At 60.3% G+C, this 915,529-nt stretch carries 811 protein-coding genes, 2 tRNA genes, 10 pseudogenes and 4 riboswitches (2 of these 827 cut by a window edge); of the genes and pseudogenes, 409 read left to right on the forward strand and 414 right to left on the reverse strand.

Features of this window, described 5'->3' with window-relative positions; genetic code table 11:
* Together recB and recC are read right to left on the reverse strand one after the other, a co-directional pair.
* A protein-coding gene (recB, locus tag ACIGEK_RS02510; RefSeq protein WP_397491803.1) for an exodeoxyribonuclease V subunit beta crosses the window boundary here: on the reverse strand, positions 1–1,131 show its 5' end (the start). It extends 2,415 nt beyond the left edge of the window; the window shows 1,131 of its 3,546 coding nt (coding positions 1–1,131); it begins with the start codon at positions 1,129–1,131; its stop codon lies off the left edge, out of view.
* A complete protein-coding gene (recC, locus tag ACIGEK_RS02515) occupies positions 1,128–4,418 on the reverse strand; it encodes an exodeoxyribonuclease V subunit gamma (RefSeq protein ID WP_397491804.1) in 3,291 nt (1,096 codons plus the stop codon). Before recC ends, recB begins: the two co-directional genes overlap by 4 nt.
* Before the next feature lie 352 nt (positions 4,419–4,770).
* Between recC and ACIGEK_RS02520 the strand changes: the two genes are divergently transcribed.
* Positions 4,771–6,417: a Na/Pi cotransporter family protein gene (locus ACIGEK_RS02520; protein WP_397491805.1), complete on the forward strand. Its 1,647-nt coding sequence runs from the start codon at positions 4,771–4,773 to the stop codon at positions 6,415–6,417.
* 92 nt (positions 6,418–6,509) lie between these two features.
* Here the strand turns inward: ACIGEK_RS02520 and ACIGEK_RS02525 are convergent, their stop codons facing one another.
* A complete protein-coding gene (locus ACIGEK_RS02525; RefSeq protein ID WP_397491806.1) occupies positions 6,510–7,262 on the reverse strand; it encodes a M48 family metallopeptidase in 753 nt (250 codons plus the stop codon).
* Between the two features lie 341 nt (positions 7,263–7,603).
* Between ACIGEK_RS02525 and ACIGEK_RS02530 the strand changes: the two genes are divergently transcribed.
* Genes ACIGEK_RS02530 through ACIGEK_RS02540 form a run of 3 tightly spaced genes read left to right on the forward strand, consistent with a single transcriptional unit; the run spans position 7,604 to position 10,435 of the window.
* Positions 7,604–8,593: a hypothetical protein gene (locus tag ACIGEK_RS02530; RefSeq protein WP_397491807.1), complete on the forward strand. Its 990-nt coding sequence runs from the start codon at positions 7,604–7,606 to the stop codon at positions 8,591–8,593.
* A 1-nt stretch (position 8,594) separates the two neighbouring features.
* The gene (locus tag ACIGEK_RS02535; RefSeq protein ID WP_397491808.1) at positions 8,595–9,845 is read left to right on the forward strand and encodes a peptidylprolyl isomerase; all 1,251 of its coding nucleotides are present in this window, start codon (positions 8,595–8,597) and stop codon (positions 9,843–9,845) included.
* Entirely contained in the window at positions 9,842–10,435 is a 594-nt protein-coding gene (locus tag ACIGEK_RS02540; protein ID WP_397491809.1) for a hypothetical protein, read from the forward strand. The genes ACIGEK_RS02535 and ACIGEK_RS02540 overlap by 4 nt, the downstream gene beginning before the upstream one ends.
* An 89-nt stretch (positions 10,436–10,524) precedes the next feature.
* Here the strand turns inward: ACIGEK_RS02540 and ACIGEK_RS02545 are convergent, their stop codons facing one another.
* The 10 genes from ACIGEK_RS02545 to ACIGEK_RS02590 form a co-directional block, all read right to left on the reverse strand.
* A complete protein-coding gene (locus tag ACIGEK_RS02545) occupies positions 10,525–11,091 on the reverse strand; it encodes a hypothetical protein (protein WP_397491810.1) in 567 nt (188 codons plus the stop codon).
* On the reverse strand, positions 11,085–11,558 hold the full coding sequence (locus tag ACIGEK_RS02550) for a hypothetical protein (RefSeq protein ID WP_397491811.1): 474 nt from the start codon (positions 11,556–11,558) through the stop codon (positions 11,085–11,087). Before ACIGEK_RS02550 ends, ACIGEK_RS02545 begins: the two co-directional genes overlap by 7 nt.
* Positions 11,559–11,588: 30 nt before the next feature.
* On the reverse strand, positions 11,589–12,635 hold the full coding sequence (locus ACIGEK_RS02555) for a hypothetical protein (RefSeq protein ID WP_397491812.1): 1,047 nt from the start codon (positions 12,633–12,635) through the stop codon (positions 11,589–11,591).
* A gap of 14 nt (positions 12,636–12,649) precedes the next feature.
* Positions 12,650–13,015, reverse strand: coding sequence for a hypothetical protein (locus ACIGEK_RS02560; RefSeq protein ID WP_397491813.1), 366 nt, complete (start codon positions 13,013–13,015; stop codon positions 12,650–12,652).
* 164 nt (positions 13,016–13,179) lie between these two features.
* Entirely contained in the window at positions 13,180–13,776 is a 597-nt protein-coding gene (locus tag ACIGEK_RS02565) for a hypothetical protein (protein WP_397493068.1), read from the reverse strand.
* Positions 13,777–14,345: 569 nt separating this feature from the next.
* Positions 14,346–17,654, reverse strand: a complete 3,309-nt coding sequence (locus ACIGEK_RS02570; protein WP_397491814.1) for a hypothetical protein — start codon at positions 17,652–17,654, stop codon at positions 14,346–14,348.
* Entirely contained in the window at positions 17,651–19,753 is a 2,103-nt protein-coding gene (tssI, locus tag ACIGEK_RS02575) for a type VI secretion system tip protein TssI/VgrG (protein WP_397491815.1), read from the reverse strand. Before tssI (ACIGEK_RS02575) ends, ACIGEK_RS02570 begins: the two co-directional genes overlap by 4 nt.
* 190 nt (positions 19,754–19,943) lie before the next feature.
* On the reverse strand, positions 19,944–20,462 hold the full coding sequence (locus ACIGEK_RS02580) for an Hcp family type VI secretion system effector (RefSeq protein ID WP_298136559.1): 519 nt from the start codon (positions 20,460–20,462) through the stop codon (positions 19,944–19,946).
* Positions 20,463–20,765: 303 nt separating this feature from the next.
* The gene (locus ACIGEK_RS02585; RefSeq protein ID WP_397491816.1) at positions 20,766–23,324 is read right to left on the reverse strand and encodes a TRAP transporter permease; all 2,559 of its coding nucleotides are present in this window, start codon (positions 23,322–23,324) and stop codon (positions 20,766–20,768) included.
* A gap of 109 nt (positions 23,325–23,433) precedes the next feature.
* Positions 23,434–24,405 (reverse strand): TAXI family TRAP transporter solute-binding subunit, encoded by a 972-nt coding sequence (locus ACIGEK_RS02590; protein WP_397491817.1) that lies wholly within the window; start codon positions 24,403–24,405, stop codon positions 23,434–23,436.
* Between the two features lie 182 nt (positions 24,406–24,587).
* Here ACIGEK_RS02590 and ACIGEK_RS02595 point away from each other — a divergent pair, with 182 nt between their 5' ends.
* Positions 24,588–25,613, forward strand: coding sequence for an AraC family transcriptional regulator ligand-binding domain-containing protein (locus ACIGEK_RS02595; protein WP_397491818.1), 1,026 nt, complete (start codon positions 24,588–24,590; stop codon positions 25,611–25,613).
* Positions 25,614–25,643: 30 nt separating this feature from the next.
* A complete protein-coding gene (locus ACIGEK_RS02600; protein WP_397491819.1) occupies positions 25,644–26,126 on the forward strand; it encodes a hypothetical protein in 483 nt (160 codons plus the stop codon).
* 25 nt (positions 26,127–26,151) lie between these two features.
* Here ACIGEK_RS02600 and ACIGEK_RS02605 read toward each other — a convergent pair whose 3' ends face one another.
* Positions 26,152–27,114, reverse strand: a complete 963-nt coding sequence (locus ACIGEK_RS02605) for an SDR family oxidoreductase (protein ID WP_397491820.1) — start codon at positions 27,112–27,114, stop codon at positions 26,152–26,154.
* A gap of 206 nt (positions 27,115–27,320) precedes the next feature.
* On the opposite strand from ACIGEK_RS02605, the gene ACIGEK_RS02610 reads away from it, so the two are divergent.
* Positions 27,321–27,668 (forward strand): VOC family protein, encoded by a 348-nt coding sequence (locus ACIGEK_RS02610; RefSeq protein ID WP_397491821.1) that lies wholly within the window; start codon positions 27,321–27,323, stop codon positions 27,666–27,668.
* A gap of 11 nt (positions 27,669–27,679) precedes the next feature.
* The gene (locus tag ACIGEK_RS02615) at positions 27,680–28,693 is read left to right on the forward strand and encodes a DUF5924 family protein (protein WP_397491822.1); all 1,014 of its coding nucleotides are present in this window, start codon (positions 27,680–27,682) and stop codon (positions 28,691–28,693) included.
* 9 nt (positions 28,694–28,702) lie between these two features.
* Here ACIGEK_RS02615 and ACIGEK_RS02620 read toward each other — a convergent pair whose 3' ends face one another.
* The 7 genes from ACIGEK_RS02620 to ACIGEK_RS02650 all read right to left on the reverse strand — a co-directional run bounded on the left by ACIGEK_RS02620 (position 28,703) and on the right by ACIGEK_RS02650 (position 36,051).
* Positions 28,703–29,932 (reverse strand): nucleoside recognition domain-containing protein, encoded by a 1,230-nt coding sequence (locus tag ACIGEK_RS02620; protein WP_397491823.1) that lies wholly within the window; start codon positions 29,930–29,932, stop codon positions 28,703–28,705.
* A 300-nt stretch (positions 29,933–30,232) separates the two neighbouring features.
* Entirely contained in the window at positions 30,233–31,603 is a 1,371-nt protein-coding gene (gene xrtQ, locus ACIGEK_RS02625; RefSeq protein WP_397491824.1) for an exosortase Q, read from the reverse strand.
* Positions 31,604–31,617: 14 nt separating this feature from the next.
* Positions 31,618–33,645, reverse strand: a complete 2,028-nt coding sequence (locus ACIGEK_RS02630) for a VIT domain-containing protein (protein ID WP_397491825.1) — start codon at positions 33,643–33,645, stop codon at positions 31,618–31,620.
* Positions 33,646–33,976: 331 nt separating this feature from the next.
* Positions 33,977–34,435, reverse strand: a complete 459-nt coding sequence (locus ACIGEK_RS02635) for an inhibitor of vertebrate lysozyme family protein (protein WP_397491826.1) — start codon at positions 34,433–34,435, stop codon at positions 33,977–33,979.
* Positions 34,436–34,445: 10 nt separating this feature from the next.
* The gene (locus ACIGEK_RS02640; RefSeq protein ID WP_090379030.1) at positions 34,446–34,610 is read right to left on the reverse strand and encodes a DUF1328 domain-containing protein; all 165 of its coding nucleotides are present in this window, start codon (positions 34,608–34,610) and stop codon (positions 34,446–34,448) included.
* A 78-nt stretch (positions 34,611–34,688) separates the two neighbouring features.
* Positions 34,689–35,123: a PA2169 family four-helix-bundle protein gene (locus tag ACIGEK_RS02645; RefSeq protein ID WP_397491827.1), complete on the reverse strand. Its 435-nt coding sequence runs from the start codon at positions 35,121–35,123 to the stop codon at positions 34,689–34,691.
* Between the two features lie 91 nt (positions 35,124–35,214).
* Positions 35,215–36,051 (reverse strand): BON domain-containing protein, encoded by an 837-nt coding sequence (locus ACIGEK_RS02650; protein ID WP_397491828.1) that lies wholly within the window; start codon positions 36,049–36,051, stop codon positions 35,215–35,217.
* Positions 36,052–36,303: 252 nt separating this feature from the next.
* Here ACIGEK_RS02650 and algB point away from each other — a divergent pair, with 252 nt between their 5' ends.
* The 3 genes and pseudogenes from algB to ACIGEK_RS02665 all read left to right on the forward strand — a co-directional run bounded on the left by algB (position 36,304) and on the right by ACIGEK_RS02665 (position 39,926).
* Positions 36,304–37,656, forward strand: a complete 1,353-nt coding sequence (gene algB, locus ACIGEK_RS02655) for a sigma-54-dependent response regulator transcription factor AlgB (RefSeq protein WP_397491829.1) — start codon at positions 36,304–36,306, stop codon at positions 37,654–37,656.
* Positions 37,653–39,428, forward strand: a complete 1,776-nt coding sequence (locus ACIGEK_RS02660; protein ID WP_397491830.1) for a KinB sensor domain-containing domain — start codon at positions 37,653–37,655, stop codon at positions 39,426–39,428. Before algB ends, ACIGEK_RS02660 begins: the two co-directional genes overlap by 4 nt.
* 94 nt (positions 39,429–39,522) lie before the next feature.
* Positions 39,523–39,926 (forward strand): annotated as a pseudogene (locus tag ACIGEK_RS02665) (DUF1330 domain-containing protein).
* Positions 39,927–39,933: 7 nt separating this feature from the next.
* Here ACIGEK_RS02665 and ACIGEK_RS02670 read toward each other — a convergent pair.
* Together ACIGEK_RS02670 and ACIGEK_RS02675 are read right to left on the reverse strand one after the other, a co-directional pair.
* On the reverse strand, positions 39,934–40,710 hold the full coding sequence (locus ACIGEK_RS02670) for an N-acetylmuramoyl-L-alanine amidase (protein ID WP_397491831.1): 777 nt from the start codon (positions 40,708–40,710) through the stop codon (positions 39,934–39,936).
* Positions 40,707–41,300, reverse strand: coding sequence for a MarC family protein (locus tag ACIGEK_RS02675; protein WP_397491832.1), 594 nt, complete (start codon positions 41,298–41,300; stop codon positions 40,707–40,709). Before ACIGEK_RS02675 ends, ACIGEK_RS02670 begins: the two co-directional genes overlap by 4 nt.
* A gap of 180 nt (positions 41,301–41,480) precedes the next feature.
* Between ACIGEK_RS02675 and ACIGEK_RS02680 the strand changes: the two genes are divergently transcribed.
* The gene (locus ACIGEK_RS02680; RefSeq protein WP_397491833.1) at positions 41,481–42,899 is read left to right on the forward strand and encodes a DASH family cryptochrome; all 1,419 of its coding nucleotides are present in this window, start codon (positions 41,481–41,483) and stop codon (positions 42,897–42,899) included.
* 6 nt (positions 42,900–42,905) lie between these two features.
* Here the strand turns inward: ACIGEK_RS02680 and ACIGEK_RS02685 are convergent, their stop codons facing one another.
* From ACIGEK_RS02685 to ACIGEK_RS02705, 5 genes are all read right to left on the reverse strand, one after another.
* On the reverse strand, positions 42,906–44,768 hold the full coding sequence (locus tag ACIGEK_RS02685; RefSeq protein WP_397491834.1) for a GGDEF domain-containing protein: 1,863 nt from the start codon (positions 44,766–44,768) through the stop codon (positions 42,906–42,908).
* A 15-nt stretch (positions 44,769–44,783) separates the two neighbouring features.
* A complete protein-coding gene (locus tag ACIGEK_RS02690) occupies positions 44,784–45,647 on the reverse strand; it encodes an endonuclease/exonuclease/phosphatase family protein (protein WP_397491835.1) in 864 nt (287 codons plus the stop codon).
* Between the two features lie 23 nt (positions 45,648–45,670).
* On the reverse strand, positions 45,671–46,300 hold the full coding sequence (locus ACIGEK_RS02695) for a thiol:disulfide interchange protein DsbA/DsbL (protein ID WP_397491836.1): 630 nt from the start codon (positions 46,298–46,300) through the stop codon (positions 45,671–45,673).
* A 153-nt stretch (positions 46,301–46,453) separates the two neighbouring features.
* Entirely contained in the window at positions 46,454–47,059 is a 606-nt protein-coding gene (locus ACIGEK_RS02700) for a c-type cytochrome (protein ID WP_397491837.1), read from the reverse strand.
* A 46-nt stretch (positions 47,060–47,105) separates the two neighbouring features.
* Positions 47,106–47,396 (reverse strand): c-type cytochrome, encoded by a 291-nt coding sequence (locus tag ACIGEK_RS02705; RefSeq protein WP_397491838.1) that lies wholly within the window; start codon positions 47,394–47,396, stop codon positions 47,106–47,108.
* Between the two features lie 247 nt (positions 47,397–47,643).
* Between ACIGEK_RS02705 and yihA the strand changes: the two genes are divergently transcribed.
* A complete protein-coding gene (gene yihA, locus ACIGEK_RS02710; protein WP_397491839.1) occupies positions 47,644–48,297 on the forward strand; it encodes a ribosome biogenesis GTP-binding protein YihA/YsxC in 654 nt (217 codons plus the stop codon).
* A 301-nt stretch (positions 48,298–48,598) separates the two neighbouring features.
* Here yihA and polA read toward each other — a convergent pair whose 3' ends face one another.
* A complete protein-coding gene (polA, locus tag ACIGEK_RS02715; RefSeq protein WP_397491840.1) occupies positions 48,599–51,445 on the reverse strand; it encodes a DNA polymerase I in 2,847 nt (948 codons plus the stop codon).
* A gap of 74 nt (positions 51,446–51,519) precedes the next feature.
* Here polA and ACIGEK_RS02720 point away from each other — a divergent pair, with 74 nt between their 5' ends.
* Complete coding sequence (locus ACIGEK_RS02720) at positions 51,520–51,804, forward strand: DUF2782 domain-containing protein (protein WP_090254419.1); 285 nt, start codon at positions 51,520–51,522, stop codon at positions 51,802–51,804.
* Positions 51,805–51,819: 15 nt separating this feature from the next.
* Entirely contained in the window at positions 51,820–52,770 is a 951-nt protein-coding gene (locus ACIGEK_RS02725; protein WP_397491841.1) for a homoserine kinase, read from the forward strand.
* 14 nt (positions 52,771–52,784) lie between these two features.
* On the opposite strand, the gene znuA is transcribed toward ACIGEK_RS02725, so the two are convergent.
* Complete coding sequence (gene znuA, locus ACIGEK_RS02730; protein ID WP_397493069.1) at positions 52,785–53,723, reverse strand: zinc ABC transporter substrate-binding protein ZnuA; 939 nt, start codon at positions 53,721–53,723, stop codon at positions 52,785–52,787.
* 93 nt (positions 53,724–53,816) lie between these two features.
* On the opposite strand from znuA, the gene ACIGEK_RS02735 reads away from it, so the two are divergent.
* The 7 genes from ACIGEK_RS02735 (at position 53,817) to ACIGEK_RS02765 (ending at position 59,541) form a co-directional block, all read left to right on the forward strand.
* On the forward strand, positions 53,817–54,302 hold the full coding sequence (locus ACIGEK_RS02735) for a Fur family transcriptional regulator (RefSeq protein WP_397491842.1): 486 nt from the start codon (positions 53,817–53,819) through the stop codon (positions 54,300–54,302).
* On the forward strand, positions 54,299–55,105 hold the full coding sequence (znuC, locus tag ACIGEK_RS02740; RefSeq protein WP_397491843.1) for a zinc ABC transporter ATP-binding protein ZnuC: 807 nt from the start codon (positions 54,299–54,301) through the stop codon (positions 55,103–55,105). The genes ACIGEK_RS02735 and znuC overlap by 4 nt, the downstream gene beginning before the upstream one ends.
* Complete coding sequence (znuB, locus tag ACIGEK_RS02745) at positions 55,098–55,886, forward strand: zinc ABC transporter permease subunit ZnuB (protein ID WP_397491844.1); 789 nt, start codon at positions 55,098–55,100, stop codon at positions 55,884–55,886. Before znuC ends, znuB begins: the two co-directional genes overlap by 8 nt.
* A 68-nt stretch (positions 55,887–55,954) precedes the next feature.
* On the forward strand, positions 55,955–56,806 hold the full coding sequence (locus tag ACIGEK_RS02750) for a PA5502 family lipoprotein (protein ID WP_397491845.1): 852 nt from the start codon (positions 55,955–55,957) through the stop codon (positions 56,804–56,806).
* A 200-nt stretch (positions 56,807–57,006) separates the two neighbouring features.
* Positions 57,007–58,014, forward strand: a complete 1,008-nt coding sequence (locus tag ACIGEK_RS02755; protein ID WP_397491846.1) for a methionine ABC transporter ATP-binding protein — start codon at positions 57,007–57,009, stop codon at positions 58,012–58,014.
* The gene (locus ACIGEK_RS02760; protein WP_397491847.1) at positions 58,014–58,691 is read left to right on the forward strand and encodes a methionine ABC transporter permease; all 678 of its coding nucleotides are present in this window, start codon (positions 58,014–58,016) and stop codon (positions 58,689–58,691) included. Before ACIGEK_RS02755 ends, ACIGEK_RS02760 begins: the two co-directional genes overlap by 1 nt.
* Positions 58,692–58,770: 79 nt before the next feature.
* Positions 58,771–59,541 carry a MetQ/NlpA family ABC transporter substrate-binding protein gene (locus tag ACIGEK_RS02765; protein WP_397491848.1) on the forward strand — a complete coding sequence of 257 codons (771 nt, stop codon included), beginning with the start codon at positions 58,771–58,773 and terminating at the stop codon, positions 59,539–59,541.
* Here ACIGEK_RS02765 and ACIGEK_RS02770 read toward each other — a convergent pair.
* Positions 59,538–60,433: pseudogene (locus ACIGEK_RS02770) on the reverse strand (LysR substrate-binding domain-containing protein). The gene ACIGEK_RS02765 and the pseudogene ACIGEK_RS02770 overlap by 4 nt on opposite strands.
* A 110-nt stretch (positions 60,434–60,543) precedes the next feature.
* Here ACIGEK_RS02770 and ACIGEK_RS02775 point away from each other — a divergent pair.
* Positions 60,544–60,969 carry a VOC family protein gene (locus ACIGEK_RS02775; RefSeq protein WP_397491849.1) on the forward strand — a complete coding sequence of 142 codons (426 nt, stop codon included), beginning with the start codon at positions 60,544–60,546 and terminating at the stop codon, positions 60,967–60,969.
* 4 nt (positions 60,970–60,973) lie between these two features.
* Here ACIGEK_RS02775 and ACIGEK_RS02780 read toward each other — a convergent pair whose 3' ends face one another.
* The 5 genes from ACIGEK_RS02780 to ACIGEK_RS02800 form a co-directional block, all read right to left on the reverse strand.
* Positions 60,974–61,606 (reverse strand): SCO family protein, encoded by a 633-nt coding sequence (locus tag ACIGEK_RS02780; protein WP_397491850.1) that lies wholly within the window; start codon positions 61,604–61,606, stop codon positions 60,974–60,976.
* Between the two features lie 11 nt (positions 61,607–61,617).
* Positions 61,618–62,517, reverse strand: coding sequence for a heme o synthase (gene cyoE / locus ACIGEK_RS02785; protein WP_397491851.1), 900 nt, complete (start codon positions 62,515–62,517; stop codon positions 61,618–61,620).
* A 24-nt stretch (positions 62,518–62,541) separates the two neighbouring features.
* A complete protein-coding gene (locus tag ACIGEK_RS02790) occupies positions 62,542–63,582 on the reverse strand; it encodes a heme A synthase (RefSeq protein WP_397491852.1) in 1,041 nt (346 codons plus the stop codon).
* Positions 63,583–63,736: 154 nt separating this feature from the next.
* Positions 63,737–64,321, reverse strand: a complete 585-nt coding sequence (locus tag ACIGEK_RS02795) for a hypothetical protein (protein WP_397491853.1) — start codon at positions 64,319–64,321, stop codon at positions 63,737–63,739.
* Positions 64,296–65,027: an SURF1 family protein gene (locus tag ACIGEK_RS02800; RefSeq protein WP_397491854.1), complete on the reverse strand. Its 732-nt coding sequence runs from the start codon at positions 65,025–65,027 to the stop codon at positions 64,296–64,298. Before ACIGEK_RS02800 ends, ACIGEK_RS02795 begins: the two co-directional genes overlap by 26 nt.
* 88 nt (positions 65,028–65,115) lie before the next feature.
* Between ACIGEK_RS02800 and ACIGEK_RS02805 the strand changes: the two genes are divergently transcribed.
* Positions 65,116–65,319 (forward strand): twin transmembrane helix small protein, encoded by a 204-nt coding sequence (locus tag ACIGEK_RS02805; RefSeq protein ID WP_397491855.1) that lies wholly within the window; start codon positions 65,116–65,118, stop codon positions 65,317–65,319.
* Between the two features lie 6 nt (positions 65,320–65,325).
* On the opposite strand, the gene ACIGEK_RS02810 is transcribed toward ACIGEK_RS02805, so the two are convergent.
* Genes ACIGEK_RS02810 through coxB form a run of 4 tightly spaced genes read right to left on the reverse strand, consistent with a single transcriptional unit; the run spans position 65,326 to position 69,543 of the window.
* On the reverse strand, positions 65,326–66,222 hold the full coding sequence (locus tag ACIGEK_RS02810) for a cytochrome c oxidase subunit 3 (protein ID WP_397491856.1): 897 nt from the start codon (positions 66,220–66,222) through the stop codon (positions 65,326–65,328).
* Between the two features lie 12 nt (positions 66,223–66,234).
* On the reverse strand, positions 66,235–66,798 hold the full coding sequence (locus ACIGEK_RS02815; RefSeq protein ID WP_397491857.1) for a cytochrome c oxidase assembly protein: 564 nt from the start codon (positions 66,796–66,798) through the stop codon (positions 66,235–66,237).
* 11 nt (positions 66,799–66,809) lie between these two features.
* Positions 66,810–68,414 (reverse strand): cytochrome c oxidase subunit I, encoded by a 1,605-nt coding sequence (ctaD, locus tag ACIGEK_RS02820; RefSeq protein ID WP_397491858.1) that lies wholly within the window; start codon positions 68,412–68,414, stop codon positions 66,810–66,812.
* A 4-nt stretch (positions 68,415–68,418) separates the two neighbouring features.
* The gene (coxB, locus tag ACIGEK_RS02825; protein WP_397491859.1) at positions 68,419–69,543 is read right to left on the reverse strand and encodes a cytochrome c oxidase subunit II; all 1,125 of its coding nucleotides are present in this window, start codon (positions 69,541–69,543) and stop codon (positions 68,419–68,421) included.
* Positions 69,544–69,904: 361 nt separating this feature from the next.
* Between coxB and ACIGEK_RS02830 the strand changes: the two genes are divergently transcribed.
* Positions 69,905–70,561: a hypothetical protein gene (locus ACIGEK_RS02830; RefSeq protein WP_397491860.1), complete on the forward strand. Its 657-nt coding sequence runs from the start codon at positions 69,905–69,907 to the stop codon at positions 70,559–70,561.
* Positions 70,562–70,615: 54 nt separating this feature from the next.
* On the opposite strand, the gene ACIGEK_RS02835 is transcribed toward ACIGEK_RS02830, so the two are convergent.
* The 3 genes from ACIGEK_RS02835 to ACIGEK_RS02845 form a co-directional block, all read right to left on the reverse strand.
* Positions 70,616–71,344 (reverse strand): carbonic anhydrase, encoded by a 729-nt coding sequence (locus ACIGEK_RS02835; protein WP_397491861.1) that lies wholly within the window; start codon positions 71,342–71,344, stop codon positions 70,616–70,618.
* 118 nt (positions 71,345–71,462) lie between these two features.
* Complete coding sequence (locus ACIGEK_RS02840; protein ID WP_397491862.1) at positions 71,463–72,521, reverse strand: PA0069 family radical SAM protein; 1,059 nt, start codon at positions 72,519–72,521, stop codon at positions 71,463–71,465.
* Between the two features lie 92 nt (positions 72,522–72,613).
* Positions 72,614–73,540: an AEC family transporter gene (locus tag ACIGEK_RS02845; RefSeq protein WP_397493070.1), complete on the reverse strand. Its 927-nt coding sequence runs from the start codon at positions 73,538–73,540 to the stop codon at positions 72,614–72,616.
* 93 nt (positions 73,541–73,633) lie between these two features.
* Here ACIGEK_RS02845 and ACIGEK_RS02850 point away from each other — a divergent pair, with 93 nt between their 5' ends.
* The gene (locus ACIGEK_RS02850; protein ID WP_397491863.1) at positions 73,634–74,038 is read left to right on the forward strand and encodes a GFA family protein; all 405 of its coding nucleotides are present in this window, start codon (positions 73,634–73,636) and stop codon (positions 74,036–74,038) included.
* On the opposite strand, the gene ACIGEK_RS02855 is transcribed toward ACIGEK_RS02850, so the two are convergent.
* From ACIGEK_RS02855 to ACIGEK_RS02895, 9 genes are all read right to left on the reverse strand, one after another.
* Positions 74,035–75,987, reverse strand: coding sequence for a DUF4105 domain-containing protein (locus ACIGEK_RS02855; RefSeq protein WP_397491864.1), 1,953 nt, complete (start codon positions 75,985–75,987; stop codon positions 74,035–74,037). The genes ACIGEK_RS02850 and ACIGEK_RS02855 overlap by 4 nt on opposite strands.
* Positions 75,984–76,304 carry a DUF2388 domain-containing protein gene (locus ACIGEK_RS02860; RefSeq protein ID WP_397491865.1) on the reverse strand — a complete coding sequence of 107 codons (321 nt, stop codon included), beginning with the start codon at positions 76,302–76,304 and terminating at the stop codon, positions 75,984–75,986. The genes ACIGEK_RS02855 and ACIGEK_RS02860 overlap by 4 nt, the downstream gene beginning before the upstream one ends.
* Before the next feature lie 101 nt (positions 76,305–76,405).
* A complete protein-coding gene (locus tag ACIGEK_RS02865) occupies positions 76,406–76,723 on the reverse strand; it encodes a DUF2388 domain-containing protein (RefSeq protein ID WP_397491866.1) in 318 nt (105 codons plus the stop codon).
* A gap of 78 nt (positions 76,724–76,801) precedes the next feature.
* Positions 76,802–77,008 (reverse strand): DUF1127 domain-containing protein, encoded by a 207-nt coding sequence (locus ACIGEK_RS02870; RefSeq protein ID WP_397491867.1) that lies wholly within the window; start codon positions 77,006–77,008, stop codon positions 76,802–76,804.
* Between the two features lie 265 nt (positions 77,009–77,273).
* The gene (locus tag ACIGEK_RS02875) at positions 77,274–77,489 is read right to left on the reverse strand and encodes a DUF1127 domain-containing protein (protein WP_275959948.1); all 216 of its coding nucleotides are present in this window, start codon (positions 77,487–77,489) and stop codon (positions 77,274–77,276) included.
* A gap of 381 nt (positions 77,490–77,870) precedes the next feature.
* Complete coding sequence (locus ACIGEK_RS02880) at positions 77,871–79,307, reverse strand: NAD(P)(+) transhydrogenase (Re/Si-specific) subunit beta (RefSeq protein ID WP_397491868.1); 1,437 nt, start codon at positions 79,305–79,307, stop codon at positions 77,871–77,873.
* Positions 79,307–79,624 carry an NAD(P) transhydrogenase subunit alpha gene (locus ACIGEK_RS02885; RefSeq protein WP_090241161.1) on the reverse strand — a complete coding sequence of 106 codons (318 nt, stop codon included), beginning with the start codon at positions 79,622–79,624 and terminating at the stop codon, positions 79,307–79,309. The genes ACIGEK_RS02880 and ACIGEK_RS02885 overlap by 1 nt, the downstream gene beginning before the upstream one ends.
* 14 nt (positions 79,625–79,638) lie before the next feature.
* Positions 79,639–80,760: a Re/Si-specific NAD(P)(+) transhydrogenase subunit alpha gene (locus ACIGEK_RS02890; RefSeq protein WP_397491869.1), complete on the reverse strand. Its 1,122-nt coding sequence runs from the start codon at positions 80,758–80,760 to the stop codon at positions 79,639–79,641.
* Positions 80,761–81,314: 554 nt separating this feature from the next.
* Positions 81,315–82,223, reverse strand: a complete 909-nt coding sequence (locus tag ACIGEK_RS02895; RefSeq protein ID WP_397491870.1) for a LysR substrate-binding domain-containing protein — start codon at positions 82,221–82,223, stop codon at positions 81,315–81,317.
* A gap of 196 nt (positions 82,224–82,419) precedes the next feature.
* Between ACIGEK_RS02895 and ACIGEK_RS02900 the strand changes: the two genes are divergently transcribed.
* A complete protein-coding gene (locus tag ACIGEK_RS02900; RefSeq protein WP_397491871.1) occupies positions 82,420–83,598 on the forward strand; it encodes an acyl-CoA dehydrogenase in 1,179 nt (392 codons plus the stop codon).
* 110 nt (positions 83,599–83,708) lie between these two features.
* Positions 83,709–84,932, forward strand: a complete 1,224-nt coding sequence (locus ACIGEK_RS02905) for a CaiB/BaiF CoA transferase family protein (protein WP_397491872.1) — start codon at positions 83,709–83,711, stop codon at positions 84,930–84,932.
* A gap of 6 nt (positions 84,933–84,938) precedes the next feature.
* Here the strand turns inward: ACIGEK_RS02905 and ACIGEK_RS02910 are convergent, their stop codons facing one another.
* From ACIGEK_RS02910 to hmpA, 3 genes are read right to left on the reverse strand one after another with little or no spacing between them, the layout of a single operon-like run.
* Positions 84,939–86,129 (reverse strand): NnrS family protein, encoded by a 1,191-nt coding sequence (locus ACIGEK_RS02910; RefSeq protein ID WP_397491873.1) that lies wholly within the window; start codon positions 86,127–86,129, stop codon positions 84,939–84,941.
* On the reverse strand, positions 86,116–86,370 hold the full coding sequence (locus tag ACIGEK_RS02915) for a transmembrane sensor/regulator PpyR (protein ID WP_397491874.1): 255 nt from the start codon (positions 86,368–86,370) through the stop codon (positions 86,116–86,118). Before ACIGEK_RS02915 ends, ACIGEK_RS02910 begins: the two co-directional genes overlap by 14 nt.
* A 30-nt stretch (positions 86,371–86,400) precedes the next feature.
* Positions 86,401–87,582, reverse strand: a complete 1,182-nt coding sequence (gene hmpA / locus ACIGEK_RS02920) for an NO-inducible flavohemoprotein (RefSeq protein ID WP_397491875.1) — start codon at positions 87,580–87,582, stop codon at positions 86,401–86,403.
* 175 nt (positions 87,583–87,757) lie between these two features.
* Here hmpA and norR point away from each other — a divergent pair, with 175 nt between their 5' ends.
* Complete coding sequence (gene norR / locus ACIGEK_RS02925) at positions 87,758–89,311, forward strand: nitric oxide reductase transcriptional regulator NorR (protein WP_397491876.1); 1,554 nt, start codon at positions 87,758–87,760, stop codon at positions 89,309–89,311.
* A gap of 190 nt (positions 89,312–89,501) precedes the next feature.
* Positions 89,502–90,737, forward strand: coding sequence for an HD-GYP domain-containing protein (locus tag ACIGEK_RS02930; protein WP_397491877.1), 1,236 nt, complete (start codon positions 89,502–89,504; stop codon positions 90,735–90,737).
* Between the two features lie 8 nt (positions 90,738–90,745).
* Here the strand turns inward: ACIGEK_RS02930 and ACIGEK_RS02935 are convergent, their stop codons facing one another.
* The 3 genes from ACIGEK_RS02935 to ACIGEK_RS02945 form a co-directional block, all read right to left on the reverse strand.
* On the reverse strand, positions 90,746–91,219 hold the full coding sequence (locus ACIGEK_RS02935) for a hypothetical protein (protein ID WP_397491878.1): 474 nt from the start codon (positions 91,217–91,219) through the stop codon (positions 90,746–90,748).
* Positions 91,220–91,257: 38 nt separating this feature from the next.
* The gene (locus tag ACIGEK_RS02940) at positions 91,258–94,065 is read right to left on the reverse strand and encodes a M66 family metalloprotease (RefSeq protein ID WP_397491879.1); all 2,808 of its coding nucleotides are present in this window, start codon (positions 94,063–94,065) and stop codon (positions 91,258–91,260) included.
* A gap of 571 nt (positions 94,066–94,636) precedes the next feature.
* Positions 94,637–94,713, reverse strand: a tRNA-Arg gene (locus tag ACIGEK_RS02945).
* 336 nt (positions 94,714–95,049) lie between these two features.
* On the opposite strand from ACIGEK_RS02945, the gene gabD reads away from it, so the two are divergent.
* The 3 genes from gabD to ACIGEK_RS02960 all read left to right on the forward strand — a co-directional run bounded on the left by gabD (position 95,050) and on the right by ACIGEK_RS02960 (position 99,501).
* Positions 95,050–96,498 carry an NADP-dependent succinate-semialdehyde dehydrogenase gene (gene gabD / locus ACIGEK_RS02950; protein WP_397491880.1) on the forward strand — a complete coding sequence of 483 codons (1,449 nt, stop codon included), beginning with the start codon at positions 95,050–95,052 and terminating at the stop codon, positions 96,496–96,498.
* 176 nt (positions 96,499–96,674) lie between these two features.
* A complete protein-coding gene (gene gabT, locus ACIGEK_RS02955) occupies positions 96,675–97,955 on the forward strand; it encodes a 4-aminobutyrate--2-oxoglutarate transaminase (RefSeq protein WP_397491881.1) in 1,281 nt (426 codons plus the stop codon).
* A 334-nt stretch (positions 97,956–98,289) separates the two neighbouring features.
* The gene (locus tag ACIGEK_RS02960; protein ID WP_397491882.1) at positions 98,290–99,501 is read left to right on the forward strand and encodes an HDOD domain-containing protein; all 1,212 of its coding nucleotides are present in this window, start codon (positions 98,290–98,292) and stop codon (positions 99,499–99,501) included.
* 23 nt (positions 99,502–99,524) lie between these two features.
* Here the strand turns inward: ACIGEK_RS02960 and ACIGEK_RS02965 are convergent, their stop codons facing one another.
* Entirely contained in the window at positions 99,525–100,397 is an 873-nt protein-coding gene (locus ACIGEK_RS02965; protein ID WP_397491883.1) for a LysR family transcriptional regulator, read from the reverse strand.
* Positions 100,398–100,510: 113 nt separating this feature from the next.
* Between ACIGEK_RS02965 and ACIGEK_RS02970 the strand changes: the two genes are divergently transcribed.
* The 5 genes from ACIGEK_RS02970 (at position 100,511) to ACIGEK_RS02990 (ending at position 103,468) form a co-directional block, all read left to right on the forward strand.
* A complete protein-coding gene (locus ACIGEK_RS02970) occupies positions 100,511–101,209 on the forward strand; it encodes a class I SAM-dependent methyltransferase (RefSeq protein WP_397491884.1) in 699 nt (232 codons plus the stop codon).
* A gap of 151 nt (positions 101,210–101,360) precedes the next feature.
* Positions 101,361–101,651 carry a hypothetical protein gene (locus tag ACIGEK_RS02975; RefSeq protein WP_397491885.1) on the forward strand — a complete coding sequence of 97 codons (291 nt, stop codon included), beginning with the start codon at positions 101,361–101,363 and terminating at the stop codon, positions 101,649–101,651.
* A gap of 195 nt (positions 101,652–101,846) precedes the next feature.
* The gene (locus ACIGEK_RS02980; RefSeq protein ID WP_397491886.1) at positions 101,847–102,224 is read left to right on the forward strand and encodes a hypothetical protein; all 378 of its coding nucleotides are present in this window, start codon (positions 101,847–101,849) and stop codon (positions 102,222–102,224) included.
* A gap of 103 nt (positions 102,225–102,327) precedes the next feature.
* Positions 102,328–102,819 (forward strand): DUF4189 domain-containing protein, encoded by a 492-nt coding sequence (locus tag ACIGEK_RS02985; RefSeq protein WP_397491887.1) that lies wholly within the window; start codon positions 102,328–102,330, stop codon positions 102,817–102,819.
* 151 nt (positions 102,820–102,970) lie between these two features.
* Positions 102,971–103,468, forward strand: a complete 498-nt coding sequence (locus ACIGEK_RS02990) for a DUF4189 domain-containing protein (RefSeq protein WP_397491888.1) — start codon at positions 102,971–102,973, stop codon at positions 103,466–103,468.
* A gap of 124 nt (positions 103,469–103,592) precedes the next feature.
* On the opposite strand, the gene ACIGEK_RS02995 is transcribed toward ACIGEK_RS02990, so the two are convergent.
* The 3 genes from ACIGEK_RS02995 to ACIGEK_RS03005 form a co-directional block, all read right to left on the reverse strand.
* Entirely contained in the window at positions 103,593–106,484 is a 2,892-nt protein-coding gene (locus ACIGEK_RS02995) for an EAL domain-containing protein (RefSeq protein WP_397491889.1), read from the reverse strand.
* Positions 106,485–106,568: 84 nt separating this feature from the next.
* Positions 106,569–107,003, reverse strand: coding sequence for a BLUF domain-containing protein (locus ACIGEK_RS03000; protein WP_397491890.1), 435 nt, complete (start codon positions 107,001–107,003; stop codon positions 106,569–106,571).
* An 11-nt stretch (positions 107,004–107,014) separates the two neighbouring features.
* The gene (locus tag ACIGEK_RS03005; RefSeq protein ID WP_397491891.1) at positions 107,015–107,431 is read right to left on the reverse strand and encodes a hypothetical protein; all 417 of its coding nucleotides are present in this window, start codon (positions 107,429–107,431) and stop codon (positions 107,015–107,017) included.
* Between the two features lie 201 nt (positions 107,432–107,632).
* Between ACIGEK_RS03005 and arsS the strand changes: the two genes are divergently transcribed.
* The 5 genes from arsS to ACIGEK_RS03030 are packed head-to-tail and all read left to right on the forward strand — an operon-like array spanning position 107,633 to position 113,816.
* Positions 107,633–108,598: an arsenosugar biosynthesis radical SAM (seleno)protein ArsS gene (gene arsS, locus ACIGEK_RS03010; RefSeq protein ID WP_397493071.1), complete on the forward strand. Its 966-nt coding sequence runs from the start codon at positions 107,633–107,635 to the stop codon at positions 108,596–108,598.
* A gap of 10 nt (positions 108,599–108,608) precedes the next feature.
* Positions 108,609–110,000 (forward strand): sodium:solute symporter, encoded by a 1,392-nt coding sequence (locus tag ACIGEK_RS03015; protein ID WP_397491892.1) that lies wholly within the window; start codon positions 108,609–108,611, stop codon positions 109,998–110,000.
* On the forward strand, positions 110,000–110,962 hold the full coding sequence (locus ACIGEK_RS03020; RefSeq protein ID WP_397491893.1) for a hypothetical protein: 963 nt from the start codon (positions 110,000–110,002) through the stop codon (positions 110,960–110,962). The genes ACIGEK_RS03015 and ACIGEK_RS03020 overlap by 1 nt, the downstream gene beginning before the upstream one ends.
* Positions 110,962–113,103, forward strand: a complete 2,142-nt coding sequence (locus ACIGEK_RS03025; protein WP_397491894.1) for an FAD-dependent oxidoreductase — start codon at positions 110,962–110,964, stop codon at positions 113,101–113,103. Before ACIGEK_RS03020 ends, ACIGEK_RS03025 begins: the two co-directional genes overlap by 1 nt.
* Positions 113,103–113,816, forward strand: coding sequence for a DUF3047 domain-containing protein (locus ACIGEK_RS03030; protein WP_397491895.1), 714 nt, complete (start codon positions 113,103–113,105; stop codon positions 113,814–113,816). Before ACIGEK_RS03025 ends, ACIGEK_RS03030 begins: the two co-directional genes overlap by 1 nt.
* Before the next feature lie 15 nt (positions 113,817–113,831).
* On the opposite strand, the gene ACIGEK_RS03035 is transcribed toward ACIGEK_RS03030, so the two are convergent.
* On the reverse strand, positions 113,832–114,902 hold the full coding sequence (locus tag ACIGEK_RS03035) for a fatty acid desaturase (protein WP_397491896.1): 1,071 nt from the start codon (positions 114,900–114,902) through the stop codon (positions 113,832–113,834).
* A gap of 99 nt (positions 114,903–115,001) precedes the next feature.
* On the opposite strand from ACIGEK_RS03035, the gene ACIGEK_RS03040 reads away from it, so the two are divergent.
* The 3 genes from ACIGEK_RS03040 to ACIGEK_RS03050 all read left to right on the forward strand — a co-directional run bounded on the left by ACIGEK_RS03040 (position 115,002) and on the right by ACIGEK_RS03050 (position 118,913).
* The gene (locus ACIGEK_RS03040) at positions 115,002–116,015 is read left to right on the forward strand and encodes an AraC family transcriptional regulator (protein WP_397491897.1); all 1,014 of its coding nucleotides are present in this window, start codon (positions 115,002–115,004) and stop codon (positions 116,013–116,015) included.
* Positions 116,012–117,082 (forward strand): FAD-dependent oxidoreductase, encoded by a 1,071-nt coding sequence (locus ACIGEK_RS03045; RefSeq protein ID WP_397491898.1) that lies wholly within the window; start codon positions 116,012–116,014, stop codon positions 117,080–117,082. The genes ACIGEK_RS03040 and ACIGEK_RS03045 overlap by 4 nt, the downstream gene beginning before the upstream one ends.
* A 325-nt stretch (positions 117,083–117,407) precedes the next feature.
* Entirely contained in the window at positions 117,408–118,913 is a 1,506-nt protein-coding gene (locus ACIGEK_RS03050) for a methyl-accepting chemotaxis protein (protein ID WP_397493072.1), read from the forward strand.
* On the opposite strand, the gene ACIGEK_RS03055 is transcribed toward ACIGEK_RS03050, so the two are convergent.
* Positions 118,910–119,851 carry a LysR family transcriptional regulator gene (locus tag ACIGEK_RS03055; protein ID WP_397491899.1) on the reverse strand — a complete coding sequence of 314 codons (942 nt, stop codon included), beginning with the start codon at positions 119,849–119,851 and terminating at the stop codon, positions 118,910–118,912. The two genes, ACIGEK_RS03050 and ACIGEK_RS03055, sit on opposite strands and share 4 nt — an antisense overlap.
* A 108-nt stretch (positions 119,852–119,959) precedes the next feature.
* Between ACIGEK_RS03055 and ACIGEK_RS03060 the strand changes: the two genes are divergently transcribed.
* Positions 119,960–120,643: a type 1 glutamine amidotransferase domain-containing protein gene (locus tag ACIGEK_RS03060; RefSeq protein WP_397491900.1), complete on the forward strand. Its 684-nt coding sequence runs from the start codon at positions 119,960–119,962 to the stop codon at positions 120,641–120,643.
* 85 nt (positions 120,644–120,728) lie between these two features.
* Positions 120,729–121,385, forward strand: a complete 657-nt coding sequence (locus ACIGEK_RS03065) for a cupin domain-containing protein (protein WP_397491901.1) — start codon at positions 120,729–120,731, stop codon at positions 121,383–121,385.
* Here ACIGEK_RS03065 and ACIGEK_RS03070 read toward each other — a convergent pair.
* Positions 121,382–122,614: an NADH:flavin oxidoreductase/NADH oxidase family protein gene (locus tag ACIGEK_RS03070; RefSeq protein WP_397491902.1), complete on the reverse strand. Its 1,233-nt coding sequence runs from the start codon at positions 122,612–122,614 to the stop codon at positions 121,382–121,384. The two genes, ACIGEK_RS03065 and ACIGEK_RS03070, sit on opposite strands and share 4 nt — an antisense overlap.
* Before the next feature lie 77 nt (positions 122,615–122,691).
* Between ACIGEK_RS03070 and ACIGEK_RS03075 the strand changes: the two genes are divergently transcribed.
* Positions 122,692–123,108, forward strand: coding sequence for a MerR family transcriptional regulator (locus tag ACIGEK_RS03075; protein ID WP_397491903.1), 417 nt, complete (start codon positions 122,692–122,694; stop codon positions 123,106–123,108).
* A 70-nt stretch (positions 123,109–123,178) separates the two neighbouring features.
* Here ACIGEK_RS03075 and ACIGEK_RS03080 read toward each other — a convergent pair whose 3' ends face one another.
* Positions 123,179–123,724, reverse strand: coding sequence for a methyl-accepting chemotaxis protein (locus ACIGEK_RS03080; RefSeq protein WP_397493073.1), 546 nt, complete (start codon positions 123,722–123,724; stop codon positions 123,179–123,181).
* Positions 123,725–124,495 (reverse strand): annotated as a pseudogene (locus tag ACIGEK_RS03085) (PAS domain-containing protein); the annotation flags it as partial.
* Positions 124,496–125,146: 651 nt separating this feature from the next.
* Between ACIGEK_RS03085 and ACIGEK_RS03090 the strand changes: the two are divergent.
* Positions 125,147–126,460, forward strand: a complete 1,314-nt coding sequence (locus ACIGEK_RS03090; protein ID WP_397491904.1) for an NAD(P)/FAD-dependent oxidoreductase — start codon at positions 125,147–125,149, stop codon at positions 126,458–126,460.
* A 37-nt stretch (positions 126,461–126,497) separates the two neighbouring features.
* Here the strand turns inward: ACIGEK_RS03090 and ACIGEK_RS03095 are convergent, their stop codons facing one another.
* Both ACIGEK_RS03095 and ACIGEK_RS03100 read right to left on the reverse strand, forming a co-directional pair.
* Positions 126,498–128,504, reverse strand: coding sequence for an alkaline phosphatase D family protein (locus tag ACIGEK_RS03095; RefSeq protein WP_397491905.1), 2,007 nt, complete (start codon positions 128,502–128,504; stop codon positions 126,498–126,500).
* Between the two features lie 80 nt (positions 128,505–128,584).
* Entirely contained in the window at positions 128,585–129,268 is a 684-nt protein-coding gene (locus ACIGEK_RS03100; protein ID WP_397491906.1) for a Crp/Fnr family transcriptional regulator, read from the reverse strand.
* 92 nt (positions 129,269–129,360) lie between these two features.
* Between ACIGEK_RS03100 and ACIGEK_RS03105 the strand changes: the two genes are divergently transcribed.
* Complete coding sequence (locus ACIGEK_RS03105) at positions 129,361–129,885, forward strand: DUF962 domain-containing protein (protein ID WP_397491907.1); 525 nt, start codon at positions 129,361–129,363, stop codon at positions 129,883–129,885.
* Positions 129,886–129,944: 59 nt separating this feature from the next.
* Here ACIGEK_RS03105 and ACIGEK_RS03110 read toward each other — a convergent pair whose 3' ends face one another.
* Together ACIGEK_RS03110 and ACIGEK_RS03115 are read right to left on the reverse strand one after the other, a co-directional pair.
* The gene (locus tag ACIGEK_RS03110; RefSeq protein ID WP_397491908.1) at positions 129,945–130,688 is read right to left on the reverse strand and encodes a hypothetical protein; all 744 of its coding nucleotides are present in this window, start codon (positions 130,686–130,688) and stop codon (positions 129,945–129,947) included.
* A 103-nt stretch (positions 130,689–130,791) separates the two neighbouring features.
* Positions 130,792–131,604: a helix-turn-helix domain-containing protein gene (locus ACIGEK_RS03115; RefSeq protein WP_397491909.1), complete on the reverse strand. Its 813-nt coding sequence runs from the start codon at positions 131,602–131,604 to the stop codon at positions 130,792–130,794.
* 125 nt (positions 131,605–131,729) lie between these two features.
* Here ACIGEK_RS03115 and ACIGEK_RS03120 point away from each other — a divergent pair, with 125 nt between their 5' ends.
* Positions 131,730–132,161, forward strand: a complete 432-nt coding sequence (locus ACIGEK_RS03120; protein ID WP_397491910.1) for a hypothetical protein — start codon at positions 131,730–131,732, stop codon at positions 132,159–132,161.
* On the opposite strand, the gene modC is transcribed toward ACIGEK_RS03120, so the two are convergent.
* The 5 genes from modC to nirB form a co-directional block, all read right to left on the reverse strand.
* The gene (modC, locus tag ACIGEK_RS03125) at positions 132,144–133,286 is read right to left on the reverse strand and encodes a molybdenum ABC transporter ATP-binding protein (protein ID WP_397491911.1); all 1,143 of its coding nucleotides are present in this window, start codon (positions 133,284–133,286) and stop codon (positions 132,144–132,146) included. The two genes, ACIGEK_RS03120 and modC, sit on opposite strands and share 18 nt — an antisense overlap.
* A complete protein-coding gene (gene modB, locus ACIGEK_RS03130) occupies positions 133,283–133,963 on the reverse strand; it encodes a molybdate ABC transporter permease subunit (RefSeq protein WP_397491912.1) in 681 nt (226 codons plus the stop codon). The genes modC and modB overlap by 4 nt, the downstream gene beginning before the upstream one ends.
* A 12-nt stretch (positions 133,964–133,975) precedes the next feature.
* Complete coding sequence (gene modA, locus ACIGEK_RS03135) at positions 133,976–134,722, reverse strand: molybdate ABC transporter substrate-binding protein (RefSeq protein ID WP_397491913.1); 747 nt, start codon at positions 134,720–134,722, stop codon at positions 133,976–133,978.
* Positions 134,723–135,009: 287 nt separating this feature from the next.
* Positions 135,010–135,387, reverse strand: a complete 378-nt coding sequence (gene nirD, locus ACIGEK_RS03140) for a nitrite reductase small subunit NirD (protein ID WP_397491914.1) — start codon at positions 135,385–135,387, stop codon at positions 135,010–135,012.
* Positions 135,387–137,942 (reverse strand): nitrite reductase large subunit NirB, encoded by a 2,556-nt coding sequence (gene nirB, locus ACIGEK_RS03145; RefSeq protein WP_397491915.1) that lies wholly within the window; start codon positions 137,940–137,942, stop codon positions 135,387–135,389. The genes nirD and nirB overlap by 1 nt, the downstream gene beginning before the upstream one ends.
* Before the next feature lie 544 nt (positions 137,943–138,486).
* Here nirB and ACIGEK_RS03150 point away from each other — a divergent pair.
* Complete coding sequence (locus tag ACIGEK_RS03150; protein ID WP_397491916.1) at positions 138,487–142,557, forward strand: molybdopterin-dependent oxidoreductase; 4,071 nt, start codon at positions 138,487–138,489, stop codon at positions 142,555–142,557.
* A gap of 4 nt (positions 142,558–142,561) precedes the next feature.
* Here the strand turns inward: ACIGEK_RS03150 and ACIGEK_RS03155 are convergent, their stop codons facing one another.
* The 3 genes from ACIGEK_RS03155 to hemF are packed head-to-tail and all read right to left on the reverse strand — an operon-like array spanning position 142,562 to position 144,991.
* Positions 142,562–143,188 carry a class I SAM-dependent methyltransferase gene (locus tag ACIGEK_RS03155; RefSeq protein ID WP_397491917.1) on the reverse strand — a complete coding sequence of 209 codons (627 nt, stop codon included), beginning with the start codon at positions 143,186–143,188 and terminating at the stop codon, positions 142,562–142,564.
* Positions 143,189–143,192: 4 nt separating this feature from the next.
* Positions 143,193–144,017, reverse strand: a complete 825-nt coding sequence (aroE, locus tag ACIGEK_RS03160) for a shikimate dehydrogenase (protein ID WP_397491918.1) — start codon at positions 144,015–144,017, stop codon at positions 143,193–143,195.
* A 56-nt stretch (positions 144,018–144,073) separates the two neighbouring features.
* The gene (gene hemF / locus ACIGEK_RS03165) at positions 144,074–144,991 is read right to left on the reverse strand and encodes an oxygen-dependent coproporphyrinogen oxidase (RefSeq protein WP_397491919.1); all 918 of its coding nucleotides are present in this window, start codon (positions 144,989–144,991) and stop codon (positions 144,074–144,076) included.
* 217 nt (positions 144,992–145,208) lie between these two features.
* On the opposite strand from hemF, the gene ACIGEK_RS03170 reads away from it, so the two are divergent.
* Positions 145,209–146,186 (forward strand): NADPH:quinone reductase, encoded by a 978-nt coding sequence (locus ACIGEK_RS03170; RefSeq protein ID WP_397491920.1) that lies wholly within the window; start codon positions 145,209–145,211, stop codon positions 146,184–146,186.
* A gap of 15 nt (positions 146,187–146,201) precedes the next feature.
* Here ACIGEK_RS03170 and ACIGEK_RS03175 read toward each other — a convergent pair whose 3' ends face one another.
* The 3 genes from ACIGEK_RS03175 to ACIGEK_RS03185 form a co-directional block, all read right to left on the reverse strand.
* The gene (locus tag ACIGEK_RS03175) at positions 146,202–146,759 is read right to left on the reverse strand and encodes an L-threonylcarbamoyladenylate synthase (protein WP_397491921.1); all 558 of its coding nucleotides are present in this window, start codon (positions 146,757–146,759) and stop codon (positions 146,202–146,204) included.
* A gap of 54 nt (positions 146,760–146,813) precedes the next feature.
* Positions 146,814–147,929 carry a DNA-processing protein DprA gene (gene dprA, locus ACIGEK_RS03180; RefSeq protein ID WP_397491922.1) on the reverse strand — a complete coding sequence of 372 codons (1,116 nt, stop codon included), beginning with the start codon at positions 147,927–147,929 and terminating at the stop codon, positions 146,814–146,816.
* A gap of 99 nt (positions 147,930–148,028) precedes the next feature.
* A complete protein-coding gene (locus tag ACIGEK_RS03185) occupies positions 148,029–149,054 on the reverse strand; it encodes a LysM peptidoglycan-binding domain-containing protein (RefSeq protein WP_397491923.1) in 1,026 nt (341 codons plus the stop codon).
* A gap of 152 nt (positions 149,055–149,206) precedes the next feature.
* Between ACIGEK_RS03185 and def the strand changes: the two genes are divergently transcribed.
* The 5 genes from def to ACIGEK_RS03210 are packed head-to-tail and all read left to right on the forward strand — an operon-like array spanning position 149,207 to position 153,739.
* On the forward strand, positions 149,207–149,713 hold the full coding sequence (gene def, locus ACIGEK_RS03190) for a peptide deformylase (protein WP_397491924.1): 507 nt from the start codon (positions 149,207–149,209) through the stop codon (positions 149,711–149,713).
* 58 nt (positions 149,714–149,771) lie between these two features.
* Entirely contained in the window at positions 149,772–150,716 is a 945-nt protein-coding gene (gene fmt / locus ACIGEK_RS03195; protein WP_397491925.1) for a methionyl-tRNA formyltransferase, read from the forward strand.
* The gene (gene rsmB / locus ACIGEK_RS03200) at positions 150,713–152,026 is read left to right on the forward strand and encodes a 16S rRNA (cytosine(967)-C(5))-methyltransferase RsmB (RefSeq protein ID WP_397491926.1); all 1,314 of its coding nucleotides are present in this window, start codon (positions 150,713–150,715) and stop codon (positions 152,024–152,026) included. The genes fmt and rsmB overlap by 4 nt, the downstream gene beginning before the upstream one ends.
* A 12-nt stretch (positions 152,027–152,038) precedes the next feature.
* On the forward strand, positions 152,039–153,412 hold the full coding sequence (trkA, locus tag ACIGEK_RS03205; RefSeq protein WP_397491927.1) for a Trk system potassium transporter TrkA: 1,374 nt from the start codon (positions 152,039–152,041) through the stop codon (positions 153,410–153,412).
* Positions 153,413–153,421: 9 nt separating this feature from the next.
* The gene (locus ACIGEK_RS03210) at positions 153,422–153,739 is read left to right on the forward strand and encodes a hypothetical protein (RefSeq protein ID WP_397491928.1); all 318 of its coding nucleotides are present in this window, start codon (positions 153,422–153,424) and stop codon (positions 153,737–153,739) included.
* Between the two features lie 20 nt (positions 153,740–153,759).
* Here ACIGEK_RS03210 and ACIGEK_RS03215 read toward each other — a convergent pair whose 3' ends face one another.
* The 3 genes from ACIGEK_RS03215 to ACIGEK_RS03225 form a co-directional block, all read right to left on the reverse strand.
* On the reverse strand, positions 153,760–154,032 hold the full coding sequence (locus ACIGEK_RS03215; protein ID WP_397491929.1) for a PilZ domain-containing protein: 273 nt from the start codon (positions 154,030–154,032) through the stop codon (positions 153,760–153,762).
* Between the two features lie 68 nt (positions 154,033–154,100).
* Positions 154,101–154,988, reverse strand: a complete 888-nt coding sequence (locus ACIGEK_RS03220; RefSeq protein ID WP_397491930.1) for a lysophospholipid acyltransferase — start codon at positions 154,986–154,988, stop codon at positions 154,101–154,103.
* Positions 154,989–155,033: 45 nt separating this feature from the next.
* The gene (locus tag ACIGEK_RS03225) at positions 155,034–155,591 is read right to left on the reverse strand and encodes a DNA-3-methyladenine glycosylase I (RefSeq protein ID WP_397491931.1); all 558 of its coding nucleotides are present in this window, start codon (positions 155,589–155,591) and stop codon (positions 155,034–155,036) included.
* A gap of 66 nt (positions 155,592–155,657) precedes the next feature.
* Here ACIGEK_RS03225 and glyQ point away from each other — a divergent pair, with 66 nt between their 5' ends.
* The 4 genes from glyQ (at position 155,658) to ACIGEK_RS03245 (ending at position 160,086) form a co-directional block, all read left to right on the forward strand.
* The gene (gene glyQ / locus ACIGEK_RS03230; RefSeq protein WP_275960017.1) at positions 155,658–156,605 is read left to right on the forward strand and encodes a glycine--tRNA ligase subunit alpha; all 948 of its coding nucleotides are present in this window, start codon (positions 155,658–155,660) and stop codon (positions 156,603–156,605) included.
* A complete protein-coding gene (glyS, locus tag ACIGEK_RS03235; protein WP_397491932.1) occupies positions 156,602–158,656 on the forward strand; it encodes a glycine--tRNA ligase subunit beta in 2,055 nt (684 codons plus the stop codon). The genes glyQ and glyS overlap by 4 nt, the downstream gene beginning before the upstream one ends.
* A 90-nt stretch (positions 158,657–158,746) precedes the next feature.
* On the forward strand, positions 158,747–159,280 hold the full coding sequence (gene gmhB, locus ACIGEK_RS03240) for a D-glycero-beta-D-manno-heptose 1,7-bisphosphate 7-phosphatase (RefSeq protein ID WP_397491933.1): 534 nt from the start codon (positions 158,747–158,749) through the stop codon (positions 159,278–159,280).
* 32 nt (positions 159,281–159,312) lie between these two features.
* Positions 159,313–160,086 carry a lysophospholipid acyltransferase family protein gene (locus ACIGEK_RS03245; RefSeq protein WP_397491934.1) on the forward strand — a complete coding sequence of 258 codons (774 nt, stop codon included), beginning with the start codon at positions 159,313–159,315 and terminating at the stop codon, positions 160,084–160,086.
* Between the two features lie 299 nt (positions 160,087–160,385).
* Here ACIGEK_RS03245 and gyrB read toward each other — a convergent pair whose 3' ends face one another.
* Genes gyrB through dnaA form a run of 4 tightly spaced genes read right to left on the reverse strand, consistent with a single transcriptional unit; the run spans position 160,386 to position 166,524 of the window.
* Positions 160,386–162,803: a DNA topoisomerase (ATP-hydrolyzing) subunit B gene (gene gyrB / locus ACIGEK_RS03250; protein WP_397491935.1), complete on the reverse strand. Its 2,418-nt coding sequence runs from the start codon at positions 162,801–162,803 to the stop codon at positions 160,386–160,388.
* 4 nt (positions 162,804–162,807) lie between these two features.
* Positions 162,808–163,911 (reverse strand): DNA replication/repair protein RecF, encoded by a 1,104-nt coding sequence (gene recF, locus ACIGEK_RS03255; protein WP_397491936.1) that lies wholly within the window; start codon positions 163,909–163,911, stop codon positions 162,808–162,810.
* A 7-nt stretch (positions 163,912–163,918) separates the two neighbouring features.
* Positions 163,919–165,022: a DNA polymerase III subunit beta gene (dnaN, locus tag ACIGEK_RS03260; protein WP_233683079.1), complete on the reverse strand. Its 1,104-nt coding sequence runs from the start codon at positions 165,020–165,022 to the stop codon at positions 163,919–163,921.
* Between the two features lie 32 nt (positions 165,023–165,054).
* Positions 165,055–166,524, reverse strand: coding sequence for a chromosomal replication initiator protein DnaA (gene dnaA, locus ACIGEK_RS03265; RefSeq protein ID WP_397491937.1), 1,470 nt, complete (start codon positions 166,522–166,524; stop codon positions 165,055–165,057).
* Positions 166,525–167,046: 522 nt separating this feature from the next.
* On the opposite strand from dnaA, the gene rpmH reads away from it, so the two are divergent.
* The 26 genes from rpmH (at position 167,047) to ACIGEK_RS03395 (ending at position 195,290) form a co-directional block, all read left to right on the forward strand.
* Positions 167,047–167,181 carry a 50S ribosomal protein L34 gene (gene rpmH, locus ACIGEK_RS03270; protein WP_002551315.1) on the forward strand — a complete coding sequence of 45 codons (135 nt, stop codon included), beginning with the start codon at positions 167,047–167,049 and terminating at the stop codon, positions 167,179–167,181.
* Positions 167,182–167,192: 11 nt separating this feature from the next.
* A complete protein-coding gene (rnpA, locus tag ACIGEK_RS03275) occupies positions 167,193–167,597 on the forward strand; it encodes a ribonuclease P protein component (protein ID WP_397491938.1) in 405 nt (134 codons plus the stop codon).
* Positions 167,590–167,835 carry a membrane protein insertion efficiency factor YidD gene (gene yidD / locus ACIGEK_RS03280; protein ID WP_275960026.1) on the forward strand — a complete coding sequence of 82 codons (246 nt, stop codon included), beginning with the start codon at positions 167,590–167,592 and terminating at the stop codon, positions 167,833–167,835. Before rnpA ends, yidD begins: the two co-directional genes overlap by 8 nt.
* 2 nt (positions 167,836–167,837) lie before the next feature.
* On the forward strand, positions 167,838–169,589 hold the full coding sequence (yidC, locus tag ACIGEK_RS03285) for a membrane protein insertase YidC (protein ID WP_397491939.1): 1,752 nt from the start codon (positions 167,838–167,840) through the stop codon (positions 169,587–169,589).
* A 75-nt stretch (positions 169,590–169,664) separates the two neighbouring features.
* The gene (gene mnmE, locus ACIGEK_RS03290) at positions 169,665–171,032 is read left to right on the forward strand and encodes a tRNA uridine-5-carboxymethylaminomethyl(34) synthesis GTPase MnmE (RefSeq protein WP_397491940.1); all 1,368 of its coding nucleotides are present in this window, start codon (positions 169,665–169,667) and stop codon (positions 171,030–171,032) included.
* A 661-nt stretch (positions 171,033–171,693) separates the two neighbouring features.
* Positions 171,694–173,586 carry a tRNA uridine-5-carboxymethylaminomethyl(34) synthesis enzyme MnmG gene (gene mnmG / locus ACIGEK_RS03295; RefSeq protein WP_397491941.1) on the forward strand — a complete coding sequence of 631 codons (1,893 nt, stop codon included), beginning with the start codon at positions 171,694–171,696 and terminating at the stop codon, positions 173,584–173,586.
* Positions 173,586–174,233 (forward strand): 16S rRNA (guanine(527)-N(7))-methyltransferase RsmG, encoded by a 648-nt coding sequence (gene rsmG / locus ACIGEK_RS03300; RefSeq protein WP_397491942.1) that lies wholly within the window; start codon positions 173,586–173,588, stop codon positions 174,231–174,233. The genes mnmG and rsmG overlap by 1 nt, the downstream gene beginning before the upstream one ends.
* A 12-nt stretch (positions 174,234–174,245) precedes the next feature.
* The gene (locus ACIGEK_RS03305; RefSeq protein WP_397491943.1) at positions 174,246–175,034 is read left to right on the forward strand and encodes a ParA family protein; all 789 of its coding nucleotides are present in this window, start codon (positions 174,246–174,248) and stop codon (positions 175,032–175,034) included.
* A gap of 10 nt (positions 175,035–175,044) precedes the next feature.
* Entirely contained in the window at positions 175,045–175,917 is an 873-nt protein-coding gene (locus ACIGEK_RS03310; RefSeq protein ID WP_397491944.1) for a ParB/RepB/Spo0J family partition protein, read from the forward strand.
* Positions 175,918–176,075: 158 nt separating this feature from the next.
* Positions 176,076–176,483: a F0F1 ATP synthase subunit I gene (locus ACIGEK_RS03315; RefSeq protein WP_397491945.1), complete on the forward strand. Its 408-nt coding sequence runs from the start codon at positions 176,076–176,078 to the stop codon at positions 176,481–176,483.
* A gap of 16 nt (positions 176,484–176,499) precedes the next feature.
* Positions 176,500–177,369 carry a F0F1 ATP synthase subunit A gene (gene atpB / locus ACIGEK_RS03320; protein ID WP_397491946.1) on the forward strand — a complete coding sequence of 290 codons (870 nt, stop codon included), beginning with the start codon at positions 176,500–176,502 and terminating at the stop codon, positions 177,367–177,369.
* A 114-nt stretch (positions 177,370–177,483) separates the two neighbouring features.
* Positions 177,484–177,738: a F0F1 ATP synthase subunit C gene (atpE, locus tag ACIGEK_RS03325; RefSeq protein ID WP_090378669.1), complete on the forward strand. Its 255-nt coding sequence runs from the start codon at positions 177,484–177,486 to the stop codon at positions 177,736–177,738.
* Between the two features lie 52 nt (positions 177,739–177,790).
* Positions 177,791–178,261, forward strand: a complete 471-nt coding sequence (locus tag ACIGEK_RS03330; protein WP_397491947.1) for a F0F1 ATP synthase subunit B — start codon at positions 177,791–177,793, stop codon at positions 178,259–178,261.
* A 15-nt stretch (positions 178,262–178,276) separates the two neighbouring features.
* Positions 178,277–178,813 (forward strand): F0F1 ATP synthase subunit delta, encoded by a 537-nt coding sequence (locus ACIGEK_RS03335; RefSeq protein ID WP_304864980.1) that lies wholly within the window; start codon positions 178,277–178,279, stop codon positions 178,811–178,813.
* 21 nt (positions 178,814–178,834) lie between these two features.
* Entirely contained in the window at positions 178,835–180,379 is a 1,545-nt protein-coding gene (atpA, locus tag ACIGEK_RS03340; RefSeq protein WP_274088526.1) for a F0F1 ATP synthase subunit alpha, read from the forward strand.
* A 50-nt stretch (positions 180,380–180,429) separates the two neighbouring features.
* Positions 180,430–181,290, forward strand: coding sequence for a F0F1 ATP synthase subunit gamma (atpG, locus tag ACIGEK_RS03345; RefSeq protein ID WP_339463272.1), 861 nt, complete (start codon positions 180,430–180,432; stop codon positions 181,288–181,290).
* A gap of 30 nt (positions 181,291–181,320) precedes the next feature.
* The gene (atpD, locus tag ACIGEK_RS03350) at positions 181,321–182,697 is read left to right on the forward strand and encodes a F0F1 ATP synthase subunit beta (RefSeq protein WP_274088528.1); all 1,377 of its coding nucleotides are present in this window, start codon (positions 181,321–181,323) and stop codon (positions 182,695–182,697) included.
* An 82-nt stretch (positions 182,698–182,779) separates the two neighbouring features.
* On the forward strand, positions 182,780–183,205 hold the full coding sequence (locus ACIGEK_RS03355; protein ID WP_090240980.1) for a F0F1 ATP synthase subunit epsilon: 426 nt from the start codon (positions 182,780–182,782) through the stop codon (positions 183,203–183,205).
* A 137-nt stretch (positions 183,206–183,342) separates the two neighbouring features.
* A complete protein-coding gene (gene glmU, locus ACIGEK_RS03360) occupies positions 183,343–184,701 on the forward strand; it encodes a bifunctional UDP-N-acetylglucosamine diphosphorylase/glucosamine-1-phosphate N-acetyltransferase GlmU (protein WP_397491948.1) in 1,359 nt (452 codons plus the stop codon).
* A 164-nt stretch (positions 184,702–184,865) separates the two neighbouring features.
* A complete protein-coding gene (locus ACIGEK_RS03365) occupies positions 184,866–185,633 on the forward strand; it encodes a DeoR/GlpR family DNA-binding transcription regulator (RefSeq protein ID WP_397491949.1) in 768 nt (255 codons plus the stop codon).
* A 10-nt stretch (positions 185,634–185,643) separates the two neighbouring features.
* Positions 185,644–187,494, forward strand: coding sequence for a glutamine--fructose-6-phosphate transaminase (isomerizing) (glmS, locus tag ACIGEK_RS03370; protein ID WP_397491950.1), 1,851 nt, complete (start codon positions 185,644–185,646; stop codon positions 187,492–187,494).
* Positions 187,495–187,636: 142 nt separating this feature from the next.
* Positions 187,637–188,464: a TnsA endonuclease C-terminal domain-containing protein gene (locus tag ACIGEK_RS03375; RefSeq protein ID WP_090255142.1), complete on the forward strand. Its 828-nt coding sequence runs from the start codon at positions 187,637–187,639 to the stop codon at positions 188,462–188,464.
* Positions 188,465–188,477: 13 nt separating this feature from the next.
* Positions 188,478–190,538 carry a Mu transposase C-terminal domain-containing protein gene (locus tag ACIGEK_RS03380; RefSeq protein ID WP_090255144.1) on the forward strand — a complete coding sequence of 687 codons (2,061 nt, stop codon included), beginning with the start codon at positions 188,478–188,480 and terminating at the stop codon, positions 190,536–190,538.
* Positions 190,531–192,141 (forward strand): ATP-binding protein, encoded by a 1,611-nt coding sequence (locus ACIGEK_RS03385; protein WP_090254163.1) that lies wholly within the window; start codon positions 190,531–190,533, stop codon positions 192,139–192,141. The genes ACIGEK_RS03380 and ACIGEK_RS03385 overlap by 8 nt, the downstream gene beginning before the upstream one ends.
* Before the next feature lies 1 nt (position 192,142).
* The gene (locus ACIGEK_RS03390) at positions 192,143–193,651 is read left to right on the forward strand and encodes a TnsD family Tn7-like transposition protein (protein ID WP_090254161.1); all 1,509 of its coding nucleotides are present in this window, start codon (positions 192,143–192,145) and stop codon (positions 193,649–193,651) included.
* Positions 193,644–195,290, forward strand: a complete 1,647-nt coding sequence (locus tag ACIGEK_RS03395) for a Tn7-like element transposition protein TnsE (RefSeq protein WP_397491951.1) — start codon at positions 193,644–193,646, stop codon at positions 195,288–195,290. The genes ACIGEK_RS03390 and ACIGEK_RS03395 overlap by 8 nt, the downstream gene beginning before the upstream one ends.
* Before the next feature lie 89 nt (positions 195,291–195,379).
* Here ACIGEK_RS03395 and ACIGEK_RS03400 read toward each other — a convergent pair whose 3' ends face one another.
* Positions 195,380–195,598 carry a helix-turn-helix domain-containing protein gene (locus ACIGEK_RS03400; RefSeq protein ID WP_090254157.1) on the reverse strand — a complete coding sequence of 73 codons (219 nt, stop codon included), beginning with the start codon at positions 195,596–195,598 and terminating at the stop codon, positions 195,380–195,382.
* Between the two features lie 370 nt (positions 195,599–195,968).
* On the opposite strand from ACIGEK_RS03400, the gene ACIGEK_RS03405 reads away from it, so the two are divergent.
* A complete protein-coding gene (locus ACIGEK_RS03405; protein ID WP_090254154.1) occupies positions 195,969–196,373 on the forward strand; it encodes a DUF6957 family protein in 405 nt (134 codons plus the stop codon).
* Between the two features lie 477 nt (positions 196,374–196,850).
* On the opposite strand, the gene ACIGEK_RS03410 is transcribed toward ACIGEK_RS03405, so the two are convergent.
* The 5 genes from ACIGEK_RS03410 to ACIGEK_RS03430 all read right to left on the reverse strand — a co-directional run bounded on the left by ACIGEK_RS03410 (position 196,851) and on the right by ACIGEK_RS03430 (position 202,917).
* Positions 196,851–198,140: an OprD family porin gene (locus ACIGEK_RS03410; protein WP_397493074.1), complete on the reverse strand. Its 1,290-nt coding sequence runs from the start codon at positions 198,138–198,140 to the stop codon at positions 196,851–196,853.
* A gap of 216 nt (positions 198,141–198,356) precedes the next feature.
* Positions 198,357–199,256: a LysR family transcriptional regulator gene (locus ACIGEK_RS03415; protein WP_397491952.1), complete on the reverse strand. Its 900-nt coding sequence runs from the start codon at positions 199,254–199,256 to the stop codon at positions 198,357–198,359.
* A gap of 214 nt (positions 199,257–199,470) precedes the next feature.
* A complete protein-coding gene (locus ACIGEK_RS03420) occupies positions 199,471–200,679 on the reverse strand; it encodes an OprD family porin (protein ID WP_397493075.1) in 1,209 nt (402 codons plus the stop codon).
* A 163-nt stretch (positions 200,680–200,842) separates the two neighbouring features.
* Positions 200,843–202,246: a heavy metal sensor histidine kinase gene (locus ACIGEK_RS03425; protein ID WP_397491953.1), complete on the reverse strand. Its 1,404-nt coding sequence runs from the start codon at positions 202,244–202,246 to the stop codon at positions 200,843–200,845.
* Complete coding sequence (locus ACIGEK_RS03430) at positions 202,243–202,917, reverse strand: heavy metal response regulator transcription factor (RefSeq protein ID WP_017675714.1); 675 nt, start codon at positions 202,915–202,917, stop codon at positions 202,243–202,245. The genes ACIGEK_RS03425 and ACIGEK_RS03430 overlap by 4 nt, the downstream gene beginning before the upstream one ends.
* Before the next feature lie 605 nt (positions 202,918–203,522).
* On the opposite strand from ACIGEK_RS03430, the gene ACIGEK_RS03435 reads away from it, so the two are divergent.
* The 4 genes from ACIGEK_RS03435 to ACIGEK_RS03450 all read left to right on the forward strand — a co-directional run bounded on the left by ACIGEK_RS03435 (position 203,523) and on the right by ACIGEK_RS03450 (position 209,988).
* A complete protein-coding gene (locus tag ACIGEK_RS03435; protein ID WP_397493076.1) occupies positions 203,523–204,755 on the forward strand; it encodes a TolC family protein in 1,233 nt (410 codons plus the stop codon).
* Positions 204,756–204,908: 153 nt separating this feature from the next.
* Positions 204,909–206,498 (forward strand): efflux RND transporter periplasmic adaptor subunit, encoded by a 1,590-nt coding sequence (locus tag ACIGEK_RS03440; protein WP_397491954.1) that lies wholly within the window; start codon positions 204,909–204,911, stop codon positions 206,496–206,498.
* 14 nt (positions 206,499–206,512) lie between these two features.
* Complete coding sequence (locus tag ACIGEK_RS03445) at positions 206,513–206,854, forward strand: P-II family nitrogen regulator (protein WP_397491955.1); 342 nt, start codon at positions 206,513–206,515, stop codon at positions 206,852–206,854.
* Positions 206,855–206,865: 11 nt separating this feature from the next.
* The gene (locus ACIGEK_RS03450; RefSeq protein ID WP_397491956.1) at positions 206,866–209,988 is read left to right on the forward strand and encodes an efflux RND transporter permease subunit; all 3,123 of its coding nucleotides are present in this window, start codon (positions 206,866–206,868) and stop codon (positions 209,986–209,988) included.
* A gap of 58 nt (positions 209,989–210,046) precedes the next feature.
* Here the strand turns inward: ACIGEK_RS03450 and ACIGEK_RS03455 are convergent, their stop codons facing one another.
* From ACIGEK_RS03455 to ACIGEK_RS03480, 6 genes are all read right to left on the reverse strand, one after another.
* Positions 210,047–211,063 carry an arsenic resistance protein gene (locus tag ACIGEK_RS03455; RefSeq protein WP_397491957.1) on the reverse strand — a complete coding sequence of 339 codons (1,017 nt, stop codon included), beginning with the start codon at positions 211,061–211,063 and terminating at the stop codon, positions 210,047–210,049.
* A gap of 461 nt (positions 211,064–211,524) precedes the next feature.
* Positions 211,525–211,803, reverse strand: a complete 279-nt coding sequence (locus ACIGEK_RS03460) for a hypothetical protein (RefSeq protein ID WP_397491958.1) — start codon at positions 211,801–211,803, stop codon at positions 211,525–211,527.
* Between the two features lie 146 nt (positions 211,804–211,949).
* Complete coding sequence (locus ACIGEK_RS03465; protein ID WP_397491959.1) at positions 211,950–213,275, reverse strand: OprD family porin; 1,326 nt, start codon at positions 213,273–213,275, stop codon at positions 211,950–211,952.
* Positions 213,276–213,879: 604 nt separating this feature from the next.
* Positions 213,880–214,356: a hypothetical protein gene (locus ACIGEK_RS03470; RefSeq protein WP_397491960.1), complete on the reverse strand. Its 477-nt coding sequence runs from the start codon at positions 214,354–214,356 to the stop codon at positions 213,880–213,882.
* A gap of 8 nt (positions 214,357–214,364) precedes the next feature.
* Positions 214,365–214,727 carry a DUF3703 domain-containing protein gene (locus ACIGEK_RS03475; protein WP_397493077.1) on the reverse strand — a complete coding sequence of 121 codons (363 nt, stop codon included), beginning with the start codon at positions 214,725–214,727 and terminating at the stop codon, positions 214,365–214,367.
* 15 nt (positions 214,728–214,742) lie between these two features.
* Positions 214,743–217,025: a heavy metal translocating P-type ATPase gene (locus ACIGEK_RS03480; RefSeq protein ID WP_397491961.1), complete on the reverse strand. Its 2,283-nt coding sequence runs from the start codon at positions 217,023–217,025 to the stop codon at positions 214,743–214,745.
* Positions 217,026–217,259: 234 nt separating this feature from the next.
* Between ACIGEK_RS03480 and cadR the strand changes: the two genes are divergently transcribed.
* The 4 genes from cadR to ACIGEK_RS03500 all read left to right on the forward strand — a co-directional run bounded on the left by cadR (position 217,260) and on the right by ACIGEK_RS03500 (position 219,574).
* Positions 217,260–217,712 carry a Cd(II)/Pb(II)-responsive transcriptional regulator gene (gene cadR, locus ACIGEK_RS03485; protein ID WP_090256275.1) on the forward strand — a complete coding sequence of 151 codons (453 nt, stop codon included), beginning with the start codon at positions 217,260–217,262 and terminating at the stop codon, positions 217,710–217,712.
* 274 nt (positions 217,713–217,986) lie between these two features.
* The gene (locus ACIGEK_RS03490; protein ID WP_090256264.1) at positions 217,987–218,424 is read left to right on the forward strand and encodes a disulfide bond formation protein B; all 438 of its coding nucleotides are present in this window, start codon (positions 217,987–217,989) and stop codon (positions 218,422–218,424) included.
* A complete protein-coding gene (locus ACIGEK_RS03495) occupies positions 218,421–219,065 on the forward strand; it encodes a thioredoxin domain-containing protein (RefSeq protein WP_090256263.1) in 645 nt (214 codons plus the stop codon). Before ACIGEK_RS03490 ends, ACIGEK_RS03495 begins: the two co-directional genes overlap by 4 nt.
* 47 nt (positions 219,066–219,112) lie before the next feature.
* Positions 219,113–219,574 (forward strand): methyltransferase family protein, encoded by a 462-nt coding sequence (locus ACIGEK_RS03500; RefSeq protein WP_397491962.1) that lies wholly within the window; start codon positions 219,113–219,115, stop codon positions 219,572–219,574.
* Between the two features lie 5 nt (positions 219,575–219,579).
* Here the strand turns inward: ACIGEK_RS03500 and ACIGEK_RS03505 are convergent.
* Positions 219,580–219,743, reverse strand: a pseudogene (locus ACIGEK_RS03505) (IS5/IS1182 family transposase); the annotation flags it as partial.
* 117 nt (positions 219,744–219,860) lie between these two features.
* Entirely contained in the window at positions 219,861–220,046 is a 186-nt protein-coding gene (locus tag ACIGEK_RS03510; RefSeq protein ID WP_090256262.1) for an antitoxin VbhA family protein, read from the reverse strand.
* Positions 220,047–220,207: 161 nt separating this feature from the next.
* Here ACIGEK_RS03510 and ACIGEK_RS03515 point away from each other — a divergent pair, with 161 nt between their 5' ends.
* The 3 genes from ACIGEK_RS03515 (at position 220,208) to ACIGEK_RS03525 (ending at position 221,874) form a co-directional block, all read left to right on the forward strand.
* On the forward strand, positions 220,208–220,489 hold the full coding sequence (locus tag ACIGEK_RS03515) for a type II toxin-antitoxin system Phd/YefM family antitoxin (protein WP_397491963.1): 282 nt from the start codon (positions 220,208–220,210) through the stop codon (positions 220,487–220,489).
* Between the two features lie 435 nt (positions 220,490–220,924).
* Positions 220,925–221,407 carry an antitoxin Xre/MbcA/ParS toxin-binding domain-containing protein gene (locus ACIGEK_RS03520; protein ID WP_244152928.1) on the forward strand — a complete coding sequence of 161 codons (483 nt, stop codon included), beginning with the start codon at positions 220,925–220,927 and terminating at the stop codon, positions 221,405–221,407.
* Entirely contained in the window at positions 221,407–221,874 is a 468-nt protein-coding gene (locus ACIGEK_RS03525; RefSeq protein ID WP_090256260.1) for an RES family NAD+ phosphorylase, read from the forward strand. The genes ACIGEK_RS03520 and ACIGEK_RS03525 overlap by 1 nt, the downstream gene beginning before the upstream one ends.
* 260 nt (positions 221,875–222,134) lie before the next feature.
* Here the strand turns inward: ACIGEK_RS03525 and ACIGEK_RS03530 are convergent, their stop codons facing one another.
* Both ACIGEK_RS03530 and ACIGEK_RS03535 read right to left on the reverse strand, forming a co-directional pair.
* The gene (locus ACIGEK_RS03530; protein ID WP_397491964.1) at positions 222,135–222,365 is read right to left on the reverse strand and encodes a hypothetical protein; all 231 of its coding nucleotides are present in this window, start codon (positions 222,363–222,365) and stop codon (positions 222,135–222,137) included.
* Positions 222,366–222,726: 361 nt separating this feature from the next.
* Complete coding sequence (locus tag ACIGEK_RS03535) at positions 222,727–223,041, reverse strand: hypothetical protein (RefSeq protein WP_397491965.1); 315 nt, start codon at positions 223,039–223,041, stop codon at positions 222,727–222,729.
* A 424-nt stretch (positions 223,042–223,465) separates the two neighbouring features.
* On the opposite strand from ACIGEK_RS03535, the gene ACIGEK_RS03540 reads away from it, so the two are divergent.
* The 9 genes from ACIGEK_RS03540 (at position 223,466) to ACIGEK_RS03580 (ending at position 233,925) form a co-directional block, all read left to right on the forward strand.
* Positions 223,466–225,364, forward strand: coding sequence for a P-loop NTPase fold protein (locus ACIGEK_RS03540; RefSeq protein WP_397491966.1), 1,899 nt, complete (start codon positions 223,466–223,468; stop codon positions 225,362–225,364).
* A 362-nt stretch (positions 225,365–225,726) separates the two neighbouring features.
* Positions 225,727–226,197: a hypothetical protein gene (locus tag ACIGEK_RS03545; RefSeq protein WP_397491967.1), complete on the forward strand. Its 471-nt coding sequence runs from the start codon at positions 225,727–225,729 to the stop codon at positions 226,195–226,197.
* Positions 226,194–227,459: a Qat anti-phage system QueC-like protein QatC gene (qatC, locus tag ACIGEK_RS03550; RefSeq protein WP_397491968.1), complete on the forward strand. Its 1,266-nt coding sequence runs from the start codon at positions 226,194–226,196 to the stop codon at positions 227,457–227,459. Before ACIGEK_RS03545 ends, qatC begins: the two co-directional genes overlap by 4 nt.
* Entirely contained in the window at positions 227,456–228,220 is a 765-nt protein-coding gene (gene qatD / locus ACIGEK_RS03555; protein ID WP_397491969.1) for a Qat anti-phage system TatD family nuclease QatD, read from the forward strand. Before qatC ends, qatD begins: the two co-directional genes overlap by 4 nt.
* Before the next feature lie 214 nt (positions 228,221–228,434).
* Positions 228,435–229,997: an ATP-dependent nuclease gene (locus tag ACIGEK_RS03560; protein ID WP_397491970.1), complete on the forward strand. Its 1,563-nt coding sequence runs from the start codon at positions 228,435–228,437 to the stop codon at positions 229,995–229,997.
* A complete protein-coding gene (locus tag ACIGEK_RS03565) occupies positions 229,982–231,016 on the forward strand; it encodes a DNA helicase UvrD (RefSeq protein ID WP_397491971.1) in 1,035 nt (344 codons plus the stop codon). Before ACIGEK_RS03560 ends, ACIGEK_RS03565 begins: the two co-directional genes overlap by 16 nt.
* Positions 231,017–231,961: 945 nt before the next feature.
* Positions 231,962–232,405, forward strand: coding sequence for a hypothetical protein (locus ACIGEK_RS03570; protein WP_397491972.1), 444 nt, complete (start codon positions 231,962–231,964; stop codon positions 232,403–232,405).
* 485 nt (positions 232,406–232,890) lie between these two features.
* Entirely contained in the window at positions 232,891–233,139 is a 249-nt protein-coding gene (locus tag ACIGEK_RS03575) for a hypothetical protein (RefSeq protein WP_397491973.1), read from the forward strand.
* 24 nt (positions 233,140–233,163) lie between these two features.
* On the forward strand, positions 233,164–233,925 hold the full coding sequence (locus ACIGEK_RS03580; protein WP_397491974.1) for a YoaK family protein: 762 nt from the start codon (positions 233,164–233,166) through the stop codon (positions 233,923–233,925).
* A 20-nt stretch (positions 233,926–233,945) separates the two neighbouring features.
* On the opposite strand, the gene cobM is transcribed toward ACIGEK_RS03580, so the two are convergent.
* Together cobM and ACIGEK_RS03590 are read right to left on the reverse strand one after the other, a co-directional pair.
* A complete protein-coding gene (cobM, locus tag ACIGEK_RS03585) occupies positions 233,946–234,701 on the reverse strand; it encodes a precorrin-4 C(11)-methyltransferase (RefSeq protein ID WP_397491975.1) in 756 nt (251 codons plus the stop codon).
* Positions 234,698–235,141, reverse strand: coding sequence for a cobalamin biosynthesis protein (locus ACIGEK_RS03590; RefSeq protein WP_397491976.1), 444 nt, complete (start codon positions 235,139–235,141; stop codon positions 234,698–234,700). Before ACIGEK_RS03590 ends, cobM begins: the two co-directional genes overlap by 4 nt.
* Positions 235,142–235,227: 86 nt before the next feature.
* Positions 235,228–235,464: riboswitch (cobalamin riboswitch) on the forward strand.
* 99 nt (positions 235,465–235,563) lie between these two features.
* On the opposite strand from ACIGEK_RS03590, the gene cobW reads away from it, so the two are divergent.
* From cobW to cobF, 5 genes are all read left to right on the forward strand, one after another.
* Positions 235,564–236,619: a cobalamin biosynthesis protein CobW gene (gene cobW, locus ACIGEK_RS03595; protein WP_397491977.1), complete on the forward strand. Its 1,056-nt coding sequence runs from the start codon at positions 235,564–235,566 to the stop codon at positions 236,617–236,619.
* 6 nt (positions 236,620–236,625) lie between these two features.
* On the forward strand, positions 236,626–240,360 hold the full coding sequence (gene cobN / locus ACIGEK_RS03600) for a cobaltochelatase subunit CobN (RefSeq protein WP_397491978.1): 3,735 nt from the start codon (positions 236,626–236,628) through the stop codon (positions 240,358–240,360).
* 91 nt (positions 240,361–240,451) lie between these two features.
* Positions 240,452–241,474 carry an ATP-binding protein gene (locus tag ACIGEK_RS03605; protein ID WP_397491979.1) on the forward strand — a complete coding sequence of 341 codons (1,023 nt, stop codon included), beginning with the start codon at positions 240,452–240,454 and terminating at the stop codon, positions 241,472–241,474.
* A gap of 2 nt (positions 241,475–241,476) precedes the next feature.
* On the forward strand, positions 241,477–242,163 hold the full coding sequence (locus ACIGEK_RS03610; RefSeq protein ID WP_397493078.1) for a VWA domain-containing protein: 687 nt from the start codon (positions 241,477–241,479) through the stop codon (positions 242,161–242,163).
* Positions 242,160–242,924, forward strand: a complete 765-nt coding sequence (gene cobF, locus ACIGEK_RS03615; RefSeq protein ID WP_397491980.1) for a precorrin-6A synthase (deacetylating) — start codon at positions 242,160–242,162, stop codon at positions 242,922–242,924. Before ACIGEK_RS03610 ends, cobF begins: the two co-directional genes overlap by 4 nt.
* A 160-nt stretch (positions 242,925–243,084) precedes the next feature.
* Here the strand turns inward: cobF and ACIGEK_RS03620 are convergent, their stop codons facing one another.
* The 7 genes from ACIGEK_RS03620 to cobG form a co-directional block, all read right to left on the reverse strand.
* Complete coding sequence (locus ACIGEK_RS03620; RefSeq protein ID WP_397491981.1) at positions 243,085–245,190, reverse strand: hypothetical protein; 2,106 nt, start codon at positions 245,188–245,190, stop codon at positions 243,085–243,087.
* 348 nt (positions 245,191–245,538) lie between these two features.
* Positions 245,539–246,021 (reverse strand): YegJ family protein, encoded by a 483-nt coding sequence (locus ACIGEK_RS03625; protein ID WP_397491982.1) that lies wholly within the window; start codon positions 246,019–246,021, stop codon positions 245,539–245,541.
* Positions 246,022–246,035: 14 nt separating this feature from the next.
* Positions 246,036–246,905: a tetratricopeptide repeat protein gene (locus tag ACIGEK_RS03630; protein ID WP_397491983.1), complete on the reverse strand. Its 870-nt coding sequence runs from the start codon at positions 246,903–246,905 to the stop codon at positions 246,036–246,038.
* Positions 246,906–247,065: 160 nt separating this feature from the next.
* On the reverse strand, positions 247,066–248,727 hold the full coding sequence (cobJ, locus tag ACIGEK_RS03635) for a precorrin-3B C(17)-methyltransferase (RefSeq protein WP_397491984.1): 1,662 nt from the start codon (positions 248,725–248,727) through the stop codon (positions 247,066–247,068).
* Between the two features lie 132 nt (positions 248,728–248,859).
* Positions 248,860–249,612, reverse strand: a complete 753-nt coding sequence (locus tag ACIGEK_RS03640; RefSeq protein WP_397491985.1) for a precorrin-2 C(20)-methyltransferase — start codon at positions 249,610–249,612, stop codon at positions 248,860–248,862.
* The gene (locus ACIGEK_RS03645) at positions 249,609–250,235 is read right to left on the reverse strand and encodes a precorrin-8X methylmutase (protein WP_397491986.1); all 627 of its coding nucleotides are present in this window, start codon (positions 250,233–250,235) and stop codon (positions 249,609–249,611) included. The genes ACIGEK_RS03640 and ACIGEK_RS03645 overlap by 4 nt, the downstream gene beginning before the upstream one ends.
* Positions 250,228–251,571, reverse strand: a complete 1,344-nt coding sequence (cobG, locus tag ACIGEK_RS03650; protein WP_397491987.1) for a precorrin-3B synthase — start codon at positions 251,569–251,571, stop codon at positions 250,228–250,230. Before cobG ends, ACIGEK_RS03645 begins: the two co-directional genes overlap by 8 nt.
* 95 nt (positions 251,572–251,666) lie before the next feature.
* Positions 251,667–251,855: riboswitch (cobalamin riboswitch) on the reverse strand.
* A 58-nt stretch (positions 251,856–251,913) separates the two neighbouring features.
* Here cobG and cbiE point away from each other — a divergent pair.
* The 8 genes from cbiE to ACIGEK_RS03690 all read left to right on the forward strand — a co-directional run bounded on the left by cbiE (position 251,914) and on the right by ACIGEK_RS03690 (position 260,143).
* On the forward strand, positions 251,914–253,116 hold the full coding sequence (gene cbiE / locus ACIGEK_RS03655; RefSeq protein ID WP_397491989.1) for a precorrin-6y C5,15-methyltransferase (decarboxylating) subunit CbiE: 1,203 nt from the start codon (positions 251,914–251,916) through the stop codon (positions 253,114–253,116).
* Complete coding sequence (locus ACIGEK_RS03660) at positions 253,113–253,841, forward strand: cobalt-precorrin-6A reductase (RefSeq protein WP_397491990.1); 729 nt, start codon at positions 253,113–253,115, stop codon at positions 253,839–253,841. The genes cbiE and ACIGEK_RS03660 overlap by 4 nt, the downstream gene beginning before the upstream one ends.
* A gap of 239 nt (positions 253,842–254,080) precedes the next feature.
* Positions 254,081–254,782 carry a (2Fe-2S) ferredoxin domain-containing protein gene (locus ACIGEK_RS03665; protein WP_397491991.1) on the forward strand — a complete coding sequence of 234 codons (702 nt, stop codon included), beginning with the start codon at positions 254,081–254,083 and terminating at the stop codon, positions 254,780–254,782.
* Between the two features lie 120 nt (positions 254,783–254,902).
* On the forward strand, positions 254,903–255,160 hold the full coding sequence (locus ACIGEK_RS03670; protein WP_397491992.1) for a hypothetical protein: 258 nt from the start codon (positions 254,903–254,905) through the stop codon (positions 255,158–255,160).
* Positions 255,161–255,216: 56 nt separating this feature from the next.
* Complete coding sequence (locus tag ACIGEK_RS03675; RefSeq protein WP_397491993.1) at positions 255,217–256,062, forward strand: DUF692 domain-containing protein; 846 nt, start codon at positions 255,217–255,219, stop codon at positions 256,060–256,062.
* On the forward strand, positions 256,053–256,841 hold the full coding sequence (locus ACIGEK_RS03680) for a DUF2063 domain-containing protein (protein ID WP_397491994.1): 789 nt from the start codon (positions 256,053–256,055) through the stop codon (positions 256,839–256,841). Before ACIGEK_RS03675 ends, ACIGEK_RS03680 begins: the two co-directional genes overlap by 10 nt.
* A gap of 57 nt (positions 256,842–256,898) precedes the next feature.
* On the forward strand, positions 256,899–258,653 hold the full coding sequence (locus ACIGEK_RS03685; protein WP_397491995.1) for an ATP-binding protein: 1,755 nt from the start codon (positions 256,899–256,901) through the stop codon (positions 258,651–258,653).
* Between the two features lie 137 nt (positions 258,654–258,790).
* Positions 258,791–260,143, forward strand: a complete 1,353-nt coding sequence (locus ACIGEK_RS03690; protein ID WP_397491996.1) for a sigma-54-dependent transcriptional regulator — start codon at positions 258,791–258,793, stop codon at positions 260,141–260,143.
* A 3-nt stretch (positions 260,144–260,146) separates the two neighbouring features.
* Here the strand turns inward: ACIGEK_RS03690 and ACIGEK_RS03695 are convergent, their stop codons facing one another.
* Entirely contained in the window at positions 260,147–261,838 is a 1,692-nt protein-coding gene (locus tag ACIGEK_RS03695) for an amidohydrolase (protein WP_397491997.1), read from the reverse strand.
* Between the two features lie 600 nt (positions 261,839–262,438).
* On the opposite strand from ACIGEK_RS03695, the gene ACIGEK_RS03700 reads away from it, so the two are divergent.
* From ACIGEK_RS03700 to ACIGEK_RS03730, 7 genes are all read left to right on the forward strand, one after another.
* Positions 262,439–263,392, forward strand: coding sequence for a TAXI family TRAP transporter solute-binding subunit (locus ACIGEK_RS03700; protein WP_397491998.1), 954 nt, complete (start codon positions 262,439–262,441; stop codon positions 263,390–263,392).
* A gap of 155 nt (positions 263,393–263,547) precedes the next feature.
* Entirely contained in the window at positions 263,548–265,575 is a 2,028-nt protein-coding gene (locus tag ACIGEK_RS03705; RefSeq protein WP_397491999.1) for a TRAP transporter permease, read from the forward strand.
* Positions 265,572–265,994: a DUF1850 domain-containing protein gene (locus tag ACIGEK_RS03710; RefSeq protein ID WP_397492000.1), complete on the forward strand. Its 423-nt coding sequence runs from the start codon at positions 265,572–265,574 to the stop codon at positions 265,992–265,994. The genes ACIGEK_RS03705 and ACIGEK_RS03710 overlap by 4 nt, the downstream gene beginning before the upstream one ends.
* 130 nt (positions 265,995–266,124) lie before the next feature.
* Positions 266,125–266,625: a GNAT family N-acetyltransferase gene (locus tag ACIGEK_RS03715; protein ID WP_397492001.1), complete on the forward strand. Its 501-nt coding sequence runs from the start codon at positions 266,125–266,127 to the stop codon at positions 266,623–266,625.
* A gap of 46 nt (positions 266,626–266,671) precedes the next feature.
* The gene (locus ACIGEK_RS03720) at positions 266,672–267,187 is read left to right on the forward strand and encodes a DUF3617 domain-containing protein (RefSeq protein ID WP_397492002.1); all 516 of its coding nucleotides are present in this window, start codon (positions 266,672–266,674) and stop codon (positions 267,185–267,187) included.
* A gap of 240 nt (positions 267,188–267,427) precedes the next feature.
* On the forward strand, positions 267,428–269,545 hold the full coding sequence (locus tag ACIGEK_RS03725; protein WP_397492003.1) for a TonB-dependent siderophore receptor: 2,118 nt from the start codon (positions 267,428–267,430) through the stop codon (positions 269,543–269,545).
* Between the two features lie 65 nt (positions 269,546–269,610).
* Complete coding sequence (locus ACIGEK_RS03730; protein ID WP_397492004.1) at positions 269,611–270,840, forward strand: PepSY-associated TM helix domain-containing protein; 1,230 nt, start codon at positions 269,611–269,613, stop codon at positions 270,838–270,840.
* Here ACIGEK_RS03730 and ACIGEK_RS03735 read toward each other — a convergent pair.
* Complete coding sequence (locus tag ACIGEK_RS03735; RefSeq protein ID WP_397492005.1) at positions 270,837–271,583, reverse strand: substrate-binding periplasmic protein; 747 nt, start codon at positions 271,581–271,583, stop codon at positions 270,837–270,839. The two genes, ACIGEK_RS03730 and ACIGEK_RS03735, sit on opposite strands and share 4 nt — an antisense overlap.
* A gap of 273 nt (positions 271,584–271,856) precedes the next feature.
* Here ACIGEK_RS03735 and ACIGEK_RS03740 point away from each other — a divergent pair, with 273 nt between their 5' ends.
* Positions 271,857–273,524: a BCCT family transporter gene (locus ACIGEK_RS03740; protein ID WP_397492006.1), complete on the forward strand. Its 1,668-nt coding sequence runs from the start codon at positions 271,857–271,859 to the stop codon at positions 273,522–273,524.
* 543 nt (positions 273,525–274,067) lie between these two features.
* Here ACIGEK_RS03740 and ACIGEK_RS03745 read toward each other — a convergent pair.
* From ACIGEK_RS03745 to ACIGEK_RS03775, 7 genes are all read right to left on the reverse strand, one after another.
* Positions 274,068–274,328 (reverse strand): hypothetical protein, encoded by a 261-nt coding sequence (locus tag ACIGEK_RS03745; protein ID WP_397492007.1) that lies wholly within the window; start codon positions 274,326–274,328, stop codon positions 274,068–274,070.
* A gap of 75 nt (positions 274,329–274,403) precedes the next feature.
* A complete protein-coding gene (locus tag ACIGEK_RS03750) occupies positions 274,404–274,961 on the reverse strand; it encodes a hypothetical protein (RefSeq protein ID WP_397492008.1) in 558 nt (185 codons plus the stop codon).
* Positions 274,962–275,048: 87 nt separating this feature from the next.
* On the reverse strand, positions 275,049–275,297 hold the full coding sequence (locus ACIGEK_RS03755; protein ID WP_397492009.1) for a pentapeptide repeat-containing protein: 249 nt from the start codon (positions 275,295–275,297) through the stop codon (positions 275,049–275,051).
* A gap of 119 nt (positions 275,298–275,416) precedes the next feature.
* Positions 275,417–275,950 (reverse strand): gamma subclass chorismate mutase AroQ, encoded by a 534-nt coding sequence (aroQ, locus tag ACIGEK_RS03760; RefSeq protein ID WP_397492010.1) that lies wholly within the window; start codon positions 275,948–275,950, stop codon positions 275,417–275,419.
* A 579-nt stretch (positions 275,951–276,529) separates the two neighbouring features.
* Positions 276,530–276,742, reverse strand: a complete 213-nt coding sequence (locus tag ACIGEK_RS03765; protein WP_397492011.1) for a DUF6434 domain-containing protein — start codon at positions 276,740–276,742, stop codon at positions 276,530–276,532.
* A 110-nt stretch (positions 276,743–276,852) separates the two neighbouring features.
* On the reverse strand, positions 276,853–277,563 hold the full coding sequence (locus ACIGEK_RS03770) for a 3'-5' exonuclease (protein ID WP_397492012.1): 711 nt from the start codon (positions 277,561–277,563) through the stop codon (positions 276,853–276,855).
* Complete coding sequence (locus tag ACIGEK_RS03775) at positions 277,560–279,434, reverse strand: DUF294 nucleotidyltransferase-like domain-containing protein (RefSeq protein ID WP_397492013.1); 1,875 nt, start codon at positions 279,432–279,434, stop codon at positions 277,560–277,562. The genes ACIGEK_RS03770 and ACIGEK_RS03775 overlap by 4 nt, the downstream gene beginning before the upstream one ends.
* 259 nt (positions 279,435–279,693) lie before the next feature.
* On the opposite strand from ACIGEK_RS03775, the gene ACIGEK_RS03780 reads away from it, so the two are divergent.
* Both ACIGEK_RS03780 and ACIGEK_RS03785 read left to right on the forward strand, forming a co-directional pair.
* Positions 279,694–280,260, forward strand: coding sequence for a LemA family protein (locus ACIGEK_RS03780; protein WP_397492014.1), 567 nt, complete (start codon positions 279,694–279,696; stop codon positions 280,258–280,260).
* A 1-nt stretch (position 280,261) separates the two neighbouring features.
* Positions 280,262–282,190, forward strand: a complete 1,929-nt coding sequence (locus tag ACIGEK_RS03785; RefSeq protein ID WP_397492015.1) for a DUF2207 domain-containing protein — start codon at positions 280,262–280,264, stop codon at positions 282,188–282,190.
* A 113-nt stretch (positions 282,191–282,303) separates the two neighbouring features.
* Here the strand turns inward: ACIGEK_RS03785 and ACIGEK_RS03790 are convergent, their stop codons facing one another.
* The 3 genes from ACIGEK_RS03790 to folE2 all read right to left on the reverse strand — a co-directional run bounded on the left by ACIGEK_RS03790 (position 282,304) and on the right by folE2 (position 283,984).
* Positions 282,304–282,540 (reverse strand): hypothetical protein, encoded by a 237-nt coding sequence (locus ACIGEK_RS03790; protein ID WP_322949253.1) that lies wholly within the window; start codon positions 282,538–282,540, stop codon positions 282,304–282,306.
* Positions 282,537–283,031 carry a GNAT family N-acetyltransferase gene (locus tag ACIGEK_RS03795; protein WP_397492016.1) on the reverse strand — a complete coding sequence of 165 codons (495 nt, stop codon included), beginning with the start codon at positions 283,029–283,031 and terminating at the stop codon, positions 282,537–282,539. The genes ACIGEK_RS03790 and ACIGEK_RS03795 overlap by 4 nt, the downstream gene beginning before the upstream one ends.
* A gap of 62 nt (positions 283,032–283,093) precedes the next feature.
* The gene (folE2, locus tag ACIGEK_RS03800) at positions 283,094–283,984 is read right to left on the reverse strand and encodes a GTP cyclohydrolase FolE2 (RefSeq protein ID WP_397492017.1); all 891 of its coding nucleotides are present in this window, start codon (positions 283,982–283,984) and stop codon (positions 283,094–283,096) included.
* Positions 283,985–284,060: 76 nt separating this feature from the next.
* Here folE2 and dksA point away from each other — a divergent pair, with 76 nt between their 5' ends.
* Genes dksA through ACIGEK_RS03815 form a run of 3 tightly spaced genes read left to right on the forward strand, consistent with a single transcriptional unit; the run spans position 284,061 to position 286,350 of the window.
* On the forward strand, positions 284,061–284,486 hold the full coding sequence (gene dksA, locus ACIGEK_RS03805) for an RNA polymerase-binding protein DksA (RefSeq protein WP_397492018.1): 426 nt from the start codon (positions 284,061–284,063) through the stop codon (positions 284,484–284,486).
* Positions 284,487–284,500: 14 nt separating this feature from the next.
* Complete coding sequence (gene zigA / locus ACIGEK_RS03810) at positions 284,501–285,706, forward strand: zinc metallochaperone GTPase ZigA (protein WP_397492019.1); 1,206 nt, start codon at positions 284,501–284,503, stop codon at positions 285,704–285,706.
* On the forward strand, positions 285,706–286,350 hold the full coding sequence (locus ACIGEK_RS03815) for a DUF1826 domain-containing protein (RefSeq protein ID WP_397492020.1): 645 nt from the start codon (positions 285,706–285,708) through the stop codon (positions 286,348–286,350). Before zigA ends, ACIGEK_RS03815 begins: the two co-directional genes overlap by 1 nt.
* 134 nt (positions 286,351–286,484) lie before the next feature.
* Here ACIGEK_RS03815 and ACIGEK_RS03820 read toward each other — a convergent pair whose 3' ends face one another.
* Complete coding sequence (locus ACIGEK_RS03820) at positions 286,485–286,838, reverse strand: NADH:ubiquinone oxidoreductase (RefSeq protein WP_397492021.1); 354 nt, start codon at positions 286,836–286,838, stop codon at positions 286,485–286,487.
* A 410-nt stretch (positions 286,839–287,248) separates the two neighbouring features.
* On the opposite strand from ACIGEK_RS03820, the gene ACIGEK_RS03825 reads away from it, so the two are divergent.
* A complete protein-coding gene (locus ACIGEK_RS03825) occupies positions 287,249–288,286 on the forward strand; it encodes a CobW family GTP-binding protein (protein WP_397492022.1) in 1,038 nt (345 codons plus the stop codon).
* Here ACIGEK_RS03825 and ACIGEK_RS03830 read toward each other — a convergent pair.
* Entirely contained in the window at positions 288,206–288,565 is a 360-nt protein-coding gene (locus tag ACIGEK_RS03830) for a hypothetical protein (protein ID WP_397492023.1), read from the reverse strand. The genes ACIGEK_RS03825 and ACIGEK_RS03830 overlap by 81 nt on opposite strands.
* 114 nt (positions 288,566–288,679) lie before the next feature.
* On the opposite strand from ACIGEK_RS03830, the gene ACIGEK_RS03835 reads away from it, so the two are divergent.
* Both ACIGEK_RS03835 and ACIGEK_RS03840 read left to right on the forward strand, forming a co-directional pair.
* Positions 288,680–289,558, forward strand: a complete 879-nt coding sequence (locus tag ACIGEK_RS03835; protein WP_397492024.1) for an alpha/beta fold hydrolase — start codon at positions 288,680–288,682, stop codon at positions 289,556–289,558.
* Positions 289,559–289,563: 5 nt separating this feature from the next.
* A complete protein-coding gene (locus ACIGEK_RS03840; RefSeq protein ID WP_397492025.1) occupies positions 289,564–289,923 on the forward strand; it encodes a hypothetical protein in 360 nt (119 codons plus the stop codon).
* Positions 289,924–289,931: 8 nt separating this feature from the next.
* On the opposite strand, the gene ACIGEK_RS03845 is transcribed toward ACIGEK_RS03840, so the two are convergent.
* Positions 289,932–290,333 carry a DUF3301 domain-containing protein gene (locus tag ACIGEK_RS03845; RefSeq protein WP_167144147.1) on the reverse strand — a complete coding sequence of 134 codons (402 nt, stop codon included), beginning with the start codon at positions 290,331–290,333 and terminating at the stop codon, positions 289,932–289,934.
* A 120-nt stretch (positions 290,334–290,453) separates the two neighbouring features.
* Between ACIGEK_RS03845 and ACIGEK_RS03850 the strand changes: the two genes are divergently transcribed.
* Complete coding sequence (locus ACIGEK_RS03850) at positions 290,454–290,987, forward strand: zf-TFIIB domain-containing protein (RefSeq protein ID WP_397492026.1); 534 nt, start codon at positions 290,454–290,456, stop codon at positions 290,985–290,987.
* 97 nt (positions 290,988–291,084) lie between these two features.
* Here ACIGEK_RS03850 and ACIGEK_RS03855 read toward each other — a convergent pair whose 3' ends face one another.
* The 4 genes from ACIGEK_RS03855 to ACIGEK_RS03870 all read right to left on the reverse strand — a co-directional run bounded on the left by ACIGEK_RS03855 (position 291,085) and on the right by ACIGEK_RS03870 (position 295,294).
* On the reverse strand, positions 291,085–291,570 hold the full coding sequence (locus ACIGEK_RS03855) for an acyl-CoA thioesterase (protein WP_397492027.1): 486 nt from the start codon (positions 291,568–291,570) through the stop codon (positions 291,085–291,087).
* 64 nt (positions 291,571–291,634) lie between these two features.
* A complete protein-coding gene (locus tag ACIGEK_RS03860) occupies positions 291,635–292,366 on the reverse strand; it encodes a substrate-binding periplasmic protein (protein WP_397492028.1) in 732 nt (243 codons plus the stop codon).
* Positions 292,367–292,421: 55 nt separating this feature from the next.
* Positions 292,422–293,789: a glutamine synthetase family protein gene (locus ACIGEK_RS03865; RefSeq protein WP_397492029.1), complete on the reverse strand. Its 1,368-nt coding sequence runs from the start codon at positions 293,787–293,789 to the stop codon at positions 292,422–292,424.
* A 113-nt stretch (positions 293,790–293,902) separates the two neighbouring features.
* A complete protein-coding gene (locus tag ACIGEK_RS03870) occupies positions 293,903–295,294 on the reverse strand; it encodes an aspartate aminotransferase family protein (protein WP_397492030.1) in 1,392 nt (463 codons plus the stop codon).
* A 122-nt stretch (positions 295,295–295,416) separates the two neighbouring features.
* Between ACIGEK_RS03870 and ACIGEK_RS03875 the strand changes: the two genes are divergently transcribed.
* From ACIGEK_RS03875 to ACIGEK_RS03890, 4 genes are all read left to right on the forward strand, one after another.
* Entirely contained in the window at positions 295,417–296,187 is a 771-nt protein-coding gene (locus ACIGEK_RS03875; protein ID WP_397492031.1) for an SDR family NAD(P)-dependent oxidoreductase, read from the forward strand.
* Positions 296,188–296,383: 196 nt separating this feature from the next.
* Positions 296,384–297,040, forward strand: a complete 657-nt coding sequence (locus ACIGEK_RS03880) for a GntR family transcriptional regulator (protein WP_397492032.1) — start codon at positions 296,384–296,386, stop codon at positions 297,038–297,040.
* 66 nt (positions 297,041–297,106) lie between these two features.
* The gene (locus tag ACIGEK_RS03885) at positions 297,107–298,711 is read left to right on the forward strand and encodes a response regulator (RefSeq protein ID WP_397492033.1); all 1,605 of its coding nucleotides are present in this window, start codon (positions 297,107–297,109) and stop codon (positions 298,709–298,711) included.
* Complete coding sequence (locus tag ACIGEK_RS03890) at positions 298,708–299,400, forward strand: sensor histidine kinase (RefSeq protein ID WP_397492034.1); 693 nt, start codon at positions 298,708–298,710, stop codon at positions 299,398–299,400. Before ACIGEK_RS03885 ends, ACIGEK_RS03890 begins: the two co-directional genes overlap by 4 nt.
* A 62-nt stretch (positions 299,401–299,462) precedes the next feature.
* Here the strand turns inward: ACIGEK_RS03890 and ACIGEK_RS03895 are convergent, their stop codons facing one another.
* A complete protein-coding gene (locus tag ACIGEK_RS03895) occupies positions 299,463–299,873 on the reverse strand; it encodes an SMI1/KNR4 family protein (protein ID WP_397492035.1) in 411 nt (136 codons plus the stop codon).
* Positions 299,874–300,006: 133 nt separating this feature from the next.
* On the opposite strand from ACIGEK_RS03895, the gene ACIGEK_RS03900 reads away from it, so the two are divergent.
* Positions 300,007–300,600: a hypothetical protein gene (locus ACIGEK_RS03900; protein WP_397492036.1), complete on the forward strand. Its 594-nt coding sequence runs from the start codon at positions 300,007–300,009 to the stop codon at positions 300,598–300,600.
* A 3-nt stretch (positions 300,601–300,603) separates the two neighbouring features.
* Here ACIGEK_RS03900 and ACIGEK_RS03905 read toward each other — a convergent pair whose 3' ends face one another.
* From ACIGEK_RS03905 to uvrD, 4 genes are all read right to left on the reverse strand, one after another.
* Entirely contained in the window at positions 300,604–300,972 is a 369-nt protein-coding gene (locus ACIGEK_RS03905; RefSeq protein WP_397492037.1) for a VOC family protein, read from the reverse strand.
* A gap of 132 nt (positions 300,973–301,104) precedes the next feature.
* Positions 301,105–301,950, reverse strand: a complete 846-nt coding sequence (locus ACIGEK_RS03910) for a Tim44 domain-containing protein (protein ID WP_397492038.1) — start codon at positions 301,948–301,950, stop codon at positions 301,105–301,107.
* Positions 301,951–302,129: 179 nt separating this feature from the next.
* Complete coding sequence (locus ACIGEK_RS03915) at positions 302,130–303,221, reverse strand: TRAP transporter substrate-binding protein (protein ID WP_397492039.1); 1,092 nt, start codon at positions 303,219–303,221, stop codon at positions 302,130–302,132.
* Between the two features lie 33 nt (positions 303,222–303,254).
* On the reverse strand, positions 303,255–305,459 hold the full coding sequence (gene uvrD, locus ACIGEK_RS03920; protein ID WP_397492040.1) for a DNA helicase II: 2,205 nt from the start codon (positions 305,457–305,459) through the stop codon (positions 303,255–303,257).
* A gap of 233 nt (positions 305,460–305,692) precedes the next feature.
* Here uvrD and ACIGEK_RS03925 point away from each other — a divergent pair, with 233 nt between their 5' ends.
* The 3 genes from ACIGEK_RS03925 to ACIGEK_RS03935 all read left to right on the forward strand — a co-directional run bounded on the left by ACIGEK_RS03925 (position 305,693) and on the right by ACIGEK_RS03935 (position 310,743).
* Positions 305,693–308,575: an EAL domain-containing protein gene (locus tag ACIGEK_RS03925; protein WP_397492041.1), complete on the forward strand. Its 2,883-nt coding sequence runs from the start codon at positions 305,693–305,695 to the stop codon at positions 308,573–308,575.
* Between the two features lie 74 nt (positions 308,576–308,649).
* Positions 308,650–309,918 carry an MFS transporter gene (locus ACIGEK_RS03930; RefSeq protein WP_397492042.1) on the forward strand — a complete coding sequence of 423 codons (1,269 nt, stop codon included), beginning with the start codon at positions 308,650–308,652 and terminating at the stop codon, positions 309,916–309,918.
* A gap of 150 nt (positions 309,919–310,068) precedes the next feature.
* Positions 310,069–310,743, forward strand: coding sequence for a hypothetical protein (locus ACIGEK_RS03935; RefSeq protein WP_397492043.1), 675 nt, complete (start codon positions 310,069–310,071; stop codon positions 310,741–310,743).
* Here ACIGEK_RS03935 and zwf read toward each other — a convergent pair.
* Positions 310,740–312,239, reverse strand: a complete 1,500-nt coding sequence (gene zwf, locus ACIGEK_RS03940) for a glucose-6-phosphate dehydrogenase (RefSeq protein ID WP_397492044.1) — start codon at positions 312,237–312,239, stop codon at positions 310,740–310,742. The two genes, ACIGEK_RS03935 and zwf, sit on opposite strands and share 4 nt — an antisense overlap.
* Before the next feature lie 111 nt (positions 312,240–312,350).
* Here zwf and hexR point away from each other — a divergent pair, with 111 nt between their 5' ends.
* Positions 312,351–313,217, forward strand: coding sequence for a transcriptional regulator HexR (hexR, locus tag ACIGEK_RS03945; protein WP_311089827.1), 867 nt, complete (start codon positions 312,351–312,353; stop codon positions 313,215–313,217).
* Positions 313,218–313,307: 90 nt separating this feature from the next.
* Positions 313,308–313,535, forward strand: a complete 228-nt coding sequence (locus ACIGEK_RS03950) for a PA3496 family putative envelope integrity protein (RefSeq protein WP_397492045.1) — start codon at positions 313,308–313,310, stop codon at positions 313,533–313,535.
* A gap of 59 nt (positions 313,536–313,594) precedes the next feature.
* Here the strand turns inward: ACIGEK_RS03950 and ACIGEK_RS03955 are convergent, their stop codons facing one another.
* A complete protein-coding gene (locus ACIGEK_RS03955) occupies positions 313,595–315,784 on the reverse strand; it encodes a M14 family zinc carboxypeptidase (RefSeq protein ID WP_397492046.1) in 2,190 nt (729 codons plus the stop codon).
* A gap of 329 nt (positions 315,785–316,113) precedes the next feature.
* Here ACIGEK_RS03955 and ACIGEK_RS03960 point away from each other — a divergent pair, with 329 nt between their 5' ends.
* Entirely contained in the window at positions 316,114–316,584 is a 471-nt protein-coding gene (locus ACIGEK_RS03960) for a hypothetical protein (RefSeq protein WP_397492047.1), read from the forward strand.
* On the opposite strand, the gene ACIGEK_RS03965 is transcribed toward ACIGEK_RS03960, so the two are convergent.
* The gene (locus ACIGEK_RS03965; protein WP_397492048.1) at positions 316,550–317,530 is read right to left on the reverse strand and encodes a LysR family transcriptional regulator; all 981 of its coding nucleotides are present in this window, start codon (positions 317,528–317,530) and stop codon (positions 316,550–316,552) included. The two genes, ACIGEK_RS03960 and ACIGEK_RS03965, sit on opposite strands and share 35 nt — an antisense overlap.
* A gap of 189 nt (positions 317,531–317,719) precedes the next feature.
* Between ACIGEK_RS03965 and ACIGEK_RS03970 the strand changes: the two genes are divergently transcribed.
* From ACIGEK_RS03970 to ACIGEK_RS03985, 4 genes are all read left to right on the forward strand, one after another.
* On the forward strand, positions 317,720–319,135 hold the full coding sequence (locus ACIGEK_RS03970; RefSeq protein ID WP_397492049.1) for an acetyl-CoA carboxylase biotin carboxylase subunit: 1,416 nt from the start codon (positions 317,720–317,722) through the stop codon (positions 319,133–319,135).
* Between the two features lie 15 nt (positions 319,136–319,150).
* Entirely contained in the window at positions 319,151–320,974 is a 1,824-nt protein-coding gene (oadA, locus tag ACIGEK_RS03975) for a sodium-extruding oxaloacetate decarboxylase subunit alpha (protein ID WP_397492050.1), read from the forward strand.
* A 321-nt stretch (positions 320,975–321,295) separates the two neighbouring features.
* On the forward strand, positions 321,296–322,237 hold the full coding sequence (locus ACIGEK_RS03980; protein WP_397492051.1) for a sodium-dependent bicarbonate transport family permease: 942 nt from the start codon (positions 321,296–321,298) through the stop codon (positions 322,235–322,237).
* 1 nt (position 322,238) lies between these two features.
* Positions 322,239–322,541, forward strand: coding sequence for a DUF3240 family protein (locus ACIGEK_RS03985; protein ID WP_339409191.1), 303 nt, complete (start codon positions 322,239–322,241; stop codon positions 322,539–322,541).
* Here ACIGEK_RS03985 and ACIGEK_RS03990 read toward each other — a convergent pair.
* Positions 322,538–322,933, reverse strand: a complete 396-nt coding sequence (locus tag ACIGEK_RS03990) for a hypothetical protein (protein WP_397492052.1) — start codon at positions 322,931–322,933, stop codon at positions 322,538–322,540. The genes ACIGEK_RS03985 and ACIGEK_RS03990 overlap by 4 nt on opposite strands.
* Before the next feature lie 218 nt (positions 322,934–323,151).
* On the opposite strand from ACIGEK_RS03990, the gene glsB reads away from it, so the two are divergent.
* Positions 323,152–324,060, forward strand: coding sequence for a glutaminase B (gene glsB / locus ACIGEK_RS03995; protein ID WP_397492053.1), 909 nt, complete (start codon positions 323,152–323,154; stop codon positions 324,058–324,060).
* Between the two features lie 28 nt (positions 324,061–324,088).
* Here the strand turns inward: glsB and ACIGEK_RS04000 are convergent, their stop codons facing one another.
* The gene (locus tag ACIGEK_RS04000) at positions 324,089–324,427 is read right to left on the reverse strand and encodes a hypothetical protein (protein ID WP_397492054.1); all 339 of its coding nucleotides are present in this window, start codon (positions 324,425–324,427) and stop codon (positions 324,089–324,091) included.
* Positions 324,428–324,468: 41 nt separating this feature from the next.
* Positions 324,469–324,990 carry a response regulator transcription factor gene (locus ACIGEK_RS04005; RefSeq protein ID WP_397492055.1) on the reverse strand — a complete coding sequence of 174 codons (522 nt, stop codon included), beginning with the start codon at positions 324,988–324,990 and terminating at the stop codon, positions 324,469–324,471.
* Positions 324,991–325,242: 252 nt separating this feature from the next.
* Here ACIGEK_RS04005 and ACIGEK_RS04010 point away from each other — a divergent pair, with 252 nt between their 5' ends.
* Both ACIGEK_RS04010 and ACIGEK_RS04015 read left to right on the forward strand, forming a co-directional pair.
* A complete protein-coding gene (locus tag ACIGEK_RS04010) occupies positions 325,243–326,304 on the forward strand; it encodes a hypothetical protein (protein ID WP_397492056.1) in 1,062 nt (353 codons plus the stop codon).
* A 74-nt stretch (positions 326,305–326,378) separates the two neighbouring features.
* A complete protein-coding gene (locus ACIGEK_RS04015; RefSeq protein ID WP_397492057.1) occupies positions 326,379–326,795 on the forward strand; it encodes a hypothetical protein in 417 nt (138 codons plus the stop codon).
* Between the two features lie 82 nt (positions 326,796–326,877).
* Here ACIGEK_RS04015 and ACIGEK_RS04020 read toward each other — a convergent pair whose 3' ends face one another.
* The 4 genes from ACIGEK_RS04020 to ACIGEK_RS04035 form a co-directional block, all read right to left on the reverse strand.
* Positions 326,878–328,233, reverse strand: a complete 1,356-nt coding sequence (locus tag ACIGEK_RS04020; protein ID WP_397492058.1) for an 8-oxoguanine deaminase — start codon at positions 328,231–328,233, stop codon at positions 326,878–326,880.
* 169 nt (positions 328,234–328,402) lie between these two features.
* Positions 328,403–328,858, reverse strand: coding sequence for a GNAT family N-acetyltransferase (locus ACIGEK_RS04025; protein WP_397492059.1), 456 nt, complete (start codon positions 328,856–328,858; stop codon positions 328,403–328,405).
* 58 nt (positions 328,859–328,916) lie between these two features.
* Positions 328,917–329,903: an asparaginase gene (locus ACIGEK_RS04030; protein ID WP_397492060.1), complete on the reverse strand. Its 987-nt coding sequence runs from the start codon at positions 329,901–329,903 to the stop codon at positions 328,917–328,919.
* 79 nt (positions 329,904–329,982) lie between these two features.
* Positions 329,983–331,431: an alanine/glycine:cation symporter family protein gene (locus tag ACIGEK_RS04035; protein WP_397492061.1), complete on the reverse strand. Its 1,449-nt coding sequence runs from the start codon at positions 331,429–331,431 to the stop codon at positions 329,983–329,985.
* A 152-nt stretch (positions 331,432–331,583) separates the two neighbouring features.
* On the opposite strand from ACIGEK_RS04035, the gene ACIGEK_RS04040 reads away from it, so the two are divergent.
* The 3 genes from ACIGEK_RS04040 (at position 331,584) to ACIGEK_RS04050 (ending at position 333,849) form a co-directional block, all read left to right on the forward strand.
* A complete protein-coding gene (locus ACIGEK_RS04040) occupies positions 331,584–332,402 on the forward strand; it encodes a helix-turn-helix domain-containing protein (RefSeq protein ID WP_397492062.1) in 819 nt (272 codons plus the stop codon).
* A 77-nt stretch (positions 332,403–332,479) separates the two neighbouring features.
* Positions 332,480–332,872 (forward strand): MAPEG family protein, encoded by a 393-nt coding sequence (locus ACIGEK_RS04045; protein WP_397492063.1) that lies wholly within the window; start codon positions 332,480–332,482, stop codon positions 332,870–332,872.
* A gap of 32 nt (positions 332,873–332,904) precedes the next feature.
* Positions 332,905–333,849 carry a LysR family transcriptional regulator gene (locus tag ACIGEK_RS04050; RefSeq protein WP_397492064.1) on the forward strand — a complete coding sequence of 315 codons (945 nt, stop codon included), beginning with the start codon at positions 332,905–332,907 and terminating at the stop codon, positions 333,847–333,849.
* Here ACIGEK_RS04050 and ACIGEK_RS04055 read toward each other — a convergent pair.
* From ACIGEK_RS04055 to ACIGEK_RS04070, 4 genes are all read right to left on the reverse strand, one after another.
* Entirely contained in the window at positions 333,846–334,643 is a 798-nt protein-coding gene (locus tag ACIGEK_RS04055; RefSeq protein ID WP_397492065.1) for a hypothetical protein, read from the reverse strand. The genes ACIGEK_RS04050 and ACIGEK_RS04055 overlap by 4 nt on opposite strands.
* 182 nt (positions 334,644–334,825) lie before the next feature.
* Positions 334,826–335,494 carry a GNAT family N-acetyltransferase gene (locus tag ACIGEK_RS04060; RefSeq protein ID WP_397492066.1) on the reverse strand — a complete coding sequence of 223 codons (669 nt, stop codon included), beginning with the start codon at positions 335,492–335,494 and terminating at the stop codon, positions 334,826–334,828.
* Positions 335,495–335,506: 12 nt separating this feature from the next.
* Positions 335,507–335,950, reverse strand: coding sequence for a GNAT family N-acetyltransferase (locus ACIGEK_RS04065; RefSeq protein ID WP_397492067.1), 444 nt, complete (start codon positions 335,948–335,950; stop codon positions 335,507–335,509).
* Positions 335,947–336,597 carry an FMN-binding negative transcriptional regulator gene (locus tag ACIGEK_RS04070; protein ID WP_397492068.1) on the reverse strand — a complete coding sequence of 217 codons (651 nt, stop codon included), beginning with the start codon at positions 336,595–336,597 and terminating at the stop codon, positions 335,947–335,949. Before ACIGEK_RS04070 ends, ACIGEK_RS04065 begins: the two co-directional genes overlap by 4 nt.
* 91 nt (positions 336,598–336,688) lie before the next feature.
* On the opposite strand from ACIGEK_RS04070, the gene ACIGEK_RS04075 reads away from it, so the two are divergent.
* Positions 336,689–338,188, forward strand: coding sequence for a PLP-dependent aminotransferase family protein (locus tag ACIGEK_RS04075; RefSeq protein ID WP_397492070.1), 1,500 nt, complete (start codon positions 336,689–336,691; stop codon positions 338,186–338,188).
* Here the strand turns inward: ACIGEK_RS04075 and ACIGEK_RS04080 are convergent.
* The 4 genes from ACIGEK_RS04080 to aspA all read right to left on the reverse strand — a co-directional run bounded on the left by ACIGEK_RS04080 (position 338,185) and on the right by aspA (position 343,764).
* Positions 338,185–338,940, reverse strand: a complete 756-nt coding sequence (locus ACIGEK_RS04080) for a substrate-binding periplasmic protein (RefSeq protein WP_397492071.1) — start codon at positions 338,938–338,940, stop codon at positions 338,185–338,187. The two genes, ACIGEK_RS04075 and ACIGEK_RS04080, sit on opposite strands and share 4 nt — an antisense overlap.
* 106 nt (positions 338,941–339,046) lie before the next feature.
* The gene (locus tag ACIGEK_RS04085; RefSeq protein ID WP_397492072.1) at positions 339,047–340,471 is read right to left on the reverse strand and encodes an alanine/glycine:cation symporter family protein; all 1,425 of its coding nucleotides are present in this window, start codon (positions 340,469–340,471) and stop codon (positions 339,047–339,049) included.
* Positions 340,472–340,921: 450 nt separating this feature from the next.
* Positions 340,922–342,175, reverse strand: coding sequence for a dicarboxylate/amino acid:cation symporter (locus ACIGEK_RS04090; protein WP_397492073.1), 1,254 nt, complete (start codon positions 342,173–342,175; stop codon positions 340,922–340,924).
* Positions 342,176–342,339: 164 nt separating this feature from the next.
* The gene (aspA, locus tag ACIGEK_RS04095) at positions 342,340–343,764 is read right to left on the reverse strand and encodes an aspartate ammonia-lyase (protein ID WP_397492074.1); all 1,425 of its coding nucleotides are present in this window, start codon (positions 343,762–343,764) and stop codon (positions 342,340–342,342) included.
* A 238-nt stretch (positions 343,765–344,002) separates the two neighbouring features.
* On the opposite strand from aspA, the gene ACIGEK_RS04100 reads away from it, so the two are divergent.
* Positions 344,003–344,908 carry a LysR substrate-binding domain-containing protein gene (locus tag ACIGEK_RS04100; RefSeq protein WP_397492075.1) on the forward strand — a complete coding sequence of 302 codons (906 nt, stop codon included), beginning with the start codon at positions 344,003–344,005 and terminating at the stop codon, positions 344,906–344,908.
* Between the two features lie 27 nt (positions 344,909–344,935).
* On the opposite strand, the gene ggt (ACIGEK_RS04105) is transcribed toward ACIGEK_RS04100, so the two are convergent.
* From ggt (ACIGEK_RS04105) to ACIGEK_RS04125, 5 genes are all read right to left on the reverse strand, one after another.
* A complete protein-coding gene (gene ggt / locus ACIGEK_RS04105) occupies positions 344,936–346,609 on the reverse strand; it encodes a gamma-glutamyltransferase (RefSeq protein WP_397492076.1) in 1,674 nt (557 codons plus the stop codon).
* 117 nt (positions 346,610–346,726) lie between these two features.
* A complete protein-coding gene (locus ACIGEK_RS04110) occupies positions 346,727–347,839 on the reverse strand; it encodes a polyamine ABC transporter substrate-binding protein (protein ID WP_397492077.1) in 1,113 nt (370 codons plus the stop codon).
* Between the two features lie 31 nt (positions 347,840–347,870).
* Positions 347,871–348,899 (reverse strand): histone deacetylase family protein, encoded by a 1,029-nt coding sequence (locus tag ACIGEK_RS04115; protein ID WP_397492078.1) that lies wholly within the window; start codon positions 348,897–348,899, stop codon positions 347,871–347,873.
* 197 nt (positions 348,900–349,096) lie between these two features.
* On the reverse strand, positions 349,097–350,089 hold the full coding sequence (locus ACIGEK_RS04120; protein ID WP_397492079.1) for an AraC family transcriptional regulator: 993 nt from the start codon (positions 350,087–350,089) through the stop codon (positions 349,097–349,099).
* A 101-nt stretch (positions 350,090–350,190) separates the two neighbouring features.
* On the reverse strand, positions 350,191–350,985 hold the full coding sequence (locus ACIGEK_RS04125; protein ID WP_397492080.1) for a hypothetical protein: 795 nt from the start codon (positions 350,983–350,985) through the stop codon (positions 350,191–350,193).
* A gap of 304 nt (positions 350,986–351,289) precedes the next feature.
* Between ACIGEK_RS04125 and purE the strand changes: the two genes are divergently transcribed.
* The 6 genes from purE (at position 351,290) to ACIGEK_RS04155 (ending at position 355,048) form a co-directional block, all read left to right on the forward strand.
* Positions 351,290–351,781 (forward strand): 5-(carboxyamino)imidazole ribonucleotide mutase, encoded by a 492-nt coding sequence (purE, locus tag ACIGEK_RS04130; RefSeq protein ID WP_397492081.1) that lies wholly within the window; start codon positions 351,290–351,292, stop codon positions 351,779–351,781.
* Positions 351,782–351,784: 3 nt separating this feature from the next.
* Positions 351,785–352,870 (forward strand): 5-(carboxyamino)imidazole ribonucleotide synthase, encoded by a 1,086-nt coding sequence (locus tag ACIGEK_RS04135; RefSeq protein ID WP_397492082.1) that lies wholly within the window; start codon positions 351,785–351,787, stop codon positions 352,868–352,870.
* 53 nt (positions 352,871–352,923) lie between these two features.
* Positions 352,924–353,682, forward strand: coding sequence for a substrate-binding periplasmic protein (locus ACIGEK_RS04140; protein ID WP_397492083.1), 759 nt, complete (start codon positions 352,924–352,926; stop codon positions 353,680–353,682).
* A 68-nt stretch (positions 353,683–353,750) separates the two neighbouring features.
* Positions 353,751–353,996 carry a GlsB/YeaQ/YmgE family stress response membrane protein gene (locus ACIGEK_RS04145; protein WP_394235670.1) on the forward strand — a complete coding sequence of 82 codons (246 nt, stop codon included), beginning with the start codon at positions 353,751–353,753 and terminating at the stop codon, positions 353,994–353,996.
* 34 nt (positions 353,997–354,030) lie between these two features.
* Positions 354,031–354,564 (forward strand): DUF3299 domain-containing protein, encoded by a 534-nt coding sequence (locus ACIGEK_RS04150; protein WP_397492084.1) that lies wholly within the window; start codon positions 354,031–354,033, stop codon positions 354,562–354,564.
* A gap of 16 nt (positions 354,565–354,580) precedes the next feature.
* Positions 354,581–355,048, forward strand: a complete 468-nt coding sequence (locus tag ACIGEK_RS04155; RefSeq protein ID WP_397492085.1) for an FAD/FMN-containing dehydrogenase — start codon at positions 354,581–354,583, stop codon at positions 355,046–355,048.
* Positions 355,049–355,229: 181 nt separating this feature from the next.
* Here ACIGEK_RS04155 and ACIGEK_RS04160 read toward each other — a convergent pair.
* The 31 genes and pseudogenes from ACIGEK_RS04160 to ACIGEK_RS04310 all read right to left on the reverse strand — a co-directional run.
* Positions 355,230–355,529: pseudogene (locus ACIGEK_RS04160) on the reverse strand (contractile injection system protein, VgrG/Pvc8 family); the annotation flags it as partial.
* A 528-nt stretch (positions 355,530–356,057) separates the two neighbouring features.
* Complete coding sequence (locus ACIGEK_RS04165) at positions 356,058–357,056, reverse strand: lysozyme inhibitor LprI family protein (RefSeq protein ID WP_397492086.1); 999 nt, start codon at positions 357,054–357,056, stop codon at positions 356,058–356,060.
* Between the two features lie 237 nt (positions 357,057–357,293).
* Entirely contained in the window at positions 357,294–357,851 is a 558-nt protein-coding gene (locus ACIGEK_RS04170) for a hypothetical protein (protein ID WP_397492087.1), read from the reverse strand.
* An 8-nt stretch (positions 357,852–357,859) separates the two neighbouring features.
* Positions 357,860–360,982 carry a glycoside hydrolase family 19 protein gene (locus ACIGEK_RS04175; RefSeq protein ID WP_397492088.1) on the reverse strand — a complete coding sequence of 1,041 codons (3,123 nt, stop codon included), beginning with the start codon at positions 360,980–360,982 and terminating at the stop codon, positions 357,860–357,862.
* Between the two features lie 56 nt (positions 360,983–361,038).
* Positions 361,039–363,087 (reverse strand): type VI secretion system tip protein TssI/VgrG, encoded by a 2,049-nt coding sequence (gene tssI, locus ACIGEK_RS04180; protein ID WP_397492089.1) that lies wholly within the window; start codon positions 363,085–363,087, stop codon positions 361,039–361,041.
* 58 nt (positions 363,088–363,145) lie between these two features.
* Positions 363,146–364,144, reverse strand: coding sequence for a serine/threonine-protein kinase (locus ACIGEK_RS04185; RefSeq protein WP_397492090.1), 999 nt, complete (start codon positions 364,142–364,144; stop codon positions 363,146–363,148).
* Positions 364,145–364,157: 13 nt separating this feature from the next.
* A complete protein-coding gene (locus ACIGEK_RS04190; protein WP_397492091.1) occupies positions 364,158–364,886 on the reverse strand; it encodes a PP2C family protein-serine/threonine phosphatase in 729 nt (242 codons plus the stop codon).
* On the reverse strand, positions 364,886–368,425 hold the full coding sequence (gene tssM, locus ACIGEK_RS04195; protein WP_397492092.1) for a type VI secretion system membrane subunit TssM: 3,540 nt from the start codon (positions 368,423–368,425) through the stop codon (positions 364,886–364,888). The genes ACIGEK_RS04190 and tssM overlap by 1 nt, the downstream gene beginning before the upstream one ends.
* On the reverse strand, positions 368,422–369,303 hold the full coding sequence (gene icmH / locus ACIGEK_RS04200) for a type IVB secretion system protein IcmH/DotU (RefSeq protein WP_397492093.1): 882 nt from the start codon (positions 369,301–369,303) through the stop codon (positions 368,422–368,424). The genes tssM and icmH overlap by 4 nt, the downstream gene beginning before the upstream one ends.
* 1 nt (position 369,304) lies before the next feature.
* Entirely contained in the window at positions 369,305–370,636 is a 1,332-nt protein-coding gene (gene tssK / locus ACIGEK_RS04205) for a type VI secretion system baseplate subunit TssK (protein WP_397492094.1), read from the reverse strand.
* Between the two features lie 3 nt (positions 370,637–370,639).
* Positions 370,640–371,122, reverse strand: a complete 483-nt coding sequence (gene tssJ / locus ACIGEK_RS04210; protein ID WP_397492095.1) for a type VI secretion system lipoprotein TssJ — start codon at positions 371,120–371,122, stop codon at positions 370,640–370,642.
* A gap of 5 nt (positions 371,123–371,127) precedes the next feature.
* Positions 371,128–372,324, reverse strand: coding sequence for a type VI secretion system-associated FHA domain protein TagH (gene tagH, locus ACIGEK_RS04215; protein WP_397492096.1), 1,197 nt, complete (start codon positions 372,322–372,324; stop codon positions 371,128–371,130).
* A 19-nt stretch (positions 372,325–372,343) separates the two neighbouring features.
* Positions 372,344–372,475 (reverse strand): type VI secretion protein, encoded by a 132-nt coding sequence (locus ACIGEK_RS04220; protein WP_339409150.1) that lies wholly within the window; start codon positions 372,473–372,475, stop codon positions 372,344–372,346.
* A gap of 431 nt (positions 372,476–372,906) precedes the next feature.
* Positions 372,907–373,938 (reverse strand): tetratricopeptide repeat protein, encoded by a 1,032-nt coding sequence (locus ACIGEK_RS04225; protein ID WP_397492097.1) that lies wholly within the window; start codon positions 373,936–373,938, stop codon positions 372,907–372,909.
* Positions 373,884–374,840 carry a tetratricopeptide repeat protein gene (locus ACIGEK_RS04230; protein WP_397492098.1) on the reverse strand — a complete coding sequence of 319 codons (957 nt, stop codon included), beginning with the start codon at positions 374,838–374,840 and terminating at the stop codon, positions 373,884–373,886. Before ACIGEK_RS04230 ends, ACIGEK_RS04225 begins: the two co-directional genes overlap by 55 nt.
* Positions 374,830–378,006 (reverse strand): hypothetical protein, encoded by a 3,177-nt coding sequence (locus ACIGEK_RS04235; RefSeq protein WP_397492100.1) that lies wholly within the window; start codon positions 378,004–378,006, stop codon positions 374,830–374,832. Before ACIGEK_RS04235 ends, ACIGEK_RS04230 begins: the two co-directional genes overlap by 11 nt.
* Complete coding sequence (locus ACIGEK_RS04240) at positions 378,003–378,845, reverse strand: DUF4123 domain-containing protein (protein WP_397492101.1); 843 nt, start codon at positions 378,843–378,845, stop codon at positions 378,003–378,005. Before ACIGEK_RS04240 ends, ACIGEK_RS04235 begins: the two co-directional genes overlap by 4 nt.
* Complete coding sequence (locus ACIGEK_RS04245) at positions 378,830–380,896, reverse strand: type VI secretion system tip protein VgrG (RefSeq protein WP_397493079.1); 2,067 nt, start codon at positions 380,894–380,896, stop codon at positions 378,830–378,832. Before ACIGEK_RS04245 ends, ACIGEK_RS04240 begins: the two co-directional genes overlap by 16 nt.
* A 168-nt stretch (positions 380,897–381,064) precedes the next feature.
* Positions 381,065–381,523, reverse strand: a pseudogene (locus tag ACIGEK_RS04250) (putative adhesin); the annotation flags it as partial.
* A 103-nt stretch (positions 381,524–381,626) separates the two neighbouring features.
* Positions 381,627–383,138, reverse strand: a complete 1,512-nt coding sequence (locus ACIGEK_RS04255; protein WP_397493080.1) for a sigma-54 interaction domain-containing protein — start codon at positions 383,136–383,138, stop codon at positions 381,627–381,629.
* Between the two features lie 10 nt (positions 383,139–383,148).
* Complete coding sequence (tssH, locus tag ACIGEK_RS04260) at positions 383,149–385,758, reverse strand: type VI secretion system ATPase TssH (protein ID WP_397492102.1); 2,610 nt, start codon at positions 385,756–385,758, stop codon at positions 383,149–383,151.
* Between the two features lie 6 nt (positions 385,759–385,764).
* The gene (gene tssG, locus ACIGEK_RS04265) at positions 385,765–386,772 is read right to left on the reverse strand and encodes a type VI secretion system baseplate subunit TssG (RefSeq protein ID WP_397492103.1); all 1,008 of its coding nucleotides are present in this window, start codon (positions 386,770–386,772) and stop codon (positions 385,765–385,767) included.
* Entirely contained in the window at positions 386,736–388,526 is a 1,791-nt protein-coding gene (gene tssF, locus ACIGEK_RS04270; protein ID WP_397492104.1) for a type VI secretion system baseplate subunit TssF, read from the reverse strand. The genes tssG and tssF overlap by 37 nt, the downstream gene beginning before the upstream one ends.
* Positions 388,527–388,557: 31 nt before the next feature.
* Entirely contained in the window at positions 388,558–388,833 is a 276-nt protein-coding gene (locus tag ACIGEK_RS04275; protein WP_397492105.1) for a PAAR domain-containing protein, read from the reverse strand.
* Positions 388,834–388,842: 9 nt separating this feature from the next.
* Entirely contained in the window at positions 388,843–389,250 is a 408-nt protein-coding gene (gene tssE, locus ACIGEK_RS04280; protein ID WP_256053612.1) for a type VI secretion system baseplate subunit TssE, read from the reverse strand.
* A gap of 8 nt (positions 389,251–389,258) precedes the next feature.
* On the reverse strand, positions 389,259–390,734 hold the full coding sequence (tssC, locus tag ACIGEK_RS04285) for a type VI secretion system contractile sheath large subunit (protein ID WP_397492106.1): 1,476 nt from the start codon (positions 390,732–390,734) through the stop codon (positions 389,259–389,261).
* Positions 390,735–390,758: 24 nt separating this feature from the next.
* The gene (gene tssB, locus ACIGEK_RS04290; RefSeq protein ID WP_397492107.1) at positions 390,759–391,265 is read right to left on the reverse strand and encodes a type VI secretion system contractile sheath small subunit; all 507 of its coding nucleotides are present in this window, start codon (positions 391,263–391,265) and stop codon (positions 390,759–390,761) included.
* A 33-nt stretch (positions 391,266–391,298) separates the two neighbouring features.
* Positions 391,299–392,861: a type VI secretion system protein TssA gene (gene tssA / locus ACIGEK_RS04295; protein ID WP_397492108.1), complete on the reverse strand. Its 1,563-nt coding sequence runs from the start codon at positions 392,859–392,861 to the stop codon at positions 391,299–391,301.
* 468 nt (positions 392,862–393,329) lie between these two features.
* On the reverse strand, positions 393,330–394,235 hold the full coding sequence (locus tag ACIGEK_RS04300; RefSeq protein ID WP_397492109.1) for a D-hexose-6-phosphate mutarotase: 906 nt from the start codon (positions 394,233–394,235) through the stop codon (positions 393,330–393,332).
* Between the two features lie 105 nt (positions 394,236–394,340).
* Positions 394,341–395,717 (reverse strand): TRAP transporter large permease subunit, encoded by a 1,377-nt coding sequence (locus ACIGEK_RS04305; protein ID WP_397492110.1) that lies wholly within the window; start codon positions 395,715–395,717, stop codon positions 394,341–394,343.
* Entirely contained in the window at positions 395,710–396,255 is a 546-nt protein-coding gene (locus ACIGEK_RS04310) for a TRAP transporter small permease subunit (RefSeq protein WP_397492111.1), read from the reverse strand. Before ACIGEK_RS04310 ends, ACIGEK_RS04305 begins: the two co-directional genes overlap by 8 nt.
* Before the next feature lie 196 nt (positions 396,256–396,451).
* On the opposite strand from ACIGEK_RS04310, the gene ACIGEK_RS04315 reads away from it, so the two are divergent.
* Positions 396,452–397,552, forward strand: a complete 1,101-nt coding sequence (locus ACIGEK_RS04315) for a TRAP transporter substrate-binding protein (RefSeq protein ID WP_397492112.1) — start codon at positions 396,452–396,454, stop codon at positions 397,550–397,552.
* An 81-nt stretch (positions 397,553–397,633) separates the two neighbouring features.
* Here ACIGEK_RS04315 and ACIGEK_RS04320 read toward each other — a convergent pair whose 3' ends face one another.
* Positions 397,634–398,035, reverse strand: a complete 402-nt coding sequence (locus ACIGEK_RS04320; protein WP_397492113.1) for an acyl-CoA thioesterase — start codon at positions 398,033–398,035, stop codon at positions 397,634–397,636.
* Positions 398,036–398,346: 311 nt separating this feature from the next.
* Here ACIGEK_RS04320 and ACIGEK_RS04325 point away from each other — a divergent pair, with 311 nt between their 5' ends.
* The 7 genes from ACIGEK_RS04325 to ACIGEK_RS04355 all read left to right on the forward strand — a co-directional run bounded on the left by ACIGEK_RS04325 (position 398,347) and on the right by ACIGEK_RS04355 (position 407,236).
* Positions 398,347–399,315 carry a PstS family phosphate ABC transporter substrate-binding protein gene (locus tag ACIGEK_RS04325; protein ID WP_397492114.1) on the forward strand — a complete coding sequence of 323 codons (969 nt, stop codon included), beginning with the start codon at positions 398,347–398,349 and terminating at the stop codon, positions 399,313–399,315.
* 182 nt (positions 399,316–399,497) lie between these two features.
* Entirely contained in the window at positions 399,498–401,783 is a 2,286-nt protein-coding gene (locus tag ACIGEK_RS04330) for a phosphate ABC transporter permease (RefSeq protein WP_397492115.1), read from the forward strand.
* Between the two features lie 15 nt (positions 401,784–401,798).
* Positions 401,799–403,475, forward strand: coding sequence for a phosphate ABC transporter permease PstA (gene pstA / locus ACIGEK_RS04335; RefSeq protein ID WP_341435557.1), 1,677 nt, complete (start codon positions 401,799–401,801; stop codon positions 403,473–403,475).
* A gap of 64 nt (positions 403,476–403,539) precedes the next feature.
* Entirely contained in the window at positions 403,540–404,373 is an 834-nt protein-coding gene (pstB, locus tag ACIGEK_RS04340; RefSeq protein WP_397492116.1) for a phosphate ABC transporter ATP-binding protein PstB, read from the forward strand.
* Between the two features lie 52 nt (positions 404,374–404,425).
* The gene (gene phoU, locus ACIGEK_RS04345) at positions 404,426–405,157 is read left to right on the forward strand and encodes a phosphate signaling complex protein PhoU (protein ID WP_397492117.1); all 732 of its coding nucleotides are present in this window, start codon (positions 404,426–404,428) and stop codon (positions 405,155–405,157) included.
* A 145-nt stretch (positions 405,158–405,302) separates the two neighbouring features.
* The gene (locus tag ACIGEK_RS04350; RefSeq protein ID WP_397492118.1) at positions 405,303–406,214 is read left to right on the forward strand and encodes a response regulator; all 912 of its coding nucleotides are present in this window, start codon (positions 405,303–405,305) and stop codon (positions 406,212–406,214) included.
* A 125-nt stretch (positions 406,215–406,339) separates the two neighbouring features.
* Positions 406,340–407,236, forward strand: coding sequence for a peptidoglycan DD-metalloendopeptidase family protein (locus ACIGEK_RS04355; RefSeq protein ID WP_397492119.1), 897 nt, complete (start codon positions 406,340–406,342; stop codon positions 407,234–407,236).
* A gap of 130 nt (positions 407,237–407,366) precedes the next feature.
* On the opposite strand, the gene ACIGEK_RS04360 is transcribed toward ACIGEK_RS04355, so the two are convergent.
* The 5 genes from ACIGEK_RS04360 to ACIGEK_RS04380 all read right to left on the reverse strand — a co-directional run bounded on the left by ACIGEK_RS04360 (position 407,367) and on the right by ACIGEK_RS04380 (position 412,457).
* Positions 407,367–408,707, reverse strand: a complete 1,341-nt coding sequence (locus ACIGEK_RS04360; RefSeq protein WP_397492120.1) for a hemolysin family protein — start codon at positions 408,705–408,707, stop codon at positions 407,367–407,369.
* Between the two features lie 69 nt (positions 408,708–408,776).
* Positions 408,777–410,084, reverse strand: a complete 1,308-nt coding sequence (gene phoR / locus ACIGEK_RS04365) for a phosphate regulon sensor histidine kinase PhoR (protein WP_397492121.1) — start codon at positions 410,082–410,084, stop codon at positions 408,777–408,779.
* A gap of 49 nt (positions 410,085–410,133) precedes the next feature.
* Entirely contained in the window at positions 410,134–410,823 is a 690-nt protein-coding gene (phoB, locus tag ACIGEK_RS04370) for a phosphate regulon transcriptional regulator PhoB (protein ID WP_397492122.1), read from the reverse strand.
* A 91-nt stretch (positions 410,824–410,914) separates the two neighbouring features.
* The gene (ubiA, locus tag ACIGEK_RS04375; RefSeq protein ID WP_397492123.1) at positions 410,915–411,811 is read right to left on the reverse strand and encodes a 4-hydroxybenzoate octaprenyltransferase; all 897 of its coding nucleotides are present in this window, start codon (positions 411,809–411,811) and stop codon (positions 410,915–410,917) included.
* Positions 411,812–411,905: 94 nt separating this feature from the next.
* The gene (locus ACIGEK_RS04380) at positions 411,906–412,457 is read right to left on the reverse strand and encodes a chorismate--pyruvate lyase family protein (RefSeq protein ID WP_397492124.1); all 552 of its coding nucleotides are present in this window, start codon (positions 412,455–412,457) and stop codon (positions 411,906–411,908) included.
* Positions 412,458–412,672: 215 nt separating this feature from the next.
* On the opposite strand from ACIGEK_RS04380, the gene ACIGEK_RS04385 reads away from it, so the two are divergent.
* The 6 genes from ACIGEK_RS04385 to ACIGEK_RS04410 all read left to right on the forward strand — a co-directional run bounded on the left by ACIGEK_RS04385 (position 412,673) and on the right by ACIGEK_RS04410 (position 416,126).
* Complete coding sequence (locus ACIGEK_RS04385) at positions 412,673–412,840, forward strand: rubredoxin (protein ID WP_090240746.1); 168 nt, start codon at positions 412,673–412,675, stop codon at positions 412,838–412,840.
* Positions 412,841–412,937: 97 nt separating this feature from the next.
* Positions 412,938–413,105: a rubredoxin gene (locus tag ACIGEK_RS04390; RefSeq protein WP_090379673.1), complete on the forward strand. Its 168-nt coding sequence runs from the start codon at positions 412,938–412,940 to the stop codon at positions 413,103–413,105.
* Positions 413,106–413,168: 63 nt separating this feature from the next.
* The gene (locus tag ACIGEK_RS04395) at positions 413,169–414,317 is read left to right on the forward strand and encodes an NAD(P)/FAD-dependent oxidoreductase (protein ID WP_397492126.1); all 1,149 of its coding nucleotides are present in this window, start codon (positions 413,169–413,171) and stop codon (positions 414,315–414,317) included.
* A gap of 186 nt (positions 414,318–414,503) precedes the next feature.
* Entirely contained in the window at positions 414,504–414,776 is a 273-nt protein-coding gene (locus tag ACIGEK_RS04400; protein WP_090250753.1) for an HU family DNA-binding protein, read from the forward strand.
* A gap of 140 nt (positions 414,777–414,916) precedes the next feature.
* Positions 414,917–415,309 (forward strand): helicase, encoded by a 393-nt coding sequence (locus ACIGEK_RS04405; protein ID WP_397492127.1) that lies wholly within the window; start codon positions 414,917–414,919, stop codon positions 415,307–415,309.
* A gap of 79 nt (positions 415,310–415,388) precedes the next feature.
* A complete protein-coding gene (locus ACIGEK_RS04410) occupies positions 415,389–416,126 on the forward strand; it encodes a hypothetical protein (protein WP_397492128.1) in 738 nt (245 codons plus the stop codon).
* A 199-nt stretch (positions 416,127–416,325) separates the two neighbouring features.
* On the opposite strand, the gene ACIGEK_RS04415 is transcribed toward ACIGEK_RS04410, so the two are convergent.
* The 3 genes from ACIGEK_RS04415 to ACIGEK_RS04425 all read right to left on the reverse strand — a co-directional run bounded on the left by ACIGEK_RS04415 (position 416,326) and on the right by ACIGEK_RS04425 (position 420,833).
* Positions 416,326–417,732: an HDOD domain-containing protein gene (locus tag ACIGEK_RS04415; RefSeq protein ID WP_397492129.1), complete on the reverse strand. Its 1,407-nt coding sequence runs from the start codon at positions 417,730–417,732 to the stop codon at positions 416,326–416,328.
* Between the two features lie 90 nt (positions 417,733–417,822).
* The gene (recG, locus tag ACIGEK_RS04420; RefSeq protein ID WP_397492130.1) at positions 417,823–419,898 is read right to left on the reverse strand and encodes an ATP-dependent DNA helicase RecG; all 2,076 of its coding nucleotides are present in this window, start codon (positions 419,896–419,898) and stop codon (positions 417,823–417,825) included.
* An 8-nt stretch (positions 419,899–419,906) separates the two neighbouring features.
* Complete coding sequence (locus tag ACIGEK_RS04425; RefSeq protein ID WP_090379691.1) at positions 419,907–420,833, reverse strand: hydrogen peroxide-inducible genes activator; 927 nt, start codon at positions 420,831–420,833, stop codon at positions 419,907–419,909.
* 268 nt (positions 420,834–421,101) lie between these two features.
* Here ACIGEK_RS04425 and ACIGEK_RS04430 point away from each other — a divergent pair, with 268 nt between their 5' ends.
* The 14 genes from ACIGEK_RS04430 (at position 421,102) to ACIGEK_RS04495 (ending at position 436,872) form a co-directional block, all read left to right on the forward strand.
* The gene (locus ACIGEK_RS04430; protein ID WP_090250607.1) at positions 421,102–421,515 is read left to right on the forward strand and encodes an NADH-quinone oxidoreductase subunit A; all 414 of its coding nucleotides are present in this window, start codon (positions 421,102–421,104) and stop codon (positions 421,513–421,515) included.
* 10 nt (positions 421,516–421,525) lie between these two features.
* The gene (locus ACIGEK_RS04435) at positions 421,526–422,203 is read left to right on the forward strand and encodes an NADH-quinone oxidoreductase subunit B family protein (protein WP_274087011.1); all 678 of its coding nucleotides are present in this window, start codon (positions 421,526–421,528) and stop codon (positions 422,201–422,203) included.
* Positions 422,204–422,259: 56 nt separating this feature from the next.
* A complete protein-coding gene (nuoC, locus tag ACIGEK_RS04440; protein WP_397492131.1) occupies positions 422,260–424,041 on the forward strand; it encodes an NADH-quinone oxidoreductase subunit C/D in 1,782 nt (593 codons plus the stop codon).
* Between the two features lies 1 nt (position 424,042).
* The gene (gene nuoE / locus ACIGEK_RS04445) at positions 424,043–424,555 is read left to right on the forward strand and encodes an NADH-quinone oxidoreductase subunit NuoE (protein WP_397492132.1); all 513 of its coding nucleotides are present in this window, start codon (positions 424,043–424,045) and stop codon (positions 424,553–424,555) included.
* Positions 424,552–425,901, forward strand: a complete 1,350-nt coding sequence (gene nuoF, locus ACIGEK_RS04450; RefSeq protein ID WP_397492133.1) for an NADH-quinone oxidoreductase subunit NuoF — start codon at positions 424,552–424,554, stop codon at positions 425,899–425,901. The genes nuoE and nuoF overlap by 4 nt, the downstream gene beginning before the upstream one ends.
* A 95-nt stretch (positions 425,902–425,996) precedes the next feature.
* Positions 425,997–428,732 carry an NADH-quinone oxidoreductase subunit NuoG gene (gene nuoG / locus ACIGEK_RS04455; protein ID WP_397492134.1) on the forward strand — a complete coding sequence of 912 codons (2,736 nt, stop codon included), beginning with the start codon at positions 425,997–425,999 and terminating at the stop codon, positions 428,730–428,732.
* Positions 428,729–429,721 carry an NADH-quinone oxidoreductase subunit NuoH gene (gene nuoH, locus ACIGEK_RS04460; protein ID WP_397492135.1) on the forward strand — a complete coding sequence of 331 codons (993 nt, stop codon included), beginning with the start codon at positions 428,729–428,731 and terminating at the stop codon, positions 429,719–429,721. Before nuoG ends, nuoH begins: the two co-directional genes overlap by 4 nt.
* Before the next feature lie 12 nt (positions 429,722–429,733).
* The gene (gene nuoI, locus ACIGEK_RS04465) at positions 429,734–430,282 is read left to right on the forward strand and encodes an NADH-quinone oxidoreductase subunit NuoI (RefSeq protein ID WP_397492136.1); all 549 of its coding nucleotides are present in this window, start codon (positions 429,734–429,736) and stop codon (positions 430,280–430,282) included.
* An 8-nt stretch (positions 430,283–430,290) separates the two neighbouring features.
* Entirely contained in the window at positions 430,291–430,800 is a 510-nt protein-coding gene (gene nuoJ / locus ACIGEK_RS04470) for an NADH-quinone oxidoreductase subunit J (protein ID WP_397492137.1), read from the forward strand.
* Positions 430,797–431,105, forward strand: coding sequence for an NADH-quinone oxidoreductase subunit NuoK (gene nuoK / locus ACIGEK_RS04475; protein ID WP_397492138.1), 309 nt, complete (start codon positions 430,797–430,799; stop codon positions 431,103–431,105). Before nuoJ ends, nuoK begins: the two co-directional genes overlap by 4 nt.
* A complete protein-coding gene (nuoL, locus tag ACIGEK_RS04480; RefSeq protein WP_397492139.1) occupies positions 431,102–432,952 on the forward strand; it encodes an NADH-quinone oxidoreductase subunit L in 1,851 nt (616 codons plus the stop codon). The genes nuoK and nuoL overlap by 4 nt, the downstream gene beginning before the upstream one ends.
* 15 nt (positions 432,953–432,967) lie before the next feature.
* Positions 432,968–434,497: an NADH-quinone oxidoreductase subunit M gene (nuoM, locus tag ACIGEK_RS04485; RefSeq protein ID WP_397492140.1), complete on the forward strand. Its 1,530-nt coding sequence runs from the start codon at positions 432,968–432,970 to the stop codon at positions 434,495–434,497.
* Positions 434,498–434,520: 23 nt separating this feature from the next.
* Positions 434,521–435,996 (forward strand): NADH-quinone oxidoreductase subunit NuoN, encoded by a 1,476-nt coding sequence (gene nuoN, locus ACIGEK_RS04490; RefSeq protein ID WP_397492141.1) that lies wholly within the window; start codon positions 434,521–434,523, stop codon positions 435,994–435,996.
* Between the two features lie 24 nt (positions 435,997–436,020).
* On the forward strand, positions 436,021–436,872 hold the full coding sequence (locus ACIGEK_RS04495) for an SDR family oxidoreductase (protein ID WP_397492142.1): 852 nt from the start codon (positions 436,021–436,023) through the stop codon (positions 436,870–436,872).
* 183 nt (positions 436,873–437,055) lie between these two features.
* Here the strand turns inward: ACIGEK_RS04495 and ACIGEK_RS04500 are convergent, their stop codons facing one another.
* The 6 genes from ACIGEK_RS04500 to ACIGEK_RS04525 all read right to left on the reverse strand — a co-directional run bounded on the left by ACIGEK_RS04500 (position 437,056) and on the right by ACIGEK_RS04525 (position 442,446).
* Positions 437,056–437,790, reverse strand: coding sequence for a hypothetical protein (locus tag ACIGEK_RS04500; RefSeq protein ID WP_397492143.1), 735 nt, complete (start codon positions 437,788–437,790; stop codon positions 437,056–437,058).
* A gap of 47 nt (positions 437,791–437,837) precedes the next feature.
* On the reverse strand, positions 437,838–438,218 hold the full coding sequence (locus tag ACIGEK_RS04505; protein ID WP_090250570.1) for a RidA family protein: 381 nt from the start codon (positions 438,216–438,218) through the stop codon (positions 437,838–437,840).
* A gap of 147 nt (positions 438,219–438,365) precedes the next feature.
* Positions 438,366–440,474, reverse strand: coding sequence for a bifunctional GTP diphosphokinase/guanosine-3',5'-bis pyrophosphate 3'-pyrophosphohydrolase (spoT, locus tag ACIGEK_RS04510; RefSeq protein WP_397492145.1), 2,109 nt, complete (start codon positions 440,472–440,474; stop codon positions 438,366–438,368).
* Between the two features lie 60 nt (positions 440,475–440,534).
* On the reverse strand, positions 440,535–440,798 hold the full coding sequence (rpoZ, locus tag ACIGEK_RS04515) for a DNA-directed RNA polymerase subunit omega (protein ID WP_090250565.1): 264 nt from the start codon (positions 440,796–440,798) through the stop codon (positions 440,535–440,537).
* Between the two features lie 114 nt (positions 440,799–440,912).
* Positions 440,913–441,533 (reverse strand): guanylate kinase, encoded by a 621-nt coding sequence (gene gmk, locus ACIGEK_RS04520; protein WP_397492146.1) that lies wholly within the window; start codon positions 441,531–441,533, stop codon positions 440,913–440,915.
* A 49-nt stretch (positions 441,534–441,582) separates the two neighbouring features.
* The gene (locus ACIGEK_RS04525) at positions 441,583–442,446 is read right to left on the reverse strand and encodes a YicC/YloC family endoribonuclease (RefSeq protein ID WP_397492147.1); all 864 of its coding nucleotides are present in this window, start codon (positions 442,444–442,446) and stop codon (positions 441,583–441,585) included.
* A gap of 142 nt (positions 442,447–442,588) precedes the next feature.
* Here ACIGEK_RS04525 and rph point away from each other — a divergent pair, with 142 nt between their 5' ends.
* The 3 genes from rph to ACIGEK_RS04540 are packed head-to-tail and all read left to right on the forward strand — an operon-like array spanning position 442,589 to position 444,473.
* The gene (gene rph, locus ACIGEK_RS04530) at positions 442,589–443,311 is read left to right on the forward strand and encodes a ribonuclease PH (protein WP_397492148.1); all 723 of its coding nucleotides are present in this window, start codon (positions 442,589–442,591) and stop codon (positions 443,309–443,311) included.
* Positions 443,312–443,351: 40 nt separating this feature from the next.
* Positions 443,352–443,723, forward strand: a complete 372-nt coding sequence (locus ACIGEK_RS04535; protein WP_397492149.1) for a DUF4870 domain-containing protein — start codon at positions 443,352–443,354, stop codon at positions 443,721–443,723.
* Between the two features lie 54 nt (positions 443,724–443,777).
* Entirely contained in the window at positions 443,778–444,473 is a 696-nt protein-coding gene (locus ACIGEK_RS04540) for a hypothetical protein (RefSeq protein ID WP_397492150.1), read from the forward strand.
* Between the two features lie 48 nt (positions 444,474–444,521).
* Here the strand turns inward: ACIGEK_RS04540 and ACIGEK_RS04545 are convergent, their stop codons facing one another.
* Positions 444,522–445,301: an exodeoxyribonuclease III gene (locus ACIGEK_RS04545; protein ID WP_397492151.1), complete on the reverse strand. Its 780-nt coding sequence runs from the start codon at positions 445,299–445,301 to the stop codon at positions 444,522–444,524.
* A 93-nt stretch (positions 445,302–445,394) separates the two neighbouring features.
* Between ACIGEK_RS04545 and pyrE the strand changes: the two genes are divergently transcribed.
* Together pyrE and ACIGEK_RS04555 are read left to right on the forward strand one after the other, a co-directional pair.
* Positions 445,395–446,036 carry an orotate phosphoribosyltransferase gene (pyrE, locus tag ACIGEK_RS04550; RefSeq protein WP_397492152.1) on the forward strand — a complete coding sequence of 214 codons (642 nt, stop codon included), beginning with the start codon at positions 445,395–445,397 and terminating at the stop codon, positions 446,034–446,036.
* Between the two features lie 23 nt (positions 446,037–446,059).
* The gene (locus ACIGEK_RS04555; RefSeq protein WP_397492153.1) at positions 446,060–446,653 is read left to right on the forward strand and encodes a DUF4124 domain-containing protein; all 594 of its coding nucleotides are present in this window, start codon (positions 446,060–446,062) and stop codon (positions 446,651–446,653) included.
* 1 nt (position 446,654) lies between these two features.
* On the opposite strand, the gene ACIGEK_RS04560 is transcribed toward ACIGEK_RS04555, so the two are convergent.
* The 5 genes from ACIGEK_RS04560 to coaBC form a co-directional block, all read right to left on the reverse strand.
* Positions 446,655–447,101, reverse strand: a complete 447-nt coding sequence (locus tag ACIGEK_RS04560) for an acyl-CoA thioesterase (protein WP_397492154.1) — start codon at positions 447,099–447,101, stop codon at positions 446,655–446,657.
* Between the two features lie 130 nt (positions 447,102–447,231).
* Positions 447,232–448,137, reverse strand: a complete 906-nt coding sequence (gene argB / locus ACIGEK_RS04565) for an acetylglutamate kinase (protein WP_304865924.1) — start codon at positions 448,135–448,137, stop codon at positions 447,232–447,234.
* 31 nt (positions 448,138–448,168) lie between these two features.
* Positions 448,169–450,769 (reverse strand): phosphomannomutase/phosphoglucomutase, encoded by a 2,601-nt coding sequence (locus tag ACIGEK_RS04570; RefSeq protein ID WP_397492155.1) that lies wholly within the window; start codon positions 450,767–450,769, stop codon positions 448,169–448,171.
* Positions 450,770–450,813: 44 nt separating this feature from the next.
* A complete protein-coding gene (gene dut / locus ACIGEK_RS04575) occupies positions 450,814–451,269 on the reverse strand; it encodes a dUTP diphosphatase (protein WP_397492156.1) in 456 nt (151 codons plus the stop codon).
* A 28-nt stretch (positions 451,270–451,297) separates the two neighbouring features.
* A complete protein-coding gene (coaBC, locus tag ACIGEK_RS04580; protein WP_397492157.1) occupies positions 451,298–452,506 on the reverse strand; it encodes a bifunctional phosphopantothenoylcysteine decarboxylase/phosphopantothenate--cysteine ligase CoaBC in 1,209 nt (402 codons plus the stop codon).
* 191 nt (positions 452,507–452,697) lie between these two features.
* Between coaBC and radC the strand changes: the two genes are divergently transcribed.
* A complete protein-coding gene (gene radC / locus ACIGEK_RS04585) occupies positions 452,698–453,372 on the forward strand; it encodes a DNA repair protein RadC (protein ID WP_397492158.1) in 675 nt (224 codons plus the stop codon).
* On the opposite strand, the gene ACIGEK_RS04590 is transcribed toward radC, so the two are convergent.
* Positions 453,369–454,958: an ABC transporter substrate-binding protein gene (locus tag ACIGEK_RS04590; RefSeq protein ID WP_397492159.1), complete on the reverse strand. Its 1,590-nt coding sequence runs from the start codon at positions 454,956–454,958 to the stop codon at positions 453,369–453,371. The genes radC and ACIGEK_RS04590 overlap by 4 nt on opposite strands.
* A gap of 345 nt (positions 454,959–455,303) precedes the next feature.
* Between ACIGEK_RS04590 and rpmB the strand changes: the two genes are divergently transcribed.
* A complete protein-coding gene (gene rpmB, locus ACIGEK_RS04595) occupies positions 455,304–455,540 on the forward strand; it encodes a 50S ribosomal protein L28 (protein ID WP_090240685.1) in 237 nt (78 codons plus the stop codon).
* Between the two features lie 10 nt (positions 455,541–455,550).
* Positions 455,551–455,706, forward strand: coding sequence for a 50S ribosomal protein L33 (gene rpmG / locus ACIGEK_RS04600; RefSeq protein ID WP_007894709.1), 156 nt, complete (start codon positions 455,551–455,553; stop codon positions 455,704–455,706).
* A 207-nt stretch (positions 455,707–455,913) separates the two neighbouring features.
* Here rpmG and ACIGEK_RS04605 read toward each other — a convergent pair whose 3' ends face one another.
* The gene (locus tag ACIGEK_RS04605; RefSeq protein ID WP_397492160.1) at positions 455,914–456,279 is read right to left on the reverse strand and encodes a cupin domain-containing protein; all 366 of its coding nucleotides are present in this window, start codon (positions 456,277–456,279) and stop codon (positions 455,914–455,916) included.
* 250 nt (positions 456,280–456,529) lie between these two features.
* On the opposite strand from ACIGEK_RS04605, the gene ACIGEK_RS04610 reads away from it, so the two are divergent.
* The gene (locus tag ACIGEK_RS04610) at positions 456,530–458,023 is read left to right on the forward strand and encodes an aldehyde dehydrogenase (RefSeq protein WP_160013734.1); all 1,494 of its coding nucleotides are present in this window, start codon (positions 456,530–456,532) and stop codon (positions 458,021–458,023) included.
* A 151-nt stretch (positions 458,024–458,174) separates the two neighbouring features.
* Positions 458,175–459,323, forward strand: coding sequence for an MFS transporter (locus tag ACIGEK_RS04615; protein WP_397492161.1), 1,149 nt, complete (start codon positions 458,175–458,177; stop codon positions 459,321–459,323).
* On the opposite strand, the gene ACIGEK_RS04620 is transcribed toward ACIGEK_RS04615, so the two are convergent.
* Positions 459,313–460,773, reverse strand: a complete 1,461-nt coding sequence (locus tag ACIGEK_RS04620; protein WP_397492162.1) for a PLP-dependent aminotransferase family protein — start codon at positions 460,771–460,773, stop codon at positions 459,313–459,315. The genes ACIGEK_RS04615 and ACIGEK_RS04620 overlap by 11 nt on opposite strands.
* Before the next feature lie 181 nt (positions 460,774–460,954).
* Between ACIGEK_RS04620 and ACIGEK_RS04625 the strand changes: the two genes are divergently transcribed.
* Entirely contained in the window at positions 460,955–461,200 is a 246-nt protein-coding gene (locus ACIGEK_RS04625; protein WP_397493081.1) for a DUF1127 domain-containing protein, read from the forward strand.
* Positions 461,201–461,243: 43 nt separating this feature from the next.
* Here ACIGEK_RS04625 and ACIGEK_RS04630 read toward each other — a convergent pair whose 3' ends face one another.
* Positions 461,244–462,557: an NAD(P)/FAD-dependent oxidoreductase gene (locus ACIGEK_RS04630; protein WP_397492163.1), complete on the reverse strand. Its 1,314-nt coding sequence runs from the start codon at positions 462,555–462,557 to the stop codon at positions 461,244–461,246.
* A gap of 174 nt (positions 462,558–462,731) precedes the next feature.
* Between ACIGEK_RS04630 and ACIGEK_RS04635 the strand changes: the two genes are divergently transcribed.
* Positions 462,732–463,085 (forward strand): YkgJ family cysteine cluster protein, encoded by a 354-nt coding sequence (locus ACIGEK_RS04635; RefSeq protein WP_397492164.1) that lies wholly within the window; start codon positions 462,732–462,734, stop codon positions 463,083–463,085.
* 1 nt (position 463,086) lies between these two features.
* Here the strand turns inward: ACIGEK_RS04635 and ACIGEK_RS04640 are convergent, their stop codons facing one another.
* The gene (locus ACIGEK_RS04640) at positions 463,087–463,575 is read right to left on the reverse strand and encodes an Lrp/AsnC ligand binding domain-containing protein (RefSeq protein ID WP_136663590.1); all 489 of its coding nucleotides are present in this window, start codon (positions 463,573–463,575) and stop codon (positions 463,087–463,089) included.
* A gap of 155 nt (positions 463,576–463,730) precedes the next feature.
* Here ACIGEK_RS04640 and dadA point away from each other — a divergent pair, with 155 nt between their 5' ends.
* From dadA to ACIGEK_RS04665, 5 genes are all read left to right on the forward strand, one after another.
* Positions 463,731–465,029 (forward strand): D-amino acid dehydrogenase, encoded by a 1,299-nt coding sequence (gene dadA, locus ACIGEK_RS04645; RefSeq protein ID WP_397492165.1) that lies wholly within the window; start codon positions 463,731–463,733, stop codon positions 465,027–465,029.
* Positions 465,004–465,354: a RidA family protein gene (locus tag ACIGEK_RS04650; RefSeq protein WP_090250506.1), complete on the forward strand. Its 351-nt coding sequence runs from the start codon at positions 465,004–465,006 to the stop codon at positions 465,352–465,354. The genes dadA and ACIGEK_RS04650 overlap by 26 nt, the downstream gene beginning before the upstream one ends.
* An 88-nt stretch (positions 465,355–465,442) precedes the next feature.
* Positions 465,443–466,516 carry an alanine racemase gene (gene alr / locus ACIGEK_RS04655; protein WP_397492166.1) on the forward strand — a complete coding sequence of 358 codons (1,074 nt, stop codon included), beginning with the start codon at positions 465,443–465,445 and terminating at the stop codon, positions 466,514–466,516.
* A 102-nt stretch (positions 466,517–466,618) separates the two neighbouring features.
* On the forward strand, positions 466,619–467,167 hold the full coding sequence (locus ACIGEK_RS04660) for a cupin domain-containing protein (RefSeq protein WP_397492167.1): 549 nt from the start codon (positions 466,619–466,621) through the stop codon (positions 467,165–467,167).
* Between the two features lie 110 nt (positions 467,168–467,277).
* A complete protein-coding gene (locus tag ACIGEK_RS04665; RefSeq protein WP_397492168.1) occupies positions 467,278–467,700 on the forward strand; it encodes a c-type cytochrome in 423 nt (140 codons plus the stop codon).
* Between the two features lie 95 nt (positions 467,701–467,795).
* Here the strand turns inward: ACIGEK_RS04665 and ACIGEK_RS04670 are convergent, their stop codons facing one another.
* Positions 467,796–468,368 carry a xanthine phosphoribosyltransferase gene (locus ACIGEK_RS04670; protein ID WP_397492169.1) on the reverse strand — a complete coding sequence of 191 codons (573 nt, stop codon included), beginning with the start codon at positions 468,366–468,368 and terminating at the stop codon, positions 467,796–467,798.
* Positions 468,369–468,487: 119 nt separating this feature from the next.
* The gene (gene rep / locus ACIGEK_RS04675; RefSeq protein WP_397492170.1) at positions 468,488–470,497 is read right to left on the reverse strand and encodes a DNA helicase Rep; all 2,010 of its coding nucleotides are present in this window, start codon (positions 470,495–470,497) and stop codon (positions 468,488–468,490) included.
* Between the two features lie 266 nt (positions 470,498–470,763).
* Between rep and ACIGEK_RS04680 the strand changes: the two genes are divergently transcribed.
* Positions 470,764–472,437: a putative bifunctional diguanylate cyclase/phosphodiesterase gene (locus tag ACIGEK_RS04680; protein ID WP_397492171.1), complete on the forward strand. Its 1,674-nt coding sequence runs from the start codon at positions 470,764–470,766 to the stop codon at positions 472,435–472,437.
* A gap of 55 nt (positions 472,438–472,492) precedes the next feature.
* On the opposite strand, the gene pbpG is transcribed toward ACIGEK_RS04680, so the two are convergent.
* The gene (gene pbpG, locus ACIGEK_RS04685) at positions 472,493–473,398 is read right to left on the reverse strand and encodes a D-alanyl-D-alanine endopeptidase (protein WP_397492172.1); all 906 of its coding nucleotides are present in this window, start codon (positions 473,396–473,398) and stop codon (positions 472,493–472,495) included.
* A gap of 142 nt (positions 473,399–473,540) precedes the next feature.
* Between pbpG and chrA the strand changes: the two genes are divergently transcribed.
* Positions 473,541–474,884 carry a chromate efflux transporter gene (chrA, locus tag ACIGEK_RS04690; RefSeq protein ID WP_397492173.1) on the forward strand — a complete coding sequence of 448 codons (1,344 nt, stop codon included), beginning with the start codon at positions 473,541–473,543 and terminating at the stop codon, positions 474,882–474,884.
* A 40-nt stretch (positions 474,885–474,924) separates the two neighbouring features.
* Here the strand turns inward: chrA and ACIGEK_RS04695 are convergent, their stop codons facing one another.
* From ACIGEK_RS04695 to dibA, 8 genes are all read right to left on the reverse strand, one after another.
* Positions 474,925–476,271, reverse strand: coding sequence for a glutamine synthetase family protein (locus ACIGEK_RS04695; protein WP_397493082.1), 1,347 nt, complete (start codon positions 476,269–476,271; stop codon positions 474,925–474,927).
* A 23-nt stretch (positions 476,272–476,294) separates the two neighbouring features.
* Complete coding sequence (locus tag ACIGEK_RS04700) at positions 476,295–476,852, reverse strand: helix-turn-helix domain-containing protein (protein WP_397492174.1); 558 nt, start codon at positions 476,850–476,852, stop codon at positions 476,295–476,297.
* A gap of 10 nt (positions 476,853–476,862) precedes the next feature.
* Positions 476,863–478,152, reverse strand: a complete 1,290-nt coding sequence (locus tag ACIGEK_RS04705) for an NAD(P)/FAD-dependent oxidoreductase (RefSeq protein WP_397492175.1) — start codon at positions 478,150–478,152, stop codon at positions 476,863–476,865.
* A 127-nt stretch (positions 478,153–478,279) separates the two neighbouring features.
* A complete protein-coding gene (locus tag ACIGEK_RS04710; RefSeq protein WP_397492176.1) occupies positions 478,280–479,932 on the reverse strand; it encodes a diguanylate cyclase in 1,653 nt (550 codons plus the stop codon).
* Entirely contained in the window at positions 479,925–480,311 is a 387-nt protein-coding gene (locus tag ACIGEK_RS04715) for a response regulator (RefSeq protein ID WP_397492177.1), read from the reverse strand. Before ACIGEK_RS04715 ends, ACIGEK_RS04710 begins: the two co-directional genes overlap by 8 nt.
* The gene (locus tag ACIGEK_RS04720) at positions 480,304–484,767 is read right to left on the reverse strand and encodes a PAS domain S-box protein (protein WP_397492178.1); all 4,464 of its coding nucleotides are present in this window, start codon (positions 484,765–484,767) and stop codon (positions 480,304–480,306) included. Before ACIGEK_RS04720 ends, ACIGEK_RS04715 begins: the two co-directional genes overlap by 8 nt.
* A 39-nt stretch (positions 484,768–484,806) precedes the next feature.
* Positions 484,807–485,940, reverse strand: coding sequence for an HDOD domain-containing protein (locus ACIGEK_RS04725; protein ID WP_397492179.1), 1,134 nt, complete (start codon positions 485,938–485,940; stop codon positions 484,807–484,809).
* Positions 485,941–485,950: 10 nt separating this feature from the next.
* Entirely contained in the window at positions 485,951–488,239 is a 2,289-nt protein-coding gene (dibA, locus tag ACIGEK_RS04730) for a phosphodiesterase DibA (RefSeq protein WP_397492180.1), read from the reverse strand.
* Positions 488,240–488,407: 168 nt separating this feature from the next.
* Between dibA and desA the strand changes: the two genes are divergently transcribed.
* From desA to ACIGEK_RS04785, 11 genes and pseudogenes are all read left to right on the forward strand, one after another.
* Positions 488,408–489,595, forward strand: coding sequence for a delta-9 fatty acid desaturase DesA (gene desA / locus ACIGEK_RS04735; protein ID WP_397492181.1), 1,188 nt, complete (start codon positions 488,408–488,410; stop codon positions 489,593–489,595).
* A gap of 248 nt (positions 489,596–489,843) precedes the next feature.
* Positions 489,844–490,815 (forward strand): GGDEF domain-containing protein, encoded by a 972-nt coding sequence (locus tag ACIGEK_RS04740; RefSeq protein WP_397492182.1) that lies wholly within the window; start codon positions 489,844–489,846, stop codon positions 490,813–490,815.
* Positions 490,816–491,274: 459 nt separating this feature from the next.
* A pseudogene (locus ACIGEK_RS04745) lies at positions 491,275–492,534 on the forward strand (OprD family porin).
* Between the two features lie 172 nt (positions 492,535–492,706).
* Entirely contained in the window at positions 492,707–493,033 is a 327-nt protein-coding gene (locus tag ACIGEK_RS04750; protein ID WP_397492183.1) for an ArsR/SmtB family transcription factor, read from the forward strand.
* Entirely contained in the window at positions 493,030–493,461 is a 432-nt protein-coding gene (locus ACIGEK_RS04755) for a YeeE/YedE family protein (protein ID WP_397492184.1), read from the forward strand. Before ACIGEK_RS04750 ends, ACIGEK_RS04755 begins: the two co-directional genes overlap by 4 nt.
* A 2-nt stretch (positions 493,462–493,463) precedes the next feature.
* A complete protein-coding gene (locus ACIGEK_RS04760) occupies positions 493,464–493,880 on the forward strand; it encodes a DUF6691 family protein (protein ID WP_397492185.1) in 417 nt (138 codons plus the stop codon).
* Between the two features lie 20 nt (positions 493,881–493,900).
* Complete coding sequence (locus ACIGEK_RS04765) at positions 493,901–494,092, forward strand: DUF2892 domain-containing protein (protein ID WP_397492186.1); 192 nt, start codon at positions 493,901–493,903, stop codon at positions 494,090–494,092.
* Positions 494,093–494,137: 45 nt separating this feature from the next.
* Positions 494,138–495,001 (forward strand): MBL fold metallo-hydrolase, encoded by an 864-nt coding sequence (locus ACIGEK_RS04770; protein WP_397492188.1) that lies wholly within the window; start codon positions 494,138–494,140, stop codon positions 494,999–495,001.
* A complete protein-coding gene (locus ACIGEK_RS04775) occupies positions 494,991–496,718 on the forward strand; it encodes a SulP family inorganic anion transporter (protein WP_397492189.1) in 1,728 nt (575 codons plus the stop codon). Before ACIGEK_RS04770 ends, ACIGEK_RS04775 begins: the two co-directional genes overlap by 11 nt.
* Before the next feature lie 197 nt (positions 496,719–496,915).
* Positions 496,916–497,596 (forward strand): annotated as a pseudogene (locus ACIGEK_RS04780) (PAS domain-containing protein); the annotation flags it as partial.
* A 99-nt stretch (positions 497,597–497,695) separates the two neighbouring features.
* Positions 497,696–498,136 (forward strand): annotated as a pseudogene (locus tag ACIGEK_RS04785) (methyl-accepting chemotaxis protein); the annotation flags it as partial.
* 66 nt (positions 498,137–498,202) lie between these two features.
* Here ACIGEK_RS04785 and mgtE read toward each other — a convergent pair.
* From mgtE to ACIGEK_RS04815, 6 genes are all read right to left on the reverse strand, one after another.
* Positions 498,203–499,846, reverse strand: coding sequence for a magnesium transporter (mgtE, locus tag ACIGEK_RS04790; RefSeq protein WP_397492190.1), 1,644 nt, complete (start codon positions 499,844–499,846; stop codon positions 498,203–498,205).
* Positions 499,847–499,927: 81 nt separating this feature from the next.
* Positions 499,928–501,034, reverse strand: coding sequence for an agmatine deiminase (gene aguA, locus ACIGEK_RS04795; protein ID WP_397492191.1), 1,107 nt, complete (start codon positions 501,032–501,034; stop codon positions 499,928–499,930).
* 108 nt (positions 501,035–501,142) lie between these two features.
* Positions 501,143–502,024: an N-carbamoylputrescine amidase gene (aguB, locus tag ACIGEK_RS04800; protein WP_397492192.1), complete on the reverse strand. Its 882-nt coding sequence runs from the start codon at positions 502,022–502,024 to the stop codon at positions 501,143–501,145.
* Positions 502,025–502,326: 302 nt separating this feature from the next.
* Positions 502,327–502,536, reverse strand: a complete 210-nt coding sequence (rmf, locus tag ACIGEK_RS04805) for a ribosome modulation factor (protein WP_304870380.1) — start codon at positions 502,534–502,536, stop codon at positions 502,327–502,329.
* 156 nt (positions 502,537–502,692) lie between these two features.
* Complete coding sequence (gene gshA / locus ACIGEK_RS04810) at positions 502,693–504,273, reverse strand: glutamate--cysteine ligase (RefSeq protein WP_397492193.1); 1,581 nt, start codon at positions 504,271–504,273, stop codon at positions 502,693–502,695.
* Between the two features lie 223 nt (positions 504,274–504,496).
* Entirely contained in the window at positions 504,497–506,839 is a 2,343-nt protein-coding gene (locus ACIGEK_RS04815; RefSeq protein ID WP_397492194.1) for a Tex family protein, read from the reverse strand.
* Positions 506,840–507,064: 225 nt separating this feature from the next.
* On the opposite strand from ACIGEK_RS04815, the gene ompR reads away from it, so the two are divergent.
* The 3 genes from ompR to ACIGEK_RS04830 all read left to right on the forward strand — a co-directional run bounded on the left by ompR (position 507,065) and on the right by ACIGEK_RS04830 (position 512,957).
* Complete coding sequence (ompR, locus tag ACIGEK_RS04820) at positions 507,065–507,799, forward strand: two-component system response regulator OmpR (RefSeq protein WP_397492195.1); 735 nt, start codon at positions 507,065–507,067, stop codon at positions 507,797–507,799.
* A 6-nt stretch (positions 507,800–507,805) separates the two neighbouring features.
* Entirely contained in the window at positions 507,806–509,119 is a 1,314-nt protein-coding gene (locus ACIGEK_RS04825; RefSeq protein ID WP_397492196.1) for an ATP-binding protein, read from the forward strand.
* Positions 509,120–509,186: 67 nt separating this feature from the next.
* Complete coding sequence (locus ACIGEK_RS04830; protein WP_397492197.1) at positions 509,187–512,957, forward strand: EAL domain-containing protein; 3,771 nt, start codon at positions 509,187–509,189, stop codon at positions 512,955–512,957.
* Positions 512,958–513,051: 94 nt separating this feature from the next.
* On the opposite strand, the gene rimK is transcribed toward ACIGEK_RS04830, so the two are convergent.
* Together rimK and ACIGEK_RS04840 are read right to left on the reverse strand one after the other, a co-directional pair.
* The gene (rimK, locus tag ACIGEK_RS04835) at positions 513,052–513,957 is read right to left on the reverse strand and encodes a 30S ribosomal protein S6--L-glutamate ligase (protein WP_090380038.1); all 906 of its coding nucleotides are present in this window, start codon (positions 513,955–513,957) and stop codon (positions 513,052–513,054) included.
* Positions 513,954–514,388, reverse strand: coding sequence for an ATP-dependent zinc protease (locus ACIGEK_RS04840; protein WP_397493083.1), 435 nt, complete (start codon positions 514,386–514,388; stop codon positions 513,954–513,956). The genes rimK and ACIGEK_RS04840 overlap by 4 nt, the downstream gene beginning before the upstream one ends.
* A 131-nt stretch (positions 514,389–514,519) precedes the next feature.
* Between ACIGEK_RS04840 and ACIGEK_RS04845 the strand changes: the two genes are divergently transcribed.
* A complete protein-coding gene (locus ACIGEK_RS04845; RefSeq protein WP_090387693.1) occupies positions 514,520–514,951 on the forward strand; it encodes an RNA-binding S4 domain-containing protein in 432 nt (143 codons plus the stop codon).
* 67 nt (positions 514,952–515,018) lie between these two features.
* Here the strand turns inward: ACIGEK_RS04845 and ACIGEK_RS04850 are convergent, their stop codons facing one another.
* Positions 515,019–515,813 carry a phosphatase PAP2 family protein gene (locus ACIGEK_RS04850; protein WP_397492198.1) on the reverse strand — a complete coding sequence of 265 codons (795 nt, stop codon included), beginning with the start codon at positions 515,811–515,813 and terminating at the stop codon, positions 515,019–515,021.
* 216 nt (positions 515,814–516,029) lie between these two features.
* On the opposite strand from ACIGEK_RS04850, the gene hslO reads away from it, so the two are divergent.
* From hslO to ACIGEK_RS04865, 3 genes are all read left to right on the forward strand, one after another.
* Positions 516,030–516,917 carry an Hsp33 family molecular chaperone HslO gene (gene hslO, locus ACIGEK_RS04855; protein ID WP_304870361.1) on the forward strand — a complete coding sequence of 296 codons (888 nt, stop codon included), beginning with the start codon at positions 516,030–516,032 and terminating at the stop codon, positions 516,915–516,917.
* 181 nt (positions 516,918–517,098) lie between these two features.
* A complete protein-coding gene (locus ACIGEK_RS04860; RefSeq protein ID WP_397492200.1) occupies positions 517,099–518,640 on the forward strand; it encodes a phosphoenolpyruvate carboxykinase in 1,542 nt (513 codons plus the stop codon).
* A gap of 749 nt (positions 518,641–519,389) precedes the next feature.
* Complete coding sequence (locus tag ACIGEK_RS04865) at positions 519,390–521,321, forward strand: ATP-dependent DNA helicase RecQ (RefSeq protein WP_397492201.1); 1,932 nt, start codon at positions 519,390–519,392, stop codon at positions 521,319–521,321.
* A 21-nt stretch (positions 521,322–521,342) separates the two neighbouring features.
* On the opposite strand, the gene ACIGEK_RS04870 is transcribed toward ACIGEK_RS04865, so the two are convergent.
* Complete coding sequence (locus tag ACIGEK_RS04870) at positions 521,343–522,086, reverse strand: ArsR/SmtB family transcription factor (protein ID WP_397492202.1); 744 nt, start codon at positions 522,084–522,086, stop codon at positions 521,343–521,345.
* Between the two features lie 74 nt (positions 522,087–522,160).
* Here ACIGEK_RS04870 and ACIGEK_RS04875 point away from each other — a divergent pair, with 74 nt between their 5' ends.
* Both ACIGEK_RS04875 and ACIGEK_RS04880 read left to right on the forward strand, forming a co-directional pair.
* Positions 522,161–522,508: an NIPSNAP family protein gene (locus ACIGEK_RS04875; protein ID WP_397492203.1), complete on the forward strand. Its 348-nt coding sequence runs from the start codon at positions 522,161–522,163 to the stop codon at positions 522,506–522,508.
* The gene (locus ACIGEK_RS04880) at positions 522,505–522,858 is read left to right on the forward strand and encodes an antibiotic biosynthesis monooxygenase family protein (protein WP_397492204.1); all 354 of its coding nucleotides are present in this window, start codon (positions 522,505–522,507) and stop codon (positions 522,856–522,858) included. Before ACIGEK_RS04875 ends, ACIGEK_RS04880 begins: the two co-directional genes overlap by 4 nt.
* A gap of 37 nt (positions 522,859–522,895) precedes the next feature.
* Here ACIGEK_RS04880 and ACIGEK_RS04885 read toward each other — a convergent pair whose 3' ends face one another.
* The 6 genes from ACIGEK_RS04885 to ACIGEK_RS04910 are packed head-to-tail and all read right to left on the reverse strand — an operon-like array spanning position 522,896 to position 527,804.
* Positions 522,896–523,333: a nucleoside deaminase gene (locus tag ACIGEK_RS04885; RefSeq protein ID WP_397492205.1), complete on the reverse strand. Its 438-nt coding sequence runs from the start codon at positions 523,331–523,333 to the stop codon at positions 522,896–522,898.
* Positions 523,334–523,361: 28 nt separating this feature from the next.
* Complete coding sequence (locus ACIGEK_RS04890) at positions 523,362–523,973, reverse strand: ABC-type transport auxiliary lipoprotein family protein (RefSeq protein ID WP_397492206.1); 612 nt, start codon at positions 523,971–523,973, stop codon at positions 523,362–523,364.
* A complete protein-coding gene (locus ACIGEK_RS04895) occupies positions 523,970–524,887 on the reverse strand; it encodes an MlaD family protein (protein WP_397492207.1) in 918 nt (305 codons plus the stop codon). The genes ACIGEK_RS04890 and ACIGEK_RS04895 overlap by 4 nt, the downstream gene beginning before the upstream one ends.
* Positions 524,888–525,676, reverse strand: a complete 789-nt coding sequence (locus ACIGEK_RS04900; RefSeq protein ID WP_397492208.1) for an ABC transporter ATP-binding protein — start codon at positions 525,674–525,676, stop codon at positions 524,888–524,890.
* Complete coding sequence (locus ACIGEK_RS04905) at positions 525,673–526,818, reverse strand: MlaE family ABC transporter permease (protein ID WP_397492209.1); 1,146 nt, start codon at positions 526,816–526,818, stop codon at positions 525,673–525,675. The genes ACIGEK_RS04900 and ACIGEK_RS04905 overlap by 4 nt, the downstream gene beginning before the upstream one ends.
* Positions 526,819–526,877: 59 nt before the next feature.
* The gene (locus ACIGEK_RS04910) at positions 526,878–527,804 is read right to left on the reverse strand and encodes an exopolyphosphatase (RefSeq protein ID WP_160013682.1); all 927 of its coding nucleotides are present in this window, start codon (positions 527,802–527,804) and stop codon (positions 526,878–526,880) included.
* Between the two features lie 191 nt (positions 527,805–527,995).
* On the opposite strand from ACIGEK_RS04910, the gene ACIGEK_RS04915 reads away from it, so the two are divergent.
* Entirely contained in the window at positions 527,996–528,337 is a 342-nt protein-coding gene (locus ACIGEK_RS04915) for a cupin domain-containing protein (protein WP_394235383.1), read from the forward strand.
* An 11-nt stretch (positions 528,338–528,348) separates the two neighbouring features.
* Here the strand turns inward: ACIGEK_RS04915 and ACIGEK_RS04920 are convergent, their stop codons facing one another.
* Both ACIGEK_RS04920 and ACIGEK_RS04925 read right to left on the reverse strand, forming a co-directional pair.
* A complete protein-coding gene (locus ACIGEK_RS04920; RefSeq protein WP_397492210.1) occupies positions 528,349–529,002 on the reverse strand; it encodes a DUF3313 domain-containing protein in 654 nt (217 codons plus the stop codon).
* A 77-nt stretch (positions 529,003–529,079) separates the two neighbouring features.
* Positions 529,080–530,039: a class I SAM-dependent methyltransferase gene (locus ACIGEK_RS04925; RefSeq protein ID WP_397492211.1), complete on the reverse strand. Its 960-nt coding sequence runs from the start codon at positions 530,037–530,039 to the stop codon at positions 529,080–529,082.
* A 148-nt stretch (positions 530,040–530,187) separates the two neighbouring features.
* Between ACIGEK_RS04925 and ACIGEK_RS04930 the strand changes: the two genes are divergently transcribed.
* The 4 genes from ACIGEK_RS04930 (at position 530,188) to ACIGEK_RS04945 (ending at position 533,530) form a co-directional block, all read left to right on the forward strand.
* A complete protein-coding gene (locus ACIGEK_RS04930) occupies positions 530,188–530,790 on the forward strand; it encodes a nitroreductase family protein (protein WP_397492212.1) in 603 nt (200 codons plus the stop codon).
* A gap of 177 nt (positions 530,791–530,967) precedes the next feature.
* Positions 530,968–532,458: a flavin-containing monooxygenase gene (locus ACIGEK_RS04935; RefSeq protein WP_397492213.1), complete on the forward strand. Its 1,491-nt coding sequence runs from the start codon at positions 530,968–530,970 to the stop codon at positions 532,456–532,458.
* A 180-nt stretch (positions 532,459–532,638) separates the two neighbouring features.
* On the forward strand, positions 532,639–532,809 hold the full coding sequence (locus ACIGEK_RS04940; RefSeq protein ID WP_397492214.1) for a hypothetical protein: 171 nt from the start codon (positions 532,639–532,641) through the stop codon (positions 532,807–532,809).
* A 217-nt stretch (positions 532,810–533,026) separates the two neighbouring features.
* Positions 533,027–533,530, forward strand: coding sequence for a hypothetical protein (locus ACIGEK_RS04945; RefSeq protein WP_397492215.1), 504 nt, complete (start codon positions 533,027–533,029; stop codon positions 533,528–533,530).
* A gap of 7 nt (positions 533,531–533,537) precedes the next feature.
* On the opposite strand, the gene ACIGEK_RS04950 is transcribed toward ACIGEK_RS04945, so the two are convergent.
* From ACIGEK_RS04950 to ACIGEK_RS04960, 3 genes are all read right to left on the reverse strand, one after another.
* On the reverse strand, positions 533,538–535,907 hold the full coding sequence (locus ACIGEK_RS04950; RefSeq protein ID WP_397492216.1) for a putative bifunctional diguanylate cyclase/phosphodiesterase: 2,370 nt from the start codon (positions 535,905–535,907) through the stop codon (positions 533,538–533,540).
* Positions 535,904–536,548 carry a methylamine utilization protein gene (locus tag ACIGEK_RS04955; protein WP_397492217.1) on the reverse strand — a complete coding sequence of 215 codons (645 nt, stop codon included), beginning with the start codon at positions 536,546–536,548 and terminating at the stop codon, positions 535,904–535,906. Before ACIGEK_RS04955 ends, ACIGEK_RS04950 begins: the two co-directional genes overlap by 4 nt.
* 66 nt (positions 536,549–536,614) lie before the next feature.
* Positions 536,615–537,514 carry a LysR family transcriptional regulator gene (locus ACIGEK_RS04960; RefSeq protein WP_397493084.1) on the reverse strand — a complete coding sequence of 300 codons (900 nt, stop codon included), beginning with the start codon at positions 537,512–537,514 and terminating at the stop codon, positions 536,615–536,617.
* 120 nt (positions 537,515–537,634) lie between these two features.
* Between ACIGEK_RS04960 and ACIGEK_RS04965 the strand changes: the two genes are divergently transcribed.
* The 4 genes from ACIGEK_RS04965 (at position 537,635) to ACIGEK_RS04980 (ending at position 542,484) form a co-directional block, all read left to right on the forward strand.
* A complete protein-coding gene (locus ACIGEK_RS04965) occupies positions 537,635–538,873 on the forward strand; it encodes a 3-hydroxyacyl-CoA dehydrogenase NAD-binding domain-containing protein (protein ID WP_397492218.1) in 1,239 nt (412 codons plus the stop codon).
* Positions 538,870–540,660, forward strand: coding sequence for an acyl-CoA dehydrogenase C-terminal domain-containing protein (locus ACIGEK_RS04970; protein ID WP_397492219.1), 1,791 nt, complete (start codon positions 538,870–538,872; stop codon positions 540,658–540,660). The genes ACIGEK_RS04965 and ACIGEK_RS04970 overlap by 4 nt, the downstream gene beginning before the upstream one ends.
* Before the next feature lie 70 nt (positions 540,661–540,730).
* Positions 540,731–541,894 (forward strand): iron-containing alcohol dehydrogenase, encoded by a 1,164-nt coding sequence (locus tag ACIGEK_RS04975; protein WP_397492220.1) that lies wholly within the window; start codon positions 540,731–540,733, stop codon positions 541,892–541,894.
* A 146-nt stretch (positions 541,895–542,040) separates the two neighbouring features.
* A complete protein-coding gene (locus ACIGEK_RS04980; RefSeq protein WP_397492221.1) occupies positions 542,041–542,484 on the forward strand; it encodes an acyl-CoA thioesterase in 444 nt (147 codons plus the stop codon).
* A gap of 93 nt (positions 542,485–542,577) precedes the next feature.
* Here ACIGEK_RS04980 and ACIGEK_RS04985 read toward each other — a convergent pair whose 3' ends face one another.
* The 4 genes from ACIGEK_RS04985 to ACIGEK_RS05000 form a co-directional block, all read right to left on the reverse strand.
* On the reverse strand, positions 542,578–543,003 hold the full coding sequence (locus ACIGEK_RS04985; protein ID WP_397492222.1) for a glycine zipper domain-containing protein: 426 nt from the start codon (positions 543,001–543,003) through the stop codon (positions 542,578–542,580).
* 144 nt (positions 543,004–543,147) lie between these two features.
* A complete protein-coding gene (locus tag ACIGEK_RS04990; protein WP_397492223.1) occupies positions 543,148–545,469 on the reverse strand; it encodes an FdhF/YdeP family oxidoreductase in 2,322 nt (773 codons plus the stop codon).
* Positions 545,466–546,317, reverse strand: coding sequence for a formate dehydrogenase accessory sulfurtransferase FdhD (gene fdhD / locus ACIGEK_RS04995; protein ID WP_397492224.1), 852 nt, complete (start codon positions 546,315–546,317; stop codon positions 545,466–545,468). Before fdhD ends, ACIGEK_RS04990 begins: the two co-directional genes overlap by 4 nt.
* Before the next feature lie 114 nt (positions 546,318–546,431).
* A complete protein-coding gene (locus ACIGEK_RS05000; RefSeq protein WP_397492225.1) occupies positions 546,432–547,325 on the reverse strand; it encodes a LysR family transcriptional regulator in 894 nt (297 codons plus the stop codon).
* Positions 547,326–547,518: 193 nt separating this feature from the next.
* Between ACIGEK_RS05000 and lysM the strand changes: the two genes are divergently transcribed.
* Positions 547,519–547,959 (forward strand): peptidoglycan-binding protein LysM, encoded by a 441-nt coding sequence (gene lysM / locus ACIGEK_RS05005; RefSeq protein WP_397492226.1) that lies wholly within the window; start codon positions 547,519–547,521, stop codon positions 547,957–547,959.
* Positions 547,960–548,001: 42 nt separating this feature from the next.
* Here lysM and yrfG read toward each other — a convergent pair whose 3' ends face one another.
* Positions 548,002–548,664, reverse strand: coding sequence for a GMP/IMP nucleotidase (gene yrfG, locus ACIGEK_RS05010; protein WP_397492227.1), 663 nt, complete (start codon positions 548,662–548,664; stop codon positions 548,002–548,004).
* Between the two features lie 133 nt (positions 548,665–548,797).
* On the opposite strand from yrfG, the gene nudE reads away from it, so the two are divergent.
* Positions 548,798–549,364 carry an ADP compounds hydrolase NudE gene (gene nudE, locus ACIGEK_RS05015; protein ID WP_397492228.1) on the forward strand — a complete coding sequence of 189 codons (567 nt, stop codon included), beginning with the start codon at positions 548,798–548,800 and terminating at the stop codon, positions 549,362–549,364.
* Positions 549,361–550,194, forward strand: a complete 834-nt coding sequence (gene cysQ, locus ACIGEK_RS05020) for a 3'(2'),5'-bisphosphate nucleotidase CysQ (RefSeq protein WP_397492229.1) — start codon at positions 549,361–549,363, stop codon at positions 550,192–550,194. Before nudE ends, cysQ begins: the two co-directional genes overlap by 4 nt.
* Positions 550,195–550,328: 134 nt before the next feature.
* On the opposite strand, the gene ACIGEK_RS05025 is transcribed toward cysQ, so the two are convergent.
* The gene (locus ACIGEK_RS05025) at positions 550,329–552,239 is read right to left on the reverse strand and encodes a beta-ketoacyl synthase (RefSeq protein ID WP_397492230.1); all 1,911 of its coding nucleotides are present in this window, start codon (positions 552,237–552,239) and stop codon (positions 550,329–550,331) included.
* Between the two features lie 243 nt (positions 552,240–552,482).
* Here ACIGEK_RS05025 and ACIGEK_RS05030 point away from each other — a divergent pair, with 243 nt between their 5' ends.
* From ACIGEK_RS05030 to gcvH, 5 genes are all read left to right on the forward strand, one after another.
* Entirely contained in the window at positions 552,483–554,132 is a 1,650-nt protein-coding gene (locus ACIGEK_RS05030; RefSeq protein WP_397492231.1) for an acyl-CoA synthetase, read from the forward strand.
* Between the two features lie 110 nt (positions 554,133–554,242).
* Positions 554,243–555,244, forward strand: coding sequence for an extracellular solute-binding protein (locus ACIGEK_RS05035; RefSeq protein ID WP_397492232.1), 1,002 nt, complete (start codon positions 554,243–554,245; stop codon positions 555,242–555,244).
* 172 nt (positions 555,245–555,416) lie between these two features.
* On the forward strand, positions 555,417–557,033 hold the full coding sequence (locus tag ACIGEK_RS05040) for an ABC transporter permease (RefSeq protein ID WP_397492233.1): 1,617 nt from the start codon (positions 555,417–555,419) through the stop codon (positions 557,031–557,033).
* 195 nt (positions 557,034–557,228) lie between these two features.
* Positions 557,229–558,311, forward strand: coding sequence for a glycine cleavage system aminomethyltransferase GcvT (gcvT, locus tag ACIGEK_RS05045; protein WP_397492234.1), 1,083 nt, complete (start codon positions 557,229–557,231; stop codon positions 558,309–558,311).
* Between the two features lie 142 nt (positions 558,312–558,453).
* Positions 558,454–558,843, forward strand: coding sequence for a glycine cleavage system protein GcvH (gene gcvH, locus ACIGEK_RS05050; protein ID WP_397492235.1), 390 nt, complete (start codon positions 558,454–558,456; stop codon positions 558,841–558,843).
* A gap of 61 nt (positions 558,844–558,904) precedes the next feature.
* On the opposite strand, the gene ACIGEK_RS05055 is transcribed toward gcvH, so the two are convergent.
* The 3 genes from ACIGEK_RS05055 to ACIGEK_RS05065 all read right to left on the reverse strand — a co-directional run bounded on the left by ACIGEK_RS05055 (position 558,905) and on the right by ACIGEK_RS05065 (position 561,995).
* A complete protein-coding gene (locus ACIGEK_RS05055) occupies positions 558,905–559,360 on the reverse strand; it encodes an NfeD family protein (protein WP_397492236.1) in 456 nt (151 codons plus the stop codon).
* Positions 559,361–559,363: 3 nt separating this feature from the next.
* The gene (locus tag ACIGEK_RS05060) at positions 559,364–560,284 is read right to left on the reverse strand and encodes an SPFH domain-containing protein (RefSeq protein ID WP_397492237.1); all 921 of its coding nucleotides are present in this window, start codon (positions 560,282–560,284) and stop codon (positions 559,364–559,366) included.
* 124 nt (positions 560,285–560,408) lie between these two features.
* Positions 560,409–561,995, reverse strand: coding sequence for a murein L,D-transpeptidase (locus tag ACIGEK_RS05065; RefSeq protein WP_397492238.1), 1,587 nt, complete (start codon positions 561,993–561,995; stop codon positions 560,409–560,411).
* A gap of 160 nt (positions 561,996–562,155) precedes the next feature.
* Here ACIGEK_RS05065 and ACIGEK_RS05070 point away from each other — a divergent pair, with 160 nt between their 5' ends.
* Entirely contained in the window at positions 562,156–562,824 is a 669-nt protein-coding gene (locus tag ACIGEK_RS05070) for a murein L,D-transpeptidase catalytic domain family protein (RefSeq protein WP_397492239.1), read from the forward strand.
* 16 nt (positions 562,825–562,840) lie between these two features.
* Here the strand turns inward: ACIGEK_RS05070 and ACIGEK_RS05075 are convergent, their stop codons facing one another.
* Both ACIGEK_RS05075 and rpiA read right to left on the reverse strand, forming a co-directional pair.
* The gene (locus ACIGEK_RS05075; protein WP_397492240.1) at positions 562,841–564,625 is read right to left on the reverse strand and encodes a GspE/PulE family protein; all 1,785 of its coding nucleotides are present in this window, start codon (positions 564,623–564,625) and stop codon (positions 562,841–562,843) included.
* Between the two features lie 117 nt (positions 564,626–564,742).
* Positions 564,743–565,417 (reverse strand): ribose-5-phosphate isomerase RpiA, encoded by a 675-nt coding sequence (gene rpiA / locus ACIGEK_RS05080; RefSeq protein ID WP_397492241.1) that lies wholly within the window; start codon positions 565,415–565,417, stop codon positions 564,743–564,745.
* A gap of 314 nt (positions 565,418–565,731) precedes the next feature.
* Here rpiA and ilvA point away from each other — a divergent pair, with 314 nt between their 5' ends.
* Together ilvA and ACIGEK_RS05090 are read left to right on the forward strand one after the other, a co-directional pair.
* Positions 565,732–567,246 carry a threonine ammonia-lyase, biosynthetic gene (gene ilvA / locus ACIGEK_RS05085; RefSeq protein WP_397492242.1) on the forward strand — a complete coding sequence of 505 codons (1,515 nt, stop codon included), beginning with the start codon at positions 565,732–565,734 and terminating at the stop codon, positions 567,244–567,246.
* Between the two features lie 18 nt (positions 567,247–567,264).
* Entirely contained in the window at positions 567,265–567,705 is a 441-nt protein-coding gene (locus tag ACIGEK_RS05090; RefSeq protein WP_397492243.1) for a DUF2269 family protein, read from the forward strand.
* 56 nt (positions 567,706–567,761) lie between these two features.
* On the opposite strand, the gene ACIGEK_RS05095 is transcribed toward ACIGEK_RS05090, so the two are convergent.
* The gene (locus ACIGEK_RS05095; RefSeq protein ID WP_397492244.1) at positions 567,762–568,415 is read right to left on the reverse strand and encodes an HAD family hydrolase; all 654 of its coding nucleotides are present in this window, start codon (positions 568,413–568,415) and stop codon (positions 567,762–567,764) included.
* 143 nt (positions 568,416–568,558) lie between these two features.
* On the opposite strand from ACIGEK_RS05095, the gene ACIGEK_RS05100 reads away from it, so the two are divergent.
* The gene (locus ACIGEK_RS05100; RefSeq protein ID WP_108487934.1) at positions 568,559–569,038 is read left to right on the forward strand and encodes an RNA pyrophosphohydrolase; all 480 of its coding nucleotides are present in this window, start codon (positions 568,559–568,561) and stop codon (positions 569,036–569,038) included.
* 18 nt (positions 569,039–569,056) lie between these two features.
* Positions 569,057–571,336 carry a phosphoenolpyruvate--protein phosphotransferase gene (ptsP, locus tag ACIGEK_RS05105; RefSeq protein WP_397492245.1) on the forward strand — a complete coding sequence of 760 codons (2,280 nt, stop codon included), beginning with the start codon at positions 569,057–569,059 and terminating at the stop codon, positions 571,334–571,336.
* A gap of 36 nt (positions 571,337–571,372) precedes the next feature.
* On the opposite strand, the gene ACIGEK_RS05110 is transcribed toward ptsP, so the two are convergent.
* Positions 571,373–572,119 carry an NRDE family protein gene (locus ACIGEK_RS05110; RefSeq protein WP_397492246.1) on the reverse strand — a complete coding sequence of 249 codons (747 nt, stop codon included), beginning with the start codon at positions 572,117–572,119 and terminating at the stop codon, positions 571,373–571,375.
* Positions 572,120–572,122: 3 nt separating this feature from the next.
* A complete protein-coding gene (locus ACIGEK_RS05115; protein WP_397492247.1) occupies positions 572,123–572,491 on the reverse strand; it encodes a hypothetical protein in 369 nt (122 codons plus the stop codon).
* Positions 572,492–572,612: 121 nt separating this feature from the next.
* On the opposite strand from ACIGEK_RS05115, the gene ACIGEK_RS05120 reads away from it, so the two are divergent.
* Genes ACIGEK_RS05120 through ACIGEK_RS05135 form a run of 4 tightly spaced genes read left to right on the forward strand, consistent with a single transcriptional unit; the run spans position 572,613 to position 576,126 of the window.
* A complete protein-coding gene (locus tag ACIGEK_RS05120; RefSeq protein ID WP_397492248.1) occupies positions 572,613–573,395 on the forward strand; it encodes a sulfite exporter TauE/SafE family protein in 783 nt (260 codons plus the stop codon).
* Between the two features lie 9 nt (positions 573,396–573,404).
* On the forward strand, positions 573,405–574,205 hold the full coding sequence (gene lgt, locus ACIGEK_RS05125) for a prolipoprotein diacylglyceryl transferase (RefSeq protein ID WP_397492249.1): 801 nt from the start codon (positions 573,405–573,407) through the stop codon (positions 574,203–574,205).
* Positions 574,205–574,999 carry a thymidylate synthase gene (locus ACIGEK_RS05130; RefSeq protein WP_397492250.1) on the forward strand — a complete coding sequence of 265 codons (795 nt, stop codon included), beginning with the start codon at positions 574,205–574,207 and terminating at the stop codon, positions 574,997–574,999. Before lgt ends, ACIGEK_RS05130 begins: the two co-directional genes overlap by 1 nt.
* 59 nt (positions 575,000–575,058) lie before the next feature.
* Positions 575,059–576,126: a transporter substrate-binding domain-containing protein gene (locus ACIGEK_RS05135; protein ID WP_397492251.1), complete on the forward strand. Its 1,068-nt coding sequence runs from the start codon at positions 575,059–575,061 to the stop codon at positions 576,124–576,126.
* Positions 576,127–576,135: 9 nt separating this feature from the next.
* Here the strand turns inward: ACIGEK_RS05135 and ACIGEK_RS05140 are convergent, their stop codons facing one another.
* Both ACIGEK_RS05140 and ACIGEK_RS05145 read right to left on the reverse strand, forming a co-directional pair.
* Positions 576,136–577,512: a DUF3482 domain-containing protein gene (locus tag ACIGEK_RS05140; RefSeq protein WP_397492252.1), complete on the reverse strand. Its 1,377-nt coding sequence runs from the start codon at positions 577,510–577,512 to the stop codon at positions 576,136–576,138.
* Positions 577,505–578,878 (reverse strand): DUF2868 domain-containing protein, encoded by a 1,374-nt coding sequence (locus ACIGEK_RS05145; protein ID WP_397492253.1) that lies wholly within the window; start codon positions 578,876–578,878, stop codon positions 577,505–577,507. The genes ACIGEK_RS05140 and ACIGEK_RS05145 overlap by 8 nt, the downstream gene beginning before the upstream one ends.
* 201 nt (positions 578,879–579,079) lie before the next feature.
* On the opposite strand from ACIGEK_RS05145, the gene ACIGEK_RS05150 reads away from it, so the two are divergent.
* The 3 genes from ACIGEK_RS05150 (at position 579,080) to ACIGEK_RS05160 (ending at position 581,642) form a co-directional block, all read left to right on the forward strand.
* Entirely contained in the window at positions 579,080–580,255 is a 1,176-nt protein-coding gene (locus tag ACIGEK_RS05150) for a diguanylate cyclase (protein ID WP_397492254.1), read from the forward strand.
* A gap of 58 nt (positions 580,256–580,313) precedes the next feature.
* Positions 580,314–580,826 (forward strand): dihydrofolate reductase, encoded by a 513-nt coding sequence (locus ACIGEK_RS05155; RefSeq protein ID WP_397492255.1) that lies wholly within the window; start codon positions 580,314–580,316, stop codon positions 580,824–580,826.
* 168 nt (positions 580,827–580,994) lie between these two features.
* Positions 580,995–581,642, forward strand: coding sequence for a YitT family protein (locus tag ACIGEK_RS05160; protein WP_397492256.1), 648 nt, complete (start codon positions 580,995–580,997; stop codon positions 581,640–581,642).
* Positions 581,643–581,690: 48 nt separating this feature from the next.
* On the opposite strand, the gene ilvD is transcribed toward ACIGEK_RS05160, so the two are convergent.
* The gene (gene ilvD / locus ACIGEK_RS05165; RefSeq protein WP_397492257.1) at positions 581,691–583,538 is read right to left on the reverse strand and encodes a dihydroxy-acid dehydratase; all 1,848 of its coding nucleotides are present in this window, start codon (positions 583,536–583,538) and stop codon (positions 581,691–581,693) included.
* Positions 583,539–583,976: 438 nt separating this feature from the next.
* On the opposite strand from ilvD, the gene ACIGEK_RS05170 reads away from it, so the two are divergent.
* Positions 583,977–586,007 (forward strand): hemopexin repeat-containing protein, encoded by a 2,031-nt coding sequence (locus ACIGEK_RS05170; RefSeq protein WP_397492258.1) that lies wholly within the window; start codon positions 583,977–583,979, stop codon positions 586,005–586,007.
* A gap of 36 nt (positions 586,008–586,043) precedes the next feature.
* On the opposite strand, the gene ACIGEK_RS05175 is transcribed toward ACIGEK_RS05170, so the two are convergent.
* The 5 genes from ACIGEK_RS05175 to ACIGEK_RS05195 all read right to left on the reverse strand — a co-directional run bounded on the left by ACIGEK_RS05175 (position 586,044) and on the right by ACIGEK_RS05195 (position 591,904).
* The gene (locus ACIGEK_RS05175) at positions 586,044–586,895 is read right to left on the reverse strand and encodes an ABC transporter permease (protein WP_397492259.1); all 852 of its coding nucleotides are present in this window, start codon (positions 586,893–586,895) and stop codon (positions 586,044–586,046) included.
* A gap of 10 nt (positions 586,896–586,905) precedes the next feature.
* The gene (locus tag ACIGEK_RS05180) at positions 586,906–588,138 is read right to left on the reverse strand and encodes an ABC transporter permease (protein WP_397492260.1); all 1,233 of its coding nucleotides are present in this window, start codon (positions 588,136–588,138) and stop codon (positions 586,906–586,908) included.
* 65 nt (positions 588,139–588,203) lie between these two features.
* Positions 588,204–589,277: an ABC transporter substrate-binding protein gene (locus tag ACIGEK_RS05185; RefSeq protein WP_397492261.1), complete on the reverse strand. Its 1,074-nt coding sequence runs from the start codon at positions 589,275–589,277 to the stop codon at positions 588,204–588,206.
* 33 nt (positions 589,278–589,310) lie between these two features.
* Complete coding sequence (locus tag ACIGEK_RS05190) at positions 589,311–590,429, reverse strand: ABC transporter ATP-binding protein (protein WP_397492262.1); 1,119 nt, start codon at positions 590,427–590,429, stop codon at positions 589,311–589,313.
* Between the two features lie 278 nt (positions 590,430–590,707).
* Positions 590,708–591,904 (reverse strand): class I SAM-dependent rRNA methyltransferase, encoded by a 1,197-nt coding sequence (locus tag ACIGEK_RS05195; RefSeq protein WP_397492263.1) that lies wholly within the window; start codon positions 591,902–591,904, stop codon positions 590,708–590,710.
* 185 nt (positions 591,905–592,089) lie between these two features.
* Here ACIGEK_RS05195 and ACIGEK_RS05200 point away from each other — a divergent pair, with 185 nt between their 5' ends.
* From ACIGEK_RS05200 to ACIGEK_RS05215, 4 genes are all read left to right on the forward strand, one after another.
* Positions 592,090–592,902 (forward strand): HDOD domain-containing protein, encoded by an 813-nt coding sequence (locus tag ACIGEK_RS05200; protein ID WP_397493085.1) that lies wholly within the window; start codon positions 592,090–592,092, stop codon positions 592,900–592,902.
* Between the two features lie 72 nt (positions 592,903–592,974).
* Positions 592,975–593,787, forward strand: coding sequence for a bifunctional DNA-formamidopyrimidine glycosylase/DNA-(apurinic or apyrimidinic site) lyase (mutM, locus tag ACIGEK_RS05205; RefSeq protein WP_397492264.1), 813 nt, complete (start codon positions 592,975–592,977; stop codon positions 593,785–593,787).
* Positions 593,788–593,870: 83 nt separating this feature from the next.
* Positions 593,871–594,449, forward strand: coding sequence for a lysophospholipid acyltransferase family protein (locus ACIGEK_RS05210; RefSeq protein WP_397492266.1), 579 nt, complete (start codon positions 593,871–593,873; stop codon positions 594,447–594,449).
* Positions 594,450–594,525: 76 nt separating this feature from the next.
* Positions 594,526–594,864 (forward strand): multidrug transporter, encoded by a 339-nt coding sequence (locus ACIGEK_RS05215; protein WP_397492267.1) that lies wholly within the window; start codon positions 594,526–594,528, stop codon positions 594,862–594,864.
* A gap of 82 nt (positions 594,865–594,946) precedes the next feature.
* On the opposite strand, the gene ggt (ACIGEK_RS05220) is transcribed toward ACIGEK_RS05215, so the two are convergent.
* The 6 genes from ggt (ACIGEK_RS05220) to ACIGEK_RS05245 form a co-directional block, all read right to left on the reverse strand.
* On the reverse strand, positions 594,947–596,659 hold the full coding sequence (gene ggt / locus ACIGEK_RS05220) for a gamma-glutamyltransferase (protein ID WP_397492268.1): 1,713 nt from the start codon (positions 596,657–596,659) through the stop codon (positions 594,947–594,949).
* Positions 596,656–596,907 (reverse strand): YfhL family 4Fe-4S dicluster ferredoxin, encoded by a 252-nt coding sequence (locus ACIGEK_RS05225; protein ID WP_090250215.1) that lies wholly within the window; start codon positions 596,905–596,907, stop codon positions 596,656–596,658. The genes ggt (ACIGEK_RS05220) and ACIGEK_RS05225 overlap by 4 nt, the downstream gene beginning before the upstream one ends.
* 114 nt (positions 596,908–597,021) lie before the next feature.
* A complete protein-coding gene (gene coaD / locus ACIGEK_RS05230) occupies positions 597,022–597,501 on the reverse strand; it encodes a pantetheine-phosphate adenylyltransferase (RefSeq protein ID WP_160013623.1) in 480 nt (159 codons plus the stop codon).
* Between the two features lie 122 nt (positions 597,502–597,623).
* A complete protein-coding gene (locus ACIGEK_RS05235) occupies positions 597,624–599,219 on the reverse strand; it encodes a GMC family oxidoreductase N-terminal domain-containing protein (RefSeq protein ID WP_397492269.1) in 1,596 nt (531 codons plus the stop codon).
* Between the two features lie 173 nt (positions 599,220–599,392).
* Positions 599,393–599,938, reverse strand: a complete 546-nt coding sequence (locus ACIGEK_RS05240; protein WP_397492270.1) for a twin-arginine translocation pathway signal protein — start codon at positions 599,936–599,938, stop codon at positions 599,393–599,395.
* Between the two features lie 53 nt (positions 599,939–599,991).
* Positions 599,992–601,434 carry a coniferyl aldehyde dehydrogenase gene (locus tag ACIGEK_RS05245; RefSeq protein WP_397492271.1) on the reverse strand — a complete coding sequence of 481 codons (1,443 nt, stop codon included), beginning with the start codon at positions 601,432–601,434 and terminating at the stop codon, positions 599,992–599,994.
* Between the two features lie 236 nt (positions 601,435–601,670).
* On the opposite strand from ACIGEK_RS05245, the gene ACIGEK_RS05250 reads away from it, so the two are divergent.
* Entirely contained in the window at positions 601,671–602,330 is a 660-nt protein-coding gene (locus tag ACIGEK_RS05250) for a TetR/AcrR family transcriptional regulator (RefSeq protein ID WP_397492272.1), read from the forward strand.
* Between the two features lie 81 nt (positions 602,331–602,411).
* A complete protein-coding gene (locus ACIGEK_RS05255; protein ID WP_397492273.1) occupies positions 602,412–603,287 on the forward strand; it encodes a substrate-binding periplasmic protein in 876 nt (291 codons plus the stop codon).
* Positions 603,288–603,305: 18 nt separating this feature from the next.
* On the opposite strand, the gene ACIGEK_RS05260 is transcribed toward ACIGEK_RS05255, so the two are convergent.
* The 5 genes from ACIGEK_RS05260 to ACIGEK_RS05280 all read right to left on the reverse strand — a co-directional run bounded on the left by ACIGEK_RS05260 (position 603,306) and on the right by ACIGEK_RS05280 (position 609,090).
* Positions 603,306–604,289, reverse strand: coding sequence for a hydrolase (locus ACIGEK_RS05260; protein WP_397492274.1), 984 nt, complete (start codon positions 604,287–604,289; stop codon positions 603,306–603,308).
* 187 nt (positions 604,290–604,476) lie between these two features.
* On the reverse strand, positions 604,477–605,082 hold the full coding sequence (gene rsmD / locus ACIGEK_RS05265; RefSeq protein ID WP_397492275.1) for a 16S rRNA (guanine(966)-N(2))-methyltransferase RsmD: 606 nt from the start codon (positions 605,080–605,082) through the stop codon (positions 604,477–604,479).
* Entirely contained in the window at positions 605,082–606,563 is a 1,482-nt protein-coding gene (locus ACIGEK_RS05270) for a M16 family metallopeptidase (protein WP_397492276.1), read from the reverse strand. The genes rsmD and ACIGEK_RS05270 overlap by 1 nt, the downstream gene beginning before the upstream one ends.
* On the reverse strand, positions 606,556–607,911 hold the full coding sequence (locus tag ACIGEK_RS05275; RefSeq protein ID WP_397492277.1) for a M16 family metallopeptidase: 1,356 nt from the start codon (positions 607,909–607,911) through the stop codon (positions 606,556–606,558). Before ACIGEK_RS05275 ends, ACIGEK_RS05270 begins: the two co-directional genes overlap by 8 nt.
* Before the next feature lie 243 nt (positions 607,912–608,154).
* Positions 608,155–609,090, reverse strand: a complete 936-nt coding sequence (locus tag ACIGEK_RS05280) for a LysR family transcriptional regulator (protein WP_397492278.1) — start codon at positions 609,088–609,090, stop codon at positions 608,155–608,157.
* Between the two features lie 108 nt (positions 609,091–609,198).
* Here ACIGEK_RS05280 and ACIGEK_RS05285 point away from each other — a divergent pair, with 108 nt between their 5' ends.
* The 7 genes from ACIGEK_RS05285 (at position 609,199) to ACIGEK_RS05315 (ending at position 616,791) form a co-directional block, all read left to right on the forward strand.
* Entirely contained in the window at positions 609,199–610,965 is a 1,767-nt protein-coding gene (locus ACIGEK_RS05285) for an amidohydrolase (protein ID WP_397492279.1), read from the forward strand.
* 123 nt (positions 610,966–611,088) lie between these two features.
* On the forward strand, positions 611,089–611,835 hold the full coding sequence (locus ACIGEK_RS05290; protein WP_397492280.1) for a TorF family putative porin: 747 nt from the start codon (positions 611,089–611,091) through the stop codon (positions 611,833–611,835).
* Positions 611,836–612,043: 208 nt separating this feature from the next.
* A complete protein-coding gene (gene ftsY, locus ACIGEK_RS05295; protein WP_397492281.1) occupies positions 612,044–613,465 on the forward strand; it encodes a signal recognition particle-docking protein FtsY in 1,422 nt (473 codons plus the stop codon).
* A gap of 1 nt (position 613,466) precedes the next feature.
* Entirely contained in the window at positions 613,467–614,135 is a 669-nt protein-coding gene (gene ftsE / locus ACIGEK_RS05300) for a cell division ATP-binding protein FtsE (protein ID WP_397492282.1), read from the forward strand.
* On the forward strand, positions 614,132–615,151 hold the full coding sequence (gene ftsX / locus ACIGEK_RS05305; protein ID WP_397492283.1) for a permease-like cell division protein FtsX: 1,020 nt from the start codon (positions 614,132–614,134) through the stop codon (positions 615,149–615,151). Before ftsE ends, ftsX begins: the two co-directional genes overlap by 4 nt.
* 112 nt (positions 615,152–615,263) lie before the next feature.
* The gene (gene rpoH / locus ACIGEK_RS05310; RefSeq protein ID WP_397492284.1) at positions 615,264–616,118 is read left to right on the forward strand and encodes an RNA polymerase sigma factor RpoH; all 855 of its coding nucleotides are present in this window, start codon (positions 615,264–615,266) and stop codon (positions 616,116–616,118) included.
* 61 nt (positions 616,119–616,179) lie between these two features.
* Positions 616,180–616,791, forward strand: a complete 612-nt coding sequence (locus tag ACIGEK_RS05315) for a hypothetical protein (RefSeq protein ID WP_397492285.1) — start codon at positions 616,180–616,182, stop codon at positions 616,789–616,791.
* A 1-nt stretch (position 616,792) separates the two neighbouring features.
* Here ACIGEK_RS05315 and mtgA read toward each other — a convergent pair whose 3' ends face one another.
* Positions 616,793–617,530 carry a monofunctional biosynthetic peptidoglycan transglycosylase gene (mtgA, locus tag ACIGEK_RS05320; protein WP_397492286.1) on the reverse strand — a complete coding sequence of 246 codons (738 nt, stop codon included), beginning with the start codon at positions 617,528–617,530 and terminating at the stop codon, positions 616,793–616,795.
* 67 nt (positions 617,531–617,597) lie between these two features.
* On the opposite strand from mtgA, the gene ACIGEK_RS05325 reads away from it, so the two are divergent.
* The 5 genes from ACIGEK_RS05325 to ACIGEK_RS05345 all read left to right on the forward strand — a co-directional run bounded on the left by ACIGEK_RS05325 (position 617,598) and on the right by ACIGEK_RS05345 (position 621,532).
* Entirely contained in the window at positions 617,598–617,984 is a 387-nt protein-coding gene (locus tag ACIGEK_RS05325; protein WP_397492287.1) for a DUF423 domain-containing protein, read from the forward strand.
* Positions 617,985–618,086: 102 nt separating this feature from the next.
* A complete protein-coding gene (gene thiS, locus ACIGEK_RS05330; RefSeq protein ID WP_397492288.1) occupies positions 618,087–618,287 on the forward strand; it encodes a sulfur carrier protein ThiS in 201 nt (66 codons plus the stop codon).
* 57 nt (positions 618,288–618,344) lie between these two features.
* The gene (locus ACIGEK_RS05335) at positions 618,345–619,139 is read left to right on the forward strand and encodes a thiazole synthase (RefSeq protein ID WP_397492289.1); all 795 of its coding nucleotides are present in this window, start codon (positions 618,345–618,347) and stop codon (positions 619,137–619,139) included.
* 146 nt (positions 619,140–619,285) lie between these two features.
* Positions 619,286–620,005 carry a tRNA (guanosine(46)-N7)-methyltransferase TrmB gene (gene trmB, locus ACIGEK_RS05340; protein ID WP_397492290.1) on the forward strand — a complete coding sequence of 240 codons (720 nt, stop codon included), beginning with the start codon at positions 619,286–619,288 and terminating at the stop codon, positions 620,003–620,005.
* 183 nt (positions 620,006–620,188) lie between these two features.
* A complete protein-coding gene (locus ACIGEK_RS05345) occupies positions 620,189–621,532 on the forward strand; it encodes a DUF1329 domain-containing protein (protein ID WP_397492291.1) in 1,344 nt (447 codons plus the stop codon).
* Positions 621,533–621,860: 328 nt separating this feature from the next.
* Here ACIGEK_RS05345 and ACIGEK_RS05350 read toward each other — a convergent pair whose 3' ends face one another.
* The 15 genes from ACIGEK_RS05350 to ACIGEK_RS05420 all read right to left on the reverse strand — a co-directional run bounded on the left by ACIGEK_RS05350 (position 621,861) and on the right by ACIGEK_RS05420 (position 637,108).
* Complete coding sequence (locus tag ACIGEK_RS05350) at positions 621,861–622,391, reverse strand: type II secretion system protein N (protein ID WP_397492292.1); 531 nt, start codon at positions 622,389–622,391, stop codon at positions 621,861–621,863.
* 65 nt (positions 622,392–622,456) lie between these two features.
* Positions 622,457–624,253, reverse strand: a complete 1,797-nt coding sequence (locus ACIGEK_RS05355) for a zinc-dependent metalloprotease family protein (protein WP_397492293.1) — start codon at positions 624,251–624,253, stop codon at positions 622,457–622,459.
* 35 nt (positions 624,254–624,288) lie between these two features.
* Positions 624,289–624,966, reverse strand: a complete 678-nt coding sequence (locus ACIGEK_RS05360) for a hypothetical protein (protein WP_397492294.1) — start codon at positions 624,964–624,966, stop codon at positions 624,289–624,291.
* Between the two features lie 223 nt (positions 624,967–625,189).
* A complete protein-coding gene (gene gspD, locus ACIGEK_RS05365) occupies positions 625,190–627,451 on the reverse strand; it encodes a type II secretion system secretin GspD (protein WP_397492295.1) in 2,262 nt (753 codons plus the stop codon).
* A 284-nt stretch (positions 627,452–627,735) separates the two neighbouring features.
* Positions 627,736–628,059: a DUF3392 domain-containing protein gene (locus ACIGEK_RS05370; protein ID WP_090380340.1), complete on the reverse strand. Its 324-nt coding sequence runs from the start codon at positions 628,057–628,059 to the stop codon at positions 627,736–627,738.
* Positions 628,060–628,089: 30 nt separating this feature from the next.
* Complete coding sequence (gene hemW / locus ACIGEK_RS05375; RefSeq protein WP_397492296.1) at positions 628,090–629,250, reverse strand: radical SAM family heme chaperone HemW; 1,161 nt, start codon at positions 629,248–629,250, stop codon at positions 628,090–628,092.
* On the reverse strand, positions 629,247–629,843 hold the full coding sequence (gene rdgB / locus ACIGEK_RS05380; protein WP_397492297.1) for an RdgB/HAM1 family non-canonical purine NTP pyrophosphatase: 597 nt from the start codon (positions 629,841–629,843) through the stop codon (positions 629,247–629,249). Before rdgB ends, hemW begins: the two co-directional genes overlap by 4 nt.
* The gene (locus ACIGEK_RS05385; protein WP_397492298.1) at positions 629,840–630,259 is read right to left on the reverse strand and encodes a DUF4426 domain-containing protein; all 420 of its coding nucleotides are present in this window, start codon (positions 630,257–630,259) and stop codon (positions 629,840–629,842) included. The genes rdgB and ACIGEK_RS05385 overlap by 4 nt, the downstream gene beginning before the upstream one ends.
* Before the next feature lie 38 nt (positions 630,260–630,297).
* Positions 630,298–630,918, reverse strand: a complete 621-nt coding sequence (metW, locus tag ACIGEK_RS05390; RefSeq protein ID WP_339408942.1) for a methionine biosynthesis protein MetW — start codon at positions 630,916–630,918, stop codon at positions 630,298–630,300.
* Between the two features lie 2 nt (positions 630,919–630,920).
* Positions 630,921–632,060 carry a homoserine O-acetyltransferase gene (locus ACIGEK_RS05395; RefSeq protein ID WP_397492299.1) on the reverse strand — a complete coding sequence of 380 codons (1,140 nt, stop codon included), beginning with the start codon at positions 632,058–632,060 and terminating at the stop codon, positions 630,921–630,923.
* A gap of 375 nt (positions 632,061–632,435) precedes the next feature.
* Positions 632,436–634,418 (reverse strand): dynamin family protein, encoded by a 1,983-nt coding sequence (locus ACIGEK_RS05400; RefSeq protein ID WP_397492300.1) that lies wholly within the window; start codon positions 634,416–634,418, stop codon positions 632,436–632,438.
* A 237-nt stretch (positions 634,419–634,655) separates the two neighbouring features.
* On the reverse strand, positions 634,656–634,952 hold the full coding sequence (locus tag ACIGEK_RS05405) for a DUF167 family protein (protein WP_397492301.1): 297 nt from the start codon (positions 634,950–634,952) through the stop codon (positions 634,656–634,658).
* A 13-nt stretch (positions 634,953–634,965) separates the two neighbouring features.
* The gene (locus ACIGEK_RS05410; RefSeq protein WP_397492302.1) at positions 634,966–635,556 is read right to left on the reverse strand and encodes a YggT family protein; all 591 of its coding nucleotides are present in this window, start codon (positions 635,554–635,556) and stop codon (positions 634,966–634,968) included.
* 9 nt (positions 635,557–635,565) lie between these two features.
* A complete protein-coding gene (gene proC, locus ACIGEK_RS05415) occupies positions 635,566–636,384 on the reverse strand; it encodes a pyrroline-5-carboxylate reductase (RefSeq protein ID WP_397492303.1) in 819 nt (272 codons plus the stop codon).
* A 37-nt stretch (positions 636,385–636,421) separates the two neighbouring features.
* Positions 636,422–637,108: a YggS family pyridoxal phosphate-dependent enzyme gene (locus ACIGEK_RS05420; protein ID WP_397492304.1), complete on the reverse strand. Its 687-nt coding sequence runs from the start codon at positions 637,106–637,108 to the stop codon at positions 636,422–636,424.
* A 63-nt stretch (positions 637,109–637,171) separates the two neighbouring features.
* Here ACIGEK_RS05420 and ACIGEK_RS05425 point away from each other — a divergent pair, with 63 nt between their 5' ends.
* Together ACIGEK_RS05425 and ACIGEK_RS05430 are read left to right on the forward strand one after the other, a co-directional pair.
* Positions 637,172–638,206 (forward strand): type IV pilus twitching motility protein PilT, encoded by a 1,035-nt coding sequence (locus ACIGEK_RS05425; protein ID WP_397492305.1) that lies wholly within the window; start codon positions 637,172–637,174, stop codon positions 638,204–638,206.
* A gap of 106 nt (positions 638,207–638,312) precedes the next feature.
* Positions 638,313–639,458, forward strand: a complete 1,146-nt coding sequence (locus ACIGEK_RS05430; protein ID WP_275960388.1) for a PilT/PilU family type 4a pilus ATPase — start codon at positions 638,313–638,315, stop codon at positions 639,456–639,458.
* Here the strand turns inward: ACIGEK_RS05430 and ACIGEK_RS05435 are convergent.
* Positions 639,424–640,302 (reverse strand): TIGR03915 family putative DNA repair protein, encoded by an 879-nt coding sequence (locus ACIGEK_RS05435; RefSeq protein ID WP_397492306.1) that lies wholly within the window; start codon positions 640,300–640,302, stop codon positions 639,424–639,426. The two genes, ACIGEK_RS05430 and ACIGEK_RS05435, sit on opposite strands and share 35 nt — an antisense overlap.
* Positions 640,302–641,513, reverse strand: a complete 1,212-nt coding sequence (locus ACIGEK_RS05440) for a putative DNA modification/repair radical SAM protein (protein ID WP_397492307.1) — start codon at positions 641,511–641,513, stop codon at positions 640,302–640,304. Before ACIGEK_RS05440 ends, ACIGEK_RS05435 begins: the two co-directional genes overlap by 1 nt.
* 156 nt (positions 641,514–641,669) lie before the next feature.
* Between ACIGEK_RS05440 and ACIGEK_RS05445 the strand changes: the two genes are divergently transcribed.
* Positions 641,670–642,068: an NINE protein gene (locus ACIGEK_RS05445; protein ID WP_397492308.1), complete on the forward strand. Its 399-nt coding sequence runs from the start codon at positions 641,670–641,672 to the stop codon at positions 642,066–642,068.
* A 54-nt stretch (positions 642,069–642,122) separates the two neighbouring features.
* On the opposite strand, the gene ACIGEK_RS05450 is transcribed toward ACIGEK_RS05445, so the two are convergent.
* The 7 genes from ACIGEK_RS05450 to gshB form a co-directional block, all read right to left on the reverse strand.
* Complete coding sequence (locus tag ACIGEK_RS05450; RefSeq protein WP_397492309.1) at positions 642,123–643,394, reverse strand: dihydroorotase; 1,272 nt, start codon at positions 643,392–643,394, stop codon at positions 642,123–642,125.
* Positions 643,394–644,404, reverse strand: coding sequence for an aspartate carbamoyltransferase catalytic subunit (locus ACIGEK_RS05455; protein WP_397492310.1), 1,011 nt, complete (start codon positions 644,402–644,404; stop codon positions 643,394–643,396). The genes ACIGEK_RS05450 and ACIGEK_RS05455 overlap by 1 nt, the downstream gene beginning before the upstream one ends.
* 10 nt (positions 644,405–644,414) lie before the next feature.
* Entirely contained in the window at positions 644,415–644,921 is a 507-nt protein-coding gene (gene pyrR, locus ACIGEK_RS05460; RefSeq protein ID WP_397492311.1) for a bifunctional pyr operon transcriptional regulator/uracil phosphoribosyltransferase PyrR, read from the reverse strand.
* A gap of 31 nt (positions 644,922–644,952) precedes the next feature.
* Complete coding sequence (gene ruvX, locus ACIGEK_RS05465; protein ID WP_397492312.1) at positions 644,953–645,396, reverse strand: Holliday junction resolvase RuvX; 444 nt, start codon at positions 645,394–645,396, stop codon at positions 644,953–644,955.
* Positions 645,396–645,965, reverse strand: coding sequence for a YqgE/AlgH family protein (locus ACIGEK_RS05470; RefSeq protein WP_397492313.1), 570 nt, complete (start codon positions 645,963–645,965; stop codon positions 645,396–645,398). The genes ruvX and ACIGEK_RS05470 overlap by 1 nt, the downstream gene beginning before the upstream one ends.
* Before the next feature lie 71 nt (positions 645,966–646,036).
* Complete coding sequence (locus ACIGEK_RS05475) at positions 646,037–646,933, reverse strand: TonB family protein (RefSeq protein ID WP_397492314.1); 897 nt, start codon at positions 646,931–646,933, stop codon at positions 646,037–646,039.
* 56 nt (positions 646,934–646,989) lie between these two features.
* On the reverse strand, positions 646,990–647,952 hold the full coding sequence (gshB, locus tag ACIGEK_RS05480) for a glutathione synthase (protein WP_397492315.1): 963 nt from the start codon (positions 647,950–647,952) through the stop codon (positions 646,990–646,992).
* 240 nt (positions 647,953–648,192) lie between these two features.
* On the opposite strand from gshB, the gene pilG reads away from it, so the two are divergent.
* The 8 genes from pilG to ACIGEK_RS05520 all read left to right on the forward strand — a co-directional run bounded on the left by pilG (position 648,193) and on the right by ACIGEK_RS05520 (position 661,682).
* Positions 648,193–648,600, forward strand: coding sequence for a twitching motility response regulator PilG (gene pilG, locus ACIGEK_RS05485; protein ID WP_275960399.1), 408 nt, complete (start codon positions 648,193–648,195; stop codon positions 648,598–648,600).
* 47 nt (positions 648,601–648,647) lie between these two features.
* A complete protein-coding gene (pilH, locus tag ACIGEK_RS05490) occupies positions 648,648–649,013 on the forward strand; it encodes a twitching motility response regulator PilH (protein WP_090250086.1) in 366 nt (121 codons plus the stop codon).
* Positions 649,014–649,058: 45 nt separating this feature from the next.
* Positions 649,059–649,595, forward strand: a complete 537-nt coding sequence (locus ACIGEK_RS05495) for a chemotaxis protein CheW (RefSeq protein ID WP_397492316.1) — start codon at positions 649,059–649,061, stop codon at positions 649,593–649,595.
* An 84-nt stretch (positions 649,596–649,679) separates the two neighbouring features.
* Entirely contained in the window at positions 649,680–651,725 is a 2,046-nt protein-coding gene (locus tag ACIGEK_RS05500; protein ID WP_397492317.1) for a methyl-accepting chemotaxis protein, read from the forward strand.
* A gap of 68 nt (positions 651,726–651,793) precedes the next feature.
* Complete coding sequence (locus ACIGEK_RS05505) at positions 651,794–652,651, forward strand: protein-glutamate O-methyltransferase (protein WP_397493086.1); 858 nt, start codon at positions 651,794–651,796, stop codon at positions 652,649–652,651.
* A 91-nt stretch (positions 652,652–652,742) separates the two neighbouring features.
* A complete protein-coding gene (locus ACIGEK_RS05510) occupies positions 652,743–660,164 on the forward strand; it encodes an Hpt domain-containing protein (RefSeq protein WP_397493087.1) in 7,422 nt (2,473 codons plus the stop codon).
* Positions 660,161–661,180, forward strand: a complete 1,020-nt coding sequence (locus tag ACIGEK_RS05515) for a chemotaxis protein CheB (RefSeq protein WP_397492318.1) — start codon at positions 660,161–660,163, stop codon at positions 661,178–661,180. Before ACIGEK_RS05510 ends, ACIGEK_RS05515 begins: the two co-directional genes overlap by 4 nt.
* Positions 661,181–661,211: 31 nt before the next feature.
* The gene (locus tag ACIGEK_RS05520; protein WP_397492319.1) at positions 661,212–661,682 is read left to right on the forward strand and encodes a chemotaxis protein CheW; all 471 of its coding nucleotides are present in this window, start codon (positions 661,212–661,214) and stop codon (positions 661,680–661,682) included.
* A gap of 63 nt (positions 661,683–661,745) precedes the next feature.
* On the opposite strand, the gene ACIGEK_RS05525 is transcribed toward ACIGEK_RS05520, so the two are convergent.
* Complete coding sequence (locus ACIGEK_RS05525) at positions 661,746–662,465, reverse strand: 16S rRNA (uracil(1498)-N(3))-methyltransferase (protein WP_397492320.1); 720 nt, start codon at positions 662,463–662,465, stop codon at positions 661,746–661,748.
* A gap of 83 nt (positions 662,466–662,548) precedes the next feature.
* Positions 662,549–663,955, reverse strand: coding sequence for an adenosylmethionine--8-amino-7-oxononanoate transaminase (locus ACIGEK_RS05530; RefSeq protein WP_397492321.1), 1,407 nt, complete (start codon positions 663,953–663,955; stop codon positions 662,549–662,551).
* A gap of 303 nt (positions 663,956–664,258) precedes the next feature.
* On the opposite strand from ACIGEK_RS05530, the gene ACIGEK_RS05535 reads away from it, so the two are divergent.
* On the forward strand, positions 664,259–664,804 hold the full coding sequence (locus tag ACIGEK_RS05535; RefSeq protein ID WP_397492322.1) for a cytochrome b: 546 nt from the start codon (positions 664,259–664,261) through the stop codon (positions 664,802–664,804).
* Between the two features lie 60 nt (positions 664,805–664,864).
* Entirely contained in the window at positions 664,865–665,443 is a 579-nt protein-coding gene (locus ACIGEK_RS05540) for a YceI family protein (RefSeq protein WP_397492323.1), read from the forward strand.
* Positions 665,444–665,801: 358 nt separating this feature from the next.
* On the opposite strand, the gene ACIGEK_RS05545 is transcribed toward ACIGEK_RS05540, so the two are convergent.
* The 4 genes from ACIGEK_RS05545 to ahcY all read right to left on the reverse strand — a co-directional run bounded on the left by ACIGEK_RS05545 (position 665,802) and on the right by ahcY (position 671,835).
* On the reverse strand, positions 665,802–667,676 hold the full coding sequence (locus ACIGEK_RS05545; RefSeq protein ID WP_397492324.1) for a DEAD/DEAH box helicase: 1,875 nt from the start codon (positions 667,674–667,676) through the stop codon (positions 665,802–665,804).
* A 229-nt stretch (positions 667,677–667,905) separates the two neighbouring features.
* Entirely contained in the window at positions 667,906–669,279 is a 1,374-nt protein-coding gene (gene ppnN / locus ACIGEK_RS05550) for a nucleotide 5'-monophosphate nucleosidase PpnN (protein WP_397492325.1), read from the reverse strand.
* Between the two features lie 225 nt (positions 669,280–669,504).
* A complete protein-coding gene (gene metF, locus ACIGEK_RS05555; RefSeq protein ID WP_397492326.1) occupies positions 669,505–670,350 on the reverse strand; it encodes a methylenetetrahydrofolate reductase [NAD(P)H] in 846 nt (281 codons plus the stop codon).
* Positions 670,351–670,440: 90 nt separating this feature from the next.
* Positions 670,441–671,835 carry an adenosylhomocysteinase gene (ahcY, locus tag ACIGEK_RS05560; RefSeq protein ID WP_397492327.1) on the reverse strand — a complete coding sequence of 465 codons (1,395 nt, stop codon included), beginning with the start codon at positions 671,833–671,835 and terminating at the stop codon, positions 670,441–670,443.
* 22 nt (positions 671,836–671,857) lie between these two features.
* Positions 671,858–671,951: riboswitch (S-adenosyl-L-homocysteine riboswitch) on the reverse strand.
* A gap of 141 nt (positions 671,952–672,092) precedes the next feature.
* Between ahcY and ACIGEK_RS05565 the strand changes: the two genes are divergently transcribed.
* Positions 672,093–672,713, forward strand: coding sequence for a TetR/AcrR family transcriptional regulator (locus ACIGEK_RS05565; RefSeq protein WP_397492328.1), 621 nt, complete (start codon positions 672,093–672,095; stop codon positions 672,711–672,713).
* A gap of 117 nt (positions 672,714–672,830) precedes the next feature.
* Here ACIGEK_RS05565 and preA read toward each other — a convergent pair whose 3' ends face one another.
* The 3 genes from preA to hydA all read right to left on the reverse strand — a co-directional run bounded on the left by preA (position 672,831) and on the right by hydA (position 677,026).
* Positions 672,831–674,105, reverse strand: coding sequence for an NAD-dependent dihydropyrimidine dehydrogenase subunit PreA (gene preA / locus ACIGEK_RS05570; RefSeq protein WP_397492329.1), 1,275 nt, complete (start codon positions 674,103–674,105; stop codon positions 672,831–672,833).
* Complete coding sequence (locus ACIGEK_RS05575) at positions 674,106–675,473, reverse strand: NAD(P)-dependent oxidoreductase (RefSeq protein ID WP_397492330.1); 1,368 nt, start codon at positions 675,471–675,473, stop codon at positions 674,106–674,108.
* A gap of 113 nt (positions 675,474–675,586) precedes the next feature.
* Complete coding sequence (gene hydA / locus ACIGEK_RS05580) at positions 675,587–677,026, reverse strand: dihydropyrimidinase (protein ID WP_397492331.1); 1,440 nt, start codon at positions 677,024–677,026, stop codon at positions 675,587–675,589.
* Between the two features lie 634 nt (positions 677,027–677,660).
* Between hydA and ACIGEK_RS05585 the strand changes: the two genes are divergently transcribed.
* From ACIGEK_RS05585 to ACIGEK_RS05600, 4 genes are all read left to right on the forward strand, one after another.
* On the forward strand, positions 677,661–679,148 hold the full coding sequence (locus ACIGEK_RS05585; protein ID WP_397492332.1) for an NCS1 family nucleobase:cation symporter-1: 1,488 nt from the start codon (positions 677,661–677,663) through the stop codon (positions 679,146–679,148).
* 85 nt (positions 679,149–679,233) lie between these two features.
* Positions 679,234–680,517 carry a Zn-dependent hydrolase gene (locus tag ACIGEK_RS05590; RefSeq protein WP_397492333.1) on the forward strand — a complete coding sequence of 428 codons (1,284 nt, stop codon included), beginning with the start codon at positions 679,234–679,236 and terminating at the stop codon, positions 680,515–680,517.
* A gap of 97 nt (positions 680,518–680,614) precedes the next feature.
* Positions 680,615–681,001 (forward strand): MAPEG family protein, encoded by a 387-nt coding sequence (locus ACIGEK_RS05595; RefSeq protein ID WP_397492335.1) that lies wholly within the window; start codon positions 680,615–680,617, stop codon positions 680,999–681,001.
* 123 nt (positions 681,002–681,124) lie between these two features.
* Positions 681,125–681,574, forward strand: a complete 450-nt coding sequence (locus ACIGEK_RS05600) for a c-type cytochrome (protein ID WP_397492336.1) — start codon at positions 681,125–681,127, stop codon at positions 681,572–681,574.
* A 7-nt stretch (positions 681,575–681,581) separates the two neighbouring features.
* On the opposite strand, the gene ligB is transcribed toward ACIGEK_RS05600, so the two are convergent.
* The 4 genes from ligB to ACIGEK_RS05620 all read right to left on the reverse strand — a co-directional run bounded on the left by ligB (position 681,582) and on the right by ACIGEK_RS05620 (position 686,682).
* Positions 681,582–683,264: an NAD-dependent DNA ligase LigB gene (ligB, locus tag ACIGEK_RS05605; RefSeq protein WP_397492339.1), complete on the reverse strand. Its 1,683-nt coding sequence runs from the start codon at positions 683,262–683,264 to the stop codon at positions 681,582–681,584.
* 241 nt (positions 683,265–683,505) lie between these two features.
* Positions 683,506–684,696 (reverse strand): methionine adenosyltransferase, encoded by a 1,191-nt coding sequence (metK, locus tag ACIGEK_RS05610; RefSeq protein WP_397492340.1) that lies wholly within the window; start codon positions 684,694–684,696, stop codon positions 683,506–683,508.
* The gene (locus ACIGEK_RS05615; RefSeq protein WP_397492341.1) at positions 684,693–685,724 is read right to left on the reverse strand and encodes an ArsR/SmtB family transcription factor; all 1,032 of its coding nucleotides are present in this window, start codon (positions 685,722–685,724) and stop codon (positions 684,693–684,695) included. The genes metK and ACIGEK_RS05615 overlap by 4 nt, the downstream gene beginning before the upstream one ends.
* A 46-nt stretch (positions 685,725–685,770) precedes the next feature.
* Positions 685,771–686,682 carry a LysR substrate-binding domain-containing protein gene (locus ACIGEK_RS05620; protein WP_397492342.1) on the reverse strand — a complete coding sequence of 304 codons (912 nt, stop codon included), beginning with the start codon at positions 686,680–686,682 and terminating at the stop codon, positions 685,771–685,773.
* A 109-nt stretch (positions 686,683–686,791) separates the two neighbouring features.
* On the opposite strand from ACIGEK_RS05620, the gene ACIGEK_RS05625 reads away from it, so the two are divergent.
* The 8 genes from ACIGEK_RS05625 to ACIGEK_RS05660 all read left to right on the forward strand — a co-directional run bounded on the left by ACIGEK_RS05625 (position 686,792) and on the right by ACIGEK_RS05660 (position 697,005).
* Entirely contained in the window at positions 686,792–687,916 is a 1,125-nt protein-coding gene (locus ACIGEK_RS05625) for a TDT family transporter (protein ID WP_397492343.1), read from the forward strand.
* Between the two features lie 135 nt (positions 687,917–688,051).
* Positions 688,052–690,052, forward strand: a complete 2,001-nt coding sequence (tkt, locus tag ACIGEK_RS05630; RefSeq protein WP_397492344.1) for a transketolase — start codon at positions 688,052–688,054, stop codon at positions 690,050–690,052.
* A 66-nt stretch (positions 690,053–690,118) separates the two neighbouring features.
* Complete coding sequence (epd, locus tag ACIGEK_RS05635) at positions 690,119–691,174, forward strand: erythrose-4-phosphate dehydrogenase (protein ID WP_397492345.1); 1,056 nt, start codon at positions 690,119–690,121, stop codon at positions 691,172–691,174.
* Between the two features lie 4 nt (positions 691,175–691,178).
* On the forward strand, positions 691,179–692,342 hold the full coding sequence (locus ACIGEK_RS05640; protein WP_397492346.1) for a phosphoglycerate kinase: 1,164 nt from the start codon (positions 691,179–691,181) through the stop codon (positions 692,340–692,342).
* Positions 692,335–692,655 carry an MliC family protein gene (locus tag ACIGEK_RS05645; RefSeq protein WP_397492347.1) on the forward strand — a complete coding sequence of 107 codons (321 nt, stop codon included), beginning with the start codon at positions 692,335–692,337 and terminating at the stop codon, positions 692,653–692,655. Before ACIGEK_RS05640 ends, ACIGEK_RS05645 begins: the two co-directional genes overlap by 8 nt.
* Positions 692,656–692,765: 110 nt before the next feature.
* A complete protein-coding gene (gene fba, locus ACIGEK_RS05650; RefSeq protein WP_397492348.1) occupies positions 692,766–693,830 on the forward strand; it encodes a class II fructose-bisphosphate aldolase in 1,065 nt (354 codons plus the stop codon).
* 61 nt (positions 693,831–693,891) lie between these two features.
* Positions 693,892–694,329 carry a hypothetical protein gene (locus tag ACIGEK_RS05655; protein ID WP_397492349.1) on the forward strand — a complete coding sequence of 146 codons (438 nt, stop codon included), beginning with the start codon at positions 693,892–693,894 and terminating at the stop codon, positions 694,327–694,329.
* A gap of 189 nt (positions 694,330–694,518) precedes the next feature.
* Positions 694,519–697,005, forward strand: coding sequence for a collagenase (locus ACIGEK_RS05660; protein ID WP_397492350.1), 2,487 nt, complete (start codon positions 694,519–694,521; stop codon positions 697,003–697,005).
* Between the two features lie 69 nt (positions 697,006–697,074).
* Here the strand turns inward: ACIGEK_RS05660 and ACIGEK_RS05665 are convergent, their stop codons facing one another.
* Complete coding sequence (locus ACIGEK_RS05665) at positions 697,075–698,085, reverse strand: alpha/beta hydrolase (RefSeq protein ID WP_397492351.1); 1,011 nt, start codon at positions 698,083–698,085, stop codon at positions 697,075–697,077.
* Between the two features lie 178 nt (positions 698,086–698,263).
* On the opposite strand from ACIGEK_RS05665, the gene ACIGEK_RS05670 reads away from it, so the two are divergent.
* From ACIGEK_RS05670 to ACIGEK_RS05685, 4 genes are all read left to right on the forward strand, one after another.
* On the forward strand, positions 698,264–698,719 hold the full coding sequence (locus tag ACIGEK_RS05670; protein WP_397492352.1) for a hypothetical protein: 456 nt from the start codon (positions 698,264–698,266) through the stop codon (positions 698,717–698,719).
* 31 nt (positions 698,720–698,750) lie between these two features.
* Positions 698,751–699,851 carry a PQQ-dependent sugar dehydrogenase gene (locus ACIGEK_RS05675; protein ID WP_397492353.1) on the forward strand — a complete coding sequence of 367 codons (1,101 nt, stop codon included), beginning with the start codon at positions 698,751–698,753 and terminating at the stop codon, positions 699,849–699,851.
* 62 nt (positions 699,852–699,913) lie between these two features.
* Positions 699,914–700,360, forward strand: a complete 447-nt coding sequence (locus ACIGEK_RS05680) for a hypothetical protein (RefSeq protein ID WP_397492354.1) — start codon at positions 699,914–699,916, stop codon at positions 700,358–700,360.
* Positions 700,361–700,422: 62 nt separating this feature from the next.
* On the forward strand, positions 700,423–700,950 hold the full coding sequence (locus tag ACIGEK_RS05685) for a M48 family metallopeptidase (protein WP_397492355.1): 528 nt from the start codon (positions 700,423–700,425) through the stop codon (positions 700,948–700,950).
* On the opposite strand, the gene ACIGEK_RS05690 is transcribed toward ACIGEK_RS05685, so the two are convergent.
* Positions 700,933–701,166, reverse strand: a complete 234-nt coding sequence (locus ACIGEK_RS05690; RefSeq protein ID WP_397492356.1) for a DUF2789 domain-containing protein — start codon at positions 701,164–701,166, stop codon at positions 700,933–700,935. The genes ACIGEK_RS05685 and ACIGEK_RS05690 overlap by 18 nt on opposite strands.
* Positions 701,167–701,277: 111 nt before the next feature.
* On the opposite strand from ACIGEK_RS05690, the gene ACIGEK_RS05695 reads away from it, so the two are divergent.
* Positions 701,278–702,030, forward strand: coding sequence for a substrate-binding periplasmic protein (locus tag ACIGEK_RS05695; protein WP_397492357.1), 753 nt, complete (start codon positions 701,278–701,280; stop codon positions 702,028–702,030).
* A gap of 4 nt (positions 702,031–702,034) precedes the next feature.
* Here ACIGEK_RS05695 and ACIGEK_RS05700 read toward each other — a convergent pair whose 3' ends face one another.
* Positions 702,035–702,517, reverse strand: coding sequence for a transcription elongation factor GreAB (locus ACIGEK_RS05700; protein ID WP_397492358.1), 483 nt, complete (start codon positions 702,515–702,517; stop codon positions 702,035–702,037).
* Between the two features lie 122 nt (positions 702,518–702,639).
* The gene (gene yccS, locus ACIGEK_RS05705; RefSeq protein ID WP_397492359.1) at positions 702,640–704,817 is read right to left on the reverse strand and encodes a YccS family putative transporter; all 2,178 of its coding nucleotides are present in this window, start codon (positions 704,815–704,817) and stop codon (positions 702,640–702,642) included.
* 171 nt (positions 704,818–704,988) lie between these two features.
* On the opposite strand from yccS, the gene ACIGEK_RS05710 reads away from it, so the two are divergent.
* Positions 704,989–705,765, forward strand: coding sequence for a substrate-binding periplasmic protein (locus tag ACIGEK_RS05710; RefSeq protein ID WP_397492360.1), 777 nt, complete (start codon positions 704,989–704,991; stop codon positions 705,763–705,765).
* Between the two features lie 4 nt (positions 705,766–705,769).
* Here the strand turns inward: ACIGEK_RS05710 and ACIGEK_RS05715 are convergent, their stop codons facing one another.
* Positions 705,770–707,008 carry an NAD(P)/FAD-dependent oxidoreductase gene (locus ACIGEK_RS05715; RefSeq protein ID WP_397492361.1) on the reverse strand — a complete coding sequence of 413 codons (1,239 nt, stop codon included), beginning with the start codon at positions 707,006–707,008 and terminating at the stop codon, positions 705,770–705,772.
* A gap of 1 nt (position 707,009) precedes the next feature.
* Positions 707,010–707,576, reverse strand: a complete 567-nt coding sequence (locus ACIGEK_RS05720) for a GNAT family N-acetyltransferase (RefSeq protein WP_397492362.1) — start codon at positions 707,574–707,576, stop codon at positions 707,010–707,012.
* A 138-nt stretch (positions 707,577–707,714) separates the two neighbouring features.
* Between ACIGEK_RS05720 and ACIGEK_RS05725 the strand changes: the two genes are divergently transcribed.
* Entirely contained in the window at positions 707,715–708,452 is a 738-nt protein-coding gene (locus tag ACIGEK_RS05725) for a substrate-binding periplasmic protein (protein ID WP_397492363.1), read from the forward strand.
* A gap of 35 nt (positions 708,453–708,487) precedes the next feature.
* Here ACIGEK_RS05725 and ACIGEK_RS05730 read toward each other — a convergent pair whose 3' ends face one another.
* Positions 708,488–709,483 (reverse strand): GlxA family transcriptional regulator, encoded by a 996-nt coding sequence (locus tag ACIGEK_RS05730; protein ID WP_397492364.1) that lies wholly within the window; start codon positions 709,481–709,483, stop codon positions 708,488–708,490.
* A 138-nt stretch (positions 709,484–709,621) separates the two neighbouring features.
* On the opposite strand from ACIGEK_RS05730, the gene ACIGEK_RS05735 reads away from it, so the two are divergent.
* Together ACIGEK_RS05735 and ACIGEK_RS05740 are read left to right on the forward strand one after the other, a co-directional pair.
* Positions 709,622–710,452 carry an alpha/beta hydrolase family protein gene (locus ACIGEK_RS05735; protein WP_397492365.1) on the forward strand — a complete coding sequence of 277 codons (831 nt, stop codon included), beginning with the start codon at positions 709,622–709,624 and terminating at the stop codon, positions 710,450–710,452.
* 51 nt (positions 710,453–710,503) lie between these two features.
* On the forward strand, positions 710,504–711,298 hold the full coding sequence (locus tag ACIGEK_RS05740) for an acyl-CoA thioesterase (protein WP_397492366.1): 795 nt from the start codon (positions 710,504–710,506) through the stop codon (positions 711,296–711,298).
* A gap of 21 nt (positions 711,299–711,319) precedes the next feature.
* Here the strand turns inward: ACIGEK_RS05740 and ACIGEK_RS05745 are convergent, their stop codons facing one another.
* The 3 genes from ACIGEK_RS05745 to ACIGEK_RS05755 all read right to left on the reverse strand — a co-directional run bounded on the left by ACIGEK_RS05745 (position 711,320) and on the right by ACIGEK_RS05755 (position 716,305).
* A complete protein-coding gene (locus ACIGEK_RS05745) occupies positions 711,320–712,555 on the reverse strand; it encodes a diguanylate cyclase domain-containing protein (RefSeq protein ID WP_397492367.1) in 1,236 nt (411 codons plus the stop codon).
* 64 nt (positions 712,556–712,619) lie between these two features.
* Positions 712,620–713,999, reverse strand: a complete 1,380-nt coding sequence (gene dbpA / locus ACIGEK_RS05750; RefSeq protein WP_397492368.1) for an ATP-dependent RNA helicase DbpA — start codon at positions 713,997–713,999, stop codon at positions 712,620–712,622.
* Positions 714,000–714,085: 86 nt separating this feature from the next.
* The gene (locus ACIGEK_RS05755; protein WP_397492369.1) at positions 714,086–716,305 is read right to left on the reverse strand and encodes a primosomal protein N'; all 2,220 of its coding nucleotides are present in this window, start codon (positions 716,303–716,305) and stop codon (positions 714,086–714,088) included.
* Between the two features lie 155 nt (positions 716,306–716,460).
* Between ACIGEK_RS05755 and rpmE the strand changes: the two genes are divergently transcribed.
* The 4 genes from rpmE to ACIGEK_RS05775 all read left to right on the forward strand — a co-directional run bounded on the left by rpmE (position 716,461) and on the right by ACIGEK_RS05775 (position 720,310).
* Positions 716,461–716,676 carry a 50S ribosomal protein L31 gene (rpmE, locus tag ACIGEK_RS05760; protein WP_274088969.1) on the forward strand — a complete coding sequence of 72 codons (216 nt, stop codon included), beginning with the start codon at positions 716,461–716,463 and terminating at the stop codon, positions 716,674–716,676.
* 26 nt (positions 716,677–716,702) lie between these two features.
* Positions 716,703–717,503, forward strand: a complete 801-nt coding sequence (locus ACIGEK_RS05765; protein WP_397492370.1) for a thermonuclease family protein — start codon at positions 716,703–716,705, stop codon at positions 717,501–717,503.
* Positions 717,500–718,939, forward strand: a complete 1,440-nt coding sequence (locus ACIGEK_RS05770; protein WP_397492371.1) for a M48 family metalloprotease — start codon at positions 717,500–717,502, stop codon at positions 718,937–718,939. Before ACIGEK_RS05765 ends, ACIGEK_RS05770 begins: the two co-directional genes overlap by 4 nt.
* Before the next feature lie 102 nt (positions 718,940–719,041).
* Positions 719,042–720,310: a malic enzyme-like NAD(P)-binding protein gene (locus ACIGEK_RS05775; protein ID WP_397492372.1), complete on the forward strand. Its 1,269-nt coding sequence runs from the start codon at positions 719,042–719,044 to the stop codon at positions 720,308–720,310.
* Between the two features lie 97 nt (positions 720,311–720,407).
* On the opposite strand, the gene ACIGEK_RS05780 is transcribed toward ACIGEK_RS05775, so the two are convergent.
* Positions 720,408–722,822, reverse strand: coding sequence for a penicillin-binding protein 1A (locus ACIGEK_RS05780; protein WP_397493088.1), 2,415 nt, complete (start codon positions 722,820–722,822; stop codon positions 720,408–720,410).
* Positions 722,823–723,006: 184 nt separating this feature from the next.
* Here ACIGEK_RS05780 and ACIGEK_RS05785 point away from each other — a divergent pair, with 184 nt between their 5' ends.
* The 10 genes from ACIGEK_RS05785 to ACIGEK_RS05830 all read left to right on the forward strand — a co-directional run bounded on the left by ACIGEK_RS05785 (position 723,007) and on the right by ACIGEK_RS05830 (position 737,346).
* Positions 723,007–724,071 carry a pilus assembly protein PilM gene (locus ACIGEK_RS05785; protein ID WP_160012933.1) on the forward strand — a complete coding sequence of 355 codons (1,065 nt, stop codon included), beginning with the start codon at positions 723,007–723,009 and terminating at the stop codon, positions 724,069–724,071.
* On the forward strand, positions 724,071–724,643 hold the full coding sequence (gene pilN / locus ACIGEK_RS05790; RefSeq protein ID WP_397492373.1) for a type 4a pilus biogenesis protein PilN: 573 nt from the start codon (positions 724,071–724,073) through the stop codon (positions 724,641–724,643). The genes ACIGEK_RS05785 and pilN overlap by 1 nt, the downstream gene beginning before the upstream one ends.
* Positions 724,640–725,263 (forward strand): type 4a pilus biogenesis protein PilO, encoded by a 624-nt coding sequence (pilO, locus tag ACIGEK_RS05795; protein ID WP_397492374.1) that lies wholly within the window; start codon positions 724,640–724,642, stop codon positions 725,261–725,263. Before pilN ends, pilO begins: the two co-directional genes overlap by 4 nt.
* Complete coding sequence (gene pilP / locus ACIGEK_RS05800) at positions 725,260–725,784, forward strand: type 4a pilus biogenesis lipoprotein PilP (protein ID WP_397492375.1); 525 nt, start codon at positions 725,260–725,262, stop codon at positions 725,782–725,784. Before pilO ends, pilP begins: the two co-directional genes overlap by 4 nt.
* A gap of 54 nt (positions 725,785–725,838) precedes the next feature.
* Entirely contained in the window at positions 725,839–727,953 is a 2,115-nt protein-coding gene (gene pilQ / locus ACIGEK_RS05805; RefSeq protein ID WP_397493089.1) for a type IV pilus secretin PilQ, read from the forward strand.
* Positions 727,954–727,957: 4 nt separating this feature from the next.
* Positions 727,958–728,476 carry a shikimate kinase AroK gene (aroK, locus tag ACIGEK_RS05810; protein ID WP_397492376.1) on the forward strand — a complete coding sequence of 173 codons (519 nt, stop codon included), beginning with the start codon at positions 727,958–727,960 and terminating at the stop codon, positions 728,474–728,476.
* Positions 728,477–728,527: 51 nt separating this feature from the next.
* Entirely contained in the window at positions 728,528–729,631 is a 1,104-nt protein-coding gene (gene aroB, locus ACIGEK_RS05815; protein ID WP_397492377.1) for a 3-dehydroquinate synthase, read from the forward strand.
* Between the two features lie 10 nt (positions 729,632–729,641).
* Entirely contained in the window at positions 729,642–731,204 is a 1,563-nt protein-coding gene (locus ACIGEK_RS05820) for an AAA family ATPase (RefSeq protein ID WP_397492378.1), read from the forward strand.
* 240 nt (positions 731,205–731,444) lie between these two features.
* Positions 731,445–735,893: a glutamate synthase large subunit gene (gene gltB, locus ACIGEK_RS05825; RefSeq protein WP_397492379.1), complete on the forward strand. Its 4,449-nt coding sequence runs from the start codon at positions 731,445–731,447 to the stop codon at positions 735,891–735,893.
* A gap of 34 nt (positions 735,894–735,927) precedes the next feature.
* Positions 735,928–737,346, forward strand: a complete 1,419-nt coding sequence (locus ACIGEK_RS05830) for an FAD-dependent oxidoreductase (RefSeq protein WP_397492380.1) — start codon at positions 735,928–735,930, stop codon at positions 737,344–737,346.
* A gap of 69 nt (positions 737,347–737,415) precedes the next feature.
* Here the strand turns inward: ACIGEK_RS05830 and ACIGEK_RS05835 are convergent, their stop codons facing one another.
* Positions 737,416–738,177 carry a hypothetical protein gene (locus ACIGEK_RS05835; RefSeq protein WP_397492381.1) on the reverse strand — a complete coding sequence of 254 codons (762 nt, stop codon included), beginning with the start codon at positions 738,175–738,177 and terminating at the stop codon, positions 737,416–737,418.
* A gap of 239 nt (positions 738,178–738,416) precedes the next feature.
* Between ACIGEK_RS05835 and hemE the strand changes: the two genes are divergently transcribed.
* The gene (gene hemE / locus ACIGEK_RS05840) at positions 738,417–739,484 is read left to right on the forward strand and encodes a uroporphyrinogen decarboxylase (protein WP_397492382.1); all 1,068 of its coding nucleotides are present in this window, start codon (positions 738,417–738,419) and stop codon (positions 739,482–739,484) included.
* A gap of 222 nt (positions 739,485–739,706) precedes the next feature.
* On the opposite strand, the gene ACIGEK_RS05845 is transcribed toward hemE, so the two are convergent.
* The 22 genes from ACIGEK_RS05845 to ACIGEK_RS05950 all read right to left on the reverse strand — a co-directional run bounded on the left by ACIGEK_RS05845 (position 739,707) and on the right by ACIGEK_RS05950 (position 758,553).
* Positions 739,707–740,036 carry a c-type cytochrome gene (locus tag ACIGEK_RS05845; protein WP_397492384.1) on the reverse strand — a complete coding sequence of 110 codons (330 nt, stop codon included), beginning with the start codon at positions 740,034–740,036 and terminating at the stop codon, positions 739,707–739,709.
* Complete coding sequence (locus ACIGEK_RS05850; protein ID WP_397492385.1) at positions 740,026–740,469, reverse strand: excinuclease; 444 nt, start codon at positions 740,467–740,469, stop codon at positions 740,026–740,028. The genes ACIGEK_RS05845 and ACIGEK_RS05850 overlap by 11 nt, the downstream gene beginning before the upstream one ends.
* Before the next feature lie 88 nt (positions 740,470–740,557).
* Positions 740,558–741,793 carry a beta-ketoacyl-ACP synthase gene (locus ACIGEK_RS05855; RefSeq protein ID WP_397492386.1) on the reverse strand — a complete coding sequence of 412 codons (1,236 nt, stop codon included), beginning with the start codon at positions 741,791–741,793 and terminating at the stop codon, positions 740,558–740,560.
* Positions 741,793–742,521 carry a 3-oxoacyl-ACP reductase FabG gene (fabG, locus tag ACIGEK_RS05860; protein WP_397492387.1) on the reverse strand — a complete coding sequence of 243 codons (729 nt, stop codon included), beginning with the start codon at positions 742,519–742,521 and terminating at the stop codon, positions 741,793–741,795. The genes ACIGEK_RS05855 and fabG overlap by 1 nt, the downstream gene beginning before the upstream one ends.
* A gap of 5 nt (positions 742,522–742,526) precedes the next feature.
* Positions 742,527–742,982, reverse strand: a complete 456-nt coding sequence (locus ACIGEK_RS05865) for a hotdog family protein (RefSeq protein WP_397492388.1) — start codon at positions 742,980–742,982, stop codon at positions 742,527–742,529.
* Positions 742,979–744,202, reverse strand: coding sequence for a beta-ketoacyl-[acyl-carrier-protein] synthase family protein (locus ACIGEK_RS05870; RefSeq protein WP_397492389.1), 1,224 nt, complete (start codon positions 744,200–744,202; stop codon positions 742,979–742,981). Before ACIGEK_RS05870 ends, ACIGEK_RS05865 begins: the two co-directional genes overlap by 4 nt.
* Positions 744,202–744,702 (reverse strand): DUF3261 domain-containing protein, encoded by a 501-nt coding sequence (locus ACIGEK_RS05875; RefSeq protein WP_397492390.1) that lies wholly within the window; start codon positions 744,700–744,702, stop codon positions 744,202–744,204. The genes ACIGEK_RS05870 and ACIGEK_RS05875 overlap by 1 nt, the downstream gene beginning before the upstream one ends.
* Complete coding sequence (locus tag ACIGEK_RS05880) at positions 744,702–745,427, reverse strand: class I SAM-dependent methyltransferase (RefSeq protein ID WP_397492391.1); 726 nt, start codon at positions 745,425–745,427, stop codon at positions 744,702–744,704. Before ACIGEK_RS05880 ends, ACIGEK_RS05875 begins: the two co-directional genes overlap by 1 nt.
* 8 nt (positions 745,428–745,435) lie before the next feature.
* Positions 745,436–746,683 (reverse strand): NAD(P)/FAD-dependent oxidoreductase, encoded by a 1,248-nt coding sequence (locus ACIGEK_RS05885; protein WP_397492392.1) that lies wholly within the window; start codon positions 746,681–746,683, stop codon positions 745,436–745,438.
* On the reverse strand, positions 746,670–747,821 hold the full coding sequence (locus tag ACIGEK_RS05890) for a sodium:proton antiporter (RefSeq protein WP_397492393.1): 1,152 nt from the start codon (positions 747,819–747,821) through the stop codon (positions 746,670–746,672). The genes ACIGEK_RS05885 and ACIGEK_RS05890 overlap by 14 nt, the downstream gene beginning before the upstream one ends.
* Positions 747,818–750,160 (reverse strand): MMPL family transporter, encoded by a 2,343-nt coding sequence (locus ACIGEK_RS05895; protein ID WP_397492394.1) that lies wholly within the window; start codon positions 750,158–750,160, stop codon positions 747,818–747,820. Before ACIGEK_RS05895 ends, ACIGEK_RS05890 begins: the two co-directional genes overlap by 4 nt.
* Complete coding sequence (locus tag ACIGEK_RS05900; protein ID WP_397492395.1) at positions 750,150–750,743, reverse strand: outer membrane lipoprotein carrier protein LolA; 594 nt, start codon at positions 750,741–750,743, stop codon at positions 750,150–750,152. Before ACIGEK_RS05900 ends, ACIGEK_RS05895 begins: the two co-directional genes overlap by 11 nt.
* Positions 750,740–751,165, reverse strand: coding sequence for an acyl-CoA thioesterase (locus ACIGEK_RS05905; protein WP_397492396.1), 426 nt, complete (start codon positions 751,163–751,165; stop codon positions 750,740–750,742). The genes ACIGEK_RS05900 and ACIGEK_RS05905 overlap by 4 nt, the downstream gene beginning before the upstream one ends.
* The gene (gene hutH / locus ACIGEK_RS05910; protein WP_397492397.1) at positions 751,158–752,690 is read right to left on the reverse strand and encodes a histidine ammonia-lyase; all 1,533 of its coding nucleotides are present in this window, start codon (positions 752,688–752,690) and stop codon (positions 751,158–751,160) included. The genes ACIGEK_RS05905 and hutH overlap by 8 nt, the downstream gene beginning before the upstream one ends.
* The gene (locus ACIGEK_RS05915; RefSeq protein WP_397492398.1) at positions 752,680–753,606 is read right to left on the reverse strand and encodes a glycosyl transferase; all 927 of its coding nucleotides are present in this window, start codon (positions 753,604–753,606) and stop codon (positions 752,680–752,682) included. Before ACIGEK_RS05915 ends, hutH begins: the two co-directional genes overlap by 11 nt.
* The gene (locus ACIGEK_RS05920; RefSeq protein ID WP_397492399.1) at positions 753,603–754,337 is read right to left on the reverse strand and encodes a glycosyltransferase family 2 protein; all 735 of its coding nucleotides are present in this window, start codon (positions 754,335–754,337) and stop codon (positions 753,603–753,605) included. The genes ACIGEK_RS05915 and ACIGEK_RS05920 overlap by 4 nt, the downstream gene beginning before the upstream one ends.
* Positions 754,330–756,000 (reverse strand): AMP-binding protein, encoded by a 1,671-nt coding sequence (locus ACIGEK_RS05925; protein ID WP_397492400.1) that lies wholly within the window; start codon positions 755,998–756,000, stop codon positions 754,330–754,332. The genes ACIGEK_RS05920 and ACIGEK_RS05925 overlap by 8 nt, the downstream gene beginning before the upstream one ends.
* Positions 755,997–756,542 carry a hypothetical protein gene (locus tag ACIGEK_RS05930; RefSeq protein ID WP_397492401.1) on the reverse strand — a complete coding sequence of 182 codons (546 nt, stop codon included), beginning with the start codon at positions 756,540–756,542 and terminating at the stop codon, positions 755,997–755,999. The genes ACIGEK_RS05925 and ACIGEK_RS05930 overlap by 4 nt, the downstream gene beginning before the upstream one ends.
* Positions 756,542–756,802 (reverse strand): acyl carrier protein, encoded by a 261-nt coding sequence (locus tag ACIGEK_RS05935; RefSeq protein ID WP_090380641.1) that lies wholly within the window; start codon positions 756,800–756,802, stop codon positions 756,542–756,544. Before ACIGEK_RS05935 ends, ACIGEK_RS05930 begins: the two co-directional genes overlap by 1 nt.
* Positions 756,803–756,813: 11 nt before the next feature.
* Positions 756,814–757,074 (reverse strand): phosphopantetheine-binding protein, encoded by a 261-nt coding sequence (locus ACIGEK_RS05940; RefSeq protein WP_090249897.1) that lies wholly within the window; start codon positions 757,072–757,074, stop codon positions 756,814–756,816.
* The gene (locus ACIGEK_RS05945; protein ID WP_397492402.1) at positions 757,049–757,864 is read right to left on the reverse strand and encodes a lysophospholipid acyltransferase family protein; all 816 of its coding nucleotides are present in this window, start codon (positions 757,862–757,864) and stop codon (positions 757,049–757,051) included. Before ACIGEK_RS05945 ends, ACIGEK_RS05940 begins: the two co-directional genes overlap by 26 nt.
* Positions 757,837–758,553: a beta-ketoacyl synthase chain length factor gene (locus tag ACIGEK_RS05950; RefSeq protein WP_397492403.1), complete on the reverse strand. Its 717-nt coding sequence runs from the start codon at positions 758,551–758,553 to the stop codon at positions 757,837–757,839. Before ACIGEK_RS05950 ends, ACIGEK_RS05945 begins: the two co-directional genes overlap by 28 nt.
* 216 nt (positions 758,554–758,769) lie before the next feature.
* On the opposite strand from ACIGEK_RS05950, the gene ACIGEK_RS05955 reads away from it, so the two are divergent.
* Positions 758,770–759,543: a ParA family protein gene (locus ACIGEK_RS05955; RefSeq protein WP_397492404.1), complete on the forward strand. Its 774-nt coding sequence runs from the start codon at positions 758,770–758,772 to the stop codon at positions 759,541–759,543.
* A gap of 57 nt (positions 759,544–759,600) precedes the next feature.
* Here ACIGEK_RS05955 and ACIGEK_RS05960 read toward each other — a convergent pair whose 3' ends face one another.
* The 5 genes from ACIGEK_RS05960 to ACIGEK_RS05980 all read right to left on the reverse strand — a co-directional run bounded on the left by ACIGEK_RS05960 (position 759,601) and on the right by ACIGEK_RS05980 (position 764,718).
* On the reverse strand, positions 759,601–760,401 hold the full coding sequence (locus tag ACIGEK_RS05960) for a universal stress protein (protein WP_397492405.1): 801 nt from the start codon (positions 760,399–760,401) through the stop codon (positions 759,601–759,603).
* An 88-nt stretch (positions 760,402–760,489) separates the two neighbouring features.
* A complete protein-coding gene (locus ACIGEK_RS05965) occupies positions 760,490–760,933 on the reverse strand; it encodes a PaaI family thioesterase (protein WP_397492406.1) in 444 nt (147 codons plus the stop codon).
* 94 nt (positions 760,934–761,027) lie between these two features.
* Positions 761,028–761,462 (reverse strand): thioredoxin TrxC, encoded by a 435-nt coding sequence (gene trxC / locus ACIGEK_RS05970; protein ID WP_397492407.1) that lies wholly within the window; start codon positions 761,460–761,462, stop codon positions 761,028–761,030.
* Positions 761,463–761,521: 59 nt separating this feature from the next.
* On the reverse strand, positions 761,522–762,799 hold the full coding sequence (locus tag ACIGEK_RS05975) for a bifunctional O-acetylhomoserine aminocarboxypropyltransferase/cysteine synthase (RefSeq protein WP_397492408.1): 1,278 nt from the start codon (positions 762,797–762,799) through the stop codon (positions 761,522–761,524).
* 122 nt (positions 762,800–762,921) lie between these two features.
* On the reverse strand, positions 762,922–764,718 hold the full coding sequence (locus ACIGEK_RS05980; RefSeq protein WP_397492409.1) for an SLC13 family permease: 1,797 nt from the start codon (positions 764,716–764,718) through the stop codon (positions 762,922–762,924).
* 238 nt (positions 764,719–764,956) lie between these two features.
* Between ACIGEK_RS05980 and ACIGEK_RS05985 the strand changes: the two genes are divergently transcribed.
* Positions 764,957–765,652 carry an aspartate/glutamate racemase family protein gene (locus tag ACIGEK_RS05985; RefSeq protein WP_397492410.1) on the forward strand — a complete coding sequence of 232 codons (696 nt, stop codon included), beginning with the start codon at positions 764,957–764,959 and terminating at the stop codon, positions 765,650–765,652.
* A 20-nt stretch (positions 765,653–765,672) separates the two neighbouring features.
* Here the strand turns inward: ACIGEK_RS05985 and selO are convergent, their stop codons facing one another.
* From selO to ACIGEK_RS06010, 5 genes are all read right to left on the reverse strand, one after another.
* Positions 765,673–767,133, reverse strand: coding sequence for a protein adenylyltransferase SelO (gene selO, locus ACIGEK_RS05990; protein WP_397492411.1), 1,461 nt, complete (start codon positions 767,131–767,133; stop codon positions 765,673–765,675).
* A gap of 76 nt (positions 767,134–767,209) precedes the next feature.
* A complete protein-coding gene (mscK, locus tag ACIGEK_RS05995) occupies positions 767,210–770,566 on the reverse strand; it encodes a mechanosensitive channel MscK (RefSeq protein ID WP_397492412.1) in 3,357 nt (1,118 codons plus the stop codon).
* Between the two features lie 218 nt (positions 770,567–770,784).
* Positions 770,785–772,530: a potassium/proton antiporter gene (locus ACIGEK_RS06000; RefSeq protein ID WP_397493090.1), complete on the reverse strand. Its 1,746-nt coding sequence runs from the start codon at positions 772,528–772,530 to the stop codon at positions 770,785–770,787.
* 145 nt (positions 772,531–772,675) lie between these two features.
* A complete protein-coding gene (locus ACIGEK_RS06005) occupies positions 772,676–774,478 on the reverse strand; it encodes an acyl-CoA dehydrogenase (RefSeq protein WP_397492413.1) in 1,803 nt (600 codons plus the stop codon).
* An 82-nt stretch (positions 774,479–774,560) separates the two neighbouring features.
* Positions 774,561–775,604, reverse strand: coding sequence for an NAD(P)H-dependent flavin oxidoreductase (locus ACIGEK_RS06010; RefSeq protein ID WP_397492414.1), 1,044 nt, complete (start codon positions 775,602–775,604; stop codon positions 774,561–774,563).
* A gap of 107 nt (positions 775,605–775,711) precedes the next feature.
* On the opposite strand from ACIGEK_RS06010, the gene ACIGEK_RS06015 reads away from it, so the two are divergent.
* Entirely contained in the window at positions 775,712–776,557 is an 846-nt protein-coding gene (locus ACIGEK_RS06015; RefSeq protein ID WP_397492415.1) for a 23S rRNA (adenine(2030)-N(6))-methyltransferase RlmJ, read from the forward strand.
* A 64-nt stretch (positions 776,558–776,621) separates the two neighbouring features.
* Positions 776,622–778,232, forward strand: coding sequence for an FMN-binding glutamate synthase family protein (locus ACIGEK_RS06020; protein ID WP_397492416.1), 1,611 nt, complete (start codon positions 776,622–776,624; stop codon positions 778,230–778,232).
* A gap of 96 nt (positions 778,233–778,328) precedes the next feature.
* On the opposite strand, the gene ACIGEK_RS06025 is transcribed toward ACIGEK_RS06020, so the two are convergent.
* Together ACIGEK_RS06025 and ACIGEK_RS06030 are read right to left on the reverse strand one after the other, a co-directional pair.
* Positions 778,329–779,582, reverse strand: coding sequence for an HD-GYP domain-containing protein (locus ACIGEK_RS06025; protein ID WP_397492417.1), 1,254 nt, complete (start codon positions 779,580–779,582; stop codon positions 778,329–778,331).
* A 103-nt stretch (positions 779,583–779,685) separates the two neighbouring features.
* Complete coding sequence (locus tag ACIGEK_RS06030) at positions 779,686–780,222, reverse strand: PadR family transcriptional regulator (RefSeq protein WP_397492418.1); 537 nt, start codon at positions 780,220–780,222, stop codon at positions 779,686–779,688.
* Between the two features lie 126 nt (positions 780,223–780,348).
* Between ACIGEK_RS06030 and ACIGEK_RS06035 the strand changes: the two genes are divergently transcribed.
* Entirely contained in the window at positions 780,349–782,001 is a 1,653-nt protein-coding gene (locus tag ACIGEK_RS06035) for a phytoene desaturase family protein (protein WP_397492419.1), read from the forward strand.
* On the opposite strand, the gene ACIGEK_RS06040 is transcribed toward ACIGEK_RS06035, so the two are convergent.
* The 3 genes from ACIGEK_RS06040 to ACIGEK_RS06050 all read right to left on the reverse strand — a co-directional run bounded on the left by ACIGEK_RS06040 (position 781,998) and on the right by ACIGEK_RS06050 (position 785,565).
* Complete coding sequence (locus tag ACIGEK_RS06040) at positions 781,998–782,195, reverse strand: putative motility protein (protein WP_397492420.1); 198 nt, start codon at positions 782,193–782,195, stop codon at positions 781,998–782,000. The two genes, ACIGEK_RS06035 and ACIGEK_RS06040, sit on opposite strands and share 4 nt — an antisense overlap.
* Positions 782,196–782,213: 18 nt before the next feature.
* Positions 782,214–782,861, reverse strand: a complete 648-nt coding sequence (gene msrA / locus ACIGEK_RS06045; protein ID WP_397492421.1) for a peptide-methionine (S)-S-oxide reductase MsrA — start codon at positions 782,859–782,861, stop codon at positions 782,214–782,216.
* 61 nt (positions 782,862–782,922) lie between these two features.
* Entirely contained in the window at positions 782,923–785,565 is a 2,643-nt protein-coding gene (locus ACIGEK_RS06050; RefSeq protein ID WP_397492422.1) for a putative bifunctional diguanylate cyclase/phosphodiesterase, read from the reverse strand.
* A gap of 132 nt (positions 785,566–785,697) precedes the next feature.
* Here ACIGEK_RS06050 and ACIGEK_RS06055 point away from each other — a divergent pair, with 132 nt between their 5' ends.
* Positions 785,698–786,174, forward strand: a complete 477-nt coding sequence (locus ACIGEK_RS06055; RefSeq protein WP_397492423.1) for a hypothetical protein — start codon at positions 785,698–785,700, stop codon at positions 786,172–786,174.
* A gap of 99 nt (positions 786,175–786,273) precedes the next feature.
* Here the strand turns inward: ACIGEK_RS06055 and aceF are convergent, their stop codons facing one another.
* Positions 786,274–787,929: a dihydrolipoyllysine-residue acetyltransferase gene (gene aceF / locus ACIGEK_RS06060; RefSeq protein WP_397492424.1), complete on the reverse strand. Its 1,656-nt coding sequence runs from the start codon at positions 787,927–787,929 to the stop codon at positions 786,274–786,276.
* Between the two features lie 11 nt (positions 787,930–787,940).
* On the reverse strand, positions 787,941–790,586 hold the full coding sequence (gene aceE, locus ACIGEK_RS06065; RefSeq protein ID WP_397492425.1) for a pyruvate dehydrogenase (acetyl-transferring), homodimeric type: 2,646 nt from the start codon (positions 790,584–790,586) through the stop codon (positions 787,941–787,943).
* 266 nt (positions 790,587–790,852) lie between these two features.
* Here aceE and glnE point away from each other — a divergent pair, with 266 nt between their 5' ends.
* The 15 genes from glnE (at position 790,853) to ACIGEK_RS06140 (ending at position 808,288) form a co-directional block, all read left to right on the forward strand.
* The gene (gene glnE, locus ACIGEK_RS06070; RefSeq protein ID WP_397492426.1) at positions 790,853–793,801 is read left to right on the forward strand and encodes a bifunctional [glutamate--ammonia ligase]-adenylyl-L-tyrosine phosphorylase/[glutamate--ammonia-ligase] adenylyltransferase; all 2,949 of its coding nucleotides are present in this window, start codon (positions 790,853–790,855) and stop codon (positions 793,799–793,801) included.
* Positions 793,802–793,870: 69 nt separating this feature from the next.
* On the forward strand, positions 793,871–794,794 hold the full coding sequence (gene ilvE / locus ACIGEK_RS06075; protein ID WP_397492427.1) for a branched-chain-amino-acid transaminase: 924 nt from the start codon (positions 793,871–793,873) through the stop codon (positions 794,792–794,794).
* Positions 794,795–794,906: 112 nt separating this feature from the next.
* The gene (waaF, locus tag ACIGEK_RS06080) at positions 794,907–795,941 is read left to right on the forward strand and encodes a lipopolysaccharide heptosyltransferase II (RefSeq protein ID WP_397492428.1); all 1,035 of its coding nucleotides are present in this window, start codon (positions 794,907–794,909) and stop codon (positions 795,939–795,941) included.
* A gap of 1 nt (position 795,942) precedes the next feature.
* A complete protein-coding gene (waaC, locus tag ACIGEK_RS06085; RefSeq protein WP_397492429.1) occupies positions 795,943–796,944 on the forward strand; it encodes a lipopolysaccharide heptosyltransferase I in 1,002 nt (333 codons plus the stop codon).
* The gene (locus ACIGEK_RS06090) at positions 796,944–798,065 is read left to right on the forward strand and encodes a glycosyltransferase family 4 protein (RefSeq protein WP_397492430.1); all 1,122 of its coding nucleotides are present in this window, start codon (positions 796,944–796,946) and stop codon (positions 798,063–798,065) included. Before waaC ends, ACIGEK_RS06090 begins: the two co-directional genes overlap by 1 nt.
* Entirely contained in the window at positions 798,062–798,868 is an 807-nt protein-coding gene (gene rfaP, locus ACIGEK_RS06095) for a lipopolysaccharide core heptose(I) kinase RfaP (protein WP_397492431.1), read from the forward strand. Before ACIGEK_RS06090 ends, rfaP begins: the two co-directional genes overlap by 4 nt.
* Complete coding sequence (locus tag ACIGEK_RS06100) at positions 798,868–799,602, forward strand: lipopolysaccharide kinase InaA family protein (protein WP_397492432.1); 735 nt, start codon at positions 798,868–798,870, stop codon at positions 799,600–799,602. Before rfaP ends, ACIGEK_RS06100 begins: the two co-directional genes overlap by 1 nt.
* Positions 799,599–800,345, forward strand: a complete 747-nt coding sequence (locus tag ACIGEK_RS06105; protein WP_397492433.1) for a lipopolysaccharide kinase InaA family protein — start codon at positions 799,599–799,601, stop codon at positions 800,343–800,345. Before ACIGEK_RS06100 ends, ACIGEK_RS06105 begins: the two co-directional genes overlap by 4 nt.
* The gene (locus ACIGEK_RS06110) at positions 800,342–801,802 is read left to right on the forward strand and encodes a lipopolysaccharide kinase InaA family protein (protein ID WP_397492434.1); all 1,461 of its coding nucleotides are present in this window, start codon (positions 800,342–800,344) and stop codon (positions 801,800–801,802) included. Before ACIGEK_RS06105 ends, ACIGEK_RS06110 begins: the two co-directional genes overlap by 4 nt.
* A gap of 14 nt (positions 801,803–801,816) precedes the next feature.
* On the forward strand, positions 801,817–803,571 hold the full coding sequence (locus ACIGEK_RS06115; RefSeq protein WP_397492436.1) for a carbamoyltransferase: 1,755 nt from the start codon (positions 801,817–801,819) through the stop codon (positions 803,569–803,571).
* Positions 803,558–804,688, forward strand: a complete 1,131-nt coding sequence (locus tag ACIGEK_RS06120; RefSeq protein WP_397492438.1) for a glycosyltransferase — start codon at positions 803,558–803,560, stop codon at positions 804,686–804,688. The genes ACIGEK_RS06115 and ACIGEK_RS06120 overlap by 14 nt, the downstream gene beginning before the upstream one ends.
* 53 nt (positions 804,689–804,741) lie before the next feature.
* On the forward strand, positions 804,742–805,623 hold the full coding sequence (locus ACIGEK_RS06125; RefSeq protein ID WP_397492439.1) for a DUF6625 family protein: 882 nt from the start codon (positions 804,742–804,744) through the stop codon (positions 805,621–805,623).
* A complete protein-coding gene (locus ACIGEK_RS06130) occupies positions 805,620–806,771 on the forward strand; it encodes a glycosyltransferase (protein WP_397492440.1) in 1,152 nt (383 codons plus the stop codon). Before ACIGEK_RS06125 ends, ACIGEK_RS06130 begins: the two co-directional genes overlap by 4 nt.
* Complete coding sequence (locus tag ACIGEK_RS06135; protein ID WP_397492441.1) at positions 806,768–807,652, forward strand: glycosyltransferase; 885 nt, start codon at positions 806,768–806,770, stop codon at positions 807,650–807,652. The genes ACIGEK_RS06130 and ACIGEK_RS06135 overlap by 4 nt, the downstream gene beginning before the upstream one ends.
* 6 nt (positions 807,653–807,658) lie before the next feature.
* Entirely contained in the window at positions 807,659–808,288 is a 630-nt protein-coding gene (locus tag ACIGEK_RS06140) for a CatB-related O-acetyltransferase (protein ID WP_397492442.1), read from the forward strand.
* Positions 808,289–808,300: 12 nt separating this feature from the next.
* On the opposite strand, the gene ACIGEK_RS06145 is transcribed toward ACIGEK_RS06140, so the two are convergent.
* Positions 808,301–808,942, reverse strand: coding sequence for a lipopolysaccharide kinase InaA family protein (locus ACIGEK_RS06145; RefSeq protein ID WP_397492443.1), 642 nt, complete (start codon positions 808,940–808,942; stop codon positions 808,301–808,303).
* On the reverse strand, positions 808,942–809,916 hold the full coding sequence (locus ACIGEK_RS06150; RefSeq protein ID WP_397492444.1) for an O-antigen ligase family protein: 975 nt from the start codon (positions 809,914–809,916) through the stop codon (positions 808,942–808,944). Before ACIGEK_RS06150 ends, ACIGEK_RS06145 begins: the two co-directional genes overlap by 1 nt.
* A gap of 491 nt (positions 809,917–810,407) precedes the next feature.
* Between ACIGEK_RS06150 and msbA the strand changes: the two genes are divergently transcribed.
* The 6 genes from msbA (at position 810,408) to ACIGEK_RS06180 (ending at position 818,629) form a co-directional block, all read left to right on the forward strand.
* A complete protein-coding gene (msbA, locus tag ACIGEK_RS06155) occupies positions 810,408–812,228 on the forward strand; it encodes a lipid A export permease/ATP-binding protein MsbA (RefSeq protein ID WP_397492445.1) in 1,821 nt (606 codons plus the stop codon).
* On the forward strand, positions 812,228–813,124 hold the full coding sequence (locus ACIGEK_RS06160) for a GNAT family N-acetyltransferase (RefSeq protein WP_397492446.1): 897 nt from the start codon (positions 812,228–812,230) through the stop codon (positions 813,122–813,124). Before msbA ends, ACIGEK_RS06160 begins: the two co-directional genes overlap by 1 nt.
* 2 nt (positions 813,125–813,126) lie before the next feature.
* Positions 813,127–814,527 (forward strand): PIG-L deacetylase family protein, encoded by a 1,401-nt coding sequence (locus tag ACIGEK_RS06165; protein WP_397492447.1) that lies wholly within the window; start codon positions 813,127–813,129, stop codon positions 814,525–814,527.
* A 65-nt stretch (positions 814,528–814,592) separates the two neighbouring features.
* Positions 814,593–816,014, forward strand: a complete 1,422-nt coding sequence (gene hldE, locus ACIGEK_RS06170; RefSeq protein WP_397492448.1) for a bifunctional D-glycero-beta-D-manno-heptose-7-phosphate kinase/D-glycero-beta-D-manno-heptose 1-phosphate adenylyltransferase HldE — start codon at positions 814,593–814,595, stop codon at positions 816,012–816,014.
* Between the two features lie 110 nt (positions 816,015–816,124).
* The gene (locus tag ACIGEK_RS06175) at positions 816,125–817,408 is read left to right on the forward strand and encodes an acyl-CoA dehydrogenase family protein (protein ID WP_397492449.1); all 1,284 of its coding nucleotides are present in this window, start codon (positions 816,125–816,127) and stop codon (positions 817,406–817,408) included.
* A 12-nt stretch (positions 817,409–817,420) separates the two neighbouring features.
* Positions 817,421–818,629, forward strand: a complete 1,209-nt coding sequence (locus tag ACIGEK_RS06180) for an acyl-CoA dehydrogenase family protein (RefSeq protein WP_397492450.1) — start codon at positions 817,421–817,423, stop codon at positions 818,627–818,629.
* Positions 818,630–818,687: 58 nt separating this feature from the next.
* Here ACIGEK_RS06180 and ACIGEK_RS06185 read toward each other — a convergent pair whose 3' ends face one another.
* The 4 genes from ACIGEK_RS06185 to ACIGEK_RS06200 form a co-directional block, all read right to left on the reverse strand.
* Complete coding sequence (locus ACIGEK_RS06185; RefSeq protein ID WP_397492451.1) at positions 818,688–819,572, reverse strand: metal ABC transporter ATPase; 885 nt, start codon at positions 819,570–819,572, stop codon at positions 818,688–818,690.
* A gap of 63 nt (positions 819,573–819,635) precedes the next feature.
* Positions 819,636–820,451: an aldo/keto reductase gene (locus ACIGEK_RS06190; RefSeq protein WP_397492452.1), complete on the reverse strand. Its 816-nt coding sequence runs from the start codon at positions 820,449–820,451 to the stop codon at positions 819,636–819,638.
* The gene (locus ACIGEK_RS06195) at positions 820,451–821,623 is read right to left on the reverse strand and encodes an NAD(P)/FAD-dependent oxidoreductase (protein ID WP_397492453.1); all 1,173 of its coding nucleotides are present in this window, start codon (positions 821,621–821,623) and stop codon (positions 820,451–820,453) included. Before ACIGEK_RS06195 ends, ACIGEK_RS06190 begins: the two co-directional genes overlap by 1 nt.
* A gap of 76 nt (positions 821,624–821,699) precedes the next feature.
* Complete coding sequence (locus tag ACIGEK_RS06200; protein ID WP_090249763.1) at positions 821,700–822,032, reverse strand: multidrug efflux SMR transporter; 333 nt, start codon at positions 822,030–822,032, stop codon at positions 821,700–821,702.
* Between the two features lie 87 nt (positions 822,033–822,119).
* Between ACIGEK_RS06200 and ACIGEK_RS06205 the strand changes: the two genes are divergently transcribed.
* Positions 822,120–823,004 (forward strand): LysR family transcriptional regulator, encoded by an 885-nt coding sequence (locus tag ACIGEK_RS06205; RefSeq protein ID WP_397492454.1) that lies wholly within the window; start codon positions 822,120–822,122, stop codon positions 823,002–823,004.
* A gap of 54 nt (positions 823,005–823,058) precedes the next feature.
* Complete coding sequence (gene waaA, locus ACIGEK_RS06210) at positions 823,059–824,354, forward strand: lipid IV(A) 3-deoxy-D-manno-octulosonic acid transferase (RefSeq protein WP_397492455.1); 1,296 nt, start codon at positions 823,059–823,061, stop codon at positions 824,352–824,354.
* A gap of 129 nt (positions 824,355–824,483) precedes the next feature.
* Here the strand turns inward: waaA and ACIGEK_RS06215 are convergent, their stop codons facing one another.
* Positions 824,484–825,929 carry a TolC family outer membrane protein gene (locus ACIGEK_RS06215; protein ID WP_397492456.1) on the reverse strand — a complete coding sequence of 482 codons (1,446 nt, stop codon included), beginning with the start codon at positions 825,927–825,929 and terminating at the stop codon, positions 824,484–824,486.
* Positions 825,930–826,146: 217 nt separating this feature from the next.
* Positions 826,147–826,253: riboswitch (TPP riboswitch) on the forward strand.
* 93 nt (positions 826,254–826,346) lie between these two features.
* Between ACIGEK_RS06215 and thiC the strand changes: the two genes are divergently transcribed.
* From thiC to ACIGEK_RS06270, 11 genes are all read left to right on the forward strand, one after another.
* On the forward strand, positions 826,347–828,242 hold the full coding sequence (gene thiC, locus ACIGEK_RS06220) for a phosphomethylpyrimidine synthase ThiC (protein ID WP_397492457.1): 1,896 nt from the start codon (positions 826,347–826,349) through the stop codon (positions 828,240–828,242).
* Positions 828,243–828,319: 77 nt separating this feature from the next.
* A complete protein-coding gene (cytX, locus tag ACIGEK_RS06225; RefSeq protein WP_397492458.1) occupies positions 828,320–829,609 on the forward strand; it encodes a putative hydroxymethylpyrimidine transporter CytX in 1,290 nt (429 codons plus the stop codon).
* A gap of 165 nt (positions 829,610–829,774) precedes the next feature.
* On the forward strand, positions 829,775–830,377 hold the full coding sequence (locus tag ACIGEK_RS06230) for an NUDIX domain-containing protein (protein WP_397492459.1): 603 nt from the start codon (positions 829,775–829,777) through the stop codon (positions 830,375–830,377).
* Complete coding sequence (locus ACIGEK_RS06235) at positions 830,368–830,832, forward strand: DUF1249 domain-containing protein (protein ID WP_397492460.1); 465 nt, start codon at positions 830,368–830,370, stop codon at positions 830,830–830,832. The genes ACIGEK_RS06230 and ACIGEK_RS06235 overlap by 10 nt, the downstream gene beginning before the upstream one ends.
* 173 nt (positions 830,833–831,005) lie before the next feature.
* The gene (gene cpdA, locus ACIGEK_RS06240; RefSeq protein ID WP_397492461.1) at positions 831,006–831,827 is read left to right on the forward strand and encodes a 3',5'-cyclic-AMP phosphodiesterase; all 822 of its coding nucleotides are present in this window, start codon (positions 831,006–831,008) and stop codon (positions 831,825–831,827) included.
* Between the two features lie 65 nt (positions 831,828–831,892).
* Positions 831,893–832,504: a YqiA/YcfP family alpha/beta fold hydrolase gene (locus ACIGEK_RS06245; RefSeq protein WP_397492462.1), complete on the forward strand. Its 612-nt coding sequence runs from the start codon at positions 831,893–831,895 to the stop codon at positions 832,502–832,504.
* A gap of 15 nt (positions 832,505–832,519) precedes the next feature.
* Positions 832,520–834,424 carry a DNA topoisomerase IV subunit B gene (gene parE / locus ACIGEK_RS06250; protein WP_397492463.1) on the forward strand — a complete coding sequence of 635 codons (1,905 nt, stop codon included), beginning with the start codon at positions 832,520–832,522 and terminating at the stop codon, positions 834,422–834,424.
* Positions 834,424–835,407 carry an esterase-like activity of phytase family protein gene (locus tag ACIGEK_RS06255; RefSeq protein ID WP_397492464.1) on the forward strand — a complete coding sequence of 328 codons (984 nt, stop codon included), beginning with the start codon at positions 834,424–834,426 and terminating at the stop codon, positions 835,405–835,407. Before parE ends, ACIGEK_RS06255 begins: the two co-directional genes overlap by 1 nt.
* Complete coding sequence (locus ACIGEK_RS06260) at positions 835,404–835,928, forward strand: TIGR02281 family clan AA aspartic protease (protein ID WP_397492465.1); 525 nt, start codon at positions 835,404–835,406, stop codon at positions 835,926–835,928. Before ACIGEK_RS06255 ends, ACIGEK_RS06260 begins: the two co-directional genes overlap by 4 nt.
* Positions 835,929–835,935: 7 nt before the next feature.
* Positions 835,936–838,194: a DNA topoisomerase IV subunit A gene (gene parC / locus ACIGEK_RS06265; protein ID WP_397492466.1), complete on the forward strand. Its 2,259-nt coding sequence runs from the start codon at positions 835,936–835,938 to the stop codon at positions 838,192–838,194.
* 157 nt (positions 838,195–838,351) lie between these two features.
* Positions 838,352–839,062, forward strand: a complete 711-nt coding sequence (locus ACIGEK_RS06270; RefSeq protein ID WP_397492467.1) for a membrane integrity-associated transporter subunit PqiC — start codon at positions 838,352–838,354, stop codon at positions 839,060–839,062.
* 53 nt (positions 839,063–839,115) lie between these two features.
* On the opposite strand, the gene ACIGEK_RS06275 is transcribed toward ACIGEK_RS06270, so the two are convergent.
* Positions 839,116–840,657, reverse strand: a complete 1,542-nt coding sequence (locus ACIGEK_RS06275) for a histidine kinase (RefSeq protein WP_397492468.1) — start codon at positions 840,655–840,657, stop codon at positions 839,116–839,118.
* 174 nt (positions 840,658–840,831) lie between these two features.
* Between ACIGEK_RS06275 and serB the strand changes: the two genes are divergently transcribed.
* Entirely contained in the window at positions 840,832–842,046 is a 1,215-nt protein-coding gene (gene serB, locus ACIGEK_RS06280; RefSeq protein ID WP_397492469.1) for a phosphoserine phosphatase SerB, read from the forward strand.
* A 53-nt stretch (positions 842,047–842,099) separates the two neighbouring features.
* On the opposite strand, the gene ACIGEK_RS06285 is transcribed toward serB, so the two are convergent.
* From ACIGEK_RS06285 to ACIGEK_RS06305, 5 genes are all read right to left on the reverse strand, one after another.
* On the reverse strand, positions 842,100–844,169 hold the full coding sequence (locus ACIGEK_RS06285) for an EAL domain-containing protein (protein WP_397492470.1): 2,070 nt from the start codon (positions 844,167–844,169) through the stop codon (positions 842,100–842,102).
* Between the two features lie 64 nt (positions 844,170–844,233).
* The gene (locus ACIGEK_RS06290) at positions 844,234–846,039 is read right to left on the reverse strand and encodes a molecular chaperone (RefSeq protein WP_397492471.1); all 1,806 of its coding nucleotides are present in this window, start codon (positions 846,037–846,039) and stop codon (positions 844,234–844,236) included.
* Positions 846,040–846,272: 233 nt separating this feature from the next.
* Entirely contained in the window at positions 846,273–847,133 is an 861-nt protein-coding gene (gene asd, locus ACIGEK_RS06295) for an archaetidylserine decarboxylase (protein WP_397492472.1), read from the reverse strand.
* Positions 847,134–847,170: 37 nt separating this feature from the next.
* Entirely contained in the window at positions 847,171–847,986 is an 816-nt protein-coding gene (locus ACIGEK_RS06300) for a rhodanese-like domain-containing protein (RefSeq protein ID WP_397492473.1), read from the reverse strand.
* Positions 847,987–848,030: 44 nt separating this feature from the next.
* Complete coding sequence (locus tag ACIGEK_RS06305) at positions 848,031–849,545, reverse strand: HDOD domain-containing protein (protein WP_397492474.1); 1,515 nt, start codon at positions 849,543–849,545, stop codon at positions 848,031–848,033.
* A 119-nt stretch (positions 849,546–849,664) separates the two neighbouring features.
* On the opposite strand from ACIGEK_RS06305, the gene motA reads away from it, so the two are divergent.
* Both motA and motB read left to right on the forward strand, forming a co-directional pair.
* Positions 849,665–850,516: a flagellar motor stator protein MotA gene (motA, locus tag ACIGEK_RS06310; RefSeq protein ID WP_397492475.1), complete on the forward strand. Its 852-nt coding sequence runs from the start codon at positions 849,665–849,667 to the stop codon at positions 850,514–850,516.
* 8 nt (positions 850,517–850,524) lie between these two features.
* Positions 850,525–851,538, forward strand: a complete 1,014-nt coding sequence (motB, locus tag ACIGEK_RS06315; protein WP_397492476.1) for a flagellar motor protein MotB — start codon at positions 850,525–850,527, stop codon at positions 851,536–851,538.
* 49 nt (positions 851,539–851,587) lie between these two features.
* Here motB and rsgA read toward each other — a convergent pair whose 3' ends face one another.
* Positions 851,588–852,619 carry a small ribosomal subunit biogenesis GTPase RsgA gene (rsgA, locus tag ACIGEK_RS06320; RefSeq protein WP_397492478.1) on the reverse strand — a complete coding sequence of 344 codons (1,032 nt, stop codon included), beginning with the start codon at positions 852,617–852,619 and terminating at the stop codon, positions 851,588–851,590.
* 119 nt (positions 852,620–852,738) lie between these two features.
* Here rsgA and ACIGEK_RS06325 point away from each other — a divergent pair, with 119 nt between their 5' ends.
* Both ACIGEK_RS06325 and orn read left to right on the forward strand, forming a co-directional pair.
* Positions 852,739–853,512: a class I SAM-dependent methyltransferase gene (locus ACIGEK_RS06325; protein WP_397492479.1), complete on the forward strand. Its 774-nt coding sequence runs from the start codon at positions 852,739–852,741 to the stop codon at positions 853,510–853,512.
* Positions 853,513–853,552: 40 nt separating this feature from the next.
* Positions 853,553–854,095 (forward strand): oligoribonuclease, encoded by a 543-nt coding sequence (orn, locus tag ACIGEK_RS06330; RefSeq protein ID WP_397492480.1) that lies wholly within the window; start codon positions 853,553–853,555, stop codon positions 854,093–854,095.
* Positions 854,096–854,149: 54 nt separating this feature from the next.
* On the opposite strand, the gene queG is transcribed toward orn, so the two are convergent.
* Positions 854,150–855,211, reverse strand: coding sequence for a tRNA epoxyqueuosine(34) reductase QueG (gene queG, locus ACIGEK_RS06335; RefSeq protein WP_397492481.1), 1,062 nt, complete (start codon positions 855,209–855,211; stop codon positions 854,150–854,152).
* 60 nt (positions 855,212–855,271) lie between these two features.
* Here queG and ACIGEK_RS06340 point away from each other — a divergent pair, with 60 nt between their 5' ends.
* From ACIGEK_RS06340 to ACIGEK_RS06405, 14 genes and pseudogenes are all read left to right on the forward strand, one after another.
* Entirely contained in the window at positions 855,272–856,771 is a 1,500-nt protein-coding gene (locus ACIGEK_RS06340; protein ID WP_397492482.1) for an NAD(P)H-hydrate dehydratase, read from the forward strand.
* Positions 856,759–857,220 (forward strand): tRNA (adenosine(37)-N6)-threonylcarbamoyltransferase complex ATPase subunit type 1 TsaE, encoded by a 462-nt coding sequence (gene tsaE, locus ACIGEK_RS06345; RefSeq protein WP_397492483.1) that lies wholly within the window; start codon positions 856,759–856,761, stop codon positions 857,218–857,220. Before ACIGEK_RS06340 ends, tsaE begins: the two co-directional genes overlap by 13 nt.
* 16 nt (positions 857,221–857,236) lie before the next feature.
* Complete coding sequence (locus tag ACIGEK_RS06350) at positions 857,237–858,667, forward strand: N-acetylmuramoyl-L-alanine amidase (protein ID WP_397492484.1); 1,431 nt, start codon at positions 857,237–857,239, stop codon at positions 858,665–858,667.
* The gene (gene mutL, locus ACIGEK_RS06355; protein WP_397492485.1) at positions 858,664–860,541 is read left to right on the forward strand and encodes a DNA mismatch repair endonuclease MutL; all 1,878 of its coding nucleotides are present in this window, start codon (positions 858,664–858,666) and stop codon (positions 860,539–860,541) included. Before ACIGEK_RS06350 ends, mutL begins: the two co-directional genes overlap by 4 nt.
* Before the next feature lie 28 nt (positions 860,542–860,569).
* The gene (gene miaA, locus ACIGEK_RS06360) at positions 860,570–861,547 is read left to right on the forward strand and encodes a tRNA (adenosine(37)-N6)-dimethylallyltransferase MiaA (RefSeq protein ID WP_397492486.1); all 978 of its coding nucleotides are present in this window, start codon (positions 860,570–860,572) and stop codon (positions 861,545–861,547) included.
* A 101-nt stretch (positions 861,548–861,648) separates the two neighbouring features.
* A complete protein-coding gene (gene hfq / locus ACIGEK_RS06365) occupies positions 861,649–861,909 on the forward strand; it encodes an RNA chaperone Hfq (RefSeq protein ID WP_397492487.1) in 261 nt (86 codons plus the stop codon).
* A 14-nt stretch (positions 861,910–861,923) separates the two neighbouring features.
* Positions 861,924–863,225 carry a ribosome rescue GTPase HflX gene (hflX, locus tag ACIGEK_RS06370; RefSeq protein ID WP_397492488.1) on the forward strand — a complete coding sequence of 434 codons (1,302 nt, stop codon included), beginning with the start codon at positions 861,924–861,926 and terminating at the stop codon, positions 863,223–863,225.
* Positions 863,226–863,321: 96 nt separating this feature from the next.
* On the forward strand, positions 863,322–864,479 hold the full coding sequence (hflK, locus tag ACIGEK_RS06375) for an FtsH protease activity modulator HflK (protein WP_397492489.1): 1,158 nt from the start codon (positions 863,322–863,324) through the stop codon (positions 864,477–864,479).
* Positions 864,479–865,348 carry a protease modulator HflC gene (gene hflC / locus ACIGEK_RS06380; RefSeq protein ID WP_090376781.1) on the forward strand — a complete coding sequence of 290 codons (870 nt, stop codon included), beginning with the start codon at positions 864,479–864,481 and terminating at the stop codon, positions 865,346–865,348. The genes hflK and hflC overlap by 1 nt, the downstream gene beginning before the upstream one ends.
* A 100-nt stretch (positions 865,349–865,448) precedes the next feature.
* Positions 865,449–865,634 (forward strand): DUF2065 domain-containing protein, encoded by a 186-nt coding sequence (locus tag ACIGEK_RS06385; protein ID WP_090249667.1) that lies wholly within the window; start codon positions 865,449–865,451, stop codon positions 865,632–865,634.
* Between the two features lie 37 nt (positions 865,635–865,671).
* Entirely contained in the window at positions 865,672–866,859 is a 1,188-nt protein-coding gene (locus ACIGEK_RS06390; RefSeq protein WP_397492490.1) for an ATP phosphoribosyltransferase regulatory subunit, read from the forward strand.
* 64 nt (positions 866,860–866,923) lie between these two features.
* Positions 866,924–868,219 (forward strand): adenylosuccinate synthase, encoded by a 1,296-nt coding sequence (locus ACIGEK_RS06395; protein WP_275960557.1) that lies wholly within the window; start codon positions 866,924–866,926, stop codon positions 868,217–868,219.
* A 1,089-nt stretch (positions 868,220–869,308) separates the two neighbouring features.
* Positions 869,309–869,506 (forward strand): annotated as a pseudogene (locus tag ACIGEK_RS06400) (HAMP domain-containing protein); the annotation flags it as partial.
* Complete coding sequence (locus ACIGEK_RS06405) at positions 869,480–870,364, forward strand: methyl-accepting chemotaxis protein (protein ID WP_397493091.1); 885 nt, start codon at positions 869,480–869,482, stop codon at positions 870,362–870,364. The pseudogene ACIGEK_RS06400 and the gene ACIGEK_RS06405, both read left to right, overlap by 27 nt.
* Positions 870,365–870,467: 103 nt before the next feature.
* Here ACIGEK_RS06405 and ACIGEK_RS06410 read toward each other — a convergent pair.
* A tRNA-Leu gene (locus ACIGEK_RS06410) sits at positions 870,468–870,554 on the reverse strand.
* A 215-nt stretch (positions 870,555–870,769) separates the two neighbouring features.
* Between ACIGEK_RS06410 and rnr the strand changes: the two genes are divergently transcribed.
* From rnr to dnaB, 7 genes are all read left to right on the forward strand, one after another.
* Complete coding sequence (rnr, locus tag ACIGEK_RS06415) at positions 870,770–873,316, forward strand: ribonuclease R (RefSeq protein WP_397492491.1); 2,547 nt, start codon at positions 870,770–870,772, stop codon at positions 873,314–873,316.
* A complete protein-coding gene (gene rlmB / locus ACIGEK_RS06420; protein ID WP_397492492.1) occupies positions 873,313–874,068 on the forward strand; it encodes a 23S rRNA (guanosine(2251)-2'-O)-methyltransferase RlmB in 756 nt (251 codons plus the stop codon). Before rnr ends, rlmB begins: the two co-directional genes overlap by 4 nt.
* A 253-nt stretch (positions 874,069–874,321) precedes the next feature.
* Positions 874,322–874,744 carry a 30S ribosomal protein S6 gene (gene rpsF / locus ACIGEK_RS06425; protein WP_397492493.1) on the forward strand — a complete coding sequence of 141 codons (423 nt, stop codon included), beginning with the start codon at positions 874,322–874,324 and terminating at the stop codon, positions 874,742–874,744.
* Positions 874,745–874,772: 28 nt separating this feature from the next.
* Positions 874,773–875,003 carry a 30S ribosomal protein S18 gene (gene rpsR, locus ACIGEK_RS06430; RefSeq protein WP_069519637.1) on the forward strand — a complete coding sequence of 77 codons (231 nt, stop codon included), beginning with the start codon at positions 874,773–874,775 and terminating at the stop codon, positions 875,001–875,003.
* A gap of 36 nt (positions 875,004–875,039) precedes the next feature.
* The gene (locus ACIGEK_RS06435; RefSeq protein WP_397492494.1) at positions 875,040–875,933 is read left to right on the forward strand and encodes a hypothetical protein; all 894 of its coding nucleotides are present in this window, start codon (positions 875,040–875,042) and stop codon (positions 875,931–875,933) included.
* Positions 875,934–875,954: 21 nt separating this feature from the next.
* Positions 875,955–876,401 carry a 50S ribosomal protein L9 gene (gene rplI / locus ACIGEK_RS06440; protein WP_298186889.1) on the forward strand — a complete coding sequence of 149 codons (447 nt, stop codon included), beginning with the start codon at positions 875,955–875,957 and terminating at the stop codon, positions 876,399–876,401.
* A 119-nt stretch (positions 876,402–876,520) separates the two neighbouring features.
* Positions 876,521–877,915 carry a replicative DNA helicase gene (gene dnaB / locus ACIGEK_RS06445; protein ID WP_090249643.1) on the forward strand — a complete coding sequence of 465 codons (1,395 nt, stop codon included), beginning with the start codon at positions 876,521–876,523 and terminating at the stop codon, positions 877,913–877,915.
* 33 nt (positions 877,916–877,948) lie between these two features.
* Here the strand turns inward: dnaB and ACIGEK_RS06450 are convergent, their stop codons facing one another.
* The gene (locus tag ACIGEK_RS06450; protein WP_397492495.1) at positions 877,949–878,650 is read right to left on the reverse strand and encodes a helix-turn-helix transcriptional regulator; all 702 of its coding nucleotides are present in this window, start codon (positions 878,648–878,650) and stop codon (positions 877,949–877,951) included.
* Positions 878,651–878,713: 63 nt separating this feature from the next.
* Entirely contained in the window at positions 878,714–879,079 is a 366-nt protein-coding gene (locus ACIGEK_RS06455) for a VOC family protein (protein WP_160013040.1), read from the reverse strand.
* A 250-nt stretch (positions 879,080–879,329) separates the two neighbouring features.
* Here ACIGEK_RS06455 and alr (ACIGEK_RS06460) point away from each other — a divergent pair, with 250 nt between their 5' ends.
* Positions 879,330–880,409, forward strand: a complete 1,080-nt coding sequence (gene alr / locus ACIGEK_RS06460; protein WP_397492496.1) for an alanine racemase — start codon at positions 879,330–879,332, stop codon at positions 880,407–880,409.
* 1 nt (position 880,410) lies between these two features.
* On the opposite strand, the gene ACIGEK_RS06465 is transcribed toward alr (ACIGEK_RS06460), so the two are convergent.
* Both ACIGEK_RS06465 and ACIGEK_RS06470 read right to left on the reverse strand, forming a co-directional pair.
* On the reverse strand, positions 880,411–882,315 hold the full coding sequence (locus ACIGEK_RS06465) for a diguanylate cyclase domain-containing protein (RefSeq protein WP_397492497.1): 1,905 nt from the start codon (positions 882,313–882,315) through the stop codon (positions 880,411–880,413).
* 132 nt (positions 882,316–882,447) lie between these two features.
* Positions 882,448–884,325: a diguanylate cyclase domain-containing protein gene (locus tag ACIGEK_RS06470; RefSeq protein WP_397492498.1), complete on the reverse strand. Its 1,878-nt coding sequence runs from the start codon at positions 884,323–884,325 to the stop codon at positions 882,448–882,450.
* Between the two features lie 233 nt (positions 884,326–884,558).
* Between ACIGEK_RS06470 and ACIGEK_RS06475 the strand changes: the two genes are divergently transcribed.
* Complete coding sequence (locus ACIGEK_RS06475; protein ID WP_397493092.1) at positions 884,559–886,877, forward strand: YgiQ family radical SAM protein; 2,319 nt, start codon at positions 884,559–884,561, stop codon at positions 886,875–886,877.
* Positions 886,878–886,950: 73 nt separating this feature from the next.
* Here the strand turns inward: ACIGEK_RS06475 and ACIGEK_RS06480 are convergent, their stop codons facing one another.
* From ACIGEK_RS06480 to ACIGEK_RS06495, 4 genes are all read right to left on the reverse strand, one after another.
* Positions 886,951–888,222: an Hsp70 family protein gene (locus ACIGEK_RS06480; RefSeq protein WP_397492499.1), complete on the reverse strand. Its 1,272-nt coding sequence runs from the start codon at positions 888,220–888,222 to the stop codon at positions 886,951–886,953.
* 158 nt (positions 888,223–888,380) lie between these two features.
* Positions 888,381–889,337 (reverse strand): YbhN family protein, encoded by a 957-nt coding sequence (locus ACIGEK_RS06485; protein WP_397492500.1) that lies wholly within the window; start codon positions 889,335–889,337, stop codon positions 888,381–888,383.
* 149 nt (positions 889,338–889,486) lie between these two features.
* Positions 889,487–889,924, reverse strand: a complete 438-nt coding sequence (locus ACIGEK_RS06490) for a YqaA family protein (RefSeq protein ID WP_397492501.1) — start codon at positions 889,922–889,924, stop codon at positions 889,487–889,489.
* 24 nt (positions 889,925–889,948) lie between these two features.
* Positions 889,949–890,677: a VC0807 family protein gene (locus tag ACIGEK_RS06495; protein ID WP_397493093.1), complete on the reverse strand. Its 729-nt coding sequence runs from the start codon at positions 890,675–890,677 to the stop codon at positions 889,949–889,951.
* A 316-nt stretch (positions 890,678–890,993) separates the two neighbouring features.
* On the opposite strand from ACIGEK_RS06495, the gene ACIGEK_RS06500 reads away from it, so the two are divergent.
* The 7 genes from ACIGEK_RS06500 (at position 890,994) to ACIGEK_RS06530 (ending at position 896,708) form a co-directional block, all read left to right on the forward strand.
* Positions 890,994–891,944 (forward strand): substrate-binding domain-containing protein, encoded by a 951-nt coding sequence (locus ACIGEK_RS06500; RefSeq protein WP_397492502.1) that lies wholly within the window; start codon positions 890,994–890,996, stop codon positions 891,942–891,944.
* Positions 891,945–892,046: 102 nt separating this feature from the next.
* The gene (locus tag ACIGEK_RS06505) at positions 892,047–892,808 is read left to right on the forward strand and encodes a substrate-binding periplasmic protein (protein ID WP_397492503.1); all 762 of its coding nucleotides are present in this window, start codon (positions 892,047–892,049) and stop codon (positions 892,806–892,808) included.
* Between the two features lie 122 nt (positions 892,809–892,930).
* Positions 892,931–893,617 (forward strand): substrate-binding periplasmic protein, encoded by a 687-nt coding sequence (locus ACIGEK_RS06510; RefSeq protein WP_397492504.1) that lies wholly within the window; start codon positions 892,931–892,933, stop codon positions 893,615–893,617.
* 69 nt (positions 893,618–893,686) lie between these two features.
* The gene (locus ACIGEK_RS06515) at positions 893,687–894,712 is read left to right on the forward strand and encodes a type II secretion system F family protein (RefSeq protein ID WP_397492505.1); all 1,026 of its coding nucleotides are present in this window, start codon (positions 893,687–893,689) and stop codon (positions 894,710–894,712) included.
* A gap of 255 nt (positions 894,713–894,967) precedes the next feature.
* The gene (locus ACIGEK_RS06520; RefSeq protein ID WP_397492506.1) at positions 894,968–895,831 is read left to right on the forward strand and encodes an oxaloacetate decarboxylase; all 864 of its coding nucleotides are present in this window, start codon (positions 894,968–894,970) and stop codon (positions 895,829–895,831) included.
* Between the two features lie 79 nt (positions 895,832–895,910).
* Positions 895,911–896,177 (forward strand): DksA/TraR family C4-type zinc finger protein, encoded by a 267-nt coding sequence (locus tag ACIGEK_RS06525; RefSeq protein WP_397492507.1) that lies wholly within the window; start codon positions 895,911–895,913, stop codon positions 896,175–896,177.
* A gap of 84 nt (positions 896,178–896,261) precedes the next feature.
* Positions 896,262–896,708, forward strand: a complete 447-nt coding sequence (locus tag ACIGEK_RS06530) for a hemerythrin domain-containing protein (protein ID WP_397492508.1) — start codon at positions 896,262–896,264, stop codon at positions 896,706–896,708.
* Between the two features lie 82 nt (positions 896,709–896,790).
* Here ACIGEK_RS06530 and ureC read toward each other — a convergent pair whose 3' ends face one another.
* The 18 genes from ureC to purH all read right to left on the reverse strand — a co-directional run.
* A complete protein-coding gene (ureC, locus tag ACIGEK_RS06535) occupies positions 896,791–898,491 on the reverse strand; it encodes an urease subunit alpha (protein ID WP_397492509.1) in 1,701 nt (566 codons plus the stop codon).
* 100 nt (positions 898,492–898,591) lie between these two features.
* The gene (locus ACIGEK_RS06540; protein WP_397492511.1) at positions 898,592–898,900 is read right to left on the reverse strand and encodes an urease subunit beta; all 309 of its coding nucleotides are present in this window, start codon (positions 898,898–898,900) and stop codon (positions 898,592–898,594) included.
* The gene (locus ACIGEK_RS06545) at positions 898,897–899,427 is read right to left on the reverse strand and encodes a GNAT family N-acetyltransferase (protein WP_397492512.1); all 531 of its coding nucleotides are present in this window, start codon (positions 899,425–899,427) and stop codon (positions 898,897–898,899) included. Before ACIGEK_RS06545 ends, ACIGEK_RS06540 begins: the two co-directional genes overlap by 4 nt.
* Positions 899,427–899,939, reverse strand: coding sequence for a GNAT family N-acetyltransferase (locus ACIGEK_RS06550; RefSeq protein ID WP_397492513.1), 513 nt, complete (start codon positions 899,937–899,939; stop codon positions 899,427–899,429). Before ACIGEK_RS06550 ends, ACIGEK_RS06545 begins: the two co-directional genes overlap by 1 nt.
* A 2-nt stretch (positions 899,940–899,941) precedes the next feature.
* Positions 899,942–900,244 (reverse strand): urease subunit gamma, encoded by a 303-nt coding sequence (ureA, locus tag ACIGEK_RS06555; RefSeq protein WP_397492514.1) that lies wholly within the window; start codon positions 900,242–900,244, stop codon positions 899,942–899,944.
* A gap of 3 nt (positions 900,245–900,247) precedes the next feature.
* Positions 900,248–901,081, reverse strand: a complete 834-nt coding sequence (locus ACIGEK_RS06560; RefSeq protein WP_397492515.1) for an urease accessory protein UreD — start codon at positions 901,079–901,081, stop codon at positions 900,248–900,250.
* Positions 901,078–901,494, reverse strand: a complete 417-nt coding sequence (locus ACIGEK_RS06565; protein WP_397492516.1) for a hypothetical protein — start codon at positions 901,492–901,494, stop codon at positions 901,078–901,080. Before ACIGEK_RS06565 ends, ACIGEK_RS06560 begins: the two co-directional genes overlap by 4 nt.
* Before the next feature lie 69 nt (positions 901,495–901,563).
* The gene (gene urtE / locus ACIGEK_RS06570; protein WP_397492517.1) at positions 901,564–902,262 is read right to left on the reverse strand and encodes an urea ABC transporter ATP-binding subunit UrtE; all 699 of its coding nucleotides are present in this window, start codon (positions 902,260–902,262) and stop codon (positions 901,564–901,566) included.
* A 110-nt stretch (positions 902,263–902,372) separates the two neighbouring features.
* Positions 902,373–903,224 carry an urea ABC transporter ATP-binding protein UrtD gene (urtD, locus tag ACIGEK_RS06575; protein WP_397492518.1) on the reverse strand — a complete coding sequence of 284 codons (852 nt, stop codon included), beginning with the start codon at positions 903,222–903,224 and terminating at the stop codon, positions 902,373–902,375.
* On the reverse strand, positions 903,224–904,315 hold the full coding sequence (gene urtC / locus ACIGEK_RS06580; RefSeq protein WP_397492519.1) for an urea ABC transporter permease subunit UrtC: 1,092 nt from the start codon (positions 904,313–904,315) through the stop codon (positions 903,224–903,226). Before urtC ends, urtD begins: the two co-directional genes overlap by 1 nt.
* Positions 904,315–905,886, reverse strand: coding sequence for an urea ABC transporter permease subunit UrtB (gene urtB / locus ACIGEK_RS06585; protein ID WP_397492520.1), 1,572 nt, complete (start codon positions 905,884–905,886; stop codon positions 904,315–904,317). The genes urtC and urtB overlap by 1 nt, the downstream gene beginning before the upstream one ends.
* Before the next feature lie 121 nt (positions 905,887–906,007).
* Positions 906,008–907,273, reverse strand: coding sequence for an urea ABC transporter substrate-binding protein (gene urtA, locus ACIGEK_RS06590; RefSeq protein ID WP_397492521.1), 1,266 nt, complete (start codon positions 907,271–907,273; stop codon positions 906,008–906,010).
* 95 nt (positions 907,274–907,368) lie between these two features.
* On the reverse strand, positions 907,369–908,100 hold the full coding sequence (locus tag ACIGEK_RS06595; protein ID WP_397492522.1) for a GntR family transcriptional regulator: 732 nt from the start codon (positions 908,098–908,100) through the stop codon (positions 907,369–907,371).
* Positions 908,101–908,104: 4 nt separating this feature from the next.
* Positions 908,105–909,907 (reverse strand): allophanate hydrolase, encoded by a 1,803-nt coding sequence (gene atzF / locus ACIGEK_RS06600; RefSeq protein ID WP_397492523.1) that lies wholly within the window; start codon positions 909,905–909,907, stop codon positions 908,105–908,107.
* Between the two features lie 202 nt (positions 909,908–910,109).
* Positions 910,110–910,706, reverse strand: coding sequence for a MarC family protein (locus ACIGEK_RS06605; RefSeq protein ID WP_397492524.1), 597 nt, complete (start codon positions 910,704–910,706; stop codon positions 910,110–910,112).
* Positions 910,707–910,773: 67 nt separating this feature from the next.
* Complete coding sequence (locus tag ACIGEK_RS06610) at positions 910,774–913,554, reverse strand: response regulator (protein WP_397492525.1); 2,781 nt, start codon at positions 913,552–913,554, stop codon at positions 910,774–910,776.
* Positions 913,555–913,667: 113 nt separating this feature from the next.
* Positions 913,668–914,957 carry a phosphoribosylamine--glycine ligase gene (gene purD / locus ACIGEK_RS06615; RefSeq protein ID WP_397492526.1) on the reverse strand — a complete coding sequence of 430 codons (1,290 nt, stop codon included), beginning with the start codon at positions 914,955–914,957 and terminating at the stop codon, positions 913,668–913,670.
* A 115-nt stretch (positions 914,958–915,072) separates the two neighbouring features.
* Positions 915,073–915,529 carry the 3' end of a bifunctional phosphoribosylaminoimidazolecarboxamide formyltransferase/IMP cyclohydrolase gene (purH, locus tag ACIGEK_RS06620; protein WP_397492527.1) on the reverse strand. It continues 1,151 nt past the right edge of the window, so only the last 457 of its 1,608 coding nucleotides appear in the window; the start codon falls outside the window, past its right edge; its stop codon occupies positions 915,073–915,075.

The raw sequence follows: 915,529 nt of genomic DNA on the forward strand, positions 1-915,529 counted from the left end.
ATCGATTAGCGCCACCGGGTATTGCGTGCGCAGAGTGGTCGCCAAGTGCTCGCCACCCTCGCCCTGTAGCGCTTGTTGCAGCTTGTTGAGCAGGTCGTCGAAGGCCAACAGACGCTGCGCCGCTTTGCGCGCTGGCAGTTGCTCATTGAGCTGGGCGATCAGGCGGACTTGCAGGTCGATCAGGCGTTGTTCGGCTTCTGGCTGCGCCGTATCCAGGGCATCACACAGCTCTTGCAATGCAGCAGCCAGCGGATTGGCCGGCGCGTCACAGCCCTTTTTGCTGGCCTTGTTCAGCCCTTCACGGGCCAGACGGCGGTGTGCTTCGGTCTTGCTGAACAGCGCGGCGGCATCGCTGAAATAGCCATCCAACTCGGCCTGCCAAACACCCAGCTTGGCCGGGTTGCACATATTGCTCTTGAAGCCGTCGAAGGCTTTCAGTTGCTCCAGCCAGGCCGCACTTTCGCCCTGCCATAGGCGCTGCGCCTGTTGCCAGGCCGCGCGCAGGGCGGCCATGTCGCTGTGCGTGCCCGGCTGCGGCTCGATGCGCAGGTAGGGTTTACCGAGGTGATTGCGCAAGCGCTGACGCAGGCCTTGCGGGGTGATTTTCAGCTGCACCAGAAACGCCGCCCATTCAGGCTCGGCCGCCGCCAGCTCATGCCGCCAGAGGTCGGCGAGCAGCGCGTCGATAATCTCGCGGTCGTCGTGGGTTAGCTCGTTATCGAAATCGCCACCGGCCTCGAACGCCGCGTCCTGCAAGGCGCGCTGGCAGAAGCCATGGATGGTGAAAATCGCCGCCTCGTCAAAACCGTGCACCGCCAGCAGCAGCCGACGATGGCTGACAGCGTCCGGGTATTGCGCATGCAGCGCGTTAAGCAGCGCGTCATCGCCAGGGCCGTTGTCATACACCGCCAGCAGTTCGGCCAAGCGCTTGCGAATACGCTCGCGCAGCTCGGCGGTGGCGGCGGTGGTAAAGGTCACCACCAGAATCTGACTCACGCTGAGCTGCTTTTCCAGCAGCAGGCGGGCGTACAGCGCAGTGAGGGTCCAGGTCTTGCCGGTGCCGGCGCTGGCCTCGATCAGCGAGCGGCCGCTGAAGCTGTCGCGCAATAGGTTTAACGCTGCGCCACTCATGCCTCGTCCTCGTCACTGCCTTGCAGGGCGTCCAGCGCCGGGCCGTAGAGCTGTTCGGCGAGCGCCTCAAAGCGCTCATCCAGCGGCTCGCGGTCGCGGAAGGCCAGGGCATTCCAGGGGTCTTGGCCTTCGCCGGTCATGTAATCGTTGCCTTGCCACATCACCCGCGCCTCGCTGCGGGCGGCGTCAATTGGCTCTTTGCGCCCGGGTTTACGCCATTTGCTGGCAAAGCCATAGCTGCACTTGGCTAACAGCGGTAGCGGTTCACACAGCGCGCTTTTGTAGGCTTCGAGCCAGGGCTCCAACAGTTGCAGGGGAGCCGCCAGCGGCCCAAGCCGCCATTCGCGTTTTGGCGATAGCAGACGGCTCTCGCGGCTGATGCCCGGCGTCGCGGCACAATTGAGCAACAGGTGGCGCAGCCAGAACGGGGCAAACTCCCACGCGCCGAGGTCGCGCAGGCGGTAATCGAATAAGCCCTCACTGGTCACGCCATCCAGCCAGCCGTGAATGCGCACGCCGGCCAGTTCGATATCCACCAGCAGCGGTTGCGCAGCATCCTCGGGGCGCTCGTCGAACAGGGTTGGCGCAAAGGCGCGGATCGGCCCACGAATCTGCCCCCAGTGCGCCTGGCCCAGCTCGCCCACCGGCAGCCAGCCGGATGCCGCCGCCACGGCACGCTCCTCACGCTCACTCCAGCCTCGCTCGACGGCCTGCAAGGCCAACTGGCGCAAGCCATGTTGGCTGGTCCACTCGACGCTGAATGGCTCATCACCGGCCAGGGTTTCTTCTGTCTGCGCCAGGCGCAGGCCGAGACGCTGTTCCAACAGGTAGCGCGCCGGATGTTTGAAGCAATGGATCAGTTGGCTCGGCTCGATGCTCAGCGGCGCACCGCCCAGCCCATCTTGATCGGGGGCCGCCAATACACTGGCAAACGGCGCGGCACTTTCCACCGCCTGGCTTAGGCGCTGCGCCGCGTGGAACCAAGGCGCGGCAAAACCGGCGTGGCGGTCGCCGGCAAAGTTACCCGGAGCGAAGGGTTGCAGCGGATGCTGATGGGTGATGCGGGCGCTGGCCGGACCGCTGGCAGCGACGGCGGTGAGGTCGACCACATCGAGCAATTCGCTGACTAGCACCGAGGGTGGCAGTTCGGCATTGCTGCGCGGGTCGCGACCGACATAGCTGAGGTACAGCCCCCCGCGCGCCGAAAGCAGGGTTTCCAGCAATAGATAACGGTCATCCAAACGCCGCGCACGGTCGCCACGGCGGGGCTTCTGCCCAATCAGGTCGAAGCCGGCGGCGGGTGTACGCCGTGGCAGCGCGCCGTCATCCAGGCCAAGCAGGCAGACCAGGCGGAACGGCAGGCTGCGCATCGGCACCATGGTGCAGAAGGTCACCGCGCCGGTAAGAAAGCCCGACGCCGCGCTGCCCTGCTCCAACGCCGCCGTCAGTTGCTGACGAATCAGCGCCAGCTCAATCGGCCGCTCGACGCCGGAGGCCGTGGCCTGCTCCTGCAAGGCAGCGCAGGCCTTGGACAGCAGCAGTAAAGTGTCGCCGGCTTCCCGCTCATCAAACAGTTGGTCGATCAAAACTTGCAGCGACTCAGCCCACTCGCCCAAGGCCCGTGGCCGTTGCAGGCTCTGCGCCAGCGCGGCCAAGCGCTCGACAAATCCAGCCAAGCGCCCGAGCAATTGCGCGCGCGCACCCTCCAGCGCATCCAGCGGCCAGCTGCTGCCGAGCAAGGGCGCCGCCAATCCGGCGAGCTGCGGCGGTACGGCAAAGCCCAGCAGCAGGCGATCCAATCCTTGTCGCCAGGTGAACGCAGCATCGGCCGGCAAGCCCAGCTGCTCGCGGTGCGCGTCATCGCGGCCCCAGCGAATACCGGCCTCACGCAACCAGTCGCGCAGCAGGCTGAGGTCTTCGGCTTCGATCCCGGCACGGCGGGCGACGGCGGGCTGCTCAAGCAGGGTGAGCACCTCTTCGGCGGTAAAGCGGCTGTCCGGCAGGGCCAGCAGGCTGAGGAAGGCCTCAATCAGCGGGATTTCCGCACGCAGGCTGCGGTCGGCCAGGCTGAACGGCACGCGCGGCACGCCTTCACGTGGGGCGAAAACCGCTTCGATATAGGGCGCATAACGCTCGATATCCGGGGTCAACACCACCACTTGATCGGGGGTCAGTTCAGGTTCGGCAGCAAAGCGGGCGAGCAGTTGGTCATGCAGAATTTCCACTTCGCGCAGCGGCGAGTGAGCAATGTGCAGCTCCAACGAACGGTCGTCATCGCGCAGTTGCAGACGCTCATCCGGCTGCCGGGTATGCAGACGCAGAATGTCGTTCTGCAGCGCTTGCAGCAGGCTGGTGTCGTGCAGGTCGGCGTCCTCGGAGTACAGGCCGACTTCCTGACTACCTTCACTGGAGGCCAGGCTAAACAGGCTGTCGAAGAAGTCGCGGCCCTGCTTTCCGAGGCTCGCCAGCAGCGGGTGGCCGACATCCAAATACCAGTCATCCGGGCTCAGCTCCTGGTTAGCCGCTGCGCTTTGCGGCTGCCGTGCCAGCTCGCGGATATCGCGTATCTCGCCCCAGGCCTCGCGGCAGGGATTGAGGGCGAAAATCACCACTTCGGTGTGCCGCGCCAAACCTTCCAGCACGCGCATATGGTGCGGCGGCAAACTGCTGATGCCGAACACCAGTAGGCGCTCGGGCAGGCCACCGATCGGTGCGGCGTCGTACAGGCGGGCCAGCAAGTCTTCGAGCAGACGTGCACGGTGCGGGTGACCGTCCTTGGTCAGCTCGCGCCAGAGCAGCGCTTGCCAGGCTTCATCCGGGCCGAGATCAAGCAGCTCGTTGCGCTCCCAGGCGGCCAGCCAGTCGTCGCGATACAGCAGGTATTGGTCGAATACGTCGGCGATCTTGACGGCAAGTGACAGCCTGCGGCGCTCATCACCGCCTTCTAGGTAGTGCGCCAAACGCGGCGCTTGCGCCAGCTGCTCGGGCTCGCACAGCCAGTCATACAGTCGCCAACTCAGGCTGCTGGGGCTGAAGGCCGATTGCTCCGGCAGCTGGCCCAGACACAGGCGCGACATATCCCAAACAAACTTGGCCGGCAGCTGTACTTCAAGCTGCATGGCGATGCCTTGTTTGCACGCCAACTCCAGCGTCAACCAGCGGCCCATGCCTTGGCTCGGCACCACCACCAGCGCGGGTGCAAATGGATCGCGCATCGGCGTGGCCAACAAGCGCGTGGCCAGTGCTCCAAGGGTTTCAAGGTCGGGGGCATGATAGAGCGTGAGCATGGGCAGGGTCGCATCCGTTCAATCGGCCTAGGTTAACAGTTCACCCCGCCTGAAGGCATGCCGCTACGGCCTGCGCCACCACCTGGGGCATCGCGCCAAATTTGCCGGCCTCCGCCTGCGGAAACTGGCCGAATAGCGCTGCATCTGACACCTGCCAGAGCACTTAACCGTGTTCGCGCGACTGGCGCCAATGTCATTTGACGGCTAAAGCTAAAGGTAGGCTTGGTAAAAAAATAGCTAACCAGGCCATTCACTTAGCCGCGACACCTAATCTTCGGATTCATCGTCGAGCCCTAGGCGTCGCCCCCTGTTGTTGCCCTCTTTGGGGCGACCCGCGTCAGGGAGATGCGCGATGCTGACCCTGCTCAATTTGCTATCCGCCATTGCCCTGCTGATCTGGGGCACCCACATCGTCCGCACCGGCATTCTGCGTGTGTACGGTTCACACCTGCGCAAGGTGCTCAGTAACAACATCAGTAAGCGCCCCATGGCGTTTGCCGCCGGCATTGGCGTCACCGCACTGGTGCAGAGCAGCAACGCCACCGCACTGTTGGTCACCTCCTTCGTTGCTCAAGGCCTGATGGCGCTGACGCCGGCACTGGCGATCATGCTTGGTGCGGATGTCGGCACCGCATTGATGGCGCGGGTGCTGACCTTTGATCTGAGTTGGCTGAGCCCGCTGCTGATCTTTCTCGGGGTGATTTTCTTTCTTTCGCGCAAACAGACCCGTGCCGGCCAGCTCGGTCGCGTCGGTATCGGCTTGGGCTTGATGCTGCTAGCGCTGGAGCTGATCGTCGCAGCCGCCACGCCGATCACCCAGGAACAAGGCATCCGCGTGCTGTTCGCCTCGCTAACTGGCGACCTGATGCTGGATGCCCTGGTGGGTGCACTGTTTGCCCTGATCTCCTATTCCAGCCTGGCAGCCGTGCTGCTCACAGCCATGCTCACCGGTGCCGGGCTGATCAGCCTGCCAGTGGCCATCGGCCTGGTGATCGGCGCAAACATCGGCAGCGGCATCCTGGCCTTCCTCACCAGCAGCCTGCAAACCCCAGCGGGGCGGCGCGTGGCCCTCGGCAGCCTGCTGTACAAGCTGATTGGCCTGTTACTGGTGATGCCCTTTCTCACCCCGCTGGCCAACTGGCTGGACAGCCTGAACTGGCGCCCCGAAGAACTGGTAATTGGCTTTCACGTGCTCTACAACAGCCTGCGCTGCCTACTGATGCTGCCTACCGTTGGGTTGATGGCGCGGTTCTGCAACTGGCTGCTGCCGGATCGCGTCGAGGAAAACGGCGTGGCCCGCCCGCGCCACCTCGACCCTACTGCGCTGTCCACGCCGAGCCTGGCGCTGGCCAATGCAGTGCGCGAAACCCTGCGCATCGGCGACCTGATCGAGACCATGCTCAGCCACCTGCTGGAAGTGCTGCAAGGTGGACAAATCGCCCTAAGCAAGGAGCTACGCCGCCTGGATGACGACGTCGATGCACTCTACAGCGCAGTGAAACTCTATCTCGCGCAGGTGCAGCGCGAAGCCTTGGGTGAACACGACAACCGCCGTTGGGCAGAGATCATCGAGCTGGCAGTCAACCTGGAGCAGGCCGGCGACATCATCGAGCGCATGCTCGGCAAGGTGCAGGATCAGAAGACCGCCCAGCGCCACTCCTTCTCCGACAGCGGCCTGGAAGAGCTCGCCAGTCTGCATCAGCAGCTAACGGCCAACCTGCGCCTGGGGCTTTCGGTATTTCTTTCCGGCGACAAGGAAAGCGCCCGTCAGCTACTGCGCGAGAAACGCCGCTTCCGCGCCCAGGAGCGGCGGTTGGCCCACGCACATGTCGGCCGCTTGCATCATCAAGTGGTGCAGAGCATCGAAACTAGCGGCCTGCACATGGAGTTGATCGCCGATATGAAGCGCCTCAACTCGCTGTTCTGCTCAAGTGCTTACGCAGTACTGGAAACTAGTGAGACAGGGGCGCTGCACAGTCAGGACGCGGCGGATGAGTAATCTGTGGCGGCTTTAGGCAGGGCTGCCAGAGGAGAACCAAAAGGAGCTGACGCTTAAAACAGATGGGGCCGCTACTGCGGCCCCATCGTCGATCACTTCTCGGCAGTGATGCGCTGGCGAATATGCGCGGCGCGTTCAGCCGAGCCTGGGTGGGAGTCGAACATGCTGCTTTCGCCGCCGCCCTGCTGGGCCAACTTGTCGAAGGCGCTGGCCAGACCTTGCAGCGGAATGTTGCGCTTCTTCAGCAAATCAAAAGAGAAGTCGTCGGCGGCGCTTTCCTGAGACTGGGAGAACTGCGCGTTGATCAGCGCCTCACCCAAATCACCCAGTTGCGAGCTGGACAGTGCCATGGCAGCGCTGTTGCCGGAGGAGGCAATCGCGCCACGGGCTACCGACGTAGCGTAAGCCGCCTGCATGGCCTTCTTGGTGTGGCCGAGGGCAACGTGGCCCATCTCGTGGCCCAACACGCCTTCCACTTCGTTGTCGGTCATCAGGTCCATCAGACCGCTGTATACGCGCACGCAACCGTTGGCCATGGCCCAGGCGTTCACTTCATCGGTCAGGTAAACCTTGTAGGTGACTGGCGTGCCATTGACCTGGCTGCCTAGGTTGCTGGCGATCGTCGCCAGGCGCTTGCTGTAGGTGCTATCGGCCGGCGCGATGGGCGACTGAGCGTCCATCTGCACGCAGGCTTCATCGGCCATGGTCTTCACTTCAGCATCGCTGAGCGTGGCGGCCTGCATGGCTTGCAGACCGGTATTGAGCATGGCGTCAGGGCTCATGTTCTGGCAGCCGGACAGCAAGGTAGTGAGCGCAAGGGCGCAAAGGGAGAACTGCAGTTTCATGGTCATCGTCCTTGAGGATTGAGGCAATGGGGTAGCCAGGAGGAGGCGGCGGCCTGGCCGGCGCGGCATTGTCGGTGATATGCGCCGCAGCAATACGAGACACCGCTCACACTCTGCAGCTTGGCTCAGGTCGCCAATGCCTCAGTATCCAGGCAGCTTTGCACCATAGAAACAGCGGCGCGGCACAAGGCGCGCAAGGGAATTGGTCTATACCACCAAACCTTAGTTGGGTTGAGGCAACCCAGTGCATAGGCTTTAAGTTGGCGTGCGGCATTGCAACAGTTTTGCCATCAATGCCCGCTAATACTGCTCAACTCCAACAACAAAAGAGCGCCTTCCCTATGAAAACCCTCACCTCCCTGGTCGTTGGTCTAGGCCTGGCTTTTAGTGCCAGCCATGCCAGCGCCTGGTCGCAACCTACGCACAAGAACATCGTCAAAGACGCCCTGGCCTTCCTCAACTCGGCGCACGCCACGCCCGAGATGAAACGTGCCTACCAGTTCTACGTCGGTGCCGCCGGCAGCGAAGCCCGCGCTGGCGAAATACTCGGCCAAGCAGCCTATGACGTCGATGATTTCCAGGACACCCGCCTGGGTGGCTGGTGGGTCGGTTACGAGCATGCGCCGGTGTATGGCGCCGCCGCATCGTTGGTCAATTACACCTCCTACTGGCACTTCATCAACATGGCCCGCCAGGGCGACGCCCACGGCAATGACCACGGCGGTTACGACTACCGCTATCGCAAGGTGGATGGCAGCTGGAGCGGTGACGTCGACTGGTACGCGATGGTCTACCTGTACAACCGCGAGCTGAAGAAGAGCGACTTCGACACCACTGAAGCGCACTACCGCCAGGGCACTAGTTCCAACTGGCAGACGCACTACGGTGACTTCCAGACGGCGGCTTTCCAGCCCATCGATAACCTGGCCAAGTACTGGTTCGATCAGTTCAAGAACGCCCCATCCCTGCAAACCATCGGTTACTCGCTGCACACCACCGGTGATGTCGCGCAGCCGCACCACGCCTGGGTCACCTCGGGCAACGGTCACTCCGGCTGGGAAGGCTGGGTGGACGACCACTACTTCAGCGAAGGCCTGAACAATATTGCCGCCGTGGCCAACCGGGTTGGCACCTATGACCCGCAGAAGCCGATCCGCGACCTGCTAACCCAGACCGCCCAGGTCGCCTACCAGCGCCCCGAGCCGCTCTACGACACCAGCTACGCCACCCGCCTGCAGGTTGCCAAGGAGCTGATTCCCGAGTCCATCGCCCTCACTGTCAGCGTACTGACCAAGGGCGCCAATACCTTCTACGGCCAGGGTGGCCTGTAAGGTGCGCGCGATAATCCAGCGCAGTTTGCTGGTACTGGGGCTGACCGGCATTTGCCTGTCAGTCCTAGGCAGCCAGGACTTGCGCATCGATGGTGAACGCCTGCCCGGTAAAAGCATCGGCCTGCTGGAACAGGCTATGAGCCGGGTCAAATTCAATACCGACCCACGCCAACTGCGCACCGGCCTGGTCGAGAACCACCTGTTGGCACGCGAGGTCGAGGGGGAGCTGAACAGCACATACCGCAGTGATCTCGATGTGCTGGTCGAGCGTGAATCCGCCAACCTGATCGAACAGGTCTACGGCAAGCAGTTCGACCACGATGTGCGGCCGTTTCTGCGTCAACCGCAGCCACTCAGCAGTGCGCGCTTACGCCAGGTACTCAGTGCGCCGCAACAGGGCGTGGTGCTCGACAGTTTGCAGCTGAGCACCCAGCAACAAGCCGATGCCGCTCAGGTGCAGCTCATCAGCTGGCAGTTCCCCGGCCAGCCCGAGCAACGCCTCAACCTGCTACAGCTGTACCAGGGCGATAACGTGCAAGGCCAGGTCGAGCTGCAACAAGGTAATTTGGTTTACCTGGCGGAACAGGTGCGCCAGCAAGCGCTGCGCGACTACCTCTGGTACCAACTGGGCCAGAAGGGCTTTAGCGCCGATGAACTGGCCGGCGTGCGTCAACTGGTGCGTGACAAGCTGATCCGCCACAAATACCTGCACCAGCAAGGTTTGCACAACGACTTCCACCACGAAACCGAGAGCCTGCGACAACGCGCGCGCCTGGTCAGCGACGCGGATACCGACGCCTATTACCAACGCAACTTGCAGCAGTACCTGAACGTCTCTGAGGTGCAGGCTGCGCATATACGCCTGGCCGATCAGGCCAGCGCTGATCGCGTCTATGCAGAGCTGGAAAAAGGTCTGGGCTTCGATGAAGCCGTAAAGCGTTACTCAATCGCTGAGGACAAAAATCGCACACCGGCCGGCGACCTGGGACTGATTCGCCCGCAGGATGCACAGTTGGATTTTCTGCGTAAAACCGCTCTGCTACAAAAGGCCGGCAGCATTTCCCAACCGATGCTGATCGACGGTGCGTTCGAGATCGTTCAAGTGCGCCAGCGTGAAGACAAGCAATTGCCGCTCAGCGACCCCAGCGTGCGTTACGAGGTCAACCAGGCCGTAGCCAAGGAGCAACTGGCCCGCGAATTCCAGGCCCGCCTGCAAACCTTGCTGAGCAATGCCGAGGTACGAGGGCTATGAAAGGCTGGCTCGGAATTGGCGTGCTCGGCGTGGTGACGGCGGTGACTATCGTGGTCGTTCGCACACCGCAAGCCGATACAGCGCCAGCGCTTACACAACAGGCTATAGCGTCGACTAAGCCATCAATCCGCTTGCCAGAATTACCAGCGGCCATCCCGGTAAAGCAGCCCGTAGCCACTCCAGCGCCAGCCGCAGAACCGGTAGAAACCGCGACCAACGAGCCGCAACTGAATGCTCAGGAAGCGCAAATGCTGATCCAACTCATGGCCGACCAAGGCGACCCGCGCAGTCCAGCCCTGGGCCAACTCAAACCCCGCAAACGGGCCTCCGCTGCGCAACTGGCCGACCCAGCTCAATACAGCGCCTTCGAAGACCAACAAACCCGCGACCAACTCATGGCCTACGCCGGCGGCGTGCAGCAGATCCCCGCCATCCGCGAGCGCATCGAGCAAGCCGCCCAGTCCGGCGAACGCAACCAAACCGAACTCGACGAAGCCCGCGCGGCGCTGGAGCAACTGGAAATGCTGCAGAGCAAGCTGCAGAGGGAGAGGTCGGAGTTGTTACAGGGTTCGCCCCTACAAAAACCTTAATTAGAAAAAAACGGTGACTATAACGATTCAAAGAACCGCATCGTTAGAACAGCTGTACATCAATTCATGAGCCTTAGATAAATAACTGATCACAGATACCGCACATGCTGACTCAGCAGATTAGGGCGGGAGAATGCGTCGAGTTTTTGGATGCGGATTAGCAACTCATCGATGACGTTCTTATAAGTTTCCTTATCCATATCGCGCCAATATCTGGGATTGCGACCCGTCAAACGGTCATGTTCGGCGGTTGTTGGATCAAGCGGGCGGAATTCCTCCCAGGTGGGTATTTCCGGCAACGGATGACTGATATCCATATAGTTTTGCCAAATATCCCAAAGCGCGAAACAAGCCTGCTCCGAACTCTGCAAACCGGTTACCGGCTTGAAATCGATGGCCACTGGCTGATAGCGATGCACCAAGTGCAGGGAGTACTGCGGCAGGCCTTGGCGACTTGGCAGGATATGTACGCAGGCGTCGAACTCATAAAATGGCCGAACGAAATCGCCGTCAATACCTAGATGTGAAAACTGTCCGGGCTTACGCGCAAAAACAGTGACCTGACCGGTTTGTCGATTAAGCTCCCAGAGCGGGCCTTCTGAGGGTTTTAAGATCCAATGACTGGGAAGATGGTAGATGGCTATGTGGCTTAACAACCAACAAAAAAGGGGGATTGGTAATAGCCAGAAGCTAAAAGCATAGACTCGAGAAAAAAATGTTCTAAGGAGTCTGATGTAAAACCCGCTAAAGGAACTTGGATAAATAATAAAATCCCGAGGCCAACGAAAAAAAAGCCTTTACCTAAACTCCACAAATACACCCACATTTGCGTCCAAAGCGATGCATGTGCTCGCCGGTAACAAAGATGATTGCAGGAGTTATGAAAAATCGCTTCATTGCGCTGCCGGATGCCGGGATTCTTTCGTTCATCTTCCTCCAAATCCCGTAGCCGTTCTGGTGAGTATTCATCAACAAAACTGAACGGTGCTATATCTTCCGTATTACCCCAAGGCAAAGTTGTTGTCAGTAATCCTGCATGCTTACGGATTTGCGGCGACTGATTAGGGATATGCCGGGAGTCATAGGCGCCCTCAGCATAGTTGCCGTTAGCAAGGCTATTCAACGATGGCTACCAGCGAATCTAAATATAGGGTCACAGATACCGCACATGCTGGCTCATCAGATTAGGGCGAGAGAATGCGTCGAGTTTTTGGATGCGAATTAGCAACTCATCGATGACGTTTTTATAAGTTTCCTTATCCATATCGCGCCAATACCTGGGATTGCGACCCGTCAAACGGTCATGTTCGGCGGTTGTTGGGTCAAGCGGGCGGAATTCCTCCCAGGTGGGTATTTCCGGCAACGGATGGCTGATATCCATATAGTTCTGCCACATATCCCAGAGCGCAAAACAGGCCTGTTCCGAACTCTGCAAACCGATGACTGGCTTGAAGTCGATGGCTACGGGCTGATAGCGATGCACCAAGTGCAGGGAGTACTGCGGCAGGCCTTGGCGGCTTGGCAGGATATGTACGCAAGCATCGAACTCATAAAACGGCCGAACGAAATCGCCCTCGATACCCAAATGTGCAAACTGTCCAGGCTTACGCGTAAAAACAGTGACCTGGCCGGTTTGTCGATTAAGCTCCCAGAGCGGGCCTTCTGAGGGTTTTAAGATCCAATGACTGGGAAGCCGATATATAGCTATGTGACCTATTAGCCAACAAGAGAGTGTGGGAATAAAAACCCAGCACGCTGAAGTTATTAGGTCATCCACAGCCTCACGCAGTCCTCCTGCTATTTTTATCTCCATATATGCCATTATCGGAACAAATATAAAAAAATACAGGGCAGCTCCGATTAAAGTAAGCGCCCGGCCCAGCCCCCACATGTATAACCATATTTGCGTCCAAAGCGATGCATGCGCCCGTCGGTAGCAACAATGGTTGCAGGCATTATGAAAAATCGCTTCATTGCGCTGACGAGTACCGGGCTTTTTCCGTTCATCTTCCTCCAACTCCCGCAGCCGTTCTGGCGAGTAGTCATCGATAGAACTGAACGGCGCTATATCTTCCGTACTCCCCCAGGGCAGGGTTCTTGTCAGTAACCCAGCTTGCTCGCGAAGCTGTGGCAGCTGCTTGGGGATATTGCGGGAGTCGTAGGCCCCTTCGGCATAGTGGGTTGTAACAGCCGTATTCATGGCGGTGCAGCCTCTTACTCTTGATGGCTTTGTTCATCGGCCCAGAAAGCCTGTTGAGTTGCCGTGTAATTAGGTTTGCCATGCTCACTGGCATTGAAACGCAGGGGGTCTATCGGTGGCGGGGCAGGAAAATGCCATTGCTGCTTGCCATCATCTGCAATCACCTGTGCCCGTACGGCCCAGCTGTAGCGGTGCATGGTAATGCTAATGCCACTGCGCTGGGAGGGAGGTGCTGGCGGTTGCCGGATATACAGATCGAGCCCCGCCGGAGTCTGCTCTTGATACAACAAATAAGCGGGTTTGGGCTTTGCCTTATCCGCAGGTAGGCTGGTATCCAGATAGAAGTTCTGCCCTGGCAGCAACTCTACAGTTTCCACCATGCGATCCCCCCTCGGGCTGGGAGAGCTGCGGTGTAAGCGCTGCCAAATGCCAACACGCATCTGACTGGCCCCCAGGGAGCTGATTAGTCCCGGTAAGTTGCTGGCAATCTCAACAAATAAGTCTGTCCCCTTTTGCGCAGACGGCAATCACCTGCATCCGTCGCCTAAAGCGAAGCATGAATGCCTTTAGCTTGTTGGCTACGGTAGTAGGCTTCGATACTCAAACCTGGGTCGATTTTGGCCTTAAGGATGCACGGCTGTTTTTGCCAGGGGTAGTCCGCTAACTTGGCCCTGAGTTGCTTAGCCTCTTTAGTTACCCAACTGTTGACGTTGAGATCGCGCCAACGGCGCGGCGGCCGTGCATGAGCGGCGTCATGGGCGGCGGTGAGAGGATCAAGGTGGCGGCTCTGCTCGAGAATAGGCAGGTCAGGCAGGGGCTGCTCAACGTCCATATAGCGCTGCAGGGTGTCCCAGAACGCCAGCAGGTTGGCGTGATCCAGGCCCAGACTGTGCACCTTGTTGGCCAGGCACACTTTTGTGTCGCTATAACGATGATGTAACCACAGCACATAGTCGTGCCCGCCATGGGGGGTGACTTGCAGTTGCATGACCGGATCGAATTCGTAGAACGGCGCGACAAAAGGCTTGCGCAGGCGCCGCGCGATTCTCAACATACCGTCGCGGCGATTGAATTCACTGCCATCGTGTTCATAGAAACGGCTATACAACCAAAGCAAGGCATCGGCTCCGATTAGCGCCATAAAAAATAAAAACATGCCGAGCCAGAAGTCAATTTGCTCAGACCAGTAGCCCCAAAGAGCACTCTTATTAAATACAATATTCGCAGCCGTAGCAAAAGCCACTCCCCCCATTAACCAGCAAGCATAAGATTGCCTTTTCGTTCCGAACAAACCGCCTGACACAAGTGCAAGTACAACGCTAAGAAACCCAAAGAACATTGACCCTGCCCCGCTCTTATCTTGAAAATTATCTAAAGAAAATGACCAAAATAATATCGGAAAGAAAAAACACAGCCACTTAAAAACAAATATAACATGGGGAAATTTACTAGTACTCTCAAAGCGCCAACGCTGCGCGTCGCAGAATATATTATTGCTACGCCCCTCCTGTTCCTGCCGCTCATATACTTTATGCAATTCACTGTTGAGCTGGTATTCCACCTCAACAGCCGAATCCAGCCCGGCATAGTGCCCCCAGGTCAATGGCGTATCGACTATCCCACCTTGCTCACGCAACGGCGGCGGCACTCTGGGGAGGCCCTGAGCCCCATAGGCACCTGGGCCGTAGGCCATTCCTTGTTCGTGCATGCTCATGCTTTAAATTCCGCAATTTCAATCTGCCAGTAGGGTACCTCACCCGACTGGGCTTGCTGCTGTGGCAACTGGCGATACGACGCGTTGTAGGGCAGCCAGCGCTTCGGGCTAGGCTGTGGCAGAACCACGTACTGCTTAAGGTTTGTGGGGGTTCCCAGGTGAAATTGGGCAAACACCTTGAGGCGCTGAGTAACCTGACTGCCACGGCGTTGCAGCGGCGTCAGTTGCAACACTGGGTACTGCTTGGGCAGTACATAGAGCACGCTGGCATCATCCAATGGCATGGCCGACACCTTGGCCTCACCGATTGGGCGAGGCTCGACTCGCTCCACATTGAACACACCCGTTAGCGGCAATACGGCCAGTTGTTCGACCGCATGCAGCTGAAAATCCTGCTCGCGCTGGAACATGGCCAGCAACGGCGAGTGCACGGTCACCACCCAGTCCTCCCCCTCCAAGGGTTGAAGGCTTGCACGAACGCACTGGGCACTTAATGAGGGGAGGCGTGTTTCGCGCTCGGCATTCAGGCGCTGCAGCCGCGCCCGCTGAGGTGCCGGCGCTTGGCGCAGCCATTCAGTGAAGCGGGACACCTGAATCCGCGGCTGGCCGAGAATGCCTAACAGCTGCGTGTAGGCAACCTGCGAATCGGCTAAATGAGCGAAGCGCTTGTCGTCCCCCAGCAAGCCATCGAGCAGCCCCACTTGGCCATGCTCACGCCCAAAGGGGCCATTCTTCAGGAGCGCTTCTGCATCACTGTCAACCAGCCAACCGGCGACAATACTGCCGCCGATAAAAAGTACAGCACCGATGCCCAGTACGAACGGGTTGATCGCCATACCCAGTGCATAAGCCGTCCAGGCCGCACCACCGCTGGCGGCAACGCCATAGGCCAAGGCTGCGTCCAGGTCACCCTGGTGCCAGGCACGTTTAGCATCCCACACACTCAAGGCCGTAGTGAAAAGCATGGCGCCACCTGATGCCAGGCGCAAAAACGGCAATCTAGGGCTACCTGTTTGCTCTGTCAGACGCGCAGCCCAGCTGGTGGAGACTCTTGAAACTTCAATGCGCGGCTTGTTCAGCAGCTCAACCAGACCACTCTCAGCGCCCAATACCGGTTTGGCTAGATTACCTAAGGCCACGGCAAGATCTAATTGCGCAGAGCGAACACCCTTTGTATACCGCTCAGAGCCATCTCCTATCTCCTGCAGCAAACCTCTCATCCCATACGCCTGCGCCTGCAAGTTGTATAGCGCGCAGGCCACAGCCACAACCGGCATGCTTGGTGTTCTAGCCAATGTATCGACTTTACGCGCGACATACTCCTTCCAGGCGCGGTACTTACGTACCTCGGGGTGGTCATCCGGGGCGACGATCAAGGTGACCTTGCCTTGATTCTGCAGCACCTTATCGAGCTGGCGAGGGCTGCTGGAGCCGATCACACGTTCTTCGTGGTCAAGAATATTGCCGTACAGATAATTCTGCCGGCTCAGGGTGGTGCGCTCGGCGGGCGTCAGGCCGGACTGCAAGCCGCCGCTGTTGCTGCCAAGAATCTTGAAGTGCTTAGCCTCGGCCTCGGCGGCCGTCATCAACTGTAAGCCCTTCCATTTCGATGACAGTTTGTCCAGCGCACCCAGCGACGGTGCGAACAGTCGGTTGAAGGTGACTTGCATGACCGCACCACTGCTGTTCAATCGCTGAAGGTGAGTGAGTACGCTGACAGAGAAGGTATCCATTAGATCGCTGATCAGGGCGTGCACGTTTTTAAAAACGAGGCCGCGATCGGTGTCCTCTGGTTCGATATCCACCACCCGCAATAAGCTGCTTAGGCCCATGCGCTCTGGCTTTGGTTGGCGCCCCGTGGCGGCTAGAGCCTGCAAACGCTTGACCGGTTCAGGCACGCTGTTTTCATCCGTCACCAGAATGGAGCGGGTAACGGCGTGCTTGCCCTGCAGCAAGCTTTGACTTAAGCGGCCAATACTCTGCTGTAACTCGCGGCCCATGGCGTCGACACACAGCGCGTCAGACTGGACCGGGCTCTTACCCAACGCGTCCAGTGCCTCTGCCAGTAGGGCATAGGGCTCCAATAACCGCTCATCGTGGCTGAAAAACCAGTCTTGAAGCACCACGGCCAAGTCGTTGTTGAATATCCCCACTAAGCGTTTGAGCATCAGTTCCAAGTGCTCGCGGGCTTCGTGTCGCTCTCGCACAAATACCGCTTTGTTCAACTCGTTGATATCCAGATATTCCTGGAATTTCGACAGCGGATTCTCGGCCTTCTGCATAACCGTGCTGTAAACCAACTGTGCATAGCGGCCATTCGGGCGGTGCGGTACCAGGGCGTTAAGCGCAAGCAGGTAAGACTCCGTCTGGCGCGCCTGTGCAGTTGCATGGCGCAACGCGAACAGTGGATCGTGAAGTATCAATCCCACCAGCTTGGGGTAGCCACGCATGGCTTTTTCAGCAAACACATCAGCAGCTGCGGTGATCGCCGGAAGTGGCGCGGGAGGTGCGCTTTTATCATGGCTTGCCAACTCAGTAAGCGTGCTCTGTAGCTTGGCGACCCATTCAGTGGGCGGAATGGCTGCCAGTGAGGGCGTGTACGTAGCCGGGTCAGCCAACGCGCTTTCAACATTGAAGTCGCGCGGGCGAAGCCCTTCGGCATGCTTGTCGATGACAACAATTGGCATGGCCTGCGTCGTGCGCCACTGCTCACCCCCGGCTACAGCCGCAGACCAAGCAGGGCCGAAGGACTGGAGTCGCTTTTGCACCCGGCTGCTATTGCCCTCAAGCCAAGTGATGTACTCCCAAGTCCAGGGCAACTCGCTGTAGGCCATCGTGTAGTCATTACCCACGAAATGCCCCTGGAGCAGCATAGGCACTAAGATCAGCGACAACGGCGTGCATGCGGCGGGACGGTCATCAGCAGACCTGCCCTGGTCCGCCTGTTTGCGCCAATAGCCGACATCGACGTCACTCAGATTGCCTTTACCGTCGCAGAGCAGCTCGCGCCAGAGCTTGCCAGCCTGGAAAACGTAAATACGGCCAGGGCGAGGCAAGCCTCCTTTGGGCGCCTTGTCGTATTGGTCGTGGCCAGGTAAACGGGCCAGGGGAACAATTGCCAGCAATGTATTCTGCTGGATGTCCCTTTCTTCCTCGTGACTGCGCATGTTGTACGCGATGGGTATACGTAATTTCCCGCCATCTGTACGCGTGAGATTGATTGTCAGCTGGGCACGCCGTGCGTTGTCGTAGTCAGTCCGCTTGCGTGTGCCCTGCTCGATACTCTCGTCCTTGAGCTCGCTCATACCTCACCCTCCGGGTCGTGTAGCTCTATCTGCCCGCCCATGGCCGGATCGCCCCATACGTCAACGATCAGCTGCTCAGGGCCCTTTTCGCGGCTATTCGCAGGTAGCACCGCAATGGGTACTGGCGAGTTAACCTGCGCTTGGCCGGTTCGCTCACCGGTTGGTGCGGTATCTGCGGGTTTGGGAATAACCGGCAACACCGGCGCCGCCCCCGACCCGCTCCCCGGCGCGCCGCCGGAGTTGATTTTGATGACCGGGCCGACCAGGGTGATGCCGCTGGCATCCAGCTTGATAAAGCTGCCGGCGGCTTTGAAGGTGAGCTCGCTGCCGGCTTCGAGCACGACTTTTTGGCCGCTGGAGAGGTGGATTTCCTGCCCGGCGTTGATAAATTGGCCGGTGCCGATTTTGATGTGCTGGTTGTTACCGACAGTGAGGTGGTCGTTGGCTTTGATTTCGCTCTTGCGGTCGGCATGGGTGGTGCGGTGTTCTTCGGCTTTGAATTCGCTGTAGCTGTTGGCTTCGACGGTGTCGTGGCGTTCGTTGCCGATGCGGATTTTCTGGTCGTGCTCGATGTTCTCGTCCCAGTCGCGCTCGGCGTGTATGTAGATCTGTTCGGCGCCCTTTTTGTCTTCGATACGCAGCTCGTTATAGCCGCCACCGCCGGGGCTGCTGAGGGTTTTGAACAGGCTGCGGGTTTTGTTCGCCGGCAGGTCGTAAGGCACCACGTGTTCGGCGTGGTACAGACAGCCGGTGACCAGCGGTTGATCGGGGTCGCCTTCGAGGAAGGTGATCAGCACTTCCATGCCAACCCGTGGAATGGCGATGCCGCCGTAGCGGTCGCCGGCCCAACTTGAGCTCACGCGCAGCCAGCAACTGGTTTTATCGTCGGCCTGGCCTTCGCGGTCCCAGAAGAATTGCACCTTGATCCGGCCGTATTCATCACAGTGGATTTCTTCGCCCGGAGGCCCGGTGACCACGGCGCTTTGGCTGCCGAGGATGCGCGGTTTTGGGTGGTTGAGCGCTGGGCGGTAGAGCACCGTCCAGGGGGTGGCGGTAAAACGATTGCGATAGCCCTGCTGGAAGCCATCGCGGACTTCGGTGTGGCTGGTGACGGACTCTTCCAGCACTTGCGGCTGTTTGCCCTCGTGGTGAATTTCGGTCAGCAGCCAAAGGTCGTTCCAGCTGGCGCGCGGGTGCTCGGTCAGGGCGAGGAAGTGGCCGCTGACCAACAGCGGTTGATCACCGTCGCCATGGGCTTGTTCGAAATCGTGACGATGGCGTTCCAGCGCGCGCTGGCTGAGGTGTTTGCCGCGCTCACGGTCGACGAATCGGCCGGGGTAGTCGTAATCCTCAAGGTCGGGTTTGAATTCGCTCTTAGCGTCCGCTTCCATCAGCAGCTTGGGCTTTTCAAAGTCGTAGTCGCGGCGGGTCACCCGGCTGGTGCGGGTTTCCACGCGCACGCCAAAACGTTTGATCACCGGGTCATCGGCGACCAGGCCGCTGTCCTGCTGATAGGCGGTTGGGGCGAGTTTGGGGAAGACGGTTTGGTCATCGCCAAAGGTCAGCACATGTCCCTGGGCGCTGTGCTGGAAGTGGTAGTGGATACCCTCTTCCTCGCACAGGCGCTGAACGAAGTGCAGGTCGGATTCGTCGTACTGCACGCAGTACTCGCGCTCGGGGTAAATCGAGCCGAGTTGAAATTGGTAGGCGTTGGCCTGAATGCCGTGCTCTTCAAGCACTTGGCTGATGATCTTTTCCACCGTGAGGTGCTGAAAGATGCGCTGGTTGGTGCGGTGTGTCAGATAAGCCAATTGCGGACGCAAGGTCACGTGATAACGGGTCAGGCGTTTACCTGAATCGCCTTGGGCGGCGCGGTAGATTTGCCCGTGAATGCCATGGCCGGCTTGGTCGAAGGTGAGAAAAGCGGCTTGGTGCAGCAGGCTTTCCAGGTCGAGGTCAGGACGTTCGCTGACCAACTCCAGTTCAAACTCGAAGGGCTGACTGATCGCCTCGCGACCGTTGAATTCGAGCACCTGTAGATCGTGGCTAACGCCTTCGATGCTCAGGCTGAAATGAGTCTGGTTGGCGGCGGCGAACATTCGTTGTTCCTCTTGTTTCGTTCCATGAATCAAACCACTGCGCATTTCTAACCCAGGCCTGGCCTGACAGCCGTGCGTGTTCGCGGTTTTGCGCGATGCCTATCAGTGTTTGGCGAAGCAGGTCTCACTGGAAACGCAGCGGCCAGGACAATGCCTGGCCGCTGCGGTGTCGTACGAACTCAGCCAGTGCTTAGGCGGAGATCGGGGTACGCCAGTCGTCAGAGCCGGAAGTACCGGAGACTTCGTGGGTCCAGACGATTTTGCGGTAGGTGAAATACACGTCTTCCAGGTGAGTGAAGTGCGACATGCCTGGATCTTGGCAGTTCGGCATACGCGACTGCACGTCAACGATCACGGCATCTTCCAGCTCAATGGTGAAGTAGTGCTCTTGAGTACCAGTGGAGGAGGTGCGGTACCACTCCAGACGGCACTTGTTCAGACGCTCACCGGAGGTCAGGGAGTTGAAGATCAGCGGCGAGGACTTATCGAAAACTTTGGTGATCATCAGCGGCTTGTGTACGCGCTGGCCAGTCGGCTGACCGGACTGCGGATCACGCGGGATGATGACCTGGTGGTTGAAGGCTTGAACCAGAATCTGGTCTTCGTGACCTTCCTGGAAGATGTTACCGACGGAATCTTCGGTGAAGGTGCCAGCGGTGATCAGGCCTTGCTTGGTGCCTTCGAGGGACAGATACGCGGGTGTTGGCATGAGTGCTTTCCTTGCCTTGGGTCATGGATCTGCAGCGATCCGGGAATCACCCATATAGCGACAAGCATGCCAGATAAATAAAAGCCTTATAAATCAGTTATTTACGATTAACGCGAGCACAGATATCAATGCGCTGTGCGCCAGTTCACTGAAAGCTGAGCAAGTTATTGCGCAAGGTTGCGCAAGTTATTGCGCAGCGCACTCAAAGCCAGTGTTTAAAGGGCTTGCAGACGGATACTCGCAGACTTATCAACAGCCTGCTGCGCAATAATTTGCGCAGCAGACTGACGCTTCAGGCTCGGTTCAAGCCGCGCCGTTAGCCCGCCGGCGACGCTGCAACCAGACCACCAAGGCGAATAGCAGGAAACCAGGAATCCACATCAATTCCTTGATCCAACGATCCGTTGGGGCGCGCACCTTGAGGATTTCCTGATCGAACTCCAGGCCAGCTTCGGCTGCCGGGCTGCCGAAGGTGACGCTGTCGACCAGCACCTTGCCGCCCTCTTCATAGGTCAGCAGGCCGAGCTTCTCCAAACGCTCTGCGCCGCTGGCGCCTTCCGGTACGGGCAGCAGCAGGCTGAATTCGCGGGCATCACCGACCGCATCCTCACCTTTGATGCGCAGACGCAGCTGGCTGCCATCGGCCACATCACCGAGAGCCTGGGCCAATTGTGCTGGCGGGATGTCGCGGTAAGGGTCATGCACGATGTCCATCCAGAAGCCCGGACGGAACAGGGTGAAGGCCACCAACAGCAGCAACACGTTCTCGTACCAGCGGCTGCGCACCAGGAAATAGCCCTGGCTGCCGGCCGCAAAGATCAGCATGGCGACAGTGGCGATGATAAAGATCAGCACGCCGTGCCAGAAATCCACATCGATCAGCAGCAGATCGGTGTTGAAAATAAACAGGAACGGCAAGATCGCCGTACGCAGGCTGTAGTAGAACGCTTGAATCCCGGTCTTGATCGGGTCGCCCTTGGACACTGCCGCAGCAGCGAACGAAGCCAGACCTACCGGCGGTGTCACGTCGGCCATGATGCCGAAGTAGAAGACGAACAGGTGCACGGCAATCAGCGGCACGATCAAGCCGTTCTGCTGGCCGAGGGTGACGATCACCGGCACCAGCAGGCTGGACACCACGATGTAGTTGGCAGTGGTCGGCAGGCCCATGCCCAGCACCAGGCTGAAAATTGCGGTAAGCACCAGCATCAGCAGCAGGTTGCCCATCGACAGCAGCTCGACCAAGTCAGCCAATACCAGGCCAACCCCGGTTTGCGACACCGCGCCGACGATCACCCCGGCAGCTGCCGTGGCAATGCCGATGCCAATCATATTGCGCGCACCGGCAATCAGGCCTTCACGCAAGTCGATCACGCCGTCCATAAACGAGCCGTGAGCATGCGTGCCATCGGTGCGCAGCCAGGTCAGCAACGGGCGCTGGGTTAGCAGGATGATCACCAGCATCACACTGCCCCAGAAGGCCGACAGGCCGGGAGACAGGCGCTCAATCATCAGACACCACACCAGCACCACCACCGGCAGCAGAAAATGCAGACCAGAGAGCAGTACAGCGCGGGTTTGCGGCAGTTTATCGAGCGGCGCGTCCGGGTCTTCGGCTGGTAGCACCGGCACGCTGGCGGCGATTTTCAACAGGCCCAGATAAACCAGCGCCAGCAGCGCGCCGACTCCCGGCAGGGCGTATTCACCCAACGCTGGCTTGAGCCAACCCAGGCCGTAATACACCGCCAGCGACAGGCCGCTGATCAGCGCCGCACCAAAGGCGAAGCCGGTCAGGCGGCGCAGCCAGGGTTTGGGCTGATGCCCGGGCACCGGTTGCAGGCCGAGCTTGAGCGATTCCAGGTGGACGATATACAGCAGCGCGATATAGGAAATCGCTGCCGGCAGGAAGGCGTGCTTGATGATCTCGACATAGGGCATGCCGATGTACTCAACCATCAAAAAGGCCGCGGCGCCCATCACTGGCGGCATGATCTGGCCATTCACCGACGAGGCTACTTCCACCGCGCCGGCCTTCTCGGCCGAGAAGCCAGTGCGTTTCATCATCGGGATGGTGAAGGTGCCAGTGGTGACCACGTTGGCAATCGACGAACCGGAAATCAGCCCGGTCAAGCCGGACGCAACCACTGCGGCCTTGGCTGGGCCACCACGGAAGTGGCCGAGCATGCTGAAGGCCAGCTGAATAAAGTAATGCCCCGCCCCCGCGCGCTCGAGCAAGGCGCCGAACAGCACAAAGAGAAACACGAAGCTGGTGGATACGCCGAGGGCGATGCCGAACACCCCTTCGGTAGTGATCCACTGGTGGTTGGCCATGGCATTGAAGCTGACCCCACGGTGCGCCAGCATCCCCGGCATATAGGGCCCGGCCAGGCTGTAGACCAAGAACAGTACGGCGATGATCGCCAGCGGCGGGCCGAGCACCCGACGGGTGGCTTCCAGCAGCAACGGGATGCCGATACACGCGGTGAGCATATCCGCGGTGGTCAGGCTGCCCGGACGTAAAGCCAGCTGCTGGTAGAAAATAAACAGATAGGCGGCGCTGGAAGCAGCGACCAAGCCTAGAGCGATATCCAGCAGCGGCACACGGTCGCGCGGCGACTTCTTAAACGCCGGGTAGGCGAGGAAGGCCAGCAACAAGGCAAATGCCAGATGGATAGAGCGGGTTTCGGTGTCGTTGAACACACCAATGCCAAAGACAAACGGCAGTGGCGAAGCGATCCACAGTTGAAACAGCGACCAGAGCAGGGCCAGGCCGGTGATTACCTGGGCCATCGCCCCCAGTGGGGTACGCGCACCGACATCCTGGGCGATCAGTTCTTCGGTGGACAGTTGCTTGTCATGCATGGGTCGAACCTGCATTCGAGAGTACGGAAACGGCAAAACCCGCAGCCTTACAGCTGCGGGTTTGCTTATCTAGAGACGCTAGCCTGTTTGGGCGGGCAGCGTAGGCTGCTTACAGCCAGCCGCGCTCTTTGTAGTAACGCACGGCACCTTCGTGCAGCGGTGCGCTGAGGCCGACTTTGATCATGTCTTCTTCTTTCAGGTCGGCAAATGCAGGGTGCAGACGCTTGAAGCGATCAATGTTGTCGAATACCGATTTAACCAGCTGGTAAACCACTTCCGGGCTGGCCTTGGCCGAGGTGGAAAGCACCGCTTTGCCGCCAATCGATGGAGTTGGCGCGTCGTTGCCCTTGTACACGCCGCCTGGGATATCAGCCTTGGTGTAGTAGCTCTTCTCAGCCAGCAGCTTATCGATTTCCGCACCGGTCACCGGCACCAGCACCGCGTCGGTGGTAGTGGTGGCTTCCTGGATGGCGCCATTTGGATGGCCAACGAAGTAGGTCATCGCATCGATATTGTTGTCGCCCAGAGCAGAAGCCTGCTCGGCCGGCTTCAATTCGGCCGCCAGGGAGAACGCAGAGCGGTCCCAACCTTTGACCTGCATGATCTCTTCCAGGGTGTCGCGCTGACCGGAACCTGGGTTGCCGATATTGACGCGTTTGCCTTTGAGGTCATCGAAGCTGGCGATGTTGGCGTCACGGCGAGCAAGGATGGTGAACACTTCGCTCTGCAGCGAGAACACTGCGCGAATGTCATCCATCGCGCCTTCTTTCTCGAACGGCGCTACGCCCTTCATGGCCTTGAACTGGTGGTCCGACTGCATGATGCCGAAATTGAATTCGCCGCTGCGGATGCCGTTGACGTTGGCCACGCCGCCGCCACTGGCTGGAGCGTTGCACTTGATGCCGTGCTCAGCCGCACCGCGATTGAGGAAACGGCAGATCGATTGGCCGGCAACGTAATAAACGCCAGTTTGGCCACCGGTGCCGATGGTGACGAATTGCTCTTCGGCCTGTACGGCGCTGCTCAGGGTAATACCTGCGAGTGCAGCCGACAGGGCCCATGCCAGGGATTTACCTTTCATGGGAGTTCTCCTTTTCTGTTTATTTTTGAACCGGCCGCACCTTTTGAGTGCGCCCGGAAGGACAAGAGTCTAACCGCTCAGCCACAGGTTGCACGGAGTAATGCCGACGCCCCTGGTAACCAAGTGTTTAGCTAGACGTCTTAACGCTACCGCCAAGCCACAGCTTTGGGCAGAATCAGACCATGCCCAAGCACACACTCGACTCACAACACACCTCGGTCAGCGCCAGCATCACCCTCGCGGTGCTGCATGCTGCCAGCCGCCTGGGCGTTGATCGCACCCAATTGATGAGCACCTGTGAGCTGCATGACAGCCAACTCAGCGACCCCGATGCGCGCGTACCCTTCGCCACTCAGGAACAACTCTGGCAACAGCTTAGTCGCATCGAACATGCCGAACCTGGCCTGGCCCTGGGCTGCAACCTCGCCCCCGGCCCGTTCAGCGTGCTCGGTTACCTGTTGCAGAGTAGCCCGACCCTCGGCGACGCGCTGGCCGCTGGGCTGCGCTATCAGCGTCTGGTGGGTGAAGGCGGCGAGGTGCAGTTACGCGAGCAGGGCGATGAATTGCAGCTGTTGTATCGCCCGCTGCACCCCGAGCTGCCAGCCACCCGCACCCGTGTGCTGGCGCTGATGGCTTGCTGGGTGCAGATGCTGCATCCGCTGCTGGATAACTGGCAGCTGCTGCGCGCGCAATTTGTGCACCCAGAGCCACCAACGCTGGACAGTTACACCGCGACCTTCGCCTGCCCGCTGCAGTTTGCCGCCAGTGATTACGGCATTGTCCTGCCGCGCAGCCTGGCCAGCGCCCCGCTGATCCAGGCCAACCCGCCGTTGCAAACCCTGTTGCGCCAACATGCCGAAGCCCTGCTCGCGCGCCTGCCCAGCGAAGGGCTAAGCGCACGGGTAGTGGCTTTACTCGGCGAACAACTGGCGCGTGGCGAGCCAGATCGCAGCGAACTGGCGCGCCACCTGCACCTGAGCGAACGCACCCTGCAACGGCGCCTGGCCGACGAAGGTCGCAACTACCAGCAACTGCTTAACGACACGCGCCAGCAACTGGCCGAACAACACCTGAGCACCGGCGACTTACCCGCCGCAGAAATCGCCCTGCTGCTCGGTTACTCGGAGCCCAGCGTGTTCTTCCGCGCGTTTCGTCAATGGACCGGATTAACGCCGGGTGAATATCGGGCGCAACAGAAAGTCCAATAACTATCTATTAAGTATCTTCAAGGGAGCAACATGGAGCTTAAAGTAGGAAACTTCACCTTCGGAAGGTGCGACAAAATTGCTGCAGAATGGATGCATCAACACGGCCAAGTTTTACTGAAGTATTCTTTATCGATCATATTTATTTGGCTTGGTGCACTGAAACCGCTTGGCTTGAGCCCAGTAAATGATCTGGTAACCAACACAATAACCTGGCTTCCTCCCGACATCTTTATCCCTATCCTGGGGTACTGGGAGATTGCCATCGGTATATGCCTGCTTTTTAGACCACTCCTGAGAGTTGCCCTGACCCTACTGTTCTTACAGTTGTTCGGGACTATCCTGCCGTTATTTGTATTGCCTGAAGTCTGCTTTATAAAATTCCCCTATGCCTTAACTCTTGAAGGGCAATACATAATTAAAAATTGCGTGATCTTGAGCGCGGCCCTTGTGGTTGGCGGCGGCTTAAGCAAGGACAGCTCGCTGCATACCAACCAATGTGTTCAAGAAACCTAACGTGCGTTCAAGTCGCTAGCGAGAATCAAGCCTGCCCTTCAATCCCCTGCGCCCTTAAGAACGCCACAAATGCCTCGCGCGAGCTATAGCGTGGGCTAAAGCCGAAGTCCTGTTTCAGCCTGCGGTTGCTCAACACCGGGCGATAGCGCAGAAAATCCACCTGCTCCGGGCCGTAGGGGCTGAGGCCCAGGGGTTTGAGTACGCGCAACGCGGTGCGGATCAGCCAGGCCGGCAGGGCGCGGTAGGGTTTGCCCAGCAGTTCGGCGATTTCCTTGAGCGATAGGGCGCCATCGCCAGCCAGGTTGAAGATGCCGGCGCTCTGCTGACGCAGGCCGCGGCAGATGATGTCCACCACATCCTGATCCCAGATGAACACGAAGCGGCTGTCGCTGCCGCGAATGCCCAGTACTGCGGACTTCTTGAACAGCTCGGTGAGCTGGTTGTTCACCTGTTTGCCGAGGATGGTGCCGGGGCGCAGTATCAGCTGCTTGAGTTGCGGGTGCTGCACCCGCGCTTCAGCCAGCAAAACCTCCACTTCACGTTTGTGCTTGGCGTAGGCGAACTGCGCATGGCCGCGCAGCGGCTGGTCTTCATCCAGCCACTCGGCATTCTGCGGGTCGTAGCCATAGGCGGCGCCGGAGTTGGTGACAATCAACTGCTCAACGCCATGGGTCGCAGCCGCCTGGATCAGCCCCTGGGTGCCGCCGACATCGATGGCATGCAGCTGTGAGTCGCTCATGCCGGGCGGCGGGGTGACTACCGAGGCCAGGTGGACGATTGCTTGCGGCTGCCAGGTGGCCACGCAGTCTTCCACTGCGGCCGGCTGGCTGATATCGAGCAACACCGGCTCGATATTCAGCTTCATGCCCGCGCGGTTCTGCGGGCGAATATCGGCGGCAATCAGCATCCACTGCGGATGCTGAATAGCCAGTTGGTTAAGCAGCTGCTGGCCGATATAGCCGGCTGCACCTGTGATCAAAACGCGCATTACCCTCTCCATACGCAGCGCGGCCCGAGGGCGCGAAGGCTGCGTTTCTACCGACTGTGATTCCCCATTGCAGCCTATCCAGCGGGTTGCGCGGAGGCAGTGGCAAGGCTGGCCAAACAGCGTGGCCAAAGGCGACAGATGCTTGCGCCCTGGTGCGTTGGGCGCGCTATGCTCTGCGCCCGATCATTCGCCCAGGCATAGCGACCATGAGCCAGACCGAACAGAACCTGCGTATCGACTACATCGAGTTCGCCGCCGTCGACCTGCCGCTGCTCAAGCAGTTCTATGAGCACGTCTTCGGCTGGCGCTTTACCGACTATGGCCCGCACTACAGCAGCTTTACCGACGGGCGCATGACAGGCGGCTTTAGCACCGATAGCGCTGTGGGTAGCGGCCCGCTGGTGGTAATTTACGCCACGGATCTGGAAGGCGTGTGTGCCCAGGTAGCCGCAGCGGGTGGGCAGATCACTCAGGCAATCTTCAGTTTCCCCGGTGGCCGGCGCTTTGAATTCAGCGACCCAAGCGGTAATCGCCTAGCCGTCTGGTCGGAGTAATCGGACTTCCCATGCAGGCAGTGAAACAACAGGCGCTCAAACTGATCGCCCTGATTCAACGTAATCCGGGACTGGTGGCAATCTTCGGCTTTGCCTCGGGGCTGGCGAGCTTTCTGCTGGTCGAGCGCCAGGCCGAGCTGGCGCAGGTATTGGCGCTGGTGATGCTGGTCAGCTGGTTGTGGCTGATTCTGGAAAACATCCTGCGCGAGCGCATCGCCCAAAGGTTCGGCTTCGAGTTGCCGCCGCCGTTGTTGCGCTATGCGACACAGATGATCCACCAGGAGAGTCTGTTTTTCGTTCTGCCGTTCTTCTTTATCACCACCACCTGGAACAGCGGTCAGCTGCTGTTCAGCGGCCTGCTGGCCAGCGCGGCGCTGGTCTCGATCATCGACCCGCTGTACTACCGCTGGCTGGCGCCCAAGCGCTGGCTATTTCTCGCCTATCACACCCTGACCCTGTTCGCCGTGCTGCTCACGGCGCTGCCGATTATCTTCAAACTGACCACCCCGCAGAGCTATCAGTTGGCGCTTGCCGCGGCGGTCGTGCTGTCGTTTCCCTCACTGTTCACGATCATCACCGTACAACGCTGGTGGCGTGGCCTGCTGCTGGTTGGGATGACCCTGGCGATAGGTGCTGGCGGCTGGCTGGTACGCGTCTGGGTGCCACCGGCAACCCTGTGGCTGACCCAGGTGGCTGTGACTAGCCAGTTCGATAACCAGAACCGCGCGCCGGGTGAGAGCATCAAGCAACTGAGCGTGGCGCAGCTACGCAGCCAGGGCCTGTTCGCCTACACCGCAATCAATGCGCCGCGCGGGCTGAACGAGCGGATTTATCACGTGTGGCGGCGCGATGGCGGCGAAGTCGAACGCATCGCCCTGGATATCCACGGCGGACGCAAAGAGGGCTACCGCGCCTGGACCCACAAACAGAACTTCCCTGCCGACGCCGTAGGCCGTTGGCAGGTCCAGGTGCTGACCGAGGCCGGGCAGATGATCGGAGTGTTGCGGTTTAAGGTTGTGGAGTAACCGCAGGGCTCAGCCAAAAAACCAGTAGCACACCAATATGGCCGCCACCACCCCAGCAAACTCGGCCAGCAGCGCGCAACCCACGGCATGCCGTACGCGCTGAATACCCACCGCACCGAAGTACACGGCCAGCACATAGAAGGTGGTTTCCGTGCTGCCCTGCACCGTGGCGGCGATCAGCGCGGCGAAGCTGTCGACACCCTGGGTCTGCATGGTTTCGATCAACATGGCGCGCGCTGCGCTGCCGGAAAACGGTTTGACCAGCGCGGTGGGCAGCGCTTCGACAAAGCGGGTGTCCCAGCCAACTGCCTCAACCAGCCAACGAATGCCGTCAAGGCCGAACTCCAGCGCACCGGACGCACGTAACACGCCAATCGCGCAGAGCATCGCCACCAGGTAGGGCAGCAGGCTCTTGGCCACGTCGAAGCCTTCCTTAGCGCCTTCGACAAACTCTTCGTACACCGCCACCTTCTTCAACGCACCGAGCAGCAGAAACAGCAAGACGATGCCGAACAGCGTGAGGTTGCCGGCCAGCGACGACAGGGCCGCCAGCGCCGTGGCCGACATGGTCGCCAGCACGGCCATAAAGCTGCCGAGCAACAGCGCGCCGGGGATCAGGTAGGCCAGCACCACCGGGTCCCACAGGCGCAGACGCTGCATCAGCGCCACCGACAGCAGGCCGACCAGGGTCGAAGCGCTGGTCGCCAGTAGAATCGGCAGGAATACCAGGGTTGGATCGGGCGCGCCTTGCTGGGCGCGGTACATAAAGATGGTTACGGGCAGCAGGGTTAGCGACGAGGCGTTGAGCACCAGAAACAGGATCTGCGCGTTACTCGCCGTGGTGTTGCTGGGGTTGAGGGTCTGCAGCGCGCGCATGGCCTTGAGGCCAATCGGCGTGGCGGCGTTGTCCAGGCCCAGGCCATTGGCGGCGAAGTTCATGGTGATCAGGCCGAGGGCCGGGTGACCACGCGGGACTTCCGGCATCAGCCGCGCAAACAGCGGGCCGAGCATCCGCGCCAGGGCATCGACCAGGCCAGCTTTCTCGGCGATGCGCAGCAGGCCGAGCCAGAGGGTCAGGGTGCCGAACAGCAGCACCATGACCTCGACCGACAGCTTGGCCATGGCAAACAGGCTCTCGACCATGGCGGCAAATACCGCCGGATCGTCACCGAGCAGCCAACGCGACAAGCCGGCAAGCGCCGCCACCACGAAAAAACCCAGCCAGAGCCAATTGAGCATGCCGTCTCTCCCCCAGATCAGTGGTCGCGATGATAGCGCGGCTTAGCAGGCTGTTGAAAAACTACCTGCGTTGCCATCGCGGCGTTAAAAACCGGCTCAAAATGCTCATTTACAACTCGTAAACTCCGCTTTTTCGCCTGTTTTTGCCTTGCGCTGGCTGCCTCGCCAACGTTTTCAACGGCCTGTTAAGAGAGGCTGGGGTGGGGTTAACCGCTATGGCGCGCTTGAGCCGCGAGACATACAACCACTAGCCATCGCCGGGCGGAGAGGGCGAACCCTTGTCCGCCGCAGCGGGCGCTTTCACAACCGCTCAGCCGTACTCACAGCTCGCCATGGCCCCACCGAGCCCCCACTGAGCGCCGACCAGTACCAAGCCGAGTTATCGCTAAAACTCTGCCCAGCGGCGTCCTCAATGTACTCGCATACACGCAGATCGACGCCATGACCACTGGCGACAAAACAGCGCTGCAAGCCGTCGCCATCACTGCGCTGCTCCAGATGGATGGCCTGAATGCGATACCCCAGACCGCGGTAGCAGTCTGCGGCCGGATGCAACTTACGCGTGGGACGAGTCACATGGCGCAGCGTGACCGCCCGCGCGCCCGCACTAAAACGGGCGATAGCGCCGGGAAACTGCGCAGTGAAACGCTGCTCCACCGCCGACAAGGCCAACGGTCGCAATGGCTCGCCAGCGTATTGCGCTGGCCACTCGACAAAGCTGCCGTACCTTGGCTCAACAGCCGCAGGCGCTGCCAACAGCGGCCACAGCGCCACAGCCACGAACGCCGTGAGCAACACCACTTGCAACGCCGGCTGCAGCGACGGCCGGTGGCCCGGCAGCTCAGGCGCCAGTGGCGCAAGCGTCACTTCGTGGGCCGTACCGTTCGCCATCATATAGCGCAGCACCAGCGCACAAACGCCGATGAACACCAGCAAGCCGGTGCCCTCGTGCATCCAGCCGGGCCAATCCAGACGCCCGGTTTCCTGCAGGATCAGCAGGCTATTGCGCAGAATATTGCCGGCCAGTATCAGCACCCCGAGCAGCGGCAAACGGCGCAGTAACTGGCGATCGCCCATGCGTAGCCAAGCGGCGGTGGCGAACGCAGTGAAGTAGGCGACCCAGGCCATCTGAATGCCCGAACAGGGTGCATCGACCATGATGAGTTGCCCGGACACTTCCAGCGTGCTGCCTTGGCGTAGCACCTCCAGCCCGCCGGCGCGCAGCAACCAGGCGCTGACCTCAGCGGTCAGCACCCGCAGCGGATAGCCGATAAAGAACTGCAGGGACGACATGATCGGCAGCGCCAACAAACCCAACCCCAGCCAGGCCAGCAGCGCCTGCCCCGGCGCGCGCAGCGCCAGCACCCCGGCGAACAGCGTCAGCACCGCCACTACCGCGCGCAATAACGGTGGCAAGCCTGGCACCAACCCGGCCACCGCGCAGAGCAGCACTGTCAGCAGTAACCAGGGCAGCCGCGGCGCGGCTGATAACTGGCGGCGCTCGCGCCAGAGCATCAGCACTAAGGCAAGCAGCGCGACTATGCCGAACGGATCGTCGGAGCCATCGCTCATGCGCCGCGCGCTCCACTGCCACACCGGCCACAGCGCCAATGCCGGCAGCAGCAACCACAGCCACCTCGGCGGGTTGGCCCCAGTGCGCGGCCAAGCCATTGGGAGCGCCGATATCACTCAAGCTGCTCCTGACGAGCATGCTGGCGCGCCAGCCAGCCCATACCCAGAACCGCGACCAGCAACATCAGCCAGAGACTCGGCTCCGGAGTACTCGACACCAGCGCACCTACTGCCTGGTTGCTCACGCCCTGAGGCAGCGGCAAAGGCTGTTTGACGCTGGCGGCAGCGGCCGGATCGGGGTTGCGTACCTGTTCGTCCACGGCGATAAACGAGGTGTAGGCCGTCAACAGGCTGTATTTCAGACCCAGGTCGAGAATCGCCTGGCTATGGGCGTAGTCGCCTTCGAGGGTTTCCTGATCGGTAAGGCTGGCGACCTTATGCCGTGCCCATAAATAGCCCAGCGCCTGATTGCTCGCGCTGGCCATCTCGGGCCTGATCGGCACTTCAACTCGATACGGCCCGGCCGCGCCGCGCCCCTCCACTTGCAGGCTGCCGCGCGCCTCGCCGCGCCATTTGCCGAACACTACCAGAGGCCGCTGAGCGAACAGATCCGGCAAGGCCACGGGCTCGACGTCATAGACCTGCAAGCCAGCGAAACGCACCTGCGGATTGGCCAGCACCGGCGCATCGATCATCTGCCGAAAGCGCTCGGCCTGCTCGTCCGCCGCCGCCTCGTTGAGGACTACGAAAGGCTCGCCTTGCCCGGCCCGCGCCAGGCCCTCGATCAGCTGACGATTGACCGAGCTGCCAATACCGAAGGCGAACATATTGGCCTTGTCCAGATTGTTGCGCACCAGCTCGAAGGCCTCGCGTTCAACCGACACAAAACCATCGGTGACCACTACAAAGCTACGCGCCCGCTCGGGATCGCTCGGCACAGCCAGTGCCTTGCGCAACGCCGGCAGCAGCTCGGTGCCGCCCGAGCCCATCGTGGTGTCGAGCATACCCAACGCAGTCTCGATATTCGCTGGGGTAGCCGCCTGCGACTCATCGGCGAGCATGCTGCTACTGCCAGAGAACAACAGCACATTGAAGCTGTCGACCGGGCGCAAACGCCCGAGCAGATTCTTCAGCAGGCGCTTGGCGGTATCCAGCGGGAAGCCATGCATGGAGCCGGAGATATCCACCACGAAGATATATTCGCGCGGCACCAGCATCTGGCTTTTCACCTTCGCCGGCGGCGCGATCAAGGCCAGGAAGAAGTTTTCCTCGGCGCCTTTGGACAGCAGCACGCCGCTCTCGAAAGTGGCGCCACTCAAACGATAGTCGAGGATGAAATCGCGGTTATTGCTCTGCCCCGCATCGCTGCCCAGGCTGACCCGCGCCTGACTCGGCGTGCTCTGTTGCAGTTCGATCTTGTGGCTTGGCGAGCGGATATCGGCCAACGGCACCGGCGACTGCAACTCCACCTCGAGCGAGAAAGCATCGCGCGTCGCTTCGCCCTCGGGCAAATATGGTGTGCTGACCCAGGGGCCAGCCTTCTGGCTCTCACTGCCGGTACTGCCGTTGTAGCGCGGCCCGACCACGGTAGGGAAAACGAAGCTGTAGACGCCATCGGTGGGCAGCAGCAACTCGGTATAACGCAGCTCCACGTCGACCACATCACCGGGCAGGATATTGGCGACATTCATCTGGAATACATTTTCGCGCTGTTGTTCGAGCAGGGCCGCCGTTTTACCGGCGCTCTTGGCCTGTTGATACTCCTGCTGGGCCTTCTGCTTCTCGCGGATCTGCGCCTGTAGTTCACGCTCGCCCAAGCGCACGGTCATGCCGTACACCGCCGCGCGGGTCGAGCAGGGAAACACATATCGCGCCTCCAGCGCCCGCGTACCCTCGTTGCGGTATTGCTGAACAACCCGCACATCGGCGATCACCCCCAATACCCGCACCTCGACTTTGGTGGCCTTGAGCGGTAAGCGATCCACTGCGGGATCGTCGCTCTGTACCGCGAAATAAGGACTTTCGCTGTGCTCGGCGGTGGATTGCTCGCTGGCCAGCGCGGGCTGTGACAGAACCAAGGCGATCAGCAGCACAAGCCGGCGACCGACGCTGATCTTAGGAATGGATAAACAATCAAACATGGCGAAGTTCCCCGTAAATGATGCAAACACGGGGGCCATGCTGAGGTCACTTTGTGGTGGGAGTGTGCAGTCGTTATGGCGATTGTGTGGATTCTTGCATCCACAGATCGCCATAACGAAGCTGCGCCGCTTAGCAGGCCGTTGAGAAACGTAGGCGAGACAGCCGAGACAAGGCAAAAACAGGCGAGGAAGCGCAGTTCACATGTTGTAAATGAGCATTACTCGCTCCACTCGCCCTTCGGGCCGCGCTAATAGCGCGTTAGCCGCAAGCGGCTTGCCGAGCCGGTGTTTAACGCCGTATCGGCAACGCAGGTGATTTTTCAACCGCCTGCTAGTACCAGTTGGGATCGCTCTTCAGCTGCTCTAGCAGCAACTGCTGAGTGGCTTCATCTGGATCGCCGAGCCAGCGTAGGGTCGCATGCTGACTGGGTGCCTTGTCCGTCGGCAGGCCGTCGGGCAGTTGCACGTAGAGGGCATAGGCATCGTCCTTGTCCCAGCTGAAGGCTACGTAGAGGCGCTGGTTGAAGCAGTTGTGCTCTTCGCACAGCTGACCGACCAGGTACTTGTCGCCGTCATCATCCAGGCCCTGCATCGGGCTGGCGATGCCGCTGAGGTTCATCACCCAATCCGGCAAACGGCTTTCATCCTCTACCAGCTCTTGCCAGCTTTCTTGGTAAGCAGGGTCACTGGCGAGCAGTTCATTGAGGCGGAATTGGCCGTCGGTGTCCGCGGCCAAAGCCGCCGCACTACCGCCCAGCAACAGGGCGGCAAGCAGCGTCTTGATGGTCATGGTTGCTCCTCTATCCACGTGGGCGACGGCCCATGATGAACGAGACGATAAACATCACCAGGAACACCACGAACAGAATCTTCGCGATACCCGTGGCGGTGCCGGCGATACCGCCGAAGCCCAGGACTGCAGCGATGATGGCGATAATCAGAAAGGTAATGGCCCAACTCAACATGGCGAAACTCCTTCTCTACTCAAGTGTGCGCCGTGGCGCTAGATGACCCGGTGTGGCACAGGCCACACCGGAGCGTGCTTACTGCATGGACTGCTTCAAGGTGCGCATACGGTCATGGTTGGCACGAACTTTCGGCATTTCTACCGCCAACAGGGCCTGCACACTCGGCTCTGAACCTTCTAGAGCATCCTCAAACGCATGCAGAATGCGGTCTTCGGCTTCTTCCAGTTGCGCCACGTAGGTGGCCTCGGTGTCACTGGCCAAGCTAGCTTTGGTATCGGCATAAATCTGACGCAGCTTGCCGACAAAGGTACCGCCGCTGGCCGGAACTTCCTGGTTGGCGGTAACTTTCACCGACAGCGCGCGGATCAGCTCGCTCTTGCTCTGCGACATGTCGCGGAACAGCACCTGCAGACGCACATCCTTCACTTCATCGTGAGCGTGCTGGTAGAAGCGCTGGCCATCACGGGTGATTTCGATCAGTTCGTTGAGTTGTTCGGTGGTGTCAGTCATGGTGGATCTCCTGTGAGTTGTAGCGGCTGCCCAAGCGGCAAGGCAGCCTCAGACAACAGGTAGCGGCCGGCATGGCCGCTGCCCGGATGGATCAGCTGGCGACGCGCAAAGCATCGGCATCAACACCGCGCACGCCACGGATGTTGCGGGCGGTTTCAACGGCCAATTGCTTCTCGGCGTTGCTCAGCACGCTGCCGCTGAGGCTGACCATGCCCTTCTGGGTGTCGACCGAAATATTCAAACCGTCGAGGTTGCGGCTATAGATAAAGCTGGATTTCACCTTGCTGGTGATCCACGCATCGCTGATCGCCGCAGCGGTTTCATCGGCCGCGTTCTGTGCCTTGGCCGCAGTGCTGTCAGTGGCGCTGACGCTAAGCAGGTTGTTCACCTCACGCACGCCTTCGGTGTTGGCCGCCAGACGACCGGCCAGGTCCTTGGCCTCGGCGCTCTGCGCACTACCGATCAGGCTGACCATGCCGTTTTCTGCGTTGACGTTGATGTCCAACCCTTCGGTATTACTGTTCCACAACAGCTTGGATTTCACCGTGGCCACCAGAGTCGCGTCGTCAAAACGTTGCGACAGGTTTGGCTCGGCGCTGGCCTTGGCTTCGAAGTTCGGGTCGAGGGTCAGCTGGTTGTCGACCTTCTTCACCCCTTCAATACCGAGGGCGATCTGTTCAGCCAAATCGCGCTCGACATCGGTTTCCACCTTACCGGTCAGCTTGGCGCTGCCGTTTTCCACATCCACGTCGATGGTGAAGGGGTTGAGGTGGCGGTTAAGGGCAAACGCAGTCCAGATCGAGCCTTCCTGGCGCGCCTCGCTCAGCGCACGGCTGGTATCACCCTCGGCAGCATAGGCAGCGAAAGGGGCCAGGCCGATCAGGCCGGCGGTCGCAGTGGCCAGGGCCAGAGTTTTCAATTTATGCATGGCAGTTCCTCCAATGGATAACGATCAAGCGAGCGGCCGTTTGTCGCCGCCGTTACTGGTAGATCGCAAGTGCCATGCCAGCTTTCCTTATCGATATAAATTCATAAATATCAATAACTTATGACATGAAAACGAAGGCGACAGGCTTGCAGCTTGCATGATCGGTGCAGAACGGCCGTGCAACTTGCACGACGCGCTGCGGACTAACCCTGTGCACGCAATGACTGTGTGCGGGATAAGAAGGAGATGGCTATGCATGCAAGCACAGAGGAACACAGCCTGGGGCGCATTCTGCTGGTGGATGACGAGACGGCCATCCTGCGCACCTTTCGCTATTGCCTGGAAGATCAGGGTTATCAGGTGAGTACCGCGAGTAGTGCGGCACAGGCCGATGCCTTGTTGCTGCGCCAGGTCTTCGATCTGTGCTTTCTCGACCTGCGCCTGGGCGCGGATGACGGCCTGGAGGTGCTGGCGCAGATGCGCCTGCAGGCACCCTGGATGCGTGTCGTGATCGTTACCGCGCACTCGGCAGTGGACACTGCAGTGGATGCGATCCAAGCCGGTGCGGCGGATTATCTGGTCAAACCCTGCAGCCCGGAGCAGCTGCGCCTGGCCGCAGCCAAACAGCTGGAAGCCCGCCAGCTGGTCGAACGTCTGGAGCGCCTGGAAGGCTATGTACGCAAGCCCGGCGACGGCCTCGACTCGCAGAGCCCGGCGCTGATGGCGGTGCTGCAGACGGCCAAGCAGGTGGCCGACACCGACGCCAATATCCTCATCCTCGGCGAATCCGGCACCGGCAAGGGCGAGTTGGCACAGGCCATTCACCGCTGGAGCAAGCGCGCGAAGAAATCCTGCATCACCATCAACTGCCCATCGCTGAGCGCCGAGCTGATGGAAAGCGAGCTGTTCGGGCATAACCGCGGCTCTTTTACCGGCGCCAGCGAAAGCACCCTGGGGCGCGTAAACCAGGCCGATGGTGGCAGCCTGTTCCTCGACGAGATCGGTGACTTCCCATTGGCGCTGCAGCCCAAACTGCTGCGTTTTATTCAGGACAAGCAATACGAGCGCATCGGTGACCCGGTAACCCGCCAGGCCGATGTGCGGATTCTCGCGGCGACCAACCTCAATCTGGATGAGATGGTTCAACAGGGACATTTCCGCGAAGACCTGCTGTATCGCCTCAACGTCATCACCCTGACCCTGCCACCGCTACGCGAACGGCGCGAGGACATCCTCGATCTGGCCGAGCGCTTTCTCGCGCGCTTTGTCGTCGAGTACGCACGCCCCGCGCGCAACTTCAGTGAAGAGGCGCGTGAGGCGCTGCTGAGCTATGCCTGGCCGGGCAATATCCGCGAGCTGCGCAACGTCATCGAGCGCGCCAGCATCATCTGCACCGAGGAGCTGGTGCAGGTCAGCCACCTCGGACTGAGCGCTGCGAGCAGCCAGTGCGCGCCGCAAATCGGTGACCAACTGAGCCTGGAAGCCCTGGAAAAAGCGCATATCAGCGCCGTGATGGCCAACAGCGAAAGCCTCGACCAGGCGGCAAAAACCCTCGGCATCGACGCCTCGACCCTGTACCGCAAACGCAAGCAACTCAGCCTGTGAACCTGCGCAGCCGGCTATTTATAAGCAGCAGCGCGCTGCTCACCGTGGCCCTGGTGGGGCTGTTGCTGGGCATGTTCAGCGTGTTGCAGCTGACCCAGGTGCAGAGCCAGGCGATGACCCGCAACCTGCAGATCATCGACGCCAGCCTGGGCTTGCGTCAGGAGCTGGGCAAGCAGGTGATTCTGCTGCTCGCCGAAGATCTCGACCGCGAGGCCCTGAAAACCTCTGACCTGCAGTTCAAACGCTGGCTGCAACGGGCCGCTGAGAGCGCCACCGACGAGAGCGATCATCAGGCCATTGCCGAACTCGAACGTGCCTACGCCAGCTTCGATGACCTGCTGGCCAAACCCCTGACCGTACGCCGCGAACTGCTGCGCAATGACAGCTTCGGCCGCGCCATTGAAGCTCTGCGTGACCGCATCAACGCGGTGCAAACGCGCTACATCAAGGCCGTGGATCAGGAAGAAACAAGCGCCCGCGAACGAGCCTGGCTGATCGCCGGCCTGCTCGGGCTGATCGGCCTGGCGGTACTGGTGATTGGCTTTGTCACCGCACATAGCATCGCCCAGCGCTTCGGCCGGCCAATTGAGGCCCTGGCGCGGGCCGCTGACCAGATCGGCCAGGGCGACTTTCAGGTCACCCTGCCGCTGACCCCGGTGGCGGAAATGTCCGCCCTGAGCCAGCGCTTCGGCCTGATGGCCGAAGCGCTGCGCGAGTTCAAGAACAGCGATGTCGAAGCGCTGCAAGCCGAGCAGCAACGTCTGCAGGCGGTACTCGACAGCATCGATGACGGCCTGCTGATCTTCGATTGCGCCGGCCGGGTCGAGCACATCAACCCGGTGGCCCTGCGCCAGTTGAACTGGGGCGACGAACAGCTCGGGCAGACCCTCGACGTGGCACTGAACCGCGCCGATCTGGCCGAGCAACTGCAGCGGGTGCTGCAGGGCGAAAGCCTGGACGAAACCCTGGACGACCTGCAGGTACAGATCGACGGTGAAAACCGTTTGCTGGCCTACAGCCTGTCCGGGGTCAGCCACAATGAAGGCCGCCTGATGTGCGCGGTGATGGTGCTGCGCGATGTCACCGAACAGCGCGCCTTTGAACGGGTGCGCAGCGAGTTCGTGCTGCGCGCCTCGCACGAGCTACGTACGCCGGTGACCGGCATGCTGATGGCATTTGCCCTGCTGCAGGAGCGCCTGCAGTTCGCCGCCGAATCCCGCGAAGCCGACCTGCTGAACACCGTGGATGAGGAAATGCAGCGTCTGTTGCGACTGATCAACGATCTGCTGAACTTCTCGCGCTACCAGAACGGCCTGCAAACCCTGGAGTTGTCTGCCTGCGCTCTGGAGCCGCTTCTGCTGCAAACCCAACAGCGCTTCGGCGCCCAGGCCGCCGAGCTGCAGGTCAGCCTGGCCTGTGAGGTGCACAGCGAGCTGCCGGACGTGCAGATCGACCCGCTGCAGATCGAACGGGTGCTCGACAACCTGATCGGTAACGCCCTGCGCCACAGCCACCCCGGTGGGCAGATCCGCCTGCAAGCGCGGCAGCAGGACGAACGGGTGGTACTCAGCGTGGAAGACAACGGCGAGGGCATTCCCTATCGTCAGCAGACACGGATCTTCGAACCCTTCGTCCAGGTCAGCCGCAAGAAAGGCGGCGCCGGCCTGGGCCTGGCGCTGTGCAAGGAGATCGTCCAGCTGCACGGCGGGCAGATCGGCGTGCACTCACGCGCAGGGCAAGGCGCGCAGTTCTATGTCGCGCTGCCGGTATAAGCCGTCGATTACGCGCAATCAGCCAGGCTGATGCAGATTGCCTATTGGCCAGTGCATGTCGACACTCAGCGCTCCAGTCCCGAGGAGCGCCGCCATGCCCAGCATCAACCCCAGCCCCGCCCAACTGGCCGCATTCACCGCCGATGTGGCGGACGATACGCCGCTGCTGATGCTCAACCTGCTGCGTTTCCAGGCCCAGGCCAGCTATGCCGCCGCCAGCACCATGCGCCGTGTAGCGGGCGCGAAGCCTATGCGCGCTACAGCCAAACGGCGCTGCGCAAGGTGCGTGGAGTCGGTGGAGAGGTGCAGATCATGGCCGCCGCGCAGGCTGCCCTGATTGCCCCGGCCGATGAGCACTGGGATGAACTGCTGCTGGTGCGCTACCCATCGAAGGCCGCTTTCCTGAGTATGCTTGCCGACCCGGAGTACCGCGCGGCAACCGAGCACCGCACGGCAGCTCTAGCTGATTCGCGGCTGATCGCCACCACGCCGCGATAACGACTGCTTACTGCTGGCGGTTAAGCACCAAAAGCAAAGCCGCCGTCTCAGCATCCGGCTCGCCGTCATAGCGTGCCGGGCGGTACTTCATCTGCAGGGCAGCGATCACGTTGCGCGTGGCCTGGTCTAACTCGCCATGGCTGGGCACGGCATAGCCCTGGCGCGCCAGCTGCTCCTGAAACCACTTAACGCTTGGCAGGCTGGCACTGAACAGTGCCTGCTCATGCGCCACCTCGGCGGCATCTGGCCAGGGCATCAGTCCGGCATCGGCCAGGCGCTTCCAGGGAAATAGCGGACCGGGGTCAACCTTGCGCTGCGGGGCGACATCGCTGTGCGCCAGGATGCTGCCGGGCGGCAACTGGTGGCGCTGCATGATGTCCTTGAGCAGCACGATCAGCGCATCGATCTGCGCCGGGGCAAAAGGCTGCCAGTAGCGGCCGGTGGGGGTGTCGTAGAAGCCCTGGTTGACCAGCTCGATACCAATCGAGGTGCCATTGAGCCAGGTGCGCCCTTGCCACTGGCTCTCGCCGGCATGCCAGGCGCGGCGGTTTTCATCGACCAGGCGGTAGATGGTCGCCGGTGCTTCGCCGATCAGGTAATGGCTGCTCACCTCGGTCTCGGTCAGCAGTTGCAGCGAACGCGCCAAATCGGTAGAGGTGTAGTGCAACACGATGTACTGCACGCGGCTGTTCTGCCCAGTGGCGGTATGGCTGTCATCAATGCGTAGGCCGCTGCTGCAACCGGCCAGCAACAAGACCAGAAAACTTAAACTCAGAACTCTCATGGGCTGATATGCAACACGCTTTGCAGGTTATCCAGCAGCATGTCGACGCTGAGCATGATCAATAGCATGCCCATCAGCCGCTCCACTGCGGTCAACCCGCGAGGTCCAAGAAAACGCTGCAGCAACGAGGCCTGCAACAGAATAAATGCGGTCGCCGCCCAGGCCAGCAGCACTGCGACGTAGAGCTCCCAGAGCGGCCCGTCGTGGGTGTTGCGCAGAGTCATCAACACCGCCAGGGCTGAGGGACCGGCCACCGCTGGGGTGGCCAGCGGCACCAGCATCGGTTCGCCATCCGGCACATCACCCAACACCCCTTGCGGGCCAGGGAAGATCAGGCGCATAGCGATCACAAACAGGATGATACCGCCGGCAATCGCGGTTGCCTCCCGCGACAGGCCCAAGGCGCTGAGCACTTTGTCACCAAAGGTAAGAAACAGCAGCAACAACGCCAGGGCAAACAACAGCTCACGCGCGGCGACCCGCAAGCGGCGCTTCTCCGGCACATTCTTCAGTGCGGCGATAAAGATGGCGATATTGCCGAAGGGGTCGGTGACCAGAAAGATCAACGCGGCGATGCCGAAAATTTCCATAACTACTCCTCAACAGATCGGCAGAGTTTAGTGCTTATGTCGGCAGAAAACGCCTTTGATCAGGCACAAACGCCACGCTGGTCTGTTGCCTGGGCAAGGTGCGTCTGACGCTGCTAGACTAGGAATCTGTACAAACATGTATTTTTTGTACAGCCCTTGTATCGATTAGGGGATCACACCATGCGCGCACTGCTGTGGTTCAAACAGGATCTACGCCTTGATGACCACCCTGCCCTGCAGGCGGGCCTGACCGCCGAATGCCTACTACCGGTGTATGTACTGGACCCGGTACTGCTGCAGCTCAACGAATTCGGCATGCGCCCTATGGGCGTTCACCGCGCGCGCTTTCTGCTGGAAAGCCTGGTGGCGCTGGAAGGCGAATTGCGCCAGCGCGGTTCACACCTGCTGGTAGTCATCGGCTCGGCAGAACAGGCAATCCCCCAGCTGGTCGCCCAGTTCAATCTGAACCAGGTGCTGACCCTGGAGGAAATTGCCCCCGACGAACGCGCTCAGGTGGCACGCGTTGCGTGTCGTCTCGGCGACGCGGTCCTGCAGCAAGCCCCCGCCAACAACCTGCTACGCGCTGAAGAGCTGCCTTTCAGTGTTGAGCAACTGCCCCATGTGTTCAGTAAATTCCGCAGCCTGGTAGAAGAGCGCTTGCAGGTGTTCCAGCCGCGCCATGCGCCAGAGCATTTACCGGGGCTACCGGATGGTGCGCTGGCACTGATGCAACCACTGCCAACACTGACCCAATTGGGCCTCGGCGAGCCGCTCAGCGTAGCGGCCAGCGCCTTCCCCTTCTCCGGCGGCGAACCGGCTGCGCTGGGCCGGCTGCGTGACTACCTGTGGAAAACCCAAGGTGTGCGGCAGTACAAGGACACCCGCAACGGCATGATCGGCAGCGAGTACTCGACGAAGTTCTCACCTTGGCTGGCCAACGGCAGCCTGTCCGCACGCCGCGTGGTGGCCGAGCTGCGTCGGCATGAGGCGCAGTTCAAACGCAATGATTCGACCCACTGGCTGTGGGTGGAGATGCTCTGGCGCGACTTCTTCCGCTGGACCCTGATTCGTCACGGTAGCGCGCTGTTCAAGGCCGGCGGCCTGAAAGCTACCGAGCGTGCACCACAGCAACTGGATCAACGCTTTCAAGACTGGTCACGCGGACGCACCGGCATGCCGCTGGTGGATGCCAATATGCGCGAACTGGCCGCCACCGGATTTATGTCAAATCGCGGCAGGCAGGTAGTCGCCAGCTACCTGATCAATGACCTGCAACAAGACTGGCGCCACGGTGCAGCCTGGTTCGAGGAACACCTGATTGATTACGACCCGGCCAGCAACTGGGGCAATTGGGCTTACCTGGCCGGCGTGGGCAACGATCCACGGCACAACCGGGTGTTCAATGCCCTACGCCAGGCCCGTGAATATGACCCCGACGCGCAGTACGTCAGCCTCTGGCTACCAGAGCTGCGCGATGTGCCGCAGGCACTGCGGCATACGCCCTTCCTGCTCGCCGGCGGGCACCTGCGCAGCCTCGGTTACCCTCAGCTGGACAGCATTCCGGAGAGCTGGAAGCCCTACCTGCACGCAGTGGCCTGAGCCGAATTAACTCAGCTCAACCCGGTTGCGTCCGCCGCTCTTGGCCCGATACAGCGCCTGATCAGCTCGCTCGAACACCTGGTCACTGCCTTCCTCACCGGCAAATGCGGTCAAACCCGCCGAGAGGGTGATGGTCACGCGCTCACCGCGAAAGTGGAACGGACACTGCTCGACGCCCTCGAGCAGGGTTTGTAGCAGCTGTTGACCACCTTCCATGGGTGTCGAAGGAATCAGCAGAACAAACTCTTCGCCGCCGAAACGGGCAATGAAATCGGTTTTGCGCAGGCGCTTGGCCAGCTCGCCGGCAATGATCTTCAACACCTTGTCGCCAGCCAGGTGTCCGTAACCATCATTGATCCGTTTGAAGTGATCAATATCCAGCACCGCCAGCAGCAACTCGCCGCCATAGCGTTTCCAACGCGCCATCTCCAGCTCCAGGCGCTCGCTCCAGCCGGCCCGATTAGGTAGGCCGGTAAGCGGATCGATCAGAGCTTTCTGCCGTTGTTCTTCGAGGTGATCGCGGAAGCTCTGCGCTTCCTGCTCCATATCCGCGACCTTCTGGGTCAGGCTTTGCAGGCGTTGCGCCACTTCGTCCTCATGACCGTCGCGATGCTTCTGGTGCTCACTGACGGTGCTGAGCAAGCCGTCCAGGCGCGCTTCCAGTGATTGCTTGAGGGTCGGCAGATCAACCGCATCCTGCACGCTGGCCTGCAAGCCGCTGACCTGCTCACGCAGTTCCTGATTAAAGCTGCGCGCGCTTTCTACCGACTCGCTGTAGCCCTCATGGGCCTCGCTGAGGGTGCTGAGAAACGATGCCAGACGCTCGTTGAGCTGCTTCAGGTAACTGGCAAACTCACGCTGACCACTGTCGGTCACGGCCAGCACCAGCACCGCCAGATCGTCCAGCACCGCCACCAGTTCGTACCAGTTCAAGCCGCCCTGCACGCGCTGGCGCAAGGCCTCGCCCTGCGGTTGATGGCGCTCCGGCAGCTCCAGTTCATCGAGCAGGCCCATCAGGCTGTCACCGATATGCGGGGCGACGGCGCTGTAACCCGGCTCGGGAATTTCCGGCAGGGCATAGGCCGGATCGCTAGAGCCCTGAGCGGGTGCAACTGTTGCTGGCGCTGCTGCGCTGGGCGGGATTGCCACCACAGACTGTGGTTCTAACACGGGATTTGGCGTGGCAGGTGCGGCGGGCGCAGGCGCCTCGTTGTTCGGGTTTACCGCCACTTCAGCAGCCTGTACTGCGGCTTGAGGTTGCGCGATAACAGCCGGGGCTGACGTTGCGGGTGGCAGCATATCGGCTGACGCCGGCGCGCTGTCATCAGGGCTAGCAGGCACTGCGTCCTTGCTGCCAAACAGACGCTGGAGAAACCCCGGACGCGCCTGGCTGGCCTCGCCATCAAGCGCGGCCAGGGCCTGCTGCTGCAGATTGCTTAATTCACTGAGCAGCGCGGGCAGTTCGCGCGGTTGACTGGCACGTTCCTCAATGCGTTTGGCAAATTGCTTGAGCGCTTTGCGCACCTCGCGCGGCGGCTCCAGGGCGAGCAGTTGATCGGTCAGACTCGTCACACCTGAAATGTTCTGCTCGACGCGATCCTGACGGTGTTTCTCAGAGTCCAGCACGGCCTTTTCCAGACGCGGAATCAGTGCCGAAAGCCCCTTATCGATATCATCGCGGCGCAGAATATCGCGCAGCTCCTGCATGCACTGGTCAACTGACTTGTCGCTGCCCTCGGCTGCCAGCGAGCTGCGCACCAGGCCGCGCCTTAGCAGGTCGAGCCGGGCATCCCAGCGACGTTCAAGCTTCTCTTGCTGTTCCAGGCTTTCTAGGTACTTGCTTTTCCAGCGCTGGGCATCATCGGTCATGGTGGCGATCCAAACTTAAGGCCCAATCAGCATAGGCGTTGCAGGCTCATAGAGTGAAGTGGGCAAGCGAATTTGCACCGCCACCGGCAGGTGGTCGGAAATTGGCTGCGACAACACCTCACAACGCTCCAGCGGCAAGCCAGGGCTGAGCAGAATGTGATCAAGGCAACGCTGCGGTCGCCAACTGGGAAAAGTTGCCTCGATCTGCGGAGCAACCAGATCAAGATCGCGCAGCGGTGAGTGCTGCAGCAGGTCATTGGCATGGGTGTTCATGTCACCCATCAGCACTATGTGCCGATAGTCACCCAGCAGTTCGCGGATATAAGCCAACTGGCGCGTGCGGGTACGCGCGCCAAGGGACAGGTGCATCATTACCACGGCGACTGCATCCGGCCCTTCGCCCAGGCGCAGCAACATCGCGCCACGGCCAGGCGGGCCGGGCAATGGATGATCTTCCAGCAGGCTGGGGCGCAAACGGCTGAGCACGCCATTGCTGTGCTGCGCCAGACGGCCGAGGTTGCGGTTGAGTTGCTGATACCAGTAAGGGAAAGCGCCGAGGTGCGCGAGGTGCTCGACCTGATTGACGTAGCCCGAACGCAGGCTGCCGCCATCGACCTCCTGCAACGCGACCAGGTCGAAATCACCGAGTAGATCGCCAATCCGTTGCAGATTGCCGCTGCGCCCGGCATGCGGCAGCAAATGCTGCCAGCTGCGTGTCAGGTAGTGGTGGTACCGCTGGGTGCTGATGCCCACCTGGATGTTGAAACTGAGCAGCCGCAGGCTGCCATTCTGCGGCCATTCATCCGCTGGCGCGCAACGTGGATTGACCTGTGGATCGCACAGGTCAATCGCCCGTCTGGCCGGCCAGCGCCTGAGCATTACGCGTTATCCGCGTACGCCAGTTACTGCGCAGCGCGTTCTTTGGCGATCAGGTGATCAGCCACTTGCAGCGCTTGTTGCGGACCACCCGAGCTGCTGATGTCAAAACGGTACTTGCCGTTGACGATCATCACCGGCACGCCAGTGATCTGATAAGCCATGGCCAGTTTCTTGGCCTTTTCCAGCTGGCTCTTCACACCGAAGGAGTTATAGGTCTTGAGGAAGGCGTCCTTGTCGATACCTTCAGCAGCCAGGAAATCAGCCATCTCTTCTGGAGTAGCAAGTTTCTTACCCTGCACATTGATGGCATCGAAGATCGCAGCATGCACCTTATGCTCAGCTTTCATCGCTTCAAGGGTGATGAACATCTGGCCGTGCACATTCCACATGCCACCGAACATGGCCGGGATGCGCACGAAATTGACATCCTCTGGCAGGGTGTCGATCCACGGATTGATGGTGTCTTCAAACTTGTAGCAATGGCCACAGCCGTACCAGAACAGCTCGACCACTTCGATTTTGCCTGGTTTGGCAACTGCTACTGGGTTGTTCAGCTCAACATATTGCTTGCCTGCTTCAATTGGCTCGGCATGAGCGCTCAGACCAAACAGGCTGGCAGTGACGAGAGTGGCACTGAGGATCAGGTTACGCATGCGTTACTCCTTGGCTATAGACGGTGCGTGGTGACGAACCGGAATTCGACACGCGAGGCAAACTGGGGTTCCGTGCATTGTAGCGATGCCCACAACGAAAAAGGGTGGCCTGAGCCACCCTATTTCATTACGACATGTAGCGGTGCTAACGGATCAATGCAGACCCTGGATAAAGCTGGATACCGCTTCGATATCCTTGTTGCTCAGCTTGGCTGCGATCGAACGCATGATCATGCTGTCGCCGTCATTGGTACGGTTGCCTTCGCGGAAGTCAGTCAGTTGCTTGGCGATGTAGGTTGCGTGCTGGCCACCCAACTGAGGGAAGCCGGCAGCATCCAGACCGGCGCCGTTCGGCGAATGACAGCCAGTGCAGGCAGGCATGCCTTCAGCCAATTTCCCACCGCGGAACAGCTCGCCGCCACGCTTAACCAGCTTCGGATCAGCAGCGCCAACACTCATCTGCTGGCTGGAGAAGTAAGCGGCGATATCGGCCAAGTCTTCTTCTGTCAGGTTATCCAGCAAACCGGTCATTTCCACGATAGGACGTGCACCGGATTTGATGTCATGCAGCTGCTTGAGCAGGTATCGCTCGCCTTGACCAGCCAGTTTCGGGAAGTTCGGTGCAACGCTATTACCATCGGCAGCATGGCACGCACCACACACAACAACCTTACCCTGACCGGCTTCAGCATTGCCTGCGGCATGTGCCAGGCCAGTGATGCCCAGGGTCAACAGCAGACTCACGAGTACTTTGTTCATCAGCTAATCCAATTTACGGCTAAGAGAAAGAGTTTATAAGCCGGGCTTACTCGGTCATCAACTTGATGACAGCTTGGTAATCCTCGGCCGTGCAGTCCATGCACAACCCGCGGGGCGGCATTGCATTCAGACCATTGGTGACACTCTGTACCAGAGCATCGGTACCCTTGGCCAGACGCGGTTCCCAGGCGGCCTTGTCACCACGCTGCGGGGCAGTCGGAATCTGCCCGCCATGGCACACGCCACACGCGCGAGCGTAGACGGCTTCTGGGTCCTGTGCAGCCTGAACGCTCAACGACAGCATCAAGGCGCTGGCTGCAATCAGCAATTTTTTCATCAGATCAACCTCATCAGGGAGGGGAACGTACTGCTTTCTATGGGCAGATGATCTAAATCGTTCCCGTGAACACTTATCCAACAGCGGGAGAAAGCGCACACAAAATCTGCGCCATTATATACTGGCGTCATTGAAACGGAAACGACGCAGCTTGCCGCGCTACGCGCCAACAGGCAGGCTGCGCGCAAATGTCGCAAGGGCATCGCGCCTGTAACGCCACTCTACGCTCGCCCTCACGGATACCCAGATGCAAGCCAAGAACCCCATTATCGGCCTGTGCCAACAGGCTACTTTCCTTATCAGCGCGGCCAAAGTTGACCAGTGCCCTGAAGATTTCGGCCATGAAGTGGCTTTTGCCGGGCGCTCCAACGCCGGTAAATCCAGCGCGCTGAACACCCTGACCCACGCCAGCCTGGCACGCACCTCGAAGACGCCAGGGCGCACCCAGCTGCTCAACTTCTTCAAACTCGACGAAGAGCGCCGCCTGGTCGACCTGCCGGGTTATGGCTACGCCAAGGTTCCAATCCCGCTCAAGCTGCACTGGCAGAAGCACCTGGAAGCCTACCTTGGCAGCCGTGAATGCCTGCGCGGATTGATGCTGATGATGGATATTCGCAAGCCGCTGACCGAGTTCGACATCCTTATGCTGGATTGGTCAGTTGCCAGCGAAATGCCCATGCACATTCTCCTGACCAAGGCCGACAAGCTGGCGTTTGGTGCAGCGAAGAACACCCTGCTCAAGGTCCGCCAAGATATTCAAAAGGGCTGGGGTGATCGCGTCAGCATCCAGCTGTTCTCCGCACCCAAACGTATTGGCATTGAAGACGCCCAAGCGGTGTTGGCCGAATGGATGCAATTGGGGGAGTTTGCCCTGCCGCATGACGAAGAAGCCGACGCCTGACCAAAGGTCGCGCCACGGCGCGCCCGATAGCGGCCACAAAAGGCAGGCAAAAAAAACCCCGAACTTCTTATGGGGGAGGGAAGTTCGGGGTTTAACGTCTGAACCGCTAGGGCGGGGGTCCAGAATCTGCCAACACTTAACACAACAAAGGAGCATTGATTGGCTGTCTAGGCCATTCATAAACTCTGAGTGGCCAACCCAAAACAAAGTTCAGGCATGCGTGAAAATTAATTAGTCATAAACAGGCCCGTATTAATTCCACGCCTTCACACGCATACCATTAGGCGGCAACCGCCACATATCAGTGGGCCTCGTCCCAGTTATCGCCTACACCCACTTCCACCAGCAGCGGCACATCCAGCGCAGCGGCATTGCCCATCAGCGGTTTGATCTGCTCACGCACCTGCTCGACCAGATCCTCACGCACCTCAAGCACCAGTTCGTCGTGTACCTGCAAAATGACCTTGGCATCCAGGCCGGATTCGCTCAGCCAGTTATCCACCGTCACCATCGCGCGCTTGATGATGTCCGCCGCTGTGCCTTGCATCGGCGCATTGATCGCGGTGCGCTCGGCGCCTTTGCGCAACGCCTGGTTCTTCGCATGAATATCCGGCAGGTATAGGCGGCGGCCGAACAGCGTCTCGACAAAGCCCTGCTCAGACGCCTGCTCGCGAGTGCGCTCCATATAGGCCAGCACGCCGGGATAACGGGCGAAATACACATCGATATACGCCTGCGCCTGTTTACGGTCGCAGCCGATCTGCTTGGCCAGGCCAAAAGCGCTCATGCCGTAGATCAAACCGAAGTTGATCGCCTTGGCGCTGCGGCGCTGATCGCTGGTTACGTCCTCCAACGCCACGCCGAACACCTCGGCAGCAGTGGCCTTGTGCACATCGCGGCCGTGGCGGAAGGCATCCAGCAGGCTTTCATCCTTGGCCAGGTGCGCCATGATGCGCAGCTCAATTTGCGAGTAATCCGCCGCCAGCAGCTTGTAGCCTTTGGGCGCAACAAACGCCTGGCGAATACGCCGACCTTCAGCCGTGCGGATCGGAATGTTCTGCAGGTTCGGATCGGTGGACGATAAACGTCCGGTCGCGGCCACTGCCTGGTGATAGCTGGTGTGGATGCGCCCGGTGCGCGGGTTGATCTGCTCCGGCAAACGGTCGGTGTAGGTACTTTTCAGCTTGCTCAGGGAGCGGTACTGCATCAACACCTTGGGCAGTTCGAAATTCTGCTCAGCCAGCTCGGCGAGCACTGCTTCGGCGGTGGACGCCTGACCCTTGGCAGTTTTGCTGATGACCGGCAGGCCGAGTTTCTCGTAAAGAATCACCCCGAGCTGTTTCGGCGAAGCCAGATTAAATTCCTCCCCGGCGATCTCGAAAGCCTGACGCTCCAGCGCCACCAGCTTCTCACCCAGCTCGTTGCTTTGCAGGCCGAGCAGATTGGCATCGACCAGCGCACCCTGGCGCTCAATGCGCGCCAACACCGGCACCAGCGGCATTTCAATGTCCTGCAGCACCTTGGCCAGGCTCGACTCAGCCGACAGCTTGGCCCACAGGTGCTGATGCAGACGCAGGGTCACATCAGCATCTTCAGCGGCATAGGGCGCGGCCTGGGCCAGATCAATCTGATCGAAGGTCAGCTGTTTGGCGCCCTTGCCGGCGATGTCCTCAAAACGAATGTTGCTGTGATCCAGGTACTTGAGCGCCAGGCTGTCCATATCATGACGGGTGGCGGTGGAATCCAGCACGTAGGATTCGAGCATGGTATCGAACGCTACGCCCTGCACCGTAATTGGCGTCGAGGCATTGGCGAGGATATTAATGTCGTACTTGGCGTGCTGACCGACCTTGGCCTTGTTCGGGTCTTCTAGAATCGGCTTCAGCGCCTTGAGCACCGCATCGCGGTCAAGCTGAATCGGCACGCCCATATAGGAGTGGGCAACCGGGATATACGCCGCCTCGCCAGCCTTGACCGCAAACGACAGGCCAACCAACTGAGCCTTCTGTGCATCCAGTCCGGTGGTTTCGGTGTCGAAGGCGATCAGCTCAGCGTTGCGCAGCTTCTCCAGCCAGACGTCGAACTGCGCCTGATCAAGAATGCACTGGTAATCGCCCAGGGCTGCCGCTGCGGGCAACTCGACAACTACCGCCTCGGCAGTCGGTGCTTCAGCAACCGGACTGGTCGGCGTAACGGCAGTGGCGCTAGGCGCCAGGGCAAACAGATCATCGGCAGCCGCCGCAACCGGTGCTTTGACCGCAGGAGCAGGATTGCTGCGCAGCAACTCATCGCGCCAGGTCTTGAATTCCAGCTCGGCGTACAGCTCCATCAGGGCCGGCACATCCATCTCGCTCGGGTGCAGCGACTCGATGGCGATATTCAGCGGCACATCCAGCTTGATGGTTGCCAGGGCATAGGACAGGTAGGCCATGTCCTTGTGCTCGGCGAGCTTGGCCGGCAGGGTTTTGGCGCCGCGGATCGGCAGCTCCGGCACTTTATCGAGGTTAGCGTAGAGCACATCTAGGCCACCGCCGACACCTACCAGCAGGCCCAGGGCGGTCTTTTCACCCACACCCGGTACGCCGGGAATGTTGTCGACCTTGTCGCCCATCAGCGCCAGGTAATCGATGATCAGCTCAGGACCGACACCGAATTTCGCTTTCACGCCATCGATGTCGTAGACGCTACCGGTCATGGTGTTGACCAGCGTAACGTGCGGGCAAACCAGCTGGGCCATGTCCTTGTCGCCGGTGGAGATCACCACGTCGCGACCCTCGCCTGCGCACTGGCGGGCCAAGGTGCCGATCACGTCATCGGCCTCGACACCCTCAACGCACAGCAGTGGGTAGCCCATGGCCCTGACACTGGCATGCAGCGGCTCGACCTGAACGCGCAGCTCATCGGGCATCGACGGGCGATTGGCCTTGTACTCGGCGAACATTTCATCGCGGAAGGTCCCGCCCTTGGCGTCAAACACCACGGCAAACGGGCTTTTCGGGTACTGCTTGCGCAGGCTCTTGAGCATGTTCAACACGCCCTTTACCGCACCGGAGGGCAAACCCTTGGAGGTGGTCAGCGGCGGCAGGGCATGAAAGGCACGGTAAAGGTAAGACGAACCGTCAACCAGAACGAGAGGGGCTTGGCTCATGAGCAGGATCAACCTTTTCGGCGGGGGCGGCGGTAGAATGGCCGCACCATTGGAATCAAAGGGACAAGGTTATCATGCGCGCACTCAATCGCCTGTTGCTGGCCAGCCTGCTGGCATTCACCACCCTGGTCGCTCACGCCGAAGATCCAGTGTCGGCCGACCCGGATGTAACCATTCGCCAGGACGGCGACCGCACCATCCATGAATACCGGGTCAACGGTTTTCTCTACGCGGTCAAGGTCATCCCCAAAGGCGGCAAACCGTACTTCCTGGTACGTGCCGATGGCAGCGATGGCAACTTCGTCCGTTCGGACAGCCCGGATATGTTGATTCCGGCCTGGGAAATTTTCAGCTGGTAAGAAGGCAGTTCTGCAATGTCGGTGTTTACCCCGCTTGAGCGCCACGAGCTCGAGGCGTTTCTCGCCCCCTATGGCCTGGGTCGCTTGCGCGACTTCCAGGGCATTGCTGCGGGCAGCGAGAACAGCAATTTCTTCGTTAGCCTGGAGCAGGGCGAATTCGTTCTGACCCTGATCGAGCGCGGCCCGAGCGGCGACTTGCCGTTCTTTATCGAATTACTCGACGTACTGCACGACGCCGGCCTGCCGGTGCCTTACGCCCTACGGACAACCGGCGGCGAGGCACTGCGCAGCCTGGCAGAAAAACCAGCACTGTTGCAGCCGCGCCTGGCAGGCAAGCATGTGCACGAGGCTAATCCGCATCACTGCCAGGAAGTTGGTGCGCTGCTGGCGCGCATCCACCTGGCCACGCGCAATCAGCCGCTGCCACGCAAAAGTGATCGAGGGCTGGACTGGATGCTCGCCGAAGGCCCAAGCCTGGCCCTGAAGCTGCCCGATGAGCAGGTGCCGCTGCTGCGCGATGCGCTGACGGAGATTCACACGCTCAAGCCGCGCATCTTCGCCTTGCCGCAGGCCAATCTGCATGCCGACCTATTCCGCGACAACGTGCTATTCGACGGCAACCACCTGGCCGGGGTGATCGACTTCTACAACGCCTGCTCGGGTCCGATGCTCTACGACCTGGCGATTGCCCTGAATGACTGGTGCTCGTTTGCCGACGGCAGCCTCGACAGCAAGCGCGCACAAGCGCTGTTGGGAGCCTATGCCGGCTTGCGACCATTTACTGCGGCGGAAGCGGAGCTGTGGCCGGCCATGCTGCGCATCGCTTGTGTGCGCTTCTGGCTGTCACGTCTGATTGCCGCCGAATCCTTCGCTGGGCAGGAAGTACTGATCCACGATCCGGACGAGTTCCAGCGCCGCCTTGCCCAGCGCCAGCAGGTTAATCTGGCGCTGCCGTTCGCGTTCTGAGAACTGGGCGCTGACTATAGCGCCTCGAGACAACTCGCCAGCTCACCCGCCATATTTTCCAGTAGGGCTTCATAGCCTTTGGCATCCACTGGCAAGGTACCGCCCATTGAGTCCAGCTCGGCCAGAGTGACCGGCAGACCAGCAGTCAGGGTTTGTGCCAGACGTGGACGAAATGGCGGTTCACTGAATACGCAACTCGGCCCGGCCTGCTGCAAGCGCTCACGCATGGCGGCGACATGCTGAGCGCCTGGCTGCACTTCACCGAGCACGCTAAAAACGCCGGCATGGTTGAGGCCATAGGCGGCTTCGAAGTAGTCGTAGGCTTCGTGGAAGACGAAGTAGGGCTTGCCTGACAGGCCATTCAAGCGGCTTTTCAGACGCTGGTCTAACGCATCCAGACGCTGGCCAAACGCCTTGGCATTGGCCTGATAACGCGCGGCATTAGCCGGGTCGGCCTGTGCCAGGTCGGCGGCAATCTTGCCAGCAATCACCCGGGCATTGGCAGGCAGCAGCCAGAGATGAGCATCCAAGCTGCCGGGACGGTGGGCGTGGTCATGCTGTTCGGCTGCGGGCGCGTGATCTGCGTGATCTGCGTGATCTGCGTGATCTGCGTGATCATCTTTATGCTCGGCGCTGTCGCCGAAATGCCGCAGTGCCATGCCTGGCAAATCCTGCACCGCCACACTCGGTTTATCACGACCCGCCAGCACGCGCGGCAGGAAGCTCTCCAGATCCGCACCGATCCAATACAGCAGGTCAGCATCACGCACGCGGCGCACATCGGAGGGGCGCAACGCATAGTGGTGCGGCGAAGCGCCCGGCGGCAGCAGTACGTCGGGCTGGCCGACGCCATCCTGTACTGCAGCGGCAATCAGCTGCAACGGCTTGATGCTGGTCAGCACCCGCACATCGGCGTGAACTGTGAAACTCAGGGAAAAACTGATCAACAACAGGCCTAAAGCCGGAAAAAGACGCAACACGGGGAGCACTCAAACGGGAAGGAACGGGTAATATAATAACGTCTCTCACCTTATTCGTCGTTGCCCATGACTCAAGCACCGCTGGCTTCACGCCCACACGACCACTCCCATTGCGTCAGCCATGCCCTGGCCGAGGCCGAAGCTATCTGCGCGCGCCAGGGTCTGCGCCTGACCGTTTTACGCAAGCGCGTGCTGCAACTGGTCTGGGCCAGCCACAAGCCGCTGGGCGCCTATGACATCCTCGGCGTGCTGAGCGATGAAGACGGCCGCCGCGCCGCGCCGCCAACGGTGTACCGCGCCCTGGATTTCCTCTTGGAAAACGGCCTGGTACACCGCATCGCATCGCTGAACGCCTTTGTCGGCTGCAGCCACCCGGAACACGCCCATCAGGGCCAGTTCCTCATCTGCCGTGGCTGCAATGCGGCCATCGAGTTGGAGCAGGCCACGATCAGCGACGCCATTATCAGCAGCGCGGCCGGCGTCGGTTTCGCCGTGGAAAGCCAGACCGTGGAAGTAGTCGGCCTCTGTGCAGGCTGCCGGGAGACCGCATGAGCGACGCCCTGATCCGCCTGGCCGGCGTGGGAGTGACCTTCGCCGGACAACGCGTACTCGATGATGTGCAGCTGAGCGTAAAGCCCGGCGAAATCGTCACCCTGATCGGCCCCAATGGCGCCGGCAAAACCACCCTGGTGCGTGCCGTGCTCGGCCTGCTCAAACCCGATACCGGCAGCGTCTGGCGCAAAGCCAAGCTGCGCATCGGCTATATGCCGCAGAAGCTGCATGTGGATGCCACCTTGCCGCTCTCGGTACTGCGCTTTCTGCGCCTGGTACCGGGCGTCACACGCACCGATGTGCAGGCAGCGCTGGCTGAAGTGGGTGCCGAACAGGTGATCGACAGTCCGCTGCAAAGCATCTCCGGCGGAGAACTGCAGCGCGTACTGCTGGCCCGCGCCCTGCTGCGTAAACCCGAGCTACTGGTGCTGGATGAGCCGGTGCAGGGCGTCGATGTCGCCGGCCAGGCCGAGCTGTACCGCCTGATCACCCAACTACGCGACCGCCATGGCTGCGGCGTGCTGATGGTGTCGCACGATCTGCACCTGGTGATGAGCACCACCGACCAGGTGGTCTGCCTCAATCGTCACGTCTGCTGTTCCGGCCACCCCGAGCAGGTCAGTTTCGATCCGGCCTTTGTCGAGCTGTTCGGCGAAGACGCCAAGAGCCTGGCCGTCTACACCCACCACCACGACCATCAGCACGACATACACGGCGCTGTCGTTACAGAAACACCGGCCGGCCTGAGTATCAAGGGTCCGGTAAAACCGCATATCCACGGAGATGGCTGCAAGCATGGCTGATTTCCTACTCAACGCCCTGCTCGCCGGCCTGGCCCTGGCGCTGGTTGCCGGCCCGCTGGGCTCCTTTGTGGTATGGCGGCGCATGGCCTATTTCGGCGATACCCTGTCGCATGCCGCGCTGCTCGGCGTGGCCCTCGGCCTGATGCTCGACGTCAGCCCGACCTTGGCGGTAACTGTCGGCTGCGTGCTGCTGGCGGTGCTGCTGGTCACCCTGCAAAGCCGCCAACCGTTGGCCTCCGACACACTGCTCGGCATCCTCGCCCACAGCACCTTGTCGCTGGGTCTGGTGGTGCTGAGCTTTATGCAGGATGTGCGTATTGACCTGATGGGCTACCTGTTCGGCGATCTGCTGGCCGTCGGCCCGACTGACCTGGCCTGGATCATCGGTGGCAGCTCCCTGGTGCTGGTACTGCTGGCCCTGCTGTGGCGGCCGCTGCTGGCGATTACCGTGCATGAGGAGCTGGCCAAGGTCGAAGGCCTGCCGGTGGCGGCGATACGCCTGAGCCTGATGCTGCTGATCGCCGTAGTAATCGCCGTGGCGATGAAGATTGTTGGCGTGCTGCTGATCACCTCCCTGCTGATCATTCCCGCCGCGGCAGCCCAGCGCCATGCGCGCACCCCGGAGCAGATGGCCTTCGGCGCCAGCTTGCTGGGGATTGTCGCGGTGTGTGGCGGGCTCAGCCTGTCGTGGTTTCAGGACACTCCGGCCGGCCCGTCCATCGTGGTCAGTGCAGCAACACTGTTTTTACTGAGCTTTGCCCTACCAAGACGCACAGCCTGAAAGATTGGTGACGCCAAGCAGCGCGGTGTAAACTTGCGCGTTTTTTGCACAATTCGAGACCCACAGTAATGAAATCGTCGGTTTTTCGTAATCTTTTGCCATTTCTGGTTCTGCTGTTGGCCGGCTGCCAAAGCGCGCCGCAACCGGCCAACCTGCCGGTGGACGATTTGGTCAGCGCCTTTCGCCAACTCGACCAGAGCCTGGCCAGCGGCGACCTGAGCAACGCCGAAAACCAACTCGGCAGCCTGCAGCAACGCGCCGCCGGCGATACGCGCCTTGAGCAATACCAGCGGCAACTCGCCGAAGCCCATCTGCAACAGGGGCAAAAAGCCCTGCAGGCCGGCGATCTGGATAACGCCACCAAAGCCCTAAGCCGCGCCCGCAGCCTGATGCCGCAAGCACCCGCGCTGACCACCGGCCTGGATGGCGCCATCGCCCAAGCGCGCGAAGCCGAACTGGCCGCAGCCGAACAACAGCGCCGTACTGCTGAGCAGGCTGATGCGCGTGCCGAAGCCACGCGCCTGGAGCAGGCGCGCCAGTTACGTCTGGCTGCCGAGCGGCAGGCCGCCGCAATTCAGGCTACTCAGATGCCAAATACCCCGCCAGCCGAAGCACCTGCACCGGCCAAGCCGCAGGCCCGGTTGATCGACCCGGCCGCCGCCAGCAGCGTGGTCAGCCTGCCGATGCTGGATAACCAGGACAACGAGCGCCTGCGTAGCCTGCTCGACGGTGTAGCGGCCGATATGGTCGCGTTCAATTGCGCAGTGCGTATCGAAGTACGCCAGGCCAAGGATTTCCCCTGGGTCGCCTCCCTGCTCAACGCACGGATCAAACGTCTGGACCCGAGTTTCAGCCCGCGCATGAGCCAGATAATCAAACCCGCTCAGGTGCCGCAACTGGTACTCACCCCCAAGCGCTGATGCGGCTTGGGCGGCATAACGACCGGGCTTGCCCGGTCGTTTGCATTGGCGCTGGCTACACTGGGCTGAACAGTCCAGTCATTAATGCGATTTAGCTATAACTATAGGTCTACAAAGATTTTTGCGACCTATACAGCGACGGGTAGACTAGCCGCCGTTTCTGCCTACCCGGCAACTTTGAAACCCAAAAGGTTTATGCAGTGATCAACTTTCATCAGGTCCACAAGGCGTATCGCGTCAGTGGTCAGGACATCCCCGCTTTGCAACCGAGTGATCTGCAGATTGCCCGAGGTGAAGTGTTCGGCATCATCGGCCACTCCGGTGCTGGCAAAAGCACCCTGCTGCGTCTGATCAACCGCCTGGAAGAGCCTTCTGGCGGACGCATCGAGATCGACGGCGAAGACGTCACCGCGCTCGACGCCATGGGCCTGCGGCGTTTCCGCCAGCAGGTCGGGATGATCTTCCAGCACTTCAACCTGCTCTCATCGAAAACCGTCGCCGACAACGTCGCCCTGCCGCTCAAGCTGGCGGGTGAACTGCCGCGTAGCGCGATCAACGCCCGTGTCGCCGAGTTACTGGCACGCGTCGGCCTGCAGGATCACGCCAACAAGTACCCCGCGCAGCTCTCCGGCGGGCAGAAACAGCGCGTCGGCATTGCCCGCGCCTTGGCCACTGAGCCGAAAATCCTGCTGTGCGACGAGGCTACCAGCGCCCTCGACCCGCAAACCACGGCCTCGGTGTTGCAGTTACTGGCCGAGATCAATCGCGAGCTGAACCTGACCATCGTGCTGATCACCCACGAGATGGATGTGATACGCCGCGTGTGCGACCGCGTGGCAGTGATGGATGCTGGTGTGATTGTCGAATCCGGCACCGTGGCCGAGGTGTTTCTGCACCCGCAGCACGCCACCACCAAGCGTTTCGTGCAGGAAGCCGAGCAGATTGACGAGAGCGAACAGCGTGATGATTTCGCCCATGTCGCCGGCAGTATCCTGCGCCTGACCTTCCAGGGCGAGGCGACCTACGCGCCGCTGCTGGGCACCGTAGCGCGCGAGACCGGGGTGGATTACAGCATCCTCGCCGGGCGCATCGATCGCATCAAGGACACCCCCTACGGCCAGCTGACTCTGGCCCTGACCGGCGGCGATCTGGACGCCGCGCTGGCGCGCTTTGAAGCCGCCGACGTGCATCTGGAGGTGCTGCGCTAATGGACGCCTTACTGACTCGCCTGCTGCCCAACGTCGATTGGACGGAAATCGGCTACGCCAGCCTGGACACCCTGAGCATGCTCGGCGGCTCCATGCTGTTTACCGTGCTGCTCGGCCTACCGCTGGGCGTGCTGCTGTTCCTTACCAGCCCACGGCAGATGTTCGAACAGAAAGCCTTCTACGGTTTCCTTTCGCTGCTGGTGAATATCCTGCGCTCGGTGCCATTCGTGATTCTGCTGATCGTGATGATCCCCTTCACCGTGATCGTCACCGGTACCTCGCTAGGCGTCGCCGGCGCCATTCCACCGCTGGTAGTCGGCGCCACGCCGTTCTTCGCACGCCTGGTGGAAACCGCCCTGCGTGAAGTGGATCGCGGCATCATCGAAGCGACCCAGGCCATGGGCGCGACTACTCGGCAGATCGTGGTCAACGCACTGTTGCCCGAGGCACTGCCCGGGATTATCGCGGCCATTACCGTCACGGCGATCACCCTGGTGTCCTACACGGCAATGAGCGGTCTGATCGGCGGCGGCGGCCTCGGTGACCTGGCTGTGCGCTATGGCTATCAACGTTATCAGCCCGACGTGATGGCGGTGACGGTGATCCTGCTGCTGGTACTGGTACAGATTCTACAAACCGTCGGCGACAAGCTGGTGGTGCATTTTTCCAGAAAATAAGGTGCCCCACGGGGCACACAAGACAGCGAACCACCGGTTACCTGCCGGACTTCGCGCACATCCCACAAGGAGCTTTACGATGAAAAAACTGATCGCTGCATTCGCTGCCCTGGCAGCCTTCTCTGCCCAGGCTGAAAGCCTGAGCGTCGCCGCCACTGCCGTACCGCACGCAGAAATTCTCGAATTCGTTAAACCGGCCCTGGCCAAAGACGGCGTTGAGCTGAACATCAAGGTCTTCACCGACTACGTGCAGCCCAACGTGCAGGTTGCCGAAAAGCGCCTGGACGCCAACTTCTTCCAGCACCAGCCGTACCTGGATGAATTCAACAAGAGCCGTGGTACCGAGCTGGTCAGCGTTGCCGGCGTGCACGTCGAGCCCTTCGGCGCTTACTCCAGCCAGCACAAAACCCTGGCCGACCTGCCACAAGGCGCCAACGTGGTGATCCCCAACGACGCCACCAACGGCGGCCGTGCCCTGCTGCTGCTGCAGAAAGCAGGGGTAATCACCCTGAAGCCGGAAGCGGGCATCCTCGCCACGCCGAAAGACATCGCCGAGAACCCGAAAGCCATCAAGGTACGTGAGCTGGAAGCGGCCACCCTGCCGCGCGTGCTGACCCAGGTCGACCTGGCGCTGATCAACACCAACTACGCCCTGGAAGCCAAGCTCAACCCAACCAAGGATGCCCTGGCCATCGAAGGCAGCGACTCGCCATACGTCAACATCCTGGTTGCGCGTGCCGACAACAAGGACAACGCCGCCCTGCAGAAACTGGCGAAGGCACTGAACAGCGCCGAAGTGAAGGCCTTTATCGCTGAGAAGTATCAGGGCGCTGTTGTTCCGGCGTTCTAAGACCCCGCGTTAGCTGCACCCTCTGCCAAACCCCGCCCCGTGCGGGGTTTGTCGTTTAAGGCGGCTTCGCGCAGGCAGTCCAGCAGGCAGTCCAGAGCTGGCTGACGCTGAGCGCGGCGCAATACCGCTACCAGTTCGCGGTGAAAGGTCAGCGCACCTAGTTCGATCACGCGCAACTGCGTCGGCCGTTGCAGCCACAACCCTGCGCGTGGAATCAGCGACACACCAAGGCCACATTCGACCATCCGCACGATGGCCTCCAACTCATCCAACTCCAGCGCTTCTTGCACTGTCAGGCGCTGCTCGCGAAGGAACTGGTTGACCCGCCGTCCGCCGAACGAGCGCCGGTCGTAACGTACAAAGGGCTGTTCGGCGAGGATTTGCAGCGGGTCATCCGCCGTCACGCTGAGCGGGGTGATCAGCACAAACGGCTCGCGCGCCAGGCTGATCTGCAGCAGCTCCTTAGGCAGTTCGAAGGGCGGCTTGATCAGCAGCGCCAAATCCAGCTCGCCTGCGTCGATCTGGCTCAACAGGTTCAGCGACACGCCCGGCACCAGCTTCAGCTCGACCCGCGGCGCGGCTTTGCGAAAACGCGGCAAGGCTTCGGGCAACAAGCCGGTCTGCAAGGTGGCAATCGCCCCGACCTTCAGCTCGCCTTGCCACTCAGCGGCGCTGGTTGGCAGGGCCATTTGGGCATACAGCCCGAGCATCTGCTCCGCCAATGGCAAGGCATGCTTGCCGGCAGCATTGAGCATTGCCGAACGCCCAGGCCCTGTTCCAGTACACGCATCTGTGCGCTGACCGCCGACTGGGTCAAACCAACCTGCTGGCCGGCCGCCGCGAAGGTGCCATGCCGCGCAACCGCCACAAAGGTTTTCAATTCGCGCAGCATCGTTGCCTCGATTGATCAATTTTGTTTTTGCTTGCGAGCAAGGATATTCGCTTTTAATCAGAATCGCTGTTGCTGAGAATCAGCAGACAGCACTCTCAAGGAACTTCAGCATGGCTCTCGCACCCTTTCACCTGGCAATTCCCGTCTACGATCTGGCTGCCGCACGGCATTTCTATGGAGAGGTATTCGGCTGTGCCGAAGGCCGCAGCAGCGACCACTGGGTGGATTTCGACTTCTTCGGCCATCAGCTGGTGATCCATCAGGCGCCGAAGATGGCCTACCAGGAAGCAGCGCACAGCAACCCTGTGGACGGTCACGACGTGCCGGTGCCGCATTTCGGTGTGGTGTTGGGCTGGGAGGATTGGCAAACGCTGGCGGCGCGACTACAGGCCAAAGGCACGCGATTCGTGATCGAACCCTATGTGCGCTTCGCCGGCCAGGTCGGCGAGCAGGCCACGCTGTTCCTACTCGACCCCTGCGGCAACGCCTTGGAGTTCAAGGCGTTCAAGGACATCAGCCAGCTATTTGCAAAATAGCTACTTAGGGCCGTTCAAGCAGACCGGGCAACTGCGCGGCCAGTTTGCTGTTGTTGATCGGGGCGCGGATAAAGCCGCGCTGCCTGCCGTCCGGGCCGATCAGCACCAGGTTGCCGCTGTGGTCGACGGTGTAGTTTTCCTTGCTGGTATCAGCCGGGATAAACGGAATGCTGACGCCGTTAGCCAGCTTCTGAATGGTCGCTTGCTCGCCGGTCAGGCCGATAAAGCCGGCATCAAAGTAATCCAGGTACTTCTTCAATTGCTCCGGCGTGTCGCGATTCGGATCGACCGTAACCAGCACAATGCGCAGCTTGGCCAGGGTTTCCGGCGGTAGCTGGCCTTGCAATTGACGCAACTGGGCGAGGGTGGCTGGGCAGATATCCGGGCAGAAGGTGTAACCGAAAAACAGCAGGCTCCACTGATCCTTGAGCTGATCGATCACCACTGCCTGACCGTCCTGATTGGTCAGGCTCAGCTCCGGCAGGCTGCGGCTCTGTGGCAACAGGACAATGCCGGCATCCAGCAACACGGTGGGATCACCCTGGCCCTTGCTGGTCAGCACCTTGTTGACGGTCAAGCCCAGCACCAGGGCGACGATGGCAACGAGAACAAAAACGGTGATCTGGGTTCGGGACATGGCACCAACGATTACAGGTTTAACAGCAGATAGTGGTCGACCAGCAGGGCGATAAACAGCGCGAAAAGATACCAGATGCTGTACTTGAAGGTGTTGATCGCAGCGTGCGGTTTGCTGTCACGGTACAGCACCACTGCCCAGTGCAGGAAGCGCCCGCCCAGCAGCACGGCGCAGCCGAGATAGAGCAGCCCGCTCATATGGATGGCGTACGGCAGCAGAGTCACCGCAAACATCACCAGGGTGTAAAGCAGGATATGCACCTTGGTGTAGTGCTCGCCGTGGGTCACCGGCAGCATGGGGATATCAGCCTTGGCGTATTCCTCCTTGCGGTGGATGGCGAGGGCCCAGAAGTGCGGCGGTGTCCAGGCGAAGATGATCAGCACCAGCAGCAGCGGTTCGGCGCTGACGTGCCCGGTAACCGCCACCCAGCCGAGCAGTGGCGGCGCGGCACCCGCCAGGCCGCCGATCACAATATTCTGCGGTGTGGCGCGCTTGAGAAAGCCGGTGTACAGCACGGCATAACCGAGCAGCGAAGCCAGGGTCAGCCAGGCCGCCAGCTCGTTGGTAAAGGTCAGCAGCAGGGCCATACCGGCCACCGCCAGTAGCAGAGCAAAACCCAAAGCCGCACTGGGCGAGATACGCCCCGAGGTAACCGGACGCTTGAGCGTGCGCGCCATGATCGAGTCGATGCGCCGGTCCACCACATGGTTGACTGCCGCCGCCGCGCCGGCGCACAAACCAATACCGAGGTTGCCGAAGATCAACACTTCCCAGGCCACACCCGCCCGCGTGGCGAGAAACATGCCGACCAGGGAGGTGATCAGCATCAGCACCACCACCCGCGGCTTGGTCAGCTCCAGGTAGTCGCGCCAGCTGGCGTGGGCTTGCTGTTCGCGCGCTAGAGTAGCCATAAGGTCTCTCCTCGATTGTTTTTGTTATTTGCTCGGCAACATCGCAAGGTCAGCCTGCGCTTCTGCTGCCGGAGATGCCAGCCGTACTGAGCTGCGCACCCGGTAATTGATTAGCACCAACGTCATTAGCAGAGCCGCGCCACCGAGGTTGTGCGCCACTGCCACCTGGAGCGGCAGGTGAAACACGACGTTACTGATACCCAGGCTGATCTGCACGGCCAGCGCCAACACCAACAAACCGGCCAACCGCCCCAGCCCATGACGCTTGAGCTGCCAGGCCAATAGCAGCAGCACCAGGGTGACCAGCAGTGCGCCGATGCGGTGGGTCATATGAATGGCAGTGCGCGCGTCGCTGTCGAGTTGCCCGCCAAGGTAGTTCGGGCCGATATGTTGGGTCAGGTGAAAACCATTGGCGAAGTCCATCGCCGGCCACCATTCGCCATGGCAGGTCGGCAGATCGACGCAGGCAACCGCTGCGTAGTTGCTACTGACCCAGCCACCAAGGGCAATTTGCCCAATCACCAGCAGCAAACCGAGCGCCGCCAGGCTGCGCAGTCGTGCGGGAAGGTTGGCCAAGGCCGCCGCCTTGCCGGAGAGACGCAGCGTCAAAAGAAACAGCAGGCTAAGGGTGGCAAAACCGCCAAGCAGATGGGCCGTAACCACTTGCGGCCAGAGTTTCAGAGTCACCGTCCACATGCCAAAGGCCGCCTGCAGGGTCACCAGACCCAGCAATAAAAGAGGCAATTTAAGTGGCTGGCCGGCCTCGCCACGGCGTCGCAGCGCCTGTACCGCCAGGCCGAGAATCACCAGGCCCAGGGAGCCGGCAAAATAGCGGTGGATCATCTCGTACCAGCCTTTGGCGACTTCCACCGGCGCTTCGGGAAAGCGCGCCTCAGCCAGAGTCTGCTTGTGCTCACTCATCGGCACGCCGATAAAGCCGTAGCAGCCGGGCCAGTCCGGACAACCGAGGCCGGCGTGGGTCAAGCGGGTATAGGCACCGAGCAGCACCACCACGACCGCCAACACCGTGGCGAACAGGGCAAAACGGTAACCGGGCTTGCTCATCCGTCCTCCTTAGATAGGCCGTTGAAAAACGTAGCGAGCGAAGGTTAGACAAGGCGAAAGCAGGCGAGGGCGCGGAGTGTACGAGCTGTACATGAGCAGCCCGAGTCTGATTTCAACGCGGTATAACCGAGCGCAGTAGTTTTTCAATGGTCGATCAACCAATTTGGGAGATTTTCAGTAGGTGCCGTAGATCATTAAGAATCGCCTTGCCTTTGCTGGTGGCGTCATAGCGCAGCACCAGATTGCCGCGCGGGTCGACGATCCACAGCTGCGCGCCTTCTACCTTACCGGCGGTCTTGTCGTAGGCATCCAGCTGCAGCTGATAGCGCGCAAGTTGCGGGTATTCGCGGCGCAGCTGAGCGTCATAGTCGCTGGCGATGGGTTGAGCAGAAGCCAGGCCATGGGCCGCGCGGCCGACATCACGGTTTAAACCGATATGCACCTGACGGGCGAGAAACACCAACTCCTTGCAGGCGGCATCGCAGAGATCCGGCACGGTCACCAGCAGTTGCCAGCGCTGCTCATCGGCGCCGACCACACCTAGGTCGGCACGGGTTTGTCCGGTGCCGATCAGTTCGCCGTGGTAGCTGCGGGTTTCCGGTACCCAGAAGCGCCATTGATACATGGCACTGGCAAGGATCATCGGACCGATCACCACGGCCAGAATCAGAATCAGCTGCAGCCGCCCACGGCGACGCTGGCTGGGCGACACTTCAGGCAGGGCGATGGCTGGGTTCATGGCGAGTCTCCCGCGCGTTAGATAGACCTAAATAGATAAACAGGCAGAGCAAAGCCGCCGCCAGGGCGAACCATTGCACGGCATAACCGAGGTGTTTGTCGGGGCTCATGGCGATAACTGGCCAATCGCTCTGGAATGACGCTGGGCCCGGCTCGAGGCGTACCTCATAGGCCAGACCGCCACGCCCTAGTTGCTGCCACAGGTCATCCGGTTTGACTTCACTAATCAGCCGCGGCCAGTCCGCAGACGGTTGCGCACCTTGCAACTGGAAAGCCTCACCCAGTGGTACATATACCGTGGCCTGCAAACGCAACGGCGAATCCGGGGTGGCAAACGTTGGGGGGATACGGCGATCGGGCCAGGCCAGCCAGCCGCGATTGAGCAGTAGCCAGAGGCCGCTGGCCTGATCATAAAAAGGTTGCAACACCTCCACTCCGACCTTGCCGTCGCGGGTGCGGTTGTCCAGCAGCAGGGTATGCCGCGCATCGAAAAAGCCCTGCAGCTGCACGCGCTGGTAAGCTGGATTTGGCTGTCGCTCCAGTTCATCGATGCTGATCGGTGCGGCCAGTTGCTGGGCCTGGTGTGCGGCTAACAATTCGCGCTTTTCTTCGGCGCGCGCTAGCTGCCAGAACCCTAGGGCGATAAGGCAGGGAAATAGCAGCAGCACCAGCACGCTGGGCAGCCAGCCAGGACGGAAGGCGCTCATAGCGACCTCCCCGGAGCCCTGCATAAGCTGGCTATACTGCAGCTGAAGCGCATTTCCCTTCCCCCGAAGTTCCGCATGGGAGTCACGCATGCTCAAAGCCGCGATCGTCCTGCTACTACTGGCTACTCTGATCAGCCTATTCAGTGGCCTGTTCTTTCTGGTCAAGGACGAAGGTAGAACCTCCCGTGTGGTCAACGCGCTGACTGTACGCGTGAGCCTCACTGCCTTGACCGTCGCCCTTATTGCCTGGGGTTTCTACACTGGCCAACTGGTCTCGCATGTCACCTGGTAAGTCTCGTTACAACACATACACGAAGACAAACAAGCCAATCCACACCACATCGACAAAGTGCCAATACCAGGCAGCCGCCTCGAAACCGAAGTGTTTGTCAGGGCTAAAGTGGCCGCGAATGATGCGAATCAGCATGATGCTCAGCATCAGTGCACCCAGGGTCACGTGGGCCCCGTGAAAACCGGTGAGCATAAAGAAGGTTGCGCCGTAGATGCCCGAACCCAGGGTCAGGCCCAGTTCGGTATAGGCATGGATGTATTCCTCGACCTGCAACACCAGAAAAGAGATACCGAGAATCACCGTCAGCGCCAGCCACAGGGTCAGCGGCTTGCGGTGGTTCTTGCGTAGCGCGTGGTGGGCGAAAGTCAGGGTGAAGCTGGAAGTGACCAGCAGAATGGTGTTGATCAGCGGTAGGCCCCAGGCGCTGATGGTGCCACTCGGTGCCGGATAGAGTTTCGGATCAGGCGTGTTAAGCAACGGCCAGCTGTACTCGAAGCCCGGCCAAAGCATGTTGCTCACCCCTTTGTCGCCTTCACCACCGAGCCAAGGGCCCGCCCAGGTGCGCACGTAGAACAGCACACCGAAGAACGCGGCAAAGAACATCACTTCGGAGAAGATAAACCAGCTCATACCCCAGCGGAACGAGCGGTCCATCTGCGGGCTGTACATGCCTGAGCGGCTTTCCTTGATCACATTACCGAACCAGCCGAACAGCATATAGGCGAGAAACAGGCCGCCGACAAAGAAGATCATAGGGCCATTGGAGTCGGCGCGATCCGCCTTCAGATCGTTGAACCAGGTGCCTACGCCGTATACCGAAAACAGCATGCCCAGGGTGGCGATGATCGGCCATTTACTCTGGGCCGGGACGTAATAGCTTTCGTGGCTTTCATGACTCGACATTTATTGTTCTCCTTATGGAGCCGCCCGGGTAAGGGTCGCCTGTGCCACTGGCGGCATGCGCGCAGTGACGTCAAACAAGGTGTAAGCCAGGGTTAGGTGGCGAACATCTGCCGGTAAGTCTCTATCGACGATAAAGCGCACCGGCATCTCGATACGCTCGCCGGGCTGCAGTACCTGCTGGGTAAAGCAAAAGCATTCAGTCTTGTGAAAATAAGCAGCCGCCTTGGACGGTGCCACGCTGGGGATCGCCTGGGCGGTCATTGGTTTGTCGGTGGGGTTATGGGCAATAAACAGCACTTGCGTGCTGTCCCCCGGATGCACTGCCACCTCATCCGCCATCGGGCGAAACTCCCAAACCATATCGACTGCGTTAGTGGCCAGGAACTGCACACGCACTTGGCGCTGCTCATCCACCGCCTGCGATCCCTCATAGACCCCGGCGGTTTTACCGTTGATGCCGAAGGCCTGGCACATCACGTCATAGATCGGCACCAGGGCGAAGCCGAAGCCGAACATACCGACTACCACCAGACACAGGCGGATAACCAGGCGGCGGGTCGACAGGGCTTCGCTCATTGATTGGCCCCCTATTTCACTTCAGGTGGAGTGGAGAAGGTGTGATAGGGCGCAGGCGACGGCACGCTCCATTCCAACCCGTCGGCACCGTCCCAAGGCTTGGCCGCGGCAGGTTTGCCACCACGGATGCACTTGATCACGATAAACAGGAACAGCAACTGGGTAGCGCCGAACATAAATGCGCCGATGCTCGACACCATATTGAAGTTGGCGAACATCATGTTGTAGTCCGGGATTCGCCGCGGCATGCCGGCAAGACCGACGAAGTGCATCGGGAAGAACGCCATGTTCATGCCGATAAAACTCATCCAGAAATGCAGCTTGCCGAGGGTTTCGTCATACATGTGCCCGGTCCACTTCGGCAGCCAGTAGTAGGCCGAGGCGAAGATACCGAAGATCGCCCCAGGCACCAGCACGTAGTGGAAATGCGCCACCACGAAGTAGGTGTCGTGGTACTGAAAGTCCGCCGGGGCGATGGCCAGCATCAGCCCGGAGAAACCGCCGATGGTGAACAGGATGACGAAGGCCACTGAGAACAGCATCGGTGTCTCGAAGGTCATCGAACCGCGCCACATGGTGCTGGCCCAGTTGAACACCTTCACCCCGGTCGGCACAGCGATCAGCATGGTGGCGTACATAAAGAACAGCTCACCGGTGAGCGGTATCCCCACAGTGAACATGTGGTGCGCCCAGACGATAAACGACAGAAAGGCGATCGACGCAGTGGCGTAAACCATCGAGGTGTAGCCGAACAGCGGCTTACGGGCGAAGGCCGGGATGATCGCACTGACCGCGCCGAATGCCGGCAAGATCATGATGTACACCTCGGGGTGCCCGAAGAACCAGAACACGTGTTGGAACAACACTGGATCACCACCACCGGCCGCACTAAAGAAGCTGGTGCCGAAATGGATGTCCATCAGCATCATGGTCACCACACCCGCCAGCACCGGCATCACTGCGATCAGCAAGAACGCGGTAATCAGCCAGGTCCAGACGAACAATGGCATCCTCATCAAGGTCATGCCGGGGGCACGCAAGTTGAGGATGGTGGCAATCACGTTGATCGCGCCCATGATCGAACTGAAGCCCATCAAGTGCACGGCAAAGATGAAGAAGGTCACCGACTCTGGTGCGTAGGTCGTCGATAACGGCGCATAGAAAGTCCAGCCAAAGTTGGGCCCGCCACCTTCCATAAACAGGGTGCTGACCAACATGCTGAAGGCCGCTGGCAGCAGCCAGAAGCTGAAATTATTCATGCGCGGCAGGGCCATGTCCGGCGCGCCGATCATCAACGGAATCATCCAGTTGGCCAGACCGACAAACGCCGGCATCACCGCACCGAAGACCATGATCAGACCATGCATGGTGGTCATCTGGTTGAAGAACTCAGGCTGCACAATCTGCAGGCCCGGCTGGAACAACTCGGCACGAATCACCATCGCCATACTGCCACCCAGCAAGAACATGGCAAAGCTGAACCACAGGTACATGGTGCCGATATCTTTGTGGTTGGTGGTCAACACCCAGCGCATCAGGCCTTTGGCAGGGCCGTGGTGATGGTCATGTCCGGCATGACCGTGGCCAGCGTGGCCCGGATCGATCACTGCACTCATGTCCTTACTCCTGAGCCTGTTTGAACGCGAGGATGTCTTTCGGCGTGACCATGTCGCCTACCGCATTGCCCCAGGCATTGCGTTCGTAGGTAATGATCGCCGCTATATCGACTTCCGAGAGCTGCTTGCCGAACGCCGCCATGGCCGTACCCTGCTTGCCGTTGACCACGATGCCGATATGACCGGCCGCAGGTCCGGTAGCAATCGCGGAGCCTTTGAGGGCCGGGAACATCGGCGGCAGGCCTTCGCCAGTTGGCTGGTGACAGGATGCGCAGTTGGTCTGATAAGCCTTCTCGCCACGCGCCATCAGCTCGTCCATGGTCCACTCTTTACTGGTCAACTCCTTCTCGGCGACAGCCAGTTGCTTACGCTCGGACAACCAGGCGCTGAAGTCCTCTTTCGACTTAACCTCGACAACAATCGGCATAAAGCCATGGTCCTTGCCGCACAGCTCGGTGCACTGACCACGGTAGATGCCGGGCTCGTCGATGCGTGTCCAAGATTCGTTGATAAAACCGGGGATGGCATCCTTTTTCACCGCCAGGGCCGGCACCCACCAGGAGTGAATCACGTCGGCGGCGGTGATCAGAAAGCGCACTTTGGTGCCGACCGGCACCACCAGCGGCTCGTCTACCTCGAGCAGATAGTGCTCACCCTTGGTGGCCTTGTTGTTTATCTGATCTTTGGGCGTGGCTAGGTTGCTGAAGAACTCGACGTCCTCACCCAGGTATTTGTAGTGCCATTTCCACTGGTAACCGGTGACCTGAATATCCAGCTCCGACTCACTGGAGTCGTAGATGTCGATCAAGGTCTTGGTCGCCGGTATCGCCATCAGCACCAGAATCACCAACGGCACAACTGTCCAGAGGATCTCGACCGTGGTGCTTTCATGGAAATGCGCCGGCTGCTGGCCGGTAGAGCGACGGTGAACGAGCATCGACCAGAACATCGCGCCAAACACGATCACGCCGATCACGACGCAGATCCAGAAGATGGTCATGTGCAAATCAAATACTGAGCGGCTGACCTCGGTGGCACCGGGCGTCATATTGATGCCCCAGCTGGCGTGTGCCGAGCTGAATACCAACCACAACAGGAGGCCCATCCAGACTCGTGGATGTCGCATCATTGCGGGTTCCCCTTAATTGTTCTTGTTATCCCGCCGAATCGGTCAGTGGTTAGCCATCACACATCTTCGCGATGAAGATGCCAGTGAGGGCTGTCCATGCCACAGCTGATTCGGAGTTATCAGGTACTGCCTTTCGAATTCGAGTATAGACACGGACTTGAACCTGGCAACGCGAAAGCCGAAATGAGCAACGCACTGCAGGCCACGTGCTAAAGACCGCGGCTGGCGCGGGATAGGCCGAGGTGACAGCTGCGGCATATAGCCGACTCGCATAACTGTTTAATAATTATGACAATCGGGTCTTAGCCGATGCGCTCAGCCAGCTAAGGTACTCGCCCATGTCCTCATTTCAGGAGCAGTCATGAAGATCGCCGCTTTGCACGCACTGATCCAGCGTGCGCACCAACACGAAGCCAGTACCGGTCACCTGGCCAGTCAGATGCAGGCACACCTGGGCCAATTGCACCCGTCCATCCGCCTACCCAACGAAGACACCCAAGGCGTGCTGCAGCGTTTTGTCAGCGCCTATATCGAGCAGGTACCGGAGTTGTTGCAGGCCGCCCACCAGGTGTCCCAGGAAGCGGGGATCGAGGTGCAGATCAAACCGGTACTCAAGGTTGCCGAGCAGTTCTTTCTCCAGCCGCCTGCGCTGATGGCCGGCCATGAAGGGCTGGAGGGGCTACTCGATGAGGCCTATCTGGCTCATCGCCTGGTCGAGGAAGTGAATGATCGCTACATCGCCCACCTGGGCGCGCCATTGATTCCGCTGGATACCACGGTGGCCAACCTGATCGCCCACCAACTGATCGGCGAAACCTTCGCTAACCAGCTGGATGAGGCTGTGCACCATGCCGTAGACGGCATGCTCGACGATGCCAGCTTTGCTCAGGAGTCGGTGCAGGCTTACCGCGAACGCCTGCACAACCCGCAGACCGACGCTGCCTGGCAGCGCTGGCCGTGCCTATCGCGGCAGCTCGGGGTTGAGCTGCAGCTGGATGAAACCCGCGCGGCGGGTTAGCCGACTTTAAACCTCGTGCGCGTTTGCCAAGGCAGGTAGTTCTTCAACAGCCTACTAGCTGTTTGGCAGATAGCGCGCGCGGGGGGTGGCCATCGGCAGCGGGCCTTCGCCGATCAATCGGAACTCACCTTTCTCCGCGTCGTACGCCTTGATCTCGCTGGTTTCGATGTCATACACCCAGCCGTGTATAAACAGCTGGCCGCTGGCCACCCGTGCCGCTACCGACGGGTGGGTGCACAGGTGATTGAGCTGGGCCACCACGTTCTCCTCGGTGAGAATGCCCAGCCTGTCATGGCCTTCACAGCCGCAGTTCGCCTCCACCACCCTGAGCGCCACTTCGCTGTGGCGCAGCCAGGCCTTCACCGTCGGCATGCTCTCTAAGGTCTCTGGGGCCAGCACTGCTTTCATCGCACCGCAGTCGGAGTGGCCGCAGACGATGATGTGTTGCACGCCCAACGCCAGCACCGCGTACTCGATGGCGGTGGACACCCCACCCATCATCTGCCCGTAGGCCGGCACCACGTTGCCGACGTTGCGGTTGACAAACAGATCACCCGGCGAGCTTTGCGTGATCAACTCCGGCACCACCCGCGAGTCGGCACAGGTGATAAACATCGCGCGTGGGTTCTGCGCGGTGGCGAGCTTTTTGAACAGCTCTTCCTGCTGCGGAAATATCTCGCTGCGAAAGCGCTTGAAACCATCGACGATGCTCTGCAGGGCTTCCTCGGCACTCTCAGTGCCTGTGCGCCCCTGCAGTGGGATCAACTGATGCTTGTATGGCATGTTTGCGACCTCTGAACCTGAAAAAACCTGCTAAAGCGACAGCCAAGCAGGCTGGCAAGTCACATGCCAAGTGTTACTGCCGCAGGCTCTGACGGCAACCACCCACCTGACTACCCGGTTAGAGCAGCGCCAGCTGGCCACCGGGTGGGCAAAAACGTGAGCAGTCGAGGTTGAACGCCTCGCGCCGATTCAGGCCAAGGCGCTTGCTGGCCAGGGCAAAACGTTGCGCGAGCAATTCGGCAAACGCCCCTTCACCGCGAAAGCGCTGACCGAAGCGGCTGTCATACAGCGCACCGCCACGGCTCTGACGGATCAGACTGAACACATGCTCCGCTCGCTGCGGGTAGTGCGCCTGCAACCATTCTTCGAATAACGGTGCAACTTCACGCGGCAGGCGCAGCAGCATGTAATTGGCGCTCTGTGCGCCGGCATCCTTGGCCGCGGTCAACAAGTGCTCCAGCTCCATGTCGTTGATCATCGGAATCATCGGCGAACACAGCACGCCGACCGGAATGCGGTTGTCGCGCAACACGCGAATCGCCCGCAAGCGCGCCGCCGGCGCAGCAGCGCGAGGTTCCATGATGCGTTTGAGCTCATCATCCAGAGTCGTCAGGCTGATCATCACCGCCACCAAGCGCTGTTGTGCCAACTCAGTGAGGAGGTCGAGGTCACGCAGAATCAGCGAACCCTTGGTGATGATGGTGACCGGGTGGCGATAGTCGAGCAGCACCTTGAGACTGTTGCGCGTCAGCAGGTGCTGGCGCTCGATCGGTTGATAGGGATCGGTGTTGGAACCCAGGTTGATCGGCGCGCAGACATAGCCGGGCTTACTCAGCTGCTGTTCGAGCAGGGCCACAGCATTGGTTTTGGCGATCAGCTTGGTTTCGAAATCCAGCCCCGGCGACAGATCCCAATAGGCATGGCTAGGCCTGGCATAGCAGTAAATGCAGCCATGTTCACAGCCGCGGTAGGGATTGAGCGAGCGGTCGAAGGGCAGATCCGGTGACTGGTTGCGGGTGATGATACTTTTTGCGGTTTCGCTGCGCACCTCGGTCGCCCGGCTGGGCGGCACTTCCTGAAACCAGCCGTCATCGCTGGCAATAATGCGCTGTGGGGCAAAGCGGTTATGCGGATTACTGGCGGTACCGCGACCGCGCGGCGGCAGGGAAACGGACATGGGCTGGCTCCATAAATTACTGTATATAAATACAGTAATTTATTTACAGCACCAAGCGCCGACCGTCAGCCTGACCTCACACGCCATCTTAATCAGCCGGCCACCAGCATCAACAGCAGCGGCAAACTGGCCGCCGCCAGCAGGGTTTGAAGGGTGATGATGCCGGCCATCAACTGACTATCGCCACCCAGCTGACGAGTCAATACATAGGCCGTTGGCGCAGTTGGCAGGGCAAAGAACAGCACCAGTACCGTGCTTTCCATCGTCGGCAACTGCAAACCATAGGCCACCGCCCAGGCCAGCATCGGCATGGCTAACAGGCGCAGCAGGCTATTGCTGGTCAGGGCAGGAATCTCACCACCCAGCTGTTCAGGTTTCAGCGCCGCACCGACACAGAGCAGGCCAAGCGGCAAGCTGGCCGCGGCCAACAAGCTAAGCAGACGATCTGTGCCGCCGGGCAAGCCAAGGCCGCTGAAGTTGACCAGTGCACCACCGAGGCAAGCGAGGATCAGCGGATTTTTCAGGATCGGCAGCAACAGGCTGCGCGCACTGACGCCACGCTCGGCGGTCAGCGACCAAACCGACAACACATTCACCGTCGGCACCATCAAGGCGAGCATGATGGCCGCCAGAGTCAGGCCTTCCTGGCCAAACAAGCTGCCCACCGCCGCCAGGCCAAGGTAGGTGTTGAAACGCAAAATGCCCTGGCTAAACGCCCCGAAGCGCCCCGCCGGCCAGCCACGCACACGGCGCACCACGAGCAACGCCAGCCAGGCGATGCCCAGCGCCAACATCACCGCCAACGCCATGCGCGGCAATGCCGGGTTATCCAATGGAGCCTTGGCCAGGCTGCTAAACAGCAGCGCCGGAAACAGCATGAAGTAGTTCAGCCGCTCGGCACCCGGCCAGAACGCCTCATTGGGAAACGCCCAGCGGCGCAGGTAATACCCGGCCACGATCAAGGTAAACAGCGGCCACAAGGCCAACAACAACTCCAGCACGGCAACCTCCAGCCACAGGCAAGCCTGTCATCTTGAGCAGCCGCATGGGGTGACGCAAGGTAGACGTCGGTATTAGGCTGCTTTACCTGACCGTCACGACGAGAATGCCCAATGCCCGATATCCATCAAGGTGGTTGCCAGTGCGGGGCCTTGCGCTATGAGTTCGAAGCACCGTTGCAGGACATCGCGCACTGTCACTGCAGCATCTGCCGGCGCAGCAGCGGTGGCATCGTCACCACCTGGATTACGGTGCCATTGGCGAGCTTTCGCTGGCTGGCCGGCACCACGCGCGAATATGCCTCGTCACCCAGTTGCACGCGCAGCTTCTGCCCAACCTGCGGCGCACACCTGACGCTGTTCACCACGCTTAGCCCGGATAGCCTGGATATCACCATCGCCACCCTCGACCAGCCTGAACTGGCGGCGGCGGATCGGCATATCTGGGTGCAAAGTCGTCTGCCCTGGCTGCACCTAGACCCGCAGTTGCCCGAGGAGGACCAGGAAATCATGGACTAGGGCAACTGCAGGCCGCCGCCGGCTTTGTGCAGGGCGCGCAGATGCGTGCCCAGTTGTGTCAGGTTGGTTTCAGTGGCTTGTAGCTCGGCCAAACGAGCCGGCTCCAGCAGGGTACGTACTTCCTGGTCGAGGTTGTCGCTGAGCTGGCGTAGTTGCTGCTGCCGCGCCAGGCTTTCAGTTTCCAGGCGCTGCCACTCGGCGCGCTGCGGCAGGCCATAACCACCCTCAAGCAACTCGGCCGGACGACTGAGAAAACCGCTGTTGGCGAGTATCTTCTGCAGCGCGCCGCCGGCCTTGTTCAATGTCGGGTCAACGCCGTCTCGGCCGCTCAGGTAACGGCGCTTGAGCTCATCCTGAGCCAACAGCAATTGCCGGCGTAACGCCGCCTGTTCGAGCAACAACAGGGCCGCGCTGGTGCGCAGATCGGCACGGACGAACCAGGGCTGACGCTGGTCAGCCGGCAGGGTCAGCCAGTCCTCGACCTGCGTCTGCTCAATCGGCAGCTGCGCCTGCAGCACGCTGAACATGGCTTGATAACGATCACGAAACGAGTCGAAGCGATAACCCAAGCGCAGCGCCTCGGCGGAGTCGACCAGCACATTGCGGTCAGCCAGGTCGCGGGCTACCAGGGTATCGAGCAGGCCGTTGGGCATGATGCTGTCCAGTGCATGCAGGCGCGGGTGCTGGCTACCACTGCGCAGCAGCTTGAGGGTTTCCACGGCGCAGTTGTTGGAGATAAACCAGTAGTCGCCGTCATAACTCCAGTGCTGCTCGGCGGCGCGGGTGACCAGTTGCTCCAGCTGCGGGCGATCCAGCTTGAGCGGCACCGAGGCCAGGCTGCGCAGCTCAACCTTGGTGTACTCCTCGATCACCTGAGCCAGCGGCAGAACGAACAGCCGCGATGGATAAACGCCGGTCAGGCCATCCCAGCTGGACAGCTGCACGTCGCCAACAAAGGCGCGGTAGGACAGCACCAGATGCTCCTGTAGATCCAGCCGGCAGTCCGGCCCCAGCGGCCGCCCAGGCGCACAGATGACTAGGCGCAGCATGCTGTGGCCCCAGCGACTGGCCAGCGCGTCGTTGGCCTCGGCCAGCAGGTAATCCACCTGATAGACCCGCTGCGGGTCAATGCTGCCCAGCGGCTGACGAGCGAAGTCGCGGCCGGCATTCAGATAGGCCAAGCCTTCGGCACAAGGCTGCTGGCTCGCCGGCGTCCAGGTGAAGTGCGCGCTCAGGTAGCGCGCCAACGAGGGCCGGCGGCAGGCGTAGCTGGGGTCGAGGAGGAAGTACTCCATATTGACCGCGAGAAATTCACGCGGGTTGCTCAACTCGTAGCTGTCCGGGCTGCGCGCGACTTGGTGATTTTCCTGCTCGCGCGCACCACGCCGACCGACCTGCTGCGGCCAGCCGGCTAGGTCGAGCAGCAGCGGATCATCGCTCAGGGTAAAGCGCCGTGCGGTCTGGCCACGGCAATGATCCGGTAGGCCAACCCCTCCCAGGCTCTGTTCACGCTGACGACACTGGCGCTGTAAGTGCCGGTCAGCCTGCGGCCAGAGCTGAGCGCGGTCATACAGATGGGTGAGTTCGTGCAGCACGGTCGCCAGCAATTCGCGGCGCACAGTGCCATGGGGACGATTGGTCAGGGTGGTGGCGCTACTGCCATCGCTCAAGCCTGGCAGCAACGCGGCATTCAGTTCGATACCACTGAAACGCCCGGCGCGGCCATACACCCGCGCCGACAGGCTGCGCCAGCGCACGCTGACGCTGCGGTCGAGTTGCTGTTTGAGCTGTGGCGGCAAGGCGGCCAGCGAGTCTTGCAACAGTTGCTGGCTGGCCTGGCGCTCAGCAGGGCTAAGTTCGGCGCCGTCGAGCTGCAGGCGCAACTCGGCCTGGCTGCAGGTGCTGGCCAGTAACGCCAGCCCAAATAGCCAAGTACGCGGCCAACTCACAGCGCCAGGATGGCTTCGGCCAATACCAGATCAGAAGCGCCCTGCGCCTCAGGCACCTGGCTGCGGATAGCGCCAATAGCGGCCTCCAGCTGCGCGCCACGGATCTGCCCTTGGCTGGCGACGAAGCTGGCCGCATCGTCACGCGCCGCCAGGACTATCTTCGAGTCACGAATCGAGGTGGTGGTGTCCGAGGTGAAATCGAAGGTGCGATCCAGCGCACGCACAATGATATTGCTGGTCGCCACCAGGGTTTGCGCCTGCGCAGTGGCACTCAACAAAACAACCGCAACGACAGCACTGAGCAAGACAGGGCGCATTTGCATCTCCAAAAGTCGGCAATCAGATGAGAAGAGTTGGACGGGCATTCTGTCGCACAGTTCCGCCAGCGCTTCTGGCCAAGAGCTGGCGGCGGGCGTTCTCAGAGACTAAGGATCGCCGTCGCCAACTGCATATCGTCGCCTTGCAGCGCCGGTACCTGCTGACGGATATGCTGCAGAGCGGCCTCCAGGCGCACCCCACGGATCTCGCCCTGGGTGGCGACAAACGCGGCGGCGTCATCGCGCGCGGCCAGCACGATTTTGTCATCGGTAAACGACGAGGACACATCAGAGCTCGCTTCAGAGGTCGCCCCGACGGCCCCGACCACAGCATCGGTGGTAACCACGAAGCTAGTGGCGCTTGCCGTGCCGGCCAGTGCCAGTAATCCCGCAAGGCTTAAGGTCTTTATCACATTCATATCCACACTCCCGAAAAGGCCCAACAGACAGGCTCAGTCAGTGTAGACCCAGACTTTAGGGGTTGGTTGCCACACTGCTTAGCGCCAGAACGGCTTAGCCAGCTCTGCCTGACGCTGCGCCTCAGTGATGCCTGCATCCGCCAGCTGGCGGCTGTCGAGGCGCGCCAGTTGGCGGCGGGTCTGTCGATTACGCTGCCAACCACAGAACGCGGCATAGGCGCGTAACCATAGCGGGGTGCTCGTCTGAGTGTCTTGCGGGGGCAGCTGTTTGAGTGTGCGTTCCATGGCGCAATTCCTTGTCAGAGACAGAAGAGGGCAACCAATGGTGCGCGGGAGAGAGCAGCAAGTGCAGAGACAGCGCTCGAGAATTGTTATGGCGCAGTTAGCTTTTGAAAAGAACTGTACTGCTTAACAACGCAGCAGACTGTTGCAACCAAACACTCACCTGAGCATTTTCCCCGCCACATAAAAAGAAAGCCCCAGCACGCAGGGCGCTGGAGCTTTCAAAAATCCCATTAAGGGAGGAGCAGAAATCGGTGCCTGGCAGCCGTTAACGCCAGAAGGGCTTGCTCAGTTCAGCTTGGCGCTGTGCTTCGCTGATACCGGCGTCTGCGAGCAGACGGGAGTCCAGACGAGCAAGCTGGCGGCGGCTAACAACGCGGCGCTGCCATTGCAGAACAGAGGCGAGCATACGCAGCGGCAGAGCGCTGGAGCCGGTGGATTGGCTGTGATCGAAAAACAGGTCGGAACTGAGGGTACGTTCCATGGTGGTCATCCTTCCGCTTGTGGCGGGTCAGTGGTGTGTTGCGATGGGAGAATTATTACCGCTGCCCCCGCTTCGCTGTAGCCACAGCTGAATGAAAAAGCAGCACAAATAGATAGTTTGCTTTGTAACTGTCTTGCCAGTTTTACATTCAACTGTACTGGCCATAAGTGCTTTAGCCTAAAAAATGTACGTAGGCAGCTAAAACACCTGAGCTAGTGCTTTAATCGCAGTGAATACATACAGATACAGTTGCAAATTGCACTTATGTGACAGCTGACCTGTTTTTCAGATTTTTCTCTGGGAAAACCACTTTTCTGATCGACCAGACAGAAAAAAGCCCGACTCAAGAGCCGGGCTTTTTCTACAACGCTACAGCGAGGATTACTCGACCGCTTTAACCATATCTTCGATAACTTTCTTGGCGTCGCCGAAGACCATCATGGTCTTGTCCAGGTAGAACAGTTCGTTGTCCAGGCCGGCGTAGCCGCTGGCCATCGAGCGCTTGTTGACGATCACAGTCTTGGCTTTATAAGCCTCAAGGATCGGCATGCCGGCGATCGGCGACGTCGGGTCGTTCTTCGCCGCGGGGTTGACCACGTCGTTGGCACCCAGCACCAGCACCACGTCGGCTTGGCCGAACTCGGAGTTGATGTCGTCCATCTCGAACACTTGCTCGTAAGGCACTTCAGCCTCGGCCAGCAGTACGTTCATGTGGCCCGGCATACGACCGGCAACCGGGTGGATGGCATACTTCACGGTCACGCCGCGATGGGTCAGCTTCTCCGCCAGTTCCATCAGCGCGTGCTGGGCACGGGCCACGGCGAGACCGTAGCCCGGCACGATGATCACAGTGTCGGCGTTGGTCAGCAGGAAGGCCGCGTCGTCGCTCGAACCGGATTTAACCGGACGCGCTTCTTTGGCACCCGCCGGGCCAGCTTCTGCCGGAGCACCGCCGAAACCACCGAGGATCACGTTGAAGAACGAACGGTTCATCGCCTTGCACATGATGTACGAGAGGATCGCACCTGATGAGCCCACCAGCGAACCGGCAATGATCAGCATCGAGTTGTTCAGCGAGAAGCCGATACCGGCCGCCGCCCAGCCCGAGTAGCTGTTGAGCATCGACACCACAACCGGCATGTCGGCACCGCCAATCGGGATGATGATCAACACGCCAATCACGAAGGCCAAGGCCAGCAGAATGGCGAAGGCGGTCAGGTTACCGGTGAAGGTGTACATCAGGCCGAGGCCGAGAATCGCCAGGCCGATGGCCAGGTTGACCCAATGTTGGCCCTTGAACTGTACTGGTGCGCCCTGGAACAGGCGGAACTTGTACTTGCCCGAGAGCTTGCCGAAGGCGATCACCGAACCGGAGAAGGTGATGGCACCGATGGCCGCGCCGAGGAACAGTTCCAGGCGATTACCGGCCGGGATCGCATCACCCAGAGCGGCAACGATGCCCAGCGACTGCGGCTCAACCACGGCGGCGATGGCAATAAACACCGCGGCCAGGCCGATCATGCTGTGCATGAAGGCAACCAGCTCCGGCATCTTGGTCATTTCGACGCGCTTGGCCATCACCGAACCGGCAGTACCGCCGACCAACAGGCCGACAATTACGTAACCAATGCCTTGGGTGGCCAATTCAGCGCCAAGCTTGTAGATCAGGCCAACGGTGGTCAGCACCGCCAAACCCATACCGAGCATGCCAAACAGGTTGCCGCGACGCGAGGTCGTCGGGTGCGACAAGCCTTTGAGTGCCTGGATAAAGCAGATCGAGGCAACGAGGTAGAGCACAGTGATCAGATTCATACTCATCAATGCTTCTCCCCTGCAGCGGCTTTCGGCGCTTTCTTCTTGAACATTTCCAGCATGCGTCGGGTGACCAGAAAGCCACCGAACACGTTGACCGCAGCCAGAGCCACGGCCAGGGTGCCCATGGTTTTACCCAGCGGGGTCACGGTCAGGGCAGCGGCCAGCATGGCGCCGACGATCACGATCGCGGAAATCGCGTTGGTCACCGCCATCAGTGGGGTGTGCAAGGCCGGAGTCACGTTCCACACCACGTGGTAGCCCACGTAGATGGCCAGTGCAAAGATGATCAGGTTGTAGATGCCGTCGGAAATCATATCCATGTGCGGTACTCCCCTTAGCCGTTGGTGCGCACGACGTTGCCGTCGCGGCACATCAGGCACGCGGCGACGATGTCGTCTTCAAGGTTGAGGTGGAACTTGCCTTCGCCGTCGATGACCAGCTTGAGGAAGTCCAGCAGGTTGCGTGCGTACAGTGCCGAAGCATCCGCCGGCACCAGGGCCGCCAGGTTGCTGTGGCCGACGATGGTCACGCCGTGCTCTACCACCACTTGCTCAGCCACGGTCAGCGGGCAGTTGCCGCCTTGCGCTGCAGCGAGGTCGATGATCACCGAGCCTGGCTTCATTTCCGCCACGGTGGCGGCATGCAGCAGGGTCGGCGCCTTGCGGCCCGGGATCAGCGCGGTGGTGATGACGATGTCAGCCTGCTTGGCCTTCTCGTGCACCGCCTTGGCCTGACGCTCCATCCACGAAGCCGGCATCGGCCGCGCATAGCCGCCAACACCCTGGGCGCATTCACGCTCTTCATCGGTCTCGAACGGTACGTCGACGAACTTGGCGCCGAGCGATTCGATCTGCTCCTTAACCGCCGGACGCACGTCGGACGCTTCAATCACCGCACCCAGGCGCTTGGCCGTGGCGATAGCCTGCAAACCAGCAACACCGGCACCAAGAATCAGGATGCGCGCGGCCTTAACGGTACCGGCAGCGGTCATCAGCATTGGCATAAAGCGCGGGTAGTGATGCGCCGCCAGCAACACAGCCTTGTAACCGGCGATGTTGGCTTGTGACGACAGCACGTCCAGGCTCTGCGCGCGGGAGGTACGCGGGGCGGCCTCCAGAGCGAAGGCGGTGACGCCGCGAGCATTGATGCGCGCGATGGTCTCGTTGCTGAACGGGTTGAGCATGCCCACCAGCACCGCGCCGGCTTTCATGTGCGCCAGCTCAGCGTCGGTCGGAGCGACCACTTTCAGCACCAGATCGGCAGCAAAGGCAGCGGCGTCGCTACCAATAGCCGCGCCAGCAGCTTCATAGGCGCTGTCCGGAATGCTCGCGCTCACGCCAGCACCGCTCTGTACAGTCACCTGATGGCCTTGGCCGATCAGCTTCTTGATGGTTTCGGGAGTTGCGGCAACGCGCGTCTCACCAGCATGGGTTTCGAGAGGAACACCGATGTGCACTTCAATTCTCCTGCGTGATCTTTTTGGTGAACCGGCGCACTGCGGATGGCACGCGGGCATTAGGGAGGATCAGCACAAACCCGCTCAGGCTAAAGTTGCACAATGGCGGGGCGCGGCATTTTGCAGGCGATAGCCATAGCCTTCAAGGCGTTATGAAGTAAAACCTTGCGATAACTACAAGTCACTGCATGACCTACTAGGCAGCTAATTCATGACAGCCCTTTTGGGGCAAGGCCTGTAGCGCATTCACCGAGGGAAAACGGTGTTTATTCATTCCCGAGACAAATACAGCGCCATCAGATCAACGGCGCCGCCAGCATTTCCGGGATAAACCGCTGTTTCATTGGGCTAGAGCAGCGTTTGTGTGCAAAAAAATTAACACCCAAGATCGGCCAAGCACGGGGTAAGTGTAGCCATTCAGATAGCTGACTACGGGGTCAACATAACTCCGGCGCGCACTCTAGGCGGCCTGTCTCGCGAGGTAAAGTAATTTCCGACAAATTGCCGCCGAAGGTTTGACAGCCTTTTCCGCCAACAACCTGACAAGCTGTTGTCTATTTCAAGCCATTCGCCAGGGCATAGGCATGCGCCTCGCGCACCAACCAGTCGCGCAACAGCAGCAACGCCGCCGACTCCAGCTTGCGCTCAGGAATCATCAGGAAATACGCCTTATCAGTCGGCAGGCTCAGCGGTGCGGCAATCACCAGACGCCCTTCATCCAGCTCACGACGGATCAGAAACGGTGGAATCAGCGCCACGCCCATCTCGTGCATGGCCGCCTGAGCCAGCATGGAGAACAGCTCATAACGTGGCCCGGCCATATCCCGCGCAGTATTCAGGCCCTGGGCGTTGAACCACTGACGCCAGGCATAGGGCCGTGTGGTCTGTTGCAGCAGCGGCAGGCTGGCAATTTGTTCAGCGCTTAACTGCGCCTGCTCAGCCAGCAACGCCGGGCTGCATACCGGCATCGGGTTCTCACCCATGAGTAAATGCGCCTGGGTACCGGACCAGTCGCCATCGCCGAAGTACACCGCCGCGTCGAACTCGGTGTCGGCAAACAGAAAGGGCCGCGTACGGTTGGTCAGGTTGACCGTGATCTCCGGATGCAGTCGCTTAAAGTCCTTCAAACGCGGCAACAACCACTGCGTACCAAATGTAGGCACCACCGCCAGTTCGATGCTCATCGCACCCTGCTGGCCCATCACCGCCAGGGTGTCGCGCTCCACCGCATCCAGCTGCCCGGCCACTCGCCGCGCGTAGGATTGCCCCGCCTCGGTGAGCACCACGCCACGGCGTGAACGGCGGAACAGTTCGATATTCAGGAAGGTCTCCAGCGCGGCGATCTGCCGGCACACCGCACCCTGGGTCAGGCTCAGCTCCTGGGCAGCCTTGGTAAAACTCTGATGGCGGGCAGCGGACTCGAAAGCGATCAGGGCGGCGGTACTGGGGATCTTGCGGCGCATATGTGCGTCACTCTCACTTAATTCGGTTAAATATCCTGATTAACCCTATCTCGAAGTGAGCAAAACGCACAACTAGGTGCGTATTAGTCGTTTGCAGGGCCGCCACAAGCCGCCTAGGATCAAATCCACTTACCGGCGGGCGCAGCTGACTACGCAGATTCCCGCCCTATCACTGTCTGATTTCGAGGTTTTCGCGATGGCCAAGGCAAGCTTCAACTGGATCGACCCGCTGCTACTCGACCAGCAACTGACCGAAGAAGAGCGCATGGTGCGTGACAGCGCCCAGCAGTTCGCCGCCGACAAGCTAGCCCCGCGCGTGCTCGAAGCCTTCCGCCATGAACAGACCGACCCGAAGATCTTCCGTGAGATGGGCGACACCGGCTTGCTCGGCGCGACCATTCCTGCCGAGTACGGCGGCAGCGGCCTGAACTACGTGTGCTACGGCCTGATTGCTCGCGAAGTGGAGCGCATCGATTCGGGCTACCGCTCGATGATGAGCGTGCAATCGTCCCTGGTGATGGTGCCGATCTTCGAGTTCGGCAACGAAGCAACCAAGCAGAAGTACCTGCCAAAACTGGCCAGCGGCGAATATATCGGCTGCTTCGGCCTGACCGAACCGAACCACGGCTCCGACCCAGGCTCGATGATTACCCGCGCGAAGAAGGTCGACGGCGGCTACCGCCTGACCGGCGCGAAGATGTGGATCACCAACAGCCCGATCGCCGACGTATTTGTGGTCTGGGCCAAAGATGATGCGGGCGAAATCCGCGGATTTGTGCTGGAAAAAGGCTGGCAGGGCCTGAACACCCCGACCATCCACGGCAAGGTCGGCCTGCGCGCCTCGATCACCGGCGAGATCGTCATGGACAACGTGTTCTGCCCCGAAGAAAACGCCTTCCCCGATGTACGCGGCCTGAAAGGCCCGTTCACCTGCCTCAACTCCGCCCGCTACGGCATCAGCTGGGGCGCGCTGGGTGCCGCCGAGTTCTGCTGGCATACCGCGCGCCAGTACACCCTCGATCGTCAGCAGTTCGGCCGTCCGCTGGCGCAAACCCAGCTGATCCAGAAGAAACTGGCTGATATGCAGACCGAAATCACCATAGCCCTGCAAGGCTGCTTGCGCCTCGGCCGGATGAAGGACGAGGGCACCGCTGCGGTGGAAATCACCTCAATGATGAAGCGCAACAGCTGCGGCAAATCTCTGGATATCGCCCGTATGGCCCGCGACATGCTCGGCGGCAACGGCATCAGCGACGAGTTCGGCGTAGCCCGCCACCTGGTCAACCTGGAAGTGGTCAACACCTATGAAGGCACCCACGACGTGCATGCACTGATCCTTGGTCGCGCGCAGACCGGGTTGCAGGCGTTCTTTTAAGCCCGGCTGCGTACGATGGGTTGAGCTCAGCGATACCCATCAGATCGCCCAATGGGTTACGCCGCCTTGCGGCTAACCCATCCTACGTTTCTCTCCTGTGAGGCCTCCCCATGCCCGGCGCCCTATCGCATATCCGCGTTCTCGATCTGTCCCGCGTATTGGCCGGGCCTTGGGCTGGGCAGATTCTCGGCGACCTCGGTGCCGAGGTGATCAAGGTCGAACGCCCCGGCTCAGGCGATGACACCCGCCACTGGGGCCCACCCTATGTGAAAGATGCCGAGGGCAACGACTCACGCGAGGCGGCGTATTTCCAAAGCGCCAACCGCAACAAGCAGTCGGTAACCCTGGACTTCACCCAGGCGGAAGGCCAACGCCTGGTCCGCGAACTGGTGCAGAACTGTGACGTGCTGCTGGAGAACTTCAAGGTCGGCGGCCTAGCGGCTTACGGCCTCGACTATGAAGCGCTGAAGGCCATCAACCCACGGCTGATCTACTGCTCCATCACCGGTTTCGGCCAAAACGGGCCCTACGCCAAGCGCGCCGGTTATGACTTTATGATCCAGGGCCTCGGCGGGCTGATGAGCCTAACCGGCAAGCCAGACGGCGAGGAGGGTGCTGGCCCCATGAAGGTCGGCGTCGCCCTCACCGATATTCTCACCGGCCTGTACGCCACAGTCGGTGTACTGGCGGCACTCAACCAGCGCGAGCAATCCGGCCTCGGCCAGCATATCGATGTGGCCCTGCTCGACGTGCAGGTGGCCTGCCTGGCCAACCAGGCGATGAATTATCTGAACACCGGCGTTTCGCCTAAGCGCCTGGGCAACGCCCACCCGAATATCGTGCCCTACCAGGATTTCCCCTCGGCCGACGGCAACTTCATTATCGCCGTGGGTAACGACGGGCAGTTCCGCAAACTTTGCGAGGTTGCAGGCTGTGCGGCTTTGGCCAATGACCCGCGTTTTTCTACCAACAAGGCCCGCGTCGCCCACCGCGCCGAGCTGATCCCGCTGCTGCGCCAGGCCACGGTATTCAAAACTACCGCCGAATGGGTGACGCTGCTGGAAGCCGCCGGCGTGCCGTGCGGGCCGATCAACGACCTCGCTCAGGTGTTTGCCGACCCACAGGTTAAAGCCCGTGGCCTGCGTATCGACCTGCCCAACAGCCTGGGCAGCACCACCCCGCAGGTCGCCAGCCCACTGCGCCTGTCCGAAACCCCGGTGGAATACCGCAACGCACCGCCACTGCTCGGCGAACACACCGAACAGGTGCTTACCCAGCAGCTGGGCCTAAACGCGGAGCAAATAGCCGCCTTGCGTGAAGCTGGGGTGCTGTAGAACGCACTAACCCGGCTGCCCATCCACTCGCGCCGTCCAGAACATCACCGCGTAATGACGCACAAACAGGGTAAAGGCCACGACCCACAACAGGCTGGAAAGTCCCAGCCCCGCTGCCGGGGCAAGCGGCACCAGCAGCACACGCGCCATAACCGCCAGCTGCAGACTGGCAAACGCCCAACCCATCACTGCCGGCGGCTGCAACGGCCGACCGGTATGACCGAGACTAACCCGCGCCAACATCGCCAGAATCGCGCCGCCCACCGTGCCCAACGCCAAAGCGTGGTAAGCCAGACTGACGTTGCTCAACCAGCCGATATGCCAGGCCGCCAGGGCCAGTAAGGCCAGCGGTAGCCAGGCATAGGCCAGGTGCAATGACAAGAGCAGCGGCACGCGCCAGATCCCGGCGTCATACCAGCGCCATAGGCGCAGGCCATGCAGCGCAACCAAAACCAGCAACAGCGGCAGTAGCCATAGCGACGGTTGCATGACCAGGCCACAGGCAAACAGCAACGCCAGGCTGAGCGACAAAACCAGTACCAGCAGATCCAGACGCGGCCTTGGAGCAACAGGTGCCAGTCGATTGAGACCACGCTGGGTGAAGAACGGAATCACCCGCCCGCCGATAATGCTCACCAACGCCGCGATCAGCCATAAACCAGCCAATGCACCGCGCCGCTGCAGAGCATCATCACCCAGCGCCAGGCCATACAACAGCAACCACTCGCAGCCCGCCATCAACAACACCACCAACACCAGCGGGTAGTTGCGCAACTGGTGCACCGCCCATAGCTGCCGCCCTAACAACAGCGCCAGCAGCGGTAGAAAGGGCAACTGCAAGGCCAGCAATAGTGGCAATGGCGCATCGAGAAGCCAGGCCAGACGCGCCAGTAACCAGAGCGCGAATAACCCCGCCAGCGGCCAGCCACTCAGCCCCGGCCGCCCCGTCCAGTTCTGCACCGCCGTCAGCAGAAAGCCGGCAATGATCGCCCCGGCAAACCCGAACGGCAGTTCATGCCGATGCCAAGCCAAGCTACCGCCCACCGGCTGCCAACCCGACAGATAACCCAGTAATGCCGCCGCCCACAGGCCAATTGCCAACACAGCAAACAGCGCGCCACCGAGAAAGAACGGGCGAAAGCCCAGCCGCCACAGTGGCGCAATGGCCAGCTCCTGCTGCCGATCACGCAATTGCACAGCAAGGCTCCTGTTGTTTACGTAGATGCTGCTGCGCGGCCAGGCGCAGCACATAACCGAGCTTGAGCAAGCCTGGGCCGATGATCGTCAGCGCATGCGCCGTAACCAGGCTGCCCATGCTCAGCTGCGCCTCCAGGCCATAAGCGCCCAGCAGGCCGCTGAGCAACAGCAGCACGCCGGCCAGCAGCAAGCGGTTCGCTACTCGCAGTGCCCGTACGGGACATGACAGATACGCCAACATAATCACCCCCTAAACCACTAAGCCCTGGTTTTAACTGTCCAACGCGCTGGCCGGGCCAAAGAACTCGTAATGGCTCTGCGCCGCCGGCACGCCGAGGTGCTGCAGGTGCCGTTTGACCTGCGCCATAAACGGCTTGGGGCCGAGAAAGTAGGCATCCAGATCACGCTGCTCGGGCAGCCACTCAGCCAACTGTTCAAGGCTGAGCAGGCCCTCGGCATCGCCCGCATCACCGTCGCGCGGCTCGCTGTAGCACACGTAATGACGCACCTGCGGACGCTCAGCACGCTGCGCCTCCACCCAGTCGCGGAAGGCATGCACGCCGGCATGACGGGCACAGTGGATAAAGTGAATATCGCGGCCACTGTCACGCGCCGCCTCCAGCATGCTCACTGCGGGGGTAATTCCGACACCGGCAGTGATCAGCACCAGCGGCTTGGTCGACTCACGCAGGACGAAATCGCCGGCCGGGGCAAACAGCTCCAGGCTGTCGCCGACTTGCAGCTGGTCATGTAGGTAATTGGAGACCTTGCCGCCGACCTCACGCTTGACGCTGATGCGGTACTCACGGCCATTGCTCAAGGCCGACAGCGAGTAATTGCGGCGCTGCTCGCCTGCATCCAGCAGTAGTCGCAAACCGATGTACTGGCCAGGCTGGAAATCCACCAACGCACCGCCATCCGCTGGAGCCAGGTACAGCGAAACGATCTCCTCGCTCTCCTGCACCTTGCGGCTCAGGCGGAAACTGCGCGCGCCACGCCAGCCGCCCTCGGCCGTGGCATTGGCGCTGTAAGCGGCCTCTTCGGCCCCCATGAGGATGTCCGCTAGTTGCCCATACGCCACGGCCCAGGCCTCGATCACTGCATCGGTGGCAATCTCGGCGCCGAGCACCTCACGAATCGCCCGCAACAGGCAGCTGCCGACAATCGGGTAATGCTCGGGCAGGATCTGCAGTGACACATGCTTGTTGACGATCTGTCCCACGAGAGGGCCGAGCGCGTCCAGCTTGTCGATATGCCGGGCGTACATCAGTACCGCATTGGCCAGCGCTCGCTGTTGGCCGCCGCTGGCCTGGTGCGCCTGATTGAACAGCGCGCGCACCTCGGGGTAGTCGTTGAGCATCTGCTGATAAAAGTGCCGAGTCAGGGCCTCACCGCCGCTTTCCAGCAACGGCACGGTGGCTTTGATCAGGTCGGTTTGTACGGGGGTCAACATGCGGGCTTCCTCGTGTGGGCGACACGCTGCACTTGCGCAGCGGTTCGGTTCATATCACCCTGACTACTACAGGAAACATGCCAATTATTTTATTTATATAAATCATGGACTTAAAAATACTAGTGTCTTTATGACAGCGAACATTTTGAGTCTTAATGACAGCTAACGTGTCCTTATGACAGCAAACCCACTGCTCACCGTACTGATCCCATTGGTTGCCGACCTGTCCCGCGAACTGCCGGAAGCCGAGCGCTATCGCCGTCTGCTACAAGCGCTACGGCAACTGCTGCCGTGCGATGCCGTGGCGCTGCTCAAGCTCGATGGTGAAGTGCTGATTCCGCTGGCCGTCGAAGGCCTCAGCGCCGACACCCTCGGCCGACGCTTCAAGCTCGATGAACACCCGCGACTGCAAGCGCTACTGGCGCAACGCGGCCCCACTCGCTTTGCCACCGACTGCGAGATGCCCGATCCCTACGACGGCCTGGTCGCGGGTCATCGCGGCCACCTGCCCGTACATGACTGCCTCGGCTGCCCACTGTATGTGCAGGACCAACCCTGGGGCCTGCTGACCCTCGACTCACTCGACCCCGCCAGCTTTGGCAAAGTGGACTTGGACAACCTGCAAGCCTTCGCCAGCCTGGCCGCCGCCACCGTGATGGCCAATGAACGGATCAACGCACTGCTGCAACGCGCCGAGGATCAGCAGCAGCTGGCCGAAGCCTACAAACAGGCAGCGGTGCAACATCGTCCGCGTGAGCTGATCGGCCAGAGCGCCGCGCACAAGCGCCTACAGGCGGAGATCGCGCTGGTCGGCAACAGCGAGCTGAGCGTGCTGATTAGCGGTGAGACCGGGGTCGGCAAGGAACTGGTCGCCGAAGCCCTGCACGGCGCCTCGCCCCGTGCCGCCAAGCCGCTGATCAGCCTCAACTGCGCGGCACTGCCCGACAACCTGGTGGAAAGCGAGCTGTTCGGCCACGTGCGCGGCGCCTTTACCGGTGCGCACAACGAGCGTTGCGGCAAGTTCGAACTGGCCGATGGCGGCAGCCTGTTTCTCGATGAAATCGGTGAGCTGCCGCTGGCCGCGCAAGCCAAGCTGCTGCGCGTGCTGCAGAGCGGCCAGCTACAACGGGTGGGTGCCGATCAGGAACAGCGAGTCAACGTGCGCGTGCTCGCTGCCAGCAACCGCGACCTGGCCGAGGAAGTCCGCACCGGGCGTTTTCGCGCCGACCTCTACCACCGCCTCAGCGTCTATCCATTGCAAGTCCCGGCACTGCGCGAGCGCGGCCGCGATGTACTGTTGCTGGCCGGCTACTTCCTCGAAGAAAACCGCGCCCGCCTGGGGCTGCGCAGCCTGCGCCTGACCGCCGAAGCCCAGACCAGCCTCCTGACCTACAACTGGCCAGGCAACGTTCGTGAACTCGAACACCTGATCGGCCGCGCCGCCCTCAAGGCCCTGGCCGGCGGCAGCGAACGGCCGCGTATCCTCAGTATCGACAGCGCTCACCTGGATTTGCCGATCAGCCAACCCTTCACAGCACCTGCAACTCAAGGCGCTGCAGAACCGCACAGCGAGCTGCCGCTGCGTGACGCCCTCGACGCCTACCAAAAACAGTTGATCAGCCAAGCGCTGGCCCGCCACCAACACAAATGGGCACCTGCCGCCCGCGAGCTAGGCATCGACCGCGCCAACCTGATTCGTCTGGCCAAGCGCCTGGGTCTACACAATTAATCACCCATTAACCAGCGTTGCGCCACACAACGGCGGTTACATGGCTAACGTTGAAGACAGGGTGGCGCTCGCTCGATGAGCTATGCTGAAAATCCACGCCACCAATAGGCAATAGGCAACAGCCATTTGCTGCGCCGTGCACCAGAGACAGCTAATAGCTCGCACCCAGCCGCTCCCAGTGGAGAGCTCCATGGACGGTGAAGTCAAACCAGACCGTGTCAAAGTCGACGCAGCGCAACTGACAGTCGGCATGTATGTGGTCGAGCTGGACCGGCCATGGACGGACACCTCGTTTCTCTTTCAAGGCTTTCGCATTCGCCAGCAGCAGGACATTCGCCTGCTGCAGGAAGTCTGCCGCTACGTCTGGGTTGATGCCCAGCAGGCCGTCACTGTGCATGATCAGGTTACGGCAAACATTGCCCAGCCAGAGGCGCTGCAGCCGGTTATCGCCAAAGTCGACTTCAACCTGGAAATGCTCCAGGCCGCCCCCACCTGGCACGCCGCACGCGAAGAGTCGCTGCGGATTCTGCAGGCGGTCAAACTGGGTCAGGAGCTCGATGTAGGTGCAGTCAAAGCGGTCATCATGGATTGCGTCGAGAGCATCCTGCGCAACCCGGCTGCGATGCTCTGGTTGGCGCGCATCAAGAACAGCGACGAATACACTGCCGAGCATTCGCTGCGCGTAGCCATCCTCTCGATTGCTCTGGCTAAAGAACTGGGCCTGCCGGCCTACCAGCTCGAACAGATTGGCGTATGCGGCATGCTTCATGACGTCGGCAAGATCAAGGTGCCCAACGAGATCCTCAACAAGCCCGGCGCGCTGACCGCCGAAGAGTTGTGCATCATGCAGAGCCACGCCGACGAAGGGCGCAAGCTGCTGATGAGCAACCAGCAGGTCACTGCCGCCACCGTCGACGTCGCCTACTCGCACCATGAACGCCTGGATGGCCGGGGTTACCCGCGCGGCCTGAATGCCAGCAAGATCCCCTACTTTGCCAAAATCATCGCCGTGGCCGACAGCTATGACGCCATCAACAGCGACCGCGTCTACAGCAAAGGCAAATCCAGCCTGGAGTCACTGCGCCTCCTGCTGGAGGCGGTTAACAGCCATTTCGACAGAGAAATTGTCGATTGTTTTATCCACATGATCGGCATCTATCCGCCAGGGGAAATCGTCGAGCTGACCAATGGCGAAGTCGCCATCATCATCGGCTGCCCACCCGGCAACAAGCTCAAACCCAGGGTCCTGCGCGTGCTGGATGCGCAAAAACAACCCTGCAAGGAAAGCATTATTGACCTGGGCAAAACGACCAATGACCCCAGCGGCAGACCCTACCGCATCCACGAAGTGCACAGCAGTGGGGTCTTTGGCATCCATATAGATCACTACCGCAGCAAGGGTTTGATTGTCCCGGCGCATTTATAGCGCAGCAGCTATAAACCAGAACTGCCCGCCGAGCACATACCTAGGGCCGTCAGTTCTTCCAACGGCACACCGCCGGATATGTACTCTTGGCAGGTTGCTGAAGGCGCACCAAGCGCCTCTGAACTCTCAGTAACAAACTCGCTGGCCACAGTTGATTGCAGCGTGCCGCCGAGGCGCAGGAATGCTCGCGACGGGCCGCGCTGCAACCAAACCCCTTCATTCTCGATGGCCGCCAGGCGTATGCCTCCCGGTAATACCGCGCCGAACTCAACCCGTTGCGCGGCCGCCTGACCGATGCTGAGCAGCGCCCAGCCGCCGCCACTGCTCTGGCGAAACAGACCATGCAGCTGCCAATGTCCAAGGCCCGTCAGGGGGTTTGACGCAGGCAGCATCCACGGCACATGGTCAGGCAGCAGATCACTCGGTAGCTGTACCGCGCCAGCCGGAAATGCCAGGCACAAACTCAGCACCGCTCGGCTCATCGCAACCCTGATGCGCCGGGTGATTGTGCTGCACTCGATCATAAGCTTGGCACGTTGTCCTGCCGTTGCGCATAGCCGATAAAGCTCACCAGGTTGCGGCTCTTCAGCAGCGGCAGCAACGCATAGTCATTCAACGACAAGCCAAACCACTTCTGGTTAGCCCCTCCGGTGCAGCCATACATGATCAGCTTGCCGCGGCCATTGGTGAGGAAGCCCTGCGACAGGTCTACGCAGCGCCCGGCATACTTCAACTGGGGCAAGGCAGCAAAATCCCAGGCTTGTGTATCGCGCTGCGCATCGCAGTCGCTGAGGCTGATGTCATTGGTTGCTGTCAGGCATTTGCTCGGCTGTGCAGCGCTGCGAATACGCCCGCTGGCATCAACCAGCCACTGCTCATCGACGCTGCCCGTACACTGCGCCTTGCCCGCTACGTAGGGGCTCCAGACTCCCGCCTTCAGCTCCGCGCGCACACAGTTGCCATTGTTCATGGTGAAGCTTTGCGGCGCTGGGAGCAGGGGGCGCTGATCAAACTGCAGGGTTAGCAGTAGCGCGTCGAGGGCAGTGCGTGCGGCATCGCTGCTCGCCAGTTGCGCGCCATGGGCATCAAGCCAGCGGTTCAAACGTAGTGCACGCTCCTCCTGACTTTTCAGCCGCTGCATCACCTGTTGAGCGGTCGCCGACAGCCCATCAGTTTGCTCGGCATAGCTGTCATAGAGCAGACGAGCCTCACCGGTTAAGGCCAGCACCGGCTGATTGGCAATCGCCTCCAACGCCGCTTGCAGCTTCGGCCGTTCTTCGTTGAACAACGCCTTGAAACGCTCCTCGCGGCCCACCACTACAGGAGCCGGCATGGCGGGCAAGCCCTGGGCAATGGCGAGGCTGGCCAGATCAACCGGGTTGTCACCCGGCGCTTCACGGCACTGCAGAGTAGCCGCCAGCGGCCGCTCGGCCTGCGCCAGGTTGATATGCAGCTTGTTGGCGTTGCTGCCCATGCGCAGTGGCGCGACGGCGATGCGCTGGCTGGCACCGCCGACAAAATCCACTTTCAGCCAGCACTGCTTGGTGGCCGCTGCGTCATTGGGGGCCGGCAGCTCATACACTTGGCCCCAGTTGCCGCGTAGCGCCGGGTAGAGCACGCCGCTGTTGGTCACCGGGTCATAGCCGCCGAGGAGAGTGAAAACCGGCACCCCGAACAGACGAGGCTTGCGGTAGTTGCCATCGGCGCTGTTGTACCAGACCTGATTCGAGCTCGGCACCTTGGGCTGGATGGTCTCCATCTTGCGTGTGTCAGCGTCCCACTTGCGGTAGCCGGTGGGTGAGTCGGCGGCCCAGACTGCACGGTTATTCAGGTTCGGCTGGATCCAGTTCTTGGTGCTGTAGCCGGTGTAGTGGGTATAGCTGGATAGCGCACTGGTGAAATCACCGCCAGACATAGCATCCGGCGCAAACGCGTAGGCATCGGCAAACAGCGGCGTTCCACTCATGGCTGCCGTCTTGTTGCGCGCCCAGAGCAGGTTGGCACGCATACGTTTGCGGTAAGCGATATAGCCCCAGCCACTGTCGTGATGATGCACGGCCAGGAAGTAGTTGCCGTTTTTCTCACCCGGGTAATGGCCTATACCGTAGTGGTGGCCGATTTCATGGCTGAATTCATTGCCCACAGCGTTATACAACGTGAGGATGCCGTTGCCGCCACTCAGCCCGTGAGTTTGCCGGCCGTTGCTGTAGGTTCCGGCGGCATGATGAATCACCGCCGTTTGCGTGAGTTGGGGTTGCTGCTGGCTGACCATCCCGGCGCTGGTGATACCCCAGTTGGCCAGGTTGATGCCGGTGCTGAAGGTGGACTTGGCGGTGTTCTCGCGCATGTCGCCGCTGTAAACCCCACCTTCTCCGGCACTTGCCGTGTCATAGATAACGCCACTGCCGACCATCACCCGATCCAGCCTGACGTCCTCATACTGGCTGACCAAAAGCCGTGCAACCGGAACGGTCTGGAAGTATTCGGTAGCCGCCTGCGCCGCCCGGTTGAGCATCCAGTGCGCATCACTGACAGGAGGTTCTGTGAGCATACCCAAGCGAATCGACTGCACCACCAACTCGGCCGGCGCAGCAAAATCGAAAGCCGCTGCGCTGCGCTCGCCACGCCGCCCGCGCTCATCGATAACCTGCAGGCTCATCCCCGGCCGGACCCAATCCCAAGGCAACACAGCGGACCAGGCGCGCCGCGAATAGACCACATCAGGGCGGCTATCCGCTCCAGTGCGATCCGCCCTCGGCAACCGGTCCGGCTCACTCAATACCAGCTCACCCTTGAGATCACCGTCCACCGTCACCTGCACACGCAACTGTTGCGGTAGCCGCTCTGTCGGCAGCGGAGTTACCAGCAAAAGCGCCTCACGCTCGCTGGTTAGACGCGGCATGTTCTTCGCCTCGTTGCCCTGCGGATCGACCGAATGGCTCTGTACGAACTGCAGCATGGCCGCCAGATCACCCGTCAGATCATTGCGCACCGGGCGCGGCTGGCCGTCTGCCCCAACATCGTAAAAGCCCTGCGCATTGATCTCGTCAACCACCGCAGCGGACGGCTCGGGAAAGGTCTCACCAGGCGGTGGCGCAACCACCGGCGGCTCTACTGGAGGTGTCACTGGCGGCGTGACGGGCGGCTCCACGACCGGGGGTTCGACGGGCGGCGCAACTGGTGGCGTAACCACGGGTGGCTCAGTCGTCGGCGGACGACTGCCAGCGTTATTACCGCCGCCACTACTGCTTCCACCACCGCCGCCACCCAGATCCAGGCAGCCTGTCAGGTTAAACAGCGCCAGCAGCAACAGGCTTACACGAAACATGATTTCTCAACCTTATTCTGGAAAGTCGTAATAACGGCCGCACAGTCACCCAGGCCGTGCAGAGGCAGTTCGACATATGGGTAATCGTCATGGGATAGGCAGGAGTAGCGGGCTAAAACACGCGGACGCGGCAACCCCTGAAAAACTCGAAACATGCGAGCGGCTCGATATGGTTTCGCGCGTCCATGCACTCGATAATTTTTCTATGCGCCGTCACCTTGAAATGGAAAGCGGCATAAGAGAGCGCGCGAGCATAATTAAAGCTGCTAAGTCGGTCAGTTTGCTGAATGATCGCTGTGATAGTTCTCACACATTCAACCCCGGCCAATGGTCCACAACGTAGGTGTGCGGGGGAACACCTGAAATCTCAAGAAGCAGAGCAACTACTGAGTCGGATACTGGAGAGCCGAAACGTCCTCTTCTCGGGGGCGACGTGGCGAGGATCGAAGGGGATAGGCCTTGTTGAAGTCAGCCCGCAAAAGGTGCGGCACCGACTAAGGCTTATGCAGGACGCAGGGTGGACACCAAACAAAAAAGCCCCAAGTTTTCGCCTGGGGCTTTCGTTTATATATGGCGCACCAGGCGGGATTCGAACCCACGACCCCTGCCTTCGGAGGGCAGTACTCTATCCAGCTGAGCTACTGGTGCAGCGCGGGCGCAATCATACGCATCTCGCTGGCGGGCGTCCATGCTGCCGCCTTGTTCGTGATTCTGCACGCAAAGCGACTGCTAGCTGTCTATTCGTATAAATCCCTTGAATAAGAGCAATAATCCGTTAATTTTTTCGAACAGGCTATTGCCCTTTACCCCTCTTGACCCTAGGATTCGTTTGAGATTTCAAACGCTCTTGCTGAAATCGTGCGTGCCGCGTCCTGCGCCCGCCAATCGGCAGCATGAGCCCAACAGATCAAGCCCAGCTGCACTGCAGTGTGGCCATTCGATGACACGTACCGATGCCAGGGTGTCGGAATTTAGGAGACTGCCATGCAACTGAAAGACACCCAGCTGTTCCGTCAGCAGGCTTATATCGACGGTACCTGGCTGGACGCCGACAGCGGCCAGACCATCAAGGTCAACAACCCGGCCACCGGCGAAATCATCGGTACCGTGCCGAAGATGGGCGCAGCGGAGACCCGTCGCGCAATCGAAGCTGCTGACCGCGCCTTGCCAGCCTGGCGTGCCCTGACCGCCAAAGAGCGCTCGAACAAACTGCGCCGCTGGTTTGAACTGCTGATCGAAAACAAGGACGACCTCGGCCGCCTGATGACTCTGGAGCAGGGCAAGCCACTGGCTGAAGCCAAGGGCGAGATCGTTTACGCAGCCTCCTTTATTGAGTGGTTCGCCGAAGAAGCCAAGCGCGTGTATGGCGACGTGATTCCGGGCCACCAGCCGGATAAGCGCCTGATCGTAATCAAGCAGCCCATCGGCGTAACCGCCGCCATCACGCCGTGGAACTTCCCGGCGGCGATGATCACCCGTAAAGCTGGCCCGGCACTGGCCGCTGGCTGCACCATGGTGATCAAGCCCGCATCGCAGACTCCATTCTCCGCCCTGGCTCTGGTCGCTCTGGCCGAGCGTGCCGGCATTCCGAAAGGCGTACTGAGTGTGGTCACCGGCAGTGCGGGCGATATCGGCAGCGAGCTGACCAGCAACCCGATCGTGCGCAAGCTGAGCTTCACCGGCTCCACCGAAATTGGTCGCCAGCTGATGGCCGAATGCGCCAAGGACATCAAGAAGGTCTCGCTGGAGCTGGGCGGCAACGCGCCGTTTATCGTGTTCGACGACGCCGACCTGGATAAAGCCGTTGAAGGCGCGCTGATCTCCAAATACCGCAACAACGGCCAGACCTGCGTCTGCGCCAACCGCCTGTACATTCAGGACGGTGTATATGACGCCTTCGCCGAGAAGCTGGCCGCCGCTGTGGCCAAGCTGCAGATCGGCAACGGTCTGGATGACGGCACCACCACCGGCCCGCTGATCGACGACAAAGCCGTGGCAAAAGTGCAGGAACACATCGCCGACGCACTGAGCAAAGGCGCGCGCCTGCTCACCGGCGGCAAGCCGCACGCACTGGGTGGCAGCTTCTTCGAGCCAACCATTCTGGTCGACGTGCCGAATAACGCTGCAGTGGCCAAGGAAGAAACCTTTGGCCCGCTGGCACCGCTGTTCCGCTTCAAGGACGAGGCAGACGTGATCGCCATGTCCAACGACACCGAGTTCGGCCTGGCCTCGTATTTCTACGCTCGTGACCTGGGTCGCGTGTTCCGCGTGGCGGAAGCCCTGGAATACGGTATGGTCGGCGTCAACACCGGGTTGATCTCCAATGAAGTCGCACCGTTCGGCGGCGTGAAAGCTTCCGGCCTGGGCCGTGAAGGCTCCAAATACGGCATTGAGGATTACCTGGAAATCAAATACCTCTGCCTGGGTATCTAACCTGGCGACGTAGCAGTAACCCCGCCGAAGACGCACGAGAGCGCTGCGCCTTCGGCTTTTATATGGACATACCTGTGGCCGAGCGTGCTGTGACAGTCGATCATCGAATACTGCCAAGCCGCCGCCGGTGACACATCCTTGAACCACGCCGAGATAAATCGGCGAATGAGGACATCATGAGCAAGACCAACGAATCTTTGATGCAACGTCGCACCGCTGCCGTACCGCGCGGCGTGGGCCAGATCCACCCGATCTTCGCTGAGTCGGCGAAGAACGCCACCGTTACCGACGTTGAAGGTCGCGAATTTATCGACTTCGCCGGCGGTATCGCGGTACTCAACACCGGCCACCTGCACCCGAAAGTGATTGCTGCCGTGCAGGAACAGCTGACCAAGCTGACCCACACCTGCTTCCAGGTGCTGGCGTACGAGCCTTATGTCGAGCTGTGCGAGAAGGTCAACGCCAAGGTCCCGGGCGACTTCGCCAAGAAGACCCTGCTGGTGACCACTGGCTCCGAAGCCGTGGAAAACGCGGTGAAGATCGCCCGTGCTGCCACTGGCCGCGCTGGCGTGATCGCCTTCACCGGCGGTTACCACGGCCGCACCATGATGACCCTGGGTCTGACCGGTAAAGTCGTACCCTACTCGGCCGGCATGGGCCTGATGCCCGGCGGCATTTTCCGCGCCCAGTACCCGTGCGAACTGCACGGCGTGAGCACAGATGATGCGATCGCCAGCATCGAGCGCATCTTCAAGAACGACGCCGAGCCGAAAGACATTGCCGCGATCATCATCGAGCCGGTGCAAGGCGAGGGCGGCTTCTACGTCGCGCCGAAAGACTTCATGCTGCGCCTGCGCGCACTGTGTGATCAGCACGGCATCCTGCTGATCGCCGACGAAGTGCAGACCGGCGCTGGCCGTACCGGCACCTTCTTCGCCATGGAACAGATGGGCGTCGCTGCCGACCTGACCACCTTCGCCAAATCCATCGCCGGCGGTTTCCCGGTGGCCGGTGTGTGCGGCAAGGCTGAATACATGGACGCCATCGCTCCAGGTGGCCTGGGCGGCACTTACGCCGGCAGCCCGATTGCCTGCGCCGCAGCCCTGGCCGTGATGCAAGTGTTCGAGGAAGAGAAGCTGCTGGATCGCTGCAAGGCTGTTGGCGAGCGTCTGGTCACGGGCCTCAAGGCCATCCAGACCAAGCACAAGGCCATCGGTGACGTGCGCGCCCTCGGTGCGATGATCGCCATCGAGCTGTTCGAAGGCGGCGACCTGCACAAGCCCAACGCCGCTCTGACCGCCGCCGTGGTGGCCAAGGCACGCGACAAGGGCCTGATCCTGCTGTCCTGCGGTACCTACGGCAACGTGTTGCGCGTACTGGTCCCGCTGACCGCCGAAGACGCTCTGCTCGACAAGGGCCTGGCGATTATCGCCGAGTGCTTCGCCGAACTGGCCTAAGCACGCGGCATTAGCCCGGCAGTAAAAAAGACCCGCTTCGGCGGGTCTTTTGCGTTCTGGGCTAACCACGGCAATCAAACGGATAGCCAGGTGCTATTAACCGGCGCACGAGGACGCCAGATATCGTCCCGCCTGCGTTCTAACAGCGCCTAAATGACGCTTTGTAGGACAACCAGACCGCTCTATTACAGTATTTTCAGACAGAATTGCGAAGTTGACGAAACACTCAGTATTTCGTCGGCCAAGGCTGGTTTTAAAGTTGCCAGCCCGTACACTGCGCGCCGTCACATCGCTGACGCCATTATTTTGCCATCACGCTTTCCCTGAGGTTTTCATGACTGCCCTGGCCAACGCTCCGGAGATTTTGATCGCCGAAGCAGACCCCTGGACTGCCGATCTGCTCGCGCAACTGGTACTCGATGTGCGCGCCGATGCGCGGATTATCCGAGTCACCGATGGCGAGGCGGCACTCGCCAAATGCAAACGCCGTTTGCCCGCTTTGGTGATTGCCGATGGCGACCTACCCGTCCTGGATGGCCTGGAATTGCTGCGGCAACTGCGCCGGCATCCGCGCACCCCAGCACTGCCGTTTATCCTGATTAGCAGCCGTCTGGACGCCAGCAGCGTGCGCGCCGCACGGCCACTGGCACCGGCGGCCTACCTGGCCAAGCCGTTCAATGCCGAACAACTGCGCCAGCGCCTGCTTGGCATCCTCGGCCGCGCCGCCGCCAACGAAACCGCAGCAGCCGCTCCTCTGCTGGTCGATAGCCTGGATGACTACCTCAATGCGGTGCGCGAAGAGGGCCAGGGCGCACCGTTGCTGGCCTCGGTACGCGATTCGGTGAGCCAGTGCCTGAACGGTGACGACAGCGACCTGCGCGAGCTGGAAGAGGTGTTCGCCCGTGACCCGCAGATCACCGCTCGGCTGATCGCCGCCGCCAACAGCGCCGCCCAACACCAGGGCGCACCCTGCCAGACCTTGAGCCAGGCCCTGCGGCGCCTGGGGCTGGCGCGCACGCTGAATCTGGTATTGGGCATGGCCGTGCAGCGCAATGCGCGGCTCAGTGACCCGCGCCTGGCCGAGCTGGCCAGCAGTGCCTGGGATAGTGCCCAGCGCAGTGCCGAACTGGCGCGCTGGCTGGCAGACGAGCTGCAACTGGATACGGAGCTGTGCTTTACCGCCGCGCTGCTGCACAACATCGGCGAACTGGCCCTACTGCGCAGCCTGCAGGATTGGCAGGACGCCGGCGGCGTATTGCGCGATGAGGATATTCACCAGAGCTTCCAGCAACGCGCCGCCAGCTTCGGCTCGGCGCTGCGCATCCGCTGGCGCCTGCCGTTTGGTTTGCGTGAGCTGATCGCAGCGTTCTACAACCTCGGCAGCGGGGTGTTTAGTCGCGAGGCGCTGGTGCTCAATCTGGTCTGCCAGCTGCTGCGCCTGCGCAGCAACCAGTCGCCGAAAGAGCTACGCGATGAACGCTGCGTGCGCATGCTGCGCCTAGACCTCAGCCTGCTGGAACGCATGCCGTTTGCAATCGCTAGCTGACAGCTGACTAAAGCGAACACTGATCAGGCCAGGACCTCGGCCAGCAGATCGAAAACGATACGGATACGCGGCGCAGTGCGCAGCTCGCGGTGGGTGACCAGCCAGATCGGCAGCGGGAAGCCGGCGACATCCTCCAGCACGCGAACCACGCCCGGAGTTTCCCGGGCGATCTCTTCCATGATTGCGCCGATACCCAGGCCCTGACGGATCATTTCCCAGTAGGTCACGGAGTTGTCGGCGTAGCTGCGAAAGTTCGCGCTGCTCAGCAACAGGCCTTGGCCGCGCAGGTGTTGCAGGTAGTGGCCCGTGCGGTCCAGGCCGATAAAGTCGTGCTGCAACGCCTCTTCAGCAGTACGCGGTAGGCCATGTTCGCGAACCCAGCTCTCGGACGCGTAGAAGCCGGCGGAACTCTGCCGGACCAAGCGGCCGATCAGTTCAGGTTGCTCAGGCCGCACATGGCGAATGGCAATGTCGGCCTCACGGCGCAATAGGTCGCTGAAACCGTCAGAAGCGACCACCTCAACCTGGATGCCGGGTGCAGCCTGGCGGATATGCAGAAGGATCTTCGGCATCAGGTACGCCGCCACAGCGTCACTGGTGGCCACAGACACAACGCCCTCGACCTCTTCCGAGCGCCCGGTCGCGGCCAGGCCCAACTCATGCGCGGCCGCGCCCATCACGCGGGCATGGCTGAGTAACTCCAGCCCAGTGCTGGTCAGCGCCATGGTTTTGCCAACCCGCTCAAACAGCGTCACGCCCAGCGCCAGCTCCAGGGCTGCGACCTGGCGACTGAGGGTCGGCTGCGACTGCCCCAGCTTACGCGCGGCCGCCGACAGCGAGCCGGTCTCTGCCGTCTCGAGAAAGGCGCGCAGTTGATTCCAATCGACCTTATCCATACATAAATGCATATGTTGTCTGCAATTTATCGCAATACCCCGTGGTGATTCGCAAGGATAGCATCCGCACTGTTGTTGGCTTTCGCCATATATCCATGCACAGGACGCGCCCCATGCACTCACCCCTCATCTCCGCCAGCGACCAACGCACTGCAGCTGCAAACTCTGCGGCCGTTGCCAACAAGGCACGCTTCTGGAATCGGATTGCGCACAAGTATGCGAGTGATCCGATTGCTGACCTGATTGGTTATGAACGGACGTTGCAGCGCGTACAAGCATTGCTGTCGACGGAGAATGAGGTGTTGGAGATCGGTTGTGGCACCGGCTCCACCGCCCTGCGTCTGGCTCCTGCGACGCGGCGGCTGGTGGCCAGCGATGTATCCGAGCAGATGATTGCCATCGCATGCCAGAAGCTCACCAGCCAACCCATGCCACAGCTGCACTTCAAGGTGGCCGACGCCGATGCACCTGCGGCCGAGCAGGGTGCCTACGATGCCGTGCTGGCTTTAAACCTGTTGCACCTAGTGGCGGATCTACCGCAAGCGCTGAGCTCGGTCATCAATGCCCTTAAACCAGGCGGTTTACTGATTTCGAAGACACCCTGCCTGAATGAGATGAATCCACTAGTTCCCAAGCTGGCCCTGCCGCTGATGCGCGCCATTGGTAAGGCGCCCCCCGTTTTGTGTTTCGACGCCAGCCAGTTACAGGCAGCCATGACCGAGCAAGGTCTGGAAATCCTTTCCGTCGAGCGCCATGGCAGCAAGGGCAAAGACTGGCGAGTGTTTATCGTCGCGCGCAAGCCAAGTTCATGAAAGTAAGTGCTCTAAATGTTTGGCTCTAAGAGCAAAGTAGGCTGATTCACGGGCTCAAATATATATAAGTAATATCAGAAGTTTTAATGCAGCCAAGTTGGCGGCCTGTACTTTTGACGTTGTTCTGTTGCTAATAATTAGGAATATTATTATGAAAACCTATGCTTTAGTTTTCCTTTTGGGTTCACATCTTGTATTGGGTGGCTGCGCAGCTACAAATAATCAGTTCGGTCATAACGTAGTTCCAACTCAATCTCCGCAGCCTTCTCAGGCCGTTGCAGACTATAGTAATTCACCGGAGAAATCCGATACTGGTCTAACAACACGGAACGCTGTTGAAACAGCTCAAGATATTACACAGACTGCTCGTGAAGCCAAATCTACTGTGTATGAAGTTAAGCGAACCATTAATGAACTTAAAGGCTTGATGGAGGGGTGGTAAGTTAATCGCCCGCTCCGCCTCATCATTTACTGTGCTCGCCATATATGTTCTTGCCTCCTTTAACGCCTAGGCGCGTCAATGCGCATAGGGCGTTTGCTTGGGAGAACACTATTAATGCGGTGAAAGAATTTAATTACAAACCTGGACCTGCCGGTCCGTCCCTATGTTGTACCCACTAAAACATTGGAGCTTGCCATGTATCTTCTCCCAATCACCGCCCTGACCACTGCTCTACTACTGCTGTCCGGCTGCGCCGCCACCATCAACCAAAGCGGCCTGGAACAACGCACGGCCCAGGCCATCGGCCAACCCACCGGGCAGTTCACCATCACCGAGCGCACCGAGGAAACCGGCGGGCGCATCAACTACAACGTCAGCACCAAGAACGGCGGCACTTACCGCTGCTACATGTACTCGGCCACCGGTTTCCAGAAGGCCATGAGCTTTGGCATGACGCCACATTCGGACGCTATCTGCACGCCTATGGCAGGTACGCCAGCCGCTAGCGGGCAACGCAGCAACAGTTCCGGCAGCACCTGCAATGCCCTGCTGCAAGCGGCAGGTCGCTGCTAAGTGCTCGGGCTTCCCACTCAGCGCTGCGCGGCCAAGCGCTGAGCGGGAAGTGCACTCGCTCTTAGTTATGATTTGCGCGGTCAACCATTTGGATGTTGATGCCATGAAAAAACTGTTCGCTCATCTGCCTCTGCTGTTAGTCCTGCTGATACAGACAAAGGCCCATGCTGAAGGGCGCTGCCCAGATGGCTATTTTCCAATTGGTGGCGGTAGCGCCGGCTGGGAAGGCTGTGCGCCGATGGGGCCTGGAGCCGATGGTGCACAAGAACCGGAACCCCAGATGGAAACACGCTGGGGCGCGGTTGCGACTGCTGATGGTGCACTGGGCGTTGCGGCCGGTCAGGAGTCCCAAAAAAGTGCCGAGCAGCAAGCGCTGGCCCATTGCCGAACCCACTCCGAGGGGAGGGTCTGTACTGTTCTTATCGCTTACTACAACCAGTGCGTCGCAGTCGCCTGGGGCGATGCAGGCAGCCTATGGGCGCGCTCACCTGACGTATACGAAGCGGAAGAGACGGCGCTGAGTAATTGCCAGCAGAAAACAACTAATTGCGATATCTACTACTCAGCCTGCAGCTATGCCGAACGCGTGCAGTGAGCAGCTCGGTATATCTCCCATTTTTAGTACTGACCAAAAGTAGAGGTCAGGCCCCGAGGGCAAACTTCTGTTTTGTAAACTAAAGGGGGCGAAGTGATGTATTTCAATCGTACTGATGATTTGAGCGGTCAATCGTTTGGATGTTGATGCCATGAAAAAATTGTCTCTTTACCTCCCCCTGCTGACTGTTCTGCTGGTACATGCAGATGCCCGCGCAGAAGGGCGCTGTCCAGATGGCTATTTTCCAATTGGTGGCGGTAGCACCGGCTGGGAAGGCTGTGCGCCTATGGGACCAGACGCTGGGACAGGGACATCGGAGGAGCCGGAGCCTCAGTGGGAAACACGTTGGGGCGCGGTCGCTACCACAGATGGAGCGATGGGCGTTGCAGCCGGTCAGAAGTCACAGGAAAACGCTGAACAACAGGCGATTGCCGAATGCCAAGCGCATTCCCCTGACAAGGCCTGTGAGGTCCGCATCGCCTATTACAATCAGTGCGTTGCGGTCGCCTGGGGTGATGCCGGGAGTCGCATGGCGCGCTCGCCGGATCTGAAAGATGCTGAAGAGACGGCGCTGAGAAATTGTGAAAAAACCACGACCAACTGCGACCTCTACTATTCCGCATGCAGTTATGCAGAACGCGCTCAGTGATACGGCTCGCTAACTATGTGGCGTCTTCAACAAGAGCGAATAAAGCTGCGTGCTAATCGCGATGGCATAGCCGCACGCGGTTGCAAAAAAGCACTGCCTGGCAAGCCGATAAGCGTGCGCAATATCATCGACTATCCAGAGCGAGCTGCATTTGCACCTCCGCATCGGCCGTGTCGCTTAACTGAGTCAAAGGCTGCGGATGGCCAATAAAATAACCTTGGGCATAGTCGAGTCCCAACCCGCGCACGCAGTCCAGGGTGGCCTGAGTCTCGACGAACTCAGCCACGGTGCTCAGGCCCAGTTGGCTGGCAATCTGCTGCATCGAGCCGACCATCGCCTGGTTGATCGGATCGGCCTCGATACCGCTGATAAAACTGCCATCGATCTTGACGATATCCAGCGGCAAATGACGCAGGTACGCGTAGGAAGCAAAGCCACTGCCGAAATCGTCCAACGCCACTTTCAGGCCCAGGCTGCGCAGCTGTTTGATCCATTGCGATGACACCCCCAGCTCGCCCAGGGCAACCATTTCGGTCACTTCAATGCACAGCTTGTGCGCCGGCAGGTTGTGGCGCAGCAGTTCGCTGTGGAGCATTTCGTGGAAGTGCGCGTTAAGCAGCGAGCTGGCGGTGAGGTTGAAATTCACCTGAGCCAATTGCTGCACATGCCGTGGGTTGTCGGCCAGCCATTGCAGCAGGCGCATCACCACCCAGCGGTCGATGGCGCCAAGAAAGCCGTAACGCTCAGCCGCGCCAAGGAACTGCCCGGGGCTGACCCACTCGCCGCTGTGCGGATCGCGGTAACGCAGCAGCACTTCATAGCGCAGGCCGTCGTTGGCGCCCTGTAATGCCACCACTGGCTGATAGAACAGCTCGAAGTGGCCCAGCTCTATGGCCTCACGCAGACGGGTGATCCATTGCAGCTGGCGCTGATGTTCCAGCAGCACACCATCGGCCGGGTTGAACTGTTGCACGCGGTTGCGCCCCTGGTGCTTGGCCAGCTGGCTGGCGCTGTCGGCCCAGTTCAGTGCGGTTTCCCAGTCGCTGACGCCGCCATCCAGCTCCAGCAAGCCGATGCTGGCCTGCACACGGAACGGTCGGCCCTGCCAGCTGAAGACGAATTGCTCGACGCAGTGGCGCAGACTTTCGGCATGCTCGAGGGCTGCTGCGTTGTTGATTTCGCGCAACAGCACAGCGAATTCGTCACCGCCGATGCGCGCCAGCTCGGCATGCCGCGGCAGCTGGTGCAACAGGTGGCTGGACAGCTGGCGCAGCAACTGATCGCCGGCCGAATGCCCGCAGAGGTCGTTGACCTGCTTGAACTGATCAAGATCCAGGCACAGCAGATGGCTGTAGCGCGGCTTGCTCTGGCCCTTCAGGCTTTCGCGCAGCAAACGTTCCAGCTCGCGGCGGTTGAGCAGGCCGGTCAGCGAGTCATGCGCAGCCAGGTATTGCAGGCGTTCTTCCAGGACGCGGCGCTCGCTGAGGTCAACCACGATGCCTTCGATGCAATCCTGAGTCGGGCGCAGATGCAGCGACAGGTAGACCCAATGGCTCTGCCCGTCGCGCCCGTGGATCTGACACTCCTGGCTGATTGCCGGCTGCTCGTTATGCAGCTGCGCCACCTGCTCGGCCCATTGTTCGGCGCCCAACAGCTGCTGCATGGACAGGTCATGGCTGTCCTGCGCTAGCCCCAACAACGCGGCAAAACTCGGGTTGGCCTCAATTAACGCACCACTGCGGGTGCAGCGGAAAATCCCCTCGCCACTGCTGCTGAACAGCGCCTGGTATTGCTGCAGATTGCCCAGTGCCTGGGCCTTGCTCTGCAGCAGGGCGCGACGAACCTGTTCCAGCTGTTTGTCGAGGATGCCGCCAAACAGCAGCATGCTCAGCACCGGCAGAAAAGCGTGCATGTAATTGAAGCCCGGCGGCAGCGGAATCACCCCGCTGCGCCCCAGCGGTACCAGCAACATCAGCAGTAGCGCTGAGCTCCAGCACAGCAGGTAAGCGATGGCGTAGGGCCGGCGCTGGCGCACGCCGAGGATCAGCAGCAACAGCTGGAACAGCCCGTTAAGCAGGATCAGCACATTCAGCGTTTGATAGGAGCGGAAGTGGCCGTAGCTGAAGATGGTCCAGCCGCATACCAGCAGCGTCACGGCAAACAGCGCATTGCGCAGATGGCGTACGCGGCCCAGCTCAAGCTTCAGCGAGCTGGCGAGGAACAGGCTGCTGAAGATCAGCATGCCGGGGTTAGCCAGGTTGGCCAGCTGGGCCGACAGCCAGATCCACTGCGGCCACAACAAGCTGGTGACGCCATGCAGGCTGGCGTTGTACAGCGCCACGCTGACCACGGTCAGGCAGAACCAAACCAGCGGCGTTTCGCGCAAGGCGCTGAACTTCACCAGAAAGAACAGCGCCAGGCTGAGCAACGCGCCCAGCAGCAGGCCGCTGCGCATCCAGTGCTCGGCCAGCAATAGCGGACTTTGCTCAGCCGCCACCAGCTGCATCGGTACACTCACCGCCGAGCCGCTTTGCACCCTTAGCAACAACGTGTGCGGGCCTTCGCCAAGACGCGGCAGCTTGAGCAGAAAGTGCGGCGATGGCGCGCCGCGCAGGAGGAAATCGCGGTGGTCGCCGCTGTAGAACGGCGCGATCAGCCGTTCGCGGTCATACAGCCAGAGTTCGATATCGTCGAGAAAGGGCCGGTCGATCATCAGGTCGAGGCGTTCTGCCACCGGTGCATCGAGGCGAAATGCCAGCCACCAGGCGCTAGCCGAATAGCCCAGGCGCGGCACGCCATCAACCCGCTTGCCCTCGCTGGCAATACGCTGCTGCACCTCGGCGGCGGTCAGGTTGCCGCTGGGGTCTTCCAGCACCAGGCTGGCGGGAACCTCCACCGGTTGCTTGAGTTGCTCGCTGCTCAGCACCAGCAGTGGCAGTTCGGCAAACGCCGAGGCGCTGCCCAGTGCAAAGCAGAGCAGCGCAGCCAGCAGTTGAAGGTTGAGCAGACGGAGCATCCTGGCGCCTCAATAAACTGCGAGGTGCGCCAAGGCTCAGAGTGAACACAGCCCGCCTGCTAGGCGAGTTGACGCTGAGGAATTCTAGCTGAGAACTGGCGATTTGATTGCGCTGACGGTCTCACTCAGCTCTTGCAGTAGGCCGGTAATTTGCTCGGCACTCATGCTGAATGGATCAAAACGGTCGCTGGCCGAATATTTCAGAAACAACTCACGGTTGGCTTGCTTGGCCCCGGCCCAACCCATGCTCCAGTTGCTGTAGCGACGCATGCTGATTTCGGCATAATCGAGGATGGTCAGATCCTTGTGCCGGCTGTCATCGGCCAAGCGGTTATACAAGGCATTTACCTCGGCACGCGGGCCTTCAAGCGCCTGCAGAAAGATATCGGCGTTGCAGCAGAGTATTCCGGTCAACCCTTTACCTGGGTTGTTGCGCTGTGAGCTGTCGAGAATCTCGCGAATCAGCTCGGAAGAAACGCCATGACTGGCACGGCTGGCATAGGTAAGGCGGACAAGCATGGTGATCTCCTTTAGCGCGGCAGCAGGGTCCGCGCCAGAATCAGGGTACCAACGCCCCAAGTGGCGTTGAGCAGAAAGCCGATCAGAAAGCGTCCAGGCAACTGCACCGGATCGAAACCCAAGCCCTTGAGTGGAAACACCACCAATAGGGCGACAGTGGTGAGGGCGATACCGCCGAACAGCAGGGCCTTAAGCCAGGGTTGTGGCTTGTGCGCGTCCCAGCGCAGCACCAGCAGCATCACCACTGCCCAAACCCCACCCCAGAAAGATGCCGAGAGCAATGCGGGCACGCCGAGCGGCGCGGTCGGACTCAGATTAAACGGCGCAAACGGCACCACCGCCATGGCATGCAGCAAACCCAGTACGGGCTGATGGAAGAACGGCACGGCCAGAAATCCCGCCACAAAGAACAGGCTCAAACGCAGCATCTATAAACCTCCAGCTCACTGGTGTTAACTGATACTGCCTTAGCTGTATAATATTTGTATAACTAATTCGGTAATATTCTTCTTATTGCTCCCGTAACAAAAACCTCCGGGCACTCTCTATAGTGGCTACTTGGAGGCTGGCATGATTCAGCCCGCCGCGCCCACGCGGCGCGTCAGCATAAGGAGTCAACCGTGCACGCCATGCTGCCTTTGCTCGACCAACTGGCTTTTCCGGCAATCCGCCGGGGCCCACTGGAAGCGCTGCAGATCAACCTGACCTACCGCTGCAACCAGCGCTGCCTGCATTGCCATGTGAATGCCGGGCCGACCCGCACCGAGGCCATGACCGACGAAAGCCTGGCCCTGCTGCATCAAGTGATCGACGCACATCCCGTGCAAACCCTCGACCTCACCGGCGGCGCACCGGAGATGCATCCGCGTTTTCGCGAGATCGTTATCCACGCCCGCCGTGAAGGCCTGCGAGTAATCGACCGCTGCAACCTGACCATCTTGAGCGAACCGGGTTATGAAGACCTGGCGCAGTTTCTCGCCGACCAGGGCGTGGAAGTCAGTGCCTCGCTGCCCTGCTATTCACGCGATAACGTCGACAAGCAGCGCGGCGATGGCGTGTTCGATGCCAGTATTCGCGGCCTGCAGCAACTCAATGCCCTCGGTTACGGCCAACCGGGCAGCGGGCTGATCCTCAACCTGGTGTACAACCCGCAAGGACCGAGCCTGCCACCACCTCAGCAGAGCCTTGAAGCTGATTACAAACAGCACCTGGCTGAAGACTTTGGCATCGCCTTCAACCACCTGCTGACCATCACCAACCAGCCGATTGCGCGCTTTGGCAGCACCCTGGTCAGCAAGGGCCAGTTCAACGGCTATATGCAGCTGCTGCGTGACAGCTATCGCCCGGAAAACCTCGAGCCGTTGATGTGTCGCTCGCTGGTCAGCGTCGACTGGCAGGGCTACCTGTACGACTGCGATTTCAACCAGATGCTCGATCTGCCGCTGCAGCTGCCCGAGGTGATCGGGCGTGATCGGCCGCACCTGCGTGACCTGCTCAACGCGTCGCTTGCCGGCAACCCCATCGTTACCCGCGATCACTGTTACGCCTGCACCGCCGGGCAGGGCTCAAGCTGCAGCGGCAGCCTCACTTCCTAAGGATCGAAGCATGCAAGCAACCAGTCTCACCGGGCTGTTTTTCTGGGGTTTTCTGCTGGTCTACGGCGCGCTGATGCTGGCCCTGGCGCCACGCGCCGTGACCCTCGGCGGCTTCTTCAATGGCGAGGACAACCAGGGCCGCAGCGCCAGCCCGTGGTTGATCACCTCCAGCATCTTTATCAGCTGGATTTTCGCCAAATCGGTGACCAACGCCGCCAATCTGGGGGCGACTTATGGTCTGGTCGGTGGTTTGGCCTATGCCATGTACTGGTTGTCGATCCCGCTCACAGGTTTTGTCATCTATCGCCTGCGCCGCCGTTTCGCAGCCACTGGGTTAGTGAGTTTTCTCAGCAGCCACTACGGGCGCGGCGCGGCGCTGGCGTTTTCCGCCGCCATTCTGATTCGCCTGTTCAACGAGGTGTGGAGCAACACCGCGGTGGTTGGTGGCTATTATGGCGACTCCGGCAGCTTCGAGTTTATTGCTTCGGCGTTGCTGTTTACCGCTGTGACCCTGGCCTACAGCCTGCGCGGCGGCTTACGTAGCTCGATCCTGACCGACGCGGCGCAGGCGGCGATCTTCGTCATCGCCCTGGCCTGGGTGCTCGGCCTGGTGCTGCCGCAGCATTCTCCCAGTGAGCTGGCCAGCACCAGCAACTGGGCGCTGAATGCCGGCGTTGACCTGCTCTTGGTCGCCGGCTTGCAGGCCTTTAGCTACGGTTTCCATGACCCGGTGCTGACCGACCGTGGCTTTATCAGCGAAGAGAAAACCATGCGTCGCTCATTCGTGATTGCCGGCGTGCTCGGCTTTATCGCCATCCTCGCGTTCAGCCTGATTGGCGTGCATGCGCAACTTACGGGCCTGGCCGCCTCCGACAACGTACCGGCCGCCTTGGCCAAGAGTCTGGGTATCGGCGCGCTGCTGGTGATGACCGTAGTGATGGTCTCCGCTGCTGGCTCAACCCTGGACTCGACCTTTTCCAGCCTGGCCAAGCTGGCCGGGCGCGAGTTGCCGAAACTGGCCGGCCGCGACCTGGGGCAGAAAGCCATCGGCGTGGGCATGGCGGTGATGGTGGTGTTTGCCCTGCTCGGTAACTTACCGATGATTGCCGGCACCGACATTCTCAAAGCCACCACCATCAGCGGCACCATGGTTATCGGCCTGGCACCGGTATTTATCCTGCACGGCCTGACCACGCCAACCCGCCTGGGCTTTCACCTGAGTTTCTGGACCGGCCTGGGCCTTGGTCTGGCCCTGACCCTCGGCTGGATTCCGCAGAGCTGGGCGGTCGGCGACGGCAAATATGCGCTGCTGCTCGGCACCAACCTGTATGGCCTGGGCCTGTGTGTGCTGGGCTACCTGATTCCCGGCTGGTTGCGCACCGGCCAACGAGGCGCGGCCTGATGCGCGCCGGCCGCGACTGCCCACTGGACTACCGCCTGGCGCGAAGTGCCTTTAGCGGTGAGCCACGGTTCGACTGCGATGTGCTCTATGTAGTTGGCGGCCTGTATGGCAATCGCCAGGCCATGGCTGCCCTGCAACGGCGACTGGTTAACGAACCCAATGCACGGGTGGTGTTCAACGGCGATGCCCATTGGTTTGACCGCGACAGCGAAATCTTCCAACACATCGAAGACGGTCTGAGCGCACACCTGGCCTTGCGCGGCAATGTCGAGACCGAGCTGGGCCGCGCCGACGACAGTGGTGCCGGCTGCGGCTGTGCTTACCCTTTGAGTGTGGACGACGGTGTGGTCGAACGCTCCAACGCCATTCAACAAACGCTCAACCAAACCGTGCAGGGCTTACCCGGTATGGCCGAACGCCTGGCCGCACGTCCGAGCACCGCGCTGGTCAGGGTGGCCGGACAACGCGTGGCAATCAGCCATGGCGACGAACAGTCCCTCGCCGGCTGGAGCTGCTCACGGGAATCGCTCAGCGAGCATGCCCGCCAACAGCAGCTGGATAGCTGGTTTGCCGCGAACAACGTGCAGGTTCTGGCCACCAGCCATACCTGCTCAGCGGTGGCGTTGAACCTTGAGCACGGCGCGCTGATCAATAATGGCGCGGCCGGACTGCCAAATTTTGCTGGCGGCCGTTATGGCCTACTCAGCCGCATCGCCACGACGCCACATCCAGCGGCGCTGTATCGCAGCCAGCGTGATGGCCTACTTATCGAAGCCTTACCGCTGAACTACGACCACGATGCCTTTCTCGCCGACTTCGACCGCCAGTGGCCTGCCCACAGCCCGGCGGCGTTGTCCTATCGTTCCCGGGTACTCGGCCAGCTGAGCGACCGCCCCGAGCATGCCCTACTGGCCGGTTTCAGCCTGTGCCAAAGCCTGTGCGCCCTGGAGGCGCTGAACTGATGAATAGTCGCAAAATTGCCTTAATGGGCCTGATCCTCGCGCTGCTCGGCAGCTTCTTCGTCTTCGACATCGGCCAGTACCTCAATCTCGAGGCGCTGAAAGCGCAGCAAACCGCACTCAACGCCCAGGTCGCCGAGCAGCCCTGGCTGGCGGCGGGGCTGTTCTTTCTCGCCTATGTCGCGGTCACAGCGCTTTCCTTGCCCGGTGCGGCGCTGATGACCTTGCTTGGCGGGGCACTGTTCGGCTTGATCGAAGGCTTCGTGCTGATTTCCTTTGCTTCCACCCTTGGCGCAAGCCTGGCCATGCTCAGCAGCCGTTTTCTGCTGCGGGACTGGGTGCAGAGCCGCTTCGGCCAGCGCCTGACGAGCATCGATGCCGGGGTCGAGCGTGAAGGCGCGTTCTACCTGTTCGCCCTGCGGCTAGTGCCGCTGTTTCCGTTCTTCCTGATCAACCTGGCCATGGGCCTGACCCGCCTGCCGCTGCGCACCTACTGGTGGGTCAGCCAGCTCGGCATGCTGCCCGGCACTCTGGTGTATGTGAATGCAGGGCGTGAGCTGGGCCAGTTGGACTCCCTGGCCGGCATCCTCTCGCCGGGGCTGCTTGGCGCTTTCGTCCTGCTCGGGGTGTTCCCGCTGATTGCACGCAAGCTGCTCGGGCTGATCCAGGCACGCCGTGTGTATGCCGGCTGGCACAAACCCAAGACCTTCGACCGCAACCTGGTGGTGATTGGTGCCGGCGCCGGTGGGCTGGTCAGCGCCTATATCGCTGCGGCGGTGAAGGCCAAGGTCAGCCTGATCGAAAAACACCAGATGGGCGGCGACTGCCTCAACACCGGCTGCGTACCTTCCAAGGCGCTGCTGCGTTCGGCCAAGCTGGCCAATGAACTGAAGAAGGGCACAGCCCTGGGCTTTACCGGCGTGCAGGGCACGGTGGATTTCCCGGCGGTGATGCAACGCATCCAGCGGGTAATCGCCGACATCGAACCGCATGATTCGGTCGAGCGTTACAGCGGCCTGGGCGTCGAAGTGATTCAGGGCGAGGCGAAAATCCTTTCGCCCTGGAGCGTGGAGGTAAATGGCCAGACCCTGACCAGTCGCAACCTGGTTATAGCCGCCGGTGCGCGGCCGCTGGTGCCGAAGATTCCAGGCCTGGAGCAGGTGCAGAGCTACACCTCGGATACGGTCTGGAGCCTGCGTGAGCAGCCGCGCTGGCTGCTGGTGCTGGGCGGCGGGCCGATTGGTTGTGAGTTGGCCCAGGCCTTCCAGCGCCTCGGCAGCCAGGTGATTCAGGTGGAATTGGCCGAGCGTCTGCTGCCGCGCGAGGACGCCGATGCCAGCGAGCTGGTGCTGCAGAGCCTGCGCAGCGATGGCGTGGATGTACGCCTGCAGCACCGCGCCGAACGCTTCGAAGTGGTGGATGGTGAGCAGCGCATGGTCGCCCGCCGCCTGGACACCGGCGAGGAAGTGACGATTGCCTTCGACGGCCTGCTACTGGCCCTCGGCCGGGTGGCGAATGTCACCGGCTATGGCGCCGAGGAACTGGGCCTGACCCTGCGCTCCAACGGCACCCTGGAGACGGACGAATACCTGGCCACACGCTTCCCCAATATCTACGCGGTGGGCGATGTCACCGGGCCGTATCAGTTCACCCATGTCGCGGCGCATCAGGCCTGGTATGCAGCGGTAAATGCCCTGTTCAGCGGTTTCAAGCGCTTCAAGGTGGATTACCGGGTGATCCCCGCCTGCACCTTTACCGATCCAGAGGTCGCCCGTGTCGGGCTGAGCGAAGGCGAAGCCAAGGCGCAGAACATCGCCTATGAGGTGACCCGCTACGGCATCGACGATCTCGACCGGGCGATTGCCGACGAAGCCGCCCACGGCTTTGTCAAAGTGCTCAGCGTACCGGGCAAGGACCAGATTCTTGGCGTAACCATCGTTGGCGAGCACGCAGGCGAGCTGCTGGCTGAATACGTGCTGGCAATGAAGCACGGCCTGGGCCTGAACAAGATTCTCGGCACCATCCACACGTACCCGACCATGGCCGAGGCCAACAAGTACGCGGCTGGCGAGTGGAAACGCGCCCATGCACCGCAAGGGCTGCTGCGGTTAGTCGAACGCTTCCATACCTGGCGCAGAAGCTGATGCGCGGCTTCCTGCTAAGCCTGCTGCTCATCACACCGCTGGCCCAGGCGGAGAACCTGTTAACGCCTTGGACAGCAGGCCCACCCAGCGGTGAATGGTCGGCGCCGTGGAAGCTGGCGGACATTCCCAAGCTCAAGCCGTCGCAGCGCACGCTGGTCGAAGTGGATGGCAAATCTGTATTGCGCATCAAGGCCGATGCGGCCGCTGGCGGACTGCTGCATCCGCTCGATCTACCCGGCGATCAACCCTGGCAACTGAGCTGGCAATGGCGCACCGAACAGCGCCTGGATAAAGCCCGCTTCGCCACCCGCGAAGGCGACGACTACGCCGCACGGGTGTATGTGCTGCTGGATTACCCGCTGGACTCGCTGAGCTTCGTTACCCGGCAGAAGTTGCGTCTGGCGCGCACCTTCTTCGACCCCGATCTACCGGCGGCAACCCTCAGCTACGTCTGGGATAACCGCGAAGCCCCCGGCACCCATGCCCGCAGCGCCTATACCGAAACGGTGGAGATGCGCGTACTGCGCGGCCCGGAAGCAGCGCTGGGCGAGTGGCTGACCGAGTCCCGCGATCTTCGCGCCGACGCCACTGCCGCCTTTGGCAGCGCGCCACGCAAGATTCTCGGCGTGGTGTTTGCCGCCGACAGCGACAACACCGGCGAGTCGGCAGAAAGCTATTTCGCCGCGCCACTGTTGCAGCGCGGCACGCCTTAATACCTATTCACGACCTTAGGCGGTTTGCGTCTGCTGCACCGCCTGCTTGTCGGCCTGGCGCGTCCAGCGATTGGCCCGGACAAAGGTGCCGAAATCGTTGAAACGTACGCCATGCTCGCGCATCACCTTGTGCGCGAACGGCACGCTGAGCTGGCGGATATAGAAGGGCTCCTTGACCACGAAATGGTGGATCGCGTGGCTGCTGCCGAAGTTGAAGCAGAACGCCTGCAGCGGCCACAGCCACCAGGGGTTGAGCACCTGGGTTTGCTGGATCACGTTGCCCGCCTCGACATCGCCGTAGTAGTGCATGTTCGAGCTGACGAAGTGCAGGCAGAACGTGCGCAGTACGTTGGGGCCAACCAACACCACTACGGCGATATTCACCACTGCCATCACCTGCAAGGTGGTCGCAGACCAGGCTACAGGCGCACCGAGCGCGGCGGCCGTGAAATCGATCAGGTGGAAGCCAAGAAACACATACCAGGTGCCCCAATTGAGCAGACCCAGCGGCGCGTAGACCTTGAGTGTGCGGGTCAAAATCAATCGGCGGTGCTTGGGGTTCGTCGCCCGTAGCCAGCGAATAAACGAGCTCATCATGTTGTCGCCGACCATCAGCAGGCGGGCAAAGCCCCAGGGCTCGCCATTGGTGATGGCACGCTCTTCCGTATCCTGCTCGCTGCCGGACACCTTGTGATGATTAAGGTGTAGATGGCGGCGCACCCAAGGGTTGATCGTGCTCGGCCGCGCTAGCCAGACCAGCGCCATCATCAGGTTGTGCGGCTCGCGGCGCTTGCGAAAGTACATCGAGTGGATCAGGTCGTGCTCCAGCTCATGGGTCAGCGAGGCGAAGAAGGCATTCAGCAGCAAGCACGCCCACCAGGCCAGATAGCCGCCGATATACAGCGCCGCCGAAGCGATCATCCCAACCAGGGCGAAAGTCAGGATGCCCGCACCGAGGGCGTCCTGATGCTTAAGCAGGGGGAAGCGCTGGCGCAGTTCGACACCGTGGGCCATGACCTGTTGGCGGATCAGCGCGGCACGTTGTGCGTCATTTAATGCAGCAGTGCTTGCAGGGGAGTGGGGCATGCCTACATCCTCTTGTTGATGAGGCCACAACTGTGCCGCGAAGCCCGGGCCTGCGCCTGACCCTGAACGCCAACCTGTTGACCGGACCCGCCAATCTGCATGAATGCCGAACCCACAACCCTGGCCAGCTGGACCCGCGCCCTGCGTAAGCAGCTCGATACGCTGGGCCTCGACAGTGCCGCGTTGTGCCAGGCTGCGGGGCTGCAGCCGAGCCTGCTGGATGACCCCAACGCGCGCTGCCCACTGTCCATCACCACGCGCCTGTGGCAACTGGCGGTCGAGGCCAGCGGCGACCCGGCGCTGGGCCTGAAGACCTCGCAGTTCGTCAGCCCGACCACCTTTCACGCACTCGGTTACGCCCTGGTCGCCAGCAGCAGCCTGCGCGAGATGTTCGAGCGTATTGTGCGCTATCACCGGGTAGTCAGCGATGCACTGGAACTGGAGTTGCGCGAATGCGCCGACTGCTACGAATTCCGCTTCCGCGTACCGCCCGGCAGCCTGCCACCAGCCGCCGAGGCGCTGGATGCCTTTGCGGCGATCTATGTGCGCAGCTGCCGCAATCGCCTCGGTCGCGACTTCGCCCCACTGGCGGTGCATCTACAGCGTGCCGAACCGAAGGATGCGCAGCCCTGGCATGCAATCTTCCGCGCGCCACTGTTTTTTGCCGCACCTGAAAACCTGCTGCGCTTTCCCCGCACCGCCTTCGAGCAGCGCCTGGACGACGGCAACCCGGAACTGGCCGAACACAACGAGACGGTACTCAAGCGCACCCTCGAACAGCTGCAGCACGCCACCTGGACGCACAAAGTGCGCGCATGCCTGGAGGCCCAGCTACCGGATGGTGAACCGTCCGCCGAACGTATCGCGCAGACCCTACATATGAGCCTGCGCAGCCTGCAGCGTCATCTGGCCGATGAAGGCCTCAATTATGAAAGCCTGCTCGCCGACACCCGCCAGCGCCTGGCCCTACAGCACATGCGCGACCCGCGCTGCTCAATCAGCGAAATCGCCTACCTGCTCGGTTTCGCCGACACCAGCAGCTTCAGCCGGGCGTTCAAACGCTGGACCGGACAAGCGCCCAGCCATTACCGCGAAGGACTGAAACAGCCATGAAGCATTACGACCTGCTGTTGATCGGTGCCGGTCACGCCCACCTCGGCGTGCTGCGGCGCTGGGCGTTGGTCGAACGACCGCCTGGGCGGATCGCCCTGCTCACTGCCGGACCGGTGGCCTGGTATTCCGGCATGCTACCGGGGCTGCTGGCTGGACGGCATCGCCCGGAAGATTGCCAGGTCGAGCTGCAGGCACTGTGCCGCGCGGCTAAGGTCGAGTTGCTTATCAGTCCGGTGGAAAGCCTCTCTGCCGCCCAGCAGCAGGTGCAACTGGCTGACGGACAAACCCTCAACGCCAGCTGGCTGTCGCTGAATGTCGGCGCCCAGATTGCCACTCCCGAGCAACACGGGGATGCGATGCATCTGCTGGCGGTAAAACCCTTCGATAAGTTCCTGACTGGTTGGCAGCAATGGCAAGCCATGCCAGAGCCCATGGCGATTCTCGGTGGCGGCGCCGCAGGGGTCGAGCTGGCGCTGGCCTTGGCCGGAAAGGTGCCGCAGCTGGCGCTGTTCTGCGCCGGTCATCTGCTCGATGGTTTATCTGCTGGCGTGCGCCTGCGCGCCCTCGGCCATCTGCGCCAACGCGGCGTCTGGGTGCGTGAGGATTGCCCCATCAGCCGCATCGAGGCCGACTGCCTGTTCAGCGGCGACGAGCCAGTCTGGCGCGGCCAGCGGCTGTTGCTGGCCAGTGGAGCCAAGGCGTTTGCCTGGCCGGCCCACAGTGGCCTGGGCTGCGACGAGAACGGCTTTGTGTTGATTGCCCCGACTCTACAGAGCTACACCCATCCAACTATTTTCGCCGTGGGTGATTGCGCCAGCCTGCCCGGTGCACGCAAGAGCGGGGTGTACTCGGTACGCCAGGGTCCGGTGCTGGCGAATAATCTGAATGCTGCACTGCGCGGCCTGTCGCTCAAGCGCTACCGCCCACAACGACAGAGCCTGGCCCTACTCGCCACAGGCGACGGCGGGGCGTTGCTGGACTGGCATGGGCACAGCGCCGGCGGGCGACTCTTTGGGCGCTGGAAGGACTTTCTCGACAAGGGTTTTATCCAGCGTCATCGTCTTTAAGCACTGAACCACCTGCGACCAAAGTGCCATGGCCCTGAACCGCCATGGGTGCTCGAATCAACCTCCCACCAAAGGTTGGCCGCAGGGAGCGTCACCCGCTATGGTCTATAGAATTGCCAACAACGGCCGATTGCCTACCCAGGCATATCCAGCAGCACGCACTCCGGTTCCAGCAGGCATGGCCCGCCCACCCAACAGCGGCGCGCCACAGGCAGTTTCTGGTAGTGGTTTGACCAGAATAAAAATAATGAGGTTTGTCATGCGCTCTGCGTTTATTACCTATCCCAAGGCCTGCCTGCTGCATGCCATCGGACTGGCCGGGTTGATGGTGGCTTACCAGCAGATCCAGCTGCCTTGGTTTATCAGCATTCCGTCCTTTCTGCTGCTGGCCCTGTGGCCGTGGCTCGGGCCCTGGCAGCGCCAGCATGAAGAGCAGCCGGAGCACGTCAATCCGCAGCACGAGCCGTTCAGCACCCTGACCCAAAGCCTGTCACGGCACACCTGCCATAACGCCCTTGCCGCGGCCGAAGTGGCGCATGCCGCGCAACAGTTGGCCGGCAAACTGCAATCGCAGTTGAGCGCCACCGAGCAGATCAACCAGGCCGCCGAGGCGATCACTCATACCGAACAGGACAACGCCCAGCGCGCGGAACAGACCCTGCTGGCCGCGCAGAGCGTGCGCCAGAACAGCAGCAGCGGGCAGCAGGAACTGCGTGAGGCAATTGATGCCATGCAGCACCTGAGCGCGCAGACCGCCACCAGCCGCGAGCTGATCGACGGCCTCAGTAGCCGCACCGAACAGATTGAGAAAGTCACCCAGGTGATCCAGTCCATCGCCAGCCAGACCAACCTGCTAGCCCTCAATGCAGCCATCGAAGCAGCCCGCGCCGGCGACCTCGGCCGTGGTTTTGCCGTGGTTGCCGATGAGGTGCGCAACCTGGCCGGACGCACCAGCAGCGCCACCGAGGAAGTTACGCAAATTGTCAGTGATATCCGCCAGCAGAGCGCCGCCGTGGTTAGCCATATGCAACAACAGGCCGAACAACTGACCCTTGCCGCACAACAGGTCAAGCACACCGGCGAGCAGCTGCAGGGGATTGCCGAACTGGCAGTGGATGTGGAAAACCAGGTCAGTCAGATCGACAGCGGCACCCGACAGAACCATGAACGTCTGGCCGAGCTGTCAGTGGCGGTGGGTCAATTGCGCGGTGATGTGGGCGACAGTGAAGGGCAGACCCGTCAGCTCAGCAGCGCCGCCGAACGCCTGGTCGGGCAGGCGGAAAGCGTTAGTGAACAGCTCGCCGAAGTCGGCCTGGATGCCTACCACCAACACATCTATGACCTCGCTCGCAGCGCAGCGGCGCAGATTGCCGCGCAGTTCGAAGCAGACTTGCAGAGCGGCCGGGTAAGCATCAGCGATCTGTTCGACCGTCACTACCAGCCGATTGCCGGTAGCTTCCCAGCCAAGTACACGACCCGTTTCGATAGCTACGCCGATCAGATTCTGCCGGCCATTCAGGAGCCCCTGCTAAGCCAGCATGAAGGCTTGGTATTCGCCATCGCCTGCACCCCGGAAGGCTATGTGCCGACCCACAACAACGACTTCAATCATCCGCCCTGCGGTGATCGCACAGTGGACACCCTGAAGAGCCGCAGCAAGCGTCTGTTCAATGACCGCACCGGCATCCGCTGTGGCAGCCATCAGAAGCCCTTGCTGCTGCAAACCTATATGCGCGACACCGGCGAGCTGATGCATGACCTGTCCGTGCCGATCATGGTTCAGGGCCGCCATTGGGGTGGTTTACGCCTGGGCTACAAGCCAGAGCCTTAAGTTTGACCGGGGCTGGCCAGCGCCTGCTGTAACTCTTCCGCCACCTGCTGAATCTGCTGGCGCAGCCAACGCCGTAATCGATCGGTATCCGTGCGCTCATGCCAGATCTGCATGACCTCGACCCGCGGCAATGTCAGAGGCAGCGGGTGAATACGCAGATCGCTGTCATAGGCCACGGCCTCCTCGGCCACCGAACGCAAGCAGGTCAGCAGCAGATCAGTGCCACGTAACAAACGCGGTGGCGCGATGAAACTGGATAACCCGGCAGCCACTTTGCGCGCCTGACCACGCTCGGCGAGGGCACGGTCAACCAGGCCATTGAGGTCACCGGTGAGGGTGGTCAGCAGGTGTTCACAAGCGAGAAAGCCCTGCATATCAAGGCCCGCTTGTAGCTGCGGATTACTCTGCGAAGCCAGCACTACGAAATCTTCACTGAGCAGGCGCTGTTGCCGGAAGGTATCCGGCAGGTCGGCAAAGAAACCGGCAATGGCCAAGTCACAGGTGCCTTTCTCCAGCTCCTCGCGCGGCAGTAAACCGCGGGTGTTATGGGTGATCAGTTGCAGGCTCGGCGCCTGCTCACGCAAGCGAGGCAACAGACGCGGCAGCAGGATTTGCTCAACATAGTCCGTACTGTAGAGGTGAATGCGCTCTGCGCGGGCGAGGAAATCGCGGCCTTCGCAGCGCTCGTAGAAGCCCTCCATCTCACTGACCAGCCTCTGCACCAGCGGTGCCAGCTCATGCGCACGCGGCGTCGGCGTTAGCCCGCGCGGCGCACGCACAAACAAAGGGTCGGCGAATTCATGGCGCAACTTGTTCAGCTTGTGGCTCAGGGCCGGCTGGCTAAGCGCCATGCGCGCCGCCGCCAGCGAAGCGCTGCGCTCCTGATACACCACATGAAACACCAGCAGCAGGTTAAGGTCCTTGTTGGCGATATTCATAAATTGGATACCAGAAATAAAAACTTTTGAATTATCGAATCATAGTGGCGCTCCTATGCTGTACGCCACCCACGCTACACACGGGCATTTATCCCCATGGAGCACGCTATGAAGATTCTGCTGGTACTGACCTCCCACGACCAACTCGGCGATACCGGGCACAAGACCGGTTTCTGGCTGGAAGAGTTCGCCTCACCCTATTACGTGTTCAAGGATGCCGGTGCGCAGTTGACCCTCGCCTCGCCCAAGGGCGGCCAGCCACCGCTTGACCCGAAAAGTGATGATCCAGACGCGCAAACCCCAGCCACCAAGCGCTTCAAGGCCGACCCCGAAGCGCAACAGGTACTGGCTAACACCCTGCCGTTGAGTCAGGTAAAGGCCGATGATTTCGATGCGGTGTTCTACCCAGGCGGCCATGGCCCACTGTGGGATTTGGCCGAAGACCCCACCTCGATTGCCCTGATCGAACGCTTCCAAGTGCTGAACAAGCCTGTAGCCGCGGTTTGCCATGCACCCGGGATATTCCGCCACACCAAAGCAGCCAACGGCCTGCCACTGGTCAGCGGTAAGAAAGTCACCGGGTTCAGCAACAGTGAAGAAGCCGCGGTGCAACTGACCGAGGTGGTTCCCTTCCTGGTGCAGGACATGCTCATCGCCAACGGTGGCCATTACAGCAGCACCAACGACTGGCATAGCCATGTGGCGGTCGATGGCCTGCTGATTACCGGGCAAAATCCGGCCTCTTCGGATGCCACCGCCGAAGCGCTGATGAAGCTGCTGAAAAGCCACTAAGACTCGAGTGAACTGGCGTCCGGGTTGCGCGTAGCGTACATAGGGCAGCACACCACCTGAACGCCAGCCGGAGAGAATCTCGACCATGCAGCTCAACGCCGACTTCAGCCAACGGGCGCTGATCCGCCCGGATGACAGCCCCTGGGTGGCATCGCCAATGCAGGGTGTAGAACGGCGCATGCTCGATAGGATTGGCGAGGAGGTGGCGCGCGCAACCTCCATCGTGCGCTATGCACCGGGCTCTCACTTCAGCGCGCACCAGCACCCCGGGGGTGAAGAGTTTCTAGTGCTGGAAGGGGTGTTCTCCGATGAACGCGGTGATTACCCGGCCGGCACCTATGTGCGTAACCCGATCGGTAGCCAACATGCGCCGTTCAGCCGCGATGGCTGTACGATCTTCGTCAAACTCATGCAGTTTGATGCGGCAGATGATCAGCACGTCGTCATCGACAGCAACCGTGCCGAGTGGCGACAAGGGTTGGTTGCGGGTCTGCAGGTGTTGCCGCTGCATCAGCATGGCACCGAGCATGTGGCGCTGGTCCGTTGGGCGCCGGGCACCTATTTCAATGCGCACCGGCATTGGGGTGGCGAAGAAATTCTGGTGCTCGAAGGCACCTTTCAGGATGAGTTCGGTGACTACCCCGCCGGTAGCTGGCTACGCAGCCCGCACCTGTCGCAGCACACCCCGTTCAGTGAACAGGGCTGCCTGATCTGGGTGAAAACCGGGCACCTACCCGATTAGCCAAGGCTGGCCATCAAGCGTTTGTAGACACGCGTGCGCCGCGCGGTTTTCAGTTGCTCCACTATCAAGGCGCGCAACGGCGAGACCTGCGCATTGGTGCGCTTGCCTTGGCTGAGCTGGCGCAGTTGGAACTTCACCGTGGCCATATAAGCCAGCGAGGCAAACGCCTTGTTCTTCCAGCGAATCGCCGGCAGTTCCGCGCGGGCCTCGTGCTGCCCCGCCTGCCACTGTTTGGGCAGCGCCGGTTCAATGGCCAACGCCGTACCGATGCCGGCCATGGCCACGCCACTGGCCAAGACCTGCTCCACCACCGGCAGGCGACGAATACCACCCGTGACCATAATCGGCATCTGCGCCACGGCGGCTATCTCGCCGGCAAACTCCAGAAAATACGCCTCACGTGCCAACGTCCGGCCATCGCGTGAATCACCCTGCATCGCCGGCGCTTCGTAGCTGCCGCCGGACAACTCGACCATATCCACTGCCAGCTCATTGAGCAGCTGCACCACCTGCTTGGCATCGGCCTCTGCGAAGCCGCCACGCTGGAAGTCTGCCGAGTTGAGCTTGACCGCAACGCTGAAGCCCGGCGTAACGCTCGCACGCACCGCCTTCACCACCTCCAGCAGCAGGCGCGCACGGTTTTCCAGCGTGCCACCCCAGCTGTCCGTACGCTTGTTGCTCAACGGCGAAAGAAACTGGCTGAGCAAGTACCCATGCGCCGCATGAATCTGCACACCATTGAAGCCGGCTTGCTCGGCCAGCTGGGCACTGCGGGCAAAGCGCTGGATCAGTTCATGAATTTGCGCCTCATCGAGCGCCTTGGGCAGTGGGAACATTTTCGACAATCCACCCAGTTCCAACGCCACCGCAGAGGGCGCGACAGTCTGTTGGCCGAGATTGGCCTGCATTTGCCGACCGGGGTGGTTGAGCTGAACCCAGATCTGTGCGCCTTTACTTCGGCCGATACGCGCCCACTCGCGGAATTTATCCAGCTGCCGCTCATCCTCTAGCACCACACCGCCGGGCCCCGTCATGGCATGGCGGTCGACCATCACATTGCCAGTCAGCAGCAAACCAGCACCGCCTTCGGCCCAGGCCTGATACAGACGTAGCAACTCAGCGGACGGCCCTTGGCTGGCGTCGGCCATGTTCTCTTCCATCGCCGCCTTGGCAATACGATTAGGGATAACGCTGCCGTTGGGCAGTTGCAGGGCTTCGAACGCGCTCATGGAGAACTCCGGGGTGGTCAATGCCGCAAGCCTAAGGTTAAAGTCAACTTTAAGGTCAATAGCCCGGAGTGCAGAGAATGAAGATTGGTGAACTGGCTACACGCAGTGGGCTTGCGGCTTCACGCATCCGCTTCTACGAAGCCAGCGGACTGATCAACGCCCAACGCCAGGCCAACGGTTATCGCAGCTATCCGGAGCAAGCAGTGCAAACGCTAGGCATCATCAGCTGCGCGCAACAAGCTGGGTTCAGCCTGGACGAGATACGCCGCTTACTGCCACAAGCCGATTCACAGGGCTTGGGGCACGATGAATTGCTTGCCAGCTTGCAGCGCAAGATCGGCGAAATTGAGCTCATGCAGCAGCGCCTGGCGCAGAACAAGGCGCAACTGCTGAACATCATCGCCACCATTGAAAGCAAGCCAGAAGGCATGGCCTGCAGTGAAAACGCCGGACGCGTGCTGGCGAATATGCGCGACGCTCAGCCCCAGCAGTAGTCGCCTGCTTGAGTTCCTGCCCGGGGCGAAAGCGTCAGAGGGGTACAGCGTGTTGCAATTGCTCTGTGCCTTAGCTTTTCAGCTGACTGGCGAATTGCCCCACTGCATCGACCACCCGCTGAGCACCATCCTGAATTTCGACCATGACCGAGCCGGCCTCATTGGCCAGGCTCAAGCCTTGCTCAGCCTGCACACGGCTGCTGGCCATACTCTCTACGGCCACCTGAGCCAGGGTCTGGTTCTTTTGCACCACATCGACAATTTCTTTCGCCGCCTGGCTGGTGCGGGCGGCCAGACTACGAACCTCGTCGGCTACCACAGCAAAGCCACGGCCTTGCTCACCGGCGCGAGCAGCTTCAATGGCCGCATTGAGGGCCAGCAGGTTGGTTTGGTCAGCAATACCGCTAATGGTTTTAATGATCGTACTGATCAACTGCGACTGTTTATCCAGCGCCTCGATACCTTCCGCCGCCTCCTGCACCTGATGCGTGATCTTGCGCATCACCTCGACGGTCTGGTTCACCACTGCCGTGCCTTTCTGCGCAGTCGCATCGGTTTGTTGTGACGTGCTGTAGGCAATCGTGGCGGCCTCGGCAACAGCAATTTCCTGATTCACTTGGTCGGTAATTGCCGTGGCGAATTTGACCACTTTGTACAAGTTGTCATTGGCATCGTGCACCGGGTTGTAAGAGGCCTCCAGCCAGATAACGCGACCAGAACTGTCGATGCGCTTGAAGCGATCGGCGATGAATTCGCCGCGATTGAGTTTGACCCAGAACTCGCGGTAAGCCTGCGAGTTGTACTCTTCCGGCTCACAGAAGGTGCGGTGATGCTTGCCTTTGATCTGTTCCAGGCGATAACCCATGGCATCGAGAAAGCGCTGATTGGCCGTCAACACCTCACCCTGAAGATTGAACTCGATAACGGCGGTTGAGCGGAGCAGGGCGTTGATCAACCCCTCATGCTCTTTAGAGGTTTCGATGGTACGGGTCAGATTGGAAGAGCTAACGGTAAACCCCAGAAGTTGCTTTCGGCTGTTATACAGCGGCTGCCAGATAGAGCGCAGCCAGGCTGCTTTACCATTAGCGCTAAGTAGGCGAAACGCCCCGGTTAGATGCTTGCCCTGCTCCAGGGCCTGCATCAGCAACGCGTAATTGGGCTCCTTTCTAAACGAATCTGGAAGCAGGCTTCTAACATCACGGCCAATCAGGTCTTCATGGCGGTAGCCCATTTCACTAAGAAAGTTCTGGTTCACGTCCGTAATCTGACCTTTGGGGTCGAGATCCAACACCAACATTTCTTCGCAGAGCGACTCTTTGATCTGCCTAGTACGTGCGTACACTTCACGCAGTGCTTCCAGTTCTTGTTTCAGGTGTTTGCCAAACATGTGACCACCATGAGCGCGCAGTTTCTGGTTCTTGCATCTTCGGCTTGCCGGCGATTTTCTAAATGACCCGCAAAAAAAAATAGCAAGGCGTTACGTCCTGTAGCGTACGGAACAATTGCTGCGGTTCAGGATGGGACGTCTACAACTGCGTCACTCCTCTGCGCGGCTGCCTTGAAGTAAAGCCGCAGAACGGTGCAAAAACGAATGCCAATAGATTGATTTATTGGCCATGAATGGCCTGCATCATCGAAGCACCGCTCGGTTTACGAGCGTCACAGCCCGCTCAGTTGCACCTGCGAACGTCTGCATGCGTGGTTCGGAGCCTGAGGCGTGAGACGTGACGGCACACAATGTTTAGTCGCTTCGAACATGAACGTGTCAGAAATATGATTTAACCGGAACTCTTCAGCGTGCGAGTCTCTCGGCTCATGAGCTATTCACTCCTTTATCCGGCCCTTTTGCTTCGCGCGGGCACGCGTTATTCACTGCGCGCCTTCTGGGCGCTCTGGCACTGCCGGCATGCGCGGCCGCCAGACACCGCGTCTGCCTGAGCCTAACCAGACAATGCCGCCTAACCGGCGTGCCACAAAGCCTCGGTGCTTACCAGGCTACCTTGGGCCAAGCGCCCAATATCGAACAAGGAACACCGCAATGAACGCCGCCACCCAAGCCGTGACGCCTGCCGCCGAGCGCTGCCCGTCGTATTACAGCGCCACCCTCAATGAAGAAACCGACTACCCGACCTTACAAGGCGAGGTCAGCGTCGATGTGGTGATCATCGGCGGCGGCTTTACCGGCGTAGCGTCCGCCGTGGAGTTGGCTGAGCGCGGCCTGAAAGTGGCAATTGTCGAGTCCAACAAGATCGGCTGGGGTGCCACTGGGCGCAATGGTGGCCAGGTCACCGGCAGCCTGTCGGGCGATGCGGCAATGACCAAGCAGATGCGCAACACACTCGGCGAGGAAGTCGAAGACTTTATCTGGCACCTGCGCTGGCGCGGCCACGACATCATCAAAAAGCGTGTGGAGAAGTACGGGATCAACTGCGACCTAAAGCACGGTCACCTGCATGCGGCAATGAAGCCGGTGCACATGCACGAACTGGAAGCTACCTACGCTGAAGCTGTGCGCCGCGGCATGGCCGACGATGTAACCCTGCTCGACCGCGCCGGCGTGCGCAGCCACTTGGCCAGCGACCTGTACAACGGCGCTTTGAAAAACACCCGCAACATGCACCTGCACCCGCTCAACCTGTGCATCGGTGAAGCCAAAGCTGCCGCCAGCCTGGGCGCGCTGATCTTCGAGCACTCCGAGGTGCTGGAAATCGTCCATGGCGACAAACCGGCGGTGGTCACCGCCAAAGGCCGAATCAATGCCAAGCAGGTGCTGTTGGCCGGCGACGTGTACCACAAGCTGGAGCCGAAAAAGCTCAAGGGCATGATCTTCCCGGCCATGGGCGGCATCGTCACCACCGCGCCGCTGGGTGAGTTGGCCAAGCAAATCAACCCGCAAGACCTGGCCGTGTACGACTGCCGCTTCGTCCTCGATTACTACCGCATGACGGCTGACGGCCGCCTGCTGTTCGGCGGTGGCTGCAACTACTCGGGTCGCGACTCGCGGGATATCGCCGCCGAACTGCGCCCCGGTATCGAGCAGACTTTCCCGCAACTCAAGGGCGTCGATATCGACTTCCAATGGAGCTGCGCCATGGGCATCGTGATCAACCGTATCCCACAGCTGGGCAAGCTCTCGGATAATGTCTGGTACTGCCAGGGCTACTCCGGTCACGGCATCGCCACCACCCACATCATGGGCGAGATCATGGCCAACGCCCTGACCGGCACCATGGGCCATTACGACACCTTCGCCGCCTGCAAGCACATCAAGGTGCCGTTGGGTGATGTGTTCGGCAACCCGATGCTGGCCGCCGGCATGTGGTACTACCAGATGCTGGAAAAGCTGCGTTAAGCCATTCGCTTGTACTAAATCGCGGCCAAGACCGCTCCTACGACAGGTATGTGTCTGTAGGAGCGGCCTTGGCCGCGAGCGTTGGATCAGCGCAAGGTTCCTGAACCTCACCCCGATCATCAACAAACGCCACCGCCGGCGAGCCATCGGCATTCAGCTGGTAGATCGCGCTCGGCTGGCCGTTGTCGTTGAACCACACCTGACCGAGCCCCGACCCATTCCACAGGCGCTCGCCGGCCTTGCTGCGCGAAGGAATGCGCGGCGTGACCTGCATGCTCCGACGTTTGGTCAGCCAGTTGAGCGGTGACCAGGGCGCGTAGAGCCAACGGTTGAGGCGGTCAAACCAGTCGAGCAGGCGCGGCGGAAATTCGTTTTTCAGGCCGCTGCTGGTGATCTGCCACAGCTGCGGGCCGCGTTTGCGCTGGCGGATCAGCACCTCGTAGACGAACGAGTAATGCACGTCGCCGGAGAGAATCACGTAATTACCTGGCGTACGCGAGTGGCGGAAGATGTTCAGCATCACCTGTGCCGCACCGCGGTGGGCCATCCAGTTTTCCGCATCGACCATCAGTGGATGGCCGGCCCAGCTGAAAATCTTCTGGATGGCCTCGATCAGCTTGACGCCGAACATCGGCGCCGGGGACACGATGATCGCCGATGGCTGATCCAGCAGCGCCTGCTGAAACTCGCACAGCGCTTCCCAATCCAGCAGACCGGACGGCCGCTTGAGGTTGCGCTCACTGCGCCAGCGCCGGGTGCGGGTATCCAAAACAACCAGCGCCGGGCTGCTCGGCAGGACGAATTGCCACTGGTGAAAGCTCAGCAAGGTGTCGATCAGCGCATCCTGCGGCTGACTGTCCATGTGGTTGGCAGCATCGCGGCCCTCGGTCATCGCGCGGATCATCTGCAGCGGCTCAGTAAACACATCCGGGTTATTGCCCCAGCCCTGGCACAGCAAGTAGGCGATCAACGCATTGCCAATGATGCGTTTGGAGAACGGGTGGCCGTAGGCGGTTTCTTCCCACTGTGCGGAGAGGTTCCAGTCATCGGTGATGTCGTGGTCATCGAAGATCATCAGCGTCGGCAGGTGAGCGAGGGCACGGGCGACCTGAGCCAGACCACCACGAAAGGTTTCGATGCGCTCACGCTCGGCCTGGTAGCGCGGCACTTCCTCGGCGCTGAGTGCCGGCATTTCCGCATCCAGCAAGGTCCATGGCGTCGGCGACCAGACCAGCAGGTACATGGCCAGCACTTCGGCGCAGGTCACCAGGTGATTGTCGGCGCTGCTGGTGGTGAACACCGGCTTTTCCACGCCGCCGAAGAAGCGCTCACGCAGGGTTTCATTGCTCTTCAGCGCCGGCAGCAACTCGGCGCGCTGGTAGTAGCTGGCCGGGTGCTGGTACAGCGCCGTGCTGTCATCGACCACCGCACCTTGCAGGTGCTCGCCGAACAGGCCAAGACGTTCTATCACCTGATGAATCGCCCGCAGCAGCGGCCCGCTGACATCATCGGCGTAGATCTGATCGCCACTCATCAGCAGCAACGCCGGGCGCTGCTCGGCGGGGTGCGCTTCAGCCAGCAGACGGTCGGCGCAGAGCAGTCCATCGGCCGCAGGATGATGCGGCTTGCGGCAGGAACCGTGAAGAAGATGATCCAGCTGCGCACGCAGGACGAAATTGGCCTGGGTCGCGCCGTCGTACAGCAAGTGCGGCGCCCAGTCGGCGATACCCAGCGCGGCCTGATTGGGCTGTTCGATCAGCAGGTCGTAGTCGATCTGCACATCGCAGGGCAGCGGCGCTTCCAACTTGAGGTCAATCAGGTGGATAAATGCCTGCTCACCGATCTGAACAACCTGACAGCTGTCACCTTGCAGTGGGTAGTGCTGCGAGTCTGCAGCTTCACCATACGTCAGCTGCAGGTTCAGCGTCAGTGGCTGACTACCGACCAGCCACAGCACCAGACGCTGCGGTTCCATGCGGCGCAGCAGCGGGCCGGCCAGCACCAGGGGCAGGTCGGCAGGGGCAACAGCGGGGATGGTCGGCATCAGGGCATCGGGCTCTATGGAAATACGGTTGGTAATAGAGCGTCATTCTGCGCCAGAGGTTCAGTCTCTGCAGGCTGTGCCTACTGCGCCGCCTGACGCAAGCGCGGCAGATCGAGGAGTTCGATCTCGCCATAGGTCAGGCGCAGGATGCCCTGGGCTTCCAGCTCCTTGAGAATCTGGTTGGTGGTCTGCCGGGAGATCGCCAGCATCAGCGCCAGCTGCTCCTGGGGCAGATGCAGGACCCGGCGCGGCTCGCCTTCACCGTAGTTCTCGGCGATCAGCAGCAGGCGCCGGGCCAGGCGTGGGGCGGCGGGCAGCAGGCTCATTTCTTCCAGGGCGATAAACGCCAAGCGCAGCTTGTGGCTCATCAGCAGGGCGAAATCACGCCAGTACTGCGGTTGCTGTGCAAGCAGCGCCAACAGCGGCGCCTGCGGCACCAGCAGCAGGGTGGAGGGGCCTTCGGCAAAAGCATCGTGGGTACGCGGCTGGCCGTCGAACAGGGAAATTTCGCCAAACCAGTAGGGCGGCTCCACCAGGGTCAGCAGCGCTTCCTTGCCGGTGGCACTGACCGCGCCAATGCGCATGCCGCCCTCGACCACCGCATACAGCCCGCAGGGTTTGTCACCCCGACGAAACAGCACCTGCCCGGCCGCCAGTTGCTGCACCTGAGCGGCGGCCAGCAACGCCTCCTGCAGGGCAACGGGCAGGGCACTGAACCAGTGGCCCTGACGCAAACGTGCCTGATAGCTGTGGCTGCTGCTCATCGACGGCTCCAAGCGGTTTGTCGGCTAGCTGACAGAGCGCTGCATGGGCGTGGGTTCATGCTGGCCACCTGTCTTGCATGAGGAAAATAATAATGAAAACCCTGGTTGATCATCTGGCTCAATACGCGGCGTATCACCGCGACCAACGCAATATTCTCAGCCACTTTATCGGTATTCCACTGATCGTTGTGGCGGTAGCCGTGCTGCTGTCACGTCCTGGCTTCGAACTGCTCGGCCTGTGGCTGTCCCCCGCGCTGCTGGTGGCCGTGGCGGCGGGCGTGTTTTACCTGCGCCTGGACCTGCGTTTCGGCCTGCTGATGGCGCTGCTGCTGGTGCTCAGCCTGTGGGCGGCGGCAAGCCTGGCCGTGCAATCAACGGCGCTGTGGCTAAGCAGCGGCATCGGCCTGTTCGTGATCGGCTGGATCATCCAGTTTGTCGGCCATTACTACGAGGGGCGCAAACCGGCGTTTGTCGACGACGTCATGGGCCTGGTGATCGGCCCCCTGTTCGTCGCCGCCGAAGCAGCTTTCCTGCTGGGCCTGCGCAAAGAGGTTGAACACGCCATCGTCGAACGCGCCGGCCCGACCTGTATTCGTGAGAAGAAAGCCACTGCTTGATCGCTGCGGGCCGCCATTGATTGGCGGCCTTGTACCGACTTCGTTCTTAGGAGCGAGTCCTAGTACATCGCCATCCATTGCGTAGTCAGTGACCGCGTATGGCGATACACGGTGATCGGTGCAAACGGTCGGCCCGAAGCACTCTGCAGCGCGCTGCTCTGGCTGTTGAGGTCAACCAGCGCGGCCTTGAGGTAATCCCAGCGGGTTTTCAACTTGCCCACCTGCGGATCGGCCTTGCCATCCAGCGCAGCCAGTTGCGCATCAACCGACGGCACGATCTTGCGTTCGTCCTGGCCGAGGTAGGTGTCGGGCTGCTCGCGAGCGGTTTCGAAGTTGCCGAAGTAGGCGCGGCTGAGGTACTGCACCGAGAGGTATTCGAGCTTGGCGGACAGTTCGCTGTCAGCCGGGCCGGCCAGCTTGCGGGTTTCCTCGAGCACGCCGAGCAGGGCTTTGCTGAGGTCCTCGGGGTAGCGCCAGGGCATGTCATCTTCGCTCGGGCCGAAGGCCACGCCACGACGAATCTGTACCACCAGTTCCTGATGAGCGCTGCGTAGAGCATCGCTGCTTTGCGGCAGGCTTTGCACCGAGGCGGCCAGGGCCTGCAGATCAGTTTCCAGGGCGTCCTGATGTTTCTTTTGGAAACCCTCACCGCGTAACAGCATCAGGCTGCTGGTAACCCGGCTGGCCTGCACCTGAACCTGTTCCTGGGGGGTAACGGCCTGGGCAAAAGTCAGCGGCGAGAGGCCGGCCAACAACCCGATAACCGCGAGCAATAGCGAGCGAGTCAGCGTTGTAGAACGCATACGTTGGGTGCTCCTTATTATTTTTGTGAGCAGTGCTGAACCAGATTCAGCTTATACAATCGCGCGCCAGAGGGTACTGCACTGAATACTGGAAAAAAGCAGCCTAAAGAGTGATTTCGTCGGAAAGATGCGTCGATCCGGCCAAGTCACGCAGGTACTGCGCGCTGAAGGCATCGGCCGGAAAGAAGGTTTCCAACGCCAGTTCCGCCAGAGTGATGTCGTTGGCAGTGCCAAACACCGTGGTGGTGCCGATCAGGCTGATCACGCCCTGCTCGCTGGCAAACTGCAACGGCATCAGCACCGTGTCGCTGTAGAGCTGCGCGGGCGCCGCCGGCCCTGGATAGGCATTCAATTCATCCCATAGCACCTGCAGCTGAGCATCACCGCTGGCTTGGATATCGCGCTGCAAACGCGCCAGCAGATAGGCGCGCCACGGTCCCAGGTTAACGATGCGTGGCGCCAGCCCCCCAGGATGCAGACTCAGGCGCATGACATTGATTGGCGGTACCAGCAGCTCGGGTGCAATGCCCTGCAAAAAGGGCGCGAGGGCATTGTTGGCGGCCAGCAGGTTCCAGTGGCGGTCGATAGTCAGTGCCGGGTAGGGCTCGTGGGCCTTGAGCAGCAGTTCGATGGCGCTGCGCGCGGCCGCCATGGCTGGCTCGGAAAGCTCGCGCTGAGTGAACAGCGGTGCATAGCCAGCAGCACTCAGCAGACGATTGCGTTCGCGCAGGGGAATATCCAGCTGCTCGGCGAGCAACAGCAGCATCTCGCGGCTGGGCTGGGCGCGCCCGGTTTCGACGAAACTCAGGTGGCGGGTGGAGATATCGGCCTCGCAGGCGAGGTCGAGCTGGCTAAGACGACGGTGCTGACGCCACTGGCGCAGCAGGGCCCCGACGGGCTGGATTTGGCTGTTCATGGGCATCGACGATAGACCAGCAAGGTCATTGCGGCCATTACCTGCGAGGTAATCGACGCGGCGCGCGGATCGGCGAAATCTAAGGGCAAGCCGCCATTTCGGCGGTCCTTTGTGGAGACTTCGCCATGACCACCTTGCAACCTTCGCTGTTACTGCGCCGCGCCCTGCTCGCCGATGGGCTGGTTGGCGTAATCACCACCGCGCAACTCCTGCTGCTGGCGGACTGGCTCAGCCGCCTGTTGGCCATGCCGGGTGCATTCCTCTTCGGCGTCGGCGTGGTGCTGATTCCGCTGGTGGCCTTTCTGCTCTGGCTGTCCCGCCGTGAAAGCATGGCGCGGGCAGCGGTCTACACGGTGATCGGCCTGAATGCGCTGTGGGTGGTGCTCAGCCTGCTGGTGCTGCTCAGCGGCTGGTTCACGCCAAACCTGCTCGGCTACGCCTTTGTGATCGGCCAGGCCGTTGTGGTGCTGGTGTTTATCGAGTTGGAGTGGCTGGGCCTGAAGCGCTCGCAGGTCATCCCCGGCGCGTTTGCCCAGGCATCAATGCGTGCTCAGTAACGACACCGACTTGACCTGCGCCCACAGCGATTGCCCGCGCTGGATCTGCAGGCGGTCGAAGGAGTAACGGGTGATGCGGGCGATCAGTTGCTCGCCACCCACCTGTACGCGCACCAGCACATGGGCCTGCTCGGCGACGTTGATCCAGTCGACCACTCGCGCTGGCAGCAGGTTGAGCACGCTGCTGTCCTCGGCTTGTTGCAGGCTCAGGCTGACATCGCGGGCCTTGACCTTGATCCGCACCGACTGGCCTAGCGGCAGCGGCCCGTGGGGCAAGCGCAGGTTGATTTGGCTGTCCGGCAATTGCAGGTAGAGCAGCCCGTAAGCCTGGTCATGCGCGGTGACCACGCCGTCGACCACGGCTTCGGCATCGTCCTCGAAGACAAACGGCAGGTCGGCGCGCAGCAGGGTTTCCTTGAGCGGGCCGCTGGCGCCGACCTTACCGTCCTCCAGCAACACCAGGTGATCGGCCAGACGCGCCACCTCATCCGGCGAGTGGCTGACGTAGACAATTGGAATTTCCAGCTCCTGATGCAGGCGCTCCAGGCAGGGCAGCACTTCCTGTTTGCGTTTGAGGTCGAGGGAGGCCAGCGGCTCGTCCAGCAGCAGCAGACGCGGGCTGGTCAGCAGGGCGCGCGCAATGCCGACGCGCTGCTGCTCGCCACCCGACAGCTTGTCCGGCAGGCGCTCCAGCAGATGCTCAATGCCCAGCAGCTCGACGGCCTGCTCCAGGGCAATCCGCCGCTGCGCAGCGGGGATGCGCGTCAAGCCGTACTGCAGGTTGCGCCGCACGGTGAGGTGGGCAAACAGGTTGGCATCCTGAAACACGTAGCCCACAGCACGTTGATGCGCCGGGACAAAGAGGCCCTGTGCGCTGTCCTGCCACAGCTCGCCGTTGACCTGCAGGTAGCCTTCGCTCGGCTGATCCAGCCCGGCAAAACAACGCAGACAGCTGGTCTTGCCCGAGCCGGAATGGCCAAACAGCGCACTGACGCCGCGACCGGGCAGGTTCAACTCAACATCCAGGGTAAAACCTGGGTGTTCAACCTTGAAGCGCGCGTCGATTTCATCCGGCGCGGAGACCGTATGAGTGGCCGCAGGGCGGCGCGAAAAAGGCCAGATCATTGCCACACCCGCTTGCTGCTTCTTCCAGAGTAGAGCGCCAGCAGCACGATAAAGGAGAACAGCACCATGCCGCCCGCCAGCCAATGGGCCTGGGCGTACTCCATGGTTTCCACATGGTTGTAGATCTGCACCGACGCCACCTGGGTCTTGCCGGGGATATTACCGCCGATCATCAGCACCACGCCGAACTCGCCCACGGTATGGGCGAAACCGAGAATAGAAGCCGTGATAAAGCCCGGCTTGGCCAGCGGCAGCACCACTGTAAAGAACGCATCCCAAGGCCCGGCGCGCAGGGTGGCCGCCGCCTCCAGCGGAGCCCGGCCAATCGCCTCGAAGGCGTTCTGCAGCGGTTGCACGACAAAGGGCAGGGAGTAGAACACCGAGCCGATCACCAGTCCGGTAAAGGTAAATGTCAGGGTGCCGAGACCGAGGCTCTGGGTCAGTTGGCCGATAAAACCGTGCGGGCCCATGCTCACCAGCAGGTAGAAGCCGATTACCGTCGGCGGCAGCACCAGCGGCAGGGCGACGATGGCACCAATCGGCTGCTTCCAGCGCGAATCAGTGCGCGCCAGCCACCAGGCAATCGGCGTACCGATCAGTAGCAGCAACAGGGTGGTCAGCGATGCCAGCTCCAGGGTCAGCAGGACCGCGGCGAAATCGGCTTTAGTCAGTGGCATCGCAAGCGCCTTTTAAAGTTGGTAGCCGTAGGACTTGATGATCTTGGCCGCCTTCTCACCTTTCAGGTACTCGGTCAGGGCTGCCGCGGCGGGATTATGTTCGCCTTTCTTGAGGATCAGCGCATCCTGCTCGATCGGCGTGTGCATCTGCGCCGGCACCATCCAGGCCGAGCCACTGCTGAGCTGGCCATCCTTGTACACCTGTGACAGCGCAACAAAGCCCAATTCGGCATTGCCGGTGGCAATGAATTGATGCGCCTGGGTGATGTTCTGCCCTTCGACCAGCTTGTCTTTAACCGCAGCACTCAGGCCGAGCTTTTCCAGCACTTCGGTGGCCGCTAAGCCGTAGGGTGCGGCTTTCGGGTTAGCGATCGCCAAGTGTTTGTACTGGTTGGCCTTGAGCACCGCGTCGCTACCATCCAGATAACCCGGTTTGGCCGACCACAGCACCAGGCTGCCGATTGCGTAGGTAAAGCGCGAACCGCTAACGCCCAGACCTTCGCTGTCGAGCCTGGCCGGGGTGCTTTCATCGGCACTTAAAAACACCTCGAACGGCGCGCCATTTTGAATCTGCGCATACAGCTGGCCAGTGGCGCCGAAGGAGGCGAGTACGCTGTGCCCCGTATCCTTTTCAAACTCGCTGGCAATCGCCTGCAGCGGCGCGGTGAAGTTGGCGGCCACCGCCACCCGAACCTGTTCGGCCAGGGCGTGACTGCTGATAGCAAAAACGGCGAATAACGCCGCAATACGCGCGTGCATGGATACCTCCTGGGTGTGCGGCCAAGGGCCAACGGCTGTTCTGTCGACGCTGATTCGCCTGACTACTCTACCTTCGCTATATTTCACGAGATATAGCGATTTGCGTACCAAGGCACTCGGTAGAGCAACAAAAACAGGGCTGCCGAGATCATCGACAACCCAGTTGCGCAAGCATCAGCGCTGCGGGCTGAGGTGCATAAAGCCAATTACTGACTCAATAGTCAAGTAACGCTCTATTCCGCTCGCATGCCGAGACTGACTGGCGTCAGCCCCGCTCGCCCATCGCCTTAGCTCAGGCCGATCTCCACCCGGTCACCCTGCAAGCGTACCGGCCAGGTGCGCAGTTGCTGCTCCGGGTATTCCAGGCAGCTGCCGTCTTCCAGGCGGTAGTGCTGTTTGTACAGCGGCGCCGCAATCACCAGGTCGCCAGCCAGGCTGCCGATGATGCCGCGGCCGATGACGTTGGCGCCGGACTTGGGGTCGCGGTTATCCACGGCATACAGCTGCTTGTCGCTGGCCTCATTGGGTAGATAGAACAGCGCCACCTGAGCGCCGTCGACCCAGGCGACCACACCGGAGTTGGCCACCAGATCGGCACGGCTGCACAGGGCGCGCCATTGCACGCTGGTGTGTTCGATTGTTGCTGCTGCGCTCGACTGGCCCATCAGACCACCTCCTCAGCTGGAATACGTTGCAGTTCGGCGGCGCTGATCGGGCGGCGCTGGCCGCGTTCCTCGACAAACTGGATATCCGGGTCGCCGCCCTTCTGGTTGATGAAGGTGCGGAAGCGCTTGAGCTTCTCCGGGTCCTTCAGGGCGTTGGCCCATTCGCACTCGTAGCGGTCGATCACCAGCTGCATCTGCGCTTCCAGTTCGGCGGCGAGATTGAGGCTGTCGTCGATGATCACTTGCTTGAGGTAATCCAGGCCGCCTTCCAGCGACTCGCGCCACACAGAGGTGCGTTGCAGACGGTCGGCGGTGCGTACGTAGAACATCAGGAAACGGTCGATGTAGCGGATCAGGGTTTCATCATCCAGATCGGTGGCGAACAGCTCGGCGTGGCGTGGACGCATGCCGCCGTTACCAGCGACATAGAGGTTCCAGCCATTCTCGGTGGCGATCACGCCAACGTCCTTGCTCTGCGCCTCGGCGCATTCGCGGGTGCAACCGCTGACCGCGAACTTGATCTTGTGCGGCGAGCGCAGGCCCTTGTAGCGGTCCTCCAGCAGCAGCGCCATGGCCACGCTGTCCTGCACGCCGTAGCGGCACCAGGTGCTGCCCACGCAGGATTTTACCGTGCGCAGCGACTTGCCGTAGGCGTGGCCGGTCTCGAAGCCGGCGGCGATCAGTTCGGCCCAGATATCCGGCAGTTCGTGCAGCTGGGCGCCGAACAGGTCGATGCGCTGGCCGCCGGTGATCTTGGTGTAGAGATCGTACTTCTTCGCCACCGCGCCGATGGCCAGCAGGCCGTCCGGGGTGATCTCGCCGCCAGGAATACGCGGCACCACCGAGTAGGTGCCGTTCTTCTGCATGTTGGCCATAAAGGTGTCGTTGGTGTCCTGCAACGGCACCAGCGCCGGGTCGGTGATCGAGCGGTTCCAGCAAGAGGCGAGGATCGAACCCACCGCCGGCTTGCAGATATCGCAGCCGACATGGCCGCGACCGTGCTTGGCCAGCAGCGCCCCGAAGCTCTCGATGCCTTCGACGCGGACGATGCTGTACAGCTCCTGGCGGGTATAGGCGAAGTGCTCGCAGAGGCTCTTGTCCACCACCACGCCGCGGGCGGTCAGCTCGTGCTCGAACACCTGCTTGAGCAGTGCCGAGCAGCCGCCACAGCCGGTGGCGGCGCGGGTAGCAGACTTGAGGCCCGCGAGGTCGCCGCAGCCGCCGTCGATGGCGGCGCAGATCGCGCCCTTGCTGACGTTGTGGCAGGAGCAGATGGTGGCGGTGTCCGGCAGCGCATCGGCGCCCAGCGCCGGGACGCCTTCGCCTTGCGGCAGGATCAGGCAGGACGGGTCGGCCGGAAGCGCAATGCCGTTCTGCACGTACTGCAGCAGGGTGTCGTAGTAGCTGTTGTCTCCCACCAGCACGGCGCCGAGGGCCTGCTTGCCGTCGGCCGATACGACCAAGCGGCGGTAGCTAGCGGTGGCTTCGTCGATAAAGCGGTAGCTGCGCGAGCCGGCAGTAGCGCCGTGGGCATCGCCGATGGAGCCGACGTCGACGCCGAGCAGCTTGAGCTTGGTCGACATGTCCGCACCCATGAACGGCTCGCTGTCTTCGCCGCACAGCTGGGTGGCAACGCTGCGGGCCATCTGGTAGCCCGGAGCGACCAGGCCGAAGATGCCGCCGTTCCACGCCGCGCACTCGCCGATGGCGTAGATCGCCGGGTCGCTGGTGCGGCACTGGCTGTCGATGGCCACGCCGCCGCGCGGGCCGAGTTCCAGGCCGCACTGCTTGGCAATGGCGTCCTGCGGGCGGATGCCGGCGGAGAACACGATCAGGTCAGTCTCAAGGAATTCGTCACCGGCAAAGTTCATCCGGTAGCGGTATTCGCTGCCCGGGGTGATCGACTGGGTGCCGCGCGACAGGTGCACGCTAACGCCCAGGGCCTCGATCTGGGCTTTGAGCGCCAGGCCGCCGTGGTCATCCAGCTGCACCGGCATCAGGCGCGGGGCGAATTCCACCACATGGGCTTCCAGGCCCAGGGACTTCAAGGCGTTGGCCGCTTCCAGACCGAGCAGGCCACCGCCAACCACCACGCCACGGCCCGCGCTCTTGGCGGCGGCCTGAATGGTGTCGAGGTCGGCCAGGGTACGGTAGACCAAGCGCGAATCGCCTTCGGCGCCTTCAATCGGCGGCACGAAAGGGTAGGAGCCGCTGGCCAGCACCAACTGGTCATAGGGGAAGCTGCCTTCGGCGGTGATCACTTCGCGGCGTTCGCGGTCGATCTCCAGTACCGGCACGCCCAGGTGTAGGGTCACGCCTGGCGTCTGGTACAGTTCGGCACCGCTGAGGGCCAGGGATTCGGCATCGAGGCCAGTGAAATACTCGGAGAGATGCACGCGGTCATAGGCGCGCAGCGGCTCTTCACTGAACACATGCACGCAGTACTGCGCCAGCGCGCCACGCTCGATCAGTTGCTCGACGCAATGATGGCCGACCATGCCGTTGCCGATGATGATCAGCCGCTGCTGGTCTGTGGAGGTATCTGTGCTGTTCATGGCATTTCCCGGCCGAAGCTCATCAGGTTTTTCTGCGGCAATAAAAAAGGCGCCTGAAACCTTACGGTTTCAGGCGCCTTTGCCTGTTCTGTGCGGTGCCTGCGAGTGGCACCTGATACCCATTGCCTGTGCAGGCTGGCGATCGCCATTGATCGAATGGGCGGCCCGAATGTGGCGGGCTCGCTGGGACTCATGCAGCGCCTGTGCCAGTTTCCCCGCAGCAGCCTGCGGCCCGCATTGCAGCGGGCTGCAGGCGCAATTGCAGGCTCACCTGCCCGGCGCGATAAAGACCCAAAAAGAGGCGAGCAGTGCACCCTGCGCCCCATTATGAGTCGCTTAAAGCCGGCCCATCAGCCCCGCACACACCTCGCCAGCCCTTGCCGTGCGGGCGTTCAAGCCGCCCTGGCGAACCCTGGCGCGTGCCTTGCTATAGACCCACCCAGGTAATCAACGCTGATTGCCCATCCACGACAAAGACGCCGTGCCACTCCCGTTTCGACGGAGGGTTGCATGGCGTTTTGCGTTTCAGGTGCAGGAGAGGGGTGTGGCGAACAAAACGGTTCGGAGTGTCTGTCCATATTGCGGCGTTGGCTGCGGCATCGTCATGCACGTGGAAAACGGCAAGATCGCCAAGGTCAGCGGCGACCAACAGCATCCGAGCAACTTCGGCCGCCTGTGCACCAAGGGCAGCACCTGCGCCCAGCCACTGAACGAATCCGGCCGCATGCAGCACGCCTACCTACGCAGCGAACGCAGCCGGGACCCTGGGCAAGTCACCATGGATGCCGCAATCAGCGCCGCCGCAGCCCGCCTGCGCGCGATCCTCGACGAGCACGGCCCGGACGCCATCGCCCTGTATGTCTCCGGGCAAATGTCGCTGGAGGCGCAGTACCTGGCCAACAAACTGGTCAAAGGTTACCTGGGCAGCAACCAGATCGAATCCAACTCGCGCCTGTGCATGGCCAGCGCCGGCAGTGGCTACAAATTGTCGCTGGGCGCCGACGGCCCACCCGGCTCGTACCAGGATTTCGACCGCGCCGATGTGTTCTTCGTCATCGGCGCAAATATGGCCGACTGTCATCCAATCCTGTTTCTGCGCCTGATGGCACGGGTAAAAGCCGGCGCCAAGCTGATCGTCGTCGACCCCCGGCGCAATGCTACGGCGGACAAGGCCGACCTGTTTCTGCAGATCAAACCCGGCAGCGACCTGCTGCTACTCAACGGCCTGCTGCACCTGCTGCACAAGAACGGCCACACCGATCCGGCCTTTATTAGCGAATTCACCGAAGGCTGGGAGGTCATGCCGGACTTCCTCGAACGCTACACCCCCGACTACGTCGCCGCCCACACCGGGCTCAGCGAAGCAGCGATCCGCCAAGCCGCACGCTGGATCGGCGAAGCCGGCGAGTGGATGAGCTGCTGGACCATGGGCCTCAACCAGAGCACCCACGGCACCTGGAACACCAACGCCCTATGCAACCTGCACCTGGCCACCGGCAAGATCTGCCGCGCTGGCAGCGGGCCGTTTTCCCTCACTGGCCAACCCAACGCCATGGGCGGCCGCGAGATGGGCTATATGGGCCCCGGCCTACCGGGCCAGCGCAGCGTGCTGGTGGACGACGACCGCGCCTTTGTCGAGCAGATCTGGGGCGTGCCGGCCGGCACCCTGCACACCCGCCTGGGCGGCGGCAGCGTGACGCTGTTCGAAGATCTGGCAGCCGGCAAGGTCAAAGCCTGCTGGATCATCTGTACCAATCCGGTGGCGAGCATGGCCAACCGTAGCAAGGTGATCGAAGGGCTGAAGGCCGCCGAACTGGTGATCGCCCAGGACGCTTTTCTCGACACCGAAACCAATCGCTATGCCGACATCCTCCTGCCCGGCGCACTGTGGGCCGAAGCCGAGGGGGTGATGATCAACTCCGAGCGCAACCTGACCCTGATGCCGCAAGCCGTCGAGCCGCCCGGCGAGGCCATGGCCGACTGGCAGATCATCGCCGAGGTGGCCTGCGCCATGGGCTTTGCCGACGGGTTCAGCTACAGCTCGGCCGAGCAGGTGTTCGAGGAAATCAAACGCTTCCACAACCGCAAAACCGGCTATGACCTGCGCGGCGCCAGCTACCCGCGCCTGCGCCAAACGCCGCTGCAATGGCCCTGCGCCAGTGAGGAGGGCGACGGGCGCATGCCGCTGCGCTACATCAACGACGGCATCAGCCAGCATCTGCACATTCGCGAAGACGGCAGCACGCCGCGCCTGGCCTTTGCCACGCCCAGCGGCAAGGCGCAGTTTTTCCCGCGCCCGCATCTGGACCCGGCGGAAATGCCCGATGACGACTTCCCATTCGTACTCAATACCGGGCGCCTGCAGCACCAGTGGCACACCCTGACCAAGACCGGCAAGGTCGCCACGCTGAACAAGCTCAACCCCGGCCCCTTTATCGAAGTGCACCCGCAGGACGCCGCCGCACTCGGCGTGCGCGACCGCGATCAGCTGGAAGTCCGCTCACGGCGTGGCCATGCCGTGCTGCCGGTGCAGATCAGCGACCGCGTGCTACCCGGCGGCTGCTTTGCGCCGCTCCATTGGAACGATGTGTACGGCGATAACCTGGCGATCAACGCGGTGACCAGCGACGCCATCGACCCCCTCTCGCAGCAGCCGGAATTCAAGTTCTGCGCCGTCAGCCTGCGGCGTATCGAGCTGATCGCCCATCAACGTCTCGATACGTCCGCCGTCAAGGCAGTCGCCAGCACTCGCCTATCTCACCAGCCCGAGGAACTCGCGATGTCGAGCATCGAAACCTTTGCGGCCCTGGTCGGCATCAATTGCAGCGCGCCGCCGCCGCTCAGTGACAGCGAGCGCATCTATATGGCCGGCTATATCAGCGGCTTGCGCAGCAACCCCAGCGGCGGTGTACCCAGCCTGCCAAGCCAGGCGCCCCTGGCCGAGCCGACCCGCCTGTGGCTCGACGGCATGCTCGCCGGAATATTCAGCCGCGTCGCACCCGCGGCGCTGGCAGCCAGCCCTGCGGTAACCCTGCTGTGGGCCTCGCAAACCGGCAATGCCGAGGCACTGGCCGAACGCCTTGCCGCGCATCTGAATGAAGCCGGGGTTGTCGTGGCACTCAGCTGCATGGCTGATTACCCACCGCAACAACTGGCCAGCGCCGGCTCGGTGTTGCTGCTCAGCAGTACCTTCGGCGACGGTGATGCGCCGGACAACGGCCAGGCCTTCTGGAATTCCCTGCAGACCAGCGACCTGCGCCTGGAAAATCTGCGTTATGCGGTACTGGCACTTGGCGACCCCAACTACGAGCAGTTCTGCCAGCACGGCAAAAACCTCGACCGCCGCCTGGCCGAACTCGGCGCCACGCCGCTAAGGCCCTGCCTGGATTGCGACAGCGATTTCGATGACGCGGCCGCAGCCTGGCTCAGCGAGCTGCTGCCCTTGTTGCACCCGACCGCAACAGCAGATCCTGCAAATAGCACAGCTGCAATGGAGCCCGTCAGTACGCAGCTGGTGAGCAAGACCCAGCCGCTACCCGCGCGCCTGGCGCTGAACCTGCGCCTGAACGCAGCAGGTGCAAGCAAGGACACCCGCCAGTTCGCCTTCGCTCTGGGCGACTCCGGCCTGGCCTACGAAGCGGGCGACGCCCTCGGCATCTGGCCGCGCAACTGCCCGGAGTTGGTCGAGGAAGTGCTCGAACTGGCACACCTGGACGGCGAACAACGGGTCAACGTGGCCAAGGTCGGCGACCTATCGCTGCGCGAGGCGCTGACCAGTCATTTCGAAATTGCCCGACCGAGCAATGAGGCCCTCGCCCTGGTTGCCGAACGCAGCGCCAGCAGCGAGCTGCGCAGCCTGCTTGGCGAGCGCAAGGCAGAGCTGAAAGACTGGCTGTGGGGCCGCCAACTGGCCGACGTGCTGCAGGCCTATCCGGCCGAACACACGGCTGGCGAACTACTGGGCAGCCTCAAACGGCTGCAGCCGCGCCTGTATTCGATCTCCTCAAGCCCCAAGGCGCATGCCGGCGAAGTGCACCTGACCGTGTCCGCCGTGCGCTACGGCAAACGCAAGGGCGTGGCCTCGACCTTTCTCGCCGACCGTGCGGATAACGCCGAGGTGCCGCTGTTTGTGCAGAGCAATAAATACTTCCGCGTGCCGCACGATGGCGACGTGCCCATGATCATGATCGGTCCCGGCACCGGCGTGGCGCCGTTCCGTGGCTTCCTCCATGAACGCCGCGCGCGCGGCGATACCGGCAAGAATTGGCTGTTCTTCGGCGAACAGCATGCGGCCAGCGACTTCTACTACCGCGACGAACTAACGGCGATGCAGCACGACGGCCTGTTGACCAACCTCAGCCTGGCCTTCTCTCGCGATCAGACGCAGAAGATCTACGTGCAGGATCGCATTCGCGAGCAGGGCGGCGAGCTGTGGCGATGGCTGGAGGAGGGTGCGCAGCTGTATGTCTGCGGCGACGCCAACCGCATGGCCAAGGATGTCGAGCAGGCGCTACAGGATGTGGCGCGCGAGCACGGTGGTTTGAGCGAGGAAAAAGCCGCCGAACATATTCGCCGTCTGGCCGAACAGAAGCGTTATCTGCGCGACGTTTACTGAAGGCTCAAAACTTGCGCCAGACACTGGCCAGCCAGGGCTGCTGCTCACGCGGCAAGCCCGCCGGGCGGTAGTAATGCTGCAGTTCGCTGAAGCCAGCGGCGGTGAGCAGCACGCGCCAGTTGGCCAGGTCGTGATAGGCGCCGTAGCGCTCGCCATTCCAGCCTTCCTGGTTGTCTCCACGGGGGTTGGAGCTGAACAGCACGCCACCCAGTTTGAGGGTGGCATGCAGCTGCTGCAGCACCCGTGGCAGTTCCTGGCGGGGAATATGAAACAGCGAGGCATTGGCGAACACGCCGTCGAAGCGCTCAGGCGGCAGATCAAGGGCAAGAAAGTCCTGCTGCCAGGCCTCGCAGCCACTGTCGGCGCGGGCCATTTCGACAAAGCGCGAGCAACCGTCCAAACCGACGGCGGTGTGACCCATGGCGCTAAAGGTGCGCAGATCGCGGCCCGGGCCGCAGCCGAAATCGAGAATCTGGTAAGGCGTAGTGGCCTGAATATGCGCGAGCAGGGCGGCGATATTCTGGCTGACATCGTGGTCGCGGGTGCCCTCGCGAAAGTCTTCGGCGCAGTCCTGATAATGGCGCAGGGTCAGCGCGCTGATCTGCGCCAGGTCATCCGCGCTCAACCCCACGGTTTCAGCCCTCGGCCAGCAGGCGGCGCAGTTCGGCCAACACCGGCGCGCTGGCCGGACGCACACCGCGCCACAGGGCAAAGGCTTCGGCGGCTTGCTCGACCAGCATGCCGAGGCCGTCCAAAGTGCGCGCCGCGCCGTGCTCGGAAGCCCAGCGGTTAAAGGCGGTCAGCTCCTTGCCGTACATCATGTCGTAGCACAGGGTATGCCCGGGCTGGATCAGGCTTGGGGCAATCGGCGGCAGCTCGCCGGCCAGGCTGGCCGAGGTGCCGTTGATGATCAGGTCCACCGGCGCATCAATCCAGTCATAACCGCTGGCCACCACAGGGCCCAAGTCGGCAAACTCACGGGCCAGTTGCTCGGCTTTCTCGACCGTGCGATTGGCAACCACCAGCGCCCCCGGTTGCTCGGCCAGTAGCGGTTCCAACACACCGCGCACCGCACCACCCGCGCCGAGCAGCAGAATGCGTTTGCCCTTGAGGGTTACCCCGGCATTCACCGTCAGATCACGCACCAGGCCGGCGCCGTCGGTGTTGTCACCGAGCAGGCTGCCGTCGGCGAGCTTCTTCAGGGTATTGACCGCGCCAGCACGTTGAGCACGGGCGCTGAGCTGATCGGCCAGAGCAAAAGCCTGCTCCTTAAACGGCACGGTGACATTCGCCCCCAACCCCTCGGCAAAGAATGCGCGAGCAAATCCGGGGAAGTCGTCCAACGGCGCAAGTAGGGCCTCATAGCTCAGCTGCTCGCCGGTCTGCTGGGCAAACAGGCGATGAATCAGCGGCGACTTGCTGTGGCCGATGGGGTTGCCGAATACGCCGTAGCGGTCCATGAAATATCCTTCCTGATTACAGAGTTCGTAGCCCGAATTTCATCCAGGCTACGCAATTACGCCTTAGCCGAGAGCCAATCGCGATCGGTTAGGAAGTATTCGGTCAGACGCGCCTCTTCGCTGCCCGGCTCTGGCTTCCAGTCGTAGCCCCAACGTACGTGCGGCGGCAGCGACATAAGGATCGATTCGGTGCGCCCACCCGACTGCAAGCCGAACAGGGTGCCACGGTCGAACACCAGGTTGAACTCGACATAGCGGCCCCGGCGGAAGGCCTGGAATTCACGCTCGCGCTCGCCATAAGGGGTCAGCTTGCGGCGCTGCACGATGGGCAGATAGGCCTCGATATAGGCATCACCGATGGCGCGCATAAAGGCGAAACTAGTGTCGAAGTCCCACTGATTCAGGTCATCGAAAAACAGCCCACCAATGCCGCGCGGCTCGCCGCGGTGCTTGAGGTGGAAGTAGCGATCACACCACTCCTTGAACTTCGGATAAACCTCGGCGCCGAACGGCGCGCAGGCCTCAAAGGCGACCTGGTGCCAGTGCCGGCAATCTTCTTCATTGCCGTAGTAGGGCGTCAGGTCGAAGCCGCCACCGAACCACCAGACCGGCTCTTCACCGGCTTTCTCGGCACTGAAGAAGCGCACGTTGGCGTGGGAGGTCGGCACATAAGGATTTTCCGGGTGGATAACCAGTGACACGCCAAGGGCCTCGAAACCACGCCCGGCCAGTTCCGGCCGATGCGCGCTGGCCGAGGGCGGCAGGCTGTCGCCAAATACATGGGAGAAGTTCACCCCACCCTTTTCGATCAGCGCGCCGTTCTCCATTACCCGTGTGCGCCCGCCGCCGCCGGCAGGACGCTGCCAGGCATCTTCGAAGAATTCGGCACCGCCATCTTCGGCTTGCAGAGCAGTGCAGATACGGTCTTGCAGATCCAGCAGGTAGGCTTTGACGGCCTCAGTACGGTCACTCACGGCGGCACCTTGAAAGCGGGTAAGGCCGTTCGGCAAGGGGATGACCGAGCGGCGAAATCGGCGGCAAGCATAACATTATGGCCTGCCATCCATGGCGGCCCACCCTCCGGGCCGTCGCTACGCGGAGTTGACGTCGGTCAATGCAGACGATTGGATAACGGCACTTTTACGCCCATGCGGGCATCATCCAGGCATTCAATTGCGGAAGACTCTGAAAATGGCCATGCGTATCCAGTTCAACCGTCACGGCGGCCCGGACGTTCTCGAATACAGCGACTACACCCCCGCAGCCCTTGGTCCGAATGAAGTGCGGGTGCAGAACCAGGCGATTGGCCTGAATTTTATCGACACCTATTTCCGCAGCGGCCTGTATGCACCGCCGGCGCTGCCATCCAGCCTGGGTACCGAGGGTGCGGGCATCGTCGAGGCGGTGGGTACTGCGGTGAGCGGTTTTCAGGTGGGCGACCGCGTGGCCTATGCCACCGGGCCGCTGGGCGCGTATAGCGAGCTGCACGTACTGCCAGCCGAGAAGTTGGTGAAATTGCCGGATGCGATCAGCTTCGAGCAAGCGGCCGCCGTCATGCTCAAGGGCCTGACGGTGCAGTACCTGCTGCGCCAAACGTTCCTGCTGCAAGGTGGCGAAACCATTCTGTTTCATGCCGCTGCCGGCGGGGTTGGCTCCTTCGCCTGCCAGTGGGCCAGGGCACTTGGGGTCAAGTTGATTGGCACAGTAAGCTCCGCCGAAAAAGCCGCACGGGCCAAAGAGCAGGGCGCCTGGGCGACCATCGACTACAGCCATGAGAACGTTGCCCAGCGCGTGCTGGAACTGACCGACGGCAAGAAGTGCCCGGTGGTCTACGACGGCGTCGGCAAGGACACCTGGGAAACCTCGCTGGATTGCGTGGCGCCGCGCGGCCTGCTGGTCAGTTTCGGTAATGCCTCAGGAGCCGTCAGCGGGGTAAACCTGGGCATCCTCGCACAGAAAGGCTCGCTGTTCGTCACTCGCCCAACCCTGGCCGGCTATGCCGATACGCCCTCCCGGCTGCAAAGCATGGCCGACGAGCTGTTCAGCATGATCGCCAGCGGCCAACTGCAGGTGGAGATCAGCAACCGCTATGCGCTCAAGGACGCCGCGCTGGCACAAACGGCCCTGAGCGCGCGGCAGACCACCGGTTCGAGCATCCTGCTGCCGTAGGAAGTTGGGCTGTGGTCAGGACGCCCTGACCACATCACCGCTGATCAGATCGCGGATCAGGCTGGGGTTCTTGCGGCCGCCCAAAGCCCCACCCAGCACCGCATCCAACTGACCAGGGAAATACTGCTCGACACGCAAACGACTGCGTGCTGACAGGCGGCCTGCCGGATTAGCCGAGGTCGACACCAGCGGCCCGGTCAGGCGGCAGAGCGCACGCACCTGTGGATGATCGCTGACGCGCAGGGCCACGCTGTCGTGCTGACCGCTGATCCACTCGGGCAAACGATTCTGGTGCGGCACCAGCCAGGTGTTCGGGCCTGGCCAGCTGCCGGCCAGGCGCGCCAGCCAGATTTCCGGTAGGTCTTCGAGTAGAAAGTCGAACTGCTCGATATCGGCGGCCACCAGAATCAGTCCCTTGTGCACCGGACGATCCTTCAGCGCGAGCAAACGCTCCACCGCCTCGTCATTCCAGGGATCACAACCCAGCCCCCATACTGCTTCGGTCGGATAAGCAATCACTCCACCATTGCGCACCACACGTGCGGCCTGCTGTATCTGCCAGTTGCTGACCATTCACTGCTCTCCGCTAAACACTTGAGGGGCAGTGTATCCAAGCCAAGACCCCGTTCAAGGTGTGCGCCCCACCCAACGGCCATTTTCGCAGGCCACCCGACCGTCAAGTTCCAGCTCGGTCAGGGCTGCCAAGACCTCGGCCAGTGGCAAACCACTGGCCGCCACCAACGCCTCGCTGCTGTGCGGTGCGGCATGCAACAAGGCCAGCAATGGATGACTGGGTAGCTCAGGCTTAGGCGCGGCATTAGAGGGTGGCTGCGCCTGCCAGCCGCGCAAGGCCTGCAGAATATCTTCGATACTTTCCACTAGCGTCGCCCCTTCACGGATCAGCTGATGACAGCCGCGCGCACCGGGATGGTGAATCGAACCGGGAATCGCATAGACCTCACGTCCCTGTTCGGCGGCCAGACGTGCAGTGATTAGAGAACCGCTGGAGGGGCTGGCTTCCACCACCAGCACGCCAACTGATAGACCGCTGATGATGCGATTACGCCGGGGAAAGTTGCTCGCCTGAGGCGGGCAATCCAGCGGCAACTCGGAAACCAGCGCACCGCCCTGGGCGACGATATCCGCAGCGAGTTTCTTGTGCCGCGCCGGATATAAACACTGCAAGCCCGTACCCAGCACGGCCACCGTCTTACCGCCGGCATCCAGTGCACCCTGATGGGCCGCACCATCGATACCCAAGGCCAGGCCACTGGTAATCACAAAGCCGCCACCGGCCAGGCTGCGAGCAAAACTCTGCGCCGTATCCAAGCCCGGCCGCGATGCACGTCGACTGCCAACCATGGCCAACTGCGGCTGCTCCAGTAGTGTCGGATCACCGTCAATAAATAGCAGTGGCGGTGCATCCACCAGCTCGGCCAGTAAACCCGGATAAATTACCTCGTCCCACATCAGCAAGTGGTGAGTATCAGCGTCCAACCAGGCCAGACTTTGCGCGGCGCGCTCACGCACTTCGGCACTACGCCGCGCGTCACTGCACGCCCGCGGCAAACCCAGCGAGCGCCATGCGCTGCCCGGTGCGCTGAGGGCGGCAGAAGCACTGTCGAAGGCACTGAGGAGTTTGCGAAAGCGTCGGGGGCCCAACTCCGGCAAGCAGTGCAAGCGCAGACGGGCTTCCAATTCCGCTGGAGAGACGGGAGGAGAAATAGCAGAAGGTTGCGACATCCGAATCATCCTTGACCGGTCGCGCCGCATGGGCGGCATGGGTGGCGGCCAGAAATGACGCGCCATAAAAAAGCCCCGCATTCGCGGGGCTTTTCGGTGTTACGGGTTACGCACTTTGTCCATGATGGCCAGCGAGCGAGAAGCCCCCAGCACCAGTCCATAGCTGAGCTTGTCATAGGTGCGAAACACCATCAGCAAGCCCGACCGCTCGTCCGGAATCTTCACCGATTCACCGGTGACACGATCACGTACGGTTTCACCGGTCTTGTAGATCGCCAGCACGTTGCCTTCAGTCAGGCCGTCACGTGCGCCCTTGTTGATAGTGACCACGTCGAACTGACCAATCTGGGTCACACCGCGCGGCACATCGAGGATCACGCCCTTGATCTCTCCAGTCGGCTCACTCGGCATAAAGGTCGAATTGATCGCACGCTCTTCAGTGGCGAACAGACGGTCACCAAGACGTACTTCCTGAGTCGAACGACTCAGCAACATGGTGCCGACATCGCCTTCTTCGGCAACGATCTCACCCGAGCCAATGTCGTCGGCGTTGATCCCAAGGAATTCCTTGGTCTCCGGATCCATGTAGGTTTTGCCCTGACGGAAGATGCCGTAAGCCGGCGCCGACTCATCGAAGCTACCACGGGCATAGACACGATCACCGGAGCCACTGATAACGCGCTCGGCATTGCCTGCAACGATGTATGGCGCACCTTGGAACTGCTCAGGGGTATCAACGATGCGGTTGCTCAGCAGGAAGCTGTTGATCGCCTCCAGCGGAATCGCCGGAATGGCTTCAGCCATCGGCGTGCTGCGTACCTGCGGCGAGAGCTTGATGGTGCCGCGCGACTCGCCACGGTTAAGCATCAGGCGTGGCTGGCCATCGATATACACCAGGCTGAGTTGGTCGCCCGGATAGATCAGATGGGGGTTTTCCACCTGTGGATTGGCATGCCAGATTTCTGGCCACTTCCACGGCTGGCTAAGAAATTTGCCGGAGATATCCCAGAGGGTATCGCCCTTGACCACGGTATAACGGTCTGGGTGACCGTCCTTGAGTTGCACGGCGGCCTGGGCCAAGCCACTTGCCGCAACTAGCAGCAGGGCGAGTAGTGATTTCCTCATGCGGTGAATCCCTTTATTATGTGTCTTCACGTGGAGCGCCCTAGCGCCGCGACAAAACCCAGTCGTGCTGCGGCGTGAAGCCGTTTTTCAATGCTGCTCATCATCTTAGCAGCGGATTTTGACTTTATTCCACAAGTGCATCACAAACGCATATGGCAATCCTGAATATCCTCGAATTTCCCGATCCGCGCCTGCGCACCATTGCTAAGCCGGTGGACGTGGTTGATGACGCCTTGCGTCAGCTGATCGATGACATGTTTGAAACCATGTACGACGCACCGGGCATCGGTCTGGCGGCGACGCAGGTCAACGTGCATAAGCGTCTGGTAGTGATGGATCTGTCCGAGGACAAGTCCGAGCCACGGGTGTTTATTAATCCCGAGTTCGAACCGCTGACTGAAGAAGTGGACCAATATCAGGAAGGTTGCCTGTCAGTACCGGGCTTCTACGAGAACGTCGATCGCCCGCAAAAGGTCAAGATCAAGGCGCTGGACCGCGATGGCCAGCCCTATGAGCTGATCGCCGAAGGCCTGCTGGCCGTGTGCATTCAGCACGAATGCGACCACCTTAACGGCAAGCTGTTTGTCGATTACCTGTCTAATCTCAAACGCGACCGCATCAAGAAGAAGCTGGAAAAGCAACATCGCCAGCAAGCTTGAGCCACACCTTCCAAAGGCTTGCTACGGCAAGCCTTTTTCTTTCTAGCAGTGAGAACCCATGTCTGAGTCTTTGCGTATTGTCTTTGCCGGCACCCCGGAATTCGCCGCCGAACACCTCAAGGCCTTGCTCGACACGCCGCACCAGATCATTGCCGTATACAGCCAGCCGGATCGCCCGGCCGGTCGTGGCCAGAAACTCACACCCAGCCCGGTCAAGCAGCTTGCCCTGCAGCACGATATCCCCGTGTACCAGCCGCAGACACTACGTGATCCCGCCGCCCAGGCCGAACTGGCAGCGCTCAAGCCCGACCTGATGGTGGTGGTGGCTTACGGCCTGATCCTGCCGCAGGTGGTGCTGGATATCCCGCGTCTGGGCTGCATCAATAGCCATGCCTCGTTACTCCCGCGCTGGCGCGGTGCCGCGCCGATTCAGCGCGCGGTCGAAGCCGGCGATGCCGAGTCCGGCGTCACCGTGATGCAAATGGAAGCCGGCCTGGATACCGGGCCGATGCTGCTCAAGGTCAGCACGCCGATTGCTGTCGGAGATACCGGTGGCAGCCTGCACGACCGCCTCGCCACACTCGGCCCACAGGCAGTCATTGCAGCCATTAGCGGCCTGGCCGCCAGCAATCTGGTTGGTGAGGTACAAGACGACAGCCTGGCCACCTACGCACACAAGCTGAACAAGGATGAGGCACGCCTCGACTGGGGTCGTCCGGCCATTGAGCTAGAGCGCCTGGTGCGGGCCTTCAACCCCTGGCCGATCTGCCACAGCACGCTAAATGGCGAAGCTATCAAGATGCACGCAACAGAGCTGGGCGAGGGCAGTGGTGCCCCAGGCACAATCCTGGCGGCCGACAAAACCGGCCTAACCGTGGCCTGCGGCGAAGGCGCATTGCGTCTGACCCGCCTGCAATTGCCCGGCGGCAAGGCGCTGAACTTCAGTGACCTGTACAACAGTCGCCGAGGGCAATTCGCCGTGGGCCTGGTGCTCGGCCAATGAACCCGCGTCTCGCTGCTGCTCGCGCCCTGGCCGTCGTCCTCAATGGTAAAGCCTCGCTGGGCAGTAGCCTGCCACCGCTGCTGGATAAGGTCGAACAGCGCGACCGTGGCCTGGCTCAGGACCTCGCCTTCGGTACAGCCCGCTGGCAACCGCGCCTGGCGCTGATTGCCGACAAGCTGCTGCAAAAACCCTTTAAGGCCGCCGACCGTGATGTTGAGGCGCTGCTGCTGATCGGTCTGTACCAGCTGTTTTACACCCGTATCCCGGCGCATGCCGCCATCGGTGAAACAGTGGCCTGCGTCGATAAGCTGAAGAAGCCGTCGCTCAAAGGCCTGCTAAATGCCGTGCTGCGCAATGCCCAGCGCGACGGAGAGAGCATTATCGCCAGCCTGGAGCGCGACCCGGTGCTGCATACCGCCCACCCACGCTGGCTGCAGAAAGCCCTGAAAGCCCAGTGGCCGGAACAGTGGGAAGCCATCTGCGCGGCCAATAACGCCCACCCGCCGCTGATTCTGCGGGTCAATCGCCGACTCAGCACACGGGACGACTATCTGGCCGAGCTACGCCGGGTCGGCTTTGAAGCCGAGCCCTGCGTCTTCAGCTGCGACGGCATCCGCCTGCTGCAGGCCTGTGATGTCACCACCCTGCCGGGTTTTGCCGAAGGCCGCGTCAGTGTGCAGGACGAAGCCGCGCAACTGGCCGCCGAACTGCTTGATCTCGCGCCCGGCCAACGCGTGCTGGACGCCTGCGCCGCGCCGGGCGGCAAGACCTGCCACCTGCTGGAAGCGCAACCCGATCTGGCCGGCGTAGTCGCGGTGGATCTGGAAGAAAAGCGCCTGGTACGCGTGCGTGAAAACCTCAAACGCCTGGGCCTGCACGCCGAATTAATCGCCGCCGATGGCCGTGATCTGGCCGCCTGGTGGGACGGCAAGCCGTTCCAGCGCATTCTGCTCGACGCCCCCTGCTCGGCCACCGGGGTGATTCGCCGTCACCCGGACATCAAACTGACCCGCACCGCCGATGACATCCCCGCACTGGCAAAGCTGCAGGGCGAACTGTTGGATAGCCTGTGGCAGACCCTGGAAGTCGGCGGCATCCTGCTCTACGCCACCTGCTCGGTGATGCCAGCGGAGAACAGCGAGAATATCGCCGCCTTCCTGGCGCGCACTCCGGGCGCCCGCGAACTGGATATTGCCGGTGCGTTCGGCCATAAAACCGCTCACGGTCGCCAGCTATTCCCGCAAGTCCACGGTCACGACGGCTTCTACTATGCCAAGCTGATGAAAATCGCTGCCGCCCCACGCGGCTGAGGAACAGACTGCATGAAGATCATCATTCTCGGTGCAGGCCAGGTTGGCGGCACCCTAGCCGAACACCTGGCTAGCGAAGCCAACGACATCACCGTGGTCGACACCGACGGCGAACGCCTGCGTGATCTGGGCGACCGCCTGGATATCCGCACCGTACAGGGCCGTGGCTCCTTCCCCACGGTACTGCGCCAGGCCGGTGCGGACGATGCCGACATGCTGGTGGCGGTGACCAACAGTGATGAAATCAACATGATCGCCTGCCAGGTCGCCTACAGCCTGTTCCACACCCCAACCAAGATTGCCCGGGTGCGTGAAGCGGCCTACCTGACCCGCAGCGGCCTGTTCAGCAACGAGTCAATCCCGGTCGACGTGCTGATCAGCCCCGAGCAGGTGGTGACCAACTACATCAAGCGCCTGATCGAATACCCCGGCGCCTTGCAGGTGATCGACTTCGCCGATGGCAAGGCCCAGCTGGTGGCGGTCAAGGCCTACTACGGCGGCCCGCTGGTTGGTCAGCAGCTGCGTCAGCTGCGCGAGCACATGCCGAATGTCGACACCCGGGTTGCGGCGATCTTCCGCCGCAACCGGGCGATCATGCCGCAAGGCGACACCGTGATCGAAGCCGATGACGAAGTGTTCTTTATCGCCGCCAAGGCGCATATCCGCGCAGTGATGAGCGAAATGCGCCGCATGGAAGACAGCTACAAGAAGGTGGTTATCGCCGGCGGCGGGCATATCGGTGAGCGTCTGGCTGAAGCCATCGAAAGCCGCTACCAGGTGAAAATCATCGAGATGAACCCGGCCCGTTGCCGCTATCTCTCGGAAACCCTCGACAGCACCATCGTGCTGCAAGGCAGCGCCTCGGACCGGGATCTGCTGGTGGAAGAAAACATCAGCGACGCCGATATCTTCCTCGCGCTGACCAACGACGACGAGGCCAATATCATGTCGTCATTGCTGGCCAAGCGCCTCGGCGCGCGCAAGGTAATGACCATCATCAATAACCCGGCCTACGTTGATTTGGTCCAGGGCGGCGAAATCGACATCGCCATCAGCCCGCAGATGGCCACCATCGGTACCCTGCTGACCCACGTACGGCGGGGCGATATTGAAAGCGTGCACAGCTTGCGCCGTGGCGCTGCCGAAGCCATCGAAGCGATTGCCCATGGCGACTCCAAGTCGAGCAAGGTGGTCGGCCGCGCTATTGCCGATATCGCCCTGCCGCCGGGCACCACCATCGGCGCGATCATCCGCAACGAAGAAGTGCTGATCGCCCATGACAACACGGTGATCGAGACGGGCGACCATGTAATCCTGTTTCTGGTCGACAAGAAATACATCCGCGATGCCGAGCGCTTGTTCCAAGTCGGCCTGACCTTCTTCTAGGAATCGCACATGAGCACTGAAGCCCTGGAAAAGATGCTGGCCAAGGGTATGGACAACGCCCTGCTGCGCTTCGGCCTGGGTAAGGGCTATCTGGATGCCGCCGAGTTCGCTCTGGCGGCGGAGCATTTGCAGCGTTGCGTTGAGTTCGATGCGCAGTATTCAGCAGCCTGGAAGCTGCTCGGCCAGGCGCTGAACAAACAGGGACTGCACGACGGGGCACGCGCAGCCTGGACGCAGGGCTTGCGGGTAACAGAAGAGAAGGGCGACAAGCAGGCTGGCAAGGAAATCAGCGTGTTTCTCAAGCGCCTGGAGAAGCAGGCTCAGTAGCTCAGGAAAAATCGCCTGGGTTATTCCTCGGTTTTTACAAAGCGCAGGCCGACACCCAGGGCTTCAACGCGTACCACTTCGAGCTTGAGAATCGGCGCCTCCATCGGCAAACCCTGCACCTGACCCTGCACCTGCTCACCCATGCTGAGCATATTCTGGGCCTGGTCCATCAGCACATAGACGCCGCATTCAGAGATATCCCGAGTGGTAACCAACAGCTCGCCGTGCACCGGATGATCGATACGTAGGCGTACCTTTAGGGGGGTGCGGACATTCTTTCGATTACTGCTCATGCGCCGTCCGTCAGATTGAGTTTCTCCAGCCTAGTCGAGAGCAGGCACCGCCTGCAACTCAGACCCATTCAATACCACTTGGCCTCGCCGGCAGGACGCTTCTTGAAGCGCTTCATGCTCCACATGTACTGGCTCGGGTAGGCGCGTACATAGCGCTCGATAACCGAACTCATCGCCGCAACGGCAGTTGCCGTATCGGTGCTGTACATCTCATCCGGCGCAGCCTCAAAGATGACCTTGAACCCAGAGCCGTCCGCCAGGCGCAAGGCATGCAGAAATACACCGCAGGCCTTTCCACCGCTCAACATACCGGCAACGAACTTGCTGGTCAGCGCTTCGGTGGCCAGAAAAGGCACAAAGACACCGGACGTCATGCTCGGCTCAGGATCGGCCGGAATACCCACCACACCGCCTTTGCGCACTTCCTTGATCACACTGAGGATGCCTTCCTTGGTCGACGGCGCAACACGGTTACCCAATTGCGCACGCTGCCTGCGCAGCAGATCATCCACCGCCTTGAGCTTGGGCGGACGGAAGAAGACGATCGGTTTGCACTGCGCGCAATAGAAGTGATTGAGCACTTCCCAGTTGCCCAGGTGGCTGGTGATGCCGACCACGCCCTTACCACTGGCCAATGCCTGCTGCAGGACTTCCAGACCTTCGACTTCACGCACCAGGCCAATGGATTTCTGCGCCGGCCAGATCCAGGCACAGGCGCTTTCGGTCAGGGTTTTACCGATATCCATCAATGAATCGCGCAATAGACGCTGATGCTCGGTTTCGTCCAGTTCAGGAAAGCACTTGCGCAGGTTGATGCTGGCAACTTCACGCGAGCTGTTCGGCAGCTTCCACATTAACCAGCCAATCGCAGCGCCCAAGGCCTGCACGGCGCGCCACGGCAACAAGGCAAACAAACGCAGAAAGCCCACCGCCAGGGCACCTTTGAGCTTTTCCACAGGCAACTCCAGCCGATCAAAAGGCGCTTATTGTAACCACCCGAGCTAGTGAGTGGTCAGTTGCGCGTAACGGTCACAGTCGCTGGTGTGGTCCATGACCATGCCGGCGGCCTGCATATAGGCATAACAGATGGTCGGGCCGACAAAGGTGAAGCCGGCTTTTTTCAGCGCCTTGCTCATCGCCTCGGCTTCAGCGGTTACTGCCGGCACCTGGCTCCGCTCGCTGAAGTGATTGATCTTTGGCGCGCCGCCAACAAACGACCAGAGCAGCGTCACTGGATCTTCTAGCTTTAGCCAGGCCTGAGCGTTCTTGCGCACAGCCTTGAGCTTGAGGCGGTTGCGGATGATGCCGGGGTCCTGCATCAGGGTGTCTTCGATGTATTCGTCTGTGAGCACCGCCAATCGCTGCACATCAAAGCCGAACAACACCTCGCGGTAACGCTCGCGCTTCTTCAGCACGGTGATCCACGACAAGCCGGCCTGAAAAGCCTCAAGCAGCAGCAACTCGAACAGCACCTTGGGGTCGCGTTGCGGCACGCCCCATTCCTTATCGTGGTAGGCCTGATAAAGCGGATCGTCAGTGCACCAGAAACAGCGTGGCATGCGGGTTTTCCTGAGCTTCGGTATACTCGCGGACTTTCTGAAGCCGCCAAAGTACGGGTGAAATTTGTGAGCCAGACTACGCCTGCCGTGCGCACCTTCCAAGACTTGATCCTCGCCCTGCAACAGTACTGGGCCGAGCAGGGCTGTGTGGTGTTGCAGCCCTACGATATGGAAGTTGGTGCGGGCACCTTCCACACTGCCACGTTTCTCCGGGCCATTGGTCCAGAGACCTGGAACGCCGCCTACGTACAGCCTTCCCGTCGTCCGGCTGACGGCCGTTATGGCGAGAACCCCAACCGCCTGCAGCACTACTACCAGTTCCAGGTGGTTCTCAAGCCGAACCCGGAAAACTTCCAGGAGCTGTACCTCGGCTCGCTGAAAGCCATCGGCATTGATCCACTGGTCCACGATATCCGCTTCGTCGAAGACAACTGGGAATCGCCGACCCTCGGCGCCTGGGGTCTGGGCTGGGAAATCTGGCTGAACGGCATGGAAGTCACTCAGTTCACCTACTTCCAGCAAGTCGGCGGCATTGAGTGCTACCCGGTGACCGGCGAGATCACCTACGGCCTGGAACGTCTGGCCATGTACATCCAGGGTGTCGATTCGGTGTACGACCTGGTGTGGACCGACGGCCAGTTCGGCAAGGTTACTTATGGCGACGTGTTCCATCAGAACGAGGTGGAGCAGTCGACTTACAACTTCGAGCACGCCAACGTCGAGAAGCTGTTCGAACTGTTCGATTTCTATGAGTCGGAAGCTAATCGCCTGATCGAGTTGGAGCTGCCGCTGCCAACCTACGAGATGGTGCTCAAGGCCTCGCACACCTTCAACCTGCTGGATGCACGCCGGGCCATCTCGGTGACTGCGCGTCAGCAATACATTCTGCGTGTGCGCGCCCTGGCCCGTTCGGTGGCGCAGAGCTACCTGCAAGCGCGACGTAAACTCGGCTTCCCGCTCGCCGCCCCCGACCTGCGTGATGAAGTATTGGCCAAGCTGGAGGCAGCAGAATGAGTGCGCGTGATTTCCTGGTAGAACTGGGCACCGAAGAGCTGCCACCTAAAGCCCTGAAAACGCTCGTTGAGGCCTTCCTCGCCGGCATCGAAAAAGGTCTGAAAGCCGCTGGCCTGTCTTACAGTGCCAGCCGCTATTACGCCGCACCGCGGCGCCTGGCCGTGTTGATCGAGCAGCTTGAAGAACAGCAAGCCGATCGCACCCAGAACCTTGACGGCCCGCCCGTGCAGGCGGCATTCGATAAGGACGGCAACCCGACTCAAGCGGCGCTGGGCTTCGCCAAGAAGTGTGGCGTTGAACTGAGCCAGATCGACCAGAGCGGCCCCAAGCTGAAATTTAGCCAGAGCATTCCGGGCCAAGCGGCTGCCGGTCTGCTGCCGGGCATCGTGGAAACCTCGCTGAACGAGCTGCCGATTCCCAAGCGCATGCGCTGGGGAGCACGTAAAACCGAATTCGTGCGCCCAACTCAGTGGCTAGTGATGTTGTTTGGCGATGACGTGATCGACTGCGAAATCCTCGCCCAGCAAGCTGGTCGAGTGTCCCGCGGCCATCGCTTCCACGCCAATCACGAGGTGCGCATCAGCGCGCCGGCCAATTATGCCGAAGACTTGCGCAGCGCCTATGTGATCGCCGACTTCAATGAGCGCCGCGCGCAAATCGCCGCGCGCGTCGACCAGCTGGCGGCCGAGCAACAGGGCACCGCCATTGTGCCGCCGGTGCTGCTCGATGAAGTCAGTGCGCTGGTCGAGTGGCCGGTGCCGCTGGTGTGCTCCTTCGAGGAACGCTTCCTCGACGTGCCGCAGGAAGCATTGATCATCACCATGCAGGACAATCAGAAATACTTCTGCCTGCTGGATGCCAATGGCAAGCTGTTGCCGCGCTTTATCACTGTAGCCAACGTCGAATCCAAGGACCCGGCACAGATCATTTCCGGCAACGAGAAAGTGGTACGTCCACGCCTGACCGACGCAGAGTTCTTCTTCAAGCAGGACAAAAAGCAGAAGCTGGAAAGCTTCAACCAGCGCCTGGCCAACGTAGTGTTCCAGGCTCAGCTCGGTTCGGTCTATGACAAAGCGCAGCGCGTGTCTGCTCTAGCTGGCTTTATTGCTCAGCGCATAGGCGGCGACGCTACCCGCGCGGAACGTGCCGGCCTGCTGTGCAAGTGCGACCTGGCCAGTGAGATGGTCGGCGAATTCCCGGAAATGCAGGGCATCGCCGGTTACTACTACGCCAAACACGATGGCGAAGCCGAAGACGTCGCCCTAGCGCTGAATGAGCAGTACATGCCGCGCGGTGCCGGCGCCGAGCTGCCAAGCACCCTCACCGGTGCCGCCGTGGCCCTGGCCGACAAGCTGGATACCCTGGTCGGCATCTTCGGCATCGGCATGCTCCCCACCGGCAGCAAGGACCCCTACGCCCTTCGCCGTGCCGCCCTCGGCGTGTTGCGCATTCTGATCGAGAAGCAGCTGGATCTGGACCTGGTTGAAGCCGTCAGCTTCGCCATTGGCCAGTTCGCCGACAAGATCAAGGCCGATGGTCTGGCTCCACAGGTGCAGGACTTTATCTTCGACCGCCTGCGCGCTCGTTACGAGGACGAAGGTGTCGAAGTGGCGGTGTACCAGGCCGTGCGTGCGGTCAGCCCGACTTCTCCGCTGGACTTCGATCAGCGCGTGCAGGCCGTGCAGGCGTTCCGTGCATTGCCACAGGCCGCCGCTCTGGCTGCTGCGAACAAGCGCGTGTCCAATCTGCTAAGCAAGGCCGAAGGTCAGGTCGCAGCGAGCGTCGAAGCGCATCACTTCGACAATCCCAGCGAGTTCGCCCTGAACGCCGCCATCCAGCAGGCCGAGCATGCAGTACGGCCGCTGGCTGAGGCGCGTCAGTACAACCTGGCGCTGAGCCAGTTGGCTAACCTGCGTGAGCCGGTGGATGCCTTCTTCGAAGCCGTACTGGTCAACGCTGAAGACCCTGCCGTGCGCGCCAACCGCTATGCGCTGCTGGCCAAGCTGCGTGGCCTGTTCCTCGGCGTAGCTGATATCTCGGTACTCGGCTAACGCCTGCCGCGAGTCCGATGGGCTACGCGCAGCCCATCTTCACCTTTACCGACTGACGGCCATCACCGTCAGCCGGTTACGGATTACCGCATGAAACTGCTGATTCTCGACCGCGACGGCGTGATCAATTACGACTCCGACGCCTATATCAAAAACCTCGCCGAATGGGTGCCGCTACCCGGTGCCATCGAAGCCATCGCGCGCCTGTCGCAGGCAGGCTGGACCGTCGCAGTGGCAACCAATCAGTCCGGGGTCGCCCGCGGCTATTACGACCTGGCCACGCTGGAAGCCATGCACGCGCGCCTGCGTGATTTGGTGGCGGCTCATGGCGGTGAGCTAGGCCTGATCGTGCACTGCATCCATGGCCCTGATGAAGGCTGCGCCTGCCGCAAACCGAAACCCGGCATGCTCGAGCAAATTGCTGCGTACTATGGCGTAGCACTCAAGGGTGTCTGGTTTGTCGGTGACAGCAGCAGTGACCTGACAGCGGCCGGCGCCGTCGACTGTCAGCCAGTTTTAGTAAAGACCGGCAAGGGTGAACGCACCCTGGCGAAAGGATTGCCAGCGGGCACCCTGGTATTCGATGATCTGGCGGCGGTTGCCGCTCAGCTTCTCCACTTATAAAGCAGGCGCTGCCTGCGACGGTAAGAGCTCCCATGTCGACAGTGCAGACCCTCAGAACCTTCCTCTTCTACCTGCTGCTGGCTTCCAGCTCGTTCTTCTGGTGCACCCTCAGCGTCTTCGTCGCGCCCTTTCTGCCATTCCGTGCACGCTATCGCTTTGTCGTACAGAATTGGTGCCGCTGCGCCACCTGGCTGGCCAAAGTGGTGGTAGGCATCAACTACGAGATCAAGGGCCTGGAGAACATCCCCAATAAGCCCTGCGTGATTCTCGCCAAACACCAGAGCACCTGGGAAACCTTCTTCCTCTGCGGCTACTTCGAACCTCTGAGCCAGGTGGTCAAACGCGAGCTGCTGTATGTGCCGTTCTTCGGCTGGGCGATGGCCATGCTCAAGCCCATCGCGATTGACCGCAGCAACCCCAAGGCGGCCCTCAAGCAACTGGCCAAACTCGGCCACAAACGCCTGAGGCAGGGCGCCTGGGTGCTGGTTTTTCCGGAAGGCACACGTATTCCACCAGGCCAGATCGGAAAATTCAGCCGTGGCGGGGCATCCCTCGCGGTGAATGCCAACCTGCCGGTACTGCCGATTGCCCACAACGCTGGTGAGTTCTGGCCCAAGCAGGGCTGGCGCAAAACACCTGGCACCGTCCAAGTGATTATCGGCCCACCGATGTATGCCGAAGGCACAGGCCCGCGCGCCATCGCCGAACTGAACGATCGCGCCTTTGCCTGGGTCAGCCAAGCACAACGCGATATCGGCTCACTGGATGCCCTGAGCCAACCGCTGGAATCCCAGGAGCCGGCCTAAAGCAATTGTGGATAACCTGTGCGCGAAATACCGGCAGAGTGCCATTAAGCCTTTCAAGATAATGATTCATAAGTAATTTTCATGAGGGTCTGGCTTACCGCATTTCGTGCATAAGTTTTTCCAGCGCAATCTCCAGCCGGCTTAATGCCGGCTTTTTTATCGATCAAATCTGCATGCCTGCAATAGGCATCCACACGCCTGCGATGTTCCACGTGGAACAAAAAAGCCCCTGCTGAAGGTTAATCAGTAGGGGCTTTTTATGTAGAGGCCAGAACGCGTTCTAACCTCCTCCTGGCGGTTTAGAAGTCCAGGTTGGACACAGCCAGGGCGTTGGTCTCAATGAAGTCCCTACGCGGTTCTACGGCGTCACCCATCAGGGTGTTGAAGATCTGATCGGCAGCAATCGCGTCTTCAATACGCACCTTGAGCATGCGGCGTACTTCTGGGTCCATGGTGGTTTCCCACAGTTGATCCGGGTTCATCTCGCCCAGACCTTTATAGCGCTGGATGCTATGGCGTTTGGTACTTTCTGCCATCAGCCAGGCCAAGGCGTCCTTGAAGGTTGTTACCGCCTTCTTGCGCTCACCACGCTGCACAAAGGCACCTTCTTCAAGCAGGCTGTTGAGCTGATCGCCCAAGGTGGTAACAGTCTTGTAGTCGTTACTGGCGAAGAAGTCGCGGTTGAAGATGATGTAGCTGGAAACCCCATGGGATACCAGTTCAACCTGCGGCAACCAGATGTGACGCTCCTGGTCTTCGTGCAGGCTGGTTTTGTACACCAGGCCGGACTTCTCCATCCCCTTGAGGCGCGCATCGAGCAGGCCCAACCATTGCTGCATGGCATCTTTATCGGCCAGTTGCTCGGCTTCAACGCGCGGGATGTAGACGAAGTGTTCGGTGAGCTCCAGCGGGTACAGACGCGACAAACGGTTGAGGGTCTTCATCACCAGGCGGTAATCGTTGACCAGACGCTCCAGCGACTCACCAGACAGTCCTGGCGCGCTTTCGTTAACGTGCAGGCTGGCATCTTCCAGGGCCGACTGGGTCATGTATTCATCCATGGCCTCGTCGTCCTTGATGTACTGCTCCTGCTTGCCCTTCTTGACCTTGTACAGCGGCGGTTGGGCGATATAGATATAGCCTCGCTCAACCAGCTCCGGCAACTGACGGAAGAAGAAGGTTAGCAGCAGGGTACGGATGTGCGAACCGTCGACGTCGGCGTCGGTCATGATGATGATGTTGTGGTAACGCAGCTTGTCGATGTTGTACTCATCGCGGCCGATACCACAGCCTAGGGCGGTGATCAGGGTGCCGACTTCCTGAGAGGAAATCATCTTGTCGAAGCGGGCTTTCTCAACGTTGAGAATCTTACCCTTAAGCGGCAGGATCGCTTGGGTCTTGCGGTTACGGCCCTGTTTAGCAGAACCGCCCGCGGAGTCCCCTTCCACAATATAGAGTTCGGAAAGGGCAGGGTCTTTCTCCTGACAGTCAGCCAGTTTGCCCGGCAGACCGGCGATATCCAGCGCGCCTTTACGACGAGTCATTTCACGGGCTTTACGCGCCGCTTCACGAGCACGCGCAGCATCGATCATTTTGCCAACCACGAGCTTGGCTTCGTTGGGGTTTTCCAACAGGAAGTCAGAGAAGTATTTGCCCATTTCTTGCTCGACTGCAGTTTTGACTTCACTGGAAACCAGCTTGTCTTTGGTCTGCGAGCTGAACTTAGGGTCCGGTACTTTTACTGAAATAATCGCCGTTAGGCCTTCACGGGCATCATCGCCGGTGGTGGCAATTTTGTGCTTCTTGGCCAGACCTTCCTGCTCGATATAGGCATTCAGGTTACGCGTCAGCGCCGAGCGGAAACCGGCAAGGTGGGTACCACCGTCGCGCTGAGGAATGTTGTTGGTAAAGCACAACAAGTTCTCATTGAAGCTGTCGTTCCACTGCAGAGCAACTTCAACGCCGATGCCATCTTCACGTTGAATGGTGAAGTGGAACACCTGATTGACTGCGGTCTTGTTGTGGTTGAGGTATTCAACGAAAGCACGCAGGCCGCCTTCGTACTTGAACAGCTCTTCCTTACCGCTGCGCTCATCCTTGAGCATGATGCCCACGCCAGAGTTGAGGAACGATAATTCGCGCAGACGCTTGGCCAAGATGTCCCAGCTGAAATGGATATTGGCGAAGGTATCTTCGGACGGTTTGAAGTGGATCTGCGTACCGGTGACATCACTGTCGCCAACTGCCGCGATCGGTGCCTGAGGCACGCCATGCACGTAGGTCTGTTCCCAGATCTTGCCGCTGCGGCGGATGGTCAGAATCAGTTCCTTGGAAAGGGCGTTAACCACGGACACACCCACGCCGTGCAGACCACCAGAAACCTTGTAGCTGTTGTCGTCGAACTTACCGCCTGCGTGCAGCACGGTCATGATCACTTCAGCAGCCGAAACGCCTTCTTCCTTGTGCATATCGACCGGGATACCACGGCCGTTATCGCGCACGCTGATCGACTCATCCGGGTGGATGGTGATGGTAATTTCGCTGCAATGCCCAGCCAACGCCTCGTCAATCGAGTTGTCGACCACCTCGAACACCATGTGGTGCAGACCGCTGCCATCGTCGGTATCGCCGATGTACATACCAGGCCGCTTGCGTACGGCATCCAGGCCCTTGAGGACCTTAATGTTATTGGAGTCGTACGTTTGGTTTTCGCTCATGCCTTCACTCCCGGTGGTCGTGGGTCTGGGTAATGCCACCATGTTCCACGTGGAACATGGCAACTGGCGTATCCGTGCGCCAGCCTTCCCTCAACAATTCATGGTCTACACAGGTGATAAACACCTGGCAGTGCAAGTCTTCCAACAATCGGCACAACGCACGGCGGTGCTGTTCATCCAGTTCTGACGGCAAGTCATCCACCAGATAGATGCATTGGCCATGCTTGGCCTGATTTACTAAATGGCCCTGCGCAATACGCAAAGCACACACAACTAATTTTTGCTGACCGCGCGAAAGTATCTCGGCGGCATTGTGCGCCCCCAACCGGAGCCTTAAATCGGCACGTTGTGGACCTGCCTGGGTATGGCCCAATTGCTGATCGCGTGAGAGGGTAGAGGCAAGCACCGCATTAAGCTCACGCTCTTTATCCCAACCACGGTAGTAACTGAGGGTCAAACCTTGTAGCTCAACCAGCTCATTCAGGGTGCGCTCGAAAACCGGTTTCAGGGCCTGGATATAGGCACGCCGATAACCGTCTATTTCGTCGCTGGCCAGGCACAACTCACGGTCCCAGGCCGCCTGTGAAGCGGCGTCAAGTGTACCATGCCGCAGCCATGAGTTCCGCTGACGCAGGGCCTTCTGCAGGCGCTGCCAAGCCGGCAGAAAGCGAGGTTCCACGTGGAACACTCCCCAATCGAGGAACTGCCTACGAATCTTCGGCGCGCCTTCGAGCAAGCGGAAGCTATCGGGGTTGATCAACTGCAGCGGTAAGGTCTCTGCCAGCTGTGCAGCACTGCGGGCATTCTGCCCGTCGATACGAATTTGAAACTCGCCCTGACGATCCCGCGAAATACCCAGATTGCTTTGCCGACCATCCGACATCTGCACCTGACCGAAAATCGTGCAGGCGAGCTGATCGTACTGAATGACCGGAAGCAGGCGAGTGCTGCGAAAGGAGCGAGCCAGCCCCAGCAGATGAATGGCTTCAAGCAGGCTGGTTTTGCCGCTGCCATTGTCGCCGGAAAGGATATTGATACGCGGGGAAGGGGAGAGGGTCACCGGGTGCAGGTTACGCACCGCGGTGACGGTAAAACGAGTAAGGGACATTCAGCGGTTACAGACGCATCGGCATAACGACATAAGAGGAGTCGTCGTTGTCAGCTTCCTGCACCAGGGCACTGCTGTTGGCATCGGAGAGAATCAGACGCACCTGGTCAGTGGTCATAACGCTCAGCACATCAAGCAGGTAGCTGACGTTGAAACCGATTTCCAACGCACTGCCGTTGTAGTCCACGGCAATCTCTTCTTCGGCTTCTTCCTGCTCTGGATTGTTGGCCTGAATTTTCAGCAGACCGGATTCCAGTTGCAGGCGAATACCGCGGTACTTCTCGTTGGATAGAATCGCGGTACGACTGAAGGCTTCACGCAGGCCCTGGCGATCAGCAACCACCAGCTTGTCGCCACCACGCGGCAGCACACGCTCATAGTCAGGAAATTTGCCGTCTACCAGTTTCGAGGTGAAGGTGAATTCACCAGTGGTCGCGCGAATATGGTGCTGACCGAGAACGATGCTGACGCTGCCATCCTGTTCGGTAAGCAGACGAGCCAGTTCGAGAATACCTTTGCGCGGCACGATGACCTGATGACGTTCAACCTGCTCGATCGCCGCTTCCATCGAACACATGGCCAGACGGTGACCGTCGGTGGCAACCGCACGAAGAATGCCGGTCTGTACTTCCAGCAACATACCGTTGAGGTAATAACGCACGTCCTGCTGGGCCATGGCAAAGCTGGTGCGCTCGATCAAACGGCGCAGTCTGCTTTGTACCAGGCTAAAGGTCAGCGAACCTGGGCCTTCTTCAACAGTCGGGAAATCATTGGCGGGCAGGGTGGACAGACTGAAGCGGCTGCGGCCAGCTTTGACCAGCAGCTTCTGCTCGTCGATACGGATATCGATCAGTGCATCAGACGGCAGGCTTTTGCAGATGTCCATCAGCTTGCGTGCCGGCACGGTAATCTCACCGGGCTGCGCAGGCTCTTCCAGGGTGACGCGACCGACCAGCTCGACTTCCAGGTCGGTACCGGTCAGCGACAGTTGCTGGCCTTCGACCACCAGCAGCACGTTAGAGAGAACCGGCAAGGTCTGACGGCGTTCCACGACGCCGGCGACCAGTTGCAGAGGTTTCAACAAGGCTTCGCGTTGAATGGTGAAATGCATGGTCTAGTCCCTTGCCTAGTGGAGTTGCGTATTTAGGTAGTCAGCGTACGCAGCAAATTCTTGTAGTCCTCGCGGATGTCCGCGTCGGATTCCTTAAGTTCAGCAATCTTACGGCATGCATGCAATACCGTTGTGTGATCGCGGCCGCCGAAGGCATCACCAATTTCCGGCAGGCTGTGGTTAGTCAGCTCTTTCGACAAAGCCATGGCCACCTGGCGAGGGCGCGCGACTGAGCGCGAGCGGCGCTTGGACAGCAGATCAGAAATCTTGATCTTGTAGTACTCGGCGACCGTGCGCTGAATATTGTCGATACTGACCAGTTTGTCCTGCAGGGCTAACAGGTCCTTGAGCGATTCGCGAATCAGCTCGATGGTAATGTCCCGGCCCATGAAGTGCGAGTGGGCAATAACGCGCTTCAGTGCGCCTTCAAGCTCACGCACGTTGGAGCGGATGCGCTGGGCAATAAAGAAGGCCGCATCGTGCGGAAGGTCGACTTTGGCCTGGTCGGCCTTCTTCATCAGAATCGCTACGCGGGTTTCCAATTCAGGCGGCTCAACGGCTACCGTCAGGCCCCAACCGAAACGCGACTTGAGACGCTCTTCCAACCCTTCGATTTCTTTCGGGTAACGGTCGCTGGTGAGAATCACCTGCTGGCCACCTTCGAGCAGTGCGTTGAAGGTGTGGAAGAACTCTTCCTGCGAACGCTCTTTTTTGGCGAAGAATTGAATGTCATCGATCAGCAGTGCATCCACCGAACGGTAGAAGCGTTTGAACTCATTGATCGCATTCAGCTGCAAGGCCTTGACCATATCCGCGACGAAACGCTCGGAATGCAGGTACACCACCTTGGCATTCGGGTTCTTCGCCAGCAGGTGGTTACCCACCGCATGCATCAAGTGAGTCTTACCCAGGCCCACGCCACCATAAAGGAACAGCGGGTTGTAACCGTGCTTGGGATTGTCAGCCACCTGCCAGGCCGCTGCGCGGGCCAGCTGGTTGGATTTACCTTCAACAAAGTTATCAAAGGTAAAAGTGCGATTCAGGTAACTGGTGTGCTTCAGCCCACCTTCGACCTGCACCGTCCGCTCAGTGCGCGCTGGCGCCTGCTGACTGGCAGCCCCGGCCATGGGATCGAAGCTCGCACGCGAGGGTTCTGCCTGTGCAGGACTGGCGCTTGCTGTCACAACTGGATTGGAGGCTGGCGTACTTAGCGTAGCTGACGGCGTACTGACCACCGCCGCACGAGGAGCCGAACTGCGTTTACTGCCTATTAATAAGGAGAGTGCAGGTACCAGACCGTTGGTCCGTTCGGTGAGTAGCTCAAGCAAACGGCTGAGGTACTTTTCATTGACCCAGTCGAGGACAAAACGATTCGGCGCATAGACGCGGAGTTCGTCGCCTTCGGCTTCGACCTGCAGTGGACGGATCCAGGTGTTGAATTGCTGAGCAGGCAGCTCATCGCGCAGAAGCTCGACGCACTGCTGCCAAAGTTCCACAGACACGGACATCCCCTAAATCGCAAGGCGCGAGGCAAAAAACAGCCGTCATTGTAGCCGCCGATGCTTGAGTTATCCACATGTAAGCTTGCTTATGCGCAAGTAAAATCAACGTGTTATTAACGTTAGGGCCTTATAACGCAAGACGGACAAAGGCTGTGGATAACCGCTCATAAGCTAATGGGATAACCCAGGGTAAAACCCGGTGGAAAACCCTGCTGTGGGTAAAATGGCATTCCATCCTCAGCTTGTGGACTGCTTCCACACAGTTGCAGCACGTCTTTTCGACAGACTTACCCTTGGCTGAAAAGCTCTAAGCTGTTGGCCTACAAGCACTTATGCACAGATCGATGACTAGCTAATAGCTACTAACATTACTAAACATCTTTAAATATTCTCTTCTTTATATTTCTTTATTCAGGAAAAGCCTGGTTGGAAATTGACCTGACCCTCGGGTTTCTCTAGAATTGCCGGTCTCTTAAAACGGGGGCCATTCCGGCCCGTAGTCGACCACCCAGGTACCGCACCATGAAACGTACTTTCCAACCCAGCACTATCAAACGCGCTCGCACCCACGGTTTCCGTGCTCGTATGGCCACCAAGAACGGCCGTGCTGTCCTGTCGCGTCGCCGCGCCAAGGGCCGTAAGCGTCTCGCCGTCTAAATTTCGGTCTTGTGGTGAGTCGAGACTTCAGTCGGGAAAAGCGTCTGCTAACCCCCCGACAATTCAAGGCAGTCTTCGACTCCCCTAGCGGCAAAGCTCCGGGCAAAAATGTCCTGCTGCTGGCGCGCAACAACGAACTTGATCACCCCCGTCTGGGATTGGTGATCGGCAAGAAGAGCGTCAAGCTCTCTGTTGAGCGCAATCGCCTGAAACGCCAGATCCGCGAATCGTTCCGTCTCAATCAGGACAACCTGGTGGGATGGGACATCGTGGTGGTGGCGCGCAAAGGCCTTGGTGATTTAGAAAACGTCGAACTGGCTCGCCAGTTTGGCAAACTCTGGAAGCGCCTCGAGCGCAGTAAGCCGAGCCCGGAAGCCATCGCAACACCTGGGGTGAACGACAGTCCCCATGCGTAAACTGGTTTTGTTACCCATCCAGTTCTACCGCTACGCCATCAGCCCCTTGATGGCCAGCCACTGTCGTTTCTACCCAAGCTGTTCTTGCTACGCGCTTGAAGCCATTGAACATCATGGCGTCATGCGCGGTGGCTGGCTGACCCTGCGTCGGCTTGGCCGCTGTCACCCGTGGAATCCCGGTGGCTACGACCCGGTTCCCTGCGCGAAAACCTCCCGTTCCTCTTCGATGGCCGAATAATCATGGATATTCAACGCTCGATCCTGATCGTCGCCCTGGCAATCGTGTCCTATATGATGGTTCTCCAGTGGAACCAGGACTACGGTCAAACTGCCCTGCCGACAGAAATTGCCGCGACCAGCAGCACTGTACCCGGCTTGCCGGATACCGCTGCCACCACTTCAACTCCAGCTGGCAACGACGATATTCCGAGCGCCGCCACTGCTGTTGAACCCAGCGCCATCAGTGCCGCACCTGCTGCTGCCAGCGATGAGCTGATTCGAGTGAAGACCGACGTTCTGGATCTGGCCATCGACCCACGTGGTGGTGATGTGGTGCAACTGCGCTTGCCGCAGTACCCGCGTCGACAGGATCGTCCGGATGTGCCTTTCCAGTTGTTTGACAACGGTGGCGAGCGTACCTACCTGGCTCAGAGCGGTTTGATCGGCAGCAACGCGCCAGACAAATCCAGCGGTCGTGCCCTGTGGAGCAGCGAGCAGAAGAGTTATGAGCTGACCGACGGTCAGGATCAACTACAGGTTGACCTCAAACTCAGCGAAAACGGCGTTAATTACATCAAGCGCTTCACCTTCAAGCGCGGCCTGAACGCTGAATGTTCGGCCAAAGAGCAGTTGCTGAAGAAACCCGGTTGCGTGGACCCATCCTCCTACCAGATCGACGTCAGCTACCTAATCGACAACCAGAGCGCTGAAGCCTGGAGCGGCAACATGTTTGCCCAGCTCAAGCGTGATGGCAGCTCCGACCCGTCCTCCACCACCGCCACTGGCACCGCGACCTACCTTGGCGGCGCGCTGTGGACGCCTGAAAAGTCATACCAAAAAGTGTCGATGAAAGACATCGACAAACAAGCCTTCAAAGAAACCGTTCAAGGAGGCTGGGTTGCCTGGCTACAGCATTACTTCGTCACTGCCTGGATTCCAAGCAAAGACAGCACTAACCAAGTACAGACCCGTAAAGACAGCCAAGGCAACTACATTGTCGGCTTTACCGGCCCGGCCATTCAGGTTGCTGCCGGCGCTCAGGGTGAAACCAGTGCAATTCTGTATGCCGGCCCGAAGCTACAAGGCCATCTGAAGACCCTGTCTCCTGGTCTTGAGCTGACTGTCGATTACGGCATTCTGTGGTTCCTGGCTCAGCCTATCTTCTGGTTGTTGGAACATATCCACAGCCTGCTGGGTAACTGGGGTTGGTCGATCATCGTTCTGACCATGATCATCAAACTGATCTTCTTCCCGCTGTCTGCCGCCAGCTACAAGTCCATGGCACGTATGCGTGCCGTCGCGCCGAAACTGGCTGCGCTGAAGGAGCAGTTTGGTGACGATCGGCAAAAAATGTCCCAGGGCATGATGGAGCTGTACAAGAAAGAGAAGATCAACCCACTCGGGGGTTGCTTGCCTATCTTGGTACAGATGCCAGTGTTCCTTGCTCTGTACTGGACCTTGTTGGAAAGCGTAGAAATGCGCCAGGCCCCTTGGTTGCTGTGGATAACTGACCTGTCGATTAAAGACCCGTTCTTTATCCTGCCGATCATCATGGGTGCCACCATGTTTATTCAGCAGCAGCTCAACCCGACTCCGCCGGACCCGATGCAAGCCAAGGTCATGAAAATGATGCCAATCATCTTCACCTTCTTCTTCCTTTGGTTCCCTGCGGGTCTGGTGCTGTATTGGGTGGTCAACAACGTCTTGTCCATCGCTCAGCAGTGGTACATTACCCGCAAGATCGAAGCGGCGACGAAGGCTGCCGAAGCCTAAAGGCAGGTTGCTTCTACGCTTGAATAAAACGCCCCTCTTCAGGGGCGTTTTGCTATGCCCAGTTTGGAGAAGCCCATGCAAGTAGCCCGCGAAACCATAGCCGCCGTTGCCACCGCTCAAGGCCGTGGTGGCGTCGGCATCGTCCGTGTCTCTGGCCCCCTGGCGGGGCAACTGGCCCAGACTATCTGCCAACGCGAGCTGCAACCGCGTTACGCCCATTACGGGCCGTTCTTTGCAGATGCCAAGCAGGTGCTCGACGAAGGCTTGGCCTTGTACTTTCCCGGGCCCAACTCGTTTACCGGCGAAGATGTACTGGAACTACAGGGCCACGGCGGGCCGGTGGTGCTCGATCTGCTGCTGCGCCGCTGTGTACAACTTGGCGCACGTCTGGCGCGTCCGGGTGAGTTCAGCGAGCGCGCCTTTCTCAATGACAAACTCGACCTGGCCCAGGCCGAGGCGATTGCCGACCTGATCGAGGCCAGCTCTGAGCAGGCCGCGCGCAATGCATTGCGCTCGTTGCAGGGCGAGTTTTCCCGGCGTGTGCACGGCCTGACCGAGCGGCTGATCAGCCTGCGTATCTATGTCGAAGCAGCCATCGACTTCCCGGAGGAGGAAATCGACTTTCTCGCCGATGGGCATGTGCTCAATCTGCTCGATGGCGTGCGTGCCGACCTCGCTGGTGTGCTGCGTGAGGCAGGCCAAGGGGCGCTGCTGCGCGATGGCATGACCGTGGTGATTGCCGGTCGCCCTAACGCCGGCAAGTCCAGCCTGCTCAATGCCCTGGCCGGTCGCGAGGCGGCCATCGTCACCGAAATCGCCGGTACCACCCGTGACGTGCTACGCGAACATATCCACATCGATGGTATGCCGCTGCACGTAGTCGACACCGCCGGCCTGCGTGACACCGAGGATCAGGTCGAGCGCATCGGCGTTGAGCGCGCGCTGAAAGCTATTGGTGAAGCCGACCGTATCCTGCTGGTAGTGGATGCCACTGCCCCCGAAGCCGATGACCCTTTTGCCCTGTGGCCGGAATTTCTCGACCAGCGCCCTGATCCGGCCAAGGTCACTCTGATTCGCAACAAAGCTGACCTGTCCGGCGAGTCGGTGGTGCTGGAGGTCTGCAATGACGGTCACGTCACTATCAGCCTGTCCGCCAAATCCACTGAAGGCCTGGACCTGCTGAGGGAACACCTCAAGGCCTGTATGGGTTATGAACAGACCTCAGAGAGCAGCTTTAGCGCACGTAGGCGGCACCTTGAAGCCTTGCGCCAGGCTTCCACTCACCTAGAACACGGTCATGCTCAGCTGACCCTAGCCGGTGCCGGCGAGTTGCTGGCAGAAGACCTGCGCATGGCGCAACAAGCACTCGGCGAAATCACCGGGGCATTCAGTTCCGATGACCTGCTAGGGCGGATCTTCTCCAGCTTCTGTATCGGCAAGTAATTCGTAGCCAGGGGTTAGCAACGCACTACCCCTGGCCTGCAAACAACACAAATCCCCCCGCGTGCGTAACCCATCATGAGCTGACGCTTTCTTGATGGGTTTCGGCCATCCAGCCTTCTGCTGCTTTCAAAATTGCCTGCCTACGCCTTACCCATCTACGTAGCGTTACTCTCTAAAAACCTTATTTATGCCATTCAGGCAGGTCTTGGCCAGGGCGCAATAAGTACGTTTAGTCACTTATTTATCCACTTAAGCCCTGTGGAAAACCACGCCTAAGCCCTGCCTATAACCCGGTGATAAAACTGAGGATAACCGCCCCTGTGGATAACCATCACTTTCATCCACAGCTTGCATACGGCAACTGAACAGGCAGATGGCAGGATCAGCACAGACTTTTTAAACGCTGTAGGCACTGAATCCATTGGTCTGTAGCAATCTATCCACAGAAAAGCCGTTGCTAAGTAATAAACATATAAACAAGGCTTTATAAAAATTTTCTCTTTTATTCTTTATTAACCGACACAGCCGAACAGCGTCCAAACGAGTTGGCTATTTTTTGTGCAAAAGGCTTCTTTCACACCGGCTAAATCCCTATACTTGCCGCCTTTCCCGCTTTTCAACCCAAAAAGCCCCCCATTTCTCAACAGGCACGAGGTGCGTGGTGGATTTCCCTTCCCGTTTTCAGGTGATCGTCATCGGCGGCGGTCATGCCGGTACCGAAGCTGCGTTGGCAGCTGCACGCATGGGGGTAAAAACCCTGCTGCTGACCCATAACGTGGAAACACTCGGGCAGATGAGCTGCAACCCGGCGATTGGCGGGATCGGCAAGAGCCATCTGGTCAAGGAAATCGACGCCCTAGGCGGCGCCATGGCTGAAGCCACTGACAAAGGTGGTATCCAGTTCCGTGTGCTGAACAGCCGCAAGGGCCCAGCGGTACGCGCTACTCGCGCCCAGGCTGATCGCGTGCTGTACAAAGCCGCGATTCGCGAAACATTGGAAAACCAGGCCAACCTGTGGATATTTCAGCAGGCAGCTGATGACCTGATCGTCGAAAACGACGAAGTCAAAGGCGTAGTCACCCAGATGGGCCTGCGCTTCCTAGCAGATTCCGTGGTATTAACCACTGGCACCTTCCTCGGCGGACTTATCCACATCGGTCTGCAGAACTACTCCGGTGGCCGCGCTGGCGATCCACCCTCAATAGCCCTGGCGCAACGTCTGCGTGAATTGCCGCTACGCGTTGGTCGTCTGAAAACCGGTACGCCGCCACGCATCGATGGCCGTTCGGTGGATTTCTCGGTGATGACCGAGCAGCCGGGCGATACGCCAACGCCGCTGATGTCCTTCCTCGGTCGTGCCGAACAGCAGCCGCGTCAGGTCAGCTGCTGGATCACCCACACCAACGCGCGTACCCACGAAATCATCGCGGCCAACCTCGATCGCTCGCCGATGTATTCAGGCGTGATCGAAGGCGTCGGCCCGCGCTATTGCCCGTCGATCGAAGACAAAATCCACCGCTTCGCCGACAAGGACAGCCACCAGGTATTTATCGAGCCAGAAGGTCTGAATACCCATGAGCTGTACCCCAATGGCATCTCCACCTCGTTGCCGTTCGATGTGCAATTGCAGATCGTGCGCAGCATTCGCGGCATGGAAAACGCGCACATCGTCCGTCCTGGCTATGCCATCGAGTACGACTACTTCGATCCGCGTGATCTGAAATACAGCCTGGAAACCAAGGTGATTGCCGGGCTGTTCTTCGCCGGGCAGATCAACGGCACAACCGGTTACGAAGAAGCCGGTGCGCAAGGTTTGCTCGCCGGCTGCAACGCCGCGCTGCGCGCTCAGGGCAAGGACAGCTGGTGTCCGCGTCGCGATGAGGCTTACATCGGCGTACTGGTCGACGACTTGATTACGCTGGGTACGCAGGAGCCGTACCGCATGTTCACTTCGCGGGCCGAATACCGGCTGATCCTGCGCGAAGACAACGCCGACCTGCGCCTGACCGAGAAAGGCCGCGAGCTGGGTCTGGTCGATGATGTGCGTTGGGCGGCTTTTGAGACCAAGCGCGAAGCCATCGAGCTGGAAGAACAGCGCCTGAAAAGCACCTGGGTACGCCCGGGCACGCCTCAGGGCGATGCGATTGCCGCCCACTTCGGCACGCCGCTGACCCACGAATACAACCTGCTCAACCTGCTCGCCCGCCCGGAAATCGATTACGCCGGGCTGGTGACCATCACCGGCGGTGGTGCACCAGATCCGCAAGTGGCCGAACAGGTCGAAATCAAGACCAAGTACGCCGGTTATATCGACCGCCAACAGGACGAAATCGCCCGCCTGCGCGCTAGTGAAGACACCAAGCTACCGATAGATATCGACTACGCAGGCATTTCCGGGCTTTCCAAGGAAATCCAGCACAAGCTCGGCAACAGCCGCCCGGAAACCCTGGGCCAAGCCTCGCGGATTCCCGGCGTCACCCCTGCGGCGATTTCCCTGCTGCTGATTCACCTGAAAAAGCGCACTGCCGGTCAGCAGTTGGAGCACAGCGCCTGATGTCGTTGGTTACTGCACGTCACGCCGAAGAACTGAGCCAAGGCGCGCTTGAGCTGCGTGTTGCACTCAACACGCAGCAGCACGAACAGCTGCTGGCTTACCTGGCTCTGCTGATCAAGTGGAACAAGGCCTACAACCTCACCGCGGTACGCGACCCGAATGAAATGGTCTCGCGTCACCTGCTCGACAGCCTGTCTGTGGTGCCTTTTGTCGCCGAGGCTGGGGATAACTGGCTGGATGTCGGCAGTGGCGGCGGTATGCCGGGGATTCCACTGGCCATCCTGTTTCCCGAGCGGCAGTTCACTTTGCTGGATTCAAACGGCAAGAAGACCCGCTTCCTGACTCAGGTGAAGCTGGAGTTAAAACTGGCCAACCTGCAAGTTATCCACAGCCGCGTTGAGGAATTCACCCCAGCTGTGCCATTCAGCGGGATTTGCTCACGGGCGTTCAGCTCGCTGGAAGATTTCAGCAACTGGACCCGCCACCTCGGCGATGACAATACCCAGTGGCTGGCGATGAAAGGTGTACACCCGGATGACGAGCTGCAGGCCCTGCCAGCGGACTTTCGTCTCACCGCCACCCATGTGCTCAAGGTTCCCGGTTGCCAAGGTCAGCGCCATCTGTTGATACTGCGTCGCTCGGTTTAGGGGGAACGCAGCATGGCTAAGGTATTCGCAATCGCTAACCAGAAAGGCGGCGTGGGCAAAACCACCACCTGCATCAATCTGGCTGCCTCGCTGGTGGCGACCAAGCGCCGCGTGCTGTTGATCGACCTCGATCCCCAGGGCAACGCGACTATGGGCAGCGGTGTGGATAAGCACGGTCTGGAGCACTCGATCTACGACGTACTGATCGGCGAATGCAACCTGGTCGATGCCATGCAGTTCTCCGAGCACGGCGGTTACCAATTGCTGCCGGCCAACCGCGACCTGACCGCCGCCGAAGTCTCGCTGCTGGAAATGAAAATGAAGGAAAGCCGCTTGCGTTATGCGTTGGCGCCGATCCGCGAAAATTACGATTACATCCTCATCGACTGCCCGCCCGCGCTATCGATGCTCACGGTCAACGCCTTGGTGGCAGCCGATGGGGTGATCATCCCCATGCAGTGCGAGTATTACGCGCTGGAGGGCTTGAGCGATCTGCTCAACAGCATTCAGCGCATCGCCGAAATTCTTAATCCCAAGCTGAAGATAGAGGGCCTGCTGCGCACCATGTATGACCCGCGTATCAGCCTGACCAACGATGTTTCAGCGCAACTCAAGCAGCATTTCCCCGACCAGCTCTACGACGTGGTTATCCCACGTAACGTACGCCTGGCAGAGGCGCCAAGCTTTGGCATGCCGGCGCTGGTGTATGACAAGCAATCCCGTGGTGCCATAGCCTACCTGGCGCTGGCCGGCGAGTTGGTACGCCGCCAACGCGCAAATGCCCACACCGCAAACGCATAAGGAAATTCGCATGGCTGTGAAAAAACGAGGACTAGGACGCGGTCTGGATGCCCTGTTGGGCGGCACCAGTGTCACTACCTTGCAGGAAGAGGCCGAGCAGGTCGACAGCCGTGAACTGCAATACGTACCGCTGGACCTGATTCAGCGCGGTAAATACCAGCCGCGCCGCGACATGGACGCCACCGCCCTGGAAGAATTGGCACTGTCGATCAAGGCCCACGGCGTGATGCAGCCGATTGTGGTGCGGCCGATTGGCGAAGGACGTTTCGAGATCGTTGCCGGTGAACGCCGCTGGCGTGCCAGCCAGCAAGCCGGTCTGGACAAGATCCCGGCCATGGTTCGCGAACTGCCGGATGAAGCTGCCATCGCCATGGCGCTGATCGAGAACATCCAGCGCGAAGACCTCAACCCCATCGAAGAAGCCATGGCCCTGCAGCGTCTGCAGCAGGAATTCCAGCTGACCCAGCAGCAGGTCGCCGACGCCGTGGGCAAGTCGCGGGTGACTATCAGCAACCTGCTGCGCTTGATTGCCCTGCCGGAAGAGATCAAAACCCTGCTGTCCCACGGTGATCTGGAAATGGGCCATGCTCGCGCCTTGCTCGGTTTACCGGCCGAACAGCAGACCGAAGGTGCGCGACATGTTGTCGCACGCGGTCTCACTGTGCGCCAAACCGAGGCACTGGTACGCCAGTGGTTGAACAGCAAAGAGAAGCCCGCGGCAGTGGTCAAAGCCGATCCGGACATTACCCGTCTGGAACAGCGCCTGGCTGAGCGCCTGGGCTCGCCGGTGCAGATCAAGCATGGGCAGAAAGGCAAAGGCCAGTTGGTGATCAGCTACAGCTCGCTGGATGAACTGCAGGGCGTACTCGCTCACATTCGTTGAAACAATTGATCGTGTAGCGACTAGTCGGAAATCACTACCCGACAGTTGAATGGGGGGGGAACCGCCCCTATACTCTGCGCGCATTTCGTCGGCACAAAGTATGCCAAGTTATTGATTTTCAGGTGCCGACGCCCGAGTTCAGCTTTCAGGAAAACAAGATGGACGTTCGCATGCCGAATCGCCTGCCCTTCCATCAACTTGCTGTTTTCCCAGTACTGCTGGTGCAACTGCTGGTACTGCTGCTTCTGGCCCTGGTGTTATGGCAGTGGCAAGGTGCAGTGGCAGGCTACTCCGGGTTGTGTGGTGGCCTGATTGCATGGCTGCCGAATGTGTACTTTGCCCACAAGGCGTTCCGATTCAGTGGAGCGCGGGCTGCTCAAGCCATCGTCCGGTCTTTTTATGCCGGTGAGGCGGGCAAACTGGTTTTAACGGCAGTGCTGTTTGCACTGACCTTTGCAGGTGTGAAGCCTCTGGAACCGCTGGCGGTATTTGGCGTGTTCTTCCTGACCCAGTTGGTCAATTGGTTTTCGCCCCTGCTGATTAGAAAAAGACTTTCGAGACCTTAAGGCGTTTGAGGCAACCATGGCAGAACAAACCGCTTCGGGCTATATCCAGCACCACCTGCAGAACCTGACTTACGGGCAACTGCCGAATGGTGATTGGGGCTTTGCCCACACCGCACAAGAAGCTAAAGAAATGGGCTTTTGGGCGTTCCATGTCGACACCCTCGGCTGGTCCGTTGCCCTTGGTCTACTTTTCGTCCTGCTGTTCCGTATGGCGGCAAAGAAGGCGACTTCTGGGCAACCTGGTGCACTGCAGAACTTCGTTGAAGTGCTGGTCGACTTCGTCGATGGCAGCGTCAAGGACAGCTTCCACGGTCGCAGCCCTGTCATTGCGCCACTGGCATTGACCATTTTCGTCTGGGTGTTCCTGATGAACGCCATCGACCTGATTCCGGTCGACTGGATTCCGATGATGGCCGTGTTGATCTCCGGTGATTCGCACATTCCGTTCCGTGCCGTATCGACCACCGATCCGAACGCGACACTGGGCATGGCCCTGTCGGTGTTTGCACTGATCATTTTCTACAGCATCAAGGTCAAGGGCATCGGCGGCTTTATCGGCGAACTGACCCTGCACCCGTTCGGTAGCAAGAATCTGTTTGTTCAGGCGCTGCTGATTCCGGTCAACTTCCTGCTTGAATTCGTCACCCTGATCGCCAAGCCGATTTCCCTGGCTCTGCGTCTGTTCGGCAACATGTATGCCGGCGAATTGGTGTTCATTCTGATCGCTGTGATGTTTGGCAGTGGTCTGCTCTGGCTGAGTGCCTTGGGCGTTGCCTTGCAGTGGGCGTGGGCTGTGTTCCACATCCTGATCATCACCCTGCAAGCGTTTATCTTCATGATGCTGACCATCGTCTACCTGTCGATGGCGCACGAAGACAACCACTAAGAGCGTTTTGGCGCTCATGGTGGACGCCCGCAAGGGCACGGAAGTACCGATTTGTTTTACCGCTTTACCCTTAGAAAACCTTAACCAATACGACATAAAAAGTCGGGAGGAAAGATGGAAACTGTAGTTGGTCTGACCGCTATCGCTGTAGCACTGCTGATTGGCCTGGGTGCCCTGGGTACCGCCATTGGTTTCGGCCTGTTGGGCGGCAAGTTCCTGGAAGGCGCCGCGCGTCAGCCAGAGATGGTTCCAATGCTGCAAGTGAAAATGTTCATCGTCGCCGGTCTGCTCGACGCCGTGACCATGATCGGTGTTGGTATCGCACTGTTCTTCACCTTCGCTAACCCGTTCCTGGCCCAAGTTCAGTAATTCTCAATTTTATTGAGGTTATGAACGGACAACGAACGAGCGAGGTGTTGGCGTGAACATTAATGCAACCCTGATTGGCCAGTCCGTTGCCTTCTTCATCTTCGTGCTGTTCTGCATGAAGTACGTATGGCCTCCGGTCATTACGGCTTTGCAAGAACGTCAGAAGAAGATCGCAGATGGCCTGGATGCAGCTAGCCGTGCGGCTCGTGACCTGGAGTTGGCCCAAGAGAAAGTGGGTCAGCAACTGCGCGAAGCCAAAGGCCAAGCAGCCGAGATCATTGAGCAAGCCAAGAAACGCGGTACCCAGATCGTCGACGAAGCCCGTGAACAGGCCCGTGTCGAAGCTGACCGTGTGAAGGCCCAGGCTCTGGCCGAGATCGAGCAGGAACTGAATGGTGTCAAAGACGCGCTGCGTGCCCAAGTGGGTAGCCTGGCCGTCAGCGGTGCCGAGAAGATCCTGGGCGCATCTATCGACCAAAACGCGCATGCGGAGCTGGTTTCCAAACTGGCAGCCGAAATTTAAGCGAGGGGCGCGATCATGGCAGAACTGACCACGCTGGCCCGACCTTACGCTAAGGCTGCCTTTGAGTATGCCCAGGCCCACCAGCAGCTGGCCAATTGGTCAGCCATGCTCGGCCTAGCTGCAGCGGTGTCGCAAGACGACACCATGCAGAGCATGCTTAAGGCTCCGCGTTTGACGAGTACAGACAAGGCCACCACGTTTAATGACGTGTGTGGTGACAAGTTCGACGCCCAGGTACGCAATTTCATTCATATCGCCGCTGAAAATGATCGTCTGGCCCTGTTGCCAGAGATCGTTGAACTGTTCGAGCTGTACAAAGCCGAGCAGGAAAAGTCGATCGACGTGGATGTCACCAGTGCCTTCGCATTGAGCGATGAACAGCAAGACAAACTCGCCAAGGTTCTCAGTGCACGGCTCGGCCGAGAAGTGCGTCTGCACGCCGCGGAGGATGCCGCCCTTATTGGTGGTGTCGTCATTCGCGCCGGCGACCTGGTTATCGATGGCTCAGTTCGCGGCAAAATCGCGAAGCTGGCCGAAGCATTGAAATCTTGAGTTTGAAGGGGCAGCAGAGCTATGCAGCAACTCAATCCTTCCGAAATAAGTGAAATCATCAAGGGGCGTATCGAGAATCTCGATGTCGCCTCTCAAGCCCGTAACGAAGGCACTGTCGTCAGCGTATCTGACGGTATCGTGCGTATTCACGGTCTCGCCGACGTAATGTACGGCGAAATGATCGAGTTCCCGGGCGGTGTCTACGGTATGGCACTGAACCTGGAGCAAGACTCCGTGGGTGCAGTGGTTCTGGGGGCTTATACCTCCCTTGCCGAAGGCATGAGCGCCAAGTGTACTGGCCGCATCCTGGAGGTTCCGGTTGGTCCGGAATTGCTGGGTCGTGTTGTCGACGCACTGGGCAACCCAATTGACGGCAAAGGCCCGCTGAACAACGTCGCTACCGACGCTGTTGAGAAGGTTGCGCCGGGCGTGATCTGGCGTAAGTCGGTCGACCAGCCGGTGCAAACCGGTTACAAGTCGGTTGATGCCATGATCCCGGTTGGTCGTGGCCAGCGTGAGCTGATCATCGGTGACCGTCAGATCGGTAAAACCGCTCTGGCCATCGACGCCATCATCAACCAGAAGAACAGCGGCATTAAGTGCGTCTACGTTGCTATTGGTCAGAAGCAATCGACCATCGCTAACGTGGTTCGCAAGCTGGAAGAAAACGGCGCGCTGGCTAACACCATCGTTGTCGCGGCTTCCGCTTCCGAATCCGCTGCGCTGCAGTTCATTGCACCGTACGCCGGTTGCACCATGGGCGAATACTTCCGCGACCGCGGTGAAGACGCGCTGATCGTTTATGACGATCTGTCCAAGCAAGCAGTGGCTTACCGCCAGATTTCCCTGCTGCTGCGCCGTCCACCAGGCCGTGAAGCTTACCCAGGCGACGTGTTCTATCTCCACAGCCGTCTGCTGGAGCGCGCTTCCCGCGTTTCCGAAGAGTACGTTGAGAAGTTCACCAATGGCGCTGTGACTGGCAAGACCGGTTCCTTGACCGCTCTGCCGATCATCGAAACCCAGGCTGGCGACGTTTCCGCGTTCGTTCCGACCAACGTGATCTCGATCACTGACGGTCAGATCTTCCTGGAATCGGCCATGTTCAACTCGGGTATCCGTCCTGCGGTCAACGCCGGTATTTCGGTATCCCGCGTGGGTGGTGCTGCACAGACCAAGATCATCAAGAAGCTCTCCGGTGGTATCCGTACCGCTCTGGCTCAGTACCGTGAACTGGCAGCATTCGCCCAGTTTGCTTCTGACCTGGACGAAGCCACCCGTAAGCAACTTGAGCATGGTCAGCGCGTTACCGAGCTGATGAAGCAGAAGCAATATGCGCCGATGTCGATTGCTGACATGTCCGTATCGCTGTATGCCGCTGAGCGTGGTTTCCTGGTCGACATCGAAGTTGCCAAAGTTGGCGCATTCGAACAGGCCCTGATTGCTTACTTCAACCGGGATCACGCCGCTCTGCTGGCGAAGATCAACGAGAAGGGTGACTTCAATGACGACATCGATGGCCAGCTGAAAGCCGGTATCGAGAAGTTCAAGGCCACCCAAACCTGGTAAGCCGCAGTGGGGACCGTGAGGTCCCCGCTTGCTAACCCGATAGGTGTCAAATGGCAGGCGCAAAAGAGATTCGCAGCAAGATTGCGAGCATCAAAAGCACGCAGAAGATCACCAGCGCCATGGAAAAGGTGGCGGTCAGCAAAATGCGCAGAGCACAAATGCGCATGGCTGCTAGCCGTCCCTACGCGGAGCGTATCCGCCAGGTGATTGGTCATCTGGCCAACGCCAACCCGGAATACCGTCACCCGTTCATGATCGAGCGCGATGTTAAGCGTGTGGGTTATGTCGTGGTGAGCTCGGACCGTGGTCTGTGTGGTGGTCTGAACACCAACCTGTTCAAGGCTCTGGTCAAAGACATGGCGAGCAATCGCGAGCAAGGCGTTGAGATTGATCTCTGCGTCGTTGGCAGCAAAGGGGCGGCGTTCTTCCGCAACTTTGGCGGCAACATCGTTGCTGCGATCAGCCACCTGGGCGAAGAACCATCGATCAACGATCTGATTGGTAGCGTCAAGGTAATGCTCGATGCCTACCTAGATGGTCGCATCGATCGTTTGTCCGTGGTCTCGAACAAGTTCATCAATACCATGACGCAAAAGCCGACAGTGGAGCAGTTGATTCCGCTGGTGGCCGATCCGGATAAAGAACTCAAGCACCACTGGGATTACCTGTACGAACCCGACGCCAAAGAGCTGCTGGACGGCTTGATGGTGCGTTACGTGGAGTCGCAGGTGTACCAGGCAGTGGTTGAGAACAACGCGGCTGAACAAGCGGCCCGGATGATCGCGATGAAAAACGCCACCGACAACGCTGGCGATATCATCAAAGACCTGCAGTTGGTTTACAACAAGGCACGTCAGGCAGCGATCACCCAGGAAATTTCGGAAATCGTCGGCGGCGCTGCCGCGGTTTAAGCACGGTTCAAATATTCAGAGGAACCAAAGATGAGTAGCGGACGTATCGTTCAAATCATCGGCGCCGTTATCGACGTGGAATTCCCGCGTGATCAAGTGCCGAATGTTTATGAAGCGCTGAAAGTAGTCGGCGCCGAAACCACTCTTGAAGTTCAGCAGCAGCTGGGCGACGGCGTGGTACGTACCATTGCAATGGGTTCGACCGAAGGCCTCAAGCGTGGCCTGAATGTCGGCAGCACTGGCGCAGGTATCCAGGTACCGGTTGGGGTGAAAACCCTGGGCCGTATCATGGACGTGCTGGGCAACCCAATCGACGAAGCTGGCCCGATTGGCGAAGAAGAGCGTTGGGGCATCCACCGTCCTGCGCCAACCTACGCCGAACAAGCTGGCTCGAACGAACTGCTGGAAACAGGCATCAAGGTTATCGACCTGGTTTGCCCGTTCGCCAAGGGCGGTAAAGTCGGTCTGTTCGGTGGTGCCGGTGTAGGCAAAACCGTAAACATGATGGAACTGATCCGTAACATCGCCATCGAGCACAGCGGTTATTCCGTGTTCGCTGGTGTGGGTGAGCGTACTCGTGAGGGTAACGACTTCTACCACGAGATGAAGGACTCCAACGTTCTCGACAAGGTAGCCCTGGTTTACGGTCAGATGAACGAGCCACCAGGCAACCGTCTGCGCGTAGCACTGACCGGCCTGACCATGGCCGAGAAGTTCCGTGACGAAGGCCGTGATGTTCTGTTCTTCGTGGACAACATCTACCGTTACACCTTGGCCGGTACTGAAGTATCCGCACTGCTGGGCCGTATGCCTTCCGCAGTGGGTTATCAGCCGACCCTGGCCGAAGAAATGGGCGTTCTGCAAGAGCGTATTACTTCGACCAAGACCGGTTCGATCACTTCGATCCAGGCCGTATACGTACCTGCGGACGACCTGACCGACCCAAGCCCGGCGACCACCTTCGCCCACTTGGACGCCACCGTTGTACTGTCCCGTGACATCGCTTCCCTGGGTATCTACCCAGCGGTCGATCCACTCGACTCGACGTCGCGTCAGTTGGACCCGATGGTTATCGGCCAGGAGCACTACGACACCGCTCGCGGCGTTCAGTACGTGCTGCAGCGCTACAAAGAGCTGAAGGACATCATCGCGATTCTGGGTATGGACGAACTGTCCGAAACAGACAAGCAGCTGGTATCCCGCGCTCGTAAGATTCAGCGCTTCCTGTCCCAGCCGTTCTTCGTGGCCGAAGTCTTCACCGGTTCGCCAGGTAAGTACGTTTCCCTGAAGGACACCATTGCCGGTTTCAGCGGCATTCTGAAAGGTGATTACGATCACTTGCCAGAGCAGGCGTTCTACATGGTTGGCAGCATCGAAGAAGCTGTTGAGAAAGCGAAGAAACTGTAATCACCCGTGCGCCCGGCAACGGGCGCTTACGGTCTGTTTGAATGCCTAAGTGTGTGCAAATAGATCGATAGTGAGGTTAGACATGGCTATGACAGTCCATTGCGACATCGTCAGCGCAGAAGGCGAGATCTTCTCCGGTCTGGTCGAGATGGTGATTGCGCACGGTAACCTGGGTGATATCGGTATCGCTCCAGGCCACGCGCCGCTGATCACCGACCTCAAGCCGGGCCCGATTCGTCTGGTCAAGCTGGGTGGCGAAGCCGAGGTGTTTTACATCTCCGGCGGTTTCCTCGAAGTTCAGCCGAGCATGATCAAAGTGCTGGCTGATACCGTGCAGCGTGCTGCCGATATCGATGAAGCTGCTGCTCAGTTGGCCCTCCAGGCTGCTGAGAAAGCGCTGCATGAGCAAGGTGCTGAGTTCGATTACGGCTCCGCAGCTGCTCATCTGGCAGAGGTTGCAGCTCAGCTGCGTACCGTTCAGCAGTTGCGCAAGAAGTTCGGCGGTTAATTCCGACGCTTCATCGCAAACGAGTAAAAGGGTAGCCTTGGCTACCCTTTTTCTTGCCTGTCATTTCATCTTTTCAGTTGGTTGCGTCGTGGGCTTATCCACAGGGAACAACCGGCGCTTGCCCAGGACTACCTTCTATGTCGCTCGATATCGTTATCCTCGCCGCCGGCCAAGGCACCCGTATGCGCTCGGCCTTGCCCAAGGTGCTGCACCCGGTTGCCGGCAAAGCCATGCTTGGTCATGTGATTGACACCGCCCGCCTGCTTAAACCACAAGGCATTCATGTGGTGATCGGGCATGGCGCGGAATTGGTGCGCGAGCGATTGGCGGCGGATGATCTGAATTTCGTGCTGCAGAGTGAGCAACTGGGCACCGGCCATGCTGTAGCCCAAGCGCTGCCGGCATTGAGCGCCGAGCGCGTGCTGATTCTCTATGGCGATGTCCCGCTGATTGAAGTTGAAACTCTGCAGCGCCTGCTGCAACAGGTCAGCGAGCAGCAGCTGGGGTTGCTGACGGTCAATCTGAACGACCCGACCGGCTACGGCCGTATCGTGCGCGATGAGGTGGGTGTGGTGAAGGCCATTGTCGAGCACAAGGACGCCAGCACCGAGCAACGGCAGATCAGCGAAGGCAACACCGGCATCCTTGCCGTACCAGGCAAGCGCCTGGGCGACTGGCTGGGACGGTTGTCCAACAGCAACGCTCAGGGCGAGTACTACCTGACTGATGTGATCGCCATGGCGGCGGCCGATGGTCTGGTAGTCGCCACCGAGCAGGCCGCTGACGAAATGGAAGTGCTGGGCGCCAACGACCGTATCCAGCTATCGCAGCTGGAACGTCACTACCAGTTCCGCGCTGCGCGCCGCTTGATGCTGCAAGGGGTGACGTTGATCGACCCGGCGCGTTTCGATTTGCGCGGTGAAGTCACGGTAGGCCGCGATGTGTCGATCGATATCAACGTAATCCTCGAAGGCCAGGTGGTAATCGAAGATGGCGTGCAGATCGGCCCGAACTGTGTGATCAAGAACAGCACATTGCGTAAAGGTGCCATCGTTAAAGCCAACAGCCATCTGGAAGGTGCCGACGTGGGCGAGGGCGCCGATTGCGGGCCGTTCGCCCGTTTGCGTCCGGGTTCCGTGTTGGGCTCCAAGGCCCATGTCGGTAACTTCGTCGAGCTCAAGAACGCCAAGTTGGGTGAAGGCGCCAAAGCTGGCCATCTGAGCTATCTGGGTGATGCCGAAATCGGCGCACGCACCAATATCGGTGCCGGCACGATTACCTGCAATTACGATGGCGCCAACAAATTTAAAACCGTACTGGGCGAAGACGTGTTTATCGGCTCCAACAGCGCCCTGGTTGCTCCGGTGACGCTCGGTGATCGTGCTACCACCGGTGCAGGTTCGGTTATAACCAGCGATGTACCGGATAACACCCTGGCCGTCGGTCGCGCCAAGCAGCGCAATATCGAAGGCTGGAAGCGCCCGACCAAGAAGTGAGGGTCAACGTAGGATGGGGTGGGCGCAGCGATACCCATGCGGCTCGGCCATCCTGCGAGCCAGTCATAAAGGCGGCCTTGGCCGCCTTTTATCGTTTTCAGGCTTGACGAAAAAGCTTCATTAGGTTTTGATTCGCGCCAGTATCTTTCGGATCGAAACTTAACATGTCGAAACGCAACACTCCGCAACGTCGCCACACCATTCTTGCCTTGCTCGCTGAGCAGGGTGAGGTGAGCGTGGATGTGTTGTCGAAAGCGTTTTCCACCTCGGAAGTGACCATACGCAAAGACCTCGCGGCCCTGGAAAAGAGCGGCCTGCTGCTGCGTCGCTACGGTGGTGCGGTGCCCATGCCGCAGGAGCTGATTAGCGACGTACAGCCGATCTCGCAGTACAAACAGGCCATCGCCCGCGCTGGCGTGGCGCGCATCCGTGAGCACGCGCGGATCATTATCGACAGCGGCACCACCACCGCGGCGATGATCCCGCAGCTTGGCCACAAGCCCGGCCTGGTGGTGATGACCAACTCGCTCAACGTGGCCCGCGCCATCAGCGAACTGGAGCATGAGCCGGTGTTGTTGATGACCGGTGGTACCTGGGACCCGCATTCCGAGTCGTTCCAGGGCCAGGTCGCCGAGCAGGTGCTGCGCTCTTACGATTTCGACCAGCTGTTTATTGGTGCCGATGGCATCGACCTGAACCGTGGCACCACTACCTTCAATGAATTGCTCGGGCTTAGCCGGGTGATGGCGGATGTAGCCCGCGAAGTGGTGGTGATGGTCGAGAGCGACAAGATCGGCCGCAAGATTCCCAACCTGGAGCTGCCCTGGAGCGGCATCCATACCCTGATAACCGACGAACGCCTTAGTGATGAGGCCCGTGAACAATTAACCGAGCGCGGCATCAAGCTGATCTGCGCGGCTGTTGAAGCTTAAGGAGAAGAACATGTGTGGCATCGTAGGCGCAGTCGCTGAACGCAATATCACCGCCGTGCTGGTTGAAGGTCTCAAGCGCCTGGAATACCGCGGCTACGACAGCGCCGGTGTGGCGTTGCTCAACGATCAGGGCGAATTGCACCGCAGTCGCCGTGTCGGCAAGGTCAGTGAGTTGGAAGCAGCATTAAGCCAGGAGCCGCTGGCTGGTCGTCTGGGCATCGCCCATACCCGTTGGGCCACTCACGGTGCGCCAAGCGAGCGGAATGCCCACCCGCATTTCTCCGGCAGTGAGCTGGCGGTGGTGCACAACGGCATTATCGAGAACCACGAAGAACTGCGTGCTCAGCTCAAGGGCCTCGGTTACACGTTTAGCTCCGACACCGACACTGAAGTGATCGTCCATCTGCTCGATCACACCCTCAAATCTCAGCCTGATTTGACCGCCGCGCTTAAATTGGCGGTTAAGCAACTGCATGGCGCATACGGCCTCGCGGTTATCAGCGCCAAGCAGCCTGACCGTCTTATCGCGGCCCGCAGCGGTAGCCCATTGGTGATCGGTTTGGGTTTGGGTGAGAACTTCCTGGCGTCAGATCAATTAGCGCTGCGTCAGGTCACCGACCGTTTTATGTACCTTGAAGAAGGCGACATCGCCGAAATTCAGCGCGACAGCGTACAGATTTGGGACGCCTCCGGTCAGCCAGTGACGCGCGAGAGCGTGCAATACCATGAGGGTGCGGAAGCCGCCGACAAGGGCGAATACCGTCACTTTATGCTCAAGGAAATCCACGAGCAGCCCAAGGTCGTGCAGCGCACCCTGGAAGGCCGTCTGGGCACTGATCATGTATTGGTGCAGGCGTTTGGTCCGCAAGCGGCCGAGTTGTTCGGCAAAGTAAAAAACGTGCAGATTGTGGCCTGCGGCACCAGTTACCACGCCGGTATGGTCGCGCGTTATTGGCTGGAAGGCCTGGCCGGCATTCCCTGCCAAATCGAAGTGGCCAGCGAATTCCGTTACCGCAAGGTGGTGGTGCAGCCGGATACCCTGTTTGTCAGCATCTCCCAGTCTGGCGAAACCGCCGACACCCTGGCCGCGCTGCGTAACGCTAAAGAACATGCGCCTGGCCAGGGCGGCTACCTGGCCAGCCTGGCAATCTGTAACGTTGGCATCAGCTCGCTGGTGCGCGAATCCGACCTGACCCTGCTGACCCAGGCCGGCCCGGAAATCGGCGTAGCCTCGACCAAGGCCTTCACCACTCAGCTGGTCGCATTGATGCTGCTGACCCTGTCCCTCGGCCAGGTGCGTGGCACTCTGGATAAAGGTCTGGAAGCCGAGCTGGTTGACGAACTGCGTCGCCTGCCAACCCGTCTCGGCGAAGCCTTGGCCATGGACAGCGTGGTGGAGAAGGTCTCCGAACTGTTCGCCGAGAAGCACCACAGCCTGTTCCTCGGCCGTGGCGCGCAGTACCCGGTGGCAATGGAAGGTGCGCTCAAGCTCAAGGAAATCTCCTATATTCACGCCGAAGCCTACCCGGCTGGCGAGCTCAAGCATGGCCCGTTGGCGTTGGTCGACAGTGACATGCCGGTGGTGACTGTGGCGCCGAACAACGAGCTGCTGGAAAAGCTCAAATCCAACCTGCAGGAAGTCCGCGCCCGTGGCGGTGAGCTGCTGGTGTTTGCCGATGAGCAGGCGGGCATGAGCAATGGCGAAGGCACCCATGTGGTGAACATGCCGCACATCCACGATGCTCTGGCACCGATTCTCTACACTATTCCGCTGCAACTGTTGTCCTACTACGTGGCTGTGCTCAAAGGCACTGACGTCGACCAGCCGCGTAACCTGGCCAAGAGCGTAACGGTTGAGTAAACAGAGGCGAGCTGATGCAGCGTGATGTGGGATGAAAATAAAGATTCATCCATAATAATAAAGTGTCATCCATTAAAATAAAGTTTCATCCAAAACCGGCATGCGCTATGTTGAAATCATCGATGCGGATGCTGGTTTGCTTATGGCTGGGACATTTAAGGGGCTGACTCAGGCCCAAATCGACAAAAGGTTCAAGGAAGGTCGTGGTCAAGGCCAGGGGGCAGACTACAAACCGTTCATCTACACCAGGGATGTGTCCTCGCTGGGGCGCTCCCATCGCCTGCTCGGCAGCAAATCTCGCCGTCTGCACCATTTCCTCTCTGATCTTGAGCTGGCAATTTTCCTGACTTTGGACTGGTCTCCCCGTGTCACCGATATCCGGGAGCAATTTCCGATGATGGTCGTGGACACTGTTCGAATCGCCGAGGAGATCGGTCTTGCCCATGGTCGCTACCAAGGCATTCCACAAGTGCTGACCAGTGACTTCCTTGTGGATTTCGATGACCAACAACGGCCGACAGTTGCGATTCAGGCCAAGTACAGCGCCGACCTGCAGAAGCCTGAAGTCATCGAGAGACTTGAGCTAGAACGACGCTACTGGCTCGAGAAAGGAATTCCTTGGGTCATCGTCACGGAACGAGAGGTGCCAAAGGAGGCAATTGCCAATATTCAATGGCTCTACCCTGCCCAATCAGAAGACGATATTTCTGCGGATGAACTTGAACACTACCGGCAACTGTTCCTGTATGAATTTCGGCGTGATCCTGATCGGAGGCTGACGGCCATTGCTCAAGGACTGGATGTGTCTGGCGAACTGGAGCCGGGCCAGGCGCTTTATTGGCTTCGCCAATTGCTGGCCAGGCACTGTTTCCTGTTCGACATTGGTAAACCTTACCGGGAACTCAGTACGAAAGACCTTGCAGTCAATCCTCACTACGAGTTGCAGGGGCTGAGCAGTGCTGCCCGTTAACCAGGTTTTTAGCATGGGGGAGTTGCGCAAGCGCCTGATTTGGTCGGATGCCGCGATGGCCGTCTGGATCGACATTGATGCGGACACTGCTTTGCCCGAACCGATAAAGGTTGTAGAGCTGGAACGTCTGCTGATGGACGGGGAACTAGTGTGTATCGTTGACCCATTCGAGGAGGCGGTTCTGCGGGAGGTGGAGGAAGGCTCTCTTGATCAGCAGAAGCGCGATGCTGCCTGGGAAATGCTTGCGGATGTCGCTCAAGACCCTGGGTTGTTCATTCGCAAATCAAGAGGGCAAATCCTCATAGGTATCATGGAACGCCATGGTGTTACTAAGCAGACGGCATACAGGTTGTTGAGGCGCTATTGGCAGCGGGGTATGTGCAGGAACGCTCTATTGCCGGACTACGTCAATTCGGGCGCGCTCGGAAAACGACGAAAACCAAGCCAAGCCAAGCTGGGCAGACCCAGGGTTGTGAGAGAGGGGAGGGGGAGCAACGTCACACCGGACGTGGAACGTATTTTCCGTCGAGTCATCGATGAGCGCTTACTAAAGCAAAAACATCCGTCCATCCCAGACGCTTACGCATCCGGGTTGAATCTGCTCCACGCAGTCTTACCGATGCGGTCTGTCGCCGAGCTGCCGACTTTGGAGCAGTTCCGCTACTTCTACAAACGTGAATACCACTTCACGGAAACGTTACCAAACAGGATGTCCGCCGTTGATTTCGCCAAGGACATCCGTCCGATCACAAGTACATCGACGGCCGAAGTTCTGGGCCCTGGGTACCGCTATCAGATCGACGCCACCGTAGCTGACATCTATCTGATTTCAGAGCAGGATCGCAGCCGCATCGTCGGTAGGCCCGTCGTGTATATGGTGATCGACGTGTTCAGCCGCATGGTTGTTGGCATGTACGTCGGTTTCGAGGGACCTTCCTGGGTTAGTGCAATGGTGGCTTTGGCCAACACGGTCACCGACAAGGTCGAGTACTGCCGCCAGTATGGCGTGGATATCGATGTTGGCGATTGGCCGGTTAAGGGCTTGCCGGATGCGCTTCTGGCCGACAAGGGCGAACTAAACGGCACCAAGGTCGAAGCATTTTCCAAAGCTTTCGGTGTTCGTATCGAGAATGCGCCGGCCAGGCGCGGGGATGCCAAGGGTATCGTCGAGCGCTATTTCCGGACGGTACAGGAGAATTTCAAGCCCTATGCCAGCGGCGTGGTCGGAGATACCACAAGTCGGAAAAGAGGTGGCCACGACTACAGGCTCGATGCCAGTCTGACGCTAGGCGAGTTCACTCGAATCATCATCGCAGGCGTACTCTGGCATAACAACTTTCATACGCTGGGCAAGTACGACAGAGCTGCTGGTATGCCGGGCGGTCTGCCGGCTATACCTGCCATGCTGTGGAGTTGGGGGCTGGCCAACCTAACTGGTCGGTTGCGCACTGCACCTGAAGATCTGGTCCGGATCAACCTTTTACCTCATGATCAGGCCACGATTTCGGAGCTGGGAATCAGGCTGTTCGGCTGCTTCTACACCTGCCAGGAAGCAATCAAGGAGGGTTGGTTTCACCGAGGCCAGGGGCGTAGGCCGACAGGGGTGACGGTCGCATACGATCCGCGTAGCGCCGACCACATCTATCTGCGGCCATCTAATAGCCTCAAGGATTACTGGATTTGCGATCTTGCTGACCGTAGTCGACGTTTCAGGGGGGTGACCTTCTGGGATGTCTGGCTGTTGTCCAGAGAGGAACGTCGTAGCGATGCAAACGCGGCGGCGGAGGCCTTAATGGAGAGAGGCAAGCTTCTGGAGCGGATCGAGTCCATTGTTGCCCAGGCAGAGGATGCTAGTCCGGTCAAAACGGGTATGACCAAGAAGGATCTGGGAACCCAGATCCGTGAGAACAAGCAGCAGGAAAAGCGTCAGGAACGCCAGAAAACAGCATTCAAACCGGCGAAAGTGCAGCAAGAAATACCTGCCGAAGTTATCCCGCTGCGAGGCGAAAAGCAGGAAGACTATGCCTTCCCAGATCTCAGTGACCTGATATTCAAGGAGGAAGGCGATGACTGAAGAAATCCGGCGCGGAGTTATCCCCCCGGCTAGTTACCATGAGCAGCAGCTTCCCGAATATCAGGAAAATCCACTCATCAGCGCATTGCCCCCGATACCTGATCTGCAGGAGGTGGTCGGCTTGTTGCAGAAGCTTCCCAGTTTCGAGCCGCAGGAGGTACTTCTGGATGGTCGGCTCAGGGCTCATGCCATCGCCCGCTTGTTGCACGGTTTCTTCCAGCCGCTCAGCCACCACTTGGAGCTGGAGAGCAAGATCAGCCTGATGATCCGTCAGGGCTACATCGGTCGGAATCCGGCCCGCGGCGCTTGGTATGCTCACTTGCAGAATGGCTATCGCCGGATCGAGGAGGAGAATCTGGATGCGGTGGTTTACCAGAGTGTCTCCTCCACGGCCAACAGCTTGTCGCTATTCGGCTGCTCAGGTTGCGGGAAAACGCGCACTCTTGAGCGGATTCTGGGCATGTACCCCCAGGCTCTTCATCACCCAGATTACAACATCACCCAGCTGGTCTACCTGAAGGTCGACTGTCCCATCGACGGTGACCTGGATGAGTTGTGCCTGAGTTTCTTCAACGAGGTAGACAAGATTCTTGGTACGACCTATAGCCGCAGCCATGGTCGCAAGAAACTGGGCACCAAGCGCTTGATGGCATCCATGTGCCAGGTGGCCAACCTGCACGCGCTTGGTGTGCTGATCATCGACGAGGTTCAGAACCTCAACGAGGCCCGCTCCGGTGGTGCCGAGAAAATGCACAATTTCTTCGTGTCGCTAGTGAATACCATCGGCGTTCCGATCATTCAGGTCGGTACCCACCGAGCCAGTAAGTTCTTTCAGCGCACATTTCGAGCCGCGCGTCGGGTCTCCGGGTTGGGCAGCATTCGCTGGGACAGGTTGCCTCGGGATGAGCACTGGAAGCGCCTTTTGAAGCGGCTCTGGAAGTACCAGTGGCTGCGAAATGCGACGCCGCTGGACGACGAGTTGGAATCGACTATGTACGACCTCACACAGGGGGTTATGGACATTGTCATCAAGCTGTTCGCGCTGGCGCAGATCCGGGCGATAGTGACTAGCGTCGAATGCATCAAGCCACTGTTACTACGCAAGGTTTTCGAGGACGAGTTCAAACCAGTTCATCCGATGCTGGCCGCCTTACGGAGCGGTAGACCCGAACTGATCGCTAAATATGACGACCTGCTGATGCCTGAGATCGAGGGACGGTTGCTGACATTGACGCGCTCTCTGGATAACGTCGCCCAACCGAAACCGCCGACACCATCGGCTGATGACAAAGCGAAGCGACTGGCCGCCCTGCTCGAAGAGATGGATATCCCTATGGATATCGCTATTCCCATGGCTGACGAATTATTGGCAATGAATCCGGGTATCCCGATGGCGGCCCTGATACACAAGGCCACGGCCTACCTCGTGCAGGAGATCCCCAAGAAGCCCAGTATTTCCAGGTTAAAGCGGACAGATTGGGGATACCTATCCGAGGAGGATTTGCGCAGGCGTTATGCTGACGGGCCTGAGAGTGAGGTCTACGACAGATTTAAACAGGCCGGCCTTATCCTCGATTTACGGCCTTTATTGAAGGCGAGCTAACATGTATTTCCCCAGGCTTTATCCGGACGAGCTGCTCTACAGCGGCATAGCTCGGTGCCGGGTACATCTGGGGATAGGTAGTCATAAAACGCTGCTGCACATGCTGTTCGGTGACAGTAAGGTAGCCGCTATAACCGACCTGCCCACGCACTTGGCCGTTCTGGCGAACAATACTGGGCTGGATACGGCAAACGTGATCATGCATCACACGCTATTTCCGCTCTATGCCCCCTTCATTCCACAGGCCCGTCGTACTGACCTTTTCCAGGCCATGCTCGCTGCCGATCGGTCGACCATCGGTCTGGCTGGGGCTTCGACGGCCATGGTCAAGTGGCCCGAGTGGCTGCGTTACTGCCCTGCCTGTTTCGAGGACATGGCCGCCTGTTTTGGTGAGCCCTACTGGCGGCGTAGCTGGCAAATGCAAGGAATAGACGTTTGTCCTGAGCATGGCTGTCAGCTCTTGGATTCACCCATTCCGTTCCGTCGAGCGCAGCGACACGAGTTTCACCCAGCCTCTCCACTGTTTTTGTCCCGTAATGTTCGCGCTAGCCTCGCAAGCGAAGAGGAAATTAGGCTCGCCAAGGCCGCTACGCAACTTCTGGCGCTCGAAGAGGCTCAATCACCCGGCTACGACCGCTGGACCAATCTGTACCGGTACATGGCAGCAGAGTGCGGTGCCAGGCGCGGCCGACAGGTCAGAGCCGAGGTCTTATGGGAGAAGATCCTTGCATCTCATCATAGGGATTGGCTTGTTGTGAACGGTTTGCTGGCAAGCGGGGAACCTCCACCCTGGCTGTTGGCGATGTTCAGGAAGCATCGCAAGGGATTTAGTGCACTGCAGCATCTGATCATTTGGACCAGTCTGCGCCCTGACCAGCATGCTCGCGATCTGATCGACGAGGCGAAGACTCGCCAGGTCGATCTTTCCACCGAACATTCAGTGCAGTTGCTCTCCGACGAGTTTGAGCAAAAGCAGCAGTACCGAGCTGTTTGGCTGCAGGCACTGGATAAGAACGGTGCAGCCAAGGCAGCCAGACAAAACGGAGGGAAGGCATGTTACGCCTGGCTTTATCGTCATGACCGACGTTGGTTGATAGCTTCGAACAAGGCTAGGCAGCTTCGACAGGGCAACAACAGCCACATAGACTGGCTAGCACGCGACAGGAAGTTGGTGCGCCTGCTGATCCAGATTGGCAGAAACAGCGAGGAAGACCTGAGTCTTCCGCGCAGGAGCCGCAACTGGTTCCTGCAGCAGCTACCACATCGGGCATCAGTCGAGCACCATCTCGACCAACTGCCTACGTGCCGCACCTTCCTAGATCGCTATGCCGAATCCGTCGGTGAGTATCAGATCCGTCGCCTGACTGTAGCTGTACAGGAGGATGTAATGGATGGTATGCCGATGCCGTCTAGGTGCTGGAAGCTAGAAAAGCGTTGTGGGTTGGAAAAAAGCAGGGAGGCACCGCTGACTACTGAGTTCATTCGATTGATAGGACGATGGATTGAATAGGACCTTTTTCCGTCAGATTCAGACCGGATCTAAGCTGCTGGCTATTGGAAACTTCTATAGAGCATTCTCCCCGGAAGCTCAGTGGCGCCTGGCTGCACTGTTTCAGTGCGATGGTCAGTCGCAGTTTAAGCGGCTTTCATTGGAAATGTCCTGTGTCCTCGCGACTGGTCGCGAGTTTCTTGAGGAAGACGGGGTTCCTTTCCGCCCCAGTGGTTTCAAGAAAGCGGTGGTGCTGCCTGCAATCGATACCTGGCGGGAAAGACAGTTGGGCGAGTGTCCACGTCTGGCCAGAAGGCTGGCAGCAAATCCTGAGATATCTGCACAGCGATGCTTTGTATTCGAGGTCGATGGCCTGACAGTCTGGCTACCGAAATTTGAGCTTGCGCGAAAACTATACTTTCACGCGGCTTTTATAGTCCGTGCAGCCTTCGCACCGAGTGGCCTAGACATGGTCTTCACGATCTACAGAGAGGGCGATGTTGTTCATATTCATACTCCCCCGAAGACGGGTGCGCCAAGTCAGCTTCTTAAAATCAAGGGGTACAGAGACCATTTAAGTTGGCTGCTGCTGAATCAGGATGTGAAGCGATCCTTCGAGTCAATCTGGCAAAGCCTCAACCGAGCGCAAGAGCAGGTGTCCCAAAAGTCGGACTATGCCAGATGGCAGTTCGACTTCCAGGCACCTCCTTCTCTCGCGGGTACCATGATGGATGTGCGAGGCCCCTTTGACCCAGAAAACAACGAGTTGCTGGTCTGGGAGATCGAAACGCTTCAGGGACTCCGGTTTAGCCATCATGGAGAAATTTTTTTCCATCACCCTGCTCTCAAGTTAACAGCCAGGGGAGAGGGCTCCGGCTGCGAAACTGTGCCATCGGGGGCTGAAGAAGTTGAGGTGGATGCTGAAGATGATCCCACTGCCGCGAAGGAGCCAAGTTTGATTCATTTGCCTGTTGAGGGAATCAAATTTGATGCTCAGATGAACACGATGATTGCCTTCAACGGGGAGCATGCCAGCGGTCATGGCAAGGAGGTCGACGATGAGCAGTCTCCGGGCAAAGAAAGCAAGCTCCTCGGTGTTGCTGATCCCGTGAGCGACGGCAGCACAGCTCCAGGGGAGTTCCAGAAGCTGGGAGAGAGAGAGGGCAAGGACGAAGACAAGGACAAGGACAAGGACAAGGAGCATGATCGGTTTGTCGGTCGCTTCTCGCTGCTCCGTGAAATCATTGAGCAGATCCCCCACGAGTCCGATATTGCGCTGGTATCACTGGATGTGAAGCCGCTGCCTCCTGTTCCGCGCTGCAGCTACCATATGTTTGATCACGAAAAGCCACGCTGCTATTTGATGGCAATGTTCAAGCTGAAAAACGGTAATCAACGCTACCTTCTAGAAATAGATACCTCAGACAATCGGAAGACCATGTCAACGCGAGTCATGGGCTTCAAAGCAGATGTTGAGGTAGAGAAATGCATAGGCCGGATCTTGAAAAAGACAGTGAAGGGCTCGTTGCGCTGGCCAAGCAATATGGCGGACTTCTGTGAGCCTTTGCACTCTGTACATCACCCGAAAGAAAGCCAATCTGGCACCAACCATGCCAGGGTGAACGACTGGAAGCAGCGTATACGTGATGTCCTGAAGTGATCGCAGAAATCTGCTAGAGGTATCGCAAGCTGATCAAACCTGGGAAAGGTACTGCTGAGAACCCACAAACGCTTTCCGTAGCCGAGTTGTCACTCTGACACTGGAGGCAGGAGGGACGCTGGATCACAAGCGAGCTCGCCTGCGATGCGGTATAGCTTCTCGACGGTAATATTGACCTCGCCACGCTCGATTCGCCCTACGTAGCTGCGGTCGATATTGCACGCCAGCGCCAGCCCATCCTGGGAAATCCGGCAGACCTTCCTCTGCATTCGGATGCGTTCCCCTAACGCTTTCGCCAACTTATCCATGACCGTCTCAATTCAACTTGAGGCGGCACTATCGTGCGTTTGCGGACGCACGGGCCACGGACTATAATCCGCATTAATTTAGTGCTAGCTATTCTAGGGCCTCAATGAAATCGGCCTTCCTTACATTCGACAGATCCCTGTATGAGCTGCTTCAGGAACGAGGACGTTTAACGGTTACGGACCGTGACTGCACGATGCCGATGCTGCTCCCCTGAATGGCGTGAATTGATGCTGGCCTCCTCTGCCAGAGTGCAGCAGCGTACGAATTGCGTGTGATAGTCCGAGAAATTGGTTGGCCAAATTATCGGATGCAGCATGTGGATCAAATCGCAGGTAACAGTAACCGTGGTTAGAGTTCGGAGGTCACTAAATGGCGGACGCAAATATTGAAAAAATAAGTGATTTTCTATCAAGTGAAGGCGAGGCAATACCAAGCGCCTGTGACGATGAAGTGGCTGGCATCGCGCTGGCTCAGAAGCTGTACCCAGGCAAACCGTACTGCTCAGTAAGGCAATGGGTTCTCGTCGATCTCGATATTTCAGATGACAAGAAGGCGTTGGTTGCAGAGCAAGGTTTTCGGCCAATTCTTCTCTATGCCCATGCCGTAGTAAACGACAGTGCTTGCCGATTTTCACCAGGCGATTGGGTCAGAAGCACCCTCCTGGTTGATCTAAAGAGTAATTGTCTTTTTGAAACCAGAAATAGCGTTTACATCCTTCTAGGCGCAGGAAGTCGGAAGACAGTAGAACCAGCTGTCGTGACCGGCATATTTTAATGGGCTGCGGAGAGTTGCAGGATGACAATGCCCCACGAGCGTTCGCGTTCAATTGTGCAAACTCAGGAGTTCTTGGACCTCATTACGAGCAACTTTCCGTCTCTCAGGGCTATCGCGCGATGCCTACACTCCCTACATCTGTCCACCGACCGGCGAGCATCAGGCAAGGAAGCCGGTCTGATGAGCAGTGTCTGCTTTTTGCCAAGGGTGCCATGGAACACTTGATCAACAAACTGGATTGTCTGGTCACTGTGGCGATTTAGAGCGCTGGTAGTGCCAACCAGCATCGGGCAGACGTGTTCTGCTTGGGCTTGGACATATCTTCAACCTTTCCACGGCGGCAAGGTCAAGCGTTTTTCTTTCAGTTAACTAACACTCTGCATATCAAGCTCTGCAGTGCCGCACAGTGTGGGCGAGGCTCGCGATGTTGGATCTTCCTTGATCCAGGCGTGTCCTGCGTCTCCTCAATTAAAGTGATTACAACAGCGGAAGTGTGTAGCTGACGATCAAGCGGTTCTCATCTACGTCGTTGCCGAAATTTCTGGAGCGCAGTGTGGCGTTGCGCCATTTCACTCCCAGGTTTTTCAGCGCACCGTCCTGGAAGACATAGGCGATGTCAGTGTTGCGCTCCCACTCCTTACCATCGGCTTTGCCTGCGCCTAGATCAATATTGTCACCAGTCAGGTAACGGGTCATGAACGTCAAGCCAGGGATACCAACGCTGGCAAAGTTGAAGTCATAGCGGGCCTGCCATGAGGTTTCGTCTTTGTTGGCGAAGTCGCCGATCTGCACATAGTTGACCAGGAACGGATCGGTGCCGTTGATGTAGGCGTAACCGGTGTCTCCGCTCATGCTCTGGTAACCAACACCGAGTGCGTGGCCGCCAAAGGCATAGGTGAACATCGCCCCGAATGCCTTGTTGTCGACGTTGCTGTTGCCCTCGTCGGTGGAGCGAGCGTAGCGCAGATCAGTTTTCAGCGATTGTTTGTCACCTAGCGGCAAGGTGTGCAGGACCGTGAAAATATGCTGCTTGTAGAACTCGTCCAGATTGCCGTAGTTGTAGCCGGTGGCCAGGTTGCTATTCCATTTGTATGTCGCCCCGGCAAAGCTGAACTCATCGCTCGTCTGGGTTCCGCCGCCACTGATAGCGCGGGCAGAGCCGCTGGTAATGCTGAGGTCTTCGCTATCGGAGGAGTCGCGCTGGCTTACTTGCTTGAGCTGGCCTGCATCGAAGGTAAGCCCGTCAATCTCCAGCGAATTCAGGTGCCCGCCTTGAAAGGTCTGTGGCAGCAGGCGCGAATCGTTTGCTTGGACGGTTGGCAGTCTAGGTTGCAGCGTGCCCAGTTTCAGCACGCTGTTTGAGGCGCGCAGCTTCGCGGTTAAGCCCATCTCACCATATTCATCCTGCGCGGCACGAGGTGCTTCTTTATCGCGCTTGAGCAGGCCCGTGCCTGAACGATCAGCACTGGAGTCCAGCTTGAGACCCAGCATGCCGATAGCGTCGATGCCAACACCGACGGTCCCTTCGGTGAACCCGGATTCGTAACGCAGCAGAAAGCCCTGGGCCCATTCTTCCTGCTTTGACTGGCTTGCTGAGTCTTGGCGGAAATCACGATTGAAATAGAAGTTGCGCGCTTCCAGACCAGCTTTGCTATCTGCCAAAAAATCAGCTGCCGCTGGTTGACTGAGACCGAGTCCTCCAGCGCTCAGCAGGAGCCCGCACGTGACTCGGTTAAGCCATTGAGAGTTGGGGGTAGCAATGAGCATGTAATTATCCTCGTCGAAAACATGTGTGGTAGACGAGGGGCAGGCTCGGGTAGGCGTATTACACTTGCACATACTTTCGATGACATTTTTATTTCAATGATCGGGAGAGCGAATGAAAGCCTTACAGAGCGAGGGTTTCAATGCAGGAGCGGAAACCTTTGTTTGTTTCAGCGAGATGACTATTTGGTGAATTAACTGCTTGTGGACTACTCAGGGCTACTGAGTGAACCAGTTGTGGCGATCTTCAAAGGCTTTGTAGATGAGCGATACCAGTGTCTGCACTTCTGATTGCTCTGCTGCCAGCGGGGACGTTGAAATCCAGACCACCCGTTCCAAGGCAGTCTCGAATAACTCGTCAAGGGGCAGCAGGTTACGGTCTACATGGGAGATGTAGCCAGGTAGCAGGCCAATGCAGGAGGAGTTACGCAGCAAGTCAACGACCCACTCTTGTGAATGCACTTGAATGACCGCACTTCGGCGCTGACGGATCAGCTGATTCCATGGTTCGAAACTGTCAACCGTTGCGTTTCCCGCGAGCTGTACCAGCATGAAATCTTTGAGGTCGGCTACAGAGCTCGGTAGGCGTTTACCTGCATAACGTTTGGCCATATGGGCACGATAGGGAATTCGTGCAAGCATCAATGGTTTAGTCATTGCAAAGCTTGGAGTCGGTCTTGCCGTGCCGGGATCGGTGATCCAAATCATGACCTCTGCCAGCCTCTCGGGCTCGCCCTCCTGTGGGATGATTTCTAGTCTCACGGCCGCGTCATTACGCAGCCAGGAGATCAAATCACGGGCCAGCAGGTCGGTGAGCAGTGCCGTCGGCACCGCAAGACGTACCAGAGCTCGCTGGACACTGACATCCTCTGGATGCAGGTCACCGAATTTCTGGGTCAGTAGTTGTTGTAATTCACGTCCTGTTGCGCTCAGGCTGAGCTCGCGTCCTTTATAAAGGAATAGCGGGGCACCTACAGTTGCCTCCAGCTTCTTGAGTTTTTTGCGCATCGGCACGATATGTAAGTTTAGGCTGCGTGCAGCCTGCCTAAAGCAGGCGCAGCGCGCGCTGGTCAAGAAGATCTGTGCTAGTTGGCGGTCGATGGTGAGAGGGTCGAACATGGGGGGCGATCAAAGCTCGTGCCAAGCAAAATGCATGTACTTTGAGCTTAACGAGACGAACCTAACGCCAGGATCGCAACAGGATTACTTATTTGTAATCTGATGGAGGGAGGAGCTTTATGTTTGGGATTGAACTTCCAGCAGTATCACTTTATTAGCGCGGGCGGTTCTCAACGCGGCACTCGACTACTAGTTCCGCGCTGAGGTTTGATGATTACAACAGCGGAAGTGTGTAGCTGACGATCAGGCGGTTCTCATCAACGTCGTTGCCGAAGTTGGTCGAACGTAGTGTGGCGTTGCGCCATTTCACGCCCAGGTTTTTCAGTACACCGTCCTGGAAGACATAAGCGATGTCAGTGTTGCGCTCCCACTCCTTACCATCGGCTTTGCCTGCGCCTAGATCAATATTGTCACCAGTCAGGTAACGGGTCATGAACGTCAAGCCAGGGATACCAACGCTGGCAAAGTTGAAGTCATAGCGGGCCTGCCATGAGGTTTCGTCTTTGTTGGCGAAGTCGCCGATCTGAACATAGTTGACCAGGAACGGATCGGTGCCGTTGATGTAGGCGTAGCCAGTGTCTCCACTCATACTTTGGTAGCCAACGCCGAGGGCGTGGCCACCAAAAGCGTAGGTAAACATCGCCCCAAATGCTTTGTTGTCGACGTTACTGTTGCCTTCGTCGGTAGAGCGGGCGTAGCGCAGATCAGTTTTCAGCGACTGTTTGTCACCCAACGGCAAGGTGTGCAGGACCGTGAAAATATGCTGCTTATAGAAGTCATCCAGATTGCCGTAGTTGTAGCCGGTAGCCAGGTTGCTGTTCCATTTGTAGGTCGCCCCGGCGAAGTTGAATTCATCGCTCGTCTGGGTTCCGCCGCCGCTGGCAATGCTGAGGTCTTCGCTATCGGATGAGTCGCGCTGACTTACTTGCTTGAGCTGGCCTGCATCGAAGGTCAGGCCGGCAATCTCCAGCGAGTTGAGATGTCCGCCTTGAAAGGTCTGTGGCAGCAGGCGCGAATCGTTTGCTTGGACGGTTGGCAGTCTGGGTTGCAGCGTGCCCAGTTTCAGCACGCTGTTTGAGGCGCGCAGCTTCGCGGTTAAGCCCATCTCACCATATTCATCCTGCGCGGCACGAGGTGCTGCTTTATCGCGCTTGAGCAGGCCAGAGCCTGAGCGGTCGGCGCTGGAGTCCAGCTTGAGGCCAAGCATGCCAATGGCGTCGATGCCCACGCCGACTGTCCCTTCGGTGAACCCGGATTCGTAGCGCAGCAGGAAGCCCTGGGCCCATTCTTCCTGCTTTGACTGGCTGGCTGAGTCTTGGCGGAAGTCGCGATTGAAATAGAAGTTACGCGCTTCCAGACCGGCTTTGCTGTCTGCAAAAAATTCAGCAGAGGCTGGCTGGCTGGCTAAGACTGAGTACCCCAGTACTCACCGCGACTGCCAAGAGGGTCTTCTTCATTGTTGTTTCTCCATGCTCAGGGGGTTGGCATATCGGGGAGCCGTCGCTGTATGCCGTGCTCTCCGAATAGGGGCGGGTTCCTCTGCAGCCAATCTTCGGCTGGTCGTTATACCTGTACGCCTGCAGGGTCTAGGTCGAGGAACCATTGCGGACTTTGGGGAAGATCAAACGGAATACGGTGAAGCTGCCTGGCAGGCTGCTGACCTCGACCGTGCCCTGATGCAGGCTCATGATCGAGCGAACAATTGCCAGGCCCAGCCCTGTTCCACCTTCGGCGCGAGAGCGACTGGTATCGACGCGATAGAAGCGTTCGAACAAATGGGGGATGTGCTGTGCGGGGATGCCAATCCCGGGGTTCCCGACTGAGAACGACACGGTTTCGCTGTGCTTCTCGATCAGCAGCGAGATGTTTGCGCCGATGGGGCTATGCCGAATCGCATTGGACAAGAGGTTTGAAATGGCGCGCTGTATCATCAGCCGATCACCGAAGGTTCGGCCGGCCCCGGAAATGCTCAGGCTGACCTGTTTCTCTTCAGCAGAGATGCTGAACAGATCCACAACGCGTCTTGCCTCGTCCTCCAATGCAATCTTCTCGAAGGGCACCAGGGACGCCGGGTGGCTGACTTGAGCGAGAAACAGCATGTCGGACACGATTCGGGTGACGCGCTCAAGCTCTTCTGTGCAGCATTCCAGTACGGCTTTGTACTCCTCTGGTGGACGCTCTCTGGAGAGCGTTACCTGCGCTTTACCCATCAGGTTGGTGATGGGTGAGCGCAACTCATGGGCCAGGTCATCAGAGAACTGCGATAGCTGCTGAACGCCACCATCAAGACGATGCAGCATGAAGTTGATGCCGTGGGCCAGCGCGCTGAGTTCTTGTGGAAGTTTGTCGACGGAAATCCGATGGGTCAGATCCTGCGTGGATATCAGCGATGCAACCTGGCGAAATTGCCGGAGCGGAGCAAGGCCCCGCTGTACAATCCACCATGCGCCCATGCCAATCAGCGCGAGCAGAAGAGGGAGTGCTATCAGTGTTGACTTGAGGTAAGCGCTGAGCAGCGCTTCGTCGGCAGATCGGTCAATTGAGAGCAGGACTCTGACGTGGTCGCCATCGTCGAGCAGCATCACCTTGGATGCGGTCAGGAAGTTGTTTCCCTCAGTATCCGACCAGCTTTGGTAACTAGGGGTATCGCCTGCCGGTATGTTGGCAAGAATGGGCTCCCTGGATTTCTCACCCAGATTCAGGAGTAATTTGGTGCCTGACTTTTTCCTGTAGATCGTCAGGTGCAGGTTGTCATGCCCCATGACCAGATCCAGCAGCTCGTGAGGTTGCTGGGCAATTGCATGTGCGTTCATGTCATCAGCGAGATTGTGCTGAATCTGCTCCAGTTTGCCGTCAAGACTCTGCTTGGCCAAAGAGTCCAGCTCATGGGTCAGCGCGAGGTAGGCAAGCGCCGCTAACAGAACAACCAGTGCCGCCCCCATCAAGCTGACCGACAGGCCAAGACGCATGGATAGACTGGCCGGCTTCATGCCCGCTCCTCAAGCACATAACCAACGCCCCTAAGGGTGTGAATCAGTTTGTTATCGAACGGGTCATCGATTTTTGCGCGCAGCCTGCGGATGGAGACTTCGACGACGTTGGTGTCGCAGTCGAAGTTCATGTCCCATACCAACGAAATGATCTGGGTGCGCGATAGCACTTCTCCAGAGCGGCGCATCAGTAGGTGTAACAACGCAAACTCTTTAGTGGTCAGATCAATACGTTGCTCGCCACGGAACGCGCGGTGCCTAGCCGGATCAAGCTCAAGGTCGGCTACCCGCAGCACTTCCGGTACTGGGATTTGCTCGCTTCGCCGTAGCAACGTACGAATTCGCGCAAGTAATTCAGGGAACTCGAACGGTTTGACTAAATAATCATCCGCCCCCAAATCAAGGCCTTTAATTTTATCCACTAAACGCCCACGCGCAGTTAGCATTATCACGCGGGTACTACTGTTGCTGCGTATATGCTCAAGCACACCCCAGCCATCAATTTCCGGCAGGTTTACATCAAGAACTACTAAGTCGTAGGCGTGCTGCCTAACAAGATGAAGGCCGTCCACACCAGTGGCAGCCTTATCAACTACATAGCCACTTTCGCTTAAACCTTGGTGTAAGTACTCGGCAGTCTTTGGCTCGTCCTCGACAATAAGGATTCGCATAAAAATTTCACCTTAAAATGTGCGGCCAGTATTTATTAGATATTCTTTAGTTATGGCGGCTGAGTGGTTTTAATTCTTTCATTGGCGGTCACCGATATGACCTGCAGTATTTCAGATTGCTCCAAGGCTAAAGCCTGTAGCGGCTTCAGGGTCAAGCCGCAATACCCAATTTGCATGGCTCCAAGGGAGCAAGCGACAAAATGCCGCAGTGCTCACCCTCATCCCAAACACCCAGCTTTGGACTGGCAGGGCTGCCCGGTGATGCTACGTCCGAGGCACCCCTTATTTATCTATGTTTGTTTCTAGTTGTTGCCGGGTACTAAATTGCCTGCTCTCTTGAGCGATGCCAATACTAATACAGGACCACGTGGGAAAGTGCTGGATAACGTATTTGTAATTTTCCAGTCACCTTGCTGATAGGCATGGAGCACTACATTCTGCCGAGAATTGGCTTCCTACTTATTTCCCAAAATAACAATCAAATAACTTCGGGGATCAATAAATAGTAAGGCCTTAATTTATGCCAGCAGAATTTGTGCTGCGGAGGGCTTTAAGTGTACGAAAAAGCAATCGCTGATCATGGAATAAGTATAGGAAAGTTTTGTGTGCTTTCAGGCTTACTGGCTGCACTGTTGATCGCTCCCGCGACAACAATTTCTGCCGAATTATCCGGGCAATCAATAACGATTGAAGAGGCGCTGGCTCAAGCGCTTACAGAGAACCCCGAGTTCGCGGCAGCCCAATGGAATACAGGCATTGCCGAAGGCGCTCGTACTCAAGCCGGACTGATTCCAAACCCTGAATTGTCCTGGAGCGTCGAGGACACACGCAGTGAGTCACGCATCACCAGCATTCAGGTATCTCAACCAATTGAACTGGGCGGTAAACGTGGCGCGCGCATCGATGTTTCTGAACGTGATCAGGACGCTGTGGCGATTGACCTAGAACGTAAGAAAAATACCTTGCGCGCAGAGGTTATACAGGCCTTTTACTCGGCACTGCGTGCCCAGGAAGGACTGCAGCTTTCCACTCAGTCGTTAGACCTTGCCCGTCGCGGACTTCAGGTGGTCGAAGGGCGCGTAAAGGCCGGCAAGGCTTCTCCAATCGAAATTTCGCGTGCTCAGGTGCAGCTTTCGGAAATTCAACTGGAGCTGAATCGCGCACGCCTCAATCGAAGCAATGCCTACAAGCAACTGGCGCTCATAACGGGTGCCAAGACGCCGAACTTCGCGCATGTCGAGGGTGATCTTGAGCGCCTGCCGTACCTGCCGTCGCAGGCTGAGATGCTTGCACGCATAACAGATACAGCGGACCTGCGGCTGGCCAGCATGCAAATCCAGCGTGCCGAGTCTTCCTTGGAACTCGAAAAGTCGCAGCGGATTCCAGACCTCACCGTCAGCGTTGGCAGCCAATACGACGAAGGGCTTGGCGAGCGCGTCAATTTGCTCGGCTTGTCGATGCCTATTCCGTTGTTCAACCGCAACCAAGGAAATGTGCTGGCCGCTGCTCAAGGAGCTGACCAAGCGCGGGATTTGCGCAATGCCACAGAACTCCGCCTGCGCGCGGAAGCCCAGCAGGCATTTGAGCAGTGGGAAAGCGCTAGAAGTGAAGTCGACTCGATCAGCGGCACACTGCTGCCGACTGCGCAGCAAGCGGTAGAGGGCTCCGTACGGGGGTTCGAGATGGGCAAGTTTGCCTATATCGATGTGCTCGATGCTCAGCGCACCCTCGTAAGTATGCGCTCCCAGTACCTGAACACCCTGGATGAGGCTATTTCGGCCTGGGTGAGCTTGGAGAAGATCTACGGTTCCCAGCTCAACGTCGAATTCAAAAAATAATTATCTCTGCGCACCTACATAACACCTTAGACGGTCGCTTCATGCGGCATGAAGCCTCGCCTGCTTTCCAGACGGCTGCATGTTTATTGAGCGCATTTAGTCGCCGCCGAGGCATGAGACAAGTTCAATAATTTTGATAATTTGGAGTTACCAATGGCATCAACAATTCCCAGAAAGCAGTGGCTGATGATTGTGGCCGTTGTCGCCATAGGTTTAGCCGTAGCGGGTCTGATTCTAAGTGGTAGCCCTGGTAAGTCCGGGGAGGAAGGCCACGGCCATGATGAGAGTCATGAGGATGTGTCGGCTCACACAGACCCCGAGCACCACGGGGAGGCGTCTGCAGAGGAACATGAAGAGGCCGACAATCATGCGGATGACGAGCACCATGAGGCCGTAGCGCCTACCACGGGCGAGCATGGCGGCAAGCTTTTCACCGAGGGTGACTATGCGCTTGAGGTGACGATTTTTGAGGAAGGTGTAGACCCTCAGTTCAGGCTTTATACCTACCTGAACGGCAAGCTTCTAAATCCTGCGGACAGCACGGTGCAAGTGACGTTGTCGCGCCTTGGTCAACCTGGGCAAATCATCAATTTCAGCAAAGAGAATGACTACCTGCGTGGCGATGACGCGGTTGTAGAGCCGCATTCATTCCAGGTTTCCATCAGTGCCAAGCACAGTGGTAAGAGCTACTCGTTCGGTTACGAGCAGGTCGAGGCCCGCGTAACTATGACGGATGCGCAGCTTGAACAGGGTGGCGTCACGCTCGCCACTGCTGGTCCCGTGAAAATCGCCTCCACGCTGCAAATTCTGGGCGAGGTTCGCTACAACGATGACCGCACGGTTCAGGTGACCCCGCAACTTGCAGGGCGGGTCGACTCGGTGGCAGTGAGCGCTGGCGATACGGTTCGCAAGGGCCAGGTTCTGGCCAAGATTTCCAGTCAGGCACTGGCGGAGCTGCGTGGCGAACTGCTGGCCGCCCAGCAGCGTTCGGCGCTTGCCCGCACGACCTATGCGCGTGAAAAGCAATTGTGGGAAGAGAAGATTTCCGCCGAACAGGACTTCCTGCAGGCGCAGGTTGCCATGCAGGAAGCCGCTATCGCGGTGCAGCGCGTCCAGCAACAAATCGCCTCGCTGGGCGGTGCTCCGGCCAAGAGTCAGAACCTCACCGAGTTCGAGATTCGCGCCCCGATCAATGGCGTGATAACCAGCAAAAGCATCTCGGTTGGTGAAGTACTCAAAGAGGACTCTGCGGTCTTTACCGTTTCGGACTTGTCGACGGTGTGGGTGGACTCGACCGTCGCGGCGAAGGATCTGGGCGTAATTGCCGAAGGACAAAAAGTTGTCGTGAGCTCCAGCGCATTCGCCGCCAAGGCTGAGGGCAGCATTTCGTATGTCAGCGCTCTGGTTGGGGCACAAACCCGCTCGGCGACTGCCCGTATCGTGCTCGCTAACCCGGATCGGCTATGGCGTCCCGGTTTACCGGTAACGGTCGAAGTGGTTGCTGAGGAGAACGACGTGCCTGTTGCCGTGGCGGTCGAAGCGCTCCAGACCGTTCGCGACTGGCAAGTAGTGTTCGGCCGCTTCGATAACGAGTTGGAAGCTCGGCCTCTTGAACTGGGTAAGTCCGACGGCCGCTTCGTCGAGGTTATCTCGGGTCTGCAGGTGGGTGATCGTTACGTACTGAAGAACAGCTTCCTGATCAAGGCTGAGCTTGGCAAAGCCGGCGCGAGCCATGACCACTAACCCGGAGTCGAGCCATGAAACAAGTTACAGCTATTTTTCGCCCGATCCGGCTTGAGGCCGTCGAGCAAGCGCTGCACGCACTGCCGCATCTACCAGGATTCACCATCCTGTCTGCCCATGGCCATCCGCGTGGTCACGGTAAGGATCATGGATATATCGCAGACGAATGGAATCCAGACGCCCATCAGCACCTCGTGCTGCTGGCGTTCTGTTCCGACGAGATTGCCGATGAGATCGTCCAGGCCATTGAGAAGGCTGCCCACACCGGTGTACCTGGTGACGGAATCGTCGCCGTAGCCCCGTTGACCGACACATTGCGCATCCGTACTGGAGAGCGCGGTGATGCTGCGCTTTAGGGAAAATTGATATGTACGAACGATTAATTCGCTTCGCCATCGATCAGCGCTGGCTGGTTTTGCTGGCTGTTCTCGGCATGGCCGCGTTGGGTGTTTACAGCTACCAGAAACTGCCGATTGATGCGGTTCCCGATATCACCAACGTGCAGGTGCAGATTAATACCGAGGCCAAGGGCTATTCGCCGTTGGAGACCGAACAACGTGTGACCTTCCCAATTGAAACGGTCATGGCTGGCCTCCCCAACTTGCAGGAAACGCGCTCCATCTCACGTTACGGGTTGTCGCAGGTCACCGTCATCTTTGAAGACGGTACGGACATCTACTTCGCACGTCAGCTGGTGAATGAACGGATACAGGAAGCGCGTGGCAACCTTCCCAGTGATCTGTCGCCGAGCATGGGGCCCATCGCCTCAGGCCTGGGCGAGATCTACATGTGGACCATCGAAGCAGAAGACGGCGCGAAGAAGCCGGATGGCAGCGCCTATACACCGATGGATCTGCGTGAGATTCAGGACTGGGTCGTAAAACCGCAACTGCGAACCGTCAAAGGTGTTACTGAGATCAACACCATTGGTGGCTATGCCAAGGAGTTCCAGGTTTCACCCATACCGGAGCGCCTGGTCGCACATGGCCTCAGCCTGCAGGACATTGTGGTTGCGTTGGAGAGCAATAATGCCAACGTTGGTGCGGGCTACATTGAACGCAGCGGCGAGCAGTTCCTGATCCGCGCCCCTGGGCAGGTTGGCAATATCGCTGACATCGCCAACATCATCATCAAGAACACCGATGGTGTTCCTGTCCGTATCGGTGATGTGGCTGAAGTTGGGCTGGGTAAAGAACTGCGTACCGGTGCTGCCACCGAAAACGGTCAGGAGGTGGTGCTCGGCACCGCCTTTATGTTGATTGGTGAGAACAGCCGCTATGTATCGCAGGCTGTCGACCAGCGCATAAAGGAGATCAATCGCAACCTGCCGAAAGGAGTCATAGCGAAGACGGTCTATGACCGCACCGTATTGGTCGATAAAGCCATCAATACGGTGAAGAAGAACCTGATCGAAGGCGCTCTGCTGGTTATCGCTATCCTGTTCCTGTTCCTGGGTAACATCCGTGCAGCGCTCATCACAGCAATGGTGATTCCGCTGTCGATGCTGTTCACCTTTACGGGCATGGTCAGCAACAAGGTCAGCGCGAACCTGATGAGCCTTGGCGCACTCGATTTCGGCATCATCATCGATGGTGCCGTGGTGATCGTAGAGAACTGCGTGCGTCGCTTGGCTCACGCCCAGGCCGCAGCAGGCCGAACGCTGACCCGTAACGAGCGCTTCCATGAGGTGTTCGCGGCTTCGAAGGAGGCGCGTCGTCCACTGCTGTTTGGCCAACTGATCATTATGGTGGTGTACCTGCCGATATTTGCGCTGACCGGCGTGGAAGGCAAGATGTTCCACCCGATGGCGTTCACGGTGGTGGCAGCCCTGTTCGGGGCCATGATCCTCTCGGTGACGTTCGTCCCGGCAGCTGTTGCACTCTTCCTCAATGGCAACGTCAGTGAAAAAGAAAACCGGCTGATGACCTGGGTCAAGCAAGGCTATGCGCCGTTGCTGGATTGGGTCATGGTCAGCAAACCGTTGGTGTTGACTATTGCGGCAGTCATGATGGTGTTGTCGGGCTTGGCTGCTTCGCGGATGGGTAGCGAGTTCGTACCAAGTCTGGATGAAGGCGATATCGCTCTGCATGCCATGCGCATCCCAGGTACCAGCCTCTCGCAGGCAATTGAAATGCAGGTGCAACTCGAACAACGGATCAAATCCTTTGCCGAGGTTGATACGGTATTCGCCAAGCTTGGAACCGCTGAAGTTGCAACCGATCCAATGCCGCCGAACGTGGCGGATAACTTTGTCATGCTCAAGCCCCGTGACCAATGGCCTGATCCTGATCGCAGCAAAGCCGATCTGGTTGCAGCGATGCAGGAGGCGGTCGAGCAGGTTTCCGGCAACAACTACGAGTTTACCCAGCCTATACAGATGCGCTTCAACGAGCTGATCTCCGGCGTACGCAGTGACGTCGCGGTAAAAGTGTTTGGCGACGACATGGATGTGATGAACGAGACCGCCGAGCAAATTGCTGAGGTGCTGGAGGGCATTCCGGGTTCAGCCGATGTGAAGGTCGAACAGACCACAGGACTGCCGATGCTCAGCGTGCAAATCGACCGTGAGAAAGCCGCACGATTTGGTTTGAATGTCTCGGAAATCCAAGACGCTATCTCCACAGCCATCGGCGGCCGTGAAGCTGGAGCGCTGTTTGAAGGTGATCGTCGTTTCGATATCCAGGTTCGTCTTGCTGACGAATGGCGCAATGATGTCGATAAAATTCAACAGCTGCCCATTCGCTTGAGCAGTGGCGATAGGCTGGATGGTCCAGGGTTTGTGCGCTTGGCTGATGTGGCGAGCGTGGTTTCCGCACCGGGGCCGAACCAGATCAGCCGTGAAAGTGGCAAGCGCCGCGTGGTGGTCACCGCTAACGTTCGTGGTCGCGATATCGGCTCTTTTGTCGCCGAGGCCGAGAGCAAAATCGCCCAAGCGGTAAGCATCCCGACAGGTTACTGGACGACCTGGGGCGGCACCTTCGAGCAGCTTCAGTCGGCGTCCAAACGCCTGCAGATTGTCGTACCGGTCTCGTTGCTGCTGGTGTTCACGCTACTTTTCATGATGTTCGGCAATGTTAAAGATGGCCTGCTGGTGTTCACCGGCGTGCCCTTCGCGCTGACCGGCGGGATCATGGCCTTGTGGCTGCGTGATATTCCGCTCTCGATCTCTGCCGGCGTGGGTTTCATTGCGTTGTCGGGTGTGGCGGTGCTCAACGGCCTGGTAATGATTTCTTTCATTCGCAGTTTGCGTGAGAACGGCATGGGGCTGGACGAGGCTATTCGTGAAGGCGCGTTGACTCGTTTGCGTCCGGTGCTGATGACAGCTTTGGTGGCGTCTCTGGGCTTTATTCCAATGGCCACTGCCATCGGTACGGGTGCTGAGGTTCAGCGGCCTCTGGCGACGGTGGTGATTGGCGGAATCTTGTCATCAACGGCGCTGACGCTGCTGGTTTTGCCATTGCTCTACCGCTTAGCTCATCGCAAGCGTTAAGTTCACAGCGCTATTCGTGTGCAACTGAAAAGCCCCGCTCTTGAGCGGGGCTTTTTGCTTACCGTAAATACCGCTCGATGTGGGCGATGACTGTGCCTGTAACGTCCTCAGCGGCTTTTTTACGCCAAATGAGAATCGGCACTGCCCGGATGTAGACAAGCTCACCCACCAACTCAACCAGCGTCTGGGTGATGACCGCTGCGGCTGCAAGCCCTCGTATTTCTTCAGGTAATGCCAGGGCCAGCGGAAGAACCACCAACGAGTTACGTGTGGCGGTACTGAAAGTAACCGCTCTCGCCGTCGAGGCGGGCAGTTTATAAGCTCTTGAAGCGAGTGCGCCCACTACGGGGGCCAAAAGCATGAAACCGATATACACCGGGATCACCGGTAAAAGCTGGTCGATATCACGTACCACCGGCGAGATTTGCGACCCAACCACCGCAATGAGAACTGCCGCCATCGCAGGGACTGGCATCCATGCCCATACGGTGTTCCAGCGACCTACGATCCGCGAGCGCTTAGCCAAGGCTGCTGTAGCCACCGCGAGCAATAAAGGCACGACAATCAGTGCGAGAAAGGCTTCAGCGAAAGGCGCTATCGAGATAACGACTTGGGATTGCTCCCCTAGCATAAAAGCCAAATACACAGGCAACAGCACAAGTTGCAACAGCAAGAGGATAGGGGTTGCCGCAAGGACCGCGCGCGAGTCGCCTTTGCCAATGTGAGTAAAGACCACCACGTAGTCGATACACGGAGTGAGCAAAACCAGAAGAGCGCCGATTAGTACTGCCGGGTGTTCTGCGAGCCCTCTGGTGAGTGCCCACACCAACAGTGGAATCAGTACAAAATTGGCGATCAGCAAGGCAGACATGAAGCGTTTGTTGCTAAGACTCTCGCGGAAATCAAGAAAGGGGATTTGCAGGAACATCGCGTACATCAGCACGGCGATAGTCGGGGTCACTAATGCGTTCAGGCTCTGCGCAGCTGCAGGAGCTATTAACCCACCGATTGCCGCTGCAATGACCGCAACGAAATAGATCGGTATCTGGTTTTGTTCAAGCGCATCCCTACTCATAGCATCCTCAAGGAGTAAAAGCTTCAGCCTACATTAGGTAGCAGAGAGCGTGGCGATACTCTTGGATGGCCTGAATCATGAAAAATTGAGATGGGCACGGCGTCTGGCTATTGAGTAGGTATCTGCTGACGGTGCAAGGGCGCGGTATTCAAATGACACCGTGTTCTAGCATCGGGGTGATAGCCAGTGCCTTTGCAGATATCAGGCAGATCAATCTAAAGGCCTGCACCGGTATCATTTTGCCCTTCTTGCTACACGCTGACAGCGATGGCTTGTTGCAGATATGAATGACTTGCGGAAGAGTAGAGTTAGTTTTCTAGCTTGGAGGTTTATATTCCAAGTGAGTCTTTTTTATTATTAAAAATCAAATAAAAAAAGCGCCCCGAAGGGCGCTTAGGGTACACCTCTTTCCAAAGGAGCTCGGGAGCTTCTAGAGGTGAACATCGTTCGGAAGTGGGCGGTTAGTCAGCGTTGGTTTCTTTTTTAATATCGGTATTGGCCCGATCTTGGTTGCTGGTCTTAACCTTTAGTTCGTCCGCCGGTTTGGCAGAAGGCTCAGTTCCGTGAATTCGTTTTTGATCTGCTCGAAATTTTTCCTGAGCTTTCATTGAGCGATCATAGCCATCTTCTGCATAAGTCTGTGTGGAGCCGACAAGAAGTACCGATCCAATAACTAGAGCTTTCAAAATCTTCATAAGGCAGGCCTCGTAAAATTCAATTAGTAGCTTGTCGAGGTTCATGGACAAGTTCTGCAAGTTCGAGTGAATTCTACGGGGGTGAAGCTAACAGCAGCGTGAGCTCAACATTACATTCTTGATATCTAATAACTGTCCACTTGTTATGCATGAGCGGGCAGGGCTTTTAGAGCCCGCCCGCCCATCCATTTTTAGAGCACGCTCAGTGGGTATTCGACGATCAGACGAACCTCGTCCAGATCCGACTCGTAATCTGTTGCGCGGGTAGTCATCTGGCGAACGCGGAAGGACATGTCTTTCAGCGAGCCAGTTTGTACGACGTACTTGGCTTCGATGTTGCGCTCCCAGCGCTTTTGATCGGTCAGCGGGTTGCCATCGGCATCACGACGCATATACACATTGTTGGCGTCGGAGTAGTCCGCATCTGTACCCAGCGCATAGCGCGTCATGAAGGTCAGTCCAGGAACGCCATAGCTGGCCATATCCAGGTCGTAGCGCAGCATCCAAGACTTCTCTTTCGGCGAATTGAAGTCGCTGTACTGAATCGAGTTGTCGAGGAAGATGGAATCAGACTGGCGCAGGTAGTCGAAATCGTCGTCGCCGTTGTTACGCTGGTGCGACAAGGCAATGCTGTGTGCACCGAACTGCACACCCACTTTGCCGCTGTAAATGTCGTTATTGAACTCACCCAGCAGCTGTTGGCCGTCATCGACAGCTTTGTAGTAGTTCAAACCACCGAACAAGGAAACACTGTCGGTCAGCGGGTAGGTGAAGGACGTACCGGCATAGTGCTGCTTCCAAGCATCCTTGAGTTGGCTGCTATAGAGACTAAAGCTCAGGTTGTCATTCAGCGAATAGTCACCGCCGAAATAGGCAACCCATGGCGACGCGACAGAGCCCGCATAGAAGGTTGCGAATTCATCACGCATGGTGCTGACCTGCGGCTGGCTCATGGCATGCAGGCGACCACCCTGAAGGGTCAAACCATCAAAGCTGGTGTTCTCAACCGTAACGCCGCGAAAGCTTTCCGGTAGCAGGCGGGAGTCACCGTAGTGAACTACTGGCGTCATGGGGAACACATCACCCACTTTGACAACAGTATCGAATAGCCGGGCTTTTACTGCACCACCCACTTTGGAGTAATTGTCTTCAGCTTCACCATCACTATTTACAGGCAGCAGATTAACAGTACCACCTGGGCCATATCGACCATCCCCGGTATCCAGTTTAAGGCCGAGCATGGCGAAGGCATCAATACCGAAACCTACGGTGCCTTGGGTAAAGCCCGACTCGAACTGGCCAATGATCCCGTGTGCCCAGGCTTCAGTATAACCATTGTCAGTGCTGCTCGACTGACCTTTACGAAAGTCACGGTTCATGTAGAAGTTACGGTTGAGAATATTGAAACTGCTACCTTCTACAAAACCTTCGGCTTGCTCTTCTGCGGCCGCCATGAGCGGAGCTGCACTGACAATCGCCGAAAATACTGCAAGGGATAGTTTGGTTTTATTAAGCATTTATTGCTCCTTTATAATTGGCAGTTATTAGTCTAGTTTTCGCCATGGCGTTCTTATAGGTATTGCACCCTCAAGCGCTCTGCGCCTTTGGGGAGCTGAGCCCTATCCTTGCAAGCTGAAGATAACTTGAAGATGATTGGAAAATTACAATTCTGTAATCTTCACAAGGCGGCAATAAAAGTTGTCTTAAAGCGACATTTAAATGCAGATTTTCAAAAGAGTCCGACGGGTAGGTCGAAAGAGCTCCAGCGTTGATCAGGCCGAATGATCACGACTGCCAGCTCATCGGACGGTTCACTCAAATAGATCGATAGCGCCGGGCTGATGTGACAAGCCGACTGGGGTGACGCCGGTTGATCTTGTTTGGATGCTCGTAAGCGTCCACCCGAATCACCTTGCGTGATTCGGGCATGCTGCTCACTCCCGCCGTGTAAGCCAGCATTTCGCTGACGAGCTGGAGCTGGCAGGCGCACTGCGTATATTCCAGCTCATGGCAGTAATGGTGCATGGAACTGTGACCGCATGGGTGTGAATAGCCATGGGCTCAGCGCTTACCAGACGAAGAGTTGGTTGATGCGGCCAAGAACCTAGCAAGGGGCGATTACTACAGCGGCTGAGAGTTTCCGTAGTTAAACCCATTTGCCGCCAGGGTTGCCCAGCGACGCTGACGGTGGGCGTAGAACAGTCGCGCAAAAAGCCAGACGGCCGGAGTGAGGATGCCCGCCTCGATGGTCACGCGATCTCGGTAAAGCGTTCCGCCGCTAACCTCTTGTGCCGTAATCAGGTGATCCCACTTGCTAATCAGTGGGCTGTAGCCGTTGTCTCTGAGCATAAATGTCTGAGCGTTTTCCGCCTGCGGGTAGCTGATCACAATCGCCTGACGCCCAAGTGGGAGTACGCCGAATAGCTTCAGCCTGACCCAGTAAGTGCCCTCGCTCCAGGTGCTTGGAAACTCAGCGGGAGTCAGCGGGCTGAAACTCAGTAACGGTGATGCAACCTGGCGCAGCAAGCGAGGCGTGCGCACCTGGGCTACCACCTCTGCCAGTGAGCACTGAAGCTGGGTCGAGAGATTAATTTGCATGGGCGCAATCACCGACTGGATGGGGTTTGCTCGTCGTTGGCAAGCAAGGACTGAAGCTCTTCGGGAACCGGCATGGGCTTGAAGGCACTAATCCTAGAACGGCCTGTATTGCCGATGGGCACCCAAATTTTGGAGAACAGCAGGGCTGCGAAAATACGCGGTATTTGCCCCGCAACCTCCCGGTAGTCGCCAGTCTGCCAGCCGAGCTTGAGCATCAGCCAGTGTGACCTAGCATGCAGCACCGGGTGGCGTTGGGTCAGGATGTGCGTGCGTTCCAGCCATTGAAAGGCATCTGTGCTGCGCTGTTCCTGTATGGCCTGCCGGGCCTGTTGAAAGGCTTGTTCAATTGCGAGTTGTAACGCTACTTTCATCTGCAATCCTCCCGTCTATTTTTTAAGAAGGCGCAGGCCGTTGAACACCACCAACAGGCTGACGCCCATGTCGGCAAAGACGGCCATCCACATTGTCGCCTGCCCCGTTAGGGTAATGGCGAGAAACAGGGCCTTGATCCCTAACGCCAGCACGATGTTCTGCTTGAGGATTGCGGCGGTCTGTTGGGACAGGCGAATGAAGGCCGGGATCTTGCGTAGGTCATCATCCATCAAGGCTACATCGGCAGTTTCGATGGCGGTGTCTGTGCCTGCGGCGGCCATGGCGAATCCAATTTCAGACTTCGCCAGCGCCGGCGCATCGTTGATGCCATCGCCGACCATCCCTACAACGTAGCCGCGCGCCTGCAATGCTTCAATAGCCTGCAATTTGTCGACTGGCAGAAGGTTGCCGCGTGCCTCGTCGATGCCTACCTGCTGTGCAATCGCATCTGCGGTGTGCGGGTTATCGCCGGTCAGCATTGTAGTCTTCACGCCAAGTGCGTGAAGTTCATCGATTGCCTGACGGCTTGAGTCTTTGACGGTATCGGCAACCGCGAACAGGGCAACGGGCCGCTGTGGATTGCACAGCACCACCACGGTTTTGCCTTGGCGTTCGAGACGTTCAAGTGTCGCTTCCAGCTCGGATGAGCAAAGACCAAGCTCTTCCACCATACGGTGGTTACCCAGGTGGAAATCCATACCGTCGATGGTGCCTCGCACACCTCGACCCAGCAGTGCTTCGAACCCCTCAACGGCAGCAAACGTCAGGCCATTCTCAGTGGCATGCTTGGCTATTGCCTGCGAAACCGGGTGGTCAGACCGACTGGCGAGGCTGGCGGCATGGGTGCGGTAGCGTTCTGAGTCCTGTTCAACCAGCGGCATGTAATCGGTCTGTACCGGCTTGCCATGAGTAATGGTTCCGGTCTTGTCGAGTGCCAGGAAGCCAAGCTTGCCGCCGATTTCCAGATAGACGCCGCCTTTGACTAGGATGCCTTTACGCGCCGCTGCTGCCAGGCCACTGACAATGGTGACGGGCGTCGAGATGACCAAGGCGCAAGGGCAGGCGACAACCAGCAGCACCAGGGCGCGGTAGATCCAGTCGTACCAGGGCTCGGCCATGAAGAGTGGCGGCACAATGGCGATAGCTAGGGCGAATAGGAATACGACAGGGGTGTATACCTTGGCGAATTGATCGACAAAGCGCTGGGTCGGCGCACGTGACCCCTGCGCCTCTTCGACCGCGTGAATGATACGTGCCAGCGTGGTGTTGGCAGCGGCGGCTAGGACGCGGTACTCCAGGGAGCCGGCTTCGTTGATGGTTCCTGCAAAAACCGGGTCGCCAATGATTTTCTCTACGGGCAGGCTTTCCCCCGTGATGGGCGCTTGGTTGATGGTGGAGTTGCCGGAAGTAACCTCGCCGTCGAGACCGATTCGTTCGCCCGGTCTTACCCTGACCAATGCGCCTACGGCGATGGTTTTAACGTCAACTTCAAGCCATGTACCATCGATCTGCTGCACCGTGGCGCGCTCAGGGGTCAGATCCATCAGGCCGCGGATGGCATTGCGCGCCCGATCCAGCGACTTCGCTTCGATCAACTCGGCGACAGAAAAGAGGAACATGACCATGGCCGCTTCTGGCCATTGCCCAATCAGCACCGCACCGGTCACCGCGATACTCATCAGCGCATTGATGTTCAGGTTGCGGTTCTTCAGCGCGATCCAGCCCTTCTTATAAGTCGTCAGGCCGCACAGCAGGATGGCGAGCAGCGCCACGCCAGCCACAACCCACTCCGGAGCAAGCTCGGCAAAGTGGATCACTTCAGCCGATACAGCAGCCACACCCGATAGCGCCAAAGGCCACCAGGCCTTCTTGCGCGGGGTTCCTTGCGTGCCTTCGTCTGATGTCGCTGCCCCTTCAACCACTGGCGTGAAACCAAGGTCGCGAATAGCGGCCAGTGCTGTTGGCAGTGCATCTGCTGTGTGGCGAATCGTCAGTACGCGCTGAATCAGGTTGAATTCCAACTCGCTGATGCCAGGGAGTGAGGACAGCTTGTCGCGGATCAGCTTTTCTTCCGTTGGGCAGTCCATCTGTTCGATTTTGATGCGGGCTTGCCCTTCAGTAGATAGCGGTTCTGCCTGCATTCCCAGGGACGAGATCGCCGCCTCGATGGGTGCGGTCGACGGCAAGTTGTGCCATACCCCAAGAGTCCGATTGATCAGGTTGAAGTCGAGCTTATCTATGCCAGCGAGCTTGCTCAGCTTGTCCTGAATCAGCGACTGTTCGGTAGGGCAGTCCATTTGCGCAATGCGAAAGCTGCTGAGCCTGGAGCCAGCTAGGGCATTTACCGTTGAGGCTGTAGCGGAGGAGCACTTAATCGCCTCATTGGGGTCACAGCAGACATCCTTTGAAACCGCTTCAGGTTTGTGTTCATCACTGCAGCAGCCAGCCATGGGGGTATCCTCATTGATCAGTTGTGCAGAGTGAACACCCTGAAGCCACTACAGGGTCAAGCGTTTGTCGAAGAGGTATTCATGAAAATTGGAGAGCTGGCCAAGTTTGCCGATTGCCAAGTTGAAACGGTTCGCTATTACGAGCGCGAGGGGCTGTTGCCGGCTCCGGCTCGCAGCGAGGGTAATTACCGCCTTTACAGCAGTGAGCACCTTGAGCGGCTTACGTTCATTCGCAACTGCCGAACGCTGGACATGACCCTGGACGAGATCAGAAGCCTGCTGGCGCTGATGGATCGGCCAGAGGAAAACTGTGAGGGTGTAAATAGCTTAGTGGATGAGCACATTGAGCATGTGCAAGCACGCGTGACCAGCCTGTTGGCGCTGCAACAACAGCTGATTGAGTTACGACACCGCTGTTCCTCTGAGCGTGGCGTAGATGAGTGTGGAATCCTCCAGCGCCTGAATACCACTGGCGGTGTCAGTGCGCTTCCGGACGATGGCCACACCCATGTCGGGAAAAGCCACCGTCATTGACCATCGCCTCAGAACAGCGTGGAACGTGTTTAGAAATCCCGATGCGATTCAAGTTGGAGTTGCCAGTCCGGCTTTAATGAGAGATCCGTCATCAAGATTAACCGCCAAGGTCGATAGTTGCTGTGCTCCCCTAGTCGCAACACCAACCGGATCGATCACTGCCTGTCAGCCAGTGCCTGCGCAGGACGCATGCTGTAACACAAAGCCAATCGACAGCTGCTGTAGGCTCGCTAACGTGCCATCCCCAACCAAGGAAAAGGACGAGTAGATAAGCATGAATGAGCAGGTGCATCCCTCCGCCAATCCCTGGAGTTTATTACTCGCCGCGTGGCTGCTGGCCGTGGCCGCAACCGTGGCCGCCTTATTTATCGGCGAAGTCATGGGCAAAACCCCGTGCGTGTTGTGCTGGTTCCAGCGGATTTTCATGTTCCCTCTGGCAGTGATGCTGACTATCGCCTGCTACCGCGCCGACTTCTCCGTTTGGCTGTACGCCTTGCCCCTGGCCGTTATCGGCTGGGTGATCGCCCTGTACCATTGTCTGCTGTTTATAGGGGTGATCCCGGAAGACCTAAAACCGTGTAGCGCCGGAACCTCCTGTTCCGGGGCCGACATGCTGATCTTCGGTAGCGTGCCGCTGCCGCTGCTTTCCCTGGTGGTTTTCACCGCCATCGTCATGCTTCTTGCCCTGATTCGCCGGAGAACCCTTGTATGAATAGACGCGCCCTCGTGCTGACCATCAGCGCTGTGACCATTGCCGGATTTATCGCCGCCGCAGTGCTCTACCAGCGGTTTTCCGCGCCCCAGGAGACTCAGGCAGTCACTCAGGCGAGCAGCTCCTTGGTGCGTTTCCACTCGCCAACCCTTGGGCCGATCAACGCACCGGTCACCATCGTCGAGTTCTTCGACCCTTCGTGTGAGAGCTGCCGGGCGTTCTTCCCCTACGTGAAGCAAATCATGGCGCAATACCCGCAGGACGTGCGCCTGGTCGTGCGCTATGTACTGTTCCATAAAGGCTCGGAAGAGGCCGTTCGCCTGCTGGAGACTGCGCGCATACAGGGGCTTTACGAGCCTGTGCTGGCAGCCGTGCTGGAGGCCCAGCCACTGTGGCATGACGACGCGCAAGCGCAGAAAGCCTGGGAGGCAGCAGCAGCAGTTGGCCTGGATGTCGAGAAGGCCCGCGCAACGATGAACTCGCCCGAAATCGACGCGATCCTGGCCAAAGACGCAGCGGACGTTAAGAAAGTCGGAATTCAAGGTACGCCCACCTTCTTCGTCAACGGCAAGCTGCTGACGAAGTTCGGGCCTGAGCCTCTGCTGGAGTTGGTACAGAGCGAACTGCAAAAGGTACGCTAAACACAAAGACTGGCACAAACACCGTGGCTGCTTTATCGGGAGTTTTTATGCGAGCACTGGAAAACAAGATACCCCCGCCAGTTGTGACCGCTCTGTTCGGGTTGTTGATGTGGCTGGCCGCCCGCTATGTGCCGGGCCTCGACCTGGCGCACTCAGTGCGGGTACTGGTGGCGCTGCTAGTGGTGGCCGTTGGCGTTTGCTTCAGCGTGGCCGGCGTCCTGTCGTTTAGGCAGGCGCAGACCACCGTCAATCCGCTGAAGCCTGAAACCGCATCGGCACTGGTGCGCTCGGGTATCTATCAATACTCACGCAACCCGATGTACGTCGGCTTTGCCCTGTTGCTGCTGGCCTGGGCCTGCTACTTGGCCTCGCCATTTGCCTTGTTTGGGGTACTGGGGTTTGTGCTGTATATGAATCGCTTCCAGATCAGGCCCGAGGAGCGTGCTCTGATATCTCTGTTCGGCAGCGAGTATTCGGTTTATCAAACCCAGGTTCGCCGCTGGCTCTAACATTGGCTTTCAGCCGGGACGACACCATCGAAGCCCAGCTGGCCAAGGTCGAGTTCATCGACGAAAAATCGACTACCCGTACCGGGTTGGTGTCCGCCACATAGTCATCCAGGCTCTCGGGAAGCAGCGCGCTTTGGCCCCGATACTCCCCTTGGATGAAACGCTTCATCGGCATCCCACGCTGATTTGAATCCATCAAATCACAGCAAGGTCGGTGCCAACGTTTTACACAGCCTGGGCCATAGAGAGGGCCGTGAAGGCCATGGTGTAGAAGGGATTGACTTACTCAGTCATGGATTCCGTAGCGAGCTTTTGCGGCGGCTACAAGTTCAGCCGAGGAAATGCGGCCCTTCACATAGTCAGCCATTTTCGAGGACATGTAAGAGCTCATGCGAGCGCCCGCAAGGTTGTTGGTGGCCTGGACATGGGCCACGTGGGAGCGACGTTGCGTTTCTTTGAGTGCTGGCATCATCGAGATCACCAAAAAGGTAAGCGGACTTTATACGGGTAGACGCTTCAGGAACAAGATCTATGGCTAGCCGAAGACCAGCAGCGTCACCAAGCCTAGCCGTCCCGGGTATTTTGTTGATGCCCGTAATCATCGCGCCCTGTAACCAGGGGCAAGGGATCTCAATGACCGTACTCCTAGCACGAGCTGATCAGGCGGTGTCTGCCACGGCGATGGCCAGAAATTTTGGCGCAAATCTAAAGAGTGTCACCAGCGGGGAGCAATCTCACCTGGTTGTCTTTAAGGACAACGAGCCAGCCGCAGTGCTGATGGGCATTGAAGCCTTTCAAGCCATGCAGGACGAGCTCGAAGACCTTCGCATTGAAATGTTGGCCTCAGAGCGCCTGAGCAGTCTTGACGACAGCAAATTGGTGAGTCTAGAAGAAATGGAGGCTCGCTTCAGGTAATCGAGAGATAAACTGGAGAGTCGAGCTACCCCCTGAAGTTGATAACGACCTCAAGCAACTTGGTACTACCGAGGCTCGACGAGCACTGAAAGCCATTCGAGAGAAGCTGGCGGATGTGTTACAGGCAGGCCGATGGGGTCGCACAAATAGAAAAGCCCACCCATAGTGGGTGGGCTTTCGGGTGTCTCCAAGGGGAGGCTGGGTGCCAACTAATTCTCGGAGCGAACAGTATGAGGATACTCGCTTTCCTGACGTACGGCTAAGGCCAAAAGCGGAAGCTCTCGACTGACAGCCGCCGGCCGATTCTGTTGAAAAAGTAGCTTCAACGGCAGCCTGCTGTCGAAGTGGCTGAGGGGATAAGCATTATCCATAGTTCTGGGGACAGAAAAGTGGTGCCGAGCGCGTGCTATCATCTGAAGGAACGAGAAACGTCATTTGGCTGAATATCAAATGGAAGCAGAAGCTAAAGCACTCAAAAAACGCTCCTTAGGTACCGGGGCTCTTGCCCACAGCTTTTGGAGAATGGCTCATAGCCTCAGTGCTCAAACCGAGCAAGAACGGCTTCGCCGGATCAACTCCGGTTTTGAGGCTGTCTGGCTGATAGAGGTCAAAAGAACATTCAACCTCACCAATCCAGCCTTGGCACTACTAGCTAATTCCTCGAACTCAACGGTTGAGCGCCGGATCAAGAGCAAGGCCCCTCTCGACTCAGTTGTCTCCGAGCGCATCGACCGTCTGGCTCAGGTTGCCGTTCTTGCAGAGGAAGTTTTTGAAGATAAAGTAGTCGCGGGCACCTGGATGTCATCTCCCAATGATGCCCTCGGGGGAAAAACGCCTCTCTCGCTTTGCGAGACCGAGCTGGGGGCACGCCAGGTGCGCCGGGTGTTGCATGCCATTGAGTGGGGCGGTGTGGCCTGATGCGGGCATGGCGAATCTCCAAGGCAAGTCGCGCTCATGACCTTTCTGGGAAAGGGGCGGCAATTGAGGGCGGACGCTGGAATGATGCCGAGGTGCCAGCTGTGTACCTCGGCTTGTCACCCTCCACCTGCTGTCTGGAAACCTTCGTGCATCAGACCCGGAGGCCGGAGATTCCCATGAAAATTACCGTCCTCGAACTACCGGATCGCCCTGACCTCTACCTTGAGCCCGCCTTGAACCTGTTGCCTGCGGGTTGGGCCTCTCTGCCAGCAGATCGCCCAAGCATGGGCTATGGCACGGCATGGCTTGCCCGCAATGAGCAGCTGGGCTTGATCGTCCCTTCGGCGGTAATGCCCCTCGACCGCAACATCATGCTCAATCCGCGCCACCCGGCGATAGCCGAGGTTCGGATTATCGACGTGCTCGACTTCGCCTACGACCAGCGCCTATTTTCGGTTCGACCTTAGAGTAAGTTTGGCGTTGCCGACGAGGGTTGTAGCCATTTACGACAGGCCACTTTCTGACTGTCTAGCGATACAGTCTATTGGTCAAGCCGTATGCAATCAGTGGTCAGCGCAAATGCAACTGACTGGTCAGATGGGCGCAATTGCGTAGATATTGCTGGGGTCTGGTTTCACGAGAATTGAAGGGCACCAACCAAGCGCTTTTTCTTGCTTGTCGCGAGATAGGATTACCGCATCCGGATGACCGGCTAGCCCAAGTGGGGTTACAGATGAATCTCCGTACGACGGATACCGAGTTTGCGTAGCTCGTTGATCAAGCTATCGAGGTCGGTAAAAGAGTCGATCTCATCCTGATCATCTATCAAAAAGAAACTGCGGCCTGCATCCTTCTTGAACATTACGATCCATTCGCGGGTATTTGCCGGGTTGGCCATGATTTGGGTATCAAAAACCACACCTTCGTCAATTCGGACTTTCACTTTTTCGCGCTTCATTACTTCTCCTGTACTGGCAAAACGGCCCGATCAACATGGTGCACTGCGGGCTTGCTGGCACGCACGCTACACCTAAAGGCTTTGTACTATTTTATCGTTCATGACAATGCTCACAGGCTCCAAGGCTCCAAGGCTCCAAGGCTTGCAGGCGGGTGCAGACCTGAACTTCAACGTTGAGTGCGCTTGACCCCCGAGTATTGGGCTGAAAGCGCTAAGCGTGCATCCATGCTCTCGGGAAGCAGCGCCCTTTTACCTCGTGCTCTCCCAGGAGAAAACGCTTCATACGCCGCCCTCGCTGACGTTGATCTCGCAGTTCTAGGTGACACGCAGGCTAGACTTGGGATGCTGCCTCAGCCGGGACTCAGGTTGCCAAGTTTCCGTCTTTATTGAAACCATCATTGCGCGCAACGCGCCCAAAATCACTGAGGTCTTGGTCCTCATCACTGAACATGAAGTTCACCATTCGCTCACGCCTGAGGCCTAAAAGCGTTCTGAAAAAGCAGGGCTCGCATAGATGGATCTCATAGCGCTCGCCATCATGAATCGAGCCATCGCCCCAGCTGGCGCGAAGAGTGCCAAATTGCAATCCATACCCTTCAACACGCGTGCTATCCCCACAAACGTCGCATAGGACATCACTGACCGACTCGGTCTGTTCCGTAGCGGTGATTTTCATTGAGAGCCTCCCACCAGGGCGCATGTACGCCTTCATTCATCTTGCACACGATACTCCTTCAGGAGCTTTCGGTGGGGTGCGTGTCCCCGAGATCAGCTGCAGAACTCAGCACTGGTTTCACCCAGCCTGGGTTCTCTGCCGAAGTAGTTCTTTACAATGATCAATGGGAGCAGGAGCGGGATCGCTTAGGTACCCCAAAGTAGATGGCCCAGAGCTAGAAAAATGGCTTATCTAGCGATGGTTTCGTTTATGCATCGCAAGCTGACGGTATCCCATGCAGTGTCACTATGAATAACACTTCGCGCAGCGAGCCCTGCTCGGTTGGTGTGACCAAAGGCTAACTGCAAACTCCTAGGGAAATGCCCCAAAATCTAAGATGGCAATTTGTAATTACTCCGGCTAGCGTAGCGGTTGCCGACATCCCTTGATCATTGAAAACGGATTTTCAGCCATGTGGCATGACAACGAAACAGCGATTGATTATCTGAATTTCGGTGTAGTGGCTGATGCATGCGCGAGCATGCTGACGCGGGCTAATGGCGAGCCAATTTCCATTGGTGTATCCGGCGGATGGGGGGCTGGTAAGTCGTCTTTGGTCAAGATGATTGCGGCTCGACTGAAGACTCCACCCAAAGCTGAATTTGATGAGGGCGACAAGTCAGCCAATACCTTCGTCGTTCTGACTTTCAATCCATGGCTGTACCAAGATTTTGAGTCTGCTCGCAGTGCTCTGCTTCAGATCGTAGGCGATGAGATTGTTCGACTTGCTAAGGACAACGAGACCATAGCGGATAAGGCAGTTGAGCTATGGCGTCGCATCAACCTCCTCAGAATTGCCCAGCTGAGTGGTGAAGCCGCTCTGACATTAACGACAGGGATTCCAGTCGGTGCCCTTGGAAAAACGTTCAATAACATCACTAGCCTTTTCTCCTCGAAGGAAAAACCAGGTGAGGTAGATGTAGATTCTGAAGGGATCGCGTCGGTGGCTGATGGTTTGCTGAAGCCGAGCGAACCGTTCTCCATGCCGGCGCAGATTCAAGCCTTCCGAGATACCCTGGAAAGCCTTCTCGCGGAGCTCGAAATCACCCTGGTGATATTCGTCGATGACTTGGATCGATGCCTTCCGCAAACCGCAATTTCAACGCTCGAGTCCATTCGTCTGCTGCTGTTCCTGCGCCGTAGTGCATTTGTCGTTGCGGCTGATAACGATTTCATCAAAGCAGCTGTAAAAGTTCATTTCGATGGAGCAGGAATCTCGAGCGACGTCGCTACAAACTACTTTGACAAGCTCATCCAGATCCCGCTCCACGTCCCGCGACTCGGCCTGAATGAGGCGAAAGCCTATCTGGTACTGCTCTTGCTCGAGCGAGAGGCCAATGCTGGTTCTTTCTCTCGCCACCAATTCGAAAGCGCGCTCAAGCTCATTCCCGAGAGGCTGCGAAACAGTTGGAAAGGCGAGACGATCAACCAAGAATTTCTCCACGATCTAGTCGGAACAGACGAAGCACTTCGAAGCTTAATGAACCTCGCCGAAGGGTTGGCTTCACTTCTTCACGGCTCGTCGGCAGTCAATGCCAACCCCCGGCTTATGAAGCGCTTCCTAAACACGGTTTATCTGCGTGAGGCCCTTTCTGCGCCGCAGGGGATCAAGCTAGATATCGCGGCATTGGCGAAATGGCACCTTCTTGAGCGCTGTGATGAATCGCTTGCAGAGGCGATTGCTAGTCAAGTCCATTCAGACAATGACGGTCGAGTGCCGATCCTTGCTGACGCGGAGGGTGCGGCCGTTAGCCAAACTGGATTGCCTGACCCCTTTAAGGACAACCCCTTCACTAGACAATGGCTCCAATTGCCTCCTTCACTCGGCACTGAAGATCTCCGTCCACTGCTACACCTGAGCCGTGACTCGGGTACTCGTGACTTCGGTAATGACAACATGACGCCTGACTCACGCAAACTTCGTGATGCGCTGAAGACAGCAAGAAGTGGCCATCAATCCCTCACGGACCTTATGAATAAAGTTGGGCCTGATCAGACTGAGCTGGCAATGATCAAGGCGTGGCAGGGCTGCGCCACTGTGCGCAACTGGAAGCGTAACGAAGACACTGTGATGCTCGTCGAGTGCTGCAAGGTATTCCCTCATCTTGGGAAAAGGGCAGCCAGCCTGTTGGAGCAAGCGCCTCTAAAGCTAGTCGGCCCCGGCTTTATTCCAACCCTAGGTACCCATAAATGGGCGCGCGAGGTCTTGGAGCGTTGGAAGGGTCTAAACGAGCTATCTGCTCCAACTAAAAGGGCGATTGAGCAGCTAGGGGCGAAGCGCTGATGGGTACTTCAACATCCAGCAGTGGCGGCCGTGCAGGCTCTCCTTTTGATCCAGAATGGCTTTCTCCAGTTGGAGCGGCCCCCAGTAGCGCCGGAGGCGGAGCCGAACCTGGCTCTGACCAGGGGGGAGCTGAAGGAGCTGCTGCTGGCGAAGCGCCCGCGGCCCCCGAGAATGTTATAGCCCCGGGCCGTCGCTTTGGTCCTGCGCGCTCGCAAATGGGCTCTTACCTCGGAAATGGCAGTCGCGATGATCTTCGGGGCGCGACTAGGAGCATGGTCTCGAAGGGGATGGGTGGAGCAAGCCGTGCTGCTTCAACCATGCGAAGCACCGCCAGAGGAGCTGGGGCCCTAGGTCAGTTTCTGATGGCTGCTCGCGATGGCACCGACCAGCGAGTGACGGACTGGGTAGCGCGTTGCCGATCGGCCAATCTTTCCGCTTCTGACTTGGCGCTTGAGGTCCTGAAGGAGGTTTTTTCCGGATCGGGCAGCATTGACGAAGACTCGTTGCGTGACGCCGGCGCAGAGGCGTTAGCCAAGCTCTACGAGAATCATCCGGATATAGATATTTTGGCTCCCACTGATGAGCAGATCGCCGAAGTGATGGGGCTGACAATCGCTATCCAAATCTGCCAGCGCATCGATATGCAGCTCGGGCAGACTTACGAAAAACTCGTGCATGATCCGGCACTGATCCAAGAGCGCCGAGCTGACATAAGGGAATGGGTCTGGGCGGAAGTACGGGTCGTCATGGGGGAGAAGAAAGCTTCGCATGCGGATCCGAAGATTTTGGCTCAGTCAATCCTCCAATCCGCGTTGCAGGTGTTTGCCGAATGAATAAGGTTTTGTGCTCCAAAGCGGAAAGGATCCCACAGCAGCTACAAGCAGGCGAGCGAGTGTTCTCGTACTTCAAGGGAGCGAATCGTAATGGTGTTGGCGCAATTGCCAACCGCTGGCATGGGTCATTGAAGAGAACAGGGTTCCGTCCATCACCAGCAGTTTGGGACTTCGTTCAGTTTTGTCTCGCAGTCTGTAGTGCTGACCTGGCCAGTCCAAGAAGCACCAGTGCAGATGGGTGGACCCGTACGATCCAGCTCACAGTGGGTCTTTGCGAACCGCTACGATGGGTTCCTCTCAAGCATCGCCTTGAGGAAATGCTCAAGGTTTTAACTGGCGACTATTGGACTCTCATTTTCAACGACGCAGGGGTTGAGCCGCCTGATGGCGATGGTGCCTATCTCCAGGACGACTGCGTGTCTTTGCTATCAGGTGGGCTCGATAGTCTGATTGGCGGCATCAATTTGGCCGCGGAAAAAAGACGTCCTCTGTTCGTTTCCCAGCTTGCGCATAAGGACTCGGCACGGCAGCGGGACTATGCAGGGTTGCTTGCGGGCGCTGGCTCGCATTGCCAATGGAGCCATGGCATCAGCTTCAAAGGGGCACGTGAGGCTTCGACTCGTGCTCGATCCTTGGCCTTCTATGCGTTTGCCGTGCTCGCCTCGACGAAGATCAATCTGCCCAGGCCGCAAATCTACATCCCTGAAAACGGGTTTATCTGCATCAACCCTCCACTGGTCCCCGGCCGAGTCTCGAGCCTTAGCACGCGCACGACCCATCCGCTTTTCATCGGCACGCTTCAAAGCGTGCTTGATGAACTCGGGATATCTGTTGAGTTGATACTGCCTTATCGTTTCCAGACCAAAGGCGAGATGATGCGGGGCTGCCTCGATCAGGAGAGGTTGAGAGAGCTGGCTTCGGACTCCACAAGCTGCGGGCGCTTCAGGACTTATAATCGCCAGCACTGTGGCCGTTGTGTGCCTTGTCTGATCCGACGAGCAGCTTTCCTGGCATGGGGGCCGGGGACTGATCAAACCAACTATCGCTTTCCGTCAGTAGTAGGTAGCGATAAGTCAGGCAGCCCGGATGATCCGATGGCAGTGGCTCTGGCTGTACTCGATGCCAAGCAGAGAGGGTTGGATCGATTTCTGGGCGGCACACTGGCCTTTGCTTCTATTGAGGAGCGTCCGGCCTATCGTCGAGTCCTGCAGCAGGGGCTTGCTGAGCTGGAAGCTGTTCTTGTTCAGGACCAACTGCTTTGATCGACTTCCATTGCCATGTAGATCTCTACCCAAAACCTAGGGACGTACATGCCGAGACCCTGAGCAGAAATGCATTCACGTGGCTAGTAACCACGAGCCCGAAGGCTTTCCAGGCAACGAGCTCGGTGCTTGGCCACCACGAATCAATGCTGATCAGCCCGGGCCTTCACCCTGAAATCGTCGGTGAGCGCTTCCATGAATTGGACCTCCTCACAGAGTTGATTGATGGCACCATTGCTGTCGGTGAAATCGGTTTGGATGGCTCTAAGAGGTACGCATCTAGCTACCTAAAGCAGAAGCAAGTTTTCGCTACTGCCGTGAAGCGATGCCATGACTTGGGGGGGCGTGCGCTCAGCATCCACTCGAGGCAGGCGGTTTCAGACGTGTTGGCGCTACTCAGTGAGTTCCCTGATCACGGCATCCCGGTGCTGCATTGGTTCACCGGTACGGCACCAGAGCTCAAGGTCGCTGCTGGGCAAGGCTGCTGGTTTAGTATTGGCCCCGCAGCTTTCCATTCAGTGGCTGGGAGGGCGCTAGCCAAGAAGCTTCCGAAAGATAGGGTCCTTCCTGAAAGCGATGGGCCTTTCGCGCAGTTGGAAGGGCGTCCGGTGATGCCCTGGGATTTCGACATTACCGTCAATCTGCTGAGCGAGGCTTGGGCACTGCCACCGCTAGAGGTTCGGCACCAGTTGTTGAGCAACGCCAAGGCTCTTCTTAGCCAGATGGGTAGCAAAGCTTCAGCACGCATCGCCACCCAATAACTCCAAGTATCTAGGTGCCGAGCTGGCCGGCCCAACCTTTCACTGTATTAAGGTGATTCTGATGTTCATGAAAAACCTGAAGTCTTTGCACAAAAGCATGAACGCTCAGACGAATGCGCACGGAGATGCAATTGAGCTGCAGCGTTTCAGGCTCGTGCATTGACCCTTATGCTCATTTCCTAAGATGCCACTGCCAGGTTAGCAAGGAGCCGCTATGTCCACAATCCGCAAGCTGATGCTTCAAAACTTCAAGCAGTTTAGGCGGCTGGATCTGGATTTTGATCAGCGCCATAACGTGCTGATCGGTGATAACGAGACAGGCAAAAGTTCTGTGCTTCTTGCTCTGGACCTAGCATTAAGCGGCAGTCGAAATAGAGTCGAGAACCTCGGTTTTGAGGCCTTGTTTTGCAAGCCTGTCATCGAGGCGTTTCTTGATGGGCCGCGTGGCATCGACCAACTGCCGACGCTCGTCATCGATGTGTTCCTGGCTGAAGGCCAAGACGAAGGCCTCTACGGCGTGGGAAATCTGGCCGGCCTGGAGACGGATGGTATTCGGCTGGCGATCGAGCCGGTGCATGACTACGGTGCGGAGATCCGGGCAGTGCTTGCTCAGCCTGGCCGTAATTTTCCATTCGAATACTACGCGGTGAGGTTCCAGACCTTTGCCCGAAACCCTTATGCGAGCTTTAACCGACCAGTTCGCCACCTCCTGTTAGACAGTTCCCGCATTGACAGCGACTACGCTGCCCGGGAATACACCCGCTCTGTGTTCCACTTCCACGCCCCGGTTGAGGCTCGATATCAGCTGGAAAATGCTTATCGCATGGGGAAGTCGAACTTCAAGGACAACCATCTGGCTGGGCTTAACGGAGAACTAGGGGGCTTCCAGTTTGAGGTTCGCTCAGGCGCTCGCTCAAATCTCGAAACCGACCTAGTGATTTCAGAGGACGGTATTGCTCTGGAGCATCGAGGCAAGGGGCGGCAGTGCTTCATCAAGACGAGCTTCGCTCTCAACACGCGTCGGGCCCAAGCTGGCTTTGATGTCATGCTGCTTGAAGAACCTGAAAACCATCTAAGCCATACCTTGATGAAGCGGTTGGTCAACGAGCTCTCCAAGAAAGACGGAACTCAACTCTTCATCGCGACCCATAGCAGCCACATCTGCTCTCGCCTTGATCTGCGCAATGCGTTATTGCTCGGGCCAGGTCAGCGTAGTGGCACACTCAGACAGCTGTCCGACGATACAGCCGCCTTCTTTATGAAGGCCCCTGACAACAATGTTCTTGAGTTCGCCCTGTCCCGCAGGGTGATTCTGGTCGAGGGCGATGCGGAGTTCATCCTCCTCGAGGCTTTTTACACGAAGCTGACGGGGCTCCTTCCTGCCGAAGACGATGTCCATGTGATTTCCATCGGTGGTACCAGCTTCAAGCGATATTTGGAGCTTGCTGCGCTGTTGAACATCAAGGTTGCAGCGATAAGAGATAACGATGGCCGCTACGAGGAAAACTGTGTTGAGAACTACGCTGACCTAGTGACCGAGCATGCCAGGATCTTTGCTGATGCTGACAACCAGCGCAGTACCTTTGAAATAGGTCTGTATGCCGACAACACGGCCATCTGTGACGAGTTGTTTGCTCCAGGGCGAAGAGCCCTTACTCCTCAGCAATACATGCTGGCGAACAAAGCAGAAGCAGCATTTGAGTTGCTGGACAAGAAGGCGGATGAGCTGGTTGTTCCTGGCTACATTGCGGAGGCAATCGCGTGGCTAAGGGCGTGATGTTTGCAGTTGCAGGTTCTGGCAAAACCACGACGCTTATCGAGCGCCTGACCCTAGACCAGCGTGCATTGATCATCACCTACACAGAGAACAACTACGCCCACCTGCAGCGCAGCATCATCCGAAAATTCGGATGTGTGCCATCCAACATCTCCCTGTTTACCTACTTTGGGTTCCTTAACGGCTTCTGCTACAGACCGCAGCTTGAGCTGGCTTTGGGTACGCGCGGGCTGAACTTCAGAACGCCACCTGCTCACACGCGGGCGATTGCTCGTACTGAGATCGAGTACTACAAGGACGGTAAGGGGTATCTATTCCACAACCGCCTGGCCAAGCTGCTGCAGGTCATGGGGACGGTCCCTCGGCTCATTGCTCGAATTGAGCGCTTCTACGACCAGCTTTTTATTGATGAGGTCCAAGATTTCGCGGGTCACGACTTCGATCTTTTGCTCGCCCTGATGCCTGCCCAGGTAGACATCCTGTTGGTTGGCGACTTCTATCAGCACACTTTCGACACTAGCCGAGATGGTCCCACCAACCGCACGTTGCATGACAACATTCAGCGCTACGAGCGTCGTTTTAGTGACGCTGGCGTTCAGGTCGACAAGGAAACCTTGAGCCACAGCTGGCGGTGTGGGACAACTGTGTGCGACTTCATCACGACCCAACTTCAGATCAATATCGGCTCACACAGGGACGATGAAACGGCGATTGTTCCTGTGGATACACAAGCTCATGCTGATGCCATCCATGCCAATCCGGATGTGGTGAAGCTCTTCTACCAGGAGAGCTACAAGTACGGATGCCATGCATTCAATTGGGGAGCGAGCAAAGGCATGGATCACTTCCAGGATGTGTGCGTTGTACTGAGCGACAGAAACTGGAAGCTCTATCTTCGAGGCAGCTTTGAAGGTCTGCCTGCCAAGACTCGTAACAAGCTCTACGTGGCCTGCTCTCGTGCGCGAGGAGATATCTATCTAGCTCACGAAAAGTACTTCAGGGCCTTCAAGTCCAGCTGATCTGAATCGCGGTAGCACCTTCAGAACGGCGATCTATCGAGCCTAAAGCTTGGCCTGGATAAATGTGGCGATCTTTCCCACGGCGGGGCAGCAGGAGAGTTCACTGGCGCACCATCTAGCAGGATGGCGAATTCTGCCACCCCCAGCTTGGTAAGTAGACCAACAAGCGGCTCAAGGGTTTTGAATACGCGAGGACCACCTCGTTGCCGCTGTAACTCATAAGTCTCAAGTTGCGACATGATCTGCAAGATGTAGCCACCGCTTTGGAGCTTCCGGGCGAAGGCCACCGAGTTAGCTTCTCTGATTCGAAAGGGCAGGTCGCTCTCTACAATTCCAACCATATCGACCTCAATCAAAGATACCAATTTGATTCATTTTAGCCGATACGAAGCAATTTGAATCAGGCTAGAATGAACTAATCAGGATCATACGAAAGCCTCGAAAACACTGGGTTTCATGAGCTTTTATAGGTAATGGATCATCTAGATAGGTAGCGTCTTGTCGGTAAAAGATAGCTTCGTAATTTTCTACGAGGCTCAAAATTATGGATATGTTCTTCAAAGCAGTAGCTACTGCTCTTACTGCCAACCCTCTTAACTTGGCCCTCTGCTGCGTTCTCGTACTGACGATTGCCGTAGTAGTGATTGCATGGAATAGGAGATAGGGATGAAGGCTGATCTCCCGAGGTTTGCACGGCTCCCCATCAAATGGATCCAAGAGGGGGGGCTGGTTGCATTGGGGAATCGGGCGGATAGAGAGGCCCCGATCTCGCGCCCACTGCAGAATTGCAGCCTGGCAGCTCTTAAGCTTTTCCTCTGCTTGTGTATGCGTGCGGACTTCAATACCGGGTCGCTGTCGACGACCTACCCTCAGCTGATAGCTCTATCGGGAATGTCTAGGCCGTTGGTAGCTCGAGCTCTCAAACGGCTTGTTAGCGAAGCGCTGGTGTCGAAGATCGACAAGCCTTTACGTGAAGGAACAGAGCTCAAGCTCTCTGGTTGGGAGGACGCTTACTACGGCAAGCTGCCTAAGCAGGTTTTTTACGATGGTGCGCAAGATAAGCTACTCAAACTGAGGGAGTTCGAGTTCAGTGCGTTGTCGCTTTATTCGCTGAAGGTCTATCTCGTCATTGTGGGCTTCAGAGACCGCAGGAATTTCAATATCACGACGATAAACTACACAACGATTGCCTCCAAAGCAGGGGTGCCGAAGCATCAAATCCCGGCCGTGCTTAACCGGCTATACGCGAGCGAGCTGATAGCCTACAAGCAAGCTGACTACTACGAGTCTTCTCAGGCCCAAGCGGATCGAACAAATAGATATCTTGTCCGTGGTCTAGGAGACCGCTGGCCAGCGTTCAATCCAGGGAAGCAAGCAACAACGGAGTGATTGAGCTTCCTCCAGAAGATCGATTGGTGCCCAGAGGGAGTGAACGTCGCCGCGGAGCTGCTCTCCTTCGCAACGCTCACCCTTACCCGCAGAGATGGGCTACCCCCTCATCCTGCTATCCCTAGTCTGCGATTCCACCAGCATATCTGGATGAGGCAGGCCGAATAGTGGAGCTAGATTGCGCTAGCTAGTCCGTTTCGTTGCCCTGAGAAACTAGAGCTGGCAAGTGTAGAGGGAGGCCAAAAATGGCTTCCCTCTACAAGCCCCGTCACCACTGTGTTTCCGGCAAAAGGATGAAACTTTATTTCCATATTTTAGGCCATGGCGAACGGCCTTGCCGCAAATTGGATGATACTTTAACGTCCCATACTGATTTCCATCTCGGTACAACCCCGTCCTAGGCCTTCAGCAGATTGATTTCTATCTAATTGGTTTATAAGTATTTTATAGAATTTTTGAAGCTTGATAACGAAGCTTTAAATTGGATGAAACTTTATTTTCATCCCACACGTGAAGATATAAAAAGTAAGCAGGCGCAGGGTGTGGTCTTTGATACGCACATCATCGCCAACCCGGCCAATACCCGGGAATGGATCGTGCTATTGAAGAAGGGCGCGGGCACCAGCTTCTTTCTGGTTGATGACCAAGAGCAGGTGGAGTCCTTCGCCGACCTCAATGACCTGATCGAAGAGTTGCGCTTACTCGGCATCAAAGGCACAGAGATTCATCTCTAACAGGCTGTAAACCAGGGTCACCCAATGCCCATTCGTTATGCGAGAAGTCTGACCGGCCGCACTCGCAGTGCGGCTGCCAACCGGCATCTTGGGTTTACCCTGGCTTTTGTTGCCGGGGCGATCAATGCCGGCGGATTTCTTGCCGTGCAGCAATACACCTCGCACATGACCGGCATTGTCTCGGCAATGGCCGATAACATCGCTCTGGGCGCGTATGAGCTGGTCTGGGGTGGCCTCGGCGCGGTGCTGTCGTTTCTTCTTGGCGCGGCGTGTTCGACGGTGATGATCAATTACTCACGGCGGCGGCATCTGCACAGCGAATACGCCTTGCCGCTGCTGCTTGAGGCCGTGTTGCTGCTGTGTTTTGGCTTTTTGGGCACGGCAATGGCGCAGATTACCGGCCTGTTTGTGCCGCTGACGGTGATGCTGCTGTGTTTCATCATGGGCCTGCAGAACGCGCTGATCACCAAGCTTTCCAACGCCGAAATCCGCACCACGCATATCACCGGGATCATCACTGACATCGGCATCGAGCTGGGCAAGCTGTTCTATTGGAATCGCACGCGCGGGCCTGAAATAGCCCGGGTGATGGCCGACCGTCAGCGGTTGCGGGTGCTCAGCTTGTTAGCGCTGTACTTCTTCCTCGGTGGGGTGATCGGCGCACTGGGTTTCAGCTACCTGGGGTACATCGCCACCGTGCCGCTGGCCTTGCTGCTGGTGTTGCTGGCCTGCGTGCCGGCGCTGGATGACCTGCTGTTACTCGCACGGAGGGCGCTACGTCGCTGAAGTCGATCGGTTGGTTACGCTCAAGCGTCTGACGACCTGAACAGATGGCGATGCTCGGCGTTATACAGCGCCGAGTCGGCGAACTGTTCGGCGTGCAGCACGCGGCCGACGAGGATCAGTGCAGTACGGCGAAAGCCCTTGGCGCGCACCTGCTCCTCGATGGTGGCGAGGGTGCCACTGACCCAATCCTGATCCGGCCAGCTGGCCCGGTGCACCACAGCAATCGGACAGTCCGCGCCGTAGTGCGGCAGCAACTCAGTGACTATCTTGCTCAGATGTACCACGCCGAGGTGAATGGCCATGGTCGCGCCGTGGCGCGCCAGATCACTCAGCTGCTCACCCGCCGGCATCTCCGACTTGCTCGCATAGCGAGTGAGAATCAGCGTCTGTGCCACCTCGGGCAGGGTCAGTTCGCTTTCCAGCAGGGCGGCGCAAGCAGCGGTCGCAGTGACGCCGGGAATGATCTGGAAAGGAATTTCCAGCCGACGCAGGTGGCGGATCTGTTCGCCAATCGCGCCATACAGCGACGGGTCGCCGGAATGCACGCGGGCCACGTCCTGGCCTTTGCCGTGCGCCTGGGCAATCAGCTCGATAATTTCATCCAGGTGCAGTTCAGCGGTGTTCACCACCTGCTCAGCGCTATGGCCTTCCAACACCGCTGCCGGTACCAGCGAGCCGGCGTAGAGAATCACCGGGCAGCTGCGCAGCAGGCGCTGGCCCTTTACGGTGATCAGCTCGGGGTCGCCGGGGCCGGCACCGATAAAGTAGACGGTCATGACAAATCCTTGGGTGCAATCGACGCCAGCGCGCAGGTGGCACTGGCATTACGGGTTTTGCCGCCGAGCAGGCGGACAGGTTGGCCGCCCAGGCGTTCGGCCAGCGCCTGGGCGCAGGGTTCGGCGACGGCCGGGCTGCCGGTGACGGCCAGAGTAAGTGCGCAAGCTTGAACGAGGTTTTGATAGGGCAGCAGCTCTTCAGGGCTGAAACAGATCAGCTGCAGGCCGAGATGTTCGGCCAGCGCCTGCAGGCCCGGTTCGTCACGCTTGTGCGTGATGCTCGCCAGCCCCGCCAAGTTATCCACATTAAGACCATGCGCCTGCAAACTGTGCAGCAGCAGGCTGAGCAAATCTTCCACACTGCAGCCGCTGCGACAGCCCAGCCCAGCGACTACCTGAATGGCGGCAGCGGGGCGGCTAGGGGCGTTACTGGGGATCATCTGCGGTGCTCGATGTGTGCGGCGGCGTAGCTCACCATGGCGGCCGGCAGTGGTCAACTGCGATTGACCGGCCGCCGTGGCCTGCGTAGCCTTGGCGCGTTCGAGGTTCTTCGCGGCTCTGCCGCTGAAGCTAAGAGGGAACAAGGTGAATGCCTTGGCTGCCCCCGCAACTGTAAACGACTCGTCCCCTTGCGTTGTTCTGCCGCCCAAGCGCTGCAGCACAACAGCCACTGCGTAAACGCGGGAAGGCGAAGGGGGTAGCCGGCGTATCTACGCCAGCCCGGTCGTGAGCCAGGAGACCTGCCTCGTCACGTTTTCGACAACCGGGCGGGGTGATCCGGTGGTGTTGGCTGACGCCCCGTGGCTGTCATGTCTGTGCCGCCTCCTGCTCGTCTTTCTTTCGACGCTATGCAGGACTCGCCATGAAAACCCTCGGCAAACTTCCCGTCACCATCGTTACCGGCTTTCTCGGCGCCGGTAAAACCACCTTGCTCCGGCATATGCTTGGCCACGCTGACGGGCGGCGCATTGCGGTGATCGTCAATGAATTCGGCGAGCTGGGCATCGACGGAGAAATCCTCAAACAGTGCTCCATCGGTTGTAGCGAAGAAGAAGCCAACGGCCGCGTCTTTGAGCTGGCCAACGGTTGCCTGTGTTGCACCGTGCAAGAAGAGTTCTTCCCGGTGATGCGCGAGTTAGTGGCGCGCCGTGGCGAACTCGACCATATCCTTATCGAAACCTCCGGTCTGGCCCTGCCCAAGCCGCTGGTGCAGGCCTTTAACTGGCCGGAAATTCGCAACGCCTGCACGGTGGATGCAGTGATCACTGTGGTCGATAGCCCAGCTGTGGCCGCTGGTACTTTCGCTGCCTTCCCTGACCAGGTCGATCAGCAGCGCAAGCTTGATCCGAATCTCGACCATGAATCGCCGCTGCACGAGCTGTTCGCGGATCAGCTGGCCAGCGCTGATCTGGTGATCCTCAATAAAGCCGACCTGCTCGACGCCGCCACCCTGGCGGCGGTGCGCGCCGAAGTGGCGGAAGAGCTGCCGCCAGCGGTGAAAATTATCGAAGCCCACGGCGGCGAACTGCCGCTGGACGTACTGCTGGGCCTCAACTGCGAAACCGAGCTGCACATCGATGCGCGCAAAACCCACCATGACCTGGAAGGGCATGAAGAGCACGATCACGACGAATTCGACTCGTTCCACGTGGAACTACCGGAGGCCGAGGAAGCGCGTTTGCTGGGCGCACTGAAGGACGTGGTCAGCAAACACGGCATTCTGCGCATCAAGGGTTTCGCGGCGATTCCCGGCAAGCCGATGCGTCTGCTGCTGCAAGGCGTTGGCCAGCGCTTCGACAAACACTTCGACCGCGCCTGGCAGGCTGACGAAGTGCGGGTCAGCCGCTTGATCGTGATCGGTCAGCAGCTTGATCAGGCTGTCATCAGCGCTGAATTGCAGGCGGCATTGGCGAACTAAGCCCCCATGCATCTAATCCGCACCCAGCCCGGCAGCCAAGTACCGGTCGACAGCATCGCCGACCTCGGCCAGACACCGGCCGAGCTGGTGATTCTCTGCACCGGCGATTCGCAGCTGTCGTTACTGGCCGAGGTGGCGCGGCAGTTACCCGAGGATTACCCGAGCCTGCGCCTAGCCAGTCCGGCGCAGTTGAGTAATCACGCCTCGGTGGACCTCTACGTCGAGCAGGTGCTGCAGCATGCCAAGGTCATCCTGATTGCCGTGCACGGCGGCGTCAGTTACTGGCGCTACGGTATTGAGCGTTTGGTTGAGCTGGCCGAGCGCGGTGCGCGGGTGATCATGGTGCCCGGCTGCGACAACCCTGACCCCGAGCTGATGGGCTTGAGCACTGTGCCGCAGGCTGAGGCCGAGCGGCTTTGGCAGTTCCTCCGTCAGGGCGGCGCGCAGAATGCGCGGCAGCTGTTTAACTGCATCGCCAGCCAGTGGCTGCAGCGTGACTATGTCTGGGGCGAGCCGCAGCCGTTGCCGCGCGTGGGCCTCTATCACCCGCAGCAGGCCAGCGCGGTTTTGGCCGACTGGCAGGCTAATTGGCAAGCGACTGCGCCGGTGGTGGCGCTGCTGTTTTATCGCACCCAAGTGCAGGCGGCGAACACCGGCTTTATCGATGTGTTCTGTCAGCGCCTGCAGGCTCAAGGCCTCAACCCGCTGCCGATTGCCGTGGCCAGCCTCAAGGAGGCCGCCTGCCTGGCCCAGGTCGAAACCTGGCTGGACGACACCGGCACGGCGCTGATCATCAACACCACCGCCTTCGCCTTGTCCAACCCGGAAGCACCGAGCGAGCGACCTTTCCGCCGCGATATCCCGGTACTGCAAGCCATTTGCTCGCTGGATAACCATGAGCAATGGCAAGCCAGCGCCCAAGGCCTGGGTTCGCGCGACCTGGCTATGCATGTCGTGTTGCCCGAGCTGGATGGCCGCCTGATTACCCAGCCGATCAGCTTCAAGGGCCTGGCCTGGCGCAGTGAGCGCAGCCAGAGCGATGTGGTGTGTTATCAGCCGCATTTAGCCGGGATGGATTTTGTCGCTGAGCTGGCGCGCAACTGGATCGCCCTGGCCGACAAGGCCAACGCCGACAAACGCATCGCCCTGGTGCTGGCCAACTACCCGACCCGCGATGGGCGCATCGGCAACGGCGTCGGTCTGGACACCCCGGCGGCGGCGCTGAATATCCTCCGTGCACTCGAACAGCAGGGCTATCCGGTGGAGGGCTTGCCCGACAGCGGCACCGCGCTGATCCACCAGCTGCTCGGCGGCGTGACCAATGATCTGGAGATGCTCGACGCACGACCCTGCGCGCAGAGCCTGGCGCTGGAGGACTATCTGGCGTTTTTCCACAGCCTGCCGGCGGCCAACCAGCAGGCGGTGCGTGAACGCTGGGGCGAGCCGCAGAGTGATCCGATGTTCCGAGGCGGGCGGCTGATGATTGCCGGCCTGCGTTTCGGCCTAGCCTTTGTCGGCATCCAGCCGGCGCGCGGTTATCAGCTGGATGTGGCGGCGGTGTATCACGATCCCGATCTGGTGCCGCCGCACGGTTATCTGGCGTTCTACTGCTGGCTACGCCGGGCCTTTGCTTGCGACGCGGTGATCCACGTCGGCAAGCACGGCAATCTGGAATGGCTGCCGGGCAAGAGTGTCGGCCTGTCTGAGCAGTGCTGGCCGAGCGCGATTCTCGGCCCGCTGCCGAATATCTACCCGTTTATCGTCAACGATCCGGGCGAGGGCGCGCAGGCCAAGCGGCGCACCCAGGCGGTGATCATCGACCACCTGATGCCGCCGCTGACGCGCGCCGAAAGCTACGGCCCGCTGCGTGATCTGGAACGTCTGGCCGACGAGTATTACGAGGCCAGCCAGCTCGACCTGCGCCGCGCCGCCGAGCTGCGTGGCGAGATTCTGCTCAAGGTGCGCGAGGCCAGCCTGGATCGCGAACTGGGCCTGCAACTCAACGAAGACCCCAACAGCTGGCTGCCGCAGCTCGACGCTTATTTGTGCGACTTGAAGGAGTCGCAAATCCGCGATGGCCTGCATGTATTTGGCGAATCACCGGCCGGCAGCCTGCGCCGCGATACCCTGCTGGCGCTGCTGCGCATTCCCCGTGGCGACGGCCAGGGCGGCAATGCCAGCCTGCTGCGCGCCTTGGCCAGCGATCTGCAATTGGCCTTCGACCCGCTCGACTGCGACATGGCCGCGCCTTGGCAAGGCCCGCGTCCGGCGCTGTTGGCAGGGTTAAGCGATGAGGCCTGGCGCAGCGCCGGCGATACCCGCGAGCGTTTGGAATTGCTGGCGCTGCGCCTGATCGATAGCACAGATTGCGAAGCCGTGGGTGCGCTCAGTAGCCAGGTACTGCAGCGTTTGCGTGAGCAGATTGCGCCACTGCTGGATGCCTGCGGCGCTGCTGAGATGCACGGCCTGTTGTCGGCTCTGGATGGGCGCTTCGTCCCGGCCGGGCCGAGTGGCGCGCCGAGTCGCGGGCGTCTGGATGTGCTGCCCACTGGGCGCAATTTCTACAGCGTTGATGTGCGCAACCTGCCCACGCCGACGGCTTGGCGCATCGGCGTGCAAGCGGCGGATCGTCTGCTTGAACGGCATTTGCAGGATCACGGCGACCACCTGCGCCAACTCGGCCTGTCGATGTGGGGCACGGCGACCATGCGCACCGGCGGTGATGACATGGCTCAAGCGCTGGCCCTAATGGGCGTGCGCCCGGTGTGGCAGGCCGGCAGCCAGCGCGTTGAACGCTTCGAAGTGCTGCCATTGACGCAACTCGGCCGCCCGCGCGTGGACGTGACCTTGCGCGTGTCCGGCTTCTTCCGCGATGCCTTTAGTAACCTGATTCGCCTGTTCGATGATGCCGTGCAGGCGGTGGTCGATCTCGATGAGCCAGAGGACATGAACCCGCTGTCGGTCCGGGTTTGGCGTGAATCCCTGACTCTGCAGGACAGCGGCCTGGACGAAGTCGAGGCGCGTAAGCAAGCCGGCTGGCGAGTGTTCGGCTCCAAGCCGGGGGCTTATGGCGCGGGCGTGCAGAACGCCATCGACGAGCGCTTGTGGCAAACCCGCGAGGACCTCGCCGAGGTCTACCTGAACTGGGGCGGCTACGCCTACGGCAAACACAGTGAAGGCACCCCGGCGCGGGCGCAGTTCGCCGAGCGCCTGGAGCAGATGCAGGCGGTGCTGCACAACCAGGACAACCGCGAGCACGACATCCTCGACTCCAACGACTACTACCAGTTCCAGGGCGGAATGCTGGCGGCGGTGGAAACCCTGCGCGGGGCCAAGGTGGCCAGCTACCACGGCGACAACAGCCAGCCGGATACGCCGCGCATCCGCACCCTGAAGGAAGAGCTCAACCGCGTGGTGCGCGCCCGTGCGGCCAACCCCAAGTGGATCGAGGGTATGAAGCGCCACGGCTACAAGGGTGCGTTCGAGCTGGCCGCGACCATCGACTACCTGTTCGCCTTCGACGCCACCAGCGAACTGGTCGACGACCACCAATACGCGCTGCTCACCGACGCCTATTTGCTCGACAAAAGTACCCGCGACTTTATCCAGCAACACAACCCCGGCGCCCTGCAAGACATCATCGAACGCCTGCTCGAAGCACAGCAGCGCGGCCTCTGGCAGGCGCCGGGCGAGTACCGTGATGTGCTGGAAAATCTGCTGATTGATAGCGAAGAATCGTAGGGTGGATGGCGCTTTATCCATCCACCAAAACACCGTCATGGTGGACGAGAAAAGCGTCGTCCACCCTACGCAAACTTGATGGACTGCAACCATGACCGATAGCCACTTCCCCCTCGCTGCCGTGGTCGCCGCCGATGACCTGAAACTGGCGCTGTGCCTGGCGGCCATTGATCCGGCGATTGGCGGCGTGCTGATCGAAGGGCCGCGCGGCATGGCCAAATCGACCCTGGCCCGTGGCCTGGCCGATCTGCTGGCCAGCGGCACCTTTGTCACCCTGCCGCTGGGCGCGAGCGAGGAGCGCATCGTCGGCACCCTAGATCTCGACGCCGCGCTGGGCGAGGGTCGCGCGCAGTTTTCCCCCGGTCTGTTGGCCAAGGCCCATGGCGGCGTGCTGTATGTCGATGAGGTCAATCTGCTGCCCGATCATCTGGTCGATCTGCTGCTGGATGCCGCCGCCAGCGGGGTCAACCATATCGAGCGCGACGGTATCTCCCATCGGCATGCCGCGCGTTTTGTGCTGATCGGCACCATGAACGGCGAGGAGGGCGAGTTGCGCCCGCAACTGCTCGATCGCTTCGGCCTTAACCTGGCCCTGGATGCACAGCCGCAACCGGCGCAGCGTGCCGAAATTGTCCGCCGCCGACTAGCTTTCGATGCTGACCCGCAGGCTTTTCTGCAGCGCTGGCAGACGCAGCAGAATCAACTGCGCGAACGCTGCCAGAGCGCCCGTGTGCGATTGGCGGCGATTCCTCTGGATGACGCCGCCCTAGAGCAAATCAGCCAGCGTTGTTTTGCTGCTGCGGTCGATGGTTTGCGTGCTGATCTGGTCTGGCTACGCGCTGCTCGGGCGCATGCCGCCTGGCGTGGCGTCGAGCAGATTGCCGCTGAGGATATCGATGCAGTGGCAGACTTCGTTTTGCGTCACCGTCGCCGGCAGAACCAACCGCCAGCCGCGCAACCGCCACACTCTCAGCCCGAATCTCAGCCAAACAACAGCGTACCCAGCGAACAGCCACAAGCACCGCTAGGCGAAGGACAGTGGGGCGAATTACCTGCCCAAGTGCAAAGCGCAGGCGTAAGGCGTGAACCGCCACGCTGGACAAAAAAGCCCTAAGCATCCGCCCGCGCACAGCCCCAGGCGCGGATGCCCGGGCCGCTCCCGGCAAATTAGGCGGTGGTCGTAACGGTGCGAGTCGCAGTGGCGCGGCGGGCCGTATCGACTGGCCGGCGAGTCTGCTTAAAGGTCGCCCGCGTAGCCGACAGGATCTCGTCCTGCGCCCGCGCAGCGCCGCGCCTGCGGATCTCTGGCTGGTGATCGTCGATGCCTCGGCCTCGACCCGCCGGCATGGCGCGCTGAGCAAAGCCAAAGGCCTGCTCAGCGAAGTCTTCGAGCAGGCCCGCCGCCAGCGCGCGCGCCTGGCTTTATTGCACGCCACCGGCCGCCAGGCGCAATGGTTGTGGCAGGGGCAGAAAGCCTCTCAGGCCTTGCAGCAGTGGCTAAGCGAGCTGGGTGCCGGCGGTGGCACGCCGTTGCTCGCGGCAGTGCAGCAGGCCGCTGACTGGCAGGCGCGGCGTCAGCGGTTACACCCGGGCGAAACGCAGCGGTTGTTGATCATCACCGATGGCCGTCTGCGCGACTGGCCGGTGTTAGCGCCAAGTGCCTGCCCGGCGCTGCTGGTGGATATCGAAAGCGCGCCGATCCGCCTCGGCCGCGCGCGCCAACTGGCCGCTGAGCTGGGCGCAGACTACCGACATATCGATTCGCTGCCGACACTGGCCGGCAGCCTGGAGACAACCCCATGAAAACCCTTCTGATAATCGGCATCGGTGCCGGCGACCCGGACTACCTGACCGTGCAGGCGATCAACGCGCTGAACCGCACGGATGTGTTCTTCCTGATGGACAAAGGCAGCGCCAAAGACAGCCTGATCGGCCTGCGCAAAACCATCTGCGAACGCTTTATCCAGGGCCGCGACTACCGCTTTGTCAGCGCCGACTGCCCGGAGCGGGTGCGCGATGTGCCGGACTATCACGGCAGTGTGGTCGATCTGAATCAGGACAAGCAGCAGGTGTTCGAGGGCATGATCCGCGAGCAGATGAGTGATGGCGAAACCGGGGCATTTCTGGTCTGGGGCGATCCGGCGCTGTACGACAGCACCCTGCGCATCGTCGAGCAGATCGTCGCCAAAAGCAGCGAGCAGATTGAGTACGAGGTGATCCCCGGCATCACCAGCCTGCAAGCCCTGGCGGCTAAGCATAAGGTCTGCTTTAACAGCATCGGCCAGGCCTTCCAGATCACCCCGGCGCGCCGCCTGGCTGAAGGCGGCTTTCCCGAAGGCGTGGACAGCGTACTGGTCATGCTCGACGCCCAGGACACCTACCAGCGCTTTGTCGACCAAACCATGCACATCTACTGGGGCGCCTATATCGGCACCCCGGACGAAGTGCTGATCGCTGGGCCGCTGAGTGAAGTCGCCGACACCATCCGCACTCGCCGTGCAGAGCTGCGTGAGCAGCATGGGTGGATTATGGATAGCTATCTGCTGCGCAAGAACGCTTCGTAGGGTGAATGACGCTTTATCCATCCACCATCGGCATGACCCTAAGGTGGACAAACAAAGCATTGTCCACCCTACTTGCTATGTAACAAGAGCGCTTGATATTGACGGGCGACAAGAGGACAGCTCGTCACTATTAGTTATCCAGAGTGCTTGATTATTATATTTATAATTTTATATTAAGTTTTTTCTTATAAATATCTAGTCGGCTCTCTGCTCGATCTATAAATTGTTGGTAAAAGAGAACTTCAGAATATAGCTCTCCGTACTGCCTTCCTGTTGCAGGGTCATGTATTCTGTCTGTATTGAAATAACCTGAACCACTTGGGAATTTCGTATAAACAGGCGGCATCCGAGACTCATCCATGCAGTCACCAATCAAATACCCATAGAATTTCTTGATTTTACCATCTGATTTTGCAGCTAGTAATCTAGCGTATTGAACTAGATCGGGTATGTGTTCTTGTAACTCAACATTTGGTGCTTTAAATTCAATTATTATTGCGGCGCCTTCTTGATTAAATATTGCTATATCGGGGCGCTTTAGGCGATGCTCTGTATTGTTCTTCTGAAATAAAGCTTCTAGGCTTGAGTCAACGTCCGACGCAAAAATCTTTTCATTTTCGTTCCATGGAAGTGTTGAGAGAGCTTTGTCGGAGGCAATATGCTCGAAGTAATGATACTCCTCATTAAGAATCCAAATATCATGGTCTATTGAGTCACTGCTATCTTTCCCTGTAGGAAAAAACACGTTGTGAATTATTTTTTCATCATCTCGCCGTGCAGTATTATCATCTTGGCAAGATAGCATCATGGAAACGGCGCGTTTTAAAACTTCAAGCATGGAAGATCGACGCACTACTAGCTGCGACAGGTTGGCCATATCCATTTTTTTAATCGTACTGGTGTATTTCCATGAAAGCTCGTTGACTTTTTCTCTAAAGTCTTGAGTTCTAGGGTCAAGCTCTAAAAGCTGTTGCTTAATGTCAAAAATATCAGATGTTTCATTTACTATTTCTTCCTGATATTTTTTTAAAACACGTTTTGCTATGTTGGCTTCAGTGTCGCTGTAATGTACCTTGATATTTACCGCCTCTAGCATTGATCGGGATATACCAAATCTTTCTTGGGTTGAGGCTAGCAATTTGTCTTTATCAAAATCTTTAGGGGTTAGGATCCCGTACACATAATCCTCTAGGGATTCAATAATATCTTGAAGCGATACATCCCCATTAATGTCGCTACTCTGGCTGCACTCTTTAGGAATAGTGAATCCGTCGCGTTGGACATTTACTCTGTCTTCAAGATAATCACTTTCTATTAAAATTAATTCAAAGAATCCATCTATTGGCTTTTTTCTATCTTGCTGTTTTCTTATATATTGCCTTGTAAGGGAATAAACTATTGCTGCGTTAGCGCACAGAGCTACCTCATGTTGGGAACTTTTAAAGTTCTCGCTGGGTAGGGAGTATCGTGTGACCGTTAATGATGGAGAAACTTGTCCGCTCTGGTTTCCGTGGGAGCAAATAAGAGGAATCACTACCGTTTCAATTGGATTAGGTAGGTCATCAGACTCTATGATGATTTCCTCAAAGTGCTCTCCTTCTTTTTCCGCAATAGAGATTGAGAATTTCCCTATTATGTTTTTCAACACTATGAACCTTTGGAGAAAGGCAGAATATAAAAAAGAATGAATTGCATGTGCCGAAAACTCAGTCCTTACATTTCCGTAATGTAGTCGATCACTAAGCGACTCTCTGCGTATCTCTTGTAGAGTTACAACTGTTTTAATTCCCTCATTAATCTCATCTGTGCTTTTGAAATTAGATTCTGATATCTCTCTTGTATCCGCATGTACGTCTAGTGTCCGGCGCTTATAAGTAACGCCATTTGTGTAGGCGCTGTCAATTTTCATTTTGTTAAAGTAGTGAAAGTATTGAATGCGGCCTGCGCCCTTGCACTTTCCTATGCCTTGTATTTTTAAATAGTCTTTATAAGTCGAATCTCTTGTGACAAAAGCTTTAACTTGCTCATCACCAAATCCAGCGCCATTATCTGTACAAAATACAGCCAGATCATATGCGTCATTATCAATCAGAGAGGCAGGGAAGAAATCTACAACAATTGATGCAGTAAATTGAGGAGTGTTAGGCTCTGAGTTTCTACGAATTAGATAAGAATCTATAGCGTTCGATAAAAGCTCCTCAATAACAACATATTGATTGGAGCTTATTTCAGTATTTTTTAGTCCGCCTTTAACGTCCAGAGTCATGATTCTTCCTTACTAGCCTTTACTCTAAGGATTACTTTTTAAGCTCGATTTTTCATAGCTTAGGCTGTATCAATTGGGTCTATTATGTCGAGCAATTTATCAAGAGCGGCTTGGTGCAGTTACCCCTCAAAGTGGGCTATGGCGAGCATTTCCAGCTTGTAGGATGGGTTGAGCGCAGCGATACCTATGCTGCGCCTGCCCACCATCAGTGAACCGTCAAAACTCTCAATGGGTATCGCAGGCTCAACCTGCGCTGCCCGCTCCATCCTACAAGTGCGCGGCAGCCGCTAACGTGGCAGGTCTGGTTAAGCGAGAAAACCGAAGCCGCGCAGGCTTCGGCTTTTGTGGTTACTGGCAGTCAAAACCGTGCTGGCTGCGGTAGTACTCCACCTGTTCGGGTGGCATGTCTTTAAACAGCGCACAGATGGTAAAGCTGCCGACCTGGCGGCCGTTTTTCAGGTAGCCCCAGTCGGTGATCTGTTCGCGGGTAAAGCGCAGTTGCTGGCCCCAGGTCACGCTTTTGACGATGCGTGGCTCGTTGGCCACGGTGCCGATAAAACCCTGCTCAACCGCGCGGAAGGGCGTGACCCAGAAAGTTTCTATGCCGTTGCTGTCTTCGGCCATGACCTGCACTTTGAAGTCACGGGTATTGGCGGGCGGTCTGGCGGCCAGTGCCAGGAACTTGGTCAGGCCAGCCTGGGCCTGGCGCACGGCAGCTGAGACGGCCGGGTTCTGCCGGTCAGCGGTGACCACTTCATTGGTGTCGCGCGCGCTGGCGTGGAATGTAGCCAGGCCCAGTGCGAGCAGAGGAGCGATAAGGAAGGGGCGCATGCTGATTCCTTTCGTTAGTAGCTTGCCTGCTGTTCTGTGGCTTCCAGCTCTAAGTCCGGGCATTGAGCGGTTTCATCGATCATTTGCCGCTTGCCCCAGTTTTCCAGGCGGGTGTACCAAGGTAAATCACTGTCATCCAGTCGCTCCTTGGCCTCTTCACTGCCGTTGCTGGCGGCCAGTTCCAGCCACAGTCGCTGTTGGTCGCGATTGACCGTTACGCCACTGCCGGTGCTGTAGGCCTCGCTGAGGCTGAATTGCGCGGGGGCATGGTTGCTTTGCGCGGCTTTGCAAATCCAGTAAAGCGCTTTGCTGTCGTCGCTGCTGAAGTGCATGGCGCGCTCATCGCCGCTGGCGGCAAACTCCACACCGCTATCACGGCTCCAGTACAGCTCACCCAGCAGGTATTGGCTTTGGATGTCGCCCTGGTCGGCCGCTTGTTCAAACCAGTGCATGGCTTGGTAGCGCTCATCCTGATCACCGGGGTTGTCCAGATAGTCGATGCCCAGTTCAACCTGAGCCTGGGTAAAACCCTGCTCGGCTGCCTGGTTCAGCCAGCGTTTGCGCTCGGAGTCGTCACCCGGTAGGAGTTTGTCGCGGTAGAGCATGGCAATTTCAAATGCCGCGCGGCTGACCCCTTGCTCGGCGGCTTTGGCGTACCAGCGTTCACTCTCGGCGTAGCGCTGCTGGGTGTAAAACTGGTAGCCCATATTGAACTGGGCGCAGGCATCGCCGGCATGCGCCCGCTGGGCATGGTCCAGGATGTTGGCTTCGTCTGATTGATCAAGCGTCACCGGGCATTGCTTGATCGCCGCCTGACTGGTGAGTGTGCAGAGCAACAGGGCGCTGGCGAACAGTGTGGCGGTAAGCCGGAGGGTACGTAGCATGCCAATCATCCTTGATGAGATAACCCGAGCCTGATGCGTCCGGGGCTGATAAACAGTGACGGTAACCTTAGTGACTCATCGTTAAACAAGACAAGGTATGCCTGCCCAGGCTGTCGATTAATCGTCTTTTTGCAGGACTGTCGAGCGCCGTGGTACCGGTCTATATCTGTGGATAACTGCGCGGCGTATAAACCCACTCGCCACCCTCGGCACGGGGGAAACGGCAGGTTTGGCTGGAGCCGATGATTACCAAAGTGCGCATATCGACCATTTCTGGCGTTAGTTCACCTAGGGTGAGGGTGCGCAGGGTTTCGCCGGGGCGACCGATATCGCGGCCGAGCACCACCAGGGTTTCTGGCGTGCGTTGTTGGCGGATGATCTCCAGCGCACTGCCGAGCTGCCAGGGGCGGGCTTTGGAGATGGGGTTGTAGAAGGCCATCACCAGGTCGGCGGCGGCGGCATGCGCCAGGCGCTTTTCGATAATCGCCCAGGGTTTGAGGTTGTCCGACAGGGAGATCAGACAGAAGTCGTGGCCCAGCGGCGCGCCGGCCTTGGCGGCGGTGGCCAGCGCAGCGGAGACGCCGGGGAATACCTGTAGATCGACGCGCTGCCATTCGGCGTTGGTCGATGCATGCAGGGCTTCCAGCACGGCGGCGGCCATGGCGAATACGCCGGGGTCGCCGGACGACACTACTACTACCCGGCGACCGCTGGCGGCCAGCTCGAAGGCATGCCTGGCGCGATGCATTTCTTCGCGGTTATCGGTGCAGTGGCGCACCTGCTCCGGGCGCAGCGGGCCGGCCATATTGATATAGGTTTCGTAGCCGAGCAGGTCCTGCGCTTCATCCAGCGCCTGGCGCGCGGCGGGCACCATAAATTCAGCAGCACCGGGGCCGAGGCCGATCACGGTCAGGCGGCCACGGGGGCGGCCGAGTTGCGTCGCATCGATCGGCGCAGCGGCCAGCAGCAGACGCAGGTTGGCGTGCTGGCTGTGCAGCGGCGGCAATTGCGTAGCGTCGTCGATAAAGCGTAGCGGCAGGTTGAGCTGCGTGGCGGCGGCGTGCAGCTCGGTTTTGGCCATCAACTCAGGTGCGGCCAGCAGGCAGGCCAGGCTTTGCGCGGCCAGGTTGCTGGCGTGCAGCGCCTGTTGCAGTTCGCTGAGTACGTCGGTGCTGGCGCGTTCGACCCACACAGCCACTTGTTGTGGGTGAATCAATAGCTCATCAACGTTGGCGGCGCGGTTGTGTGGGCTGATATGGATCACCCGATTGGCGCTGTTATCCACCGGCAGTTTGGCCTGGGCCAGCCAGGGCGCGTCGCCTTCAATACGCACGGCCTGACCGCCGAGCAAATCGCTGACAAAGCCTTTGCCCTGTTCGAGGTCGGCCAGTTTATAGCCAGCCGGCGGTTCCAGCAGGCAGGTGCCGAAACGCAGTTCGCCGCTGGTGGTGATTGCCGCACTGACCTCCAGGTGCGCAGCAACTTCGCGCGCCATCCGGTTGACCCCGCCCAGTCCGCCGAGCAGCGGCACTACGGCGCTGCCATCTTCGGCCATGGCCAGCACCGGCGGCTCGCGGTCTTTCTCGCCGAGCACGGCGGCCAGGCTGCGAATCACGATACCGGCGGCGCACAGGGCGATGATCGGCGTACTGGCGCGGTACAGCGCGCGCAGGGTATCGCCGAAGTCTTCATACAGCCGCTCGACATCCGCCACTCGACCGCTCAGGCCGTGAATCTGCGCCTGTGGATAAAGCACCTGGATACGCCGCGCGCAAGGCAGGGCGGAGGGGCCGAGAATGATGATGGCGGGAGCGGCGGTCATAAGGTGTTCCGTGGTTGGCGTAGGAGCGGCCTTGGCCGCGATCAGTGGGTAGGGTGGATGACGCTTTTTCATCCACCATCGCAATTGGTGGATGGGTGAAGCGTCATCCACCCTACGGTTTTCACCTCGGGATCAACCGCGCCATTTTTCGCCGGGGATCACGATCATCGAGAAGTACGGCGAGGACATCGGCTCTACTTCATCCAGCGGTACGATTCGCTGGTTGCCCATGGTCGCGCGTTCGACGTAATGGGCACGCTGGTCGATACCCAGCTCCTGCAGCACGCGGCGGACTTTCTCGAAGTTGCGCCCCAGCTTCATGATCACGGCGGCTTCGGCGCTGTGCAGGCGCTGCTTGAGTTCGTCTTCGGGCAGCACGCCGGAAAGCACGCTCAAGCTCTGATTGCGGTACACCAGCGGGGTGCCGAGCACCGAGGCGCAGCCGAGCATGGAGCACACGCCGGGCACCACTTCCACGTCGTACTGGCCGGCCAGGCGGTCGTGCAGGTACATGTAGGAGCCGTAGAAGAACGGGTCGCCTTCGCAGATCACTGCCACATCAAAGCCGGCGTCGAGCCGGGCGGCGATCTGCACCGTGCAGGTGTCGTAGAAGTCGCTGATCACATCTTCATAACTCAGCGGCGCGGCGAGCTTTTCCGTGGTCACCGGGTACACCAGCGGCAGTCGCTGCTGGGCGTCGGTGAGGTGCTGTTCGATGATGCCGAAGGCGTTGCCGCCCTGGCCGTTGTTGGCTTTGGCCTTGGCCACAAAGTAGCCGACCACCGCTGCCGATTGCAGCAGGCGCAAGGCCTTGAGGGTGATCAGCTCGGGGTCACCGGGGCCAACACCGATGCCGAGTAGGCGGCCTTTTTGCACACTCATCACTCCACCTCCGTGGCCAGGGCGTTGACCGCCGCCACCGCCATGGCGCTGCCGCCACGTCGACCACGGACTATTACATAAGGCACGCCACGGCTGTCGGCGGCCAGGGCGTCCTTGGATTCCGCCGCGCCGATAAAGCCCACCGGCATGCCGATAATCAACGCCGGTTTTGGCGCGCCGGCGTCGAGCATTTCCAGCAGGTAGAACAGCGCGGTTGGGGCGTTGCCGATCACCACCACGCTGCCTTGCAGATGCTCGCGCCAATGTTCCAATGCGACTGCCGAACGGGTATTACCCAGTGCGCGGGCCTGCTCAATCACGCCGTCGTTTTGCAGGGTGCAGATCACCGGGTTATTGGCGGTCAGGCGCGGGCGGGTGATGCCTTCGGCGACCATCCGCGCATCGCAGAGAATCGGCGCGCCCTTGGCCAGCGCGGCGCGGCCGGCTGCACCGGCCCCGGGGGAGAAGCGCAGGTCCTGCACCACATCGACCATGCCGCAGGCGTGGATAACGCGCACGGCGAGCTTTTCCAGATCAGCCGGTATCGCCGACAGGTCAGCCTCGGCGCGGATGGTGGCGAAGGACTGGCGGTAGATTTCCTGGCCGTCGCGGATGTACTCAAGCATCGCTGTTTCCTGTTGTGCAGTGGGCGGCGAACCAGTCGCCGGCCTCGTCGATCGTTATGGCGCTGGCCAGCATTTGGCCGAAACCGGCCGCCTCGGGCGTGCGTTGATAAAGCTGGTAATGCCCGGCGCTGCTGGCCAGCAGCGTAAAGGGCGCGGTATGCGCGGCGGCGCAGGAGCGCGGGCAGGCGCTGAGATGCACCTGCGGCCGCGCTGTGCTGGCGCGCAGGTGCTTGGCGAGCAGCAAGGCGTCGACTTTGCTGTCGGCTAGGCCCTTGGCGCAGGCGGCTGAGCCGGTGCAGGCGATCAGATTGCTAAGCGGTTCCTGCGCGTCAGTGAGCAGGCCGAGTTCGGCCAGCGCGTGCAGCAGTGTGCCTGCCGAGTGCTCTGGGATATTCGGCAGCAGCAGACCCTGCCAGGGCGTCAGGCGCAGGCTGGCATCGCCGTAGTGCTCAGCCAGCTCGGCCAGGGCGCGCAGCTGCGCGGCGTTGATCCGGCCCAGGCGCGCGCTGGCTGCAATCATGCACAGGCCGGCCTGCTGCTGTGGATAAATGCCGAGTGCTGGATGTGGGTGGATCGAGGTGCGCTGCCAACCGAGTGGGGCCGCTTGCAGGGCGAAGGGCAGTTGCGCCTGTAGCTGTTGCAGCAGCTGGCGGGCTGGAGTCACGGCGAGCAGCTGGCGCATCCGGCTATGTTCGCTTCCGGCCAAGTTGAGAAACAGCCTGAGCAGTAGCTCGATTAGCTGCACGACTTGCTCTGCGTCGATCACACCCAGTGGCTTGTCACTCGGGCAACCGGCCAAGCCAAAGGCCAATCGGGCCGGCGATCCGGGCAGGGCGCTAAGCCAGATATCGTGGGGGTGTTCGAGCATAGTCAGGGCTTCGCCGCCGTCCAGCTGCAGGGCGAACTTGGCCGACAGCCCATGCAGCGTCGGGGTGGTTTGCAGCAGGTCGAGCAATGCGGCGGCCAGCGGGCGGGTGTCGAGCAGGGCGTGCGGATCGAGGCCGGCGGCGGGGCTAAATAGCAGGTTGCGCACATCGTCGGCGGCCGGGTTGCTGGGGCCCAGGCCTGCGGCGAGCAGGCGCTCGATCAACTCGGCTTGCTGGCCGGGCAACACGCCACGAATCTGCAGATTGCTGCGGTTGGTCAGCTCCAGCACACCGCTGGCGCAGTGTTCGGCCGCCTCGGCGATGGCGCGTGCCTGGGAGCTGTTGAGTACGCCGCCGGCCAGCTTGACCCGACAGATGCCACCGTCCAGCGCCGGAACGATACGCAGCAGGCCGGGACACGCGCTAGGACGTGGGTCGGGCAGGTCGGCGGAGGTTGGACGGTTGCGCAAAAAGGGTCACCAGCAACAAAGACGCGGCGACCGAACCAGCGAAATCCGCCCACAGGGGATTTCATGGCATCGGTACACCCCGCCCGATGTTGGCACTCGCGACTAGCGTCGTCGGCAGGTCTCCTGGCTGACAGGTCTTTATCTGCCGCGGCCTTCCCGGTTACCCAGTGGCACAGTTGCGGCAGACTCGCTGTTTACAGTTGCGGGGGCAGCCACGGTTTAACCGTGTTCCCTCTTAGGCCCTATGCACAATGGCGGCGGGCACCGACGAAGGCGCTATTATGCCCGCTTTGTTTGACGTGCAGACACCCTTGCTCGTCGGGCGGGCGCAGAGGAGTAGGTATGACGGCCTGGTTAACCCTGGTGGGGATAGGTGAAGACGGCTATGCCGACCTGGGTGAGGCGGCGCGGCTGGCGCTGGGTGAGGCGCAGTGGATTGTTGGCAGCCCACGGCAGCTGGCGCTGTTGCCCAGCGATCTGCCGGGGCAGCACGAACTGTGGCCCAGCCCCTTCAGCCTGGAGCCGGTGTTGGCGCGGCGCGGTACGCCGGTGTGCGTGCTGGCCAGCGGCGACCCGCTGTTCTATGGGGTTGGCGCGAGCCTGGCGCGGCAGCTGCCGACGGATGAGTTGCGGGTGTTTTCCGCACCCTCGTCGGTGTCGCTGGCCGCCGCCCGTCTGGGCTGGCCGCTGCAGGACGTGACGGTGCTGTCGCTGGTGGCGCGGCCGTTGGCGGCGTTGCAGGCACAGCTCTTCCCTGGCGCGCGGCTGCTGCTGTTGAGCAATGACGGCGACAGCCCGGCGGCCGTGGCCGAGTTGCTGCGTGAACGCGGTTTTGGCCCGAGCCGGCTGACCGTGCTGGAGCACCTGAGCGGCGCTCAGGAACGGCGGATTGATGGCCTGGCCAGTGACTGGGCATTGCCGCGCGCTGCTGATCTCAATCTGTTGGCAATCGAGTGCGAGGCTGGCGCTGAGGCGCGCTTGCTGCCGCTGACGCCGGGTTTGCCGGACGACGCCTATCGGCACGACGGTCAGCTGACCAAGCGTGATGTGCGCGCCATCACCCTGGCGCGGCTGGCGCCGCAACCCGGCGAGCTGCTCTGGGATGTCGGCGCTGGCTGCGGCTCCATCGGCATCGAGTGGATGCGCGCGCATACCAGCTGCCGGGCGCTTGCCATCGAGGCCGATGCCGGCCGTCAGGCGCATATCCAGCACAATCGCGACGCCCTCGGCGTGCCTGGCCTGCAACTGGTCGCCGGCCGTGCCCCCGAAGTGCTGAGCGGCTTGGCTGCGCCGGATGCGATTTTTATCGGCGGTGGGGTGACCATCCCCGGTGTGCTGGAGCAGTGCTGGGCCAACCTCAAGCCGGGCGGCCGCCTGGTGGCCAATGCCGTGACCCTGCAAAGTGAAGCGGCGCTGGTGGCCTGGCGTGAACAGGTGGGCGGCGAGCTGACCCGCATCAGCGTGGCCCAGGCGCAGCCGCTGGGCGGTTTCGACACCTGGCGCAGCGCCTTGCCGATAACTCTGCTGGAAGTACGCAAGCCGTGAGTCCGCGCATTCTGCTGCTCGGCGGCACCACCGAGGCGTTGCGCCTGGCGCGCCGTTTAAGCCCCGAAACTATCTACAGCCTGGCCGGGCTGGGCCGGGTGCCGGATGACTTGCCCTGTCAGGTGCGCGTTGGCGGTTTCGGCGGGGCAGAAGGTTTGGCGGGGTATATCCGCGAACAGGGCATCGAACTGCTGCTCGACCTGACCCACCCCTACGCTGCGCAGATCAGCACCAACGCCGCCCGCGCCGCCGAACTGAGCGGGATCGTCTGCTGGGCGCTGCGCCGTCCCGGTTGGCAGGCCGGCGCAGGGGATGACTGGTGCGAGGTGGACGATTGGACCGGACTGATTGCCGCGCTAGACGAGTTCCGCCGGCCGCTGTTTACCCTTGGCCGTGAGCCGCTGGAACACCTGCACGAGATTCCCCTGCATCAGCACTGGACCGTGCGCTGCCTGACGGAGCAGCAAGCCGTGCCGCGTGCGGAGATTATCGGCGCGCGCGGGCCGTTCGATCTGCACGGCGAGCGTGCGTTATTCGCTCGCCTGGGCACGGATGTGCTGATCAGCAAGAACAGCGGCAGCCAGTCCACCGAGCCCAAGTTGCAGGTGGCGCGTGAACTGAGTTTGCCTGTATTGCTGCTGCGTCGGCCCGAGTTGCCAGCGGTTGATCGCGAGTTTCTGCAGCCAGATGCCCTGTGGGAGGCGCTAGAGCGGCGATTGGTCTGAGCGGTCGTCGCGGCTAAAGCCCCACAAGTCACAGATTGTTCCTCACGCTCCGCGTGGGAATTCAGCCCAGGACGCTCTGCGTCCACCACGGTTGCGCAGAGTTCAACTACGTCAGGCACGACGCGGAGCGTTGTAAGCGCAGGTGCCCACTCAGAGCGTGGGCACCATCTGGAATCTGATGCCCCGCCACCCGAGCAAAAAATCCCCTGTTAGACTGCCGCCCCGCTTTGGAGGCCGCCATGACCACGCCCGTTTCCCCTTACGCTCGCATTCTGTTTATTGGCCCAGGCCTCAGCCGTGGTGCGTCGGCTGAGCGTTTGCGCCAGCGCGTCGAGGCGCTGGTGGGCGAGGCGCATGTGCATGACAGCGAGCAGGATCTGCAGCCGTTCTGGCTGGCCCTGGATGAGTCGCCGCGCCCATTGCTGGTGGTGGATCTGGAACCGCGTGCCGATGCTGCTCACCGTGATTGGCTACGTGAGCAGATCGCCGAGCGCACTGATGGCGCGTCGGTGTTTGTGGTCTGCACGGCGATGGAAGATGCCTGGCTCGATGGCCTGGCCGCGCTGCTTGAGCGTACAGCACTGCATACGGCCTGCGGTGATGTGTCCGCCGTGCCGGCGCAGCACGCCTGGTCGCACATTCCGCCGCACGCCCAGCGTCTGCTGCTGTGCAACGGTCCGCGCTGCACACGCAAGGGCGCGCTGGGCCTGTGGAAAACCCTGCGTCAGCGTCTCAAGGCTGCCGGCAAGCTGGAGTGCGAGGGCGGGGTGCATATCACCCGCAGCCAATGTCAGTTCCCCTGCGATATGGGGCCGACTGCGAGCCTTTATCCACAGGGCGAGTGGTTCGGTATCCGTGACGAGGCTGCGGTGATTCGCCTGGTCGACGAGCGTCTGGTGGCCGGACGTGCGGTGCCCGAGCTGCGCATCGATCAGGGCTGAGTGCGCGTTGCTATTTATTTTCATGGCCTGTGTAACGCCAGAACATCTCGTCGCTCTAGTTGAATGCCGGCACGCAAAAACCTTTCGCCCGGCCAATCAAGATCACCTGAGGATACGCACATGACTATGAAATCTACCGCTGCTGCTGGTGCTGCTATCGCCTTCGCTGCTGCTTCCTTGTTTGCTAGCCTGACCAGCACTGTTGTAGTTGCTGAAGAGGCTGTTGTGCACTGCTACGGCGTGACTTCGTGCAAAGGTCAGAACGACTGCAAGACCGCTGAGAACAGCTGTAAAGGTCAGGCAGCCTGCAAAGGCCACGGCTTCAAGTCCATGACCCTGGCCGAGTGCAATAACGCTGGTGGTAAAGTCGGCGAATAAGTGAATCGGGGCGGCCGGACAGCGGCGGCCCCGCATCACTGCATGAGGAACCCTAGATGAATGCTGGACAAGACAGCTTGGGTTTTGGCCTGGGTTTACGCAGTACCTACTACCAAGCCATTCTCGAACAACGCCCGGCGATCGACTGGTTTGAGATCGTCTCGGAAAATTACCTGGTAGAGGGTGGTAAAGCCCTCTACTTTTTGGATGCCATCGGCGAGCAGTACCCGCTGGTGATGCATGGTGTGTCGCTATCGATTGGCGGGCCGCACGAGCTGGATCGCGATTACCTGCGCCGGCTCAAACACCTCGCGCAACGGGTGCAACCCGCCTGGATCTCCGATCATCTGTGCTGGAGCCGGGGCAATGCCCACCAGCTGCACGACCTGCTGCCGCTGCCCTATACCGAAGAAAGCCTGCAGCATGTGGCCGCACGCGTGCGCCAGGTGCAGGACGTGATCGAGCGGCCGCTGGTGCTGGAAAACGTCTCCAGCTACCTGCGCTGCGCCGATGATCAATTCAGCGAATGGCAGTTTCTCGCTGCGCTGAGCGAGCTGAGCGGCTGCGAGCTGTTGCTCGACGTCAACAATGTCTACGTCAGTGCACGCAACCATGGTTTCGATGCCTGGGAATTTATCAGCAGCCTGCCCAAGCAGCGTATTCGTCAGCTGCACTTGGCGGGCCACAGCGATTATGGCAACTACCTGATCGATACCCACGATCAGCCGGTCAGCGATCCGGTCTGGCAGCTCTACCAACGCACCTTGCAGCACCTTGGCCCGGTGTCCACGCTGCTGGAGCGCGATGACCATTTCCCGGATCTGGACGAGTTGCTCGGCGAGCTGAACAAGGCCCGTCAGGTGGCTACCGAAGCACTTCAAGGGACTGCACGATGCGCCTGAGTGACTGGCAGCACGAGGTGCAGGCCTACCTGCTCAATCCCGATGCCCAGCCGAACCCGGCGCTGCAGGCGAGTCTGTTGGGCAGTGCGGCGTTGAGTGCCGAGCAGGGCTTGGCGATTTACCACAATGCCTACCGTGCGCGGCTGTTGGAGGCGTTGCGCGGTGATTACCCGGCCGTGCATGACTGGCTCGGTGACGAGGAGTTCGATGCCCTGGCGTTGGCCTATCTCAGCGCCCATCCGTCGCAGCACTTCAGCTTGCGGTGGCTCGGTGCGCAGCTGGCGGACTTTATCGACGGCTATCTGGTGCCGGCCCAGGCTGCGCCGCTGAGTGAGCTGGCGCGGCTGGAGTGGGCGTTTACCTTGGCGTTTGATGCCGTCGACGCCCCGCCCTTGAGCCTGACGCAGATGGCCGAACTGCCCGCCGAAGACTGGCCGCCCCTGCAGGTACGCCTGCTGCCCAGCGTGCAGTGGCGTGAGTGCCGGCATAACAGCCTGGCGATTTGGCGCGCGTGTAAGGAGCAGGGCGAGTTCCCCGGTAGCCAGCTCTTAAGCGAGGGCGAGGTCTGCCTGATCTGGCGTGAACAGTTGATTACCCGCTACCGCAGCCTGGCGACTGATGAAGCTGCAGCGTTGCAGGGCATGACCCAGCAGGGCTGGAGCTTTGCCGAATTGTGCGCGCAACTCAGTGAACTGGGTGAGCAGGCCCCCGTGCAGGCTGTGACCTGGCTGCGCCAGTGGCTAAGCGACGGCTTGCTGAAACGACATCCTACGGGCTAACCCGCACCACCAGGTTTTTGCCTTACCATGCCGGCTCTGCCTCGTTGCGAGCCGTGCATGCCTGCCTTTTTGCTGCGTTACCGCGTTGCCCTGATCGTCTTGCTGATTCTGCTCGGCCTGTTGGTGAGTATCTGGCTGGCCGGGCGCTATGCCGAGCAGCGCGCCTGGCAGGAGCGTAGCCTGGAGGCGCGCGGGCAGTTGCAGCTGTATGCACAGTCGATCCACACCCTGGTCGAACGCTTTCGCTCGGTGCCCGAGGTGCTGGCGCTGGACAGCGATATCAAGTCGCTGCTGCGTGCGCCGACGGACAGCCTACTGCGCAGCAAACTCAATGAGCGTCTGGAACAGCTCAATACGGCCGCCGGCTCCAATGTGCTCTATCTGCTCAATGCCAAGGGCGAAACCCTGGTGGCCAGCAACTGGCGCGACTGGAGCAGTTTCGTCGGCAACAACTACGCCTTCCGCCCGTATTTTCAGGATGCTGTGCGCCAGTCCTCCGGGCGCTATTTCGCGGTGGGGGTAACCACCGGCATTCCCGGTTATTTCCTTTCCCATGCGGTGCGCGATGACAACGGCGTGGTGCTCGGCGTGCTGGTGGTCAAGCTGGAGCTGGAAGAGCTGCAGCGCGAATGGGCCAGCCAACCCGGCGTGCTGCTGGTGGCTGATAGCTACTCGGTGGTGATCCTCAGTAATCGTCCGGTCTGGCGTTTTCTTGCTCTTGATGGGTTGAGCGAACAGGCCCGCGCCGAGCTGGTGGAAGTACGCAAGTACGCGGAACAGGCGCTGAAGCCGCTCTCCAGCACATTGCGCCGAGAGATTGATAGCGACAGTCAGTGGCGCCGTGTCGACGGCCCGGATGGTTCGCGTGATTACCTCTGGCAACGCCAGCCCCTGGACGACGAAGGCTGGACCCTGCACCTGCTGCATGAACCGAAAACCCTGGTTGATAGCGTGCGCAGCTACCGCCTGGCAGCCGCTGGGGTGTGGATGACTCTGGCCTTTCTGCTGCTTTACCTGGCCCAGCGACGCAAGAACCAGCGCCTGCAAGCGGGCATCCGTGAGCGCCTGGAGCGTGAAGTGGCGCTGCGCACCGCCGAACTGCGTGAGGCGCAGGAAGGGTTGGTGCACGCGGCGAAGATGGCGGCGCTCGGGCAGATGTCAGCGGCCATGGCTCATGAAATCAACCAGCCGCTGACCGCCATGCAGATGCAGCTGGGCAGCTTGCGCCTGCTGCTCGACAGCGGCCGCCAGGACGATGTGCGTGAAGGCTTGCAGCGTATCGATGGCTTGCTGCAACGCATCGCCGGCCTTACCGGTCACCTGAAAACCTTCGCGCGCAAAAGCCCGGCTGGCCTTAGCGAACGGCTGCGACTGAGTGATGTACTGGAGCAGGCCTTGCAGCTGCTGGCGCCGCGTCTGCGCAGCGAGCAGGTACAGCTGCACAGTGAGATCGACACCGATGCACGGGTCTTAGGCGATGCGATTCGCCTGGAACAGGTGCTACTCAATCTCCTCAACAATGCCCTGGATGCCATGGCATCTGTCGAGTCGCGGCAGTTGCAGATTCGTATCGAGCGCCAAGGCGAGCAGTGCCTGCTGAGCATCGCCGACAGCGGCGGCGGGATTGCGGCTGATGTGTTGGGTCATGTGTTCGAACCGTTCTTTACCACTAAACCGGTGGGCGCGGGTTTGGGTCTTGGCCTGGCAGTGTCTTACGGCATCGTCCGCGAACTGGGCGGCAACCTGGAGGCGGCGAATGGTGAGCAGGGCGCGGTGTTTACCCTGCGCCTGCCGGCAGCGCCAAATACTTAACCATGTAGGGTGGATAACGCTCTTTTTATCCACCATGGACCCGCGTTGGTGGACGGATAAAGCGCCAGCTCCGTGCCCCGATCCACCCTACAAAAATACCGAGGCGTTACACTGCCGCCGATTGATCAGGAGGTTGTATGACGGGGCACGTAATAGTCGTCGATGACGAAGCGGCAATCCGCGAAGCCGTGCAACAGTGGCTGGAGCTGTCCGGCTTCAGCGTGCAGAGTTGTGCGACGGCGCAGGCTGCGTTGGCGCTGGTCGACCGTGACTACCCCGGCATCATCATCAGCGACGTGCGCATGCCCGGCACTGATGGCTTGCAGCTGCTCGACAGTGTGCTGGAGCGCGACCGCGACCTGCCGGTGATTCTGATCACCGGGCATGGCGACGTGCCGATGGCGGTGCAGGCCTTGCGTCAGGGCGCCTACGACTTTATCGAGAAGCCCTTCACCCCTGAGCGCCTACTCGACAGCGTGCGCCGTGCGTTGGATAAGCGCCGCTTGGTCTGCGAGAACCGTCAGCTGCGTCAGCAGTTCGCCCTCAAGGACCATATCGAAGCGCAGCTACTCGGCGTCTCGCGGCCGATGGAAACCCTGCGCCGGCAGATCCTCGAGCTGGCGGGCACCTCGGTGAACATCCTTCTGCGTGGCGACACCGGCAGCGGTAAGGAGCGGGTCGCGCGCTGCCTGCATGATTTCAGTAACCGCGCTAGCAAGCCGTTTGTCGCGCTGAACTGCGCGGCAATTCCCGAGCACCTGTTCGAGAGTGAACTGTTCGGCCATGAAAGCGGTGCCTTTACCGGCGCGCAAAGCAAGCGCATCGGACGCATTGAGCATGCCGACGGCGGCACCCTGTTTCTCGATGAAGTGGAAAGCTTGCCGCTGGCCCAGCAGGTCAAATTACTGCGCGTGTTGCAGGAGAAAACCCTGGAGCGCCTTGGCTCCAATCGCAGCATTCAGGTCGATCTGCGGGTGATCAGCGCGGTCAAGCCGGACCTGCTCGATGAGGTCAAGGCCGGGCGTTTTCGTGAGGACCTGTATTACCGCTTGAACGTCGCCACCTTACGCATTCCGCCGCTGCGCGAACGCCGTGAAGACATTCCGCTGCTGTTCGAACACTTCGCCAACCAGGCCGCGCAACGCCATGGCCGAGATACGCCGAGCCTGGCACCGAGTGAGTTGACCCGTTTGCTGGCGCATGACTGGCCGGGCAACGTGCGCGAGCTGATTAACGCCGCTGAGCGCCACGCCCTGGGTCTGGGTGGCGCAACAGACACCGCGGACGATTTGCCGGTGCAGTCGCTGGCCGAGCAGATGGAAGCCTTCGAAGCGCAGTGCCTGCACCGCGCGCTGCAGCACTGTCAGGGCAATATCACCGAGGTCATGGCCCTGCTGCAGCTGCCGCGCCGCACCCTCAACGAGAAAATGCAGCGTCACGGTCTGCAGCGCAGCAGCTACCGGCCGGCCGGCAGCAGCGACGAAGAGTAGGGCCTACTCGTCGCTATTCGCGTACTTACGCTGTCCGGCCAGGTATACCGCCTGCACCTTGATCTTTTGCAGGTCGGTGGTCGCGACCTGGTAGGGGTTTTTGTCGACGATCAACAGGTCAGCCCACTTGCCTGGCTCGAGGCTGCCGGTCTGTGCTTCGATACGTAATTGATAGGCACCGTTGATGGTCATTGCCCGCAGCGCTTGGTGAATATCGATGGCCTCGGCCGCGTTGAGTGTGCGCCCGGAGCTGGTGGTGCGGGTGATCGCTGTTTGCATCAGGCTGAACGGGGTGGCTGGAAACATTGGGCTGTCAGCATGCAGGGTCGGGCGCATGCCCTGCTCGAAGGCGCTGCGCACCGGCAATACCTGCTGTGCCATGCGCGAACCGATGATCGAGTCTTCCAGGGCGTCGCCGTAGTACAGAATGTGATTGATGTGGAAGGACGCGCTCACGCCCATTTTGGCCAGCGGTGCAATTCTGTCCACAGGCAACTCCACACCATGCTCCAACCGCAACACCGGCAGCTGGCCGGTAAGTGGGCCTGCCGTCTTGATCACCTGAGTCACGGCGCGTGCTGAAGCGTCGCCCTGGCTGTGGATCGCGACTTGCCAGCCGTCTGCCGTGTAACGCTGAATTTTTGCCTGCATCTCGGCCTGACTGAACATCGCCTCGCCATGGCTGCCCGCAGTGATACCCAGGCTGCTGGCCAGTGGGCTGGCGAGGTAGGGTGAGGTGGTGAACATGCTGCCGGTGTAGGGCGAGCCGTCGTGCCAGAGTTTGACGCCGAGTACACGGAAATAAGGATCGTCGTAATCGGGTTTCTCGGGCAGATATTTCAGTTCATCTTCGACCAGATAAAAGAACTGGCGGATACGCGGTTGCAGGTTATCCGAGGAGACAAAGCGCGCCATCAGCGGTGGGACGTTGAAGCCCAGTGAGGCGACCGAGGTGAAGCCGTTGGCCACTAGGTTGTCGAGCACGGCTTCATAGCGGTCAAGCAGCTTCCAGGGTGATTTAAGCTCGTGCAGAAGCGGCTGTGCGGCACCGTTTTCCGCGATAAAGCCGGTTAGCTCGCCGCTATTGTCACGCTGGTAGTAGGCGCCATCACCCGGGTCGGGAGTGTTCTTGTCGATGCCAGCCTCGGCAAAGGCGCGGGAGTTGGCCCAGAACGAGTGCAGGGTTTGTGACACCAGTAACACCGGGTTATCCGGGGCGATCTGGTCCAGTGTCTGGCGCATGGGTACGTCCAGGTCTGGGGTGAGGATTGGGTCGATTCCGCCGGCATACACCCAATCACCTTTTTCAGCGTTGGCCACGGCCTGTTTCAGAGCCGCCCAGACATCCGCGTTGCGCGTATGAGTAAAGCCAGAAAGGTCCGCTGCACCGTTAAACACCGCGCTCAGGGTCGGATGCTCATGGGCGGCGATAAAGCCGGGCAATACGCTTCTGCCCTGCAGGTCGATGACCTCGGTACGGGCGGTTTGCAGGGCCAGTATCGTCGTGTCGCTGCCAACGGCTTGGATCACTCCATTACGTACGGCAAGTGCTTCGACCATCTGGTCCTGCGGGTTGACGGTCAGCACGTTGCCGCCGTGCAGGATCAGGTCCGGGCCATCATCAGCTGAGCAGCCAGTTAACAGCGCGCAGAGAACGAAGAGACGATTCAGGTACAGCAGGCCAAACCTGGGCATGGGCGTATTTCCTTGGTCAGCCATGCTGGTTCTTCAGGCATCGGCTGGGGGCTTACTCACGAGTGACGAGGTTGTGCTCAGCCATCCTAGTGACTTGAGCGTTATCGCTGGCCGCGAACCGTGGAAATGGCCAAGAAGGGCGATGATCTGGCAGAAAAGGCCTATAAACGCGTGAGCACTGCCGTTGACCAATGGGTATGTGAATCGGCTGTTTTCCGCCTATAGGTTTTTCGGCATTGGCGGAATTCCGCTTGTTGTCGCGGTTAAGATTGCCGTACGTTGTGATGAAACCGCTCTAGCGCGGGCTTTTCTTTCACTGGCACGGCATCTGCTATAGCTCTTGTTAGCCAGGCACTCGCTTGCCTAGGCACACATAAGAAAGACAAGAGGTGAATCCCATGTACTGCCCAGCATCATTTGCGCGCTCGCCGCGTCCGGCATCAACCGCCCATCTCTTGTGCGCTCGGCTCAGGTCGCGCGTGAGCTTCTGCTCCTTTTCGCCATTGCGTTAGTCCCGGCGCTGCATCGCCGCCTGGGTGGCGCGCAGCGTCTACAGTGAAAACCTCTGCATAAAGCCATAACAACGACGGAGTTTCTTCCATGCGAATGACCAAACGATTCAGCCTATTTGCTGCTGCCGCAGCCTTTACCGCCAGCACCGCAGCATTGGCAGCACCGACCTTTATCAACATCCTCACCGGCGGCACCAGTGGTGTGTACTACCCAATCGGTGTCGGTTTGTCGCAGCTTTACAGCAACGGTATTGAAGGCTCGAAGACCTCGGTACAGGCGACCAAAGCCTCGGTGGAAAACCTCAACCTGCTGCAAGCCGGTCGTGGTGAGCTGGCGCTGGCGCTGGGCGATTCCGTGGCTGATGCCTGGAATGGTGTGGAAGAAGCCGGCTTCAAGGCGCCGCTGAGCAAACTGCGCGCGATTGCCGGTACTTACCCGAACTACATCCAGATCGTGGCCAGCAAGGAGTCCGGGATCAAGACCCTGGCGGACCTCAAAGGCAAGACCATCTCCGTAGGTGCACCGAAGTCCGGCACCGAGCTCAACGCTCGCGCCATCTTCAAGGCCGCAGGCCTGAGCTATGAAGACATGGCCAAGGTCGAGTTCCTGCCGTACGCCGAGTCGGTCGAGCTGATCAAGAACCGCCAGCTGGATGCCACCCTGCAATCTTCGGGTCTGGGCATGGCCGCGATTCGTGACCTGGCAGCCACCCTGCCAATCACCTTCGTCTCGGTACCGGCTGAGGTTACTGCCAAGATCGGCAACGCGGCTTACCAGCCAGCGTCGATCCCTGCCGGTACGTATGACGGTCAGGATGCAGATGTGCCGACTGTGGCCATCACCAATATCCTGGTTAGCCATGACGGTGTGTCTGAAGAAGTTGCCTATCAGATGACCAAACTGATGTTTGAAAACCTTGAGCGCCTGGGCAATGCCCATTCCGCTGCCAAGGACATCAAGCTGGAAAGTGCTGCGAAGAACCTGCCAATCCCGCTGCATCCAGGTGCTGAGCGTTATTACAAAGAAGTCGGCGCGCTGTAAGGCTGCTGAAGGGTTGCAGGTGTAGGTTGGCGCTGTGCGCAGCGCCAACCTCTGCAGACACGCGCTAGAGCTGCGAATAAAACCGGCGTGGCCGTCACGGCAGGTTTTGTTGGCGACTCTTGTGCTATCGACGTTGTAACGAGGGCATCCGCTCCATGAGTGACCAAAACCAAGGCCTCGCTGCCAGTCCTAGTGAGTGGCCGAAAGCGCTGTTTTATGTCGCGCTGCTGTTTTCGATTTTCCAGATCACCACCGCTGCCTTTCACCCGGTATCCAGCCAGATTCTGCGTGCCGTGCACGTGGGTTTTCTGTTGATGGTGGTGTTTCTCAGTTTTCCGCTGCGGGGCAAAGAGCGTCCCTGGCAACCAATGGCCTGGCTGTTGGGTTTGGCGGGCATGGCCACGGCCTTCTACCAGTGGTATTTCGAGGCCGACCTGATCCAGCGTTCCGGTGATTTGACCCAGAGCGATATGGTGATTGGCTTGCTGTTGATCGTCCTGGTATTCGAGGCCGCGCGCCGCGTCATGGGCATCGCCCTGCCGCTGATTTGCGCACTGTTTCTGGCGTATGGCCTGTTTGGCCAATACCTGCCGGGCGACCTGATGCACCGTGGTTATGACATCGACCAGATCGTCAACCAACTGGCCTTCGGCACCGAAGGGCTGTACGGCACGCCGACCTATGTCTCGGCCACCTATATCTTCCTGTTCATCCTGTTTGGCGCGTTTCTCGAACAGGCCGGGATGATCAAGCTGTTCACCGATTTCGCCATGGGTCTGTTCGGCCACAAGCTTGGCGGCCCGGCCAAGGTTTCCGTGGTGTCGTCGGCACTGATGGGTACCATCACCGGCTCCGGTGTGGCCAACGTGGTCACCACTGGCCAGTTCACCATCCCTTTGATGAAGCGCTTTGGCTACAAGTCGGCGTTTGCTGGTGGTGTTGAGGCGACGTCCTCGATGGGCAGCCAGATCATGCCGCCGATCATGGGCGCGGTGGCGTTCATCATGGCCGAGACCATCAACGTACCGTTTTTTGAAGTGGCCAAAGCGGCACTGATTCCGGCGCTGCTGTATTTCGGCTCGGTGTTCTGGATGGTGCATCTGGAAGCCAAGCGCGCCAACCTGCGCGGGCTGCCGAAGGACCAGTGTCCGAATCCCTGGGCGGCGATCAAGCAGCGCTGGTACCTGCTGATTCCGCTGCTGATTCTGATCTACCTGCTGTTCTCCGGGCGCACGCCGCTGTTCTCCGGGATGGTTGGCCTGGCCCTGACGGCCATTGTGATTCTTGGCTCGGCAATCATCCTGCGGGTGTCGTCCAAGGTCATGCGCTTTGCCTTCTGGATCGCCCTGGGCGTGCTTTGCGCCGGCTTCTTCCAGCTGGGTATCGCGGTGGTGTTTGGCGTGGTGGCGCTGTTGGTGGCGATCTGCTGGTTTATCAAGGGCGGCCGCGACACGCTGGTCATCTGCCTGCACGCCTTGGTAGAAGGCGCACGCCATGCGGTACCGGTGGGCATTGCCTGCGCCCTGGTCGGGGTGATTATTGGCGTGGTCTCGCTGACGGGCGTGGCGTCGACCTTTGCCGGTTACATTCTGGCTATCGGCCAGGACAACCTGTTCCTCTCGCTGATCCTCACCATGCTTACGTGTCTGGTTTTGGGCATGGGTATTCCGACCATTCCCAACTACATCATTACCAGCTCGATTGCTGCGCCAGCGCTGCTGGAGTTGGGTGTGCCGCTGATCGTGTCACACATGTTCGTGTTCTATTTCGGCATCATGGCCGACCTCACCCCGCCGGTGGCGCTGGCCTGTTTTGCCGCGGCGCCTATCGCCAAGGAGAGCGGGCTAAAGATCAGCCTGTGGGCCATTCGCATTGCTGTGGCCGGGTTTATCGTGCCGTTTATGGCGGTGTACGAGCCTGCGTTGATGCTGCAGGGCGATAGCCTGTTGGCGACGCTTTATGTGGTGTTCAAGGCCGCACTGGCCATCGGTATCTGGGGCGCGATCTTTACCGGCTACCTGCAGATCAAAATGCCGTGGTGGGAGCGTGCACTGGGCTTTGCCGCCGGTGCCAGCCTGATTCTGGCGACGCCCATGAGTGATGAGATCGGCTTTGCTCTGGCCGCCGTGTTCATTGCCCAGCACCTGTGGCGTGCACGTAATGCGCAGGTGGCCACTGCATGATTGGTTTGTGCCTGGGCTTGGCGGGCGCGGTGTGGGCAGAAGTGCCCGCGCCCAGCTTTACCCTGGCCTGGACACACACCATCGAGAAGATTCGTTGGGAAGAGGATTACCGCGTGATGCCTGAGGGTTTGTTGCTCGGCGAGGCGCGGGTAAAGGGTTCCGGGGCCGGTATGGAGATTCCAGACGGCGCCGAACTGCGCGAGGGCAGCTGGCATTACCAGCGTCAGCTTCCACCCTTGCAACCACTGCGTTTGGGGCGAACCCCCGAGGCAGGGGATTATCAACTGTGTTTCAACCAGCGTTGCCACTCGATGAGTGAATGGCTTGGCCCGCCACAAGCGACCCAGCCGGCGTTGGAACTCTGGAGCTGTGAGCAAAGCTCCCCAGCCGCCTCGGCGGCAGGCCAGGACGACGGCTAACCCCGCGTCCGCTCCCGGGCCACAAGCCCAGGTTGTTGTAGAGGAGAACCCCCATTTGGCCCAGCCGGTGGGGGTTTTGTTCGTTTGCAGTAACGGTTAGCTTCAGCAATTGACTGACAAGCAGGATGTTATGAGCACCATCACCTATTACCTGGACATGCAGCACCTCGAGCAGATCCGCGCCAAGCCGTTGCCGGCCGACCTGAGCGTGGTGGAATGCCAGCTCAAGCAGTTTCAGCTCAACCGCTTTCTCTACCAGCTGGTTGGCGAGCCCTGGCAGTGGACCGACAAACTCAGCTGGACGGACGCGCAGTGGCGCGAGCTGATCGAGCAGCCCAATCACCGCACCTGGGTGGCTTATCACCAGGGCGTCATCTCCGGCTATTACGAGCTGCTGCGCGATGTCGACGGCGTGGTGGAAATTCTCTACTTCGGCCTGGCCGAGGCCTTCTTCGGTCAGGGCTTTGGCGGCCCGCTGCTGACCCATGCGCTGCAGTCCGCCTGGGCCTGGCCAGGTACCACCAAGGTCTGGGTGCATACCTGCAGCCTCGACCACCCCAGCGCGCTGGCCAACTATCAGGCTCGCGGCCTGCGCATCTATCGTGAAGAGGTCGAGGCGGACGCTTCATAACAGGGTCTACGCTTGCAGGGTCGTTTACTTACTTCAGGAGCCGATCATGCGCCGCGCCCTTAGCAAACCTTTGTTACTCAGCCTCTGCTTGCTGCCTGCCCTGGCCAGCGCGGTGGACATTCAGCCCGGCCTCTGGGAGATCAGCTCGAACAATATGCAGGTCGGTGGCCAGGCGGTGCCGGGGATGGAGGTGATGCTTGAGCAGATGAAAAATCTGCCGCCCGAGCAGCGCCAGATGATGGAGCAGATGATGGCCCAGCAGGGTGTGCAACTGGGTGACAAGGGCGTGCGCATCTGCATGAGCGAAGCGCAGATCAAGGCCCAGCAGATCCCCATGCAGGACCCTGATTCCGGCTGCAGCAATGAAGTGACTGAACGCAGCGCCGAGTTGTGGAAGTTCCGCTTCAACTGCCCCAACGGCCAGGGCGAAGGCGAGACGCGCTTTGTCAGCGACAAAGAGTTCACTTCAACGGTCAACGGCACCTTCGACGGCCAGAGCAGCAGCATGCAAAGCCATGCGCGCTGGGTGGCGGCCGATTGCGGAGCGTTGCAGCGCCCTTAACGCGGGTACTGGTTCGGTAAGCAGGCATCTGGGGTTTATAGAACTCGCTTGCCATTTTTTGCAAATGATAATAAAGCTCATTTACGTTGACGAGGGCGGGAACTGCTGCGAAAATCCTATCGATAATTATTAGCATTTGCATCGGTCGTTCGACTTGCCGATTTGCGTGTGCTGCTAAACGCTTCCTGCACGCAAGGACGACCCTGCAGGGCATTCGATACTCGCATTGGGGAGAGTCCTGTGTTGTCCAGAAAGACCCGTCTTGCCGTGGCCATCGCCGCCGTCTGCAGTTGCAACCATGTTCTGGCCGCTGAAGATGCTGCGGTGCAACTCGATGCCCAGACCGTAGTTGGTAGCACTGCAGACGCTCAGCCAGACAACTACAAGTCGCAACCCAGCAGCGCCGCCACCAAGTTGGATCTGACGCCACGGCAGACACCGCAGTCGATGTCGACTATCACCCGTGCGCAGATTGATGATTTCCAGCTCAACAGCATCAACGACGTACTGAAATTTACTCCCGGCATTACCGTCGAGGAAATCGAGACTGACCGCACCTACTTCACCTCACGCGGTTTCGATATCACCAACTTCCAGTTCGATGGTGTGGGTATTCCGTTTTCTTCCGGCGGTCAGGATGGTGCTATTGATCTCGCGCCCTTTGAACGTATCGAGGTTCTGCGTGGTGCCAACGGCCTGATGAGTGGCAGCGGCAATCCGTCCGCTACCGTCAATTTCGTACGTAAACGCCCGACCTTTAAGCCTCAGGTGCGTGTCGATCTGACTGCCGGCTCATGGGATGAACGGCGCATTCAGGCCGACGTCTCCGGTGCGCTGACTGACGAGGGCAATATCCGCGGCCGAGCGGTCTACGCCCACGAAAACAAGAACTCCTACCTTGATCGTTACTCGCGTGAGGTCAATGTGTTCTACGGCGTGCTTGAAGCCGATCTGAACCCCGACACGCTGTTTTCCGTTGGTTATAGCCTGGATAAGAACAACGCCAATAGCCCGTTGTGGGGTGCGCTGCCGTTGTTCGATTCGGTTGGCAAACCGACCCAACTGTCGCGTTCAACCAGTACTGCTGCTGACTGGTCGTGGTGGAACAACCAAGAGCAACGCACCTTCACCGAACTGACCCACAACTTCGCCAACGGCTGGCAGGCCAAGGGCAACGTCACCTATGTGAAGAAGCAAAGCGACTCGGAGCTGTTCTACGTATTTGGCACCCCGAATGCGCTGACGGGTGACGGGCTCTTCGGGTACCCATCGCAGTACTCAGCAGACTTCCACCAGTGGATCGCTGATGTTTCGATCGGCGGTCCATTCAGCCTGGCGGGCCGCGAGCATGAGCTGGTGTTAGGTGCTAATTGGTACAAGTCTAAGGTGGAAGAGCTGTCGCGCTATATTCCGAAAAAATCTGTCGCCGTATCGTCGGAGCAAATCTATAACGGTGCTTTCCCCAAGCCGACGGTATGGGGAAGCTCAGATGGCGGTGAGTATGAAGACCAGCAGAAGAGCCTCTACTCGGCGGCGCGCTTTAGCCTCACTGACGAGCTGACCTTCATCGCCGGCGCCCGCGCCATAACCCTCAAGACCGAGGGTTTCTCCTACGGCAACGACCGCAAGCGCAAGAACGATACGATCCTGCCTTACGCCGGTCTGGTCTATGACCTGAGCGATGAGTACTCGGTCTACGCCAGTTACACCGAGATATTTAACCCGCAGAAGGAAGAGGGCGCTGATCGTCAGCGTCTCGACCCTATCGAAGGCGAAAACTACGAGCTCGGCATCAAGGGTGAGCTGCTCGACGGCAAGTTGAACGTTTCGGCTGCCGTGTTTAAGACCAAGCAGTCCAACGTCGCGGAGTCCCTTCGCTTCGATCCGGTTAGCGGTAAGCAGCTCTATGACGGAGCGGATTACTTGAGCGAAGGCTATGAGGTGGAAGTGTCCGGGGAAGTGCTGCCGGGTCTGCAGGTGATGGGCGGCTACACCTACGTCGATATTCAGAATGCGGACCATAGTCATGGCCGCACCTACGCACCGAAACACATGCTGCGTGCCTCCACCGTCTACCGCATTCCGCAACACCCACAGTTAAAAGTGGGGGCGAACCTGAGCTGGCAGGACGATATCTACCGCTCGATTAGTCTGGCCGATGGTAGCGGCGGACGGATCGAACAAGACGACTACGCCGTGGTGGGTTTGATGGCGGCCTACGACATCGACCCGAATTGGAGTGTGTCGGCCAACCTCAACAACCTCACCAACGAGAAGTACCTCTCCAGTTTGTATTGGGAGCAGGGCTTCTACGCGGCCCCGCGCAACGCCAGCATGACGGTCAGCTGGAACTACTAGAAAGCTGCCATGCCGGCGCCGCAGAGGCGGCCGGCATGTTGCCACTTACCGTGACGAGATAGCCCATGCGTGCCTCATTGGTACTGTTACACCGTTGGTTTGGCCTGTTTATCGCGCTGTTTCTCTTCGTTGCCGGGCTGACCGGGGCGGTGATCTCTTGGGATCACGAGATTGATGAATGGCTTAACCCGCAGCTGTTTGATGCGCGCAGCGCGGGCGTTGGGCAGGACCCGCTGGTGCTCGCCGATGCCCTGGAGGCGCGCGACCCGCGTCTGCAGGTGAGCTTTATGCCGTTGGCACTGGAGCCGGGACATGCCGTGGGTATGTTCGTCGATCCGCGGGTCGATCCGGCCACTGGCAAGGCGTATGAGCTGGGGTTCAATCAGCTTGGCCTCGACCCCGTGACGGGGGAGGTGCAGGGGCAGCGCATGTGGGGCGCGATCTCGCTAAGCCGCGAGAACCTGCTGCCGTTTCTCTACAAGCTGCACTACAGCCTGCATATCCCAGACGGTTTTGGCGTGGAGCTGGGTATCTGGCTGTTCGGTGTGGTGGCGATCATCTGGTGTCTGGACTGTCTCGTCGCACTGTGGCTGTCATTCCCCAGTGCGCGGGGCTGGCGCAAGTCGTTCGCCTTTCGCTGGAAGCAGGGTGGCTACAAGCTGCATTTCGACCTGCACCGTTCCGGCGGCGTGTGGCTCTGGCTACTACTGCTGACGTTAGCGGTGACCTCGGTGTCGATGAACCTTGAGCGTCAGGTAGTACGGCCGCTGGTAGAGCTGTTCTCACCGCTGACGCCGAGCCCCTTTGCCAGCCGTACCCCGGTGACCCTGGACGAGCAGGTGGTGCCGCTGCTCGACCGTCGTCAGGTGGTTGCCGTGGCGGCGGCCGAGGCGCAGCGCTTGGGTTGGCAAGCGCCGGCAGCGGCTCTGTTCCACTCGGCGGAGTTCGGTGTCTACGGCGTTGGCTTCTATGAGTTGGGTGAAGACCATGGTGACGCTGGTCTCGGCAACCCATGGTTGTATGTCGATAGCCGCAGCGGCGAACTGGCCGGCGCACATGTGCCGGGCACGGGCAGCGCGGGCGATATCTTCCTGCAGGCGCAGTTCCCGCTGCACTCCGGCCGCATCATCGGTCTGCCAGGGCGCATCCTGGTCTCGTTGCTGGGGCTGGCAGTGGCCATGTTGTCACTGACCGGTCTGGTGATCTGGGCGAAGAAGCGCCGCTCGCGGGTGTTAAGTGAGCGCCGTAGCCAGAGCCCTGGCTTGGCAGGTCAGGAGGCATTGCAGCAGCCCTAATGGCCGTTTAGCGGGTCGCTGATGCCGTGACGGTCCTTTAGCGATTGCACCAACTCGGCCTGGCTGGTGAGGAAGGCGTCGAACTGGGCGATCACCTCGGGGTGCTTGATGCTCGAGAGGAAGTAGTGGTCATCCTGATAGGGCAGTTTGGGGTCGAACACGAGGCCGCTTCCCGCATTGTTATACAGCTGATGACGCACCACTTGCGGGTTGAGGTAAACGCCGTCGACGCGGTCGCTCATGGCCATCGCCAGTAGCGAGTCGATCTGGTTGGCCTGGATCAGCATAATCTTGCCGGCATTGATCTCGCCCAGATACGGCCAGGGGGTAAAGCCGCGCTGCGTACCGAGGCGCAGCAGTCGCTCTTTGCCCTGGCCGAGAAACCGCGGTTTGACCAGCACACCATCGATGGCAGGTGCCGCCGCCTGGCTGTAATGCAGCGCATAGCCTTGCTTCTGGTCGGCGTTCCAACGCGGGTTGTCCGGGTATTTGAAATCCACCCTGTCATTGAGAAGGTCGCTTAGCAGGCGGCGCACTGGCAGCGGCTGGTAAATAAATACATGGCCCTGGTGCGCCGCAAAGGCGTCGAGCAGGTCGCGGCCATAGCCCAGGTATTCGCCATCCTGCACGTTGGAGTAAGGCAAGTAGGGCTGCAGCTCGACCCCGACCTTAAAAGTCTCGGCCTGTGCAGGCGACAACAGCTGGAGTGACAGGCATGTCAGCAAAGGCAGCAGAAGTCTCATCGACGGCATCTCGCACGATAACTGTATGGTCTAGGCCAACCATAGCCAATTGCCCGCCGACACGGGAGCTTTAACGCGGATTAAATCTGACCAGCTGCGCAAAAAAATGCCGGTCAAATGGCTGCAATGGCCGCCAATACTGGCTTTGCGCCTGCACGCAAGGGCTATGGCTGTTACCCTGTACCCCGCAGCTGCCGGTTTGGCGGCTGTACGAGTAGGGCAATCCCGTCCTCGTGCGCGTAATGCGTGCCACACGCCAAAGGAGCATTCCATATGGAAAAAGACCCTTCGTCTGACACGACCCCGCAACCAGAAGCGGCAATTCTGGACGGCATCCCCGCCCCTTCGGGCGAGGCAAATCTGATCGATACCGACTACGTCATCGGTCAGGACAACATCAAAGGGCAGTTCTCGTTCGCCCTCGACATTCACGGCAAAGTCTTCACCATCTCGGCGCTTACTATCGTGCTGTTTGTGGTACTGACCCTGGCCTTACAAAACCAGGTCGAGCCGCTGTTCAGCGCCATGCGTGGCTGGCTTACCAGTAACCTGGCTTGGTTCTTCCTCGGCTCCGCCAATATCTTCGTTCTGCTCTGCCTCGGCCTGATCGTCTCGCCGCTGGGCAAGGTGCGCCTCGGCGGCAAGGACGCTACCGCGGACTACAGCTACGCCGGCTGGTTCTCCATGCTGTTCGCTGCTGGTATGGGTATCGGCCTGATGTTCTACGGCGTGGCCGAGCCGATGTCGCACTTCTCATCCGCCATGGGCGGGGTCAGCGTCGGTGCTGACGGTGTGCGCACCGACTGGGCGCCATTGGGCGGTGCGGCCGGTGATGCTGAAGCCGCTGCGCGTTTGGGTATGGCTGCGACCATCTTCCACTGGGGCCTGCACCCCTGGGCGATCTACGCCATTGTCGCCCTGGCGCTGGCGCTGTTCTCCTTTAACAAGGGCCTGCCGCTGTCGATCCGCTCGATCTTCTACCCGATTCTCGGTGAGCGCGTGTGGGGCTGGCCGGGGCATATCATCGACATCCTCGCGGTGTTCGCCACCCTGTTCGGCCTGGCCACCTCCCTCGGCCTGGGCGCGGAACAGGCAGCAGCCGGCCTGGACAAACTGTTCGGCATCGCCGCTACGGACGCGAGCAAGGTGCTGCTGATTATCGGCATCACCGCCATCGCCCTGGTGTCGGTGCTAGCGGGTTTGGACAAGGGCGTCAAACGCCTGTCCGAGCTGAACATGGGCCTGGCCATCCTGCTGTTGCTGTTCGTCATCATCGCCGGGCCGACCCTGGCCATCCTCACTGGCTTCTTCGACAACCTTGGCGCGTACCTGCAGCACCTGCCGGCGCTGTCCAACCCGATTGCCCGTGAAGACGCCAACTTCAGCCAAGGCTGGACGGCCTTCTACTGGGCCTGGTGGATCAGCTGGTCGCCGTTCGTGGGCATGTTTATCGCCCGCGTCAGCCGTGGCCGCACCGTGCGCGAGTTTCTGATTGCCGTGCTGTTGGTGCCGTCGCTGGTGTCGGTGCTGTGGATGACCGCGTTTGGTGGCACTGGCATCAGTCAGCTGGTCGGCGATGGCTTTACCGGCGTGCAGGACGCGGCGCTAGAGCTGAAGCTGTTTGCCATGCTGGCGGAACTGCCGTTGGCAGAGATCAGCTCGTTTATCGGCATCCTGCTGGTGATCGTGTTCTTCGTCACCTCGTCGGACTCCGGCTCGCTGGTGATCGATACCATCACCGCCGGTGGCAAGGTCAACGCGCCCGTGCCGCAGCGGGTGTTCTGGGTGGTGATCGAGGGCATCATCGCCATCGCCCTGCTGCTAGGCGGCGGGCTGGTGGCCTTGCAGGCCATGGCGGTATCGACGGGTTTGCCGTTCACCATTGTGTTGTTGGTGGGCTGTGTGTCGATCGTCAAAGGCTTGATGAGCGAACCGCGCTAACCATTGCTGTTGAGTCGCACAAGAGCGCGCCTTCGGGCGCGCTTTTTTATGCCCGGCGTTTGTGCCGGCTGGCACCTGTAGGAGCGGGCTTGCCCGCGATGCTTTGCTTTGCCGTCGATGTTCGGCATTACGGCGTGTGTGCTGATGGCTTGTGTTGCGCCCCCTCGGGCGCCTTACTTTTCTTTGCTCGTGCAAAGAAAAGTAAGCAAAAGAAACACGCCCCGGCATACGGCCCTGCCTGCGGCAGGGTACGTTACTCGCTGCGCTCACCCTCCGGGCCAGCCTGCGGCTGTTACTGCGCTTCGCTCCGTGTCACGCCATCATTGCTCCAGGGGCCCGCTGCGAAGGGCCATCCTTGGCCCATCGCAGCTCTCGCGGCATCCATGCCGCTCAACCCCTTCCGCAACGATTCTGTTCACCCTCCTGACGGGGGTATTTGGCGCGCGGCTGGGAGTACTGTTTTTTGAACCTAAAACGAGTGGCAAAGAGCATGTTTATTTCTTGTCGCAGAACAAAAATAAATCCGCCCCTTAAGGGCCTCCTTTACGTGCGCTCATCTTTTACAGTCGCTGCATCAAGTAGCTTTTGTAGGCTTTCATTCGCTAGGTCTACGTTGCTCGCGAGATCATCCAGATTTCCTGGCTGGGTCAGAAACAGAATAGCGCCCAGAACTTTGTCTGATTTATCCGTCGATTTTTGTAGGATTTCTTCGGCCTTTTCTCGATAGATAGAGCCAAATTTTTTATTGATTACCCAATCTCTGTCTTCAGGGCTTAAACCGTATTCCCGTCTGTTCCTTGGCATAACCCTCAACCCTCGAATTACACATAATGTTGACGTAAACGACGCCGCCAGTTGGGCGTGGGCTCGATGGAATAGCTAGTCATCTCGATTGGCACTGAGGTGTAGTGCTATTGCGATGAGCATGTTCCAGAAAATGTACGACGGAAGAACCCACTGTGGCGCGAAAAATGCGTCTTCCCAGTCCATTGTTCGGAAGTACATTGCGAATGGAATGCTGCCTAGAAACCCTGCCAAAGCAAGCACCATGAAGTAGCGAAAATACTGCCGAGACTGAATGAGGAGTGGAACGAGAAGCCCAAGTATTGCCCCGCTTATCGACCCCGCTGCGACAAAGGAAAGCCAACCGGCAATCCACCAGCCAAAGCCTCCGACAGCGAATGCAGCAACCCACGCGAACACGCCTATGCCCAGCGCAGCCACTGCGCGACCGCAACTGACCCAGCGACTATGGGGAACGAGAAGCAAGGCGCCGAAGATAATCCCCGGCAAGATCCAGGCAGGAGTTTCCGATACAACATCCTTATCAAGAAGGCTGAACGGACCAACTGTCCAAGCAAGAAGTCCAGCCACAAAGGCCAGCCCAAGCTTAATAGGCAATGAAAGCTTTATGCCTTTAGCAAGCCCTCTTTGCATCAACACGCTCCAGTGATGGCTAACGTTCGGTTGGCCCCCGCTGCGTGAACTACGGAATGGCCAGGGCGATAAAGTTTATAAGACTTGTTATGCGCCATATACGCGAAGCAATTCAGTCACGAGAATACCGTTGATCAGCATGCCATCTAGATTGGCGTCAGTGATTGCAACGTTGCTTAAATCAACATTATGAAATGTGGCCCCTGCTAACGAAACGTCGGAGAACGACGAGCCGGCAAGGTTAACGTCATTGAAGTTGGCAAGTGTCAGGTTAACGTCTTTAAAGCTCGCCTCCGTTAATGAGGCGGCTTCAAACTTCGATGAATTTATAGTCACTGTGAGCTCTCCATGCTGGTGCCTAACGGTTGGTAAGGAGAAAGCTTCAGTCCGTCACTGTGATCGAAGTGAACGACTTGAGCCGCTTGTTAGCATGTATTATAAGTTAGCCTAAATTTCTACTGTTGAAGTCGAATTTTAGTTAATGCATTAAGTAACATTTCTTTGTCTGATCTTGTTAGGTAGCGTGAATCTAGAGTGTTTTCAAATATTTTAAATTCTACCTTTGAAAAGACACCGCCTTCACGTAGATATCGTGCAAGTTCGGTATTGATGTCTTTTCCTAGTTTTATCAGATTGGGGCGAATTATTGTCTCTAAATCTCTTGGCTCTTTATCTGTTGGTTTACTTAATAGGTCAGCTCGGTAACGGTATTGTATTGCCTTGGCTACTGATATTTGCGCGCTAAAAAACTCTATGACACTCTCTTTGTTTAAGCCTTCTTTTTCCGCGGACAAGCTTGCATTTTTAATAACTATGGCTTCGCGCTTTCTGTCTTCAATTGGTGTGCTGTTGTTGTTTTTATATAAAGCAACATCTTCCATGTAGCTCAAGCGCAAGTTTATAGTTGAAAAAAGTTCTTTAGGTGTATTTGTGGCAAAGGAATTAAATGAGATTAGCATGGCGAATAATATTGCTATGGTTCGAAACATAAATCTACCTTGTGGGGTGTGGGTGTATATAATTTTTGAGCGTTAAGCCAAGCGTAATTATGCGGCAAGAATGTCGATATGTGTGCAGTATAAACTTTCTAGCACTCGGCTAAATGCTGTGTTTGCTTTGAAGTTGTTCGCAGCAATGCGACAGCATCTAGAGGAAAACGCGGCATGGCGGCAGCTGAAACAGAATTACAGTCAGCTTTTGCCTTTGCTTTGTCAGCCAAAGAAATATCAGCCGCGGACCAAGTCCCCGTCAGAAGGCCGAGCGTAGGTGTTGCGTAGGGGGACGAGCCGAATGGATGCGGCGAGAGGCGTAATGGGCCAAGGATGGCCCATGTACGCCGGCCCCCGGAGCGGCACCGGAGGGAGGGAAGTTGAGCGAAGCGAAACCCGGATGCAGGGGCGTGTTTCTTTTGCTTACTTTTCTTTGCACGCGCAAAGAAAATTAAGGCGCCCGAGGGGCGCAACACGAGCCGTCAGCGCATACGTTGCTGTGCCGAACGCCTATGTAATAGTCGGGTAATGCTGGGCATCGCGAAGCTCAACCTGCGCGCTCCGCCCCATCCGACGGTGCTACTGCTGCTGGCGCCGCAGCCATTCTGCCGCCACGTCGCCCATTGTTTTGGGCGCCCCATCTTTTATCCAAGCCATATACGCGCGATTAAATTGGAAGCCAGGGCCGCAAGCTTGCGTCAAAAACCGGCGAACATTCTGTGTATTTCGATAGGTCGTAGTGATCGGTGTTTCTGCCGTTATCGTGTCGCTGTGCCAGTCGAAACTATTCATCCTGAATTCTCGAAGTAGTAAATGCGGGCTGGGTTATTTACATGGCTTGTTCAGCTTATAAATCAATCGTGGTGGTTTGTGCCTGCCCAAGTCGTTCCTGAGTAGTTGCCTCAACTCCACAATTCCCCAACCGGCGTATCCACCGCATACCGCGTCGCCACCTGCGCCTGCAGCAGCTCTGCAGTCGCCAGCGCATCGGTCAATGCATGGTGCGCCTGGTACATCGGCAGGTTGTAACGCGAGCGGCTGTCAGCCAAACGAATCGACAGCGGTTGCCGGCCCAACAAACGGCCCAGCCAGCCCGGCTGGCGCTTGGGATACAGGCGCGCCTCCAGCTGCATGGTATCGATCACCGGGAACTGCAAACCCTCACCCACCTGCTGGCGCAGCGCCTGGTCGAGAAAGCTGCGCTCGATGTTGCGGTAGTGCACCACCATCACCTTGCCGGCCATAGCGGTGAGCAACTCATCGAGAATCTGCCCCAGGCGCGGCGCGTGGCGGATGTCGGAGTGGGTGATGTGGTGGAAGGTCACCGATTCGCCGCTCAACTCGCTGACCGGCTTCACCACCCAATAACGCGCCGCGCCGCAGCGGATGCGTTGCAGGTTGAAGGGCAGCAGGCCGAGGCTGACGATGGCGTGCTGGTTGGCATCCAGGCCGGTGGTTTCCACGTCCAGGGCCAGCAGTGGCACCTGTTCCAGTGGGGTGTCGGCGGCCACGCAGCCGGCCTGGTAGAAGGCTTGCAAGCGAGGATCCGTCGCGCTGGCGGCGAGTTCGCTAAAGCGCGCGGCCCAGTCGAGTGGCGTGGCGGGCGCGGTCACAGGCTTTTGCCCGGCTGCGCGGGGTAGCGGAAGCGCAGGAATTTCTGCGCGTTGCTGAGCACGCCAAAGGCTTCCTTGAGGTTGTGCCGATCACTGGCGGAGACTTTTTCCGGCTCGATGTAGTTGTTCGGTTGCGCGCCGTCGGCCGCGGCTAAGGCTTGATGGCGGGCGCGTACCAGGCTGAGAAACTCTAGGGCGTAGCGTAGCTGGCTAAGGGCCTCGGGTTGCAGCAGTTTGGTTTTGCCGATGGCGTCGAGGCGCTCCAGGGAGTTCTGCGCCTTGCTGCCACAGGCCAGGGCGTGCACGCGGATCAGGTCGGTGAGCGGCGCTGTGCCACGGCCCTTGAGGTTGATGATGTGCTTCTGCTGGCCGTCGGTTTCCATCACAAAAGTGCGGAAGAAGCCCAGCGGCGGCGTGCGGTTAAGGGCGTTGCGCGCCAGTGCGGCGAGGAAGGCCGGGTTGCTGCTGGCCTTCTGCGAGAGCAGGTCTTTGAGGTTTTCCACCAGTTCGATCTCGCCATACACGCCGTCGAGGTCGAAGAAGATACAGCTGTGCAGCAGCGTCTGTGGCTTGGGCTTATCGATCCATTGGCTGAAGTAGTCGCGCCAGACGCTCAGCGGCTGCCGCCACTGGGCGTTGCTGGCCATGATGCCGCCTTTGCAGTAGCTGTAGCCGCAGGCGGCCAGGCCGTCGCTGACAAACTGGGCGAGGGCGGCGAAGTAGGCGTCGTGCTGCGCGGGGTCGAAGCGGTCATCGAGCACCAGGGCGTTGTCCTGATCGGTGACCAGCAGCTGTTCGTCGCGGGCCATGGAGCCGGCGACCATAAAGCAGTAAGGCACTGGCGGCGGGCCGAGTTTCTGTTCGGCCAGCTCCAGCAGGCGCTGGGTAAAGGCGCGGCCGATGCCGGCCATGGCGCTGCCGACCATATGCGCGGTGGCCTGCTCGTTGACCATGCGCACGAAGGTGGCGCGCAGGTCCGGCAGCAGGCTTTGCAGGCCGGCGACATCCGGCTGGTTGAAGATCGAGTTGACCAGGTACAGGCTGCTTTGCGACTCGTAGCGGATGATGTCGCTAAGGCTGATCAGGCCGATGGGCCGGCGTCGCTGTACTACGGGTAGGTGGTGGATATTGTGGCGCAGCATGCACAGCATGGCGTCGAACACGCTGTCATCAGCCTGGATGGTAACTGGGTTGGGCGACATCACCTGGCTTACCGGCGTTGCGCTGTCCAGCCCTACGGCGAGCACGCGGGTGCGCAGGTCGCGGTCGGTGAGGATGCCGACCATCGCGGCGTTGGCGGCGTCGCCATCGATAATCACCAGCGAGGATACGCTTTGCTCGGTCATCAGCTGGGCGGCCTGTTGTACCGGTGTATCCAGGTTGACGCAGACCGGTTTGCGCGAGATCAGTTTGCTGACCTTGAGCTGGACCAATTCGCTGGCCTGGCCCTGGCTTTCCACCGCCGACTTGAGCCGCGACTGGCCTTCGGCCTCGACGAACTCGGCAAAGCCGTCGTGCTCTTCGCAGAGCTGGGCGAACAGCGTGGCGGGGATAAAGTAGATCAGGCTGTCTTCGATGGCGCGCGCCGGGAAGCGCACCTTGTTGCTGCGCAGCAGGCCGGCTTGGCCGAAGATGTCGCCTTCGCTCAGGCGGTTGTACAGCTCGCCATTGCGCCGGTAGATTTCCACCGCGCCGCTGCGCACGTAGTGCAGCTCATGGATGGCTGCGCCGTACAGCAGAATGTCGGTGCCGGCCTTGAAGTAGGTGACCTCGACCTGGCGGGCGATGGCGTCCAGGCTGTCTTCGGGCAAAGTATCAAAGGGCGGGAAGCGCTGGAGGTGATCGCGGATTTCCAGTAACTCGATCTGCATGGGGTGCCTCGCAGTGGCTGGCCCTTAAGGATACGGCGATTGCCGGGTGCTGTCCGCCCCGCTGGCGTTACCGGGTGTGGCGGCTAGCGTTAGCGGCTGCAAGGATGAGCAGATGGCTGGATCTGCACGGCTATGCTGAGTTGGCTGTTTGCGTGATGCTGCAGCCCGCTCCTGCGGGAGTACGAACCCCGCTAGTGATGTTTGTAACCTGTAATTAAAACGGTGCTGTTATTAACGACCGGTTCTTCAAGGAGTGGCTATGCAAGGAGCGGGATTCTGGGTGGTGCTGGCGCTGCTGTTGGCGCTCGCTGGTTTGACGATTTATTACTACAACCGCCTGGTATTCAACCGCGCGCGGGTGGCCGAGGCCTGGAGCGGCATTGATGTGCAGCTCAAGCGCCGCGCCAGCCTGATTCCGGCGCTGGTCGAGTGCGTGCGCCAGTACATGAATTATGAGCAGGGCACGCTGCAGGCGCTGGTGCAGGAGCGCATGCGCGCAGTGCAGCTGGCCGATTCGCCGCTGGGTGAGCGCGCGCCGGTGGAGGCGCATTTGAGCACGCAGCTGCGCCAGCTGTTTGCGCTGGTCGAGGACTATCCGGCGCTCAAGGCCGATGCTCAGTTTCTCGACCTGCAGCGCACTATCACCGACGTCGAGAACCAGATCCAGATGGCACGGCGTTACTACAACGGTGCGGTACGCGAGCTGAATGTGCTGGTTGAGTCGGTGCCGAGCAATCTGGTGGCGCGGCCCTTTGCCTTCACCCAGGCGGAGTACTTCAGCCTGGATGACCCACGTGACGCCCAGTCGCCAAAAATGGAGTTTTGACATGCTGCGAGTGCTGCGTTTAGCCCTGTTGAGTCTATGCCTGCTGCCACTGTGGGCCACGGCTGCTGAGGTGATTGAGGACTTTGCCGTAACCCTGCAGGTGCAACCGGACGGCAACCTGCTGGTGACCGAGCGGATTACCGTGCAGGCCGAGGGAGAGCAGATCAAGCGCGGTATCTACCGTGATCTGCCGGTCAGTTACAGCTTGCCCCTGGGTTTGTTGCAGAGCAGCCCGATCACCCTGCTTGGGGTGAGCCGCGATGGTCAGCCGGAGCGGGCGCGGGTCGAGCAGAACGGCAGCTGGGTGCGCTATTACCTCGGTTCGACGGACCACCTGCTGCAACCAGGGCGCTATCAATACGAGCTGCGTTATCGGGTTGAGCGCCAGCTGTTGCATCACGCCACTACCGACGAGCTGTACTGGAACGTTACCGGTAATGGCTGGAGCTTCCCAATTCAGCAAGCTTCGGTGGAGGTGCTGTTGCCGAGGGGCGCGCGGATCGGTCAGCGTGCCGCCTACACCGGTGGCTGGGGAAGCCAGGACAAGGCCTATGAAGTGGTCGAACAGCGCGATGATTACCTGCGCCTGATAACCACGCAGGGCTTGGCGGCCTACCAGGGCCTGACGGTCGCTGTGGATTGGCAAGCCGGGTTGGTTACTCGGCCGGGCATGGTCGAACGAGGCGGTGCCTTGTTGCGCGATAACTTCGGCCTGTGTCTGGGTGCGCTGCTCTTGATCGGTCTGCTGCTGTTCTACCTGCGCGCCTGGGATCGGGTTGGCCGCGACCCTGAGAAAGGCCTGATCATTCCGCTGTTCGAAGCTCCGCAGGGCATGAGTGCGGTGCAGGCCGGTTACCTCTGGCATCGCGGTTTGCAGGGGGCTTATCAGGATGCGCGGGCGTTTAGTGTGTGGCTCACCGATATGGCCATCCGCAAGCACCTGCATATCGAAGACAAGCCGCGCGGCGGTGGTTTTACCCTGGCCCGTGGTACGGGTGAGCGTGCCGATTTCAGCGAGGCAGATCGCGAGCTGCGTAAACGCCTGTTCCCGGCCAATAAGGAAGGCATCGCCCTGGAAATTGGTAGCAGCTACGAGCCGCGCCTGGCTGACGCCGTAGCCGGACTGAAAACCCAGCTGCAAAAAAAGGGCAAGGCCTGGTTCAGCAATAATCGGGGTATCTGGACCTGGGGTTTGGTGTGGGCGATTGTCGGCTGCCTGATCATGGTGCTAGCCGGTGCGCGCAGCGAAGACGATATGGCCGCCGGCTTGGCTGGTGTGGTGTTCTCAGTGGGTTTTGGCGTGCCGTCGCTGTTTGTCCTGTACATGGCCTGGCATCAGCCCAGCTTGGGTAAGCAGATTGGCCTGGGCCTGGCGGGGCTGATGTTTATCTGGCCGGTACCGGTTGGCCTGTGGATGCTCAGCGATGCGGCGTCGGTACCAGCCTTGCTGCTGCTCTGCGTGTATGTGCTGGTGGTGGTGCTGTTTTATTACCTGCTGCCGGCACCATCGGTCGAAGGGCGGCGTTTGCTTGATCAGCTCGAAGGCTACCGCGACTACCTGCAACTGGCGGAGAGCGATGTGTTGGCATTGGCGGGCAATGCCCCGGCGATGAGCATTGCGCTGTACGAGAAACACCTGCCCTACGCCATGGCCCTGGGCGTGGAGGACAAGTGGAGCGCGCGCTTCAGTACGGCGCTGGCCAACGGCCTGATCGACCCGGCGCAGCGTGACTATCAACCCGACTGGTACCACAGCCGCAGCAGCTTCAGCACACCGCTGGCCATGAGCGCCGCCCTGGCTGCTGGGCTAAGCAGCGCCACGGCACTGGCCTCATCGCCACCGTCGAGCAGTTCGTCAGGCGGTGGTGGTTCATCCGGCGGCGGCTCGTCAGGTGGTGGCGGTGGTGGCGGGGGCGGCGGCGGTTGGTAGAGCCCGCTTCAGTTTGGCAGCGCATGCTGTTGTAGGAGCGGGCTTGCCCGCGACTCGCACGCATGGATTAGGCATCCTCGCCGCTCCTACAGGTTTTGGCTGCTGTCGCGACGCTAGGGCTTGCGCGTTTCCTGCAGTTTGGCCAGCAAGGCTTCGCTTTTCGCCAGCTGCTCGGCTTCGCTGAGCTGTGGGTTTTCCAGCACGCTGTCGAGCTGCTCGATCAGTTCGCTCTGTCGGTTGATCCGCTCATCCAGTTTTTCCAGCTTGCGCTGGTTGTGCCAGCTCCACAGCGCCAGGGCGCAGGCGGCCAGCACAACGGCGGCCAGCACGATTATCGTCACGGTGTTCATCGCAGCTCCAGAGTTTTGCGCATCAGCATGCGCGGCAAAATAACAGCGCCGCGCGTCACCGTCTGTGCCTGCTGCACAGAAAACCCCTGGCGGGCAAAGAACGCCTGCGCCACCAGGCTGGCCTCGGTAAACAGTTCGCAGACCCCCGCCGCCTGCAGGCGTTGCTCCGCTGCGGCATACAAGGCGCTGGCGACGCCCTGGCGTGCATGGCTGGGCGCGCAGTACAGCAGGTCGATATGACCATCCAGGCTAAAGCCGATAAAACCGGCGATAACCAGGTCATTTTCGGCGATAACAAGCTCAAGTGAAGCAAGGCGTGTTTGCCAGGCAGGCATGTCCGCAGCCGCCGGAGCCCAGGCCTGACGCTGCGCTGCGTCGTAGTGCTGGGCGGTCAGCTGGCTGACCGATGCCTGAAACAGCGCGACCAGGTCAGGCAGATCCTGCGGTTGATAGGACCGCAGATTGAGTGCTGCGGGCAAGGGAGCGTTCATTCGGGTTACCTGCAATAGTTGCCTGGCAGGTTAGCGCCGGGTGCGGGTCAGGTAAATCGCCGCTAGCGCCAGTTGCAGGCGCTAGCAGCCACCGCATCGTGGGCGTGCAGGCTTTCGGCGTGCACCACGCGCAGGTGAAAGGCGCTTAGCTCGGGCTGTAGCAGCAGGGCGCTATGCAGGCGGCGCGCGGCGTCTTCGCAGAACATCAGGTTTTGCCCGTTGGCCAGGGCGAAGGCCTGCTCGTCGGCGCGCTTTACGGCGGTTTGCACGGCGGTACCGAGGGCCTGTTCGGCGGCGTCGATCAGTTCAACCAGTGGCAACCCCGCGCAGTCGCTGTGCAAACGTACCTGCAGGGTGGCGTAGCTGCGCTGGCTGTGTGGTGTGGCGACGATGCCCTGTGGTGAACCGAGCCAGGCCAGCAGTTGCGTGTGATCCAGCGGCTGGTCGGCGAAGTCCTCGATAAAGTGCTGCTGAATCAGCTGGCGCGCCAATGCGGCGGAGCAGGGGCAGGTCGATGAATAGGCCACTTCTACCTGTAGTTCCACGTGAAACCCCCATGAATCCTGGCGTGCACGCACTTCGAAGGGGTAGGGCTTCCAGCCGGCGAGAGGGCTGACCAACGCCGGACGGCTAAGTAGCGCCTCGCCGCGCAAGGTGATGGAGGCCTGCTGCGACAGGCCCTGATGGCTGTCGAGAAACTCGCCCAGCAGTTGCTGCAGCGTCGCCGGGCTCAGCGCGTTGTATTCCAGCGCATGCAGCGCCAGGTACAGGCGTGACATATGGATGCCACGCGCATTGCCATCATCCAGGCTGACCCCAGCATCGGCGCGGGCATTGATGCGCTGGCCGGCCAGGTTGATCGGCAGCGCTATGTCCTGCATGCCAACCCAGTCCAGAGCCTGTGCGTGGGCAGGTATTTGCGCGGCTATGTCCGGCAAGGTCAGTGCGTTCATCGGAAATCTGCCGCTTAGTTGTGGGTTTAAATGTTATGTTATAACAAGTAAATTACAAAGCCAGCGAATCCTGACGATGATCGAAACACCGCTCACCCACGCCGAGCTGCTCGCCCAGCCGGCGGATGACTACATGAATGCCGCGCAGCAGCAGTTCTTCCGCACGCTGCTGCTCAACCAGCGCGGCGAACTGCAAACGCGGATTGCCGAAGAGTTCGAAGGCCTGCGCGAGCGCGAAACCAGCAGCGACCCCGCCGACATCGGTAGCGCTGAAGAGCAGCGCCAGTGGCAACTGCGCCTGCTGGAGCGGGAAAAGAAGCTGATCGACAAGATCGACGAAGCACTCGACCGCCTGGCCCGTGGCGAATACGGCTGGTGCCGCGAGACCGGCGAGCCGATCGGGCTTAAGCGCCTACTGCTGCGGCCCACCGCAAGCCTGTGCATCGAAGCCAAAGAGCGCCAGGAACAACGCGAAAAACACCTGCGACATACCGAGCAATGATGGAGCCTGAAACCATGACCAATCGCCTTCCCGTAACCGTGCTGTCCGGCTTTCTCGGTGCCGGTAAAAGCACCCTGCTTAACGCCATTCTGAAAAACCGCCAGGGCCTGAAAGTGGCGGTAATCGTCAACGATATGAGCGAGATCAATATCGATGGCAGCGAAGTTCAGCGTGATGTCAGCCTGAACCGCGCCGAAGAAAAACTTGTGGAGATGAGCAACGGCTGCATCTGCTGCACCCTGCGCGAAGACCTGTTGGACGAAGTCGGTCGTCTGGCCCGAGATGGCCGCTTCGATTACTTGCTGATCGAATCCACTGGGATCAGCGAACCGCTGCCGGTGGCCGAGACCTTTACCTTCCGTGGCGAAGATGGCCAGAGCCTGGCCGATGTGGCGCGCTTGGACTGCATGGTGACGGTGGTCGACGGGGTGAATTTCCTACGCGATTTCCATGAGGCCGAGAGCCTGGCCAGCCGTGGCGAAACTCTGGGTGAAGAAGATGAGCGCTCAATCACCGACCTGCTGATCGAGCAAGTGGAATTCGCCGATGTGCTGCTGATCAGCAAGATCGACCTGATCAGCAGCCACGAGCGTGAAGAGCTGATTGCCATCCTCAAGGGCCTGAATACCCACGCCGAAATTGTGCCGATGGCCATGGGCGCGGTGCCGCTGGAAAAGATCCTCAACACCGGCCGTTTCGACTTCGAGCGCGCCGCCCAGGCCCCGGGTTGGCTCAAGGAGCTGCGCGGTGAGCATGTGCCGGAAACCGAGGAATACGGCATCGCCTCCAGCGCCTACCGCGCGCGTAAACCGCTGCATCCCGAGCGTTTCTTCAATTTCATCAACCGCGAATGGAGTAACGGCCGTCTGCTACGCAGCAAGGGTTTCTTCTGGCTGGCCAGCAAGTACCAGGAGGCCGGCAGCTGGTCCCAGGCGGGCGGTTTGATGCGCCACGGCTTTGCCGGGCGCTGGTGGCGTTTTGTGCCGAAAAGCCAGTGGCCAGACGACGAGGAAGGCCTGCAGGCGATCATGAAAAACTGGCAAGCGCAAACCGGCGACTGCCGCCAGGAGCTGGTGTTTATCGGCCAGAACATCGACTTCGCCCAACTGACCGCAGAGCTGGATGCTTGCCTGTTGACCGATGCGGAAATGGCCCTTGGCGTGGACGCCTGGCGAGCGCTACCCGACCCGTTTGGCCCCTGGCATGAGCAGGCCGCCTGATGCTGGCGCCTGTGCTGCGCCAGCCGTTGCAGCAGGTCAGCAGCGAGCAGATTGAGGTGCTCGGCGAGGTGCTGCGCGAAGAGGTCAACCTGGCCGTATGGCAACGCCAGCTGCCGGTGCAGATCAGCGATTTCGCCAACGCTTTGTTGGCTCAGGGCGAGCCGCTGGGGCACTCCATGGTGCTGGAGCTGGCCAGCCCGGAGAGTGAGCCGAACCTCAGTGGCCTGGTCGATGGTTACAGCGATCTGCCGGGGCAGGTGGCCTTTTTGCAGGATGTTAGCTGGCTGGTCAGCGCGTTTGTCTGCCTGTTCGACGCCAAACGCATCGGTCTACGCCTGCGCATTCTGGATAAGGCCATGTGCCCGCGCTTTCACGTTGATCATGTGCCGGTACGGCTGATCACCAGCTACGCCGGGGTGGCCAGTGAGTGGCTGACGGAAGGCGTGATGGCGCGCCGTCGTCTCGGCGATCCGGCTGCCGAGCCCAGCGATACTGCGTTGATCAAGCGTGCCGAGACCGGCCATGTGTTGCTGGCCAAGGGCGAGAAATGGAGCGGTAACGAGGGTGGTGGCTTGATCCATCGCTCGCCGCAACCACCGGCCGGTGAGCGGCGCTTGTTGCTGACGCTGGATTGGTTGGCCTGAATTTAAGGCAAAAAAATAGGCTGCGGATAAAGCAGCCTTAAGCACCAGAAAGGCACACCGGCGCGTGACCCGGCATGCAGGGGTGAGGTACCCAAGGCCACTAGAACATACACAAGGTGACGCTTTGATGACGGCTAGCGCGCCATCCACACGCCCTTGCTCTGCTGCTCGCAGAAGGGCTTGAGGTAGGTGGCGTCGCTGGCTACGCCGTAATAGTGCACATCCTGTTTATAGGGCGTGCCGCCCACCGTTGAGTTGCGGCATACGCCAAACGAGCCCATCGGGCACTGCTCAACAAACTCCACCTCTACCTTCTGGCCCTGCAGCTGCGGCTGGCAGAAACCGGTGCGGAACAGGTTGGGCGGGATGCTGCGGTTTTGCTGGCAGACCTTCACATCCAGGCGCTCGGCCTGACTATGCACCACACAGGCTTCGCCCCAGGCCAGGCCGGACAGTGAAAACAGGCTCAGCAGCAAAAAAGCACGCATCAATTGACCCTCCAAAAATATGCCGGCGACTGTAGGGGCTGTTGCCGTTTCAGCGCAAGCCGCGTTGCTGCGCAAAATCTCACCAGGCTAGGCGGAGGACACAGGTAATGGTTGTTCCCTTGCCAAGTCCTCCAACACCGCATGGCGAGATTTTGCGCGTAACCCGCAGGGCCGGGCCTGTTTTAGCGCGATACTGCGTGTCTCGACACTTATTTGGAACAACCAAACTTCGTGTCTCGTGCCTTGCCTCGCGCTAAAACAGGCTCCGGCGCGGTCGCGATGAAACGGTAACAGGCCCTGGCACGCTGTTTTTAATCAGTCTGCGTAGGGCCGCATCCTCCGATGCTGTACGCCGTTAGAATGGCCACAGCCGAAATCTCCTTCTCTATGGACACTGGCACGCGCCGATCATGCTGAACAATATCCCTACCCACGTAATTGCTGGCCCCCTGGGCGCGGGCAAGACCAGCCTGATCCGTAATCTGCTGGCGCAGCGTCCGGCGCACGAACGTTGGGCAGTACTGATCAATGAGTTCGGCCTGGTTGGTTTGGATGCCGCGCTGCTGACCACCGACGACGATGGCGTGGCCCTGGGCGAAGTGGCGGGCGGTTGCCTGTGCTGCGTTAACGGCGTGCCGTTTCAGGTTGGCCTCGGCCGGCTGTTGCGCAAAGCCAAACCGCATCGCCTACTGATCGAACCGTCCGGTCTCGGCCATCCTCTGGTACTGCTTGAGCAACTGCGCGAAATGCCCTGGGCTGGGGTTTTGGCGGTGCAGGCACCGCTGCTGGCGCTGGACGCTCAGGCTCTGGCTGCAGGTGTTGCCCTGCCGGAGAGCCAGCAGGCGACGCTTAGCCGCGCCGGGCTGCTGCTTTTGAACAAGGCCGACGAGCTGGATGAAGCCACCAAGGCGCGCATCCAGGCAACGCTGCCAGCACGACCGATTTACTGGACCAGTCAGGGTGCATTGCCGCTCGCAGCGCTGCCCGGCTTTAGCGTCCAGGCCGATGGCGACGCTACACCGAATAACCTGCCCACGGCTGCGGCGCCATTGCCGCAACTGTGGCGCAGCTCAAGCGAGCCGATCTGCCAGGTGCAACAGCAGGCCGAAGGCTGGAGCATCGGTTGGCGCTGGCACCCCAGCCAGCAGTTCGAGCTGATGCGCGTACAACAGTGGCTGAGCAGCTTGCCCTGGCGCCGCGCCAAGCTGGTGCTGCACACCAACGCCGGCTGGCTGTCCGCCAACGCCCTCAACGGTGATGCCCTGCATTGGCAAAACAGCGAATGGCGCAAGGACTCGCGGCTGGAGCTGATCTTCAGCGAGGCGCAGGAGGTGTCGGCGTTGCAGGCCGGGTTTGCGGCCTGTGCATTAGCGCCAGAGCATTTCGGCCAGGCTGCCGAACAGCAGAATCAGCACAGCCAGGGCGCTGATACGCAGAGCCAGGGGTGAGGTGACCCACTGCAACGCCTGCTGTTTGGGTGCTTCACGCAGTGCATGCCACTCTTGGCTGAACGTAGGGTCGATGCGCAGGGCAAATAGCCTGTCGCGGTACAGCAGGTGCCGAGCGTGGCTCATCTGACTGTAAAGCGGCAGGCGAATAGCAAAGTGCAGTTCGCCATCTGCGGCGCGTCCCATGTCCAGTACATGGCAGTCTATGCCGGCGCTGCTGAGTTGTTCTTGCAGGTGCTCGATAAAGCCTGCATGGCTGGATTCCAGTAAAACAAACACCCTGACGTCCTCCTTGATAGGTCTGCGGCCAGGATGCCGGAGTCAGATAGAACTGACGAGTCCTCTGGCGATGCGGATAATCCCCACCTGAATACGATCACGCAAGGCACGATCATGCATCTCCACCCCTGGTCACACGACAGCAGCGCCGGCTTTACCTTGCGCGGTTGGCATTCACCGCCTTCGGGTAAGCCCGTGCTGCATTTTCTGCATGGCAACGGCTACTGCGGGCGGGTCTACACACCACTGCTGGCGCTGTTGGCCGAGGATTTCGATCTGTGGTTGTGTGATGTTCAGGGTCATGGTGAGAGTGACCACGGTGGGCGTTTTCATGGCTGGAATCGCAATGCCGAGATGGCGGTGGAGGCTTATTCCGCCGGACGCGAGCGCTTTGCCGATGCCCCGGTGTTTGCTCTCGGCCACAGCTTTGGTGGCGTGCTGACCAGCCTGATGCTGGCCCAGCAGCCGCAGCTGTTCCAGCGCGCGGTATTGCTCGATCCGGTGTTGTTCAGCCCGGCGATGATCGGGGTTATGGCGTTGTCTGATGTGGTCGGTTTAAGTCGGCGCACCACCCTCGCCAGCAAGGCGCTCAAGCGTCGCAGCAGCTGGCCGGACCGGGCGGCTGCGCATGCCGCGCTGCATGGTCGGGGGATGTTTCGTGGCTGGACCGAAGAAGCCTTTAGTGCCTATATCCAGCACGCGCTAAAAGACAGCAAGAAGGGCGTTGAGCTGAAATGTCGGCCAAGCCGTGAGGCGGATATCTTCAGCTCATACCCTAAGCGCCTGTGGCCGTCGCTGGGCAAGGTGACAACGCCGACCCAGGTACTTTATGGCCAGCGCAGTTACCCTTTTGTGGCCAAGTCTGTGGCGCGCTGGTGCGCCAGCAATGTCCATGTCAGTGCGCATGTGGTGGCGGGTGGGCACTGCTTTATGCAGGAGCATCCGGCCGACAGTGCTGCGCGGGTTACGCATTTTCTGTTGCAGCGCGACTAAGGTTGATGACGTGCCGCGAGGATATCTGGCTGGCGCTCTCCGAGCTGTGGCTGGACACCACCCTGGATGAGTCGGCCTTACGGCATATCGCCACGCGGTTGCGTGCCAGTGGATTTAGTCTGGATGAGTTGCAGCATATCTACTGCTATGAAGTCGCGCCGCAGGTCTGGCATAACCACTGGGCGGTCGCCGGGGTGTGGGACGGTTTCGAGCCGCAATGGCTGTTTGCTGGTTGCCGGCGCAATCAGTTGGGTGGGCGCTGGCACCGATTGAAATGCCGCCTGCTGCGCCGCCCAATGACTTACGGCTGCCGCGCCGAGTGGCAGCAGATCGTGGCGTTTCTGGCTGATTCCGACGTCGACTAGCCCGTGTGTTAATGCTGTGTGTTGTTATCCGAATCCTGACGCTGACTGCGCCACTGCTGCATCTCAATCACCTGGGCGCTGGGCGCCGGCGGCTCGCGGAAGGGGTGCGGGGCCAGCTCGATTCGCCCCAGTTGTTTGCCAAACAAGGTAATGCTGCCGATATGCCGCTGCTCGCCGGTGACGGTGAACTCGAAGCCATACACCCGTGCCAGTCGCTTGCGCCCGCGTGCATCGGGTAACAGCGCGAGCCGGCGCAGGGCGACATTTTCATCAAGCAACTCGATGTCGGATTTGGCGCAGTGTTGTTTCACCAAACCCAGCGCGTGTTCACGCAGACCATGGGCATGCCACAGCCAGGCGCACGCGGTGGCGAACAGCATCAGCAGAAAAACATCGAAGAGGTCGATCATGGCGGCTCCGGCAATAGGAAGCAGAGCTTAACCGATTGCTGCACAGTTCTTGGTGCTGGGCTTGTCGCCGTTAAGCAGTTGCTTTAGCGTCCGCGCACTCAAACCCGAAAAGGAATTCCCATGCAGTGTCCTGCCTGTCGTACCACCCCGTTGCAACCAACCAAGCTGGATGATGGCCTGCTGGCCCACGGCTGCCCACAGTGTTCTGGCGCCTTGGTGGCCCTGCTGTATTACCGCGACTGGGCTGAGCGTCAGCCGCAGAATGATGAGCCACAATCGCAGGTTGAAGCTGTGCCTGCCAGCGAGAGTCAGCAGGCGCTGAGCTGCCCAAAATGCGCCAAGCTGATGAGTAAATTCCAGATCAGCGGCACCCACAGCAACCGCCTGGATCTGTGCAGTAGTTGTGATGAAGCCTGGCTGGATAACGGCGAGTGGCAGCTGCTCAAGGCGCTGGAACTCAGCCACAAGATGCCGAGCATTTTCACCGAGGCCTGGCAGCGCAAGGTTCGCCAGCAAGCCTCCGAGGAAGCGCGCCGGCAACGCTTCGCCCGCCTGGTCGGGGATGAAGCTATTGTCCGCGCGGACGACATTCGCAGCTGGTTGAAAGACCACCCGCAGCGGCGTGAGCTGTTGTTCTATATCGGTCACGAGTGACCGTTATTCCCCCGGCGCAATAGGGTTATGCCCCTGCGCTTTGGCGTTGAATAGTTGGGTGTCTGAGCGCTGTTGTAGGTGGTGTTGTGCAGCGTGCTCAGTTCTTTTCTTCGTTCAATGCCTGGTAGCGCTGTTGCAGTTCGTGGCGGATCTGCCGGCGTTGCAGGGCCTGGCGCTGTCGTCGCTCGGCGTCGGCGGTGCTTGGCTCCAGGGCAGGAATCGGCGCAGGTTTGCCCTGTTCATCGACTGCGACCATGGTGAAGAAGCAGCTGTTGGTGTGGCGCACCGAGCGCTCGCGGATGTTTTCCGTGATCACCTTGATGCCGACTTCCATTGAGGTGCGCCCGGAGTAGTTGACCGAGGCGAGAAAGGTCACCAGTTCGCCGACGTGGATTGGCTCGCGGAAGATCACCTGATCAACCGACAGGGTCACCACGTAACAGCCGGCATAGCGGCTGGCGCAGGCGTAGGCAACTTCGTCGAGGTATTTGAGCAGGGTGCCGCCGTGGACATTGCCGGAAAAGTTGGCCATGTCCGGGGTCATCAGTACGGTCATCGACAGCTGGGCGTTTCCAGGTTCCATAGCAGGCTCTGTGCAGGGTTGTGGCGCAACCATAGCAGGTGTTGGGGCGGGGCGGCTGTGTCGATCAGGGTAGGCCGTAGTGCTGATGCAGCTGGCTGAGCATGGGCGCTTCATCGATCAGGAAGCGATCAAAGCGCTTGATCAGTTCCGGATACTTGTAGCTGCTCAGGTGAAAGCTCGTGCTGATCTGCGGTAGCTGTGGGTCGCGCTGCAGCAGCTCAGGAGCAATACCAAGCAGCTGCATATGATGCTGTACCACCTGTGGATTGGCGTAGATCGCATCCAGGCGATTGCGTTCGAGCATGCGGATCATGCTCTGAATATCCTGCACTTCCACCAGTTCGATGGCGTGCTTACTTTGCAGTGGTTGCCAGGCTTCAGCGGTAAACCCGCGCACGATTCCTACTCGCTTGATCGCTGACAGGCCCTTTGCAAGTTGTTCGCGACGTACCAGGGTGGCGTCGACAATCTGCACCACTGGCTGGCTGTAATACAGCGTCTGGCCGTCTCGAGCTTCCCGCGACCAGGCGGGGTTGTCGGGGAACAGCAGGTCGAGGCTCTGCTCGCCGAGCATATTGCGGTACAGGCGATTAACCGGTTGTGGGCGCAGCTCGAGTTCAAGGCCTTCGTGTTTGGCAAAGGCCTTTAGCAAGTCAATGCAGTAACCGTCGAATGCTTGCCCTTCCACAGCTTTGTAGTAGGGGTAGTAGTCATGGTTTTCCAGGCCCACGCGTAACGGTTCGGCCGTTGCGAGTGCGCTGTACAGCCAGCAGGCCAGGATAATGCAGAGGCGCATGGGCCACTCCAGGGTGCTCAGAATCTGTACAGCGTAGCTGGTACCGCCCTAGCCGTCAGGCGTGGGTCAGGTACCAACGCCAGTCCTGCTCGCCGACTTCGCCCATAAACTGGCGGAATTCGGCCCACTTGATTGCCAGGAACACCTTGAGGAACTCCTCGCCCAGCGCCTCTTTGGCCCAAGTTGAGTGTTCCAGGGCGCGCAGGGCGGTCAGCCAGTCGGTGGGCAGGGTTTCGCGGGCCTGCTCGTAGCCGTTGCCGACGATCTCTTCGCCCGGGTTGATCTGGTTTTTGATGCCGTGGTGGATGCCGGAAAGGATCGCTGCGGCCGCCAGGTATGGGTTGGCGTCGGCGCCGCAGATGCGGTGCTCCACATGGCGGCTCTTGGCTGGGCCACCGGGTACACGGAACGACACGGTGCGGTTATTCACGCCCCAGCTCTTGGCCAGTGGCGCGTAGCTATTGGCCTGGAAGCGGCGGTAGGAGTTGGCGTTGGGGCAGAAGATTGCCAGGGCGTCGTTGAGCGTGGCCATCATGCCGCCGATGGCATGTTTCAGCAGCGGCGTGCCGTGCGGGTCTTCCGATGCCATCAAGTTATTGCCGTGCTCATCGGCCAGACTGACGTGCATATGCATACCACTTCCGGCCTGGTCGCCGAACGGCTTGGCCATAAAGCAGGCCTGTAGCCCGTGCTTGTTGGCCACGCCTTTGACCAGGCGTTTGTAGCGCACGCCTTCATCGATCGCCTGCAGCGCGTCGAAGCGGTGTTCCAGGGTCAGCTCGACCTGGCCTGGCGCGTATTCGGAAATCGCCGTGCGTACCGGCAGACCCTGCACTTCGCAGGCGCTGTAGAGGTCATCGAGGAACGGCTGCAGCTGCTCCAGTTCGTACACGCCATACACCTGCGGCGCTTGGGGGCGCACGCCGTTGGCTTGCAGTGCGGGTTGTGGACGGCCATTGGCATCACGGTTTTTATCCAGCAGGTAGAACTCCAGTTCCACCGCCATTACCGGGTGGTAGCCGTCGGCCTTGAGCCGGTCGATGGCGCGGATCAGCACATGCCGTGGATCAGCCGGCGCAGCGGGCAGGCCTTGAGTCGGGTGCATGCTTACCTGCAGCTGGCCGGTCGGTGTGCTGCGCCAGGGTTGCAGGGTTAGGCTGCCAGGGATTGGGTAAGTCCAGCAGTCGGCGTCGGCCACTTCCCAGACCAGACCGCTTTCTTCCACGTCCTCGCCCTGAATGGTCAGCGCCAGAATTGAGCTGGGCAGCGGTCGGCCGTTCTCGTAGATGGCCAGCAGTTCGTCACGATGCAGCAGCTTGCCGCGTGGGATGCCGTTGGCGTCGATCAGCATCAGCTCAATCAGACGCACCTCGGGGTGCTTGGCAAGGAAGTCGTGGGCTTCCTGGATATTGGCGCATTGCATGGTGGTTATCTCGTTATTGGCCGGGCAAACGGCTTGTGTAGGAGCGGGCTTGCCCGCGATGGCCGGTAAGCAAAAGCATCGCGGCCAAGGCCGCTCCTACAGGATCGATGGAATTATTCGCGGGCGCCGGGAATCGCCAGCAGCTCGGTGAGGGCCTGGTCGAGCATGCTGATCAACTGATCCACATCGGCCTCTGTGGTGCTTGGGCAGCACAGGGTCATGTTGTGGAACGGGGTGATCAGGATGCCGCGGTTGATCAGATACAGGTGCAGGGCCATCTGCAGTTCATCGTGAAATGCCGCTTCAGCCTCGGCGCCAGTCTTCGGTGATACCGGACAGAACTGGAATTCGCTGCGTGCGCCCAGTTCAGTCACCGACCACTTCAGGTCGTGCTTGCCGATCAGCGAGCGGAAGCCATCGGCCAGGCGTTTGGCCAGCGGTAGCATGTGTGCGTAAGCGGCCTGGGTCATCACCTGTTCCAGGTTGGCGCGCATGCAGTGCATGGCCAGGGCGTTGGCGGACAGCGTGGTGCCCATGCCGCTGTGGCCATGGCCGTGGCTGTTTTCGCTGGCGCGTTGGCGCGCGGCAGTCATGGCCTCGGCCATCGCTGCGCTGCAACCGAAGATGCCGCACGGCACGCCACCTGCAATCGGTTTGCCGACCACAAAGAAGTCCGGTTCGAGGTTCCACAATTTCGTGCAGCCACCCATATCGGTGGAGATGGTGTGGGTCTCGTCGATGATCAACAGCGCGCCGTATTTACGGGTCAGCTCGCGGCATTTCTGCATAAAGCCCGGCTCGGGTAAAACCATGCCGATATTGGTCATCGCCGGCTCGCAGAGCAGGGCGCAAACATCGCCTTGAGCCAATGCGGCTTCCAGCGCCGCCACATCGTTGAACGGGATCGAGCGGCTGTGCTGGGTCAGGTCATAAGCTTGGCCGAGCAGGCCGGAGCGCGGCACGGTTTCGCCATCGATGCAGCGCACCATCACGTCATCGACGGTGCCGTGGTAGCAGCCGTCGAACACCAGCAGGGTTTTGCGCTCGGTAATCGCGCGCGCCCAGCGCAGCACGTAGCGGTTGGAGTCAGTGGCGGTAGCGGTGACCTGCCAGAACGGCAGGCCGAAACGCGCGGCCAGCAGCTCGCCGCAGACTACGGCGTCTTCACCCGGCAGCATGGTGGTCAGGCCGTTATTGCCTTGCTCGGCAATGGCCTTGGCGATCGGGTCCGGCGAGTGGCCGAACATGGTGCCGGTGTCGCCCAGGCAAAAATCGATGTATTCGTGGCCGTCGACGTCATAGAAGCGTGCGCCCTTGGCACGCTCGACGAACAGCGGCACCGGCGTCGACCAGTCGGCCATCCAGTGCATCGGCACGCCGCCGTACAGCGAGTTGCGCGCCCGTTCGGCTAGGGCCACGGATTTTGGATTGCGCGCGATAAAACGCTCACGCTCGCGCTGGGCGAAAGCTTCTACGGCGGATGGGCTGATACCACTGGCAGTCATGTTGAACACCTCGTTCGAATATCTGCACATGCTATTTTGTGATCACAGAAAACTCAAGCATTGGTTTAATCAGGCTTTATTGCTAGATTAACTCCATATTTGTGATCACAGGATGTTGAGGAATGGTCTTTGAACAACAAGTCGCGCTGATCAGCGGTGCGGGCAGTGAGTCGGGCATCGGCCTGGCGATTGCTCGCCGCCTAGGCCTTGCCGGGGCGCGAGTGCTACTGACTGCTAGCAGTGCGCGGGTCGAGCTACGCGCCGCTGAACTGCGTGCAGAAGGTATAGACGTACGGGCCAAGGCGGCAGATCTGACCGATGAACAGCAGGTCGCCGAGTTGCTCGACTGGGCGCAGGCGCAGTGGGGGCAGATCGACATTCTGGTCAACAACGCTGGCATGGCCATGCAAGGCAGCCCCGAGCCGTTCGCCGAGTTGGCGGACATGGATCTGGCGACCTGGAACTTGTCCATCGCGCGCAACCTTGGCACTGCTTTTCTGCTCACCCGCGCGGTGCTGCCGGGCATGCGTGCGCGCGGCTATGGGCGCATCGTCAATATCAGCTCGACCACCGGCACCCGTGGCAGCAACCCTGGTGAGGCGGCCTACAGCGCGGCCAAGGCTGGCATGCTCGGCCTGTCCATGGGGTTGGCGCTGGAAGTGGCAAAGCAGGGCATTACGGTCAACAGCGTGGCACCGGGGTGGATTGCCACCGGCTCCAGCACCGACGAAGAACGCCATGCCGCCGAGTACACCCCGCTGGGTCGCGCCGGTCGGCCTGAGGAAGTGGCGGCGGCGGTAGCCTTTCTTGCCTCGCCGGAGGCCAGCTATATCACCGGTGAAGTGCTGGTGGTGGATGGCGGTAACTGCCTGGTCGAGAACAAGGCGCCGTGAGCGCTTTTGCGTCGGTCAGGCGTTGTTGCAGGGATACTCGAAAATGCTCATTGACTGTTTTTCCAGTATTCCTGCGCCTAGCCTGCCTCTAGCAGCACCACTCAGGCCAATTTCCTGAATTTCGGAGAACCCCATGCATAACTGCTCGCTGACCCTCGCCCAACTGCCCGCGCCACCGCTACGGGGCTGAACGACCATGGCCGACAATCTGCAGGACCAGCTCTACCAACGTATTCGTGAAGGCCTGCTGGCTGGGCGTTTCCAGCCCGGTGAGCGCTTGAAAATCCGCGATCTTGCTGCCGAATGGGGCACCAGCCCGATGCCGGTACGCGCCGCTTTGCAGCGCCTGGTCGCCGAGGGCGCGCTGGAAGGCGAGCCGCAGCGCTCGGTGCGCGTACCGCCGATGACCCGCGAGCGTTACCAGAATATCTTTCAGGTGCGTCTGGGCCTTGAAGGCCTGGCCGTAGAATTGGCCACACCGCGCCTGACGCCGGCCAATCTGGCTGAGTTGCGCGATTGCGTGGTGCGTATGGATCAGGCCATCGAGCAGCGCCAGGTGCAGGCTTACCTGAATGCCAACAGCCAGTTTCATCTGCACCTCTACAGCGCCTGTGGCAACCCGGTGCTGTTGCGCAGCATTGAGTCGTTGTGGCTGCAGGTTGGGCCGTTTTTCAACCAGCTGTTTACGGGTGCGGACCTGTCGTTGCGCCTTAACGACTTTCACGAAGAGGCCTTTACCGCCATCGAAGCTGGTGACGCCAAGGCCGCGCGCCAGGCCATGGAACAGGACCTGACCTATTTCGCGCGCTTCCTGCTCAATCTGCTCGACCTGGAACCGGCGCAGCGCTTATAGGCTGGCAGTGGGTGTGCCGACAACTACACTGATGCGATTCTGAGACGACAGTACAAGGGCTCTTCAATGCTGGATTACGGCAGTAAACGCATCCTGATTGTCGATGACTTTACCGATTTCCGCAGCTCGCTGAAGTCCATGCTGCGGGACATGGGCGCGCGTGATGTGGACACCGCTGATCGGGGTGAAGAAGCCCTGAGCATGTGCCGCAACAAGCGCTACGACATCATCCTGCATGACTACAACCTGGGTGGCGGCAAGAATGGCCAGCAGGTGCTGGAAGAGTTGATCTCCGGCAAGTTGATCAGCCACCAGTGCATCTTCGTCATGGTCACTGCTGAAAGCAGCCAGGCTATGGTGCTCAGCGCCCTGGAGCACGAGCCCGATGCCTACCTGACCAAGCCATTTAATCGCGCCAGCCTCGATCAGCGCCTGGATAAGCTGGTCGAGCGCAAGACCGCGCTCAAGGGCATTCTTCAGGGCCTCGACAAACAGGACTCGGCCGCCGTCCTGGATGCCTGCAAAACCCTCAGCCAGCAGGACAAACGCTACCTGCCGTTGTGTCAGCGCTACCAGGCCACGGCGCTGCGCGAGCTGGGCCGGCTGGATGAGCTGGAGCAGCTGCTCAATGGCGTCTTAGCCGAACGGCCGTTGCCCTGGGCGCAGGTGGCGTTGGCCAGTCTGCTGCACAAACGCGGCGAGCTGAGCCGTGCGCAAAGCCTCTACGAGCAGGGGCTGAAACTGTTCCCGATGATGCCGTCGCTGTATGACGGTCTGGCCGCCGTGCTGCTGGCCCAGGGCGAAAGTCAGCGTGCCCAGCAGGCCTTGGAAGATGCGGTAAAGCTCGCGCCGCTGGCAATCCGTCGGCAGATGCAGCTGGGCAAGCTGGCGCTGGATAACCAGGATTTTGACAGCGCCGGCAAAGCCTATCGACAAGCCATGGAGCAGGGCCGTACTTCCAAGTTCAAGAGTCCGGAAAACTACCTCGGCCTGGCCCAGGCGATTACCGCCCAAGCCGGCGACGGTACGCTCGATAAGCGCCTGCAGATCGAGGTCAACCAGGCCCTCGGCGAGCTGGACAAGACCTACGCCAATGACCCCAATGTGCAGGTGCGTTCACGCCTGGCCCTGGCTAGCAGCCTGAATAAGTCCGGTGAACCCAAGCGTGCCGCGCAACTGGCCGCCGAAGCCGCCGCTGCGATGGAAAAATTGCCACAGTTTTTTGCCGCCGATACCGCACTCAACGTCTCCGGCCAGCTACGTGCTTTAGGCCAGACTGCAGCCAGTGATGCCCTGCTGAAAACCTGTGTTGAGGTCTACGGCGACGATCCGCAGGTGATGCAGGGCGTGGCCCGGCAGACCGACAACGCCGACATTCTCTCCGGCGGCAAAGAGGCCGTGGAACTCAACCGCCAGGGTGTGCGCTGCTACCAGCAGAAGCAGTTCGAGGAGGCTCTCCGGCTGTTCCGTCAGGCCTTTGCCCTGCAGCCGAAAAATATCAGCATCGCCCTCAATACTGCGCAGTCGCTGCTGCAATCGGCTGGTGGCGAGATGTCAGAGGCCCTGCTGGAAGAATCCCGGCGCTGCCTGGAGGTGGTCAGCCAGATGCCCGAAACGGATGCCCGGCATGCGCGTTACCAGCAGCTGCAGCGGCGGGCGACTGGCCAATGAGTGATAACCCCGGTGGGCTGGATTTCTCCACGGTGATCGCCTCCACCGTACATGACATGAAGAACTCCCTGGCCATGCTCACTCGCGCCCACGCCCAATGGCAGGCGCAGCTCCCGCCGGAACTCCAGGCCGCCGCTGAGTTGGGGGTGATCGATTACGAATTCGCCCGCCTCAACGGCATGCTGGTGCAACTGCTCGGCCTGTATAAGCTTGGCGTTAACCAGCTGCCCATGCGGCCTGGGTATCACGAGGTTGAGGACTTTCTTCAGGCCCAGCTGGCGCGGCATTTTGAAGTGCTGGAAAGTCGGCAGATCAGCGCGCGTTGTGAGGTACAAAGTTTCGACCTGATGGGTTTCTTCGATGAAGAACTGCTTGGCTCGGTGGTCGCCAATATCGTCACCAACTCCATCCGCTACGCCCACAGCGCACTGCTGATTCAAGCCTGGGAGGAGAATGGCAAGCTGGTGTTAGCGATCTGTGACGATGGCCAGGGCTACCCGCAGGAGATGCTCAGTCAGCAATCCAACTATGTGCTTGGCCTCAAACACAGCACCGGCAGCACCGGACTGGGTCTGTACTTTGCCGGGCGCATCGCCGAGCTGCATGAGCGCAATGGCGTACGTGGCCATATCGAACTGGCCAACGGCGCGCCGCTGGGTGGCGGGGTGTTTCGGATTTATCTGCCTTGAAGCGCCTGCGGCCCTACGTCGTGATCAACGTCGCAGGGCCGCACAGCAGATCTTAAGAATGCTTAGCTTTCCAGCCAGACGTCACGCACCCAGTGCCAGACGGATTCCCAGCTTTCGTCTTCGTTGATTTCGGTGGTGTCGGCTTCCCACAGCAGCACGGTGCCGTCTTCTTCCACTACGTAGTAGTTGCCGTGGTCTTCGCACAACGGCACGAACTCACGCGGCACACCGAGGGACCAGGCGGTGGCGGCGACTTCCGGCAGGTAGGTGTGCGATTGCGGGTCGGCAGCGGTCACCGGCTCCAGGCGGCCGTAGACCACATCGCTGACCTGCAGCAGGTATTCACGCAGGGCGAAGGGCAGGTGGATAAGGATCTGCTCCTGAATCTCCACCAGGGTTTCTTCTTCCGGCAACTCCAGCGGGACGGGCACCGGCTCGTTGAGTTCGCGCAACTGTTCGATGACTTCTTCCACGGTGTCTGCCTCATTATCACGGGGTATACGGGAGCGTCTTATACCCTAGACGGGTCTAAGCAAAAAGCTGGCACGGTGCTATTGTGCAGATGAACAGTGCGTCAATTTTCGAACGTCACAAACTGGTCGAGTCATGAAAAGTCAAACGCAAGAGGCCGAAGGTGGTGCACTCAGCGAGGAAGAGCGGCTGCAGCTGCTGACCACCGCTGGCAAGCGCAACCGCCTGTTTATCCTGGCGCTGGCCGGGGTGCTGGGTAGCCTGATGCTGGTTTCGGTTGGGTTGAATATCCATAGCGCTTTCAGTGCGGGTGACGATCCGCGTATTCAGGCCCTGGAAAAGCAGATCCTGCGGCTTGAGCAGCAGCTGGAGGTGCAGCAAAGTGCACTGAGTAACCAGGAAGAACTGCTGGCCAGTCAGCAGGCATCGCAGTTGACTGGCATGTTCGAGCGCGCAGAAAACCCGAATAGCATTGGTGAGGTGAGCAAGGTGTTGCAGGCTCAGGAGCGCGATTATCAGCAGGTGATGCAGGGACTGAGGATCGGTATGCGCGACCTGGCCAATATGCTGCCGGGTTCGCGTAGTTGGTTGGCGCAGTACGAGGAAGCAATTGATCGTGCCCAGCTCAACAGCCGCAAACGCCGTGAGGATATCCAGGCCTGGGGCGACAAGGCCCAGCAGCCTGCCCCGGCGGCCAAGCCGCCGGGTACTGGCGTCGATCCGGGCTAACGCTTAGCCCATATGGTAGAAGGCCAGCTTGTTACCATCCTGATCACGGAAATAGGCACCGTAGAAGCCCGGTATGCGCTCGCCAGGCGTGCCTTCGCAGCTTGCCCCCAGTTCGATGGCCTTGGCGTAGAGCTTGTCCACACCTTCGCGTGAGCCGCCGGGCAGGGCGATCATCTGGCCATTGCCTGGGGTAGGCGTTTGCTTGTCATAGGGGATGCAGACGGCAAACATCGGCTGACCCTTGGCGATGCCGTAAAAGGCGATGCGGCCTAAATCCATGACGATCTTGGCGCCCATTTCAGCCAGCAAGGGTGTGTAGAACGACTTGGCTTTTTCCATGTCAGTGGTGCCAACAGTGGTGTATCCGATCATTGTTCAGTCCTCGTTGTGGTTACGCTAGCGTGCAGATTGCACCTTGCGTGGGGCGGACGCCAGCCCATGCATTTGCTGAATGATGGACAAAGAAAACCCGGGCAAGCCCGGGTTTTCTGATACAGCGAGGGATCAGCCGTTCTGGCGGATACCGGCAACCAGCCACGGCTGGTTGTCGCCGGTGGCACGCTCCAGACGCCAGCTTTCGCTGAACGCTTCGCCCTGGTCGAAGCGCGAGGTCTTGGCCACGCCGGTGAAGGTCAGGGTGGCGACGGTCTTGTCGCTGAGGTCATCGACGCCATCCAACTGCACATCGAGGTTGTCGACGTAGGTGGACTGGAAGCCATCGCCCAGGTCGGCACGTTCGCGGCTGAGGAATTCCAGCAGTTGCGGCGTGACGAACTCGCCGATCTTGTCCATCTCGTTGGCATCCCAGTGCTGTTGCAGACTGAGGAAGTGTTCGCGACCGGCGTTGATAAAGCTTTGCTCGTTGAACCAGGCCGGGGCGTTGATCACTGGCTTGATCGCGGCAGCGGCGCTGCTACCACCGAAGATCGAGGCTGGGGCGGCTGGCATTTCACGCTGCATCGGCGCGCCGTTGGCAGTCGCCGGGCTGGCTTGCTGGCGACGGGCGGCGAGGAAGCGGAACAGCAGGAAGGCGATCAGGCCGAAGATCAGCATGTCCATGATCTGCAGGCCTTCGAAGCCGTCACCCATAAACATCGAGGCGAGTAGGCCGCCTGCGGCTAGGCCGGCCAACGGGCCTAACCAGCGCGAGGCGCCGCTGGCTGCTGCAGGTTGACGACCAGCGGTAGCCGGTGCTGCGGATTGCTGGGCTGGCGTCTGGCGAGCCTGGTGGCTTGGCGCGGAACCGAAGGATTTGCCGCCGCCAAGTCGCTTGGCTTCGGCTTCGAAACTCATGGTGGTCAGTCCCACGCTGAGGAACATGGCCAGGGCGATGCTGAGGAAACGCTGCATGATTAGCTGTCTCTTGGTGATTGGATCTACGCGCGGCATCTTGCCCGGCGTGGTTAGCGCTGGCTAGGCATAGAATGTTTCCGCTTTTTGCTTTGCTGCCATGTAACGGGTGAATAGCTGTGGCGAAACGACAAACGGAACCCTGAGGTTCCGTTTGCAAGGCATCGGTTCCGGTAGCGTCAGCGCCAGTTGTACAACTCTTTCTCCGACAACTGGTGCATCTGGCTGACCTGCGCCTGGAAGGCCTGCATCGAGGCCCAGATGCGGCCATTCAATTCGCTTTGCGCGGCCAGTTCGCCGAGTACCACGGTGGATTCGCGCTGCATGGCGTTTAGCACTTCGTCAGGGAAACGCTTGAGCAGGGTGCCCTGTTGTTTGAGCTGATCCAGCGCCAAGGCGTTGTGGTAGACATAATCGTCGAGCATGTCCTGGTTGGCGGCGCGGGTGGCTTCGGTAAGGATTGCTTGCAGGTCGGCCGGTAGGCTGTCGAGGGCCTTCTGGTTGATCAGCAACTCCAGCACTGCCTGCGGCTCCTGCCAGCCGGGGTAGTAGTAGTATTTGGCCGCTTTGTGCAGGCCGAAGGCCAGGTCGTTGTAAGGGCTGACCCAGTCGGTGGCGTCGATTGCACTGGTTTGCAGGGCCGTGAATATCTCGCCGCCAGGCAAGTTGACGGTGGTCGCGCCGAGTTTGCTCAGTACCTCGCCGCCGAGGCCTGGCATGCGGATTTTCAGACCCTTGAGGTCATCCAGCGAGTTGATTTCCTTGTTATACCAGCCGCCCATCTGCATACCGGTATTGCCCACGGCGAGTGGCTTTACGCCGAAGGGCGCATAGGCTTCCTCCCACAATGCTTGACCGCCACCTTTGCTCAGCCAGGCGTTCATTTCCGAGGTGGACAGGCCGAATGGCACGGCGGTGAAGAATTGCGCCGCTGGCACCTTGCCCTTCCAGTAGTAGGAGGCGCCATGACCGAGCTCGGCCGTGCCGCGCGAAACGGCGTCGAACACTTCAAGTGGCGGCACCAGCTCGCCGCCGGCATACACCTTGATCGTCAGGCGACCGTTGCTCATCACCTTGACCCGCTCGGCCAGACGCTCGGCGGCAGTGCCGAGGCCGGGGAAGTTCTTCGGCCAGGCGGTGACCATCTTCCATTGAAAGTGCTCTACAGCAGGGGCTGTCGCGGCCTGCTGGGGTGCGGTTTCTTCCTTGCAGCCGGCCAGGCCGAAGGCGGCGAGGAGGGCGCTGGCAAGCAGCAGAGGGCGGCGGATCATGGAGGCTCCTTTATTGTTTGAATAGGTTGTCGATTACAGCGCCTGCAGCTTGGCGTAGCTCAACATCAGCCACTTGCTGCCTTCGCTCTCGAAATTAACTTGCACCCGCGCCTGGGCGCCGGAGCCTTCGAAGTTGAGGATGGTGCCTTCACCAAATAGCGAATGCTGCACGCGCTGGCCGAGGTTGAAGCCGGTGTCCGGCACCGCACTGCCGGCGAACATACTGTCACCGCTCATGCTGTTGCCGCCCATGTTGCGGCTGACCGCGCCAAACGGCCGGCTGACACTATTGGACAGGCGCACTTCCTGAATCAGCTGCGGCGGAATCTCACGAACAAAGCGCGACACCTTGTTATAGGTTTCGCTGCCGTACAGGCGGCGAGTTTCAGCGTAGGTGATCACCAGTTTGCTCATGGCGCGGGTGATACCGACGTAAGCCAGGCGGCGTTCTTCCTCTAAGCGACCGGGTTCTTCCAGGCTCATCTTGTGCGGGAACAGGCCTTCTTCCATGCCCACCAAGAACACCTGTGGGAACTCCAGGCCTTTGGCGCTGTGCAGGGTCATCAGCTGCACGCTGTCTTCGTTCTCTGCTGCCTGGGTGTCGCCGGCTTCCAGCGAGGCGTGGCTGAGGAAGGCTTGCAGAGGGCTCAGTTCATCATCTTCGTTGTTGTCGAAGGTGCGCGCGGCGCTGACCAGTTCCTCAAGGTTTTCGATACGGGCCTGGGCTTTCTCGCCTTTCTCGGCCTTGTGATAAGCAATCAAGCCGCTCTGCTCGATCACCGTCTGGGTCATCAGGTGCAGCGGCATTTCCAGCACTTTGGCGGCGAGATTCTCGATCAATTCGATAAACCCGGCCAGCGCACCTGACGCGCGTCCTGGCAGAGTCTTGGCGGCAACCATCAGACGAATGGCTTCCCACATCGACACATCATGGGCGCGGGCGTATTCGCGGATGGTCTCCACGCTCTTCTCGCCGATGCCGCGCGCTGGCACGTTGATCACCCGCTCCAGTGCCGCATCGTTGCCACGGCCGTCGAGCAGGCGCAGGTAGGCCATGGCGTTCTTGATCTCGGCGCGTTCAAAGAAGCGCTGACCGCCGTAAATGCGGTAAGGAATTTTCTCGCGTAGCAGGGCTTCTTCGAGCACCCGCGACTGAGCGTTGGAACGGTAAAGAATGGCAATTTCGCTGCGCTTGAGGCCGTCCTTGCGCAGGGCGTCCTCGATCGACTCGACCACGTAACGCGCTTCGTCGTGCTCGTTGAACGCCGAATACAGATTAATCGGCTCACCGTCGCCGTCTTCGGTCCACAGCTCCTTGCCCAGGCGCCCCTGATTATTGGCAATCAGCGCGTTGGCGGCCTTGAGGATGCCAGCCGTGGAACGGTAGTTCTGCTCCAGGCGGATGACTTCGGCGTCGGCAAAATCATCGGAGAACTGTTGGATGTTCTCGATCTTCGCCCCACGCCAGCCGTAGATCGACTGATCGTCGTCACCGACCACCATCAGGCTGTCACCGCCCTTGGCCAGCAGGCGCAACCAGGCGTACTGCACGGCGTTGGTATCCTGGAACTCGTCGACCAGAATGTGGCGGAAGCGCCGCTGGTAATGCTCCAGCAGGCCCGGCTTGTCGCGCCACAGGTCGAGGGCGCGCAGCAGCAGCTCGGAGAAGTCGATCACCCCGGCGCGTGCACAAGCAGCCTCGTAGCCTTCATAGATTTTCAACATGGTGGCGAGGAACAGGTCGCCGCCGGGCTGGATATTCTTCGGCCGCAGGCCTTCATCCTTCTGCCCGTTGATAAACCACTGGGCTTGCTTGGGCGGCCAGCGTTGTTCATCCAGGCCGAGCTCGCGGATCACCCGCTTAACGATGCGCTGCTGGTCGTCGGAATCGAGGATCTGGAAGTTTTCCGCCAGCCCGGCTTCCTGCCAGTGCGCACGCAGCAGGCGATGGGCCAAGCCGTGAAAGGTGCCCACCCACATGCCGGCCGGGCTTTGCCCGAGCATCTGCTCGATGCGGTGGCGCATTTCGGCGGCGGCCTTGTTGGTAAAGGTCACCGACAGGATGCTGTGCGGCGAGGCATTCTCGATCTGGATCAGCCAGGCGATACGGTGCACCAGCACACGGGTTTTACCGGAGCCAGCACCGGCCAGCACCAGTTGGCGGCCCACGCGCGCGGCAACAGCCTGGCGCTGGGCATCATTAAGAGAGGCAATCAGGAGTTCGGGGTCATTTTGCATCGCGGCATTCTAGGGGGCTGCGTCAGGCAGGGCAAACGAGGCAGCGCCAAGAAGACCACACGGGTTCATATTGGACGACTGGTGAGTCAGTTCGGCAGCCCTGATAGGCTGTGACGGTGCTGATCGAAAGTTGGGTATTTGTATTGTGAATTAGCGCACGCCCGGCTTGGGCGATGCGTCTAGCTCGCGTATGCTGCGCCGACGTTTAGGCAACCACTATAAGAAAATCGCCTATGACCGCATCGACTTCATTTGCTGCCGCAAATAGCCTCAAGCCGACTTCCGGGCGGGAAGTGGCTCAGCTGTTTGCGACAGACATCGCCGCTGAACGTACCCGCATGCTCTATCAGGGCTCGCAGGTGCCAACCTTGTTCATGCTGCTTAGTGGCGTGGCGTGTGCCTTCCTATTGTGGGGCGCACTGCCACCGGTGTTGCTGGTCAGCTGGTCGATCTGGCTGGTGATCCTCGCCGTGCTGCGCCTGGTGCAGGTGCGTGCCTTCAACAATGTCTTGCCGAGCCGTCAGGCTGAACGCCATTGGCGTCGTCTGTTTTTGCTCGGCGCCGGGGCATCCGGTTTGACCCTGGCGTTTGCCGCCATCGCCCTAGTGCCGGCGGATGTGTTCTACCTGCAAGCGCTGGTCTATGGCCTGATTGGCGCTGCGATTCTTTCCGCCAGTGTGGCCTATGCCATCAGTTTCAGCGCGTTCCTGACCTTTGCTTTGCCCTGCCTGCTGCCCTCGGTGGGTTACCTGCTGCTGAGTGATAATTCCGTGCAACGTGGCTGGGGCCTGCTCGGCAGTATTCTGCTGCTGGCCCTGCTGGTGGTGGCCTGGCAGGTCAACCGTCTGGTGCAGCGCAGCCTGCTGCAGCGCTTTCACAATCAGGCGCTGATCAGCAATCTGGAGCACGCCAAACTGCAGGCCGAGGGGCTCAACGGTGAGCTGGCTCATGAAGTGGAGCAGCGCCGCCGCGCCGAGCGTGATTTGCGCCAGGCCCATGGCGAGCTGGAAATGCGCGTCGCCGAACGCACCCTGGAGCTTGATGAAACTGCCCATGCCCTGAGCAAGAGCCGCGCACGCCTGACCTTGGCCATCGAAGCCAGTGAGTTGGGCCTGTGGGACTGGGACCTGCAGAGCGATGAGGTGCACCACTCGCGCCTCAAGGAAATCTTCGGCCTGGAGTCGCACGAAGTTCAGGTGATGCTGCGTGACCTCAAGCCGCGTTTGCATCCGGATGATGTACCGGTGTTGCGTCGCGCGCTGGTCGAGCACATGAAAGGGCGCAGCGAGGACTATCAGGTCGAGTACCGCATCAAGCATGCCGACGGCCACTGGGTATGGATTGAAGACCGTGGCCGTGCGGTCGAGCGCGACGCCGAGGGCCGCGTGTTGCGCATGCTCGGCACGCGCCGCGACATCAGCGCGCGCAAGGTGCAGGAACAGCAGCAGCAACTGGCTGCCACGGTGTTCGAAGCCGCCAGTGAAGGCATCGTGATCCTTGATCCAGATTACCGTCTGCTATCGGTCAACCAGGCCTTCAGCGCCGTCACCGGTTATCGCCAGGACGAAGTGGTCGGCAAAAGCGTGATCAGCCTGATCAGCAGTGGCGACAGCCGCCGACAGTACCAGATGATCCGCCTGGAGCTGGAAAACAGCGGCACCTGGAGTGGCGAGCTGATCGAGACGCGCAAGAACGGCGAGCTGTATCCGCAGTGGCTGCAACTTAATGTGGTGCGCGATGCGCGGGGCAGTGTCAGCCATATCGTCGGCTTTTTTGCCGACCTGTCGTCGCGCCGCGAGGCCGAAGAGCGCTTGCGCTACCTGTCGCACTACGACGAGCTGACCGGCTTGGCCAACCGCAGCCTGTTCAAGGAGCGCCTGCACGAAGCCAGCCAGCGTGCGCGACAGAGCGGGCGCAGTATCGCGTTGCTGCACGTCGACCTGGACCGCTTCAAGTTACTTAACGACAGCCTCGGCCATGAAGTCGCCGACCAGTTGCTGCGCCAGGTCAGCCGCCGTCTGACTCAGGCCGTGCCCGAGGCCGACACACTGGCGCGTCTGTCCGGTGACGAGTTCGCCATCCTGATCGATTCCTACGGCAGCCTCTCCAGCCTGGCGCGGCTGGCCAGCCGCTTGCTCAGCAAACTACGCGTGCCGATGACCGTGGGCGGCCATGAGCTGGTGGTCAGCGCCTCCCTGGGCATCAGCCTACTGCCGGATAACGCGCGGGAGATTTCAGCCCTGGTCAGCCAGGCCAATATGGCCATGCAACATGCCAAACACCTGGGCGGTAATACCTTCCAGTTCTTCACTGACAACCTGCAGGCATGCACCCTGGAGCGCCTGCAGCTGGAAAACCAGCTGCGCAAGGGCATCAATGAAGGCCAGCTGGAAGTGTTCTACCAGCCCAAGCTGTGCTTGGAGACCGACAGCCTCAACGCCGCCGAGGCGCTGGTGCGTTGGCGTCATCCGGAACTGGGCCTGGTGCCGCCGAGTGACTTTATCGGCCTGGCCGAAGAGACCGGGCTGATCGGCGCCATCGGCGAATTCGTCCTGCGTCAGGCTTGTCTGCAGGCGCGCGCCTGGCAACTGCAAGGGCTGGCGCAGATCCGCATATCGGTGAATCTCTCGGTGCATCAGCTGCGTCAGGGCAATCTACTCAGCTTGGTACGCCAGGTGCTCGAAGAAACCGGCCTGGCCGCGCAATTCTTGGAGTTGGAGCTGACCGAAAGCCAGCTGCTGGATAATGTCGAAAGCGTGATCAGCACCTTCCAGCAGCTGCGCGAGCTGGGGGTCAAACTGGCAATCGACGACTTCGGCACCGGTTATTCCTCGCTCAGCTACCTCAAGCGCTTCCCGGTAGATTACGTAAAGATCGACCAGACCTTTATCCGCGATCTAACCCCCGGCAGCGAAGACGCCGCCATCACTCGCGCAATCATTGCCATGGCCCACAGCCTGGAGCTCAAGGTGGTCGCCGAGGGTGTGGAAACCCAGGCGCAGATGGACTTCCTCAAGACCCAGCGCTGCGACGAGATCCAGGGTTACCTGATCAGCAAGCCGGTACCCGCCGAGCAGTTCGCCCAGCTGCTGCGCGAGCAGGCGGGTAAGTTCTGATTGGCCGGCCGGCGGCTTGTCTGCCGCCGGCCTGGCCGCTACTGTCGCGCTTTCGCTGACTCGCAGGATGCTCCATGCAGCCCACTTCTTCCGCCTCCGCAGCGCGCCCTGCCAATGCCACTCTGATTCTGCTGGCCTCGCTGTATTGCGCCCAGGGTTTGCCCTCGGGGCTAATGGCGCATTCATTGCCGGTGTTGCTGCGTCAGCACGGCGTTGATCTGGCGTTGATCGGTCTGCTCAAATTGTTGGCGTTGCCCTGGCTGCTCAAGGTGCTGTGGGCGCCATGGGTGGATCGGTTGGCATCGCCGCGGCTGGGCCATCACCGCGGCTGGATTCTGCCGTTGCAGCTTGGCGTCATAACGGTGATTGCGACCTTGGCGCTGATGAGCCCCGAGCGGCTGTTTGACAGTCATTTTTTCTTGCTGATTGGTCTGTTACTGCTGGTCAATCTGGCAGCCTCGACTCAGGACATTGCCACCGATGGCCTGGCCGTGCGCCTGCTGCCAGAGCGCTGGCGCGGGCTGGGCAACAGCTTGCAGGTAGGCGGCTACAAGGTCGGTATGCTGGTCAGCGGCAGTGGTTTGCTGCTGGCGATGGATGCGCTGGGCTGGAACCTGAGTGTGGCGCTGGTGGCAGTGCTGCTGGTGCTGATGACGCTGCCGATCTGGCGCTTTAACGAGCGGCGCGAGTTGCCGTTTCAGCCGGCGCAGGCGGAGCCGGCCGGGCCTGGGCTGTTGCTGCGGCATTACCGTGGCTTGCTGCTGCAGCCCGGCATGCTGTTCTGGCTGGCGGTGCTGCTGAGTTTCAAGCTGGGTGATGCGCTGGGTTCGCCGATGATCAAGCCGATGCTGGTGGATCAGGGCTGGAGCAACGCTGAGTTGGGCCAGCTGACCCTGATCAGCAGCCTGGCAGGCATCGCCGGGGCTTTTCTCGGCGGCCTGTTGTATGCACGCATTGGTGCGCTGCGGGCGCTGTTGCTGTTCGGTCTGTTGCAGGCCAGCGGAATCGCGGCCATGGCTGTGCTGGTAAATGCCGGTGGCAGCATCGGTCTGGTCTATCTGGTGGCGTTGTTCGAACAGACCGCCGATGGCATGTCCACGGTGGCGCTGTTCGCGGTGATGATGCGCCAGTGTCGGCCCGAGCATGAGGGCGCGGACTTTACCCTGCAGGCCAGTGTGCAGCTGTTGCTGGCTGGGCTGGTAGGCGCCACCAGCGGTTGGTTGGCCGAGCAGCTGGGTTTTGCCAATCTGTTTATCAGTGCCGGCGTGCTGGGGCTGTTGGCGTTGCCCATCGTGTTGCTCTATTTCTGGCGTAGCGCACGGCCGGCGGCCAGCGCGGCATAAGTCGCCTGCTTTTCTTCAGGGGTGTTTCCTCTATTCCCACCTGCGGCGAGCGCTGCCTGTCCGGCAGGCGCTAAACCGGATCAAAGATGGCTGCCTTTGCGCCTCGGGCGGGCAATCCTGCGGGCCTGTCCGGATTGAATAGAGGTGCGTATGCGCAAACCCGCGAGCCTGAGTGTTGGCCTGCGCCTGCTGTTGGCGTCCCAGGCCATGGCCCCGTTAAGCGTCAAACTGGGGCTGGTGCAGCAATTGGGGGCCGAGAAAGCCGCGCTGCTAGCGCCGCATATGCCGCCGGGGCAGTTGCGCGAGCTGATCATGGTTATGCCCATCGAATTTGCTGCGGCGGTGACCACCCACCTCGACCCGCGCTTGATCCTCGACACCTACCTTAGCCTGCCGGACAGTTTGCACCTGGAGGTAGCGCGCCAGCTCTGCGCCGATGGTGCCTTTGCCACGGCGGCGCTGTATGCCGAGTGCTTGTCGGCCAAGCAGATCAAGGTGCTGATCTACGGCATCAACGATGTTGATCATGTGCTGCAGATTGCCCGGCATATCGTCGACATGCCGCTGATCAGCGAGAGCCTGCGCAGCTTCTCCACCGGTTACCTGTGCAAACTTACCGAGGCGGCAGTGCTGGATCGCAATCTGCCGGTGGCCGCCCAGGTGCTGGGTGGCTTGTCATTGGCGCGGCAGGCGGATGTCTGTGCAGGGTTGCAGCCGGCAACCCTGCGCAAGCTGTTGCCGTTGCTGTTGTTGATCAGTGGAGAAGGGCTGCGTGAGCAGCTACCGGAAGCGGTGCTGCAGGTGTTTGAAGAGCAGTTGGCCTAGCGAGCAGGCTCTTCCATCCACTGCCGTTCGTGGCGTTCAAGCAGGTTGCTGGCCTGCTCCGGGCCGTCGCTGCCGGCCGGGTAGGGGCGCGGGCTCTGGTAGTGCTGGTGCCAGCCTTTGATGATCGGGTCGACCCAGCTCCAGGCGGCTTCCACTTCATCGCGGCGCATAAACAGCGTCGAGTCGCCTTGGATCACATCAAGCAGTAGGCGCTCGTAGGCATCCCAGCGCCGCTGCTTGTGGAAGGCGTCGGCCAGGTTGAGGTCGAGCTCCACGGGTTGCAGGTGCATACCCTTACCTGGGCTTTTGCCCATCAACTGCAGGCTGATGCGTTCTTCCGGCTGCAGGCGAATCAGCAGGCGATTGGCTTCGCCGCCACCGAACAGCTGGTGCGGCACTGGCTTGAACTGGATGAGGATTTCCGAAGTCTTGTGCCCCAGGCGTTTGCCGGTACGCAGGTAGAACGGCACGCCGGCCCAGCGCCAGCTGTCGATCTCGGCCTGCACGGCGACAAAGGTTTCGGTGTCGCTGTCGTTGTCGACGTTCTTCTCGAAGTAATAGGCCGGCACTTCCTGGCCTCCGATCTTGCCGGCGGTGTACTGGCCGCGCACGGTCTTGTCCTGCACGTCGAGACCGGTGATGGGTTTTAGCGCTTCGAGGATTTTCACCTTCTCGTTGCGCACCGCCTCGGCGTCGAAACGCACTGGCGCTTCCATGGCCACCAGGCACAGCAGCTGCAGCAGGTGGTTCTGGATCATGTCGCGCATGGCGCCGGCTTTTTCGTAGTAGGCACCACGGTTTTCCACGCCAAGGGTTTCGCACACGCTGATCTGCACGTGATCGATATGCCCGGCGCGCCAGATCGGCTCGAACAGCGCGTTGGCGAAGCGCAGCGCCATCAGGTTCTGTACTGTCTCCTTGCCGAGGTAATGGTCGATGCGGAACACCCGCGACTCATCGAACACCGCGCCGATGGCGGCATTGATCGCCTGCGCCGACTGCAGCGAATGGCCAATGGGTTTTTCCAGCACGATGCGCGCCTTCGGCCCGGCCAGGCTGGCGACCTTCAGGTGCGAGGCGATGTCTTCGAACAGATCCGGCGCGGTGGCCAGGTAATAGATGCGTACCCGCTCATGGTCTTCCCCCAGGCGTTTGCCCAGGCGGCCGAAGTCAGCGCTCTGGCTGGCGTCCATGGCGAAGTAGTCGAGGCGCGCGGCGAAGCTGGCCCAGGTCTCGTTGTCGAAGTCCTTGCGCGCCACCTGAGCGCGGCAGTGTCGCTCGGCCAGGGCCTGAAAGGCTGTACGGTTATGGGCGCTGCGCGCCAGGGCAAGAATGCGCGTGTCGCCATGCAGGCGACCGGCACGATGCAGGTGATAGAGCGCTGGCAGCAGTTTATGTAGGGCCAGGTCGCCGGTGCCGCCAAACACCAGCATGTCGCAGGGAATGCTCAAGGTGGGAACTCCGACTCGGTTTAGCAGTGCGGCGGCGGCGGCCATGTAGTATAACTACAAGACCACTACAACCTGTCTTTCGCCGATCATAACCGAGTCATGACTCCTATGCGGCGTGCTAGATGGATTCGTTAGCCAAATGTCGAGCCTAAACCTGTGAACCTGTTGCAGCACATTGCCCAGTCGCGTCATCTACTCCGCAAATCGGAACTCAAGGTTGCCGACCATGTTCTGCTCGACCCGGCGTCGGTCATGCACAGCTCCATGGCCGAGCTGGCGCACAGCGTCGGCATCAGCGAGCCGACCATCGTGCGTTTCTGCCGGGCGATTGGCTGCACCGGCTTTCAGGACCTCAAGCTGAAACTGGCGCAAAGCCTGGCCGCCGGTGCCAGTTTTGGCCAGTTCGCGATTCATGAAGACGATTCGGTGGCGGACTTCAGCCTGAAGATCTTCGACACCACCCTGCACACCCTGATCGAGGTGCGCGAGAAGCTCGACACCCAGGCTCTGCAGCAGGCCATTGCGGCCATCGCCAATGCCCAGCGTGTGGAGTTCTACGGTTTTGGCGCATCCGGCGCAGTGGCAGCGGATGCCCAGCACAAATTCTTCCGCCTACTGCTTACTGCGGCGGCCTACTCCGACCCGCACATGCAGGCGATGAGTGCGGTGACCTTGAAACCCACCGATGTGGCGATCTGTATCTCGCAGTCCGGGCGTTCCAAGGATCTGCTGATCACCGCCAACCTAGTACGTGAAACCGGCGCGACGCTGATCACCCTGTGTCCGAGCCAGACGCCGCTGGCCGACCTGGCCACGGTCAACCTGGCCATCGACGTGCAGGAAGACACCGAAATCTATACCCCGCTGACCTCGCGTATCGCTCACCTGGTGGTAATCGATGTGCTCGCCATGGGTGTGGCCATGGCCCGCGGCCCAGGCCTGGTTAACCACCTCAAGAGCGTCAAGCGCAGTCTGCGCAGCCTGCGGCTGTCGCCCAAGGCGCATAAGAACAGCGAAGACTGATTTCATCGCCACGTTATCGCGTGGCCATCAAAGCGTCATATCCAGGGTCGATGCTGGTACTCCCCTTATTCAGCTTGGGAGTTACCCCCTATGTCTGGCTATCTGGATAAACCGCAGTCCCACGAAAACAGCGACGCCAAGGCCCGGCGCAAACTGCTTGACCAGCGTCGCATGGAATACCGCCGCGCCATTGAAAGCTATGCCGAGCAGCGTCAGCTGCAGCATGAGTTGATCGATTTTCCGGAGTTGATTGCGACCAGCTACCTGCACGGCCTGCAGGCTGCCAGCAAGAAAGACGCATCAGCGGCTGCGCGCTGAATACGCGAGGGTGGGTAGCGAGCCTGGAGCCGTATAAGGCGGCCCCAGGCTGCCAGGCCTTACTCGATATTGACGGTGTAATCCTCCACTTCACCGTAGTTGAAGGTGCCACATGGCACGGGCGCGGTGTTGTAGCGCATGGCCACACGCATGCGGGTTTTCCCGGTAGCGGCGCCTGCGGGGATTACCAGGTTGCCATTCACCACCGTGCTGAGCGCCCGCGCAGAGGTGAACAGTTCTTCGCCCGCGTCGGTGAAGTCGCCGTCCTTGTTCAGGTCTACCCACACCTTCCAGTACTCGTTGTACGCCGTGCCGGCAAACTGCGGCGTCAGGCGCAGGCTGTTGCTGCCTCGTTGCAGGTTCACCGCCTGGCCGATCTGCGCTTCGGTGAAGTCGCTATAAGTACCGGCGCCTGAGCTGCGACTGAAGCTGCCGAAGCTGACCTGGCTGATCCACTCATCGTTGGCATTGCCGCTGGCTGCGCTGCAGTAGTTCGGTTGCGGTGTGCCGCTGCCGATCACCAAAAATGCTGCCGAGATCGCGCCCCAAGCGCCGGACGCATCCCGTGCGCGGACGTACACGGTGTGCTTGCCAGGCTGCAGCCCGGTGGTGGCGATGTTGCCCGTGAGGCCCTCGGTCTTGCCGTTGAAGCTGCCGTCCAGGGGTTGCAAGGGCATCGCCTGAGCGCCTGACTCCCAGGGCGCCTTGTCGATGTAGTACTCGGCGGCGGTGACGTTTTGCGTGGGCTCGGTGCCATTGCGGGTGCTGAAGCGCAGGTCACTCGCGGTGGCGCTCAGGGTGACCAGAGTGCCCGCTGGCACACCGCTGGAGGCATTGCCACTCAGCGCAAGGTTGCTGATGTCCGGACCGCCCGGAGTTACGTAGGGCGTGCGGACAACCTTGGCCGCGTAGATCAGGGCCGGCAGGTTCTTCGGTTTGACGGTGTTCTGGTAAACCGTACAGCTCTGGAAAAACTGCGTGCCGAGCTCGAAGGTGTAGGCGGCTACCCCCAGCTCGCCATAACTGACCCCATCACTGGTGCCATCGGTCGGGTAGAGGCCGATGGACTGCTGCGGCGAATAGCCATTGAACAGGGCAAACTTGCGCCCCAGAGTTTGCAGTGCTGTGCCGTTGGGCGCCGCCTGGCTGGTATCGCCCCAGGGCCACAGTACCAGTTCGCTGTAGCTGTGAATGTCCAGGTGGATGCCGCTGGTGTCGCTTGGCGCAGCGTCATTTTTGCCGGGGCCGCGACGATCCGGCCAGAGGCTGCGCACATAACTTTCCAGGGTCTGGATTTCCGGCTCGGAGCCCGCACTGGGGCCACGGTAGGTGTCATTGCAGGCACTGCCGCTGGAGCCTTGGCCGTTGGTGCTGTTCCAGCCGAAGGTGAAGTTGCGGTTGAGGTCAGCGCCGCGGTTATTGCTGTTGGCGCCGCAATAGCTCTGATTGGCATTCTTGCGCCAGGACAGTCCGGTTTCGGCTTTCTTACGACCGTCCGGGTTGGTCTGCAGCATCAGGTGGACCTCGTGGTGATCGAGAATCCAGGTGGCGTCGGCATCGGTGCCGTAGCCGTTGACCAGCCAGCGGGCGAAGTCCAGCACCAGTGGTGCGGTGGTGTACTCGCGGGCATGGATGGCGCTGTTGATAAACAGCTTGGGCTTATTGCCGGTAATGGCTTTGTTGGTCAGCTTGAGCACACCGATGTCGTGTCCACCCTGGCCGTTGAGCTTTTCCCAGGACTGGCCAACCAGCAGCCACTCGGCAATACCGGGAAACTGGCTGGCCATGCCGCTGGCCACACTGTAGGTGCTTTCCAGGGTTTCATAGCAGGCGTAGCCGGGGATGCTGGCCAGGCTTGCGTCGCTCATCGCCGTTGCGCTTTTCAGGCTGCGCTGTTGCAGGCGATTCTGGATCAGCGTGAGCACTTCATTGCGCTTGGCAATAAACTCGTTGGCCGGTTCGAAGGTAAAGCCAAAGACCGCGAGTTTTTCCTGCTCTTTCTCGGTCAACTCCATGATCAGGTAGCCCTGTTCATAGTGTGATTCAAGCAATTGGCCGTGGAAGCTGATGGCCGCTTTGCGGGCAATGTCTTCGTTGGGGAAAAATGCCTTATATACCTGGTTGGCGGCTTTTTCCTGCTCCAGCAGCATAAAGTCTTCTTGGGGGTTGGTCTGTGCCTGAACCGTGTTGAGCATGCAAAGCGCGGTGATGCTGGCACTGATGGCGAGGGTTAACTTCCGCTTTCTCATTCTTGAGATTCCTATCCTTCACTTATTGTTTGTCCGCTCCTGGTAAGGAGTGGTGCGTTTTTGCTCTCTTGTGGAGAGCGAGTGATATTGGGCAGTGGAAGCTCTTGATGCCGAATGCGTTGGCGCTACTGCATGCCCCTGAACATCTTGTTATGGGAGGCAGGCCGATCTGGTACAAGAGTGCAAAAGAACTTAGAAGGCACTTTAAAGTCTGTCAATTTCTTCGTAGATCGCTGTCGTTTTTCGTATTTTCACGACATAAAGCCGACTCACTATCAACTTGAATAATGGCTGCTGGCTACGTATGGCAACCGCGTAAGGAGGGATTTATGCAAGGGATCAACGGATTGCGCATTGGTATGGTGCTGCTGGCTCTCGCGCTGGCCGTGGGCTGTGCCTCAGGTGTAGCTCAGCAGCAGGTTGGCGTTGATAAGGCGCGCCCGATGGCGGCCGAATGGGCGCAACTGCGTCAGGCCAAGGGGCATTTTGCCGGGGGCGAGTGGCGGCAGGATCTGGATGCCTGGCAGGGTCGCAAGCATCAGCTGATGCAGGAGCTGGCCGCAGAAGTGCTGGCTGCGCGCAGCGATACGTCGGCTGTGCTGGCGCTGCTGGGCGAGCCTGATGCCAGCGTCACGGTCGATCAGGCGGACTACGCCGACTGGCAGCGCCGCACGGATTGGCAGGGTAGTCCAGGGCCGCTGCTGTGGAGTTATCACTGGCGCGGCCAGCATGATCAGCTGTTGCTGGCCTTCAGCGAGGGGCGTGTCAGTGCGGTGGGCTGGTTGTATGCCTGGGAGTAGCGACGCCGATTGGCTCGGCAAAGCGCTCAGCCAGGGCATTGATCAAGCTGCGTTGATCGCGCACGAAGGCGAAAAACGCTTGGGCCACCGGTGACAGGTATTTGCTGCGTGGGTGCACCAGGCACCAGCTGCGCAGCAGCGGCAACTCGCTGACTGGCAGTTCGCGCAAGGCGCCGCATTCCAGCTCGCGGCGCACCGCGTGGCGTGGCAGCAGGGCCAGGCCAAGGCCGGCAATAACCCCTTCGCACTGGCCCTCCATGGAGCCGACTTCTAGGGTCTGGGCGAAGTGCGCGCGCTTCTGGTGGCAGTACTCTTCGCAGGCCTGGCGCGTGCCGGAACCGGCTTCGCGGATCAGCAGCGGAAAAGCGGTGAGGTCCTGCAGGTTCAATTGGTCTTGTGTGCAGAGCGGGTGATCGGGCGGCGCCACGGCGATGATCGGGTTATTAAGGAAGGGTAGAAACTCCAGGTTCATGTCCGTGGGCACCCGCGACATGATCAGCAGGTCATCGCGGTTGGCGTTCAGGCGCTTCAGTGCCTGAGTGTGATTGGTGACCACTAGCTGTAAGTTGACTTCCGGGTATTGTTGGCGAAAAGCCGCGAACAGGTGCGGAACGAAGTACTTGGCGCTGGATTCTATGGCCAAGCTCAGCTGCCCTTGTAGCGATCCTTTGAGGTCGGCCAGCTGCATGTCGAGGCTTTCCAGGCGGCCGAAAATATCCGCACTGGCGCGCTGCAGCGCTTCGGCGGCCTCCGTCAGGTAGAGCTTCTTGCCGACATAGTCGAACAGTGGCTGGCCGATCAACTCTTCCAGTTGGCGAATCTGCAGGCTGACCGCCGGTTGGGTCAGGGCCATTTCCTCCGCCGCGCGGCTGTAGGAGAGGTGGCTGCACACCGAGCGAAACACCTGGATTTGTCTAAATGTCATACGCAGCAATGACTTACGCACGATTATCACCTGTGTGGTCGTGTCGATCAGGCTCAACTATAAGCTTTAGCTAATGTCTAACCCAATAATTATTGATTTTGGTTAATCACCAAGCCGGCGTAGCGTGAGTGCCTGACCGCGATTGCTGCTGCGGTCACACGTCGACCGGTTTTGTCGGTTGCCTGCTCACGTGATCGAGGATGCTGGCTCGTGATCAAGAAAATTCTGATAGCCAACCGCGGTGAGATTGCCGTACGCATCGTGCGAGCCTGTGCCGAAATGGGTATTCGTTCGGTGGCGGTGTATTCCGATGCCGACCGCCAGGCGCTGCACGTCAAGCGTGCGGACGAGGCCCACGGTATTGGTGCCGATCCGCTGGCCGGTTATCTGAACCCACGCAAGCTGGTCAACCTGGCAGTGGAAACCGGTTGCGATGCACTGCATCCCGGCTATGGCTTTCTCTCAGAAAACGCCGAACTGGCAGACATCTGCGCCGAACGTGGAATCAAATTCATCGGCCCAAGCGCGGAAGTGATCCGCCGCATGGGTGACAAGACCGAAGCACGGCGCAGCATGATCAAGGCCGGCGTACCGGTCACGCCAGGCACCGAGGGCAACGTTGCCGACATCACCGAGGCGTTGAGCGAGGGCGACCGTATTGGCTACCCGGTGATGCTCAAGGCCACCTCTGGCGGCGGCGGTCGCGGTATTCGCCGTTGCAACAGTCGTGAGGAGCTGGAGCAGGCGTTCCCACGAGTGATCTCCGAGGCGACCAAGGCCTTCGGTCGCGCCGAGGTGTTTCTCGAGAAATGCATCGTCAATCCCAAGCATATCGAGGCGCAGATCCTTGGTGACAGCTTCGGTAATGTGGTGCACCTGTTCGAGCGCGACTGCTCGATCCAGCGGCGTAACCAGAAGCTCATTGAAATCGCCCCCAGCCCGCAACTGACCCCCGAGCAGCGCGCCTACATCGGCGACCTCGCCGTGCGCGCCGCCAAGGCGGTGGGTTACGAGAACGCCGGCACCGTGGAGTTCCTGCTCGCCGAGGGCGAGGTGTACTTCATGGAGATGAACACCCGGGTGCAGGTGGAGCACACCATCACCGAAGAAATCACTGGTATCGACATCGTCCGCGAGCAGATCCGCATCGCCTCGGGCTTGGAGCTGTCGGTCAAGCAGGAAGACATCATCCACCGCGGCTTCGCCCTGCAGTTCCGCATCAACGCCGAAGATCCGAAGAACAATTTCCTGCCGTCGTTCGGCAAGATCACCCGCTACTACGCCCCCGGTGGCCCCGGCGTGCGCACTGACACTGCGATCTACACCGGCTACACCATTCCGCCTTACTACGACTCGATGTGCCTGAAGTTGGTGGTCTGGGCGCTGACCTGGGAAGAGGCCCTGGCCCGTGGCCTGCGCGCCTTGGATGACATGCGCGTGCAAGGGGTCAAGACCACCGCTGCTTATTACCAGGAAATTCTGCGTAATCCGGAATTTCGCAGTGGCCAGTTCAACACCAGTTTCGTCGAGGCGCACCCGGAGCTGACCGAATACTCGATCAAGCGCAACCCGTCGCACTTGGCCATCGCCATCGCCACCGCCATTGCTGCCCACGCCGGCCTGTAGGGGAAGGATCAGAATATGAGCAAGCCCGTTACGCACAAAAAAATCACCGTCACCGATACCATCCTGCGCGACGCTCACCAGTCGATCATCGCCACGCGCATGCGCCTGGACGACATGCTGCCGATCTGCGCCAAGCTCGACCAGGTCGGCTACTGGTCGCTGGAAGTCTGGGGCGGCGCGACCTTCGATTCCTGTGTGCGCTTCTTGAAGGAAGACCCGTGGGAGCGTCTGCGCAAACTCAAGGCCGGCCTGCCCAATACCCGCCTGCAGATGCTCTTGCGCGGCCAGAACCTGCTTGGCTACCGGCACTACAGCGACGACGTGGTACGAGCCTTCGTAGCCAAGGCGGCGGTTAACGGTATCGACGTGTTCCGCATCTTCGATGCGATGAACGATGTGCGAAACCTGCGCGTCTCCATTGAGGCGGTGAAGGCGGCCGGCAAACATGCTCAGGGCACCATCGCCTACACCACCGGTCCGGTGCACACCGTCGAGGCGTTCGTGAAGCAGGCCAAGGCCATGCAGGCCATGGGCATCGACTCCATCGCGATCAAGGATATGGCTGGTCTGCTGACGCCCTACGCCACTGCTGATCTGGTTCGTGCGTTGAAGGCGGACGTCGACCTGCCGGTGTTTATCCACAGCCACGACACCGCCGGTATGGGCTCAATGTGCCAACTCAAGGCGATTGAGGCTGGGGCTGATCATATCGATACGGCGATCTCCAGCTTCGCTTGGGGTACCAGCCATCCTGGCACCGAGTCGATGGTCGCCGCGCTCAAGGGCAGTGAATACGACACCGGCCTCGACCTGGCTTTGATCCAGGAAATCGGTCTGTACTTCCATGCCGTACGCAAGAAGTACCACCAGTTCGAAAGCGAATTCACCGCCGTGGACACCCGCGTGCAGGTCAATCAGGTGCCCGGCGGAATGATGTCCAACCTGGCCAACCAGCTCAAAGAGCAGGGCGCGCTGAATCGCATCAACGAAGTGTTTGCGGAAATCCCGCGTGTGCGTGAAGACCTTGGCTTCCCGCCGCTGGTTACCCCGACGTCGCAGATTGTTGGCACCCAGGCGGTGTTCAACGTGCTCGCCGGCGAGCGCTACAAGACCATCACCAATGAGGTAAAGCTCTACCTGCAAGGCCGTTATGGGCTGGCGCCGGGCAAGGTCAACGAGCAGCTGCGCAAGCAGGCGATTGGCAGCGAAGACGTGATCGAAGTGCGCCCGGCTGATCTGCTCAAGCCGGAAATGGCCAAGCTGCGCGAAGAGATCGGCAGCCTGGCGCAATCCGAAGAAGATGTACTGACCTACGCCATGTTCCCGGATATCGGGCGCAAATTCCTTGAAGAGCGTGCCGCCGGCACCCTGACCCCAGAAGTGCTACTGCCGATCCCGGAAGCCGGCGGCATGGCCCCGGCTGGTGGTGAAGGCGTGCCGACCGAGTTTGTGGTGGATGTGCATGGCGAAAGCTACCGCGTCGACATCACCGGTGTTGGCGTGAAGAGCGATGGCAAGCGCCACTTCTACCTGTCTATCGACGGTATGCCGGAAGAGGTGGTGTTCGAGCCGCTGAATGATTTCGTCGCAGGTGCCAGCGGCAAGCGTAAGCAGGCCAGCGCGCCGGGCGATGTCAGTACCAGCATGCCGGGCAATATCGTCGATGTGCTGGTTAAGGTCGGCGACACGGTCAAGGCCGGTCAGGCAGTGCTGATCAGCGAAGCAATGAAGATGGAAACCGAAGTGCAGGCACCGATTGCCGGCACCGTGACGGCGGTGCATGTGGTCAAGGGCGACCGGGTCAATCCGGGTGATGTGCTGGTGGAAATCGAAGGTTAACCTCGGAAGCCCCGGCTGTTTGAACAGGCATTTGAATGGTTTTTTTGGGGCTTCTTTTTACACCGCTGGCGCTGCTGTTGAGCGGCGCCGGCAAGGGTTTTGGGCCAAGTGCATAGGTACTTGTTGCCTGAGTCCCCTAGGAGCCCTACGGCTCCTTTTTTTCGGTTATGCCCCGCTGTGCAGGGTTCTGCTGTTCTCAGCAGGAGACTGGGCAAAACTGCGGGTATCAGCACAACGCGTGGTGGGGGCATGACCTTTTATTCGAGCAGATGGTGACGCGGCGAGCGTCTTAATTGCAGTTCAATACAGGAGCAATGCGCGGTGAGTCTGGATCCGGTGGTGCTGTTCTTTGTGTTCGGTCTGTTGGCCGGTTTGCTGAAAAGCGAGCTGAAGCTGCCACCAGCGCTGTATGAGACGCTGTCGATCATTCTGCTGTTGGCCATCGGGCTGCACGGTGGTGTGGAACTGGCCGAGCAAGCCAGTTGGCAGTTGCTCGGTCAGGCGGCCTGGGTGCTGGGCCTGGGCGTGGCGTTGCCGCTGCTGGCTTTTGCCGTGTTGCGCGGTCTGGGGTTCGACCGGATCAACGCGGCGGCGGTGGCGGCGCACTATGGCTCGGTCAGCGCCGGTACCTTCGCCGTGGTGGTGGCCTACATGCTGGCCAAAGGCATCGAGTTCGAAAGCTATATGCCGCTGTTTGTCGCCATTCTGGAAATCCCGGCGATTTTGGTCGGCATCCTGCTGGCCAAGGGTATTGCCCGCGACACCGACTGGGGCGAACTGGGCCGGGAAATTTTCCTCGGCAAGAGCATCATGCTGCTGCTCGGCGGCCTGATTATTGGTGCGGTTGCCGGCAAGGAGGCGATCAAACCGCTGGAACCGTTCTACACCAGCATGTTCAAGCCGGTGCTGGCGCTGTTCCTGCTGGAGATGGGCCTGATCGCCTCTGGCCAGCTCGGCGCACTCCGCCAGTTCGGCCTGCGCCTGCTGAGCTTTGCGCTGCTGATGCCGCTGTTGGGTGCGGTGATCGGCGCGCTGCTGGGCCGCTTTATGGGCCTGAGCCTGGGCGGTACGGCGGTGCTCGCCACGCTGGCGGCGTCGGCGTCTTATATCGCGGTGCCTGCGGCCTTGCGCCTGGCATTGCCCGAGGCCAACCCGTCGCTGTCGCTGACGGCTTCATTGGGCATTACCTTTCCCTTCAATATCATCGTCGGCATCCCGTTGTATCTGATGCTGGCCGAACAGCTGCTGGCCTGGGGGCTCTGAAATGGACGCGCACATCCGCACCCTGCTCACCGTAATCTGTGAAGCCGCGCTGGAGAAAAAACTGGTGGCTGATCTGGAACAGCTTGGCGCGCCGGGCTGGACCATCTCCGACGCCCGTGGCCGCGGTGGTCGCGGCGTGCGCAGCGCCGGCTGGGACACTGAAGGCAATATTCGCGTGGAGATCATCTGCACCCGCGATGTCGCCGAACGCATCGCAGCCCATCTACAGGCGCGTTACTACGCCAATTTCGCCATGGTCTGTTACCTGGCCCAGGTAGAAGTGCTGCGCGCGGAAAAGTTCTAGCGGCTCAGGCGGTGGGCTGTGCGCAGTTCCAGCAGATCTTGATAGGTGCAGGTCTGTGGCACTTCACCGGTCAGATCAAAGCAGCGTTGGCCGAAACCCATGGGCCAGTAGGCAATGCCGACCGGTGGCCAAAAAATCGAGGCCACTCGGAAGCGACTCTTCAATTTGCCAGAACGGATGGTATTGGCCTGGCTGTCTTCGATGCGGTAAGGGATACCAGCGCTGGCCCCCCAGGAGAAGGGGCGGCTGCGGACTAGCCCCTGGTTGTTCTTCGCCGGCCGTTCGTTGATCACCAGGGTGCTGTTTTCTGGCAGTTTAAACCAGGCGCCAGTGGAGCAACCTACGCTGGCTAGGGCTATGAGCAGTAAGGCGCTGAGGCGGTATACGGGCATGTGTGTCGATCCTTGTGGTCATCCGTGAACATTCACGAGCGGGCGTCGATCTGGCCAATGGCCAGCCGCGCGGGGGCGCAAATATACCCAGTTTTTATCGGGTTTGCTTGTACCGCTGGTGCACCTGCAAAGTTTTCCGAGGCTGGCTGTGATTAGCGCCCTCCGGTAAGCGTCTAGCCACAGAGCCCGGGCGTCTGGGCGCGGCTGTGGACCTAAGCATGCAAGCGCTGTTGAATGAAATTCTGGATCAAGTCCGCCCGCTGATCGGGCAGGGCAAGGTGGCCGATTACATCCCGGCGTTGGCCGATGTGCCGGCGCAGCAACTGGGCATCGCGGTGTACAGCAACGACGGCGATTTATACTGCGCCGGTGATGCTGATACGGCGTTCTCAGTGCAGAGCATTTCCAAGGTATTCAGCCTGGTGCAGGCTATCCAGCATTCCGGCGAGGATATCTGGCAGCGCCTGGGTCATGAGCCATCTGGCCAGCCATTCAACTCGCTGGTGCAATTGGAGTTCGAGCGTGGCCGCCCACGTAATCCGTTTATCAATGCCGGTGCGCTGGTGATCTGCGATATCAATCAGTCGCGCTTTGCTGCGCCAGTGCTGTCGATGCGCGATTTTGTTCGGCGCCTGGCCGGCAATCCTGAGGTGCTGGTCGACAGCCGGGTCGCCGACTCGGAATACCAGCACCGCGCACGCAACGCGGCGGCGGCTTACCTGATGCAATCCTTCGGCAACTTCCATAACGACGTGGAGGCGGTGCTGCGCAGCTATTTCAGTTACTGCGCGCTGCGCATGAGTTGTGCTGATTTGGCGCGCGCCTTCTGCTTTCTGGCTAACGACGGCTTCTGCAAGCACAGCGGTGAGCAGATTCTGACGGCGCGGCAGAGCAAACAGGTCAACGCGATCATGGCCACCAGCGGCCTGTATGACGAGGCGGGCAACTTTGCCTACCGCGTTGGCCTGCCGGGTAAGAGCGGCGTTGGCGGTGGCATTGTCGCTGTGGTGCCGGGGCGGTTCAGCGTGTGCGTGTGGTCGCCGGAGCTGAATGCTGCCGGCAACTCCCTGGCCGGTATCAAGGCTCTGGAACTGCTAAGCGAGCGGATCGGCTGGTCAGTATTCTGAGGCGCGCATAGCCCGCTCCTACGAATGATCAGTCGGCCATTGGCTCCGCTGATTCGTCAGCTACTGGTGCCTCTTCCTCGGTCTTTTCGCAGATACCATTGGCACCTTGTTTACCGGTGTAGGAGACCGTCGGTGAGCCATCGGCATTCAGGCTGATGGACAGCGTCACACCTTCACCCTTGGCCTCGAAGAACTGCTCGCTGAGCTTGTGCAGAACGAGCGGCTTATCGTTCAAATAAACCGGGCCGCCGGCCTTGGCACGCACGCTGAGGTCGGTTGGGCACGTGACCTCGAATGCCGGCAGATTGGCGGCGTGGGCCATACCGCTGGCAGTTAAAAGGGCAATGAGGGCGGGTAGTCTGTTCATGCTGTAGCTCCAGGCAGGACGGCGGGCAAAGGCCGTCACCGTTAGCAGCGGCCTGAATACCAACTAAGCAGCCGGCCGTGGCCTTGTCCAACTGCTGCGGCCGTTGCCCGATCAGCTGCGTTGTCCGTTTTCGCGAGCTCTCCCAGCGGTAGCGCCAGCCAACCGTTTGCCACCGCCTCATAGAGCAATCCGCAGATATTCGAAGTGGCCAGCTTGCTTTGCATATTACTGCGGTGTTTGCGCACGGTCAGGTCGCTGATGCCAAGTTTGCGGGCAACTTCCTTATCGCTCAGTCCTTGGGCAAATAGCTGCACGATCTGCAACTCTCGGTCACTTAATCTGGTGTTTGTTAGTTGGTTTTTATTGGTTGATTCAAGTGCCGAAAAAGTTTCTAGATAATAAATAGCCAGCTGCGCAGATTTATTCAGTGAAAGTTTAGTGTGCAAGTGCTCTCGATACTTTCTGGCCGTGCTCAGAGATACGCACAGCAGTGCAGATATATCGCGGTCGGTGCAGCCGCGGGCGATAAGTGAAAGAGCCTGAAATTCGCGTGGTGTAAGCACATTGCCAATCCTTTCTGATGCAGCAGAGAGGTTCGGAAGTTAGCGCTTGCCAAGTAATAAACCGAGATGGAAAGACTTCCCCATATATACCGAATTTGCCCAATACCCAGTTATTCGGTTAGTCACCAGAGTTTAATCGTCGACTAACTCCATGGGGCTCATCAGGGCTGCAAGCGAGTTGCTTTATTCGGCGTACGTGCCGCGACATGAGTTGCGGTGCACTCCATTTAGATAACTGCAAGGATTACAGTCATGAATTGGAATCGTACGTTTACCGATCTTCTGCGCGCCGGCCGTCCTGCTTACTGGGGCAATTGGACCCTCGACCCCAAGTTCAAGGTCGGCGCAGTCGGTATTGTGTCTCCGGATAGTGGCGACTTCACTTTGGTGCAGGAAGCCACGCCGGGCATCGCTGTTAGCAGCCGTGGTGTGCCTAACCAGTGGAAGCTGTCTTCCAGCAACGTCAAGCGCAGTCAGGCCAACGTCAACCTGGACGGTTCGGCCACTGACCCGGAGAGCGGCACCAAAATCACCGCGGGTACGGAAATCACCTGGGAGTTCGCCAATGTCGGCTCGATGGCATCGGAGTTCGGCATTTCCAGCGAGAGCTTTATCAGTGACCTCACCGTACTGAGCAAGCCGGAAACCCTGAGCTGGATGGCCCAGCAGGCGTCCGCAGTGAGCATGGGCAGCAGCGGTAATATCGCTCAGGGTTTCGGCGTGGTCACCAGCGTGATCTACGCCAATAGCGGCCTGAATATCGGTTCTCAGGACAACAGCTCGTCCTTTTCCATCAGCGGCTCGGCCGGTGCGGTGCAGGACATGCTGGCCGGTGCCAACGGCAAGGGCTCGTTTGTCTCCTCCAAGGAGACCAAGCAGATCGACCAGCACCTCTGGCCCACCACCCCGAATAGCCTGGCCAATGGCTCGGTGCCGATTGCCTACACCTTCGCCTCTTACGACGGCAACTTGCTGATCCCCAACTGGATTACCCGCCTGGGTGCGCTGCAGATCCTGTTCAACAACAAACCGGGCTGCACCTATATCACCGATATCAAGCTGAGCTACGACACCCCACAAGGGCCGCAGCATGAGTCGTTCTCGTTGAGCGGCGGTCTGTCCAAGACCATCGGCAATATCCCGCTGAGCGCCACCAACATCGCCGTCGAGATCAACTTCAAGGGTGTGATCAACAGCGACAAGTACAACTTCAAGTGGCCTAACCCGCTCGGCCAGTGGCTGACCGGCCAGCGCGAGATCGAGATGACCGGCGTCTGGCCGGGTCAGACCCACGCCAAAGATATCGCGATGTGACATCAGCGCGGGGCCAGGGCAAACGTTCGGGCCCTGCATTAATCGAATTGCCTAGCCCATGGAGGGCTGCAACCATGCAAAATTTTCTCAATAACCACAAAAATATCGCCGCTTGCATCCTGCTTGCCGCATTGTGCGCAGGCAGCGTATCGCCGGCGCAGGCCGAAGACGTTGCCAAGGGCATGCTGATCGTACGCGGAGACGCGCACGCCTTCGGCCCGAATAAAGATGGCAACTACAAGAACGAGGAGCGCGATATTAATGATCGGTTGGTACAAGTTTCTGCGCTTTGTGCCAACAGTGGCAGTCAGAATGCCACCGCGCTAATTGCGACCGATACCACTCGGGTCTGGGGTGGCTACATGAGTGGCAACACGACCACCGTGATCAAGTTCGGCGGCCATGTGGTCAAGGATTGGCAAGAGGGCAATCCGAACCACTGCCTGATTAATGGTCTGACGCTGAGCCAGATCAAAGGCATGTGGCACTGATACGGGCGATAAAAAAGACCGGCTCTTAGGCCGGTCTTTTTTCGCCTGGTGTTTGGCACCTGGCCCGTGCCTGGGTGATGGACTAGCCGGCTATCAGCTCCTTGGCTGCCTGACGGTGATCGGCGATCAGCTTGGCCACATCCAGGCCCTCGATCTGCCCGTCGATCACGCGCCACTGGCCGCCAATCATCATCCGGTCGGCCTTGTCGGCGCCGCACAGCAGCAATGCCGAGATTGGGTCGTGGCTGCCGGAGAAGCGCAGTTCGTCGAGCTTGAAGAAGGCCAGGTCGGCCTGCTTGCCCACCGCCAGTTCGCCAATATCGCTGCGCCCGAGCAGCTTGGCTGAACCCTTGCTGGCCCAGCCCAGCACCAGTTCCGGGGTGATTTTCTCGGCACCGTAACGCAGGCGCTGGATATACAGGGCCTGACGCGCTTCGAGGATCATATTGGAGGCATCGTTGGACGCCGAGCCATCTACACCGAGGCCGATTGGCGCACCGGCGGCTTCCAGGTCGAGGGTCGGGCAGATGCCGGAGGCCAGGCGCATGTTCGAGCTTGGGCAGTGGCAGATGCCGGTGCCGGCTGCGCCGAGGCGTTCGATTTCATCCGGGTTGAAGTGGATGCCGTGGGCCAGCCAGGTACGCGAGCTGAGCCAGCCGACACTGTCCAGATAATCCACGGTGCGCAGACCGAAGCGCTGCAGGCAGAAGTCCTCTTCGTCGAGGGTTTCCGCTAGGTGGGTGTGCAGGCGCACGTCCAGTTCCTCGGCCAGCTCGGCGCTCTGGTGCATGATTTCCTGGGTCACCGAGAACGGCGAGCAGGGCGCCAGGGCGATCTGGATCTGCGCGCCGTCGCCACGCTGGTGGTACTGCTGGATCAGGCGCTGGCTGTCGGCCAGGATCACTTCGCCCTGTTGCACGGTCTGTTGCGGCGGCAGGCCGCCGTCGGCTTCGCCCAGGCTCATCGAGCCACGAGTGAGCATGGCGCGCATGCCCAGTTCGCGCACCGCTTCGACCTGCACGTCGATGGCGTTTTCCAGGCCACCGGGGAACAGGTAATGGTGGTCTGCGGCGGTGCTGCAACCGGACAGCAACAGTTCGGCCAGGGCGACTTTACTGGCCAGCGCGAGTTTCTCTGGGGTCAGGCGTGCCCACACCGGATACAGGGTTTTCAGCCAGGGGAACAACGGCTGATTGACCACCGGGCCCCAGGCGCGGGTGAGGGTTTGATAGAAGTGGTGGTGGGTGTTGATCAGCCCCGGCAGAACCACATGCTCGCGGGCATCGAAGGTCTGATCGCAGGGCAGGGACGGCTGTTGGCCGGCCTTGAGCAGTTCGCTGATTACCCCGTCTTCAATCACCAGGCCGCCGGCGGCGTCGAGGGTGTTGGCGGTAAAAATAGCGAGGGGATTCTTGATCCAGATACGTGTAGCAGCCATTGAGTTGGCTCCTCTGAAGGTGGGTTCAGGTTAGCCAGCTCAGTGTTTACCCTGTCTGCTGATCCAGGTGCGCGGGCGGCTTAGTGGCCGGGCGTGGCGCAGAAGATAGCGCCGTAATTTACCTGCGGCAAGACCACAGCCAGAATTTCTGACCAGAAGGTCAGGGGGCTTAAAAGAGTTTACGGTACTGGATAAACCCCGAGCGCTCGGCGATGCGCTCATACAACAGCATGGCCTTGCTGTTGCTTTCGTGGGTCAGCCAGTAGGTGCGCGAGCAGCCATGGGCCTTGGCCTGTTGGTAAACGTGCTCGATCAGCTTGCGACCTGCGCCGCTGCTGCGCACATCCTTGCTGATAAACAGATCCTGTAGGTAGCAGTAGTCGCCAGTGGTCCAGGTTGAACGGTGGTAAATCCAGTGCACCAGACCAATGGCCTGGCCGTCATGCCAGGCCATTGCCGCGTTCATCGGTTCGGCCGGATCGAGGAAGCGCTGCCAGGTGGTGTCGCTGGTCGCAGCGGCAATATCGGTCATATAGAAACGCTGATAGCCCTGCCACAGCGGTAGCCAGGCGGCATGATCGGCGTCGGTTATCGGGCGGATTTCGACGGGAATGCGGATGGGCATGCTGGCAACCTCGTTGGTTTAGTAAAGCCCTTACAGCCTAGCTGCAAGAGCCCAGCCTTCAATCGGCGCGTTCACCACAGACATCCAGCGCAAACCAGCGTTCCACTTCGGCTTGAGTCAGGCCCGCCCCTAGCAAGGCGAACAGCTTGCCTAGAGCCGCCTCACGGGTCATGCCGCCAGCGGAAATCAGCCCGGCGCTGGCCAGTTGACTGCCGGCGGCATACACGCCGAACTCGACATGGCCGTGCGGGCATTGACTGATCGCGGCCATTACCACGCCCCGATCATGCGCAGCCTTGAGCGTGCCGAGCAGTTCGGCATCATCCGCTGGCCCGGTGCCGCTGCCATAGCATTCCAACAGCAGGCCTTGTATGCCGCTGTCGAGCAGGGCGCGTACATGGCTGGACTGAATGCCGGGGTAAAACGGCAGTACGGCCAGGTTGACCGGCTGGCGCGGCTGGCGATAGTCGATGCTGGCGGGGATGTTTTCGGCGCGCGGGCTCTGGCGCTGGCGCGGCAGCACGTGGAAGGCGTCGAAGGCATCGCTGCGCAGCTTGCTGACCCGTGCGCCATGCAGCAGCGCACCATTGAAATACAGGTGCACACCTGGCGTTACGCCGGCCTGCAGTGCGCGCATGGCGCCGAACAGGTTGCCCCAGGCATCGCTGCCTTCGGCTCCGGCCGGCAGCATCGAGCCGCTGAGAATGACCGGCACCGATAGACCGAGCAGAAGAAAGCTCAGAGCCGCGGCGCTGTAGGCCAAGGTGTCGGTGCCGTGCAGCAGCAATACACCGTCGCAGCCGTCCTGCTCGATACCGGCGCGAATTGCCGCGACCATCGCCAGCCAGTTGTGCTGGTTCATATTGGCACTGTCGATTGGCGGCAGCAGCTCGGCAAAAGACCATTGTGGCAGTGGTTGAGCTTCCAGCCGTTGCTGGTTGCGCAGGCGTGCTTCGAAGCCGGACGCAGGTGCCAGGCCTGTAGCGCTCATTTGCATACCGATGGTGCCACCGGTGTAGAGCACCAGGAGTTTTTTGCAGCTCATCAGGGGTCTCCCTGTTTTCATTGTTCTTATAAGAAAACAGGGGGCCAAGCCCCCTGTTTTTTACAGCCTGTGCAGCGTGTTAGCGCTGATGCACGCTGTTACCGATTTCCGCATGGCTCGCCTGCGCCGGGGCGCTGTGCGACTGAGCAGCCCAGACCGCTGGGTCGAGGTCGAGGTCGGCGAAGTTCTTCGCGTCCAGCACCGGCGACTCAATGCCTGCCTTGATCTGGCTGTCGTAGTCGCGCATCAGGCGCAGACCAACCTTGAACAGCAGGGCCAGGGCAACCAGGTTAGCGATGGCCAGCAGGCCCATGGTCACGTCCGCGAAGGCGAACACAGTGCCCAAATCCTGTACCGAGCCCCAGAGTACCAGAGCAATTACCAGTACGCGGTAGACCAGCACTGGGCCACGCTTCTTGCTGAAGAAGCCCAGGGCGTTCTCGCCGAGGTAATAGTTGTAGATCAGGGTGGTGAACACGAACATCAGCAGGGCGACGGTGACGAACACCCGGCCCCATTCGCCGACCACACTGGCCACGGCGGTTTGGGTCAGGACTACACCGGCGATGTCCATGCCTGGCTGATAGACGCCCGACAGCAGGATGATCAGCGCGGTGCAGCTGCACAGGATGATGGTGTCGATAAATACGCTGAGCGACTGCACGATGCCCTGTGCAACCGGGTGCTTGACCTCGGCAACAGCCGCGACGTTCGGCGCACTCCCCAGACCGGCTTCGTTGGAGAACAGGCCACGCTTCACGCCCATGATGATGGCTGCGCCGATACCACCGGCAAATGCAGGCTCAAGACCAAAGGCGCTCTTAACGATCATCACCAGGGTTGCCGGGATGGCGTCAACGTTGCTGCCAATCACGAACAGCGCCATGGCGATGTAGGCAAACGCCATGACTGGCACCAGCACGTCGGCGAACTTGGCGATACGCTTGATGCCGCCGAAGATGATTAGACCGATCACTACGGTCAGGATCAGGCCGCTGACATAAGTCGGCATGCCGAAGGTGTCATGCATTGAGCTGGCAACGGTGTAGGACTGCACCGCGTTGAAGCCGAAGCCGAAGGTCACCAGCAGCAGGATCGAAACCACGATACCCAACCAACGCTGGCCGAGGCCGTGCTCAATGTAGAACGCTGGGCCGCCGCGATAGCCGCCGTCAGGTTCACGGCGCTTGTACAGCTGCGCCAGGGAGCACTCGAAGTAGCTGGTGGCCATGCCGACCAGGGCTACGACCCACATCCAGAAGATTGCACCAGGGCCGCCGAGCATGATGGCGACGGATACACCGGCGATGTTGCCGGCACCGACGCGACCGGCTACCGAGAGCATCAGCGCCTGGAACGAACTGAGCTGGCCGGGCTGGCGCTGGAAGGCTTCAGCGAAGATACGGAACATGCTGCCGAAGTAGCGAAACTGAACGAAACGCGAGGCGATGGTGAAGTACAGACCAAGGCCGATCAGCATCACGATCAGGAGTTTGCTCCAGATCAGGTCGTTGAGAATATCGAGCATGGCAGTGATGTCTCTCTTGTTGTTTTGTGAAGGAAATATGGCTGGGGCCGAATGGTTGAGCAGACGCGGTTGTCGTGCAATTTCGCGGGTGGCGGCGAGCTGATGCGAGTTGATGCTAGAATCGCGCCGCTCGCATCACCTGGAAATTCCTCATGTCCGACTACCTAGGGCTCAATCTCAAGCTGTTGTGCAGTCATTACCGCTCGATTGCCGAGGTATGCCGCAAGCTCGCAATCAACCGGGCCCAGTTCAATAAATACCTCAACGGACAGAGCCGGCCGACGGCCTACAACCTCAAGCGAATCTGCGATTTTTTCGGGGTTGAAGCCTACGAACTGAGCCTGCCCGCCGAGCAGTTCGCCGACCTGATCGGTGCACGCAGCGGCAGTCAGGAAGCGCGGATTAGCAGCGACCCTTTGCTGGAGTTTTTTCAGCCCTTGGGCGAGCACTCCAGCAGCCTGTCGCGCTACTGCGGTTACTACTTTGAGTACGCCAACTGCATGTCGGTGCCGGGGCAGATTCTGCTCTCGCTGGTGCAGCTGCGTGAGGAGCGCGGCAGCTTTCTGTTCGAGCGCCAGGAGCGCCAGGAACCTTCGCGGGCAGCCAGTGGCAAGGCGGAAGACTGGGTGCGCTGCCGTTACCTCGGCGCGGCGTTTTACCTGCAGGATCGGCTATTTCTGATCGACTACGAGTCGCTGACCGGCAACGAGATGACCCAGACCATCCTGATTCCCAGCTTTAAAAGCCGCATCAGTCGCCTCAACGGTTTGAAAACCGGAGTGTCCAGCGGCGACCTGCGCACGCCAGCCTGCACTCGGGTGGTCTGGGAGTTTCTCGGCAATGACATCAATCGGGTTAATGCCTACCGTCAGGTGATGCTCTACAGTCCGGATGACCCACGCATTGATGCCGACATTCGTCAGCGCCTGGCCGGGGCGCAAATTCGCAATGGCTTGTTCGAGATCGAATAAGTCGCTCAGCCATTGTTGTGACTGTGCGTTAGCGTTGAAGTGTTCCACCCATAAAAACCATAAATCGGAGCCGCACCATGACCCCGCTACTGCAAGTCGTTGTCTGCATGACTCTGTTGACCTTCGTTGCCATCGTGCTCGGCGCCGTACTGCGCAACCGGGAATGGACGCTGCAAGGCATGCAGGCCGGTCTAAGCAACCGCGATAAGCTGCCCACCGCTACGCCCATGGGGGCGCGTGCCGAGCGCGCCGCAGCCAACACCAAAGAAAATTTCATCCTGTTTCTGGCCTTGGCCCTGACGGCGCACTTGGCCGGTGTCGGCGAACAAGCGCTTTTGGGCGCACAGGTGTTTATCTGGGCGCGGCTGGTGTATCTGCCCGTCTACATACTGGGCATTACCTATCTGCGCAGTGCCGTCTGGGTGGCTGGCATCGTTGGGCTGGCGATGATGGTCCTAGCGCTAGGTTAAGCAGCCTTCAACACGAGTGGACTGACTCAGACATGGATCAATTACGCGCACTGCGAATACTGAGCAAAGTGGTTGCAGAGGGCAGCTTCGCGGCGGCGGCGCGCACGCTCGATCTGGCCCCTGCGGTGGTGACGCGGGCGGTAGCCGATTTGGAGCAGCACCTGGGCGCTCGCTTGCTTAACCGCAGTACGCGCAGTCTGGCGTTGACCGAGATTGGTGAGACTTACCTGCTGCGCGCCAATACCATTCTGGCGCAGCTGGATGAGGCTGATGCCCTGGCGGGTAACGCCACCCGCCAGCCCAGCGGTAACCTGCGCGTCCTCTGTCCGCCTGCGTTTGCAGTGCACCAACTGGCCGCTGCACTGCCAGACTTTCACCGGCGCTACCCACACATCAGCCTGGAAATTGCCGCACCAGGGCCGGTGGATGTGGCCGATGAGAATTTTGATGTGTCGATTCTGTCCATCGGCCAGCAAGGGCTGCAGGGCGATTTCGTGGTGCGGCCACTGGCCAGTTCGCGCTTTATCATCTGCGCAGCGCCAGGCTACCTGGCCGAACATGGTTGCCCGCAAACACCTGAAGACTTGCTTACGCATCACGGCTTGCTGCCGGCGGTCTCGGCTCTGCGCCGTGAGCTGACCCTGTATCGGCAGGGCTCGGCAAGCACCACTGCCGATAGCGTAACCCTGCCATTGCCTGCTGCTGTGCTCTCCACCCAGCAAATAGAGCTGATTCTGGCCGCCGCACTGGCTGGCTTGGGGGTGGCTGGCTTGCCGTCGTTCGTCGCCGCGCACGCGCTGCGCGAGGGTCGTCTGCGGCGCGTATTAGCGGATTGGCACGGCACCACACTCAACCTGTATGCCGCCATGCCAACCCGTAAACACGTACCGGCCCGTACCCGGGCATTTGTCGACTTTCTTGTGGAGCGCTTCGGCGGCGATTTGCTTGACCCCTGGTTGCCGGCAGAGTCAGCCTAGCGATAGCGGGCTGCCACGCTTTCATACTCCACTCGCGCATCCAGGTCCTTCAGGCTGCCGTCGACTTCGTGCAGCGGCGGCACCCGTCCCGTGTAACGCAACACCGTCTTGCGCTCGTTATCAAACACCACCTGCAGCGGCGCAATAAACCAGCGGATCAGCAGGTTGCTCGGGGTAATCGTGAAGCGGGTTTCGCTGGCCGAGTGTTGCTCCAGGCGTACGGTAAAGCCGTAAGTCTGCTTCTCCTTGAGCACGATAAAACGGATCGGTACCTCCTGCCCGTCTTGCAGCTGTGCCCAGTGACTCAAAATAAAGCCGTGCAGTGTGGGCCCGGTGACTGCCGGGGCATCAAGCGATTCTTCGGCACGGCTGACGTTGCCATTGTCATTCAGCAGGTAGTGCAGCGTCCGGCCATCACCGCTGACCTCGACGGCACCGCTAAACCCAGACTGGCGGTTCTGCGTCGTGAACCGCTGCAATTGGTAATCATCGCTGGCCTGCGCGGTTTCAGCGATCAGCAGCTGACCTTCTGGATTACGGGTCAGGTGCGCTGCCGTCAGGCCTGTTGGCCCGGTCAGCAAACGCCGCTCATAGCGGAACAAGGGCTGCCCATCAGGTTCCGCCAGCGCATAGGTGGTGCCGCGATAAATCAGCTCTCCCGCTAATTCGGGTTGCGTTTCCAGCGCCTGTAAACGGCTCGTGCTGGCGCTGTCCAGTGCCGCCTGGGCTTGGCCGGCAGTCAGCAGGAGCGCTGTTAGTAGGCTGTAGGTGATGCTCTGTACGTGAGTCTTCATGGCCACACTCGATTCGCTCAGTTACCGGGAGGTGGCCACTCTAGGTGTGAGGCGGCATGGCAAACAGTAGCGGTTGAGCAAGACACTGTTGCTGGATTGGCAATAACAGCGTTGCGCCTAGCTGGATCGTTACAGCTGATCCAGCCCGGTGACAGTCGCTCTGTGTGAGATCGAGGTATCGGTCAGTGACGCAGTGCGCTGAGCTGCTGGCCATTGGCGTCGAAATTATCCGCTGCCAGCCAGCGCTCATAGTTGCTGGCCAGGGCTGGCCATTCGCTATCGATGATCGAATACCAGGCGGTGTCGCGGTTGCGGTCCTTGAACACCCGATGCTGACGGAATAGCCCTTCGTAGCTAAAGCCGAAGCGCTCGGCGGCGCGCTTGGAGCGTGCGTTATCGTTGTTGCACTTCCATTCCAGGCGGCGGTAGCCGTTGTTGAAGGCCTGCTTGGCCAGTAGATAGATCACCTCGGTAGCCTGCACGCTGCGCTGCATCACGCGGCCGAAGCAGACATGGCCGATTTCGATACTGCCATGCTCCGCGGCGATGCTCAGGTAGCTGAGTACGCCCTGCACCTGGCCGCTGCGTTGTTCGACCACCGCGAAGAACAGCGGGTCTTGGCTGGCGGCATTGCGGCTGAGCCAGGCATCGAAGTCAGCGCGTTCGTTGAAGGGGCCGTAGGGCAGGTAATCCCAGAGCAGCGGGTCGGCGTCCGGTCCTTGCAGGGCTTGCCAGAGGTCGTCGCCATGGCGTGCTGGGTCCAGCGCTTCGAGGCGCACAGTGCGCCCTTGCAGAGTGTCGTGGCTGGGCGCGGCAACGGCTGTCCAGTTGAGGTGCGGCGTAAGGCTCATGGGGCGGTCCTATTAGAAGAGTTTGCGGTATTGCAGAAATCCGGAACGCTCGGCGATGCGCTCGTACAATTGCATGGCGTCTGTGTTGCTTTCGTGGGTCAGCCAGTGCACCCGTGAAGCGCCGGCGGCGCGGGCTTGAGCATAGACATGCTCGATCAACTGGCGACCGACACCACTGCCGCGCAGGCCGCCGGTGACAAACAAATCCTGCAGGTAACAGCTGTGCTCCACCGACCAGTTGGATCGGTGGAAAATCCACTGCACCAGGCCCACAGCCTGACCGTCACACCAGGCCAGGGCTGCATGGGTGGGTTCGCTCGGATCGAGAAAGCGTTGCCAGGTTGTGGCGCTGACCTCGGCGGGCAACTCACTTTGGTAAAACTGCAGGTAGCCCTGCCACAACGGCAGCCAGACTGCGTGGTCAGCGGCGCTGATTGGGCGAATTTCAATGTTCATAAGGCCTCCTTGGCTGGGTGATCGTTGCGCATCTGTGCTGCCAGCTCGCGGTCGCGCGCGTCGCTGCTGGCGGTCAGGCCCTCACGTACGCCGACTTGATCGGCGCTGCTGCGGTTCTGCCCGAGTTTCCATTTACCTTCAAGGCGCTTAATCGGTAGGGCGAAGCCGACGATGGCGCGCAGCATGCTGTCGATGTACTCACGCGGCGCATCGCTTACCGCCCAGGGTTGCGGGCGCTCGGCTTCGTGCAGCGCGCTGAGGCGGCTGACCAGTTGCAGCAAGCGCTCGGCGTCGTCGAATACCTCAGCGCGGCCATGGGCCTGCACGCTGATGTAGTTCCAGGTCGGCACCACCTTGCCGTGCTCGGCTTTGGCGGCGTACCACGACGGGCTGATGTAGGCCTCCGGCCCCTGAAAAATCACCAGCACTTCGCTGTCTTCGGCCAGGTCGCGCCACTGTGGGTTGGCGCGAGCGAAGTGACCGTAGAGCGTGCCGTACTCACCTTCGTCAGGCACTAACAGCAGCGGTAGGTGACTGGCGAGCAAGCCCTGGCTGCCGTGGCTGACAAGCGTGGGCAGGCGGCAGGCGCGCATCTGCTGGTGCAGCGTGGCGAGGTCGTCCTGACGAAAGGCGGCGGGCGTGTACATAGGTAAGCTCCTGGCGAGATGGAGCCATGCTAGGTGGTGTATTGGTCTGTTGTAAGATCCATTTCTTGCGACTTCGTTGGAGCCAATTTCTATGCCTGCCGCGTCTGCACCTCCATTACCGGTGGACCTCTCCGGTATCCGCCTCGACCCGCAGCAGGGGCTGGCGCGTCAGCTGTATCAGGCGTTGCGTGAGCGCATCCTTGATGGTCGCCTGCAAAGCCGCACGCGGTTGCCGGCGAGTCGCGACTTAGCGCAGCTATTGGCGATTTCCCGCAACACCGTGACCCGTGCCTTCGACCAGCTCTACGCCGAGGGTTATATCGAAGGCCGCACGGGTGACGGCACGTACGTTGCTGAGCTGAGTGCGGTCAGCCGACCCGTGCCGTTGGCGACTAAACCGGTGGCGCAGAGTGCCGCGCTAAAGCGGCTGCAGCAACATCACCTGAGCCCAGCGCTGAGCGGCCCGCCACGGGCGTTTCGCGTCGGCGTGCCGGCCTTTGATCTGTTTCCGTTCGAGACCTGGGCGCGTTTGTCGGCGCGCTTCTGGCGCAAACCCTCGCCGGCGCGGCTGGGTTATGGCGACCCGGCCGGCGACTGGCAATTACGCGAGTTGATCGCCGCCTACCTGCGCAACAGCCGTGGCTTGCACTGCGATCCGGCGCAGATTGTGGTCACCAGCGGCGCTCAGCAAGCCATCAGCCTGTGCGCGCAGTTATTGGTGACGCCGGGTGATCGAGTAGCGGTGGAGAACCCCGGTTACCGTGCTGCGGGTCATGCCTTGGCGGTGGCTGGCGCGCAGCTATGCGGCGTGGCGGTGGATGCTGATGGCTTGGACACCGCCGCGTTGGCGCAGGTTGAGGGCTGTCGGCTGGTCTACCTGACGCCGTCGCATCAGTATCCCACCGGCGTCACCCTGTCGTTGGCGCGGCGCCTGGAGTTGCTGGAGTGGGCCGAGCGAAATGACGGCCTGATCATCGAGGACGACTACGACGGCGAATACCGCTACAGCGGCACGCCATTGGCACCGCTCGCCGCCCTCGACCGGCAGGGCCGGGTGCTCTACGTCGGCACCTTCTGCAAGATCGCCTTTCCGGCGCTGCGCCTCGGTTATCTGGTGCTGCCGCCGGCGCTGGCCGAAGCTTTTGCCCAGCGCCGCGCCGTGGACATGCGCCATTCCGAGATTGGTACCCAGGCGGTGATGGCTGAATTTATCGCTGCCGGGCACTTCCAGCGGCATATCCGCCGCATGCGCGCGGCCGCTCGCAGTCGGCGTGATGCACTGCTGGCAGGATGGCCTGTTGACGTGCCGGGCTGCGCGCCGCTGCCGGTGGTGGAGGCCGGTTTGCACCTGTGCGTGCGGGTCGACAGCCTGCCCCGCGAGCGCCAACTGATCGCCGCCGCTGAGCGCGTCGGCGTTGAGTTGAACGGGCTAAGCAGTTATTGGCTGCCGGACAGCGCCACCCCCGAGGATGCGCGCGCCGGCCTGGTGCTGGGCTTTGCTGCAGTCCCTGAGGCGCAGATTGACCAAGCCTTACAGCAACTGCGTAAGGCTTGGCATCTGGACGTGGCAGGCTCGGGGCGTGGGGTTTAGCACTGCTCCGGGTGCTGGGCGCAACGGCCGAAACCTTCTGTACGCATCTGTTCCAACGCCGCTTGCAGGCGTGTGACAACTTCGTCGGGGGTGTCTTTGTTGAGTGCCAGGTACAGCTCTGAGGTGTTGAAACTGAGTACGACTTCCAGGTCGCTGACGCCCTGCTCACGTGCATAGACGCGCCAGACCGGATCGGAGGTGGCCCACAGGTCAATCTGCCCGCGTTGCAGCTTGCGGATGTTTTCCTGGTCGCGCAGGGCGTTCTGCGTGGTGAAGCCCAGACGCTCCAGATGTTGGCTGACGGCCGCACTCTGGTAGGCGCCGATGCGATAGGTTTTTGCCGACTCCAGGTTAGCAACGACTGGGTGTTGGTCTGTGCGTCCGACCAGCACACTCTGATACTGGGCAATCGGGCCGACCCACTTGAACAGCGGCTTGCGCGCCTCGCTCATGGAGGTGGAGAACAGGCCGTGGTTGGCCTTGGTCATGGTCTGTTGGTAGATGCGGTCCCAGGGGAAGCGCAGGGTCAGGCTGTAATCGATGCCCGCGCGCTTGAACATCTCGCGCACGATATCGGCGCTGATGCCCTTGATATTGGCGTCGCGAGCGAAGTTTTTGCCGTTCTCGGCCATGTTAAAGGGTGGGAAGTTTTCAGTTAGCAGCACCATCTTGTAGTCAGGCGGCAACTGCGCCTGACTAAGGGGGCTGAACAGCAGGCAGGACAACAGCGCGGTGCAAAGGAAATGACGCATGGTCTGGCACTCCACTTGTACGGAGAGTCCCGCGCCTGCCAACTGGCCGCGCGGGGCCTATGACATAAACAACAACGCCCAGGCCAAGGGCCTGGGCGTATTCAGATCAACGCTGTTGGTGCGCGTTGAGCGGGGGCTGGTTTGGCGTGTGCTGCCAGACAGCGGGGTCGAGATCCAGGTCGGCAAAGTTCTTCGCGTCCAGCACCGGCGACTCAACGCCGGCCTTGATCTGGCTGTCGTAATCGCGCATCAGGCGCAGACCAACCTTGAACAGCAGCACCAGGGCGACCAGGTTGCAGATGGCCAGCAGGCCCATGGTCACATCGGCGAAGGCGAACACCGTACCGAGATCCTGTACCGAGCCCCAGAGGACCAACGCCACCACCAGCACACGGTAGACCACCACCGGGCCGCGCTTCTTGCTGAAGAAGCCTAGGGCGTTTTCGCCGAGGTAGTAGTTGTAAATCAGGGTGGTGAACACAAACAGCAGCAGCGCCACGGTAACGAACACCCGGCCCCACTCACCGACAACGCTGGCGACAGCGGTCTGGGTCAGCACGACGCCGGCCATCTCGGTGCCCGGCTGATACACGCCGGACAGCAGGATGATCAGCGCGGTGCAGCTGCACAGGATGATGGTGTCGATAAATACGCTGAGCGACTGCACGATGCCCTGTGCAACCGGGTGCTTGACCTCGGCAACAGCCGCGACGTTTGGTGCACTACCGAGACCTGCTTCGTTGGAGAACAGGCCGCGCTTCACGCCCATCAGGATTGCCGCGCCGATACCGCCGGCAAATGCTGGCTCCAGACCGAAGGCACTCTTAACGATCATCACCAAGGTGGCCGGGATGGCGTCAACATTGCTGCCGATTACGAACAGCGCCATGGCGATGTAAGAGAAGGCCATCACCGGTACCAGTACGTCAGCAAACTTGGCGATGCGCTTGATGCCACCGAAGATGATCAGACCCATTACCACGGTCAGAATCGCGCCGCTGGCATAGGTCGGCAGGCCGAAGGTGTCGTGCATCGAGCTGGCCACGGTGAACGATTGCACGGCGTTGAAGCCGAAACCGAAGGTCACCAGCAGCAGGATCGATACGACGATGCCCAACCAGCGCTGGCCGAGGCCGTGCTGAATATAGAAGGCCGGGCCACCACGGTAGGTGCCGTCGTCTTCACGGCGCTTGTACAGTTGCGCCAGGGAACATTCGAAGTAGCTGGTGGCCATGCCGACCAGTGCTACGACCCACATCCAGAAGATTGCGCCAGGGCCACCGAGCATGATGGCGACGGATACGCCGGCGATGTTGCCGGCACCGACACGACCTGCCACCGAGAGCATCAGTGCCTGGAACGAGCTGAGTTGACCCGGCTGGCGTTCAAAGGCCTCGCCAAGGATACGGAACATGCTGCCGAAGTAACGAAACTGGACGAAACGCGAGGCGATGGTGAAGTACAAGCCAAGACCGATCAGCATCACGATCAGCAGCTTGCTCCAGATCAGGTCATTGAGAATATCGAGCATGGGGTCTCTCCCTTTTTTGTATTTATCGGGGGATTAATGATGATGACGCCGCAGCGCCGCCCGGGTAGGGCGACGCTGGCGGACGGCACGGGTGTTCCGTGTGCTGGGAGCCTGTGCAGTCGGTCGGTGGCGAGGGTTGTGCGCCGACACAGAAACCCCGCGACGGCTAATGGCATGCCATAAACCGCCGCAGGAAGATTCGCCACCGAGCCGACTGAACGGGCTATTCAGGCACTAGGGCAGCGGGGATGGCCTGCTGCCTGGCGGAGAGAGACGACCGGGGTCGAATGCGTTCATGGGGTCACCCTGTGTGGTTGTTTTTATTGGTATGCCCTGGATGCCGGTAGGCATCTCGTTGGCTGCCGGGTCCTGCCGGCAGTGCCGCTGCGCCGGGTTGGCGCAAAAGCCCCGCACGTCCGTGTGCGGGTGTTGCCCGTGAGCAGCGCCGCGTTATTGCACGTTGTCGCTGTTATAGATGCTCTGATCCAGCTCATTCTCGCTGCGGCCGACCAGGGTGGTGGTCATCAGGTCACCGGCCACATTCACCGTGGTGCGGGCCATATCGAGGATGCGGTCGATACCGGCAATCAGTGCCACGCCTTCCAGCGGCAAGCCCACCGAGGTCAGTACCAGACCAAGCATGATCAGTCCCGCGCCCGGTACGCCGGCGGTGCCGATCGAGGCCAGGGTAGCGGTGAGGATAATCATCAGGTACTGGCCGCCGTTGAGGTCGACGCCGAAGGCTTGGGCAATAAACAGCGCCAATACACCTTGATAGATAGCGGTGCCATCCATGTTGATAGTGACACCTACCGGCAGCACGAAACCGGCCACACCTTGCGATACTCCAAGGTTCTTGCGCGCACATTCAATCGACACCGGCAGGGTGCCGGCGCTGCTTGAGGTGCTGAAGGCCACGGCCAGAGCTGGCGCTACACCTTTGAAAAAACGCAGCGGGCTGAGGCGCGCGAGCATGGCCAGCAGGCCGCCATACACCAGCAGCATATGGGCGATGCTGGCTAGGTAAATGACGCCGATTACGCTGGCCAATGGCAGCAACACTTCAATGCCGTGGGAGGCGACCACACCGGCGATCAGGGCAAACACGCCGATAGGCGCGCAGCGCATCACCAGGTCGGTGAGTTTGTAGAAGACCTCGGCCAGGCTGTCGAACAGCTTGACCGCTGGTGCGGCTTTTTCGCCAATCAGATTCATGCTCACGCCCAGGGCGATGGCGAACACGATGATCTGCAGAATATTGCCCTCGGCGAAGGCTGTTACCGGGTTGGTCGGCACCAGGCCAACCAGGATCTGCACTAGAGAGGGTGCCTGCTTGGTTTCCTGGATGCCGCTGGCGACCATGTTCATGCCTTCGCCTGGCGCAAACAGGGCACCGAACAGCAAGCCAATGCTTACCGCAAATGCGGTAGTGACCAGGTAGATTGCAATGGTTTTAACGCTGATGCGGCCGAGTTTGGCGCTGTCACTCATGGCGGTAATACCGGCCACCAGCGAAACAAACACCAGCGGCACGATAAGCATCTTGATCGCATTGAGAAACAGCGTGCCAATGGGCGCGAGCACCAGTGCGTCGGCCTTGAACAGCATGCCGGTAAGTACGCCGAGGCCAAGGCCAATCAGGATTTGCTGCCACAGCGGCATGCGCCGCAGGAAGCCTAAGGAAAAGGTAGTGCTCTGACTCATGGTTATCACCCGAATTATCGTTATTGTGGGGCTGTCTATGCAGCCTTGAGCGGTGCCGCACACTAGACAGGGCGGCAAACTCTGTACCCGGCATCAAGGCCTGATACATGGCTAAAAAAACGCGCCGGTCCTTGCGGAAGCGGCGCGTTGTATTGCTCTGTTGATCAGCCTGCTAGCGGTACCAGACGCGGCGCGATCATGTTCTCGGGACGGAGGATGTCGGCCAGCTCGGCGTCGCCCAGCAGCTTCTCCTCGCGCACCAATTCCAGCACGCTGCGACCACTTTCCAGTGCGACCTTGGCGATGCGTGTGGCGTTTTCGTAGCCGATGTAAGGGTTGAGGGCGGTGATCAGGCCGATGGAGTTTTCCATCAACTCGCGGCAGCGTTCTTCGTTGGCGGTGATGCCGTCGATGCACAGCTCACGCAACATATCCATGGCGCGGGTCAGCAGGCGGATCGAGTCGAAGATCTTGTAGGCGATCAGCGGCTCCATCACGTTGAGCTGCAGCTGGCCGCCTTCGGCTGCCATGGTCAGGGCCAGGTCATTGCCGATCACTTCAAAGGCCACCTGATTGACCGCTTCCGGGATGACCGGGTTGACCTTGCCGGGCATGATCGAACTGCCCGGTTGGCGTGCCGGCAGATTGATCTCGTTGATCCCGGTGCGCGGGCCGCTGGACAGCAGGCGTAGGTCGTTGCACATCTTCGACAGCTTGACTGCGGTGCGTTTGAGCATGCCGGAGAACAGCACGAAGGCGCCCATGTCCGAGGTGGCTTCAATCAGGTCGGCGGCCGGAGTCAGCGGATGGCCACTGATGATTGCCAGGCGCTTGACCGCCAACAGCTGATATTGCGGATCAGCGTTGATCCCGGTGCCAATCGCGGTGCCGCCCAGGTTCACTTCGGTGAGCAGGGTTGGGGCGAGCAGCTTGAGGTGTTGCAGGTCTTCACTCAGGGTGGTGGCGAAGGCGCGGAACTCCTGACCGAGGGTCATCGGCACGGCGTCTTGTAACTGGGTGCGGCCCATCTTCAGCACATGGCTGAACTCCAGCTGCTTTTTCGACAGCGATTGGATCAGCTTGTCCAGGGCAGTGAGCAGGCTGTCGTGGCCGAGCAGCAAGCCCAAGCGGATGGCGGTGGGGTAGGCGTCGTTGGTCGACTGCGCCATGTTCACGTCGTTGTTCGGGTGCAGCTGTTTGTAATCACCTTTCTCAAAGCCCATGGCTTCAAGGGCGATGTTGGCGATGACTTCGTTAGCGTTCATGTTGGTCGAGGTGCCGGCCCCGCCTTGAATCATGTCGACCACGAACTGATCGTGGAACTCGCCTTGAATGATGCGTGCGCAGGCAGTGCTGATCGCGGTGTGCTTGGCAGCAGACAGATGGCCCAGCTCGCGGTTGGCGTCGGCGGCCGCCTGCTTGACCATGGCCAGGGCCACGACCAGTTTCGGGTAATGCGACAGCGTCACGCCGGACAGGCGGAAGTTCTGCACGGCGCGCAGGGTCTGAATGCCGTAATAGGCGTCAGCCGGGACGTCGAGGGTGCCGAGCAGGTCTTTTTCGAGGCGAGTGGATGCAGCAGCGGACATGATCAAGGTCATCTCAGGAAATGCGGCATATGCCGCGATGTCCCGTAGGTTATGGGGTGCGGCCTGATACTGGCCAATGCTGTTAAACGCTGGGTCATGCATAATCGGCATAACGTTGGCGTGACGCCGAATTGTCGGCGGACGTAGGGTGGAGGCGCGTTACCCCTCCACCACACCGTATGTGGTCAGGCGGGTGGATAAAAACAGCGTTATCTACCCTACATAGGCAGGAGTGACGATGAACCTCGAAAGCAAATGGCTGGAAGACTTTGTCACCCTGGCCGCCACCCGCAGTTTCTCCCAGGCGGCGCAAAAGCGCTTCGTTACCCAGCCGGCGTTCAGTCGGCGTATTCGCAGCCTGGAAAATATGCTCGGCCTGACCCTGGTGGATCGCAGCTGCACGCCGGTCGAGCTGACCGAGTCTGGCCAGCTGTTTCTGGTCACGGCAAGGAGCATGGTCGAGCAGCTGGGCGAAGTGGTGCGTCACCTGCATAACCTCGAAGGTCAGCAGGGTGAGGTGATGCAAATCGCCGCTGCGCACTCGCTGACTTTGGGCTTTTTCCCCGAGTGGATTGCCCGTTTGCGCCGTGAGGGTTTACCGCTGACCACTCGGCTGGTTGCCACTAACGTCGGTGAGGCGGTGCACTCGCTACGCGAAGGCGCTTGCGATCTGATTCTTGCCTACTACGACCCGGACGCTGCGCTACAGATGGATCCGGAGATATTTCCCTCGTTGCACCTGGGCCGTACCGAGATGTTGCCGGTCTGTGCCGTGGCTGAGGATGGCGCGCCGCTGTTTGATCTCAACAGTGGTCAGAGCGTGCCGCTGCTGGCTTATACCGCTGGCGCTTTTCTCGGGCGCTCGGTGAATTTGCTGCTGCGTCAACGCGCGCTGCGTTCGACCACGGTGTACGAAACGGCGATGGCCGACAGCCTGAAAAGCATGGCGTTACAAGGTATGGGCGTGGCGTGGGTGCCGCGCTTATCAGTGACTGCCGAGCTGGCGCGAGGCGAGTTGGTGGTGTGCGGTAATGAGCAGTGGCAGGTGCCGCTGGAAATTCGCCTGTACCGCTGCGCTTTGGTACGCAAGGCTTCGGTGCGCCTGCTCTGGCGCAAATTGGAAAGTGGCGAGGTCGGCGCGTAACCGACCTCGCCCGAGGTGCTGGCGGGTTTAGCGGGGGACCACCTGGCCAGTGCCGCGGCCGCGTGGGTCAGAGGCGGTTTCCAGGCTGCTGCCGGTAACCTTGATCGCTTGAATATCGCCCATGTTCCAGCCTTGGTCTTCAAGGGTGTAGCCCATGCTTGTCAGCTCATCGGCAACCTTGCCAGTGAGTGGCGCGTAGGCATCGTAATAAATGGTGTCTTTCGGCAGGAGCTGGTGATGCACACGTTGTGCGTCGATGGCTTTTTGCAGCGGTAAGCCAAAGTCATACACGTTGTTCAGCACCTGAAAGATCGAGGTGAAAATACGCGAACCACCGGGTGTACCCAGAATCAGACTGACCTTGCCGTCGCGGGTGACGATGCTTGGGCTCATCGATGAGAGCATGCGCTTACCCGGCTCAATGGCATTGGCGTCGCTGCCGACTACACCAAAGGCATTGGCGATGCCGGGTTTGGCGCTGAAGTCGTCCATTTCGTCATTGAGCAGGAAGCCTGCGCCCTTGACCACCACACCGCTGCCGTAATCCCAGTTAAGGGTGTAGGTGTTGCTTACCGCATTGCCATCGGCATCGATGATCGAGAAATGCGTGGTCTGGTGGGTTTCCAGGCCGGGGCGGACTTTCTCAGTCGCCGAGATGGCTGCTGGGTTAACTTCAGTCGCGCGTTTGGCAATGTAGGCAGGGTCGACCAGTTGTTTGACCGGTACATCTGAAAACTCGGGGTCGCCCAGGTAGTCAGCACGGTCAGCGAATACGCGTTTTTCGATTTCTGCCAGCAGATGAATGTAGCGGGCGGAGTTGAGTTCAACCCCTTTGAAATCGGCCTCACGCTGTTCTTTGATGCCGATCAACTGGGCTAGGGCGATACCCCCCGAGCTTGGTAGCGGTGCGGTGTAGAGGGTGTTGCCTTGCCAGTCGACACGCATGGGCTCGCGCCATTCTGCGCGATAGCTATGCAAGTCGTCGGCACTGATCAGGCCGCCATCGTGCTGCATTTGTGCCACTAACAATTCGGCGGTTTTACCCTGATAAAACTCTTTGGCACCGTTGGCGGCTATGCGCTCTAGGGTTTGCGCCATTTCAGGTTGTTTGAAGATTTTTCCCTGCTGCATGCTGCCGAAGTAATCAGCAAAGTTGGTCTGGTTGTTGAACAGCGCCAGCGCGTCTTCGCGGTATTGGTATTGCTGTTCGGCCACGGTGAAACCATTGCGGGCATAACCAATAGCTGGGGTCAGCAGTTCGCTCCACGGTAGTTTGCCAAAGCGTTGGTGCGCTTCCCATAAGCCCATCACTGTGCCGGGTACGCCGGCGGCTTTAGCGCCAACCATGGTGCTGTTTTCGATCACCTCGCCCTTGTCGTCCAGGTACATGGTTTTGCTAGCGGCTTTGGGGGCCACTTCGCGGTAATCAATAAAGTAGGGCTTGCCGCCCATAAACAGGGTCATAAAACCGCCGCCACCGATGTTGCCGGCTTCGGGGTAGGTGACTGCCAGGGTAAACGCCGTTGCCACCGCAGCATCCACCGCATTACCGCCCGACTTGAGCACTTGGGCGGCGACTTTGGCGCCATATTCGTCTGGTGCGGCGACCGCGCCACCTTCGAGTGGCACGGCCAATACGCAGGTACTGCTAGCAGCCAGAATGGCGGTTGCGAGCAGCGTAGAGCGAGCAGTCAATTGCATGCTTAATCCTCAGATTCTTATAGTGTGTATAAGCCCCACTAGCGTTTCACCGTGGTGAGTGGTGCTTCGCTAGCGAGGCTTGAGGGTATTTCAGCTGTTAGCCAAGTGTCAGTGCTATCACGTACCGGACTTGATGGTGTTCCATACGCGGGTGCGTACGCGCTCAACCTTTTGCGGCAGCGGTTGCAGCACGTAGAGGGTTTTCTGCGCTTCGGTGGTTGGCGTCAGGCCGGGGTTGTCGCGGATTTCCGCAGCCACCAGCGGCATGCCGTCTTTGTTCGGGTTGGGGTAGCCGAGGAAGTCGCTGATCGGCGCAATGACCTTGGGGTCGAGCAGGTTGTTGAGGAACTCATGGGCTTCAGCAACGTTCTGCGCGCTTTTTGGAATGGCGAAGGAGTCGTACCACAGCGGTGCGCCTTCTTTCGGCAAGCGCCAGTCGACCACCACGCCGTTGCCCGCTTCTTTGGCGCGGTTGGCGAACTGGTAGAAGCTACCCGAGTAACCGATGGCCACGCAGATGTCACCGTTGGCGATATCGGTCATGTACTTGGCGGAGTTGAAGTAGGAGACGTAGGGGCGGATTTTCAGCATCAGCGCACTGGCTTTCTCGTAGTCCTCAGGCTTGGTGCTGTTGGGGTCGAGACCCAGGTAATGCAGGGCAATCGGCAGAATTTCACCAGGCGAATCGAGCATGGCCACGCCACACTGCTTGAGTTTGCTGATGTTCTCTTCCTTGAAGATCAGGTCCCAGCTGTCCACTGGCGCATCGGTACCGAGCGCTTCTTTGACTTTGTCCGGGTTGAAGCCGATCAGCACCGTGCCGTACATGTAAGGCACGGCGTATTGGTTGCCGGGGTCGTTGGCGGTTATCAACTCGAGTAGGCCAGGGTCGAGATGTTGCCAATTAGGCAACTTGCTCTTGTCCAGTTTCTGGAACACGCCGGCTTTGATTTCGTTCTCGAGGAAGGTGTTAGTGGGCACCACCAGGTCGTAACCCGAGTTGCCGGTTAGCAGCTTGGCTTCCAGACCTTCGTTGGTGTCGAAGATGTCCCAGGTCAGCTTGATGCCGCTGTTGGCGGCAAAGTCTTTGGGCACCGAGGGCAGCATGTAGTCAGCCCAGTTGTACACACGCAACTCGCGCTGCGGTGTTGCCGTTTCGGCCTGCGCGGCGCTGGCCAATATAGTTGCACCACAGATTGCGCTGGTGAGCAGGGTTTTGATTGTTTTCATGGTGGTCACCCTTGGGTCATTTAAGGAGGGCTTAAGCGCCCTCGAAGCCTTCCAGAACATTCACTGCGTTCACGCCGATGGCTTCGACGGCATAGCCGCCTTCCATAACAAACAGGGTCGGCTTGCCAAGGGCGGCGATGCGCTTGCCCATGGCCAGGTAGTCCGGACTGTCGAGTTTGAACTGGGAAATCGGGTCGTCCTTGAAGGTGTCCACGCCCAGCGACACCACAATCACGTCGGCGTTGTAGTCGGCAATCCGTTGGCAGGCGTCATCCAATGCCGCGCTCCACACTTCCCACGGGCTGCCCATGGCCAGCGGGTAGTTGAAGTTGCAGCCTTCGCCAGCCCCTTCGCCGCGTTCATCGGCATAGCCGAGGAAGAACGGGAACTCATCGGCCGGATCGCCGTGGATCGAGGCGAATAGCACGTCGTTGCGGGTGTAGAAGATGTCCTGGGTGCCGTTGCCGTGGTGGTAGTCGACATCGAGGATGGCCACGCGCTGCTTGCCTTGGTCGAGAAAGGCCTGAGCGGCGATGGCAGCATTATTCAGGTAGCAGTAGCCACCCATCAGCTCGCCGGCGGCGTGGTGACCTGGCGGACGGCACAGGGCAAAGGCACTGTGCGCGCCGTTTGAGATTTCTTGCTGAGCGCTAAGCGCCACTTGCGCGGCGCTATAAGCCGCCTGCCAGGTGCCCGCAGTAATCGGTGCACCACCATCGAAGCTGTAATAGCCGAGTTGGCCATGCAGGTCGCGCGGGATGACCTGACGCAGGGTACGTGCCGGCCAAGTGAAGGGCAGCAGGTCGCCGCTGCCGTTCTGCGTTTGCCAGCGCGCCCAGGCGCCTTTGAAGAAGTCCAGATAAGCGGCGCTGTGGATGCGCTCAATCGGCGCCAGGCCGAAATCCTGGGGCGGACGCACCTCGCCGAGCCGACGGTCCTTGACGCGTTGCAGGATGTGGTCGGCGCGTTGCGGCTTCTCGAAACAGGGCATCAGTTGGCCGTCGATCAGCTCGCAGCTGCCGTGGTGCAGGTGATGGTCGTCGCTGTAAAAGGTGAGCATGTGGCGCGGCTCCAGGCTTGTTGTTGTGCCTGCATTGTTCGCCTGCATCGCCGGATGGAGAACGCTGACAACGGCCAAAAGGGGATCGAAGTGGCCAAAAGAATCGCCGGGGGGCGATGTTTAACCTCGCGCAGGGATGGCTCGTGGAATGGTTACCAGGGATGGCAGGCCATCAATTTAACGGCCGTTAGCCATCCTCAAGCGCGAAAGCGGCTGGGCGCCACACCGCTCCAGCGCTGGAAGGCATGGCGGAAGCTGGCTGTTTCGCTGAAACCGAGGTATTCGGCAATTCGGCAGATGGGCCACTCTTCCTGGCCGAGCAGGGTTTTGGCCCGCTCGAAACGCAGCTCGTCGAGCAATTCCTGGTAGTGCGTGCCCAGCTCCTGCAAGTGCCGGCGCAGAGTGCGCGGTGAGCAATGCATCTGCTGCGCCAGCTGATCCAGGCCAGGGGGCGCCGTTAGCTGTTCGGTCAACAGTTGGCGGATGCGCCCGAGCCAGGCCTGACGGGTGTTGAACTCGCTATTCTGCTTGCGACAGCGCTCGAGCATCTCGCGATGGGTCACCGCATCGGCCAGTGGTAAGGGTTGTTGCAGCCAGCTGGCAGGGAAGGCGAAGGCGTTACGCGCGGCATTGAACTGTAAGGGACAGGCGAAGCTGTGCGGATAGCGCGCGCTGTAGTCCGGTTCGTCATAGCGAAACTGTGCGGCGCTGAGCGGCAGGGGCTGGCCAAGTAGGTCATCGCTGATCAGCTTGAGTGAGGCCAGGCACATTTCCAGGTTGAAGACTTCCAGCTCCGGACTGTGCTGATAGTCGCTGGCGCTGACCCAGGCCAGCTCGCCTTCGAGGTGCATATCCAGTTTGAAGTAGGTGCCGAGCAGCGCCGGGTACTGCAGCATCAACCGCCAGGCGTCACCAAAGGTGGCACTGGAGAGCGCGGCGTAACCGACCATGCCATAGGCCGACACATGCATGCGCCTGCCCAGTTCCAGGCCCAGATCACTGCGCAGCTGCAGCGCGTTGGCGCAGACCTGCAATTCCTGGGTGCGGGTGATGCGGGTGTCAGCGCAGTCCAGGTCAGCTGCGGCAATGCCGCTACCGGCCAATAGCTGCTCGGTCAGTTCGGGTTGCGTGGCAAATATTTCGAGGATTAGCGAAACCACATGCAGGGTGGTCAGGTGGGCGTGCAACATCGGGGCAACCGCAACAGTTCAGAATGCCTGAATGACGCAAGAACTATGCCGCGGCACCGCAGCAGTCCGGGACTGTCCGGACCGCTGCGGTCTAGCCAGAGTTAGCGATTACGCAGGAATGCGTTGATAAAGTCGCCCTGGTTTGGTGCCTCTTCGTGAGTGGTGAACACCAGGCCTGCATCGCTTTCGCGCAGTTTGAGTTGCGCGTCAAAGCTGCACTGCACGGTTTTCAGCTGTTCGGCCTGGGTTTTGAAGTCTGGGCTGCTCTCGCACAGGCTGGCCATCTGGCGGACCACTTCACCACAGAAGCTTGGTACGCCGAGACGCTTGAGCTTGTCGTCGTCGATAGCGCTCCATTCAACCTGGGTGGTCATTGAGTTGCCGCAGGCCTTCGAGGCGTCTTGATCAATCTGTTGCAGCTGCTGGGTGAAGTCGGCCACGCGCTGCTCACGGTCGAAGCGGCTCAGCTTGTCTTGGAGGCCCTTTTTCTTCTGCTGCTCGTACAAGGCCAGCAGGGTGGCTGGTTTGGCCTCCTTGCTCTTGGTTTCGTCGAAACCCAGCTCAAAGCCGTCGGTATTGGGCAGGTACAGCTGGAAGCGCTCGCCGCCCCAGCCTTGGCGCTTGACCAGCATGTTGTAGGCGCTGCCATTGAGGGTGGTGGTGTAATCGCGATCATCATTGCCACGGTCTTTGATCGTGGTGAGCAGTACCACTTCATCCAGTGGGTGGTTGATGCCGCTGACCTGGACCAATGCCTGCGTGTTATCGCTGCTTGGCGCCACAGTAACGCTAATGCCTTTGCCCGCATCGAACACTTGCGGGTATTTGGCCAGTTCGAGGGCGCTGGCGTTGAGTGTGAACAGCGAGGTAGCGAGTAGCAGTGACAGCCTTGTCATGGTGGCGTCCTTGATTGTTAAAAGGACGCCCAGTATAGCCAGGCCACTGGTCGTGAATTGTGCGCCAGGTCTGCTCGTGGCGTTCGTCTGGCGCTGCGTTGACCTGCCGCCTGACAGCGCGGCGTGCGGCCCGCGACAAACGGTGCGCCAGGGTGCACGCCAGCCCAGGCTTTACGGTATACTGCGCGGCCTTTGGCGGTCCGCACCGCCATAATTCATTCCCTAACAAGCCACGCCTGGTTTCCAGCGTGGCTTGTTAGTTTCTGCAGCGCCTACGGGCACTTGATGAAGAAGAGGCACGACGATGAGCGCACTGGTTGGCGTGATCATGGGCTCCAAGTCCGATTGGTCCACCCTTAGCCACACCGCCGAGATGCTGGACAAGCTAGGCATTCCGTACGAAGTGAAGGTGGTTTCCGCCCACCGCACCCCGGACCTGCTGTTTCAGTACGCCGAACAGGCTGACGAGCGTGGCATTCAGGTGATCATCGCCGGTGCCGGCGGCGCAGCGCATCTGCCGGGCATGTGTGCGGCCAAGACTCACCTGCCGGTGCTTGGCGTGCCGGTGCAATCGGCCGTGCTCTCGGGTGTCGATTCGCTGCTGTCGATCGTGCAGATGCCAGCCGGTATTCCGGTGGCCACTCTGGCTATCGGCAAAGCCGGTGCGGTGAACGCTGCGTTGCTCGCTGCGAGCATCCTCGGTCACCAGCACCCGCAGTTCCATGCTGCGCTTAAGCAGTTCCGCCAGGAACAGACTGAAACCGTACTGGACAATCCGGATCCGCGTGAGGCCTAACCCATGAAAATCGGCGTAATCGGTGGCGGCCAGCTGGGTCGCATGTTGGCTCTGGCAGGCACGCCGCTGGGGATGAACTTCGCCTTCCTCGACCCCGCGCCGGATGCTTGCGCACAGGCGCTAGGCGAGCATATCCGCGCCGATTACGGCGATCAGGATCACCTGCGCCAGCTGGCTGATGAAGTCGACCTGGTGACATTTGAGTTTGAAAGCGTCCCGGCGGAAACCGTGGCCTTCCTCTCGCAGTTCGTGCCGGTTTATCCGAGTGCCGAAGCCCTGCGCATCGCCCGTGACCGCTGGTTTGAGAAGTCGATGTTCAAGGACCTCGGCATTCCGACCCCGGACTTCGCCGATATCCAGTCGCAAGCCGACCTCGACGCCGCAGTAGCCAGCATCGGCTTGCCGGCGGTGATGAAGACCCGCACCCTGGGTTACGACGGCAAGGGCCAGAAGGTTCTGCGTAAGGCTGAGGACGTCACCGGCGCCTTCGCCGAACTGGGCAGCGTGCCGTGCATTCTTGAAGGTTTTGTACCGTTCACCGGCGAAGTCTCGTTGGTAGCGGTGCGCGCCCGTGATGGTGAAACGCGTTTCTACCCGCTGGCGCATAACCGTCACGACAGCGGTGTGCTGGCGCTGTCCATCGCCAGTACCGATCACCCGCTGCAGGCACTGGCAGAAGATTACGTCGCCCGCGTGCTGACCAAGCTCGACTACGTCGGCGTGCTGGCGTTCGAGTTCTTTGAAGTCGATGGCGGCCTGAAAGCCAACGAAATTGCCCCGCGCGTGCACAACTCCGGGCACTGGACCATCGAAGGCGCCGAGTGCAGCCAGTTTGAAAACCACCTGCGCGCCGTCGCCGGCCTGCCGTTGGGCTCGACTGCCAAGATAGGTGAGAGCGCGATGCTCAACTTTATCGGTGTGGTTCCGCCGGTGGAGCAGATTATCGCCATCGACGATTGCCGTCTGCACCACTACGGCAAGGCCTTCAAGGCCGGCCGCAAAGTTGGTCACGCCACCTTGCGCTGCGCCGATCGCGCTACTCTGGATAAGCAGATTGCCGTGGTCGAGGCGCTGATCGCCAAGGCCTGACCTTCGCTTTGTGACTAAGCTCTTGCGTACTGGCCATACACAAGAGCCTTGTCATGAAGTACCTGCTGCTGCTGTCTTTGTTCTACCTGCCGTTTTGCCATGCAGAACAGGTCTTGCGCGCCGATTACCGTGAGCGCCCGCCGGAGATGCAAGCCCTCGACTCACTCCCCGTCGGCCCGCTGATCGAAGTGCTGGACACGGCTGCGCAACGTGTCGGCGCGCGTATCGAATGGCGTTACGCGCCTTTTGTACGCAGCCTGGAAGACCTCAAGTCCGGGCGTATCGATCTCGCGCCGCGTGTGCTGTTCACCGCCGAGCGCATGGAATCCGTGCACTTTTTACCGTCCATCGGCACTCAGCGCAAAAGCATCCGCTTTATCGTCAAAGCCGGGCAACAGGCCAGTCTGCGTAGCTATGCCGACCTGCACGGCAAGGTAATCGGGGTCAAACGTGGCACCGCCTACTTCGATCAGTTCGACGGCGACAACAGCCTGAGAAAAAGCCTGGCTACCGACGACCACCTGCTGGCCGGGATGTTTCGCGCCGGGCGCCTGGATGTAATGGTGGTGCTGGACGCCGAAGCCATCGAAGCGCAGTTCCACAAGATTGACTTCAGCGACTACAGCTATGCCGAGTACCAGTACGAGCAGTCCGTTGGTAACTATTACGGCGCGTCGAAACGCCACTACCTGGGCGATAAAAAATCCGTTTACGAACAGCTGGGACAGACGCTGCGCGACATGCGTGACAGTGGTGAGGTCGCGCGCATCTACCACCGTTATGGCGTCGCCCCGCCGGAGACCGAGGAATAGCGAACTGCTTGATCTTTCCATGGTCAGATCAACGGTCGCAATTCCACCGTTCCCTCAGGAGGCTCGCTATGAGCATTATCGGCATTATCTTTATCGGCCTGATCGTCGGCCTGATCGCGCGCTTTATCAAACCTGGCAATGACAGCATGGGCTGGATCATGACCATCCTGCTCGGTGTTTGTGGCTCGATTGCCGCCACTTACGGCGGCCAGGCACTGGGCATCTACAAGGTGGGCGAGTCCGCCGGATTTATCGGCGCGGTGATTGGCGCAGTGGTGCTGCTGGTAATCTACGCCGCTGTCAGAAAGGACTGATGTCCTTTCACTCCGCTGCCCTGTGAGCCTACCGATGCGTTATCTGCTGTTACCCCTGCTGTTTATTAGCACCCTGGCCTGCGCTGAACTACCGGAAACCGATTGGCTGGACCTGATGCCACCGGAAGACCGCCAGGCCCTGGAAGATATGCCCGAGATCAGCCACCAGGGCCTTGAGCAGGACAGCGACTTCTACAACCCCGGCGGCCTTAAGCAGCAAGATAAGAACCTGCCTGCGGTGATGTATTCGACGAACACCGTTGCCGCCCTGAACGGCAAGGCGCTGCGCCTTGGCGGCTACCCCGTACCCTTGGAGACTGACAGCCAAGGTCGCAGTACGCTGTTCTTTCTGGTGCCGTATCCTGGCGCCTGTATACACGTCCCGCCACCGCCACCGAATCAACTGGTGTTGGTGCGCTACCCCAAAGGCATTGAACTGGAAGACATCTACGCACCGCTGTGGGTAAGCGGCACGCTGAAGGTCGAACAGGTCAACAATGAATTGGCGGACGCCGCGTATGCCATGCAGGCGGACGCGGTCAGAGTGGTAACCGATGACGACCTATAAGCCTGGAGTTTCATCCATGAAAGCTGCCTGCCTTCTGCTGCTGTGCCTGATCTCCGCTAGCGCCATGGCGCTGGAAACTGGCGAGCGTCTAGCGCCCTGGACCCTGCTGGACCAGCATGACCAGGCCTACACCCTGGATAACCAACAGCAGGTGCTGCTGGTGGCCCAAAGCATGGACGCCGCCAAACTGGTCGACGCTGCGCTGCAAGGCAAGCCCAAGGGCTACCTGGAACAGCGCCACACGGTCTTTCTCGCGGATATCAGCCGCATGCCCAAGGTGATTGCCACCCTGTTCGCCCTTCCCAAAATGCGCGACTACAACTACCGCATCCTCCTCGACCGCGACGCCCGTATCACCCCGCGCTACCCGGTAGACGCCACCAGCGTGCTGTGGCTCGACCTGCGAGACGGCAAGTTGCAGGGGCAACGCAGTTTTAGTGACGCAGCAGCATTGGCTCAGGCGTTGGACGCGGCTGCGCAGTAAAGATGGATAAGGGGCGTCGGCAGTAAAGGCCTAGAGGCCGTTTGTCACCTTGGCTTGATGCGTTGAGGGTTGGCGCGGCCTCTACCTATCGGTTCTCCGCAGGGAGGAACCATAAAGAGGCGCTCACTGCGGCGCTTCGTACTGCTGCTCTTTCAGGTCATTTTCCGCTCGATAATTTTTCCTGAATGTCGTGCTCCTGCAGTACCTGCGCGACAATCTGCGGCACCGTCAGATGCTGGAAAATCCGCTGGTTGGTGCGCAGCGCCAGATAACTCAACTGCTGCACGATGCTCAGCGTATAGCGGGTCAGGCGCTTGCCGGATTCGCCTTGGGCGACCTGATAAATCAGTCCATGAATGCTCAGGCCGTCCGGGCTAAGGGCGAGAAAGGCCGGCTGATGCAGCTGGCTTTGCAGGTCGAGATCAGGCTGCTCGCTGATCAGCTCAACCTCGAAGCGGTAGGGCTGGCTGATGGCTTCGCGCTTGGCGTCAGATGACGCCAAGTGTGTTGTGGGTTAATTGTTAAAGAGGGGGAAGTTATAATATGGATTGAAAATGGATCGAGGGTTTTATTGAGGGCGGCTGCAGGAGCTGAGCCCCACTTGAGTGCCTCCTTTATTTCCTTAAATAAGGCTTGCTTTTCATATAGATGATTGTTACCACCGTTTGCGGGGTTTGTAAGTCGTCGAACCATTTCTTTGTATTTATCTTCTACCGACATGTCTCCTCTATCTAACTCGATATAAAATTAATCGATTTTAGAGTTTAAATTTTCTCTTTTAAACTTTGTCCAGAGCCAGAAAGAAAAATTCACAGCATGGATTATGTCTTCACATAGTATTTGCGGTATTAAGGGGTAGACCACGATTTACTAAAAATTAATCGTGGTTTGTCCCTGATTGTTCTGTTTGCCGTGGAAGGCGAGGAGTTAAGAGCGGCGGGGTGGTGGTTGCCGTATGAGTAATTGGGGTAGATTTGTTTTATTAATATACCTGCCAACTTTTTGCTCCTTATTCAGGAGCCATCCGCTCGACTTTAGTCGTCCTCCAAACGCCATTTTCAAGAACTTCATGCGTCTGAACAAATAGGTAGTCGCCGTTTCCAAGGTCTTCTGGCACTTCCGTCATACGATATACGGCGACGGGTGTGTTGCTCTGAACTTCGTACTCGGTGTGTTGATGCCAGCAACACCCGCTCTTTGCCCAAGTTGATAAACGTTTCCGGCTTGGGTCAAAGTCGAACATGCCGAGAGTGGATTCAATAAGTTCGGTGAGAGGCGTGTTCTTAATTAGGCGCTGCTCTTTTTTTGAGTAAAGGAAAACGTCATAGCTGGGCCCGCCATAGGAACCATTATTTCCATTGCGGATTGCCACATCTTCGTCACCGTCGAAATTGAAGTCTCCGACATTAATAGTGCCCTGTTCATCGTACATTTGGGCAGCGTTTATCAAGGGTTTATTTTCATCGTCAAGCGCTACGTACAACTGGCTCATCGGGATAAGTTGCAAGGGTGCGGTGCCGTCTTTCTCATATACCGCCACGCGTCCGAAATGCTCCGGGCCTTCATCGGACTCTTTAATGTCGACGAACTCTAGTTGATAGTCATATCGATCAGACGCGCGGGTTATCCGGATTTTGCGGTCCAAGGGGACGGGGCCTGTAATTAACAGCGCATTGATGCGTGATTTGTAAATAGGGGTTAAGCATGCCGCAATTGATTTGGTCTTGCGGCACTTATTGCGACTGCTGCGCACCCAATGCCGCTGCTCGCTTCTTAGCGCATCGACATCATAGCTCCCGTCTGGATATTCGACGCTTGTTTTGTAAACGTCGTATAGGCGTTCGTCTAGCGCTGAAAGCCCGTAATTGGTACAAATCGCCTTATCAATGTTGTTGTCAATTCGGTCATCGCAGTAGAAACTTGCGGAATTAGCAAAGTGGCTTAATGTGAGCAGTCCGAACGATGATATAAATACTAAAGCTCCAGCGGTCTGTGAAATTTTTCTCATGCAGATAGTTTCATCTATTGTGCTTAGTTTGCCGAAAAGGGGGCAGATTTATTTATAAAAAATAAATCTGTCACCTTTTTTTCAAGGATTAAGGGCGAATGGCGGAGCAAGACGGCAAGCAGAATAGCAATGTAATAGCTATTCCGCGTGAGAGTCATGGACACTCTCCGATTGCACTCAATAGCCGACACCTCATCCGTTCAGAACTAATTTCACGGCCTCCATTGAGGCGTTCTATTAGTAGTTTATGCCGAGGTCATGTTTAAACTCTTCTTCCTTAAGTATCTCAAAGGCCGGAGCGGTTATGCTTGCATCATTTCTACATGGTTGCGAGAAAACTTTGTCGTTATTTTTCAAAACGAACAATCCGGATTTAAATTCAGGATACTGACCACTTTCGTCGCTTTCAGTTTTTGTTATGTCATACAGGTAATAGTCATGTTTACCTATAGTGAACCGAATTCTATTTTCCCCGCCGCCAGGGTATGGGGTTGTGCTTAATTTAAATTTTTCGGTAGAGCCTTCTTCGTTTTCTGGATAGGACAACTCTATCTTTCGGTTAGTGCCGTATTTGTATTTTATATGGATGTTTCCCTCATGCCGCCGCAAGCATAGAGAAGCAGTCTTTTTCTCAGTAAGGCATGCAAATATAATTTCCTCATTGGAATTGCAGAGGCTGTCTTTCTGTAGTTTATTTACGCCACTGTCAAGTGTCGTTGATCCTTCTTGGCTGCAAGCAACAGTAGAAATTGAGGTTAGTAATATGGTTATGGCTATTTTAAATAAACGTTTCATGGGAGTTCTCATAGACCCAGATGGGCTTTTAATTTTTCTAAGCACTCAATGCGTTCGTCGTATCCGTTCATGCCGCCATTGATGGCGATGGTAAGACGTTCAGAGTTGTCTGCGTCGGCTATTGTATTGGCATTAACCATTGCCCAATAAACGAACCCCGACTCGACGCCATATTTAGTGGTGGTTATGATCAGGTCTGGGTTTTCGACAAAGTCTTTAACGTCACCTGGGTTTGCGCTGTTGTGTATTTCTGTGTATTTTCGGTAATTATTCTTGCCGGTAAGTTGAATAATTCCTCTGCCGCGGAATTTATACCCGTCTTCACTTGCTTCGTCTCCGTTACCCATCCTTGATGAATATACAAAGCTAAGAAGTTTTCTGGGGTTGTTCGCGTATGTCGTTTCGTCTGTCCATAGTTTGTCTCTCAGACGTCCAAGGGAGCATTCGTCCGTTGCCTTGTTGTAATTTTTTTTGCCACCAACACATCCGAATATTTCGCGCATTCGTGTCGCGCTATAGTTGCCATCTTCCGATCTAACTCTGAATCCGCTTTCGTGCCCAACCTGAGCCAGAAAGTGAGCAATTCTAATCGGCGTATTAACTTCGTAGGCGTCTGCGTATTCGTTGAGATATGGTAGGATTTCTTCATAATACGAAGAGTCGCTACTTGGTTTAGTTATTTGCAACATCTCCATTGTTATTAAACTTGTGTCAGATTTATAAAAGCATCCGATTGTTCCCATAGGATGAAAATGCCAAGCCACCCTATCTGCCGCTATCCCTGGCTGGTCAGCCAGTTCCTTCCACCAGCCTAAGGTTTCGATTCTTTTCTTCTCTGTCACCCAATTCGGGTTGGGGTCTTCCGGAGTGTGTTCCATCAGCTTATCCAGCTGATTCCATTTGTCCGCATTCCACATCCACTCGCTTTCATACTGGCTGATAAGCAGGGAAAGTTGTTGGGCCAGCCAGGGTTTGCCGAGTGCTGTTTTCAATTCGGCAGGGGTTAGTTTGTTATCGCGTACGCCTACTGCGTTTGGTAAATCAATGACCTTATAAAGCTCACTGAGGATGGGGCCGCGTTCTGCTTCGTCGATAAGCGCTGTGTAGCTTTGAGTTTCTTCTTCGGTCGCGCGGCCGGTGGCATCGAGTGTTCTTGCTAGGTGTGCGTCCAGTGGAGCCTTGTCCTGCAGGGTACTAAAACCTGGCCACTCCCAAGGCGAGTGTTTGGTAATTATGGGGTCGACTTCAGGTACCCAGCCTGAGATGTCCTTGCCGTCTTTATCGCCCACAGTGACGTACCACCAGTGAATGTTATCTGGGGCAATGGCCTTATGCTCGTTGGCCAAGTTGCCCCAGCTTGCGCCTGGCAGAATACGGTCATAACCACAAGCCTGCCCATCGGTACCTGTTTGTAGTGGGAAGGCTTTCCACGCGTCCAGCGCACCGCTGGTTGAGTTACGGCCACCTTGGCTGTTGAGTTTGTTGCGCGCAACCCAGTATGCGGTGTTCAAGCGTACGCCGATCTTGCGCATAGGCTGGCCGGCGGGAATGCCGCCGCTGGTATAGGTTTGTGGATTACTGCCGTCGGCGTCGTAGTACTCCAATAGAAAGTCGGCGGTATCGGGCAGTTCGCTGGCTTCGACACCTAGCTGTGTCGCGAGGGTGCTTTTCTGTGCGACATTTAGCGCGTAGCGCTTATGAGTCGCGTCGTAACTGCCGAGGGACGATTTGTCGATTTTGAGTTCGGCGTATTGCTGCACTTTGGCCCAGCAACCTTCCTTGGGCGAGTCGCTGCTGAGGCGTACATCAAGCCCTGTCGCAACTTGGCTGTCAGCAGCACTGGGCTGAAGGATGCTGGAGCCCGCATGAACCTTGATCAGGGTTTTCTGTTCGGCAGGGAGGCGTGCAGCAGCGGCTTGGCTTTTAGCGATAAAGGCCGGCACGTTTTCACAAGTAAAAACTTCTATATGCACCAGTGAGCGCGGTCTGTTATCGCTGTAGTTTTGGTATTGGCCCAAGTGACCCACTAGATCGCCCGCTTTGATCGGTAGAGGTCTGGCTAGTATCTGCACTCGGTCAAGTGTCGGCACGGACCTGACGGCATCCAGAGAGTCAAAGTGAACGAAACCTTTAATGCGCTGCACACTGTTGGCGGAGAGCGGAGCAATGTCCTGGCCTTCAACGATCTCAACCAATTCACGGTAGGTCCCGCTACCCGACTTAATTTTGAACTTGGTCCCCAGCGGCAATAAGCCGGTTATTTTGCTTGAGCTATTGCCGGCTTTTCTGACATTTAGACCCATCGTGGTAGCCACTGTTGGCTCCACATCTTGTGCAGCATCTGCGACCAGATAGGTATCGGTTTCGCCAGGCACCTCATCCATTTCACCTGTATAAACCCAACCAAGATCTTCACCGGACAACGCGGGAATTGCACTACCTTCGATAATAGTCAGCAACTTACGCCACTTTGCCGAGGTGGGATCTGAATCGCCAACTTTGACTTTGCAGCCTTTGGCCAGCAGTGCTTTGATGGTGCCCGTTTTGGCAGCCGAGCGTACTCGCAAGCCGGCTAGGTTGTCGGTGGCCTTGTCCGCTTTGACGCTATAGAGGGTGTCACCGAGAAAGTCAGGCGCTGTTGGTGCTGATGCAGCCTTATAGCCCGTCCAATCCAGCAGGTGCATATACAGGCTGTAAAAGGTCAGAGGCACGGATGCTGGGGCAGCGGCCGTTTCTGCGGCGCTGTCCTCTTCTGTGGTGGCAGGAGCGGGAGGCTCGGGTAATACCAAGCTATGTTTGACCAGCACAAAGCCGCTGGAGAAGGGCAGGTGCATGGCCGTTGGCCCTTCGCCGTATTGCGAAGTTGGATAACGATCATCGATACGGTAAGCCACGACCTCACCATCGGCGATGCAGCCAATGGCGGACTGATCGAGGCTAGCTGCTGTGCCTCCATCAAAGTGAATACCACCATGCCATAAGCCGTTGGCTCCGAGCGGATAGAAACCATCCTTGGCGTTGGCCAAGGCGTCGTAGTAAAGCGCTGGGGTTACGTTGCTTGGGCTGCTATCGCCATCAGCAGCCTTAGCTTTAAACGGATACGCCCAATTGATCGGTTTGTTGTCTGCCATTCTGGTAATCCCTAATCCTTGTTTGCGGGCGTGAAGATGGCCCGCGCTAATCCCTGTTAACCCGAGAAATTGAGCATACGTTTGGGCTTTTTCTTGGTTTGCTCAAGCTGATTGAGCAACGCCTCATCCAACAAATTTCCCGCCTTATCGCTATCCGCCGCGCCTGGCAGCACGGGTGGTTTGATGCCGATGCCTGAGCCCTTACCCGGTGCGCCGCCGGCGTTGATTTTGGCTTGTGGCCCGACCAGGGTGATGCCGCCTGGGTCGAGTTTGATAAAGCTGCCGCCGGCTTTGATCGTCAGTTCGACGCCGGCTTCGATGACCATTTTTTGACCGGCTTTGAGGTGGATTTCGCGGCCGGCTTTGGTTAATTGCGCGGTGCCGAGTTTGATGTGTTGGTTCTGCCCGACGGTGAGGTGGTCGTCGGGTTTGACTTCGACTTTGCGCTCGGTTTTGACGGTGAGGTGTTCTTCGGCTTGCAGCTCGGTGTAGTTGTTGGCTTCGACAGTATCGTGGCGTTCGTTACCGACGCGGATCTTCTGGTCGTGCTCGATGTTCTCGTCCCAGTCGCGCTGTGCGTGCAGGTAAATCTGCTCGGCGCCTTTCTTGTCTTCGATGCGCAGCTCGTTGTAACCGCCACCGCCCGGTGTGCTGAGGGTTTTGAACACAGTGCGGGTTTTGTTCGCGGGCAGGTCGTAGGGCACCACGTGTTCGGCGTGGTACAGGCAGCCGGTGACCAGTGGCTGATCGGGGTCGCCTTCAAGGAAGGTCACTAACACTTCCATGCCGATGCGCGGGATGGCGATGCCACCGTAAGCATCGCCAGCCCAGCTGGAGGCCACGCGCAGCCAGCAACTGGTGGTGTCGTCGGCCTGGCCTTCACGGTCCCAGAAGAACTGCACTTTGATGCGGCCGTATTCGTCGCAGTGGATTTCCTCACCGGCCGGCCCTGTGACTACAGCGGTTTGGCTGCCCAGTACGCGCGGCTTTGGATGGGCCAGTGGCGGGCGAAAAGGCACGTCCCACGGCGTGGCGGTGAAGTGGTTGCGGTAGCCCTGCTGGAAGCCATCGCTGGCTTCGGTATGGCTGGTGACGGACTCTTCCAGCACCTGCGGCTGTTTGCCCTGGTGGATGACCTCATGCAGTAGCCAGAGATCGTTGTAGTCGCCACGTGGGTGATCCGAGAGTTCGAGAAAATGCCCGCTAACCAGCTTTGGCTGATCGCCCCGGCCTTCGGCCAGGCGGTAGTCGGCGCGGTGACGCTCCAGGTTGCGTTGGCTGAGATGCTTGCCGCGTGTGCGGTCGGTGAAGCGGCCGGGGTAGTCGTAATCCTCCAGGTCCGGCAGCGGCTTGGCCTCGGGATCACGATCCTCCTTGAAGGCGGCTTCCATCAGCAGGCGCGGCTGCTCGAAGTCGTAATCGCGGCGCGTGGTGCGGCTGGTGCGGGTTTCCAAACGCACGGCAAAGCGCTTGATCACCGGCTCATCGGCGGTCATGCCGTTGTCTTGCAGGTAAGCGGTGGGCTGGCCGAGCTTGCCGAAGGCGCTCTGGTCATCCCCAAAAATCAGCACATGGCCCTGGCTGCTGTGCTGGAAGTGGTAATGAATACCTTCCTCCTCGCACAAACGCTGAACAAAGTGCAGATCGCTTTCGTCGTACTGCACGCAGTAATCGCGCGCCGGGTACACCGTGGGGCCGAGCTGGAATTGATAGGCGTTGGCCTGAATACCGTGCTCTTGCAGCACCTGCGCAACGATTTGCGGCACCGTTAGATGCTGGAAAATCCGCTGGTTGGTGCGCAGCGCCAGATAACTCAACTGCGGCACGATGCTCAGCGTATAGCGGGTCAGGCGCTTGCCGGATTCACCTTGGGCGACTTGATAAATCAGCCCATGAATACCCAGCCCGTCCGGGCTAAAGGCGAGAAAGGCCGGTTGATGCAGCAGGCTTTGCAGGTCGAGATCAGGTTGCTCGCTGATCAGCTCAACCTCGAAGCGGTAGGGCTGGCTGATGGCTTCGCGGCCGTTGAACTCAAGCACTTGCAGGTCGTGCTCAAGGCCTTCGATGTTCAGGCTGAAGTGGGTTTCATTGGCGGGGTTGAACATCGTCGCTTCCTTGTAAAAAGATTATCCATTGGTGTCACACAGCGCTTGTACGGCATGACTATCCGCTGCGTTTCAACCAGCGTGGCCAGCGGCTGGGTAGCGGCTGGCGAAAGACTTCAAGTAACTGCGCGCTGGTGATGCTGCGCTGAGCTTCATCAAAGGCCAGTGCGGTGCGCAGCGCTGGCCAGCAGTGAGCGGGCAATTGCGCGGGGCGTTGCAGCTGCTTGTCCAATTCGGTGCTCTTGGCCTGTTTGGCACTGAGGCGCCGGAACGGATGGCGGCCGCTGGCCAGTTCAAACAGCACGCAGGCCACGGCATAGACATCGGCAGCGGCGGTGAGCGGTGCACCATCGAGCAATTCCAGCGCCGCGTAGCGCGGGGTCCAGGCGGTAAAGCGGTTACGGCACAAGCGTGGCAGGCCGGGTAACAGACCTTCCACGGGTTGGCCGAGACCATAATCGAACAGGCGCAGGCCGTCTTCGGCGAGCATCACATTGCTGGGCTTCAAGTCGCCATGCAGCACGCCGAGGCTGTGCGAGTAGCTGAGGGCATCGAGCAGGGCAATTACGATGTCTTGTAACTCGTGCCACGGCAGGCCGTCGGGCCGCTCACTCAGCAACTGGTCGAGGGTCAGCCCCTTGAGCAGCTCCAGGGTAAGAAAGGCGCGCTGGCTGGGCACATCCACCTCGAAGCCAAACAGCCGCACCACATGCGGATGATTGAGACGCGCGGTAAGGGCGAACTCGCTGTACAGCAGCGAGTTCGCATCGGGATATTCGGCAAAGTCATCGCTGAGGGTTTTCACCGCCACGTAGGGGTCGGGGTCGCCAAATTGTTCGCGCAGCAAGTCACGGGCGCGATACACCGCCCCCATGCCGCCGACACCGAGCAGGCGCTCGATCTTGTAACGGCCGCCGAGTACTTCCGGCAGTTCGCTGAGTACCGCGCGCGGTGCCTGTTGCGCTGGCTTGGCTGCGGTGGCAGCCAGGGCGAAATAGGTCAGGTCGCTGGCCGGGGTGCTCGCCAGCGACGCTGCATCGAGTAGACGCTCACTCATCCTTGAGTCCTCCTCATCGGCGGATAACCACCGCGCTCAGGTTGTCCCGCGCGGGGCCGTCGAGCACTTGCTGGAACAAGCGATTCAGCGTGAGTTGTGGTGACGGCAAGTTGAGTGCCGCGCCCAGAGCATCGGCAGAGATGCCCTGGTAGAGGCCATCACTGCATAGCAAGAACGCATCGCCGGGCAGCACGTCGAGTTCGAGAATTTCCAACTTCAGTTCGTCGCTGGCACCAATGGCGCGAGTCAGGGCGTGAGCCGCCGGATGCCGAGCGGCCTCGCTTGGGCTCAGTTGCTGTTCGTCGATCAACTGTTGCAGCAGCGAGTGATCACGGCTGAGTTGATACAAGCGGCTGCCGCGCCACAGGTAGCAGCGGCTGTCGCCGGCCCAGACACAGGCCGCGCGGTCACCGTCGATCAACAGCGCCACCACCGTGCTGCCGATCACCGGGTCCGGGTGAGCGGCGGTAACGGTGAGCTCCTGACCGAGGCGCCGGTTGAGCGTGTGCAGGCGTTTGCGCAGCTCATCCAGGCGCTGGCTTAAGTCGCCATCGCTGGGTTCGGCCAGCTGCTCGACAATCAAGCGACTGGCCAGGGCGCCGTTCTGGTGCCCACCCATGCCATCGGCAACCACCCACAGGCCCTGCTCTGGCAGGGCGAGAAAGGCATCCTCGTTGCGCGCCCGCACCTTGCCGGTGTCGGTACGCGCCGCGCTGCGCCAGTGGTTGGCTACTGCTTGCATCAGAGCGTCGCCGGCAGCTTGAAGCTGCGCAGTTGGTCGAGATCAAACGGGTTGGGCGAGCGTTGGCTGTGCAGCAGGTAGTTGGCGTGCAGGCCTCCCAAATCTGCCTTGAGCATCAGCACGTCCCGACCGCTGTGGTAATCCACGCTCATCAGGTCAAGCAGGCGGAACAGCGACCAAGGGCCGGTGTTCTTCTCGATGCCGACCTTGCGACCGCCGAGCTCTTCGACCACCAAACTGCTGCGGCCTTCATTGGCTTCGGCAGGCCAGCTGAAGGCGGTCTGCACGATTGGACCGTGGCGGTATTCCATCTGCTGGTCACCGAAGCGGAAGTCAGCGCGACCCAGGCTGGAGTCCAGTGAATACGGCTCAAGCTTGAACAGCACTTTCGGCTCGTTAGGGTTTTCGGCGAAGAAGCTACGGCGAATGGTTTGTGCGTGGCTCATCTGCAGCAAGAACTCACGCGATAACGGCAGGCCACGGCCATCTACACGGCGCAGTTGGTACTGGCCGGCGGTGCCGCTGACGAAGGGTTTCAGGTAGCTGTCGAAGAAGCGCTCAGCAATACCCTGGGCCTTGAAGAACTCGCGGAAGTCGGCAATCGCCACGTCGCTTTCACTGTGCGCACTGAACGGATAACGCTGCTTCAAAGAGCCTTTATAAGCGGCGTACAACTCGCTCTTATAGCGCTGGTTGAGGTAGTGATAGGCGTCGTTGAGGACCAGCATCCAGCTGTCTTCGGCAAGCAGGCCGAGCCAGTTGCCGATCGGCTGTGGCAGGCGTGCGGCACTGTTACGCACTTGGTTGATCGCGTCACGCTGACCGCCCATGCGCGCCTTGGCCAGCTCAAACGCGGCCTGCTCAGGTGCGCTGGCGTGGGCCAGGCTCTGCAGTTGCAGTTGCAGGGCATCCAGCGCTTGCATGCTGGCGGCCAGCTCAGCACCGGCACCGCCGTTTTCATCAAGCAGGCGGTGCAGCGGCTCGAAACGACGCTCCAGGGTTTTGCGGGCGGTGTCCGGCAGATTTTTCACCAGGGCAGCCTGCGCCTGTTCGGCAGCTGCACCGGCCAGCTTGGCAACCTTACCCAACTTGCCTTTGGTGCCTTTCAGGGCATCGGCCGCCGCGCCTGCATCATCCGCTGCTTCGGCCATGCCTTTGAAGCGGGTGTTGTCACGCACTTCGACCAGCAGTTGCAGCAGCGGCGAGTTGGCCGCAGTGAGGCTGGACAGTTGCAGGGCACCTTGATTGGCGCTGCCGATCGGGTCCAGCGACAACTGAGCAAGGGCTTCACCCCAGTAGTTGGCGTAGTCGCGGAAGTACAGCTGTTCCATCTCCACCAACAGGCGGCTGAGGTCGCTGCTGCTGAGGGTGTCGCTGTCACCCAGTACCCAGTTATCGCGCAGCAGTTCGCGTACCAGGTCGGCGCCCTTGGCGGTAAAGGTTTTCTGGTAGCCAGCCTGGGTATAGAAGCCGGGAATGGCGTAGTCGCTGCCGACAAACACGCCAGCTTGCGGGCCGAGCTTCTGGCTCAGGCGATACTCTGGCAGGCTGCGGGCCTGGTCGCGGAGCATGCGGTACACCACGTTGGCCAGTGATTCGCTACGCAGAATCTTGCGCGCTTCGGCCACCAGTGGCGCGTTGAGCGAGTAGGGCGTAAACGACTCGGACAGCAGGCGGTCGAAATGCTCGTTAAGGCCACGCTGACCGACGCTGTTGCCGGCATAACGCAGCGACCAATCGGCTGCCAGCCACTCTTGCAGGAAGGCTTTGTCGCGACGCTCTTCGAGGTTGAGCATGAGGTAAGCGCGCAGGCTGTTGAGCAGGCGCTCGCGGTCATTGAGGTTGGCGCGAACCTGGGCTTCCAGCTGGCGGCCAACACGGCTTAGCAGCAGGTTTTCCAGTTCGCCACGGTAGGCGCGCTGTACGCTTGGATCGGTTTTCTCACCCTGATACAAACCACCGCGTTGCAGATAAGAGGCTTGATCCACAGGCGGGAACACCTGAGTGGCCGCGTAGCTTTGATCCAGCGCCTTGAGGGTACGCAATGCATCGTCTTGTGCGCTCAGGCTCTCGTGTTGCTGAGTCAGTTGCTGAGCGAGATCGCGCAGTTGTTCCAGGCGGCCGTGGTTTCCGGAAAAACCGTTGGCCCAGACCACACCAAACACACCGAGTACGACCAACGCCGTGGCGTACATGGCGCGCTGGCCCCAGTCGATACGACGTACTTCCTTTTGGTCCAGCCCGGCAAGGTCGGCCTCGGGGAAGATCACGCGGTTGAGCACATGATTGATAAAGCGTGCACGGCCGCTGCGGAAGGTCGGCAGGGCGCTGCTGGAGAGGCCTAGGTTGCGACCAATGCTGCTGGTGCTCGGGTCGAGTTGGTCATTCAGTTCCGGTGCGCTGGTCAGGTAGAAACCACGCAACTGGCTGGCGCGCTGATAGCGGTTGCCACTAAACGCCAGCTCGCTGAACAAGCACAGACGCTCGCCCAGCAGACCGAGCTGGTGTGGGAAGTCGAGGATGCGACCACGGCGCTGGGTATCGCGCTCCTGGTGCATGCGCAGGATCACCTGACTGTTGAGGCGGCGCAGCAGCTCTTCGAACTCCTGACGGATCACCTGTACGTCGGTGGCGTTCTGCTCCTTGCGGAAGCTGGCGCCGAGCACTTGATCGCTTTCTTCGCGCGATAGTTGGTCGAAGAACTCATCAAAGCCCAGCACCTTGTCTGCTTTACTCAGCACCAGGTACACCGGTACGTCGGCGCCAAGGCGCTGATGAATATCCTGCAAACGCTGACGGGTCTGACGCGCGAGGTTTTCCAGTTCGACTTCGCTACCGCCTTGCAGGTACTCGACGGGGATATTCACCAGCACGCCATTGAGCGGGCGCGCGCGGCGTTTGCGTAGCAGGCCGAGCAGGGTCTCCCAAGCGCGTCCGTCGATGGCCGCGTCAGGCTGGGTCAGGTAACGCCCGGCGGTGTCGATCAACACGGCGTGGTCGGCAAAGTACCAGTCGGCGTAGCGCGTGCCGGACACATCCTTGGTCAGGCGTTGCTGGTCGCCACGGTTGAGTGGGAAGTCCAGGCCAGAGAAGTCCAGCAGGCTGGTTTTACCACTGCCTTGTGGGCCGAGCAGCATGTACCAGGGCAATTCACTGCGCCATTTCTCGCTGCGGCCACGGTACAGACTGGAGCGCTTGAGGGTATGCAGCGCCTGCTTGAAGCGATGGCGCAACTCCATCTGTTCTTCATTGATCAGGCCTTCACGACGCAGGCGCTCTTGGGCGTCGGCGTCATCTTCTTCGGCCTTCTTGCGGGCGGTGGCCTTCCAGCTGGCGAACACCATGGCCAGGCCCCAGATCAGGAACAGCAGGCTGATGCTCAGCAAGCGGCTAGTGGCCGATTCCCAGAACTTGTAATCATTGACCGCCAGCAGCGGGCCGACGAACCACACCAGTAGGGCCAGCACCAGTACCAGGCACAGGCTCCAGACCCAGGTCTTGCGGAAAAAAGCGGCTAACTTGCCGAAGAAACTCTTCATTTCGTCCCATCCATGAATGCACCCGCGGACGGGTCAAGTTGCTCGTACGGCTGCAAAATCGTTTCGCGTTGTTCGCCCAGTACCCAGGCAAAACCGCCATACATCACTACCAGGCAAACCACTGTGAACAGCGCCACCAGCCACCACGGCACGATGCGCACCAGGCGTCGGCGGGTGTCTTTCAGGCCCTGCCAGTGCGGCGAAACTTCGCGCGGCACGTCGCCGCGCATCTGCCGAATCTGCCGGTACAGGCTGTCGCGCACCGCTTCCAGTTCGAGCATGCCGCGTGGCAGTACGCGGTACTTGCCCTCGAAGCCGAGCGACAGGCACAGGTACATCAGTTCAAGCATCGGCAGGTGTTTGACCGGGTTGCGCGATAGGCGCTCAAGCAGCTGGAAGAACTTCTCACCACCGAAGGTTTCGTTGTGGAAGCTCGACAGCAGGCTCATCTGCGACCACGTGCTCTCATTGCCCCACGGGGTGGTCACCACGGCTTCATCGACCACGGTGCAGAGCACGTAACGGGCGGCCATGACCTGGCTGCTTTCCGCACCTTCGTGCAGGGCGCGGTGCTCGAACAGCTTGATGGCGCTGGCCAGGCGCTGGTTAAGCGCGTGCATGTCCTCACTGTCGAAGCTGTGCTTGAGTCGCACCACTTCCGAGAGCAGGTTGGCGGCGGCGGCCACCAGCGGGTTGAGGCTGATATTGAAGCTCTCGGCCGGGCGCAGGCGCGCGGCGTAGATCATCCGCTCTTCCAGCTGTTCGAACTTCGGCGGTGCGGCAAAATCGGTCAGCGGGCTGTGCGCTGGGGCATCACCTTTACGGTTGAGGATGACGGTTTTGTCGTCCTGGCCGTATTCCATTTCCTTGGTAGTCATATCAGTTCCTGATCGCCCAGAATTTCATCTCAAGCCCGGAGAACTCGCCGGACACGTGGAAAGCGAAGCCGCCGGAGCGTTCCAGCTGCGCCAGGTCTTCGGAGCCAAGTTCCAGGGCGAAGTAGGTTTTCCCCGAATGGAAGGGGATCTGCCGTGGTGCCACGGGCATCGGTTTGACCTTGATCCCCGGCAGGTGCAGGTTGACCAGTTGGCGGATCTGCTCCACTGGGCCGACCTTGAGGTGCGCCGGCAGGCGGTTGCGCAGTTCTTCCGAATCGCACTGAGCACTGGCCGCGAGGACGAAGGTGGAGGTGGCGAGCAACTTGTGGTCGTGCAGCGGCGACACTTGAATGCCGTACTGACGCTGCTGCAGGAGCATTTCGATAGCGTGCTGCTCCAGCACCATCGACAGCACTTGGCGAATCGCGTCGATCAGCTTGCGGAAGCTGGTGCCCTGGTCGCTGTGCAGGTAACGGCCTTCCAGGCGCGGGCGTTTGATCTCGCTGGAGAAGGTCGCCAGCTCGCCGAGCAGGCCGAGCAACTCGCGGTAGATCTGCTCCGGGTGTACCTGTTCGATGCCCAGGTAATGGCGCAGCACCGGCTCGAAGCGGTTGATCAGCTGCAGCATCATAAAGTCGCCGACTTCCGCACCGCCGACCTTGCCGGTGGCGCGAATCCGCTCGGCGAGGATGTCACCGCGGTGGGCGAGCATGCTGATCACTTCTTTCAGGCAGCTGAGCAGATAGCCGGAGGCCTGGAAGTTGACGTAAGTGGGAATGAACTCTGGATCAATGCTGATCACCCCGTCCGGAGTGGTGTCGAGCACGTCGCACAGTTGCAGTTTGACGTAGGCCTGGTCGCTCTGGTGTTCACCCAGCAGCAGGCGGAAATCCGGGCGGCCGCAGCTGACCTGACTCGACGCGCTGTCGCCGGCGTTGGAATCGGCCACTTCTTCATCGAATGCGGTAAAGCGTGCCAGTACGTCCTGCTGTTCCGGGCGGCGGCTTTCGATATGGTTGCCGGTGACTAGCGGCAGGGCCAGGTACACCGGGGTGTTACCGGTATTCGGCGGCACGTCGAGAGCCAGTGGCTCGCGCTCAGCACCGATATCGAACAAGGTGCCATCGGGCAGGATGCCGCTGGCCTTGCTTACGACCAGCTTGCCCATGTTGAGGAACTGGCGGTCGATCTCCAGCTCGAAAAAGCCCCAGGCGTAGCTGTCGAGCTTCTGCGTGCGGGTTTTCAGCTGGTAATCGTAGTAACGGTCGTTCTGCTGGAAGTGCTGCGGGCGCAGCAACATGCCTTCCTGCCAGACCACTTTATGCATGGCCATGGCTTAGTCCTCGTCCTTGTCGGCTTTATCCGGGGCTTGAATGCCTTTGGCATCCAGCGTCAGCACGCTGTAGTTGTGCTCTTTTTCCTGCAACACAATCACTGTGCGCCAGTTGCTTTCTGGCAGGTCGCGGTAAGCGGCCAATACACCGACATAGCGGCTGCCAGGCTGTACCGAGAGTTTCAGTTTGCGCTGCTCGCCAGGACGCAGCTCCAGCTCTTCGAGCACCACCATGTCCGGCGACAGGGCTTCTTTCGGGCGCTGATACAGTGAAAAGAAATCGGCCGTTTCAAACGACACTGGGTGCTTCAGCTCGACCAGGCGCAGGACGATCGGTGAAGGGCGGCCATTGAGGTCCGGGTTGAGTTCGTCCCGACCGTTCAGGGTCAGGTCGAGTTTGGTCATGTCCGAATAGGGCGACAGTGCGGCGCAGCCGGTCAGGCCGAACAGGGCGGCCAACAGGGCCAGGGGGAGCAAGCGGTACATGGAAATCATCCTTGAACGTCGTTGTTAAGAGTGGCGATCAGGCGAACCTGCTCTTCATAGGTGCGGGCAAAGTCGCGGGCGAACAGGCGGTCGCTCCAGTCGTCGTTCTGCTCCAGCGCGCTGTGCAGGCGGCGGTAGGCACGCCAGCGACTGCCAGCGGTGGCGATCAGTGGCTTACGCCCTTCGCGCTCGAAACGCAGGCTCAGTTGCTCCGGCGACAGTTGCTCGAACATGCCCTTGACCGCCGCACGGCTGGCGGCGAGCAGCGCCACCTGGTGCGCCTGCAAATCACGGAAACTGCGGCTGATGGTTTGCTCGGCACTGAGCTGACCCGCCTTGCCGCCACGCAGTAGGGCGCTCAGCGCTTCACTGCTGTCTGCGGTGTGTTTGAGTGGGTTGTTACCGGCGCTCTGCACCGTGGTCAGGGCCAGGCGCAGCTCATTTTTCAGTTCGCTACGGGTGCGCAGGCTCTGTTGCAGGCTGCCGACGCTCTGCTTGAGCAGCTTGGCTGCATTCAGCGCCAGGGCTTCGCGGGCGTCATCGTCGAGGTCATCCAGCTTGACCCCGAGTGCTTCGCCGAATTTTTCCCAGAAGCTCAAAGGCAGGCGTACCGGCTCTGGCGCTGGCTTGGGTTGGGTGATTACCGGCGGTGCAATCAGCTCCGGCACCAGCAGGTTCTCTTCATCGATCTGTGCGTAGTCGCGTTGCTGGGCATGCACGTTGTGCGGCTGCAACACGGCCGTCAGGTCATCGACCTGAGCGTACACACGCTCCTGCTGATCCAGTGCAGTCATCGGGTCGAGATCAAGAAAGGCGTCATCCGGAATAATGCTGCCGGCCGGCTGCGCACGGCCGATATCGCCGGCGAACAGCGCTGGGTCCTGAATCAGCCGTGCGCGCAGCTCAAAATCACCGAAGCAATACACGCTGCCGTGCTCGATACGCTGGGCCTCGCCCTTGAGCAGGCTGGCGCCACTGTCTTTCAGCTGAATACCGTTGCTGCTGGTATCGGTCAGGAAGAAGGAGCCATTGCGATAGCTCACCTCGGCATGCCGGCTGGACAACACGCGCTTGCGATCCGGGATCACCCAATCGCACTCCTCCGCGCGACCAATAATGCCGCCGGCCTGCTTAAAGGTTTTGGTGGTCAATAGACCTGGCACGAACTGCTGTGCACTGACCACATCGAAGACCAGTTCCATGGTGTTTTACTCCTTGCGGTCAGTTGCCGCGGGTTTGAGCTTGCGGGTCGCCCAGGGGGCGGTATTCGTCGTCGCTGAACTTGTAATTGCCGGTGCAGGCAGAGAGGCTCAGAGCTGCGAGAAGAACGAGGGCGTAATAGCGTTTAGGCACGCGGATTTCCTCCTTGAAAGCGTGAATGGCAACGGTAGTCACCGTTGTAGTGGCAAAGTGCTGCTTGTGGGCGGGCATTGAAATGCAAGACAGAGCCTTGTCAGGTGACCTGGTTCATAAAAATGGCGGATGAGCGCCCGAAACTGAGAGCTGTGACCGCGGTGCTTGTGTTGATCTTCACCGCTGCACCTTCTGTGTTTGCAGGCTTACCAACCCGCTGTTTGAGCCAGTGGTAAACCAATGGCTATTTGTCATTTGAGCGTCGTGCTCCATTCTTTGATCCCGCTGTTTAAGCCTCAGTTTTGCTTGTCGGCTTGAAATTGATCAGATTTAAGTGACCAAATTTCATCGTTTGTTGCTGGTAGTCCGTTGTTAATAAAAACATGCATTAATGCTTTATTAATATTGCCTTCCCATCAGCAGGTTAGATATTAAAAGCCAAGCTTGGGGACGTGGAATGAAAGTGGAGGGTGAGTTTTCTTCCATTCATGGAAAAACTTTTCGCCCTCAGCCTTTTGCTCGGCAGTTAGTTCATCCTCAAATGTGTCAAACATACTGCTGGTTTTAGCTTTGCCTAGGGCGTCACGTCTAAAAAGTAGTAACCCATATGCGATGGATTTATCTGGTTTATATCCGAGGTTATTGAAGTCCGTATATAGCTGTTTGTGTATGTGCTCGAGTAGCAGTACACAATTGTTATGGCTGGTTAAAAGACATTTTTCGAGCCATTTCCTTGATTCTTTGTATTCGCCATTTTCATTCAAGATTGTGGCGTAAAGACTCATAGCTTTTGGATTTCCACCTTCGGCAGATGCTTTAAGATATTTTTCTGCTTCAGGTTGGAGTGTTGATCTTCCTGTTTTTTTATCTCTTGTATCACTTAGCATTAAATCTACAAGGAAGTATTCTGCTTCGTAGTTTCCTGCGTTGGCAGCTTTTACTAGCCAGTCCCTATTGCCTGACAGGTAGTACATAGCATGCATTGCAACATTATTTCCGCTCGTGGCTTGTTCTTGAGCTAACGACTGAGCTCTTTTTTTCCAATACATACGATCTTTCTTACAGTTCTCTTGCAATATTCCACAAAGATCGTCGTTGTCCAAAAGCCGTATCATTGCAAATAGATCATCTTGTTCTGCAGCGGCCTCATACCACTTTTGAGATTCTTCTGTCATATAGCGATTGGAAAGTCGTAGCGCCTCGGCTAAATAATATTGCGCTTCACTGATACCGGCTTTGGCTGCAGTTCTAAGTGGCTCTTGTGAGTTAATCCAATCATGCTGGTTGTACAGCGTAAATCCTTTTGCGAACTGTTCTTTTGCCAATGCGTCGGCGTTCGAAATATTGGCGAATAGAAGTGCGGTAAGTAAAAAGACTCGCGACAACATAATCATTTGTGCCTTTTTACCTAGAAGCCAAGCTTTGGGACGTGGAATGAAAGTGGTGGATGAGTTTTCTTCCATTTATGGAAAAACTTCTCCCCCTCGGCCTTTTGTTCGGAAGTTAGCTCGTCTTCGAATGTGTCGAGTATCCAGCTAGTCTTTGCTTTACCTAGCGCATCTCGCCTGAAAAGTAGTAAGCCATACGCGATAGCCTTATTGGGCGTGTACTCGGGGTTTTGATATATGTCAGTTCGACCTTTGTGAATTGTTTCTAGTGCCAACACACAATCGGCATGACTGGTTAATAAACACTTCTCTAACCATTTTTTCGATTCAATATAGTTTCCTGCTCTATTTAGTCTTAACGAAAGAAGCGACATAGCTTTGGGGTTGCCTTCCTCTGCTGACTTTCTGAGAATTTTTTCGCCCTCACGGGTTAATTTCGTTTTTCCTGTTTCTTGTTTCCTCGTTTCGCTCAGTATTAAGTCAGCGAGAAAATATCCAGCTTCATGATTGCCGGCGTCTGCAGCCTTTTTTAACCAGTCTCTGTCGCCCGTTAGATAGTAGAGGGCATGCATAGCTACATTATTTCCGCTCTGTGCCTGTTCCTGTGCTAGGTCTTTGGCCCTACTCTTCCAATAGGCTCGATCTTTTTTACAGCTGACTTGTAGTGCCCCGCAGAGATCATCGCTCTTTGAAAGGCGTATCATCGCAAAGAGGTCGTTCTGTTCGGCTGCAACTTCATACCATTTCTGAGACTCTTCCGTCATATAGCGATTAGAAAGTCTCAAGGTTTCTGCTAAATAATACTGCGCTTCACTGTTTCCGATTTTAGCTGCATTTCTAAGCGGATCTTGTGAGTTAATCCAGTCGTGTTGGTTGTATAACGTGAAACCTCTACTTAAGTCAGCGTTTTCTTGGGCGGCAATCGCTGATAAGCAAATTGCGCTTAGCATTATGAACCGGAAAAGTTTATGGCGCATTTCGATCTCTATTTGTCTTAAGTATGTCGAACGAAGTTTTTAGGTGAAGTGTTAGTGCTGTTTTTAACTGTTTGAAATTGGCTTGGCTGGTTAATGCTTCCAAGCTTTTACCGGGGTTACGCATAAATTCTTCTAGTGCGGATAAATTTTCTTTAGCCTCCACAAGTTTGTCATCAGAGTGGCTCGCATCAATACTCATCCGCTCAAGCGCTTTTTGAAAAAGTACTTGTGCCGGGTTTGGGTCAAGTTCACTAAAGCGCTTTCCGCTAGCATTACCGGCTGTCCATTCCAAGCAGCGAGCGATGGCGATTTGCTGGAAGTCACTTGCTTGCTGGGTCGAATATGTATCGGGTTCTGTTTGCCCATCACTCTGTATATCGAAACCACGGGGCTCGCTGCTCAGCGTATAAAGCAACGGCCCCAGCGTTTCCGGGGGCATACCCAAAAACCACTGTGCCATGGATTCCTGGCGCATCTCGTTAACGATGGTGTAGGCGATTTGTCCGGCGCGTTTACTGGGGTTGCCGACCACTTCATCAATCAGTGAGTCGAGTTTGGTTAACAATAACGCACTAAATTCGGAGACGTTGGCGAGGGTAAGGGTGCCGAACAAGGTTATTTTGCTGAGGTAGGTGAAGGCGTTTTCATCGATCCAGTCGATACGGCGGAAGTTGTTACGCATCAGCACCCGGCGATACAGCATCAGCAGTTGTTTAATGCCTTGATAGTCCAGCTCGAAGCTGTAGGCGCCTTTGGCTCCTGGGCCGAAGAACACTGAGGCCTTAATGCTGAACATCAGCTTGCCGCCAATAAGCCCCACACGGAAGTCGAACTCACGGCCAATGCCGACCCCCAAGGAGCCCTCTGCCATAAAGGCGCTAAGTGTTTGCCAGCTGGCTTCTTTCTTGTCATCCAAGTTTGGGCTGAGGATTAACGCATCCAGTGGTGGTTTCCAGTGCAGGCCACCTTTGATGGTGCAGCCGACCTGGGCGCCGGCAAACAGTTTGAGGCTGGCGGCTTGCCCTTCGCGCTGGCCGAAATCCACCCCGCTGATACTGGGGCGACCATTGTTATCAACTTCCAGTACGACTTCGCGGGCGAGCATCAGACTGACCCCGGCAAAACCCCAGGCGACCACGCTGTAGCTCAGGTAGAAATGCCCGATGGGTTGGCTGGCTTCGGTGCCCTCTGGTGTGTTGAAGCGCAACGTGATGGCAGAGGCTTGCGCTTTTTTAGGTATTTCGATGTTCACCAAGTCGACTTCGCCGCGGCCAATATCGACGGTCATGCCGAGGGCCGCGGATGCCAGGGTGCGCTCCTTGAGAATCTTCGGGGAGTCGTCGATGCCGGATGCCTCAACAGATGAGGAAGTTTCCATCCACTCCGTGCGGGTGGTCAGAGCATCCAGCTCGGCTGCGGGAATTACTTGCGGTGATGCCGTGCGGACAACCGCGTTAACGTTGACTTCGCTGGCATCCATCCCCAACAGGCGGACAAACTGGGCTTGATAGGAGGTGTCGAACAGCCACAGTTGTTGCCGGGTCGAGTCCTCGAAAATCATTTGTAAGAGCTTCTTGCCCCAGGTTGCTGCCTGGCTTTCCAGGCTTTTTACCTGCCAGCCACTTTCTTGCAGGTAGTTAAAGAAATCATCGGCGATAAACAGGCCGTTCTTGTCGAACCATCTTGGGTCTTGTTCTTCAAGAGGGATCGCGCCCTGGCGTTCAAGAAACGCAGAAAAGATGGCGTCCGGGTCGGCTCGATAGAGTGAGGCGAAGCGTGCGGTGCGTGCGTGATCCTTTTTAAGGGTCGCGGCCAGTTCAGGGTCACTTTTGTTGGCCAGGTCATACAGGCTGAGGTGGGCCAGTGGACGCGTTATGGAGGCAAGGGAGAACTCGCGTAAGGGGATGTCGTCATTACAGACACTGTCCTGATTGCGCATTTCGTAGCTGTGGGTGTCCCACAGCAACTGACGCGTTGGACGCATGCGCTGCATGTTGGCATCCGCTTGCTGTCGTAGCCGGTCGAGAATGGGCTGTAGCTCGGCAATTTTTGCCCGCTGTTTACTTAATAGTTCGGAGGGGGGCGGTGAGTAGCCACCTGTGGCTTTGACGAATGCATCGAAGCGTTCTTCGGCGTCGTTGATGACCTGTTGCTTCTTCTTGTAGGCCTCAAGGTAATCCTTGTATTCCTTCAGGCCGCTGGCCATATCGCTATTGCTACACAGGGCGAACTCTGGTGTCGCGATACCTAGGTTCGCAAGGGCGATGATGGGCTCGATATAGCCACCTAGGCGGTACTCGACGAGGTAGTCGTAGCGCGCGCGAAAGTCTTCCAGTGCCTTACAATCCAGTGCGCCGCTCTGGCACGACTCAATGACCTTGCGGTAGGCGTTGAGTACATCCCAGACAGGCTGATATTCATTGGTGAGGCGGTTGTATTCGGTGAAGTCGATACCCCTGACTTTCGCCATAAAGCTGTTGTAGGCCTGCAGCGCTTCGCGCACTTGAACTTCACGCAGGCCATACATTTTCTCGTTTTCGATATGAAAACCGATGCCCTTGGCGATGCTGTAGCCTTTGCTGCGCAGCTTGCCGCGCTTGAGGTGCAGCTTGCGCAAACGTTCACGGCGATCACGTAGTGCGCTGTGTAACTCGGCGCGCGCGTCTCTGAGTTCTGCCAGGTAGGGTTTCTGGGCGTTAATGCCGCGTTGGCTCAGCACTTTTTGCTCGGCCGCATCGTAACGCTGCAACACGCGGGGTTCATCGGCTGCAATCTGTTCTTTTAGGCTGCGTATCTCTTCTTCGATGGCGTCATAGTGCTGCTGGTCTTCTGGGCTGAGGAAAACATACGCATCGATTGGGATAAACGGTTCATGCAGACCATGCTCGGCAAGGGCTTGGTTGCGCGCATCGCGATCCTTCAGCACGGCTGAGGCACTCAGCTCGTTGGAGCACTCGATCAGTAGCGTTTGCAAGCGTTCAGGTAGCAACCAGAATTTGCGTTGGCCGGTGACATAGGCGATATCAGCAAAGGCTTTCGGCGAGCATGCTGGGGCTGCGTCGTCGGAGAACACACTTTGGTCGGCCGTTATTCCGCGGGCGATCTGCGGCAAGGGAATTGGGTTGGCTTTGCAGCTGTTCGCTGGGGAAGTGGACGTTCCTGTCATGTCAGCGTTTCCAATTTTTCGAGTTTCTGGAGTAGGGGCAGATCACTGCGCAGAATCGACATAGTTGTGTCTTGCTCCTGCAGCGGCTGTTTATTCAGCAGCAGTAGCAAGCGTTGTAAGTGTCTAGCCTCATCGACTCCGTGAGTGCTCAGCAGTTGCAGGTTGTTGATAACTCTGCGGATTTCCGCTTGGCTAAGCGGGTTTGCAAATGCTGTTGTGTGGTGTGACAACCAATAGAGCCAACGGACTTCCTGGTGCAGCTGCAGTTCATGGCTCCCCAGCGTCAGTTGTTGAGTGGTGGCAGCTTGCGTTGTTTGTGGGCGTTGCCATTGCAGCCAAGAGTTCTCTGAACCGATAAGCGTGTTGCCGGGTGTAAACACGTGGCTCCATGGTCCGAAGAGGTTTGCTTGGTTATTTTCGTCAAACGATAAAGCCAGTGCGCTCCACAGCCGAGGGTCGTAAAACCGGCAGAGGCTTTCGCCGTGGGTTGTGCTGTTTACAGTCAGCAGCGATTGCGCATGACTGAAGGCATCCTCTGCCGTTTGGTTGGACTGGATGGCTATGCCAGACAGTCGGTCATGGCAAAGCTGAGCGGCCAGACTCTCGGCCTGGCTATTGGCTTGGGCCGAAATCCAGACAGGGCTGCTATCGATTAAGGCTGCATAATCGCTGCTCTGGAAGAGCATGCGAGTTTCGATAGCGCCTTCTGCCTGATAGAGCTTTTCCAGCGCCTGGGGGTGGAGCACCCGATCTAGGATGAAGTACACCTGACCCTCTGCGTGCCACTCTTCAGGTGTGGACTGGGGCAGGTCTTCAAGCGTTGTTAGCCACGTATGCATGGGCAATCCTTACGGCTACAGGCGCCGTTACTTTGCTTGCCACAACGTGAAATGAGCGGCTGGCTGCGGTGGGTACTGAGGATAAAGGCCCCTGGGGCTATCGGTTGCAGTAGCTCCCCAGCTTTATCCGCATCCGCCGCCCCCGGAATAATCGGCAGCACAATGCCGATCCCAGTCCCCACGCCCGGTGCACCACCGGAGTTCATCTTGATGGTTGCGCCGCTGAGGGTGACGCCGCTGGGGTCGAGTTTGAGGAAGCTACCGCCGCCGCTGGCGGTGAGTTCCATGCCGGCGTCGATCACCACTTTGCTGCCCGCGTAGTAGTGGATTTCGTTGCCGGTTTCGACGAATTGGCCGGTGCCGACTTTAACATGCTGTTTTTGCCCGACGGTGAGGTGGTCGTTGCTGCGGGTTTCCACTTTGCGGTCGGCGTGGGTGGTGCGGTGTTCTTCGGCCTGGAACTCGCTGTAGCTGTTGGCTTCGACCGTATCGTGGCGCTCGTTACCCACGCGGATTTTCTGGTCGTGCTCGATGTTCTCGTCCCAGTCGCGCTCGGCGTGCAGGTAGATCTGCTCGGCACCTTTCTTGTCTTCGATGCGCAGTTCGTTATAACCGCCACCACCTGGGCTGCTCAGGGTTTTGAACAGGCTGCGGGTTTTGTTGGCAGGCAGTTCGTAAGGCACCACGTGTTCGGCGTGGTACAGGCAGCCGGTGACAAGGGGCTGATCAGGATCGCCTTCGAGGAAGGTCACCAGCACTTCCATACCGATGCGCGGGATGGCAATCGCGCCATAGCGGTCGCCAGCCCAACTGGAGCTGACGCGCAGCCAGCAACTGGTGGTGTCATTGGCTTGGCCTTCACGGTCCCAGTGGAATTGCACTTTGACCCGGCCGTATTGGTCGCAGTGAATTTCTTCACCTTGCGGCCCGGTGACCACGGCGGTTTGGCTGCCCAGCACTTTGGGTTTTGGATGCTTAAGTGCGGGGCGATGCAGCACGTCCCACGGCGTGGCGCTGAAGCGGTTGCGGTAGCCCTGTTGGAAGCCGTCGCTGGCTTGGGTGTCACTGGTGACGGACTCTTCCAGCACCTGAGGCTGTTTGCCCTCGTGGTGGATTTCCGTCAGCAGCCACAGCTGGTTCCAGTCGCTACGCGGGTGGTCGCTGAGGTTGAGATAGTGGCCGCTGAGCAGCAGCGGCTGGTCGCTTTCACCCTGGGCTAATTCGTAATCGCTGCGATGACGTTCGAGGTTGCGCTTGGCCAGGTGTTTGCCACGTTCACGCTCAACAAAGCGGCCGGGGTAATCGTAGTCTTCCAGGTCGGGGCTGAACTCACTGGTAAAAGCAGCTTCCATCAACAACTTGGGTTTTTCGAAGTCGTAGTCGCGGCGGGTTACGCGGCTGGTGCGGGTTTCCAGGCGTAAGGCGAAGCGCTTGACCACCGGTTCATCGGCCACCAGGCCTGTGTCCTGCTGGTAGGCCGTTGGCGCGAGTTTGGGGAAGACGGTTTGGTCATCACCGAAGACCAGTACATGGCCTTGCTCGCTGTGCTGGAAGTGGTAATGAATGCCTTCTTCCTCGCACAGGCGCTGGATAAAGTGCAGGTCGGACTCGTCGTACTGCACGCAGTATTCGCGTTCCGGGTAGACGATCTGGCCGAACTCGAACTTATAAGCGTTGCTTTGGATGCCATGTTCTTCGAGCACTTGGCTGATGATCTTTTCTACCGTCAGGTGCTGAAAGATGCGCTGGTTGATGCGGTGTGCCAGGTACGCCAGCTGCGGGCGCAGGGTGATGTGATAGCGAGTCAGACGATGGCCGGAGTCACCTTGGGCAACGCGATAAACCAGGCCATGAATGCCGCCGCTATCGGCTGTGAACTCTAGAAAGGCTGGCTGATGTAGCAGGCTTTCCAGATCAAGGTCAGGGCGTTCACTGATCAGCTCGAGTTCGAATGCAAAGGGTTGGCTGATGGCCTCACGGCCTTTAAATTCAAGCACTTGCAGATCGTGGCCGAGACCGTCGATGGCCAGGGTAAAGCGGTTTGGCGCCAGGCTTGTGGCAAGGTTGGCGGCGTTGCCGGTCAAGGCGCGAACGACTGCTGAGGTCGATACCGCACTGTTTCTGGCATTGGCTGTAACAGCCTCAGTCGGCGGCTGGGTCGTCGCGGCCGGAGCAATATGGGTTGCGGGCTTGGGGTGAAAGAGAAAATTACGGCAAAACACACAGTGGATTTCGTCGTACTGCAGGCCGTGTTTGCTCAACTCGCTGAATACATCGCTCAGCGCGATGGTGCTGTTCTGCAACAACAGAGTCGGGGTTTTGCGGTTGCGCACGGTGAGGATGTCGACGCCTTCGAGCTTGGCACCGTAGGCAATGCTCGAGTACTGGTCGTCGCTGTACTTGGAAACCAGGTAGTTCCGTGTGGATTCCCCCGGCCCTTTCTGTTCGTGCGGCGCGATTTCACCGCGCATCACCTTGCCCAGGCCGGGGTCTTGCAGAGTTTTACCGTCCGGGCCATAAAACACCAGCGAGGTGTTGGCGGGCACGTTCAAGTGCATACCAGGCATGTAAGCGCCATGGCTGGTGATGATCAGTTTCTTGCTTGGCTGCCCAGAGGACTTCTGGAACAGATAGAAATGTTCGCCGAGAGCGGTTGCGTTCGCTGGAGTAGGTTTCACGCGAAGACTCCTACATGACCACGTTGCGGCTGGACAAGCACAGCGCTGACGGGATTGACGTAACTCTGATTGGCGGCGTTGAACATGCTCTTCTCCTTAAGCCTTACACGTCAGCCGGGCTGATACTCAGCCGCTGCATGCGGTACAGCAGGGTGCGGCGCGGCAGGCCCAGTTCGCAGGCGGCGCTGGTCTGGTTGCCACGGTTTTTGCGCAGGCAGTCGAGCAGCAGGCTGCGCTCGACGCGCTCCATGCGTTCGCGCAGGTTCATACCACTGTCATCCGGGCTGCTGTCCTGACGCAGATTGAAGTACTCGGGCAGCAGCTCGCCGCCTTCGCACAACAGCACCGCACGTTCGACCATGCCTTTGAGTTCACGCACGTTACCGGGGAAGGCGTAGCTGGCCAGTTGGTCCAGCGTGCGGTCGGCCCAACGGCAAGGGTTGCGCTGCAGGAAGGCACTGGCCTTGTCGGCAAAGTGCCGGGCCAGGGTGAGAATATCTTGCTCACGTTCGCGCAGGGCCGGCAGCTCGATAGGGAACTGCGCCAAGCGGTAGTACAGGTCTTCACGGAAACGACCTTCTTCGACCAGGCTGCGCAGGTTGTGGTGAGTGGCCGAGACGATGCGCACATCGACTTTGTGCGTGCTGGTTGAGCCCAGCGGGCGCACTTCGCCTTCCTGCAACACGCGCAGCAGTTTGGCTTGCAGGCTGAGTGGCATGTCGCCGATTTCATCGAGGAACAGCGTGCCGCCATCGGCTGCATCAAACAGGCCCTGATGGTCGCGATCAGCGCCGCTGAAGGCGCCTTTGCGATAACCGAACAGTTCACTTTCCAGCAGGTTCTCTGGCAACGACGCGCAGTTCTGCACCACAAAGGCTTTGCTGCGGCGGAAGCCGCAATCGTGAATGGCGCGGGCTACCAGCTCCTTACCGGTGCCGGTTTCACCCGCCAGCAATACGCTGACGGGGTTATGCAGCACTTTGCTGATCAGCTGGTAGACGCTGCGCATCGCTGGGCTGTCGCCAATCAGGCCATAGCCGCTGGCGCAGGGCGTGTTGACGACAGCGACCGGCTGCTCGTCGCTCGGAGAGCGCAGGCGCTGTAGCAGATGTAACTGGGCGATGACGAAACTGCCCAAGTGCCCGAGCGAGTCGGCAAAGCCTTGCAGATCACGGGCACGCTGGCTGGCGATCAGCAGCAGGCCGTTGACCTGCTTCTGTTCGTTGAGCAGCGGCTGACACAACAAGCTGCGCCAGGGTTTTTGCGCTTCGGGTAGGAAGCCGGTCTGGTGCAGGCTGCTGTCCAGCTCATTGAGACTCAATGTTTGGTTTTGGCACAGGCAGTACTGCAGCAGCTGTTCGCCGTCGTAGTCGCTGGACAGGCTGGCGTTTGCGCGCGGCTGCAGCAGGCCGTCCTGCCATTCGGCGGACAGCGTCAGGCGTGTGTGGGTATCGTCGAGCAGATACAGCTGGCTCAGTTCGCTGCCCGAAAGCTGCGCGGCGCTTTCCACCAGGCCGCCGAGCAGGGCATCGCTATTGGACGCGCGCGCCAGCGTGGCGAAGCGTTGTAACAGTGCTTCGGCATAGCGCAGCGGCTGCGGCACCTGGCTGAACATCAGCGACACGTTAAGCGAACTCACAGACCACCGATCCTTCGCCGTCCAGGGTGGCGTGTACGCGTTGCAGGCTTTCGCCGCTGGCCATGGCGTCGAGCAGGCGGTCGACCACCAGCGGTTGCAGGTGTTGGTCAATCAGGTGATCGATCAGGCGTGCGCCGCTGTCGCTGTGGCTGCAGCGCTCTGCCAGATTCTCCAACAGGGCAGGCGCGTAGCTGAACTGCAATTGGCGACGTTGCAGGCGCTCAGCGAAGCGCTCCAGCTTGAGGCCGACCAGTTCGTTGAGCACTTCGCCATTGATCGGGTAGTACGGCACCACGCGCATGCGGCCGAGCAGCGCCGGCTTGAAGTGCTGAGTCAGGGTTGGGCGAATCGCTTGCTCCAGGGCTTCCGCATCCGGGCGCTGGCCACCCTGGCAGAGGCTGGCGATGCGCTCGCTGGCGAGGTTGCTGGTCATCAGGATCAGTGTGTTGCGGAAGTTGATCTCGCGACCTTCGCCGTCGTTGGCCACACCCTTGTCGAAGATCTGATAGAACACGTTCATCACATCCGGGTCGGCTTTTTCCACTTCGTCGAGCAGCACTACGGAGTAGGGTTTTTGCCGTACGGCTTCGGTGAGCATGCCGCCTTCGCCATAACCCACGTAACCGGGCGGTGCACCGATCAGTCGGGAGACGGTGTGCTTCTCCTGGAACTCGGACATGTTGATGGTGGTGAGGAAGCGCTCGCCGCCGTACAGCAGATCGGCCAGGGCCAGGGCGGTTTCGGTTTTACCGACGCCGCTGGGGCCGACCAGCAGGAATACCCCGACCGGTGCATCGGCGCGATTGAGGCCGGCAGCGGTGGCGCGCATCGAACGGTCCAGGGCGGCGATGGCTTGCTCCTGACCGCGTACGCGCAGGCCGAGGTCGCTGGCAAAGCTAAGCACCTTGCTGTTGTGTTCGCGGGCCAGCTGGCTCAGTGGTACGCCGGTCCAGTGGCTGATGACTTCGGCAACCAGACGTGGGCACACTTCGAAGCTAACCAGGCGCTCATGGGCTTGGGCCGTCGCCAGTTCAGCCTGGATTTCGCGTAGTTCGGCTTCCAGTTGTGCCAAATCGTATTCCGGCTCAGCGTCGTCTTGCTCCTCGGTTGAGGCCTGGCGCGCCATCGCACATTGCTTACGTAGCTCCAGCAAGCGCTCGGCCAGTTCGCGCTGCACCGACCAGCGGGTTTCGATTTGCTCAAGTTCAGCGCGGGCCTGGCTGAGGCGCGCTTCGAGCTGTTCGAGGATTTCGCTGTCGATCTGCAAGCCGGCTTGTTTGTCGCGGCCCATGGCTTCGCTTTGCCGTTCGCCTTCAGCAATTTCACCGCGCAGACGCTCCAGTGCCTCCGGTGCAGCAGCCAGGCTGATGCGTACCCGCGCGCAGGCGGTATCGAGCACATCGACGGCTTTGTCCGGCAGTTGCCGGCCGGCCAGGTAGCGGGCCGACAATTCGGCAGCAGCGGCAACGGCGTCGTCGCGCAGGTAGATGCCGTGGCTCTTCTCATACACCGGAGCCAGACCACGGAGAATGGTCACGGCCTCTTCGACTGTTGGCTCGTGCAGTTGCACGGGCTGGAAGCGACGGGCCAGGGCTGGGTCCTTCTCGAAGTACTTTTTGTATTCGCTCCAGGTGGTGGCGGCGATGGTGCGCAACTCGCCACGCGCCAATGCGGGCTTGAGCAGGTTGGCTGCATCGCCGCCGCCGGCCTGACCACCGGCACCGATCAGGGTGTGGGCTTCATCGATAAACAGGATGATCGGCTTGGGCGAGCCTTTGACCTCATCGATCACGCCCTGCAGGCGGCGCTCGAACTCACCTTTAACGCTGGCACCGGCTTGCAGCAAGCCGAGGTCCAGGCACAGCAGTTCGACACCTTTGAGTGCATCCGGCACTTCGCCGGCAGCGATACGCAGGGCCAGTCCTTCGACGATGGCGGTTTTACCAACACCAGCTTCACCGACCACGATCGGGTTGCTTTTGCGCCGGCGCGCGAGGATGTCGATCATCTGGCGGATTGCGCCGTCACGACACAGCACCGGGTCAAGCTTGCCGTCGCGTGCTTGCTGGGTGAAGTTATGGGTGAAGCGCGACAGGTTCGACTCGCCACCGGCAGCCGGTTTGCCGGCGGCGGTTTGCGGCTGCTGAGCCATGGCAAATTCGCGCAGGCGCTCGGCATTCAGCTTGGCCAGCAATGGCTGGTAGTGGCTGCCGGCATAGCGCATCGGGTTGCGCAGCAGGGCAAGGATCAGCGCGGCTTCATCGACCTGGCTCTGGCCGAGTTCCAGGCTGGCGACCAGCAGGGCGTCCTGCAGCCATTGCACCAGTTCCGTGGCAAATACCGGGTTGCGCGATTCGCTGTGTTCGCCGCGCGGTTGCAGCGCGCGGGACAGCTCGCCAGCATCTACTTCGGCATCCTGCAGGGCGCGGCTGAGCAAACCTTCGGGGCGCTCCAGCAGGCCGAGCAGCAGGTCTTCGACGAGAATCTTGCTGCCGCCGCGCACGACACAGCGTTCGGCAGCGGTTTCCAGGTCATGTTTGCTGGCGGCGTCGAGGGCTTGCACCAGTTGCTGTAAATCGACGTTGATCATCTTCATCAATCCTTAATGAGCTTTGCTGCCGAGGGTGACCACGCCGTCGGCGTTGTCACGCCCCAGCCAAGTAGTCCAGCCCAGCAGGCAGGGGTTGTCCGCGCCGAGGCGCAATTCGCGTATTTCGTCCTGGCGCAGTTCCAGGCGGATGTCGTAGTCCAGCGGGTCGCGCAGGGTGAAGCGCACCAGCGCGCAGAGCGGTTGGTAGCCGCTGCCAATGGGCAGAAACTCATGGAAGCGATCCCAGTTCAACTGGCGTACATGGATGCGGAACTTGCCGCCGCGGTCACGCACGAACTCGCCGAGCACCAGGCTTTCTCCGAGTTGGCTGTTGGCCAGGCCGAGGCGGTTGCGCTGCTCACCGAGGATTTCCACCTGACGCTCCAGGCACTGCTCGATATGCAGGTCGGCATGCTTGAAGTAGTAACGCAGCACCGATTCGATCAATGCTGCCGAGTGCGCGCGCAAGCTAAGCAGGCCGAGGTAGGGCAGTAGGCGTTTCCAGTTCAGCTCTTTGGCCTGGCGAATGGTTTCGCCGCCTAAGCCGATCAGCGCAAACAGGTGCGCTGAGAACGCGTCGGCCGCGCCGCTCTGAAAGCGCGTGTGGTAGCGGTATTTCTGCCAGGTGGGCAGCAGTAGGCGTTGCAGGCGGTTATTGAACAGGTCGAGGAAGTCGCGGGTCGGGTTACCATCTTCGCTATCGCCCAGTGCCTGCTCGCCGTAGAACGCAGGGAGCGGTGAGCCGGCCCCGAACAGGCTGACCAGGTTGATGCGCAGGCGTGCGCGCAGCTCACCGTGCTCTTCGAAGAATTGCACGCGATCAATATCGCTACCGGGGAACCCCATGCTCGGGTTGGCCTGCAGTTCCAGTCGCTGATACAGCGCCTCCTCATCCAGTTCAGGATGAGCAGCCTGCAAGCGTTCCAGCACCAGCTGCACACCCTGGAACAGGCTGTACTCGCGGATGCCCCGGCTAAGCCGGTTTAGAGCAGGGGCTGTTGCCCCATGCGCGGCGTCCATTGGTACACCTCTCCCTGTGTGCTCTGTACGCGCAGCTCGTGGTACGAGTTCAAGCTGGCATACAGGGCGAAAAATTCATTGAGTACCGAGGCGAAGAGAAATAGATCGCCTTCGCCGACATAGCCTTCGGGGTTGATCGTCAATTGCGTACGTACACCACGCACGGGCAAGCCGCGATGCAGGCGATCGACGTGCTGGTGGCTGATGCTTTTCAGACCATCGAGCAGGCGCTTGCTGACCTTTTCTGCATGCTGGTCGTAGTAGCGCGGCAGGTCGTAGGTTTCGAGAATGACTTTGAGTGCCTCGACGTTGGCCAGCGACAGGTAGTTCAGCGACATGTTGCTGATCAGTTTCCAGAGAAAGTCGCGGTGCAATGGCGGTGCATAGCTCGGCGTTACGGCACTGATATTGCGGAAGGTGAGGAATTCCGGGGTGTCCTCACTGGGCATGCAGATATCACCGAGGCCCAGTTGGCGCGGCAGGTTCTGGTTGGTGCAGGTCAGCTCGATGGATAGCGTTTCGTGCTGATCGAGGTTGCGCAGGCCGAAACTCAGGTAGGTTTCCAGGCCGTCGCCCAGCAGTGAAGGCTGCTGGCGCACGCTGTAGTGCGGGCGCGCCAGAGGCACATCGAAGCTGGCGTCGTGCTCGAAGGATTCAAACGGCACGTACTCTTCATAGCCCTTGCCGCCGGGCTTCCAGCCGGTGACGCGATCCACCGAGAACACCCCGCAATGCTCGGAGTCGAGCTCCGATGGCAGCAGCAGGTATTGATCCTGCTTGCCGTCCAGGCGAATCGGGATGGCGTCGTGGGCGAACAGGTTGACCACAGGCGTGCAGTAAAGCCGGACGTTATCCAGGGTTGGACGAATGCGCTGTACGCCGGCTTTGTGGATGTCAAAGCGCAGTTCCAAGCCGCGCGCCTGCTTGAGTACGTCTTCGGGCAGGCGCTTGAGTACGTCCAGGCCGATGATGTCGGTGAACAGGAACTTCTCTTGAAAGGCGAAATATTCCTGCAGGTAGCGATAGCCGCGGAAGGTGTTCAGCGGATAAGGAATCAGCGCCTCATCTTCGGCAAACCCGACAGGCTGCACATTGCTGTTGGGCAGGTTTAGGCCATCCAAGGGGCGGCCGAGGGTGTCTTGCAGCGGCTTACCCGCTGCATCGAGTAGCACCAGCTGGACGCCGCCTAAATGGCGCAGCAGGCTGAGGTACAGCAGCTGGCTGATATAACGCTCGCCAGCCAGGTGCAGGCGCAACTTCTTGAGGTTGAGTTCACCAAGGTGGCCGTCAGCGGTCATGCCCAGGCGCAAGCTGAGCAAAGCGCCATCGCCCTTAACCGAATAGTCCAGGCCATTGAGCGCCAGCGGCAGTACTTCAGTGGTGTAGGCGGTGCGGAAACGGCAGGTCACGCCCTGAATCGGCTTGGATTCCACCGGTGTATTGCGCGGTACGGACAAAGCCGGGCCTGGGCGCTTGAGTGGATCGAACTGCAACATGCTAAACGCTGGCAGCGGGCGCATATAGTTTGGCCACAGCAGGTGCATCAGCGAGTGGGTCAGTTCCGGCAGCTCGTCATCGAGCTTCTGCCGCAGGCGCCCGGTGAGAAATGCAAAACCTTCCAGCAGCCGCTCGACATCCGGGTCGCGTCCGCTTTGCCCAAGAAACGGTGCCAACGCCGGGCTGCGCTCGGCAAAGCGCTTGCCGAGTTGGCGCAGGGCGGTGAGTTCGCTCTGGTAGTAGTGATTAAAAGACATCTCAGCGGTTCATCCTTGTGGCTGTATCAGGTCAACCGCCAATCAGCACGGTGCCGGAACCGGCAATCACCGGATTGCCATGGCTACCCACGGTGCCGAGCACGGTGGCTGGCTTGTTGTTGATCAGCACGGTGGGGATGACCGCGCTGGCCAGTGAGCTGCCGCAGCCGGTGGGGTCGCCCATGCGCGCAGCGGGCAGGCTGTCGAACAGCACGTCGGGGGAGCCGGCGACAATCGGATTGGTGCCGTGGCCTGGAATCGGGCAGGCAGTAGGGTCGCTGACGCGGGCTGCGGGTTTACCGGACATGGGCTCTCCTTAATTAACCTTGACCTGTCCGCTGCCGTCCAGGCGCGCGGAGAAACTGACTTGGCGTTTAAAACCGTCCACTTCCAGCAGGCCTTCGATGGCAAAGGCCAGGCTCAGCGGATTGTTGTCGCGGGGCAGGGAAATCACCCGCACTGCGCTTAAACGCGGCTCGTACGCTTCGATAAAACGTTCGATAGCGATACGCGCCTGCTGCAGCGAATCGTGCAGCGACAGGCGCATATCGTTGAGATCGGGCAACCCGTAGTCTGGCAGCGTTTGCACGCTGCCCGCCCGGGTGCTGAGCATTTTCGCCAGGTGGGTAGCCACCGACGCCATGGCGGCGACCTCGCGGCTCCAGCCAGCACGCTGGCTGGCTTCACCGCCGAGGCGTTCGAATAGGCTTCCGTACCCGGCCATAAGGATGCTTATTCCTTGTCCAGCTTGCCGACGAGCGACAGGGTGAAATCGGCACCCATGTATTTGAAGTGCGGGCGCACGTTGAGGCTGACGCGGTACCAGCCCGGCTCACCATCAACATCACTGACGATCACCTGAGCGGCGCGCAGTGGGCGACGGCTACGGACTTCGGAGCTTGGGTTTTCCTGGTCGGCAACGAACTGACGGATCCACTTGTTGAGTTCCAGTTCGAGGTCGGTGCGTTCTTTCCACGCGCCGATCTGCTCGCGCTGCAGCACTTTCAGGTAGTGGGCCAGACGGTTGATGATGAACATGTACGGCAGCTGGGTGCCGAGCTTGTAGTTCAGTTCAGCGGTTTTGCCTTCTTCGCTGATGCCGAAGAATTTCGGCTTCTGCGTCGAGTTGGCGGAGAAGAACGCGGCATTGTCGCTGCCTTTGCGCATGGTCAGGGCGATAAAGCCTTCTTCGGCCAGCTCGTATTCACGACGGTCGGAGACCAGTACTTCGGTCGGGATCTTGGTTTCGATCTCGCCCATGCTTTCGAAGTGGTGCAGCGGCAGGTCTTCTACCGCGCCACCGCTCTGTGGGCCGATGATGTTCGGGCACCAGCGGAACTTGGCGAAGCTGTCGGTCAGCTTGGAGGCGAAGGTGTAGGCGGTGTTGCCCCACAGGTAATGCTCGTGGCTGTTGGCGACGTTTTCTTTGTAGACGAAGGTCTTCACCGGGTTGTCTTCCGGATCGTACGGGTTGCGCAGCAGGAAGCGCGGTACGGTCAGGCCGACGTAGCGGGCATCTTCCTGCTCGCGGAAGCTCTGCCATTTGGCGAATTGCGGACCTTCGAAGTGATCTTTCAGATCCTTCAGGTCTGGCAGGCCGGTAAAGCTTTCCAGGCCGAAGAACTTCGGCCCGGCAGCCGCGATAAACGGTGCGTGCGACATGCAAGCAACGCTGGCGACGTACTGCATCGTTTTGACGTCAGGCGCGCTCGGGTCGAAGAAGTAGTTGGCGATCAGGGCGCCAACTGGCTGGCCACCGAACTGGCCGTATTCAGCGGTATAGATGTGCTTGTACAGGCCGGACTGCATGATTTCCGGGCTGTCTTCGAAGTCATCCAGCAGATCCTGCTTGGAGGCGTTGATGATCTCCAGCTTGATGTTTTCGCGGAAGTTGGTGCGATCCACCAACAACTTGAGGCCGCGCCAGGAGGATTCCAGCGCCTGGAACTCGGCGTTGTGGAGGATTTCGTCCATCTGCCGGCTGAGCTTGGCGTCGATCTCCGCGATCATGCGGTCGACCATGGCCTTTTTTACTGGCTCATTTTCGTTTTGCGGCTTCAGCAACTCTTCGATAAAGGCCGATACACCGCGCTTGGCGATGTCATAGGCTTCGTCGTCCGGAGTCAGTTTGGTCTCGGCAATGATGCGGTCGAGGATGCCGAGGTCGGCGGCGCTGCGACCGCTCTCTACTGCTGCACTAGTGCTCATGAATTAGCTTCCTTGTTAATTGAATCAGGAGTCCAGCTTGCCTTGGGCAGCCAGGCCGAGTTCGCCGAGTACGCGGTCACGCGAGTCGTCATCAGCCAGCACGCTCTCGATCGCCTTGCGGAAGGCCGGGGCGTTACCCAGTGGGCCTTTTAGGGCAACCAGGGCGTCGCGCAGTTCCATCAGTTTTTTCAGCTCTGGAACTTGCTCGACCAGGTTGGCCGGGTTGAAGTCTTTCATCGAGTTGATGCGCAGTTGCACAGCCAGCTCGTCGCCTTCGGCTTCATCTTGCAGACGATTCGGTACGCCGAAGGTCAGGTTCAATTCCTGCTTGGCCAGCACTTCGTCGAAGCTGTTCTTATCGATGCTGATTGGCTTGCGGTCTTCGATCTTGCGATCGTCGGCGCGCTGGGTGAAGTCACCCAGAACCATAAGTTTCAGCGGCAGTTCGATCTCTTCCTGAGCACCGCCGGTGGCGGGTTTGAAAGTGACGTTGATGCGTTCCTTGGGGGCTACCGAGCCTTCTTTGGCCATGGTCATTCTCCGTTACGGTTATGGCCCGAGGGCCTAGTCCAGTACCACTTCAAGATCGAGGTGGCACAACCTGCGGTAGATCTCTTCCTTGCTTTCACGTACGGCGTGATTTTGCGGCAGCAGCTCACAGCAGCTGTGCAGCATGCGCAGTACGTCTAGGGCGAGATCGGGTTCCCAGTCGCCAAGGCCGGTGGCCTGTAGCGTCTGGTCGAGTGATTCGAGTTGGGTTTTGGCCAGTTCGTATTTCTTCGCGCTGTAGCACAGGCGCGCCAGGGTCAACTGCCAGAAGAAGCGTTCGCGGCCGCCGCGTGCTGCGGCCAGGCCGAGCTTGAGTTGCTGTACGGCGGATTTCAGGCCGTCCTTGCGCAGCTTGGGCAGGGTTTCCTGCAGGGCGATATCCCAGGCCGGCAGGCTGCCGCCTTCGCTGGCGGTGGGGGCGCTGTCGCTGACCGGAGCCTGTACATGTGGCATCACGTGGGAGCTGAGCCAGGCACGGGTCTGCGCATCGGCAAATGCGCTGCCGTCGTGGAAACGCAGCTCTTCCAGACCGTTCATGCGCTGCATGAATAGCGCTAGCTGGATTTCTACTTCACGCATCGCCTGTTCGGCATCCAGCTCATGCAGGCACTGCCAGACCAGGTGCTGGCCATCGAGCCAAAACGGTGCACGCGCAATGCTGGCCTCTAGGTCGACCAGCAGATCGGCGTACTGGCCGTTCTGGTAGCGCTCCTGGTAGCTGGCCAGCTTGTCAGCCGGCAAGCCGCGCAGGGCGGTGATCTGTTCGGCATTACGCTCTGGCAGGCTGTCGATTGGCAGCCAGAGCAGAGTGCGGGCTAGGCGCAGGGCGCGCAGGTCGCTGGCTTTCTGTTTCAGCCAATAGGCGCACAGCGGCCGGGCCTGGTCTTGCAGGTTGCGCAGGCTCTTGTGCGCTTCCTTTTCGTTATCGATCGGCGCGCCTGGGGTAAGCATCTGGCTGGCCGCCTGCTTGACCTGAGCAATTGCCGCACTGACGGAGCCGGGTTCCGGTTGTCCTTGGCTGGCGCGCTTGACCAGTTCATCCAGGCGTCGGCACAGCGGTAACAGCAGTGGCGCGTCTTCACCCAGGTGTCCGGCCAGGCAGGCTTCCAGGGCGCGCAGTTGCTCGGCCAAACTGCGGAACAGGGCCAGTTGTTCGCCGATGGGTACATGCTCGGCCAGCGCCTGTTCCAGGCGCGGAATCAACCAGCTGATAGCGGCAGCGCGGGTGCGTGCTTTGCGCGGGTGCAGTTCGGCCCAATGGTTGAGGCATAGGTAGTGCAGCAGACTGAAGCCGGCCTGCAGGCCAGCGAAGGATTCGCGCTGATAAAGACCCCAGATCAACCAGGCGGCGACGCGCAAATCCTTGGAGTGGGCGCTTAGAAGTATCTCGCTGTTTTCGCGGACTTTTTGCCAGTCAATTGCCGCTGTTTCATGCAATGCGGTGGCTTTTCCCAGCTCGTTTTCGAGAACTTCGTATTCGCTGGAATAACGCACGTCATCACCGGCAAAGTTCCCTTCATTAATAGGAAGTTTGGCCAGCTCTAAATAATGAGCGGTGAGTTTGTTTGAATAGGTCATTCCATGACTCGATTGTCGTTGCGCGTAACTTTAAAGAAGCCTGTGCGGTTTCAAAATAGCCATCTGTTTGCGCTGCAGGTGCGCAACAAGTTGCGCACTTAAATGTGCAACAAGTTGCGCACGTCCTAGTGAGGTGGGCATCCTAGCCCCATGAGGAGTGTCGAACAACTGGGGAAAGTGTGAAATATGTAACAGTGAGAGATATTCGATGATTAATAAGTGGAACGATAGTTCCTGAAAATTGTGAGAACTAATGCGCAAGTAAATTAATCATGGAGGTGATGTAAGGATATGGCTATCTATATGTAAGTAATTGCTTACTGGCGAATTAGTGGCATGTCACAGAAGTTGTCTGGCTACTGCAAGTTAGTGTGACGCAGTGCTGATTTTGCCGGATTGGCATGTGACGGGTGTGCGGCGGCCGAGCCGTAATGGGCTCGGCGAAGGGAGGGGTAAACCGTTGGTCGGTTAATCGCTGTAGGGTTCAGCCCATAGACTCAAATCGAGCTGATGTTGCTCACCTGCCGCCAGCACCCGGATGTCATCTAGAACATTGGCGTGTTCGATACACAGCATGCCGGACCAGGCGTCGGCGGCGAATTGTGAGAGGCGTTGCGCTTTGTCGATCCAGGGGTTCCACAGCACGGCCGAGTTCGAGCCGCTGCTGTGTAGCTGGATGCGCCGTTGCCAGGCGTGGTCGAGGATGCTCAACTGCGCTGGCGTATCGAGGTAGATGCGGTCTTTCTCGCCGCTGAAGCGCAGCAGGCCATCCTGCTGGCGCTGCTGCCAGTCTTCTAGGGTTTCGATATAGAGGCAGCCATGCAGGCCTTCGACCGCAACGTTGCGAACATTGCTGACGGCAAAGTAGCTGTGCAGCGCCTGGCTGATCGCCAGCGGCGTTTCGCCTAGGTTGCGGCTGCTTAGTTGGATATGCAGGCGCTCATCCAGGCGAATGGACAACCGCAGTTCGGCGGCGTGGGGCCAGTCGGTGAGTGGTTGGGTGGCGCTGTTGTAGACGAACTCCAGGTGAATACCGTCATCGTTGCTATCGATGCCTTGCAGCTGCCAATCGAGGTTGCGCACCAGTCCGTGTGCCGGTGCGGTATCCGGCTGCAGATGCATGGTCTGCACCGCCTGCGGGTTGCGTTGCAGGCTGCCGAACCAGGGCCAGCACACCGGCACGCCGCCGCGCACGCCTTGGCCGCGTTTGTAGGCAGCTTGCTCGCTGAGCCAGATCAGCGGCGGTTGGTCATCTTCCTGGTAGCTGAGGATCTGTGCGCCTTGCTGGCTAACCAGCAGCTCGCGTGGGCCAACGCGCGCTCGCCAGCAGGTCAGTTCGTCCAGTTCAAGGCGTTCAACATGGGGGCTGGCCATCGGCGTTCTCGTAGAAAGTGGAATAAAGAAGCCCATTGGAACGCAGCTTGCGCGCAGAAAGCAAAACGCCCGTCAGTGACGGGCGCTCTGCGGATGGTTGCGGGCTTACTTGCCGTAGATCTGCTCTGGCAACCAGGTAATCAGCCCGGGGAACTGATAGGCGATTACGAGCAGGAAGATCTGAATCAAGATAAACGGCAACACACCCTTATAGATGGTACTAGTGGGTACGGATGCTGGTGTGACCCCGCGCAGGTAGAACAGCGCAAAGCCGAACGGCGGGGTAAGGAACGATGTCTGCAGGTTCAGCGCGATCATTACGCCTAGCCACACCGGGTCCAGGCCCATGGCCAGCAATACCGGGCCGACAATTGGCACCACCACGAAGGTGATCTCGATAAAGTCGAGGATAAAGCCGAGGAGGAAGATCACCACCATCACCAGGAAGAACGCACCGAGAACCCCGCCCGGTAGCTGGGCAAAGATGTCCTCGATCATCACTTCACCGCCGAAGCCGCGGAACACCAGAGAGAACAGCGAGGCGCCGATCAGGATGAGGAACACCATGGCGCTGATTTCGGTGGTGCCATAGGCCACTTCGCGCAGCTGGCCGAAGTTCAGCTTGCCCTTGTAAAAGGCCAGCAACATGGCGCCGAGTGCGCCCAGTGCGGCAGCTTCGGTCGGCGTCGCGTAACCTGCGAGGATCGAGCCGAGTACAGCGCCGATCAACAGCAGCGGCGGTACCAGGGCGTTTATCAGCTTGCCCCACTCGATTGGCCCCAGCTCTTCCTGCGGCAGGGCGGGCAGCTTCTTCGGCTGGAAGATCGCTACGCCGATGATGTAGAGAATGTACATGCCCACCAGCAGCAGACCAGGCAGTAGCGCACCGACGAACAGGTCGCCGACCGAAACGGTCTTCGGCGAGAAGATGCCCATCTTCAGTTGCGCCTGTTGGTAGGCGCTGGACATCACGTCGCCCAGCAGTACCAGCACGATGGACGGTGGAATGATTTGCCCCAGAGTGCCGGTGGCGGCCAGGGTGCCGGTAGCAATCGCTGGATCATAACCACGACGCAGCATGGTCGGCAGGGCCAGCAGGCCCATGGTGACCACGGTGGCGCCGACGATCCCGGTGGATGCGGCAAGCAGCGCGCCGACCACGCACACGGAAATTGCCAGGCCGCCGCGCAGCGTGCCGAACAGTCGGGACATGGATTCCAGCAGGTCTTCGGCGACCCTGGACTTCTCCAGCATCACCCCCATAAACACGAACAGCGGCACCGCCAACATGGTCTGGTTGTTCATGATGCCGAACAGGCGGTTGGGCAGGGCGCTCAGGTAGCCGCCATCGAAGGTGCCGGTCAGGATGCCGATGCCGGCAAACAGCAGCGACACACCGCCAAGGGTGAACGCCACCGGGTAGCCAGCCATCAGGGCTGCGCAAATGCTGATAAACAGCAGAATCGCCATCAACTCAGCCATGGTTCACCTCCACGGCGGGCTGGCGGCCGGTGAGGATGTTGGCGAATTTGATCAAGTCGGAGATTCCTTGTAATACCAGGCTAATCACCAGCACCAGAATGATGCTTTTCTGCAGGTAGACGAACTTCAGGCCGCCTGACTCGCTCGAGCCTTCCAGGGTCGACCAGGAATTACTGACGTAATCCCAACTGGCCCAGCCAAGAAACAGGCAGACCGGTAATAGGAAAAACAGTGTCCCCAGGCTGTCGACCAAGGCTTTACGCTTTGGGCTGAACGCTTGGTAGAAAATATCGACGCGCACATGGCCGTTGCGTTGTAACACCCAGGCGGCGGCACCCATGAAGACCAGCGCGTGGCCGTACAGCACGGCTTCTTGCAGGGCGGTTGCACCGATGCCGAAGCCGTAGCGCAGGATCACTACGATGGCAGTACCGAGGACCAGAAACAGGGTCAGCCATGAGCATGCTTTGCCGAGGCGGGAATTGAATGAATCGATCAGGCGAGCAAGGCCGAGCAGCAGAGGCGGTTTATCGGACATTATGAGTCCTTATGGTTATGGGCTTTGTGGGCAGGCAGGCCGGCAATTCTAGGCAGGCCCGAGCGCGTGCGGCAATGGCACTACAACTTTAGTCGTATCCGCTAGGCTTGAGAGTCACTTACCCCTATGTTACTCAGGCGCGGTGGGTCCGCAGCGATCCTGTGGTCAGACCACTACAACAATAAAGGAGCTTTGCATGAAACGTCGTCAAATTCTCGCAGCAGCAGGCGTAGGCCTTGCAGCCACGGCACTGGCCGGTTGCAAACAAGAAGCTGAAACCGCTGGTAAGCCCCAAGAAGGCGCGAGCAGCCAAACCTTCAACTGGAAAATGGTCACCTCTTGGCCGAAGAACTTCCCCGGCGTAGGTGTCGGTGCCGAGCGCTTTGCCAAACTGGTTGAAGAGATGAGCAACGGCCGCTTGAAGGTCAAGGTCTACGCCGCTGGCGAGTTGGTGCCGGCGCTGGAAGTATTTGATGCAGTAAGTCGCGGTACCGCAGAAATGGGCCATGGCGCACCTTACTACTGGAAGGGTAAAGTCCCTGCTGCGCAGTTTTTCTGCGCCCTGCCATTTGGTCCTAATGCCCAGGAAATGAACGCCTGGCTGCACAAGGGCGGTGGTATGGAGCTGTGGGAAGAAACCTACAAACCCTTCGGTGTACTGCCGATGGCCTGTGGCGCGACTGGCGTGCAGACTGCCGGTTGGTTCAACAAGGAAATCAACAGTGTTGATGACTTCAATGGCCTGAAGATGCGTACCCCTGGTCTGGGCGGTGAAGTGCTGACCAAGATGGGCGGTACCGTGGTTAATATGCCGGCCGGTGAAATCTTCACCGCGCTGCAGACGGGTGCCATCGATGCCACCGAGTGGATCGGTCCTTATAACGACCAGGCTCTGGGCCTGCATAAAGCCGCCAAGTATTACTACACCCCGGGCTGGCAGGAGCCGAACGTAACCTTCGAGCTGGACATCAACATCAAGGCCTGGGAAACCCTGCCGGCTGACCTGCAGGCGATTGTTCGCGCGGCCGCTCGTGATGTGAACGCCGACATGCTCGACGATTACAACGCCAAGAACATGGAGGCTCTGGAGCAGCTCAAGGGCGAGGGCGTTGACGTGCGCCGTCTGCCGGACGAAGTGTTGGCCAAGCTCAAGGTCGTTGCGGCCGAAGTGGTTGACGCCAGTGCGGCTGCCGACCCGGTAGCGAGCAAGGTGTGGGCTCAGCAGAAGGCTTATCTGCAGCGTCTGTACGACTACGCCGAGTTGAACGAGAAGGACATCTACAACATTCGTGGCTGATTCTTAGCACACAATAAAACGCCGGCCCTAGGGCCGGCGTTTTTGTTTCTGCGGTCTACGAATGATCCGCTCGCTTTCGTTCTAGCGCCGCGCAGGTACCGAACGGGTGCGGCCACTGCCATCGATGGCAACAAACACAAACACCGCTTCGGTGACCTTGCGCCATTCGCTGGACAGTGGGTCGTCGCTCCACACTTCAACCAGCATCTGGATCGAGCTGCGGCCCACTTCCACCGTTTGTGTATAGAAGGACAGTTGCGCGCCCACTGCCACCGGCACGAGGAAGGCCATTCGGTCGATGGCCACTGTGGCTACGCGGCCACCCGCGACCTTGTTGGCCATGGCGGTGCCGGCCAAATCCATCTGCGATACCAACCAGCCGCCGTAGATATCGCCAAAACCGTTGGTTTCACGTGGCAGTGCGGTGATCTGCAAAGCCAGGTCGCCTTGCGGGATGGGGTCTTCCTGTTCGAAATCGTGCATCGGATAGGCTCGCGGCGCGGTTGTTTTTATTGGCGCAGTGCGGGGCTTGGCGGTGGCGGCGAGTCAGGCTCTGCGGCTATCGCGGGTAGGCCCAGCAGGCCCGCGGGAGTGCGGGCGCAGCGAGTATAGCGACTCGGCAGTCGCAGGGCGACCATGGCACTTGGCCGGCGCAGCTTTGCACGCCTATTCATCGACTGCGGCAAAACATTGGTCGCGTTCATATAACTGTCACATTGCTTACATACAGTCGTCATGCGGCCTGCAGATACTTGGCCCCGTTCAATCCAACACTAGTTTTCCAGGAGTAAGGCATGAAACTTAAGCGTTTGATGGCGGCCATGACTTTTGTCGCCGCTGGCGTGGCTACCGCCACTGCGGTTGCTGCTGTCGATCCGGCTCTGCCGAGCTACACCAAGACTTCCGGCGTATCGGGCAACCTGTCCAGCGTTGGCTCCGACTCCCTGGCCAACCTGATGACTCTGTGGGCTGAAGAGTTCAAAAAGGAATACCCGAACGTCAACATCCAGATCCAGGCCGCCGGTTCCTCCACCGCGCCACCTGCGCTGACTGAAGGCACCTCGAACATGGGCCCGATGAGCCGCCCAATGAAAGATGCCGAGATCCAGGCGTTTGAAGAAAAATACGGTTACAAGCCAACAGCTATTCCGGTAGCCATTGATGCTCTGGCTGTCTTCGTACATAAGGACAACCCGATCAAGAGCCTGGATATCGCTCAGGTTGACGCGATTTTCTCCAGCACTCGTCTGTGTGGCGGCACCACCGATATCAAAACCTGGGGTGACCTGGGCCTGACTGGCGAATGGGCTGCCAAGCCGATCCAGTTGTTCGGTCGTAACTCGGTATCCGGCACCTACGGTTACTTCAAAGAAGAAGCCCTGTGCAAAGGCGACTACAAGGCCAACGTTAACGAGCAGCCGGGTTCGGCTTCTGTGGTCCAGTCGATCTCCAGCACTGTGAATGCCATTGGTTACTCGGGCATCGGCTACAAGACTTCTAGTGTTCGCGCTGTGCCGCTGTCGAAGAAAGGCGGCGAGGCTTTTGAGGCCAACGAAACCAACGCGTTGGCTGGCAAGTTCCCGCTGGCTCGCTTCTTCTACGTCTATGTCAACAAGGCGCCGAACAAGGCACTGAGCCCGCTGGATGCTGAGTTCGTCAAGCTGGTGCTGTCCAAGCAAGGTCAGGACGTTGTAGTGAAAGACGGCTACATTCCACTGCCTAAGAAAGTGATCGACAAAACCATGAAGGAACTGGGTCTGTAAGATCCGCCTGAGTGGCAAGGACGCCAAGTAAGTTGCACGCCCGCCTTCGTTTACGACAGGCGGGCGTTGCTTTGTCAAAGCGCTGTAACTTTTCTGTCATACAGTGCGGATAGAGTTAGTCGCTGAAATAGCGACAGAACTCATTATGGCGCGCTCATGGCTGCGCAGAGACGCTCTTACCTATGAATGACTTGGCTAGTGAAACCATGACCGCCACACCCAAATCCCTAGGGCTGGACTTCAACACCCCGGCCCTGCAACGCAAGCGTCGCATGCGTGCACTGAAAGACCGTATGGCGCGCTGGGCAGTTTCGATCGGCGGTATGGCGGTGCTGGGTGCCATTACCTTGATCTTTTTCTACCTCGCCTATGTCGTGCTGCCGATGTTCCAGGGCGCGAGCATGGACAGCCGCAAGCCGGTGCAAGTTGCTTGGCTGAATGAGGCGGCCGCGCCGCTGCTGCTGACCCTGGAAGAACAGAACCAGATGGCCATGCGCCTAGACCAAAGCGGCAAGGTGCAATTCTTCGATGCGAAGAAGATGCAGCCTTTAAGCAACGTGCAGCTGCCGATTCCGGCTGGCGCCCAGATTGTTTCTGTTGGCCAGGATCAGCCGGGCAGTAACCGCGTCGCGCTGGGCCTGTCTAACGGTCAAGTGCTGGTGTTCGAGCATGCCTACAAGATCACTTATCCCAATGATGTGAAAACCATCAGTCCGAGTGTCGAATACCCGTTTGGTGAAGCGCCAATCAGCCTCGATCCGCAAGGTCGTGCCCTCGAACACGTCGGGCTTAGCCTGAGCAGCGGCACACTGATGCTCGCCGGCTCGACGGGCAGTGAGTTGCACGTACTGAGTCTGGGGCGTGAAGAGAACTTGATGACCGGTGAGGTGACCCTCAGTGAAGAGCGCGTTGCGCTGCCGCAGATCGCTGAACCGATCAAGGCACTGATCATCGACCCACGCCAGATGTGGCTGTATGTCATCAATGGGCGCGCCACTGCTGATGTCTTCGACATGCGTAGCAACAGCTTGAATGGTCGCTACAAACTGCTCGCTGACGGCAAGCTGGAAGTCAGCAATGTAACAGGGCTGTTGGGTGGCATTTCGTTGATGGTCGGCGATAGCAGCGGGGCGATTCAGCAATGGTTTATGGTGCGTGAAGCGGACGGTAAAGCTGAACTCAAATCCATCCGTAGTTTCCAGCTAAGCGACAGTCCGATTGTGCAGATTCTGCCGGAGGAGCGCCGCAAGGGCTTTTTCGCTCTGGATGCCAAGGGCAACCTGGGCATCTTCCACAGTACTGCGCATCGTACGCTGCTGGTCGAGCCGGTTGCCGATGGCCAGGCTCTGGCTGCTTTGTCACCACGCGCCAACCGGGTATTGATCGAAGCCGATGGTAAGTTGCAGCGTTTGGTGATCGATAACCCACACCCAGAAATTTCCTGGAGTTCGTTGTGGGGCAAGGTCTGGTATGAGAACTACGATGCGCCTGGATATGTCTGGCAGTCGACTTCAGCCAGTACCGACACCGAGCCTAAGCTGAGTCTCGCGCCGCTGGCCTTCGGCACCTTGAAAGCCGCGTTCTATGCCATGCTCCTGGCTGCTCCATTGGCCATTGCGGCGGCCCTCTACACCGCCTACTTCATGGCTCCGGCGCTGCGGCGCAAGGTCAAGCCGGTGATTGAGCTGATGGAGGCGTTGCCGACGGTGATTCTCGGTTTCTTCGCCGGTCTGTTCCTCGCGCCTTATGTCGAAGGGCACCTGCCCGGCATCTTCAGTCTGCTGATCTTTACTCCCATCGGTATTTTGCTCGCGGGTTACCTGTGGAGCCGCTTGCCGGAGTCGATTCGCCTGAGCGTGCCGGACGGTTGGGAGTCCGTGCTGTTGATTCCGATGATCCTGCTGGTCGGCTTTGTCTCGCTGGCGATGAGTGGGCATCTGGAGAACTGGTTGTTCGACGGCAATATGCGCCTGTGGCTGAGCAATGACCTGGGCATCGCCTTCGATCAGCGCAACGCCTTGGTGGTCGGTTTGGCCATGGGTTTCGCGGTTATTCCAACCATCTTCTCGATTGCCGAAGACGCCGTGTTCAGTGTGCCCAAAAGCCTGACCTTTGGCTCCCTGGCGCTCGGTGCCACGCCATGGCAGACCTTGATCCGCGTGGTGATTCTCACGGCAAGCCCAGGTATTTTCTCGGCCGTGATGATTGGCATGGGGCGCGCTGTCGGCGAAACCATGATCGTGCTGATGGCCACGGGTAACACCGCCATCATGGACATGAACATCTTTGAAGGTCTGCGCACCCTGGCTGCCAACGTGGCGGTTGAAATGCCCGAGTCGGAAGTGGGTGGTACCCACTACCGCGTTCTGTTCCTCTCGGCACTGGTGCTGCTCGGCTTCACCTTTGTCATGAACACCCTGGCAGAACTGGTGCGCCAGCGTCTGCGCGTCAAGTACGCCTCGCTCTAAGGCTCAGGAAGGTATATGTCCGTGAAGCAGAACAACCTGAAAACCTGGTTCAAGAGCGGTACGCCCTGGATCTGGATGAATGCCGGTGCCGTATCGATCGCTGTGATCATGACCCTGGGTCTGATGATGGTGATCGCGGTACGCGGCCTTGGCCATTTCTGGCCGGCTGACCTGGTCGAGGTCGACTACCGGGTACCCGGCCAGGAAGCCAAGGTGATGGCTGGTGAGATCACTCAAATTGAAGAGGTGCCGCGCGCGCGCTTGGCCGCTTCCGGTTTGCCGGTCGACGTTAAGGGCGGGGAGTTCATGACCCGTGAGCTGTTCAAGGTCGGTAACCGCGACATCTACGGTGCAGATTTCACCTGGGTGGTAGGTGAGTGGCTGAGCAATCAGCGTACCCCGGAGCAGTTGACCGCCTTTGAGCGCCGCGAGTGGGGCAATCTCTATGGCTACCTGGTCAACGTCAAACAGGAAGGTCAGCTGGTTGCCGAGGGTGATGCCAGCTGGGCTGAAATGCAGACGCGAGTCGATCGGGTCGATGATCTGCACGCCAAGCTGGTGCGTGTCGAGAAAAAAGACATTGGCCGGATTAACGCCGGACTGGAGCGCATCCGCCTGAAAACCCGTCGCCTCGAATTGCAAGGCAAGTTGGACGATGTCGCCCAGGCTGAGCTGGATGCCGAGCGTGCGCAGTGGGATGCCGAGTACAAGGTGCTGGAAACCGAGCTGGTTGCGCTCAATCAGGCGTTCAACCGCGACAGCATCACGGTAAAAACCGTTGAGGGCCGTGAAGTGACCCTGAGTCTGGGCAAAGTGGTAAGGGCCTACCAGCCCAATGCCATGGGTCCTCTGGACAAGCTGAGTTTCTACTTCGCCAAACTGTGGGAATTTGTCAGCGATGACCCGCGTGAGGCTAACACCGAGGGCGGTATATTCCCGGCAATTTTCGGCACGGTAATGATGACCCTGATTATGGCCGTGATCGTTACCCCGTTCGGCGTGGTGGCAGCCATCTACCTGCGCGAATACGCCAAGCAAGGGCCGCTGACCCGCGTGATCCGTATTGCAGTGAACAACCTGGCGGGCGTCCCGGCGATTGTCTACGGCGTGTTTGGCCTGGGGTTTTTTGTTTACGTACTGGGCGGCTCGCTGGACCGTATGTTCTTCCCGGAAGCAGCCCCGGCACCGACCTTCGGTACGCCAGGTCTGATGTGGGCCTCGCTAACGCTGGCCATTCTCACTTTGCCGGTGGTGATCGTCGCCACCGAAGAAGGTCTGGCGCGTATTCCGCGGGCTGTGCGTGAAGGCTCCCTGGCCCTCGGTGCGACCAAGGTGGAAACCCTCTGGCGTGTGGTGCTGCCAATGGCCAGCCCGGCGATGATGACCGGTCTGATTCTCGCTGTAGCGCGTGCAGCAGGTGAAGTGGCGCCGTTGATGCTTGTGGGCGTGGTCAAGCTGGCCCCGAGCTTGCCGCTCGACGCTAACTATCCCTACCTGCACCTTGACCAGAAGATCATGCACCTGGGCTTCCATATCTACGACGTCGGCTTCCAGAGCCCTAACGTGGAGGCCGCGCGGCCGCTGGTGTACGCCACCGCGCTGTTGCTGGTGTTGGTCATCGTGGTGCTGAACATGGCGGCGGTCTATATCCGCAACCACCTGCGCGAGAAGTACAAGGCGCTGGATCACTAATCATCGCGCCGCGGCCCGCTGGGCCGCGGCGGCTTAAAGCATTTGTTAGCGTAGGGAGCATCCCATGCAGCACGAAACACATACACACGGTATCGACATGGCGGCCCTTGGTCGCGATCGCCAGGGCCTGAACATGGCCAATGAGCAAGTAGCCATCGACGTACCAGGCCTGAACCTGTTCTACGGCGACAAGCAGGCGTTGTTCGATGTGCAGATGACCATTCCCAGGCAGCGCGTTACTGCGTTTATCGGGCCGTCCGGTTGTGGTAAGTCGACCCTGCTGCGCACGTTCAACCGGATGAACGACCTGGTTGATGGCTGCCGTGTAGAAGGGGAAATCAACCTCGATGGCCGCAACATCTACCGTAAGGGTGAGGACGTGGCCGAGCTGCGCCGCCGTGTCGGTATGGTGTTCCAGAAGCCTAACCCGTTCCCCAAGAGCATCTACGAGAACGTGGTGTACGGCCTGCGTATTCAGGGTATCAACCAGAAGCGCGTACTCGATGAAGCCGTGGAGTTGTCGCTGAAGAACGCGGCGTTGTGGGACGAGGTTAAAGACCGCCTGCATGACTCCGCCCTTGGCCTTTCTGGCGGCCAGCAACAACGTTTGATCATCGCTCGTACCGTCGCGGTGCAGCCGGAAGTGCTGCTGCTCGATGAGCCGTGCTCGGCGCTCGACCCGATTTCCACGCTGAAAGTCGAAGAGCTGATCTACGAACTGAAATCCAAGTACACCATCGTCATCGTTACCCACAACATGCAGCAAGCGGCGCGGGTCTCGGATTACACGGCGTTTATGTACATGGGCAAACTGATCGAGTTTGGTGATACCGATACGCTGTTCACCAACCCGGCGAAGAAGCAGACAGAGGACTACATCACCGGTCGTTACGGCTGATGGCAAGCCCATCCACTGTCGACACGTATCCGGTTAATTCAAGGGTTTGCACATGATCAACAAAGAAAACCTTACCCAGCATATCTCCCAGCAATTCAACGTCGAGCTGGAGGAGGTGCGCAGTCACCTGCTGGCCATGGGCGGCCTGGTCGAGAAGCAGGTCAACGACGCGGTTACCGCGCTGATCGACGCCGACTCCGGCCTGGCTCAGCAGGTGCGCGAGATCGATGACCAGATCAACCAGATGGAACGCAACATCGACGAAGAATGCGTACGTATTCTCGCTCGTCGTCAGCCGGCGGCCTCTGACCTGCGGTTGATCATCAGCATTTCCAAGTCGGTGATCGATCTTGAGCGCATCGGCGACGAAGCCACCAAGATCGCCAAGCGCGCGATCCTGCTGTGCGAAGAAGGCGAAGCGCCGCGTGGCTACGTTGAAGTGCGGCATATCGGCGATCAGGTGCGCAAGATGGTGCAAGAGGCGCTGGATGCTTTTGCCCGTTTCGACGCCGACTTGGCGCTGTCGGTCGCCCAATACGACAAGACCGTTGACCGTGAGTACAAGACCGCCCTGCGTGAATTGGTCACCTACATGATGGAAGACCCGCGTTCGATCGCGCGCGTGCTCAACATCATCTGGGCCCTGCGTTCACTGGAGCGTATCGGCGACCACGCCCGCAATATCGCCGAACTGGTGATCTACCTGGTACGCGGCACCGACGTCAAACACATCGGCCTGACCCGTATGCAGGAAGAAGTGCAGGGCACCAACAAGGGCAACTGAGTTGTCTGTTACGGGCGGCGTTGTCGCGCTGCCCGTGCGGCCCTGCATGGCAAAGATGCACGTGATCTCGACATATGGTGCATTTCGGTTGGCCTTTGGCCAGTAGCCGTGACTATGCTTAAGGCCATCAGAACAGGAGTGGCCGATGAGTAAAGTCAGCGTGCTGGTAGTGGACGACGCAACCTTTATCCGCGATTTGGTGAAAAAGGGTTTGCGCGACCACTTTCCAGGCATCCAGATCGAGGAAGCCGTCAACGGGCGCAAAGCCCTGCAGATGCTGACGCGTCAGCCGGTTGACCTGATTCTCTGTGACTGGGAAATGCCGGAAATGTCCGGCCTGGAACTGCTTACCTGGTGCCGCGAACAAGAAGCCCTGAAGATCGTCCCGTTCATCATGGTTACCAGCCGCGGTGATAAGGAAAACGTCGTGCAGGCTATTCAGGCTGGCGTTTCCGACTTTATCGGCAAACCCTTTTCCAGCGAACAACTGATCACCAAGGTGAAGAAGGCCCTCAGCCGCGCCGGCAAATTGCAGGCACTGATGTCCAGTGCGCCGCCAAAAATGCTCAGCAGCGGCTCGTTCGCCAACGACTCGCTGTCTGCTCTGACCGGCGGCAAGGCCGACGTTGTTAAACCGGCAGCAGGGCCAGCGGTGCAAGCCGCTGCGGCCTTTGCCGGTAAGCCTGCCGCCAAAGCACCTGCATCCAGCGCGCCTAGCGGGCGTGGCCAGGGGCAGTTACGGTTACCCGGTGGCGCCACCATGTCCTGTGTGATCAAGGCGCTGAGCCTCAAGGAAGCCCTGCTGGTGGTTAAACGGACTGAGGTGCTGCCGCAGGTGCTGGAAAGCGCAGTACTCGATCTGGAACAGGGCGAGGCGGCGGAAACCGCGCGACTCAACGGTTACCTGCATGCCGTCGCGGCCTTCGAGCCAAAACCCGACAGCGAGTGGCTGCAATTGACCTTCAGGTTCGTCGACCGCGATCCACAGAAGCTCGATTACATCTCGCGCCTGATTGCCCGGGGTACTGCGCAGAAGCACTTCAGTCCTGGCGCCTGAGCAGGTTTAGCACACCACCGGTGCATGCGAGATGGCTCACAACCCTGGCCCCCCGGTTCGCTTGCTGCGTGATCGACTGCTAATCTCAACGATCCGCACAGGCAAATCATAAGATCTGAGTCGTTATGCTAGGGCGTTTGATACTTCTATGCAGTTTGTTGACCCTTGCCGACCAGGCAATGGCGTTGACTATTTACAAGTACACCGATGCCAACGGTGTGGTCACCTATACCGATCAGGCTGCGCCCGGTGCGCAAGTCTTCGTGTTTAGCGACCGTATGGTTGAGCGCCTGGATAACCAGGTAAAGCTGGAAACCAAGAAGCACGAAGCGGGTGAAACCCTGCTGGTGCGTAATGATCTGCACGCACCGGTACAGATTGAGCTTCGCCTGGTGGCCACGGATAACGTCACCGGCGTGCCGAACAAGCCGATCAGTTGGGTGCTGCCGCCCCGTAGTCAGATCCGTCTGGCCACCCTGGCGCCGCGCGATGCCAGCAAACCCATGCGCTATACCCCTAAGCTGCGCTATGCCATGGGCGATCCGCGCCTGCTACCGACGCAGAAGAGCTACCCGTTGCCGTGGCGCGGCGGCCCGTTCCGCCTGACCCAGGGTGCTAATGGCCAGTACAGCCACTTCACCCCCAAAGGTCGTTATGCCATGGATATCGCCATGCCCGAAGGCACGCCGATTGTTGCGGCGCGTAGTGGCATCGTGGTGAAGACCGAGAATCGACAGAGTGGGCGTGGCAACAACCCCTCCGGCAACTATGTGCGCATCCTGCATGACGACGGCACCATGGGCGTCTACCTGCACCTGATGAAGGGCTCGGTGGCCGTGCGAGAAGGTAGCCGGGTCGGTGTTGGTAGCATGCTCGCGCGCTCCGGCAATACCGGCAACAGCACCGGCCCGCACCTGCACTTCGTGGTGCAGCGCAATGTCGGTCTGGCGCTGGAGTCGATCCCCTTCAACTTCGCCCAGCCAGTCAACAGCCTGCCCAACTTTGCCGTGGGCGGCGAATAAGTCGATTTCGGCAGGGCAGGGGCGCCTTGTCCATCGCGGTTGATAATGCGCTAAGGCTTCGCGGCTAAAGCCTCTTGCGCAGTCGTAGGTTGGGCTCGCTACGCCTAGCGCCAACCTACGTCTACCTGCCTCAGTCCTGCTTCAGCACCTTGGCCAGCACGATCTTCGGCCCTTTCATCTTCTTGACGATGATGCGCAGGCCGTCGACGTCCAGCACTTCCTCTTCCTCGGGCATGCGCTTGAGGGTCTCGTAGATCAGTCCGGCCAGGGTTTCCGCCTCGACGTGATCAAGGTCGACACCGAGCAGGCGTTCGACTTTAGCCAGTGGCGTATCGCCGCGTACCAGCAGCTTGCCCGGTTGGTAGGCGAGGATGCCGCGTTCGGCCTTACGGTGTTCGTCCTGAATATCGCCGACCAAGGCTTCCAGCACGTCTTCCATGGTCAGGTAGCCTATTACCTTGCCGTCGGCCTCCTCGACCAAGGCAAAGTGCGAGCCGCCCATGCGGAACTGTTCCAGCAGGCTGGACAGCGGCATATGCCGGCCGACGCGCTCTACCGGGTGCATCAGGTCTGCCAGTTTCAGCGCTGAGGGCAGCATCTCCAGTAGCGACAGGTGCAACAGCAGATCCTTGATATGTAATACACCGACATACTCGCCGCTGGTCTCGTCGTAGATCGGGTAGCGGCTGTACTTGTGCCGGCGGAATACGCTGAATACTTCATCCAAGGCAGCGGTCAGCGGTAGGTAGACCAAGTCCTCGCGGGAGTTGGCCCAGTCCACTACTTCCAGCTCACCCAGCTCAACGGCCGAGGCCAGCACACGCATGTCCTGATCGCTGGGGTCACTGGCGCGGCTGGAATGGAGGATCAGCTTGAGCTCGTCGCGACTGTAATGGTGTTCATGGTGTGGGCCCGGCTCGCCCTGGCCAGCCACGCGCAGAATGGCGTTGGCGCTGGCGTTGAGCAGGAAGATCGCCGGGTACATGGCCCAGTAGAACAGGTACAGCGGCACGGCCGTCCACAGCGAGAGCAACTCGGGTTTGCGGATGGCCCAGGACTTGGGGGCTAGTTCGCCGACCACGATATGCAGATAGGAAATGATCGCGAAGGCACTGAAGAAGGCGATGCCGTGCACCAGCTTCTGTGACTCAATGCCGATGGCGGCGAGCAGCGGTTCGAGCAGGTGGGCAAAAGCGGGTTCGCCGACCCAGCCGAGGCCGAGCGAGGCCAGGGTGATGCCGAGCTGGCAGGCCGACAGGTAGGCGTCCATCTGGTTATGTACGGTGCGCAGGATATGACCGCGCCAGCCATGGGCTTCGGCCAAGGCATCGACCTTGGTGGCACGTAAGCGAACAATGGCGAACTCGGCGGCAACGAAGAAGCCGTTGAGCAGCACCAGAAACAGGGCGAAGAGGACGAGGCCGAAATCGGCGAAATAGTTGCTGGCGACGTAACTCGTGGAGGGGTCCATAGAGGGTTCGGGTAGTGAATGACCGCTAAAGGGTGGGGGCTGGCTGCCGGCTTTGCAAGTACGCCGCGGTTACTGGCCGCGCCGCACCACTTGCAGCGATGGAAAATGGCAGGTGAAGGTGCTGCCCTTGCCCAGGCTGCTGACGATATCCAGCCGCGCGCGGTGGCGCAGCAGCACGTGCTTAACGATGGCCAGGCCCAGGCCGGTGCCGCCGGTGTTGCTGGCGCGGCTGGAGTCGACCCGGTAGAAACGTTCGGTCAGGCGTGGCAAGTGCTTGCCCTCGATGCCCAGGCCGCTGTCCTGCACGCTGAGGTGCGCACCCTGTTCATCGCCCCACCAGTGGACCCGGATCTCGCCCTCGTCCGGTGTATATTTGACGGCGTTGAACACTAGGTTGGAGAAGGCGCTGCGCAGCTCCGCCTCGCTGCCCTTGAGCTTGAGGTGCGGGTCCGCTTCCAGGCTGATGCGGTGATGACGCTCGCCGGACAACGCCTGGGCATCGTTCTTGATGCTTAGCAGTAGCAGGTCGACGGCCACCGGCTGGTTGTCCGAGGGGTAGTCGGTGGCTTCCAGCTTGGCCAGCAACAGCAGGTCATTGAGCAGGTTCTGCATGCGTCCGCCTTGCTGCTGCATTTGCTGCAGGGCGCGAAGCCAGCGCGGATTAACGTCCTCGACGTTGTCTAACAGGGTTTCCAGATAACCGGAGATCACCGTCAACGGCGTGCGCAGTTCGTGGGAGACGTTGGCGACGAAGTCCTTGCGCATCTGCTCCAGCTGATAAAGGCGGGTGATGTCACGCACCAGCATCAGGTGCTCACGGTTGCCGTACTGGGTGATATGGAATTGCAGGCGCAGACGGTCGCTGACCGGTGAGGGCAGCTCCAGCGGCTCGTTGTAATTGTGGTTCTCGAAATATTCGATAAAGCGCGGGTCGCGCACCAGGTTGGTGATCTGCTGGCCGCTGTCTTGAGGGGTTTTCAGGCCTAGCAACTTTTCTGCTGCGATGTTCCACCACTCCAGATTGCCGTCGCGGTCGAGCATGATCACTGCATCTTTCAGCGCAGCGGTGGACTCCTGCACGCGGTCGATCACTGCCTGCAGACGGCCACGGACCTTTTGGTCGCGGCGCTGCAGGTGATAGATGCTATCGAACACTTCGCCCCACAGGCCGTAGCCATCGGGCGGCGCTTCGTCGCCTTGGCGGGTGCGCAGCCATTTGTGCAGGCGCAGCAGTTGCTGCAGGTGCCAGCCAAGGTAGCCGGTCAGGCCGAGCACGAGTGCCCAGGCGTATTCGCCGGTGATCAGTCCAAGCAGCAGACAAACACCGACCAGTAGCAATAAGCGACGTATCAGGGGGCCGTGCCAGTCTTGATTCAATTCAAACTCATCCGCCAATCAATCCATGGTTGCCAGGTCGTGCAGGGGCTCAGCTCTTGGTGGAGAAACGGTAACCCGTGCCACGTACAGTCTGCACCAGGTTTTCGTAAACCTCGCCAAGCGCTTTGCGCAGGCGGCGGATATGCACGTCGACGGTGCGCTCCTCGACATACACATTGCCGCCCCAGACCTGATCGAGCAGCTGGCCGCGGGTGTAGGCGCGTTCCTGGTGGGTCATAAAGAACTGCAGCAGGCGGTATTCGGTGGGGCCCATCTCGGCCGGTTTGCCGTCGATGGTGACGCGATGGCTGACCGGGTCGAGCAGCAAGCCGCCGACCTCGATCGGCCCTTCGCTGTCGACTGGGCCAGCGCGGCGCAGCACAGCCTTCAGGCGTGCGACCAGTTCGCGCGGGGAGAACGGTTTGGTGATGTAGTCATCGGCGCCGACTTCCAGGCCCTGGATCTTGTTGTCCTCTTCGCCTTTGGCGGTGAGCATGATGATCGGGATGTCGCCGGTCAGCTCATCGCGCTTGAGGCGCCGCGCCAGTTCGATACCGCTGGTGCCGGGGAGCATCCAGTCGAGCAGGATCAGATCGGGTTTGCGGTCGACGATGATGGCGTGCGCCTGCTGGGTATTCTCCGCTTCCAGGCACTCGTAACCGGCCATTTCCAGGGCCACGGCGATCATTTCACGGATCGGTGCTTCGTCATCGACGATCAGGATGTTCTTGCCAACCATGGGTCAAGCCTCGGGTCATCTCGCTGTAATGGGCTGCATTAGATAACGGAATTATTGCAGCGATATGACAGCTGCGCGGCAACGCTTCTTTCTAGGCGCGCAGAGCGTAGTCCAGCACCAAGCCGATAAAGATCGCCAAGCCTGCCCAATGGTTGTGCAGAAAGGCATTGAAACAGGCCATCGGCTTGCGATTACGGGTCTTGTGAAACTCCCAGGCAAAGCAGCCGGCGGCCACCAGCAGGCCGAGGTGGAAGTACAGGCCCAGCTCGAAGCGCGCCGCCGCCAGCAGCAGGCAGAGCAGCGCCAGCCCCTGCAGGATGACGATAATCAGGCGGTCGGCATCGCCAAACAGAATGGCGGTAGAGCGCACGCCGATCTTCAGGTCGTCCTCGCGGTCGGCCATGGCGTAGTAAGTGTCGTAGGCCACGGTCCAGAGCAGGTTGGCGATATACAGCAGCCAGGCTTCCGGCGGCGGCATCTCTCCAGTCACCGCGCTGAAGGCCATCGGCATGCCCCAGGAAAATGCCGCACCCAGCACCACTTGCGGGTAGAAGGTGTAGCGCTTCATAAAGGGGTAGCAGGCGGCCAGAGCCAGGCCGCCGAACGACAGCCAGATGGTGGTGGTATTGGTAAACAGCACCAGTACAAAACTCAGCGCCACCAGCACGGCGAACAGGATCAGCGCCTCGCGCGGCTTGACCTTGCCGCTGGCCAGCGGGCGGGCCTTGGTGCGGCTGACGTGGCCGTCGAAGTTGCGGTCGGCGTAATCGTTGATCACACAGCCGGCGGCGCGCATCAGCAACACGCCGACCACGAAGATAAACAGGTTTTTCGCGCTCGGCACGCCCTCGGACGCCACCCACAAGGCCCACAGCGTTGGCCACAGCAGCAGGTAGATGCCGATGGGCTTGTCCAGGCGCATCAGCTGGATAAAGTCCCAGGCGCGCGGGTGCAGGCGGTTGAGTGAGTGCAGCAGGCGGGTATACATCGAGCGCGTCTCCATGCGAGTTGCGGCTGATTATACGGAGCGCGGCGCGCGATGGGGCGTAGGTGATGGTTATCGCTACGCGGCCCGGCCCATCCTACGGCTCGATGGCGGCCGTGGCCCAGAATTCGGGGAGGAATACCTCAGCCACCAGCACCCCCAGTGCGCCACGGCTAAAGCATGAACGGCGCGCCCACAGGCGCTCGCTGCAGGCTTCTGCTGGCAGCCACTGGGCCGGGTAGCGGCATACCTGCAGTTCGCCGCGATCGAAGGCGCGGTCGCTGAACAGCAACTCACCCAGCGAGCGGCTACCGAGTTGGTCCAGTGCCAGGCCGGAGCCTTCCAGTACGCTGCGCGCCGCCACGCTGCGGGCGAATACCCAGGGCTGGCCGTGACCGCGCAGGTACACCTCGCGCACCCAGCCTTGGCTGCCGTTGACCACGCCCAGGGCGCTGCATTCATCGCTGCGCAGACGCTGCCAGCCTTCATGCAGCGGAGTGACGCTGAAGCCATCAGCCGACAGGGCGGTCAGCCGTCGCGTCAGCGAATCTTCATTGAATAGCCAATCACGCACCGCGGCAGTGGGCGCAGGGTGCAGTTGGCTGGCAGTCAGCCAACGCGGTGGATGGGCGAGGGTGGTGTGGGGCACGGGCAGGTTTCACCGTAGGCAGAGGCGCGCGAGTCTAACATGGCCCCTGCGCCCGGATAGGTGGCGCAAGGCGCGGCGATTGGCCGCTACGCCGGGCAGAACCCGACTTTGGTTGGCCTAGATGGCGCGCTATTCATCGCCCGGCGGCTTGGCGCCCCTGCACATATACGGTAGTTTCCCCGGCGCAATAGCCGTGTGATCCAGCTGAGGTAGTTATGAAGAAGTGGCAATGTGTAGTCTGTGGACTGATTTACGACGAGAGCCAAGGCTGGCCTGATGAAGGCATCGCCGCTGGTACGCTCTGGCAGGATGTCCCGGAAGACTGGCTGTGCCCCGACTGTGGCGTGGGCAAGCTGGATTTCGAAATGATCGAAATCGGTTGAGTCCAGGCTGTGACAAGCGGCGACCCAAGGGTCGCCGTTTTGTTTAGCGGGTGCGCATACTAAGCCCTGAACGAGCTGGATAAGCAGCGAGGTGGTTATGCGTAAGTGGCAGTGTGTGGTGTGCGGTTTTATTTATGACGAAGCCCTCGGTCTACCCGAGGAAGGCATCGCCCCTGGCACGGCCTGGGAAGATATTCCCGCAGATTGGTTGTGCCCCGATTGCGGCGTCGGCAAGCTGGATTTCGAGATGATCGAAATCGCCTGAGCCGCGTCAGCCCTGAAATCTATTACGGCCGCAGCAATGCGCGGCCTGTGTGAGGAGTGCAGCATGAGTGCACCTGTCGTCATCGTCGGTACCGGCCTGGCCGGCTACAACCTGGCCCGTGAGTTTCGCAAGCTGGACAGCGAAACCCCGCTGTTGCTGATCACTGCCGACGACGGTCGCTCGTATTCCAAACCCATGCTGTCCACCGGCTTTGCCAAGAACAAGGACGCCGATGGCCTGAGCATGGCCGAGCCGGGCGCCATGGCCGAGCAGCTCAAGGCGGAAGTGCGCACCCATACCCGAATCAGCGGTATCGATCCCGGTCATAAGCAGCTGTGGATCGGTGAAGAGGCTGTGCCTTATCGCGATTTGGTGCTGGCCCTGGGGGCCGAGGTAATCCGCGTACCGGTGGAAGGTGATGCCGACGATGCGATCTTTTCGATCAATGATCTGGAGGATTACGCGCGTTTTCGCACTGCAGCCGCCGGCAAGCAGCGCGTCCTGCTGCTGGGCGCCGGGCTGATCGGTTGCGAGTTTGCAAATGACCTCAGCCTGGGCGGTTATCAGGTCGAGCTGGTGGCTCCGTGTGAGCAGGTAATGCCCGGTCTGCTGCATCCGGCTGCCGCCGCGGCAGTTCAAGCCGGTCTGGAAGGGCTGGGTGCGCGTTTTAACCTCGGCCCTGTGCTGACCAGGCTGAACCACCAGGGCGATGCACTGCAGGCGCATTTGTCCGACGGTACGCTGATTGAGTGCGACCTGGTGCTTTCCGCCGTGGGTCTGCGTCCGCGTATCGAGCTGGCAGCTGCTGCTGGTTTGGCGGTCAATCGCGGGGTGGTGGTTGATCGTCAATTGCGCACTTCCCACGCCAATATCTACGCCCTAGGTGACTGCGCCGAGGTCGATGGGATCAATCTGCTCTACGTCATGCCGCTGATGGCCAGCGCCCGCGCACTAGCGCAAACCCTGGCCGGTACCCCCACGGCCGTAAGCTACGGGCCGATGCCGGTGACGGTAAAAACCCCGGTCTGCCCGTTGGTGGTATCGCCGCCACCGCGCGGTTTGCAAGGTGAGTGGAGCGTGGAGGGCAGCGGCGGCAATATCAAGGCGCTGTGTCATGACAGCAGCGGCGCGCTGCTCGGGTATGCCCTCACCGGTACGGCCGTGCAGGATAAATTGGCCCTGAATAAGCTTTTACCTACGCTTTTGGCCTGAATGGCGGTCGTTCTGTCGGATATGCCACAAAACTGCTCGGTTTAACTGTCGGACAAGACTGGCGCAGGGCCCAATGGCATGCCATTCTCCCTCAGTCTGCCGCAGCCTAGAGCTGTTGCGGCGCCTTGGTATCTGCTCGCGCAGAGCAGCCCGGACACAACAACAAAAAACCGTAAAGAGGCATTTATGCGTAAACCGGAACTCGCCGCCGCTATCGCCGATAAGGCGGATCTGACTAAAGATCAGGCAAACCGTGTACTTAACGCCGTACTCGAAGAAATCACCAACGCACTGAACCGCAAGGACAGCGTCACCCTGGTGGGCTTCGGTACTTTCGTGCAACGCCATCGCGGTGCTCGCACCGGTAAAAATCCGCAAACCGGCGAGCCGGTAAAGATCAAGGCCAGCAACACCGTCGCCTTCAAACCGGGCAAGTCCCTGAAAGACGCGGTCAACTGAGTCTTCGAGCCCGGGCCCTTGGGCTCCGGGCTGCACTACCCCGGCCAGCGTGTTCACGCCCTTCTTTCAGCCGGATGTAGTCCCCGCCGCAAACCGCTACAATGCGCCGCCTTTTCCCTACCCTTTGCGAGGCCTCGCGCATGAAATTTCGTTTTCTTCTGTGGATGCTGGGCCGTCTGATGGCCAAGGCCAGCCGTGAAAATCCGGCATTCCAGCAACAACTGGTCGACCGCGACATGGTCTTTCAGCTGCACACCCTGGACGGCAAAGTTGCTCGTCACTTCATCGTTAAAGACCAGCGCATCACCAGCAAGCGCGGCACGGCTACTGAACCTGCCTTCGCCCTCGGCTTCAAAGATGCTGCCTACGGGTTCGCCACCATGAGCGCCAAGAACAAGCAGCTGGCGTTTATGCAGGGCATCCAGAATAAGGACATCCAGATCCAGGGCAACCCTGCGCTGGTAATCTGGTTCCAGGGGCTGACTAAATACTTGATGCCGAAAAAGAAAGACGCTGCCAAAAAGGCTGCCTGATCCGCACCGCAGCGCGCCAGGGCTGGCCGGCGCGCGCTGCTTTCGCTAGGCTGGGCAGAGCCATCGTGAGAGTTTGCCCATGCGTCTGCTGCTGAGTGCCCTGCTGTTTTCCACCACCCTTGCCCATGCCGCACCCCCTAAAGCCGAAGCCTTTGCACCGTTATTCGAGCTGGCCGGTATCCGTTTGCTCTGCGAGCAGAGCGCGCCGTTGGTGCAGCGAGGCCTGAGCGATAAACAGCAAGCGCAGTTGGCCAAGGTGTTTGCCGCCGATGGCCTGTGTCTGGACTTGGCCAAGCAGCTGACCAGCAAGTTCGACCAAGCCCAGTTGGAACAGGCCAAGAGCCTGTTGGAAAGCCCGTTGGCGCAGGGGTTTACCGCCGCCGAGCGCTCGGTGGGCGAGGGCGGTGCAGAAGGTCTGGCGACCTATCGCAAACAACTGGTTGAGCGCCCGCCACGTGAGGAGCGCATGGCTCTGGTGCGGCGTCTGGATGCTGCCGCGCACACCACTACCCTGGCCACCCTGTTGCGCTATGAAGTGGGCAAGACCCAGGCGTTTTTGGCCTTGCAGGGCCGTGGCGAAAGCATCGACGAAGAAGCCCTGAGCACTCAGACCAAGACTCAGGAAGACGCGTTGCGCGCATCCAGCTCTGAGGCGGTGGAGTCTTTTATGCTCTACGCCTACCGGCAGATGCCCAGCGAAAAACTGGCCGACTATGCTGCCCTGTATGAGCAGCCAGCTGTGGCGCAGTTGCTTGACGGTAGCGTGCAGGTGCTGCCGGAACTGTTCGCTGCACGACGCGCACAGCTGAAGAAGTAATCATCCAACTGAAACGAATAAGGGGCCCGTAGGCCCCTCTGTGTTTTCTGCAGCTTTAGCAGGCTGTTGAAAAACTACCTGCGTTGCCATCGCGGCGTTAAAAACAGTCTCAAAATGCTCATTTACAACTCGTAAACTCCGCTTTCTCGCCTGTTTTTGCCTTGCGCTGGCTGCCTCGCCAACGTTTTTAAACGGCCTGCTAGTGCGCGGGATGGAATTGCGCGGCCAGTTCGCGTAGCGCGACTTCGGCGGCCAGCACCTTGCTTACCGCCTCTTCCGCTTTTTCACGGCTGATGCCGAGGTTGTCGAACAGGCTTTGCGGGATCTCGCTCTGCGGGCCGGCGCCGATGCCACGGTTGCGCAGCAGGCTGACCGACAGGCACACCAGGTTCGGGTAGGTTGCGTGTGGGCCGGTGTATTCAGGGTCGTGCTGGAAGCGCAGGGCGCTGGCCAGTTCTTCCGGCATATCCCAGTAGCGCATCAACCAGGCACCGATCTGCTCGCGACTGATGCCGAGCAGATGCTGCTCGATATAGCTGTGCGACAGGTGTGGGTTGACCTCCAGGTGCCGGCAGATCAGCGAGAAGTGCGGCGGAAACACGTGCGCCAGCACCAGGTAGCCGAAGTTGTGCAGCAGGCCGGCCAGATAGGTCAGACCGGCTTCCGGGCGTTGCGCGCGTGGAATGGCGCGGGTCAGGCCTTCAATCACTGCGGCGCTGTAGATCGCCTGTTGCCAGTAAGGCGTGGCCTGTTGTGGATGGTCTTTGGGCAGGCTCAGGGTTTTGCCCAAGGCCAGGCCCAGGGCCAGATTGATGACCAGATCGAAGCCCAGCACGCGGACGATGGCGTCTTCCACCGAGCGGATCTTGCCGGGGGCGGCGTAATAGGGCGAGGCGGCCCAGCTAACCACCTGGGCGGCCAGCGCTGGGTCGGTTTCGACCACACCGGTGATGTCATCCACGGTGGCATCCGGGTCGACACGCAGTTTGATGATTTTCTGCGCGGTTTCCGGCAGCGGTGGAATCTCGATGGTTTCTTCCAGGCGTTGCTGGATACGCCGCGCGGTAAAGGCTTGCACCGCCAGGGTGATTTCGGCGCGGTCGTCGTCAGGGCGATCGAGGTTCAGGCGAATATTGCTCAGCGGCTCACCAAAACGTGCGGCACTGGCCTTATTCAACAGACTTTTGAACACATCGGTGCTCAGTTCCAGCAGCACGCCGCGCTGGCCGGACTCGATATACAGGCTGGGTACCTGCAGCAGGCGTTCGTCATACAAGCAGGGCGAGCTGGTCAGCGGCGGCAGACCGGGGAGCACTTTCAGGTTGTGCTTGCCGAGCATGCGTTCCAGACGCTCCGGTTTGACTGCAGTCAGTTGGCGGCCAGTCAGTTCGGTCAGGCGATTAAGGTCAAGCAGCTGACTCTGCGGGTAGAGCACCAGTAGTGCGCCGACAGCATCATCGAGTAATACCGCCTGTAGGCGCTGAGCGGCCGGCAGGCCGGGCAGGTCGCGGCAGACTTGGTAGGGCAGGCCGAGCTTTTCCAGCAGTTGCAGAATCACCGCGGGCGGCTGCGGAGCGGTGTCGGTGGCTAGGGCAAGTTCAGTCATGGCGGTATCCGGCTGAGGCAGCAATTCTTCGAGTATAAACAGCGGGCTTGTGAACCGGCGGCGCAGGCGACGGCTGCCCTGTGCGTTGGTTCACACTTGCCCGTATTGTTGGCCATGCCGCAACCAGCGTTCAAGTAGCGGGCTGACGTGCTGCGGCCAGTGTTCCAGTAGAGCCTGCGCGGCGTCGCGTACGGCGGGCAGCAGGTCGGCATCGCGCATCAGATCGGCCACCTTGAACTGCAGCAGGCCGGTCTGGCGGGTGCCGAGCATCTCGCCGGGGCCGCGTAGCTCCAGGTCCTTTTCAGCGATAACGAAACCATCGCAGGTCTCGCGCATGATTGCCAGGCGTTCGCGGCCTAGCTGCGACAACGGCGGGTGATAGAGCAGCAGGCAATGGCTGGCGGCGCTGCCGCGACCGACCCGGCCTCGTAGCTGGTGCAGCTGTGCCAGGCCCAGGCGCTCTGGGTTCTCGATAATCATCAGGCTGGCATTCGGTACGTCGACGCCGACTTCGATCACCGTGGTGGCCACCAGCAGCTGCAGCTGGCCTTGTTTGAACTGATCCATCACTGCGGCTTTTTCCGCCGGCTTCATACGCCCGTGGATCAGCCCCACGTTCAGCCCGCCGAGCGCTGCAGCCAGGTCGGTGAAAGTGGTTTCGGCCGCCTGGCAGGTCAGCTCCTCGGACTCTTCGATCAGCGTGCACACCCAATAGGCCTGACGCCCTTCGTTGCAGGCCATTCGCACTCGCTCGACCACTTCCAGGCGGCGGCTGTCGGCGATCACCAGAGTGTTTACCGGGGTACGGCCTGGCGGCAGTTCGTCGAGAATTGAGGTGTCGAGGTCGGCGTAGGCGCTCATCGCCAGGGTCCGTGGGATCGGTGTGGCAGTCATGATCAGCTGGTGCGGGCACATACGCCCGCCAATGCCTTTCTGGCGCAGGGCCAGGCGCTGCTGCACACCGAAGCGATGCTGCTCATCGATGATCACCAGGGCCAGCTTGGCAAAGCGCACTTCATCCTGAAACAGCGCGTGGGTGCCGACCACCATGGGCGCGCCTGCGGCGATCTGCTCCAGGGCACTCGCGCGGGCCTTGCCCTTGAGCTTGCCGGCCAGCCAGGCGACGTCCAGGCCCAGCGGCGCCAGCCATTTGCTGAAGTTGATGAAATGCTGCTCGGCAAGAATCTCGGTAGGTGCCATCAGCGCTACCTGGTAACCGGCCTCCAGCGCTTGCAGTGCGGCAAAGGCGGCAACCACGGTCTTGCCGGCACCTACATCGCCCTGCACCAGGCGCAGCATCGGTTCGCTCTGGCTGAGGTCGTAGGCGATTTCCGCGCCGACCCGTTGCTGCGCGCCGGTGGGGGTAAAGCCCAGGTTGGCCAGGTATTGCTGCGGCAGCGTTTTCGCCAGGGGCAGCGCAGGAGCCTGCTGCGCACGTACGCTTTCGCGCAGACGCTGCAGTGACAGTTGATGTGTCAGTAGTTCCTCAAAGGCCAGGCGATGCTGGGCCCAGTGGCGGCCTTCGGCGAGTTCTTCCAGGTCAGCATCCGGCGGCGGTCGATGCAGGTAACGAATCGCCTGATCGAGTGGGCTGAGGTGGTAATCGTCGGCCAGTTCGCGCGGTAGCCAATCCGGCAGGCTGTGCGGGCCGAGGCGCGCCAAGGCCTGCTCGCTGAGTTGGCGCAGGCGTTGTTGGGTCAGGCCTTCGGTGGTCGGGTAGATCGGCGTGAGGGTCTGTTCTACGGCGATTTGCTCGCTGCCTGACAGTGCGCGGTATTCCGGGTGATAGATTTCCAGACCTGAGGAACCGGGCCTTACTTCACCGTAGCAGCGCACTTGGGTGCCGCGCTTGAGGCCTTCTTTCTGCGCCTGGCTGAAATGGTAGAAGCGCAAGGAGAGGGTGCCGCTGCCGTCCTGCAGGCGTACCAGCAGACTGCGGCGACGACCCATGACCACGTCAGCACCGGCGACGATGCCTTCAACGACCGCGTCCTGACCGGGGCGCAGGGCGCCAATCGGCACAATACGGGTGCGGTCCTGGTAACGCAGCGGTAGGTGAAACAGCACGTCCTGCAGGGTTTCCAGGCCGACCTTGGCGAGCTTTTCGGCCAGGGCCGCACCCACGCCTTTCAGCGCGGTGACAGAAACCGCAGCCAGTTCGGTCATGACCTGTCTTAGCTGCTCTTGGGCAGTGGTTTGGCCACCGAGCACAGGCGGATCGAGTCGGTCAGTACTTCGATGGCATTCGGCCGTGGGAAGCTGGCGCGCCAGGCGATAGCTACAGTGCGGAAAGGCGTAGGCGGGCTGAGCGGGCGCACTTCAATCACGCCAGGGGCGTAGTGGTGGCTGTCGACTGCGGAGAACGGCAGGATCGACACGCCAAGGCCCGAGGCGACCATATGGCGGATGGTTTCCAGCGAGCTGGATTCCACCGTGGTGTGCTTGGCGCTGTCTTCGCCGCCCTTGCGCAAGGTCGGGCAGGCTTCCAGCACCTGATCGCGGAAGCAGTGGCCTTCGCCGAGCAGCAGCAGGCTCTTGTCATTCAGCAGCTTGCTGTCGATGGTTTTCATCGCGGCCCAAGGATGGCCGGCCGGCAGCAGGGCGTAGAACGGCTCGTCGTACAGCGGCTTGGTCAGCACATCGGCTTCATGGAACGGCAGGGCGATGATTATTGCGTCTAGCTCGCCATTGCGCAGCTTATCGCGCAGCACGTGGGTGAAGTTTTCTTCGATATACAGCGGCATCTGCGGCGCGACGCGGTGCAGTTGCGGAATCAGATGAGGGAACAGATACGGGCCGACGGTGTAGATCGCACCGATTTTCAGCGGTGCAGCCATCTGGTTCTTGCCGGCCTGGGCCAGTTCGCGGATGCCCTGGGCCTGCTCCAGAACCTTCTGCGCCTGGGTAACGATGCCTTCACCGACCGGGGTCAGGCGTACTGCGCTCTTGCTGCGTTCAAAGATCAGCACACCCAGCTCATCTTCGAGTTTCTTCACCCCCACCGAAAGCGTCGGCTGGCTGACATGACAACGCTCGGCGGCGCGGCCGAAGTGCTGTTCCTGAGCGAGGGTGACTATGTAGCGCAGTTCGGTGAGGGTCATAGTCTTTATCCATTGAGATGCAGGCAAGCATAGCGGCTGTCTTCAATGGAACCAACTGCTGATGCGGTTCCGCATCTGTGGTTGATGTGCTGAACGGGTTTTGGCGATTGGCTACGCTTTAATGTCGCTTTGTGAACAGAAAATAATTAGTTACTAAAGCGTTGTGCGAATAGAATTGCGACCATACTTTGCGAGCGACCCTGGCTGGGTTTTGCACTCGCCACAATAAAATTATACAAGCCGTTCCTTTTATCCAAGGAGTACCGGCATGCCTGATGCGGTAACGACGATGTCCCATAACTGGGCTTTTGCTGTGTTCTTGCTAGGAGTCTTCGGGCTTATTGGCTTTATGCTTGGCCTATCCAGCCTGCTGGGTAGCAAAGCCTGGGGTCGCAGCAAGAACGAGCCCTTTGAATCCGGTATGTTGCCCGTCGGCAGCGCGCGTCTGCGCCTGTCAGCCAAATTCTATCTGGTCGCGATGCTCTTCGTGATCTTCGACGTTGAAGCCCTCTTTCTCTTCGCTTGGGCAGTTTCGGTGCGCGAAAGCGGCTGGGCTGGGCTAATCGAAGCTACAGTCTTTATAGCAATTCTGTTGGCAGGTCTTGTCTACCTTTGGCGGATCGGGGCGCTCGATTGGGCTCCTCAGGGTCGTCGTGAGCGGCAGGCGAAGCTAAAACAATGAGGCTTTGGCAATGCAATACAAACTTACTCGGATCGATCCGGATGCGCCTAATGAGCGCTATCCGGTCGGCGAGCGGGAGACTGTTTCCGACCCGCTGCTAGACGATCAAGTCCACAAGAACATCTACATGGGCAAGCTCTCGGATGTTCTCAATGGTGCAGTGAACTGGGGGCGCAAGAACTCCCTGTGGCCCTATAACTTCGGGCTGTCCTGCTGCTATGTGGAAATGACCACTGCCTTTACCGCGCCGCATGACGTAGCCCGGTTTGGTGCGGAAGTGATTCGAGCCTCCCCACGCCAGGCGGACTTCATGGTCATCGCCGGCACCTGCTTTATCAAGATGGCTCCGGTCATCCAGCGCTTGTATGAACAGATGCTGGAACCCAAGTGGGTGATCTCCATGGGCTCGTGTGCCAACTCTGGCGGTATGTACGACATCTACTCCGTGGTTCAGGGGGTCGACAAGTTCCTGCCGGTCGACGTCTATATTCCTGGTTGTCCGCCCCGCCCCGAGGCATTTCTGCAAGGCTTGATGCTGCTGCAGGAATCCATCGGCCAGGAGCGCAGGCCGTTGTCCTGGGTGGTTGGCGATCAAGGTGTTTACCGTGCCGACATGCCTTCGCAGAAAGAGCAGCGTCGCGCCGAACGGATCGCCGTGACCAATCTGCGCAGCCCCGACGAAGTGTAAGCCTGGGCACGACCCCGCCCGCCTACTGACGCCGTTGACCGATAGCGACCGAGACCATGACTGCAGAGAGCATTCTGTCCATACCGCCGTACAAGCCTGATGACCAAGATGTAGTCGTCGCACTGAATTCCCGTTTTGGCGCCGAGGCCTTTACCGCACAGAGCACCCGTACTGGCATGCCGGTGCTGTGGGTAGCCCGCGAGCGCCTGGTCGAGATACTGACTTTCCTGCGCAACCTGCCGCGCCCCTACGTCATGCTGTATGACCTGCATGGTGTCGATGAGCGCCTGCGCACCCAGCGCCGTGGCTTGCCCGGTGCGGATTTCACTGTGTTCTACCACCTGATGTCGCTGGAGCGGAACAGCGACATCATGATCAAGGTGGCGCTCAATGAGCGTGATCTGAATATGCCCAGCGTTACCAGCATCTGGCCCAACGCCAACTGGTATGAGCGTGAAGTCTGGGACCTCTACGGCATTCATTTCAGCGGTCACCCGCACCTGACCCGGATCATGATGCCGCCGACCTGGGAAGGTCACCCGCTGCGCAAGGATTACCCGGCGCGCGCCACGGAGTTCGATCCGTTCAGCTTGACCCTGGCCAAGCAGCAGCTCGAGGAAGAGGCCGCACGCTTCAAACCGGAAGACTGGGGCATGAAACGCGGTAGCGAGCATGAGGACTACATGTTCCTCAACCTTGGCCCGAATCACCCGTCGGCCCACGGTGCGTTCCGCATCATTTTGCAGCTCGATGGTGAAGAGATCGTCGATTGCGTACCGGAGATCGGCTATCACCACCGTGGTGCCGAGAAGATGGCCGAGCGTCAGAGCTGGCACAGTTTTATTCCCTACACCGACCGCATCGACTACCTCGGTGGGGTGATGAACAACCTGCCGTACGTGTTGGCCGTGGAAAAGCTCGCGGGCATCACCGTGCCGCAGCGGGTCGACGTGATTCGTATCATGCTGGCCGAGTTCTTCCGCATCACCAGCCACCTGCTGTTCCTCGGGACTTATATTCAAGACGTCGGTGCGATGACGCCGGTGTTCTTCACCTTCACCGACCGCCAGCGCGCCTACAAGGTGATCGAAGCCATCACCGGTTTCCGCCTGCACCCGGCGTGGTATCGCATCGGCGGCGTTGCTCACGACCTGCCGCGCGGCTGGGATAGACTGGTTAAAGAGTTTGTCGACTGGCTGCCCAAGCGCCTCGACGAGTACGAAAAAGCTGCGCTGAAGAACAGCATTCTCAAAGCGCGGACCGTCGGTGTGGCGCAGTACAACACCAAAGAAGCGCTGGAATGGGGCACCACCGGTGCCGGCTTGCGTGCCACGGGCTGTGATTTCGACCTGCGCAAAGCGCGGCCATATTCCGGCTACGAGAACTTCGAATTCGAAGTGCCGCTGGCGGTCAATGGCGATGCCTACGACCGTTGCATGGTGCGTGTAGATGAGATGCGTCAGAGCATCAAGATCATCGATCAGTGCCTGCGCAATATGCCGGCTGGCCCTTACAAGGCGGACCATCCGCTGACCACTCCGCCGCCGAAAGAGCGCACGCTGCAGCACATTGAAACCTTGATCACCCACTTCCTGCAGGTTTCCTGGGGCCCGGTGATGCCGGCCAACGAAAGCTTCCAGATGATCGAGGCGACAAAAGGCATCAACAGTTATTACCTGACCAGCGACGGCAGCACCATGAGCTACCGCACGCGTATTCGCACGCCAAGCTTCCCACACTTGCAGCAGATCCCTTCGGTGATTCGCGGCAGCATGGTGGCTGACCTGATTGCGTATCTGGGCAGTATTGACTTCGTTATGGCCGACGTGGACCGCTGACATGATCCAGACAACCAACAGCAGCACACTTATTCAGACTGACCGTTTTGCCCTGAGCGAAACCGAGCGCTCGGCCATCGAGCATGAAATGCATCACTACGAAGACCCGCGCGCGGCGTCGATCGAAGCGCTGAAGATCGTGCAAAAGGCCCGTGGTTGGGTGCCGGACGGCGCGTCGGATGCCATCGGCGAGATTCTCGGCATCCCGGCTAGCGATGTTGAAGGTGTGGCCACCTTCTATAGTCAAATTTTCCGACAGCCGGTGGGGCGGCACATCATCCGCGTGTGCGACAGCATGACCTGTTATATCGGCGGCCATGAGTCGATTGTCGAGAGCATCCAGCAACAACTGGGCATTGGCCTCGGCCAAACCAGTGCCGACGGCCGCTTTACCCTGCTGCCGGTCTGCTGCCTGGGCAACTGCGACAAGGCGCCGGCGGTGATGATTGACGATGACACCTTTGGCAATCTGCATGCCGACGGCGTCGCCAAACTGCTGGAGGCCTACGCATGACTACGCTGACGTCCATGGGGCCGGCTAACACCATCGCCCGCAGTGAAGAAACTCACCCGCTGACCTGGCGCCTGCGTGACGACGGCCAACCGGTGTGGCTGGAGGAGTACCAGCAGAAGAATGGCTACGCTGCTGCGCGTAAAGCGCTGAGCGAAATGGCCCAGGCCGATATCGTGCAAACGGTGAAGGACTCTGGCCTCAAGGGTCGCGGCGGTGCGGGCTTTCCCACTGGGGTGAAGTGGGGCCTGATGCCCGCCGACGAATCGATGAACATCCGCTACCTGCTGTGCAACGCGGATGAAATGGAGCCCAACACCTGGAAAGACCGCATGCTGATGGAGCAGCTGCCGCACCTGTTGGTGGAAGGCATGCTGATTTCTGCGCGCGCGCTCAAGGCCTATCGCGGCTACATCTTCCTGCGCGGTGAATACGTCGATGCTGCGGCGAATCTGAATCGCGCTATCGAGGAAGCCAAGGCCGCCGGCCTGCTCGGCACGAATATTCTTGGCAGCGGCTTCGATTTCGAGCTGTTCGTCCACACCGGTGCCGGCCGCTATATCTGCGGTGAAGAAACCGCACTGATCAACTCCCTCGAAGGTCGCCGCGCCAACCCGCGCGCCAAACCGCCGTTTCCTGCTGCAGTCGGGGTGTGGGGCAAGCCGACTTGTGTGAATAACGTGGAAACCCTGTGCAACGTGCCGGCCATCGTCGGCCATGGCGTTGACTGGTACAAAAGCCTGGCCCGCCCCGAGAGTGAAGATCACGGCACCAAGCTCATGGGTTTCTCCGGCAAGGTGAAGAATCCTGGCCTGTGGGAACTGCCCTTTGGTGTGAGCGCCCGTGAGCTATTCGAAGACTATGCTGGCGGCATGCGCGACGGCTACACGCTGAAATGCTGGCAGCCTGGTGGCGCTGGTACCGGCTTCCTTCTGCCCGAGCACCTCGATGCGCTGATGTACGCCGGCGGTATCGGCAAGGTTGGTACGCGCATGGGCACCGGCTTGGCCTTGGCGGTGGACGACAGCATCAGCATGGTTTCGCTGCTGCGCAATATGGAAGAGTTCTTCTCCCGCGAGTCCTGCGGCTGGTGTACCCCGTGCCGTGATGGCCTGCCCTGGAGCGTGAAGATTCTCCGCGCTCTGGAGCGCAAGCAAGGCACTCAGGAAGACATCGACACGTTGCTCGGCCTGGTCAATTTCCTTGGCCCCGGCAAGACCTTCTGCGCCCATGCACCGGGTGCCGTCGAACCGCTGGGCAGTGCGATCAAGTATTTCCGTTCGGAGTTCGAGGCTGGCGTCGCCAGCGCGGCGGCTCCGGCAGCGACGGGGCAATTCGCTCCCGCGTAAAAAATGGCGCTCTGGCGGCCACTGACCTGGCCCCGCAGCACACCGTGATTCCATTAGCCAAGCCTGCTTCGGCGGGTAAAGAAGAAACCTGAACCATGGCCACTATCCACGTAGACGGCAACGATTTCGAAGTCGATGGGGCGGACAACCTGCTACAGGCCTGCCTGTCCCTCGGTCTTGATATCCCTTACTTCTGCTGGCACCCCGCGCTCGGTAGCGTAGGCGCCTGTCGCCAATGCGCGGTCAAGCAGTACAGCGATGAAAACGACACGCGCGGGCGTATCGTTATGTCCTGCATGACGCCGGCCACTGACAACACCTGGATCAGCATCGACGATGAAGAGTCCAAGGCGTTCCGCGCCAGCGTCGTCGAGTGGCTGATGACCAACCACCCGCACGACTGCCCGGTGTGCGAGGAGGGTGGCCATTGCCACCTGCAGGACATGACGGTGATGACGGGTCACAACCAGCGCCGTTATCGTTTCACCAAGCGTACCCACCAGAACCAGCAGCTCGGGCCGTTCATTTCTCATGAGATGAACCGCTGCATCGCCTGCTACCGCTGCGTGCGTTACTACAAGGATTACGCCGGAGGTACTGACCTGGGTGTGTATGGCGCGCACGACAACGTGTACTTCGGTCGGGTCGAAGACGGCGTGCTGGAAAGCGAGTTCTCCGGCAACCTGGTCGAGGTCTGCCCGACCGGTGTGTTTACCGACAAGACCCACTCCGAGCGCTACAACCGCAAGTGGGACATGCAGTTTGCCCCGAGCATCTGCCATGGCTGCGCCAGCGGCTGCAACATCAGCCCCGGCGAGCGTTATGGCGAACTGCGGCGCATCGAGAACCGCTTCAACGGTGATGTGAACCAGTATTTCCTCTGTGACCGTGGCCGTTTCGGTTACGGCTATGTAAACCGTGCTGACCGTCCGCGTCAGCCGCTGTTGGTCAGCGCCGATGGCAATCAGCAGCTGGGCCTCGATGCGGCTCTAGACAAGGCTGCCGAGCTGCTCAACGGTAAGCGGGTGATTGGCATTGGCTCGCCACGCGCCAGCCTGGAGAGCAACTTTGCCCTGCGTGAGCTGGTTGGCGAAGCCGGCTTCTTCAGCGGTATCGCCGCTGACGAGCTGGAGAATATCCGCCTGATCCGCGACATCCTGCAGAACGGCCCACTGCCCGTGCCGACCCTGCGTGAAGTGGAACAGCACGACGCAGTGTTTATTCTCGGCGAAGACCTGACCCAGACTGCTGCGCGCCTGGCTCTGGCCCTGCGCCAAACGGTCAAAGGCAAAGCCATCGAGATCGCCGCCGGGGCGAAGATTCAAGAGTGGCATATGGCGGCTGTGCAAAACGTTGCGCAGGACGCGCTGAACCCGCTGTTTATCGCCAGCGTTACGTCTACCCGTTTGGATGATATTGCCGAAGCGTGCGTGCATGCAGCGCCGGCCGACTTGGCGCGTATCGGTTTCGCCGTGGCCCACGCCATCGACCCGAGCGCACCAGCAGTTAACGGTCTGGATGCAGATGTTGGCGAGTTGGTGCAGTTGATTGCCGAGGCGCTGCTAGAAGCCAAGCGTCCGTTGATCGTCTCTGGCGCATCTCTCGGTGAAAAGAGCCTGATTGAGGCTGCAGCGAATATCGCCAGCGCACTGAAGAATCGCGAGAAGAACGCCTCCATCAGCCTGGTTGTGCCGGAAGCCAACAGCATGGGCTTGGCCTTGCTGCTGGGCGACACCTTCGCCGGCAAGTCCGTTGATGGCGCGCTGCAGGCGCTGACGACTGGCCAGGCTGACGCGGTGATCGTGCTGGAAAACGACCTCTATCGCCGCGCCGAGAGAGCCAAGGTGGATGCCGCACTGGCCGCCGCCAAGCTGGTGATTGTGGCGGATCACCAGATGACCGCTACCAGCGCCAAAGCCCACTTGCTGCTGCCTGCGGCCAGCTTTGCCGAAGGCGATGGCACCCTGGTCAGCTTTGAAGGCCGCGCCCAGCGCTTCTTCCAGGTGTTCGAGCCGAGCTACTACGACGCCGGTATTCTGATCCGCGAAGGCTGGCGCTGGCTGCATGCGCTGCACAGCACAATCCAGGGCAAACCGGTCGACTGGACCCAGTTGGATGAAGTCACTGTTGCCTGCGCTGCGGCTAACAAGCCGTTGGCGCGCATCATCGAAGCCGCGCCCAATGCCTCGTTCCGCATCAAGGGGCTGAAACTGGCCCGCGAGCCGCACCGTTACAGCGGTCGCACGGCGATGCGCGCCAATATCAGCGTGCACGAACCGCGTCAGCCGCAGGATAAAGACTCGGCCTTTGCTTATTCCATGGAAGGCTATTCCGGCAGCAAGGAAGACCGTCAGCAGATTCCGTTCGCCTGGTCGCCGGGCTGGAACTCGCCGCAAGCCTGGAACAAGTTTCAGGACGAAGTCGGCGGCCACCTGCGTGCCGGCGACCCTGGCGTGCGTCTGCTGGAAGGCAACGGCGTTGCGTTGCCCTGGTTCAACGTACCGCCAGCCTTTAACCCGGCTCCTGGCACGTTACAGGCTGTGGCACTGCATCATCTGTTTGGCAGTGAGGAAACCTCGGCTGGGGCCGCGCCGCTGCAGGAACGCATCCCCGTACCTTACGCGTTGCTAGCCACGGCCGAAGCGCAGCGTTTGGGCGTGAATGACGGCGCATTGCTCAGCCTGACGGTTAAAGGACAAGCCTTGCGTTTGCCCGTGCAGATCACCGAAGAGTTGGCTATTGGCATCGTCGGGCTACCGGTGGGCTTGCCGGGTATTCCCGCGCAGATCGCCGGCGCCGTGGTCAGCCACATTGAGGAGGCCGCGCAATGAGTTGGCTAACGCCTGAGGTGATCGATGTGCTGATCGCGGTGCTCAAGGCCATCGTGATTCTACTGGTGGTGGTGGTCTGCGGCGCGCTGCTGAGCTTTGTCGAGCGGCGCCTGCTGGGCTGGTGGCAGGACCGCTACGGCCCGAACCGGGTCGGCCCGTTCGGCATGTTTCAGATCGCCGCCGATATGATCAAGATGTTCTTCAAGGAAGACTGGACGCCGCCGTTCGCCGACAAGTTCATCTTTATCTTGGCGCCGATGATCGCCTTTGCCGCCATGCTGATGGCCTTCGCGATCATTCCGATCACTCCGAACTGGGGCGTGGCGGATCTGAACATCGGCATCCTGTTTTTCTTCGCTATGGCCGGCCTGTCGGTGTATGCGGTGCTGTTTGCCGGCTGGGCGAGTAACAACAAATTTGCCCTGTTAGGTGCGCTGCGCGCCTCGGCGCAAACCGTATCTTACGAGGTGTTCCTGGCACTGGCGTTGATGGGCATCGTCGCTCAGGTTGGCTCGTTCAACATGCGCGATATTGTCGATTACCAGGCGGAAAACCTATGGTTCATCATTCCGCAGTTTTTCGGCTTCTGTACCTTCTTTATTGCCGGCGTGGCGGTGACTCACCGTCACCCGTTCGACCAGCCAGAAGCCGAGCAGGAGCTGGCCGATGGTTACCACATCGAATACGCCGGGATGAAATGGGGCATGTTCTTCGTCGGTGAGTACATCGGCATCATCACCATCTCGGCGCTGCTGGTGACCCTGTTCTTCGGCGGTTGGCACGGCCCGTTTGGCATTCTGCCGCAGATTCCGTTTATCTGGTTCGCCCTGAAAACCTGTTTCTTCATCATGATCTTCATCCTGCTGCGCGCTTCGATTCCGCGCCCACGGTATGACCAGGTCATGGCCTTCAGCTGGAAGTTCTGCCTGCCGCTGACCCTGATCAACCTGCTGGTGACCGGCGCTGTTGTGCTGGCTACGGCCCAGTAAGGAGAAACACACATGTTCAGCTACATCAAAGATATTGTGATCGGCACCTACACCCAGTTGCGCAGCATGGTCATGGTGTTCAGCCATGGCTTCCGCAAGCGCGACACCCTGCAATATCCGGAAGAGGCGGTGTACCTGTCGCCGCGCTACCGTGGCCGCATCGTGCTGACCCGCGACCCGGACGGCGAAGAGCGCTGCGTGGCGTGCAACCTGTGTGCGGTGGCTTGCCCTGTGGGTTGCATCTCGCTGCAGAAAGCCGAAACCGAAGACGGTCGCTGGTATCCGGATTTTTTCCGCATCAACTTCTCGCGCTGCATTTTCTGCGGTTTGTGCGAAGAAGCCTGCCCGACTACGGCGATTCAGCTCACCCCGGATTTTGAAATGGGCGAGTTCAAACGTCAGGACCTGGTGTACGAGAAAGAAGACCTGCTGATTTCCGGCCCGGGTAAAAACCCGGACTACAACTTCTACCGCGTCGCCGGTATGGCCATCGCTGGCAAGCCGAAAGGCGCTGCGCAAAACGAAGCCGAGCCTATCAACGTCAAAGGTCTATTGCCCTAGGAGGGGATATGGAATTCGCTTTCTACCTCGCCGCCGGCGTTGCCGTGGCGGCCACATTCAGGGTGATCACCGCGAGCAATCCGGTACACGCCCTGTTGTATCTGATTCTCTCGTTGTTGGCCGTGGCCATGACCTTCTTCACCCTCGGTGCGCCGTTTGCCGGCGCCCTGGAGATCATTGTCTACGCCGGCGCGATCATGGTGCTGTTCGTATTTGTGGTGATGATGCTCAACCTCGGCCCTCCAGCGGTCGAGCAAGAACGTCAGTGGCTGACGCCTGGCATCTGGACTGGTCCGGCAATTCTCTCGGCGCTGCTGCTGGGGCAATTGCTTTATGTGCTGTTTCAGTCGCCCAGTGGTGCGGCCCTCGGTTTGCAGACCATTGATGCCAAGGCCGTCGGCATTGCCCTGTACGGGCCTTACCTGCTGGCGGTGGAGCTGGCTTCGATGCTGTTGCTTGCCGCGTTGGTCGCGGCCTATCACCTCGGCCGTCACGATGCCAAGGAGCCAACCGCATGACTGCGATTCCCATGGAACACGGCCTGGCATTGGCCGGCGTGTTGTTCAGCCTTGGCCTGATTGGTCTGATGGTGCGGCGCAACATCCTGTTTGTGCTGATGAGCTTGGAAGTGATGATGAATGCCACCGCCCTGGCCTTTGTGGTGGCCGGCAGCCGTTGGGCTCAGCCTGATGGCCAGGTGATGTTTATTCTGGTGATCACCCTGGCAGCCGCCGAGGCCAGTATTGGCTTGGCGATCCTGTTGCAGCTGTATCGCCGCTTCAACACCCTCGATGTCGACGCTGCCAGCGAGATGCGCGGATGAACCTTCTATTTCTGACTTGTGTGTTCCCCCTGCTGGGCTGGTTTCTCCTGGCCTTCTCGCGTGGGCGTTTCTCCGAAAACCTCTCAGCGCTTATTGGCGTCGGTTCAGTGGGCCTATCCGCCCTGATTGCGGCCTGGGTGATCGTGCAGTTCAACCTAAACCCGCCACCCAACGGCGTGTTTACCCAGGTGCTCTGGCAGTGGATGAGCGTGGCGGGCTTTGCGCCGAGCTTCACCTTGTATCTGGATGGCCTGTCCGTGACCATGCTCGGCGTGGTGACTGGCGTGGGCTTTCTGATTCACCTGTTTGCCAGTTGGTATATGCGCGGGGAGGAGGGCTATTCGCGCTTCTTTGCCTATACCAACCTGTTTATCTTCAGCATGTTGCTGCTGGTGCTGGGCGACAACCTGCTGATGCTCTACTTCGGCTGGGAAGGCGTGGGGCTGTGCTCCTATCTGCTGATCGGCTTCTACTTCAAGCACACCGCCAACGGCAACGCGGCGCTCAAGGCCTTTATCGTCACCCGCATCGGCGACGTGTTCATGGCCATCGGCCTGTTTATCCTGTTCCTGCACCTAGGCACCCTGAATACTCAGGAGCTGATGCTGCTGGCCCCGCAGAAGTATGTGGAAGGGGAAAGCTGGCTGTGGATCGCCACCCTGATGCTGCTCGGCGGTGCGGTCGGTAAGTCTGCTCAGCTGCCGTTACAGACCTGGCTGGCCGATGCCATGGCTGGCCCGACGCCGGTGTCGGCATTGATCCACGCGGCGACCATGGTTACCGCCGGTGTCTACCTGATCGCACGGACCCACGGCCTGTTCCTGCTGACCCCGGATATCCTCGAGCTGGTCGGTATCGTTGGCGGCGTGACCCTGGTGCTGGCCGGCTTCGCCGCGCTGGTGCAGACCGACATCAAGCGCATCCTCGCCTACTCGACCATGAGCCAGATCGGCTACATGTTCCTCGCTCTGGGCGTGGGTGCCTGGGACGCGGCGATCTTCCATTTGATGACTCACGCCTTCTTCAAGGCGCTGCTGTTCCTTGCTTCCGGTGCGGTGATCAACGCCTGCCACCACGAGCAGAACATTTTCAAAATGGGCGGCCTGTGGAAGAAACTGCCGTTGGCCTACGCCAGCTTTATCGTCGGCGGTGCGGCCCTGGCGGCATTGCCGTTGATCACGGCCGGCTTCTACTCGAAGGACGAAATCCTCTGGGAAGCCTTTGCCAGCGGCCATCAATGGCTGCTGTATGCCGGCTTGGCGGGCGCTTTCCTGACCTCGCTCTACACCTTCCGGTTGATCTTTATCGCCTTCCACGGCGAGCAGCAGACCGAGGCCCATGCCGGCCATGGCGTGGCTCACTGGCTGCCACTGGTGACCCTGATTGTACTGTCGACCTTTATCGGTGCGCTGATCAGCCCGCCACTGGCTGGCGTGCTACCGCAGAGCGTCGGGCATGCCGGCGGCGAGGCCAAGCACAGCCTGGAAATCGCTTCCGGGGCTATCGCGATCATCGGCATCGTCCTGGCCGCGTTGCTGTTTCTCGGCAAGCGCAGCTTCGCCACAGCGGTGGCGCAGAGTGCGCCAGGGCGCTTCCTGTCGGCCTGGTGGTTCGCGGCCTGGGGCTTCGACTGGCTCTACGACAAGCTGTTCGTCCAGCCGTACCTGTTGCTTTGCCGGTTGCTCGGGCATGACCCGATTGACCGCAGCATTGGCCTGATTCCGCGTCTGGCGCGAGGCGGTAACGCCTTGCTGGCCAGCAGCGAGACCGGCCAGGTGCGCTGGTACGCCACATCGATAGCCGGGGGCGCCGTGCTGGTGCTCGCCGTTCTCCTGTTTCTAAATTAAGGAAAATAGCCCGTTATGATTCTGCCCTGGCTAATCCTGATCCCCTTCATCGGCGGCCTGCTGTGCTGGCAGTGCGAGCGTTTCGGCAGCACCTTGCCGCGCTGGATCGCCCTGCTGACCATGGCCCTGCTGTTCGGCCTGGGCCTGTGGCTGTGGGCCACTGGCGACTTCAGCCTGGCCCCTGCTCCGGGTGCTGAGCCGCAGTGGGCGGCCGAATTCCAGGTGCCGTGGATCGAGCGTTTTGGCATCAGCATCCACCTGGCGTTGGATGGCCTGTCGGTGCTGATGATCAGCCTCACCGGTCTGCTTGGTGTGCTCTCGGTGCTCTGCTCGTGGAACGAGATCCAGAACCGCGTCGGCTTCTTCCACCTCAACCTGATGTGGATTCTCGGCGGCGTAGTTGGCGTGTTCCTCGCCGTCGACCTGTTCCTGTTCTTTTTCTTCTGGGAAATGATGCTGGTGCCGATGTACTTCCTCATCGCGCTCTGGGGGCATAGCGGCAGTGATGGCAAGACCCGTATCACTGCCGCGACCAAGTTCTTTATCTTCACCCAGGCCAGTGGCCTGATCATGTTGCTGGCGATCCTCGGCCTGGTGTTCGTGCACTTCGACCAGACCGGCGTGCTGACCTTCAACTACGCCGATTTGCTTAACATCAAGATGGCTGCCGGCACCGAGTACATTCTGATGCTCGGCTTCTTTATCGCCTTCGCGGTGAAGTTCCCGGTGGTGCCGTTTCACTCCTGGCTGCCGGACGCCCACGCCCAGGCGCCGACTGCCGGCTCGGTGGATTTGGCCGGTATCCTGCTGAAAACCGCTGCCTACGGTCTGATGCGTTTTGCTCTGCCGCTGTTCCCCAATGCCTCGGCCGAGTTTGCGCCGATCGCCCAGTGGCTTGGCGTGTTCGCCATCATCTATGGCGCGCTGCTGTCGTTCGCGCAGACCGATATCAAACGCCTGGTGGCCTACTCCAGCGTGTCGCACATGGGCTTTGTGTTGATTGCCATTTACTCCGGCAGTGAAATTGCTCTGCAGGGTGCGGTGGTACAGATGATGGCTCACGGTCTTTCGGCGGCGGCACTGTTCATTCTTTGTGGTCAGCTGTATGAGCGCCTGCACACACGTGACATGCGCGAGATGGGCGGTATCTGGGCGCGGATGCCCTGGCTGCCGGCGTTGAGCCTGTTCTTTGCCGCAGCGGCGCTGGGCTTGCCGGGCACCGGCAACTTTGTCGGTGAGTTCCTGATCCTGATCGGCAGTTTCCAGAGTGCGCCGTGGGTCACTGTGCTGGCCGCCACGGGCCTGGTGTTCGGCTCGGTCTATTCGCTGATCATGATTCACCGCGCCTACTTTGGCCCGGCCAAGGCGGAAACCGCGTTGCCTGGCCTGCAGCTGCGCGAGCTGAGCATGGTGCTGGGCCTGGCCGTGCTGCTGATCCTGCTTGGGGTTTACCCGCAGCCGGTGCTCGACACCTCCGCCGCCAGCATGCAAGGCGTGCAGCAGTGGCTGGGTAGTGCCCTCAATCAACCTGTTTTGGCCCGGTGAGCGGCTTAATGGAAAGTCATGCTATGCAACTGACGACTCAACATTTCATCGCGCTGCTGCCGTTGCTGATTACCAGTGCCACGGTGGTGCTGGTGATGCTGGCTATCGCCTGGAAACGCAACCACACGCTGACCTTCGGCCTCTCGGTGCTGGGGCTAAACCTGGCCTTGCTATCGCTGCTGCCGGCTCTGGAGGTAACGCCTATTGAGGTCACGCCGCTGTTGCTGGTGGATAAATTCGCCTGCTACTACATGGCCCTGGTGCTGGCGGCGACGCTGGCCTGCGTGACGCTGACTCACGCTTACCTGGGCGGTGAGTCAGGCAAGGGTTACCCGGGCAACCGTGAAGAGCTTTACCTGCTGATGCTGCTGTCCGCTGCCGGCGGACTGGTATTGGTTAGCGCGCAGCACCTGGCTGGTCTGTTTATCGGTTTGGAACTGCTGTCGGTGCCGACCTACGGCATGATTGCGTACGCCTTCTTCAACAAGCGCTCGCTCGAAGCCGGTATCAAATACATGGTGCTGTCGGCCGCAGGCAGCGCGTTTCTACTGTTCGGCATGGCGCTGCTGTTTGCCGAGTCGGGCAACCTGACCTTCGCCGGCATCGGCGCCAAGCTGGCGGCTGATGGTTTGCCGAGCATGTTGGCGCAGTTAGGCGTGGGCATGATGCTGATCGGCCTGGCGTTCAAGCTGTCGCTGGTGCCGTTCCACCTGTGGACGCCGGATGTCTACGAAGGCGCACCGGCGCCGGTGGCGGCTTTCCTCGCCACAGCCAGTAAGGTTGCGGTGTTCGCCGTGTTGTTGCGTTTGTATCAAATGTCGCCGGCTATGGCTGGCGGCTGGCTGAATGACCTGCTGACACTGATTGCCATTGCCTCGATCATCTTCGGCAACCTGTTGGCACTGTTGCAGAACAACCTCAAGCGCCTGCTCGGTTATTCCTCAATCGCCCACTTCGGTTACCTGTTGGTGGCATTGATTGCCAGTAAAGGCTTGGCCGTAGAAGCGGTTGGCGTGTACCTGGCGACCTATGTGCTGACCAGCCTCGGCGCGTTCGGTGTGATCACCCTGATGTCGACGCCTTATAACGGCCGGGATTGTGATGCGCTGTACGAATACCGCGGGCTGTTCTGGCGCCGCCCGTATCTGACCGCAGTGCTGACCGTGATGATGCTGTCGCTGGCGGGTATTCCGCTGACCGCCGGGTTTATCGGCAAGTTCTATGTGGTCGCCGCCGGTGTGCAATCGCAGCAATGGTGGCTGCTCGGCGCGCTGGTGCTTGGCAGCGCCATTGGCGTGTTCTATTACCTGCGGGTGATGGTCACCCTGTTTATGGTCGAGCCGAATCTGCGTCGCCACGATGCCCCTTTCAACTGGGCGCAACGCGCCGGCGGCATGATGCTGCTGTTCGTCGCCGTGCTGGCGTTCTTCCTCGGCGTATACCCGCAACCGCTGTTGGAGCTGGTGCAACAGGCCAGCTTGGTGGCACTGTTACCCTGATGAGTAACCAGGGAATACGCAACGATGAGTAAGACACTGATGATTGCCGGCTGTGGCGATGTTGGCAGCCGCCTGGGCCAGCAGCTGAATGCTGCGGGCTGGACGGTATACGGCCTGCGCCGCAGCGTAGCGCTGCTGCCACAGGGCATTCGCCCGGTTGCCGGTGATCTGCATGCTGACGCTTGCCCGGCTGCCTGGCCGAGCGAACCACTGGATTACCTGGTGTATTGCGCAGCCGCCACCGAGCACGATGAGGCCGGCTATCGCGCCGCCTATGTCGACGGCCTGCGTCGCGTACTGGCCTGGCTGGCGCAACAGGGCCAGCGGCCCAAGCGTTTGCTGTTTGTCTCCAGCAGTGGCGTGTATGGCCAACAGCTCGGCGAGTGGGTGGATGAAAATTCGCCTGCTGAGGCCGATAGCTACTCCGGACGGATTATGCGCGAAGCTGAGCAGCTGGCTTTAAATAGCGGGCTGCCCGCCAGCCTGGTGCGCCTTACCGGCATCTACGGTCCAGGCCGCGAATGGTTGCTCAAGCAGGTACGCCAGGGCTATCGGGTGGTCAATGAACCGCCGCTGTACGGCAACCGCATCCATGTCGATGACGCGGTGGGGCTACTGGCCTATCTGCTGCAGGCCGATGCCCGTGGTGTGGCGCTGGATGACTGCTATATCGGCGTCGACGACCAGCCTGCGCCGTTGTATGAGGTGGTGGCCTGGCTGCGCGAGCAGCTGGATGTCAGCCATTGGTCCGAGCAGTCGACGGTGCGCCGCTCCGGCAGCAAACGTTGCAGCAACGCCCGCGCTCGCGCACTGGGTTGGACGCCGCAGTACCCGAGCTATCGCGAGGGTTACCGGGCGATTCTGGCGCAGCTCTAACAGGCTGTTGAAAAACTACCTGCGTTGGTAATACTGCGTTAAAAACGGCCTCGGAATGCTCATTTACAGCCAGTAAACTCCGCTTCCTCGGCGCTTTGACCAGCCTGCGGCTGTTACTGCGTAGCGCCTTGTCTTGCCTGCCTCGATTACGTTTTTCAACGGCCTGCTAGCGTTTAGCGCGGCCTAGCGTTTGACCAGCAACCAGCGCTGCTGGCCTTTGTAGTAGCTGGGCATTTCGTCGATCTGTGAGCGATTGAGTGCCTCGAAGACGCGTAGCTGATCACCTTCGCGTTCGAACAACCAGCTTTGACCCTGATCGCCCAGTTGCAGCCAGAGACTGTCGAATTCTTCGCTCATGGCCGCACAGTCGCCGGCCAGGCACAGTGCGTAGCGCTCCGCGCCTGGCAGACCCTGCAGGCTGCCATCGGCCTGGAACAGCACCAGGCCGCCTTCACCGATCCCTTCCTTGATCAGCCAGGTGCCGCCCAGGTAAGCACTGTACAGTGCCTGCTCGAAGCTGCTTCCCGGTGGTGCAAGCGGGCCGGGCGCTGCTGGCGCGCGGACAAAGCGTTGCTCGGGCCAGGTATCGCTTTGCGCCTGAGTCAGCTCATCGCCGCTGAGGCTCAGGGTTTCCTGAAAGTCCCCGTAGAAGTGCACGCGCAGCGCGCCGTCGGCCTGGCGTTCGATGCTGCCTTCGGCGCGTTCGAAACCATTGCTGAAGCTCGCCAGCTGGCGCTGGTTGTCGAGCTGCCATTCCAGATTGGGGCCATAGGCCAGCAGGGCTTCGCGCAGGTTGCCGTTTCTGACGGCAGCTTCAATGGCCGTCTGGTTGATCCAGGTTCCGCTGAGATCGTGTGAAGGGCTGGCGCAACCGCTGAGCAGGACGCCGGCGAGCAGGGCAACAAACAGGCAGCGCATGGGGCGTCCTCGGGAGGGAAGGGCGGGGCAATGGCCCCGCGAGGGACTTATTCGAGAACCAGAATAGCGTCCATTTCTACCTGCGAACCACGTGGCAGAGCAGCTACGCCGATGGCGGCGCGTGCTGGATAAGGCTGCTCGAAGTAACGGCCCATGACTTCATTGACCTTGGCAAAGTGCGACAGGTCGGTGAGGAAGATGTTCAGCTTGACGATATCTTTGAACGAACCGCCAGCTGCTTCAGCTACGGCTTTGAGGTTCTCGAATACTTGCACGGTCTGGGCTTCAAAGCCTTCCACCAGTTCCATGGTTTTCGGGTCCAGCGGGATCTGCCCGGACATGTACACGGTGTTGCCGGCCTTGATTGCCTGGGAGTAGGTGCCGATAGCGGCCGGGGCTTTGTCGCTGGTGATAACGCTCTTGCTCATGGGAACTCCTGCAAAGCTGATGTGGAAGAAGACTGCGGCGCGCATGGGCGCACTGCCAGTTAGATTGCCTAGGGTGGGTGAAAGCCACAGCACCTGTCAAAGTACAGCTGGCGGCTGATTACTTCGCTCAGTCTGAGTGTTGGCGAGTCAGGCGCGTGCGCGGGTGATGCGAATCACCCCAGTGAGGGCGCGTAGTTTCTTGATCACGCGGGCCAGGTGCACGCGGTCATGCACGCTGACGACCAGTTGCACGACGCTAATGCGGCCATCGCGCTCGTCCATGCTGATCTTCTCGATATTGCCATCGGCGGCATTCACACTGCCGGCCAGCAGGGCGATCAGGCCGCGCTGGTGTTCCAGCTCGACGCGCAATTCGACATTGAATTCCCCCGTCACATCCTTGGCCCACGACAGCTGGATGCATTTTTCCGGGTTGTGGCGGACATCGCCGATGTTCTTGCAGCTGTCCAGGTGAACTACCATGCCTTTACCGGCTGACAAGTGGCCGACAATCGGATCGCCTGGAATTGGCGTGCAGCAGCGTGCATAACTCAGCACCAGGCCCTCGGTGCCGCGAATTGCCAGTGGGCCTTCGCTGTTCGGCAGCGCTTCGTTGTTGTCGCTGAGCAGGCGGCGCGCCACCACATAGGCCATACGGTTGCCCAGGCCGATGTCTTCCAGCAGGTCTTCGATGACTTCCTGATGATATTCGGCAAGCACCGCCTGCACGCGCTCGGGCGAGAGCTTATCGATACGGCTTTCGAAGCTGGCGAGGACTTTGTTCAGCAGGCGTTCGCCGAGGCTGATGGATTCCGAGCGGCGTTGCAGTTTCAACGCATGACGAATATGCGTACGCGCCTTGCCGGTGACCACGAAGCTCAGCCAGGCCGGGTTTGGCCGTGCGCCGGGAGCACTGACGACTTCTACTGTCGAGCCGCTTTCCAGGGCTTGCGACAGCGGCGCCAGGCGGCGGTTGATGCGGCAGGCGATGCACGTGTTGCCAACGTCGGTGTGCACCGCGTAGGCAAAGTCGACCGCCGTGGAGCCTTTCGGCAGCTCCATGATGCGGCCTTTTGGCGTGAACACGTAGACTTCGTCGGGGAACAGGTCGATCTTCACGCTTTCGATGAATTCCAGCGAGTTGCCGGCGCGTTGCTGCATCTCTAGCACGCCCTTGACCCATTGCCGTGCGCGGGCGTGGCTGCCCTTGGGCTGGTCTTCCTCGTTGGATTTATACAGCCAGTGCGCGGCAATACCGTTGTTGGCCAGCTCTTCCATTTCACGGGTACGGATCTGGATTTCAATTGGTACGCCGTGCATGCCGAATAGCGTGGTGTGCAGCGACTGGTAGCCGTTGGCCTTGGGAATTGCGATGTAATCCTTGAAGCGGCCGGGCAGAGGCTTGTACAGGTTGTGCACGGCGCCGAGCACGCGGTAGCAGGTGTCGACCTTGTCGACAACGATGCGGAAGGCGTAGACGTCCATAATTTCGTTGAACGCCCGACGCTTGCCACGCATCTTCTGGTAGATGCCGTAGAGGTGCTTCTCGCGGCCCATCACCTCGCCTTCCATGCCTTCACGGGCCAGGCAGTGGGTGATCGACTCTTCGATCTTGTTGACGATTTCCTTGCGGTTGCCCCGAGCACGCTTGACCGCTGTGCGGATGCGCTCGGAGCGCATCGGATGCATGGCCTTGAAGCCCAGGTCTTCGAACTCGATGCGCATGCTGTGCATGCCCAGGCGATTGGCAATCGGTGCGTAGATTTCCAGGGTTTCCTTGGCGATGCGTCGGCGTTTTTCGCCGGACAGCACTTCCAGGGTGCGCATGTTGTGCAGGCGGTCAGCCAGTTTGACCAGGATCACGCGGATATCGCGGGCCATGGCCATGGCCATTTTCTGGAAATTCTCGGCCTGGGCCTCGGCCTTGGTCTCGAAGTTCATCTGGGTCAGCTTGCTGACCCCGTCGACCAGCTCAGCCACAGATTCACCGAACTGAGCGTCCAGGGCTTCTTTGGCGATACCGGTGTCTTCGATTACGTCATGCAGCATCGCGGCCATCAGGCTCTGATGGTCCATGTGCATATCAGCCAAGATGCTCGCCACCGCTAGGGGATGAGTGACGTAGGCTTCGCCGCTGCGGCGGCGTTGGCCGTCGTGGGCTTGTTCGGCGTAGAAATAGGCGCGGCGCACCAGGTTGACCTGGTCGCCGTCGAGGTAGGTCGAAAGTCTGTCGGCGAGGGCGTCTATGCTCGGCATGGGCGTTCCCCTTGCCGATTCAAATTACCCTGCGCCTGACGACGTCGACCCGGCATAGGCTTACAGAGGCTCGTTAGCCTCTTCCTCGAATGCAGCAAACAGTGGCTCTTCTTCGACGATATCGTCTTGGGCGATGACGTCGTAGCTCATCAGGCCAGCAGCGATTTCGCGCAGCGCGACTACGGTCGGCTTGTCATTTTCCCAAGCCAGCTTCGGCTCTTTGCCACCGGTAGCCAGTTGGCGCGAGCGCTTTGTGGCGAGCATGACCAGCTCAAAGCGGTTATCAACGTGATCCAGGCAATCTTCGACGGTAACGCGGGCCATGGTGTTCCTCGTAGCAAATGCGTAGTAGAGCTGGGCCCAAATGGGCGAGCGGACTGGATAGTCTAAAAAATCACCAGCATTAAGGGAAGCTTTGATTTGCCGCGGCGCGATAAGTCAGACCAGTAACTCGCTGAGCAAACCGCTGTGGCGTTGCTGTTGTGGACCTTGCAGCAGTTGATTGGCGCGGAAAATCGCCTTCAGATCGCTCAACGCGTGGGCGAAGTCATCGTTGATCAGCAGGTAATCGTATTCGACGTAATGGCTCATCTCGCTGACGGCTTCACGCATGCGTCGCTCGATGATCTCGCCGCTGTCCTGGCCGCGATTGGTCAGGCGGTGGCGCAGCGCTTCCTGGGTCGGTGGCAGAATAAAGATGGATTTGGCTTCCGGCATCAGTCGACGTACCTGCTGCGCGCCTTGCCAGTCGATCTCCAGAATCAGGTCGAAGCCGTCGCGCAGGGTCTGTTTGACCCATTCCTGCGAGGTGCCGTAGAGATTGCCGAAGACTTCCGCATGTTCAAGAAACTCGGTTTTGTCGAGCATGCTGTGAAACTGTTCGCGGCTGACGAAGTGGTAGTTCACTCCGTCCACCTCGCCCGGGCGCATGGCGCGGGTGGTGTGCGACACGGACACGCGAATCTGTGCTTCGCTGTCGATTAGCGCTTTGACCAGGCTGGTCTTGCCCGCCCCGGACGGGGCGGAAATGATGTACAGGGTGCCGGTGGTTATGCTCATGGATCAATCCTGGAACGCGTTGTTCGAAGAGTAGCAGTAGCGGTTTGGCTTACTCGATGTTCTGCACCTGTTCGCGCATCTGCTCGATCAGCACTTTCAGGTTTACTGCCGCCTGAGTACTGCGAGTGTCGAAGGCCTTGGAACCGAGGGTATTGGCTTCTCGGTTGAGTTCCTGCATCAGGAAGTCCAGGCGGCGGCCTGCCTGGCCGCCGGTTTTCAGCACGCGACGCACTTCGCTGACGTGGGTGCTGAGACGATCAAGCTCTTCGGCCACATCGCTTTTCTGCGCCAGTATCACCAGCTCCTGCTCCAAGCGCTGTGGGTCCAGCTCGGCCTGCATTTCGGCGCAGCGGTCGAGAATCTTCTGCCGTTGCCCGGCAAGCATCTGTGGCACTAGCTCGCGCAGGGCAACCACCTGTTCAAGGATGCTGTCCAGGCGCTCATTGAGCAGTTTGGCCAGCTCAGCGCCTTCACGCTCGCGGCTTTGCTTCAGCTCGTTCAATGCTTGGCTGAACAGGCTCAGGGCGTTTTGGTTCAGCGCTTGCGGGTCGGCGGCGTCGGCTACCAGTACGCCCGGCCAGCCGAGCACTTTCAGCGGATTGAGCGCGGCGGGTTGCTTGATCAGGCCGGCCACGCTCTCGGCGGCGGCGACCAGTTGCGCGGCGCGCTCAAGGTCGACTTGCAGGGCTTTGCCGGCATTGTCATCGCTGAAACGTAGGGTGCATTCGACTTTGCCGCGTGACAGGCCATTGCGAAGCGCTTCGCGCACTGCGCCTTCGAGGTCGCGAAAGCTTTCTGGTAGGCGCAGATGAGGTTCCAGATAGCGATGGTTGACCGAGCGCAGCTCCCAGCTCAGGGTGCCATTGGCGCCGGCCTGCTCGGCGCGGGCGAAGGCAGTCATGCTGTGGATCATGGGGCGAACCTCGCGAAAAGTCGGAACTAAAGGCGCAGGATTGTAGCGCAGTGCGTCGGCCGCTCCCAATTCGGCACACCCGCTACGGACTTACGGCCCTATAATGCCGAGCAGATTTTTTATTCAGAGCAGGAATTCCTAGATGAAACGTCCTAGTGGCCGCGCCGCCGATCAGTTGCGCTCGATTCGCATCACCCGCAACTACACCAAGCATGCCGAGGGTTCGGTACTGGTGGAGTTTGGCGATACCAAAGTGATTTGCACGGTCAGTGTCGAGTCGGGCGTACCGCGTTTCCTCAAAGGCCAGGGCCAGGGTTGGTTGACTGCCGAGTACGGCATGCTGCCACGCGCCACTGGCGACCGTAACCAGCGTGAAGCCAGCCGTGGCAAGCAGGGTGGTCGTACCCTGGAAATCCAGCGCCTGATCGGCCGTTCGCTGCGCGCCGCGCTGGATATGTCGAAGTTGGGTGAGAACACCCTGTACGTCGACTGCGACGTGATCCAGGCTGACGGCGGCACCCGCACTGCGTCCATCACCGGTGCCATGGTGGCGGTAATTGATGCGCTGAAAGTGATCAAGAAGCGTGGCGGCCTGAAAGGCGGAGACCCGCTCAAGCAGATGATTGCAGCCGTGTCAGTTGGCATGTACCAGGGTGAGCCGGTACTGGACCTGGATTATCTGGAAGATTCCGCCGCGGAAACCGACCTCAATGTGGTGATGACCAGCACTGGCGGCTTTATTGAGGTGCAGGGCACCGCCGAAGGCGCGCCGTTCCAGCCAGCTGATCTGAATGCCATGTTGGCGTTGGCACAGAAAGGCATTACTGAACTGTTCGAGCTGCAACAAGCGGCTCTGGCTGACTGATTGAGCCGCACTACAAGCCCATCACGCAAGGAGATGCACCATGAGCGACGAGTCCCAAGCGCCACAACCGGTTCCCGGTCCTGAAGCCCGTCAGTGGGCAATGTTCTGCCACTTCGCGGCCTTTCTCGGGCTGGTGTTTCCCTTTGGTAATTTGCTTGGGCCGTTGATCGTCTGGCAGATCAAGAAGGATCTGGATCCGTTCGTCGATGCTCAAGGCAAGGAAGCGCTGAACTTTCAGATCAGCGTGGCCCTGGCTGCACTGTTGTGCTTCCTGCTGATGGTGGTGGTGGTTGGCTTCCCGCTGCTGGTGCTGGTCAGCATCGCGGCGCTGGTGCTGACCATCATTGCCGGGATCAAGGCCAATGAAGGCCAGGTGTATCGTTATCCGTTCTGCTGGCGGCTGGTGAAGTAATTTTTAGAAGTGAGAGGGCGTTGACCCTCTCTTGTGAGCAGGGATGACGTGGTAATGAACGCAAGGATTATGTTGTTGGCACTGCTTTGTCTGGGTTTGGCAGGCTGTGGTGAGGCGCCGGAGGCGCTGGCTGCCATCAGTGAGCGGGCGCAGGTACAGGCACTCAAGACTGAGGCGGAGCAGCTTCACGACGAAGGGCAGACAGAGCAGGCCATCGCCAAGTTCGAGGCGGTGGTAAAGAGCCCCGCCGTCAGTCCTGCGCAGAAGGCCGACGCCTTGCGTTATATCTCGCTGGGCTATTACGAGTTGGGGGATTACCCACGTTCGGGCGACTATGCCGCGAAGGCCGCAGCTCTCTATCCCGAGGGTAGCTACAACTATTTGGTGAACATGGCGGACGCCGATCTTATGCAGGATAGGGTCCCTGACGCCGTGGCCAAGCTTGAACGGGCCTTCGCGCTTGAGTCACGCCAGTTGGCAGTGAATAACGTGCTGGGCCTGGTTTATCTGGGAGACAACGGCGCCGAGTACGCGGATTACGACAAGGCGCTGCCCTATAACAAGACCGCCTTCGAGATTGCACCGGGGCGGATCACCGAGATCGTGCTGGCGCGCAACTACCTGATGCTCGAGGACTACGCGCTGGCCGGGCAGCACCTGAGCGATCTCAGTCGGCGTTATGCGGATGATGCATACGTGCACAGCCTATTGGCTCAAGCGCAGGCTGGAGTCGACGCAGCAGGTGAGTGAAGCGCTGAAATAGAGGCATGAAAGCCGGTTGATGCCGGCTTGTCATGTTCAGACGCTGAGCATCCAGTCGTAATCAACAATCAGCGGAGCGTGCTGCGAAAAACGTGGCTGGCGTGGTAGGCGCGCGCTGCGGATGCTGCGGCGCATGCCGGGGGTCAGCAGCTGATAGTCGAAGCGATAGCCGAGGTTGAGCAGTTCAGCCTGCTCGCTGTCCGGCCACCAGCTGAACTGGTCGCCTTCACGGCTGACTTCGCGCAGCGCATCGACATAGCCCATGGTGCCAATCACTTCATCCAGCCAGGCGCGCTCCGGGGCTAGGAACCCCGGTGATTGCTGGCAATCACGCCAGTTCTTCACGTCGAGTTTCTGGTGCGCCACGTAGAACGAGCCGCAATAGATGTACTCGCGGCGCTTGCGGCGCTGCTTGTCCAAATAATGGGTGAAATCGTCCATAAACTTGAATTTCTGATTCAAGCTTTCATCACCGCTCTGCCCCGAAGGCATGAGCATGGTGGCAATACTTACTTTGTCGAAATCGGCCTGCAGGTAGCGCCCATAGCGATCGGCCATTTCAAAGCCGAGGCCGCTGATTACCGCCTTGGGTTGCAACCGCGAATACAGTGCCACGCCACCTTGGCTGGGCACTTCTGCATCGCAGGCATAGAGGAAATAGCCATCCAGTTGGAAGGCTTGGTCGTCCAGTTCAAAGGCGGAGGCGCGGGTGTCCTGCAGGCAGATGACGTCGGCATTCTGTGCTTGCAGCCAACTGAGCAAACCGCGCTCGACTGCAGCATGAATACCATTCACGTTCACACTGATGATCCGCATAAATGGCCCCCAAAATCACGTGCGTGTATGATACCCGAGCTGACCTCTATTAGCTAAATTACCTAGTGAATCCGTGCTGTCCGGGGCTTTTTCATGCAAGCGTATCAACGTGACTTCATCCGTTTTGCCATTGAGCGTGGTGTTCTGCGCTTTGGTCAGTTCACTCTTAAGTCCGGGCGTATCAGTCCTTATTTCTTCAACGCAGGGCTGTTTGACAGTGGTTTGGCCCTGGCGCAGCTCGGGCGTTTTTACGCGGCGGCTGTGGTAGACAGCGGCATCGACTTCGACGTGCTGTTTGGCCCGGCTTACAAGGGTATTCCGCTGGCTGCAACCACTGCGGTGGCGCTGGCCGAGCACCATCAGCGCGATATGCCCTGGTGTTTCAACCGAAAGGAAGCCAAGGATCACGGCGAAGGTGGCACTCTGGTAGGCGCCGCGCTGGCAGGTCGCGTGTTGATCATCGATGACGTGATCACCGCTGGAACGGCGATTCGTGAGGTGATGCAGATCATCCAGGCACAGGGTGCTAAGGCGGCTGGCGTGCTGATTGCGCTGAACCGTCAGGAGCGCGGCAAGGGTGAGCTTTCGGCGATTCAAGAAGTTGAGCGTGACTACGGCATGCCGGTGGTGAGCATTGTGTCACTCGAACAGGTACTGGAATATCTGGCAGAGGATGCTGAACTCAAGCAGTATCTGCCTGCGGTACAAGCCTACCGAGCTGAATACGGAATCTAACCTGCCGAATAAGGTGCTGCGTTGTGCATAAATCTGTCCTAACCCGCTGTTCGCTGTTGCTTGGCCTACTGTTGCCGGTTGTGGCAGGTGCAACCGAGCTGTACCGCTATGTCGATGACAAGGGCACCACCGTGCTCAGCCGTCAGGGCGTGCCGCCGGAGCACATCAGCAAGGGTTATGAAGTACTCAATGATCAGGGCCGAGTGGTCAAAGTTATCCCGCCGGCCCCCAGTGCTGAAGAGATGAAGCACATCTTGGCTGAGCGCGCGCGCGCCAGCTCTGATGCTCAGTTATTACGTCTATACAGCACTCCGGATGACGTCGAGCGCGCACGTGAGCGTAAGCTCGCCGAACTCGACGGTCTGATTGGCGTGGCGCGCGGTAACTTGCAGTCGGTGCGCACGCAGCAGTCTAATCTGCAGAGTCAGGCTGCCGATCATGAGCGTGCTGGGCGTGCGGTGCCGGCGCATCTGCTGGCGCAGATCGATAACCAGAAAGCCGAACAGGCGCGTCTCAAAGGCGACATCTTGCGTTATCAGGCCGCGCGTAAAGAGGCGGACAGCAGTTTCAATGCTGATCTTGCTCGGCTCAAAGAGCTGCTGGGCCGCAACCAGTAGGCTATTGCTGCGGCGCGCAGCGCTCAAAGGCCAGAACTTTTTCTCTTAACCACGCCGGTAGCGGGCTGCTGCTTCGGCTTGCATTGTCTGTGTGCACGTAAATCACTTCGCCAGCGGTCAGCGCTTGTTCGCTGCACCAGATGCCCATGGCAAAACTCAGGCTGGAGCGGCCCAGGCGGGCGACGCGAATACCGATCTGCAGTTGATCGTCGAAGCGCGCGGGTGCCAGGTACTCCAGCACGGCCTTGATCGCGAAGAAGTCGCCGCCGTCGCGGCTCAGGTCGTCCGGGTAGCGGATGCCCAGGGCGCGGAAGTATTCGGTGATGGCGACATCGGCGTAGGTCAGGTAGTGACCGTTGAACACGATGCTTTGCGGGTCGACCTCGGCCCATCGCACACGAAGGGTGTGGAAGAAGCTGAAGGCGTCGCGGGAAGGTGGGTTACTCAAAGAAAACACCTCGATCTGCAGGGCTGAGCCACTGAGCTTCGGGGTTGCGAGAGCCTGCTGCAAGCCGCAGAGCAGGCGAATCAGGCGGGCGAATCAGCCAGGATCAGCAGGCTGATTCGACAGGCAGCACTCAGTGGCGCTTGCGGTTGCAGATCAGCGTACCCACGCCACTATCGGTAAAAATCTCAAGTAGCACGGCGTTTGGTACGCGGCCGTCGATGATGTGCGCGCTGGTTACGCCGCCTTGCACCGCTTCCAGGGCGCAACGGATTTTCGGCAGCATGCCGCCGTAGATGGTGCCGTCGGCAATCAGGCTGTCGACCTGTTCGGTAGTCAGGCCGGTGAGCACCTGGCCCTGCTTATCCATCAGGCCGGCAATATTGGTCAGCAGCATCAGCTTCTCGGCCTTGAGTGCTTCGGCGACCTTCCCAGCGACCAGGTCAGCGTTGATGTTGTACGACTCGCCGTCCGGGCCGACGCCAATCGGTGCAATCACCGGAATGAAGTCGCCCTTGACCAGCATATTCAGCAGGTCGATGTTGACCCCGGTGACTTCGCCGACATGGCCGATATCGATGATTTCCGGCTGGGTCATCTCCGGCGTTTGGCGGCTGACCTGGAGCTTCTTGGCGCGGATCAGCTGAGCGTCTTTGCCGGTCAGGCCGATCGCGCTGCCGCCGTGCTGGTTGATCAGGTTGACGATGCTCTTGTTGACCTGGCCGCCGAGAACCATTTCCACCACGTCCATAGTGGCGGTGTCGGTGACGCGCATGCCGTCGACAAAGTGGCTTTCGATGGACAGGCGCTTGAGCAGATCACCGATTTGCGGGCCGCCGCCGTGGACGACAACCGGGTTGATGCCGACCGCTTTCATCAGCACGATGTCGCGGGCGAAGCCTTGCTTGAGCTCTTCACTTTCCATGGCGTTGCCGCCGTATTTGATTACCAGCGTCTTGCCGACGAAACGGCGGATATACGGCAGCGCTTCGGACAGTACCTTGGCGACGTTGGTGGCGGCATCACGTTCGAGGGTCATGCAGGGCTCCAGTAGACAATTCGCTAATCAATCAGAACGGCAGGTCGAGGTCGGGTACCGCGCTGTAGAGTTGGGCGCGGAATACTTCCTTGATCCGTTCAAGTTCTTCTTCGGTTTCCGCCTCGAAGCGCAGTACCAGCACCGGCGTGGTGTTGGAGGCGCGCACCAGGCCCCAGCCTCTGGGGTAGTCGACACGTACGCCATCGAGGTTGGTGATATTGCCTTCACCCCAAACACCGTCGCGTTGCAGGCGTTCGATGATGCTGAACTTGCTCTTTTCGGTGACCTGAATATTGATTTCCGGGGTGGAGATATCGTTGGGGAACGCGCTGAACACGTGCTCGGCGTCGCGGCGATCCTGGCTGAGGATTTCCAGCAGGCGGGCGGCGGCGTAGATGCCGTCGTCGAAGCCGAACCAGCGCTCCTTGAAGAAGATATGTCCGCTCATTTCGCCGGCCAGCAGTGCGCCGGTTTCCTTCATTTTTTTCTTGATCAGCGAGTGGCCGGTTTTCCACATCACCGGGCGGCCGCCGTAACCGCTGATCAGCGGCGTCAGGCGGCGTGTGCATTTGACATCGAAAATGATGTCGGCACCGGGGTTACGTGACACCACGTCTTTGGCGAACAGCATCAGCAAACGGTCCGGATAGACAACGGTGCCGGTATTGGTCACCACGCCGACGCGGTCGCCGTCGCCATCGAAGGCCAGGCCGATATCGGCTTTCTCACTTTTCACTTTGGCGATCAGGTCCACCAAGTTTTCCGGCTTGCCGGGGTCCGGGTGGTGGTTGGGGAAGTTGCCGTCAACTTCGCAGTACAGCGGAATCACCGAGCAGCCCAACGCTTCGATCAGCTGCGGGGCGATCACCCCGGCCACGCCGTTGCCGCAATCGACCACCACGCGCATGGGCTTGGCCATGGCGATGTCGTCGCGAATTTGCTTGAAGTAGCGCTCCAGCACATCAACCTGTTCGACCGTACCGACGCCGCTGGCCAGGTCGTTGTTGTCGATGCGTTCTTTCAGAGCCTGAATCTGCTCGTTGGCCAGGGTGTCGCCGGCAATGACGATCTTGAATCCATTGTAATCGCGTGGGTTATGGCTGCCGGTGAGCATCACTGCCGATTTACCGGTAAGGATATGCCCGGCGTAATACACCACAGGCGTCGGCACCATGCCGACATCGCTGACGTTACAGCCGCAATCGAGCAAGCCTTGGATCAGCTGTTGCGCCAGCTCTGGGCCGGACAGGCGGCCATCACGGCCGACGGCGATGTTCGGTTCGCCCTGGGCCAGGCTCTGCGAGCCGATGGCGCGGCCGATCCAGTAGGCGGTTTCGGCGTTCAGGGTGCGGCCGACCACGCCGCGAATGTCGTAGGCGCGAAAGATATCGGCCGGCAGCTTCGGCGCTTTCGCCTGCATGGGAGCTGGCGCCGGCTCATCGAGGCCGAGCAGGTCCTGATCTTCGTCGAGAATATCGATGTCGAGGATGTCGGTGTCCTGAAACAGTGGATCGACCATGGCGCTGGCAGGCGTCTGCATGGCGGCGGCTCCTGGATTGGCTGCACCAGGATTGGCAGTCGGGGTGGCGGCCTGTTCAGTGGCGCGGCGCGGCATGCGCGCGAGATTTTGCGCGAGTATATCCAGGGCTGGCAGGCTCAGGCTGAACGCCTTGACGGCTTTGCCGGAGGACAGCTCCTTGAGCATCTGCCCAAGCTGCAGCACATCGGCGCGTAGGTTGCGCTGCAGGCTACTCTGTAGCAGATAGAGGCCGACAATGGCCCCAGCCAGGGCCAGCAGCCCGGCGATTGCCAGCAGCAGCGGCGAGAATACCGGGTTGGTCAGTGACGGGCCGGGGGTAAAGCTGACTGTCCAGTTGGGGTTGCCGGTGCTAAATGATTGCACGGTGCCTTGCGCATTACCGCGCTGGGCGAGTACCTGGGCAGTGGTGTTGTTGAACTGCTGGATCAGTTGAATTTGGCCGATTTCTGCCGGCATCACCGGCAGGCTGGCGAGCAGGCGCTCAAGATCCACGGCCAGCAACAGCGTGCCATGCAGCGGTTCACCTTCGCTCAGGCGCAAGGGCGCGGCGCTGTAGACCAGCCAGCGCTGGCCGACCTTGTAGGCCTCCGGGGCGGGCGTCTGGCCGTTTTCTGCGCGGCGGAGCATGTCCAGCGCGGCGAAGTTCATCGGTGCGCTGCGGCCCATGTCCTGCACAGCCTGGCCGCGGGCATTGAGGTGAGCGTCGACCACCCCACTCCAGTAAGTGAGGTTGCGTTCCGCAGCGCGGATCTGATTGATGTCCTGGCTTTGCAGGGCTTGTAGCAGTTGCGGGTTGCGCGCGGCTGCTTGGGTGTCAGCGCTCAGTTGCTGCAGGGCTTTTTGCAGCACGGTCGCTTGACCACCGCCCCAGGCCTGGCTGAGTTGCTGCAGCTGCTGCTGGTAGGCACTGTTGAGCGGACCGAACCAGAGCAGCGCACCGGCCAGGATGATGCCGACTAACGCCGCCAGCACACCGGGTAAAAGGGCGTTGGGGCTGTTCTTGGCCGCTTTGGCATCGGCGGGGGCGCTGGTCAGTTGGGCGCTGGCGGTTACCCCGTCAGCGTCCTTGGCCGTGCGCTTGAAGAGTTTCATGCAGCGTCTCCTCGGCAATTCATCCTGGAATTAGATTAAGGCAATCAATGGCTACCGGAGTGGCCGAAGCCGCCTGCGCCGCGCTGGCTCTCATCAAACTGTTCAACCAGCTCGAAATGCGCCTGCACCACCGGTACCAGGATCAGTTGGGCGATACGTTCGCCGATGGCGATGGTGAAGGCGCTCTGCCCACGGTTCCAGCAGGACACCATCAATTCGCCCTGGTAGTCCGAGTCGATCAGACCGACGAGGTTCCCCAGGACGATGCCATGTTTGTGACCCAGGCCCGAGCGCGGCAGGATCATCGCAGCCAAACCGGGGTCACCGATGTAGATCGACAGGCCGGTAGGGATCAGTACGGTTTGCCCGGGTTCCAGCACCAGCTCCTGCTTGAGCATGGCGCGCAGGTCGAGGCCGGCGGAGCCTGGAGTAGCGTAGTGCGGCAGGGGAAATTCATTGCCTAGGCGCGGGTCGAGGATCTTGGCTTGTAAGGCGTGCATATCAGGCTCTGTAGTCGGTGAGTGGGCGTCAGTTGTGCACCATACGCTCGGCAATAAAGCTCACCAGGCGGCGGGCAATCTTGCTTTTGCTGGTCTGGGCGAAGCTGCTCTGCTGAAGCTCACGGTCGATGATGGTGATGGCGTTTTCTTCGCTATTGAAGCCGATGCTGGGGTTGGCTACGTCATTGGCGACGATCAGATCGAGGTTCTTGTCACGCAGCTTTCGCGAGGCGTACTCCAGCAGATTCTCGGTTTCGGCGGCAAAACCGACGCTGAACGGCCGGTCGCTGCGCCCTGCCAGGGTGGCGAGAATATCCGGGTTACGCACCATTTGCAGGAGCAAACCGTCGCCGCTGGTGGGGTCTTTTTTCAATTTGTGCTGGGCGACCACTTCCGGGCGGTAATCGGCGACGGCAGCGGCGGCGATCAGCAGGTCGCAGGGCATCGCGGCTTCGCAGGCGGCGAGCATGTCACGGGCGCTGGTGACATTGATGCGGGTGACGCGCTCGGGTGTCGGCAGGTGCACTGGGCCGCTGATCAGGGTGACCTTGGCGCCAGCTTCGGCAGCCGCTTCGGCGAGGGCAAAGCCCATCTTGCCCGAGCTGTGGTTGGTGATATAGCGCACCGGGTCGATATTTTCCTGGGTCGGGCCGGCGGTGATCAGCACGTGCTTGCCGGTCAGTGCCTGCTGCTGGAAGCAGTCGGCGGCGCACTGCACCAGCTGTTCAGCTTCGAGCATACGGCCCAGGCCAACATCGCCGCAGGCCTGGCTGCCGGCTGCGGGGCCAAACAGGTGCAGGCCTCGCTGGGTCAGAAGCTGGGCATTGGCCTGGGTCGCTGGATCGCGCCACATGGCTTGGTTCATTGCTGGGGCCAGGGCGACAGGGGCATCGGTGGCCAGTACCAAGGTGGTGAGCAGGTCATCGGCAACGCCTTGGGCCAGGCGCGCCATCAGGTCGGCGGTGGCCGGGGCAATCAGTACCAGATCGGCCCAGCGCGCCAGCTCGATATGGCCCATGGCGGCTTCGGCCTCGGGGTCGAGCAGATCGAGGTGTACCGGATGCCCGGACAGGGCCTGTAGGGTCAGCGGGGTGATGAATTCGCGACCGCCTTTGGTCATGACCACACGCACATCGGCGTCCTGGTCCTTGAGGCGGCGAATCAGCTCTGCACTTTTATACGCGGCAATACCGCCGCCCACGCCAACAATGATGCGTTTCCGATACAGCCGCTGCATAGGCCTGCCTTTTATAAAGATGGATATACACCGCGACGCTGACACCTCCCCAGGCCAGGCGCCGCGCAAAAGTTGGGCTACGATAGCACAGAGCCTGCAGCGGAGTAGCGCTGCCAAGCGCTTGCCAGGCTTGGCTTTGCGGCACTCGGGCGCGGCGCTTTGCCGCGCCCGGCAACACACAAGGAGGTGTGATGAGTATTCGTGATTGGCCCGCGGCAGAGCGCCCACGGGAAAAGCTCCTGGCGCAGGGCGCTGGCACCCTGACCGATGCGGAATTACTGGCGATTTTCTTGCGTACAGGCGTGGCCGGGCAGAGTGCGGTGGATCTGGCGCGTCATCTGCTAGGCGACTTCGGTAGTTTGCGGGCCCTGCTGCAGGCGGATTTGCCGTCGTTCAGCCAGCGCCTGGGCCTGGGGCCGGCCAAGTTTGCCCAATTGCAGGCCGTGCTGGAGATGGCGCGCCGGCATCTGGCCGAGCAATTGCGCCGCGACTCAGCGCTGGAAAGTCCGCAGGCCGTGCGTGATTACCTGAAAGCGCTGCTACGGCATGAGCCGCATGAGGTGTTTGGCTGTTTGTTTTTGGATGCGAAGCACCGCGTGTTGGCCTTTGAGGCGCTGTTTCATGGCTCCATCGACAGCGCCAGCGTTTATCCCCGGCAGGTGGTCAAGCGAGCGCTTGCACATAACGCGGCGGCGCTGATTTTGACCCATAACCATCCGTCCGGTGTTGCCGAGCCCAGTCAGGCGGATCGGGTGCTGACCCGTCGCCTGAAAGAGGCGCTGGAGCTGGTGGATGTGCGCGTACTCGACCACTTTATCGTCGGCGAAGGGAAACCGCTTTCGATGGCCGAGTACGGCTGGCTTTAGGGCTTCAGGCGCACCTTGGAGAAATCCTGGCGCCCGAACGGACTGACTTGATAGCCATCGACCTGCTTGCGCGTCAGCGCGTAGGCGGTCGGGTGGGCCAGCGGTAGCCACAGCGCCTGCTGCTGGATGATCTGCTGCGCTTCTTTATATATCCGGCTGCGCTGAGCCTGGTCACTGGTGCTTTTGCCATCGGCGATCAGCTTGTCCAGTTGCGGGTCGCAATAACGGGCGAAGTTCAGCCCGGATTCGAGTGAAGCGCAGGCAAATTGCGGGGTGAGGAAGTTGTCCGGATCGCCGTTGTCGCCGGCCCAGCCCATAAATAGCAGATCATGCTCGCCGGCTTTGGCGCGGCGAATCAGTTCGCCCCATTCGATCACGCGAATTTCCGCCTTGATGCCGACTTTGCCCAAGTCCGCTTGCAGCAACTGTGCACCCAGGCTTGGGTTTGGGTTGAGCACGCTGCCGGTGGGGCGGGTCCAGATGGTGGTGCTGAAGCCATCGGCCAGGCCGGCGGATTTGAGCAGTTCGCGGGCTTTCTCAGGGTTGTACGGGTAGCCGGGCAGTTCGCTGGCGTAACTCCAGGTGTTGGGCGGGTAGGGGCCATTAGCGGCTTCAGCACTGTTCTCGAACACCGCCTTGAGGTAGCTGGCCTTGTCGAAAGCCAGGTTGATCGCCTGGCGCACGGCGGACTGGTCCAGTGGTGGGTGCTGGCTGTTAATGCCGACGAAGGCGGTCATAAAGGCGGCGGTATGCGCGCTCTGTAGATTGCTATCACCACTGATGGACTGCACATCCTGCGGTTTCGGCGACAGGGCGATATGGCACTCGCCGCGGCGCAGCTTCTGCAGGCGCACGTTGGCGTCGGGGGTGATGGCGAACACCAGATTGTCCACCGCAGGTTTGCCAGCGAAGTAGCTCGGGTTGGCGCTGTAACGAACGCTGGCATCCTTCTGGAAGCGGTTGAAGACAAACGGTCCAGTGCCGATTGGCTGGCTGTTGAGCGTTTCCGGCGTGCCGGCTGCCAGCAATTGCGCGGCGTACTCGGCGGAATAAATTGAGGCGAAGCCCATGCTTAGTGTGGCGAGAAAGGTCGCATCCGGGCGGGTAAGGGTGAAGCGCAGGCTCTGCTCGCCGGTCTTGTCGATGCTCTTAATCAGGCTCGGCAGCTGCATCGATTGCGCATGCGGGTAACCACTGGGCGCCACCTTGTGCCATGGATGTGCCGGGTCGAGCATGCGCTGAAAGCTGAATAGCACGTCATCGGCATTTAGCGGGCGGCTGGGAGTGAAATAGTCGGTTTGATGAAACTGCACGTCCGGACGCAGGGTGAAGCTGTAGCTCAGGCCATCCGGGCTGACCTCCCAGGCCAGCGCCAGACTCGGCTGCAACGTGCCGCTGACAGCATCGAAATCCACCAGGCGGTTCATCAATACGTCAGCCGAGGCGTTGGTGGTGGTCAGCGAGTTGTACTGCACCACGTCGAAACCATCCGGGCTGGCTTCTGTACAGACGCTGAGCGTGTTGCCCTGAGCCAGGGCGGGAGCCAGTAGCGGGGCGAGCAGCAGCGGTAGGGTGGCAAGACGCATGGCAAACTCCTGACAAGGTGGGCGGGCGGACGAGGGGCTTACCCTAGGCCATTATCCGGCGGCGGGGCAATCAGTCTTGGCGACGAGCGGTCGATCTGCGCTGTTGCCGCCACCGGCTGGCCTGGGCGCCGGAATTGCGAGTTGGTCTTTGCCGGGTAAAGTACGGTTAACCTTGTTGCGCTTTGGGCTTTCTGGTATAAAGCAGCGCTCTTTTGTAGGGGCCCGGTTCTTGCGCTTTCAGGTACGGCCGGTAAGACCCTCGAGATACGCGGCGCTAAGCGCCAAGATTGAATATTAGCGGCCAACCCATGCCGGGTTGGGCATGTGGTTTTAGAGGGCTGAGGCATGTCGAGAGTCTGTCAAGTTACCGGTAAGGGTCCGGTAACCGGGAATAACATTTCCCACGCAAACAACAAAACCCGTCGTCGTTTCCTGCCGAACCTGCAGCATCACCGCTTCTGGGTCGAGTCTGAGAACCGTTTCGTGCGTCTGCGCGTTTCTGCCAAAGGCATGCGTTGCATCGACAAGCGTGGTATTGACGTCGTTCTGTCCGAGCTGCGCGCTCGCGGCGAAAAGGTTTAAGGAGAAAGTCATGCGTGAATTGATCCGTTTGATCTCGAGTGCCGGTACTGGTCACTTCTACACTACCGACAAAAACAAGCGCACCACTCCGGACAAAATCGAAATTAAAAAATTCGATCCGGTTGTGCGTAAGCACGTGATCTACAAGGAAGGCAAGATCAAGTAATTGATCTGGCTCCTTGCCGAAAAAGCCCGCTTTTATAGCGGGCTTTTTCTTGCCCGGAATTTGGCCTCATTAAAATCAGCAGGCTAAAAATGGCCGTGCGCCATTTTGGGCATTGCCTGGCAGCGGTGCGCCGGTTGGCCGCTGGGATGGCAGGCAATAAAAAGCCCGCACATGGCGGGCTAAAGGGTGACGCATGAAGCTGATGAATCAGTTTGCGGCTTGCTCGAAGATCACATAGACCTTGCGGCAAGGCTCCAGCACTTCCCAGGTGCCAGAGAAGCCGGCCGGAATGACGAAGCGATCGCCGGCGCGCAGGGTCTTGGTGTTGCCGTCCTTGTCGCGCAGTACCGAGACGCCTTGCAGGATCTCGCAGTACTCGTGTTCGGTGTAGTTGATGGTCCAGTGGCCGATGTCGCCTTCCCAGATGCCCGTATTGAACTGACCGCACGGGCTGCCGTAGTGGTTGCGCACGCTTTGCTCGGGGTCGCCCTTGAGCACTTTCTCTGCTGCTGGACGGTAATGTTCGGGCGTAGTGGTGGCGGTGGCGAAGTCGACGATCTTTTCGATGTTCATAAGCATGTCCGGTAGGGATTGAGCGCCTGTTAAGGCCAGGCTTGTTGTCGGTGGAGTAGCGATTTCGGCAGTCTATGTTTAATAAAGCACACATAACAAGGCGGCTTTGCCAGTTTTTGTAAAAAATATTGGAAGTGTGCAGGCCTCTGGTTTAGTGTTGCCGGCAGGATTGGGTTGTGAGATCCATACAGAATAATTGACAGCGCGTGCGGCCATCTGCGGCGCTTTACTAGCGATAGAGGATGTAGCAATGACTAGCCTGACTCGTGCCGACTGGGAGCAGCGCGCCAATAACCTGAAGATCGAAGGCCGTGCCTTTGTTCATGGCGAGTACCGCGCCGCTGTTTCTGGGGCCACCTTTGAGTGCATCAGCCCGGTTGACGGTCGCCTGCTCGGCCTGGTGGCCAGCTGTGATCTGGCCGATGCCGAGCTGGCTGTGGCGGATGCCCGTGCCACCTTCGAGTCCGGCGTGTGGTCGCGTATGGCCCCAGCGCAGCGCAAGCGCGTGATGATCCGTTTTGCCGACCTGATGGATGAGCATGCTGAAGAGCTGGCGCTTCTGGAAACCCTGGATATGGGTAAGCCGATCAGCGACTCCCTGGGCGTTGATGTGCCGGGTGCCTCCCGTGCGATTCGCTGGAGCGGCGAAGCGGTCGACAAGATCTATGACGAAGTGGCTGCCACCCCGCACGATGAGCTGGGCCTGGTGACCCGTGAGCCGGTTGGCGTGGTTGCCGCCATCGTGCCGTGGAACTTCCCGATGATCATGACCTGCTGGAAGCTCGGGCCGGCGTTGTCTACGGGTAACTCGGTGATCGTCAAACCGTCCGAGAAGTCGCCGCTGACTGCGTTACGTCTGGCGCAGCTGGCACTTGAAGCGGGCATTCCGGCTGGCGTGCTCAACGTGCTGCCAGGCTACGGTCACACCGTTGGTAAGGCGCTGGCGCTGCACATGGATGTCGACACCCTGGTGTTCACCGGATCGACCAAGATTGCCAAGCAGCTGATGATCTACGCCGGCGAATCCAACATGAAACGCGTCTGGCTGGAAGCGGGCGGTAAGAGCGCGAATATCGTCTTCGCCGATGCGCCAGACCTCAAGGCCGCGGCCGAGGCTGCTGCTGCCGCGATCTGCTTCAACCAGGGCGAGATGTGCACCGCGGGTTCGCGTCTGCTGGTGGAGCGCTCGATCAAAGATCAATTCATGCCAATGGTGCTGGAAGCCATGCAGGACTGGAAAGCCGGCCACTCCCTTGACCCGGATACCAAGGTCGGTGCACTGGTCGATGCCGGTCACCTGAATGCCGTGCTCGGCTACATCGACGCCGGCCACAAGGATCAGGCCAAGCTGCTTTGCGGCGGCAAGCGCACCCTGGAAGAGACGGGCGGCCAGTATGTTGAGCCGACCATCTTCGATGACGCGCACAACGCCATGCGCATCGCTCAGGAAGAAATCTTCGGCCCAGTGTTAACCGTCATTCCGTTCGACAGCACCGAGGAAGCCATTCAGATCGCCAACGACAGCATCTACGGTCTGGCGGCTGCCATCTGGACCAGTAACTTGTCCAAGGCGCACCTGGCTGCCAAAGCCCTGCGCGTCGGTAGCATGTGGGTCAACCAATACGACGGCGGCGATATGACGGCGCCATTTGGTGGCTTCAAGCAGTCGGGCAATGGCCGCGACAAGTCGCTGCATGCCTTCGACAAGTACACCGAGATCAAGGCTACCTGGATCAAGCTGTAACGCTGCATAACGGGCGGCTGCTGCTGCCTCAAGGTCCGCCCTCCGGGGCCGGCTCGAAGAGGGCCACACCTGCGGCCGGGTTCCTATGGAGCCCGGCCGTTTTGCATCTGTGCAGCGGGTGCCGCGCGGGCCAGGGAATGGAGTGAGAAGAATGAACTGGATGACCTATTTCGCCGTCAGTGCGGCGGTGGTGATCGTGGGGCTGGCGCTGGGTGTAACGCTGCCGCTGGTGTCGTTTCGTCTTGAGTCATGGGGCTATGGTCCCTTTGCTATTGGTGTGATGGCCGGTATGCCGGCCATTGGCGTGCTGCTCGGCGCGCGCCTGACCGGGCACCTAGCCGGCTGGTTCGGTACGCCGCAGACCCTGCGCCTGTGCCTGTTGGCCAGTGCGGCGTCAGTCGCGTTGCTCAGCGTGATGCCGAGCTATCCGCTGTGGTTGGTGCTGCGCCTGCTGATCGGGATTTCCCTGACCGTGGTGTTTGTACTCGGTGAAAGCTGGATCAATCAGCTGGTCGAGGACCGTCTGCGCGGTCGTCTGGTGGCGCTGTATGGCACCGGCTTTGCGCTCAGTCAGCTGTGCGGGCCGTTGCTGCTGACCTTGTTGGGTACGGAAAGTGACCACGGCTTCTGGTTCTCCGCTGCGCTGCTGGTGGGCGGTAGCCTGCTGCTGTTGGGCCGCGATGGCGCGCCCAAGGTCAATGCGCAGAGCGCGTCCGGGCGCGGCATCCTCGCGTTCTGCCGCACATCGCCGGCGATTGCCTGGGCAGTGGTGCTGTTTGCCGCGTTCGAGGCCATGGTACTGACCCTGCTGCCGGTGTATCTGGTGCGCGAAGGTTTTGCCCAGCAGTTGGCGTTGATCATGGTCAGTGCGGTAGTGGTCGGCGATGCCGCGTTGCAGCTGCCAATTGGCTGGATGGCCGACCGCGTACCACGGCAAACGCTGTTCCGCTGCTGTGGAGTGGTATTGCTGCTGTCGAGCCTGAGCATTCCGTCATTGCTGCATACGCCGCTGATCTGGGTGGTACTGGTGTTGTTCGGCGCCAGCGCGGGCGGCCTGTATACCCTGTCGCTGATTCTGGTCGGCCAGCGTTATCGCGACGATGCGCTGGTGCGCGCCAACTCGCATATCGCCTTGCTCTGGGGTGCAGGTTGTCTGCTCGGGCCACTGTCGACCGGTGCCGCCAGTCAGTGGGTCAGCGGTCACGCGCTGCCAATACTGATGGCGATTGGCGCGGCGGTGTTTGTCTGGCTGGCGTTTCAGCGCGGTGCATTCAGTGAGGTAGCGGTCGTCAAGGCATGACCGCTACTTCTTCGCTGTTGTACAGGAGTTGCTGCTCGGCCAGCAATGCGGCCACGCACTCACCGACCTGGCGAATCGCCTGTTCAAGCTCCGGCGTGGGTTTGCCGGCGTAGTTGATGCGCAGGCAATTGCGGTATTTGCCGGCGGCGGAAAAGATGCTGCCGGGGGCGATCTGGATGGCATGTTGCAGCAGTTCGCGGTTCAGGCGCTGGCTGTCGAAGCCTACCGGCAGTTCAAGCCACAGCATAAAACTGCCCTGCGGTCGGCTGACCCGCGTGCCCGCAGGGAAGTAGCGGCTGATCCAGTCGATCATCAGGTCGCGTCCACGCTGATACTGCGCGCGCATGCGCCGCAGATGCGGCTCGTAATGGCCAGCTTCCAGGTATTCGGTGATGGCCAGCTGCGGCAGCTGGGCAGTACTGCCGGTGCCCATGTACTTCATGTGCAGTACGCGGTCCAGGTAGCGTCCCGGGGCAATCCAGCCGATACGCAGCCCGGGCGCCAGGGTCTTGGAGAAGGAGCTGCAGAGCAGCACGCGGCCATCCTCGTCGTAGGATTTGATCGTGCGTGGGCGTGGGTAGCTGTAGGCCAGATCGCCGTATACGTCATCCTCGATGATCGCCACGTCATAGCGCTGCGCCAGGGCCAGCAGGGCGCGCTTGTTGGCGTCGGGCATGATGTAGCCCTGCGGGTTGTTGCAGGTCGGGGTCAGCTGAATGGCCTTGATCGGCCATTGCTCCAGGGCCAGCTCAAGGGCTTCCAGGCTAATTCCGGTGATCGGGTCGGTGGGCAGCTCCAGGGCTTTCATGCCGAAGCCCTTGAGCGCCTGCATCACGCCGTGAAAGCTCGGTGAATCCACCGCAACGATATCGCCTGGCTCGCACACTGCACGAATCGCCGCCGACAGCGCCTCGTGGCAGCCGGTGGTGACGATGATTTCCTGGGGCGACAGGCTGCAACCGGAGTCGAGCATCAGCCGCGAGATTTGTTCCCGCATGCCCAGGTGGCCGTAAATGCAGCCGTAGGTCAGGCTGCTGGCATCCTGGCGGCGGCTCAGACGCGACAGTGAGCGCAGTAGCGGTTTCAGCGTCGGGCTGTCGATATCTGGTCGGCCGCGACCAAGTTGCAACAGGCCTTCTTGGCCCGGCGGTCGGCTGATCAGCTCCAGCACCTGGTCCCATTGCGAGACGTCCACGGGGCGCTGGGCCATGCGGCTGACCATGGGCAGCGCCGGCTGGTGGCGTGCCTGGGGCACAAAGTAGCCGGACTTGGGCTTGGGCGTTGCCAGGCCCTGATCTTCCAGATGGCGGTAGGCCTGCTGCACCGTACTCAAGCTGACGCCATGTTCCAGGCTCAGCGCGCGCACAGAGGGCAGGCGGTCACCGGGGCGATACAGACCCTGTTCGATACGGGTGCCGAGCAGCTCGGCCAGATTGATATAGAGCGTCATAACAGTTGCCTCGCAATTGCTCTGTGTAGTGCGCAAGCCAATACAGATAGGCGATAAATCCACCATTCAGAGCCTGTTCTCTGAAATCTGTATGGATTTAAAAGTACATTTTTGCATCTGTCATGCTTTTTCCGCGTCCCGCATCATGATCTCCCATAAGGCTTACGGGCAGGAGCAGGCGATGAACGGATTGAGTGATGTCAGGCTGACAATGAAATCAGGCGAGTTGCAGCAGGAGGCCGCAGGCGGGCATCTGTATGCTCAGGCGGGTGCGGCTAAGCCAACTGTGCGCCGCTGGAACGCATTCTGGTTGCGCCTGACGACTCGCCGGGCACTGCTGAGGTTGACCGACGAACAGCTCAAGGATGTTGGCCTTGGCCGCGAGCAGGCCCGGCGCGAGGCGTTTCTGCCGTTCTGGAAGTTGTGAGGAGAGTGCGCAGCAGGCCTTGGCGACCTGCTGCGTGGGGTGATCAGACCAGCTCTTTCATCCGATGCCAGAGCATGCCCAGCGCAAGCAGGGGCGAGCGCAGGTGTTTGCCACCAGGGAAGGTCATGTGCGGCACCTTGGCGAACAGGTCGAAACCGCTGCTGGCCTGGCCGGCGATGGCCTCGCCGAGCAGCTTGCCGGCCAGATGCGTGGCATTCACCCCGTGGCCCGAATAGGCTTGGGCGTAATACACGTTGGGCTGTTCTTTGAGGCGGCCGATCTGCGGCAGGCGGTTGGCGCCGATGCCGATCATGCCACCCCATTGGTAGTCGATCTTTACATCGCTCAGGTGCGGGAAGACTTCCAACATTTTCGGCCGCATATAACCGGCGATGTCTGCCGGATCGCGACCAGAATAGTGGCAGGCACCACCGAACAGCAAACGACGATCGGCAGATAGGCGGTAGTAATCCAGTGCCACTCGCTGATCGCACAGGGCCATATTCTGCGGAATGATGGCTTTTGCTTCGGCTTCGGACAGTGGCTCGGTGGCGATCACATAGCTACCGGCGGGCAGCACCTTGCCGCCCAGGTTGTTGTTCAGGCCATTCAAGTAGGCGTTGCAGCCGAGCACCAGAGTGGCTGCGCGCACCACGCCCTGAGCGGTGTGCACCTTGACCTCACTGCCGTAATCGATACGCGTCACCGCCGAGTTCTCGAACAACTGCACACCCAGGCTCTGCGCCGCAGCGGCTTCGCCAAGGGCCAGATTAAGCGGGTGCAGGTGGCCGGAGCCCATGTCGATCATGCCGCCGACGTAGCGGTTGGAGCCGACTACTTCATGCATCTGCTCCGGTTGTAGCAGGCGCATTTCATGGCGGTAACCCAGTTGTTTGAGTTCGGCCATGTCCTCGGCGAAGTCGGCGAGGTGGCTGGGTTTGTTGGCCAGGTCGCAGTAGCCCCAGGTCAGGTCGCAGTCGATGTTGAACTGCTCGATGCGCTGGCGGACGATTTCCACCGCTTCCAGGCCCATCAGTTTCAGCTCGCGCACGCCCTGCGCGCCAATCACCGATTCAAACTGCTCAACGCCATGGCCGACGCCGCGTATCAGCTGTCCGCCGTTACGCCCGCTAGCCCCCCAGCCGATCTTATGCGCCTCCAGCAGGACCACCGAGAGGCCTTTCTGCGCCAGTTCAATGGCCGTGTTGAGGCCGGAGAAACCGCCGCCGACGATGCACACATCCGCACGCAACTCACCGCCCAGGGCGGGGTAGTCGAGTTGGCGATTGGCGCTGGCGGCGTAATAGGAGTTGGCGTGCTGGCTGTTATGAGCAGGCTGGTGAACGCGGGCGTTCATGTGTGGAATCCTGATTATTATGTTTGGAAAATTTTACGAAGCATAAGCGTGGGATTTGCCAAACGCCAAGAGGCAATCACGAAATAAGTGGATTTTCGTCGGTTGGACGGGCATCTGCGGCGATTCAGGCCAGCACGCGGTTACTATGCTGGTCTGTGTTTCAGGATCACGCCCATGAGTTGCACCAGCCGCAAGATCGACCAGCTGCGTTTGCAGATCCCCAGTTTCGCCTGCGTGCCCGGCTGTCACGATTGCTGTGGGCCGGTCACGGCTTCATCCGAGGAGATGTCGCGGCTGCCGGTAAAAAGCGATGCCGAGCATGATGCCGCGCTGGCCGAGTACAACTGTGTGCATCTTGGTCCGCAAGGGTGCACGGTGTATGACCAACGTCCGCTGATCTGCCGCCTGTTCGGCACCACGCCGAGCCTGCCGTGCCCGCGTGGCCAGGGGCCGGAGCAGATGATTGAGCCGGCGGTAGAGAAACAGGTGCACAACCTGATTGCGACGACCCGCCAAGTGCTGGTGTGAGCTACTCGGCTATCGGCAGGCTTAAGCTCTCTTTCACTTCTTCCATGACGATATAGCTCTTCGACTCGCGCACGTGCGGCAGCTTGAGCAGGATGTCGCCGAGCAGCTTGCGGTAGCTGGCCATCTCGTTAATCCGCGCTTTCACCAGGTAGTCGAAGTCGCCTGATACCAGGTGGCATTCGAGCACGTGCGGCAGCTTGAGCACCGCGCGGCGGAACTCCTCAAAGGTATCGCCGGACTTGTAGTCCAGGCTGATCTCGACGAACACCAGCAGGCTGGCCTTGAGCTGCTGCGGGTTGAGGCGGGCGTGGTAGCCCATGATGATCCCTTCGCGCTCCAGGCGGCGTACGCGCTCGGTGCAGGGCGTGGTCGACAGACCGACGCGCTCGCCCAGCTCGGTAAAGCTGATGCGCCCATCGTCCTGCAGGATGCGCAGGATGTTGCGATCGATTTTGTCCAGTTCGCGGCGGCTTTGATGCTGGGTGCGCATGGTGGATACCCCTCTACAGAAGGCGATATTGCCAAGAATTGTCGCCAAATATAGCTATTTATATAGTGAAAAGCACTGCTGTTCTCTTCCTATACTGCGCTCAATTGTGATCTCAAGAATTATCCGTCGCGCTGGGTCGCGGCGAGGAGAGCGGCATGCGGGTTCTGGTTCTCGGTAGCGGTGTGATTGGTACAGCCAGTGCGTATTACCTGGCGCGTCAGGGTTTTGAAGTGGTGGTGGTCGACCGGCAAAACGCCCCGGCCATGGAAACCAGCTTCGCCAACGCCGGTCAGGTTTCCCCTGGCTACGCCTCGCCGTGGGCCGCGCCTGGTGTGCCGCTGAAAGCCATCAAGTGGCTGCTGCAAAAGCACGCGCCGCTGGCGATCAAGGCCACCGCCGATATCGACCAATACCTGTGGATGGCACAGATGCTGCGCAACTGCACCGCCAGCCGTTACGCGGTGAACAAGGAGCGCATGGTGCGCCTGTCCGAGTACAGCCGCGACTGCCTCGACGAACTGCGTTTGGAAACCGGCATTGCCTATGAAGGCCGCAGCCTGGGCACCACCCAGCTGTTCCGCACCCAGGCGCAACTGGATAACGCCGCCAAGGACATCGCCGTACTCAAGCAGTCCGGCGTGCCCTATGAGTTGCTCGACCGCGCTGGCATCGCTCGCGTTGAGCCGGCCCTGGCCGCCGTCACCGACAAACTGGCAGGCGCGCTGCGCTTGCCGAATGACCAGACGGGCGATTGCCAGTTGTTCACCACCAAACTGGCCGAGATGGCCAAGGCGCTGGGTGTGGAATTCCGCTTCGGCCAGGACATTCAGCGCATCGACGCCGTGGGTGATCGGGTCAATGGCGTGTGGATCGACGGCAAGCTGGAAACCGCCGACCGCTACGTGCTCGCCCTCGGCAGCTTCAGCCCGCAACTGCTCAAGCCGCTGGGCATCAAGGCGCCGGTGTACCCGCTCAAGGGCTACTCGCTGACCGTGCCAATCACCGATGCAGCGATGGCGCCGGCCTCGACCATCCTTGATGAAACTTACAAGGTGGCGATCACCCGTTTCGACAACCGCATCCGCGTTGGCGGCATGGCGGAAATCGCCGGCTTCGACCTGAGTCTCAACCCGCGTCGTCGCGCCACCCTGGAAATGATCACCGCCGATCTCTACCCGCAAGGCGGCGATTTGAGCCAGGCCGAATTCTGGACCGGCCTGCGTCCGGCCACCCCGGACGGCACGCCGATTGTCGGCGCCACCGGCTTGCGTAATTTGTTCCTCAACACCGGTCACGGCACACTGGGCTGGACCATGGCCTGCGGCTCTGGTCGCCTGCTAGCCGATCTGATGGCGAAAAAGCGCCCGCAGATCAGCGCCGAAGGTCTGGATATTTCCCGTTACAGCCGTTCCCAGGAGACTCATAAGCATGTCAGTACAGCGCCTGCACACTGAAAGTCGTTACAGCGAAATCGTCATCCATAACGGCACGGTCTACCTGGCCGGGCAACTGGCGGACGACTACAGCGGCGACATCGTGCAGCAAACCCGTGAAACCCTGGCCAACACCGACCGCATGCTGGCCGAGGCCGGCAGCGACAAGTCGAAGATTCTCTCCGTGACCATCTACCTGAAGGACATGGACCGCGATTACGCCGGTCTCAATCAGGTCTGGGATGCCTGGGTCGCACCCGGCGCAGCACCTGCGCGGGCATGCGTCGAGGCGAAGATGTACAAGCCCGAGGTGCTGGTGGAAATGATGATTGTGGCTGCGTTGTAACGCGCCTCGTCCCGTTTGCGATAAGTGTTTGCCCGGCCATCACACCGGGCTTTTTTTAATCTGAAAACTGCTGATAGCCGAGAAAGTCATGCGTCCTGCCCGCGCCCTGATCGACCTCAACGCCCTGCGTCACAACTACCAACTGGCCCGTGAAGTCAGCGGCGCGCGCGCCCTGGCGGTAATCAAGGCGGATGCCTACGGTCATGGCGCGGCGCGCTGCGCCCAGGCGTTACAGGAACATGCCGATGGGTTTGCCGTGGCCTGTATCGAGGAGGCGCTGCAGCTACGCGAGGCCGGTATTCGTGGACCGATCCTGTTGCTGGAAGGTTTTTTCGAGGCCGATGAACTGCCGCTGATCGAGCAGCACGAGCTGTGGTGTGTGGTGCATTCGCTGTGGCAGCTCGAAGCGATTGAGCGCAGCGCTATTCGCGGCCCGCTAACGGTCTGGCTGAAGATGGACAGCGGCATGCACCGCGTCGGTTTGCATCCGGCCGATTACCAGGCGGCCTATCAGCGCCTGCTGGCCAGCGGCAAAGTGGCGAAGATTGTGCTGATGAGCCACTTCGCCCGCGCCGATGAACTGGACTGCCCACGTAGCGAGGAGCAGTTGGCAGTATTTCAGCAGGCGCGTCAGGGCATTGTCGCTGAGGTCAGCTTGCGCAACTCGCCGGCTGTATTGGGCTGGCCCAACGTTCCTAGTGACTGGGTGCGTCCCGGCATCATGCTCTACGGCGCCACCCCATTCGAACAGGCGCAGCCCGTAGCGGCGCGGCTGCAGCCGGTGATGACTTTAGAATCGAAGATCATCAGCGTGCGCGAACTGCCGGTCGGCGAGCCGGTGGGCTATGGCGCGCGCTTTGTCAGCGAACGGCCGACCCGCGTCGGTGTGGTCGCCATGGGTTATGCCGACGGTTATCCACGCCATGCGCCAACTGGCACGCCGGTGGCGGTGGACGGCCAGCTGACCCGACTGATCGGCCGTGTGTCGATGGACATGCTCACCGTCGATTTGACCGATCTGCCGCACGCGGGCCTGGGCAGCCGGGTCGAACTTTGGGGCAAACAGGTGCTGGCCAGTGATGTGGCTACCCAGGCAGGCAGCATTCCTTACCAGCTTTTCTGCAACCTGCGGCGGGCGCCACTGCTCTACCTCGGGGACTAACAGGCACGCTGTAGACGAGTTTGAACGCAAGTGTTGTAAATTCCGAACGCTATGCCATGATACGGCGACTTTTCCGTATCTATCCCAAGGGGGACTCCAGCATTGGACGTCGGTGTACGACTGCAATCCATTCGCAAACTCAAAGGCCTTTCCCAGCGTGAACTCGCCAAGCGGGCGGGCGTCACCAACAGCACTATTTCGATGATCGAGAAGAACAGCGTAAGCCCTTCGATCAGCTCGTTGAAAAAGGTGTTGGCGGGTATCCCCATGTCGTTGGTGGAGTTCTTCTCCCTGGATGTGGAGCAGGATAGCCAGGCTCAGGTAGTCTATAAGGCCGCAGAACTTACCGATATCTGCAGCGGGGCCATCACCATGAAGCTGGTGGGCAAGGCGCATCCAAGCCGGGCCATCTCCTTCCTTGATGAAACCTACCCGAGTGGCACCGACACCGGCGACGAGATGTACGCGCACGAAGGTGAAGAGGCTGGCATGCTGGTTGAAGGTAAGCTGGAGCTGACCGTTGGTGAGGAGGTATTTATCCTCGAGCCGGGCGACAGCTACTACTTCGAGAGCAGCAAACCGCACCGTTTCCGTAATCCGTTCGAGCAGCCCGCGCGGCTGATCAGCGCGACTACGCCAGCGAATTTCTAAATAACCCTGCGACAATCTGGGTTGTTTCGGCTCGGACGGCTTGCCGTTATACTGTCGTCCGCTCGCGAAACCGTGGCCGCGAGCGTGACTAGCCACGAAGAGGGTGTACCGTGAACCTGATTAAAAAGCTCCTGGTAGCACCGGCTACCGTATTGGCCCTGTGGGCAGTGACTGCTCAGGCCACGACCGACGATGCCATTGCCGAGCGACTGAAGCCGGTCGGCCAAGTCTGTGTGATGGGTGAAGAATGCAAGGGCGTGGGCGCTGTAGCCGTCAGTGCTGGCGGTGGTGCGCGTACTGCCGATGACATCATTGCCAAGCACTGCGGTGCCTGCCATACCCCGGGTATCCTGGGGGCGCCGAAAATTGGCGACACTGCAGCCTGGAAAGAGCGTGCTGACCACCAGGGCGGCCTCGACGGCATCCTGGCCAAGGCGATTTCCGGCATCAACGCCATGCCGCCGAAAGGCACCTGTGCCGACTGCTCGGATGACGAGTTGCGTGGCGCAATCCAGAAGATGTCAGGCCTGTAATACGCCTGAATCTGCTGTAAAAAAGCCGCCTACTCAGGCGGCTTTTTTGTGCCCGCGAGAAGCTGCGTCGGGCAACTTCTCGCGGTTAGCAGTGCTTAATCGATAAAGCTGACTTTGCCATCCTTGAGCGAGTCGATGCGCGCCAGCGACTCGACCCGGTAGCCCTGTGCATCCAGTTCGGCGCGGCCGCGCTGGAAGGACTTCTCGATCACCACGCCGATGCCGGCGATACTCGCACCGGCCTGGCCGATCAGATCGATCAGAGCGCGTGCGGCATGGCCGTTGGCCAGGAAATCGTCGATCAGCAGCACGTGATCCTTGGCGTTCAGGTGTTTGGACGATATCGCCAGGGTGCTTTCGGTCTGCTTGGTGAAGGAAAACACCTTGGAGATATACAGGTTGTCCGTGAGCGTCAGCGACTGATACTTGCGCGCGAAAATCACTGGCACGCCCAGCTCCAGTCCAGCCATCACCGCCGGGGCAATGCCCGAGGCTTCAATGGTGACGATCTTGGTGATGTTCAGGCCGGCGAAGCGCTGGGCGAATTCGTGGCCGATCTGCTGCATCAGCGCCGGGTCGATCTGGTGATTGAGAAAGGCATCGACCTTGAGTACGTGCTCCGAAAGCACGGTGCCTTCATCGCGAATCTTCTGTTTCAGCGCTTCCACGCGGTTACCCTCGTCGTTCTTTCTGATACCCGGTCTGTGCCGGGATGTAATGGTGCAGCGTAGCGCGGATGCAGGAGGTGACGAAATACGTCTTGCCTACGCCCGTGCGCTGTTGGCGGTTATTTTTTTAGCATGGCGCGCATATTGGCCAATGCCGAGTTGCCGGTGGCGGCCTTGACCTCGGGTGCTGCATCCTCCAGACCTTCCCAGACCAGATCCTCGGGTGGCAGTTCATCGAGGAAACGGCTCGGTGAACAGTCGATTATTTCGCCGTACTGTTTGCGCTTGGCGGCGAAGGTCATGGTCAGGTTGCGTTTGGCCCGGGTGATGCCGACGTAAGCCAGGCGGCGTTCTTCTTCAACGGTGTCGGCCTCAATGCTGGAGCGGTGCGGGAGAATTTCTTCTTCCACGCCGAGGATATACACCGAGGGGTATTCCAGGCCCTTGGAGGCGTGCAGGGTCATCATCTGCACGCCTTCGGCGCCGTCTTCTTCCTCCTGCTGGCGTTCGAGCATGTCGCGCAGCACCAGTTTGCCGATGGCGTCCTCGATGGTCATGTCGCCGTCTTCGTCGCGCTCCAGGGTGTTCTTCAGCGCTTCGACGAGGAACCAGACGTTGCCCATGCGCGCGTCAGCGACCTTGTCGTTGGAGGCGTTCTGCCGCAGCCAGTTCTCGTAGTCGATGTCCATGACCATGCTGCGAATGGCGGCAATCGGGTCGTTCTGCGCGCACTCCTGGCGCACCCGGTCCATCCACGTGGTAAAGCGTGCCAGGCGTTCGGTGTAGCGCGCGTCCAGCTGCTCGCCGAGGCCGATCTCGCCGGCGGCAGCGTACATGCTGATCTTGCGGCTGGTGGCGTAGTTGCCGAGCTTTTCCAGGGTGGTCGAGCCGATCTCGCGGCGCGGTACGTTGATCACCCGCAGGAAGGCGTTGTCATCGTCCGGGTTGACCAGCAGGCGGAAGTAACTCATCAGGTCCTTCACCTCCTGGCGGGCGAAGAAGCTGGTACCGCCCGACAGGCGATAGGGAATCTGATGGTGCTGCAGTTTCAGCTCCATCAGCTTGGCCTGGTAATTGCCGCGATAGAGGATGGCGTAATCGCTGTAAGGGCGCTGGGTGCGCAAGTGCTCGGTGAGAATTTCCAGCGCCACCCGTTCGCACTCGGCGTCTTCGTTGCGGCAACGGATCACGCGGATCTCGTCGCCCATGCCCATCTCGCTCCACAGCTGCTTTTCGAACGCATGCGGGTTGTTGGCGATGAGGATGTTGGCGCACTTGAGAATGCGGCTGGTGGAGCGGTAGTTCTGCTCGAGCATCACCACCTTCAGCGAGGGGTAGTCCTCTTTGAGCAACATCAGGTTTTCCGGGCGCGCGCCGCGCCAGGCGTAGATCGACTGGTCGTCGTCGCCAACCACGGTGAACTGGTTGCGCATGCCCACCAGCATCTTCACCAGCAGGTATTGGCTGGCGTTGGTGTCCTGATATTCGTCGACCAGCAGGTAGCGGATGCGGTTCTGCCATTTTTCCAGGATGTCGGCGTGCTCCTGGAACAGCACCACCGGCAGCAGGATCAGGTCGTTGAAGTCCACTGCGTTGTACGCGCGCAGGGTGCGCTGGTAGTGCAGGTAGACGATGGCGGCGGTCTGTTCCTTGGGGTTGCGCGCGCCTGCCAGTGCCTGCTCGGGCAGGATCAGGTCATTCTTCCAGCTGTCGATGTAGTTCTTGATCTCATCCGCACCATCATCACCGGCATATTCCTTCTGCATGATGTCGGTCAGCAGGGCCTTGATATCGCCATCATCGAAGATCGAGAAGCCCGGCTTGTAGCCCAGGCGGGCGTATTCCTTGCGGATGATGTTCATGCCCAGGTTGTGGAAGGTCGACACCGTCAGGCCCCGGGCCTCGGGGCCCTTGAGCAGGGTGCCGACGCGCTCTTTCATTTCCCGCGCGGCCTTGTTGGTAAAGGTCATGGCGACAATGTGGCGGGCCTGGATGCCGCAGTTTTGTACCAGGTGGGCGATCTTGCGGGTAATCACGCTGGTTTTGCCGGAGCCTGCGCCGGCGAGCACCAAAAGTGGGCCGCCGACATAGTTCACGGCTTCCTGCTGCCGGGGGTTCAGTCGGGACATGGAGTCAATCGTCAGGCGGAATGGGCGCGCATTTTAACAGGCCTGGCGCTTTCTGCCGTGACCATCTGGAAGTGTGTTGCAGTGCACATAATGGCAAACAGCCAGGCTTGGTTAATTTTGCTAATCCAGTACTCTGGTGCCACTTTCGGGTCCTTGCCATGCCGCAGGGCGCGCGCCACTGACACAAGGATGTGCGTGATTAGACGTCGATTACGACGCATCCGAGCGGGTTCAATGCTCTTTATCTGTGCAGTGGGGGAAGTTTTTTGTCCGCGTTCGTCGAACCATTACGGTTGCTTTTGCTGGCGGAAACTCCAGGCTGGGCGCAGTTGCTGCGCGAGCGCCTGAGTGCGCTCGGCAGTGGTTATGCGCTGATTACCGCACCGTCCTGGGAGGCAGCCAGCGCGCTGTTCGATAAACCCAGCAACGCCCTGCTCCTGACCACCGCGAAATACCTGCCTGCCTCCGGGCGCTGTTCCTTACCGATTGTCCTGCTGCTGGATGCCGAGCCCGATGCCGAGCCCGAGGGCGTGTCCGATTGGCTGGTGCGCGACCAGCTCAGCGCCGAGGTGCTGCGCCGTTGCCTGCGCTATGCGCGCGAACGCGGCAACCTCAACGACACCTTGCACCGCCTGGCCGAACAGGACGCGCTGACCGGGATTGCCAATCGTCAGGGCTTTCAGACCCTGCTCGCGGCGCGTCTGGCTGAATATGAAGGTCGCGGCCTGACCCTCGGCCATCTCGATCTGGATAACTTCCGCCACGCCAACGATGCCTTGGGCTACCAGGGTGGCGACAGTCTGATTCTGCAGGTGGTGGCGCGGATCAAGGCGCAGTTGCAGGCCGGTGACCAGGTGGCCCGCCTGGGCAGCGATGAGTTTGCCTTGTTGCTCGACAGTCGCCGCGATCCTCAGCGTGCCGAGCGCCTTGCTGCGCAGATTACCGAAGCCCTCGGCGAGCCTTACTGGATCGACGGCGAAAGCCTGCTGATCGGCTGCAGCCTGGGCCTGGCGCATTCGCGCGCCGAGAGCAGCGCCGACCCACTGATGTGGCATGCGCATATCGCCATGCAGCAGGCCAAGAGCCAGCAGGGCTGCACCTTTCATATTTATGACGAACGAATCAATCGCAGCGCGCGCAACCAGGCCGACCTGGAAAGCGAGCTGCGCCGCGCCCTGCGCCGTGACGAGCTGGAGCTGCACTACCAGCCGCGCTTGTGTCTGCAGACCGGGCGCATCGTCGGCCTGGAGGCGCTGGTGCGCTGGCGGCACAGCGTGCATGGCCTGCTGGCCCCTGATGAATTTGTGCCGCTGGCCGAGGAAAGTGGGTTGATCGTGCCGCTCGGCTACTGGGTTATCAGCCGCGCGTTGCGTGATATGCAGTGGTTGCGTGGGCGTGGTCTGCCGGCGCTGCATATGGCGGTCAACCTGTCGTTCCGCCAGTTTCAGGACAGTCAGCTGCTGCCGACCCTCAGCCGCCTGATCGAAGAGCGCGGGGTGGATGCGCAGTGGCTGGAGTTCGAGCTGACCGAAACCGCGGTAATGCGCCGCAGCGATCAGGTGCAGCAGACCATGCTGGCCCTCGCTCGCCTCGGCGTGCGTTTCTCGCTCGACGATTTTGGCACCGGTTTTTCCTCCTTTGTGCACCTGAACAACCTGCCAATCACCCTGCTGAAGATCGACAAGAGCTTTGTCGGCGGCATGGGCGATCGAGCGGAGAACCGTCAGCTGGTGAGGGCCATGATCAACCTGGCGCACAACCTCAACCTTCAGGTGGTGGGCGAGGGAGTGGAGAACGCCGAACAACTGGCACTACTGCGTCAGTACGGTTGCGATCAGGTGCAGGGTTACCTGATCAGCAAGGCTTTACCGCTCCCCGAGCTGGCGCGCTTTCTGGTGTTTGGCATGCGCCAGCCATTGTTTGGCTTGAACAGCGGCTGAGCTACTGCCGGAACTAATAAGGCCCGCTGTCTGCGGGCCTTATTGCATGGGTGGTTTACTGCGTGGCTTTGGCCTGGCGCTGCGCCAGTTTCTGCTGGCGGTAGCTGATGGCGGCTGGCGGTACGGCGGTGACCTTACCGGTTTCCAGCCAGCGTTTGAGGCGGTTGGCGTCGGCCATGTGGGTGTATTTGCCGAAGGCGTCCAGCACCACGAACGCCACCGGGCGCTTATTCATCACGGTATTCATCACCAGGCAACGGCCGGCCTCACCGGTGTAGCCGGTCTTGCTCAGTTGCACGCTCCAGCCGGGCTTACGCACCAGGTTGTTGGTGTTACGAAAACCCAAGGTGTAGTTGGGCTTACGGAATGCCTGGGTTTTTTCCGAGGTGGTAGTGAATTGGCGGATCAGCGGGTATTGGTTCGCAGCCTTGAGCATCAGCACCAGGTCACGGGCGCTCGACACGTTGTGTTCCGATAGCCCGGTGGGTTCGACAAAGCGCGTATGGCGCATGCCCAGCGCTTTGGCCTTGGCGTTCATGGCTGCAACAAAGGCAGCGTGGCCACCCGGGTAATTGTGCGCCAGGCTTGAAGCCGCGCGATTTTCCGAGGCCATCAGGGCTATCCAGAGGGTGTCGTAGCGACTTAACTCGCTGCCCACGCGAACCCGTGAGAACACCCCGCGTAGCTCTTGAGTGTCGCGGATTGTGATCGGCAGGATTTGATCCAGCGGCAGCTTGGCATCAAGGGTGACCATGGCGGTCATCAGTTTGGTCACCGAGGCAATCGGCACAACGCTGTCGGCATTGCGCTCGTAAAGCACCTGATTGGTCTTTAGGTCGACCAGCAGAGCACTGCCGGCTGCCAGATCCTGTTGTTTCGGCGCGGCGGCCTGGGTGTTCGATGCAACTACAACGCTGCTGCAGATCAGCAGCAGGCTTACTATCGAATGGCGGATTTTCACAGTGAGCTTCACGGGCAGGTTGAGGGTGGGCACAGCGCTGCCAAGTATACGGAAATCCGTATCTGAGCTTGAGCCGTGCTGGCTTAAATCGTCATGCACTCACGCTATAGTGCGACCGCATTTATTGCCGTGAGTTGCCCGTATGTCCGAATCGTCTGCACCCACTAAGCCGCCAGCGGTGAGCCTGCGCGAAGCTTTCTGGTTTTGGCTGAAACTCGGCCTGATCAGCTTCGGCGGGCCGGCCGGGCAGATCGCGATCATGCATCAGGAGTTGGTGGAGAAGCGCCGTTGGTTGTCCGAGCGGCGTTTTCTGCATGCGCTGAACTATTGCATGTTGCTGCCGGGGCCGGAAGCACAACAGCTGGCCACTTATATCGGCTGGCTGCTGCACCGTACCTGGGGCGGGGTGATTGCTGGGGTGCTGTTCGTGCTGCCGTCGCTGTTTATCCTGATCGGCCTGTCCTGGCTGTATATCGCTTACGGCGATGTGCCGCTGGTGGCGGGATTTTTTTACGGGATCAAGCCGGCGGTCACCGCGATTGTGCTGCAGGCGGCCTGGCGCATTGGCTCGCGGGCACTGAAGAACAACTGGCTGTGGGGTATTGCCGGGGCATCCTTTGTTGCCATCTTTGCCTTCAACCTGCCGTTTCCGTTAATCGTGCTTGGCGCCGCGGTGCTCGGCTACCTCGGCGGTCGTTTGCTTCCGCAGCAGTTCAGCCTGGGCGGCGGGCATGCGGCGCAAAATGCGAGCTATGGTCCGGCGTTGATCGATGATGACAGCCCGCCGGCTGCGCATACGCGTTTTCGCGCGTCGCGCCTGGCACTGCTGCTGGCGGTGGGGGCGCTGCTCTGGGTGCTGCCAATGGGCCTGTTGACCTGGCTGTATGGCTGGGATGGCACGTTGACGCAGATGGCCTGGTTCTTTACCAAGGCCGCATTACTGACCTTTGGTGGCGCCTATGCGGTGTTGCCGTATGTTAACCAAGGCGCCATCGGCCATTACGGCTGGCTGACGCCGACGCAGATGATCGATGGGCTAGCGCTGGGGGAAACCACGCCGGGACCGCTGATCATGGTGGTGGCGTTTGTGGCGTTTGTCGGGGCTTATCTGCAGCCGGTGTTTGGCGGTGATTCGGGCTTTGTCAGCGGCGCAGTGGCGGCAGCGCTGGTCACCTGGTTCACCATTCTGCCGTCCTTTCTGTTCATCCTCGCCGGCGGGCCGCTGGTGGAATCGACCCATGGCGAGCTGAAATTTACCGCGCCACTGACCTCAATTACGGCGGCAGTGGTAGGGGTGATTCTGAATCTGGCGTTGTTCTTTGCCTACCACGTGCTTTGGCCGCAGGGCTTCGGCGGCAGCTTCGACTGGTCGTCGGGGCTATTGGCCGTGGCAGCGGCGCTGGCGCTGCTGCGCTTTAAACGCGGGGTGATGGAGGTGCTGCTGGTGTCGGCGCTGGCCGGGTTGGCGGTGTATCTGTTGCGTTGAAGTCGCGCGCCCGCTGCAGAGGCAGCGGGCGCGCTGTCCGTTAGAGAAACCAGCGGTATTCCCGTGCACTGACTTCCTGCATAAAGGCCAGGTGGTCCTGGCGCTTGTTCTCGCAATAGACCATCACAAACTCACTGCCCAGTCCTTGGTTAACCACAGGGTGGTCGCGCATGGCGCTGACTGCGCCGAGCATGTCCTGAGGAAAGTCGATGCCGCTTTGGCGGTTCTCGTTGAGCGGGGCAATCGGCTCCTGGCCGGCATCCAGGCCGTGTTCCATGCCGGTGAGAATCGCCGCCAGTACCAGATAAGGGTTGGCGTCGGCGCCGGCCAGGCGGTGTTCGATACGCAGGTTTTTGCCGTCCGATTCGGGGATGCGGATGCACGCATCGCGGTCCTCGAAGCCCCAGCTGGCACGGCTGGCGGCGTTGACCATGGCACCGTAGCGGCGGAAGGCGTTGTGGTTAGCGGCGAAGATCGGCATGCAGTGCGGCAGCAGCTCCAGGCAGCCGGCCACGGCGTGACGCAGCGGGCGCTGCTCATCGGCGGCCAGCAAATTGTTGCCGGCGGCGTCATACAGGCTCACGTGTACATGCATGCCGCTGCCCGGCGCGTGCAGATAGGGCTTACTCATAAAGCTGGCGCGCTGGCCGTGCTTGAGCGCTACACCGCGGGTGCTGCGGCAGAACAGTGCGGCCCAGTCGGCGGCGCGCAGGCCGTCGTCACAATGGCCGAAGTTGATCTCGAACTGGCCGGGGCCGAGTTCGGCGGTAATCACATTGGCGTCCACGCCCTGTTCATTGGCAGCGTCAACGATCTCGTGCAGCACATCGGCGAAGCGCGACAGCCGTTCGATATGCATATTCGGCTGGTCGTCGGCATCGTCGCACAGCGGGTCGCGGGGGAACTGCGGCAGGCCGTCCTGCAGCTTGCGGTCGAACAGGTAGAACTCCAGCTCGAACGCCACCACCGGGCGGATGCCTCGCGCTTCCAAGCGTTTGAGCACGCGGGCGAGCACTTCACGGGGCTCGAATTCGATCGGTGCTTCGGTGCCATCGGAGCTGATCAGCATCTGCGCCAGCGGCTGGCTTTCCCAGCGCACCGGTTTGAGCGTGCCAGGGATCAGCCGGCGCGGCGCGTCAGGGTCGCCGTCGTTGAAGCAGTAGTCGCCAATCGGGTGCAGACCGCCCTGCACGCCGAGCAACACGCAGTTCTGCGGGATTTTCAGCGGGCTGCCGGCGGCAACCTTCTCGAGCATGTCGATGGGGTAACGCTTGCCGTAGAAATGCCCAGGGATGTCCAGGCTGATCAGGTCGACATAGCGCACCTCGGGGTGGGCGGCGCGGAAGGCGCGGACTTCGCTGAGCAGGTCGGGGAATGCTGTTGTTATTGTCATGGTGGTATCTGCGCGGATCAGGTAAAGATCCAAAGCACTCGTGTCGTGGAATCGGAAAGGTTGGCGTAGCGAAACTGTGCGTGTGGCGGCAGCTGGAAGCTGTCATTCGGACCAAGGGTGACCGGCTCGGCAGCGTCGCCGTACCAGATCGTCAGCTCGCCTTCGAGAACAAACCCGCCTTGTTCGGAGCTGTCGTTCAAATGCCCATCGCCGCTGGTGGCGCCGGGCTGCAAGTGGCTTTCGAGCATAGAAAAGCCGCCGGCCATGGTCGGTGAGGCCAATACGTCGGTGATGCCACCGGCGTAATACAGGGTGCGGCGCTCGCCGGGGCGGGTGACCCAGGGCACTGCCCGCGGCTTGCTCAGGCTATAGAAATAGGTGGTCGGCACGCCCAGGGTTTCGCTGATGGCGGTGAGGTCAGCCACGGTCGGGCGCGACAGGCCGCGCTCGACCTGGGAGAGAAAGCCCACCGAGCGGTCGATCCGCGTCGCAAGCTCACCCAGGGTGAGGTTCTTGTGCTTGCGCAGGTCGCGGATCAGGATCGCCAGACCTTCGACTTCTTCCTGCATATCCATGCTCATGTCCTTAAATAACGTCGCGCAGCCGATACCAGGCCTTGCCGACGGCTTCGATCGGCGCAGCCAGCAGATCGCCGCCGGGGAAGCGCGGGTTGCTCAGGCCCTGGTACAGCTCAAGCAGGTCGGCGTCGCCGAGGATCGCATCGCTGACTGCGCGGGCGGCGGCCAGGGTCGGCAGGATGCCGTGGCCGGAGAAGCCTTGTAGCCAGTACTTCTGCCCGCTGCGGCCAACATCCGGGGTGCGGTGCATGGTGCAGTCGATATGCCCGCCCCAGCCGTAGTCGATCTGCACGCCGCGCAGTTGCGGGAACACCCGCTCCAGATACGGCCGGGTCGCCGCCGGCACGTCCGCCGGGATGCCGCCCAGGTAGGTGCAGCCGCCGCCGAACAGCAAGCGGTTGTCCGGGGTGACGCGGAAGTAGTCCGGCACGAACTGGTTATCGATGGCGCAGGTGCCGCGCGGGAACAGCGAGCGGGCCAGTTCCGGGGCCAGTGGCGCGGTGGCGACTTGATAGGAACCCACCGGCAGCAGGCGTTTCGCCAGATGTGAGTCGAGGCGGTCGATATAGGCGTTGCAGGCCAATACCAATACGTCGCTGCGAATATCGCCGTGTTCGGTGCGCGCGACATAACCGTCTGCGGTCTCGTGATATTCCAGCGCTTTGCTCTGCTCGAAAATCCGTCCGCCGGCTTGTTCGATGGCGTCGGCCAGGCCCTGGGCCAGTTTCAGCGGGTTGAGGTGGGCGGCGCCGCTGTCATGCAGGGCAGCCAGGTAACGTGGGCTGGCGATCCATTCGGGCAGTTCATTCTTGGGGATAAAGCTCAGCTGCGAGTAAGCGTATTTCTGCTCGGCCTCTTCGAGGCTTTCCTGCAGTTGGCGCACGCGGCGCGGCAGCACGGCGGTGTAGATCGCGCCGGTGCGGTAGTCGATATCGAATTTATGCCGCTCGGGCAGCTCGCGCATTTCCTCGGCGGCCCAGACCATGCTGTTCCACAGGCGGCGCGCGCGTTCCAGACCGAGGGCTTTCTCAAACGGCGGCATGTCGCAGGACCAACCCGGCAGCGCTTGCCCACCGTTGCGCCCCGAGGCGGCCCATGCCAGGCGACTGGCCTCGAGCAGCACCACTTTTTTGCCCGCCAGAGACAGGCGCAGTGCGCTGTGCAAGCCGCTGAAGCCCCCGCCGATAATCAGCACATCGCACTGCAGCGACTCCTGCAGGCTTGGGCGCAGGGGGATCTGACTTGGATAGGTGCCGGCGTAGTAGGTGCCGATATGCTGGGCGGATTGTTTGAACATGGCGCGTCTCATGAAATTTTATTTAAATAATTTCATGAAAATCTACGCTAAAAATTTCATAAAGCCAAGCCTGAGCTGCCATGACATGTCTGAGCCGCTTCACGTCTGAGCGTTCAAAGGGTGTTGGTCACCGCACCTGATTGCGTCCATTGTGCTTGGCGGCGTACAGCGCGCGGTCGGCTTTATCCAGCAGATCGTCGGCACTCGCTGGCGTGTCTTCGGTGGAGGCGATGCCGGCGCTCAGGGTTACCGAGAACTGCTGGCCATTGGCGATAAAGTGCAGTTCGGCAAAGCGCTGGCGGATCTCATCGAGGATTCGTAGCGCCTGGTCCGATGGACAGTCCGGCAGCACCACGAGGAACTCTTCGCCACCATAGCGGCCCAGGCTGTCGATGCGCCGCAGGCGTTGGCGCAGCAGGTTGGCCAGGGCGCGAATCACGTTGTCGCCAGCGGCATGGCCATGGCTGTCGTTGACCTTCTTGAAGAAGTCGATATCCAGCATCGCCACGCTGGCCGGCTTGCCACTGCGCTGCGCGCGCTCCAGTTCGACCGCCGCCTGCTCCTTGATATCGGCGTGCTTGAGCAGCCCGGTCAGGCTGTCGCGCGACAGCGCGTTGCTCAGCAGGCGCGCGCGCTGTGCACGGGAGAACACCGCGGCGACCAGCGCATTGTCGGAAATCGGTTTGGTGACGAAGTCATCGCCGGCCTTGATCAGGGCGTTCATCTGCCGGTTGATATCGGTTTCTGCCGACAGATAGATGATCGGTACGCGCAGCCACTCGTCGTTCATGCGGATGATCTGCGCCAGCTCTGGTCCGGTGCAGTCCGGCATATTGACATCCAGCAGCACCACTTCGGGGTTAAAGCTGCGCATACGTTCGAAGATGTCGGCGGGTGTGTGGAGCATTTCCACCAGCATGTTGGCACCGCGCAAAATAAGGCTAAAGCGGCAAGCCAACTCCTGGTCGTCATCAATGATCAGCACCCGGTACGGTTCGCCCTGTTGCTGGGCGAAGCAGCGTTCCAGGCGGTTTTCCAGCTGGGGAATGTCCACCGGTTTGGTGAAAAAGCCCATGGCGCCGACGCGCACCGCTTCCAGGTACGTAGTGAAATCGTCCTGGGTGGTGATCACCAGCAGTGGCAGCGGTTCGTCCAGGCGTTGTTGCAGGGTCGCGGCATACTCCAGGCCGGTCAGGCTCTCGTCGGGTAGGTTGACGTCGACGATCAGCGCATCGGGCAGTTGCTGTTGCAGTGCGTTATCGAGTTCGCTGATACGGCTGAAGTGCTCGGCGTGGTAGCCGAAGTTGTTCAGCGTCAGGCGCATGTTCTCGCCAATCGATAACTGGTCTTCGAGGATGTAGATGCGCCGCGCGCTGTTGTTGGGCCGTGGCGGCTTGACCGCACGGCTGGCGGGCTCCTGGCTGCGTTCGGCCTGAAACTGCTGGCGCGCCAGTTGCTGCAGGCTGTGGCTGAAGTCCTGCAGGCTCTGTTGCTCCTTTTGCAAGGTTTCCAGCCACTGATCGGCTTCCTGCTCCAGTTCGCGGGCGCGTTGGCCGAGGCTGCTGAAACCAAAGGTGCCCGCGGCGCCAGCTAGTTTGTGCAGCCGGTCGCGCAGGCTTTGTAGGTGCTGCAGCTGCTCCTGTGGGTCGGCGGCGTGCAGCAGGCGTTCTGCGTTCTGCGCGAGGTCAGGCAGCTCTGTTTGAAGGCGCACGGCGAAGGAATCACTTAGCTTCTGCACATGTTGCTGCAGTTCATCGGCGGCGCTCTTGCCTTTACTCATGGGCCAGGCTCCAGATTTTGCGCACCTGCGCGGCCAGCTGCATCGGGTCGAAGGGCTTGATGATCACATCGCGGGCGCCGAGGCTGCGGTAATGGGCGATTTCCGTCGGTTGCACCTTGGCGGTCATAAAGACCACTGGCACCAGGTTGATGTCGATCAGTCGAGCGATCTGCTCCAGGGTTTGCGGGCCGTCCATGTCCGGCATCATCACGTCCAGCAGAATAAAGTCCGGGGCAAAGCCCTGGAGCTGATCCAGAGCGTCCTGGCCGGATGAGCAGCTGAGCACCTGAAAGCCACCCACCGCTTCGAGCGCCAGCTTGGCCACGGCCTGGATCGACGGGTCGTCTTCCACATGCAGGATGCGCTGTAGCTCAGACATGCTGGTTTTCCTCAGGGCTGGCCTCTAGGGGCAGGGTAGTCAGTTCGAACCAGAAAGTCGCGCCGTGGCCGGGGCTTGAGTCGAAACCGATCTGCCCACCCATGCGTTCGATGATTTCCTTGCTGATGGCCAGGCCCAGGCCGGTGCCGCCTTTCTGCCGGGTGTCGGTGGCGTCGGCCTGGGAGAATTTGCTGAAAATCCGCGCTTGGAAGTTTTCCGGCACGCCGGGGCCGTGGTCGGTCACGCTGACGCGAATGCGCGCATCGTGTTGCTGGACGCGCACTTCCACGCTCTGCCCCTGGGGCGAGAACTTCGCCGCGTTCGACAGCAGGTTGGCCAGTACCTGGGCTAGGCGCAGTTTGTCGACGCGCACGCGGGCCTGGGTTGCCGGGTTTTGCAGCTGCAGTTGCACCTGGTAGTGGCTGGCGTACGGCTGATTTTCTTCGATGGCCTGCTCCAGCAGCGGTTGCAGCGCTTCGTCCTGCAGTTCGAAGAGCATCTTGCCGGCCACCAGTTTTTCCATGTCGAGCAGGTCGTTGATCAGCAGGTTGAGGCGCTGGCTGTTGTCCTGAGCGATCTGCAGCATCTGTTGCATGCTCGCCGGCACGGCGCCGAGGGCGCCGCCATTGATCAGTCCTAGGGAGCCGGCAATCGCGGTCAGCGGGGTGCGCAGCTCGTGGCTGACGGTGGAAACAAACTCGTTTTTCATCCGCTCGATGCGCTTGCGCTCCTCAATGTCGCGGATCACCGCGATAAAACGCCGTTCGCCCTGGTGGCTGATCTGTGAGACCGCCAGTTCTATGGCGAAACTTTCGCCGTTACTACGCATGGCAGTGAGTTCAATGTCCTGGCCAAGCATCTGCTGGATGCCGGTTTTCAGGAAGTGGCTGAGGTAGCGGGCGCGCATCGAACGTTGCTGCTCGGGCAACAGCAGGGTGGCACGGTGACCGGAGACCTCCAGGTGGCTGTAGCCGAAGATGCGCTCGGCGGCGTGGTTGAACGTCTCGATATAGCCCTGCTGGTCGATGGTAATAATCGCATCGAGCACGTTGTCGAGCAGGGTGCGCAGGTAATCCTCGCGCTCACGGATAGCCATCTCGGCTGCGATACGCTCGTTAAAGTCCTGAATCTGTACCACGAAGTGCACTGGCTGGTCGCCCGCATCGCGGACCAGGGATACGCTCAGCAGCACCCAGATGATCCGGCCCTGACTGTCCAGGTAGCGTTTTTCCATTTGATAAGCGCTAATTTCGCCGGCCAGCAGCTCTTCGATATTCTGCAGGTCGGCCTCCAAGTCGTCAGGATGGGTGATCTGCTGGAAGTCGCTACGCAACAGCTGCTCGCGGCTGTAGCCGAGCATTTCGCAAAGCACCTCATTGACCTCCAGCCAATGCCCTTGCAAGGACACCAGGGCCATGCCCTGAGGCGCGGTACTGAAGGCGCTGCTGAAACGTTGTTGGCTAAGGCGCAGTTGGTCTTCCACGGCCTTGCGATCGCTGATGTCCCAGATAAATCCGGAAATCCATTGCAGCTCGCCATGGCTGTCGTATTCGCCCCGGCCCTTCTCACGCACCCAGACGCTGTGACCGTCGGCGTGCAGCAGGCGATAGGTCAATTCGAAGGATTCCTGACGTTCGATGGCGGCCACCGCGCGGAAGGTGATTGGCAGATCGTCGGGGTGTACCACGCTGGAGAAGCTGCGTACGCGGTTGTTGATAAAGTCACTGGCTGGGTAGCCGCTGAGCGCCTGGATTTCCTCACTGAGGTAACTCATCGACCAGCTTTCATCGTTGCGGCAGCGGTACACCGCCCCCGGCAAACTGCTGACCAGGCCGCGGAAGCGACTCTCGCTCTTCTGCAAGGCGCGGGTGGTCAGGTGCAGGTCATTGATGTCGCTGGCGATGCCCAAGTAGCCCGTGATTACCCCCTCGGCATCGCGCATGGCGCTGACCGTGAGGTTGACGATACGTTGCTCGCCGTTCTTGAGCCGGTAGGTCCACTGGCGGGTTTCCGGCTCGCCTTGGTCGGGGAGTTGGGTGAGCACCGCAAAGCCGCTGACTTCAGTGCCGAGCTGCAGGCTCAGCTGCTGGCCACGCTCCTGTATTTCCTCGGCCAGGTGGAACAGCGCCGGGCTGTGCAGGCCAATCACTTCGGCGCTGCGGTAGCCCAGCAGGCGCTCGGCGCCGGAGTTGAACAGGGTGATCAGGCCGCTGCAGTCGGTGGTGATGATGGCTACGCCAGTGGCTGAATCAAGCACCGCCTGCAGGAAGCGTCGTGCCTCGCGGGTCTGTTCTTCATGGCGCATGCGCTCCAGGGTGGCGCCGACCCAGCGGGCGAACAGGCGCATAAATTCTTCGTCGGCATCGTCAAATGGCTCCGCGCGGGCCTCGCTTGAGGCGAAGCACAGGGTGCCGAAGCGCTTGCCGGCAACCCAGATGCTGGTGCCGATATAACTTTCCAGGGCAAACAACGGGTAGCAGGGGTGTGCGGCATGTTCGCTCTGGCCCATGGCGGCAATGGCCAGCACATCGTTGCTGCGCAAGGTGATGCTGCAGTAGGTATCACCAAGGGGGAAATACTGGCCGTCCTGCAGGGAGTCTGGCGGCGACACCTGAACCCTTACCTGGTAGGTGTCCGCGTCGATCTGGCTGATGATGCCGATCGGCATGTCATAGAACTCAGCCCCTAGTTGCAGGGCCTGGCGCAGTTGCTCATGGCTGCTCAGCTTGGGCAGTGCGGCAATCGCGTTGAGCGCGCGCAGGGCTGCCTGCTGGCGCTGCATATGCTGCTGGGTTTGCGCGCGCTGGTTATCGCGGCGCAGGGCTTCGAGCAGTTGACCTAGGGTGGTCAGCAGCGGCTGTAGCTGGGCGGGAAACTGCTCGTCATAACCGCCTGCGCGGTTGGCCAGGCCGAGCATGCCGCGCAGCTCGCCGTTGGCGTGAATAGGCAGGCCGGCAAACGCCAGCAACGGTGGATGCCCTGGCGGTAAACCGGCGCTATTAGGGTGATTAGCGGGGTTATTGCTGATCAGCGCCTGGCCGCTGCGGATGACCTGGCCGAACAGGCTGTCGAGGTTGCGGAACTCAAGCCCTTGCGGTGCATGGGCGTCATAGAAGGCGCGACTGTCTTTGTCCCAAGCGATATTGCTGATGGCGAAGGTGCGCAGAAAGGGCGCGCCTGCTTCGTCATGGCAGATTTCACCGACAAAGCCGAACTGACTGGCGCTGACCTCGAGAATCCGCCCGAGCAGGGTGTCGAAAGCCTCGCGCTGGTTGTCCGCGTTGATATAGGCCGCCTGCGTCTGGGTAATCAGGGCCAGCAGTTGGCGCGACTCTTCAGTTTGTTGGTGTTTGCTCTGCAGCTCGGCGTGGTGGCGGCGCATAACCTGCTGGCTGCTGTGCCGGGTGGCCTGCAGCAGCAACAGCAAGAGCATTTCGGCGGCGAGCCAGGCCAGCAGCCACTTGACCACCTGCCAGCGGTTGTCGCGCTGGTGCAGGTTGTACAGCGCCGTGATATCGCGCCAGGTCAGTGCCAGTAGCGGGCTGCCGGTGCTGGCCGGGTCAGCCTGATAGCCATTCAAATACACCTGGTTGAGCAAGTAGGTGCGGCCTTGATCGTCGAGCAGCTTGAAGGTATTGCCGGCCTCGGGGTCTGGCAGCCGATGTTGCGCTTGCCAGCGCTGCACCTGAGCCTGGGAATAGCCCGCCAGGTACCAGTGATTGCGCTCTGTAGCCGGGGCGCGCAACGCTTCACCGCTGCTGCCTGGCGCTTGTGCTTGGCGTTTGAGTAACAGCGCCACCCCTGCATCCAGTTCGCGGTCCAGCTGTTGCAGGTTGCTCAGCACATCCAGGCTCACCTCCAGCGCGCCGACACTCAGCAGGCCGGCAGGGCTTTCCACCTGCAGTGGCACGATGGCGCGCATGCTCAGGTTGTCGCCACTGGTCGCCAGGCCTGCAGTTGCCACCCCATAGCGCAGGCTGTCCAGCAGCATGGGCCGCTGTGCAGCAGGGAAGTCAGCAAACCACTGCGGCTTATGCACCCGCAGCAGCACCTCGGCCGTAGGCGCCAGGTGGACAAACAGTGCAAACGGGCGAATGCCTTGCAGGTTGCGCCAGCGCGGGGTCAGGCGGGTATACAGCTGATTGCGGATGGCACTCAGGCTTTGCGCATCTGCTGGGTCATTGCTTTGCAACACATGGGCCTGGCGTACCAGTTCGACCAGCCAGGAGTCGGCAGCGATGGTCTCGGCCAGCAACTGCGCCTGTTGCTGCAACTCCTGCTGGCTGTTACGCAAGGTCAGGCTTTGCAGTTCATGCTGCTTGGCGATTTGCAGGTTCCATAGGGTTTCCCGCTCATTCAGGGCAAAGCCGCCGAGCACACTGAAGAAGATCGCCAGGCCCAGGCTGCCGAGGCCGATGATCCAGTGGATGGTGTTGGGCTTGAACGGCTTAAGCATTCATCCGCCTTATCACGCGTGCATACAGAGAGAACGTCATCAGGTCAGCCCTGCCAATCGGCGCAGACGAGCTAGCTCGGGGTCATCAGTTGCGCTGTTGAGTTCGCAGGCGGCCAGGCGCATGAGGATATTCTCGCGTTTGACGTTGTTGGCCGGCAGGTTGTAGCACGCACCAATCAGCTCACGTAGCTGCATCGGCAATTGCCATTGCGCCTTGATGCTGATGGCAAAGGGGCTGCTGAACTGGTCAAGCGCCTGCATCACCTGGGCCTCGCTGAAGCTCTGCCCGCTGTCTTGCCACACCTGTGCCAGGTACAGCACACAGAGTTCGCCCATGCGGTGCAGCAGGGCGGCGGTATGGAAGGGTACAGGGTCCATGGTGCACTGGCGGGCGAGGGCAGTGCTGCGCTCGATCAGCAATTCGGTGCTATCGAGATGCGCCTGGGCAAACAGACGTAGCAGGGCATTATCCAGCGCGCTGCATTGGCGTAATGCCAGGCCCATCGCCAGATTCAGGCTGTTGGTGGCGCCCAGCTTCTGTAGCGCTTCGAGCAGGCTGGTGCAGGGCTTGCCGGCTTGGTTGTAGGCGCTGCTATTGGCCACCGCGAGTAGGCGCGCGCTGAGCGCGGGGTCGTGTTGCCACTCGCTGGCCAGCTCGCGCAGATCGATCTGCTCGCCTTTGAAGCTTTGCAGCAGGCGATCACGGACGTGCGCCTTGAGCGGTAATTGCAAAGCGCTGCTGGGCAGGCTGCGTAGATGATCAAGCAGGTCGTGGTGCATGGCGTTGGCCTGGTCTTGTTGCGCGCCGCTGTCTGTGGGCAGCAGGGTTTCCAGGCTGGCGGCGACATGCGCGGCGTGAAACGGCTTGCTGATAAAGGCGTTAATCTTCAGCGCACGCACGGCCAGTACGCTGGCGCGGTCGGAGCGGCCGGTGATCACCACCAGCGGCGTGCTGCTGTTGTCGCGGCGAACCTGTTCGAGCAGGCGGGTGCCGGGGCCGTCCGGCAGATTCCAGTCGCAGATTACCAGCTCGGCAGGGCGCTGCTGCCATTCGCGCAGGGCGGCGCTGACGCTGTCCAGGCATACCACCTGGCTGCCGGGGCGCAGGCTGAGGACGATCTGCTTGAGCAGATCGGCGATCCAGCTATCGTCTTCCAGAATCATGACCCGCATGCGTTGTGCCTTAGTCCGTAGTTGCGGCGCTTAGCGCCAAGTGTGTGGCCAGCTGTTCTGCCGGTTGCGGGCGGCCAAAATAGTAGCCTTGGGCGTGATCGCAGCCGAGCTGCTGGAGCAGTTCGACCTGTTCGAGCTGCTCGATTCCTTCTGCCAGCACCTTAAGCCCCATGCTGTGGCCGAGGGCGATCACCGCGCGGGTGATTGCCACATCATCCTGATCATGCGGCAGGCCGCTGACAAAGCTTTGGTCGAGTTTGAGTTTGTGCACCGGCAGACGCTTGAGCCGCGCCAGGGAGCTGTAGCCGGTGCCGAAGTCATCAATGGCCAGACGAATACCGAGGGCGCGCAGACGTTCGAGCAAGGCCAGGGCCGCATCGGGGTTTTCCATCACCGCGCTTTCGGTAACTTCCAGCTCCAGGTGTGCCGGGTCGAGGCCGGTATTGCGCAGCACCTCGGCGACTCGCAGGTCCAGCTCGCCACGGCTGAACAGGCGGCTGGAGACATTCACCGCGACAAACCTCAGCGTATGCCCGGCGATGTGCCAGGCAACCATCTGTCGGCAACTCTGCTCCAGCACCCAGGCGTCGATAGCCCCGATCAGCCCGGTTTCTTCGGCAATTGGGATAAATTCACCGGGCGCCACCAGCCCGCGCTGCGGATGCTGCCAGCGCACCAGGGCCTCGACGCCGATCATCTCCTGGCTACGCAGGCAGATCAGCGGTTGGTAGTAGACGCGCAGTTCCTGATGATCCAGGGCATGGCGCAGGGCGCTGGCCATTTCGACCCGCTGGCGGGCGTGCTCGGTCAGCTCCTGGCTGTAGAAGGCATAGCTTTCTCGGCCGCTGTTTTTTGCCTTGAACAGCGCGGAGTCCGCGTTGCGCAGTACCTGGCCAACATCACTGGCCTCTCTGGGGTACAGGCTGATGCCGATACTGGCGGTGATAAACAGCTCCTGCTGGTTGAGTTTGAAGGCCTGGGTCAGGCATGCCTGTAGACGCTGCGCCATTACCGCCGCCTGTTCGGCGCTGCTGCAGCTTTCATAGAGCAGGCCAAACTCGTCGCCGCCCAGGCGCGCGAGCGTCATGCGCTTGCCGAGCTGCTGGCTAATGCGCTCGCCGACCTCCTTGAGCAGCAAATCGCCGATGCTGTGGCCGAGGCTTTCGTTGATGTGCTTGAAGTGGTCGAGGTCGATCAACAGCACCGCACCACTCAGCTCATCGTGCTTGGCACGTTCGAGGGCGCGCTCGACACGTTCGGTGAACAGCAGGCGGTTGGGCAGATTGCTTAACGGGTCGTGGTGCGCCAGGTAATCCAGCTCGCGTTGCGAGCGTTTCAGCGCGCTGATATCTGAGAACACCGCGACGTAATGACTGGTCTCGCCCATCTCGTCGTGGATCACCCGGATACATTGCCATTGCGGGTAAATCTCGCCGCTTTTGCGCCGGTTCCATATTTCGCCGCTCCAGGCTCCGCGGTTTTGCAGAGCACCCCAGAGGCTGTCATAGAAGCTTTTGTCATGCCGTCCGGATTTCAGCATGCTCGGCGATTGGCCGATGATTTCCGCCTGGCTGTAACCGGTGATGCGGGTAAAGGCCGGGTTGCAGTGGACGATACGCTGCTGCGCATCGGTGACCAGTACGCCTTCCTGGGTGGCATCGAACACCGCCGCGGCCTGGCGCAGGCTGTCTTCATCCTTGCGCCGCTGGGTAATGTCGCTGGCGGTGCCGATCAGGCGTTCGGCCTGGCCATGGTCGTCGAGCAAAAGACGCCCGCGTGACTGAATCCAGCGGTAGCTGCCATCCTCATGCAGCAGGTGATAGTTGACCTCATAGGGCGCCGGGTTGCGCGCGGCCAGGCGCTGCTCGAGGTTGCGGTCGAAGCTCGCGCGGTCATCAGCGTGCAGACGTTGCAGCCACTGCTGCGCGTCATCGCCGAGGGCATCAGGATGAATGCCGAGCAGGGCAGCGTAGCCGGGGGAGAAGTACAGCTTGTTGGTCTGCAGGTCCCAGTCCCACATACCGTCCTTGGCTGCTTCCAGTGCCTGGTGCAGGCGTTTTTCGCTGAGCAGCAACGCTTGCTGCGCCAGGCGTTGCTGCCCGTGGTGGGTACGCAGCACGGCATATAGCAGGGCAGCGGTGAGTAGCACAAAAGCCAGGCCCTTGAGCAGTTGCGCGCGCTCCAGCTGTGGTAGCGACAGGCCCATGGAAACCAGCAATCCGTCGCTGAATAAGACCCAGAGGGCGGCTGCCAGCGTATAACTGAGGGTCAGGCGCCGGGCGCTTTGTGGAGCATTCATGGGATAAAAATCAGTCCTTTGCTTGAGACCGGCAGTATAGGTGCTGAGACGGGCGCGGCATTCTTATGCAAAAGACCAACTGGTTTTCTGATCAGGGTCAGGGATAATGGCCGGCGACGTGTGCTAATAATCGGCGGCGTCTTTCTTTATGTACGAGGCACACGACCCATGTGGCACAACGGTTTTCTTGACCTGTCGGTCTGGCAGCTGATCGCAGTTACCCTGCTGCTGACGCACGTGACAATCGTCAGCGTCACGGTTTATCTGCATCGCTACTCGGCGCACCGCGCGTTGGAGTTGCACCCGGCGCTGAAACACTTCTTCCGTTTCTGGCTGTGGCTAACCACGGCGCAGAACACCCGCGAATGGACCGCGATCCATCGCAAGCACCACGCCAAATGTGAAACTGTCGATGACCCGCACAGCCCGGTGATCAAGGGCCTGAGCACCGTGCTGCGCAAGGGTGCCGAGCTGTATCGTGAAGAGGCACAAAACCCGGAAACCCTGCGCATCTACGGCAAGAACTGTCCGGAAGACTGGGTCGAGCGTAATGTCTACTCGCGTTTCCCTGTGGGCGGTATCGCCATTATGGCCGTTATCGACCTGGCCCTGTTTGGTGTGCTCGGCATGACCGTTTGGGCGATCCAGATGATGTGGATTCCGGTCTGGGCGGCGGGCGTGATCAATGGTCTCGGCCATGCCGTTGGCTACCGCAACTTCGAATGCCGCGATGCGGCGACCAATCTAGTACCGTGGGGCATCCTGATCGGCGGTGAAGAACTGCACAACAACCACCATACCTACCCGAACTCGGCCAAGCTGTCGGTGAAGAAGTGGGAGTTCGACATGGGCTGGTTCTGGATCAAGCTGTTCAGCCTGCTTGGCCTGGCTCAGGTACAGCGCGTTGCACCCATCGCTCACCGGGTGGAAGGCAAGCGCAGTTTGGACATGGACACCGCCATGGCCATCCTCAACAACCGTTTTCAGATCATGGCGCAGTACCGCAAGCTGGTGATCGCGCCGCTGGTGCAGCAGGAGCTGGCCAAGGCCGATGCCTCGGTTCGCCACCACTTCCATCGCGCCAAGCGTCTGCTCTCGCGTGAGCCAAGCCTGCTCGACGAAGGTCACCAGGCACGTATCCATCGCATGCTGGAACAGAGCCAGGCACTCAAAGTGATCTACGAAAAGCGTCTGGCCCTGCAGCAGATCTGGGTGAAAACCAGCGCCAATGGCCACGACATGCTTGAAGCCATCAAACACTGGGTCAGTGATGCCGAGGCCAGCGGTATTCAGTCGCTGCGCGAGTTTGCCGAACAGCTGAAAACCTATTCGTTGCGTCCAGTTGGGGCCGTCTAACAGCCTCCTGTGTTGTTCAAACCCGCCACTCGGCGGGTTTTTTATGGCCTGCCATCCCTGGCGGCCACCCTGCGGGCCGTCGCTGCGCGACGTTAAAAATTGTTCCGGACAATTTTTTATGGCCTGCCATTTGTGGAGACCACCCTCTGGGTTGCTGCTGTACGACGTTAAAAATGCCTCCCGGCCATTTTCTGTTTCTGGCGTATGCTTCAGCCATTGCCCGGTAACTGAGTGCAATGGTGATGGCTATGGATGAAGTCAGCAGGCAGCAGCTTGAGCAGGAGGAGTTGACCCTGGCGTTGTTGCACACTCGCGCTGAGGTGGCGCGTCTGCAGGAGCGCGAGCAGCTGTTCAGCACCCTGCTAGGTAGCGTTAATGCGGTGCTCTGGGCGTTTGACTGGGATGCCCAGCGGGTGATTTATGTCAGCCCCGCCTATGAGCGGATCTTCGGTCGATCCACCGCGCTGTTACTGGCCGGCTATGAAGAGTGGCGCAACAGCATCTATCCGGATGATCTGGATTACGCCGCCGAAAGCCTTGCCCAGGTATTGGAAACCGGCGCAGTCGAGGCTCGCGAGTACCGCATCATCCGCGCTGATGGCCAGCTGCGCTGGCTCAGCGACAAGTGCTTTGTCAGCCGTGAAAGTTCGCCGGGCAAGCCGCATATCATCGTCGGCATCGCCGAGGACATCACCGAGAAGAAGCAGCTGGAAGGCGAGTTGCACCGTCTGGCCACCACCGATGTGCTGACCCAGAGCAGCAACCGTCGGCACTTTTTCGAGTGCGCCCAGCGCGAGTTCGAGCAGGCGCGTGAATATGGCAGCCCTCTGGCCTTTCTGTTGCTCGACCTCGACGATTTTAAACAGATCAACGATCGCTATGGTCACCAGATGGGTGATCAGGTGTTGCAGCGCCTGGCCTGCAGCGGCGTCACCACCTTGCGCCGGGGCGATCTGTTTGGGCGTATCGGCGGTGAGGAGTTTGCCGCGTTGTTTCCACGCTGTGAGCCGGAGCTGGCCGAGCAGATAGCCGAGCGTTTGCAGCGCGAGGTGCGCCGTCTGAGCTTTAACCATGAGGGCGCGACTTTCGCTGTGACCATGAGTCTGGGCCTGACCAGCTTACGGCCTGAAGACACCAGCCTGGATGCCCTGTATGCACGCGCCGATGCCGCGATGTACCAGGCCAAACGCCAGGGCAAAAATCAGGTCGTGGTGGATTAACTATGCGCGCTGGCATGCAGGCTGCTGGCGATAACCCGCCTTTAGGCGTTTTGCCATAGGCAAAAAACCGCTCATCGCCTCATGGTCAGGCCGGCAGCCCCAATTCTATAAACCTGTAAAACCTTGTAATAGACGCTCTGGCTGGCTGTTTTTGGCAGCTGGCACAGTATCTGCGTAGGGCTCAGCGCATAACGGCCAGGACTATCGGCCGACAATAAAAATGAAGAGACCTGCGCCATGATTTTTACCTGTCCGCTGCTATGTCCTCATTCCCCAGCTCGCGCTGACTGTCTTCACGCGCTCACCTGATTTCGCTTATTGCACGGCCGCCCCGGGCTGCGACGGTTGTTCGCCTGCCCCTGCAATAAGCCCTCGAATTCGGTGCGCGCCTGCCGCTTCACTGGCTGAAGTCTGTTACCGCACCGATGTGCAACCACACACACAACTGGAGACATCATAATGAGAAAGACCTCCCTGGCCCTGGCCGTCGCTGCCAGCACCCTGGGCTTGTCCCTAAGCCAAGCGGCGTTCGCCGATTTTATTGGCGACAGTAAAGCTAGCCTTGAAGCGCGTAACTTTTACTAAAACCGCGACTTCCGTGAAGACACGGGTCCGCACAAGTCCGAAGAGTGGGCTCAAGGTTTTATCCTGCGCGCTGAGTCGGGCTTCACCGAAGGCACCGTCGGTTTCGGTCTCGACGCCATCGGCATGCTCGGCTTCAAGCTGGACTCGGGAGATGGCACTGCAGGTAGTGGTCTGCTGGTTCCGGATCGTTCCGGTGGCTCGCAAGACAACTACTCAGGTCTGGCTGTAGCTGCCAAGGCCAAGGTTTCCAAAAGCACCCTGCGCGTCGGCCAGATGCAGTTCAAGAATCAGGCGATCGCCTCCAGCGATAGCCGTTTGCTGCCGCAAATTTTCCGCGGCGGTAACCTGGTATCCCAGGAAATTGATGGTCTGACCCTGGATGCGGGTTACCTCGATGAGGTCAACAACCGCAACTCGCAAGACTATGAAGACATGACCCTGAATACCTACTCCTTGAGCGGTATCAAAATTAAAGGTGGTGCTGTCAATCAGTCCAACGAGTTCGCCTTTGCTGGCGGTAACTACAAGCTCACCAAAGATCTGACTGCGGGTTATTACTATTCCAATCTGGAAGACCTGTACAAGCAGCATTCCTTCAACCTGGTGCATGTACTGCCGCTGGGCGACAAGCAGAGCCTGAAGACCGACGTGCGTTATGCGCGTTCCACCGACGATGGCCTGAGCAATGTCGATAACAAGGCATTCGGTGCGATGGTGACCTATGCACTGAGCGGCCATAAATTTGGCCTCGGCTACCAGAAAATGAGCGGTGACACCGGTTTTGCCTATGTCGGTGGTACTGATCCGTTCCTGGTCAACTATGTGCAGATCGGCAACTTTGCTGCCAAGGACGAGAAGTCCTACCAAGTACGTTATGACTTCGACTTTGCTTCTGTTGGCGTGCCTGGCCTGACCTTTATGACGCGCTTCCTGTCGGGCGACAACATCGACCGCGGTCGCAACGTTTCTGAGGGTAAAGAGCGTGAGCGCAACACCGAACTGATGTATGTATTCCAAGAAGGCGCCCTGAAGAACCTGGGTGTGCGGTGGCGTAATGCGACCATGCGCAACAACTTCAGCCGTGACATCGACGAAAACCGTCTGATCGTCAGCTACACCCTGCCATTGCTCTGATTGTGGTGGTTGCAGGCTGAGCTGTTGCATCCAGCCCAGCCTGAGCAACACAGGAAACCCGGACTCTGTTCCGGGTTTTTTATGCCTGCCCATTCTGCGGGTGTCAGTTGCAGGGCTTGCTATTCAATATATAAAAGAATAGATTGTTTTTATCTTAATTGAGCCTGCCACCATGACACCAGAACAACCCTCGTTCGATATCCAGCAGCTGCGCGCTAATGCTGACGCCGCTGGACAGCTGCTTAAGGCCCTTGGCAATCCGGATCGACTGCTATTGCTGTGTCAATTGTCCCAGGGTGAGCGCAATGTCAGCGAACTCGAGGCGCTCTTGGGTATTCAACAGCCGACGCTGTCGCAGCAGTTGGCGGTGCTGCGCCGTGAAGGGCTGGTGGCGACCCGCCGCGAGGGCAAGCAGATCTATTACTGCATCAGCAGCCCGGCTGCGCTGGCGGTGATCAATACCCTGTATCAACTCTTTTGCGCAGGTGATGAATCATGAGCATCGACTGGTACAACTTCACGCCCTGGAGCGCTTTAGTCGGCGGTGCGCTGATCGGCCTGGCAGCCAGCCTGTTCGTCGTTATGAATGGCCGGGTTGCCGGCATCAGCGGTCTGCTCGGTGGCCTGCTGGAGCGTGGTGAGGGGATGGGCGAGAAGGCTCTGTTTCTCCTCGGTGTGTTGCTTGCCCCGCTGCTCTGGCAGCTGTTTGCCCGCCTGCCCGAGATTGAGATTCACAGTAGTTGGCTGGCGCTGACGGTTGCCGGTCTGCTAGTCGGTGTCGGCACCCGTTATGGCTCTGGTTGTACCAGCGGGCATGGCGTTTGCGGCCTGTCACGCTTATCGCCGCGCTCACTGGCCGCAACTTTGAGCTTTATGGCCGCCGGTTTCGCCACGGTGTTTGTTCTGCGTCATCTGTTGGGGGGTTAAGTATGCGCAAACTGTTGGCATTTCTCGCCGGTGTGATCTTCGGCATCGGTCTGCTTAGCGCAGGCATGGCCAACCCGGCCAAGGTGCTGGCCTTTCTCGATCTGGCAGGCGCCTGGGACCCTTCGCTGGCCTTGGTAATGGCGGCGGCGATTGGCGTGGCGTTTTTGCCCTTCAGCTGGGCGCGCGCGCAGCGCAGCAGTCTGCTCGGCGCGCCGATGCAGTTGCCGGGCAAGCGCGAGCTGGATCGGCGGTTGATCGGCGGCAGCCTGTTGTTTGGCATTGGCTGGGGGATTGCCGGCATCTGCCCCGGTCCCGCCGTGGCGATTCTGCTCACCGGGCACTGGCAGGCAATGCTGTTCGTGGTGGCCATGCTGGTGGGAATGGCTGTTTTTGCTGCGCTGGAACGCCGGCGCGGGTAATTGATGATCGGGAGATCACTATGAAAGCAAATATTGGCACCCTCGACCGCAGCCTGCGAATTGCCGCAGGTTTGCTTCTGCTGGCTTTGAGCCTGAGCGGTGTTATCGGTCTATGGGGTTTGCTTGGCATCGTGCCGCTGGCCACCGGCCTGTTTCGCTTCTGTCCGCTGTACCCGCTGCTGGGTATCAGTACCTGCAAGACCACGACCTAACGCTGTAGTGCTGACTGGCCCTTTGGCCAGTCGGCTGGAGCTGCCATGTCCCCGCTAATTCAGGCTTTTTTCGACCCTGCGACCTCAACCTACAGCTATGTGGTCAGCGACCCTGCGACCGCGCAGTGCGCCATCATCGATTCGGTGCTGGATTACGACGCGGCTGCCGGGCGAACGGATACGGCCAGTGCCGACCGGCTGATCGCCTATGTGCGCGAGCAGGGTCTGCACGTGCAGTGGCTGCTGGAAACCCATGTGCATGCCGATCACCTGTCTGCCGCGCCCTATCTCAAGGCTGCCCTGGGTGGGCAGTTGGCCATTGGCGAGCAGATCCGTGTGGTGCAGAACACCTTTGGCAAACTGTTCAATGCCGGTAGCGAGTTCGCCGTCGATGGCCGTCAGTTCGATCTGCTGTTCAAGGATGATCAGGTGTTTCAGATCGGCTCACTGAACGCCCGCGTCCTGCATACGCCAGGGCATACCCCGGCCTGCATGACCTACCTGATCGGCGATGCGGCGTTTGTTGGCGATACCCTGTTCATGCCGGATTACGGCACCGCGCGCTGCGACTTCCCCGGTGGTGATGCGCGCACCCTCTATCGCTCGATTACCCGGCTGTTTGCCCTGCCAGGCAGCACCCGGTTATTTATGTGCCACGATTACCTGGCGCCGGGGCGCGAGCAGCATCGCTACCAGACCACGGTGGCTGAGCAGCGCGCGCATAACGTGCATGTGCACCAGGGCATCGACGAAGAGGCCTTTGTTGCCATGCGCCAGGCCCGTGATGCCAGCCTGGACATGCCGGCGCTGATGCTGCCGTCGGTGCAGGTGAATATGCGCGCTGGTCATCTGCCGCCCGCCGAAGACAATGGCGTGCGCTACCTCAAGGTGCCGTTGAATGTTCTCTAAGTGGCCGCTGCTGAATACCCTGCGCAGTTATGACCGCGACCAGGCTGGCCGCGATCTGCTTGCGGCTTGCCTGGTTTGCTTGCTGCTGGTGCCACAAGCGCTGGCTTATGCGCAGTTGGCCGGGTTGCCGGCAGTGGTGGGGTTGTACGCAAGCATTCTGCCGTTGGTTGTATATGCGTTGATTGGCGCCAGCCCCGGCGTAGCGCTGTCGTTCGGCCCAGTGGCGGTGCTGTCATTGATGACGACGGCGGCCTTGGCCCCTGTGGCGGCTGTCGGTAGTGCGGCTTATCTGGTGGCGGCCACCACCCTGACCTTTCTGGTTGGCGTGCTGCTGTTGCTGATGGGCCTGCTGCGGATGGGCTTTGTCGCCAACTTTCTCAGCCATCCGGTAATTTCCGGCTTTGTCAGCGGCTCGGCCCTGCTGATCGCGGTCAGCCAGTTCAAGCACCTGCTTGGTGTGCGCGCCGACGGGCTGACCCTGCTGCAGGTGCTGCCTGCACTGTATGCGCAGTTGCCTGCGCTGCACCTGCCGACACTGTTGCTGGGGCTGGGCAGCCTGGTGTTGCTGGTCTTGCTGCGTAATCTCGGCGTGTTCGGGCTGCCCGAGCCGCTGGCGCTGCGGATCAGGCAGTTGAGTGCCTTGCTGTTGATGTTGCTGGCTATTGCCCTGGGCGCGCTGCTGCAACTGGAGGCCTATGGCGTGCGGGTAGTCGGTACGGTGGCGGCGGGTTTACCGCCACTGGGGTTGCCAAGCCTGGAACTGGGCTTGCTGCGTGAGCTGTTACCGGCTGCGGTGCTGATTGCTTTGGTGGGCTTTGTCGAGTCGGTATCCATCGCCCAAAGCCAGGCGATGCGCAAGCGTCAGTCGATCAGCCCTGATCAGGAGCTGCTTGGCCAGGGTGCGGCCAACATCGCCGCCGCCTGCAGTGGCGGCATGCCGGTGGCAGCGAGCTTTTCCCGCTCGGCGCTGGCATTGCAAAGCAATGTCGCCACGCCGCTGGTTGGCGTGTTTGCTGCTGCTTTGATGCTGGCGGCGGTACTGGGCCTGGCGCCGTTGCTGCAGCACTTGCCGCAAGCGGTGTTGGCGGCGAGCATTCTCGTCGCTGTGCTGGGCTTGATCGACCTGCCCAGCCTGCGTCGCACCTGGCGCTATTCAGCGCAGGAAGGGATGGCGCAACTGGCAACGCTGCTGGGCGTGCTGTTATATGGCGTCGAGATCGGCATTCTGCTCGGTGTGAGTTTGTCGTTGCTGTTATTTCTCTGGCGCACCAGTCGCCCGCATATGGCTGTGGTCGGACAGCTGCCAGGCAGCGAGCATTTCCGCAATGTCGAACGCTACAAGGTCGTGGAAAGCCCCAGTGTGCTGTCACTGCGGGTCGATGAAAGTCTGTACTTCCCCAATGCGCGTTATCTGGAAGAGCGTGTCGCAGCGCTGATCGCCAAGCGTTCCGGCGTACACCACCTGGTGCTGATGTGTTCCGGGGTCAACCAGATCGACGCCAGTGCTCTGGATACCCTGGAAGCGATCAGCGAGCGCCTGCACAGCGCCGGCGTGCAGTTGCACCTGGCTGAAGTAAAAGGGCCGGTGATGGATCGGTTAAAACGTTCGGATTTTCTGCAGCGTTTTGGCGGGCAGGTATTCGTCAGCCAATACCAGGCCTTGCGCACTCTGGATATGGAGAGCACACGGCGTGCTGTGCATCCCGAGCAAAACTGAGCTAAAGCTTAATGGCTACGTGTCGATAGGATTTTTGGATCAGGGATGAGATTTATTGCGCTGTGCCCTGAACAAATGCTGCCCTTGCAGAGGCTCTCCACATGTTCAGATCACAGCTGCGCAGTGAGTTGCAACATTCCCAGCAGCAACTGGCAACCAGCCAGCAGGTGCTCGGGGCCATCCGAAATACCTTTGCCATGATCGAGTTCACCCCTCAGGGTGAAATTCTTGATGCCAACCCGGCGTTTCTTGCGGCCATGGGCTACCGCCTCGAGGAGTTGCGCGGCCAGCATCACCGCCTGTTCTGCACCCAAGAGCAAGTGGCAAGCCCGGGTTATGTGCAGTTTTGGCAACGGTTGGCCGATGGCGAGAGCTTCAGTGATCGCTATATGCGGGTTGCCAAGGGAGGGCGGGAAATCTGGTTGGAGGCCAGCTATTTGCCAGTGCGCAATAGTCAAGGGCAGGTGGTCAAGGTAATCAAGTTAGCCGCTGACATCACTGAACGCATGCACGCCGAACATCAGCACGAAAGTTATTTGAAGGCGATCAGCCGATCGACAGCGGTAATCGAATTTAATCTGGCAGGTGAAGTACAGGCTGCCAATGAGAACTTTCTCAGCACCATGGGCTATCGACTGGAGGAAGTTCTTGGTGTGCATCACCGGCAGTTCTGCACGGCAGAGGAACTGGCGGGTGATGAATATCGACAGTTTTGGCAACGCTTGAATCAGGGCGAATTCATTTCCGATCGCTTTAAGCGAGTGGCCAAGGATGGGCGCATTGTGTGGCTGCGTGCAACGTATAACCCCCTCTATGACGCCAATGGCCGGCTGTATGGGGTGGTTAAATTTGCCAGTGATATTTCCAGCCAAGTGGAGCACCGCGAGGCCGAGTCTGCCGCCGCCCAGCTGGCGTTTGATATTGCTCGCGAAACTGACGAGAGCGCAATTAAGGGCGCTGAAACGGTTGAAAAAACAATGCAGGTGGTACGTGGCATTGCCGAGGAGCTGACGCATGTTTCCGAGAATATTGGCGCCTTGAACACCCAGTCCGAACGTATCAGCAGCATTGTCCAAGTTATTCGCGGTATCGCCGAGCAAACCAATTTACTGGCGCTGAATGCAGCCATTGAAGCTGCCCGTGCTGGCGAGCAGGGGCGCGGTTTTGCCGTTGTGGCGGACGAGGTGCGTAACCTGGCGGCCCGCACCAGCCAGGCTACAGTCGAGATTAACGACGTCGTGCGCCTCAACCATGATCTAGCGCTGAAAGCGGTCAGTGGCATGGATGGCAGCAAGCAGAAGACTGAACAGGGCGTGCTATTGGCCAACAAGGCCGGTGCAGTGATGCTGGAAATTCGTGATGAAGCCCAGCGTGTGGTGGATGCTATCGGTCAGTTCACCGAAGCCATGCAGGATTGAAAAATACGCCCGGCTTAAGCCGGGCGTTGTCGTTCAGTGTTGGCTATGGGCCATCGTCCTGCCTGGCTAGAGCAACAACAGGGTGGCCAGGCCGAGAAAGGCAAAAAAGCCGATCACATCGGTCACGGTGGTCAGAATCACGCTGCCGGCCAGCGCTGGGTCAATACCCATGCGGTGCAGCAATAACGGAATGCCCCAGCCGGCCAGTGTGGCGCACAGCAAGTTGAGCAGAATGGCCGCGCCGAGTACGGCACCAATCCCCCAATTGCCAAACCACAGCACCGCCAGCAGGGCGATCACCACCGACCAGAGTATGCCGTTGAGGATGGAGATACCCAGTTCGCGGTTTAGCAGAATGCGGATGTTGCCTTTCTGCACCTGGCCTAGCGCCAGACCGCGGATCACTAAGGTCAGGGTCTGGCTGCCGGCGATGCCACCCATGCTCGCCACAATTGGCATCAGCACCGCGAGGGCCACCAGCTGCTCCAACGTCGCCTGAAATAAGCCGATAACCCAGGCCGCGCCGAAGGCCGTGAGCAGGTTGATGCCCAGCCACAGGGCGCGACGACGTGCGCTGACCAGTACGGGGGCAAAGATGTCGGCCTCATCGTCGAGGCCCGCCATGTGCATCAAGGCGCGGTCGGAGTCTTCGCGGATCAGATCGATTACGTCGTCCACAGTGATTCGGCCGATCAGCCGGTTGCTGGCATCGACCACCGGTGCAGACAGCAGGTCGTGGTCCTGAAACAGTCGGGCCACTTCGTTGCCGCTGGTATCGACGGCGATGCCGGTGATGTCGTCGTGCATCAACTCGCTGACGCGCTGGTCGAGTTCGGCGGTGACCAGCTCGCTGAGGCGTAGCGCGCCTTGATAATGGCCTTTACGGTCCACCACCATCAGCAGGTCAGTCTGCGGCGGTAGGCGTTCGAGCAAGCGCAAGTAGCGCAGCACTGCCCCAGCCCGAACGTCGGCGCGAACCTGAATCGGGTCGGCGTTCATCAGGCCGCCAGCTGAGTCCTCGGGGTAGGACAGCATCGACTCAAGCTGCTGGCGCTGCGCCGCGCTGCTGGCGTGCAACAGCTGGTTACCCAGTTTGGCTGGTAAGGCCTGAATCAGGTCGACGCGATCATCCAGCTCGAGCTGTGCGGTGGCGGCGATCAGGTCCTCAGGGTCGAGTTCCAGTGCTAGCGCGGTGCGGATCTCATCATGCAGATAGGTGAGCACTTTGCCGGCCCGCTCGGTCTCAACCATGCTCCAGGCGCGTTGCCGTTCAGCGGGCGGCAATGCTTCCAACAGCCCGGCGACTTTGGCGGGGTGCATGCGCTGCAGCAGTTTACCCAGGCGTTTCAGCTTGCCCTGGGCCAGTGCCTGGCGCACGGCTTCAAGATGATTGCTTTGATGCAGGTTGTCCGTCAGCTCGCCCGGCGCTGGATTGGTCTCGGACGAATCACCGAGCAACTCGGCTTTCAGGGTGAGGCTGAGGTGCTGCAAGGTGCGTTCTTCCAGATCGGGGTTGATCTGTTGCCATAGCGCCAGGCGTTGCGCGCTGTCGAGGCGCTCCAGCAGGGCGGCGATTTTGCCAGGGTGCATGCGGGCGAGCAGTTTGCGCACGCGTTTGTTTTTGCCGTCAGCGAGCGCTTGGGCAATGGCATCGCTTTCAGTGCGGCTGTGTTGTGGCAGGTCGTCGGGCGCTATAGGAGTTGGCTTCATGGGCTCAGCCTAACATCCGCGCGCTGATATATGCCTCAGCAGGTGCTCGTACTGCGCACGAACACCTGCTGAGGGCTGCGCTTAGCCTTGTTGCGGAGCAGGTTGCTGCTGGGTGATGCAGTGGATATTGCCACCGCCCAGGAGAATTTCGCGGCCTGGAACCATGACTACGCGGTGCTGCGGGAACAGGCGCTGCAGAATCGCTTCTGCCTCGGCATCCTTGGGGTCGTCGAACTTGGGCGCGATGATGCCGCCGTTGACGATCAGGAAGTTGACGTAGGAGCCGGCCAGGCGGATCGACGGATCACGCTCCTGGGTGCCGGCCGCCAGATCGACCCCGGCGCATTCTTCATCTGTCGCATACAGCGGGCCGGGAATTGGCATCTTGTGTACGACTAACTTACGGCCCTTGGCATCCCGCACGCTTTCCAGCACGCGCATGGCGGCTTGGCAGCGTAGGTAGTTGGGGTCGTTGGCATCGTCGGTCCAGGCCAGCAGCACTTCGCCGGGGCGCACGTAGCAACAGAAGTTATCGACGTGGCCGTCGGTCTCGTCATTGAACAGGCCGTCCGGCAGCCAGATTACGCTGTCGATGGCCAAGTGATCGGCCAGGTACTGCTCGATCTGTTCGCGGCTCAGGTGCGGGTTGCGGTTGGGGTTGAGCAGGCATTCCTCGGTGGTGATCAAGGTGCCTTCGCCGTCGACGTGGATCGAACCGCCTTCAAGGATCAGCGCATCGGTACGGTAGCGCTGCTGCCCTTCGATCTGCAGGATCTTGCGCGCTACCTGATCGTCACGCACCCAGTTGGCGTACAACCCGCCATTCAGACCGCCCCAGGCGTTGAACGCCCAGTCCACGCCACGCACTTCGCCGCTGTTATTGGTGACGAAGGTCGGCCCGGTGTCGCGCACCCAGGCATCGTCGGTGGTGATCTCCACCACGCGGATATTGGCGTGGGCCAGGCGCTCACTGGCGTTTTCATACTGGCCGGCGGACACGCACACGGTTACCGGTTCAAACTCGGCAATCGCCCTGGCTACTGCAGTGAACGCGGCTTGCGCAGGCTTGCCGCCCAGGCGCCAATTGTCCGGGCGCTCGGGCCAAACCATCCAGGTCTGGCTGTGGCTTTCCCATTCGGCAGGCATGCGGAAGCCGTCGGCGCGTGGGGTAGTCGTCAGGGTTGTCATAGGTTCACCAAAACATTGAGCAGGGACGGATGGGGCGAGGGTTGATACCCATCGAGGGGCATGATGGGTATCAACGCTGCGCGACTCAACCCATCCTACGAGGCGTTTTTATTCGGAGGTCAGATGGCCGTCGAGGGTTTTCAACGGGCCGTAGAGGTTCGGGCGGCGGTCACGGAAGCTACCCCAGGCGCTGCGGATGTGCTCCAGCTGATCCAGGTCGAAGCTGTGCATCAGCACCGCTTCGTCGGTTTCGTTGGCTTCCTGCACCATGGCGCCGAATTGGTCGGCAATAAACGACGAGCCGTAGAAGTTGATGTGGTAGTCGCCCTGGTCTTCACGGCCGATGCGGTTGCTGGCGATCAGCGGCATCAGGTTAGCGCCGGCGTGGCCCTGCTGTACGCGCTGCCAATGGTCGCGCGAGCTGATGCTTGGGTCATGCGGCTCGGTGCCGATGGCGGTCGGGTAGAACAGAATTTCGGCACCGAGCAGCGCCATGCTGCGCGCGCACTCGGGGAACCACTGGTCCCAGCAGATGCCTACGCCGATCTTGGCGTAGCGCGTATTCCATACCTTGAAGCCGGTGTCGCCGGGGTTGAAGTAGTACTTCTCGTGGTAGCCCGGGCCGTCCGGGATATGACTTTTCCGATAAATCCCGAGGTTACTGCCGTCGGCGTCAATGATTGCGATGCTGTTGAAGCGCGCCCGCCCGGCCAGCTCGTAGAAGCTGATCGGCAGTACCACTTGCAGTTCCTTGGCGATTTTCTGGAAGTGCAGGATCGCCGGGTTGCTCTCGGCCGGCGTGGCCAGCTGCAGATAGTCCGGGTTGGGCTTCTGGCAGAAGTACGGGGCCTCGAACAGCTCTTGCAGCAGGATGATCTGCGCGCCCTTGCCGGCGGCCTGACGCACCAACCGCTCAGCGTTGGCGAGATTCGCGGCGGTGTCCCAGGAACAGGTCATCTGGGTGGCAGCGACGGTAACGATACGGGGCATGGTTTTAGCACCTCAAGAGCAGTTGGGGCGGTCATCTGACACTAGCAGAGGCCTGCGACTGTGCCATGCCTCGTGGGTGAGTCATGGCAGTGGATGGCCTATTTATATCCGATAAAAATCGGCTTTAAAAGCAAAATATAAGACGATGAACGGAATTTAATCGATTTATATCGAATAAAAATCGAATTAAGTCGCTGCGGCAAAGCAAACGCCGATCAAAGGCAAGGTGATACGCGGCCACGCAGGCTGAAGTGCTGCAGGCGAGGAAGAGTTTCAGGGCGGGTGTTGGCTAGGGCGGGGGATCAGGCGCTGTAGCGTTTGTGCAGCTCGAATTGCTCGTGGCCGTCGTCCCAGCCGGCTTCCCAGGCGGCGATCAGCACATCGGCGGCGAGCCCGCGCGGGGTGTTGGTTTGTCCGGTCATGCCTGCCATGTAGCCTTGTTGGTAAGCCTTGTTGAGGCTTTCCAGGCTCCAGTGCTGGTCATCTTCCGTGTTGAGGTCGGCGCAGGCCATGGTGGCAGCTCGCAGTGGATTTACCCGTGCAATGCTAGCCGCATCGCCCAGGCAGGGCTGCGCCGCTGATCCCGCTTTTGCCACCGCTGGCAGTTTATGTGATGCAGTTGGCGAAATGCCGGCCTGATTCAGACCGGCGTACTCACCGAGCTGGATTTAGACCGCCAGGGCCAGAATGCTGGCCTGATAGGCGGCAGCAAAGCTGTCGAAGTCGCCATCTTCATGCGCTTCCAGCTCGGCCTGTTGCTGCAGCGATTGAGCGGTGCTGACTTCGAAGGCTGCTTGCTGTTCAGTGCTCAGTGGCTGGCTGCGGAAGTATTCGGCGTGCAGTTTGCTTTGACGCAGGGCGAATTCGGTAAAGCTCAAACCCTGTTGCAGCTCTGCGAGTACTTGCGCGGACGGCGTCAGGCTCGGATCGGCGACCTTGGCTTGTTGCGCCTGCAAAGCGTGCTTGTGGGCATTGCTGCCCAGATTCTGGTCGAGCAGTTCGGCCAGCGGCAGGATTTGCTCAAGCAGCTCACTGGCCCAGGATTGCAGCACCACTGGCTGTCCGTTGCGCTGCAGTTGCAGGCCTGGCCGGCGACCTTCCTTAACCACGCTGAGGAAGTTATCGGAGCAGGCGTGGCATTCACCGCTTTCCAGCAGCGGACTGTCTTGCAGTGCGCAGAACAACAGGAAGGCATCGAGGAAACGCGATTCGGTCAGGTCGATCCCTAATGGCAGGAAGGGGTTGATGTCCAGGCAGCGCACTTCCACATACTGCACGCCACGGGCCATCAGCGCCTGAATCGGCCGCTCGCCGCTGTAGGTCACGCGTTTCGGGCGGATATTCGAGTAGTACTCGTTCTCGATCTGCAGGATGTTGGTATTCAGCTGCAGCCACTCGCCGTCCTTCTTCGCACCGATTTCCACATAGGGCGGGTATGGCGTACCGACGGCCTGGCGCAGGCTGTCGGTGTAGCTGGTCAGGTCGTTGTAGCAGGGCGTCAGGCCGGCTTGGGCATTGCTCTGGTAGCCCAGGTCGCTCATGCGCAGGCTGGTGGCATAGGGCAGGTAGAGGGTTACTGCGTCCAGCTCCTGCAGCTGGTGCGGGCGGCCGCGCATAAAGCCCTTGTGCAGCGCCGGCGAGGCGCCGAACAGGTACATCAGCAGCCAGCTGTAGCGGCGGAAGTTACGGATCAGGGCGATATAACGTGCCGACTGATAGTCCCGCGCGCTGCGCGTATCGCCTTCGGCTTGCTGCTGCAGTTGCCACAGCGTTTCTGGCAGCGAGAAGTTGTAATGGATGCCAGCGATGCACTGCATGGTTTTGCCATAACGCAGGGCCAGGCCCTTGCGGTAGACGTACTTGAGTTCGCCGATATGTGAGCTGCCGTAGCGGGCGATCGGGATCGTCTCTTCGTCCGGCAGGGCGCAGGGCATCGATGGACTCCACAGGTATTCGCCATCCAGCTTGCTGTAGGCGAAACGGTGGATCTGTTCTAGATCTGCCAGGGTCGTTGCCGGGTCAGGCTCGGCCGGGGTGATAAATTCCAGCAGCGATTCGGAATAGTCGGTGGTGATCTGCGCGTGAGTCAGCGCCGAGCCGAGGGCAGCCGGGTGCGGCGTCAGCGCTAGTTGGCCGTCGCCATCGACGCGCAGGCATTCGCGCTCGATACCGTGCAGGCATTGGGAAAGCAGGGAGAGGTTGGCGCGCTCGCCAAGCTGGGCCAGGCGGCGGGGTAACAGGTCGCTCAAGATTGCATTCCTTCACGCATCGGTCGCCTCAATATGGGGACGACAGGCGTGCTCTACAAGGGGGCGAGAAAACCGCGATCAGCGGTCGATAGCGCTTTATAACCCGAGGCGGGTGAAGAAGGTTATAGCTGGGCGCTGTGCTTTTGCGCCAGAGCGACGCGCGAGAGGCGGGCGCGGGGCCCACGGACATAGATCGTATGTCCGTGGGCCTGCGGGCGTTGGCTTATTTCTTCAGTTGTTTAGCGTTGGCAAACAGCGCTGCCATGCCGCCGCTGGCCGGAGCCGGCTTTTCCTGGCTGGAGTGACGCTCGCTACGCGGTGCATTGCCGGCGGGCTTGCCGCCACGGGATTGCCCGCCACGCGTCCCTTCGATTTTCTCACCTGGGGTGTCGCCCATGCGCATCGACAGGGCGATACGGTTACGTGGAATGTCCACTTCCATGACCTTGACCTTGACCACGTCGCCGGCCTTGACCGCCTCATGCGGGTCTTTGATGAACTTCTCCGACAGCGCCGAGATATGCACCAGACCGTCCTGGTGCACGCCGATGTCGACGAAGGCGCCGAAGTTGGTCACGTTGGTGACTACGCCTTCGAGCATCATCCCCAGTTTGAGGTCGTTGAGTGTTTCCACGCCTTCCTGGAACTCGGCAGTCTTGAACTCGGGGCGCGGGTCGCGGCCGGGTTTTTCCAGCTCGCTGAGGATGTCGCCGATGGTCACCAGTCCGAACTTGTCGTCGGTGAATTGCTTCGGATCGAGACGCTTGAGGAAGCCCGAGTCGCCGATCAGCGAGCGAATATCGCGGCCGGTGTCGGCAGCAATGCGCTGCACCAGCGGGTAGGTTTCCGGGTGCACGGCGGATGCGTCGAGTGGGTTGCTGCCGTTCATTACACGCAGGAAGCCAGCGGCCTGCTCAAAGGTCTTGTCGCCCAGACGCGGCACTTTGAGCAGGTCGGCGCGGCTGTTGAACGCGCCGTTGGCGTCGCGGTGCGCCACGATATTCTGCGCTAGGGTGGTGTTAAGGCCGGAAATCCGCGCCAGCAGGGCAGCGGAGGCGGTGTTCACATCCACGCCGACGGCGTTTACGCAGTCCTCGACCACCGCATCCAGCGAGCGCGCCAGCTTGAGCTGCGACACGTCGTGCTGGTACTGGCCGACGCCAATGGATTTCGGGTCGATCTTTACCAGTTCCGCCAGTGGATCCTGCAGGCGGCGGGCGATGGATACGGCACCGCGCAGCGACACGTCCATGTCCGGGAACTCTTTGGCGGCCAACTCGGACGCCGAGTACACCGAGGCGCCGGCTTCAGAGACCATGACCTTGGTCAGATTCAGGCCCGGCAGTTTCTTGATCAGGTCGGCAGCCAGCTTGTCGGTCTCGCGGCTGGCAGTACCGTTGCCGATGGAGATCAGGTCGACAGCATGTTTGGCGCACAGCTTGGCGAGGATCGCCAGGGTGCCATCCCAGTCATTACGTGGCGCGTGCGGGTACACCGTGGAGGTTTCCAGCACTTTGCCGGTGGCGTCGACCACGGCCACCTTGCAGCCGGTGCGCAGGCCCGGGTCCAGTGCCAGGGTGGCGCGCGGGCCGGCCGGGGCGGCTAGCAGCAGGTCGTGCAGGTTACGGGCAAATACGTTGATCGCCTCGTCCTCGGCGCCTTCGCGTAGTTCGCCGAACAGGTCGGTTTCCAGGTGAGTGTAGAGCTTGACCTTCCAGGTCCAGCGCACCACTTCGCCCAGCCATTTATCCGCGGCGCGGCCACGGGCGCTGATGCCGAAGCGCTCGCCGATCATGCCTTCGCACGGGTGCATACTGCCCGACGGAGCGCCGCCCGGAAGCTCGTCGCCGACTTTCAGGCTGGCGCTCAAAATGCCTTCATTACGGCCACGGAAGATCGCCAGTGCGCGGTGTGACGGTGCGCCCTTGAGCTTCTCGTCGTGCTCGAAGTAATCGCGGAACTTGGCGCCTTCGTTCTCTTTGCCGGCAACCACGCGGGCGCTGAGGATGGCGTTGTCCTTGAGGTAGCTGCGCAGGCTGGCCAGCAGGTTGGCGTCCTCGGCGAAGCGCTCCATGAGGATGTACTTGGCGCCTTCGAGCACAGCCTTGATGTCGGCAAATCCCTTTTCCGCATCGATAAAACGTTCGGCTTCGCTTTCCGGCGTCAGCGTCGGGTCGTTAAACAGCGCGTCGGCCAGCTCGCCGAGGCCGGCTTCCAGGGCGATCTGGCCCTTGGTGCGGCGCTTCTGCTTGAACGGCAGGTACAGGTCTTCCAGGCGGGTCTTGGTTTCGGCCAGGTTGATTTCGCGGGTCAGCTCCGGGGTCAGCTTGCCCTGTTCCTCGATGCTGGCGAGGATGCTGGCGCGGCGCTCGTCGAGTTCGCGCAGGTAGCGCAGGCGCTCTTCCAGGTTGCGCAGCTGGGTGTCATCCAGGCTGCCGGTGACCTCTTTGCGGTAGCGTGCGATAAACGGCACGGTGGAGCCTTCATCGAGCAGCGCCACGGCGGCGGCGACCTGTTGCGGGCGTACGCCCAGTTCTTCGGCGATGCGGTTGTTGATGCTGAGCATAGAAAAAGCTACCCACACTGAAACGAAAAACCGGCCACGCAGACCACGGGCCAGACACGAAAGCCGCGCATTATAAACACTGCCCGGCAACGCACCGGGAACCAGTCGGGGAAAAATCTGCTAACAATGGGCTGCACGTCGGCTGCGGCTCCTGAGCCATAATGCCGGCCATTGCACACTGCCAGCGCGTCCGCGCCCGGCGGATGCCCGGACAAGGAGCCCTGAATGAGCAGCACTGCACTTCCCGCTGAAGGCGAAAAAATCCTTATCGTTGATGACGACGCTCGTCTGCGTCGCTTGCTTGAGCGCTTCTTCGACGAGCAGGGCTACCGCGTGCGCGCGGTAGAGAACGTTGAACAGATGGACCGTCTGCTGGCCCGCGAGCTGTTCAACCTGGTGGTCCTCGACCTGATGCTGCCGGGCGAGGACGGCCTGTCCGCCTGCCGTCGCCTGCGTGAGGCGAACAATCAGGTGCCGATCATCATGCTCACCGCCAAGGGCGACGAGGCCAGCCGTATTCAGGGCCTGGAGCTGGGCGCTGACGATTACCTGGCCAAGCCGTTCAACCCACGCGAGCTGCTGGCGCGGATCAAGGCTGTGCTGCGTCGCCAGGTCGCGGTAGTGCCAGGCGCGCCGGGCAGCGAAGACGAAAGTGTGAGTTTCGGCGAATACGAACTGTCCCTGGCCACCCGCGAGCTGAAGAAGGGTGACGAGGTGCATATGCTCACCACCGGCGAGTTCGCCGTGCTCAAGGCGCTGGTGCAACACGCCCGCGAGCCGCTGACCCGCGACAAGCTGATGAACTTGGCCCGTGGCCGCGAGTGGGACGCCCTGGAGCGCTCCATTGATGTGCAGATTTCCCGCCTGCGCCGGCTGATCGAGCCGGACCCGTCCAAGCCGCGCTATATCCAGACGGTCTGGGGCGTCGGCTATGTATTCGTGCCGGACGGTAATAAATAGACCTTGATGAAAACCCCTCTCTGGTTTCCGCAAAGCTTCTTCGCCCGCACGTTGTGGCTGGTGTTGATCGTGGTGCTGTTCTCCAAGGCGCTGACCCTGGTTTATCTGATGATGAACGAGGACGTGCTGGTCGATCGCCAATACAGCCACGGCGCGGCGTTGACCCTGCGCGCCTACTGGGCGGCGGACCCGGAAGACCGCGCCACCATCGCCGAGGCTGCCGGGCTCAAGCGCGTGCCGCACGAGCAGGTGCCAGCCACCGAGCAGCACTGGCCGTACAGCGAGATTTTCGAGCGGCAGATGCGTACCGAGCTGGGCCCGGACACCGAGGTGCGGGTGCGCGCCAAGAGCCCACCGGCGCTTTGGGTGCATGCGCCAGCGTTGGGCGACGACTGGCTGCGGGTGCCACTGTATCCGCACCCGCTGCGTGGCCAGCGGATCTGGAGTGTGCTGGGCTGGTTCCTGGCCATCGGTCTGCTGTCGACGGCGGCGGCGTGGATTTTCGTGCGTCAGCTCAGTGCGCCGCTCAAGCGCCTGGTATTTGCTGCCCGGCAGATCGGTAAGGGGCGCAGCGTGCGCCTACCGGTGGGGGATACGCCGAGCGAGATGACCGAGGTGTACCGCGCCTTCAATCAGATGGCCGAAGACGTCGAGCAGGCGGCCCGCGAGCGTGAGTTGATGCTCGCCGGGGTGTCGCATGACTTGCGTACGCCGTTGACCCGGCTGCGCTTGTCCATGGAATTTCTGCACACCGACTCGGAGCTGACCGAGGACATGGTGCGCGATATCGAGGACATGGATGCGATTCTCGACCAGTTCCTGGCCTTTATCCGTGACGGCCGTGACGAACCGCTGGAACAGCTCGACCTGCTGGAGCTGATCCGTGAAGTGGTTGCGCCCTACAACCAGAAGCAGGAAATGGTGCGTTTGTGTCTGGAGTCCGTACCAGCCTTCCCGTTGCGTCGGGTGTCGCTCAAGCGGCTGCTGGTCAACCTGATCGAAAACGCCTTGCGCTACGGCGGCAATGCGGTGGAAGTGGCGGTTTCCCTGTCTGGCGACCACAGCGCGCCCTATGTGGTGCTCAGCGTGCTAGACCGCGGTGCAGGCATTGATCCGGCTGAGCTGGGTAGCATCGTCAACCCCTTTATCCGTGGTGACCGCGCCCGTGGCGGCCAGGGTGCCGGGTTGGGGCTGGCCATCGTCAAGCGCATTGCCGCGTTGCACGGCGGCAGCGTCGAGTTGCGCAACCGCTCCGGTGGCGGGCTGGAAGCGCGGGTGTGCCTACCCTTGGGGCTGTTGTTACCGCGCGACGCCGTCTAGAACGCACTGGCATACTGTCATCACTGCGCTGAACTATGCTTTATCAGCGCGATGACATGAGGTCAGCATGCCTGCAGTTCCCCACCGCCTCTATCCATGGACCTGGTTGCTGCCGCTGCCATTGCTCCATCTGGCCACCTGGCTGTCCCTGGCGACCCAGTTCACCGACGGGGCGGCGCTCTGGTATCCACCGTTTGCCCTGGCGCTGGTGTTTGCCCTGTGGTGGGGCCCGCGAGTGCTGCTGGCGGTGTACCTCAATGCCATGTTATCGATCCCGCTCTGGGGGCTGGAGTGGCAGTGGGCTCCCCTCTACGCGCTGCCGGAAACCCTCGGTGTAGCGCTGGCTTGGCTGTTGTTGCGGTTACGCCCGTTTGATCCGGCCCTGCCCGACCTCAGTCATTTACTGCGCTTTATGCTGCTTGGCGTGCTGTTGCCGATCATTCCCATGGCGCTGGGGGTGCAGGGCAACCTCTGGCTGATCGGCCATGCGCCGCTGGAGGAGCTGCTCTCGGGCAGTATGACCTTATGGCTGGCCGACAGCCTTACTGCCCTGGCCATCGCCATCCCTTTGCTGGCTTACCTGACGCCTTGGCTGCGCCGGTGCGGTTGGCTGGCGGTGCCCGTGCGCAGCGGCTGCGAGCAGGTGCCAGAGGTGTTGCGCCAGTTGCCGCCCTGGTCACTGTTGGTGCTGCTGTTAATTGGCATGCCCTGGCTCCTTGGGGTGTTGCCACTGACCCTAAATCTGCCGTTGATTGGCGTGATGATGCTGGGCCTGGCCTTGGTCTGGGGCTTTGCCGGCGGTGTCTGTGGTGCGGTGCTCAGCGTATTGATGGTGCTGATTCTGCCGTTGCTGCGTGGCTTGGGCGATACCGCCGCCTGGCTTGATCCACAGCGCCTGGAACTGCACTTCAGCGTGCTGCTATTTATGCTCGCCACGCTGTTAGTGGGGCGCAGCCTGAGTGATCTGCGTCAGGCGTTGGCGCGCAGTGCGCAGATGCAGCAGCAACTGGCGCTGGCTAACCTGGCGCTGGAGGCCAGCCCGCTGGGGGTGATCATTGCTGATGCGCGTCAGCCCGCGTTGCCGCTGATCTACTGCAACCCGGCGTTCGAGCAGATTACCGGCTACAGCCGCGAGGAGACCTTGGGCAACAACTGGAATTTCCTCCTGCGTGATGACCAGCAGCAACAAGGCTTGAGCCGCCTGCAGCAGGCCGTTCGCGAGGGCATGGGCTGCGATGTGGTGCTGCGTAACTACCGCAAGGACGGCCAGCAGTTCTGGAACGAATTTACCCTGGCGCCGATGCGTGATGACCAGGGCATCAGTCATTTTGTCGCCCTGCAGAGCGATGTCACCGCTCGCGAGCAACTGGCCACACAGGTGCGCTCACAGAGCGACGAGCTGCTCAAGCAGAGCTACCTGTTCAGCCAGACCGAGCACATCGCCAATCTCGGCGGCTGGGTGCTGAACCTGCCAGAGCTGGATATGGACTGGAGCGCCGGTTGCTTTCGCATCTACGAACTGGACCCGAAAAACGGCACACCTGACCTCAATGGCGCCTTGAGCTACCTGGATGCCAGCGGTCGCGTGCTGGCCGAGCAGGTGCTGCAGCAGCTGATCGATGGACTGGAACAATTCGATATCGAAGTGCGCCTGCTCACTGCCAAGGGCAAGACGCGTTGGCTGCGTATCCGTGGCATTACCGAGCGCGATGGGACCGAGTTGGTGCGCGTGTATGGCGCATTGCAGGATGTCAGCGCGCGCAAATACGCCGAGCAGCAACTGCGTGAGCGGGATGAGCGTCTGCGCCTGTTCTTTGAGGCTCCGCTGATCGGCATGGCCCTGACCTGCCCGAACTTTGCCTGGGAGGAGGTCAACCACAAGCTCTGCAGCATTCTCGGGCGTTCGCGCGAACAGCTGCTGGCGTCGAGCTGGGAAGAGCTGTCGCTGGAGGATGACCTGCACAACGAACTGCCGCTGCTCGACCAGGTACTCAGCGGCCGCCGCGAAGGGTTTGAGCTGGAAAAACGCTTTCGCCGCGCCGACGACAGCCTGGTGCATACCCGCGTCAGCCTGCGTGCGGTGCGCCACAGTACCGGTCGGGTGCGCATGTTACTGCTGCTGGTCGAAGACATCAGCGAGCGCCTGCAGGCTGAGGCGCGCTACCGCACCATCGTCGAGAATGCGCCCGAGGCGATCATGCTGTTCGACCTCAACGGCACGCTGGTCGAGTGCAATGACAATGCCCTGCGCCTGTTGCGTTACAGCCGCGAAGAAATCGCCACTAAGCGTGTATTTGATCTAAGCCCAAGCAAGCAAGCGGACGGTCAGCTGACGGCTGAGCTGGGGAGGGTTTATTTAAAACGGGCGATGGCCGGCGAGGCGCCGGTGTTCGACTGGCTGCACCGCGACAGCAAAGGCCGGCAGATTCCTTGCGAGGTGCGCCTGGTGCGCATGCCCGGCGAGCCAGTGCTGATTCGCGGCAGCGTCACCGATATTTCCGAGCGTCAGCGTTATCAGCGTGAAATCGAACGGCTGGCCTTCAGCGACGAACTCACTGGCCTGCCCAATCGACGCCTGATGCTCGACCGTCTGCAGCATGCGATGGACCGCGAGCAGCGCGAAAACACCCTGGGCGCGCTGCTGTTTATCGACCTCGATCACTTCAAAACGGTCAACGACAGCCTCGGCCACCTGGTCGGCGATGGCCTTTTGCGTGAAGTCACAACACGGCTGGCCAGTGGTTTGCGCGCCGAAGATACCCTGGCGCGGATGGGCGGCGACGAGTTTGTGGTGCTGCTCGAAGGGCTCGACAGCAACCCGCAACTGGCAGCTGAAGCGGCGGCTGTCACTGCGGAAAAACTGCTGAAAAGCCTGGTTGGCACCTGCTGGATCGATGGCCATGAGCTGTCGATCAGTGCCAGCATCGGTATCGCCCTGCACCCCTTTGGCAGTCAGGTAGCCGCTGATGTGCTGAAACAGGCCGATACCGCCATGTACCGGGCCAAGCAGGGCGGGCGCAACGCCTTGCACTTCTTTGCCCCGGAGATGCAGGCGGCTATCGATCAGCGATTGCAGATGCAAAGCGAGCTGCGCCAGGCGGTGCAACGCAATCAGCTGTATCTGGTATTTCAGCCGCAACTGGCGCTGGCCACTGAGCGTATTGCCGGCGCGGAAGTGCTGTTGCGCTGGGTGCATCCGGAGCGCGGCGAAGTCATGCCCGGCGACTTTATCCCGCTGGCCGAGGAGACGGGTCTGATCGAGGAGCTAGGCGCCTGGGTGCTGGAGCAGGCGTGCGCCGCGCTGGCGCGCTGGTTGCCGCAGTGGCCGCAGCTGGTGCTGGCGGTCAATCTAAGCCCGCGTGAGCTGCGCCAGCGCGGTTGTGTGGCGCGTATCAGCGAGTGTCTCCAGCGCCATCAGGTGCCCGCCACGGCGCTGGAGCTGGAAATCACTGAGGGCGTGCTGCTGGAGGATGTCGAGCAGTGCATCAGCAACATGCAGGAACTTAAGGTGCTGGGCGTGCGTTTCGCCATCGATGATTTCGGTACCGGTTATTCCTCGCTGACTTACCTCAAGCGCCTGCCGCTGGATCGCCTGAAGATCGACCGTAGCTTTACCTGGGACATGGACGGCGAAGACGGCAGCGGCCTGATGCTGGTGCAGACCATCCTGGTTATCGCCCGTAATCTGGGTTTGGAGTGTGTGGCCGAAGGCATCGAAACCCAGTGGCAACTCGACTCTTTGCGTGAACATGGCTGCTCATTGGGGCAGGGCTATCACTTCAGTCGGCCGCTGAGGGAGGCCGATTTTCAGGCCTGGATGCAGCAGCACCAGCTATAGGCTTGAGTCTGCGTTTCGGCATCCCTGCCGCGTCCTGTAGTGATCTGCAATACCGGCCCGGCCATCCTTGGCCGTGCGTTCGCCTATATCCGGCTCACCCCTTGCCCTTGGTGCGCGTCAGGTGTGGGCCGCTGTTTTTCTCCAGATGCTGAATCACCAAGCTGGCAACGTCCTTGCCGGTGGTGGTTTCGATGCCTTCCAGGCCGGGCGAGGAGTTCACTTCCATCACCAGCGGACCGTGGTTGGAGCGCAGGATATCCACGCCGGCCACCGACAGCCCCATGACCTTGGCTGCGCGGATGGCGGTCATGCGCTCCTCCGGGGTGATCTTGATCAGGCTGGCGCTACCGCCACGGTGCAGGTTGGAGCGGAATTCGCCGGGCTTGGCCTGGCGCTTCATCGCCGCGATCACCTTGTCGCCGACCACAAAGCAGCGAATATCCGCGCCGCCGGCTTCCTTGATGTACTCCTGCACCATGATGTCCTGCTTGAGGCCCATAAAGGCCTCAATCACCGACTCGGCAGCGGTTGCCGTTTCACACAGCACTACACCTATGCCCTGGGTGCCTTCCAGCACTTTGATCACCAGCGGCGCGCCGTTGACCATGTCGATCAGGTCGGCGATGTCATCCGGTGAGTGGGCAAAGCCGGTCACTGGCAGGCCAATGCCACGGCGTGAGAGCAATTGCAGCGAGCGCAGCTTGTCCCGCGAACGGGCGATGGCCACTGACTCGTTGAGTGGGAAAACGCCCATCATCTCGAACTGGCGCAGCACCGCGCAGCCGTAGAAGGTCACCGACGCACCGATGCGCGGGATCACTGCGTCAAAGCCTTCCAGCGGCTTGCCGCGATAGTGGATCTGCGGTTTGTGGCTGGCGATGTTCATATAGGCGCGCAGGGTGTCGATCACCACCATCTCGTGGCCCCGCAGCTGCCCGGCTTCAACCAGGCGGCGGGTGGAATACAGGCGCGGGTTGCGCGACAGCACGGCGATCTTCATTGGGCACCAGGAGAGTCAGCGAGGGTGGGTTTGTTCTGTACGTAGGTCAGCGCCGGGTTGACTAGCAGTTGCCCATCAACCAGCGCTTTGGAACCAAGCAGCACACGGTAGCGCATGGTCTTGCGGCAGGTCAGGGTGAACTCCACCGGCCATTCGCGCTCGCCCAGGGTCAGGGTGGTACGGATCACATAGCGCGACTGACTGTGGCCGTTGGAGCTTTTGATCGTTTTCACCGATACCAGCTGCGCCTCGCAGCGATGCCGGCGCTGCACCAGGGTGCCGAGGTGCGCGGTAAAGCGCACCCAGGGCTCGCCATCGCGGTCGAACGGCTGGATCTCGCTGGCGTGCAGGCTGGAGGTGCTGGCCCCGGTATCAATCTTGGCGCGCAGGCCGACCATGCCCAGTTCCGGCAGGTTGATCCATTCACGCAGGCCGATTACGCCAAGTTGGTCGAAAGTCTTCACAGGGCCATCCGTCATATTTGCGGGCATTCTAGTTGGCCCTTATGACAACTGCATCAGGCAAAATGTCCGCCTGCACAGCCGGTATCAGCGGGGATCAGATGAGCGATAAAGACGACGACAAGGTACGCCTGGATAAATGGCTGTGGGCCGCGCGCTTTTACAAAACCCGCGCCCTGGCCAAGGCGGCTATTGAGGGCGGCAAGGTGCACCACCGTGGTGAGCGTTGCAAACCAGGCAAGGAACCGAAAATTGGCGATATCTATGTGATTCGCACGGGTTTCGAGGAACGCAGCGTTGTAGTGCAGGCGCTTTCAGTGGTGCGTCGGGGGGCACCAGAGGCACAGACGCTGTATGCCGAAACGGCAGAAAGCATCGCACGCCGCGAACAGGCAGCAGTGCAGCGCAAGGCTGGGGCTCTGGGCATGCAGACCGACGGCCGGCCGAGCAAGAAGCAGCGCCGGCAGATTCACGACTTCAATGAGCGACAGGATGGCGGCTTGCGCCATCCCTGGGCTGACGACGAGTTCTAGGTTGCGTATCGTCAACTGGCTTGATCAGCGGCGCTGCACTAACCAGTTGCGTAGGTGCAGCCTCCGCTTAGCGGCCGCTGATAATGCTTAGTCGGCCCAGCACTGGCAGCTTGGCCAGCCTCTTGAGCAGCGGTTGGGTGACGTATTCCAGCCATTCGCTGGTTTTGTAGGCAAAGGGTGTAAAGCAGGACCAAGCCAGACCCAGCAGAGCGAGGAATACGCCGCCTACCAAGGCGTCCGAGCCCCAGTGCGCACCGGCCACAAGACGCGGCAGCATAAAGATCGCTGCCATGCTCCAGACCAGCAGCAAGCGCCAGTTACGTGCAAAGAAGCTCATAAACATCGCCCAGATCAGCAGCACCGAGGCGTGATCGCCGGGGAAGCTGCGTGTGGCGCTGTCTTTCAGATCCCAGCGCTCTTCCCAGGTCGGGAACAGCTCGGTCAGGCGCGCAGCGCCTTCCACTACCAGCGAAGCACTCGGGCGCTGCCAGCCCATCAGTTTGACCAGCTCGGCGAAGCCGACACGAATCAGCAGCATGACAAACAGCGCCGCGAGAAAGGCATACAGCGCTTTGCGCACCTGGGCGCCGCTGAACACCAGGTCGGCCTTAAGGATCACGGCTAGCATCAGCACGCCAACGCCCATATCCACTGGGCGCATGCTGCCGATTGCCCAGGTCTTCGCCCACAGGCCCGCGCTGTGCACGGGCTCGTTGAGCAGGGCAAACAGTTGCAGGTCGAATTGGTCCCACAGCGCGCGGCTAGGCGCCCACAGCCAGCTGGCGAGCAGCAGCAGGGCGACGATATGGCAGGCAATCAATGGGCGGATACGCCACTGGTCGTTAAGAAAAGAAGCGGGCATGCAGTGGCATCCTTGTCATCTGTAAGGGATTAAGGCGGCGGGCATGCTAGGTATTCTGTCTTCTGATTGCAAAGATTCGCGCTACCTTTTGTCGACAACTGTGATCCGGGTTGGTATCGATAGCTTCCGCCCGCAGTGCTGATAGATAAGAGGCGCTTGGTCAGATGGGCGTTTACGCCTAAAATCGCGGGCCGAGTCACATTCAGTGAAGTTGGCATGTCTGATTTTTCCCAACGCTTCTTGTTCGACGACAGCGATATTCGTGGTGAGTTGGTCGGCCTGACCGACAGCTACAGCCATGTGCTGGCCAAACACACCTACCCGCAACCGGTCGCCCAACTTCTGGGTGAACTACTGGCCGCCGCCTCGCTGCTGATCGGTACGCTGAAATTCGAAGGCCTGCTGATCCTCCAGGCGCGCTCCTCCGGTGCCGTGCCCTTGCTGATGGTCGAATGCTCCAGCGAAGGCGAGCTGCGCGGTATCGCCCGTTATCACGCCGAGCAGATCACTGCCGATGCCAATTTGCGTGAGCTGATGCCTGATGGCGTGCTGGCCATGACCGTCGACCCGAAATCCGGGCAGCGTTATCAGGGCATTGTCGATCTGGAAGGCGATACCCTGGCTGATTGCCTGACGAATTACTTCGCCACCTCCGAGCAGTTACCCACGCGCTTCTGGCTCAGCGCTGATGGCCAGCGTGCCCGCGGCCTGCTGTTGCAGCAGTTGCCTGCTGATCGTCTAAAAGAAGCCGATGAGCGTGAGGCCAGCTGGCAGCACGCCATGGCCCTGGCCGATACCCTGAAGGCTGAAGAGCTGCTGGGTCTGGATAACGAAACCCTGTTGCATCGCCTTTATCATCAGGAAGCGCTGCGTCTGTTTGACCCGCGCGCCCTACAGTTCCGCTGTAGCTGCTCGCGAGAGCGCTCCAGTCGCGCGCTGATCAGTCTCGGCCAGGCCGATGCCGAAGCTCTGGTTCAGGAACATGGCGGCAGCGTGGAAATCGATTGCCAGTTCTGCAACGAGCGCTATCTCTTCGATGCCGCCGATGTGTTGCAACTGTTTATCGATGGCAGCATCGAGGCTCCATCGGATACGCGCCACTGATTTTCAAGCAGGTTCTGGGGCAAATTAGTACGTAAACCGTGCCGGAATGATCTGATCAGAGGCTGCACCCGCAGCCGGCTTTTTCTGGCATAATCCGGCGCACTTTTTTCGCTGTAGTAGTGCTCGATTTTCTACTACAAAACGTTCGGAAGACTCGGCCACTTGGCCGACGGGGACCCACATGACGCAAGCCAACAACGCCGTGTACACCGACATCAGCGCTGCCCAACTGGTCGAAGAAGCCCTTCGTCGCGGTGAAGGTGAGCTGGCCGCCAACGGCTCCCTGGTCGTACGCACAGGCCATCGCACTGGTCGTTCGCCGGCTGATCGCTTCATCGTGCAAGAGCCGAGCACCGAGGCGAAAATCGCCTGGGGCGCGATCAATCGTCCGTTCCCTGCTGACAAGTTCGATGCTCTGTGGGACCGCGTTCAGGCGTTCTCCGATGCTCAAGACAGCTTCGTTTCGTACGTTCATGTAGGTTCTGCCGACGCGCACTACCTGCCGGTCAAGATGACCACCGCCACCGCCTGGCAGAACCTGTTCGGCCGTTGCCTGTTCATCAATCCGGATCAGTACAACCCGGCTGGCAAGGACGAATGGCAAGTGCTCAACGTCGCCAACTTCGAGTGTGTGCCGGAGCGTGATGGCACCAATTCCGATGGCTGCGTGATCCTCAACTTCGCCGCCAAGAAAGTCCTGATCGCCGGCATGCGTTACGCCGGTGAGATGAAGAAAGCCATGTTCAGCGTGCAGAACTTCCTGCTGCCGGACGCCGACGTGCTGCCGATGCATTGCGCGGCCAACATCGGTGAAGAAGGCGACGTGACCCTGTTCTTCGGCCTGTCCGGCACCGGTAAGACCACCCTGTCGGCCGACGAAAGCCGCTACCTGATCGGCGACGACGAGCACGGTTGGGGCGTGGGCGTGGTGTTCAACATCGAAGGCGGTTGCTATGCCAAGTGCATCGACCTGTCCGAGAAGAACGAGCCGGTGATCTGGAAAGCCATTCAGTTCGGCGCCGTACTGGAAAACGTGGTGCTCGATGAGAACCGCGTACCGAACTACGCCGACGACAGCCTGACCCAGAACAGCCGTGCGGCTTACCCGCTGGAGCTGGTTGAGAAGCGCAGCGAGAAGAACCTCGGCGGCGAGCCGAACGCGGTGATCTTCCTCACCTGCGACCTGACTGGCGTGCTGCCGCCGGTGTCGATCCTCAACGAAGAGCAAGCGGCTTACCACTTCCTCTCCGGTTACACCGCGCTGGTCGGTTCCACCGAAATGGGCAGCGGCGGCGGCATCAAGTCGACCTTCTCCACCTGCTTCGGCGCGCCGTTCTTCCCGCGTCCGGCTGGCGAATACGCTGAGCTGCTGATCAAGCGTATCCGCGGCTTCGGCTCCAAGGTCTACCTGGTCAACACCGGCTGGACCGGCGGTGGCTACGGCGTGGGCAAGCGCTTCAATATCCCGACCACCCGTGGCGTGATTGCAGCGATCCAGAGCGGCGCGCTGATTGGCACCGAAACCGAGCTGCTGCCAATCATCAACCTGAGCGTGCCGAAGTCGGTACCGGGCGTTGAAACCAATCTGCTCAACCCGCGCAACACCTGGGCTGACCAGAACGCCTACGACGAAGCCGCTAAAGGCCTGGCCGGTCTGTTCATCGAGAACTTCAAGAAGTTCGATGTCAGCGATGCCATCAAAAACGCCGGTCCGCAGCTCTAAGCTGTAACTGCCGCGTAGAAAAACCGCCGTAATCGGCGGTTTTTTTATGCGTGATCAATCAAGTCGCAATCTTTAGAAGGCGCTTTGGCGGCAAGCTTTAGGGGGGGGCGCGGTTAAAGCTTCTTCCCACAACGAATAGCAATAGTCAGAAACGGAAAAGCCACCCGTAGGTGGCTTTGGGTGCGTATCTGCTAGCAGATCAGGCACGTTGCGAGTATTGCGTGTTGCGCTCTTGCTCAGGTGGCCGCTCTGCACGGCCTCAGGTGTTGCTATATGGCTGTCTCGGGCCACAGCGCTAACGGAGTTGGCAACTCAGGCGATTTCCAGGGCCTTTACCTGCGACTGTCGACTTCAGCATGACTGGCTAGTGCCAGGTAGGTGTCGATATGTCGCGAGTGGCAGCTGGCGCTTTCGAGTTGTATGGCGGCGCTAGTTCTATGGTTTGGCACAACTGACGGCGAACCTGAGTTCTCCCGACTGGATTGCGCATCGGCCCGCTGCTGCGCCAGCTACTCCGGTTTGACCGGGGCCTATGCTGCGCGGCCATCTGGCCTGGGTGGTGAGCGATCTAGTGAGTAACCGGCAAGCTGCCGCTGAAACCAGATACCTGCATACTCATCTCCTTTGTTATTTGTATGGTTTGAATGTACGCCTGTGTTGCCCTCGGTGTTAGTTGGATTGGCAATAGCCGAACAGGTTGTAGGAATTAATCATTGTTTGCCGCCAGTGCGGTCAATGGAGTGACGGCTATGAGTACCCTTGAGCGTGTGTTTGGTTTTCAGCAGCTGCGTCCCGGCCAGGAACGCGTGGTGACGGCCGTGCTGGCGGGCCGTTCGGCGGCGGCGATCTTCCCTACTGGTTCCGGCAAGTCCTTGTGCTATCAGCTGCCTGCGCTGCATCTACCGCACCTGACCCTGGTGGTGTCGCCCTTGCTGGCGCTGATGCAGGACCAGCTGGCGTTTCTGCATGGCCGTGGTATCAGCGCCGCCAGTATCGATTCGGCGCAAAGCCGCGAGGAGGCCAGTGCGGTCATGACGCGGGCGAAATCGGGTGAGCTGAAGATTCTGATGATCTCGGTCGAACGGCTGAAGAATGAGCGTTTTCGCAACTTCATCGCCCAGGTACCGATCTCTTTGCTGGTGATCGACGAGGCCCACTGCATTTCCGAGTGGGGGCATAACTTTCGCCCGGATTATCTCAAACTGCCGGACTACCAGCGTCAGTTCGGCATACCGCAGGTGCTGCTGCTCACCGCCACGGCCACGCCACCGGTAATTGCTGATATGCAGCAGAAGTTCGCTATCGCTGCCGAGGATGTGGTCACCACTGGCTTCTACCGTGCCAACCTCAACCTGCTGGTGGAGCCGGTCAGTGGCGCCGATAAGCAGCGCCGTCTGGAGCAGTGGTTGGGGGGCAAGGCCGGTGAGCCGAGCATTGTCTACGTGACCCAGCAGAAAACCGCTGAACAAGTGGCCGCGCGCCTGAGCCAGCGCAGCATTGTTGCCAGCGCCTACCACGCCGGCATGCCGCATGAGGCGCGCGAGGCGATCCAGCGTCAGTTTATGGCCGGGCAGATCAACTGCATCGTCGCCACCATCGCCTTCGGCATGGGCATCGATAAGTCGGACATCCGCAATGTGGTGCACTTTGATCTGCCCAAATCCATCGAAAACTACAGTCAGGAAATCGGACGGGCTGGGCGCGATGGCCAACCTTCTGACTGCCTGGTGCTGGCCAACCGCGACAGCCTCAACGTGCTGGAGAACTTCGTTTACGGCGATACGCCGGAGCTGGACGGTATTCGTTGTGTGCTCGATGAGTTGCTCAGTGCAGGACAGGGCGGCGAATGGGAGCTGATGCTCAATCAGCTGTCCGAGCAGAGCAATATCCGCCAGCTGCCGCTGAAAACCCTGCTGGTGCAGCTGGAGTTGCGCGGCATCATCGCCCCGCGTTACGCCTATTTTGCTGAATATCGCTTCAAATACCTGCTAGAGCCCGAGGCGCTATTGGAGACGTTCGACGGTGAGCGGCGGCAGTTTGTCGAGGCACTGATCAGTACCTCACAGCGCGCCCGCACCTGGTGCACGGTGGATTTCGACCAACTCTATGGGCAGCACCAGGCCGAGCGCGGGCGGGTGATCAAGGCCTTGGACTACTTCCAGGAGAAGGGCTGGATCGAGCTGGAAAGCAAGCAGATGACCGAGGTCTACGCGCTGCTCGACCCAGGCTTCGATCCGGTCGCACTGAGCGTCGAATTGCATAACTATTTCAGCCAGCAGGAAGCCAGCGAAATCCGTCGGATTCACGCCATGCTTGCGCTGTTTGCCAGCGAGCAGTGCCTGAGTCAGCGTCTGGCTACCTATTTTGGCGATGCCAATGCGCCGCAGCAGTGTGGGCATTGCTCGGTATGCCGTGGGCAGGTCGCCCGTCTGCCCGCGCCGCCGGCCTTACCGCCTTTGGCTGAGCAGGATGTACACGGGCTATGCGACGGTTTGGTGCGCAAACATCAGGAGCTCAAAGGCAGCGAGCCGAGCGCCGAATGCCTGACGCGCTTTCTCTGCGGTATCAGTGTGCCGCTGTTCACCAAACTCAAGGCGCGCCAGCTTAGTGGTTTTGCCGCGCTGGAAAATTATCCCTACACCGAGGTGCGTAGCTGGCTCCAGGCTCAGGCCGGGGCATAGGAAGAAGCGCTGCAGCGGCTGCTAAGCGAGTGCATCCAGCGTTGTGGTTTCAATATCTGCAGGGTGGCTGAGCGGCTCGTCAGAAGATGGTTGGAACCAGGCGCGGAATGACCGCTCGCCGGCCGTTGTGAACGCCACTACACGTGAGTCGGCCACGCACCTGGCCCAGCCGAGTTCCTGGATCCGCACAAACAGCGCGGCGCCGAGCGCGCCGGCCAGATGATGGCGGCGTTCGCTCCAGTCCAGGCAGGCCCGGCAGAATGAACGGCGTTGCAGAGCCAGGGCGTCGGGGTCGATACCGATCTGGTGAAACCACTGGCGCCCGTTGTCGGTGAGCGCTGGCTCGGCTCCCAACTTTTGCAGCAACTTGCGCTGCAATAGCCCCTCATAGGCAAGCACCCCTAGCTCCCCAGCCAGGTGGTCGTAGCAGACCCGCGCGCGGCGCAAGGCCTGGTCACGTGGTCCGGTGCGTGGCAGCGGCGGGCCGGCGCGCAAGGCGAGGCCCATCATCGACTCGAGCAGTTGCGCGATTTCCCGGCCTGCCAGGCGGAAGTAGCGATGCCGGCCCTGCTGGTCGACGCTGAGCAGGCCGGCGTCGAGCAATTTGCCCAGGTGAGAACTGATGGTCTGTTTGGTCACGCCGGCGATATCGGCGAGTTCGGTGGCGGTCAGCGCGCGATCAGCCATCAGTGCGGACAGCACCGCGGCGCGGGCGTTGTCGCCGAGCAGGGCGGCGATACGGGTGATGTTGGGGCCTTCGATCATGGTTCGATGCTAGTCGAACCATATAGCAGCGGCAATTGGCTAAGGTCTCCGCCACCAACCACTGGAGTGACCCGATGCAAATCACCTGTGTAATTCGCTATGAAATCGACCCGTTTCAGCGCGCGGCTTTCAAGGAGTATGCCGAGAACTGGGGTCGCATCATTCCGCGTTGCGGCGGCCAGCTGCTTGGCTACTTTCTGCCGCACGAAGGCAGTAACTATGAGGCCTGGGGCTTGATCGGTTTTGCCAGCCTGGCCGCCTACGAAGCTTATCGGGCGCGTCTTAAGGATGATCCAGAGGGGCGGGCCAACTTCGCGATGGCCCAACAGATGCGCTTTATCCTGCGTGAGGAGCGCTCCTTCGTTGAAGGCGTCGAGGGCACCCTGGGCGTTCAGCCTGGCTTCGCGGGGGTTGCAGGATGATTGCGGTGATCTTCGAGGTGCAGCCCCAAGCCGGCCGGGAGTCGGAGTACCTGGACACAGCAGCGGCGATCCGTGGGCAACTCGAGCAGGTGGATGGCTTTATCTCGGTAGAGCGCTTTGTCAGCCTCTCCATGCCGGGCAAGCTGCTGTCGTTGTCCTTCTGGCGGGATGAGGATGCAGTCAAGCGCTGGCGCACTCTTGAGGTGCATCGCCAGGCCCAGACAGCCGGACGTGGTGGTATTTTCGCCGACTATCGGCTGCGGGTGGCCGAAGTGGTGCGCGACTATGGGCTGAATGAGCGCGAACAGGCGCCGAGTGACTCACGCCGGGTACATGATCAGCTGTTGTAACCGTCAGGGCGCGGCAGTGGCGACGCCCGGGTTGGGATTATTCGCCGATATCCTCGTTCCACAGCGTCGGTTGGGCGGTGATAAAGCCCTGCATCATGTGCAGGCATTCGCTGTTGTGCAGCACGTCGAGCTGCACGCCGCGCTCGCGCAGCAGCGCTTCTTCGCCGAGGAAGGTCTGGTTTTCGCCGATGATCACCTTGGGGATGCCGTACAGCAGGATCGCCCCGCTGCACATCGCGCAGGGCGAGAGGGTGGTGTAGAGCACCGACTCGCGGTAGGTCTGCGCGGTTTGTCGACCGGCGTTTTCCAGGGCATCCATTTCGCCATGGCGGATAGCGCTGCCCTGTTGCACCCTGCGGTTGTGGCCGCGGCCGATAATCTGGCCGTTGTGCACCAGCACCGAGCCAATTGGGATACCGCCCTCGGCCAGGCCCTGGCGGGCTTCGTCGATGGCCGCTTGCATAAACTTATCCATGGTTCACCCCTCGCTATAACAACTCAGTTCACTGCTGTTGTGCCGCTTGTCCTTGTTTCAGGGTCCACTCCAGCACATCGCGGGCCAACTGGTCGCCAGCCTGGCCGAAGGCGTTGACCACAGCGGGCACCGAGGTGTCGCTGGCCGCCTGGCTGACTTCGAAACGCCGGCTGGCGAGGATGCGCAGGCTGCCGCTTTCGACCAGGCGGGCTTCGAGCAGGATGCGCGCGGTCGGTCGGCCATTCTGGTATTCGCTGTGGAAGGCGCGCAGGTCACCGTCCAGCTCCAGGTCGGCCTGCAGGCGGCTTTCGTCACTGCTGACGGCCTTGAGGCGGCCGTCGTCGAGGAAGGCGTCGATCAGCCGGTCACGCAGCAATAATGGCGCGCGGTCGCTCCAGCGCACGCCCTGGTAGGCGCTGATCTGGTCGCCGGGCGGCAACACTGCAATCCGTGTGCTGTCGAGCAACTGGCTGCTGTAGGGCTTGTTCACCCGCAGCGCCCAATCGGCGCTGGCGTCATGGCTGGGCAGGCTGCTGGCCGGCAGGCGGTAGATGCTCAGCACCTGGCTTTTCGGCAATACCGAGCAGGCGGCCAGGCTGCCGATCAGCAGCAGGGCGCCGAGCAGGCGAAGACGACTCATGGTTGAAACTCCTTGATGGTGTCGCTGCGCAGCAGATAGCCGGCCGGGTCTTCCTCCAGGCGGCGGGCGAAGGAGCGCAGGGCGCTGAGGGTTTCGCGCAGTTCGATAATGGTCGGGCCCAGCTCGCCGATGCCCTGCATACCGCCATCGAGAGCGGCGCGGTTGTCGCTCAGCAGGCGCTCGACGTTGCTGCTGCTGCGTTCCAGCGAGGCCATCAGGCGGCTGGCGCTGCCCATCGCCTCGCGGCCCTGGCCGCTGAGCAGCTGGTTGGCGTTGCGCATCAGGTCGGCGGCTTCCTGGCTGGCGCTGCTCATCTGTTGCAGCGCCTGGCGTAGCTCGTCGCGTTGTTCGGCGACGCTGGCGCTGGTCTGTTCGATGTTTTCCAGGGTGCGCGAGATGCGCCCGATATTGTCGCGGGAGAACAGCTGGTTGGCGCGGTTTAGCAGGCGCGTTACGTTGAGTACCAAGTCTTCGCTATTTGCCATCAGGCGTGACAGCGGTGATGGGTCAGCAAGGATTTCCGCACGCTGATCGTCTTTGCTGAGCAGCGCCGGGCTTTCCGGCGAGCCGCTGTACAGCTGGATCAGCGCTGCGCCAGTGATCCCCGTGATCGACAGGCGGGCACGGGTGTCTTGCTTGATGGGTGTGTTGGCGTTGACGCGAATGTGCGCTCGGACCTTGCGCGGGTCATTGGGGTCGAGGCGCAGGTTGATCACATCACCGACCGTGATCCCGCTGTACTGCACAGCACTGCCTTTGGACAAACCGCTGACTGCTTCGTTGAAGATAACGTCATAGTCACGCAGCTCCTGGTCCGAGCTGGCGTTACTCAGCCACAGAGCAAAGCCCAATGCGGTTGCGACCATTAGCACGGTAAACAGGCCAATCAGTACGTGGTGGGCACGCGGTTCCATTCAGTTGCTCCCTGGCGCGCGGTTTGCGGCCTGTTCGGCCGCGCGTCCGCGCGGGCCGTGAAAATACTCGTGTATCCAAGGGTTGTCGGTGGCGGCCACGACGTCCAGGCGGTCGGCCACCAGTACGCGTTTTTCTGCCAATACGGCCACCCGATCACAGATGGTGTAGAGGGTATCAAGGTCGTGGGTAACCAAAAAAACGCTGAGTCCGAGGGCGTCGCGTAACGTCAGAATCAATTGATCGAAGGCTGCTGCGCCAATCGGATCGAGGCCGGCGGTGGGTTCGTCGAGAAACAGAATGTCTGGTTCCAGCGCCAGTGCCCGACCCAGCGCGGCGCGTTTGATCATGCCGCCGGACAGCTCGGTCGGGTATTTGTCGCCGGCTTCGCGCGGCAGGCCAACCAGCGCCAGTTTGACTTGAGCCAGACGCTCGGCGGCAGCGCGCGTGAGGCCGGCATGTTCGATAAGCGGCAGGGCGATGTTTTCGGTCACGGTCAGCGAGGAGAACAGCGCACCGCGTTGATAGAGCACGCCGAAACGTCGCTCCAGCTGCGAGCGCTGCTCGGGCGGTAGGCTCAGCAGTTCTTCGCCGAATACTCGCACGGTGCCAGAGTTGGCGCGGCGCAGGCCGAGGATGCTGCGTAGCAGTACCGATTTTCCGGTACCCGAGCCGCCGACCACGCCGAGCACTTCGCCGCGATACAGATCCAGCGCCAGGTCCTGGTGTACGGTCTGCGCGCCGAAGCGGTTGACCAGGTTGCGTACCTCGATAATCGCTTCGCCCGTCACCAGCCCATCTCCATCAGGAACAGCGCGGCCAGCGCATCGAGCACGATCACCACGAAGATCGACTGGACCACGCTTGAGGTGGTGCGCTCGCCCACCGACTGCGCGCTGCCGGTGACCTTGAAACCTTCCAGGCAGCCGATCACGGCGATCAGGAAGGCAAACACCGGCGCCTTGGCCATGCCCACAACAAAGTGTTTGAGGGCGATATTTTCCTGCAGCATGGCCAGGTACATGGCCGGCGAGATGTCTAGGCTCAGGGCGCAGACCACCGCGCCGCCGAGGATGCCGCTGAGCATGGCGATAAAAGTCAGGATCGGCAGGGCAATCAGCAGGGCGAACACCCGTGGTAGCACCAGCAGTTCCATGGGGCTTAGGCCCAGGGTGCGGATGGCGTCGATTTCCTCGTTGGCCTTCATTGAACCGATCTGCGCGGTAAAGGCGCTGGCGGTGCGCCCGGCCATCAGAATGGCGGTGAGCAGCACGCCAAACTCACGCAGGAAGGAGAACGCCACCAGATCGACCGTGTAGATGCTCGCACCAAAGTCGGCGAGCACTGTGGCGCCGAGAAAGGCCACCACGGCGCCAACCAGAAAGGTCAGCAGGGCGACGATGGGCACTGCATTCAGACCGCTCTGCTGCAGGTGCGCGACTAGCGAGGTGATGCGCCAGCGGCCGGGGCGCAGAAGGAGGGCGAACATCGCTGCGAGGGTCATGCCGATAAAACCGAGCAGCGCCACACCTTGCTGCCAGAGCTCTTCCACGGCCTGGCCGATCTGCCCGAAAAACTCGCGCCAGGCGGGGATGCGTTTGGCTGGTTGCGCGTCGCCAGCATCAGCAATCGCGCTGCCAACCGCTTGCAACAACGCGCGGCGCTCGCTAGCCAGGCCGGGTGCATCGTTGGCCAGTTGCGCCAGGCGTTGGCTGCCGAGCAATTCCACCAACAGCGCGGCGCCAGCGGTATCCAGTGCGCCAAGGCCTTGCAGGTCGATACTGGCGGCGCTGCTCAAGGTGCCGCGCAGCGCCAGTACTTCGGCTTCCAGGCTGGCGTAGTGAGGCAGCGTCCAGTCGCCGCCGATGCGCAAGCCAGAGGGCGCATCCGTGCGGCTGGATTCAAGCGGCGTAATAAAGGGGGCTGTGCTCATGGCCACAGCTTAACCTTCTAGCCGAGGCTACGCCCAGTCTGCCTAGGGCTCATTGCGGTCTAACCGTCAGCGGTGATTTCAGCAATCAGCTCACGCAGCGCTGCTTCGGCATCCTCGTTGGCCACCTGGCAGGTGCCGGCGTTGGCGTGGCCGCCGCCGTTGTAGCTCAGGCACAGTTCGCCGACATTGGTATTGGAGCTGCGGTCGAGGATCGATTTGCCGATGGCGAACACAGTGTTCTGCTGCTTAACGCCCCACATCACGTGGATCGAGATATTGCACTGCGGATACAGCGCATAGATGACGAAGCGGTTGACCGCGTAGATCGTTTCTTCGTTGCGCAGATCGAGCACCACCAGGTTGTGATAGACCGTGGCGCAGCGCTGGATCTGCGCCTTGGCTTCGCGCTGGTGCTCCAGGTACAGCGCCACACGCTCATCGACATCCGGCAGTTCGAGAATTTCCGCGATGCCGTGGGTCTGGCAGAAGTCGATCAACTGCATCATCAGTTGGTAGTTGGAAATGCGGAAGTCGCGGAAGCGCCCGAGGCCGGTGCGTGCATCCATGATAAAGCTCAGCAGTTCCCAGCCCTGCGGGTCGAGGATATCGTCGCGGCTGAATTGCGCGGCATCGGCCTTGTCCACGGCCTCCATCATCTCGTCCCAGTCACGCGGGAAGGCGTCGTGGCCGCCGTAATGCTTCCATACGACCCGCGCTGCCGAAGGGGCATCGGCATCAATCAGGTGATTACTCGCTGGCTGGTTGCGGATGGTTTCGCTGAGGTGGTGGTCGAAGGCCAGGTGGCAGCCAGGCACATAGGGCAGGTTGGTGGTGATGTCATTGCTGGTGATCGCCACTTTGCCGTCCTGCATGTCCTTGGGGTGGACGAAGAGGATGTCGTCGATCAGGTTGAGGTGTTTGAGCAGGGCGGCGCACACCAGGCCGTCAAAATCACTGCGGGTGACCAAGCGGTAAAGACTGGACATAAAGCATCTCCGGATCGGGCAAGCGGCGGGAATAAACCAACAGGCCCCCTTCAAAGTAGCACGCAGTTTGCCCATCAGCCTGGGCGAAGGAGCTGCGTTTCCAGGCAGTTGCAGGTCGACCTCAGGACAGTCCCAGCAAGGTGGCGGTTCTAGGCTGGCGCTTGTTGTTCTACCGACCTCAGGAGCCACCCATGTCACCGATTACCGTACTGCGTGATACCCAGCCGACTCCGCTGCTGGATGCCTGCAAGTGGACGCGCATCGCCGGCGAGCCGCACACCGTCAACCTCAACGCCTACACCTCTGAGGACGGCAGCAAGATCATGGGCACCTGGATCTGCACGCCCGGCAAATGGCAAGTGGCCTATGAGAAATGGGAGTACTGCCACTTCCAGGAGGGCTACTGCATCATCACCCCGGAGGGCCAGGCACCGATTCACCTGCGCGCTGGCGACATCTTTATCGTCGAGCCCGGGATGAAGGGCACCTGGGAAGTGGTCGAGACCGTGCGCAAATACTTTGTCTTTGCCTGAATCCTCAGGCCTCAGGGCTTGAAGTTACGTGCATCCTTGGCCCACTCATCCAGCGCCGGCTTGATGTCTTTTAGGCTCAGTTGGGTGCTGTCGTTCTCCAGTTGCAGGCCATGGCCCTTGCGCACCACGCGGGTCATCGGCTGGCTGTTGCGGCCATCGATGGCTTCCAGCTCGACATAAATACTGCTGTTGAGGTCGCGGGTGCCGGCGGCAGTGCTGGCGGCTGCGGCTACCAGGGCAATCGGCACCACTTCATAGACTTTCAGCCCTTCCGGCGACAGGTTGACTGCGGTTATGGCTGAGCGCAGTACCAGGGTGTCGCGATCTGCATACTCGACAACCCGCATCCGCCCGGCCAGCTCTAAACGCATGGCCTGCTGCAGGTAGAGGGCGATCTCGTCCAGGGTCTGTTGGCTGACTTGCGCAGTTGGGGTTGGCGCGGGGTAGAACACCGGCCTTTCTACCAGCACCGACCGGTAGTTCTCGGGTTTGAAATCCGCTGATACCCAGCGCATTACTGGCACGCCGCTGGCCGACTGCGCAGGCTGCAGCTGCGAGTAATCACTGAGGAAGCCCGAATACTGCGATGGTTGCGTAGTTTTGCTGGCGCAGGCGGCCAGTAACAGGGCGACGGACAGGGCAAGGCCAAGGGTTTTCAGCGTCATTGCGGTGATCTCGCGAGGGGTGGTCGCCTAACTGTAGACCAGTTTTCAATAGGCAATGCTCAGCCCTGGCGCCCCTTCTAAATCGGTGTTTGTGGGGCTTGCTCGCGGCGAAACACCAGGGCTTTTAGTGCACTGTTCGGCTGGTTGTCGGGGAATTCCGGCGGATTTTCCAAGCGTTCGCCGAAGCGCAGGTTCGGTGCTTCAGCGGTCATAGCCTGGATCAGGTAATCCGGGCCAATTTCCGGCTCATTACTGCAGGCCAATACCACACCTTCCGCGCTCAAGAGTTCTGGCAGGCGGCGCAGAACCTTTGGGTAATCCTTGCTCAACACAAAGCTACCGCGCTGGAAGGATGGTGGGTCGATGATGATCAGGTCATAGGGCCCGTACTTGGCCACTTTGCCCCAGGATTTGAACAGGTCATGGCCGAGAAATACCACCTTGCTCAGATCGTGCTGGTTCAGTCGGTGGTTATCGCGACCCCGGCTGAGCGCTGCCCGTGCCATATCCAGATTGACCACCTGCTGCGCGCCACCGGCCAGCGCCGCCACGGAAAAACCACAGGTGTAGGCAAACAGGTTGAGCACGCGCTTGCCCGCCGCCTGCGCCTGCACCCATTGGCGGCCATAGCGCATATCGAGGAACAACCCGCTGTTCTGCTTTTTGCCCAGATCGAGTCGATAGCGCAGGCCGTGTTCGCAGATATCCCAGTGTTCCACCGGCTCGCCGAGCAGCCACTGCGTGGGGCTTTCCGGCAGGTAGCGCTGCTGCAGCAGCAGGCTATGGGCGCCGCTTTGCTGCCAGGCGGTGGATTGGCCGAGATCGAGGAGCATCTGCTTTAGCGCGGCCAGTTCGGCATCGCTCACCGGCTTGAACAGCGCCACCAGCAGCACACCTTGCAACCAGTCCACGGTGATCTGTTCCAGCCCTGGCCAGCAGCGGCCACGGCCGTGAAACAGGCGACGGGTTTCACTGGGCGGCGCAGTCAGGGCGTCGAGCAGGTATTGCTGCAGGGTGGCAAGGGCGGTTGCGTGCATGATCGGGACCTGTTTGCGTGGTGCGGATTTTAACAGGCGGGCCACTCCCATCGTCTGTTTCGATAGTTTCTATCGTTAATGGCGTTTGGCATTCGCGCTGCCGAGTGCCTAGCATTGCCCACTCTTTACCCGCATATAAGGAACGACCATGCACATCGACGAAGCCATCCGCAGCCGCCGCGCCGTCAAGGGCTACGACCCGGCGTTTACCCTCAGCGAGGCCGAAAAGGATGAACTGCTACAACTGGCGCTGCTGGCACCGTCGGCGTTCAATTTGCAGCATGTGCGGTTGGTTGAAGTCAGCGATCCGGCGCAGCGTCAGCAATTGCGTGAAGTGGCCTGGGGCCAGGCGCAGGTGACCGATGCCTCAATGCTGGTGGTGGTGTGCGCCAAACTCGACAGCTGGCAGCAGGATGTCGGCCGCGCCTGGGAAGGTGCTCCCGCAGAAGTACAGGCTTATATGGCCGGTGCCATCGACACCTATTACCGCGACAAACCGCAGGTGCAGCGAGATGAAACCATGCGCAGCTGCGGCCTGATGGCGCAGACCCTGATGCTCGCTGCGCGCGGCAAGGGTCTGGATTCCTGCCCGATGGACGGCTTTGATTTCGATGCGGTGGGCAAGTTGATCAATCTGCCTGAAAACCATGTGATTGCCTTGATGGTCGCGGTCGGCAAGAAAACCATCGAACCCAAGCCGCGCATCGGCAAGCTGCCGTTCAACGAAGTGGTGTTGCGCAACAGCTTCTAATCGCTGGGCAGGTTTCTGAGCGTTCTGGTCATTCTTCAGCCATAACTGTGGTCAGCCTGCGGCTGTTCACACCACTAAAGGTTGGATGACAAACGCGCTGTTGGGGGTGAATCTGGCAGGCACTACGGGTCGACAACTATCGATCTGCAGCCATAAGAAGAAGCCTGAGGAGCCCCCATGTCTGCCGAACATCTAGATGTACTGATTATTGGTGCCGGCCTGTCCGGCATCGGTGCGGCCTATCACCTGATGAAGCACTGCCCCGGCAAGCGCTTCGCCATCCTCGAAGGCCGCGCCGCACTGGGCGGCACCTGGGATCTGTTCCGTTATCCGGGCATTCGTTCCGATTCGGACATGTTCACCCTCGGCTACAACTTCAAACCCTGGACCAATCCGCTGGCGATAGCCGACGGCCCATCGATTCGCAGCTATATCGAAGAAACTGCCGAGGAAAACGGTATCCAGGAAAATATCCGCTACCAGCACAAGGTACTCAAGGCCGACTGGTGCAGCGAGCGCGCCACCTGGACCCTGCAGGTGCAGCGCGGCGAGGACGCCGAACCGATCAAACTGAGCTGCCAGCATCTGCTGATGTGCACCGGTTATTACCGTTATGAAGCAGGCTATACCCCAGAATTCAAAGGCCGTGAGCAGTTTCAGGGCGACTTTATCCACCCGCAGCTGTGGCCGGAAAACTTCGATTACAGCGGCAAGAACGTGGTGGTGATCGGCAGTGGCGCGACGGCGGTAACCCTGGTGCCGGCCATGACCGACAAGGCCAGGCACGTGACCATGCTGCAACGCTCACCGACCTATGTGGTGAGCCTGCCGCAGGGTGATCCGATCTCTGACGTGCTGCGCAAATTTTTGCCGGAAACCTGGGTCTATCGTCTGGCGCGCACCCGTCAGGTTGCGATACAGCTGGGCTTCTACAAGCTTGCTAAGGCGTTCCCAAACCTAGTGCGCAAGGCGTTGCTGGGCCTTGCTCGGCATCAGCTGGGTAAGGATTTCGACATGCGCCACTTCAGCCCGCGCTACAAACCTTGGGATGAGCGCGTATGTGCGGTACCCAATGGTGACCTGTTCAAGGTGCTTCGCCAGGGTAAGGCTTCGGTGGTCACCGAGCATATTGATGGTTTTACCGCCAAGGGCATCCGCCTGAAATCCGGCCAGGAGCTGCCGGCGGATGTGATCATCAGCGCCACTGGCCTGGAGCTGCAGCTGTTTGGTGGCATGCAAGTGGCGGTCGACGGGGTGCCCTTCGATGCGGCCAAAAGCATGGGTTATCGCGGCATTATGCTGCGTGATCTGCCCAATGCAGCGGTGGTGTTGGGTTACACCAATGCCAGCTGGACGCTCAAGGCGGATCTTTCCAGCGAATATTTCTGCCGCCTGATCAACCATATGGATGCCAACGGCATGCGCCAGTGCACCCCGCGCGACACGACGCGGCAGGTCAAGAATGCGCCGTTCCTTGATCTCGCTTCCGGTTATATCCAGCGCGCCGCCGACAAGATCCCCAGCCAGGGTGATCGCGCGCCGTGGAAGCTCTATCAGAACTACCTGCTGGACCTGGCGTTGTTGCGTTACGGCAAGGTTGAGGACGGTTATCTGGAGTTCAGTTCACCGCATGTCGGCGAATCCGCCGCCACAGCCACAGCGGTCTAAACTGCAAAACAATGTAAGCCAAACGCTATAGCTGCTTGGCGCGTTATGCCTACAGAGATGTGGCCATTTGCCGCTTTAGAAGCAGGCACAGGGCCACTATGCTTTGTGACAGCCATCACGGATGAATGGGCCAGGTACCCTGGCTGTTGTCGCAAAGGAGTCCTCTAGAGGATGAGCAGAATGGAATCGCTTCAGCAAGAGCAACGCTACCTGCCAGAGCTGCGGGCGCATATCGACAAACTGCTGGCCAAAGGCTGGGTGATCGCCGAACGCACCCCGCTGACCCTGCAGTCCGGGCGCAAGACCTATATGGTCGTGCACGGTATGTTGATTGGTGATAACGCGTTTTAACCTGCGCGCCACTGTTTTCCCGGGCCGCTGCTGATCAAGATGATCGGCAGCGGCCTTTTTTGTGCGTGCGAAATTTTCAGGTACTCACTTACGACAGCTGTACCTGTATCGCGAGCACCGTTGGCAAGTGCAAAGGCTGGCTATATCGGTATCTGTAATAACACCGTGTAATCAGACTCTACTGAGCTATCCATTGGAAACGTTAAGGGAGCTGTGCATGCGTGCTTTGCTTGGTTGGCCGTTGTTAGCCGTGTTGTTGAGTGGTTGTAGCAGTTCGCCTATCACCCATATGAGCCTGCCGGTGTTGCCGGGGTGGTACAACGGCGAACAGGTTTACTACCTGACCACCGATATTTCGGATGCGCAGATGGCCACGATAATGCGGGCCAACTATGTGCCGCGACTGGCCAATGCGTTACCTGACATGCCCGGCCCGCACCCGTTGGCTACTTATGATCGAGTCTACAAGTTCATGGATGACAGCCAGGCCAGCGTGTTCCCGTCTATCCCGCTGCCGCTCGGAGGGGGTAACCAGGACACGGCTTACAGCCCGTTGTGGCATGTCTATGAGGTGCGTTGGTTGAGTGGCACGCCAGGCGCCACCTTACGTTCGGCCGAAGCCGTATTGCAGGCGCAGGAGCAAGGACTGCTCAGCCTGCGAGCCAGCGGAATTATTGTTAATTGCCCGGTAGTAAGGGTTGCTGACCAGCGCCTTCAGTAGTCCTACGCTACGTCTCGTTGCGGCGGGGCAATTGCCACTGGCAGTTTTCCAGCCAGCTGGCAAACGCGGCGGGTGGTAGCGGTTTGCTTAGTAGATAGCCTTGAGCGATGTCGCAGCCGAGTTGATCAAGGCGTTCGAGAATGGCGTCGGTTTCTACCCCTTCGGCGACAATCTTCAGGCCCATGTTGTGCCCCAGTTCGATAGTCGAACGGACGATTATGTCGTCATCGGGATTGCTCAGCAGGTCGAGGACAAAGGACTTGTCGATCTTCAGTTCATGCACCGGCAGGCGTTTGAGCTGAGCCATGCTGGAGTAGCCGGTACCGTAGTCGTCGATCGACAGCTGCACACCCAGCTCGCACAGCTGTTGTAGTTGACCCATGGCCAGTTCCGGGTCGGCCATTACTGCGCTTTCGGTGATTTCCACGATCAGGTTGGAGGGCGGCACGCCATGCTCGGCGAGTTGCGCGGCGATAAAACCGGCAAAGCCGGGGTCGGCCAGATCCAATGCGGAGATATTGACCGCGGTCTTCAGCTCCAGCCCCTGTTCTTGCCAGGCGAGGCTTTGCGCCAGCGCGGTGCGTACTACCCAGCGGGTCAGGGCGCAGACGTTGCCGGTTTGCTCTGCCAGAGGGATGAATTCGTCCGGTGGGATAAACCCATGCACCGGGTGAATCCAGCGCACCAGGCATTCCACGCCATACAGGCTGCGCGCGCGGATATTCAGTTTCGGTTGGAAGTACAGGCTGAGCTGACCGCCTTCCACCGCGCCTTTCAACTCGCTCATCAGCGCCAGGCGCAACAGGCTGTGGCGATCCAGCTCCGGGCGGTAGAGGGCGTAAGGTGAGCGCTGCTGCTTGCCCAGGTACATCGCTACTTCGGCATGCTGCAGCAGGCTGCCGGCGCTTTCACCGTGATCCGGATACAGAGCGATGCCAATCGTGGCGTTGAGGGTCATGCTGATGCCACGCACGGCAAAGGGTTCGTGCAAGGCGGCGCGGTAATGCTCGGCAGCGGGGATCAGCAAGCCTGGCTGGCAGGGGCTGATCAGCAGGGCAAACTCGTCACCGCCGAGGCGCGCCAGCTGCTCGTCCGGGCGCAGCAGCGCTTGCAGGCGGGCGGCGAGTTGGCAGAGCAACAGGTCGCCGGCATCGTGGCCGAGGGTGTCGTTGAGATCCTTGAAGTTGTCCAGGTCCATCAACAACACCGCAACACCTTCGCCTGGCTGGCAGTGCGCCAAAGCCTGTTGCAACTCGGCGACAAAACGGTTGCGGTTGGCCAGTTCGGTCAGCGGGTCGCGGTAGGCGAGAAAGCTGATGGTGGTTTCGCGCTCGGCAATGCCTTGCTGCATGGCGATGAACTCGCGGGCCAGCAAGCCGATTTCACCGCTGGTCTGAGTGGCCGGCACGTGCATAGCCACCTGATAGTCGCCGCTGGCGATGCGCCGCACGTTATCGACCATCTGGCTCAGCGGCCGACTGACGGTATTGGCGATCCACAGTGCGCCAAGGCCGGCCAGCAGCAGGGCGATGGCGAATATGACGGCTAGCTGCCATTGCAGCGGTTGGTAATCGGCCAGTTCGGCGGACAGCGAGCGCATCAGTAGCACCTGCAACTCGCTGCTGGTACCGGTCAATGGCGCGCGCAACGCTACTTGTTCGAGGCCTTGCAGCGTAAAGCGAAAGCCCCCGTCGGCGTTCGGCAGCATCTGGCTGGCCAGTTCTGCCCGAGGCAGCGCCTGTAGGTTGCTGGCGAGCACCCGGTACTGGCCAGGGCTGCCGTCGAGCAGAGCCACGTCAGCACCACTAAGTCGTGCGAGCTGGGCGACAGCCTGGTCATCCAGCTCAAAGGCCATCAGCAACCAGCCCATCAGGTTGGGGCGTGGGGCAAAGATCGGCGTGGCATTGATGTGCAGTACACGCTCGCCAAACACCACCAGACGCTCTTCGCTCTGCGGCTCATCAGTGCTGAGCATGGCGCTCCAGGGCAATTGCGCACCTGGCAGCAGTTCACTGCTGGTGCCCGCCAGAATCAGCCCCTCTGGCGCACTCACCAAGGCAAAGCTGGCTTGGCTGCGCGAGGCGAAGGACTCCAGCGCGGCGGACAGCGATTGCGCCTCCTGTTGCGGGCTGGCGACCAGGTCGGCGATTTCACCAAGCAGGGTGAAGTCCTTGGCAATCAAGTCGGCCATGGCGCTTTGCGCCTGGCGGCGGCTCTGCAGCTCGTTGCTCAGCACAGCGTGGGCGAAGTTCAACTGCCCGGCCACCTGGCTCAGGGTGTGCTGGTAGGTGGAGCGATACACCAGCGCCAGCAGCAGCACCATCACCGCCAGCAATAGCAGCAGAAAGAAGCCGAGAATCTTGCCGCGTAAGGTCATGGTATGTAGCCACCTTTACCTTGTGGCCGCATGGTGGGGGCTTTTGGACGAGGGTCGCGCTTGAGAGGGGTGTCCAGTTGCCAGGTGAGTTGCCCGGTGCTTGGCAGTGCACGGCTCAGCGGTGCACTGGCGTCACTCAAGCGCGGGTGCCAGAGATACAGTTGCTGGCCGGCGGCCGCGTCGAACTCCAGGCGGGTGTGACCGCTCTGGTCGGTTTGGGTAAACCAGGGGGTGTCCAGCACCAGAATAAAACCGAGCATCCAGTCATGGATATTGCAGCCCAGGGTTACCAGGCCGGGCTGGTCGAAGCGTACGTCCTGGGCGGCGGCATTTTGTTGATGCAGACGCAGCTCGAAGCGTTTGGTGGGTGAAAAGGAATAGACGTGGTGATTGATCGGGTCGGAGTTGGGGAAGCGCACGGTGGTGCCGACCTGCACCGGTAGAACATACGGGGTGAATTGGCGCTTTTGCTGATCCATCACTGCGCTGGCGGCCTGAGTTGGCGCAGGGCCTGGTTCGACCCAGAGCACTGCATCGCTGAGCGGCTGCCCCTGATCGTCGAGCAGAACAATCTCCAGGCTCGTGGCGTGCGCCAGTGTGCCCAGCAGCGTCAGTAGCAGTACCACAACTGATTTCAGCATCCCGATTTCCCCAGGTCGTACGGTTGTGGACGAGAGTATAGGAAGCCTTTGTCATGCAGCGAGGCGTCAGTGTTGGGCGATCTGCAGAATCTGTTCGATCAGCCAGTGCAGCGCCGGGTCGCGCTGGCGTTGGGCCAGGCTGATGATCTCCAGGTGAAACGGGCCGAGAGCGAACGGCAGCTCGAACAACTGCAACGGCAGCAGGCTGGCGAAATGGCGCGCCAGTTGAGTTGGCAGTACGGCGGCCAGTTCGCTGCTGGCGACGATATGCGCGGCCTGCAGGTAGTTGGGCGTGGTGTAGAGGATCTCCCGACACAGGCCCTGTTCGCCGAGCCATTGGTCCACCATGCCGCGGGTCTGGCCGCCATGTACCCATAGGTGACGCAGCTGCAGAAAGGTCGGTAGGTCCATGGGTTGGTTGGTTAGAGGATGGTCGCGGCGCAGCGCCAGTTGCAGGGTTTCGCTCATCCAGTGCTGGCGGGAAAAGCGCGCGGGGATGTCTTCGAAGCGGCCCAACACCAGGTCCAGCTCGCCCTTGTCCAGCGCTTCGGCCGGCAAGCTGGGGCTCAGGTGGCGGATGTCGATGCGCATACCGGGGGCCTGCTGGCTGAGTTGCTTGAGCAGGCGCGGCATGCAGATCAGCTCGACGTAATCGGTGACGGCGATGCTGAAGTGCTGACGGCTGCTGGCCGGGTCGAACACTTCACCGGCGCTCAGGCTCTGCTCGATCTGTTGCAGCGCAGCGCGGATTGGGGTTTCCAGTGCCTGGGCTCGCGGCGTCGGCTGCATGCTGCGGCCAACCCGCACCAGCAGTGGGTCGTCGAGCAGTTCGCGCAGGCGATTCAGGGCATTACTTACCGCTGGCTGACTGAGCGACAGGCGTTCGGCGGCGCGGGAGACATTCTGCTCGCGCATCAATGCATCGAACACGCGTAGCAGGTTGAGGTCGAAGGTTGAGATATTCACTGGCTGAATACGACTTATCACAAGACTAAATTTCAAAAATAGTAACGCCTTGCTTAAGGTGACTGGCGAATTTTCTTTGCAGCACAGGCATTTCATTCGGCACTTATCAGAGGAGTGGGCATGAGCAAGGCATTCGAGGTTCAGCAGGCCGCCGTGATCGGCGCGGGCACCATGGGCCGCGGTATCGTGATGAGCCTGGCCAACGCTGGCATTCAGGTGCTGTGGTTGGACAACAACCCACAGATGCTTGATCAGGCCATGGCCGTGGTGGCGCAAACCAACGCGCACAACGTCAAGCTGGAGCGGATCAGCGCCGAGCAGTCGGCTGCGCGCCTGGCCTGCGTTACCCCGGTGGGTGATTACGCCGCGCTGGCCGATGCCGATCTGGTGATCGAGGCGGTGTACGAGAACCTTGAACTCAAGCAGCAGATCTTCCGCACGCTCGACGCCACCCTGAAGCCGGGCGCGATTCTCGCCAGCAATACCTCAGCGCTGGATATCGACGCGATTGCCGCTGTGACCAAGCGCCCCGAGCAGGTGCTGGGCCTGCATTTCTTCAGCCCAGCGCACATCATGAAACTGCTGGAAATCGTCCGTGGTGGGCAAACTGCCCCTGCGGTGCTGGACGCGGCTGTGGCCTTGGGCCAGCGCATCGGCAAGGTCAGCGTGGTGGCCGGCAACTGCGATGGCTTTATCGGCAACCGCATGCTGCACACCTATGTGCGTGAGGCGCGCATGCTGCTGCTCGAAGGCGCCTATCCACATCAGGTGGATGCCGCGTTGCAGGGCTTCGGCTTCGCCATGGGGCCGTTTCGCATGTACGACGTGGTCGGCATCGATCTGGAGTGGCGCGCCCGCGAGCTGGCTGGCAAAGGCCAGGATGATCCGACTGTGCAGGTGGATAACCGTCTGTGTGGCCTCGGCCGTTTCGGCCAGAAGGTACGCATGGGTTATTACCTTTACGCTGAAGGCAGCCGCCAGGCTGAGCACGACCCCGAGGTGGATGCGCTGGTGCTGCAGGTGTCCGAACAGCTGGGTTTTGTCCGCCGCGAGATTGGCCCTGAGGAAATCCTCGAGCGCTGCCTGCTGGCGCTGGTCAACGAGGGCGCGAAAATCCTCGAAGAAAATATCGCCGCCAATAGCCACGACATCGATCTGGTCTACCTCAATGGCTACGGTTTCCCGGCCGACAAGGGTGGGCCGATGAGCTGGGCAGATGGTCAGGGTGTAGCGGCCATCCATGACCGTTTGAAAGCGTTGCAGGCGACGTTCGGTGAGCACTGGCTGCCGGCACGCCTGATTGAAAAACTGGCCAGCAGCGGTCTGCGTCTCGCCGATGTGCAGGAGGGCCGCGTATGAGCTATCAAGCTCCGCTGCGCGATATGCGCTTTGTGCTGCATGAGCTGTTCGATATCAGCAGTCACTGCGAGCTGCTCGGTAACGGTCTCGACCGCGAGCTGATCGACGGCGTGCTGGAAGAGGGCGCGCGTTACACCGCCGAGGTGGTGGCGCCGTTGAATCGCAACAGCGATGAACAGGGTTGTCAGCTGAGTGACGGCCAGGTGAGCACGCCGGACGGCTTTGCCGAGGCCTATCAGCAATACGTTGATAACGGCTGGGCGAGCATGACCGGGCCGAGCGAGTACGGTGGCCAGGCGTTGCCGCAGATGCTCGCGTGCAACTTCCACGAGATGCTGATGGGCGCTTCGCTGTCGTTCCGCGTGTATTCCGGGCTGACCGAAGGTGCGGTGCTGGCGCTGTACAAACATGGCAGCGAAACGCTGAAAGACACCTACCTGCATAAGCTGGTTAGCGGCCAATGGGCCGGCACCATGTGCCTGACTGAACCCCAGGCCGGCACCGATCTGGCGCTGCTCAGAACCCGCGCCGAACTGCAGGCGGATGGCAGCTTCAAGGTCAGCGGCAGCAAGATCTTTATCAGCGGCGGCGAGCAGGACCTTTCGGAAAACATCATTCATCTGGTGCTGGCGCGTCTGCCGGATGCGCCAGCCGGGGTGAAGGGCATCAGCCTGCTGCTGGTGCCGAAATTTATCGCCGCTGTCGACGGCACGCCGGGCGCGCGCAACGCGCTGTCCTGCGGGGCCATTGAGCACAAGATGGGCATCAAGGGCGCGTCCACCTGCGTGATGAACTTCGACGGCGCCACCGGCTGGCTGATTGGCGAAGCCAATCAGGGCCTGGCCTGCATGTTCACCATGATGAACGACGCACGCTTTCAGGTCGGTTTGCAGGGCTTGGGCATTGGCGAAGCAGCCTTCCAGGGCGCGTTACGTTATGCCCGTGAGCGCCTGCAGTCGCGTGCCCTGAGTGGTCCGGCCGAGCCGGGCAAGGCGGCCGACCCGATTATCGTTCACCCTGATGTGCGGCGCATGCTGCTGACGCAGAAGAGCCTGGTCGAAGGCAGCCGTATGCTCGCGGTTTACTGCGCGCGCCAGCTTGATCTGGAACACGCTCACCCAGACGCCACTGCACGTAAGGCCGCCGGCAAGCGCGCGGCGCTACTGATCCCGATCGTCAAAGCCTTCTGTACCGACATGGGCCAGGAAGTCGCCAGCCACGCCGTGCAGGTGTACGGCGGCCACGGTTTTATCCGCGAGTGGGGCATCGAGCAACTGATGCGCGACAGCCGCATTACCCAACTCTACGAAGGCACCAACGGCATTCAGGCGCTGGACTATATCCGCCGCAAGGTACTCGGCGACGGTGGTGCCGAACTGTCGGCGCTGCAAGCTGAATTCAGCGAGCTGTGCGACGTCCAGGCCGGCCGACCGCCGCTAGCGGCGTTGGCCAAAAGCGTGCAGGCGCGTCTGGGCGAATGGCGCGAGCTGCGCAGCGCAGTGATTGCCGCCAGCCAGCGCGATGTGCAGGAGATTGGCGCGGTGTCGGTGGATTTCCTCCAGTATTCGGCCTATGTGTTGCTGGCCGGTTTCTGGCTGCAGGCTGCAGCGCGGGCGCAAGATGCCTTGGAAACTGGCAGCGGTGATGCGGCGTTCTACCAGGCCAAGCTGCAGTCGGCCGACTTCTACCTGCGCCGGGTGTTGCCGCGGGCCAGCGCTCACCGCGAGTCCCTGCTGGGCGGTGCCGACTGCCTGATGGCCATGGATGAGGCGAGTTTCGCCTTCTGATTGAAGCGCGTAGCGTCGGAGCAATCCACGCTGCTGCGCGAGCCATTTATTACAACAAGAGGATCACCCCATGCTGCCCTTTAGCTTTGCCACCACCGCGCAGATTCTTTGCGAGATCGGCGCGTCGCGGCGCTTGGCTGACCTTTGCCGCGAGCGCGGCGCGCAGCGGGTGCTGATCGTCACTGATCCGGGTATCAGCAAACTCGGCCTGCTCGGCGAGGTACTGCCGGGCTTTGCCCGTACAGAGCTGACGGTCGAGGTATTCGATCAGGTGGTCGCCGACCCGCCCGAGGCGATTCTGCTGGCCGCGGTCGAGCAGGCACGAGCACTGAAGGTGCAGCTGATCGTTGGCTTTGGCGGCGGCAGTTCGATGGATGTGGCCAAACTGGTGGCGCTGCTGGCTCATCCCGACTGCGGCCAAGAGTTGGCGCAGATCTACGGCGTCGGCAATGCCCGCGGGCAGCGCCTGCCGCTGATCCTCGTGCCGACCACCGCCGGCACCGGTTCGGAAGTGACGCAGATTTCCATTATCACTACCGGTGCAACCACCAAGATGGGCGTTGTTTCGCCGTTGCTGCTGCCGGACCTGGCGTTGCTTGATGCCGAGCTGACCCTCGGCTTGCCGCCGGCAGTTACCGCTGCCACAGGTATCGACGCCATGGTGCATGCCATTGAGGCCTATACCAGTGCGCTGAAAAAGAATCCGCTGTCCGACCTTTTGGCGCGCGAGGCACTGCGCCTACTGGCGGCCAATCTGGATGAAGTGGTGCACAACGGAGGCAACCGCGAGGCGCGGCAGGCCATGTTGCTGGGCTCCTGCCTGGCCGGCCAGGCGTTTGCCAACGCACCGGTGGCGGCGGTGCATGCGCTGGCTTATCCGCTGGGCGGACACTTCCATATTCCCCATGGCCTCAGTAACGCTTTGGTGCTGCCGCATGTGCTGGGCTTCAACGCCAATGCGGCCGCGCCGCTGTATGCCGAGCTGGCGCCGCTGGTGCTGGGTGAGCAGCTGCGCGCCGGCAGCGTGCTGCAGCAGACCGAGCAGTTTATCGGCGCAATGGCCGATTTCAGTGTGCGCAGCGGCCTGCCGACGCGTCTGCGCGATGCCGGTGTGCCGCAAGACATGCTGCCGACCCTGGCTCGTGATGCCATGCAGCAACAGCGCCTGCTGGTGAATAACCCGAAGGAAATGACTGAGGCCCATGCCTTGGCTATCTACCAGGTGGCTTATTAACGCTGTCTGGTATCTGTAAGCGATCTCTACTTGTAGGAGCGGCCTTGGCCGCGAATGGCGGTCAAGGTGCCACGGAAAATCGCGGGCAAGCCCGCTCCTACAAAAGCATGGGCGCTTGTGCTTCCCGCTAACTACAAGGATTCCCGATGAGCCAACCCCAACACCTGCACAGCGATTACCGGCACTTCCAGCCGATTACCACGCGCTGGCATGACAACGATGTCTACGGTCACGTCAACAACGTTATCTACTACAGCTTCTTCGACAGTGCGGTGAACACCTACCTGATCGAGGTCGGCGGCCTGGATATTCATAACGGCGACGTGGTGGGCTTTGTAGTCAGCTCCAGCTGCGATTATTTCGCCTCCATCGCTTTTCCCGAGCGTATCGAGATCGGCCTGCGGGTCGGCAAACTAGGCAACAGCTCGGTGCGGTACGAGCTGGCGGTGTTCAAAGCGGGCGAGGAGGAGGCCTGTGCGGCGGGGCGCTTTGTGCATGTCTTCGTTGATCGCAGCAGTAACCGCCCGGTGAGCATTCCCGAGAGTCTACGTGCGGCACTGACGGTGCTGCTGATGGAGCCGGCAACGTAGGCGGCGCTTTAGCGGCGAGCCCACGTTGCAAGCGCCTCCCGGATAAACAAAAAGCCGCTGTTTAGGCGGCTTTTTGGCATCTGTCAGCGGCACTCAGTGGTGTTTGTGCTTCTTATGCTTCTTATGTTTCTTGCCGTTGTAGTGGCCGCGATCACGTTCGCTGCCACCGGCGTATTCATTGGCCAGCGCGCCACCCGCTGCGCCACCCAGGCCGGCACCGATGGTCGAACCGGTGCTGCCGCCGACCTTGTTGCCCAGTACCGAACCACCGGCAGCACCCAGGCCGCCGCCCAGTGCGGCCTCGGTCTTGTTGCCGTCGCGTGCGGTAATCACCCCGCCAGCCGCGCCACCCAGGCCCGCGCCAATCGCCGCGCCAGTGCTGCCACCAACCTGTTGGCCGATCACGTTGCCCAGGGCGCCGCCAATACCTCCGCCGATGGCGACCTTGCCGGTATCGCCCGCCAGGGCCAGGGGTGAAGCCAGGGCGCTGAATACCAGCGCAGACAGTAATGTACGCATACGGCAGACCTTCTCGACTAAATGGGTGCGCGGAGCTAGGCCTTTGTTTTTAAAGGATGATTCATCCGCGCACAGTCTTAGAGGGCGTTTTGTGGAAAAATTCCCTGCCGCTGGTCGCCGTTGTGATTGCCGCCACAGATCCGCTCAAAGGATGCGCGCTTCGGCCTGATGCGCCTGCAGACGAATGGCCACGTACTTCGAGGTCGGGGTAAAGCTGCCCGCACCAAAGCTCTTCAGCGGTACCAGCGGGTTGGCTTCCGGGTAGTAGGCCGCCGCCTGGCCAGCGGGGATATCGAAGGCCAGCAGGGTGAAGCCGGCTACCATGCGTTCGATGCCGTCATCCCAGATGGACTGAATGTCGACCTGCTGCCCCGGCTGAAAGCCCAGGCGCAGGATGTCCGCTTCGTTGACGAACAGCACCTGACGCTGGCCTTTGACGCCACGGTAGCGATCATCCAGGCCGTAGATGGTGGTGTTGTACTGGTCGTGAGAACGCAAGGTTTGCAGGATCAGGTCCGGCGTCTGCCCGGTGCTGCGTACCTGCGGTGGCAGTAGGTCGTCGGGCAGTGGGTTGGCCTTGAAGTTGGCCTTGTGGCTGGTGGTCAGCCAGCGCCGTTCAGCAGCAGCGTTGCCCAGGTAGAAGCCGCCAGGGTGCTGCACGCGCTGGTTGAAGTCGCTAAAGCCGGGAATGGTCTCGGCAATCAGGCTGCGGATGCGACTGTAGTCAGCAATTAGTGCCTCCCACTCGACGGGATGGTTACCCAGGGTGGCTTTGGCGATACCGGCAATGATCGCCGGCTCAGAGCGCATCTGCGCCGACAGCGGCTCAAGCTGGCCGTAGGAGGCGTGGATCATGCTGAATGAGTCTTCCACGGTCACGGCTTGTGGGCCATCCGCCTGGTGGTCGATATCAGTACGGCCGAGGCACGGCAGAATCAGTGCATTCGTGCCGGTGGTCAGGTGGCTGCGGTTGAGCTTGGTGCTGATCTGTACCGTTAGCGCGCAGCGGCTCAGTGCAATATGACTGCGCGGGCTGTCCGGGGTGGCTTGGGCGAAGTTACCGCCCAGGCCGATAAACACCTTGGCTTGGCCATCGAGCATGGCGTTGATCGCTTCAACCGTGTTGTGACCCTGCGCGCGCGGGACCTGGAACTGAAAGCGCTGTTCCAGGGCATCGAGAAACGCCGCTGCTGGCCGTTCATTGATGCCCATGGTGCGGTCGCCCTGCACGTTGCTGTGGCCGCGAACCGGGCACAGACCGGCGCCGGGCCGCCCAAGGTTGCCGCGCAGCAGCTGCAGGTTGACGATTTCCTGGATGGTCGCCACCGAGTTGTGATGCTGGGTGATGCCCATGGCCCAGCAGATGATCACCCGTTCGGCGCGGCGGTAGAGCAGGGCAGCATGCTGCAAATCATCCAGGCTCAGGCCGGATTGCTCGACCAGCGACTCCCAGCTGCTGGCATCCAGCAGCGCCAGGTAGTCATCCACGCCGGCGGTGTGTTCGGCAATAAATTCTAGGTCGAACACGGCCGGCTCGTCTTTGGCCAGCGCCTCGCGGTGCCATTGCAGAAGGAACTTGGCCATACCGCGCAGCGCTGCTAAATCACCACCCAGGGCTGGGCGGAAGAACGCGGTGTTCAACGGTTCAGAGCCGTTGGTGAGCATTTCCAGGGCGTGCTGCGGATGCTGGAAGCGTTCCAGACCGCGCTCTTTTAGTGGGTTGAAACACACCACCTGTGCGCCGCGTTTGACCGCCTCGCGCAGCGGTTCGAGCATGCGCGGGTGGTTGGTGCCGGGGTTTTGCCCGAGCACGAAGATCGCATCGCTGTGCTCGAAATCGGCGAAGGTCACGCTGCCCTTGCCGACGCCCACGCTCTGGCCGAGGGCCACGCCGCTGGCTTCGTGGCACATGTTTGAGCAGTCAGGGAAGTTGTTGCTGCCAAAGGCACGGACGAAAAGCTGATACAGGTAGGCCGCTTCGTTGCTGGCCCGGCCAGATGTATAGAACTCAGCCTGGTTTGGGCTTTCCAGTTGTTTCAGGTGCTCGGCGATCAGGGCAAAGGCGGCGTCCCAACTGATCGGCTGGTAGTGATCGCTGGCGGCGTCATAGCGCATCGGCTCGGTCAGGCGGCCCTGGTATTCGAGCCAGTAATCGCTTTGCTCACGCAGCTGGCTGACGCTGTAACGGGCAAAGAAGGCGGCATCCACGCGGCGTTTGGTGGCTTCCCAATTGACCGCTTTGGCGCCGTTCTCGCAGAACTTGATGTGGCCGTCTTCCGGCGAGTCGCCCCAGGCGCAGCCGGGGCAGTCAAAACCGCCGTGCTGATTGGTTTTGAGCAGGGCGCGGAGGTTTTTGAACGGCTGCTTACTGTCCAGCCAGAAGTGCGTGACGCTGCGCAGCGCGCCCCAGCCAGCGGCGGCCCCTTTGTAGGGTTGATAGCGTGGGTTGATCGGTTGCAGGCTCATGAACGGGCGACTCCGGGCGCGGCTGCTGGGCTGTACACCCGTGGCGCGCTCTGCTGGGGAATATGGATCAGATTGAGGTTGTGCTGGCGTGCCCATTGCACGCTCAGGCTGGTCGGTGCCGACAGGCTGACCAGGGTGCCGATACCGGCGCGCAGTGCCTTGTGAATCAGCTCCAGGCTGCAGCGGCTGGTGACCACGGCAAAGCCCTGACGCAGGTCTCCTCCTTCGCGATGAAGTGCGCCGAGCAGCTTGTCGAGGGCGTTATGCCGGCCGATGTCTTCGCGGCACAGGCGAATCTGCCCTTGAGCATCGACAAACAGCGCCGCGTGCACCGCGCCGCTATGGCGGGCCATGGTCTGTACGCTTTGAATACGTAGGCGCAGGCCCTGCAGGTGGGCCGGTGCAGGCAGTGGGCTGGATGGCAGATTCTGCAGGTGCGGCAGCGCTTGCTCCAGCGCTTCCACCCCGCACAGGCCGCAGCCGCTGTTGCCGGCTAAGGTGCGGCGCTGCTGCTTGAGTGCCCAGAAAGCGCGGTTGCTGACCTGGACCTCGGCACTGATGGCGCTGTCGTGCTGCTGAAGGCTGATGTCGTAGATCTCATCGAAGCTGTCGATCAGGCCGGCGCTCAGGCTGAAACCGTAGATAAAGTCCTCAAGGTCGCTGGGCGAAACCATCATCACGCTGTGGCTGATGCCGTTGTAGCTGATTGCCAGGGCTGTCTCACTGGCCAGCGCGGCGGCGCCGTCCTGCTGGCTATCTGCCAGTTCGACATAGCTGTAAGTGGGCGCTGGCAGTAATGTCGGCGCGCAGGGTGGCGGGCTGGTGGGCGCGTGGCGTGGCATGGGCAAGGCTTCCCGGCACGGAGTTGTTGCTCCAGCCTAGGCCGCTGCGTCAGGTGAGTCTAATTGCTGTTGCCGATCTAGTGATCGATGCGGTCTATCAAGGCTTCAAGTTCGGGCCATTCAGCCCGCCGCTACGGGTAAAAGTTTGTGCGCTTCGGCAAAGCAGGCTTCGGCCAGGGCCGAGCGCGGTGCGCTGCGGCGCAGGATCAGGCCAAGTGGGGCCAGGGTGTGTGCGTCCTCAATGGGCGTCAGCGCCAGGTGCTCGGTGAATTCCGCCAGGCCGCTGTTGAGCGGCATGATCGCGCAACACAGCCCAGCGCTGACCGCTTGCAGCAATTGATGCACGGCATCGGTTTCCAGGCCTGGGCTGGGCGTTAAGCCACGCGAGCGGAAGCTGTGGTCGATCGATTGACGGAAATGCATGCCAGCCGAGAGCAGGCCCAACGGCAGATCGATCAGGCTTTCCCAGCGCAGCGCCGAGCGGGTGAACTGGAAGTGCCGGCGGTCATACAGCAGGCCCATGCGAGTTTCGGCCAGCTCCAGGCTGTCGAAATGCTCAGGGTTGAGGCGGTCGAGGTAGGACAGGCCGAGGTCGAGCTGATTGCGGCCGAGGCGTTCGAGAATCTCCTCGCTGCTCAGGGCAAACAGCTGGAAGCGCAGCCCAGGATGCTGCTCGGCGAAAAACTGCACCAGGCGCATCGGATCGAAGCCGGCCAGCGGCACCACACCCAGACGCAAGGTGCCGACCAACTGGCCACGACAGGCAGCTGCTTCGGCATACAGGCCATCGTGCGCGGCCATCAGGCTGCGGGCCCAGGCCAGAATGCGCTCACCCTCGGCACTGAACCCCTCGAAGCGCTGACCGCGATGCACCAGTTCCAGGCCCAGCTCGTCTTCCAGCTGGCGCAGGCGCATAGACAGGGTTGGCTGGGTGATATGGCAGCGGGCGGCGGCCTGGCCGAAGTGACGGGTTTCATCCAGGGCGATGAGGAATTTAAGCTGTTTGATATCCACGATGAATCCTTCGAATCCCTGGGTTGCGCCGATTCTAGCAGGCAGTTGCGCGCGCTTAGGCGCTGAATGCGGCTTGTGACGAGGCCTGCAGCGGCAGCGCAGAGCCTGGCACCTTTGTCATGAATCAGGGTCTAGACTTCTGGCTCCGGGCACCGTCGCCCGGTCACTTTCCAAGGAATCACGAGGAAGCCTTATGAGTCTGTTTGCCTTTGTCAAAGAAGCCGGTACCAAACTCTGGGAGTCGCTGGTCGGCCAGGAGGCCCAGGCGGCCGAGTCGCTGACGGCGCACGTTGCCAAGGTGGGTTTAGGTAGTCCGAATATTCAGGTCAGCGTCGAAGGTGAGAAAGTCATCGCCCGCGGTGAAGTCGCCAGCCAAGAAGAGAAGGAGAAAATTCTCCTGGCCCTGGGTAACGTCGCCGGTGTGGCCGAAGTGGAAGACCATATCAGCGTGACCACGCCGGCACCGGCGGCGCGCTTTGTCACGGTGAAGAAGGGCGACACCCTGAGCGCGATTGCCAAGGCCGAATACGGCAATGCCAATGCTTACCCGAAAATCTTTGAAGCCAACAAGCCGATGCTCAGCCATCCGGACAAGATCTACCCGGGCCAGGTGCTGCGTATTCCCGAGGAATAAACGACGTGTTTGTCGGGCGGCTGCAATGGCCGCCCGATGCGGTTACAGCCCTTGTAGCAACTCCCGGTAATCCTCCACTGCGGCAAATTCCTCGGTGTCCTTCGGTCCCGCCTGGCTGTCTGGCTGGCGTACGGCGAGCAGGTGGCCGACGCCAAAATGCCCGGCGCTGCGCAGAATCGGCAGGCTGTCATCGATAAACAAACTGCGCGCAGGCGTGAAGCTGATGTCCTGCTGCAGAGCGTGCCAGAACTGCTGGTCTTCCTTGGGGAAGCCATAGTCGTGGGAACTGATCAGCCGGTCGAAATAGGGCGCCAGCTCGATGCGTTCCAGCTTCAATGACAGCGAGTCGCGGTGCGCGTTGGTGATCAGCACCACCTGCTTGCCGGCTTGGCGCAGGGCCTGGATAAAAGTGTCGGCGTCCGGGCGCAGGGCGATCAGATGCGCCACTTCACGCTTGAGGTCGCGGATCGACAGCTTCAGCTCGCGGCTCCAGAAATCCGTGCAGTACCAGTTGAGGGTGCCGGCGTGTTCGCGGAACAGCGGCAGCAGCTCGGCTTCGGCCAGCGCGCGGCTGACGCCGTGATGCTCGGCATAGCGTTGCGGCAGGTGCTGCAACCAGAAGTGGTTGTCGAAGTGCAGGTCGAGCAGGGTACCGTCCATATCCAGCAGGACGGTATCGATGGCGTTCCAGGGCAACGAGGGCATGCGCAGTTCTTCGGGCTGATGCGCAGGGAGTCGCGATTTGCGCCATCGGCGTCGTGATCGCGCAATCTCCTACGCAGATAATAGGAAAAGCCGCGTTATGATAACTCGCTATGTCCTGCCCAGGAGCCGCCCCATGCGTCAGAAACCCACCGTACTCGCTCGCGAAATCGTCGCCAGCAGCCGCCTGTTCCGCGTTGAGGAGTTGCAGCTGCGCTTCAGCAATGGTGTGGAGCGCACCTATGAGCGGCTAGTGGGCAAGGGTTCTGGCTATGGCGCAGTGATGGTAGTGGCGATGGTCGATGACGAGCACGCCCTGCTGGTCGAGGAATATTGCGGCGGCACTGATGATTACCAGCTGTCGCTACCCAAAGGGCTGATCGAGCCGGGTGAGGACGTGCTGGACGCGGCCAATCGTGAGCTGAAAGAAGAGGCCGGCTTTGGTGCGCGCAAGCTTGAGCTGCTGGCCGAGCTGAGCCTGTCGCCGGGCTATATGAGCCAGAAGATTCAGGTGGTGCTGGCCTCGGATTTGTATGAAGAACGCCTGCCGGGCGATGAACCGGAGCCGATGCGCGTTGACCAGACCAGCCTGCGCGAGCTGTCGAATTTAATCCAGCATCCGCAATTCACCGAAGGTCGTGCCCTGGCCGCGCTGTACCTGGCCCGCGATGTACTGACTCAGCGTGGGATTTTTAAACCATGAGCCAAGCCACGAGCCATCCTCTGATTCCTGCAGTCATCGAACTGGTGCGCCAGGCCGGTGCGGCGACTCTCCCTTTCTGGCGCGCTGATGTGACGGTCAATGAAAAAGCCGATGCCTCGCCGGTCACGGCTGCCGATATGGCCGCACACCACATTCTTAACGACGGTCTGCTGGCCATTGCTCCCGATATCCCGGTGCTTTCTGAAGAAGCGGCCGATATTGCGATGAGCGAGCGTGGGCAGTGGAGCCGCTGGTGGCTGGTCGATCCGCTGGATGGCACCAAAGAGTTTATTGACGGCAGCGAAGAGTTCACCGTCAACGTCGCGTTGATCGAGCAAGGCCGTGTGGTTTTTGGCGTGGTCGGCATTCCGGCCACCGGCCAGTGCTATTACGGCGGTTCTGGTCTGGGCGCAAGGCGAGAGGATAAAGCGGGTAAGGCTGAGCCGATCAGCGTGCGCCTGGCGCCGCAGGAAGCCTTTACCCTGGTCGCCAGCCGCCGTCATTCCAGCCCGACGCAGGAGGCTTTGCTGGCTGGCTTGAGCGAACGCTTTGGTGATTTGCAACTGGCCAATGTCGGCAGTTCGCTGAAGTTCTGTCAGCTGGCCGAGGGCAATGCCGATTGCTACCCGCGCCTGGCGCCGACCTCACAGTGGGACACAGCGGCGGCACAGGGTGTATTGGAAGGGGCGGGCGGCGAAGTGCTGACGCTCAAGGGCGAGGCGCTGACCTATGAGGCGCGTGAGTCGTTGCTTAACCCGTACTTTCTGGCTCTGCCGGCTGCAGCAGCCTGGCGCGCCGAGTTGATTCAGTTGGCCCGTGCGCTGGATTAGGCAATTTGCTCGGATGATGGGTATCGCTGCGCTCGCCCCATCCTACGTTGTTCATAATCTGTAGGAGCGGCCCATGGCCGCGATGGTTCTGATCGCGGGCCAGCCCGCTCCTACATTCTCGGCGGTGGTTCGGCTCAGTCGAGCATATCGTCGTAGCGCCCATCCTTCTTGAACACCAGCGGCTGGGCGAAGCCCGGCACCTTGATCTGCTCGCAGTTGATCTCGATCTGCTGGTCGTCGATCAGGTCGTTGCCGAAGTTGTAGATAATCCCCAGATCACCCAGCAGTGCTTGCGCGTCGTAGGCTTGGGCCGCCCTGCGAGTGGCTTCGCGGCGTTGCAGGTAAGCGGCAAACGCGGTCTCACCATGACGCTTGCGCAGCATACGTTCGACTACATGCGGTGCCAGCAGCAAGGCGCTGGCGTTGTTGCCGCCAAAACCTTTGGAGTTAATCACGCACAGGTCCAGTTTTTCGGGTGCGCGGGTGCGATCGCTGGTAGCGAAGCTCAGGTGTTGCTGGTGCACGTCTTCGGCGACTGCATCAATGGTTTTGATCCCCGGAATGATGCCGTACTTGAAGCTGCCCAACGCGGAGATCACCTGGTCGCCACTGGCGGTGGCCAGGGAGTGGCCGACAAAGGCCTTCACTGCCGTTACCGGCCACTGTTTGATGGCGAAGGCGCTGGCGATGCGGTCGAGAATTTCCGACTCGGTCACCCGGTTGGCCGGGGTGCTGGATCCGTGAGCATGCACAAAGCTGCGTTCGCGCACCGCGTCGATACCCAGCAATTGCACGGCGCTGGCCACGGCCTTGGCCACGGTCAGGTAATTGCCCGGGCCGGGGGCGGAAATGGACTTCTTGAAGCCGTCGGCGTTGATAAACACATCCGGCACCGCGCCGTGGATGTCTGCGCCCAGCTCCAGGGCCAGCTCATCATCCATCAGCACCACGAACTGGCAGGCCTCAGCCAGGGTGAACCCACAGTTTTCGCCAAACGGGCGGCTGGCGCGGCTGAAATCCACGGTGTCGTTGCCTTCGATTTGGCGCAGGCCATCTTCGGTGGCCAGGGCTCCCATGGCACCGTAACCCTCAATACACTCCTGATTGATCGGCGCCTCACTGTTGCCGACGATGGCCACTCGCGCCTTGCCCGAGCTGATCAGCTCAATGCCTTTTTGCAGGTTGTAGAGGAAGGTGGCACAGGCGCCGGTGACGCTGCCGGTGGTGCCGACGCTGCCCAGCACATAGGCGTTGATGAAATCCGCCGGCATGGTGTTGAGGCCCAGGGCCAGCTGTTTGGCGGTTACTCGGCCGCCTTTGAGGCGCGACTGCATCAGTCCGCCGAAGCCGTTTTCGTCGAGCTGGCTCATGATGCTGCCAGCGAACACCGCGACTTCGTCCGGGGCTACGTGCTGCATGATGGTCTGCCACTCGATACCAGTCGCACGCAGCGCATCTGTGACGCCGACGATGGTCATGGCCAGGCCGCGCGGGTGGAAGCGCGCGTTATACAGCTCGCTCGGCTCGAAGCCAGTAGGCAGCTGCCCGGCGGATTTCACCGGCAGGGCGCGGTAGCTGTCGACCTTGAATTCGCAGTTGTCGTGCAGGGTCACCAGCACTTCGCTGGCGTTCAGCTCATCCACTGTCCAATCCGACGGCAGCGGGTCCGGCAGGTGTTTACGCAGGGTGATAAAACTCAGCGGCTGGCCGGCGGTGGCGCTGATGTCGATGGTCTTCTGCCAGTGTGCGGCATCGACATCCAGGTGCTGTTTTCCGATGCGGCGCACCAGGGTCGAGGCGAGAATCTGCTCAGCGAAGTGAGCGTCGATCTCGGCCAGGCTCAAAGCATTGCCGGCGTCATCCTGATAGCCGCCGTCGACTACCTTGATCAGCTTCATCATCACCGCCAGGCCGGCCAGGGTCTGCTGGCGTGCGGGGGTGTCCATGGACTCGATAACGGTACGGCGGAAACCATGGTGGAAGGAGCTGCGCCCAGCCGCGTTATAGCCACCAAAACCAACGATCACAGGTAAGCGTGAGGTCACTCGATAACTCCTTGAAAAGATAACGCCAGACAAGCCGAGATAAAGCTATGGAGGCTTGTCACACAGGCCGAATCGCTCTGTGGCGGTTACTACGCCGCGATCAAGCGACCAGCATGGCTGTTCGGATGCCTATGCTGACGTGATTGCTGACTTGCAAGTCACGGTTTCGACCAAGGTAGCGCATCGCTAAAACCCTATGGCTGTTATGGTTTCTGCGCATAAAGGCCCAGCTGGAGAACAACAATGCACAGCGTCAATCCCTACGAATACGGCATGCCCCGCGATGCGGCTAATTTTCAGGCGCTCAGCCCGCTGAGCTTTCTTGAGCGTGCCGCCAGCGTTTACCCGCAGCGCCTGGCGCTGATCAATGGCAGCCTGCGCCAAACCTGGGGCGAAACCTACAGCCGCAGTATTCGTCTGGCCTCGGCGCTGGCTCAGCGCGGCATCGGCTTGGGCGACACGGTGGCGGTGATCGCGCCTAACGGCCCGGCGATGTTTGAGGCGCATTTTGGCGTGCCGATGTGCGGCGCGGTGCTGAATGCCATCAACACCCGTTTGGATGCCGAAGCCATCGCCTTTATCCTGCAGCATGGCGAAGCCAAAGTGCTGCTGGTGGACAAGGAGTTCGGCGAACTGGCCCAGCGTGTGGTTGGTCACCTGCCGCAACCGCCCCTGGTGATTGGCATCGACGACCCGGAATATGCCGAAGGTCTGCTGATCGGCCAGCTGGATTACGAGGCGCTGCTTGCCGAAGGCGATGCAGATTACCCCTGGCAGTTGCCGGCCGACGAGTGGCAGGCGATCTCGCTCAATTACACCTCAGGCACCACCGGCAACCCCAAGGGCGTGGTTTACCACCATCGCGGCGCGCACCTGAATGCGCTGTCCAACGCCATGTGCTGGGACATGAGCCGTTTCCCGGTGTACTTGTGGACGCTGCCGATGTTCCACTGCAACGGCTGGTGCTTCCCGTGGGCGCTGGCCGCCTATGTCGGGGTAAATGTGTGCCTGCGTCATGTGCGTGCCGAGGCCATCTACCCGGCGCTTGCCGAGCATGGCGTTGACCATTTCTGCGGTGCGCCCATCGTGTTGAATATGTTGGCTAACGCCGATGAGGCTTTAAAAGCCCTGAAGATCCAGCCGGTCAAAGTGCTCACCGCCGGCGCCGCACCACCCGCAGCGGTAATCGAAGCCATGGAAGCCTTGGAATTTCGCGTCACCCACGTCTATGGCCTGACCGAAACCTACGGCCCCAGCGTGGCCTGCGAGTGGAAAAGCGAGTGGGACAGTGAGAGCCCGGAACAACGTGCGCGCCTGAAATCCCGCCAGGGCGTACGTGCGCCGCTGCTCGACGGCCTGATGGTGGCCGACCCGGATACCCTGCAGCCGGTGCCGAAAGACGGCCAGACCATCGGCGAGATCATGATGCGCGGCAACGTGGTGATGAAAGGCTATTTAAAGAACCCCTCAGCCACTGCCGAGGCCTTTGCCGGCGGCTGGTTCCACTCCGGCGATCTGGCGGTGTGGCATGCCGATGGTTATGTCGAGATCAAGGATCGCAGCAAGGACATCATCATCTCCGGCGGCGAAAACATCTCCTCCATCGAGGTGGAAGACGTGCTGTATCGCCATCCGCAGATCCTTGAAGCTGCCGTAGTGGCCATGGCCCACGCCAAATGGGGTGAAACCCCCTGCGCTTTCGTCACCCTTAAGCCGGGCGCAGAGCTGACCGCCGAAGAGGTGATCGCGTTCTGTCAGCAGCGCATGGCGCGCTTCAAGGTGCCGGGCTGTGTGGTGTTCACCAACCTGCCGAAAACCAGCACCGGCAAGGTACAGAAGTTTGTGTTGCGTGAGCAGGCCAAGCAATTGGCCGCGCAGCAGGCGGTAGCCTAAGGAGGATTGAAGGCGCTTGTTACAGGTTTAAATGGATAACGAGTTGAGAACCTAAATGCTATTCACTACTATTTGGCATCTTAACTCGTCCATACCAAGAGGCACTCTACATGCAGGTAAGCAAAGGCTTGTTCGCCGCACTTTCTCTCACCGCGCTGGCCAGCACTGTGCAGGCCGCCGATGAAGTGGTGGTGTATTCCTCGCGTATCGACGAGCTGATCAAGCCGGTATTTGATGCCTACACCGCCAAGACCGGGGTTCAGGTGAAGTTCATCACCGACAAGGAAGCGCCGCTGATCGCTCGCCTGAAAGCCGAAGGTGCCAACACCCCGGCCGACCTGCTGATCACTGTGGATGCCGGCAACCTCTGGCAAGCTGAGCAGCAAGGCGTGCTGCAACCGACCCAATCCGAGCTGATCGCTGCCAATATCCCGGCTCAGTACCGCTCCGGCACTGACAGCTGGACTGGCCTGTCGCTGCGTGCACGGACCATCTTCTATTCCACCGAGCGAGTTAAACCGAGCGAGCTGAGCACCTACGAAGCCCTGGCTGACAAGAACTGGGAAGGCCGCCTGTGCCTGCGTACCAGCAAGAAGGTCTACAACCAGTCGCTGACCGCCACCCTGATCGAAACCCATGGTGCGGCCAAAACTGAAGAAATCATCAAGGGCTGGGTCAACAACCTCGCCACCGACGTATTCGCCGATGACACCGCGCTGCTGCAGGCCATCGACGCCGGTCAGTGCGACGTCGGCATCACCAACACCTATTACTACGGTCGCCTGCACCAGCAGCAGCCAGACCTGAAGGTGAAACCGTACTGGCCGAACCAGAACGACCGTGGTGTGCACGTCAACCTGGCCGGTGCCGGTGTGACCAAGCACGCACCGCACGCCGAAGCAGCGCGCAAGCTGCTGGAGTGGATGACCACTGAAGAAGCGCAGACCATCTTCGCCGGCGTTAACCAGGAGTTCCCGGCCAACCCGGCGGTCGCACCGTCCAAGGAAGTCGCTGCTTGGGGCACGTTCAAAGCTGACTCGATTGCCACCGAAGTGGCCGGCAAGCGTCAGGCTGAAGCGACCATGCTGATGGATCGCGCTGGCTGGAATTGATCGGCACTCGTAGGGTGGGTCGGGCCGCGTAGGTTGAGACGCGTAGCGCCGATCCCCATCGCAGTCGAATTGATGGGTATCGCTGCGCTCAACCCATCCTACGTAACTGGCTTTATACTGCCGACGCCCCGCTTTTGCGGGGCGTTGTCTTTTCCGCTGTAGAGGACTCTGCGTGGCCCATCCTGCCCAGCGCCGCTGGTACCCCATCGCCTTTGCCGTTGCCTTGCTGGTGCTGCTGCCGCTGAGCGTGCTGATGTTTAGCTGGCACGAGGTCGACCAGCAGATCTGGGCGCATCTGTGGCAAACCCAGTTGCCGCGCCTGCTCGGCAATACGCTAATGCTGGTGCTCGGCGTGGGCGTGGGCGTGACGCTGCTCGGCGTTAGCCTGGCTTGGCTCACCAGCCTTTGTGAGTTTCCCGGACGGCGCTGGCTGGACTGGGCACTGATGCTGCCGTTTGCCATTCCCGCCTATGTACTGGCGTTCGTGTTTGTCGGCCTGCTGGATTTCGCAGGCCCGCTGCAAACCCTGCTGCGCGAGTGGTTCGGCAGCGGTGTGCGCTTCCCCCGCGTGCGTTCCACCGGCGGGGTGATCATCGTGCTGGTACTGGTGTTCTATCCCTACGTCTACCTGCTCGCGCGCAATGCCTTTCTGGCCCAGGGCAAGGGCCTTATGGAGGCTGCACGGGTACTCGGCCTGAGCCCCTGGCGGGCGTTCTGGCGTGTCGCCCTGCCGATGGCGCGACCGGCGATTGGTGCCGGCCTGGCACTGGCAATCATGGAAACCCTGGCGGATTTCGGCGCGGTGGCGGTGTTCAACTTCGACACCTTTACCACGGCGATCTACAAGACCTGGTACAGCTTCTACAGCCTGACCAGTGCCACCCAGCTGGCCAGCCTGCTGCTGCTTGCAGTGATGCTGGTGCTCTACGGCGAACGCCGCGCCCGCGGTGCAGTACGCCCGGTGAACGAGCGGCCGCGCGGCAAGGCGCTGTATCACCTCAAGGGCGGCCAGGCCCTGGCCGCCAGCGCCTGGTGTGGTCTGGTGTTTGCCTGCGGCTTTGTTATTCCGGTGCTGCAGTTGATCGTCTGGTTCTGGCAGCGCGGCCGTTTCGATCTGGATGAACGCTACAGTGCATTGATCCTGCACACCTTGTATCTGGGCGCGATGGCGGCGTTGATCACCGTCAGCGTGGCATTGCTGTTGGCGTTCTCCCGGCGTCTGGCACCGACTCGGCTAATGCGCTCCACCGTTGGTCTGGCCAACCTGGGTTATGCCCTGCCGGGCTCGATGCTGGCGGTGGCGATCATGTTGGCGTTCAGTTACCTCGACCGTGAGCTGGTGATTCCGCTGTCCAGCTGGCTCGGCGGCGCGGGCAAGCCGGTGTTGCTTGGCAGCCTATCGGCACTGTTGTTAGCCTATATGATCCGCTTTATGGCGGTGGCCTATGGTCCGCTGGAAAACAGCCTGGCGCGTATCCGTCCGTCCTTGCCGGAAGCCTCACGCAGCCTCGGCGTCGGCGGCGTCGGGCTGTTCTTCAAGGTCTACCTGCCGTTGCTGGTACCTGGCGCGCTGTCGGCGGCGTTGCTGGTGTTTGTCGATGTGCTCAAGGAAATGCCCGCCACCCTGCTGATGCGCCCCTTTGGCTGGGACACGCTGTCGGTGCGGGTGTTTGAAATGACCAGCGAAGGTGAGTGGGCACGCGCCGCCCTGCCGGCCCTGACGCTGGTGCTGGTCGGGCTGTTGCCGGTGATTCTGCTGATCCGCCGTTCGGCGCGGCGTCACGGGTAGGGCGGGTTAGCCGAGTAGCGGCGTAACCCGCCAGGCTTCTTCAGTACAGGCAAGACCAAGATGACCGCCCCCGGTCTTGCGGCTACAATGCGCGCCATTCGCAGCGGCCGATCTTCTTGATAGCCCGTGCCAGCGCCCGGTTTTGTGGGCTCAGCCAGGTTGCCGCTGCACTGCCCAGCCCGCAAGGAGACACTTATGGGACAGCGCACACCGCTCTATGACCTGCACCTCGCTTTGGGTGCCAAGATGGTCGACTTCGGCGGTTGGGACATGCCGTTGCACTATGGCTCGCAGGTCGAGGAGCACCATCAGGTGCGTCGCGACTGCGGGGTGTTCGATGTGTCGCACATGACCGTGGTGGATGTCAGTGGCAGCGAGGCCAAGGCCTACCTGCAACACCTGCTGGCCAACGACATCGAGCGCCTGCAAAGCATCGGTAAAGCCCTCTACAGTGGCATGCTCAACGAGCAGGGCGGGGTGTTGGATGATTTGATCGTCTACCTCACCGACTTCGGTTACCGCGTGGTGGTGAATGCCTCGACCCGCGACAAGGACCTGGCCTGGATGCGCCTGCAGAGCGTCGATTTTGACGTGCAGCTGCAAGAGCGTGCCGAACTGGCGATGCTGGCCATTCAAGGCCCGCAGGCACGCAGCAAGACTGCCGAGCTGGTCAGCCAGTCCCGCGCCAACCTGATCCAGAGTCTCAAGCCCTTCGAAGGCCAGCCCGATGGCGAGTGGTTTATCGCCCGCACCGGCTACACCGGAGAAGACGGTCTGGAAATCATGTTGCCGGCCAGCGAAGTGGTGGCTTTCCTCAATGAACTGGTCGGTGCCGGGATTTCCCCGATTGGTCTAGGTGCGCGCGATACCCTGCGCCTGGAAGCCGGGATGAACCTTTACGGGCAGGATATGGACGAAAGTGTTACCCCGCTGGCCGCCAATATGGCCTGGACCATCGCCTGGGAGCCGGCCAGCCGTGGCTTTGTTGGCCGCGCCGCGCTGCAGAAACAGAAGGTCGAAGGTGTTGCCTCCAAGCTGGTCGGTCTGGTGTTGGAAGAGCGCGGCGTGCTGCGTGCGCATCAGGTGGTGCGAGTTGAAGGGGTGGGCGAAGGTGAGATTACCAGCGGCAGTTTTTCGCCGACCTTGGGTAAATCCATCGCCCTGGCCCGTGTGCCGGCGGCTACCAGTGAGCGTGCCGAGGTAGAGATTCGCGGCAAGTGGTACCCGGTGCGGGTGGTCAAGCCGACGTTTGTGCGTAACGGCAAGGCGCTTATCTAAGCCTTGAACTGGCCATGGATGGTCGAGAACGCCCGTTTTGCAACGGTGCGTCAGGTTTTTAAAGACTTTCTTTCGGTATGGCCAAGGCCTGCTAAATTTCCATGACGGCGTGGTCGCCGTCATGTCAGATGAGGAACGACACATGAGCACTATCCCCGCCGATCTGCGTTACGCCGCCAGCCACGAGTGGGCGCGCCTGGAAGCCGATGGCAGCGTTACCGTAGGCATTTCTGATCACGCTCAGGAGGCCCTGGGTGATGTGGTATTCATCGAGCTGCCGGAAGTCGGCAAGACCTTGAATGCCGGTCAGGAAGCTGGTGTGGTGGAGTCGGTAAAAGCTGCCTCCGACATTTATGCGCCGGTTTCTGGTGAAGTGATCGCGATCAATGACGGCCTGGCTGATAGCCCGGAAAGCGTCAACAGCGACCCGTACGGCAGCTGGTTCTTCAAGCTCAAGCCAAGCGACGCCAGCGAGCTGGACAAGCTGCTGGATGCGGTCGCTTACAAGGCTAGCGCTGACAGCGACGCATAAAGTTCTTGGTTAAACGACAACGCCCCGCAATGCGGGGCGTTGTCGTTTACAGTCTTGGCTATCAGTCCGGCTGTGCGGCAACGACTTGCAGTAGCACGCCATCCTGCCCCACCACCCGTACTGGTGTGCCGGCTGGCAGGTCGTTGCCGATTACCAGCCAGAGGCTGTCGCCGGCCTTGATCTTGCCGCGTCCGCCATTAATCGCTTCGTGCAGGACGAAGGTGCGGCCGACGAATTCGCTACCGCGCTGGTTCAGCCCCGGCTGGTCGGAAGGCTTGGCAGCACTGCGCTGGCGCTGCCACCAGAACACTGCCGTCAGTATCGAGAGTAGGCCGAACAGGATGAACTGCGCAGCCCAAGGCAGGCCCGGGAAGATAAAGGTCAACAGGCCGACGCTGGCGGCGGCCAGTCCGATCCACAGTAGATAGCCACCGGCACCGAACACTTCGAGAATCAGCAGCAGCGTGCCGAACGCCAGCCAGTTCCAGTACGACAGGTGCTGTAAAAAGTCCCACATGCTTTAACCCTTCTTCTCGCCGAAGGTGGCTTTGACAATTTCGCTGATACCGCCGACTGCGCCGATGACCTGGCTGGCTTCCAGCGGCATTAGGATGACCTTGCTGTTGTTGGCGCTGGCCAGCTGACCGAGGGCTTCGATGTATTTCTGCGCGACGAAGTAGTTGACCGCCTGCACGTTACCCTGGGCGATGGCTTCGGAAACCATGCGCGTGGCTTCGGCTTCTGCCTGGGCGGCACGTTCGCGCGCCTCGGCTTCGAGGAAGGCGGCCTGGCGCTGGCCTTCGGCCTTGAGGATGTCGCCCTGTTTCTGCCCTTCGGCGGTGAGGATGGCGGCAGCGCGCAGACCTTCGGCTTCGAGAATCTGTGCGCGCTTGATCCGTTCGGCTTTCATCTGCCCGGACATGGCGGCCATCAGGTCGGCGGGCGGGCTGATGTCCTTGATCTCGATACGGGTGATCTTGATGCCCCAGGGCGCGGTGGCTTCATCGACGGTGCGCAGCAGCTTCTCGTTGATCGCGTCACGCTGGCCGAGCATGGCGTCCAGCTCCATGGAGCCGAGCACGGTACGGATATTGGTCATCACCAGGTTGCGGATGGCGTGCTCAAGGTTGTTCACCTCGTACGCCGCCTGAGCCGAGTTGATGATCTGGAAAAAACAAATGGCGTCGATCTGCACCGTGGCGTTATCGGCGGTGATCACTTCCTGCGGTGGAATATCCAGCACGTTTTCCATCACGTTCAGTTTGCGGCCGATCTTGTCCATGATCGGTACGATGATGTTCAGACCCGGCTTGAGGGTGTTGGTGTAGCGGCCGAAGCGCTCCACTGTCCATTCATAGCCCTGTGGCACAACCTTGAAGCCCATAAAGACGATGGCGACGGCGAGGCCGACAAAGAGAAAAATGACGCTGCCGATTTCCATGTGATGTAGCTCCTTGGCGGGTTTTAATCTGCGGATTAGCTGTTCAGGTATTTAAGCACAGTTGGCATTGGCGCTGCTGTCGATGGCGTTGCAGAGTGTGCCGATCAACGGTCATGGCTACCGATCAGTGCACGTTTGGCGCCAGGGCTTTTATCAGGCGCGCGTCGCGCGCATAGATGTCCGGGTAGTAGCGCAGGGTCCCGTCCTTTCTGGCTTCGACCGTCCAGTAGGCAATCAGCAGCGGTGCCGGATGTTGCAGACGGTATTGCTGGGTTTCGCCGCTGGCGATACGCGTCTGCACGCTGCTCAGCTCATCCGGAGTGAGCAGCCAGGCGAGCAGGGTGTCGACGGCCTCGACCCGTACACAGCCCGAGCTGAACGCACGTGGGGCTTTGCTGAACAGCTGCTGGCTGGGAGTGTCATGCAAATAGACCGCAAACGGGTTGTCGAAGCGCACAGCGACGCGGCCGAGTGGGTTATGAGTGCCAGCCGACTGACGCAGGCGAATCGCACCTGGAGCTTCCCAGTCGATGCTGTGTGGGTCGAGTAGGTTGCCGTCGCGGTCGAGCACGCTCATCTGGTGCCGTTCCAGGTAGCTGATGTCGTCGCGAATAGCAGGCAATTTGTCTTCGCGCAGAATGGTCGGCGGCACGGTCCAGGTCGGATTGAGGGTCAGGCGCACAATACTTGAGGCAAGCAGTGGCGTTTGCCGTTCGGCGCGGCCGACCTGGGTGCGGCTGCGCCAGAGCAGCTGGTTGTTGCGTCGAACCTGGATTTCGGCGGCTGCGACATTGATCAGCACTTCGGCATCGCCCATGGGGTCGGCCAGCCAGCGCAGGCGCTCGAGGTTGGCGCGCAGTTGTTCCCGGCGCATCTGTGCGCTGATGTTTAGCTCGGCCAGGCTGGCGGGGCCGAGAATGCCGTCGGGGTTGAGGCCGTGGTCGCGCTGAAAAGTCTCCAGGGCTCTCTGCGTGGCCAGATCATAGGTACTGCCCAGTTCTTCTAACGGGGCAGTCAGGTAGTTTTGGGCAACTAGGCGTGTGCGCAATTCTGGCAGTCGCGCATCCTTGCCGCCGGGCTTGAGCAGCGGACCGCTGGCCAGCGTCGCCCAAATCTGTAGTGGCCGCCGGCGTTGTTGCGCGTATGCGCTGCGCAGTCGCTGGTACTGCACTGTGCTCGGTCGTGCGCTGGCAAAGGCCACTGTTGGTGCGTTCAGGTGCAGTAGGGCAAGCGAGAGCGTCGCCAGTTGCGGGTCCGGATTGATGTGTCCTGCCGCTTGCCACAGCGGCTCTAAGCGCTGTTGTTGCAAACGACCTCGGCGCAGATGCAGTAGGGCTTGCAGGTAACTGTGACTGGTCAGTAGCTCCGCACAGTCGCGTTGCTCGTCAAAGCTTTCTTCGACCAGGCTGGGTAGCAGATAGTCGCTGGGCTGCAGGCCGTCATCAGCCAACTGCGCAAGCTGTTCGCGCAGCTGAAGCAGTTGTTCGCCACTTTGCCAGGCGGGCTGGCCGTCACGTTGGGCATAAAAGGCCTGCAGCAGGTGCCGGGCATTCTCGTCTAGGCTTGCCGGTAACGCACTGCAGTGCTGCGTCAGTTGAGCCAGTAATGGGCGCAGGTCGGCACTGGTGGCAAAAGGCGCTTCGGCGGCATTGGCGACCAGTGGCAGGGTGAGCAAGGCAACGCTCAGGTAAAGTGTGCGTTTTTTGAACAATCTACTATTCCAGTCCTTGGCCTAAAAGCAGGTTAGCTGCAGCCAGTATAGGCGGGTCGTGGTTGGATCTTGTGACAGGACGTCCACAGCATTAGGGGTATTTGCGCATATGTTTGGACGTTTCGGCAGGTTCTGTATGGTGGGGGTATGGCTGTTTTGCATGCCACTGTCGGTGACGGCAGCAGAGCAGGATGGGTTGTTCAGGGACCTGGCGCGGATTGCCCCTGGGCTCGATCAGCAGGCGCTGCGGCATGCTGTGGCGGCGATGCAGTGTGCGGTGAATCATGGTGCAGAACCTGCTCGTCGTCTGGCAGTAATCGACTATTCGCGACCCTCGACTGAGCGGCGGTTGTGGATATTTGACCTGCAGCGCAAGCGCTTGCTGCTGCGTGATTTTGTTGCCCACGGTCGTAAATCAGGTGAGAACTTTGCAGAGGCGTTCTCCAACCGTCTGGGCAGTAATCAGACCAGCCTGGGTTTGTTCCGCACCGCTGAAAGCTACAGCGGCAAGCATGGTTATTCTCTGCGCATGGATGGCCTGGAGCCTGGGCTGAATGATTTGGCCCGTGAGCGTGCAATCGTTATTCACGGTGCGTCATATGTCAGCCCGAGCCTGGTGCAAAGCCAGGGTAGGATTGGCCGTAGCCTGGGTTGTCCGGCGGTGCGTCCGGAGGTGGCGCGGATGGTGGTTGATCAGCTCAAGGGCGGGCAGTTTCTCTTCGCCTGGCACTCCAACCAACGTTGGTTAAAGGGCTCCGCGTACTTGGACTGCAAACCGCAGCGGGTGGCGAGCATCCTCGCCCGTCAGCAGCATTTGCCGCGCAGCTGAACTCTGCGGGCTAAGGCTATTTCTGCTCGCTCTGAGGGGTCACGCGCAGCACTTCCTCGATGGTAGTCAGGCCGGCAGCGACTTTCTGCGCGCCGGATAGGCGCAGGCTGCGCATACCTTCTTTGAACGCATGCCGACGCAGCGCAATCAGATCGGTATCGGCGGTAATCAGCGGTTTCATCGCGTCATTGATTAGCATGATCTCATACACCCCAGCGCGGCCGCGGTAGCCGGTGTCGCGGCATTCCAGGCAGCCGACAGCGCTGCAGGCCTGGGTTGGTAACGGTGCGTTCCAGGGTTTGGTCAGGCTTTGCCAGTCGTCTTCATCCAGTGTCTGCGGTGCCTTGCAATGCGGGCACAGAGTGCGCACTAGGCGCTGCGCCATTACGCCGAGCAAGGTGGACTTGAGCAGGTAGTGCGGCACGCCCAGTTCCAGCAGGCGGGTGATGGCACTAGGCGCGTCGTTGGTGTGCAGGGTGGAGAGGACCAGGTGGCCGGTGAGCGCCGCCTGAATGGCCATTTCGGCGGTTTCTAGGTCGCGGATTTCGCCGACCATGATGATGTCCGGGTCCTGGCGCATCAGCGCGCGCACGCCGCTGGCGAAGGTCAGGTCGATATTGTGTTGCACCTGCATCTGGTTGAATGCCGGCTCGACCATCTCGATTGGGTCTTCGATGGTGCAGAGGTTCACTTCCGGCGTGGCCAGTTGCTTGAGCGTGGTGTACAGCGTGGTGGTCTTGCCCGATCCAGTCGGCCCGGTGACCAGGATGATGCCGTTGGGCTGGCTGGTCATGCTCTTCCAGCGCTTCAGATCATCAGCGGAGAAACCCAACTGGTCGAAGCTTTTCAACAGCACTTCCGGGTCGAAAATCCGCATCACCATTTTTTCGCCAAAGGCGGTGGGCAGGGTCGACAGGCGCAGCTCCACCTCGCCGCCGTCCGGGGTCTTGGTCTTGACCCGGCCGTCCTGGGGTTTGCGTTTTTCTGCAACGTTCATTCGCCCGAGGCTTTTCAGGCGGCTGACGATGGCCATGGTCACCTGGGGCGGGAATTGGTAGACGGTGTGCAGCACGCCGTCGATGCGAAAGCGCACGCTGCCCTGCTCGCGGCGCGGCTCGATATGAATATCACTGGCGCGTTGAGTGAAGGCGTATTGAAACAGCCAGTCGACGATATTGACGATATGCGCGTCGTTGGCATCGGGCTCCTGATCCTGGGCGCCGAGGTTGAGCAGTTGCTCGAAGTTACCGCCCCCGCTGATTTTCATCTCACCGGCCGAGGCACCGCTGACCGATTTGGCCAGGCGATAGAACTCTACGGTAAAGCGCTGGATATCTGTCGGGCTGGCCACCACACGCTTGATCGGGCGCTTAAGTACATGAATCAGGTTGGCTTCCCAGCTATTGACCAGTGGCTGGCTGCTGGCAATGGTCACGCTGTCGGTGTCTACCGCTACGGCAAGAATCTTGTGACGCTGGGCGAAGGCGTAGGACATCAGCGGAGTAATGGCCGAGACATCGATTTTCAGTGGGTCAATGCGCAGAAAGGGCTGGCCGCATTGTTCCGCCAGCCAGCTGGTCAGCGTTTCCAGCTCGAGCTTTTTGCCCGGATGTTTGAGGTCATCGAGTTGCTGAGCAGCGAGAAATTCCAGCGGGTGCTGCTGGTTGTTCACTGCGCTGCGACGGATTGCCAGGCATTGCTCTGCATTGTCCTGATTGGTCCGGCCTTGGGTGACCAGTTCACGCAGCAGGTCGGCGAGCTCGAGCTGGCGATCATGGGCGGACGAGACGAATGCGGACATAAAACTCCCTGACGATCCTGATAATTAAGCAATATCAGCAGCATGACGCCAAGGGCGCGAGCTGTCTGCCGACTTGATCCATTTTCGCACAGCCGCCAATTATTGCCGCTCTTGGCGTCAGGCGCGCTTGAGGGTTTTTACCCCTTCAGCCGTACCAAGCAGCAGCAGGTCGGCCGGGCGAGCAGCGAACAGGCCATTGGTGACCACGCCGACGATGGCGTTGATCTGGCTTTCCAGCTCGGCCGGGTTGGTGATCGACAGGTTGAACACGTCGAGGATGATATTGCCGTTATCGGTCACCACGCCTTCGCGGTACACCGGGTCGCCGCCAAGTTTGACCAGCTGGCGAGCCACATGGCTACGCGCCATCGGGATCACTTCCACTGGCAGGGGGAAGGCGCCCAGCACTGGTACCAGCTTGCTGGCATCGGCGATGCAGATAAAGGTCTGCGCCACGGCAGCAACGATCTTCTCCCGGGTCAGGGCCGCCCCGCCGCCCTTGATCAGGTTGAGGTGCTCATCGCTCTCGTCGGCGCCGTCGACATAGAACTCCATGTCGCTGACGGTGTTCAGCTCATACACTGGAATGCCGTGGCCCTTGAGGCGTGCGGCGGTGGCTTCGGAGCTGGCGACGGCACCGTCGAACTCCATCTTGTGCTTGGCCAGGGCATCGATAAAGCAATTGGCAGTGGAGCCGGTGCCTACGCCGATCACACTCTTGGCGTCGAGTTTGGGGAGAATAAAGTCGACGGCAGCCTGGGCGACGGCTTGCTTGAGTTGATCCTGGTTCATCGTGGGCCTGGCGTGAGAGTGAGGAAAGGCGCGAATTATAGCGCGGCTGGGCCGGCGACGTTAAAACCCTGCCTGTCAGGCCACGTGAGAGCGTAGCGAGCGAAGGTCAGGCAAGGCGCTACGTTAGTAACAGCCTTCGGCTGGTCAAAACGGCGAGGAAGCGGAGTGTACTGTTGTACGTGAGCATTCCGAACCTGTTTTTAACGCCGCATCACCGAGCGCAGTAGCTCTCGCGTGGTCTGCTTGTATGGTCGTTCGGCGCAACGCTGGGGTAGACTCGCTGACTCCCTGAAAAGCCGCCTGCGATGCCCGCCATGCTCGAACAGTACGTTAAGAAGATCCTCACCTCGCGCGTCTATGACGTGGCGGTGGAAACTCCGCTGCAAGCCGCCAACCAGCTTTCCGAGCGCCTGGGTAACCAGATTCTGCTCAAGCGCGAAGACTTGCAGCCGGTGTACTCGTTCAAGATCCGTGGTGCTTATAACAAGCTGGCGCAGCTAACGGCCGAAGAGCAGGCCCGTGGTGTGGTCACCGCATCTGCCGGTAACCATGCCCAGGGTCTGGCGTTGGCTGCGAAGGTGTTGGGGGTTAAAGCCACTATCGTGATGCCCAAGACCACTCCAGAGATCAAGGTGCAGGGCGTGCGCTCACGTGGCGGCAAAGTGGTGCTGCACGGTGACAGCTTTCCTGAGGCGCTGGCCTATTCGCTGAAGTTGGTCGACGAGAAGGGCTACATCTATATCCATCCCTACGATGATCCGCACACCATTGCCGGCCAGGGCACCATAGCCATGGAAATTCTCCGTCAGCAGCCGGGCCAACTCGATGCGATTTTCGTTCCGGTCGGCGGCGGTGGGCTGATCGCGGGAATCGCGGCCTATGTGAAATACCTGCGCCCGGAAATCAAGATCATCGGCGTCGAGCCGGATGACTCCAACTGCCTGCAGGCCGCCATGGCCGCCGGCGAGCGTGTGGTCTTGCCGCAGGTCGGGCTATTTGCCGATGGCGTGGCCGTGGCGCAGATCGGTCAGCACACCTTTGATGTGTGCAAAGACTATGTCGACGAGGTGATTACTGTCAGCACCGACGAGATCTGTGCAGCGATCAAGGACATCTACGATGACACCCGTTCGATCACCGAGCCGGCTGGCGCGCTGAGCGTCGCCGGAATCAAGAAATACGTGGAGCGCGAAGGCTGCAGCGGCCAGGTACTGGTGGGCATCGATTCGGGCGCTAACGTCAACTTCGACCGCCTGCGCCACGTCGCCGAGCGCGCCGAGCTGGGCGAGAAGCGCGAAGCGATCATTGCCGTGACCATCCCCGAGCAACCGGGCAGCTTCAAGGCGTTCTGCGAAGCCATCGGCAAGCGGCAGATAACCGAGTTCAATTACCGCTATCACGAGGATAAGGAGGCGCACATCTTTGTTGGCGTGCAGACCCACCCGGAAAGTGACCCGCGTGCCGCGCTGGTGCAGGGCCTGCGTGAGCAGGGTTTCCCGGTGCTGGATCTAACCGACAACGAGCTGGCCAAGCTGCATATTCGTCATATGGTCGGCGGTCATGCCGCGGCGGTGCCGGATGAGTGCGTTTACCGCTTCGAGTTTCCCGAGCGCCCGGGTGCGTTGTTTAATTTCTTACAGAAATTAGGTGGGCGCTGGAACATCTCGATGTTCCACTACCGCAACCATGGCGCTGCCGATGGTCGTGTAGTCGCGGGGCTGCAAGTGCCGCAAGCGGAGCGTCACCTTGTGCCCGCAGCGCTGGAAGCCATCGGCTACCCCTATTGGGATGAGAGCGATAATCCGGCGTACAAACTCTTTTTAGGCTAATCGGCAGGAGCTGAATCGATGGAACATTACCAACTGCTGAAAATTCTCCACAGCGCACCGGGCGTGCTGTTGTTGCTGGGCGTGCTGGCTCATGTGTTTATGCTGTGGAAGGCCGCGCGCGCTGGGGATAGCGCCGTGCTGCAGCGCAAACTCAAACGCACCCGACTGATTAGCCTACCGGTATTTGGCCTGCTGGCCCTAAGCCTGCCGGTCAGCGGCTGGTGGCTGGTCAATCTTGCTGGTTTCCCGCTGGGGCAGACCTGGCTGCTTGCCAGTAGCGTGCTGTTCGGCGTACTGGTGCTGTTCGGTCTGCTACTCAATGGTCGTCTGGCGGCCTGGCAGGTATTGGGCGACAGTCCAGCCCCGATCAAGCTGCTGCGCTTCTGTGCGCTGTATGCCGGGCTGATCGTATTGCTGCTACTGGTGATTATGGGGCTGATGGGCGCCAAACCGGCCTGATCAGCACTCAAATAAAAACCCCGCCTGATCAGGCGGCGTTTTTATTTGCGGCGAATTTAGCGCAGCGAAATAACTGGCCAGCCGCGTTTTTCCGCTTCGGCGCGCAGCTTCGGGTCGGGGTCGACGGCGAATGGGCGGGTGACTTGCTCCAGCAGCGGCAGGTCATTCAACGAGTCGCTGTAGAAGCTGCTGTCAGCCAGGCTCAGGCCGGTTTCGCCGAGCCAGCGGTTGAGTCGGGTGACCTTGCCCTCCTTGAAGCACGGCACATCAGTGGTGCGTCCGGTATAGCGGCCGTCAGCCATTTCGCACTCAGTCGCCAGCAGGGTGTCGACGCCCAGGCGTGCGGCAATCGGTGCGGTGACGAAGCGGTTGGTCGCGGTGATGATCAGCAGCTTGTCACCGGCTTCGCGGTGTTCGGCCAACAGCGCTTCGCCCTTGGTGAGGATGATTGGTTCGACGCAGTCACGCATAAATTCGCGGTGCCACTGCTCCAGCTGAGCCATCTCCGTGCGGCCGAGGATTTCCAGGCTGAAGTTCAGGTAGTCGGTGATGTTCAGGCTGCCGGCCAGGTAATCCTGATAGAAGTCATCATTGCGCGCCTTGTAAGCAATCCCGTCGAGGATACCGCGCTCACACAGGTAGTCGCCCCAGGCGTGGTCGCTGTCGCCGCCGAGCAGGGTGTTGTCGAGATCGAATAAAGCCAAACGCACGGGGCACCTTTTCTTAAAACCTAATAAAGGCGGCCAGATTAACGGCTTTTATAAGGCTTTCCTATTACACGGGCCGCTCGCGTTGCTGCTGCCGCGGCCTTTGTGGAACAATGCCAAAACATGCGTTTACGAGGTTGTGCGCCGTGATCGATCCTGATGGTTTTCGCCCTAATGTCGGCATCATTCTGACCAATGATGTCGGCCAGGTGCTGTGGGCGCGTCGGATAAACCAGGACGCTTGGCAGTTCCCGCAAGGCGGGATCAATGACCATGAGTCGCCGGAAGAAGCGCTGTACCGCGAATTGAATGAAGAAGTTGGCCTGGAACAGCAGGATGTGAAAATTCTCGCCTGCACCCGGGGCTGGTTGCGTTATCGTCTGCCCCAGCGCCTGGTGCGCACGCACAGCCAGCCGCTGTGCATCGGGCAGAAACAGAAATGGTTCCTCCTGCGTTTGACCGGCGCAGAAGATCGGGTGCGCATGGACCTGACCGGCAAGCCGGAGTTCGACGGCTGGCGCTGGGTCAGTTATTGGTACCCGCTGGGCCAGGTGGTGACATTTAAGCGCGAGGTTTACCGTCGCGCCCTCAAGGAACTCGCTCCGCGCCTTCTGGCACGGGACTAATACAGGCTAGAGCCAAGCATGCTCAATACGCTGCGCAAGATTGTCCAGGAAGTAAACGCCGCCAAGGACCTCAAGGCGGCGCTGGGCATTATCGTGCAGCGAGTGCGCGAGGCCATGGGCAGCCAGGTCTGCTCGGTCTACCTGCTTGACCCGGAAAGCAATCGCTTTGTGCTGATGGCCACCGAGGGCTTGAACAAGAAAGCCATCGGCAAGGTCAGCATGGCCCTTAACGAGGGGCTGGTCGGCCTGGTCGGTACCCGCGAGGAACCGCTTAACCTCGAACATGCCTCCGAACACCCGCGTTACCGCTACTTTGCCGAGACCGGCGAGGAGCGTTACGCCTCATTCCTTGGTGCACCGATCATTCACCACCGCAAGGTGATGGGTGTATTGGTCATCCAGCAGAAAGAACAGCGCCAGTTCGACGAAGGTGAAGAAGCCTTTCTGGTGACTATGAGCGCCCAGCTTGCCGGGGTTATCGCCCACGCCGAGGCCACGGGCTCGATTCGCGGTCTGGGGCGGCAGGGTAAAGGTATTCAGGAAGCCAAGTTTATCGGCGTGCCTGGCTCGCCTGGCGCCGCCGTGGGTACGGCGGTGGTGGTATTGCCGCCGGCCGACCTGGAAGTGGTGCCGGATAAAAGCGTCGATGACATCGCCGCCGAGCTGACTCTGTTCAATAACGCCCTGGAAGGTGTACGCAGCGACATGCGCGCGCTGTCGGCGAAGATGGCCACCCAGCTGCGTCCGGAAGAGCGCGCGCTGTTCGATGTCTACCTGATGATGCTGGAAGATGCCGCCCTGGGTAACGAGGTGGTCAAGGTCATCCGTACCGGTCAATGGGCGCAGGGCGCACTGCGCCAGGTGATTGGCGAACACATCAATCGTTTCGAACTGATGGACGACGCTTACCTGCGTGAGCGTGCCAGCGACGTCAAAGACCTCGGCCGGCGCTTGCTCGCCTATCTGCAGCAGGCGCGTCAGCAGACGTTGATCTATCCAGACAACTGCATTCTGGTCAGCGAAGAGCTGTCGCCGGCGATGCTCGGCGAGGTGCCGGAAGGCAAGCTGGTTGGCCTGGTTTCGGTGCAGGGCTCAGGCAACTCGCATGTGGCGATCTTTGCCCGCGCCATGGGTATTCCCACGGTGATGGGCGCGGTCGACCTGCCGTATTCGAAGATCGACGGTATTCAGCTGATCGTCGACGGCTACCACGGTGAGGTCTTTACCAACCCCAGCGAGGTATTGCGCAAGCAATACGCCGAAGTGGTCGAGGAAGAGCGCCAGTTGGCCCAGGGCCTTGATGCACTGCGTGCCTTGCCGTGCGAAACCCTCGACGGCCACCGCATGCCGTTGTGGGTCAACACCGGCCTGCTCGCCGATGTAAAGCGCGCCCAGGAGCGCGGTGCCGAAGGCGTTGGCCTGTACCGCACCGAAGTGCCGTTTATGATCAAGGAGCGCTTCCCCAGCGAGAAGGAGCAGCTGGCGATTTATCGCGAGCAACTGGCCGCCTTCCACCCGCTGCCGGTGACCATGCGCAGCCTGGATATCGGCGGCGACAAGGCGCTTAGCTATTTCCCGATCAAGGAAGACAACCCCTTCCTTGGTTGGCGTGGCATCCGCGTCACCCTCGATCACCCGGAAATCTTCCTGGTGCAGACCCGCGCCATGCTCAAGGCCAGCGAAGGGCTGAACAACCTGCGCATCCTGCTGCCGATGATTTCCGGGATTCAGGAGCTGGAAGAAGCACTGCACCTGATTCACCGCGCCTGGGGTGAGGTGCGTGATGAAGGCACCGACGTGCCGCTGCCTCCGGTCGGGGTGATGATCGAGATTCCTGCGGCGGTCTATCAGGTGCGCGAGCTGGCACGCCAAGTCGACTTTCTCTCGGTCGGCTCGAATGACCTGACCCAATATCTGCTGGCTGTGGATCGCAACAACCCACGGGTCGCCGACCTCTATGACTTCCTCCATCCGGCAGTGCTGCAGGCGCTACGCCTTGTGGTGGCCGGCGCCCATGCCGAAGGCAAGCCAGTAAGCATCTGCGGCGAGATGGCCGGTGATCCAGCTGCGGCGGTATTGCTGATGGCGATGGGCTTTGATGGCCTGTCGATGAACGCCACTAACCTGCCCAAAGTTAAGTGGTTGTTGCGGCAGATCAGCATGGGCAAGGCCCAGGAGTTGCTCAGTCAGGTGATGAGTATCGACAATCCGCAGGTGATCCACAGCACTCTGCAACTGGCCCTGCGCAACCTCGGCCTGGGCCGTATGATCAATCCTGCATCGGATATCCAGGCCTGATACCTGCTGACCAGCATGAGTGCACCGCTAACGGCTTCAGCAGGTCAGTACAACCTCTCCTAAACAGCTGCCATTGCTGCCGAACGTGCGCTCGGCCAGCACGCGGCTGCCGTCGGCATTGACGATCAAGGCAGTGCTGGCACGGGTGCCGTAGGTCACGCTGGCAATAAACACGCTGGAGAGCAGACGTTCGCCGGTCAGGCCTATGCCGGTTTGCGGCAGCTCAGCGTCCGCTGCGCGGGTGGGGTCGGCAAGCAGCTTGAACAGCGTCTGTGGCTGTGGCTCATGCAAGCTGTTGTGCAGTGCCTGCTTGGCCCGTTGCAGCTTGGGCCAAGGCGTGTCCAGGTCGGCATTCGACAGGCCGTACACGCCTTCCGTCAATGGCGTGGCGTGTCCGGTCAGGGAATTGAAGTGCCAGAGTTGCTGACTGTCACCTAGCAGCAGGTTAAAGCCGTTGTAGTGCCGGCGCTGTTCGTGCAGCTCATGCAGAAAACGTTCGACGCTGTGGCTACCGGCGAGAAAGGCCACCGGCAGTTCGCCTCGTGAGCGGCCGCCCTGTGCTTGGCCGGGGTCGCGAATGTTGGTCAGAGCGGCAAAGCGCCCGCCAGGGCCGACGCCCAGCCAGGTACCGCCGGCCTGCAGGTCGCGCCCGGCAATCACCCCCGGCATATCGGGCCACTCGGACAGTGGCTGGCTGGGGCGCTCATAGAACTCATCGCGGTTGGCGGCCAGCAGCAGCGGCTGGGCATGGCCCGGTCGCCAGGCCAGAACGATCAGGCACATGGGTTAGCTCCTTAACTTCGCCAGCACGCCGGCGCTGTCCAGTTCGCCGCCTAGGTGCAGGCGCACCTTGCGCGCGCCGCAACCCAGGCCGAGTTCAAGCAGGATGCGCTCCTCAACCTGCGAAAGGCCGCCCTCCAATCGCTCCAGCGGTTGAATCAGCAGCTGCGGTGGTCGGCTCAGGCGCAAAAAACGCTTGGGCAGTAGTTCATCAAGGCCGCGCTGCAGCAGTTGCTGCGCGGCGGCAAAATCCGCCACCAGCAGGCGCTGATTGCTGAACGCAGGATCAGCTTGCAGGTGCAGTTCGCGGCCACTTTGCAGGTGCGTCAGGTGCATTTGGTTGCAGCTCAGCTTCAGGTACAGGGTCGGGCGCACGGTGCTCTATTCCTTAGAGAGTCCTGGCACTGTACGCAAAGGCCGTAAGGACATCCATCGCCCAAAGTAGAGTCCGGCCCTGTGCATCCGTTACCATGCGTGATTGTTTGCGGGGGTGCTGATGGAACTGCTGCTGTATTTAGTCTTGGGGGCTGCTGCGGGAACCTTGGCCGGGTTATTTGGCGTGGGCGGCGGCATTATCATCGTGCCGGTGCTGGTGCTAAGTTTTGCTGCGCAAGGCGTCGATCCTTCAGTCTTGACGCATCTGGCCGTCGGCACCTCGTTGGCAACCATCATCTTTACCTCGATCAACTCAGTAATCGAGCATCACCGTAAAGGTGCCGTGCTGTGGCCGGTGTTTGCCTGGATGACCCTCGGCATCCTGCTCGGTGCAGCTATTGGTGCGAAGACCGCTGCAGCCATCCAGGGGCCGATGTTGCAGAAGATCATTGGCGTATTCGCGATCATCATTGCCGTGCAGATGGCCTTGGAACTGAAACCCAAAGCCAGTAGTACTGTCCCAGGCAAGCCTGGCCTGACTGTGGCCGGTATGGTGATTGGTTGGGCTTCGGCGATCTTCGGCATCGGCGGCGGTTCACTGACCGTGCCATTCCTGACCTGGCGCAGCGTGTCCATGCGTGAGGCGGTGGCGACGTCTTCGGCCTGCGGTTTGCCGATTGCTGTGGCCAGCGCCTTGAGTTTTATCTGGTTGGGTTGGCATAAACCTGAGCTGCCCGAGTGGAGTATGGGTTTTGTCTACTTGCCGGCGTTGGTCGGGATTGCCATTCCCAGCATGTTTTTTGCCCGAGTAGGTGCGCGTTTGGCACACAAGCTGTCGCCGCGTCTGCTCAAGCGTCTATTTGCCTTGCTGCTATTTAGCGTGGGCCTGAGCTTTCTGATTTGAGGAATTGAAATGCTGCCTTACCCGCAGATCGACCCTGTTGCACTGGCCCTTGGCCCGCTGAAAATTCATTGGTATGGCCTGATGTACCTGATCGGCATCGGTGGTGCGTGGCTGCTGGCTTCGCGCCGCTTGGAGCGGTTCGACTCAAGCTGGAACAAGGAAAAGCTCTCCGACCTAGTGTTCTGGGTGGCGATGGGGGTAATTCTCGGCGGGCGTCTGGGTTACGTGCTGTTCTATGACTTGGCGGCCTATATCGCTGAACCGATCCGCATGTTGCGTATATGGGAAGGCGGCATGTCGTTCCACGGCGGTTTGATCGGCGTGATGCTGGCTACCTGGTGGTTCGGTAAGCGCAACGGTAAGAGCTTTTTCGAGTTGATGGACTTTATCGCGCCGCTGGTACCGATTGGTCTGGGTGCTGGGCGCATCGGTAATTTCATCAACGCCGAGCTATGGGGCAAAGCCACTGACTTGCCTTGGGCAATGGTTTTCCCTACCGATCCGCAGCAACTGGCACGCCATCCATCGCAGCTGTATCAGTTCGCTCTGGAAGGCGTGGCGCTGTTCGTCATTCTCTGGTTCTACTCGCGCAAACCGCGCCCGACTATGGCGGTGTCCGGCATGTTCGCGGTGTGCTACGGGATTTTCCGTTTTATCGTCGAATTTGTTCGCGTGCCGGATGCCCAGCTCGGTTACCTGGCGGGCGGTTGGTTGACTATGGGCCAAGTACTCTGTGTGCCGATGATCCTCGCCGGCCTTGGTCTGATTACCTACGCCTACAAGCGTCAGGCTGCGCAGGAGGCCGTGTAATGCAGCAGTACCTTGACCTGATGCGCCTGGTGCGCGAGACCGGTACCTTCAAGAGTGACCGCACCGGCACCGGCACCTACAGCATCTTCGCCCACCAGATGCGCTTCAATCTGGCCGATGGCTTCCCGCTGGTGACCACTAAGAAGTGTCACCTGAAATCAATCATTCACGAGCTGCTGTGGTTTCTGCAGGGCGACACCAACATCAAGTACCTGAAGGATAACGGCGTACGTATCTGGGACGAGTGGGCCGACGAAAACGGCGACCTTGGCCCGGTGTACGGTTATCAATGGCGCAGCTGGCCGGCGCCGAACGGCGAGTCGATTGATCAGATCAGCAAGCTGATCGAAATGATCAAGAAGAACCCGGATTCACGCAGGCTAATCGTTTCAGCCTGGAATCCGGCACTGGTCGATCAGATGGCCCTGCCGCCGTGCCACACCATGTTCCAGTTCTATGTGGCAGACGGCAAACTCAGTTGCCAGTTGTACCAGCGCTCGGCGGATATTTTCCTCGGCGTACCGTTCAACATTGCCAGCTATGCCTTGCTGACCCTGATGGTGGCTCAAGTGTGTGGGCTGCAACCCGGCGACTTCGTCTGGACCGGTGGCGACTGCCACCTGTACGCCAACCATATTGAGCAGACCGACCTGCAGCTGACCCGCGAGCCGCTGCCGCTGCCGGTGATGAAGCTCAATCCCGAGGTGAAGGACATTCTGGCCTTCAAATTCGAGGACTTCGAGCTACTGGGTTATCAGGCGCATCCGCACATCAGTGCGCCAGTGGCGGTCTGATTCCCGGATGACGCGGCGGTTTTTGTTACCCTGAAGTTTTTTAGTTGGGGGAACAACGCATGCCGAGAGTCCTGATCGTCTTGTGGCTGATGCTGCTGGGGCTGAATGCCATGGCAGCAGAACCGAGCGAGCCAGTGCTGCGGGTGGGCATCACCGAGGTGCCGCCGTTCGTGATCAAGGAGCCGGATGGTAGCTGGCGCGGCATCAGCATCGACTTGTGGAATACGGTGGCCAGCACCGCGGGCTATCGTTTCGAACTGCTGCCCATGCCGTTCGAGCGTTTGCTGCCTAGCCTTGAAGACGGCAAGTTAGACGTGGTGGTTGGCGCGCTGACGATGACCGCCGAGCGTGAAGAACGCTTCGACTTTACCCACCCCTTCTATCGCACCGGCCTGGCTATTGGCGTGCTGCATGACGGTGAAAAAAGTGGCTGGATGGTGCTCAGAGGGTTGTTCTCCTGGCAGTTTCTTAGCCTGATTTTCGGTCTGGCAGCCTTATTGTTGCTGGTTGGCGCCTTGGTCTGGTTGTTCGAACGGCGCAATAACCATGAACAGTTTGGCGGTACGCCGGTGCAAGGCCTGGGCTCCAGCTTCTGGTGGGCAGCGGTCACCATGACCACTGTCGGTTATGGCGATAAAGCGCCAGTTACGCTCGGTGGGCGTTTGGTCGGGCTCGTGTGGATGTTTGCCGGTTTGATCATGGTGTCGACCTTTACTGCGGCCGTTGCCAGCATGCTGACTGTAGGTAACCTACAGGGTGGCATCCAGGGCCCGGAAGACTTGCGTCGTGCCCATGTGGCGAGCGTCGACAATACCTCTGGCGCGCTCTACCTGGAAAGTCAGCGCATTCGTCACAGTAATTATCCCAACCTGATTACCGCCATGCGCGCGGTACAGCAGGGCGAGGCGGAGGCGGTGGTGTATGACTTGCCGATCATGCAGTACCGCAATGGTGAGCTGAATCAAGGTGGTCTGCGTTTGCTGTCCGGTACGTTCGAGAACCAGTCCTATGCGTTTGCGCTGGCCAGTGGCAGCCCATATCGCGAACGCATCAACCTGGAGTTGCTGCGTGCGCTCGGCGAGGACGAGTGGGGCAAGGTGCAGCGACTGTATCTGGGTGAGCCCTGAACCAGGGGCTTATTCGTTGCTTAGCAGCGTGGCGGCCAGTGTGTTGAGTTGCATTTCCCGTTCGCTGTGCTGAAGTTGCGCGCCGGGGTTGAGCGATGACCATTCGGGGTGGGCGCGAGCTCTGTGCAGGGCATCCGGCAGCTTGCCTTCACGCCAGCTGGCGTCCTGCGGCGCGGCCAGGTTGATGGATTCGACGGCGGCATGGCCGCGCGCTTCCAGTGCTTGCAGCAGCAGTTGTTGGCGCAGGGCGAGTAGGCGCAGCACGGCGTCATCCACGGTCAGTTCGCGTTGGCCCTTGAGTTTGTCTTTTAAGCGCGAGCCGTAAGTGCGTAAGGTCTGCGCGCTGCCACCGATCAGCGCGCCGAGTGCGGCAGCCGCGCCAAGGGTAATGCCGCCCACCAGCAGATCGACTCCCAGGCCCGTAGCAGCGCCCGCCGCCATACCTCCGCCTACGTTGAGACCGAGTTGTTTGAGGGTTTCCGGGTTGAACAGGTCGTCGCCCCAGCGGCCGTCGAGTAATGGCAGGTCAGTGGCGTGCGCATCGTCCTGGCGGAAGGCATATAGACGCAGCAGGGCTTCCACGCAGCGTTGCTCGCGCTGGCGAATGGTTTGGTGCAGCTCGCGGATCGCGCCTTGCTCCAGCACCTGCTGTGCGGCCACGCTGCGTCGGCAGGCGGCGCAGTCCAGCAGCAGTTCGGCGATCAGCCGTGTACCGCTGCTGCGACGCCGTTGCCGTTGCGCCTGGTGATCGTCGATCAGCCTTTGCAGTTGTGGCCGCGCTTTTTCCAGCAGCAGCGCCAGGCTGTCATACAGGCGGCGTTCGCCATCCAGCGGCGGGGCCACGCTGTCGAAGCACACCAATGCATGCAGGCCCAGGCGAGCCAGGGCATCACGCCAGTCCTGTTCGCGGTGCTGGCTGCTGCTGACGAAATTCAGCACCGGTAGTAGCGGCCGGCCGCACATGCTCAGCGCGGCCAGCTCATCGCGGTATTTGGCCAGCACCGGCTCGCGGGCGTCGATCACATACAGGCCGGCATCGGATGCGAGCAGTTGGCGTAGCACCTTGGCTTCCTGTTCGAAACGCTGGCGCGCTTCGCTGCCTTCGAGAAAACGTGCCAGGCGGGCTGGGCCGTCCAGGCGTTCGCCGGGGCGATCCAGGCGTTCCAGATAATCGAGCAGGGCGATGGCATCTTCCAGTCCCGGCGTGTCGTACAGCTCCAGCAATGCCTGGCCGTCTACTGACAGGCGTGCACCTTCGACATGGCGGGTGGTGCTGGGGCGATGGGAGACTTCACCGAAGCCGACGTCACGGGTCAGCGTGCGCAGCAACGAGGTTTTGCCGACATTGGTATGGCCGACCACGGCCAGTTTTAGCGGTTTAGTCATGGCCATGCTCCAGCCAGCTGAGCGGCAGGCTATCGCTATGCTGCAGTTGCAGTTGATCCAGTGCACTGTGCCAGTCGCTCAAGCGCGCGCTGTCGAGGGCTTCGCCCGGCGCGGGTGGCAGCAGCCAGATACGTGTGCTGCCTGCTGTGCGTGCCAGCTCGCCGAGCAGCGCCAGGCTGCCTCGGTCTGGGGAGCGGCGTGGGTCACAGGCGATCAGCAGGCGCGCCGGGGGAAAGCGGCTGAGCTGGTCGAGCAGTTGTTTGCGTTGTTCGCGGCTGTCGATCACGCCGGCATTGCCGATGCTTTTGGGTAGCACGGGGGGCCAATTGCGCTGTGGGTCCAGCTCCACCCCCACAAGCAATGCGCCCTGACTATCGAAAGCGTTATGGCCTGCCAGGGGCTGATGCAGCTGTGTGGGCGCGGCATCGCATACGCCGAGGCGTTCGCTGCTCGGTTGCAGGCGCTCACGCAGCAGGCTGTAACCGGGCAAGTTGAGGTCCAGGCTCAGCGCGGCACAGCCACGTCGCCAGCGCCATAGGCAGAGCAGCAGTAGGCCGAGGCGTGGCAGCACGCCGTAGACCACCAGCACACCCACCAGCCAGCCAGCCCAGCTCAGTCGCGCGCTTTCGTTGGCCAGTGCGCTGTCGCCGCTGGCGCGGATCAGTTCGGCGTCCGGCAGGCTGAAGCCGAGTAGCGCCGGTAGGCTGCCGAGGGCTTGAGTGAGGGCGATGAAGCTATCGCCGCCGAGCAGGGTGCTTTCCCAAACAAAGCCGTAACGCCGAGTTGCCAGCAAGGCCAGTAGGGTCAGCAGTGCAGTGAGCAGGGTCAGTAGCCAGAAGCCGTGCGCGAGTATGCCTAGGCCCCAGCGGCTTAGGCGTTGGCGTTGCAGCATCAACAGTAATGCCGGCGCCAGCTGCGCCGCTTGGGCGTCGCGGGCGAGCTTGGCGCTCAGCCACAACCATAGATGCCCGAGTGCGCCGGCACTGTCACGGCTCAGCAGCAGACCCAGTGCCCAGCCGAGCAGCAGGATCAGATTGAGCCCAAGCAGGCTGCCCAGGGCCCAGAACACATTGACTGGGCGTAAGCCGTCGCCCAAGGCCGCCACAGCTAGACCGCTGCCGCTAAGAATGGATAGCAGTAAAAACAGCAGTCCGGCCAGGCGTGCGCCCTGCAACCAATGCTGCAGCGCCTGCACCTGTCCATCGCGTTCGCCCAGCAGCCAGGCGCGGGTCTGGATACGTTCGCTAAGTGCGTCGCCTTGTGCCTGTGCGCGGCGATTGGCCTCGCTGTCATCCAGGGGGCCGGCATGCTCCTCGCGTAGACGGATGGTTTCGCTTAGCCAGAGGCGATGCAGGCGGCTGGGCATAGGTTTCTCAAGTGAGCTCACACGGTGTTCCGTTAGCAAGTGGAAGGTCGAGGATAACCGCAGCGGTCTTTGAATGGCACGGCAGTGCGCGCGCGTACTCTTTTGCTCAGTCCAGCTAGTCTGGCCAGATGTCGCTACGGTTTCTGCCAATTCGAGCCATAGCGGCTGCACTGAGACATAACAATAAAAGCGAGTGCCATCGTGAATTTACCGCACCTGGAGTGGGTCAATCAGGACTCGCCGTACCTGCGTCAGCATCAGCAAGGCTTTCGCACACTTAGCTTCGACGGCGAGCTGGAGCAAGCGTTCAAGCGCTATCACGCCAACGTGTTTTTGCGGCGTATGCGCTGGTCGTTGCTGGTGGCGACGCTGCTCGCGCTGTTGTTTGTCCTGCTGGATGCGATCAATCTGCCGGACCCATTGCGCGGCCGGATACTCGCCCTGCGCCTGGGGGTGATTCAGCCGATGCTGCTTCTGGCCTGGCTGGCGACCTATCGGCCGGGCTTGCGTGATCACCTGCAGCTGATCGGCGGTATTGTGGCGTTGCTCTCCGGGCTGGCAGTGGCGGGCATTATCGGTCTGGCCCGTTATCACAGCTTTGCGTTGCCCTATGAGGGCATCATCCTCGTTACCGTGTTCTTCTACTTTCTCACCGGCCTGCGCTTTACTACCGCCGTGTTGTGCGGCTGGCTGACCTTCATCGCGTACCTGGCTGTGGAATTGAGCATCGGTCTGGCGGGCGAGATGCTGCTGAACAATGCCTTGTTTCTGGCCCTGGCCAATATCATCGGTTCGGTGGGCTGCTATTCCCTGGAATATGCCACGCGGCAGAATTTCCTTGCCCATGGCCTGCTGCAGGATCTGGCCGAGAAGGACTTCCTCACCGGGCTGCTCAATCGTCGCGCCTTTACCGAGCGTGCCGAGCGCAGCTGGCGTCAGGCGCAGCGGGAGAAGCAGGCCTTGGGCGTGGTGATGATGGATGTGGACTTCTTCAAACGCTACAACGATCACTACGGCCACGCCGCGGGTGATGAGGCACTGCGTCAGGTCGCCCGAGTGATTGGTGAGCATGCCCGGCGACCATTGGACTTTACGGCGCGTTATGGCGGTGAGGAGTTTGTGGGGATCTGGTTTGGCCTGGCGGAAGAGCAGCTGATGGCGATTCTGCAGGACATTCGCAGTGCCATCGAAGCCCTTGGTCTGGCTCATGCACATTCAGATGCCGCCGGTGTCGTCACGTTGAGCATCGGCATGGCCTACCTTACACCGCAGCCACATCAGAGCTTTGGCGATGCTTTGCGTCTGGCGGATGTGGCGCTGTACCTGGCGAAGGAACAGGGGCGTAACCGCGTGGTGGGTAAGCGTCAGGACGGTTGAGTGAACTGAACGGAGGGAAGGCTTCAATGATCGCAGCGCAGGCGGTATTCTCGCGGCTATGAAAAATTCACTTCCCCTTTGCATGATTGCTGCTCTCGCGGAGAACCGCGTGATCGGCCGCGATAACCAACTGCCCTGGCATCTGCCGGCGGATCTCAAGCACTTCAAGGCACTGACCTTGGGTAAGCCGATCATCATGGGTCGCAAGACCTGGGATTCTCTCGGCCGGCCCCTGCCAGGTCGTCTCAACCTAGTGGTTAGCCGCCAGCCAGGCTTGCAACTGGAGGGGGCGGAAGTGTTCGCCAGCCTGGACGCGGCGCTTGAGCGCGCCGACGCCTGGGCGCGCGAGGAAGACGCCGAGGAGTTGATGCTGATTGGCGGTGCGCAGTTGTACGAACTGGGCTTGGCCCAGGCCGAGCGTCTGTACCTGACTCGCGTTGGCATCAGCCCCCAGGGTGATGCCTACTTCCCCGAGGTCGCCGAGGCCGATTGGCACCTGTCGTCCGCTATCGAACATCCGGAAGGGCTGGAAACCCCCGGCTATGTGTTCGAGGTGTGGGACCGCAAATAGCCCGTTCGGGCTGAGTTTTTCAGTACTGCATTGATTTCCGCCAGGGTGGGCGCCGATAGGGCGTGCCACCCTGCGGGTCATTGTTGCGTAGCGTTAAAAGCATTTCAGGCGATGTCTTGCTGGCCGCTACGCTGTCTATTGCCGCTTGCCTTTTACAGGTTGTTCCCTATGCATGACGCTGATGCCGATCACGCCGAGCCGGATCGTATTGCCGCGATCTTTATTCGCCATCCACTCTGGGAAGACGGCCTGGCGCTGTTGCTGGGTACGGCCATGGTGGCCCTTGGCATTACCCTCTATAGCCAGGCCGGGTTGCTGACGGGTGGCACCGTTGGCTTAGCCTTTTTGATGAAGTACCTACTCGGTTGGCCGTTCGGTTTGGTGTTCTTTCTGATCAACCTGCCGTTTTATGCCTTGGCCATCTGGCGCATGGGCTGGCCGTTCACCCTGCGCACCTTCTGCGCGGTAGGCATGGTTTCTCTTCTGGCAGAGCTGACCCCGCATTGGATCGGTTTTACCCATCTGAATGTGGTCTATGCCGCGCTGTTCGGTGGTTTTGCCATGGGCCTGGGGTTGCTGATGCTGTTCCGCCACCGCGCCAGCCTCGGCGGGGTGAACATCCTCGCGCTATACCTGCAGGAGCGTTTCGGCCTGCGCGCGGGCAAGGTGCAGATGGGCATCGATGTGCTGATCGTGCTGGGGGCGGTGCTGGTCGTGCCGTTGGATAAAGTGGCACTGTCGATTCTCGGCGCGCTGGCGCTGAATATGGTGCTGGCGATCAATCACCGCGCCGGGCGCTACATGGGCGTCAGCTGAAAACAAAAGCCCGGCACTAGGCCGGGCTTTTGTTTGCTGCATGTTGGCTTACGGCACCAGCTTGTCCAGCAGGGCCTTGTCACGCACTGCGCCCTTGTCGGCGCTGGTGGCGAGCAGAGCGTAGGCCTTGAGTGCTGTGGTGACTTTGCGCGGGCGCACTTCCACCGGCTTCCAGCCTTTCTTGTCCTGTTCAACGCGGCGTGCGGCCAGCTCTTCATCGCTGATCAGCAGGTTGATCGAGCGCTCGTGGATGTTGATCAGGATCTTGTCGCCTTCGCGGACCAAACCGATGGCACCGCCGGCTGCGGCTTCCGGCGAGGCGTGGCCGATGGACAGGCCGGAGGTGCCACCGGAGAAACGGCCGTCGGTGAGCAGGGCGCAGGCTTTGCCCAGGCCTTTGGATTTCAGGTACGAGGTTGGGTAGAGCATTTCCTGCATGCCTGGGCCGCCTTTCGGGCCTTCGTAGCGGATGATGACGATGTCGCCTTCCTTCACTTCGTCGGCGAGGATGCCGCGCACGGCGCTGTCCTGGCTTTCGAAGATTTTCGCGGTGCCTTCGAATACATGGATGGACTCATCCACACCAGCGGTTTTCACAACACAGCCGTCGAGCGCGATGTTGCCGTAGAGCACGGCCAGGCCGCCTTCTTGCGAATACGCATGCTCGACGCTGCGGATACAGCCGTTTTCACGGTCGTCATCCACGGTGTCCCAGCGCGTGCTCTGGCTGAACGCAGTCTGGGTCGGGATGCCGGCTGGGCCTGCACGGAAGAACGTGTGCACGGCTTCATCATCGGTCAGGGTGATGTCCCACTTGGCGATGGCTTCGGCCATGGTGGCGCTGTGCACGGTCGGCAGGTCGGTGTGCAGTAGGCCGCCACGGGCCAGGGAGCCGAGAATGCTGAAGATACCGCCGGCGCGGTGCACGTCTTCCATGTGGTACTTCTGGATGTTCGGCGCGACTTTGCACAGCTGCGGTACTTTGCGTGACAGGCGATCGATGTCGCGCAGATCGAAATCGACTTCGCCTTCCTGAGCAGCGGCCAGCAGGTGGAGGATGGTATTGGTTGAACCACCCATGGCGATGTCGAGGGTCATGGCGTTTTCGAACGCCTTGAAGTTGGCGATGTTGCGCGGCAGGGCCGACTCGTCGCCATCCTGGTAGTAGCGTTTGCACAGCTCGACGGCGGTACGCCCGGCTTGCAGGAACAGCTGTTCGCGGTCGCTGTGGGTGGCCAGGGTCGAACCGTTGCCCGGCAGGGCCAGGCCCAGGGCTTCCATCAGGCAGTTCATCGAATTAGCGGTGAACATGCCGGAGCAGCTGCCGCAGGTCGGGCAGGCGCTGCGCTCGTATTCGGCGACTTTTTCGTCACTGGCCGTGTCGTCTGCGGCGATCACCATGGCGTCGACCAGGTCCAGGCCGTGGCTGGCCAGCTTGGTTTTGCCCGCTTCCATCGGCCCGCCGGAGACGAAGATCACCGGGATGTTCAGGCGCAGCGATGCCAGCAGCATGCCGGGGGTGATCTTGTCGCAGTTACTGATGCAGACGATGGCGTCGGCGCAGTGGGCGTTGACCATGTACTCCACGGAGTCGGCAATGATCTCGCGGCTTGGCAGCGAATAGAGCATGCCGTCGTGGCCCATGGCGATGCCGTCATCGACAGCGATGGTATTGAATTCTTTAGCCACGCCGCCGTGTTTTTCGATCTCGCGGGCGACCAGCTGGCCCATGTCCTTCAGGTGCACGTGGCCAGGTACGAACTGGGTGAAGGAGTTGGCAATGGCGATGATCGGCTTTTTGAAGTCTTCATCCTTCATCCCGGTGGCACGCCACAGGGCGCGGGCGCCGGCCATATTGCGGCCGTGGGTGGATGTCTTCGAGCGGTAATCAGGCATGGCGGTCAATCCTGCAAAGGCTAATCAGGTCACGCGTGCACAGGCACTGGTGCTGTGCGGGCAACGGGCTGTTGGTGCGTATGGTGAGCCGGGATCTGGCCCAAGGCAAACGCAAGTGTGCATTTACAGGGCTGGGGCGCTGCCTTGCGCGGGGTGGGCGCTGGCATGGCCGGGCTATAAGTCCGCCTAGGTGAGGCTGGAGAAGGCCGATTCTAATCGCAGGTGCCTCGGGGCGAAAGGCCAGGTGGTGGCGCAGTGCGCGCAGGGGCAAGCATTTTTGTGCGGGGGCGCGCGAAAGACCGCTCGGTCATCAAAGGTTCATCGGCACCGCCGCGGCTGTCATGTCTGCGCAATCAGGACGCGCTGGTATAGGCCAGCGCGAGACAAGCCTGCCGTCTGTCTCGGCCAACCTTATCTACAACAATCTAAGGAAGCGACATGACTGCAACGAAAACCGTGGGGGGCCTGTTGGCGCTTACCGCCGCCAGCTTACTGACCGCCCAGGCCGAAGCCGGCAACAACAAGGTGCTGTTCTTCGGCATCGATGGCTTTAAGGCCGATGCCATTGCAAGTGCGCACATGGTCAACCTGGAGCGTTTGATTGCCGATGGCGTGTACACCGACGGCGGTTGGGCACCGGATACCTCAATGAGTGGTCCCGGCTGGTCGACCCTATTTATGGGAGTGGAGCGCGACAAGCACGGGGTGCGTGACAACAGCTTTGCCGGCAAAAACTATGGCCAGTATCCGCACTTTCTCAGTCTGATCGAGCAGCGTAAACCGCAGCTGGTTACTGCCTATGCCTACAACTGGGGGCCCCTGTACAACCAGATGCAACCACAGGCTGACCTCAAGTTTGACGGCCCGGAAGCTAACGACCCAGTGTTGTTCGCCCAGGCCGAAGACTGGCTGCGCAACCGTGCCGACCTCGATGTGCTCAGCACCTATTTCTATGGCGTCGACGAGGCTGGCCACGGCTATGGCTTTCATTCCGATACGCCACAGTACATCCAGGCCATGGACCGTGCCGACGCCGAGCTTGGTCGGCTTTTGCAGGCCATTGAGGCGCGGCCCAGCTACGCCGAGGAAAACTGGCTGATTATCGTAAGCACGGACCACGGTGGCTCCAGCACCGGGCATGGAGGCAACCGCCCGGAGCACCGTAAGGTCGCGGTGGTAATGAGCGGCGCCGGGATTCCGGCACTGGGGCGCAACACGCTGCGTGAACCGCTGCGCCAGGTCGATGTGCTGCCGACGCTGTTCGAGCACCTAGGGGTGTCGACTCAGGGGATGGACCTCGACGGCCGCTCGCGGCTACACCCACAAGCCCGCACATTCGCCTTCGGTCAGAACCTTCTGGGCAACCCGGGCGCCGAGTACGGTGTGGCCCACAGCGACCTCAACTATGACCCTGACATCGCCGGTTGGATCAAGGGTGGCCTACAGACGGTGATGCACTACGGTGCGCGCGCTGAGCTGCCGAGTGGCCAGGGGCAGTTGTTCGTTGGTCAGGGCAAGGGTTCGCTGACTCAGCGCATCGAACTGCCGGCCGACGCCGCCGGGCGACCGTTCCTGCTCAATGCGCAACTGGGCGCCAGCGCAGGCAGCCGCCATGACGCTCGGGTACTGTTGCGTTTTCGCAGCGAGCAGAAACGCAGTTCGCTGTACTGGAATGACGACACTGGGTATTTCTTCGCCGGTGATCAGTACTACCGCTATAACTACCGCAGCGACCGTGTCGACCCGGGTTATCCCAAGCCGATTGCCGGCAATTGGATCGGTCTCGATGGCTTCGCCGGCGGCGCCCGCGATATCGATGCGGCGTTCAACGCCGGCAACGGTAAGGCCTACTTCTTCAAGGGCGAGCAGTATGTGCGCTTCGATATCGCCAATGATCGGGTCGACAGTGGCTACCCGAAGCCAATCGTAGGTAACTGGCCGGGGCTTGAGCGTCTGGCGGGTGGCGCGCGCGACCTCGACGGTGTGCTTGAGGTCAACGGTTCCAAGCTGTATTTCTTCAAGGACGGCGAGTATGTGCGCTATAACTTGAGTCTGGGCGACAAAGCTGACAAGAACTATCCGCTGAGCCTCTCCGGAGCTACCTGGTCCGGGGTGCAGCAGTGGCCGCTGGGCATCGGTGCGGCGGTCAAGCGCAACAGTGGCGTGGCTTATCTGTTCAATGGCGGCGAATACATCCGCTACAACCTGATTACCGATAAGGCCGAGAGCGGCTACCCCAAGGCGGTGACCGCCAGCACCTGGCCCGGGCTAGATGCGTTCCGCGACGGCGGGCGTTTTTTCGCCACTGTGCCGTTGAGTACTGCCGAGCGGGACGGCCAGTTGCTCAGCCGTGAGCTCTACGGCAGCGTGCCGGCCGGGGCGACTTCGGTGGAAGTAGAGTTGCGCTTCGAGACGTCGGGCAGTAACGGCTTTCCCTTCGCCGATGAACTCAGCCTGCGGATCTACTGAGACGAGGCCCCGGTAACCTGGGTTGTCGGGGCCTGCTTATAGCTCTTCGATGCCACGCATGCGAGTGGCGCGTCGGCGCAGCAGTTCGATGGTGATCAGCAGGACAATCGACATCAGGATCAGCAGGGTGGCGATGGCCAGAATACTTGGGCTGATTTGCTCGCGCAGGCCCGAGAACATTTGCCGAGGGATGGTGCGTTGTTGCGGCCCAGCCATAAACAGGATCACCACCACCTCGTCGAACGAGGTGATAAAGGCGAACAGCGCGCCGGAAATTACCCCGGGACGGATCAGCGGCATGATGATGTCGAAGAACACCCGTAGCGGCGTGGCGCCCAGGTTCAGCGCCGCGCGAGCCAGGCTGTAGTCGAAACCGGTGAGGGTTGCGGTGACGGTGATGATCACAAATGGTGTACCCAGCGCTGCGTGGGCGATGATCACGCCGAGGTAATTACCGGCCAGGCCGAGGTCGGAATAGAAGAAGAACATGCCAGCGGCGGTGATGATCAGCGGCACGATCATCGGCGACAGCAGCAGCGCGGTAATCAACCGCCGCGCCGGCATGTCATCGCGGGCCAGGCCAACGGCGGCGCAGGTGCCAAGTAAGGTGGCCAGCAGGGTGGCGAAGAAACCGATCACAAAGCTGTTCTTGATCGCCAGCAGCCACTTGTCGTCGCTGAAAATGGCGCTGTACCAGCGCAGCGAGTAGGCCTCGGGCTGAAAGGTAAGCATGCCTTCGGTAAAGCTGAAGAACGGCTCGACGTTGAACGACAGTGGGATGATTACCAGGATCGGCATGATCAAAAACAGCAACACCAGCCAGGAGCTGGTTTTCAGCAGCCAGCTGCCCAGGTGATGCCAGAAGCCGTAATAGGCGGGAATCTTCATAGTCTGTTCCTTAGCCCAGTTTGATATTGCTGGCACCGACGAAGCGGTCGTACAGCCAGTACAGCAGCAGGATCAACGCGAGCAGCAGTGAGCCCAGTGCGGCGGCGAGCTCCCAGTTGTTCGAGCGCTGCATATGGAAGGCGATGATGTTGCTGATCATCTGCCCATCGGTGCCGCCGACCAGTGCCGGGGTGATGTAGTAGCCCACGGAAATGATGAACACCAGCAGGGCGCCGGCGCTCAGTCCCGGCATTGTCATCGGGAAGTAGATGCGGGTGAATGCCGGAATCGGCCGCGCCCCCAGTGACAGCGCCGCGCGTAGGTAGCTAGGGTCAATGCCGCGCATCACGCTGTAGAGCGGCAGAATCATAAATGGCAGCAGGATGTGCGTCATCGCCACCACGGTGGCGAACGAGGTGTAGAGCATCTCGATGGGTTGATCGACGATGCCGACCCCGAGCAGAAACGAGTTGATCACCCCGTTGGTCTGCAACAGTGCGATCCAGGCCGTGGTGCGTACCAGCAGTGAGGTCCAGAACGGCAGTAGCACCAGCACCAGCAGCAGGTTGGCACGGTTCTCCGGCAGCCCGGCCAGGTAGTAGGCCAACGGGTAGCCGAGCAGGGCGCAGAAAACGGTGATGATCAGCGCCATGTTCAGGGTCTTGGTGTAGAGCTGCAGGTAGATCTGTGTGTCTTCACGTACCTGAATGCCTTGCTCGGGGTCTAGTTCAAGGTCGAGGGCAGTTAGGTAGTAGTCATAGGTGTAGGGCTTTCCCGCTCGCTGGATGGCGTACCAGGTATCTGGGTTGCTCCACTTACGATGGGCCTTGAGCAGGGTATCCGCACCTTGTTGTGCGAGTTGCTCGTTATTCAGGCGCGAGACCTTGCGCGCGGTGGATTTGACCACGCTGGACATGCCGGCGGTAGCGCGGTTGATCTCTTCGGCTAGCTTGCCGGACTGGCGCTCTTTAGCCAGGTCATGCAGCTCCTTGGCGAAAACAGTGAGGGTCTGTTCATCGGGTATGGCTTTGCCGTCCCAGCGTTGCAGCTCGCTTAGGGTCAGCGGAATTAAGGTGGCCACCGTCGGGTGACTGACACTGCGCCAGAGCATGCTGGCGATGGGGGCAACGAAGCTGAGCATGATGAATATCAGCAGCGGCAGCACAAACATAAACGCAGTCAGACGCTTCTTGCGTCGACCACTGGCGGCTTGGTTGGCTTCGGTGCTGGTGAGAGAGGACAAGCGTTAACTCCTATACAACCTGAAAGCGACGCCCCGCGCCGTTGTGGCGCGGGGCGTCTGAGGTTTTACTTCAGCAGCCACTCGTTGAATTTCTCACCGAGAGACTCACCGTAGTCGGCCCAGAAGTCCGAACCGGCCTGGATGCCTTTGCTCAGGTGAGCGGTTGGCAGGTGCGGTGCAGCGCTTTGGTCAGCCAATGGCATGGACGATTTGCGCGTCGGACCGTAGGCCACGTCCGGCATGCCGGCCAGCGGCTTGGAGCCGGTGGCGTAGGCGATGAACTTCATAGCCAGGTCTTTTTTCTTCGAGCCTTTGACGATGGCCCAGGCATCGAGGTCGTAGACGTGACCGTCCCAAACGATGACAAAAGGCTTCTTCTCTTGGCGGATGGCGTCATAGAAGCGGCCGTTGGCCGATTGCACCAGTACCGCACCGCCGTCGTTCAGCAGTTGCGGCGCCTGGGACCAGGAATCAAACCAGACGATGTCCTGTTTGATCGTGTCCAGTTTGGCAAATGCACGGGCTTGGCCTTCTGGAGTAGCCAGCACTTCATAAACGTCAGCCGGTTTTACCCCATCAGCCAGCAGCGCCCATTCCATGTTGACCTGAGGGCGTTTGCGTAGAGCGCGCTTGCCGGCAATTTTCTTGGTATCGAAGAAATCAGTGATGCTGGCGGCCTTGGTGTCGCCGATGGTTTTCTCGTTATAGGCGAAGACCACCGACCAAACGATATTGCCAACCGCGCAGTCGCTGGACAGGGCTTCGGGGATAAAGTCTTTGTCGGCGGCTACGCCGTCGATGCCGGCGGGTAGAAGGCTGTGATCAAGGGTTTCTAGCAGCCCCTCAGAGCAGGCGCGCTCAAGGTCGATTACCTCGAAGTCGACCACGTCCCATTGAATGTTGCCGGATTCAACCTGGGCTTTGATCTCGGCCACACCGCCGGTGTAGTCCTCGAACAGCACCTTGTTGCCGGTGTCTTTCATAAACGGGTCGATAACGTGTTTCTGCTGGGCTGCGCCATAGGCACCACCCCATGACACTACCGTGAGAGTTTCCTCGGCGCTGGCGGCAAAACTTGCCGTACCCAGTGCGGCAGCTAAAGCGAATGTGGAAAAGCGGGTGGTCAGTGTTCTAGCCATGCTGTGCTCCATTGCTTTTTAGTCTTAGGGTTATTAGAGCGCCTGCGGAACATCCTGTCGGTCCAGGGCTTGGCTGTCTTGTGGCAGCCAGGCCAGGGCGACCTCATCCTTGACGCTGAGTTGCGGTGCGGAATTGTCATTCATGTTCTTCACCACCAATTCGGTGCCATCGGCGGTTTCGAAGTGGTAGCGGATGTATTCGCCGACGTAATGGCGGGTGACGAAACGTGCCATCACCTGATTGCCGGTGCTGCCAAGGCGTTCGGTAAAGCTGAGCTTTTCCGGGCGAATAGAGACGGTGGTAGGCAAGCCAACTTCGCTGCAGTTGGCTTTTAGTGCGCTGACCAGGCCGCCATCCTCCAGGCGCACCTGCACGGTGTCCTCGTTGACCACCTCGATCACGCCCTTGAGCTTGTTGCTCTCACCAATAAAGTCGGCGACGAACAGGTTGGCCGGGCGCTCGTAGAGGACATGAGGCGGCGCACACTGCTGGACGATGCCGTTATTGAACACGGCGATACGGTCGCTCATGGTCAGGGCTTCGGTCTGATCGTGGGTCACGTAGATTACGGTGAAACCGAGTTGCTCGTGCAGGCGCTTGATCTCGAACTGCATCTGCTCACGCAGCTTTTTGTCGAGGGCGCCGAGCGGTTCGTCCATCAGTACGATGTCAGGGGCGAAGATCAGTGCGCGGGCGAGGGCGACACGCTGGCGCTGGCCGCCGGAGAGTTGGCCGGGGAAACGGTTGCCAAAGTCCAGCAGCTCGACCAGCGACAAGTACTCATCGACCTTGGCGTTAATCACGTCTTTGGGCTGTTTGCGAATTTTTAGCGGGTAGGCGAGGTTCTCGCGCAAGGTCATGTGCGGGAACAGTGCGTACTGCTGGAACACCATGCCGATATTGCGTTGGTAAGGTGCGATGCTGGTGACCGAGCGGCCGTTGATCAGGATCTCACCGCTGGTCACGTCCTCGAACCCGGCGAGCATCATCAGGCAGGTAGTTTTACCCGAGCCGGAAGGGCCGAGCAGGGTGATAAATTCGCCCTTGGCCACATCCAGATTGAAATCCATGACCACCAGATTCTTGTGGTCGTAAGTCTTCTTGACGTTGGTGAATTGCAGGAACGGTTTGTCCCCAGCCAGGTCAGCCATACCCCTCCCCAAATGTGCTTTGAGTAGACAGCCGCTTGTGGCCGCTATCTGAATGCTTGAATTCGCAGGCCCGCTTCTGTGGTTCGGCGGGAACTTGTTTGAATGTTCAAGTTACGCAAGCACTGTGCCAGTACGCCGCCAGTGCATCGCGATGCGCGTCGGTGCTGGGATCTAAGCCTAGCCCAGGCGTGGGGTTGCGCCAGGCGAGTGTGGGGAGTGGTAACAACGCGGGAGAGAAAGAAGCACCTGCCGAGACGCACTCGACAGGTGCGTGGTGCTCAACTGTTGGGCAGTAAGCGCACGGTCAGGCTCTTGATATAGCGGGTTTCAGCAATGGCTGGGTGTACCGGGTGATCGGGGCCCTGGGCGCCGCGTTCGAGCAGCTGGATGTTGCGATCCAGATGGCGCGCACTGGTCAGCAAGATGTTCTGCAGGTTGTCTTCTTCCAAGTGCATGGAGCAGCTGGCGCTGATCAGGATGCCGTCCTTGTTGAGCAGGCGCATGGCCTGTTCATTGAGGCGGCGATACGCACCTTCACCGTTCTTCTGGTCTTTCTTGCGTTTGATAAAGGCCGGTGGGTCGGCGACGATCACGTCGAAGCGCTCTTCCGAGGCTTTGAGCTGTTTCAGCGCTTCGAACACATCGCCTTCAACGCAGGCAACCTGGTCAGTCAGGCCGTTCAGGGCGGCGTTGCGTTCCACGCCGTCAAGGGCAAAACCGGAGGCGTCTACGCACATCACGTCGCTGGCGCCGAAGGCCGCAGCCTGCACGCCCCAACCGCCGATATAGCTGAACAGATCGAGTACGCGTTTGCCTTTGACGTAGGGCGCCAGGCGCGCGCGGTTCATGCGGTGGTCGTAGAACCAGCCGGTTTTCTGTCCTTCGATCACTGGCGCTTCGAACTTCACGCCGTTCTCTTCCAGGGCGACCCACTCTGGTACCACACCAAACGGGGTTTCCACATACCGCGCCAGGCCTTCGGCATCGCGGGCGGCGGAATCGTTTTTGAGCAGGATGCCGCTGGGCTTGCACACCTGAATCAGCGCAGCGAGCACGTCATCCTTGTGCCGTTCCATGGTGGCGGAGGCCAGTTGCACCACCAGAATGTCGAAGAAACGGTCGACCACCAGGCCCGGCAGCAGGTCGGAGTCACCGTACACCAGGCGGTAACAGGGCTTGTCGAACAGACGCTCGCGCAGCGACAGGGCGACGTTGATGCGGTGCACCAGCAGGGATTTGTCCAGCACGTGCTTGACGTCCCGCGACAGCAGGCGCGCGCAGATCAGGTTGTTCGGGCTCATCGCGACGATGCCCAGCGGTTTACCGCCGGTCGCTTCGAGGATAGCTTGGTCGCCCGCTGCGAAACCGCTCAGCGGGGTGGCGGCGACATCGATTTCATTGCTGTAGACCCACAGATGGCCGGCGCGCAGGCGTCGATCGGCGTTGGCTTTCAGGCGCAGGCTGGGCAGGGACATGCTGGGGACTCCGAAAAAAGAGCGGAATTATAGCGGGTTCGGCAGCGGCGCGGCGGTTACAAAAGTCATCTGTGGAAGTACTAGGGGTTTGGCTAGACTGTGTCCTACCTCTCATTCTGGTTGACCCTGTTATGTCCCAAGAGCTCTCCGCCGAATATATCCAGCAAGTGTTGCAAGGCATCAGCGTGCCGCCGCAGCCGCAGATCATGGTGGATTTGCAGATGGAACAGGTGATGCCGAGCCCGGATTTACGCGCCATCGCCAAGCTGATCGGCCAGGATCCAGGTCTGTCTGGTGCGTTACTTAAACTGGTTAATTCGCCTTTTTTCGGCCTGGCCAACCGTATCGCCTCGATTCAGCAGGCGGTTAACCTGCTGGGCTGCAACACGGTGATCAACCTGATCAATGCGCAGTCCATTCGGGGCGAGCTGACAGATGAGGCCATCGTCACCCTCAACCGCTTCTGGGATACCGCCCAGGATGTGGCCATGACCTGTCTGACCCTGGCCAAGCGCATCGGCTATCACTCGCCGGATGAGGCTTACACCCTCGGTTTGTTCCACAACTGCGGCATCCCGCTGATGATCAAGCGCTTCCCTAACTACATGATTGTGCTCGAGGAGGCCTACGCCAGCACCACCAGCGAGCGCCGCGTGGTGGATACCGAGAACCGCCTGCTCAACACCAACCATGCGGTGGTCGGTTACTTCACCGCCAAGTCGTGGAACCTGCCGTTGCACCTGTGCGAGGCGATTGCCAGTCACCACAATGCCCTAGCGATTTTCACCGAGGATTCCAGCCGCGATGCGCAGCTGAAAACCCTGTTGGCGATTCTGAAGATGGCCGAGCACATCTGTGAAAGCCATTTGGTGTTGGGTAATCAGGCGGACGATCATGAGTGGCAAAGCATCGAGCAGCTGGTGCTGGAATATGTCGGCCTGTCCGGATATGACTTCGAGAACCTACGTGAGAGCATTCGCGACATGGGTGCGAGCTAGGTCTGTTTCCTCGCTGCGGGGCGATCCTGCTAAGGTAAGCGCCCGCTTGAATTGCTCGGCTGAACACTCGTTATGCCAGAACTTCCCGAAGTAGAAACCACTTGCCGCGGTATCGCGCCCTACCTTGAAGGTCAGCGTGTCAGCCGAGTAATCGTGCGTGAGCGCCGCCTGCGCTGGCCGATCCCTGAGGACCTGGATATTCAGCTATCCGGGCAGCGTATCGAGTGTGTCGAGCGGCGGGCCAAGTACCTGCTGATCAAGGCCGAAACGGGCAGTCTGATCAGCCATCTGGGCATGTCCGGCAGCCTGCGTCTGGTCGAGGCGGGTTTGCCGGCGGCCAAGCATGAGCATGTGGATATTGAGTTGGAGTCCGGCCTGGCCCTGCGCTACACCGATCCACGACGTTTCGGTGCGCTGCTGTGGAGCCGTGATCCGTTTAGCCATGTGCTGCTCAGCAAGCTGGGCCCCGAGCCGTTGACCGAGTTGTTCGACGGTGATCGGTTGTTTCAGCTGTCCCGTGGTCGGGTCATGGCGATCAAGCCCTTTATCATGGACAACGCCGTGGTGGTTGGGGTGGGCAATATCTACGCGAGTGAGGCGCTGTTTGCGGCTGGCATCGATCCTCGCCGAGAGTCGGGTTCTGTTTCGCGGGCTCGCTATCTGACGCTGGCGGATGAGATCAAGCGCATCCTCGCCCACGCTATAGAGCGCGGCGGCACAACCCTGCGTGATTTTGTCGGCGGCGATGGTCAGCCGGGTTATTTCCAGCAGGAGCTGTTCGTCTACGGTCGCGGCGGTGAGTTCTGCAAGCACTGCGGCAGCACCTTGCGCGAGGTCAAGCTAGGCCAGCGTGCCAGCGTTTATTGTCCGCGCTGCCAACGCTAGGTATTTTTCGCCGAGCTAGATTTGCTCGTCATGCGCTGATGTTTGAGCTGATTACACAACAATAAGAAACACCGAGGTTTTTGATGTCCGGTAACTATCTGTCCCGTAACCCTCTGGCCGAGTGGATCGGCCGTATGGCGCTGAAATTGATGGGGTGGCGTATCGAGGGCGAGCTGCCGCAGCTCGACAAGTTCGTAGTGATTGGCGCGCACCACACTTCCAATTGGGACTTTGTGATTTTCATCGCGGTGAAGTTCGTTCTGCGCCTTAATGCCCGCTGGTTCGGCAAGCACACCATCTTCCGCTGGCCCTTTGGTGCGCTGATGCGGCTGTGGGGCGGCATAGCCATCCGTCGCGATCGCCAGGGTAATACCGTCGAGCAGGCGGTGCGGGCTTTTGCCGAGCATGAGCAATTTATGCTGATCCTCTCTCCCGAAGGCACGCGCAAGAAGGTCGAACGCTGGAAAATGGGCTTCTACCATATTGCTCTCGGCGCAAACGTGCCGATTGTGCTGGGTGCACTGGACTATCAGAACAGGCGGGTATTTATAGGCCCGACCTTTATGCCGACCGGGGATGAAGCCGCCGATCTCAAGGCAATCCTGGAGTTTTTTCGGCCGTTTATTCCGAAAAAACCTGAATACGCCTTTTGTGGCGATTGACGGCCGTCACGCTGACAATTACCAATGCGCTGTTATAGTTAGACTCACCGCCTCCTAATAGCTGAAGGATCGCCCCATGAAACTGTTCCGCTCAACCGCTGCTGCTCTGGCGCTGACCACTGGCCTGCTGGCGCTGCCGGCTTATGCTGACGTAGCGCAGCAGAACACTAGCGGCGACCCTCTTTATACGTCTAACGCACCCAAAGCGTTTTCGATGATTGGCGATCTGCTGATTGCCCGGCCATTGCTGATTGGCGCAACTGCAATCGGTGCTGTGGCATTCGTGGTGAGCCTGCCGTTCACGGCCGCTGGTGGCAATATTGGCGAAGCTGGCCATGCGCTGGTCGTGGAGCCAGGCCGGGAAGCTTTTGTACGCTGCCTGGGCTGCACCACCAGCGGCTACAAGCAGAACTGATAGTTTTCGATGCTTCTGGGCTGCCGCGGTGTTTGGTTTGGCAGCCCGGTGTGATTTTCGTCCGGCATATCAGTATTCCGCATTACTGCGGCACGACTGGTGTGACCACCGCAGTACCGATCCCGCGTGGATCGCTCACTGCTTCAACCTTCCCGCCCTGCTTGTCCCACAGCAGTACCTGCTGATTGCCGTAGTGCCTGCCGGTTGATTTCAATTGATGTCCAAGTGCTTCTAGCGCCGCTGTTTCTGCTGGGCTGAATGTGTCTGGCTCATGCTCGATCAGGTCCGGACGGAATTGGTGGTGATAGCGGGCGACGCTGGGCCAGCGCTCGATTGGTTGCTGATCCAGGTACTGCAGCATCGCCAGCAGCACCATGCTGGGGATCCGGCTGCCGCCCGGCGTGCCGAAACTGGCGAAGTCTTTAGCGCTTTCTATAAAGCTTGGGCTCATGCTCGATAGCGGCCGTTTGCCGGCGGCGATGCTGTTGGCCTGGCTGCCGCTCAGGCCGTAGGCATTACTGCCTTGTATGTCGGCGGCAAAGTCATCCATTTCGTTGTTCAGCAATACGCCGGTGCCTGGCACGGTGAAGGCGGCGCCGAAGGGTAGATTAACCGACAGTGTTGCGGCGACTGCATTGCCCTCGGTGTCGAGCACCGTGAAATGAGTGGTGTGATCGCCTTCTTTCCAGGCCTTGCTAGGCGGCAGGCTGTCACTTGAAGTGGCGCGTTGCGGGTCGATGCTGCTGGCCAACTGCTTCAGGTAAGCCGGGGCCAGCAGTTGCTGAGCTGGGTTGCGGACAAAGTCCGGGTCACCCAGCAGACCACGATCCCGGTAGGCGCGGCGCAGGGTCTCCACCACAAGGTGAGTACGCTGCACACTATCAGCCTGTCGCCAGGGTAGTTGCTGCAGCATCAGCAGGCTTTGTCCTAAGGCAATGCCACCGGCTGACGGCGGTGGTGCACTGATCAGCTCGCGGCCCTGATCCAGGGGGACGCGTAGTGGCTGGCGCTCAACGATGCGGTAGTCGGCCAGGTCCTTGAGGGTCCAGATACCACCTGCATCACGCACTACTTTTACCAGCTGTGCGGCTACCGTCCCAGCGTAAAAGCCCTGAATGCCTTTTGTGCCCAGTTGCTCTAGTGTGCGGGCCAGTTCTGGCTGGCGTAGCAGGCCGAATTCTCCGGGTATTTCGCCTTTGTCGAGGAAGATTCGTGCGGTTTCCGCGTCTTGGCGCATGGCCGCCAAGCGCCAGCCGGCGCGTTCCCGGTAAACCCGGTCGATGCTGACGCCGCTGCGCGCCAGACGAATGGCCGGCGCCAGTGAGTCGCGCAGCGGCAGGCGGCCGAAGCGTTCGGCCAGCTCGACCAGGGCTGCCGGCAAACCAGGAATGCCAGCGGCCAGCGCGCCATTCAGCGAAAGGTCTTTGTTTATCTCGCCGTCGACCCGGTACAGGTCGGCGTGGGCCGCTTGTGGCGCACGCTCACGCGCATCGAGAAAGCGGTAGGTCGGTGACTCGCCGGCTTCGCGCAGGAGAAAGAAACCGCCGCCGCCCAGGCCGGAACCGTAAGGTTCGACCACCGCAAGTGCTGCGCTGATGGCCACTGCTGCGTCAAAGGCGTTGCCGCCAAGGGCCAGGGTTTCCTGGCCCGCCACGGTGGCGGCTGGGTGTGCGCTGGCAATCGCAATGCGTTCAGGCGGGGCTGCGGCATGTAGCTCAAGGGTGCAGAGAAGAGCAAGCGCACCAAGCAGGGCGCGCCAGGGGAGGTGGCCGCGGATCAGGCGGCCGGTCTTCATGCTTTACCGGTAATGATCAGGTACTTCTGCATCAGCTCATCCTTGCTCTCGACATTGTTCTCATCGAGCGGGATGCAATCCACCGGGCAGACCTGTTGGCACTGCGGCTCGTCATAGTGGCCGACGCATTCCGTGCACAGGTTGGGGTCGATCTCGTAGATTTCTTCGCCCTGGGATATCGCGGCGTTCGGGCATTCGGGTTCGCAGACGTCGCAGTTGATGCAGTCGTCGGTGATGATCAGGGACATGACAGAACCACTCCTGCTGCCGCCTTGCGGCGCAGCCTAGATGTGTGCAGAAAGACTATGGTGCAAATTGTGCCGCATCGGGGCCGCGCATGCACGCGGCCATGCGGTAATGACTCAGCGCTTGAAGCGCTCGGTCAGCGCGGCGGCCACGGCCGGGTGCACGAAGTTGGAGATATCACCGCCCAGTGCGGCGATTTCGCGGACTAGCGTCGAGGAGATAAACGAATACTTTTCCGATGGGGTGAGAAACAGGCTTTCCACGTCCGGGGCCAGCTGGCGGTTCATATTGGCCAGTTGGAACTCGTATTCGAAGTCGGAAACCGCGCGCAGACCGCGCAGAAATACATTCGCGCCTTGTTCTTTGGCGAAATGCGCCAGCAGGGTGGAAAAGCCGACTACCTCAACGTTGGGCAGGTGTTGGGTGACCTCCCGTGCCAGCTCGACGCGTTGTTCCAGGCTGAACAGCGGGTTCTTCTTCGGGCTGGCGGCGACCGCAATGATCACGCTGTCGAACAACCGTGCGGCGCGCTCGACCAGGTCGCCGTGCCCCTTGGTGATGGGGTCGAAGGTGCCTGGGTATAACACTCGATTCATCGTGACGTCCTGGCGGGTCCGTTGGGGAGTCGGATGGTAGCGCAGCGCTTCCCCGCGGCCAAGTCGGACGCCGGTTATCGAGGCTATTCACGGGCACAGAGCGGCCCGTGAATACCGTGCCATCAGGCGTGCTTGAGGCGTTCGGCGAGTTCTGTCGCGAGTTTGGCGGTCAGGCCGTAGATCGACAGCTGTGGGTTGGCGCCGATGCTGGTGGGGAACAGCGAACCATCATGGATCGACAGGTTGCTCAGCTGATGGTGACGGCCGAGGCTATCGGCGACAGCCTGTTGCGGGTCCTCACCCATGGCGCAACCGCCCATTACGTGGGCGCTGCCCAGGCGAGTGCGGTACAGCTCAAGGCTGAGGCTGTCGATCAGGTTTTTCGCCTCAGCCAGGGTTTTCACATAGCCGGCATCGGCGTGCAGCGGCAGCACTGCTTTGGCCCCGGCGGCGAACTGGATTTCGGCCATGGTATGGAATGCGCGGCGCACGCCGTCCCAGGTGTAATCGGTCATCTGGTAATCGAGTACTGGGCTGCCATCCCCACGCAGTTCCACGCTGCCTTCGGCGCTGTCCGGGTGAAAGCCATCACGCAGCAGGGCGAGCATCACGTTGGTGTTGGGCAGCTGTTCCATGCGCATGGCGTTGTCGATGCCGAAGCGGCCGAGCAGGGTGGCGGTCAGCGCCGGCTGCAACGGCGGTACTTCGAGCTTGTAGGATAGGCGTCCGGCTGTGCCGTCATCCCACTGGAAATGGTCGGAGTAGATCGACTGCGGTGCGCCGTAGAACGGGTTGATCACCTGCTCGAATAGCGCAGCCGAGAAGTTCACCAAGTGTAGGTAGGTACGTTTGCCGGTGCGCTGGTGCGGGTCAGGTGCGCCTGAACGCATGAGAATCCCAGGGGTGTTGATGCCGCCGCCGGACAGCACGTAATGCTTGGCCTTGACCATGATCTTGCGGCCATTTGGAGCGACGCTGCGCTCATCCATGCCCAGGCATTCGATGCCGCTGACCTTGTCGCCATCCAGCACTAGGCGCTCGGCGCGTGCCAGGTAGAGCAGTTCGCCGCCTTTTTCCAGCGTCGCCGGGATGGTAGTCACCAGCATCGACTGCTTGGCGTTGGTTGGGCAACCCATGCCGCAATAGCCCAGGTTCCAGCAGCCGCGCACGTTGCGTGGAATGACCTTCCATTCATAGCCGAGCTTTTCACAGCCGCTGCTGATCACGGCGTTGTTGGCGTTCGGCGGCACGGCCCAGGGGGCGACGCCCAGGCGCTGTTCCATCTGCTCGAACCAGGGCGCCATTTGCTCGGGGCTGTGGCCTTTTACGCCATGCTCCTTGGCCCAGTGCTCCAGGGTTGGCGCGGGGGTTCGAAAGCTTGAGGTCCAGTTAATCAGCGTGGTGCCGCCCACCGCGCGGCCTTGCATGATGGTGATCGCACCATCCTTGCTCATGCGGCCGATACCTTCCTGATAGAGGCTGGCGTAGGCCTTGTCTTCGAGCATCTTGAAGTCGTCGCTGGTTTTTAGCGGGCCTTCTTCAATCAGCAGCACCTTGAAGCCTGCCGCGCTGAGGATTTCTGCGGTGGTGCCGCCGCCGGCGCCGCTGCCGACGATGGCCACGTCGGCTTCCAGGGTCAGATCGCTGTCCAGGCGCGAACCGTTATAGGTTTTCCAGCCACGGGCCAGGCCTTCTTTGAAACTGTCGGGTACAGGCATTTAGGGTGCTCTCAGGCGAATTCTTATTAGAGTTCAGTGGTTCCGCTAATTGACGATCTCGCGAGCTAGAGCCAGGCAAGGCAAAAATGTCCGAGGAGGCGGAATGTACTTTTGTACATGAGCACTCCGAGGCCATTTTTAACGCGGCATGGCCGACGCGCAGCAGATCGTGGTCAAACAGTCGGAGGGCCGGGGTAGCCGCAGTGTGCCCAGGACTCTGCTCGGCTGTACCAACTCATCATCACCAGTTGCAGCAGCGAGGCGTGGCCCATTTTCAGCAGGCCGATGGAGCTGCTCTGCCAGCGGTCGAGAAAGGCCTGCACATCGGTCGGTGATGCGTTTTCCCAGCTGCCCCAAACGCCGGTCAGTGGCCCGCGGGTGACCGGCATCGCGAGCACGTCGAACAGCTGCACAGTCAGCTTGAGCAGCTCCGGCGAGACGTGATTAAGGCTGTAGTCGAGGCTGGCGAGGGTGCCTGCCACTGCTTGCGGCATTTTCTCTGCCGTTACTGCACCGGCCAGCATCACCGGAATCAAGGCATTCAAAAAGGCCAGATCGGACTCGCGGATCACCGCAAAGCCGGCTTTCGGCGTGCTCGCCGAACAGCCGCTGAGGCTGGCAGTTAGCCCGGCGGTGGCGAGAAAAGCCGAGCCCATCAGGCTAACCTTGAGCAGGCTGCGACGTGACAGGCTAGGTACTTCAAGCGTGGTGTTGTGCATTTATTGTTATCACCGATTCAAGCCATTGCCCTGGCGGCCAGGGCAGGATGGCGTTAACGAACGAACAGTTTGTAAACCAGCTTGTGCAGGGCTTTGCCGTAAGGTGGGTAGATCATTTTCGCGGCGTTGAAGCGCTGCTTGATAAACACGCCCTTGGCCTTGCTGAAGGTGAGGAAGCCTTCATGGCCGTGGTAATGGCCCATACCAGATGGACCGACGCCGCCGAATGGCATGTCGTCTTGGGCCACGTGCAGCAAGGTGTCGTTGATACACACGCCGCCGGAATGGGTCTCGTGTAGTACGCGTTGCTGTTCGCTCTTGTCATAGCCGAAGTAGTACAGCGCCAGCGGGCGGTCACGCTCGTTGATAAAGCTGAAGGCGTCTTCCAACTTGTCGTAAGGAATAATCGGCAACAGCGGGCCGAAAATCTCGTCCTGCATCACCTTCATCTCATCCGTCACATTCAGCAGCACGGCATACGGCATGCGTCGCCCCTGGGCTTCGGGGTACAACGGGATAATGCTCGCGCCCTTGCTCTCGGCGTCCTGCAGGTAGCCATTAAGGCGCTGTTGCTGACGCTCATTGATGATCGCGGTGTAGTCGGGGTTGTCGGTGAGCTGCGGATAAAAACCTTGCACGGCGTTGCGATAGGCATCGACAAAACCCGCCACACGGTCTTTCGGCACCAGCACGTAATCTGGCGCCACGCAGGTCTGGCCGGCATTCATGGTTTTGCCGAAGGCGATACGCTCGGCAGCATCGGCCAGTGGCACGTCGGCGCTGACGATGGCTGGTGACTTACCGCCCAGCTCCAGCGTGACCGGCGTGAGGTTGTCGGCGGCGGCGCGCATCACATGTTTGCCGATGCTGGTGGCGCCGGTGAACAGCAGGTGATCGAACGGCAGTTTGGAGAAAGCCATGCCGACTTCCGCTTCGCCCAGCACCACGGTTACCAAGTCCTCAGGGAATACCTTGGCCAGTAGCTCCTTGACCAGCAGTGAGGTAGCTGGAGTCGACTCACTCATTTTGATCATTACCCGGTTGCCGGCGGCCAGTGCGCCGACCAGCGGGCCGATGGCGAGAAATAGCGGGTAGTTCCACGGCACGATCACCCCGACCACACCCAGTGGCTGGTAGATAACCTTGGCGGCGGCTGGCATAAACTGCATGCCGACGCTGCGCCGCGAAGGCTTCATCCACTTCTTGATGCGCTTGGTCGCGTAGTGGATGCCATGCAGGCTGGGCATCAGCTCGGCGAGCAGGGTTTCGTCGGCGCTGCGGTTGCTGAAGTCCTGGGAGATGGCGCTGATCAGCGCGTCACGCTCATTGCTGAGCAGGTCGCGCAACACGTTGAGCCACTGAATGCGCTGCTCGGCCGAAGGCATGGGGTTGGCCTTGAATGCCTGGCGCTGACGGGCAAAGCTGCTTTCCAGCTGGCTGAGCTGCTGTTGGCTGCGTTGCAGGCTTTGTTCTAGGTAAGCGACGTCGGCGACCATGGTGTTGCTCCTCGGCATTCCAGCAATGCAGTGCGTCAGAAGAGCTGAGGCGACTGCAGAAAAGGTGTGCTGGATTTTTAGAGCAATTGCTCTAATCTGTCAAATAGCATGGCGCTGTAAGCCGACGGACGCAGCCCAACGAAAAGTTAGCGCATGTTTCCACGGCTTTTTCCGGTAACACTTCTGACGTTTCTGCCTGTACCTTTGCCGGGCTTTTGAGCCGAGATCGAGTCGTTATGTCAGCCCCACTGAAAACCCGCGAACGCATCATTCAGGAAAGCCTGGCGCTGTTTAACGCCCAGGGCGAGCGCAGCGTCACCACCAACCATATCGCCGCGCATTTGGGGATTTCACCGGGCAACCTGTACTACCACTTCCGTAATAAGCAGGCGATCATCGCCGAGCTGTTCGCCCTGTATGAGGGGCAGGTCAGTACCTTTCTACGCCGTCCCAGCGGGCGCGACCTGACGGTGGCAGATAAGACCTTTTATCTGGAAGCACTGCTGGCAGCCATGTGGCATTACCGCTTCTTGCACCGCGACCTCGAGCACTTGCTGGAAAGTGACACGGAGCTGGCTGAGCGTTATCGGCTGTTTGCCCAACGCTGCCTGGTGCAAGCGCAGGATATTTATCAGGGGTTTGTCGAGGCGGGCATCCTGCTGATGGATGCGGCGCAAATCGAGGCATTGACCCTCAATAGCTGGATCATCATGACCTCCTGGGTGCGTTTCCTTTGCACCACTCGTGGAAACCCCGATGACCTCAGCGAAGAGATGTTGCGGCGTGGTGTCTATCAGGTGCTGGCGCTGGAAGGCGGTTACATTGCCCCGCAAGCCCGCGAAGCTCTGGAGGCTTTGTATGCCAAGCTACATGTGCCGCTTGATCAGGTGATTTGACCCGGCGCTGTCTTGCAGGTGGTCGCCCCTGGTTGCAGCCGCCGCGTACAATTAACGTCCAATTGCAGTGAGTTTGGGTGTATGCGCGATATCAGGCTTTTGCTGGTGTTGCTTGGCGGCCTCTTTAGCGCGACTGCCTTTGGCGATAGTGGGTTGCGGGTCTGCCAACATGAACCAGAGAAGTACGCCTACCGGATCGAACTTAGTCAGTTGATTCTCGATCGTACTGCTGAGCGCTACGGGGCTCGCCAAATCCTCCCCAGTGATGGCCCGGACCCATCGCAGGATCGCTGTCTTGCTTTGCTCGCTAAGGGCTTAGTGGACCTGGCCTACGTGCCGCCAACAGAGCAGCGCCAGCGCGACTTTCTGACGCTGCCCTTCGATTTGCACAACGGCATGCTCGGCTTCCGCGTGCTGTTGATTCATCGCGCCGATGCCGCGCGCTTTGCCGCCGTCAAAAACCTGGATGATTTACGCCAGCTGCTGGGCGGTTTTGGTAGCCAGTGGGGCGACTTCGCGTTGTTCGCGCGCAATCGTTTGCCGGTGATAGGGGTTGTTAACCCGGATAACCTTTTGCCGATGCTCGACAAGCGTCGTTTTGCTTATTACCACCGCGGCCTGCATGAGGCCTGGAAGGAGCTTGCCGCCCATGCCGAGCAATACCCGCAGCTGATGGTTGAGCCACATCTGGCGCTGGTCTACGACCTGCCGGTGTTCTTCACCTTTAATCGCGATGACCCGCAACTCGCGCAGCGCTTTGCCGAGGGGCTTGCATTGATCCGTGCGGATGGCAGCTTCGGTGCGCTGTTCCAGCGTCACTTTGGTCAATTGGCTGAGCGGGCGCAGTTGCAGCAGCGCACGATTATTCCCCTTGATTACCCTGCATCCCCTGGCTTGCCACCCCGCGACACCAGCCTCTGGCTGACACCTGTAGAGGCGCCAGCCCAGGTGCAATGATACGTCGGGTATGGCTGATCAGGCGTGGGCGCGCTCGGCTAGCCACTGCGGGATGCGCCGTTCCAAGTAATAACCCGGTTTGGTCAGGCTGCCTTCGACAAAACCGACGTGGCCGCCGTGGGCGTGTAGCTCGAACTCGATGCTGGGCGATAGCTCAGTGGCTTCGGGCAGGCTGTGGGGGAACACGAAGGGATCGTCAGCGGCCTGGATGATCAGCGTGGGTGTCTCGATCCGGCCAAGGAAATAGCGGCTAGACGCGCGGCGGTAGTAGTCTTCGGCATCGGCGTAGCCATGCAGCGGCGCGGTGATGCGCCCGTCGAAATCCCAGAAGGTGCGCATGTTGTCCAGTGGGCCGAGTTTCTCCAAGGTGGACAGCCGGTCGCTCATGCCCTGATGCGCGAACAGACGTTGCTTGTCCTTCACGTAGGCCACCATCTCGCGCATAAAGTGACTCTGGTAGACCCTGGAAAAGCCCATGCCGATGCGGTCGGCGCACTGATCCAGGCGAAACGGCACCGACACCGCTGCTGCGCCCTGCAGCTGGCTGTCGGCCCCGGTTTCACCCAGGTACTTGAGCAGCACATTACCGCCCAGCGAATAACCCACGGCATACAACGGTGCCATCGGCCGCTGGGCGCGCAGGTGGCGTACGGTTTCCGCCAGGTCCTCGCTGGCACCGGAGTGGTAACCACGAGCCAGTAGGTTCGGCTCGCCGGAGCAGCCGCGCCAGTTCAGCGCCACGCTGGCCCAGCCCTGGGCCGCCAGCTTTTGCTGCAATCCCAGCACATACATAGAGTCGGATGAACCCGTCAGGCCGTGCAACACCAACACCAGCGGTGCGTCGGCCTGATGTGGGCCGTGCCAGTCAAGGTCAAGAAAGTCACCATCGTCCAGCCACAGTCGCTCGCGCGTGCGCTCAAGTTTCGCCGGTTGGCGACACATTGGGTTCCATAGGGTTTGTAGATGGGGGCCGGGTAGCCACCAAGCGGGTTTAAAGGGCATGGACTGGTATCGCTAGGGAAAGCGCCCAGGCTAGGGCCTTGGGCGGTGAAACGGAAGTGCTATGACTGGGGCGAATAACAGAACCTGACTTAGGGTGGGCTTGTTCTGCCTCCAGGTGGGTTGCGCCAAATCCTGCTGGGGATTAAACCCTGCTGATCTGCTCCGGCTCACCCACCCTGCAAAAGCCCTAGGCGGCTGTACGCTGCCACAGCGCGTAAAACACCTGTCCCGCCTTCTGTTCGCGGTGCAGGCGCCAATTACCGGGCATGCCCAGGCTGGAGGGCGGGTTCTCGCTTTCGGTGTAGACCCAGGCGTCGGCCGCCAGCCAGCCGTGCTGCTCGAGCAAGGTGCAGGCGGGCAGCAGCAGGTTCTGGTTGAACGGAGGGTCGAGAAACACCAGATCGAATGGCGTTGCTGCCGGGTTCTGCAGGTAGAGCAGGGCGTCGGTCTGCTGCAGCTGGCCGTTGTCGCAGTTCAGCGTTTGCAGGTGGCCGCGCAGGCTGGCGATGGCGGCTGGATTGAGGTCCAGGGCCAGGGCGCTGCCGGCACCGCGCGACAGTGCTTCAAGAAACAGCGCACCGCTGCCGGCGAACAGGTCGAGCACCTTGGCACCCTCGACATAGGGCGCCAGCCAGTTGAACAGGGTTTCCCGTACGCGGTTTGGCGTTGGCCGCAAGCCGGCGGCCATGGGGAAGTTGAACTGGCGTGAGCGCCATTGCCCGCCGATGATCCGCAGCTGGCCATCGCCACTATGGGCGGGATTGGCTTTCGGCGCCTTGGGTCGCTTGCTCATCAGTGCTCCGGGATCGCAGAGGGCTGCTCGACAGGGTTGTCAGTGGGCGGCGGCAGTTCTTTCTGAGCCACTGTCGGGCCTGCGGTGACGATCACCAGCGCATCGGGGTTCAGGTGCTTGGCCATGGCAGCTTTGACCTGCGCCACATCCAGCGCCTGCACGTCGCGCATAAAGTCTTCCAGGTAGCTCAGCGGCAGGTCGTAGAACCCCATGGAACCTAACTGACCGACGATGGCCGCGTTACTGGCAGTGGACAGCGGGAAGCTGCCGGCCAGCTCGCGCTTGGCGTTGTTCAGCTCGTCAGCGGTCGGACCATCCTTGATGAAGTCGGCCAGCATGCTTTTGACCAACTGCAGGGTGCCATCGCTGAGTTCGGCGCGAGTCTGCAGGTTGATCATGAACGGGCCGCGCGCCTGCATGGCGCTGAAGCCGGAGTAGACGCCATAGGTCAGGCCGCGTTTCTCGCGCACTTCGGTCATTAGGCGGGTGCCGAAACCACCGCCGCCGAATACCTGGTTACCTAAGTAGAGTGCCGCGTAGTCCGGGTCGCGGCGATCGATGCCGAGCTGGGCGATCATCAGGTGGGTCTGGTTCGAGGGGAACTCGATATGTTGCAGGCCCGGCTTGGGCTCTTGCGGTTGGGCGATGCGCGGCAGTGCCGGGCCTTTCGGCAGGGCGGCTGAGACTTGGCTGGCCAGGGCTTCCGCGTCGCTGCGCGAGAGGTCGCCGACCAGCGCGATAATCGCATTGCTGGCGGTGTAGGCCTTGGCGTGGAAGGCTTGCAGCTGTTCACGGCTAATTGCCGGAATCGATTCGGCATTGCCGTCGCTGGGGTGCGCGTAAGGGTGCGTGCCGTACAGCTGCTCGAACAGTGCCAGGCTGGCCAGCTTGCCGGGATTCTGTTTCTGGTACTCAAAACCGGCCAACAGCTGGTTTTTGATCCGCGCCAGGGCGTCTTCCGGGAAGGTCGGTTGGCCGAGCACCTGATTGAACAGTTGCATGGCCGGTTCGCGTTTGTCTGCAGCGCTCAAGCTGCGCAGGCTGGCAATGGCCATGTCGCGATAAGCGCCGTTACCAAAGTTGGCGCCGAGGTTTTCGAAGCCGGCGGCGATTGCGCCGACATCCTTGCCTGGTACGCCCTCATTGAGCATGGCATTGGTCAGCATGGCCAGGCCGGCGATGCCATCGTCATGGCTGCTGCCGGCAGCAAAGGTTAGTTGCAGGTCGAACATCGGCAGCTCGCGGGCTTCGACGAACAGCACCTTGGCGCCTTCGGCGGTTTGCCATGTCTGGATGTTCAGATCGCGGCGGCTGGGCGGCTGGTCGCCGAGGGCGGCCAGGGATTCGATGCTGGTCGATTCGGCGGGCGGAGCCGGTGTTGTACTGCTATCCGGGCGGTTGATCACCAGGGCCAGCAGCGCCAGCAATATCAGTAGCGCCAGGCCGAGCAGGCCGTAACGCAAGCCGTTGCGCTCACTCATTGCCCTTCTCCTCAGGTAGAACATTGGCGACGCTCAAGCGATCGCGGGTAAAGAAGGTGCTAGCGGCCTGCTGGATATTGGCCGGGGTCACGGCTTCCAGTTCGGCCAGTTCCTGGTCGATCAGTTTCCACGACAGGCCGACGGTTTCCAGTTGGCCGATGGCGGTAGCCTGGCTGGTGATCGAATCACGCTCGTAGACCAGGCCGGCAATTACTTGTGCACGCACACGGGCCAGCTCCTCGGCGCTCGGCGGGGTGTTCTTCAAATCCTCCAGCTCGCGCCACAGGCCAGCCTCGACCTGCTCGAGAGTCTTGCCGGTCTGCACGTTGGGCGTGGCGGAAAGAATGAACAGGCTGTCGCCACGGGAGAAACCGTCGTACCAGGCCGACGCGCCGGATACCAGTTCCTCGCCACGTTCCAGGCGCGTCGGCAGGCGCGCGCTGTAGCCACCATCGAGCAAGGCGGCTGCAAGGCGCAGCGCGTGCACCTGGCGCGGTTGTTCGGCGGTGGCCAGACCTGGCACGTTGAAGCCCATCATCAGGCTTGGCAGCTGGGTTTTCAGGTGCAGGGTGATGCGGCGTTCGCCGGGTGCGGCCAGCTCACGCGGCGCTTTTGCCGTCGGTACCGTGCGCTTGGGGATGGCGCCGAAATAGCGCTCGGCAAGGATTTTTACCTCGGCGACGCTGACGTCGCCGACTACCACGAGGGTGGCGTTGTTCGGCGCGTACCAAGCCTCATACCAGGCGCGCAGCTCCTCGACGGTCATGCGCTCAAGGTCGGCCATCCAGCCAATGGTTGGGGTGTGATAACCGCTGGCGGGGTAGGCCATGGCCTTGAAGCGCTCGTAGGCCAGGCTCGACGGCTTGTCGTCGGTGCGCAGGCGGCGCTCTTCCTTGATGACCTCGATTTCCTTGGCGAACTCGTCGGCCGGCAGCTTGAGGCTGGCCAGGCGGTCGGCTTCCAGCTCCAGGGCGATGGCCAGCCGGTCGCGGGCCAGCACCTGGTAATAGGCGGTGTAATCGTCGCTGGTGAAGGCGTTTTCCTCTGCGCCCAGTTCACGCAGGATGCGCGAGGCTTCGCCGGGGCCGAGCTTGCGGCTGCCCTTGAACATCATGTGTTCGAGGGCATGGGACAAGCCGGTCTGGCCGGGCGTCTCGTAGCTGGAGCCGACCTTGTACCAGAGCTGGCTGACCACCACGGGGGCGCGATGATCTTCGCGGACGATGACCTTGAGGCCGTTATCCAGGCTGAATTCATGGGTGGGTTGCGGCTCTGCGGCCAGGGCCAGCAGCGGAGTAAAGAGCACGCCGACACATAGGGCGGCGACACGATGGGCAAGCGTTGGCATGGGAGTCTGTTCACCGTAAATGGCATGTTGCCGTGACGCGGAGGGCGACTCGGCACGCTGTTAAGCGCAGGTATAAGGTGTTGGGCAAAACCTGCGGCAGAGTATCGCGTGTTGCGGCCGTGAAACCACCGAAGCTGTTTTGCCGCGCGCCAGGCAGAGGCGGATTCTAACGGCAAGCGGCGCACAACAGAACCGTGAGACATTGCCGGTGTGGGCCGGTTCCACCCGCGTCGTCGATAGTGCTCAGCCCTCTGCTGCAGGGCTGAGTCCCAATCCGCGGGCGTCGAGAAATGTGGCCAGGTAATCGATAAAGGCCTGAACCTTGCGCGTGGCCCGCCGGTGGCTGGGGTATACGGCGAGGATCAGCGGGCCGAAGGCATCCGGGTCGAAGTCGTACTCGCTCATGACCTGCACCAGCTGACCACTGTCCAGATAAGGCTGCACGCTCCAGGTCGGGCAGCCATACAGACCAGATCCGCTGAGTGTATTGGCTAGCAATAAGTCGTAGTTGTCGCTTTCCAGGCGGGCATTTGGCACCGGGACGCGCAGGCACACACCGTTGTGCGCCAGCCGCCAGTAATGCTGGTCCAGCGAGGGATGGCGATAGAGCAGCCATTGGTGCCGGCTGAAGTTCTCCGGGCGTAAAGGTGTTGGGTTGCTCGCTAAGTAGGCCGGGCTGGCGCACAGCACGATACGGTTGTGCCCCAGCGGTTTGGCGATCAACCCCGGCAGGTCGCTGCGGCCCTCGCGTAAGGCCAGGTCATAGCCGCCCTCGACCAGGTCGACAAAGGCGTCGCACAGGTCCACGCGCAGACGCAACTGCGGATGGGCGGCGAGAAAGCCACCGCACGCCTCATCGAGAAAGGCCCTGCCGAACGCCAGTGGTGCGGTCAGGCGCAGGTTGCCATGCAAGCCGTGCTTGAGCTGGCCGATTTCTTCGCCGGCATCGTGCAGGCGTTGCAGCACCTGGCGTGCGGTATCCAGATAGAGCCGGCCGGCTTCGGTCAGCGCGGTGCGGCGGGTGCTGCGTTCGAAAAGCTGCGCGCCGAGCTCGGCTTCCAGATGGCTGACCGCCTTGGTCAGGGCCGAGGGGGTTTTACCCAACTGCTCGGCCGCGCGGCTAAAGCTGCCGTGCTCGGCGGTGGCGACAAACATGCTCAGGGCGCTGAGCTTGTCCATAGAGTTTTTCCTGTTCGGCAAAAGCGTTTTGCTTGGCGCGGCGGTTCTGCACTGCTGTGCCAGGCGCTAGTCTCGCGGCGAAACCAATAAGAACAAGAGGCTAAGGCAATGCAACGATTTATTCCAAGCCTGTTGGCCGCCGCCATGGCTTTTTCCTCGATGGAAGCCATGGCCGCCGCCGACCTGCTGCTATTTAACGGCAAGGTGTACACCGCAGAACCCGGCCAGCCTCTGGCTCAGGCCGTGGCGGTAGAGAACGGCAAGATCCTCAAGGTCGGCAGCGATGCCGAGATCAAGGCGTTGGCCGATGCCGACACGCAGCTGATCGACCTGGCTGGCAAGGTGCTGATGCCAGGCATGATCGACACCCACAGCCACCCGGTCATGGGGGCCATGGCCAGCTTGCGCGCCAATCTGTATGACGAGGTGCTGCCCCTGGCCGAGCTGGAGCAGTGGATTATCGAGCAGGACAAGGCCGGTACCGCGCGTATGGGCGACTTGATCGTGATTTCCGGAGCCAGTTCGGCCTATTGGGAACAGAGCGCGGGTCTCGGCACGGTCTTCAATCAGGGCCGCTGGGCTGATCAGCCGCTGGTGCTGGATGGCATCGATGGCCATACCGGCTGGGCCAACAACGCCATGCTCGCGCGGGTGAAGATCGATGCGGCGCTGGTGAAAAGCCTGCCGGAGAAGGAGCGCAACTATATCGGCCACGCCGCCGACTTCACCCCCAATGGCTACCTGGCGGAAAACGGCTGGGATCGTGTGCGCAGCCAGTACCCTGCACCCAGCGACGCCGACATGCTCGGCGCTGCCCGCGAGGCGGTGAAGATCAACAACCAGGTCGGCGTTACCGCCTGGATGGACGCTGCGGCCAATGCTGGTGATGGCGACAGCCTGTTCGAGTTACGCCCCACCGAGCAGGATGTCGGCGTATTACCGCTGTACCGTAAGCTGGCCGAAAACGGCGAACTCAGTGCCCACGTCGCGGCGCTGCTGATTACCCATCCGCAGAGCAAGCCGGACGATCTCGACGTGCTGGCTAAGGTCATGCGGCAATTCCGGGGTGTGCCAAACCTGACGTTCCCCGGCATCAAGATCTTCGCTGACGGGGTGATGGAGTTCCCCGGGCAGACCGCCGCGGTGATCGACCCGTTCAAGAACAGCCTCAAGCGCGGCGAACTGCTGATCGACCCGAAGAGTTTCGGCCAATTGGCCGTGGCGGCCGAGCAGCATGGCTGGATCATGCACGTGCATGCGGTCGGCGATCGCGCGGTGCGTGAGGCGCTGAATGGCTTCGAGTACGCCCGCTCGCTCAAGCCATCGCCGGTGCCGCACAGCATCAGCCACCTGCAACTGGTTAACCCCAAGGAATTCCCACGCTTCAAGCAGTTGGGCGTAATCGCCTCGATGCAGCTGCTCTGGGCCACCGCGGAGAGCTACACCGAGGAGCTGGTCAAGCCCTATATCAGCGCCTCGGCCTACCAGTTCCAATACCCAGCGCGTTCGCTGCATGAGGCCGGTGCGACCATTGCCGGGGCCAGCGACTGGCCGGTGTCCAGCCCCAATCCGTGGAACGCCATCGCTCAGGCCAGCACCCGTAAAGGGCCGCTGGGGGTGCTGAATGCCAAGGAAAGCATCGACCGGCAGACCATGTTTCAGGCTTACACCTTGAATGCGGCCAAGGCGTTGCGCCTGGACAGCCAGATCGGCTCCCTGGCCCCCGGCAAGCAGGCCGACCTGATTGTGCTCGACCGCGATGTATTCACGGTCAGCGATGAGCAGCTGTTCGACACTCAGGTGCTGCAGACCTTCTTCGCCGGCAAGGCGGTGTACAGCGCCGAACCGGGTAAGGCCGTCGCCCAGGCGCAATAAGCCCCGAGCAACACAGTCTGCCCCGCCCCACCTAAACGGTACTGCTCCCCGTTACGGCCGGGGGCGGGCGCAGCCTTCAGCGTCAGCCCTATCGCGTCAGCCAATAACAACAAGGAAATACCCATGCACGCAGTCAACGCCATAACCCTGGCAGGCCTCACCCTGCTCGCCTTGAACACGGCGCACGCCATTGAGCTGAACGATCAGTTCGCCCTGACGGTCACGCCCATGCTGACCAGCGATTACCGCTCCAGCGGTATCTCGCAGACACTGGGCGATCCAGCCGCCCAGCTGGATGTGATGCTCAGCCATGTCAGCGGTGCCTACCTCGGTGCCTGGACCAGCAACGTCGAATTCGGCTACGACTGGGAGAGCGACGATGACTACGGTACCCGCCAGGAGATCGACTACTACGCCGGCTACTACTGGCAGATCACCGATGCCATCAGCCTGGACGGCTACTACAACAAGTACACCTGTCCGGGTGAAAGCCAGTTCAATGGTGGCGACATCTACCTGACCTTGGACGCCTACGGCTTCTTTATCGGCGGCAAGCATTCGGTCGACACCGATGAGAACTACTTCAACACCTATGTCGGCTACCGCACCCAGCTGCCGCTGGAAGTCGGCCTGGAGCTGCGCTATGAGAACGTCGATCAGAAGGACGATGTGTTCTTCAATGCCGATTACACCCAGGCCGAGCAGGACTACAACAACTGGGAAATCAAACTGACCCGCGACCTGGTGGGTGCCACCTGGGGCCTGACCTATATCGATACCGATCTGTCGGATGCCGAGTGCGCCAGCTTCAGCGGTTACGACGATCTGTGCAGCGCCACTGTGGTGGCCAGCGTCAGCAAGGCCTTCTAAGCGGCAGTACAAGCTGTCGGACGGGCCCGCTTGGTCTTAGCGCCGGCGGGCGCGGAGGTGCTAGGATACGCATCCGTTTTACTGGCGGCCGTGTCTGCTGGAGCATCCGGGTATTACTGCGCACACTCTTCAGCTCTGTTGCGCTGCGTGGGTAATACTTTCTGAGCCTTGTACCGACGTGTCGCACCTTTCGAGATAGCCGTCCTCCATGTTTGGTCCCAACGACGACAAAAACACTCCATCGCCTTCCGCTCCGGCCTCTGCCGAGAAGCCTGCGGAGAAGAAAGACCTGTTCGGCTGGCTGCGCAAGAAGCCGCAAGCACCGGCCAGTCCTGAGCCGCAACAGACGCCCGTCAGTGAGCAGCCTGTTGCTCCGACTGTTGTCGAGCCTGCGCCCGTTGCGCCGCTAAGCGAAGTCGCTGCGCCCGTTGAGTCGCCGGCCATTCCCGCAGAAGTCGTTGCCGAACCACAGCCTACGCCGGTGGTCCCAGTCCCGGTTGAGCAGGCTGTCGCTCCCGCGCTGCCTCAAACCAGCGAAGCCAACCCGCAGCCACGGCCGTCGCGTTTCCGTATCAATGCCGGCAGCGAAGTGCTGCATGCCCATATTGAACAGCCAGCGCTGGTTGAGCCGGTTGTCGCGCCGCCAGTGGCCGAGCCTGCAGTCGTGCAACCTGTCGCCGCTCCGGTCAAAAGCGCCGAGGAAACTCGGGCGGGCTTTCTCGAACGCCTCAAGCAAGGTCTGTCGAAGACCAGCGCCAGCCTCGGCGAAGGTATGGCCAGCCTGTTTCTCGGCAAGAAGGCCATCGACGATGACCTGCTCGAAGACCTGGAAACTCGCCTGCTGACCGCTGACGTGGGCGTCGAGGCCACCACGGCGATCATCGGTAACCTGACCAAACGTGTGGCGCGCAAGGAACTGGCCGACAGTGGCGCGCTGTACAAGGCGCTGCAGGATGAGTTGGTTGCGCTGCTCAAGCCGGTCGAGCAGCCGCTGAAGATCGACAGCAGCAAGCAGCCCTATGTGATTCTGGTGGTCGGCGTAAACGGCGCCGGCAAAACCACCACCATCGGCAAGCTGGCGAAGAAACTCCAGCAGGATGGCAAGAAGGTCATGCTCGCCGCCGGTGACACCTTCCGCGCCGCCGCCGTCGAGCAGTTACAGGTGTGGGGCGAGCGTAACCAGATTGCGGTGATTGCCCAGCACACAGGCGCTGATTCCGCCTCGGTGATCTTCGATGCGGTGCAGGCGGCCAAGGCGCGCGGCATGGATGTGCTGATCGCTGACACCGCAGGTCGTCTGCATACCAAAGACAACCTGATGGAAGAGCTGAAGAAGGTCCGTCGGGTGATCGGCAAGCTGGATGACACCGCGCCGCACGAAGTGCTGCTGGTGCTGGACGCCGGCACCGGGCAGAACGCGATCAATCAGGCCAAACAGTTCAATCAGACGGTCAACCTTACCGGTCTGGCGCTGACCAAGCTGGACGGCACCGCCAAGGGCGGGGTGATCTTTGCCCTGGCTAAGCAGTTTGCGTTGCCGATTCGCTATATCGGGGTGGGCGAGGGTATTGATGATTTGAGGACTTTCGAGGCCGAAGCTTTCGTTCAGGCGCTGTTCGCGGAGAAATAGGATGATCAAATTCGAGCAGGTCGGTAAGCGCTACGCCAACGGCCATGTCGGGCTGCACGAGCTGAGCTTCCACGTGCGCCGTGGCGAGTTCCTCTTTGTCACTGGTCACTCCGGGGCGGGCAAGAGTACTTTGCTGCGCCTGTTGCTGGCGATGGAGCGGCCAAGCAGCGGCAAGCTGCTGCTGGCCGGGCAGGATCTGTCGCATATCACCAATGCACAGATTCCATTTTTGCGCCGGCAGATCGGCGTGGTGTTCCAGAACCATCAGCTGCTGTTCGACCGCAGTGTGTTCGACAACGTGGCACTGCCACTGCAGATTCTCGGCCTGTCCAAGGACGAGATAGGCACCCGCGTGCGCACCGCGCTGGAGCGCGTGTCGCTGGCCGACAAGGCCGAGCAATCACCAGGCGACCTGTCTACCGGTCAGCAGCAGCGCGTCGGTATCGCCCGCGCTGTGGTACATCGCCCGGCTCTGCTGCTGGCGGATGAGCCCACCGGTAACCTCGATCCGCGCCTGGCGGCCGAGATCATGGGCGTGTTTGAGGACATCAACCGCCTCGGCACCACCGTGCTGATCGCCAGCCATGACCTGGCCCTGATCGCGCGTATGCGCCACCGCATGCTGACCCTGCAGCGCGGCCGCTTGATCGGCGACGGGGAGGCTGCATGAGCGCTACCCGCATGCCACCGCCACAACCGGCGCAGCGCGTCGGCGCAGCGCCGAAGAAGTCTGAGTCGCCGACCCCGGGCGATGACGGCCCAAGTTTTTCCCAACAGCTGCATGCCTGGCTGGAAAACCACCGCGCCAGTCTGGTCGACAGCCTGCGTCGGTTGGGTAAACAGCCGATTGGCAGTTTCTTTACCTGCCTAGTGATGGCCGTTGCTCTCAGCCTGCCCATGGGGTTGGCGCTGCTGCTGGATAACGTCGAGCGCCTGGGCGTGTCCTGGCAGCGTGCGGCGCAAGTTTCCCTGTTTCTGCAGATCGACGCCACCGACGCTCAGGGCCAAGCGCTGCGCGAGCAGATTGCGGCAATGGACGATGTGGAAGAGGCCGAGTGGATCAGTCGCGAACAGGCCCTGGCCGAGTTTCAGCAGCAGTCCGGTCTTGGCGAAGCGCTTAAGGAGCTGCCGGATAACCCGCTGCCTGGGGTGATTGTGGTGACGCCGCAGCAGGTCGACAAGGTCGCCCTGGAAGCACTGCGTCAGCGTTTGGCCGAGTTGCCGCGGGTGCAACAGGCGCAGCTGGATCTGCTCTGGGTCGAGCGTCTGAGCGCCATGCTCAAGCTGGGTGAGCGCTTTGTCTTCGGCCTGACCCTCTTGCTGGTGATGGCGCTGCTGCTGGTGATCGGCAATACCATTCGTCTGCATATCGAGAACCGCCGCACCGAGATCGAGGTGATCAAGCTGGTCGGCGGCACCGACAGCTATGTGCGTCGGCCCTTCCTCTATATGGGCACGCTTTACGGTTTGGGCGCTGGGCTGCTGGCTTGGCTGCTGTTGGCCTACGGCCTGGGCTGGCTGAATGATGCCGTGGTGCGCCTGGCCGGTTTGTACGGCAGCGACTTCGCCCTGGCGGGCGTGCCGATAGCCGATGGTCTATCACTACTGCTCGGCGCGGTGCTGTTGGGCTATATTGGCGCTTGGCTGGCAGTCGCAAGGCACTTGAACGAACTGGCACCCAGATAGTAAGTTATTGTTTTGCTTGATATTGACTATGTGTAAGGGAACTTGTACCGAGGTACAAAGTCCCATGGGGCAGTGCTAGACTGCTTCACGATTCGTAAGTCGGAGGATTCAAATGTCCACTTCTTTGCAACCTGTTCATGCTCTGGTTCCGGGTGCCAACCTGGAGGCATACGTGCATGCGGTGAACGGCATCCCGCTGTTGACCCCTGAGCAGGAGCGTGAACTGGCGGAAAGTCTCTTCTACAAACAAGACCTCGAGGCCGCCCGGCAAATGGTGCTGGCTCACCTGCGTTTTGTTGTGCATATCGCCCGCAGCTACTCCGGTTACGGTCTGGCCCAGGCTGACCTGATTCAGGAAGGCAACGTCGGCCTGATGAAGGCGGTCAAGCGCTTCAACCCAGAAATGGGTGTGCGCCTGGTGTCGTTTGCCGTGCACTGGATTCGCGCCGAGATCCACGAGTTCATCCTTAAAAACTGGCGCATCGTCAAAGTCGCCACCACCAAGGCGCAGCGCAAACTGTTCTTCAACCTGCGCAGCCAGAAGAAGCGTTTGGCCTGGCTGAACAACGACGAAGTGCATGCCGTGGCCGCAAGCCTGGGCGTTGAGCCGCGTGAAGTGCGCGAGATGGAAAGCCGCCTGACCGGCCATGATATGGCCTTCGATCCGGCTGCCGAGGCGGATGACGAAAGCGCCTTCCAGTCGCCGGCGCATTATCTGGAAGATCACCGCTACGACCCGGCACGTCAGCTGGAAGATTCGGACTGGAGCGACAGTTCCAACGCCAATCTGCACGAAGCGCTGGAAGGTCTGGACGAGCGCAGCCGTGACATTCTTTACCAGCGCTGGCTGGCCGAAGAAAAAGCCACGCTGCATGACCTGGCCGCCAAGTACAACGTGTCGGCCGAGCGTATCCGGCAGCTGGAAAAAAACGCGATGAACAAGCTCAAGGGCTCGATCGCCGCGTAAATCGCGCTACTGTCAGAAGCCGCACCTAGGTGCGGCTTTTTTATGGCCAAGGAAAACCTCGATGAAATTACCGCCCATACGCCCGCAGCACTGGCTGATCTTTGCCGTGGTCGCCGCCTTGTTCTTTGCCTGGGGCGCATGGCTGATGCGTCCGCAGCCGGCCGCACAACCTTTGCCCTGGCTGGCGCAATGGCAAACCAAGGTGCTGACTCCGTTGGCCGATGATCGCCTGAGTTTGGTGCACCTGAAGGATGCTCTGGAGGGCGAGCTTTGGCTGCAGCCCAATCTGGACGGCGCCCGCCTGCTGTATCGCGGTGAGCTGCAGGATGCTGATGGTAATTGGTCGCTGGAGGCAGAAGTCGGTCTGGATAAAGCCGAACGCGAGAGCCTGCTGACCGCCGCTGGGCTGAAACCGACGGATAAGGAGCAGCCACTGGGTAGCCAGCTGCTGGTGTCATTGGCCAATCGCCCGATTATTGCGCTGACCCTGTTACCGCCTGCTCCACTGGATGCTGCGCGGCTGGCCGCGAGCATCGGTCAGCCGCGTCTTACCCTCGAGCTGGTGCAAGGGCAGGCCTGGGTGTATCCCGAGCTGGGCATGACCGCGCACCTGCAGGACGACGAGCTGTATTTCCTCTATGCAGTGCCGCGGCATCTGCTCAAGCAGCGCTGAGTCAGAGGTCTTTTAACTGCGCCGGCCACCACTCTGGATGGCTGGGTTGCAGGCGGTTGAGGTAGTGACTGCCGCCCAGTTGCCACATCTGCTGACGAATCCAGCTGGCCCGCAGGCTGATGCGCGCGCTGGGACGGCTGGCGCTCCATTCACGCGGGTTTGGTAGCACTGCGGCCAGCAGACTGCTCTGCTGGCGTGACAGATAGGGCGCGCCGACCTTGAAGTGATGCCGCGCCGCCGCTTCGGCGCCGAACACGCCGTCGCCCCACTCGACGCTGTTGAGGTACACCTCAAGAATCCGTCGCTTGGGCCAGAGCAGTTCGATCAGGCCGGTGAACCACACTTCTATGCCCTTGCGCAGCCAGCTGCGGCCGGACCAGAGGAACAGGTTCTTCGCCACCTGCTGGCTGAGGGTGCTGGCGCCGCGTAGCGAGCCGCCTTGCTGGTTGTGCTCCAGGGCTGCCTGGATGGCCGCGACATCAAAGCCCCAGTGGTCGGCGAATTTTTGATCCTCGCCGGCAATTACCGCCATCTTCAGATCGTCAGGCAGTTCACTCCACGGCCGCCAACTGCGCTGTAGGTCGATGGGCTGATCGTCGAGCCAGGATTCGACCTTGCGCTCGACCATCAGTGCCGTGCCGGGTGGTGGTACCCAGCGGAATAACAACACCAGCAGTACCGAGCCGAGGATCAGCCAGAGCAGGAGTTTGAGCAGGCGGCGGGCGATGGATCGAAACATGCGTGCTTGGCCAGGGTGATTTTGCCGGCCATTATAGCCAGCCCTGTCTTTATAGCTGGAGTGATGCATGGCTCGTCTGTGGTTATTGCTGTCCGCTTGTGCCGGTTTTACCGGTGTCGCTTTGGGCGCCTTTGCTGCGCATGGCCTGAAGCATCAGCTGACGCCGGCCTATCTCGCGGTGTTTCAAACCGGCACCCATTACCAACTGATTCACGCACTGGCGTTGTTTGGCGTAGGTTTGCTGGTAATGCTGCGGCCTACGCCGCTGATCAATTGCGCCGGCGCGCTTTTTGCCCTGGGCATCTTACTGTTCTCTGGCAGCCTGTATGCCCTGACCTTGAGCGGCATCAGTGCGTTGGGCGTGGTCACGCCCTTCGGTGGTCTGGCGTTTCTCGCCGGCTGGTTGTGCCTGGGTGTGGCGGCTTGGAAGCTCGGTGCGCGCAATACGGCTTGACCCGCAAGTCAGAAAATAGGGCGGGCGGTAGCCTTCAGCCTTGGTCAATGCCCATGATCAGGCTAGAATGCCGGCCCTTTTCCCAGTTGTGACCGACCCGTCATGCATGTTCAGTTAAACGGTGAAGCATTCGAATTGCCCGACGACACAACCGTCGCCGAGTTGATCGACCGTCTGGATCTGGCCGGACGTCGCGTGGCGGTTGAACTCAATCTGGATATCGTGCCGCGCAGCCAGCACGCCGCCACCGCCTTGCGCGAGGGTGACCGGGTTGAAGTGGTGCACGCCATCGGCGGTGGTTGATCACCGCTCATCGGTTTATCGCGTTCTGACTGCCGCCCACCTTCACGAGGATTACCCATGAGCCACGCGCCCAGCGACAAGCCCTTTACCCTGGCCGGCCGTACCTACCAGTCGCGTCTGCTGGTGGGTACCGGTAAGTACAAGGACCTCGAAGAAACCCGCCTGGCCATTGAGGCCTCAGGTGCCGAGATTGTCACCGTGGCGGTGCGCCGGACCAATATCGGGCAGAACCCGGGTGAGCCGAACCTGCTGGATGTGATCAGCCCCGAGCGCTACACCATCCTGCCGAATACCGCCGGTTGCTATGACGCCGTAGAGGCGGTGCGCACCTGCCGTTTGGCTCGTGAGCTGCTGGACGGTCACAAGCTGGTCAAGCTGGAAGTGCTGGCTGACCAGAAGACCCTGTTCCCCAATGTGATCGAAACCCTCAAGGCCGCCGAAGTGCTGGTCAAGGATGGTTTCGACGTGATGGTGTACACCAGCGATGACCCGATCATCGCCCGCGAGCTGGCGGCCATGGGCTGTATCGCGGTGATGCCGCTGGCCGGTCTGATCGGTACTGGCCTGGGCATCTGCAATCCGTACAACCTGCGCATCATTCTTGAAGAAGCTACCGTTCCCGTATTGGTCGATGCCGGCGTGGGCACTGCGTCCGATGCCACCATTGCAATGGAACTGGGCTGCGAGGCGGTGCTGATGAACAGCGCGATTGCCCATGCACAGAATCCGATTCTGATGGGCGAGGCGATGAAGCACGCGATCATTGCCGGGCGCATGGCCTACCTGGCTGGGCGCATGCCGAAAAAACTTTATGCCAGCGCTTCTTCGCCGCTGGATGGCCTAATCAAGTAAGGACTACGATTTGCTGCGCGTCGGCCCTGCTGCGTTAGAAACAGGCTCGGAATGCTCATGTACAAAAGTACACTCCGCTTCCTCTCCTGTTTCTGCCTTGCATAGCTCTAGCTCGCGAAATCGTAAAAGCACTTTAAGAGCACAGCATGACTGAATTACAGCAACAACCTGAGCCTGCTGAAGACACTTCCAAGCACCGCGCGATCAAGAGTTTCGTGATGCGTGCTGGACGCATGACCGAAGGCCAGCAACGTGGTCTTGATCAGGGCTGGCCGAAGTTCGGCCTGCAGTTGGAGGATGGTCTGCGCGATTTCGATCAGGTGTTCGGTCGTACTGCGCCGCGCACCTTCGAAATCGGCTTCGGCATGGGCCATTCCACCCTGGAAATGGCCGCTGCTTCGCCCGAACAGGATTTTATCGGGGTGGAAGTACACCGCCCGGGTGTTGGTGCACTGCTCAACGGCTTGATGACGCAGAACCTCAGCAACATGCGCGTCTACAGCTGCGATGCGATGGACGTACTGCGCACCTGTGTGGCCGACGCCAGCCTGGATCGGGTGCTGCTATTCTTTCCTGACCCGTGGCACAAGGCTAAACATAACAAGCGGCGCATCGTACAACCGGCGTTTGCCGAGCTGGTACGGCAGAAGCTCAAGGTCGGCGGTGTGTTGCACATGGCCACCGATTGGCAGCCCTACGCCGAGTACATGTTGGAAGTGATGAGTGTGGCGCCTGGCTTCCAGAATCAGGCCGAAGATGACCAATACGTACCGCGCCCGACGGAGCGCCCAACGACCAAGTTCGAGCGCCGCGGCGAGCGACTGGGGCATGGCGTGTGGGACCTGAAGTTCCAGCGCATCGATTGATTGATCCACGCGCTGAGGTATCGGCGCAGCAAGACCGTAAGCACAAGGACGATTGCACAAGATCGGAATAATCCGACGCCCGCCAGGACGGCTCCTCACCAAGACGGCACATAAACCCGGGCAGCACTGCCCCGGTCATAAAAACAGCAGCCCTGCCTTTGGCCAGGCTGCGAGGAGATCGCTGTGTTGAGAACGCTTTCAATTCTGCTGCTGGCTACGTGCGCGTTACAGGCACAGGCCAAAGTCGACAGTACCCAGGCAGCACGCCTGGGTCAGGACCTAACGCCGCTTGGCGGTGAGCGCGCGGGGAATGCAGCTGGCACCATCCCCGCCTGGGACGGTGGCCTGGCGCAGCCGCCAGCCAACTACCAGCCGGGCATGCACCACCCAGACCCCTACAGCGCCGATGCGCCGTTGTATCAGATCAACAGCCAGAATCTGGTGCAGTACCAGGCGCAGCTGCCGGCCGGCCTTAAGGCATTGCTGGAAAAGAACCCGGATTACTTTCTGCGGGTATTCCCGACCCGGCGCAGCGCGGCCGCGCCGCAGCGTATCTATGACGCTACGCGCTTCAATGCGCAGACTGCCGAACTGATTTCCGGCGGTAATGGTGTCGCCGGTGCGGCAGCCGGTATTCCCTTCCCGCTGCCGACAACCGGTCAGGAAGTTATCTGGAACCACATCATGCGTTACCGTGGAGATCAGATTAGCTTTGTTACCAACCAGGCTGCAGTGCTGAGCAACGGTGCTTACAACCTGCTCAAATTGGAACGCGATATTTACTTCCTCTACGGTCGTGAAGGCGTCAGCCCGCAGGACTTGGACAACACCCTGTTCTACTACAAGTACAAGGTGGTAGCGCCGGCCAAGCTCGCCGGTTCAGCGCTGGTGGTGCAGGAAACCCTCGACCAGGTACTGGCAATCCGTAAAGCCTGGCGCTTCAACCGTGGCGAGCGCCGCGTGCGCCGCTTGCCGATGCTGGCCTATGACACCCTGCAACCAGACACCAACGGCATGGCCACTGCAGACGTGGTCGATTCTTACAATGGCGCGCCGGATCGTTACGAGTGGACGCTTGTCGGCAAGCAGGAAATGCTGGTGCCATACAACAGCTATGCCGTGCATCAGAAGGGCATCCCTTACGACAATATCCTGCGTAGCAACACCGTCAACCCGGAGCTGCTGCGCTATGAACTGCACCGTGTATGGGTGGTCGAGGCCGAGCTGCGTAAAGGCTTTAGCCATCCATATGCCAAACGTCGCTTCTATATCGACGAGGACAGCTGGCAGATCCTTGCCGCTGACCTCTACGACAAGAGCGGCGAGCTGAGCGGCGTGCAGGAAAGCCACCCGATCAGCTATTACGACGTGCCGATGTTTGGCAGCACCCTGGAGACCATCTACGACTTCAAGGGCAAGCGTTACTTTGTCGATGGCCTGGATAACAACGAGCCGATGTACAACTTCAACGCCAAGTTGGGTCCTCGTGACTTCACCCCGCAGGCGCTGCGCCGCGAAGGTAACTGAACCTCGTCGGTAGCACTGGAAAAAACCGCCTCTTCGCAGGCGGTTTTTTATTTGTGGGTAACTGCGGCGATTCGTGTTCGCGGGGCGTTTCTGCTTTGCGTCCGCTATCAACTTATTGGTTATGCAGGGCATGTCAGGGCATGTCAGGGCATGTCTACTGCTGGCTGCGGTGTTGCTGAGTGGTTTGCGTAGCTGGGCAAGAGCATTTCTGGCGGGGCTATCAGCACGGTCCGCCGGTACGCTTACAGTCGCCGGATCGCACGCGGTTCAGCTGGCTTTTCATCAGCGCGGTCGAGGTTGTGCTGGTTGAAACGTTCACGGCTGCTGTTCAGTCGCGACTGACGGCTTGGCTGATCAGCGTTGCCGCGACGGGTGTGTGGACCGCTGTCAGCTGCTGGGTGGATTGGTCTGGGAAGTGCAGACTCTCGCGACGACCATGACGGCGTAGGGTGACGTGCTGGCGTTGCACGCTGTCGAGGACCACGCCTGGAGCGATGGTTGCGCCCACCATAAAACGCTCAGGAGCCTTGCCGGTTTGGCTGATGATGGCGCTGGAACGGCTGCTTTGTGGGTGATTGAAGGCTGCCATCAAGGTTAGTTGCAGGGCAGTGGCCGGAGCCGGGCCGCTACTGTCGAGTAGAGGGACACCGAACAATGTCGCCAACTGCTGCTGATCTATAACCGGTTGTACTGGGGCTTGCTGCACGGGCGTCAGGTTGACCGGGCTATGCAGTAAGCGCCAGAACGCCGCGCCCTGATAAGCCAGGCTGATACTGCCAGCCAGCAGAAGCAACAGACACAAGCCTGTGATCAAGTGTTCCGAGGCAACTGACTGGGCCGGTTGGCTGGGTTGCAACATAGAAACTCCTTAATGAAAAAGCCCATGGCTGCTAAGGCAGTCATGGGCTCGGGTACTACGGGTTCTTACAGCTTGCCGATGCTGACGTTGTCGATAAACAACGACTGTCCGCGTTGTGTGCCAAGGATCAGCAGATCGGCGCGGCGCAGGGTGCCGGCTGGCAGCTGTACCTCCTGCTGCAACTTGCTCCAGCTGCCACCACGGGTGGGGCGCTGGCCAAGTGGCAGGTACTGGCCACGACCATTGCCATCTTCGACATACAGGTAGGCATAGGCGATGGCGCTGACCGCACTGCTACGACCAATACTCAGGTCGGCCGAGACGCGATAACGATTACCGGCTTGGACATTGCCGAGCAGGCTGACGCTTGCGCCAGAGCCTTCGTACTGACGCTGATAGGCTTCCAGAGCCTGGCGGCTGCCGTTGGCGAACGTGCTGGCGCGGGCGCTGCCATGGAAGCCAGACCAGCCACCAATGCCGTTCTCGAAGTTCCAGCCGAACTGGGTCGGTGCCGGCGGTGTTGGTGGCGCAGCGGCCTGGACTTCTTGCAGTTCGACTTCATCAACCAGCAGGCTGCTGCCGCTGTCGCTCCAGATCGCCACATACAGATTGCGCACGTTGCTTGGTGTTTTATAAGTAAAGGTTTTTTCCAGGCGGCTGAACTCGTTGCCAGTTACGGACAGGCCTACCGTCTGCTCGGTGCTGTAAGTAAAGCGGCCGTCAGTGCTTTCCTGGAGGATCGCCACGCGCACGCTCTCACGGCTGTCACGGGCCTTGAGCATGGTCTTGGCTTTCAGACGATATTGCGCGCCGGCAGTCAGGCCGGTGACCGGTGTAGCCAGTACGTCGAAGGACTGTGCATCCATCTGCAGTGCGTTGTCGCGGCAGTTCAGTGCCACATTGACCAGGCTCAACTGCGCCTGACCGAACAGTGCACGCCAGCCTTGGTTGCTATTGAATTCGCCGTTGCTGACCAAACCCTTGAGTGCGGGTTTGCTGCACCAGGGCAGCTCGGCCGGTGGCGTGGTCGGATTGCCGGTGCCGGGGTTGCTGGTGACTGGCACCTGGGTGGCGCGGAAGGCGGCGATCTGCGTGGCCATGACGTTCAGCGAGCGCACGGCATCGGAACGATCGGGCATGCCGCAAGGCTGGTTGGCGCAGTCGGCGTCATTCAGCCGTGGGTTGGAAAATACCGGCGCCTGACGGCGTGCGCCGAAGACCTGTGGGTAGGCCATGATGGTGCTGAACTGGCCCTGGACGCCGTAGCCACGGCTCCATTCGTGAGTGCCGTTGTGGCCGTTGGCGTTGTAATAGCCTTCCTGCTGGTCCTGTTCGTAGGAGTGGCGCAGGCCCATATTGTGGCCGGCTTCATGGGCGAAGGTGCTGAGGCTGCAGTCGACACCCGTCAGGCCATAGGCCATTTCCTTGGCGCCGCTGTTGAAGCGGTCGCTGTTCTTCGTGCCCGTGCCCATCCAGGCGATACCGCAGACGCCATAACCCTGGCCCTGAGTTGTGCGGTTGATCAGCTGTACCACATCGGCGCCGTATTGCTCACGCAGGCGCTTTACCTGAGCGTCGTCGGTGAACTTGTTCAGTGTGGCGCTGGACACATCGTAGTAATTGGCCCAATCAAGCAGCTGCTTGTGCACCAGGCGCAGACGGATGTTGATGCCGCTCTTGGCGTATGCCGTGTTGGTGTATTCGATGTAGCTGGCGATGCGAGCGTCAATGTCGCGGCCGTTAGGCAGGGCCTGAGCGTCCTTGGTGTAGAGCACCATGATGTCGACGGTTTCGGGGTTGGCCTGAGCGCTATGGGCAGTCAGGGCCAGTGCGAGGGCGGAGAGCCATTGCACTTTTTTCATATCAGCATTCCTTGTGCGATGTTGGTTAACGGTGATCAGCCCTGAGCGGGCGGTGGCAGCGGGGCCAGTTCTTTATGGTCGTAGTGCAGGTGGTCATTGGGATCGGCCCGCATGACCAGCTGGTTTTCATCGGTGATCACCGTCTTGCCGGTGGCGTTATCGATGATGATCGACAGGCTGCCGTCGAGCGTGGCGACGGTGATATGGGTCTCCAGCGCGCCCTTGACCAGGGTCATGCTTTCCACCTCGTCGCCATCGATCAGGCTGCCTTGCCATACGGCGCTGCCGGCGGTGTTGCGGGTTTCGCCGAGAGTGGCGCGGGTTGGGCTGCTACGCCCCGGCAGTGCCAGGGAAACCACCTGACCGACCGCCAGGTTGCTGAGTTGCTGTGGGTCGACCTGGGTCAGGTGCTGAGTGATGCCGTTGCTCTCGGTTTCCTGCAGCGACTGGGCATCCCAGAGCGTGGCCTGCGCGGCGCTGCTGGTGGCCACGGGCGGTTTGGCCTGCAGGGTAGAGACGCCGCTGGCGCCTTGGCTGGCTGCTGGGCTGACAGGCGCGAGCGTATTTGCGCTAGGCGTGGGTGCTTTGCCGTCGGGGTTGTTGTTCGATGCCGCTTGGCTTGGCTTTGGCTCAAGGTCAGCCGAGAGCACGACCCCCAAGACGCCGCCGACAATGGCGGTGGCGACTGCGGCTGTAATCCAGCGTTTTGACATGCGACTGCTCCATTAGTCTGGAAAGTTGAAGTCGCGCAGTCTAGGTAGAGCCTTTGCGGTTATTCGCTATGCAGTTCACAGGCAGAGGGTATGGGTAGGGCCAGCTTGTTTAATTTGAACGCTGGTCTCATATGCAGGGTGTGCCACGTCTCGCTCGGAATGGGGCACAGTTCCAGGCTGCTCGGTAATCGCATTGCTGAGCAGCGTAGAAGTGGCTTTACGCTTACTCGGGCTGGGCGCTGGCGCCGCGTTTGGGCAGTTGTTCGGGCAGGGCGGCCAGGGCTTTGAGAGCCATCTCGCGGCTTGGGTAGCTGCCATAAAGCACGGCGTAGCGGATTTCCCCGGCTTGATTGCGTTCGGCCAGGCGCAGCGGCTGTTTCGGGTGGCGTTCGAGCAGTGCCTGCATAAAATCGCGGCTGCTGCCTTCGACCAGCTGAATAGTGTGGCGGCGCGCTGCAACCTTGGGTTTGCTTTCGCCGCCCCGGCCATCGCCCAGAGTGGCTGGGTCGACAGGTTTCGGCGTTTCGATCAGGGTCTTGCTCGGTTTTACCGGAATGGCTTTTGCCGGCTGGCGCAGGTCGGTCGCAGGTTCCTCAATACCCTGGCTGAACAAGCCATGGACCTGCTGCGGTAGGTGGTCGTAACCGTTGGCCTGGCCGAGCAGGCGCAGGTCGCGGTATTTACCCAGGCTCAGGTTGGCCAGGCCAACGCCGTCGCGCGCCACGCTCGGGCGAAGGAACACCATCAGGTTGCGCTTCTGCCGTGCTTCGCGGGTTGAGCGAAACAGACGGCCCAGGCCTGGAATATCACCGAGCAGCGGCACCTTGCTTTCGCTACTGGTGATGTCGTCCTGAATCAGACCACCGAGCACGATCACCTGGCCGTCATCGGCCAGCACGGTGCTCTTGATCGAGCGCTTGTTGGTGACCAGATCCACGGCCTGGGCATTCAATCCGGTGCTCGGGGCGATGGAGGAGATTTCTTGTTCGATCACCAGGCGTAGGGTGGCGCCTTCATTGATATGCGGGGTGACCTTGAGGGTGACGCCGATATCCTTACGCTCAATGGTGGTGAAGGGGTTGCTCGAGCCGGCAGCGTCGGTGGTGTAAGAGCCGGTCTGGAAGGGCACGTTCTGCCCGACCAGAATCTCGGCGGCTTGGTTGTCCAGGGTCAACAGGGTCGGGGTGGAGAGCAGGTTGCTTTTACCGTTCGACGAAAGCGCGGTGATCAGTGCGCCGAAGTTGTCGTTGCCGACGCCGATAATCGCCCCGTTGGGCAGCGCCGCAGCCAGTTCGCCGGGGTTTTCGCTGGCGATGGCGCCGAGCAGAGTGCCGACCGACAGGCCGGTATTACTGAAATTGACGCCGCCTAGGCCACCCCCGCTGCGGCCATCGATGGCCCATTGCACACCTAGGGCATCATTGATATCGCCGGACATCTCAACGATGGCCGCCTCTACCAGCACCTGAGCGCGGGGGATATCCAACTGGCGCACCAGGTCCTCGAACATATTGACGACATCGGCCTCAGCCATGATGACGATGGCATTAAGGCTCTCGTCGGCGCGAATCATCAGCTTCAGCGGTGCAGCGTTTTCGCTGCCCTGGCTTTGGCTCAGGTTGTCGCCGAAGTCGCCGAGGGTCTTTGCCATCTCCTTGGCATCACCATGGCGTAGGCGGATAACGCGGGTATTGGTCGATCGCGAGCTGGGTGTGTCGAGGCTCTGCGCTAGTTTTAACAGGCGCGCGCGGGCGTCGCTGGGGCCGAGCAGCAGCAGACGGTTGGCGCGGGTGTCGGCAATTACTTGTGCGCCGCTGGCCTGGGCGTTTTTCAGTGAACTATTGATCACCGCCGCCAATTCATGAACCCAGGCATGGCGCAGGTCATAGACGCTGAAATCGTCCTGATTCTGGCTGTCCAACTGACGGATGATTTCGTCGATACGGGCGATATTGGCCGGTGTGTCACTGATGATCAGGCTATTGGATGAAGGCACGGCTGCCAGGTGGCCATAGTTGGCCACCAGCGGACGGATCAGCGGCAGCAGGTCGTTGGCGGCGCCATGTTGTACCTGCAGTACACGCGTTTCCAGGTTGCCGTTGCTGCCTGCGGTGGTCTTGGCCTCGCTACTGGGAATGATACTCAGCTGATTGCCCTGCGGCATCACGGCGAAACCATGGGTGCTCATGACCGAGAGGAACAGCTTGTAGACCTCGGCGATATTCATCGGCTGCTGGGCAATCACCGTGACCTGGCCTTTTACCCGTGGGTCAATAATGAAGGTCTGTCCGCTGATGCTGGATATCTGCTCGATAAAGTCGCGTATTTCCGCGCTCTGCATATTGATGGTCCAGCTGTCCTCGCTCTGTGCAGGCGCTTCGGTCGACGCATTGGCCTGGCTGGTGATGCTTAGCAACAGGGCAGTGTGCAGCAGTAGCAGGCGGACTAGATGGCGCAGGGCAGGCGTGATCATAGCTAGGGGCATCAGTATGTGTGGCCGTAATGCACTGCCGCAGCTGACGCGAGGTCGGACAAGGGAAGGCTGGAGGCGCTGTTCGGACGGGAGAAAACGGCTGCAACCAGCACTGCGAGCAGTGTTGGGGACGCAAGGCTAATGAAAAAAGCCGGCTTGTGTTGAGACATGATGGCGATCTGCGATGATCGTCACAGTCAGTCGGCGATTTGTTGCCTGGGCGTGATGGGCGTCAGTTGGCTGTTGAGTCTGTAAGCGGAGCCTGAGGGCAGGCTCTCGATCAGTTCGCCAGCAGCTCAGCTGCGGTCGGCGAGGATGCCGATGATAAAGAACACTAGAATCAGCACTGGGGCCAACGTGAAATTGTTGAAGAAACCCAGGCCCTTGGCCAGGTAAGGCGTGGCAAAGACGATTAGCAGGCCGTAGCCGACGGCGCAGAGCAGCACAAAGATCAGCGTGCGGAAAATGAAGTTCATGCTGCTGGTGTTGCGTTGCACCCAGGCATTGATGCCGGGGCCGAACAGCACCAGCAGGGTGGCCATGATTGCCAGGGAAATATCGTAGAGGTGACTGCGGCTCCAGCGCGACAGGGTGACGATCAGGTCGAGTAGCAGGTCCATCAGGTTTCCTTAGCCGTGTGGGCGCATGCGTCAGGGTAGAAAGTGTTGCAGCAGGTCGTTGAGAAACAGCTGGCCTTCGCGGGTGGCACTCAGGCGGGCCGGGTCGCTGTGCAGCAGGCCACGTTGCTGGGCCTCGGCACGCGCTGCGGCGAGCTGACTGAGCGGTAGGCCGGTGCGCTGAGTGAACAGTTCGCTGGCGACACCGTCCGTGAGGCGCAGCACATTCATCAGAAATTCGAAGGGTAATTCATCGGCACTCAGGACGCGCTCGCCGGCGCTGAAGCCTTTGCTGCTGTCCAGGTAATCCTTGGGTAGGCGAGTTTTCCAGCTACGGCTGATGCTGCCGCTCGGGCGGCTGAGTTTGGCGTGTGCGCCCGCACCGATGCCGAGGAAGTCGCCAAAGGTCCAATAATTCAGGTTATGTCGTGCCGCTTTGCCGGCCTGGGCATAAGCGGAGACTTCGTACTGCGCATAGCCTTCGGCGGCCAGCAGCGCCTGGCCGGCTTCCTGGATGTCCCAGAGAATGTCGTCCTCTGGCATTACCGGTGGCTGGTTCCAGAACACCGTGTTCGGCTCAACCGTCAGCTGATACCAGGACAGGTGCGTCGGCCCCTGGGCGATGGCGATGCGCAGGTCGCTGAGTGCATCCTCGATGGACTGATCCGGCAGGCCATGCATCAGGTCGAGGTTGAAGTTGTCGAAACCGGCTGTGCGGGCCATGTCTGCTGCACGCACGGCTTCATCGCCGTCGTGGATGCGGCCAAGTGCGATCAGCTTGGGCGGCTGGAAGCTCTGCACGCCGATCGACAGGCGATTGATGCCGAGGCTGCGGTAGTCGCGGAACTTGGCCTGCTCGAAGGTGCCAGGGTTGGCTTCCAGGGTGATTTCGATATCGGCGGCAAACCGGACACGCCGCTCCACGCCTTCAAGCAGGCGGCCAAGCGCCTTGGCCGAAAACAGGCTGGGCGTGCCGCCACCGAAGAATATCGAACTCAGCGGACGGTTATGCACCTGCGCCAGGTCGGCATCCAGGTCGGCCAGCAAGGCGTCGACATAGGCCTCTTCCGGCAGGCTCGGTCCGGCGGCATGGGAGTTGAAGTCGCAATACGGGCACTTCTTCACGCACCAGGGGATGTGCACATAGAGTGCAAGTGGCGGTAGCGCGAAGCTCCCGCCGAACGCCGTGGTCATGCCAGGCCCAGCCGTTGTTTCAACAGGGCCATAGCGCGGGCGCGGTGGCTGATCTGGTTTTTCTCGGCGGCCGGGAGTTCAGCGCTGGAGCAGTCGCGCTCGGGCACCCAGAACAACGGGTCATAGCCAAAGCCTTCCATGCCTTGCGCGGCGTGCAGGATGCGTCCGTGCCAGAGGCCTTCGCAAATGATCGGCAGCGGATCGTCAGCGTGGCGCACCAGCGCCAGGCAGCAGACGAACTGCGCGCCGCGTTCTGCGTCCGGCACACCTTTCAGCGCGTCGAGCAGCTTGGAGTTGTTTGCCGCGTCGCCCTGACCATTGGCGTAGCGTGCCGAGTAAATACCCGGGGCTCCGCCGAGAAAGTCCACTGCCAAGCCTGAGTCATCAGCCAGCGCCGGCAGGCCGGAAAGCCGTGCGGCATTGCGCGCTTTGAGAATGGCGTTTTCGATAAACGACAGGCCGGTTTCTTCCGGCTCGACCATGGAGAACTCGCCGACCGAGCGCACGCGTACGCTGCTGCCGAGCATGGCCTGCAGTTCCTTGAGTTTGCCGGCGTTGTGGCTGGCCAGTACCAGTTCGTTGAAGTGCATCATTCGTCTGGGAAGAATTCCTGGTTGAAATCGAAACTGTGCGCGACGCCATCGGCAGCGCTAACAGTGATGGTGAAGCGCAGCATCTCGCGCTGGGTAAAGGGAAACTGCGCCAGGTAATAGATGGCGGCGCCCTCGTTAACCTGCTTGAAGGTCAGCGGGTGGCTGCGCCCGACTAAGTCCTTGACCTCGCCGCTGACGCTGGCACTGCTGGCTTTTCCGGCCTTGAGTACGGAGATGTTCACCACGCCTTGGGTCTTGCTGCGCACCAGGCCGCTGGCAGCGGCGATGTCCGGTTGCAGAAAGCCGGAGTTAAAGGCGATGTAGTGCACGTCGAGATCGCCGAAGGTCTGCTTGCGTTCAGCCAGCGCCGGCAGGCTCAGGCACAGGGCGATAAACAGTAGTGCTATGCGACGCATAAGGGTTCTCCAGATAGCAAATCTTGCGGGGCAGTCGTCTAGTTGGCGATCTGCACGTCTTCGGCTGTGGGGCCGCTGATCCGGTAAATGCCGATTTCACCTAATAGATTAGGCCAGATCCGACTGGCCCAGCCGTGCCGGTGGTCGCGGTCCACGGCCAGGCGATCCATGACTTTGGCGCCCTGGTTGTGGCACAGGTTTTCGAAGTCTTCGAAGGTGCAGAAGTGGATGTTCGGCGTGTTGAACCAGGTGTAGGGCAGAAAGTCCGACACCGGCATGCGGCCTTTGGTGGTGAGGTACCAGCGGCAGTGCCAGTGGCCGAAGTTGGGGAAGGTGATGATGCAGGTCTTGCCGACGCGCAGCATCTCCGCCAGCACCTTATCCGGGTAATGCAGGGCCTGCAGCGACTGGGTCATGACCACCACGTCGAAGCTGTTGCTGGCGAAGTTACCCAGGCCTTTGTCGAGGTTCTGCTCGATGACGTTGACGCCCTTGCTCACGCACTGGGCGATGTTGTCCGCATCGATTTCCAGGCCGTAGCCGAACACCTGCTTGTGTTCGGCCAGCCAGGCGAGCAACTCGCCATTGCCGCACCCCAGGTCGAGCACACGGCTGCCAGCGGGAATCCACTCTTGGATGATTTCGAGATCCGCGCGCATGGCTACACCTTAATCCGTTTCATATAGCTGTCGAATGCCTGCAGGTAGCGGGGGATCGGCATCAGGAAGGCGTCGTGGCCCTGGGGCGCATCGATTTCCAAATAGCAGACATTTTTCCGCGCGGCAGTCAGCGCATCGACGATTTCCCGCGAGCGTGCTGGTGAGAAGCGCCAGTCGGTGGTAAAGGACATCACACAGAAGTCGGCCGTGACGTGAGCCAGGGTCTTGGCCAGGTCATCGTCGAAGGCGGCCGCCGGATCGAAGTAGTCCAACGCCTTGGTCATCAGCAGGTAGGTATTGGCATCGAAACGCCCGGAGAACTCCTCGCCCTGGTAGCGCAAGTAGCTTTCCACCTGGAACTCGACGCTGTGGAAGTCGTAATTGAGTTTTTCGCTCTTCAGGCCACGGCCGAATTTCTCGCCCATGGCGTCATCCGACAGGTAGGTGATATGGCCGACCATGCGCGCCAGCATCAGCCCGCGTTTGGGGATCACGCCCTGTTCCTGGAAGTGTCCGCCATGGAATTGCGGGTCGGTAAGAATCGCCTGGCGCGCCACTTCGTTGAAGGCGATGTTCTGGGCTGACAGCTTGGGTGCCGAGGCAATCGCTAGACAATGGCGCACGCGTTCGGGGTAGCTGATGGTCCATTGCATAGCCTGCATGCCGCCGAGGCTGCCGCCGATCACGGCGGCCCATTGGCTGATGCCGAGGTTATCGGCCAGCCGCGCCTGGCTGTGTACCCAGTCTTCCACGGTCATTACCGGGAAGTCGGCACCGAAGGGTTTGCCGGTGGCCGGGTTGAGGCTGCTGGGACCGGTGGAACCATTGCAGCCACCGAGGTTGTTCAGGCTGACAACGAAGAACTTGTTGGTGTCGATGGGCTTGCCGGGACCGATGCAGCTGTCCCACCAGCCCGGTTTACGGTCTTCTGCGCTGTGGTAACCGGCGGCATGGTGGTGGCCAGACAGGGCGTGGCAAATCAGTACAGCGTTGCTTGCCGTGGCATTCAGCTCGCCATAGGTTTCGAAGATCAGTTGGTAGTCGGCCAGGCTGCGCCCGCAGGCCAGTGCCAGAGGTTCTGCGAACTGCAGCACCTGTGGGGTTACCAGGCCAACAGAGTCTTGGGGAAAGGCAGTCGACATCGACCCTGCTCGCAATAAAAGAAGGCCGCAGTCTAGGGTCTGTTCCCATTTCGTCGCAAGCCGCGTTGCTGCGCAAAATTTCGCCAGGCTAGGCGGAGGGCGCAGGTAATGGTTGTTCCCTTGCCAAGTCCTCCAACACCGCATGGCGAAATTTTTCGCGCAACCCGCAGGGCCGGGCCAGTTTTTACGCGATGCAGTGTTTCTCGACACTCATTTGGAACAACCAAACTTCGTGTCTCGTGCCTTGCCTCGCGTAAAAACTGGCTCCGGCGCGGCTGCGCACGAAACGGGAACAGACCCTAAAAGCGCCGCCCCAGGCGGCAAGCGCATGGGGCGGCTGGGGTGCGGCGGATGTGGCGGCGCTGAAGTCGAGGACTATTCGCCGATGCTGTGTGGGCGTGCAGCCCCTGGCAGGTTGACCACCTTGCCCTGGCGCTGCACGGGGGCTGGACGGCGCAGTATGCGCAGGATGTCGTTGGCTTGCGCCAGTTGCTGCTCCAGCTCGCCGCTGTAACGCGCCAGTTGCTGGCCACGTTGGCGCGCCTGTTGGGTTTCCTGGGCCAGGGCCTTGAGCCGCAGCATATGGGTTTCCAGCAGCTGCTTGTGCTCCAGGGTGTGCTGCATCAGCGGCATCAGCGCATCGCTGGCCCACTGCTCGGCTTCCTGGCGCATGCGCTGGTGCAGGCCGATCACTTCCTGCACCAGGGTGGCGAAGAAGCGTTTGGTCAGGCTGCGCTGTTCTGTCAGCAGGGTTTTCAGCTGCAGGCGGAACTGGTCGGCCTTGGTCTGCTGCTGCTTGAGTTCGCGCAGGTAGCGATTGACGTTGAACTGCGGTGCGTCGACGCCATGCAGCGGGTTCTCTTCATTGTGCCGACGGTAGATGGCCGCGACCATCTTGTTGGCCATCTCGGCTTCCTGCGACAGGTTGTGTAGATCCTGCTCCACGCTGCGGAAGAAATGCAGGATGGCCTGGTTGATACCCAGGGTGGTCCAGCTGCCGGTAAGGTTCTTGCGCACCTTGTTCAGGTGTTCGTCCAGGCGTTCACTGCGCGAGGCGTGACGTAGCAGGTCGCCCTGACGCTTGAGCAGGCGTTGGTTGGTTTTCAGGCCCAGCAGGCGTTTGTGGTGCTGGTTGTGATCTTCCTTGGTCTTGGCGGTCAGCTCGAAGAGCATCTGGCCATTGTCGTGCTGGTGGTTGCTCAGCAGCGCTTGCTGTTCGTTGACCTTTTCCAGGCGAAGGTTGAGCACGTGCTGGCTGTTCTGCAGTAGAGCCAGCACCTGATTGACCACGCGATCTTCGAGCAGGCGCTCTTTCTGCGCAATGATGCGTTCGCAGAGCAGGTTTTCCAGGTTGCTCATCTGGCTGCGGGCCAGCAGTTCGGGGTCCTTACGTACCTTGGCCAGCATTGCCTGCTTGGCCGACAGCGGCAGCACGTCCTCGACGCGGATGCCGAGTTGGCGTGCGGTGCTGGTCTGGATCTGGCGGATGGCGTTCTGCACAAAGGCTTCGCCGGCCAGGTCATCCCACAGTACGTCGATCTTGTTCAGCACGGCAAACAGGCTGGTCTGGGTGTCTTCATCAAGCTGGCGGATATGCTGTTGCCACACGGCCATGTCGCTGGCGGTCACGCCGGTATCGGCGGACAGCAGGAAGATGATCGCCTGGGCGCTGGGCAGCATCGACAGAGTCAGTTCTGGCTCGCTACCGAGGGCGTTCAGGCCCGGGGTGTCGAGGATGCGCAGACCCTGACGCAGCAGCGGGTGGTCGAAGTTGACCATGGCGTGACGCCAGGCCGGTACCAGCACTTCACCAGGTTTATTGGTGCTTTCCAGCATGTCCGGGTGAAAGCCCAGGGCAATGGCCTGTTCGACCGGCATGGGCTTGGTCCGCGCGACTTGGACAAAGGCCTGGACCATATTGTCTGGGTCGCTGAGGTCCAGCGGGATATTTACCCAGTGCCGCGGAATACGTTTGAACTGCGCCACGCTGGCCTCAGACACGCGGGTCTCAATCGGCAGCAGGCGGATATAGGAGCGCTCCGAGCGCGGATCGAAGAACAGCTCGGTGGGGCACATGGTGGTGCGCCCGGCCTGGGACGGCAGCATGCGCTGACCATAGGAGGAGAAGAACAGGCTGTTGATCAGCTCGGTCTTGCCGCGCGAGAACTCGCCGACAAAGGCCAGGGTGATGTGGTCAGTGCGCAGCAGTTTCAGCGCGCGCTCAAGCTTGGCTTCCACGGCCTCGGAGTTCAGCCGATTGGTCACCAGCCAGCTGCGATAGCGGGTGATTTCGCGCATCAGCTCGCGCTTCCAGGTGACATAAGCATCGACCTGCTGACTGAGACGTTCCATGCTCATCCTGGGCATTCCTCCGGTTGGCGCATCCATTGTGGGGCGACTGGGGCTATACGGCACCCAGGTTAAGTCGGGCACACATTGAACGATGCCGCAGAGCAAGCACGTGCGGCAGATAACGCTTTAAAGCCTGTGGAATTACGCCAGATCCACGACGTTCGTGGATTGACCTGTTTGGCATTATGCGGGTCGCAGCTATGGCGTCAATTGCATGTCGTCGCCCGCCCGCCTTATGGTCGGTCAGGGTGACTGGGCGGTCAGGGCGGCTTCATCTGGCAGGCGCTGCGGTTGTTTGATGCGAACGCGCTTTTGCCGGCTTTGCTGACCGCTTTCCAGGCTGACCTGGCTTTTGCTCACGGCAAATGCGCTGGCGAGAAAGGCCAGCAGTTGCGCATTGGCTTTGCCCTCCACGGGCGGCGCGGTGAGGCGGATTTTCAGCCGCTCACCGTGCAGTCCTGCGAACTCATCCTTGCTCGCTTTGGGCTGCAGGTGGCAGTCGAGGATCAGGTCGGCGCCGTCCCAGCGAAAGTGCCTCATCCGGCGCTCGCGGTCAGATCGCCAGGCTAAGGCCTTTATACATGCCGGTCATGATCGCCAAATTGCGGATCACCAGCATGTCGATCAGATTGAGGATTAGGAACGCGACAATCGGCGACAGGTCCAGCCCGCCCATGCTCGGCAGGATGCGGCGGATAGGCGACAGCAGTGGCTCGCAGATCTGATTGATCAGCATGGCGGTCGGGTTATGGCTGCCCTGGGCGACCCAGGACAGAATCACGCTGATGATCAGGGCGAAGAAGAACACCTTGAGGAACAACGCGGTGACGCCAATGATCGACCACACCAGCAGCTGCAGCGGGTTGTCCAGGCCATAGCCGAGCAGCAGCAGGGTCACTGCCATCAGCAGCAGTTGCACCAGAATCGCCAGCATCAGCGAGGCCAGATCCAGCCCGGCCAGGCTCGGGATTATCTTGCGCAGCGGCTTCAGCAATGGGTGGGTGGCGCGCACGATGAACTGGCTGACTGGGTTGTAGAAATCTGCCCGCACCAGTTGCAGGATAAAGCGCAGCAGCACGATCAGCAGGTACAGGCTGCCAATGGTCTGCAGGATATAAACGGCGGCGGTGTTGAGTCCGATCATTTTCGTTCCTTATTGGCCGAGTTGTTCGGCCAGCTCGGCAGAGCGGTGGGCGGCGGCGTTCAGGGCTTTCTCGACCAAGGCTTCGAAGCCATCGGCCTGGAAGCTCTTGATCGCCGCTTCGGTGGTACCGGCAGGTGAGGTTACCCGGCGGCGCAGTTCACTGGCATCGACATCGCTGGCCACGGCCATGCGTGCGGCGCCAAGGGCGGTGTGCAGGGTCAGCTGGGCGGCGGTATCACGCGGCAGGCCGAGTTTCTCGCCAGCAGCGGTCATGGCCTCGATCAGCAGGAAGAAATACGCCGGGCCGCTGCCGGACACGGCGGTGACGGCATCGATCTGCGCTTCCTGATCCAGCCACAGCGCCAGGCCTACGGCGCTGAGCAGCTGTTCGGCTTGCTGGCGCTGGGCCTGCGATACGTGTGCATTGCCATACAGGCCGCTAACGCCCTGACGCAGCAGTGCCGGAGTGTTGGGCATGCAGCGCACAATTGCACGTGGGCCGAGCCAGTTTTCCAGGCTGGCGCAGCTGATACCGGCGGCAATCGACACCACCAACTGCTGCTCGCTGATATGCGCGGCGAGATCCAGGCACACCTCTTTCATCACCTGCGGCTTGATCGAGAGCACGATAACGTCCGCGCCCTGAATGGCCTCGGCGTTGCTGGCAAAGGTTTCGATGCCATGTTCGGCGCTGATCTTGCTGCGCTGTTCGGCACCGCGGTCACTGGCGCGAATGGCGCTGGCGTCAATGCCCTGGGCACGCAATCCGCCGATCAGGCTGGCGGCCATATTGCCTGCGCCGATAAAGGCAATGCGGGGAGTGGTCATAACGGGCTTCCTTTAATAAGGCTGAAGGCAAATTCAATCAGCTAGTGCTGTAGTCGCGCGCGCCGAACAATGCGGTACCGATGCGCACCCAGGTCGCACCTTCGGCGATGGCGGCTTCCAGATCATGGCTCATGCCCATGGACAAGGTGTCGAGGTCCAGGTTCAGGTCTTGCTGCAGCTCGCGCAAGCGGGCGAAGGCGGCGCGTTGCTCCACAGGGTCGTCAGTGGGTTCGGGAATTGTCATCAATCCGCGCAGGCACAGGTTGGGCAGTTGTGTAACCGCTTGTGCCAGGGCTGGCAGCTCATCGGGGTTGCAGCCGGACTTGCTGGCTTCGCCGCTGACATTCACTTGTAGGCAGATGTTCAGCGCTGGTAAATGCGCCGGACGTTGATCAGACAGGCGCTGGGCGATTTTCAGACGGTCCACCGAATGCACCCAGGCAAAGTGCTCAGCGATGGGCTTGGTCTTGTTCGATTGGATGGGGCCAATGAAGTGCCAGGTCAGCGGTAGGTTGCTCAGTTCGACCTGTTTTTCCAGGGCTTCCTGCAGGTAGTTCTCGCCAAAATCGCGGGTGCCGGCGGCAAACGCCTGGCGAATTGCCTCGGCCGGTTTGGTTTTGCTCACCGCGAGTAGGCCAACAGTCGCACAATCTCGCTGCGAGGCTTGCGCCGCCTCACGGATGCGCACTCCGACCTTTGCAATATTCTCTGCTATCGTGGACATTACTTGCGCCCGCCGCCTGGGTTTTGCGGCATTCTACCTGCTTGTCTGTCATTAGGGAGTCCCATGGATATCACTGAATTGCTGGCCTTCAGCGCCAAGCAAGGTGCATCGGACCTGCATCTCTCCGCTGGCCTGCCTCCGATGATTCGGGTCGACGGTGATGTTCGCCGGATCAATTTGCCTGCGCTGGACCACAAACAGGTGCATGCGCTGATCTACGACATCATGAACGACAAGCAGCGCAAGGATTTCGAGGAATTCCTCGAGACCGACTTCTCTTTCGAAGTGCCGGGCGTGGCGCGTTTCCGGGTAAACGCCTTCAACCAGAACCGTGGCTCTGGTGCAGTATTTCGGACCATTCCGTCGAAAGTGCTGAGCATGGAAGACCTCGGTATGGGTGATATTTTCCGCAAGATTTCCGATGTGCCGCGCGGCCTGGTGCTGGTGACCGGGCCAACCGGCTCGGGCAAATCGACCACTCTGGCGGCGATGCTCGACTATATAAACAGCAATAAGTACCACCACATCCTGACGGTTGAAGACCCGATCGAATTCGTTCACGAATCGAAAAAGTGCCTGATCAACCAGCGCGAGGTGCACCGCGACACCCTCGGCTTCTCCGAAGCCCTACGTTCGGCACTGCGGGAAGACCCGGACATCATTCTGGTCGGCGAGATGCGTGACCTGGAAACTATTCGGCTGGCCCTGACTGCCGCAGAAACCGGTCACTTGGTATTCGGCACCTTGCACACAACCTCCGCGGCCAAGACCATCGACCGCGTGGTTGACGTATTCCCAGCAGAAGAGAAGTCCATGGTCCGTTCCATGCTCTCTGAGTCGCTGCAATCGGTTATTTCGCAGACGCTACTTAAGAAAGTTGGCGGCGGTCGCGTGGCCGCCCACGAAATCATGATTGGCACCCCGGCCATCCGTAACCTGATCCGTGAGGACAAGGTGGCGCAGATGTACTCGGCGATCCAGACCGGTGGCTCGTTGGGTATGCAGACCCTCGACTCCTGCCTGAAGACCCTGGTGTCCAAGGGCATCGTTAGCCGCGAAGCGGCGCGCGAAAAAGCTAAAACGCCAGAAAATTTCTAAATCGACAGTACCCTGCAGGCACCTGCCTGTCGGGTTCAGCCCAGCGGCAACCCACGCGCCTGCCGCTGGCCTTGCATAACCGCGCGATACACATGGGCGAACAACGATGGAATTCGAAAAACTGCTGCGCCTGATGGTGGAAAAGGGCGGCTCTGACCTGTTTATTACCGCTGGCGTGCCGCCGTCGATGAAGGTCAACGGCAAGATTATGCCGATCACCAAGACGCCCATGTCGCCGGAGCAGACCCGTGAAACCGTGCATGCGGTGATGAACGAGCAGCAGCGCCGCGACTTTACCGAAAATCACGAATGCAACTTCGCTATCAGCGCCCGTGGCGTTGGTCGTTTCCGCGTCAGTGCCTTCTACCAGCGCAACTTGGCCGGCATGGTGTTACGCCGTATCGAGACCAATATTCCGACGCTGGATGAGTTGAAGCTGCCAGAGATTCTCAAGAAGCTGGCCCTGACCAAGCGCGGTCTGGTGCTGTTCGTCGGTGCGACCGGTACCGGTAAATCGACCTCGCTGGCGGCGATGATTGGTTACCGCAACAAGAACAGCAGCGGCCACATCATCTCCATCGAAGACCCGATCGAATATATCCACCAGCACCAGAGCTGCATCGTTACCCAGCGTGAAGTCGGCATCGACACCGAGTCCTTCGAAGTCGCGCTAAAGAACACCCTGCGTCAGGCTCCGGACGTGATTCTGATCGGTGAGGTGCGTACCCGCGAAACCATGGATCACGCCGTGGCCTTCGCCGAAACCGGTCACCTGTGTCTTGCTACGCTGCACGCCAACAACGCTAACCAGGCGCTGGACCGCATCATCAACTTCTTCCCGGCGGATCGGCAGAACCAGGTGTGGATGGACCTGTCGCTCAACCTCAAGGCCATCGTCGCTCAGCAACTGATTCCCACCCCGGATGGCAAAGGCCGCCGTGCGGTGATCGAGGTATTGATCAATACCCCGCTGGCCGCCGACCTGATCCGCAAGGGTGAGGTGCACGAGCTCAAGGCGTTGATGAAACGCTCCACCGAGCAGGGCATGCAGACCTTCGACCAGGCGCTGTACAACCTCTACAGCCAGGGCGAGATCACCTACGAAGATGCGCTGCTGTACGCCGATTCGGCCAACGACTTGCGCCTGATGATCAAGCTCGGTTCGGAAACCGATGGCGATCACCTGAGCAGCATGGCTCAGGGCTTGTCGCTGGAAGTCAGCGAGGAAGATCCGGGTCGCCGCTTCCGCTGACTGCTGGCGGTTTCGCGTTGGTGTGGCGAATGCGTTTGCCGCCCTGGCGCGCGACGGCTTCGGCCTGGCCATCGCGTTGCGCGCCGGCGCGGGCCTGGCTCATCAGCTGTGGAATCAGCGGTCCTTCCGGCAGATTTTTCCAGAAGCGTACGGGCAGGCTAGTTTCCAGGGCGCTACGATTCAGCCGTGCCGGATTGAAGGTGCTGCCGTAATAGGCGAGCCACAGGGCCTCTCCCTCATCCTCGGGCGCTTGCGTGAGGTGTTGCCACTCGCTAGGGCAGGGGCGTTGGTAATACAGGCGCTGGCCATCCCAATACACTCCGTCATCCGGCGTGGCAATCAACCAAGTAGTGCGCCCCAGGCGCTCGGCAAAGTGGCCACTGGCGCTGGCCAGAATGTCGTGGGCAGGCTCATGCCAGGCCACCAATTGTGGTCCTTCGGCGTTCTCCGGGCGTGGGTGAAAGCGTAGAAAAGCATGCAGGTGATGGGCCTCGCGGCGCACTGCCTTGAGCCGTTTATGCAGCTGGCTGCCGTCGATATCACCCGGCAGCATGGCGGCGCGATCGCCCCGGGCGACACGCCATAGAATTCGATAGAGCAGGCTCCAGCGATCCTCTACGCGAAAGCGTGCGGCGCTCTGCAGCAGCTCAAGCAGCTGCTTGGGGATGCGTGGTGCGGGCGTTGCCGCATGAGTGCTGCTGGGTGCTGGTGTCTGACCAAATAGCCCACCACTGTCACCGTCACCCAGCCAGGTGACTTGGTGCGGCGGTACGCCTTGCTGCAGCAGGCTTCTGGCAACTTCACGCCAGCCAGCAAAGCTGCCATCGAACTGCGCGCTGTGCATCACCACAGTGCCATCTGTGCGGGCGTTTCGCTGAGCTGCTGGCGTAACAGCAGGGATTCGCGGCTGGCCTGCAGGGGGCGATAGTCCTGGGTGACGATAAAGGGCTTGGCTTTTTCCAGAGCGCAGCGCAGGCGCGTCAGGTCTTCAAAGCGGATGCGTTTCTGCCGGCGCAGGGCAACCAGGCGTTTCGCACTGAGCACGCCGATACCCGGCACACGGGCGATCATGGCCGGTTCGGCGCGATTGAGGTCGACGGGGAAGTGCTCACGGTTGTTCAGTGCCCAGGCCAGTTTGGGGTCGATATCCAGAGCCAGGTTGCCGGGGCCGATGAGCAGTTCGGAGGCGGAGAAACCGTAGCCGCGCATCAGGAAATCAGCCTGATACAGGCGGTGTTCGCGCAGCAAGGGCGGCGCTTCGAATGGCACGGTATTCGGACTTTGCGGGATTGGACTGAACGCTGAGTAATAAACTCGACGCAGGCGGTAGTCGTCGTAGAGCGAGGCTGCGGTGTGCAGGATGGTGCTGTCATCGGTGGCGTCGGCGCCAATGATCATCTGCGTGCTCTGGCCCGCCGGGGCGAAACGTGGCGCACGTATTTCCGCGCGGGCCTCGCTCTCGCCCTGGTGGATCGAGTGCATGGCCTGCTTGATTGTGAGCACTTTCTTTTCCGGGGCTAGGCGGATCAGGCTGGCTTCGGTGGGCAGCTCGATATTCACGCTGAGGCGGTCGGCGTAACGCCCGGCTTCGGCAATCAGCAATGGGTCTGCGTCGGGAATGGTTTTGAGGTGGATGTAGCCGCGAAACTCATGCTCTTCGCGCAGCAATTTGGCCACGCGGATCAGCTGCTCCATGGTGTAGTCGGCCGAGCGGATGATGCCGGAGCTGAGAAACAGCCCGCTGATGCAATTGCGTTTGTAGAAATCTAGAGTCAGGGTCACCACTTCTTCGGGGGTGAATCGCGCGCGCGGTACGTCACTGGAGCGGCGGTTGACGCAGTACTGGCAGTCATACAGGCAGAAGTTGGTTAGCAGGATTTTCAGCAAGGCCACGCAGCGCCCGTCCGGGGTGAAGCTGTGGCAGATGCCCATGCCATTGGTCGAACCTATTCCGCTTTTACCCTTGGAGCTGCGGTTGGGTGCGCCGCTGCTGGCGCAGGAGGCGTCGTACTTGGCGGCGTCGGCGAGGACGGTGAGTTTCTCGATCAGCTGCATGGTGCTGCCTGCTTAACTGGTTATGCATACAGTATTTAGTAATCCGGTGCAGGCTTCAAGCGTGGCGATGGTGCTGGCTGCGCTGGATTTCCCCAGGCGGCGAACCTTGCGTAGAGTGTGGCGTCAAAGTGTTATCAGTCATCAGGAGGCACGCATATGCAGCGGCAGGACACGCACAGCAAACTTATCGGCTATCTGCTGTGGATTTTCGGTTTTCTCGGGGCGCACCGCTTCTATTACGGTAAACCGGTGACCGGGACTATCTGGTTCTTCACCTTCGGTCTGCTGTTTATCGGCTGGATCGTTGATCTGTTTCTGATCCCGGCGATGGATCGCGAAGCCGATATGCGCTTTACCGCGGGCGACACCGACTACAACGTGGCTTGGATTCTACTGACCTTCCTCGGCATTTTCGGCGTGCACCGCATGTACCAGGGCAAGTGGATCACCGGGATCATCTATTTATTCACCGGTGGTCTATTCCTGCTCGGTGTGCTGTATGACTTCTGGACGCTGAACACTCAGGTGTCGATCAAGAATGCCCAGCGCGGCTGATTCTCCGGCACACAAAAAATCCCGCCATGGCGGGATTTTTTGTGTGGTCAGGTTTTAAGCCTGGTAGCTGACGTGCCCGTCCACCAAGGTGTAACGCACGGCGCTGGGCAGGCAATGGCCGATAAATGGACAGTTGGCACCTTTCGAATACCAGATTTCACCAGCCAGGGTCGAGGCCTGTGGGTCAAACAGCAGCAGGTCGGCGGGTGCGCCCACGCTCAGTTTGCCGGCTGGCAGACGCAGCGCTTGCGCTGGGCCGCTGCTCAGGCGGGCGAGCAGGGCGGGTAGGTCGAGCAGGCCATCCTGTACCAGGCTCATGGCCAGCGGCAGTAACAGTTGCACGCTGCTGATACCTGGTTCGGTGGCACCGAAGGGTGCCAGCTTGGCGTCGCGCTCATGCGGCTGATGGTGGCTTGAGATAGCGCTGATCACGCCGTTTTTCACCGCAGCGCGCAGACCGTCGCGGTCGGCAGCGGTGCGCAGCGGTGGTTGCACGTGGTAAAGGCTGGAGAAATCACTCAGCGCTTCGTCGGTGAGAATCAGCTGATATAAGGCCACATCAGCGGTGACCTGCAGGCCACGGGCTTGAGCCTCGGCGATCAGCTGGGCGCCACGTGCGCTGGTCAGCTGGCTGAAATGCGCACGCACACCCGTCTGCTCGACCAGTAACAGGTCGCGGGCCAGGGCCACGGTTTCCGCAGTTTCCGGAATGCCTGGCAGGCCGAGGAAGCTGGCGGTGGCACCCTCGTGGGCCAGGCCGCCATCGGCCAGATCATGATCCTGGGAGTGGAAGATCACCGTCAGGTCGAAGGTGGCTGCGTATTCCAGGGCGCGGCGCAGGGTGCGGTTATTGCGAAAGCTGACCAGGCCGTTGCCGAAAGCCACGCAACCGGCGTCGCGCAGCGCAACGAGTTCTGCCAGCTGCTCGCCTTCCAGGCCTTTGCTCAATGCGCCAATCGGGAACACTTTGGTGTGCCCGGCTTCGCGGGCGCGGTCGAGGATCAGCTCGGCTACAGCTGGCGTGTCCAGCACGGGTTTGGTGAAGGGCGGGCAGCACAGGCTGGTCACGCCGCCGGCTGCTGCGGCCAGGGTTTCCGTGGCGATGCTGCCTTTGCGGCTATAGCCCGGCTCGCGCAAGGCAACGTTGAGGTCGACCAGGCCCGGTGCGGCGATCAGCCCCTCGGCGTCAATACTCTGCTCGGCGATGAAGCTGGCTGGCGCCTGGCCAATGGCGATAATTTTGCCGCTTTCGATATAGATATCGGCAAGCTGATCGAAGCCGCAGCTAGGGTCGATAACGCGGGCACCGAGGATACGGATGCGCATCAGTTTTGCTCCTCGGCATCTAGGTTGAGTTGGCGTTGCGCAGTTTGCCCGCTCATGGCCATGGACAGCACGGCCATGCGCACGGCAATGCCGTAGGTGACCTGGTTGAGAATCACCGATTGCGGGCCATCAGCCACCGCCGACTCGATCTCTACACCGCGGTTGATCGGCCCTGGGTGCATGACCAGAGCATCCGGTTTGGCGAGTTTCAGGCGGTCTTCGGTGAGGCCGAATAGGCGGTAGAACTCGCCTTCACTCGGCAGCAGGCCTCCGGTCATGCGTTCGCGTTGCAGGCGCAGCATGATCACCACGTCGACATCCTTGAGACCAGTGGCCATGTCGCTGTAAACGGTGACGCCGTATTGCTCAATACCGACCGGCAGCAGGGTTTTCGGCGCAATCACGCGGATGTCTGGGCAGCCGAGGGTTTTCAGCGCAAGCATATTCGAGCGCGCCACTCGTGAGTGCAGGATGTCGCCGACTATCGCCACCGAGAGGTTCTCGAAGCTGCCTTTGTGTCGGCGTATGGTCAGCATGTCGAGCATGCCCTGAGTCGGGTGGGCGTGGCGGCCGTCACCACCGTTGATGATCGCCAAATTCGGGCACACATGCTCGGCAATAAAGTGTGCGGCACCTGAGTCAGCGTGGCGCACGACGAAGATGTCGGCGGCCATTGCTTCGAGGTTGCGCAGGGTGTCGAACAGGGTTTCGCCCTTACTGGTCGAACTGGTCGAGACGTTGAGGCTGATCACGTCTGCGGACAGGCGCTGGGCCGCGAGTTCGAAGGTGGTTCGGGTGCGCGTGGAGTTCTCGAAGAACACGTTGCACACGGTCTTGCCGCGCAGCAGCGGGACTTTCTTCACCGCGCGGGCGCCGACTTCGAGGAAGGAGTCGGCGGTGTCGAGGATTTCCGTCAGCAGCTCGCGGGGCAGGCCGTCGAGGGACAGGAAGTGGCGCAGTTGGCCTTGGTCATTCAGCTGCAGCGGGCGCTTGGCGGCTATGGTCGTCATCTGGCGAGTCTCAGTTGGCAAGCGTCTGGAGTTCGAGGGTCAGCGGCGTGGGGCCGGACAATTTTACCCGCTGATCCGCCGCCAGCGACAGGGTTGCGCCGACCACATCCGGGCGCACCGGCAGCTCGCGGGCATTTAGGTCGAGCAGGCTGGCCAGGGTCACGCTGGCCGGACGGCCGTAATCGAATAGTTCATTTAGCGCGGCGCGGATGGTGCGGCCACTCATCAGTACGTCGTCTATCAGCACCAGGTGCTGGCCTTCGATCTCGAACGGCAGCTCGGACGGCTGCACTTGTGGATGCAGGCCGTTCTGGGTGAAGTCGTCACGGTAGAAGGACACATCGAGAATACCCAGCGCGTCGTCGCGGCCTAGGGCTTCCAGCAGCGCCTGGGCAACCCAGACGCCACCTGTGCGGATGCCGATAAAGCGCGGTTCGCTGATCTGCCGCTGGTTAAGGTGGCTCGTCAGGGCGGCGGCCATTTGCGGCAGTAGTTCCGCCGGGTTGGGTAAACTCATGGCAACACTCCAGATGCAGTCTTAGTGGGGGTTAGCCCAGGCAATTTTCTTCGAGCCAGCCTTGCAGCAGTAAGGCGGCTGCGAGTGCATCGACCGGGCGCTCGCGGTAGCCGCTGTTCTGCCCTTGCTGCAGGCGCTGGCCTTTGGCTTCATAGGTGGTCAGGCGTTCGTCGTGGGTGTGCACGGGCAGGTTAAAGCGGCCATTGAGCCGGCGGGCGAATTTCTCGGCGCGGTCGCTCATCTCGCTTTTCGTGCCGTCCATGTTCAATGGCAGACCGACGACGATGGCGTCCGGTTGCCATTCCTTGATCAGCGCTTCGACCATTTGCCAGTCAGGCACGCCGTTTTGTGCCTTGAGGATGCACAGCTCGCGTGCCTGGCCGGTGATGACCTGGCCGACCGCAACGCCGATCTGTTTGCTGCCGTAATCGAAACCCAGCAGCAGGCGTAGCGGTTTTGCCTTCGACTCGGTCATCAGGCGTGCCCGGCTTGTGAGGTGAGTAGGCTGAGATTGATCCCCAGGCGCGCGGCGGCGGCATTCAAGCGTTGGTCGAAGGGCAAGTCGAAAAGGATGGCGTTGTCGGCTGGGCAGGTTAACCAGGCATTGTCGGCCAGTTCGGCTTCCAGCTGGCCAGCCTCCCAGCCGGCGTAGCCGAGGGTGATCAGGTATTTGTCCGGGCCGCTGCCGTCGGCAATCGCAAACAGCACGTCCTGCGAGGTCGACAGGCCCAGCCCGCCCAGCTCTAGGGTGGCCTGAAACTGCGGGCCGCTGGGATGCAGCACAAAGCCGCGGTCGGTTTGCACCGGGCCGCCGGTAAAGATCGGTAGGCTCTGGCAGAGCACGGGCGGCTCGTCATCCGGGCGCAACTGTTCGAGTACGTCAGCCAGGTTGAGGCCGTTGGGCTTGTTGATCACCAGGCCCATGGCGCCGAACTCGTTATGGTCGATCAGGTAGGTGACGGTCTGCGCGAAATGCGGATCGGCCATGTGCGGCATGGCGATCAGGAAATGATGTTTGAGGTAGCTGGGGCTGGCGTCTTTCATGGGCGTTAGTTTCAGGCTTCAGGCCATTGGCTTCAAGCGCGACGCGGTATCGCGGGGTAACAATCTGCCAATCAGTTGCTCGACAGACGGTCGCCGCGTTCGAAGCGCCAGGTGCGGATGATTTCCAGGCGATCGACATCGGCCAGGTCACCGGTAAACGGCGCGAACGGTGCGGCCAGGCGTACGATGCGCAGAGCTGCCTGGTCGAGCGTGCGCTGTCCTGAGGATTCCAGTACCTGCACTTCGTACAGGGTACCGTCGCGGTTGATCGACACCAGCAGGCGCAGGCTGCCGTAAATGCCCTGGCGGCGCGCTTCATCCGGATAATTAAGGTTGCCCACCCGTTCGACCTTCTTGCGCCACTCATCCTTATACCAGGCGCCTTTGTCACGCATGGTTGAGGCAGCGTTGAGGCGGTGAATCTTCGGGCGCTTGGCGTACTGCTGAACTTCCTGAGCTAATTCGGCTTCCAGGCTGGCGATTTCCGAAGACAGTTGCGCGCTGTCGAACACCGGCGCTGGCCGGGCTTGCGGCGTGGGCTTGGCTTCTTCGCGTTTGACCGGGGTTTTCTGCTGTTGCGGGGCGCGGGTGGCGACTGCTGCTTTGGGGGCTTGCTGGCGTACAGCGGGCTGCTGTGGCGCGGCGGGCGGAGTAACGCGCTTGACTTCGCTGTCCTGAAACAGCGCCTGCTCAGTGGTTTTTGGTGCGGCCTTGTGTTCCAGGGTACCGCTGCCTTGCTGGTTGTCCTGGGCGAGGAAATCGGCCTCTTTAGGCTTTTCTTCGCTTTTAAAGGTGGAGAGAGTGATTTCCAGAGTTTTACTTATTTGGCTCGGCTCGGCCAGGGTAAAGCCCAGGCCGAGGATCAGCGCGGCATGCAGCACTGCAGCGAGGAACAAGGTGAAGCCCAGGCGGTCCGCCGGCTGTACGCCGGCGCTGGAAAGTTCAGGGAGTTGGGCTGCTGCGTTCATCGCGTGTCGGGTCTGCTCAGGTTGCCGCGCAGTCTGCCGAGGGCGCATGGAAAAGTCTATGAAGCACTGCGCGCATTGAGCTTCTCGGCAATCTTGTCCATCAGCTGCTCGCCGATACGCGTATCGAAAGCAGCGTCGATCTCGCGGATGCAGGTCGGGCTGGTCACGTTGATCTCGGTCAGGTGCTCGCCGATCACGTCCAGGCCCACGAAAAACAAGCCTTTCTCGCGTAGAGTCGGGCCGACAGCGGCGGCGATTTCACGGTCGCGTTCGGTCAGCGGCCTGGCTTCGCCACGCCCGCCGGCGGCGAGGTTGCCACGGGTTTCGCCGGCCGCTGGGATGCGCGCTAGGCAATAAGGCACAGGCTCGCCATCAATCATCAGAATGCGTTTGTCGCCATCCTTGATCGCCGGCAGGTACCCCTGGGCCATGATCTGCTGCTGGCCGTGGTTGGTCAGGGTCTCGAGAATCACGGAAAGGTTGGGATCGCCCTCGCGATGGCGAAATATCATCGATCCGCCCATTCCATCGAGGGGTTTGAGAATGATGTCACGCTGCTCTTTGGCAAACTCGCGCAGAATGTCGGCCCTGCGGCTGACCACGGTCGGCGGTGTGTATTGGCTGAACTGAGTGGCAAAGTACTTTTCATTACAGTCGCGCAGACTTTGCGGGCGGTTGACCACCAGAACGCCTGCTTGCTCGGCTTGTTCCAGTAGGTAGGTGGAGTAGACAAACTCGTTATCGAAGGGCGGATCCTTGCGCATCAGGATCACGTCCAGCTCGCTTAGCGCGATATCCTGCTCGTTACCCAGTTCGAACCAGCGCTGTGGGTCGTTGAATACGCTAAGCTCTGAAAGTCGAGCGCGTGCTTCGCCCTTGGCTTGGTAAAGATCTTTTTGTTCCATATAGAAGAGGGTCCAGCCGCGCGCTTGGGCGGCCAGTAACATGGCCAGCGAGCTGTCCTTCTTGAAGGCGATCTGGGCGATGGGGTCCATGACAATGCCGAGGCGGACGCTCATGGCGGTATTCTCCGTAAAATGGCAGCGATTAAAGTGTGTTAAAGCGTGATGTGGCGTCAGGGTGGCGCTGGCAAGTCGGGTGGTCAAGGAAAAACCTTGGCCCCGCGTGGCTTATAGATTGCATCTGGAGAGTGTGCTAAAAAGGCCCAACGATTGGGTTGTAGCCCGTCGGTGACAGGGCCTCAGGCGCACTGATATAACGCAAAAATAACGACTCACCGAGGCGATGGTAGGGCAAACATGGAACAGCATTCCGAGGGTTTGAGGGTGATGGTGATCGACGATTCGAAAACGATTCGTCGTACCGCGGAAACCCTGCTGAAAAAGGTGGGCTGCGAGGTAATTACTGCAGTTGACGGCTTCGATGCTTTGGCAAAGATCGCCGATACCCATCCGAACATCATTTTTGTCGACATTATGATGCCGCGGCTCGATGGCTATCAGACCTGTGCCTTGATCAAGAACAACAGCGCTTTCAAATCCACCCCGGTGATCATGCTGTCTTCCAAAGACGGTCTGTTCGATAAAGCCAAGGGTCGCATCGTTGGCTCCGATCAATACCTGACCAAGCCCTTCAGTAAAGAAGAGCTGCTCGGTGCGATCAAAGCGCATGTGCCTAACTTTGTACCGGTGGAACAAGCGTCCTGACGCCTGGCTGAATAGCTAAGCGCCTTTTTAAAGTATTGGGAAACACCATGGCTCGAATTCTGATTGTTGATGACTCGCCGACTGAAATGTACAAACTGACCGCTATGCTGGAAAAGCACGGTCATCAGGTGCTCAAGGCAGAAAATGGCGCTGACGGCGTTGCTCTGGCACGCCAGGAAAAGCCGGACGCTGTGCTGATGGATATCGTCATGCCTGGCCTCAACGGTTTTCAGGCGACCCGTCAGTTGACCAAGGATGCGGACACCAGCCACATCCCGGTGATTATCGTCACCACCAAGGATCAGGAAACTGACAAGGTCTGGGGTAAGCGCCAGGGCGCGAAGGATTACCTGACCAAGCCGGTTGATGAAGACACCCTGGTTAAAACCTTGAATGCGGTATTGGCCGGCTAAAACCGGGTCAGTCCGCAATTTAAAAAGAATAAGGCCGCAGCTGGCATGTCGGACGCGCAAACACCTTTTCAAACACTTCAGGATATCGACAGGCTCTGTCGTTCGTTGGCTGCTGGCTTGCCTTCGCAGCAAGCGGTGGTGCAGACCTGGAGTGGTATCGGTTTTCGCATGGGTGAGCGTTTTTTCGTCGCGCCCATGGGCGAGGTTGGCGAGGTGTTGCATGAGCCGCGCCATACCCTGCTGCCTGGCGTGAAAAGCTGGGTCAAGGGCGTGGCCAACGTGCGTGGTCGCCTGTTGCCGGTGATGGACCTGTGCGGTTTTTTCGGCAGTGAGCTGTCGCCACTGCGCAAGAAACGCCGAGTTCTGGTGGTAGATCACCAGGAAGTCTTTGCTGGCCTGACGGTCGATGAAGTGTTCGGCATGCAGCATTTTCCTGTGGACACCTTCTCTGAGCAGCTGCCGCCGCTCGAGGCGTCCATAGCACCTTTTATCCACGGAGTATTTCAACGTGAACAGCCCTGGTTGGTGTTCAGCCCACACGCGCTGGCCCAGAATCCGGGTTTTCTCGACGTGGCGTATTAACAGTTTATCGGTGGGGTCGGCTTTGCCGGCCTTTTGGCGTTACATGGGAACCGTAGTGCGGTCGGTCCAGGCGGGGGCCAGTAAATGAAAAAACTAAATGCAGGTAATTTGTTAGCAGGTGCGCGCAGTAGCACATTGATTGCAGGGCTGTTTATTGTCCTGATCGTTTCGATCGTGCTGTTGTTCGCCAACTTCGCCTACATCAACACCCAATCCAACTACGACACGGAGTACATCGGTCACGCCGGTGAGCTGCGCGTACTGTCCCAGCGTATCGCGAAAAACTCCACGGAAGCGGCGGCCGGTACGGCCGAAGCGTTCGCCTTGCTGCGTGATGCGCGCAACGACTTCCAGACCCGCTGGGGTTATTTGACCGACGGTAACGAGGAAAGCGGGCTGCCTGCAGCGCCGGAATCCCTGCAGCCACAGATCGCTGTGGTGCAGCAGGACTGGGATACGCTGCGGCAGAACACCGACGCCATTCTGGCCAACGAACAGACTGTACTGTCGTTGCACCAGGTAGCTGCTACCCTGGCGGAAACCATTCCGCAGCTGCAGGTCGAGTACGAAGAAGTGGTCGACATTCTGCTGGAAAGTGGCGCGCCGGCGGCTCAGGTCTCGGTAGCTCAGCGTCAATCCTTGCTGGCAGAACGTATCCTTGGTTCGGTAAACAAGGTACTCGCCGGTGACCAAGATTCGGTGCAGGCTGCCGACATGTTCGGTCGCGATGCCAGCCTGTTCGGTCGCGTATTGAGCGCGATGCTTGAAGGCAACGCTGCGATGGAAATCACCCAGGTAGGCGACGAGGAAGCCCTCGAGCGTCTGGCGGAAATTTCTGAGCTATTCGAATTCGTATCCGGTTCGGTGGACGAAATCCTCGAAACCTCGCCTGAACTGTTTCAGGTGCGCGAATCTGCCAACGTGATCTTCAGCGTTTCGCAAACCCTCCTGGACAAGGCTTCCGATCTGGCTGTCGGTTTTGATGACCTGGCCACCGGTCGCGCCATCAACACCCTGATCGGTTACGTGCTTGGTGCTCTGGCGCTTGGTTCGATCATCCTGATCGGCCTGGTGATGGTGCGTGAAACCAACCGTCGTCTGGCATCCACCGCCGAGAAGAACGAACGTAACCAGGCGGCGATTCTGCGACTGCTCGACGAAATCGCCGACCTTGCAGACGGTGACTTGACCGTGGCCGCGACGGTAACCGAAGACTTTACCGGCGCCATCGCTGACTCCATCAACTACTCCATCGACCAGCTGCGTGACCTGGTAGCAACGATCAACCTGACCGCCGTTCAGGTAGCCGGTGCGGCCCAGGAAACTCAGGCCACTGCGATGCACTTGGCTGAGGCTTCCGAGCACCAGGCTCAGGAAATTGCCGGTGCTTCTGCGGCGATCAACGAAATGGCCGTGTCGATTGACCAGGTATCGGCGAACGCCTCGGAGTCCTCCGCGGTAGCGGAACGCTCCGTAGCCATCGCCAACAAAGGCAACGAAGTGGTGCACAACACCATCACCGGCATGGATAACATCCGTGAGCAGATCCAGGACACCTCCAAGCGTATTAAACGCCTCGGTGAATCGTCCCAGGAGATCGGTGACATCGTTAGCCTGATTAACGACATTGCTGACCAGACCAACATCCTCGCACTGAATGCCGCGATCCAGGCCTCCATGGCGGGTGACGCGGGTCGAGGCTTCGCCGTGGTAGCGGACGAAGTACAACGCCTCGCAGAACGTTCGTCTGCTGCAACCAAGCAGATCGAAGCGCTGGTTAAGACGATTCAGACTGACACCAACGAAGCCGTTATCTCGATGGAGCAAACGACTTCCGAAGTGGTGCGCGGTGCTCGTCTGGCGCAGGACGCCGGGGTTGCACTGGAAGAGATCGAAAAGGTATCGAAAACCCTTGCGGCCTTGATTCAGAACATCTCCAACGCTGCTCGCCAGCAGGCATCGTCGGCGGGCCACATTTCCAACACCATGAACGTGATCCAGGAAATTACCTCGCAAACCTCCTCCGGTACCACTGCCACCGCCAAGAGCATTGGTAACCTGGCCAAGATGGCCAGTGAGATGCGTAAGTCGGTATCCGGCTTTACCTTGCCGGGTGGGGAGCAGGCTTAACCTGGTGCCACGCGGCAGGCTGAAAAGCCTGTCGCACAAGGACTATGGCCGTGAGCGAGGGGCACGACATGCAGTCAGGCGTCTGGGCCTTGCAGCCTTTGGCAGACATGACAGCCACGGAGTTCCGTGACTGGCAGACGCTGCTCGAGGAGCGCACCGGGGTCGTTCTTAATGAACGGCGGCGGGCGTTTCTGCAAACCAATCTGAGTGCGCGGATGCGCGAGCTGGGCGTTATGGATTACGCCACGTATTACCGGCAGGTAACCGATGGCCCCCGCGGTGCGGTGGAGTGGTCGACCCTGCTGGATCGGCTGACTGTGCAGGAAACCCGTTTCTTTCGTCATCGCCCCTCCTTTGAAGTGCTCGAAAGCTATTTGCGCGAGCGTTTGCAGCAGGGCGTGACACAGCCTTGGGAGCTATGGAGTGTTGGCTGTGCCAGCGGCGAAGAACCTTATTCTTTGGCTATTAGTGCCGCTGAGGTTATGCGTGAAAGTGAACATCCGGATCATTTCGGGGTAACAGGCACTGATATAAGCCTGAATGCCTTGAGCAAGGCACGCGATGGCCAATATGGCGCGCGTCGTCTGGAACAGTTGGAAACCGATCTGTGCCAGCGCTACTTCCTGGCCCAGGACGATGGACGTTTCAAAGTGGTGCCGAATTTGGCTGCGCGCGTGTGTTGCGCCCGGCTTAATGTGCTGGAGCTAGCCAAGGCGCCGATGTCCGGAATGGACGTTATTTTTTGTCAGAACTTGTTGATCTATTTTCGTCGCTGGCGTCGCCGCGAGATCCTCAACCGCCTGGCCGAGCGCCTGGTACCTGGAGGGTTGCTGGTGATAGGAGTGGGCGAAGTGGCAGGTTGGCAGCATCCGGAGTTGATCCCGGTAGCCGACGAGCGAGTGCTGGCGTTTACCCGCAAGGGATAACAGGCTGTTGAAAAGCGTAGGCAATGGCAGCGCAGGTCATATTTCAGCAGCTTGAAAAGGCAGAAGAGCCAAGTATATGAGTGGAGTGGCTATGGGTGATCGGCACGATTATGTCGCCCTGGAATGGGTTAAGGGCGAGATCGCGGAAACCCTGAAACAGGCGCGTCAGGCGCTGGAGGCGTTCGTCGAGAACCCCCAGGATGCTACGCGCATGCGTTTCTGCCAGACCTATGTGCATCAGGTGCTTGGCACCTTGCAGATGGTCGAGTTTTTCGGGGCGGCGTTGCTGGCTGAGGAAATGGAACAGCTGGCCGGCGCCTTGATCGACGGTCGGGTGACCAACCAGGGAGAAGCCCTGGAAGTGCTGATGCAGTCGATTCTGCAGCTGCCGGTGTACCTTGATCGCATCCAGACTGCCCGCCGCGACTTGCCGATGGTCGTGCTGCCTCTGCTCAATGACCTGCGCGCTGCGCGTGGGGAAAAACTGCTTTCGGAAACCAGCCTGTTTGCCCCGGATATGTCCGGCCGCACGCCAGCGCTGCCCCATGAAGCCATTGATCAACTGCGTACCGCCGAATTGCCGGTGTTGCTGCGCAAACTGCGACAAATGCTGCAAATGGCCCTGGTCGGGGTGATCCGCAATCAGGATTTGCCGACCAACTTGGGTTATATGGCGCGAGTTTTTGCGCGCCTGGAGAACCTCAGCAAGGATTCACCGCTTGGTCCTCTGTGGCAGATCGCCTCGGGCATTGTCGAAGGTCTGGCCAACGGCAGCGTTGCAAATGGCACCTCGATTCGCACCCTCTTGCGTCAGGTTGATAAGGAACTCAAGCGCCTACTTGAACAGGGCGCCGATGGTTTTAACCAGGCCGCCCCCGACGAGCTGAGCAAGAACCTGTTGTTCTACGTGGCCAAGTCGGCGACGCAGTCGCCGCGCGTACGCAACCTTAAAGAGCACTACCGCCTCGCCGATGCATTGCCGGACACCGATGTTGTCGACGAAGAGCGCGCCCGTCTTGCCGGCCCAGACCGCGACGCCATGCGTTCGGTGGTTGCAGCACTGTGTGAAGAGCTGGTGCGGGTCAAGGACAGCCTCGATCTGTTCGTGCGCAGCGACCGTACCCAGGTCGCCGATCTTGATGCGCTCGCCGCACCGCTCAAGCAGATTGCCGACACCCTTGCGGTGTTGGGTTTTGGTCAGCCGCGCAAAGTCATTGTTGACCAACTCGATGTGGTCAATGGCCTGTCCAAGGGGCAGGGCGAGCCGAGCGATGCGGTGTTGATGGATGTTGCCGGCGCTCTGCTGTACGTCGAAGCCACCCTGGCCGGTATGGTCGGTCCCGCGCAGGATGGCGGCCGTGAAGAAAGTCATCTACCGACTACTGATGTGGCGCAGATTCACCAGCTGGTGATCAAGGAAGCGCGCAACGGCCTTGAGCAGGCCAAAGACGCGATCATCGAGTTTATCGCCTCGCAGTGGAACCATGAGCACCTGGCCCGCGTTCCCGATTTGCTGACTCAGGTGCGTGGCGGCCTGGCGATGATTCCGCTGCAGCGCGCTGCGGACCTGCTGAATGCCTGCAACCGCTATATCCAGGAACAGCTGCTGGCGCGCAAGGCCGTGCCCAACTGGCAGAACCTCGACACCCTGGCGGACGCCATCACCAGCGTCGAGTACTACCTCGAACGCCTGGCTGAAGACCATGCGACCCAGGGCGACCTGATTCTCGACGTGGCTGAGGAAAGCCTGGAGAGTCTGGGTTACCCGCTGAAAGAAAAACCATCGATTCTGGATCGCCTCGAACCGCCGGTAGAGTCCTTCGCGCCGCTGGCTGATCCGCTGGACGATATGGAAGTGCTCAGTGCTGAACCAGAGCAGGTGGCCGAGGTTGAGCCGAGCCCTGAGCCGGCTGTTGAAGAACCGTTAAGCCTGGACCTGGCGGACGACTTCAGTGCCGAATTTTCTGATCTGGATTCGACTGCGATTGAGGCTCCATCCAGTGATGCTGAGTGGATTAACGAAGCGCCGGCTGCCGATCCTGAACTGATCGATTTCAGTATCGACCTGCCAGATGCTGAGCCCCTGCCGCTGGCTGAAATGCCGCAAGAACAAGATTTTGCCGGTGAAGAGTTGCAACTCGGCAGCTTTGAACTGGATGAAAGCGACAGCCCGGCCAACTGGAATGAAGCCGAACTGGCTGCCCTCGAGTTGCCTGAGGTCGAGCTACCCAGTGCTCCGCTAAGCGAAGAGTCTGCGCAACCTGCTGAAGAAAAAGCCTTGTCGATGGCCGACGTGATGGCCGCTCCGGTACAGGCTATCAATCCGCCGGCTCATGATGTGCCGCCAAGCCTTCTGCCGCCGCCGGCTGATGAAGAGCCGATTGATGAAGAGTTGCTGGAAGTCTTTATCGAAGAAGTGGGTGAAGTACTGGAAACCATTGGCGAGTACTTCCCGCAGTGGTGCTCCAATACTGACAACAAGGAGGCCCTGACCGAAATCCGCCGGGCCTTCCATACCCTCAAGGGCAGTGGCCGCATGGTTCGTGCTCTGGTGATCGGTGAGCTGGGTTGGTCGATTGAGAACCTGCTCAACCGCGTGCTCGACCGCAGCATTCAACCGGGTGCCGAAGTGCAGCAGGTGATCGCTGATGTGGTCGCGTTGATGCCTGCACTGGTCGATGAGTTCGCCAATAAAGCACAACGTCAGCGTGATGATGTTGACCACCTGGCAGCCACCGCGCACGCCTTGGCTAAAGGTCGAAGCCTCCCAAAACCTCAAGCCCCGGTTGAGCTGGTAGCGGAGCCCGAGGGCAGCCCAGTCGCTACCGCAGAAGTTGTTGAGGATGAAGACGGGTTAGATCCTCAGCTGCTGGAGATTTTCCGCAACGAAGCGGAAATGCACCTCGATACCCTTGTTGGTTTCCTGGCTGATTGTGCCCAGGAACTGCCGCAGCCTGTCACTGACGACCTGCAGCGTGCCCTGCACACCCTCAAGGGCAGCGCCTCGATGGCCGGTATTCAGCCGGTGGCCGAGATCGCGTCGCCGCTGGAAAAGCTGGTCAAGGAATTCAAAACCAATCTGATCCCGATGGATCTGGCCGAAGCGGAACTGCTGAGCAGCGCCGAGAAACTCTTCCGTTTGGGGCTTGAGCAGCTGGAAAGTCAGCCGCTGGCGGTTCTGCCGGGTGCTGCCGAGTTCCTTGAGCGTGTGCAGAAGCTACACAATGACCGCCTCGAACACGCGGAAAACAGCCGGCAGAGCGATCAAGGTGAGAAACGCGATCCGCAGATGATCAGCATCTTCCTCGCTGAAGGCATGGATATTCTGCTGGATGCTGAAGACTTGCTGCGCAAATGGCGTGAACACCCGTCCGAGCGCCAGGAACTGAGCTCTCTGCTGGATGAGCTGACGACACTCGGTCGTGGCGCTGAGATGGCCGAGCTGCCGCAAATCGATGAGCTCTGCGAAGCCTTGCTCGACCTCTATGGTGCGGTCGAGGAAGGTCGTCTGGCGGTCAGCGAGCGCTTCTTCAGCGAAGCCGAGCAAGCCCATGAAGCCCTGATTGGCATGATGGATCAGGTCGCTGCTGGCCTGCAGGTCAGTGGGGCTCCTGAGCGCGTAACAGCCCTGCGCAACTTGCTGCTTGAAGCGCTCGACCCTAATACCCTGGCCCTACTGTCCAACAACGGCGCTGCCGGTATCGAGATTGTTGAGCTGGCCGACGCCACTGCTGCGCTCGAAGAGCTCAGCCAGGCCGAGCCCGATGAATTGATCGAGCCGTTGCAGCTCGACGCACCGGATGTTGAAGAACTGCCTGCGCCTATCGAGTCGGTCAGCGAGCTGCTGGTCGAACCGCCGGCTGCTTCGCTGTACGAATCGCTCGATGAAGAAATGGTATCGATCTTCCTCGAAGAAGCGGTCGATATTCTGGAGAGCGCCGGTCAGGCGTTGGAGCGCTGGTTGGCCGATACGGACAACAAAGCCGCGCTGTCATCGCTGCAGCGTGATCTACACACTCTCAAGGGTGGCGCACGCATGGCTGAGATTCGCCCGATTGGCGATCTTGCCCATGAGCTCGAGTCCTTGTACGAGGGCCTGGTTGATCGTCGTTTCAGCTTCTCGCAACCACTGGCAAACCTGCTGCAGCAAAGCCATGACTCCCTGGCGCAACTGCTGGAGCAACTGCAGGCGCGCGCTGCCATGCATTCGCCGCTGGAACTGATCGAAGCTATACGCAGCTTCCGCCAAAGTGGCGGACAAAGCTTGCCAGTGACCCCGGCTATCTCCGAGCCTGTAGCCGAAGCCGAAGCCGAAGCCGAAGCCGAAGCCGAAGCCGAAGCCGAAGCCGAAGCCGAAGCCGAAGCCGAAGCCGAAGCCGAAGCCTTACCGATGATCGAATCGTTCGATTTGGCAGAGGCTGAGCCTGCTGAGCTGCCCGAGGTAGAAGAAGAAATCGACTTTGGCATCCTGGCTGATGCACCGCAGGAGCCACTGGATAGCGAACCATTGGCAACTGAAGCACTGGATATCGAAGAATTCGAATTGCCCGCCGTGGAGTTCGACGAGCAACCGCAGGTCGAACCTATTGCTGAAAGCGAAGCCGATTTTGCGGCGACTCCCGATGTTGTCCCCGACCCCGACCCCGAACCCGAACCCGCGCCGGTCGCTGTTACTGCACCCGCCGTATTTGATGATGAGCGCGATCCTGAGCTGGTAGAAATCTTCCTTGAGGAAGGTTTCGACATCATCGACAGCGCCGGTGCGGCGTTGCAGCGCTGGATGGGTGACGTCAATAACAGCCTGGAACTGGAATCGCTGCAGCGCGACCTGCACACCCTCAAGGGTGGCGCACGCATGGCTGAGATCCGTGAAATCGGTGACCTCGCCCATGAGCTGGAATTCCTCTACGAAGGCCTTGGTCAAGGACGTTTGCGCGCCAGCCAGGACTTGTTCACCTTGCTCCAGGCCTGTCACGACAGCCTGGCTGAGATGCTTGAAGCCGTACGCGACAAACGTGGCGTACCAAGCGGTGAGGCGCTGATCGAAACCATCAAGCGGTTTCGCGCCAACCCGGATGAACAACTGAGCATGCCGTCTGCGGTAGCCCTCAAAGCCGCCGAAGCTCAGCAGGATGACGATGCCGAATCGGACATTCTCGACATCTTCCTCGAGGAAGGTGATGACCTGCTGGAAGCCATGGAAACCGCTATCGGCCGTTGGGAGGCTGATCGTGAAGACGGCGCCGCCATCGACGATATGCTGCGCATCCTGCATACCCTCAAAGGTGGTGCACGGCTGGCTGGGCAGAAGCGCCTGGGTGACCTGAGCCACAGCCTCGAACAGCACCTGACCGAGGCGCAAGCCCAGGGCGCGCCATGGCCGCAGAGTCTGTTTGTCGATGTGCAATCGGGTTTCGAAGGTTTGCAGCAGGAACTCGACGCGCTGCGTCAGCGCCTGAATGACAGCCTGGTGGCAGATGCGGCGAGCCCGCAAGCACCTGCTTCAGTGGCCGAACAATCGTCACGCTTGCCCGAATTGAGTACGCCGATTGTCGCGGCCAGCTCCATGCCGGCGCAGGAGCTGGTGGCCAAGGTGCTGCCGTTTGTGCGTCGCGCTGAAGAAGCTGCGCAGGAAGCTGCCTCGCGGCGTGCACCGCAGGAACTGGTCAAGGTACCGGCCGAATTGCTCGAAGGCCTGGTTAACCTGGCCGGTGAAACCTCGATTTTCCGGGGCCGGGTCGAACAGCAGGTCAGTGACTTCGGCTTCACCCTGAGTGAAATGGAAGCCACGATCGACCGTGTACGCGACCAGTTGCGTCGTCTCGATACCGAAACCCAGGCGCAGATTCTCAGCCGTATCGAGGCTGAAGCCGAGCGTATGGGTTATGAGGATTTCGATCCGCTGGAAATGGACCGTCACTCACAGCTGCAGCAGCTCTCGCGTGCACTGTTCGAGTCCGCTTCCGACTTGCTCGATCTGAAAGAAACGCTGGCCGCGCGTAACCGCGATGCGGAAACCCTGCTGCTTCAACAGGCGCGGGTCAACTCCGAATTGCAGGAAGGCCTGATGCGTACGCGCATGGTGCCTTTCGACCGTCTGGTGCCGCGTCTGCGGCGTATCGTGCGGCAGATTTCCGGTGAGCTGGGCAAGCAGGTCGAGTTCGTCGTCGGCAACGCCGATGGCGAGATGGACCGTACCGTACTCGAACGTATCGTTGCGCCGCTGGAACACATGCTGCGTAACGCCGTCGACCACGGCATCGAGGCCGCCGATGTACGTCGTGCTGCCGGCAAGTCGGAGCAGGGCACCATTCGCCTGGCACTGGGCCGCGAGGGCGGCGATATCGTCCTGACCCTGGCTGATGACGGCGGCGGTATTCGCCTGGATGCGGTCAAGCGCAAGGCCATCGAGCGCGGCTTGATGGATGCCGACTCGGACCTGACCGACTACGAAGTGCTGCAGTTCATTCTCGAGGCCGGTTTCTCCACCGCCGAGAAGATTACCCAGATATCCGGGCGTGGCGTTGGTATGGACGTGGTCCACTCCGAGGTCAAGCAGCTTGGTGGCTCTATGAGCATCGAGTCGATCCCCGGCACTGGCACGACCTTTACCATTCGCCTGCCGTTTACCGTGTCGGTCAACCGCGCACTGATGGTGCTGTCGGGCGAAGACCTCTACGCCATTCCGTTGAACACCATCGAAGGTATCGTGCGGGTTTCCCCATACGAGCTGGAAGCCTACTACGCGCCGGATGCGCCGCGCTTCGAGTATGCCGGGCAGAGCTATGAACTGCGTTACCTGGGCGATCTGCTGAATAACGGTCAGCAGCCAAAATTGGTGGGTCAGAGCCTGCCGCTGCCGGTGATTCTGGTGCGCTCCAAGGAGCACGCCGTAGCCGTGCAGGTCGACTCCCTGGCGGGTTCGCGGGAGATCGTGGTGAAGAGCCTCGGCCCGCAATTCGCCGGCGTACACGGAATTTCTGGTGCGACTATCCTCGGTGACGGTCGCGTGGTGGTGATTCTCGACCTGCTGGCGACCATTCGCGTGCTGCACGCGCATTTGCTTACTCAGCTGCAACCGCGCCTGCTCAAGCAGTCGGCGACGGCGGCGGAGATCGAAGCAGATCGGCCGACCCTGGTCATGGTGGTCGACGACTCGGTCACCGTGCGCAAGGTCACCAGCCGCCTGCTCGAGCGTAACGGCATGAACGTGCTGACCGCCAAAGACGGTGTCGATGCGATCTCGCAGCTGCAGGAGCGCAAGCCCGACATCATGTTGCTGGATATCGAAATGCCCCGCATGGACGGCTTCGAAGTGGCAACCCTGGTGCGCCACGATGAGGGCCTGAAAGACCTGCCGATCATCATGATCACCTCGCGTACCGGTGAAAAACACCGGGAGCGGGCCATGAGCATTGGCGTCAACGAGTACCTTGGTAAGCCTTACCAGGAGTCCTTGTTGCTTGAAACCATTCAGCAACTGGTGGGCCGCCACCCGGTAAACCGCACATGACCGAGAAAACTGCAGCCCGTATTGCGGTTATTGCCGACACCTCGCTGCAGCGCCATGTGCTGCAGCAGGCGTTGACTGGTAGCGGCTATCAGGTAGTGATGAACAGCGATCCGGCTCGCCTCGATCAGGAAACCCTGAACGCCTGCGAAACCGATCTGTGGCTGGTTGATCTGGCGCAGTCGGAAGATTTGCCGCTGGTCGACAGCCTGATGGAAAGCGCCTCGGCCCCGGTGCTGTTTGGTGAAGGCCACGCACCTGAGCGTCATTCAGAAAACTATCCGCGCTGGGAGCGTCGTCTCTTCGGCAAGCTGAAGAAGCTGGTTGGTGATCCCTCGCAGGCAGTTGGCCCGAGTCTGGAAGCCCTACTGGCTGAAGCGCAGCGCCCGTCGCGTCTGGATCTTCCGGCTGCGCTGGCGGATACCCCGCTGGTAGCCGGTGAGCCGGCGCGTCAGGTATGGCTGCTGGCTGCATCCCTTGGTGGGCCAGCTGCTGTTAAAGCCTTTCTCGATGCCTTGCCGGGCGGTCTGCCGGTGGGGTTTGTGTATGCCCAGCATATCGATGCGAGCTTCGAGAGCGCGCTGCCGCAAGCGGTGGGGCGCCACAGCCAGTGGCATGTAAATCCAGCGCGGCACGGTGACCCAGTGCGTTGCGGTGAAGTCGTGGTGGTGCCGATCAGTCATGAGTTGGGCTTCAGCGATGACGGTCAGATGCAGATTTCCGAGCGGGGTTGGCCAGAGCCCTACAGTCCGTCGATCGACCAGATGATGCTTAACCTGGCCCAGCACTTTGGCGCCCTGAGCGGTGTAATCGTCTTCAGTGGTATGGGCAGTGACGGCAGCGCCGCAGCCGCCTATGTGCGCCGCCAGGGCAGCGTGATCTGGACTCAGCGTGCTGACAGCTGCGCCTGCCCGAGTATGCCGGACAGCCTGCGTGAAGCCGGCTACAGCAGCCTCAGTGGTGATCCGCGCGAGCTGGCTGAAGCCCTGGTCAATCACCTGGCCGAGCAGTGCCGATAATCCGGGGCAGTGCCCTGTACAGGAAATTTTCATGAGCCAAGCCGTCGCCACGCAGAACAGCGCCAACAGCCTTACCGGTCTGTTGATGCCGCTGACTGACCGTACCCTGCTACTGCCCAACGTTGCGGTTGCCGAGCTGATCCCATATCGCGCGCCGCAGGTCAGTGAGGGCATGCCCAGCTGGTTCCTCGGGCAGATTGCCTGGCGTGATCTGCGTCTGCCGCTGCTGTCGTTCGAGGCCGCGTCGGATGGTCAGGTCAGCGTCAGCCCGGGCTCTCGGGTGGCGGTGATCAACGCCCTCGGCGGTCGTCCGTCGGTGAAGTTTATTGCCGTGCTGGTGCAAGGCATTCCACGCTCGATTAAGGTCGGTGCTGAGCTGGTGCGTGCCGATGTCGCCCTGTCGCCGCTGGAGCTGGATGCGGTGCAGTTTGGTGAGGCGGTGTTGAAAATTCCGGACCTGATCGGCTTGGAACAGAAGCTGGCAGATGCCGGATTAATCTGACCGCGAATAAACCAAAAAGCCCGCGTTAGCGGGCTTTTTTATGCTTAAAGCTCAGCTGGCGGGCTAGAAGTCACCCCATAGTTGCTGCGCTACGCTTAGTGCGACCACCGGTGCGGTTTCCGTGCGCAGTACGCGCGGGCCGAGGCGGGCGGCGTGGAAGCCTTGGGTTTTCGCCAAGGCAACTTCATTGTCGTTCAGACCGCCTTCCGGGCCGATCAGAAAAGCTAACGACTTTGGCTGTGGATGGCTGGCCCAGGGCTCCGCGACCGGGTGCAGGACGAGTTTAAGCTCGGCCGCGACCTGCCCCAGCCATTCACCGAGGCTCATGGGCGGATGAATGATCGGCAGCACCGAGCGGCCGCATTGCTCGCAGGCGCTGATTGCCACTTGCCGCCAGTGCGCCATGCGCTTGTCGGCGCGTTCGTCCTTGAGGCGCACTTCGCAGCGCTCGCTGATGATCAGGCTGATTTCATTGGCGCCCAGTTCGGTGGCTTTCTGAATTGCCCAATCCATGCGCTCACCGCGCGATAGACCCTGGCCCAGATGAATATGCAGGGGGGATTCGGCCTGACCGGCAAAGGCTTCGCGCAGTTCGACGCGTACGCTTTTCTTGCCCACTTCGATCAGTTCGCCGAGAAATTCCTGGCCGCTGCCATCGAACAATTGCACCGCATCGCCTACGGCATGCCGCAACACTCGGCCGATATAGTGGGCCTGGGCTTCCGGCAGCTCGTGCTGGCCGAGGGAAAGAGGGGCATCGATAAAGAAACGAGAAAGGCGCATGGATTAATCGCTGCAGCGGCACAGTTGAGGCGGCAAGCTTACCGCCTCAGGCGTGCCGCATACAGCCGGCTAGTTAGGAAGGATTAGCCCGGATCGCGAAACCCCGGATAGTTGGTATTGCCATGCGCCACGCTCACCGAGGTGCGGGTGGCGATGTCGATGCCTTCACTGGCCACTTCAGCGAGGAAGTCGATCTGCTCGGGGGTGATTACATAAGGCGGCAGGAAATACACCACGCTGCCCAGTGGCCGCAGCAAGGCGCCGCGCTCAAGGGCATGTTGGAATACCTTGAGGCCGCGGCGCTCCTGCCAGGGGTAGGCGGTCTTGCTGGCCTTGTCCTGCACCATTTCGATGGCCAGAGCCATGCCGGTTTGGCGCACTTCGGCGACATGCGGGTGGTCGGCGAGGTGCGCGGTGGCGCTGGCCATCCGCGCGGCTAACGCCTTGTTGGCCTCGATCACATTGTCCTGCTCGAAGATATCCAGGGTTGCGAGGGCGGCCGCGCAAGCCAGCGGATTGCCGGTGTAGCTGTGCGAGTGGAGGAAGGCGCGCAAGGTCGAGTAGTCATCGTAGAACGCCTGGTACACCTCGTTGGTGGTCAGGCATGCCGCCAGCGGCAGATAGCCCCCTGTCAGGGCTTTCGATAGGCAGAGGAAGTCCGGGCGGATGCCGGCCTGTTCGCAGGCAAACATCGTCCCGGTACGGCCGAAGCCCACGGCGATCTCATCGTGGATCAGGTGTACGCCATAACGGTCGCAAGCTTCGCGCAGCAGCTTGAGGTAGATCGGATGGTACATGCGCATGCCGCCCGCACCCTGGATCAGCGGCTCGACGATTACCGCCGCGACTTCATGGCCGTGCTCGGCCAAGGTCTGTTCCATTGCGGCGAACATATTGCGCGAATGTTCCTCCCAGCTCATGCCGTCGGGGCGGTGGTAGCAATCCGGGCTGGGCACCTTGATGGTGTCGAGCAGCAGCGCTTTGTAGGTGTCGGTAAACAGCGCGACATCGCCTACCGACATCGCCGCAATGGTTTCGCCGTGGTAGCTGTTGGAGAGGGTAACGAAGCGCTTCTTCGCCGGTTTGCCGACGTTGAGCCAGTAGTGAAAACTCATCTTCAGCGCGACTTCGATGCAGGATGAACCGTTGTCGGCGTAGAACACCCGGTCCAGGCCTGCGGGGGTCATCTTGACCAGGCGCTCGGACAGTTCGATTACTGGCTGATGGCTGAAGCCGGCGAGAATCACATGCTCCAGCTGATCGACCTGATCCTTGATGCGTTGATTGATCCGTGGGTTGGCGTGGCCGAATACATTGACCCACCAGGAACTGACCGCGTCGAGGTAGCGTTTGCCGTCGAAGTCTTCCAGCCACACGCCTTCACCGCGCTTGATCGGCACCAACGGCAGCTGCTCGTGGTCCTTCATTTGTGTGCAGGGGTGCCAGAGCACTTTCAGGTCACGCTGCATCCACTGGTCGTTAAGGCTCATCGCTCTACTTCTTCCTCGGCTCGCAATAATCTGCGCCAAGCCTATCAGAAGCACTGTGGTGGATGGACGGCACAACTGCGCTAGATCTGCCAGGCTGGCCGCTGATCCTCTCTATCCTGCCGTTTGTAGCTGGAGGGCTGAACTTTGCCGGGTGGCGCTAGACTAATTTGGCTGCGTTAAAGGGCTGAGCGATGCATCGTATTTCTCGATATTTCAAAGCGAAAAATTCCGCTTTTTGTCGATAGGTTTGTTGCTAGTCTTGCTCCACTCGCGGTCCCTGTCCTTCTCGCTGGAAAGTTCGCAATGCAATGGCGCAATAGCTCTTCTCACTACGGTCTGGTCAGTATTCTGATGCACTGGCTTGTGGCGTTAACCGTATTCGGCCTGTTTGGCCTGGGTTACTGGATGGTCGGCCTGGATTACTACAGCAGTTGGCGCCAGACCGCCCCGGATCTGCACAAGAGCATCGGCCTGGTGCTGTTTGCGGTGATGCTCGGCCGGGTGCTGTGGCGCTGGTTCAGTCCGCCTCCTGCGAGTTTGCCGAACCATGGGCGAATGACCCGCCTGGCCAGCAAGCTGGGCCACAGCTTTCTCTACCTGGGGCTGTTTGTCCTGATGATTTCCGGCTACCTGATCTCTACGGCAGACGGCCGCGGCATCCCGGTATTCGGCTTGTTTGAAGTGCCGGCTAGTCTGACCAGCATTCCTGATCAGGAAGACGTTGCTGGTTTGGTGCATGAGTACTTGGCGTGGGCGCTGGTGATCTTTGCCGGCATTCATGCCCTGGCTGCGTTGAAACACCACTTTATTGATCGCGACCGTACGCTTACGCGGATGTTCGGGCGCTAGTTAGCTTTGCTGTTTCCGGGGCTGGATTGGCCCCATCCCACACTCACAAGGAGTATGCCGATGTTGAAGAAAACCCTCGTAGCCCTGGCACTTGGTGGCGCACTGATTGGCGCTGGTCAGGCGATGGCTGCCGATTACGCCATCGACAAGCAAGGCCAGCACGCCTTCGTCAATTTCAAAATCAGCCACCTGGGCTACAGCTGGCTGTACGGTACGTTCAAGGACTTCGACGGCAGCTTCAGCTTCGACGCCGCCAAGCCGCAGGACAGCAAGGTCAACGTGACGCTGAACACCACCAGCGTTGACACCAACCATGCCGAGCGCGACAAGCACATCCGCAGCGATGATTTCCTCAACGTCAGCGAGCATCCGACTGCGACCTTTGCGTCCACTTCGGTCAAGTCCACTGGCGAGGGCACTGCCGATATCACCGGCGACCTGACCCTCAATGGCGTGACCAAGCCGGTGGTGATTGCCGCCACGTTTATCGGTGAAGGCAAAGACCCATGGGGCGGCTACCGTGCTGGTTTCGCAGGCAGCACCACGCTGAAGCTAAAAGACTTCGGCATCACCAAGGACTTGGGCCCAGCGTCGGAAAGCGTCGAGTTGATCATCTCGGTTGAAGGCGTACGCAAGTAAGCCCGGTTGGCCGCACCGCGACGTAACCCATCGCTGAACGAATGCTGCACCAACAAAAACGCCGCCCACTGGGCGGCGTTTTCGTGTGCGGCTAGCAGGCTGTTGAAAAACTACCTGCTTTGCCATCGCGGCGTTAAAAACAGGCTCACAGCCGAAGGCTGAACGTGCTTTAGCACGGCCCCGAAGGGGTGAGCGAAGCGAATCAAATGCTCATTTACAACTCGTAAACTCCGCTTTTGACTCACTGCGTTCGCCCTTCGGGCCAGCCTACGGCTGTTACTTCGTTGCGCTGCATTTCGCCTGTTTTTGCCTTGCGCTGGCTGCCTCGCCAACGTTTTTCAACGGCCTGCTTCGCGAACTATGACTCTTCGCGGTTGCGCGTCAGCAGGGCCGGCTTTTCGCCACGCGGGCGGGCGCTCGCCAGTTCGTCGAGCTGCTCCGGCGTCGGGAAGCGATCCAGGCGCGAGCCTTTGTGCACTATCACCGGTTGCTTGTCGCGTGGGCTTTTCACTGCCGCTTCCTGGCGTGGCAGCTCATCGCGGTTAAGCGAGGTGGTGCGGGTGTCACGCGGCGGACGTGCACGGCCGGAGCCATTACGGCCCTGACCGCCTTGGCCACCAGAACCCGAGCCCTGACGACGACCCTGACCGCCAGTATTGGCGCCACCGCCATTGCTGCGTGGCGGCTTGGCTGGACGAGCACCCAGACCGACGCCATTGCTGGCGCTCGGACCGCTTGGCGCTGCAGGCGCACCGGGCCGACGGCCACGGTTCTGCTGCTTGTTCTGGTTCGGGCTTACATAGTCGGCACGGTTGCCGAAATTATCGATTTCATCGTCGCGGAACTCATCCGGCGCGCGGTCCGGAGGGAGTGCGGGCACAGCCGGTGCGGCAGCGCGGCTTGATGATGCGCCACGCGGCTGTTGGCTGCGGCCGCCCTGGGGTTTGCTGCGGTTGCTATCGCGACCGCTGTCCTTGCCTTTGTCCTTGCGTCCGCCACCATGGCGATCGCCTTCTGGCTTGGCGCCGCGCGGTTGACGTGGCTTCTGCGGCTCACGCACTTCCGGGCGTTCAGCTTCGACCTTGCTGGCATCAAAACCGAGCAAATCGCCGTCGCCGATCTTCTGCTTGGTCATGCGCTCAATGCCCTTGAGCAGCTTCTCTTCATCCGGGGCAACCAGGGAGATCGCCTCACCGCTGCGGCCGGCACGGCCAGTACGGCCGATACGGTGTACGTAGTCTTCTTCGATATTCGGCAGCTCGAAGTTGACCACGTGTGGCAGCTGGTCGATATCCAGGCCGCGGGCGGCGATATCGGTGGCCACCAGGATGCGCACATTGCCGGCCTTGAAGTCAGCCAGGGCTTTGGTGCGGGCGTTCTGGCTCTTATTGCCGTGGATCGCCACGGCCGGCAGGTTGTGCTTGTCGAGGTATTCGGCCAGGCGGTTTGCACCGTGCTTGGTACGGGTGAACACCAGGACCTGTTCCCAGGCGCCAGCGGTGATCAGGTGAGCGAGCAGGGCGCGCTTGTGACTGGCCTGAACGCGGAACACACGCTGTTCGATGCGCTCGACCGTGGTGTTCGGCGGCGTAACTTCGATGCGCTCCGGGTTGTGCAGCAGCTTGCCGGCGAGATCGGTGATGTCTTTCGAGAAGGTTGCCGAGAACAGCAGGTTCTGGCGTTTGGCCGGAAGTTTGGCGAGGACCTTCTTCACGTCATGGATAAAGCCCATGTCGAGCATGCGGTCGGCTTCGTCGAGGACGAGGATTTCCACATGCGACAGGTCGATGGCGCGCTGGTTGGCCAGGTCGAGCAGGCGACCGGGGCAGGCCACCAGTACGTCGACACCCTTGGCCAGGGCCTGGACCTGTGGGTTCATACCAACGCCGCCGAAGATGCAGGCGCTGACGAATTTCAAATCGCGGGCATACAGCTTGAAGCTGTCATGCACCTGGGCAGCCAGTTCGCGGGTCGGGGTCAATACCAGGACGCGCGGTTGTTTCGGGCCGTGACGCTGTTCGCGATCCGGGTGACCGTTGGGGAACAGTCGCTCGAGGATCGGCAGGGCAAAACCGCCTGTCTTACCTGTACCCGTCTGGGCCGCCACCATCAGGTCGCGACCTTGCAACGCGGCGGGGATGGCCCGCTGTTGCACCGGAGTGGGTTGGGTGTAGCCGGCGGATTCGACCGCACGGACTAAAGCCTCGGAGAGACCGAGGGAGGCAAAGGACATGTGTAATCCTGTCTAGTGAGGGCGCAGCCCTATGGGGTGTATTGCCTGGCTTGAATCACGCTTGGGGGGCGCAATCCCGTCCGGTACTACTGGCCTCTGGGGGCTAGCATCCGGGCGCAAGCCTGGCGGGAAGGCCCGAGTATAACAGAGCCGCCGGTCTGTGCGAGTGTCTGCCTGCTCGGTGGTCGCGCGGCGTTGCCGTGCCAGCAACGCCGCGGGTTTCACCGGTTCAGCTGGTCAATTTGTAGCAGGGCTCATAGGCGCTGTTGCCCGGTAGTTTCATCCGATGCTGATCAACGAAGGCCTGCAGCAGCTGGTCGAGCTGCTGCATGATGTCGCGATCACCGGTGATCTCGTAAGGGCCGTGCTGTTCGATCAGGCGGATGCCCTTGTCCTTGACGTTGCCCGAGACAATCCCGGAGAACGCCCGGCGCAGATTGGCAGCCAGTTCATGCACTGGCTGTTCGCGGGTCAGTTTGAGGCTGGCCATGTTGGCGTGGGTCGGCTCAAACGGGTGCTGGAAGCTTTCGTCGATCTTCAGCAGCCAGTTGAAGTGGAAGGCGTCGTTATGCTCACGGCGGAATTGTTTGACCGCCTTGATCCCTTCGGCCATCTCCCGGGCGACCTGCTCGGGGTCGTTGATTATGATGCTGTAGCGCTGCTGCGCGGCTTCGCCCAGGGTCGCGCCGATAAATTCATGCAGCTGTTCGAGGTAGGCGGCAGCGCTGCGCGGCCCGGTCATAATCAGCGGAAAGGGGATGTTCTGGTTGTCCGGGTGCATGAGGATGCCGAGGAAATACAGCAGCTCCTCTGCCGTGCCTGCGCCGCCGGGGAAGATGATGATGCCGTGGCCAACACGCACAAAGGCTTCCAGACGCTTCTCGATGTCCGGCAGGATCACCAGCTCGTTGACGATCGGGTTGGGCGCTTCGGCGGCGATGATCCCCGGCTCGGTCAGGCCCAGATAACGGCCATGCACGTTGCGCTGCTTGGCGTGGGAAATGGTCGCGCCCTTCATCGGCCCCTTCATCACGCCAGGGCCGCAGCCGGTGCAGATATCCAGGCCGCGCAGGCCTAGCTCGTGGCCAACCTTCTTGGTGTATTTGTATTCTTCAGTGCTGATCGAGTGGCCGCCCCAGCACACGACGATCTTTGGTTCGACGCTGGCGCGCAGGGTGTGGGCGTTGCGCAGCAGGTGGAAGACGTAATCGGTGATGCCCTGAGAGCTGTCGAAATCGACCCGCTTGTTCTCCAGTTCGCTCTGCGTGTAGACGATGTCGCGCAGGGCGCTGAACAGCATCTCGCGGGTGCTGGCGATCATTTCACCATCAACGAAGGCGTCGGCCGGGGCGTTGAACAACTCCAGGCGGATGCCGCGATCCTGCTGCAGGATGCGGATTTCGAAGTCCGGATAGGCTTCCAGAATGGTCTTGGCGTTGTCGCTGTGCGAGCCTGTGTTGAGGATCGCCAGGGCGCACTGGCGGAACAGCGCATAGACGCTGCCGGAACCGGTTTCGCGCAGCTGCTGCACTTCACGTTGCGAGAGGGTTTCCAGGCTGCCTTTGGGGGTGACTGAGGCGTTGGTCTTTTTTCGTGCGGCCATTGCGGCGCTCCATGGTTGTGATTCCGCGTAAGCCCTACATGGCTAGACGCTTGCTGAAAGTATGGTCGTGACTGAGTACTTTGGACTATGCGCCGACCAGGTAGTGCGTTGCAAAAGGCTACCGTGGTTTGCCGGGCGAGTGGTGAAAAGGCTATGGCGCATGGCCGGATTAAAGAACCATCGGCACCCGCGGGGCGCGGGTGTCGAGGTTGCTGCCGTAGAGCGTTAGCGTGGCAGCTTGAGGTTGTTCCAGATCGCCAGGCTCGGTTCAGCCTGGTTCATGCTGTAGAAGTGCAAGCCTGGGGCGCCGCCTTGCAGCAGGCGCTCGCACATTTCAGTGATGACCTGCTCGCCATACGCCTGGATGCTGTCGGTATCGTCACCGTAAGCTTCCAGTTGCTTGCGCACCCAGCGTGGGATTTCCGCACCGCAGGCGTCGGAGAAGCGCGCCAGCTTGCTGTAGTTGGTGATCGGCATAATGCCCGGCACCACTGGGATATCCACACCCAGCTTGCGCACACGCTCGACAAAGTAGAAATAGCAGTCGGCGTTGAAGAAGTACTGGGTGATCGCGCTGTCGGCGCCGGCCTTGGCCTTACGCACGAAGTTGGCGATATCGTCCTCGAAGTTGCGTGCCTGCGGGTGCATTTCCGGGTAGGCGGCCACTTCGATATGAAAGTGGTCACCGGTTTCTTCGCGGATAAAGCTGACCAGCTCGTTGGCGTAGCGCAGCTCGCCGCTGGCCATGCCCATACCGGATGGCAGGTCACCGCGCAGGGCAACGATGCGCTTGATGCCGGCGTTCTTGTACAGGGTCAGCAGTTCACTTAGCTCGGCCTTGCTGTCACCGACGCAGGACAGGTGCGGCGCGGCCGGCACTTTGATCTCGCCATCGAGTTGCAGCACGGTGTTCAGCGTGCGGTCGCGGGTGGAGCCACCGGCACCGTAAGTGCAGGAGAAGAAATCGGGGTTGTAGGTCGCCAGTTGGCGCGCCACATTCATCAGTTTTTCGTGCCCGGCTTCGGTCTTGGTGGGGAAGAACTCGAAGCTGTAACGGCGTTCTTGAGACATAAGAAAATTCCGAAAGGTGGGTCAGCCATAGGCATAACCCACCGGGGTTCTCGACGGGCTGGCCGCAGAGCGGTCAGCCTGTCCTACGCATCAATAGCGGTAAGCGTGTGGCTTGAACGGGCCTTCCACGGTTACGCCGATGTAGTCGGCCTGAGTCTTGGTCAGCTGCGTGACTACGCCACCGAAGCCTTTGACCATTTCCAGGGCTACTTCTTCGTCGAGTTTCTTCGGCAGCACTTCCACGGTCAGGCGCTCAGCTTTCTGTGCAGGCGACAGGTCGGCGTACTTCTGGTCGAACAGGAAGATCTGCGCCAGTACCTGGTTGGCGAAGGAACCGTCCATGATCCGGCTTGGGTGGCCAGTGGCGTTACCGAGGTTTACCAGGCGGCCTTCCGACAGCAGGATCAGGTAGTCATCATTCTGCGCGTCGAATGCGCCTGGGCCAGTGCGGTGGACCTTGTGCACCTGTGGCTTCACTTCTTCCCATGCCCAGTTCTTGCGCATAAAGGCCGTGTCGATCTCGTTATCGAAGTGGCCGATGTTGCACACCACAGCGCGTTTTTTCAGCGCTTTGAGCATGTTCGAGTCGCAGACGTTGAAGTTACCGGTGGTGGTCACCAGCAGGTCGATCTTGCCCAGCAACTGGGTGTCGATGCAGGCTTCGCTGCCGTCGTTGATGCCGTTTTTGAATGGCGAAACCACTTCATAGCCATCCATGCAGGCTTGCATGGCGCAGATCGGGTCGACTTCAGTCACGCGCACGATCATGCCTTCCTGACGCAGCGATTGTGCCGAGCCCTTGCCCACGTCGCCGTAGCCGATGACCAGCGCTTGCTTGCCGGACAGCAGGTGGTCGGTGCCGCGCTTGATGGCGTCGCTTAGGCTGTGACGGCAGCCATACTTGTTGTCGTTCTTGCTCTTGGTCACCGAGTCGTTGACGTTGATCGCCGGGATTTTCAGCTCGCCCTTGGCCAGCATGTCCAGCAGGCGGTGTACGCCGGTGGTGGTTTCTTCGGTGACGCCGTGGATGCGCTCAAGCATCTGCGGGTATTTCTTGTGCAGGATCTCGGTCAGGTCGCCGCCGTCATCGAGGATCATGTTGGCATCCCACGGCTGGCCATCCTTGAGGATGGTTTGCTCGATGCACCACTCGTATTCTTCTTCAGTTTCGCCCTTCCAGGCGAATACCGGGATACCGGCGGCTGCGATGGCCGCAGCGGCCTGGTCCTGAGTGGAGAAGATGTTGCACGACGACCAGCGTACTTCGGCGCCCAGTGCAGTCAAGGTTTCGATCAGCACGGCGGTCTGGATGGTCATGTGGATACAGCCGATGATCTTCGCGCCTTTCAGCGGCTGTTCGCCGGCGTATTTGCGGCGCAGGCCCATCAAAGCAGGCATTTCGGATTCGGCGATGATGGTTTCGCGACGGCCCCAGGCAGCCAGGGACATGTCGGCGACTTTGAAATCGTTAAAAGCGGCGCTCATAAAAAGCTCTCCATTCGTTGTCTGCGAATGGGCGCCGTTGATGCGTATGGTTAACGCCCTATCCGAGCCTGACAAATCCCTGCTAGGCAGAGTTTGCTGCAGCGCCCCTCGGACAGGTGGCGGGAGCAACCGGAGCTGTGCCGATTGCGTGAAGCGGTGGTGATTATAGCCATGCTGAGGATTTAGCCAAAGGCTTTCCGTCGCTCCGTCTCGGCGTGGGTGGTAGCCTTGCGGTATTGCGTAGCCACGGACCAATCATGGGCAATCACAAAATCGAGATTCGCCGCCGTAACGTCGAGAAGATCCTGCTGGCCGCCGAAAAGGTCTTTGCCGAAAAAGGCCATGGCGGCACCGCTATGGGCGACATCGCCGAAGAAGTCGGGCTACCGCGCTCCAACCTGCACTACTACTTCAGCACCAAGGACGAGTTGTACCGCGCGGTACTGCTTGATCTGCTTGAAGTGTGGAAACAGGACGCCTTGTGCTTCGAGATGTATGACGATCCGCGGGTGGTGCTCAGTACCTATATTCGCGCCAAGATGAACCACTCGCGCAGTCGCCCGCACGGCTCCAAGGTATGGGCTAACGAGATCATCCATGGTGCGCCGATGCTGGGTGCAACCCTCGACGATAGCCTCTACAGCTGGGCGAAGATGAAGGAAGCGAAGATCCGCCAATGGGTCGACGACAAACGCATCCTGGCCGTCGAGCCGTCCGCGTTGCTGTATATGATTTGGGCGTCAACCCAGCACTATGCTGACTTCAGCCATCAGGTCAGCGTGCTGAACGACCATCAGGCGTTGTCCGAGCTGCAGTTCGAGCGCGCAGTGCAGACGGTGACCAGCGTGATATTGCGTGGGATTGGGTTGGAACCATAGCACTGTGATTTGGGATCGCTGATCGCGGGCAAGCCCGCTCCTACAACAACGCTGAATCTGTAGGAGCGGCGGGGACGCCTAGTTCTTGCCCGCGATATATCTGATGGAGTGGTGTGGTTACGACGCTACGCGATATGGATTGCGTGGGTCGTGGTTCCAGTCGAGGAAGGGCTTGCCGGTGTCCTGGGTCACCATCTCGATGCAGTTTTCCACCGGGCAGGTGATCTGGCAGAGGTTGCAGCCCACACACTCTTCGTCGATCACTTCGTACTTATGCGTGCCGTCGGCCTGGGTCAGGCTGGCGATGGCCTGGTGCGAGGTGTCTTCGCAGGCGATGTGGCAGCGGCCGCAGCCGATGCAGGCGTCCTGATCGATCTTGGCGATTACCTGGTAGTTGATGTCCAGGTACTTCCAGTCGGTGGTGTTGCCCACCGCACGGCCTGAGAAGTCCGCCAGGCTGTCGTAGCCCTGACTGTCCATCCAGCGCGACAGGCCATCTTTCATCTCTTCGACGATGCGAAAGCCATGCAGCATGGCCGCCGTGCACACCTGCACCGCGCCGCAGCCCAGTGCAACGAACTCCGCCGCATCGCGCCAGCTGCCGATGCCGCCGATACCGCAGATCGGCAGGCCTTGGGTTTCCGGGTCTCGGGCAATTTCCGCGACCATATTCAGGGCGATGGGTTTGACCGCCGAGCCGCAGTAGCCGCCGTGGGTGCTTTGCGTGCCGACGATGGGGTGGGCGACCATGCGCTCCAGGTCGACGTTGGTGATTGAGTTGATGGTGTTGATCAGCGACACCGCGTCCGCGCCACCACGATGGGCGGCGCGGGCGGACAGGCGCACGTCGGTGATATTCGGCGTCAGTTTGACGATCACCGGCAGCGAGCTGTAGGTCTTGCACCAGCGGGTGACCATCTCCACGTATTCCGGCACCTGGCCGACCGCTGCGCCCATGCCGCGCTCGGGCATGCCGTGGGGGCAGCCGAAGTTCAGTTCGATGCCGTCGCAGCCGGTGGCTTCCACCAACGGCAGAATGGCTTTCCAGGATTCTTCGACGCACGGCACCATCAGCGACACGATCATCGCGCGGTCCGGCCAGTCCTTCTTCACCTGGGTAATTTCGCGCAGGTTGATTTCCAGCGAGCGGTCGGTGATCAGTTCGATGTTATTGATGCCCTGCACTTGGCGGTTGGGGCCAAAGTGCGCGGAGTAGCGCGACGATACGTTGACCGCCGCTGGGTCTTCGCCGAGGGTCTTCCACACCACGCCGCCCCAGCCGGCCTCGAAGGCGCGGACCACGTTATAGGCTTTGTCGGTCGGCGGCGCGCTTGCCAGCCAGAACGGGTTGGGTGCCTTGATACCGGCAAATTCGATGGATAGATCGGCCATTTATGCGGCCTCCACATTGAGCATCAGGTGAGAGTGGATGGCCTCGGCGGCCAGCTTGCCGTGCTGCACGGCTTGTACGGTGAGGTCCTGACCCTGGGCGGTGCAGTCACCGCCGGCGTAGATGCCGGGCACGCTGGTTTGCTGCTGGGCATCGACCCAGATGCGCTGGCCCTCGCGCTTTAGCTCGCTGGCCAGCGGGTCACTCAGGGCTTGGCCGTCAAAGGCCTGGCCGATGGCGCTGAAGATGGCGTCGGCGGCCAGCTCGAAGGTTTGCCCGGTGCTCTGCAGGCGGCCATTCTCCAGGCGGGTACGGGCGAAGCGCATGCCACGCACTTGGCCATGCTCGTTGAGCAACACGGCGTCCGGTTGCGCCCAGGTCAGCAGGCGCACCTGATTGGCTTTGGCGATGTCTTGTTCATGTTCGGTGGCGCCCATTTCCTCGAAACCACGGCGATAGACCAGGTTGACGTCGCGCGCGCCGAGCTTGCTCATTTGCACCGCCATGTCGATAGCGGTATTGCCGGCACCGAGGACGATGCAGCGCTCGGCCACGGGCAACTGGGTCAGGTCATCGCTCTGCCGTAGTTCGCGGATGTAGTCGGTAGCGGCGAGCAGCCCCGGCGCGTCTTCGCCAGCCAGGCCGAGGCGTTTGCTGGCCGCCAGGCCGATGCCGAGGAAGACCGCGTCGAACTGCTGGTGCAGCTCGCTCAGGCTGAGGTCGTCGCCCAGTTTGTGCCCGTGGCGGATCTCGATGCCGCCAATCTGCAGCAGAAATTCCACTTCGCGCTGGGCGAAGTCGTCGACCAGCTTGTAGGCGGCGATGCCGTATTCGTTGAGGCCGCCAGCTTTCTCACGCGCCTCTAAGATCACTACGTCGTGGCCATGCATGGCCAGGCGATGGGCGCAGGACAAACCCGCAGGCCCGGCACCGACCACGGCGATGCGTTTACCGCTGGCTGGGGCGCGTTTAAACGGGTGTTCGCTGAACTGCGCGTTGTCGATGGCGTAACGCTGCAACAGGCCGATCAATACTGGCGCGCATTCTTGCGCGTTGTTACGTACGCAGGCCTGCTGGCAAAGGATTTCCGTCGGGCAAACGCGGGCGCAGCTGCCGCCGAGGATATTCGCCGAGAGAATTTTCTCGGCGGCGCCCTGAACGTTCTCATGGCTGATATTGCGAATGAACGAGGGAATGTCGATCTCGCTGGGGCAGGCATTGATGCAGGGCGCGTCGTAGCAGTACAGGCAACGGGCGCTTTCCAGTGCGGCCTGGCGAGCGTTAAGCGGCGGGGCCAGATCGCTGAAGCGATCGGCCAGTTCGGCCGCGTCGGCATCCGGTCGCGGCAAATGGCTGAGGGTGTCTATCACGGTTATTGCCTCATGGTTTTGTGGCTTTTATTGGGCAGTTAACAGCTGATAAGCGGCCGTCCGGCCTCTGTGGGTCGGTGCGGCTAAGTCATGTGTGGTGCCTGGGCGCGGGTTTAGCGCTCGACGGCGGTAGGGCGATTCTTTTCGGCGCGTTTACTCAGCAGGTCGAATACCGCCGGGTACGCCGGGCGCTCGACATAGCGGCCGGCGCCACGTTCGGCGCGCAGGTCGCCATCGACCCAGACCAGCTTGCCCTGGCTGATGGTGTGGCTGGGCACGCCGCGCACGGTCTTGCCTTCGAAGATGTTGAAGTCGACCTGCTGGTGATGGGTCTTGGCCGAAATGGTGCGTGTGCCCTGCGGGTCCCAAAGCACCAGGTCGGCGTCGGCGCCTACGCGTAGCGCACCCTTGCGTGGGAACAGGTTGAAGATCTTTGCCGTATTGGTGCTGGTCAGCGCGACGAAGTCGGTGATCGACAGCTTGCCGCTGTTGACCCCTTCGTCCCACAGCACGGCCATACGGTCTTCAATACCGGCAGTGCCGTTGGGGATTTTGCTGAAATCGTCACGACCGGCGGCTTTTTGCTCGGCGCAGAAGCAGCAATGGTCGGTGGCGGTGGTGTGCAGATTGCCCGACTGCAGGCCGCGCCATAGCGCTGCTTGATGCTCTTTGGGGCGGAACGGCGGGCTCATCACGTAACCGGCGGCCGTCTGCCAATCCGGGTGGCGATAGACGCTGTCATCGAGCAGCAGGTGGCCGGCTAATACTTCGCCGTACACCGGCTGACCTTTAGCGCGGGCATAGGTGATTTCATCCAGGGCTTCCTGGGTGGAAACATGCACCAGGTACAACGGCGTACCTAGGGTCTCAGCAATGCGGATGGCACGGCTGGCGGCTTCACCTTCGACCTGCGAAGGCCGTGACAGCGGGTGTGCTTCTGGCCCGGTCAAACCTTGGGCCAGCAGTTTCTGTTGCAGGTGGTAGACCAGCTCGCCGTTTTCCGCGTGCACGGTGGGCACTGCGCCCAGTTGCAGGCAGCGTTCGAAGCTGGCGACCAGGGTGTCGTCAGCGGCCATGATGGCGTTCTTGTAGGCCATAAAGTGCTTGAAGCTGTTGACCCCGAATTTGCTCACCAGCTCGCCCATCTCGGCGGCAACCTGCTCGCTCCACCAGGTGATGGCGACATGGAAGCCGTAGTCGGATGCGGACTTTTCCGCCCAGCCGCGCCAGGTGTGGAAGGCTTCGAGCAGCGATTGCTGCGGGTTGGGAATGACGAAGTCGATGATCGAGGTCGTACCGCCGGCCAGCCCTGCAGCCGTGCCGCTGAAAAAGTCTTCGCTGGCCACGGTGCCCATAAAGGGCAATTGCATGTGAGTGTGCGGATCGATGCCGCCGGGCATCAGGTACTGGCCGCTGCCGTCGAGTACTTGGCAACCGGCGGGGGCGTCGAGGTTGTCGCCAATGGCCTGGATCAGGCCATCGGTACATAGCACATCAGCGCGGTAGCTTTGCTCATGAGTGACCAGGGTGGCACCACGGATCAACAGCGACATAGCGAGTTCCTCTCAGGCTGACCGGTGCGTGCCGGTTCTTGGTGTTATGGCCTGTCAGGCGAGAGGGTTTTATTCCTGTCAGCCTTGACAGGAATTGAATCTAGTCGCTGCTTATGAATTGATCAAGAATATTTTTTAGCCTGTTTATATGAATATAAGGCTTTGATTTATAAATAAAAAATACATAAATAAGCAAAATGGTGCAGTGCCTCACCATTTTGACGCACTTGACAAGAACCAAATATGAGCAAGATTTCCTATGCAAAATCAGGCGCTTGAGCCCGGCTGTGGGTAGGCGCTGCTGGAGCAAAAAATATTTGCCTGCACCACTTTGAATCCTGACTGGGCAGACAGGCTTGTCCGTCACGATAAAAGAGAGGCTTTAAGGCGCCGCAAGAAAATCAGGAGATTTTATAAAGCTTATGTAAATCAGTTATTTGTCTGCTTATACCGTGAGCGATAAAGCAACTGAAGAGGTTCCCGGCACGCTTATTGATAGCCGTCGCTACCGAGCTGGCCGGCCCTGAGATGGAAATGTACTCCGGCCATCGCGAACGGCCGCTTGGCTGTAACCCCTGCCAAGCAGCTGCTAATCCCGATGAGCGAATAATCAGAACAATGACTGGAGAGGCCCATGCAACAGAGCAGATCGCAAGTGACCGAACGCGATGGCTTGTACGAACTGGCCGCTGGCCCCGACGTACTCGACAGCCCGCGCTATAACCACGACATCGCCCCGACCCAGGTGCACGAGCGCACCTGGAACAAATGGCATATCACCGCGCTGTGGGTCGGTATGTCGATCTGCGTGCCGACCTACACCCTGGGTGGCGTACTGACCGCCTACTTCGGTTTGTCCGTAGGTGAGGCGCTGCTGGCGATTCTGCTGGCCAATATTATCGTGCTGATCCCACTGACGCTGAATGCCTTCCCCGGCACCAAGTACGGCATTCCCTTTCCAGTTTTGCTGCGCTCCTCGTTCGGGGTGATCGGTTCTAACGTGCCCTGTTTGATTCGCGCCGTGGTGGCCTGCGGTTGGTTCGGTATTCAAACCATGTTCGGCGGCCTGGCCATTCACCTGCTGCTTGGCTCGATCTTCGAGGGTTGGAAAAGCCTCGGCGGCACCGGTGAAGTGATTGGTTTCATGATTTTCTGGACCCTCAACCTGTGGGTGGTGCTGCGCGGGGCTGAGTCGATCAAGTGGCTGGAAACCCTGTCCGCGCCGCTGCTGGTGCTGGTCGGTGCCGGCTTGCTGGTATGGGCGCTGCCCAATGTGTCGATGAGCGAGCTGCTGGCGCAGCCGGCCAATCGTCCTGAGGGCGCCAGCGTGACGGGTTACTTCCTGGCTGGGCTGACGGCCATGGTCGGTTTTTGGGCCACTCTTTCGTTGAACATTCCGGATTTCAGCCGTTACGCCAAGAGCCAGAAGGATCAGATCATCGGCCAGGTTATTGGTCTGCCACTGACCATGTTCCTGTTCGCCGCCCTCGGTGTGGTGATGACTGCTGCGTCGGCCTCGCTGGTCGGCGAAACCGTGTCGGATCCGGTTAGCCTGATCGGCCATATCCAGAGCCCAGGTTGGGTCGCTTTGGCCATGGCGCTGATCATTGTCGCCACGCTGTCGACCAACACGGCGGCGAATATCGTTTCGCCAACCAATGACTTCCAGAATATCGCGCCCAAGCTGATCAACCGTACCAAGGCGGTCATGCTCACCGGCCTGATCGGCCTAGGGCTGATGGCTCACGAGCTGCTGAAGAAGCTCGGCCTGCTGGTCTCCGACCTGAGCCTGGAAAGCGTTTACTCCAACTGGTTGCTGGGCTACTCCAGCCTGCTTGGGCCGATTGCCGGGATAATGGTGGTGGACTACTTCCTGATCAAAAAGCAGCGCCTCGACCTGGCCGGCCTTTATCGCGATGACGTGTATCCCGCGTGGAACTGGATCGGGTTTGTTGCCTTCGCCGTACCTGTCGCGCTGACCCTGCTGTCGCTCGGTAGCAGTGCCTTCAGCTGGTTCTACGACTACGGCTGGTTTACCGGCTCCTTCCTCGGCGGGCTGATCTATTTCGGGCTGTGCAGCGTGAGCAGCACACAGCCGGTGGCGGCCAAGGCATCGGTGTAATAGCGGGCTTACTCGCAAGTGGTCCAGCAGGCGCGCCGGTGTTGTGGGCGCGCCACAGACAACTAGAAAGGTTGAGGAGATAACCATGAACACTGCCATTGAGGTTCTGCAATCCAGCCAGCCGCACATCAACAGCGAGCGCCTGTGGCAATCGCTGATGGAGTTGGCGCAGCTCGGGGCCACCGTCAAAGGTGGCGTTTGCCGGTTGGCGCTGACCGATCTCGACCGCCAAGCACGCGACCTTTTTGTGCGCTGGTGCGAGGACGCTGGCTGTACCGTGACGGTTGATGGCGTCGGCAATATTTTTGCCCGCCGCCCCGGGCGTAACGCTGCGCTGCCGCCGGTAATGACCGGCAGCCATATCGATACCCAACCCACTGGCGGCAAGTTCGACGGCTGCTTTGGCGTACTGGCCGGCGTCGAGGTGCTGCGTACTCTGAATGACCTCGGCGTGCAAACCGAAGCGCCGCTGGAAGTAGTGGTGTGGACCAACGAGGAGGGCTCGCGCTTTGCCCCGTGCATGATGGGCTCCGGGGTATTCGCCGAGAAATTCACCCTGGAAGAAACCCTGGCCAAGCGCGATGCCGAGGGTATCAGCGTCGGTGAGGCGTTGAATGCCATCGGCTATGCCGGCACCCGTGCGGTGACCGGGCATGCGGTGGGCGCGTATTTCGAAGCGCATATCGAGCAGGGGCCGATTCTCGAAGACCAAGGCAAGACCATTGGCGTGGTGCTGGGCGCGCTCGGGCAGAAGTGGTTTGATCTAACCCTTAAGGGTGTTGAGGCGCATGCCGGCCCGACGCCGATGCACCTGCGTAAAGATGCGCTGGTCGGTGCTGCTGCCGTGGTCGCGGCGGTCAATCAGGTGGCGCTGGCGCATCAGCCGCATGCCTGTGGCACGGTTGGCTGTCTGCAGGCCTACCCCGGCTCGCGCAACGTGATTCCCGGCGAGGTGCGCATGACCCTGGACTTCCGTCACCTGGAGCCAGCGCGGCTGGATTCGATGATCGAAGAGGTGCGTGGAGTGATCGATGCGACCTGCACCAAGCATGGCCTGAGTTTCGAGCTGACGCCGACCGCTGACTTCCCACCGCTGTATTTCGATCAGGGCTGCGTCGATGCGGTGCGTGCTGCGGCGGCCGGGCTCGGGTTGTCGCATATGGATATTGTCAGCGGCGCTGGGCATGACGCGATCTTTCTCGCAGAGCTGGGGCCGGCCGGGATGATCTTTGTGCCATGCGAGGGCGGTATCAGCCACAACGAGATCGAGAATGCCGCGCCGGATGATCTTGCCGCCGGTTGTGCCGTACTGCTGCGCGCCATGCTCGCGGCTTCTGCCGCACTGGCAGCGGGTAAGCTGGCGGCATAATTGACCGAATCGCCGTCGACTTCGGCGGTGACGGTCATGGACGCCCGTTTGGGCTCGGGACAAGCTGCGCATTCCATTATCGAATTGCGGAGCCTCTATGACCCTCGCCTACTGGTGCGTACTGATCGCCATTGTCCTGCCTTACCTGGCTACCGCCAGCGCCAAGTTCCTCGGTGCTGGCTATGGGCCACGCGCCAACAGCGACCCGCGTACGTTTCTCTCCGGCCTGGATGGCTGGCGCAAGCGTGCGAACAACGCTCAGCTCAACGGCTTCGAAGTAACACCGGCATTTGCCGCCGCAGTGATCATTGCCCATCTGGCCGGTGGCGCCGAGCAGGGGCTGCTGGACCAGCTGGCGATTGCCTTTGTTGTGAGTCGGGTGCTGTATTTCCTGTGCTACCTGGCTGATTGGGGGCCGATCCGTTCGCTGGTGTGGTTCGCCGGTATGGGGCTGATCGTCAGCCTGTTTGTGGTCTCCGCTTAACGCCTGCGCGCGGGTATGGGTGCAGCGTCTAGCCACTGCGGCAAAACACCACGCTTGGCCGGTGGTTAATGGGTGGTGATACTGTCGCCCGTTATCCACCCGGTTGTTGGCATTGAAGGTGTTATGAAGCTTAAAACCCTGTCCCTGGTTGTATTGGTGTTGGCTGTGAGTGGCTGCGGCGGTGTCGATCCCAATTCGCCACAAGGCCAGCGCCAGAGCATTTTCAAGCAGATGCTCAAGGTCAGCGAAGACCTCGGTGGCATGCTGCGCGGGCGGCTGGCATTCAAGGAACAGGCATTTATTGAGGGTGCGACCAAACTCGATCAACTGACCCGTACGCCCTGGCAGCACTTCCCGCAGGTGCGCGAAGACGGTGAGGAGAGCCGCGCTAAGGATGACGTCTGGCAGCGCCAGGCGCGTTTTCACGAGTTGGCCCAGGCTATGGAAGCCAGCACCGCGGCGTTGGTGGCTGCCACGACTGCGCAACCGTTAACGCCTGAGGCGTTAACAACGCCGATGCAGCGTGTCGAGGACAGCTGCAAGGCTTGTCATGAAGAGTTTCGCGCCTTCTGATGATCACTCAAAACCCCGCGATCTGCGCCTCGCGCAGTTGTGCGCGCAAGGCCTGTACTTCCGGGTGTTGAAAGAAGGCGCGCAACTGCTCCGCGCGCTGCGGGCCGATACCGGGTTGGCGTTGCCAGTCGGCCACGCTGCGTTGCGCCAGGGTGTCCCAGTCGGCGTCCAATCCCAGATTGCCATTGCCCGGCAGGCCCAGGGCGCGTAGCCAGTCCTGCATGGGGCGTTCGCGGGCCAGGTTGAAACTCTGTTGCAGGGCGCTGGCGCTACGTGGGCCCAGGCCCGGAATGCTCTTGAGTTGTTCTGTGGAGAGGTGCAGCCAGTCGAGCAGGCTGTCGAGTTGTTGCGCGTGCAGCAGTTTTTCCCAGGTGCCGGGGCCCACGCCCGGCAACGCCAGGCCCTGTTTACTGCTAAGCCAGGCCAGGCGTGCGCGGAACTGGCTGGCGCAGGGCGCAGTGGCGCGCCAGCAGCTCAGCGCGTGATAGGCCGCAGCGTCAGGCACTTGCAGCGCGGCGCGCTGCTGGGTGCGCCAGAGCACGCTGTCCAGCGCCGGGATGGTCAGGCCGGAAAGGCGGATCACCACCTGATCGCCCGGGCGGATGTCCAGTGCCTGCCAGCGTTGCAGCGAACCGACGCTGACATACTCGATGCGTCGGTCATCCAGCTTGACCGGTTGTACGCGCAGCACCGGGGTGATGCGTCCGCTGCGGCCGATACGAAAGTCCACCGCTTGCACCACCGCCAAGGCCTGACTGGCCGGGTATTTCCAGGCTGCTGCCCAGTGTGGCGGTTCGGCTTGCCAGCGCGCGGCCGCTGGGCGTTGCCCTTGGCGCAGTACCACGCCATCGGTGGCGAAGGGCAGGGCGCTGTTGTACCAACGTTCGCGCCAATTGGCGGCTTGTTCCAGGCTGCGGATCGGGTGGCTGAACTGCAGGCTGTCGGTAAAACCCAGCTCTGCCAGTTGCTGCAGGCGCTGGGGCATCAGTGCCGGGCCGTCGGGCCAATCCCAGACAAAAAGGCCGATGCCGGCAGCGTCCTCGGCGCTTAGCGTTTGTCTGTTCATCAATCCGGCGATCTTGCTGCGCGCCCCGAGACCGCCGGACTTGTGCTGGATATGCTCCGGAAAACGCCAATACAGTTCGCCCTGCAGTACCAGGCTGAGCGGCTTGGGTAAGTGCGCAGGAGTGGCTGGCAGGTGGCGGGCATGGCTGCTCCAATCCTGTCCTGTGCGGCCATCGCCGCGGCTGATCAGCTGCTGCAGCTGGCCGTCGCGGTAGACCAGGCTGACGGCAACGCCATCGACCTTGGGCTGAATCCATAAGTCCTCACGGTTGGCGATCCAGGCACTTGCCGCGTGGCTGTCGGCCAGCTTGCGCAGGCCGGTATGCGCGATTGGGTGCTGATGATGGCCGCTGCTGGTGCTGAGCGGGTCGGTCGTAGCGGCGGCGACTTCAGGGAAGCAGGCGTGCCAGCGCTGCAGGTTGGCACTGGCCTGGTCATAGAGTTCGTCAGCCACCAGTGATTGGCCCTGGCGATGGTAGGCGTCGTCCCATGCTGCCAGTTGCTGGCTTAGTGCAGCGATTTCCAGCTCGGCGCGTTGCCCCTGCCAGTCCGGGCAGGAGGCGGCCCAGGTGTCGAGGGTTAGGGTGGTCAATAACAGCGCGATGGCGGCTTTCATGCTGAGCATCCTTGCCCGTATGCGGTTTACCCAGCGTAGCAGCTGCGCTTGATCTGGCCGCGCCACGGCGTTTTGCGTGCAACGCACCGGAGACAGCGGGTGACCCGCGCGATGAACATTACTTCATTCTCAATCATCCTTTCGACAAGGCTGCCTATTGGGTTACGCCGGCGGCCTAGCTCGGTGATTTGCTAGTTGAACGCAAGAAAAAACCCGCCGTAGCGGGTTTTTTCTGCAGCCCAGGTTGGGTTTACAGGCCGGCAGCGGCGCGCAGGTCTGCGACCTTGTCGGTCTTTTCCCAGGTGAAAGTGCTGAAGCTGTCGTCGCCGACAGTCTTCTGCTTTGGTGTGCGACCAAAGTGGCCGTAGGCCGCGGTTTCCTGATACATCGGGTGCAGCAGGTTGAGCATCTTGGTGATGGCGTATGGACGCAGGTCGAACACTTCACGCACCAGCTTGATGATCAAGTCGTCAGCCACCTTGTTGGTGCCGAAGGTGTTGATCGAGATCGACGTCGGCTGGGCCACACCGATTGCGTAGGACACCTGGATTTCGCAGCGCTCGGCGAGGCCGGCGGCAACGATGTTTTTCGCCACATAACGACCGGCGTAGGCTGCCGAGCGGTCAACCTTGGATGGGTCCTTGCCGGAGAACGCGCCGCCACCATGACGGGCCATGCCGCCGTAGGAGTCGACGATGATCTTGCGCCCGGTCAGGCCGCAATCGCCTACTGGGCCGCCGATCACGAAGTTGCCGGTTGGGTTGATGTGGAACTGGGTGCCTTTGTGCAGCAGTTCGGCAGGCAGGGCGTGCTTGATGATCAGCTCCATCACGCCTTCACGCAGATCAGCCAGCGACACTTCCGGGTTGTGCTGGGTGGACAGCACCACGGCGTCGATACCGACTACCTTGCCGTTTTCGTACTGGCAAGTGACCTGGGATTTTGCATCCGGGCGCAGCCACGGCAGCAGACCGGACTTGCGTGCTTCGGCCTGGCGCTCGACCAGGCGGTGGCTGAAGCAGATCGGTGCGGGCATCAGCACATCGGTTTCGTTGCTGGCGTAGCCAAACATCAGGCCCTGGTCGCCGGCGCCCTGGTCTTCAGGTTTGGCGCGGTCGACACCCTGGTTGATGTCCGGGGACTGCTTGCCAATGATATTCAGCACGCCGCAGGTGGCGCCGTCGAAGCCAACCTCGGAGTTGGTGTAGCCGATGTTGCAGATCACGTCGCGGACGATCTGCTCCAGGTCGACCCAGGCGCTGGTGGTGACTTCGCCAGCAACAATGGCCACACCGGTCTTGACCAGGGTTTCCACGGCCACACGGGCGTGTTTGTCCTGGGTGATGATGGCGTCCAGTACCGCATCGGAAATCTGGTCGGCGATTTTGTCGGGATGGCCTTCGGAGACGGACTCGGAGGTAAAGAGGGAGTATTCGCTCATCGTGCGGGTTCCTGTTGGTTACCGGTAATTGCAGCCCGTAGGCCATGAGTTAGTGATGGCTTGGCAAAGTGCCGAACCTGAATCTGGAAGCCATTGCGCAAGCCGACATACAGGCTTTCGCAGCTGTGCAGGCCGGCTGCTTCGGCCCAGCGGGCCAGGTCGTCCTGTTCGAAGCCCAGCCACAGATCGCCACAGGCCTCGCGGGCCCAGCTCTGGTTGTGGCTGCACAGTTCGGTGATCAGCAGGCTGCCGCCGGGTTTGAGGCGCAGCGCCAGCTGCTTGAGTGCCTCGGCCGGGGCGGCAAAGTGGTGCAAAACCATGTTCAGCACCAGGCAATCGGCAGCGGGGTAGTCGTCCTGCAGGGCGTCAGCCAATTGCAGCTCAACATTGTCCAGGCCTTCCGCGGCGCAGCGCATACGCGCCAATTCGAGCATCGCCGCGCTGTTATCCAGGGCCTGAACATGCTGGAAGCGTCGCGCCAGCTCCGGCAGAAAGCCGCCGTCGCCGGGGCCGATTTCTACAGCGCTGGCGTCATTGGCAAAGCCTAGGGAGTCGAGCAGAGCCAGTACGCTGTCACGGTATTGCGGCAGGCCGGCGATCAGGTCCTGCTGGGCCTGAAAGCTCGCTGCGCTGCGGGCGAAGAATTCCTGGCTGGCGGCGGCGCGTTGGTTGTGCACGGCGGCAATGCGCTGCTGCACTTCGACCGGCAGCGTCAACCGGTCGACTTCGTCCAGCAGTGCCGCATGCAGGCGGCTGCCCAGCTGTTCGCCCTGAGCCAGGGCGCGGCGATAGAAGATCGCATTGCCTTCGCGGCGTGTGGCCACCAACCCAGCTTGCGCTAGGACTTTCAGGTGATGGCTGATGCCGGATTGACCCGTGGCGAAAATCTGCGCCAGCTCCAGTACACCGAAAGAGTCGTTGGCCAGGGCGCGCAGAATATTCAGGCGCAGCGCATCACCGCTGGCCTTGCACAGGGCGGCGAGTGCGTCGACCGGCTCGAAGGCCAGATGGGAGGCGCGCATATTCATAGGTTGGGCAGTCTAGTCGGTCACTTTTTATCCAGCAAGGGCAATATCAAAAAGTTTTGATATTGCCCTTGCTGGCGCTGAGCGCCTGTTCTACCTGTTCCAGCAAGGCGAGCGCGGCAGGGTTCAGGCTGTGTTCGCGGCGCCAGACGGCATGCAGGTCGCGGCTGATCTGCAGGTTGCTGACGGGCAAGCGGCACAGCTGTCCGCTGCGCAGCTCTTCCTGTACCGCCAGTTCGGAAATCCAGGCCACGCTCTGGCCGGCCAGCAGGCTGCGCTTCAGCGCTTCGCTGTTACCCAGGGCCATGGCGATACGCGGTCGTAGGCCGAGCGCCTGGTAAGCCTGCTCCAAGGTGGCGCGGGTGCCGGAACCCTGCTCGCGGATCAGCAAGGAGGCGGCGGCCAGTTCGCTCGGGCTGACGGCTGCTTGCTTGGCCAGCGGATGGCTGGGGCTGGCAACGGGCAGCAGGGCGTCGGTGCCTAGGTGGCGGTGGTTGAACTGTTCAGGGGCGAATGGCCCTTCGATAAACGCCAGGGTGGTGGCGTTGTCCTCCAGTTGCTGCAGGCTGGCCGCTGTGTTGTCGATCTGCAGGCTTAGTTGCAGGTCGGGGTATTGCTGATGAAAGTCCGAGATCAGCGCTGGCAGCAGGTAACTGCCCAGGGTGGCGCTGGCGCCCAGGTGCAGCTCGCCGCAGCCAAGGTTGGCGAAAGCTTGCAGGTCACGCTCGGCGGCTTGCTCCAGGGCGAAGATGCGCTCGGCGTACGGCAGCAGGCGTTGCCCAGCGGCGGTCAGGGTCACGCCGCGACTCTGCCGGTCGAACAGCGGCAAGCGCAGGCGTGCCTCCAACTCGCGGATTTCGCGGGTCACTGCCGGCTGGCTGATAAACAGGCGCGCAGCGCCGGCGCTGATGCTGCCGCTTTGTGCGATGGCGAGAAATACCTTGAGGTGATGCAGGTTCATAAATAGAAGGTATGCCTTGTATCTTTTATATGTATTTTACCTATAGCACGGTCGTACCTAACCTCCCAGTCATGAATCGCCAACGCGATTGTCTGTGAGGAATACCTTGATGCTGCGCCCTTTTACCCGCCTGCATGAGCCGTTGGCTTTTGTTCGTCAATTCACGCCCAACTGGTTCGCCATGACCATGGGCACCGGTGTGCTTGCCCAGGTAGTGGCCAAGATGCCGTTGTCATTTACTGGGCAGATGCTGCTGGCCGAAGGTCTGTGGTGGCTGACGGTGATGCTGTTCGGCGTGTTCAGTCTGCTGTTTGCGGCGCGCCTGCTGCTGTTTCGCGACACCCTCTGGCCGATGTTGGATCACCCGGTGCAGTCGATGTTTCTCGGTGCGATTCCCATGGGGCTGGTGCAGGTGATCAACGGCATGTTGCTGTTCGCTGCACCTGTTTATGGCGCGTCGTTAGTGAGTCTGGCGCATGGCTTGTGGTGGCTGGCCTTGGTGTTGGCGCTGGGTGTGGCGCTTGGCGTGCCGTACTTGATGTTCACCCGGCAAAAACATGTGCTGGAAAGCCTGACGGGCATCTGGTTGCTGCCCATCGTGGCGCCAGAGGTGGTGGCCAGCGGCGCGGCGGCCTTGGCGCCGCACCTGGCTGCTGAGCCGGCGCAGTTGTTGCTGAGCCTGGGTTATGTACTGTGGGGCTTGTCGCTGAGTTTGGCGTTTGCCCTGATCGCCCTGGTGCTGCTGCGTCTGGCCCTGCACAAATTACCGGACATGGATTTTGCAGCCAGCAGTTGGTTGCCGTTGGGGCCGCTGGCCACTGGCTGTCTGGGGCTGATCAGCCTGGGGCAGGCGGCGCCGCAAGCCTGGCAGGGGACGGCGCTGCAGGGCGCTGCCGAGATGGCTGAGCAGTTGGGCCTGGTCGGCGGGCTGGCGCTGTGGGGCGCGGGTTTGTGGTGGCTAGTGGCCGCGAGCCTGTTCACTCAGCATTACATGCGCCGTGAGCTGCCATTCAATCTGGGCTGGTGGGGCTTCACCTTCCCGCTGGGGGTATTCACCCTGGCCACTTTTGCCCTGCAGCAGTTGACGGGCCTGGCCTTCTTCACCTGGATCGGCCTGCTGCTAGCGGCTAAGTTGGCGTTGGTCTGGCTGCTGGTGATGCGCCGTACGCTGCAGGGTTTGTGGCACGGCGAGCTGTTTCGGGCGCCTTGTCTGGCTGCGCAAGCGCCGATTTGAAGCACCTTGCTGGCGGTAATTGCTGATTGTCCGGGGGTTAACGACCATCTGTGATTGCCCCCATGGCGCTGCTAGGCGAAAATGGCCGCCTTTTTCGACCCCCAGTTGCCCAAGCAGCCCGTAGGAGATTCAGTGATGCCCAGCCGTCGTGAGCGAGCCAATGCCATTCGTGCCCTAAGCATGGATGCCGTGCAGAAGGCCAACAGCGGCCATCCGGGTGCCCCGATGGGCATGGCGGATATCGCCGAAGTACTGTGGCGCGACTTCCTCAAGCACAACCCGAGCAACCCGAAGTTCGCCGACCGTGACCGCTTTGTGCTGTCCAACGGTCACGGCTCGATGCTGATCTACTCGCTGCTGCACCTGACCGGCTACGACCTGGGCATCGACGACCTGAAAAACTTCCGCCAGCTGCATAGCCGTACTCCGGGCCATCCGGAATATGGCTACACCCCAGGCGTAGAAACCACCACCGGCCCGCTCGGCCAGGGCATTGCCAACGCCGTCGGGTTCGCCATTGCCGAGAAAGTCCTGGGCGCGCAGTTCAACCGTGACGGCCACCAGATCGTTGACCACTTCACCTACGCCTTCCTCGGCGACGGTTGCATGATGGAAGGCATCAGCCATGAAGTCTGCTCGTTGGCTGGCACCCTAGGCCTGGGCAAGCTGGTTGCCTTCTACGACGACAACGGCATCTCCATCGACGGTGAAGTTGAAGGCTGGTTTACCGACGACACCCCGGCGCGCTTCGAAGCCTACGGCTGGCAGGTGATTCGCAATGTTGATGGTCACGACGCCGACGAGATCAAGATCGCCATCGAAACGGCACGTAAAACCGCCGACCGTCCGACCCTGATCTGCTGCAAGACCACCATCGGCTTCGGTTCGCCAAACAAAGGTGGCAAGGAAGATTGCCACGGTGCGCCACTGGGCCTCGAAGAAATCGCCCTGACTCGCGCCACCTTGGGCTGGAACCACGGCCCGTTCGAAATTCCGGCCGATATCTACGCCGAGTGGGACGCCAAGCAAGCCGGTGCCGCGGCTGAAGCCGAGTGGGATCAGCGTTTCGCTGCCTATGCTGCTGCCTTCCCCGAGCTGGCCAGCGAGTTCAAGCGCCGTGTAGCGGGTGAGCTGCCAGCCGACTTCGCCGAGAAAACCGCTGCCTATATTCAGGAAGTGGCCGCCAAAGGCGAAACCATCGCCAGCCGCAAGGCCAGCCAGAACACGCTGAATGCCTTCGGTCCGTTGCTGCCGGAGTTCCTTGGTGGTTCTGCCGACCTCGCCGGCTCCAACCTGACCCTGTGGAAAGGCTGCAAGGGCGTGTCGGCAGCTGATGCTTCCGGTAACTACATGTTCTACGGCGTGCGCGAGTTCGGCATGAGCGCGATTATGAACGGTGTGGCTCTGCACGGCGGCTTCGTGCCGTACGGCGCGACCTTCCTGATCTTTATGGAATACGCGCGCAACGCAGTACGTATGGCCTCGCTGATGAAGCAGCGCGTGCTGTTCGTCTTCACTCACGACTCCATCGGCCTGGGCGAAGACGGCCCGACTCACCAGCCAATCGAACAGCTGGCCAGCCTGCGCGGCACGCCGAACCTCGATACCTGGCGTCCATGCGATGCCGTGGAATCGGCGGTGGCCTGGAAGTACGCCATTGAGCGTCACGACGGTCCATCCGCGCTGATCTTCAGCCGGCAGAACCTGCCGCACCAGAACCGCGACGCCCAGCAACTGGCGGACGTGGCCCGCGGCGGTTATGTGCTGAAGGACTGCGCCGGTGAGCCAGAGTTGATCCTGATTTCCACCGGTTCGGAGATCGGTCTGGCGGTAGCAGCTTACGAAAAACTGAGCGCAGAAGGCCGTAAGGTACGTGTGGTGTCGATGCCGTCCACCAGCGTGTTCGACCAGCAGGACGCCGGCTACAAGCAGGCCGTGCTGCCGGTGCAGGTCGGTGCGCGCATCGCTATCGAAGCCTCGCATGCGGACTACTGGTACAAGTACGTTGGTCTGGAAGGCCGCATCATTGGCATGACCACCTTTGGTGAGTCGGCCCCAGCCCCTGCGCTGTTCGAGGAGTTCGGCTTTACCGTCGAAAACGTCCTGGAAACTGCCGCCGAGCTGCTGGAAGCCTGATCCGGCGAATGATGGGTGATGCCGCTGTGCGGCTAACCCATCCTACGGTTGCCCATCGAGATCATCATGTCCAAGCGCCCCTATCGAATTGCCCTCAACGGCTACGGCCGTATCGGCCGCTGCGTGCTGCGTGCGTTGCATGAACGTGGCGCGGGGGCGCAGCTGGAAATCGTCGCGTTGAATGATCTGGCCGATCAGGCCAGCATCGAATACCTGACCCGCTTCGACTCCACCCACGGGCGTTTTCCCGGTGAGGTGAAGGTCGATGGCGATTGCCTGCACATCAATGGCGACTGCGTAAAGGTACTGCGTCAGGCGACGCCGGAAGCCATCGACTGGGCGGCGCTGGATATCGACCTGCTGCTGGAATGCTCCGGCCAATACACCACGCGCGGCGATGCGCAGCGCTTTATTGATGCCGGTGCGCCGCGCTTGCTGCTGTCGCAACCGATGGCCAGCGAGGCGGATATCGACGCCACGGTGGTCTATGGGGTCAATCAGGATTGTCTGACGGGGCGTGAGACGCTGGTGTCGAACGCCTCCTGCACCACCAACTGTGGCGTGCCGCTGCTCAAGTTGCTGAATGAGACGGTGGGTATCGACTACGTGTCGATCACCACCATCCACTCGGCGATGAACGATCAGCCGGTGATCGACGCCTACCACCACGAAGACTTGCGCCGCACGCGCTCGGCCTTTCAGTCGGTGATTCCGGTGTCCACTGGCCTGGCCCGCGGTATCGAGCGCCTGTTGCCGGAACTAAGCGGGCGCATCCAGGCCAAAGCTATTCGCGTGCCGACGGTAAACGTCTCGTGCCTGGATATCACTCTGCAGACCGCTCGCGACACCTCGGCCGCGGAGATTAACGCCGTGCTGCGTCAAGCGGCGGAAAGCGGACCGCTCAAGGGCTTACTGGCTTATACCGAACTGCCCCATGCCAGCTGTGATTTCAACCACGATCCGCATTCGGCGATTGTCGATGGCAGCCAGACCCGCGTGTCCGGCCCGCGTTTGGTGAATCTGCTGGCCTGGTTCGACAACGAGTGGGGCTTTGCCAACCGCATGCTCGATGTTGCTGAACACTTTCTTTCCCTGACTACTCCAGCCCCCGTGAAGGACTGATTACATGACCGTTCTGAAGATGACCGACCTCGACCTCGTCGGTAAGCGCGTGCTGATCCGCGAAGACCTCAACGTGCCGGTAAAAGACGGCGTGGTGAAGAGCGACGCGCGCATCCTCGCTTCCCTGCCGACCATCAAGCTGGCGCTGGAGAAAGGCGCAGCGGTTATGGTCTGCTCGCACCTGGGGCGTCCGACCGAAGGTGAGTTCAGTGCAGAGAACAGTATGGCCCCCGTTGCTGCCTATCTGAGCAAGGCGCTGGGCCGCGACGTACCGCTGGTTGCGGATTACCTGAACGGCGTTGAGCTCAAGGCCGGTGAGATTGTGCTGTTCGAGAACGTGCGCTTTAACAAGGGCGAGAAAAAGAACGCTGACGAACTTGCCCAGCAATACGCCGCCCTGTGCGACGTGTTCGTCATGGACGCCTTCGGCACTGCTCACCGCGCCGAGGGCTCGACCCACGGCGTAGCCAAGTTCGCCAAGGTGGCTTGTGCCGGCCCGTTGTTGGCTGCCGAGCTGGACGCACTGGGCAAGGCGCTGGGCAACCCGGCCAAGCCGATGGCGGCGATTGTTGCCGGCTCCAAGGTGTCGACCAAGCTCGACGTACTCAACAGCCTGAGCCAGATCTGCGACCAGCTGATCGTTGGCGGCGGCATCGCCAACACCTTCCTCGCTGCCGCCGGTTTCCCGGTCGGTAAGTCGCTGTATGAAGCCGATCTGGTCGAAACTGCCAAGGCCATCGCGGCCAAGGTCAGCGTGCCGTTGCCGGTTGATGTGGTGGTGGCCAAGGCCTTCGCCGAAGACGCTGAAGCCACTGTCAAACTGGTCGCCGATGTGGCTGAAGACGACATGATTCTGGATATCGGCCCACAGACCGCTGCGCAGTTCGCCGAGCTGTTGAAGTCGTCGAAGACCATTCTCTGGAACGGCCCGGTGGGTGTGTTCGAGTTCGATCAGTTCGGCAATGGCACTAAGGTACTGGCTCAGGCTATTGCCGACAGTCCGGCGTTCTCCATCGCCGGTGGTGGCGACACCCTGGCGGCTATCGACAAGTACGGTATTGGTGCGCAGATCAGCTATATCTCCACTGGTGGCGGCGCGTTCCTTGAGTTCGTCGAGGGCAAAGTACTGCCGGCCGTAGACATGTTGGAACAGCGCGCCAATGGTTAAGTCGATCACCCTGCTGGTGTTGCTGAGCCTGCTTGGCGCGTGCGCCAGTCAGCCGGCGCCGTCGGATAACTGGACGCGTTGGGTCTGCGACAGCCGGGCCGAAGTGCTCTGGCGTTTCGCCGACAGTAGCCGCGAGTCGGTTGATGTACGTCTGGGTGGTGGCGATATTGTCTATCGCTTGAATCAGCAAGTGTCAGGTTCGGGCGCGCTGTACAGCGATGGTTTGCTGTCCTTTCATACCAAGGGCGAGGAAGGGCTGGTCTACTGGGCGGCCAACGATGACCTGATCGGCCGCGGCTGCAAGGCACCCTAGCAACGAATTGAATGCAGGCCAGGGTTGCCCCTGATCTGAATGACTTGAATAGCGCCTGCCCCTGCGGCAGGCTTGCACGATTAACGAGCACCACCGGGAGAAAGAACACCATGGCACTTATCAGCATGCGCCAGATGCTCGACCACGCCGCCGAATTTGGCTACGGCGTGCCGGCCTTCAACGTCAACAACCTCGAGCAGATGCGCGCGATCATGGAAGCGGCCGACAAGACCGATTCCCCGGTGATCGTCCAGGCTTCCGCCGGTGCGCGTAAATACGCAGGTGCGCCGTTCCTGCGCCACCTGATCCTGGCCGCTATCGAAGAATTCCCGCATATCCCGGTGTGTATGCACCAGGACCACGGCACCAGCCCTGACGTCTGCCAGCGCTCGATCCAGCTGGGCTTCAGCTCGGTGATGATGGATGGCTCGCTGAAAGAAGACGGCAAAACCCCGGCTGATTATGACTACAACGTGCGTGTTACCCAGCAGACCGTAGCCTTTGCCCACGCCTGCGGTGTGTCGGTGGAAGGTGAGCTGGGTTGCCTGGGTAGCCTGGAAACTGGCATGGCCGGCGAAGAAGACGGTGTTGGCGCTGAAGGCGTGCTCGATCACAGCCAGATGCTGACTGACCCGGAAGAAGCTGCCGACTTCGTCAAGCGTACCCAGGTCGATGCCCTGGCCATCGCCATTGGTACCAGCCACGGCGCCTACAAGTTCACCAAGCCGCCTACTGGCGACATCCTCGCTATCGATCGCATCAAGGCGATCCATGCGCGCATCCCCAACACTCACCTGGTAATGCACGGCTCCAGCTCGGTACCGCAAGAGTGGCTGGCGATCATCAACCAGTACGGCGGCGACATCAAAGAAACCTACGGCGTGCCGGTTGAAGAAATCGTCGAAGGCATCAAGTACGGCGTGCGCAAGGTCAACATCGACACCGACCTGCGCCTGGCGTCCACCGGTGCCATGCGCCGCCTGATGGCTGAGAACCCGAGTGAATTCGATCCGCGTAAATTCTTCGGTGCGACCGTGACTGCTATGCGTGATATCTGCATCGCCCGCTACGAAGCGTTCGGCACTGCCGGCAATGCCTCGAAGATCAAACCGATGAACCTGGAAACCATGTTCCAGCGTTATGCCAAGGGTGAGCTGGCCGCCAAGGTCAATTAAGCCTGTTGCTGTACCGAGAGCCCCGCTGATGCGGGGCTTTTTGTTATTCGGGAGGGGCGCAATGCATAGGTTGTTCTGGCTGTTAGTGGTGTTGGCTCTACTGGCTGGCTGTGCGGGCCAGTCGCCGGTTAGCGAGCCACCCGCTCCAGTGGCTATCGCCGTCGATCCGCAGCAATGCCTTACCCGCGCGGAGTGCACCACCAAGCTGTCGCGCACGCTGCTGTTCATCTTCGACTATGCGGAGGCCGGTGCGCCGCTGGTGCAACGCGAGGGGCGGTTGCTGTTTACCCCGGCCGATGCGCCGGTCAGCGACTGGCCGGCGTTGTATATCCGCTTGGCCGAAGCCGAGCAAAGCGCCTTTGCCTTCAATGCGCAGTGCCGGACAACGGCTTGTCGACTGACGGCCGTGCAGCTCTTAGAGGTTTACCGCAGCTATTTACTTGGGCAGCCGTGTGAGTTTCATGCCGATGCTCGGCCTTGTGTCAATAAAGCGAAGTAACCCGAGGCAGATGCCTCAAGGGGTTGCGGTACGAACGAGTTGGCAGTTGAGTTGCGATCAGTTGCGCAAAATCGGGATTTAACTGGTAAAAGCCAGGTAAGTTGCAGGCAACGTGCGGTGATTGGCGTCTTCACAGTAGGGGGGTGGATAGAATCCGCGCCCCTTACTATTCATCAAGATGATGACGCTATGTTCAGAAGAATAATCAGAAAAGACCTGCACGCCTGCGCACTAGTCCTGGCTTTGACTCCGCTGAACGCGGCGGTCGCTGAGGTTAACCAGGCCCCTGAAGTGCGTGGCCACAGTGAGCACATCGCAGCCGGCAAAGTGAATGCCAGCTGGATCTGGGCACGCGATGCAGAGGGCGACCGAATCACTTTTGCGATTACCAAGCAGCCCAAGTACGGCCGTATCCAGCTGGACTGGAACACTGGGCGTTATGAGTATCAGCCGACGGCCAACGCTACTGGCCATTACGACGAGTTTGAATACCGCGCCACCGATGGCAAGAGCTGGTCGGCACCGGCAGTGGTGCAACTTAACCTGTTGCCTGCCGACGGCAGGGCCGGTAACCGTGCGCCAGAGGCCACCAGTCAGGTTCTGGCAGTGAACGCGGGGGCGTTGTTTGAAGCGACTTTGCTGGGCCGCGATGCGGACCGCGATCCGCTGACGTTCAGCATCATTGATTACCCACGCTTGGGTAGCCTCACGCTGGATGGTAAAACCGGCCGCTATAGCTATCGGGCCTATCGTGATCAGAGTGCCCAGGACAGCTTCAGCTACCAAATCAGGGACAGCAAGCGCGCCCACTCTGGCATTACCAAGGTTCGCCTTGAGCTGCGTAGCGCCGCGCAACCGCCTGTTACGCCTCCCGTTACACCACCAGTGCAACCTCCTATAGAGCCGCCTGTTGTACCGCAACCACCGGTGCAGCCAACTCTGCCGCCGCTGGACCCCTTGCTGCGGACTAAAGCGGATTTCTCGCCAATGGTCCGTGAGGTGCTGGATAACGAGTTCTTCGTTGAGCATTTCCAGCATGCCAAGGCTGGTCGTCTGGAGGCGGTATTGGCTTCCATCGACTTTCTGGCCCGCCAGCAACAGATTCAGGACCCTGACCTGAACAAGCTTCTGTACTACGTGCGTGCCTATAACTACTTCCTGGGTTTCAGCAAGGCCACGCCGGCGCAGTTGAGCATGCTGGAACACGCCCTGTTCCAGGTAGCGAACATGCGTGAGTTGCTGACCTACCAGAAAGCTTCCGGGCAAGTGATCGAGGGCTATGTTGTCGGTCTTGGTGCGCTGATGGCCACGCCGCAATCCAGTGCCAGCATCATGCGGCACCTGCCGCGCTTGCAGTCGCTATTGCAGCATTTCAGCAACACCGCACAGCTGAGCAAGGAACGCAGTTACGGTGATGCGGTATTCGAAACCCTGAACCTGTTAGACCGTTTTGGCTGGGCTGAAGGCGCATTGCGCAGTGCCTTGATCCAGGACAACCGCTTTGCCGACGCCATCGCCGAACTGGCTAGCAGCCGCAATGCGCTGTGGCTCAATCGCGATGGCTTTATCGTGATGAACGCTATTGAGGCCTTGGGCAAGCTTGCCCAGTTGAGTGATGGCGTCTGGCGCGAGGGCAACAACCGTGCCGTGCGCCAGGTGATGCAGGCGCACCTTGGGCAAGGGGTGCTGGATGATCTGGAGCTGAAGAGCAACTTCCGCAGTTATTACGTGGACTACGCCTACCGTGCAGATGTCGACGGTGCCTGTAGCAGCCTGTTCAACGGGCTGTGCTACAAGTTTGAAATTGCTCAGGTGTTGCCACAAACGCACGTTTGCGGCCCCACGCTTAAGGTGCGCTCGCAGCCATTGAGCCAGACGCAAATGCTGGAAATCTGCCAGAGCCTGGGCAAGCAGGAGCAGGACTTCCATCGCATCATGCAGACCAACTGGACGCCGGTAGCCGATGACCTCAATGCGACGTTGGAGCTGGTGATCTTCTCCAGTCGTGAGCAGTACCAGAAGTTCGGTGGACTGCTGTATGGCTTCAGCACCGACAATGGCGGCATGTACCTGGAAGGTAGCCCGTGGTTGGCGGGTAATCAGCCACGTTTCTTCGCGTATGTGCAGGCGGGGCAGGTGTGGAACCTGAATCATGAGTACGTCCACTACCTCGACGGTCGCTTCAATCAATACGGCGCCTTTGGTCACTATCCGCTGAATCTGACCACCTGGTGGGCAGAAGGGTTGGCAGAATACCTGGCCTGGGGAAGCCACTTCGAACGTGGCATGAATGACATCAGTCGAGTGGCAGCCGGTCAGCGTCCGAGCCTTGAGGCCATCACCAGGCTGAGTTACGAGAGTGGCAGCAGCATGGTCTATCACTGGTCCTACACCCTGCATCGCTACCTGCAAGAGCGCGACCCAGCACGCCATTTGGCACTAGCCGCACACCTGCGCCGCAATGACCTGGCTGCTTATCGATTGGCGCTGGATGAGCTGAATCGGTCGCATGGCGCCCAGTATCCGCAGTGGCGCGACCAGCTACTTGCCAGCTGGCAGCAGCAACCACGCAGTGCCGCGCAGCTGAGTGACGTGCAGGACATGCCTGATCATGCCACGGCGCATCAGCGTCAGTTGGACACGCGTGCAAGCTTGGCCCGCCCGCCGCGTGACTGAAGCGCAGCTGGCATAAGGCCTATGGTTTGATCTGTAACGCATGCCCGTATCCTTGGATACGGGCATTTTTTATGGGCTTGGTTGCAGCTGGGCCGCGTTGTGCGCCGGTAATGACGCAGCACTCGGCAAGGCTTTTAGGAACTGCATGATCGCCAGGCTTACCCGTGCGGTGTCTCTTGGCGAAAGAATGTCGCCGGCCAGCACATGGTGGGATGGGTCTTGGGTATCCTTGAGGGCAATCAGTTGCTTGTGCGCCGAGCCGAAGCGGGTGAATGCGGTCTTGATTTCGCCTGGGCTGACCACCTGATCGTCCGGTGAATAAATAGTGAGAATCGGCGTGCTGATCTGCTCCAGCGGCTGCTCGCGTACGTATTTCACCAGCGCCATCATCGGTAGCAGCGCTTGCACCGGGTAGCGGTGAGTCCAGAAGCGCGCCTGTTCGGCGTTACGGGGTTGCCATTGATGTTCCGGGCCTAGTAGCAGTGGCACGAAATGCGTGGCCCAGGGCCAGGTCAGTACGGTGGCGGCCGGGTCTTTTGGGGCAAAGTTCGGCGACACCATGATATAGGCCAGCACCTGCGGGTTATCGCTCTGTAGCGCCAGCCAGGTGGCGAGGGTGGCGCCGGTCGAGGTGCCGATCACCAGTACCTGTTTGCCTAGGCGCTGGCCGATCTGCAGGGCTTCCTGGGTGTCCTGCAGCCAGTCGTGCACGCTGGCTTCGGCCATCGCCGCTCCGCTGCGGCCGTGACCGGTGAGGCGGGTGTAAAACAGGTTGGCGCCCAGTTGCTTTGCCAACTGGTCGCTAAGCGGCGCGGTTTCCTGGCGGGTGGCCGAGTAGCCGTGCAGGTAGATGATCGCCAGATCGGTCTGGCGCTGGTCCGGGTGGGCCCAGACGATGGTTTTTTCTGCGCCGGGAGTGATGTCCGGGTAGCGCGCCTCTGTCTCGGCCAGATAATGGTCAAGGTCAGCGGGCAGCTGGATCGGCGTGAGTTGTGTATCGACTGTCGGTACGGGACCGAGGCTGAATGCTAGGGCTAGCAACACCAGAGTCAGCGCGCAGAAGGGCAGGGCTTTTTTCATCGTGCGGTTCTTGTGTGGGTTGTTGTCGGCAGGATGGTTGCTGGCATTCTGCTACAGCGCTGTGATTGCGCCTATCGCCCATTTGTGGGCTTGGTAAAACCATGTAAAACACATGCCACATGCCACGCGGCGCGCTGGTCCATACTCGGGCCACCGTCGTCTCTGGATATCTGCCTGCATGCCGAGCAAATTGCGCACTCTGTTGTACTTCTTTTGGGCTGTGTTGCTGGCGAGTGTGATGGGCGCTGTGCTGCAGACCCAGTTCAATCTGGCCAACTTGCAGGCGCTTGGCGCGCCCATGCCGTTTAGCGTGCGGGTGCAGACCACCTGCCTGGACCTGCTGGGCTTTAGCCCGACCTTCGCGGTGCTGGTGATCCTCGGTTTTATCTTTGCCTTGCCGGCGGCGAGCCGGCTGGCGTGCATCTGGCCGACGGGGCGCTGGCTGTTGTTTGCCCTGGCCGGCGCGCTGGCGGTGCTGGCGGCGATGGCGTTGGCCAATGCGTTGTTGCCGATGCCAACGCTGATCGGCGCCAACCGCAGCATGGCGGGGACCCTCGGGCTGATGGCCTGCGGCAGCCTGGGGGCACTGTTGTTTGCCGTGCTGGCGCGGCGCTCGCCCCCTGCACAATCCTGATTTATCCCTCTGTGAGCAAAAGGCCCGAACCATGTTGAATACCTCCCGCGCCCTGTTGTTGCTTGGTCTGCTTGGCAGCAGCCTGGTACATGCCATGGATTACCGCATCGAAACCGTGACCGGCGGCCTGGAGCATCCCTGGTCGCTGGCCTTTCTGCCGGACGGGCGCATGCTGGTGACTGAACGGGTTGGCCGCCTGCGCATCATCGAAGCGGACGGCAGCCTCAATCCGCAGCCGGTCGGCGGCGTACCCGAGGGCTTTGTTGCTGCTCAGGCGGGGTTAATGGACGTCATGCTCGACCCGGAATTTGCCAGCAATCAGCAGCTTTACTTGAGCTACGCCTACGGCACCGCCCAGGCCAACAACACGCGTCTGGCCAAGGCGCGGCTGGTCGATGGGCAGTTACAAGACGTGCAGGTGCTGTTCAGTGCGCTACCGGCCAAAGCCGGGGCCGCGCATTACGGTGGGCGCATGGCTTTTCTTCCAGATAACACGCTGGTGCTGACACTGGGTGATGGCTTTGACCTGCGTGAGCAGGCGCAGAATACGAGTAACCACCTCGGCAAAATCGTGCGCCTTAATCGCGATGGCAGCATCCCCCAAGACAACCCCCTAGTGGGACAGACCGGTGCAGCGCCGGAAATTTATAGCCTGGGCCATCGCAATGTGCAGGGCATCGTCTATGACAATCAGCTGCAGCGCCTCTACAGCCACGAACACGGCCCGCGCGGTGGCGATGAGTTGAATCTGATTGAGCCAGGCAACAACTATGGTTGGCCGCTGATCACTTACGGTATTGATTACACCGGTGCGCAGATTTCGCCTTACACCGAGCTGCCCGGCCTGCAGCAGCCCTTGTTGCAATGGACGCCCTCGGTGGCACCGTCGAGCCTGGCTCAGTATCGCGGTGCGCTGTTCCCCGAATGGCAGGGTGACCTGTTTGCCTCGACCCTGGCCGAACGCAGCGTGCGCCGCATCCGCCTGCAGGACGGCAAGCTAGCTGGTGAGGAAATACTATTTGAAGAGCTCAAGGAGCGTATTCGTGATGTACGCGGCGGCCCTGATGGTGCGCTGTACCTGCTCACCGATAGTGTTGAGGGACGGTTGCTGCGTGTGGTGCCTGCGCAATAGCACTTGAAGCGTCATAGCTGTGCTCGGACAATCGGGACTTTGTTGGTTTTAGGTCATGCCTCATGGACGAGTTCAATCCCTACGCTCCGCCTGCCACCCGCGCTGATTTGATACACGTGCCCAGCACACCTGGCTACCGTCTGTATCTGGTTCTGAACCTCCTGTATGCCGGGCTCCTCGGTATTTGCCTTCTGGTGTTGTTGGTAGGTGGCAGCATCCGCCTGGCCGTACCTGACATGCTGGTGGTCGGAATATTTCTCGCACCGCTGCTCAGTTGCTGGATGGTGGTGGCGAATTACACCCAGGCGTTTCGCTATTGGCGCTTTGCTCAGGCCTTGATTGCAGGTGTGTTGCTGCTGTTCTGTTTGGATGACTTGGGACGTGGCGCGCTGGTCGGTATCGGCTTGTTTATGACGCTAGTAAACGCCCTGTCGTTAATCACTTCGAGTCATTTCTTCTTGCTGAAACAGGCGGCTAAAAAGCCTGTAGGCGTGGTGCAGAATGGTTAGGCCTGCGTCTAGGTAGCCTGCTGGCGTTACACTGCCGGCCTTTATGCTGTTGTGTGGCTGAAATGACGATCCCGCTTAAATACCTGCAAGGCTACCCGGCCCAGCTGCAAGACAAAATCCGCCAGCTGATCGTCGAGCAGCGCCTGGGCGATTATCTGGCGCGGTCATACAGCGGCAAGCACGCGATTCAGAGTGACAAGGCGCTGTATGCCTATATCCAGGGCCTCAAGCAAGAGCATCTGCGCAATGCGCCGGCCATCGACAAGGTGCTTTATGACAATCGCCTCGATCTGACCCACCGCGCCCTCGGCCTGCATACGGCGATCTCGCGGGTGCAGGGCGGCAAGCTCAAGGCGAAGAAGGAAATTCGCGTTGCCTCATTGTTTCGCGAGGCCGCGCCTGAGTTTCTGCAGATGATCGTCGTGCATGAACTGGCGCATTTGAAGGAAGCCGAGCATAACAAGGCCTTCTACAAGCTCTGTGAGTACATGCTGCCGGGCTACCACCAGCTGGAGTTTGACCTACGGGTTTACCTGACCTGGCGCGAGTTGCCTGGTACGGCAGGCGAGTTGTCAGCCCCGCAGCAGTAGGTTGAGCTGATCGACCACCTCAGCCCAGTCAGCATCGTCGAGAATCTCCTCGCGGAGAAAGGCGGCATGCGCCTTGTCCCAAAATGGCGCATCGGCCAGTTTGCACTCTGGAGGCAATGGCGTGTGCTGGCTGATAAAGGCGTCAATGCTGGCCTGGTCAGCAGCCAAACCCAGTTGTTTGAATAATGATGGAAGGTCGTGAATGGGGTTCTCCATTTAATGCGTTCCTCTCTCTGCTTGAGTGTGTGGCTGCCTTCAGCCTAACGCAGAAAGACCTGCCAGCTGATAGGCTGAGTGAAAATCTGCATCGCCGAGGGACCTATGGGCGTGAGTGCTTTACTGCGGCCTCTGATTGTTTGGCTATGCCTATTGTTGGCCGCGCCGGCCGTCGCTCGTGAGCTGCTGGCCGTTGGCACGAATTTCCCGGGTGTATTCGAGCAGCAGGTGGATGGCGAACTTGGCGGCCTGGCGGTTAGTGTGTTGCGTGAGGCGCTTAAGCCTCTTGGGCATCATGTGCGCTTTGAGCTATATCCGTGGGCGCGTGCGCAGAAGATGGTTGAGAGTGGCCGGGCCGACATTCTTATTGGCCCCTATAAAAGTGCTGAGCGAGAGAAGCGGTTTATCTTTTCAGCGCAACCGTTCTACCGCGACAGTATTGTGTTCTTCCATTTGCGTAGCAGCACCTTGCAGTGGAATGGTGATTATCAGCAAGTGCTTGGCCGGCGTATTGGTGTGGTTCGTGGCTGGGCCTATGGCGAACATTTCGACAGTCAGCGTGAGCAGCTTGAACTGATAACCCTGGCAAGTGTTGAGAATGGTCTAAAGATGCTCAGGGCCGGGCGCTTGGACATGTTGGCAAGTAATCAGCGCAACACCCTTCCCGTACTGGCGGCTTTGGGATTGAGCAGCACCGTCAGCCAGTTAACGCCACAGATTGATCAACAAGACGGTTATTTCGCATTCCCTCGGCATATTGATCTGGCTGGGCTGCCCTTAGACTTTGATCGTGAGTTTGCTCAGATGATTGAGCACGGCCGGCTGGCCGCGCTCGCGACAGACTGGCAGGTCGAGGTGCCTTGAGGGTTCACAGTACGCGTAACACTTCAAACCTTTGCATCGTTGCGCCAATCCGCAGTTCAACATCGGCGTCCTCGGCACAACCGAGGAGTCGTTGGCCAAGGGGTGACCGAGGGCTTATTACTTGAATGTCCTGTTCCGCCAGGCAGAGTTTTAGACCTGCCCCATCAGGCCCGATGAACACGCAGAGTTCTGCACCCTGCGGATCGCTTAACCAGACCAGCGCGCCTAACTGAATCCCGTGCTCAGCGTTGAAGGGGCGCAGGCGCAGCTGCTTCCAAGCTGCCAAGGCCTGGCGTATTTCCTCTGCCCGACGCGCCTGTCCAGTCGCTAGATAAGACGCCTCAAGGCCCAGGGTGTCGTATTTGTTTTCGGCGATGTTTTCTTCGTGTGTCGCTGTCTCGTAGGCGGTCTGCGCCGCCTGCTGGGCCTGCAGCAGGTCATCTTCGAGGCGGGTGATTACCTGTTGCAGCAGTTCGGTCTTGTTCATGGCAGGCACTTTCTGGGCAGGCGTGCAGGGTAGCGGAAAAGCATCGGGGCGGGCAGTTGACCGGTGTGCTCCATCACGGCTGAGCGGGGGCATTAGTGGCCTGTTGCCCGTTCAGCCTGAGGCTAAGCCTCCGGTTGGCGTTTTTGCAGGTGTGAGGCCAGGGTACGCAATGGTCCCAGCTGGCGGCAGATCAGCGCCAGCTGGGTCTGCACCAGTCGTTGTTGGTCATCTAGGTCGTTGCTGAGTGTCTCCAGTTCGCTGGCCAGCTGTTCTTCGGTGTCACTGTAGATGGCCACTGGGCGTTCATCACTTAGGCAACTCGCAATCTCGTCCAGGCTGGCGGCCAGGCGACTGGCGCTGACCAGCAGCGGGTTGTCCTGCCCGCTTAGGCTGGTTTCGCCACGGTGCGCACCTAGGCCGGAGAGATAACTCAACAGGGTGTGCGACAGCACCAGAAAGCGAAAGCCGATATCCGCTTCCTTACGAAAATGCCCAGGCTCCATCAGCATGTTGCCGAGGGTGGTGGACAGCGAGGCATCAGCGTTATGCGCATTACGCCTGGCCAGGCGGTAGGCCAGGTCGTCGCGTTTGCCGCTGGCGTACTGGGCGATGATCTGCTGCAGGTAGCGGCTGTTGCAGCTCAGGGTGCTGGCTAGCAGACGATTCAGGCGTCGGCCCTGCCAGTCCGGCAGAATCAGCAGCACCGCCAAACCGGCAATCAGGCTACCGAGCAGGGTGTCGACCAGCCGTGGAATAAACAGTCCGTAGCCATTACCCACCTGATTGAAACAGAACAGCACCAGTAGGGTGATCGCGGCCGTGGCCAGGGTGTAGCGGCTGCTGCGCAGGGCAAAGAACACCACGCCTGCGACTACTGCAAACAATGCCTGTACCAGCTGATTGGGGAATAGGTCGAACAGCGCCCAGCCGAGCAGCAGGCCGAGCACGGTGCCGCTGATACGCTGAACCAGTTTGAGTCGGGTTGCGCCGTAGTTCGGCTGACAGACGAACAGCGTGGTCAGCAAAATCCAGTAGCCCTGGGTGGGGTGAATCCAGTGCAGTACGCCGTAACCGGCCGCCAAGGCAATGGACAGACGCAGGGCATGGCGAAATAGCAGCGAAGTCGGCGTCAGCTGCAGGCGCAGGCGTTCCCAGACATCCTTGAGTGACTGTGGCTCGCGGTCGAGCAGGCTGCTGTCCTGTTGTTCCGCCATGGCGTCGGGGTTGCTGGCGTTGCCCAGTAGCGTATCCAGGCTGCGCAGGTTGCCGGCCAGCGCGCCGAGGGAGCGCAGCAGGTGACGCCAGGCCGGGTTGCTCTGCACGCGCAGGTGTTCGAGGGAATCGTGCAGGTCGTCCAGCGCCTGGTGGCACAGTTCGCGGTATTCAAATGGCTGGCGTAGCTCAATGGCCTGGGCCAGGCGCTGGCAGGCTTCTCCATGTAGACGCAGCAGACGTTGGCAGCGGAACAGCACATCGCTGTGGAAGAACGCCTCGGCCAGTTCGTTATAAGGGTAGTGCGAGGAGCTGGCGCGCTCGTGGATATCCTGAGCGAGAAAATACAGTTTCAGGTAACGGCTGACCTTCGGCCCGGGCCGGCCATTGCCGACCCGGTGCAGGATAATTTCCTTGGCTGCATTCAGCGCCGCCACTACTCGACCGTTCTGTTTGGCCAGGGCCAGGCGGCGTTCTTCCACATCCAGCTGACGCAGCGGTTCGAACAGCGCGGCCTTGAGCTTGAGGTACTGGCCCAGCTCACGGAACAGCCGCGCCAGGCTGTGCTGCACCGGCTGGTTGGCAAAAAGGGCATTCCACAGCACCGACAGCAGGCCGTACCAGGCGGCGCCGGCTACCAGCAGTAGCGGTTCCTGCCAGAGTCCCGCTGCGCCACCACGCTGCTCCACGCCGATCATGCTGTATACCGCGAGGATCAGGGTGGCCGCGCCGAGAGTGGCGTAGCGTTCGCCGAGTGCGCCGAGCATCGTCAGGGCAAAGCTGGACAACGCCAACGCGCAGACAAACAGCCAGGGGTAGGGGAACAGAAACTCCACCACATAGGCCGCCACACTGAAGCAGCCGAGGGTGACCAGCAGTGCAATCAGGCGGCCCTGCCAGCTGTCATCAGTCTCCGCCAGGGCACTGGCGATTACCCCGAGAAACAGCGGGATCAGTGCATGCATCCAGTCCTGCGACCAGCACAGCAGCAGCGCCCCGCTGAGGGCAATGAATACCCGCAAGCTGTAGCTGAATTTGTCCTGGGCCCAGAGGCGACGGAACGAGTGGCGCAGCGCAGTGGACGGCATGGCCCAACCTTGATCAACCGTAACAGGTAGCAGCCTAACGGAGTCTGTGTCGAGTTGGCAGCAGCAAGCGGCGCTTGGGCTGATTAAAATGTCGCGCTGATCGGTTGTGTGAGGTGAATCACTGCGACCGGGCTACGCTAAAGCTATCCGCTCATTAGCGAGGCATCGGCCATGTTGTTCACTTGTGTGCGTGGACTTTTCTCGTTGCTGTTTGTCAGTCTGTTGTGCGTGAGCCTGCAGGCCCAGCCGTTACGCCTGTACACGGAAGAATACCCACCCATCAACTTCAGCAAGAACGGTGAGCCGACTGGTCTGGCCACCGAAGTGGTGCAAGCCATCATGCAGCGCACTGGACAAAATGCGCCGATTAGCGTGGTGCCCTGGGCGCGGGGTTATCAGCTGGCCCTGACGCGCGCTAATACCGGGCTGTTCGTGACCATGCGCACTCGTGAGCGTGAGCAGCTGTTCAAGTGGGTCGGGCCGATTACTCGCAATGTCACCAGCTTCTATGCGCTGCGCCGTTCTTTTCTGTCGATCAATCGCTTGGACGAGGCCCGTGAGTACGGCGAAATTGCCGTGCCGCGCGACTGGTACAGCCACCAACGCCTGCTGGCCGAGGGCTTTAGCAACCTTACCCCGGTCACCGGGCCAGCGCAGATGGTGAGCATGCTCAAGCTAGGGCGGGTCAAACTGATGGTGCTGGACAATCTCGGTCTCAATGCACTGCTGGCGCAGGGCGATATTCAGGCCGACGAGGTGCAGCTGTTGTTCAGCTTTATGCACGGCGACACCTATATCGCGTTTTCCCAGCAGACCGATGATGCGCTGATCAGCCGTTGGCAGCGCGAGCTCGACACCATGAAGAGCGACGGCAGCTTTGCCGCAATCCATCAGAAGTGGTTACCAGGCGAGCCGTTGCCGCCGCTTGAACCCGCCCCCGCGCCTTGATGTTTCAGACGTATTGGGCCGCCGCGTAACCCGAAGCCCAGGCCCACTGGAAGTTAAAGCCGCCCAGGTGACCGGTAACATCCAGCACTTCGCCGACAAAATACAGCCCTGGCGACTTCAGCGACTCCATGGTCTTCGACGACACCTCGCGAGTGTCCACGCCGCCCAGAGTGACTTCTGCGGTGCGATAACCTTCGGTGCCGGCCGGCACCAGTTGCCAGTCGCCGAGTTGCTCGGCAATCGCCTTGAGCTCGGCGTGGGTGTACTGCTTCATCGGCTTGGAGGCGAACCAGTTGTCGGCCAACAACCCAGCCATCTTCTTGGTAAACAGCTCAGCCAGCAGGGTTTTTAACTCGCTATTGGGCCGTTCGCGTTGTTGCTGCTCCAGCCACTCAGGCAGGTCGATATGCGGCAGCAGGTTGATACTGATAGCCTCGCCCGGCTGCCAGAACGAAGAAATCTGCAGAATCGCCGGGCCGCTTAAGCCTCGGTGGGTAAACAGGATATTTTCCTTGAAGCTCTGCCCGTTGCAGCTCACCACGCAATCCTCCACCGAGGTGCCGGACAGCTCGGTGCACAGCGCCTTGAGCGCCGGGTCGGTGAGGGTGAACGGCACCAGACCGGCGCGAGTTGGCAGCAGTTCGTGGCCGAACTGCTTGGCTACCTGATAGCCAAAGCCCGTGGCGCCGAGGGTCGGAATCGACAGGCCGCCGGTGGCGATCACCAGCGATTCGCAGCGCACTGCGCCGGCGCTGGTCTGCAGCTGGTAGCTGTTGTCCTGCTTGCTAATCTCGCTCACCGAGGTGTCCAGTCGCAGCTCAACACCCGCTTCATCGCACTCGCTTAGCAGCAGGCCGAGAATGTCGCTGGCCTTGTTGTCGCAGAACAGCTGGCCGAGTTTCTTCTCGTGGTACGGCACACCGTGTTTGGCCACCAGGCCGATAAAGTCCCACTGGGTGTAGCGCGCCAGAGCGGACTTGCAGAAGTGCGAGTTTTCCGAGAGAAAGTTGCTCGGTTCACAGTACATGTTGGTGAAGTTGCAGCGCCCACCACCTGACATCAGGATCTTCTTGCCGGCCTTATTGGCGTGATCCAGCAACAGCACCTGCCGCCCGCGCGCAGCAGCAGTCAGCGCGCACATAAGGCCGGCGGCGCCGGCTCCAATAATCACGACCTGGGGTGTAAGCACAGCAACTTCCTCAACCTGCGACACGCGCCAACGCTGGCGCAAAACAGCGCGCATCTTAACTGCAAGTTGTCGGGTGCGCTTGAGGGTGAGACGTGAGGTCGTAGGCCATTACCTGCATGCCGATCTCGAACATGTCGGTGCTGAATGGGATTTCGCCATAGGTACGGAAACCGAACCGTGTATAGAAAGCCTGTGCCGCGCGATTGCTGTTTAGAACATCCAGCCACAGCAGGTGTTGTTGCTGTGCCAATACATATGCACAGATAACTCGCAGCAACTGCTCGCCATAGCCTTTGCCGGTCGCGGACATGAGTAGGTAGATTTTCTGCAGCTCTACGCCCACGGTATTGCCCAAAGGCATGGGGTTATTCCAGTTGAGCTTGGCAAAGCCCAGGATGTTGCCGCCATTGTCCTCGGCCAGAAGCCACAGATGCTTTTCTGTTGCGGCGAGCGAGTTGATTAGGTTTTCGCTTGAGAAGTCCTCGGCAAGGAAGCGCTGCATTCCCGCTCGTGTCCAGATTTCACTGAAATGCTCACGGTAGGTATCGCAGCCGATGCGCTGTAAAGTCTCTAGATCAGCATGTTGGGCATCGTAAATACGTAGGGGTTGTTGTTGCGCCATGCGGCAGAACTCCTTTTTGCCGTACTGGGTTGTTGTGTGCGCAGAATAGCTTTCGCTGTGTTCGCTGCTATGAGCGCGCTGTCAAAAAGCGCTGTGGCAGCTAGGATTAGTTTTCTGCTTTCCTTGGAATTGCCGTTAATGAATGGACTGCGTGCCTGCCTGCTGTCGTGGCTGCTGTTGGCGCCCTTGTATGGCTATGCTGCAGAGACCTTGCGTTTGGTCGCGGACCCTTGGCCGCCATTCAATGACCAGACGCTACTGAATAATGGCGTAGCCTCCGATCTGGTGACCACCGCCCTGAACCGCGCCGGCTACACCACCAGCTACGTTCAGGTGCCGTGGGAGCGTGCGGTGCGCGGGTTGCAGCAGGAAGTCTACGACGTGCTGATCAATGCCTGGTACACCGATGAGCGGGCGGTATTTGGCCATTATTCGCAGCCCTACCTGATCAACCGCATCCGTTTTCTGCAGCGCAAGGGCGGCCAGATCAGTTTCAAGCAGTTATCCGACTTGTATCCCTACAGCATTGCTGTGGTGCGCGGTTACGCCTATTCCAGCGAGTTTGATCAGGACAGCCGGCTGACCAAGGTCGGTGTTGTCGGCTTTGAAGTGGGCGCGCGCATGCTGCAGGCGCGACGGGTGCAGCTGACTCTGGAGGATGAGCTGGTGGCGCGCTATCACCTGAGCCGCAGCCTGGCCGGGATTCGCGATCAACTGGAGTTTCTGCCGCAGCCGTTAAGCGAGAACGGTCTACATATTCTGGTCAGTCGCAAACACCCGCAGCATCAGCAGATTGCCGATGCCTTTAACAAGGCAATCGAGGAAATGCGTGCCGATGGCAGCTATGCGCAGATTTTTCAACGCCACGGTTTGTAAAGCGTTGCTGCCAGTTCTGGGTCGTGTTTCGCTGATCACGGGCGCACATTCTCAAAGCGTTTGCGATACGCACTAGGGGTCAGTCCCACCCGTTGTTTGAACAGGCGCCGGAAGGAGTTGCCGTCGTCATAGCCCACCTGCAAGGTGATCTGGTCAAACGCTTGCTGGCTGCTTTCCAATAAAAACTTGGCCCGCTCGATACGCAAATTCTGCAAATACTCAATGGGCGTTTGCTCGGTGGCGGCTTTGAAGCGGCGGATAAAGTTGCGCATGCTCAAGCAGAACTCTTCAGCCACCTGCTCCATAACAATGCCCTGCGCCAGGCGATGCTCCAGCCAGACCTGGATCTTGAGAATCTCGGCGTCGGTATGGTTTTTCTTGAAGGTGGTGCTGGCGTAAGGGGTTTGGCTGCGCACGGCGACATCGACCAGCAGTTTCTTCGCGCACTCGGCAGCCAGCTGGGGTGAGGAAAATTTGCGGATCAGGTGCAGCAGTAGGTCGCTGCCGCTTGTGGAGCCTCCCGAGCACAGCATCTGGCCGTCATCCGTTACGGTGCGCTCGGGTTGCAGCTTCACCCTGGGGAAGCGTCGCGCGAATTGTTCGCTGAAAAGCCAGTGTGTGGTGGCGCAGCGCCCATCCAGCAGCCCGGCCTGGGCGGTGACGAAGGCGCCGGTGCACATGCTGGCGATATAGCTGCCTTGCTGGTGCTGCAGTTGCAGCCATTCGACCATCCTGCCCAGGCCGGGCAGCACGCCGAGAATGTTGAACATAAAGCCAGGCACGATAACCAGCTGTGGGTTGTGCACCTCATCCAGTGCTTTGTCTGGAGTCAGTTGCAGGCCGCCGGTGCAGGCCACGCTGTGGCCATCGATTGACGCGGTTTGCAGGGTGAACAGCGGTGCCTGGGGTTCATGGCGCGCGCTTTTCTCGGTCGCATAGTGGTGCAACACATTGGCGGTTGCGAAGAACTCCAGGGTCGCGGCCACGCTGGTAGAGGAGCAGTGATCGGCCATCAGGACGGTGACGCGCATGTCTACTCTCCGGTCTGTGCGGGGCGTGCTGGTAAAAATCGCATGTTATATGTCATTTCTGCTCATAGAGGCAGCCATGCGTGCGCTCTAGTCTGTGCTTATCAGCTTCCGATCATCGATAACACAGGGATTTCCAGCATGAAGAACACGGCATACCGACTGTTCAAAAAGCCTTTCTTCGGCCGCTTTGTGCGGCCCTGGCGCTGGCCGGAAAATGTTGAGCAGAGCCAGTGGCAGCGCCTGACTGTCGACAGCCTGTCGGGGGCGCGTATCTCTGCGCTGCTGGCTGCGGCGCACACCGCAGAGGCTAAGGGCGCGGTATTGCTGGCGCACCCTATGGGCGTCGCGGCTAAGGGCTTCTGGATAAAGTACGGGCATGCCGAGCTGCTGCGTCAGGCGGGCTATCACGTGATGCTGTTTGATTTGAACGGCTTCGGCGAAAGCACCTCGACCACTATGGATTACCCGCTGGATGTGCTCGCCGCTGGCCAAGCGCTGCAGGCGCAGTACCCGGCGTTACCTATTGCGGTACTCGGTGCTTCCATGGGTGCGGCCATGAGCCTGTGCGCGTTGGCGCAGCCTGATCATCCGTTCAAGGTGGCGGTGCTGGAATCCGCCTTTCCGACCCTGCTGCACTTCTGGTCGCGTTACCCCATTCCCAAGCTGGGCATCCAGTTGTCCAAACTGCTGTATCCCGCCGGTGAGCGCAGCTTGCGCCCCACCTACGCCGCGCAGCGCCTGGTGGGCCGCCCCGAGCTGTTGTTGATCTACGGCGAGGCCGACAAGTTCACTCCGGTCAAGGATGGCAAGCTGCTGTTGCAGGCCTTGCAGGGCAAAACCGCAACGGAGTTCTGGCAGGTGCCGGGTGCCGAACACACCCATGCCTATGCCGCGCAGCCCCAAGAATATGCCAAGAAAGTCATAGGTTTTTTAGATAGGCATTTGCTGGAAGAGCGCATGGCGTCTTGATCCAGGTTACTGCTTGAAAAATACCTCAATAAGCAAAATTCAGGATGAGTGATGAACTTCAACGATGCCATGGTAGCGGTGCGGGCCAGCGCTGCGCTAACCGTTAATATTCCCGAGCAATGGGGCCAGGGCCGCGCCACGTTTGGCGGCATGCTGGCCGCCGTGCTGTTCGAGAAAGTCGCCACGCAAGTGGCTCAGGACCGTCCGATACGTTCTGTGTTGCTGTCCTTTATTGCCCCTGTTGCTCCTGGGGCAATGGAGGTCCAGGTAAAGGTGCTGCGCGAAGGTAGGGGCTCCACCCAGGTGCAAGCGACGGCTTATCAGAATGACCAAGCCTGTGCCGTAATGCTGGCCAGCTTTGGCGGCGATCGGGAGTCCATGCTGAGTGTGGCGCAAGAACGGGCGCCTGCCTTTACCGCTCCGGATGAGGTACAGGCCTTTCCGTATATCCCAGGTCTCACGCCCGACTTCACCCAGTATTTCGATTACCGCTACACACTGGGGAAAATGCCCTTTATGGGCTCTGAGCAAACGACAATGGGCGGTTGGATCAAGCTTCGCGAGGACTCACCGCAGGCCATTTCGGTGGCGGCCATTCTGGCCCTGCTGGATGCCTGGCCGCCGGCAGTGTTCAGTATGTTGAAAAAGCCCACCTCGGGCAGCTCCTTGACCTGGGCCATCAGCTTTGTGGCGGTACCGGAGGCGTGCAGCGCCAATGATTGGTGGCAATACCAGGCGGATATCCAAAGCTCGGCAAACGGCTATAGCCATATCGATGCCCGACTGTGGGATAAGCATGGCCAAGTGGCCGTGCTAAGCCGGCAAACCGTTAGCGTATTTGGCTAATAGGGCTGGCGGGTGGGTTGGCTACTGCCAGCAGTTGCGCCCGCGGCCCAGATTTTTGGCCTGATACAGGCGCAAGTCGGCCTGGTGCAGCAGGCTTTCCAGGTCGTCGGGTGCACCGTGGTAGATGCCGGCGCTGAAGGATAACGGCGGTGCGCCGATGGCGTACTTCAGGGTGGCGCAGTGGCTGCGGAGCTGGTCGAGGGTGTCGCTCAGGGTCGCTGCATCCTGCTGGCTGACCATGGCGAATTCTTCGCCACCCAGACGGCCAAGCAGGGCGTCGGGGAAGGTGGCGGAAAACGCGCGGGCGAAACCAATCAGTGCCGTATCGCCGCTGGCGTGACCGTACTCATCATTGATGCGTTTGAAGAAGTCCAGGTCAATCATCGCCACGCTCAGATCGCGGCCGCCTGAGCGCGCTTGCTGAAACAGCTGCTGGCCATGTTCATAAAACGCGCGGCGATTATTCAGACCTGTCAGCGCATCGAACTGCGCGGCTTGTTTGAGTGCGCGTAGCAGGTCGCGGCGTTCGAGGGTCGACATCACACGGCAGTTGAGTTCTTCCGGGCAGAAGGGCTTGCGCAGGAAATCATCGGCACCGTGTTTGATGAACTTGGCACTGAGTGAGCCTTTGGTGTCGGCTGACAGGCCGAGAATGATCAGCTCGTGGCGTTTCATCTTCTGGCGCAGCAGCTTGACCAGATCAAAGCCGCTGAGGCCGGGCATGCTGTGATCGACCACCAGCAAGTCGATATCCGGCTGCTCCTTGAGAATGCGCAAGGCGTCGTCACCATCGCAGGCTTCGAGAATCTGGTAGCGGTGCGGCGTCAGCACATGGCGGATGTAGTGGCGGGTGGCGTCGGAGTCCTCGGCGATGAGGATTTTCACCTCGCTGTTACTTTCCAGGCGGTGCAGCAGGCGGAAGGCGTACTCGTAGGAGTGCTGACTTTCCTTGAGTACATAATCAACCACGCCCTTGAGCAGCATCTGGTCGCGGCGCTGCTCGTTGTAGGTGCCGCTGAGTACGATGCAGGGCAGGTGATAGCCCATCACCACGTCGACGATCTCGCCGTCCGGGGCGTCCGGCAGGTTGAGGTCGACGATGGCGGCGAAGAACAGCTCTGCCGAAGTTTCCAGCATCACCTGGGCTTCGCCCATGGACGCGCAGAAGATCGGCTGGAAGCCGGTCTCCTTGCGAAACAGATGCTCGAGAATTTTCAGCACCAGGGGGCTGTCTTCGATCACCAGAATATTGCGCAAGGGGGGACTCCTCTGTCGCTGGCAGCGTTAGCGCGCCGTCTATTTAGCTCGTGCGATTAGGCAACTATAGGGTACGAATGCGCAGTGAACGGCCCTTGATCTTGCCTTCGCTGAGGCACTTGAGCGCCTGCATGGCCACGCTGCGCTCAACGGCCACATAGGCCTGGAAGTCGAAGATAGCGATTTTGCCGACCTGCGCGCCAGGGATGCCAGCCTCGCCAGTCAGGGCGCCGAGAATATCGCCGGGGCGCAGTTTGTCTTTGCGTCCCGCGCCAATGCACAGGGTAATCATCGGCGGCTGTAGTGGCGCGCCGCCCTGATGTTTCAGGCTGCTCAGTGGATGCCAATTCAGCGGAGCCCTTTGCAGGGTTTCGATGGCTTGGGCGCGATGGCCTTCGGCTGGGGCCACCAGGCTCATGGCCAGGCCCTTTTCGCCGGCGCGACCGGTACGGCCTACGCGGTGAATGTGAATTTCCGAGTCGCGCGCCAGTTCCACGTTGATCACCATGTCCAGCGCATCGATATCCAGGCCGCGGGCGGCGACATCGGTAGCTACCAGTACCGACAGGCTGCGGTTGGCAAACATCGCCAGCACTTGGTCGCGGTCACGTTGTTCCAGGTCACCGTTCAACGCGGCTGCCGAGATGCCTTTGGCGGTTAGGTGGTCGACTACTTCCTGGCATTGCTGCTTGGTAAAACAGAACGCCACACAGGATTGCGGTCGGTAGCAGTTGAGCAGTTTGACCACTGCCTCCATGCGCTCTTCCGGAGCGATCTCGTAGAAGCGTTGTTCGATCTGCGTGTCGTCGTGCAGGGCGTCGGCTTTGACCTGTTGCGGGTCGCGCATAAAGGTCGCGGACAGCTGCTTGATGCCGCTCGGGTAGGTGGCGGAGAACAGCAGAGTCTGCCGGCGGCTTGGGGTCTGGCTGATGATCTCGGCGATGCTGTCGTAGAAGCCCATGTCGAGCATGCGGTCGGCTTCATCAAGAACCAGCGTATTGAGGCCGTCGAGTTTCAGCGTGCCTTTGCTCAAGTGCTGTTGGATACGTCCCGGGGTGCCGACGATGATTTGTGCACCATGCTCCAGCGAGGCAATCTGCGGGCCGAAGGGCACGCCGCCGCACAGAGTAAGAATTTTGATGTTATCGGCAGAACGCGCCAGGCGGCGCAGCTCTTTCGCCACCTGGTCGGCCAGCTCGCGGGTCGGGCAGATCACCAGTGCCTGGCAGCCAAAGTAGCGGGGGTTAAGCGGGTTGAGCAGGCCGATGCCGAAGGCGGCAGTCTTGCCGCTGCCGGTCTTGGCCTGAGCAATCAGGTCCATGCCCTTGAGCATTACCGGCAGGCTCTGCGCCTGAATCGGGGTCATCTCGCTGTAACCGAGGGACTCGAGGTTCGCCAGCATGGCGGCGGAAAGCGGCAGAGAAGAGAAAGCGGTGTTAGTCACGGTACAGGCCTGCTAAACGAAATGGCGTGCAGTGTAACAGGCTGCGCTGCGTGGCTAGGTGCTATCAGGCGGCCGGTCTTTGGGGGCTAGAACAGGTCGATGGGGTCGACATCCAGCGACCAACGCACGGCGCGGCCGCTGGGCATCTGTTCCAACGCGTGCATCCATGTGTTGAGCAGTCGGTGCAGCGGCGCGCGGGCGTTGGCTTGCACCAGTAGCTGTGCGCGATAACGGCCGGCGCGGCGCTCCATCGGTGCCGGAACGGGGCCGAGCAGTTCGATACCGCTGAGTTTCAACTCGTCCAGCAGCAGCTCGGCTTCACTGCAGGCGTCGTCGAGAAAACCTTCGGCTTGACCTGGTTTGTGTGCCTCGGCGCGTAGCAGGGCGAGGTGGCAGAACGGCGGCAGGCCGGCGCTGCGGCGTTCACTCAGGGCCTGCTCGGCGAAGGCGAAGTAGCCCTGCTCAGTCAGTTGCACCAGCAGCGGGTGGTCGGCCAGGTGGCTTTGGATAATCACTTTGCCAGGCTCTTCAGCCCGTCCGGCCCGCCCGGCGACCTGCACGATCAACTGAGCCATGCGTTCGCTGGCGCGGAAGTCCGCTGAAAACAGCCCGCCGTCGGCATCGAGAATCGCCACCAGGGTGACGCGGGGGAAGTGGTGACCTTTTGCGAGCATCTGGGTGCCGACCAGGATGCATGGCTCACCGCGCTGCACGGTGTTGAACAGGGTGGTCATGGCCTCTTTGCGCGAGGTGCTGTCGCGATCAACGCGTAACACAGGCACATCGGGGAAGAGAATTTCCAGGCGTTCTTCTGCGCGCTCGGTACCTGCTCCGACGGGGCGCAGGTCGACGTTGTTGCATTTCGGGCAGTTGCTCGGCTGGCGCTCTGCGTGGCCGCAGTGGTGGCAGCGCAACTCGCGCGAGCGTTGGTGCACGGTCATGCGTGCGTCACAGCGCGGGCACTCCGACAGCCAGCCGCAGTCATGGCACAGCAGCGTCGGGGCGAAGCCGCGACGGTTAAGGAAGACCAGCACCTGCTGACCGGCCTGCAAGGTCTGCGCGATGGCCTGCTGCATAGGCCCTGAGATACCGGAATCCAGCGGCCGGCTTTTTACATCCAGGCGCAGAAAACGCGGCTGTTTGGCGCCGCCGGCGCGCTCACGCAGGTGCAGCATGGCGTAACGGCCGCTGTGGGCATTGTGCAGGCTTTCCAGCGAGGGCGTGGCCGAGCCCAGGACAATCGGGATGTTTTCCTGGTGCGCGCGCACCACGGCCAGATCGCGAGCGTGGTAGCGCAAACCTTCCTGCTGTTTATACGAGGCGTCGTGCTCTTCATCGATGATGATCAACCCGGGGCGCTGCATCGGCGTAAACAATGCCGAGCGGGTGCCGATGATGATGTCGGCCTCGCCATCACGCGCCGCCAGCCAGGCGTCCAGGCGCTCGCGGTCATTCACTGCCGAGTGCAGCAGGGCGATACGGGCGTTGAAGCGTTGCTCGAAGCGCGCCAAGGTCTGTGGCCCAAGGTTTATCTCTGGGATCAGCACCAGAGCCTGCTTGCCGGCCTCCAGGGTTTCGCGGATCAGCTGCAGGTAAACCTCGGTCTTGCCGCTGCCGGTAACGCCCGCAAGGAGAAAGGTATTGAAGCTATCGAAGCCTGAACGGATAGCTTCGGAGGCAGCGCGTTGCTCGACATTCAGTGGCAGTTCCGGCTGCGCCAGCCAGTTGGCGTGACGTTCGCTCGGCGCATGGCGGCGCACTTCGACCTTGACCAGGCCCTTTTCCAGCAGCAGATCGAGGCTGTCCTTGTTCAGCTGCAGTTTGCTTAGCAGCGGATGGGCGACGCCATGCGGGTGCTGGGCCAGGGTTTTCAGGGCGTCACGCTGGCGCGGTGCCCGGCTCAGGCGCGGATCATCGAGCTGCGCCCCTTCAGTGATCGACCAGAAACGCTGCTGACGCGCTTCCGCCGGCTCACCTTGGCGTAGCAACACTGGCAGCGCCCAACTCAGGGTGTCGCCGAGGCTGTGCTGGTAATACTGCGCGGTCCATAGGCACAGTTTAAACAACGCCGGCGGCAGTGGTGACTGGGCGTCAAGCAGTTGCAGGGCGGGCTTGAGCTTTTCGGCGGGTACTTCGCTGTGATCGGTCACCTCGATCAGGATGCCGATCATCTCGCGCCGACCAAATGGCACGCGCAGCCGTGCGCCTGGCTGCAAGGCGCTGCGCGGCACACCGGGTGGGGCACGGTAGTCGAACAGGCGGCGCAGCGGCGAAGGCAAGGCGAGGCGCAAAATGACGTCAGGCACGCAAAGGCTCCAGCTGGAAGGGCGCGATCTTAGCATGCAGTCAGTCGACGGCCGGCCTTGCGTCGCTGCGGTGCTCTGGTATTATCGCCGGCCTAATTCCGTGCGGTACCTGACAATAGTGTCTGGTGGCGGCACGACAGTCCTGAGGAATCACCATGAAAGCCGATATCCACCCGAACTATGTAGCCATCACCGCCACCTGCAGCTGTGGCAACGTGATCGAAACTCGCTCCACCCTGGGCAAAGCTCTGCCTCTGGACGTGTGCAACGAGTGCCACCCGTTCTACACCGGCAAGCAGAAAATGCTGGATACCGGCGGCCGTGTTGATCGCTTCAAGCAGCGTTTCGGCATGTTCGGCGCCAAGCAGTAAGCTTGCGCGCAGCGACGGAGACCCACATGGGTTACCCCGCGCTACTGAAAAAGGCGTCCCTTGTGGGCGCCTTTTTCGTTTTCGGCGTTTACTCCGGCGTCGCCCTGGCGTTCTGTCCGGCGCCGGACAACTTGCCCAGCGTCAAGGTGCAGCGCGTGGTGGATGGCGACACCCTACGCCTGGTCGATGGGCGTGCTGTGCGGTTGATTGGCCTCAATACTCCTGAAATGGGTCGTCAGGGCCGTTCTGCCGAGCCCCTTGCCGAGGCCGCGCGCAAACGCCTGCAAGCGCTGGTGGCTGCCAGCGATGAGCGCGTCGTGTTGCAGCTCGGCAAGCAGGCCAAGGATCACTACGGGCGTACTCTGGCGCACGCCTATGACAACCGTGGGCGTAACCTGGAGGCACAGTTGCTCGCTGAGGGCCTGGGTTATCTGGTGGCTGTCGCGCCCAATTTGGCGCTGGTGCAGTGCCAGCAGGCTGCCGAGCGCGTTGCGCGGAAGGCGCGTGTAGGGCTCTGGCAGCGTTCACCAGTGCAAGCGCCCAAGCAGTTGAACAGCGGCGGCTTTGCCCTGCTCCAGGGCCGGGTCCAGCATGTCGAGCGCAATGGTGGTGGGCTGTGGCTGGAGATGGGCGATTCGCTGGTGCTGCATATCGCGCCCCGTGCGTTGGGCAATTTTGATCTGCGCGCAGTCCAACGCCTTGAAGGGCACACGGTTGAGGCTCGCGGCTGGGTGGTCGACCGCACCAAACGTGGCGGTTTGCGTGCTGGGCAGGCGCGCTGGATGTTGCCGTTGACCGATAAAGCCATGCTGGAGGTGCTGCCATGATCCTGCGCGTACTGACCTTGTTCGTCCTGCTGATGCAGCTGGCGGGTTGCGCGGTCAACCCGGCCACCGGGCGCAGTAATTTCGTGATGATGAGCGAGCAGCAAGAGCTTGACCTCGGCCGTCGCTACAACCAGCAAATCCTCAAGGAAAACCCGCGCTACGCCGATGAGAAACTGCAGGCTTATGTGCAGCAGGTCGGTGAACGGGTGGCGAAGCACAGTCATCGTAACCAGCTGGCCTATCAATTCACCCTGGTCGACAGCCCGGAGATCAACGCCTTTGCCTTGCCGGGCGGCTACATCTATATCCATCGCGGGCTGCTGGCTTATCTCAGCTCGGAAGCTGAACTGGCCGCCGTGCTTGGCCATGAAGTGGGTCACGTTACCGCGCGGCACAGCGTGCAGCAGCAAAGCCAGTCGACTGCCTGGGGCTTGCTCGGCCAGGCCGTGGCGATTGGTACCGGTGTGGGCGCCGCCGCCGATGTTACTGGCGTGCTGGGCAGTGCTTTTGTGCGTGGCTATGGTCGCGATATGGAACTGGAGGCCGATGGCCTCGGCGCGCAGTACCTGGCACGTAGCGGCTATGACCCGCAGGCGATGATCGAAGTGGTCAAGGTGCTGAAGAATCAGGAAGACTTCGCCCGCGATCAAGCGGCCGCGCGCGGTGAGGCGCAACCTGCTGGCGGCTACCATGGGCTGTTCGATACCCACCCTGATAACGACAGGCGTTTGCAGCAGGTGTTGGGCCCGGCGCGGGCCTTGGCCACGGGCCAGCAAGAGGTCAATCGCGAAGGCTTTCTCAAGCGTCTGGAAGGCTTGCCCTTTGGTGATTCCGCCGAAACCGGCGTGCGTCGTGGCCAGCGTTTTTACCATGGCGATCTGAACTTTACCCTGGCGTTTCCCCAGGGCTGGAGCCTGCTTAATCGTCCGGATGCGCTGATTGGTCACACTGCCGATCAGCAGGCATTTATCGCCATGACGTTGGAAGACAATCCACAAAAGCTGTCACCGGCTGAGCTGTTGCGTCAGCGCGTTGGCGGCCAGCGTCTGGTGGCTGGCGTCGAGTTGCAGCAGGCCGGCCTCAAGGGCTATAGCGCGGTAATTCCCGGCAATGCTGCCAAGCGTGTGGCGGTTATTCAGCATGGCTCACGGGTTTATCTGTTTGTGGCTGCGGTACGTGGTCGCGCCTCACTGGAAAGCCAGGATGAGCAGTTTCTCAGCGTGATCAAAAGCTTTAGGCCGATGACCCGTGCCGAGCATCAAGAAGCGCAACCGCTGCGCCTGCATATGGTCAAGGCCAAAGCGGGGCAAACCATCGAGGCGCTGGCAAAAGGCAGCAAGCTGCCAGGTGATGCGCTGAAGACCCTGCGTCTGCTGAATAACCTCTATCCGTCAGGCCAGCCGCGTGCTGGCGACTGGCTGAAGGTCGTGCGCTAGGGCCCGCGTGCCCATCCGGACTTGTCAGTCTTGTGCAGCTGTATACAACTTGCGTATCCTCGGCCGCCTGCCTGTTCAACAGCCCAAAGCGGAAATGCCAACATGTCTGATTTGAAAACAGCCGCTCTCGAATATCACGCCCATCCCCGTCCGGGTAAGCTGAGTGTCGAGCTAACCAAGCCCACCGCAACCGCACGCGATCTGTCCCTGGCCTACAGCCCGGGTGTCGCTGAGCCTGTGCGCGAAATCGCGCGTGATCCGGAGTTGGCGTATCGCTACACCGGCAAAGGCAACCTGGTGGCAGTCATTTCCGACGGTACCGCTATTCTCGGTCTCGGTGATCTCGGCCCACTGGCTTCCAAGCCGGTGATGGAAGGTAAAGGTGTACTGTTCAAGCGCTTTGCCGGTATTGACGTATTCGATATTGAAGTCGAGTCCGAGAGCCCGCAGGCCTTTATCGACACCGTACGCCGTATCTCAATCACCTTCGGTGGCATCAACCTGGAAGACATCAAGGCGCCCGAGTGCTTTGAGATTGAACGCACGCTGATCGAACAGTGCGATATTCCAGTGTTCCACGATGACCAGCACGGCACCGCAATCGTGACTGCGGCCGGCATGCTCAACGCCCTGGAAATCGCCGGCAAGACCCTGCCGGAAGCCAAGATCGTCTGCCTGGGCGCCGGCGCTGCCGCCATCTCCTGCATGAAGTTGCTGGTGAGCATGGGCGCCAAGGTTGAGAACATCTTTATGATCGACCGCAAAGGCGTGATCCACGCCGGCCGCGACGATCTGAACCAGTACAAGGCGGTATTCGCCAGCGAAACCGACAAGCGCACCCTGGCTGATGCGCTGGACGGTGCTGATGTATTCGTCGGCCTGTCGGGTGCCAACCTGCTGGCTCCGGAAGACCTCAAGCGCATGGCACCGAGCCCGATCGTGTTCGCCTGCTCCAACCCTGACCCGGAAATCAAGCCGGAGCTGGCTCATGAAGTGCGTAATGACGTGATCATGGCCACCGGTCGTTCCGACTACCCGAACCAGGTCAACAACGTGCTGGGCTTCCCGTTCATCTTCCGTGGTGCCCTGGACGTTCGCGCGACTCGCATCAACGAAGAAATGAAGATCGCTGCAGCCCTGGCCCTGCGTGACCTGGCCAAGCTGCCGGTGCCGCAGGAAGTCTGTGACGCCTACGGCGGCATTGCCCTGTCGTTCGGCCGTGAGTACATCATTCCGAAGCCGATGGACCCGCGTCTGATTACTGTGGTCTGCGATGCTGTGGCCAAGGCTGCGATTGAAAGCGGTGTGGCGACGCTGCCATATCCGAAGCATTACCCGCTGCAGTCGGTAAACGACGTGTTCAACGGCTAAGCGCTTAGCTCAAGAGCAATAAAAAACCCGCTACGGCGGGTTTTTTATTGGCGCTATTTTGGCTTTGCCGGGCGTCATGCATCTGCCGCAAGAGGCCTTAGAACAGGTCGATTGGCGCTGTCTCATCGGCAGGCAGCGGGCTGCCCGGGATGTACATGCCAGGCTCAAACTCGCCCATGGGTGGCGGCGAGTCCTCACTCTTGAACAGCTCGAAATAGGCTTCCGGTGTATCGGGTGTAGCTGCACGGCCGCTGTGTGGGTCGATGCGCAAGGTCAGCAGGCCTTCGGGTTCGGCCAGTATGTGGCTGGGCTTGTCCTTCAACGCGGCGCCCATGTAGCTCATCCAGATCGGCAGGGCCACGGTGCCACCGTATTCATTGCGGCCAAGGCTTTCCGGTTGGTCGAATCCGGCCCAGACGGTGGTGATGTAGTCGGCGTTATAGCCGGAGAACCAGCTGTCTTTCGACTCGTTGGTGGTGCCGGTTTTGCCCGCCAGGTCATCGCGGCCCAGGGCCATGGCACGGCGACCAGTGCCGCGCTTGATCACGTCCTGGAGCATGCTGGTCATGATGTACGCGGTGCGCTCATCGATGATCTGTTCGGCCTGTAGCGGTTCAGGCGGCAGTGGCTGGTCGCCAACGCTGAGTTGCAAGGCGCTGCTCTGTGCTGCGCGCTGGGCGATGCCTGTCGGGGTTTGCGCCGGATTGGCATTGAACAGTTGTTTGCCGGTGCGGTCTTCGATCCGCTCGATCAGGTAAGGCTCTGTCTTGTAGCCGCCGCTGGCAAACACACTCCAGCCTTCGGCGATCTCCATTGGTGTCAGGCTCGCGGTGCCTAGTGCCAGGGACAGGTTGGGCGGCAGGTCCTTCTTCTCAAACCCAAAGCGTTCTATATAGCTTAGGGTGCTGTCGATGCCGAGGTCCTGCAGCAGTCGAATGGAGACCAGGTTGCGCGATCGGTACAAGGCTTCGCGCAGGCGGATAGGGCCGAGGAAGGTGTTGTTGTCATTCTTCGGTCGCCATACCTGAGACAGCGCATCGTCGGCGAACACAATCGGTGCGTCATTGACCAGGGTGGCGGCGGTGTAGCCTTTATCCAGCGCGGCGCTGTACACGAAGGGTTTGAAGCTCGAGCCCGGCTGGCGCTTGGCTTGTGCGGCGCGGTTATAGTTGCTTTGTTCGAAGGAGAAACCACCGACCAGTGCGCGAATGGCGCCATTGTTCGGGTCCAGCGAGACCAGGGCGCTTTGCGCTGCCGGTAGCTGAACAAAACGCAGGCTGCCGTCTTCCTGGCTCTGCACGCGGATCAGATCACCGACCTGGCTGACATCGGCAGGCTGCTGTGGGCGTGGGCCCATGCTGTTGGTATTCAGGAACGGCCGTGCCCATTTCATGCTGTCCCAAGCCACTGCGTGTTCTTCGCCATTACGCAGCAGGACCATAATCCCGCTTTTCTCCACGCCAGTAACAATGGCTGGCTCCAGGCCGCCGAGAGCGGTTTGCTTGCTCAGTTCGGCTTGCCAGTTTTCCTTGGTCATTCCGGGCAAACGGCTTTCCGGCCCGCGATAGCCGTGGCGTTGATCGTAAGCGATCAATCCCTCGCGGACTGCCGAATTGGCCGCGAGTTGTAGGTCGCTGGATACCGTAGTGGTGACGTTGAAACCATCGGTGTAAGCCTCGCTGCCGTAGCGGCCGACCATTTCTGCGCGTGCCATTTCAGCTATGTAGGGTGCCGCCAGTTCCGGTGCCGGTACGTGGTAGCTGACGTTGATGGGTTCAGCGAGGGCTTCTTCATAGCGCTGTTTATCGATGCGGCCGAGGCCGTACATGCGCCCAAGAATCCAGTCCCGGCGCTCCATTGAGCGTGCTGGGTTGGCCAGAGGATTATAGCGTGATGGGGCTTTTGGTAGGCCGGCAATCATTGCCATTTGTGCAAGGCTGGCCTCGCGTATGGATTTGCCGTAATAAACCTGTGACGCGGCTTCAATACCGTAGGCGCGATTACCCAGATAAATCTTGTTCACATAAAGTTCAAGAATTTCGTTCTTACTGAGCTCCCGCTCAATTTGCAGTGCCAGAAGTATCTCGTTGATCTTGCGCGAGAAACTTCTTTCGCTGGTGAGGAAGAAGTTCTTCGCCACTTGCATGGTAATGGTGCTGCCGCCGGATTGGATCTGCCCGCTTTTCAAAATTTGCGTTGCAGCGCGCATCAGGCTGGTAAGGTCGACGCCATAATGGTTGGCAAAATTGTCGTCCTCGGCTGCCAGCAAGGCGCTGATGAAATCCTGAGGGATATCGGCAAAGGCGATTGGCGAGCGGCGCATTTCACCAAATTCGGCAATCAGCTTGGCGTCGCTGCTGTAAACGCGCAGGGGAATCTGCAGCTTAATGCTGCGCAAAGATTCGACGGATGGGAGGCTAGGGCTAAGATAGAGGTAGGCCCCGCTGAAACTGAGGACCAGGCCACAAAAAGCGGCGAGGCAAGACCAGCAAAAAAAACGCAAAAGACGCATCAAGATTTTTGGATTTCCAGATAAAAGAATGGGTTAAGCGGAACACAAGGTTAAAAGAGAAAAACTGATCACATTATAAGCGGTTTTTTTGCTGGGTAGCCATTTGCGCTTCTGTCAAGACTGTTATTTAATGTGAAAAAACATAAATAGTCCGTAAGTCGCGGATGCCAATAGGAAATCGGTCGTGCTAGGGCTCTTCAATAAGAAAGCGAATACGCTACTCGGGATCGATATTAGTTCGACCTCCGTCAAGCTCCTCGAATTGAGCCGCTCCGGAAGCCGCTACAAAGTAGAGGCTTACGCAGTCGAGCCGCTCCCGCCAAACGCGGTGGTCGAAAAGAACATCGCCGAGTTGGAAGGGGTGGGGCAGGCTCTTTCACGTGTGCTTGCCAAAGCCAAGAGCGGTGTGAAAACCGTGGCGGTGGCGGTGGCGGGATCAGCTGTTATTACCAAGACTATCGAAATGGAAGCCGGGCTTTCCGATGACGAGCTTGAAAATCAGCTGAAAATCGAGGCCGATCAGTACATTCCCTATCCGCTAGAAGAAGTCGCAATCGATTTCGAAGTGCAGGGTGCGTCTGCGCGCAATGCCGATCGAGTTGACGTGCTGCTTGCCGCTTGCCGCAAGGAAAACGTTGAAGTTCGCGAGGCGGCCCTGGCGCTCGCGGGTCTTACCGCCAAAGTGGTTGATGTCGAAGCCTATGCGCTTGAGCGTGCATACGGTCTGTTGATTGATCAGCTTGGTGGTGGTCGAGATGAACTGACCGTCGCGGTGGTCGATATCGGTGCAACCATGACCACGCTCAGCGTCCTGCACAACGGTCGCACTATCTATACCCGTGAGCAGCTGTTTGGCGGCAAACAACTCACCGAAGAAATTCAGCGCCGCTATGGTTTATCCGTCGAAGAAGCTGGCCTTGCCAAGAAGCAAGGCGGCTTGCCAGATGACTATGACAGCGAAGTGCTGCAGCCGTTTAAGGAAGCTGTAGTTCAGCAGGTTGCACGTTCGTTGCAGTTCTTCTTCGCTGCCGGGCAGTTCAATGATGTCGACTACATCCTGTTGGCAGGAGGTACTGCGTCGATTCCAGACCTTGACCGTTTGATTCAGCAAAAAATAGGCACCCAGACATTGGTCGCCAACCCATTCGCTGAAATGGCACTGAGTGGCAAGGTTAATGCCGGTGCGCTTGCCAGCGATGCGCCAGCCTTGATGATTGCCTGTGGTCTGGCGATGAGGAGTTTCGACTAATGGCGCGGATTAACCTTCTACCTTGGCGCGAGCAGCTACGCGAAGAGCGTAAGCAGCGCTTTTTGGTAACGCTTGCGGGTGTATTTGTTGTGGCGGCAGGCGTTGTATTTCTCGGGGATCAGTATCTCAACGGGGCCATTGAGCAGCAGGATGCCCGGAATGAGTTTGTGCGCAAGGAAATTGCTGTTTTGGATGCCCGGATTAAAGAGATCAGTGAGCTGAGAACTCGTCGTCAGCAGCTTCTTGAGCGGATGAAGATTATTCAAGACTTGCAAGGTAATCGGCCGATTATTGGGCGTGTTTTTGATCAACTGGTTAGAACATTGCCTGACGGTGTTCATTTCACTGGCGTGAAAATGACCGCGAAAAATATCGCTATTGTTGGTGCAGCTGAATCTAATAATCGTGTATCGAATTTAATGCGAAACCTAGACGCTTCTGAATGGTTAACTGCGCCAAATCTTACCGAGGTTAAGTCAGTGACAGCTGGTGCAGTTGATCAAGCTAATATATTCCAATTGAGCGTGCAGCAGACCCAGCCTACGCTTGCGGCAGAGGAGGCTAAGCAATGAGTCTTAACGATTCTTTAGAAAGCCTGCGACAGATTGATTTGAGCGATCTTGATTTTAATAATGTGGGCTCCTGGCCAGCGGCGGTAAAATTTATTTCGGGCATTCTCTTGCTAGTGGCAGTTCTAGCTTTGGGTTATAACTTTCACCTTAAAGACCTGCAAACCCAATTGGAGGGTAAGCGTGCGGAAGAGGTTTCTCTTAAAGATCAGTTCTCAAGTAAAGCGTTCCAAGCTGCAAATTTAGATGCCTATAAAGAGCAAATGCAGGAAATGGAGGTTTCTTTTGGTGCCCTTCTGAAGCAATTGCCAAGTGATACGGAAGTGCCAGGTCTACTTGAGGATATTACGCGGACAGGTTTGGGGAGTGGTTTAGAATTTGAGGAAATTAAGCTCCTTCCTGAAGTTGCTCAGCAGTTTTATATCGAGCTGCCAATTCAGATTAAAGTTGTTGGCGGCTACCATGATCTGGCGACCTTTGTAAGTGGCGTTGCTAGTCTCCCGCGAATTGTAACTCTGCATGATTTTGATTTGGTTCCTGCGGCTGCTGGTAGTTCATCTAAATTGAGGATGGGTATACTTGCTAAGACTTATCGATATAATGATAAAGGTGGCCAGCAATGAATTTGCGTTTTCTCTTTATTTTTATTTCTATTCTTAGCTTGGGCGGATGTGGTGTAGGCAGTGACTTCTCTGACTTGCAGCTTTACATGGATGAAGTGCGTGCGCGGCCTAAAGGAGAGATTGAGCCTTTGCCAAAGTTTCAAGCGTATGAGAGCTTTTCATACAGTGCAGCATCGCTACGGAGTCCATTTCAGCCCCCGATTACGCTTGATGTTGTGGCTAAACAGAAAGGCGCTGGTAATGTAAAGCCTGATGAGGGGCGTACTAAGCAGTTTCTTGAAGGTTTTAATATAGAAATTTTCGAAATGGTTGGTGCTCTATCTAATTCAAGTGGAACTTTTGCACTGGTAAGTGGTGCTGGTGGAGTGCATCGAGTTAAAGTTGGCGATTATCTTGGCCGAAATCACGGGAAGATTCAGGCTTTAGATGAGTCTAAAATTGAAGTGCTTGAAATAGTTCCAGATGGTGAGGGTGGTTGGTTGGAGCGGCCGCGGAGCTTACCCCTCAAGGAGCGCTCTTAAAGGAGCGGGATTACTATGAAGAAAAATAATCTATCTGCTCGGCGGAACATAATGATGAATAACTCCCCTATTGTTTATGGCCTTACACTGATGGCCGTATTCCTTTCTCCCTCTATTCTTGCGGCAAACTTGAATGCCCTAGATGTTTCTGCATTGCCAGGCGATCGCGTTGAGCTAAAGCTTACTTTTGACGAGCCAGTTCTGGCGCCGAGAGGCTACACAATTGAACAGCCTGCACGTATTGCTTTGGACTTGCCCGGTGTGTCGAATAAGTTGGGTGCGAAAAATCGTGAGTTGAGTGTCGGTAATGCGCGTAGCGTAACGGTCGTTGAAGCTAAAGACCGGACCCGATTGATCGTTAATCTAACTACCCTTGCGCCATACAGTACTCGTGCCGAAGGGAATAATTTGTATGTTGTTGTTGGGGAGGGTACTAGCGCGGTAGCCGCTCCGGTGTCGCTTCCTGTTGCTCCGAGTGTTTCTGCGTCACAGAAATTTAAGTACGTGACTCAAAAAAAGGAGATAAACAGTATCGATTTCCAGCGTGGCGATCAGGGTGAGGGGAATATTATTATTAGTCTTTCCGATTCGACCCTTAGTCCTGATATTCAGGATCAAGGTGGAAAGATTAAGTTGAAGTTCTCTAAAACAATGCTCCCTGATGCGTTGAAGGTAAAGCTGGATGTCAAGGATTTTGCAACACCTGTACAGTTTGTTAGTTCGTCTGAATCTAGCGGCGACGCGGTTATAGTTATCGAGCCTGTTGGTTTTTACGACTATCTCGCCTATCAGGCCGATAACAAGCTGACTATAAGTGTCAAGCCATTAAGTCAAAGTGATGTTGAGCAGCAAAAGAAAGAGAATTTCGCTTATAATGGTGAAAAGCTTTCTTTGAACTTTCAAGATATTGATGTTCGTTCCGTTCTCCAGCTGATTGCGGATTTTACTGATCTTAACTTGGTTGCCAGCGATACTGTTTCAGGAAATATTACGTTGCGGTTGCAAAACGTTCCTTGGGATCAGGCTCTAGACCTTGTGCTGAAAACGAAGGGTTTAGATAAACGCAAGGTCGGTAATGTTTTAATGGTTGCACCAGCAGATGAGATTGCCGCTCGTGAGCGTCAAGAGCTTGAGGCCAAAAAGCAAGTGGCTGAGTTAGCTCCGCTCCGGAAAGATGTTATTCAACTTAATTATGCAAAGGCTTCTGATATAGCAAAAATATATGAGGATAATGACTCGAAGGGCGTGCTGAAAGATGATATGCGTGGGTCTGTTATTTTTGATGATCGAACGAATACCCTCATCGTTACTCTTACTCAAGAGAGGATTGATGAGCTGCGTCGTATTGTTACCCAGTTGGATATTCCGGTTCGCCAGGTAATGATTGAGGCACGAATAGTCGAGGCTAATGTTGATTTTGACAAGTCTCTTGGTGTGCGCTGGGGCGGGAATTTTTGGAGTGGCGACAAGTGGAACTCTTGGGGCAAAGACGGTAATTTGGGTGTTGAGGAAAATGACGAGGGCGGTACTGTTGGGCGTTTTCCTGGTCTTAGAACCTCTCCGGTCAATAGCCCTTTTGTCGATTTAGGTGCTGCAGCAGCAACAAGTGGGTTTGGTATTGGATTTGTTACAGATAACGTTATTTTGGATCTTCAACTGAGTGCAATGGAGAAAACCGGCTCTGGTGAGGTTGTGTCGCAGCCTAAAGTTGTAACTGCTGATAAAGAGACTGCAAAAATCTTGAAAGGCTCTGAAGTTCCCTATCAAGAGGCCAGTTCAAGTGGCGCGACGAGTACGTCTTTTAAGCAGGCGGCACTCTCTCTTGAGGTTACTCCTCAGATTACGCCGGACAACCGTGTGATTATTGAAGTTAAAGTTACCAAGGATGCTCCTGATTTCTCGCAAGCGGCTGCAACAGGCGGGGTACCGTCCATCAATAAGAATGAAGTCAATGCCAAAGTTCTTGTTGCAGATGGTGAAACTATTGTAATCGGCGGCGTGTTCTCTAACACGCAATCTAAATCTGTCGACAAAGTTCCATTTTTAGGCGACTTGCCTTATGTGGGGCGCCTCTTTAGGCGTGATTTGGTACAGGATAAGAAATCAGAGCTGTTGATCTTCCTCACGCCTCGTATCATGAATAATCAAGCAATCGCGGTGAGTCGTTGATTCAGTGCGGAACTTGATCCTCGTTGGCCCGATGGGGGCTGGTAAAAGCACCATCGGGCGTTTGCTTGCTAAAGAGCTGCGGCTACCTTTCAAAGACTCTGATAAAGAGATTGAGCAGCGCACGGGCGCGGATATTCCCTGGATCTTCGATGTTGAAGGTGAGCAGGGTTTTCGTGAGCGTGAGCAGGCAGTAATTGCGGAGCTTTGTGATGTTGACGGTATGGTTTTGGCAACTGGTGGCGGTGCGGTAATGCGTGCTGAAAATCGTGTTGCACTGAGGCGAGGCGGTCATGTGGTATATCTGCATGCGTCTGTTGAGCAGCAGGTTGACCGTACTTCACGTGATCGCAATCGGCCGCTGTTGCGTGCGGCTGATCCGGGTAAGGTTCTGGCTGAATTACTGGCAGTTCGTGATCCGCTTTACCGTGAAGTCGCCGATGTAGTGGTCGAAACTGACGAGCGTCCGCCTCGTCTGGTGGTACAAGAGATCCTTGAGCGTCTTGAGGCGCTTTCTCCCCGTTAAAGCGCAGGCTGAACTGCGCTATCCTAGGCCCCTTTGTAACTTGGGGGCTTTATGCAGATTCTTCATGTCGATCTTGGTGAACGCAGTTACCCGATCTATATCGGTTCCGAGCTGTTGGCTCGTGATGATTTGCTGGCGGCTCACATTGTCGGTCGACAAGTCGCGATAGTAACCAATGAGACAGTTGCTCCCCTTTATCTTGCTGCGCTTGAGCGTTCGCTCGCGGGTTATGCCATCACCTCTGTGGTGTTGCCTGACGGTGAGCGTTATAAAACCTGGGAAACCCTGCAGCTGGTTTTTGATGGGTTGCTGGGTACGCGACATGACCGCCGCACAACCGTCATCGCTTTGGGTGGCGGTGTAATTGGTGATATGGCGGGGTTTGCAGCGTCGTGTTATCAGCGCGGTGTGAACTTTATCCAGGTGCCAACCACGCTGCTGTCGCAGGTCGATTCATCTGTTGGCGGCAAAACCGGGATCAACCATCCGCTGGGTAAGAATATGGTGGGGGCCTTCTATCAGCCGCAAGCCGTGTTGATCGATACCGCCACGCTGGCGACCTTGCCTGCTCGTGAGTTGTCTGCTGGTTTGGCAGAAGTGATCAAGTACGGCTTGATCTGTGATGAACCATTCCTGTCCTGGCTTGAGGAGCATATGCCTGCATTGCGTGCCCTTGATCAGGAAGCCCTGACCGCTGCGATTGCTCATTCCTGTGCGGCCAAGGCTCGTGTTGTCGCTGCTGATGAGCGTGAGTCGGGTGTCCGCGCTACGTTGAATCTTGGGCATACTTTCGGTCATGCCATTGAGACGCATCAGGGCTATGGCGCCTGGCTGCATGGTGAGGCTGTAGCCGCTGGTACCGTTATGGCGTTGGATATGTCCGAGCGTTTAGGTTGGATTAGTGCGTCTGAGCGTGAGCGGGCCGTTCGGTTGTTTATTGCCGCAGGCTTGCCGGTTACTCCTCCTGAGGAGATGGCGCCTGAGGACTTTATGGAGCATATGGCTGTCGACAAGAAGGTTCTCGATGGCAAGCTGCGCCTGGTGTTGTTGCGCGGCTTGGGTGAGGCGGTTGTAACCGGTGATTTTCCCCGGGAAATTTTGAATGCCACGTTGAGCGCAGATTATGCCGCGCAGCTGGCTCAGCTTAAAAATTAACGAGTGTCCCATGACAAGTCTGCATGCTGACGAGGCGTTTCTCGATCATTACCACTTCACCCATGACCCCTTCGGTTCGCGGGTGCCTGGTTTTAAGTTTTTTCCCGCGCAGCGCAAGCCGGTGCTTGGTCAGTTGCACCACTTGGCGCGCTATAGCCAACTGTTGCTGGTGGTCAGTGGCCCGGATGGTAGTGGCAAAACCTTGCTGCGCCAGGCGCTGGTAGCGAGCACTAATAAGCAGGCGGTGCAAAGTGTGGTGGTGTCCGCGAGGGGAGCGTCTGATCCTGCGAGCATCTTGCGCCAAGTCGCGCAGGGGCTGCAGGTGCAGCGGCCCGAGTTGCCGGCCATTCTGGCGCAGGCCGGGCAGCTAGCGCTGACCGGCCAGGAAGTGTACGTGCTGGTTGATGATGCCGAGGATCTCAGTGATGCGGCGCTGACCAGTTTGTTGAGCCTGGCTGTCGGCAATGCTGATGGTCGACCGCATGTCTTTCTCTTTGCTGATTCGCAGCTGTTGCCGCGTCTTGAGCATGTGGCGGCGGGTGATGAGTGTTTTCATGTTATTGAGCTGCAGCCTTATGGCGAGGATGAAACGCGTGAGTACCTGACTCAGCGCCTCGAGGGTGCGGGGCAGGGTATTGAGGTTTTCAGCGATGACCAGGTTGCGGATATTCATGAGCAATCTGCTGGCTGGCCAGGGGTAATCAACCAGGTCGCGCGCGAATCGTTGGTCGAGGCAATGTTGGCGCAGCGCGGCGCGGCGAGCCGCGGTGGTTTTTCGTTCAGCTTGCCGCGCAAGCATCTGCTGGCCCTCGCTGTAGTGGCTATCGGTGTGATGGCTGCCTGGTTGATGCAGGGGCGGGTGGTTAAGGATGTTGATGCGCCTGTGATTGCACAGTTACCACTCGGTGACGCTCCTCCGCCGGCAGTCATTGCCGAGCCGGCTACAGCTGCTACTTCAGTGGTTGCGCCTGCGATTCAATTCGAGGGTGCCAACCAGCCACTGCCGTTGCCTTTGGTGGGCGAGGCGCAACCCGTTATTCGTGAGCCTTTGGCTCAGGCGGCTGGTTTGAGTGACGCGGAAGAGGCTGACGCTTCGGGTGCGGCGGATATCGCGCCTGAGCCGGCTGTTTCGGTGAATGTGCCGGTTGCTCCTGTAGTGACTGAGCCAGCCAAGGTTGCGCCTCCGGTTGCTCCGCCGGTAGTCAAGCCAGTTGCTCCGGTGGCGGCTGCGGCACCGCCGCCAGCTAAGCCGCAAGCACCTGCTGCTGCGGCCAAACCTGCTGCTACTGGTGATTGGTATTCCGCGCAGGTTGGCTCGCGTTATACCCTGCAGATACTTGGTGCGCGCTTGGAAAGTGGCGCGCAGGCTTTTGTAAAAGCCAATGGCGCGGATTATCGCTATTTCAAGAAACAGCATCAGGGTAAGCCGCTCTACGTGGTCACCTATGGCAGCTTTGCCACGCGCGATGCCGCACAGGCGGCCTTGCGCACACTGCCTGCCAAGGTGCAGGCTGGTAAGCCCTGGCCGCGTAACTTCGCTGGCATTCAGCAAGAAATTGCCCAGGCGCGCTAGCTGATACACTTCAGCGCATGCGCTGACCGGTCGGTCGCTACCACGACCTTCCGGTCTTATCCTTCGTTTTAGCGACATATTTTTTCAAGGCTTCGTCACTAAGGTTTGTGACGGCCTAGGTGGGTATGTACAATGACTGCCCTTTCGCCTGCGCAAAGCTGGGGCTTAGTCCTGCGCGCATGGTAAGTGGTTGAATTAGAAAGTAATTGCCTTGTGATAGGCCGTCTGGTGAGAGTCCCTATGAAAGCAGGTTTGTACCGTCCTGATGAGTTCAAGGATAACTGCGGCTTCGGCCTTATCGCCCATATGCAGGGTGAGGCTAGCCATCACCTGCTGCAGACCGCGATTGAAGCCCTGACATGCATGACCCACCGTGGCGGGATCAACGCCGACGGTAAGACCGGTGACGGTTGTGGTCTGCTGATCCAGAAGCCTGATGCTTTCCTGCGGGCCATGGCCCAGCAGCACTTTGCTGTCGAGCTGCCGAAGCAGTACGCCGTGGGCATGGTGTTCTTAAACCAAGACCCGGTTAAAGCTGAAGCTGCTCGCGAAAACATGAATCGCGAGATTCTTGCGGCCGGCCTGAGTCTGGTCGGCTGGCGCAAAGTACCAATCGACACCAGCGTGCTCGGCCGTCTGGCGCTTGAGCGTCTGCCGCAGATCGAACAGGTGTTTATCGGTGGCGAAGGCCTGTCCGATCAGGAATTTGCGATCAAGCTGTTCAGTGCCCGTCGTCGCTCTTCGGTAGCCAATGCCACCGACAGTGATCACTACATCTGCAGCTTTTCGCACAAGACCATCATCTACAAAGGCCTGATGATGCCGGCCGACCTGCAGCAGTTCTACCCGGATCTGGGTGACGAACGTCTGCAGACCGCCATTTGCGTATTTCACCAGCGCTTCTCCACCAACACCCTGCCGAAGTGGCCGCTGGCTCAGCCGTTCCGCTTCCTGGCGCACAACGGTGAAATCAACACCATCACCGGTAACCGCAACTGGGCGCAGGCGCGTCGCCTGAAGTTTGCCAACGATCAGATATTTGATCTGGAAGAACTCGGCCCGCTGGTCAACCGCGTGGGCTCCGACTCCTCGAGCATGGACAACATGCTGGAACTGATGGTCACCGGCGGCATCGACCTGTTCCGTGGTGTGCGCATGATCATTCCGCCTGCGTGGCAGAACGTTGAAACCATGGACGCCGACCTGCGCGCGTTCTACGAATACAACTCCATGCACATGGAGCCCTGGGATGGTCCGGCCGGTGTGGTACTCACCGATGGCCGTCATGCGGTGTGCCTGCTTGACCGTAACGGTCTGCGTCCGGCGCGCTGGGTCACCACCAAGAATGGCTACATCACCCTGGCCTCGGAAATTGGCGTGTGGAACTACGCGCCCGAGGACGTGCTAGCCAAGGGTCGCGTCGGCCCAGGGCAGATTCTCGCGGTGGACACCGAAACCGGGCAGATCCTCGGCAGCGACGATATCGACAACCGTCTGAAATCGCGTCATCCCTACAAGCAGTGGATGCGCAAGAGTGCCCAGCGCATTCAGGCGACCCTGGAAGACCGCGACCACGGTTCGGCGTTCTACGACGTTGACCAGCTCAAGCAGTACATGAAGATGTACCAGGTCACCTTCGAAGAGCGTGATCAGGTGCTGCGTCCCCTGGGTGAACAAGGCCAGGAAGCTGTTGGTTCCATGGGCGATGACACGCCGATGGCAGTGCTCAGCCAGCGCGTACGCTCGCCGTACGACTACTTCCGTCAGCAGTTCGCTCAGGTCACCAACCCGCCGATCGACCCGCTGCGTGAAGCCATCGTTATGTCGCTGGAGATCTGCCTCGGTGCCGAGCGCAATATCTTCGAAGAGTCGCCAGAGCACGCTGCACGGGTGATTCTCAGCAGCCCGGTGATCTCGCCGGCCAAATGGCGCGCACTGATGAACCTGGATCGTCCAGGCTTCGAGCGTCAGCTGATCGACATGAACTACGACGAGTCGATCGGTCTGGAAGCCGCCGTGCGCAATATGGCTGATCAGGCTGAAGAAGCCGTGCGCGCCGGTAAGGTGCTGCTGGTCCTGTCTGACCGCCATATCGCTCCGGGCAAACTTCCGGCCCACGCCTCGCTGGTCACCGGTGCGATTCACCACCGTCTGACTGAGAAAGGCCTGCGTTGCGACTGCAACATCCTGGTCGAGACTGCGACTGCGCGCGATCCGCATCACTATGCCGTGCTGCTCGGCTTCGGCGCGTCGGCGGTCTATCCGTTCCTCGCCTATGAAGTGCTGGGTGACCTGATTCGTACCGGCGAAGTGCTGGGCGATCTGTATGAAGTGTTCAAGCATTACCGCAAAGGCATCTCCAAAGGCCTGCTGAAGATCCTCTCGAAGATGGGCATCTCTACTGTGGCGTCCTACCGCGGTGCACAGCTGTTTGAAGCGGTCGGCCTGGCCGATGACGTTACCGAGCTGTGCTTCCGTGGTGTGGCCAGCCGCATCAAGGGTGCGCGCTTCGTCGACATCGAAGCTGAGCAGAAGCTGCTTGCCGGTGAAGCCTGGAACAACCGCAAGTCGATCCAGCAGGGTGGTTTGCTCAAGTTTGTCTACGGCGGCGAGTACCACGCCTACAACCCGGACGTGGTCAACACCCTGCAGGCGGCTGTGCAGCAGGGCAGCTACGAGAAATTCAAGGAATACACCACGCTGGTTGATACCCGCCCGGTGTCGATGCTGCGCGACCTGCTGCAGTTGAAACTGGCCGATCAACCTTTGCCGCTGGATCAAGTTGAGCCGCTGGAAGGCATCCTCAAGCGCTTCGACTCTGCCGGTATTTCTCTCGGTGCTCTGTCGCCAGAAGCGCATGAAGCCATCGCCGAGGCAATGAACCGCCTGGGCGCACGCTCCAACTCCGGTGAGGGCGGCGAAGACCCGGCCCGTTACGGCACCGTGCGCAGCTCGAAGATCAAGCAAGTGGCTACTGGTCGCTTTGGCGTAACGCCTGAGTACCTGGTTAACGCCGAAGTGCTGCAGATCAAGGTTGCTCAGGGCGCCAAGCCTGGCGAGGGCGGCCAGTTGCCGGGTGGCAAGGTCAACGGTCTGATCGCCAAGCTGCGCTACGCAGTGCCGGGCGTGACCCTGATTTCGCCGCCGCCGCACCACGACATCTACTCCATCGAAGACTTGGCGCAGCTGATCTATGACCTCAAGCAGGTCAATCCGCAGGCGCTGGTGTCGGTCAAGCTGGTAGCAGAAGCGGGTGTCGGCACCATCGCCGCCGGTGTGGCCAAGGCCTATGCCGACCTGATCACCATCTCCGGCTACGACGGCGGTACCGGTGCATCGCCGCTGACCTCGATCAAGTACGCCGGTGCGCCGTGGGAACTCGGCCTGGCCGAAACCCATCAGACCCTGCGCGGCAATGACCTGCGTGGCAAGGTGCGGGTACAGACTGACGGCGGCCTGAAAACTGGCCTGGACGTGATCAAGGCCGCCATCCTCGGTGCCGAGAGTTTCGGTTTTGGTACTGCGCCGATGATTGCCCTGGGTTGTAAGTACCTGCGTATCTGCCACCTGAATAACTGCGCCACCGGCGTAGCCACGCAGAACGATAAGCTGCGCAAGGATCACTTCATCGGCACCGTCGAAATGGTGATGAACTTCTTCACCTATGTTGCCGAAGAAACCCGCGAGTGGCTGGCCAAGCTGGGCGTGCGCAGCTTGGAAGAGCTGATCGGGCGTACTGATCTGCTCAACATGCTGCCGGGCGAAACCGACAAACAGGGCCATCTGGATCTGACGCCGCTGCTCGGCAGCGACCACATTCCGGCCGACAAGCCGCAGTTCTGTCTGGTTGACCGCAACCCACCATTCGACCAAGGCCTGCTGGCCGAGAAGATGGTCGAGCTGGCCAAGCCGGCGATCGATGCGGCTAGCGGCGCTGAGTTCGAACTGGACATCTGTAACTGTGACCGTTCGATTGGCGCCCGTGTCTCCGGCGAAATCGCCCGTGTACATGGCAACCAGGGCATGGCTAAAGCGCCGATCACCTTCCGCTTCAAGGGCACTGCGGGCCAGAGCTTCGGTGTGTGGAACGCCGGTGGCCTGAACCTGTATCTGCAAGGCGATGCCAACGACTACGTCGGCAAGGGTATGACCGGCGGCAAGCTGGTGATTACTCCGCCGCAAGGCAGCCCGTTCAAAACCCAGGACAGCGCCATTATCGGCAACACCTGCCTGTACGGTGCCACCGGTGGCAAGCTGTTCGCAGCGGGTACTGCGGGCGAGCGTTTCGCCGTGCGTAACTCCGGTGCCCACACCGTAGTGGAAGGCACGGGCGACCATTGCTGCGAATACATGACCGGCGGTTTCGTCTGCGTGCTGGGTAAGACCGGCTACAACTTCGGCTCGGGCATGACCGGCGGTTTCGCCTACGTGCTCGACCTGGATAACAGTTTCTACGACCGCGTTAACCACGAGTTGGTGGAGATTCAGCGGATCAACAATGAGTCGATGGAGGCGTACCGTAGCCACCTGGAGCGCGTACTCACCGAGTACGTCCAGGAAACATCGAGTGAGTGGGGCATCAACCTGCTGGAAAACCTGGACGACTACCTGCGCAAGTTCTGGCTGGTCAAACCGAAGGCGGCAAGCCTGAAGTCGTTGCTCTCCAGCACCCGTGCCAACCCGCAATAAGAATGCGCCTGAAGTGGTTTGATGAGGTATTGCAATGACTGAACGTCTGAATAACGACTTCCAGTTCATCGAAGTCGGGCGCAAAGACCCGAAGAAGAAACTGTTGCGTCAGCGTAAGAAAGAGTTCGTCGAGATCTACGACAACTTCAAGCCTGCGCAAGCGGCTGACCAGGCGCATCGCTGCCTGGGCTGCGGTAACCCCTATTGCGAATGGAAGTGCCCGGTGCACAACTTCATTCCCAACTGGCTCAAGCTGGTGTCCGAGGGCAATATCCTCGCCGCCGCCGAACTGAGCCACCAGACCAACACCCTGCCGGAAGTCTGCGGCCGCGTGTGTCCGCAGGATCGTCTGTGTGAAGGTGCTTGCACCCTTAACGACGGCTTCGGCGCGGTGACCATTGGTTCGGTGGAGAAGTACATCACCGATACCGCGTTTGCCATGGGCTGGCGTCCAGATATGTCGCGTGTGGTGCCGACCGGCAAGCGCGTTGCCGTGATCGGTGCCGGTCCTGCAGGTCTGGGCTGTGCTGACGTGTTGGTACGTGGCGGCGTGACCCCGGTGGTGTTCGACAAGAACCCGGAAATTGGCGGCCTGCTGACCTTTGGTATTCCTGAGTTCAAGCTGGAAAAGAGCGTGCTGAGCAATCGTCGCGAAGTCTTTACCGGCATGGGCGTGGAGTTCCGCCTGAACACCGAGATCGGCAAAGACATCACCATGCAGCAGCTGCTGGATGAGTACGATGCCGTCTTCATGGGCATGGGCACCTACACCTACATGAAGGGCGGCTTCCCCGGTGAAGACCTGCCGGGCGTTACCGACGCACTGGATTTTCTGATTGCCAACGTCAACCGCAACCTCGGTTTCGAGAAGTCGCCAGAAGACTTTATCGACATGAAGGGCAAGCGCATTGTCGTGCTCGGCGGTGGTGACACCGCGATGGACTGCAACCGTACCTCGATCCGCCAGGGCGCCAAATCGGTGACCTGTGCTTATCGTCGTGACGAAGAAAACATGCCGGGCTCGCGCAAGGAAGTGAAAAACGCCAAGGAAGAAGGGGTCAAGTTCCTCTTTAACCGTCAGCCGATCGCCATCGTTGGTGAAGACAAGGTTGAAGGCGTGAAGGTCGTCGAGACCCGTCTCGGCGAGCCGGATGCCCGTGGCCGTCGCAGCCCTGAGCCGATTCCAGGCTCTGAAGAAATCATCCCGGCAGAAGCCGTGTTGATCGCCTTCGGTTTCCGCCCAAGCCCCGCGGCATGGTTCACGGACTTCAAGATTGAAACCGATAGCCAGGGTCGAGTAGTGGCGCCGGAGCAGAGCCAGTTCAAGCATCAGACCAGTAACCCGAAAATCTTCGCCGGTGGCGATATGGTGCGCGGTTCTGACCTGGTGGTAACGGCGATCTTCGAAGGCCGCAATGCGGCTGAAGGCATCCTCGACTACCTCGGCGTGTAACGAGCGAGCGGTTATGCCGTTATGCACAAAGCCAGCCCTAGGGCTGGCTTTGTTGTTTCTGCGTTTGGCTTAGCTGCTTGGCGTGGCCGCGAGCCCCATAGTGCGTTCGCGGCGCGTGTTCCATACCGCAGCGGCTACCAGTACCACCAGGGTAATCGCCAGTGCTGCGGATGAGCCCACCGTGCCGAACCCCATACCGCCGTGATCCAGCGGTTTGCTGAGAAAGTCGCCCAAGGTTGCACCAAATGGGCGGGTTAGTACAAACGCCAGCCAGAACAGGATGACCGGCGATATACGGGTGAAATACTTGGCTGCGGCAACGATGGCAATCAGGCTGCCTATCAACAGTGCGCCACCGGCGAAGCCCAGGCCGGAGTCGTCAGCCAGGTAATCGCCCAAGGCGGTGCCGAGGGTGTTGGAGAACAGAATCGCCGTCCAGTAGAACAGCTCTCCTCGGCGGCTTTGGATGTGGTCGACCGACAGGGATTTCTCGCTCATGTACCAAATCGCAAAGATGGCGATCAGCAAGGCGACTAATAAGGCTGAGCCGGTGGCGTAGCCCAGGCCCAGGGTGCGGTCCATAAAGTCAGAGATGGTCGTGCCGGCGGTGCTGGTGGCCAGAATGACCGTCCAGTACAGCGCAGGGTTATAGCGGTTGGCGCGCAATTGGCCGATCAGGGTGAGCAGGAACAGGCTGATAAGTATCAGTGAGCTGGCTGCATAGCCGACATCCAGGGTCATGGAGAGCAGATCCCCGGCGGTTTCGCCAAGGGTGGTAGCGCAAATCTTCATCACCCAGAACGTCAGGGTGATGGCGGGCAGTTTGTTCATCGCGGATGTCCGTCAGGGGAGGAGGAGACGGTTGCTAAATTAGGCACGCGGATGTGAAAAGCGCGTCAAGAACTCATCAGCGATTCGTGATTTAGCGCTTCTTTTGCTGGGTGAGCTGGACGGCGAAGCGAGGCAAATCGTCGCAATGGATAAAAGGCATGACCCTCGCCGTGCCTTTTGTGTGGTGCTCTGCGAAAATGCCCGCACTTTTTTACCGATTACTTTTCTCGGGAACTGCCATGACCGCCCTGAAGAACGACCGCTTCCTTCGTGCTCTGCTCAAGCAACCTGTCGATGTCACCCCTGTATGGATGATGCGCCAGGCCGGTCGTTATCTACCGGAGTACCGCGCCACCCGCGCCAAGGCGGGTGATTTCGTCAAACTGATGAAGAACCCTGAGTTAGCGTGTGAAGTCACCATCCAGCCGTTGGATCGTTACCCGCAACTGGATGCGGCGATTCTGTTCTCGGACATCCTGACCATTCCCGATGCCATGGGCCAGGGTCTGTATTTCGAAACTGGCGAAGGCCCGCGCTTCAAGAAAGTTATCAGCTCCATGGCCGATATCGAGGCGCTGCCGATTCCTGATCCTGAGCAGGACCTGGGTTATGTGATGGACGCTGTGCGTACCATTCGCCGCGAGCTGAACGGGCGCGTGCCGCTGATTGGCTTTACTGGCAGCCCTTGGACCCTGGCCACTTACATGGTTGAAGGCGGCTCATCGAAAGACTTCCGCAAGTCCAAGGCCATGCTCTACGACAACCCGCAGGCCATGCATGCCCTGCTCGACAAGTTGGCGCAGTCGGTCACCGCTTACCTCAACGGGCAAATCAAGGCCGGCGCGCAAGCGGTGCAGATCTTCGATTCCTGGGGTGGCTCGTTGTCAGCGGCGGCATACCAGGAGTTCTCACTGGCCTATATGCAGAAGATCATCGACGGACTGATCCGCGAGCACGACGGTCGCCGCGTGCCGGTGATCCTCTTCACCAAGGGTGGCGGTCTATGGCTGGAGTCGATGGCGGACAGCGGTGCCGAAGCTCTGGGCCTGGACTGGACCTGCGATATCGGCAGCGCCCGTGCCCGCGTCGGCAATAAGGTGGCGCTGCAGGGCAATATGGACCCTAGCGTGCTCTACGCCAACCCGGCGGCGATCCGCGCTGAAGTGGGGCGTATTCTCGCTGCTTACGGTCATGGCAGCGGCCAGGTGTTCAACCTTGGCCACGGCATCACCCCAGAAGTAAACCCGGCGCATGCCGGTGCCTTCTTTGAGGCAGTGCATGAGCTGTCCGCGCAATACCATCAATAAACCCTACCTAAAACAAAGGCCGCTTATGCGGCCTTTGTTTTATTTACGTTTCTTAGAGCCTGGCTCGGATCTAGCGAGCTAGAGCGAGACAAGGCGCTACGTTAGTAACAGCCTTCGGTTGGTCAAAATGGCCGAGGAAGCGGAGTTTACTGGTGTAAATGAGCATTCCGAGGCCATTTTTAACGCTGTATCGCCGACGCGCAGCCGATCCGGGGTAGGTTCTCAGGGTTTACGCAAATCGCGCACGGCCCTTACCAGTGCCAATTGTTCGGTTTCGCTGAGCTTGTCGGCATAGCTGGGCATAGCACCTGGACCCTCCTGAATGGCTTCAAGGATGTCGTTGTCGCTGGTGTTGTCCTGCCATTTTGCTTTGCTCAGGTTCTGCGCGAAGTAGAGCCAGCCGCGCATCGTGTTGGCGCGGCCGTCTGCGGCATGGCATTTGACGCAGTGCTGGCGATATAGCTGCTGGCCATCTGTGTCGGCCAGTGCAGGCAAACTGCCGAGCAGGGTCAGCGCACCCAGGAGGCCGAGCAGCGCCGGCTTATTTGACATTGGCCAGGTTCCCTTTCAGGGCGACGCCTGCCATGACTGCCCCGGCGTGGCATTCGTATTTCTGGCTGTCCTTGTACTCGACGTTCTTGTAGTTGCTGGCCAGGTCGACGACGGCGTTGGCACCGGCTGCCTTGGCGGCGTTCTGGAAGCGGATCAGCGCCGATTGCATTGCCCAGCTGCAGGCAGCTTCATCACTCTTGTTGAAGGCGTTGGTCTTCTGGCTGGTGGTAACACCGGATTTGACCACGCTGACCTTGCCAGCAGGTTTATTGCCGGCGAGATAGAACTTAACGCTGCCGTCGAGACGGCCTGCGTTCAGGGCTTCCTGTACGGCGGCTTCGAAGGGCAGAAAATGGGCGGTGTCACGGGCCTGACTGACTGCTGGGAACAAGCTGATGCAGGCTACTGCGAGAATCCAGGACTTGGCGTTCATGGGTTGCTCCTTGTTATGAGGCTTTTCTTAGGGCTGCTCGGTTGCGCAAAAGGCTTTACTGCCGTTGCCAGTGTAATAGAGCCGCTGCTTAGCTCCAGCGTTTGAAGATCAACGAAGTGTTCACCCCGCCAAAAGCGAAGTTGTTGTTCATTACGTACTGATGGCTCATCTGGCGGAATTCGCCGCGTAGGTAGTCCAGTTCGCCGCAGGCTGGATCGATATTCTCCAGATTCAGCGTTGGTACATAGCTGTCCGCGTTCATCATTTCGATACTGAACCAAGATTCCAGTGCGCCGCAGGCACCCAGGGTGTGGCCGAAATAGCTTTTCTGCGAGCTGATCGGCATCTGGCTGCCGAACAGTTCTTGGGTGGCCAGGGTTTCTGCCACATCGCCTTGATCGGTGGCTGTGCCGTGGCCATTCACATAGCCGATGGCTGAAGGCGCCAAATTGGCATCCTGTAAGGCCAGTTCCATTGCCCCGCGCATGGTTGCCTGCACCGGTTTGGTGGCGTGCTGGCCGTCGGAGTTGCAGCCGAAACCGACGATCTCGGCATAGATGGTCGCGCCACGTGCCAGGGCATGCTCCAGCTCTTCGAGCACCAAGATGCCAGCTCCTTCGCCGATCACCAGGCCATCGCGACCACTGTCATAGGGGCGCGGTGAGGTGTGCGGCGCATCGTTTTTCAAGCTGGTGGCGTACAGCGCGTCGAAGACCATGGCCTCGGTTGGGCAGAGTTCTTCGGCACCGCCGGCAACCATCATCTGCAGGCGGCCAAACTTGATCGCCTCATAGGCATAGCCGATGCCCTGGCTGCCGCTGGTACAAGCGCTGGAGGTGGGAATCAGACGACCCTTGAGGCCGAAGAATATGCTGATATTGGCTGCCGTGGTGTGCGGCATCATGCGGATATAGGAGTTGGCATTCAGGCCGTCGGCGACCGAATTGAGCAGCATATTGCCGAAGGCTTTGACCTCTTCGGTACTGCCGGTCGAGGAGCCACAGGCCACGCCCATGCGGCCGTCTTGAATGCGTTCGTCGCCGAGCAGGCCTGCATGCTCCAGCGCACGTTCAGCGGCATACACGGCGAGTTTTGAGACTCGGCCCATGCTGCGCGTTTGCTTGCGGGTCCAGCGTTTAGGCGCTTCAAAGTCATCAACCGGGCCGCCGAGACGGGTGTTCAGCTCGCTGAACCTGTCCCACTCATGCATATAGCGGATACCGCTCTTGCCGGCCTTGAAGTTCGCTTCAATCGTCGGCCAGTCGCTGCCCAGCGAGGTCACGCCGGCCATGCCGGTGACTACAACCCGTTTGCAACCGCTCATCAGCACAATCCACCGTTTACGGCGAGGACCTGGCGGGTAATGTAAGCCGCTTCCTCGGACATCAGAAAATTCACTGCACCGGCCACTTCTTCAGGGGTGCCCATGCGCTGCGCCGGGACCATCTTGAGGATTTCTTCAACCGGAACATCGGCATCGAGGATTTCGGTGTCGATCAACCCTGGTGCCACACAGTTGACGGTGATTTTGCGCTTACCCAGTTCGATCGCCAAGGCCTTGGCTGCACCAATGATGCCGGCCTTGGAGGCGCTGTAGTTGACCTGGCCACGGTTGCCGATCAGCCCGGATACCGAGGTGATGCAGACGATACGCCCGGCTTTGCGGCGACGCACCATGGGCATGGTCAGCGGATGCAGCACATTGTAGAAGCCGTCGAGGTTGGTGCGCATGACAATGTCCCAGTCGTCCTCACTCAGGGCCGGGAAGGCGCCGTCGCGGGTTAAGCCGGCGTTGCATACGACACCGTAATACGCGCCATGCTGCTCGACATCGGCCTCCAGCGCGGTGCGGCAAGCGGCACGGTCGGAGACGTCGAATTGCAGGATGCGTGCCTGCTGGCCCAGTTCGATGATCTGCGCCTGCACCGCTTCGGCTTCATCGCGGCGGGCGCGGCAATGCAGCACGATGTCATAGCCGCCCTTGGCCAGACGCAGGGCAATCGCCTTGCCGATGCCACGGCTGGAACCGGTGACCAGAATGGTTTCGCTCATGGCTGTTATTCCTGAAAGTCTTCTTGAAGATAGCTGGCCACCTGGGGTGGACGGAATACGTTTAGGCGGGCCAGGGCCTCGATGCCGGGACCGCGCAGCTGGCACTCGAATACGCCCATGCCGTTTTCATCCTGCAACGAGCGACTCGCATGGATATGCAGTTCGGCTCCTGCCGGGAAGCGTTCGACATTGCATTCGTACTTGCGCGTACCGAGCAGAAAGCCCAGCTCCACCGGCTCGCCGTGCAGGCGCGCCTGGCAGCCGGCGTAGGCGGCCACACTCTGCGCCATCAACTCGATGCCGACCCAGGCCGGCAGGCTGCCGTCGGCCTGATTGAACAGACCTTCAGGGCGAACAGTGAGCTGGGTTTCGATGTCCTCGTCGCCAAAGCGCAGCACCTGATCGATCAGGATCATGTCGGCGGCGTGGGGGATCAGTTCGGCGATTGGCCATTGGCTCATGCGGGTTCTCCTGGCGCTTCGCTCAGCTCATTACCCAAGAGCAGGCTGATATTGTTACCGCCAAAGGCAAAAGAGTTGCTCATCAGTCGGCGTGCGCGGCTGTTGCTCAGGCGGGTTCCAGGCTGTACCAAGTTTAACGCTGGCAGGGCTGGGTCAGCCTGGCCATCCCACAGGTGCGGGGGCAGTAACTGCTCAGGGTTGTATGCGCTCAGTGTCAGCCAGCAGAAGGCTGCTTCCAGGGCGCCGGCCGCGCCGAGGGTGTGGCCGACCATGGATTTGCTGGATGAACACGGCACACCATGGGGGAAAATCGCCTGCACTGCCTGGCTTTCCATGGCGTCGTTGTGGGTGGTGGCGGTGCCATGTAGGTTCAGGTAATCGACCTGATCAGCGCTTATCCCGGCCGCAGCCAGGGCTTTGCGCATGGCCGCCTGGGCACCGAGGCCATCGGGCTGTGGTGCAGAAATATGGTGCGCGTCAGAGCTGGCCCCGCCGCCGAGCAGGGTGACTGCAGTGCCGCCGGGTAGCGCTTCTCTGCTCATCAGAAACAGCGCCGCAGCCTCGCCGATATTGATGCCATGGCGGTTCACGGAAAACGGATTGCAGCGCTCGGCCGAGACCGCTTCCAGAGCGGAAAAACCGTTCAGGGTCAGGCGACACAGGCTGTCCACACCGCCACAGATCACCGCATCACAGACGCCCAGGTCAAGCAGGCGTTGCGCGCTAAGCAGTGCCCGCGCGCCGGAGGTGCAGGCAGTGGAAATGCTGAAGCACGGCCCGCTCAGCTCCAGCCAGTCGCTGAGGAAGTTCGCCGGCTCAGCCAGCTCCTGTTGGGTGTAGGCATAGTGCGCCGGCAGTTCGCCCTGCTTTAGGTATTCAGCGATGCTCTGGCTGGCTTCTTCGATGCCCGAGGTGCTGGTGCCGAGGACCACGGCAATGCGTTCAGCGCCGAAACGGCTGATGGCAGCGCGTAGTTCGGGTTCGATTTCCAGTGCTGCCGCCAGCAGCAGCTGATTATTGCGGCTCGGCGGATGGCCCGGCAGTGTAGGCAGCGCTGGCAGTGCGCCGGGCACCGCGCCGACAGTCAATGCACGTTCGGCTACCCAGCCGGTTTGCGCTTGCATGCCACTGCTGTCGCCGGCAAACAGTGCTGTCGCCACCGCCTGCTTGCCTTGGCCGAGGGCGCAGTTAAGGCCCAGAGCAGAGAGGTATGCGGCCATCAGGGTGCCTTATCGTCAGGGAGGGCGCTGACCTGATAACTCAGGTCGGGCGAGCGGCCCAGGGTGAAATCCAGCGGCGCACGGTAACTGATTCGCCACTGCGGGTTAAGCCGGCGCGTGCCATCGCTGTCCAGCTGCCAGGTGTTATCAGGGTAATGCTCTGCCAATTGCGCCTCTGGCGTTAGGGCAAACAGCAGGGCGGCGAACAGCTCGCGAGCCTCGGCATTGGGCGGCAGCAGCCCGTCGTTCTGCCACTGGCCGGCGCGCAGTAGCTGCCGCGCCAGGGGTACGCCGAGAGGATCGAACAGCGACGCGCGTAACCCGTCCGGCTCGCCCTGTAGCACCAGCCACCAGGTTTGCTGGCTAGCGGCCTGCTGACGTTGCACCTGCAGGGCCAGCGGCAGTGCAGCCACCAGGGTTGGTGCCTGAGCCGGCAACGGCGTTTGCGCGGCGCAGGCCGCGAGCAGCAGATACAGGCTGAGTAGCAGCGCGCGTCCCATCAGCAGGCGGGCTCCAGTGGTTTGCGGGCGACCACGTTGACTAGGGTTTCATCGCGCTGGCCAACCGGCTTGGGCTTCATCAGCCCCCAGCGTTCGAGTAGGCCGAAGTCCTTGGAGCGGCTCCACCACAGGTAGGGGTAAGAGATATTGCTGGCGTCGAACGCGAAGCCCTGGCCGCGCAACATCTCCAGATAGCCTTCAGCCGTTTTCTGCACGTGCATCGGGTGGCGGAACAGCCAGCGGATCACCCAGGTATCGATGTAGTACTGAGTCGACTCGGCGAACAGCAGTCGTCCGCCCGGCTTGAGCACGCGCCAGAACTCGGCCAGGGCCTGCTCCTGTTCGACCAGGTGATGGAAGGTCTGGTGGCAGAACAGCAGATCGACGCTGGCGTCGGGCAGGTCGATGGCCGCGCAGTCACTGGCGATCAATTGCACCTCCAGGCCCAGGCGCTCGGCCTCGGCACGCGAGCAGTCAAGGCTGTGCGGATCGGCATCCAGACCGATTATCCGCGCCGGCTTGAACGCCTCGGCGAGCAGGCCGAACGACTTGCCCTGGCCGCAGCCCGCATCCATCAGCACCGGTGCTTCGGGCAACGGTCCGGCAAACAGACTGCGCAAGTCATTGATTGCCACGCGCAGCACGTGGTGCTGCCAGACATGGCTCTGCAAGAACCAGAAGCCGAAGCGAGTTTCCTCGACGTAAGTGGCGGCCGGGTTGTTCATAAATGTCCTTATTCGTGACTGGCGCAGATTTCAGCAAGAACGCGCAGGCGTCGCTTGGGTTCGGCGACGTAGGGGTTGCTCTGGTCCCAGGCGTAGCCGGCGAGGATCGAACTGATCATCCGGCGGATTTCCGGCTGGGCCTTCTCGAAAAAGATCACGTCCTGGAAGCTGCCGTCGTACCAGCCCTCGACATACACGCGGAAGGTGTCGACGCCGCGCTTGAGCGGGATGGCAAACTCTTGCTCCCAGTCCACCGTCTCACCACTTAACTGACGATGCAGCAGGCCGGCGGCCATGTTCGCCGAGCGCATGGCGATGGTCACTCCGGAGCTGAACACTGGGTCGAGAAACTCGGCGGCGTTACCGAGCAGGGCAAAGCCCGAGCCGTGCAGGGCTTTGACGTTGGCCGAGTAGCCACCGATGGTGCGCGCCGGAGTGTCCCATACGGCATTTTTCAGCACATTGTGCAGACTGGGCGTCTCCTCAATAAACTGCTTGAGGCAGGCATCCAGGTCATCTGGGCGGCCCTGGAAACGGGTGGCATCCGCGACCACGCCCACCGAGCAGCGGCCGTTGCTGAATGGGATGGTCCAGAACCACACATCGCGCAGTCCGGGGTGGGTGCTGATCAGGATTTTTTCGCGGTCAAAGCCGCTGCCCTCACTGCGGTCTTCGACGTGGGTAAACACCGCCTGGCGCACCGGGAAGCTTGAGGGTGTGTCGAGGTCGAGCAGGCGCGGCAGCACCCGGCCGTAGCCGCTGCCATCGAGGACGAAGGCGCATTCAACCTGGTATTCGTGGCCATCGGCGAGGCGGCGTACGCTGAGGCGTGGACAGTTGCCGCTGAAATCGACGGCGAAGATTTCCTCTTCATAGCGAATTTCCACGCCTTGCAGCTCAGCCTGATCGGCCAGCAGCTTGTCGAAGTCGGCGCGTTGTACCTGATAGGTCGAGCCCTGCCCTTTGGTAAAGGTGTCGCGGAAATCGAATTCGGTGTAACGCTCACCCCAACCAAAGGCCGCGCCATGCTTGGTCTGGAACCCTGCCGCACGCACCGCGTCGAGCATGCCGGCTTCTTCGACGAAGTCCAGGCAGTGCGAGAGCAGGCTTTCGCCAATCGAGAAGCGCGGGAAGCGCTGGCGCTCCAGTACCAGCACGTCATGACCGTTGCGCTTGAGCAGCGCCCCGGCAATCGCTCCTGACGGGCCGGCACCGATGACTACAACTTGGCGTTGTTCGACTTCAAGAGACTTCATAGCGGCTTCTTGCCTCATGCATGACGGCGTTTGGGTAAGCACCGGCCAGGGCCGGTAATAGGGTTGAGATCAGGCCCATCAGCATCAGGGCGAAATACAGGGCCGGGCTGATTATCTGCTGTTGCAGCAGCAGGTTGAGAAAGATGATTTCAGTCAGACCGCGGGTATTCAACAGCAGGCTTTCGCGCCACTGCCCCGCATAGGCGCGTAGCTGACCAGCGGCCCAGTTCAGGCCCAGCCAGTTGCCGACCAGCTTGCTGATGATAGGCAGCAGCAACAGCGCCGCGAACTGCCAGGCAGAATACGCCTGCCAAGCGTTTTGCCAATCGATCTGCAATAGACCGAAGGCCAGAATCAGTGGCACCGCTAGCCAGGTTTGCAGCCAGCGCAGCACGCCGGCGGGTAGCGGCAGGCGTAAAGGCAGGCGCAGGGCAGTGAGCAACAGCAAATAGGCGATGCCGAACACCAGCGCGTTCAAATGCAGCTGCTGCATCAACAGCAGTAAGGCGAGAAAGCAGCCGCCATTGAGTCGCGCCGAGCGCAGCGGCAGCAGCTTCAATAGCAGCGGCAGGCCGGCGGCTAGTAATGGCCAGAGTAGGGTGGCCGGGTTACTGCTGCCCTGGGCCAGGCCAAAGATCAGCCAGCACAGCACGTCCATGATGATCGCCGCTTGCAGCAACTGACGAATCTTGGCCACTGGGTAGCCGAGGTGCTGCAGGTAGAGAAACAACACCGGAATGGCGGTCAGGGCAAACAGTAGGCCCACGGCAATAGTGGCCAGGCCGCTTTGTTCCGGCAGCAGCCAGAAGGCGCAGGCCAGGCCGCAGAAGAACGGCACAAAGAAGCTCGGCAGGGCGATCTGCAGGCTGCCCGGTTCCAACTGCAGATCAACCACATCGCTGAGGATATGGCCCAGCAGTAGGCAGAAAGCCACACCATATAAAGGCTCCAACCAGGCCGGTGCGAGCAGCTCGTTGGCGCCGAAGCCAAGCGGTGCGGTCCACAGCATCAGCAGCGGCAGGGCGAGGGTGGCCAGCAGCAACTGGCTGACAATCGGAATCAGGCGCAGGCGTTTGCCCATCCACGTCGCTAGGGCAAACAGTGCGAGCATTGCCAGCCAGGCCAGGGCGATGGTCATAGCGTCTGCGCCTGGTTTTGCCGGGTGTGCTGGGTGCCGGCCCAGGGCGCGAGCAGGAAGCAGAACAGCAGGCCAAGGCTGATCGCCAGGCCGAAGTTGGCAATCGCCGGGGTGTCGCTGATCAGCAGCAGGCCGAACGACAGCCAGCTGGTCAGCGCCGAAAGTAGGGTGCCGAGCAGGCTGACGGCCGGGCCGCCGATGTTCTCGCGCATCAGGATGGCGTAATCGACGCCAATGGCAGTGATCAACAGCAAACCGAAAAGACTGAACAGGGTCAGCGGCTGGCCTAGCCAACCGAGGCAGGCCAATGCTGTTAGAGCCGCCAACAGCGGCAGGCAGACCACCCGCAGCGCGCCGCCAAGTCCGAAGGGCAGGCACAGCAATAACAGGATGGCGATTGAGGACAGCAGCTTCAGTTCGGCGGCGCTGAGTTGGGTGGCGCTAAACAGTGCGTTGAGTTCGCTGATTCGATCCACCAGTTGCACCCCAGGTAGACCTTCAACAAGGGACTTGAGTTGGCTGCTGTCGCTCAGTCCCTGCAGGCTGACCAGGCCCGCTACACCCTCGGCATTGCTGCCTAGCCACAGTGGTCGCCAGGCTTCGCCCAGTGGGCTGGCCAGGGCCTGCTCCAGGCTGGCTGGGTGGTTTTGCTGGAGTTCCAGCAGCTCGCTGTGCAGCGCTACGGGTGGAATGCCTAGGTCGAGCAGCGCTTGCCAGTGTTCTGGCAGCCTTGCCAAGGCCGCGTGCAGTTCCTGCTGCTGGCTATCGGGTGCAACCAGTTGGCTCAGGGCGCGGTAGTCACGCAGCTGGCCGTTCTGCACCGCCTGATCCAGGCGCTGACTCAACGCCACCTGGCGCTCCAGCAACTGCTGCGGGTTAGCGGCGCGGACCAGGAAGAACTGGCTGGTGGGCTGCTGCCCGGTCAGCTCGGCGATACGCTGGGCTTCGGCGAGCAGTTCCGGCTCCTTGCCCAGCCACTGGCGCAGATCGTTCTGCGCATGCAGTTGCCACAGGCCGCCTGCGCAGAACAGCAGCAACAGCACCAGTAGCGGCGCGCTCCCAGTTTTCGTCAGCAGGCGTGCCCGTCCAGCCAGCAGGCGTTGGCTAAGGCTCAGCAGTTGTGGCGATGGGCTTAGGCGCAGGCCGCGCAACCAGGCTGGCAGCAGGCATACCGAGCAGAGGTAAGCGGCGATCAGCCCAGCGGCGGAGAACAGCGCGACCTGGGTCAGCGCCGGAAATGGGGTAAAAGCCAGCGCCAAGTAGCCGATCAGGTTGGTACCCAGGCTCAGGCTCAGGCCCGGCAGGGTGGCGCGCACTGCGCCCCAGCTGGTCCAACCGTCCGCGCCCTCGACGTTGCTCCAGCTTTTGCTTAGGTAATGTTGCGGATAATCGGCGGCGACTCCGACTAGGCTGGCACCCAGTACCAGGGTCAGCGCGTTGATCTGGCCGAACACCAACACGCAGGCGGTGCAGCCAGCGAGCAGCGCCATGCCGATGGGTAACAGGCTGACCAGCACCCGCACGCGGCGGAAGGCCAGCAGTAAGAGCAGCAACGTACCGAGGGTGGCGCCGCCGCCAATCAGGCTGATCTCGCGGGTGGCCTTGGCTTGCCCGGCGGCGGCGTACAACACGCCACCGGCTGCGAGAAGTTTGCCGCCGGCTGTTTCGACCTGCGCGCGGGTAGCGGCGACCTGAGCGGCAATCAGCGGTGGTTTCTGCATATCGAAGGCGCTGCCTTGGGCGCTGGCGCGCAGCAGGGTCCAGGTCATGCCCGGTTCTTCCAGCAGTAAGGCTCCGCTGCTTAGGTCGGCCTGGATATGGCTGCCGGGGTTCAGTGCCTGCTGTGCACGTACGCCCAGGCCCAGCCAGTCCTGCTCGATGGGTAGCAGGCTGAAACCGGCGAAGGTGTCGAATAGCTGCGTGGCGCGTTGTTCAATCAGTTGTTGTGGTTGCTCCAGCAACAGCTGACGATCTGCCGTCGTCAGCAGCGCCAGGCGATTGCTGCGCAGGTAGTCGCGTAGCGCCGCGAGGTCGCTGTCGACGCTCCACTGCACCTGAGCGAAACGCCCACTGCCACGCCACTGCTCGCCAATCTGCTGCACCAGAGCAATCGCCTGTTCGCGCTGTGGGTGGCCGATTAGCAGCAACAGGTCGCGATTAAGCGGCTCCTGTATACGTTGTTCGGCCTGCTGCACCAAGGCGTCGCCACTGCCGGCCGGCAATAGCGCGAGCATATCGGCCGCCACGGGCGGGCCGTTGCGCCACTGCCAGGCGGCGAGCGTGAGCAGGGCCGCGAGCAGCAGTAAAAAGCCGCGCGGCAGCCAGCGTTCACTGAGCAAAGTCGCGCTGCTCCTGCTCGGTTAAGGCATCGCCGGTCTGGCTGTCGGGTAACCGCAGCACCGTGCGATCACCTTGGGTTTCCTGCAGCTCGATGCGTTGCACCAGCACGCCACCGTCGATCTGGATGTTGCTGAAAATCTGCTTGAGCAAAACGGAATTCGGCACCAGGCGCAATTGCCAGGCTGCGGCGGTGCCGCTTAGTTGCAGCTGAAAGTCTTTGGACAGGCCGCTATGGTCGCCTTTGAGTACTGCAAGAAACAGCCGGCTCTGCTGGGCAGCGACATCCTGACCGGGTTGTTGTTGCCAACTGCTGGCGGTGCGCTTGGCGATACCCTGGCTATCGATGCGGTAATCCTGCTTGAGCGGGCTTTGCAGCTGCCAGAGCAGGCCGAGGTCGCGGCTCAACACAAACTGGCCACGACTGGTCAGCGGCTGCGGCAGGGCGCGCAGGTGCTTTTCCTGAATCAGCGGGCCACGGACCACGGCAGGCTTGGCCAGCTGGGCGCTGAGCTCGTCGAGGTCGAAGGCCAGAGCACTCTGGCTCAGTAACCAGAGGCCAAGGCATACCAGCAGGCGCTTCACGCCAACACCTTCGCAACGGCGTCGATCAGCGCCTTAGGCGATGCAAATTGCATCTCGCGCGTGGCGATTTCCACCGCCACTTGCACGCTGCTGCCGCGGGTCATGCGCTCACCGCTGGCGGCGTCCACGATCAGGTAGTTGATCTTCAGGCGGTTCTCCCACTCCACCAGATCGGCGCGCACGACGATTTTCTGGCCGAACTGGGCGCCACGGATATAGCGCAGTTGCAGGTCGATCACCGGCCAGGCGTAGCCGGCATCGCGCATCTGCATGTAGTTATGGCCGAGTTTGTCGAGCAGGGCGCAGCGCGCCTGTTCGAAGTATTTGACGTAGTGGCCGTGCCAGACCACTTCCATCATGTCGACGTCGAAGAACGGCACCTGCAGTTCGATTTCCGCCTGCAATACCCCCTTGCTACGCATAGAGCCTCCAGTGCTGTTCGCGGATACGCACCAGGCACAGGCGCAGTTCGGCTTCCAGGGCGCGGTCTTCGATCACCGGGTGGAAGTCGACGGCCAGCTGTTCGCGCATGGCGGCAACCGGCGCCGGGATGTTGATCTTGCCGTCGCGCTGGCGCAGCCACACGCCCTGGTTGGCGGCCAGCAGGGTGGCAGCGGCGACCTGTTCGGTCAGCTCCAGGCTACGCAGGGCGTCGCGGGCGGCGATGGTGCCCATGCTGACTTTGTCCTGGTTGTGGCACTCGGTGGAGCGCGAGAACACGCTGGCCGGCATGGTGTTTTTCAGGGCTTCGGCAGTCCAGGCGCTGGTGCCGATCTGCACGGCCTTGAAGCCGTGGTTGATCATTGCGCTGACGCTCGGCGCGCCGGACAGGTTGCTCGGCAGGCCGTGGTTGTAGCGGGTGTCGACCAGCAGGGCGAGCTGGCGGTCGAGCAGATCGGCGACGTTGCCCACCAGGTTTTTCAGGCTGTCCATGGCGAAGGCGATATGCCCGCCGTAGAAGTGCCCACCGTGCAGCACGCGCTCGGCTTCGGCGTCGATCAGCGGGTTGTCGTTGGCGCTGTTCAGTTCGGTTTCGATGAACTGGCGCAGCAGGCCCAGGCTGTCGGCCAGCACACCCAGTACATGCGGTGCGCAGCGCAGCGAGTAGCGGTCCTGCAGGCGATGCAGCGGCGCGGTCGGCGCGTCGATGGCCAGGTCCTGACGCAGCCAGGCGGCGACCTGCATCTGCCCCGGGTGCGGCTTGGCGGCAAACAGGCGCTCGTCGAAATGTTCCGGGTTGCCTTCCAGTGCCACCACGTTAAGTGCGGTGATGCGCGTGGCCAGCTTGAGCAGGTACTCGGCGCGGGAGAACGCCTGGCAGGCCAGGGCGGTCATCACCGCGGTGCCGTTCATTAGCGCCAGAGCTTCTTTTGGACGCAGGGTCAGCGGTGTCCAGCCCAGCTCGGCATGCACGTCGGCAGCGCTGCGGCGCTCACCCTTGAACATCACTTCGCGTTCACCGCTGAGGGTGGCGGCGACATAGGACAGCGGCGTCAGATCACCACTGGCGCCCACCGAGCCTTCTTCCGGGATCAGTGGCAGCACGTCAAATTCGAGAAACGCCTGCAGGCGTTCCAGCAGCTCGACGCGCACCCCGGAAACGCCCTGACACAGCGATTGCAAACGTGCAGCGAGCACCGCACGGGTCGCCGGCTCATCCAGCAGCTTGCCCAGGCCACAGCCATGGAAAGTGTAGAGGTGACGCGGCAGCGCCTCGACCTGGTGCAGCGGCACGGCCACTACGCAGGAGTCGCCGTAGCCGGTGGTGACGCCGTAAATCACGCCTTCCTTGTCCAGCAGGCTGTCGAGGAAGCGCGCGCCCTTGGCGATTTTTTCGCGGTAGGCGGCATCGCTTTGCAGCTGCGCCGGGGCGCTGCGGCTGGCCAGGGCGACAACCTGTTCGATGCGCAGGGGCTGTTCGCCAAACACGATTGGATCAGTCGTCATCTTCATTCCAGAACGGGTAGAAATTGAACCATTGCAGGGGCGCATCCAGGCAGCGTTGCGCAAGCAGGTCGGCGTAGCGTTGGGTCCAGTGGCGGATCACCTCGTCACGTTCGCTGCGCTTCCAGTGCAGGCGCTCGGCGAAGGGCTCGATGATCACCTGGTAGCGGTTATCGATTTTCAGGCAGTGAATCAGATTGACCGGGCATTGCAGCAGCCCGGCCAGCAGCCACGGGCCTTGCGGGAAGGCGGCGGGCTTACCGAGAAAATTCACGCTGACCTTGCGGCTGCCCTTGAGTGGCACGCGGTCGCCGGCAATCGCCAGCCATTCGCCGCGTTCCAGGCGCTCCGATAATTGCAGCATGATCGCCGCATCCAGTTCGCTGACCTGAATTAGCCGCAGGTGGGTGGCACCGGCCTCGCCGAGCAAGCGGTTGAACTGTTCGGCGTGTTTGGTGTGCACCAGCACGTTCATTGTCACCCGCTCGCCGAGTTCGGCCAGGGCGCGGCAGACTTCCAGGTTGCCCAGGTGCGCGGCCACCAGCATCTGCCCACGGCCTTGCTGGTGCAGTTGCGTGCAGGCGTTGCTTGGGTCGATCAGGGTTACCTGTTCCAGGCCGAGCTTGCCGTTCCACACATCGAGCTTGTCGAGCAGGGTGTCGGCGAAGCTCATAAAGTGGCGCAACACCGACAGGCGGCTGGGCTGCAGTTCGGTGCGGCCGCTCCAGTTGGCCAGATTGCGCTGGTACTGGCGGATGCTGCGCCGCGCCTTGGTGCCGAACAGGTAGAAATACAGCACGATCAGGTACAGCAGCGGGCTGATCAGCCGGCGGCCGAGCAGGCGCGCCAGCCAGGCGGTGAACTTCATCAGAACAAAACTGCCGCGCTCGCGCTGCCCGGCCCAATGCTGCTGGCTCATCCGCGCCACCTGCACCAGAGAATCTGCGGCGCGCGCAGCAACATGCCGAAGAACAGTTTGGTGTGCATCTTCGAGATCAATGCGTTGTCGAGCCACAGGCGAAAGTGCGAAAGGCCATCCAGTGGGTAATGCACCTTGGTCGGCAGCCAGTGCATCGGCTGATTACGCCAGGCCAGGCGCACCAGAACTTCGGTATCGAAGTCCATGCGCGTGCCGAGGTGAACCGAGTCGATGAGCGCCAGGGTGGCTGCTAGCGGGTACACGCGAAAGCCGCACATGGAGTCGCGGATGCTCAGCGACAGGGTGTTGATCCATACCCACACATGGGTCAGGTAGCGGGCGTAAAGGCGACCTTTCGGCACACTCTCGTCGTACTGTGGATAGCCGCAGATCAGCGCCGTTGGTGCGGATTGAGAGGCTGCGAGGAATGCGTCGACATCACCCAGGTCATGCTGGCCGTCGGCATCCACCTGCAGTGCATGGCTAAAACCCAGGCGCGCCGCTTCACGCAGGCCGGCCATCACTGCGCCGCCCTTGCCCTGATTGACTTCCAGGCGCACCAGGTAGGTGTCGGGCAGTGTGGCCAACTGCTCCATTACCGCGGCGCAGGCTGAGCTGGAGGCATCGTCTACCAGTACGCAGGCCAAGCCGGCTTTATGTAAAGCGGCAACCACCACGGGCAGCGCGTGCTCGTGGTTGTAGACCGGGATCACCGCGCAGGGCTTATGCACTGGCAGCCCCCAGCAGAATCCGTCCGGACGAGCAGGCTGCTTCGCCATTGCGGAAGGCGAAGTACAGCTTGCCGCGCGCAGCGTCGAAACGCAGAGTTAGCAGCAGCCGATCGCCGGGGCGCACCAGTTGCTGGAATTTCAGCACTTCCATGCCGCTGAAACGCGGTGGTAGATCCTCGATCAGGCTGCGCGCCAGTTGCTGCGCCCAGTCGACCTGCACCACGCCGGGCAATACGGGGGTCTGCGGGAAGTGGCCGGTGAAGTGTGCCAGGTCCAGCGGCACTACCAGCTGCAACTGCCATTCGCCGTCCTGCTCCACGGCTGAAAGTGGCTCGACCTGGGTCGGCCGAGGCGCCGCCAGCAGCGTTTCGACCGTGGCTTGCGCCAGCTTGCCCTGGCTGTTGTAGGGCAGCTGCGCAAGCAGGCGCCAACGGCGCGGCAGGGCGATGGCTTCGCAATGGCCTGCCAGATGACGGCGCAGGGTTTCGGTGACGGTTTTGCGCCCCTGGTTGCGTAGCGCATGCAGGCCAGCCGGGCTCAAGGCCACCAGCGCACCGAGGTAGGCGCGGCCTTCCTGCACCACGCCCAGGCGCGCGTCACTGAGCCATTCGTGGCTGCTTAGCGCCTGTTCGAGCATGGGCAGAGAAATACGTTTTTCTTCCAATTTGATAATCCGGTCCAGGCGACCGCGCAGGGCGAAGCGGCCATCGGCCTGGATTTCCACGGCATCGGCAGTTTGTTCGCGATACCCGTCTGGCAGATAGGGTGAGGTCAGGTGCAGTGCACCTTCGGCGTTCTGTCCCAGCTCGACCCCGGCAAACGGCGTCCACAACTCGCCGCCCTGACGCCAGGCAATGCCGCCGGTTTCCGAGCTGCCGTAGATTTCCGTGGGCCATTGGCCAAGCAGCTCATGCAGCTCGGCTGCTGTCTCGCTGGGTAGCGCACCGCCCGAGGAGAACACCTGGCGCACTGCACGCAGGGCTGGCCAGTTGAGGTTGTTGCCCATGCGTTTTAACAACGCAGGGCTGGCCACCCAGGCGAAATCAGTGCCGGTTGCCAAACTTTCACGCTGCAGATCTTCGGGGAACGGCTGGGCGCGGCGCAGAAAGACGCGGCCGGCGCACAGCGGCCAGAGCACGCGAAACAGCAGGCCGTAGATATGCTGGGTGGCGACGCTGCCCAGGATGGTCGCGCTGCCCAGTTGCTTGCCCCATAGCTGCTCCAGGGCGGTTACTTCATTGGCCAGCTGGCGCAGGGATTTGTCGATCAGCTTGGCTTCGCCGCTGGAGCCGGAGGTGCACAGGGTCAGTCGGCATTGGTCGAGATCAAGCGGGGCGGGCGGCAGCGCAGCGCTGTCGGCGTTAAGCAGGCCATCGAGATTGTCCAGCCACAGGTCACACTGCGCACTCATGCGCTGGCGGGTCTGTGCCTGTGCGTCGGCCGGCAGCAGTACGGCAATCCCGGCGCGCCAGGCGGCCAGCAGGGCAATGGCCAGCTCAGCGGCATCGTCGAGGTACAGCGCCAGGCGCTTTACGCCACGGCGTTGCAGCTCAGCCGCCAACTGCAGGGCGTGCTGGCGCAGCTGGGGCTGATCCAGATCCGCGGTTACTGCGCGCCCTGGGTGGGCTTCGAGCAGCAGGTGCTCAAGGGGCAGCCAGTTCATTCATGTCTCCTTACACGCTGGCGCACCAGCCACTCTCCGGCAAACAGCAGGCCCATCAGGCCGTAGGCAATCAGCCCGGTATACAGCGTCCACCAGCTCAGCGGCGCCCAGAAATTAAGCGCCACCACCACCAGGCCGTTGGCCAGGAAGAACCAGGCCCAGACGGCGGTAACCAGGCGCGTGTAGCGGATCGCCACCTCCGGCAACTGCGGCTCGGTCAGACGCGCCAGGCGTTCGATCAGCGGCGGGCCGAACTTCAGGCTCAGGCCGAACAGCGCCAGCAGCAGGCCGTTAAGCAACACCGGATACCAGCGCAGCAGTGCAGGCTCACCGGCCAGGCCGAGCAACAGGCAGAAGCCCAGGGCTACTGCGGTCATCCAGCGGTTGCCGGGCTTGCCCCATTGGCTCAGCGCACGCACCAGCCACAGGCTGCCGAGCACGACGGCGAACAGGCGTGGCGACAGATGCTCCATGCCGTAATACACGGCAAAGGGATAGAGCAGCCCGGCCAGCAGTAGGAGCAGGCCAAATAGGCGACTCATTATTCGCTGGCTGGGGCGTTGACCAGCTGCAGCACCGCCTCAACCACGTCACCGACGGTGCGCACAGCCTTGAACTCTTCGGCCGCGAGTTTTTTGCCGGTCTGGCGTTTGATATGGTCGATCAGGTCTACAGCGTCAATGCTATCGATCTCAAGGTCCTGATAGAGGTTGGCTTCCGGCGTAATACGCTCGGCGTCCAACTCGAACAGCTCGACCAGTGCATCGCGCAGGGTGTCGAAAATCTCTTCACGGGTTTGCATCGGCGGCTTCCTCAGGCGGTCTGTTGCGATGACACGAATGCCGCCAGGCTGGCTACGTTGGCAAAGTGCTTGCGGGTGTCTTTGGCTTCGGCGTCGATCTTGATGCCAAAGCGTTTCTGGATGGCCAGGCCGAGTTCCAGGGCGTCTACCGAATCCAGGCCCAGGCCTTCACCGAACAGAGTCAGGTCGGCGGCGATGTCTTCTGCCGCCATGTCCTCAAGGCCCAGAGCGTCAATGATCAGGTTCTTAATCTCCAGCTGTAAATCGCTCATCTTTGGCGAGCTCCTTCATAAAGTGTTGGTGCAGAAAATCGTTGAGTTTGCGTGAGGCAATTGGCGGTGGCCCCATGGCATTGAATTGCTGTGGGTCAATATCCTCGCCTACGCGCAGACGAATGTGAAAACGGCGCGACGGAATGCTGTACCAGGGCTCGGCTTTGGTCAGGGTGGTGGGGCTGACGCTGATCACCACTGGGGTGACGATGCGTGCGCCACGCACGGCAATGGCCGCAGCGCCGCGATGAAACTCGGGGCTGTGCCCCGGCGTGGTGCGCGTGCCCTCGGGGAATATCACCAGGGTCTGGCCGCTTTGCAGGGCGCCGGCTGCTTCGTCGAGCATGTCCATGCTGCCGCTGTTGCTGATGTAGTGGGCCGCGCGCAGTGGCCCGCGCATGCTCGGGTTATCCCACAGGCTCTGTTTGACCACGCAGTTGGCGTCACGAATAAAGGCGATCAGCACCACCACATCGATCAGTGAAGGATGATTGGCGATGACCATTTGCCCAGGCTGGCCGAGGCGCTCGATGCCTTCGACTTCGTAGGTCAGCACGCCGCTGCGGTACATAAAGCGTACAAACAGGTAGAAGGTTTTGCTTACCACGGCGCGGGCACGGGTGCGCCGGACCAGACTATCGCCGGGCAGCAGGGTCAGCAGCGGAAAGATCAGCACGCGTAATAGCACGCCGCCGATGCCGAACAGGCTGAAACTCAGGGCCGTGGCAAGCAGCCGCCACCAGTAGGGCGCGCTGTAGCGGCTCAGACCTTGCTGCGTGACCAGGTCCATTGTCGGCTCTTCCAGTGGTGCTGCAGGGTCGGCTGGTCGCTGCACAGGGCGCGTACCAGGTTGAGAGCGTGAGGCCATTCGCTGCTGGCGCCGTTTGCTCGGCTCAGTTGCAGTTGCCAGTCATCACCAGGCGTCAGTAGCAGGCCAACGGCATAGGGAAACGGCACGTCATCGATAAAAGGCGCGTAAAGCTCGGGCGGGGTTTCTTCGGCAATCACCAGCAGCACCGCAGGGGCGCCGTCGTGGAGCATGCCGCAGGCTTCCAGCACAGCATTCTCCAGGCCGTCGCCGGCACCGGCAATGGCGGTCATTTCGCTATGATCGCCGCGCTGGATCGACCACAGGCCGATGATTGCGTTGTGCACCGAGAGACTGAACTGGGTCGGCGACAGCGGCTCGCCATGCGCCAGGTCCGTGAGGATGGTCAGGGTGCGCGGGGTTTCACCGTGGCGGCTGGCAAACACCATGGGTAATTGTGGATGTGCTTCAGCCAGCGGCCAGGCGACGTGGAAGGCCATTCTTGCCAGACGGCTCAGGCGTCGGCGCTGCATGGCCGGCAATGCGCTGACATCCGGTTGTTGGCCAGCATCCACCAGGCGCGACGGTGCCTGATGCCAGGCGCACCAGTCAGCCGTGCTGTCCAGGCCAGGAGCCCAGGCACGCCATTGTTCGATCCTGAAATGTGTCACGCGGTGGGCGTCCGTGTCGGCTGCCGCCAGCCGCAACCAGCGTAGGGCTTGGCAGCAGATGTGGCGAAGTGCTGGCATTATCCAGACCGCGCGGGTCGTGCGCAAATCCGCAGCCTGCCGTTCTGACCAGAGGCGGCGCGCTTTTGCCGAAAATCTCGCCCTTGTCACGTACTTTGCATAGAATCCAAGACCATTTCGGTGCTCAGAGGATGTTTTATGCGGCGCGTGATCTTCAATCAGAAGGGCGGAGTGGGTAAGTCCAGTATTGCCTGCAACCTGGCTGCGGTCAGCGCCTCCCAGGGCTATCGCACGCTGCTGATCGACCTGGACGCCCAGGCCAATTCGACCCATTACCTCACCGGCCTGACCGGCGAGGACATTCCCATGGGCATTGCCGAGTTCTTCAAAGGCACGCTGTCATCCGCGCCGTTCGGCAAGAAAGGCAGTGTGGATATCTACGAAACGCCATTCGAAAACCTGCATGTGGTTACCGCCACGGCCGAACTGGCTGACCTGCAGCCCAAGCTGGAGCAGAAGCACAAGATCAACAAGCTGCGCAAACTGCTCGAAGACCTCAGCGAGGATTACGAGCGGATTTATCTGGACACCCCGCCGGCGCTGAATTTCTACACCGTCTCCGCGTTGATCGCCGCCGACCGCGTGCTGATCCCGTTCGACTGCGACAGCTTCTCGCGTCAGGCGCTGTATGGCCTGTTGCGCGAGATCGAAGAACTCAAGGAAGACCATAATGAGGGCCTTGAGGTTGAAGGTATCGTGGTCAATCAGTTCCAGCCGCGTGCCACGCTGCCGCAGCAGCTGCTCGATGAGCTGGTCGCCGAGGGCTTGCCGGTGCTGCCGGTCAACCTGATGAGCTCGGTGAAGATGCGTGAATCGCACCAGGCCTGTACGCCGCTGATCTACCTGGACCGCGGCCACAAGCTGACCCAGCAGTTTGTCGAGCTACATGACCTGCTTAACAGCGCTGACTGAGTGGGCCTGAATAACAAAAAAGCTGCCTAGGCAGCTTTTTTGTTGGGCGCAGAAAACCTAACGCACGACATAGATATCGCAGGGCGCCTTATGCAGGAAGTGCTGCGCAAGGCTGCCGAGCAGGGCTTGCGACAATGCGCTGCGGCCGTGGCTGCCGAGTACCAGCAGCTCGGTGTTGGTGCTTTTCAGGCGTGCTTGCAGGCAGCGCAGGATGCCGCCTTGCTCCACCGAATGGGTCAGGGTCGGGCCTGTTTCCGGCAGGTTCTGCGCTTCATCTTCGAGCAACTGATTGATTAGGGCTTTCTGCGTGGTCAGTTGCGCTTCGATCTGCTTGGGCGTGCCCTTGTCTGGCTCGAATACGTGCAGCGCATGCAGTTCGGCAGCTTCCGGCAGCAGGCGATAGGCCTGGCCGAGGGCGCTGCAAGCGCAAAGTGAGAAGTCGATGGCCGCTAGTGCGCGCTTGTATGGCTTGAAGTCGTTGCGCGCCACCAGCAGCAGCGGCACTGGGCAGTTACGCGCAATGCGGTCAAGGCTTGTGCCGGAGAAGAAGTCGTGGCGCTGGTGATGGCCGCCGAGTACCAGCAGGTCGCAACCTAGCGCATTGAGTTGCTGCAACACCACTTCCGAGGGCTTGATGCCAGTGCGGACCAGCAATTGGCTGCCGGGCGGGGCGTACTGGGTAATGCTGCGATCCAGCGCCTGCTTGGCCTGCTCATGCTCCTGACTGCTTTTGCTCGGGTCGAGCACATGCAGGATGGTCAGTTTGGCGTTGAACTGCTTGGCCAGCTGCGTGGCGCGGCACAGCGCCATATCCGCAGTGTCGCGCAGGTCGTGGGCAATAAGGATGTGACTGGGCATGGTCGGCGCTCTCCTGCCGATGCATGTCGGCACATTTATTGTGACCTCGAGTCATAGCTGGACTTTTGACCTAGGGCAAGGTCAGGTGTCAGTGTGCGCGTAATTGATACAGGCCGCGACTCTCGACCACTACTTCACCACTCTCGTCGGTCAGCTGCAACTGTAAAACATACTCGGCTTTGCCGAGTTCTGTTGCCTGCTTTTGCAAGTGCTGGATTTCTTCCGCTGTAAGGCGCGCTTCGACCCAGATATCGCCGCTGGCTGGGCGGCGAAAGCGCAGGTTCATTTCCTTGACGATGGGGTAAAAACGCTGGGCATCGAAGCTGGTGAGAAATAGCGCACCACCGGGAATTTCCGCGAGGGTAAACAGCGCGCCGGCGTACATGCTGCCGATATGGTTCTGGTTGTTCGCCAGCGGCATACGCAGGCGTACGTGACCCACTTCCAGTACTTCGGCCTTGAGCCCGCTGCGCTGGACAAAGGCGATATGTTCTTCGGTGAGCTGGCGTACCAGTTCAATTGGCATCGTCATGTTTGGCTCCACACCTATTGTTGTGCAGCCAGCCTAAAGGTTGGTCGATGGCAGGGTAATGACCGGCAGGTCGCCGCTCGATTGACCGATTCGCTCAGATGCCCTGCTGGCGTAGCCAGCCAAACAGTTGCGGCAAGGGCAGTGCGCCACTCTGCCGGGCAACTTCCACGCCGCCCTTGAGCAGGATCAGCGTCGGGATCGAGCGGATGCCCATTTCCGCCGACAGCTGTGGGTTGGCTTCGCTGTCCAGCTTGGCCAAGCGACAGTGGCCCTGCAGCTGCGCGGCTGCCTGCTCATAGATCGGCGCAAAGCTGCGGCACGGGCCGCACCAGCTGGCCCATACATCGATCAGCAGCGGCAGGTCGCCCTTGTTCTGCGCATCGAAGTTGGCCTGAGTGAGCTCGAAAGGCGTGCTCGGCAGCACCTCGGCCTTGCAGCGGCCACAACGCGGCGCATCGCCCAGGCGTTCGGCGGGGATACGGTTTAGACCGTTGCAGTGTGGGCAGGGGATCAGCAGGGGATTGGACATGGGCGACTCCAGAGGCGGTTACCCTAATCTGGAGTCGCTTGCGCGGATATCAAGGGCGATCAGCTTGCGGCAGCGTCCAGGGCCTGGGCCAGGTCGGCGAGGATATCGTCGCTGTGCTCGATGCCGATGGACAGGCGCACCATGTCGCGCGGCACGCCGGCGCGCTCTAACTCTTCATCATTGAGCTGGCGGTGGGTGGTCGAGGCCGGGTGGCAAGCCAGCGATTTGGCGTCGCCGATATTCACCAGGCGCACCACTAGCTTGAGTGCATCGATAAAGCGCGCTCCGGCTGCCTGGCCGCCGACGATGCCGAAAGACAGGATCGACGCCGGCTTGCCGCCGGTGTAGCGCAGGGCCAGGTCGTGCTCGGGATGATCCGGCAGGCCTGCGTATTTCACCCAGGCCACCTGCGGATGATTTTGCAGGTAACGGGCGACCTTCAGCGCGTTTTCGCAGTGACGCTCCATACGCAGGGCCAGGGTTTCCAGGCCTTGCAGGATAAGGAAGGCGTTGAACGGCGACAGCGCTGCGCCGGTGTTGCGTAGCGGTACCACGCGGCAGCGGCCGATAAAGGCAGCGGGGCCGAAGGCTTCGGTGTAGGTCACGCCGTGGTAGGACGGATCTGGGGTGTTGAGCAGCGGGAAACGCGTCTTGTTGTCGGCCCAGGGGAACGTGCCTGAGTCGACCACGATGCCGCCGATGCTGGTGCCGTGGCCGCCGATGTATTTGGTCAGCGAGTGCACGACGATGTCCGCGCCATGTTCAAAGGGGCGGCAGAGAATCGGCGTGGCCACGGTGTTGTCGACAATCAACGGCACGCCATGGCGGTGTGCGGCAGCGGCCAGGGCGGCGAGGTCAACGATATTGCCGGCCGGGTTGCCGATGGATTCGCAGAACACGGCTTTGGTTTTATCGTCGATCAGCGCTTCCAGGGCAGCAATGTCGTCGTGGGCGGCAAAGCGGGTCTGGATGCCGAAGCGCGGTAGGGTGTGGGCCAGCAGGTTGTAGGTGCCGCCGTAGAGTTTGGCCACCGAGACGATATTGTCGCCGACCTCGGCTACCGTCTGGATCGCGTAGGTGATGGCCGCCATCCCCGAGGCCACGGCCAGCGCGCCGACGCCACCTTCCAGGGCTGCCACGCGCTCTTCGAGCACGGCGTTGGTCGGGTTCATGATCCGCGAATAGATATTGCCAGCGACCTTCAGGTCGAACAGGTCGGCGCCGTGCTGGGTGTCATCGAAGGCAAAGGAGCTGGTCTGGTAAATCGGTACCGCCACCGCCTTGGTGGTCGGGTCGGGGCTGTAGCCGGCGTGGATGGCCAGGGTTTCCAGTTTCATGCGCGCGTTCCTTCAGGGCAGATTGAAAGTTCGCAGCATGGATACAGCAGCAAGGCCCGGTCAATGCGCTGGAGCAATGAAACGGGCCTTGGCTTAGATCAATACGATTACAGCTTATGCCGTCAAACCGGGGTCAGCGGGAAGAACCAGGGAATAACGAAGCTGGCGACCACCCACAGCAGCAGGTTGAGCGGAATACCGACCTTCATAAAGTCGGTGAAGCGATAGCCGCCGGCGTTGTAGACAAATGTGTTGGTCTGATAACCGATCGGCGTGGCGAAGCTGGCGCTGGCGGCGAACATCACCGCGACCACAAAGGCGCGCGGATCAACGCCAAGGTGCTGGGCCATGCCGATGGCAATCGGCGTGACCAACACAGCCACTGCGTTGTTCGACAGTACCTCGGTCAGGATTGAGGTGAACAGGTAGATGAACGACAGCATCAGCAGTGGTCCGGCCCAGGGCATCAGGCCCATGACATTGCTGACCATCAGGCTGACCAGGCCGACTTTGTTCATGGCGATGCTGATGGCCAGCATGCCGAAGATCAGGCTGAGGATTTTCCAGTCCACCGCTTTGTAGGCGTCTTCCACGTCCAGGCAGCGGGTGGCCAGCACGGTCACTGCGCCGATGATCGCCAAACCCTCAATGGGCATCACGCCAAACGCAGCGAGGATCATCACGGCCAGGGTGGCGATGATTGCAATCGGCGCTTTGTCACGACGGAACGCACGGTCCTGCACCGCGTTAAGGCTGATCAGCTCACCGTTGTCGGCAAAGCGCTTGATCTGTGTCGGCGTGCCTTCCACCAGCATCACGTCGCCAAACTGCAGTTCGAAGTCGTCCAGGTTGCCCTGGATATTCTCGTCCTGGCGGTGCACGGCGAGCACGGCGATGCCATAGCGCGCGGTCAGGTCGAGGTCGCGCATCGGCCGGTGGCTGTAGCGCGAGTTACGCCCGACGATGGCCTCGGCAAGGATCACGTCATGGCTGCTGATGGTCTCGAAGGCATCGCTGCGGTTGAAGATCAGGTGGCCGCTTTCGCGCAGCTCCACCACATCCTTGACCTGGCCGTGCAGCACCAGGCGGTCGCCACTGGCCAACAAGGTGTTGGCCGCTGGTTCGGTGAGCTCCAGCTCCTCGCGGAACAGCTTGAGCACCAGCAAACCACTGCCGCCGTTGAGATTGGCTTCATGCAGGGTCTTGCCGATTACGGGTGAATCGTGCGGCACCAGCAGCTCGGTCATAAAGGTGCGGTCGAGGTCCGGGCGCAGCTGCTTGGACAGGGTTTCGCGTTCAGGCAGCAGGTGGCGGCCGATGGTCAGCAGGTAGAGCATGCCGACACTGGCCAGGATCAAACCCGCGCCAGTGATCTCAAAGATACCGAAGGGCGCCAGGCCCGCCTTGCGCGCCACGCCATCTACCAGAATATTGGTCGAGGTGCCGATCATGGTCAGGGTGCCGCCGAGGATGGTGGCGTAGGACAGCGGAATCAGCAGTTTTGACGGCAGGGTGCCGGCGCGGCGTGCCAGGGCAATGGCCACTGGGGTAAGGATGGCCACTACTGGGGTGTTGTTCAGGCAGGCGGAAATCACCAAGGCGGTGAGGGTCAAGCCGGTAAGTACGCGGATCGGGCTGGTGCCGACCAGATTGCCCAGCCAATTGCCGAGGGCGTCAATACAGCCGGTGCGCTCTAGTGCGGCGGACAGCACGAACATGCAGGCAATGGTCACCGGCGCCGAGTTGCTGAGCACGCTGAGCACTTCCGCAGGGGTCAGCAGCTGGGTAATCAGCAGCGCCGCCACGGCAATGGCGGCGACGATGTCCGGGCTCCACTTCTCGCGCACAAAGGCATACAGCACCCAGATCAGCAGGGCGCCGACAAACAGCAAGGGCAAGGGCAGTGAATCCCAGAACATGTACATCCTTAGCGTGCGAATCTCGTATGAGGTATCGGGCGCGCCAAATTCGAACCGGCGGCCACGCAAGGCGGAGAAGATAAGGGTTGCTGCTTAGAGAGTCTAAGAATGTTTGGGAAGGTTTATATGCCTTTTCGATTTAATGGATAAGGCTGTACCGGCCGCTCTACCGCGCACTGTGTCTGTGCGCAGGTACGGTGGCGGATTAGGCTCAAGACTTTATCGAACGGGAGGTGATATGCGTCAGCTAGGCATTCTGGGTGGTATGAGTTGGGAGTCCACGGCCAGCTATTACCGCCTGCTCAACCAGGGCGTACGCGAGCAGTTGGGCGGCCTGCACTCGGCGCCGCTGTTGCTGCATTCCGTAGATTTTGCCGAGATCGCCGAGCTGCAGCGGTGTGGCGACTGGCAGGCAGCCGGCGAGCTATTAGCCAATGCTGGGCAAGGCTTGCAGCAGGCCGGGGCAACGGCTCTGCTGTTGGCGACCAACACCATGCACAAGGTGGCGCCGGCCATCGAAGCGGCGGTGCAAATTCCCCTGCTGCATATCGGCGATGCGGTTGGCCTGGCGCTGCAGCGCCAGGGTGTGCGCCGTGCGGCCCTGCTCGGCACGCGCTTTACCATGCAGGAAGATTTTTACCGGCAGCGCCTGGCCGAGCGCTTCGCGATTGAGGTGATCACCCCAGCGCCTGCGCAAATGGTTGAGATTGATCGAGTGATCTTTGCCGAGCTGTGTCAGGGGCAGTTTCTAGCGCCGGCGCGTGAATTCTATTTGGCGTGTTTGCGCACGCTGCGGGAGCAGGGTGCCGAGGTAGCCATTCTTGGCTGTACGGAGATCGGTTTGCTGCTGGATGGCCTGGACGCGCCGCTGCCACTGCTCGACAGCACCGAGCTGCATGTGGCGATGGGGTTGGAGTGGATGCTGGGTTCGTAGGGTGTTCATCGTGTGGGAGGCTACGACGAGCAGCTGATTTCCAGGTGCTTGCCCCATTCTGGTGGGCGCTGGGCGTAGCGTTCGAAGCCGGGCTGCTCGTCGAAGGGCCGCGATAGCACCTGATGCAGCTCGCGCACCGGGGCGTAATCACCCTGCTCGGCGGCTTCGATCACCTGCTGGGCCAGGTAATTTCGCAGAATATATTTAGGGTTGGCCGCCTGCATGCGCGTGCGTCGTTGCGCCTGGTTATCGCCATCCTGAGCGCTGCGCGCCAGGTAGTCGGCGGTCCAGGCGTCAAAGCCGGCCAGATCGGTAAAGTCGTCACGCAGGCGCGCCACGGCCTGATTGGCTGGGCTATCGCCGAGTTCGCGGAAGAACAGGGTGTAATCCACCGCGCTGCTCTGCATCAGTTGCAGCAGGCGTTGCACCAGGGCTTCGTCGCCCTCATCGGCGCTGAGTAAGCCCAGGCGCTTGCGCATCAGGTCGAGGTAATGCGCCTGGTACAGCGGCAGGAACAGGCCGAGGCTTTCGCGCAGCGCCTCAACATCCACTAGCGCTACCAGTGCCTGGCCGAGGGCTGCGAGGTTCCATTGGGCAATGGGCACCTGGTTGCTGAACGAGTAACGGCCGGTGTCATCGGAGTGGTTGCAGATGTGGTTGGCGTCGAAATCATCGAGGAAGGCGTAGGGGCCGTAATCGAAGGTGATACCGAGGATGGACATGTTGTCGGTGTTCATCACCCCATGGCAGAAACCGTAGGCCTGCCAGTAGGCGATCATCGCCGCGTTGCGCTCAATGATCTCGCGGAACATCGCCAGGTACGGCTGCTCTCGCTGCACGCATTCACCGTAGTGGTTGTGCAGCACATGTTCGGCCAGTTGTTTGAGTGACTCATGCTGCTGGGTGTAATAGAAGTATTCGAAGTGGCCGAAACGCACATGGCTGGGGGCCAGACGCAGGACCATGGCCGCGCTTTCCTGCTTTTCGCGCCACACCGGGGTGCTGGAGCCAGTGACGCACAGAGCCCGCGAGCTGGGGATGCCGAGGGCGTGCAGGTGCTCGCTGGCGAGAAATTCGCGGATCGATGAGCGCAGCACCGCACGGCCGTCGCCCATGCGCGAGTAGGGCGTTTGCCCGGCGCCTTTCAGGTGCAGGTCCCAGTACTCGCCGGCGTCGTTGATGACCTCGCCCAGCAATAGCCCGCGGCCATCACCCAGGCGCGGGTTGTAACCACCGAACTGGTGCCCGGAATAGACCATGGCGCGTGGCTCAGCCGTACTCCACAGCTTGTGTCCGGTAAATATCTGCGCGAATACCTCGCTGTCGGTTTCGCTTGGCTCCAGGTCGAGTAGGGCCATGGCGGCCTGGCTGGCGACTACCAGGCGTGGCTCGGCAATCGGTTCGGGCAACACGTGGGTAGAAAAGGTGTCGCCGAGGCGGGCGAAACGGTTGTCGAACTGCAGCTCGATGAGCGACTTCACGGCCAGACTCCGGCCGGGCTGGCGCGGCCCGGCAATGATGAGGGTTCAAGCCCGCAGCAGCGGGCGAGTAACTGAATTACAGCGGGTCTACAGACGGGGCGGGCGGCAGTTGCTCTTGTTTTGCGGCAGCCGCGGCCCCGGCGTTTATGAGCTGTCCGCTGCTTAGGTTGAGTTCCTGACCCTGCAGGTTCTTGATCATCACCTCGACCTGGTTGAAGGCCATTTCCACGTTGTTTTCGCGGAAGCTCAAGGCAATGCGCGTAAGGATTTCGTCGGTAGCGGCGTTGCGGTCGCCCAGCTCGCGTACATGGAAGCGCAGTTCGTAGTCGAAGGTGCTGGCGCTGATGGTCAGGAAAAACAGCAGCGGCGCCGGGTCACGCAGCACCCGTGGGTTTTCCTCAGCGGCCTGCATCATCAGCTTGCGCGCCAGCGGCAGGTCGGTTTCGTAGGCTACACCGATTTTTACGATGACCCGGGTAATGGTGTCATTGAGCGACCAGTTGATCAGTTGATCGGTGACGAACGTCTTGTTCGGCACGATGATTTCTTTGCGGTCGAAATCGGTGATGGTGGTGGCGCGAATGCGGATCTTGCTGACCGTGCCGGACAGGTTACCGATGGTCACCACGTCGCCGATGCGCACTGGGCGCTCGAACAGGATGATCAGGCCAGAGATAAAGTTGGCGAAGATTTCCTGCAAGCCGAAGCCCAGGCCCACCGAGAGCGCGGCCACCAGCCATTGCAGCTTGTCCCAGCTGACCCCGAGGGTCGACAGGGTGATGACAAACCCAATGCCGACAATCGCGTAGGAGAGCAGGGTGGTGGTGGCGTAGGCGCTGCCCTGGGCCAGCTTCAGCCTGGAGAGCACCAGCACCTCGAGCAAACCCGGCAAGTTGCGGCCCAGTGCGACGGTGATGCCGATGATGATCAGTGCGCCGAGTACATCGCTGAGGCTAATGGGCACCAGAGTGGCGGCATCGCCGGTACCGCTGCTGTACTCATACAGCGCAATGTTATCGAGGTAGGTGAACACCGAAATCAGGTCCGCCCAGACCCAGTACAGGCCGGCGATAAAGGTACCGAGCAGGGCCAGGCGAATCAGGCGCAGCGACTGCTGGTTGACCTGTTCGATATCCAGGGTCGGCTCCTCGACTACAGTTTCCGTGCCTTCGCCGCTGTCCTTGCTTTGTGCCTGGCGCTTGCTCATGGCCCGCTGGTAGGCGAGTCGGCGTGCCGCAACGCCCAGGCCGCGAACAAAAGTGGCTTCGATGATCAGCCAGATCACCAGCAGATACAGGGTGTTGATCAAGCGGTCGCTGAGTTTCAGTGCGGTGTAGTAGTAGCCGAAGCCGACCGCCACGATCAGTGCCAATGGCAGCAGGCTCAGGGCTATGCCGATCAGCATGCGGAAGGCCGAGGCATGTTCGCGGGCCGGGCCGGTGAGCAGCAGCTTGTGCAGCAGCCAGACCATCAGGGCGTAGCAACTCAGCACCACGGTCAGGCCGATCACGTCATCACCCAGGCCCGCCGGCTGGTGCTTGGCAATCGTCACTACAGCCACCAGCGCCATCACCACTAGGCCCAGACGGCGCACTTGTTTGTGCAGGAAGGCCACTTGCGAGCGGCCCCAGCGGAAGTGCAGTTCGGCTACGCCGCCATCGGCGAGGATGCGATACAGGGTGTAGAACACCAGCCAGGCCTGGGCCATTTGGAACAGCGCCTCACCCAGGTTGGCGTTCTGTCCGCGGGCGTCCATCTGCAAGGCGAAGCCGCACAGTGCCAGGAACAGCGTGCCAGGCAGCGCCAGCAACACGTTGAGCATGATTGCCATCGGTGTGTGCAATTGGCTGTCGCGTTTGAAGTGGCCGATGTCCTGGTGCAGCTCTGCGAGCTTGCGGTACAGATAACCCCGGCGCCACAGCAGCACCACTATCAGCAGCAGCAAGGGCAGGAACAGCAGCGGCCGTTCGGTCAGGCCGGCGCCCAGCTGGCGCAGGTTGGCGCCCCAGGGTAATTCGGCAATCTGCCGCTCGAGCAAGCGCGGTACGGACTTGAACCACTCCAGATCCAGCGGTTTGTTGCTGGGGATCCAGAACATCTGCTCGTCGAGGGTGGCGCGTAGGCTGTCGGCGGTGGTTTTCAGCTGTTTCTGATTGAGTTGCAGAGTGATCGACTCGTTGAGCAGGGCATTCAGCTCACGGTTCAGGCGGTCGATCAGTTCACGGCGGGTGTCGATGATGGCCAATAGATCGGTGCGCAGCGCTTGGCTATTGTCCTCGGTGGTCTGCGCAGCGAGTAGCTTGTCGACATAGACGCTGGGGTTGTTGATGTTTTCGCGCTGCTGGTTCAGTTCGAACTGATACAGGCGCAAGTCGGCGATCTGGTCGGGCAGATTGCTGTCGATTTTCAGCGTTGGCAGGGCCTGTTGTTGCTTGTAAAGGATGCGCGAGAGCAACAGGCTGCCTTGCAATACGCTGATCTGTTCTTCCAGGGCTTGATCGCTCTGGCTCAGGCTGTCGAGTTGCTGCTTGGTCTGCAGGTTCATGCGAGTCAGCTCATTGAGCCGATCAGTGGAACGCAGCAGGTAGTCTGAGAGTTTCAGGTTTAGAGCACTTTCCTGTGCCAGCAGGTTGTCGGTGCCCGCTTTTGCGGCCTCGAGGGACTGTTCGGCAAGGGTTTGCTCGGACAAGTCGCGGCGCTTTTCATTAATTAGGTTCTGCAGGTCGAGCAGCTCCTGCTCGAGGCGCTTGATGCGCTCTTCCAGCAAGGTCCGGCGGCTGTTGCCGAGGTCCTGCAACAGGCTGTTGCCGGCCAGCTCCTGACGACGCAGCTGGGTTTGTGCGTCGAGCTTGGCCAGTTCGGCATTCAGCTGGTCACGACGCTCGTTGCTCAGAGGCTTGTTGGCTTCGCGGCCGCTTTTCAGGATGCCGTTGATTTCCTGGCTGCGGGTCTGGTTGCCGCTGATTTCGGCCTGGGCGCGTTCCGGGCGCGTTTGTGCGGTGATCACCAGGCTGTTGGCTTCGATGATCTGCTTCTGCCACTCGTTAAGCTGTGCATTGCGGTCGGCGAGCAGCTGTTCGAGCTGGGGCAGTGTGCTTTTGCCATAGCGCAGGCTGACCTGAGTCGGGGTGCTGTTTTTCAGTCGCTCGTAATCGCGTTGTGCTTCGCCAATCAGGCGTGGCGCTTGCTGCAGCTGTTTTTCCAGATCGGCACGGCGCTGCACGCTGTCAGCTTTCTCACCCAGCAGCGCCAGAGTTTTCTCCAGTGTCTGTTTGACGGCCGATTGTTCGGCTTCTGGCAACTTGCGGTCGGCCAGTTTGTCCAGGCTGCTCTGTACGTCTTCGCGGCTCGGTGGCTCGGCGGCGTGTAGCAGAGGAGCGCTCAAGCACAGTCCGAGCAGGGCGATGGCGAGATAAGTGCGGAGAAAGGGCATAGTGGAATCGTTGGCTCGAAAAGAAGCTGAGTTTAACAGGCGCCTGGGTAAGCGCCTGTGCCGCATATAACGGCTATTAGAGTCGGTTTACGATCTCGCGAGCTAGAGCCCTGCAAGGCAAAAACAGGCGAGGGAGCGGCGTTTACTGCTGTGAATAAGCATCCCGAGCCTGTTTTTAACGCAACAGGGCCGACGCGCAGCAGGTCGTAAACAGGCTTTTAGAGGAAGAGTCCTGGTCCTGGGCGACTGCCTTCGGGGAATCTGACGCCGACCTTGCGGATCTTGTTCCCTTCAATTGCCGCCACGGTCCAGGTCAGGCCTTGCCATTCCACCTGGTCGCCTATAACCGGCGAGCCGCCGATCTTGTGGGCGATAAAGCGGCCCAGGTGCAGCTGACCTTCGGCGCCTTCCAGTTGCAGGCCATAGAGTGCCGCGATGGCGGCCAGTTCGGCATCGCCTTCGAGCACGAAATCACCGAAGAAGCGCAGGTCCTGGCCGCGTGTTGGCGCCTGGCTGAATAGCTTGCCGAGGGCAGGCAGGTCGTGCTCATGGCCGACTACGCAGAGCAGATCACCGGCTTCCAGAGTGGTGCTGCCGGAGGGGTGGAGTAGCTCCTTGCCCCGGAACAGTGCAGCGATACGCGTGCCTTCAGGCATCTTCAGCTCACGCAGCGCCGCGCCGATGCACCACTTCTCTGCGCCGAGGCGGTAGATAAACAGTTCCCACTGGCTGGTCGGGTGAACATCCAGCCCGGCGCGCGATACTGGCGCCGGCTCTGGCGGTACGGTAACGCGCAACAGTTTGGCTGCCCACGGCAGGCTGGTGCCCTGCAGCAGCAGGGAGACCAGTACGATAAAGAACGCCACGTTGAAGAACAGCTGGGCATTGGGCAGGCCGGCCATCAGCGGGAACACCGCAAGAATGATCGGCACCGCGCCACGCAGGCCAACCCAGGCGATAAAGGCCCGTTCGCGGTCATGAAACGCGCGAAATGGCAGTAACCCGAGAAACACCGATAGCGGCCGGGCGAACAGGATCATCCACAGCGCTAGGCCCAAGGCCGGTAGAGCAATTGGCAGCAACTCGTGGGGGGTGACCAGTAGGCCGAGGACCAGGAACATGCCGATCTGTGCCAGCCAGGTGAGGCCGTCGAGCATATGCAGGATGCCGTGGCGCGAGCGGATCGCGCGGTTGCCCAGCAGCAGGCCACACAGGTAGATCGACAGAATGCCACTGCCGCCGACCGCAGTGGTGATGGCGAAAATGATCAGGCCGCCGCTGACCACCAGCAGCGGATACAGGCCGTTGGCCAGTTCCATGCGGTTGATCAGATTGAGTAGCAGCCAGCCGCCACCGAGGCCGAACAGCGCGCCGATGCCGAACTGTTGCAGCAGCTGCACCAGCAGCTCCCAGCTCAGGCCGTCCTGGCCGTTGGCGAGCATGGCAATCAGGGTGACGGTGAGAAACACCGCCATCGGGTCGTTGCTACCGGATTCGATTTCCAGCGTGGCGCTGACCCGTTCGTTCAGGCCGCGCCCACCGAGCAGGCTGAATACCGCAGCAGCATCGGTGGAGCCGACGATGGCGCCGATTAGCAGGCCTTCCATCCAGGTCAGATCGAACAGCCAGGCCGCCGCAATGCCGGTTAGCCCTGCGGTGATCAAAACCCCGACAGTGGCCAGCGACAACGACGGCCACAAGGCCACGCGAAAGCTGGAAACCCGCGTGCGCATGCCGCCGTCGAGCAGAATGATGGCCAACGCTAGGTTGCCGACCAGGTAAGCCAACGGGTAGTTGTTGAAAACGATACCGCCAGGGCCGTCGGTGCCAGCGAGCATGCCGACAGCGAGAAAGATCACCAGAATGGGGATACCGAAGCGCGAACCGAAGGCGCTGACCAGGATGCTCATGGCTACCAGCATTGCACCGATCAAAAACAGATTATTGATGGTGCTGGCATCCAAGGCGCGTACTCCGTGCGGGTTGGTGAGCGTGCCACTATGCATGGCGCGTGCCAGCGATTCTAACCGTTGCCCGAATTTGCCGCTGAAAAAAAACGCCCCGCGTTTAGCGGGGCGTCAGGTGCCTGGCGTGATAACAACTTCCGCTTTAGAACCAGGCGTCCTGCATGCCCAGGCAGGTGTCATCGCGGGCTTCGAGGATGGCCAGGTCGTGGTGGCAGCTCGGCACTTCCCAGGTGAGGAAGTAGCGTGCGGCCTGCAGCTTGCCTTGATAGAAGTCGATATCGGCAGCGTTGCCGCGCGCCAGGCCTTCTTCAGCGCGGATCGCCTGCTCCAGCCAGCGCCAACCGATCACTGTATGGCCAAATACCTTGAGGTACAGCGCCGAGTTCGCCAGGCCTTCATTCACTTTGCCGCCCATCAGGTCACCGAGTAGTGCCAAGGTCACCGCCTGCAGCCTTGCCAGCAGTTGCTCCAGCGGCTGGCGCAGGGGCGTCAGCGAGGCATGAGCTTCGGCACGTTGGCAGGTGCCATGGATCAGCTTGAGCAGCTGTTTGAGCGCCGCGCCGCCGTTCATCGACACCTTGCGCCCGAGCAGATCGAGCGACTGGATGCCGTGAGTGCCTTCGTGTATCGGATTCAGGCGGTTGTCGCGGTAATACTGCTCCACCGGGTAATCGCGGGTGTAACCGTGGCCGCCGAGAATCTGGATCGCCAGTTCGTTAGCCTTGAGGCAGAACTCAGATGGCCAGGATTTGACGATCGGGGTGAGCAGGTCGAGCAACTCCAGGGCGCTGCGGCGCTCTTCTTCGCTCTCGAGGGTCAGGGTGTCGTCGAACAGGCGAGCAGCGTATAGGCCGAGATCGAAAGAGCCCTCCACATAGGCTTTCTGCGTCAGCAGCATGCGCCGCACATCGGCGTGCTCGATGATCGCCACTTGGCTGGAGGTGGGGTCTTTACCATCGGGCAGGCGACCTTGCGGGCGCTGACGGGCGTAGTCCAGTGAATACAGGTAGCCGGCGTAGCCGAGCATTACCGCGCCCATGCCGACGCCGATGCGCGCTTCGTTCATCATCTGGAACATGTAGCTCAGGCCATGGTGCGGCTTGCCCACCAGATAGCCGACACAGTCGCCGTTATCGCCGAAGTTCAACGCCGTAGAGGTGGTGCCGCGCCAGCCCATCTTGTGGAACAGGCCCGCTAGAACCACGTCATTGCGTTTGCCCAGGCTGCCATCGTCATTGACCAGGAACTTCGGCACGATAAACAGGCTGATGCCCTTCACCCCGGCAGGGGCGTCCGGCAACTTGGCCAGCACCATGTGCACGATGTTCTCGCTGAGCGGGTGGTCGCCGCCGGAGATAAAGATCTTGTTGCCCTTGAGCCGGTAAGTGCCGTCTTCGGCAGGTTCCGCGCGGGTGCGGATGTCCGACAGTGACGAGCCGGCGTGCGGCTCGGTCAGCGCCATGGTGCCGAAGAAACGCCCATCGATCATCGGCTGCAGAAAGCGTTGCTTCTGTTCGGCAGTGCCGAAATTTTCGATCAGGTTGGCCGCGCCCATGGTCAGGAATGGGTACGAGGTGGTCGCCGCGTTAGCCGACTGGAAGTGCGCAAAGCAGGCCTGCGAGAGCAGGTTGGGCAGCTGCATGCCGCCGACCTCGAACTCGCGGGTGGCATTGAGGAAGCCCGCCTCGAGGAAGGCGTCTACCGCCGGCTTGACCTCGGGGATCAGCACCGCAGCGCCGTCGACATACTCCGGTTCGTGCTCGTCGTTCTTGCGGTTGTGCGGAGCGAACAGGTTCTCGGCGATGCTGCGCGCGGTGTCGATGGCAGCATCAAAGGTTTCGCGGCTGTGCTCGGCGAAACGCTCGCGCTGGGTCAGGCCTTCGGCGTCCAGCACTTCGTACAGCTCGAAGGCCAGGTTGCGGGAACTGAGCAGGGACTCGGACATGCGTATACCTCCGGTTGCGATGGGCCGAGTCTAAGCAGCTGCGCGCGTGGCTCACAGCACTATTAATAAGCGTGATAGAGGCTCAGCTAGCAAAGCCACGGGCCAGTTCGGCGGTCAGCTCGGCAGCGCCGATACTCTTGCAGCCGCTGACATTCTGCCCGGCCCAGAGCGGTGAGAAGTCACCGCTGCCCTGGCTTTCCGCCTTGGCCCGCAGCGGCGCAATGGCCGCAGTCGCCTGGGGGAACTCCGGCGCAAGGGCGCTGATTGGACCTCGCTCACGTATCACCCGATTAACAATGCCGCGCGCCGGGCGACCGCTGAACAGGTTGGTCAACGCGGTATGCCGCGCCGCTGGGCTGTGCAGAGCTGCGCGGTGGATGGCGCTGGTGCTGGCCTCGTCGCAGCACAGGTAGGCCGTGCCGATCTGCGCCCCGGCCGCGCCGAGGGCCATGGCTGCGCGCACGCCCTGGGCATCGGCGATACCGCCGGCGGCGATGACCGGGAGCTGCACGGCCTGGACGATCTGCGGCAGCAGGGCAAAGGTGCCGAGCTGGCTGCTCAATTCATCAGTGAGAAACATGCCGCGATGGCCGCCGGCTTCCAGGCCTTGAGCGATGATCGCGTCAGCACCGTTGGCCTGCAGCCACAGTGCTTCCGCCACAGTGGTGGCTGAACTGAGCACTTTGGCGCCGCAGGCTTTGACCCGTGCCAGCAGTTCGGCGGAGGGCAGGCCGAAATGAAAACTCACCACCGCTGGGCGGAATTCATCGAGCAGGTCGGCCATCTCGGCACTGAATGGCAGGCGGCCGGGGCCGCTGGCGATAGTCATCGGGTCGATGCCTAGCTCGGCGTAGTAAGGGGCTAGCGCCTCGCGCCAGGCGGCTTCGCGTGCGGTGTCAACGGCTGGTGGGGTGTGGCAGAAGAAGTTCAGGTTGTAGGGCTTGCGGGTTTTCTCGTTCAGCGCTTGCAGTTCCTTGCGCAAGCCGGCCGCGTCGAGCATGGCGCAGGGCAGTGAACCCAGCGCGCCGGCGTTCGACACAGCGGCGGCCAGGCCATGTAGCTGTACGCCGGCCATTGGCGCCTGGATCAGTGGTAGCTCAATGCCCAAGAGGTCTTGCAGTTGCATGTCGGTTCTCCCTTGCCAGACGGATCAGCGGCCACCGTACTGATCCATCTGGCGCATGGCAAATGCTGCCACCCTGTTAAACTGCTCGGCCACAGGAGCCCGCCCAAATGAACTACCGCCACGCCTTCCATGCCGGCAACCATGCCGATGTGCTGAAACACTATGTCTTGAGCCGTCTGATTGCCCTGCTGTCACGCAAGGAGGCGCCGTTTGCCTACCTCGACAGCCATGCCGGTATCGGTCTGTATGATTTGCGCGGCGACCAGGCCAGCCGTACCGGTGAGTGGCTGGAAGGCATCGCGCGGCTGTGGCAGGCCACCGATGTACCCGACCCGCTGCTGGACTATCTGGAAGTGATCCGCGCGATGAACCCCGATGGCGAGCTGCGCCATTACCCCGGCTCACCGGAGCTGGCGCGCCTGCTGACCCGCGAGCAGGACCGTCTGCACCTGAACGAGAAGCACCCGGAAGACGGTCGTCTGCTCAAGGAAAACATGCACGGCGACCGCCGCGTCGCGGTGCACCTGGGCGAAGGTTGGCATGTGCCGCGCGCCCTGCTGCCAACCAGCGAGAAGCGTGCGCTGCTGCTGATCGACCCGCCGTTTGAGCAGGCTGATGAAATGGAGCGCTGCGCCCAATCACTGAGCGAAGCCATCGGCCGTATGCGCCAGGCGGTGGTGGCGATCTGGTACCCGATCAAGGACCTGCGTCAGTTGCGGCGTTTCTACAATGATCTGGAAAAGAGCAAAGCGCCCAAGCTGTTGCGTTTGGAGCTCTACGTGCACTCAACCGATGAACCGACGCGGCTGAATGGCTCCGGCCTGGTGATCAGCAATCCGCCCTGGGGCCTGGAAGATGAGCTCAAGCAGATTCTGCCCTGGCTGGCCAAGCTGCTTGGGCAGACGCAGGGCGGCTGGCGCATGGATTGGCTTATCGAGGAAAAAACTGCCTAAGCTCTGCAACTGTAAGTAGGTGCGCACGCACCTATTGTCACGTTGCATGCCGCCAGGAGCCCGTATGAGCTTGTCGCTGTTGAATCGCTACGCCTTCTTTGCCTTCTGTGTGTTGTTCACAATCGCTGGTTTACCCTTTGTTGCAGGGCATGCCTGGTTATGGGCCGTGTTGCTGATAACCGGGCTGCTCAGTGCGGTGGGGGTGAATGACTTGTTGCAGAGTCGCCATGCGGTGCGGCGAAACTACCCGATCCTCGGCAACATCCGTTATCTGGTTGAAGCGATTCGCCCGGAAATTCGCCAATACCTGCTGGAGTCTGATAGCGAGCGGTTGCCGTTCTCGCGGGCGCAGCGCTCGCTGGTATATGCGCGGGCCAAGAACCAGAGTGCGGACAAGGCCTTCGGCACCCTGACTGACGTGTATCAGAGTGGCTTCGAATTTATCGGCCACTCGATGTTGCCGGCCGCGCATGTTGACCCCAGTGCATTTCGCGTCAGCGTTGGCGGGCCGCAGTGCACGCAGCCTTATTCGGCATCGGTCTTCAATATTTCGGCTATGAGCTTTGGCTCGCTCAGCGCCAATGCCATTCGCGCGTTGAACCAAGGCGCCAAGCTCGGAGGTTTTTATCACGACACCGGTGAGGGCAGCATCAGCCCCTATCACCGTGAGCATGGCGGCGATCTGGTCTGGGAGCTGGGTAGCGGTTACTTCGGCTGTCGTCAGGACAATGGCCAGTTTGATCCGCAGCGGTTTGCTGCGCAGGCCGCCAACCCGCAGGTGAAGATGATTGAGATCAAGCTCAGTCAGGGCGCCAAGCCAGGCCACGGTGGGATTCTGCCGAAGCACAAGATCACTGCCGAAATCTCCCAGACTCGCGGCGTGCCCATGGGCCAGGACTGTGTGTCGCCGGCGAGCCACAGTGCGTTTTCCACGCCCATTGAACTACTGCAGTTTGTCGCCCAGCTGCGCGAGCTGTCGGCAGGCAAACCGGTGGGTTTCAAGTTCTGCCTGGGCCACCCGTGGGAGTTTATGGGGATTGCCAAGGCCATGCTGGAGACCGGGATTCTGCCGGACTTTATCGTCGTCGATGGCAAGGAAGGCGGCACCGGTGCTGCACCTGTGGAATTCACTGATCACATTGGCGTACCACTGCGTGAAGGGCTGCTGTTTGTGCATAACACTCTGGTTGGCATCGGTTTGCGCGAGCACATCCGCATTGGCGCCAGCGGCAAGATTGTCAGTGCCTTCGATATTGCCAGTGTGATGGCGTTGGGGGCTGACTGGGCCAATTCGGCCCGTGGCTTTATGTTTGCCATCGGCTGCATTCAGAGTCAGTCGTGCCATACCAACAAATGCCCGACCGGCGTGGCCACGCAAGATGCCCTGCGCCAACGTGCGCTAGTGGTGCCGGATAAGGCAGCGCGCGTGCATAGCTTTCATCGCAATACTCTCAAAGCCTTGGCGGAGATGCTCGCGGCCGCCGGCCTTGAACATCCCTCGCAGGTTGAGGCCAAGCACCTGGTGCGGCGCATGTCCGCGAGTGAGATCAAGCTTTACTCGCAGCTGCATGTATTCCTCAAACCAGGAGAGTTGCTCAGTGGCGAGGTGTCTGGGGAGTTCTATTCGCGAATGTGGCAGATGGCGCAAGCCAGCAGTTTCGCACCGGCGCAGTAAGTGCGGATTAAAGCCGTAGGCCTCTTGGGACGGGCGATGTAACGTCGCCTGTTGGGCGGTAGCAGGTGCTGGTGTAGCGCCGGTACCAAGCAGCGCTTATTTGTTGCTGGGCTCCACAAAGTAACTGAGCTGCTGACGCGGATTAAGGTATTCCAACGCCTCGCGCGGTAGCTGGGCCGGACGCAGGCTGGCGGCGATGCCCAGGCGCGGCTCCTGTTCCAGGTCGATGATCAGCGCCTCGTTCTTGGGTACGGCGGGGTCATAGACAATCAGCGTCGGTTTCAGCGGCTGGCTTGGGTTCATGCCCAGCACCAGGCCGTAGCGCTGGTCGTCCAGTTGCACCAGGCAACCTGGCGGGTAAATGCCCATGCAGCGGATAAAGGCCTTCAGCGCCACCGCATCGAAGCGCGCAGTGTATTGCTTGAACATCAGCGCCAGCGCCTCGTGCGGGCTCAGACCGTCACGCGGGTTGAGCGGGTTGCACAGGTTGTCGAACTGGTTGGTGATGCACACCAGGCGGCTCAGGCGGCCGATGGCGGCTTCACGCAGCTGGCGTGGGTAACCGCTGCCGTCGCAGTATTCGTGGTGCTCATTGATGATGCGCAGCACCTCATCATCCAGCATCAGCTTGTGGCCCATGCGCAGGCCGAATTCACAGTGCAATTGCAGCAGTTGCTGTTCCGGGCGCGTCAGCGGTTCGGGCTTGAGCAGCACCTTGCTCGGCACTTCCAGTTTGCCGACATCATGCAGCAACGCCCCCATGCCGAGGATATGGCAGTCCTCGCTGTCCAGGCCGAGTTGGCGACCCAGCATCAGGCTCAGGACGGTGACGTTCAATGAGTGCAGGTAATTGTCTTCGGCCGCTTTGCTATTGATCGTGTGCAGCACGGCACCACTGCCGCCTAGCAGCGTGTCGACCATTGCACCCACCACCTCGCCGGCCTGCTTGCAGGCCTCTTCAGGACGGCTGCGCAGGGTTTGGTTGAGGGTTTTGATCTGCTGGCTGGCCTGGACGAACTTGCGGTCCACCTCGGCCAGGCGTTTGCGCAGGGCCTTGAGTTTTTCTGCGCGAGCCTGGCTGGCCTGTTGCTCTGGTGTCGGTGGGGTGGGCGCTGGCGTGCTGGCTACGGGGGGCTGCGGCTCGGTCTTGCTCAGCGGCTCGCAGTCGCTGCGGGCCGGGTCGTAGCGCAGGCGCTCGACACCGAGAGCGCGCAGGGCCTTGATCTGGCTTTCATCCTTGATCTTGAAATTGCTGAAGGCAAAGTTGTGCTCCCACCAGGCCAGTTCGAGCTGGATATACAGGCCGACACACAGTTGATCGGGGGATATATAGGCAGAGGACGCAGGCATGCAGATATCGTTGATGATGGCTAATGGCTGGCAGTCTAGCGCTTTGCCTATGAGCTGGCAGTATCTGCAATGACTTCTGTGCCTAGGTTCGGCGCTTGGCCTGCTAGTCGTGTTGCAGCTCTTGTTCGACCTCATCCGCCCAGGCCAGCCAGGACTGCTCGCCGAGTATGCCGCGGCGCAGGGTCAGGTAGGGCAGGCGCAGCGCCTTGCGTTGTTCATCGGGTAGCGCCAGATAGTCGCGCTCGATGCTGAGCAGGCTGTTCAAGGTTTTGCGGTGCACCGCCACATGACGCTGCATTTCCTCGCGCAGGTTATCCAGCGAGGTATGCGCTCCCGCGTACAACTTCACCAGTAGCGCATCGTTGATCGTGTTCGGCTGCACCGGTTCACCCAGCCAGCGCAGCAGTTCTGCGTGACCAGCGGGGGTCAGTCGATAGTTCTTTTTATCCGGGCGGGTGTCCTGGGCCTGCGCTTCAAACTCCAGCCAGCCTGCCTCACTGAGCTTTTTCAGCTCTAGATAGACCTGCTGATGCTTGGCATTCCAGAAATAGCCAAGGCCATCCTTGAAGCGTTTGAGCAGGTCGTAGCCGCTGCCGGGTTCGCTTTCCAGGAGGATAAGAATGGCGTGCTTGAGCGACATAGGCAGGTTTCACCGGCTGCTTTAGAAGTGCGCGGCAGTATACGGAATATGCAAAAAGTTGCATCGACTCCCGTCGCCGCCTAGTATGCAAAAAATTGCATAACAAGAACAACGCAGGAGCATCCCATGAAACGCACCGGTACCCGCTTCCGTCCTCGCCTGGTTCAGGGTGATTACGACGCCATCATCATCGGCTCTGGCATCGGCGGCCTGACCACTGCCGCATTGCTGGCCAAGCTCGGCAAGCGCGTGTGCGTGCTGGAGCAGCACTACACTGCGGGCGGTTACACCCACAGTTATGAGCGCGAAGGCTACGAGTGGGATGTGGGCGTGCATTACATCGGCGAGGTGCATAAACCCTGGTCGGCGATCCGCCGGGTGTTCGATGTGATCAGCGACGGCAAGCTCGAATGGGCGCCGATGGATGCGCACTATGACCGCATCGTGATTGGCGAGCAGACCTACGACTATGTGGCTGGACGCGAGGAGTTCAAGGCGGAGATGGCGCGCCACTTCCCCGGGGAAACTGCGGTGCTTGAGCGTTATGTCGACCTGCTTAGCGAAGTCAGCGCCAAGGTGCCGCGCTTCTTCGCTGGCCAGGCGCTGCCACGTTCACTGGGCATGCTCTATAGCAAGCTGCGCCGGTTGTGGCTGCCGGATTACTTCTTCAAAACCACCCGTGAGGTGCTTGAAGGCCTGACCGACAATCAGGAGTTGATCGGCGTGCTGACCGCGCAGTGGGGCGATTACGGCTTGCCGCCGGCCGAAGCCGCCTTCGTTATGCACGCGATGGTCGCCAAGCACTACATCACCGGCGGTAACTACCCGGTCGGCGGCGCGACGAAGATTTCCGAAAGCATTATCCCGGTAATCGAAGCGGCCGGCGGCCAGGTGTTCACCTATGCCGGGGTCGACAAGATCCTGGTCGAGAGCGGTCGTGCGGTCGGTGTACGCATGCAGAAGGATGGCTTCGAGATCCGCGCGCAGCAGATCGTCAGCTGCGCCGGCCTGGTGCCGACCTATACCCGCCTGCTCGATCATCAGGTGGCCAGCGAATATGGCCTGTTGGAGCAGTTGCCCAAGGTCAAACTGTCGGCTGCCACCCTGTGCCTGTACGCCGGCTTCAAGGGCAGCGCCGCCGAGCTGAAGCTGCCGAAGACCAACTACTGGGTTTACCCAACCCACGATCATGACCACAACGTCAGCAGTTTTATGACCGGGCAGAACCCGGCGATGCCGCTGATCTATATCAGCTTCCCCTCGGCCAAGGACCCGGCCTGGGATGCGCACTACCCGAACAAGGCCACGGTGGAAATCGTCGCACCGACCCAGCCGCAGTGGTTTGCGAAGTGGAAGGGCACTACCTGGGGCAAACGCGGCGCTGACTACGAGGCGTTCAAGGCCGAGTTGACTGCGCAGCTGCTGGAAACCCTCTATCAGCATCAGCCGCAACTGCGCGGCGCACTGGACTTCTGCGAACTGGGCACGCCGCTGTCCACCGAGTGGTACCAGTGGAACGAGCAGGGCGAGATCTATGGCATCGACCACACGGTGCAGCGTTTCGAACAGCACTGGATTCACAGCCAGACGCCGATCAAAGGCCTGTATCTGACCGGCGCCGATACGCTGACTGCCGGGGTCGGGGGCGCTTTGATGGCTGGGGTGCTGACTGCCTCGCGCATGCTTGGCTGGCGCGGTTACAAGGTCGGCAAGCTATTGAAAAGCTGGAAGGCGGAAACTGCCGCCGATGGCAGTGCGGCGGCGGATGTGGCTGGCTAAATCATCACGTCGACGCTATTGCCCAGATTGGGCGGATTGCTCGACGCGCTGGCTGGCGTGGCGGCCTCAACCAGGCCGCCGATGCTGGCAGCCTGCAGTTCCAGGGTTTTGCGCAGCAACAGCAGTGAGGCCAGGGCAGAGGCCTGAGCCGCTGCCTGGGTCGACACCTGATTGGTCAGGCTACTGAGTTCCATCGTGCTATCCCCTCTCTATCAGCCCGGCAGGCAGGCTCCCGTGCCGCCCAGGCCGCAATAGCCGCCGGGGTTCTTCGCCAAGTACTGCTGATGATAGGCCTCAGCGTAGTAGAACGGCGGCGCCTCGCGCACTTCGGTGGTGATGGCGCCGAAACCGGCTTTGCTCAATTCGGTCTGGAACTGCGCCTGCGTGCTCTTTGCTGCGGCCAGCTGTTCAGCGCCGTAGCAGTAGATCGCCGAACGGTACTGGCTGCCCGTGTCGTTACCCTGGCGCATACCCTGGGTCGGGTTGTGCGCCTCCCAGAACACTTTCAGCAGTGCGGCGTAGCTGGTGACCTTGGGATCAAACACTACCAGCACCACTTCGGTGTGGCCGGTCAGGCCCGAGCAGGTTTCGTCATAGGTCGGGTTCGGTGTATGGCCGCCGGCATAGCCAACTGCCGTGCTCCACACGCCCGGCTGCTGCCAGAAGCGCCGTTCCGCGCCCCAGAAACAACCCATGGCGAATACCGCCTGTTGCAGGCCTGCGGGGAAGGACCCTTGCAGTGCGTTGCCGTTGACGAAGTGCGCGGCGGGCACTTCCATGGCTTCGGCACGGCCAGGCAGTGCCTGCTCGGCGGTGGGCAGTTCGAGTTTGTGGGCGAGAATTTGCGAACGCAGAACCATGAGCCATTTCCTCAGCAAAAGCATGTGTGTCATAGACCATCAATGAGCGGGCTTGTTACAGCTAGCCTCGGTTTGGATAGCGCTTGAGGCTTTCCAACAGGTCGCGGCTGGCGATGGGTTTATCGAACAGGTAGCCCTGGCCGATATCGCACTGCTGGCGACGTAGAAAGTTGAGCTGCGCGGCCGTCTCGATACCCTCGGCCACCACCTTGAGTTTCAGGTTGTGCGCCATGGCGATCACCGCGGAGGTGATCTCCATGTCGTCCTGATTCTCCGGGATGTCCTTGATAAAGCTACGATCAATCTTGATCACATCGATGGGGAATTTCTTCAGGTAGCTGAGCGAGGAGTAACCGGTGCCGAAGTCGTCCATGGCCAGGGTCAGGCCCAGGCTCTTCAGACGGCTGAGCTGATGGCGGGTGTCGTCGGTGGCTTCCAGCAGCAGGCTTTCGGTTAGTTCCAGTTCGAGCAGGGCCGGGTCCAGTTGCTCTTCATGCAGTATGGCGGCGATCTCGCCAACCAGGTCCGGGTCGGAGAACTGTTTGGGCGACAGGTTGATGGCCATCTGCAGCGGCATGTGGCCGACGGCGATCAGCTGTTTGCTCATGCGGCAGGCCTGGCGGGTGACCCATTTGCCGATGGGGATGATTAGGCCGGTTTCTTCGGCCACGCTGATAAATTTTTCCGGGCTGATCATGCCCTTGTCCGGGTGGTGCCAGCGCAGTAGCGCTTCCAGGCCCAGCAGCCGGCCGCTCTTCAGGCACAGCTTGGGCTGGTAGAACACTTCCAGCTCGTTCTGCATCAGCGCGCGGCGCAGGTTGCTCTCGACGAACAGCTTGTAGTGCGCCTCGGCATTCAGTGCATCGGTAAACACCTGCAGCTGGTTTTTACCGTTGGCTTTGGCTTTGTGCAGGGCCAGGCCGGCGTGCTTCATCAGGGTTTGCGGGTCGTTGCCATGCTCGGGCGCGCAGCCCAGGCCGATGGAGCCGGTGACGCTGATCAGCTGGTTGTCGACGAACAGCGGCTTGTCCAGAGTGTGCAGCAGCTTCTGCGCCACCAGCTCGCTGTCGGCCTGGCCGGCGTTGAGCATTACGGCAAACTCGTTGCTGGCAAAGCGGGCCAGCACGCTGCTAGGGGTCAGGGTGTTGCGCAAACGGCGCGCCAAGCTGACCAGCAGCTTGTCACCGGTCTGGTGACCAAGGCTGTCGTTGATCCGCTTGAAGTTGTCGATATCCACCAGCAGTAGGCTGATTGGCTTGCCCGGGTGTTCGCTGAAGTGGCTCTCCAGCGAACGGATAAAGGCGTAGCGGTTACCCAGTCCGGTGAGGTTGTCGCGAAAGGCCAGGCGCTCGATATGCTGTTGCGCCTGCTTGCTGGCGGTAACGTCTTCGTAGATGCCGATGTAGTGGGTCAGGCTGCCATCGTCGGCATACACCTTGGACAGCGACAGTTGTCCCCAGTAGGGGTCGAGGTTCTTGCGGCGGCTCTTGAATTCACCCTGCCAACTATTGTGTTCGGCCAGACTGGAACGGGCATCGAAGAGCAGGTCGTTGAGGTTTTCCAGCGCGGGGATTGCGGACAGGCGGCGGCCCTGCACTTCGCTGGCGCTGTACAGAGTGATGGCAGTAAAACTCGGGTTGACGTACTCCACCAGGCCATCGCGGTCGAGCAGGATAAAGGCGCTGGAGCTTTGCTCGACGGCGCGCTGGAACAGGTACAGGGCATTGGTCGCGGTGCGCCGCTGCTGGTTGGTCAGTACTTGGGCGTACTGGTCTGCTAGCTCGCCGGCAAAGGCAATTTCATCCGGTTGCCACGTGCGTGCAGGGCCAATGTGCTCCATACACAGCACGCCCACCACCTCGCCGTCGATACGAATGCCCGCATCGAGCATCGCGGTGATGCCCATGGGGCGTAAATAGCTATCGCTAAGCTCGCGTGTGCGAGGGTCCTGGTGTGCGTCGTGGGCATCTAGGGCGCGACCACTATGCAGGGCTTGCAGGTAGGCGGGGTAAGGGCTGGCATCGATATCGGCCTGCACGATATGTCGGCCTTGGTCCTGTTGGTAGAGGGCCACCGATTGCAGCATATGCTCACTGAGGCTCCAAATGCCGGCGCGGCTCACGCCATAGAGTTCGCAGGCGCTCTTGCTGATCAGCTCGGCGGCCTCGCGCAAGGGATCGCTATCGCCGTAATGATGGCGCGCGAGCGTGACGATCAACTGCTGCTGGGCTTGTGTGCGTTGCTGCTGCGCCTGCAGCTCGGCCTGGCTGCGCTGGTAGAGTTCGAGGGTCTGTGGCGAGGGCGCGGTCTGCTCGTTCGTCACCAGCAAATAGCCGCGTAGCAGATGCCGCCCGCGTTGCTTGAAGGCTTCGCCCACTTCCATCAGGTTCAGGCTACCGCGCGGGGTGTGCAGGCAGTACTGCACGCTGTAGTGCCGGCGGTCGGCAAGCTGTTGCGCAATACTGTCGTGCAGCTGGTGGCGAACCGCGGGTTCCATCAGGCTGGCGTAGGGTGCATCGAGCAGGGAGCAGAGTTCATGAGCGGGTAGGCCAAACTGTTGTTCGCAGCCCGCGTCGAGGTACAGCAGAGTCCAGCTGGCTTCATTCAAGCGCTCGAAACGCAGCAAGCCAAGGCGCGAAGGCACTGGCAACTGCGTCACAACCTCGGCCGCTAAACGACTCGCGGCATCGGGATGGCTTTTCATTCGGTGGCTGGCTTCCAGTATGCTGATCGAAGCGGCAATCGACTCACTTCAATTTATAGCGTCGGGTAAGGGTGCATCATGCAATTGCGACTGACAAGAAAACTAATATCCGCAGTGTTGCTGAGTAGCTGTATGGCCGCCTCGCCGGTGTTTGCCGCTGAGCCTGACACGGGTTTGAGCAGTGCTGAACAGAGTAATTATCTGCTCGAACTGAAGCGCCTCTACCTGACCCAGAATGACCGCCAGGCGCTGTTGGCGCACTGCAATGATCTGCTGAAAACCTACGCGCTGCGCGCCGCCTATCAGGTCGGTCAGGTGCAGCGCCAGGACCTGCTCTATCAGCTACGTCAGGGCGAGTCCGGCGAGCTGCTGCTGCGTGAGGAAACCCGTGGCCAGCAGGGCACCGATTTAGCCGTGCGCAATCAGCGCGTGCCGCTGTTTGGTGTCGACCCCTTTGTGCGTTACGAGTGCCCGACCAACGGCATCAGCTGTGTGCTGCGCAACCCTAACGATGGCAGCCCAATGCTGACCATCGTGCGTGATCACAAGGGCGCCGCCGAACTGGCCAAAGCCCTAAGCTATCTGATTCGTAATCTGCAGAAAGGCTGATCGCCTCACACATTTCTACCGTTGCCGCATACCTAAAAAAACCCCGCCTATAAGGGGCGGGGTCGAGGATACGAGCGTGGCTGCTCGAAAGTTGGTGCGTTACAGCAGCATGGTGCGGATGTCCGCCAGTACGTCACCGAGGCGCTTGGTGAAGCGCGCCGCAGCGGCGCCGTTGATCACTCTGTGGTCGTAGGACAGCGACAGCGGCAGCATCAGCTTGGGCTGGAAGGCTTTGCCGTCCCAGACTGGCTGAATGGTTGCCTTGCTTACGCCGAGAATCGCCACTTCCGGCGCGTTGACGATCGGCGTAAAGCCGGTGCCGCCAATGTGGCCCAGGCTGGAGATGGTGAAGCAGGCGCCCTGCATATCGTCGGCCGAAAGCTTCTTGGTGCGTGCCTTCTCCGCCAGTGCGGCGGCTTCGGCAGCCAGTTGCAGCAAGCTCTTCTGATCGACGTTCTTGATCACGGGTACCAGCAGGCCATCCGGGGTGTCCACGGCAAAGCCGATGTGCACGTATTTCTTGCGGATGATTGCTTTACCACTCGGTGCCAGTGAGCTGTTGAAGTCCGGCAGCTCCTTGAGCAGGAAGGCGCAGGCTTTGAGCAGCAGTGGCAGCACGGTGAGCTTGACCCCAGCTTTTTCCGCCACAGCTTTCTGCGCGACGCGGAAGGCTTCCAGTTCGGTAATGTCGGCCGAGTCGAACTGGGTCACGTGTGGCACGTTGAGCCAGCTGCGATGCAAGTTATTGGCACCGACCTGCATCAGACGGGTCATCGCCACTTCTTCGATTTCACCAAACTTGCTGAAGTCCACCACCGGGATCGGTGGGATACCTGCGCCACCGGTTGCGCCAGCAGCTGGGGCTTCCTTGGCCTTCTGCATCATCGCTTTGACGTAAGCCTGCACGTCTTCTTTGAGGATGCGACCTTTCGGGCCCGTGCCTGGCACGACGGACAGCTCGACGCCAAACTCGCGCGCCAGCAGACGTACTGCCGGGCCAGCATGCACCTTGGCGCCGTCACGTTTGGGCGCGGCGGTAACGCTGGCGGCTGCTGCTGCCAGCGAGGCAATCGCGCTGACTTCGGCTGCGACCGCCGGATGAGCGCCGGCCGGGACCTTGTGCACATCGCTTGCTGCAGTTGGCGCAGCAGCGGCAGGTGCGGCGGCCGGAGCAGCTGCGCCTGCGACTTTCAGCTTGAGAATGAAATCGCCGGTGCCGACTTCGTCTTCCAGTTTGACGCTGATGCTTTCCACCACGCCGGCAGCCGGCGAGGGGATTTCCATGCTGGCCTTGTCCGACTCCAGAGTGATCAGCGATTGGTCGGCTTCGACCGTATCGCCGACCTTGATCAGGATTTCGATGACCTTGGCTTTGCCGTCCGAACCGATATCCGGTACATGCACGTCTTGTACGCTGCTGCTGGCCTGCGCTGCTGGTGCAGGTGCGGCAGCTGTTGCGGGAGTTTCAGCCGCAGCGGCTTTGGGCGCCTCAGCAGGTGCTGCGGGTGCAGCTTCGGTAGCGCCTTCGACTTCCAGCTCAAGCAGCTCGTCGCCTTCTTTCAGGGTATCGCCGAGCTTCACTTTCAGGCTTTTCACTACGCCGGCTTTCGGCGCAGGAATTTCCATGCTGGCCTTGTCCGACTCTAGGGTCAGCAGGCTTTGATCGGCCTCGATGCGATCACCGACCTTGACCATCAGTTCGATTACTTCACCCTCACCACCACCGATGTCGGGTACGCGAATCAATTCACTCATCGTTTCGCTCCTTAGCAGTCCAGTGGGTTGAGTTTTTCCGGGTTGATGCCGAACTTGACGATGGCCTCAGCCACCACCTTAGGTTCGATATCTCCACGGTCGGCGAGGGCTTCCAGGGCAGCCAGGACAACCCAGTTGCGGTCTACTTCAAAGAAGTGACGGAGCTTCTTGCGGCTGTCGCTGCGGCCGAAGCCGTCAGTACCCAGTACTTTGAATTCCTTGCTCGGTACCCACTGGCGAATCTGTTCGGCGAACAGCTTCATGTAGTCGGTAGAAGCAATCACCGGGCCCTTGCGGCCGCCCAGGCACTCTTCCACGTAGGTCTGCTTGGGCTTCTGGCCTGGGTGCAGGCGGTTGCTGCGTTCCACGGCCAGGCCGTCGCGGCGCAGTTCGTTGAAGCTGGTGACGCTCCACACATCAGCGGCAACGTTGAACTCGTCACGCAGAATCTTCGCCGCTTCGCGCACTTCACGCAGGATGGTGCCGGAGCCGAGGAGTTGCACGTGATGCGCCGCTTCCTTCTTGTCCTCTTCGAGCAGGTACATGCCCTTGATGATGCCGTCCTCAACACCCAGCGGAATGGCCGGCTGCTGGTAGGACTCGTTCATCACGGTGATGTAGTAGAAGACGTCCTGTTGCTGCTCGGTCATCTTCTTCATGCCGTCCTGGATGATCACCGCCAGCTCGTAGCCGTAAGTCGGATCATAGGTGCGGCAGTTGGGGATGGTCGCTGCCAGCATATGGCTGTGACCGTCCTCGTGCTGCAGGCCTTCGCCGTTCAGCGTGGTCCGACCGGCGGTGCCGCCGATCAGGAAGCCGCGGGTGCGGCTGTCGCCAGCGGCCCAGGCCAGGTCACCGATGCGCTGGAAACCGAACATCGAATAGAAGATGTAGAACGGCAGCATCGGCTGGTTGTGGCTGGAGTACGACGTACCAGCAGCAATGAACGAACTCATGGCGCCGGCTTCGTTGATGCCTTCCTCGAGAATCTGGCCCTTCTTGTCCTCGCGGTAGAACATCACCTGGTCTTTATCGACAGGCTCATACAGCTGGCCGACCGAGGAGTAGATACCGAGCTGGCGGAACATGCCTTCCATACCGAAGGTACGCGCTTCGTCCGGGATGATCGGCACGATACGCGAGCCGATGTCCTTGTCCTTGACCAGCTGTGCAAGGATGCGCACGAAGGCCATGGTGGTGGATATTTCACGGTCGCCCGAACCATCGAGGATGGCCTTGAGGGTATCCAGTGGCGGCGTCGGGATGCTGAAGCTCTTGGCTCGGCGCTGTGGCACGAAACCACCGAGTGCGGCGCGGCGTTCGCTCAGGTAACGCGCTTCGGCGCTGCCTTCTTCCGGCTTGAGGAACGGCAGGTTTTCCAGCTCGTCGTCCTTAACGGGGATGTCGAAACGGTCGCGGAACTGCTTGAGGCTGTCGACATCGACCTTTTTGGTGTTGTGCGCGGTGTTCTTCGCTTCACCTGCGCCAGTGCCATAACCCTTGACGGTCTTGGCCAGGATCACGGTCGGCTGCTCTTTGTGGTTTACCGCCTGGTGATAGGCCGCATAGACCTTGTACGGGTCGTGGCCGCCACGGTTGAGCTTCCATATCTCGTCGTCGGAGAGATCGGCAACCATCGCCTTGAGTTCTGGCGAGTTGAAGAAGTGCTCACGGACGAACGCGCCGTCCTTAGCCTTGTAGTTCTGGTATTCGCCGTCGATGACTTCGTCCATGCGGCGCTGCAGGATGCCGTCGACGTCTTTGGCCAGCAGTGGGTCCCAGAAACGGCCCCAGACCACCTTGTTGACGTTCCAGCCACCACCACGGAACACACCTTCGAGTTCCTGGATGATCTTGCCGTTGCCGCGTACCGGGCCGTCGAGGCGCTGCAGGTTGCAGTTAATGACGAAAATCAGGTTGTCCAGCTTCTCGCGGCCAGCCAGGGAAATCGCGCCAAGGGATTCCGGCTCGTCGCATTCGCCGTCGCCCATAAAGCACCAGACCTTCTGCTTGCCGGCTGGGATAAAGCCGCGCGCTTCCAGGTACTTCATAAAGCGTGCCTGGTAGATCGCCTGAATCGGGCCAAGACCCATGGATACAGTCGGGAACTGCCAGAACTCAGGCATCAGCCACGGGTGTGGGTAGGACGACAGACCCTTGCCATCAACTTCTTGGCGGAAGTTGTTCATCTGCTCTTCAGTGATGCGGCCTTCCATAAAGGCGCGGGCGTAAACGCCTGGCGATGCGTGGCCCTGGAAGAAGATCAGGTCGCCGCCGTGCTCCTCAGTCGGAGCCTGGAAGAAGTAGTTGAAGCCAATGTCATACAGGGTCGCCGAGGACGCGAAGCTGGAGATGTGGCCGCCCAGGTCCGAGTCTTTCAGGTTGGTGCGCATTACCATGGCCAACGCGTTCCAGCGCACCAGCGAGCGAATGCGGCGTTCCATAAACAGGTCGCCAGGCATGCGTGCTTCGTGGGTCAGCGGGATGGTGTTGCGGTAGGGCGTGGTGATCGCATACGGCAGCTGTGAACCACTGCGGGTGGCCAGCTCGCCCATACGGGTCATCAGGTAATGTGCGCGGTCTTCACCCTCGTTATCGAGGACGGACTCAAGGGCGTCCAGCCATTCCTGGGTTTCGACGGGATCGAGGTCTTGCATGGCTTGCTCCAGGGCGGAAAGGCTTCCAGAATCGGAGGCCAGGTTTCGTGGCCGACTTCGTGAGTGGCCGCGTGAATTCTTGGATTGACCGGGGGTAGGACCGGCTGCGTGTAGTTTTACTACATTCCGACGCCGATTTCAGCCTTTTGGATACAATCTTTGGTAGTAAAACTACAATTATTTTTCTGCCAGTAATTCGACCCGCTCTAGAGTGGGTGGTGCCATCCATGATCGCTGCACTGGCAGATCGCTAAAAAGGATAGACCATGAGCCTGCCCGCGCTGGCCTCTTTACCTGCTGCCCTGGCCCACCTTGTCCCCCGTGCCGAACAGTTTCTGCAGCAAGCGTTTGCCGCGCTCGGCGGCGAGTCTGCGGCGGCTTTTGCGAGTTGGCCGAGCGAACGGCTTGCGGCCTGGCAGCGAGTGGCGGCGGCCAGTGATTTTGTTGTGCAGCAGGGCGCGCGCGACCCGCAGATGCTGCTCGATCTGGCTGCCAGCGGTGAGTTGGAACGCAGCCTGGGTGCTGGCGAGCTGCGCGGGCAGTTGGCTAAGGCGCTGGAAGAATGTGCCGATGACGACGAGCTCGGGCGGCGTTTGCGGCGATACCGCAATCGTCAGCAGTTGCGCATCATCTGGCGCGATATCAGCCGCCAGGCCGACCTTATTGAAACCTGTCGCGACCTTTCCGACCTTGCCGACTCCTGTATCGATCTGGCCTATCAGTGGCTTTATCCACGGCATTGCGCGCAGTTCGGCACGCCCATCGGCCGGCGTAGCGGCCAGGCGCAACATATGGTCATCCTTGGCATGGGCAAGCTGGGCGCCCATGAGCTGAACCTGTCGTCGGACATCGACTTGATCTTCGGTTACCCCGAGGGTGGCGAAACCGAGGGGGTGAAGCGTCCGCTGGATAATCAGGAGTTCTTTATCCGTCTCGGCCAGAAGTTGATCAAGGCACTGGATGTGATCACCGTCGACGGCTTTGTGTTTCGCACTGACATGCGCCTGCGCCCGTACGGTTCTTCCGGTTCGCTGGTGTTCAGCTTTAACGCGCTGGAGCAGTACTACCAGGACCAGGGCCGCGATTGGGAGCGTTACGCGATGATCAAGGCGCGGGTGGTCGGCGGCGATCAAGCAGCGGGTGCGCAGTTGCTGGAGATGCTGCGGCCCTTTGTTTACCGGCGTTACCTAGACTTCTCGGCGATTGAAGCGCTGCGCGCGATGAAGCAACTGATTCAGCAGGAAGTGCGGCGCAAGGGCATGGCTGAGAACATCAAGTTGGGCTCTGGCGGCATCCGCGAAGTGGAATTTATCGCCCAGGCCTTCCAGCTGATCCATGGCGGGCGCGACCTGAGCCTGCAGCAGCGCTCACTGTTTGCGGTGCTGAATACCCTGCGCGACCAGGGCTACTTGCCAGCGGCGGTGACCGATGAGCTGCGCGATGGCTATGCCTTCTTGCGCTATGCCGAGCACGCCCTGCAGGCCATCGACGACCGGCAGACGCAGATGCTTCCGGACAACGATCAGGACCGCGCACGCGTGGCTTTCATCATGGGTTTCGGCACTTGGCAGGCCTTCCATGAGCAGCTGATGCATTGGCGTGGCCGTGTTGACTGGCACTTCCGTCAGGTGATCGCCGATCCCGATGAAGAGGAGGGCGGCGAACCTACAGAGGAGGCGGTGGGCTGCGAGTGGTTGCCGCTCTGGGGTGATGTGCAGGACGAAGAGGCTGCGTGTCGACAGCTGACCGAGGCTGGCTTTGCCGAGCCACAGTCTGCCTGGCAGCGCCTGGCGGGCCTGCGCAATGGCAATCAGGTACGCGCCATGCAGCGCCTCGGCCGCGAGCGCCTGGATGCCTTTATTCCGCGCCTGCTGGCGCAGGCGGTGGAGCATGACAATCCGGACCTGGTTCTGGAGCGCGTACTGCCGCTTATCGAAGCTGTGGCGCGGCGTTCGGCCTACCTAGTGCTGCTCACGGAAAACCCCAGCGCGCTGCAGCGCCTGCTGACGCTGTGCGCCGCCAGCCCTTGGATTGCCGAGCAGATCACCCGCTTCCCGCTGTTGCTCGACGAGCTGCTTAATGAAGGGCGCCTGTTCAATCCGCCGCTGGCCCCCGAACTGGCCGCCGAGCTGCGTGAGCGGCTGATGCGCATTCCCGAGGAGGATCTGGAGCAACAGATGGAGGCGCTGCGTCACTTCAAGCTGGCGCACCGTTTGCGCGTGGCTGCCTCGGAAATTGCCGGTACCCTGCCGTTGATGAAGGTAAGCGACTACCTGACCTGGCTGGCCGAGGCGATTCTCGATCAGGTGCTGGCCCTGGCCTGGCGTCATACAGTGAGCAAATACGGCGCGCCACGCCGCGCTGACGGCAGCGTCTGCGATCCTGATTTCGTCATTGTCGGTTACGGTAAGGTCGGCGGTATCGAGCTGGGGCATGGCTCTGATCTCGATCTGGTGTTTATCCACGATGGCGATCCGCATGCGGAAACCGATGGTGAAAAGCCCATCGACGGCGCGCAATTCTTCAATCGCCTGGGTCAGCGCATCATTCATCTGCTAACAACCCAGACCAACTCCGGTCAGCTCTACGAAGTCGATATGCGCCTGCGGCCGTCCGGCGCGGCGGGCCTGCTGGTCAGCTCGCTGGGTGCCTTCGAGCGCTACCAGCAGGGCGAGGCCTGGACCTGGGAGCATCAGGCGCTGGTGCGGGCGCGGGTGCTGGTCGGCTGCGCGCGCGTCGGCAAGGCCTTTGAGGCGGTGCGCGCCGTGGTTTTGGGGCGTGAGCGCGACCTGGCAAGCCTGCGTAACGAAGTCAGCGAGATGCGCGCGAAGATGCGTGACAACCTCGGCAGCAAGGCCACCGCAGCCGGCACGGCCGCCAATGCCTTCGAGGCCGCTGCGCCGTTCGACCTCAAGCAGGACGCCGGAGGTATCGTCGATATTGAATTTATGGTGCAATACGCGGCCCTGGCATGGTCGCGCCAGTACCCGGAATTGCTTGAGTTCACTGACAATATTCGCATTCTGGAAGGGCTGGAGCGGGTCGGCTTGCTACCGGGCGAAGATGCCCGCTTGCTGCAGGATATCTACAAGGCCTACCGCTCGGCGGCCCACCGTCAGGCCCTGCAAAAGCAGCCTGGGGTGGTCAGCGGTGAGCAGTTTGCCGATGAGCGGCGCACGGTGATGCGTATCTGGCGTGAGCTGGGCTTGAACTGAATATGAGGAAGTCGGGCGCGTAGGCACTCGGCTAATGCGGTATCAATCGAATCTGAGGAGCAGGCAACTATGTCGATGGCCGATCGTGATGGCGTGATCTGGTATGACGGCGAGCTGGTGCCGTGGCGCAATGCGACCACCCACGTGCTGACCCATACCCTGCACTACGGCATGGGCGTGTTTGAGGGCGTACGTGCCTACAACACCCCGCAGGGCACTGCGATCTTCCGCCTGCAAGCGCACACTGATCGCCTGTTCGACTCGGCCCATATCATGGGCATGAAGATTCCGTACAGCAAAGACGAAATCAACGAAGCTACCCGCGCCGCCGTGCGTGAGAACAACCTGGAAAGCGCTTACATTCGCCCAATGGTGTTCTACGGATCTGAAGCCATGGGCCTGCGCGCCAGTGGCCTGAAAACCCAGGTGATCGTCGCTGCATGGAGCTGGGGCGCCTATATGGGCGACGAAGCCCTGCAGGTGGGCATCAAGGTGCGTACCAGCTCCTTCACCCGTCACCACGTCAATATCTCGATGACCCGCGCCAAGGCTAACGGCAACTACATCAACTCGATGTTGGCCTTGCAGGAAGCCATCTCCGGCGGTGCTGACGAAGCGCTGCTGCTGGACCCGGAAGGCTACGTGGCCGAAGGCTCGGGCGAGAACATCTTCCTGGTCAAAAACGGCGTGATCTACACCCCGGAAGTGACCTCGTGCCTCAATGGCATCACCCGTAACACGATTCTGACTCTGGCCGCCGAGCACGGTATCGAAGTGGTCGAGAAGCGCATCACCCGCGATGAGGTGTATATCGCCGACGAAGCCTTCTTCACTGGTACCGCCGCCGAAGTCACGCCGATTCGCGAAGTTGATGGTCGGCAGATCGGCGCAGGGCGTCGTGGGCCGATCACCGAGAAGCTGCAGACCGCCTACTTTGACCTGGTGACGGGTAAAACCGATGCCCACGCCGAGTGGCGTACGTTGGTCAAATAAGCGGCTCGCGTTGGCTGGATGCAGCTGCATTCAGCCCTGCAGGCTAGGCTGATAGTCGAGCGTTGAGTCTGTCCGGGAGGCGAAAGCCTCCTTGGTCGTTTCTGGAAGTGGCATGAAAATACTGATCGTAGGCCCCAGCTGGGTGGGTGACATGGTGATGGCGCAGACACTGTTCCAGTGCCTGCAACAGCGTCATCCCGGTTGCGCAATCGATGTGCTGGCCCCCGAGTGGAGTCGGCCGATTCTCGAGCGCATGCCCGAAGTGCGTCGGGCTTTGAGCTTTCCGCTCGGCCACGGTGTGCTGGAACTGGCCACGCGGCGCAAGATCGGCAAGTCCCTGGCGGGCCAGTACGACCAGGCGATTCTGCTGCCCAATTCGCTCAAGTCTGCACTGGTGCCATTCTTCGCCGGTATCCCCAAACGCACCGGCTGGAAAGGCGAGTTGCGTTATGGCTTGCTCAATGACATCCGCGCCCTGGATAAAGAGCGCTACCCGCTGATGATCGAGCGTTTTATGGCGCTGGCCTTCGAGCCGGGTGCTGTATTACCGCAGCCGTATCCTCGCCCAGCCTTGCAGATCGACGCGCAGAGTCGCGACGCCGCCTTGGCCAAGTTCGGCTTGAGTCTGGACCGCCCGGTGCTGGCGCTGTGTCCGGGCGCCGAGTTTGGTGAAGCCAAACGCTGGCCGAGCGAGCATTACGCCAAAGTCGCCGAGCTGAAGATTCGCGCCGGTTGGCAGGTGTGGATATTCGGCTCGAAGAACGATCATCCGGTCGGTGAGGGCATCCGCAGTCGGCTGATTCCCGGCCTGCGCGAAGAAGCGGTGAACCTGGCCGGCGAAACCAGCCTTGCTGAAGCCATAGACCTGCTGTCCTGTGCGGGTGCTGTGGTGTCCAACGATTCCGGCCTGATGCATGTGGCTGCCGCGCTGAACCGTCCATTGGTTGCGGTCTACGGCTCGACTTCTCCGGGCTTTACCCCACCGCTCGCCGAGCATGTGGAGATCGTCCGCCTCGGCCTGGAATGCAGCCCGTGCTTCGATCGCACCTGCCGTTTCGGCCACTACAACTGTCTGGGCCAGCTTAAGCCGCGCCCGGTGATCGAGGCGCTGGATCGCCTGGTCAGCGACCCGGTCGAGGTTGAATAGCTTGCGGGTACTGTTGATCAAAACCTCCTCGCTGGGCGATGTGGTGCACACCTTGCCGGCGCTGACCGATGCGGCGCGGGCGATTCCTGGTGTCCAGTTCGACTGGGTGGTGGAGGAGGGCTTTGCCGAGATCCCCGCCTGGCATCCGGCCGTGGCGCAGGTGATTCCGGTGGCCATTCGCCGTTGGCGCAAGAACCTCTGGCAGACCCTGAAAAATGGCGAGTGGAAGCGCTTTAAGCAGCGGCTCGGCGAAACCAAGTACGACCTGGTGATTGATGCCCAAGGGCTGCTGAAAAGCGCTTGGCTGACCCGTTACGTCAAGGCACCGATTGCCGGCCTGGATCGCGACTCTGCGCGTGAGCCGTTGGCCAGTCGTTTCTATGACCGAGGCTATGCCGTGCCGCGCGAGCAGCATGCCCTTGAGCGCACCCGCCAGTTATTCGCTCAGGCGCTGGGCTATGCGCTGCCAACAGGCGTCGGCGATTACGGCCTGAACCGTGCGCAGCTGGCCGATCAGGCGCCGCAGCCTTACTTGCTGTTTCTGCACGGCACCACCTGGCCAAGCAAGCATTGGCCGGAAGCCGATTGGCGCGCGCTGGCCGAGCAGATGAGTGCGCTAGGTTGGGCGGTGCGCTTGCCTTGGGGCAATGAAACCGAGAGAGCGCGCGCCGAACGGATTGCCGCCGGCATTGAAAATGCGGCGGTGCTGCCCAAATTAAATCTTGCTGGCGTGGCCAAGGTCATCGCTGGGGCCAGCGCCTGCGTGGCGGTGGATACCGGTCTCGGCCATTTGGCCGCCGCGCTGGATGTGCCGAGTATTTCCCTGTACGGCCCGACCTTGCCGGGGCGCGTAGGTGCCTATGGTCGTGGTCAGGTGCACCTGTGCGCCACGGGGCCGAATGCTGGCTCGGGTGATCGCCACAAGCCCTGCTTCGACGGCCTGGATGCCGAGCGTGTCGCCACACAATTGCAGGCCCTGTTGCTGGCCGAGGACGTTGTCTGATGCAGCTCGCGTTTATTCTCTACAAATATTTCCCGTTCGGCGGCCTGCAGCGCGATTTTATGCGCATTGCCTTGGAGTGCCAGGCGCGCGGTCATGCCATCCGCGTCTACACGCCGATCTGGGAAGGTGAAGTGCTGGCGGGCTTTGAGGTGGTGGTGGTGCCGGTCAAAGCGCTGTTCAACCACAAACGTAATGAAAAACTCACCGCCTGGGTTGAGTCTGATCTGGCCAAACGTCCGGTGGATCGGGTGATCGGCTTTAACAAGATGCCCGGCCTGGATGTCTACTACGCCGCCGATGGTTGCTATGAAGACAAGGCACAAACCCTGCGCGCGCCGATTTACAAACGCTGGGGCCGTTACAAGCACTTTGCCGATTACGAGCGGGCGGTGTTTGCCCCCGAATCGAAAACCGAGATTCTGATGATCTCCGAAGTGCAGCAGCCGCTGTTTATCAAGCATTACCACACCCCGCTGCAGCGCTTTCACCTGCTGCCACCGGGCATCGCTCAGGATCGCCGCGCCCCGGCCAATGCCGCTGAGATTCGCGCCGCGTTTCGCGCCGAGTTCAAGCTGGCGGATAGCGACCTGTTGCTGGTGCAGATCGGCTCCGGCTTCAAGACCAAGGGTCTGGATCGCAGCCTCAAGGCCCTGGCTGCCTTGCCGCGCGAGCTCAAACAGCGCACTCGGCTGATTGCCATCGGTCAGGATGATCCGCGTTCATTTCAGCTGCAGGCCAAGACCCTGGGTGTGTCCGATCAGGTGCAGATTCTTAAGGGGCGCAGTGACATCCCGCGTTTCCTGCTCGGTGCCGATCTGCTGATCCACCCGGCCTACAATGAAAACACTGGCACGGTGCTCTTGGAGGCGCTGGTTTCCGGCCTGCCGGTGTTGGTGACGGACGTCTGCGGCTACGCCCACTACATTGCCGAAGCGGATGCCGGGCGAGTGCTGACCAGCCCGTTTGAGCAAGAGCTGCTGAATCATCTGCTCGCCGATATGCTGGCCGACGATCAGCGCCGCGCTTTCTGGTCACGCAATGGTCTGGCCTATGCCGACAGCGCCGACCTGTATTCCATGCCGCAGCATGCGGCCGACATCATTCTGGCGACACGTCCATGAAACTGGTACTGGCTGAACCCTTTAAAAGCCTGTGGGCCGGTCGCGATGCCTTCGTCGCCGTCGAAGCGCTGCAGGGGCAGGTGTACCGCGAACTGGAAGGCCGCCGCACACTGCGCACCGAAGTCGATGGGCGCGGTTATTTCGTCAAGATCCACCGTGGCATCGGCTGGGGCGAGATCGTCAAAAATCTGCTTACCGCCAAGCTACCGGTGCTCGGTGCGCTCCAAGAGTGGCAAGCCATTCAGCGTCTGACCGAAGTCGGCGTGGCGACCATGACCGCCGTGGCCTACGGCGAGCGCGGTCGTAATCCGGCGGCGCAGCATTCGTTTATCGTCACCGAAGAGCTGGCGCCGACTACCGACCTTGAGCAGCTCAGCTTGAACTGGGCGCAGCAACCGCCCGAGCCCAGGCTGAAGTGGGCGTTGATCAAGGAAGTGGCGCGCATGGTCGGCAGCATGCACCGCGCCGGGGTCAATCATCGTGACTGCTATATCTGTCACTTCCTCCTGCACACCGATAAACCGGTCACGGCCGATGATTTCCGCCTGTCAGTAATCGACCTGCACCGCGCCCAGGTACGCAGCCAACTGCCCATGCGCTGGCGCAACAAGGACCTGGCCGCGCTGTACTTCTCCGTACTGGATATCGGCCTGACCCGGCGCGACAAGCTGCGCTTTTTGCGCGGTTATTTTCAACAGCCGTTGCGCCAGACCTTTAGCGCCGAGCGTTCGCTACTTGCCTGGCTGGAACGCAAGGCGGACGCGTTGTATGCGCGCAAGCAGCGTTACGGGGATGCGCTCTGATGGCTGGGTGGACGCTAGATGCGCAGTATCAAGGGCTTGTTGCCGACTTTGGTAGCTTGGATGCGGTGTTTGCCTTGCAGGGTGAGCGACTGACCAAAGACCCTTTGTCCGAAGTGATCCGTATCGAGCGCCAGGGTGTGCGCTATTACGTCAAACGATACTGGGGCGGTGGGAAGGGGTTGCGCCGCTATGTTGGGCGGCCGCGGGTTAAGGCTGAATGGCAGAACCTGAAATATTTCGCCAAATGGGGGGTGGCTACAGCTCCGATTGTCGCTTTCGGCCTGGAGCGTCAGTTTGGGCGCTTTGTTCGGGGGGCGTTGATTACTCGTGAATTGAGCAACACCGAAGATTTGGGGTTGTTGGCAAATAACAATGACCCGCGTCTACAGGACTGCCATTGGGTCGATACCATCAGTGGTCAGCTGGCGCGTGCGACGCGGATATTGCATGAGCACCATTTCACGCATAACGATCTCAAATGGCGCAATTTGCTGGTAAACGATCAAGTTGAGTTGTTCCTGATTGATTGCCCCACAGGAGCGTTCTGGTGGGGACCATTGTTGCGTTATCGAATCATCAAGGACCTCGCCTGCCTGGATAAGGTAGCCAAGTACAAATTGTCGCGTACCCAGCGGTTGCGCTTTTATCTGCAATACCGTGGCCGCAGTGGCTTGAATGTCGCTGACAAGCAACGCATCCGCCAGGTTGTGAATTTCTTTGAGGGCCGTGAATGACGGACTTTATTGCTGAGCAAGACCGTGTCTTGCTTGAGCGGCATGGGCTGACCAGCTTCGAGGCTTTATGGGCGCTGCAGTTGGAGGCGGTGGATGAACCTAATACCGAGCGTGGCGGTTGGAGCAGCGTCTATCGGTTGGATTTGGGCGAGTCGGCGTTTTATCTCAAGCGCCAAAGCAATCACCTGACTCGCAGCCTGCTGCACCCTTTTGGTGAGCCCACCTTTGCCCGAGAGTTCCGAAATATTCAGCGTTATGCGGCGCTAGGCATTCCCGCGTTACAGGCCGCGTTTTTTGCCGAGCGCAGGTTGCCAGGCGAGCGGCGTGCGGTGCTGCTGACCCGTGCCTTGGACGGTTGGCAGGACCTGGATGCCTGGTTGCCCAACTGGACCACGCTCGAGGAGACCCAGCGCGTGGCAATCCTCAATGCATGTGGTGAGCTAGCGCGGCGCCTTCATCAAGCTGGCCAGATGCATGGCTGCTTTTACCCCAAGCATATTTTTCTGCGCGAGACCGCTGAAGGCTTCGATGCACAGCTGATTGATCTGGAAAAGACCCGCCCGCTGCTGTTCGGTCAGCGCGATCGAGTAAAGGATCTGGAACCATTGTTGCGTCGCGCCAGTGTGTGGGGCGAGGCGGAGGTCGGCGTGTTGCTGGCAGCCTACCTTGGTGAGACGGCTGATCTCGGTAGCTGGAGTGAGCGTCTCGGTGCGCGTCGACGCAACAAGAAGGCACGTCGATGAACCTGGCGGAGCTCAGTCAGGCTGGGCGTACACCAGCGTTGCCGCAGACCATCGAATTGGCCGATGCGGCTGGCACCGCGGAATTGACTCTGCAGCGTCTGTTGCGGGTATTGCCTGGGCAGCGTTTTGTAGCTCAGGCCGAATGGCGCGGGCGTCCGGTGCTGGCCAAACTGCTGGTTGGTGCTAAGGCCTCGCGGCATTTTCAGCGTGAGCGTGATGGCGCGCACTTGCTGGCTGTGCAGGGGTTGCCGACACCGCAACTGCTTGCCGATGGCCTGCGCGAAGGCGAGGGCGGTTGGCTGCTATTTGAATATTTAGATGGTGCTGAGAGTCTGTGGGACGCCTGGCGTTTGGTGGAAAACCAGCCGCTATTGAGTGCCGAGCAGCAGGCCGTGCTGGCCGATGCGCTGGTCAGCATCGCGCAGATGCATGCCAAGGGGCTGTGGCAGGCGGATCTGCATCTGGACAATCTGTTGCGGCATAGCGGCCAGTTGTTCGTCATTGATGGCGGCGGTGTGCAGGTCGAAACGGCCGGCCAGCCGCTGTCGCGCGGCAAGGTGCTGGAAAACCTCGGGGTGTTCTTTGCCCAGCTGCCAGCTGAGTTGGCGTCCTTTATCGAAGAGCTGCTGGTGCATTACTTGCTGGCCAACGGTGAGCATGCGTTGCCGCTGGAGGCGTTGCTCAACGAAGTGGACAAAGTGCGCAAATGGCGTTTGCGCGATTATTTGCGCAAGATCGCCCGCGATTGCAGCTTGTTCGCGGCGAAAATCGGTGCATTTGGCCTGCAGGTGGTGCGCCGGGACAGTCAGGCCGAGCTGCAGCCGTTGTTGAATAACCTGGACCTACTCACCGAGCAGGGCCATATCTACAAGACCGGCGGTGCGGCCACCGTGGCGCAAGTGCAGCTGCAAGGCCGGCCGTTGGTGGTCAAACGCTATAACGTGAAAAGCGTTGCCCACTGGTTGAAACGCTTCTGGCGGCCCAGTCGCGCCTGGCACAGTTGGGTTGAGGGTAATCGCCTGCAGCTGCTGGGCATCGCCACCCCACAGCCACTGGCTGTGTTAGAACGGCGCTGGTGCTGGCTGCGCGGTCGTGCCTACCTGATTACCGAATACTGCGGCGGGCAGGATATAATCGCGCGTTTTAGCAACTACCACGACGGATCACCCCCAGAAATAGAGCTATTGGCGCTGGATCGTTTGTTTGCAGCCTTGCTGCGCGAGCGCATCAGCCACGGCGATTTCAAGGGGCACAATCTGTTCTGGGATGAAGACTTGGCTCGCTGGTCATTGATCGACCTCGACGCCATGCAGCAGCATCACAGTGCGCGCAGTTTCGCCAGGGCTTATGCCCGTGACCGCGCCCGTTTCCTGCGTAACTGGCCAGCCGATTCGGCGTTGCACCAGTTGCTCAACCAACGTATACCGCTGACGCCCGTCGTCGGCTCAGCAGACTAGAAGAGGCAAACTCAGTGGCATTGACCATTCTCGGCCTGTCCGGCGCCCTCAGCCATGACCCTTCCGCCGCCCTATATATCGACGGCAAGCTGATCGCTGCCGTCGAAGAAGAGCGCTTTGTGCGCGACAAGCACGCGAAGAACCGCATGCCCTACGAGTCGGCCAAGTTCTGCCTGGAGCAGGCTGGGATCAAACCGTCTGATGTCGATGTGGTGGCGATTCCGTTTGCCCCGATCAGCATCTTCGAGAAGGCCCGCTGGCAGTACGCCAAGCGCTACTGGTATGCGCCGGACCGCGCGCTGGATGCGATCCTGATGGGCAATCGCCGCTACAAGCGTTACTACAAGCACATTCAGTGGTGCCTACAGCAGCTCGGCTTTGATCTGAAGACGATCAAGATCGAGCCCGTTGAGCACCATCTGGCTCACGCGGCCAGCGCCTATCACTGCTCGGGCTTTACCGAGAAGACCGCGATCCTCGGCATCGATGGCAAGGGCGAGTACGCCACCACCTTCTTCGGTTACGGCGAAAACGGCAAGATCCACAAGATCAAGGAGTTCTTCGATCCGGATTCGTTGGGCGGCCTGTATGGCGCGATCACCGAGTTCCTCGGCTTCGAGATGCTCGACGGTGAATTCAAGGTCATGGGCATGGCGCCCTACGGCGATGCCAGCAAGTACGACTTCTCGCGGTTGGCCAAATTCGAGAATGGCGAGTTGGTGATTAACACCGAGTATGCCAACGTCATTGGCCTGCGTCGTTACAAAGAAAACGGCAAGGGCTTCTATTTCTCCAAGAAGCTGATCGAGTGGCTGGGGCCGAAGCGTGTCGGTGATATCGCTGACGATCCCTACATCCACTACGCCGCTAGCATGCAGGCGCTGTTCGAGAAGCTGGCGCTGCAGATGATGGAACACTACCTCGGCGACATCATCCGCGAGACCGGCAAGATCGCCTTCGCCGGCGGCTGCGCGCTCAACGTTAAACTCAACCAGAAAATCATCGCCCGTGACGACGTGAAAGAGCTGTTCGTTCAACCTGCATCCGGCGACGCCGGCACTGCCGTCGGCGCTGCGGCCTACGTCTCGCACCAGCGCGGCGTGCCGGTGGAGAAGATGGAGCACGTTTATCTCGGCCCGTCCTACTCCAACGAAGACGTGATTGCTGCGTGTGCCCGCCACCCGAGTAAGCCTGTGTTCAAGCAGATCGACAACATGCCGCAGCGCATCGCCCAGATCATGGTCGACGCCAACCCGGTGGCATGGTTCCAGGGCCGTATGGAGTTCGGTCCACGCGCTTTGGGTGGTCGTTCGATCATCGGCTGCCCGAGCGTGCCTGGCGTGGCTGACCGGATCAACGAGCAGATCAAGTTCCGCGAGCGCTGGAGGCCTTTCTGCCCATCCATGCTCGATACCGTTGGCCCACAGATGCTCAAGGTCGATCACCCGAGCCCGTTCATGACCTTCACGTTTGAGGTGAATGATGAGTGGAAAACCCGCGTTGGCGAAGTAGTACACGAAGACGGCACCTCGCGCGCCCAAGTGCTCAAGCGCGAGTACAACCCGCGTTACTACGACATGATGCTGGAGCTGGAAAAACTCACCGGCAATGGTGTGTCGCTGAACACCTCGCTGAACCGTCGCGGTGAACCGATGATCTGCTCGCCAACCGATGCGCTAAACATGTTCTACGGCTCCGACCTGCAGTACCTGATCATGGAAGACATCCTCGTGGTCAAGGACGGCAAGGATTGGTATGACCATGTCTGAGGTCGCTGGGGCTGGTCAACCGTGGGTTTTGCAGTTCTGCCACGGCTACGACGGCCCCTTCCTCGACTGCGCGCGGCAGTATGCTGCGCTGTTTGTCGGCACGCCCTACAAGGTCTGTACGGTCTATCTGACCGGCAAACCGAGCGTTGAAGTTGAGCAGGGTTCTGCCTCTGATGAGGTAATTTTCCTCGACTACTCCAGTCGAGAAGTGCGTGGTCTGAAGCTTAAGGCGATTGGCGATCTCAAGCGCATCGCTGCTTCGCACGACTTTAAGCTGTGTATCGCACATCGTTTTAAACCGATCTATGTCGCCTTGTTGGGCAGTAGCCTGCCGGTGATCGGCGTGCATCATGCGTTTGGCGACTACAAACGGCGTACGCGCCAGTTGTTCGCCAGCTTCTTTCGCAAGCGCTTGGCTTTGCTCGGGGTCTCCAATGCTGTGCGCGATGACATGCGCGCCTGCCTGCCAGGTTGGGCGGCCGAACGAATAGAGACACTTTACAATCGCATCGACATCGCCACTGTGCAGGCGGAGCAAGTCTCCCGAGTAGAAGCTCGCGAGCACCTCGGCTTGCCACAGGAAGCCTGGGTTGTCGGTAATGTTGGTCGGCTGCATCCTGACAAGGATCAGGCCACCCTAATCCGCGGGTTTGCCCAGGCGTTGCCGCAGCTGCCGAAGGGTAGTCTGCTGGTAATAATGGGCACTGGACGCTTGGAGGCGCCGCTGAAGGCGCTCGCTGACGAGCTTGTGGTGACTGAGTCAGTGCGTTTTCTCGGGCAGGTTACTCATGGCCGGCGTTATTTCAAGGCCTTTGATACCTTTGCCCTGAGCTCCAATCATGAACCCTTCGGTATGGTATTGCTGGAGGCTATGGCGGCTGGTGTGCCGCTGATTGGTAGCGACTGCGGTGGCGGGCGGGAAGTGGTCGAGGGTGTCGGCGTGCTGTTCCCGTTGGGCGACACGTTGGCGCTTGCTGCCGCCATGTGCCATATGGCCGGGCTCGATGGCGAGCAACGCGAGCTGTGTGCTTTGCTCATGTTGCAACGGCTCGAGGCCGGGTTTTCTGATCATGCTATACGCGAAGCGTTTTGGCGCCTCGGTCTGCTAGGTAGCTAGTAGCAACACACAAAACCATTGGGCCTAAGGGCTTGGTGGGTGATAGGTACGCTATGACAACTCCGCCAAGTATATGCTTCGTCATTCCCTATTTTGGGCGCTGGCCTTTCTGGATGCCGTTTTTCCTCGAGAGTTGCCGACGCAATCCAGATGTAGATTGGTTGCTGTTCAGTGACTGTGGCGTGCCGGCCGAACTACCGAGCAATGTGCGAATTGAAGGCATCAGTTACGCTGACTACTGCACCCTGGTCGGTAAGCGTTTGGGAATTCCGTTTGCGCCTGAGAATGCCTACAAGCTCTGCGATATCAAACCGGCGCTGGGCTTTATTCATGAAGATCGCTTGCAGGGCTATGACTTCTGGGCCTTCGGTGATATCGATCTGGTCTTCGGACAGTTACGGGACTATTTCACCGCCGAACGGCTGGCTCGGTTTGACCTGTTCTCCACCCACGAGCGGAGAGTGTCTGGGCATTTATGTCTGATCCGCAATGTACGGCGCATGCGCGAAGCCTTTATGCGTATGCCGAACTGGCAGGCGCGGTTCTGCGACCAGCAGCATCACGCTCTGGACGAGGGCGCATTCAGCAGGATTTTTCTCTGGCGCAAGAACTTCCCGCGGCCTCTGTTTCGCTTAGTCGGGCTGCTCAACCCGTGGCGCCGGCGCAGTGAGTTCGTTGAGGCATTCAGTACGCCTTCGGGTTGTATTCCCTGGGTCGATGGTCGGGCCGAGTTCCCTACTTGCTGGTATTGGTGTGAGGGACGATTGAGTAATGATCTTGATCGAGGGCGGGAGTTTCCCTATTTCCATTTCGTCGTGTGGAAGCGTGATGCCTGGTCCGCACTCGGCGAGCATTCGGTCGATACATTGCAAACGCTAGCAAAACAGCCGGTGTGGCAGATTAGTTCTCAAGGATTTTCGCAGGATAACCGATGAGCAGGCGCATCAAAGTTTTACAGCTACAGCCCGACTATAACGTCAAGGCTCATGATTTTGCCGACCTTGCTGAGCAGATTGTTAAGGCGTTGCCGAATGAGCGCTATGAGATGGTTGCAGCATTCTTGCGTGGTAAGCCCGGTCCCGGGGAACCGGTGAGCCGAGCGGATCGTTCGGTGTATTTCGAGTTCGCCGACAAACAACTCAAGGGATTGCGCTTGCGAGCGATGTGGCAGCTCTATCGGTTTTGCCGCGCCGAGCGGTTTGATGTAGTTATCTGTAACCGCTTTAAGCCGGTCAATATGATGTTGCAACTGAACCGCTGGTTAAAGGTGCCTCTGTGCATTGGTATTTCTCACGGTTTCGGTGAATACGACCGCTTTTACCGTCGTCGGCAAGCCAAGCGCTTGATCGATAAGGCTTGGCGCTTTGTGGGGGTGTCGCCAGCGGTTAAGCAATACCTGCTGAATTGCGAGTGCGGCTTTACCGAACACAATACCGTGGCCATCACCAACGCCATCGATATCGAGCAGGCCGCTGCCTTGCAGCATTCACGTGAAGAGGCTCGCCGGTTATTAGGGCTTGATCCTAATGTGCGTTTGCTGGGCGCGCTCGGGCGGTTGGTGCCGGTCAAAGGACATATTTACCTGCTCCAGGCGTTTGCCAAGCTCAAAGACGTTTATCCACAGGTTCAGCTGGCCATTATTGGCAAAGGCCGCGAAGAGTCGCGGCTGCTGGCTGAGGTTGAGCGACTCGGTCTTTGTGGTCGGGTTCATCTGCTCGGTTTTCGTGAAAATGCTCTGCAGTATGTGCGCGCTTTTGATATTTGGACCATGCCGTCCCTGGCGGAAGGCCTAGGGTTAGCTTTGTTGGAAGGGATGAGCGGGCATTTGCCAGTAATTGCGTCCAACGTGCCGGCGATGTTGCCGCTGATCGAGGGCGCCGATGGTATTGCCGTGCCCCCTGCTAACGTTGATGCACTGAGTCAGGCGCTGAGCAGCTACTTGCAACTGAGCGATCAGCAGTTACGGGCAAAGGGCGAGCAAGCTTATGCCTACTTGTGCGCTAATCATGATATAGCAACCTTCCGTCAGCAGTATCGGCAGCTCATTGACGAGTCGCTGAGTCAGGCGAGTGTCTCCCAATGAGTCAAAACCCTCAGCTTGTCAGTGTCATTATCGCCTCATACAACCATGCACCTTATATTGAAGAGTGCATTCTCAGTGTGCTGGGGCAAACCTACTCGCATGTAGAGCTTTTGGTGGTGGACGATGGCTCGAACGATGACAGTGTTGAGCGTATTCGACGCTTGCAGACTGAGCATGATTTCGATTTTCAGATTCAGCAAAATCAGGGGCTAACTCGCACACTGAATTCGGCAATCGCTCGCGCTAAAGGCGATTTGATTGTGCCGTTTGGTTCGGATGATGTGATGTTGCCCGAGCGCCTGGCCAAGCAGGTGGCCTATATGGTGGATAAGCCTGAGGTGGGGATCTGTGCCGGTAATATCGAGTTGATCGACTCAGAAGGTAAGCTGTTCCCTGCAACCCGTCAGCGTCGAGATGTGCCGTTTCGGCGAATGGATTTCGATGATGTGTTTATGGAACGCAAGCCCTATGCGCCCGCCACAACCCTGATGATCCGCAAAGAGGCTTTGGCGGAAGTGGGTGGCTTCGATCCGGAAATTCGCCTAGAAGACCTAGCGATTGAGCTGAAAATCACCCATGCCGGCTATTACATTGACTGCCTGGGCGAGGTGTTGGCACGTTACCGTAAACACGCTACCAACTCCTACAAGAACCACCGATTTATGATCGATAGCATCCTGCGCATTTATGCACTGTATCGCGACCACCCACAGTATGAGTTTGTTCGTACGCGCTTTCTTAGCTCAATGTTTCTCAAATGCTCCAACCGTGATCGTCAGCTGGCGCGAGAGCTGCTGGCGCAGATTCCGTTTAAAAATTGGTCGAAGAAAACCTGGCGCGGCCTGATGCGCCTGTATTTTTCACCACTGGAAAAGGCCTGATTAGGTATGGGGCTGTGGGCGCGTTTCCTGGCTAAGCAGGCCAAAAAGCAGTTGCGGGCGCTGCCTAGGCTGCAGCGTGGCCAGGCGAAGTTTCTCCAGCACTATCCGCACTACCAAATCGGTCTAGGGACCTACGGTCTGCCTGTCGTGCATGACTGGCAGGAGGGAGCCACGCTGAAAATCGGCAGTTATACGTCTATTGCCGAACAGGTGGAGATTTTTCTGGGCGGCCATCATCGCAGTGATTGGCTCACAACCTATCCGTTTCCCGCGATGATTGAAGAGGCTCAGCACATCCAGGGCTATGCCGTGAGCCGGGGTGATGTGGTGATCGGCAGTGATGTATGGCTGTGCACCAATAGCGTGATTCCGTCAGGGGTCACGGTGGGGCATGGTGCAGTGGTCGCTGCAGGCGCAGTGGTGAGTCGCGATGTTGCGCCCTACTCGATTGTTGCTGGCAATCCAGCGCGGCATATTCGCTGGCGTTTTGCGCCAGAGGTCTGCGCAGCACTGCTTGAGGCTGCTTGGTGGGACTGGCCTGAGCAGGAGGTACGCAGCGTTAGCCCACTGTTGTGCAGTGACCAGTTTGATAGTTTTCTGCAGTATGCGCAGCGGCGCAATGCTAAGCCGCTTTAGATCGCGCATGTGTTACTCAAACAGTTTGACTGCCTGCTTCTTGGCGATACGGCTATAGCCTGCTTTTAGCGCGTCATGGTGTTCTTCAAACAGCCATTTCTGGTCTTCCACATAGCGGCGCATGTGCTTCAGATTACGCTTGCGTTTGTGCAGGCTGAGTGCGAAATGGCTGATGCGCATGTCGGCTAGGTCAATCAAACCCAGCTGTCCGTCAGGTTGCACCAGTACGTTGCCCAGGTGCACCGAGCGGAAGTAGACGCCGCTGCCATGCAGTTTGGCCAGCAGCTCGCCAAACTGCCCCACAAGCTCCTGGCGTTGCTCGCCAGGGCTGTGACTCAGTACGTGGCGCAAGGTTAGCCCAGGGAGTGGCCAGTAATGCACAGCAGTTTTATTGATCGGATCAATCAGCCAGTACACGTGGATGATTTTCGGGCTGCTAAAGCCTAAGCCCTTTAGACGTGCTGCGTTCTCTGCAAAGCGTTTGGCGTAAGGCTTAAGGGTTTCACGGGAAAAGGCTGAGCGCTTACGAAACAACTTTAGAAAGCTGCCATCCGTCAGTTTAAGAACTTTTGGTCCAAGGCCGTCGAGTTCAAGCACGCTGGCATTGGCAGTCAGCGCACTCAACTCGGGCTGGGAAAGCGTTTGCATTAGCATTAGCGCTGTGTTCCTTGTGCCTGCCGCGTACGGATGCTTAGTGCTGCAATCAGTGCCAAGGGTATCCAAGTTACCAGCCAGTGTTCTTTGGGTCTTGGCAAGATACCTCCTCCCTCCGTTAGGCCGGCGCCGATGCCGTAAACCAGCAGCGCCCCACAAACGATGAACAAATAGTTGCTTCGGTGCTTCCAGCACTGGAAGAGGGCCAGTCCGTGCATGGCGAGCCAAAGGGTGAGACCGATAATGCCGGTGTAATACAGCACCCCTAGGGCAAAGTTATGAGGCTCGCGAAAGCTATAAGGTATTCCAGACAAAAACAGCTCTAGGTGGGCACCGAATCCAAAGCCGTGCCAAGGCTGTTGAGCAATTTTGCTGAGGGTTTTGGCCCACAACTCGGGCCGATAAGACAGACCACGGTTGGATAAAGCTTCCGGATAGAGTAATACGAGGGCTAGCACTGCGAATACGCCAGAGAGAAGCAGCCAGATTGAGCGTTTATTCCAGCATGCGGCTATCAACCAGGCGCAGGTCAGTGCCGTTGCCACAAGAGGTGTGCGCGAGCCTGTCGCAAGTAGCGCCATCCCCATCACGATGGCTGCAGTAAGCGCGAGTCCACTTTGGTGAACCCTGAGGGTCATGCTCAATGCCAGCCACAGGGTGCAAAAAAAGCCGAACAAGTGCGAGCTCAGCAGGGGATTGTCTAGTGCGCCGTAGCCAATCAGCCGTTCGCCCGTAGTTGCGTTGGCCATGAACATCATCAGGCTATAAGCGGTTAGCGGCAGCATCAATACGGCCGCGAGCAGTGTGCTTTGGGCGAGTCGTGTATTGGCTTGCAGCGCTATGAGCGCACCGGCGGCAAACAGCATCAGAATATAGAGCGGGCGCTTGAATAGCGTGCCGAAGGACCGCTCGGTGTCTGACCAGCTAATGCTGATCAAGGCCCAGGTCGAGAACATCAATAAGGCGATGGTCACGGGGTCTCGCAAGAGCGCTAGACAGATACGGGGGCGCAACGCCAGGGCGATTAGAGTGGGCGCAGCTATCAGCGCGTAGAAGGCCTTGTGGTAAAGGCTGCGCTCAGGCAGGGCGGCCAGCCCTGTAAGCAGGACTACAAAGCCTAGCGGCAGTAACCAGTTGCATATAAATGCGTACGTTTGCTGCGTCCATGAGTCGATTTGTATGTGCATCTAGATGTAGGTCCAGTCAGGCAGTTGAGCCGCGATTCTACAGGATCAAGGCTGGCCTTTCCTTGGCGTAACCTACTTTCATCCAGACTGACGTTTGTAGATAGGCAGTTGCTGCCTGGTTAGGCGCGCGGCCCAGTACTGAGGCGGTATGTTGCCGAGGGAGGTCGCGAACCAACATCTGCAAATCTATGGGGCGGCCACTAGCCTGCCTCGGCAGGCTTAATCGCAGGCTGGTGGGCTATGTTAATATCCCGCTTTTACTGAGGGTGGGCGGGTTTATGAGTGGAAAAGCTGCAAGCCAGGACGCGTCATCGAGCCTGAAAATCTATCTGCGCTTGCTCTCTTATATTCGTCCTTACCTCGGGTTCTTTGCACTGAGTATTCTGGGCTTTTTAATCTTCGCATCAACTCAGCCGATGCTTGGGTACATCCTCAAGTATTTTGTCGATGGCCTTTCCAATCCAGGCGCGAGCTTGTTTCCTAGCGTGCCCTACCTTCGGGATCTGCAATTGGTACAGGCTGTACCGCTGCTGATTGTATTGATCGCGTTTTGGCAAGGCGTCGGTTCCTTCTTGGGAAACTACTTCCTTGCCAAGGTATCGCTGGGGTTGGTTCATGACCTGCGCGTGGCGTTGTTCAATAATTTACTGACACTGCCTAATCGTTATTTTGATAGCCACAATTCCGGGCATGTGATTTCGCGTATTACCTTTAACGTCACCATGGTCACCGGGGCTGCCACAGATGCGATCAAGGTGGTCATCCGCGAAGGTATGACAGTGATTTTCCTGTTCGCCACCTTATTGTGGATGAACTGGATGTTGACCTTGGTAATGGTCGCCATCCTTCCGGTGATCGGTTTAATGGTGAGTAGTGCGAGCAAGAAATTCCGTAAGCAGAGTAAGAAAATTCAAGTGGCTATGGGCGATGTCACCCATGTGGCCTCGGAAACCATTCAAGGATATCGGGTCGTACGCAGTTTTGGCGGTGAAGCCTATGAGCAGCAGCGGTTTCTCGGAGCCAGCAGTAGTAACACGGACAAGCAACTGCGTATGACCAAGACATCGGCTGTGTATACGCCGATGTTACAACTGGTGATTTACAGCGCTATGGCAGTTCTAATGTTTTTAGTGCTGTTTATGCGCGGCGATTCTAGTGCTGGTGATTTGGTGGCTTACATCACTCTGGCCGGCCTGCTACCTAAGCCGATTCGTCAGCTTTCTGAGGTGAGTTCGACTATTCAGAAAGGGGTTGCGGGCGCGGAGAGTATTTTCGAGCAATTGGATGAGCCCCCAGAAGTGGATCACGGTACTCAGGAGCGTGGGCGGGTGAGCGGTCGCTTGGAGGTGAGCAATCTGAGTTTTCAGTACGATGGCAGCAACAAGCCCGTTCTGAATGACATTAGCTTTGTCGCCGAGCCCGGGCAGATGGTCGCTCTTGTTGGACGTTCGGGTAGTGGGAAGTCGACATTGGCTAATCTTATTCCGCGCTTTTACCACCATGATCAGGGCCAAATCTTGCTCGATGGTCTGGATGTTGAAGACTACAAGCTCTTAAACCTGCGCCGTCATATCGCTTTGGTCACTCAGCACGTGACTCTATTTAACGACACTGTGGCCAATAACATCGCCTATGGCGATTTGCAGGGTGCGCCGCTAGATGAAGTGCGTCAGGCGGCGGAGGCTGCTTATGCTGCCGAGTTTATTGAGAAAATGCCGCAGGGCTATGACACTCTGGTCGGTGAAAATGGCGTGCTGTTGTCTGGTGGTCAGCGCCAGCGTCTGGCTATTGCACGGGCATTATTGAAAAACGCCCCGCTATTGATTCTCGATGAGGCTACATCTGCCTTGGATACCGAGTCGGAGCGGCATATCCAGGCAGCTCTTGATGAGGTGATGAGGGGGCGTACGACCCTGGTCATTGCCCATCGGTTGTCCACTATCGAGAAGGCCGACCTGATTTTGGTAATGGATCAGGGGCGCATTGTCGAACGTGGCACTCATTCAGAGTTGCTGGCCCAGAACGGTTACTACGCACGGCTGCATGAAAAAGACTTTGTTGAGGGTGATGGCGCTTTGTCGTTGGAGCGCGACGCTTAATGCTCAGTAATTTACGCGCCTGGCGTGAGCACGGTTGGACGCCGATTGATGCTGACGCTTATGCCGATGCCTGGCAGCGCTTTGGCGGTAGCGTTGCTACCCATCCGCAGGTCGTCGAACGTTTGGCGGGGCTTGCGCGATTGCCGGTACGCTATCTGGGGCGGTTTGAACGGGGCGAGTTGCGTGGTGCAATTCCGACCTGGGGGCGGTATCTGGCGTTGTCTAAGGATGTGCTTAAACAGCACGGCAAGCGTGGCCTGTTTGACCTGGGTAACGCTGAAATAATTTTGCCGCTGGCAGGTGATGCGCGCGTACCACTACGTCATAAAGTACGCTACCTCTCGTCCATGAATGCCGAGCAGGTGCTCGGCCGTCGCGAGCAGCCAGAAGGCTTAGCCCTGGCCCGCGAGCCTGAGGACTACAGCAAGAAATTCCGCTACAACCAACGCCGCGAACAGCGCCTGCTGGAAGAGGCTGGCGGTGTCATTCGGCCGATGCTTGAGTTGAGCTCCGCCGAGCAAGCGGTGATCTACGCCGATCTGTTCCAGCGGCGCTGGGGTTTCGATGCGACCGGCAAAGAACATCTCGCTGAGGTATTCGCCTTAATGCGCGAGTTTATGACCGGGTCGCTGATCTACCTGAACGACCAGCCGGTGGCGATCCAGGTGCTCTACCGCGTCGAGGCCCCGCAATGGATCAGTGTGGAATACATCAACGGCGGCGTTGATCCGCAAAACCGCGAGTTCAGCCCTGGCAGCGTGCTCAGCTTTATCAACACGCAAACGGCCTGGACTGAGGCGCGTGCGCTGGGTAAACCGCTGCGCTATTCCTTTGGCCGAGCTGATCGCGAATACAAAGACCGCTGGTGCAACCGCGTTCCGGTTTATCAGGTTTGACCATGTCCGCGCGTAAGCAGGTACTTCTCAAACGCCATCGTCGGCAAAAGCGAATTGCTTTGTTGTTGGCCCTTGTCGCGTTGCTGATGGCCGGTGTACTGGTTGCTTGGTGGTGGGTGCCGATCTTTCTAGTGTCTGGCTGGGTGGCGCATGAGGCCTGGTTTGCCGATCATCTGTTTTATGCCCCTGGTGATGACTACAGCTATGCCTTTGCTGACTCGGTGCCCGCGATAAAGGGGCGCATCAAGGCAGGCTGTGTACAACTGGATGGCGGGATAGGTGAAGCCGACACTCTGGTTCTACAGGTGCAGCTCAAGGCAAGTTGGCTAGGTCGCTGGTTAGACCCCTATGTGCTGATCGGTACTGATCGTCAGGACTTCGAGCGTGGCGTGAGTGGCTGTCGTTATCTCAACCTGTCCGGGCAGCAGGATGCACTGATCGACGGGACACTGCAGCTGAGCGGCCGCTTTTGCCGTCTTGAACCGGTCGTCACGTTGTTTGCCCTTAGTAATCCGGATTATGCCGAGCGTCGCCTAATGGTGATTGCGCCTCATGCCGACGATGCCGAACTGGCCGCGTTCGGTCTGTATAGCCGGGCGTGTGATGTCAGCATCGTGACTCTGACCCAGGGCGAAATTGAGGCTGAGGCCTATCAGGCGCTGGGCTTGGATCAGGCGACCGCTGCGCGGCTCAAAGGGCGCCTGCGTAGCTGGGACAGCTTAGCCGTGCCGCTCTGGGGTGGAGTGCCGCAAAGTCAGTGTTTGCAACTGGGTTATTACTGTCTGCAACTGCCGGCGATGCAGGCGCAGCCTGAGTTGGCCGTGGGCTCGCGTGAGTCAGGCGAGAGCGATATTCGCAGTGTCCGTGCGGCCAATGCTATGCAGCTGCCCGGTGATGCTGATGGCGTACCTAGCTGGCGTAATCTGCTCGCCGACTTGGTAGCGAGTCTTGAGCATTTTCAGCCTGAAGTCGTGGTCACCCCGCACCCACAGCTGGACCCGCATAGCGACCATGTCGCCAGCACCCAGGCACTTCTGGAAGCGATCGAGTTGAGCGCCTGGAAGCCGAAAACTCTATTGCTGTACGCCAACCACTTGCATGATAACGATCGCTGGCCCATGGGCCCCGCAGGGTTCGGGATTGCCCTGCCGCCAGCCATTGAAGCGTTACCAGCAGATGGTTTGTGGAGTCCCACCCTGGATGCGACGCAGCGACTGGATAAGGCCATGGCCTTGGCCATGCAGCATGATTTACAAGGCGCATTGCCGCTCAAACGGCGCATTCGCCGGTTGATCCAGCGCGTGCTGGCGGGCCGCCGTTGGCCAGCAACAGGGGAGGATGAGTTCTTCCGCAAAGCGGTGCGCCGCCATGAATTGTTCTGGGTGCGTACGCTCGGCGACTAGCCAGAGTATTTACCTGCAAATGTTATGATCTGCGGCGATCTGCTTTAGCCGCTTCTGGAGTGTTTATGAAATTGTCCATGCCGCGTTTCGACCAGGCCGCCGTTCTGGTGGTGGGTGACGTTATGCTCGATCGTTATTGGCATGGTGGCACCTCGCGGATCTCTCCCGAAGCACCGGTGCCGGTGGTCAAGGTCGAGCAGATTGAGGATCGCCCAGGTGGTGCCGCCAACGTCGCGTTGAACATTGCCGCCCTAGGCGCGCCAGCGACATTGCTCGGTGTGACCGGACAGGATGAAGCCGCCGAAAGTCTGCGCAACAGCCTGCAGGCGGTTGGCGTGAAAACCTTTTTTCAAACGATCAAAGATCAGCCCACCATCGTCAAACTGCGGGTGATGAGTCGTCATCAGCAGTTGCTGCGCATGGATTTCGAAGAGCCGTTCCGCACTGACAGCGCAGCGTTGGCTGCCAGCGTCGAAGCGCAGCTGGAGGGCATCAAGGTGCTGATCCTTTCCGATTACGGCAAGGGCGCGCTGCAGAACCATCAGGCTCTGGTGCAACTGGCGCGCAGCAAAGGTATTGCCGTGCTGGCTGACCCTAAAGGCAAGGATTTCTCCATCTACCGTGGCGCCAGCCTGATTACCCCGAATCTGCATGAATTCGAAACCATTGTCGGCTCTTGCCACGATGAGGCCGAGTTGGTGGCCAAGGGCGCGGCATTGATGGCTGAGCTGGAGTTGGGCGCGTTGCTGGTGACCCGTGGTGAGCATGGTATGACCCTGCTACGTCCTGAGTACCCGGCTCTGCATCTGCCGGCCCGCGCCCGCGAAGTGTTCGATGTCACGGGCGCTGGCGATACAGTGATTTCCACTCTGGCCGCCAGTCTGGCCGCCGGCGAAGAGCTGCCGCATGCCGTTGCCTTGGCCAACCTGGCTGCCGGTATCGTGGTTGGCAAGCTGGGGACTGCGGCAATCAGCGCACCCGAGCTGCGCCGCGCGATTCAGCGTGAAGCCGGTTCAGAGCGAGGCGTGCTGAGCCTCGATCAACTGCTGCTGGCGATCGAAGACGCCCGCGCCCATGGCGAGAAGATTGTCTTTACCAATGGTTGCTTCGACATTTTGCATGCTGGGCATGTCACCTACCTCGAACAGGCGCGCGCTCAGGGCAACCGTCTGGTATTGGCGGTCAACGACGATGCCTCGGTCAGCCGTCTGAAAGGCCCGGGTCGGCCGATCAATTCGGTGGATCGGCGTATGGCCGTGCTGGCTGGCTTAGGTGCGGTGGACTGGGTGGTGAGCTTCAGCGAAGACACCCCGGAAAATCTGCTGCGTGCGGTCAAGCCGGATGTGCTGGTCAAGGGCGGCGACTACGGCATCGAACAGGTGGTCGGTGCTGATATCGTCGCAGCTTATGGCGGCGAAGTGCGGGTGTTGGGGCTGGTGGAAAACAGCTCGACCACCGCCATCGTTGAGAAGATCCGCAGTAACTAAACCTCGCCAGTGACTGGCTGTTTTGCCAGTCACTGGCGTCGGCGCGGTCATAGGCGCTTGCCTCGACCGCGCGCATGATCATCGGCATCCCCCGCATGGAGCGAGATGCCATGACTTCCGACGTACAGGGCCGTGCCCTGGCAATGCTCAACCGGGTCGCCCAGGCTGACTGGCCGGACCGTTTGAAGCTGCGTAAACCCTTCGAAAAACTCATCTACAGCGGTAGCCGCGCGAGCTTTCGGGCGGCCGCACAGCGTGCGGGCAAAGCTGCAAAGTCGCCGCGCCCGGCCGATCCTGATGCGCTGTTTGATCTGTCGCTCTCCGATGAGCAGCAGATGCTGGTGGAAATGCTCGAAGCCTTCGCCGGCGAAGTGCTGCGCCCGCTGGCGCACGATGCTGACGAACAGGCCGCGTTGCCGGCCGCCTTGCTCAACCAGGCGCACGAACTGGGACTGACCCACTACGCGGTGAGCGAGGCCCAGGGCGGCATGGCCGGCGAGCGCACCACCCTGAGCAATGCACTGATCGCCGAGGCGCTGGGTAAGGGCGATTTGTCCTTGGCGGCGGCCTTGCTGGTGCCGTTGTCGGCGGCCAACTGCATTCGTCGCTGGGGCAATGCGGCGCAGCAGACACGCTGGCTGCCGGCCTTTGTTGGCGATGAACCCGCGCCGGTAATGGCCATTGCGGTCAATGAACCAACGCCGCTGTTTGACCCGCACAAACTTGGAACCCGTGCGCGCAAGCGTGGCAAGCACTACGTGCTCAACGGTGAGAAGAGCCTGGTGCTGCGTGGCCTGGATGCCAGCCAACTGATTGTGGCGGCGCAAGCGGCTGACGGCCCAGCGCTGTTTATTGTCGAAGCCGGTGCTAAGGGCCTGCAGCGCAGTCCGCTGCCGGCCATGGGCCTGAAAGCGGGCGGTACTGCGCGCTTGCGCCTGAACAGCGTCAAGGTGCCGCTGGATGCGCGTCTGGCAGCTGAGGATTTCAACTACCAGGGCTTTCTCGATTACGCCGGCCTGGCCTGGTGCGCCCTGGCGGTGGGCACGGCGCAGGCGGCGCTGGATTATGTGGTGCCTTACTGCAACGAGCGGGTGGCCTTCGGCGAGCCGATCAGTCATCGCCAGGGCGTGGCCTTTATGGTCGCGGACATGGCTGTGGAACTCGACGCCATGCGCCTGATGGTTTGGCGTGCCTGTTCGCGCGCCGAGCAGGGCTTACCCTTCCAGCGCGAAGCCTATCTGGCACGCCTGCTGTGCAGCGAAAAGGCCATGAACATTGGCACCGACGCTGTGCAACTGCTCGGCGGCCACGGCTTTACCAAAGAACATCCAGCCGAGCGCTGGTACCGCGATTTGCGAGCGCTGGCGATTATGGCCGGCGGCCTCCAGCTCTAAGGGCACCTCAACATGAATCTGGAAACCCCAAAGAAATTCCGTGGCCTGGTCAACCAGGCCCATCAGGTGGCGGAGAACTATTTTCGGCCTATTTCACGCAAGTACGACAAGGCTGAGCACGCCTATCCCAAGGAACTGGACCTGCTGGCGGCGCTGCTCGACGGCATGAATGCCGGCTCGCCAGATGCGATTGGCGCGACCTCGGCCAGTAAGCGTGGTGCCGCCCGCGAGCAGCAGGAAGGCATCAAGAATGGCGGCAATATCTCCGCCCTGCTCGGTGTGATGGAGCTGTGCTGGGGCGATGTCGGCCTGCTGCTAGCCATGCCGCGCCAAGGCTTGGGCAATGCGGCAATTGCCGCGGTGGCCAATGATGAGCAATTGGCGCGCTTCGGCGGCACCTGGGCGGCCATGGCGATTACCGAGCCGGGTTGCGGTTCGGACTCGGCGGCGATTCGCACCACGGCGATCAAGGATGGCGATCACTACGTGCTCAACGGCGAGAAAATCTACGTCACCTCCGGTGAGCGCGCCGATGCTGTGGTGGTTTGGGCCACCCTGGATAAGAGCCTCGGTCGCGCGGCGATCAAGTCCTTTGTGGTCGAGCACGGCACGCCGGGCATGAGCGTTACCCGACTGGAAAAGAAGCTCGGCATCAAGGCCTCGGATACCGCAGCGATCAGCTTTAGCGATTGCCGCGTGCCAGCCGCCAACCTGCTTGGCAACCCCGAGATCGACGTGCAGAAGGGTTTTGCCGGGGTGATGGAAACCTTCGATAACACCCGCCCGTTGGTAGCTGGTATGGCGGTGGGTTTGGCCAAGGCTTCGCTGGATCGCACCCGTGAACTGCTGAAAAAAGTTTGCAAGCTGGATTACCGCGCGCCGCTGCTGAGTGTCAGCCATGCCGAAGCGACGCTGTATCGCCTGGAGGCCGAATGGGAGGCCGCGCGCCTGTTGACCCTGAAAGCCGCCTGGATGGCCGACAACAAGTTGCCGAACTCCAAGGAAGCGTCCATCGCCAAGGCCAAGGCCGGCCGCGTGGCTAACGAGGTGACGCTTAAGTGCGTCGAGTTGGCCGGCGCTCTTGGTTACGGTGAGGATGAGTTGCTGGAGAAGTGGGCGCGCGACTCGAAGATTCTCGACATCTTCGAAGGCACTCAGCAGATCCAGTTGCTGATTGTGGCGCGGCGGTTGCTGGGCAAGAGTTCCAGCGAATTGAAGTAGTTGTTAAAGCGGGCTGGGTGAACCCAGCCCGCGTGCCTGAAATCCCTTTTTGCCCCGCTTAGGTGGGGCTTTTTTGCGTCTGCACCAGCCAATCTTTCCAGCGGATACGTTCATCGCGTACCAGCCAGCCATCTTGTGGCGCAAAGCTTTCCGCCAACCACAAACCGCGGGTGCTGGCAGGTAAGAGTTGCCCCTGCTTCAGAGTCAGCAGCTCGGCAGTCGGTCGGCCCTGGTCCAGTGGAATCAGAAACAGGTCGGGGCGGGCGCGGTTGAGACGGGCAATCAGTTGGCCGTCTTCCAGGTGCTCATCGACATGCAGCAGGCTGAGTTGGCGCGTTTCCTTGGGCAGGTCCAGGCGCAGGTCATACACCAGCTGCAATGAGGCGGTCGGCAGGTGCACGTAGGCGCGCGGGCGCTCAAGCAGTTTGAGGTTGCCGCATTGCACCGGGCGCGCCGCACCGGACAGCGGGCTGAGGCTGAAGTGCGCGGTCTCCCGATAGCGCAGGCTGTGCTGGTAAGGCGTCGGCAGCCAGGTGTCGCCAAAGCGCCCGCTTAGCCAGCCTTCTGGTGTTTCCAACAGGCATTCTTCGGCCACCTCCTGAATCGCGGTGAGCAGCGGCAGATTGAGTTCGTGGGCCGGTACATAGCCGGAGATCAGCTTAAGCACCACATCGCCGCGATCCGCACGGCGCTGGCGTACCAGCACCCAGTATTCGCGGCCCTGCCAGCAAAGGGTCAGGCGCACCGACACGCCTAGGTTGGCCAGTTCCACGGCAAAGCGCTGGTTGTCAGCTACCGCCACCGGTTTACGCTTTTCCAGCATCTGCGCAAAGTTCAGCGGCATGCCCAGACCCTGATAGTTAAGGCCTTCCGGGCTGGCTTCGACAAACAGCTGCAGGGTCTTGAAGTTGCTGGGGTCTTTGCGGATCAGGGTGCGCGGCATTGCAACTCCTCGCGGGCATGGAGACGGCCACTGAGCTTGGCACAGATGGGCGAGCGTGAGCGCTTAGGCAATATCCTGAATTACAGCGGCGGCGGTGGCGACGTTATGCGCCAAGTGGTGCGGGTTGATGGTGCCGATGATCGCGCTGGTGGCAGCCGGATGGCCGAAGATCAGCTCGAAACTGGCGCGTACCGGGTCTGCCTCAGCCAGGCAGGCGTGGCCGCTGGCCAGGGCCTTCTTGATCAGGATGCCTTTGCCGTGCAGCTTGGCGTAGTCGAGTACGGCCTGCTCGGCCTGCTCATTGAGGTTGTAGGTGACCATCGCGCAGTCACCGTGCTCAAGGGCCAGCAGGCCGCCTTCGACAGTTTTGCCAGAAAGGCCAAAACCGCGAATCTTGCCCTCACGTTTCAGCTCGGCCAGGGTCTGGTACACGCCACTGTCGCGCAGGATGGCCACGTCGTTGCCGTCGGAATGCACCATCACCAGGTCGATAAAATCGGTTTCCAGGCGCTTGAGGCTGCGTTCCACCGAGTAGCGCGTGTGCGCCGGGCTGAAGTCGAAGCGCGACTGGCCGTTGTCGAATTCTTCACCGACCTTGCTGACGATCACCCACTGTTGGCGCTGGCCGCGCAACAAGGGGCCGAGGCGAGTTTCGCTGGTGCCATAGGCGGGTGCGGTATCGATCAGATTGATGCCCAGGTCATGGGCCTGGGCCAGCAGTTCGCGGGCGGCGGCGTCATCGGGGATGATGAAGCCGTTGGGATATTTCACCCCCTGATCACGGCCCAGCTTGACCGTGCCCAGGCCCAGCGGCGAAACCAGCAGCTCGGTGGCGCCCAGTGGGCGATGCAGGTTGTGCAGGCTGTGCAGTGGATGCATCAGAACAGTTCCTCCCAGGCGGGTGGGGCCACGGTCGGGCGTGGCAGCTCGGGCAATGGTGCGTGTTGCGCCGGCTGAATGCCGTCACGGCTGAAGGCGGCCAGTACGCGGTCGGCAAAGTCCGGGGCTAACGCCAGTTTAGTCGGCCAGCCGACCAGCAGCTTGTCCTGTTCGTGCAAAAAGGCATTGTCCGGGCGTACCAGGCCGGATTGCGCCGGCTCGGCGCGCTCTACCCGTAGCGTCGCCCATTGTGCGGCGGACAGGTCGACCCAGGGCAATAGCTCAGCCAGTTCTTTCTGCGCCGCCTGGATCTGCGCGGACTCATCACGGGCCACGCCATCGGCTTCGGCCAGATCGCCACCGAGGTACCAGACCCATTGGCCATCGGCGGCCGGGTGGGTGGTGATGGTTACGCGCGGCTTCGGCCCGCCGCCCAGACAATGGGCGTACAGCGGTTTCAGCGTCGGTCCTTTGACCAGGGCCATATGCAGCGGGCGCAGTTGCTGGGCCGGCTGGTTTAGGCCAAGGGCGCTGAGCAGTTCAGCATTGCCACGGCCGGCGCTGAGGATGACGCGTTGTGCGCGAATCTCGCGGCCATCGACGATCAGCCCGGCCAGCTCGCCATTTTCTTGCAGCGGTTCGATGTGCTCGGCAGCCAGCAAGCCATCGCCGGCCAGTTCGCTGAGGCGGCTGATCAGGCTGGGCACATCCAGCACCAGTTCAGCCAGACGATAGACCTTGCCCTTGAATTTCGGGTGTTGCAGGGCTGGTGGCAGCTGCTCCCCCTTGACCTGATCGACCCGGCCGCGCACGGCCTTGCTGGCAAAGAAGCTGGTGATATTGCCGGCTAGGCTGCCGGGCGACCACAGGTAGTGGGCATCAGAAAGCAGGCGTACGCCGGCCAGATCCAGCTCGCCATTGCCTGCCAAGGCTTCGCGCCAGCGTCGCGGCATATCGGCAATGGCTTCGGAAGCGCCGGTCAGTGCACCGTGCAGCGCGTACTTGGCACCACCATGGATGATGCCCTGGGATTTCACGCTCTGCCCGCCGCCGAGGCGGGCGTTCTCCACCAGTACGGTGGCAAAGCCCAGGCGGCGCAGGCGCGCATTCAGCCAGAGGCCGGCAATGCCGCCGCCCACGATCAAAACATCAGTGCTTAACGCCTGGGACATGCATGTGTCTCACCGGGAAAACAGGCGCGCAGTATAACCCGCTCGCGCTGTCACGCCTGCGTGGCCCAGAACCGGCTTAATGCCCGACGCTTTGCGAGAACAACTGAATCACCACCACGCCAGCGACGATCAAGCCCATACCAAGCATGGCTGGCAGGTCCAGCCGTTGTTGGTAGAGAAACACCGCCGCGATGCTCACCAGCACAATGCCCAAGCCTGCCCACACCGCATAGGCGACGCCGACCGGGATGGTCTTCACCACCAAACTGAGCATCCAGAACGAGATGGCATAGCCGACCACGACCAGTAACAGGGGCAGGGGCTTGTTGAAACCATCCAAGGCCTTCATCGAGGTGGTGGCGATGACTTCGGCAGTGATGGCAATAGCGAGGTAGAGATAGCCGCCCATGATGTGGCCTCCATAGTGATCTGGCGGCCATTCTAGTGATCTGGCTGATGGGATAAAGTGATTACCTATCTGAAATGGAGATGGGTTATGCAATGGAGCCTGGAGCAGATTCGCCTGTTTGTCAGCGTTGCCGATGGCCAATCGTTCTCTGCCGTGGGCCGGCAGATGCAGCGCGCGCAGTCGGCGGTGAGTAACGCGATTGCTATGTTGGAGGCCGACCTTGGTGTGCGCCTGTTCGAGCGCAGCAGCGGCCGTCAGCCACGCTTGACCGATGCTGGCGCGGCTCTGCTGGAAGAGGCGCGTGAGGTGCTGCGCCAGTGTCAGCGCTTGGAAGGTCGTGCGCTGGGCCTGGTGCGTGGGGATGAGGTACGCCTGCGCCTGGCGCAGGATGAGGCAATGCCCTATCAGCCGGTGCTCGACAGTCTGGAGGCGCTGGCCCAGCAATTCCCACTGCTGGAGGTGCAGCTGGCCAGCGGTGCCCAGGGCGATGTGGCGCGCAAGCTGCTGGAGCACCGCGCCGACCTCGGCCTGCTGTTTCACCACGAGCAGATGCCCGACGCCCTGGAGCGTCAGCGCTTGGGTACCATCGAGATGGTTACGGTGTGCGGAGCGGGGCATGCCCTGGCGCGGGCCGGGCATGTCGATCGGCGTGAATTGGCGCGCCATCGGCAACTGCTGATGGCGCCGCAGGACAGCCATTACCCCGGAGGCGAGCAAATCAGCCCGTCGGTCTGGCGCACTGACAGCTTCTACGCCATGGCCGAACTGCTGATGCGCAACCTCGGTTGGGCCTGGCTGCCACGCCATGTGGTGCAGTATCCGACCTACCAGAGCCAGTTGGTTGAGCTGAGCAGCGACTGGACGCCGCCGCCATTGGTGGTGGAGCTGGTCTGCCGTCGTGACGAGGCCCTGGGCCCGGCAGCGTTGTGGCTGGCAGAGTGCTTTGCCCAGCATCTGCAGGCGATTGGCTGATGCGGAGCTGCGCGTTACTCGACGGTATTGGTCAAAATGCATAAGCTGCGCGCCATGAATAGAAGCCTCTATAACCTGCTGTTTCATCTTGGTCTGCCACTGGTAGCAGGGCGTTTGGCCTGGCGTGCCTGGCAGGCGCCGGCCTATGCCAAACGCATCGGTGAGCGCTTTTCCGTTGGCTTGCCGGCGCTCAAGCCGGGCGGTATCTGGCTGCATGCGGTGTCGGTGGGCGAGAGCATCGCTGCCGCGCCGCTGGTGCGTGAGCTGCTGGTGCGCTACCCGGATATGCCAATCACCATGACCTGTATGACCCCGACCGGTTCGGAGCGCATCCAGGCCATGTTTGGCGGCACCGAGTACGCCGGGCGCGTGCAGCATTGCTACCTTCCGTATGACCTTCCCTGGGCGGCGGCGCGTTTTCTCGAGCGAGTGCAGCCCAAGCTGGCGGTGATCATGGAAACCGAGCTATGGCCCAATCATATTCACCAGTGTGCCAAGCGCGGCATCCCCGTGGCGCTGGCCAACGCGCGACTGTCCGAGCGCTCGGCGCGTGGCTATGCGCGCTTTGCCAAGCTCACCGCGCCAATGCTCGCGGAACTGGATTTGCTTGCCGTGCAAACGGCGCTTGAAGCCGAGCGTTTTCGCAGCCTGGGCGCGCGTTCTGAGTGCGTTGAAGTCACCGGTTCGATCAAGTTTGATCTAACCATTGATGCGGAGTTGCTGACCCGCGCCGCGGTCTTGCGTGAGCAATGGCAGGCCGAGTCGCGTCCGGTATGGATCGCCGCCAGCACCCATGCCGGCGAAGACGAGATCGTCCTCGCCGCCCATCGTCAGTTGCTCAAGCAAAACCCTGACGCGTTGCTGATTCTGGTGCCGCGCCATCCCGAGCGTTTCGATGCGGTGTTTGAGCGGTGCCAGCGACAAGGCTTCAGCACGCGGCGGCGCTCCACTGGCGAAGCGCTACAGGCCTCTGACCAGGTACTGCTCGGCGACACCATGGGCGAGCTGCTGTTTCTCTATGCCCTCGCCGATATCGCCTTTGTCGGCGGTAGTTTGGTGGCCAATGGCGGACATAACCTGCTGGAGCCGGCGGCGCTAGGCAAACCTGTACTGAGCGGCCCGCACCTATTCAACTTCCTGGAGATTGCCGCGCAGTTGCGCACGGCTGGCGCGCTAAGCGAAGTGACAGATGCTGATAGCCTGGCGCAGCGTGTTGCCCAGTTATGGCGTGAGCCCGAGGCGGTGCAGGCCATGCGTGATGCTGGTTTGACGGTGATGCAGGTCAATCAGGGCGCTTTGGCGCGGTTGCTGGCGGGTTTGGGACGGTTGCTAAAGGGTGAGGCTCAATAGTTAGTCGGGGAGTGGCGAGGCGCCTAGCCCATGCTCGTGAACTGCAACCGCTAGCGTAGCCCGCTCCTGCAAAGGGTTGATCCACAAAAAAGCCCGCTGAGTTCAGCGGGCTTTTTTGTTGGGTCTAACTCAGTACTGCGGGCTACCACGCAGCTGGGCTTCGGCGGCTTTGGCCAGGTCCGGCGGGAGGAAGTCCTTGTCCGGGTTGTAGTCGGATTTCAGATACTGCTCCAGGGCAGCCAAGTCGTCCGGGCTGAGGGTGCCGGCGGCCTGCTTCAAACGCAGGTTGTTGAGGATGTAGTCGTAACGCGCGTTGTTGTAGTTGCGCACCGAGCTGTACAGCTGGCGCTGGGCGTCGAGTACGTCAACGATGTTGCGCGTACCGACCTGATAGCCGATTTCGGTGGCTTCCAGGGCGCTCTGGTTGGAGATGATCGACTGCTTGCGCGCCTGCACGGTTTCCACGTCAGTATTCACTGCGCGGTGCAGGTTGCGGGTGTTCTGCACCACTTGGCGACGCAGGCTTTCACGCAGTTGCTCGCTCTGATTCAGGCGCTGGTAAGACTCGCGCACCTGGGAGCTGGTCAGGCCACCGCTGTACAGCGGGATATTCAGTTGCAGGCCAATCGAGCGCTGCTCGACGTCACCGCTGAAGCGCGCTTGGCCGGGGGCGCCGGAGTTGCTGAAGCCGAGACTGTCGTTGTCGCCTTTCTGGTAGCTGGCTACTGCATCCAGGGTTGGTGCGTGGCCGGATTTGCGCTGGCGCAGGGTTTCTTCGGCGGCTTCAACGGCATAGTTGCTGGCTTGCAGATTGAGGTTCTGTGCGGCAGCAGTGTCGACCCAGGCCTTCGCATCATTCGGCGTCGGCGCGAGGATCGGCAGGCTGTGCTCGATACCTTCTAAGGAGCTGAAGTCGCGATTGGTCAGGGTGATCAGCGCCTGGAAGGCGTCCTCAACCTCGCGCTGGGCGATGATGCGGTTAGCGCGGGCGGTGTCAAAGCCGGCTTGGGCTTCCAGTACATCGGTTTTGTCCGAGAGGCCGACATCGAAGCGCTCGTTGGCTTGATCCAACTGACGCTTGAATGCTGCTTCTTCAGCCTTGGTCGATGCCAGGTTGTCTTGGGCGCGCAGTACCGTGAAGTAGGTTTCGGCGCTTTGCAGAATCAGGTTCTGCTCGGTGGCCGACAGCTCCAGTACGGCTTGTTCGTTGGTCGCTTTGGCAGCTTGCAACTGGAACCAGCGGTCAGCGCGGAACAGCGGCTGGCTGAGGTTGGCTTGGTACACCATACCGCTGCGCGAGCTGGTGTTGGCAGGCGAGTCGACTTGAGTACGGGTGTCGCTCAGGTTGGCGCCGGCAGACAGGTTCGGCAGCAGGCCGGCGCGGGCCTGGGGCACCACTTCGCTGCGTGCTTCATAGTCTGCACGGGCGGCGGCCAGGTCGGCATTGTTGGCGGCGGCCTCCTGGTAGACCGTGACCAGGTCAGTTTTGGTAGACAGCGGGGCTTGTTCAGCAGCCCAGGCCATTCCGTTGGACGCGGCGGCCACAGCGAGAGCCAGAGAGAGTCTGCGCAACATGAGGGTGATCCTGATTTTGGCGGTAATCGGCAAGGCTAAGGGGCCGTGCCTAGGGGGTCAAGGGCCGTTTAGGCGTCTGTAGTGTAGTTTGCAACAAGCTATGTTGCCTGGGTGCAACAATCCAGGTGGTTGTGTTCGTGCGTCACGATCCGACGCGCGGGTCATGAATATTTGACTCGCGGGTTGGTTTTATTGCCTGGGGTTGATTAGACTGGCCGCGTTCTTGTCGGGGTGCCCCAATTGCGGGGCTGAGATTGGCAGCTGCCGGATCCCGTTGAACCTGATCAGGTTAAAGCCTGCGTAGGGAACAAGATGTGCTCGCCTTTCCCCTGGCGAGCCTCTGGCACCGCCCCAGGTGCGCCTCTCGCCGCTCATCCGTCCAGGTTCGCTCCGACATATAGCCCTGGAGAGCCGCCGATGAGCACACAAGAAAAAAACCTCAACCCGATCCTGAGTGAGTCCGCCCAGGTTGACCAGCAGTCGATCCAACCCTTCCCGCGTTCGCAGAAAGTTTATGTGCAGGGCTCGCGCCCGGACATTCAGGTGCCGATGCGGGAAATCAGCCTGGATATCACTCCTACTGACTTCGGCGGCGAGATCAATGCGCCAGTGGTGGTCTACGACACTTCGGGCCCGTACACCGACCCCAAGGTCATCATCGATGTCCGTAAGGGCTTGGCCGATGTGCGTTCGCCGTGGATTGAGGCGCGTGGCGATACAGAACGTCTGAGTGGCCTGAGCTCCAATTTCGGTCAGCAGCGTCTCGCTGATGCCGAGCTGACCAAGCTGCGTTTCGCCCACGTAAACAACCCACGCCGCGCCAAGGCTGGGGCTAACGTCAGCCAGATGCACTACGCGCGCAAAGGCATCATTACCGCTGAGATGGAATACGTTGCCATCCGCGAGAACATGAAGCTGGAAGTGGCGCGTTCCGCCGGTCTGCTCGATCAGCAGCACCCCGGCCACAGTTTCGGCGCCAGCGTGCCGAAAATCATCACCCCTGAATTCGTTCGTGAAGAGATTGCCCGTGGCCGCGCGATCATCCCGGCCAACATCAATCACACCGAATTGGAGCCGATGATCATCGGCCGTAACTTCCTGGTGAAGATCAACGGCAACATCGGCAACTCGGCGCTGGGCTCAAGCATTGAAGAAGAAGTAGCCAAGCTGACCTGGGGCATTCGCTGGGGTTCGGACACGGTCATGGACCTGTCCACCGGCAAGCACATTCACGAAACCCGCGAGTGGATCATCCGCAACTCGCCCGTGCCAATCGGCACCGTACCGATCTACCAGGCGCTGGAAAAAGTCGGCGGCGCAGCCGAAGAACTGACCTGGGAACTGTTCCGCGACACCCTGATCGAGCAGGCCGAGCAGGGCGTGGACTACTTCACCATTCACGCCGGCGTGTTGCTGCGTTATGTGCCGATGACTGCCAAACGCGTCACCGGCATCGTTTCGCGCGGCGGCTCGATCATGGCCAAGTGGTGCCTGGCGCACCATAAAGAGAACTTCCTCTACACCCACTTCGAAGACATCTGCGAAATCATGAAGGCCTACGACGTCAGCTTCTCGCTGGGCGATGGCCTGCGTCCGGGTTCGATTGCCGACGCCAACGACGAAGCGCAGTTCGGCGAGCTGGAGACCCTCGGCGAACTGACCAAGATCGCCTGGAAGCACGACGTACAAACCATGATCGAAGGCCCGGGACATGTGCCGATGCAGTTGATCAAAGAGAACATGGACAAGCAGCTGGAGTGCTGTGACGAAGCGCCGTTTTACACCCTCGGCCCGCTGACCACTGACATTGCGCCGGGTTACGACCACATCACCAGCGGCATCGGCGCGGCAATGATCGGCTGGTTCGGTTGCGCCATGCTCTGCTACGTCACGCCCAAGGAGCACCTGGGCCTGCCGAACAAGGATGACGTTAAGACCGGCATCATCACCTACAAGATTGCCGCCCATGCTGCGGACTTGGCCAAAGGCCATCCGGGCGCGCAGATTCGCGACAACGCACTGTCCAAGGCGCGCTTTGAATTCCGTTGGGAAGACCAGTTCAACCTCGGCCTTGACCCCGACACCGCGCGTTCGTACCACGATGAAACCCTGCCCAAGGATTCGGCCAAGGTCGCGCATTTCTGCTCGATGTGCGGGCCGAAGTTCTGCTCAATGAAGATCACCCAGGAGGTGCGGGTCTACGCCGAAGAACAGCGTATCGCCGCGCTGGAACTGGATGAGGCCGAGCTGGGCATGCAGGCCAAGGCGGCCGAGTTCAAATCCCAGGGCAGTGAGCTGTACCACAAGGTCTAAGACCTCGAGTCGGCTTAATCGAACACCACCCACGGCATGCCCTGGGTGGTTTTTAATTTTCTGAGGTGGCTATTACCGTGATCACTACCCACACCTATTCCCCACACCAAAGTGTGGCCAGCGACCAGCGCGTGCTGGGTGCGCGGGACATGTTCTCCCTGTGGTTTTCCCTCGGCATTGGCCTGATGGTCTTGCAGCTGGGTGCTTTACTGGCGCCAGGGCTGGGCATGAGTGGCGCACTGCTGGCAATTGCCTGTGGCACGGCCGTGGGTGTGCTGTTGCTCGGAGCAGTGGCGGTGATCGGTAGCGATACCGGTCGTTCGAGCATGGCCGCTCTGAAGCTTAGCCTGGGCAGCAAAGGCGCCTTGCTGCCGGCCTTGCTGAATGTATTGCAATTGATTGGCTGGGGCGCCTTCGAGATCATTGTTATGCGTGACGCTGCGAGCGTACTGGCCGAGCGTGCGTTCGGGACTGGCTCCGCGTGGAGTAAACCACTGATATGGACACTGTTCTTTGGCGCGCTGGCGACCCTGTTGGCGGTCGCCGGGCCGCTGACCTTTGTGCGCAAGGTGTTGCGTAAATGGGGTATCTGGCTGCTGCTGGGGGCCTGCGTATGGCTCACCTGGAACCTGTTCGACAAAGCGGATCTGGCAAGCCTCTGGGCACGTGCCGGGGATGGTTCGATGCCATTTGCCCTGGGTTTTGACATCGCCATTGCCATGCCGCTGTCGTGGTTGCCACTGATTGCCGACTACTCGCGCTTCGGCCGCAGCGCTGCGCGGGTGTTTGGCGGCACTGCGCTGGGGTTCTTCCTCGGTAATGTCTGGTTGATGAGCCTGGGCGTGGCTTACACCCTGGCCTTTGCTACTGGGGCTGAGGCCAATGCGCTGCTGTTGGCGCTGGCGGGTGCCGGTCTGGGTATTCCGCTGCTGCTGATTTTGCTGGATGAATCGGAAAACGCTTTCGCGGACATCCATTCGGCGGCGGTGTCGGCCGGCATTGCGTTGCCGCTTCGGGTTGGGCAGTTAGCCCTGGCCATTGGCGTGCTGTGCACCCTGATCGCCTGGCTGGCACCGCTGGCCGAGTATCAGAATTTCCTGCTGCTGATCGGTTCAGTTTTTGCGCCGCTGTTTGGCGTGGTATTGGTTGACCACTTTATCCTGCGCCGTCGGCGTGCCGAGTTGGCCCCCGTTTGCAACTTGCGCGTGGATACCTTGCTGGCATGGGGCTGTGGTGCGGTGGTGTATCACCTGCTCAGCCATTACTGGCCGCAAATAGGTGCCACCCTGCCGGCGTTCCTCCTGGCTGCGGGGCTACAGTTACTGCTGGGGCAGCTGAGTCGTAAGCGCGGGGCGGCGATCTGTTGAAGCTGTGGGCGGTCGTCATGCTCACGGTATAAAACCAGGCCTGTTAGCCGAACGGTCGTGATGACAGCTTGTCAGTGCTGAGTGGTCAACGTGTAAGCTGTGGCGAACATGCTGATCGCTCAGGTCAGCCGCTGCGAACCGTTGTACGGAGTGTTGGAGTCCGCAATGAATGCTCAAGAGGATGTGCAAGTGCTGGAGCGTGAGGCTTGCTTTAGCGGCTTCTACAAGCTCGATCGGTTGCGTTTGCGCCATCGCCAGTTTGCCGGTGATATGGGCCCGGAGCTGAGCCGCGAATTGTTCGTGCGCCACGATGCCGTGTGTGTGCTGCCCTATGACCCGCAGCGTGATTGTGTGGTGTTGATTGAGCAATTTCGCGTGGGGGCGCTGGATAAAAGTGCCAACCCCTGGCTGCTGGAACTGGTCGCCGGCTTGATCGACAAGGATGAGCAGCCAGAGGAAGTGGCGCGCCGCGAAGCGCTGGAGGAAGCCAATCTGTCGCTGAGCTCGCTGTGGCCGATTACCCAGTATTACCCGTCCCCCGGCGGTTCGGATGAGCGTGTGCATTTGTTCGTCGGCCGTTGCGACAGTGAAGGCGCGGGCGGCGTACATGGTCTGGCGGAAGAGGGCGAAGACATTCGCGTGCACGTCTGGCCGTTGGAAGATGCCCTGGATGCGCTGAAAGACGGACGCATCGACAATGCCGCCAGCATCATTGCCCTGCAGTGGCTGGCGCTGAACCGCGCCGAAGTGCGGGGGCTGTGGTCGTGAATCTGCTGCGCGAGCGCTATCGGGTCGATCTGGTCGAGCTGCAAGCCGCTTGCGAAGCCAACTATGCACGCCTGATGCAGTTGCTGCCTGACATGCGTGAGGGGCCGGATGCCTACCGGCAGACGCGTCGTGTGGGCATGAGTCAGGGTGAGCAGCAACTGGGCGTGTTGGCGCTGGAAGTGCTGGAAACCTGCCCCTACACTTCGACCCTCTCCGTGCGCCAGGAGCACAGCCTGCCCTGGCTGCCGGTGCCGCACATGGAGGTGCGCGTGTACCACGATGCGCGTATGGCGGAAGTTGTCGGGGCGCAGAGTGCGCGGCGTTTTCGCGGCATCTATCCCTATCCCAACGCTGCCATGCACCAGCCGGATGAGAAGACTCAGCTCAACCTGTTTCTCGGTGAGTGGCTGAGCCACTGCCTGGCTTGCGGTCACGAGCTGGCTCCCGTGCGTTAGGTTTTTCCACGTTCTGCCGATAATCAGTCGCAGGCGCATTATTCCGATACGCGCTAGCCTTACGATGGGCGTTGGATTTACAGCGGGCGTTCTGTGATCTATTCCCCTTTCGCGGGTTTACCGCCCGCAGGGCTAGCCAGCATAATTCACGCATTCCGCTCAAGGAGAAGGTCTTGCCGGGCGCGTCGACTAAAACCACTGCTGTTGATCGCTCGGTACTGCTGGTGCAGTTATCCGATAGCCACCTGTTTGCCGATGGGGCGGGCAAGCTATTGGGTATGGATACCCAGGACAGCTTGCAGCGGGTGATTGAGCGTGTGCTGCAAGAGCAGTCGCAGATTGACCTGATCCTGGCCAGTGGCGACCTCTCGCAGGACGGCAGTGCTGAGTCCTACCAGCGTTTTCGCGAGATGACCGCTGTCATCCCCGCGCCCGCGCGCTGGTTCCCTGGTAATCATGATGAAGTACCGGCCATGCAGGCGGCTTGCGTAGACAGTGATCTGCTCGAGCCGGTGATTGACCTGGGCAACTGGCGCGTGACTCTACTCGACTCCTCGATCCCCGGCGCAGTGCCCGGTTACCTGAGTGAACAGCAGCTTGCCTTGCTTGAACGCGCGCTGAGCGAAGCGCCGGATCGCCATCACCTGATTTGCTTGCATCACCATCCCGTGTCCATCGGTTGTAAATGGATGGAACCCATCGGACTGCGCAACCCGGATGCCCTGTTTGCTGTGCTGGAGCGTTTCAGTCAGGTGCGTGCGGTGCTCTGGGGGCATATCCATCAGGAGCTCGATCAGCAGCGCGGCCCGATTCGCCTACTGGCGTCGCCCTCAACCTGCGTGCAGTTCGCCCCAGGCAGCGAGGAGTTTCAGGTGGATAAAACCGCACCGGGCTATCGCTGGTTGCGCCTGTTTGATGACGGTCGCCTGGAAACCGGTGTGTCGCGGGTGACGGGAATCAAGTTCGAAATCGATTACACCATCAAAGGCTATTAAAGCCTTTGATGGTGCTTGGTTAACCGGTTGCAGCCGGTCGCCGCAACCGGTTAGCCTCCCGCCCCATGACCACATCTATTCTCTATATTCACGGGCTTAACAGCTCGCCGGCGTCGCTCAAAGCCAGCCAGTTACAGCGCGCCATGGCGCAGCTGGGCCTGGCCGCGCAGCTGCGGGTGCCCGCCTTGCATCACCATCCGCGTCAGGCGATTGCCCAGCTCGAAGCACTGATTGCCGAGCTTGGTCGGCCCGTGCTGGTTGGCAGCTCTCTGGGCGGCTACTATGCGACCCACTTGGCCGAGCGCCACGGGCTGCCGGCGCTGTTGATCAACCCGGCGGTGCGCCCGCATCTGCGTTTCGATGGATACCTAGGCCCGCAGAAGAACTATTACAGCGATGAAACCTGGGAGCTGACTGCCGATCACGTAGCGGCGTTGGCTGAGTTGGACGTCGCCACGCTGCAAGACCCGGCGCGCTATCAGGTGTGGCTGCAGACCGCCGATGAAACCCTTGATTACCGTGATGCCCAGGGCTATTACCGCGCTAGCGCGCTGCGTATCCAGGCCGGTGGCGATCACGGTTTTCAGGGCTTTACCGAACGCCTGCCGATGCTTTTCGCTTTCGCCGGTATTCCTCGCCATCTGTGGCAGGATATCGACTTTTCCGCTCTCAATTGACGAACAAGAGACCCCATGGCCCAGCAAGGTTCTAGCTCTTACAACGCCGATGCCATCGAAGTCCTTTCCGGCCTCGACCCGGTGCGCAAACGCCCGGGCATGTACACCGACACCAGCCGGCCCAACCACCTGGCCCAGGAAGTCATCGACAACAGCGTCGACGAAGCACTGGCCGGGCATGCCAAATCGATTCAGGTGATCCTGCATGAGGACAACTCCCTGGAGGTGCTCGACGACGGTCGCGGCATGCCAGTGGATATTCACCCGGAAGAGGGCGTGCCAGGGGTTGAGCTGATCCTCACCAAGCTGCATGCCGGTGGCAAATTCAGCAACAAGAACTACCAGTTCTCCGGGGGGCTGCATGGCGTGGGCATCTCGGTGGTCAACGCGCTGTCGACCAGCGTGATCGTCACGGTTAAACGCGACGGCAACGAGTATCAGATGAGCTTTGCTGACGGCTACAAGGCCAGCGATCTGGCCGTCGTCGGCACGGTGGGCAAGCGCAACACCGGGACCAGCGTGCACTTCTGGCCGGATGCCAAGTATTTCGATTCCTTCAAGTTCTCCGTCAGCCGGCTCAAGCATGTGCTCAAGGCCAAGGCAGTGCTCTGTCCGGGTCTCTCCGTCAGCTTTGAAGACAAGGCCAGCGGCGAGAAAGTCGAGTGGATGTACGAAGACGGCCTGCGTTCCTACCTGGTTGATGCGGTCAGCGAGTTTGAACGCCTGCCTAATGAGCCCTTCTGCGGCAGCCTGGCGGGTAACAAGGAGGCGGTGGATTGGGCGCTGCTGTGGCTGCCAGAAGGCGGCGACGCGGTGCAGGAAAGTTACGTCAACCTGATCCCCACCGCTCAGGGCGGCACCCACGTCAACGGCCTGCGTCAGGGCCTGCTGGATGCCATGCGCGAGTTCTGCGAGTTCCGCAGCCTTCTGCCGCGCGGGGTCAAGCTGGCCCCGGAGGATATCTGGGAGCGCATCGCCTTTGTCCTGTCGATGAAGATGCAGGACGCGCAGTTCTCCGGGCAGACTAAGGAGCGCCTGTCGTCCCGTGAGGCGGCCGCGTTCGTCTCCGGCGTGGTCAAGGATGCCTTCAGCCTGTGGCTGAACGGTCATCCGGAACTCGGCCAACAGCTCGCAGAGTTGGCGATCAGCAACGCCAATCGCCGTCTCAAGGCTGGCAAGAAGGTCGAACGCAAACGTATTACCCAAGGTCCGGCGCTGCCGGGCAAGCTGGCTGACTGCGCTGGCCAGGACCCGATGCGCTCCGAACTGTTTCTGGTCGAAGGTGATTCCGCCGGCGGCTCGGCCAAGCAGGCTCGGGACAAAGAGTTCCAGGCGATCCTGCCGCTGCGCGGGAAGATTCTGAATACCTGGGAAGTCGATGGCAGCGAAGTGCTGGCCAGCCAGGAGGTGCACAACATCGCCGTGGCGGTTGGCCTCGATCCGGGCTCCAGCGACCTCTCGCAGCTGCGTTACGGCAAGATCTGCATCCTCGCTGACGCCGACTCCGATGGTCTGCACATCGCGACTTTGCTCTGCGCGTTGTTCGTCCAGCATTTTCGCCCGTTGGTGGATGCGGGTCACGTCTATGTCGCTATGCCGCCGCTGTACCGCATCGATCTGGGCAAGGAGATTTTCTACGCGCTGGATGAAGCCGAGCGCGATGGCATTCTCGACCGTCTGGTGGCTGAGAAGCGCCGCGGCAAACCGCAGGTCACCCGTTTTAAAGGCCTGGGTGAGATGAACCCGCCGCAGCTGCGCGAAACCACCATGGACCCCAATACCCGGCGTCTGGTGCAGCTGACCCTGGAAGACTATCCGGGCACCCAGGAAATGATGGACATGCTGCTGGCGAAGAAGCGTGCGGGCGATCGTAAATCCTGGCTGGAGTCCAAGGGGAACCTGGCCGAGGTGTTGCTCTGATGCAGCGGCTGTTGGCTGTCTGCATATTGCTCTGCGCACCCTTGCTGGCGAGCGCGACGGCGCTGGAAGAGCTGCAACTGCTTAACGAGCAAGCGGTCAGTGGCATCAGTGGCGGCAACCTGTCCGGCCTTGCCTGGTGCGATGGCGCGCTGTGGGCGGTTTCTGATCGCGATGATCAGCAACTGTATCGCCTGGAGTCGGACGAGTCGCAGTGGCAAGCCACAGCCGAGACCTTTGTCGCGCCGCCTGCGCCGGATGTGCGTTTGCCCTGGGGGCTGCGCATGCGCAGCTGGGTCGCCGGCCTGGTGCGTGGTGGTGAGCTGGATTTCGAGGGCATCAGTTGTGACGCCGCCGGTAATCGCTACCTGGTCAGTGAGGCCAATGCGGCGGTGCTGCAGTTGCCAGTTATGGGCGAACCCAACTGGCTGAAACTGCCCCAGAACCTGGTGCGTCAGGCGCGCGCCAGTGGCATGTTGTTGCACTACAACTCGCTGTTTGAGGGCATTGCCGTCGATCCAGCGGGTGAACGCCTGTACCTGGCAGCCGAGCGCATGCGCCGTGGCTTGCTGGTGGTGCACAAACAGCGTGCCATCTGGCGTTGTACCGGTGGCTGCGTGCTGTTTAGCGAGGCAGGCTCGGAGCCAGCGCCGGAGCAGCTAGGAGCGAAAGAGCAGCCGCGGGATTTCTCCGGGCTGGCCTTCCATAACGAAAAGCTTTTCACCCTTGAGCGTCAGGCGCACCGCATTTGTCGGCGCAGCCTGAGCAATGGTCAGGTTGAGAAGTGCTGGTCGTTTGCCGCTGAAGCGCTCACCCCGGAGCGCCTCTATCCGCCGTCTTATGGGCTGGCCGAGGCGCTGTGGGTGGATCAGGGCGGCGCCTGGGTTGGTGTTGATAACGGCCGTTTCAGTCGCGCCGATGGTGAGTCGCGGCCGATTATCTGGCGTTTTGCCGCACCCAAAGGCGGTTGGGGCAGCAAGCCGTGAGTGAACAGCCTGCAGGTAAGCGTGCCGGGCGCGTGATGCTGGTGCTGGCCTGGGGTGCTGCGTTACTGCTGGCGACCAAGTTCTTTGGCGACTGGGAAGATGAGCAGCGCAACCCCAATCGCACGCCCGAGTCGCTGCATGGCAGTGGCTATGTCGAGGTGCACCTGGCCAGCAGCCGCCAGGGCCACTATATGGCTGGCGGCAAGATCAATGGCGAGGAGGTGACCTTCCTTCTCGATACCGGCGCGACGCAGGTTGCGGTGCCGATCGAAGTGGCGCAGCGCCTGGGTTTGCAAGCCGGTGCGGCGATCACTATCAGCACCGCCAATGGCCGCGCCACAGCGCACCGTACGCGCCTGCAGCGTTTGCAGCTGGGCGATATCGTACTGACCGATGTAGAGGCTTTGATCGCACCCGGCATGGGTGGCGATGACGTATTACTGGGTATGAGTGCCCTGAAACAACTCGAATTTACCCAGCGCGGTGGCACCTTGATGCTGCGCCAATCAACCTTGCAATGAGGCACGCATGAGCGAATCCCTCGATTTGAGCCTGGACGGTGTTGAACGCCGTTCCCTTGCCGATTTTACCGAGCAGGCTTACCTCAATTACTCCATGTACGTGATCATGGACCGTGCGCTGCCACATATCGGCGACGGCTTGAAGCCGGTGCAACGGCGCATCGTCTACGCCATGAGCGAGCTGGGCCTGGACGCCGACTCCAAGCACAAAAAATCGGCGCGTACCGTCGGTGACGTGCTCGGTAAGTTCCACCCGCACGGCGATAGCGCCTGCTACGAAGCCATGGTGCTGATGGCGCAGCCGTTCAGCTACCGCTACACCCTGGTCGACGGTCAGGGCAACTGGGGTGCGCCGGACGATCCCAAATCCTTCGCTGCCATGCGTTACACCGAAGCACGGCTGTCGCGTTATTCGGAAGTCCTGCTCACTGAACTGGGCCAGGGCACTGTGGATTGGGTGCCGAACTTCGACGGCACCATGAATGAGCCAGCGACCCTGCCAGCACGCCTGCCGAACATTCTGCTTAACGGCACCACGGGTATCGCCGTGGGTATGGCCACCGACGTACCGCCGCATAACCTGCGCGAGGTTGCGTCGGCCTGCATTCGCCTGCTGGACGAGCCTAGCGCCACGGTCGAGCAGCTGTGTGAGCACATCCTCGGGCCGGACTACCCAACTGAAGCGGAAATCATCACCCCGCGCGCGGATCTGCTAAAAATCTACCAAACCGGCAAGGGCTCGGTGCGCATGCGCGCCGTGTACCGCGTTGAGGACGGCGATGTTGTGGTCACCTCGCTGCCGCATCAGGTTTCCGGGGCCAAGGTGCTGGAGCAGATTGCTGCGCAGATGCAGGCGAAGAAGCTGCCGATGGTCGCCGATCTGCGTGACGAGTCGGACCATGAGCACCCGTGCCGTATTGTGATCATCCCGCGCTCCAACCGGGTGGATGCCGATGAACTGATGCAGCACCTGTTTGCGACCACCGAGTTGGAGTCCAGCTACCGGGTCAACACCAACGTTATCGGCCTGGATGGCAAACCGTCGGTAAAGGACCTGCGCACCCTGCTCACCGAGTGGTTGCAGTACCGCGTCGGCACCGTACGCCGTCGTTTGCAGTTCCGTCTGGACAAGGTTGAACATCGCTTGCACCTGTTGGAAGGCCGCTTGATTGCCTTCCTCAACCTCGATGAAGTTATCCGCATCATCCGCACCGAGGACTCACCCAAGCCGGTGCTGATGGAGCGCTTCGGCCTTGCCGAGATTCAGGCCGAGTACATCCTAGAGACCCGTCTACGCCAGCTGGCTCGCCTGGAAGAGATGCAGATCCGTGGCGAGCAGGAAGAGCTGGCCAAGGAGCGCGACAAGCTGCTGGTCCTGCTGGGTAGTGAGACCAAACTGAAGAAACTGGTGCGTCAGGAAATTCTGGCCGACGCCGAGAAGTACGGCGACGACCGCCGTTCGCCGATCGTTGCTCGCGCCGAAGCCAAGGCGCTCAGTGAAACCGAGTTGATGCCGACCGAGCCAGTGACCGTGGTGATCTCGGAAAAAGGCTGGGTACGCTGCGCCAAGGGCCACGATATCGACGCGACTGGCCTGTCGTACAAAGCCGGTGACGGCTTCAAGACGGCCGCGCCGGGCCGCTCAAATCAGTACGCGGTGTTTATCGACTCCACTGGGCGCAGCTACTCGCTGGTCGCGCATTCACTACCGTCCGCCCGTGGTCAGGGTGAGCCGCTGACTGGGCGCCTGACGCCTCCGCCTGGTGCAACCTTCGAATGTGTGCTGCTGCCGGATGACAGTGCGCTGTATGTGATCGCCTCCGATGCCGGTTACGGCTTTGTGGTCAAAGGCGAAGACCTGCAGGCCAAGAATAAGGCCGGCAAGGCCCTGCTCAGCCTGCCAGCCGGCGCCCTGGTGGTGCCGCCGAAACCGCTGGCTAACCGTGAAGAAGATTGGCTGGCGGCAGTGACCACCGAAGGTCGTTTGCTGCTGTTCCCCGTGCGCGATTTGCCGCAGCTGGGCAAAGGCAAGGGCAACAAGATCATCGGCATCCCCGGTGAGCGGGTCGCTTCGCGTGAGGAATACCTCACTGATCTGGCCGTGCTGCCGGCAGGCAGCACCCTGGTATTGCAAGCCGGTAAGCGTACCCTGTCGCTCAAGGCCGATGACTTGGAACACTACAAAGGCGAGCGCGGGCGGCGTGGCAACAAGCTGCCGCGCGGCTTCCAGCGTGTCGACAGCCTATTGGTCGAAACCCAGGGTTAGGTCGCAGAGCTGGGCCCGGCGCATGCAGGCACAGTGCTGCGCTGGAGTCGCGAGCGGCTTTCAAGGATGATACGCGGCCGTAAGGCGGGTCACGCAAGCGACCCGCCGGCACCTAATGTGTATGCACGCCGGCAGACTGGCCGGCTGGATGAGTAAGATGACTGCACTGCGTTTCCCCGGAGTTCTGCTGCTGGCCGGTGTGCTTGGCCTGGCGGGTTGTATGCGTTATCAGCAAGCACCGCTGTACCAGCTTGATAGCGGCGATATTCGCGTTCCCGTAGCCGAGCAAGGCATTGCCGTGCTGCTTGGGCCGGTGGCGATTGCCGATTACCTGCAACGCGAAGCCCTGTTGCAGCGTCAGGCCGACGGCAGCCTGACCGCCGCCGATGATGCGCGTTGGGCCGGCAGCCTGGCCGCTGATATCGATCAGCAGTTGTTGCGCCAACTGGCCTCTCGCCTAGACAGCCAGCGCCTGGTGCTGGCACCGGGTTCTGCCGGATTTGTACCGCAGTTCCGTCTGGGCTTGTCGATTACTCGACTGGACTCCGGTCCGCAGCGTCCAGCCGTGCTGGAAGCGCAGTGGCGCTTGGCTGGTGTCGATGGAACGTTACTCGATGGGCGTCTGGTCAGGCTGGAGGAGGCCCATAGCGGCACCATCGTCGATCAGGTACGGGCGCAGAGCCTGGTGGTGCAGCAGTTGGTCGAACAATTGGCCGTCGCCGTCGAAACCCACGGTACGCCAGTGCCGCCCGTAGTCGCGCCGGCACCCGTGCGCAAACCTGCGCCGATAAAGCCTGCGCTGCCCGCGCCGCCACGTATTCCGGTGGTTGAACCGATGCGTGGTGAAGGCGAAGTGTTCCGCTTCTAAGCGCCGCCAACAAAAAAGCCCGCCAATCAGGCGGGCTTTTTTGTTGGCTCGGATTAATTGCTTTCGTGCATGCGCGCCAGTTGGCGCTCCAGCAGCGATGGATAGGGTTCCAGCAGACGTTCAACACAGCAAGCGCCTTGTGGGCTGGCGATGGCGCGAATGCGCGCGCGCTGGCGGACCAGGGTGTCGTCGGCAATGCTGCGCTCGACCAGCAGCAGGTTGCGGCTGTGCTGTGACAGCGCCAGGGCGTTCTGCGCCGTTTCACTGAGCAGCAGGTCGCCCTGGCTGAGGTCACTGAGGTTTTCACCCAGCGTCAGGCCAAGCTGCAGTTGCAGGGTGATGCCGCTGTCCGCCACTTCGATCTGCAGGGCGTGGCCCAGGGCGCGCATCAGTTCTCCGCAGCAGATGGCGTGGGTCAGGTAGTCCTCGCCGATATCCAGTTGGTGAAACAGCATCAGGCTGCTGCCGTCGCTGAGGGTATGCAGCTCGCCCTGATACAGGCTCGCAGCCCGATCCAGGCAGTCACGGTAGCGCTGCAGTAATTCCATCAGGCGGGTGCGCGGCAGGCGGCGCAATTGTTCCTGTGCGCCCAGCTGGATCGCCAGCACGGCGCTGGGCAGCGGTTGTTGGGGGGCAGGTGCTGTGACGGGCTCCTGTTCGTCGTGATCACGCAGCTCGGAGAATGGATCATCCACTGCGCTCTCGGCGTATGGCTGGTCATCGCGATGCAGTGGCTCGACTGACTCGTCGCGCTCATCGAAGCGGTCATCGTGCAGGTTGCGCACTTCAAAGTCCGGCTCATCATCGAACGACTCTGGCTGGTAGTCGTAATCATCCTGGGCGACCGGTTCATCGTCGTAGAACGGCTCTTGCTCTTCCTCTTCTTCTGGCAGTGCCGGCTTTTCCGGTACCAGGCGTGCTTGCAGCTGGCGCGCCAGGTCGCCGATTTCATCCTGGCGGCCAGCACCTGGCGCAGGATCATCCGGGTCACGCAGCCATACCCGCAGTTGCAGCAGCGGCGTGGAAATATGCCGCCCCAGGCGCATGCTCAGGCTTAGGGTCAGAGCCAGCAGGATCAGGCTGAGAATGCCCATGCTCTGTAGGCTGATGGTCATTGGCTGTTGGAACTGCTGCATGTCCAGGCTGATGCGCAGCTGCCCGGCGATCACCTCCTGAAAGGTGATCGGTGTTGAGTACAGCCCTTCGGTTTCACCCAGCATGCTCTGGCTCGGGCGCGAGCCGGCCTCAGCAAGGATGCGGTTATCCACGCTGTAGATGGCGGCGTGGGCCACCAGTGGGTTTTTCACCAGGTTGTTGAGTAGGACGTTGAGACTGAGGATGTCGTTAGACACCAGCAGTTCGGTCGCCGAGGCGGCCGTCTGAATAATCAGGCTGGTGCCCAGGGCTTCGGCCTGCTGCTGCATGGCATGCTTGAACTGCATGCCGATCACCCAGCCATAGATCACCAGGGCCAGGGCCACCAGCAACAGGCTATGGCTGACAATGCGCAGTGCCAGGGGGATGCGCCGTTGGCGCAGGGCCTGGAACAGCAGGAGGAAGAAATTATCGGGCTTTACGGGGGCGGGCCGGTTCACAGAGCTCGGCTCATGTCGACTGTAGTTGGCGCGCAGTATAGCGGCGCCCCTGCAGCGGGCAAAGCGCCGTGCGTGGCTGTTTACCGCTGAAAATGGGTAGAATGTGCGCCTTTTCCACGGCTTGTGACCTGTTCAGCAAGCTGCTGCCCCTGACGCTGTACTGGAGACCGAGCCTTGCGCGAAATCGTCCTGATCAATATCACCGGCGAAGATCGCCCCGGTTTGACTGCCGCCATCACAGGCGTACTGGCCCAGGGCGGGGTGAATATCCTCGATATTGGCCAAGCGGTGATCCATGACACCCTGTCGTTCGGCATTCTGGTCGAGATCCCCGATACCGAGCGCGCTTCGTCGGTGCTCAAGGACATTCTCTTTACTGCCTACAAGCTTGATCAGCAGGTGCGCTTTACCCCAGTGTCCGAGGCGGATTATCAGCAGTGGGTCAGTGGCCAGGGTAAGGCTCGGCATATCGTCACTCTGCTGACCCGCAAGGTCACTGCTGAGCAATTGCAGCGCGTCAGTGCGATTACCGCGCGTTATGACCTGAATATCGACCATATCGATCGCCTATCCGGGCGTATGTCGCTGGATATGCCGGCCGAGCAGGGCAAGGGCTGCATCGAGTTCTCGGTGCGTGGCGAGCCGGCTGATCCAGCAGCGTTGCGCGCTGAGTTCCTCAGCGTGGCGCAAGAGTTGAACGTTGATATCGCCTTTCAGCAGGATTCGCTGTATCGACGTAATCGCCGTCTGGCGGTGTTCGACATGGACTCGACGTTGATCGAAGCTGAGGTGATCGACGAGCTGGCCAAGGCCGCTGGTGTTGGCGAGCAGGTATCGGAAATTACCGAGCGCGCTATGCGCGGCGAACTGGACTTCGCTGCCAGCTTCCGTGAGCGCCTGGCGCTGCTCAAAGGCCTGCCGGAAACCGTCTTGGCGGACATTGGCGCCTCGCTGCGCCTGACCGAGGGCGCGGAGACGCTGTTTAGCGAGCTGCGCCGTTTGGGTTACAAGACCGCGATCCTGTCCGGCGGCTTCACCTACTTTGCCAAGCAGCTGCAAGCCAAGCTGGGTATCGACTATGTGTTCGCTAACGAGCTGCAGATCGTCGATGGTAGGGTCACCGGTGTGGCGGTAGAGCCAATTGTTGATGCCCAGCGTAAGGCCGACCTGCTGCGTGAGCTGGCTGCCAAGGAAGGGTTGCGTCTGGAGCAGACCATCGCCGTCGGCGATGGCGCCAATGATCTACCGATGCTGGCCATCGCCGGACTTGGTGTGGCGTTCCGCGCCAAGCCGCTGGTCAAGCAATCGGCCAAACAGGCGATCTCGACCTTGGGTCTGGATGGCATTCTCTATCTGCTGGGCTTTCGCGACCGCGACGGCCTGGAGTAAAACGCAGGTAAACAAAAGCCGCCCTTGGGCGGCTTTTTGCTGCCTGTGCGGCCTTACTCGTCCCCGGCCGAGAAGTCGTAGTCCATCGACTGGCTTGGCCCCTGCAGGTAATGCCCCTGGATATAGTTGACCCCGGCCTGCCAGAGAGTGGCCAGCACGCTGGCGCTCTCGACAAAGGGCACGATGGTTAGCTTGGCCTGGGAATGCAGGCTGGCCAGCAGGGTTTTTAGTGCTTCCTGGTTTTCCGCTTGGCTCAGGTCTTGGGAGAAGGAGCTGTCGACTTTGACGAAGTCGATATGCAGGTGCTTGAGCGTGTTGAACGGATTCAGCGAGCAGCCGAACTGGGTCAGTGCGGTTTTACAGTGCAGCTCGTTGAGGCCCTGAGTGATGGCCTTGGCCTGCTTCAGGTAGGCAATCGCATCCGGCTCGCTGAACTGGAATACCAGCGAGTCCGATGGCAAGCGTGCGGCCTTAAGGGCCACGCTGAGCCACGGCAGCAGGGTTTGATCCTGGAGGCTGGCTGTCGACAGGTGCACGAACAGGCGGGTGTTATGGCCTTTGCTGCGGTGGTCGGCAAGCAGTTTGATCGAGTTTAGGATCACCCAGCGGTCGATCTTCTCGGCAAGCCCGGCCTCTTTTGCCGCACTGAACAGTTCTGTCGGCGGTACCTCTTCGCCCTGTGGGCCGATCAGGCGCAGCAGCGCTTCATAGTGTTCAAAGCTGTCGCCACGCAGACTGATGATCGGCTGGAAGAGCAGGCGGAAGCTGTTCTTCTCCAAGGCCTGCTGAATCATCGCAACGATATTGCCGCGGCTTGCCGCTGCAGCAAGCTCGTCGGCTGGATTGAACAGCTTGATCGCGTTGCCATCGCTCAGCTCGTCGGCGCAGCGGTGGGCGCGGTCGACCACTTCCTGGGCCTTGGCGGTTTTTTCGTTGAGTCCGGCTACGCCAATCGACAAGGTGCTCTGCACGGTGCGGCCGCTCACGTCGAACAGGTGACCTTCGACCTTTTTCAGTAGGCTGCTCAGGTGCTCGCGAGTGCTTTCCGGGTTTACGCCGGGTTGCAGTACGGTGAAGACGTCATCGCCAAAACGCGCCAGCTGCGCGTCGGCGCTGAAGTACGCGCGCAGCAGATTGGCCAGGTCGGTGAGGAGAATGTCGATGCCCGCCAGGCCGATATCGGCGAGCAGGCTGGCGTAGCGATCGACCCGTATGTAAGCGAGGCTTGACGGCTGGCCTGCGTTCACCGCGCGCTCGGCGGCATTGTCCATCAGCTCGAGGAAGTGGGTGCGGTTGAACAGGCCGGTGACCAAGTCTTGGCTGCTGATTTCACGCAGTTTTTCTTCCAGTTCGGCGTTGCCCGTTTCGGCGCGAATCACCACCTGGATACAGGGCTCGCCATCGTAGGTGGCGGGGGAGAAGCTCATTTGCGCCGGGAAGCTCTGGCCATTGGCCTTGATCCCTGCGCAATTGAGTTCGGCGCTGCCTTCGGCACTTTGATAGTTCTTCAGGAAGTCCTTGAAACTGGACTGGTCGCTGCTGCCGATCAGGTCGATCATCGGCATGCCTTCCAGCTCGTCGGCATCTTCGTAGGCAAACAGCTCCAGATAAGCGCGGTTGGCGTAGATGTGCATGCCGTCGTGCACGTAGGTGATGGCATCAACGGAGCTGTCGAGCAGCAGCTGGCAGCGTTTTTCCGCTTCGCGTAGGGCTACTTCGGAGGCACGACGGGCGCGGCGCTCTTCCAGATTGGCCAGCTCGCGTTTGGCAACCAACACTAGGCGCTCGTCTTCACCTTGCGGCAGTGCGTCCTGAGCACCGAGCATCAGGGCTTCGGTGATGCTGTCGGAGTCGTTGTCGGCGAGCAGTTGAATCACCGGGATGTCTTTGGCCTGGCGACGAATCGCGCCAATCGCTTCATTCGGCGCGAGTTGCTCGCTGCTTGGCGCGCAGATCAGCAGGTCCCAGCTTTGCTGTAGAGCCTCGTTGAGGTCGTCGCTGGAACTCAGGCGATGCACGCGGGTTGCTCGTCCCGCATTGCGGAACAGGCTGACCAGGCGCTCGGCCTCGTTCTGCGAGTCTTCGAGTATCAGTAGCCGAATGGTTTTTTTATCAATGGCCATGGTGTGGTATCAAATCTGCGCCGAACGGGCGCGAAAAGGCGACAAAAGGGAGTGCGTCGGCAATCTACAGCGACTTCCAGAGTGAGTCAAAGTCTTCCTCCCCACCTGGCGTGCGGCTTTTCGGCGCTGTGACAGGCTTCCCGTGCTCACTGCTGATCTGCTCGACGCCACGGTACTCGAACTGGTTGAAACTGCCGGTGCTGGTTTGTCGACGGCTGAGTACTGCACGATGTTCGTTGCCATTCAGGTTGATGCTGACCTTGTTGCCTTCCTGAAACGGCAGGCGCGCAGTAATCAGGCTGGCCGGTCGTGAAATGGCGCTGATTTCCGGCAGCAACAGGGCTCGCAGGTACTGGCTGTTCTGCTCGGCCTTGCGCACCAGTTGCAGGCCACAGGCCTGTGCGTGGGGGGCGATGAGTTCGATACCCATCTGCGTGCCGCCGCCACGTACCTGGCGAATCCAGCGCACTACGGCAATGCTCCAGCCCTGCTGCGGCAGACCTTGTACACCGAGCAATTCACCAGCCTGAAGCTGACTGGGCACGTCTTTCGGCCAGGACAGGCAATAGCCTCCCGGGCTGATATTGACGATGGTTACTTCGAATACCGGGTAACTCTCGGCATTGCTGTCGGCGCTGCTGCCAGCCATTTTCTCCGGTTTGTTGTACTGGATCTCTTCGAAGGGGAGGCCGTTTTCCCACTGGTTGCTCTTCTGCGCATCGAAGGCGTTCGACCAAACATCCGGTGCGCCGGTGTCGGCCTTGAATACCGCAGCATTGGTCGTCACCGGAAGCTGCAGTACTTCGTTGAACGGGCGTTTGCCGGCCAGGTAGAAATGCAGCGCGCTCATGCCGATGCACAGCGTCAATGCGCCCTGGCCCTGGCTGCGCTGGAAGGTGCGCTCGGCGATATCGCCCCAGGCAGCAGCCAGGTGCTGCAGCATGTCGTGACTGAAGCCTTCTGGCACTGTCAGGCGTGATTGTGCGAGGTTCTCGGCCGGCAGCAGCAGGTGTTCCTTGATGGCATCCACCAGCTGGCTGGGATCGATCCCTAGTGCTTTGTGCAGCTCGTTTGGTTGAAACAGCGAGATATAGCGGGGCGGGCCATCCAGCTGCGGCGCAATGGCGAACAGGCTGGAGGGCTCGTCCCCGGCCTGCAGGGTGGCCAGCGCGCTCCAGGGCTCGAGAACTTCGGCCAGGCGGGCGATAGCGCTCTGGCGCATCTGGTTGCAGCGCGCGCAACCGAGCAGCAGGGCAACCAGATAACTTTGTTCTGTGCTCAGACCTTGGGTGCGCAGGGCCTGGGTGTCACGAATCATGGTCTTGTGCAGGCCACGCGCCAGGGCCATCTGGTACAGCTGGTGTAGCTCTAGCCAGAGGCCTTCGGGAACCGGGCAGTACAGCTGGCTGGCGCGAATCAGCGGGCCGCACAGGCTGTGGGTGGCGCGTTGCAGGGCGACGGCAAGCAGTTGGTGGCGTTCGCGACCAGGCTGGGCGGCCAGGCGGGCGACGATCAGCTTGTAGCCGATTGCCAGGTGGTTCTGCAGGGCTTGGCAGAGGTTAGCAACCTTGCGCGGCCGCTCATCGAGGACGATGGCCTGGTTAAGGAAGTGTTTCTCCAGTTGTTTGCAGACGAAATAGATTTCCGGGCGGAGGATTTCCAGCAACTGCAGGCGATTTTCCGAGGGTGTCAGTAGCTGGTTGAGTTCGACGAGAGCCTGGTAAAGCTGGCGTGCGGTTTCACCGATATTGGCCTTGGGCAGGCCATCGACCCATTTTTTCAGATCACGAGGACTGGCTTCGCAGAATGACAGGCTTTGCTTATCCGGCGTGGTGACGCGCAGTAGCAAGTGAGAATTCTGTTTATCCATCTAAATCGGATACTCCACAGCACACGGGCAAGGCAGGTGAGTCTAGGAATTATGTTTCGACTCTAGCAGCATCTCGCGTGCCCCGCAGCCATGTCCTTGGCTGGGTTGCCAAGCTGGCGCGGCACACAAATCATCTGGAAGTCATTGTTGTGACTGGTTTTCGTGGTCAGGGGTTCCACCTGACCAGGCTTCCGGCGCCGTCTGCATGCGCTGACAGTGCCTGCGTTGGCGGGTTAGTCGCGTGGCGCGGCGAGGCGCTGGCCCATCTGTACCGGGCTGTTGGCAGTCAACTCTTCGGCCCACTGCACCTGTTCCGGGCCAAACAGTACGATGGCGGTGGAGCCCAACTTGAAGCGCCCGAGCTCTGCACCTTTCTCCAACACGATTGGCGCGCGTGCGGCTTCGTCGTAACTGAATGTTTTCAATGTGCGTTTTGGTGGCGTGACGAGGCCCGCCCAAACGGTCTCGATCGAGGCCACGATCATCGCGCCGACCAGCACCACGGCCATTGGGCCGCGCTCGGTGTCGAACAGGCAGACAACGCGCTCGTTGCGGGCAAACAGCTCAGGCACATTCTCCGCTGTGGTTTGATTGACCGAGAACAGCCGGCCTGGCACGTAGACCATTTCTTTCAGGGTGCCGGCCAGCGGCATGTGCACGCGGTGGTAGTCCTTGGGTGAGAGGTAGATGGTGGCGAAGTCGCCGCCCATAAAGGCCGCAGCGCGCTCAGTGTCGCCGCCCAGTAGCTCAATCACGCTGAAACTGTGGCCCTTGGCCTGGAATACCCGGCCTTGTTCGATTTTGCCTAGCTGGCTGACTGCGCCATCTGCTGGGCAGAGTATTGCGCCAGGGCTGCTGTCGAGCGGACGGGCACCGTCTTTCAGAGCACGGGTGAAAAAGTCATTGAAATGGGCGAAGGCGGTCAGATCTTCGACCTGCGCCTCGCTCATGTTGACCTGGTACTGCTTGGCGAACCAGCCGATCAGGCGGTTCTTGAACCACCCCGCTCGGCATTCGGCGGCGCAGCCGATCATGCGCGATAGCAGGTGGTGCGGCAGCAGGTACTGGCTGAGGATAAACAGGCGATCTTTCATTGATGTTCCTTAAAAGTGGCGGGCGGTCTGCGGGTACTTAGCGCTCGACCGGGGTGTCCGGGTGGTTGCCCCACTCGCCCCAAGAGCCGGCATAGGCTTTTACCCGTGGGTAGCCGAGAAGCTTGGCGACCAGGTAGGTAAAGCCGGAGCGGTGGTGGGTCTGGCAGTGGGTGATGATTTCTTTGTCGGCAGTAATGCCGAGACTGTTGAGTTGAGCTTGAATGTCGTGGCGAATACGCAGCGCGCGTGACGGATCCATGCCTGCGGTCCATTCGAAGTTGATGGCGCCGGGAATATGTCCGGCTTTTTTTGCCAAGGCTTTCTCGCCGCTGTATTCGCTTGGTGCGCGGGCATCCCAGATGGCCAGATCGGTAGCGCCCAAACGGCTTTGCAGGTATTCGCGAGTGGCGGTCGGTGCGGTGTGCAGCTGCAGTGCAGCAGCCTGTGTGCCAGCATCCGGCACTGTGGTGCTGAGCTCGCGCTCTTCTGCCAACCAGGCCGGCAGGCCGCCGTCCAGGTAGTGATAGTGCTGGTGGCCAATCACATCCAGCAGCCAGATAAAGCGTCCGGCCCAGCCGCCGCCTTCATCGTCATACACCACATAGACAGCATCGGGATTATGCCCCAGCTCGCCGAATAGTTGCTCAAGCTGCGCCTGCTCAGGCAGCAAACCGGGTGCTGGCGGCTGGCCCAGCTGGGTACGCTTGGGGTCGACAAAGTGTGCGCCTGGGATGTGGCCAGCGGCATAGTGCGCTTGGCTGGTCAGATCGACCAAAATCAGCTCGGGCGCATTTAGGCGGCTGGCCAGTTGGGCGGGTTCGATCAGCAAGGGCAACTCAGCGAAGGCGGTCATGCCGGGCCTCTTTTTACGGAAAGGATAGGATTGTAGCGGAAAGCCTAGCGGCCACGGGTGGCAAAGCTGGCTAGGGCGCGCTCAATGCATTGCACGGTTTTGCCAAAGCCTTGCACGCTGGCATCGCTCAGCGGGCGGCCGCCCTGGTCGGCGAAGATCAGCATAACCACACGGTTGTTGCTGGCAATTGAGCGAATCAGCAGGTGCTCGCTGGGGAACAGGCTTTTCAGCGAGCCGGGCAGCATGGCGGAATATTGCGCGATGTTGGCCGGGCTCAGTTTTAGTTGTGCGGGGGCGCTGAGTAGTCGGCGTAGCACCTGGCTTTGCTGTGGGTCAAGGCTGAGGCTGGCGGCGGCATTGTCCAGGCCACTCTGCTGCTGGGCGATCAGGCGTGTGTGGTTACGATCGGCCAGTAGGATCAGTACGCGTTGCATGCCGCAGGCCTGGGTTGCCTGATTGGCGCAGGCGGTGAGCTGCAGCACATTGGTAAACGCGCTGGGCTGGGCAAGCAGTTGCGCGCATTGCTGGCGCCACTCGCTGACGACCGCCGCCTTGGGCTGCTCGACTGTGGTTCGCAGGTGCCGCGCCTGCCACGGCCAGAGCAGCGCTTCGGCTGGGTGCCAGAGGTCGGTGCCGGGCATCTGCCGGGCACTGCTGACGGCGTTCTGATGCAGCAACTGCTGCACGTTATCGAGAGGCAGTTGCAAGAATAGGCCGGTCAGGCGCTGCCAACGCAGACTATGCGGGCTGTTCCAGGCGTAGTGCGCGGAAAGCGCCAGGCCGTTGGCCAGTAGAATGCTGTTGGCTGGTTGAGTCAGCCAACGGCGCAGGTTGCTGTCGGCATCAAGGATTTGTTGCTGTTGCAGTGGGTGTTCATTATCGCGGGCGATATGCAGGGCCTTGACCAGTAGGCGGCGGTCGCTGACCAGCAGTCTGTAACCCTGAATGATCCATTCCGGTAAATGCCACTGCTCGCTCAGGGCCAGGCACAGCTTCAGCAGCGGTACGCCCAGCAGCTCCTGTTCAACCTTGCTCGCCGCTTCGCCCTTAACCAGTACCCGCTGCTCCCAGACCTCGAATAATTCAGGATGGGCGGCGAGCAAGGTCCAGATCGGCGCGAGAAACAGCAGGCTGCCCCAGTGTACTTCCTGCCACAGCCGCGCCAGGCGGCCGGCAAACAGCCCATTAGCCTGGTGGCTGGCATGCTGGCTGATCAGCTGGATTTGTCGCAAAGCTATGGGTAGCTCTTGTTCAGGCAGAGCGGGCAAGGCATTGAGCAGGTCTTCGGTGCGTTTAATGCCGAGGCGGTTGATGGCTGCTTCAAGGCTTTCGGTTTGCTCGCTGAGCCCGCTGCTCTTGCGGTTGGCTTCACGCAATACGCTGAGTGCCAGGGCTGGGCAGCCCTGCATCAAATCCGCCAGTTCACGCATCGAGCGATTGCTATCTGCCAGGGCTCGGCGCAGCTTCAGCTGGCTGTCGCTGGAGGCAGGCAATAGCTGGCTGTCTAGCTGCTTGAGCCAGTCTGTGAGAGTGCGCGGGTAGTGGGCGGGCTTTGGCATGCGGGTTGAGACAAGCTGGCTTTTGACCTTAACTGGCTATAGTCTCGCGCAAAACTTCCGATAAATAGAAGGGTTGTTTTGCAAAGCCCCTTTCTACCCTCTCTGGCAAGTCTCTTTCTATGGCAAAAATCATCGGTATCATTGTTGTATTCGCCAGCGTTCTAGGGGGGTTTATCCTCTCTGGCGGCAAGTTTATGGCGTTGGTCCACCCCTTCGAAGTGATGATCATTGGTGGTGCAGCATTGGGGGCGTTTCTGCAGGCCAATCCCGGCAGCATGTTTATGCAGGTGTTCAAGAAGTCGCTGAGCATGTTCAGCTCGCGCTTCACTCACCACTACTACCTGGATGTGCTTAAGCTGCTTTACGAGATTCTCAACAAGAGCCGCCGCGAAGGCATGATGGCCATCGAGGCAGATGTTGAAGACCCCGCAGCCAGCCCGATATTCAGCAAGTACCCCGGTATCCTCAAAGATCAGCGGATGACATCTTTCATCTGCGATTACCTACGCATTATGTCGTCAGGCAACATGGCCCCGCACGAGCTCGAGGGGTTGTTCGACATGGAAATCACCAGCCTCAAAGAAGAACTCGAGCACCCGGCGCATGCTGTGGCGAAGATTGCCGACGGTATGCCAGCCATGGGGATCGTGGCGGCGGTACTGGGTATCGTGATCACCATGTCGATCCTCGCCGAGGCCGACAACGCGGAAATTGGCGAGAAGGTCGGCACTGCACTGGTAGGTACCTTCCTTGGGATTCTGGCGTCCTATGGCTTCTTTGGCCCGCTGGCCGGTTCGCTGGAGCATGACGCCAAGGAAGAGCTGAACGTTTATGAGGCAATCAAAGCCGGGTTGGTGGCCTCTGCCTCAGGTATGCCGCCGTCGCTGGCGGTCGAGTTTTCCCGCAAGGTGCTCTATCCAGCGCACCGTCCGAGTTTCAGCGAGCTTGAACAGGCTATGCGTGGGAGCTAAGGCATAGCATGGAAAACAACCAGCCGATTATCGTTAAACGGGTCAAAAAGGTTGCCGGCGGCCACCACGGTGGTGCCTGGAAAATTGCCTTTGCCGACTTTGCTACGGCGATGATGGCGTTTTTCATGGTCATGTGGCTGATGTCAGTGGCTACACCAGAGCAGAAAAAACTGATCTCCGGTTATTTCCAGGACCCTGTGGGCTTCTCGGAAAGCGCCAGCCCCTATGTGATCGACTTGGGCGGCACACCTACACCAGCTCCCGATCGCACCCTTAACCCTGAGCCGCAGGAAGAGCAGAGCCCGGCCGAGGATGCGCAGGCCGATGTCGATAAGCTGCAGGCCGAGTCGATAGCCGAAGAGGTCGAGCGCGAGCGGCTGGAGTTGTTGCTGCAGGAGTTGCAGAACAAGGTTGAGGAAAATCCTCAGTTGCAGAACTTCAAGGATCAGATCCTTTTCGAAATCACCCAGGATGGTTTGCGTATCCAGATCATGGATGCCGAGAACCGGCCGATGTTTGCTTCCGGCAGCGCGCGCTTACAGCCGTACTTCGAGGACATCCTGCTGGCCATGACCGACACCATCGCTGCAGTGCCAAACAAGATCAGCGTCAGTGGTCATACCGATGCCCAGCCCTTCGTCGGGCGTGGCGGCTATGGTAACTGGGAGCTTTCCGCTGATCGCGCAAATGCAGCGCGCCGTGTGTTAGTCGCGGGTGGCTATGATGACGAGCAGGTCGCGCGCGTGGTGGGTTATGCGTCGTCGGCCTTGTTTGATCGGGAGAATCCGCTTAATCCGGTTAATCGACGTATCGATATCGTGGTGCTGACGAAGAAGGCCCAGCGAGCCATTGAGGGCGCGCAGGGTGATGTCTCTGCGGACGGTGCGCCAACGACACCCGATGTAGCACCTGTTTCGCCAGATGCTGCAGTGCCCGGTGATCCGTTGCCTGATGGGCAGTTGCGCGAGCGTTTGAATATCTTCGAGGAAGGTGTGCTTCAGTTCGATCAGCCCGCTGAGTGAGCTACTGCCATTGGCACAAGGCCGCGACAATGTCGCGGCCTTGTGCATTTCAGTACTCGGCTTCTGGCAGGCTGGCCAGAATATGCCGATAACTGGCCATGCGTTGCGGGTGCAGGCGGCCGTCTTCCAGCGCCTTGAGTAGGGCGCAGCCTGGCTCGCGGTCGTGCTTGCAGTCGCGAAAGCGGCATTGGCCGATCAGGTCGTGAAGCTCGATAAAGCCGGCTTCGACATCATCACGGCTGACGTGCACCAGGCCGAACTCGCGAATCCCGGGGGAGTCGATCAGCTCGCCGCCGCCGGGAAAGTGGAACAGTCGCGCGGTGGTGGTGGTGTGGGTGCCTTTGCCGGTCAGCTCGGAGAGCGGCCCGACGCGGGTGTCGACTTCCGGTAGGAGGCTGTTGACCAGCGACGACTTGCCCACCCCGGACTGGCCGACAAACACGCTGACATGGCCATCGAGTTGCCGTTGCAGCTGTTGCATGCCGTCGCCGCCGTGGGCGGACACTTCCAGCAGCGGATAACCGAGCTCGCGGTAAACGCCGAGCATGCGATTGAGTGCCACGGCGTTCTGCTCATCCAGCAGGTCGGTCTTGTTCAGCAGCAGCAGTGGGCGGATGCCGGCGTGCTCGGCGGCGACCAGGTAGCGGTCGATAAGGTTGGCGTGAGGCTCGGGCAGGGGCGCGAAAACGATCACGATCAGATCGACGTTGGCTGCTACTGGCTTGAGCTGGCCGCGGGTGTCCGGGCGACACAGTTCGGTGCTGCGCGGCAGTTGCGCGACGATTACGCCAATGCCCTGGTTGCCGGCACGCCACACCACCTGGTCACCGGTGACCATGGTCGGCAGGTTGGCGCGCAAATGGCAACGGAATACCTGGCCGGCCAGTTCGCCATCCAGTGCTTCAACCTCAATCTGTACGCCGAAGTGGGCGATGACCAGGCCGGTCTGTTCTGGGCCGAGGTCACCGCCTTCAAGAATCTGTACAGCCTGTGACTCACGCTTGGCAGCGCGGGCGGCACGCTCGCCCTGGATTTTTTCGATACGCCAGTTTTGCCGGCGGTTGAGTTGGCGTTTGGCCATGGGTCTTCCGAGAGTTGAATTGCGCAATAAACGGTCGCGAGTCTAGCACGGGCTGCCTATTGAGCTGCTGGCGCGGCTAAACTGCGGTGCATCATCGGTCGGACGGTTCAGGAGTCTACATGCTGCGCGTTGTCCGCCAATATCCGGCGTTACTGGCCTTGTCTGCCCAGGTGGGCGCGACCGTGCTGGTCGGCCTGGCGCTGTATCTGACGGCCCAGCTGTCGCCATGGCGGCCGACCTGGCTAGCTGCAGGCCTGCTGCAAGGTTTGCTGGCTGCCACTCTGGCGCGTTACCTGTGGCTGTCGCGCTGGTGGTGCGGATTGAATCTACTGTTCGTCCCGGCGCTTTTGCTGGCCAGTGGTGCGCCGCTGCCTTCCTGGGTGTTTCTTGGCGGTTTTGTCCTGCTGTTGCTGCTCAATTGGAACAGCTTTGGCGAGCGAGTGCCGCTGTACCTAACGGGGGCCGGCGCTCGCCAGTATCTGCTCGGCGTACTGGGCGAGCAACCTGAGCACTTTCGCTTTATCGATCTGGGTTGCGGCCCGGCCGGCATGCTGCTGAGCCTAGCCCGGCAGTTCCCGCAGGCGCAGTTTGTCGGGGTGGAAACCGCACCGCTGTCTTTTCTCATCGCCTGGTTGCGCGCCTTGCCCCAGGGCAATTGTCAGATCCGTTATGAAAATCTCTGGCGCAGCGACCTGTCTGCGTTCGATGTGGTGTATTGCTTCCTGTCTCCGGCGCCGATGCCTGAACTGTGGGCCAAGGCCTGTGAGCAGATGCCGCTGGGCAGTCTGCTGATCAGCAACACCTTTGAGGTGCCTGGGCAGCCGGCGGATCAGCAGATCGAGCTGCATGACTGGCGCAAGTCACGGCTATTGTTGTGGCGCATGCGTGGCTGATTTATTCGCTAAACTGTCGGCCTTAGCCGAGGAGCGCAGCATGCAGAACCCGCAGAACCTGATCTGGATCGACCTGGAAATGACCGGTCTGGAACCCGAAACGGACGTCATCATCGAGATGGCCACCATCGTCACTGACAGCGACCTGAACATCCTCGCCGAAGGTCCGGTGATTGCCGTGCACCAGAGTGATGAGCTGCTCGCCGGCATGGATGAATGGAACACCCGTACCCACGGTGGCAGCGGTCTGACCCAGCGCGTACGTGAAAGTAAAATTGGCCCGGGCGAAGCGGAAGCCATGACCATTGCCTTCCTTGAACAGTGGGTGCCGAAGGGCAAGTCACCGATCTGCGGCAACAGCATCGGCCAGGACCGGCGCTTCCTCTACAAGTACATGCAGAACCTGGAGGCATACTTTCATTACCGCTACCTAGATGTCTCGACCCTGAAAATTCTCGCCGGTTTGTGGGCGCCGCAGGTCAAGGAATCGTTCCAGAAGCAGGGTACGCATCAGGCGCTGGATGATATCCGTGAGTCCATCGCTGAGCTGAAACACTACCGCCAGCACTTCCTCAAAGTCTGATGCATGAAAAAGCCCGCCAATGCGGGCTTTTTTCTGGGCACCGATATGTGTTTTCTAGAGGCCGTGACGTGCCAAGGCCCATTCAACATGCTCGCGCACCAGTTCGGAAGGGTGCTCGCGGCGCGCCTTGAGCGCTTCCATCACCGGGATACTGGAGGGCGCATTGCCTAGGCCCACCGCCAGGTTGCGCAGCCAGCGCTCGTAGCCGGCGCGGCGCAGCGGCGAGCCCTCGGTACGGCTAAGAAATTCGTCCTCGCTCCAGCCGAACAGCTCGGCCAGTTCAGTGTTGTCCAGGCTATGGCGCGGCTGGAAGTCGCTCTGCTCGGTGGGTTTGGCAAAGCGGTTCCACGGGCAGACCATCTGGCAGTCGTCGCAGCCGAACACCCGGTTGCCGATCGGTGCGCGCAGCTCTTCCGGAATTGAGCCCTTGAGCTCGATGGTCAGGTAGGAAATGCAGCGCCGCGCGTCCAGCACATAGGGGCCGACAAAGGCCGCGGTCGGGCAAATATCCATGCAGGCGGTGCAGCGGCCGCAGTGCTCGCTGGTGTGGGGTGGGTCGACCGGCAGTGGCAGGTCGACAAACAGCTCTCCGAGAAAGAAGTAGCTACCAGCCTTGCGGTTGAGCACCAGGGTGTTCTTGCCGATCCAGCCCAGCCCAGCCTGTTCGGCGATGGCCTTTTCCAGCACTGGTGCGCTGTCGACAAAGGCGCGATAGCCGAATGGGCCGATCTGCTGCTGAATGCGTTCGGCCAGTTGTTGCAGGCGTTTGCGGATTAGCTTGTGGTAGTCGCGGCCCAGGGCATAGCGCGACACGTAGGCTTTTTCCGGCTCACTCAGGCGCTTGACCATCTGTGTGTCGCCGGGCAGGTAGTCCATGCGCAGCGATACCACGCGCAGGGTGCCGGGCACCAGCTCGTCTGGGTGGGAGCGTTTACTGCCGTGAGCGGCCATGTAGTCCATCTCGCCCTGGTAGCCGGCATCCAGCCAGCGCTGCAAGTGCGCTTCGTGTTCACCCAGCTGCACATCGGTAATCCCGACCTGTTGAAAGCCCAGCTCGCGGCCCCAGTCTTTGATCGACTGGGCGAGGGCGGCAAGATCAAGATTGGCGCTGTTCATATGAAGACGGGTAACCGGAGCGGAGGTGGGTATAATTCTGCCAGACATCGGAGCCCACGCATGCCGCATTCGCCAGACAATCTTCCTCTGCCGCTGTACAGCGCCGCCCAGGTGCGCGAGCTGGATGCGCGGCTGATCGCTGCCGGCACTCCGGGTTTTGAGCTGATGAGCCGCGCCGCGCATGCCATCTGGCGTGCCTTGCGTAGGCGTTGGCCGGATGCAGGTGTGCTGACAGTGCTGGCCGGGCGCGGTAATAACGCCGGCGACGGCTACCTGGTGGCTGCTTTGGCGCTGCGCGCCGGCTGGCGGGTGCAGGTGCTGGCGGTGGGTGATGCGGCGCCGTTGCAAGGCGATGCCGCGTTGGCCCGTGATCAGGCGCTGGCCGCCGGCGTGCCGGTGCAGCCCTGGAGCGACTGCGCCGAGCTGCAAGGCGTGGTACTTGACGCTTTGCTTGGTACGGGCCTGCAGGGCACGGTGCGCGAGCCCTATGCTCAGGCCATCCGTCTGTTGAATACCGGCGATCTGCCTGTGTTGGCGGTGGATATCCCGTCCGGGCTTTGCGCTGATAGCGGCCAGGTGCTGGGCGTTGCCGTGCACGCGCAGCTGACGGTAACCCTGATCGGGCTGAAACTGGGCCTGTTTACCGGGCAGTCGGCGGATTATCTGGGTGAGCTGCAGTTTGACGATTTGCAGGCCGATTCGACTCTGGTCGCGACTCAGGCGTTTGCCGCACAACGCCTGGCGCAGGCCAGCTTGCCGCAGTTGCCGATACGCTCGCGCAACATGCACAAGGGCCAGTTGGGTCATGTGCTGGTGGTCGGCGGGGATCGTGGTTTCGCCGGGGCTGGTTTGCTGGCCGCACAAAGCGCGCTGCGCAGCGGTGCCGGGCTGGTTAGTCTGGCGACCCGCAGTGAGCATCTGCCGGCGGCGCAGGCGCGTCTGCCCGAGGTGATGGGCGCTGGTGTGGCCTCGGCCAATCAGCTGCTGGCCCTGGGCGCGAATGCCAGCGTCTGGGTGGTTGGCCCTGGTCTGGGGCAGGGTTCCTGGGGCCGCAGTTTGTTATCGGCGGCAGCGGTCAGCCTCGCTGCGCAGGTCTGGGATGCCGATGCGCTGAACCTGTTGGCGCAAGCGCAGGTCCAGTTACCGGCGAATGTCGTGCTTACTCCGCATCCCGGAGAGGCGGCGCGGCTGCTGGGTGTCAGTGCTGCCGAGGTGCAGGCCGACCGTCCGGCAGCCGCGCGCGCCCTGGCGCAGCGCTATCAGGCAGTGTGCGTGCTGAAAGGTGCGGGCAGCCTGATTGCCGCGGCGGATGGTCGTTTGTGGTTGTGTGATCGCGGCCATCCGGTCATGGCCGGAGCCGGCTTGGGCGATGTGCTGGCTGGGCTTATCGGTGCATTGCTGGCTCAAGGGCTGCCTGCGCTGGAGGCTGCTCAGCTGGCGGTCTATCTGCATGCTTGCGCCGGCGAGCGGTTGGCTCTGCAGGGGCGTGGCCTGGCGGCCAGTGATTTGTGTGCGGTTATTCGTGAATTGTTGCAGGAGCAGTCTGCGTGTCTGAATTAGAGCTGTTTGCCGCCGACGAAGAGGCAATGCTGGCGCTGGGTGCACGTATCGCCGAGGTGACCGGTGGCGTTGGTGTGATCTATCTGCATGGCGATCTTGGCGCCGGCAAAACCACCCTGTCGCGCGGGATTATTCGCGGGCTGGGGCATGTTGGAGCGGTGAAAAGCCCAACCTTTACCCTGGTGGAACCTTATGAAATTGGCGCATTGCGCGCCTTTCACTTCGACCTCTACCGTCTGGTGGATGCCGAGGAGTTGGAGTATCTGGGGATTCGTGATTACTTCGAAGGCGATGCCTTGTGTCTGGTCGAGTGGCCGCAGCGCGGTGCAGGCGTTTTGCCAAAGGCCGACATGGACATTACCATTAGCCCGCATGGGGCCGGCCGGGCCTTGCGTTTACATATGCAGGGTGAGCGCGGCGCCACCTGGCGTGCCGCTTTGGCCGTCTGAGCATGAATCAATAACAATGGGGTTGGCTATGCGCATAAGCGCGCGTTTCATCGCAATTGGAGTGGCATTGATCGGCTTGAGTGCCGATGTGCTTGCCGCTTCAGATGTGCGCAGTGTGCGGCTTTGGCGTGCACCGGATAACACCCGGTTGGTGTTCGACCTGTCTGGCCCTGTTCAGCACAGCGTATTTCAGCTTTCGGCGCCGAATCGTATTGTTATTGACGTCAATGGCGCCAAATTGGCAACCAGCCTTGATCAGCTCGCCCTGAGTAATACCCCAATTACAGGTGTGCGCTCAGCGCAGCGCACGCCTGAAGACTTGCGCGTGGTCATTGACCTCTCGGCGTCGGTAACGCCGAAGAGCTTTACTCTGGCGCCCAATCAGCAATATGGCCATCGCCTGGTTGTCGATCTGTTTGACCAGGAGAGTGGCGCGGCACCAAGCCTGCCAACTACCCCCGTGACGGCAGCGCCTCAGTTGCCCGTTACGCCGACGCAAGCGCCGCCGAAGCTGACACCGGTACCCAATGGTAAACGCGATATCGTGATTGCCATCGACGCGGGGCATGGCGGTGAAGATCCGGGTGCGCTGTCGCCGGTCAAGGGTCAGTTCGAAAAGCATGTGACTCTGGCGATTGCCAAAGAGCTGCAGCGCCAGGTGAATGCCGAGAAAGGTTTTCGCGCAGAACTGGTGCGCACCGGGGATTACTTTATTCCGCTGCGTAAGCGCACCGAGATCGCCCGCAAGAAAGGCGCGGATCTGTTCGTTTCAATCCATGCCGATGCTGCGCCGCGGGCTGCGGCATTCGGGGCGTCGGTGTATGCCCTGTCGGACCGTGGTGCGACCTCGGAAACTGCACGCTGGCTGGCCGACTCGGAGAACCAGTCCGACCTGATCGGTGGTGCAGGCAATGTCAGCCTGGACGACAAGGACAAGATGCTTGCCGGAGTGCTGCTTGATCTGTCGATGACTGCCTCGCTGTCATCCAGTTTGAATGTCGGTAACAAGGTGCTGGGTAATATGGGGCGGGTGACACCGCTGCATAAGCGCCGAGTGGAGCAGGCTGGTTTTATGGTGCTGAAATCGCCGGATATTCCGTCGATCCTGGTTGAAACCGGTTTTATCTCCAACCCTAATGAGGCCCGCAAGCTGGCCAGCGCAAGCCATCAGCAGGCTCTAGGTCGCTCGATTGTCAGTGGTGTACGACAGTTCTTTCATGAGAACCCTCCACCTGGCACCTATGTGGCCTGGCTGCGTGACAACGGCAAAATTGTCATGGGGCCGCGCGAGCATGTGGTCAGCTCTGGCGAAAGCCTGGCGCTGATTGCCCAGCGTTATCAAATCAGTCTGACGGCCCTGCGCAGTGCCAATTCATTGAAGGGCGATGTAATCAAAGTGGGCCAGCGTATCCAGATTCCTGCTACTGCTCTGGCTGTACAGCCATGAGTGAAGCAGTGCGTATCCAGCTGCTCAGCCCGCGGCTGGCGAACCAGATTGCTGCCGGTGAGGTGGTTGAACGTCCGGCTTCGGTGATTAAGGAGTTGTTGGAAAACAGCCTGGATTCTGGCGCCAAGCGCATCGAAGTGGATGTCGAGCAGGGCGGCGTCAAGCTGCTCAAGGTGCGTGACAACGGCAGCGGCATTTCCTCGGACGACCTGCCGCTGGCGTTGGCCCGCCATGCCACCAGCAAGATCCGTGAGTTAGAAGACCTTGAGCAGGTCATGAGTCTGGGCTTTCGTGGTGAGGCGCTGGCGTCGATCAGTTCGGTGGCGCGCTTGACCCTGACCTCACGTACGGCCGATGCCGAGCAGGCCTGGCAGGTGGAAACCGAAGGTCGCGATATGCAGCCACGAGTACAGCCTGCTGCGCACCCCGTTGGCACCTCGGTGGAAGTGCGCGACCTGTTCTTTAATACGCCGGCGCGGCGCAAGTTTCTTAAAACTGAAAAAACCGAATTCGATCATCTGCAAGAGGTGATCAAGCGCTTGGCCCTGGCGCGCTTTGACGTAGCCTTCCATCTGCGCCACAACGGCAAGACCGTGCTCGGGTTACACGAAGCGCCGGATGAGCAGAGTCGCGCGCGGCGGGTGGCCTCGGTCTGTGGCCCAGCTTTTTTGGAGCAGGCGCTGCCCATCGACATCGAGCGTAACGGCCTGCATCTGTGGGGCTGGGTTGGTTTGCCGACCTTTTCCCGGAGCCAGGCTGATCTGCAGTATTTCTATGTCAACGGGCGCATGGTGCGCGACAAACTGGTCGCCCACGCGGTGCGCCAGGCCTACCGCGATGTACTGTTCAATGGTCGCCATCCGACTTTTGTGCTGTTTCTCGAGATTGATCCCTCTGTAGTCGATGTCAATGTGCACCCGACCAAGCACGAAGTGCGCTTCCGTGATGGGCGCATGGTGCATGACTTCCTCTATGGCACGCTGCACCGTGCGCTTGGCGAGGTACGCCCGGAAGATCAGCTGGCGGCCCCGGCGACGGTCAACGAAATGCTGCGGCCGACCGGTCAGGCCGCCGGTGAGTTTGGCCCGCAGGGTGAAATCGGCTTGGCTGCCAGTCTGCTGCAACCCGCGCCCAGCAGCTCACCGTGGCGTTCGCCAGGAGCCGGTTATCAGGGTGCTCGTCCCGAAGCGGCCTTGCCGGCCGCCGAAGCCCAGGGTGCCTATCGTGAGTTTTTCTCGCCGATGGCCGCCGCGCCGGCGCCCGCGGGTTTGCCTGATGCGCAGGGTGATATCCCGCCTCTCGGCTATGCCATCGCTCAGCTCAAGGGCATCTACATTCTCGCCGAGAACGTCCAGGGTCTGGTGGTGGTGGATATGCATGCGGCCCATGAGCGCATTACCTACGAGCGGCTTAAAGTTGCTATGGCCAGTGAAGGCCTGCGCGGTCAGCCGCTGCTAGTGCCGGAGTCGATTGCTGTGAGTCAGCGTGAGGCTGACTGCGCCGAAGAGCATGCCGAGTGGTTCCAGCGTTTGGGTTTTGAACTGCAGCGTTTTGGCCCGGAAACCCTGGCGATCCGCCAGATTCCCGCGTTGCTCAAACAGGCTGAGGCCACTCGTCTGGTGCAGGATGTGCTAGGTGATCTGCTCGAATACGGCACTACCGACCGCATTCAGGCGCACCTCAACGAGCTGCTCGGCACTATGGCCTGTCACGGTGCAGTGCGCGCCAATCGGCGGCTGACCCTGCCGGAAATGAATGCCTTGCTGCGCGATATGGAGCACACCGAGCGCAGTGGTCAGTGCAACCATGGTCGTCCGACCTGGACGCAGATGGGCATGGATGATCTGGACAAGCTGTTCCTGCGCGGCCGTTAAACGCCGCGCCATTTAGAGACTTTTGAGCATGTCCGAGCGCCTGCCACCGGCGATCTTTCTGATGGGGCCTACTGCAGCCGGCAAGACCGATCTTGCTATTGAACTGGCACGTGTACTGCCATGTGAGCTGATCAGCGTGGATTCGGCGCTGATCTACCGCGATATGGACATCGGCACCGCCAAGCCCGACAAGGCCACCCTGGCCGAGTTTCCTCATCGTTTGATTGATATCCGCGATCCGGCCGAGAGCTATTCGGCGGCCGAATTCCGGGCCGACGCCTTAGCGGCCATGGCCGAGATCACTGCGCGCGGGCGTATTCCGCTGCTGGTGGGCGGCACCATGTTGTATTTCAAGGCGTTACTTGAGGGTCTGGCCGAAATGCCCAGCGCCGATGCGGTGTTGCGCTCCGAGTTGGAGGCGCGTGCCCAGGCCGAAGGTTGGGAGGTGCTGCATGCCGAGCTGCGTGCGGTCGATCCGGAGTCGGCTACGCGCATCCACCCAAATGACCCGCAGCGCTTGATTCGCGCCCTTGAGGTCTATCACCTGAGCGGGCAGAGCATGACCGCTCATCGCCTGCGCCAGGCGACAGAAAATACTGCTGGTGGCGCATCGGCCGCGCGCCAATTCCCCTATACTGTGGCGCAATTGGCCATTGCTCCGGCGCAAAGGCAGCTGTTGCACGAGCGAATTGCTCTGCGATTTCGCTTGATGTTGGAACAGGGGTTGGTTGCCGAGGTCGAACGCCTGCGTCAGCGAAGTGACTTGCACGTCGGTCTACCGTCTATACGGGCGGTGGGGTATCGACAAGTCTGGGATTATCTGGACGGCAACCTCGACGCCGAGCAGATGCAGGAGCGCGGCATTATCGCTACGCGCCAGCTGGCCAAGCGACAGTTCACCTGGTTACGTGGTTGGCAGCAGGATGTGCACTGGCTCGATAGCGCCGACTGCGACAATCTGCCGCGTGCCTTGAAATACCTGGCAGCGGTCTCCATATTGACCTGAGACCTTGCCGTTGGCCGTCTATCCTTGGGGGTATGACGGCTTTATGCCGTTCGTTGGTTTACTAAAATTATTGAAAATTGATCCTTAAAGGAGTGCGGCACATGTCAAAAGGGCATTCGCTACAAGACCCTTACCTGAATACCTTGCGTAAGGAACGCGTCCCGGTTTCTATTTATTTGGTTAACGGCATTAAGCTGCAAGGCCAGATCGAATCTTTCGACCAGTTCGTGATTTTGCTGAAAAACACTGTCAGCCAGATGGTCTATAAACACGCCATTTCCACTGTGGTGCCTAGCCGTCCGGTGCGTTTGCCGAGCGCCAGCGAAACCGAGCAAGCCGAAGCTGAGCCTGGTAACGTCTGATTTAGGAGGCTGCATTGTTCTTCGAGCGCCATGAAGGTGGAGAGCGGGCCATTCTGGTACACCTGGACGGCCAAAATTCCGAGGCGCGCGAGGATCCGCAGGAGTTTCAGGAATTGGCTATCTCGGCCGGTGCTGAAACCATTGCGTTCCTCAGTGTTCCGAGCAATCGGCTGACGGCCAAGTACCTGATCGGCAGTGGCAAAGTTGAAGAGTTGCGTGACCAGGTCAAGGCCGCCGAGGCTGACCTGGTTATCTTCAATCACGTGCTTACGCCGAGCCAGGAGCGCAACCTTGAGCGTGCTTTCGAGTGTCGAGTATTGGACCGTACCGGTCTGATTCTCGACATTTTTGCTCAGCGCGCGCGTACCCATGAAGGCAAGTTGCAGGTCGAGCTGGCCCAGCTCGACCATATGAGTACGCGGCTGGTGCGTGGCTGGACCCACCTTGAGCGGCAGAAAGGTGGTATCGGTCTGCGCGGTCCGGGTGAAACCCAGCTGGAAACCGACCGCCGCCTGCTGCGCGTGCGAATTCGGCAGATCAAGCAGAAGCTGGAGAAGGTGCGCAGTCAGCGTGAGCAGGCGCGGCGCGGCCGTCAGCGTGCGGATATCCCTTCGGTGTCACTGGTGGGCTACACCAACGCCGGCAAGTCGACTCTGTTCAATACTCTCACCACATCGGACGTTTACGCGGCCGATCAGCTGTTCGCCACCCTCGATCCCACGCTGCGTCGTCTAGAACTGGATGATCTCGGGCCGATCGTGCTCGCCGATACTGTGGGCTTTATCCGGCATTTGCCGCACAAGCTGGTTGAGGCGTTCCGCGCCACGCTTGAAGAGTCGAGCAACTCAGATCTGTTGCTGCACGTAATCGACTCCCATGAGCCTGAGCGCGATCAGCAGATTGAGCAGGTGTTGGCGGTGTTGGGCGAGATTGGTGCCCATGAGCTGCCGACGCTTGAGGTGTATAACAAGCTCGATTTGCTCGAGGGTGTGGAACCGCAGATTCAGCGCGATGCCGATGGCAAGCCGCAGCGGGTCTGGTTGTCGGCGCGTGACGGGCGGGGTTTGCCGTTGCTGCGCCAGGCTATCGCCGAGCTGTTGGGCGATGATCTGTTTGTCGCTACATTGCAGCTACCGCAGCGCCTGGGGCGTTTGCGTGCACAGTTCTTTGCGTTGGGGGCGGTTCAGAGTGAGTCGCATGCCGAGGACGGTAGCAGTCTGCTGGCCGTGCGTTTACCGCGGATCGAGCTGAATCGACTGGTCAGCCGTGAAGGGCTGAAGCCGCAGGAGTTTATCGAGCAACACACTTTGCAATAAAGCCTGCGTCAGCGACTTTGCCGCTGGTTGCATGCATTCTGTAGCATTGGCGGGCGCGCCGTGGGCGCGTCTTTGCTTTATCAGATGGAGAGCGCTATGGCTTGGAATGAGCCGGGTGGCAACTCGAATAATCAGGATCCATGGGGTGGCCGTAAGAACGGTGATCGCAAGGGGCCGCCGGATATCGATGAGGCCTTCCGCAAGCTGCAGGAGAGCCTGAATGGGCTGTTCGGTGGCGGCAAGAAACGAGGTGGCGAGACTGGCTCGGGCAATGGCGGCGGCTTTGGCTTGCTGTTCGTAGGCCTGGGGCTGCTGGCTGCGGTCTGGCTGTACAGCGCGATCTATGTCGTTGATGAGCAGGAGCAGGCCGTGGTGCTGCGCTTCGGCAAATACTACGAAACTGTCGGTCCTGGCCTGAATATCTATTTCCCGCCGATTGATCGCAAGTTCCAGGAGAACGTCACCCGCGAGCGTGCTTACAGCAAGCAGGGGCAGATGTTGACCGAGGACGAGAACATCATCGAAGTGCCGTTGACCGTGCAGTACCGGGTCAGCAACTTACAGGATTTCGTCCTCAACGTTGATCAGCCGGAAGTCAGTCTGCAACATGCGACCGACAGCGCCGTGCGTCATGTGGTGGGTTCCACCGAGATGGATCAGGTGCTGACCGAAGGCCGTGAGCTGATGGCCAGTGAGGTCAAGGATCGCTTGCAGCGTTTCCTCGACAACTACCACACCGGCATCACGGTGACTCAGGTCAACTTGCAGAGTGCGGCTGCGCCGCGCGAAGTACAGGAAGCCTTCGATGACGTGATCCGTGCCCGTGAAGACGAGCAGCGTGAGAAGAATCAGGCAGAAACCTACGCCAATGGCGTGGTGCCGGAAGCCCGTGGTCAGGCGCAGCGTCTGATTGAGGATGCCAGCGGTTACCGTGATGAAGTGGTTTCCCGCGCACAGGGTGAGGCAGATCGCTTTACTGCATTGGTCACTGAGTACCGCAAGGCGCCTGAGGTCACTCGCGAGCGTCTGTATCTGGACACCATGCAAGAGCTGATGAGCAATACCAGCAAGGTGCTGGTGACTGGCGACAAGGGGCAGAACAACCTGCTTTATCTGCCGTTGGACAAGATGATAGATGGTCGCAGCTCCTCTGCACCTAGCTCGATATCTGGCTCTGCAAGTACTGCAGATGCCGGCTCGCGGGTAACTACCGATCCGCGTCAGGTTGAACTGCGTACAAGGGAGAGCCGTTGATGAGCAATAAATCGCTGATCGCCCTTATTGTTGGTGTGGTGCTGGCGCTGGTCGCCTGGAATAGCTTCTATATCGTTTCGCAGACTGAGCGTGCGGTGCTGTTGCAGTTCGGTCGTATCGTCCAGCCGGACGTGCAGCCTGGTTTGCATGTGAAGGTTCCGTACGTCAACCAGGTGCGCAAGTTCGATGCGCGTCTGCTGACCTTGGATACTGACAGCTCGCGTTTCCTTACGCTGGAAAAGAAAGCGTTGATGGTTGATGCCTTCGCCAAGTGGCGAGTGCTGGATGCCGAGCGCTATTACACTGCAACCTCTGGCATGAAGCAGATTGCCGACGAGCGTCTAGCGCGTCGTCTTGAAGCCTCCCTGCGTGACCAGTTCGGTAAGCGCACCCTGCATGAGTCTGTGTCGGGTGAGCGCGATGCGCTGATGGCAGATGTGACCGCCTCCTTGAATCGTGCTGCGCAGAAAGAGCTGGGTATCGAGGTTGTTGATGTGCGCGTCAAGGCCATCGACCTGCCGAAGGAAGTTAACCGTAGCGTGTTTGATCGCATGAGCTCCGAGCGTGAGCGCGAGGCGCGTGAGCACCGCGCCAAGGGTAAGGAGCTGGCCGAAGGTATTCGTGCCGACGCCGACCGCCAGCGTCGCGTGTTGCTGGCTGATGCCTACCGCCAGGCTGAAGAGCTGCGCGGTGAGGGTGATGCCCAGGCTGCGGCGATCTATTCCAAGGCGTACGGCATGGACCAGGAGTTCTACTCGTTCTATCGCAGCCTGAGGGCTTATCGCGAGAGCTTCGCCGATAAGCGTGACGTGCTGGTGCTGGATCCGAGCAGCGACTTCTTCCGCTATTTGGAGAAGTCCAAGCCTTAAGTCATCACCCCGGCGGGCAGCCGCCGGGGTGATCCTTGTGGAAAACGTGGTATCATGCGGCAGCCGGGAAAATCCCGGCTTTTTTGCGTCTGTGGGAAGCATGTGGCAGGAATTAGGCATCGCGTTGTGTCTTGTGCTGGTGCTGGAAGGCATCCTGCCCTTCCTGTGTCCGCGCCATTGGCGTGACACGCTTTTACAACTGATGCAGTTGTCTGACAGGCAGCTGCGTCTGCTGGGGTTGGCCAGCATGTTGCTGGGAACAACCGTCCTTTATTGGCTTCACTGAAGGCTTGTGCCGCCCGGTTCAAGAGGGGAATGGCGAAATGGCAACGGTAGACCGCTGGCTGCTGCCAGATGGCATCGAAGAAGTACTGCCACCGTACGCAGGGCGTATTGAAGTGGCGCGCCGTCAGGTGCTGGATCTGTTCCAGCGCTGGGGCTATGAGTTTGTGGTCACACCGCATATCGAGTATCTGGAATCGTTGTTGACTGGCGCGGGCCAGGATCTGGATCTGCGTACCTTCAAGGTGACTGACCCGCTGTCCGGTCGGCAGATGGGCTTTCGTGCCGACATCACGCCGCAGGTGGCGCGCATTGATGCGCATACCCTGCGCCGTGAAGGGCCAAGCCGTCTGTGCTACGCCGGTAGTGTGGTGCATGCCCAGCCGCGTGCGCTGACTACGTCGCGCAGCCCAATTCAGTTGGGCGCCGAACTGTATGGCGACGCCAGCCCGGCCAGCGATGTGGAAGTGATCAGCCTGCTGGTCAACACCCTTGAGCTGGCTGCGGTGCCGGATGTGCACATGGATCTTGGTCATGTCGGTATCTATCGTGGCCTGGCGCGCGCCGCCGAGCTGTCTGGCGAGGTCGAGCAGCAGCTGTTCGATGCGCTTCAGCGTAAGGCGATGGATGAGGTTATCGAGCTGACCGAAACCCTGTCGGATGACCTGCGCAAGATGCTGCGTGCGCTCAGTGAGCTGTGCGGTGGTCGGGAGGTGTTGGATCTGGCTCAGGCTTGCCTGGTCGATGCGCCTGATGACGTACATGCGGCGCTGGATGATCTGATGGCGATTGCCGACGCACTGAGCTTGCGCTACCCGGAATTACCGCTGTACTTCGATCTTGGCGAGCTGCGCGGCTATCACTACCACACAGGTGTGGTGTTCGCGGCCTTCGTCCCGGGCGTGGGCTATGCCATCGCCCAGGGCGGACGCTATGACGACATCGGCGCCGACTTTGGCCGAGCACGTCCGGCGACAGGCTTCTCCACTGACCTGAAAACCCTGGTAAGCCTGGGGCAGATGCCGTTGGGTGAAGAGCCGGCCGGAATATGGGCGCCGGATAACCATGATGTGTTTTTGTGGCAGGCGATTGTGCGTTTGCGTCAGGACGGTCAGCGCGTGGTTCAGGCATTGCCTGGGCAAGTCGCGGCTGACGCCGAGGCGGCAGGTTGTGATCGTCAGTTGCTGTTGCGTGATGGTCGCTGGCAGTTGGCAGCGCTGACTGCCTGAGCGGTCGTGCGAAAAGTTTCCGTCGGCTGTGGCCGGCATCAAGTTTGCGAAGAGGGTTAGTGTTATGGGTAAGAATGTCGTAGTCCTGGGCACCCAGTGGGGCGATGAAGGCAAGGGCAAGATCGTCGACCTGCTGACCGAACAGGCTGCAGCTGTTGTGCGTTATCAGGGTGGTCACAATGCTGGCCACACCCTGGTGATCGACGGCGAAAAGACCGTTCTGCACCTGATTCCCTCCGGCATCCTGCGCGAAAATGTGCAGTGCCTGATCGGCAACGGCGTAGTGGTTGCGCCCGATGCGTTGATGCGTGAAATCATCAAGCTGGAAGAGAAGGGCGTGCCGGTGCGCGAGCGTCTGCGTATCAGCCCATCCTGCCCGCTGATCCTGCCGTATCACGTGGCCCTCGATCAGGCGCGTGAGAAAGCTCGCGGTGATGCAAAGATCGGCACCACTGGCCGTGGTATCGGTCCGGCTTACGAAGACAAGGTGGCGCGCCGTGGTCTGCGCATTGGCGACCTGTTCCACCGTGAGCGTTTCGCCGCCAAGCTTGGCGAATTGCTGGATTACCACAACTTCGTACTGGTCAATTACTACAAAGAGCCGGCCATCGATTTCCAGAAGACACTCGACGAGTGCATGGAATACGCCGAGCTGCTCAAGCCAATGATGACCGACGTGACCGCCGTGCTGCACGACATGCGTCGTGAGGGCAAGGACATCATGTTCGAAGGTGCCCAGGGCTCGCTGCTGGACATCGACCATGGTACCTACCCCTACGTCACCAGCTCCAACACTACTGCTGGCGGCATTGCCACCGGTTCCGGTTTTGGGCCGATGTACCTGGATTACATCCTCGGTATCACCAAGGCTTACACCACCCGTGTTGGCTCCGGTCCGTTCCCGACCGAGCTGTTTGATGAAACCGGCGCGTTCCTCGCCAAGCGTGGCCATGAGTTCGGTTCCACCACCGGTCGCGCCCGTCGCTGCGGCTGGTTTGATGCGGTGATCCTGCGTCGCGCCATTGAAATCAACAGCATCTCCGGTCTGTGCCTGACCAAGCTCGACGTCCTCGACGGCTTGGAAACCATCCGTATCTGCGTGGGCTACAAAGATCAGAACGGCGAGGTGCTGGTTGATGCGCCGACTGATGCCGACAGCTATCTGGGTCTGCAGCCGGTGTACGAAGAGCTGCCGGGTTGGAGCGAGTCGACCCTGGGTGCGAAAACCCTGGAAGAGCTGCCAGCGGCTGCGCGTGCTTACATCAAACGTGTGGAAGAGTTGGTCGGTGCGCCGATTGATATCGTTTCCACTGGCCCGGACCGCAACGAGACTATTGTGTTGCGCCATCCGTTTGCCTGATAGTCATAGGCAGTGCACAGGGGGTCGCCAATTGGCGGCCCTTTGTCGTTTCTGGTTGGAGTAAAAATGGCTGTGGACCATTTTTAGTGTCGTGTCGTTACGGCCCTTAAGGTGGTTGTCATGGATGGTGAGCCATAAAAAATTCGGGCTAGGCTTCATAAATCAGCTTCCCCGCCGTTATAGGCATTACCGTTGTCAGGAGTGTCTGCCGTGTTTGCCATTATTTCTGTGTTACGCAGTCGCCTGCTGTTGCCGGTGTTTCTCGCGCTGGGTGTGGCCCTGCTGGTGCAGGTCGTTGTGGCTGTGGCGTTGACCCGCACCACAGTGGCGACGCTTGAGGCGGATTTGGCCAAAGGCATGCAGGCCGATACGGCGCGTCTGGTTGGAGAGCTGACCAAGGCCGGAGATGAGGTGCGTGGTGGCCTGGACAGCCTTTCCGCCAGCACTCAGGCGCAGTTAGCCAAAGGTCTTTCCGCTCGGCTGGCTGAGGAGCAGGCGCAGATTCGTGGCGTGCTGGACAGTAACCTCAAGCGTTCTGCCGATGAGTTGGCGCAGTTGCTCTCGGCGGTTGCGCCGAAGGCGATCTGGGACGCTGATGTACCGGCGCTGACCGAGTTGGTGCGTGGCGCCCATCGCAATCCGGCTGTGCTGTTTGCGGTGTATCTCGATGCGCAAGGCGAGCGCCTGACGCGTCACCTCAATCGGCAGGATTCCCGCGTCCGTGCGCTAATGGCCAAAGGCGAAGGCGGTGGTGCGTTGGATAAGGTGTTGCAGGCCGCCGCCAATGATCCGGGCGTGTATATCGCCGAGGCTGCGATCAGCCCAATGGGTTCGGATATTGGCAAGGTTCTGTTAGGGGTATCCACTGCTTCTGTGGATGAGGAGTTGGCGAAGCTGGATCAGCGCTTTGTCAGTCTGATCGATAGCAGTGGGCAGCTGGTTTCCGACAGTTTGAGTGGCGCAGCCACCAGTAGTGCGGATGCCTTGGCAGCGCGCTTGAGTGTTGCGCGTGAGGCGGCCGGCGGTATGGAGCAAAGCAGCCGTAAAGTGGTACAGCAGGCTGCGGCAGGCTTGCGTTGGAATATCAGCATGGGCCTGGCGGTGGTGGCGCTGGTGATTCTGCTGGTATTGGCGTTGGTGCTGGGGCGACGAGTAGTCAGCAAGCTGCATACCTTGATTGCGGTGCTCAATGACTGGGCGGCGGGCGAGGGTGATCTGACGCGTCGGGTCGAGCTCAATAGTCGTGATGAAATTGGTGACATGGCAGCGGCAGTTAATCGCTTCGTCGCCAAGTTGCAGCCTATTGTGCGTGAGGCGGGTGAGGTGGCATCGCTCACTGGGCAGGAAATCGGCAATCTGGCCTCGCGCAGTGCGGCTGCCGAGTCGGCTGCTGAGCGCCAGCGTGATGAAGTGGCGGGCAGTCTGCAGGCGCTGGCGGAAATGGCCGGTGAAGCGCAGGCGGAAAGCCAGGCCATGCGCGAAGCGTTGCAGCGCGTCGGTGCTATTCGTCAGGCTGCGGATGACAATGCCGCGATTGCGCTGCGCGTAGGTGGCTCGATCGAGGAGCTGGTGCGGCGTGTGGAGACTGGAGCTGCAGTCATCGAACGCCTGGCCAAGCAGAGCGAGCAGATAGAAGTGGTGCTGACGGTGATTCGCTCAATTGCTGAGCAAACCAATCTCTTGGCCCTGAATGCGGCGATTGAAGCGGCGCGGGCGGGTGAAAGTGGTCGTGGTTTTGCCGTGGTAGCGGATGAGGTGCGTGCGCTGGCGAGCAAGACACAGCAATCAACCGGCGATATTCAGACCCATATCGGCGCGCTGCAGCAGGGTGCGCGCGAGGCGGTTGAGGCGATCAGCCAGGCTGGCAAGCAGGCGGATCAAGGTCTGGCGGCATTGCGCGAAAGTGCGCGTGTTCAGCAATCAGTGCGTGAGGCGGTTGAAGAGGTGCATGGTGCAATCAACACTGCTACCGAGGCTGCGGCGCACCAGGCTGATGGTGCCGACGCCGTGCGTGGGCGCGTTGAGGTGATTCATGTCGAGGCGCAGCGTGCAGCGGAGGCTGTAGCGGCGACGGCGAATAGCGGTAGGGTGCTGGATGGCCTGGCGAAGAAGCTCAAGGCCAGTCTGGGGCAGTTTCGCGTTTAAACCGATTGAGGGTGGGCGCCTCTGGCGCTCGCCGGATGGTTGCTTCGTGATGGATTAAATCGCAGGCAATAAAAAACCGAGCCAGTGGCTCGGTTTTTTGAATTGGTGCCCAGGAGAAGACTCGAACTTCCACGACCGTAAGGTCACCAGCACCTGAAGCTGGCGTGTCTACCAATTTCACCACCTGGGCATTGATTGCAAAACTTGCTTATTTGCTATCAACTACAACTCGGTTAACTTCGTTTCCCGTCGTTGTGGCGCGCATAATACGGATCGGGTTTTTACTTGTAAACCCCTGTTGTTAAAAAATTTTATTCTGTGTGCCGGGCTGACCTGGACAGTGGTTTCGCGCTTCAATAGGCACATGGCAAACCGAATTTGTGTAGATAAGGTGAATTACCTCTAATGGCCGATTGGCAATCCCTCGATCCCGAGGCCGCTCGTGAAGCGGAAAAATACGAAAACCCCATTCCAAGTCGCGAGCTGATCCTGCAGCACTTGTCTGACCGTGGCTCCCCGGCGAGCCGTGAAGAGCTTGCCGATGAGTTTGGCATGGCCACTGAAGAGCAGCTCGAAGCGCTGCGTCGCCGTCTGCGCGCTATGGAGCGCGATGGCCAGTTGATCTATACCCGTCGTGGCACCTATGCCCCAGTCGACAAGCTTGACCTGATTCTCGGTCGGGTCAGCGGGCATCGCGATGGCTTTGGCTTTCTCGTGCCGGATGACGGCAGCGACGACCTGTTCCTGAGTCCTGCGCAAATGCGTTTGGTGTTTGATGGTGACCGTGCGCTGGCGCGGGTTTCCGGCCTCGACCGTCGTGGTCGTCGCGAAGGTGCTGTGGTTGAAGTCATCTCCCGCGCCCACGAAAGCATCGTTGGTCGCTATTACGAAGAAAGCGGTGTCGGCTTTGTCGTCGCTGACAACCCGAAGATTCAGCAGGAAGTGCTGGTAACGCCGGGGCGTAATGCGGGCGCCAAGCAGGGGCAGTTCGTTGAGGTGAAAATCACCCACTGGCCGACTACGCGCTTTCAGCCGCAGGGTGATGTCGTTGAGGTTGTTGGCAACTATATGGCGCCGGGTATGGAAATCGACGTTGCCCTGCGCAGCTACGATATCCCCCACGTTTGGCCCGAGGCTGTAGTCAAAGAGGCGCGCAAGCTCAAGCCTGAAGTCGAGGAAAAGGATAAAGAGAAGCGCATTGATTTGCGCCATCTGCCGTTCGTCACCATCGACGGTGAAGACGCCCGCGACTTCGATGATGCGGTGTACTGCGAGAAAAACGGCAGTAACTGGCGGTTGTTTTCCGGCGGCTGGAAGCTCTATGTCGCCATTGCCGACGTTTCTCATTATGTGAAGATCGATTCGGCGCTGGATGCCGAAGCTCAGGTGCGCGGCAACTCAGTGTATTTCCCGGAGCGGGTTATCCCGATGCTGCCGGAAGAGTTGTCCAACGGCCTGTGCTCGCTGAATCCGCATGTTGATCGTCTGGCCATGGTCTGCGAGATCAGTATCTCGAAGACCGGCAAGATGACCGATTACCAGTTCTACGAGGCGGTGATCCATTCTCACGCGCGACTGACCTACAACAAGGTCAGTGCCATGCTTGAGCAGCCCAAGGGCAGCGAAGGCAAGGCCTTGCGTGGCGAGTACAAAGAAGTGCTACCGCACCTCAAGCAGCTGTATTCGCTGTATCAGGTGCTGCTGGCGGCGCGCCATGAGCGCGGCGCCATTGATTTTGAAACCCAGGAAACCCGAATCATTTTCGGTGCTGGACGCAAGATTGCCGAGATCCGCCCAACTCAGCGCAACGATGCGCACAAGTTGATCGAAGAATGCATGCTGGCTGCCAACGTGGCCACTGCGGCATTTATGCAGAAGCATGAAATCCCGGCACTGTATCGCGTGCATGACTGCCCGCCGCCTGAGCGTGTGGAGAAACTCAAGGCGTTTCTCACTGAGCTGGGTCTGTCGTTGCACCGTGGCAAGTCCAAGGATGGTCCGTCGCCGAAGGATTACCAGCTGCTGCTGGAAAGCATTCGTGAGCGGCCGGATTACCACCTGATCCAGACCGTGATGCTGCGCTCGCTCAGTCAAGCGGTGTACAGCGCTGACAATCAGGGCCACTTCGGCCTGAATTACGAGGCGTATGCGCACTTCACCTCGCCGATTCGACGCTACCCGGATCTGCTGATTCATCGGGCGATTCGCAGTGTGGTTCGTTCCAAGCTCGATACACCGCACGTCAAGCGTGCCGGTGCGACGATTATGCCGCGAGCGCGAATCTATCCGTACGACGATGCGATTCTCGAGCAGCTTGGCGAGCAGTGCTCGATGTCCGAGCGGCGCGCCGATGAGGCCACCCGCGATGTGGTGAACTGGCTTAAGTGCGAGTTTATGAAAGATCGCGTTGGCGAAACCTTCCCGGGCGTGATCACTGCGGTGACTGGTTTCGGTCTGTTCGTCGAGTTGAAGGACATCTACGTCGAAGGCCTGGTGCATGTCACCGCCTTGCCGGGTGATTACTACCATTTTGATCCCGTGCATCACCGCCTGGCTGGCGAGCGTAGTGGTCGCAGTTTCCGCCTGGGCGATAGCGTTGAAGTCAAGGTCATGCGCGTCGATCTGGACGAGCGCAAGATCGACTTCGAGCTAGCTGAAGGCAAAACGGCTGTACCGGCTGGTCAGCGCCGCGGTGGTTTTGAATCGGCGGCTGGCAAAACCGGGCGTCGCGGCGAGCGTGCGGCGCCAGGTAATGCCGATGTTGAGAAAAGTCGTGCGCTGAAGAAGTCGCTGCTCAGCGACTCGAAAAGTAAAGCCGGCAAAGGCTCTGCCAAGAGCGAGTCGGCAAAGCCTGCCAGCAAAGCAGGCAAGCCGGGCGCGCATCGCAAAGGTGCGCCTGCGGGTGGTGCGCCGTCTTCTGGCGGTCCACGCAAGCGTAAGGCGAAGTCATGAGTCAGCTGGAAAAAATCTACGGCGTACATGCGGTAGAGGCATTGCTGCGTCATCACCCGAAACGGGTCAAGCAAGTCTGGTTGGCCGAAGGGCGAAACGATCCGCGGGTGCAAACCCTGCTGGCGCTAGCGGCGGATGCGCGCGTTGCCGTTGGTCAGTGTGAGCGTCGCGAGATGGATGCCTGGGTCGAGGGTGGTGTGCATCAGGGCGTAGTCGCCGATGTCAGCCCCAGTCAGGTCTGGGGCGAGGCGATGCTCGACGAGCTGCTTGATCGTACCGAGGGCGCGCCCTTGTTGCTGGTGCTCGACGGCGTGACCGATCCGCACAATCTCGGTGCTTGTCTGCGCACCGCCGATGCGGCCGGTGCGCTGGCGGTGATTGTGCCGAAGGACAAGTCCGCCACGCTCAACGCTACCGTGCGCAAAGTCGCCTGCGGTGCGGCTGAAGTAATTCCGCTGGTGGCGGTGACCAACCTGGCGCGTAGCTTGGAGAAGCTCCAGCAGCGCGGGTTGTGGGTTGTTGGCACGGCCGGCGAGGCTGAGATGGAGTTGTACGAGCATGATCTGACCGGGCCGACCGTGTTGATCATGGGGGCCGAAGGCAAAGGCATGCGCCGCCTGACCCGTGAGCATTGCGATTATCTGGTCAAACTGCCGATGGCGGGCAGTGTCAGCAGCCTCAACGTGTCGGTGGCCACAGGTGTGTGTCTGTTCGAGGCGTTGCGTCAGCGCAAGGCTGGCGGCAAGAAGTAAAACGGTGTGGGCGCCCATAGGGCGCTCGCTTCGGTTGAGCTGCGGTAGTGGCTTTCCTGCTCGAGCATTCGCGCCGAGTTGTTCAAATAATCACCAGTTCACCTTGCGTGTAGCGGGGGGCTTCACTAGAATGTTGCCCCTTGCCGCGACGGCAGGCGTATTTGCGCCTTTCTGTTTCAGCAAGACAAACAAGTGAAATTCACTCCTTGCCTGACCGCATTTAGCGGCAGGCTACAACCCGTAAGGAGCATTTATGCGTCATTACGAAATCATCTTTCTGGTTCACCCGGACCAGAGCGAGCAAGTCGGCGGCATGGTTGAGCGTTACACCAAGCTGATCGAAGAAGACGGCGGCAAGATTCACCGCCTGGAAGATTGGGGCCGTCGTCAGTTGGCTTACGCCATCAACAACGTCCACAAAGCTCACTACGTGATGCTTAACGTTGAGTGCACTGGCAAAGCCCTGGCTGAGCTGGAAGACAACTTCCGTTACAACGATGCCGTGATCCGTAACCTGGTCATCCGTCGCGACGAGGCCGTTACTGACCAGTCCGAGATGCTCAAGGCCGAAGAAAACCGCAGTGAGCGCCGTGAGCGTCGTGACCGTCCTGAAAACGCCGATTCTAACGATGGCGATGACAGCGACAACAACGACAGCGACAACGCTGACGAGTAATCCACGGATCTATTGAGGAGCCACTCTCATGGCACGTTTCTTCCGTCGTCGTAAATTCTGCCGTTTTACTGCAGAAGAAGTGAAAGAGATCGATTTCAAAGATCTCAACACGCTGAAAGCTTACATCTCGGAAACCGGCAAGATCGTTCCTAGCCGTATCACCGGTACTAAGGCTCGTTATCAGCGTCAGCTGGCTACCGCTATCAAGCGCGCCCGCTTCCTGGCCCTGCTGCCTTACACCGACAGCCACGGCCGCTGAGACCGGATGTTCGACAAGAAGTAAGGGATAAATTGCATGCGCGCCATAGCTGAATTCATTATGCGCGGCCGTATGCAGGCCACTCTTGTAGTGGTGGTTTCTGCGGCGTTGCCGCTGTTGTTTTGGTTAAGTGCTGCCGCTGGAAGCCTGGTGCTTCTGCGGCGCGGTTGGAGTGATGCTTTCGGCATCCTCGCCTGGGCCCTGCTGCCGGCCATTGGCTGGTGGTATTTCGGTGAGCCGCGCACCCTGTTGGTGTTGCTCGGTGCGCTAGGATTGGCGTTGTTGTTACGCGCCAACCTGTCCTGGAATCGTGTGCTGCTGTGCAGCGTGGCATTGGGTCTGGTGTATGGGCTGGTCTTGGGTGCGGTGTTCCGCGAACCCATCGAGGCAATGGCGCTTGAGCTGCAAAAGCTTATGCCGCAAATGCTTGATGGGGTTCACCAACAGATGTCGGTGGATGAGCGAGCGCGTCTGGATAGCCTGATTGCACCGGTACTGACCGGATTGATAGCAGCGTTGTTGCAGATAGTCAGTCTGTTGAGCCTGATGCTTGGGCGCTTCTGGCAGGCGCAGTTGTATAACCCGGGTGGTTTCGGTCGCGAGTTTCGCGCGCTACGCCTCCCGACCCCGCTGGCGATGTTGCTGCTGGTTGGCATGCTGTTGGGGCCCAATCTGGGTCCGCAAATGGCCATGTTGACGCCGTTGTGCAGTGTGCCGTTGGCGTTTGCGGGCATCGCCCTGTTGCATGGGGTGGTGGCGCAAGGTCGGCTAGGCAAGTTCTGGCTGGTCGGGTTGTACATCACGTTGTTGCTGTTTATGCAGCTGACTTATCCGTTACTGGTGATTTTGGCCATTGTCGACAGTCTGCTTGATTTTCGTGGTCGCTTTGAGCGCAAACAAGGCTCGGGCCCTACGAACGGTGAAGGTTAAAAGTTAAGAGGTTATTACCAAATGGAACTGATCCTGCTGGAAAAAGTCGCCAACCTGGGCAACCTGGGCGATAAAGTGAATGTTAAGGCCGGTTACGGTCGTAACTTCCTGCTGCCATTCGGCAAAGCAACTGCTGCAACCCCAGCCAACGTGGCTGCGTTTGAAGCGCGTCGTGCCGAACTGGAAAAACTGGCTGCCGAGAAGAAAGCGTACGCTGAATCCCGTGCTGCTCAGCTGGCTGAACTGGAAGTCACCATCACCGCTACCGCGGGCGATGAAGGCAAACTGTTCGGCTCCATCGGTACTCACGACATCGCTGAAGCCCTGACCGCCTCCGGCGTTGAAGTGGCTAAAGCTGAAGTGCGTCTGCCGAACGGCACCATTCGCCAACTCGGCGAATACGACGTAGCCGTGCACCTGCACAGCGACGTTGAAGCAACCGTTAAGGTTGTCGTAGTAGCAGCCTAATAAGCTTGCGACTAAGTGGGCTTGCACTCAGGTGCCGGGCCGCTAACAATCAGGCACGACATTGCGCAAGCGATGTCGTGCCTTTTGTTTTGTGAACACAGAATTTTGCCCAGAGCCTTATGAACGACATCAGCCTGCCCGAACAGTACGACCTGCAAACCTCAGCCCTGAAGGTGCCGCCGCACTCGATCGAGGCGGAGCAAGCCGTATTGGGCGGCCTGATGCTCGACAATAATGCCTGGGAGCGGGTGCTCGATGCGGTGTCCGATGGCGACTTCTATCGACACGATCACCGCCTGATCTTCCGCGCGATCTTCAAGCTGGCCGAGCGCAACCACCCTTTCGACGTGGTCACTGTGTCCGAGCAGCTGGACCAGGAAGGGCAGCTGTCGCAAGTCGGCGGTCTGGCCTACCTCGGCGAGCTGGCGAAGAACACGCCGTCGGTGGCCAACATCAAGGCCTATGCGCAGATCATTCGTGAGCGCGCCACGTTGCGCCAGTTGATCGGCATCAGCGGCGAAATTGCGGACAGCGCCTATATGCCGCAAGGCCGAACCGGCGCCGAGATTCTCGATGAAGCCGAGCGTCTGATCTTCCAGATCGCCGAGGCACGGCCGAAGACCGGCGGCCCGGTAGGCATCAACGATATTCTGGTCAAAGCCATCGACCGTATCGACACTCTGTTCAATGCTGGCGACGCGATCACCGGTCTGTCCACCGGCTTTACCGACCTAGACAACCTGACCAGCGGCCTGCAGCCGGCGGACCTGATCATCGTCGCCGGTCGACCGTCGATGGGTAAGACTACCTTCGCCATGAACCTGGTGGAAAACGCCTTGATGCGCAGCGACAAGGTGGTGATGGTGTACTCGCTGGAGATGCCATCTGACTCCATTGTCATGCGTATGCTCGCCTCGCTGGGGCGTATCGACCAGACCAAGGTACGTGCCGGCCGTCTGGACGACGACGATTGGCCGCGCCTGACCTCAGCGGTCAACCTGCTCAACGACCGCAAACTGTTTATCGATGACACCGCCGGTATCTCGCCCTCGGAGATGCGCGCGCGTACTCGCCGCCTGGCCCGTGAACACGGCGAGATCGGCCTGATCATGGTCGACTACCTGCAGCTAATGCAGATTCCTGGCTCCAGCGGTGACAGCCGAGTGAACGAGATTTCCGAAATCTCCCGCTCGCTCAAAGCCCTGGCCAAGGAATTCAACTGCCCGGTGATTGCCCTGTCGCAGCTTAACCGTGGCCTGGAGCAGCGCCCGAACAAGCGCCCGATCAACTCCGACTTGCGCGAATCCGGGGCAATCGAGCAGGACGCCGACATCATCATGTTCGTTTACCGCGACGAGGTGTATCACCCCGAGACCGAGTACAAGGGCGTGGCCGAAATCATTATCGGCAAGCAGCGTAACGGCCCACTGGGTACGGCACGGCTGGCGTTTCTCGGCAAGTTCTCGCGCTTTGAGAACCTCGCACCGGGCAGCTATCAGTTCGACGACGAGTGATCTGATGGGCTCTAGGCTGTGATTTTCAGGCGTTTAGCTTTTGTACAACGGTGCGGTGGCGTGCCCACCTAGATACGGTTTGAGGTAGTCCTCCAGGCGTTGGCCTTCCACCGCTTCAAAGGTCTCCGCGCGGTTCTGCAGCTGCTCCACGCGGTCGATGCGAAAGTTACGAAAGTCGTTGCGCAGTTCACACCAGCTGCACAAGGTCCAGGTTTGCCCCCAGAAGAACAGCCCTAGCGGCCAGACGCAGCGTTGGCTGCTTTTTCCGCGTTCATCGCGGTAGCTAATCAGTAGTTTGTGGTGCTGGCGTATGGCCTGGCGTAGTTGGCCGAGCCAGTGCACAGGGTTCGGATTGGTTTCGGGGGCAAACAGCTGGTTGCGATTGAGCTCATCGCGCAGCTCATTGGGCAGCACGCTGTGGATCTTCGCCAGTGCCGATTCGGCCGCCCGTTGCAGTTGTGGGTCCGCCCAGGCCTTGACCATGCGTGCGCCCACCAGCAGTGCCTCAATCTCTTCGCGCTCGAACATCAAAGGTGGTAAATCCATTGGCTGGCGCAGCACGTAGCCGACACCTGCTTCACCTTCCAGAGGAACTCCGGAAAGGGAGAGATCCTGGATATCGCGATAAATAGTGCGCACCGATACTTGCAGGCGCTCTGCCAGCCACTGGGCGGTGGTCAGGCGACGGCTGCGCAGAAACTGCACGATTTGAAATAGACGGTCGGCGCGCCTCATGTTCTCTCAGGTGCTCTCGCTCTGGGTTACCGGGCGCGCTGATGCACGCCCAGAATGCTGGGTTTAGGACATGCTGTGCAGGCCCACTTCATTACCTTCACTGTCTTTTATCACAGCGATAAAGCCATGCGGCGCGATGGACATCTTACTGTGGATGATCACGCCCCCAGCCGTGGGAACCCGGTTCACCACGGCATCCAGCTGGCCCTCGACGTTCAGGTAGATTCGGGTGCCGCCAATGCCGCTCTGTTGCTCGGCTGATTCACTCAGGCAACCACCGACGCCGCTTTCTTGTGCATAGGGGAAAAGCGCGACGCGTCCGCCCATGCCATCCATTGCCTCCAGCGGCGTTGCCAGAACGCGTTCATAGAAGCCACGGGCACGCTCGAAGTTGCTGACAAATAGTTCGAACCAGTTGATCGCATTCATTTTCTCTCTCCTTGAAGGTTAGGGTGCGACAGGCAACGGCAGTATCTGACGGCGCGTTTTAGCCTGTGGAACCCACTCTAGGGGAGCGCTACTGACAGCTTATTGTCAGTAGTGTCTGCGTCGCTGCAAATAAATTTGCGTCGCTAGCTGCGGCGCCGGGGGTATGCGGGGCGCGGCGGGTTGCCTGGTGCTTGCAGCTCTGGAGCGGAGGGTTAAGATGCTCCGCTTTAGCCTGCCGTGGAGCCCGACCATGCGTCCTCTAGTTGCCACTATCGACCTGTCAGCCATCGCCCATAACTACGCCGTGGCCAAGCGCTGTGCGCCGGTGCGGCAGGCGTTTGCGGTGGTCAAGGCGAATGCCTACGGGCATGGCGTGCGGGAGGTAGTAACTGCACTTCACGATCTGGCCGATGGTTTTGCTGTAGCCAGCCTGGAAGAGGCCGCCGAGGTGCGGGCATTGCACGGTACGGCACGGATTCTGTTGCTCGAAGGTTGTTTTGACGCGGATGAGTACGTGTTCGCTGCGCAGTTAGGCCTGGATGTGGTGCTGCACAGCGAGCTGCAGGCGCAGCAATTGCTCGCCGCCAGCTTGGCACGGCCGTTGAGTCTGTGGATGAAGCTGGACAGCGGCATGCATCGGCTCGGCTTCAGCGCCTCTGCAGTGCGCGCGTGGCATGGTCGTTTGCAGGATGCAACACAGGTGGCCGAGCTGAATCTGATCAGTCACTTCGCCTGTGCCGATGAGCGCGGTAGCGAGACCACCGAACTGCAGCTGGAGCAGTTTCTCGATCTGCTGGATCTGGATTTCGCTCAGCGCTCATTGGCCAACTCGGCGGCGATCCTGACCATTCCAGCGGCGCATATGGATTGGCTGCGTCCGGGCATCATGCTTTACGGTGCGACGCCTTTTGCTGACCTCAGTGCACTTGAGCTGGGCCTGCGTCCGGCGATGAGTCTAGCCGCGCAGCTGATTGCCTGCCGCGATGTGGCAGTGGGCGAAGCGGTCGGCTATGGCGGCACCTGGCGCGCTGAGCGGCCGTCGCGTATCGGCACGGTCAGTTGTGGTTATGCCGATGGCTATCCGCGACATGCGCCGGCTGGCACGCCGGTTGTCGTGTGTGGCCAGCGAGTGGCGCTGGTCGGGCGGGTGTCCATGGATATGCTGACGGTCGACCTGACTGACGTGCCCGATGCGGTAGTGGGCGATGCAGTCGAGCTGTGGGGCGCGCAGTTGCCAGTCGATGAGGTGGCGCAGGTCGCTGGCACTATTGGCTACGAGCTGCTCAGCAAGGTCACCGCGCGGGTGCCGCGGCGTTATCGCAACAGCTGAGTCAGAGCAGGCCGCTGGGCACGCTGAGCACATCCAGGTGCAGGCGCGCGCTGTTGCTCAATTCGCCGTCCTCACCACACACCGCCGAGCCTGAACGGCCGCGAGTCTTGACCCGGTAGAGCATCTCGTCGGCCGCCTTGTACAGCGCGGTAAAGGTGCCGGCGTGTTGCGGGTACAGCGCCACGCCGATGCTGATGGTCACGGTCAGCCGTTCGGCGCCGTACATTACCGGTTTGGCCAGCTCGGCGAGCAGGCGGTTGGCGATTTCCCGGGCGTGCTCTTCGGCGTCGGCACCGCACACCAGTACGGCGAACTCATCGCCGCCCAGGCGCGCCACGGCGTCACCCGAGCGCACATGCTCGCGCAGGCGCAGGGCGATCTGTTGCAGCATCAGGTCACCGGCGTCGTGGCCGTGTTTGTCGTTGATCGGCTTGAAGTGGTCGAGGTCGATCAGCAGCAGGGCAATCGCTTCGCTGTGCCGACGGGCGTTGGCTAGTGCGGTTTCGCAGCGCTCGACCAGATAGCGGCGGTTTGGCAACTCGGTCAGGGGGTCGTGAAACGCAGCGTGTTGCAGAGCTTGTTCACGTTGGCGCAGGCGCTCATTGGTGGCGGCCAGTTCAGCGGTGCGCAGATCAACCGAGCGCTGCAGGTCGGCGGCATTGGCCTGAGCCAGAGCCAGGCGCGCGGTTTTTTCGCGGTCGGCCTGGAGGATCGCGTCGGCCTTCTCCTGCTTGAGAATCTGTATGCGGTAGGCCAGGGCGAAGGAGAACAGGATCGCTTCAGCTGCGACGGCCAGTGGGAACAGGTAGGCGGTGGACTCGCCCGGCTGCACCACGCCAGCGGCGCGCAGCACCAGAATCACAAAGCTCAGCAGTACGCTGCCGTAGCCCAGCAGATAGAACAGCGCCGGGGTAAAGCCCTGTTTCCAGCGGATGGCTGCGCTAAGCAGCAGGGTGGGCACGGTAATAATCGGGATCAGCCCGATCAGCATGCCCGTTTCGCTGCGATAACCCGCCAGATTGACCGCCAGGGCCAGCAGGTAGACCGCGATACAGCCGTTGAGGATGTGATGGGCAATGCGCAAGGTGGTACGGGTGGACAGCAGCTCCTGGGCAAAACGCAGGATGCCCAGGCTGACCAGAATGGGCAGGGTGATACGGTCCAGCCAGGTGGGCACCGGGCCATTGGGCCAGAGGTACTGGAAGCCATGGCCGCTCATGCTGGCGATAAATACCAGAGAGGCCGCCATGGTCAGCACATACCAAAGGTACGCCGGGTCGCGCAGGGCCAGAAGGATAAACAGGTTGTACAGCAGTAGGGCGAGGATCACCCCGTAGATCAGGCCGAGCACCAGGTGCTCGCGCTTGGCCAGTTGTTCGAGGTCGTGCAGCTGCCAGATGCGCAGCGGGAAGGAGTTGCCCGCCGGATCAAAGGTGCGCAGGTAAATGGTTTGCGCCTGCTCGCCGAGCGGAGGCAGGCGGAATACCGCGCGGCGGTAATCGTGGTCGCGGCCTGCGGCAAAACCGACGCGCTCACCCGCCTGGCGCCGCTGCCATTGGTCCGTGGCGCTGGGCAGGAAAATCTGCAAATCGAGCAGAGTCACAGCGCCGACCTCCAGCCACCACTGCGCGGGGGCGTCACTGGCGCGTTGCAGGCTGAGCTTGATCCACCAGGGGTTGCTGCTCTGGCCAACACTGGTACGCCCGGCGGCCGGCTGAAAACGGCTTTGCACGGCTGGGTCGGCCATGTCGGCAATGCTCAGTTGGCCGCCCACATCTTCCAGCAGTTCGATCTGGCCATTGAGCACGCTGCCGCTACTTGGCGCGCTCAACAGTGCTGGGCTGGCAACGCTCAGGCCGCTAAACAGGCTCAGCAATAGGAGGGTGGCTAAGGTTAGGCGCTGCACTGCGGACTTCCTGATGTCGAGTGGCGTTTGCGCGAGTATAGGCGCAGCTGTGTGATCGTTCACAGAAGTTGCCGACACGACATTGGTTTGGTGATAACTGTGCTGTGAGCGTTGATCGCTGCCTTCGTGTAATCAGCCCAAGCCACTGGGTACATTCAGCACATCCAGTTGCAGGCGCGCGCTACTACTCAGCTCGCCGTCCTCCCCGCAAACGGCCGAGCCTGAACGACCGCGGCTCTTGACCTTGTAGAGCATTTCGTCGGCGGCTTTGTACAGCGTGGTGAAGTTGCTGGCGTGACGCGGATACAGCGCCACGCCGATGCTGATGGTTACGGTCAGGCGGTCAGCACCGTAGGCCACCGGCTTGGCCAGTTCATCGAGTAGGCGGCGGGCAATTTCCCGGGCGTGCTGTTCAGCATCCGCACCGCCGATCAGCACCGCAAATTCGTCGCCACCCAGACGCGCCACCGCATCCCCCGAGCGCACATGTTCGCGCAGACGCTGGGCGATGCTTTGCAGCATCAGGTCCCCTGCGTCGTGGCCGTATTTATCGTTGATGGGTTTGAAATGATCGAGGTCAATCAACAGCAGGGCGGTTGCTTCGCTGTGTCGGCGTGCGTTGGCCAGGGCCGCCTCGCAGCGCTCGACCAGAAAGCGCCGGTTGGGTAGTTCGGTCAGGGGGTCATGGAAGGCGGCATGCTGCAGTTCGCGTTCGCGCTCGCAGAGCTGCTGATTGGCCAGTGCCAGCTCTGCGGTACGCAGTTTGACAGCGCTTTGCAGCTCGTCGGCGCTGCCCTGCATCTGCGCCAGGCGTGCAGTCTTTTCGCGGTCGGCTTGTTCCAGGGCTTCGGCTTTTTCCTGCTTGAGCGTTTGGATGCGATACGCCAGGGCAAAGGAGAACAAGATCGACTCAGCGGCTACGGAAAGTGGGAACACATAGGCGTTCCAGGTAGCCGGCTGCACGACCCCCGTGGCGCGTAGTAGGGCCAGGCTGATGCTGCCGAGGATCAGGCCGTAGCCGCAGAGGTAAAGCAGCGCCGGGAAATAGCCCTGACGCCAGCGAATCAGCGCCGCGCCCAAGGCCGCCGGGATGCTAGTCAGTGAGAGCAGGGCAATGATCCAGGCCGCCGTATGACGTTGGCCGAAACCTTCTAGGGTGACTGCAATGACATAGCAGACGCAGGCAAAGCTCAGCAAGTGATGCGCCCAGCGCACGTGCGTGCGGGTTTGCATAAGGCTTTGGGTGAAGCGGCAGGCGCAAAAGCCCCAGATTGATGGCAGGGTCACACGGTCCAGCCAGAAGGGGACGGGGTTGTTTGGCCATAGGTACTGGAAGCCATGGCCACTCATGCTGAGAATCATCAGCAGGGCGCCAGCGGTGGTCAGCACGTACCAGAAGTAGGCCGAGTCGCGCAGGCTGAAAAAGATAAACAGGTTGTACAGCAGCAGGGCGGCGATGATGCCGTAGACCACACCGAGGGCCAGGTTCTCTTCCGCAGCTGTTTGAGTTAGGTCGTCCAGCTGCCAGGCGCGCATCGGGAATGAGTTCCCCGCAGGGTCATAGCTGCGCAGGTAGAAGGTCAGGGGTTGCTGATCCAGCTCCGGCAGCTTGAACAATATGTGCCGGAAGTCATGGTCGCGGCCGGCTTTGTGGTTAACGCGCTCACCCGATTCGCGCTCTTGCCAGCCGCCGCTTTCGCCAGGCAAGTACAGGCGCATGTCATGTTGGGTGACCGAGCTTATTTCCAACCACCATTGGCTCGGCGCATCGACCGTGCGCTGCAAGGTTACCTTGATCCACCAGGGGCTGGTGCTCTGGCCAACACTGGCGCGGCCATTGGCAGGTTTGAAGCGACGTTGCACTGCAGGGTCGGCCATGTCGGCAATACCCAGCTGCGCGCTGCTGTCTTCCAGCAGCTCGATATCAGCGTTCAGGGAAATGCCATTGCTATCAGGCGTTAGCGTGAGCGCAGCACTCGTCAGGCCAGGCAGGAGGGCTAGGCTCAGCATGGTAAGGATTGAAAAAGCTAAGCGATGCACCACGTTCACCCCTTTTCCCGGCTATTAGCAACCGATGTTATTGCCCGGAGTATAGCCGTAAGCCACTACGATACCGCTACAGTGCTATGGGTCTTTCAGCCATTTAACCTAGCGTCTAAGTCGGGTTTGGTTAAAATTTGTGCTATATTCCGCGCCCGCGATTTTCCATCCCTGTTCGCCTACACCGGTCACTTTCCATGTCCATGCAAACCGCCAAGCCGTTATTCGATTATCCAAAGTATTGGGCCGAGTGTTTCGGGCCAGCATCTTTCCTGCCAATGAGCCGGGAAGAGATGGATCAGCTTGGCTGGGACAGCTGCGACATCATCATCGTTACCGGTGACGCTTATGTGGATCACCCTTCCTTCGGCATGGCGATTATTGGCCGCTTGCTGGAGTCGCAGGGGTTTCGTGTGGGCATCATCGCCCAGCCGAACTGGCAGTCGAAAGACGACTTTATGAAGCTCGGCGAGCCGAACCTGTTCTTCGGCGTCGCGGCCGGCAACATGGATTCGATGATCAACCGCTACACCGCCGACAAGAAGATCCGCTCGGACGACGCCTACACACCCGGTGGCATGGCCGGCAAACGCCCGGACCGCGCTAGCCTGGTTTACAGTCAGCGTTGCAAAGAAGCCTATAAAAACGTGCCGATCGTACTTGGTGGCATCGAGGCCTCGCTGCGCCGTATCGCCCACTACGATTACTGGCAAGACCGCGTGCGTAACTCGATCCTGATCGATGCCAGCGCCGACATCCTGCTGTACGGCAACGCCGAGCGGGCCATTGTCGAAGTGGCCCAGCGCCTGTCCTATGGCCACAAGATTGAAGACATCACCGATGTACGCGGCACCGCGTTTATTCGCCGCGATACGCCGCAGGGCTGGTATGAGGTGGACTCCACCCGTATCGACCGTCCGGGCAAGGTCGACAAGATCATCAACCCGTACGTCAACACTCAAGACACCCAGGCCTGCGCTATTGAGCAGGAAAAGGGGCCGGTTGAGGATCCGAACGAAGCCAAGGTGGTGCAGTTACTGGCCAGCCCGCGCATGACCCGCGATAAAACCGTGATCCGTCTGCCGTCGATGGAGAAAGTGCGTAACGACCCAGTCCTGTATGCCCACGCCAACCGCGTGCTGCATTTGGAAACCAATCCCGGCAACGCTCGCGCGTTGGTGCAGAAGCACGGCGAAGTGGATGTGTGGTTCAACCCGCCGCCCATCCCCATGACCACTGAGGAAATGGACTACGTGTTCGGCATGCCCTATGCGCGCATTCCGCACCCCGTCTATGGCAAGGAGAAAATCCCGGCCTACGACATGATCCGTTTCTCGGTAAACATCATGCGTGGCTGCTTCGGTGGCTGCACCTTCTGCTCGATCACTGAGCACGAAGGGCGGATCATCCAGAACCGTTCGGAAGAGTCGATCATCCGCGAGATCGAAGAGATCCGCGACAAGGTGCCGGGCTTTACCGGGGTAATTTCCGACCTCGGCGGGCCGACCGCGAACATGTACCGCATCGCTTGCAAGAGCCCGGAAATCGAATCCGCGTGCCGCAAGCCGTCCTGCGTGTTTCCCGGCATCTGCCCGAACCTGAACACCGACCACTCCAGTCTGATTCAGCTGTACCGCAGTGCCCGTGCGCTACCGGGCGTGAAGAAGATTCTGATTGCCTCTGGCCTGCGTTACGACCTGGCCGTCGAGTCGCCGGAGTACGTTAAAGAGTTGGTTACCCACCACGTTGGTGGTTACCTGAAGATCGCCCCGGAACACACCGAGGAAGGTCCGCTCAATCAGATGATGAAGCCGGGCATTGGCAGCTATGACAAGTTCAAGCGCATGTTCGAGAAGTACTCGAAAGAGGCGGGCAAAGAGCAGTACCTGATCCCGTACTTTATCGCTGCGCACCCGGGCACCACCGACGAAGACATGATGAACCTGGCCCTGTGGCTCAAGGGCAATGGCTTCCGTGCCGACCAGGTACAGGCCTTCTACCCGTCGCCGATGGCCACCGCCACCGCCATGTACCACTCGGGTAAGAATCCGCTGCGTAAGGTCAGCTACAAGAGTGATGGCGTGACCATCGTCAAGAGCGAGGCGCAGCGCCGCCTGCACAAGGCCTTCCTGCGTTACCACGATCCAAAAGGCTGGCCGATGTTGCGCGAGGCACTCGAGCGCATGGGCCGTGCCGATCTGATCGGGCCCGGCAAGAATCAGCTAATTCCCCTGCACCAACCGGCGACCGATGGTTACCAGAGCGCACGTCGTAAGAACTCGACGCCAGCCGGTAGTAAGAAAGTGGCTGGGGCTTCCGCTGCCAAGAGCAAGCCGATGCTGACTCAGCACACCGGTTTACCGCCGCGTGACACCGGCGCGGCAGGCGGCAACCCTTGGGACAAGCGCGAGCAGGCCAAAGCGGCTGCGCAAGTGCGTAACCAGCAGGCCGCTAAAGAGCGTGCCGATGCTGCCAAGGGCAAAGGCAAGAAACCGGTGAAGAAGCCGGCTGTGCCGCGTTAATTCTGCGCAAATAAAAAACGCCAGCTTTGAGCTGGCGTTTTTTATGGCAGAGGATGCGGTTAAAGCACCCGTCTTAACAGTTGCCGTAGCGCTTCTGCGCCTCAATCGCCAGGCCACTGCCGATGCTGCCGAAGGTGTTGCCTTCGACGTGGCGGGCGTTGGGTAGCATCGCCGCAACGCTCTGGCGCAAGGCTGGGATGCCGCTGGAGCCGCCGGTAAAGAACACCGTATCGACCTGCGCCACACTGACTCCGGCATCGCTGAGCAGTTGCGTGACGCTGGCGCGCGCGCGCTCCAGCAGTGGCTCAATGGCGCCTTCGAACAGCTCACGGGTCAGCTCGGCGACCAGGCCGTCTTCCAGGCGGCTGAGGTCGATCGGGCGTGCGTCCTGCTCGGTCAGGGCGATCTTGCTTTCTTCCACCTGCATGGCCAGCCAATGGCCGTCGCGGCGTTCTATAAGCTGGAACAGGCGGTCGATGCCAGTCGGGTCGACAATGTCGTAGCGCATGCTCTGCAGCTGACGTTGCGATTGGGCCGAATACACCGCGTTGATGGTGTGCCAGGTGGCCAGATTGAGGTGCGTGCTGGTAGGCATCGGCGCATCGCTTTTCATCCGGCTGCCGTAACCGAAAAGCGGCATTACGCCGGCCAGCGACAGCTGCTTGTCGAAGTCAGTACCGCCGATATGCACGCCGCCGGTGGCGAGGATGTCGTCATGCCGGTCGGCCACGCTGCGCCGCTCTGGGGCCAGGCGCACCAGGGAAAAGTCCGACGTACCGCCGCCGATATCGACGATCAGCACCAGCTCTTCCTGGCTGATGCCGGACTCGTAGTCGAAGGCAGCGGCAATCGGCTCGTACTGGAACGACACATCCTTGAAGCCGAGCTTGTGTGCCACGGCCACTAGGGTGTTCTGGGCTTCCAGGTCTGCCACCGGGTCGTCGTCGACGAAGAACACCGGGCGGCCCAGCACCACTTCCTCGAACGGACGGCCAGCGGTGTTTTCGGCGCGGGTTTGCAGTTCGCCGATAAAGAAGCCGAGCAGGTCCTTGAATGGCAGGGCGCTGCCCAGCACGGTGGTTTCGCTTTTCAGCAGCTTGCTGCCCAGCAGGCTTTTCAGCGAGCGCATCAGGCGGCCTTCGTAGCCCTCCAGGTATTCCTGCAAGGCCAGGCGGCCGTAAACCGGGCGGCGCTCTTCGAGGTTGAAGAACACCACCGACGGCAGGGTGATCTTGCCGTCTTCCAGTGGGATCAGCGTCTCGGCGTCGGGGCGCAGCCAGCCGACGGTGGAGTTGGAGGTGCCGAAGTCGATGCCGCAGGCGCGGGCGGGTGTAGAGAGAGTCATGCGGCGCGCTGTTCCTGAATAAGTACCGGGAGGTTTTCGGGCGTCCCGCTGCGACAGCCTGGCAAGTTACTGTCGTAACGGCCTGGCCCAAAAACGGCCGCGCATTCTATGCGAGTGCGCGGCGTAATGCTGCCCCCGGTTATCCGGTGCTATTCGGCTCAGGGTAGTGGCGGGGTGTCCGAATCGTTGAGGCGGCTTTGCCACTGTGTCCACTCGAACCCCATTACTACCAGCAGCGACAGGGCAAATGGCAGCAACAGGTAGAAACAGCGGAATACGATCAGCGCAGCGAGTACGTTCGCTGCCGGCAGCTCGGGCATCGCTGCGAGAAAGGTCACTTCGAGTACGCCCAGGCCGCCAGGGGCATGGGACAACAGCGCCAGCGAGAACGAAGCGAGGAAAACGCCGAACACCACCAGGTAGCCAGGGTTGTTCTCCGCCGGCAGGGCGAAGTAGATGATCGCCGCGGCGCAGGCCAGCTCCAGCGGGCCGGCCAGCAGCTGGCGGCCGACAATCCCCAGGCGTGGGTATTCGAGATGCAGCTTGCCCCAGTGCCAGGGCTTGAAGTGGCGCCAGGAGCCGAGCACGTAGAGCGCGACCAACAGCAGCAGGAGTGCGCCGATGATCTCGGAGACCAGCGGCGTGACCTTGGCCACGCGGTGGATCAAATCCGGCTCCAGCACCAGTACGCAGCCGCTGGCGAGGATGGTGCCGAGGACGAAGGTGAAAGAGCAGAACACGATCAGGATGCCGATTTCCTGGGGCGTCATGCCTTTGCTGCGGTAGGCGCGGTAACGCACCAGCGCGCCGGAAAACACCGAGGCGCCAATGTTATGGGCCAGCGCATACGTGGTGAATGAGCACAGACTTATAAAGTGCCAGGGGATTTTTTTGCCGAGGTGAGCGAGGGCGATGCGGTCGTACCAGGCTAGCGCGCTGTAGGCCCCCAGCGTGGCACCGGCAGCCAGCAGCCAATTCAGGCGCGGAATAGCGCGCAGGCTGTCGGCGATTTCATCCAGGGAAATAGTGCGCACTTGGTGATAGAGCAAATAGCACGACAGCAGTACGGCACCGAGACCCACCAGGGTCCAGACCAGATCGCTCCTTTTCATCACGGATGCAGCTCCACTGAGATCACTCCTTCGCTCTGCGACGGTCATCGCACACCCCTTGTGCGAAGGTTGCGCAGTATCACGGAGGCATCGTCGATGCTCAACCTCGGGCTTGCCGTTGGCGTTACGGCGTGTGTCGCGCGTGGCGTAACTCAGCTCCAGCCGAGGGTCAGGGCGGCCAATACAGCATAGCGGGCGGTTTTCGCCAGGCTGACGATCAGCAGGAAAACCCACAGGCGCTCGCGCATTACCCCGGCCACCAAGGTCAGCGGATCACCGATGATCGGTACCCAGCTCAGCAGCAGTGACCAGCGGCCATAACGCGCATAGCCGCGCTGCGCTTGTTGCAGGCGAGCATCGCTGACTGGGAACCAGGACCTGTGGCGAAAGTGTTCGAAGTAACGGCCGAGCAGCCAGTTGAGCAGCGCACCGAAGATATTGCCGGCGCTGGCCACCGCCAGCAGAGCCCAGGGCGAATAGGCGCCGCTGAGCAGTAGCGCCACCAGCACGCTTTCCGATTGCAGTGGCAGCAGAGTGGCTGCACCCAGGGCCGAAATAAACAGGCCCAGGTAGGCGGAGAGCGTCAGCATCCGTGGCGCGTCGGGCCGAGTAGCTTAGGGTTGCTCTTCCTGCTCAGCATTGGCCATCACATCTTCCAGCTTGAGGCCGGTAAGGCCGTGGATGGTGCGCCACAGGTAATAGAAGATGGCCATCAGCATGATCATCGAGGGGATGGCAATCATCGGATAGCTGAGCAGGTTCATCCGCCCCAGCTCTTCGTTAAAGGCTTCGCTACCAGCCGGGCTGATCACGATCCACTTGGCCAACACGTAGTTCATTGCCGAGGAAAAGAAGAAGGTGCCGCTCAGCCAGTAGGTGGCCCTGAGCAAGCGTGCTTCGAAGCGCTCGGTATTGCCGGCCTGCTCCAGGCGCTCATGGATCTTGTCGACGTTGAGCACGGTCTTGTTGAACAGCATGGTGCGGATCAACGGGAAGCGGGTGCGGGTCGAGACCAACACGGCGATGCCGATGATGCCAGGGATCGCCGCTTCCTTGATCGCCAGCCACTGGTTGTCCAACTTGAGCAGGCCAATCCCGCCGGTAAGCAGAACGCTGACCAGACCGAGCAGCGCGATAAAGTTGAATTTGCGGTACTTGAGCAGTTCGAAACTGCCCCAGCCCAGCGGGAAGGCCAGCGCCAGCATCAGCGCACCGTCGGCACCCAGTCGGCTCTCGCCACTGAGTTTCATCAGGATCAGGGAGGGAATCAGAATACTGACCAGCAAATCGATCAGCGGGCGGGGTTTGTGCGTGGCCTGAGTGCTTTGCGTGGTATCGGTCATGTCATTCAAGGTGCAGGAAAGAGACGCGATCATCGCCTGCTTGAGCGGCGGCTACCAGCCCAGCCGTCGCCTGGAGTGTGAAAAAAACGCCTAGCGCTCGTTTCTAGCCTTATCCGCAACAGCTCGGAGAGGGCGCGCCAGCCAAGGTCGGCCATTAAAACTGTGATTCTGCATATGATTTTCGAGCGGGTGGCCATTAGTCCTATGCTCGGCGAGGCTGCCGTCCTGATGCTAAAGTGACATTTAAGCTCTGTGACGGCACTCTTGCCCCGTTTGGTTCGGAGTGAGGTGTGGCAACGCTTTGGGAGTGATGTTGATGTACAGCCGGTGCCAATCAAAATACGTGTTAGTGCTATTTGTTGCCTTGACCAGTTGGGCTGCTCAGGCATTGGCAAAGGATTGTATCGGTGTGGTAGCGGCAGGCGTCCTGCCTTTTTGGGCGCAGGTGGAGGCAGGTGCGCAGCAGGCAGGCAAAGAGCTTGAGTTGGGGGTGCGCTTTCGTGGGCCTAGCCGCGAGGGGGGTGTGGAAACCCAGCTGCAGATTATCAATTGGGTGCTGGAGCAAGGCTGTAAGGCGCTTGTTATTGCCCCTAGCGGCCCCGAAATTGCTCCGCGAGTGCAGCAGTTAGCCGCTAGTGGAATCAGTACTATTTATTTCGACCGTGACCTGCCCGGCAGTGTGGTGCGTGGTGTGGTAGCTACCGATAACTTTCGTGCCGGTGTTCAGGCTGGCCAAGCGTTGGCGTTGGCGTTGGCGCTCGGTGGCCGGGGGCAGGTGGCCTTATTGCGCTTACAGCGTGGTATTACTTCGACCAGCGAGCGAGAGCGTGGCTTCCGCCAGGGGGCTGAAGCAGGGGGGCTGAGGGTACTGGTTGATGTCTACATCGGCGATGACAGCCAGGCAGCGGTGGATGCGCTGCGTGATCAGCTTCCGCAGCTGGACGGCGTGTTTACCCCCAATAGCACCAGTACACGGGCTGCTCTGGCTGCACTACGCCGGCTCCATAAAGCCGGTGAGCTGTTCCATATCGGATTTGATGCCGATGAGTTGCTGATCGATGCGTTACGCCAGGGCGAGATCCATAGCCTGATGATTCAGCAGGCCCACGCCATTGGTTATCAGGCCGTGCAATTGGCGGCGCAAAGCTTGCGTGGTGAGCTGCCGCCGCAACCGGTTAGCGTCGCGTTACCGGTCATGCAGGTCCATCGCAAAAACCTGGCGCAATGGCAGCGAGCCCGCGATTTAGAGCTATCTGGCAATCCATAGTGTTCGCGCTGATTTGCCGCAGCACTGCGCTGGTTGGTGGCCCATTGGCTGTTTATCATTTGCCGTAGGTCGAATGGGGCCATTGTTTTTCAGGTAGTGCCAATGAGTTTGAGTTCCTGGTTCGGTGTGTTGTTGCTTGGTTGCTGTTCATTGGCACCGGCGACTGAGCTGCGCCTGTATACCGAGGAATACCTACCGCTCAGCTATATCGAAGATGGCAAGCTGACCGGCATGGCCGTGGAGGTGATCGAACTGCTGATTCAGCGCACCGGGCAGGACACCCGCATCGAGTTGGTGCCCTGGACCCGTGGCTACCATCAGGTACAACGCGAGGCCAACAGCGGCCTGTTCTCTACAGTGCGTACCGCCCGGCGCGAGGCGCTGTTCCAGTGGGTCGGGCCGATTGCCCAGGGGCATACCAGCTTCTATGCGCAGCGCGGTGCCGGGCTGAATGTGCGTACGCTGAAGGATGTTGAACGGTTCACCACCCTGGCAGTGCCCAAGCAGTGGTACTCCTATGAATACCTCAGCGACCGGGGCCTGAAGAACCTTTACGGTGTGCCAACGCCCCAGCACATGATGAAAATGTTCAAACACGGCCGTATCGAGTTGCTGGTGGCCAACAATCTGGCACTGGATGACATGCTCGCGCAGCAAGGCATGCGCCGTGATGAGGTCGAGTTGCAGTTCACCTTTATGGGCAACAACTCCTATATCGCCTTCTCGAAAAATACCGATCCAGCACTGGTGCGGCAATGGCAGCTGGCCCTCGATGAGTTGCTGCGCGACGGTAGCCTGGAGCGCATACACCAGCGCTGGTTTGCCCAACCGTTCAGTATGCCGATCACGCCTTCCTTGCCTTAGCGCGCCTTGTCCAGCTCTGAGCTAGTCTGAAACCAGTGCTTGGAGAACCCACTTTGCTAAAACCATGCTGCGCGCTGATGATCTGGCTGCTGCTTTGCTTAGCTGGGCCTGCACGTGCCGAATTGCATTTGCTGACGGAGGAGGCTCCGCCGACCAGTTTTAACCGCGATGGTGAGCTGCGCGGCCTGGCCATAGAAGTGGTAAGCGCGCTGATCGAGCGCACCGGTGATGCCGGCAAAATCGAGCTGCTGCCCTGGACGCGGGGTTATCATTTGGCCCAGCGCGAGCCCAATACGGCGATCTTCTCCACTGTGCGTACGCCGGAACGTGAGGCCAAGTTCCAGTGGGTCGGCCCGTTGTTGATCGGCACCACCAGCTTCTACTCGCTGAAATCGCGCAATCTGCGCTTCGACAACCTGCAGCAAGCTGCCGAGAGCGGCCCGCTGGCCGTGCCGAAGCAGTGGTACACCTTTGAGACCCTGAGTGCGCGCGGCTTCAAGAATCTCTACGGGGTCACCAGTTCGAAGAATATGGTGACCATGCTCAAGCATGAGCGGGTGCAATTGATTGCCACTGAAGACCTGACCCTAAAGGACGAACTGGCCAGTGGCGGTTTAAGCCCGGATCAGGTGCAGGCGCACCTGCCGTTTATGCGTTCGGCCTACTACATCGCCTTCTCTCCGCAGACCGATGCGGCGCTGGTCGAGCGTTGGCGGCTTGCCCTCGAAGGCATGCATGAGGACGGCAGCTTCGCTCAGATATTTCGCCGTTGGCTGCCGCAAGCCGAGTTGCCGGCTGCCACCGAATAGCCCGCTGCGCGTTACGTGGCCTGCTAACCTGGCGCCTGTTGTGTCGTTCTCACCTCGCTGAGCCTGCTTATGCCAACCTCACGTCCTGTCCTGCTTGATCTTGCTGCGCGCGCACAGTTATTCAGTCATCTGGCGGCCATGGAGAAAGCCGGTGTGCCGGTCGAACAGGCGCTGCTCAGTGTGCAAGTACCTGCGCGTGGCCGCGCAGCGCTGGCCAGCCTGCAAGCATTGATCGCCGGGGGTAGCGACATGGCCAGCGCCGGGCTGCGCAGTGGCTTGTTTACCCAGCTGGACAGCACCCTGCTGCGCGCCGCCCAGGCCAGTGGCTGCCTGGCAGCGGTTTACCAGCGTTTGGGTGAGCGCTACAACTATCGGGCGCAGCAGGCCGCCGCTGTGAAGTCACGCTTGCTGATGCCGGCGGCGGTGCTGGTGCTGGCGTTGTTTATCCAGCCGCTACCGGCGCTGGTCGGCGGCCAGCTGAGCGTTGCCGGTTATCTGTGGGGTGTGCTCTGGCCGTTGCTGGTGCTGGGGATTTTGTATGGCCTGGGGCGTGGGCTTTATCGGCGCAGTGAGCACGCGCCAGCTAGCGCGGCGCCGCCTCTCGACGGACTGTTGGCGAGTGTGCCGATTCTTGGTCCGGCGCTGCTGCGGCGTAATCTGCGTGATTTTTTCGACAGCCTGGGGCTGATGCTGGAGGCCGGCATGCCAATGCTTGAAGCCTTGCCCAAGGCCTGCGCGGTAATCAGCCATGCGCCGCTGCGCAAGCGCTTCAGCAGCCTGCAGATAGCTATTCAACACGGCCAGGGGTTGGCTCAGGCACTGGCGTCGATCGACTTTCCCGGCCAGGGGCTGGCGCTTGGCCTGATTCGCACTGGCGAGGCCAGCGGCACCCTGCCGGCCAGCCTGCTCAACTACGCCGGGGTGGAAACCCAGAAGCTGGATAGCCTGACCGCGCAGCTGGCCACCTGGCTGCCGCGTCTGCTGTATGCCGGTGTGATGCTGTGGATGGCCTATGGGCTGCTTACCGGCGCAGGCTTTGGGCCGCGCTTGCCGGCAGAGCTCGCGATCTGCTGCGCGTCGGCCCTGCGGCGTTAAAAGCAGGCTCGGATGTGAGCCCAGTCCGCTTCCTCGCCTGTTTTGACCAGCCGGAGGCTGTTACTAGCGTAGCGCCTTGCAGGTCTCAAGCTCGCTAGATCGTAGATATCACCTCAACGGCGCAAGGTGTTGTGCGCGGACTGAAAGGCGGGCGCAAGGTTGTTGGTCGACCATGTAGTTTTACTACATGACGAGTTTTGTAGTTTTGCTACATAATTGCGTGCCAAGAACTGACCCTGACCGATGGTGCACCCCATGCAAAGAGCCTCGCATCACGACCTTCGTGCGCAATTTCGCGCGCTTCTTGCTTCAAATAGCTGCTATCACACCGCTTCAGTGTTTGACCCAATGGCAGCGCGGATTGCCGCTGACCTGGGTTTTGAAGTCGGTATTCTGGGCGGGTCTGTAGCTTCACTACAAGTTCTGGCTGCTCCGGATTTTGCCCTGATTACCCTCAGCGAATTTGTCGAGCAGGCCACGCGCATTGGCCGTGTCAGCCGTTTGCCGGTAATCGCCGATGCCGACCACGGCTACGGCAATGCGCTTAACGTGATGCGTACTGTGATCGAGTTGGAGCGTGCCGGGATTGCCGCGCTGACCATCGAAGATACGTTGTTGCCGGCGCAATTTGGGCGCAAGTCCACTGACCTGATTAGTGTCGCCGAGGGCGTCGGCAAGATCCGGGCTGCATTGGAAGCGCGAGTTGATCCGGATCTGGCCATCATCGCGCGTACCCATGCGGGCGTGCTGCAGCTTGATGAAGTTATCCTCCGTACCCAGGCTTACCAGGCCACTGGTGCCGATGCTATCTGCATCGTCGGCGTTGAGGACTTTGACCATCTGGAACAGATTGCTGCAGCGTTGAGCGTTCCGCTGATGCTGGTCACCTACGGCAACCCCAAGCTGCGTGACAACGAACGCTTGGCCAAGCTCGGCGTACGCATTGTGGTCAACGGCCATGCCGCCTACTTTGCCGCCATCAAGGCGACCTATGACTGCCTGCGCGAGCAGCGTGGGGCGCAGTCCAGTGATCTCAGCGCGACCGAGCTGACGCATACCTATACCCAGCCAGAGGACTACATCGTCTGGGCTGAAGAGTTTATGAATGTGCACGAATAGGCCGCCGATCAACTGCGCTTGTAAATAGCCGCTGTGGCGTCCATATCTCCTAATCAGTGCAACGCATGTGGAGGCGACTATGGCAGGCGGTTGGAGCAGTGACGGAGCGGTGCAGGAACAGATCGACAGCAGCATCGACGACGCCATTCAGCGTGTGCGCAGCCAACTGCCCAGCGGCGAGAGCCTGACCCACTGCGAAGCGTGCTATGTGCTGATTCCCGAGGCTCGGCGTCAGGCGATCAAGGGCGTACGCCTGTGCGTTTCTTGCCAATCTGAGCACGACAAAGAGCAGGCGCAGTTCAGTGGGTATAACCGCCGTGGCAGCAAGGACAGTCAGTTACGCTGAGGGCGCTGCTTGAGCCGTTATGGCACTTTTCGGCGATTACTGGGGTCACACAGAGGTATTGGTGACTACGGAGGAAATTTGCCCATGACGATTTTTGAAGCGCTGCGCATCAGCCACGACCGTCAACGTGAGTTGGCCGAGAAAATGGTGGCGACCAGCGGTGAAAGTCCCGAGCGAGAAGCCCTGTTTACCGAATTGAAACAAGAGTTGGCCGCGCATTCGGTGGCTGAAGAGCGCAACTTCTATATCCCACTGATGCAGGACGATCTAGGCGTGGACTTGTCGCGTCATGCCATCGCCGAGCATCACGAGATGGATGAAATGATTGAGGGCCTGGAAGAGACCGAACTCAGCAGCCCGAGCTGGCTGGTCCAGGCCAAAGCCCTATCGGAGAAGGTTCATCATCATCTGCACGAGGAAGAACAAAAATTCTTCCAAATGGCCGGCAAGCTGTTGAGTGAAGCGCAGAAGCACACGCTTTCATCTGCCTATCTCAGCACCTATGACGAGCAGATAGCCGCGGCGAGCTGAGCGTCATCATGCCCGCACGCCGTGTGCGGGCTTTAGCGGTAAGAGCTGCGCAGGCCGGTATTCGCGACCTGGCAGCGGGCTGTCAAAACAGAAAATAGCGCTGCGCCATCGGCAGTACATCGGCCGGCTCACACCAGAGCAGCTGGCCATCGGCCTTGACCTGATAGTTCTGCGGATCGACTTCGATAGTCGGCAGGTAGTCGTTGTGGATCAGGTCGGTCTTCTGCACTTCGCGACAGCCTTTAACCACACCAATCTTCTTCTTCAGCCCGAGTTGCTCGGGCACTCCGGCATCTAGCGCCGCCTGGCTGATAAAGGTGAAGCTGGTGGCGTGACGGCTGCCGCCATAGCTGGCGAACATCGGTCGGTAGTGCACCGGCTGCGGTGTCGGAATCGAGGCGTTGGCGTCGCCCATCAGGCTGGCAGCAATGGCGCCGCCCTTCAAAACCAGCGTCGGTTTTACCCCGAAGAACGCCGGGCGCCAGAGCACCAGGTCTGCCCATTTCCCGACCTCAATTGAACCCACTTCATGGCTGATGCCGTGGGTGATCGCCGGGTTGATGGTGTACTTGGCGATGTAGCGTTTGACCCGGAAGTTGCTGTTGCCTTCACCGTCGCCGTCCAGCGGGCCGCGCTGTTTGTGCATCTTGTCTGCGGTCTGCCAGGTGCGCGTGATCACTTCGCCAACGCGGCCCATGGCCTGGCTGTCGGAGCTGATCATGGAGAACGCGCCGAGGTCATGCAGGATGTCTTCGGCGGCGATGGTTTCGCGGCGGATACGGCTTTCGGCAAACGCGACGTCTTCGGCAATGCTCGGGTCCAAGTGGTGGCAGACCATCAGCATGTCCAGGTGTTCATCGATGGTGTTCTTGGTGAACGGCCGGGTCGGGTTGGTCGAGCTGGGCAGCACATTAGGGAAGCCGCAGGCCTTGATGATGTCTGGCGCGTGGCCGCCACCAGCACCCTCGGTGTGATAGGTGTGAATGGTGCGACCCTTGAACGCGGCCAAGGTGGTTTCAACAAAACCCGACTCATTCAGCGTATCGGTGTGGATCGCCACCTGCACGTCGTACTGGTCGGCCACGCTCAGGCAGTTGTCGATGGCGGCCGGGGTGGTGCCCCAGTCCTCGTGCAGCTTGAGGCCAATGGCGCCGGCCTTGACCTGCTCGATCAGCGGCTCTGGCAGCGAGGCGTTACCTTTGCCGGTAAAACCCAGGTTCATCGGGAAGGCATCGGCGGCCTGGAGCATGCGCGCCATATGCCAGGGGCCGGAGGTGCAGGTGGTGGCGTTGGTGCCTGTGGCCGGCCCGGTGCCGCCACCAATCATGGTGGTGACGCCGCTCATCAACGCTTCTTCGATCTGCTGCGGGCAGATGAAATGGATGTGCGTGTCGATACCGCCAGCGGTGAGGATCATGCCCTCGCCAGCGATTACCTCGGTGCCTGCGCCAATGGCGATGGTTACGTCGGGTTGGATGTCCGGGTTGCCGGCCTTGCCAATGGCGGCGATGCGCCCGTCCTTGAGACCCACGTCAGCTTTGACGATGCCCCAGTGATCGATGATCAGTGCGTTGGTAATCAGCGTGTCGACCACATCGGCGGCGCACAGTTGGCCCTGGCCCATGCCGTCGCGGATCACCTTGCCGCCGCCAAATTTCACTTCTTCGCCGTAGGTGGTGAAGTCCTTCTCCACCTCAATCCACAGTTCGGTATCGGCCAGGCGCACCTTGTCGCCGACGGTTGGGCCGAACATATCGGCGTAGGCTTGGCGGGAGATTTTCATGGGTTCGCCTTCAGATTCAATTGGGTTTGCAACCGTTCGCTGCGCTCACTTTCGCGGGCAAGCCCGCTCCTACAGGTGAACGAATTTCCCTGTGGTGTGCTTAATCCAGCTCACCCATCACCCGCCCGGCAAAGCCGAACACGCGGCGATGGCCGGCCAGGTCGACCAGTTCGACTTCACGACTCTGCCCGGGCTCGAAGCGCACCGCGGTACCGGCCGGGATATTCAGGCGCATACCGCGCGCCGCGCCGCGATCAAAGCTCAGCGCATCGTTGGTTTCGAAAAAGTGGTAGTGCGAGCCGACCTGGATCGGCCGGTCGCCACTGTTGGCTACGGTCAGGCTAAGGGTGCGGCGGCCGGCATTAAGCTCGATTTCGCCATCCTGGATCTGGTATTCGCCGGGAATCATAGTTGGGGTCTCGACAAGGTTTTGTAGTAGATGGCGTTTGCTCGGTACTGCCCGTCAGGCCCGCAGGCGTAGTCAGGTAACCCGCCGATGCAGGTGTAGCCTTGGGCTTGGTAGAAGGCTTCGGCTTCGCTGCCGGCTTCGGTGTCTAGGTACAGTAAGCCGCGTTGCAGCTCGGCTGCTTCGCCTTCCAGGCACTGCATCAGGCTGTTGGCGATGCCACTGCGGCGGGCGTTGCTGTGTACCAGTAACTTCTGCACCTCGGCGCGGTTGAGGCCGTTGGGCTTCTGGCAAAGCACCAGTTGCACGCTGCCCAGTACCTCGCCCTGTTTATGGGCCAGCCAAAGCAGGTGAGTGCCGTCGTGCAGCCCGGCCAGGACTTGGTCGAAATAGACGTCGGCTGAATCAGTATCCAGATCGGCGAGAAAGCCAACAGAGGCGCCGTGGGCGACGGAGTCGAGCAGCAGGGCCAGCAGGCCTTGGCGATACGACTCAAAATCTGCTGCCGCGAGGCGCGCGATGCTCAGCATCAGAACCCACTCCGCTCAGGGTTAAGCATCAGTTGCATAAAGGTCAGGTCCAGCCAGCGGCCAAACTTGCGGCCGACTTGCGGCATCTGGCCGGTAGTGACGAAGCCGAGGCGTTCGTGCAGGCGAATCGATGCGCTGTTGCCGCTCTCGATGGCGGCGACCATGACGTGCAGACCTGCCGTTTGGGCGCGCTCGATCAGCGCCTGCATCAGCCGCGGACCTAGGCCTTGGCCGCGTTGGTCGCTACGTACATACACCGAGTGCTCGACGGTATGGCGAAAGCCTTCGATGGCGCGCCAAGTGCCGTAGCTGCTGTAGCCGACGACCTCTCCAGCAGCATCGTGGGCTACCAGTACGGGGAAACCGGCGGCGTTGCGTTCGCTCAGCCAGGCCTGGCGGTTGGCCAGGTCGACCTGGGTTTCGTTCCAGATCGCCGTGGTGTTGAGCACGGCGTCGTTGTAGATGGCCAGGATGGCGGGCAGATCGTCTGCGGTCGCGTCTTGAATAACCATGTTCAAGCGATCGGTTGGTGGACGGTGACCAGCTTGGTGCCATCCGGGAAGGTGGCCTCGACCTGAATCTCCGGGATCATTTCCGGGATGCCTTCCATTACCTGATCACGGGTTAGCAGGGTGGTGCCGAAGTGCATCAGCTCGGCCACGGTCTTGCCGTCGCGGGCGCCTTCCAGCAGTGCGGCGGAGATATAGGCCATGGCTTCCGGATAGTTGAGCTTTACCCCACGGGCGAGGCGGCGTTCGGCGACTAAACCTGCGGTGAAAATCAGTAATTTGTCTTTTTCGCGGGGCGTCAGGTCCATCAGTCAGGTACTCCAGATTCGTGGGGGTACGGCAGCGCGCCCGAGCAATTCAGGGCGCAACAAGCGCCAAAGTTCGATCAGCCAGGCGCGGGCGTGCAGTGCTTCATTGGCCAGGCAGCGGGCGACGAGCAGGCCCGGTAATTGAGTCAGGTCGCCGCGCACTGGTGTAACCAGGTTGCGGCAGCGTTCCAGCAGGTCGTTGTCGATTTCGCCGCTGATCAGCAGGGTGGCAAATACCGGTTTGCCGTCCAGACCGATGGGTGAGGCGAGCAGGCCATCGTCGCCGACCACACGCTGGCGTTCATGCCAGAGCAGCTGGCCGTCGCGGCGGATATTCAGTTGGGCTTGGAAGTGCCCAGCATCGAAGCGCTCGCCACTGGCTGGGCGGCCGAGGGCGACGATGTCCCAATAGAGCAGCTTGGCATCGCCGAGCAGGTCGATATCGGTGGTCAGTTCAGCCTGGGCGGCGGCATAGACGATGGTTTCCTGCGGCAGCCATTCCAGGGTGGCGCCGGCTTCGACACGTAGTCGGAGGTGCTGGTAGGCCGGGCCGGCCGCACGGTACCACTTGGCTGCGCCGGGGCTAGTCAGTTGGGCCCAGGCGTTGGCGCCGACCGTGGCCGAAATATCCAGGCGATCACCGCCGGCAATTCCGCCGGGCGGATGCACGATGATGTGCTGACACACCTCTGGCCCTTCGGCATACAGATGCTTTTGCACCCGCAGCGGGCCTTTATGGCGACGTAGGGTCGGGCGGGTGGCATCGCCATCGCGGCCGTAGGCCAGCTCCAGTTCGGCCAGCCAGCTTGGGGTGAAGATGCTCGCGGGGGCGTTCATGGGTTCACCTTTTGGCGCCGCTGCCACCAGCTCTGGCCGGCTGAATAGAGAGTCAGTAGCAGCAAGCCGAGGCTGACCAGCAGCCACCATTGCAGGTGCATGCCGTAGTAGGGTGGCGCGTGCATGAAACCGCTAAACCAGAACGCCGCTATTGCCAGCGCAAGCACGCTGGCGCAGAGGGCGCGGCCCCATGATCGGCAATAGGAGGCGGGGCGCAGCACTGCGAGCAGAAGCAGGCATTCGGCCAGGATAATGGCGCAGAAGACCAGTACCGACTGCTGTGGGTAGTCGGGGTCCATGCCCGGCGGCAGATGGCGGCGCATCCAGTAGTCGGGCATAAAACCGCCCCAAACGACCATGGCCTGGCCGATTGCAGCGGTCAGCGGTAGCAGCAGGTGGCGCCAGATCATCATTAGGTACTCAGGCCCATAAGCGATAGCGAGGCGCCGATTATGCGCAAAGTGCAGACTCGGCGTCGCCATTCAGATCGCCACCAGGCCACGCACACCATCCGCTTCCATGGTCTCGCCACGGCCCTGCTGGACGATTTCGCCACGGCTCATCACCAGATACTGGTCGGCCAGTGCGGCGGCAAAGTCATAGAACTGCTCGACCAGCAGAATGGCCATATCTCCGCGCTCGGCGAGTTTTTTGATCACCACTCCGATTTCCTTGATCACCGAGGGCTGGATGCCTTCGGTGGGTTCATCGAGGATCAGCAGGCGCGGTTTGCTGGCCAGTGCACGGCCGATGGCCAGCTGTTGCTGCTGGCCGCCGGAGAGATCGCCGCCGCGGCGTAGCTTCATTTCGCGCAGTACCGGGAACAGCTCGTAGATAAACTCCGGCACCACCTTGGCCTCGCTGCCGGGAAAGCGTGACAGGCCCATCAGCAGGTTTTCTTCCACGGTCAGGCGACCGAAAATCTCACGGCCCTGCGGCACATAGGCGATACCGGCGTGCACGCGCTGGTGCGGTTTGAAACCGGTGATGGGCTGGCCTTCCCACTGCACGGCACCTTCTTTGGCCGGTATCAGGCCCATCAGGCATTTCAACAGAGTGGTTTTACCCACGCCGTTGCGGCCGAGCAGGCAGGTGACTTCGCCGACCTTCACATCGAACGACAAGCCACGGAGGATATGGCTGCCGCCGTAGTACTGGTGGAGTTGTTGGACTTGCAGCATGTCGGTGTCCTTGTTCATGCGTAGGGTGGATCGGGGTGCGTAGCTCGCGCTTTATCGATCCACCGTGCAGTGTCTGTGGTGGATGAAAAAAGCGTCATCCACCCTACGTTCTAGCGACCCAGATAAACCTCAATCACCCGCTCATCGTTCTGCACCTGCTCCAATGAGCCTTCGGCCAGCACGCTGCCCTGGTGCAGCACGGTGACGTGGTCGGCAATGCTGCCGACAAAGCCCATATCGTGCTCCACCACCATCAGCGAGTGCTTGCGCGCCAGCGACTTGAACAGCTCGGCGGTGAACTCGGTTTCGGCGTCGGTCATGCCCGCTACCGGCTCATCCAGCAGCAACAGTTGCGGGTCCTGCACCAGCAGCATGCCGATCTCGAGAACCTGCTTCTGCCCGTGTGAGAGCAAGCCGGCAGGGCGTGAGCGCGAGCCGTCGAGTTTGATCGTCTGCAGCACCTCATCGATGCGGTCACGCTGCTCGCCGCTGAGTTTGGCGCGCAGGCTGGCCCACACCGACTTGTTGGTTTTTTGCGCCAGTTCGAGGTTTTCGAACACGCTCAGCGCCTCGAATACGGTGGGTTTCTGAAACTTGCGACCGATACCGGACTGGGCGATGTCTACTTCGCTCATCTGCGTCAGGTCGAGGGTTTCACCGAAGTAGGCGACGCCGTTGTCCGGGCGGGTCTTGCCGGTGATCACGTCCATCATGGTGGTCTTGCCGGCGCCGTTGGGGCCGATGATGCAGCGCAACTCACCGACGCCGATATACAGCGTCAGGTTAGTCAGCGCCTTGAAGCCATCGAAGCTGACGTTGATGTCTTCCAGCGTCAGGATGGTGCCGTGGCGAATATTCAGGCCCTTGCTCGCCAGGGTGCTGGCGCCAATCGCATCGCGGCCGCTGCCGGATGGGTCAAAGGCAGGTTCGAGCATAAATTCGGGTACCGGAGTGGCGCGCATCATTGCTCTCCTTTCTTGCGTAACAAGCCGATCACGCCTTTGGGCAGGAACAGCGTCACGACGATAAACAGAAAGCCCAGGGCGAACAGCCAGTACTCGGGAAAGGCCACGGTAAACCAGCTCTTCATGCCGTTGACCAAACCGGCGCCGAGTAGCGGGCCGATCAGCGTGCCACGCCCACCCAGGGCTACCCATACGGCGGCTTCGATGGAGTTGGTGGGCGACATTTCGCTTGGGTTGATGATGCCTACCTGCGGCACATACAGCGCGCCAGCCAGGCCGCAGAGCACGGCGCTGAGTACCCAGATAAACAGCTTGTAGCCACGCGGGTCGTAGCCGCAGAACATCAGGCGGTTTTCCGCATCGCGCAGCGCGGTCAGCACCCGGCCGAACTTGCTGCGCGCAAGCCGCCAGCCCAGGTACAGGCTGGCCACCAGCAGCACTACGGTGGCAAAGAACAGCGTCGCGCGGGTGTGCGCCGAGGTGATATCGAAACCGAGAATGGTGCGGAAGTTGGTAAAGCCGTTGTTGCCGCCAAAGCCGGTTTCGTTGCGGAAAAACAGCAACATGCCGGCAAAGGTCAGCGCCTGGGTCATGATCGAGAAGTACACGCCCTTGATCCGCGAGCGGAAGGCGAAGAAGCCGAACACCAGCGCCAGCAAACCAGGCGCCAGCACCACCAGGCACATCGCCCAGAGGAAGCTTTCGGTGCCGTACCAGTACCAGGGCAGCTCGGTCCAGGCGAGGAAGCTCATAAAGGCCGGCAGGCCGTCACCGGCCGCTTCGCGCATCAGGTACATGCCCATGGCATAACCACCGAGGGCGAAGAACAGGCCGTGGCCGAGCGACAGCAGCCCGGCATAACCCCAGACCAGATCGAGCGCCAGGGCGACGATGCAGTAGCAGAGTATCTTGCCGACCAGGGTCAGGCTGTAGGCCGACACATGCAGGGCGTTGTCCGCCGGCAGCAGGTGCAGCACGGGCATGGCCACGAGCACGGCCAGTACCAGCAGGCCAGTGGCAATCGATACTTGTGGGCCAAGCTTGGCGCTGGCGCGGGCTAACAACGTTTGATTCAGGGGCATAGTCATTAGTCGATCACCCGTCCTTTCAAAGCAAACAGACCTTGCGGGCGTTTCTGAATAAACAGAATGATCAGCGCGAGGATAAGGATCTTGCCGAGCACGGCACCGATCTGCGGTTCGAGAATCTTGTTGGCGATGCCCAGGCCGAAGGCGGCCATCACGCTGCCAGCCAGCTGGCCGACGCCGCCGAGCACCACGACCAGGAACGAGTCGATGATGTAGCTTTGGCCGAGGTCCGGGCCGACGTTGCCGATCTGGCTCAGAGCCACGCCACCGAGGCCAGCGATGCCCGAGCCGAGGCCGAAGGCGAGCATGTCCACCCGACCAGTCGGCACGCCGCAGCAGGCGGCCATGTTGCGGTTCTGCGTCACCGCACGCACGTTGAGGCCCAGGCGGGTCTTGTTCAGCAGCAGCCAGGTCAGCACCACCACGAACAGGGCGAAGCCGATGATCACGATGCGGTTGTACGGCAGCACCAGGTTCGGCAGCACCTGAATGCCGCCGGACAGCCAGTAGGGGTTGGCCACTTCAACGTTCTGCGCGCCGAAGATCACCCGCACCAGCTGAATCAGAATCAGGCTGATGCCCCAGGTGGCCAGCAGGGTTTCCAGCGGGCGACCGTAGAGGTGGCGGATGACCGTGCGTTCCAGGGCCATGCCGATGGCGGCGGTGACAAAGAACGCCACCGGCAGCGCCACCAGCGGATACAGCGCCAGGGCTTCCGGGGCGAAACGCTGGAACAGCACCTGCACCATGTAGGTGGAGTAGGCGCCGAGCATCAGCATCTCGCCGTGGGCCATATTGATCACCCCGAGCAGGCCGAAGGTGATGGCCAGGCCGAGTGCGGCGAGCAGCAGAATCGAACCGAGCGACAGGCCGCTGAAGGCCTGGCCCAGCAGCTCACCTATTAGCAGCTTGCGTTTGACCTGGGCCAGGCTGGTTTCGGCAGCGGTGCGTACCGTTGGGTCACTTTCCACGGCCGGGTCGAGCAGGGCTTCCAGGCGGGTGCGAGCCAGCGGGTCGCCGGTTTCACCGAGCAGACGCACGGCTGCCAGGCGCACGGCCAGGTCGCTGTCGACCAGTTGCAGGTTGGCCAGGGCCAGGGTCAGTGCATCGCGCACCGCATCATCGGTTTCGCTGGCAACCTGGACGTTAAGCAGTTGCAGCTGCGCCGGCTTGGCGCTTTTCTGCAGTTGCTGGGCGGCGGCCAGGCGCAGCGCCGGGTTGTCGGCCAACAGTTGGTGGCTGGCCAACGCGGTGGCGGTCAGACCGCGCAGACGGTTATTCAGGCGCAGCTTCTTCGGTGTTTCGACAGGTTGTGTGTCGCCTTCGGCGGGCTGATAAGTGCCGCTTACTTCGATAAAAGCGTTCTTTGCGCTGTCTGTAGCGACGCGGCCTTGTTGCAGGGCTTCGATCAACGGCAGGCGCGCCGTATTCGGTGCGGCGGACCAGCGTTCCAGCAGGCTGGCCTGCTTGGCCGGGTTGGCGGCGACAAAGTCGCGGGCGTCACCGGCGTGCGCCGTGAAGGGCAGCAACAGCAGCAGGCTCAGCAGAATTCGGGTAACGGCAGTGGGCATAAGGAACAGTCCTTCGATTACGGTCGTAGCCCGGATTGCATCCAGGCTACGTGCAGCAGGCAGTCGACTGCCCTGGTGCGCGTCCACAAACAGACACGCGCCAGGGCGAGGGGCTTTTGCCTTAGTTCGACTTCACCGCGTAATCCGGCTTCTTGTCGTTGCCTTCGATGTACGGGCTCCACGGCTGAGCGCGCACAGGGCTGCTGGTTTCCCAGACTACGTTGAACTGACCGTCGTCCTGGACTTCGCCGATCATTACCGGCTTGTGCAGGTGGTGATTGCTCTTGTCCATGGTCAGGGTGTAGCCGCTCGGTGCAGTGAATGTCTGGCCGTACATGGCCTCGCGCACCTTGTCGACATCAGTGGTACCAGCTTTCTCGACTGCCTGAGCCCACATGTGCAGGCCAACGTAGGTGGCTTCCATCGGGTCATTGGTCACGACGGTGTCAGCGTTCGGCAGGCTCTTGGCCTTGGCGTAGGCTTTCCAATCCGCGACGAACTTGGTGTTGACCGGGTTTTCCACCGACTGGAAGTAGTTCCAGGCGGCCAGCTGACCGACCAGCGGCTTGGTGTCGATGCCGCGCAGTTCTTCTTCGCCCACCGAGAAAGCTACGACTGGGATGTCGGTCGCTTCGATGCCCTGGTTGGCCAGTTCTTTGTAGAACGGTACGTTGGAGTCACCGTTAACGGTGGAGATCACCGCAGTTTTACCGCCGGCAGAGAACTTCTTGATGTTGGCGACGATGGTTTGATAGTCGCTATGGCCGAATGGGGTGTAGACCTCTTCGATGTCCTTCTCGGCCACGCCTTTGCTGATCAGGAAGGCGCGCAGAATTTTGTTGGTGGTGCGCGGGTAAACGTAATCGGTACCGAGCAGGAAGAAGCGCTTGGCGCCGCCACCATCTTCGCTGAGCAGATACTCGACGGCCGGGATCGCCTGCTGGTTCGGCGCTGCACCGGTGTAGAAGACGTTTGGCGACATTTCCTCGCCTTCGTACTGCACTGGGTAGAACAGCAGACCGTTAAGTTCTTCATAGACCGGCAGTACGGATTTGCGCGACACCGAGGTCCAGCAGCCGAAGGTTACGGCGACCTTGTCCTGGGTCAACAGCTGGCGACCACGCTCGGCAAACAGCGGCCAGTTCGAGGCTGGGTCGACCACTACCGGCTCAAGTTGCTTGCCGAGTACGCCGCCCTTGGCGTTGATTTCGTCGATGGTCATCAACGCCATGTCTTTCAGCGAAGTCTCGGAAATGGCCATGGTGCCGGACAGCGAATGCAGGATGCCGACCTTGATGGTCTCTGCGGCTTGGACGGTCCAGGTCATGCCCATAGCGGCGATGGATGCGGACAGGGTAAAGGCCTTGATCAGATTGCGACGTTGCATGGTGCGATCTCCATTCACGAACTTAAGTGTTTGAGCTGCTGGTTTTTAGTTGTTTGTATGGCAGTTGAAACAGGGCCTGGCCCCGGGTCTTCACTTCAGGTCTTCACCTCTGGTGCCGGCATGGTGCGCTGACGCGCGCTATGCAGCATGTGCAGGGTGATCTTGCGCACTTCGGCCTTGCTGACCTCTATATGGGTCTTGAGCAATAGCTGTGCCTCTTCGCACCGGCGCGACAGAATCGCCCCGAGTATTTGTCCGTGTTCCTCATAGGTGGCCGCCACGCGTGGGCTCTGGGTGAAGTCCAAGCGCCTGATAATGCGGATTTTCTCGCTCACATCCGCATGCAGGCGCGCCATCTCGCGGTTGCCGGCGGCTTCCACCAACTGGCAATGAAAACGCTCATCCAGGCGCGACACTTCGCGGCCGTCCTGCAAACGTTGCTCGGGTTGCACCAACCAGGTGCGCTTGAGTTGCTCCAGGGCGTCGCAGTGCTCGTCTTGGGGGCGAGTGCATAAACGCCGCACGGCTTCCAGTTCGAGGACGATGCGCACCTCGTACAACTCCTCAAAATGCGCGAAGTCGAACGGCTTGACCTGCCAGCCGCTGCGGAAATACACCTGCAGGTAGTCCTCGCGTTGCAGGCGATACAGCGCCTGGCGCACCGGCGTGCGGCTGACCGCCATGCGCACGGCGATTTCACCCTCGGAGAAGCGATCCCCTGGCAGCAGGCGAAACTCGAAGATGTCGTCCTTGATCTGCTGGTAGATGCGCTCGGCAAGGTTGTCCGGGCGCTCCTTGCCTGTGCCAGGTGTGCCGCTCAGCTGCATGGGCTCAGCCCTGCTGCTGGCTGGCGATAAACGCGCGCCAGCCGCCGAAGCTGGTGATGTCGCGGGCTCCGTCCAGCGCGTATGGCTCGCAGATAAAACCCTTGACCCAGCGACCGTCAGCCAGCTGCAGGTTGCCGATACCCAGCGGTGCGGGGATTTCCGCGACAAATTCGCCAAAGCGCGCCTGGGGCATATCCCACAACTCGACGATGATCGCCGCGCCGTCCTCGGTCACCCGTGCCAGGCCCGGTTTCGGCGGCACGGTGCCGGGCAGGGCGTACAGGCGATACGTGGCGGCGCTGCTGGTTTGTTCGACCAATACGGCGTCGCGGCTGGTGAGTTGGAAGTTCAGCGGCATGCCGGTCAGGTGTGCGCCGACCACGGCGACGCGCACGCTGCCGGGGGTTGGTTTGTCGCTCGGCGTTTGTGCGGGCAGCGCTTTGCCGGTTGCGCCCAACGGCAGGTTGAGTGCCTGCTGCCAGCGTTGGCCGAAGGCAGCCAGGGCTTGGTCGTGCCAGGCTGGGGCGATCAGGGTGATACCGGCGGGCAGACCGTCGGCACGCATACCGGCGGGTACAGCCAGGGCAGACAAGTCGGCGAGGTTGGTGAAGTTGGTGTAGGTGCCGAACTGGCTGTTGAACAGCACGGGTTCGACTTCCATCTCGGCGAGGCTGCGAAGGGTCGGCGAAGTCGGTACAACCAGAGCATCGAAGCCGGCCAGGATGTCGTTGATCGTGCGGCTCAGTTCAGCGCGGATATATTCGGCCTTGTAGGCATCGCAGGCGCTGTACTTATGACCGTTGTCGACGATGCCGCGCACCACCGGGTTGATGTGTTCGGGCTTGACGCCTTCCAGCGCCACGGTGCGCTCGGCAACCCAGCTGCCGTAGTACAGCTGCTCGGCCAGTTGCTGGAAGGGCGCAAAGTCGATTTCCACCAACTGCACATCCAGTTCGCGCAGCTTGCCCAGGGCCTGCTCGAATACCGCCTGGTTCTGCGTATCGCCAAAGAACTCGGGCTTGCTCGGCACTGCCAGGCGCGGCTGGGCCGGCATGCCAACCTTGGCGCTATTGGGGTTCTTGCGGCTGTAGGGATCGGTGGCGTCGTAGCCGCCGGCAATCTGCGCCACGCTCAGGGCGTCGCTGACGGTCAGGGCGAAAACCGAGATGCAATCAAGCGTCTTGCAGGCTGGTACCAGGCCGCTGTTGGACAGCCAGCCTTTGCTTGGCTTGAGCCCGATAATATTGTTGAAGCCGGCTGGCACGCGGCCGGAACCGGCGGTGTCGGTGCCCAGCGAGAACGGCACCAGACCGCGCGCCACGACACTGGCCGAGCCGGAGCTGGAGCCGCCGCTGACATAGTCCGGGTTGAAGCTGTTGCACACCGCGCCGTGGGGCGAGCGGGTGCCAACTAGGCCGGTGGCGAACTGATCAAGGTTGGTCTTGCCGATGAGGATGGCGCCGGCGGCGCGCAGCTTGGCCACCACTGTGGCGTCGGCCGCTGCGGTGTAGGCGAACTCTGGGCAGGCGGCAGTGGTAGGCCAACCGGCTGCGTCGATATTGTCCTTGATGGCGAATGGCACGCCGTACAGCGGTAGTTTGCTTAGCTCGCCGCTGGCACTTTGCAGCAGGGTGGACAAGTTATCGAGCTGGGCGTTGAGTTGCGCTTCGCTGGCCAGAGCAATCCAGGCGTTATCCGCCGTGCTTAGTTCAAGACGCAGGTTATGCAGCAGCTCGGCCGGTGACTGGCCATCGTGATAAGTCTGTTGCCAATCGGCGAGGGTGAAAGCGATAGGGGTGTTGGACATGCTCTGAAATCCCATCTTGTATCCAAGTGATGGAATGCTTAGAGCAAGCCCGGTGCCAGGTTTTTAAAGTCTATTTATTTCAATGGATTAGCCGGTTTTATACGGCTTTCGTGGCGTAGTGCAGGATGGCTTGTGCACCGCAGCAGTGCCGATGGCCAGCTTGTGGTGCGCTGCCAGTTGGCCCGGAGGGCGTCCGGGCGGGTCAGAGGGCGAGGTAGTTCTTCACCCCGGTAAAGATGATCTGCGCGGCCAAGGCGCAGACAAACAGGCCCATCAGGCGGCTGACGATCTGCAGGCCTTGGTCACCGAGCAAACGCTCGAACTGGTTGGACATATACAGCACCACACCCACTGTGAGGCTGGCCAGGGCGATACCCAGCACCGCCACGGCCTTATCGCTCCAGTCTGGCTGGCTGGCGCCCATCAGCAGCAGAGCACCGATGGTGCCGGGCCCGACGGTGAGCGGGATGGTCAGCGGCACGATGGTCACGTCCTGCTGCACGTTATCGCTTTGCACCGCCGATTTGCCCTGGGCCATGCCCAGGGCCGAGATAAACAGCACGCTGCCAGCGCCGATACGGAAGGCGTCGATGGTGATGCCGAACAGGGTGAAGATGTGTTTGCCGAACAGATACAGCAGTACGCTGGCGATCAGCACGCCGAGGGCGACCTTCCAGGCCAGGCGCTTGCGCTCCTTGACCGTGTAGCCGCGGCTTAGGCCGATAAAACACGACAGCACGAAGAACGGGCTATAGAGCACCAGCAGTTTCAAATACAGGCTGAACAGCGCGGACGCCATGGAAAGGACTCGTCTCGATAAAGATGGGTGGCAGGGTAAGCGTGTAGCGCCTGCCGGGCAATAAACGTCAGGAAGGCAGGGCGTCGCGTTGACGGCGAATTTCCCGTTCGGCGACCCAATGCTCGATCAATTCGCGCAGCTGCGACATTTCCACCGGCTTGGACATATGCCCGTCCATGCCGACCTGGCGCGCGCGCTCTTTGTGTTCATTGAGGATATGCGCAGTGAGCGCCACCACCGGGGTGCGCGTGCGTTGTTCGGCGGCCTCCCAGGCGCGCAGTTGCTCGGTGGCGGAGAAACCGTCGAGCACGGGCATTTCGCAGTCCATCAGCACCAGATCGTATTGCTGCGCTTTCATCGCGCTGAGGGCTTCTTCGCCGTTGCTGGCGGTGTCGGGCTGCAGGTTGAGCTTGCCAAGCATGCCGCGGATTACCTTGGTGGAGATGGTGTTGTCTTCGGCCACCAGGATGCGGAAATCGTTGGGCACGTTCAAGGGAGCACTCACCGGCGCCGGGTTGAACATGGGTGAGTCGCCCTTGCCGCGCTGCGCCAGCTCATCGGCGAGGGTGGTTTTCAGGGTGTAGCCGGCCACCGGTTTGGCCAGGATGCGTTTGATCCCGGCGTTGCGCGCGATGATCTTGCTCGGCGCATTGCTGATGCCGGTGAGCATGATCACCAGAATGTCGTGGTTGAGGTTGGCGTCTTCCTTGATCCGCGCGGCCAGCTGCATGCCGGTCATGCCGGGCATGTCCTGATCGAGCAGGACGGCATCGAAGTATTCGCGCAGATGCGCTTTGGTGCGCAGCAGGGCCATGGCCTCTTTGCCCGAGGGCACGGCGCTGACCTGCATGCCCCAGGCGCTGCATTGTTGCACCAGCACTTTGCGGCAGGTGTCGTTGTCATCCACCACCAGCAGGCGTGCGCCTTGCAGCGAGGCGTCGAGGTCTGCGGTGGGTTGTTCCAGGCGGCTGGCATCCAGCGGCAGGGTCAACCATAGGGTCGAGCCCTGGCTGCCACCGCTTTGAATGCCGAACTCGCCTTCCATCAGGCGCACCAGCTGGCGCGCGATGATCAGGCCAAGGCGCCCGCCGAGTTTGGTCGCGGCAAGGAAGTCCTTGCTGTGCAGTTCGGCATTCAGCAGTGCGTCGCGTTCGCTGGCGTCCAGCGGCTTGCCGCTGTCCTGCACGGCAATGCGTAGGCGCGGTTGCTCGCCGGTGGTGTCCAGGGCCACAACCAGGAGAATTTCGCCTTCATCGGTTTGCTTGAAGGCGTTGTCCAGCAGGCTCAGCAGGGTCTGGCGCAGGCGCGTGGGGTCGCCGCTGATGACCCGTGGCACTTGCGGCTGCATAAAGCTGATCAGTTCGACCTTCTGCTGTTCGGCCTTGGCGCGGAAGATATCCAGGCAGTCTTCGATCAGCGCGTTGAGGTCGAACTGCACGTCATCCAGTTCGATCTGCCCGGATTCGAGCTTGGAAATATCGAGGATTTCGTTGATCAGGGTAAGCAGCTCGTTACCCGAGCTGTGGATGGTCTGCACGTAGTCGCGTTGCTTGGCTGATAGTGGCGTGCCTAGCAGCAGCTCGGTCATGCCCAGCACACCATTCATCGGGGTGCGGATTTCGTGGCTGATCTTGGCGAGAAATTCCGCCTTGGCTTTCAATTCGGCGGAGCTGGCGGCGAGGGCGCGGCTGGTACTGAACTGGTCCTGCATGATGCGTCGCTGTCGCTCGCTCAGCGCCATGCTGAGGATAAAACCGCTGGCGGCTGTAACCGCGAGCAGGCCGTAGGCCATCCACTCACTCTGTACTGCCCAGTAACCGAAGAGGACTGGTAGTGCACAGATAAAGGCTGCGCAAAACAGCAGTACCGCCAGGCTGAACAGCCGCGCCGGCTTGTAGCCATGCCGCCAGTGGGTCAGCGACACCAGCAGAATGCTCAGGCCTGCGACGGCGTTGAGCAGGTAGACCAGTTGATTGAACTGCAGATTAGTCGCCACCAGCAGGGCCACGCAGACCAGGCTGATAACTGCCACTTCGCCAGTCAGCAGGTGGTTCAGCGGCGTGCTCGGGCAGACCTTGTGGAAAAAACTGGCGGTGAAACACAGGGCGCAGAGCGCGGCCAGCAGCATCGACAGGTTGGCAATCTGCGGCTGTAGGCTTTGCCATTCACTGAGCCAGGGCGTGCTGATACCGAGCAGGCTGACCACCGCGATGAGCTGGCAGACCTGAGTCGCAGCCAGCCACAGACCGCTTACGGCGCGGGTGTATGCAAAGCGGACCAAGTTATAGGCCACCAGCATGCCGAGGCAGCCGAGTAGCAGGCCGAACAGCAGCGGACGGTTGTCGTCGGCGACCATCGCCTGCGCACTTTGCAGGGTAATGCTGGGGCGCAGCGAATGTTCCGAGGCCAGGCGCAGGTAGATATCCAGCGGCTGTTCGACCTTGGGCAGTGGCAGGAGGAAATCGCGGCTGGCCAGGGGGCGGCTGGAAAACGGCAGGTTGCTGCCGGTGTGAGCCTGTTCGATCAGCTTGTCGTCTTGCAGCACATACAGGTCGAGATACGCCAGGTAGGGCGCGAATACCCGCAGCATCTGCACGTCAGTGTTGGCCGGCATACGGTGATGCAGCCACAGCGCGCTGTTGCCGCCGGGGGTATAGAGCTGGGTGAGGTCGGTGGAGCGGAACTGCGCCTGGCGCTCGGGGCTGCGTACATCATTAAGTTGCAGCTCGGCGCCCGAGTCGGTCAGGCTGGACCAGGAAGCCTGCGGCCCTGCCTGAGCTGACGCTGCGGTGAGCGCCATCAGCAGCGTGCTGAGTAGCAGGTAGGTGGCAATCCTCAGCCGGCGCACAGTGAAGTCCCTTCAGAAATAAGTGGTCGGATTATAGCCAAGCTGTTCGCGAGGGAAATATGACAAAGGTGGCCAATTGGCCACCTTTGTCGTGTTTTACCCTTTATTTACCTTCACTTATCCCCGCGTTCGCGGGCAATGGCACGGTAACCGATATCGTTGCGGTAGAAACTGCCGTTCCAACGAATCTTCTCGGCTAGGCGGTAGGCCTGTTGCTGAGCTTCTTCAACGGTGCGACCGATGGCAGTCGCGCAGAGTACGCGGCCGCCAGCGGTGACGATCTGGCCGTCCTTCAGTGCGGTGCCGGCATGGAAGACTTTGCCTTCCAGCTGTGCGGCCGCATCCAGCCCTTCGATCACATCGCCTTTGGCGTAATCGGCCGGGTAACCGCCAGCTGCGATCACTACGCCCACAGTCGGGCGTGGGTCCCAAGTGGCTTCGACCTTGTCCAACGCCTTGGCCAGTGCGGCTTCGACCAGCAGCACCAGGGAGCTTTCCAGACGGCACATGATCGGCTGGGTTTCCGGGTCGCCAAAGCGGCAGTTGAATTCGATGACCTTCGGCTTGCCGGCCTTGTCGATCATCAGCCCGGCGTAGAGGAAGCCGGTATAGACGTTGCCTTCAGCCGCCATGCCGCGCACGGTCGGGTAGATCACCTCATCCATCACCCGCTGGTGTACATCGGCGGTGACCACAGGGGCAGGCGAATAAGCGCCCATGCCGCCGGTGTTGGGGCCGGTGTCGGCGTCGCCGACGCGCTTGTGGTCCTGGCTGGTGGCCATTGGCAGCACGTTTTCACCGTCGACCATGACGATAAAGCTGGCTTCTTCGCCGTCGAGGAATTCCTCGATTACCACGCGCGAACCGGCGTCGCCGAAGGCATTGCCAGCGAGCATATCGCGCACGGCGTCTTCGGCTTCTTGCAGGGTCATAGCTACGATTACGCCTTTACCCGCTGCCAGGCCGTCGGCCTTGATCACGATTGGCGCGCCGACTTTTTGCAGGTAGGCCAGGGCCGGCTCGACTTCAGTGAAGTTCTGGTAGTCGGCGGTAGGGATTGCGTGACGAGCGAGGAAGTCTTTGGTGAAGGCCTTGGAACCTTCCAGCTGCGCGGCGGCGGCGGTTGGGCCGAAGACATCCAGCTTGCGTGCGCGGAACAGATCGACCACACCAGCCACCAGCGGCGCTTCCGGGCCAACGATGGTCAGTTGCACATTTTTCTCAGCGAAGTCGGCCAACTGCTCGATTGCTAGCACGTCGATAGCGACGTTTTCACACTTGGCTTCAGTCGCAGTGCCTGCGTTGCCAGGTGCCACGAAGACTTTAGTGACGCGCTTGTCCTGCGCGACTTTCCAGGCCAGGGCGTGTTCACGACCGCCGCTGCCGATGATCAATACGTTCATGTTTCTCTCCCAATGGAGGCGGGCCTTGGGCCCGTTCGGTGGATAGAAAAAGCGCTATCCACCCTACGAAATCGGTGGGATGTAGGGTGGATGGCCGAAGCCATCCACCACGCCGTCAATGGCGGAAGTGGCGCATACCGGTGAAGACCATGGCAATACCGGCTTCGTCGGCGGCGGCTATTACTTCTGCATCGCGCATCGAGCCGCCTGGCTGAATTACCGCGGTGATGCCATTGGCAGCGGCGTTGTCCAGGCCGTCACGGAACGGGAAGAAGGCGTCGGAGGCCATGACCGAACCGGCGACCTGCAGGCCCGCGTGCTCAGCCTTGATTGCAGCAATACGTGCCGAGTTGACGCGGCTCATCTGGCCGGCGCCGACACCGATGGTCTGGCGGCCTTTCGCATACACGATGGCGTTGGATTTGACGAACTTAGCCACTTTCCAGGCGAAGATTAGGTCGTGCACTTCCTGCTCGCTCGGTGCGCGCTTCGTGACGATCTTCAGGTCTTCTGCCTTGATCATGCCAATGTCGCGGCTCTGTACCAGCAGGCCGCCGTTGACGCGCTTGAAA

Origin of the sequence: Pseudomonas sp. NPDC079086, from assembly GCF_044542155.1 — a bacterium.
Taxonomy (GTDB): Bacteria; Pseudomonadota; Gammaproteobacteria; order Pseudomonadales; family Pseudomonadaceae; genus Aquipseudomonas.

Bases quoted from the DNA above. Each gene is read 5' to 3' on its own strand.
- recC (WP_397491804.1), bottom strand. From the start codon at position 4,418: ATGCTCACGCTCTATCATGCCCCCGACCTTGAAACCCTTGGAGCACTG.
- ACIGEK_RS02520 (WP_397491805.1), top strand. From the start codon at position 4,771: ATGCTGACCCTGCTCAATTTGCTATCCGCCATTGCCCTGCTGATCTGG.
- ACIGEK_RS02525 (WP_397491806.1), bottom strand. From the start codon at position 7,262: ATGAAACTGCAGTTCTCCCTTTGCGCCCTTGCGCTCACTACCTTGCTG.
- ACIGEK_RS02530 (WP_397491807.1), top strand. From the start codon at position 7,604: ATGAAAACCCTCACCTCCCTGGTCGTTGGTCTAGGCCTGGCTTTTAGT.
- ACIGEK_RS02540 (WP_397491809.1), top strand. From the start codon at position 9,842: ATGAAAGGCTGGCTCGGAATTGGCGTGCTCGGCGTGGTGACGGCGGTG.
- ACIGEK_RS02555 (WP_397491812.1), bottom strand. From the start codon at position 12,635: ATGAATACGGCTGTTACAACCCACTATGCCGAAGGGGCCTACGACTCC.
- ACIGEK_RS02560 (WP_397491813.1), bottom strand. From the start codon at position 13,015: ATGGTGGAAACTGTAGAGTTGCTGCCAGGGCAGAACTTCTATCTGGAT.
- ACIGEK_RS02565 (WP_397493068.1), bottom strand. From the start codon at position 13,776: ATGGCGCTAATCGGAGCCGATGCCTTGCTTTGGTTGTATAGCCGTTTC.
- ACIGEK_RS02570 (WP_397491814.1), bottom strand. From the start codon at position 17,654: ATGAGCGAGCTCAAGGACGAGAGTATCGAGCAGGGCACACGCAAGCGG.
- tssI (WP_397491815.1), bottom strand. From the start codon at position 19,753: ATGTTCGCCGCCGCCAACCAGACTCATTTCAGCCTGAGCATCGAAGGC.
- ACIGEK_RS02580 (WP_298136559.1), bottom strand. From the start codon at position 20,462: ATGCCAACACCCGCGTATCTGTCCCTCGAAGGCACCAAGCAAGGCCTG.
- ACIGEK_RS02585 (WP_397491816.1), bottom strand. From the start codon at position 23,324: ATGCATGACAAGCAACTGTCCACCGAAGAACTGATCGCCCAGGATGTC.
- ACIGEK_RS02590 (WP_397491817.1), bottom strand. From the start codon at position 24,405: ATGAAAGGTAAATCCCTGGCATGGGCCCTGTCGGCTGCACTCGCAGGT.
- ACIGEK_RS02595 (WP_397491818.1), top strand. From the start codon at position 24,588: ATGCCCAAGCACACACTCGACTCACAACACACCTCGGTCAGCGCCAGC.
- ACIGEK_RS02600 (WP_397491819.1), top strand. From the start codon at position 25,644: ATGGAGCTTAAAGTAGGAAACTTCACCTTCGGAAGGTGCGACAAAATT.
- ACIGEK_RS02605 (WP_397491820.1), bottom strand. From the start codon at position 27,114: ATGCGCGTTTTGATCACAGGTGCAGCCGGCTATATCGGCCAGCAGCTG.
- ACIGEK_RS02610 (WP_397491821.1), top strand. From the start codon at position 27,321: ATGAGCCAGACCGAACAGAACCTGCGTATCGACTACATCGAGTTCGCC.
- ACIGEK_RS02615 (WP_397491822.1), top strand. From the start codon at position 27,680: ATGCAGGCAGTGAAACAACAGGCGCTCAAACTGATCGCCCTGATTCAA.
- ACIGEK_RS02620 (WP_397491823.1), bottom strand. From the start codon at position 29,932: ATGCTCAATTGGCTCTGGCTGGGTTTTTTCGTGGTGGCGGCGCTTGCC.
- xrtQ (WP_397491824.1), bottom strand. From the start codon at position 31,603: ATGGCTTGGCCGCGCACTGGGGCCAACCCGCCGAGGTGGCTGTGGTTG.
- ACIGEK_RS02630 (WP_397491825.1), bottom strand. From the start codon at position 33,645: ATGTTTGATTGTTTATCCATTCCTAAGATCAGCGTCGGTCGCCGGCTT.
- ACIGEK_RS02635 (WP_397491826.1), bottom strand. From the start codon at position 34,435: ATGACCATCAAGACGCTGCTTGCCGCCCTGTTGCTGGGCGGTAGTGCG.
- ACIGEK_RS02640 (WP_090379030.1), bottom strand. From the start codon at position 34,610: ATGTTGAGTTGGGCCATTACCTTTCTGATTATCGCCATCATCGCTGCA.
- ACIGEK_RS02645 (WP_397491827.1), bottom strand. From the start codon at position 35,123: ATGACTGACACCACCGAACAACTCAACGAACTGATCGAAATCACCCGT.
- ACIGEK_RS02650 (WP_397491828.1), bottom strand. From the start codon at position 36,051: ATGCATAAATTGAAAACTCTGGCCCTGGCCACTGCGACCGCCGGCCTG.
- algB (WP_397491829.1), top strand. From the start codon at position 36,304: ATGCATGCAAGCACAGAGGAACACAGCCTGGGGCGCATTCTGCTGGTG.
- ACIGEK_RS02670 (WP_397491831.1), bottom strand. From the start codon at position 40,710: ATGAGAGTTCTGAGTTTAAGTTTTCTGGTCTTGTTGCTGGCCGGTTGC.
- ACIGEK_RS02675 (WP_397491832.1), bottom strand. From the start codon at position 41,300: ATGGAAATTTTCGGCATCGCCGCGTTGATCTTTCTGGTCACCGACCCC.
- ACIGEK_RS02680 (WP_397491833.1), top strand. From the start codon at position 41,481: ATGCGCGCACTGCTGTGGTTCAAACAGGATCTACGCCTTGATGACCAC.
- ACIGEK_RS02685 (WP_397491834.1), bottom strand. From the start codon at position 44,768: ATGACCGATGATGCCCAGCGCTGGAAAAGCAAGTACCTAGAAAGCCTG.
- ACIGEK_RS02690 (WP_397491835.1), bottom strand. From the start codon at position 45,647: ATGCTCAGGCGCTGGCCGGCCAGACGGGCGATTGACCTGTGCGATCCA.
- ACIGEK_RS02695 (WP_397491836.1), bottom strand. From the start codon at position 46,300: ATGCGTAACCTGATCCTCAGTGCCACTCTCGTCACTGCCAGCCTGTTT.
- ACIGEK_RS02700 (WP_397491837.1), bottom strand. From the start codon at position 47,059: ATGAACAAAGTACTCGTGAGTCTGCTGTTGACCCTGGGCATCACTGGC.
- ACIGEK_RS02705 (WP_397491838.1), bottom strand. From the start codon at position 47,396: ATGAAAAAATTGCTGATTGCAGCCAGCGCCTTGATGCTGTCGTTGAGC.
- yihA (WP_397491839.1), top strand. From the start codon at position 47,644: ATGCAAGCCAAGAACCCCATTATCGGCCTGTGCCAACAGGCTACTTTC.
- polA (WP_397491840.1), bottom strand. From the start codon at position 51,445: ATGAGCCAAGCCCCTCTCGTTCTGGTTGACGGTTCGTCTTACCTTTAC.
- ACIGEK_RS02720 (WP_090254419.1), top strand. From the start codon at position 51,520: ATGCGCGCACTCAATCGCCTGTTGCTGGCCAGCCTGCTGGCATTCACC.
- ACIGEK_RS02725 (WP_397491841.1), top strand. From the start codon at position 51,820: ATGTCGGTGTTTACCCCGCTTGAGCGCCACGAGCTCGAGGCGTTTCTC.
- ACIGEK_RS02735 (WP_397491842.1), top strand. From the start codon at position 53,817: ATGACTCAAGCACCGCTGGCTTCACGCCCACACGACCACTCCCATTGC.
- znuC (WP_397491843.1), top strand. From the start codon at position 54,299: ATGAGCGACGCCCTGATCCGCCTGGCCGGCGTGGGAGTGACCTTCGCC.
- znuB (WP_397491844.1), top strand. From the start codon at position 55,098: ATGGCTGATTTCCTACTCAACGCCCTGCTCGCCGGCCTGGCCCTGGCG.
- ACIGEK_RS02750 (WP_397491845.1), top strand. From the start codon at position 55,955: ATGAAATCGTCGGTTTTTCGTAATCTTTTGCCATTTCTGGTTCTGCTG.
- ACIGEK_RS02760 (WP_397491847.1), top strand. From the start codon at position 58,014: ATGGACGCCTTACTGACTCGCCTGCTGCCCAACGTCGATTGGACGGAA.
- ACIGEK_RS02765 (WP_397491848.1), top strand. From the start codon at position 58,771: ATGAAAAAACTGATCGCTGCATTCGCTGCCCTGGCAGCCTTCTCTGCC.
- ACIGEK_RS02775 (WP_397491849.1), top strand. From the start codon at position 60,544: ATGGCTCTCGCACCCTTTCACCTGGCAATTCCCGTCTACGATCTGGCT.
- ACIGEK_RS02780 (WP_397491850.1), bottom strand. From the start codon at position 61,606: ATGTCCCGAACCCAGATCACCGTTTTTGTTCTCGTTGCCATCGTCGCC.
- cyoE (WP_397491851.1), bottom strand. From the start codon at position 62,517: ATGGCTACTCTAGCGCGCGAACAGCAAGCCCACGCCAGCTGGCGCGAC.
- ACIGEK_RS02790 (WP_397491852.1), bottom strand. From the start codon at position 63,582: ATGAGCAAGCCCGGTTACCGTTTTGCCCTGTTCGCCACGGTGTTGGCG.
- ACIGEK_RS02795 (WP_397491853.1), bottom strand. From the start codon at position 64,321: ATGAACCCAGCCATCGCCCTGCCTGAAGTGTCGCCCAGCCAGCGTCGC.
- ACIGEK_RS02800 (WP_397491854.1), bottom strand. From the start codon at position 65,027: ATGAGCGCCTTCCGTCCTGGCTGGCTGCCCAGCGTGCTGGTGCTGCTG.
- ACIGEK_RS02805 (WP_397491855.1), top strand. From the start codon at position 65,116: ATGCTCAAAGCCGCGATCGTCCTGCTACTACTGGCTACTCTGATCAGC.
- ACIGEK_RS02810 (WP_397491856.1), bottom strand. From the start codon at position 66,222: ATGTCGAGTCATGAAAGCCACGAAAGCTATTACGTCCCGGCCCAGAGT.
- ACIGEK_RS02815 (WP_397491857.1), bottom strand. From the start codon at position 66,798: ATGAGCGAAGCCCTGTCGACCCGCCGCCTGGTTATCCGCCTGTGTCTG.
- ctaD (WP_397491858.1), bottom strand. From the start codon at position 68,414: ATGAGTGCAGTGATCGATCCGGGCCACGCTGGCCACGGTCATGCCGGA.
- coxB (WP_397491859.1), bottom strand. From the start codon at position 69,543: ATGATGCGACATCCACGAGTCTGGATGGGCCTCCTGTTGTGGTTGGTA.
- ACIGEK_RS02830 (WP_397491860.1), top strand. From the start codon at position 69,905: ATGAAGATCGCCGCTTTGCACGCACTGATCCAGCGTGCGCACCAACAC.
- ACIGEK_RS02835 (WP_397491861.1), bottom strand. From the start codon at position 71,344: ATGCCATACAAGCATCAGTTGATCCCACTGCAGGGGCGCACAGGCACT.
- ACIGEK_RS02840 (WP_397491862.1), bottom strand. From the start codon at position 72,521: ATGTCCGTTTCCCTGCCGCCGCGCGGTCGCGGTACCGCCAGTAATCCG.
- ACIGEK_RS02850 (WP_397491863.1), top strand. From the start codon at position 73,634: ATGCCCGATATCCATCAAGGTGGTTGCCAGTGCGGGGCCTTGCGCTAT.
- ACIGEK_RS02860 (WP_397491865.1), bottom strand. From the start codon at position 76,304: ATGCGCCCTGTCTTGCTCAGTGCTGTCGTTGCGGTTGTTTTGTTGAGT.
- ACIGEK_RS02865 (WP_397491866.1), bottom strand. From the start codon at position 76,723: ATGAATGTGATAAAGACCTTAAGCCTTGCGGGATTACTGGCACTGGCC.
- ACIGEK_RS02870 (WP_397491867.1), bottom strand. From the start codon at position 77,008: ATGGAACGCACACTCAAACAGCTGCCCCCGCAAGACACTCAGACGAGC.
- ACIGEK_RS02875 (WP_275959948.1), bottom strand. From the start codon at position 77,489: ATGGAACGTACCCTCAGTTCCGACCTGTTTTTCGATCACAGCCAATCC.
- ACIGEK_RS02880 (WP_397491868.1), bottom strand. From the start codon at position 79,307: ATGAGTATGAATCTGATCACTGTGCTCTACCTCGTTGCCTCGATCTGC.
- ACIGEK_RS02885 (WP_090241161.1), bottom strand. From the start codon at position 79,624: ATGGATATGATTTCCGACGGCATCTACAACCTGATCATCTTTGCACTG.
- ACIGEK_RS02895 (WP_397491870.1), bottom strand. From the start codon at position 82,223: ATGCGCCGCAAGATCCCCAGTACCGCCGCCCTGATCGCTTTCGAGTCC.
- ACIGEK_RS02900 (WP_397491871.1), top strand. From the start codon at position 82,420: ATGGCCAAGGCAAGCTTCAACTGGATCGACCCGCTGCTACTCGACCAG.
- ACIGEK_RS02905 (WP_397491872.1), top strand. From the start codon at position 83,709: ATGCCCGGCGCCCTATCGCATATCCGCGTTCTCGATCTGTCCCGCGTA.
- ACIGEK_RS02915 (WP_397491874.1), bottom strand. From the start codon at position 86,370: ATGTTGGCGTATCTGTCATGTCCCGTACGGGCACTGCGAGTAGCGAAC.
- hmpA (WP_397491875.1), bottom strand. From the start codon at position 87,582: ATGTTGACCCCCGTACAAACCGACCTGATCAAAGCCACCGTGCCGTTG.
- norR (WP_397491876.1), top strand. From the start codon at position 87,758: ATGACAGCAAACCCACTGCTCACCGTACTGATCCCATTGGTTGCCGAC.
- ACIGEK_RS02930 (WP_397491877.1), top strand. From the start codon at position 89,502: ATGGACGGTGAAGTCAAACCAGACCGTGTCAAAGTCGACGCAGCGCAA.
- ACIGEK_RS02935 (WP_397491878.1), bottom strand. From the start codon at position 91,219: ATGAGCCGAGCGGTGCTGAGTTTGTGCCTGGCATTTCCGGCTGGCGCG.
- ACIGEK_RS02940 (WP_397491879.1), bottom strand. From the start codon at position 94,065: ATGTTTCGTGTAAGCCTGTTGCTGCTGGCGCTGTTTAACCTGACAGGC.
- gabD (WP_397491880.1), top strand. From the start codon at position 95,050: ATGCAACTGAAAGACACCCAGCTGTTCCGTCAGCAGGCTTATATCGAC.
- gabT (WP_397491881.1), top strand. From the start codon at position 96,675: ATGAGCAAGACCAACGAATCTTTGATGCAACGTCGCACCGCTGCCGTA.
- ACIGEK_RS02960 (WP_397491882.1), top strand. From the start codon at position 98,290: ATGACTGCCCTGGCCAACGCTCCGGAGATTTTGATCGCCGAAGCAGAC.
- ACIGEK_RS02965 (WP_397491883.1), bottom strand. From the start codon at position 100,397: ATGGATAAGGTCGATTGGAATCAACTGCGCGCCTTTCTCGAGACGGCA.
- ACIGEK_RS02970 (WP_397491884.1), top strand. From the start codon at position 100,511: ATGCACTCACCCCTCATCTCCGCCAGCGACCAACGCACTGCAGCTGCA.
- ACIGEK_RS02975 (WP_397491885.1), top strand. From the start codon at position 101,361: ATGAAAACCTATGCTTTAGTTTTCCTTTTGGGTTCACATCTTGTATTG.
- ACIGEK_RS02980 (WP_397491886.1), top strand. From the start codon at position 101,847: ATGTATCTTCTCCCAATCACCGCCCTGACCACTGCTCTACTACTGCTG.
- ACIGEK_RS02985 (WP_397491887.1), top strand. From the start codon at position 102,328: ATGAAAAAACTGTTCGCTCATCTGCCTCTGCTGTTAGTCCTGCTGATA.
- ACIGEK_RS02990 (WP_397491888.1), top strand. From the start codon at position 102,971: ATGAAAAAATTGTCTCTTTACCTCCCCCTGCTGACTGTTCTGCTGGTA.
- ACIGEK_RS02995 (WP_397491889.1), bottom strand. From the start codon at position 106,484: ATGCTCCGTCTGCTCAACCTTCAACTGCTGGCTGCGCTGCTCTGCTTT.
- ACIGEK_RS03000 (WP_397491890.1), bottom strand. From the start codon at position 107,003: ATGCTTGTCCGCCTTACCTATGCCAGCCGTGCCAGTCATGGCGTTTCT.
- ACIGEK_RS03005 (WP_397491891.1), bottom strand. From the start codon at position 107,431: ATGCTGCGTTTGAGCCTGTTCTTTGTGGCGGGATTTCTGGCCGTGCCG.
- arsS (WP_397493071.1), top strand. From the start codon at position 107,633: ATGCTGCCTTTGCTCGACCAACTGGCTTTTCCGGCAATCCGCCGGGGC.
- ACIGEK_RS03015 (WP_397491892.1), top strand. From the start codon at position 108,609: ATGCAAGCAACCAGTCTCACCGGGCTGTTTTTCTGGGGTTTTCTGCTG.
- ACIGEK_RS03020 (WP_397491893.1), top strand. From the start codon at position 110,000: ATGCGCGCCGGCCGCGACTGCCCACTGGACTACCGCCTGGCGCGAAGT.
- ACIGEK_RS03025 (WP_397491894.1), top strand. From the start codon at position 110,962: ATGAATAGTCGCAAAATTGCCTTAATGGGCCTGATCCTCGCGCTGCTC.
- ACIGEK_RS03030 (WP_397491895.1), top strand. From the start codon at position 113,103: ATGCGCGGCTTCCTGCTAAGCCTGCTGCTCATCACACCGCTGGCCCAG.
- ACIGEK_RS03035 (WP_397491896.1), bottom strand. From the start codon at position 114,902: ATGCCCCACTCCCCTGCAAGCACTGCTGCATTAAATGACGCACAACGT.
- ACIGEK_RS03040 (WP_397491897.1), top strand. From the start codon at position 115,002: ATGAATGCCGAACCCACAACCCTGGCCAGCTGGACCCGCGCCCTGCGT.
- ACIGEK_RS03045 (WP_397491898.1), top strand. From the start codon at position 116,012: ATGAAGCATTACGACCTGCTGTTGATCGGTGCCGGTCACGCCCACCTC.
- ACIGEK_RS03050 (WP_397493072.1), top strand. From the start codon at position 117,408: ATGGTGGCTTACCAGCAGATCCAGCTGCCTTGGTTTATCAGCATTCCG.
- ACIGEK_RS03055 (WP_397491899.1), bottom strand. From the start codon at position 119,851: ATGAATATCGCCAACAAGGACCTTAACCTGCTGCTGGTGTTTCATGTG.
- ACIGEK_RS03060 (WP_397491900.1), top strand. From the start codon at position 119,960: ATGAAGATTCTGCTGGTACTGACCTCCCACGACCAACTCGGCGATACC.
- ACIGEK_RS03065 (WP_397491901.1), top strand. From the start codon at position 120,729: ATGCAGCTCAACGCCGACTTCAGCCAACGGGCGCTGATCCGCCCGGAT.
- ACIGEK_RS03070 (WP_397491902.1), bottom strand. From the start codon at position 122,614: ATGAGCGCGTTCGAAGCCCTGCAACTGCCCAACGGCAGCGTTATCCCT.
- ACIGEK_RS03075 (WP_397491903.1), top strand. From the start codon at position 122,692: ATGAAGATTGGTGAACTGGCTACACGCAGTGGGCTTGCGGCTTCACGC.
- ACIGEK_RS03090 (WP_397491904.1), top strand. From the start codon at position 125,147: ATGAACGCCGCCACCCAAGCCGTGACGCCTGCCGCCGAGCGCTGCCCG.
- ACIGEK_RS03095 (WP_397491905.1), bottom strand. From the start codon at position 128,504: ATGCCGACCATCCCCGCTGTTGCCCCTGCCGACCTGCCCCTGGTGCTG.
- ACIGEK_RS03100 (WP_397491906.1), bottom strand. From the start codon at position 129,268: ATGAGCAGCAGCCACAGCTATCAGGCACGTTTGCGTCAGGGCCACTGG.
- ACIGEK_RS03105 (WP_397491907.1), top strand. From the start codon at position 129,361: ATGAAAACCCTGGTTGATCATCTGGCTCAATACGCGGCGTATCACCGC.
- ACIGEK_RS03110 (WP_397491908.1), bottom strand. From the start codon at position 130,688: ATGCGTTCTACAACGCTGACTCGCTCGCTATTGCTCGCGGTTATCGGG.
- ACIGEK_RS03115 (WP_397491909.1), bottom strand. From the start codon at position 131,604: ATGAACAGCCAAATCCAGCCCGTCGGGGCCCTGCTGCGCCAGTGGCGT.
- ACIGEK_RS03120 (WP_397491910.1), top strand. From the start codon at position 131,730: ATGACCACCTTGCAACCTTCGCTGTTACTGCGCCGCGCCCTGCTCGCC.
- modC (WP_397491911.1), bottom strand. From the start codon at position 133,286: ATGATCTGGCCTTTTTCGCGCCGCCCTGCGGCCACTCATACGGTCTCC.
- modB (WP_397491912.1), bottom strand. From the start codon at position 133,963: ATGCCACTGACTAAAGCCGATTTCGCCGCGGTCCTGCTGACCCTGGAG.
- modA (WP_397491913.1), bottom strand. From the start codon at position 134,722: ATGCACGCGCGTATTGCGGCGTTATTCGCCGTTTTTGCTATCAGCAGT.
- nirD (WP_397491914.1), bottom strand. From the start codon at position 135,387: ATGGGCCAGTCGAGCGCAGCAGCAACAATCGAACACACCAGCGTGCAA.
- nirB (WP_397491915.1), bottom strand. From the start codon at position 137,942: ATGAACAGCACAGATACCTCCACAGACCAGCAGCGGCTGATCATCATC.
- aroE (WP_397491918.1), bottom strand. From the start codon at position 144,017: ATGGACCGCTACGGCGTATTCGGCAACCCCATCGGCCACAGCAAGTCG.
- ACIGEK_RS03170 (WP_397491920.1), top strand. From the start codon at position 145,209: ATGGCCATGCGTATCCAGTTCAACCGTCACGGCGGCCCGGACGTTCTC.
- ACIGEK_RS03175 (WP_397491921.1), bottom strand. From the start codon at position 146,759: ATGGTCAGCAACTGGCAGATACAGCAGGCCGCACGTGTGGTGCGCAAT.
- dprA (WP_397491922.1), bottom strand. From the start codon at position 147,929: ATGTCGCAACCTTCTGCTATTTCTCCTCCCGTCTCTCCAGCGGAATTG.
- ACIGEK_RS03185 (WP_397491923.1), bottom strand. From the start codon at position 149,054: ATGAGGAAATCACTACTCGCCCTGCTGCTAGTTGCGGCAAGTGGCTTG.
- def (WP_397491924.1), top strand. From the start codon at position 149,207: ATGGCAATCCTGAATATCCTCGAATTTCCCGATCCGCGCCTGCGCACC.
- fmt (WP_397491925.1), top strand. From the start codon at position 149,772: ATGTCTGAGTCTTTGCGTATTGTCTTTGCCGGCACCCCGGAATTCGCC.
- rsmB (WP_397491926.1), top strand. From the start codon at position 150,713: ATGAACCCGCGTCTCGCTGCTGCTCGCGCCCTGGCCGTCGTCCTCAAT.
- trkA (WP_397491927.1), top strand. From the start codon at position 152,039: ATGAAGATCATCATTCTCGGTGCAGGCCAGGTTGGCGGCACCCTAGCC.
- ACIGEK_RS03210 (WP_397491928.1), top strand. From the start codon at position 153,422: ATGAGCACTGAAGCCCTGGAAAAGATGCTGGCCAAGGGTATGGACAAC.
- ACIGEK_RS03215 (WP_397491929.1), bottom strand. From the start codon at position 154,032: ATGAGCAGTAATCGAAAGAATGTCCGCACCCCCCTAAAGGTACGCCTA.
- ACIGEK_RS03225 (WP_397491931.1), bottom strand. From the start codon at position 155,591: ATGCCACGCTGTTTCTGGTGCACTGACGATCCGCTTTATCAGGCCTAC.
- glyS (WP_397491932.1), top strand. From the start codon at position 156,602: ATGAGTGCGCGTGATTTCCTGGTAGAACTGGGCACCGAAGAGCTGCCA.
- gmhB (WP_397491933.1), top strand. From the start codon at position 158,747: ATGAAACTGCTGATTCTCGACCGCGACGGCGTGATCAATTACGACTCC.
- ACIGEK_RS03245 (WP_397491934.1), top strand. From the start codon at position 159,313: ATGTCGACAGTGCAGACCCTCAGAACCTTCCTCTTCTACCTGCTGCTG.
- gyrB (WP_397491935.1), bottom strand. From the start codon at position 162,803: ATGAGCGAAAACCAAACGTACGACTCCAATAACATTAAGGTCCTCAAG.
- recF (WP_397491936.1), bottom strand. From the start codon at position 163,911: ATGTCCCTTACTCGTTTTACCGTCACCGCGGTGCGTAACCTGCACCCG.
- dnaN (WP_233683079.1), bottom strand. From the start codon at position 165,022: ATGCATTTCACCATTCAACGCGAAGCCTTGTTGAAACCTCTGCAACTG.
- rpmH (WP_002551315.1), top strand. From the start codon at position 167,047: ATGAAACGTACTTTCCAACCCAGCACTATCAAACGCGCTCGCACCCAC.
- yidD (WP_275960026.1), top strand. From the start codon at position 167,590: ATGCGTAAACTGGTTTTGTTACCCATCCAGTTCTACCGCTACGCCATC.
- yidC (WP_397491939.1), top strand. From the start codon at position 167,838: ATGGATATTCAACGCTCGATCCTGATCGTCGCCCTGGCAATCGTGTCC.
- mnmE (WP_397491940.1), top strand. From the start codon at position 169,665: ATGCAAGTAGCCCGCGAAACCATAGCCGCCGTTGCCACCGCTCAAGGC.
- rsmG (WP_397491942.1), top strand. From the start codon at position 173,586: ATGTCGTTGGTTACTGCACGTCACGCCGAAGAACTGAGCCAAGGCGCG.
- ACIGEK_RS03305 (WP_397491943.1), top strand. From the start codon at position 174,246: ATGGCTAAGGTATTCGCAATCGCTAACCAGAAAGGCGGCGTGGGCAAA.
- ACIGEK_RS03310 (WP_397491944.1), top strand. From the start codon at position 175,045: ATGGCTGTGAAAAAACGAGGACTAGGACGCGGTCTGGATGCCCTGTTG.
- ACIGEK_RS03315 (WP_397491945.1), top strand. From the start codon at position 176,076: ATGGACGTTCGCATGCCGAATCGCCTGCCCTTCCATCAACTTGCTGTT.
- atpB (WP_397491946.1), top strand. From the start codon at position 176,500: ATGGCAGAACAAACCGCTTCGGGCTATATCCAGCACCACCTGCAGAAC.
- atpE (WP_090378669.1), top strand. From the start codon at position 177,484: ATGGAAACTGTAGTTGGTCTGACCGCTATCGCTGTAGCACTGCTGATT.
- ACIGEK_RS03335 (WP_304864980.1), top strand. From the start codon at position 178,277: ATGGCAGAACTGACCACGCTGGCCCGACCTTACGCTAAGGCTGCCTTT.
- atpA (WP_274088526.1), top strand. From the start codon at position 178,835: ATGCAGCAACTCAATCCTTCCGAAATAAGTGAAATCATCAAGGGGCGT.
- atpG (WP_339463272.1), top strand. From the start codon at position 180,430: ATGGCAGGCGCAAAAGAGATTCGCAGCAAGATTGCGAGCATCAAAAGC.
- atpD (WP_274088528.1), top strand. From the start codon at position 181,321: ATGAGTAGCGGACGTATCGTTCAAATCATCGGCGCCGTTATCGACGTG.
- ACIGEK_RS03355 (WP_090240980.1), top strand. From the start codon at position 182,780: ATGGCTATGACAGTCCATTGCGACATCGTCAGCGCAGAAGGCGAGATC.
- glmU (WP_397491948.1), top strand. From the start codon at position 183,343: ATGTCGCTCGATATCGTTATCCTCGCCGCCGGCCAAGGCACCCGTATG.
- ACIGEK_RS03365 (WP_397491949.1), top strand. From the start codon at position 184,866: ATGTCGAAACGCAACACTCCGCAACGTCGCCACACCATTCTTGCCTTG.
- glmS (WP_397491950.1), top strand. From the start codon at position 185,644: ATGTGTGGCATCGTAGGCGCAGTCGCTGAACGCAATATCACCGCCGTG.
- ACIGEK_RS03375 (WP_090255142.1), top strand. From the start codon at position 187,637: ATGGCTGGGACATTTAAGGGGCTGACTCAGGCCCAAATCGACAAAAGG.
- ACIGEK_RS03380 (WP_090255144.1), top strand. From the start codon at position 188,478: ATGGGGGAGTTGCGCAAGCGCCTGATTTGGTCGGATGCCGCGATGGCC.
- ACIGEK_RS03385 (WP_090254163.1), top strand. From the start codon at position 190,531: ATGACTGAAGAAATCCGGCGCGGAGTTATCCCCCCGGCTAGTTACCAT.
- ACIGEK_RS03390 (WP_090254161.1), top strand. From the start codon at position 192,143: ATGTATTTCCCCAGGCTTTATCCGGACGAGCTGCTCTACAGCGGCATA.
- ACIGEK_RS03400 (WP_090254157.1), bottom strand. From the start codon at position 195,598: ATGGATAAGTTGGCGAAAGCGTTAGGGGAACGCATCCGAATGCAGAGG.
- ACIGEK_RS03405 (WP_090254154.1), top strand. From the start codon at position 195,969: ATGGCGGACGCAAATATTGAAAAAATAAGTGATTTTCTATCAAGTGAA.
- ACIGEK_RS03410 (WP_397493074.1), bottom strand. From the start codon at position 198,140: ATGCTCATTGCTACCCCCAACTCTCAATGGCTTAACCGAGTCACGTGC.
- ACIGEK_RS03415 (WP_397491952.1), bottom strand. From the start codon at position 199,256: ATGTTCGACCCTCTCACCATCGACCGCCAACTAGCACAGATCTTCTTG.
- ACIGEK_RS03425 (WP_397491953.1), bottom strand. From the start codon at position 202,246: ATGAAGCCGGCCAGTCTATCCATGCGTCTTGGCCTGTCGGTCAGCTTG.
- ACIGEK_RS03430 (WP_017675714.1), bottom strand. From the start codon at position 202,917: ATGCGAATCCTTATTGTCGAGGACGAGCCAAAGACTGCCGAGTACTTA.
- ACIGEK_RS03440 (WP_397491954.1), top strand. From the start codon at position 204,909: ATGGCATCAACAATTCCCAGAAAGCAGTGGCTGATGATTGTGGCCGTT.
- ACIGEK_RS03445 (WP_397491955.1), top strand. From the start codon at position 206,513: ATGAAACAAGTTACAGCTATTTTTCGCCCGATCCGGCTTGAGGCCGTC.
- ACIGEK_RS03450 (WP_397491956.1), top strand. From the start codon at position 206,866: ATGTACGAACGATTAATTCGCTTCGCCATCGATCAGCGCTGGCTGGTT.
- ACIGEK_RS03455 (WP_397491957.1), bottom strand. From the start codon at position 211,063: ATGAGTAGGGATGCGCTTGAACAAAACCAGATACCGATCTATTTCGTT.
- ACIGEK_RS03460 (WP_397491958.1), bottom strand. From the start codon at position 211,803: ATGAACCTCGACAAGCTACTAATTGAATTTTACGAGGCCTGCCTTATG.
- ACIGEK_RS03465 (WP_397491959.1), bottom strand. From the start codon at position 213,275: ATGCTTAATAAAACCAAACTATCCCTTGCAGTATTTTCGGCGATTGTC.
- ACIGEK_RS03470 (WP_397491960.1), bottom strand. From the start codon at position 214,356: ATGCAAATTAATCTCTCGACCCAGCTTCAGTGCTCACTGGCAGAGGTG.
- ACIGEK_RS03475 (WP_397493077.1), bottom strand. From the start codon at position 214,727: ATGAAAGTAGCGTTACAACTCGCAATTGAACAAGCCTTTCAACAGGCC.
- ACIGEK_RS03480 (WP_397491961.1), bottom strand. From the start codon at position 217,025: ATGGACTGCCCTACCGAACAGTCGCTGATTCAGGACAAGCTGAGCAAG.
- cadR (WP_090256275.1), top strand. From the start codon at position 217,260: ATGAAAATTGGAGAGCTGGCCAAGTTTGCCGATTGCCAAGTTGAAACG.
- ACIGEK_RS03490 (WP_090256264.1), top strand. From the start codon at position 217,987: ATGAATGAGCAGGTGCATCCCTCCGCCAATCCCTGGAGTTTATTACTC.
- ACIGEK_RS03495 (WP_090256263.1), top strand. From the start codon at position 218,421: ATGAATAGACGCGCCCTCGTGCTGACCATCAGCGCTGTGACCATTGCC.
- ACIGEK_RS03500 (WP_397491962.1), top strand. From the start codon at position 219,113: ATGCGAGCACTGGAAAACAAGATACCCCCGCCAGTTGTGACCGCTCTG.
- ACIGEK_RS03510 (WP_090256262.1), bottom strand. From the start codon at position 220,046: ATGATGCCAGCACTCAAAGAAACGCAACGTCGCTCCCACGTGGCCCAT.
- ACIGEK_RS03515 (WP_397491963.1), top strand. From the start codon at position 220,208: ATGACCGTACTCCTAGCACGAGCTGATCAGGCGGTGTCTGCCACGGCG.
- ACIGEK_RS03525 (WP_090256260.1), top strand. From the start codon at position 221,407: ATGCGGGCATGGCGAATCTCCAAGGCAAGTCGCGCTCATGACCTTTCT.
- ACIGEK_RS03530 (WP_397491964.1), bottom strand. From the start codon at position 222,365: ATGAAGCGCGAAAAAGTGAAAGTCCGAATTGACGAAGGTGTGGTTTTT.
- ACIGEK_RS03535 (WP_397491965.1), bottom strand. From the start codon at position 223,041: ATGAAAATCACCGCTACGGAACAGACCGAGTCGGTCAGTGATGTCCTA.
- ACIGEK_RS03545 (WP_397491967.1), top strand. From the start codon at position 225,727: ATGGCTGCTCGCGATGGCACCGACCAGCGAGTGACGGACTGGGTAGCG.
- qatC (WP_397491968.1), top strand. From the start codon at position 226,194: ATGAATAAGGTTTTGTGCTCCAAAGCGGAAAGGATCCCACAGCAGCTA.
- ACIGEK_RS03560 (WP_397491970.1), top strand. From the start codon at position 228,435: ATGTCCACAATCCGCAAGCTGATGCTTCAAAACTTCAAGCAGTTTAGG.
- ACIGEK_RS03575 (WP_397491973.1), top strand. From the start codon at position 232,891: ATGAAACTTTATTTTCATCCCACACGTGAAGATATAAAAAGTAAGCAG.
- ACIGEK_RS03580 (WP_397491974.1), top strand. From the start codon at position 233,164: ATGCCCATTCGTTATGCGAGAAGTCTGACCGGCCGCACTCGCAGTGCG.
- cobM (WP_397491975.1), bottom strand. From the start codon at position 234,701: ATGACCGTCTACTTTATCGGTGCCGGCCCCGGCGACCCCGAGCTGATC.
- ACIGEK_RS03590 (WP_397491976.1), bottom strand. From the start codon at position 235,141: ATGATCCCCAGTAACGCCCCTAGCCGCCCCGCTGCCGCCATTCAGGTA.
- cobW (WP_397491977.1), top strand. From the start codon at position 235,564: ATGAAAACCCTCGGCAAACTTCCCGTCACCATCGTTACCGGCTTTCTC.
- cobN (WP_397491978.1), top strand. From the start codon at position 236,626: ATGCATCTAATCCGCACCCAGCCCGGCAGCCAAGTACCGGTCGACAGC.
- ACIGEK_RS03605 (WP_397491979.1), top strand. From the start codon at position 240,452: ATGACCGATAGCCACTTCCCCCTCGCTGCCGTGGTCGCCGCCGATGAC.
- cobF (WP_397491980.1), top strand. From the start codon at position 242,160: ATGAAAACCCTTCTGATAATCGGCATCGGTGCCGGCGACCCGGACTAC.
- ACIGEK_RS03620 (WP_397491981.1), bottom strand. From the start codon at position 245,190: ATGACTCTGGACGTTAAAGGCGGACTAAAAAATACTGAAATAAGCTCC.
- ACIGEK_RS03625 (WP_397491982.1), bottom strand. From the start codon at position 246,021: ATGCGCCCCTTCCTTATCGCTCCTCTGCTCGCACTGGGCCTGGCTACA.
- ACIGEK_RS03630 (WP_397491983.1), bottom strand. From the start codon at position 246,905: ATGCTACGTACCCTCCGGCTTACCGCCACACTGTTCGCCAGCGCCCTG.
- cobJ (WP_397491984.1), bottom strand. From the start codon at position 248,727: ATGACCGCCGCTCCCGCCATCATCATTCTCGGCCCCTCCGCCCTGCCT.
- ACIGEK_RS03645 (WP_397491986.1), bottom strand. From the start codon at position 250,235: ATGCTTGAGTACATCCGCGACGGCCAGGAAATCTACCGCCAGTCCTTC.
- cbiE (WP_397491989.1), top strand. From the start codon at position 251,914: ATGACGGCCTGGTTAACCCTGGTGGGGATAGGTGAAGACGGCTATGCC.
- ACIGEK_RS03665 (WP_397491991.1), top strand. From the start codon at position 254,081: ATGACCACGCCCGTTTCCCCTTACGCTCGCATTCTGTTTATTGGCCCA.
- ACIGEK_RS03670 (WP_397491992.1), top strand. From the start codon at position 254,903: ATGACTATGAAATCTACCGCTGCTGCTGGTGCTGCTATCGCCTTCGCT.
- ACIGEK_RS03675 (WP_397491993.1), top strand. From the start codon at position 255,217: ATGAATGCTGGACAAGACAGCTTGGGTTTTGGCCTGGGTTTACGCAGT.
- ACIGEK_RS03680 (WP_397491994.1), top strand. From the start codon at position 256,053: ATGCGCCTGAGTGACTGGCAGCACGAGGTGCAGGCCTACCTGCTCAAT.
- ACIGEK_RS03685 (WP_397491995.1), top strand. From the start codon at position 256,899: ATGCCTGCCTTTTTGCTGCGTTACCGCGTTGCCCTGATCGTCTTGCTG.
- ACIGEK_RS03690 (WP_397491996.1), top strand. From the start codon at position 258,791: ATGACGGGGCACGTAATAGTCGTCGATGACGAAGCGGCAATCCGCGAA.
- ACIGEK_RS03695 (WP_397491997.1), bottom strand. From the start codon at position 261,838: ATGCCCAGGTTTGGCCTGCTGTACCTGAATCGTCTCTTCGTTCTCTGC.
- ACIGEK_RS03700 (WP_397491998.1), top strand. From the start codon at position 262,439: ATGCGAATGACCAAACGATTCAGCCTATTTGCTGCTGCCGCAGCCTTT.
- ACIGEK_RS03705 (WP_397491999.1), top strand. From the start codon at position 263,548: ATGAGTGACCAAAACCAAGGCCTCGCTGCCAGTCCTAGTGAGTGGCCG.
- ACIGEK_RS03710 (WP_397492000.1), top strand. From the start codon at position 265,572: ATGATTGGTTTGTGCCTGGGCTTGGCGGGCGCGGTGTGGGCAGAAGTG.
- ACIGEK_RS03715 (WP_397492001.1), top strand. From the start codon at position 266,125: ATGAGCACCATCACCTATTACCTGGACATGCAGCACCTCGAGCAGATC.
- ACIGEK_RS03720 (WP_397492002.1), top strand. From the start codon at position 266,672: ATGCGCCGCGCCCTTAGCAAACCTTTGTTACTCAGCCTCTGCTTGCTG.
- ACIGEK_RS03730 (WP_397492004.1), top strand. From the start codon at position 269,611: ATGCGTGCCTCATTGGTACTGTTACACCGTTGGTTTGGCCTGTTTATC.
- ACIGEK_RS03735 (WP_397492005.1), bottom strand. From the start codon at position 271,583: ATGAGACTTCTGCTGCCTTTGCTGACATGCCTGTCACTCCAGCTGTTG.
- ACIGEK_RS03740 (WP_397492006.1), top strand. From the start codon at position 271,857: ATGGAAAAAGACCCTTCGTCTGACACGACCCCGCAACCAGAAGCGGCA.
- ACIGEK_RS03745 (WP_397492007.1), bottom strand. From the start codon at position 274,328: ATGCCAAGGAACAGACGGGAATACGGTTTAAGCCCTGAAGACAGAGAT.
- ACIGEK_RS03750 (WP_397492008.1), bottom strand. From the start codon at position 274,961: ATGCAAAGAGGGCTTGCTAAAGGCATAAAGCTTTCATTGCCTATTAAG.
- aroQ (WP_397492010.1), bottom strand. From the start codon at position 275,950: ATGTTTCGAACCATAGCAATATTATTCGCCATGCTAATCTCATTTAAT.
- ACIGEK_RS03765 (WP_397492011.1), bottom strand. From the start codon at position 276,742: ATGAATAGTTTCGACTGGCACAGCGACACGATAACGGCAGAAACACCG.
- ACIGEK_RS03775 (WP_397492013.1), bottom strand. From the start codon at position 279,434: ATGCAGATCGAGTTACTGGAAATCCGCGATCACCTCCAGCGCTTCCCG.
- ACIGEK_RS03780 (WP_397492014.1), top strand. From the start codon at position 279,694: ATGCAAGGAGCGGGATTCTGGGTGGTGCTGGCGCTGCTGTTGGCGCTC.
- ACIGEK_RS03785 (WP_397492015.1), top strand. From the start codon at position 280,262: ATGCTGCGAGTGCTGCGTTTAGCCCTGTTGAGTCTATGCCTGCTGCCA.
- ACIGEK_RS03790 (WP_322949253.1), bottom strand. From the start codon at position 282,540: ATGAACACCGTGACGATAATCGTGCTGGCCGCCGTTGTGCTGGCCGCC.
- ACIGEK_RS03795 (WP_397492016.1), bottom strand. From the start codon at position 283,031: ATGAACGCTCCCTTGCCCGCAGCACTCAATCTGCGGTCCTATCAACCG.
- folE2 (WP_397492017.1), bottom strand. From the start codon at position 283,984: ATGAACGCACTGACCTTGCCGGACATAGCCGCGCAAATACCTGCCCAC.
- dksA (WP_397492018.1), top strand. From the start codon at position 284,061: ATGATCGAAACACCGCTCACCCACGCCGAGCTGCTCGCCCAGCCGGCG.
- zigA (WP_397492019.1), top strand. From the start codon at position 284,501: ATGACCAATCGCCTTCCCGTAACCGTGCTGTCCGGCTTTCTCGGTGCC.
- ACIGEK_RS03815 (WP_397492020.1), top strand. From the start codon at position 285,706: ATGCTGGCGCCTGTGCTGCGCCAGCCGTTGCAGCAGGTCAGCAGCGAG.
- ACIGEK_RS03820 (WP_397492021.1), bottom strand. From the start codon at position 286,838: ATGCGTGCTTTTTTGCTGCTGAGCCTGTTTTCACTGTCCGGCCTGGCC.
- ACIGEK_RS03825 (WP_397492022.1), top strand. From the start codon at position 287,249: ATGCTGAACAATATCCCTACCCACGTAATTGCTGGCCCCCTGGGCGCG.
- ACIGEK_RS03835 (WP_397492024.1), top strand. From the start codon at position 288,680: ATGCATCTCCACCCCTGGTCACACGACAGCAGCGCCGGCTTTACCTTG.
- ACIGEK_RS03840 (WP_397492025.1), top strand. From the start codon at position 289,564: ATGACGTGCCGCGAGGATATCTGGCTGGCGCTCTCCGAGCTGTGGCTG.
- ACIGEK_RS03845 (WP_167144147.1), bottom strand. From the start codon at position 290,333: ATGATCGACCTCTTCGATGTTTTTCTGCTGATGCTGTTCGCCACCGCG.
- ACIGEK_RS03850 (WP_397492026.1), top strand. From the start codon at position 290,454: ATGCAGTGTCCTGCCTGTCGTACCACCCCGTTGCAACCAACCAAGCTG.
- ACIGEK_RS03855 (WP_397492027.1), bottom strand. From the start codon at position 291,570: ATGGAACCTGGAAACGCCCAGCTGTCGATGACCGTACTGATGACCCCG.
- ACIGEK_RS03860 (WP_397492028.1), bottom strand. From the start codon at position 292,366: ATGCGCCTCTGCATTATCCTGGCCTGCTGGCTGTACAGCGCACTCGCA.
- ACIGEK_RS03865 (WP_397492029.1), bottom strand. From the start codon at position 293,789: ATGCAATGCGCCAATATCCAGGAAGCCCACGACTTCCTTGCCAAGCAC.
- ACIGEK_RS03870 (WP_397492030.1), bottom strand. From the start codon at position 295,294: ATGACTGCCAGTGGTATCAGCCCATCCGCCGTAGAAGCTTTCGCCCAG.
- ACIGEK_RS03875 (WP_397492031.1), top strand. From the start codon at position 295,417: ATGGTCTTTGAACAACAAGTCGCGCTGATCAGCGGTGCGGGCAGTGAG.
- ACIGEK_RS03880 (WP_397492032.1), top strand. From the start codon at position 296,384: ATGGCCGACAATCTGCAGGACCAGCTCTACCAACGTATTCGTGAAGGC.
- ACIGEK_RS03885 (WP_397492033.1), top strand. From the start codon at position 297,107: ATGCTGGATTACGGCAGTAAACGCATCCTGATTGTCGATGACTTTACC.
- ACIGEK_RS03890 (WP_397492034.1), top strand. From the start codon at position 298,708: ATGAGTGATAACCCCGGTGGGCTGGATTTCTCCACGGTGATCGCCTCC.
- ACIGEK_RS03900 (WP_397492036.1), top strand. From the start codon at position 300,007: ATGAAAAGTCAAACGCAAGAGGCCGAAGGTGGTGCACTCAGCGAGGAA.
- ACIGEK_RS03905 (WP_397492037.1), bottom strand. From the start codon at position 300,972: ATGATCGGATACACCACTGTTGGCACCACTGACATGGAAAAAGCCAAG.
- ACIGEK_RS03910 (WP_397492038.1), bottom strand. From the start codon at position 301,950: ATGCAGCGTTTCCTCAGCATCGCCCTGGCCATGTTCCTCAGCGTGGGA.
- ACIGEK_RS03915 (WP_397492039.1), bottom strand. From the start codon at position 303,221: ATGATCCGCCGCCCTCTGCTGCTTGCCAGCGCCCTCCTCGCCGCCTTC.
- uvrD (WP_397492040.1), bottom strand. From the start codon at position 305,459: ATGCAAAATGACCCCGAACTCCTGATTGCCTCTCTTAATGATGCCCAG.
- ACIGEK_RS03925 (WP_397492041.1), top strand. From the start codon at position 305,693: ATGACCGCATCGACTTCATTTGCTGCCGCAAATAGCCTCAAGCCGACT.
- ACIGEK_RS03930 (WP_397492042.1), top strand. From the start codon at position 308,650: ATGCAGCCCACTTCTTCCGCCTCCGCAGCGCGCCCTGCCAATGCCACT.
- ACIGEK_RS03935 (WP_397492043.1), top strand. From the start codon at position 310,069: ATGCGCAAACCCGCGAGCCTGAGTGTTGGCCTGCGCCTGCTGTTGGCG.
- zwf (WP_397492044.1), bottom strand. From the start codon at position 312,239: ATGGCCGCCGCCGCCGCACTGCTAAACCGAGTCGGAGTTCCCACCTTG.
- ACIGEK_RS03950 (WP_397492045.1), top strand. From the start codon at position 313,308: ATGTCTGGCTATCTGGATAAACCGCAGTCCCACGAAAACAGCGACGCC.
- ACIGEK_RS03955 (WP_397492046.1), bottom strand. From the start codon at position 315,784: ATGAGAAAGCGGAAGTTAACCCTCGCCATCAGTGCCAGCATCACCGCG.
- ACIGEK_RS03960 (WP_397492047.1), top strand. From the start codon at position 316,114: ATGCAAGGGATCAACGGATTGCGCATTGGTATGGTGCTGCTGGCTCTC.
- oadA (WP_397492050.1), top strand. From the start codon at position 319,151: ATGAGCAAGCCCGTTACGCACAAAAAAATCACCGTCACCGATACCATC.
- ACIGEK_RS03985 (WP_339409191.1), top strand. From the start codon at position 322,239: ATGGACGCGCACATCCGCACCCTGCTCACCGTAATCTGTGAAGCCGCG.
- ACIGEK_RS03990 (WP_397492052.1), bottom strand. From the start codon at position 322,933: ATGCCCGTATACCGCCTCAGCGCCTTACTGCTCATAGCCCTAGCCAGC.
- glsB (WP_397492053.1), top strand. From the start codon at position 323,152: ATGCAAGCGCTGTTGAATGAAATTCTGGATCAAGTCCGCCCGCTGATC.
- ACIGEK_RS04000 (WP_397492054.1), bottom strand. From the start codon at position 324,427: ATGAACAGACTACCCGCCCTCATTGCCCTTTTAACTGCCAGCGGTATG.
- ACIGEK_RS04010 (WP_397492056.1), top strand. From the start codon at position 325,243: ATGAATTGGAATCGTACGTTTACCGATCTTCTGCGCGCCGGCCGTCCT.
- ACIGEK_RS04015 (WP_397492057.1), top strand. From the start codon at position 326,379: ATGCAAAATTTTCTCAATAACCACAAAAATATCGCCGCTTGCATCCTG.
- ACIGEK_RS04020 (WP_397492058.1), bottom strand. From the start codon at position 328,233: ATGGCTGCTACACGTATCTGGATCAAGAATCCCCTCGCTATTTTTACC.
- ACIGEK_RS04025 (WP_397492059.1), bottom strand. From the start codon at position 328,858: ATGCCCATCCGCATTCCCGTCGAAATCCGCCCGATAACCGACGCCGAT.
- ACIGEK_RS04030 (WP_397492060.1), bottom strand. From the start codon at position 329,903: ATGAGCTGCAAAAAACTCCTGGTGCTCTACACCGGTGGCACCATCGGT.
- ACIGEK_RS04035 (WP_397492061.1), bottom strand. From the start codon at position 331,431: ATGCTCGATATTCTCAACGACCTGATCTGGAGCAAACTCCTGATCGTG.
- ACIGEK_RS04040 (WP_397492062.1), top strand. From the start codon at position 331,584: ATGTCCGACTACCTAGGGCTCAATCTCAAGCTGTTGTGCAGTCATTAC.
- ACIGEK_RS04045 (WP_397492063.1), top strand. From the start codon at position 332,480: ATGACCCCGCTACTGCAAGTCGTTGTCTGCATGACTCTGTTGACCTTC.
- ACIGEK_RS04050 (WP_397492064.1), top strand. From the start codon at position 332,905: ATGGATCAATTACGCGCACTGCGAATACTGAGCAAAGTGGTTGCAGAG.
- ACIGEK_RS04055 (WP_397492065.1), bottom strand. From the start codon at position 334,643: ATGAAGACTCACGTACAGAGCATCACCTACAGCCTACTAACAGCGCTC.
- ACIGEK_RS04060 (WP_397492066.1), bottom strand. From the start codon at position 335,494: ATGAGCCTTACGCCGCACCTCAACTGGACAGCCGTTGCCGCGCCCAGC.
- ACIGEK_RS04065 (WP_397492067.1), bottom strand. From the start codon at position 335,950: ATGAACATTGAAATTCGCCCAATCAGCGCCGCTGACCACGCAGTCTGG.
- ACIGEK_RS04070 (WP_397492068.1), bottom strand. From the start codon at position 336,597: ATGTACACGCCCGCCGCCTTTCGTCAGGACGACCTCGCCACGCTGCAC.
- ACIGEK_RS04075 (WP_397492070.1), top strand. From the start codon at position 336,689: ATGCCTGCCGCGTCTGCACCTCCATTACCGGTGGACCTCTCCGGTATC.
- ACIGEK_RS04080 (WP_397492071.1), bottom strand. From the start codon at position 338,940: ATGCGTCATTTCCTTTGCACCGCGCTGTTGTCCTGCCTGCTGTTCAGC.
- ACIGEK_RS04085 (WP_397492072.1), bottom strand. From the start codon at position 340,471: ATGCTCGATATTCTCAATGACCTGATCTGGAGCAAGCTGCTGATCGTG.
- ACIGEK_RS04090 (WP_397492073.1), bottom strand. From the start codon at position 342,175: ATGAGTCAGAGCACTACCTTTTCCTTAGGCTTCCTGCGGCGCATGCCG.
- aspA (WP_397492074.1), bottom strand. From the start codon at position 343,764: ATGTCCGCTGCTGCATCCACTCGCCTCGAAAAAGACCTGCTCGGCACC.
- ACIGEK_RS04100 (WP_397492075.1), top strand. From the start codon at position 344,003: ATGAACCTCGAAAGCAAATGGCTGGAAGACTTTGTCACCCTGGCCGCC.
- ggt (WP_397492076.1), bottom strand. From the start codon at position 346,609: ATGCAATTGACTGCTCGCTCTACGCTGCTCGCAACCGCCATTCTGGCT.
- ACIGEK_RS04110 (WP_397492077.1), bottom strand. From the start codon at position 347,839: ATGAAAACAATCAAAACCCTGCTCACCAGCGCAATCTGTGGTGCAACT.
- ACIGEK_RS04115 (WP_397492078.1), bottom strand. From the start codon at position 348,899: ATGCTCACCTTTTACAGCGACGACCATCACCTGCACCACGGCAGCTGC.
- ACIGEK_RS04120 (WP_397492079.1), bottom strand. From the start codon at position 350,089: ATGTTGCACGCCCACCTGACCACCCTGCATGTGGTTTCGCTAATCCTC.
- ACIGEK_RS04125 (WP_397492080.1), bottom strand. From the start codon at position 350,985: ATGACAAGGCTGTCACTGCTACTCGCTACCTCGCTGTTCACACTCAAC.
- purE (WP_397492081.1), top strand. From the start codon at position 351,290: ATGAGCGCACTGGTTGGCGTGATCATGGGCTCCAAGTCCGATTGGTCC.
- ACIGEK_RS04135 (WP_397492082.1), top strand. From the start codon at position 351,785: ATGAAAATCGGCGTAATCGGTGGCGGCCAGCTGGGTCGCATGTTGGCT.
- ACIGEK_RS04140 (WP_397492083.1), top strand. From the start codon at position 352,924: ATGAAGTACCTGCTGCTGCTGTCTTTGTTCTACCTGCCGTTTTGCCAT.
- ACIGEK_RS04145 (WP_394235670.1), top strand. From the start codon at position 353,751: ATGAGCATTATCGGCATTATCTTTATCGGCCTGATCGTCGGCCTGATC.
- ACIGEK_RS04150 (WP_397492084.1), top strand. From the start codon at position 354,031: ATGCGTTATCTGCTGTTACCCCTGCTGTTTATTAGCACCCTGGCCTGC.
- ACIGEK_RS04155 (WP_397492085.1), top strand. From the start codon at position 354,581: ATGAAAGCTGCCTGCCTTCTGCTGCTGTGCCTGATCTCCGCTAGCGCC.
- ACIGEK_RS04165 (WP_397492086.1), bottom strand. From the start codon at position 357,056: ATGAGAAAAATTTCACAGACCGCTGGAGCTTTAGTATTTATATCATCG.
- ACIGEK_RS04170 (WP_397492087.1), bottom strand. From the start codon at position 357,851: ATGAAACGTTTATTTAAAATAGCCATAACCATATTACTAACCTCAATT.
- ACIGEK_RS04175 (WP_397492088.1), bottom strand. From the start codon at position 360,982: ATGGCAGACAACAAACCGATCAATTGGGCGTATCCGTTTAAAGCTAAG.
- tssI (WP_397492089.1), bottom strand. From the start codon at position 363,087: ATGTTCAACCCCGCCAATGAAACCCACTTCAGCCTGAACATCGAAGGC.
- ACIGEK_RS04185 (WP_397492090.1), bottom strand. From the start codon at position 364,144: ATGAGTGAGCGTCTACTCGATGCAGCGTCGCTGGCGAGCACCCCGGCC.
- ACIGEK_RS04190 (WP_397492091.1), bottom strand. From the start codon at position 364,886: ATGCAAGCAGTAGCCAACCACTGGCGCAGCGCGGCGCGTACCGACACC.
- tssM (WP_397492092.1), bottom strand. From the start codon at position 368,425: ATGAAGAGTTTCTTCGGCAAGTTAGCCGCTTTTTTCCGCAAGACCTGG.
- icmH (WP_397492093.1), bottom strand. From the start codon at position 369,303: ATGACTACCAAGGAAATGGAATACGGCCAGGACGACAAAACCGTCATC.
- tssK (WP_397492094.1), bottom strand. From the start codon at position 370,636: ATGGCCATGCATAAAGTGGTCTGGCAGGAAGGCATGTTGCTGCGCCCG.
- tssJ (WP_397492095.1), bottom strand. From the start codon at position 371,122: ATGTACCGCTTGCTCCCCCTGGCCCTGTTGGCCGCCCTGTTCGGCCTG.
- tagH (WP_397492096.1), bottom strand. From the start codon at position 372,324: ATGGAACTGGTCTTCGATGTGGTCAGTGCACAGCAGTTCGTGCCAGGT.
- ACIGEK_RS04225 (WP_397492097.1), bottom strand. From the start codon at position 373,938: ATGGAAGAAAACTCATCCACCACTTTCATTCCACGTCCCAAAGCTTGG.
- ACIGEK_RS04230 (WP_397492098.1), bottom strand. From the start codon at position 374,840: ATGCGCCATAAACTTTTCCGGTTCATAATGCTAAGCGCAATTTGCTTA.
- ACIGEK_RS04235 (WP_397492100.1), bottom strand. From the start codon at position 378,006: ATGACAGGAACGTCCACTTCCCCAGCGAACAGCTGCAAAGCCAACCCA.
- ACIGEK_RS04240 (WP_397492101.1), bottom strand. From the start codon at position 378,845: ATGCATACGTGGCTAACAACGCTTGAAGACCTGCCCCAGTCCACACCT.
- ACIGEK_RS04255 (WP_397493080.1), bottom strand. From the start codon at position 383,138: ATGTTCAGCCAGGTGCCGCAGCCGCTGCGCTATGCCGAAGCACTGTTA.
- tssH (WP_397492102.1), bottom strand. From the start codon at position 385,758: ATGAAGATGATCAACGTCGATTTACAGCAACTGGTGCAAGCCCTCGAC.
- tssG (WP_397492103.1), bottom strand. From the start codon at position 386,772: ATGGACGCCGCGCATGGGGCAACAGCCCCTGCTCTAAACCGGCTTAGC.
- tssF (WP_397492104.1), bottom strand. From the start codon at position 388,526: ATGTCTTTTAATCACTACTACCAGAGCGAACTCACCGCCCTGCGCCAA.
- ACIGEK_RS04275 (WP_397492105.1), bottom strand. From the start codon at position 388,833: ATGTCCGGTAAACCCGCAGCCCGCGTCAGCGACCCTACTGCCTGCCCG.
- tssE (WP_256053612.1), bottom strand. From the start codon at position 389,250: ATGGCCGGGTACGGAAGCCTATTCGAACGCCTCGGCGGTGAAGCCAGC.
- tssC (WP_397492106.1), bottom strand. From the start codon at position 390,734: ATGAGCACTAGTGCAGCAGTAGAGAGCGGTCGCAGCGCCGCCGACCTC.
- tssB (WP_397492107.1), bottom strand. From the start codon at position 391,265: ATGGCCAAAGAAGGCTCGGTAGCCCCCAAGGAACGCATCAACGTCACT.
- tssA (WP_397492108.1), bottom strand. From the start codon at position 392,861: ATGACCTATTCAAACAAACTCACCGCTCATTATTTAGAGCTGGCCAAA.
- ACIGEK_RS04300 (WP_397492109.1), bottom strand. From the start codon at position 394,235: ATGGCCAGCCCCCATGTTGAACGCCTTGAACTGGACGAACTGACCTGC.
- ACIGEK_RS04305 (WP_397492110.1), bottom strand. From the start codon at position 395,717: ATGGCTGAGTTGATGGCGATTCTGCTGTTTATCAGCATTTGCGCAGCC.
- ACIGEK_RS04310 (WP_397492111.1), bottom strand. From the start codon at position 396,255: ATGTCCGATAAACCGCCTCTGCTGCTCGGCCTTGCTCGCCTGATCGAT.
- ACIGEK_RS04315 (WP_397492112.1), top strand. From the start codon at position 396,452: ATGAAACGTCGTCAAATTCTCGCAGCAGCAGGCGTAGGCCTTGCAGCC.
- ACIGEK_RS04320 (WP_397492113.1), bottom strand. From the start codon at position 398,035: ATGCACGATTTCGAACAGGAAGACCCCATCCCGCAAGGCGACCTGGCT.
- ACIGEK_RS04325 (WP_397492114.1), top strand. From the start codon at position 398,347: ATGAAACTTAAGCGTTTGATGGCGGCCATGACTTTTGTCGCCGCTGGC.
- ACIGEK_RS04330 (WP_397492115.1), top strand. From the start codon at position 399,498: ATGAATGACTTGGCTAGTGAAACCATGACCGCCACACCCAAATCCCTA.
- pstA (WP_341435557.1), top strand. From the start codon at position 401,799: ATGTCCGTGAAGCAGAACAACCTGAAAACCTGGTTCAAGAGCGGTACG.
- pstB (WP_397492116.1), top strand. From the start codon at position 403,540: ATGCAGCACGAAACACATACACACGGTATCGACATGGCGGCCCTTGGT.
- phoU (WP_397492117.1), top strand. From the start codon at position 404,426: ATGATCAACAAAGAAAACCTTACCCAGCATATCTCCCAGCAATTCAAC.
- ACIGEK_RS04350 (WP_397492118.1), top strand. From the start codon at position 405,303: ATGAGTAAAGTCAGCGTGCTGGTAGTGGACGACGCAACCTTTATCCGC.
- ACIGEK_RS04355 (WP_397492119.1), top strand. From the start codon at position 406,340: ATGCTAGGGCGTTTGATACTTCTATGCAGTTTGTTGACCCTTGCCGAC.
- ACIGEK_RS04360 (WP_397492120.1), bottom strand. From the start codon at position 408,707: ATGGACCCCTCCACGAGTTACGTCGCCAGCAACTATTTCGCCGATTTC.
- phoB (WP_397492122.1), bottom strand. From the start codon at position 410,823: ATGGTTGGCAAGAACATCCTGATCGTCGATGACGAAGCACCGATCCGT.
- ubiA (WP_397492123.1), bottom strand. From the start codon at position 411,811: ATGTATACCCGCCTGCTGCACTCACTCAACCGCCTGCACCCGCGCGCC.
- ACIGEK_RS04385 (WP_090240746.1), top strand. From the start codon at position 412,673: ATGAAGAAGTGGCAATGTGTAGTCTGTGGACTGATTTACGACGAGAGC.
- ACIGEK_RS04390 (WP_090379673.1), top strand. From the start codon at position 412,938: ATGCGTAAGTGGCAGTGTGTGGTGTGCGGTTTTATTTATGACGAAGCC.
- ACIGEK_RS04395 (WP_397492126.1), top strand. From the start codon at position 413,169: ATGAGTGCACCTGTCGTCATCGTCGGTACCGGCCTGGCCGGCTACAAC.
- ACIGEK_RS04400 (WP_090250753.1), top strand. From the start codon at position 414,504: ATGCGTAAACCGGAACTCGCCGCCGCTATCGCCGATAAGGCGGATCTG.
- ACIGEK_RS04405 (WP_397492127.1), top strand. From the start codon at position 414,917: ATGAAATTTCGTTTTCTTCTGTGGATGCTGGGCCGTCTGATGGCCAAG.
- ACIGEK_RS04410 (WP_397492128.1), top strand. From the start codon at position 415,389: ATGCGTCTGCTGCTGAGTGCCCTGCTGTTTTCCACCACCCTTGCCCAT.
- ACIGEK_RS04415 (WP_397492129.1), bottom strand. From the start codon at position 417,732: ATGACTGAACTTGCCCTAGCCACCGACACCGCTCCGCAGCCGCCCGCG.
- recG (WP_397492130.1), bottom strand. From the start codon at position 419,898: ATGACCGAACTGGCTGCGGTTTCTGTCACCGCGCTGAAAGGCGTGGGT.
- ACIGEK_RS04425 (WP_090379691.1), bottom strand. From the start codon at position 420,833: ATGACCCTCACCGAACTGCGCTACATAGTCACCCTCGCTCAGGAACAG.
- ACIGEK_RS04430 (WP_090250607.1), top strand. From the start codon at position 421,102: ATGCCTGATGCGGTAACGACGATGTCCCATAACTGGGCTTTTGCTGTG.
- ACIGEK_RS04435 (WP_274087011.1), top strand. From the start codon at position 421,526: ATGCAATACAAACTTACTCGGATCGATCCGGATGCGCCTAATGAGCGC.
- nuoC (WP_397492131.1), top strand. From the start codon at position 422,260: ATGACTGCAGAGAGCATTCTGTCCATACCGCCGTACAAGCCTGATGAC.
- nuoE (WP_397492132.1), top strand. From the start codon at position 424,043: ATGATCCAGACAACCAACAGCAGCACACTTATTCAGACTGACCGTTTT.
- nuoF (WP_397492133.1), top strand. From the start codon at position 424,552: ATGACTACGCTGACGTCCATGGGGCCGGCTAACACCATCGCCCGCAGT.
- nuoG (WP_397492134.1), top strand. From the start codon at position 425,997: ATGGCCACTATCCACGTAGACGGCAACGATTTCGAAGTCGATGGGGCG.
- nuoH (WP_397492135.1), top strand. From the start codon at position 428,729: ATGAGTTGGCTAACGCCTGAGGTGATCGATGTGCTGATCGCGGTGCTC.
- nuoI (WP_397492136.1), top strand. From the start codon at position 429,734: ATGTTCAGCTACATCAAAGATATTGTGATCGGCACCTACACCCAGTTG.
- nuoJ (WP_397492137.1), top strand. From the start codon at position 430,291: ATGGAATTCGCTTTCTACCTCGCCGCCGGCGTTGCCGTGGCGGCCACA.
- nuoK (WP_397492138.1), top strand. From the start codon at position 430,797: ATGACTGCGATTCCCATGGAACACGGCCTGGCATTGGCCGGCGTGTTG.
- nuoL (WP_397492139.1), top strand. From the start codon at position 431,102: ATGAACCTTCTATTTCTGACTTGTGTGTTCCCCCTGCTGGGCTGGTTT.
- nuoM (WP_397492140.1), top strand. From the start codon at position 432,968: ATGATTCTGCCCTGGCTAATCCTGATCCCCTTCATCGGCGGCCTGCTG.
- nuoN (WP_397492141.1), top strand. From the start codon at position 434,521: ATGCAACTGACGACTCAACATTTCATCGCGCTGCTGCCGTTGCTGATT.
- ACIGEK_RS04495 (WP_397492142.1), top strand. From the start codon at position 436,021: ATGAGTAAGACACTGATGATTGCCGGCTGTGGCGATGTTGGCAGCCGC.
- ACIGEK_RS04500 (WP_397492143.1), bottom strand. From the start codon at position 437,790: ATGCGCTGCCTGTTTGTTGCCCTGCTCGCCGGCGTCCTGCTCAGCGGT.
- ACIGEK_RS04505 (WP_090250570.1), bottom strand. From the start codon at position 438,218: ATGAGCAAGAGCGTTATCACCAGCGACAAAGCCCCGGCCGCTATCGGC.
- spoT (WP_397492145.1), bottom strand. From the start codon at position 440,474: ATGCCGAGCATAGACGCCCTCGCCGACAGACTTTCGACCTACCTCGAC.
- rpoZ (WP_090250565.1), bottom strand. From the start codon at position 440,798: ATGGCCCGCGTTACCGTCGAAGATTGCCTGGATCACGTTGATAACCGC.
- gmk (WP_397492146.1), bottom strand. From the start codon at position 441,533: ATGAGCATAACCACCGGCACCCTGTACATCATTTCCGCCCCGTCCGGG.
- ACIGEK_RS04525 (WP_397492147.1), bottom strand. From the start codon at position 442,446: ATGATCCACAGCATGACTGCCTTCGCCCGCGCCGAGCAGGCCGGCGCC.
- rph (WP_397492148.1), top strand. From the start codon at position 442,589: ATGAAACGTCCTAGTGGCCGCGCCGCCGATCAGTTGCGCTCGATTCGC.
- ACIGEK_RS04535 (WP_397492149.1), top strand. From the start codon at position 443,352: ATGAGCGACGAGTCCCAAGCGCCACAACCGGTTCCCGGTCCTGAAGCC.
- ACIGEK_RS04540 (WP_397492150.1), top strand. From the start codon at position 443,778: ATGAACGCAAGGATTATGTTGTTGGCACTGCTTTGTCTGGGTTTGGCA.
- ACIGEK_RS04545 (WP_397492151.1), bottom strand. From the start codon at position 445,301: ATGCGGATCATCAGTGTGAACGTGAATGGTATTCATGCTGCAGTCGAG.
- pyrE (WP_397492152.1), top strand. From the start codon at position 445,395: ATGCAAGCGTATCAACGTGACTTCATCCGTTTTGCCATTGAGCGTGGT.
- argB (WP_304865924.1), bottom strand. From the start codon at position 448,137: ATGACCCTCGAACGTGATGCCGCCACCAACGTCGCCAAGGTACTGTCC.
- ACIGEK_RS04570 (WP_397492155.1), bottom strand. From the start codon at position 450,769: ATGAAACTCTTCAAGCGCACGGCCAAGGACGCTGACGGGGTAACCGCC.
- dut (WP_397492156.1), bottom strand. From the start codon at position 451,269: ATGCACGCCTTACAAGCCAAGATCCTCGACCCGCGCCTAGGCAATGAA.
- coaBC (WP_397492157.1), bottom strand. From the start codon at position 452,506: ATGCAGCGGCTGTATCGGAAACGCATCATTGTTGGCGTGGGCGGCGGT.
- radC (WP_397492158.1), top strand. From the start codon at position 452,698: ATGAGTATTCGTGATTGGCCCGCGGCAGAGCGCCCACGGGAAAAGCTC.
- ACIGEK_RS04590 (WP_397492159.1), bottom strand. From the start codon at position 454,958: ATGCGTCTTGCCACCCTACCGCTGCTGCTCGCCCCGCTACTGGCTCCC.
- rpmB (WP_090240685.1), top strand. From the start codon at position 455,304: ATGTCGAGAGTCTGTCAAGTTACCGGTAAGGGTCCGGTAACCGGGAAT.
- rpmG (WP_007894709.1), top strand. From the start codon at position 455,551: ATGCGTGAATTGATCCGTTTGATCTCGAGTGCCGGTACTGGTCACTTC.
- ACIGEK_RS04605 (WP_397492160.1), bottom strand. From the start codon at position 456,279: ATGAACATCGAAAAGATCGTCGACTTCGCCACCGCCACCACTACGCCC.
- ACIGEK_RS04610 (WP_160013734.1), top strand. From the start codon at position 456,530: ATGACTAGCCTGACTCGTGCCGACTGGGAGCAGCGCGCCAATAACCTG.
- ACIGEK_RS04615 (WP_397492161.1), top strand. From the start codon at position 458,175: ATGAACTGGATGACCTATTTCGCCGTCAGTGCGGCGGTGGTGATCGTG.
- ACIGEK_RS04620 (WP_397492162.1), bottom strand. From the start codon at position 460,773: ATGACGCTCTATATCAATCTGGCCGAGCTGCTCGGCACCCGTATCGAA.
- ACIGEK_RS04625 (WP_397493081.1), top strand. From the start codon at position 460,955: ATGAACGGATTGAGTGATGTCAGGCTGACAATGAAATCAGGCGAGTTG.
- ACIGEK_RS04630 (WP_397492163.1), bottom strand. From the start codon at position 462,557: ATGAACGCCCGCGTTCACCAGCCTGCTCATAACAGCCAGCACGCCAAC.
- ACIGEK_RS04635 (WP_397492164.1), top strand. From the start codon at position 462,732: ATGAGTTGCACCAGCCGCAAGATCGACCAGCTGCGTTTGCAGATCCCC.
- ACIGEK_RS04640 (WP_136663590.1), bottom strand. From the start codon at position 463,575: ATGCGCACCCAGCATCAAAGCCGCCGCGAACTGGACAAAATCGATCGC.
- dadA (WP_397492165.1), top strand. From the start codon at position 463,731: ATGCGGGTTCTGGTTCTCGGTAGCGGTGTGATTGGTACAGCCAGTGCG.
- ACIGEK_RS04650 (WP_090250506.1), top strand. From the start codon at position 465,004: ATGTCAGTACAGCGCCTGCACACTGAAAGTCGTTACAGCGAAATCGTC.
- alr (WP_397492166.1), top strand. From the start codon at position 465,443: ATGCGTCCTGCCCGCGCCCTGATCGACCTCAACGCCCTGCGTCACAAC.
- rep (WP_397492170.1), bottom strand. From the start codon at position 470,497: ATGTCCCGACTGAACCCCCGGCAGCAGGAAGCCGTGAACTATGTCGGC.
- chrA (WP_397492173.1), top strand. From the start codon at position 473,541: ATGTCCGAATCGTCTGCACCCACTAAGCCGCCAGCGGTGAGCCTGCGC.
- ACIGEK_RS04700 (WP_397492174.1), bottom strand. From the start codon at position 476,852: ATGGATATGCAGGAAGAAGTCGAAGGTCTGGCGATCCTGATCCGCGAC.
- ACIGEK_RS04705 (WP_397492175.1), bottom strand. From the start codon at position 478,152: ATGTTCAAACAATCCGCCCAGCATATCGGCACCTACTACGCCGGCACC.
- ACIGEK_RS04710 (WP_397492176.1), bottom strand. From the start codon at position 479,932: ATGAGTAAAGGCAAGAGCGCCGCCGATGAACTGCAGCAACATGTGCAG.
- ACIGEK_RS04715 (WP_397492177.1), bottom strand. From the start codon at position 480,311: ATGTCTGAGCTACAGCGCATCCTGCATGTGGAAGACGACCCGTCGATC.
- ACIGEK_RS04720 (WP_397492178.1), bottom strand. From the start codon at position 484,767: ATGCTTAAGCCGTTCAAGCCCAACACCATCCACTGGATCATCGGCCTC.
- ACIGEK_RS04725 (WP_397492179.1), bottom strand. From the start codon at position 485,940: ATGCGGGTCATGATTCTGGAAGACGATAGCTGGATCGCCGATCTGCTC.
- dibA (WP_397492180.1), bottom strand. From the start codon at position 488,239: ATGAATGCTCCACAAAGCGCCCGGCGCCTGACCCTCAGTTATACGCTG.
- desA (WP_397492181.1), top strand. From the start codon at position 488,408: ATGTGGCACAACGGTTTTCTTGACCTGTCGGTCTGGCAGCTGATCGCA.
- ACIGEK_RS04740 (WP_397492182.1), top strand. From the start codon at position 489,844: ATGGATGAAGTCAGCAGGCAGCAGCTTGAGCAGGAGGAGTTGACCCTG.
- ACIGEK_RS04750 (WP_397492183.1), top strand. From the start codon at position 492,707: ATGACACCAGAACAACCCTCGTTCGATATCCAGCAGCTGCGCGCTAAT.
- ACIGEK_RS04755 (WP_397492184.1), top strand. From the start codon at position 493,030: ATGAGCATCGACTGGTACAACTTCACGCCCTGGAGCGCTTTAGTCGGC.
- ACIGEK_RS04760 (WP_397492185.1), top strand. From the start codon at position 493,464: ATGCGCAAACTGTTGGCATTTCTCGCCGGTGTGATCTTCGGCATCGGT.
- ACIGEK_RS04765 (WP_397492186.1), top strand. From the start codon at position 493,901: ATGAAAGCAAATATTGGCACCCTCGACCGCAGCCTGCGAATTGCCGCA.
- ACIGEK_RS04770 (WP_397492188.1), top strand. From the start codon at position 494,138: ATGTCCCCGCTAATTCAGGCTTTTTTCGACCCTGCGACCTCAACCTAC.
- ACIGEK_RS04775 (WP_397492189.1), top strand. From the start codon at position 494,991: ATGTTCTCTAAGTGGCCGCTGCTGAATACCCTGCGCAGTTATGACCGC.
- mgtE (WP_397492190.1), bottom strand. From the start codon at position 499,846: ATGAAGCCAACTCCTATAGCGCCCGACGACCTGCCACAACACAGCCGC.
- aguA (WP_397492191.1), bottom strand. From the start codon at position 501,034: ATGACAACCCTGACGACTACCCCACGCGCCGACGGCTTCCGCATGCCT.
- aguB (WP_397492192.1), bottom strand. From the start codon at position 502,024: ATGCCCCGTATCGTTACCGTCGCTGCCACCCAGATGACCTGTTCCTGG.
- rmf (WP_304870380.1), bottom strand. From the start codon at position 502,536: ATGGCCTGCGCCGACCTCAACACGGAAGATGACCAGCACTGGAGCCTG.
- ACIGEK_RS04815 (WP_397492194.1), bottom strand. From the start codon at position 506,839: ATGCTCAGCATCAACAACCGCATCGCCGAAGAACTGGGCGTACGCCCG.
- ompR (WP_397492195.1), top strand. From the start codon at position 507,065: ATGAGCAGCACTGCACTTCCCGCTGAAGGCGAAAAAATCCTTATCGTT.
- ACIGEK_RS04825 (WP_397492196.1), top strand. From the start codon at position 507,806: ATGAAAACCCCTCTCTGGTTTCCGCAAAGCTTCTTCGCCCGCACGTTG.
- ACIGEK_RS04830 (WP_397492197.1), top strand. From the start codon at position 509,187: ATGCCTGCAGTTCCCCACCGCCTCTATCCATGGACCTGGTTGCTGCCG.
- rimK (WP_090380038.1), bottom strand. From the start codon at position 513,957: ATGAAGATCGCCGTGCTGTCGCGCAACCCGCGCCTGTATTCCACCCGC.
- ACIGEK_RS04845 (WP_090387693.1), top strand. From the start codon at position 514,520: ATGAGCGATAAAGACGACGACAAGGTACGCCTGGATAAATGGCTGTGG.
- ACIGEK_RS04850 (WP_397492198.1), bottom strand. From the start codon at position 515,813: ATGCCCGCTTCTTTTCTTAACGACCAGTGGCGTATCCGCCCATTGATT.
- hslO (WP_304870361.1), top strand. From the start codon at position 516,030: ATGTCTGATTTTTCCCAACGCTTCTTGTTCGACGACAGCGATATTCGT.
- ACIGEK_RS04860 (WP_397492200.1), top strand. From the start codon at position 517,099: ATGACGCAAGCCAACAACGCCGTGTACACCGACATCAGCGCTGCCCAA.
- ACIGEK_RS04865 (WP_397492201.1), top strand. From the start codon at position 519,390: ATGAGTACCCTTGAGCGTGTGTTTGGTTTTCAGCAGCTGCGTCCCGGC.
- ACIGEK_RS04870 (WP_397492202.1), bottom strand. From the start codon at position 522,086: ATGATCGAAGGCCCCAACATCACCCGTATCGCCGCCCTGCTCGGCGAC.
- ACIGEK_RS04875 (WP_397492203.1), top strand. From the start codon at position 522,161: ATGCAAATCACCTGTGTAATTCGCTATGAAATCGACCCGTTTCAGCGC.
- ACIGEK_RS04880 (WP_397492204.1), top strand. From the start codon at position 522,505: ATGATTGCGGTGATCTTCGAGGTGCAGCCCCAAGCCGGCCGGGAGTCG.
- ACIGEK_RS04885 (WP_397492205.1), bottom strand. From the start codon at position 523,333: ATGGATAAGTTTATGCAAGCGGCCATCGACGAAGCCCGCCAGGGCCTG.
- ACIGEK_RS04890 (WP_397492206.1), bottom strand. From the start codon at position 523,973: ATGAGTCGTCTTCGCCTGCTCGGCGCCCTGCTGCTGATCGGCAGCCTG.
- ACIGEK_RS04895 (WP_397492207.1), bottom strand. From the start codon at position 524,887: ATGGAACCGCGTGCCCACCACGTACTGATTGGCCTGTTTACCGTGCTA.
- ACIGEK_RS04905 (WP_397492209.1), bottom strand. From the start codon at position 526,818: ATGAGCACAGCCCCCTTTATTACGCCGCTTGAATCCAGCCGCACGGAT.
- ACIGEK_RS04910 (WP_160013682.1), bottom strand. From the start codon at position 527,804: ATGTCCAGTCTTTACCGCTTGGTCACCCGCAGTGATTTTGACGGCCTG.
- ACIGEK_RS04915 (WP_394235383.1), top strand. From the start codon at position 527,996: ATGTCACCGATTACCGTACTGCGTGATACCCAGCCGACTCCGCTGCTG.
- ACIGEK_RS04920 (WP_397492210.1), bottom strand. From the start codon at position 529,002: ATGACGCTGAAAACCCTTGGCCTTGCCCTGTCCGTCGCCCTGTTACTG.
- ACIGEK_RS04925 (WP_397492211.1), bottom strand. From the start codon at position 530,039: ATGCACGCAACCGCCCTTGCCACCCTGCAGCAATACCTGCTCGACGCC.
- ACIGEK_RS04930 (WP_397492212.1), top strand. From the start codon at position 530,188: ATGCACATCGACGAAGCCATCCGCAGCCGCCGCGCCGTCAAGGGCTAC.
- ACIGEK_RS04935 (WP_397492213.1), top strand. From the start codon at position 530,968: ATGTCTGCCGAACATCTAGATGTACTGATTATTGGTGCCGGCCTGTCC.
- ACIGEK_RS04940 (WP_397492214.1), top strand. From the start codon at position 532,639: ATGGAATCGCTTCAGCAAGAGCAACGCTACCTGCCAGAGCTGCGGGCG.
- ACIGEK_RS04945 (WP_397492215.1), top strand. From the start codon at position 533,027: ATGCGTGCTTTGCTTGGTTGGCCGTTGTTAGCCGTGTTGTTGAGTGGT.
- ACIGEK_RS04950 (WP_397492216.1), bottom strand. From the start codon at position 535,907: ATGACCTTACGCGGCAAGATTCTCGGCTTCTTTCTGCTGCTATTGCTG.
- ACIGEK_RS04955 (WP_397492217.1), bottom strand. From the start codon at position 536,548: ATGCTGAAATCAGTTGTGGTACTGCTACTGACGCTGCTGGGCACACTG.
- ACIGEK_RS04965 (WP_397492218.1), top strand. From the start codon at position 537,635: ATGAGCAAGGCATTCGAGGTTCAGCAGGCCGCCGTGATCGGCGCGGGC.
- ACIGEK_RS04970 (WP_397492219.1), top strand. From the start codon at position 538,870: ATGAGCTATCAAGCTCCGCTGCGCGATATGCGCTTTGTGCTGCATGAG.
- ACIGEK_RS04975 (WP_397492220.1), top strand. From the start codon at position 540,731: ATGCTGCCCTTTAGCTTTGCCACCACCGCGCAGATTCTTTGCGAGATC.
- ACIGEK_RS04980 (WP_397492221.1), top strand. From the start codon at position 542,041: ATGAGCCAACCCCAACACCTGCACAGCGATTACCGGCACTTCCAGCCG.
- ACIGEK_RS04985 (WP_397492222.1), bottom strand. From the start codon at position 543,003: ATGCGTACATTACTGTCTGCGCTGGTATTCAGCGCCCTGGCTTCACCC.
- ACIGEK_RS04990 (WP_397492223.1), bottom strand. From the start codon at position 545,469: ATGAGCCTGCAACCGATCAACCCACGCTATCAACCCTACAAAGGGGCC.
- lysM (WP_397492226.1), top strand. From the start codon at position 547,519: ATGAGTCTGTTTGCCTTTGTCAAAGAAGCCGGTACCAAACTCTGGGAG.
- yrfG (WP_397492227.1), bottom strand. From the start codon at position 548,664: ATGCCCTCGTTGCCCTGGAACGCCATCGATACCGTCCTGCTGGATATG.
- nudE (WP_397492228.1), top strand. From the start codon at position 548,798: ATGCGTCAGAAACCCACCGTACTCGCTCGCGAAATCGTCGCCAGCAGC.
- cysQ (WP_397492229.1), top strand. From the start codon at position 549,361: ATGAGCCAAGCCACGAGCCATCCTCTGATTCCTGCAGTCATCGAACTG.
- ACIGEK_RS05030 (WP_397492231.1), top strand. From the start codon at position 552,483: ATGCACAGCGTCAATCCCTACGAATACGGCATGCCCCGCGATGCGGCT.
- ACIGEK_RS05035 (WP_397492232.1), top strand. From the start codon at position 554,243: ATGCAGGTAAGCAAAGGCTTGTTCGCCGCACTTTCTCTCACCGCGCTG.
- gcvT (WP_397492234.1), top strand. From the start codon at position 557,229: ATGGGACAGCGCACACCGCTCTATGACCTGCACCTCGCTTTGGGTGCC.
- gcvH (WP_397492235.1), top strand. From the start codon at position 558,454: ATGAGCACTATCCCCGCCGATCTGCGTTACGCCGCCAGCCACGAGTGG.
- ACIGEK_RS05055 (WP_397492236.1), bottom strand. From the start codon at position 559,360: ATGTGGGACTTTTTACAGCACCTGTCGTACTGGAACTGGCTGGCGTTC.
- ACIGEK_RS05060 (WP_397492237.1), bottom strand. From the start codon at position 560,284: ATGGAAATCGGCAGCGTCATTTTTCTCTTTGTCGGCCTCGCCGTCGCC.
- ACIGEK_RS05070 (WP_397492239.1), top strand. From the start codon at position 562,156: ATGCCACTGTCGGTGACGGCAGCAGAGCAGGATGGGTTGTTCAGGGAC.
- ACIGEK_RS05075 (WP_397492240.1), bottom strand. From the start codon at position 564,625: ATGTCCGCATTCGTCTCGTCCGCCCATGATCGCCAGCTCGAGCTCGCC.
- rpiA (WP_397492241.1), bottom strand. From the start codon at position 565,417: ATGAACCAGGATCAACTCAAGCAAGCCGTCGCCCAGGCTGCCGTCGAC.
- ilvA (WP_397492242.1), top strand. From the start codon at position 565,732: ATGCTCGAACAGTACGTTAAGAAGATCCTCACCTCGCGCGTCTATGAC.
- ACIGEK_RS05090 (WP_397492243.1), top strand. From the start codon at position 567,265: ATGGAACATTACCAACTGCTGAAAATTCTCCACAGCGCACCGGGCGTG.
- ptsP (WP_397492245.1), top strand. From the start codon at position 569,057: ATGCTCAATACGCTGCGCAAGATTGTCCAGGAAGTAAACGCCGCCAAG.
- ACIGEK_RS05110 (WP_397492246.1), bottom strand. From the start codon at position 572,119: ATGTGCCTGATCGTTCTGGCCTGGCGACCGGGCCATGCCCAGCCGCTG.
- ACIGEK_RS05120 (WP_397492248.1), top strand. From the start codon at position 572,613: ATGGAACTGCTGCTGTATTTAGTCTTGGGGGCTGCTGCGGGAACCTTG.
- lgt (WP_397492249.1), top strand. From the start codon at position 573,405: ATGCTGCCTTACCCGCAGATCGACCCTGTTGCACTGGCCCTTGGCCCG.
- ACIGEK_RS05130 (WP_397492250.1), top strand. From the start codon at position 574,205: ATGCAGCAGTACCTTGACCTGATGCGCCTGGTGCGCGAGACCGGTACC.
- ACIGEK_RS05135 (WP_397492251.1), top strand. From the start codon at position 575,059: ATGCCGAGAGTCCTGATCGTCTTGTGGCTGATGCTGCTGGGGCTGAAT.
- ACIGEK_RS05140 (WP_397492252.1), bottom strand. From the start codon at position 577,512: ATGACTAAACCGCTAAAACTGGCCGTGGTCGGCCATACCAATGTCGGC.
- ACIGEK_RS05145 (WP_397492253.1), bottom strand. From the start codon at position 578,878: ATGCCCAGCCGCCTGCATCGCCTCTGGCTAAGCGAAACCATCCGTCTA.
- ACIGEK_RS05155 (WP_397492255.1), top strand. From the start codon at position 580,314: ATGAAAAATTCACTTCCCCTTTGCATGATTGCTGCTCTCGCGGAGAAC.
- ACIGEK_RS05160 (WP_397492256.1), top strand. From the start codon at position 580,995: ATGCATGACGCTGATGCCGATCACGCCGAGCCGGATCGTATTGCCGCG.
- ilvD (WP_397492257.1), bottom strand. From the start codon at position 583,538: ATGCCTGATTACCGCTCGAAGACATCCACCCACGGCCGCAATATGGCC.
- ACIGEK_RS05170 (WP_397492258.1), top strand. From the start codon at position 583,977: ATGACTGCAACGAAAACCGTGGGGGGCCTGTTGGCGCTTACCGCCGCC.
- ACIGEK_RS05175 (WP_397492259.1), bottom strand. From the start codon at position 586,895: ATGAAGATTCCCGCCTATTACGGCTTCTGGCATCACCTGGGCAGCTGG.
- ACIGEK_RS05185 (WP_397492261.1), bottom strand. From the start codon at position 589,277: ATGGCTAGAACACTGACCACCCGCTTTTCCACATTCGCTTTAGCTGCC.
- ACIGEK_RS05190 (WP_397492262.1), bottom strand. From the start codon at position 590,429: ATGGCTGACCTGGCTGGGGACAAACCGTTCCTGCAATTCACCAACGTC.
- ACIGEK_RS05195 (WP_397492263.1), bottom strand. From the start codon at position 591,904: ATGTCCCTGCCCAGCCTGCGCCTGAAAGCCAACGCCGATCGACGCCTG.
- mutM (WP_397492264.1), top strand. From the start codon at position 592,975: ATGCCAGAACTTCCCGAAGTAGAAACCACTTGCCGCGGTATCGCGCCC.
- ACIGEK_RS05210 (WP_397492266.1), top strand. From the start codon at position 593,871: ATGTCCGGTAACTATCTGTCCCGTAACCCTCTGGCCGAGTGGATCGGC.
- ACIGEK_RS05215 (WP_397492267.1), top strand. From the start codon at position 594,526: ATGAAACTGTTCCGCTCAACCGCTGCTGCTCTGGCGCTGACCACTGGC.
- ggt (WP_397492268.1), bottom strand. From the start codon at position 596,659: ATGAAGACCGGCCGCCTGATCCGCGGCCACCTCCCCTGGCGCGCCCTG.
- ACIGEK_RS05225 (WP_090250215.1), bottom strand. From the start codon at position 596,907: ATGTCCCTGATCATCACCGACGACTGCATCAACTGCGACGTCTGCGAA.
- coaD (WP_160013623.1), bottom strand. From the start codon at position 597,501: ATGAATCGAGTGTTATACCCAGGCACCTTCGACCCCATCACCAAGGGG.
- ACIGEK_RS05235 (WP_397492269.1), bottom strand. From the start codon at position 599,219: ATGCCTGTACCCGACAGTTTCAAAGAAGGCCTGGCCCGTGGCTGGAAA.
- ACIGEK_RS05240 (WP_397492270.1), bottom strand. From the start codon at position 599,938: ATGCACAACACCACGCTTGAAGTACCTAGCCTGTCACGTCGCAGCCTG.
- ACIGEK_RS05245 (WP_397492271.1), bottom strand. From the start codon at position 601,434: ATGGTCGCCGACGTCGCTTACCTAGAACAAAGCCTGCAACGCAGCCAA.
- ACIGEK_RS05250 (WP_397492272.1), top strand. From the start codon at position 601,671: ATGTCAGCCCCACTGAAAACCCGCGAACGCATCATTCAGGAAAGCCTG.
- ACIGEK_RS05255 (WP_397492273.1), top strand. From the start codon at position 602,412: ATGCGCGATATCAGGCTTTTGCTGGTGTTGCTTGGCGGCCTCTTTAGC.
- ACIGEK_RS05260 (WP_397492274.1), bottom strand. From the start codon at position 604,289: ATGCCCTTTAAACCCGCTTGGTGGCTACCCGGCCCCCATCTACAAACC.
- rsmD (WP_397492275.1), bottom strand. From the start codon at position 605,082: ATGAGCAAGCGACCCAAGGCGCCGAAAGCCAATCCCGCCCATAGTGGC.
- ACIGEK_RS05270 (WP_397492276.1), bottom strand. From the start codon at position 606,563: ATGAGTGAGCGCAACGGCTTGCGTTACGGCCTGCTCGGCCTGGCGCTA.
- ACIGEK_RS05275 (WP_397492277.1), bottom strand. From the start codon at position 607,911: ATGCCAACGCTTGCCCATCGTGTCGCCGCCCTATGTGTCGGCGTGCTC.
- ACIGEK_RS05280 (WP_397492278.1), bottom strand. From the start codon at position 609,090: ATGGACAAGCTCAGCGCCCTGAGCATGTTTGTCGCCACCGCCGAGCAC.
- ACIGEK_RS05285 (WP_397492279.1), top strand. From the start codon at position 609,199: ATGCAACGATTTATTCCAAGCCTGTTGGCCGCCGCCATGGCTTTTTCC.
- ACIGEK_RS05290 (WP_397492280.1), top strand. From the start codon at position 611,089: ATGCACGCAGTCAACGCCATAACCCTGGCAGGCCTCACCCTGCTCGCC.
- ftsY (WP_397492281.1), top strand. From the start codon at position 612,044: ATGTTTGGTCCCAACGACGACAAAAACACTCCATCGCCTTCCGCTCCG.
- ftsE (WP_397492282.1), top strand. From the start codon at position 613,467: ATGATCAAATTCGAGCAGGTCGGTAAGCGCTACGCCAACGGCCATGTC.
- ftsX (WP_397492283.1), top strand. From the start codon at position 614,132: ATGAGCGCTACCCGCATGCCACCGCCACAACCGGCGCAGCGCGTCGGC.
- rpoH (WP_397492284.1), top strand. From the start codon at position 615,264: ATGTCCACTTCTTTGCAACCTGTTCATGCTCTGGTTCCGGGTGCCAAC.
- ACIGEK_RS05315 (WP_397492285.1), top strand. From the start codon at position 616,180: ATGAAATTACCGCCCATACGCCCGCAGCACTGGCTGATCTTTGCCGTG.
- mtgA (WP_397492286.1), bottom strand. From the start codon at position 617,530: ATGTTTCGATCCATCGCCCGCCGCCTGCTCAAACTCCTGCTCTGGCTG.
- ACIGEK_RS05325 (WP_397492287.1), top strand. From the start codon at position 617,598: ATGGCTCGTCTGTGGTTATTGCTGTCCGCTTGTGCCGGTTTTACCGGT.
- thiS (WP_397492288.1), top strand. From the start codon at position 618,087: ATGCATGTTCAGTTAAACGGTGAAGCATTCGAATTGCCCGACGACACA.
- ACIGEK_RS05335 (WP_397492289.1), top strand. From the start codon at position 618,345: ATGAGCCACGCGCCCAGCGACAAGCCCTTTACCCTGGCCGGCCGTACC.
- trmB (WP_397492290.1), top strand. From the start codon at position 619,286: ATGACTGAATTACAGCAACAACCTGAGCCTGCTGAAGACACTTCCAAG.
- ACIGEK_RS05350 (WP_397492292.1), bottom strand. From the start codon at position 622,391: ATGTTGCAACCCAGCCAACCGGCCCAGTCAGTTGCCTCGGAACACTTG.
- ACIGEK_RS05355 (WP_397492293.1), bottom strand. From the start codon at position 624,253: ATGAAAAAAGTGCAATGGCTCTCCGCCCTCGCACTGGCCCTGACTGCC.
- ACIGEK_RS05360 (WP_397492294.1), bottom strand. From the start codon at position 624,966: ATGTCAAAACGCTGGATTACAGCCGCAGTCGCCACCGCCATTGTCGGC.
- gspD (WP_397492295.1), bottom strand. From the start codon at position 627,451: ATGCCCCTAGCTATGATCACGCCTGCCCTGCGCCATCTAGTCCGCCTG.
- ACIGEK_RS05370 (WP_090380340.1), bottom strand. From the start codon at position 628,059: ATGGACCTGCTACTCGACCTGATCGTCACCCTGTCGCGCTGGAGCCGC.
- hemW (WP_397492296.1), bottom strand. From the start codon at position 629,250: ATGACCACGGCGTTCGGCGGGAGCTTCGCGCTACCGCCACTTGCACTC.
- rdgB (WP_397492297.1), bottom strand. From the start codon at position 629,843: ATGATGCACTTCAACGAACTGGTACTGGCCAGCCACAACGCCGGCAAA.
- ACIGEK_RS05385 (WP_397492298.1), bottom strand. From the start codon at position 630,259: ATGCGTCGCATAGCACTACTGTTTATCGCCCTGTGCCTGAGCCTGCCG.
- metW (WP_339408942.1), bottom strand. From the start codon at position 630,918: ATGCGCGCGGATCTCGAAATCATCCAAGAGTGGATTCCCGCTGGCAGC.
- ACIGEK_RS05395 (WP_397492299.1), bottom strand. From the start codon at position 632,060: ATGTCGACTGCCTTTCCCCAAGACTCTGTTGGCCTGGTAACCCCACAG.
- ACIGEK_RS05400 (WP_397492300.1), bottom strand. From the start codon at position 634,418: ATGAGCATGGAACGTCTCAGTCAGCAGGTCGATGCTTATGTCACCTGG.
- ACIGEK_RS05405 (WP_397492301.1), bottom strand. From the start codon at position 634,952: ATGAGGCACTTTCGCTGGGACGGCGCCGACCTGATCCTCGACTGCCAC.
- ACIGEK_RS05410 (WP_397492302.1), bottom strand. From the start codon at position 635,556: ATGATCGGACTCAACACCGCCGCCGTTTATATCCTGCAGACCATTGGC.
- proC (WP_397492303.1), bottom strand. From the start codon at position 636,384: ATGACCACTCCCCGCATTGCCTTTATCGGCGCAGGCAATATGGCCGCC.
- ACIGEK_RS05420 (WP_397492304.1), bottom strand. From the start codon at position 637,108: ATGTCCACGATAGCAGAGAATATTGCAAAGGTCGGAGTGCGCATCCGT.
- ACIGEK_RS05425 (WP_397492305.1), top strand. From the start codon at position 637,172: ATGGATATCACTGAATTGCTGGCCTTCAGCGCCAAGCAAGGTGCATCG.
- ACIGEK_RS05430 (WP_275960388.1), top strand. From the start codon at position 638,313: ATGGAATTCGAAAAACTGCTGCGCCTGATGGTGGAAAAGGGCGGCTCT.
- ACIGEK_RS05435 (WP_397492306.1), bottom strand. From the start codon at position 640,302: ATGCACAGCGCGCAGTTCGATGGCAGCTTTGCTGGCTGGCGTGAAGTT.
- ACIGEK_RS05440 (WP_397492307.1), bottom strand. From the start codon at position 641,513: ATGCAGCTGATCGAGAAACTCACCGTCCTCGCCGACGCCGCCAAGTAC.
- ACIGEK_RS05445 (WP_397492308.1), top strand. From the start codon at position 641,670: ATGCAGCGGCAGGACACGCACAGCAAACTTATCGGCTATCTGCTGTGG.
- ACIGEK_RS05450 (WP_397492309.1), bottom strand. From the start codon at position 643,394: ATGCGCATCCGTATCCTCGGTGCCCGCGTTATCGACCCTAGCTGCGGC.
- ACIGEK_RS05455 (WP_397492310.1), bottom strand. From the start codon at position 644,404: ATGACGACCATAGCCGCCAAGCGCCCGCTGCAGCTGAATGACCAAGGC.
- pyrR (WP_397492311.1), bottom strand. From the start codon at position 644,921: ATGAGTTTACCCAACCCGGCGGAACTACTGCCGCAAATGGCCGCCGCC.
- ruvX (WP_397492312.1), bottom strand. From the start codon at position 645,396: ATGACCGAGTCGAAGGCAAAACCGCTACGCCTGCTGCTGGGTTTCGAT.
- ACIGEK_RS05470 (WP_397492313.1), bottom strand. From the start codon at position 645,965: ATGAAAGACGCCAGCCCCAGCTACCTCAAACATCATTTCCTGATCGCC.
- ACIGEK_RS05475 (WP_397492314.1), bottom strand. From the start codon at position 646,933: ATGAACGCAGCAGCCCAACTCCCTGAACTTTCCAGCGCCGGCGTACAG.
- gshB (WP_397492315.1), bottom strand. From the start codon at position 647,952: ATGAGCGTCCGCCTCGGCATTGTCATGGACCCCATCGCCCAGATCGCC.
- pilG (WP_275960399.1), top strand. From the start codon at position 648,193: ATGGAACAGCATTCCGAGGGTTTGAGGGTGATGGTGATCGACGATTCG.
- pilH (WP_090250086.1), top strand. From the start codon at position 648,648: ATGGCTCGAATTCTGATTGTTGATGACTCGCCGACTGAAATGTACAAA.
- ACIGEK_RS05495 (WP_397492316.1), top strand. From the start codon at position 649,059: ATGTCGGACGCGCAAACACCTTTTCAAACACTTCAGGATATCGACAGG.
- ACIGEK_RS05500 (WP_397492317.1), top strand. From the start codon at position 649,680: ATGAAAAAACTAAATGCAGGTAATTTGTTAGCAGGTGCGCGCAGTAGC.
- ACIGEK_RS05505 (WP_397493086.1), top strand. From the start codon at position 651,794: ATGCAGTCAGGCGTCTGGGCCTTGCAGCCTTTGGCAGACATGACAGCC.
- ACIGEK_RS05510 (WP_397493087.1), top strand. From the start codon at position 652,743: ATGGGTGATCGGCACGATTATGTCGCCCTGGAATGGGTTAAGGGCGAG.
- ACIGEK_RS05515 (WP_397492318.1), top strand. From the start codon at position 660,161: ATGACCGAGAAAACTGCAGCCCGTATTGCGGTTATTGCCGACACCTCG.
- ACIGEK_RS05520 (WP_397492319.1), top strand. From the start codon at position 661,212: ATGAGCCAAGCCGTCGCCACGCAGAACAGCGCCAACAGCCTTACCGGT.
- ACIGEK_RS05525 (WP_397492320.1), bottom strand. From the start codon at position 662,465: ATGCGCCTTTCTCGTTTCTTTATCGATGCCCCTCTTTCCCTCGGCCAG.
- ACIGEK_RS05530 (WP_397492321.1), bottom strand. From the start codon at position 663,955: ATGAGCCTTAACGACCAGTGGATGCAGCGTGACCTGAAAGTGCTCTGG.
- ACIGEK_RS05535 (WP_397492322.1), top strand. From the start codon at position 664,259: ATGCAATGGCGCAATAGCTCTTCTCACTACGGTCTGGTCAGTATTCTG.
- ACIGEK_RS05540 (WP_397492323.1), top strand. From the start codon at position 664,865: ATGTTGAAGAAAACCCTCGTAGCCCTGGCACTTGGTGGCGCACTGATT.
- ACIGEK_RS05545 (WP_397492324.1), bottom strand. From the start codon at position 667,676: ATGTCCTTTGCCTCCCTCGGTCTCTCCGAGGCTTTAGTCCGTGCGGTC.
- ppnN (WP_397492325.1), bottom strand. From the start codon at position 669,279: ATGGCCGCACGAAAAAAGACCAACGCCTCAGTCACCCCCAAAGGCAGC.
- metF (WP_397492326.1), bottom strand. From the start codon at position 670,350: ATGTCTCAAGAACGCCGTTACAGCTTCGAGTTCTTCCCCACCAAGACC.
- ahcY (WP_397492327.1), bottom strand. From the start codon at position 671,835: ATGAGCGCCGCTTTTAACGATTTCAAAGTCGCCGACATGTCCCTGGCT.
- ACIGEK_RS05565 (WP_397492328.1), top strand. From the start codon at position 672,093: ATGGGCAATCACAAAATCGAGATTCGCCGCCGTAACGTCGAGAAGATC.
- preA (WP_397492329.1), bottom strand. From the start codon at position 674,105: ATGGCCGATCTATCCATCGAATTTGCCGGTATCAAGGCACCCAACCCG.
- hydA (WP_397492331.1), bottom strand. From the start codon at position 677,026: ATGTCGCTGTTGATCCGTGGTGCCACCCTGGTCACTCATGAGCAAAGC.
- ACIGEK_RS05585 (WP_397492332.1), top strand. From the start codon at position 677,661: ATGCAACAGAGCAGATCGCAAGTGACCGAACGCGATGGCTTGTACGAA.
- ACIGEK_RS05590 (WP_397492333.1), top strand. From the start codon at position 679,234: ATGAACACTGCCATTGAGGTTCTGCAATCCAGCCAGCCGCACATCAAC.
- ACIGEK_RS05595 (WP_397492335.1), top strand. From the start codon at position 680,615: ATGACCCTCGCCTACTGGTGCGTACTGATCGCCATTGTCCTGCCTTAC.
- ACIGEK_RS05600 (WP_397492336.1), top strand. From the start codon at position 681,125: ATGAAGCTTAAAACCCTGTCCCTGGTTGTATTGGTGTTGGCTGTGAGT.
- ligB (WP_397492339.1), bottom strand. From the start codon at position 683,264: ATGCTCAGCATGAAAGCCGCCATCGCGCTGTTATTGACCACCCTAACC.
- metK (WP_397492340.1), bottom strand. From the start codon at position 684,696: ATGAGCGAATACTCCCTCTTTACCTCCGAGTCCGTCTCCGAAGGCCAT.
- ACIGEK_RS05615 (WP_397492341.1), bottom strand. From the start codon at position 685,724: ATGAATATGCGCGCCTCCCATCTGGCCTTCGAGCCGGTCGACGCACTC.
- ACIGEK_RS05620 (WP_397492342.1), bottom strand. From the start codon at position 686,682: ATGAACCTGCATCACCTCAAGGTATTTCTCGCCATCGCACAAAGCGGC.
- ACIGEK_RS05625 (WP_397492343.1), top strand. From the start codon at position 686,792: ATGCTGCGCCCTTTTACCCGCCTGCATGAGCCGTTGGCTTTTGTTCGT.
- tkt (WP_397492344.1), top strand. From the start codon at position 688,052: ATGCCCAGCCGTCGTGAGCGAGCCAATGCCATTCGTGCCCTAAGCATG.
- epd (WP_397492345.1), top strand. From the start codon at position 690,119: ATGTCCAAGCGCCCCTATCGAATTGCCCTCAACGGCTACGGCCGTATC.
- ACIGEK_RS05640 (WP_397492346.1), top strand. From the start codon at position 691,179: ATGACCGTTCTGAAGATGACCGACCTCGACCTCGTCGGTAAGCGCGTG.
- ACIGEK_RS05645 (WP_397492347.1), top strand. From the start codon at position 692,335: ATGGTTAAGTCGATCACCCTGCTGGTGTTGCTGAGCCTGCTTGGCGCG.
- fba (WP_397492348.1), top strand. From the start codon at position 692,766: ATGGCACTTATCAGCATGCGCCAGATGCTCGACCACGCCGCCGAATTT.
- ACIGEK_RS05655 (WP_397492349.1), top strand. From the start codon at position 693,892: ATGCATAGGTTGTTCTGGCTGTTAGTGGTGTTGGCTCTACTGGCTGGC.
- ACIGEK_RS05660 (WP_397492350.1), top strand. From the start codon at position 694,519: ATGTTCAGAAGAATAATCAGAAAAGACCTGCACGCCTGCGCACTAGTC.
- ACIGEK_RS05665 (WP_397492351.1), bottom strand. From the start codon at position 698,085: ATGAAAAAAGCCCTGCCCTTCTGCGCGCTGACTCTGGTGTTGCTAGCC.
- ACIGEK_RS05670 (WP_397492352.1), top strand. From the start codon at position 698,264: ATGCCGAGCAAATTGCGCACTCTGTTGTACTTCTTTTGGGCTGTGTTG.
- ACIGEK_RS05675 (WP_397492353.1), top strand. From the start codon at position 698,751: ATGTTGAATACCTCCCGCGCCCTGTTGTTGCTTGGTCTGCTTGGCAGC.
- ACIGEK_RS05680 (WP_397492354.1), top strand. From the start codon at position 699,914: ATGGACGAGTTCAATCCCTACGCTCCGCCTGCCACCCGCGCTGATTTG.
- ACIGEK_RS05685 (WP_397492355.1), top strand. From the start codon at position 700,423: ATGACGATCCCGCTTAAATACCTGCAAGGCTACCCGGCCCAGCTGCAA.
- ACIGEK_RS05690 (WP_397492356.1), bottom strand. From the start codon at position 701,166: ATGGAGAACCCCATTCACGACCTTCCATCATTATTCAAACAACTGGGT.
- ACIGEK_RS05700 (WP_397492358.1), bottom strand. From the start codon at position 702,517: ATGAACAAGACCGAACTGCTGCAACAGGTAATCACCCGCCTCGAAGAT.
- yccS (WP_397492359.1), bottom strand. From the start codon at position 704,817: ATGCCGTCCACTGCGCTGCGCCACTCGTTCCGTCGCCTCTGGGCCCAG.
- ACIGEK_RS05710 (WP_397492360.1), top strand. From the start codon at position 704,989: ATGTTGTTCACTTGTGTGCGTGGACTTTTCTCGTTGCTGTTTGTCAGT.
- ACIGEK_RS05715 (WP_397492361.1), bottom strand. From the start codon at position 707,008: ATGCGCGCTGTTTTGCGCCAGCGTTGGCGCGTGTCGCAGGTTGAGGAA.
- ACIGEK_RS05720 (WP_397492362.1), bottom strand. From the start codon at position 707,576: ATGGCGCAACAACAACCCCTACGTATTTACGATGCCCAACATGCTGAT.
- ACIGEK_RS05725 (WP_397492363.1), top strand. From the start codon at position 707,715: ATGAATGGACTGCGTGCCTGCCTGCTGTCGTGGCTGCTGTTGGCGCCC.
- ACIGEK_RS05730 (WP_397492364.1), bottom strand. From the start codon at position 709,483: ATGCGCGTCACCGTCCTGATGGCCGATCACTGCTCCTCTACCAGCGTG.
- ACIGEK_RS05735 (WP_397492365.1), top strand. From the start codon at position 709,622: ATGAAGAACACGGCATACCGACTGTTCAAAAAGCCTTTCTTCGGCCGC.
- ACIGEK_RS05740 (WP_397492366.1), top strand. From the start codon at position 710,504: ATGAACTTCAACGATGCCATGGTAGCGGTGCGGGCCAGCGCTGCGCTA.
- rpmE (WP_274088969.1), top strand. From the start codon at position 716,461: ATGAAAGCCGATATCCACCCGAACTATGTAGCCATCACCGCCACCTGC.
- ACIGEK_RS05765 (WP_397492370.1), top strand. From the start codon at position 716,703: ATGGGTTACCCCGCGCTACTGAAAAAGGCGTCCCTTGTGGGCGCCTTT.
- ACIGEK_RS05770 (WP_397492371.1), top strand. From the start codon at position 717,500: ATGATCCTGCGCGTACTGACCTTGTTCGTCCTGCTGATGCAGCTGGCG.
- ACIGEK_RS05775 (WP_397492372.1), top strand. From the start codon at position 719,042: ATGTCTGATTTGAAAACAGCCGCTCTCGAATATCACGCCCATCCCCGT.
- ACIGEK_RS05780 (WP_397493088.1), bottom strand. From the start codon at position 722,822: ATGCGTCTTTTGCGTTTTTTTTGCTGGTCTTGCCTCGCCGCTTTTTGT.
- pilN (WP_397492373.1), top strand. From the start codon at position 724,071: ATGGCGCGGATTAACCTTCTACCTTGGCGCGAGCAGCTACGCGAAGAG.
- pilO (WP_397492374.1), top strand. From the start codon at position 724,640: ATGAGTCTTAACGATTCTTTAGAAAGCCTGCGACAGATTGATTTGAGC.
- pilP (WP_397492375.1), top strand. From the start codon at position 725,260: ATGAATTTGCGTTTTCTCTTTATTTTTATTTCTATTCTTAGCTTGGGC.
- pilQ (WP_397493089.1), top strand. From the start codon at position 725,839: ATGAATAACTCCCCTATTGTTTATGGCCTTACACTGATGGCCGTATTC.
- aroB (WP_397492377.1), top strand. From the start codon at position 728,528: ATGCAGATTCTTCATGTCGATCTTGGTGAACGCAGTTACCCGATCTAT.
- ACIGEK_RS05820 (WP_397492378.1), top strand. From the start codon at position 729,642: ATGACAAGTCTGCATGCTGACGAGGCGTTTCTCGATCATTACCACTTC.
- gltB (WP_397492379.1), top strand. From the start codon at position 731,445: ATGAAAGCAGGTTTGTACCGTCCTGATGAGTTCAAGGATAACTGCGGC.
- ACIGEK_RS05830 (WP_397492380.1), top strand. From the start codon at position 735,928: ATGACTGAACGTCTGAATAACGACTTCCAGTTCATCGAAGTCGGGCGC.
- ACIGEK_RS05835 (WP_397492381.1), bottom strand. From the start codon at position 738,177: ATGAACAAACTGCCCGCCATCACCCTGACGTTCTGGGTGATGAAGATT.
- hemE (WP_397492382.1), top strand. From the start codon at position 738,417: ATGACCGCCCTGAAGAACGACCGCTTCCTTCGTGCTCTGCTCAAGCAA.
- ACIGEK_RS05845 (WP_397492384.1), bottom strand. From the start codon at position 740,036: ATGTCAAATAAGCCGGCGCTGCTCGGCCTCCTGGGTGCGCTGACCCTG.
- ACIGEK_RS05850 (WP_397492385.1), bottom strand. From the start codon at position 740,469: ATGAACGCCAAGTCCTGGATTCTCGCAGTAGCCTGCATCAGCTTGTTC.
- ACIGEK_RS05855 (WP_397492386.1), bottom strand. From the start codon at position 741,793: ATGAGCGGTTGCAAACGGGTTGTAGTCACCGGCATGGCCGGCGTGACC.
- fabG (WP_397492387.1), bottom strand. From the start codon at position 742,521: ATGAGCGAAACCATTCTGGTCACCGGTTCCAGCCGTGGCATCGGCAAG.
- ACIGEK_RS05865 (WP_397492388.1), bottom strand. From the start codon at position 742,982: ATGAGCCAATGGCCAATCGCCGAACTGATCCCCCACGCCGCCGACATG.
- ACIGEK_RS05870 (WP_397492389.1), bottom strand. From the start codon at position 744,202: ATGGCCGCATACCTCTCTGCTCTGGGCCTTAACTGCGCCCTCGGCCAA.
- ACIGEK_RS05875 (WP_397492390.1), bottom strand. From the start codon at position 744,702: ATGGGACGCGCGCTGCTACTCAGCCTGTATCTGCTGCTCGCGGCCTGC.
- ACIGEK_RS05880 (WP_397492391.1), bottom strand. From the start codon at position 745,427: ATGAACAACCCGGCCGCCACTTACGTCGAGGAAACTCGCTTCGGCTTC.
- ACIGEK_RS05885 (WP_397492392.1), bottom strand. From the start codon at position 746,683: ATGAAGTCTCTTGAAGTCGAACAACGCCAAGTTGTAGTCATCGGTGCC.
- ACIGEK_RS05890 (WP_397492393.1), bottom strand. From the start codon at position 747,821: ATGACCATCGCCCTGGCCTGGCTGGCAATGCTCGCACTGTTTGCCCTA.
- ACIGEK_RS05905 (WP_397492396.1), bottom strand. From the start codon at position 751,165: ATGCGTAGCAAGGGGGTATTGCAGGCGGAAATCGAACTGCAGGTGCCG.
- hutH (WP_397492397.1), bottom strand. From the start codon at position 752,690: ATGACGACTGATCCAATCGTGTTTGGCGAACAGCCCCTGCGCATCGAA.
- ACIGEK_RS05915 (WP_397492398.1), bottom strand. From the start codon at position 753,606: ATGAGCCAGCAGCATTGGGCCGGGCAGCGCGAGCGCGGCAGTTTTGTT.
- ACIGEK_RS05925 (WP_397492400.1), bottom strand. From the start codon at position 756,000: ATGAACTGGCTGCCCCTTGAGCACCTGCTGCTCGAAGCCCACCCAGGG.
- ACIGEK_RS05930 (WP_397492401.1), bottom strand. From the start codon at position 756,542: ATGAGTCGCCTATTTGGCCTGCTCCTACTGCTGGCCGGGCTGCTCTAT.
- ACIGEK_RS05935 (WP_090380641.1), bottom strand. From the start codon at position 756,802: ATGCAAACCCGTGAAGAGATTTTCGACACCCTGCGCGATGCACTGGTC.
- ACIGEK_RS05940 (WP_090249897.1), bottom strand. From the start codon at position 757,074: ATGAGCGATTTACAGCTGGAGATTAAGAACCTGATCATTGACGCTCTG.
- ACIGEK_RS05945 (WP_397492402.1), bottom strand. From the start codon at position 757,864: ATGGACCTGGTCACGCAGCAAGGTCTGAGCCGCTACAGCGCGCCCTAC.
- ACIGEK_RS05955 (WP_397492404.1), top strand. From the start codon at position 758,770: ATGCGGCGCGTGATCTTCAATCAGAAGGGCGGAGTGGGTAAGTCCAGT.
- ACIGEK_RS05960 (WP_397492405.1), bottom strand. From the start codon at position 760,401: ATGCCCAGTCACATCCTTATTGCCCACGACCTGCGCGACACTGCGGAT.
- ACIGEK_RS05965 (WP_397492406.1), bottom strand. From the start codon at position 760,933: ATGACGATGCCAATTGAACTGGTACGCCAGCTCACCGAAGAACATATC.
- trxC (WP_397492407.1), bottom strand. From the start codon at position 761,462: ATGTCCAATCCCCTGCTGATCCCCTGCCCACACTGCAACGGTCTAAAC.
- ACIGEK_RS05975 (WP_397492408.1), bottom strand. From the start codon at position 762,799: ATGAAACTGGAAACCCTGGCCATCCACGCCGGCTACAGCCCCGACCCG.
- ACIGEK_RS05980 (WP_397492409.1), bottom strand. From the start codon at position 764,718: ATGTTCTGGGATTCACTGCCCTTGCCCTTGCTGTTTGTCGGCGCCCTG.
- ACIGEK_RS05985 (WP_397492410.1), top strand. From the start codon at position 764,957: ATGCGTCAGCTAGGCATTCTGGGTGGTATGAGTTGGGAGTCCACGGCC.
- mscK (WP_397492412.1), bottom strand. From the start codon at position 770,566: ATGCCCTTTCTCCGCACTTATCTCGCCATCGCCCTGCTCGGACTGTGC.
- ACIGEK_RS06005 (WP_397492413.1), bottom strand. From the start codon at position 774,478: ATGTCCGAGTCCCTGCTCAGTTCCCGCAACCTGGCCTTCGAGCTGTAC.
- ACIGEK_RS06010 (WP_397492414.1), bottom strand. From the start codon at position 775,604: ATGCAACTGCAAGACCTCTTGGGCATTGAGCTACCACTGATCCAGGCG.
- ACIGEK_RS06015 (WP_397492415.1), top strand. From the start codon at position 775,712: ATGAACTACCGCCACGCCTTCCATGCCGGCAACCATGCCGATGTGCTG.
- ACIGEK_RS06020 (WP_397492416.1), top strand. From the start codon at position 776,622: ATGAGCTTGTCGCTGTTGAATCGCTACGCCTTCTTTGCCTTCTGTGTG.
- ACIGEK_RS06025 (WP_397492417.1), bottom strand. From the start codon at position 779,582: ATGCCTGCGTCCTCTGCCTATATATCCCCCGATCAACTGTGTGTCGGC.
- ACIGEK_RS06030 (WP_397492418.1), bottom strand. From the start codon at position 780,222: ATGTCGCTCAAGCACGCCATTCTTATCCTCCTGGAAAGCGAACCCGGC.
- ACIGEK_RS06035 (WP_397492419.1), top strand. From the start codon at position 780,349: ATGAAACGCACCGGTACCCGCTTCCGTCCTCGCCTGGTTCAGGGTGAT.
- ACIGEK_RS06040 (WP_397492420.1), bottom strand. From the start codon at position 782,195: ATGGAACTCAGTAGCCTGACCAATCAGGTGTCGACCCAGGCAGCGGCT.
- msrA (WP_397492421.1), bottom strand. From the start codon at position 782,861: ATGGTTCTGCGTTCGCAAATTCTCGCCCACAAACTCGAACTGCCCACC.
- ACIGEK_RS06050 (WP_397492422.1), bottom strand. From the start codon at position 785,565: ATGAAAAGCCATCCCGATGCCGCGAGTCGTTTAGCGGCCGAGGTTGTG.
- ACIGEK_RS06055 (WP_397492423.1), top strand. From the start codon at position 785,698: ATGGCCGCCTCGCCGGTGTTTGCCGCTGAGCCTGACACGGGTTTGAGC.
- aceF (WP_397492424.1), bottom strand. From the start codon at position 787,929: ATGAGTGAATTGATTCGCGTACCCGACATCGGTGGTGGTGAGGGTGAA.
- aceE (WP_397492425.1), bottom strand. From the start codon at position 790,586: ATGCAAGACCTCGATCCCGTCGAAACCCAGGAATGGCTGGACGCCCTT.
- glnE (WP_397492426.1), top strand. From the start codon at position 790,853: ATGAGCCTGCCCGCGCTGGCCTCTTTACCTGCTGCCCTGGCCCACCTT.
- ilvE (WP_397492427.1), top strand. From the start codon at position 793,871: ATGTCGATGGCCGATCGTGATGGCGTGATCTGGTATGACGGCGAGCTG.
- waaF (WP_397492428.1), top strand. From the start codon at position 794,907: ATGAAAATACTGATCGTAGGCCCCAGCTGGGTGGGTGACATGGTGATG.
- ACIGEK_RS06090 (WP_397492430.1), top strand. From the start codon at position 796,944: ATGCAGCTCGCGTTTATTCTCTACAAATATTTCCCGTTCGGCGGCCTG.
- rfaP (WP_397492431.1), top strand. From the start codon at position 798,062: ATGAAACTGGTACTGGCTGAACCCTTTAAAAGCCTGTGGGCCGGTCGC.
- ACIGEK_RS06100 (WP_397492432.1), top strand. From the start codon at position 798,868: ATGGCTGGGTGGACGCTAGATGCGCAGTATCAAGGGCTTGTTGCCGAC.
- ACIGEK_RS06105 (WP_397492433.1), top strand. From the start codon at position 799,599: ATGACGGACTTTATTGCTGAGCAAGACCGTGTCTTGCTTGAGCGGCAT.
- ACIGEK_RS06110 (WP_397492434.1), top strand. From the start codon at position 800,342: ATGAACCTGGCGGAGCTCAGTCAGGCTGGGCGTACACCAGCGTTGCCG.
- ACIGEK_RS06120 (WP_397492438.1), top strand. From the start codon at position 803,558: ATGACCATGTCTGAGGTCGCTGGGGCTGGTCAACCGTGGGTTTTGCAG.
- ACIGEK_RS06125 (WP_397492439.1), top strand. From the start codon at position 804,742: ATGACAACTCCGCCAAGTATATGCTTCGTCATTCCCTATTTTGGGCGC.
- ACIGEK_RS06130 (WP_397492440.1), top strand. From the start codon at position 805,620: ATGAGCAGGCGCATCAAAGTTTTACAGCTACAGCCCGACTATAACGTC.
- ACIGEK_RS06135 (WP_397492441.1), top strand. From the start codon at position 806,768: ATGAGTCAAAACCCTCAGCTTGTCAGTGTCATTATCGCCTCATACAAC.
- ACIGEK_RS06140 (WP_397492442.1), top strand. From the start codon at position 807,659: ATGGGGCTGTGGGCGCGTTTCCTGGCTAAGCAGGCCAAAAAGCAGTTG.
- ACIGEK_RS06145 (WP_397492443.1), bottom strand. From the start codon at position 808,942: ATGCTAATGCAAACGCTTTCCCAGCCCGAGTTGAGTGCGCTGACTGCC.
- msbA (WP_397492445.1), top strand. From the start codon at position 810,408: ATGAGTGGAAAAGCTGCAAGCCAGGACGCGTCATCGAGCCTGAAAATC.
- ACIGEK_RS06160 (WP_397492446.1), top strand. From the start codon at position 812,228: ATGCTCAGTAATTTACGCGCCTGGCGTGAGCACGGTTGGACGCCGATT.
- ACIGEK_RS06165 (WP_397492447.1), top strand. From the start codon at position 813,127: ATGTCCGCGCGTAAGCAGGTACTTCTCAAACGCCATCGTCGGCAAAAG.
- hldE (WP_397492448.1), top strand. From the start codon at position 814,593: ATGAAATTGTCCATGCCGCGTTTCGACCAGGCCGCCGTTCTGGTGGTG.
- ACIGEK_RS06175 (WP_397492449.1), top strand. From the start codon at position 816,125: ATGACTTCCGACGTACAGGGCCGTGCCCTGGCAATGCTCAACCGGGTC.
- ACIGEK_RS06180 (WP_397492450.1), top strand. From the start codon at position 817,421: ATGAATCTGGAAACCCCAAAGAAATTCCGTGGCCTGGTCAACCAGGCC.
- ACIGEK_RS06185 (WP_397492451.1), bottom strand. From the start codon at position 819,572: ATGCCGCGCACCCTGATCCGCAAAGACCCCAGCAACTTCAAGACCCTG.
- ACIGEK_RS06190 (WP_397492452.1), bottom strand. From the start codon at position 820,451: ATGCATCCACTGCACAGCCTGCACAACCTGCATCGCCCACTGGGCGCC.
- ACIGEK_RS06195 (WP_397492453.1), bottom strand. From the start codon at position 821,623: ATGTCCCAGGCGTTAAGCACTGATGTTTTGATCGTGGGCGGCGGCATT.
- ACIGEK_RS06200 (WP_090249763.1), bottom strand. From the start codon at position 822,032: ATGGGCGGCTATCTCTACCTCGCTATTGCCATCACTGCCGAAGTCATC.
- ACIGEK_RS06205 (WP_397492454.1), top strand. From the start codon at position 822,120: ATGCAATGGAGCCTGGAGCAGATTCGCCTGTTTGTCAGCGTTGCCGAT.
- waaA (WP_397492455.1), top strand. From the start codon at position 823,059: ATGAATAGAAGCCTCTATAACCTGCTGTTTCATCTTGGTCTGCCACTG.
- ACIGEK_RS06215 (WP_397492456.1), bottom strand. From the start codon at position 825,929: ATGTTGCGCAGACTCTCTCTGGCTCTCGCTGTGGCCGCCGCGTCCAAC.
- thiC (WP_397492457.1), top strand. From the start codon at position 826,347: ATGAGCACACAAGAAAAAAACCTCAACCCGATCCTGAGTGAGTCCGCC.
- ACIGEK_RS06230 (WP_397492459.1), top strand. From the start codon at position 829,775: ATGAATGCTCAAGAGGATGTGCAAGTGCTGGAGCGTGAGGCTTGCTTT.
- ACIGEK_RS06245 (WP_397492462.1), top strand. From the start codon at position 831,893: ATGACCACATCTATTCTCTATATTCACGGGCTTAACAGCTCGCCGGCG.
- parE (WP_397492463.1), top strand. From the start codon at position 832,520: ATGGCCCAGCAAGGTTCTAGCTCTTACAACGCCGATGCCATCGAAGTC.
- ACIGEK_RS06255 (WP_397492464.1), top strand. From the start codon at position 834,424: ATGCAGCGGCTGTTGGCTGTCTGCATATTGCTCTGCGCACCCTTGCTG.
- parC (WP_397492466.1), top strand. From the start codon at position 835,936: ATGAGCGAATCCCTCGATTTGAGCCTGGACGGTGTTGAACGCCGTTCC.
- ACIGEK_RS06270 (WP_397492467.1), top strand. From the start codon at position 838,352: ATGACTGCACTGCGTTTCCCCGGAGTTCTGCTGCTGGCCGGTGTGCTT.
- ACIGEK_RS06285 (WP_397492470.1), bottom strand. From the start codon at position 844,169: ATGGCCATTGATAAAAAAACCATTCGGCTACTGATACTCGAAGACTCG.
- ACIGEK_RS06290 (WP_397492471.1), bottom strand. From the start codon at position 846,039: ATGGATAAACAGAATTCTCACTTGCTACTGCGCGTCACCACGCCGGAT.
- asd (WP_397492472.1), bottom strand. From the start codon at position 847,133: ATGAAAGATCGCCTGTTTATCCTCAGCCAGTACCTGCTGCCGCACCAC.
- ACIGEK_RS06300 (WP_397492473.1), bottom strand. From the start codon at position 847,986: ATGACCGCCTTCGCTGAGTTGCCCTTGCTGATCGAACCCGCCCAACTG.
- ACIGEK_RS06305 (WP_397492474.1), bottom strand. From the start codon at position 849,545: ATGCCAAAGCCCGCCCACTACCCGCGCACTCTCACAGACTGGCTCAAG.
- motA (WP_397492475.1), top strand. From the start codon at position 849,665: ATGGCAAAAATCATCGGTATCATTGTTGTATTCGCCAGCGTTCTAGGG.
- motB (WP_397492476.1), top strand. From the start codon at position 850,525: ATGGAAAACAACCAGCCGATTATCGTTAAACGGGTCAAAAAGGTTGCC.
- rsgA (WP_397492478.1), bottom strand. From the start codon at position 852,619: ATGGCCAAACGCCAACTCAACCGCCGGCAAAACTGGCGTATCGAAAAA.
- ACIGEK_RS06325 (WP_397492479.1), top strand. From the start codon at position 852,739: ATGCTGCGCGTTGTCCGCCAATATCCGGCGTTACTGGCCTTGTCTGCC.
- orn (WP_397492480.1), top strand. From the start codon at position 853,553: ATGCAGAACCCGCAGAACCTGATCTGGATCGACCTGGAAATGACCGGT.
- queG (WP_397492481.1), bottom strand. From the start codon at position 855,211: ATGAACAGCGCCAATCTTGATCTTGCCGCCCTCGCCCAGTCGATCAAA.
- ACIGEK_RS06340 (WP_397492482.1), top strand. From the start codon at position 855,272: ATGCCGCATTCGCCAGACAATCTTCCTCTGCCGCTGTACAGCGCCGCC.
- ACIGEK_RS06350 (WP_397492484.1), top strand. From the start codon at position 857,237: ATGGGGTTGGCTATGCGCATAAGCGCGCGTTTCATCGCAATTGGAGTG.
- mutL (WP_397492485.1), top strand. From the start codon at position 858,664: ATGAGTGAAGCAGTGCGTATCCAGCTGCTCAGCCCGCGGCTGGCGAAC.
- miaA (WP_397492486.1), top strand. From the start codon at position 860,570: ATGTCCGAGCGCCTGCCACCGGCGATCTTTCTGATGGGGCCTACTGCA.
- hfq (WP_397492487.1), top strand. From the start codon at position 861,649: ATGTCAAAAGGGCATTCGCTACAAGACCCTTACCTGAATACCTTGCGT.
- hflK (WP_397492489.1), top strand. From the start codon at position 863,322: ATGGCTTGGAATGAGCCGGGTGGCAACTCGAATAATCAGGATCCATGG.
- hflC (WP_090376781.1), top strand. From the start codon at position 864,479: ATGAGCAATAAATCGCTGATCGCCCTTATTGTTGGTGTGGTGCTGGCG.
- ACIGEK_RS06385 (WP_090249667.1), top strand. From the start codon at position 865,449: ATGTGGCAGGAATTAGGCATCGCGTTGTGTCTTGTGCTGGTGCTGGAA.
- ACIGEK_RS06390 (WP_397492490.1), top strand. From the start codon at position 865,672: ATGGCAACGGTAGACCGCTGGCTGCTGCCAGATGGCATCGAAGAAGTA.
- ACIGEK_RS06395 (WP_275960557.1), top strand. From the start codon at position 866,924: ATGGGTAAGAATGTCGTAGTCCTGGGCACCCAGTGGGGCGATGAAGGC.
- ACIGEK_RS06405 (WP_397493091.1), top strand. From the start codon at position 869,480: ATGGCAGCGGCAGTTAATCGCTTCGTCGCCAAGTTGCAGCCTATTGTG.
- rnr (WP_397492491.1), top strand. From the start codon at position 870,770: ATGGCCGATTGGCAATCCCTCGATCCCGAGGCCGCTCGTGAAGCGGAA.
- rlmB (WP_397492492.1), top strand. From the start codon at position 873,313: ATGAGTCAGCTGGAAAAAATCTACGGCGTACATGCGGTAGAGGCATTG.
- rpsF (WP_397492493.1), top strand. From the start codon at position 874,322: ATGCGTCATTACGAAATCATCTTTCTGGTTCACCCGGACCAGAGCGAG.
- rpsR (WP_069519637.1), top strand. From the start codon at position 874,773: ATGGCACGTTTCTTCCGTCGTCGTAAATTCTGCCGTTTTACTGCAGAA.
- ACIGEK_RS06435 (WP_397492494.1), top strand. From the start codon at position 875,040: ATGCGCGCCATAGCTGAATTCATTATGCGCGGCCGTATGCAGGCCACT.
- rplI (WP_298186889.1), top strand. From the start codon at position 875,955: ATGGAACTGATCCTGCTGGAAAAAGTCGCCAACCTGGGCAACCTGGGC.
- dnaB (WP_090249643.1), top strand. From the start codon at position 876,521: ATGAACGACATCAGCCTGCCCGAACAGTACGACCTGCAAACCTCAGCC.
- ACIGEK_RS06450 (WP_397492495.1), bottom strand. From the start codon at position 878,650: ATGAGGCGCGCCGACCGTCTATTTCAAATCGTGCAGTTTCTGCGCAGC.
- ACIGEK_RS06455 (WP_160013040.1), bottom strand. From the start codon at position 879,079: ATGAATGCGATCAACTGGTTCGAACTATTTGTCAGCAACTTCGAGCGT.
- alr (WP_397492496.1), top strand. From the start codon at position 879,330: ATGCGTCCTCTAGTTGCCACTATCGACCTGTCAGCCATCGCCCATAAC.
- ACIGEK_RS06470 (WP_397492498.1), bottom strand. From the start codon at position 884,325: ATGCTGAGCCTAGCCCTCCTGCCTGGCCTGACGAGTGCTGCGCTCACG.
- ACIGEK_RS06475 (WP_397493092.1), top strand. From the start codon at position 884,559: ATGCAAACCGCCAAGCCGTTATTCGATTATCCAAAGTATTGGGCCGAG.
- ACIGEK_RS06480 (WP_397492499.1), bottom strand. From the start codon at position 888,222: ATGACTCTCTCTACACCCGCCCGCGCCTGCGGCATCGACTTCGGCACC.
- ACIGEK_RS06490 (WP_397492501.1), bottom strand. From the start codon at position 889,924: ATGCTGACGCTCTCCGCCTACCTGGGCCTGTTTATTTCGGCCCTGGGT.
- ACIGEK_RS06495 (WP_397493093.1), bottom strand. From the start codon at position 890,677: ATGACCGATACCACGCAAAGCACTCAGGCCACGCACAAACCCCGCCCG.
- ACIGEK_RS06500 (WP_397492502.1), top strand. From the start codon at position 890,994: ATGTACAGCCGGTGCCAATCAAAATACGTGTTAGTGCTATTTGTTGCC.
- ACIGEK_RS06505 (WP_397492503.1), top strand. From the start codon at position 892,047: ATGAGTTTGAGTTCCTGGTTCGGTGTGTTGTTGCTTGGTTGCTGTTCA.
- ACIGEK_RS06515 (WP_397492505.1), top strand. From the start codon at position 893,687: ATGCCAACCTCACGTCCTGTCCTGCTTGATCTTGCTGCGCGCGCACAG.
- ACIGEK_RS06520 (WP_397492506.1), top strand. From the start codon at position 894,968: ATGCAAAGAGCCTCGCATCACGACCTTCGTGCGCAATTTCGCGCGCTT.
- ACIGEK_RS06525 (WP_397492507.1), top strand. From the start codon at position 895,911: ATGGCAGGCGGTTGGAGCAGTGACGGAGCGGTGCAGGAACAGATCGAC.
- ACIGEK_RS06530 (WP_397492508.1), top strand. From the start codon at position 896,262: ATGACGATTTTTGAAGCGCTGCGCATCAGCCACGACCGTCAACGTGAG.
- ureC (WP_397492509.1), bottom strand. From the start codon at position 898,491: ATGAAAATCTCCCGCCAAGCCTACGCCGATATGTTCGGCCCAACCGTC.
- ACIGEK_RS06540 (WP_397492511.1), bottom strand. From the start codon at position 898,900: ATGATTCCCGGCGAATACCAGATCCAGGATGGCGAAATCGAGCTTAAT.
- ACIGEK_RS06545 (WP_397492512.1), bottom strand. From the start codon at position 899,427: ATGCTGAGCATCGCGCGCCTCGCGGCAGCAGATTTTGAGTCGTATCGC.
- ACIGEK_RS06550 (WP_397492513.1), bottom strand. From the start codon at position 899,939: ATGGTTATTCAAGACGCGACCGCAGACGATCTGCCCGCCATCCTGGCC.
- ureA (WP_397492514.1), bottom strand. From the start codon at position 900,244: ATGGACCTGACGCCCCGCGAAAAAGACAAATTACTGATTTTCACCGCA.
- ACIGEK_RS06560 (WP_397492515.1), bottom strand. From the start codon at position 901,081: ATGAACGCCCCCGCGAGCATCTTCACCCCAAGCTGGCTGGCCGAACTG.
- ACIGEK_RS06565 (WP_397492516.1), bottom strand. From the start codon at position 901,494: ATGATGATCTGGCGCCACCTGCTGCTACCGCTGACCGCTGCAATCGGC.
- urtE (WP_397492517.1), bottom strand. From the start codon at position 902,262: ATGCTGCAAGTCCAACAACTCCACCAGTACTACGGCGGCAGCCATATC.
- urtD (WP_397492518.1), bottom strand. From the start codon at position 903,224: ATGCGCGCCACTCCGGTACCCGAATTTATGCTCGAACCTGCCTTTGAC.
- urtC (WP_397492519.1), bottom strand. From the start codon at position 904,315: ATGACTATGCCCCTGAATCAAACGTTGTTAGCCCGCGCCAGCGCCAAG.
- urtB (WP_397492520.1), bottom strand. From the start codon at position 905,886: ATGCCCACTGCCGTTACCCGAATTCTGCTGAGCCTGCTGCTGTTGCTG.
- urtA (WP_397492521.1), bottom strand. From the start codon at position 907,273: ATGCAACGTCGCAATCTGATCAAGGCCTTTACCCTGTCCGCATCCATC.
- ACIGEK_RS06595 (WP_397492522.1), bottom strand. From the start codon at position 908,100: ATGCAGCTGAGCGGCACACCTGGCACAGGCAAGGAGCGCCCGGACAAC.
- atzF (WP_397492523.1), bottom strand. From the start codon at position 909,907: ATGTCCAACACCCCTATCGCTTTCACCCTCGCCGATTGGCAACAGACT.
- ACIGEK_RS06605 (WP_397492524.1), bottom strand. From the start codon at position 910,706: ATGGCGTCCGCGCTGTTCAGCCTGTATTTGAAACTGCTGGTGCTCTAT.
- purD (WP_397492526.1), bottom strand. From the start codon at position 914,957: ATGAACGTATTGATCATCGGCAGCGGCGGTCGTGAACACGCCCTGGCC.